Origin of the sequence: Streptomyces sp. NBC_01224 (genome assembly GCF_036002945.1) — a bacterium.
In the GTDB taxonomy this organism is placed as follows: Bacteria; Actinomycetota; Actinomycetes; order Streptomycetales; family Streptomycetaceae; genus Streptomyces.
In genome coordinates this window covers 7,817,408-8,740,153 of sequence record NZ_CP108529.1, presented here as the reverse complement: position 1 = coordinate 8,740,153, position 922,746 = coordinate 7,817,408, and the positions used below count along the sequence as shown (strand labels likewise).

The 922,746-nt window shown below is 69.4% G+C and carries 757 protein-coding genes, 81 pseudogenes and 2 riboswitches (2 of these 840 only partly in view); of the genes and pseudogenes, 401 read left to right on the top strand and 437 right to left on the bottom strand.

Annotation, left to right across the window (positions count from 1 at the left end):
• The 5 genes from OG609_RS39595 to OG609_RS39575 all read right to left on the bottom strand — a co-directional run.
• Window positions 1-136: the 5' portion of an acyl carrier protein gene (locus tag OG609_RS39595; RefSeq protein ID WP_327277229.1), read on the bottom strand. The gene continues 122 nt to the left of window position 1, outside the view; the window shows 136 of its 258 coding nt (coding positions 1-136); its start codon is at window positions 134-136; its stop codon lies off the left edge, out of view.
• Between the two features lie 16 nt (window positions 137-152).
• Window positions 153-1,403, bottom strand: coding sequence for a ketosynthase chain-length factor (locus OG609_RS39590; protein ID WP_327277228.1), 1,251 nt, complete (start codon window positions 1,401-1,403; stop codon window positions 153-155).
• Window positions 1,400-2,668 carry a beta-ketoacyl-[acyl-carrier-protein] synthase family protein gene (locus OG609_RS39585; protein ID WP_327277227.1) on the bottom strand — a complete coding sequence of 423 codons (1,269 nt, stop codon included), beginning with the start codon at window positions 2,666-2,668 and terminating at the stop codon, window positions 1,400-1,402. The genes OG609_RS39590 and OG609_RS39585 overlap by 4 nt, the downstream gene beginning before the upstream one ends.
• A complete protein-coding gene (locus OG609_RS39580) occupies window positions 2,665-3,099 on the bottom strand; it encodes a cupin domain-containing protein (RefSeq protein ID WP_327277226.1) in 435 nt (144 codons plus the stop codon). The genes OG609_RS39585 and OG609_RS39580 overlap by 4 nt, the downstream gene beginning before the upstream one ends.
• Before the next feature lie 76 nt (window positions 3,100-3,175).
• The gene (locus OG609_RS39575; RefSeq protein WP_327277225.1) at window positions 3,176-4,297 is read right to left on the bottom strand and encodes a SchA/CurD-like domain-containing protein; all 1,122 of its coding nucleotides are present in this window, start codon (window positions 4,295-4,297) and stop codon (window positions 3,176-3,178) included.
• Window positions 4,298-4,564: 267 nt separating this feature from the next.
• Here OG609_RS39575 and OG609_RS39570 point away from each other — a divergent pair, with 267 nt between their 5' ends.
• Entirely contained in the window at window positions 4,565-6,193 is a 1,629-nt protein-coding gene (locus tag OG609_RS39570) for an FAD-dependent oxidoreductase (protein ID WP_327277224.1), read from the top strand.
• Window positions 6,194-6,223: 30 nt separating this feature from the next.
• On the opposite strand, the gene OG609_RS39565 is transcribed toward OG609_RS39570, so the two are convergent.
• Window positions 6,224-7,747, bottom strand: a complete 1,524-nt coding sequence (locus tag OG609_RS39565; RefSeq protein ID WP_327277223.1) for an alpha/beta fold hydrolase — start codon at window positions 7,745-7,747, stop codon at window positions 6,224-6,226.
• Window positions 7,748-7,919: 172 nt separating this feature from the next.
• Here OG609_RS39565 and paaK point away from each other — a divergent pair, with 172 nt between their 5' ends.
• The gene (gene paaK, locus OG609_RS39560; RefSeq protein ID WP_327277222.1) at window positions 7,920-9,209 is read left to right on the top strand and encodes a phenylacetate--CoA ligase PaaK; all 1,290 of its coding nucleotides are present in this window, start codon (window positions 7,920-7,922) and stop codon (window positions 9,207-9,209) included.
• A gap of 111 nt (window positions 9,210-9,320) precedes the next feature.
• Here paaK and OG609_RS39555 read toward each other — a convergent pair whose 3' ends face one another.
• The 3 genes and pseudogenes from OG609_RS39555 to OG609_RS39545 all read right to left on the bottom strand — a co-directional run.
• Window positions 9,321-11,801 carry an ATP-dependent Clp protease ATP-binding subunit gene (locus tag OG609_RS39555; protein WP_327277221.1) on the bottom strand — a complete coding sequence of 827 codons (2,481 nt, stop codon included), beginning with the start codon at window positions 11,799-11,801 and terminating at the stop codon, window positions 9,321-9,323.
• A 133-nt stretch (window positions 11,802-11,934) separates the two neighbouring features.
• Window positions 11,935-13,443: an acyl-CoA synthetase gene (locus OG609_RS39550; RefSeq protein WP_327277220.1), complete on the bottom strand. Its 1,509-nt coding sequence runs from the start codon at window positions 13,441-13,443 to the stop codon at window positions 11,935-11,937.
• Between the two features lie 49 nt (window positions 13,444-13,492).
• A pseudogene (locus OG609_RS39545) lies at window positions 13,493-13,681 on the bottom strand (hypothetical protein); the annotation flags it as partial.
• Between the two features lie 41 nt (window positions 13,682-13,722).
• Here OG609_RS39545 and OG609_RS39540 point away from each other — a divergent pair.
• A pseudogene (locus OG609_RS39540) lies at window positions 13,723-13,950 on the top strand (penicillin acylase family protein); the annotation flags it as partial.
• A 118-nt stretch (window positions 13,951-14,068) separates the two neighbouring features.
• Here OG609_RS39540 and OG609_RS39535 read toward each other — a convergent pair.
• From OG609_RS39535 to OG609_RS39465, 15 genes are all read right to left on the bottom strand, one after another.
• Window positions 14,069-15,478 carry an MFS transporter gene (locus OG609_RS39535; protein WP_327277219.1) on the bottom strand — a complete coding sequence of 470 codons (1,410 nt, stop codon included), beginning with the start codon at window positions 15,476-15,478 and terminating at the stop codon, window positions 14,069-14,071.
• A 233-nt stretch (window positions 15,479-15,711) separates the two neighbouring features.
• The gene (locus OG609_RS39530; RefSeq protein ID WP_327277218.1) at window positions 15,712-16,722 is read right to left on the bottom strand and encodes a hypothetical protein; all 1,011 of its coding nucleotides are present in this window, start codon (window positions 16,720-16,722) and stop codon (window positions 15,712-15,714) included.
• 31 nt (window positions 16,723-16,753) lie between these two features.
• Complete coding sequence (locus OG609_RS39525) at window positions 16,754-17,260, bottom strand: MOSC domain-containing protein (RefSeq protein WP_327277217.1); 507 nt, start codon at window positions 17,258-17,260, stop codon at window positions 16,754-16,756.
• 31 nt (window positions 17,261-17,291) lie between these two features.
• Window positions 17,292-17,555 (bottom strand): acyl carrier protein, encoded by a 264-nt coding sequence (locus OG609_RS39520; RefSeq protein ID WP_327277216.1) that lies wholly within the window; start codon window positions 17,553-17,555, stop codon window positions 17,292-17,294.
• Complete coding sequence (locus tag OG609_RS39515; protein WP_327277215.1) at window positions 17,531-18,550, bottom strand: NAD(P)H-dependent flavin oxidoreductase; 1,020 nt, start codon at window positions 18,548-18,550, stop codon at window positions 17,531-17,533. Before OG609_RS39515 ends, OG609_RS39520 begins: the two co-directional genes overlap by 25 nt.
• Window positions 18,547-19,410, bottom strand: coding sequence for an aminoacyl--tRNA ligase-related protein (locus OG609_RS39510; RefSeq protein WP_327277214.1), 864 nt, complete (start codon window positions 19,408-19,410; stop codon window positions 18,547-18,549). Before OG609_RS39510 ends, OG609_RS39515 begins: the two co-directional genes overlap by 4 nt.
• A complete protein-coding gene (locus OG609_RS39505; RefSeq protein WP_327277213.1) occupies window positions 19,397-20,281 on the bottom strand; it encodes a diiron oxygenase in 885 nt (294 codons plus the stop codon). Before OG609_RS39505 ends, OG609_RS39510 begins: the two co-directional genes overlap by 14 nt.
• Window positions 20,282-20,298: 17 nt before the next feature.
• Window positions 20,299-21,213, bottom strand: coding sequence for an inositol monophosphatase family protein (locus OG609_RS39500; protein WP_327277212.1), 915 nt, complete (start codon window positions 21,211-21,213; stop codon window positions 20,299-20,301).
• Window positions 21,210-22,478, bottom strand: coding sequence for an aspartate aminotransferase family protein (locus OG609_RS39495; RefSeq protein ID WP_327277211.1), 1,269 nt, complete (start codon window positions 22,476-22,478; stop codon window positions 21,210-21,212). The genes OG609_RS39500 and OG609_RS39495 overlap by 4 nt, the downstream gene beginning before the upstream one ends.
• Window positions 22,479-22,613: 135 nt before the next feature.
• The gene (locus tag OG609_RS39490; protein WP_327277210.1) at window positions 22,614-23,159 is read right to left on the bottom strand and encodes a dioxygenase family protein; all 546 of its coding nucleotides are present in this window, start codon (window positions 23,157-23,159) and stop codon (window positions 22,614-22,616) included.
• A gap of 501 nt (window positions 23,160-23,660) precedes the next feature.
• Window positions 23,661-24,662, bottom strand: coding sequence for a phosphotransferase family protein (locus tag OG609_RS39485; protein WP_327277209.1), 1,002 nt, complete (start codon window positions 24,660-24,662; stop codon window positions 23,661-23,663).
• Window positions 24,663-24,692: 30 nt separating this feature from the next.
• Window positions 24,693-25,676, bottom strand: a complete 984-nt coding sequence (locus tag OG609_RS39480; RefSeq protein WP_327277208.1) for an ROK family protein — start codon at window positions 25,674-25,676, stop codon at window positions 24,693-24,695.
• Entirely contained in the window at window positions 25,673-26,746 is a 1,074-nt protein-coding gene (locus tag OG609_RS39475; protein WP_327277207.1) for a zinc-dependent alcohol dehydrogenase, read from the bottom strand. Before OG609_RS39475 ends, OG609_RS39480 begins: the two co-directional genes overlap by 4 nt.
• A gap of 224 nt (window positions 26,747-26,970) precedes the next feature.
• Window positions 26,971-28,521: an acyl-CoA synthetase gene (locus tag OG609_RS39470; RefSeq protein ID WP_327277206.1), complete on the bottom strand. Its 1,551-nt coding sequence runs from the start codon at window positions 28,519-28,521 to the stop codon at window positions 26,971-26,973.
• Window positions 28,518-29,627, bottom strand: a complete 1,110-nt coding sequence (locus tag OG609_RS39465) for an NAD(P)H-dependent flavin oxidoreductase (protein WP_327277205.1) — start codon at window positions 29,625-29,627, stop codon at window positions 28,518-28,520. Before OG609_RS39465 ends, OG609_RS39470 begins: the two co-directional genes overlap by 4 nt.
• Window positions 29,628-29,809: 182 nt before the next feature.
• Between OG609_RS39465 and OG609_RS39460 the strand changes: the two genes are divergently transcribed.
• The gene (locus OG609_RS39460) at window positions 29,810-31,660 is read left to right on the top strand and encodes a serine hydrolase (protein ID WP_327277204.1); all 1,851 of its coding nucleotides are present in this window, start codon (window positions 29,810-29,812) and stop codon (window positions 31,658-31,660) included.
• A gap of 83 nt (window positions 31,661-31,743) precedes the next feature.
• Here the strand turns inward: OG609_RS39460 and OG609_RS39455 are convergent, their stop codons facing one another.
• Window positions 31,744-32,364 (bottom strand): LysE/ArgO family amino acid transporter, encoded by a 621-nt coding sequence (locus tag OG609_RS39455; protein ID WP_327277203.1) that lies wholly within the window; start codon window positions 32,362-32,364, stop codon window positions 31,744-31,746.
• Between the two features lie 232 nt (window positions 32,365-32,596).
• Here OG609_RS39455 and OG609_RS39450 point away from each other — a divergent pair, with 232 nt between their 5' ends.
• Complete coding sequence (locus tag OG609_RS39450; RefSeq protein WP_327277202.1) at window positions 32,597-33,472, top strand: phosphotransferase; 876 nt, start codon at window positions 32,597-32,599, stop codon at window positions 33,470-33,472.
• 455 nt (window positions 33,473-33,927) lie between these two features.
• Window positions 33,928-35,148, top strand: coding sequence for an MFS transporter (locus tag OG609_RS39445; protein ID WP_327277201.1), 1,221 nt, complete (start codon window positions 33,928-33,930; stop codon window positions 35,146-35,148).
• A 44-nt stretch (window positions 35,149-35,192) separates the two neighbouring features.
• On the opposite strand, the gene OG609_RS39440 is transcribed toward OG609_RS39445, so the two are convergent.
• From OG609_RS39440 to OG609_RS39405, 8 genes are all read right to left on the bottom strand, one after another.
• The gene (locus OG609_RS39440) at window positions 35,193-36,092 is read right to left on the bottom strand and encodes a MurR/RpiR family transcriptional regulator (RefSeq protein ID WP_327277200.1); all 900 of its coding nucleotides are present in this window, start codon (window positions 36,090-36,092) and stop codon (window positions 35,193-35,195) included.
• Window positions 36,093-36,118: 26 nt separating this feature from the next.
• The gene (locus OG609_RS39435; protein ID WP_327277199.1) at window positions 36,119-37,369 is read right to left on the bottom strand and encodes a M20/M25/M40 family metallo-hydrolase; all 1,251 of its coding nucleotides are present in this window, start codon (window positions 37,367-37,369) and stop codon (window positions 36,119-36,121) included.
• Window positions 37,369-38,139, bottom strand: coding sequence for an amino acid ABC transporter ATP-binding protein (locus tag OG609_RS39430; protein WP_327277198.1), 771 nt, complete (start codon window positions 38,137-38,139; stop codon window positions 37,369-37,371). The genes OG609_RS39435 and OG609_RS39430 overlap by 1 nt, the downstream gene beginning before the upstream one ends.
• Window positions 38,140-38,142: 3 nt before the next feature.
• Window positions 38,143-39,129 carry an amino acid ABC transporter permease gene (locus OG609_RS39425; RefSeq protein WP_327277197.1) on the bottom strand — a complete coding sequence of 329 codons (987 nt, stop codon included), beginning with the start codon at window positions 39,127-39,129 and terminating at the stop codon, window positions 38,143-38,145.
• A 1-nt stretch (window position 39,130) separates the two neighbouring features.
• Window positions 39,131-40,042 carry an ABC transporter substrate-binding protein gene (locus tag OG609_RS39420; protein WP_327277196.1) on the bottom strand — a complete coding sequence of 304 codons (912 nt, stop codon included), beginning with the start codon at window positions 40,040-40,042 and terminating at the stop codon, window positions 39,131-39,133.
• A gap of 855 nt (window positions 40,043-40,897) precedes the next feature.
• On the bottom strand, window positions 40,898-41,692 hold the full coding sequence (locus OG609_RS39415) for a MerR family transcriptional regulator (protein WP_327277195.1): 795 nt from the start codon (window positions 41,690-41,692) through the stop codon (window positions 40,898-40,900).
• A 12-nt stretch (window positions 41,693-41,704) separates the two neighbouring features.
• Window positions 41,705-42,499 (bottom strand): ABC transporter permease, encoded by a 795-nt coding sequence (locus tag OG609_RS39410; protein ID WP_327277194.1) that lies wholly within the window; start codon window positions 42,497-42,499, stop codon window positions 41,705-41,707.
• Window positions 42,496-43,452: an ATP-binding cassette domain-containing protein gene (locus OG609_RS39405; protein WP_327277193.1), complete on the bottom strand. Its 957-nt coding sequence runs from the start codon at window positions 43,450-43,452 to the stop codon at window positions 42,496-42,498. The genes OG609_RS39410 and OG609_RS39405 overlap by 4 nt, the downstream gene beginning before the upstream one ends.
• Before the next feature lie 185 nt (window positions 43,453-43,637).
• Here OG609_RS39405 and OG609_RS39400 point away from each other — a divergent pair.
• Window positions 43,638-43,885: pseudogene (locus OG609_RS39400) on the top strand (Tn3 family transposase); the annotation flags it as partial.
• 7 nt (window positions 43,886-43,892) lie between these two features.
• Here OG609_RS39400 and OG609_RS39395 read toward each other — a convergent pair.
• Window positions 43,893-44,522 (bottom strand): TetR/AcrR family transcriptional regulator, encoded by a 630-nt coding sequence (locus OG609_RS39395; RefSeq protein ID WP_327277192.1) that lies wholly within the window; start codon window positions 44,520-44,522, stop codon window positions 43,893-43,895.
• A 153-nt stretch (window positions 44,523-44,675) separates the two neighbouring features.
• Here OG609_RS39395 and OG609_RS39390 point away from each other — a divergent pair, with 153 nt between their 5' ends.
• The 5 genes from OG609_RS39390 (at window position 44,676) to OG609_RS39370 (ending at window position 49,342) form a co-directional block, all read left to right on the top strand.
• Window positions 44,676-45,893, top strand: coding sequence for a beta-ketoacyl-[acyl-carrier-protein] synthase family protein (locus OG609_RS39390; protein WP_327277191.1), 1,218 nt, complete (start codon window positions 44,676-44,678; stop codon window positions 45,891-45,893).
• A 216-nt stretch (window positions 45,894-46,109) separates the two neighbouring features.
• Window positions 46,110-47,024 (top strand): recombinase family protein, encoded by a 915-nt coding sequence (locus OG609_RS39385; protein WP_327278342.1) that lies wholly within the window; start codon window positions 46,110-46,112, stop codon window positions 47,022-47,024.
• 751 nt (window positions 47,025-47,775) lie between these two features.
• Complete coding sequence (locus tag OG609_RS39380) at window positions 47,776-48,984, top strand: reverse transcriptase domain-containing protein (RefSeq protein ID WP_327277190.1); 1,209 nt, start codon at window positions 47,776-47,778, stop codon at window positions 48,982-48,984.
• Window positions 48,981-49,154: a DUF397 domain-containing protein gene (locus tag OG609_RS39375; protein WP_327277189.1), complete on the top strand. Its 174-nt coding sequence runs from the start codon at window positions 48,981-48,983 to the stop codon at window positions 49,152-49,154. Before OG609_RS39380 ends, OG609_RS39375 begins: the two co-directional genes overlap by 4 nt.
• The gene (locus OG609_RS39370; protein WP_327277188.1) at window positions 49,154-49,342 is read left to right on the top strand and encodes a DUF397 domain-containing protein; all 189 of its coding nucleotides are present in this window, start codon (window positions 49,154-49,156) and stop codon (window positions 49,340-49,342) included. The genes OG609_RS39375 and OG609_RS39370 overlap by 1 nt, the downstream gene beginning before the upstream one ends.
• A 106-nt stretch (window positions 49,343-49,448) precedes the next feature.
• Here OG609_RS39370 and OG609_RS39365 read toward each other — a convergent pair whose 3' ends face one another.
• The 8 genes from OG609_RS39365 to OG609_RS39330 all read right to left on the bottom strand — a co-directional run bounded on the left by OG609_RS39365 (window position 49,449) and on the right by OG609_RS39330 (window position 66,522).
• Window positions 49,449-50,660 carry an ATP-grasp domain-containing protein gene (locus OG609_RS39365; RefSeq protein WP_327277187.1) on the bottom strand — a complete coding sequence of 404 codons (1,212 nt, stop codon included), beginning with the start codon at window positions 50,658-50,660 and terminating at the stop codon, window positions 49,449-49,451.
• Window positions 50,657-53,434, bottom strand: a complete 2,778-nt coding sequence (locus OG609_RS39360; RefSeq protein WP_327277186.1) for an amino acid adenylation domain-containing protein — start codon at window positions 53,432-53,434, stop codon at window positions 50,657-50,659. The genes OG609_RS39365 and OG609_RS39360 overlap by 4 nt, the downstream gene beginning before the upstream one ends.
• 16 nt (window positions 53,435-53,450) lie before the next feature.
• Window positions 53,451-54,296 (bottom strand): SDR family oxidoreductase, encoded by an 846-nt coding sequence (locus tag OG609_RS39355; protein WP_327277185.1) that lies wholly within the window; start codon window positions 54,294-54,296, stop codon window positions 53,451-53,453.
• Window positions 54,293-55,006: a thioesterase II family protein gene (locus tag OG609_RS39350; protein ID WP_327277184.1), complete on the bottom strand. Its 714-nt coding sequence runs from the start codon at window positions 55,004-55,006 to the stop codon at window positions 54,293-54,295. Before OG609_RS39350 ends, OG609_RS39355 begins: the two co-directional genes overlap by 4 nt.
• Window position 55,007: 1 nt before the next feature.
• Window positions 55,008-60,029 carry a non-ribosomal peptide synthetase gene (locus OG609_RS39345; RefSeq protein WP_327277183.1) on the bottom strand — a complete coding sequence of 1,674 codons (5,022 nt, stop codon included), beginning with the start codon at window positions 60,027-60,029 and terminating at the stop codon, window positions 55,008-55,010.
• Between the two features lie 161 nt (window positions 60,030-60,190).
• Window positions 60,191-63,934 (bottom strand): amino acid adenylation domain-containing protein, encoded by a 3,744-nt coding sequence (locus OG609_RS39340; protein WP_327277182.1) that lies wholly within the window; start codon window positions 63,932-63,934, stop codon window positions 60,191-60,193.
• On the bottom strand, window positions 63,873-65,156 hold the full coding sequence (locus OG609_RS39335; protein ID WP_327277181.1) for an MFS transporter: 1,284 nt from the start codon (window positions 65,154-65,156) through the stop codon (window positions 63,873-63,875). The genes OG609_RS39340 and OG609_RS39335 overlap by 62 nt, the downstream gene beginning before the upstream one ends.
• Before the next feature lie 988 nt (window positions 65,157-66,144).
• Window positions 66,145-66,522, bottom strand: a complete 378-nt coding sequence (locus tag OG609_RS39330; protein WP_327277180.1) for a hypothetical protein — start codon at window positions 66,520-66,522, stop codon at window positions 66,145-66,147.
• 394 nt (window positions 66,523-66,916) lie between these two features.
• Between OG609_RS39330 and OG609_RS39325 the strand changes: the two genes are divergently transcribed.
• The gene (locus OG609_RS39325; RefSeq protein WP_327277179.1) at window positions 66,917-67,867 is read left to right on the top strand and encodes an SDR family NAD(P)-dependent oxidoreductase; all 951 of its coding nucleotides are present in this window, start codon (window positions 66,917-66,919) and stop codon (window positions 67,865-67,867) included.
• A gap of 948 nt (window positions 67,868-68,815) precedes the next feature.
• Here the strand turns inward: OG609_RS39325 and OG609_RS39320 are convergent.
• The 3 genes from OG609_RS39320 to OG609_RS39310 all read right to left on the bottom strand — a co-directional run bounded on the left by OG609_RS39320 (window position 68,816) and on the right by OG609_RS39310 (window position 70,376).
• Window positions 68,816-68,953: a hypothetical protein gene (locus tag OG609_RS39320; RefSeq protein WP_327277178.1), complete on the bottom strand. Its 138-nt coding sequence runs from the start codon at window positions 68,951-68,953 to the stop codon at window positions 68,816-68,818.
• 221 nt (window positions 68,954-69,174) lie between these two features.
• On the bottom strand, window positions 69,175-69,315 hold the full coding sequence (locus tag OG609_RS39315) for a hypothetical protein (protein WP_327277177.1): 141 nt from the start codon (window positions 69,313-69,315) through the stop codon (window positions 69,175-69,177).
• A gap of 122 nt (window positions 69,316-69,437) precedes the next feature.
• Window positions 69,438-70,376, bottom strand: coding sequence for an MFS transporter (locus tag OG609_RS39310; RefSeq protein WP_327277176.1), 939 nt, complete (start codon window positions 70,374-70,376; stop codon window positions 69,438-69,440).
• Between OG609_RS39310 and OG609_RS39305 the strand changes: the two are divergent.
• Window positions 70,279-71,480, top strand: a pseudogene (locus tag OG609_RS39305) (transposase). The gene OG609_RS39310 and the pseudogene OG609_RS39305 overlap by 98 nt on opposite strands.
• A 126-nt stretch (window positions 71,481-71,606) precedes the next feature.
• Here OG609_RS39305 and OG609_RS39300 read toward each other — a convergent pair.
• Window positions 71,607-72,008: a hypothetical protein gene (locus OG609_RS39300; RefSeq protein ID WP_327277175.1), complete on the bottom strand. Its 402-nt coding sequence runs from the start codon at window positions 72,006-72,008 to the stop codon at window positions 71,607-71,609.
• Window positions 72,009-72,573: 565 nt separating this feature from the next.
• The gene (locus tag OG609_RS39295) at window positions 72,574-73,677 is read right to left on the bottom strand and encodes a LacI family DNA-binding transcriptional regulator (RefSeq protein ID WP_327277174.1); all 1,104 of its coding nucleotides are present in this window, start codon (window positions 73,675-73,677) and stop codon (window positions 72,574-72,576) included.
• Window positions 73,678-73,902: 225 nt separating this feature from the next.
• Between OG609_RS39295 and OG609_RS39290 the strand changes: the two genes are divergently transcribed.
• Genes OG609_RS39290 through OG609_RS39240 form a run of 11 tightly spaced genes read left to right on the top strand, consistent with a single transcriptional unit; the run spans window position 73,903 to window position 87,881 of the window.
• A complete protein-coding gene (locus tag OG609_RS39290; RefSeq protein WP_327277173.1) occupies window positions 73,903-75,171 on the top strand; it encodes an ABC transporter substrate-binding protein in 1,269 nt (422 codons plus the stop codon).
• Between the two features lie 12 nt (window positions 75,172-75,183).
• A complete protein-coding gene (locus OG609_RS39285; protein WP_327277172.1) occupies window positions 75,184-76,152 on the top strand; it encodes a carbohydrate ABC transporter permease in 969 nt (322 codons plus the stop codon).
• Window positions 76,139-77,062 (top strand): carbohydrate ABC transporter permease, encoded by a 924-nt coding sequence (locus OG609_RS39280; RefSeq protein ID WP_327277171.1) that lies wholly within the window; start codon window positions 76,139-76,141, stop codon window positions 77,060-77,062. The genes OG609_RS39285 and OG609_RS39280 overlap by 14 nt, the downstream gene beginning before the upstream one ends.
• A gap of 45 nt (window positions 77,063-77,107) precedes the next feature.
• The gene (locus OG609_RS39275; protein ID WP_327277170.1) at window positions 77,108-77,872 is read left to right on the top strand and encodes an SDR family NAD(P)-dependent oxidoreductase; all 765 of its coding nucleotides are present in this window, start codon (window positions 77,108-77,110) and stop codon (window positions 77,870-77,872) included.
• Window positions 77,860-79,650 carry a heparinase II/III domain-containing protein gene (locus tag OG609_RS39270; RefSeq protein ID WP_327277169.1) on the top strand — a complete coding sequence of 597 codons (1,791 nt, stop codon included), beginning with the start codon at window positions 77,860-77,862 and terminating at the stop codon, window positions 79,648-79,650. Before OG609_RS39275 ends, OG609_RS39270 begins: the two co-directional genes overlap by 13 nt.
• 3 nt (window positions 79,651-79,653) lie before the next feature.
• The gene (locus tag OG609_RS39265) at window positions 79,654-81,639 is read left to right on the top strand and encodes a hypothetical protein (protein WP_327277168.1); all 1,986 of its coding nucleotides are present in this window, start codon (window positions 79,654-79,656) and stop codon (window positions 81,637-81,639) included.
• Window positions 81,640-81,641: 2 nt separating this feature from the next.
• On the top strand, window positions 81,642-82,244 hold the full coding sequence (locus OG609_RS39260; RefSeq protein ID WP_327277167.1) for a DUF624 domain-containing protein: 603 nt from the start codon (window positions 81,642-81,644) through the stop codon (window positions 82,242-82,244).
• Window positions 82,241-83,320 (top strand): right-handed parallel beta-helix repeat-containing protein, encoded by a 1,080-nt coding sequence (locus OG609_RS39255; protein WP_327277166.1) that lies wholly within the window; start codon window positions 82,241-82,243, stop codon window positions 83,318-83,320. Before OG609_RS39260 ends, OG609_RS39255 begins: the two co-directional genes overlap by 4 nt.
• Window positions 83,317-84,468, top strand: a complete 1,152-nt coding sequence (locus OG609_RS39250) for an SGNH/GDSL hydrolase family protein (protein ID WP_327277165.1) — start codon at window positions 83,317-83,319, stop codon at window positions 84,466-84,468. The genes OG609_RS39255 and OG609_RS39250 overlap by 4 nt, the downstream gene beginning before the upstream one ends.
• Before the next feature lie 10 nt (window positions 84,469-84,478).
• Window positions 84,479-86,902, top strand: a complete 2,424-nt coding sequence (locus OG609_RS39245) for a polysaccharide lyase 8 family protein (protein ID WP_327277164.1) — start codon at window positions 84,479-84,481, stop codon at window positions 86,900-86,902.
• Window positions 86,903-86,906: 4 nt separating this feature from the next.
• Window positions 86,907-87,881 (top strand): acetylxylan esterase, encoded by a 975-nt coding sequence (locus OG609_RS39240; RefSeq protein ID WP_327277163.1) that lies wholly within the window; start codon window positions 86,907-86,909, stop codon window positions 87,879-87,881.
• Window positions 87,882-87,890: 9 nt separating this feature from the next.
• Here the strand turns inward: OG609_RS39240 and OG609_RS39235 are convergent, their stop codons facing one another.
• From OG609_RS39235 to OG609_RS39220, 4 genes and pseudogenes are all read right to left on the bottom strand, one after another.
• Window positions 87,891-89,435, bottom strand: coding sequence for a phytoene desaturase family protein (locus OG609_RS39235; protein ID WP_327277162.1), 1,545 nt, complete (start codon window positions 89,433-89,435; stop codon window positions 87,891-87,893).
• A gap of 52 nt (window positions 89,436-89,487) precedes the next feature.
• Window positions 89,488-91,731: a serine/threonine-protein kinase gene (locus OG609_RS39230; RefSeq protein ID WP_327277161.1), complete on the bottom strand. Its 2,244-nt coding sequence runs from the start codon at window positions 91,729-91,731 to the stop codon at window positions 89,488-89,490.
• A 27-nt stretch (window positions 91,732-91,758) separates the two neighbouring features.
• Window positions 91,759-92,047, bottom strand: a pseudogene (locus tag OG609_RS39225) (oxygenase MpaB family protein); the annotation flags it as partial.
• 106 nt (window positions 92,048-92,153) lie between these two features.
• Window positions 92,154-93,029 carry a universal stress protein gene (locus OG609_RS39220; RefSeq protein ID WP_327278341.1) on the bottom strand — a complete coding sequence of 292 codons (876 nt, stop codon included), beginning with the start codon at window positions 93,027-93,029 and terminating at the stop codon, window positions 92,154-92,156.
• A gap of 504 nt (window positions 93,030-93,533) precedes the next feature.
• Between OG609_RS39220 and OG609_RS39215 the strand changes: the two are divergent.
• Window positions 93,534-93,713: pseudogene (locus OG609_RS39215) on the top strand (IS1380 family transposase); the annotation flags it as partial.
• 115 nt (window positions 93,714-93,828) lie between these two features.
• On the opposite strand, the gene OG609_RS39210 reads toward OG609_RS39215, so the two are convergent.
• The 6 genes and pseudogenes from OG609_RS39210 to OG609_RS39185 form a co-directional block, all read right to left on the bottom strand.
• Window positions 93,829-94,233: a nuclear transport factor 2 family protein gene (locus tag OG609_RS39210; protein WP_093897885.1), complete on the bottom strand. Its 405-nt coding sequence runs from the start codon at window positions 94,231-94,233 to the stop codon at window positions 93,829-93,831.
• Window positions 94,234-94,394: 161 nt separating this feature from the next.
• A complete protein-coding gene (locus OG609_RS39205; protein WP_327277160.1) occupies window positions 94,395-95,693 on the bottom strand; it encodes an erythromycin esterase family protein in 1,299 nt (432 codons plus the stop codon).
• 168 nt (window positions 95,694-95,861) lie between these two features.
• Window positions 95,862-96,554 carry a CatB-related O-acetyltransferase gene (locus tag OG609_RS39200; protein WP_327277159.1) on the bottom strand — a complete coding sequence of 231 codons (693 nt, stop codon included), beginning with the start codon at window positions 96,552-96,554 and terminating at the stop codon, window positions 95,862-95,864.
• Window positions 96,555-96,601: 47 nt separating this feature from the next.
• Window positions 96,602-97,378: pseudogene (locus OG609_RS39195) on the bottom strand (ATP-binding cassette domain-containing protein); the annotation flags it as partial.
• A 134-nt stretch (window positions 97,379-97,512) separates the two neighbouring features.
• Entirely contained in the window at window positions 97,513-99,060 is a 1,548-nt protein-coding gene (locus tag OG609_RS39190) for a carboxylesterase/lipase family protein (protein ID WP_327277158.1), read from the bottom strand.
• A gap of 482 nt (window positions 99,061-99,542) precedes the next feature.
• On the bottom strand, window positions 99,543-100,217 hold the full coding sequence (locus tag OG609_RS39185) for a CBS domain-containing protein (protein ID WP_327277157.1): 675 nt from the start codon (window positions 100,215-100,217) through the stop codon (window positions 99,543-99,545).
• Between the two features lie 227 nt (window positions 100,218-100,444).
• On the opposite strand from OG609_RS39185, the gene OG609_RS39180 reads away from it, so the two are divergent.
• Together OG609_RS39180 and ppk2 are read left to right on the top strand one after the other, a co-directional pair.
• Entirely contained in the window at window positions 100,445-101,362 is a 918-nt protein-coding gene (locus tag OG609_RS39180; RefSeq protein ID WP_327277156.1) for a pyridoxamine 5'-phosphate oxidase family protein, read from the top strand.
• A gap of 353 nt (window positions 101,363-101,715) precedes the next feature.
• A complete protein-coding gene (gene ppk2 / locus OG609_RS39175; protein WP_327277155.1) occupies window positions 101,716-102,537 on the top strand; it encodes a polyphosphate kinase 2 in 822 nt (273 codons plus the stop codon).
• On the opposite strand, the gene OG609_RS39170 is transcribed toward ppk2, so the two are convergent.
• Window positions 102,527-103,042 carry a universal stress protein gene (locus tag OG609_RS39170; protein ID WP_327277154.1) on the bottom strand — a complete coding sequence of 172 codons (516 nt, stop codon included), beginning with the start codon at window positions 103,040-103,042 and terminating at the stop codon, window positions 102,527-102,529. The genes ppk2 and OG609_RS39170 overlap by 11 nt on opposite strands.
• 181 nt (window positions 103,043-103,223) lie before the next feature.
• On the opposite strand from OG609_RS39170, the gene OG609_RS39165 reads away from it, so the two are divergent.
• The 3 genes from OG609_RS39165 to OG609_RS39155 all read left to right on the top strand — a co-directional run bounded on the left by OG609_RS39165 (window position 103,224) and on the right by OG609_RS39155 (window position 108,170).
• Window positions 103,224-104,570: a nicotinate phosphoribosyltransferase gene (locus OG609_RS39165; RefSeq protein WP_327277153.1), complete on the top strand. Its 1,347-nt coding sequence runs from the start codon at window positions 103,224-103,226 to the stop codon at window positions 104,568-104,570.
• A gap of 282 nt (window positions 104,571-104,852) precedes the next feature.
• Window positions 104,853-105,476: a CBS domain-containing protein gene (locus OG609_RS39160; RefSeq protein ID WP_327278340.1), complete on the top strand. Its 624-nt coding sequence runs from the start codon at window positions 104,853-104,855 to the stop codon at window positions 105,474-105,476.
• A gap of 741 nt (window positions 105,477-106,217) precedes the next feature.
• Window positions 106,218-108,170, top strand: a complete 1,953-nt coding sequence (locus OG609_RS39155) for a multicopper oxidase family protein (protein ID WP_327277152.1) — start codon at window positions 106,218-106,220, stop codon at window positions 108,168-108,170.
• 116 nt (window positions 108,171-108,286) lie between these two features.
• On the opposite strand, the gene OG609_RS39150 is transcribed toward OG609_RS39155, so the two are convergent.
• Window positions 108,287-109,189, bottom strand: a complete 903-nt coding sequence (locus OG609_RS39150) for a universal stress protein (RefSeq protein ID WP_327277151.1) — start codon at window positions 109,187-109,189, stop codon at window positions 108,287-108,289.
• A 279-nt stretch (window positions 109,190-109,468) separates the two neighbouring features.
• Between OG609_RS39150 and OG609_RS39145 the strand changes: the two genes are divergently transcribed.
• The 5 genes and pseudogenes from OG609_RS39145 (at window position 109,469) to OG609_RS39120 (ending at window position 113,823) form a co-directional block, all read left to right on the top strand.
• Entirely contained in the window at window positions 109,469-110,137 is a 669-nt protein-coding gene (locus tag OG609_RS39145; RefSeq protein ID WP_327277150.1) for a CBS domain-containing protein, read from the top strand.
• Between the two features lie 514 nt (window positions 110,138-110,651).
• Window positions 110,652-111,323, top strand: coding sequence for a CBS domain-containing protein (locus OG609_RS39135; protein ID WP_327277149.1), 672 nt, complete (start codon window positions 110,652-110,654; stop codon window positions 111,321-111,323).
• A 165-nt stretch (window positions 111,324-111,488) separates the two neighbouring features.
• Window positions 111,489-111,793: pseudogene (locus OG609_RS46475) on the top strand (CBS domain-containing protein); the annotation flags it as partial.
• Window positions 111,794-112,020: 227 nt separating this feature from the next.
• On the top strand, window positions 112,021-112,662 hold the full coding sequence (locus tag OG609_RS39125) for a CBS domain-containing protein (protein ID WP_327277147.1): 642 nt from the start codon (window positions 112,021-112,023) through the stop codon (window positions 112,660-112,662).
• Between the two features lie 159 nt (window positions 112,663-112,821).
• Entirely contained in the window at window positions 112,822-113,823 is a 1,002-nt protein-coding gene (locus tag OG609_RS39120; protein ID WP_327277146.1) for an Acg family FMN-binding oxidoreductase, read from the top strand.
• A gap of 139 nt (window positions 113,824-113,962) precedes the next feature.
• On the opposite strand, the gene OG609_RS39115 is transcribed toward OG609_RS39120, so the two are convergent.
• A complete protein-coding gene (locus OG609_RS39115; RefSeq protein ID WP_327277145.1) occupies window positions 113,963-114,109 on the bottom strand; it encodes a hypothetical protein in 147 nt (48 codons plus the stop codon).
• 406 nt (window positions 114,110-114,515) lie between these two features.
• Between OG609_RS39115 and OG609_RS39110 the strand changes: the two genes are divergently transcribed.
• The gene (locus tag OG609_RS39110) at window positions 114,516-115,226 is read left to right on the top strand and encodes a response regulator transcription factor (protein ID WP_327277144.1); all 711 of its coding nucleotides are present in this window, start codon (window positions 114,516-114,518) and stop codon (window positions 115,224-115,226) included.
• Window positions 115,227-115,274: 48 nt separating this feature from the next.
• On the opposite strand, the gene OG609_RS39105 is transcribed toward OG609_RS39110, so the two are convergent.
• Window positions 115,275-116,993: a GAF domain-containing protein gene (locus tag OG609_RS39105; protein WP_442818039.1), complete on the bottom strand. Its 1,719-nt coding sequence runs from the start codon at window positions 116,991-116,993 to the stop codon at window positions 115,275-115,277.
• Window positions 116,994-117,334: 341 nt separating this feature from the next.
• Between OG609_RS39105 and OG609_RS39100 the strand changes: the two genes are divergently transcribed.
• On the top strand, window positions 117,335-117,613 hold the full coding sequence (locus tag OG609_RS39100) for an SHOCT domain-containing protein (protein WP_327277143.1): 279 nt from the start codon (window positions 117,335-117,337) through the stop codon (window positions 117,611-117,613).
• 662 nt (window positions 117,614-118,275) lie between these two features.
• Here OG609_RS39100 and OG609_RS39095 read toward each other — a convergent pair.
• The 3 genes from OG609_RS39095 to OG609_RS39085 all read right to left on the bottom strand — a co-directional run bounded on the left by OG609_RS39095 (window position 118,276) and on the right by OG609_RS39085 (window position 120,984).
• On the bottom strand, window positions 118,276-119,454 hold the full coding sequence (locus tag OG609_RS39095; RefSeq protein ID WP_266364727.1) for an acyl-CoA dehydrogenase family protein: 1,179 nt from the start codon (window positions 119,452-119,454) through the stop codon (window positions 118,276-118,278).
• Window positions 119,455-119,556: 102 nt separating this feature from the next.
• Window positions 119,557-120,714: a methyltransferase gene (locus OG609_RS39090; RefSeq protein ID WP_327277142.1), complete on the bottom strand. Its 1,158-nt coding sequence runs from the start codon at window positions 120,712-120,714 to the stop codon at window positions 119,557-119,559.
• 69 nt (window positions 120,715-120,783) lie between these two features.
• The gene (locus OG609_RS39085) at window positions 120,784-120,984 is read right to left on the bottom strand and encodes a hypothetical protein (RefSeq protein WP_327277141.1); all 201 of its coding nucleotides are present in this window, start codon (window positions 120,982-120,984) and stop codon (window positions 120,784-120,786) included.
• A gap of 251 nt (window positions 120,985-121,235) precedes the next feature.
• Between OG609_RS39085 and OG609_RS39080 the strand changes: the two genes are divergently transcribed.
• Entirely contained in the window at window positions 121,236-122,060 is an 825-nt protein-coding gene (locus OG609_RS39080) for an endonuclease I family protein (RefSeq protein WP_327277140.1), read from the top strand.
• A 32-nt stretch (window positions 122,061-122,092) separates the two neighbouring features.
• Here OG609_RS39080 and OG609_RS39075 read toward each other — a convergent pair whose 3' ends face one another.
• The 3 genes from OG609_RS39075 to OG609_RS39065 all read right to left on the bottom strand — a co-directional run bounded on the left by OG609_RS39075 (window position 122,093) and on the right by OG609_RS39065 (window position 123,659).
• Window positions 122,093-122,485, bottom strand: a complete 393-nt coding sequence (locus OG609_RS39075; protein WP_327278338.1) for an STAS domain-containing protein — start codon at window positions 122,483-122,485, stop codon at window positions 122,093-122,095.
• Complete coding sequence (locus OG609_RS39070) at window positions 122,482-123,048, bottom strand: hypothetical protein (RefSeq protein ID WP_385648973.1); 567 nt, start codon at window positions 123,046-123,048, stop codon at window positions 122,482-122,484. Before OG609_RS39070 ends, OG609_RS39075 begins: the two co-directional genes overlap by 4 nt.
• Before the next feature lie 116 nt (window positions 123,049-123,164).
• Window positions 123,165-123,659: a DUF1269 domain-containing protein gene (locus OG609_RS39065; protein WP_327277139.1), complete on the bottom strand. Its 495-nt coding sequence runs from the start codon at window positions 123,657-123,659 to the stop codon at window positions 123,165-123,167.
• A gap of 128 nt (window positions 123,660-123,787) precedes the next feature.
• Between OG609_RS39065 and OG609_RS39060 the strand changes: the two genes are divergently transcribed.
• A complete protein-coding gene (locus tag OG609_RS39060; protein WP_327277138.1) occupies window positions 123,788-124,903 on the top strand; it encodes a baeRF3 domain-containing protein in 1,116 nt (371 codons plus the stop codon).
• A gap of 139 nt (window positions 124,904-125,042) precedes the next feature.
• On the top strand, window positions 125,043-125,366 hold the full coding sequence (locus tag OG609_RS39055) for a plasmid stabilization protein (protein ID WP_327277137.1): 324 nt from the start codon (window positions 125,043-125,045) through the stop codon (window positions 125,364-125,366).
• A gap of 28 nt (window positions 125,367-125,394) precedes the next feature.
• Here the strand turns inward: OG609_RS39055 and OG609_RS39050 are convergent, their stop codons facing one another.
• From OG609_RS39050 to OG609_RS39020, 7 genes are all read right to left on the bottom strand, one after another.
• Complete coding sequence (locus OG609_RS39050; RefSeq protein ID WP_327277136.1) at window positions 125,395-127,782, bottom strand: phosphoketolase family protein; 2,388 nt, start codon at window positions 127,780-127,782, stop codon at window positions 125,395-125,397.
• A gap of 10 nt (window positions 127,783-127,792) precedes the next feature.
• Window positions 127,793-129,217 carry an NADP-dependent succinic semialdehyde dehydrogenase gene (locus tag OG609_RS39045; RefSeq protein WP_327277135.1) on the bottom strand — a complete coding sequence of 475 codons (1,425 nt, stop codon included), beginning with the start codon at window positions 129,215-129,217 and terminating at the stop codon, window positions 127,793-127,795.
• 184 nt (window positions 129,218-129,401) lie between these two features.
• On the bottom strand, window positions 129,402-129,911 hold the full coding sequence (locus OG609_RS39040) for an ATP-binding protein (protein WP_327277134.1): 510 nt from the start codon (window positions 129,909-129,911) through the stop codon (window positions 129,402-129,404).
• A gap of 174 nt (window positions 129,912-130,085) precedes the next feature.
• On the bottom strand, window positions 130,086-132,185 hold the full coding sequence (locus OG609_RS39035) for a xanthine dehydrogenase family protein molybdopterin-binding subunit (RefSeq protein WP_327277133.1): 2,100 nt from the start codon (window positions 132,183-132,185) through the stop codon (window positions 130,086-130,088).
• A gap of 42 nt (window positions 132,186-132,227) precedes the next feature.
• Window positions 132,228-133,214 (bottom strand): FAD binding domain-containing protein, encoded by a 987-nt coding sequence (locus OG609_RS39030; RefSeq protein WP_327277132.1) that lies wholly within the window; start codon window positions 133,212-133,214, stop codon window positions 132,228-132,230.
• Window positions 133,211-133,777 (bottom strand): 2Fe-2S iron-sulfur cluster-binding protein, encoded by a 567-nt coding sequence (locus tag OG609_RS39025; protein WP_327277131.1) that lies wholly within the window; start codon window positions 133,775-133,777, stop codon window positions 133,211-133,213. Before OG609_RS39025 ends, OG609_RS39030 begins: the two co-directional genes overlap by 4 nt.
• Before the next feature lie 112 nt (window positions 133,778-133,889).
• The gene (locus OG609_RS39020) at window positions 133,890-134,285 is read right to left on the bottom strand and encodes a hypothetical protein (RefSeq protein ID WP_327277130.1); all 396 of its coding nucleotides are present in this window, start codon (window positions 134,283-134,285) and stop codon (window positions 133,890-133,892) included.
• Between the two features lie 591 nt (window positions 134,286-134,876).
• Between OG609_RS39020 and OG609_RS39010 the strand changes: the two genes are divergently transcribed.
• Window positions 134,877-135,245: a DUF6479 family protein gene (locus tag OG609_RS39010; protein WP_327277129.1), complete on the top strand. Its 369-nt coding sequence runs from the start codon at window positions 134,877-134,879 to the stop codon at window positions 135,243-135,245.
• Between the two features lie 123 nt (window positions 135,246-135,368).
• Complete coding sequence (locus tag OG609_RS39005) at window positions 135,369-136,199, top strand: VOC family protein (RefSeq protein ID WP_327277128.1); 831 nt, start codon at window positions 135,369-135,371, stop codon at window positions 136,197-136,199.
• Window positions 136,200-136,221: 22 nt separating this feature from the next.
• Here OG609_RS39005 and OG609_RS39000 read toward each other — a convergent pair whose 3' ends face one another.
• A complete protein-coding gene (locus tag OG609_RS39000; protein ID WP_327277127.1) occupies window positions 136,222-136,737 on the bottom strand; it encodes a DUF6328 family protein in 516 nt (171 codons plus the stop codon).
• Window positions 136,738-136,930: 193 nt separating this feature from the next.
• Here OG609_RS39000 and OG609_RS38995 point away from each other — a divergent pair, with 193 nt between their 5' ends.
• Window positions 136,931-137,320, top strand: a complete 390-nt coding sequence (locus OG609_RS38995) for a VOC family protein (protein ID WP_327277126.1) — start codon at window positions 136,931-136,933, stop codon at window positions 137,318-137,320.
• 69 nt (window positions 137,321-137,389) lie between these two features.
• Here OG609_RS38995 and OG609_RS38990 read toward each other — a convergent pair whose 3' ends face one another.
• The 8 genes from OG609_RS38990 to OG609_RS38955 all read right to left on the bottom strand — a co-directional run bounded on the left by OG609_RS38990 (window position 137,390) and on the right by OG609_RS38955 (window position 144,308).
• On the bottom strand, window positions 137,390-137,881 hold the full coding sequence (locus tag OG609_RS38990; protein WP_327277125.1) for a GNAT family N-acetyltransferase: 492 nt from the start codon (window positions 137,879-137,881) through the stop codon (window positions 137,390-137,392).
• A gap of 62 nt (window positions 137,882-137,943) precedes the next feature.
• Window positions 137,944-138,348 carry a J-domain-containing protein gene (locus tag OG609_RS38985; protein WP_327277124.1) on the bottom strand — a complete coding sequence of 135 codons (405 nt, stop codon included), beginning with the start codon at window positions 138,346-138,348 and terminating at the stop codon, window positions 137,944-137,946.
• 148 nt (window positions 138,349-138,496) lie between these two features.
• Window positions 138,497-139,438 (bottom strand): hypothetical protein, encoded by a 942-nt coding sequence (locus tag OG609_RS38980; RefSeq protein WP_327278336.1) that lies wholly within the window; start codon window positions 139,436-139,438, stop codon window positions 138,497-138,499.
• A 174-nt stretch (window positions 139,439-139,612) separates the two neighbouring features.
• The gene (locus OG609_RS38975; RefSeq protein ID WP_327277123.1) at window positions 139,613-140,410 is read right to left on the bottom strand and encodes a tyrosine-protein phosphatase; all 798 of its coding nucleotides are present in this window, start codon (window positions 140,408-140,410) and stop codon (window positions 139,613-139,615) included.
• A 200-nt stretch (window positions 140,411-140,610) separates the two neighbouring features.
• Entirely contained in the window at window positions 140,611-140,895 is a 285-nt protein-coding gene (locus tag OG609_RS38970) for an SHOCT domain-containing protein (RefSeq protein ID WP_327277122.1), read from the bottom strand.
• Window positions 140,896-140,990: 95 nt separating this feature from the next.
• Window positions 140,991-142,952 (bottom strand): ABC transporter permease, encoded by a 1,962-nt coding sequence (locus OG609_RS38965; RefSeq protein ID WP_327277121.1) that lies wholly within the window; start codon window positions 142,950-142,952, stop codon window positions 140,991-140,993.
• A 104-nt stretch (window positions 142,953-143,056) separates the two neighbouring features.
• Entirely contained in the window at window positions 143,057-143,863 is an 807-nt protein-coding gene (gene modA / locus OG609_RS38960; RefSeq protein ID WP_327277120.1) for a molybdate ABC transporter substrate-binding protein, read from the bottom strand.
• 49 nt (window positions 143,864-143,912) lie between these two features.
• Window positions 143,913-144,308 carry a TOBE domain-containing protein gene (locus OG609_RS38955; protein WP_327277119.1) on the bottom strand — a complete coding sequence of 132 codons (396 nt, stop codon included), beginning with the start codon at window positions 144,306-144,308 and terminating at the stop codon, window positions 143,913-143,915.
• Window positions 144,309-144,515: 207 nt separating this feature from the next.
• Here OG609_RS38955 and mutA point away from each other — a divergent pair, with 207 nt between their 5' ends.
• The 3 genes from mutA to meaB are packed head-to-tail and all read left to right on the top strand — an operon-like array spanning window position 144,516 to window position 149,614.
• Entirely contained in the window at window positions 144,516-146,381 is a 1,866-nt protein-coding gene (gene mutA / locus OG609_RS38950; protein ID WP_327277118.1) for a methylmalonyl-CoA mutase small subunit, read from the top strand.
• Window positions 146,381-148,582: a methylmalonyl-CoA mutase gene (gene scpA, locus OG609_RS38945; protein WP_327277117.1), complete on the top strand. Its 2,202-nt coding sequence runs from the start codon at window positions 146,381-146,383 to the stop codon at window positions 148,580-148,582. The genes mutA and scpA overlap by 1 nt, the downstream gene beginning before the upstream one ends.
• A 12-nt stretch (window positions 148,583-148,594) precedes the next feature.
• Complete coding sequence (gene meaB / locus OG609_RS38940) at window positions 148,595-149,614, top strand: methylmalonyl Co-A mutase-associated GTPase MeaB (RefSeq protein ID WP_327277116.1); 1,020 nt, start codon at window positions 148,595-148,597, stop codon at window positions 149,612-149,614.
• 67 nt (window positions 149,615-149,681) lie between these two features.
• Here meaB and OG609_RS38935 read toward each other — a convergent pair whose 3' ends face one another.
• Entirely contained in the window at window positions 149,682-150,563 is an 882-nt protein-coding gene (locus tag OG609_RS38935) for a GNAT family N-acetyltransferase (protein WP_327277115.1), read from the bottom strand.
• Between the two features lie 374 nt (window positions 150,564-150,937).
• Here OG609_RS38935 and rho point away from each other — a divergent pair, with 374 nt between their 5' ends.
• Both rho and OG609_RS38925 read left to right on the top strand, forming a co-directional pair.
• A complete protein-coding gene (rho, locus tag OG609_RS38930; protein WP_327277114.1) occupies window positions 150,938-152,077 on the top strand; it encodes a transcription termination factor Rho in 1,140 nt (379 codons plus the stop codon).
• A gap of 85 nt (window positions 152,078-152,162) precedes the next feature.
• Entirely contained in the window at window positions 152,163-153,161 is a 999-nt protein-coding gene (locus OG609_RS38925) for an aldo/keto reductase family protein (protein WP_327277113.1), read from the top strand.
• 250 nt (window positions 153,162-153,411) lie between these two features.
• Here OG609_RS38925 and OG609_RS38920 read toward each other — a convergent pair whose 3' ends face one another.
• The 12 genes from OG609_RS38920 to OG609_RS38865 form a co-directional block, all read right to left on the bottom strand.
• Entirely contained in the window at window positions 153,412-154,773 is a 1,362-nt protein-coding gene (locus OG609_RS38920; RefSeq protein WP_327277112.1) for an NAD(P)/FAD-dependent oxidoreductase, read from the bottom strand.
• 133 nt (window positions 154,774-154,906) lie between these two features.
• Window positions 154,907-155,248 (bottom strand): hypothetical protein, encoded by a 342-nt coding sequence (locus tag OG609_RS38915; RefSeq protein ID WP_327278335.1) that lies wholly within the window; start codon window positions 155,246-155,248, stop codon window positions 154,907-154,909.
• A gap of 29 nt (window positions 155,249-155,277) precedes the next feature.
• Window positions 155,278-157,008 carry an aa3-type cytochrome oxidase subunit I gene (ctaD, locus tag OG609_RS38910; RefSeq protein WP_327277111.1) on the bottom strand — a complete coding sequence of 577 codons (1,731 nt, stop codon included), beginning with the start codon at window positions 157,006-157,008 and terminating at the stop codon, window positions 155,278-155,280.
• Window positions 157,009-157,368: 360 nt separating this feature from the next.
• A complete protein-coding gene (locus OG609_RS38905) occupies window positions 157,369-158,106 on the bottom strand; it encodes a glucose 1-dehydrogenase (protein ID WP_327277110.1) in 738 nt (245 codons plus the stop codon).
• A gap of 210 nt (window positions 158,107-158,316) precedes the next feature.
• Window positions 158,317-160,539: an NADP-dependent isocitrate dehydrogenase gene (locus OG609_RS38900; protein ID WP_327277109.1), complete on the bottom strand. Its 2,223-nt coding sequence runs from the start codon at window positions 160,537-160,539 to the stop codon at window positions 158,317-158,319.
• Window positions 160,540-160,654: 115 nt separating this feature from the next.
• A complete protein-coding gene (locus OG609_RS38895; protein WP_327277108.1) occupies window positions 160,655-161,686 on the bottom strand; it encodes a glutathione S-transferase family protein in 1,032 nt (343 codons plus the stop codon).
• 11 nt (window positions 161,687-161,697) lie between these two features.
• On the bottom strand, window positions 161,698-163,218 hold the full coding sequence (locus OG609_RS38890) for an MFS transporter (protein WP_327277107.1): 1,521 nt from the start codon (window positions 163,216-163,218) through the stop codon (window positions 161,698-161,700).
• 214 nt (window positions 163,219-163,432) lie between these two features.
• On the bottom strand, window positions 163,433-164,791 hold the full coding sequence (locus OG609_RS38885; RefSeq protein ID WP_327277106.1) for a nitrate/nitrite transporter: 1,359 nt from the start codon (window positions 164,789-164,791) through the stop codon (window positions 163,433-163,435).
• A complete protein-coding gene (gene nirD / locus OG609_RS38880; protein WP_327277105.1) occupies window positions 164,791-165,192 on the bottom strand; it encodes a nitrite reductase small subunit NirD in 402 nt (133 codons plus the stop codon). The genes OG609_RS38885 and nirD overlap by 1 nt, the downstream gene beginning before the upstream one ends.
• Window positions 165,189-167,762: a nitrite reductase large subunit NirB gene (gene nirB, locus OG609_RS38875; protein ID WP_327277104.1), complete on the bottom strand. Its 2,574-nt coding sequence runs from the start codon at window positions 167,760-167,762 to the stop codon at window positions 165,189-165,191. The genes nirD and nirB overlap by 4 nt, the downstream gene beginning before the upstream one ends.
• 31 nt (window positions 167,763-167,793) lie before the next feature.
• The gene (locus OG609_RS38870; protein ID WP_327277103.1) at window positions 167,794-168,993 is read right to left on the bottom strand and encodes an NAD(P)/FAD-dependent oxidoreductase; all 1,200 of its coding nucleotides are present in this window, start codon (window positions 168,991-168,993) and stop codon (window positions 167,794-167,796) included.
• Complete coding sequence (locus OG609_RS38865; RefSeq protein ID WP_327277102.1) at window positions 168,990-171,068, bottom strand: molybdopterin oxidoreductase family protein; 2,079 nt, start codon at window positions 171,066-171,068, stop codon at window positions 168,990-168,992. Before OG609_RS38865 ends, OG609_RS38870 begins: the two co-directional genes overlap by 4 nt.
• 192 nt (window positions 171,069-171,260) lie before the next feature.
• On the opposite strand from OG609_RS38865, the gene OG609_RS38860 reads away from it, so the two are divergent.
• The 4 genes and pseudogenes from OG609_RS38860 to OG609_RS38845 all read left to right on the top strand — a co-directional run bounded on the left by OG609_RS38860 (window position 171,261) and on the right by OG609_RS38845 (window position 173,896).
• Entirely contained in the window at window positions 171,261-172,388 is a 1,128-nt protein-coding gene (locus OG609_RS38860) for a uroporphyrinogen-III synthase (RefSeq protein WP_327277101.1), read from the top strand.
• Window positions 172,385-173,098: a sirohydrochlorin chelatase gene (locus OG609_RS38855; RefSeq protein WP_327277100.1), complete on the top strand. Its 714-nt coding sequence runs from the start codon at window positions 172,385-172,387 to the stop codon at window positions 173,096-173,098. The genes OG609_RS38860 and OG609_RS38855 overlap by 4 nt, the downstream gene beginning before the upstream one ends.
• A 20-nt stretch (window positions 173,099-173,118) precedes the next feature.
• Window positions 173,119-173,292: pseudogene (locus tag OG609_RS38850) on the top strand (DUF2267 domain-containing protein); the annotation flags it as partial.
• 118 nt (window positions 173,293-173,410) lie between these two features.
• Window positions 173,411-173,896, top strand: a complete 486-nt coding sequence (locus tag OG609_RS38845) for a universal stress protein (RefSeq protein ID WP_327277099.1) — start codon at window positions 173,411-173,413, stop codon at window positions 173,894-173,896.
• A gap of 292 nt (window positions 173,897-174,188) precedes the next feature.
• Here the strand turns inward: OG609_RS38845 and OG609_RS38840 are convergent, their stop codons facing one another.
• From OG609_RS38840 to OG609_RS38825, 4 genes are read right to left on the bottom strand one after another with little or no spacing between them, the layout of a single operon-like run.
• Window positions 174,189-175,004, bottom strand: coding sequence for an ABC transporter permease (locus OG609_RS38840; protein WP_327277098.1), 816 nt, complete (start codon window positions 175,002-175,004; stop codon window positions 174,189-174,191).
• A 43-nt stretch (window positions 175,005-175,047) separates the two neighbouring features.
• On the bottom strand, window positions 175,048-175,932 hold the full coding sequence (locus tag OG609_RS38835) for an ABC transporter permease (RefSeq protein WP_327277097.1): 885 nt from the start codon (window positions 175,930-175,932) through the stop codon (window positions 175,048-175,050).
• 13 nt (window positions 175,933-175,945) lie between these two features.
• Window positions 175,946-177,148, bottom strand: a complete 1,203-nt coding sequence (locus tag OG609_RS38830; protein ID WP_327277096.1) for an ABC transporter substrate-binding protein — start codon at window positions 177,146-177,148, stop codon at window positions 175,946-175,948.
• 55 nt (window positions 177,149-177,203) lie between these two features.
• Window positions 177,204-178,241: an ABC transporter ATP-binding protein gene (locus OG609_RS38825; RefSeq protein ID WP_327277095.1), complete on the bottom strand. Its 1,038-nt coding sequence runs from the start codon at window positions 178,239-178,241 to the stop codon at window positions 177,204-177,206.
• A 113-nt stretch (window positions 178,242-178,354) separates the two neighbouring features.
• Between OG609_RS38825 and OG609_RS38820 the strand changes: the two genes are divergently transcribed.
• Both OG609_RS38820 and OG609_RS38815 read left to right on the top strand, forming a co-directional pair.
• Entirely contained in the window at window positions 178,355-179,173 is an 819-nt protein-coding gene (locus OG609_RS38820; protein WP_327277094.1) for a FadR/GntR family transcriptional regulator, read from the top strand.
• On the top strand, window positions 179,127-179,927 hold the full coding sequence (locus tag OG609_RS38815) for a cache domain-containing protein (protein WP_442818038.1): 801 nt from the start codon (window positions 179,127-179,129) through the stop codon (window positions 179,925-179,927). Before OG609_RS38820 ends, OG609_RS38815 begins: the two co-directional genes overlap by 47 nt.
• Before the next feature lie 530 nt (window positions 179,928-180,457).
• Here the strand turns inward: OG609_RS38815 and OG609_RS46470 are convergent.
• Window positions 180,458-180,769 carry a GFA family protein gene (locus OG609_RS46470; protein WP_442818037.1) on the bottom strand — a complete coding sequence of 104 codons (312 nt, stop codon included), beginning with the start codon at window positions 180,767-180,769 and terminating at the stop codon, window positions 180,458-180,460.
• Window positions 180,770-181,607: 838 nt separating this feature from the next.
• Here OG609_RS46470 and OG609_RS38810 point away from each other — a divergent pair.
• Window positions 181,608-182,174 carry a dihydrofolate reductase family protein gene (locus OG609_RS38810; RefSeq protein WP_327277093.1) on the top strand — a complete coding sequence of 189 codons (567 nt, stop codon included), beginning with the start codon at window positions 181,608-181,610 and terminating at the stop codon, window positions 182,172-182,174.
• A 109-nt stretch (window positions 182,175-182,283) separates the two neighbouring features.
• Here OG609_RS38810 and OG609_RS38805 read toward each other — a convergent pair whose 3' ends face one another.
• Together OG609_RS38805 and OG609_RS38800 are read right to left on the bottom strand one after the other, a co-directional pair.
• Entirely contained in the window at window positions 182,284-182,721 is a 438-nt protein-coding gene (locus tag OG609_RS38805; protein WP_327277092.1) for a GFA family protein, read from the bottom strand.
• Window positions 182,721-183,158: a site-specific integrase gene (locus OG609_RS38800; protein ID WP_327277091.1), complete on the bottom strand. Its 438-nt coding sequence runs from the start codon at window positions 183,156-183,158 to the stop codon at window positions 182,721-182,723. Before OG609_RS38800 ends, OG609_RS38805 begins: the two co-directional genes overlap by 1 nt.
• 795 nt (window positions 183,159-183,953) lie before the next feature.
• On the opposite strand from OG609_RS38800, the gene OG609_RS38795 reads away from it, so the two are divergent.
• The 6 genes and pseudogenes from OG609_RS38795 to OG609_RS38775 all read left to right on the top strand — a co-directional run.
• Window positions 183,954-185,957, top strand: coding sequence for an ABC transporter ATP-binding protein (locus OG609_RS38795; protein ID WP_327277090.1), 2,004 nt, complete (start codon window positions 183,954-183,956; stop codon window positions 185,955-185,957).
• Entirely contained in the window at window positions 185,954-186,370 is a 417-nt protein-coding gene (locus OG609_RS46465; RefSeq protein ID WP_442818036.1) for a phosphotransferase, read from the top strand. The genes OG609_RS38795 and OG609_RS46465 overlap by 4 nt, the downstream gene beginning before the upstream one ends.
• A gap of 218 nt (window positions 186,371-186,588) precedes the next feature.
• The gene (locus OG609_RS38790) at window positions 186,589-187,092 is read left to right on the top strand and encodes an NUDIX hydrolase (RefSeq protein ID WP_327277089.1); all 504 of its coding nucleotides are present in this window, start codon (window positions 186,589-186,591) and stop codon (window positions 187,090-187,092) included.
• A 6-nt stretch (window positions 187,093-187,098) separates the two neighbouring features.
• Window positions 187,099-188,376, top strand: a complete 1,278-nt coding sequence (locus tag OG609_RS38785; RefSeq protein WP_327277088.1) for a methyltransferase domain-containing protein — start codon at window positions 187,099-187,101, stop codon at window positions 188,374-188,376.
• A gap of 109 nt (window positions 188,377-188,485) precedes the next feature.
• Window positions 188,486-188,830 (top strand): methyltransferase domain-containing protein, encoded by a 345-nt coding sequence (locus OG609_RS38780; RefSeq protein ID WP_327278333.1) that lies wholly within the window; start codon window positions 188,486-188,488, stop codon window positions 188,828-188,830.
• Window positions 188,831-188,894: 64 nt separating this feature from the next.
• Window positions 188,895-189,259 (top strand): annotated as a pseudogene (locus tag OG609_RS38775) (transposase); the annotation flags it as partial.
• A gap of 9 nt (window positions 189,260-189,268) precedes the next feature.
• Here the strand turns inward: OG609_RS38775 and OG609_RS38770 are convergent.
• Window positions 189,269-190,426: a DUF4241 domain-containing protein gene (locus OG609_RS38770; RefSeq protein ID WP_327277087.1), complete on the bottom strand. Its 1,158-nt coding sequence runs from the start codon at window positions 190,424-190,426 to the stop codon at window positions 189,269-189,271.
• Window positions 190,427-190,835: 409 nt separating this feature from the next.
• Window positions 190,836-190,892 (bottom strand): annotated as a pseudogene (locus OG609_RS38765) (hypothetical protein); the annotation flags it as partial.
• Between the two features lie 428 nt (window positions 190,893-191,320).
• Between OG609_RS38765 and OG609_RS38760 the strand changes: the two are divergent.
• Together OG609_RS38760 and OG609_RS38755 are read left to right on the top strand one after the other, a co-directional pair.
• Window positions 191,321-191,737 carry a hypothetical protein gene (locus OG609_RS38760; RefSeq protein ID WP_327277086.1) on the top strand — a complete coding sequence of 139 codons (417 nt, stop codon included), beginning with the start codon at window positions 191,321-191,323 and terminating at the stop codon, window positions 191,735-191,737.
• Entirely contained in the window at window positions 191,734-194,685 is a 2,952-nt protein-coding gene (locus OG609_RS38755; protein ID WP_327277085.1) for an NACHT domain-containing protein, read from the top strand. The genes OG609_RS38760 and OG609_RS38755 overlap by 4 nt, the downstream gene beginning before the upstream one ends.
• Before the next feature lie 637 nt (window positions 194,686-195,322).
• Here the strand turns inward: OG609_RS38755 and OG609_RS38750 are convergent.
• Window positions 195,323-195,472 (bottom strand): hypothetical protein, encoded by a 150-nt coding sequence (locus OG609_RS38750; RefSeq protein WP_327277084.1) that lies wholly within the window; start codon window positions 195,470-195,472, stop codon window positions 195,323-195,325.
• On the opposite strand from OG609_RS38750, the gene OG609_RS38745 reads away from it, so the two are divergent.
• A complete protein-coding gene (locus tag OG609_RS38745) occupies window positions 195,465-196,661 on the top strand; it encodes an alpha/beta hydrolase family protein (RefSeq protein ID WP_327277083.1) in 1,197 nt (398 codons plus the stop codon). The two genes, OG609_RS38750 and OG609_RS38745, sit on opposite strands and share 8 nt — an antisense overlap.
• A gap of 281 nt (window positions 196,662-196,942) precedes the next feature.
• Here OG609_RS38745 and OG609_RS38740 read toward each other — a convergent pair whose 3' ends face one another.
• Window positions 196,943-197,545, bottom strand: a complete 603-nt coding sequence (locus tag OG609_RS38740; protein WP_327277082.1) for a hypothetical protein — start codon at window positions 197,543-197,545, stop codon at window positions 196,943-196,945.
• A gap of 46 nt (window positions 197,546-197,591) precedes the next feature.
• Window positions 197,592-197,699: pseudogene (locus OG609_RS38735) on the bottom strand (IS5/IS1182 family transposase); the annotation flags it as partial.
• Between the two features lie 1,277 nt (window positions 197,700-198,976).
• On the opposite strand from OG609_RS38735, the pseudogene OG609_RS38730 reads away from it, so the two are divergent.
• From OG609_RS38730 to OG609_RS38695, 9 genes and pseudogenes are all read left to right on the top strand, one after another.
• Window positions 198,977-199,273 (top strand): annotated as a pseudogene (locus OG609_RS38730) (urease subunit gamma); the annotation flags it as partial.
• A gap of 165 nt (window positions 199,274-199,438) precedes the next feature.
• Entirely contained in the window at window positions 199,439-199,834 is a 396-nt protein-coding gene (locus OG609_RS38725; RefSeq protein ID WP_327278332.1) for an urease subunit beta, read from the top strand.
• Window positions 199,831-201,846, top strand: a complete 2,016-nt coding sequence (gene ureC, locus OG609_RS38720) for an urease subunit alpha (protein ID WP_327277081.1) — start codon at window positions 199,831-199,833, stop codon at window positions 201,844-201,846. The genes OG609_RS38725 and ureC overlap by 4 nt, the downstream gene beginning before the upstream one ends.
• A gap of 116 nt (window positions 201,847-201,962) precedes the next feature.
• Window positions 201,963-202,637, top strand: coding sequence for an urease accessory protein UreF (locus OG609_RS38715; protein WP_327277080.1), 675 nt, complete (start codon window positions 201,963-201,965; stop codon window positions 202,635-202,637).
• A 28-nt stretch (window positions 202,638-202,665) separates the two neighbouring features.
• Window positions 202,666-203,361 (top strand): urease accessory protein UreG, encoded by a 696-nt coding sequence (ureG, locus tag OG609_RS38710; protein ID WP_327277079.1) that lies wholly within the window; start codon window positions 202,666-202,668, stop codon window positions 203,359-203,361.
• Window positions 203,358-204,212, top strand: a complete 855-nt coding sequence (locus tag OG609_RS38705; protein ID WP_327277078.1) for an urease accessory protein UreD — start codon at window positions 203,358-203,360, stop codon at window positions 204,210-204,212. The genes ureG (OG609_RS38710) and OG609_RS38705 overlap by 4 nt, the downstream gene beginning before the upstream one ends.
• A gap of 159 nt (window positions 204,213-204,371) precedes the next feature.
• Window positions 204,372-204,533 (top strand): annotated as a pseudogene (locus OG609_RS46460) (MobF family relaxase); the annotation flags it as partial.
• Window positions 204,490-204,723: a hypothetical protein gene (locus OG609_RS38700; RefSeq protein ID WP_327277077.1), complete on the top strand. Its 234-nt coding sequence runs from the start codon at window positions 204,490-204,492 to the stop codon at window positions 204,721-204,723. The pseudogene OG609_RS46460 and the gene OG609_RS38700, both read left to right, overlap by 44 nt.
• A 252-nt stretch (window positions 204,724-204,975) precedes the next feature.
• Window positions 204,976-205,107: pseudogene (locus OG609_RS38695) on the top strand (RapZ C-terminal domain-containing protein); the annotation flags it as partial.
• A 243-nt stretch (window positions 205,108-205,350) separates the two neighbouring features.
• Here the strand turns inward: OG609_RS38695 and OG609_RS38690 are convergent.
• Window positions 205,351-207,450, bottom strand: coding sequence for a prolyl oligopeptidase family serine peptidase (locus OG609_RS38690; protein WP_327278331.1), 2,100 nt, complete (start codon window positions 207,448-207,450; stop codon window positions 205,351-205,353).
• A gap of 386 nt (window positions 207,451-207,836) precedes the next feature.
• Here OG609_RS38690 and OG609_RS38685 point away from each other — a divergent pair.
• The 3 genes and pseudogenes from OG609_RS38685 to OG609_RS38675 form a co-directional block, all read left to right on the top strand.
• Window positions 207,837-208,136: pseudogene (locus tag OG609_RS38685) on the top strand (NUDIX domain-containing protein); the annotation flags it as partial.
• 39 nt (window positions 208,137-208,175) lie between these two features.
• Window positions 208,176-208,555 (top strand): annotated as a pseudogene (locus OG609_RS38680) (transposase); the annotation flags it as partial.
• Between the two features lie 211 nt (window positions 208,556-208,766).
• Window positions 208,767-209,315 carry a DUF1062 domain-containing protein gene (locus OG609_RS38675; protein WP_327277076.1) on the top strand — a complete coding sequence of 183 codons (549 nt, stop codon included), beginning with the start codon at window positions 208,767-208,769 and terminating at the stop codon, window positions 209,313-209,315.
• Between the two features lie 269 nt (window positions 209,316-209,584).
• Here OG609_RS38675 and OG609_RS46455 read toward each other — a convergent pair whose 3' ends face one another.
• Window positions 209,585-209,917 carry a hypothetical protein gene (locus OG609_RS46455; protein WP_442818095.1) on the bottom strand — a complete coding sequence of 111 codons (333 nt, stop codon included), beginning with the start codon at window positions 209,915-209,917 and terminating at the stop codon, window positions 209,585-209,587.
• A 653-nt stretch (window positions 209,918-210,570) separates the two neighbouring features.
• Here OG609_RS46455 and OG609_RS38670 point away from each other — a divergent pair.
• From OG609_RS38670 to OG609_RS38655, 4 genes are all read left to right on the top strand, one after another.
• On the top strand, window positions 210,571-211,074 hold the full coding sequence (locus OG609_RS38670; RefSeq protein WP_327277075.1) for a hypothetical protein: 504 nt from the start codon (window positions 210,571-210,573) through the stop codon (window positions 211,072-211,074).
• Window positions 211,075-211,952: 878 nt separating this feature from the next.
• The gene (dhaK, locus tag OG609_RS38665) at window positions 211,953-212,945 is read left to right on the top strand and encodes a dihydroxyacetone kinase subunit DhaK (protein ID WP_327277074.1); all 993 of its coding nucleotides are present in this window, start codon (window positions 211,953-211,955) and stop codon (window positions 212,943-212,945) included.
• A 21-nt stretch (window positions 212,946-212,966) separates the two neighbouring features.
• Window positions 212,967-213,581 (top strand): dihydroxyacetone kinase subunit DhaL, encoded by a 615-nt coding sequence (gene dhaL / locus OG609_RS38660; RefSeq protein WP_327277073.1) that lies wholly within the window; start codon window positions 212,967-212,969, stop codon window positions 213,579-213,581.
• Complete coding sequence (locus tag OG609_RS38655; RefSeq protein WP_327277072.1) at window positions 213,578-213,988, top strand: PTS-dependent dihydroxyacetone kinase phosphotransferase subunit DhaM; 411 nt, start codon at window positions 213,578-213,580, stop codon at window positions 213,986-213,988. The genes dhaL and OG609_RS38655 overlap by 4 nt, the downstream gene beginning before the upstream one ends.
• Before the next feature lie 107 nt (window positions 213,989-214,095).
• On the opposite strand, the gene OG609_RS38650 is transcribed toward OG609_RS38655, so the two are convergent.
• Window positions 214,096-217,524 carry a phosphodiester glycosidase family protein gene (locus tag OG609_RS38650; protein WP_327278330.1) on the bottom strand — a complete coding sequence of 1,143 codons (3,429 nt, stop codon included), beginning with the start codon at window positions 217,522-217,524 and terminating at the stop codon, window positions 214,096-214,098.
• Between the two features lie 314 nt (window positions 217,525-217,838).
• Between OG609_RS38650 and OG609_RS38645 the strand changes: the two genes are divergently transcribed.
• A complete protein-coding gene (locus OG609_RS38645; RefSeq protein WP_327277071.1) occupies window positions 217,839-218,366 on the top strand; it encodes an NUDIX domain-containing protein in 528 nt (175 codons plus the stop codon).
• A 67-nt stretch (window positions 218,367-218,433) separates the two neighbouring features.
• On the opposite strand, the gene abc-f is transcribed toward OG609_RS38645, so the two are convergent.
• The 3 genes from abc-f to OG609_RS38630 form a co-directional block, all read right to left on the bottom strand.
• Entirely contained in the window at window positions 218,434-220,083 is a 1,650-nt protein-coding gene (gene abc-f, locus OG609_RS38640) for a ribosomal protection-like ABC-F family protein (protein ID WP_327277070.1), read from the bottom strand.
• A 295-nt stretch (window positions 220,084-220,378) separates the two neighbouring features.
• Window positions 220,379-221,323, bottom strand: a complete 945-nt coding sequence (locus OG609_RS38635) for a M56 family metallopeptidase (protein ID WP_327277069.1) — start codon at window positions 221,321-221,323, stop codon at window positions 220,379-220,381.
• Window positions 221,320-221,652 carry a BlaI/MecI/CopY family transcriptional regulator gene (locus OG609_RS38630; protein ID WP_327278329.1) on the bottom strand — a complete coding sequence of 111 codons (333 nt, stop codon included), beginning with the start codon at window positions 221,650-221,652 and terminating at the stop codon, window positions 221,320-221,322. Before OG609_RS38630 ends, OG609_RS38635 begins: the two co-directional genes overlap by 4 nt.
• A 254-nt stretch (window positions 221,653-221,906) precedes the next feature.
• Between OG609_RS38630 and OG609_RS38625 the strand changes: the two genes are divergently transcribed.
• The 5 genes from OG609_RS38625 to OG609_RS38605 all read left to right on the top strand — a co-directional run bounded on the left by OG609_RS38625 (window position 221,907) and on the right by OG609_RS38605 (window position 225,766).
• Entirely contained in the window at window positions 221,907-222,575 is a 669-nt protein-coding gene (locus tag OG609_RS38625) for a DedA family protein (protein ID WP_327277068.1), read from the top strand.
• Window positions 222,575-223,177 carry a phosphatase PAP2 family protein gene (locus OG609_RS38620; protein WP_327277067.1) on the top strand — a complete coding sequence of 201 codons (603 nt, stop codon included), beginning with the start codon at window positions 222,575-222,577 and terminating at the stop codon, window positions 223,175-223,177. Before OG609_RS38625 ends, OG609_RS38620 begins: the two co-directional genes overlap by 1 nt.
• Complete coding sequence (locus OG609_RS38615) at window positions 223,174-223,878, top strand: phosphatase PAP2 family protein (protein WP_327277066.1); 705 nt, start codon at window positions 223,174-223,176, stop codon at window positions 223,876-223,878. The genes OG609_RS38620 and OG609_RS38615 overlap by 4 nt, the downstream gene beginning before the upstream one ends.
• Window positions 223,879-223,918: 40 nt before the next feature.
• On the top strand, window positions 223,919-225,004 hold the full coding sequence (locus tag OG609_RS38610) for a bile acid:sodium symporter family protein (RefSeq protein WP_327277065.1): 1,086 nt from the start codon (window positions 223,919-223,921) through the stop codon (window positions 225,002-225,004).
• A gap of 192 nt (window positions 225,005-225,196) precedes the next feature.
• Window positions 225,197-225,766, top strand: coding sequence for a hypothetical protein (locus OG609_RS38605; protein WP_327277064.1), 570 nt, complete (start codon window positions 225,197-225,199; stop codon window positions 225,764-225,766).
• Between the two features lie 27 nt (window positions 225,767-225,793).
• Here OG609_RS38605 and OG609_RS38600 read toward each other — a convergent pair whose 3' ends face one another.
• The 8 genes from OG609_RS38600 to OG609_RS38565 all read right to left on the bottom strand — a co-directional run bounded on the left by OG609_RS38600 (window position 225,794) and on the right by OG609_RS38565 (window position 233,004).
• Window positions 225,794-226,129: a DUF6191 domain-containing protein gene (locus tag OG609_RS38600; RefSeq protein WP_327278328.1), complete on the bottom strand. Its 336-nt coding sequence runs from the start codon at window positions 226,127-226,129 to the stop codon at window positions 225,794-225,796.
• 113 nt (window positions 226,130-226,242) lie between these two features.
• The gene (locus tag OG609_RS38595) at window positions 226,243-227,283 is read right to left on the bottom strand and encodes an NAD(P)-dependent alcohol dehydrogenase (RefSeq protein ID WP_327277063.1); all 1,041 of its coding nucleotides are present in this window, start codon (window positions 227,281-227,283) and stop codon (window positions 226,243-226,245) included.
• Between the two features lie 64 nt (window positions 227,284-227,347).
• Window positions 227,348-228,121 (bottom strand): SDR family NAD(P)-dependent oxidoreductase, encoded by a 774-nt coding sequence (locus tag OG609_RS38590; RefSeq protein ID WP_327277062.1) that lies wholly within the window; start codon window positions 228,119-228,121, stop codon window positions 227,348-227,350.
• Window positions 228,118-228,789: a TetR family transcriptional regulator gene (locus tag OG609_RS38585; protein ID WP_327277061.1), complete on the bottom strand. Its 672-nt coding sequence runs from the start codon at window positions 228,787-228,789 to the stop codon at window positions 228,118-228,120. The genes OG609_RS38590 and OG609_RS38585 overlap by 4 nt, the downstream gene beginning before the upstream one ends.
• Before the next feature lie 87 nt (window positions 228,790-228,876).
• Window positions 228,877-230,091 (bottom strand): PP2C family protein-serine/threonine phosphatase, encoded by a 1,215-nt coding sequence (locus OG609_RS38580; protein WP_327277060.1) that lies wholly within the window; start codon window positions 230,089-230,091, stop codon window positions 228,877-228,879.
• Between the two features lie 178 nt (window positions 230,092-230,269).
• Window positions 230,270-231,046, bottom strand: coding sequence for a GNAT family N-acetyltransferase (locus tag OG609_RS38575; RefSeq protein ID WP_327277059.1), 777 nt, complete (start codon window positions 231,044-231,046; stop codon window positions 230,270-230,272).
• Window positions 231,043-231,963, bottom strand: a complete 921-nt coding sequence (locus OG609_RS38570; protein ID WP_327277058.1) for an NADP-dependent oxidoreductase — start codon at window positions 231,961-231,963, stop codon at window positions 231,043-231,045. Before OG609_RS38570 ends, OG609_RS38575 begins: the two co-directional genes overlap by 4 nt.
• A gap of 141 nt (window positions 231,964-232,104) precedes the next feature.
• On the bottom strand, window positions 232,105-233,004 hold the full coding sequence (locus OG609_RS38565; RefSeq protein WP_327277057.1) for a TIGR03619 family F420-dependent LLM class oxidoreductase: 900 nt from the start codon (window positions 233,002-233,004) through the stop codon (window positions 232,105-232,107).
• Between the two features lie 335 nt (window positions 233,005-233,339).
• Between OG609_RS38565 and OG609_RS38560 the strand changes: the two genes are divergently transcribed.
• From OG609_RS38560 to OG609_RS38545, 4 genes and pseudogenes are all read left to right on the top strand, one after another.
• Window positions 233,340-233,705: a hypothetical protein gene (locus tag OG609_RS38560; RefSeq protein WP_327277056.1), complete on the top strand. Its 366-nt coding sequence runs from the start codon at window positions 233,340-233,342 to the stop codon at window positions 233,703-233,705.
• Window positions 233,683-233,997 carry a hypothetical protein gene (locus tag OG609_RS38555; RefSeq protein WP_327277055.1) on the top strand — a complete coding sequence of 105 codons (315 nt, stop codon included), beginning with the start codon at window positions 233,683-233,685 and terminating at the stop codon, window positions 233,995-233,997. Before OG609_RS38560 ends, OG609_RS38555 begins: the two co-directional genes overlap by 23 nt.
• Before the next feature lie 331 nt (window positions 233,998-234,328).
• Window positions 234,329-235,237, top strand: coding sequence for an RNA polymerase sigma factor SigF (locus OG609_RS38550; protein WP_327277054.1), 909 nt, complete (start codon window positions 234,329-234,331; stop codon window positions 235,235-235,237).
• 233 nt (window positions 235,238-235,470) lie between these two features.
• A pseudogene (locus tag OG609_RS38545) lies at window positions 235,471-235,785 on the top strand (PLP-dependent transferase); the annotation flags it as partial.
• A gap of 65 nt (window positions 235,786-235,850) precedes the next feature.
• Here OG609_RS38545 and OG609_RS38540 read toward each other — a convergent pair.
• On the bottom strand, window positions 235,851-236,759 hold the full coding sequence (locus OG609_RS38540) for an NAD(P)-dependent oxidoreductase (protein ID WP_327277053.1): 909 nt from the start codon (window positions 236,757-236,759) through the stop codon (window positions 235,851-235,853).
• 54 nt (window positions 236,760-236,813) lie between these two features.
• Complete coding sequence (locus tag OG609_RS38535) at window positions 236,814-237,416, bottom strand: adenosylcobinamide amidohydrolase (RefSeq protein WP_327277052.1); 603 nt, start codon at window positions 237,414-237,416, stop codon at window positions 236,814-236,816.
• A 434-nt stretch (window positions 237,417-237,850) separates the two neighbouring features.
• Between OG609_RS38535 and OG609_RS38530 the strand changes: the two are divergent.
• Window positions 237,851-238,168: pseudogene (locus tag OG609_RS38530) on the top strand (PRC-barrel domain-containing protein); the annotation flags it as partial.
• 153 nt (window positions 238,169-238,321) lie between these two features.
• Here OG609_RS38530 and OG609_RS38525 read toward each other — a convergent pair.
• The 8 genes from OG609_RS38525 to OG609_RS38495 all read right to left on the bottom strand — a co-directional run bounded on the left by OG609_RS38525 (window position 238,322) and on the right by OG609_RS38495 (window position 246,504).
• On the bottom strand, window positions 238,322-239,128 hold the full coding sequence (locus OG609_RS38525) for an ABC transporter ATP-binding protein (protein ID WP_327277051.1): 807 nt from the start codon (window positions 239,126-239,128) through the stop codon (window positions 238,322-238,324).
• Entirely contained in the window at window positions 239,125-240,159 is a 1,035-nt protein-coding gene (locus OG609_RS38520; RefSeq protein ID WP_385656623.1) for a FecCD family ABC transporter permease, read from the bottom strand. Before OG609_RS38520 ends, OG609_RS38525 begins: the two co-directional genes overlap by 4 nt.
• A 53-nt stretch (window positions 240,160-240,212) precedes the next feature.
• The gene (locus tag OG609_RS38515) at window positions 240,213-241,280 is read right to left on the bottom strand and encodes an ABC transporter substrate-binding protein (RefSeq protein WP_327277050.1); all 1,068 of its coding nucleotides are present in this window, start codon (window positions 241,278-241,280) and stop codon (window positions 240,213-240,215) included.
• Between the two features lie 36 nt (window positions 241,281-241,316).
• A riboswitch (cobalamin riboswitch) is annotated at window positions 241,317-241,504 on the bottom strand.
• A gap of 78 nt (window positions 241,505-241,582) precedes the next feature.
• Window positions 241,583-242,806, bottom strand: a complete 1,224-nt coding sequence (locus OG609_RS38510) for a beta-ketoacyl-[acyl-carrier-protein] synthase family protein (RefSeq protein ID WP_327277049.1) — start codon at window positions 242,804-242,806, stop codon at window positions 241,583-241,585.
• Window positions 242,803-243,081: an acyl carrier protein gene (locus OG609_RS38505; RefSeq protein ID WP_327277048.1), complete on the bottom strand. Its 279-nt coding sequence runs from the start codon at window positions 243,079-243,081 to the stop codon at window positions 242,803-242,805. Before OG609_RS38505 ends, OG609_RS38510 begins: the two co-directional genes overlap by 4 nt.
• An 87-nt stretch (window positions 243,082-243,168) precedes the next feature.
• A complete protein-coding gene (locus OG609_RS46450) occupies window positions 243,169-243,315 on the bottom strand; it encodes a hypothetical protein (protein WP_382899172.1) in 147 nt (48 codons plus the stop codon).
• A 17-nt stretch (window positions 243,316-243,332) separates the two neighbouring features.
• On the bottom strand, window positions 243,333-245,213 hold the full coding sequence (locus tag OG609_RS38500) for an acyl-CoA dehydrogenase family protein (protein WP_442818035.1): 1,881 nt from the start codon (window positions 245,211-245,213) through the stop codon (window positions 243,333-243,335).
• A gap of 13 nt (window positions 245,214-245,226) precedes the next feature.
• Window positions 245,227-246,504 (bottom strand): beta-ketoacyl-[acyl-carrier-protein] synthase family protein, encoded by a 1,278-nt coding sequence (locus tag OG609_RS38495; RefSeq protein WP_327277047.1) that lies wholly within the window; start codon window positions 246,502-246,504, stop codon window positions 245,227-245,229.
• A gap of 195 nt (window positions 246,505-246,699) precedes the next feature.
• Between OG609_RS38495 and OG609_RS38490 the strand changes: the two genes are divergently transcribed.
• Entirely contained in the window at window positions 246,700-247,992 is a 1,293-nt protein-coding gene (locus OG609_RS38490) for a hypothetical protein (RefSeq protein ID WP_327277046.1), read from the top strand.
• A 286-nt stretch (window positions 247,993-248,278) separates the two neighbouring features.
• On the opposite strand, the gene OG609_RS38485 is transcribed toward OG609_RS38490, so the two are convergent.
• The 3 genes from OG609_RS38485 to OG609_RS38475 form a co-directional block, all read right to left on the bottom strand.
• The gene (locus OG609_RS38485; RefSeq protein ID WP_327277045.1) at window positions 248,279-249,211 is read right to left on the bottom strand and encodes a carbohydrate kinase family protein; all 933 of its coding nucleotides are present in this window, start codon (window positions 249,209-249,211) and stop codon (window positions 248,279-248,281) included.
• A gap of 107 nt (window positions 249,212-249,318) precedes the next feature.
• The gene (locus OG609_RS38480) at window positions 249,319-250,398 is read right to left on the bottom strand and encodes a GH32 C-terminal domain-containing protein (protein WP_327277044.1); all 1,080 of its coding nucleotides are present in this window, start codon (window positions 250,396-250,398) and stop codon (window positions 249,319-249,321) included.
• Between the two features lie 48 nt (window positions 250,399-250,446).
• Window positions 250,447-251,334, bottom strand: coding sequence for an ABC transporter substrate-binding protein (locus tag OG609_RS38475; RefSeq protein WP_327277043.1), 888 nt, complete (start codon window positions 251,332-251,334; stop codon window positions 250,447-250,449).
• A 218-nt stretch (window positions 251,335-251,552) separates the two neighbouring features.
• Here OG609_RS38475 and OG609_RS38470 point away from each other — a divergent pair, with 218 nt between their 5' ends.
• Window positions 251,553-252,053: a GNAT family N-acetyltransferase gene (locus OG609_RS38470; RefSeq protein ID WP_327277042.1), complete on the top strand. Its 501-nt coding sequence runs from the start codon at window positions 251,553-251,555 to the stop codon at window positions 252,051-252,053.
• Window positions 252,054-252,089: 36 nt separating this feature from the next.
• Here the strand turns inward: OG609_RS38470 and OG609_RS38465 are convergent, their stop codons facing one another.
• On the bottom strand, window positions 252,090-252,716 hold the full coding sequence (locus tag OG609_RS38465; RefSeq protein ID WP_327277041.1) for a GNAT family N-acetyltransferase: 627 nt from the start codon (window positions 252,714-252,716) through the stop codon (window positions 252,090-252,092).
• A 153-nt stretch (window positions 252,717-252,869) separates the two neighbouring features.
• Between OG609_RS38465 and OG609_RS38460 the strand changes: the two genes are divergently transcribed.
• Window positions 252,870-253,226, top strand: coding sequence for a YciI family protein (locus tag OG609_RS38460; RefSeq protein ID WP_327277040.1), 357 nt, complete (start codon window positions 252,870-252,872; stop codon window positions 253,224-253,226).
• Between the two features lie 249 nt (window positions 253,227-253,475).
• Here OG609_RS38460 and OG609_RS38455 read toward each other — a convergent pair.
• Window positions 253,476-254,352: pseudogene (locus OG609_RS38455) on the bottom strand (LysR family transcriptional regulator).
• Window positions 254,353-254,432: 80 nt separating this feature from the next.
• Here OG609_RS38455 and OG609_RS38450 point away from each other — a divergent pair.
• On the top strand, window positions 254,433-255,698 hold the full coding sequence (locus OG609_RS38450) for an MFS transporter (protein WP_327277039.1): 1,266 nt from the start codon (window positions 254,433-254,435) through the stop codon (window positions 255,696-255,698).
• Here OG609_RS38450 and OG609_RS38445 read toward each other — a convergent pair.
• From OG609_RS38445 to OG609_RS38415, 7 genes are all read right to left on the bottom strand, one after another.
• A complete protein-coding gene (locus OG609_RS38445) occupies window positions 255,688-256,005 on the bottom strand; it encodes a cupin (RefSeq protein ID WP_114242880.1) in 318 nt (105 codons plus the stop codon). The genes OG609_RS38450 and OG609_RS38445 overlap by 11 nt on opposite strands.
• Window positions 256,006-256,095: 90 nt before the next feature.
• The gene (locus OG609_RS38440; protein WP_327277038.1) at window positions 256,096-257,721 is read right to left on the bottom strand and encodes a glycoside hydrolase family 13 protein; all 1,626 of its coding nucleotides are present in this window, start codon (window positions 257,719-257,721) and stop codon (window positions 256,096-256,098) included.
• A 115-nt stretch (window positions 257,722-257,836) separates the two neighbouring features.
• A complete protein-coding gene (locus OG609_RS38435; protein WP_327277037.1) occupies window positions 257,837-258,787 on the bottom strand; it encodes a carbohydrate ABC transporter permease in 951 nt (316 codons plus the stop codon).
• Window positions 258,788-258,798: 11 nt separating this feature from the next.
• Window positions 258,799-259,761 (bottom strand): carbohydrate ABC transporter permease, encoded by a 963-nt coding sequence (locus OG609_RS38430; protein ID WP_327277036.1) that lies wholly within the window; start codon window positions 259,759-259,761, stop codon window positions 258,799-258,801.
• 86 nt (window positions 259,762-259,847) lie between these two features.
• Window positions 259,848-261,260: an extracellular solute-binding protein gene (locus OG609_RS38425; protein WP_327277035.1), complete on the bottom strand. Its 1,413-nt coding sequence runs from the start codon at window positions 261,258-261,260 to the stop codon at window positions 259,848-259,850.
• Window positions 261,261-261,326: 66 nt separating this feature from the next.
• Window positions 261,327-261,707 (bottom strand): S8 family serine peptidase, encoded by a 381-nt coding sequence (locus tag OG609_RS46445; RefSeq protein WP_442818094.1) that lies wholly within the window; start codon window positions 261,705-261,707, stop codon window positions 261,327-261,329.
• A 129-nt stretch (window positions 261,708-261,836) separates the two neighbouring features.
• Window positions 261,837-262,319, bottom strand: a complete 483-nt coding sequence (locus OG609_RS38415; protein ID WP_327277034.1) for a GNAT family N-acetyltransferase — start codon at window positions 262,317-262,319, stop codon at window positions 261,837-261,839.
• Window positions 262,320-262,567: 248 nt separating this feature from the next.
• Between OG609_RS38415 and pgm the strand changes: the two genes are divergently transcribed.
• Window positions 262,568-264,208 carry a phosphoglucomutase (alpha-D-glucose-1,6-bisphosphate-dependent) gene (pgm, locus tag OG609_RS38410; protein ID WP_327277033.1) on the top strand — a complete coding sequence of 547 codons (1,641 nt, stop codon included), beginning with the start codon at window positions 262,568-262,570 and terminating at the stop codon, window positions 264,206-264,208.
• 43 nt (window positions 264,209-264,251) lie between these two features.
• Here pgm and OG609_RS38405 read toward each other — a convergent pair whose 3' ends face one another.
• Window positions 264,252-265,925 carry a PHP domain-containing protein gene (locus OG609_RS38405; RefSeq protein WP_327277032.1) on the bottom strand — a complete coding sequence of 558 codons (1,674 nt, stop codon included), beginning with the start codon at window positions 265,923-265,925 and terminating at the stop codon, window positions 264,252-264,254.
• A gap of 224 nt (window positions 265,926-266,149) precedes the next feature.
• On the opposite strand from OG609_RS38405, the gene OG609_RS38400 reads away from it, so the two are divergent.
• From OG609_RS38400 to OG609_RS38390, 3 genes are read left to right on the top strand one after another with little or no spacing between them, the layout of a single operon-like run.
• Complete coding sequence (locus OG609_RS38400; RefSeq protein WP_327277031.1) at window positions 266,150-268,504, top strand: FHA domain-containing protein; 2,355 nt, start codon at window positions 266,150-266,152, stop codon at window positions 268,502-268,504.
• 15 nt (window positions 268,505-268,519) lie between these two features.
• Complete coding sequence (locus OG609_RS38395) at window positions 268,520-269,200, top strand: hypothetical protein (protein ID WP_327277030.1); 681 nt, start codon at window positions 268,520-268,522, stop codon at window positions 269,198-269,200.
• The gene (locus OG609_RS38390) at window positions 269,200-270,237 is read left to right on the top strand and encodes a serine/threonine-protein kinase (RefSeq protein WP_327277029.1); all 1,038 of its coding nucleotides are present in this window, start codon (window positions 269,200-269,202) and stop codon (window positions 270,235-270,237) included. Before OG609_RS38395 ends, OG609_RS38390 begins: the two co-directional genes overlap by 1 nt.
• 9 nt (window positions 270,238-270,246) lie before the next feature.
• Here OG609_RS38390 and OG609_RS38385 read toward each other — a convergent pair whose 3' ends face one another.
• Window positions 270,247-271,524, bottom strand: coding sequence for a streptophobe family protein (locus tag OG609_RS38385; RefSeq protein ID WP_327277028.1), 1,278 nt, complete (start codon window positions 271,522-271,524; stop codon window positions 270,247-270,249).
• A 145-nt stretch (window positions 271,525-271,669) separates the two neighbouring features.
• Between OG609_RS38385 and OG609_RS38380 the strand changes: the two genes are divergently transcribed.
• From OG609_RS38380 to OG609_RS38370, 3 genes and pseudogenes are all read left to right on the top strand, one after another.
• On the top strand, window positions 271,670-272,980 hold the full coding sequence (locus tag OG609_RS38380) for a DUF6777 domain-containing protein (protein ID WP_327277027.1): 1,311 nt from the start codon (window positions 271,670-271,672) through the stop codon (window positions 272,978-272,980).
• A 210-nt stretch (window positions 272,981-273,190) separates the two neighbouring features.
• Window positions 273,191-275,230 (top strand): SpoIIE family protein phosphatase, encoded by a 2,040-nt coding sequence (locus tag OG609_RS38375; RefSeq protein ID WP_327278326.1) that lies wholly within the window; start codon window positions 273,191-273,193, stop codon window positions 275,228-275,230.
• 197 nt (window positions 275,231-275,427) lie between these two features.
• A pseudogene (locus OG609_RS38370) lies at window positions 275,428-275,838 on the top strand (hypothetical protein); the annotation flags it as partial.
• A 423-nt stretch (window positions 275,839-276,261) separates the two neighbouring features.
• Here OG609_RS38370 and OG609_RS38365 read toward each other — a convergent pair.
• Both OG609_RS38365 and OG609_RS38360 read right to left on the bottom strand, forming a co-directional pair.
• Window positions 276,262-276,741, bottom strand: a pseudogene (locus OG609_RS38365) (lamin tail domain-containing protein); the annotation flags it as partial.
• A gap of 436 nt (window positions 276,742-277,177) precedes the next feature.
• Window positions 277,178-277,420, bottom strand: coding sequence for a hypothetical protein (locus OG609_RS38360; RefSeq protein ID WP_327277026.1), 243 nt, complete (start codon window positions 277,418-277,420; stop codon window positions 277,178-277,180).
• Between the two features lie 54 nt (window positions 277,421-277,474).
• On the opposite strand from OG609_RS38360, the gene OG609_RS38355 reads away from it, so the two are divergent.
• Window positions 277,475-279,178, top strand: a complete 1,704-nt coding sequence (locus tag OG609_RS38355) for an acyl-CoA dehydrogenase family protein (protein WP_327277025.1) — start codon at window positions 277,475-277,477, stop codon at window positions 279,176-279,178.
• A gap of 120 nt (window positions 279,179-279,298) precedes the next feature.
• Window positions 279,299-280,150 (top strand): SCO6745 family protein, encoded by an 852-nt coding sequence (locus OG609_RS38350; RefSeq protein ID WP_327277024.1) that lies wholly within the window; start codon window positions 279,299-279,301, stop codon window positions 280,148-280,150.
• Here the strand turns inward: OG609_RS38350 and OG609_RS38345 are convergent.
• From OG609_RS38345 to OG609_RS38300, 10 genes are all read right to left on the bottom strand, one after another.
• Window positions 280,147-280,770, bottom strand: a complete 624-nt coding sequence (locus OG609_RS38345) for a DUF6629 family protein (protein ID WP_327277023.1) — start codon at window positions 280,768-280,770, stop codon at window positions 280,147-280,149. The genes OG609_RS38350 and OG609_RS38345 overlap by 4 nt on opposite strands.
• A 51-nt stretch (window positions 280,771-280,821) precedes the next feature.
• A complete protein-coding gene (locus tag OG609_RS38340; protein ID WP_327277022.1) occupies window positions 280,822-281,532 on the bottom strand; it encodes an SRPBCC family protein in 711 nt (236 codons plus the stop codon).
• A gap of 52 nt (window positions 281,533-281,584) precedes the next feature.
• Window positions 281,585-282,697 (bottom strand): XdhC/CoxI family protein, encoded by a 1,113-nt coding sequence (locus tag OG609_RS38335; protein WP_327277021.1) that lies wholly within the window; start codon window positions 282,695-282,697, stop codon window positions 281,585-281,587.
• Complete coding sequence (locus OG609_RS38330) at window positions 282,690-283,838, bottom strand: vWA domain-containing protein (RefSeq protein ID WP_327277020.1); 1,149 nt, start codon at window positions 283,836-283,838, stop codon at window positions 282,690-282,692. Before OG609_RS38330 ends, OG609_RS38335 begins: the two co-directional genes overlap by 8 nt.
• Window positions 283,839-283,841: 3 nt before the next feature.
• Window positions 283,842-284,759, bottom strand: a complete 918-nt coding sequence (locus OG609_RS38325; RefSeq protein WP_327277019.1) for an AAA family ATPase — start codon at window positions 284,757-284,759, stop codon at window positions 283,842-283,844.
• Window positions 284,760-284,762: 3 nt separating this feature from the next.
• Window positions 284,763-285,626: an FAD binding domain-containing protein gene (locus tag OG609_RS38320; protein ID WP_327277018.1), complete on the bottom strand. Its 864-nt coding sequence runs from the start codon at window positions 285,624-285,626 to the stop codon at window positions 284,763-284,765.
• On the bottom strand, window positions 285,623-288,010 hold the full coding sequence (locus tag OG609_RS38315) for a xanthine dehydrogenase family protein molybdopterin-binding subunit (protein ID WP_327277017.1): 2,388 nt from the start codon (window positions 288,008-288,010) through the stop codon (window positions 285,623-285,625). Before OG609_RS38315 ends, OG609_RS38320 begins: the two co-directional genes overlap by 4 nt.
• The gene (locus OG609_RS38310; protein ID WP_327277016.1) at window positions 288,007-288,564 is read right to left on the bottom strand and encodes a (2Fe-2S)-binding protein; all 558 of its coding nucleotides are present in this window, start codon (window positions 288,562-288,564) and stop codon (window positions 288,007-288,009) included. Before OG609_RS38310 ends, OG609_RS38315 begins: the two co-directional genes overlap by 4 nt.
• Before the next feature lie 16 nt (window positions 288,565-288,580).
• Window positions 288,581-288,880 (bottom strand): DUF1876 domain-containing protein, encoded by a 300-nt coding sequence (locus OG609_RS38305; RefSeq protein ID WP_327277015.1) that lies wholly within the window; start codon window positions 288,878-288,880, stop codon window positions 288,581-288,583.
• Between the two features lie 173 nt (window positions 288,881-289,053).
• Window positions 289,054-290,313 (bottom strand): FAD-binding protein, encoded by a 1,260-nt coding sequence (locus tag OG609_RS38300; RefSeq protein WP_327277014.1) that lies wholly within the window; start codon window positions 290,311-290,313, stop codon window positions 289,054-289,056.
• Between the two features lie 335 nt (window positions 290,314-290,648).
• On the opposite strand from OG609_RS38300, the gene OG609_RS38295 reads away from it, so the two are divergent.
• Window positions 290,649-292,196, top strand: coding sequence for a sugar transferase (locus tag OG609_RS38295; RefSeq protein WP_385647961.1), 1,548 nt, complete (start codon window positions 290,649-290,651; stop codon window positions 292,194-292,196).
• 114 nt (window positions 292,197-292,310) lie between these two features.
• On the opposite strand, the gene OG609_RS38290 is transcribed toward OG609_RS38295, so the two are convergent.
• Entirely contained in the window at window positions 292,311-293,294 is a 984-nt protein-coding gene (locus OG609_RS38290) for a GDP-L-fucose synthase family protein (protein WP_327277012.1), read from the bottom strand.
• Between the two features lie 114 nt (window positions 293,295-293,408).
• Between OG609_RS38290 and gmd the strand changes: the two genes are divergently transcribed.
• From gmd to OG609_RS38265, 5 genes are read left to right on the top strand one after another with little or no spacing between them, the layout of a single operon-like run.
• Window positions 293,409-294,422 (top strand): GDP-mannose 4,6-dehydratase, encoded by a 1,014-nt coding sequence (gene gmd, locus OG609_RS38285; protein ID WP_327277011.1) that lies wholly within the window; start codon window positions 293,409-293,411, stop codon window positions 294,420-294,422.
• Window positions 294,419-294,727 (top strand): hypothetical protein, encoded by a 309-nt coding sequence (locus OG609_RS38280; protein WP_327277010.1) that lies wholly within the window; start codon window positions 294,419-294,421, stop codon window positions 294,725-294,727. Before gmd ends, OG609_RS38280 begins: the two co-directional genes overlap by 4 nt.
• Window positions 294,724-296,985: a LamG domain-containing protein gene (locus tag OG609_RS38275; RefSeq protein ID WP_327277009.1), complete on the top strand. Its 2,262-nt coding sequence runs from the start codon at window positions 294,724-294,726 to the stop codon at window positions 296,983-296,985. Before OG609_RS38280 ends, OG609_RS38275 begins: the two co-directional genes overlap by 4 nt.
• Window positions 296,982-297,677, top strand: coding sequence for a hypothetical protein (locus tag OG609_RS38270; protein WP_327277008.1), 696 nt, complete (start codon window positions 296,982-296,984; stop codon window positions 297,675-297,677). The genes OG609_RS38275 and OG609_RS38270 overlap by 4 nt, the downstream gene beginning before the upstream one ends.
• Window positions 297,674-298,501, top strand: coding sequence for a glycosyltransferase family 2 protein (locus OG609_RS38265; protein WP_327277007.1), 828 nt, complete (start codon window positions 297,674-297,676; stop codon window positions 298,499-298,501). Before OG609_RS38270 ends, OG609_RS38265 begins: the two co-directional genes overlap by 4 nt.
• Here the strand turns inward: OG609_RS38265 and OG609_RS38260 are convergent.
• Window positions 298,473-299,663: a glycosyltransferase gene (locus OG609_RS38260; RefSeq protein WP_327277006.1), complete on the bottom strand. Its 1,191-nt coding sequence runs from the start codon at window positions 299,661-299,663 to the stop codon at window positions 298,473-298,475. The genes OG609_RS38265 and OG609_RS38260 overlap by 29 nt on opposite strands.
• 105 nt (window positions 299,664-299,768) lie before the next feature.
• On the opposite strand from OG609_RS38260, the gene OG609_RS38255 reads away from it, so the two are divergent.
• Window positions 299,769-301,283: a hypothetical protein gene (locus tag OG609_RS38255; protein ID WP_327277005.1), complete on the top strand. Its 1,515-nt coding sequence runs from the start codon at window positions 299,769-299,771 to the stop codon at window positions 301,281-301,283.
• Here OG609_RS38255 and OG609_RS38250 read toward each other — a convergent pair.
• The 3 genes from OG609_RS38250 to OG609_RS38240 are packed head-to-tail and all read right to left on the bottom strand — an operon-like array spanning window position 301,252 to window position 305,443.
• Window positions 301,252-302,496 carry a hypothetical protein gene (locus OG609_RS38250; RefSeq protein ID WP_327277004.1) on the bottom strand — a complete coding sequence of 415 codons (1,245 nt, stop codon included), beginning with the start codon at window positions 302,494-302,496 and terminating at the stop codon, window positions 301,252-301,254. The two genes, OG609_RS38255 and OG609_RS38250, sit on opposite strands and share 32 nt — an antisense overlap.
• Entirely contained in the window at window positions 302,493-304,181 is a 1,689-nt protein-coding gene (locus OG609_RS38245) for a lipopolysaccharide biosynthesis protein (RefSeq protein ID WP_327277003.1), read from the bottom strand. Before OG609_RS38245 ends, OG609_RS38250 begins: the two co-directional genes overlap by 4 nt.
• Window positions 304,178-305,443, bottom strand: a complete 1,266-nt coding sequence (locus tag OG609_RS38240; protein ID WP_327277002.1) for a glycosyltransferase — start codon at window positions 305,441-305,443, stop codon at window positions 304,178-304,180. The genes OG609_RS38245 and OG609_RS38240 overlap by 4 nt, the downstream gene beginning before the upstream one ends.
• A gap of 211 nt (window positions 305,444-305,654) precedes the next feature.
• Between OG609_RS38240 and OG609_RS38235 the strand changes: the two genes are divergently transcribed.
• Window positions 305,655-306,104 (top strand): adenylyltransferase/cytidyltransferase family protein, encoded by a 450-nt coding sequence (locus OG609_RS38235; protein WP_327277001.1) that lies wholly within the window; start codon window positions 305,655-305,657, stop codon window positions 306,102-306,104.
• Here OG609_RS38235 and OG609_RS38230 read toward each other — a convergent pair.
• On the bottom strand, window positions 306,070-306,801 hold the full coding sequence (locus OG609_RS38230) for a CDP-alcohol phosphatidyltransferase family protein (RefSeq protein ID WP_327277000.1): 732 nt from the start codon (window positions 306,799-306,801) through the stop codon (window positions 306,070-306,072). The genes OG609_RS38235 and OG609_RS38230 overlap by 35 nt on opposite strands.
• 173 nt (window positions 306,802-306,974) lie before the next feature.
• The gene (locus OG609_RS38225; RefSeq protein ID WP_327276999.1) at window positions 306,975-307,658 is read right to left on the bottom strand and encodes a ribonuclease H family protein; all 684 of its coding nucleotides are present in this window, start codon (window positions 307,656-307,658) and stop codon (window positions 306,975-306,977) included.
• A gap of 132 nt (window positions 307,659-307,790) precedes the next feature.
• Between OG609_RS38225 and OG609_RS38220 the strand changes: the two genes are divergently transcribed.
• Window positions 307,791-307,982: a DUF6381 family protein gene (locus OG609_RS38220; protein WP_327276998.1), complete on the top strand. Its 192-nt coding sequence runs from the start codon at window positions 307,791-307,793 to the stop codon at window positions 307,980-307,982.
• Between the two features lie 167 nt (window positions 307,983-308,149).
• On the opposite strand, the gene OG609_RS38215 is transcribed toward OG609_RS38220, so the two are convergent.
• Complete coding sequence (locus OG609_RS38215) at window positions 308,150-308,716, bottom strand: nucleoside deaminase (protein WP_327276997.1); 567 nt, start codon at window positions 308,714-308,716, stop codon at window positions 308,150-308,152.
• A 75-nt stretch (window positions 308,717-308,791) separates the two neighbouring features.
• On the opposite strand from OG609_RS38215, the gene OG609_RS38210 reads away from it, so the two are divergent.
• Window positions 308,792-309,757: an antibiotic biosynthesis monooxygenase gene (locus OG609_RS38210; RefSeq protein ID WP_327276996.1), complete on the top strand. Its 966-nt coding sequence runs from the start codon at window positions 308,792-308,794 to the stop codon at window positions 309,755-309,757.
• Window positions 309,758-309,825: 68 nt separating this feature from the next.
• Window positions 309,826-311,205, top strand: coding sequence for an FAD-binding oxidoreductase (locus tag OG609_RS38205; RefSeq protein WP_327276995.1), 1,380 nt, complete (start codon window positions 309,826-309,828; stop codon window positions 311,203-311,205).
• A gap of 44 nt (window positions 311,206-311,249) precedes the next feature.
• Here the strand turns inward: OG609_RS38205 and OG609_RS38200 are convergent, their stop codons facing one another.
• Window positions 311,250-311,432 (bottom strand): hypothetical protein, encoded by a 183-nt coding sequence (locus OG609_RS38200; RefSeq protein ID WP_327276994.1) that lies wholly within the window; start codon window positions 311,430-311,432, stop codon window positions 311,250-311,252.
• Between the two features lie 90 nt (window positions 311,433-311,522).
• Here OG609_RS38200 and OG609_RS38195 point away from each other — a divergent pair, with 90 nt between their 5' ends.
• The 9 genes from OG609_RS38195 to OG609_RS38155 all read left to right on the top strand — a co-directional run bounded on the left by OG609_RS38195 (window position 311,523) and on the right by OG609_RS38155 (window position 323,622).
• Window positions 311,523-312,479: a PmoA family protein gene (locus tag OG609_RS38195; RefSeq protein ID WP_327276993.1), complete on the top strand. Its 957-nt coding sequence runs from the start codon at window positions 311,523-311,525 to the stop codon at window positions 312,477-312,479.
• Window positions 312,476-312,694, top strand: coding sequence for a hypothetical protein (locus OG609_RS38190; protein WP_327276992.1), 219 nt, complete (start codon window positions 312,476-312,478; stop codon window positions 312,692-312,694). The genes OG609_RS38195 and OG609_RS38190 overlap by 4 nt, the downstream gene beginning before the upstream one ends.
• 86 nt (window positions 312,695-312,780) lie before the next feature.
• Window positions 312,781-313,851 (top strand): LacI family DNA-binding transcriptional regulator, encoded by a 1,071-nt coding sequence (locus OG609_RS38185; RefSeq protein WP_327276991.1) that lies wholly within the window; start codon window positions 312,781-312,783, stop codon window positions 313,849-313,851.
• A 182-nt stretch (window positions 313,852-314,033) separates the two neighbouring features.
• Window positions 314,034-315,206 carry a GntR family transcriptional regulator gene (locus tag OG609_RS38180; RefSeq protein WP_327276990.1) on the top strand — a complete coding sequence of 391 codons (1,173 nt, stop codon included), beginning with the start codon at window positions 314,034-314,036 and terminating at the stop codon, window positions 315,204-315,206.
• A gap of 14 nt (window positions 315,207-315,220) precedes the next feature.
• A complete protein-coding gene (locus OG609_RS38175; protein ID WP_327276989.1) occupies window positions 315,221-316,855 on the top strand; it encodes an FAD-dependent oxidoreductase in 1,635 nt (544 codons plus the stop codon).
• Between the two features lie 98 nt (window positions 316,856-316,953).
• Window positions 316,954-318,063 carry a Gfo/Idh/MocA family protein gene (locus tag OG609_RS38170; RefSeq protein ID WP_327276988.1) on the top strand — a complete coding sequence of 370 codons (1,110 nt, stop codon included), beginning with the start codon at window positions 316,954-316,956 and terminating at the stop codon, window positions 318,061-318,063.
• Window positions 318,060-318,785, top strand: coding sequence for a polysaccharide deacetylase family protein (locus tag OG609_RS38165; RefSeq protein WP_327276987.1), 726 nt, complete (start codon window positions 318,060-318,062; stop codon window positions 318,783-318,785). Before OG609_RS38170 ends, OG609_RS38165 begins: the two co-directional genes overlap by 4 nt.
• Before the next feature lie 46 nt (window positions 318,786-318,831).
• Entirely contained in the window at window positions 318,832-321,843 is a 3,012-nt protein-coding gene (locus OG609_RS38160; protein ID WP_327276986.1) for an alpha-mannosidase, read from the top strand.
• Window positions 321,844-321,897: 54 nt separating this feature from the next.
• Window positions 321,898-323,622: a serine/threonine-protein kinase gene (locus tag OG609_RS38155; protein ID WP_327276985.1), complete on the top strand. Its 1,725-nt coding sequence runs from the start codon at window positions 321,898-321,900 to the stop codon at window positions 323,620-323,622.
• Between the two features lie 12 nt (window positions 323,623-323,634).
• Here OG609_RS38155 and OG609_RS38150 read toward each other — a convergent pair whose 3' ends face one another.
• From OG609_RS38150 to OG609_RS38120, 7 genes are all read right to left on the bottom strand, one after another.
• Window positions 323,635-324,264 carry a hypothetical protein gene (locus OG609_RS38150; RefSeq protein WP_327276984.1) on the bottom strand — a complete coding sequence of 210 codons (630 nt, stop codon included), beginning with the start codon at window positions 324,262-324,264 and terminating at the stop codon, window positions 323,635-323,637.
• On the bottom strand, window positions 324,261-324,971 hold the full coding sequence (locus OG609_RS38145; protein WP_327276983.1) for a hypothetical protein: 711 nt from the start codon (window positions 324,969-324,971) through the stop codon (window positions 324,261-324,263). The genes OG609_RS38150 and OG609_RS38145 overlap by 4 nt, the downstream gene beginning before the upstream one ends.
• Window positions 324,972-325,086: 115 nt before the next feature.
• Complete coding sequence (locus OG609_RS38140; protein ID WP_327276982.1) at window positions 325,087-326,061, bottom strand: acetylxylan esterase; 975 nt, start codon at window positions 326,059-326,061, stop codon at window positions 325,087-325,089.
• Window positions 326,062-326,146: 85 nt separating this feature from the next.
• Window positions 326,147-328,942, bottom strand: a complete 2,796-nt coding sequence (locus OG609_RS38135; protein WP_327276981.1) for a hypothetical protein — start codon at window positions 328,940-328,942, stop codon at window positions 326,147-326,149.
• A 171-nt stretch (window positions 328,943-329,113) separates the two neighbouring features.
• Entirely contained in the window at window positions 329,114-330,040 is a 927-nt protein-coding gene (locus OG609_RS38130) for a carbohydrate ABC transporter permease (RefSeq protein ID WP_327276980.1), read from the bottom strand.
• Window positions 330,040-331,071: a carbohydrate ABC transporter permease gene (locus OG609_RS38125; RefSeq protein WP_327276979.1), complete on the bottom strand. Its 1,032-nt coding sequence runs from the start codon at window positions 331,069-331,071 to the stop codon at window positions 330,040-330,042. Before OG609_RS38125 ends, OG609_RS38130 begins: the two co-directional genes overlap by 1 nt.
• A 57-nt stretch (window positions 331,072-331,128) precedes the next feature.
• Entirely contained in the window at window positions 331,129-332,511 is a 1,383-nt protein-coding gene (locus OG609_RS38120) for an extracellular solute-binding protein (RefSeq protein WP_327276978.1), read from the bottom strand.
• A 230-nt stretch (window positions 332,512-332,741) separates the two neighbouring features.
• Between OG609_RS38120 and OG609_RS38115 the strand changes: the two genes are divergently transcribed.
• Entirely contained in the window at window positions 332,742-334,553 is a 1,812-nt protein-coding gene (locus OG609_RS38115) for a hypothetical protein (protein ID WP_327276977.1), read from the top strand.
• A gap of 277 nt (window positions 334,554-334,830) precedes the next feature.
• Here the strand turns inward: OG609_RS38115 and OG609_RS38110 are convergent, their stop codons facing one another.
• Complete coding sequence (locus tag OG609_RS38110) at window positions 334,831-335,835, bottom strand: alpha/beta fold hydrolase (protein ID WP_327276976.1); 1,005 nt, start codon at window positions 335,833-335,835, stop codon at window positions 334,831-334,833.
• A gap of 276 nt (window positions 335,836-336,111) precedes the next feature.
• Between OG609_RS38110 and OG609_RS38105 the strand changes: the two genes are divergently transcribed.
• A complete protein-coding gene (locus tag OG609_RS38105; RefSeq protein ID WP_327278325.1) occupies window positions 336,112-337,167 on the top strand; it encodes a PP2C family protein-serine/threonine phosphatase in 1,056 nt (351 codons plus the stop codon).
• A gap of 19 nt (window positions 337,168-337,186) precedes the next feature.
• Here OG609_RS38105 and OG609_RS38100 read toward each other — a convergent pair whose 3' ends face one another.
• The 3 genes from OG609_RS38100 to OG609_RS38090 form a co-directional block, all read right to left on the bottom strand.
• Window positions 337,187-338,392: an FUSC family protein gene (locus OG609_RS38100; RefSeq protein WP_327276975.1), complete on the bottom strand. Its 1,206-nt coding sequence runs from the start codon at window positions 338,390-338,392 to the stop codon at window positions 337,187-337,189.
• Between the two features lie 97 nt (window positions 338,393-338,489).
• A complete protein-coding gene (locus OG609_RS38095; protein ID WP_327276974.1) occupies window positions 338,490-338,885 on the bottom strand; it encodes a glycosyltransferase in 396 nt (131 codons plus the stop codon).
• A gap of 102 nt (window positions 338,886-338,987) precedes the next feature.
• On the bottom strand, window positions 338,988-340,448 hold the full coding sequence (locus OG609_RS38090; RefSeq protein WP_327276973.1) for an APC family permease: 1,461 nt from the start codon (window positions 340,446-340,448) through the stop codon (window positions 338,988-338,990).
• 246 nt (window positions 340,449-340,694) lie between these two features.
• On the opposite strand from OG609_RS38090, the gene OG609_RS38085 reads away from it, so the two are divergent.
• From OG609_RS38085 to OG609_RS38075, 3 genes are all read left to right on the top strand, one after another.
• Entirely contained in the window at window positions 340,695-342,143 is a 1,449-nt protein-coding gene (locus OG609_RS38085; RefSeq protein WP_327276972.1) for an aldehyde dehydrogenase family protein, read from the top strand.
• Window positions 342,144-342,245: 102 nt separating this feature from the next.
• On the top strand, window positions 342,246-343,661 hold the full coding sequence (locus tag OG609_RS38080; protein ID WP_327276971.1) for an NAD(P)/FAD-dependent oxidoreductase: 1,416 nt from the start codon (window positions 342,246-342,248) through the stop codon (window positions 343,659-343,661).
• Window positions 343,662-343,741: 80 nt separating this feature from the next.
• Window positions 343,742-344,275 (top strand): Lrp/AsnC family transcriptional regulator, encoded by a 534-nt coding sequence (locus tag OG609_RS38075; protein ID WP_327276970.1) that lies wholly within the window; start codon window positions 343,742-343,744, stop codon window positions 344,273-344,275.
• An 18-nt stretch (window positions 344,276-344,293) separates the two neighbouring features.
• Here the strand turns inward: OG609_RS38075 and OG609_RS38070 are convergent, their stop codons facing one another.
• Window positions 344,294-344,740 (bottom strand): hypothetical protein, encoded by a 447-nt coding sequence (locus OG609_RS38070; RefSeq protein ID WP_327276969.1) that lies wholly within the window; start codon window positions 344,738-344,740, stop codon window positions 344,294-344,296.
• Between the two features lie 302 nt (window positions 344,741-345,042).
• Here OG609_RS38070 and OG609_RS38065 point away from each other — a divergent pair, with 302 nt between their 5' ends.
• From OG609_RS38065 to OG609_RS38045, 5 genes are read left to right on the top strand one after another with little or no spacing between them, the layout of a single operon-like run.
• Complete coding sequence (locus OG609_RS38065; protein WP_327276968.1) at window positions 345,043-345,927, top strand: ABC transporter substrate-binding protein; 885 nt, start codon at window positions 345,043-345,045, stop codon at window positions 345,925-345,927.
• Window positions 345,928-345,935: 8 nt separating this feature from the next.
• Window positions 345,936-346,910, top strand: a complete 975-nt coding sequence (locus tag OG609_RS38060) for an amino acid ABC transporter permease (protein WP_327276967.1) — start codon at window positions 345,936-345,938, stop codon at window positions 346,908-346,910.
• The gene (locus OG609_RS38055; protein ID WP_327276966.1) at window positions 346,907-347,680 is read left to right on the top strand and encodes an amino acid ABC transporter ATP-binding protein; all 774 of its coding nucleotides are present in this window, start codon (window positions 346,907-346,909) and stop codon (window positions 347,678-347,680) included. Before OG609_RS38060 ends, OG609_RS38055 begins: the two co-directional genes overlap by 4 nt.
• Window positions 347,680-349,299, top strand: a complete 1,620-nt coding sequence (locus OG609_RS38050; protein ID WP_327276965.1) for an N-acyl-D-amino-acid deacylase family protein — start codon at window positions 347,680-347,682, stop codon at window positions 349,297-349,299. The genes OG609_RS38055 and OG609_RS38050 overlap by 1 nt, the downstream gene beginning before the upstream one ends.
• The gene (locus tag OG609_RS38045) at window positions 349,296-350,141 is read left to right on the top strand and encodes a serine hydrolase (RefSeq protein ID WP_327276964.1); all 846 of its coding nucleotides are present in this window, start codon (window positions 349,296-349,298) and stop codon (window positions 350,139-350,141) included. Before OG609_RS38050 ends, OG609_RS38045 begins: the two co-directional genes overlap by 4 nt.
• 19 nt (window positions 350,142-350,160) lie before the next feature.
• Here the strand turns inward: OG609_RS38045 and OG609_RS38040 are convergent, their stop codons facing one another.
• From OG609_RS38040 to OG609_RS38025, 4 genes are all read right to left on the bottom strand, one after another.
• On the bottom strand, window positions 350,161-351,084 hold the full coding sequence (locus OG609_RS38040; RefSeq protein WP_327276963.1) for a LysR family transcriptional regulator: 924 nt from the start codon (window positions 351,082-351,084) through the stop codon (window positions 350,161-350,163).
• Window positions 351,085-351,093: 9 nt separating this feature from the next.
• Entirely contained in the window at window positions 351,094-352,455 is a 1,362-nt protein-coding gene (gene lysA, locus OG609_RS38035; RefSeq protein WP_327276962.1) for a diaminopimelate decarboxylase, read from the bottom strand.
• A 169-nt stretch (window positions 352,456-352,624) separates the two neighbouring features.
• Window positions 352,625-352,822: an SDR family NAD(P)-dependent oxidoreductase gene (locus OG609_RS46440; RefSeq protein WP_385648019.1), complete on the bottom strand. Its 198-nt coding sequence runs from the start codon at window positions 352,820-352,822 to the stop codon at window positions 352,625-352,627.
• Between the two features lie 179 nt (window positions 352,823-353,001).
• The gene (locus OG609_RS38025; RefSeq protein ID WP_327276961.1) at window positions 353,002-354,255 is read right to left on the bottom strand and encodes an ROK family transcriptional regulator; all 1,254 of its coding nucleotides are present in this window, start codon (window positions 354,253-354,255) and stop codon (window positions 353,002-353,004) included.
• Between the two features lie 192 nt (window positions 354,256-354,447).
• On the opposite strand from OG609_RS38025, the gene OG609_RS38020 reads away from it, so the two are divergent.
• Window positions 354,448-356,679 carry an alpha-N-acetylglucosaminidase gene (locus tag OG609_RS38020; RefSeq protein ID WP_327276960.1) on the top strand — a complete coding sequence of 744 codons (2,232 nt, stop codon included), beginning with the start codon at window positions 354,448-354,450 and terminating at the stop codon, window positions 356,677-356,679.
• Between the two features lie 12 nt (window positions 356,680-356,691).
• Window positions 356,692-357,468: a methyltransferase domain-containing protein gene (locus tag OG609_RS38015; RefSeq protein ID WP_327276959.1), complete on the top strand. Its 777-nt coding sequence runs from the start codon at window positions 356,692-356,694 to the stop codon at window positions 357,466-357,468.
• A 157-nt stretch (window positions 357,469-357,625) separates the two neighbouring features.
• Here the strand turns inward: OG609_RS38015 and OG609_RS38010 are convergent, their stop codons facing one another.
• Together OG609_RS38010 and dnaE are read right to left on the bottom strand one after the other, a co-directional pair.
• The gene (locus OG609_RS38010; protein WP_327276958.1) at window positions 357,626-358,552 is read right to left on the bottom strand and encodes a carbohydrate kinase family protein; all 927 of its coding nucleotides are present in this window, start codon (window positions 358,550-358,552) and stop codon (window positions 357,626-357,628) included.
• 273 nt (window positions 358,553-358,825) lie between these two features.
• Window positions 358,826-362,422 carry a DNA polymerase III subunit alpha gene (gene dnaE / locus OG609_RS38005; protein ID WP_327276957.1) on the bottom strand — a complete coding sequence of 1,199 codons (3,597 nt, stop codon included), beginning with the start codon at window positions 362,420-362,422 and terminating at the stop codon, window positions 358,826-358,828.
• A gap of 356 nt (window positions 362,423-362,778) precedes the next feature.
• Here dnaE and OG609_RS38000 point away from each other — a divergent pair, with 356 nt between their 5' ends.
• Window positions 362,779-363,783 carry a LysR family transcriptional regulator gene (locus OG609_RS38000; RefSeq protein WP_327276956.1) on the top strand — a complete coding sequence of 335 codons (1,005 nt, stop codon included), beginning with the start codon at window positions 362,779-362,781 and terminating at the stop codon, window positions 363,781-363,783.
• Window positions 363,784-364,085: 302 nt separating this feature from the next.
• On the opposite strand, the gene OG609_RS37995 is transcribed toward OG609_RS38000, so the two are convergent.
• Window positions 364,086-365,594: a glutamate synthase subunit beta gene (locus OG609_RS37995; protein ID WP_327276955.1), complete on the bottom strand. Its 1,509-nt coding sequence runs from the start codon at window positions 365,592-365,594 to the stop codon at window positions 364,086-364,088.
• Window positions 365,595-366,494: 900 nt separating this feature from the next.
• Here OG609_RS37995 and OG609_RS37990 point away from each other — a divergent pair.
• On the top strand, window positions 366,495-367,703 hold the full coding sequence (locus tag OG609_RS37990) for an MFS transporter (protein ID WP_327276954.1): 1,209 nt from the start codon (window positions 366,495-366,497) through the stop codon (window positions 367,701-367,703).
• A gap of 129 nt (window positions 367,704-367,832) precedes the next feature.
• Here the strand turns inward: OG609_RS37990 and OG609_RS37985 are convergent, their stop codons facing one another.
• The 6 genes from OG609_RS37985 to OG609_RS37960 all read right to left on the bottom strand — a co-directional run bounded on the left by OG609_RS37985 (window position 367,833) and on the right by OG609_RS37960 (window position 373,663).
• Window positions 367,833-369,077: a cytochrome P450 family protein gene (locus tag OG609_RS37985; protein ID WP_327276953.1), complete on the bottom strand. Its 1,245-nt coding sequence runs from the start codon at window positions 369,075-369,077 to the stop codon at window positions 367,833-367,835.
• Window positions 369,074-370,048 carry an amidohydrolase family protein gene (locus OG609_RS37980; RefSeq protein WP_327276952.1) on the bottom strand — a complete coding sequence of 325 codons (975 nt, stop codon included), beginning with the start codon at window positions 370,046-370,048 and terminating at the stop codon, window positions 369,074-369,076. The genes OG609_RS37985 and OG609_RS37980 overlap by 4 nt, the downstream gene beginning before the upstream one ends.
• The gene (locus OG609_RS37975; RefSeq protein WP_327276951.1) at window positions 370,045-370,932 is read right to left on the bottom strand and encodes an NAD(P)-dependent oxidoreductase; all 888 of its coding nucleotides are present in this window, start codon (window positions 370,930-370,932) and stop codon (window positions 370,045-370,047) included. The genes OG609_RS37980 and OG609_RS37975 overlap by 4 nt, the downstream gene beginning before the upstream one ends.
• The gene (locus OG609_RS37970; RefSeq protein ID WP_327276950.1) at window positions 370,929-371,267 is read right to left on the bottom strand and encodes an antibiotic biosynthesis monooxygenase family protein; all 339 of its coding nucleotides are present in this window, start codon (window positions 371,265-371,267) and stop codon (window positions 370,929-370,931) included. Before OG609_RS37970 ends, OG609_RS37975 begins: the two co-directional genes overlap by 4 nt.
• A 324-nt stretch (window positions 371,268-371,591) precedes the next feature.
• Complete coding sequence (locus OG609_RS37965) at window positions 371,592-372,329, bottom strand: SAM-dependent methyltransferase (protein WP_327276949.1); 738 nt, start codon at window positions 372,327-372,329, stop codon at window positions 371,592-371,594.
• Window positions 372,330-372,607: 278 nt separating this feature from the next.
• Window positions 372,608-373,663, bottom strand: coding sequence for a PP2C family protein-serine/threonine phosphatase (locus tag OG609_RS37960; protein WP_327276948.1), 1,056 nt, complete (start codon window positions 373,661-373,663; stop codon window positions 372,608-372,610).
• A 272-nt stretch (window positions 373,664-373,935) separates the two neighbouring features.
• Between OG609_RS37960 and OG609_RS37955 the strand changes: the two genes are divergently transcribed.
• Both OG609_RS37955 and OG609_RS37950 read left to right on the top strand, forming a co-directional pair.
• Window positions 373,936-374,091: a hypothetical protein gene (locus tag OG609_RS37955; RefSeq protein WP_189277832.1), complete on the top strand. Its 156-nt coding sequence runs from the start codon at window positions 373,936-373,938 to the stop codon at window positions 374,089-374,091.
• A gap of 662 nt (window positions 374,092-374,753) precedes the next feature.
• Window positions 374,754-375,113: a peptidoglycan-binding domain-containing protein gene (locus tag OG609_RS37950; RefSeq protein WP_327276947.1), complete on the top strand. Its 360-nt coding sequence runs from the start codon at window positions 374,754-374,756 to the stop codon at window positions 375,111-375,113.
• 440 nt (window positions 375,114-375,553) lie between these two features.
• On the opposite strand, the gene OG609_RS37945 is transcribed toward OG609_RS37950, so the two are convergent.
• A complete protein-coding gene (locus OG609_RS37945; protein WP_327276946.1) occupies window positions 375,554-377,008 on the bottom strand; it encodes a glyceraldehyde-3-phosphate dehydrogenase in 1,455 nt (484 codons plus the stop codon).
• 779 nt (window positions 377,009-377,787) lie between these two features.
• Here OG609_RS37945 and OG609_RS37940 point away from each other — a divergent pair.
• Window positions 377,788-378,585, top strand: a complete 798-nt coding sequence (locus tag OG609_RS37940; RefSeq protein WP_327276945.1) for a serine hydrolase — start codon at window positions 377,788-377,790, stop codon at window positions 378,583-378,585.
• Window positions 378,586-378,629: 44 nt separating this feature from the next.
• Window positions 378,630-378,773, top strand: a pseudogene (locus OG609_RS46435) (MMPL family transporter); the annotation flags it as partial.
• An 89-nt stretch (window positions 378,774-378,862) separates the two neighbouring features.
• Here the strand turns inward: OG609_RS46435 and OG609_RS37930 are convergent.
• Window positions 378,863-379,072 (bottom strand): annotated as a pseudogene (locus OG609_RS37930) (cytosine or purine or uracil or thiamine or allantoin permease); the annotation flags it as partial.
• Between the two features lie 28 nt (window positions 379,073-379,100).
• Here OG609_RS37930 and OG609_RS37925 point away from each other — a divergent pair.
• Window positions 379,101-379,319 (top strand): TetR family transcriptional regulator C-terminal domain-containing protein, encoded by a 219-nt coding sequence (locus tag OG609_RS37925; protein WP_327276944.1) that lies wholly within the window; start codon window positions 379,101-379,103, stop codon window positions 379,317-379,319.
• 292 nt (window positions 379,320-379,611) lie between these two features.
• Here the strand turns inward: OG609_RS37925 and OG609_RS37920 are convergent, their stop codons facing one another.
• Entirely contained in the window at window positions 379,612-380,541 is a 930-nt protein-coding gene (locus OG609_RS37920) for a TIGR03619 family F420-dependent LLM class oxidoreductase (protein ID WP_327276943.1), read from the bottom strand.
• Between the two features lie 496 nt (window positions 380,542-381,037).
• Here OG609_RS37920 and OG609_RS46430 point away from each other — a divergent pair, with 496 nt between their 5' ends.
• The 11 genes from OG609_RS46430 to OG609_RS37870 all read left to right on the top strand — a co-directional run bounded on the left by OG609_RS46430 (window position 381,038) and on the right by OG609_RS37870 (window position 394,871).
• Window positions 381,038-381,583, top strand: a complete 546-nt coding sequence (locus OG609_RS46430; RefSeq protein WP_442818034.1) for a hypothetical protein — start codon at window positions 381,038-381,040, stop codon at window positions 381,581-381,583.
• Window positions 381,580-382,011, top strand: coding sequence for a hypothetical protein (locus tag OG609_RS46425; protein ID WP_442818033.1), 432 nt, complete (start codon window positions 381,580-381,582; stop codon window positions 382,009-382,011). The genes OG609_RS46430 and OG609_RS46425 overlap by 4 nt, the downstream gene beginning before the upstream one ends.
• A gap of 18 nt (window positions 382,012-382,029) precedes the next feature.
• The gene (locus OG609_RS37910; protein ID WP_327276942.1) at window positions 382,030-382,506 is read left to right on the top strand and encodes a (2Fe-2S)-binding protein; all 477 of its coding nucleotides are present in this window, start codon (window positions 382,030-382,032) and stop codon (window positions 382,504-382,506) included.
• Between the two features lie 838 nt (window positions 382,507-383,344).
• Complete coding sequence (locus tag OG609_RS37905; RefSeq protein WP_327276941.1) at window positions 383,345-385,879, top strand: Pls/PosA family non-ribosomal peptide synthetase; 2,535 nt, start codon at window positions 383,345-383,347, stop codon at window positions 385,877-385,879.
• A gap of 62 nt (window positions 385,880-385,941) precedes the next feature.
• The gene (locus tag OG609_RS37900; RefSeq protein WP_327276940.1) at window positions 385,942-389,229 is read left to right on the top strand and encodes a non-ribosomal peptide synthetase; all 3,288 of its coding nucleotides are present in this window, start codon (window positions 385,942-385,944) and stop codon (window positions 389,227-389,229) included.
• Window positions 389,230-389,252: 23 nt separating this feature from the next.
• Window positions 389,253-390,257 carry a TauD/TfdA family dioxygenase gene (locus OG609_RS37895; protein ID WP_442818032.1) on the top strand — a complete coding sequence of 335 codons (1,005 nt, stop codon included), beginning with the start codon at window positions 389,253-389,255 and terminating at the stop codon, window positions 390,255-390,257.
• A complete protein-coding gene (gene sbnB, locus OG609_RS37890) occupies window positions 390,254-391,324 on the top strand; it encodes a 2,3-diaminopropionate biosynthesis protein SbnB (RefSeq protein ID WP_327276939.1) in 1,071 nt (356 codons plus the stop codon). The genes OG609_RS37895 and sbnB overlap by 4 nt, the downstream gene beginning before the upstream one ends.
• A gap of 211 nt (window positions 391,325-391,535) precedes the next feature.
• The gene (sbnA, locus tag OG609_RS37885; RefSeq protein WP_327276938.1) at window positions 391,536-392,612 is read left to right on the top strand and encodes a 2,3-diaminopropionate biosynthesis protein SbnA; all 1,077 of its coding nucleotides are present in this window, start codon (window positions 391,536-391,538) and stop codon (window positions 392,610-392,612) included.
• Between the two features lie 190 nt (window positions 392,613-392,802).
• Window positions 392,803-393,102 (top strand): hypothetical protein, encoded by a 300-nt coding sequence (locus OG609_RS37880; protein WP_327276937.1) that lies wholly within the window; start codon window positions 392,803-392,805, stop codon window positions 393,100-393,102.
• Between the two features lie 216 nt (window positions 393,103-393,318).
• Window positions 393,319-393,777, top strand: coding sequence for a CBS domain-containing protein (locus tag OG609_RS37875; RefSeq protein WP_327276936.1), 459 nt, complete (start codon window positions 393,319-393,321; stop codon window positions 393,775-393,777).
• Window positions 393,778-394,043: 266 nt separating this feature from the next.
• Window positions 394,044-394,871 carry a PhzF family phenazine biosynthesis protein gene (locus OG609_RS37870; RefSeq protein WP_327276935.1) on the top strand — a complete coding sequence of 276 codons (828 nt, stop codon included), beginning with the start codon at window positions 394,044-394,046 and terminating at the stop codon, window positions 394,869-394,871.
• 585 nt (window positions 394,872-395,456) lie between these two features.
• Here OG609_RS37870 and OG609_RS37865 read toward each other — a convergent pair.
• Complete coding sequence (locus OG609_RS37865) at window positions 395,457-396,416, bottom strand: MerR family transcriptional regulator (protein WP_327276934.1); 960 nt, start codon at window positions 396,414-396,416, stop codon at window positions 395,457-395,459.
• A 64-nt stretch (window positions 396,417-396,480) separates the two neighbouring features.
• Here OG609_RS37865 and OG609_RS37860 point away from each other — a divergent pair, with 64 nt between their 5' ends.
• The 4 genes and pseudogenes from OG609_RS37860 to OG609_RS37845 all read left to right on the top strand — a co-directional run bounded on the left by OG609_RS37860 (window position 396,481) and on the right by OG609_RS37845 (window position 399,770).
• Window positions 396,481-397,242: a maleylpyruvate isomerase family mycothiol-dependent enzyme gene (locus tag OG609_RS37860; RefSeq protein ID WP_327276933.1), complete on the top strand. Its 762-nt coding sequence runs from the start codon at window positions 396,481-396,483 to the stop codon at window positions 397,240-397,242.
• A 312-nt stretch (window positions 397,243-397,554) separates the two neighbouring features.
• A pseudogene (locus OG609_RS37855) lies at window positions 397,555-398,005 on the top strand (alpha/beta hydrolase fold domain-containing protein); the annotation flags it as partial.
• Window positions 398,006-398,056: 51 nt separating this feature from the next.
• Window positions 398,057-398,326, top strand: coding sequence for a hypothetical protein (locus tag OG609_RS46420; protein ID WP_385648079.1), 270 nt, complete (start codon window positions 398,057-398,059; stop codon window positions 398,324-398,326).
• Window positions 398,319-399,770 (top strand): dihydrolipoyl dehydrogenase family protein, encoded by a 1,452-nt coding sequence (locus tag OG609_RS37845; RefSeq protein WP_327276932.1) that lies wholly within the window; start codon window positions 398,319-398,321, stop codon window positions 399,768-399,770. Before OG609_RS46420 ends, OG609_RS37845 begins: the two co-directional genes overlap by 8 nt.
• A 479-nt stretch (window positions 399,771-400,249) precedes the next feature.
• Here OG609_RS37845 and OG609_RS37840 read toward each other — a convergent pair whose 3' ends face one another.
• Window positions 400,250-401,662 carry an aminopeptidase P family protein gene (locus tag OG609_RS37840; RefSeq protein ID WP_327276931.1) on the bottom strand — a complete coding sequence of 471 codons (1,413 nt, stop codon included), beginning with the start codon at window positions 401,660-401,662 and terminating at the stop codon, window positions 400,250-400,252.
• 218 nt (window positions 401,663-401,880) lie between these two features.
• On the opposite strand from OG609_RS37840, the gene OG609_RS37835 reads away from it, so the two are divergent.
• Entirely contained in the window at window positions 401,881-402,864 is a 984-nt protein-coding gene (locus OG609_RS37835; RefSeq protein ID WP_327276930.1) for a LuxR family transcriptional regulator, read from the top strand.
• Between the two features lie 392 nt (window positions 402,865-403,256).
• On the opposite strand, the gene OG609_RS37830 is transcribed toward OG609_RS37835, so the two are convergent.
• Window positions 403,257-404,339 carry a winged helix DNA-binding domain-containing protein gene (locus tag OG609_RS37830; RefSeq protein WP_327276929.1) on the bottom strand — a complete coding sequence of 361 codons (1,083 nt, stop codon included), beginning with the start codon at window positions 404,337-404,339 and terminating at the stop codon, window positions 403,257-403,259.
• A 639-nt stretch (window positions 404,340-404,978) separates the two neighbouring features.
• Between OG609_RS37830 and OG609_RS37825 the strand changes: the two genes are divergently transcribed.
• Window positions 404,979-407,189: a HelD family protein gene (locus OG609_RS37825; RefSeq protein ID WP_327276928.1), complete on the top strand. Its 2,211-nt coding sequence runs from the start codon at window positions 404,979-404,981 to the stop codon at window positions 407,187-407,189.
• 829 nt (window positions 407,190-408,018) lie between these two features.
• On the opposite strand, the gene OG609_RS37820 is transcribed toward OG609_RS37825, so the two are convergent.
• A complete protein-coding gene (locus tag OG609_RS37820; RefSeq protein ID WP_327278323.1) occupies window positions 408,019-408,636 on the bottom strand; it encodes a TOPRIM nucleotidyl transferase/hydrolase domain-containing protein in 618 nt (205 codons plus the stop codon).
• A gap of 447 nt (window positions 408,637-409,083) precedes the next feature.
• Here OG609_RS37820 and OG609_RS37815 point away from each other — a divergent pair.
• Window positions 409,084-409,616 (top strand): annotated as a pseudogene (locus OG609_RS37815) (transposase family protein); the annotation flags it as partial.
• On the opposite strand, the pseudogene OG609_RS37810 reads toward OG609_RS37815, so the two are convergent.
• Window positions 409,590-409,786: pseudogene (locus OG609_RS37810) on the bottom strand (cobalamin biosynthesis bifunctional protein CbiET); the annotation flags it as partial. The pseudogenes OG609_RS37815 and OG609_RS37810 overlap by 27 nt on opposite strands.
• 317 nt (window positions 409,787-410,103) lie before the next feature.
• On the opposite strand from OG609_RS37810, the gene OG609_RS37805 reads away from it, so the two are divergent.
• The 6 genes from OG609_RS37805 (at window position 410,104) to OG609_RS37780 (ending at window position 416,135) form a co-directional block, all read left to right on the top strand.
• A complete protein-coding gene (locus OG609_RS37805) occupies window positions 410,104-410,295 on the top strand; it encodes a hypothetical protein (protein WP_327276927.1) in 192 nt (63 codons plus the stop codon).
• Window positions 410,292-412,589, top strand: a complete 2,298-nt coding sequence (locus OG609_RS37800) for a heavy metal translocating P-type ATPase (RefSeq protein ID WP_327276926.1) — start codon at window positions 410,292-410,294, stop codon at window positions 412,587-412,589. The genes OG609_RS37805 and OG609_RS37800 overlap by 4 nt, the downstream gene beginning before the upstream one ends.
• On the top strand, window positions 412,586-413,113 hold the full coding sequence (locus OG609_RS37795) for a copper chaperone PCu(A)C (protein WP_327276925.1): 528 nt from the start codon (window positions 412,586-412,588) through the stop codon (window positions 413,111-413,113). The genes OG609_RS37800 and OG609_RS37795 overlap by 4 nt, the downstream gene beginning before the upstream one ends.
• Before the next feature lie 753 nt (window positions 413,114-413,866).
• Complete coding sequence (locus OG609_RS37790) at window positions 413,867-414,502, top strand: ATP-binding cassette domain-containing protein (protein ID WP_327276924.1); 636 nt, start codon at window positions 413,867-413,869, stop codon at window positions 414,500-414,502.
• The gene (locus OG609_RS37785) at window positions 414,499-415,365 is read left to right on the top strand and encodes a metal ABC transporter permease (RefSeq protein ID WP_327276923.1); all 867 of its coding nucleotides are present in this window, start codon (window positions 414,499-414,501) and stop codon (window positions 415,363-415,365) included. The genes OG609_RS37790 and OG609_RS37785 overlap by 4 nt, the downstream gene beginning before the upstream one ends.
• Window positions 415,323-416,135, top strand: a complete 813-nt coding sequence (locus tag OG609_RS37780) for an ABC transporter substrate-binding protein (RefSeq protein ID WP_327276922.1) — start codon at window positions 415,323-415,325, stop codon at window positions 416,133-416,135. The genes OG609_RS37785 and OG609_RS37780 overlap by 43 nt, the downstream gene beginning before the upstream one ends.
• Before the next feature lie 146 nt (window positions 416,136-416,281).
• Here the strand turns inward: OG609_RS37780 and OG609_RS37775 are convergent, their stop codons facing one another.
• Together OG609_RS37775 and OG609_RS37770 are read right to left on the bottom strand one after the other, a co-directional pair.
• A complete protein-coding gene (locus OG609_RS37775) occupies window positions 416,282-417,928 on the bottom strand; it encodes a class I adenylate-forming enzyme family protein (protein WP_327276921.1) in 1,647 nt (548 codons plus the stop codon).
• Window positions 417,925-419,706 (bottom strand): CoA transferase, encoded by a 1,782-nt coding sequence (locus tag OG609_RS37770; protein WP_327276920.1) that lies wholly within the window; start codon window positions 419,704-419,706, stop codon window positions 417,925-417,927. The genes OG609_RS37775 and OG609_RS37770 overlap by 4 nt, the downstream gene beginning before the upstream one ends.
• A gap of 191 nt (window positions 419,707-419,897) precedes the next feature.
• Here OG609_RS37770 and OG609_RS37765 point away from each other — a divergent pair, with 191 nt between their 5' ends.
• Complete coding sequence (locus OG609_RS37765) at window positions 419,898-421,028, top strand: acyl-CoA dehydrogenase family protein (protein ID WP_327276919.1); 1,131 nt, start codon at window positions 419,898-419,900, stop codon at window positions 421,026-421,028.
• 10 nt (window positions 421,029-421,038) lie between these two features.
• On the opposite strand, the gene OG609_RS37760 is transcribed toward OG609_RS37765, so the two are convergent.
• Both OG609_RS37760 and OG609_RS37755 read right to left on the bottom strand, forming a co-directional pair.
• Window positions 421,039-422,118 (bottom strand): sugar ABC transporter permease, encoded by a 1,080-nt coding sequence (locus OG609_RS37760; protein WP_327276918.1) that lies wholly within the window; start codon window positions 422,116-422,118, stop codon window positions 421,039-421,041.
• Window positions 422,115-423,242, bottom strand: a complete 1,128-nt coding sequence (locus tag OG609_RS37755; RefSeq protein ID WP_385648080.1) for an MFS transporter — start codon at window positions 423,240-423,242, stop codon at window positions 422,115-422,117. Before OG609_RS37755 ends, OG609_RS37760 begins: the two co-directional genes overlap by 4 nt.
• Before the next feature lie 259 nt (window positions 423,243-423,501).
• On the opposite strand from OG609_RS37755, the gene OG609_RS37750 reads away from it, so the two are divergent.
• Window positions 423,502-424,293, top strand: coding sequence for a hypothetical protein (locus tag OG609_RS37750; protein ID WP_327276916.1), 792 nt, complete (start codon window positions 423,502-423,504; stop codon window positions 424,291-424,293).
• A gap of 135 nt (window positions 424,294-424,428) precedes the next feature.
• Window positions 424,429-425,109 carry a sigma-70 family RNA polymerase sigma factor gene (locus tag OG609_RS37745; protein WP_327276915.1) on the top strand — a complete coding sequence of 227 codons (681 nt, stop codon included), beginning with the start codon at window positions 424,429-424,431 and terminating at the stop codon, window positions 425,107-425,109.
• A gap of 129 nt (window positions 425,110-425,238) precedes the next feature.
• Here OG609_RS37745 and OG609_RS37740 read toward each other — a convergent pair whose 3' ends face one another.
• The 4 genes and pseudogenes from OG609_RS37740 to OG609_RS37725 form a co-directional block, all read right to left on the bottom strand.
• Complete coding sequence (locus OG609_RS37740) at window positions 425,239-425,988, bottom strand: hypothetical protein (protein ID WP_327276914.1); 750 nt, start codon at window positions 425,986-425,988, stop codon at window positions 425,239-425,241.
• Window positions 425,989-426,056: 68 nt separating this feature from the next.
• Window positions 426,057-426,198, bottom strand: a pseudogene (locus OG609_RS37735) (transposase); the annotation flags it as partial.
• A gap of 309 nt (window positions 426,199-426,507) precedes the next feature.
• Window positions 426,508-427,413: pseudogene (locus OG609_RS37730) on the bottom strand (saccharopine dehydrogenase family protein); the annotation flags it as partial.
• The gene (locus tag OG609_RS37725; protein ID WP_327278322.1) at window positions 427,380-430,679 is read right to left on the bottom strand and encodes a right-handed parallel beta-helix repeat-containing protein; all 3,300 of its coding nucleotides are present in this window, start codon (window positions 430,677-430,679) and stop codon (window positions 427,380-427,382) included. The pseudogene OG609_RS37730 and the gene OG609_RS37725, both read right to left, overlap by 34 nt.
• A gap of 217 nt (window positions 430,680-430,896) precedes the next feature.
• On the opposite strand from OG609_RS37725, the gene OG609_RS37720 reads away from it, so the two are divergent.
• The gene (locus OG609_RS37720) at window positions 430,897-432,183 is read left to right on the top strand and encodes a S8 family serine peptidase (protein WP_327276913.1); all 1,287 of its coding nucleotides are present in this window, start codon (window positions 430,897-430,899) and stop codon (window positions 432,181-432,183) included.
• Window positions 432,184-432,273: 90 nt separating this feature from the next.
• On the opposite strand, the gene OG609_RS37715 is transcribed toward OG609_RS37720, so the two are convergent.
• Window positions 432,274-433,197 carry an alpha/beta hydrolase gene (locus OG609_RS37715; protein ID WP_327278321.1) on the bottom strand — a complete coding sequence of 308 codons (924 nt, stop codon included), beginning with the start codon at window positions 433,195-433,197 and terminating at the stop codon, window positions 432,274-432,276.
• A gap of 277 nt (window positions 433,198-433,474) precedes the next feature.
• Entirely contained in the window at window positions 433,475-437,413 is a 3,939-nt protein-coding gene (gene eccCa / locus OG609_RS37710) for a type VII secretion protein EccCa (protein ID WP_327278320.1), read from the bottom strand.
• 277 nt (window positions 437,414-437,690) lie between these two features.
• Here eccCa and eccD point away from each other — a divergent pair, with 277 nt between their 5' ends.
• The 12 genes from eccD to OG609_RS37650 all read left to right on the top strand — a co-directional run bounded on the left by eccD (window position 437,691) and on the right by OG609_RS37650 (window position 466,166).
• Window positions 437,691-439,073, top strand: coding sequence for a type VII secretion integral membrane protein EccD (gene eccD, locus OG609_RS37705; protein ID WP_327276912.1), 1,383 nt, complete (start codon window positions 437,691-437,693; stop codon window positions 439,071-439,073).
• A gap of 117 nt (window positions 439,074-439,190) precedes the next feature.
• Window positions 439,191-440,636, top strand: a complete 1,446-nt coding sequence (gene eccB / locus OG609_RS37700; protein WP_327276911.1) for a type VII secretion protein EccB — start codon at window positions 439,191-439,193, stop codon at window positions 440,634-440,636.
• A gap of 262 nt (window positions 440,637-440,898) precedes the next feature.
• A complete protein-coding gene (locus tag OG609_RS37695; protein WP_327276910.1) occupies window positions 440,899-441,246 on the top strand; it encodes a hypothetical protein in 348 nt (115 codons plus the stop codon).
• Window positions 441,247-441,313: 67 nt separating this feature from the next.
• Window positions 441,314-441,613 (top strand): hypothetical protein, encoded by a 300-nt coding sequence (locus tag OG609_RS37690; protein WP_189275411.1) that lies wholly within the window; start codon window positions 441,314-441,316, stop codon window positions 441,611-441,613.
• Window positions 441,614-441,647: 34 nt separating this feature from the next.
• On the top strand, window positions 441,648-442,025 hold the full coding sequence (locus OG609_RS37685; RefSeq protein ID WP_327276909.1) for a hypothetical protein: 378 nt from the start codon (window positions 441,648-441,650) through the stop codon (window positions 442,023-442,025).
• Between the two features lie 4 nt (window positions 442,026-442,029).
• Window positions 442,030-444,243: a hypothetical protein gene (locus tag OG609_RS37680; protein ID WP_327276908.1), complete on the top strand. Its 2,214-nt coding sequence runs from the start codon at window positions 442,030-442,032 to the stop codon at window positions 444,241-444,243.
• Entirely contained in the window at window positions 444,240-444,878 is a 639-nt protein-coding gene (locus tag OG609_RS37675; protein WP_327276907.1) for a type VII secretion system-associated protein, read from the top strand. Before OG609_RS37680 ends, OG609_RS37675 begins: the two co-directional genes overlap by 4 nt.
• Window positions 444,878-445,336 (top strand): YbaB/EbfC family nucleoid-associated protein, encoded by a 459-nt coding sequence (locus tag OG609_RS37670; protein WP_327276906.1) that lies wholly within the window; start codon window positions 444,878-444,880, stop codon window positions 445,334-445,336. Before OG609_RS37675 ends, OG609_RS37670 begins: the two co-directional genes overlap by 1 nt.
• The gene (locus tag OG609_RS37665) at window positions 445,329-445,640 is read left to right on the top strand and encodes a hypothetical protein (protein WP_114247089.1); all 312 of its coding nucleotides are present in this window, start codon (window positions 445,329-445,331) and stop codon (window positions 445,638-445,640) included. The genes OG609_RS37670 and OG609_RS37665 overlap by 8 nt, the downstream gene beginning before the upstream one ends.
• 33 nt (window positions 445,641-445,673) lie before the next feature.
• Window positions 445,674-463,547: a glycosyltransferase gene (locus tag OG609_RS37660; protein ID WP_442818031.1), complete on the top strand. Its 17,874-nt coding sequence runs from the start codon at window positions 445,674-445,676 to the stop codon at window positions 463,545-463,547.
• 609 nt (window positions 463,548-464,156) lie between these two features.
• Complete coding sequence (locus OG609_RS37655) at window positions 464,157-464,375, top strand: hypothetical protein (RefSeq protein WP_327276904.1); 219 nt, start codon at window positions 464,157-464,159, stop codon at window positions 464,373-464,375.
• A 93-nt stretch (window positions 464,376-464,468) separates the two neighbouring features.
• Entirely contained in the window at window positions 464,469-466,166 is a 1,698-nt protein-coding gene (locus OG609_RS37650; protein WP_327276903.1) for a hypothetical protein, read from the top strand.
• 183 nt (window positions 466,167-466,349) lie between these two features.
• Here the strand turns inward: OG609_RS37650 and OG609_RS37645 are convergent.
• Window positions 466,350-466,628: pseudogene (locus OG609_RS37645) on the bottom strand (MFS transporter); the annotation flags it as partial.
• 2 nt (window positions 466,629-466,630) lie between these two features.
• Between OG609_RS37645 and OG609_RS37640 the strand changes: the two are divergent.
• Window positions 466,631-466,789: pseudogene (locus OG609_RS37640) on the top strand (IS200/IS605 family transposase); the annotation flags it as partial.
• A 191-nt stretch (window positions 466,790-466,980) separates the two neighbouring features.
• Here OG609_RS37640 and OG609_RS37635 read toward each other — a convergent pair.
• Both OG609_RS37635 and OG609_RS37630 read right to left on the bottom strand, forming a co-directional pair.
• Window positions 466,981-467,328 (bottom strand): tail fiber domain-containing protein, encoded by a 348-nt coding sequence (locus OG609_RS37635; protein WP_327276902.1) that lies wholly within the window; start codon window positions 467,326-467,328, stop codon window positions 466,981-466,983.
• A gap of 83 nt (window positions 467,329-467,411) precedes the next feature.
• Entirely contained in the window at window positions 467,412-467,657 is a 246-nt protein-coding gene (locus OG609_RS37630) for a hypothetical protein (RefSeq protein ID WP_327276901.1), read from the bottom strand.
• A gap of 222 nt (window positions 467,658-467,879) precedes the next feature.
• Here OG609_RS37630 and OG609_RS37625 point away from each other — a divergent pair, with 222 nt between their 5' ends.
• A complete protein-coding gene (locus OG609_RS37625) occupies window positions 467,880-468,749 on the top strand; it encodes a DnaB-like helicase N-terminal domain-containing protein (RefSeq protein WP_327276900.1) in 870 nt (289 codons plus the stop codon).
• A gap of 196 nt (window positions 468,750-468,945) precedes the next feature.
• On the opposite strand, the pseudogene OG609_RS37620 reads toward OG609_RS37625, so the two are convergent.
• Window positions 468,946-469,032, bottom strand: a pseudogene (locus OG609_RS37620) (IS5/IS1182 family transposase); the annotation flags it as partial.
• Between the two features lie 357 nt (window positions 469,033-469,389).
• Between OG609_RS37620 and OG609_RS37615 the strand changes: the two are divergent.
• The 3 genes from OG609_RS37615 to OG609_RS37605 all read left to right on the top strand — a co-directional run bounded on the left by OG609_RS37615 (window position 469,390) and on the right by OG609_RS37605 (window position 471,770).
• Window positions 469,390-470,427, top strand: coding sequence for a C40 family peptidase (locus tag OG609_RS37615; protein WP_327276899.1), 1,038 nt, complete (start codon window positions 469,390-469,392; stop codon window positions 470,425-470,427).
• Between the two features lie 340 nt (window positions 470,428-470,767).
• Complete coding sequence (locus tag OG609_RS37610; protein ID WP_327276898.1) at window positions 470,768-471,406, top strand: class I SAM-dependent methyltransferase; 639 nt, start codon at window positions 470,768-470,770, stop codon at window positions 471,404-471,406.
• 196 nt (window positions 471,407-471,602) lie between these two features.
• Window positions 471,603-471,770, top strand: a complete 168-nt coding sequence (locus OG609_RS37605; protein ID WP_327276897.1) for a hypothetical protein — start codon at window positions 471,603-471,605, stop codon at window positions 471,768-471,770.
• A 142-nt stretch (window positions 471,771-471,912) separates the two neighbouring features.
• Here OG609_RS37605 and OG609_RS37600 read toward each other — a convergent pair whose 3' ends face one another.
• The 3 genes from OG609_RS37600 to OG609_RS37590 are packed head-to-tail and all read right to left on the bottom strand — an operon-like array spanning window position 471,913 to window position 472,760.
• Window positions 471,913-472,200, bottom strand: a complete 288-nt coding sequence (locus OG609_RS37600; RefSeq protein ID WP_327276896.1) for a hypothetical protein — start codon at window positions 472,198-472,200, stop codon at window positions 471,913-471,915.
• On the bottom strand, window positions 472,173-472,316 hold the full coding sequence (locus OG609_RS37595; protein WP_327276895.1) for a hypothetical protein: 144 nt from the start codon (window positions 472,314-472,316) through the stop codon (window positions 472,173-472,175). The genes OG609_RS37600 and OG609_RS37595 overlap by 28 nt, the downstream gene beginning before the upstream one ends.
• A gap of 18 nt (window positions 472,317-472,334) precedes the next feature.
• Window positions 472,335-472,760: a hypothetical protein gene (locus tag OG609_RS37590; protein ID WP_327276894.1), complete on the bottom strand. Its 426-nt coding sequence runs from the start codon at window positions 472,758-472,760 to the stop codon at window positions 472,335-472,337.
• A gap of 25 nt (window positions 472,761-472,785) precedes the next feature.
• Between OG609_RS37590 and OG609_RS37585 the strand changes: the two are divergent.
• The 4 genes and pseudogenes from OG609_RS37585 to OG609_RS37570 form a co-directional block, all read left to right on the top strand.
• Window positions 472,786-472,989 (top strand): annotated as a pseudogene (locus OG609_RS37585) (hypothetical protein); the annotation flags it as partial.
• 613 nt (window positions 472,990-473,602) lie between these two features.
• Entirely contained in the window at window positions 473,603-474,463 is an 861-nt protein-coding gene (locus tag OG609_RS37580; protein WP_327276893.1) for a hypothetical protein, read from the top strand.
• Between the two features lie 108 nt (window positions 474,464-474,571).
• On the top strand, window positions 474,572-475,102 hold the full coding sequence (locus OG609_RS37575; protein ID WP_327276892.1) for a carboxymuconolactone decarboxylase family protein: 531 nt from the start codon (window positions 474,572-474,574) through the stop codon (window positions 475,100-475,102).
• Window positions 475,103-475,183: 81 nt separating this feature from the next.
• Window positions 475,184-476,457: pseudogene (locus OG609_RS37570) on the top strand (MFS transporter).
• Between the two features lie 556 nt (window positions 476,458-477,013).
• On the opposite strand, the pseudogene OG609_RS37565 reads toward OG609_RS37570, so the two are convergent.
• From OG609_RS37565 to OG609_RS37540, 6 genes and pseudogenes are all read right to left on the bottom strand, one after another.
• Window positions 477,014-478,610, bottom strand: a pseudogene (locus tag OG609_RS37565) (multicopper oxidase family protein).
• Window positions 478,611-478,683: 73 nt separating this feature from the next.
• Window positions 478,684-479,115: a hypothetical protein gene (locus tag OG609_RS37560; RefSeq protein ID WP_327276891.1), complete on the bottom strand. Its 432-nt coding sequence runs from the start codon at window positions 479,113-479,115 to the stop codon at window positions 478,684-478,686.
• A 511-nt stretch (window positions 479,116-479,626) separates the two neighbouring features.
• Complete coding sequence (locus tag OG609_RS37555) at window positions 479,627-480,538, bottom strand: class I SAM-dependent methyltransferase (protein ID WP_327276890.1); 912 nt, start codon at window positions 480,536-480,538, stop codon at window positions 479,627-479,629.
• A 187-nt stretch (window positions 480,539-480,725) separates the two neighbouring features.
• Complete coding sequence (locus OG609_RS37550) at window positions 480,726-481,589, bottom strand: F510_1955 family glycosylhydrolase (RefSeq protein WP_327276889.1); 864 nt, start codon at window positions 481,587-481,589, stop codon at window positions 480,726-480,728.
• A gap of 250 nt (window positions 481,590-481,839) precedes the next feature.
• Window positions 481,840-482,751: a M56 family metallopeptidase gene (locus OG609_RS37545; RefSeq protein ID WP_327276888.1), complete on the bottom strand. Its 912-nt coding sequence runs from the start codon at window positions 482,749-482,751 to the stop codon at window positions 481,840-481,842.
• The gene (locus OG609_RS37540) at window positions 482,748-483,116 is read right to left on the bottom strand and encodes a BlaI/MecI/CopY family transcriptional regulator (RefSeq protein ID WP_327276887.1); all 369 of its coding nucleotides are present in this window, start codon (window positions 483,114-483,116) and stop codon (window positions 482,748-482,750) included. The genes OG609_RS37545 and OG609_RS37540 overlap by 4 nt, the downstream gene beginning before the upstream one ends.
• Window positions 483,117-483,340: 224 nt before the next feature.
• Here OG609_RS37540 and OG609_RS37535 point away from each other — a divergent pair.
• Both OG609_RS37535 and OG609_RS37530 read left to right on the top strand, forming a co-directional pair.
• Window positions 483,341-483,613, top strand: a pseudogene (locus OG609_RS37535) (transposase family protein); the annotation flags it as partial.
• Between the two features lie 25 nt (window positions 483,614-483,638).
• Window positions 483,639-483,938: a hypothetical protein gene (locus OG609_RS37530; protein WP_327276886.1), complete on the top strand. Its 300-nt coding sequence runs from the start codon at window positions 483,639-483,641 to the stop codon at window positions 483,936-483,938.
• Here the strand turns inward: OG609_RS37530 and OG609_RS37525 are convergent.
• Complete coding sequence (locus OG609_RS37525; RefSeq protein WP_327276885.1) at window positions 483,926-484,345, bottom strand: MmyB family transcriptional regulator; 420 nt, start codon at window positions 484,343-484,345, stop codon at window positions 483,926-483,928. The two genes, OG609_RS37530 and OG609_RS37525, sit on opposite strands and share 13 nt — an antisense overlap.
• 274 nt (window positions 484,346-484,619) lie before the next feature.
• Here OG609_RS37525 and OG609_RS37520 point away from each other — a divergent pair, with 274 nt between their 5' ends.
• The 3 genes from OG609_RS37520 (at window position 484,620) to OG609_RS37510 (ending at window position 491,041) form a co-directional block, all read left to right on the top strand.
• Window positions 484,620-486,854 (top strand): plasmid pRiA4b ORF-3 family protein, encoded by a 2,235-nt coding sequence (locus tag OG609_RS37520; protein ID WP_327276884.1) that lies wholly within the window; start codon window positions 484,620-484,622, stop codon window positions 486,852-486,854.
• Between the two features lie 117 nt (window positions 486,855-486,971).
• Complete coding sequence (locus OG609_RS37515) at window positions 486,972-489,800, top strand: DEAD/DEAH box helicase (protein WP_327276883.1); 2,829 nt, start codon at window positions 486,972-486,974, stop codon at window positions 489,798-489,800.
• On the top strand, window positions 489,797-491,041 hold the full coding sequence (locus tag OG609_RS37510) for an SWIM zinc finger family protein (protein ID WP_327276882.1): 1,245 nt from the start codon (window positions 489,797-489,799) through the stop codon (window positions 491,039-491,041). The genes OG609_RS37515 and OG609_RS37510 overlap by 4 nt, the downstream gene beginning before the upstream one ends.
• A gap of 43 nt (window positions 491,042-491,084) precedes the next feature.
• Here OG609_RS37510 and OG609_RS46415 read toward each other — a convergent pair whose 3' ends face one another.
• The 3 genes and pseudogenes from OG609_RS46415 to OG609_RS37500 form a co-directional block, all read right to left on the bottom strand.
• Complete coding sequence (locus OG609_RS46415; protein WP_351258371.1) at window positions 491,085-491,396, bottom strand: chondroitinase family protein; 312 nt, start codon at window positions 491,394-491,396, stop codon at window positions 491,085-491,087.
• A pseudogene (locus tag OG609_RS46410) lies at window positions 491,321-491,569 on the bottom strand (chondroitinase family protein); the annotation flags it as partial. The pseudogene OG609_RS46410 and the gene OG609_RS46415, both read right to left, overlap by 76 nt.
• 508 nt (window positions 491,570-492,077) lie before the next feature.
• The gene (locus tag OG609_RS37500; protein ID WP_327276880.1) at window positions 492,078-493,016 is read right to left on the bottom strand and encodes a CPBP family intramembrane glutamic endopeptidase; all 939 of its coding nucleotides are present in this window, start codon (window positions 493,014-493,016) and stop codon (window positions 492,078-492,080) included.
• A 488-nt stretch (window positions 493,017-493,504) separates the two neighbouring features.
• Here OG609_RS37500 and OG609_RS37495 point away from each other — a divergent pair, with 488 nt between their 5' ends.
• From OG609_RS37495 to OG609_RS37475, 5 genes are all read left to right on the top strand, one after another.
• Window positions 493,505-494,707: a sensor histidine kinase gene (locus OG609_RS37495; RefSeq protein WP_327276879.1), complete on the top strand. Its 1,203-nt coding sequence runs from the start codon at window positions 493,505-493,507 to the stop codon at window positions 494,705-494,707.
• Entirely contained in the window at window positions 494,704-495,402 is a 699-nt protein-coding gene (locus tag OG609_RS37490; protein ID WP_327276878.1) for a response regulator transcription factor, read from the top strand. The genes OG609_RS37495 and OG609_RS37490 overlap by 4 nt, the downstream gene beginning before the upstream one ends.
• A gap of 194 nt (window positions 495,403-495,596) precedes the next feature.
• Window positions 495,597-496,889: an IS256 family transposase gene (locus OG609_RS37485; protein WP_327276877.1), complete on the top strand. Its 1,293-nt coding sequence runs from the start codon at window positions 495,597-495,599 to the stop codon at window positions 496,887-496,889.
• 32 nt (window positions 496,890-496,921) lie between these two features.
• Window positions 496,922-497,554, top strand: coding sequence for a hypothetical protein (locus tag OG609_RS37480; protein WP_327276876.1), 633 nt, complete (start codon window positions 496,922-496,924; stop codon window positions 497,552-497,554).
• A 218-nt stretch (window positions 497,555-497,772) separates the two neighbouring features.
• A complete protein-coding gene (locus tag OG609_RS37475) occupies window positions 497,773-497,976 on the top strand; it encodes a hypothetical protein (protein ID WP_327276875.1) in 204 nt (67 codons plus the stop codon).
• Between the two features lie 128 nt (window positions 497,977-498,104).
• Here OG609_RS37475 and OG609_RS37470 read toward each other — a convergent pair whose 3' ends face one another.
• Complete coding sequence (locus OG609_RS37470; RefSeq protein WP_327276874.1) at window positions 498,105-499,022, bottom strand: DUF4232 domain-containing protein; 918 nt, start codon at window positions 499,020-499,022, stop codon at window positions 498,105-498,107.
• Between the two features lie 604 nt (window positions 499,023-499,626).
• Between OG609_RS37470 and OG609_RS37465 the strand changes: the two are divergent.
• A pseudogene (locus OG609_RS37465) lies at window positions 499,627-499,980 on the top strand (response regulator transcription factor); the annotation flags it as partial.
• A gap of 133 nt (window positions 499,981-500,113) precedes the next feature.
• On the opposite strand, the pseudogene OG609_RS37460 reads toward OG609_RS37465, so the two are convergent.
• From OG609_RS37460 to OG609_RS37440, 5 genes and pseudogenes are all read right to left on the bottom strand, one after another.
• Window positions 500,114-500,605 (bottom strand): annotated as a pseudogene (locus tag OG609_RS37460) (Tn3 family transposase); the annotation flags it as partial.
• 14 nt (window positions 500,606-500,619) lie between these two features.
• On the bottom strand, window positions 500,620-501,552 hold the full coding sequence (locus tag OG609_RS37455) for an NAD-dependent epimerase/dehydratase family protein (protein WP_327276873.1): 933 nt from the start codon (window positions 501,550-501,552) through the stop codon (window positions 500,620-500,622).
• 211 nt (window positions 501,553-501,763) lie between these two features.
• Window positions 501,764-502,207, bottom strand: a complete 444-nt coding sequence (locus OG609_RS37450) for a carboxymuconolactone decarboxylase family protein (RefSeq protein ID WP_327276872.1) — start codon at window positions 502,205-502,207, stop codon at window positions 501,764-501,766.
• A gap of 45 nt (window positions 502,208-502,252) precedes the next feature.
• Window positions 502,253-502,870: a Type 1 glutamine amidotransferase-like domain-containing protein gene (locus tag OG609_RS37445; RefSeq protein WP_327276871.1), complete on the bottom strand. Its 618-nt coding sequence runs from the start codon at window positions 502,868-502,870 to the stop codon at window positions 502,253-502,255.
• Between the two features lie 38 nt (window positions 502,871-502,908).
• Window positions 502,909-503,844: an NADP-dependent oxidoreductase gene (locus tag OG609_RS37440; RefSeq protein WP_189281742.1), complete on the bottom strand. Its 936-nt coding sequence runs from the start codon at window positions 503,842-503,844 to the stop codon at window positions 502,909-502,911.
• 322 nt (window positions 503,845-504,166) lie between these two features.
• Between OG609_RS37440 and OG609_RS37435 the strand changes: the two genes are divergently transcribed.
• Complete coding sequence (locus OG609_RS37435; protein WP_327276870.1) at window positions 504,167-505,078, top strand: LysR family transcriptional regulator; 912 nt, start codon at window positions 504,167-504,169, stop codon at window positions 505,076-505,078.
• Window positions 505,079-505,153: 75 nt separating this feature from the next.
• On the opposite strand, the gene OG609_RS37430 is transcribed toward OG609_RS37435, so the two are convergent.
• Together OG609_RS37430 and OG609_RS37425 are read right to left on the bottom strand one after the other, a co-directional pair.
• Window positions 505,154-505,396, bottom strand: coding sequence for a hypothetical protein (locus OG609_RS37430; protein ID WP_327276869.1), 243 nt, complete (start codon window positions 505,394-505,396; stop codon window positions 505,154-505,156).
• A gap of 52 nt (window positions 505,397-505,448) precedes the next feature.
• Entirely contained in the window at window positions 505,449-505,718 is a 270-nt protein-coding gene (locus tag OG609_RS37425) for a hypothetical protein (RefSeq protein WP_327276868.1), read from the bottom strand.
• Between OG609_RS37425 and OG609_RS37420 the strand changes: the two genes are divergently transcribed.
• From OG609_RS37420 to OG609_RS37410, 3 genes are all read left to right on the top strand, one after another.
• Window positions 505,684-506,928 carry an SbcC/MukB-like Walker B domain-containing protein gene (locus tag OG609_RS37420; protein ID WP_327276867.1) on the top strand — a complete coding sequence of 415 codons (1,245 nt, stop codon included), beginning with the start codon at window positions 505,684-505,686 and terminating at the stop codon, window positions 506,926-506,928. The genes OG609_RS37425 and OG609_RS37420 overlap by 35 nt on opposite strands.
• A gap of 43 nt (window positions 506,929-506,971) precedes the next feature.
• Complete coding sequence (locus OG609_RS37415) at window positions 506,972-508,246, top strand: TIGR02679 domain-containing protein (RefSeq protein ID WP_442818030.1); 1,275 nt, start codon at window positions 506,972-506,974, stop codon at window positions 508,244-508,246.
• A gap of 281 nt (window positions 508,247-508,527) precedes the next feature.
• Window positions 508,528-509,367, top strand: coding sequence for a hypothetical protein (locus tag OG609_RS37410; RefSeq protein WP_327276865.1), 840 nt, complete (start codon window positions 508,528-508,530; stop codon window positions 509,365-509,367).
• On the opposite strand, the gene OG609_RS37405 is transcribed toward OG609_RS37410, so the two are convergent.
• Window positions 509,355-510,164, bottom strand: a complete 810-nt coding sequence (locus tag OG609_RS37405; protein WP_327276864.1) for an aldo/keto reductase — start codon at window positions 510,162-510,164, stop codon at window positions 509,355-509,357. The genes OG609_RS37410 and OG609_RS37405 overlap by 13 nt on opposite strands.
• Window positions 510,074-510,400, bottom strand: a complete 327-nt coding sequence (locus OG609_RS37400; RefSeq protein ID WP_327276863.1) for a hypothetical protein — start codon at window positions 510,398-510,400, stop codon at window positions 510,074-510,076. The genes OG609_RS37405 and OG609_RS37400 overlap by 91 nt, the downstream gene beginning before the upstream one ends.
• Window positions 510,401-510,541: 141 nt before the next feature.
• On the opposite strand from OG609_RS37400, the gene OG609_RS37395 reads away from it, so the two are divergent.
• The gene (locus OG609_RS37395) at window positions 510,542-510,982 is read left to right on the top strand and encodes a helix-turn-helix domain-containing protein (protein ID WP_327276862.1); all 441 of its coding nucleotides are present in this window, start codon (window positions 510,542-510,544) and stop codon (window positions 510,980-510,982) included.
• Window positions 510,871-511,512: pseudogene (locus OG609_RS37390) on the top strand (IS630 family transposase); the annotation flags it as partial. The gene OG609_RS37395 and the pseudogene OG609_RS37390, both read left to right, overlap by 112 nt.
• Here OG609_RS37390 and OG609_RS37385 read toward each other — a convergent pair.
• Window positions 511,453-512,532 carry a JmjC domain-containing protein gene (locus OG609_RS37385; RefSeq protein WP_327276861.1) on the bottom strand — a complete coding sequence of 360 codons (1,080 nt, stop codon included), beginning with the start codon at window positions 512,530-512,532 and terminating at the stop codon, window positions 511,453-511,455. The pseudogene OG609_RS37390 and the gene OG609_RS37385 sit on opposite strands and share 60 nt — an antisense overlap.
• Window positions 512,533-512,541: 9 nt before the next feature.
• Window positions 512,542-512,715, bottom strand: coding sequence for a hypothetical protein (locus tag OG609_RS37380; RefSeq protein ID WP_259933727.1), 174 nt, complete (start codon window positions 512,713-512,715; stop codon window positions 512,542-512,544).
• Between the two features lie 689 nt (window positions 512,716-513,404).
• Here OG609_RS37380 and OG609_RS37375 point away from each other — a divergent pair.
• The 6 genes from OG609_RS37375 to OG609_RS37350 all read left to right on the top strand — a co-directional run bounded on the left by OG609_RS37375 (window position 513,405) and on the right by OG609_RS37350 (window position 516,887).
• Window positions 513,405-513,608 (top strand): hypothetical protein, encoded by a 204-nt coding sequence (locus tag OG609_RS37375; protein WP_327276860.1) that lies wholly within the window; start codon window positions 513,405-513,407, stop codon window positions 513,606-513,608.
• Window positions 513,608-514,345: a restriction endonuclease gene (locus OG609_RS37370; protein WP_327276859.1), complete on the top strand. Its 738-nt coding sequence runs from the start codon at window positions 513,608-513,610 to the stop codon at window positions 514,343-514,345. The genes OG609_RS37375 and OG609_RS37370 overlap by 1 nt, the downstream gene beginning before the upstream one ends.
• Entirely contained in the window at window positions 514,335-515,042 is a 708-nt protein-coding gene (locus OG609_RS37365; protein WP_327276858.1) for a restriction endonuclease, read from the top strand. The genes OG609_RS37370 and OG609_RS37365 overlap by 11 nt, the downstream gene beginning before the upstream one ends.
• A gap of 134 nt (window positions 515,043-515,176) precedes the next feature.
• Complete coding sequence (locus tag OG609_RS37360) at window positions 515,177-515,569, top strand: GNAT family N-acetyltransferase (protein WP_327276857.1); 393 nt, start codon at window positions 515,177-515,179, stop codon at window positions 515,567-515,569.
• A gap of 100 nt (window positions 515,570-515,669) precedes the next feature.
• Entirely contained in the window at window positions 515,670-516,401 is a 732-nt protein-coding gene (locus tag OG609_RS37355) for an NUDIX hydrolase (protein ID WP_327276856.1), read from the top strand.
• Between the two features lie 141 nt (window positions 516,402-516,542).
• Window positions 516,543-516,887 (top strand): MazG nucleotide pyrophosphohydrolase domain-containing protein, encoded by a 345-nt coding sequence (locus tag OG609_RS37350; RefSeq protein ID WP_189281739.1) that lies wholly within the window; start codon window positions 516,543-516,545, stop codon window positions 516,885-516,887.
• A 641-nt stretch (window positions 516,888-517,528) separates the two neighbouring features.
• Here OG609_RS37350 and OG609_RS37345 read toward each other — a convergent pair.
• The 5 genes from OG609_RS37345 to OG609_RS37325 all read right to left on the bottom strand — a co-directional run bounded on the left by OG609_RS37345 (window position 517,529) and on the right by OG609_RS37325 (window position 520,726).
• Window positions 517,529-518,410 carry a hypothetical protein gene (locus tag OG609_RS37345; protein WP_327276855.1) on the bottom strand — a complete coding sequence of 294 codons (882 nt, stop codon included), beginning with the start codon at window positions 518,408-518,410 and terminating at the stop codon, window positions 517,529-517,531.
• 81 nt (window positions 518,411-518,491) lie between these two features.
• Window positions 518,492-518,689, bottom strand: a complete 198-nt coding sequence (locus OG609_RS37340; protein WP_322108287.1) for a hypothetical protein — start codon at window positions 518,687-518,689, stop codon at window positions 518,492-518,494.
• Window positions 518,689-519,396, bottom strand: a complete 708-nt coding sequence (locus tag OG609_RS37335) for a YwqG family protein (protein WP_327276854.1) — start codon at window positions 519,394-519,396, stop codon at window positions 518,689-518,691. Before OG609_RS37335 ends, OG609_RS37340 begins: the two co-directional genes overlap by 1 nt.
• A gap of 225 nt (window positions 519,397-519,621) precedes the next feature.
• Window positions 519,622-520,110 (bottom strand): DUF4265 domain-containing protein, encoded by a 489-nt coding sequence (locus tag OG609_RS37330; RefSeq protein ID WP_327276853.1) that lies wholly within the window; start codon window positions 520,108-520,110, stop codon window positions 519,622-519,624.
• Between the two features lie 31 nt (window positions 520,111-520,141).
• The gene (locus OG609_RS37325) at window positions 520,142-520,726 is read right to left on the bottom strand and encodes a hypothetical protein (RefSeq protein ID WP_327276852.1); all 585 of its coding nucleotides are present in this window, start codon (window positions 520,724-520,726) and stop codon (window positions 520,142-520,144) included.
• 496 nt (window positions 520,727-521,222) lie between these two features.
• On the opposite strand from OG609_RS37325, the gene OG609_RS37320 reads away from it, so the two are divergent.
• Window positions 521,223-521,789, top strand: coding sequence for a DUF4253 domain-containing protein (locus tag OG609_RS37320; RefSeq protein WP_322108290.1), 567 nt, complete (start codon window positions 521,223-521,225; stop codon window positions 521,787-521,789).
• A gap of 58 nt (window positions 521,790-521,847) precedes the next feature.
• Here the strand turns inward: OG609_RS37320 and OG609_RS37315 are convergent, their stop codons facing one another.
• The 5 genes and pseudogenes from OG609_RS37315 to OG609_RS37295 all read right to left on the bottom strand — a co-directional run.
• Complete coding sequence (locus OG609_RS37315; RefSeq protein ID WP_322108291.1) at window positions 521,848-522,243, bottom strand: DUF5958 family protein; 396 nt, start codon at window positions 522,241-522,243, stop codon at window positions 521,848-521,850.
• A complete protein-coding gene (locus OG609_RS37310) occupies window positions 522,240-522,758 on the bottom strand; it encodes a Fic family protein (RefSeq protein ID WP_327276851.1) in 519 nt (172 codons plus the stop codon). Before OG609_RS37310 ends, OG609_RS37315 begins: the two co-directional genes overlap by 4 nt.
• 134 nt (window positions 522,759-522,892) lie before the next feature.
• Window positions 522,893-523,573: a hypothetical protein gene (locus OG609_RS37305; protein ID WP_327276850.1), complete on the bottom strand. Its 681-nt coding sequence runs from the start codon at window positions 523,571-523,573 to the stop codon at window positions 522,893-522,895.
• Between the two features lie 110 nt (window positions 523,574-523,683).
• Window positions 523,684-524,157: an NUDIX hydrolase gene (locus OG609_RS37300; RefSeq protein WP_327276849.1), complete on the bottom strand. Its 474-nt coding sequence runs from the start codon at window positions 524,155-524,157 to the stop codon at window positions 523,684-523,686.
• A pseudogene (locus tag OG609_RS37295) lies at window positions 524,154-524,444 on the bottom strand (NUDIX hydrolase); the annotation flags it as partial. The pseudogene OG609_RS37295 and the gene OG609_RS37300, both read right to left, overlap by 4 nt.
• A 313-nt stretch (window positions 524,445-524,757) precedes the next feature.
• On the opposite strand from OG609_RS37295, the gene OG609_RS37290 reads away from it, so the two are divergent.
• The 5 genes and pseudogenes from OG609_RS37290 to OG609_RS37275 all read left to right on the top strand — a co-directional run.
• Complete coding sequence (locus tag OG609_RS37290) at window positions 524,758-525,063, top strand: hypothetical protein (protein ID WP_327276848.1); 306 nt, start codon at window positions 524,758-524,760, stop codon at window positions 525,061-525,063.
• Window positions 525,064-525,210: 147 nt separating this feature from the next.
• Window positions 525,211-525,651, top strand: coding sequence for a hypothetical protein (locus OG609_RS37285; protein ID WP_327276847.1), 441 nt, complete (start codon window positions 525,211-525,213; stop codon window positions 525,649-525,651).
• Between the two features lie 3 nt (window positions 525,652-525,654).
• Window positions 525,655-525,957 (top strand): restriction endonuclease-related protein, encoded by a 303-nt coding sequence (locus tag OG609_RS37280; protein ID WP_327276846.1) that lies wholly within the window; start codon window positions 525,655-525,657, stop codon window positions 525,955-525,957.
• Window positions 525,954-526,493: pseudogene (locus tag OG609_RS46405) on the top strand (hypothetical protein); the annotation flags it as partial. The gene OG609_RS37280 and the pseudogene OG609_RS46405, both read left to right, overlap by 4 nt.
• An 812-nt stretch (window positions 526,494-527,305) precedes the next feature.
• Window positions 527,306-527,635 (top strand): annotated as a pseudogene (locus OG609_RS37275) (helix-turn-helix domain-containing protein); the annotation flags it as partial.
• A gap of 142 nt (window positions 527,636-527,777) precedes the next feature.
• Here OG609_RS37275 and OG609_RS46400 read toward each other — a convergent pair.
• The 4 genes and pseudogenes from OG609_RS46400 to OG609_RS37255 all read right to left on the bottom strand — a co-directional run.
• Window positions 527,778-528,010, bottom strand: a pseudogene (locus tag OG609_RS46400) (ISL3 family transposase); the annotation flags it as partial.
• A 149-nt stretch (window positions 528,011-528,159) separates the two neighbouring features.
• On the bottom strand, window positions 528,160-530,004 hold the full coding sequence (locus OG609_RS37265; protein ID WP_327276845.1) for an alpha-keto acid decarboxylase family protein: 1,845 nt from the start codon (window positions 530,002-530,004) through the stop codon (window positions 528,160-528,162).
• Window positions 530,004-532,112, bottom strand: coding sequence for a flavin monoamine oxidase family protein (locus tag OG609_RS37260; protein WP_327276844.1), 2,109 nt, complete (start codon window positions 532,110-532,112; stop codon window positions 530,004-530,006). The genes OG609_RS37265 and OG609_RS37260 overlap by 1 nt, the downstream gene beginning before the upstream one ends.
• Window positions 532,113-532,128: 16 nt before the next feature.
• Window positions 532,129-533,619 (bottom strand): Dyp-type peroxidase, encoded by a 1,491-nt coding sequence (locus tag OG609_RS37255; protein WP_327276843.1) that lies wholly within the window; start codon window positions 533,617-533,619, stop codon window positions 532,129-532,131.
• A 613-nt stretch (window positions 533,620-534,232) separates the two neighbouring features.
• Here OG609_RS37255 and OG609_RS37250 point away from each other — a divergent pair.
• Window positions 534,233-535,317: pseudogene (locus OG609_RS37250) on the top strand (integrase core domain-containing protein).
• A gap of 30 nt (window positions 535,318-535,347) precedes the next feature.
• Here the strand turns inward: OG609_RS37250 and OG609_RS37245 are convergent.
• The 5 genes and pseudogenes from OG609_RS37245 to OG609_RS37225 all read right to left on the bottom strand — a co-directional run.
• Window positions 535,348-535,554 (bottom strand): annotated as a pseudogene (locus OG609_RS37245) (transposase); the annotation flags it as partial.
• 259 nt (window positions 535,555-535,813) lie between these two features.
• Window positions 535,814-536,713: a UvrD-helicase domain-containing protein gene (locus OG609_RS37240; protein ID WP_327276842.1), complete on the bottom strand. Its 900-nt coding sequence runs from the start codon at window positions 536,711-536,713 to the stop codon at window positions 535,814-535,816.
• Window positions 536,714-536,809: 96 nt separating this feature from the next.
• On the bottom strand, window positions 536,810-537,973 hold the full coding sequence (locus tag OG609_RS37235; protein WP_442818029.1) for a serine hydrolase domain-containing protein: 1,164 nt from the start codon (window positions 537,971-537,973) through the stop codon (window positions 536,810-536,812).
• A gap of 807 nt (window positions 537,974-538,780) precedes the next feature.
• Window positions 538,781-539,503, bottom strand: coding sequence for a response regulator transcription factor (locus OG609_RS37230; protein WP_327276841.1), 723 nt, complete (start codon window positions 539,501-539,503; stop codon window positions 538,781-538,783).
• Window positions 539,500-539,949 carry an ATP-binding protein gene (locus OG609_RS37225; RefSeq protein ID WP_327278318.1) on the bottom strand — a complete coding sequence of 150 codons (450 nt, stop codon included), beginning with the start codon at window positions 539,947-539,949 and terminating at the stop codon, window positions 539,500-539,502. The genes OG609_RS37230 and OG609_RS37225 overlap by 4 nt, the downstream gene beginning before the upstream one ends.
• A 75-nt stretch (window positions 539,950-540,024) precedes the next feature.
• Here OG609_RS37225 and OG609_RS37220 point away from each other — a divergent pair, with 75 nt between their 5' ends.
• Window positions 540,025-542,265 (top strand): MMPL family transporter, encoded by a 2,241-nt coding sequence (locus OG609_RS37220; protein ID WP_327276840.1) that lies wholly within the window; start codon window positions 540,025-540,027, stop codon window positions 542,263-542,265.
• 340 nt (window positions 542,266-542,605) lie between these two features.
• A complete protein-coding gene (locus OG609_RS37215) occupies window positions 542,606-544,345 on the top strand; it encodes an alpha/beta hydrolase (RefSeq protein WP_327276839.1) in 1,740 nt (579 codons plus the stop codon).
• 518 nt (window positions 544,346-544,863) lie between these two features.
• Here the strand turns inward: OG609_RS37215 and OG609_RS37210 are convergent.
• Both OG609_RS37210 and OG609_RS37205 read right to left on the bottom strand, forming a co-directional pair.
• Entirely contained in the window at window positions 544,864-546,477 is a 1,614-nt protein-coding gene (locus OG609_RS37210) for an alpha/beta fold hydrolase (RefSeq protein WP_442818028.1), read from the bottom strand.
• 1,819 nt (window positions 546,478-548,296) lie between these two features.
• Window positions 548,297-548,554, bottom strand: a pseudogene (locus OG609_RS37205) (site-specific integrase); the annotation flags it as partial.
• On the opposite strand from OG609_RS37205, the gene OG609_RS37200 reads away from it, so the two are divergent.
• The 3 genes and pseudogenes from OG609_RS37200 (at window position 548,513) to OG609_RS37190 (ending at window position 550,534) form a co-directional block, all read left to right on the top strand.
• Entirely contained in the window at window positions 548,513-548,722 is a 210-nt protein-coding gene (locus OG609_RS37200; protein WP_327278424.1) for a hypothetical protein, read from the top strand. The pseudogene OG609_RS37205 and the gene OG609_RS37200 overlap by 42 nt on opposite strands.
• Before the next feature lie 89 nt (window positions 548,723-548,811).
• A pseudogene (locus tag OG609_RS37195) lies at window positions 548,812-549,300 on the top strand (integrase core domain-containing protein); the annotation flags it as partial.
• Between the two features lie 451 nt (window positions 549,301-549,751).
• Window positions 549,752-550,534 (top strand): aminoglycoside adenylyltransferase family protein, encoded by a 783-nt coding sequence (locus OG609_RS37190; protein ID WP_327276837.1) that lies wholly within the window; start codon window positions 549,752-549,754, stop codon window positions 550,532-550,534.
• 497 nt (window positions 550,535-551,031) lie between these two features.
• On the opposite strand, the pseudogene OG609_RS37185 reads toward OG609_RS37190, so the two are convergent.
• The 3 genes and pseudogenes from OG609_RS37185 to OG609_RS37175 all read right to left on the bottom strand — a co-directional run.
• Window positions 551,032-551,253, bottom strand: a pseudogene (locus OG609_RS37185) (IS256 family transposase); the annotation flags it as partial.
• Window positions 551,254-551,429: 176 nt separating this feature from the next.
• Window positions 551,430-552,032 (bottom strand): GNAT family N-acetyltransferase, encoded by a 603-nt coding sequence (locus OG609_RS37180; protein ID WP_327276836.1) that lies wholly within the window; start codon window positions 552,030-552,032, stop codon window positions 551,430-551,432.
• Between the two features lie 404 nt (window positions 552,033-552,436).
• On the bottom strand, window positions 552,437-552,784 hold the full coding sequence (locus OG609_RS37175) for a glyoxalase (protein ID WP_327276835.1): 348 nt from the start codon (window positions 552,782-552,784) through the stop codon (window positions 552,437-552,439).
• Between the two features lie 162 nt (window positions 552,785-552,946).
• Between OG609_RS37175 and OG609_RS37170 the strand changes: the two genes are divergently transcribed.
• Window positions 552,947-553,774 (top strand): GNAT family N-acetyltransferase, encoded by an 828-nt coding sequence (locus OG609_RS37170; RefSeq protein WP_327276834.1) that lies wholly within the window; start codon window positions 552,947-552,949, stop codon window positions 553,772-553,774.
• A 250-nt stretch (window positions 553,775-554,024) separates the two neighbouring features.
• Here OG609_RS37170 and OG609_RS37165 read toward each other — a convergent pair whose 3' ends face one another.
• From OG609_RS37165 to OG609_RS37155, 3 genes are all read right to left on the bottom strand, one after another.
• On the bottom strand, window positions 554,025-556,331 hold the full coding sequence (locus tag OG609_RS37165) for a M20/M25/M40 family metallo-hydrolase (protein ID WP_327276833.1): 2,307 nt from the start codon (window positions 556,329-556,331) through the stop codon (window positions 554,025-554,027).
• Window positions 556,319-556,546 (bottom strand): hypothetical protein, encoded by a 228-nt coding sequence (locus OG609_RS37160; protein ID WP_327276832.1) that lies wholly within the window; start codon window positions 556,544-556,546, stop codon window positions 556,319-556,321. The genes OG609_RS37165 and OG609_RS37160 overlap by 13 nt, the downstream gene beginning before the upstream one ends.
• A 625-nt stretch (window positions 556,547-557,171) precedes the next feature.
• The gene (locus tag OG609_RS37155; RefSeq protein WP_327276831.1) at window positions 557,172-557,798 is read right to left on the bottom strand and encodes a GNAT family N-acetyltransferase; all 627 of its coding nucleotides are present in this window, start codon (window positions 557,796-557,798) and stop codon (window positions 557,172-557,174) included.
• A gap of 81 nt (window positions 557,799-557,879) precedes the next feature.
• Here OG609_RS37155 and OG609_RS37150 point away from each other — a divergent pair, with 81 nt between their 5' ends.
• The 3 genes from OG609_RS37150 to OG609_RS37140 all read left to right on the top strand — a co-directional run bounded on the left by OG609_RS37150 (window position 557,880) and on the right by OG609_RS37140 (window position 561,240).
• The gene (locus tag OG609_RS37150; protein ID WP_327276830.1) at window positions 557,880-559,103 is read left to right on the top strand and encodes a saccharopine dehydrogenase family protein; all 1,224 of its coding nucleotides are present in this window, start codon (window positions 557,880-557,882) and stop codon (window positions 559,101-559,103) included.
• Window positions 559,104-559,146: 43 nt separating this feature from the next.
• Entirely contained in the window at window positions 559,147-559,974 is an 828-nt protein-coding gene (locus tag OG609_RS37145) for an alpha/beta fold hydrolase (RefSeq protein WP_327276829.1), read from the top strand.
• A gap of 348 nt (window positions 559,975-560,322) precedes the next feature.
• Complete coding sequence (locus OG609_RS37140; RefSeq protein WP_327276828.1) at window positions 560,323-561,240, top strand: PaaX family transcriptional regulator C-terminal domain-containing protein; 918 nt, start codon at window positions 560,323-560,325, stop codon at window positions 561,238-561,240.
• A gap of 114 nt (window positions 561,241-561,354) precedes the next feature.
• On the opposite strand, the gene OG609_RS37135 is transcribed toward OG609_RS37140, so the two are convergent.
• The 6 genes and pseudogenes from OG609_RS37135 to OG609_RS37110 all read right to left on the bottom strand — a co-directional run bounded on the left by OG609_RS37135 (window position 561,355) and on the right by OG609_RS37110 (window position 566,305).
• On the bottom strand, window positions 561,355-561,522 hold the full coding sequence (locus OG609_RS37135; RefSeq protein ID WP_327276827.1) for a GrpB family protein: 168 nt from the start codon (window positions 561,520-561,522) through the stop codon (window positions 561,355-561,357).
• Window positions 561,523-562,127: 605 nt separating this feature from the next.
• Window positions 562,128-562,481: pseudogene (locus OG609_RS37130) on the bottom strand (class I SAM-dependent methyltransferase); the annotation flags it as partial.
• A 184-nt stretch (window positions 562,482-562,665) separates the two neighbouring features.
• Entirely contained in the window at window positions 562,666-562,983 is a 318-nt protein-coding gene (locus OG609_RS37125; protein ID WP_327278317.1) for a thioredoxin family protein, read from the bottom strand.
• A 192-nt stretch (window positions 562,984-563,175) separates the two neighbouring features.
• A pseudogene (locus OG609_RS37120) lies at window positions 563,176-564,066 on the bottom strand (NAD(P)/FAD-dependent oxidoreductase); the annotation flags it as partial.
• Between the two features lie 174 nt (window positions 564,067-564,240).
• Window positions 564,241-564,693: a hypothetical protein gene (locus OG609_RS37115; protein WP_327276826.1), complete on the bottom strand. Its 453-nt coding sequence runs from the start codon at window positions 564,691-564,693 to the stop codon at window positions 564,241-564,243.
• A gap of 64 nt (window positions 564,694-564,757) precedes the next feature.
• The gene (locus tag OG609_RS37110; protein ID WP_442818093.1) at window positions 564,758-566,305 is read right to left on the bottom strand and encodes a flavin-containing monooxygenase; all 1,548 of its coding nucleotides are present in this window, start codon (window positions 566,303-566,305) and stop codon (window positions 564,758-564,760) included.
• Between the two features lie 651 nt (window positions 566,306-566,956).
• Here OG609_RS37110 and OG609_RS37105 point away from each other — a divergent pair.
• Entirely contained in the window at window positions 566,957-567,259 is a 303-nt protein-coding gene (locus OG609_RS37105) for a hypothetical protein (protein WP_327276824.1), read from the top strand.
• 76 nt (window positions 567,260-567,335) lie between these two features.
• On the opposite strand, the gene OG609_RS37100 is transcribed toward OG609_RS37105, so the two are convergent.
• Window positions 567,336-567,659, bottom strand: coding sequence for an Lrp/AsnC ligand binding domain-containing protein (locus OG609_RS37100; protein ID WP_327276823.1), 324 nt, complete (start codon window positions 567,657-567,659; stop codon window positions 567,336-567,338).
• 72 nt (window positions 567,660-567,731) lie between these two features.
• Between OG609_RS37100 and OG609_RS37095 the strand changes: the two are divergent.
• Both OG609_RS37095 and OG609_RS37090 read left to right on the top strand, forming a co-directional pair.
• Window positions 567,732-568,238: pseudogene (locus OG609_RS37095) on the top strand (transposase); the annotation flags it as partial.
• 36 nt (window positions 568,239-568,274) lie between these two features.
• On the top strand, window positions 568,275-568,463 hold the full coding sequence (locus OG609_RS37090) for an IS3 family transposase (RefSeq protein ID WP_327276821.1): 189 nt from the start codon (window positions 568,275-568,277) through the stop codon (window positions 568,461-568,463).
• Between the two features lie 143 nt (window positions 568,464-568,606).
• On the opposite strand, the gene OG609_RS37085 is transcribed toward OG609_RS37090, so the two are convergent.
• Window positions 568,607-569,287, bottom strand: coding sequence for a hypothetical protein (locus OG609_RS37085; protein ID WP_327276820.1), 681 nt, complete (start codon window positions 569,285-569,287; stop codon window positions 568,607-568,609).
• Window positions 569,284-569,625 (bottom strand): PadR family transcriptional regulator, encoded by a 342-nt coding sequence (locus tag OG609_RS37080; RefSeq protein ID WP_327276819.1) that lies wholly within the window; start codon window positions 569,623-569,625, stop codon window positions 569,284-569,286. The genes OG609_RS37085 and OG609_RS37080 overlap by 4 nt, the downstream gene beginning before the upstream one ends.
• Window positions 569,626-569,714: 89 nt before the next feature.
• Between OG609_RS37080 and OG609_RS37075 the strand changes: the two genes are divergently transcribed.
• The 7 genes and pseudogenes from OG609_RS37075 to OG609_RS46390 all read left to right on the top strand — a co-directional run bounded on the left by OG609_RS37075 (window position 569,715) and on the right by OG609_RS46390 (window position 573,508).
• Window positions 569,715-570,221, top strand: a complete 507-nt coding sequence (locus OG609_RS37075) for a hypothetical protein (RefSeq protein WP_327276818.1) — start codon at window positions 569,715-569,717, stop codon at window positions 570,219-570,221.
• A gap of 77 nt (window positions 570,222-570,298) precedes the next feature.
• Complete coding sequence (locus OG609_RS37070; RefSeq protein ID WP_327276817.1) at window positions 570,299-570,514, top strand: hypothetical protein; 216 nt, start codon at window positions 570,299-570,301, stop codon at window positions 570,512-570,514.
• Window positions 570,515-571,068: 554 nt separating this feature from the next.
• A pseudogene (locus tag OG609_RS37065) lies at window positions 571,069-571,912 on the top strand (transposase); the annotation flags it as partial.
• A gap of 231 nt (window positions 571,913-572,143) precedes the next feature.
• Window positions 572,144-572,395, top strand: coding sequence for an aldehyde dehydrogenase family protein (locus OG609_RS37060; RefSeq protein WP_327278316.1), 252 nt, complete (start codon window positions 572,144-572,146; stop codon window positions 572,393-572,395).
• Window positions 572,396-572,402: 7 nt separating this feature from the next.
• Window positions 572,403-572,524 (top strand): annotated as a pseudogene (locus OG609_RS46395) (IS701 family transposase); the annotation flags it as partial.
• Between the two features lie 256 nt (window positions 572,525-572,780).
• Window positions 572,781-572,915 carry an aldehyde dehydrogenase family protein gene (locus OG609_RS37055; protein WP_327276816.1) on the top strand — a complete coding sequence of 45 codons (135 nt, stop codon included), beginning with the start codon at window positions 572,781-572,783 and terminating at the stop codon, window positions 572,913-572,915.
• A gap of 29 nt (window positions 572,916-572,944) precedes the next feature.
• Window positions 572,945-573,508 carry an IclR family transcriptional regulator domain-containing protein gene (locus OG609_RS46390; protein ID WP_442818027.1) on the top strand — a complete coding sequence of 188 codons (564 nt, stop codon included), beginning with the start codon at window positions 572,945-572,947 and terminating at the stop codon, window positions 573,506-573,508.
• Here OG609_RS46390 and OG609_RS37045 read toward each other — a convergent pair.
• A complete protein-coding gene (locus tag OG609_RS37045; RefSeq protein ID WP_327276814.1) occupies window positions 573,411-574,646 on the bottom strand; it encodes an MFS transporter in 1,236 nt (411 codons plus the stop codon). The two genes, OG609_RS46390 and OG609_RS37045, sit on opposite strands and share 98 nt — an antisense overlap.
• A gap of 67 nt (window positions 574,647-574,713) precedes the next feature.
• Between OG609_RS37045 and OG609_RS37040 the strand changes: the two genes are divergently transcribed.
• Complete coding sequence (locus OG609_RS37040) at window positions 574,714-575,085, top strand: MerR family transcriptional regulator (protein WP_327276813.1); 372 nt, start codon at window positions 574,714-574,716, stop codon at window positions 575,083-575,085.
• Between the two features lie 687 nt (window positions 575,086-575,772).
• Here the strand turns inward: OG609_RS37040 and OG609_RS37035 are convergent.
• Window positions 575,773-577,185, bottom strand: coding sequence for an MFS transporter (locus OG609_RS37035; protein ID WP_327276812.1), 1,413 nt, complete (start codon window positions 577,183-577,185; stop codon window positions 575,773-575,775).
• A gap of 61 nt (window positions 577,186-577,246) precedes the next feature.
• On the opposite strand from OG609_RS37035, the gene OG609_RS37030 reads away from it, so the two are divergent.
• The 3 genes and pseudogenes from OG609_RS37030 (at window position 577,247) to OG609_RS37020 (ending at window position 579,676) form a co-directional block, all read left to right on the top strand.
• Window positions 577,247-577,918 (top strand): TetR/AcrR family transcriptional regulator, encoded by a 672-nt coding sequence (locus OG609_RS37030; RefSeq protein ID WP_327276811.1) that lies wholly within the window; start codon window positions 577,247-577,249, stop codon window positions 577,916-577,918.
• Between the two features lie 297 nt (window positions 577,919-578,215).
• A pseudogene (locus OG609_RS37025) lies at window positions 578,216-579,340 on the top strand (saccharopine dehydrogenase); the annotation flags it as partial.
• On the top strand, window positions 579,314-579,676 hold the full coding sequence (locus OG609_RS37020; RefSeq protein ID WP_327278315.1) for an oxidoreductase C-terminal domain-containing protein: 363 nt from the start codon (window positions 579,314-579,316) through the stop codon (window positions 579,674-579,676). The pseudogene OG609_RS37025 and the gene OG609_RS37020, both read left to right, overlap by 27 nt.
• Before the next feature lie 599 nt (window positions 579,677-580,275).
• Here OG609_RS37020 and OG609_RS37015 read toward each other — a convergent pair.
• The 4 genes from OG609_RS37015 to OG609_RS37000 all read right to left on the bottom strand — a co-directional run bounded on the left by OG609_RS37015 (window position 580,276) and on the right by OG609_RS37000 (window position 584,945).
• Window positions 580,276-581,826, bottom strand: a complete 1,551-nt coding sequence (locus OG609_RS37015; protein ID WP_327278314.1) for an alpha/beta hydrolase — start codon at window positions 581,824-581,826, stop codon at window positions 580,276-580,278.
• A 397-nt stretch (window positions 581,827-582,223) separates the two neighbouring features.
• On the bottom strand, window positions 582,224-583,165 hold the full coding sequence (locus OG609_RS37010; protein WP_327276810.1) for an ornithine cyclodeaminase family protein: 942 nt from the start codon (window positions 583,163-583,165) through the stop codon (window positions 582,224-582,226).
• Window positions 583,162-584,295, bottom strand: coding sequence for a pyridoxal phosphate-dependent aminotransferase (locus OG609_RS37005; RefSeq protein ID WP_327276809.1), 1,134 nt, complete (start codon window positions 584,293-584,295; stop codon window positions 583,162-583,164). The genes OG609_RS37010 and OG609_RS37005 overlap by 4 nt, the downstream gene beginning before the upstream one ends.
• Entirely contained in the window at window positions 584,292-584,945 is a 654-nt protein-coding gene (locus OG609_RS37000; protein ID WP_327276808.1) for a helix-turn-helix transcriptional regulator, read from the bottom strand. Before OG609_RS37000 ends, OG609_RS37005 begins: the two co-directional genes overlap by 4 nt.
• A gap of 733 nt (window positions 584,946-585,678) precedes the next feature.
• Here OG609_RS37000 and OG609_RS36995 point away from each other — a divergent pair.
• Entirely contained in the window at window positions 585,679-587,274 is a 1,596-nt protein-coding gene (locus tag OG609_RS36995) for a PucR family transcriptional regulator (protein ID WP_189281706.1), read from the top strand.
• A gap of 76 nt (window positions 587,275-587,350) precedes the next feature.
• Here OG609_RS36995 and OG609_RS36990 read toward each other — a convergent pair whose 3' ends face one another.
• The 11 genes from OG609_RS36990 to OG609_RS36940 all read right to left on the bottom strand — a co-directional run bounded on the left by OG609_RS36990 (window position 587,351) and on the right by OG609_RS36940 (window position 602,039).
• Complete coding sequence (locus tag OG609_RS36990) at window positions 587,351-587,785, bottom strand: hypothetical protein (RefSeq protein ID WP_327276807.1); 435 nt, start codon at window positions 587,783-587,785, stop codon at window positions 587,351-587,353.
• A gap of 445 nt (window positions 587,786-588,230) precedes the next feature.
• Window positions 588,231-589,337, bottom strand: a complete 1,107-nt coding sequence (gene menC / locus OG609_RS36985; RefSeq protein ID WP_327276806.1) for an o-succinylbenzoate synthase — start codon at window positions 589,335-589,337, stop codon at window positions 588,231-588,233.
• Entirely contained in the window at window positions 589,334-590,233 is a 900-nt protein-coding gene (locus tag OG609_RS36980) for a GNAT family N-acetyltransferase (protein WP_327276805.1), read from the bottom strand. The genes menC and OG609_RS36980 overlap by 4 nt, the downstream gene beginning before the upstream one ends.
• A 14-nt stretch (window positions 590,234-590,247) precedes the next feature.
• Window positions 590,248-591,435 carry a M20/M25/M40 family metallo-hydrolase gene (locus OG609_RS36975; protein ID WP_327276804.1) on the bottom strand — a complete coding sequence of 396 codons (1,188 nt, stop codon included), beginning with the start codon at window positions 591,433-591,435 and terminating at the stop codon, window positions 590,248-590,250.
• 1 nt (window position 591,436) lies between these two features.
• Entirely contained in the window at window positions 591,437-594,817 is a 3,381-nt protein-coding gene (locus tag OG609_RS36970) for a serine hydrolase (protein ID WP_327276803.1), read from the bottom strand.
• 70 nt (window positions 594,818-594,887) lie between these two features.
• On the bottom strand, window positions 594,888-595,913 hold the full coding sequence (locus OG609_RS36965) for an ABC transporter ATP-binding protein (protein ID WP_266364209.1): 1,026 nt from the start codon (window positions 595,911-595,913) through the stop codon (window positions 594,888-594,890).
• Window positions 595,910-596,875 carry an ABC transporter ATP-binding protein gene (locus tag OG609_RS36960; RefSeq protein ID WP_327276802.1) on the bottom strand — a complete coding sequence of 322 codons (966 nt, stop codon included), beginning with the start codon at window positions 596,873-596,875 and terminating at the stop codon, window positions 595,910-595,912. The genes OG609_RS36965 and OG609_RS36960 overlap by 4 nt, the downstream gene beginning before the upstream one ends.
• Window positions 596,872-597,825 (bottom strand): ABC transporter permease, encoded by a 954-nt coding sequence (locus OG609_RS36955; RefSeq protein ID WP_327276801.1) that lies wholly within the window; start codon window positions 597,823-597,825, stop codon window positions 596,872-596,874. The genes OG609_RS36960 and OG609_RS36955 overlap by 4 nt, the downstream gene beginning before the upstream one ends.
• On the bottom strand, window positions 597,822-598,787 hold the full coding sequence (locus tag OG609_RS36950; RefSeq protein ID WP_266364203.1) for an ABC transporter permease: 966 nt from the start codon (window positions 598,785-598,787) through the stop codon (window positions 597,822-597,824). The genes OG609_RS36955 and OG609_RS36950 overlap by 4 nt, the downstream gene beginning before the upstream one ends.
• A 59-nt stretch (window positions 598,788-598,846) precedes the next feature.
• Window positions 598,847-600,436: an ABC transporter substrate-binding protein gene (locus OG609_RS36945; protein ID WP_327278313.1), complete on the bottom strand. Its 1,590-nt coding sequence runs from the start codon at window positions 600,434-600,436 to the stop codon at window positions 598,847-598,849.
• Between the two features lie 226 nt (window positions 600,437-600,662).
• The gene (locus tag OG609_RS36940; RefSeq protein WP_327276800.1) at window positions 600,663-602,039 is read right to left on the bottom strand and encodes a serine hydrolase domain-containing protein; all 1,377 of its coding nucleotides are present in this window, start codon (window positions 602,037-602,039) and stop codon (window positions 600,663-600,665) included.
• A gap of 829 nt (window positions 602,040-602,868) precedes the next feature.
• Here OG609_RS36940 and OG609_RS36935 point away from each other — a divergent pair.
• Window positions 602,869-603,664: pseudogene (locus OG609_RS36935) on the top strand (IS3 family transposase); the annotation flags it as partial.
• Window position 603,665: 1 nt separating this feature from the next.
• On the opposite strand, the pseudogene OG609_RS36930 reads toward OG609_RS36935, so the two are convergent.
• Window positions 603,666-604,001 (bottom strand): annotated as a pseudogene (locus OG609_RS36930) (IS110 family transposase); the annotation flags it as partial.
• A gap of 344 nt (window positions 604,002-604,345) precedes the next feature.
• A complete protein-coding gene (locus tag OG609_RS36925; RefSeq protein ID WP_189281718.1) occupies window positions 604,346-604,783 on the bottom strand; it encodes a carboxymuconolactone decarboxylase family protein in 438 nt (145 codons plus the stop codon).
• Window positions 604,784-604,964: 181 nt separating this feature from the next.
• Here OG609_RS36925 and sigJ point away from each other — a divergent pair, with 181 nt between their 5' ends.
• Complete coding sequence (sigJ, locus tag OG609_RS36920) at window positions 604,965-605,906, top strand: RNA polymerase sigma factor SigJ (RefSeq protein WP_327276799.1); 942 nt, start codon at window positions 604,965-604,967, stop codon at window positions 605,904-605,906.
• Window positions 605,907-606,000: 94 nt separating this feature from the next.
• On the opposite strand, the pseudogene OG609_RS36915 reads toward sigJ, so the two are convergent.
• The 3 genes and pseudogenes from OG609_RS36915 to OG609_RS36905 all read right to left on the bottom strand — a co-directional run.
• A pseudogene (locus OG609_RS36915) lies at window positions 606,001-606,176 on the bottom strand (NADP-dependent oxidoreductase); the annotation flags it as partial.
• Between the two features lie 5 nt (window positions 606,177-606,181).
• A pseudogene (gene pdxR, locus OG609_RS36910) lies at window positions 606,182-607,651 on the bottom strand (MocR-like pyridoxine biosynthesis transcription factor PdxR); the annotation flags it as partial.
• 60 nt (window positions 607,652-607,711) lie between these two features.
• Entirely contained in the window at window positions 607,712-608,692 is a 981-nt protein-coding gene (locus tag OG609_RS36905; protein WP_327276798.1) for an NAD(P)/FAD-dependent oxidoreductase, read from the bottom strand.
• 91 nt (window positions 608,693-608,783) lie between these two features.
• Between OG609_RS36905 and OG609_RS36900 the strand changes: the two genes are divergently transcribed.
• Both OG609_RS36900 and OG609_RS36895 read left to right on the top strand, forming a co-directional pair.
• Entirely contained in the window at window positions 608,784-609,383 is a 600-nt protein-coding gene (locus OG609_RS36900) for a helix-turn-helix domain-containing protein (protein ID WP_327276797.1), read from the top strand.
• A 140-nt stretch (window positions 609,384-609,523) separates the two neighbouring features.
• Window positions 609,524-609,923, top strand: a pseudogene (locus tag OG609_RS36895) (Cmx/CmrA family chloramphenicol efflux MFS transporter); the annotation flags it as partial.
• A 141-nt stretch (window positions 609,924-610,064) separates the two neighbouring features.
• Here the strand turns inward: OG609_RS36895 and OG609_RS36890 are convergent.
• From OG609_RS36890 to OG609_RS36875, 4 genes are all read right to left on the bottom strand, one after another.
• Window positions 610,065-610,337, bottom strand: coding sequence for a hypothetical protein (locus OG609_RS36890; RefSeq protein ID WP_327276796.1), 273 nt, complete (start codon window positions 610,335-610,337; stop codon window positions 610,065-610,067).
• A 220-nt stretch (window positions 610,338-610,557) separates the two neighbouring features.
• Window positions 610,558-611,427 carry a class I SAM-dependent methyltransferase gene (locus tag OG609_RS36885; protein ID WP_327276795.1) on the bottom strand — a complete coding sequence of 290 codons (870 nt, stop codon included), beginning with the start codon at window positions 611,425-611,427 and terminating at the stop codon, window positions 610,558-610,560.
• Between the two features lie 494 nt (window positions 611,428-611,921).
• Window positions 611,922-612,263: a thioredoxin family protein gene (locus OG609_RS36880; RefSeq protein WP_327276794.1), complete on the bottom strand. Its 342-nt coding sequence runs from the start codon at window positions 612,261-612,263 to the stop codon at window positions 611,922-611,924.
• Window positions 612,264-612,441: 178 nt separating this feature from the next.
• Window positions 612,442-613,425 carry an NAD(P)/FAD-dependent oxidoreductase gene (locus OG609_RS36875; protein WP_327278312.1) on the bottom strand — a complete coding sequence of 328 codons (984 nt, stop codon included), beginning with the start codon at window positions 613,423-613,425 and terminating at the stop codon, window positions 612,442-612,444.
• A 72-nt stretch (window positions 613,426-613,497) separates the two neighbouring features.
• Between OG609_RS36875 and OG609_RS36870 the strand changes: the two genes are divergently transcribed.
• Window positions 613,498-613,890, top strand: a complete 393-nt coding sequence (locus tag OG609_RS36870; RefSeq protein ID WP_327276793.1) for a hypothetical protein — start codon at window positions 613,498-613,500, stop codon at window positions 613,888-613,890.
• A 21-nt stretch (window positions 613,891-613,911) separates the two neighbouring features.
• On the opposite strand, the gene OG609_RS36865 is transcribed toward OG609_RS36870, so the two are convergent.
• Entirely contained in the window at window positions 613,912-614,799 is an 888-nt protein-coding gene (locus OG609_RS36865; protein ID WP_327276792.1) for a 3'-5' exonuclease, read from the bottom strand.
• 65 nt (window positions 614,800-614,864) lie between these two features.
• Window positions 614,865-615,623 carry an IS6 family transposase gene (locus OG609_RS36860; protein WP_327278311.1) on the bottom strand — a complete coding sequence of 253 codons (759 nt, stop codon included), beginning with the start codon at window positions 615,621-615,623 and terminating at the stop codon, window positions 614,865-614,867.
• 224 nt (window positions 615,624-615,847) lie between these two features.
• On the opposite strand from OG609_RS36860, the gene OG609_RS36855 reads away from it, so the two are divergent.
• Window positions 615,848-617,224 (top strand): IS1380 family transposase, encoded by a 1,377-nt coding sequence (locus tag OG609_RS36855; RefSeq protein WP_327271014.1) that lies wholly within the window; start codon window positions 615,848-615,850, stop codon window positions 617,222-617,224.
• A 491-nt stretch (window positions 617,225-617,715) separates the two neighbouring features.
• Here OG609_RS36855 and OG609_RS36850 read toward each other — a convergent pair.
• A pseudogene (locus tag OG609_RS36850) lies at window positions 617,716-617,832 on the bottom strand (Lrp/AsnC family transcriptional regulator); the annotation flags it as partial.
• A gap of 308 nt (window positions 617,833-618,140) precedes the next feature.
• On the opposite strand from OG609_RS36850, the gene OG609_RS36845 reads away from it, so the two are divergent.
• Complete coding sequence (locus OG609_RS36845; RefSeq protein ID WP_327276791.1) at window positions 618,141-618,461, top strand: ankyrin repeat domain-containing protein; 321 nt, start codon at window positions 618,141-618,143, stop codon at window positions 618,459-618,461.
• Window positions 618,462-618,594: 133 nt separating this feature from the next.
• Here OG609_RS36845 and OG609_RS36840 read toward each other — a convergent pair whose 3' ends face one another.
• The 3 genes and pseudogenes from OG609_RS36840 to OG609_RS46385 form a co-directional block, all read right to left on the bottom strand.
• Window positions 618,595-625,026, bottom strand: coding sequence for a deaminase domain-containing protein (locus tag OG609_RS36840; protein ID WP_327276790.1), 6,432 nt, complete (start codon window positions 625,024-625,026; stop codon window positions 618,595-618,597).
• 321 nt (window positions 625,027-625,347) lie between these two features.
• Window positions 625,348-626,118, bottom strand: a complete 771-nt coding sequence (locus OG609_RS36835) for a hypothetical protein (RefSeq protein WP_327276789.1) — start codon at window positions 626,116-626,118, stop codon at window positions 625,348-625,350.
• Between the two features lie 57 nt (window positions 626,119-626,175).
• Window positions 626,176-626,325, bottom strand: a pseudogene (locus tag OG609_RS46385) (LamG-like jellyroll fold domain-containing protein); the annotation flags it as partial.
• A gap of 1,171 nt (window positions 626,326-627,496) precedes the next feature.
• Between OG609_RS46385 and OG609_RS36830 the strand changes: the two are divergent.
• The 3 genes and pseudogenes from OG609_RS36830 to OG609_RS36820 all read left to right on the top strand — a co-directional run.
• Window positions 627,497-628,200 (top strand): annotated as a pseudogene (locus OG609_RS36830) (integrase core domain-containing protein); the annotation flags it as partial.
• A gap of 322 nt (window positions 628,201-628,522) precedes the next feature.
• Complete coding sequence (locus OG609_RS36825) at window positions 628,523-628,966, top strand: hypothetical protein (RefSeq protein ID WP_327276788.1); 444 nt, start codon at window positions 628,523-628,525, stop codon at window positions 628,964-628,966.
• Window positions 628,967-629,285: 319 nt separating this feature from the next.
• Entirely contained in the window at window positions 629,286-629,453 is a 168-nt protein-coding gene (locus tag OG609_RS36820) for a hypothetical protein (protein WP_327276787.1), read from the top strand.
• Window positions 629,454-629,677: 224 nt separating this feature from the next.
• On the opposite strand, the gene OG609_RS36815 is transcribed toward OG609_RS36820, so the two are convergent.
• Entirely contained in the window at window positions 629,678-630,133 is a 456-nt protein-coding gene (locus tag OG609_RS36815; protein WP_327276786.1) for a hypothetical protein, read from the bottom strand.
• On the opposite strand from OG609_RS36815, the pseudogene OG609_RS46380 reads away from it, so the two are divergent.
• Window positions 630,074-630,238: pseudogene (locus OG609_RS46380) on the top strand (sulfite oxidase); the annotation flags it as partial. The gene OG609_RS36815 and the pseudogene OG609_RS46380 overlap by 60 nt on opposite strands.
• Window positions 630,239-630,270: 32 nt before the next feature.
• Window positions 630,271-630,441 carry a hypothetical protein gene (locus OG609_RS36810; RefSeq protein WP_327276785.1) on the top strand — a complete coding sequence of 57 codons (171 nt, stop codon included), beginning with the start codon at window positions 630,271-630,273 and terminating at the stop codon, window positions 630,439-630,441.
• 299 nt (window positions 630,442-630,740) lie between these two features.
• Here the strand turns inward: OG609_RS36810 and OG609_RS36805 are convergent, their stop codons facing one another.
• A complete protein-coding gene (locus tag OG609_RS36805; protein WP_327276784.1) occupies window positions 630,741-632,327 on the bottom strand; it encodes a Na+/H+ antiporter in 1,587 nt (528 codons plus the stop codon).
• A gap of 257 nt (window positions 632,328-632,584) precedes the next feature.
• Here OG609_RS36805 and OG609_RS36800 point away from each other — a divergent pair.
• Window positions 632,585-632,725, top strand: a pseudogene (locus tag OG609_RS36800) (phosphoribosyltransferase); the annotation flags it as partial.
• Here OG609_RS36800 and OG609_RS36795 read toward each other — a convergent pair.
• The 4 genes and pseudogenes from OG609_RS36795 to OG609_RS36780 form a co-directional block, all read right to left on the bottom strand.
• Window positions 632,726-632,908 (bottom strand): annotated as a pseudogene (locus OG609_RS36795) (phosphoribosyltransferase); the annotation flags it as partial.
• A gap of 253 nt (window positions 632,909-633,161) precedes the next feature.
• Window positions 633,162-633,554, bottom strand: coding sequence for a hypothetical protein (locus OG609_RS36790; RefSeq protein WP_327276783.1), 393 nt, complete (start codon window positions 633,552-633,554; stop codon window positions 633,162-633,164).
• Window positions 633,535-634,614 (bottom strand): integrase, encoded by a 1,080-nt coding sequence (locus tag OG609_RS36785; RefSeq protein WP_327276782.1) that lies wholly within the window; start codon window positions 634,612-634,614, stop codon window positions 633,535-633,537. Before OG609_RS36785 ends, OG609_RS36790 begins: the two co-directional genes overlap by 20 nt.
• Window positions 634,611-634,741 (bottom strand): annotated as a pseudogene (locus OG609_RS36780) (helix-turn-helix transcriptional regulator); the annotation flags it as partial. The pseudogene OG609_RS36780 and the gene OG609_RS36785, both read right to left, overlap by 4 nt.
• A 1,452-nt stretch (window positions 634,742-636,193) precedes the next feature.
• Between OG609_RS36780 and OG609_RS36775 the strand changes: the two are divergent.
• A complete protein-coding gene (locus OG609_RS36775; RefSeq protein ID WP_327276781.1) occupies window positions 636,194-637,579 on the top strand; it encodes an MFS transporter in 1,386 nt (461 codons plus the stop codon).
• A gap of 54 nt (window positions 637,580-637,633) precedes the next feature.
• Here the strand turns inward: OG609_RS36775 and OG609_RS36770 are convergent, their stop codons facing one another.
• Complete coding sequence (locus OG609_RS36770; protein ID WP_327276780.1) at window positions 637,634-638,113, bottom strand: NUDIX hydrolase; 480 nt, start codon at window positions 638,111-638,113, stop codon at window positions 637,634-637,636.
• Between the two features lie 30 nt (window positions 638,114-638,143).
• A complete protein-coding gene (gene lnt, locus OG609_RS36765) occupies window positions 638,144-639,745 on the bottom strand; it encodes an apolipoprotein N-acyltransferase (protein WP_327276779.1) in 1,602 nt (533 codons plus the stop codon).
• A 196-nt stretch (window positions 639,746-639,941) separates the two neighbouring features.
• Between lnt and OG609_RS36760 the strand changes: the two genes are divergently transcribed.
• The gene (locus OG609_RS36760) at window positions 639,942-641,108 is read left to right on the top strand and encodes an O-antigen ligase family protein (RefSeq protein WP_327278310.1); all 1,167 of its coding nucleotides are present in this window, start codon (window positions 639,942-639,944) and stop codon (window positions 641,106-641,108) included.
• Between the two features lie 39 nt (window positions 641,109-641,147).
• On the opposite strand, the gene OG609_RS36755 is transcribed toward OG609_RS36760, so the two are convergent.
• Together OG609_RS36755 and OG609_RS36750 are read right to left on the bottom strand one after the other, a co-directional pair.
• Window positions 641,148-641,711 (bottom strand): hypothetical protein, encoded by a 564-nt coding sequence (locus OG609_RS36755; RefSeq protein WP_327276778.1) that lies wholly within the window; start codon window positions 641,709-641,711, stop codon window positions 641,148-641,150.
• A gap of 59 nt (window positions 641,712-641,770) precedes the next feature.
• Complete coding sequence (locus OG609_RS36750; protein ID WP_327276777.1) at window positions 641,771-642,556, bottom strand: glutamate racemase; 786 nt, start codon at window positions 642,554-642,556, stop codon at window positions 641,771-641,773.
• Window positions 642,557-642,614: 58 nt separating this feature from the next.
• Here OG609_RS36750 and OG609_RS36745 point away from each other — a divergent pair, with 58 nt between their 5' ends.
• Entirely contained in the window at window positions 642,615-643,787 is a 1,173-nt protein-coding gene (locus OG609_RS36745) for a glycosyltransferase (protein ID WP_327276776.1), read from the top strand.
• 52 nt (window positions 643,788-643,839) lie between these two features.
• Here OG609_RS36745 and OG609_RS36740 read toward each other — a convergent pair whose 3' ends face one another.
• Window positions 643,840-645,165, bottom strand: a complete 1,326-nt coding sequence (locus OG609_RS36740; protein ID WP_327278309.1) for a TerD family protein — start codon at window positions 645,163-645,165, stop codon at window positions 643,840-643,842.
• Window positions 645,166-645,282: 117 nt separating this feature from the next.
• Here OG609_RS36740 and OG609_RS46375 point away from each other — a divergent pair, with 117 nt between their 5' ends.
• A complete protein-coding gene (locus OG609_RS46375; RefSeq protein WP_442818092.1) occupies window positions 645,283-645,510 on the top strand; it encodes a DUF7919 family protein in 228 nt (75 codons plus the stop codon).
• Between the two features lie 493 nt (window positions 645,511-646,003).
• A complete protein-coding gene (locus tag OG609_RS36730; protein WP_327276775.1) occupies window positions 646,004-647,941 on the top strand; it encodes an acyltransferase family protein in 1,938 nt (645 codons plus the stop codon).
• An 82-nt stretch (window positions 647,942-648,023) separates the two neighbouring features.
• Here the strand turns inward: OG609_RS36730 and OG609_RS36725 are convergent, their stop codons facing one another.
• From OG609_RS36725 to OG609_RS36690, 8 genes are read right to left on the bottom strand one after another with little or no spacing between them, the layout of a single operon-like run.
• Window positions 648,024-653,063, bottom strand: coding sequence for a non-ribosomal peptide synthetase (locus OG609_RS36725; RefSeq protein ID WP_327276774.1), 5,040 nt, complete (start codon window positions 653,061-653,063; stop codon window positions 648,024-648,026).
• A gap of 56 nt (window positions 653,064-653,119) precedes the next feature.
• On the bottom strand, window positions 653,120-653,917 hold the full coding sequence (locus OG609_RS36720; RefSeq protein WP_327278308.1) for a pyrroline-5-carboxylate reductase family protein: 798 nt from the start codon (window positions 653,915-653,917) through the stop codon (window positions 653,120-653,122).
• A 26-nt stretch (window positions 653,918-653,943) separates the two neighbouring features.
• Window positions 653,944-655,098, bottom strand: a complete 1,155-nt coding sequence (locus OG609_RS36715) for a pyridoxal phosphate-dependent aminotransferase (RefSeq protein WP_327276773.1) — start codon at window positions 655,096-655,098, stop codon at window positions 653,944-653,946.
• Window positions 655,099-655,146: 48 nt separating this feature from the next.
• Window positions 655,147-656,403 carry a glutamate-5-semialdehyde dehydrogenase gene (locus OG609_RS36710; RefSeq protein ID WP_327276772.1) on the bottom strand — a complete coding sequence of 419 codons (1,257 nt, stop codon included), beginning with the start codon at window positions 656,401-656,403 and terminating at the stop codon, window positions 655,147-655,149.
• A 1-nt stretch (window position 656,404) separates the two neighbouring features.
• Window positions 656,405-657,463: a glutamate 5-kinase gene (gene proB / locus OG609_RS36705; protein WP_327278307.1), complete on the bottom strand. Its 1,059-nt coding sequence runs from the start codon at window positions 657,461-657,463 to the stop codon at window positions 656,405-656,407.
• A gap of 51 nt (window positions 657,464-657,514) precedes the next feature.
• Window positions 657,515-658,828, bottom strand: a complete 1,314-nt coding sequence (locus tag OG609_RS36700) for an MFS transporter (protein WP_327276771.1) — start codon at window positions 658,826-658,828, stop codon at window positions 657,515-657,517.
• Window positions 658,825-659,931 (bottom strand): thioesterase domain-containing protein, encoded by a 1,107-nt coding sequence (locus OG609_RS36695; RefSeq protein WP_327276770.1) that lies wholly within the window; start codon window positions 659,929-659,931, stop codon window positions 658,825-658,827. Before OG609_RS36695 ends, OG609_RS36700 begins: the two co-directional genes overlap by 4 nt.
• A 32-nt stretch (window positions 659,932-659,963) precedes the next feature.
• Window positions 659,964-660,455: a hypothetical protein gene (locus tag OG609_RS36690; RefSeq protein ID WP_327276769.1), complete on the bottom strand. Its 492-nt coding sequence runs from the start codon at window positions 660,453-660,455 to the stop codon at window positions 659,964-659,966.
• Between the two features lie 528 nt (window positions 660,456-660,983).
• On the opposite strand from OG609_RS36690, the gene OG609_RS36685 reads away from it, so the two are divergent.
• Complete coding sequence (locus OG609_RS36685; protein WP_327276768.1) at window positions 660,984-661,955, top strand: YHYH protein; 972 nt, start codon at window positions 660,984-660,986, stop codon at window positions 661,953-661,955.
• Between the two features lie 440 nt (window positions 661,956-662,395).
• Here the strand turns inward: OG609_RS36685 and OG609_RS36680 are convergent, their stop codons facing one another.
• Window positions 662,396-663,544 (bottom strand): GTP-binding protein, encoded by a 1,149-nt coding sequence (locus OG609_RS36680; protein WP_327276767.1) that lies wholly within the window; start codon window positions 663,542-663,544, stop codon window positions 662,396-662,398.
• Window positions 663,545-663,865: 321 nt separating this feature from the next.
• Between OG609_RS36680 and OG609_RS36675 the strand changes: the two genes are divergently transcribed.
• The 3 genes from OG609_RS36675 to OG609_RS36665 all read left to right on the top strand — a co-directional run bounded on the left by OG609_RS36675 (window position 663,866) and on the right by OG609_RS36665 (window position 667,803).
• A complete protein-coding gene (locus tag OG609_RS36675; RefSeq protein WP_327276766.1) occupies window positions 663,866-664,345 on the top strand; it encodes a DUF6643 family protein in 480 nt (159 codons plus the stop codon).
• Window positions 664,346-664,615: 270 nt separating this feature from the next.
• The gene (locus tag OG609_RS36670; RefSeq protein WP_327276765.1) at window positions 664,616-665,212 is read left to right on the top strand and encodes an Rv1733c family protein; all 597 of its coding nucleotides are present in this window, start codon (window positions 664,616-664,618) and stop codon (window positions 665,210-665,212) included.
• A gap of 152 nt (window positions 665,213-665,364) precedes the next feature.
• Entirely contained in the window at window positions 665,365-667,803 is a 2,439-nt protein-coding gene (locus OG609_RS36665) for a right-handed parallel beta-helix repeat-containing protein (protein ID WP_327276764.1), read from the top strand.
• Here OG609_RS36665 and OG609_RS36660 read toward each other — a convergent pair.
• Complete coding sequence (locus OG609_RS36660) at window positions 667,773-670,082, bottom strand: hypothetical protein (RefSeq protein WP_442818091.1); 2,310 nt, start codon at window positions 670,080-670,082, stop codon at window positions 667,773-667,775. The genes OG609_RS36665 and OG609_RS36660 overlap by 31 nt on opposite strands.
• Before the next feature lie 270 nt (window positions 670,083-670,352).
• Here OG609_RS36660 and OG609_RS36655 point away from each other — a divergent pair, with 270 nt between their 5' ends.
• The 4 genes from OG609_RS36655 (at window position 670,353) to OG609_RS36640 (ending at window position 673,900) form a co-directional block, all read left to right on the top strand.
• Entirely contained in the window at window positions 670,353-671,189 is an 837-nt protein-coding gene (locus tag OG609_RS36655; protein WP_327276762.1) for a DeoR/GlpR family DNA-binding transcription regulator, read from the top strand.
• Window positions 671,190-671,254: 65 nt separating this feature from the next.
• Window positions 671,255-671,707, top strand: coding sequence for an SRPBCC family protein (locus OG609_RS36650; RefSeq protein ID WP_327276761.1), 453 nt, complete (start codon window positions 671,255-671,257; stop codon window positions 671,705-671,707).
• Window positions 671,708-671,821: 114 nt separating this feature from the next.
• Complete coding sequence (locus OG609_RS36645; protein ID WP_327276760.1) at window positions 671,822-673,318, top strand: SDR family oxidoreductase; 1,497 nt, start codon at window positions 671,822-671,824, stop codon at window positions 673,316-673,318.
• Between the two features lie 102 nt (window positions 673,319-673,420).
• The gene (locus tag OG609_RS36640; RefSeq protein WP_327276759.1) at window positions 673,421-673,900 is read left to right on the top strand and encodes an SRPBCC family protein; all 480 of its coding nucleotides are present in this window, start codon (window positions 673,421-673,423) and stop codon (window positions 673,898-673,900) included.
• A gap of 38 nt (window positions 673,901-673,938) precedes the next feature.
• Here OG609_RS36640 and OG609_RS36635 read toward each other — a convergent pair whose 3' ends face one another.
• Window positions 673,939-675,072: a PLP-dependent cysteine synthase family protein gene (locus tag OG609_RS36635; protein ID WP_327276758.1), complete on the bottom strand. Its 1,134-nt coding sequence runs from the start codon at window positions 675,070-675,072 to the stop codon at window positions 673,939-673,941.
• 208 nt (window positions 675,073-675,280) lie between these two features.
• Here OG609_RS36635 and OG609_RS36630 point away from each other — a divergent pair, with 208 nt between their 5' ends.
• Complete coding sequence (locus OG609_RS36630; RefSeq protein WP_093900577.1) at window positions 675,281-675,598, top strand: hypothetical protein; 318 nt, start codon at window positions 675,281-675,283, stop codon at window positions 675,596-675,598.
• Window positions 675,599-675,782: 184 nt separating this feature from the next.
• Window positions 675,783-676,304, top strand: coding sequence for an ATP-binding protein (locus OG609_RS36625; protein ID WP_327276757.1), 522 nt, complete (start codon window positions 675,783-675,785; stop codon window positions 676,302-676,304).
• A 63-nt stretch (window positions 676,305-676,367) separates the two neighbouring features.
• Here the strand turns inward: OG609_RS36625 and OG609_RS36620 are convergent, their stop codons facing one another.
• Genes OG609_RS36620 through OG609_RS36610 form a run of 3 tightly spaced genes read right to left on the bottom strand, consistent with a single transcriptional unit; the run spans window position 676,368 to window position 680,021 of the window.
• Entirely contained in the window at window positions 676,368-678,938 is a 2,571-nt protein-coding gene (locus OG609_RS36620) for an ABC transporter permease (RefSeq protein ID WP_327276756.1), read from the bottom strand.
• Window positions 678,939-678,942: 4 nt separating this feature from the next.
• The gene (locus tag OG609_RS36615) at window positions 678,943-679,734 is read right to left on the bottom strand and encodes an ABC transporter ATP-binding protein (RefSeq protein ID WP_327276755.1); all 792 of its coding nucleotides are present in this window, start codon (window positions 679,732-679,734) and stop codon (window positions 678,943-678,945) included.
• Complete coding sequence (locus tag OG609_RS36610; RefSeq protein ID WP_327276754.1) at window positions 679,731-680,021, bottom strand: SHOCT domain-containing protein; 291 nt, start codon at window positions 680,019-680,021, stop codon at window positions 679,731-679,733. The genes OG609_RS36615 and OG609_RS36610 overlap by 4 nt, the downstream gene beginning before the upstream one ends.
• Before the next feature lie 201 nt (window positions 680,022-680,222).
• Between OG609_RS36610 and OG609_RS36605 the strand changes: the two genes are divergently transcribed.
• Genes OG609_RS36605 through OG609_RS36590 form a run of 4 tightly spaced genes read left to right on the top strand, consistent with a single transcriptional unit; the run spans window position 680,223 to window position 682,706 of the window.
• Window positions 680,223-680,792, top strand: coding sequence for a TetR/AcrR family transcriptional regulator (locus OG609_RS36605; RefSeq protein WP_327276753.1), 570 nt, complete (start codon window positions 680,223-680,225; stop codon window positions 680,790-680,792).
• Window positions 680,793-680,813: 21 nt separating this feature from the next.
• Window positions 680,814-681,209 (top strand): (R)-mandelonitrile lyase, encoded by a 396-nt coding sequence (locus OG609_RS36600; protein WP_327276752.1) that lies wholly within the window; start codon window positions 680,814-680,816, stop codon window positions 681,207-681,209.
• Window positions 681,210-681,219: 10 nt separating this feature from the next.
• A complete protein-coding gene (locus OG609_RS36595; protein WP_327276751.1) occupies window positions 681,220-681,801 on the top strand; it encodes a DUF4865 family protein in 582 nt (193 codons plus the stop codon).
• Window positions 681,795-682,706 (top strand): phosphotriesterase family protein, encoded by a 912-nt coding sequence (locus OG609_RS36590; protein ID WP_327276750.1) that lies wholly within the window; start codon window positions 681,795-681,797, stop codon window positions 682,704-682,706. The genes OG609_RS36595 and OG609_RS36590 overlap by 7 nt, the downstream gene beginning before the upstream one ends.
• Window positions 682,707-682,731: 25 nt before the next feature.
• On the opposite strand, the gene OG609_RS36585 is transcribed toward OG609_RS36590, so the two are convergent.
• Window positions 682,732-683,946, bottom strand: a complete 1,215-nt coding sequence (locus OG609_RS36585) for an ROK family protein (RefSeq protein ID WP_114243126.1) — start codon at window positions 683,944-683,946, stop codon at window positions 682,732-682,734.
• Between the two features lie 121 nt (window positions 683,947-684,067).
• Here OG609_RS36585 and OG609_RS36580 point away from each other — a divergent pair, with 121 nt between their 5' ends.
• The 4 genes from OG609_RS36580 to OG609_RS46370 all read left to right on the top strand — a co-directional run bounded on the left by OG609_RS36580 (window position 684,068) and on the right by OG609_RS46370 (window position 686,925).
• Window positions 684,068-685,282 carry an MFS transporter gene (locus OG609_RS36580; protein ID WP_327276749.1) on the top strand — a complete coding sequence of 405 codons (1,215 nt, stop codon included), beginning with the start codon at window positions 684,068-684,070 and terminating at the stop codon, window positions 685,280-685,282.
• Window positions 685,283-685,362: 80 nt separating this feature from the next.
• Window positions 685,363-685,731: an SCO4225 family membrane protein gene (locus OG609_RS36575; RefSeq protein ID WP_327276748.1), complete on the top strand. Its 369-nt coding sequence runs from the start codon at window positions 685,363-685,365 to the stop codon at window positions 685,729-685,731.
• A 21-nt stretch (window positions 685,732-685,752) separates the two neighbouring features.
• Complete coding sequence (locus tag OG609_RS36570) at window positions 685,753-686,508, top strand: maleylpyruvate isomerase family mycothiol-dependent enzyme (protein ID WP_327276747.1); 756 nt, start codon at window positions 685,753-685,755, stop codon at window positions 686,506-686,508.
• A gap of 96 nt (window positions 686,509-686,604) precedes the next feature.
• Complete coding sequence (locus OG609_RS46370; protein ID WP_442818104.1) at window positions 686,605-686,925, top strand: hypothetical protein; 321 nt, start codon at window positions 686,605-686,607, stop codon at window positions 686,923-686,925.
• A 99-nt stretch (window positions 686,926-687,024) separates the two neighbouring features.
• Here the strand turns inward: OG609_RS46370 and OG609_RS36560 are convergent, their stop codons facing one another.
• The 3 genes from OG609_RS36560 to OG609_RS36550 all read right to left on the bottom strand — a co-directional run bounded on the left by OG609_RS36560 (window position 687,025) and on the right by OG609_RS36550 (window position 689,749).
• Window positions 687,025-687,690: a response regulator transcription factor gene (locus OG609_RS36560; protein WP_327276746.1), complete on the bottom strand. Its 666-nt coding sequence runs from the start codon at window positions 687,688-687,690 to the stop codon at window positions 687,025-687,027.
• Window positions 687,687-688,928, bottom strand: a complete 1,242-nt coding sequence (locus OG609_RS36555) for a sensor histidine kinase (protein ID WP_327276745.1) — start codon at window positions 688,926-688,928, stop codon at window positions 687,687-687,689. Before OG609_RS36555 ends, OG609_RS36560 begins: the two co-directional genes overlap by 4 nt.
• A gap of 104 nt (window positions 688,929-689,032) precedes the next feature.
• On the bottom strand, window positions 689,033-689,749 hold the full coding sequence (locus tag OG609_RS36550) for a TetR/AcrR family transcriptional regulator (RefSeq protein ID WP_327276744.1): 717 nt from the start codon (window positions 689,747-689,749) through the stop codon (window positions 689,033-689,035).
• 129 nt (window positions 689,750-689,878) lie between these two features.
• Here OG609_RS36550 and OG609_RS36545 point away from each other — a divergent pair, with 129 nt between their 5' ends.
• Entirely contained in the window at window positions 689,879-690,331 is a 453-nt protein-coding gene (locus OG609_RS36545; protein ID WP_327276743.1) for a nitroreductase/quinone reductase family protein, read from the top strand.
• Window positions 690,332-690,385: 54 nt separating this feature from the next.
• Here OG609_RS36545 and OG609_RS36540 read toward each other — a convergent pair whose 3' ends face one another.
• Entirely contained in the window at window positions 690,386-691,600 is a 1,215-nt protein-coding gene (locus OG609_RS36540) for a geranylgeranyl reductase family protein (RefSeq protein ID WP_327276742.1), read from the bottom strand.
• Window positions 691,601-691,783: 183 nt separating this feature from the next.
• On the opposite strand from OG609_RS36540, the gene OG609_RS36535 reads away from it, so the two are divergent.
• The 4 genes from OG609_RS36535 (at window position 691,784) to OG609_RS36520 (ending at window position 694,520) form a co-directional block, all read left to right on the top strand.
• A complete protein-coding gene (locus tag OG609_RS36535; RefSeq protein WP_327276741.1) occupies window positions 691,784-693,148 on the top strand; it encodes a dipeptidase in 1,365 nt (454 codons plus the stop codon).
• A 162-nt stretch (window positions 693,149-693,310) separates the two neighbouring features.
• Window positions 693,311-693,532, top strand: a complete 222-nt coding sequence (locus OG609_RS36530; protein WP_327276740.1) for a hypothetical protein — start codon at window positions 693,311-693,313, stop codon at window positions 693,530-693,532.
• Window positions 693,517-693,747 (top strand): hypothetical protein, encoded by a 231-nt coding sequence (locus OG609_RS36525; protein WP_327276739.1) that lies wholly within the window; start codon window positions 693,517-693,519, stop codon window positions 693,745-693,747. Before OG609_RS36530 ends, OG609_RS36525 begins: the two co-directional genes overlap by 16 nt.
• Before the next feature lie 62 nt (window positions 693,748-693,809).
• Window positions 693,810-694,520 carry an MBL fold metallo-hydrolase gene (locus OG609_RS36520; RefSeq protein WP_327276738.1) on the top strand — a complete coding sequence of 237 codons (711 nt, stop codon included), beginning with the start codon at window positions 693,810-693,812 and terminating at the stop codon, window positions 694,518-694,520.
• Here the strand turns inward: OG609_RS36520 and OG609_RS36515 are convergent.
• Window positions 694,479-695,516, bottom strand: a complete 1,038-nt coding sequence (locus tag OG609_RS36515) for an NUDIX hydrolase (protein WP_327276737.1) — start codon at window positions 695,514-695,516, stop codon at window positions 694,479-694,481. The genes OG609_RS36520 and OG609_RS36515 overlap by 42 nt on opposite strands.
• A 208-nt stretch (window positions 695,517-695,724) precedes the next feature.
• On the opposite strand from OG609_RS36515, the gene OG609_RS36510 reads away from it, so the two are divergent.
• A complete protein-coding gene (locus OG609_RS36510) occupies window positions 695,725-695,901 on the top strand; it encodes a hypothetical protein (protein WP_327276736.1) in 177 nt (58 codons plus the stop codon).
• A gap of 716 nt (window positions 695,902-696,617) precedes the next feature.
• Window positions 696,618-697,625 (top strand): zinc-binding dehydrogenase, encoded by a 1,008-nt coding sequence (locus OG609_RS36505; protein ID WP_327276735.1) that lies wholly within the window; start codon window positions 696,618-696,620, stop codon window positions 697,623-697,625.
• 284 nt (window positions 697,626-697,909) lie between these two features.
• Here OG609_RS36505 and OG609_RS36500 read toward each other — a convergent pair whose 3' ends face one another.
• From OG609_RS36500 to OG609_RS36490, 3 genes are read right to left on the bottom strand one after another with little or no spacing between them, the layout of a single operon-like run.
• Window positions 697,910-698,833, bottom strand: coding sequence for a carbohydrate ABC transporter permease (locus OG609_RS36500; RefSeq protein ID WP_385655782.1), 924 nt, complete (start codon window positions 698,831-698,833; stop codon window positions 697,910-697,912).
• Window positions 698,830-699,744 (bottom strand): carbohydrate ABC transporter permease, encoded by a 915-nt coding sequence (locus OG609_RS36495; protein WP_114243146.1) that lies wholly within the window; start codon window positions 699,742-699,744, stop codon window positions 698,830-698,832. Before OG609_RS36495 ends, OG609_RS36500 begins: the two co-directional genes overlap by 4 nt.
• A 46-nt stretch (window positions 699,745-699,790) precedes the next feature.
• Entirely contained in the window at window positions 699,791-701,080 is a 1,290-nt protein-coding gene (locus OG609_RS36490) for an ABC transporter substrate-binding protein (RefSeq protein WP_327278305.1), read from the bottom strand.
• A gap of 265 nt (window positions 701,081-701,345) precedes the next feature.
• Here OG609_RS36490 and OG609_RS36485 point away from each other — a divergent pair, with 265 nt between their 5' ends.
• Window positions 701,346-703,376, top strand: coding sequence for an NPCBM/NEW2 domain-containing protein (locus OG609_RS36485; RefSeq protein WP_327276734.1), 2,031 nt, complete (start codon window positions 701,346-701,348; stop codon window positions 703,374-703,376).
• Window positions 703,377-703,494: 118 nt separating this feature from the next.
• Here the strand turns inward: OG609_RS36485 and OG609_RS36480 are convergent, their stop codons facing one another.
• On the bottom strand, window positions 703,495-704,442 hold the full coding sequence (locus tag OG609_RS36480) for an ROK family protein (protein WP_327276733.1): 948 nt from the start codon (window positions 704,440-704,442) through the stop codon (window positions 703,495-703,497).
• A gap of 179 nt (window positions 704,443-704,621) precedes the next feature.
• Here OG609_RS36480 and OG609_RS36475 point away from each other — a divergent pair, with 179 nt between their 5' ends.
• Window positions 704,622-705,650, top strand: coding sequence for a LacI family DNA-binding transcriptional regulator (locus OG609_RS36475; protein WP_327278304.1), 1,029 nt, complete (start codon window positions 704,622-704,624; stop codon window positions 705,648-705,650).
• Between the two features lie 51 nt (window positions 705,651-705,701).
• Here OG609_RS36475 and OG609_RS36470 read toward each other — a convergent pair whose 3' ends face one another.
• From OG609_RS36470 to OG609_RS36450, 5 genes are all read right to left on the bottom strand, one after another.
• Window positions 705,702-707,000 carry a DUF6986 family protein gene (locus OG609_RS36470; RefSeq protein WP_327276732.1) on the bottom strand — a complete coding sequence of 433 codons (1,299 nt, stop codon included), beginning with the start codon at window positions 706,998-707,000 and terminating at the stop codon, window positions 705,702-705,704.
• A gap of 181 nt (window positions 707,001-707,181) precedes the next feature.
• Window positions 707,182-708,144 carry an electron transfer flavoprotein subunit alpha/FixB family protein gene (locus OG609_RS36465; protein ID WP_327276731.1) on the bottom strand — a complete coding sequence of 321 codons (963 nt, stop codon included), beginning with the start codon at window positions 708,142-708,144 and terminating at the stop codon, window positions 707,182-707,184.
• A 54-nt stretch (window positions 708,145-708,198) separates the two neighbouring features.
• Window positions 708,199-708,984 (bottom strand): electron transfer flavoprotein subunit beta/FixA family protein, encoded by a 786-nt coding sequence (locus OG609_RS36460; protein ID WP_327276730.1) that lies wholly within the window; start codon window positions 708,982-708,984, stop codon window positions 708,199-708,201.
• 201 nt (window positions 708,985-709,185) lie between these two features.
• Window positions 709,186-709,692 carry a flavin reductase family protein gene (locus OG609_RS36455; RefSeq protein WP_093894813.1) on the bottom strand — a complete coding sequence of 169 codons (507 nt, stop codon included), beginning with the start codon at window positions 709,690-709,692 and terminating at the stop codon, window positions 709,186-709,188.
• A gap of 196 nt (window positions 709,693-709,888) precedes the next feature.
• On the bottom strand, window positions 709,889-710,215 hold the full coding sequence (locus OG609_RS36450) for a TlpA family protein disulfide reductase (RefSeq protein ID WP_327276729.1): 327 nt from the start codon (window positions 710,213-710,215) through the stop codon (window positions 709,889-709,891).
• 218 nt (window positions 710,216-710,433) lie between these two features.
• Here OG609_RS36450 and OG609_RS36445 point away from each other — a divergent pair, with 218 nt between their 5' ends.
• A complete protein-coding gene (locus OG609_RS36445; protein WP_327276728.1) occupies window positions 710,434-711,156 on the top strand; it encodes a lysophospholipid acyltransferase family protein in 723 nt (240 codons plus the stop codon).
• Window positions 711,157-711,277: 121 nt separating this feature from the next.
• On the opposite strand, the pseudogene OG609_RS36440 reads toward OG609_RS36445, so the two are convergent.
• The 5 genes and pseudogenes from OG609_RS36440 to OG609_RS36420 form a co-directional block, all read right to left on the bottom strand.
• Window positions 711,278-711,737, bottom strand: a pseudogene (locus OG609_RS36440) (B3/B4 domain-containing protein); the annotation flags it as partial.
• A 32-nt stretch (window positions 711,738-711,769) separates the two neighbouring features.
• On the bottom strand, window positions 711,770-712,369 hold the full coding sequence (locus OG609_RS36435) for a transglutaminase domain-containing protein (protein ID WP_327276727.1): 600 nt from the start codon (window positions 712,367-712,369) through the stop codon (window positions 711,770-711,772).
• 75 nt (window positions 712,370-712,444) lie between these two features.
• A complete protein-coding gene (locus OG609_RS36430; protein ID WP_327276726.1) occupies window positions 712,445-713,524 on the bottom strand; it encodes a threonine aldolase family protein in 1,080 nt (359 codons plus the stop codon).
• Complete coding sequence (locus tag OG609_RS36425; protein ID WP_093894808.1) at window positions 713,503-714,270, bottom strand: SDR family NAD(P)-dependent oxidoreductase; 768 nt, start codon at window positions 714,268-714,270, stop codon at window positions 713,503-713,505. The genes OG609_RS36430 and OG609_RS36425 overlap by 22 nt, the downstream gene beginning before the upstream one ends.
• Window positions 714,271-714,296: 26 nt before the next feature.
• On the bottom strand, window positions 714,297-715,694 hold the full coding sequence (locus OG609_RS36420) for a DUF6421 family protein (protein ID WP_327276725.1): 1,398 nt from the start codon (window positions 715,692-715,694) through the stop codon (window positions 714,297-714,299).
• A 557-nt stretch (window positions 715,695-716,251) separates the two neighbouring features.
• Here OG609_RS36420 and OG609_RS36415 point away from each other — a divergent pair.
• Complete coding sequence (locus OG609_RS36415; protein WP_327278303.1) at window positions 716,252-716,902, top strand: glycerophosphodiester phosphodiesterase; 651 nt, start codon at window positions 716,252-716,254, stop codon at window positions 716,900-716,902.
• Between the two features lie 12 nt (window positions 716,903-716,914).
• Here OG609_RS36415 and OG609_RS36410 read toward each other — a convergent pair whose 3' ends face one another.
• A complete protein-coding gene (locus OG609_RS36410; RefSeq protein WP_327276724.1) occupies window positions 716,915-717,466 on the bottom strand; it encodes a GNAT family N-acetyltransferase in 552 nt (183 codons plus the stop codon).
• Between the two features lie 78 nt (window positions 717,467-717,544).
• On the opposite strand from OG609_RS36410, the gene OG609_RS36405 reads away from it, so the two are divergent.
• The 6 genes from OG609_RS36405 to OG609_RS36380 all read left to right on the top strand — a co-directional run bounded on the left by OG609_RS36405 (window position 717,545) and on the right by OG609_RS36380 (window position 721,642).
• On the top strand, window positions 717,545-717,931 hold the full coding sequence (locus OG609_RS36405; RefSeq protein ID WP_327276723.1) for a VOC family protein: 387 nt from the start codon (window positions 717,545-717,547) through the stop codon (window positions 717,929-717,931).
• A 396-nt stretch (window positions 717,932-718,327) separates the two neighbouring features.
• On the top strand, window positions 718,328-718,918 hold the full coding sequence (locus OG609_RS36400) for a DUF5134 domain-containing protein (RefSeq protein WP_327276722.1): 591 nt from the start codon (window positions 718,328-718,330) through the stop codon (window positions 718,916-718,918).
• 86 nt (window positions 718,919-719,004) lie between these two features.
• The gene (locus tag OG609_RS36395; protein WP_327276721.1) at window positions 719,005-719,940 is read left to right on the top strand and encodes a M56 family metallopeptidase; all 936 of its coding nucleotides are present in this window, start codon (window positions 719,005-719,007) and stop codon (window positions 719,938-719,940) included.
• A 33-nt stretch (window positions 719,941-719,973) separates the two neighbouring features.
• The gene (locus OG609_RS36390) at window positions 719,974-720,672 is read left to right on the top strand and encodes a phosphatase PAP2 family protein (protein WP_327276720.1); all 699 of its coding nucleotides are present in this window, start codon (window positions 719,974-719,976) and stop codon (window positions 720,670-720,672) included.
• A 19-nt stretch (window positions 720,673-720,691) separates the two neighbouring features.
• Complete coding sequence (locus tag OG609_RS36385; protein ID WP_327276719.1) at window positions 720,692-721,393, top strand: HAD family hydrolase; 702 nt, start codon at window positions 720,692-720,694, stop codon at window positions 721,391-721,393.
• A gap of 69 nt (window positions 721,394-721,462) precedes the next feature.
• On the top strand, window positions 721,463-721,642 hold the full coding sequence (locus OG609_RS36380) for a hypothetical protein (RefSeq protein WP_093894798.1): 180 nt from the start codon (window positions 721,463-721,465) through the stop codon (window positions 721,640-721,642).
• A 108-nt stretch (window positions 721,643-721,750) separates the two neighbouring features.
• On the opposite strand, the gene OG609_RS36375 is transcribed toward OG609_RS36380, so the two are convergent.
• Window positions 721,751-723,241, bottom strand: a complete 1,491-nt coding sequence (locus OG609_RS36375) for an LVIVD repeat-containing protein (protein ID WP_327276718.1) — start codon at window positions 723,239-723,241, stop codon at window positions 721,751-721,753.
• 158 nt (window positions 723,242-723,399) lie between these two features.
• On the opposite strand from OG609_RS36375, the gene OG609_RS36370 reads away from it, so the two are divergent.
• Both OG609_RS36370 and OG609_RS36365 read left to right on the top strand, forming a co-directional pair.
• Entirely contained in the window at window positions 723,400-724,086 is a 687-nt protein-coding gene (locus tag OG609_RS36370; RefSeq protein WP_327276717.1) for a DUF305 domain-containing protein, read from the top strand.
• A 77-nt stretch (window positions 724,087-724,163) separates the two neighbouring features.
• A complete protein-coding gene (locus OG609_RS36365; protein WP_327276716.1) occupies window positions 724,164-725,582 on the top strand; it encodes an FAD-dependent oxidoreductase in 1,419 nt (472 codons plus the stop codon).
• 2 nt (window positions 725,583-725,584) lie between these two features.
• Here OG609_RS36365 and OG609_RS36360 read toward each other — a convergent pair whose 3' ends face one another.
• Together OG609_RS36360 and OG609_RS36355 are read right to left on the bottom strand one after the other, a co-directional pair.
• The gene (locus OG609_RS36360) at window positions 725,585-725,965 is read right to left on the bottom strand and encodes an ArsR/SmtB family transcription factor (RefSeq protein WP_327276715.1); all 381 of its coding nucleotides are present in this window, start codon (window positions 725,963-725,965) and stop codon (window positions 725,585-725,587) included.
• An 89-nt stretch (window positions 725,966-726,054) separates the two neighbouring features.
• On the bottom strand, window positions 726,055-726,432 hold the full coding sequence (locus OG609_RS36355; protein ID WP_327276714.1) for a winged helix-turn-helix transcriptional regulator: 378 nt from the start codon (window positions 726,430-726,432) through the stop codon (window positions 726,055-726,057).
• 101 nt (window positions 726,433-726,533) lie between these two features.
• Here OG609_RS36355 and OG609_RS36350 point away from each other — a divergent pair, with 101 nt between their 5' ends.
• Window positions 726,534-727,169, top strand: coding sequence for an NAD(P)-dependent oxidoreductase (locus OG609_RS36350; protein WP_327276713.1), 636 nt, complete (start codon window positions 726,534-726,536; stop codon window positions 727,167-727,169).
• A gap of 130 nt (window positions 727,170-727,299) precedes the next feature.
• On the opposite strand, the gene OG609_RS36345 is transcribed toward OG609_RS36350, so the two are convergent.
• The 10 genes and pseudogenes from OG609_RS36345 to OG609_RS36300 all read right to left on the bottom strand — a co-directional run bounded on the left by OG609_RS36345 (window position 727,300) and on the right by OG609_RS36300 (window position 737,006).
• Window positions 727,300-727,584: a hypothetical protein gene (locus OG609_RS36345; RefSeq protein ID WP_327276712.1), complete on the bottom strand. Its 285-nt coding sequence runs from the start codon at window positions 727,582-727,584 to the stop codon at window positions 727,300-727,302.
• Window positions 727,585-727,726: 142 nt separating this feature from the next.
• The gene (locus OG609_RS36340; protein ID WP_327276711.1) at window positions 727,727-728,143 is read right to left on the bottom strand and encodes an acyl-CoA thioesterase; all 417 of its coding nucleotides are present in this window, start codon (window positions 728,141-728,143) and stop codon (window positions 727,727-727,729) included.
• 200 nt (window positions 728,144-728,343) lie between these two features.
• Window positions 728,344-728,852, bottom strand: a pseudogene (locus tag OG609_RS36335) (sugar-binding domain-containing protein); the annotation flags it as partial.
• 27 nt (window positions 728,853-728,879) lie between these two features.
• Window positions 728,880-729,977 (bottom strand): NADH:flavin oxidoreductase/NADH oxidase, encoded by a 1,098-nt coding sequence (locus tag OG609_RS36330; protein ID WP_327276710.1) that lies wholly within the window; start codon window positions 729,975-729,977, stop codon window positions 728,880-728,882.
• A 174-nt stretch (window positions 729,978-730,151) separates the two neighbouring features.
• On the bottom strand, window positions 730,152-730,532 hold the full coding sequence (locus tag OG609_RS36325) for a hypothetical protein (RefSeq protein ID WP_327276709.1): 381 nt from the start codon (window positions 730,530-730,532) through the stop codon (window positions 730,152-730,154).
• 36 nt (window positions 730,533-730,568) lie between these two features.
• Window positions 730,569-731,030: pseudogene (locus tag OG609_RS36320) on the bottom strand (glycosyl hydrolase 115 family protein); the annotation flags it as partial.
• A 428-nt stretch (window positions 731,031-731,458) separates the two neighbouring features.
• Window positions 731,459-733,876, bottom strand: coding sequence for a glycoside hydrolase family 3 N-terminal domain-containing protein (locus tag OG609_RS36315; protein WP_327276708.1), 2,418 nt, complete (start codon window positions 733,874-733,876; stop codon window positions 731,459-731,461).
• A 52-nt stretch (window positions 733,877-733,928) separates the two neighbouring features.
• Window positions 733,929-734,822: a carbohydrate ABC transporter permease gene (locus OG609_RS36310; protein WP_442818026.1), complete on the bottom strand. Its 894-nt coding sequence runs from the start codon at window positions 734,820-734,822 to the stop codon at window positions 733,929-733,931.
• A 4-nt stretch (window positions 734,823-734,826) separates the two neighbouring features.
• Window positions 734,827-735,756, bottom strand: coding sequence for a carbohydrate ABC transporter permease (locus tag OG609_RS36305; RefSeq protein WP_327276707.1), 930 nt, complete (start codon window positions 735,754-735,756; stop codon window positions 734,827-734,829).
• Window positions 735,757-735,758: 2 nt separating this feature from the next.
• Entirely contained in the window at window positions 735,759-737,006 is a 1,248-nt protein-coding gene (locus OG609_RS36300; protein ID WP_327276706.1) for an extracellular solute-binding protein, read from the bottom strand.
• A 213-nt stretch (window positions 737,007-737,219) separates the two neighbouring features.
• Between OG609_RS36300 and OG609_RS36295 the strand changes: the two genes are divergently transcribed.
• Window positions 737,220-738,278: a LacI family DNA-binding transcriptional regulator gene (locus OG609_RS36295; RefSeq protein ID WP_327276705.1), complete on the top strand. Its 1,059-nt coding sequence runs from the start codon at window positions 737,220-737,222 to the stop codon at window positions 738,276-738,278.
• A gap of 87 nt (window positions 738,279-738,365) precedes the next feature.
• On the top strand, window positions 738,366-738,908 hold the full coding sequence (locus OG609_RS36290) for a GNAT family N-acetyltransferase (RefSeq protein ID WP_327276704.1): 543 nt from the start codon (window positions 738,366-738,368) through the stop codon (window positions 738,906-738,908).
• Here OG609_RS36290 and OG609_RS36285 read toward each other — a convergent pair.
• Complete coding sequence (locus tag OG609_RS36285; protein ID WP_327276703.1) at window positions 738,896-739,612, bottom strand: cupin domain-containing protein; 717 nt, start codon at window positions 739,610-739,612, stop codon at window positions 738,896-738,898. The two genes, OG609_RS36290 and OG609_RS36285, sit on opposite strands and share 13 nt — an antisense overlap.
• 185 nt (window positions 739,613-739,797) lie before the next feature.
• On the opposite strand from OG609_RS36285, the gene OG609_RS36280 reads away from it, so the two are divergent.
• Window positions 739,798-740,886: a WD40/YVTN/BNR-like repeat-containing protein gene (locus OG609_RS36280; protein ID WP_327276702.1), complete on the top strand. Its 1,089-nt coding sequence runs from the start codon at window positions 739,798-739,800 to the stop codon at window positions 740,884-740,886.
• A gap of 58 nt (window positions 740,887-740,944) precedes the next feature.
• Here the strand turns inward: OG609_RS36280 and OG609_RS36275 are convergent, their stop codons facing one another.
• Window positions 740,945-741,622 (bottom strand): uracil-DNA glycosylase, encoded by a 678-nt coding sequence (locus tag OG609_RS36275; protein ID WP_327276701.1) that lies wholly within the window; start codon window positions 741,620-741,622, stop codon window positions 740,945-740,947.
• 216 nt (window positions 741,623-741,838) lie between these two features.
• Between OG609_RS36275 and OG609_RS36270 the strand changes: the two genes are divergently transcribed.
• Window positions 741,839-742,894: an N-acetylglucosamine kinase gene (locus OG609_RS36270; RefSeq protein ID WP_327276700.1), complete on the top strand. Its 1,056-nt coding sequence runs from the start codon at window positions 741,839-741,841 to the stop codon at window positions 742,892-742,894.
• A 119-nt stretch (window positions 742,895-743,013) separates the two neighbouring features.
• Window positions 743,014-743,937 carry a sirohydrochlorin chelatase gene (locus OG609_RS36265; RefSeq protein WP_327276699.1) on the top strand — a complete coding sequence of 308 codons (924 nt, stop codon included), beginning with the start codon at window positions 743,014-743,016 and terminating at the stop codon, window positions 743,935-743,937.
• 97 nt (window positions 743,938-744,034) lie between these two features.
• Here the strand turns inward: OG609_RS36265 and OG609_RS36260 are convergent, their stop codons facing one another.
• From OG609_RS36260 to OG609_RS36240, 5 genes are all read right to left on the bottom strand, one after another.
• Window positions 744,035-745,105 carry a lactonase family protein gene (locus OG609_RS36260; RefSeq protein WP_327278301.1) on the bottom strand — a complete coding sequence of 357 codons (1,071 nt, stop codon included), beginning with the start codon at window positions 745,103-745,105 and terminating at the stop codon, window positions 744,035-744,037.
• A gap of 145 nt (window positions 745,106-745,250) precedes the next feature.
• A complete protein-coding gene (locus OG609_RS36255; protein ID WP_327276698.1) occupies window positions 745,251-746,756 on the bottom strand; it encodes an FUSC family protein in 1,506 nt (501 codons plus the stop codon).
• A 275-nt stretch (window positions 746,757-747,031) separates the two neighbouring features.
• On the bottom strand, window positions 747,032-748,357 hold the full coding sequence (locus OG609_RS36250; RefSeq protein ID WP_442818025.1) for a sensor histidine kinase: 1,326 nt from the start codon (window positions 748,355-748,357) through the stop codon (window positions 747,032-747,034).
• A gap of 1 nt (window position 748,358) precedes the next feature.
• On the bottom strand, window positions 748,359-749,522 hold the full coding sequence (locus OG609_RS36245; protein WP_327276696.1) for an acyltransferase family protein: 1,164 nt from the start codon (window positions 749,520-749,522) through the stop codon (window positions 748,359-748,361).
• The gene (locus OG609_RS36240; RefSeq protein ID WP_327276695.1) at window positions 749,515-750,294 is read right to left on the bottom strand and encodes an alpha/beta hydrolase; all 780 of its coding nucleotides are present in this window, start codon (window positions 750,292-750,294) and stop codon (window positions 749,515-749,517) included. Before OG609_RS36240 ends, OG609_RS36245 begins: the two co-directional genes overlap by 8 nt.
• 229 nt (window positions 750,295-750,523) lie before the next feature.
• On the opposite strand from OG609_RS36240, the gene OG609_RS36235 reads away from it, so the two are divergent.
• From OG609_RS36235 to OG609_RS36205, 6 genes and pseudogenes are all read left to right on the top strand, one after another.
• Window positions 750,524-751,009 (top strand): Lrp/AsnC family transcriptional regulator, encoded by a 486-nt coding sequence (locus OG609_RS36235; RefSeq protein ID WP_327276694.1) that lies wholly within the window; start codon window positions 750,524-750,526, stop codon window positions 751,007-751,009.
• Window positions 751,010-751,034: 25 nt separating this feature from the next.
• Window positions 751,035-751,766, top strand: a complete 732-nt coding sequence (locus OG609_RS36230; RefSeq protein ID WP_327276693.1) for an HAD family hydrolase — start codon at window positions 751,035-751,037, stop codon at window positions 751,764-751,766.
• An 85-nt stretch (window positions 751,767-751,851) separates the two neighbouring features.
• A pseudogene (locus tag OG609_RS46365) lies at window positions 751,852-752,106 on the top strand (biotin carboxylase N-terminal domain-containing protein); the annotation flags it as partial.
• Between the two features lie 267 nt (window positions 752,107-752,373).
• Window positions 752,374-753,567, top strand: coding sequence for a serine/threonine-protein kinase (locus OG609_RS36215; protein WP_327278300.1), 1,194 nt, complete (start codon window positions 752,374-752,376; stop codon window positions 753,565-753,567).
• 148 nt (window positions 753,568-753,715) lie between these two features.
• On the top strand, window positions 753,716-754,279 hold the full coding sequence (locus tag OG609_RS36210) for a hypothetical protein (protein ID WP_327276691.1): 564 nt from the start codon (window positions 753,716-753,718) through the stop codon (window positions 754,277-754,279).
• Between the two features lie 252 nt (window positions 754,280-754,531).
• Window positions 754,532-758,011: a M28 family peptidase gene (locus tag OG609_RS36205; protein ID WP_327278299.1), complete on the top strand. Its 3,480-nt coding sequence runs from the start codon at window positions 754,532-754,534 to the stop codon at window positions 758,009-758,011.
• A 61-nt stretch (window positions 758,012-758,072) separates the two neighbouring features.
• On the opposite strand, the gene OG609_RS36200 is transcribed toward OG609_RS36205, so the two are convergent.
• On the bottom strand, window positions 758,073-759,506 hold the full coding sequence (locus tag OG609_RS36200) for a helix-turn-helix domain-containing protein (protein ID WP_327276690.1): 1,434 nt from the start codon (window positions 759,504-759,506) through the stop codon (window positions 758,073-758,075).
• Window positions 759,507-760,297: 791 nt separating this feature from the next.
• Here OG609_RS36200 and OG609_RS36195 point away from each other — a divergent pair.
• The 5 genes from OG609_RS36195 (at window position 760,298) to OG609_RS36175 (ending at window position 765,632) form a co-directional block, all read left to right on the top strand.
• Complete coding sequence (locus tag OG609_RS36195; RefSeq protein WP_327276689.1) at window positions 760,298-761,260, top strand: DUF3048 domain-containing protein; 963 nt, start codon at window positions 760,298-760,300, stop codon at window positions 761,258-761,260.
• 187 nt (window positions 761,261-761,447) lie between these two features.
• Window positions 761,448-762,122 carry a DedA family protein gene (locus OG609_RS36190; RefSeq protein ID WP_327276688.1) on the top strand — a complete coding sequence of 225 codons (675 nt, stop codon included), beginning with the start codon at window positions 761,448-761,450 and terminating at the stop codon, window positions 762,120-762,122.
• A 173-nt stretch (window positions 762,123-762,295) separates the two neighbouring features.
• Entirely contained in the window at window positions 762,296-763,432 is a 1,137-nt protein-coding gene (locus OG609_RS36185; RefSeq protein WP_327276687.1) for a sensor histidine kinase, read from the top strand.
• Complete coding sequence (locus OG609_RS36180; protein ID WP_327278298.1) at window positions 763,432-764,067, top strand: response regulator transcription factor; 636 nt, start codon at window positions 763,432-763,434, stop codon at window positions 764,065-764,067. The genes OG609_RS36185 and OG609_RS36180 overlap by 1 nt, the downstream gene beginning before the upstream one ends.
• Window positions 764,068-764,297: 230 nt before the next feature.
• Window positions 764,298-765,632, top strand: a complete 1,335-nt coding sequence (locus OG609_RS36175) for a geranylgeranyl reductase family protein (RefSeq protein ID WP_327276686.1) — start codon at window positions 764,298-764,300, stop codon at window positions 765,630-765,632.
• 263 nt (window positions 765,633-765,895) lie between these two features.
• Here the strand turns inward: OG609_RS36175 and OG609_RS36170 are convergent, their stop codons facing one another.
• Complete coding sequence (locus tag OG609_RS36170; RefSeq protein ID WP_327276685.1) at window positions 765,896-766,657, bottom strand: LysR family substrate-binding domain-containing protein; 762 nt, start codon at window positions 766,655-766,657, stop codon at window positions 765,896-765,898.
• A gap of 58 nt (window positions 766,658-766,715) precedes the next feature.
• Between OG609_RS36170 and OG609_RS36165 the strand changes: the two genes are divergently transcribed.
• The 4 genes and pseudogenes from OG609_RS36165 to OG609_RS36150 all read left to right on the top strand — a co-directional run.
• A complete protein-coding gene (locus OG609_RS36165; protein WP_327276684.1) occupies window positions 766,716-767,120 on the top strand; it encodes a DUF5997 family protein in 405 nt (134 codons plus the stop codon).
• Between the two features lie 157 nt (window positions 767,121-767,277).
• Window positions 767,278-767,931 carry a GntR family transcriptional regulator gene (locus tag OG609_RS36160; protein WP_327276683.1) on the top strand — a complete coding sequence of 218 codons (654 nt, stop codon included), beginning with the start codon at window positions 767,278-767,280 and terminating at the stop codon, window positions 767,929-767,931.
• An 89-nt stretch (window positions 767,932-768,020) separates the two neighbouring features.
• Window positions 768,021-769,208, top strand: a complete 1,188-nt coding sequence (locus OG609_RS36155; RefSeq protein WP_327276682.1) for an amidohydrolase — start codon at window positions 768,021-768,023, stop codon at window positions 769,206-769,208.
• Window positions 769,168-769,482 (top strand): annotated as a pseudogene (locus OG609_RS36150) (FtsX-like permease family protein); the annotation flags it as partial. The gene OG609_RS36155 and the pseudogene OG609_RS36150, both read left to right, overlap by 41 nt.
• A 135-nt stretch (window positions 769,483-769,617) precedes the next feature.
• Here OG609_RS36150 and OG609_RS36145 read toward each other — a convergent pair.
• From OG609_RS36145 to OG609_RS36120, 6 genes are all read right to left on the bottom strand, one after another.
• Window positions 769,618-770,424, bottom strand: a complete 807-nt coding sequence (locus OG609_RS36145) for a thioesterase II family protein (RefSeq protein WP_327276681.1) — start codon at window positions 770,422-770,424, stop codon at window positions 769,618-769,620.
• A gap of 580 nt (window positions 770,425-771,004) precedes the next feature.
• A complete protein-coding gene (locus OG609_RS36140; RefSeq protein ID WP_327276680.1) occupies window positions 771,005-772,159 on the bottom strand; it encodes a glycosyltransferase family 4 protein in 1,155 nt (384 codons plus the stop codon).
• A 16-nt stretch (window positions 772,160-772,175) separates the two neighbouring features.
• Window positions 772,176-772,859 carry an FkbM family methyltransferase gene (locus OG609_RS36135; protein ID WP_327276679.1) on the bottom strand — a complete coding sequence of 228 codons (684 nt, stop codon included), beginning with the start codon at window positions 772,857-772,859 and terminating at the stop codon, window positions 772,176-772,178.
• Between the two features lie 537 nt (window positions 772,860-773,396).
• Window positions 773,397-774,068, bottom strand: coding sequence for a response regulator transcription factor (locus OG609_RS36130; protein ID WP_327276678.1), 672 nt, complete (start codon window positions 774,066-774,068; stop codon window positions 773,397-773,399).
• On the bottom strand, window positions 774,065-774,586 hold the full coding sequence (locus OG609_RS36125; RefSeq protein WP_327276677.1) for an ATP-binding protein: 522 nt from the start codon (window positions 774,584-774,586) through the stop codon (window positions 774,065-774,067). The genes OG609_RS36130 and OG609_RS36125 overlap by 4 nt, the downstream gene beginning before the upstream one ends.
• 172 nt (window positions 774,587-774,758) lie before the next feature.
• Window positions 774,759-775,721, bottom strand: coding sequence for an alpha/beta hydrolase (locus OG609_RS36120; RefSeq protein ID WP_327276676.1), 963 nt, complete (start codon window positions 775,719-775,721; stop codon window positions 774,759-774,761).
• A gap of 279 nt (window positions 775,722-776,000) precedes the next feature.
• On the opposite strand from OG609_RS36120, the gene OG609_RS36115 reads away from it, so the two are divergent.
• Window positions 776,001-777,728: a protein kinase domain-containing protein gene (locus tag OG609_RS36115; protein ID WP_327276675.1), complete on the top strand. Its 1,728-nt coding sequence runs from the start codon at window positions 776,001-776,003 to the stop codon at window positions 777,726-777,728.
• Between the two features lie 87 nt (window positions 777,729-777,815).
• Here OG609_RS36115 and OG609_RS36110 read toward each other — a convergent pair whose 3' ends face one another.
• From OG609_RS36110 to OG609_RS36095, 4 genes are all read right to left on the bottom strand, one after another.
• Complete coding sequence (locus tag OG609_RS36110; protein WP_327276674.1) at window positions 777,816-781,373, bottom strand: indolepyruvate ferredoxin oxidoreductase family protein; 3,558 nt, start codon at window positions 781,371-781,373, stop codon at window positions 777,816-777,818.
• 364 nt (window positions 781,374-781,737) lie between these two features.
• Complete coding sequence (locus OG609_RS36105) at window positions 781,738-783,414, bottom strand: FAD-dependent monooxygenase (RefSeq protein WP_327276673.1); 1,677 nt, start codon at window positions 783,412-783,414, stop codon at window positions 781,738-781,740.
• Window positions 783,411-783,926 carry a VOC family protein gene (locus OG609_RS36100; protein ID WP_327276672.1) on the bottom strand — a complete coding sequence of 172 codons (516 nt, stop codon included), beginning with the start codon at window positions 783,924-783,926 and terminating at the stop codon, window positions 783,411-783,413. The genes OG609_RS36105 and OG609_RS36100 overlap by 4 nt, the downstream gene beginning before the upstream one ends.
• A 97-nt stretch (window positions 783,927-784,023) precedes the next feature.
• The gene (locus OG609_RS36095; RefSeq protein WP_327276671.1) at window positions 784,024-784,590 is read right to left on the bottom strand and encodes a TetR/AcrR family transcriptional regulator; all 567 of its coding nucleotides are present in this window, start codon (window positions 784,588-784,590) and stop codon (window positions 784,024-784,026) included.
• Window positions 784,591-784,738: 148 nt separating this feature from the next.
• On the opposite strand from OG609_RS36095, the gene OG609_RS36090 reads away from it, so the two are divergent.
• The gene (locus OG609_RS36090) at window positions 784,739-785,629 is read left to right on the top strand and encodes a fumarylacetoacetate hydrolase family protein (protein WP_327276670.1); all 891 of its coding nucleotides are present in this window, start codon (window positions 784,739-784,741) and stop codon (window positions 785,627-785,629) included.
• Between the two features lie 141 nt (window positions 785,630-785,770).
• Here OG609_RS36090 and OG609_RS36085 read toward each other — a convergent pair whose 3' ends face one another.
• Window positions 785,771-786,736, bottom strand: a complete 966-nt coding sequence (locus tag OG609_RS36085) for an aldo/keto reductase (protein ID WP_327278297.1) — start codon at window positions 786,734-786,736, stop codon at window positions 785,771-785,773.
• Between the two features lie 92 nt (window positions 786,737-786,828).
• Here OG609_RS36085 and OG609_RS36080 point away from each other — a divergent pair.
• Window positions 786,829-786,984 (top strand): annotated as a pseudogene (locus OG609_RS36080) (peptidoglycan-binding protein); the annotation flags it as partial.
• 218 nt (window positions 786,985-787,202) lie between these two features.
• Here OG609_RS36080 and OG609_RS36075 read toward each other — a convergent pair.
• The 3 genes from OG609_RS36075 to OG609_RS36065 all read right to left on the bottom strand — a co-directional run bounded on the left by OG609_RS36075 (window position 787,203) and on the right by OG609_RS36065 (window position 791,426).
• Entirely contained in the window at window positions 787,203-789,080 is a 1,878-nt protein-coding gene (locus tag OG609_RS36075) for a transketolase (RefSeq protein WP_327276669.1), read from the bottom strand.
• A gap of 145 nt (window positions 789,081-789,225) precedes the next feature.
• On the bottom strand, window positions 789,226-789,981 hold the full coding sequence (locus OG609_RS36070; protein WP_327276668.1) for a dienelactone hydrolase family protein: 756 nt from the start codon (window positions 789,979-789,981) through the stop codon (window positions 789,226-789,228).
• 200 nt (window positions 789,982-790,181) lie between these two features.
• Window positions 790,182-791,426: a winged helix-turn-helix domain-containing protein gene (locus OG609_RS36065; RefSeq protein ID WP_327276667.1), complete on the bottom strand. Its 1,245-nt coding sequence runs from the start codon at window positions 791,424-791,426 to the stop codon at window positions 790,182-790,184.
• A gap of 269 nt (window positions 791,427-791,695) precedes the next feature.
• Between OG609_RS36065 and OG609_RS36060 the strand changes: the two genes are divergently transcribed.
• Together OG609_RS36060 and OG609_RS36055 are read left to right on the top strand one after the other, a co-directional pair.
• Window positions 791,696-792,094 carry a DUF6221 family protein gene (locus OG609_RS36060; protein WP_327276666.1) on the top strand — a complete coding sequence of 133 codons (399 nt, stop codon included), beginning with the start codon at window positions 791,696-791,698 and terminating at the stop codon, window positions 792,092-792,094.
• A 496-nt stretch (window positions 792,095-792,590) separates the two neighbouring features.
• Window positions 792,591-793,862 carry an FAD-dependent oxidoreductase gene (locus tag OG609_RS36055; RefSeq protein WP_327276665.1) on the top strand — a complete coding sequence of 424 codons (1,272 nt, stop codon included), beginning with the start codon at window positions 792,591-792,593 and terminating at the stop codon, window positions 793,860-793,862.
• Between the two features lie 163 nt (window positions 793,863-794,025).
• Here OG609_RS36055 and OG609_RS36050 read toward each other — a convergent pair whose 3' ends face one another.
• Window positions 794,026-794,544, bottom strand: a complete 519-nt coding sequence (locus tag OG609_RS36050; RefSeq protein WP_327271315.1) for a transglycosylase SLT domain-containing protein — start codon at window positions 794,542-794,544, stop codon at window positions 794,026-794,028.
• A 303-nt stretch (window positions 794,545-794,847) separates the two neighbouring features.
• Here OG609_RS36050 and OG609_RS36045 point away from each other — a divergent pair, with 303 nt between their 5' ends.
• Together OG609_RS36045 and OG609_RS36040 are read left to right on the top strand one after the other, a co-directional pair.
• Entirely contained in the window at window positions 794,848-795,147 is a 300-nt protein-coding gene (locus tag OG609_RS36045) for a hypothetical protein (protein WP_327276664.1), read from the top strand.
• Between the two features lie 99 nt (window positions 795,148-795,246).
• The gene (locus OG609_RS36040; RefSeq protein WP_327276663.1) at window positions 795,247-796,344 is read left to right on the top strand and encodes a baeRF2 domain-containing protein; all 1,098 of its coding nucleotides are present in this window, start codon (window positions 795,247-795,249) and stop codon (window positions 796,342-796,344) included.
• A 25-nt stretch (window positions 796,345-796,369) separates the two neighbouring features.
• On the opposite strand, the gene OG609_RS36035 is transcribed toward OG609_RS36040, so the two are convergent.
• The gene (locus OG609_RS36035) at window positions 796,370-796,570 is read right to left on the bottom strand and encodes a hypothetical protein (RefSeq protein ID WP_327276662.1); all 201 of its coding nucleotides are present in this window, start codon (window positions 796,568-796,570) and stop codon (window positions 796,370-796,372) included.
• Here OG609_RS36035 and OG609_RS36030 point away from each other — a divergent pair.
• Both OG609_RS36030 and OG609_RS36025 read left to right on the top strand, forming a co-directional pair.
• A pseudogene (locus OG609_RS36030) lies at window positions 796,560-797,009 on the top strand (molybdopterin dinucleotide binding domain-containing protein); the annotation flags it as partial. The gene OG609_RS36035 and the pseudogene OG609_RS36030 sit on opposite strands and share 11 nt — an antisense overlap.
• The gene (locus tag OG609_RS36025; protein ID WP_327276661.1) at window positions 796,999-797,643 is read left to right on the top strand and encodes a protein-L-isoaspartate(D-aspartate) O-methyltransferase; all 645 of its coding nucleotides are present in this window, start codon (window positions 796,999-797,001) and stop codon (window positions 797,641-797,643) included. The pseudogene OG609_RS36030 and the gene OG609_RS36025, both read left to right, overlap by 11 nt.
• 5 nt (window positions 797,644-797,648) lie before the next feature.
• Here the strand turns inward: OG609_RS36025 and OG609_RS36020 are convergent, their stop codons facing one another.
• Window positions 797,649-798,101, bottom strand: coding sequence for a YbhB/YbcL family Raf kinase inhibitor-like protein (locus OG609_RS36020; protein WP_327276660.1), 453 nt, complete (start codon window positions 798,099-798,101; stop codon window positions 797,649-797,651).
• 110 nt (window positions 798,102-798,211) lie between these two features.
• On the opposite strand from OG609_RS36020, the gene OG609_RS36015 reads away from it, so the two are divergent.
• Window positions 798,212-798,772, top strand: a complete 561-nt coding sequence (locus tag OG609_RS36015) for a nucleoside-triphosphatase (RefSeq protein ID WP_327276659.1) — start codon at window positions 798,212-798,214, stop codon at window positions 798,770-798,772.
• A 605-nt stretch (window positions 798,773-799,377) separates the two neighbouring features.
• Here the strand turns inward: OG609_RS36015 and OG609_RS36010 are convergent.
• Window positions 799,378-801,621, bottom strand: coding sequence for a serine/threonine-protein kinase (locus OG609_RS36010; RefSeq protein WP_327276658.1), 2,244 nt, complete (start codon window positions 801,619-801,621; stop codon window positions 799,378-799,380).
• A 177-nt stretch (window positions 801,622-801,798) separates the two neighbouring features.
• Window positions 801,799-802,218: a secondary thiamine-phosphate synthase enzyme YjbQ gene (locus OG609_RS36005; RefSeq protein ID WP_327278296.1), complete on the bottom strand. Its 420-nt coding sequence runs from the start codon at window positions 802,216-802,218 to the stop codon at window positions 801,799-801,801.
• 92 nt (window positions 802,219-802,310) lie between these two features.
• On the opposite strand from OG609_RS36005, the gene OG609_RS36000 reads away from it, so the two are divergent.
• From OG609_RS36000 to OG609_RS35985, 4 genes and pseudogenes are all read left to right on the top strand, one after another.
• The gene (locus OG609_RS36000; RefSeq protein WP_327278295.1) at window positions 802,311-802,394 is read left to right on the top strand and encodes a putative leader peptide; all 84 of its coding nucleotides are present in this window, start codon (window positions 802,311-802,313) and stop codon (window positions 802,392-802,394) included.
• 276 nt (window positions 802,395-802,670) lie between these two features.
• Window positions 802,671-803,295 (top strand): annotated as a pseudogene (locus OG609_RS35995) (ABC transporter substrate-binding protein); the annotation flags it as partial.
• Window positions 803,292-804,500 (top strand): LLM class flavin-dependent oxidoreductase, encoded by a 1,209-nt coding sequence (locus OG609_RS35990; RefSeq protein ID WP_327276657.1) that lies wholly within the window; start codon window positions 803,292-803,294, stop codon window positions 804,498-804,500. The pseudogene OG609_RS35995 and the gene OG609_RS35990, both read left to right, overlap by 4 nt.
• Window positions 804,501-804,631: 131 nt before the next feature.
• Entirely contained in the window at window positions 804,632-805,774 is a 1,143-nt protein-coding gene (locus OG609_RS35985; RefSeq protein ID WP_327276656.1) for an NAD(P)-binding domain-containing protein, read from the top strand.
• Between the two features lie 12 nt (window positions 805,775-805,786).
• Here the strand turns inward: OG609_RS35985 and mltG are convergent, their stop codons facing one another.
• On the bottom strand, window positions 805,787-806,635 hold the full coding sequence (mltG, locus tag OG609_RS35980; protein WP_327276655.1) for an endolytic transglycosylase MltG: 849 nt from the start codon (window positions 806,633-806,635) through the stop codon (window positions 805,787-805,789).
• A gap of 384 nt (window positions 806,636-807,019) precedes the next feature.
• The gene (locus OG609_RS35975; protein ID WP_327276654.1) at window positions 807,020-808,825 is read right to left on the bottom strand and encodes an ABC transporter ATP-binding protein; all 1,806 of its coding nucleotides are present in this window, start codon (window positions 808,823-808,825) and stop codon (window positions 807,020-807,022) included.
• A gap of 167 nt (window positions 808,826-808,992) precedes the next feature.
• Here OG609_RS35975 and OG609_RS35970 point away from each other — a divergent pair, with 167 nt between their 5' ends.
• The 7 genes from OG609_RS35970 (at window position 808,993) to OG609_RS35940 (ending at window position 819,240) form a co-directional block, all read left to right on the top strand.
• Window positions 808,993-809,436, top strand: a complete 444-nt coding sequence (locus OG609_RS35970) for a MarR family winged helix-turn-helix transcriptional regulator (RefSeq protein WP_189280113.1) — start codon at window positions 808,993-808,995, stop codon at window positions 809,434-809,436.
• A gap of 88 nt (window positions 809,437-809,524) precedes the next feature.
• On the top strand, window positions 809,525-812,476 hold the full coding sequence (locus tag OG609_RS35965) for an FAD-binding and (Fe-S)-binding domain-containing protein (protein WP_327276653.1): 2,952 nt from the start codon (window positions 809,525-809,527) through the stop codon (window positions 812,474-812,476).
• A gap of 239 nt (window positions 812,477-812,715) precedes the next feature.
• Complete coding sequence (locus tag OG609_RS35960; protein ID WP_327276652.1) at window positions 812,716-814,167, top strand: Gfo/Idh/MocA family protein; 1,452 nt, start codon at window positions 812,716-812,718, stop codon at window positions 814,165-814,167.
• A 196-nt stretch (window positions 814,168-814,363) separates the two neighbouring features.
• On the top strand, window positions 814,364-816,292 hold the full coding sequence (locus OG609_RS35955) for an ABC transporter ATP-binding protein (protein ID WP_327276651.1): 1,929 nt from the start codon (window positions 814,364-814,366) through the stop codon (window positions 816,290-816,292).
• Window positions 816,289-818,070: an ABC transporter ATP-binding protein gene (locus OG609_RS35950; RefSeq protein WP_327276650.1), complete on the top strand. Its 1,782-nt coding sequence runs from the start codon at window positions 816,289-816,291 to the stop codon at window positions 818,068-818,070. Before OG609_RS35955 ends, OG609_RS35950 begins: the two co-directional genes overlap by 4 nt.
• A gap of 76 nt (window positions 818,071-818,146) precedes the next feature.
• The gene (locus OG609_RS35945) at window positions 818,147-818,677 is read left to right on the top strand and encodes a serine/threonine-protein kinase (RefSeq protein ID WP_327276649.1); all 531 of its coding nucleotides are present in this window, start codon (window positions 818,147-818,149) and stop codon (window positions 818,675-818,677) included.
• Window positions 818,590-819,240 (top strand): serine/threonine-protein kinase, encoded by a 651-nt coding sequence (locus OG609_RS35940; RefSeq protein ID WP_327276648.1) that lies wholly within the window; start codon window positions 818,590-818,592, stop codon window positions 819,238-819,240. The genes OG609_RS35945 and OG609_RS35940 overlap by 88 nt, the downstream gene beginning before the upstream one ends.
• Before the next feature lie 104 nt (window positions 819,241-819,344).
• Here the strand turns inward: OG609_RS35940 and OG609_RS35935 are convergent, their stop codons facing one another.
• From OG609_RS35935 to OG609_RS35920, 4 genes are read right to left on the bottom strand one after another with little or no spacing between them, the layout of a single operon-like run.
• A complete protein-coding gene (locus OG609_RS35935) occupies window positions 819,345-820,229 on the bottom strand; it encodes a nucleoside hydrolase (RefSeq protein ID WP_327276647.1) in 885 nt (294 codons plus the stop codon).
• Window positions 820,230-820,288: 59 nt separating this feature from the next.
• Window positions 820,289-821,155 carry a carbohydrate ABC transporter permease gene (locus OG609_RS35930; RefSeq protein ID WP_327276646.1) on the bottom strand — a complete coding sequence of 289 codons (867 nt, stop codon included), beginning with the start codon at window positions 821,153-821,155 and terminating at the stop codon, window positions 820,289-820,291.
• Between the two features lie 4 nt (window positions 821,156-821,159).
• Window positions 821,160-822,071 (bottom strand): carbohydrate ABC transporter permease, encoded by a 912-nt coding sequence (locus OG609_RS35925; protein WP_327276645.1) that lies wholly within the window; start codon window positions 822,069-822,071, stop codon window positions 821,160-821,162.
• On the bottom strand, window positions 822,068-823,363 hold the full coding sequence (locus OG609_RS35920) for an ABC transporter substrate-binding protein (RefSeq protein ID WP_327276644.1): 1,296 nt from the start codon (window positions 823,361-823,363) through the stop codon (window positions 822,068-822,070). The genes OG609_RS35925 and OG609_RS35920 overlap by 4 nt, the downstream gene beginning before the upstream one ends.
• A gap of 116 nt (window positions 823,364-823,479) precedes the next feature.
• On the opposite strand from OG609_RS35920, the gene OG609_RS35915 reads away from it, so the two are divergent.
• Complete coding sequence (locus OG609_RS35915; RefSeq protein ID WP_327276643.1) at window positions 823,480-824,538, top strand: LacI family DNA-binding transcriptional regulator; 1,059 nt, start codon at window positions 823,480-823,482, stop codon at window positions 824,536-824,538.
• Window positions 824,539-824,606: 68 nt separating this feature from the next.
• Here the strand turns inward: OG609_RS35915 and OG609_RS35910 are convergent, their stop codons facing one another.
• Complete coding sequence (locus tag OG609_RS35910; RefSeq protein WP_327276642.1) at window positions 824,607-825,398, bottom strand: metal-dependent hydrolase; 792 nt, start codon at window positions 825,396-825,398, stop codon at window positions 824,607-824,609.
• Between the two features lie 138 nt (window positions 825,399-825,536).
• Here OG609_RS35910 and OG609_RS35905 point away from each other — a divergent pair, with 138 nt between their 5' ends.
• Together OG609_RS35905 and OG609_RS35900 are read left to right on the top strand one after the other, a co-directional pair.
• Window positions 825,537-828,050: a DEAD/DEAH box helicase gene (locus tag OG609_RS35905; RefSeq protein ID WP_327276641.1), complete on the top strand. Its 2,514-nt coding sequence runs from the start codon at window positions 825,537-825,539 to the stop codon at window positions 828,048-828,050.
• 49 nt (window positions 828,051-828,099) lie between these two features.
• Window positions 828,100-828,396 (top strand): annotated as a pseudogene (locus tag OG609_RS35900) (acyl-CoA thioesterase); the annotation flags it as partial.
• A 164-nt stretch (window positions 828,397-828,560) separates the two neighbouring features.
• Here OG609_RS35900 and OG609_RS35895 read toward each other — a convergent pair.
• Window positions 828,561-828,881, bottom strand: coding sequence for a hypothetical protein (locus OG609_RS35895; protein WP_327276640.1), 321 nt, complete (start codon window positions 828,879-828,881; stop codon window positions 828,561-828,563).
• Between the two features lie 687 nt (window positions 828,882-829,568).
• Entirely contained in the window at window positions 829,569-829,814 is a 246-nt protein-coding gene (locus tag OG609_RS46360) for a DUF7848 domain-containing protein (protein ID WP_442818024.1), read from the bottom strand.
• A gap of 330 nt (window positions 829,815-830,144) precedes the next feature.
• Here OG609_RS46360 and OG609_RS35890 point away from each other — a divergent pair, with 330 nt between their 5' ends.
• Entirely contained in the window at window positions 830,145-831,266 is a 1,122-nt protein-coding gene (locus tag OG609_RS35890; protein WP_327272935.1) for an IS630 family transposase, read from the top strand.
• Between the two features lie 10 nt (window positions 831,267-831,276).
• On the opposite strand, the pseudogene OG609_RS35885 reads toward OG609_RS35890, so the two are convergent.
• The 3 genes and pseudogenes from OG609_RS35885 to OG609_RS35875 form a co-directional block, all read right to left on the bottom strand.
• Window positions 831,277-832,438: pseudogene (locus OG609_RS35885) on the bottom strand (helix-turn-helix domain-containing protein).
• A gap of 359 nt (window positions 832,439-832,797) precedes the next feature.
• Window positions 832,798-833,772, bottom strand: a pseudogene (locus OG609_RS35880) (hypothetical protein); the annotation flags it as partial.
• 1,194 nt (window positions 833,773-834,966) lie between these two features.
• Window positions 834,967-836,664: a recombinase family protein gene (locus OG609_RS35875; RefSeq protein ID WP_327278294.1), complete on the bottom strand. Its 1,698-nt coding sequence runs from the start codon at window positions 836,662-836,664 to the stop codon at window positions 834,967-834,969.
• A 105-nt stretch (window positions 836,665-836,769) separates the two neighbouring features.
• On the opposite strand from OG609_RS35875, the pseudogene OG609_RS35870 reads away from it, so the two are divergent.
• Window positions 836,770-836,952: pseudogene (locus tag OG609_RS35870) on the top strand (acyl-CoA thioesterase); the annotation flags it as partial.
• A 12-nt stretch (window positions 836,953-836,964) separates the two neighbouring features.
• Here OG609_RS35870 and OG609_RS35865 read toward each other — a convergent pair.
• Window positions 836,965-837,201: a DUF6011 domain-containing protein gene (locus OG609_RS35865; RefSeq protein WP_327276638.1), complete on the bottom strand. Its 237-nt coding sequence runs from the start codon at window positions 837,199-837,201 to the stop codon at window positions 836,965-836,967.
• A 69-nt stretch (window positions 837,202-837,270) separates the two neighbouring features.
• On the opposite strand from OG609_RS35865, the gene OG609_RS35860 reads away from it, so the two are divergent.
• Both OG609_RS35860 and OG609_RS35855 read left to right on the top strand, forming a co-directional pair.
• Window positions 837,271-837,717 carry a hypothetical protein gene (locus tag OG609_RS35860; RefSeq protein ID WP_327276637.1) on the top strand — a complete coding sequence of 149 codons (447 nt, stop codon included), beginning with the start codon at window positions 837,271-837,273 and terminating at the stop codon, window positions 837,715-837,717.
• Between the two features lie 3 nt (window positions 837,718-837,720).
• Window positions 837,721-837,978, top strand: coding sequence for a hypothetical protein (locus tag OG609_RS35855; RefSeq protein WP_327276636.1), 258 nt, complete (start codon window positions 837,721-837,723; stop codon window positions 837,976-837,978).
• Between the two features lie 34 nt (window positions 837,979-838,012).
• Here the strand turns inward: OG609_RS35855 and OG609_RS35850 are convergent, their stop codons facing one another.
• On the bottom strand, window positions 838,013-838,312 hold the full coding sequence (locus OG609_RS35850; RefSeq protein WP_327276635.1) for an SHOCT domain-containing protein: 300 nt from the start codon (window positions 838,310-838,312) through the stop codon (window positions 838,013-838,015).
• Between the two features lie 88 nt (window positions 838,313-838,400).
• The gene (locus tag OG609_RS35845) at window positions 838,401-838,847 is read right to left on the bottom strand and encodes a DUF6325 family protein (protein ID WP_327276634.1); all 447 of its coding nucleotides are present in this window, start codon (window positions 838,845-838,847) and stop codon (window positions 838,401-838,403) included.
• Between the two features lie 158 nt (window positions 838,848-839,005).
• On the opposite strand from OG609_RS35845, the gene OG609_RS35840 reads away from it, so the two are divergent.
• Entirely contained in the window at window positions 839,006-839,170 is a 165-nt protein-coding gene (locus tag OG609_RS35840) for a hypothetical protein (RefSeq protein WP_327276633.1), read from the top strand.
• A gap of 271 nt (window positions 839,171-839,441) precedes the next feature.
• Window positions 839,442-840,827 carry a chloride channel protein gene (locus OG609_RS35835; RefSeq protein WP_327276632.1) on the top strand — a complete coding sequence of 462 codons (1,386 nt, stop codon included), beginning with the start codon at window positions 839,442-839,444 and terminating at the stop codon, window positions 840,825-840,827.
• A gap of 16 nt (window positions 840,828-840,843) precedes the next feature.
• Here OG609_RS35835 and OG609_RS35830 read toward each other — a convergent pair whose 3' ends face one another.
• The gene (locus OG609_RS35830; protein WP_327276631.1) at window positions 840,844-841,281 is read right to left on the bottom strand and encodes a DUF7144 family membrane protein; all 438 of its coding nucleotides are present in this window, start codon (window positions 841,279-841,281) and stop codon (window positions 840,844-840,846) included.
• A gap of 161 nt (window positions 841,282-841,442) precedes the next feature.
• On the opposite strand from OG609_RS35830, the gene OG609_RS35825 reads away from it, so the two are divergent.
• The 3 genes from OG609_RS35825 (at window position 841,443) to OG609_RS35815 (ending at window position 843,206) form a co-directional block, all read left to right on the top strand.
• A complete protein-coding gene (locus OG609_RS35825) occupies window positions 841,443-842,024 on the top strand; it encodes a helix-turn-helix domain-containing protein (protein ID WP_327276630.1) in 582 nt (193 codons plus the stop codon).
• A 30-nt stretch (window positions 842,025-842,054) separates the two neighbouring features.
• A complete protein-coding gene (locus OG609_RS35820; RefSeq protein ID WP_327276629.1) occupies window positions 842,055-842,621 on the top strand; it encodes a GNAT family N-acetyltransferase in 567 nt (188 codons plus the stop codon).
• 96 nt (window positions 842,622-842,717) lie between these two features.
• A complete protein-coding gene (locus OG609_RS35815; protein WP_327276628.1) occupies window positions 842,718-843,206 on the top strand; it encodes a glutathione peroxidase in 489 nt (162 codons plus the stop codon).
• A 147-nt stretch (window positions 843,207-843,353) separates the two neighbouring features.
• Here OG609_RS35815 and OG609_RS35810 read toward each other — a convergent pair whose 3' ends face one another.
• The gene (locus OG609_RS35810) at window positions 843,354-844,580 is read right to left on the bottom strand and encodes an acyl-CoA dehydrogenase family protein (protein ID WP_327276627.1); all 1,227 of its coding nucleotides are present in this window, start codon (window positions 844,578-844,580) and stop codon (window positions 843,354-843,356) included.
• Between the two features lie 173 nt (window positions 844,581-844,753).
• Here OG609_RS35810 and OG609_RS35805 point away from each other — a divergent pair, with 173 nt between their 5' ends.
• Complete coding sequence (locus OG609_RS35805) at window positions 844,754-845,404, top strand: TetR family transcriptional regulator (protein ID WP_327276626.1); 651 nt, start codon at window positions 844,754-844,756, stop codon at window positions 845,402-845,404.
• Between the two features lie 12 nt (window positions 845,405-845,416).
• Here the strand turns inward: OG609_RS35805 and def are convergent, their stop codons facing one another.
• Window positions 845,417-845,962: a peptide deformylase gene (gene def / locus OG609_RS35800; protein WP_327276625.1), complete on the bottom strand. Its 546-nt coding sequence runs from the start codon at window positions 845,960-845,962 to the stop codon at window positions 845,417-845,419.
• A gap of 114 nt (window positions 845,963-846,076) precedes the next feature.
• Here def and OG609_RS35795 point away from each other — a divergent pair, with 114 nt between their 5' ends.
• The 5 genes from OG609_RS35795 (at window position 846,077) to OG609_RS35775 (ending at window position 850,538) form a co-directional block, all read left to right on the top strand.
• Window positions 846,077-847,315, top strand: coding sequence for a Mur ligase family protein (locus tag OG609_RS35795; protein WP_093893409.1), 1,239 nt, complete (start codon window positions 846,077-846,079; stop codon window positions 847,313-847,315).
• Window positions 847,316-847,349: 34 nt separating this feature from the next.
• Window positions 847,350-848,078, top strand: coding sequence for a type 1 glutamine amidotransferase (locus OG609_RS35790; protein ID WP_093893408.1), 729 nt, complete (start codon window positions 847,350-847,352; stop codon window positions 848,076-848,078).
• A 143-nt stretch (window positions 848,079-848,221) separates the two neighbouring features.
• A complete protein-coding gene (locus OG609_RS35785; protein ID WP_327276624.1) occupies window positions 848,222-849,250 on the top strand; it encodes a 6-phosphofructokinase in 1,029 nt (342 codons plus the stop codon).
• Between the two features lie 112 nt (window positions 849,251-849,362).
• Entirely contained in the window at window positions 849,363-850,313 is a 951-nt protein-coding gene (locus OG609_RS35780; RefSeq protein WP_327276623.1) for a cytochrome c oxidase assembly protein, read from the top strand.
• A 66-nt stretch (window positions 850,314-850,379) separates the two neighbouring features.
• Entirely contained in the window at window positions 850,380-850,538 is a 159-nt protein-coding gene (locus OG609_RS35775; protein ID WP_327276622.1) for a hypothetical protein, read from the top strand.
• Window positions 850,539-850,572: 34 nt separating this feature from the next.
• On the opposite strand, the gene OG609_RS35770 is transcribed toward OG609_RS35775, so the two are convergent.
• On the bottom strand, window positions 850,573-850,968 hold the full coding sequence (locus tag OG609_RS35770) for an SSI family serine proteinase inhibitor (protein ID WP_327276621.1): 396 nt from the start codon (window positions 850,966-850,968) through the stop codon (window positions 850,573-850,575).
• Between the two features lie 254 nt (window positions 850,969-851,222).
• Between OG609_RS35770 and OG609_RS35765 the strand changes: the two genes are divergently transcribed.
• From OG609_RS35765 to OG609_RS35755, 3 genes are all read left to right on the top strand, one after another.
• The gene (locus OG609_RS35765) at window positions 851,223-851,633 is read left to right on the top strand and encodes a COG4315 family predicted lipoprotein (RefSeq protein ID WP_327276620.1); all 411 of its coding nucleotides are present in this window, start codon (window positions 851,223-851,225) and stop codon (window positions 851,631-851,633) included.
• 4 nt (window positions 851,634-851,637) lie between these two features.
• Window positions 851,638-852,063, top strand: coding sequence for a cupredoxin domain-containing protein (locus OG609_RS35760; protein ID WP_327276619.1), 426 nt, complete (start codon window positions 851,638-851,640; stop codon window positions 852,061-852,063).
• A 403-nt stretch (window positions 852,064-852,466) separates the two neighbouring features.
• Entirely contained in the window at window positions 852,467-854,584 is a 2,118-nt protein-coding gene (locus tag OG609_RS35755; protein ID WP_327276618.1) for a glycoside hydrolase family 6 protein, read from the top strand.
• 114 nt (window positions 854,585-854,698) lie between these two features.
• Here OG609_RS35755 and OG609_RS35750 read toward each other — a convergent pair whose 3' ends face one another.
• Complete coding sequence (locus OG609_RS35750; RefSeq protein WP_327276617.1) at window positions 854,699-856,303, bottom strand: alkaline phosphatase D family protein; 1,605 nt, start codon at window positions 856,301-856,303, stop codon at window positions 854,699-854,701.
• 308 nt (window positions 856,304-856,611) lie between these two features.
• Between OG609_RS35750 and OG609_RS35745 the strand changes: the two genes are divergently transcribed.
• From OG609_RS35745 to OG609_RS35720, 6 genes are all read left to right on the top strand, one after another.
• Window positions 856,612-859,533, top strand: a complete 2,922-nt coding sequence (locus OG609_RS35745; RefSeq protein WP_327276616.1) for an alpha-L-rhamnosidase — start codon at window positions 856,612-856,614, stop codon at window positions 859,531-859,533.
• Complete coding sequence (locus OG609_RS35740; protein WP_327276615.1) at window positions 859,530-860,837, top strand: extracellular solute-binding protein; 1,308 nt, start codon at window positions 859,530-859,532, stop codon at window positions 860,835-860,837. The genes OG609_RS35745 and OG609_RS35740 overlap by 4 nt, the downstream gene beginning before the upstream one ends.
• The gene (locus OG609_RS35735; RefSeq protein ID WP_327276614.1) at window positions 860,834-861,796 is read left to right on the top strand and encodes a carbohydrate ABC transporter permease; all 963 of its coding nucleotides are present in this window, start codon (window positions 860,834-860,836) and stop codon (window positions 861,794-861,796) included. Before OG609_RS35740 ends, OG609_RS35735 begins: the two co-directional genes overlap by 4 nt.
• A complete protein-coding gene (locus OG609_RS35730; RefSeq protein WP_327276613.1) occupies window positions 861,793-862,668 on the top strand; it encodes a carbohydrate ABC transporter permease in 876 nt (291 codons plus the stop codon). Before OG609_RS35735 ends, OG609_RS35730 begins: the two co-directional genes overlap by 4 nt.
• A 54-nt stretch (window positions 862,669-862,722) precedes the next feature.
• Entirely contained in the window at window positions 862,723-866,769 is a 4,047-nt protein-coding gene (locus tag OG609_RS35725) for a hypothetical protein (protein WP_327276612.1), read from the top strand.
• Window positions 866,770-866,949: 180 nt separating this feature from the next.
• Window positions 866,950-868,839, top strand: a complete 1,890-nt coding sequence (locus OG609_RS35720; RefSeq protein WP_327276611.1) for an APC family permease — start codon at window positions 866,950-866,952, stop codon at window positions 868,837-868,839.
• 106 nt (window positions 868,840-868,945) lie between these two features.
• Here OG609_RS35720 and OG609_RS35715 read toward each other — a convergent pair.
• The 5 genes and pseudogenes from OG609_RS35715 to OG609_RS35695 form a co-directional block, all read right to left on the bottom strand.
• A pseudogene (locus OG609_RS35715) lies at window positions 868,946-869,524 on the bottom strand (eCIS core domain-containing protein); the annotation flags it as partial.
• 230 nt (window positions 869,525-869,754) lie between these two features.
• Entirely contained in the window at window positions 869,755-871,890 is a 2,136-nt protein-coding gene (locus OG609_RS35710; protein WP_327276610.1) for an ATP-binding protein, read from the bottom strand.
• Complete coding sequence (locus OG609_RS35705; RefSeq protein WP_327276609.1) at window positions 871,887-872,591, bottom strand: DUF4255 domain-containing protein; 705 nt, start codon at window positions 872,589-872,591, stop codon at window positions 871,887-871,889. The genes OG609_RS35710 and OG609_RS35705 overlap by 4 nt, the downstream gene beginning before the upstream one ends.
• The gene (locus OG609_RS35700) at window positions 872,588-875,740 is read right to left on the bottom strand and encodes a hypothetical protein (protein WP_327276608.1); all 3,153 of its coding nucleotides are present in this window, start codon (window positions 875,738-875,740) and stop codon (window positions 872,588-872,590) included. Before OG609_RS35700 ends, OG609_RS35705 begins: the two co-directional genes overlap by 4 nt.
• Before the next feature lie 205 nt (window positions 875,741-875,945).
• On the bottom strand, window positions 875,946-876,656 hold the full coding sequence (locus tag OG609_RS35695; RefSeq protein WP_382901864.1) for a helix-turn-helix transcriptional regulator: 711 nt from the start codon (window positions 876,654-876,656) through the stop codon (window positions 875,946-875,948).
• Window positions 876,657-876,897: 241 nt separating this feature from the next.
• Here OG609_RS35695 and OG609_RS35690 point away from each other — a divergent pair, with 241 nt between their 5' ends.
• The 14 genes from OG609_RS35690 (at window position 876,898) to OG609_RS35625 (ending at window position 891,964) form a co-directional block, all read left to right on the top strand.
• On the top strand, window positions 876,898-878,190 hold the full coding sequence (locus OG609_RS35690; protein WP_327278293.1) for a COG1470 family protein: 1,293 nt from the start codon (window positions 876,898-876,900) through the stop codon (window positions 878,188-878,190).
• 651 nt (window positions 878,191-878,841) lie between these two features.
• Window positions 878,842-880,377 (top strand): phage tail sheath family protein, encoded by a 1,536-nt coding sequence (locus OG609_RS35685; protein WP_327276606.1) that lies wholly within the window; start codon window positions 878,842-878,844, stop codon window positions 880,375-880,377.
• Between the two features lie 39 nt (window positions 880,378-880,416).
• Window positions 880,417-880,857 carry a phage tail protein gene (locus OG609_RS35680; protein WP_124720830.1) on the top strand — a complete coding sequence of 147 codons (441 nt, stop codon included), beginning with the start codon at window positions 880,417-880,419 and terminating at the stop codon, window positions 880,855-880,857.
• On the top strand, window positions 880,854-881,348 hold the full coding sequence (locus OG609_RS35675) for a hypothetical protein (protein ID WP_327276605.1): 495 nt from the start codon (window positions 880,854-880,856) through the stop codon (window positions 881,346-881,348). Before OG609_RS35680 ends, OG609_RS35675 begins: the two co-directional genes overlap by 4 nt.
• Window positions 881,345-881,503, top strand: coding sequence for a DUF6760 family protein (locus OG609_RS35670; protein WP_003966147.1), 159 nt, complete (start codon window positions 881,345-881,347; stop codon window positions 881,501-881,503). Before OG609_RS35675 ends, OG609_RS35670 begins: the two co-directional genes overlap by 4 nt.
• Window positions 881,504-881,507: 4 nt before the next feature.
• Window positions 881,508-884,429, top strand: coding sequence for a hypothetical protein (locus OG609_RS35665; RefSeq protein ID WP_327276604.1), 2,922 nt, complete (start codon window positions 881,508-881,510; stop codon window positions 884,427-884,429).
• Window positions 884,430-884,490: 61 nt separating this feature from the next.
• Entirely contained in the window at window positions 884,491-884,916 is a 426-nt protein-coding gene (locus OG609_RS35660; RefSeq protein WP_327276603.1) for a phage tail protein, read from the top strand.
• A 60-nt stretch (window positions 884,917-884,976) separates the two neighbouring features.
• Entirely contained in the window at window positions 884,977-885,699 is a 723-nt protein-coding gene (locus OG609_RS35655; RefSeq protein ID WP_327276602.1) for a CIS tube protein, read from the top strand.
• On the top strand, window positions 885,696-887,462 hold the full coding sequence (locus tag OG609_RS35650) for a VgrG-related protein (RefSeq protein WP_327276601.1): 1,767 nt from the start codon (window positions 885,696-885,698) through the stop codon (window positions 887,460-887,462). The genes OG609_RS35655 and OG609_RS35650 overlap by 4 nt, the downstream gene beginning before the upstream one ends.
• A gap of 61 nt (window positions 887,463-887,523) precedes the next feature.
• Window positions 887,524-887,841, top strand: a complete 318-nt coding sequence (locus tag OG609_RS35645) for a PAAR domain-containing protein (protein WP_327276600.1) — start codon at window positions 887,524-887,526, stop codon at window positions 887,839-887,841.
• On the top strand, window positions 887,838-888,263 hold the full coding sequence (locus tag OG609_RS35640; protein ID WP_114242526.1) for a GPW/gp25 family protein: 426 nt from the start codon (window positions 887,838-887,840) through the stop codon (window positions 888,261-888,263). Before OG609_RS35645 ends, OG609_RS35640 begins: the two co-directional genes overlap by 4 nt.
• Window positions 888,263-890,224, top strand: a complete 1,962-nt coding sequence (locus OG609_RS35635) for a putative baseplate assembly protein (protein WP_327276599.1) — start codon at window positions 888,263-888,265, stop codon at window positions 890,222-890,224. Before OG609_RS35640 ends, OG609_RS35635 begins: the two co-directional genes overlap by 1 nt.
• Window positions 890,221-890,784 (top strand): phage tail protein I, encoded by a 564-nt coding sequence (locus OG609_RS35630; RefSeq protein ID WP_327276598.1) that lies wholly within the window; start codon window positions 890,221-890,223, stop codon window positions 890,782-890,784. Before OG609_RS35635 ends, OG609_RS35630 begins: the two co-directional genes overlap by 4 nt.
• Before the next feature lie 451 nt (window positions 890,785-891,235).
• Window positions 891,236-891,964: a zinc ribbon domain-containing protein gene (locus OG609_RS35625; RefSeq protein ID WP_327276597.1), complete on the top strand. Its 729-nt coding sequence runs from the start codon at window positions 891,236-891,238 to the stop codon at window positions 891,962-891,964.
• A gap of 50 nt (window positions 891,965-892,014) precedes the next feature.
• On the opposite strand, the gene OG609_RS35620 is transcribed toward OG609_RS35625, so the two are convergent.
• The 5 genes from OG609_RS35620 to OG609_RS35600 are packed head-to-tail and all read right to left on the bottom strand — an operon-like array spanning window position 892,015 to window position 899,344.
• A complete protein-coding gene (locus OG609_RS35620) occupies window positions 892,015-894,195 on the bottom strand; it encodes an MGH1-like glycoside hydrolase domain-containing protein (RefSeq protein WP_327276596.1) in 2,181 nt (726 codons plus the stop codon).
• Window positions 894,192-896,225: a beta-galactosidase gene (locus OG609_RS35615; protein WP_327276595.1), complete on the bottom strand. Its 2,034-nt coding sequence runs from the start codon at window positions 896,223-896,225 to the stop codon at window positions 894,192-894,194. Before OG609_RS35615 ends, OG609_RS35620 begins: the two co-directional genes overlap by 4 nt.
• Entirely contained in the window at window positions 896,222-897,079 is an 858-nt protein-coding gene (locus OG609_RS35610; protein WP_327276594.1) for a carbohydrate ABC transporter permease, read from the bottom strand. Before OG609_RS35610 ends, OG609_RS35615 begins: the two co-directional genes overlap by 4 nt.
• Window positions 897,076-898,002, bottom strand: coding sequence for a carbohydrate ABC transporter permease (locus OG609_RS35605; protein WP_327276593.1), 927 nt, complete (start codon window positions 898,000-898,002; stop codon window positions 897,076-897,078). Before OG609_RS35605 ends, OG609_RS35610 begins: the two co-directional genes overlap by 4 nt.
• Before the next feature lie 4 nt (window positions 898,003-898,006).
• Window positions 898,007-899,344 (bottom strand): ABC transporter substrate-binding protein, encoded by a 1,338-nt coding sequence (locus tag OG609_RS35600; RefSeq protein ID WP_327276592.1) that lies wholly within the window; start codon window positions 899,342-899,344, stop codon window positions 898,007-898,009.
• Window positions 899,345-899,489: 145 nt separating this feature from the next.
• On the opposite strand from OG609_RS35600, the gene gcvPA reads away from it, so the two are divergent.
• Genes gcvPA through OG609_RS35575 form a run of 5 tightly spaced genes read left to right on the top strand, consistent with a single transcriptional unit; the run spans window position 899,490 to window position 905,373 of the window.
• On the top strand, window positions 899,490-900,881 hold the full coding sequence (gcvPA, locus tag OG609_RS35595; RefSeq protein ID WP_327276591.1) for an aminomethyl-transferring glycine dehydrogenase subunit GcvPA: 1,392 nt from the start codon (window positions 899,490-899,492) through the stop codon (window positions 900,879-900,881).
• Window positions 900,878-902,470, top strand: a complete 1,593-nt coding sequence (gcvPB, locus tag OG609_RS35590; protein ID WP_327276590.1) for an aminomethyl-transferring glycine dehydrogenase subunit GcvPB — start codon at window positions 900,878-900,880, stop codon at window positions 902,468-902,470. The genes gcvPA and gcvPB overlap by 4 nt, the downstream gene beginning before the upstream one ends.
• On the top strand, window positions 902,467-903,897 hold the full coding sequence (locus OG609_RS35585) for an ATP-NAD kinase family protein (RefSeq protein WP_327276589.1): 1,431 nt from the start codon (window positions 902,467-902,469) through the stop codon (window positions 903,895-903,897). Before gcvPB ends, OG609_RS35585 begins: the two co-directional genes overlap by 4 nt.
• Before the next feature lie 38 nt (window positions 903,898-903,935).
• Window positions 903,936-904,682, top strand: a complete 747-nt coding sequence (locus tag OG609_RS35580) for an SDR family NAD(P)-dependent oxidoreductase (protein WP_327276588.1) — start codon at window positions 903,936-903,938, stop codon at window positions 904,680-904,682.
• 49 nt (window positions 904,683-904,731) lie between these two features.
• Window positions 904,732-905,373 (top strand): GntR family transcriptional regulator, encoded by a 642-nt coding sequence (locus OG609_RS35575; protein ID WP_266363717.1) that lies wholly within the window; start codon window positions 904,732-904,734, stop codon window positions 905,371-905,373.
• 265 nt (window positions 905,374-905,638) lie between these two features.
• Here the strand turns inward: OG609_RS35575 and OG609_RS35570 are convergent, their stop codons facing one another.
• Entirely contained in the window at window positions 905,639-905,851 is a 213-nt protein-coding gene (locus OG609_RS35570) for a hypothetical protein (RefSeq protein WP_327276587.1), read from the bottom strand.
• Window positions 905,852-906,035: 184 nt separating this feature from the next.
• On the opposite strand from OG609_RS35570, the gene OG609_RS35565 reads away from it, so the two are divergent.
• The 3 genes from OG609_RS35565 to OG609_RS35555 all read left to right on the top strand — a co-directional run bounded on the left by OG609_RS35565 (window position 906,036) and on the right by OG609_RS35555 (window position 908,199).
• Window positions 906,036-906,209 carry a hypothetical protein gene (locus tag OG609_RS35565; protein WP_327276586.1) on the top strand — a complete coding sequence of 58 codons (174 nt, stop codon included), beginning with the start codon at window positions 906,036-906,038 and terminating at the stop codon, window positions 906,207-906,209.
• Window positions 906,210-906,365: 156 nt separating this feature from the next.
• Window positions 906,366-907,085, top strand: a complete 720-nt coding sequence (locus OG609_RS35560; protein ID WP_327276585.1) for a lysophospholipid acyltransferase family protein — start codon at window positions 906,366-906,368, stop codon at window positions 907,083-907,085.
• Window positions 907,086-907,149: 64 nt separating this feature from the next.
• Window positions 907,150-908,199 (top strand): NAD-dependent epimerase/dehydratase family protein, encoded by a 1,050-nt coding sequence (locus OG609_RS35555; RefSeq protein ID WP_327276584.1) that lies wholly within the window; start codon window positions 907,150-907,152, stop codon window positions 908,197-908,199.
• A 75-nt stretch (window positions 908,200-908,274) separates the two neighbouring features.
• On the opposite strand, the gene OG609_RS35550 is transcribed toward OG609_RS35555, so the two are convergent.
• The 8 genes from OG609_RS35550 to OG609_RS35515 all read right to left on the bottom strand — a co-directional run bounded on the left by OG609_RS35550 (window position 908,275) and on the right by OG609_RS35515 (window position 914,819).
• Window positions 908,275-909,852, bottom strand: a complete 1,578-nt coding sequence (locus tag OG609_RS35550; protein WP_327276583.1) for an alpha/beta hydrolase — start codon at window positions 909,850-909,852, stop codon at window positions 908,275-908,277.
• A 157-nt stretch (window positions 909,853-910,009) separates the two neighbouring features.
• Complete coding sequence (locus tag OG609_RS35545) at window positions 910,010-910,780, bottom strand: urease accessory protein UreD (protein WP_327276582.1); 771 nt, start codon at window positions 910,778-910,780, stop codon at window positions 910,010-910,012.
• Window positions 910,777-911,454, bottom strand: a complete 678-nt coding sequence (ureG, locus tag OG609_RS35540; protein ID WP_327276581.1) for an urease accessory protein UreG — start codon at window positions 911,452-911,454, stop codon at window positions 910,777-910,779. Before ureG (OG609_RS35540) ends, OG609_RS35545 begins: the two co-directional genes overlap by 4 nt.
• 27 nt (window positions 911,455-911,481) lie before the next feature.
• Complete coding sequence (locus OG609_RS35535) at window positions 911,482-912,144, bottom strand: urease accessory protein UreF (protein ID WP_327276580.1); 663 nt, start codon at window positions 912,142-912,144, stop codon at window positions 911,482-911,484.
• 13 nt (window positions 912,145-912,157) lie between these two features.
• On the bottom strand, window positions 912,158-913,879 hold the full coding sequence (locus OG609_RS35530) for an urease subunit alpha (protein ID WP_327276579.1): 1,722 nt from the start codon (window positions 913,877-913,879) through the stop codon (window positions 912,158-912,160).
• The gene (locus OG609_RS35525; RefSeq protein ID WP_327276578.1) at window positions 913,872-914,183 is read right to left on the bottom strand and encodes an urease subunit beta; all 312 of its coding nucleotides are present in this window, start codon (window positions 914,181-914,183) and stop codon (window positions 913,872-913,874) included. The genes OG609_RS35530 and OG609_RS35525 overlap by 8 nt, the downstream gene beginning before the upstream one ends.
• Window positions 914,184-914,198: 15 nt before the next feature.
• Complete coding sequence (locus tag OG609_RS35520; RefSeq protein WP_327276577.1) at window positions 914,199-914,501, bottom strand: urease subunit gamma; 303 nt, start codon at window positions 914,499-914,501, stop codon at window positions 914,199-914,201.
• Between the two features lie 138 nt (window positions 914,502-914,639).
• Entirely contained in the window at window positions 914,640-914,819 is a 180-nt protein-coding gene (locus OG609_RS35515; RefSeq protein WP_442818023.1) for a hypothetical protein, read from the bottom strand.
• 19 nt (window positions 914,820-914,838) lie between these two features.
• Between OG609_RS35515 and OG609_RS35510 the strand changes: the two are divergent.
• A pseudogene (locus tag OG609_RS35510) lies at window positions 914,839-915,430 on the top strand (hypothetical protein); the annotation flags it as partial.
• Between the two features lie 86 nt (window positions 915,431-915,516).
• Here the strand turns inward: OG609_RS35510 and OG609_RS35505 are convergent.
• Window positions 915,517-915,801 (bottom strand): type II toxin-antitoxin system Phd/YefM family antitoxin, encoded by a 285-nt coding sequence (locus OG609_RS35505; protein ID WP_327276576.1) that lies wholly within the window; start codon window positions 915,799-915,801, stop codon window positions 915,517-915,519.
• Window positions 915,802-915,892: 91 nt separating this feature from the next.
• Between OG609_RS35505 and OG609_RS35500 the strand changes: the two genes are divergently transcribed.
• From OG609_RS35500 to OG609_RS35490, 3 genes are all read left to right on the top strand, one after another.
• Window positions 915,893-916,528 carry an ATP-dependent Clp protease proteolytic subunit gene (locus OG609_RS35500; RefSeq protein ID WP_327278292.1) on the top strand — a complete coding sequence of 212 codons (636 nt, stop codon included), beginning with the start codon at window positions 915,893-915,895 and terminating at the stop codon, window positions 916,526-916,528.
• 7 nt (window positions 916,529-916,535) lie between these two features.
• Complete coding sequence (locus OG609_RS35495) at window positions 916,536-916,844, top strand: hypothetical protein (RefSeq protein WP_327276575.1); 309 nt, start codon at window positions 916,536-916,538, stop codon at window positions 916,842-916,844.
• A 435-nt stretch (window positions 916,845-917,279) separates the two neighbouring features.
• Window positions 917,280-917,452, top strand: a riboswitch (cyclic di-AMP (ydaO/yuaA leader).
• Window positions 917,453-917,455: 3 nt separating this feature from the next.
• Entirely contained in the window at window positions 917,456-917,929 is a 474-nt protein-coding gene (locus tag OG609_RS35490) for a C40 family peptidase (protein WP_327276574.1), read from the top strand.
• Between the two features lie 83 nt (window positions 917,930-918,012).
• On the opposite strand, the gene OG609_RS35485 is transcribed toward OG609_RS35490, so the two are convergent.
• The gene (locus tag OG609_RS35485) at window positions 918,013-918,648 is read right to left on the bottom strand and encodes a LysE family translocator (RefSeq protein WP_327276573.1); all 636 of its coding nucleotides are present in this window, start codon (window positions 918,646-918,648) and stop codon (window positions 918,013-918,015) included.
• A 72-nt stretch (window positions 918,649-918,720) separates the two neighbouring features.
• Between OG609_RS35485 and OG609_RS35480 the strand changes: the two genes are divergently transcribed.
• Window positions 918,721-919,659, top strand: a complete 939-nt coding sequence (locus OG609_RS35480; RefSeq protein ID WP_327276572.1) for a LysR family transcriptional regulator — start codon at window positions 918,721-918,723, stop codon at window positions 919,657-919,659.
• Window positions 919,660-919,702: 43 nt separating this feature from the next.
• Here the strand turns inward: OG609_RS35480 and OG609_RS35475 are convergent, their stop codons facing one another.
• Entirely contained in the window at window positions 919,703-920,134 is a 432-nt protein-coding gene (locus OG609_RS35475; protein WP_327276571.1) for an ATP-binding protein, read from the bottom strand.
• Window positions 920,135-920,338: 204 nt separating this feature from the next.
• Here OG609_RS35475 and OG609_RS35470 point away from each other — a divergent pair, with 204 nt between their 5' ends.
• Both OG609_RS35470 and OG609_RS35465 read left to right on the top strand, forming a co-directional pair.
• Window positions 920,339-921,199: a helix-turn-helix domain-containing protein gene (locus OG609_RS35470; RefSeq protein ID WP_327276570.1), complete on the top strand. Its 861-nt coding sequence runs from the start codon at window positions 920,339-920,341 to the stop codon at window positions 921,197-921,199.
• Window positions 921,200-921,223: 24 nt separating this feature from the next.
• A complete protein-coding gene (locus OG609_RS35465) occupies window positions 921,224-921,430 on the top strand; it encodes a DUF397 domain-containing protein (RefSeq protein ID WP_327276569.1) in 207 nt (68 codons plus the stop codon).
• Here OG609_RS35465 and OG609_RS35460 read toward each other — a convergent pair.
• Window positions 921,423-922,565 carry an 8-amino-7-oxononanoate synthase gene (locus OG609_RS35460; protein WP_327276568.1) on the bottom strand — a complete coding sequence of 381 codons (1,143 nt, stop codon included), beginning with the start codon at window positions 922,563-922,565 and terminating at the stop codon, window positions 921,423-921,425. The two genes, OG609_RS35465 and OG609_RS35460, sit on opposite strands and share 8 nt — an antisense overlap.
• 142 nt (window positions 922,566-922,707) lie before the next feature.
• Between OG609_RS35460 and bioB the strand changes: the two genes are divergently transcribed.
• Window positions 922,708-922,746, top strand: the 5' portion of a protein-coding gene (gene bioB, locus OG609_RS35455; RefSeq protein ID WP_327276567.1) for a biotin synthase BioB. The gene runs 1,128 nt beyond the window's last position; the window shows 39 of its 1,167 coding nt (coding positions 1-39); the start codon lies at window positions 922,708-922,710; its stop codon lies off the right edge, out of view.

Sequence of the window (922,746 nt, the reverse complement as noted above, 5' to 3'; positions counted from 1 at the left end):
GAAGGCCGAGCGAGTCGAGGCCGAACTCGTCGAAGGCGGACCCGGGGCGCTTCTCCATGTCCCGCGGGTCGACGGTGAGCCCGGCGCCCTTCTTCATCAGGACGGCGAGTTCCGTGTAGGTCAGTCGATCGGTCATGAGGACTTCTCCTTACTCACACTTGGATGTCGGTGGGGCGCCGGAGCACCATCGCCGCGTTCGAGCCCATGAGCCCGCGGCTGAGCACGAGCGCCGTCCGCAGTTCCGCGGGGCGCGCCTGGCCGGTGACCACATCGAGGTCGTGGCACACGTCGAAGACGTTCGGGGTGGGCGGTATCAGCGCGTTCTCCATGGAGAGCACGGCGGCGGCCGCATCCAACACCGGCGCACCGCAGTAGGCGCGCCCGATGCCGGTCTTGGGCGCCGTCACCGGTACCTGTCGGCCGTGCGCGCCGAGCGCGTCCGTGATCGCGAGCGCCTCGGCGCGGTCGGCCGCCGGTACGCCGAGGGCGTCCGCGAAGACGACGTCGATCTCGTCCGGCGAGCAGTCGGCCTCTCGCAGGGCGCCGATGATCGCCTGGGCGAGGCCCTCCCGGGACTCCTCCCACCGGGCCGCTCCGGTGAACGTGGCTGCGTGCCCGGCGACTTCGGCCCGGACACGGGCCCCGCGCCGACGGGCCGACTGCTCCTCCTCGACCACCAGCATGGCGCCGCCTTCGGCCGGCACGAAGCCGCAGGCGTCCGAGGTGAACGGCCGGTAGGCGCGGGCGGGGTCGTCACTGGTGCTCAGGTCCTCGTACCCGAGCTGGCAGACGACCGAGTAGGGAGCCAGCGGTGCCTCGGCCGCGCCGACCACCACCGCTTCGGTACCGCGGCGGATCGAACGGGCGGCATGCGCCAGCGCGTCCAGCCCGCCCGCTTCGTCGCTGGCCACGACCGCGCACGGCCCCTTGAAGCCGCCACGGATCGAGATCTGGCCGGTGCTGGCGGCGTAGAACCAGGCGATGGACTGGTACGGACCCACGTAGGTGGATCCCTGTCCCCACAGCCGTTGGAGTTCCCGCTGGCCGAACTCGCCGCCACCGGACCCGGCAGCGGTCACCACGCCGACGTCGAAGGGCGAATCCTCGTAGTCGGCGCGGCCCAGCCGGGCATCGTCCAGCGCGATGTCCGCGGCGGCCATCGCGAAGTGCGTGAACCGGTCGGTCTGGACGATGAAGCGCTCTTCGATCAGCTCCGCCGCCTCGAAGCCCCGCACCTCGCCCGCGACCCGCAGCGGAAGCTGCTCGCATCCCTCGCGGGTGACCCGGTCGAGAACGCTGATCCCTTCGTGCGTCCTCTTCCAGAAGGCCTCGGTGTTGGTGCCGTTGGGGGCGACGACACCGATACCGGTGACGACGGCGCGCCGCGCTTTACGGGTTTTCATGGTGTCCTCCCACCTGTTCTCGTCAGGGCCACCGCGGATTGGAAGCCGCCGAACCCGCTGCCGACCGAGAGGACGCTACGCAGCTTCAGGGGACGTGCGGTGCGCGGCACGTAGTCGAGGTCACACTCCGGGTCCGGGCTCTCGTAGTTCGCCGTCGGCGGCACCGTCTGGTGAACCAGGGCGAGTACGCAGGCGGCAATCTCTATGGCCCCGATCGCTCCCAGCGAGTGGCCGACCATGGACTTGATCGAGCTCATCGGTACGTCGTAGGCGTGCGCGCCCAGTGCCCGCTTCACGGCGGCCGTCTCGTGCCGGTCGTTCTGCTTGGTGCCCGAGCCGTGTGCGTTGACGTAGTCGATCTGCGAGCCGTCCATGCGGGCGTGGTCGAGGGCCCGGTTGATCGCCTCGGCCATCTCCAGCCCTTCGGGGGTAAGCCCGGTCATGTGGTAGGCATTGCCGAAGGTGGCGTAGCCCGCGATCTCGCAGTACACGGTCGCGCCGCGGGCCCGGGCGTGCTCCAGCTCCTCCAGCACGAGCACCGCTCCGCCCTCGCCCATGACGAAGCCGTCGCGACGGGAATCGAACGGCCGGGAGGCGTGTTCGGGGTCGTCGTTGTTCGCCGAGGTGGCCTTGATCGCGTCGAAGCACGCCACCGTGATCGGGGTGATCGGTGAGTCGGACGCCCCGGCGATGCAGACGTCGACGCGGCCCTCCTCGATGGAATGGAAGGCGTACCCGATCGCGTCGAGACCGGAGGTGCAGCCAGTGGAGACGGTCTGCACCGGGCCGTGCGCGCCGACCTGTTCGGCCACCGCCGAGGCGAGGGAGCTGGGTGAGAAGGCCCGCTCCAGATGCGGACCGGCCGGCCGGTGATCGACATCCCAGCGGGCGCCGCTGCCGCTGACGGCGACATAGTCGTGCTCCAGTCGGGTGGTGCCGCCGACCGCGGTGCCCAGCGACACACCCATCCGCCAGGGGTCCACCGTCTCCGGGTCGAGCCCCGCGTCACCGAGGGCCTCCCTGGCGGCAACCATCGCGAACTGGACGTACCGGTCCGACCTGGCGACCTGGTCCGCGTCCAGTCCGTGCGCTGCCGGGTCGAAGTCGCACTCGGCGGCGATGCGGGAGCGGAAGCCGGCCGGGTCGAAGAGCGTGATGCCCCGGGTGGCGGTGCGTCCGTTCGCGAGGAGGTCCCAGAAGGCCGGTGCGCCGATGCCGCCGGGGGCCACGACGCCGACACCGGTGACCCCCACGCGGCGCGTCATGAGGCGGCCTCCGTTCGTTCCGGCGGGGCGACGCCCCCGGCGGACTCCGTGTGCTCGGTGTCGACGTGGCCGAGTTCCGGGCGCGGGGCGAGGGGGCCGAGGTGGAAGACCATGCGTGCCTCGACGTCGCCCACGTTTCGGAATCGGTGGCGTACATGGGGAGGGATCAGCAGGCCCTGGTCGGGCCGCATCCGGTGCGGTTCACCGTCCAGATCCACCTCCAGGAGACCGTTCACGACGTACACGAACTCCTCGGAGTACGGGTGGTAGTGCTCGCCGATGCGGTCGCCGGGCTGAACGATGGCCAGCCCCATGAATCCGCTGGTGGCTCCCACCGCCGTCGGTGTGAGCATGGCGCGAAGGTCGCCTCCGCGCCTGCGGTTGGGCTGCGTCTCGCTGAGGTCCACGATGCGTGGCCGGTGCATGGTCATGACTGCTTTCCTCCTGGCGCATTGCGCGTTGTGATGACGGGTTGAGCGAGAACCCCCCAGGGTGCGGATGCGCGGTTCAGGACTCCATGGCCTGCCGATCTGTGATCAGGGTCATCTCGGACTCCGTCAGGAAGTGCGGGATCCCCTGCTCGGTCGTGGGCACGGCATTCGCGCCGCCGTCGAGGAGGCGTCCGAGCCTTGCCACCTTGCCGGGGCCGTCGATGCCGACGACCTGGGCCGGCTGCGCGTCGATCGGTCCGACCGCTTCGAGTAGGCGGACGACGACGTCGTCGCGTTGGAAGATGGTGCTGCTGTCGATGATGCTCGCCGGGTCGTCGGCCGCCTCCTCGTCATGGCCGGCGAGCAGCCGGGCGAGTGCCATGCCGCAGCCCTCCTTGGCCTGGTAGAAGAGTGCGTGCCGGCGGATGTCCTCGGTCTTGTGCCGGCCCGCGGTCACGTGGTGGACGGTCGGGAGCGCCGCTCGGGTGAAGAACATCCGGGCGGAGTCCGGGTCGCTGAGGTCCCGGTCCTGCTCCAGGTACGGGTTGATGGCTTCTTCGACGGCCCTGACCTCGGGCGCCCGGGCGACGTGCCGCAGGGCCGCGAGGAGGTCGCCCTCGACCTCGACCGCCCGTACGACACGGTTTCCGTGCATGAAGAGCGAAGTGCGGCGCAGTCGGGTTGCATCGTCGACACGAGCCTTCGGGGATTCGTAATCGGCCAGGATCTTCGCCACGATGTCCTCTGTGCCCGGCTTGACGGTGAAGGTGAGCGCGTGACGCACCACCCCGTCGCCCAGCCGGGGTGACGCCTGCAGGCGGCCCTTGGCCACCTCGGGCGCCAGCTCGAACGCCTTGCCGGTCTCCCGCAGGACGCTGAAGCGCAGCGATCGGGTGTCGCGTACGCAGCTGTGCAGTGGCTGGACCGTCGCGACGTGCTCCTCACTGTTCACCCAGGCGAGGAACGGCGGTGCGCTCTCCCACTCGCTGGTGATCAGCCACTGGGAGGGGTTCTCGATGGACTGGCACAGCTGGTCGCTGATGTGCCCGGGGACGGATGCCACCTGATTGCGCAGGTGCTCATACGCCTCCAGGAACTGCTTCTGGGCCCCGTCGTAGAGGTCCAGCAGCAGAACGACGCGAAGCCTGGAACCGTCGAAGGCGGACTGGGAGATCCGTTCCGAGAGGGTGGCGGTCATCTTTCGATCTCCTTCGAGACGGTTTCGTGGTCAGGCCGGATGGCATGCCGTCAACCGTCGGTTGGCGAGTGGATTCGGAGCGGGGACTCTCCCGGCGGATGTGATCGGTCCGCCCCCGTGACTGCGGGCATCGTCTCCGTGACCGATCGTGAAACGCTGGTCCGGGTGGCGCGAGATTTATGAACCGTTCAGGTGAGCGGCCGTCCGAACCGCTCCGACAAGGGCATTGAACAATGCAACCGAACGGCGTCCGAGCTGGAGCAACTGATGAATGAGAACGTCGACATTCGCGTACCGGTCCTCATCGTGGGCGGCTCCCTGGTGGGCCTGTCCACCTCACTTTTCCTCGGCCGGCTCGGCATCGAGCATCTGCTGGTCGAGAAGCACCGATCCACCTCGACACATCCTCGCGGACGCGGCAACAACGTGCGCACGATGGAAGTCTTCCGCACGGCCGGTGCCGAGCCGGGCATCCGGGAGGCGGCCTCGGTCCTCGCCGACAACCACGGCATTCTGCAAGCCGGCTCGCTCACCGGGGACGACCAGGAGTGGCTGTTCAAGGAGATCGACCCGGGTGGCGGACTCGCCCGTTTCAGCCCGGCCGGCTGGTGCCTGTGCAGCCAGAACGATCTGGAACCCGTGCTGGTGAAGCTGGCCCGTGAACAGGGCGGGGACCTGCGGTTCTCCACCGAGATGCAGAGCTTCGACCAGGACGGGTCGGGAGTGGACGCGGCACTCAAGAACCGGGAGACCGGAGAGCACATCAGTGTGCGTGCGGACTACCTCATCGCGGCCGACGGGCCGCGCAGCCCCATCCGTGAGCAGCTGCGCATCGACCGGACCGGGCCCGGTGATCTCTTCCACAACGTGAGCATCACGTTCCGCTCCCGGCAGCTCGCCGATGTAGTGGGTGACCGGCGCTTCATCGTCTGCTATCTGACCAACCCCGCTGCGGACGGCGCCCTGTTGCCGGTGGACAACGAGAAGGAGTGGGTGTTCCACGCGCCGTGGCAGCCCCAACTGGGCGAAACTCTTGAGGACTTCACCGACGAACGGTGTGCCGAGCACATCCGTGCGGCGGTCGGCGCTGCGGACATCGACATCGAGATCACCGGCAAGGCCCCGTGGCACGCCGCGGAGCGGGTCGCGGAGCGGTACGCGTCCGGCAGGGTCTTCCTCGCCGGGGACTCGGCCCATGAGATGTCCCCGACCGGGGCGTTCGGCTCCAACACCGGCATCCAGGACGCGCACAACCTGGCCTGGAAGCTCGCCGCGGTACTCAGGGGCGAGGCGGGCCCGGGTCTGCTGGACACATACGAGGCGGAGCGACTGCCGGTGGCGCAGGCGACGAGCGCGCGGGCCTCGGCGCGCTCCAGCGAGCACAGCCACCCGGGATACGCGGCGGCGCCGGGCGTGGGCGGTGGGAAGCAGGGCGGCATGCTCACCGTGGCACTGGGCTACCGCTATGTCCGCGGCGCCGTGCTGGGTGCCGATCCGCAGCAGGCCGTGGTGCCGCAGGGAATGCAGTTGAACGGTCAACCCGGCAGCCGTGCACCGCATCTGTGGGTCCGTCAGGCCGGTGATCGCAAGTCCACTCTGGATCTGTACGAGCGCACCCTCGTGCTGCTCACCGACGGTGCGGACGTGGCATGGCGGCGGGCGGCGGCGCGGGTCGCCGACCGTCTTTCGGTACGGCTCCAGGCGTACGGCATCGGCCCGGGCGCCGAACTGGAGCCGGAGAACGGGGCCGACTGGGCCGAGATCCACGGCACGACGCCCGAAGGCGCCGTGCTGGTGCGTCCCGACGGCTTCGTGGCCTGGCGGTCGACGGGCGCCGCGGAGGATGCCGAGAGCACCATCCACGAGGTCCTGACCTCCCTGCTGCACCGTTCCTGACCTCTCCTCCGTCGACGGCCCGTGACGGACTCAGGAGAGGCCGAACGCCCTTAGTTCCGCGAGGAATTCATCCGGTCGCTCGGTGTGGACGAGGTGTCCGGCGTCGATGGTGACGAACCGTCCGTCGGGTATCCGCCCCGCCATCCAGACCAGTCTCTCCTGGGCGATCTGGCTGGTGGGGCCGCCGCCTATGACGAGCGTCGGGGCGGCGATCTCACCGAGGCGTTCCCGTCCGGCGGGATCCGGTTCGTTCAGCTGGGCATCGGTCGACGGCACCACCGGCCAGTCGAAGTCCAGTTCTCCGTCGGGCCGTTCGGCGACACCGCGCGGCGGATCGAGCGGGAACGGCGGCGGCACCTCCTCCAGGACGAGCCGACCGATCAGCCCGGGTTCCCGCTCGGCGAGCAGATAGGCGGCAGCGGCGCCCATGGAGTGCCCGATCACGGTGGCTCCCGCCAGGTTGCGGGCCTCCAGGAAGGCGTGCAGATCGTCCCGGAACAGCTCGAGGGAGTAGCGGCCGGGCCAGTCGCTGAGTCCGTGGCCGCGGAAGTCGAAGGCGTACACCCGGTGTTCGGCCGCGAGGCGTTCGGCGATCGTGGTCCAGGTCCTGCTGTCGTCGCAGCGGCCGTGGGCGAGCACGACGGGCGGTGCCGACGGATCCCCCCACACCCGGTGGGCGAGCCGGGTGCCACCGGCGTGCACGCTGAGCACCTCCGGGTCGAGGAAGGCCTCCACCGTGCGGACGAAGGCGCCCGGGTCGTCCAGCCAGGGGAAGTGCGCGGCGCCCCGCTGCACGACGAACTCGGCGTTCGGGAAGAGTGCGACCAGTTCGGCGGCGCGGTCCGGAGTCGGCCCCGCGTCGTACTCCCCCGCGAGGACGAGAACCGGTGCGGTGACCGCCGTCAGCGCGGCGTTCGTGGTGGCCGGGTCGAAGACGCCGTCCTGGTAATAGAAGGGCGCGGCCGCGGAGTTGGTCTGTGCCGGCGCCGCCTCGGCATGGGTCCGGGCGGCCTCGTCCCAGCGTCCGTAGGCGAACGGCGCGACAACGGCACGGACCTGGCCGGAGGCGCGGCCCGCGAGGAAGTCGTCCAGGGCGGCCCGTGCGTCCGCGTACCACGGTTCGTCGCGCCGGAGTTCGCTCGCCTCGCGCCAGTCCTGGTCGGTGACATCGATGCCGACCGCCCGGGTGCCGGGGGTGACGAGCGTGAGCGTACGCAGCCGCTCGGGGTGCCTGGCGGCGTACAGCGCGGCCAGGTTGGCGGAGGCGGAGTGGGCGAGCAGGTCGATGCGTTCCTCGCCGAGATGTTCGCGCAGCGCCTCGACGTCGTCGACCAGCCGGTCGCAGCGGTACGTCGACGGGTCGTCCGGCACCGCGGAGTCCCCGGTCCCGCGCGGATCCGGCACCACGAGCCGGCGGCGGGCGGAGAGTCCGCCGAGGTCCCCCAGGTACGCACCGGCCCGCATCGGCCCGCCGGGCAAGCAGATCAGCGGTGTGCCCTTCCCCAGAAGGCGGTAGGCGAGTTCGGTCCCGTCGTATGCGTGGAAGATCGGCATGCCCGCCATCCAAACAGGGCCGCACGAGCGGCGCAGCCATGTTCGGTGTGAGCGAATCCGCGACGCGGATGAGCTGTGTCGCCCCTCTTGCCATGTGGCGGAACATCCTGAATTACTGCTACCGGAAGATCGACCGAATGATCGGTCGCCTGCACGGAAGAGGGAGATCCGGATGACGGCTCTGCTGGACGCGGCGGAACGACTGGGCCGCAACGAGCTGGAGGCTCTCCAGCTGGAGCGGTTGCGGGCCACGCTGCACCACGCGTACGAGAACGTCGGCCACTACCGGGCCGCGTTCGACAAGGCCGGGCTGCACCCGGACGACTGCCGTACGCTCGCCGATCTCGCCCGCTTCCCCTTCACGACCAAGGCGGACCTGCGGGACAACTACCCCTTCGGCATGTTCGCCGTCCCCGAGGACCGCGTACGGAGGATCCATGCCTCCAGCGGGACGACGGGCCGTCCCACCGTCGTCGGTTACACCCAGCGGGACCTGGACACCTGGGCGGACGTGGTCGCCCGCTCCATCCGGGCCGCCGGCGGCCGTCCTGGGCAGAAGGTCCATGTGGCGTACGGATACGGGCTGTTCACCGGCGGCCTGGGGGCGCACTACGGGGCGGAACGGCTCGGCTGTACGGTCATCCCCGCGTCCGGCGGCATGACGGCCCGCCAGGTCCAGCTGATCCAGGACTTCCGGCCCGAGATCATCATGGTGACGCCGTCGTACATGCTGACGCTCCTCGACGAGTTCGAGCGGCAGGGCGTCGATCCGCGGACGACCTCCCTGAAGGTCGGGATCTTCGGTGCCGAGCCGTGGACGGAGGAGATGCGGCGCGAGATCGAGGAGCGGTTCGCGATCGACGCGGTAGACATCTACGGTCTTTCGGAGGTGATGGGGCCCGGTGTCGCGCAGGAGTGCGTGGAGACCAAGGACGGGCTGCACATCTGGGAGGACCACTTCTATCCGGAGGTCGTCGATCCGTTCACCGGCGAGGTGCTGCCTCCGGGTGAGGAGGGCGAGCTGGTCTTCACCTCGCTCACCAAGGAGGCCATGCCGGTGATCCGCTATCGGACGAGGGACCTGACCCGGTTGCTGCCGGGCACGGCGCGTGTGTTCCGGCGGATGGAGAAGGTGACCGGGCGCAGCGACGATCTGGTGATCCTGCGCGGGGTGAATCTCTTCCCGACCCAGATCGAGGAGATTGTGCTGCGCACACCGGGGGTGGCGCCGCACTTCCAGCTGCGGCTGACCCGCGAGGGCCGCCTCGACGTACTGACCGTGCGGGCGGAGGCACGGGCCGAGGCCACACCGGAGCAGCGGATGGCAGCCGCGGAGTCGATCACGGCGGCCGTCAAGAACGGGATCGGGGTGTCGGTCGGGGTCGAGATCGTCGATCCCGGGACGCTGGAGAGGTCAGTCGGCAAGTTCAGGCGGATCGTGGACGAGCGCGGGGGGCGTTAGGCCTTCTCCTTCGGACCTTTCCGGGCTCGTGCGGCCGTTCGCTCCTGTCGTGATTGCACCCCGTGGCCCGGGAAGGCGGGCCCGGGCCCGGCGGGGGAACCGGAACCGGCGTCAGGAGCCTGCGGTTGCGGGCTTCTCAGCCTCCGAACCGGCGATGGTGCAGGCGAGCTGACCGTCCCGGGCATCGCAGACGACTGTGTCGCCGGGGTTGAGCGTCCCGTCGAGCAGCATGTTCGACAGCCGGTTGTCCAGCTCGGACTGAATCGTGCGGCGCAGCGGCCGGGCTCCGAACTCGGGCTGGTAGCCGAGGTTGGCCAGCAACTCCTTGGCCGTCTCGGTGACTTCCAGATCGATCTTCTGCGCGTGCAGTCTGCGGCGGCTGCGCTCCAGCAGCAGGTCAACGATCCGGATCAGGTCCTTCCGGGTCAGGGCGTGGAAGACGACGATTTCATCGATCCTGTTGAGGAATTCGGGCCGGAAATGGGCCCGCAGCTCCGCCATGAGGTCGTCCCTGATCTCGTCCACCGAGCCCGAGTGGTCCAGGATGTGCTTCGACGCGATGTTGCTGGTCATGATGATCACGGTGTTGCGGAAGTCGACCGTGCGGCCCTGAGCATCCGTGAGCCGCCCGTCGTCCATGACCTGGAGCAGCAGATTGAAGACGTCCGGGTGAGCCTTCTCCACCTCGTCGAAGAGCAGGACGCTGTAGGGCTTGCGGCGTACCGCCTCGGTGAGCTGTCCGGCCTCCTCGTAGCCCACGTATCCGGGCGGGGATCCGACGAGCCGGGAGACGGTGTGCTTCTCCTGGAACTCACTCATGTCGAAGCGGACCATCCGGTCCTCCTCGCCGAACAGCAACTCCGCGATTGCCTTTGCGAGTTCGGTCTTGCCGACGCCGGTGGGGCCGAGGAAGAGGAAGCTGCCGGTGGGACGGCCGGGGTCGCCCATGCCCGCCCGGCCACGACGCACGGCCTGGGCCACGGCGGTGACCGCCTCGTCCTGGCCGATCACGCGCTTGTGGAGCGCCTCTTCGAGCTTCAGCAGCCGCTCACGCTCGGTCTCGGTGAGCTGTGAGACGGGGATACCGGTGCGCCTGGACAGCACTTCGGCAATGTCCTCGGCGGTGACGTCGCCGACCTCGGCCCGTTCCCCGCCGAGATCGGCGAGTCGGCGCTCCGTCTCCTGAATGAGCGATTTGAGCTCGGCCGCGCGCTCGAAGTCCTCGTTACTGACCGCTTGGTCCTTCTCCCGGTTCAGCATGGTGAGCCGGTCCTTGAGGTCGGCGGCCTCGGTGTTGCCGCCCACACCGCGCAGCGCCACCCGTGCCCCCGCCTGGTCGATGAGGTCGATGGCCTTGTCGGGCAGGAAACGGTCGGTGACGTAGCGGTCGGACAGCACGGCTGCGGCGTCGATGGCCTCGTCGGTGATGCGCACCTGGTGATGCGCCTCGTACGAGTCGCGCAGCCCACGCAGGATCTCGACTGTCTCGTCCACGGTCGGCTCGCGCACCATCACGGGCTGGAAGCGGCGTTCGAGGGCGGCGTCCTTCTCTATGTTCTTGCGGTACTCGTCGATGGTGGTCGCGCCGACGAGACTGAGATCTCCGCGGGCCAGCGCGGGCTTGAGAATGTTCCCGGCGTCCATGGCGCCTTCGCCTCCGCTCCCGGCGCCGACCACGGTGTGCAGCTCGTCGATGAACAGGATGATGTTCTTCTCCGCAGCGGTGACCTCGTCGATCACCTTCTTGAGCCGCTCCTCGAATTCGCCGCGGTACTTGGATCCTGCGACGAGTCCGGCCATGTCGAGTGAGACGACCCGCCTGTCCTGCAGGGTCTTGGGCACGTCACCGGAGACGATCCGCTGTGCCAGCCCTTCCACGATGGCGGTCTTCCCGACGCCGGGATCGCCGATGAGCACGGGATTGTTCTTGGACCGGCGGGAGAGGATCTCCACGGTCTGCTCGATCTCGTCGGCCCGGCCGACCACAGGATCGAGCCGCCCGCTGCGGGCCTCCTCGGTCAGGTCACGCCCGTAGTCGTCAAGGGTCGGGGTGCTGCTGTGACCGTCGGCCGCCGGCCGCCGGCCGCCGAAGCCCTCGCGCAACGTCTGCGGGGAAGTCCCCTCGGAACGCAGCATCTGCGCGGCACCGAAACTCGGGTCCTCCAGCAGCGCGCTGAGGATGTGCTCGGGGCCGATGTACGAAGCGCCGCTTGCCTGGGACCGAGCGTGAGCGGCCAGCAGGGCCCGTTTCGCGGCAGGGGTCAGGGCGGGCTCCCCGTTCCCGCTGCCCGAGGGCAGCACCTCCTGCAGGTCTGCGGCCAGCTTGTCCGGATCGACGTCGGCCTGTTCGAGCATGCGGCGGGCCGGCGCCACCTGGGTGGCGGCCCACAGCAGATGTTCGGTGTCCAGGTCGGATCCGTCCTCGGCGGCCCGGCCGCCGGCAGCCGCCAGCAGCTCGTGCGAGGAGTCGCTGAGGAGGCGGCCGATGGGCACGCGTTGCACGGCCGGCGGAGAGGCCGCCGGGCTCATGCCGAAGAAGCGGTTGAAGAGGTCAGAAAACGGGTCACCTGACCCGAAGGAGGAAGTCGTCACAGTGATCACCCGATCCGGCGCGGGCTGCCGCGGGCACCGCACGACCGCGCGCCCCCTGCTGTCGTCGTTCGCCCGAACACACCCAGTCTTCGCCACGACGGGCCATCATGCGACCGGAGGAAATCAGGCAGGCTCAGCGGCCCTGCGCGAACCGGTCGCGCAGCTCCCGCTTGAGGATCTTGCCGCTCGCATTGCGCGGCAGCTCCTCCACGAAGAGGACCTTCTTCGGGGCCTTGAAATGAGCGAGCCGCTCACGGGCGTGGTCGATAAGTTCGGACTCTGTCGCTCCGTCGCGCAGGACGACCACGGCGGTGACGGCCTCGATCCAGCGGTCGTCGGGCAGCCCGACAACCGCGACCTCGGCAACGGCGGGATGGGTGTAGAGGGCGTCCTCGACCTGACGGGAGGCGACGAGGACACCACCGGAATTGATGACGTCCTTCACCCGGTCGACGACCGTGAAGAAGCCCTCCGCATCACGCACGGCGAGGTCACCGGAGTGGAACCAGCCGTTGCGGAAGGCTTCCGCGGTCTCCTCGGGCTTGTCCCAGTAGCCCTCGCACAACTGGGGCGAGCGGTAGACCACTTCACCGGCCGTGCCGTCGGGGACCTCCTTGCCGTCCTTGTCCACCACCCGGGCCTCGACGAAGAGGACGGGCCTGCCGCAGGAGTCCATCCGGCCCTCGTGCTCGTCCGGTCCGAGGACGGTGGCGAGCGGGCCGATCTCGCTCTGTCCGAAGCAGTTGTAGAAGGCGAGCGCGGGCAGCCGGTCGCGGAGCCGTTCCAGTACGGGTACGGGCATGATCGACGCGCCGTAGTACGCCTTACGCAGCCCGCCGAGTTCGCGGGTGGTGAAGCCGGGGTGCTGGGAGAGGCCGATCCAGACGGTCGGCGGGGCGAAGACGCTGTCGGCCTGCCCCGTCTCGACGAGGTCGAAGATCCGGTTCACATCGGGTGCGTCAAGGATGATGTTCTCTGCACCGACCGCGAGGTAGGGCAGCAGGAACACATGCATCTGCGCGGAGTGGTAGAGCGGCAGTGAGTGGACCGGCCGGTCGGTGGCGCGCAGATCGAGCGCGCTGATCGCGCTGACGTACTCGTGGACGAGCGCGCCGTGGGTCATCATCGCGCCCTTGGGGAGTGCGGTGGTGCCCGAGGTGTAGAGCAGCTGGACGAGGTCTCCCGCGGCCGGTTCGCGCTCCGGGGTGAAGGGACGCGGGGTGGCGATGGCATCGAGGAGGGAGTCCGGCGCGTCGCGCAGCGCGCGTACGGAGAACGCGGCCGGAATCCGGTCGGTGAGGTCCGCGTCGGTGAGGACGAGCGCGCTGCCGGACTGGTCGAGGATGTACATGAGGTCGTCACCGGTGAGGTTCTGATTGACCGGCACATGGACCAGGCCCGCTCGGGCACAGGCGAGGTAGCCGATCAGATACGCGTCGGAGTTGTGCGCGTAAGAGGCAACCCGGTCGCCGGGGTGCAGCCCGTGCTCGCCGGTGAGGACCGCCGCCGCGGTACTGACCGCCGTGTCGAGTTCCGCGTAGCTCCAGGACCTCTCCGCGTACCGCAGGGCGGTGCTCGCGGGGGTTCGCCGGGCGCTGCGGGCCACGACGCCGTCGACTGTGCTGCTCCGTACACCTGTCATGGCGTGATCCTGTGCGGCCGGAACCCGGTGGTCAAGGGGTGGGATACCGGTCGGCGTAGTTCTTCGCCACGATGTGCGGGATGCCGTACTCGGTGTACCGGATCACGGCGGACAGCCCACCGCCCGACGGACGCTGTGTGCGCGAGCCGTCGGCCGCGGCGGGCGGCAGCGATGCCGACACGGTGAACAGCGCGAGACCGGATATCGCAAGAAGTCTGAGACGGTTACGGAGAGGCAACGGTCCTCCCAACTGTGCGTGCAGCAGGGTCGTGTGCGGACGTGTCGGCCGGGTCCAGTTACATCCAGGCGGTCGGCTGGGCCGGGTCCAGGTGCCCGGTGGCACGCACCCTTCTCACGTGCTCCCAGTCCTCCAACCCGAATTCGCCGTACTGCAGCGACCAGACCGAGCTGTGCTCGGGTGAGCGGTGGGTGACGTCCCGATTCTGCGAGAAGGGCATTCTGCGCTCGCCCGCGCTGTGGGTGGTACGGGTGCACGAACGACGGTAGTCCGTGAGACGCGATCGGTCCTTGTCCGCCCGCGGGGCGGTCAGGGGCCGATCGCGAGCGGCACCATATGGGCGGCGCCGGGGCCGAGTTGGAGCTGTCCGGAGGAGAGGCGGTTCACTCACGCGCTGCGGGCGCGAGTGGCGAGCAGGGTCGCCAGGACGCAAGGCGCGAGCAGCAGCCCGAAGGCGGCGCGGTAGCCGAAGAATTCGGTCGAGCCGGCGCCAGCACAGGCGTTGAACAAGGCGGAGGAGACGCCCAGAACCGTTATCTGGCCCAGGTTCTGACTGGTCTGCATCGCGCTGCTTGCATAACCCTGCCGGCCGGACGGGGCGTGGGAGAGCGACAGCACGGTGAGCGAAGGAGCGAGCAGACCCATGCCGACGGCTGCGACGACCATCGCCGATGCGGCGAGGGACGCGGACATCGCGGGAAGCGTCCCCACGGCGGCAACCACGACCGCCGTCGCCAGCACCAGCTCACCGGCCACGACCAGGCGGTGCCGGGGGACGCGCTCCAGCAGGCGGCTCTGTATCCAGGAGGAGGCGGCCCAGGCCACGGCAGCCCCCGTGAAGGCCAGGCCCGTCACCACGGGGGCCACGTCCCGGCCGGTGACCAGCATCAGCGGCACGAGCGCCTCCAGCGTGAAGAACACTCCTGAACTCAGTCCGCGCAGCAGCACCGTGGCCGGCAGGCCGCGCACGGCACACCAAGTGCCCGGCGGCAGCAGCCGCGGCGTGAACACCACCAGCAGGGCGAGCCCTCCCACCGCGAAGAGCAGGTGGCGCAGGTCCCAGCCAGAGGCGCCGTACTGCCCCAGCGCCGCGCCCACGCTCACTGCTGTAGCGACCATCAGCGCAGGGCGCGGCGGTCTGTCTCCCGACTCCGCGGGCGCGGCCGGCCGGGAGCGGCCGCGCAGCACGGCCACCACGGCCAGCGCCGGCAGCACGGCCACCACGGCCAGCGCCGGCAGCACGGTCAGGGCGGCCAGGCCGTAGAACACCGCGCGCCAGGACCACCATTCGGAAACCAGGCCGGCCAGCGGGGGGCCGACCAGCGACGGAATGATCCAGCAGGCACTCATCAACGCCAGGGCACGCGACCGAAGCCGGTCGGGGTAGGCCTGGCCGATGGCGGCATTGATCGACACGGCGACCATCCCGCCCGCCAATCCGTCCAGGAAGCGCCCGGCCGCCAGTTGCCAGATCGAGGTGCTGGCGGCCGAGACGAGCAGGGTGACCACGGCCAGCACCATGCCCGCCGCCAGCGGACGTTGCGCCCCGGCACGGTCCGCCCAATGACCGCCCAGTACCCCGCCCAGCAGACTCGCCGCCACGAAGCATCCCGCCACCAACGGGAAGAGCGACACCCCGTCCAGGTCCCGTGCGGCCGTCGGCAGTGTGGGGACCACGGCCAGCGCGGCGAGCCCGGTCAGGAACATCACCGCGGCGAAACCGGAGGTGGCGGCCGCGTACGTTCTGGAGAACAGTCCCTCGGCGGTTTCGGAATGCGCCGACGGACGATCGGCCATCGCCGCAGGCGAGCCACTCGATGAACGCTTGTGGGAATCGGTCACGAGCGCACAAGGTATGTGGAGCGCACGAGGACATGCCACTCGTTTTCGGGCTGCCGCCCCGGGCACAGACCGACGACGCAGCAGGGCCCTCAACCTTATGAGGCGGCATCCGGCCGACAGGCCCGCGGCCTCTGTTTCGCCGAGCCGGCGCGTACAGCGTTGCCCCGCGGTTCGGAACGGACCACAGGTTACGCAGAGGCGTAAGGAGCGGCGGAGCCCAGGATGTCGAGGCTGTCCAGAGGGCGGTCCTGATGGGTGACCAACGTGGTCAGGGCGTCGGCCCAAAGGGCGACGAGCAGGTTCAGGCGGGGCTGTCGCACCAGGTTTCGTGGTGCCTTGGCCCGCAGTCGGTATCGCCCTTCGGCGCCGCTCAGCGAGCAGTGGACCGCGTCTGCGACCAGGTAGGTCCACGACTGGAGGAGCCAGCCGTCCGGTACCGCGGGCGGACCCGAGCCGTCGAACACGAACGCCGGGCGGGGCCGCGTGGGGCAGCCGTGGGGGTGGCGGTGCTCCTGGTGCCGGCGGGCCAGGACCTCGGCCACCGTGACGGACGGGCCGAGATCGAGTGAGTCCGCGACGAGACACGGCCGTGACCAGGCCGCGGTGCTGTCCGCCCCGGCGCAGCCGTTGTCGATGAGAACCGCGAGGCCGGCGCTCGGGCGCATGTCCGGGGCACGAAGCATGACATGCAGGGCGAGGTGGGCGGCTGCGGCGGGCGAGCGGACGACCGCGTGCCTGAAGAGCTCGGACGGGAGACGGTACGCAGCCGACACCGCGGGCTCAGGGGGCGGAATGCAGGGAATCAGGGCGTTGCTGTCGTCCACCCCGGCAGGAGGTGTCGGCGAGGTGTGCCGGAGTGGTTCCTGTGGGCCACCCGGCAGCCTTCGGGCGATGTCGGCCCACAGGCGGGTGATCGCCGCCGAGCCGGCCGTGTCGACGCTGCCGGCGATGCGCAGCTCCGGGCCGTCCCAGGACACGCCGACCTCGGCTCGCAGGCCGCTTGCCGCCAGTCCCCAGTCTCCGGAGGTGGTGCGGTACCACTGGGCCGTTGTCGACGTGCCTGGAGATGTGGGTGGGGCGTGCACGGCTCCCAGGGCTTCTCGCACCGCTTTGCGCAGGTCGGCGGGTCCTGCGGCGGGTATGTGTACCCGGGCCTCCAAGGATCGGGGGTTTCCGGGAGGTGTGCCGGTGTCGGTCATGGGCGGTGCTCCTCGGTGTGAGGCGGTCGTCTCATCGGTGTCGGACAGTGATGTCGCTGCCATGGCCCACCGGGTCCCCGACGTGGATCGGGCCGCCGTGGACGATTTCGGCGCGCAGACCCCCTCGGTGGAGGAGACCGCGCACGAGGCCGGGCCGGGTCAGCTGTTCGAGACGGACACAGGGTTCGCTCAGCCGAAGCCCACGGAGCGTGGCCCTGCCGACTTGAAACTCGGTTCCCACCAGCGGGTTGAGGCGTATGCCTTGGCATACGACGTTGCGCCTGCACTGCGCGGGGGACAGCTCGATGCCGGTGTCCTGGGCAAGTGCTTCCAGGGCTTCGAGCTCGATCAGGGTGATGTCGCAGACGCCGGTCGCACGGCCGGTACCCCGTTGCCCGGGACGCGGCCCGGCCCCTGCCCAGTAGTTGCGGTCGCCCTCCAGGCCGCGTCCCGCGACGGCGCGGGCCAGCGTGACAACAAACGTGGGGGCACCGGCGGCAGGAGCCAGATGCATGGAGACGACCCGTCCGTGCTCCACGATGTGACCTCCTTCTGAGAGACCTGACGTACTACGAAGTGTGTTTCGGCACGCTCGGAGCCGACGGGGACAGGAAGTTGTCGTGTATCGCCTGAAGCGAACGGAAGCGGTCCACGTCCAGTTCTTCCAAGGGGAGCTCGCGGCCGACGAGGTCTTCCAGCAGCAGGATGAACTCCATGAAACCGAGGGAGTCGATGATGCGGTTCTCGATCAGGTCGAGATCGGCCGGGATCACCCCGGCCTCCGGGTTCCTGGCCCGCAGCCAGTCGGTCACCGGTTTGAGCGCGTCTTCCATGGCTCACCTTCCGTGGATGTGTCGCGGGACTGGCCGGCCGCCTCGTAGGTGCGGCGGAACTGGTCGACAAGGACGGCGGCCGGGTGCTGTCCGGCGACCCTGGAACAGGATCGGCCGCAGTACATGGCCATCTCCTCGATACGGCCCACCGTTGCGGCCACCGGGACGGCCGCGCTGTAGCGGGGGACGGGCAGCCGTCTGCCCCCCGCCCCGGTCGTCGCGATGAAAGTCGCAGGGTGCCGGGGCGCCTGCCCCGTCAGGGAGTTCCGCAGTACGCGGTGCGGCCGGGCGGGCCAGCCGATGTCGAATCGTGTGGTGACGACGGTGTCGTCCGCCGACGCGTCGACCACACGCTGTTTGTAGTAGGGATGGGCGGCGGACTCCACCGTGGGGATGAAGAGAGTTCCGGCCATGGCCCCGTCCGCGCCCTGCACCAGAACCCGCACCAGATCAGTACCGGTCGCGACGCCGCCCGACACCGCCAGCACGGCGTCGGGGTACCGGGCGCGTGCCTCGTGCAGCAAGCGCGCCGCGGGCAGTTCACCGAGAAGGTGCCCGCCTGCCTCGGTGCCTTGGAGGACAAGGACCCCAGCTCCCAGCCGGAGGGCCGCGTCCGCGTCGTGGAGCGTGCCGACCTGGATCACCAGAACACGGCCCGACCGTACGACGTCGTGCGCCGCGTCGGCGTCCGGTAGTCCGAAGCTGGTGACGAAGGCATGCCCGGGCAACTGGTCCAGGGCAGCGCGGAGCTGGGCCCGGCAGAGGGCGGGGCCGGTCACCTCGGGGATGACGTTCACGCCGAAGGGGCGGGAGGTCGAGGCGGCGACGGCTCGTACCAGTTCACGTACCCGTTCCGGAGGCTCCTTGTAGAGCGCCAGGGCGCCTCCCGCCCCGGCCCGGGAGACCGCGGCGCACAGTTCGGGCCCCGCGATGCCTCCCATACCAGCCTGAAGCAACGGGAGGTCGAGGCCGAGGGCGAACTGAAGCCGGTTCATTCCGCTTCGCCGGCCTTCCGTACGGCCACGGCCGCGGCGCGCAGGTCACCATCGAAGCGTTCATTCAGTACGTGCACCCAGCGTTCCAGCCCGAACGCCACACAGCCGGTGAACGCGGGCTTGTCCGCGTAGGCGATGGAGCGGCGTTCCCCGAAGAAGTTGCGGTGGTTGTTCATCGAGGCCACGGCGGTGCCGTCGGTGTGCACGTATTCGTCCTTGACCGGCGCGAGCAGCTGCATGACGGTGCGGGCGCCCTCCTTCTCGAAGAAGGGATCGGTCGCCGGCTGCCGGGAGAGGTTGAGGCCCAGGTCGGCGGCGAAGGCGGCGAGCCGCACATGGTGGTGTTCGAGGTGGTCGCGGACCTGCTCGGCGGAGCCGATACAGATGATCTCCCGCATGGTGAAGCCCCAGAGCCTGCGCAGTCCGTCGTAGTGGTCTTCGTGACGGAAACACTGGGCGACCGTACTCACCCGCAGGGGGGTTTCCGTCGTGGTTCCGGAGAAGTGCAGAAGGCAGCCGTAGCAGGCGGCGGAGGGCAACAGGTGTTCGGCGTCCGCAAGGTTCCGCGCGGGCACGGGACCATCGGCGGCACCGCGGCTGTAAAAGTCGAGTCGGTCGGGCCGGATGCGGGAGACGGGGCTGCCCAGGTGCGGGAAGTTGCGGAAGTAGTCGAGAGTGCGGAGGTCGTCGGCGTTGAGCAGGGGCGGGAACGTCATCCGCGTGGCTCCCGCCCGGATCCCCCAGTCCGTGAACACGTCGTCCAGGACGTGCAGCAGTACGGTCGCGGGCTCTCCGAAAGAAGCGAGACCGTCGCGCACGGTCCACGGGCCGGTGCGGGCCGCGGGGTCAGTACCCGGCATCGAGTACTCCGATCCGGGTGAGGAAGTCCGTGGTCTTGCGCAGCACCCGGGCATGGGCGGCCTGCCGGGCGGGGTGGGCGAGCAGTCGCTGTCGGAGCGCGTATCCGTCCGCGATGCCCGCGTCGCGGTAGACCGCGGGGTTGTAGAACGACTCCATGCTCGTGGTGATGTAACGGCCGACGTAGGCACTGGTCTCGCGCCGGGTCCGTTCGTCGATGCCGGCCGCCAGGAGCTGGTCCCAGAGGAGCTGCACCAGTCGTCGCCCGAAGGCGATGTGGCGGGATTCGTCCTGGTGGTGGAGGCGGTTGATGTGGCGGATGGTCGTGTGCAGCCGTTCGTCGGCCGCGAGTCGGACGTTGTAGTGGTCGACTATCTGCTCGAAGACCAGAATGCGGATGAACACCAGGAAGTTCTCGATCGCCGCGTCCCGTGGAGTTTCAGGCAGTTTCAGCTTCTTGTCGGGGTAGATCTTGTCGGCGTACTTGAGGCAGAACGTGGCGAAGAACCACATGTGGTCGTTCTCCTCGCCGATGAAGTGGTGGAAGAACTCCGAGGGTGCCTCGAATCCGGGGGTGTGGATCCGCCGCATGACCTCGATGAGCAGCTCCCTGATGCCGTGCACGTTCAGGCTGTAGAAGTGGACGCTCTCCCAGCGGCTCAGGGCGTGCAGTTGCTCCGGGGTCAGGGTCTGCATCGTTTCGGTGCCGTGGACCGTCAGCAGTTCCGGGGACATCCAGAAGTCGTCGGTGGGGATCGCCTTGGGCCAGTCGAAGGTGGTGTACGGGTTGTAGTAGTCCGCGGTCGCTTTGTCGGAGAGCCGTTCCAGGAGCGCGCGGAACTCGGCGGTGTCGTCGGGAACGGGTGGGCGCACGTCGTGTTCCTGTCGGGTCAGGCCCTCCACCGGATCCCCTCCAGCAGCGCCTTGTGGAGTTCGGGATTGGAGGCGGCCACGCAGGACCGCTGGTTGTCGACGCCCAGGTCGGTCAGCGCGGTGTTCCCGAGCGGCTCGCCGTAGCCGTCGGTGATGACGGCGCCGGCCTTCTCGGCGAGAAAGACCGCAGCGGCGATGTCGTAGGGGAACAGATGGAGCACGCGTCCGTTGCCGACCCGCTCGAACTCGGGGAGGAGCCCGGGGTCGTCGCGCAGCAGCCGGTTGCCGATGTCGACGTACGCGTCGAGCTGGCCGGTGAGCAGCCGGGAGATGGAGTACGTGGCGCTGTTGAAGACGAACACGCCACCGGTGTTCGCGGATCGGTCGATGAGGTGGCCGTAGGCGTCGGTCATCAGATGCGCGGGATGACCGTTGAATTCGAGGGACCAGAACATCCGGGAGAGGTCGGTGGTCGTGGTCAGGGACGGTACGGGGCGGTCGTAGCCGTGGGCGGTCACCGCGTCCGCGCCGCGCTCCCCGTAGAGGTAGGCCCCTGTCCTCATCTCCATCAGCAGTGCGTGTTCCACATCCGCGATGCGGGGGCGGTCGGACATCCGGGCCACGGCCACGGAAACAGTGGCCGATTCGAGTCCCGCGACGGCGGGCCTGGTGCCGTCGATGGGGTCCACGACGAGCAGGAACTCGGGTGCGGCGCCGTGGAATTGCAGTCCACGGTCCTCGGAGTAGACGGCGACCGGTAAGCCGCCGTCGACGACGTGCTTCCAGACGGCGGCCTCCGCCACGTCGTCGAGGCCGAACTGCGCGTCGCCACCGGGTGAATGGCCTCGCACGAGCCGGCTGTCGAGCCGGTTCTGCGCGGCCAGTACCTCGTCGCGCACCGATGCGGCGAGCTGTACGACGTAGTCCTTCATGCTGTCTCCGTGGTGAAGAGTGCGTCGAGCCGGTCGCAGAGCAGGTCGGCTTCGGCTCGGGTGATGACGAGCGGCGGCCGGATCTTGATGACGTTGCCCCGGCCGTAGCGTGAGGTCCGCAGGATCAGGCCGTGTTCCATCCCACGTCGCGCCAGGGCCTGTGCCCGGTCGCTGTGGGGGCGGCCGTCCTCGTCACCGATCTCGATGCCGATCATCAGACCGAGGCCGCGCACGTCCACGATGGACGGGTGGGCCGTGGCGAGCCCCCGCAGCCGGTCCATGATGTGTGCACCCACCGCTCGTACGTTCTCCAGGAAGCCGGGGCGGCCGATGATGTCGAGGGTCGTCGCTGCGGCTGCCGCCGCCAGGATGTTGCCGCCGTAGGTGAAGGAGTGGTGGTCGCTGCTGAGCCCGGACATCCGCTCGTCGGCGATGATGGCGGCGACCTGCGCGCCGGAGCCGCCCAATCCCTTGCCGGTGGTCAGGATGTCGGGGCGCACGCCGTAGTGCTCGGCTGCGAACATTCGGCCGACCCGGCCGATGCCTGTCTGTATCTCGTCGAAGATCAGCGCGATGCCCCGCTCGTCGCAGAGGGTGCGCAGCGCGGCGAGATATCCGTCGGGCGGCACTATGTTCCCGCCGCTGCCCGAGATCGGTTCCACGACGACACAGGCGACGCTGCCCGAACTGGCGTGGTCGAGGAAGTCGTTGACTCGCTCGACACAGAGCAGTCCACAGCTGTCGGGGGTCTGCCGGTAGAAGCAGCGCAGGCAGTAGGGGTCGGGGACCTGGATCACGCCGGGCATCAGATGCGGGAAGGGTGCCTTGCGGAAGGACTCACCCGACATGGTGGTCGTCATCATGGTCTGGCCGTGATGGCTGCGGAAGAGGGTGATGACATCGCGCCGCCCGGTGCTGATCTGGGCCATCTTGACCGCGCCCTCGTTGGCGGTGGACCCGCCCGAAACCTTGAGGTGCACCTTGGTGAGGTTCTCGGGACTGACTTCGACCAGGCGTCGTACCAGGTCGTTGACCGGCTTGGTCTGGAAGGTCGACGTCGCGTGCACCAGCCGTTCGACCTGGTCGCGCATCGCCTTGACCACTTCGGGGTGACTGTAGCCGAGGCTGAGATTGAAGGTGCCGGACGCGCAGTCGATGTATTGATTCCCGTCCGCGTCGTACAGATAGATCCCTTCACCGTGATCCATCAGGTAGTCGCTGACCGGGTAGTAGATCAATTCTTGGGCGTGCGTCAAGTCGACCATGTGTCTCCTGCTGCTCACGACGTGGAAATTCGACGTGCCCGGCAAGTGCCCTTTGACGGGGGCCGCTCCATCCGTACGGAACAGCCCCCCGCGAATCACGGTTTCCCATGCGGAGAGAATCCGGGTGCCGAAATTTCAGATGTCCAGCACGAAGGTGAACGCGGCATCCCAGCCGTCCACGGTCCGACGGACATCCATCAGACACTCCGGCCGGAAATACTTGTCCAGGTGATTGCGCCGTTCGTCCGGGAAGTACAGCATCGTGGTCAGTACCTCACCGCCAGGGGGCTGCACCTTGACGTGCACGTGGCGCGTGCGGCCCGGGTACACGGCGGGCAGCACCGTCTCCAGCCGCCAGTTCCCGTCGCTGTCGGCGAACAGGTGACCCCTGAGCCGAAACCCCTCCTCGTCGTAGACGCCCTCGTCCCCGACCTGCCAGAAGTCGAGGAGTGCGCCACCGACGGGCTTGCCTTCGGGGGTGACGATGCTGCCGTGGAGCAGCAGGGGCGTGCCGCCCTCCACATCGCCTCTGAAGTCCGGCTTGTGCGGGGTGTCGGGCTTGTAGAACGGCCCTTCCTTCTGCTCCGGGGTGGGCGGGGTTCCATTGCATCTGACCGTTGGCGTCAGCGTCAGCTTCCCGTCGCCGGCTTCCGGAATCCCTTCCCCGGAAGGGGGGCGCAAGACGCTTTCCGGCCTCGTGTTGTCCACTGCGAAATTCTCCCTTGTTCAAGGATCTTTCGACTCACGGAAGCATAACGGCCCGACTTTGCACTGACCAGAACGTATCAGCCTGTTAAGGAGTGCTTATTGGCCAAGAGCACCGGGAATCCGTCTTCTGATCTTCACGTTCCCGACCGCGGAATTACCGAAGGCATTGGAGTAAGGCATTTTCACCGTACGGAAAGTGACGGTGTGGCAGAGGGTTATGAGGAGTGGGACGGAAGAGACGGACGGGCACGCGCGAGGAGGGGTATGTGAAGGGAATGGGCGGAGACTGAAGGCTGGGCTCGACGCCTTCGGGCTGTCCGTGACTCCTGCCCCGGATCGCGGCATCCGGGGCGGTGGACGGCGGAGCCTCGTACGTCTGCCTTCGGTGCCCCGTCGCGCTGCCCGCCTGCCTGGTGGTGCGCGAGCTCCGGCGCCGTGGCCGGGGCGGTACGGCGAAGAACCGCACCATGGAGCTCAGCCGGTACGGTCCGCCGCCGGCCCCGGTTCGTCCGCCAAGTGGTGGAGCAGCACCGTCCGTGCCCCGGCGAAACAGTCGGCGTCGGGCGGCGCGGTGAGGATGTCCGCCAGGGTGAACAGATCCAAGGTCCGGCTGAGTTCACGCCAGTCGCTCGGCAGAAGACCACCCGCGTGCCGGTAGCCGGACACGAACCCGTCCACGAAGGAGGGCGGATACAGATGGGCGAAGCGCAGCATATTGCCGATGTCGTAGAGGGGCGAGCCACTGAACGCTTGTTCCCAGTCCAGCACGGCCGTCACGCCCCATCGGCCACGCTCCCGTGAGACCAGCACGTTCTTGGGGTTGAAATCGCAGTGGACCAGTCGGCTGTGCCCGCTCACGTCGGCGACCCGGTGCGCGGTCCGCGCGGCGAGCCCGCGCAACGCGTCGGCCTCGCCGGACGTCAAGGCGTTGCCGTCGCCGGTGGTGGCCAGGCATCGCTCGACGAAACCGGGCAGGTCAGCCGCCTCGTCGCCCGCCTCGGCCGGCACGAGGGTGGCGTCGTGGAAGGGGCCCGGCCTGGGCAGCCGTACCGCGGCGATCCGGGCGAGGACCCCGCCCACCGCGCCGCCGAGCTCGGCCGCTTCGGCTGCGGTCGGCTCGTCGGCGAGCGCCTGTCCGAGGGGAATGCCGTCGGCGAACCGGTAGACCAGCGTGGGCCTGCCTGTAGCGTTCCCGTACGGATCGGACGCGACGACGTCGACCACCGGAACGGTCGGCGCCGTCCGCTCCAGTACGGCCGACTCCACGGCGCAGGTGTTGCGGTGCATCCGGGTCCCGCTGGGTCGGTAGCGACGCAGAACGTACCGCTCCCCCTGTCGCGTCGTCACCAGACGCATGTCATTGGTGAACCCGCCGGGCAACGGGCTCACCTCCGACAGGCTCAGGCCGGGCAACGCTCGTTCCATCAGCCACGCACGGGTCGCGGTGTCGAGGCCGGCATGGTCACCGATCGTCATGACGGCCACCCTTCCCGTTCGCGGCCCAGCTCACGCGGTCCCTGCCGCCAACGGCGGTACGTCTGCTCCCGAGCCGTCCGCGGACGGTCGCGCCGTCCCGTCGCGGGCCGGGTGCCGTGCTTCCTCGGCGGCCCGCTCGGCCAGCACCAGACCTCCCGCCGGTCCGGCGAGCGGGCCGAGGGCGGCAGGGACCACGAAGTCGTCGGCGGCATGCTCCGGCAGGCCCGGATAGCCGGCCAGTGACCGGGCGAGTTCCGCCCGCAGCAGGGGGAAGAGGCCGGGCAGTACGGCCACCCCGCCCCCGATCACGATGCGTTCGGGCGCGGTGGTGTAGATGATGTCGCGCAGCCCGGAGGCGAGGTAGACCGCCTCCATGTGCAGGGCGCGTCGGAGCACTTCACCACTCAGTTCCTCCGCCGGTCGTCCCCAGCGGGCGGCGACGGCCTCGCCGCCCGCCATGCCTTCCCAGCAGTCCGCGTGGAAGGGGCAGGACCCCGGGAAGTCGTCCCCCGGTATCCGGGGGACGCTGAGATGACCCATCTCCGTGTGGACCAGGCCGTTGATGACGCGTCCCCCGATCACCGCCCCGCCGCCGATGCCGGTGCCCACCGTCAGGTACACATAGGTGTCCCGGCCCCGTGCGGCGCCCCAGCGGCCCTCGCCGAGCGCCGCGCCGTTGACATCGGTATCGATGGCGACCGGCACACGGAGCGCGGCGGCAATCGTTCCCGCGACGTCCACTCCGGACCACCCGGGCTTCGGCGTCGCTGCAAGGCGTCCGTAGCCGGGATGCGAGCGGCGCAGTTCGAGGGGGCCGAACGACGCGATGCCCACGGCGTCCAACGGCCCCTTCACCGCAGCCTCCTCGAAGAAGGCGACTGCTCTGGCCAGCGTCGGTTCCGGCTCTCCTGTGGGGAAGCGGATCTCGTCCTCGATCCGGTCGGGCGCCGATCCGACCAGGCACACGAACTTCGTCCCGCCGGACTCGATCGAGCCCAGCCGCGGCCCGTTCACGCGCCCGCCGGCCAGCCGTCCGCGCCGGCCGGGCCGGCGTCGGAGCGGATGACAACCTTCATGGCGTCGTACCGACTGCCCATCCCGTCGCGGCCGACCCCGCCCAGCGCGCCGAGCGCGTCCTCGTACGCCTCCAGTGGGAACTCGTGCGTCACCAGGCGTTCCAGTCCCAGACCGCCCGCCAGGTCGACGGCCACGGGGAAGGTGTCCCCCCGGAAGTCACCGGCACCGATCAGCCGGATCCCGCGATTGGTCAGCCGGAGCGGCCGCAGCGGCATGCTGTAGCTGTCGTCGAAGCCCATGAGGACGACCCGGCCGCCGTCGTCGATCAGGCGCAGGGCATCCTCCAGACCGCTCCCTGTGGTGTCGAACACGACGCCGGGCCGATCGCCTCCGGACGCCTTCGCAAGGGCCTCGGCCGCGTCCGTTCGGGACACGTCCACCACATGCTCGAACAAGTCGCGCGCTGCGGAGAGCCGGTAATCGTCCGTCTCGGCCACGATGACGCAACGCGCCGTCCGGGCGGCGACCAGTGCGACGAGCACGCCGATCGGTCCCGCGCCCAGTACTGCCACGGTGTCATCGACCGTCAGATCGGCCGCTTGGACGTTGTTGAGGACGCAGGCGAGCGGTTCGATGAGTACCGCGCTACGGAAGGGCATCCCGTCGGGAACGCGTCGCACGAACCGCTCCGGCAGCACCACGCCGTCGGCGTATGTCCCGTCACGGTCCACACCGACCTCCGTCCCCGCCTTGTTCCGGCAGAAGTTCGTCGCCCCGCGCACACACGGCGCACACCAACCGCAGTACAGCGTCGGGTTGACCACCACTCGGTCCCCGACGGCGAGCGACCGCACCCCGGCACCCACCTCCTGGACCAGACCGACCGACTCATGGCCGAGCACCACACCCGGCCTTGCCGGGAAGCGACCGAGGAGAATCTTGCGGTCGGTCCCGCAGATCCCGGTGCCGACAATCCTCACCACTACGTCGTCGTCAGCGCCGATGCGTGGCGCCGGACGCTCTTGCAACTCGACGGACCCGGGCCCCAGGTAGACAAGTGCGCGCACAGGTACCTCCCTCTCGGTGTGCGGCAGCGAGTGCTGCCGGCGCCGTGCAAGGCGAAGCTGTGTTCGGCCATCGACGTTAGCGCAGGGCCACCTGCCGGGAAACGGCGCTTCTGAGCCGTTGGGCGCGCCGCCTCACCCCTGTCGGGCGCCGTCCCTTCGTCCCCGTTCCCGTCGAGGGATTCCGTCGGTGACCATCCGTCAGAACACAGCACAGAGGGAGAACTTCACAACGCCCGCTCGTGGCCCTCCCAGTACGGATCGCGCAGCCGCCTCTTGTACAGCTTGCCGTTGGGATCGCGGGGCATCTCCTCGATGAAATCGATACTCCTGGGGCGCTTGTACCCGGCCAGATGGTGTTCGCAGTGGCGCAGGATCTCGGCGGCCAGCGCTTCGCCCGCCCCGTGTGTCCCGGCCGGTTCGACGACCGCCTTGACCTCCTCGCCCCAGTCGGGATGCGGAATGCCGAAGACGGCCACGTCGGCGACCGCGGGGTGGCTGAGGAGGACACTTTCGATCTCGGCGGGGTAGATGTTGACACCACCGGAGATGATCATGTCGATCTTGCGGTCGCGGAGGAAGAGGTAGCCGTCCTCGTCGAGGATGCCGAGGTCTCCGACGGTGAAGAAGTCGCCGATGCGGTTCTTCCTCGTCTTGGTCTCGTCCTTGTGGTAGCTGAAGCCGCCGGTGTTCATCTTCATGTAGACGGTGCCGAGCTCGCCGGGCGGCAGGCGGTTGCCGTCGTCGTCGAAGACGGCGAGTTCACTGATCGGCCAGGCCCTGCCGACCGTGCCCGGTTTCTTCAGCCAGTCCTCGGCGGTGGCGAATGCGCCGCCGCCCTCGCTGGCCGCGTAGTACTCCTCGACGCACCGCCCCCACCAGTCGATCATGGCCCGTTTGACGTGGTCGGGGCAGGGTGCTGCGCCGTGGATGGCGTGGCGCATGGCCGTGACGTCGTATCCCCGCTTCACCTCGTCGGGGAGGGCGAGGAGGCGGTGGAACTGGGTCGGGACCATGTGCGTGTGGGTGCAGCGGTGGGTGTCGATGAGGCGCAGCATCTCTTCGGGCGTCCACTTGTCCATCACGACCAGCGGGTGCCCGATGTGCAAGGACGCTCCCGCGAACTGGAGGACGGCCGTGTGGTAGAGCGGCGAGCAGACGAGATGGACGTTGCCGCCGAAGGGTTTGATGCCGAAGATGCCGAGGAATCCGCCGAGGTGGCTCTCCTCGGGGAGCTTTCCGGGGCGCGGACGGCGGATGCCGCGCGGGCGGCCGGTGGTACCCGAGGTGTAGTTCATGACCCAGCCGAGGGTCCGGGCCTCGGGGGGTGCGTCGGACTGCCCTTCGAGCAGTTCGGCGTACGGGCGGAAGCCGTCGACCGCGCCTACGGCATAGCGGTGGCCGGCCGGAAGCCCGGCCTCGTCAGCGGCCGCGGTCGCCGCCTGGGCGAACCGTTCGTGGGCGATGAGCACCTTGGCTCCGGAGTCGGCGACGATCCAGGCGATCTCGGGGCCGACGAAGTGGTGGTTGACGGGTACGAGATAGAAGCCGGCCTGGGAGGCGGCGAGGTAGGCGGTGAAGAACTCGACACCGTTGGGCAGGACGACCGCGAAGGCGTCGCCCTGTCGGAGTCCGGCCGCGCGCAGTCCCCGGACCAGGCGGTTGGCTGCAGCGTGCAGCCGGCCCGCCGTCCAGCTCTCGCCGTCGGGTGCGATCAGAACCGTACGGCCGGGATCGGCGGCGGCCTGGGCCCAGAAGCCGTTGGGCGGCCGGTTCATGAGGCGCTCCGTCCAGCGATGCGGTTGATCCGGTCCACGGCGCGCTCGAAGCCGCGGGTCAGATCGTCGAAGACGGCCTGAACGCTGCGTTCGCTGTTCATCCGGCCGACGATCTGACCGACGGGGGTGCCGAGCAGCGCACCGGTCTCGTACTTCTGAATACGCGAGACGGCTTCGGCGACCAGCAGCCCCTGGAGCGGCATGGGCAGGGTGCCGGGACCCGACGGGTCGTCCCAGGCGTCGGTCCATTCAGTACGGAGCTGGCGTGCGGGTTTGCCGGTGAGCGCGCGGGAGCGGACGGTGTCGCCGGAGCCCGCGGCAAGGAGTTTGCCGGTCAGTGCGCGGGAGTGGAGGTCCGCCTCTTCCGTGGTCAGCCAGAGGGAACCGAGCCACACGCCCTGGGCGCCCAGGGCGAGTCCGGCGGCGATCTGCTCTCCGCTGCCGATGCCGCCGGCGGCGAGGACGGGGAGCGGCCCCACGGCGTCGACCACGTCCGGGACCAGGACCATGGAGGCGATCTCACCGGTGTGGCCGCCCGCCTCGTACCCCTGGGCGACGACGATGTCGATGCCCGCGTCCGCGTGGTGGCGGGCGTGTCTGGCACTTCCGGCGAGCGCGGCGACGAGAACATCCTGGTCGTGGGCGCGTCGGACGACGTCGGCGGGCGGCGACCCGAGGGCGTTGGCGAGGAGTTTGATGGGGTAGTCGAAGGCGACGTCGAGCTGGTTGCGGGCGACTTCCTCCATCCATCCGGTGATGCGCCAGCCGGACGCCTCGCCCTCGGCGAGTTCCGGTACGCCGTGTTTGGCCAGGGTGTCCTGGACGAACTGGCGGTGTCCGTCCGGGATCATCGCCTCCACGTCGGCCTCGGTCACCCCCTCCACCTTCTTCGCGGGCATGACGACGTCAAGACCGTACGGCCTGCCGTCGGTGTGCTCCTGCATCCAGTCCAGGTCACGTGCGAGGTCGTCGGGGGCGGTGTAGCGGACCGCGCCGAGTACGCCGAATCCGCCGGCCCGGGTGATGGCCGCGGCCACCGCGGGGAACGGCGTGAAGCCGAAGATGGCGTGCTCGACTCCCAGTTTCTTGCTCAGCTCCGTCTCCATGGGGCGCAGGATGCCGCAGTCGGACATCCGAGGGAAGAGATTTCCTGATGCAGTGTCAGATTCTTTGTGACGCCGGGGGCCTCCGCGACAGCAATGGTGACAGTAATCTCTGCGGCGGCAGGAAGTTTCATCGTCGGACGAAATTTCGAAAGTTACTTTCGCGCAGCAGGAAGGGGTTCCGGATGACCGAGGACGCGGCCGGCAGAGGGATCAGCCGACGCAGGCTGGGCGGTGGGATGCTGGCCCTGGGCGGAGCACTCGCCCTGGCGCCGATTCCGTTCGCGGAACGGGCGTCGGCCATGGAGTCGGGGGCGGGGTCGTCAGGTATGCACGCAGGGATCGGGACGAGCACGGCATCCGGGCAGGCCCGGCCGACGCTGCGGCGCGGATCCGCTGCCCGTGCCGGGTTGTTGCAGGGGCCTTTGGACCAATTGGTTGTCGATGCGGAGAAGTTCCTCTCCAACTCCCCCAAGCACCCCTGGTACGCGGGTGCGGTGCTACTCGCCGGGCGGGGTGGCACGGTGGCACTGCACCGCCCGATCGGCAAGGCCGTCCGCTACGCGGCGTACGACGAGAAGACCGACACAGGGGTGGAGTTCCCGCCCGACCAGCAGATCGCCATGGCCGAGGACACGGTCTTCGACCTGGCTTCGGTGTCGAAGCTGTTCACCTCGATCCTGGCCGTGCAGCAGATCGAGCGCGGAACTCTGGAGCTGGAGGCGAAGGTTGCCTCGTATCTGCCCGACTTCGCCGGTGGCGGCAAGCAGGACATCACGATCCGTCAGCTGCTCACGCATACGTCGGGCTTCCGTGCCTGGATTCCGCTGTACAAGGCACCTACGCGGGAGGGGAAGCTGGAGCTGCTCTGGAACGAGGTGCCTGCCAACCCGCCCGGCACGGTCTACCTCTACTCCGACCTCAATCTGATCTCGCTGCAACTGGTCCTGGAGAAGATCACCGGCCGCACCGAGGATGTCCTGCTCCGTGAGCAGATCACTGCTCCGCTCGGTATGCACCGCACTCGGTACAACCCGCCGGCCTCCTGGAGGCCGAAGATCGCCGCAACCGAGGATGCCCGGCTCCCCTGGTCCGGTCTCGACCGCGGGCTGGTCTGGGGCGAGGTGCACGACGAGAACGCGTACAGTCTGGACGGCGTGGCGGGCCACGCCGGAGTGTTCTCCTGCGCCTGGGATCTCGCGATCCTCGCCCGTACGCTGCTCAACGGCGGGATCTACGGCCGCGCGAGGATTCTCTCCGCGGAATCGGTGGACCTGCTGTTCACGGACTTCAACACCGCGTTTCCCGGCGATGCGCACGGACTCGGCTTCGAGCTCTACCAGCACTGGTACATGGGGGCTATGGCAACGCCTCGTACCGCAGGCCACACCGGTTTCACCGGCACCAGTCTGGTCCTGGACCCCACGACCGACTCGTTCCTGATCGTCCTCGGCAACTCGGTGCATCCGGTGCGCAGTTGGCGCTCCGGCAGCGCGCCGCGCGTCGCCACCGCCAACCAGATGGCGCGCGCCGTCGCGGTCCGTCCCGCCCGGGGGCGTACGGCGTGGTTCTCCGGACTGGCGAGCGCCGCCGACGCCACGCTCACGCTGCCCGCGCTGCGTCTCGCGTCGTCGCGGGCCCGGCTGAGCTCGGCCCTCTGGTGGGACACCGAGCCCGGGTCCGATTTCCTCTTCCTTGAGGTGTCGGCGGACGCAGGGTCGACCTGGCAGGCGGTGCCGTTCACCACCGTACCGATGGCCGGTCAACACCACCCGGAGCCCGAACCGCATCCGACGGGCTCTATCTCCGGCTGGTCCGGCCGGGTCTGGCACCGTCTTGACGCGGACCTCGCCGCATGGCGCGGCAAGGAGGTGCGGCTGCGGTGGCGGTACGCCACGGATCAGCTGTACGTCGGGCGCGGGGTGTACGTGGACGCCGTCCGGGTCGAGGACGGCAATCGGACGGTCTTCGACGAGAGCCGGCCCGGGGATGCCGCGGGCATCAAGGCGCTGGGATGGACGGCTTCAGCGGACTGAGTCGGGCCGTGGCGTACAGAGGCGGGCTGTCGAGCCATTGGCCGGCCGTGCCGGGGAAGGGCCGTCCCTCTTCCCCGGCACGGTCACAGCAGCCGGACGGCGAGTGCCGTGATGAGGACGCTGGAGACCAGAGCGGTGACGAGCTGCCCGCGGCTGCTCGTCACCGCCCGGCCGAGCAGCGCTCCCCCACCGGCGAGCAGCAGCTGCCAACTGGCCGACGCCACGAAGGCGGCCAGTACGAACACCGCCCGCTCCAGGTGGTCGGCGTCGGCGGTGGTGCGGCTGCCGAGCACGAGCGCCGCGAAGTAGATGACAGTGGCGGGGTTCATCATGGTCATCCCGAGCAGCATCAGGTAGGACCGTGCCGGACTGACAGGGTCCGTCCCGATCCGGGCCACTGTCCGCCGTCCCCGGTACCGCGCGATCGCCGCCGTGCCGCCGCGGACCGCCAGCGCGATCAGCACCAGTGCCGACGCCCACCGCAGCAGCGGCATGACCGGCGTGAGCACATGCGTGAGCGAGGACCCCCCCACCACCGCGACGACCGCGTAGAGACCGTCGGCGGTTGCGACACCCAGTGCCGCACAGGCCCCCGTCCTCAGGGACGTCCGGGCGGTGAGGCCCACCAGGTAGGTCCCGACCGCTCCCACCGGTATGGCAATGCCGTACCCGGCCAGAAGTCCCGCGACCAGGACGGCGATCATGCGCGTTCGGGAGTCGGTCTCCGCAGTCCGCCGGGCTGCTGCTGACCGCCGCACACCGAGTGGGCGGCGGAGATCGGTGTCAGCGGGGCGGTGATCGATTCCATGGGCAGATGGTGGGGCCGGCGCGGCACCGCGGGCAAGGCATTTTCTTGACGCCGGACCGTCCGGGGCCGGCAGTGCGGCATCGGCACCCCCTTCCGCGGGGCGGGTGGCTGCGACGGAGAATGCTCCGATGACCGCATCTCCGCAGAACTGGACGCGAGCCGAACGACTTGATGCCGACCGGGTGACAGAGGCCCTGAACGCCGAGGCAGGTGTCCGGCTGGTGGTGGAGGGGCCCTGTCCGGGAGGGGAGGTAGGTGCCGCGTACGTGCGGTGGCCCGACGGGCACCGGTCCGTGCTGAAGTGGCGGCCGGATACGCAGCTCAAGGATCTGCGGGCGGGACCGTTGGCGGTGTGCGAAGTGCTGCACACGCAGGGGTATCCCTGCCCGTCGACGGAGTTGGCGGTCCAGGTGGATCGCGCGGTCGTTCTGGTCCAGGAGTGCCTGCCGGGCACGCCGGTGAAGTGTCTGGACCACCATGGGCTGGATCAGGCACTGGCCCTGAACGAGTCGCAGGCGGGGCTGTTGGCCGAACGTACGGATGTCCCGTTGATGAACCTGTACCTGCTCGACGACGGCCCCGGCTACTGTCTGCACGGGCCACTGCGTCGGCACAGTCGGCGCAGTGGTGCCCTGGAGCACCGGGTCAAGTCGGCCGGGGCCGATCACCCACACCAACTGCCCGGGCACGACGTCGTGCACCACGACTTTCACCACGGCAACCTGCTCGCCCTCGACGGTTCGGTCACCGGAGTCATCGACTGGGACGGCGCCGGCCGGGGCGACCGCCGTTTCGACCTGGTCACTTTGCGCTTCGGGCTGCATGCGAACCAGCAGGCCCCGGGCGTCACGCGCCGCCTCGACGACATTCTGGACGGCCTGCCCGACGATGTCCTGCGTCCCTCCTGGGCGCATATGAGTCTGCGCATGGTCGACTGGGCCATCAGGCACTTCGCGCCGGGCGATGTCGAGCACTGGCTCGACCTGGCCGAGCAACGCGTGTAACGAGCGCAGGGCAGGTGAGCTGCGGCGGAGCTGTGCTGGACGAAGCGTTGCAGGTGCCGGCAGGGGGGTGACCTCCTGCGGTCAGCGGGTTGGCACGAAATGAGACCGGCGCGACCGGCTGGGACCACCGGTACCACCTCTCCACCGCCCCGGGCACCGGGCCGACCGGCCGGGATGGTCCCAGGAGCCACAGAGGGCGGACCGTCCCGGGTGCGGGCGGCCGATGCAGCATCTGCCGACGGTGGCGAGCACCGAGGCGGATTCCCGTTCGCGACGGGCCTGGGAGCCGGTGGAGGACCGCGGTCGGCCGTTCGAAGGGGCGGGGCCGGTCCTGGGCGACCTCGGGGGTGCGTATCTGTTCCAGTGCCCCACCTGCCCGGGGCGACCGTGCACGCACCGCTTCGACTGCTTCCGAGAGCAGGATAGAGTGCCCGCCGGGCGACCACAGGAGGAACATGAAGGCCGCGATCGAACTACCGACAACTCCCTTAAAACCACTGCGAGTTGCCGCTTTCCGCCGATTCGTCCTCGCCAATCTCATCTCGGCGACCGGGTCCGCGATGGCTCCCCTCGCCCTCGCCTATGCGGTGATCGGACAGGGCGGCGGAGCCGGGTCCCTCGGCGTCGTGCTGGCCACGAACTCCGTACCGACGATCGTCTTCACCGTCGCGGGCGGCGTCCTCGCGGATCGTCTGTCGCGCAGCCGGATTCTTTTTCTGAGCAATGCCCTGTCCGCGGCCGCGCAGGGGGTACTCGCCGTGCTGGTCGCCACGCATCAAGCGACGACCGCTTCGATCGCCGCATGCGGCTTCGCGTCGGGGGTCGCCGTGGCCTTCACCGCGCCGGCCGCGGTCGGTGTGGTGGGGCAGCTCGTCGCGGCGGAGCACCTGCAGCAGGCCAATGCGCTGGTCCGGCTTCCGAACAATGCCGTCAAGGTGCTCGGCCCCGTCGTCGGAGGTCTGATCGTCGCGGTCGGCGGCCCGGCGTGGGCCCTGTCGTGGGATGCGCTCACCTTCCTGGTCGCAGCGCTCCTGTTGCTCGGCCTGCGGCTGGGCGCGCCGGTCACGAAGGGCAGCGCCCTGGCCGACCTGCGGGCGGGCTGGTCCGGCTTCCGCTCCCGCACTTGGCTGTGGACGTACACCGCCGCCGGAACGGTCGTGGTCGCCGCATGGCTGGCCGGCTTTCAGCTCCTCGGCCCGGTCGTCGCCGCCGAGCACTACTCGGGGGCGCGCTCCTGGGGGCTCGTCCAGGGCGCGTTCGCGTTCGGGCTGCTTGCGGGGACGGTGATGTGCCTGCGCTGGAAGCCCCACCGTCTGCTGGCCGTTGCCGTCGTCACCGGCTCCGGGCTCTGCCTGCCACCGGCGGCCTTGGGAATGGGCCTGGCCCTGCCCTGGGTGCTGCTCGGTGCCGTGCTCGCGGGCGTGGGGCTGGATGTCGCCATCGTGGCGTGGAACACCGCGCTCCAACAGCACGTGCCCCAGGAGGAGCTGGGCCGCATGAGCTCGTTCAACGGTGTCGGGGAGCGTATCGCCATCCCGCTCGGCTACCTCGTCACCGCGCTCGCCGCACATGCCTGGGCCGATCGGACCGTGCTCCTGGTCTGTGCCGGTGCCATCGTGGCCACCACGGTCCTCAACCTCTGTGTACGGGACGTGTACCGCGTCAATCGCGTCTGAGCGCGCGGGCGTGTACTCGACAGCGCACCCTGCAGGCCACCGTCTCAGACCGGCTCGGGGTCGTCCGGCTGGATGCCTGCCCGGCGGGACACGTCCTCGCTGTGCTCCAAGTGGCTGCGCCCCTCCTCGCCGAGCTGCCTGAGCACCCCGGCTAGCACCGTCTCGACGGTGGCCAGCGTCGGGACCATGCTGTCGTACGGCGAAGGCGCGGCGACATGACTGGGCAGGACGACGTCGGCGAGGCTGGTCACCGGCGAGAGCCAGGCGTCGGTGAACAGGACGACCTTGCTTCCGCACTGCGCGGCCATCTCGGCAATGACGATCTTGTCCGGTTCGTAGCGCCGGTAGTCGAAGACCACGAGGACGTCCTGCCGGCCGAGACCCGCCAGGACGGCGGTCCGCTCCACGTCGCGGTCCGGCAGGATGACCACGTCGCCGCGCAGTTGCATGAGGTGCAGTCCCAGGTACTGCGCCAGCAGATGCGTGAACCGGCCGCCGGCCAGGATGATGCGACGCTTGGGGTGGCAGAGCAGGGAGATCGCCGCCTGCACGTCGTGGGGCGGCAGTTCCCGCAGCGTACGTGCGACCTCGGAGCTGAAGACGTCCTGTCCACCCTCGGGGTGCGCGGTGGCCCGCCCCTCCTCCTCCTGCGCGCCGGGTGACGTGCTGCCGTATCCCCGTGTGCTGTAGAGCTGCAGAGGTGAGGCGCTGCGTTCCTCCAGCTCCCCCCGCAGCGCCGCCTGGAAGTCGGGGAACCCCTTGTAGCCGAGCCGGTTGACGAAACGGATCACCGTGGGCGCGCTCACCGCGGCGCGTTCGGCAAGCGTGGCCACCGTCTCGAAACCGGCCGACGGGTAGCCGGCGAGAAGCACCCGGGCCACCTTGCGTTCGGCGGGGCTGAGGTCACCGAACCGTTGCCGGATCTCTTCGGCGAGTGAGGACATGGGCCGGGCCACCTTTCCAAAGGGGTTCAGATTACGCGGATCGGCGTGCTCCGGGTATCCGGGTCAGCTGTCGTCGTGGAGCCGAGAGCAGTGATCAGTGCCGCAAGCAGGGCGACCCTGGGCGGGACCGTCGTCACGTCCAGCCACTCCTGCGGGCTGTGGTCACCGCCGCCGACCGGGCCGAGGCCGTCGAGCGTCGGCACCCCGGCTCCGGCAATGGTGTTGGCGTCGCCGACGCCACCGGTGGCAGCGGCTCCCAGGTCGAGGCCGAGCTCCGCCCCGGCTTCCCGGGCGTGGGCGAACACAGTGCGGGACGCCGGGGTGTCCTCCATGGCCGGGCATGCTTCCGTCTGCCGCACGGTGGCCGTGGTGCCCGGTACGGTCAGGTGGGCGGCGGCGGCCTCGATGGCCTGCCGCGCGCACTGGATGCCCGATCCGGTCGAGGAACGTACCTCCACATGCAACTCGGCCTCGGGGCAGACGATGTTGATACGGCTGCCGGCCCGGATCATCCCCACATTGACCGTGACGTCGCCCCACCGTCCGTTCATCTGCTGGCAGACGATGAGCAGGTGGGCGGCGGCGAGCGCGGCGTTCGCTCCGCGTTCCGGTTCGATGCCGGCGTGGGCGGCCCGTCCCGTGATGGTGATCAGGAAGTCCGCCACGCCCTTGCGGGCGATGACGAGGTCGCCGTTCTCCCGGGCGCACTCCAGGCCCAGCCCGTAGTCGACGGCTGCGGCGAGCTCCGCGGTCACCGGGCGGCTGGCCGGGGAGCCGATCTCCTCGTCGGGGGTGGCGAGGAAGACGATCTCCGCGAAGTCCGTCATCCTGCGGCGCAGCAGGAGTTCCACGGCGGTAAGGCCGGCCAGCAGGCCGCCCTTGTCGTCGCTGACTCCGGGGCCGTGGGCGAGCGGTCCGTTACGGGTGAAGGGGCGCTGCGCCGCCGTCCCGTCGTCGAAGACGGTGTCCAGGTGTCCGGCGAGGAGGATGCGCCGTCCGCCCTGTTCGGCGGGGAGCCGGCCGCGCAGCCGACCCACCACCAGGTCACCGAAGTGCGTGTCCTGGTCCGGGGCCGTGACGGGCGACCGGTCCACCTCGAACCCCAGGCCGGTCAGGCGTCGCACGGTCCATGCCGCGATGCGATTGACTCCTTCAGGGCTGTACGAGCCGGAGTCGATGGACACCAGATGTTCCAGGTCCGCCAGGTAGCGGTGCTGGAGGGCGAGGGCATCGGGGAGCAGCAGGGCCGCCGTGCCCCGCTGCCGTACCTCGGGCATCACAGGACCTTCGACAGGAAGGTGCGGGTGCGTTCCTGCTGGGGATCGCCGAGTACCTGCCGGGGGTCGCCGGCCTCGACCACGACACCGCCGTCCATGAAGACGGCCGTGTCCGCGACCTCCCGGGCGAATCCGATCTCGTGTGTGACGACGACCATCGTCATCCCTTCTGCGGCCAACTGCCGCATCACGTCGAGCACTTCCCCGACCAGTTCCGGGTCCAGAGCCGACGTCGGTTCGTCGAAGAGCATCAGTTTGGGCTTCATCGCGAGCGCTCTTGCGATCGCAACGCGCTGCTGCTGGCCGCCGGACAGCTGGGCCGGATAGCGCTCGGCACGGTCGGCTAGGCCGACCCGGTCCAGCAGCCGCAGGGCGTCGGCGCGTGCCTCGGCCCTGGTGACGCCCGCGACCTTCACGGGCGCCTCCATGACGTTGTCCAGCGCTGTCATGTGCGGGAAGAGATTGAACCGCTGGAACACCATCCCGATGTCGCGGCGGGCGCGGGCGATCTCGCGTTCCTTCAGCTCGTACAGCCGGTTGGCCTGCTGCCGGTAGCCGACCGGGGCGCCGTCGACGGAAAGGCTGCCTCCGTCGATCTTCTCCAGATGGTTGATGCAGCGCAGGAACGTGGACTTCCCCGAGCCGGAGGGGCCCAGCAGGCAGCAGACGCGGCCGCGTTCGACGGTCAGGTCGATGCCCCGGAGCACGGAGACCTTCCCGAAGTGTTTGCGCACGCCCTCGGCGTGCACCATCGGCGTTTCCACTCTCATCTCTCATCCCTTCGAGTCGGTCGATGCAGCGGGGCCGGTGCGGGAGATCCGGAGTGCGGCACCCGCGACGAGGCGTTGCAGCGGCCCGGTGGCAGGGGTGGCGAGTGCCGTGCCACGGCCGTAACGGCGCTCCAGCCAGGACTGTGGCAGGCCCAGTGCCGTGACGAGGATCAGGTACCAGATGCTGGCGACCACGAGCATGGGGATGACCTGGTAGTTCTGGGCGTACACGTCCTGGATGTTGGACATCAGGTCGTGGGCGGAGATCACCGAGACCAGAGCGGTCATCTTGAGCATGTTGATCGTCTCGTTCCCCAGCGGAGGAATGATGACCCGCATGGCCTGGGGCAGCACGATGCGCCGGGTGGTCAGGGCCGGTTGCATGCCGAGCGAGTGGGCGGCCTCCGTCTGTCCCGCGTCGACGGACTGGATACCCGCGCGGACGATCTCACTCGCGTAGGCCGCCTCGTTCAGCCCCAGTGCCAGGAGTGCGGCGACCGCGGGGGTGAGCACCGTGTTGGTGTCCATGTCCAGGAAGGTGATGTGGGTGAACGGGATGCCGATCAGGATGTGTTTGTAGAGAGCGCCCGCGTATCCCCAGAAGATGATCTGGACCAGTAGCGGGGTGCCGCGGAAGACCGAGACGAACGCGTTCGCCAGGGCGCGGAGTACGGGGTTGGACGACAGGCGCATCACGGCTACGAGAACGCCCAGCCCGAGGCCGACGGCCATGGCTGCCGCGGTGAGCCACAGGGTGGTGGCCAGGCCGTTGAAGACGAGGTCGGCGAAGACGTAGTGCCCGACGATGTCCCAGTGCAGGTTCTTGTTCCCGGCGAGGGAGCCGATCAGGCCGACGAGGGCGGTGAGGGCTGCCGCGGCGGCCAGCCATCGGCCCCAGTGGCGGATCGGTACGACGGTGAGGCTCTCCTCTGCAGGCGGTGCGGTGGCCTGGGCGCCGCGTACGGCCCCGGCGGGTGTGAGGGCGGCCATGTCAGGACACCGCCGCGTTCTTGGTGGCCTGCTTCACCGCGATGGAGGCGGCGCCGTACTTGTCGCAGATCTTGCCGAGCGTACCGTCGTCGATGAGTGCCTGTACGGCTTTCTGGATCGCGTCGGTCAGGCCGGGAAGCTGTTTGCTGACACCGATGCCGTTGGGGGTTGCCTCGTAGCCGCCGCCTGCGGCGGGGTCCTCGACGACCTCGAAGGCGCGGCCGCCGTCGGCGGTCTTCGCCGTCCAGCCGGCGCCGGGCTTCGTCACCAGATCAGCGACCACTTTCCGTGAGCGCAGGGCGAGTTGGGCGTCGGAATCCTTCGGGAATGTCTGGATGGAGATGGCACCCTTGCCTGCTTCGGCACACTTGGCCTGATGAGCCTTCAGCACTTCCAGCTGGTGGGTGGCCGCCTGGGTACCGACCTTCTTGCCGCAGAGATCGTCGAGCCGTGCGATCCGGTCCGGATTCCCCTTGACCACGAGGATTCCCGAGCCCGATACGGAGTAGTCCACGAAGTCCAGGACCCGCTGTCGTTCCTTGGTGTCGGTCATGGCCGAGATGACCGCGTCGAACTTGCCGGCCTGGACGGCGGGCACGATGCCGTCGAACTTCTGGGCGGTGAAGGCGAATCGCACTCCCAGCTTGGCGCCGAGCGCCTGGCCGAGGTCGTAGTCGAGCCCGGTGAGCTCGGGCTGCCCCTCGGTCTTGAACATGACGAACGGCGCATACGGTACGTCGGTGGCCACCCGGACCGTGCCGCTGGACCTGACGGCCGGGGGCAGGGAGGCGTGGAGTTTCGCGTCGCGGGTGACGTGCACACCCGCGACGGTGACATCGCCTGCGGGAGCGGCAGCACCATCGACGGCGCCGTCTTTTCCGCATGCGGACAGCGTCGTGGACGATGCGATCAACAGTGCAGTGGCCGCTACTGCGCGGCGGACTGGGCGGGTGTGCAACACGGACCCCTCTCGCGGAACTGCCGTGCGGTTGGTTCACCGCCGACCGGATGCCCGCACGTTACACCTCAGGCATATTTTCGCCATACTGTAACGCCTATAACATATCGATAACGGTCGGACCCGGAGACGACGCAAGCCATCAGCTGCGGATTCTCCAGCCGTCAGCGCAGCCCTCACTCACAGCTGTCGTCCCGACGTCGTTTCAGAACATCGACCATCACGGAGATATGTAACGCACCGAATCCAACGGGCAGGTGACGGTGAGGGCCGGGAGCCCCCGATCAGCAGCTGGACGGTGCCGGTGGCCGTCACCTCGCCGCAGAAGGTCTCCGTGACCTGCAACGGCAGCCCCATCTGGGACACAGCGGCAATGTGATGACGATGAAGCCGAACGGCGACGGCAGCCTCGACGTCGACGGCCTTCGGGTTCACCGTCATGGCCAACGGCAACACATCGGCGCCCACGATCGGGGCCCGCACCGCCTCCTGACCGTCCGACATCCGGCAAGGACATGAGGGCGCGGCGATCCTTGATCGTCGCGCCCTTGCGAGTGGCATCCGGCCGGGTCAGCAGGAGTGGTCGGCGGTGACGTCGGCGGAGAGATGGAGTGTCTGTTCCGCTGTGGTTGCGCGAAGGGTCAGGAACTGCTCTCGACTAAGCCTCGATCCACCATGCGACAGTACGGGCCTTGAGGTTCAGCCCACTGAACCTCAGTTGCACGTGGCTTTGGGACGCCGCAGAGACTGGCTGGGGCAGTGAAGATCAGCAGGGCCCACCCGCCAGGAACGCCGCACCGCAGCGTCTTCCTACCGTGTTCCGGCCGCACCCTGAGTTGGGTTCACGCGCTCAAGCTTGGTCCAGCCGGTCCAGCCTCGCTTCGTCAGCAACTCGATCAGCCGACGGGTCGGCGGCAGTGTTTCGTACACATGTGTGTCCAGTAGCTGGGCGAACGGTGGCTCGATGTCGGTGTCGTCGACGTAGAACTCGCCCTGCTCGTTGGCCATCTGCGTGATGTAGGCGGCCAACTTGTCGGCCAGTTCGACCAGCCGTGGGTCGTCGTCGGTGCGGTCGAGAGCTTTGCTCAGGGTGAGATAGAAGTCGGTGATCTGCGGGTCGACGATCTGCTCCCGCTTGCGTGCCATCCACTCCGGGACACGCTCGGGTGAGCGCGCGGCCAGCGGGATCCAGCCGTCGCGTTCGACCTGGACAATTCGCTCGTCGACCCCGAGCGCCCGCAGCCGGTCAAGGAACTCGACCACCTCCTGGGGCAGTGCCAGGTTGTCCCCGGCGGCGAGGCGGGCGATCCGCTCGCGGTGCCGCTGCCGCTCCCGGATCTCCGCCCGCAGCCGCTTGTCGATATCTGCGACTGCCCCGGCGAACTCCTCCTCGTCCGCCTGCAGCAGCTCCCGCACGCGCGCCAGCGGGACCCCGGCCTCGGCGAGGGTCCGGATCTTGACCAACTCGACTACGGCACCGGCGTCATACCTCCGATAGCCGGAGTGGTCCCGCTCCGGCTCCGGCAGCAGCCCCTTGGCGTGATAGTGCCGAACCGCGCGCACCGTCACTCCGGCATACGACGCCAGCTCGCCGATAGTCAGCATCAGACCAGTCTCCTAGTTCGCAGCCCGGGTCCGGTAGAGACGCCGCGACCAGAGGTAGCCGACCAGCCCGATCACCACACACCAGCCGATGGCCCAGAGCACGTCCGAACCATCGGGCGATCCGGCCAGCAGACCGCGGAAGGCGTTCATGATCGGCGTGAACGGCTGGTACTCGGCGAACCACCGCAGCCCGGTCGGCATTGACTCGACCGGCACGAACCCGCTGCCCACGAACGGCAGCATGATGAAGATCATCGGCCAGTTGCTCGCGGCCTCCGGGTTCGGGCTGGCCAGGCCCAGCGCCACGGTGAACCAGGTCATCGCGAACGACAGCAGCGCGAGCAGACTGGCCAGGCCCAACCACTGCATCGTCGAGGCGGCGGTCTCCAAACCGAGCAGGAACGCCACGCCAAGGACCGTTGCGAGTGCCAGCGCGGTCTGGACCATCGCGCCGAGCACGTGGCCGGTGAGCACCGAGACCTTGGCGATGGCCATGGTTCGGAACCGGTCGATGATCCCGCCTGTCATGTCGGTGGCGACCGAGACCGCGGTGCTGATGGACACGCTTGCCACCGCCATCACCAAGATCCCGGGAGTGATGAACGTCAGGTAGTCGCCGCGGTCCCCCGCCGGGGCTCCGGGCAGACCGGCGCCCATGGTGCCGCCGAAGACGTAGACGAACAGCAGCAGGAACAGTAGCGGCAGGCCGATCAGCATCAGCGTCTGCGACGGGTACCGGGCCATGTGCTTCAGGTTGCGGCGCAGCATGGTCGCCGAATCGCGGACGGCATACGTCGCGCTATTCATGCCGGCACCTCCTCGGGAGACTCGTCGGCGGTGGAGTGGTCGGTGAGAGCCAGGAACACGTCATCCAGGTCCGCGGTGTGCACGGCGAGCCCGGTGACCGCGTCGTCGTCGATCCCGGCCAACAGCCTTCGCAGCGTGGTGAGGCTGCCGTCGTGCGGCAGGGTCACGGTGAGCGCCGCGGCGTTCGGGCTCGCCTCGGGGAACTGGCGCGCCAACTCGGCCAGCCGCTCACTGTCGGCGGCCTGAAGCTCGATGTGACCGCCGGGGACCAGCCGCTTCAGCTCGGCCGCGGTGCCCTCGGCGGCCAGCCGGCCCCCGTCGAGCACACCGATCCGGTCGGCGAGCTGGTCGGCCTCCTCCAGGTACTGGGTGGTGAGGAAGACGGTGACCCCGTCGGCCACCAGCTCCCGCACGATCCCCCACAGGTCACGGCGGCTGCGCGGGTCGAGGCCGGTGGTCGGCTCGTCGAGAAAGATCAGCCGCGGCCCGGCCACCAGGGTCATCGCCAGGTCCAGCCGCCGCTTCATACCGCCGGAGTACGTCACCGCACGCCGGTCGGCGGCATCAGCCAGGTGGAACACCTCCAGCAGTTGCTCTACCACGCTCTTCGCATGGCGCCGCTCAAGGTGACCGAGGTCGGCCATCAGCCGCAGATTTTCCCGCCCGGTCAGTAACTCGTCCACGGCGGAGAACTGCCCGGTCACTCCGATCGACGCACGCACCTGGTCGGCCTCGCTGCGTATGTCGTGCCCGGCGACCCGAGCCTCACCGGCGTCTGCGGGGAGCAACGTGGACAGGATTCGGACTGTGGTGGTCTTGCCGGCCCCGTTGGGTCCGAGCAGGGCGTAGACGGTGCCTGACGGGACGATCAGGTCGACTCCGGCGACTACCTCGTGGTCGCCGTACGACTTGCGTAGCCCGGCGACCTCGATCGCACTGGTTCTCGTAGTCATGCCCACCATGCTGAGAGGTTGCCCCTGCGTCAGGGTCAACTGTTGCGGCTACATGGCCTCGCACACTCGGGACGTCGGCCTCTGCCTCACACCGGCCACGGTCGGCTGTCATACGAGCGCGCCGAGTACCTGGTCAACCACGCCGCCAGGAAGCACGACCACGCCGTGATCAATTCCTTAGCCCGGAAAAGCACCGTGGCGCGCTGGGTCTCGTTTTGAATGCCGTGGTGCTCTGGACCACGCGGTACATCGACGCCGCCGTCACCCAGCTCCGTGCCGAGGACGTGGCCCGGCTCTCCCCGCTCAAGCACGAGAACCTGAACGTCCTGGGCCGCTACAGCTTCCCCCCTTCCAGCCGTTCGACGGCTTGCGGCCACTGCGCGATCCGGACGCCGCCGATCTCGACGACGGTGACGACGGCAACGACGAGTGAGCCCGGCTCAGCGCTCCAGTTCGCCAGGCATGGCGCTCAGCCCGGCACGAGCCGACGGAAGCGGCTGAGTGGCAGTCATCCGACGGGCCAAGCCAACGAGGTGCTGGCGCAGGTCAGTATGCTCGTCGCCCGTGGAGCCAAGGATCAGTCGGGTGATCTGGGGGAAGGCGGAGGGCAGTACAGCAATCCCGATGAGAGCCAAAAGAGTGCTTGCAGCGCGATCGTCCGGCTTCGTACCCAGCGCTGCGGCCAGTGTCGCCACCATCTCCTGGTAGCGGATCGACCGCTGCCGCTCGGCTGGAAGGCAGTCTCCGTCGTATTGCAGGGCTTCCCACATCATCAGGCGAAGCAGTTGAGGATTGCGCTGGTGGAGGTCGTAGATCCGGCCGACAAATTCAGCCGGATCCCCGGAAGGTGGTCCCAGCAGAACGGCGTGCTCGTTGAGGGCCTCGGAGACGACAGCGACGAAGAGGTTCTCCTTGCTGCCGAAGTAGCCGTAGATACGTTCCTTGCTGACGTCCGCCCGCTCCGCGATTCGGCTGACGCGCGCGCCTGCCATGCCGTGGGCGGCGAATTCCTCACGGCCTGCGGCCAGCAGACGGTCACGAGTTCCTACTAGGTGATCACTACTTGACATGGCACAACTCTACATACCCAACCAGACGGTTGGTTGGATAGGTTGTGGATCACAGCGGCACCCGATTGTCCGCCTCAGCCGCTGACCACTGCGCGCGGCCGGTTGGAGGACAGTCGGCGGTGGCCATCCGAGGCGCTAGGAGACGAGGAAGTCATGGCAGACGCAGGTGTGTGGGTTACCGGCCTTGGGGCGACCACACCGCTGGCCGGCGACGTTGCAACGACGTGGTCCGCGATGTTGGCCGGAAAAAACGGAGTCGCCGTTCTTGATGACCCGTGGGCTTCTGCATTGCCGGTCCGCCTGGCGGCTCGCATGCGAGTGGACCCTGCAGCAGCCATGCGGCGAACAGAGGCCCGCCGGATGGACCGGTGCGAGCAGGCAGCGGTCGTGAGCGCCCGTAAAGCTTGGGTCGATGCGGGACGTCCCGACGTCGATCCGGAGCGGCTGGCTGTCGTCATCGGCACCGGTGTTGGAGGTGTGCTGTCTTTGCTTGAGCAGGACGATATTTTGGAGGTATCCGGGCCGCGCAAGGTCTCTCCGCACACCGTGCCGATGTTGATGGCCAACGGCCCGGCTGCCTGGGTGAGCATTGATCTGGGAGCTCGGGGCGGAGCACACACCCCTGTCAGCGCGTGTGCGTCCGGGGCAGAGGCCATCGCCCTGGGCCTGGATCTGATCCGTCTCGGCCGTGCTGACGTGGTCGTAGCCGGAGGAACCGAGGCATGTGTACACGGACTGCCCTTGGCCGGCTTCGCGCAGATGATGGCCCTCGCCACGACGAACAACGAACCCGATAGTGCGTCCCGTCCCTTCGACTCGGAACGCAATGGCTTTGTGCTAGGTGAGGGTGCTGCCGTCCTGGTGCTGGAGCGCAGGGATTTCGCCCGCGACCGCGGCGCGCGTGCCCACGGCACACTCGTTGGCGCCGGAGTCACGTCCAGCGCCCAGCACATCACGGCTTCCGATACCGCCGGGCAGGTGCGGACCATCCGCATGGCGTTGGCAGCGGGCGGCTTGGCACCCGAGGACATCGGCCTGGTCCACGCACACGCCACCTCCACTCCGCAGGGAGACCTTGCGGAGGCAAACGCCGTGGAAGAGGCCGTCGGAACGCACCCAGTCGTCACCGCCACCAAGTCAATGACCGGGCACCTCCTGGGAGCGTCCGGAGCCTTGGGCGCGATCGCCACCCTCCTCGCTCTGCGGGACGGGATCGCACCGGCCACCAGAAACCTCGACAAGATCGATCCCGCGATTAACCTCGACGTTGTCTCCGATCGCCCCCGTCAAGGAGCTTGGACCGCGGGAATGGCCAATTCCTTCGGCTTCGGTGGCCATAACGTCTCCTTGGCCTTCACCACGGACCGCTGATCAGAATCTCCTCTGCCTGCAAAGGCCACTGATACAGCAACCATCGCCGCCCGAGTGTCGGCAAACGAACGAACGACGACAGGTGCGGCGGGCGTCCAATGAACCCGGACTTTCCGGGACCTGACGGCGGCGCGGATCCAATCAGATCCGATGGAAGCTGATGACAGGGTTTGCTGACAGCTAGGGTCGAATGCGACCACCACAACAGGGAGCGGCATCGCCAACCTGGTCTACAAGCGGGTATCGACCGACCAGCAGTCGACCGACCGTCAGAACCTCGTCCTAGCTGAGGCCGACATCGAGGAGCCGGTCACGTTCGAGGAGGAAGGCGGCATCTCCAGCCGCCTCCATCCTCTTGAGCGCCCGAAGTTCGGCGAGCTGCTCCCCTACGCGCGGCCGGGCGACACCGTCCACATCTCCGAGATGTTCCGCCTCGTGCGCGGCACCCAGCACATCCTCGACGTCCTCCACCGCGACCGCCTCGCCCTGCGCATCCACGACGGCGCGTTCTCCGCGATGGACCTCACCGCCCGCCACCCGCGCACCGGCGAGCTGCTGTCCACGGTGGAGTTCATGGTGCAGACCCTCGCCGCCGCCGGCGAACTCCAGCGCGACCTCCAGCGGGAGCTGACCTACGACGGGCTGCGGGCCGCCGAGGCCAAGGGCAACAAGGGCGGGCGCCGACCCGCCGTCCCGGCCGCGAAGACCGACAGCGTCCGCACCGCGTACCTGGAAGGCCGGTCCTTCGCGGCCCTCGCCCGCGACCACGACGTCAGCCGCGGCGCCATCCGTACCGCTGTCGCCGACCTCCTGCCCGAGTACACAGCCGCCGAGCCGGGCGCCCCGGCCCCGGAACTGCCGGTCGTTCTCGACATGCCGGGCAAGGTCGCCGACTTCCTCCGCGCCGCCGACCTGGAGCCCGCCGAGCGCGCCACGCTCGACCAGGGCGTGACCGTACGGCGCGGCCAGGGCTACACCCTGCGCGTCACCGCCGTGCCTGCGATCCACCGCCAACTCCTTGACTTCTGCCAGCCCCTCGACAGCACCCCGGGGACCTCGGCGGTCCCGGCACGGCGCAAGGCACGCCGCGAGTACGCGAACCGCGTCAACGCCCTCGGAGCCCCGGCCTGACCGAGATCAGCGGCTTAGCGTTGGCCGCTGTACCGATGTTCCGAGCGCCGCCAATTGCATCGGATGCGAACTGGCGACGGTATGCGCATCGCGGCCGGATGACGTGAGGCTCAGACCGCTGATCAGCGACATCAGGCGTCAGGGTGCCTTGCGACCGTAGCGTTTGGCGAGGGGTAGCGGGGAGTCCTTGTCACTCGTGGGGGTGGATGGTCTGCGGTTTCAGCTCCGACTCGCACTCGATGCGGTTTTCTCGCATCAGATGCGAGTTACGGAGAGTGGTGGCCGGTGAGGTTCAGAGGGACGGTGCCGGGGGCGGCGACACTGCACCTGGCGGATGATGTCGCACTGCTCCGGCCGGAGGAGCAGATGCTCACCGCGATGTTGGGCGGCTTCGCCAGCCAGCAGCTCGCGCGGAACCTGGCCCGCTCGACGGTCGAGGGCCGAGAGAACACGGTGAAGGCGTTCGCGGCCTACGTGAACGCCTTCCCGTGGCAGTGGACGTCCGCGATGGTCGACGAGTGGCTCGGTGATCTGCGCTCATTGCGTGATTTGAAGCGCTCGACGATCCGCTCGTACTCTGAAGCCGTCCGTTCCTTCTGCCATTTCGCCACCGACCCCCTCTATGAGTGGGCCAGTGCCTGTGAAGAGCGGTTCGGTTCCCACCCGGTCCATGTCGTGCACGAGGCCAGAAACCGTTCGGGATGCGCGCAGTTCCGGGACGTTGTTACGAGGCTCACTCCTGGACGCGGACTTGGCCGGGGCATTCGACCGGATCGACCACGATCACCTTCTCGACAGTCTCGGCACCTTCCCCGCACGGGGCATGGTTCGGGCCTGGCTGAAGGCCGGCGTGATCCAGTCCGGCGAGTTCACGCCGACCGAGGAGGGAACTCCTCAAGGAGGCGTGATCAGCCCCATGCTGATGAACGTGGCCTTGCACGGAATGGAGCACGCGGCAGGGGTCCGCTACCGGCCCAGCGCACGCAGTGACGCTGAGACGGTCAAGGGATGCCCTGTGCTGGTCAGATACGCCGACGATTACGTGGCGATGTGCCACAGCCGCGAGCAGGCCGAGCAGGTCAAGGCCAGTCTCACGGCGTGGCTGGAGCCGAGGGGACTCCGCTTCAACGAGGACAGGACACGCATCGTCCACGTTGAGGACGGGTTCTCGTTCCTGGGCTTCGACATCCGCCGCCGCGTCGATCGGCAGGGCAGTGGAAAGCTGCTCATCACCCCCAGCAAGGAGTCGGTCAAGCGGTTCCGGAAGCGGCTCACCGCCGACGTGCGCTCCATGCACGGTGCGAACGCGGCCGCCGTGGTGTTCCGGCTCAACCCGGTTATCCGGGGATGGTCGGCCTACTACCGGAGCGTGGTCTCCGGCCGGGTCTTCACCGGCCTGGACCGCCACGTCTGGCACCTCACCTACCGGTGGGCCAGACGTTCGCACCCGAACAAGTCGAGGGGCTGGGTCGCGACCCGGTACTTCGGCAAGTTCCACAAATCCCGGCAGGACCGGTGGGTGTTCGGCGACCGCGACAGCGGCGCCTACCTCACCAAGTTCGCCTGGACGAAGATCGTCCGGCACGTCCCGGTCCACGGCGGAGCATCTCCGGATGACCCCGCCCTGGCCGAGTACTGGACCGAACGGCGGCGCAAGAAGAAGGCCCCGCCCGTGGACGAGCACACCGCCCGGCTTCTTCGAAGCCAAGGCGGACGCTGTCCCGCATGCGGGGAATTCCTGCTGCACGCCGAGCACGAGCCACGCAGCCCACGCGAGTGGGAGCAGTGGTTCATTCCGAATGCCACCGCCAGCACCACGCGAGCGATGGCAAACGGACCACATCAACCTGCTGACCTGCGAAGCCCATGTGGCTTGCTTGAGCCGGATGCCGGGACGACTGGCACGTCCGGTTCTGAGGGGGCCGGGCCACGGCAACGTGACCCGGCTACCCGACTATGAGCAGCTACAGCAACCAGGACCGAGGCGAGTGCATCGAGGTCTCCGACGACCAGGCCACCGTCGTCCCTGTACGGGACAGCAAGACCCCCCTCGGCCCGGTCCTCATGTCCCCCGCCGAAGGCTGGACCACCTTCATCAAGGCCTTACAGAAGGGGCAGTTGAGCAACTGATGCCCTGGCGAAGAAGCAGCTACAGCAACTCCGACGTCGGCGCCTGCATCGAGGTCAACGACGACCGCGCCGCCGTCGCCTCCGTACGCGACAGCAAGGTGCCCCACGGCCCGAACCTCTCGTTCGCCGCCGATCGCTGGAGCACCTTCGTCACGGCGGTGAACAACGGCTTCCTGAGCAACCCGTAGGTCACTCGCGCCTCAAGGTCAAAGATCGCACCACTTTTGCCGGGCGGAACGCCGGGACGGCCGCGGGGGCTTCCCGGCGTCGTCCCGCCCGGTCCTTACGCCGGCCTCACAGGGTCCGCAGCACCTCCAGCCGGACGGCCTCGGAAGCCTTGTCCAGATCGGCGCGGCACTGCTGCTCGCTCTCCGCCCCCACGGTGATCAGCGCGTACCGGCTGGACACATGACCGGCCGGGGGCAGTCTGAGTTCCTGGCCCGGCAGCGCGATCGCCACCGCCGAGTCCACCGAGTCGGGCAGCGCGCCCGGTTCGAGGCACACCTCGCGCGCGATGCAGTCCGCCTCCGGGTACAGGAACCGCACGGCGGCAACCTGATGACGACGTACCGCCAGATCCGGTCGGCGCCCGCAGGCCACCTGCGCGGCGGTGCGTGCCGCGTCGACGCCGAGGGCGAGCCGTCCGATGTCGGGGATGCGGTCGCCGCCGATACGGGCGTTGATCTCGACGACCTTCGGGCCGTCGGCGGTGAGCCGCAGCTCGGTATGGGTCCAGCCCGTGGTGAAGCCCACCGCGGTGTGTGCCGCCTGGACCGTCTCCAGCACCCGCGGGTCCGACAGGAGTGGGTCCCGGCCGTCGACGAGATGGCCGGTCTCCTCGAAGTACGGCGGGAATCCGCATTCCTTGCGGGCCACGAACGCCGGTGTCATAAGGCCCTCGTGCCAGGCGGCGTCCACACTGATCTCGGGGCCGTCCAGGTACTCCTCCACCAGAACGTCGCCGGGCGCCACCTCCACCGCTCCCGGTGCGGTGGCCGCCCGGGCGAGCCGGAAGGCACGGGCCAGCGCATCCGCCGACTCGACCTTCACCACTCCGGTGCTGGCGTTCAGCGCGCGCGGTTTGAGCACCAGCGGATAGCCCACCCGCGCGGCTGCGGCGCGCGCCTGCGGCAGCGACGTCACCAGGACCGACCGGGCCTGCGGCACCCCGGCGCGGGCCAGGGCTTCCCGAGTGGCCCGCTTGTCCCGGCAGCACAGGGCCGCCTCAGGTCCCGCGCCCGGCAGCCCGAGCGCCTCCGCCAGCCGGGCGGTCTGCACGACCCGAGTGTCGTCCCAGGTCAGCACGCCCTCGTAGGAGAGCGCTCGGGCCGCTTCGCGCAACGCCGTGACATCCGCGGTGTCCACCATGGTGTGCCCGCGCAGAAACGGTGCCTCCCAGGTCGGCGCCCGGTCGGCGAGCAGGTGGACGTCGTACTCCTCGGCCACGGAGCGGAGCAGGTATCCCCGGTAGGCCTGCGATCCGGCACCGATCAGCAGCAGGGTCACGCGCGTTCCTCCGTCGCTTCCAGGACCGCGCTGAGGGCAGTCACCGTGCGGTGCAGATACAGCTGGGGCAGCGGGAACGTGGGCAGGCCCTGCTCCCGCATCGCCGCCAGCAGGCGCACGCCGAGCAGGGAGTTGCCGCCGAGCGCGAAGAAGTCGTCGTCCGGGCCGACCCGGAAGCCGAAGAGCTTCTCCCATACCGCGCGCAGACGTGAGGGCAGGTCGTCACCGACGGTCTCGGGCGCACCGGCGGCCTCGTCCGCGAGCGGCAGGGGCAGCCGGGCGGTGTCCACCTTGCCGTTGGGGGTCAGTGGCAGTGCCGACAGCTCGGTGAGCGTGGACGGCACCATGTGGTCGGGCAGGAAGCGGGCCGCGTGTCGGCGTACCTCCTGGAGGTCACCGGTGGCGGTGCCGTCGGCGCGGAAAACGACATAGCCGTCCAGCCGGGCCCCTGCCGTGTCCCCGTCGGCGCCCTCGCGGAGCACCACGGCCGCCGCATCGACGGCCGGGGCGTCGAGCAACCGGGCGCGGATCTCATCCAGTTCGATACGGAAGCCGCGTAGCTTCACCTGGTTGTCGAGCCGGCCGAGATGTTCCAGCCGGCCGTCGGGCAGCAGTCGCCCGCGGTCGCCGCTGCGGTACATCGGTCCCGGTGCGTGCGGGTCGGGCAGGAAGCGCTGCCCGGTCAGCTCCGGACGGTTGAGATACCGTCCGGCCACGCCCTGGCCCCCGACGTAGATCTCGCCCGGCACGCCGGGCGGCAGCTCGCGGCCCTCGGGGTCGAGGACGTACACATGCCAGCCGGGCAGGGGGCGGCCCACGGACCGGGAGCCGGTGAGCGCCTCACGCCGGGTGACGGTCTGCGCGGTGACGTGCACGGTGGTCTCGGTGATGCCGAACATGTTGACCAGGCGGCACTCCTGCTCCGGGTGGCGGTCCAGCCAGAACCTGAGGGGACGGGTGTCCAGGGGTTCGCCGCCGAAGACCACGAGGCGCACCGAGCCGGAGATCCGCTCCTCCCGGTCCAGCTGCGTCAACTGCGCGAAGGCACTCGGCGTCTGGCTGAGCACGGTGACCCGCTCGTCGGCGAGCAGCGCGGCGAACTGCCGGGGGTCCCGCGAGGCCCAGTACGGTACGACGACCAGCCGGCCGCCTGTCATGAGGCAGCCCCAGATCTCCCACACCGAGAAGTCGAACGCGCTGGAGTGGAAGAGCGTCCACACGTCATCGGTGCCGAGCCCGAAGTCGTCCTTGGTGGCGGCGAGCAGCGCGGCAACGTTGCGGTGCGCTACTCCGACACCCTTGGGACGGCCGGTGGAACCCGAGGTGTAGATGACGTAGGCCGGGGCGTCGGCGGACGGCGGCGCCGCCGCGTCGTCCGGCTGCTGCGTCGAGGCGAGGGTCGAGGGCGGCACGAGCCGGACGTCCTCGCCGCGCGGGAACTCCCCGGACTCGGTCACCACCAGGCTCAGTTCGGCGTCCTGGGTGGTGTGGGCAAGTCGTTCCTGCGGATAGGCGGGGTCCATCGGGACGTAGGTGGCGCCCGCCTTGAGCACGGCGAGCAGCACCACCACCAGATCGAGTGAGCGCTCCAGGCAGACGCCGACCCGGTCGCCGGCCCGCACGCCCAGGTTCCGCAGTCCGGCGGCGTATCCGGCGGACACCTGATCGAGCTGCCGGTAGGTCAGCGTCCGGTCCTCGAAGGTGACGGCGGGTGCGTCCGGGCGTCGCCGCGCCCAGCCGCTCACGGTCTGCTCGATCCGGTCGTCGGACACGTGGACCGTGCGCCCCAGGCCTCCCAGCCGGGCCAGAGCGTGGCGTTGGGAGTCGTCGAGCACAGCGAGGCCGGCCAGCGGGGTGCCGGGATCGGCCGCCACCAAGGAGCGGTGGGCGGTGGCCAGCATGCCGGTGAGCCAGCGCACCGCGTCGTCGTCGAAGGCGGAGCGCCGGTAGCGGCAGGTCCCGGCGAGGACCGTGGAGCCGTCGTCGGCGAAGTGCACCGACAGGTGGTGCAGGGGGGTGAGGAAAGGGCGGACGTCGATGGTCTCCGCCTTCACTCCCTCGCCGGTGAGTGCCTCGGGCGCGTCGGTGATGAACAGGCCGACCACGGGGGCGGGGCCGGGTGCCGGGACGGCCTGACGTACACGTTCCAGGTACTGCGCGACGGTCAGCGACCCGTCGGCGGTGAAGGTCAGGGCGTGTTCCGCGTCCACCCCAATCCATACCTCGTCGCGCCCGGTGCAGCGGGCCAGCACCAGGCCCAGCGCGGCCCGCAGGGTGAGTTCGGCGGGCAGGCCGCCGTCCGCGGGCACCGTGAAGGTGTGCCGGCCGGTGCTCGGGTCACCGTCCGTGCCGAGTCCCCATGCGGGTGCCTGCGTGCGGTCGAGCGCGTTCACCGCCTCGCGCAGCCGCTCGCCGTGCTCCGTCGGCACAGGGGCCGGCGCGTCCGCGTCGCCGAGGACCGCCTGGACGAGGTGGTAGGGGTCGACCAGGACCGCGCGGTGGGCGACCACGACCAGGTCGGCCACCGCGTCCGTGTAGCGCAGCAGCACGGCTCGCAGGCCGGGGCCGACGTGCGGGTCCACGGAGCGAGACAGTTCGCGTTCCCGGTGCAGGGCGGCGACCTCGCTGTCGGCGTCGCCCACCACGTCCTGCACCCACAGGCGGGCGCCGCCCGCGGCGTGTGCGAGCGCGCGGCCGAGCTGTTGCGGGTCGGCCCCGGCGTGCACGCGGAGCGCGACGGCCTGGCACAGCCGGTCCGTGTCGGTCTTCCTCATTGCTCCTCCTCCCTCGTCACCGGCTGGTGAATCCGCCGTCGACCGTCACGGTCGTACCGGTCACCTGGCGTGCGTCGTCCGAGCCGAGCCATACGGCCGCCCCCGCGACGTCCTCCGGCTCGATCAGCCGGTTCATGGGCTGGGCCGCCACGAAGGTCTCCTCGTGTTCCTCGACCGGCACCTCCAGGGACCGGGCGATCTCGGTCAGCATGGTTCCCTCGGCCGCGTCGTCGTCGCGGACCGAGCCGGGGCACAGGGCGTTGACCCGCACCCCGAACGGCGCGAGGTCCAGGGCGGCCGCCTTGGTCAGCCCGACGAGGGCGTGCTTCGCCGTGACATAGCCCGCGAAATGGCGGTATCCGACCAGTCCGGCCGTGGAGGCGACGTTGATGACGCTGCCCGAGCGGCGGCCGGTCATGGCGGCGCCCACGGACCGGATCATGCGCCAGGCACCCGAGACGTCGATGTCGAGCATCAGGTCCCATTCGTCGGGCGCGATGTCGTGCACCGTCTTGCCCGAAGGGGCGGCGATCCCGGCGTTGTTGAGCAGCACATCGATCCGGCCGAACCGGTCCAGGGCGCTGTCGGTCACCCTCCGCACGGCGTCCAGGTCGCGGACGTCCGCCTCCGCGGTGATGACCGTGGTCCCCTGCTCCCGGCACAGCCGAGCCGTGTGGGCCAACTGGCTGGGGGTGCCCAGCGGGTAGGGCACCCCTTCCAGGTCGTGGCCGATGTCGGTGAGGAGCAGGTCGGCCCCGGCTCGGGCGTAGGCCAGCGCGCACGCCCGGCCGATACCGCGGGCCGCGCCCGTGACGATCGCTGCCTTGCCCGCGAGGGGGCCGGCGGAGAGCACCGGGGTCATCGGCCCTCCCCCGGCGTCGCGAGTTCGGCGTCCAGGAGCCGGACCAGGTCGGCGGGTGAGTCCACCAGGTACATGTGTCCGCCAGGCAGTTCGACCTGCCGGCAGCCGGCCGTGGTGGAGGTTTCCCATTCGGCGGCCTCCTCGCGGGAGACCAGTTCGTCGCTCGCGCCCCGCACGGAGACCACCGGTACCGTCAGCGGCTTGTCCGAGGGCGCCCGGTAGTTCTCGTGCATCTCGACGTCGGCCCGCAACGGTGGCAGCAGCATCTCCCGGAGATCGGGGTGTTCGAGCGCGGGGTGGGAGTAGCCGGCGAAGTCGCGGACCTGGCGCAGGAACTCCTCGTCGCTCAGGCCGGTGGCGCGGGTCTCCCGCTGCGTCCAGGGGCCGGGGGAACCGCTGACAAACAGCTTGACCACCTCGGGCCGGCCGAGCGCGCTGATGCGGTGCGCCATCTCGTAGGCGAGGACGGCGCCGAGGCTGTGCCCGAAGAGGGCCACGGCCGGGCTGCCGGCCACCTGGTCCAGCACGGACGGCAGCAGGTCGTCCACCGCCGCGACGACGTCGGTGTACGGCTCCTCACCGAATCGCTCCTCCCGGCCCGGCAGTTGGACGGGCGTGATGAGGACGGTGTCACTGCCGTACTCCTGGCAGCGGCGGAACGCGGAGGCACCGGCACCCGCGAAGGGGAAGCACAGCACGGGAATCTGCATGTCAGTTCTCCTGTTCGGCGGCGAACGCCCAGACCCGTCGGATGAGTTCTCCGGTCCCGGCGGGGTTCCCGCGTATGAAGTAGTGGCCGCCCGATGCCAGCCGGTGGAAGTCGACGTGGTCGGCAACGCGCTCCCAGCAGCGGAACTCCTCGGCCGCGTGGGTCAGTCCCTTGTCGTCGTCGGCGACGACGACGGTGACCGGGGTCTCGATCCGCCAGTCGGGCCCGTTGTCGGTCAGGCCGATGAAGTAGCGGTAGCCCCCGCACACGTCGTGCCGGAAAAGATCTCCGGTGAAGGACGCGTACCGCGGATCGAGGCCGTCCAGTTCGCTGTAGCCGGTCTCCTCGACCATGTAGCGGATGATCTCGTCGTCGGTCCAGCTCTCGATCATCTCGACGGACTCGCGCATCTCGGCGGCGGGCGGCAGCAGTTTGGAGCCGATGAAGACGTGCCGCAGGTCGAAGCCGCGCTCCTCCAGCAGCCGGGCCAGCTCGACGGTCACCGCCGCGCCACCGCAGTGGCCCCACAGGATCAGGGGCAGGTCGGCCCTCCGTTCGATCTCCGCCACCGTCCGCTCCACCGTCTCGATGACATCGGTGAACTCTCCGGGACGGCTGGGGTTGTGCCCGGGCGGTTCGAGGCCGTAGACGACCAGTTCGCCGGTCAGCTCGCCGATGGCGTCGGCGAGGGGTTTGAAGTTGACGGGGTGACCGCAGGGGTACGGCACGCAGATCACCGCCGCGCGGGCTCCTTCGGCGGTGGCCGACAGCAGGTGCAGCAGTTCCTCCTCGTCGTTCTGTTCGCGGGTGTCCACGAGCGCGGCCAGCTCGGCCAGCCGTGACACGCGGGTCATGTGGGAGAGGGTGACAAGGCCGTCCAGTTCCAGGACCACACGCAGGGCGGAGAGCGAGTTGCCGCCCAGGGCGAAGAAGTCGGTGTCGGCCCCGATCTCCTCGTCCGGCACGCCGAGGACGGACGCCCAGGCCGTACGGATGCGGGCGAGGGTCGCCGCGGAGGCCGGGCCGGCGGCCGAGTCCGTCGCGCCGACCTCGGTACGGGGTCCGGCGACGGTGTGGCCCAGCAGTGCCGCATCCTCCTCGGCGAGCAACTGCCGTGCCTCGTGCGGCGCGTCCGGCTCGCTCGTCATCCACTGCAGGACGCGGACGAAGTAGCCGCCGATCCGGTCGATCTGCTCCTCGTCGTAGAGGTGGGTGTGGTAGTGCAGGCAGAGTTCGACCTCGTCGGAGAAGAAGTTGCGGGAGAACTCCGTACGGAAGGGGAACTCGGTCTCCGAGTCAACGCGCATGCCCAGCAGAGAGAACTCGGGCAGCTGCCTGAGGTTCTTCAGCAGGTAGAAGTGCGTGAAGTTGAAGGTGGTCTCGAACAGCGTGCGCTGAGTGGCGAGGTCCTGCTTCATCTTCGCCATGGGGTAGCGGCGATGGGGCAGCAGGTCCAGCTCGGCACTGTAGACCCGGCGCACGAGGTCCGCCCAGCTGCCGCCCGCCAGAGCCACCTGGAAGGGGACGGTGTTCAGATGCAGGCCGAGCGTGGTCTCCGCGCCGGGCAGCTCGGGCCGGCCGCTGTGCTCGTACCCGGTCATCACCGCGTCCTGGCCCGAGACCAGTCCGAGGACCTTCATGTGGGCGGCGAGCAGGACGTCCTTGAAGGGCACCGACAGGGCGTCGGCGGTGGCTTCGATGCGCTGGGCGAGGCCTTCGGGCAGCGGCACGTCACGCAGGACGACGGTGAAGTCGTCGGTGTGCCCGGCACCGGGCCTGGGGGGCACGGAGGCGGGCCGCGGGTCCTCCATCACCTGGCGCCAGAAGTCCCGCGACTGTGCGGAACGCAGCGCCTCCTGCTCCAGGCCGACGAAGTTGCGCAGATGGTTGTCGACCGGCGGGCGGGAGCTCTCGCGGCCCTCACGGATCAGGTGGTACAGCTCGAACAGCTGGGTGTGCAGCAGCGAGATGGACCAGCCGTCCAGCGCCGAGTTGTGCTGGCTGACCGTGTACCGGTACTGCTCCTCGCCGAGCACCTGCACATGCAGGGTGACCAGGCCGCCCTCCACCCACACGAACGCGCGGGACTTCTCGCGGGCCAGCCACCGCTCGTGCCAGGCCTCCTGCCCGTCCGCGTCGAGGTGGCGCAGGTCGTCGACGGTCAGTGGCGGCGGCACCTCGCGGTGCACGATCTGGAGGAACTCGCTGTAGCCGGTGAGGTGATAGGTGGTGCGCAGGATCGGGTGCCGGTCGGTCAATCGCCGTACGGCCTCGGTGAACGCGTCGGCGTCGAACGCACCGGTGATCGAGTAGCTCAGCACGTCGTGGTACTGGCCGAGACCGCCGGTGATCTCGGTCTGGAAGATCAGGCCGGCCTGGAGCATCGACAGCGGGTAGGCGTCCTCCGCGTCCTCGGGCAGCAGGGCCCGGTCCGCCTCGGAGATCAGCTCGAACGGCTGGAAGGCGCCACGGGCCGCCACGTCCGCCACCACGGTCGCGGACGGGTCGCCGCCGTCGATGGACTCCACGAGCTGTGCGATGCTCTGGTGCCGGAAGAGCTGCTGGAAGGTGAAGTCCAGACCCCTGGCACGGGACTTGGCGAGCACGGACACGAAGTGGATCGAGTTGCCGCCCAACGCGAAGAAGTTGTCGCGCACACCGACCCGCGGGACACCGAGGACCTCCCGCCAGATGCCGGCGAGGGTCTCCTCGCGCTCGTTACGCGGCGCCACATGGGCGCTCGCCTTCCTGCGCAGCGCTTCGGGGCTGCGCAGGAACGCCCGGTCCAGTTTGCCGTTGGGCGTGAGCGGAAGCTCGTCCAGCACGAGGACGCGACCCGGAACCATGTACTCCGGCAACTCCTGGCGGATGTGCTCCTTCAGCGCCGCCTCGCTCGCCTCGCCGTCCAGGACGACAAAGCCGCGCAGCGAGGTCTGCCATCCGTCGTCCACGGCGACGACCGCGGCGTCCCGCACCCGGTCGTGGGCACACAGCCGCTCCTCGATCTCGCCCGGCTCCACCCGGAAACCGCGCACCTTCACCTGGAGGTCGATCCGGCCCAGGTAGTCGATCGTGCCGTCGGGCAGCCGGCGGGCCCGGTCCCCGGTGCGGTACAGCCGCTCCTCGCCGGTCGCGGACCGTACCGCCTCGCCGGTGACGAACTTCTCCGCGGTCAGCTCGGGCCGCCCGAGGTAGCCGCGTGCCACGCCGACGCCCGCCACATGGAGTTCGCCGGGGATGCCCACGGCGGTCTGCTGTCCCTCGGCGTCCAGCACATACAGCCGGATGTTGTCGATGGGCCGACCGATCGGCAGCCGGGCCAGGTCGCCGAGCCCGGCCACCGGCTGGTGGGTCACGTCCACCGTCGCCTCGGTGGGGCCGTAGAGGTTGACCAGCCGGGCGCCGGGGACTAGTTCGGCGAACTTCTCGCTCTGGGCCGGGTTCAGCGCCTCGCCGCTGGTGAAGACCTGCCGCAGGGTGCCGAGTCCGGTGCCGTCGCCGAACCGGGCGAGGTGTCCCAGGAACATGGTGAGCATCGAGGGCACGAAGTGCACGGTGGTGACCCGGTGCCGGTCGATCACGGCCAGCAGCTGTGTCGGGTCCTTCTCGGCGCCGGGGGCGGGCAGGGCGAGGGCGGCTCCGGTGAAGGACCACCAGAACAGCTCCCAGACGGAGACGTCGAAGGAGACGGAGGTCTTCTGCAGCAGGACGTCGCCGGGGCCCACGGGGTAGGCGCGCTGCATCCAGTGCAGTCGGTTGACGACACTGCGGTGTTCCACCTGGACACCCTTGGGGCGCCCCGTCGACCCGGAGGTGTAGATGACGTAGGCGGGGTCACCGGCGCCGGCCGGCGGTTCGACGGGGCCGGTGCCGCCCACGTACGCCGCCTCGTCGTCCAGGTCGATCCTCGGGGTGTCGCCGGCAGCATCGGCGAAGCGGGCCTGGTGCAGGACGAGGCGGGCGGAGCTGTCGGCGAGCAGGTAGTCGATGCGGGAGCGCGGGTAGGCGGGGTCGACCGGCAGATAGGCGGCACCCGCCTTCAGGACGGCGAGGATGCCCGTGATCAGCTCCGCCGAGCGCTCCGCGATCAGGGCGACGACGGCGTCCGGGCCGATCCCGCGCTCGCGCAGTGTGTGTGCCAACCGGTCCGAGCGGGCGTCGAGTTCGGCGAAGGTGACGGTCGTGTCGTCGGTCAGGAGGGCCGGCGCGTCGGGAGTGCGGGCCGCCTGGGCGGCGAACAGGCCGTGCAGGGTGGCGTCCTGGTCGAAGGGCTGCCGCGTGTCATTGCTCGCCTCGACGACGGCGTCGTCCTCGGCGGTACGCAGCTCGATCCGGTTCACCGGCAGGTCGGGCTCGGCCGTGGCACCCTCCAGCAGCAGCGCGTACTGGGCGCCGACGCACCGCATGGACGCCTCGGCGAAGCGGTGGCGGTCGTAATGGAGGCTCACCACCAGTTCGCCGTCCTCGCGTGCGGCAACGAACCGGGTGCCGCCGGGGGCGGCGTAACCGGGGTCGTGGAACCCCGCCAGCTCCAGCGCGGTCTCGAAGACGTCGGCACGCCCCAGTTCGGCGGCGAGGGCGGCCACCGCGAAGTCCTGGTGCCGCTCGGCCTCACGTACGGCGGCGAAGACCTGGGTCAGCAGCTCGCGCAGGGTCCCGTCGGGCGTCACGCGCACCAGCAGCGGACCGCCCGCGAACTCGGGCGCGGCTCCCCGCGTCGGCTGGGCGACCGCCACCTGGTCCTGGCCGGTGTGGCGGCACAGCAGGGCGGCCAGCGCGCTGGTGAGGACGACATGGAGCATCTCGGGCTTGCCGCGACTGATTCGGTCGAGCCGTTCGGTGAGGGCCGTACCGAGGCGGAGGGCGTGAGTACCGGTCCGCGCCTCGGTCCCGGTACGGCTGGCCCGCGGCCGGAAGTCGGCGAGGAAGCCGGAGGGCTCCGTGAGCGAGGCCAGCTGGGATCGCCAGTGGTCGGCCTGCGCGTGCGGTGCGGCGAGTGCCGGCTCGTGGTCGAGCGATTTCATGCAATGCCTCCCGTGCTGAAGCGGTGTGTGATCAGGCGTGAACATGGAGTGATCGACGGATCGCAAAGGGCCGCCCATGGCACAGTGGGGGTGACGGCGTCAGAGGACCGGGCGCGCGCCCGGCGGGTCAGAGGTCGAAGTCGGGGCAGGCGCCCGGAGGGTCAGAAGTCGAAGTCGAAGTCGGGGCCGGCGTCCACAACCACCGGTGCGGGGGACGCGGGACGGCCGCGACACAGCGCGCCGAGTGCGGCCGACGGCTCGACGGTGATCGCGTCGAGCAGGGCCGTGAAGTCCTCGCGCCAGCTCTCCACCGTGTCCCGGCGGAACAGTCCGGACGCATAGCCCCAGGCCACCCGCAGGGTGCCCGCGTCCTCGTGGATCTGCATGTTGAGGTCGAAGACGGCCTGCCCGGTCTGTTCCAGCCGCAGCGGCACCCGGACGCCCTGGAAGTCCATCGACAGATAGCGGCCGCTGTGCAGGGCGATGAGCGCGTCGAACAGCGGGGTACGGCTGTAGTCGCGTACGGGCGCCGCCAGGGCGACCACGTCTGCGAAGGGGAAGTCCTGGTGGGCGAAGGCCTCCTCGGCGGTGCGGGCGGTACGCCGCAGATAGGTGTCGTAGGGCAGGGCGGGGTCCGCGTCACCGCGCAGGCAGACCGTCTGCGCGAACATGCCGACCGTCCGGTGCAGTCCGGGGGCCGTGCGGCCCGAGACGGGTGTGCCCATCGTGACATCGACCGTGCCCTTGAGCCGGCCGAGCAGGATGCCGTACGCCGAGGCCAGCACCGCGAACAGGGTGACCTCCCGCTGTCTGGCCAACTCCCTGAGGCGCGCCGTGCGCTCCGGGCCGAGGTCGAACACGACGGCGTCGCCCGCAAGCGTCCGCAGTGGGGGCCGGGGCAGGTCCGTGGGCAGATCGCTCCGGTCGGGCGGAGCGGCGAACAGCCGCCGCCAGTAGGGTTCCTGGGACTCCCGCAGGCCGCCTCCCGCAGGTCCGGCCAGCCAGACGGCGTAGTCGCGGTACTGGAGCGCGGGCGGCGCCGGTTCGTCGCCCGCGTACAGGGCCGCGAGGTCCTCCAGCAGCGGGGTCAGCGAGAAGCCGTCGACGACGATGTGGTGCAGGTCCAGACGCAGGGTCACGGCGGTCCGGGTGCGGTTCACGTCCGCCCGCCACAGGGGCGCCCGACCCAGGTCGAAGGGCCGCACGAACCCGGCGAGTGGTCCTGGTTCCCCGTCGTACACCCGGACCTCCGGCTCGATGCCGGCGTCGATGTACTGCGTGACCTGACCGTCCTCCGCCACGGCGAACCGGGTGCGGAGCGCGTCATGGCGGCGGCCCAGTCGGCGCAGGGCGTCGGCCAGCCGCAACGGGTCGGTGCCGGCGGGGAGTTCGAGGGTGAGCGGCACATTGTAGTGCACCGCCCGCTCGTCCTTGAGCTGCTCGAAGTAGAGCTGGCGCTGTTGCGGAGTGACGGGGTAGGCCGCCCGCTCGGCCGCGGGCTCGATCGCCGGTGCGGTGGCGGCGGCGCTCTCCCGCAGCAGCGCGGCGAGCCGGGCGAGCGTACCGGACCGCAGGACGGCGCTGACCGGGCACTCGCGTCCGAGCCGCTCGCGGGCGCCGGCGGCGATCAGGGTGGCGGTGAGGGAGTCGGCGCCGAGGTCGCGCAGATCGTGGGCGACCCCGATGCCGGCGGTGCCCAGGGCCCGTTCGGCGAGGTCCACCAGGTTCCGCTCGATGTCGTCCGCAGGCGGGACGAAGACGGTGTCCGGCGGCAGGTGGCCGCCGTCCGGGTCGGGCAGGCTCGCACGGTCGACCTTGCCGGTGTGGTTCAGCGGCAGCGCGTCGAGCGGGACGAGGTACGCGGGGATCATGTGCGGCGCGAGCGCCCGGTCCAGATGAGCCCGCAGGTCCTCCTGCGCGGGCGGCCGCGGCCCGGCGTAGTAGCCGCAGAGGTACTTGTCCCCCCGGCCCGGACGGGAGCGGGCGATCACGATCGCCTCCGCCACGCCGGGGTGGCCGAGCATGGCCTTCTCCACCTCGGCCGGTTCGATACGGAACCCGCGTATCTTCACCTGATGGTCGCGTCGGCCGAGGAACTCGACGACCCCGTCCGGGCGCCAGCGAGCCAGGTCACCGCTGCAGTACAGCCGTCCGCCGTCCGGGGAGAGCACGTCCTCGACGAAGCGCTCGGCGGTCAGCTCGGGCCGGCCCAGATAGCCGCGCGCGACACCGTCTCCGCCCAGGCACAACTCTCCGGGCACCCCGACGGGGCACAACCGCCCCCGGTCATCGAGGACATACGCGGTCGAGTGCGCGATCGGACGCCCGATCGGTATCCGCCCGAGGTCGTCGGGGCCTATCCGGTGCGTGAGCGAGAACGTGGTGTTCTCCGTCGGGCCGTAGCCGTTGACCAGGGTGACGCCGGGGCAGGCCGCCATGACCTTCTCGATGTGCACGGACGACAGGGCGTCACCGCCGACGAGGAGTTCGCGCAGCCCGCGGAACGCGGTGGGGTCCTGTTCCACGAGCTGGTTGAACAGCGGCGATGTCAGCCACAGGGTGGTGACGTCGTGTGCGCTCAGCTCGCGCGCGAGGGCGCGGGCGTCGAGGATGATGTCGGAGTCCGCCAGGTGCACGCTGCCGCCGTTCAGCAGCGGGGCCCACAGCTCGAAGGTGCTGGCGTCGAAGGCGATGGAGCCGGTGGGCAGGACCCTGAGGTCCGGTCCGAAACGGACGTAGTCCGTGCCCTTGACGAGCCGCACCACATTGCGGTGGGTGACCTCGACGCCCTTGGGCTGCCCCGTGGTTCCGGAGGTGTAGCAGATGTACGCGAGGTCGGCCGCCGATCCCTGGTCCGTGCCGGAGGCCGGGGCCTCGGGGACGAGGCGCGGGGCCTCGGGGCCGGGGGCCGAGGGGTCGAGCACCGCACCGTCGAAGGCGAAGTCCACGGGCATGCCGGGCGACGCGACCAGGACCCGCACCGACGAGTCGGCGAGCAGCCACTCGGTGCGCCGGGCCGGGTGGCCGCTCTCCAGCGGCAGGTAGGCACAGCCCGCCTTGAGGATGCCCAGCACGCCGACGACGAGGTCCGCGGTGCGCCCGGTGCGCAGGCCCACCCGCTCCCCGTGGCGTGCCCCGACCGCCCGGATGGCGCGGGCCAGCCGGTCGGAGGCCGCGTCGAGGTCGCCGTAGGTCAGCCGCCCGGCGCGATCGGTGACGGCCGTCGCCTGCGGCGTGCGCCGGGCCTGTTCGCCGAACAGGGCTGGGATGGTGGCGGTGTCCGGGTACGGCCTGGCCGTGTTGTTGAACACACCGAGGATGAGCGCCCGTTCCTCGTCGCCGAGCAGGTCGGCCTCGTGCACCGGTGCCTGCGGGCACCGGCCGAGGAAGCCGGCGACGCGCAGGAGATGGCCACCGAGTCGCCGCGCGGTCGGCTCGTCGAAGACCGAGGTCCGGTACCCCAGGACCAGATCGGCTCCGTCGCGGGTCAGACCCAGTTCCTCGGTCCCTTCCGGCACCGGATGGTCCGCGTAGCGTACGGCGGTCCCCGTGGGCCGTCCGCGCGGCACGGCGTGGGCGGTCCGGGCCAGCAGAGCGGCGACTGGTTCGTCCGGGTCGATGGCGAGGGTCAGGGACCCGGAGCCGCTCTCGCTCAGGTCCGCGTCGATCAGCAGCCGTCGCTGGCCGGTGTAGCGGTGCAGGAGTACTGCGAAGGCCGCCAGGTCGTGCGGTGTGGCCGCGTTCGGCAGGCGCAGCGAGGCGAAGGGTGCTTCGGCGGCGTCACGCGTGCGCGGGTGGTCGGTGACGAGGAGGACGGCGTCGCCCGATGTGTCGGGCCGGTGTTCAGGAACCGGCGGGGACGGAGTCGGCGTCCGGGTCGGTGTCCCGCTGCTCAAGCTGGCCATGGTCTGCTGTCACCCCCAGCCGGAAGGGGTGGTTGCGGAACAGGACGAGGGTGAGGGCGCCGGGCAGGACGGCGAGCGAGGCGACGACGAGGATGAGGGCGCTGTAGTGGTCGCCGCTCAGCAGGACGCCGCCGAGGGCGGAACCGGCAGGCAGCGCACCGGCCATGACGGTACGCATCAGTGTCATCGCCCGGCCGCGCATGACGTTGGGTACGCGGGTCATACGGACCACACCGCCGAGGACCGTCATGGGTGCGGACAGGATGCCGTTGAGCACCAGGCCGATCAGGATGAACGGAAGCGCCTTGGGGACCAGGAGGAACAGCACGGCCCCGGACAGGAGTTGCAGGACGCCGATGCGGAGCATCTGCTTCTCGGAGGTCTTCGCGGCCCCGGAGACGAGGGAGCCGATCAGCTCGCCGACCGCCATCACGGCCAGCATCAGGCCGAGCACGCCGGGGCCGCCGTGGAACTCGTCCTTGGCCAGCCAGGGCAGCGCGACCACCAGGGCGCCCGCCGAGACGTTGAAGGCACCGAAGGAGAGGGTGAGCACCAGCAGGAAGCGGTCGCGGGTGACCAGCCTGAAGACCGGTCCCCAGCCGGGTTTGTCGGCGGGGGCGTCGCCGGTCGGCTCGGGACGGGCAAGGGGCGCCTTGATCATGCTGATCAGCAGGGCGAAGGCGAAGTACGTGGCGGCATCGAGGAACAGGACGTTCTGCGCGCCGACCGCCGTGATCAGCACCGCGCCGAGAGCGGGTCCGACAACGTTGGCGGCGCCCATCGCGGTGGCCTCCAGTCCGGAGGCGGCTTGGAGCTTGTCCTCGGGGACCAGTTCGGGCAGCACCGCCGGGGTGCCGGCCAGCGGGATGATCTTCAGCAGGCCGTAGACCAGCGCGACCGCGTACAGGTGCCAGACCTGCAGCGCGCCGGCCAGCTCCAGCAGCGGGACGAGCGCGACGACGAAACCGCGGAAGACCGAGTCGGAGATGAAAAGCATGCGCCGGGAGAACCGGTCGAGCAGTGGTCCGACAAACGCGCCTCCCACGATCACGGGGAGGGTGAGACATACGCCCAGCACGCCCAGACCGGCCGCGCCGGCCTTGTCGAGCGTGATCCAGGCGAGCGCGGCATAGGTGGCGCCGTCCCCCAGGAGATTTAGCACCAGGGCCGACCAGAGCAATCTGTAGTCCCTGAGGCGCAAAATGGCTAGATATGCTTTCACGAAACCGCACCGTTCTGTTGGCCTGTAGGCAGAGAAGCGCACGGGCAGGCGTGCTGTACACGCCGATTACCCGTATGGCGGTGCAAGAAGATGAAGAAGAAGCGCCGATGGATCACCACGCTGATACGACAAGCAGGAAGACCGAATTCATACACGCCGACAATAAGCTCGGCTGCTGATACGCAGGCACACAGGTCCCACGTCCGAATCCTCCGACAGAAATACCTGAGGCAGCCCCCCGACCTGCTCTCACCGCCCTGTGGCGAAAACCCCCTTGTTTTCCGCCACATGTTCTAACAGTCCTGTGAAGTTCCAGTCAAGGATCAATTTTGGCGCGTTCTTGACCTTGCCCTTCCTTCGCATGACACTCAAATTCCCCTGATCGCACCGGGACGACACGGCCGGCACAACCGACAAAGGATGCCTTGTCCGGCATATGGCGCGCGGGACGGGCGCCCCGCGCGTCCACCACCGAGGGTCGGTCACCGCCACGTCCAACCGCACAAGGGCGCCACCTGGCCGAACAGCTCTCTGTCCACTGCTGTCGACGCGGCACCGGCACCGGCACCGGTGGCCTTCCGCCGGGCAGCGGAGACCGCCGCTCAGCAATGGAGACGGTTGCATGTACGGAGAAGCCATGGGGAAATCACGGTATTTCCAGGGTATTCCTTCGCGGTTTAGGTACAGGAGCGCATGGAAAGGCTCTCCGGTTCCACACTTATGACTCGCGCCGGAGACGGGGCACCTCCGACACCGGCTGCGCGAACGGATTCCCCTGCGGGCCGGGCCGACCCGGCGCACTACCTTGAAGGTCGTCTTGAGCAGGGAGTTGGCGCGCTCGCAGACGAAGGATCATTCATCGGAATTCCCGATGCCGGATCGATCCAGGGCATCCGCGGCTGCAATCGGGGTCGGCGGCACATCGACCTGTTGTCGGTGGAGTTTTCCTTCAAGACACCTCGGGGTCCCGGCCAGGCGTGATGCCTGCTCACGTTGTGAGGCCGAGTTCGTGCAGGGCGTCGGCAGGGTGGTTGCGGTAGTGGTCGTGGGCGGCGGCGTTGTTCGTCCACTCGGCAAGGTGGGCGAGGCTGATCGCCAGGCTGCGGAGGGTTGCGAGGACCCGGGGCAGGCTGCCGGTGCGGGCGCGGCAGGCGTCCTCGCCGAAGGTCACGTCTCTGACGAAGTGCTGGGCATCGATGGCCCACTGGCCGCGGACGCAGCGGGCGAGGACGGCGGTGTCGGTGACAGCGGACGGGACGGTGGTGATGCCGGGTTCGGCGTTCGCGTGCGGATCAATAGGAGTTTCAAGAAGACGATGACCAAATGGAGGTCGTCCTGCGGCAGCGGCAGGCGGGTCCTGGTCCACGACACGTATGTCCGGCCCGTACGCGACGTTCCCCCTGCCGGACGGACTGCGGAGCCGGGACAGGACAGCTAGCGCTCCAGCGCGGCCGGGGCGAGGACGAGGACGGGGTCGGCGTCCTTGCCGTCGCGGTGCAGGCAGGCCTGGCCGAGCCGGGCTTCGGCCAGCGCGGGCAGGGTCTTGGCGGACACGCCCAGGGCTCCAGTTGGCCACCGTGACGCTCAGTGGCAACGGTGGGCTGCGACGGGCCAGCACCGCGTCGGCGGGATGTCCGCCCCGTCCGGCGAGGCTGTCGGTGATCCGTAGGCGATGTGTCGGGGGCCGCTGGAACCGTGGGCGTCGAGCCGTCCTACGGGGCAGCCGCAGCCGCCTTCAACAGCAAGGGAGCCCCGCCGCCATGTCGTCCACGTCCTCCAACCCGCCCTGGGATGTTCATCGGCTGCCGCGTGCCGATGGCAGCGTCTTCCTGGTCACCGGCGGCAACGCCGGCATCGGGTACTTCGTCGCCGAGCAGTTGTCCGCAACCGGAGCCACCGTCGTACTGGGCAGCCGGAATCCCGCCAAGGCCGAAGTCGCCGCGGCCTCGATCCGCTCGCGTGTCCCTGGCGCACGGGTGCGGACCGTACAGCTGGACCTTGCCGACCTCTCGTCGCTCAGAACAGCGGTGGAATCACTGGAGGTGGAATACCTCGACGCGGTGGTCCACAACGCCGGCGTCGCGCTCGACGCCCCGCCGCGCAGGGAGACCAGGGACGGTCACGAGCTCATGTTCGGCACGAACCACCTCGGGCACTTCGCGCTGACCCACTGGCTGATGCCACTGCTGTCGGCCGCACCGGCGGCCCGCATCGTGACCATGGGCAGCTTCGCGGCAAAGTCCGAGCGGCTCGACCTCGACGACCTGCAGTCCCGGAAGGACTACCAGCCCAAGCGCACCTACGGACGCTCCAAGCTGGCACAGATGTACTTCGGCCTCGAACTCGACCGCCGTCTGCGCGCCGTCGGAAGCACGGTGGCAAGCGTGGTGGTCCATCCTGGCGGCGCGCTGGACTCCCTCACCCCGTCACGGCCGCCAGTCCATGTGCGGACCGCTGGTGCGCGGCTCTGCGGTGCACCAGCCGCCCTCTTCGTCCAGGGCAAGCACGCCGGTGCATGGCCCGCGGTCCGAGCGGTGCTGGACCCCACCGCGCGCGGAGGGCAGCTGTGGGGACCGCGTGTCTTCAGCCTGCGGGGCAAGCCCCAACGTGAACGGGCGTGGAACCACCTCACCGACACCTCCGTAGCGGCGCGGTTGTGGGACGCCAGCCGTGACCTGACCGGCGTCGACCTCGGCACCATCCTCGGATAGCCCCCGGCGCGCTGACCAACAAGCGTGCTCAGGTTGGCCAACTGTGGCGCTCAGGCACACCGACACGTCCGGGGCTCGCTCGCGTATCCGCGGGGAGGATCGGATGTTCATGCACGCGATGTCGTGCTCAACGACACCGTCGCACGGTGGTCCCCCTGCGCCCGTGGCCGTGCCGGGAGAAAGCCGGCCTTCCTGCGGGGCGAGCGTCTTGTCGACGAAGGCCCGCACAAGCGTGGCCACCTCGGACGCCGTGACGTCCTTCGTCCGGTTGCCGGTCGCGTGACAGCCGCTGCACTCCAGCCGGAACCGGTGGACACCGTGCGTGTTGCTCCAGCTCGCGGGCGTACGACTGCCTGCGGCGGCGACCGTGCCCTGCCGCCCGCAAACGGCCGGGCATTGCACCCGGCCAGGCGATAGTCGGACCTCTCATCAGCGTCTCCAACAGCGCTTCTCGGGCCCGGGTGGAGTCGGCACGGAGCGCGGTGCCGGTGTTGCCACCGGTCCGTTTCTCCGTGCCGCTCGCCGAACCCGCCGTGCGCCTTACAACGCAACGGGCTCTCCACGGTTTCTGCCGTGGCGAGGTGGCTGACGCGGGTGCGGTCCAAACGGAGTCGAGGTAATGCTCGGCGGGCAGCAGGTCGCGGGTGGCGACCATGTGGTGGATCGGCTCGATCATCTCTGCGTCGGTCACCGTGGCGTGGGTGGTCGCGATGTTGGTGATGATGCGTGGCGATGGTCCGTTGAAGCCGTGGACCGCCCCGTATTCGACGGCCGCGCCCTGGTCGTCGGCTTCGTCACAGGTCTCGCTGATATGGACCTTGTAGCCGGTCCACCAGGAACCCTGTTCGAGACCGTAGCGCGCGTCCGTGTCGTACGGGGAGGCCAGCCGGAGTCTGCCCGGCGGGAGGTCTCCGCTCTCCCGTCGGGCAGACTCCGGTCCAACCTCGGTCACGGTGCGGTGGTAGTTCTGTAGCCACACCGCAGCAGGACCTGCAGCGCCGGGAGCTCGCGCAGCCAGGCCGGCGAGTGAGGGGCGTGCACGGCCTCCAGCAGCGTGAACCCGTCGTAGCCGTAGACCAGGGCCATCTCCTCACGCCTGGCCTTGGAAGCGGGCGGGTGCCAGGAGTTGGTCCGTGGGCCGTGCCGTCAGTCCCGCCGGGTACGGAATAAGCCGGCAGGATCGATGACAGCGTGAGTTCAGCGTGACTGAGGTGCTGTCACTGGGAACCCACGGCGTCTTCGGCAGGCAGGCATGAAAGTGCGGTGGGTCCGTTCCCGCTGAATCGGCAGGTCCTTTACCACTGGGCTCACTCGGCGCGCTGTCCGACACAGAGGACGCTCAGGTAACGGCGTGATGCCCGGTCGCCCATCCGTGTGCGGATGCGCTCGGCGACGGCGTCGAGCAGGGGCTCGCGGACGTCGCGGTCGAGCCTCCGGTACAGCGACAACGAGCGAAGGTGATCGGCACGGGTCGGCGCCTCTAGCGCCTTCCAACTGTTGAGGCCGTCCGTGTAGAACGGTGTGCCCCGGAGCGGGCATCGACCCCGGGGACACCATGAGGAGGGACCAGTCAAGCCTTGGACTTCTCCGGGTCGGCCGAGGCCGACGCCGCCATCATGGGGGCGAGCCGGGCGGGGCTACGCGTGGTTCCCAGATGCCAGAGGAGGGTGAGGGCGGTGATGCCGGCGGCCACCGGCCCGAGTTCGGCCGGGGCAAGTCCGAACCATTCTTGTGCCAGGCCACCGAGGCCGCCGCCGAGGGCGACGCCGATGTAGAGCGCGGAGGCGTTGAGGCCGAGCAGGACCGGTGCGGCGGCAGGGCTGAGAGCGATGAGCCGGTGCTGCTGGGGGACGACGATGGCGCCGCCGGTCACGCCCCAGACTGCCGCCCAGACCAGGGTGGGGACGAGGGCGCGGGTCGCCAGCGGGGTCAGGGCCAGTGCGAGAGTCGCGAGGACGAGGGTGCCGGCGAGGACGCGTGTGGAGTCGTGACGGTCGACCAGGCGTCCGGCGATGATGTTCCCGGCCAGGGTGCCGACGCCCCAGACCAGCAGGATCAGGGCCAGGGTCGACTCGTTGCCGCCGGTAGCCTCCCGCAGAGCCGGGGCGATGTAGGTGTAGAGGGTGTAGACGCCGAGGAAGGCGAGGGAGGTGACCGCCAGCAGGGCCAGTACGCGGCCTTGCTTGAGTGGACGAAGGCGGTCGGACAGCGCGGCGGCGGGGAGCATCACCCTGGGGAGGCCCACGGCGATGCCGACGGCCGCCAGCAGGCCGATCCCGGCGACGGCCCACAGGGTGATGTGCCAGTCGGTACGGCCGATCAGCGTGCCGAGAGGCAGACCCAGCGCGGTCGCCAACGTCAGGCCGCCCAGTACGAAGGCCAGGGCCCGGCCGCGGCGTTCCGGCGGAGCGATGACCGCCGCGGTGCTGGAGGCGGCGGAGGTGATGATGCCCGCGCCGCCGTCGTCGTACACCGCGGCGGCCGAGCGGTACCTCACCGGCGCGGGCATCGCGAAGCCCTCCGCACGGATCTACCGGATCTCGCTGACGACGTTGGGGATGCTCGCCGGCGAACCGGCGCCGACCGGACCCGCCCGCCGGGGCGCGAAGCCGCCCGTCTTCCCCGTCACCGCGATCGACGACCCGGCACTGCCGGAGGTCCTGGCCGAACCGGCGGCAGGGCGGGCAGACGAGATGGACGCCGACACCGTCTACCGGGAACTGTCCATCGCACGCAAGGCAATCGGCTGGTGGCAGCGCCAGGCCTGGATCGTCGGCGATCCGACGATCGGCATCGAGCGGCGGCCGGCACCGCCGGACCGCACCGAGGCCCTCTCCGAGAACCGGATCGCCGCCCTGTCGCGCCTGGACGTCGCCCTGCGGGAGAAGATGTTCTGGAAGATGCTCTACGAGTCCGCCGCTCGCGCCGATGAGGTGCTGTGTCTGAACGCGGAAGACCTGTACCCGCAGGACAAGCGCGGCAGGATCACCGCCAAGGGTGGGGCGACCGAGTGGATCCACTGGCAGTCCGGCACAACTCAGCTCCTGCCCCGACCGATCGCCCGCCGCACCCGCGGCCCGCTGTTCCTCACCGACCGCAAGGCCCCGGCCGGAACACCGACGCTCGACGTGCGCCCCGAGGCAGGCCGGGCCCGGCTCTCATACCGCCGCGCCGCAGAGATCGTCGGCGGCACCGGGTTGATCAGCGAGCCTCTGCCCGACTCGATCCAGAACTCGTGGAAGCGGCGGAGCACGGCCGAGAAGGCGATCGAGGCGTTCGCGAAGACCTACGGTGCCAAGTGGCCCAAGGCAGTCGCGAAGATCAACGACGATCAGGAGGAACTGCTGGCGTTCTACGACTTCCCGGCGAGCACTGGATCCATCTGCGGACCACGAATCCGATCGAGGCGACGTTCTCCACGATCAAGCTGCGGACCGAGGTCACCCGCGGAGCCGGCAACCCGGCCGCCGCCCTGGCCATGGTGTTCAAACTGGTCGAGTCCGCCCAGGCCCGATGGCGCGCGATCACCGCAGCCCACCTCGTGTCCCTCGTACGCGCGGGCGCCCGCTTCGAGAACGGCGTCCTGGTCGAGCGCGCCGACGTGGCGGCATGACCGCACCGCCTGGCCGAGCGCGCCGACATGGCGACATGACCACATCGCCCGGCCGAGCTCTGCCTGGCACGACTGGAGATCCGCCCCTCCGGCCCGCGGCCCCCTCGCGCCTGCCGATCAAACGACTCACCGATCACTTATCAACGTGACGAATCGGCCAAAGGTCTCGTCCCCTGCGCGACTGTCGCCGAGCTCCGCGCACAGCGCAGGGAACTCGGCCCACGCCTCCCCCGCGACGACCCACCGCACAAAGCTGCTCCGCCCATCGTGGATGCGCACCTCGTCAACCCACTGGTCGAGGCCGTCACCCATGGAGTAGACGAAGAAGTGCGCGTCCTCCATGGCCGGTGCCAGGAGGTTGATGAGCTGGTGCAGGTTGCGGATGTCGATGTAGCAGACGTCCGACAGCATCTCCAGGCAGAGGTAGTCAGCCTCCGGTGGGCCCAGGTCGAAGTTCCATCCTCTCCCATGGGCCTTCTGGTTGAGCAGATGGACCGGCCAGGTCTGCCTGGGCATCTCGGCAGTCACCAGTGCCAGCGTTTCCTCGACCAAAGACCGCCACCCCGGACGTACTCGGACAAACGTCGTGGATAGGTCGGGCCACGGCGACACTTGAGGGAAACGCAACCGGAACCGCCCGTACCAACGATCACCGCGCCTGGTGACAAACGTCCCGGATGGCTCGACCGGATGAGGCTCTCTCATGGGCTGAGCATAGAGACACCGCCGTCGGACCCCTGAAGTCCCGCGTCCCGTCGGCAAACCCTTCCGAGCCGGCAGGCCAGGCTCGAGCACAAGGCTTTCATCAGGACTCAGCGAGACACTGCTACCTCACACATCACCTGACCCACAACTCTTGACAATTGTTCCCGCTCTTCCCTTCTCATCGAAGACCAGCCAGAGCGCTGCCCCTGCTCCTTCAGGCACTCGCCCCCAGCGTGGCAGCCTGATCGACTGGATGTCCCGAGATGCTCCGTCCAACTCCGTTGCGCTCCTTCGTCATGCGGATGCGCAATGAGCAATGAGCAACGGTTGGGCCGGGCAGGTGATGTATACAGCAGCGGCGTGCCGCACCGCAGTCCGGCCAACGCCTCTATGCCGTCCGGTCCGCCACCCGCCGCCCGGGTCCACTCGGTCCGGGGATCGCGGCGGCCACGCCGGCCGGAGCCGTCGACTCCCGTACGACCAGTCTCGGCCGGATGAGCAGCGACCGTCCCGCCGCGGGCGCCGAGTCGATCCGCGCCCGCAGCTGCTGGAAAGTCTCCGCGGCCATCTCCGGCAGTGGCTGGCGGACCGTCGTGAGCGGGGGCTCGAAGAGGTCGGCGAGGAGGATGTCGTCGAAGCCGACCACGGAGACGTCCTGCCCCGCACTGCGCCCGGCGTCCTTGGCGCCCCGGCAGATCCCGATCGCGCACATGTCGTTGATGGCGACGAACGCGGTGGGCGGGCGCGGCCCGCCGAGGAGTTCCCTGGCCGCGCTCCGTCCCAGTTCGGCGGCGTCCTTGTCACCGAACTCGGCGGTGTCGGCACCGGGCCAGACGATCGCGTCGGCCGGGTCGAGACCGGCCGACTCCAGGGCGGCCCGGAAGCCGCGCAGCCGCTCACGGCGGTTGACGCTGTTGACCGAGCCGGAGACGAACGCCAGTCGGCGGTGGCCGAGTTCGATCAGATGACGGGTGGCGAGCTCGGCACCCATCGCGTTGTCGACGCTGATGGAGGCCAGCGACGGCGGGTCGCCCGCCTGTGCGGTGCGGTCGAAGGCGACCATCTTCAGTCCGCGGCTGAGCAGCGGTGTCACATGGTCGAGTGAGGGAAGCGAGGAGCAGAGCACCACTCCGCTGACCCCGTCGGCGAGCAGCTCCTCGCCGTACTTGAGCTCGCGGGCGGGATCGCGCTCGCTGTTGCAGAGCAGTACGTGGTAGCCCTCGGCGAGCGCGATGGCCTCCAGCTCACGGGCGAGCGCCCCCCAGAACGGGTTGGCGACGGACGGCACAATGAGACCGATGACCTTGATGCGGCCCGTTCGCAGCATCCGGGCCGCGCGGTTGGGCCGGTAGCTGAGCTGCTCGATCACCTGCTCCACGCGGGCCAGCGTGGCCGCCTGCATACGGTCCGTACGCCCGTTGAGGACGTTGGAGACCGTGCTCGCGGAGACCCCTGCGGCCTCCGCGACCTGATGGATCGTTACCCCGCTCATGCCACCTCCGGTTCGGAACGCATCTGACCTTAACAGTGTATCGATTTACTGGACTCGGTTCACCGGTACACCGTTAACATCCCTGAAAATTCATGTGCATCAGCTGTTGACGTCCCTCTCGGGGCGTTCCTAGCATCAGTGCATCGATTTACCAGCGCTTCTCAGCCATGGCTGGGTTGCCATCGCTGGATCGATCCACAATCTCCACCTCAAAAGGGGTGTCCCATGGAACTCAAAAGACGGTCGCTGCTTGCTGCCATCGGCGCCGGCACCGCTGCCGCCGCCCTCAGTGCGTGCGGCACCGGCACTTCGACGGCCGGCTCCGCCAACGGCCCAGCCGAAGGCGAGATCACGCTGCTCACCCCGATCTACGAAGGTGCCGACGGCAAGACGCTGTTGGAGAAGGAGATCCTGGGCGGGTTCCGGAAGAAGTACCCGGACGTCAAGGTGAACGTGGACTACACCACGTACGATCAGCTCAACGAGAAGATCACCACGGGGCTCGCGGGCGGACTGCTGCCCGACGTGCTGATGATGGGCGTGGGCTGGATCCCGCCGTTCGCCGCGAAGAAGGCGATCGCGGAGCTGCCCGAGAAGTTCGCCGCCGCGCACGACTACGAGAAGCGGGTCCTCGAACCGTCCCGGTACGACGGCAAGTTGTACGCACTGCCCGTCGTCCTCGACACCCGCATCGTCGTCTACCGCAAGGACCACTTCGCCGAGGCAGGTATCAAGAAGACCCCGGCGAACTGGGCCGAACTGCGCGCCGTGGCCAAGCAGCTCACGAAGGACGGCCGGATCGGGTTCGACCCGTTCTCCATCCATCTGCGCCAGTGCTGGGAGACCTTCCTCTTCGCCAACGGCGGCCAGCTGTTCAGCGCGGACGGCAAGAAGGTGCTGTTCACCGACGCCCGCGGGGTCGAGGCGCTGCAGTTCTTCAAGGATCTGATCAAGGACGGCTCTGCCGTCTACGCCAAGAAGACGGACCTCGGGGCCCCGACCAACGTACAGACCGGCAAGGCGTCGATGATGATGACGTCCAGTGCACTGTGGAGGCAGGTCGGCGAACAGACGCCGGACCTGATCAAGGACGACAAGCTCGGGGCGTTCATCCTCGCCAACCGCAAGCCCGCGATGCTCCAGGGCGGCACCCTTGTCACCCAGTCAGCCAGTTCCAAGCACCCGGCGGCGGCCCGTGCCCTCGTCGAGTACCTCGCGACGCCCGAGTCGATCCTCGGTGCGGCCAAGCAGCGAGGTTCGGTTCCCGGGCTGAAGGATCTCAGCGACTCCAGCTATGTGAAGGAGAACAAGTTCGTCGATCTCTCCCTGCAGAGCATGGGCGACGCGTGCTCGGAGGGTGGCACCGCTGCCTGGATGGAGATCCGCGAAAAGATCAAGCCCACGCTGGAGCCCGCCATCGTGGGCGGCCAGTCAGCGAAGGACGCCATCGCGGAACTCGGCCGGCTCGCCGAGGCCGCCATCGGCCGAATGTAAGGACCCGTCACTGTGGGAGCGACATCCGTAGTGAAGGCGAGGCCCGCGCGGCCGCCTTCCCCGACCGAGCACACGGTCGCGAAGAAACGTACCGGCCGGGCACCCACCGGTCCGGGGCGCCGCAGGCAACGCGCCGGCATGCTGATGGTGGCGCCCGCGCTGCTGCACGCCTCGCTCTGGATCGGCCTGCCGGTCGTCGCGTCGGTGGTTCTGGCCTTCACGAAGTACGACGTGCTGACGGCGCCGCAGTTCGTGGGCCTGGACAACTTCCGGGACATGCTGGACGACGCGGTGTTCCGCAAGTCCATCGTCAACACCGTCGTCTACACCTTCTTCACCGTGCCGTTCGGCATGCTGCTGGGGCTGCTCGTGGCCCTGGCGCTGCACACCGGGCTGAGGGCGCGGGGCATCTTCCGTACCGCGGTCTTCATTCCCCAGGTGACGGCGACCGTCGCGATCGCCCTGGTCTGGCTGTGGATCTACAACCCGGGCAACGGGCTGCTGAACACACTTCTGTCGTTCCTCGGGATCCAAGGCCCGGCCTGGCTGTCGTCAACATCGTGGGCGATGCCTTCGGTGATCCTGGTCGGCATCTGGCAGGGCATCGGCATGAAGATGCTCATCTACCTGGCCGCGCTTCAGTCCCTGCCGAAAGAGCTGTACGAGGCGGCTTCGGTGGACGGCGCTTCCAAGGTGCGGCAGTTCTTCTCGATCACCCTGCCGCTGCTGAAGCCCGCGACGTTCTTCGTGCTCATCACGTCGATGATCAGCGCGTTCCAGTCGTTCGACCAGATCTACATCCTGACCGACGGCGGCCCGGCCAACAGCACCACGATGATGACGTTCGAGATCTACAAGTCCGCCTTCCGGGAGTTCCGCATCGGCTACGCCTGTGCGCAGTCACTGGTGCTGTTCGTCCTACTGATGGGCTTCACCCTGGTCAACCGGCGGATCATGGGAGGCACCCGTGGCCACAACTGAGCTGCACAGGCCCGGGGCACTGGAGAAGGCCCGGCCCCGGACGAAGGGCAAGCCGCTCTCCGTCGGCCGGATCGCGCTCTATCTGACGCTCACCGTCGTCTCGCTGCTGATGGTGGTGCCGTTCGTCTGGATGGTGCTCACCTCACTCAAGACGCCGGTCGAGATCGCCTCGCAGGACGCCGGACTGCTGCCGGAACACTGGGATTTCGGAAACTATGTCGACGCACTGAAGGCGGCGCCGTTCGCGACGTACGCACGCAACAGCTTCATCATCGCGTTCAGCCACACCCTCATCAATGTGGTGGTGGCGTCGATGGCCGGGTATGCGCTGGCAAGGATCAGGTTCCGGGGCAGCGAGTTCATCTTCTACGCCTTCGTCGCCGCGCTGATGATCCCGACGTACACCAAGGTGCTGCCCGAGTTCCTGATCGTCCGCTTCATGCCGCTGGCCGGCGGGAACGACCTCTTCGGCCAGGGCGGCAGCGGCTGGCTGGACTCCTGGTGGGCGCTCATCATTCCCGGCGCCGTCACCCCGTTCGCCGTCTTCCTCTTCCGCCAGTTCTATCTCGATCTCCCGGTGGAGCTGGAGGAGGCGGCCAGGCTCGACGGTCTGGGCGAGTTCAGGATCTACGCCCGGATCATGACGCCGCAGGTCAAGCCCGCGCTCACCACGGTGGCGCTGCTGACCTTCGAGTCGTCGTGGAACAACTTCCTCTGGCCACTGCTGGTGACCCGCACGGACAGCCTGCGGGTGATCCAGGTCGGACTCTCCGTCTTCAAGACGGAGAACGGCCCCCAGTGGCACTTCCTGATGGCCGGCACCACGCTGGCCACCCTTCCCATGGTCGTTCTCTTCCTCATCGGCCAGCGCTATTTCGTGCAGGGATTCGCAACTGCCGGTCTCAAGTGACCGGTTCCGGCCCCCAGCGGCCGGTCATCGAAAGGTTTTCACTTCATGTCTGCTGATCTCAACGGCTCCCGCGCACTGGTGACAGGGGCGGGCCACGGAATCGGCCGCGCCATCGCTGTCGCTCTTGCCGAGGCCGGCGCCGATGTCGCCGTCCACTACCACTCCTCCGGCGACGAGGCCGCGAAGACGGTCTCCGCGATCGAGGCGCTGGGCCGCAGGGCGAAAGCGTTCAAGGCCGATGTCACCGTGACGGGCGATGTGGACCGGCTCGTCGAGGAGGCGGCCGGCTTCCTCGGCGGCCTGGACGTCCTGGTCTGCAACGCGGGCCACCTGATCGGCCGGGCCACGATCGCCGAGATGTCCGACGACCACTTCGAACAGGTCATCTCCACCAATCTGACGTCGACTTTCCGCACCGTGCGGGCCGCGCTGCCGCAGCTGACGAAGTCGTCGGCCGGTCGCATCATCACCATGTCCTCGCTGGCCGCGCACAACGGCGGCGGCCCCGGCTCGGTCGCCTACGCGGCGGCCAAGGCCGGTGTCCGCGGCTTCACCAAGGGCCTGGCCAAGGAACTCGGCGGCACAGGCATCACGGTCAACACCGTGGCGCCCGGCTTCATCAAGGGCACCGCCTTCCACGACACGTTCACCGCGCCCGAGGCGCAGCAGGCCATGGAGGCGGGCATCCCGGTCGGCCGGGCCGGCACCCCGGAGGACGTCGCCGCCGCGGTCGTGCATCTGGCGTCGCCGTCGTCCGGCTTCCTCACCGCCACCACGGTGGACATCGACGGTGGCGTGTGGCCGCGTTGAGGCGCATCGCCCGGGAGCGCGGCGGCTGGTGGCACGCGTACGTCTGCCCGGCGCACGGTGTGGAACTCGACCACGGTGACCTGCTCGCCGGGGTCTTCCCGGCGGGCGGTGCGCCGTGTGCGTACGGCTGCCGGGTGGACGACGAGGCGGTGCGCGGCGCCTGGCTGGTGCTGTCGCACCAGGCGTGGGCGCGGCACCTGCGGGTGCTCGCCCACCGGGGCGAGCGTGCTCAGGCGGTGGAGCGGCTCGTCGAGTACGCCGGTCTGTACGCCGAGCTCGCCACCGAACGGCACGGCGAGGCACAGACCTGGATGCTGCGCGGCCGGCTCTTCCATCAGGCGCTGACCGACGCCATCTGGGCTGTCAACATCGGGCACACCGTGATCACGCTCGCCGAGGAATCCACGGAACATCTGGCGGCGGTGCTGCCGCTCCTCGACGACCTGGAGCGGGCCGCGCTGGACGCCCGGAACGTGCTGACCGGTCAGGGCCACCTCGCCTCCAATTACACCGCGTGGCTCAACGCGGCCGGTGTGGCGGCGAGTCGGGGTGCCGCTGCGGCCCGTGGCCAGGAGTGGGACGGCGCCGAGCAGTGGCTGGAGGGCGAGCACGGGCTGTATGCGCATCTGCGGGTCGCGGTCGCCGATGACGGCTGGGAGTGGGAGGGCAGCACCTACTACCACGGGTTCGTGCTGCGGGCCGCACTGCTGGCGCTGCGCTGCACCGACCCTGCGGCCGTTCCGTCCGATGTGGTGAATGTACTGGCCGCGATGACGGACGTACTGGCGACGATCGCCACTCCGGGCGGCATTCTGCCCGCACTGCACGACGGCCCGTATCTGCGCGGTCCGCTCGCGCTGGAGTGGCTCGAACTTGTGGCACTGGCACAGCAGTTGGTTCCTTCCCCCGCTCTCGATGCGGTGGCAGGGCGGGCCCGCGCCGAACTCGGCGCACATGACGACGGGCTCGACCGCGAGCTGGGCGGATGGTTCGCGGGACCCCCGCTGCCGGAGCGTCCGGCGCCGACGCCGGTCACGGTGTTCCCCACCGCCGGATACGCGGTGCTGCACCACGCGGGCGTCCACGCACTGCTGGACTTCGGTCCGCACGGCGGCTCGCACGGGCACCGCGACAAACTGTCGCTGTATCTGTACGGGAACACCACCCCGTGGCAGCCCGACCCAGGTCAAGTGCCTTACGCCCATGCCGAGTTCCGTGATCTGTACGCATCGACCGAGGCGCACCCCACTTTTCGGGTGGACGGCGCGGAACAGGCCGAGTGCACCGGGAGGTTGCTCGGCTGGGACGGCTCCTGCGTCACTGCCGAGGTGACGACTGCGTACGAAGGTGTGCGCGCGGTGCGGCAGGTCGCGCTCGGCGACAGCTATCTGGTCGACCTGCTGACCGTGGCCGCCGAGGACGAACGACAGCTCACCGCACAGCTGCGTCCCGGTGTCGCGCTGGACATCCAGCTCCAGGCCGCGGGTCCGGTGCGCACCACCTGGTACGGCGACGAGACCCTGCACGGCTGGCACACCCACACCCTCGGCGCGGCCGTGCGTCCGCTCACCCGGCCCGGCCCCGGCCCGGCCGACGATCCGCAGCGCATGCGTACCCGGGTCGACTTCATCGCGAAGTCGGACCGGATCATATTCGCCTCGGTGTATCAGGCGGCGTCGGCGGGCCCTGCCGTCACCGACGTACAGCTGGACGGTGACGGACTGCTGACGGTCGCGCTGGCAGACGGCAGCACCGCACGGTTCCGGACGGAGGACTGACCCTTGTTGCTCTCGGCGACCCCGCCGCCCGGTCCGCGCCCCGCGCAGGAGGTGCGGTTGTACGAAGAGGCCGCCCGCCACCGCGGGCTGACCCCGCCCCGTACGCACCCTCTGGCCAGCATCACCTGGCTGGGCCCGGCCGCCTCCAACCCTGCGCTGGCCTACCGGGTCGGCGGCGACCCCGCCCATCTGGCGGAGAGCCGCCGCTGGATCGAGGCCGCGGTGCGGCTGCCGCACTGGGGCAAGGCCCATATGCCGGACCACGATCTGGACGCAGGCTGGCTGCTGCACCATCTGTCGCTCGCGTACCGGTGGATCGGCGACGATCTGCCGGACGGGGTGCGGGCACTACTGCGGTACAAGCTGCTGCTCCAGGGGCGGCGGATGTACGAATTCGCGGTGGCGAGCGAGGGCGGCTGGTGGTCGTCGTCGTACTGGCAGAACCACAACTGGATCTGTTATGCGGGTCTGGCGACGGCCGGATATGTGCTGGGCAAGGAGGAATGGACCGAGCGTGCCAAGGACAACCTCGGCACGGTCCTCGATCTGATGCCCGAGGACGGCTCGCACGCCGAGGGTGTCGTGTACTGGCGCTACGGCGTGCCCTTTCTCGCCATCCATCTGGATCTTCTCCAGGAGGCGGAGGGCATCGACTGGTGGGGGCGGGGCGGTTTCCTCTCCCGTACCTTCCGCTACCGGCTGCACCAGACCGCCCCCGGCTTCGCGTTCAATGTGGACCACGGCGACTGCCACGACCGGCGCAGCGGGCACAGCGCCGCTCTGTACTACCGTCTCGCCGCGCAGTACGGCATCCCGGAGGCACAGTGGATGGGCGATCTCGCCTCGGGTGAACTGCTGTGGCAGGAAGCAGCGGAGAGCGGGGTTCGGCCCGGGATTTTGCCGGAGGCCTACCTCGAATACCTCTGGTACGACCCGTCCGTGGCCGGCACCCGCCCCACCGAGACCAGGGCCTTCTTCCCGGACCTCGGTCTGCTCGCGGCCCGTACCGGCTGGGACGACGACGCCACGCTCGTCTCGTTCAAGGCAAGCCCCGGAGGTGGCCACAAGGCGTGGGAGACTTCGGCGAAGCACCGGGCCGACCGGGGCTGGGAAACCCTCAACCAGGGTCACCACCACCCCGATTCGGGCTCGTTCGTGCTGGTCTCGCAGGGTGCGTTCCTCGCGGTCGACGAGGGTTACAGCAACCGCAAGCAGGCCGCGCACCACAATCTGCTGCTGGTGGACGGACAGGGGTACGCGGACGAGGACCGCTACCACGTCTACAAGGACATCCCGTACGAGCGGCAGGCCCGGCAGCGAGATGTGCTCGCCGCCCCCGACTGCGGCTGGGCGCATGCCACGGCGGAGATCGCGGCGATGTACGACCCCGCTCTCGGGGTGCGGCGGCTGGACCGGACGCTGGTGTTCACCCCGTCGGGGCGGCTCGTACTGCTGGACCTCGCCGAGGCGGACGCGGAGCGGGAATGGACGTTCCTGCTCCAGACCGACCGGCCGACCGAGCCACAGCCGGACGGCAGTCGGCTGATCCGGTCCGGGGCGGCCTCGGCGCTGGTGCGGCAGTTCGCGCCGCTCGACGGCTCCGTAGTCTCCGAGGCCACGGAGGTCGAGGCCAATCCGACGTCGAGTACGCCGGAGCTGCGCCTCACCCGCACGCTGCACACGCTGCGTTCGACGACCGCCCGGACGTCGAACGGTCTCTTCCTCACCGTGATCACCCCGGGCGGCGGACCGGTCGCCGCCGAGCGGGTCGTGTGCGTGGAGGGCGAGGGCATCACCTTCGGCGAGGAGACCGTGCTCCTCTCCCCCGTCGCCCGACGCATCCGCACCACCGCCGTCTCGGCCGATGCGGCGGCGGTGCTGCTCGGCGGCGACGGCTGCGCGCCGTATGTGGTGGCGGCCACCCGGCTGGAGCTGGACGGCCGCGTGCTGCTCGATGCCCCGGAGCCGTACACAGGAAAGGTCGGCTGATCATGCAGGCAACCCTCTCGTCCGGCTGGCCGACACTGCTGCGGCGGCTGGAGTTCGTGGCCTACCCGGCCGCCGCCGGGGCCGCGTTCGCCGTGCTGTCGCTCGGTGTCGTGACCTGGCTGCCCGCGCTCGCCGCAATGGGGCACGCCCTGCAGCGGTGGCGGGCGGAGGGTGACAGCCGTTGCTTCACCAACGCGTTCAGCGCCTTCCCGAAGTACTGGCAGGCCCTGTGGCGCCACTGTCTGGCGTCCACCGCGGCAGGGATCGTCCTGAGCGCCAACATCGTCTATCTACTGGGCCGTCCGGAGCCGTGGACGTTCGTACTCCTCGCCGCGCAGGTGGGCATCGCGGCCGCTCTGGTCGTCCATCATGTTGCGCTCGCGGCCGAAGCGGGCCGGTCACCGCACGGGACGGTCCGCACCTGGTCGCGCGGTGCGCTGGCCCTCGGCTTCGGGTCCGCGGCCCGTGGCACCGCACTGCTCGGCGCGGTGATCTCCGCCGCGTTGCTCTCCCTCGTCGTACCGCTGGGGCCCCTGCTCCTCGGCCCCAGCATCCCCGTACTACTCGCTCTGTCCTTCGCAGACCCCAGGAGGCACACCCCATGAGCCGTGTACTACGCACCACTCTCGTCGCCGCGCTCGCCGCGGGCGCCCCGCTCGTCTTCCCCCCGACGTCCGTGGCCGCCGAAGCCGCCACCGCGTACTACGTGTCGCCGTCCGGCAGCGACTCCGACGCCGGTACGTCGGCGAGCGCCCCGCTCGCCACGATCCAGAGAGCGGTCGACCTGGCACCGACGGGCTCGGTCGTGAATCTCGCCGCCGGCACGTACAAGCAGGACGTCGTGACCAAGCGCGCCGGAATCACCATCACCGGCCCGTCGAACGCCGTGGTGAAGGGGGCCGGCGACGCCCGGATCATTCAGGTGCAGCACGACTCGACGACACTCAGCGGTTTCACCGTGGACGGGCTGCACGGATCGTCGACCGATGTGTCGGGGTACCGCCTCAAACTCATCTATGTCATGAGCACAACTCCCGGCAATGGTGTGGGCGGTCTGCGGATCACCGGAATGACACTGAAGAACGCCGCCGACGAATGCCTGCGGGTGCGCTATCTGGTGACCGGCGCCGACATCTCCGACAACACGATCAGCGACTGCGGGGTCAATGACTTCAAGTTCGGCGGCGGCGGCAAGAACGGCGAGGGCATCTACCTCGGCACGGCCCCCGAGCAGCAGGGGGCGAACGGCGCCCCGGACGCGGCCCCCGACATCAGCAGGAACAACCGCATCCACCACAACACCATCGCCACCCAGGGCAATGAGTGCGTCGATGTGAAGGAGAACTCGACCAACAACTACGTCGAGTACAACGACTGCAGCGGTCAGAAGGACTCCAGCTCCGGTGGGCTGGACGCGCGCGGCAGCGGCAACATCCTCCGCTACAACACCATTCACGACAACGTCGGCGCGGGCATCCGGCTCGGCGGCGACACCGCGACCGACGGCATCGACACCAGTGTCTACGGCAACACCATCACCGGTAACGCGGGCGGCGGCATCAAGTTCATGCGCACCCCGCAGGGTCCGGTGTGCACCAACACGATGAGCGGCAACACCGGTGGCGACGCGGTCGGCACCTACGGCAGCGAGTACACGCCGACCGGTGCGTGCCCCCAGTGAGCGGGCGGGGACCCGCGAGACGCGGGGTACTGACGGCGGCGGCCGGGCTGGCGGCGGTCGCCGCGACGGCGCCGGGGGCGCAGGCCGCCGTGGCGTCGAACAGTGGCATGGGCCGGTCGCGCTGGACGACGTCCTGGGCGACCGCGCAGACCGCGCCGACCGCCACCGACGCGGTGGCGAGCGCCGGGCTGACCGACGGCACGTTCACCGCCGACGTACGGCTGTCGGCGGGTGGAACGGTCCGGCTGCGCTACGGGCACGCCTTCGGCACGGTTCCGGTCCTGATCGGCCCTGTGACGGCGGCCGGCCGGCCGGTGACGTTCGGCGGGCGAGCGCAGGCGTGGATCGCCGCGGGTGCCTCGCTGACCAGTGACCCGGTCGCCGGTCTGCGTACCGCCGAAGGGGCGGCTCTGACGGTGGAGACCCGACTCCCCGGCCCCACCGGGCCGCTGTCCTTCCACCGCAACACCCATGCCTCGCACACCGTCGACGGCGTGCGCACCACATCGGTGTTCCTGCTGACGGGTGTCGAGGTGACGGGTGCGCACGGGCCGGTGATCGCGGTGCTCGGCGACTCCATAGCGGAGGGCGTCGGCACACCCGACGACGCCGATCTGCGCTGGCCCGACCAACTGGCCAGGCGCCTTCCCGGTGCGGCTGTCGCCAATCTCGGCATCAGCGGCAACCGGGTGCTGCTGGACGACGCCCGGTTCGGGCCGAGCGGACAGGCGCGCTTCGACCGCGATGTGCTGTCGCTTCCGGGGCTGCGGACCGTACTCGTCCATCTCGGCGTCAACGACCTCCAGCAGCCGCCGAGCCAGACCGATCCGGCGCGGGTCCTTGCCGGGTACCGACAGCTGGTGCTTCGCGCCCGTAACGCCGGGCTGCGGGTGGTCGGCGCGACCATCACCCCGTTCGGGGGCTGGACCCGCTGGACGCCGGAGCTGGAAGCGGTACGGCAGCAGGTCAACGCGGCCGTACGGACCGGCCGGGTCTTCGACGCCGTCGCCGACTTCGACGCGGCACTGCGCGACCCGGAACAACCGTCGCGGATGCTGCCCGCGTACGACAGCGGCGACGGACTGCACCCCAACCCCGCCGGTCATGCCGCGCTGGCCGCGGCCGTCGACCGCCGACACCTTCAGTGAGGGCCGCATCATGAACCCACGCACCACTCCGGGCGCCACCCGGCGCACCGTTCTCGCCGGGGCGGCGGTGCTCGGCGCAGCCGCCGCCCTGCCGCTCACGCTCACCGCGGCTCCCGCGCACGCGGCGGCCGGGGACGCCGTCGTCGATGACGCCGCCTCGCTGCGCACCCGCTGGCACACCCTGCTCACCGGCGGCCCGGGGCTCGACCTGACGGACCCTCAGATCTCCGCAGCCGTGGCCAGGATCGGCAAGGCCGCCACCACCTCGGTGAAGGGCCTCGACCCGACCCGTACCGACGGGCTGTTCCCCGATCTGACCAGCATCACGCTCTCCAACCACGTCACGACATCGTTCAAGCGGCTCGCCACGGTCGCGACCGCGTGGGCCGTGCCCGGCACCCCTCAGTACGGTGACACCGCGCTGCGCGATCTGCTGCTGGCCGGCATCGACTGGATGCTGACGAACCGGTACGGCCCCGGACACACCCGGTTCGACAACGACTGGGACTGGGAGATCGGCTCCGCGCTCGCCCTCAACGACGCGTCCGTGCTGCTGTACGACGCGCTCGGCACGGAGCGGCTGGGCCGGATCAACACCGCCGTACGGCACTACACGCCCGACCCGAACCTCTGGCGGGCCGACCGGCAGATCGCGACCGGCGCCAACCGGGTGTGGATCTCCACCGTCGTCGCCGTCAACGCCGTGCTCAGCGACAACGGTGACGATCTGGCCCGGGTCCGTGACGCTCTCTCGGACGTCGAGGGTTCGGGTGCCAACAGTGTCCTCGCCTTCAACGACGAGGGCGCGGCGGCGGAGGGTACCGGCGAGGGCTTCTACTCCGACGGTTCGTTCCTCCAGCACTACAAGCACCCGTACAACGGGGGGTACGGCAAGGAGCTGCTGAACAACCTCTCCCGGCTGCTGAACCTCCTCGCGGGGACGGCGTGGACGGTCACCGACCCCGATCTCGACAACGTCCGCAGCTGGGTCGACGACGGCTTCGACCCGCTGTTGGCGCGCGGCGATGTGATGGCATCGGTGTGCGGGCGCGAGATCGCCCGCCCCAGCAAGCAGGGCCATGTCTCGGCGCAGACGGTCATCGAAGCGGTGGTGCGACTGATCCCGAGCTTCCCCGGCGAGACGGCCGACCGGTTCACCGCCCTGGTCAAGCAGTGGATCGCCGAGGACACCTACCGGGACTTCCTGGCCGTCACCGACCTCGCCTCGCTCGTCGCCGCCCGGCAGGTCATCGCTTCCCCGGTCCCCGCGCGTGGTCCGCTGATCGCGCACAAGCAGCACCCGCGGATGGACAAGGCGGCCCACCACCGGCCGTCCTTCGCGCTGGGCATCTCCGCGTACTCGTCCCGGATCTACAACTACGAGTCGATCCAGAACGAGAATCTGCACGCCTGGCACCTCTCCGACGGCATGGCCCTGCTCTACACCGACGATCTCGGGCACTACAGCGAGGACTACTGGCCGACCGTCGACCCGACCCGGCTGCCCGGTACCACCGTCATCGCCGGCCGGCCCGCGGACGCGGTGGGGCAGCGCACCACCAGCACGGCCGACTGGGCGGGCGGCACCGCACTGCCCGGGACGACGCTCGGTGCGTACGGCATGGAGCTGTGGGCGTACGGAAGTTCGCTGCACGGGCTGAAGAGCTGGTTCTGCCTGGACGATGTGGTCGCCTGCGTCGGCTCGGGCATCACCTCCGACGCGGGCACGGCCGAGACGGTCGTGGAGAACCGGAAGCTCCGCGACCCGAAGGCAGCCCTGCTCGTCAACGGCACTGCCGCGCCCACGGACGCCGGCTGGTCGGCAGAGCTCGACCAGGTGCGGTGGCTGCATGTCGCCGGGACCGGCGGCTACGTCTTCCCCGAGCCCGCCACGCTCCACGGCCTGCGCGAGGACCGCACCGCGACCTGGCGCGAGATCAACCTCAAGTACGGCACGGACACCCCGGTCACCCGCCCGTATCTGACGCTGTGGCAGGACCACGGCACCGCGCCGAGCGGGGCGGGCTACTTCTGGCTGCAGGCCCCGGCGGCCTCCGCCGAGCGTACGAAGCAGTGGTCGTCCGCGCCTCCGGTGAAGCTGATCGCCCGCTCCACCGCCGTGCATGCGGTACGCCGCTGCGCGGACGGACTGGTCGCCGCGAACTTCTGGACCGCGGGCACCGCGCAGAACCTGGCATCGGACGGTCCCGCCTCGGTGCTCGTACGGCCGGTCGGAAAGACGGTGAAGGTGTCACTGTCCGATCCGACGCAGCTGCGGTCCTCGGTGGTCCTGGACCTGGCGCAACGCGGTCTGACCGTCGTCTCCGCCGATCCGGGTGTCAGCGCCGCACCCACCGGCAACGGCATCCGGATCACCGCCGAGACCGCTGAACGCCACGGTGCAACCCTCAACCTCACCCTGAAGAGGAGCTAGACCCTTGCTGTTCGACATGGATCTGGACCGGCTGCGCGACTACCGGCCGGAACCGGAGGAGCCGGCCGACTTCGACGCCTTCTGGGAGAAGACGCTCACCGAAACGGCCCGCCACCCCTTGGCCGCCGAGTTCGTCCCGTACGACGCCGGCTTCGCGACCGTCGATGTGCTCGATGTGACGTTCCGCGGCTGGGGCGGGCAGCCCGTGAAGGCATGGCTGATGCTGCCGAAGGTGCGCTCCGGGCCGCTGCCCGCCGTGGTGCAGTACATCGGCTACAACGGCGGCCGGGGCATTCCGTACTCCTGGCTGACCTGGAGCGCACTCGGTTACGCGCATCTGGTCATGGACAACCGGGGCCAGGGCGGCGGCGGCAAGAACACCGCGGACACCCCTGACATCGGTCCGGACGGGCACGGCTCGTCCTCCCCCGGCTTCCTGACCCGCGGCATCGAGGACCCGTACCGCCACTACTACCGGCGGCTCATCACGGACGCGGTGCGGGCGGTGGACGCGGCGAAGGCCCATGAGGCGGTGGACGCGTCCCGGGTCGCGGTGCTCGGGGGCAGCCAGGGCGGCGGGCTGGCGCTGGCCGTCGCCGGGCTGCGGGACGACATCGCGGCCGCGGTCGCCGATGTGCCGTTCCTCTGCCACTACCGGCGCGCCTCGCAGATCACGGACGCCGGACCGTACGCGGAGATCGCCCGCTGGCTGTCCGGGCACCGCTTCCGGATCGACGAGGCGATGGAGACCCTGTCCTACTTCGACGGGGTCAACTTCGCGACGCGGGCGACCGCTCCGGCGTGGTTCTCGGTCGGCCTGATGGACAGGATCTGCCCGTCGTCCACGGTGTTCGCCGCGTATCACCGCTATGCGGGTCCGGCCGAGATCGAGGTGTTCACGTACAACGGGCACGAGGGCGGCGCGGAGTACGACCTGCCGCGCAAACGCGACGCGCTGCGCGGCGTGTTCGGACGCTAGCGCAAGAGGTCACCGGCCCAGCGCCGCCATCGCGGCGTTGTGGCCGGGAACCCCGCTGACCCCGCCACCGCGTACGGCGCCCGCCCCGCACAGGAGCACATTGGCGTGCGCCGTCTCCACACCCCACCGGCCGGTGGATTCGGTGGCGTACGGGAAGGCGAGATCCCGGTGGAAGATGTGGCCGCCGGGCAGCCGCAGATCCTGTTCGAGGTCGAGCGGTGTCTTCGCCTCGATGCACGGCTCGCCGTTCTCGTCGCGTGCCAGGCAGTCGGTGATCGGCTCGTCCAGGTGCGCGTCGAGTTCGGCGAGCGTGGCCGTCAGCAGCTCGGTGCGCGTCGCCGCGTTGTCGGCGGCGAAGAGCCGGGCGGGGGTGTGCAGGCCGAAGAGAGTGAGGGTCTGGTAGCCGCGGGCGGCGAGGTCGGGGCCGAGGATCGACGGGTCGGTCAGCGAGTGGCAGTAGATCTCGGACGGCGGGGCGGCGGGCAGTCGGCCCGCCGCCGCGTCCCGGTAGGCGTCGGCGAGCTGCCCGTACCCCTCGGCGATGTGGAACGTGCCGGCGAAGGCCTCGCGCGGGTCGACTGAGTGGTCACGCAGTCGGGGCAGCCGGGTGAGCAGCATGTTCACCTTCAGCTGCGCGCCCTCGGCCGGGGTGGGCGGCTCGTCCCCGAGGAGCGCGGCAAGCGCCTGCGGCGAGGCGTTGACCAGGACCGTGCGGGCCGTGACGACGTGTTCCGCCTCGGGTGAGCGGACGGTGATCTCGGCCCGTGTGCCGTCGGTCTCGATATGGGTCGCCTCGTGCCGTACGCGGATCTGAGCCCCGGCCTCGCGGGCGGCACGGGCGAGGGCGTCGGTGAGCGCGCCCATGCCGCCGACCGGGACGTCCCAGTCGCCGGTTCCGCCGCCGATGACGTGGTAGAGGAAGCAGCGGTTCTGGAGCAGGGACGGATCGTGCGCGTCGGCGAAGGTGCCGATCAGGGCGTCGGTGAGAACGACTCCGCGTACGAGGTCGTCATGGAAGTTCTTCTCGACTGCGACACCGATGGGCTCCTCGAAGAGTGTCCGCCAGGCATCCTTGTCACCGATCCGCTCGCGCAGCGCGTCCCGCGTCGGCAGAGGTTCGGTGAGTGTCGGAAAGGCCCGCTCGGCGACGCGTCGCGTCATGCCGTAGAAGTGCTGCCACGCCTCGTACTCCCGGTCCGAGCCGGTGAGCGCGGCAAAGGAGTCCCGGGTGCGGTCCCCGCCGACGAGCAGCCCGGTGGCGCGGCCGCCGCGCACGGTCGGGGTGTATGAGGAGACGGTCCGCTTGCGTACGGCGAATTCCAGGCCGAGATCGCGGACGATCTTCTGTGGCAGCAGGGACACGAGGTACGAGTAGCGCGACAGTCGGGCGTCGACCCCGTCGAAGGGGCGGGTCGAAACGGCCGCTCCGCCGGTGGTGGCGAGGCGTTCCAGGACCAGGACGGACTGTCCGGCGCGGGCGAGGTAGGCGGCGGCGACCAGACCGTTGTGGCCGCCGCCCACGATCACAGCGTCATAGCTGTCGGGTGCGGGCATGACCCTTCGTAGCACGGGACGATCGCACCTGACCAGAGGCTGTGGTGTCCGCTCAGTGCGGGGACACTCCCCGCCCGCGGCGCAGCGCCGCGACCCGGCGGTACAGCTCTACAGCCTCCGGTCCCCGGCCGAGCTGCTCCAGGCAGTGTGCCTCGTCGTTGCGGGCGGCGAGGGTATCGGGGTGGTCGGCGCCCAGGACACGTTCACGGACCGCGGCGACCTGGCGGTAGACGGTGAGGGCGTCGGCCCAGCGGCCGAGCCACCCGAGGCCGACGGCCACCTCGCGGCGGCTGACGAGAGTGTCGGGGTGGTCGGGGCCCAGGACGCGTTCGCGGACCGCGCACACGTCGCGCGCCTCGGCGAGCGCTTCCTCCCAGCGGGCGAGGCGCCCCAGATTGACGCCGAGGCCGTGGCGGGCGCGGAGCGTCTCGGGGTCGGCGGGGCCGCCTACCCTGGTCCGGTCGTCGACGAGGGCGCGGTACAGCTCCAGGGCCTCCGCGCTGCGGCCCAGGCGGCCGAGGCTGATACCGACCTCGTAGCGGGCGGAGAGCGTGTCGGGATGGTCGGCGCCGAGCGACCTCGACCGGGCCTGGGCGACTTCGCGGTAGGTCTGCAGGGCCTCCGTCCAGCGTCCCAGCCGGCCGAGCGTGTACGCCACTTCGTAGAGCGTGACCAGGGTGTCGGGGTGGTCGGCACCGAGCAGGCGGGAACGGGCCGACGCCACATCCCTGGCCATCTGGTACGAGTCCTCCAGGCGGCCGAGCCGGCTGAGATTGAAGGCGAGGTTGTGGCGGCAGCGCAGGGTGTCGGGGTGGTCGGGGCCCATCGACCGTTCCCTGGAGGCGAGAACGGTCGCGTACACCTGATGGGCCTCGAAGTGCCGGCCGAGCCGGCCCAGGACGTACGCCATCTCCTGGCGGGCCGCGAGGGTCTCCGGGTGGTCGGGTCCCAGGGTGCGTTCGCGCCCCTGGGCGACGCGGCCGAACTCCCGCAGGGCGTCCGACGCTCGCCCGGTGCGGCTGAGGGTGAAGCCGACCTCGTACCGGCTGGAGAGGGTGTCGGGGTGGTCGGGGCCGAGGGCGTGCTCGCGTTCGGCGGCGACCGCACGGTGTACTTCGCCGGCCTCCTCCCAGTGGCCGAGCCTGCCCAGGTCGAGGCCCGCGCTGTGCCGGTTGGCGAGGATGGAGAGCAGTTCCGGCGACGGGGTCGGCCGCTCGGCCCTGACCTGTGGCAGTTCGCCAGTGAGGTGTCGCATGTCGGTGCCGGTGGTCCATTCGCCGGTGAGGCCCGCGGAGTGGTCGGGCGGCACGATCCCGAGGGCGCCGGACGCCTTGTGTCCGGTGGTCATGCCGCGGGTCCAGGCCGGCAGCTCCTGCCCGGGACGCATGACGGGAACGGGCGGCGCGAGCCGTACCTGTCCCGTGGGCTGGAGCTGCGGCTGCTCGCCGGTGCGGCCGACGGCGATCCGCTGCCGCAGGTCGCCCGCGTCGACGGGCCGCTCCTCCGGGGTCTTGGCCAGCAGTTCCAGGACGACGCGGTCGAAGAATCCGGGGAGTTCGGCCCGGTGGCTGCGCAGTGGTTCGGGCTGGGTGTCACGGTGTCCGACGAGAACGGCCCAGGCGTCTTCGAGGTCGAACGGCGGTGCTCCGGTAGCGATCTCGTACAGGACGCAGCCCAGTGAGTAGAGGTCGCTGCGGTGGTCGACATGACCGCCGCTGATCTGCTCGGGCGACATGTAGTGCGGGGTGCCCATGGCGATGCCCGTACCGGTGAGGCGGGAGGTGAAGCCGATGTCGTGGCCCAGCCTGGCGATGCCGAAGTCGCAGATCTTCACCGTGCCGTCGGCCAGCCGCATGATGTTGGCGGGCTTGAGGTCGCGGTGCACGATGCCCTGCTGGTGGGTGTAGCCGAGTGCGTCGGCGACCTGTTCGGCGATGTCGACGATGTCGGGCACCGGCAGCGGATGCTGCTTGTTGTCCTCCAGGAGCTGGCTGAGGTTACGGCCGTCGAGGAGTTCCATCACCAGGTAGAGAACGCCCTCGTGCTCACCGAAGTCGTGGACGACGGTGACGCCGCGGTGCTGGAGCGCGGCGGCGACTCGGGCCTCACGGCGGAAGCGTTCGCGCAGGATGCGGGTGAAGGACTGGTCGTGCTGGTGCCCCATCGGCTTGAGGCATTTGACGGCCACGTGGCGGCCGAGCGACTCGTCGCGGGCGCGCCACACCTCGCCCATGCCTCCGCGCCCGATCAGATCGAGCAGTCGGTACCGGCTCTGGATCAGCCTGGTGTCCGCCATCGCCTGCTGTCGCCCCCGTCGCTTCGCCTACTCCTGTGCCCTCCCCGGCCCGTCCAGTATGGCGGCCCGGCTGCGCAGTTTGTACGGGCTGGGGCGGCTGCCGGGACCGAGTCGGGCCATCGCGTTCAGAATGTGACCGGGCGGGAGTTGCCAGCGGAGCCGGGAGGGAATGCAGCGCGGGGCGGTTCCTGCCTGTGCGCAGACGCCGGTCGACGGTGCGCACAGGTGCCACGGGTCTGCCGTAGAGCTCATGGGCGTACGAGGGCAGTGACTGGTAGGCGAGTGCCGCGACGCGCCGCCACAGCAGTGCGCGCGCCCCGGCACGCCTCTGCGCGCGGGAGAGGCGACACACCGACGCCACCGGGGAACACGGACACGTCGGCGTTCTGTACCGAGTGATCGGCTCCGTACGATTGCTCGGATCAGGCATGGGGGACGACGGCGACAGGGCAGCGCGCGTGATGAATGGCGGCTTGGGCGACTGGGCCCAGGTGTGATGCAGGGGCGGGACGGTGCTTGCGTCGGCCGACAACCAGCAGGGCGGCGCCATGGACGGCCCGTACGACAGCCTTGGCGGGACTTTCGAGAACGATGCTGTCGCTCACCTCCACGAGCGGGAACTTGTCACGCCAGGGGCGGAGGATCTGGTTGAGGTGCTTCTGCGCGTCCCGGGTGATTTCTTCCGTCACGTCGTGATCCACGCCCCAGGGTGCGTATGCGGCCAGCGGCAGGCTTTGGCCATGGACGGCTCGAAGAGGCACGCCTCGCGCTGCGGCGGTACCGAAGGCGAATTCGAGCAGGTCGTCGCTGGAGCCGTGCAGTTTCAGTGCCACCACGACGCCGCCTTCCACAGCTGGAGCGGGTTGTGGCCCCGGCACGCTCGTTCCGGCGCGTACCAGGACCACCGGCCCGTCGGCCCGTGCCACGACGGGCATGCTGATGTCTCCGAGAAAATAGCTCTCGACGGGCACCAGTCCGCGCGAACCGAGCACGATCATCTCGGACTCCGATGCCGCTCGCAGCAGCGCGTGCTGGGCGTCGTCGGCAACCAGGTTGCCGACAATGGGAAGGCCCGGGTGACGCGCCTGGAGCTCCGCCCGTGCCTTGTGCACGATCCGCCTCGCCCAGTAGTTCTGATCCATCTCCGCAGGAACGCGGGTCGGTTCCGGCACCAGCAGAGGCCACGCGTGCAGCAGACGCAGCGTGAGCTTGCGCCGCTCGGCTTCGTCGGCGGCCCACCGGGCAGCAGCAAGGCTCTCGGGTGAGCCGTCGAGGCCCACGGTGACGACTGGCTCCATGGCGACTGCCTCCGTCTCGTAAGTCTCGTACAGCCTCGTAATGGTTGGAATGACCACAAGCGTGTCTGCATGCCCGGCCCGCCGCGTCCCTGTGCCGTTGTCTGTAACCAGCCGGACGAGGGTGAGAGGCAAGCGATGGTGTGAGCATCCGCGCCGACGCGCCGACATCGGCTTCTTCTCGTTCGAGGAGTACCGCAAATCTCCTGGTGCCGCATGCCGACCCCAGGGCGATTTCAAAGTCGGGGCGATCTTGTAGGTGCGCAGCAGTGCGACGATGTCCGGTGGGCGCGCGACGCACGCAACGAAGCTCTGTTGTGCGGGTGATCTTCCCAAGCCGCCCCAGCCCAAAGGAGCTTCGATGTGCCGCCGGTGCGCCACCGTCTGCCTGGTCAAGTCGCCCACCCGTCAGCACCGCGCGATCGTCGGGCTGCCGGACCGGCTTGGGACCCTCGCGGATCCGCGGGTGCCGGCGAGGCGGGCGTCACCCGTTCGTGGCTGTGCTGCGTGGAGCTCCGCCACCGCCGCCGGGCCCGCGCCGAGGACCGCATCCGGGCCGCCCGCGACACCGGCCTGCGCAACCTGCCCCTTCACGGCGCCGCCCACCATCAGGGCTGGCTGGAGGTCGTCTCCCTCGCCTTGGACCTTCTCGCCTGCCTGCCCATGCCGGCCCTCGACGGACCTGCGGGCGACACTCGGGCCCTCGCCACAACCGCAAGACAGAACACGCCCGTCCACAAAAGCCCAGAGCCCCCGTCAGCACGCTGACACGGGCTCATGAACGATCGAGGCCGACCCTGGGTCAGGCCCTGGCGATATTCCTGCCCGGCATAGGCTCCGCGAGTGCTGTCCGCCATTCAGGCGCACCGAAGGCGTCCGCGAAGTACTGCGTCTCGTGCACCACATGCCCGTGGGCAAATTCCATAATGCTCACTGAGTAGGTGGGCACCCCGTCGTACGTGATGACACACTCGCTCACCCACAGATCCCCGCTGCCAACGATCCGGTGGACAGTGAAGTGCCGACTGGCAGGGTGCCCGCCACGTTGCGCCGAAATCGTCGCGCGGCCCCGGAATCGTTCACCTGACTGGGGGTAGTCGAGGATCGCGTCCGCAGCGTAGATGGCGTGCTCGGCTTCGGTATCCCCACGTTCCGATGCCCGCCAGTGTTCCTCGAGTGCGCCCCTGGTTCGGATATCAGGATCCATCGCATTGTCCCTTCTGCAGGCGGCCGGAAGCTATCCGGGGACCTGGGAACGCTTCAAACTTCCTCCCAGGACGCTGGGCCGTTGAACGTAATGGGCAACGGTGACAGCGTAGACCGCCCAACGCAGCGACTCGGCCTCACCGCCCTGGTCGTCGGCCTGTCTCATGTGAATTCGAGGTCGTCGGCCACGGTGGAGGTCGGGGAGTTGAGGATGGCGTCGAACGCCTCGATGACGGGGGTGTGCATGTAGGCGCCTTGTATCCGGATGCGGTCCGGCCCGGAGGCAAGGCCCGCGTTGCCCCGGGCACCCTGGCGTGGCTGGCGGAGATCGGCGATGTTGAGCCCGGACTCGGCATCGCCGAAGGCGGCTTCGATGCTTCCCGGCTCGGGCGGCTCCAGCGGTGTGTTGTCGATGGTGAAACCGAAGCATGTGTTCTCGTCGCGGCGCATGTCCGCGGTGTGTCCGGTGATGCTCGTCAGGCCGAGGGCGAAGTACTCATCGCCGAGCACGCGGTGCAGGTGCTGTCCCATCGGGAGCCCCGTGAGGTGACCGTTGAAGGAGATCGGTGATTTCTGGATGTGGGCGTTGTGAGCCGCCAGCACCACGCGGGTCCCGGGCTCGAAGCGCTCCAGGTGCCACAGGACCGACCCGGCCATGTAGACGTCCCGGGCCGAGGGGTCGGCGGTCAGCCCCTTTCCGGCGAAGAGGTCGGCCATGGCGCGAAAGGTGTAGTCGGCGTGGCAGGCGCCTTCAAGGCGTCGCAAGGCGATGTCGAAGCTCTGCTGGTCGCTGCGGGAGACGTACAGCGGTTCGACGGAGCGGAACCGGATGAGCAGGCGCGCCAGGACCGCGCTGAGGGTGTCCTGTTCCGCGGCGGCCAGGCGCGCCCACGCGGGTGCGGCCGCGGCGCCGGAGCCACCAGCGAACGATTCGGCGATCCGCGTCGCCGTCCGGACCGCCGGCAGGGTTTCGGGATCGATCTGGCGCAGGTAGTCGGCGACCGGGGTCAGGGCGGGAAGCAAGGACCCGCCGGCCGCCGGGATGTCGATGCCGGCGAAGCGCACCGGTGGTGAGGCTGTGCGGCTGTGCCCACGTATCCAGCGCAGCGGCTCATCGAGTCCCACAGGAATCGCCGCGTCGAGATGGGCCGACAGGTCGTCGTCGGTCCCCTCGCCCTGGGTCCACGCGTCCAGGGGGAAGCCTTCGCTGAAGCCGTATTCGAAGGCCAGAACGGTGAAACCGCAGCGTTCGACCAGGAACCGCAGGATGCGCTCCCGCATGAGCGCGAACTCGTTGATGAAGTGGGAATTTTCGCCGATCGCTACGACGCGGGCTTCACCGATGATGGCGCGCAGCGGCTCCAGGTCATCGAGCGGCACCTCACGGTCGAGGTGGGTGAGCGGGACGGCATGGGCGCGAAGCCAGTCGGCGAACGGGTTTGGGTGGGACGAAGCAGGCATGCTGGCAACTCGATTCTCGGTGCTGGGTGGGTCGCCGGTGCGGATGCGGTCACCGCGCGGAGGGCGACCACCAGAGGCAGTGGCGGAAAACGGAAGCCGGCGGGCGCGAAGATCTCCGCTGGTCGCAGGCCGGCCTCCGGAGAGCCGGCCGGCCCGTGCCGGGACCGTTCAACGGCCCTTCGCAGTGCGGGGCGATGGGTCTTGACGTGCCTTTCCCGTGTACCCGGCCACCACGTTCTCCAGGTCGTCGATGCTGCCGGACATGATCGTGCGGATGTGTTCGGTGATGTGCTGGAGCGGCCAGTCCCACCAGGTCAGGGCCAGGAGGCGGTCGATGTCGGCGTCGCTGTAGCGGCGGCGGATGAGACGGGCGGGGTTGCCGCCGACGATGCCGTAGTCGGGGACGTCGTCGACGACGACGGAGCCGGAAGCGATGATCGCCCCGTGACCGATGCGGACGCCGGGCATCACCATGGCCCGGTATCCGAGCCAGACGTCATGGCCCACCACGGTGTCCCCCCGTCCGGCCAGGCCGGTGATGAGGTCGAAGTGCTCGGCCCAGGAACCGCCCATGATCGGGAACGGGAACGTGGAGGGGCCGTCCATGCGGTGGTTGGCGCCGTTCATGATGAACCGCACGCCCTCGCCCAGCGCGCAGAACTTCCCGATGACCAGCTTTTCCGGCCCGTAGTGGTACAGCACGTTGCAGGTCTCGAAGGTGGTCGGGTCAGCGGGATCGTCGTAGTAGGAGAAGTCTCCGACCTCGATCAGCGGCGAGGTGATCAGAGGTTTCAGCAGCACCACCCGTGGCTGCTCGGGCATCGGATGCAGCACGGTCGGGTCGGCAGGAACAGGCGACATCACGAATCGCTTCCTTTCTGAAGGGATGTCTGCGGGCTTCGATGACGTCAGGCTTTGGTGGGGGACGTCGAAGTCGCGTGCATGGCCAGGTGGGCGCCCCGCCAGCGCCGACGCAGCCGGCGATCACGGCTGACGATGACGAGGGCGCCCTCGTACCCGCTCAGAGCGGCTTCCAACTCCTCGACGAGGGCGGGCGACAGATGGTTGGTGGGTTCGTCGAGCAACAGGACGTCCGACGGCTCGCTGAGCAATCGCGCCAGGGCGAGACGCTGCAACTGCACCAGTGGACAGCCGGCCGACCGGCACCGTGAGCTGGTCGCTGTCGAACAGGCCGAGGGACAGCAGCCGTTCGGTGTATCCGGCGGCCTCCCCTGCCCGTCCACGGGCGAAGGCAGCCAGCACGGTCTCCTCAGGTTCCCCGGGCCGCGGCTCTTGCGGGAGTAGCCGATCCTGCCGCGGCAGCTGACGCTCCCCCTCTCGGGGGCGACCTCCCCGGCCAGAACGCGGAGCAGCGTGCTCTTACCTGCTCCGTTCGGCCCCGTGATCAGCAGGCGCTCGCCCGCCGTGACGGCGAGGCTCGTGCGGTCGAGTCGGTCCGTGACGGCGATGTCGGCCGCGTCGAGTACGACGCCCTCCAGGCGGCGGGCCCGCAGTACGGGGGCGAAGCGCAGCGGCTCCGGCGGAGGCGGGACCGGGTTGGCGAGGAGGCGGCGCAGCCGTTCCTCGGCGTTGCGCACCCGGCTGGCCAGCGACTGCTGCACCCTGCTGCCCGCCCGGTCGTAAGCTCGCTGGAACGCCTCATTCATCGTCCGCAGTGGACGGACAAGTCCCTTGCGAACTCCTGTCGCAATGAAGCCAACCCGCTCACCGCGTCGTCTGTAGTGACGTGATCCCGCTCGCAACCGGGCTTCTCAAGGACTGCGGCCGGAACATCAGCCAGAAGCACAGAAGTTGGGCCTCAAGCGCCGGAAAGTCCATGGGAACGATGCCCGGCCGCCTGCCTGGGCCGCAGCAGGTCGAACCGGACGTCGCGCCACAAGGCGCGGAGCCCGGACGTGTCGTCGTCGGCCAGGTGGTCGCCGGGGACGGCCCAGGACTTTACTGGCGTGGTGTCGGCGGTGACCGCCGGCCAGCCCGGGTCACCGGTGGCCGCAAAGCCGGCCCAGGAGCGGAGCATGCGGCGGGACAGGGCGCGGTCGTGGTCGTCGGGGGCACCGCCGATGAGGAAGTCGGCGCCGACGGCGTCCAGGTTACCGAAGGCGAAGGGGATGTCCGCGGTGTGCCAGGGCCTGGCCTCTTCGCGCCTGCGGGCGAAGCGGGCCAGGTACGCCCGGCCGCCGGCCCTCGCGTGGTGCTCGGCAAGGCGCGTGGTGTACTCGCCGAATTGCGCGTCGCCGAAGATCGCGAGGTAGCGGTCGAGTACCTGGGCGTCCGGCATCAACGCACAGTAGCCGTCCCCGAGATGGGCTGGGAGGTGCAGGGCCTCGGCGAAGTCCGCCAGTTCCGCCTCGGTGGTGACCTCCCGCACGGCTCCCACCGCGTGGAGGAACCAGTACTCCTCCAACGTGTGGCACACCAGCAGGTCCACTTCCCGCGCCGTCCCGGAGGCGAGCATACGGAGTGGATCCGCGGGCAGTACCTCGCCGTCGACGACGGGTTGAAAGATCACCGGGTCAAAGGTGTGGACCGCTGCCACGGGGTCGGTCCCGCAGTGCGCGGCAGCCTTGTCGGAGGCGGCCACCAGCGCCTCGGGCGACACGGACAGCAGTCCCTCCGCTGTCGGGGCAACCCCAGCCTCCGCCGCGATCCGCTCGCTGACCGCCACTGCGAGCTCGACTGCGAAGAAGGCATTGGGCACGCTGTGGGCGACGGCCCGCCGGAACAGCCCCCGTGTCCGCTCCATGGCCATCAGGCAGGCCACCGAGCCTCCTCCGGCAGAGTGCCCGGCGACGGTGACGTTCCCAGGTTCGCCACCGAAGACCGCGATGTTCTCCCGGACCCAGCACAGCGCGGCTACCTGGTCCAACAGCCCGCGGTTGTCGGGAAAGCCGGACACATGCCCGAAGCCCTCGAAGCCCACCCGGTAGTTGCAGCTGACCACGACCAACCCTGCGCGTGCCAGGGCTGTCCCGTCGAAGTCGGCCTGGGCGGACGAGCCGAACGTGTAGGCGCCGCCATGTATCCAGAAGAACACCGGCAGCGCGCCGCCGTCCGCACGCTCCGGCACCCACACATTGACGGTGAGGATGTCCTCGTCCCCGGGGTGCCACACCGGCGCTCCGGGCAGCTCCGCCGACTGCGGGGCGATGGGGCCGAAGGCCGTGCAGTCCCGGACCCCGTCCCAGGCCGGCGCCGGCTGTGGCTCCCGGAACCGGCAGGCGCCGAAAGGCGCGGCTGCGTACGGGATACCGAGCACGGCGGTGACGCCGTCGCCGGCCCCTCTGCCCCGCACACGGCCGCTCGTCGTCCGAAAGGCTGCTTCAACACTGCATGATTGCTCACTCATTGCGCGTCAGTCTCGCTCGTCAACAGGCACCCGCGCGACCAGGTTTGGACTCCGCCGATGACAGGGCGGCCGTCGACAGCAAGGCGCACCGGAGCAAGTACGGGGAGCCTGTCCGCGCCCAGCTGTGAGCCTCGGCGGCCCCGTGATCGTTTGCCTTCACCTGTCGGAACACCGACCTCGACCAGCAAGACCTTCATGCTCTCGGGGATCCGCCGGCTGGACACAACCGCGGGATCAGCTCGCGCGACATGCCCGTCGGCCCATCCGGCGAGCTGGTCGTACATCATCATGGGCGAAATCCGCACAAGGAGGAAGAGCGGCCGTCATTCCCCTGGTGGTCGGGCATCGACGGGTTCCGGGGCGGAGAAGGTGGAACGGGCTGCCGACAGAGCAATCCGGAACGAAGAGCCGCTCCCCTCGGGCCCGTGCAGACTGCCCTGCCGTTGCGGGGCACGTGAGGCGTCTCGCGGGGTCCGAATGGCTCACGTGCCGGTGCGGGAGGTCCGGATGTCGTCGGTCCGGTAGGCGACACGCTCAGCGACGGAAACCACACCGTCGACGCTCCGGCACAGCCGTTCGATGATGGGGATCAGGCTCTTGAACTCGACGGATCCGCTGAGGACGACCTCTCCCTGGCGCACTTCGACCGTCACCTCCGAGGAGGCCAGACCCATCGTCCGCTGTAGTACGTCCCGGTTGATTTCCTCGTAGATGGCGTCGTCACGGCGCAGGAAGACCCGCAGCAGGTCACGACGGCTGACGATGCCCAGCAACTTGTCCGTCTCGTCCACGACGGGCAGCCGTTTGACGTTCTGCACTTCCATGAGGCGGGCAGCCTCGACCACGGTCCACTCCGGACGCGCGCACACCGCGGGAGCCGACATCAGTTCCTCGGCCCTGGCCCCCTCGGCCTTGGCCCGCTCCCACGCCTCCAGATGCGGAATCGGTGTCCGGCCGGACGGATCGACCTGGTCGGAAGACTTGCGCAGCAGGTCGGCCTCGGACACGACACCCATGGGCCGATCCAGTTCATCGACCACGGGTACCGCTGTGACATCGTTCTCTGCCAGCAGCTTGACGATCTCTTTGAACGGCAGGTCACGCCGTGCCCGGACGACGTCTCTGGTCATGAGCTCTGCGACCGATCGGTGGTGCATGCGGCTTCTCCTTTCGGGATGTGACGGCTGGTAATGGCCCTGTGCCGAGCGGGTCAGGAGCGGTCGCCCGCGAGCCGCACAGATGGCCCGGCCCGACTCGTCGGTGGACCAGCGGGCCCGATACCAGCCCGCTCGGCCCCGCGGACTCACGGTTTCTCATCCCGTGCGGCGGCACGTCATGCGTGGCACGTTGGGTACAGCAACATGATGAGGAAACGGCGGCGATCATGCGAGCTCACCTCGGCGATCGGCTTGTTGTCGAAAGCCCGGCCACCGGCGCCAGCAGGCGCGACGGCGAGATTGTCGGACTCCACCATGAGGACGGAACCCCTCCCTACGACGTGCACTGGTCGGATACCGACCAGGTGACGCTCGTGTTCCCCGGGCCCGACGCCCATATCCGGCACCTTGAGCACCGGCCCGGCAGATCCCGCGAGCCGTCCCGGCCGGGCATGGCCGAGGCCGGGGACGAGTCCGCCGGGGTCCGGCTCGATGGGGCACCCAACCCCGGCGACATCGGCCGGCGCGTAGCCATGGAGCGCGAGCGACAGGGGCTCAGCCGCGCAGAAACAGCCCGCCGCGCCAGAATGGCGCCGGACTACCTGGCCTACCTCGAACAACGGCCTGCTGACCCGAGTCCGGCAAGTCTCATCAGCCTGGCCGACGCACTCGGCACCACCGCCGCAGCCCTGCGCGGAGGCGGCATTGATCTGCCACCCGGCCGGGGCCAGGCGCTCCTGCACCCCCGGCTGCAGGACCTGGACCCCGACGAATGCCGCGCCCGGCTCTCCACACACGGCGTAGGACGCATCGCGGTGTCGACACCCGATGGCCCAGCGGTCTTTCCAGTGAACTACGAAGTCATCGATGACACGATCGCTTTCCGGACCGCGCCCGACTCGGTGCCTGCGACAGCCGGGGGAACAGATGTCGCATTCGAGGTCGACCACGTGGACGAGGCCATGAGCCAGGGCTGGAGCGTGCTTGCCGTAGGCCCTGCGCGGATCGTTACAGAGCCCGACGCACTGCGGCAGCTTGCCGACCGCGCCCATACCACGCCCTGGGCAGGGGGCGAACGCAACACATGGGTGTCGATCCGGCCCACGCGCCTCACAGGGCGGCGCATCAGTCCAGCCGATGAGTGACCGACAGCGGGCAGGGAGGCTCTGGTGACCCGGGCCCCTGCTCGTCGACGAGCGTGTGACAGCGCCGGCCTGCTACGCCGTTGCGTCATCCCGTCCATGCGTGGCGCGTAGCCTTGACACTTTGTCCTTGATTCCGGGGCTGCCTTGCCTTCTGTGCACGGCCATGTGCGACCGGGGCTTACCACACGCCGAACCCGACAGCCGCGCCGTCCACATCGCGGTGGCGTCGCCCTGCTCACGCTGTGATTCTCGGTGATCCACGACGAGGGGCATGTCGCACCGGGTCCGCCCAGCGAAGCCCGTTCGGCGCTGACACTTGACTTCGACCATGGTCTCCTCCATAACGTCATCCCATGTCGGACGACAAAGGCTCGGGCCAGCCCGGAAAGCTGCAGCGCTCGCTGTACGAGCGGGAGCTGTACCGGCTCCAGACCGAGCTCGTGAAGCTCCAGGAGTGGGTACGCGCGGAAGGCGCACGGCTCGTCGTGGTGTTCGAGGGACGTGACGCGGCGGGCAAGGGGAGCACGATCAAACGGGTCACCGAACACCTCAATCCCCGAGTGGCACGTATCGTCGCTCTGCCGCGGCCCACCGAGCGCGAGCGCGGCCAGTGGTATTTCCAGCGCTATGTCGAGCATCTTCCAGCCGCGGGGGAAGTGGTCCTGCTCGACCGGAGCTGGTACAACCGCGCCGGCGTCGAGCGCGTCATGGGTTTTTGCACCATGGAGGAACACCAGCGGTTCCTTCGCCAGTGCCCGATCTTCGAGCGGATGCTGGTGGAGGACGGCATTCTGTTGCGCAAATACTGGTTCTCGGTGAGTGACGCGGTGCAGGAGGAGCGGTTCCGACGCCGACTGCAGGATCCCACCCGCCGGTGGAAACTCTCGCCGATGGACCTGGAATCGATCACCCGCTGGGAGGCCTATTCACGGGCGAAGGACGACATGTTCGTCCATACCGACATCTCGGAGGCTCCGTGGTACGTCGTCGAGAGCGACGACAAGCGCCGGGCCCGCCTGAACATGATCGCCCATCTCCTGTCGACCGTGCCGTACGAGGCAGTCGCTCCGCCGTTGATCGAACTGCCTCCGCGGCCTCCGGCCACCGGGTACCAACGACCGCCGAGAGACCTTCAGACGTACGTCCCCGACCACGCGTCGCAACTCAGGAAGTGAGGCGAGGGGTCTCGCACGAACGAGCCGCCAGAGGTACGACAGCCACCGGACAGTCGGCGTGGTGGAGCAGGGTATGGGCAACTCGGCCGAGTTGGAGTCCGAGGTGGCTGCGGCGGCGATGCGCTCCGACAACGATCAGGTCTGCAGCGGCCGAACGCTGGACCGGCACTTTTGCGGCCGTTCCCTCGACCGCCGCCGAGTGCGGCCGGACCGTCGGGTGATCGCGTACGGACTCGGCCACCGCTTCGTCGGTCAGGGTCGCCGCACGTTCCTTGCAGTAGAGGTGCGGCTCACCGGCAGTCCGCGGATGATCGGCGCGGTCGTGCGAGGGACAGCGCCAGGCATGTACGGCATTCCAGGTCGCAGCCCCTCGCCCGAGCCTCGTGGAAGGCGAACCCGATCGCCGCCGCTCCTCTCTCCGGTTCCCCGATACGTTTGTGAGGACCGGTTCGGCCCGGATACGGAACGTTCGGCCCCCACCGTTGTCCGGCCGGTCCGGACGCACGACGTGCTCTTCGGCAGCGGCAGAAGAGACTCGGCGGTGCGGTTGCCGCCCCGGCGTCCGGCTGGCCCACGAGACGCAGGAGGCCGATAGTGGAGGGAGGAGTGCGGGGTGGTGCGCGAGCGCGCGGGGGCCGGGCGGAAGTCCCGGAGGGGATGACGCGACGGGGAGGAAGGTGCCGTCGATGTCGAATGCAACGAGCACCGACCTCTACGAGGTCACGATGGCTCAGTCGTATCTGAACGAGGGCATGACACGTTCGGCGACGTTCAGTCTGTTCGTGCGCATTCTGCCGCCGGACCGAGGTTTCCTTGTCTGTGCCGGGCTGGATTCGGTCCTCGATTTCCTCTCCGCCTATCGTGTGGACGCAGATGACGTGGACGTCTTCGCCTCCGTGCTGGGACGACAGTCCGATGATCTGGCACCGCTGCTCGGCCTGGAATTCAGAGGCGAAGTCAGGGCAGTACCCGAAGGGCACATCGTGCTGGCCGGAGAACCCCTGCTGGAAATCACTGCACCCCTCCCGCAGGCCCAGCTCGTTGAAACCTACGTACTCAACCAGCTCAACCATCAGACCTCCATCGCCTCCAAATGTGCCCGGTGCGTCCTGGCCGCGGACGGACACCCGGTCGTGGACTTCTCCCTGCGCCGCACTCATGGCATCGAAGCCGGACACCAGGCCGCCCGGCTGGGTGCCATGGTCGGCTTCGCCGGAACCAGCAATGTGGCGGCGGCTCACTCCGAGGGCCTGACCGCTGTCGGCACGATGGCCCACTCGTACATCGAAGCGTTCGGTACCGAGGAGGACGCGTTCCGGGCCTTCGCCCGGTCCCATCCGGGCCCGGTGACGCTTCTCGTGGACACCTACGACACCGTGCGAGGTGTGGCGACAGCGGCGCGTGTACTGCGCGATCTGGGCCTCGGCCCGGGGTGCGCCATCCGGCTCGACAGCGGTGACCTCGGAGCCCTGGCCGTGCAGGCGCGGACCATCCTCGATGCTGCCGGCCTCCGGAAGACACGGATTGTGGCGAGCGGTGGTCTCGACGAGTTCTCCGTTGACAGCCTGGTCCGCTCCGAAGCGCCCATCGATACGTACGCGGTCGGCACCCGGATCGGCGTCTGTGCAGATGCCCCCTACCTGGATTCCGCATACAAGTTGGTCGAGTACGACAGCCGGCCCGTGATGAAACTGTCCTCGGCCAAGGTGACGGCGCCGGGGCGCAAGCAGGTGTTCCGTAGACCGGGATACGCGGATCTCATAGCTCTCGTCGACGAGCAGCCGCCGCCGGATGGCGTCCCGCTGCTGGAGTCGGTCATGCGGGAGGGGCGACGCGTTTCAGAACGTGCAGAGCTGGACACGGTCCGGCAAAGGTTCATGACCGACCTCGCCGCACTGCCACCCGGGGCCCGCACCATAAGGGCGCCCACCGTGCCAAAAGCGGAACTCTCACGACGCCTCAGCTCACTCACCGCGGATGTCCGCCGGTACATCGAAAGGAATCTGCTGGGGGGCACTCACGAAGCCTTCTGATCCGAACTCGCGATCGGGCGCGAGAAGGGACTCGGCCGACAGAGCCGCCGAGCGCCCCGAAATCGCCAAGCTTGCCCGCCCAGGGCCGGACGGGACCGCGGCAGGGGCCGGTGGACCCATGTCCGTGAACCGACTGCCCGGCGATGCTGAAACCGGAGGCTACAGAGGAGGCCATCGATGAGCGTTTCTCCGACTCGCATCACCGCAGCCCTGCCTGCCCAGTACCGTGCCCGCCTGATGGGGATCGGGCAGGAGGTCAATTTCGCCCTTGCGGAGCACCCCATGGCTGCATTCCGGTACACCGTCAGCGACGTCATGACCCACACTGCTGTGGCCATCGGCCGCGAGGCCTCGTACAAGGAGATCGTCGAGCTGATGCATCAGTGGAAAGTCAGCGCCGTGCCGGTCCTCGAAGGCGAGGGTCGCGTCGTCGGGGTCGTGTCCGAGGCGGACCTGCTGCCCAAGGAGGAGTTCCGGCAGGACGAGCCGAAGCTGCCCGGCCAACTGGAGGAGGCGTCCAAAGCCGGCGCCGTGCTGGCCGAGGAGCTGATGTCGAGTCCGGCCGTCACCGTCCACCCCGACGCCACGCTCGCCGAGGCCGCCCGCATCATGGCGCGCAAACGAGTGAAACGACTGCCCGTCGTGAACGATCTCGGCATGCTGGAGGGCGTCGTGAGCCGCAGCGACCTGTTGAAGGTGTTCCTGCGCCCGGACAAGGAGATCGAGGAGGAGATCCGATCCGCTGTTGTCGCCGAACTCTCTCCCCCGGACCGGGTGGAGTTCTCTGTGCTGGATGGTGTCGTCACCCTGCGGGGACCTCTCCGGAACCGTTCCCTGGTGCCACTTCTGGCTCGGGCCATTCGCGCGGTCGAAGGCGTCGTGGACGTGCGCATGGAGCTTGGCTGAAGCGCCCTCAGGCACTGCGTCCCGCAGCAGCCGGTCGCTGCCGATCTCGGCGTCGAGGACGTCGACGGAACTCTCGACGGCGGTGCCGTAGGACGATGGCCGGTCCGGCGCTCTGGCGGAGCTTCGACTTCCTTGGTTCACTGCGGAATTCATGACGATTTGCACTCGCTGCCGCGGGCCGTGTGCAGGACGAGCGGGCCTGGCTCAGGATCGGCACAAACGATTGACGCCATCCGTGTCCTTCCACGAGCAGAGCCCGGCGACTTCCTTGCGGACTGCCTGAGCTCGTCCCGCTCGACGGTGGTCAGCTCGCCTGGAGCCCCTCACCTCGGTCGTTCTCGTCCTGCTCGCCCAGCCCCTCAGGCTCTCCAGGTCGACCTCGGTCTCCAGACCGGTCTCGGTATCCCAGACGGTGTGGTCCCGGCTAGGCCGGCTCTGGAGGCAGCTTCCCGAAGGGCGGTTCGGCGCGGCAAAAAAGTGCAGCTGCTGGAGCCCGGCCGTGCCGTATCGCTCTCACCCTGGGCGGGCGGGGTGCTGCTCGATCGAGCCGACTGTCGCCACCGTCGTAAGCCATGCACCGTGAACGCCGCAGAGTGCGGGGAACCGGGCGAGCTGAAACGCTGCGCGTGCACGAAGATCTCGGCCCACGACGTTTCGAGTGGCTCTTCTTCGTTGTGTCGGAAACACTGGAACGGTTTCTGGGACTGCAGCCGATGGGGGGCCGTGTCCAGGAGGGCTCAGATGGCCACAAGGCGACAATTCATCAAGGCCGGCCTCGTCGGCGGAACGTGCCTCTTCATCCCGGCCGGGTCTGCCGCCGCGCGGGCCTGGCCGGGGGTCCCCAGCCGCGTCCTGGACCCGACGCACGTCGAGAAGTACGTCACCGAGCTCGCCGTCCCGCCGGTCATGCCCTGGGCCGAGAGGGACGAGGCAGGACGCGTCGACCACTACACGATCGGTGTTCGGCAGTTGCGGCAGCAGATCCTGCCAGCCGGTATGCCGGCCACAACGGTGTGGGGATACGGGTCGACCCGGCATCCGGGAAGCTTCTCCTATCCTGCATGCACCGTCGAGGCGACCTTCGGCAGGGCCATACGGGTCACGTGGGTGAACGAGCTGATCGACCGCCACGGCAATCATCTGCCGCACCTGCTGCCGGTAGACCCCACACTGCACTGGGCCAACCCCCAAGGCGGCATTTCACGGCGCGATACGCGGCCGGCCTTCGCCTCGACACCCGGCCCCTATACCGGGCCCGTGCCGATCGTGACCCACCTGCACGGTGGGCACAACACGCAGGAGAGCGACGGCTACCCCGAGGCGTGGTATCTACCCCGCGCTTCCGACATCGCCGACGGATACGCACGGACGGGCTCCTTCTATGAACAGTTCAGGAAAATATTCGAGAACCAGTTCGATGTAGCTTGGGGGCCTGGAACCGCCATATTCCAGTACGCCAATCAGGAGCGTGCCGCCACCTCCTGGTTCCATGACCATGCCCTGGGGGTCACTCGGCTGAACGTCTACGCGGGGCTGGCGGGCTTCTACCTCCTGCGCGGCGGGCCCGCCGACCTCCCGGACGGTGTGCTTCCGGGGCCGGCGCCGAAACTGGGTGACCCCCCGGGAAAGCACTACTACGAGATCCCGGTCGTCATCCAGGACCGGTCGTTCTCCACCGACGGCAGCCTGTTCTACCCGGCGAGCCGCGCATCCTTCGACCACTTCACCGGACCCTACATCCCCGGCAGTGACATCTCCCCCATCTGGAACCCGGAGTTCTTCGGCAACACGATGGTGACCAACGGCCGTACCTGGCCCGCTCTCTCCGTCGAGCCGCGCCGCTACCGCCTGCGGTTCCTCAACGGCTGCAACGCACGCTTCCTGATCCTGAAGATCGTCACCGACCCGATGGCCCCTCGTCCCGCAGACCCGGTGCTCCCCTTCTGGCAGATCGGTTCGGAGGGAGGCTTTCTGCCCGCACCCGTGCAGCGCGACCAACTGCTCACCGCCCCCGCCGAACGCGCCGACGTCGTCGTCGACTTCACCTCGATCCCGGTCGGAACTGATCTGTACCTCATCAACGAGGGCCCCGACGAGCCGTTCAGGGGCGGGAGGGCGGGCACGGACTTCCGGCCGGCGGCCCCCGGGACCACCGGACAGGTCATGAAATTCACGGTGGCACGACCGCTCGCCACACCGGACAGGACCGTACCCCCAGCCCACCTCACCCTTCCGCCGTTCGAACCTCTGGGTCCAGCGAGCCACACGCGGCAGATCTCCCTGCAGGAGCAGAACTCCGCGGTCCTGCGGGGCGTGGGTCCCCGCGTGGTGATGCTCGGCACCGTGGACCGGCACGGAAACCCGACCCCCATGGGATGGGGCGATCCCATCACGGAGAACCCGGCACTCGGGGCGACCGAGATCTGGGAAATACACAACTCCACCAAAGATGCCCACCCGATCCACATCCACGAGGTTCAGTTCCAGGTCGTCGACCGGCAGAGCACCGGGCACAGCGCAAGACCTCCGGAGCCCGGGGAGAGCGGTTTCAAGGACACGGTGATCGCCTATCCGCACGCCATCACCCGGGTCAAGGCCACCTTCGACCGGGCGGGACAATACGTGTGGCACTGCCACATGCTGGAACACGAGGACAACGAGATGATGCGGCCCTACCGTGTCGGCCCTCGCTGAACACCGAGGCACCTCGCTGCCATCGCTATGTGACGGTGACCGATTCAGTCAGCCGGTGTGGCGGCCGGCGCCGGCCGCGATACCGATGACGAGTTCACGGCGTTCGCCGGTGCCCATCACGACTCGCTCCCACGCCCGGAACCGTGCCGCGGAATGAGCTCCACGGGGCAGTGCGCGTGGTGCAGCAGGCTGTGCGTCGCCCGCCCGAGGGTGGGGCCGATGAAACCGGGCGATCGCCGTCCGCCCATCACCAGCAGATCCGCGTGGCGCGATGCCTCCACCAGGACCCCGGCGACGGTCAGACTCTTCTCAGCGTCCGCCTGCACGTTCAGTTCCGGGAATTCGCCGCGGATCCGGTCCGTCACGGTGATCAGGTGGTGGACGTGTTCGCCTGCGATCGCTTCGACATCGTCGAGCATGGTCACGGCGAGTCCGGCTGATTCGAGAATGTTCCACACGTGCAGCAGCCGCAGCGAGGCCTTACGGATCTCGGCTTCGCGCGCCGCGTACCGGGCGCATTCGGCGTCGTGCTCGTCACGGACCGCGGCGATCACCACTCCGGTCTCGGTCCCGTTGTCAGTGCCCCTGACCACGATGACGGGCGTCGTGGCGCCTGCGGCGACCTTCAGACCGACGGATCCGAGCATGAGGTTCTTGAACCCGCCGAGACCGCGGTTGCCCACCACGACAGTGCCGCGCAGGCCGGCCGTCCGGTGCAGGCTGGGGACGGGTGCGCCGCGGCTGAACTCCGTCGTGACGTGCAGACCGGAATACTGTTCCGCGACGGCAGCGGCGGTTTCCCGCAGCAGTTCGCGGCCCGCGCTGCGAACGCGCTCGATGCTCTCCGCCGAGAGGTAGAGAACCCGGCCGTCCGTGTCTGCCGCGTAGACGATGCGCAACGGACTGTCACGGCGCGCGGCCTCGGCCGCTGCCCACAGCGCTGCCCGGCGGGCCGGGCCGGAGCCGTCGACGCCGACGATGACGGATCCCAGTTCCGGGCTGCCGGCGGTGCCGTTCATGGTTCCTCCTCGCCGAGGCCACTGAAGGGTCAGCTTTCACACTGGCACCGCTCACCCCTGCGGGGAGAGGGCCGCTCAGGACCGCCCGGGGCCCAATGGACCCTTTCGAGAGAATCCTGCCGTGCCCAGGTGCCCAGACGCCCGAACCGGGTCCGACCGGTCCCGGCCACGACCCATTCGGCCCTCCTCGTCTCCATACGCCCCGGTGGATCGTGGTTCCTGAACAACCTGCGGCATCGCGTCCGGGTGAATCGCTGTGAGACGGCTGGAGGCGCCTCCATGAAGCACATCAAAGTGGGAGACCTGATGACCGACGAGGTCGTCTCGGTCGTCTCGCTCACCTCCTTCAAGGAGGTTGCGAAACTGCTCGCCCAGCACAACATCAGTGGACTGCCCGTACTCGACGACGAGGACCGGGTTGTCGGTGTCGTCTCCGAGAGCGACCTGGTGAACCGACAGGCGGCAAGGCATCTGGCCACGGGCGGCGCTCCTGACGCCGATACCACGACCATGACCCCGTCCGGAGCGGAATTCACCGCCGCCGAGGTCATGTCGACGCCGGCGGTGACCGTCCGCGCGGAGGAGAGCGCGCCGGAAGCGGCCCGGCTGATGATGCGCGGTGGCGTGGAGAGGCTTCCGGTCGTGGACGACGAGGACAGACTTGTCGGCATCGTCACACGCCGGGACCTGCTACGCCTCTTTCTGCGACCCGACGCGGAGATACGACGACGCATCGTCGAGGACGTACTCGTGGGCACCATGGGGCTCGGAGCCGATGTGGTAACCGTCCATGTCGTGGACGGCGTTGTCACTCTGGAAGGCCGGCTGAAGAGCCGGAGCCAGATCGCGATCCTGACTTGCCTTGCCGAGCGACTCGACGGGGTGGTCGCGGTCGTGAGCCATGTGACCGCACACGTGGATGACCCCGTACCCACCTCCCCGCAGTGAGTCACGCACGGACCGTCCGCAGAGCAGTGAGGCCGTGCTGCTGCCATCACCGCTCACAACGATGCGCCGCAGTCTCTCCTTGAGGATTTCGGAGCGAGGACAAGGACCCGGCCATGGACCATCGCATCACCCACAAGCAGCCCGGGCCCGGCGCCGCCTTCAAACTCCAGAATTATGACCGGATCCGCACCGAATACCCCCGGGACGAGGCTCGGTCACGGTTGGCCGGATCGCCCGGTGGCGGGCTGAACACGGGATACGAAGCCGTGGACCGCCAGGTGACCGCGGGCCTTGCCGTCGGTGAGCGTCGACCGGGTGGCACTCATGGGACCCGCGGGCCGTCAGCTCGTCAAGGCCGCAGCGGGCGCGGACCTCGTCGTCGGTCGGCACCCAAGCCGCTCTCCTCCGGGTGTCCGCCTCGGGCCGGTGGCTCATGCCGTCCTGCATCACGCCGCGGCCCCCGTTGCCGTCGCCGCCCACGACTGGCGCCCCTGCACGAAAGGGAAATCGAACCATGATGCACCGCACTGTCGCCGAAGTCATGACCCGGGACGTGGCCACGGCCAGCCCCGAAGCGTCACTCAAGACGGTCGCCTGGAGCCTCGCCTACAACGAAGTCTCCGCCCTTCCCGTCGTGGACACCCACCACCACCCCATCGGCATCGTCTCCGAGGCCGACCTGCCGGAAGCAGAGGGCCGTGACCAATTGCGCGGGACCGCGGCCGTGAACCACCGCACCATGGACGCCCGCACCGCCGGTGATCTCATGTCCACTCCCGTGCTGACGGCCCGGCCCGCGTGGAGCATCGTCGAAACAGCGCGCTTCCTGAACGAGCGGGGCGTCAAACGCCTTCCGGTCATCGATGACACCGGCACGCTCGTGGGCATCGTCAGCCGCTCGGATCTGCTCCGCCCCATGCTCCGCCGCGACGACGCCATACACGAAGAAATCGTCGACGAGGTACTGGGCCGGACTCTCCGGATGACACCCGGGGGCGTGACAGTGACAGTTCAGGAAGGAGTTGTCACCCTGAGCGGAAGAGTGGAGGAGCGTTCAACCATTCCGATCATCGAACTCCTGTGCCTCTCCGTCGACGGCGTCGTCAGTGTCGACCATTCCCTCGAATACGCCGTGGACGATCTGCCGCCGGATCTCGATCCGGCGCGTGACGCCGGCAACCCCTGAAGCTCATGTCATGGGGCGGAAAGAGCCAACCGCTTCTCGCGGTTCCTGATCGTGCGGTGCACGGCCATCAGTCGCTTCTCCGCATCCTCGCAATGGCTCCTTCCGCCAATTTCACGAATGCACCGTTCGTACCGGGCCAACAGGGCCGAACGGACCCCTGCGCACCCCGTGGGCGTCGTGTCCGAAGCGTCCTGCTCCGCAGGCACGACTCCGGGAGCGGCGCGAACACCGCCGGCGATCTCATGAGCCACCCGGCGATCACCGCGGCTCCCGAGTGGAGCGCCGTCCGCGTCATGGAGCAGCACAAAGTCAAGGGGCTCCCCGCAGTCGACAGCGAAGGCCAGCTGATCGGGGTCCTGAGCCGCAGCGACCTCGTACAACTCTTCCTGCGCAGGGACCACGCAATCCAGGAGGAGATCCTCGAAGATGTCCTGACGCACACGCTCCGGCTCAGTCCCTCGTCACTGACCCCGCATGGGCCGGTCGGTCCCCACCGGGGCCTGTCGGGCCCATCCCGCCCCAGGGCCGGGGGTGTGATGGTGAAGAGGGCTGGCTGCCACCCACCGAAGAAGGGGCGGCGATGTCCGAGGCAGAATCCCCCGAGATCAGGCCCGAGATTCTCGCCCGGGGCGAACAAGCGCCTATCCGCCGCACGGCAGCAGTCGGCCACTCGCCCGCACTCATCGGGGAACCTGCCATGACCTCCGCCCGGCACACCGTCAACGACGTCATGACGAAGACCGTCGTCACCGTCACCCCCGACGCTGAATTCAAAGAGATCGCTGCCGCCCTGGAACGGTGGAAAGTCACCGCCGCGCCTGTCGTCGAAGGCGGGGGCCACGTCGTCGGCGTCGTCTCCGAGGCCGACCTGCTCCCGAAGGAGGAGTTTCACGAGCACGGGCCCGGCATGATCGACCACATGCACCGCTTGGGCGACACCGCCAAGGCCGGCTCGGTCCGGGCGCAGGAGTTGATGACGAGCCCCGCCGTCACGATCGAGCCCGGCGCGTCCCTCCCGCAGGCCGCCCGGCTCATGGCCGACCGGCGCATCAAGCGCCTCCCGGTCGTCGACGCCGATGGCAGCCTCAGTCGCGCCGATCTCCTCAAGATCTTCCTGCGTCCCGACGACGACCTGGCCGCCGAGATACGCCGCGAGGTCGTCGACCGGCTGTTCCCCGCCTCGCGCCGAAACGTGAAGGTCAGCGTCACCTGTGGTGTGGCCACGCTCACCGGTCGCGTCCGCGACGCCGCCCTGATTCCCGTCGCCGCCCGCCTCGCTCAATCCGTGGAAGGCGTCGTCAGCGTGGACTGCCTGCTCGAAAGCCAGGCATCCGCCTAGACCTCGAAGGCCCGGCGGCATCCGCCGGGACAGGGAACGGGTGCCCCTGCCGAGGAGCCACCCGGATCCGAGCAAGGGACGAACGGCCCACACGTGCAGGGCGGCGATCCGCTTCATGCTGGAGCCATCGACCGTTCCCGACTCCCCGGGAGACCTACGATGCTCACCAGAGCACTCGACGACGCGACGCTGGCCGGCCTCGTCGCCGATGCCACCGCCGCCCCGTCCATGCACAACGCCCAGCCCTGGCAGTTCCGCTACACACGCGCCGGCCGGACCCTCACCCTCCGGGCGGACCTCGACCGAGCGATGCCGGAGGCCGACCCCGCCAACCGCGCACTGCACGTGGGCTGCGGCGCGGCGCTGCTGAACCTGCGGGTGTCCGCCGCCCATCACGGCCTGGACGCGGTCACCGCGCTGCTGCCCGAACCATCGGCCCCGGCCGTACTGGCCGCCGTCCGTCTCGGCGTCCGCCCCGACGCTTCACGGGAACCCGCGGATGAAGCGCTCGCCGCGCTCCACCCTGCGATCCGGGACCGGCACACCAGCCGCTATCCGTTCGACGAGCAGGCGATCCCCGAGGACATCCGTGCGCAGTTCGCCGACGCGGCCCGTATCGAGGGCGCGGACTTCGCGTTCCTGGCCCCGCCGCATCTGGAGACCGTGCTCGAACTGATCCGGGACGCCGAGGGATACGACCGCGGGGATCCGGCACGGGAGGCGGAGCAGGAGCACTGGACCCGGAACACGAAGACCGAGGCACCCGTCGACGGAATCCCCGACTACGCCTTCGGCCCCCGCGACGCCTCCGAACGAGCGACCACCCGCGACTTCGCGGGAACCGGCGTCCTCCCGGGCCGGGCACGCGTCCGGTTCGAGAACCGACCTCAACTGGCTCTGCTGAGCACCCCGGGCGATCACCCCACGGACTGGCTGAGCGCAGGACAGGCCCTGGAACGCGTACTGCTCACCGCCACGCTCCACCAGGTGTCCACCTCGTTCGCGACCCAGCCCCTCGAATGGCCGGACCTGCGGTGGCTCCTGCGCGACCCGGTCTACGGCACGGGACACGCACAGATGATCATCCGCCTGGGATACGGGCCGAGCGGGCCGCGTACACCACGCCGCCCCCTGGACCAGGTGCTGACGATCGAACCGTAGAAACCCGCACCGTATGCATCGAGGCAGGCAGCCACCCGCACAGGAGGGGCGGTGGGAGCGATGCGGCTCCCGATAGTCGTCGGAGTGGACGGATCGGAGGGCAGTCTCCCCGGACTGGACTGCGGCGGAAGCGGCACGCTCACGACTCCCCCTGCGCGTGGTCCATGCGTCGCTGTGGGAGCGCCACAAAGGCATGCGTCCCACCTTCGACACCGAGCGCCCCACCGAACAGGTCCTCGCGGAGCGTCTCGTCGCCGACGCCAGGGAACGCGCGCAACGCCTCCATGGCATGCGGCGTATGGGCACAGCGTGGATTCCGTTTTGCACCACGCAGCACGGCCGGGCACTCCTCCGAAAGCGCGCATATCGTTCAGAGCAGGCGGACGGGTGTACATCGCCGACCAGGAACGGAGGTTCCATGTCAACGGCCAGGAGCCTGCTCGACGTGATCCCGCCCGAGAGCCGGGCCCACTTGCTACGACAAGGCGGCTGCGAAGTGCCTCCGGTCCTCGACGCACGCGGTGGACCAGTACGTCGCCGAGACGGTGGAGCGCCTGCTCAGAGCACGGAAAATGCTCCTGGTGCCTGAACGGTCCGGAGCATGGGACCGTTCGCCCCTGGTGTGTTCCTCTTGTGCGAACTCACCATGACGAGGCGGGACTGCGCAACTCTTGACAGCGAGGAGGGCCACCATGAGCGACGACACGGGGTTCTCGGCGCAGAAACCGATCCGCGTGTTCCTGCTGGACGACCACGAGGTCGTCAGGCGCGGCGTCCAGGATCTGCTCGACGCGGAACCCGACATCGAAGTCGTCGGCGACGCGGGCACTGCCGACCACGCTCTGGCCCGCGGCCCGGCGCTCCGCCCCGACGTCGCGATTCTCGATGTGCGACTGCCGGACGGCGACGGGATCACGGTCTGCCGTGAGCTGCGCTCGCGGATGCCGGAACTGGCCTGCCTGATGCTCACCTCGTTCGACGACGACGAAGCACTGCTCGACGCCATCATGGCCGGCGCGGCCGGCTACGTACTCAAGGAGATCAAGGGCTCGGACCTCGTCACCGCCGTCCGCACACTGGCTTCCGGACGCTCGACCCTGGACCCGTCGACCACGGCACGGCTGATGAACAGCCTGCGCGAGGAGGAATCCGGCACCGGCTCCGAGGAGGACGACGCGCTGTCGGAGCTGTCCCCGAGGGAGAAGGACGTCCTCGCGCTGATCGGTGAAGGACTGACCAACAGCCAGATCGGCAAGCGTCTCTATCTGTCGGAGAAGACGGTCAAGAACCACATCTCCCGTCTGCTGGCCAAGCTCGGTGTCGAGCGCCGCATCCAGGCGGCCGTCATCGCCGCGCACGCCACGGAATCCTCCCTGCACGGTGCCGGGCACCATCAGGTCTGACCGCACAGCCCCTCGCAGCCACGGCCCCCGAAACACCCCCGCGAAGCGTCAGGAGAGTCGCAGTGGCACCCGCCAGCTCAGCCGGGCGCCGCCCTGCACCGACGTTCCCACATTCATCTCGCCGCCGAGTCTCTCGGCGCGTCGTGCGAGGTTGTCGAGCCCGCTTCGGGGACCACCGTGCTTGGGCATGCCCACACCGTTGTCGGACACGACCAGGTTCACCGCCCCTTTTCCCACCACCAGCGAGATGTCCGCCGTTGTCGCCCGTGCGTGGCGAGCGACATTGCTCAGCGCCTCTCCGAGGACCGCGATCACCTGGTCGGCGATCTCGGCCGGCACATCCGTGTCGATGAGCCCTCCCATCCGCAGGGACGGCTGGAAGCCCAGGGTCCGTGCGGCCTGCTCGACCGTGGTCGCCGTCCGGGCGCGCAGCCCCTGGCCGGCCCGACCCGAGTCACGGGCGCGGAGTCCGAAGATGGTGGACCGGATGATCTTGATGGTCTCGTCCAGATCGTCCACCGCGCGCAGCAACCGCTCCCTCGCCTGTGGCTGTTCTACGAGCCGCACCACGCTCTGCAGCGTCATCCCGGTGGCGAACAGCCGCTGAATGGCCAGGTCGTGCAGATCCCGGGCGATGCGGTCCCGGTCCTCCAGCAGGGCGCTCTGCTCGGCGGACTCGCGCCGTTCGGTGAGCTCCATCGCCAGAGCGGCCTGTCCGGCGAACGCCAGCAAGGGCGCGGTCTCCGAATCGGTGAAGGCGGGACGCTCCCGTACCCGGGCCAGCAGCAGCACTCCACGGGTCCGCTCCCCCGTCACCATCGGGACCGCGACAGCGGGGCCGAGGAGCCCCGTCCACCTCGGCGGGCCCCCGGTGATCCTCGGATCATGTGCGACATCCAGGCTGGTGATCGGCTCTCCCGCGTCCAGGGCAGCGCCTGCGAACGATCCCGCTCGCGGCAGGACCAGACCGCGATGCGTCTCGGCGTCCACCCCGGATGCCAGTGCCACACGGAGGGACTTCCCCTCCGCGGGCAAAGCCAGCACACCGAGATCCGCGGCGAGAATACGCGAGGAGTGATCAACGATCATCTGCAGGACGTGTGCCACGTCCGCTCCGCTCAGCAGCGCCGCGACGATCTCGCTGTTGGCCTCCTGCCAGCGTTGACGGTCGCGCGTCTCCGCGTACACACGGGCGTTCTCGATGGCCACTCCCGCCGCCACCGCAAGCGTCGACAGCACGGTTTCGTCCTCGGCGTCGAACACCCGGCCGCCCCGCTTCTCCGTCAGGTACAGATTGCCGAACACCTTGTCGCGGACCCGGATCGGAACCCCCAGGAACGAGTGCATCGGGGGATGGTTCGGCGGAAACCCGTAGGACGACGGATGCTCGGAGAGTTCGACGAGCCGCAACGGCTCGGGGTGACGGATCAACTCGCCGAGGATGCCATGTCCTTCGGGCAGGGGGCCGATGGCCTCGCGCTGCTCCCCCGTGACACCCACCGGCAGGAACTGCGCGAGCCGGGTTCCCGCACCGACCACTCCCAGGGCCCCGTACTCGGCATCGACCAAGACGACCGCGGACTCGACGATCCGACGCAGCACCTGGGGCAGGTCGAGCCCTCTGCCCACCGACATGACGGCCTCCAGCAGCAGGGCCGCCTCGGCAGGACCCCGCTTCACGGCGTCCAGCCGATCCTGGAGATCGCCCGGCAGCGTGCCCAGCCGACGGTGCACCTCTCCGCAGTGGTCAGATACCTTGTCGCCCACGGTGCCTCCGTCGTGACCCGCGCGTAGCGGGGCGGGCCACACCTTCACGGTAGTAGCCGTACGCCGAGAAGCACCTGGTGGACGGCAACAGGCCCGAACGAGCGTCACGGGTGTCGTTTCAACGCGTCAAAGAATTCGCCCATAACGCAAGCGGTCTGCCCGGCGGCGAGGCTCGGGGCGCGGGTTGCGGTACGGCGGCCCGACGCTGCGGCCGCTCTTCAGGCCGCGGGCCTGAGCCCCTGGGCCGTTCGGCCGGCACCGGCAGCCCGCCTCCGATTTCCGCCGAAGCCGTTCCTCATCCACGCTGGAATCGAGGAATCCGGCCAAGGGAAGTGATCGGCATGATGTGGTACGACGGCGGCTGGGGCTGGGGCGGCTGGTTCGTCATGACCGTGGTCATGGTGCTGTTCCTCGCACTGGTGATCACCGGCATCGTTGCCCTTGTCCACTACCTGACCAGTGCCCACCGTGGCCACCGGCCCGGCTCGGCTCCTCCCGCCGGCGAGTACGGGTGGGGAGGCAGGCGAGCGGAGGACCTGCTCGCCGAGCGGTTCGCCCGCGGGGAAATCGACGAGGACGAATACAAACGTCGCCTCGCGCTGCTGCGGGAACAGCGGTGAACGCGGACCGCGACGCCGGATGTGGCTGGTCCTGGGCGGTGCCGCCGCGGCGCTGCTGGGCATTGCGACGACGGCGCTGTTTGCCACGACTGGCGCATTCCGCAGTCCCCACACCGTCAACCGATGCCTCACACACGATGTGATGGTGCTGCCTCTGCCCGCGGGGCAAGGCTCAGGACAGCTGCCTACCGGTGCGGACGGGCGCATCGATGAGACGGGCAGACTCGGCGAGGCGTCACGCAGCTGCGGCGCGGGTGACGGCACCGCCCCGGCAACGACCGGATGGATCACACTCATGCTGCGGTCCGGTCCGCAACATCCCCGGCCACTACCCGGCCGGTATGGACACCGAACTCGACGTCTGCCGGCCGCCGGCACTGGCCGGCCCAGGAACGCCGCTCGTTGAGAACACGCGCAGGAGCCGGCCGCGGCGACCGGTTGCCACCTGGAACGGACGGGAACGCAGGCCGACGCTGACGGGCGTCCCGGGAACGACGGCGGCGTGGGGATGGCCCTGGCGCACGCCGTGCGCATGTCGCGCGTGAGGACGAGCGTGACGGGCCCTGCGCAGCCGCGGTGTCGCGGATGCCGCCGACAGGCGCGGCGTCGCACTGGCAGGTCCACAGATGTGCGGCAGGCATACCGTCTGTGGTCACGCCCGCTCACCGTCGTACGCGCGGCATGCCCAGGCCGATCCACGAGATGATCTCCCGCTGGATCTCATTGTTGCCGCCGCCGAAGGTGAAGATGACCGCGGACCGGTATCCGCGTTCGAGCTCGCCGTGCAGTACGGCGCCCGCCGACCCTTCCTTCAGCGGTCCCGCCGAGCCGACGACCTCCATCAGCCAGGCGTAGGCGTCGCGGCGTGCCTCGGAGCCGTAGACCTTGACGGCGGAGGCGTCCTGCGGGGTGAGGGTTCCGTTCTGGACCGCGGACACCATCTGCCAGTTGAGGAGCTTCATGGCGTCGAGCCTGGTGTGGGTGCGGGCCAGGAGCGCGCGGACCCAGCCCAGATCGATGACGCGGCGGCCGTCGGTGAGCCGGGTGTCCGCGGCCCAGTGCTGGACGTTGTGGAGGGCGCGGATGGCCATGGTGCCGTGGGCGGCGAGGGTGACGCGTTCATGGTTGAGCTGGTTGGTGATGAGCCGCCAGCCCTTGTTCTCGTCGCCGACGCGGCGGGAGACGGGGACGCGGATGTTCTCGTAGTAGCTGGCGGTGGTGTCGTGCGAGGCGAGGGTGTTGATGATGGTGCAGGAATAGCCGGGGTCGCTCGTCGGGACGAGGAGCATGGTGATGCCCTTGTGGGGCGGGGCGTCCGGATCGGTGCGGACGGCGAGCCAGACCCAGTCGGCTGTGTCGCCGTTGGTCGTCCAGATCTTCTGCCCGTTGACGACATAGTCGTCGCCGTCGCGCACGGCCCGGGTCTTGAGCGCGGCGAGGTCCGTGCCCGCGTCGGGTTCGCTGTATCCGATCGCGAAGTCGATCTCGCCTGCGAGGACCTTCGGCAGGAAGTAGTCCTTCTGCTCGTCGGTGCCGAACTGCATGATCGTCGGGCCGACGGTGTTGAGGGCCATCAGCGGCAGCGGAACGCCCGCCTGGGCGGCCTCGTCGAAGAAGATGAACTGCTCCATCGGCGACAGGCCGCGTCCGCCGTACTCCGTCGGCCAGCCGACGCCGAGCCAGCCGTCGGTACCGAGGCGCCGGATCGTCTCGCGGTAGAAGTTCTTCTGCGAGGAGGGGTCGGCGTAGCGCGCGTAGGCGTTGTCGGGGACCAGTCCGGCGAAGTACGTACGCAGTTCGGCGCGCAACTGCTGCTGTTCAGGCGTGTATTCGAGGTGCACGGCCCCTCCAGGAGTCTCGCGGTCGCGTCGCCCGTGTGCGGCGGCGCACACAGTAGAACGTGTTGCAAGAATCCGGAAGGGCCAGGACGTCTCCGGCGGGCGTCAGCGCTTGACGGCGCGCAGGACGACGAACTTCGGGTCGCCCGCGACCGTGGTGCAGTTGCCGAAGATCCGGCGCAGCTGGGTGTGGTAGCCGAGATGCCGGTTGCCGACGACCCACAGCTCGCCGCCCTGCCGCAGTGCGGCGCGCGCCCCGTGGAACATGTTGCGGGCCGTTGCGTCGGTGGTGGCCTGGTGGGAGTGGAACGGCGGGTTGTTGAGCACCAGGTCCACACTGGCGGGCGGCAGCCGTGTCGGCCCGTCGCCGACCACGAAGTCGGCCTTGGCGTCCGGGCCGGTGTTGGCCCGGAAGGTCTCCTCGGCGGAGGCGACCGCCTGGTACGACTCGTCGATGAAGGTGACCGTCGCTTCGGGATTGGCGAGCGCGGCGGACAGCCCGACGACGCCGTTTCCGCAGCCGAGGTCGACTACCCGGTCGGGGCCGCTGCGCGCGGGGAGATGGCCGAGGAAGAAGCGGGTGCCGATGTCGAGGCGCTCGGCGCAGAAGATCCCGGCATGGTTGGTGACCGTCCGGCCGGAGACCGGACCGACGCCCTCGGGCAGGTCGTAGCGGTGCGGCCAGGGGCTCGGCGTACGGGCCAGGGCCGGGTCCGGGCTGCAGAAGATGAGCCGGGCCTTCTTGACCGCGAGGGAGGTACGGGTCGGGCCGATGATCCGCTCGAAGAGCTTGAGGGTGGAGGTGTGGATCTCCTTGACCATGCCGGTGCCGATGACGACGGTGCCCGCATGGACGGCCGGCGCGAGCCGGTGGAGCTGGTCCTCCAGGAGCGCGAGGCTCTTCGGGACACGTACCAGCAGGACGTCGATACGGTCCGGCGGTGTGTCCCTGGCCGACAGGAGGCGTACGGCATCCGCGTCCACGCCGTTGCGGTCCAGATTCGCCAGGGTCGCGCGCTGCGCCAGGTAGGAGTCGGTGATCTGTACGGGGCGGTGCCCGGCGAGCACGGTGCTCAGGGCGCCCCAGCGGTCGCCCACCACGACCACGGCGCCCGACAGGTCGACCGGTTCCGCCTCGTCGGTTCCCTCCAGCCGCCGCAACAGATACTCATCGGCGGCGTCCCAGGCACGGAACGGGTCGCGCGGGTCCTCGGGGAAGCGGGCCAGGTCGTACCCGGCCCCTGACGTAGTCAAACGGTTCATTGTGCACCCAGGCTAGCCGAGCTGCGGGAAGCGCCCACACACTCCCCGCGTCGGCCGCCGGGCCATGCGCTAAGGCAGCGCCTTGTCGATCGCCGCCCGACCCTCCCGGGCGAGCCTGCGCTCCGCCCACTGAAGATTCTTCGGAGTCAGGTCCCGCCCTGAGGCGAGCACCAGGTCCTCTGCCGACGGATTGTCGCTCCCGCCGGTGTGCAAGAGGCTGTCGGGAGTCACTCCCCGAGCTGCGGATACGGATTCGGACTCGTCACTCATGCCGCCTCCTCGTCCTTTCGGTCATTCTCGCCCCGCGCCCGGCCCGCCGCATCCGATGCCTCCCCGATCCGCTCCCGGCGCCACGGACAAGCCCTCACTTGACCTGCACATGATAGGTACACAGCGTTCACACCATGGTGACGGTGCGTGTGGAAGGCTCCCGCTGACCACGTACCACACGACCGCCGTGGCGCCGCCCCCCACCTTGTGACGGCTTCGCGGTGCCCGCTTTTTCGGAGAGGACACCCCACATGTCCCGTCGTCACCTTCATTACCGGCGCCCCCTGCTGGCGACCCTTGCCGCGTTCGCGGCACTCGCCGGTACCGCGGCCGCCGCGCCCGCCGCCACGCCCCAGGCCGCGCCGGTCGCCGCGACACCGCTCGGCACTCTCGACGACACGTACTACCAGGACGCGCTCGGCAAGTCCGGAACCGCACTCAAGAGCGCTCTGCACACGATCATCAGCAGCCAGACCAAGATCTCCTACAGCCAGGTCTGGGACGCCCTCAAGAACACGGACGAAGACCCCGCCAACCCCTCGAACGTGATCCTCCTCTACTCCGGGCGCTCCGAGCCCAAGAGCGACAACGGCGGCTCGGTCGGCCAGTGGAACCGCGAGCATGTCTGGGCCAAGTCCCACGGCGACTTCGGCACCGCCACCGGCCCCGGCACCGACATCCACCACCTGCGCCCGGAGGATGTCACCGTCAATTCCATCCGCGGCAACAAGGACTTCGACAACGGCGGCAGCGCGGTCAGCGGCGCACCGGGCAGCTACACCGACAGCGACTCCTTCGAACCGCGCGACGCGGTCAAGGGCGATGTGGCCCGCATGATCCTCTACATGGCGGTGCGCTACGAGGGCGACGACGCCTTCCCGGACCTCGAACCCAACGACCGTGTGTCCAACGGCTCCGCACCGTACATCGGCCGCCTGTCAGTACTGAAGGCGTGGAGCCAGGAGGACCCGCCGGACACCTTCGAGAAGCGGCGCAACGACGTCATATTCGACCGGTACCAGCACAACCGGAACCCGTTTGTCGATCACCCGGAATGGGTCGAGTCCATCTGGTAGAGGGACAGACTCGGACCAGCTCCTTCCCCGTTTCAGTCGGCCAGGCCGCTCGCGCACCAGGCCATGGCCTCCTCACGGGAGTCGAAGGGCCGAAGGGCTGTGCGCTCGTCCTGCTCCCCGGCGCCGGGGAGCAGGACGAGGCGGCCCGCCGGGTCGGCCACGGCGGTACGCACGCCACCTTCCACGAGCCGGCCGAGTCCGCTCTGCAGCACCGCCAGGGCCACCGAGTCGGTGTCGGTCACCTGCCGCAGATCCAGCACCGCGGCCCCCGTCTCCTGCGGTCGCGCCTCGTCCAGGGCGTACAGCACCCGTTCGGCCGCGGTGAAGTCGAGAGCACCCTGGGCGGCAACGACCGCGACCCGTTCGCGCCGGGCGCCAGGGCATCGGTGACGGCTTCGGCGGCGCTCACCCGGCCCGGCCGTCAGCTGCGCTCGGCCTGGGCGATCCGGGGGAACGTCTTGACGCCGGCCGCCTTGCGGCTGTTGGCGTGCTGGCTGACGGTCCGGCCGGGCGGGACGTCCGCGAAGCCGAGCACCACGGAGTCGAGCACCTTCTGGGACGAGTCGACGAACTCCACCTTGACGGCATAGAAGGCGGCCTTGTCCGTGCGGTTGGTGACGCGGACGAGGGCGCTGCGGAACTGCTCGGACTTCGCGACCGGCAGTCCCGTCACCGAGACGTCCGTGGCCGCGTTGCCCCGTCCCTTGACGCCTGCGAGCTGCTTGGCGGCCTGCTGCCGGTTGCGCTCGGCGGCGGCGGAGACCGAGGCCGCGAATTCCTGCTGGCTACGCGGACTGGCGCTCGCGGACCGGGTCATGGCCGGTTCCGGGGACACCGTACGGGTGCTCCTGGCCGTGCCCTGCGAGGAGGTGCCGGAGCCGCCGCAGGCGGCGGTACCGGCGATGATCAACACGGCCAGCATGGCTGGGGGGAGGTTGCGGGCTGCGCGGCCGCCGAGGGCGTGCCGCAAGGGGCTGGTCGGGTTCACGGACGCTCCGTCTGCTCGGAAGGGCGTAAGGGAGATGGAGAGGTATGGAGAGATGAGGAAATGGGGGTGAGGCAGAGACGGTGCGGGGAACCCGGACCGCCGGGCTCCCCGGTCGGTCAGGCCGCGTCCTCGCCGAAGATCTCGCGCAGCCGCGCATCGCTCGGCGTGTCCAGGTTGCTGTGGAGCAGTTCGGCTCCGCCGTCGGGCAGGGCGTCGCCGATCCGGTCGGGCACCTCGTTCATGGTCAGCAGGAACAGGGCCGAAGTCCCGGGCGTCACCTTCTCCTTGACCTCGGCGATGAAGTCGTCGTCGATGCCGACATCGGCCAGCTTGCCGCCCAGCGCCCCGGCCGCCGCGCCGATCGCGGCGCCCAGCAATGGCATCAGGAAGATCAGCCCGAACAGCATTCCCCAGAACGTGCCGCTGAGTGCGCCGGCACCGACGAGGTTGATCAACTGCTTGGTCCTGGGCTTCGCCCGGTCGGCGGGCCAGCTGACCACGGCCGCGTCGAGGATCTTGATCAGCCCCTGCTTCTGGAGGGACTTGAGCACGGTCTCCACAGTCTCCGCTCCCTCGGCCGACTGGAACTTCCACACGGTGAGCGTGGACATCGCGCGTACCTCCTGGGGCCGATATTGAAGAACTCGCTCATATTAGGTTCAAAAGGTATGAATTGACTCGTCGAATTCACCCGCTTCACTCGGGAGCGGATGCCAGCCGAAGCCCCTGGGAGAGAACGATGGATGCGGACGCCCTGACCGCCGGCCTGTTGCAGGAACTGCGGGCGGCCAAGACCTATCCGGCCCTGTCCCTGACCATGGCGACGCACCGCCGCGCTCCGGACAACGCCCAGGACACCGTTCGGCTGCGCAACTTGGCGTCCGAGGCCGTCAGTCGGCTGGAGGCGGATCCCGCGGTCACCCGCGAGGCCCGCAACGCCATCAAAGAGCAGCTCGACCGGGCGGTCGACGAGGTGGACCCCCGCCGGGCCCTGGACGCCCTGGTCGTCCTCGTCACCGCCGACGAGCACCAGATCTGGCAGCTTCCCCGTACTGCACCCGAGCGGGTGGTCCTCAGCGACACCTATCTGACCCGCAACCTGGTCGCGGCGAAGGCCCAGGCCCAGCCGTTCTGGGCGCTCACCGTGTCGGCCGAGCACGCCGCCCTGTGGAGCGGCACGGCGGACGTCCTGCACGAGGAGCGGACCGGCGGATTCCCGCTGACGGCTCCCAGGGAGGCACCGAACCCGCAGCGCGAGGAGCGGATCGGCGACACGCCGAGCACCTTCAGCGACGAGGAGACGCGCAACTTCCTGCGCACCGTCGACGAAAAGCTGCGCGCGGTATTGGCGACGGACCCGCGCCCGCTGTATCTGGTCGGCCTCGCCCCCGCGCTCGCCCTGCTGGACGAGGTCGGCGAGAGCGCCCGGTCGGCCGTGGGCCGGGTCACCAGAGGTGTACCGGCCGACATGACACCGACCGACCTGCTCAAGGAGCTGCGGTCGGCGCTCGACGAGCGGCAGCAGCGGTTCGCGGCGGAGATCGACGGCAAACTGGACGAAGCGCGCGGCCGGCGTGCCTTCGCCGGTGGTCTCGACGAGGTGTGGGCCGCGGTACGGGAAGGCCGCGCCGGACTGGTCGCGGTGGAGGAGCACTTCCAGCAGACGGTACGGGTGACGGACGCGCACCTCGGACCGGTGAGCGGCGAAGCCGCGGACCTCACGGACGGCTCGGTCCGAGAGGACATCGTGGACGAGCTCGTCGAGGCGGCGCTGGACAGTGGCACCGACGTGGTCTTCCTCGCGGACGACTCGCTCGCGGAGTACGGGCGGATCGCGGCAGCCCTGCGCTACTGAACAGGGCGGCAGCACGCCGTACGCCACATCGGGTACACGGCAGGCATGCGGGCTCCGGGGGCCGCTGGGACACTGGGGAAGGGCCCGATCGAGCCCCCGGGCCGAGTCCTGAGGCAGATCCCAGAGAGAGGAGCGCACCATGCCACGCGGATCCGATGCCAAACGGGAACGGCAGTACGAGCACATCAAGGAGAGCGCGCAGGAGCGCGGGGTCAGCGAGGAGCGGGCGGAGGAGATCGCGGCCCGTACGGTCAACAAGGAGCGCGCCCGCGCCGGCGAGTCGAGGACCGCGAGCCGTACCTCCATCGAGGACATGTCGTCCTCGCGGCGCGGCGGTCTGCGCTCCCACAGCGGAGCCGAGGGTCCTACTCGCGACCAGCTCTACGAAGAGGCGAAGAAGAAGAACGTCCACGGACGGTCCCACATGACGAAGGCCCAGCTGGCAAAGGCTGTCGGCCGCTGAGCCCACGTCGCGGGAACCCGGGGCGGTGTCAGCCGCTCCAGGTCCAGTCGGCCACCTCGGGCAGGTCCGTGCCGTGTTCACGGATCCAGGCGTGGTGGCGGGTACGGACATCCGCCATCGCCTGGCGTACCGCCACGGCACGGACGCCGAGGCCGGGCACCCGGTCGATGGCATCCATGACCAGTCGGTAGCGGTCCAGGTCATTGCGGACCACCATGTCGAAGGGCGTGGTGGTGGTGCCCTTCTCCTTGTAGCCCCGCACGTGCAGATGGGCATGGCCGGCTCGCCGGTAGGCCAGTCGGTGGATCAGCCACGGGTAGCCGTGGTAGGCGAAGATCACCGGGGCGTTCCTGGTGAACACCGCGTCGTACTCGTAGTCCGGCATTCCGTGCGGGTGCTCCCCCTGGGGCAGCAGCCGCGTCATGTCGACCACATTCACCACCCGTACCGCCAGTTCCGGCAGATGCCTGCGCAGCAGATCGGCTGCCGCCAAAGTCTCCAGGGTGGGTACGTCGCCGGCGCAGGCGAGCACCACGTCGGGTTCGCGGCTGCCGTCCTCCGTGCCCGCCCACTCCCACACACCCGCTCCGCGGGCGCAGTGCGCCCGGGCCTCGTCCATGGTGAGCCAGTCGAAGCTCGGCTGTTTGCCCGCCACGATCACATTGACGTAGTCCCGGCTGCGCAGCGCATGGTCGGCGACGGAGAGCAGGGTGTTGGTGTCCGGCGGCAGATAGACCCGTACGACTTCGGGGCTCTTGTTGAGGATGTGGTCGACGAAGCCCGGGTCCTGGTGGGAGAACCCGTTGTGGTCCTGGCGCCAGACGTGCGAGGTGAGCAGGTAGTTGAGCGAGGCGATGGGGCGGCGCCAGGCCAGCCGGCGGGATGTCCTGAGCCATTTGATGTGCTGGTTGACCATCGAGTCGACGATGTGGGCGAACGCCTCGTAGCAGGAGAAGAGACCGTGCCGGCCGGTGAGGAGGTACCCCTCCAGCCAGCCCTGGCACAGATGCTCGGAGAGCACCTCCATGACACGTCCGTCGCGGGAGAGGTGCTCGTCGGTCGGCAGGATCCGCTCCTGCCACGCCTTGCCGGTGGACTCGTAGATGGCGTCGAGCCGGTTCGACGCGGTTTCGTCGGGGCCCACGACCCGGAAGTCCCGGCGTTCGGAGGTGGCGGCCATGACGGCCTCCAGCAGGCCGCCGAGCACCCTCGTCGGCTCGTGCAGCACGGTGCCGGGCTTGTCGACCTCGACGGCGTGGTCGTCCAGCGGCGGGATCGGCAGATCGCGCAGGAGCAGACCGCCGTTGGCGTACGGGGTCGCGCCGAGCCGGGCAGCGCCTTCAGGCACGCAGTCGAGCACCTGGGCAACAGGGCGCCCCGATGTGTCGAAGAGTTCCTCCGGCCGGTAGGAGCGCATCCACGCCTCCAGCTGGCGCAGATGTTCGGGGTTGTCCCGGACGCCGGGCAGCGGGACCTGATGGGCACGCCAGGTGCCTTCGACGGGCACCCCGTCGACCTCGGCCGGGCCGGTCCAGCCCTTGGGGGTGCGCAGCACGATCACCGGCCAGTGCGGGCGCTCGGTGTCGCCGCCGGCACGGGCGGCGGCCTGGAGTTCCCGGATGCGGTCCACGGCCCGGTCCATCGCGGCAGCCATCGCCCGGTGGACGGTGAGGGGGTCGTCGCCGCCGACATACAGGGGGTCGTGCCCGTAGCCGCGCAGCAGGGCGTCGAGTTCCGGCTCGGGAAGGCGGGCGAGCACGGTCGGGTTGGCGATCTTGTAGCCGTTGAGGTGGAGGATCGGGAGGACGGCTCCGTCGTGCACCGGGTCGAGGAATTTGTTGGAGTGCCAGGACGCGGCGAGTGGTCCGGTCTCGGCCTCCCCGTCGCCGATGACGCAGGTGACGAGCAGGTCCGGGTGGTCCAGGGCGGCACCGTAGGCGTGAGTGAGTGCGTAGCCGAGTTCGCCGCCCTCGTGAATCGAGCCGGGAGTCTCCGGTGCCACATGGCTGGGCACCCCGCCGGGGAAGGAGAACTGTTTGAACAGCAGCCCCATGCCCTGGGCGTCACGGCTGACGTCCGGGTACGTCTCCGAGTAGCTGCCCTCCAGCCAGGAGTTGGCGAGGACAGCGGGTCCGCCGTGGCCGGGTCCCCAGACGCAGAGGCCCTGGACGCCGCGGGACTTGATGATGCGGTTGAGATGGGTGTGGACCAGGTTCAGTCCGGGTGAAGTGCCCCAGTGGCCGAGCAGGCGCGGCTTGATGTGCTCCCGGGTGAGCGGCCGGGTCAGGAGCGGGTTGGCCATCAGATAGATCTGGCCGACGGCCAGATAGTTGGCGGCCCGCCAGTGCGCGTCGAGGGCCGCGATCTCTTCGTCGGAGGGGCCGGGCGTCACTGCCGGGTGGGCGGCATGACTCATGTTGTGTCTCCTAGGACGTGGCGCCGACGGGATCGGGGCCGTACCAGACCGTGGTCGCGTTGCAGAATTCGCGGATGCCGTGCCCGGAGAGTTCACGTCCGTAGCCGGAGCGCTTCACGCCGCCGAAGGGCAGCGCGGGATGGGACGCCGTCATGCCGTTGAAGAAGACACCACCCGCCTCCAGATCGCGCACACAGCGACGGGCCTCGTCCGCGTCGCGGGTCCATACGTTGGAGCTGAGTCCGAAGGGGCTGTCGTTGGCGAGCGCCACGGCTTCGTCCAGCCCTTCGACGCGGTAGAGCGTGGCGACGGGGCCGAAGGTCTCCTCGCGGTGGATGCGCATGCCGGTCGTGATTCCGGTGAGGACGGTGGGGGCGTAGAACCAGCCCCGCTCCAGCTCAGGGCCCAGGTCGTCGGGCCGGCCGCCTCCGCAGAGCACGCTCGCGCCCTGCCGTACCGCGTCGTCCACCAGGTCCTCCAGGTCGGCGCGGCCCTGTTCGCTGGAGAGCGGTCCGACGTCGGTGGATTCCTGCAGCGGGTCGCCGACCGTCAGATCACGCATGCCCACGGTGAACCGCTCGGCGAACTCGTCGTACACCTCCGTGTGCACGATGAATCGTTTGGCGGCGATGCAGGACTGGCCGTTGTTCTGCACGCGGGCGGTCACGGCGGTCCGGGCGGCCCTGGCGACGTCCGCCGACGGCATGACGAGATACGGGTCGCTGCCGCCCAGTTCCAGCACGGTGTGCTTCACCTCGTCGCCGGCGATCGACGCGACCGAGCGGCCGGCCGGCTCGCTGCCGGTGAGGGTGGCGGCGGCGACCCGGCGGTCGCGGAGGATCGACTCGACGGCTCCGGATCCCACCAGCAGTGTCTGGAAGCATCCCACGGGGAATCCGGCCCGGCGGAACAGGCCCTCCAGATACATCGCCGTCTGCGGGACGTTCGACGCGTGCTTGAGCAGGCCGACGTTCCCGGCCATCAGTGCGGGGGCGGCGAATCGTACGACCTGCCAGAGCGGGAAGTTCCACGGCATCACGGCGAGGACGGCGCCCAGCGGGCGATAGTGGACATAGGCCCTGGAGGCACCGGAGTCCTGCACATCGTCCGCCGGCGGATGCTCGTCCGCGAGAAGTTCTTCGGCGTGGGCCGCGTACCAGCGCATCGCCTTCACGCACTTGGCGGCCTCCGCTCGGGCCGCCTTGACGGGCTTGCCCATTTCGGTGGTCATGGTGCGCGCGATGTCCTGCACGTCCTCGTCGAGAAGACCGGCGGCCAGATTCAGCAGGCCGGCCCGCTCGTCGAATCCGGTGGTGCGGTACTGCCGGAACGCGGTGTCGGCGGCGTCGAGCTTCTGCTCGATCTCCGCCTCTCCCAGTGCGTCGAACGTTCTGAGCGTCTCGCCGTTCGCGGGGTTGACCGTCGCGATGGGCATGACTGGGGCCTCCTTGCCTCGCTACTTCGACCGTGCAGCGCCGCGCGCCGTGCCGCAACGCGGGCCTTGCCGGGCGGATACCCGACCGGCGCGGACCAGGCGTGCGGTGCGCACGCCGTCCGCGCCGGGAGGTGAAGCGTTCAGCGGGTACGGAAGCCGGCAGTACCGGTCCTGGTGGCCCGACTCAGACGAGAGCGGGGGCGGAGTCGGATGCCGTCGTGGTTTCGGGAACCGGATCCGGAACAGCGACGGGCGGACAACGGAACTCGCCCGCACCGGGCAGCGGCGGCAACGGCAGCAGGTCGACGGTGCGCGGCTCTTTGGCGTACCGGGTGAACCAGACGACTTTGCCGTCGGCCGTGCGGCAGGTACCCCAGCTGTCGCTCAGGGCCATGACGCGGCTGAGACCACCGCCGCCGGTGCTGAGCAGCCGCGGCATCTCGGAGCCGTTGTCGGCGACAGAGACCGTGAGATGCCGCCCGGACCATCGGAGTTCGACGACACAGTTGTTGTCGTCACCGACATGCCGGTGGACATTGGTCAGCAGCTCCTCCACACCCCGGCACACCGGCCGGATATGAAGTTCGAGACTCCAATGGCGGAGGTGCGCGGCGATTATCCGCCGCAGCTGCGAAACACGCTCTGCCGAAACCTGGAGTTCGACCAGATAGTGCCGGTCGAATTGAACGGTCATCGTCGAGGCTCCTCACATCGAGGCCCACTGACTTCGCCCCATTGAACCAACGACCCCCCGCATACGAAGAGTGAGCAGATGTCACTTCTGGGTCACTCAACAGGGTGACCCTGCAGAGCCGGACGCGCAACACAGAGGCCGAGGGGCCTGCCGTACAAAAAGTATCTGCCCAGGTCAGAGCAGATACGGCAGCAGCGTGTCCGGGGTGAGAGGAAGGCTGCGCAGCCGGACGCCGGTGGCATGCCGGACAGCGTTGCCGACAGCCGCCGCGGCGCCGACGATGCCGATCTCGCCGATGCCCTTGCTGCCCATCGGGTTGAGATGCGGGTCGTCCTCGTCGATCCAGTGCACCTCGATCTCCGGTACGTCGGCGCAGACCGGCACATGGTAGGAGGCGAGATCGCTCTCGGTGAAGTCGCCGAAGACGGGGTCCATGGTGCTGCCCTCGGTCAGGGCCATGCCGATTCCCATGGTCATACCTCCGATGAACTGGGAGCGCGCGGTACGGGGGTTGAGGATGTGCCCGGCGGCGAAGACACCGAGCATCCGGCGCACCCGCACTTCTCCGGTGCGGGAGTCGACAGCGACTTCGGCGAAGTGCGCACCGAACGCATGCCGTGCGTACGGGGACTCCTCGGAGGTCTCCTGCCCGGTGTCCGCGAAGATCGTCAGCCCCTCGGCCGGAAGGGGGCCGGTGCGCTCGCGCAGCTGCCGCAGGAGCGCAGTGGAAGCCTTGTGCACGGACCAGCCCCAGGAGGCCGTGCCCGAGGAGCCGCCGGCCAGCGGGGCGTCGGGCAGTTCGCTGCTGCCGATGTCGATCCGGACGTTCTCCACCGGGGTGTCCAGTACGGAGGCCGCGATCTGCGCGAGTACGGTGCGGGCGCCGGTGCCGATGTCGGTGGCATTGACCTGGATGCGGTACGAGCCGTCGGGGGCCGCGTGTGCCGAGGCGCTGGAGCCGGCGATGTACACGGGGTACGTGGCGGACGCGACACCCGTACCGACCAGCAGCGGACCCTCTTCTCGGACCGCGGGGCGCGGATCGCGGTCGTACCAGCCGAAGCGTGCGGCACCCTCCTCCAGACAGGCGGCGAGGCCTCGGCTGCTGAACGGGCGGCCGGAGTCGGGATCGTCGGCCGGATCGTTGCGCAGGCGCAGTTCGACGGGGTCCATGCCGAGGGCCGCGGCGAGTTCGTCCATGGCGGATTCCAGCGCGTACATGCCCGGGGCTTCGCCCGGTGCGCGCATCCAGGAGGGGCTCGGCACATCCAGGGCGGTCACACGATGGGTGGTACGGCTGTGCGCCGACCCGTACATGATGCGGGCCGGGACGGCCGCCTGCTCCACGAACTCCTTGACGGTGGAGGTCTGGGTGATGACCTCATGGGAGACCGAGGTGAGGGTGCCGTCGAGTTCGGCACCGAGCCGGAGGCGCTGCACGGTGGGCGGGCGGTGGCCGACCACGGCAGCCAACTGGCGCCGGTCCAAGGCGACCTTGACGGGGCGTCCGGTGTCGCGCGCGGCCATGGCCGCCAGGACGGCCTGCGGGCGTGTGGTGCCTTTGCAGCCGAAGCCGCCCCCGACGTGTTCGGAGACCACGGTGACCTGCTGCGGCCGGAGCCCGAAGGCGGCGGCGAGGCTCTCGCGGACCGTGGTGGAGCCCTGATTCGAGTCGTGTACGTGCAGGTGCCCGTCCTTCGTCCACTGCGCGGTGGACGCGTGTGGCTCCATGGGGTGGTTGTGCAGGGCGCCGATGGCGTAAGTGGCGTCGACCTGTACAGGTGCCGTGGCGAAGGCCCGGTCGGCGTCGCCGCGTTCACGGACGGCGGGGTACTCGCCGTTGACGGTCTCCGGCGTGTACAGGCCGGGGTGCTTCTCGGACAGAAGGACATCGTGCTCGGTGGCCTCGTACGCGATCCGCAGTGCCTCGGCCCCGGCACGGGCCTGGTCGAGCGTGTCCGCCACCACGAGCGCGATGTACCAGCCCCGGTGCGGGACCCGGTCGTCCTGGAGGACGGCAAGGATCGGGTCATCGGGCTGCTTCAGCCGCGGGGCGTTGTCGTGGCTGAGGACGGCATGCACGCCCGGCAGGGCCAGCGCCTCGTCGGTGTGGACGGCGCTGACGCGGCCGCGGGCGATGGTGGCGGGGACGGGCCAGCCGTACAGACAGCCCGGCGGGGTGTGCTCGGCGGCGTAACGGGCGGCGCCCGTGACCTTGTCCCGGCCCTCGCGGCGTGCGACGGGGGTGCCCAGTGGTGGAGGGGCCTGGCTCATGACGGGGTCCTCACGTCTGCGGGTCGGCGTTTGTGCGGTTGCTCAGCTGTCGGCGGCGAGTTCGGCCAGCGCGTCGACGGCCAGATTGCGGGCGAGGCCCACCTTGAACGCGTTGTCGCGCAGCGGCCGGGCCGTGGCGAGTTCGGCGTCCACGGCCCGTTCGAAGGTCTCGTCGGTCGCCGGTGCGCCCCGGAGTGCGTCTTCTGCGGCATGTGCGCGCCAGGGTCGGTGGGCAAGCCCGCCGAAGGCCAGCGCCGCATGCTCGATCCGGCCGTCGCGGACGCTCAGTACCGCGGCGACGGACGCGAGGGCGAACGCGAACGAGGCGCGGTCGCGGGCCTTTCGGTAGAGGGAACCGGCGCCGTCCGGGCTCGGCGGCAGGACCACCTCGGTGATGAGCTCGCCGACCCGGATCTCGGTGTCCCGGTGGGGGGTGTCGCCCGGCAGCCGGTGGAATTCGGTGGCGGATACGGTCCGTTCGCCGTCCGGCCCGTGCAACTGAACGGTGGCGTCGAGCGCGGACAGGGCCACGGCCATGTCGGACGGGTTCGTGGCGACACAGTGCTCGGAGTGGCCGAGCACGGCGAGATCGCGGTGGGCGCCTTCGAGGGCGGGGCAGCCGGTGCCGGGTTCCCGCTTGTTGCAGGGCTTGGAAGTGTCCTGGAAGTAGGGGCACCGGGTGCGCTGCAGCAGGTTGCCGCCGGTCGTGGCGGTGTTGCGGAGCTGCCCGGATGCGCCGGACAGCAGTGCCTGCGACAGGACGGGGTAGCGGGTGCGTACAGCGGGATGGGCGGCCAGGTCGCTGTTGCGTACGGTCGCGCCGATCCGTAGTCCGCCGTCGTCGGTGTCGGCCACCTGGTCCAGGGGCAGTCGGCTGATGTCGATGAGCAGGTCGGGGGTTTCCACTCCGAGCTTCATCAGGTCGACGAGGTTGGTGCCGCCGCCGAGGAATCCGGCGCCGGGGTGGGCGGAGCTCTCACGGACCGCTTCGGCGGTGGACCGGGCGCGGAGGTAGGCGAATGGTTTCACGGCGCCACGTCCTCGATCGCCTCGACGATACGGGGGTAGGCGCCGCAGCGGCACAGGTTGCCGCTCATCCGCTCGCGGATCTCGGGGGTGTCGAGCGGCGCCGGGGTGGATACGGGTGCGGTGCGAGCGGTGACATGGGACGGGAAGCCGTCCGCCGCCTCGCCGAGCATGCCGACCGCCGAGCAGATCTGGCCGGGTGTGCAGTAGCCGCACTGCAGGGCGTCGCGGTCCAGGAAGGCTTCCTGGACGGGGTGGAGCCGGTCGCCGTCGGCGAGGCCCTCGACGGTGGTGATGTCGGCGCCGTCGTGGGCGACGGCGAGCAGCAGGCAGCTGTTGGCGCGCCGTCCGTCGACGATGACGGTGCACGCCCCGCACTGTCCGTGGTCGCAGCCCTTCTTCGCGCCGGTGAGGTCGAGGTGTTCGCGGAGCGCGTCCAGGACCGTGGTGCGGTGATCGAGCGTCAGAGTCTGCTCGGTTCCGTTGATGTGCAGTGTCAGGGTGGAACGGTCGCCAGTTGCTCCCGGCTGTTGCGTACCGTCGTCCCGCCCGCGAGAGGGGTCCACTCACTCGCACCTTTCAGGGGTGGCCTTTTGTCCGCTTTCTATCAGATATGCATTACCTTCCTGCCTCATTGCTCCGTCGCCGGGCCGTGGCCTGTCGGCTCTCTCGGCTTTCTCAGCTCTCCCGGCTTTTCAGGCGGAGGCGTACCTCTTCCTCCTGATCTCCGGAGACCGTCCCGACGACCCGTACGTCGAAGGCATGCGCCAGGCTCCGCCGGAGCCGTTCGACCGCCCAGTAGCCGCCCTGCACATCGATCGACACGGGTCCGCCGAGTGAGACCGGTCCCGAGACCACTCTCTCCTCGGTGACATCGACCGTCGCCACCCATGCGGTGGGGCGCCTTTCCGCGAGTTTCTTCGGTACGTCGACCGAGGCCCGGTCAGTGGTGAAGGCGGCCCGCAGCGCGTCGAAGACCATCCGCGCGTCGCCCGTATCGCACCCGCTGATGACGACAGAGACGTCCTCGACGTGCGAGCTCTCCTCCGTCTGCTTCTCCTTGATGCTGTTCACCGCGGTTCCTTCCGCTCGGCGTTGTGTGGTGCGTCCCCGCGCTGGGGGCCGACGGTGCGGACGGGGTCCTCGGCGGAGGCGATGCCTGCCGCGAAGATCCCGAAGCGTGTGCGGGCCGAACCGGCGAGCAGGGCGAGCCCGGCCCCGACGGCGGCGCCGGTCGGCCGCGGCGGCCGAGGAGCGCCGCACCCACCCGGCCGGCCGCGGTCAGGATGCGGGCGGAGCGCAGCAGCGCACCGGCCCGCCCCTGCCGGTAGGTCTCGCCCACCATGCCGAGCCGACGCTCCGCGGCCCGGCCGGTGCGTTCTCGCATGTGGGGGCCGTGGCCGGAGCCATCCCCGGACCGGCCATCGGCTGAGCGGATTCGGCACTCCCATCGCTTCCCTCCAGCGATTCGAGGATCCTCTCCAGGCTCGCCCCACGGCTGGGTGACGGCGACACGAAGCCGTCGGCAAGTGGTTGGTCCAGGCGCCGGGGCCCCCTCCGATCACCCCCGTGCGGAACCAAAACACTTTTAGGTTTATATCCACTTAAAACATGAATTCACACTCATTACCGAGTGATGCCTCTGCCTCGGGGTATCCGGGAGGCATGGACGTATCGAACGGAGACCTCAGTTCGCTGGCCCTCACCCTCGCCGACGGGCGGGGCGCAACCGGCGCGATCATGGGCATTGTCGGAGTGGCGCTGGTGGGCGTGCTGATCGGTGCCGTCTGGCTGGGCAGGCGGCGCCGAGCCCAGGAGCTGCCTCCGCCCCGGCCCGAGGAGCAGCCGCTGCGGCCCGACCACCGGAGCCATATCGAGCAACGCGATGTCCACGGCGACGACAGCTTCCCGCCCGACGGCCGGGGCCTGTCCCCCTATGAGCTCGGTGACCACGGAAGCGAGACCATCCATCGCGACAGCGACGAGCAGCGTGACCGGCCTCCGGGAGACCAGGGGACGCAGGCGCCTCACTGAGCAGCTGCGGCGAGGCAGACGGGGTGCTGCGTGTTGCGGGAGCGACCGCTCGCGGTGAGGCTGGTGAGGCCCCCACGGCCGCCGTCACGCGCGGGCCGCAGAACCGATGAAGGCAGTAGGACCATGACCGGAAGCCATCCTGGGACGGCGTCGATGCCGGCGCCGCTGACCGGATCCGCAGCGCCCTGCTGGGTCAACCTCATGACCCGCGACCTGGAATCCGCGCAGGAATTCTACGCCGCCGTGCTGGGCTGGACCTTCCGGCCGGGCAAGCTGGGGCAGGAGTTCTCCGTCGCACGCCGCGGGGATGTGCCGGTCGCCGGCATCGGCGCGGTGGCGACCGCCTACCGGGTTGCCGTGGCCTGGACCCCATACTTCGCCGTTCCCGACGCCGACGCGGCGGCCTCACGCATCCGTGAGCGCAGCGGCACGGTCGCGGTGGGACCGCTGGCACTCGGCAAGGGGCGCGGGGCCCTGGCGGCGGACCTCGACGGTGCGGTGTTCGGCATCTGGGAGAGGACCGAGCCCGCGACTTCGCCCCCCGCGCCGGACGACCGCTCGCACGCATGGCTGCGCCTGCACACCAGGAACGCCTTCGATGCGGCGATCTTCTACGGCGGGGTGCTCGACTGGGCGAGCGGGCGGCCCGGTTGCTGCGAGGTGTCGTACGAGAAGGACGAGGTCATCGTCGAGTGCGACGGGCGTCAGCTCGCCCGGATCAGCTCCGGTGCGGTGGAGGCGGCACCCGATCCGCTGGTCCGCCCACACTGGCAGGTCCACTTCCCCGTCGCCGATCTGGCGGCCACGGTCGAGGCGGCGCGACAGCACGGCGGCAGTCTGGTCGAGCAGCGTCCGCTGGGGCAGGGCAGCAGCGAGGCGACCCTGCTGGACCCGGACGGCGGGCTCTTCACGGTCACGGACATCCGGGGCCCCGCTGCCGGCGATTCCGGCTGAACGGATCTCCCTCGTACAGCGGTCACTTCTCGCGCTGGAGTGAGGAGCGGGCCAGCGCCCGGGCCGGGAACACGAGCCAGCAGACCAGGAACCAAAGCGCCATGCCGCCGACCAGCCACAGGGCGAGAGGGTTGTGCAGGGCCACCCGCAGGATGAGCAGCAGTGCGGAACACATGGTGCACAGCAGCAGGACCAGCCCGAGCACGGTCAGCCGTGACGCCCAGGTGACCGTCTGTGGCTTGAGCCGACGTCCGGTGAGCAGCCGGTGGTACGACACGGGCCCGATGAGGGCGGCGACAGTGGCGGAGCCCAGCATCACGGTGACCACATAGATGGTGCGGTCGGTGTCCGACAGCTCGGTGAAGCGCGGCTGGAAGACGACGGCGAGCAGGAAGCCGAACAGGATCTGGACGCCAGTCTGGGCCACCCGCAGTTCCTGGAGCAGTTCGTTCCACTGCCGGTCCGCCCGTTCCTCCGGCGTCTCGTGGCGGCCTGTTTCGCGGCCCGGACCGCCGGGGAGGTGGGGTGTCGAGGTCACCGTGAGCCTCCGTCCGAATGCGCGGAGTACTTCGCCTTCCCCTCCTCCCCCACCGTAGACCTCACACCGGGCACACCGGGCCTCGACGACCGGCACGACCCCGCCTAGGATCTTGAGTACGGCATCGCGCGTCGGTCACCGGCCGGGTGAGGCGTGGAGGTGCCCGTGAGATGCCCGTTGGAGGCATTCCACAGTGTCAGTCGAGTTGAATCACACCATCATTCACGCCCGGGACAACCGGCAATCCGCCGAGTTCCTGGCGAACATACTGGGTCTGGAAGTCGGCGGGGAATGGGGCCCGTTCATACCGGTCGCCACCGCGAACGGGGTCACTCTGGACTTCGCAACCATTCCCGAAGCGTCGATCGTCATGCAGCACTACGCCTTCCTCGTCTCGGAGGCGGAGTTCGACACGGCGTATGCCCGCATCAAGGAGCTCGGGATCACGCACTACGCGGATCCGCATCAGAAGCATCCGGGCGAGATCAACCACAACGACGGCGGCCGCGGCGTCTACTTCCTCGATCCCGCCGGTCACGCCATGGAGATCATCACGCGTCCGTACGGGGGCTGGACCTCGTAACACGACGCACTGGAAAGGGGGTTCGGCCGGGGTCCGTGCACGGGTCCGGCCGGGCCCTTCCGCGTCAGGTCAGGCGACCGGCAGTACCAGTTCGGGCCGGTCCCACATCACGGCGGGCGGGTTGGCCGCGAGGATGCCGGTCCGCCGGGCCCCGACACTGCGGTAGAAGCCCTCGGCGGGCGGATGCGAGACGATGCGGACGCCGGTCAGGCCGGCGCTCTGCGCCTCGTCGCGCAGGTGCCCGATGAGCAGCCGCCCGATGCCGAGCCCCTGCGCATCGTCGGCGACGAACATGAGGTCGAGTTCCGGCGGGGCGAGGATCAGCGAGTAGAAGCCGAGGAGCCGGTCGGTGCCGGGCTCGACGGCCGCGAAGACCTGGTGGGTCTCGATGTAGTCGGGCCCCACCCGGTATCCGGCGACCATGGCGGCGTAGGGCCCCTCATAGGCGCGGGATTTCCTGACCAGTCGGGTGAGCCGCTTAGTGTCCCGTGCGGTCGCCCGCCTGATTCGTACGGTCTCGCTGCGCACACCGTCACCCGGACGCGTAATGCTCGATGTCATGGGGCGAGTATTACGCATCCGGCTGCGGGGGACCCACTCCCGGGTCCGCGGGCTCCCGACCGCTACGACGGTCCGCGCGCGGCGCGCCACTCCTCGACCATGGCGTCGATGTCGAACGGCTTGAGGTTCAGCAGGGGACCCGGCGGTGGCCGCCTGATGGCTGCCCGGATCTTCTCGTTGACCTCTGTCAGCATGCGCCGCACCTCGGCCTCCGTCCGCGCCCCGGGCACGGCGTCGCGCACATCCTCCGCCTCTTTGCGCAGCGCCAGTGTCGGCGGGAGCACCGACACCCCTTCCCGCTGCATCTTCTGCTTGATCCACCAGGTCTCGTCGTAGGGAGCGTCAAGGCCGTCGAGCGGCTTACCGAATCCCGGCAACTGCGAGAAGTCGCCACGTTGCTCGGACTCGCGGATCTGCTTGTCGACCCATGATTCGAAGCTGACGCCCGCAGGCTTGCGTTCGGTCAACGTACGCCCCTCTCGGAGGATTCGTGATCCTGCCCTTTCACGATACCGAGTGGCCGCAGGAGCACCCGCTGTGCCCACGTCGCCACCTCGCAACGGGCGCCGACGCAACGCCGTTTCGGGGTCCGGGGGGCACACCCCCGTGCCCGCTTCAGTGCGCGTGCCCGCCGGATGCCCCTGTCCCGCTCTCCTCATGGCCGGCGACACCCTCCCCCGATGCCACCACCGGGACGGTGAACGCCGCGGTGCGGACCTTCCCTGCATGCTGGAAGTCGAGGAAGAGCCTGTACGTACCCGTACTGGGCGCCGTCGCCGTGAAGGACACCACAGGCCCCGGGCCGCCCTCGTTCGGGTGGACGTGCAGATAGGCCAGGTCGCCCGAGCGCAGCGCGACCAGGTGCCCGTACGCGCCGAGGTAAGGCTGCAGATCGGTGACGGGCCGGCCGTTCCGGCTGACGGTCAGCTTCAGCTCTCCGCCCTGGCCGGCGCGGAGTTCGCCGTCGAGTGCGACGCGATAGCCGTCCACCTCGGCGGTGGTGCGCGGGACCGGCAGAGCCGCGGGGCGGTAGGTGCCGGAGACCGCCAGATCCGCGCCCAGCGTGAGGTTCTCGGCACCCTCGGCGGCCGGCGTGAAGTCGGCGAACGCCCGGTAGCCACCCGCCTCGGGCAGGTCGACGGGGGTCGACCAGGTGCCGTCGGCCGCGCGGACGGGGTGCAGGTGCCGGAATTCGGTGAGATCGCTCGACGCAAGGATGAAGTGCAGTTCCTTGCCGTGCTCGCGTTGATAGGCGGTGACCTTGCGGCCGCTCTCATCCGTGATGGCGAACCTGATCTCGGTCCGGGCCCCTGCTCGTATCGTGGGTGTTTCGAGGGCCAACGTGTAACCGCCGTCGGAGATCTGCAGTCCGCCGGCCACTTGATCCGTCGCCCCCCTCGCCCCGCCCCCCTCTCCCGCGCCGTGGCCGGCATGCTGCTGCGCGGGGCGGTCCTCAGCGGCCACGAGCGGGTCGGCACCCCTCCCCACGCCGTACGCGGTCCCGAAGGTCGCGGCGAGCGCGGCGGCGAAGGCCGTGATCCTCAGTGCGTTGTTCATGACGGTGTCCTCCATCGGGTCCATCGGGAGACGGCGCTCCGCGATGGGACCCAACATACCCCCTGGGGGTATCAAGTCAACCCGGGAGTGCGTTCATTGCCTGCCGATTGCTTCACACTCCCGCGAGAGACCGGCCGACGACACCGGGGAGGGACCGGGGTCTCGGCGTCCGGCTCATGCGGACACCACGAGCCCGCTGCGCAGCCGCTCCACCGCGGCCTCCGGAATTCTCAGGCCGTCGCGCACATACCCGTCGAGCCCGCCCCACCTCTCGTCCATGGCGTCCAGCGCCGTGTCGAGATAGCGGGGGCGGACCTCGATGATCGCGGACGCGATCTCCGGGTCACCGCCCGCATCGAGGAAGCCCTGTACGTACGGGGCATAGGCGACCCGAACGACCGGGTTCACCGCGAGGAACTCGGCCCGCACCACATCCCGTGACGCACCGACCAGCATCAGCAGCAGCGCGGTGGCCCAGCCCGTACGGTCCTTGCCGGCCGTGCAGTGGAAGAGCACCGGGCGGGCCCGGTCGTCGGCGGCCGTCTCCACGAAGGCCCGGTAAGCTGCGGCGGCACCCGGCGAGAGCACCATCTGACGGTAGGTCTCGGCGAACATCTCCTCGGCCTTCCCACTCCCCAGCAGCTGCTCCGCCTCGACCGGATCGGCGAGCAGCGCGCGCAGCCGGGCGGGCGCCACACCCGGGTTGTCGCCGAGCACATCGGCGACGAAGAGCCGCGCACCGGGCGGCAGCCGGTCGGGGGCCGCCGCACGCTCGTCGGCAGTGCGCAGATCGACGACGGTACGGATGCCGAGCGCCTCCACCGCCATGTCCTGCGCCGCGTCCAGACCACTGAGCTGGCCGGAGCGCAGCACGACGCCCGGCCGGACCCGATGGTCAGGACCCAGAGCGATGCCGCCCAGGTCGCGAAGGTTGACGACGGTGGATGCCGGGACGGCCCTGGCGGTTTGCACGATGAACTTCCCCTTTTCCCGACACGTATCCGAATTGATTCGACCTGGCCGGATCAAACGTCGCACGCGGTCGGGAGATCGACAAAGTAAAACGCCGGAGGAGCACCGATCGACGACATCGAAGGAGATAAAGGAAATGCGAAATTGCAACCGCCCCCCTTCAGGTCAGGGGCACGGGATACTTAGACGGCGTCCTGGTCTTAATGGGCCATGCTTCCGCAGTAACTCGCTCGACATGGAACAGTTGTCGGCGCGTGGGCGGGGCCGACAGCCGTTGATTTCTCGACTGCACGATTCCCCGCGGCGGTACGACCGGATCGGTCCGCCAGGATCTTCGCCTTCTGGGCCTCGAACTCGGCATCGGTCAGGATGCCCTGCTTCTTCAGCTCGGCCAGCCGCTCCAACCGGCCGATGAGATCGTCCGCAGGCGGTGCGGCGGGGGCCTGCTGCTGTGCGGTCTGCTGCTCCGCGGCATATTGCTGCACCTGCCCTTGGGCGGCTTCCTGGGCGTCGCGTGCGGCGAACTTCGCCTGCTGGTGCTGCTAATCACCTGCAACCGGTGGATACAAGGGTGATTCCGTCACAGGGTGACGACGGTGACCTCGGTTGCCTTCACGCTGGTCCAGACGGCCGTCCCCTCGCTGAGAGCCAGCTCGGTCGCCGCCTCGGGGGTGATCTCGGCAACCAGGTCCGGAGCCTCGTCGGAGACGATCACCACCCGGAGCCGGCTACCCACGGCGGTGAGCTCGCGAACCGTTCCGGACCAGACGTTGCGGGGGCTTCCCCCGGGCCTGTCGTGGTGCACGGCGACCGCTTCCGGCGCGATGATCGCAAGGGCTGCCGTCCCCTCGGTGAGGGAGTCCGCGACGACCAGGCGGCCGCCGCCGGCGAGGGCGAGGGTGCCGTCGGGGGCAGCGGTCCCGGGCCAGGCGTTGCGGCCGAGCATCCGGGCGACCCACGGCGAGCGCGGATGCCGGGTCACCTCGGCAGGCGCCGCGTACTGGAGGGTGCGGCCCTCGTCGAGTACGAGTACCCGGTCGGCCAGTGAAACCGCTTCGACGGGGTCGTGGGTGACGATCAGACAGACTCCGCCGAACCCGGCGAGATGGGTGCGCAGGGTGTGCCGGACGTGGGCGCGGGTGGTCTGGTCGAGCGCGGCGAGCGGCTCGTCGAGCAGCAGCAGCCAGGGGCGGGCGGCGAGCGCCCGGGCCAGGGCCACGCGCTGGGCCTGGCCGCCGGAGAGCTGGCCGGGCCTGCGGTGGGCGAGGCGGCCGACGCCCAGCCGGTCGAGCCACTGCTGCGCCTCGCGGCGGGCCTCGGCCCGGGGAACGCCGTGGGCGCGGAGCCCGTACGCCGTGTTCGTCAGTGCGCTCAGATGCGGGAAGAGCGCACCGTTCTGCGGCACCCAGGCCACCTGGCGGCGGTGCGGGGGCAACTCGGTGACGTCGGTTTCGCCGAGGCGCAGCCGGGCCCGGGCGCGCGGGGTCAGACCGAGAAGGGCGCGCAGGAGGGTCGTCTTGCCCGCGCCGTTGGGTCCGACGACGGCGATCGTGGTGCCGGGCGCCGCGTCGAGGGTCAGCCGGTTGAAGCCGGTGACCTCGGCGTGCAGCGACCGGCGTTCCTGCGGAACCGGAGGCATTTCGTCGCTCCGTCGGGCGGCCTGAGCGCCTGCTGTGTCCGTATCGCCCCTGCCGTCCACGTCGTCGGCCGCGGGCTCGGGGCCGCGTGAGCGGTCGCGCGGCGCTCCGGTCCAGCGCCCGCGCAGAGCGACGAGTACGGCCATGGCTATGGCGAGCAGGAGGAGCGATACCGATGTGGCGGCCTCCGGGGAGTCCTGGAGCAACAGGTAGACCTGGAGGGGCAGTGTCTGGGTGGTGCCCGGCAGGTTGCCCGCGAAGGTGATGGTCGCACCGAACTCGCCGAGCGCCCGTGCCCAGGTGAGTGCGGCACCGGCGGCGAGACCGGGGGCGACCATCGGAAGGGTGACCGTGAAGAACACCCGGGCCGGTGAGGCCCCCAGCGAGGCGGCGGTCTCTTCGTACGAAGGGCGCAGACCGGCCAGTGCTCCTTCGAGGCTGATGACGAGGAACGGCATCGCGACGAAGGTCGCCGCGACCACCGCGCCCGAGGTGTGGAACGGCAGCGTGATCCCGAAGGTGTTCTCCAGCCACGGTCCGAGCAGACCCCGGCGGCCGAAGCCGAGGAGCAGTGCCACGCCTCCGACGGTGGGCGGCAGCACCATCGGCAAAAGGACCAGCGAGCGGACGAGCGCCTTGCCGGGGAAGTCGACCCGGGCCAGCAGCCAGGCCAGGGGCACCCCGAGCAGGAGCGAGAGGCCCAGCGCCCAGAACGAGACGAGCAGGGACAGCCTGAGCGCCTGCGTGACACCGGGGCTGGTCAGATGAATGCCCAGGTCGGCCCAGGAGGTACGGGCCAGGATGCCGATCAACGGCATCAACAGGAACGCGATGGCGAGCAGCGCGGGGAGCGCGAGGGCGACAGGGGTGCGCGCGCCGGGCACACGGCTGCGGAGGGCTTTCATCGGAGGTTCCCGGGATCGGTCGGTAGGTGCAGGACTGGCTCAGCCGCAGGGGCTGCCCCGGTTCCCCGGCCCGGGCGGCCCCTGCGGTGCGTACGGCGTGCCGACTACGGCTGCTGGAAGCCTGCGGCCTGCAGGATCTTCTGCGCCTCGGGGGTACTCAGCCACTTCACGAACGCCGTGGCGGCCTCGGCGTTCTTGGACTGCCGCAGCGTAGCCGCCGGGTAGGACGCGACGGCGTTCTGCGCGTCGGGGATGTCGACGGCGTCGACCTTGTCGGTGGCCGTGGCGGCATCGGTCTTGTAGACGATGCCCGCATCGGCCTCGCCCAGCTCGACCTTGCTGAGGACGGCGCGGACGTTGGGCTCCTGGGACACCGGCTTGACGGTGAGCTTCTGGGCGTCGAGGACCTGCTTGCTGTAGCGGCCGACCGGAACCTCGGGTGCGGCCAGGACCACCTTGAGCTTGGGGTCGGTCAGGTCCTTCAGGTTCGCGATCTTCTCCGGGTTGCCCTCCCCGGTGGCGATGACGAGGCGGTTCTTGGCGATGACGGTGGGGGTACCGGTGTCGGACTTCAGCCCGTCCATCGTCTTGGTGTCCGCGGTGACCAGGGCGTCAGCGGGTGCGCCCTGCTTGACCTGGGCGGCGAGTTCCTGGGACCCGGCGAAGGAGAACGTCACCTTCGTACCCGGGTGTTCCTTCTCGTACGCGGCGCCCGCGGTCTTGAACACATCGGTGAGCGAGGCCGCGGCCAGCACCGTCAGCCGGCCCTCGGGGGCGCCGGACGACGCCGCGGACTTTCCGGCGGAGTCCTTCTTGTTGTCGTCGCCGCTCCCGCAGGCGGCGAGCGGGAACAGCAGGGCGGCGGTCGCGATCGCGGCAGCGGTGCGACGCCTGGTGAAGGTGGTCGTCATGTTGACGGGGGGCTCCTTGAAGTTGATGTGCGTCGCAGGTGATGCGCGATCAGACGCGGTCGATGTGCACGTTGGTGGACTTCACACGAGCGGTGGCCTGCATGCCGACCTCCAGGCCGAGTTCCTCGACGGCCTCCCGGGTGAGCAGCGACACCAGCCGGTGCGGGCCTGCCTGGATCTCGACCTGGGCCGCGACATCGCCGAGCTTCACTCCGGTGACGATGCCCGGGAAGGCGTTGCGGGCCGACGTGTACGAGCTCTCGTCCTCGCCTCCCCCGCCCTGGCCGATCTCGATGGAGAACGCGGCCAGATCACGGCCGTCGATGAGCCTGCGGCCGCCTTCGTCACGGTGGGTCGCGACCCTTCCGGCGTCCGCCCAGCGACGGGCCGTATCGGGGCTGACCCCCAGCAGACGCGCCGCCTGCCCGATTGTGTAGGACTGCATGTGCGACAAGATATTCGGATTGATCTCGCAACTGCAATCCGTACAGCCGATCTATGGAGCAAATACCAGGTGCATTGGAGGAAGCGCCAAATCACCGGAGCCACGCCGGGTACGCGACGGTGTGTGAAGGATCAAGTGCGCTCGGAGAGGGCAAGGTCACAGACTGAGCCCCTGCTGCTCGTCTGAGACCTGACCTAGCATCTGGGCATGACGGTCCTGCCTGCCGACGGGCTTTCGTTGGCCGCCGAATTCCCTCACCCCGCCCATGAGCAGTGGCAAAGCCTTGTCGAAGGCGTGCTGCGCAAATCGGGCAAGGATGTCGCGGGTTCGGCCGCCGAGGAAGCACTGTCCACCACGGTGGAGGACGGGCTCATCACCCGCCCCCTCTACACCTCGCGCGACAGCGCGCCCGATGCCGGATATCCGGGCTTCGCCCCCTTCACCCGCGGCGGCAAGGCCGAGGGCAACGCGGCGGGCGGGTGGGACGTACGACAGCGGCACACCCTGTCTGATCCTGCGCGTCTCAACGAGGCGGTGCTCGCCGATCTGGAGAACGGTGTCACCTCGCTGTGGCTGACCGTGGGCGGTACCGGCGGCGTTCCGGTGTCCGCCCTGGCGGGGGCGCTGGACGGCGTATATCTCGATCTGGCTCCCGTGGTGCTGGACGCCGGAGGCGAATTCGACGCTGCGGCGACGGAGTTGCTGCGGCTCTACGCGGAGCGGGGCGTCGGTGCGCGGACCGCACGCGGCAACCTCGGCGCCGACCCGCTCGGGCAGGCCGCCCGCAGCGGCGCCGAACCCGCCCTGACGGCGGCGGTCCACTGGGCACAGCGGTGCGCGCAGGAGTATCCCGGATTGCGGGCCCTGACCGTCGACGCCCTGCCGTACCACGAGGCCGGCGGCTCGGCGGCCGAGGAGCTGGGCGCTTCGCTGGCGACAGGTGTCGCCTATCTGCGGGCGCTGACGGAGGCCGGGCTCTGTGTCGAAGAGGCCTGCGCGCAGATGGAGTTCCGGTACGCAGCGACGGCCGATCAGTTCCTGACCATCGCCAAGCTGCGGGCCGCTCGACGGCTGTGGGCCCGGGTGGCCGAGGTGTGCGGGGCCGCCGACGCCGGGGCGCAGCGCCAGCACGCGGTGACGTCCTCGGTGATGATGACGCGGCGCGATCCCTGGGTGAACATGCTGCGGACGACGCTGGCATGTCTGGGCGCGGGTGTCGGCGGGGCCGACTCCGTCACCGTGCTGCCGTTCGATCACGCGCTGGGGCTGCCGGACGCGTTCGCCCGGCGCATCGCCCGCAATACGTCGACGATCCTGCTGGAGGAGTCGCATCTGGCCCGGGTGATCGACCCGGCTGGCGGCTCCTGGTACGTGGAGCGGCTCACCGCCGAACTCGCCGACGCCGCCTGGGCGTTCTTCCAGGAGATCGAGCGGTCGGGCGGTCAGGAGGCCGCCTTGCGCTCGGGAATGATCGGCGCGCGTCTCGCGGCCACCTGGGCAGCACGCAGCAAGGATCTGGCGCGACGCAAGGAGCCGGTCACCGGGGTCAGTGAGTTCCCGCAGCTGGCGGAGCGCGCGGTGGAGCGCGAGGCGGCCCCCGTCGAGGTGCCCGCCATGGGATCGGGCGGTCTGCCCAGGGTCCGTCGTGACGAGGCTTTCGAGGTGCTGCGCGCCCGGTCGGACGCCCATCTCGCGGCGACAGGGCAACGGCCCCGGGTGTTCCTCGCCGCGCTCGGACCGGCCGCGGCCCACACCGCGCGGGCGTCGTTCGCCTCGAACCTGTTCCAGGCCGGCGGGATCGAACCGGTCCACGACCCGGTCTCGGTAGACGCGGCAACGGCCGCCGACGCATTCAGGGCCGGCGGAGCCACCGTGGCGTGCCTCTGCTCCAGCGACACGCTCTACGCCGAGCAGGCCGGGGCGGTCGCCGAGGCGCTGGGCTCGGCCGGCGCCCAGCGAGTGTTCCTCGCGGGCGGACCCGGCGAGTACACCGGTGTCGACGAGTACGTCTTCGCGGGCTCCGATGTGGTGGCCGTGCTCTCTTCCCTTCTCGACCGTATGGGTGTGGCGTAATGCGTATCCCTGACTTCTCCGACATCGAGCTCGGACCCGGCGGCGCCGCCGAGGTGTCCGAGGACCAGTGGCGCGCCTCGGTGAAGGAGTCCGCCGGCAGTTCCGACGGCGACCTGCTGTGGGAGACCCCGGAAGGCATCACGGTCAAGCCGCTGTACACCGGGCGCGACCTGGAGGGGCTCGACTTCCTCGGTACATATCCGGGCATGGCCCCGTATCTGCGGGGCCCTTATCCGACGATGTACGTCAACCAGCCCTGGACGATCCGGCAGTACGCAGGGTTCTCCACCGCCGAGGAGTCCAACGCCTTCTACCGCCGCAACCTCGCGGCCGGACAGAAGGGCCTCTCCGTCGCCTTCGACCTGCCGACCCACCGCGGCTACGACAGCGACCACCCGCGGGTGACCGGCGACGTCGGCATGGCCGGCGTGGCGATCGACTCGATCTACGACATGCGTCAGCTCTTCGACGGCATTCCGCTGGACAGGATGTCGGTTTCCATGACGATGAACGGCGCGGTGCTTCCCGTACTCGCGCTGTACATCGTGGCCGCCGAGGAACAGGGCGTCGGACCAGAAAAGCTGGCCGGGACCATTCAGAACGACATTCTGAAGGAGTTCATGGTCCGCAACACGTACATCTATCCGCCGAAGCCCTCGATGCGGATCATCTCCGACATCTTCGCGTACACCTCGCAGAAGATGCCGCGCTACAACTCGATCTCCATCTCCGGCTATCACATCCAGGAGGCGGGTGCGACAGCCGATCTGGAGCTGGCGTACACCCTCGCGGACGGGGTGGAGTACCTGCGGGCCGGGCGGGACGCCGGTCTTGACGTGGACGCGTTCGCACCGCGGCTGTCGTTCTTCTGGGCGATCGGCATGAACTTCTTCATGGAAATCGCGAAGTTGCGGGCGGCCCGGCTGCTCTGGTCCAAGCTGGTCAAGGAGTTCGAGCCGAAGAACGCCAAGTCGCTGTCCCTGCGTACCCATTCACAGACGTCGGGGTGGTCGCTGACCGCGCAGGACGTGTTCAACAACGTCACGCGGACCTGCGTGGAGGCGATGGCCGCGACCCAGGGGCACACCCAGTCGCTGCACACCAACGCGCTCGACGAGGCCCTCGCCCTGCCCACGGACTTCTCGGCGCGGATCGCCCGGAACACCCAACTGCTGCTCCAGCAGGAGTCGGGCACCGGCCGGGTCATCGACCCGTGGGGCGGCAGCGCGTACGTGGAGCGGCTGACGTACGACCTGGCGCGCCGGGCCTGGCAGCACATCCAGGAGGTCGAGGCGGCGGGCGGCATGGCGCAGGCCATCGACGCGGGCATCCCGAAGCTCAGGGTCGAGGAGGCCGCGGCCCGTACCCAGGCGCGCATCGACTCCGGGCGCCAGCCGGTGATCGGGGTCAACAAGTACCGGGTGGAGACCGACGAGCAGATCGATGTGCTCAAGGTCGACAATTCCTCGGTGCGCACCCAGCAGATCGAGAAGCTGCGCCGGCTGCGCGAGGAGCGCGACGAGTCCGCGTGCCAGGCCGCGCTGCGGGCGCTGACGGCGGCGGCCGAGCGGGCCCCCGGCCCCGGTCTCGAAGGCAATCTGCTGGCGCTCGCCGTCGACGCGGCACGCGCGATGGCGACCGTGGGCGAGATCTCGGACGCCCTGGAGAAGGTGTACGGGAGGCATGCGGGCCAGATCCGTACGATCTCCGGTGTGTACCGCAACGAGGCAGGTGAATCCCCTTCCGTGGACCGGACCCGGGCGCTGGTGGACCAGTTCGAGGAGGCCGAGGGGCGCCGTCCGCGCATCCTGGTCGCCAAGATGGGGCAGGACGGCCACGATCGCGGCCAGAAGGTGATCTCGACGGCCTTTGCCGACCTGGGCTTCGACGTCGACGTCGGCCCGCTGTTCCAGACGCCGGCCGAGGTGGCGCGGCAGGCGGTGGAGGCGGACGTGCACGTCGTGGGCGTCTCCTCGCTGGCCGCCGGGCACCTCACCCTCGTACCGGCGCTCCGCGAGGAACTGGCAGCCGAGGGCCGCGACGACATCATGATCGTGGTGGGCGGGGTGATTCCGCCGCAGGACGTCGAGGCGTTGCACGAGGCGGGGGCGACGGCGGTGTTCCCGCCCGGCACCGTGATTCCGGATGCCGCGTACGACCTGGTGACGCGGCTCGGTGCCGCGCTCGGCCACGAGCTGTGAGCCGCTGACCCGATGCCTCCGAAGATCGACATCGACAGCTATGTGAAGGGGGTGCTCGACGGGAAGCGGGCGTACATCGCGCGCGCGATCACTCTCGTCGAGTCCACCCGCCCCGATCACCGGGCGCTGGCCCAGCAGTTGCTGCGCGAGCTGCTGCCGCACTCGGGGAACGCCCGGCGCATCGGGATCAGCGGCGTGCCGGGGGTCGGGAAGTCCACGTTCATCGACGCGCTCGGCACGATGCTCACCGGGCTCGCTCACCGGGTCGCGGTGCTGGCCGTCGATCCCTCCTCCAGCCGTACCGGCGGCTCCATCCTGGGCGACAAGACCAGGATGGAGCAGCTCGCGGTGGACCCCGCGGCGTTCGTACGTCCTTCTCCGACCGCCGGGACGCTCGGCGGGGTGGCCAAGGCGACCCGGGAGTCCATCGTGGTGATGGAGGCCGCGGGGTACGACGTTGTGCTGGTGGAGACGGTCGGCGTCGGTCAGTCGGAGACGGCGGTGGCCAATATGGTCGACACGTTTCTGCTGCTGACCCTGGCCCGTACGGGCGATCAGCTCCAGGGCATCAAGAAGGGCGTCCTGGAGCTGGCGGACGCCATCGCGGTCAACAAGGCGGACGGCCCGCACGAGCGTGACGCACGAGCGGCCGCGCGCGAACTGGCGGGCGCACTGCGGCTGATGCACCCGGTCGACGCGGCCTGGACGCCTCCGGTACTCACCTGCAGCGCCCGGGAGTCGACCGGTCTCGAGACGCTGTGGGAGCGGCTGGAGCAGCACCGTGTGCTGCTCGAATCGACCGGCCGGCTCGCCGCGAAACGACGTGACCAGCAGGTCGACTGGACCTGGACGATGGTGCGGGACGAGCTGCTGGAGAGCCTGCGCGGCCATCCGGAGGTGCGCGCGCTCACTCCGGCGCTCGAACAACGGGTACGGGACGGCGAGTTGACGGCCACACTGGCGGCCGAGCAGATCCTGGGGGCGTTCCGGGGCACGACCCCGGCGGCGGAGGGCGGTGCCCCTGGGGGGTGACCGGCGACGCGAGACCGGATGTCGCGCGGCCGCCCTGCGCGCGACGACGGCAGTTCGACGACAGGAGCTAGAGATCGAGCTGGTACTCGACCGACTTGTGCGTCGGCTCGTAGCCGAGCGCGTCATTGACACTCCGCATGTACGTGTTGCTGTCTGCGGTGTCCGCCAGCAGCCCGTCGAGGCCCGGGTGGCGTTCGCGGGCCTGCAGGATGGACTGCGCCTTCATCCACCGTGCGAGGCCGTGCCCCCGGTGTTCGGGGAGGACTCCGGTGCCGTAGTGCTGGCCGTCGCCCTTTCCGTCGCCCGGGAAGACCAGTTCGGTGAAGCCCGCGATCGTGGAGTCGGACTCGTCGACGGCGGCAACGGTGTGGAGCAGCTCGCCGCGTGCCGCGACGGCGGCCGCGGCGGCCCGGACCCGGTCCACGTCCCAGACGACCGTGCCGTAGTCGGTGTCGTCCATGGGCATGTCGTCCATGGCGCGGCGCGACGCGGCAAACGTCGGCGCAAGGTCGTGCGGGACGGTGCCGTCCCAGGACACCAGCCGGTAGCCCGGATGCGGCTGTCCGACGATCCTGCGGAGAGCTCCGGTGTCGGCCTTCGCCAGCGGTAGGCGGGCGTACGTCAGGGTGAGGACCTTGCGCAGCCCCTTGGCCCGCAGAAAATGATCGCCGGAGGAACCGGCCTCGACCTGTGTGATGACGCTGCGTCGACCCTCCTCGCGGGCAGCGACGACGACCGCGTCCAACAGTTGTGAGCCGATGCCGTTGCGGCGCTCCGCCGGGTGGACGTGGAGTTCCAGTTCGGCGAGATGGTCCTGGCCCTCACGGGTGAAGACGCGCAGGAAGGCCGAGCCGACGGGGCTGCCCACGGGGTCGGACGCCAGCCACGCCAGCCGGTGGCTCGCGCCGGCACGGTCGGGGTCGGTCAGTGCTGTGATGCGTATCGACAAGATGACTCCTCCGCGCCGAGGGCGCCGGTCAGGACGGGTGGGCGGGCGTGCAGCCCGGAGAACCACATCACTCCGCGAGCGCCGCGGCAACCGGATATCGCAGCCGTCGCCGCCGGCCCGGTGCGCGCGCCGTGGTAGGGTGCGTTTGGTACATGTGTACGCCTCGAATCGAGGCGCCGGTGCCGATTCGCTCTCGTAGAGCTGCTGCGCCCGTCCTTTCCTGACCGGTGATCCAGCTTTCCCGCAGCACTTCTTCCCGTCCGGTACGGACTTTCCCCGTCCGGGCTTTCCTGCCCGTTGCCCGGGGCGTGATCTCTTCCGCCCCATGCCGACCGGGCCCCTTCATTCGCCATGTCCGCGAAAGGACCACCCGCATGACCAGCACCCTCGAACACCCCGTCGCTCAGCAGGAATTGCCCACCGAGGCCGCCGGTTTCCTCGACATCACGCACCAGGGGCACGGCGCACTGCGCGTCCGTGGCGGCCACCCCTCCCCCGGCGACGTACAGGTCTCCGCCGCCCTGATCCGCCGCCACGGCCTGCGCAAGGGCGATGTCGTCGAAGGCTCCTGCGACCGGCCCCGCACCCTGTCCGGGGTCGGACGAGTCAACGGCCGCTCTCCGCAGGCGCTGCGCGGTCGGCCCCACTTCCGCGATCTCACCCCGCTCCACCCCTGGCATCGGCTGCGCCTGGAAACACCGTCCGGCAGTCCGGCCATGCGCCTCGTCGACCTGGTCTCCCCGATCGCCAAGGGGCAGCGCGGACTGATCGTCGCGCCGCCCAGGACCGGCAAAACCGTGCTGCTGCAGCAGGTCGCGGCAGCCGTCGCCGCCAACCACCCCGAGTGCCATCTGATGGTGGTGCTGCTCGACGAACGCCCGGAGGAGGTCACGGACATGTGCCGGTCCGTACGGGGCGAGGTACTCGCCTCGACGTTCGACCGACCCGCGAAGGAGCACATCGCGCTCGCCGAACTCGCGGTCGAACGCGCCAAGCGTCTGGTCGAACAGGGCCAGGACGTCGTCATCCTGCTGGACTCCCTCACCAGGCTGTGCCGCGCCCACAACAACGCGTCAGCCGCGGGCGGACGCACCCTGAGCGGCGGCGTCGACGCGGCTGCCCTGCTCGGCCCCAAACGGCTCTTCGGTGCCGCACGACTCACCGAGGAGGGCGGCTCCCTCACCATCCTGGCCACCGCGCTGGTGGAGACCGGCTCCCGCGCCGACGACTACTTCTTCGAAGATCTGAAGAGCACCGGCAACATGGAACTCCGGCTCGATCGCACGCTGGCGGACAGGCGCACCTACCCGGCCGTGAACATTCAGGCTTCCGGCACCCGGCGCGATGAACTCCTTGTTCCGGAAGCCGAGTTGCGGGTGGTACGCGGACTGCGCCGCGCGCTGCACTCCAGGGACCCGCAGACGGCACTCGAAACACTGCTGGACCGAATCCGGCACACTCCGGACAACGCGGCTTTCCTCCGTACGGTCCACCGCACCCTCCCGGATACCTGAGCCTGCCCGAGCCGCGCCGGACGGGGCAATAGCATGGACCGCCCTTGCACGATCCGTCCCTCACGAGCACAGGGAGAGCAGGCACATGGAATTCCGCCGACTCGGCCGCAGCGGTCTGACCATCAGTGAGATCGCCTACGGAAATTGGCTCACCCACGGTTCCCAGGTGGAGGAGGACGCAGCGATCGCCTGTATCCGCGCCGCCCTCGACGCCGGGATCACCACCTTCGACACGGCGGACGTCTATGCCGAGACGCGGGCCGAAGCCGTCCTGGGCCGGGCGCTCAAGAACGAGCGCCGCGAGGGACTCGAGGTGTTCACCAAGGTCTACTTCCCGACCGGTCCCGGGCACAACGACCGGGGGCTCGGCCGCAAGCACATCATGGAGTCCATCGACAACTCGCTGCGCCGCCTGCAGACGGATTACGTCGACCTGTACCAGGCGCACCGCTACGATCACTCGACCCCGCTGGAAGAGACCATGGAGGCGTTCGCCGACGTCGTCCGCTCCGGCAAGGCCCTCTACATCGGCGTTTCGGAATGGACGGCCGACCAGCTCCACGCCGCACATGGGCTGGCCCGCGAACTGCAGGTGCCGCTGATCTCCAACCAGCCGCAGTACTCGGCCCTGTGGCGGGTCATCGAAAGCGAAGTAGTGCCCGCTTCCGAGGAGTTGGGCATCGGTCAGATCGTCTGGTCACCGATCGCTCAGGGCGCCCTCACGGGCAAGTACAAGCCCGGTGCGCCGCTCCCGGCCGGCTCTCGGGCGACGGACGACAAGGGAGGCGCAAGCATGGTCGCCGGCTGGCTCCGTGACGACGTGCTGGAGCGTGTCCAGCGGCTGCGGCCGCTCGCCGACCAGGCCGGCCTGAGTCTTGCCCAGCTCGCGGTCGCCTGGGTGCTACAGAACTCCAATGTCTCCGCCGCGATCATCGGCGCCTCCCGGCCCGAGCAGGTGACGGAGAACGCCGGGGCGGCGGGTGTGACACTCGACGCGGAGCTGCTGAAGGGCATCGACGACATCCTGGACCCGGTGGTGGAACGGGACCCGGGGCTGACGGCCGGGCACGAGAGCAACAGCTGATTCGACCGGCCCGCAGGTGTGGGGCAGGGGCCTCCGCGACAACGGCCCCTGCCCCACCACCTCGGATGCCCGGGGCGAACCGGAGGCGTGTCGCTGCCCGGCATCGGTCACAACGGCATCGGTTTCGTGGGTCACTCCCCTGACACGTCGCGACAAAAGGAATGTGACCGATGGACGAACCGGAACTTGTGGCGGCCCGCTTCGAGGAGCACCGGCCCCGGCTGCGGGCCGTGGCCTGCCGGATACGGGGTCAGGTGCCGGTGTGCAGCGAGGCGGTGTGCTCGCGGACCTGCGCCGGTGTGAGGTAGGAGTCCGTGTACTCGAAGTCGCGCAGCTTGGCCGGGTTCCGGGACTGGAAGCCGGTGCGTACGAAGTCGTCGCCCGCGATGGCGTTGAGCATCCAATTGGTCATGACCCGCGCCTTGGCCACATTGGTCCGCAGCGCGGACCAATGGTAGCCACGGGCGACGGCCTGCGCGATGATTCCGTGCATTTCGATGCCGATCGGCTTGGAGACCGCGTCCTTGCCACCGAGGTCCACGACAAGACCGAGATCCTTGTGGACGTACGGCTTCAACGGCTGGTGCCGCAGCGTGGCGATGAGGTTGTCGGCGAGCCTGCGGCCCTGGCGCATGGCGTGTTGCGCGGTGGGAGGGCAGACCGCCCCGTCGCCCTTGCTCAGGTCCGGTACGGCCGCGGCGTCGCCGAGCGCGAAGACTCCGTCGAAGCCGGGCAGCCTCATCTCGGGCGTCACCGCCAGCCGGCCGCGTACGGTCTCCGCGTCGAATGTGGCGACCAGCGGACTCGCGGTGACTCCCGCCGTCCAGATCAGTGTGCGGCAGGGCACCACCCGGCCATCGGTGAAGGTCACCTTCTCCCGCCCGGCCTCGGCGACCGAGACTCCGAGCGACACCTCGATGCCACGTGCGCGCAGCACCTCCAGGGCGCTCCGGCCGAGCTTGTCCCCCAGTTCGGGCATCAACTTCGGGGCGATGTCGATGAGATGCCACTTGATCAGCTTCGGGTCGAGCCGTGGGTAGTGCCTGACCGCGTTGGTGGTGAGGCGCTGCAGACAGGCAGCCGTCTCGGTGCCCGCGTAACCGCCGCCGACCACCACGAACTGCAGGCGCGAAGCCCGCTCGTTCTCGTCGTGGCTGGCGTCGGCGAGATCGAGCTGAGCGATCACGTGGTCACGCACGTACGCCGCCTCGGCCAGCGTCTTCATACCCCGGGCGTTGTCGAGCAGGCCGGGGATATCGAAGGTACGGGTGACGCTCCCGGGGCTGAGCACGATGTAGTCGTAGGGCTCGTAGACGACCTCGTCGGTGATCTTGCGGACGACGCAGATCTTCGCTTTGGGGTCCACTCCGATGGCCCCGCCCGGGATGATCCGGGTGCGGTGCTTGCGACTGCGGCGCAGCGACACCGCGACCGACTGCGGGGTGAGCACACCTGCCGCCACCTGCGGCAGCAGGGGCAGGTAGAGCTGGTACGAGAACGGGGCGACGAGCGCGATCTCAGCTTCGCCCGGGATCAGCCCGCGCTCCAGACGGCGTACGCACTCCACCCCGGCGAATCCGGCGCCGACAACGAGAATCCTGGGTCGTGCCACAGTGTTCGTCCCTTCTCGGGCCTGCACGGTCGTTCCGTTCGCCTGCCCCGTCGCACGCGCCCGTCAGGTCACATCTTTACGAGCCGCATCCGACTTCGCCTGCTGGGGAGGGCGGACGGACGACACCACCGGGTCAGCGGGCCAGTAGGGTGACGGCCGTGCAGGTGCCGCCGACCGCACCCACAAGCACGACACCGGCGGCCACGCAACGTGCCTTGAGCCTGCGGTAGCGCGCCTCGTATTCGCCGCGCAGCCCGGTGGCGCGGGCGGAGATACGGCAGAGCACGGCCCGCGACGTGGCGAGGCGGTCCGCGGTGTACACCCGTTCCACGTCCTCGCGTTGTGCCGTGGTGAGCCAGGGCAGCTCGTCGGTGAAGCGGCCGGCCTGTCGTCGCGCCTCCTCGACCTCGGCGTTCCACAGCAGATAGCCCTCCAGCTGCGCCAGACCGCGGGCACTGTCCTTGTCGGGGTCCACTCGCTCCTCCTCTCCCTGGGTCGCCGTGCTCACGCCTGCCTGTCCCCCGGGGTCCACGTCGACCCGGCGCCGGGACGGTTGAGGTCTTCGTCGAGGGAGCGCACAGAGGGGTGGTGCAGGTCGAACGCCGGGGATTCGGAACGGATCCGCGGCATCGTGTGGAAGTTGTGCCGCGGCGGCGGGCAGGAGGTCGCCCACTCCAGCGAACGGCCGTAGCCCCACGGGTCGTCGACCCCTACGTTCTTGCCGTACTTCGCGGTCTTCCACACGTTGTAGAGGAACGGCAGCATCGACAGGCCGAGCAGGAACGAGGAGATCGTCGAGATCGTGTTGAGCGCGGTGAAACCGTCGACGGCGAGGTAGTCCGCGTAACGACGCGGCATGCCCTCGGCACCCAGCCAGTGCTGGACCAGGAACGTGCCGTGGAAACCCACGAACAGCGTCCAGAAGGTGATCTTGCCGAGCCGTTCGTCCAGCATCTTGCCGGTGAACTTCGGCCACCAGAAGTGGAATCCGGCGAACATCGCGAAGACCACGGTGCCGAAGACGACGTAATGGAAGTGCGCGACGACGAAGTACGAGTCCGAGACGTGGAAGTCCAATGGAGGCGACGCCAGGATCACACCGGTCAGACCACCGAAGAGGAAGGTGACCAGGAAGCCGATCGACCAGAGCATCGGCGTCTCGAAGGACAGCGATCCCTTCCACATCGTGCCGATCCAGTTGAAGAACTTCACACCGGTCGGTACCGCGATGAGGAATGTCATGAACGAGAAGAACGGCAACAGCACACCGCCGGTGACGTACATGTGGTGCGCCCACACAGTCGCCGAGAGGCCGGCGATCGCGATCGTCGCGCTGATCAGACCGATGTAGCCGAAGATCGGTTTTCGGCTGAAGACCGGAATGATCTCAGTGACGATCCCGAAGAACGGCAGCGCGATGATGTACACCTCCGGGTGGCCGAAGAACCAGAAGAGGTGCTGCCAGAGCAGCGCGCCGCCATTGGCCGCGTCGAAGACGTGCGCACCGAACTTGCGGTCCGCCTCCAGCACCAGCAGGGCCGCCGCGAGGACCGGGAAGGCCAGCAGGACCAGCACAGCGGTCAGCAGGACGTTCCAGACGAAGATCGGCATGCGGAACATCGTCATGCCGGGGGCGCGCAGGCAGATGATCGTGGTGATGAAGTTGACCGAACCGAGGATCGTACCGAAGCCGGAGAAGGCCAGACCCATGATCCACATGTCGCTGCCGATGCCCGGCGAGCGGACCGCGTCGGTCAGCGGGGAATAGGCGAACCAGCCGAAGTCGGCCGCGCCGCTCGGGGTGAGGAAGCCGGCCACCACGATGATCGAGCCGAAGAGGTACAGCCAGTACGCGAACATGTTCAGCCGCGGGAACGCCACATCGGGCGCGCCGATCTGCAGCGGCATGATCCAGTTCGTGAATCCGGCGAAGAGCGGCGTCGCGAACATCAGCAGCATGATCGTGCCGTGGATCGTGAACGCCTGGTTGAACTGCTCGGGCGAGACGATCTGGATTCCGGGACGGGCCAGCTCGGCGCGCATGACCAGGGCCAGCACGCCGCCGACGATGAAGAAGGCGAACGATGTGACCAGGTACAGCGTGCCGATCGTCTTGTGGTCGGTGGTGGTCAGCCACTTGATGACGACGTTTCCCGGTTCCTTGGCCCGGACCGGAAGCTCGTTCGCGTACGCCTCCTCTTCCTCGGCTGCCCCTGTTGTGCCCGTCGTCGTCACTGGGACGCTCCTTCGATTGTCATTCGCGAGTGGACTGAGCACCCGGCAGGGGCGCCGCCTCCACCGGCCGGCCGGCCGACAGGCCGATCCCGCGCGCGTCACGCCAGATTCCAGGTGCAGCAAATCAGCCGCGGGGCCACTATGCGCGGCCCTGCGCCCGCCGTCGCGTGACTTTCACTCGTCAGGGCGTCCTGGGGTCCGGGCCTCGGCCCGCTCGCACACGGTCGATGCCGGTGCGGACTTCCGCATCGGCGGCGGACGCCTCGGAGCAGCCCGAACTCCCGTACGGCCCAACGCTGTTACCGCCGAATCCGGTGAACGCCCGGATCGGTGACCGGTCCCGGGCGACCCGGCTGTCGCTCAGGCCAGCCCGCCCGTCGCGCGCACGTTCTGGCCCGTGATCCACCGACCGTCGTGGCCGGCCAGGAAGGCAACCACATCGGCCACATCGGAGGGTTCGCCCAATCGGCCGAGAGGGGTCATGCCGGCGACTGCCTCGAGCGCCTGCGGCTGGTTGGTTCCGCGCAGCAGATCGGTGTCGGTCGCGCCGGGCGAGACGGTGTTGACCGTGATCCCACGCGCTCCGAGTTCGTGGGCGGCAATGGTGGTGAGTTGCTCGACCGCACCCTTGCTGGCGGCGTACGCAGAGATGCCTGGGCCCGGCCGCACGGTGTTCGCCGTGGAGATGTTCACGATGCGACCGCCGTCGCGCATCCGCCGGGCCGCATGGCGGATCGTCATGAAGACCGCTCTGGTATTGACCGTCATCACCTTGTCGAACACGGCCGGGTCGGTGTCCGCGATGAGGGACGGGGTGAGGCACAGTGCGGCGTTGTTCACCAGGATGTCCAGGCCGCCCAGCTGTGCCTCGGCGGCTTCCATCAACTGCTCCGGCGCGTCCGGGTCCGCGAGATCGAGCCGGATGGCCCAGGCCTTGCCGCCGTTGTCCTGCACCGTGCGGACGACCTCTTCGGCCGCGTCGTCGCTGGTGGCGTAGTTGAAGACCACATGGGCCCCGTCGCGGCACAGGCGCTCGACGATCGCGCGGCCGATGCCCCGCGACCCTCCGGTGACCACAGCGTTCCTGCCTGTCAGCACGGTCTCTCCCCCTCCAGGAGCAGTTGATCCGGGTCATTCGAACCTACCGGCACAGCGGCTCCTTGTACGCGATTGCGCAGAGAACCATCGGCCCCGGCCGAGCGGCTTCGGTGCCGGCTCGGTACACGGAACCGCCCCGGCCGGGCATGGTGCCGGCCGGGGCGGGAGGGGTGGGGGCTCCGGGATGCGCCCCTTTCCGCGACTGTCGCGTCAGCCGATGGCGGCGATGGCCTGCGTGAACGTCGCCGACGGGCGCATGACGGCCGAGGCCTTGGCCGGGTCGGGCTGGTAATAACCGCCGATGTCGGCCGGCGAGCCCTGCACCGCGATCAGCTCGTCGATGATGGTCTGCTCCTGCTCTCCCAGCGTCTTCGCGAGCCCGGCGAACGCCTGCGCAAGCTGCGCGTCGTCGGTCTGCTGCGCCAGCTCCTGGGCCCAGTAGAGGGCCAGGTAGAAGTGGCTGCCGCGGTTGTCGATGCCACCCAGCTTGCGACTCGGCGACTTGTCCTCGTTGAGGAAGGTGCCGGTCGCGCGGTCGAGGGTGTCGGCGAGGACCTGGGCACGCGAGTTGCCCGTGGTCGTCGCCAGGTGCTCGAAGCTGGCCGCGAGCGCGAAGAACTCACCCAGGCTGTCCCAGCGGAGGTAGTTCTCCTTGACGAGCTGCTGGACGTGCTTGGGCGCGGAGCCGCCGGCACCGGTCTCGAACAGTCCGCCGCCGTTCATGAGCGGGACGATGGAGAGCATCTTCGCGCTCGTGCCCAGCTCAAGGATCGGGAACAGGTCGGTCAGGTAGTCACGCAGCACATTGCCCGTGACCGAGATGGTGTCCTCGCCGCGGCGGATGCGCTCCAGCGAGAACGCGGTCGCCTTCACCGGCGACATGATCTCGATCTGCAGGCCGTCGGTGTCGTGGTCGGCGAGGTACGTCTTGACCTTGGCGATCAGCTGCGCGTCGTGGGCGCGGTCCTCGTCGAGCCAGAACACGGCCGGGACGCCGGTGGCGCGGGCGCGGGTGACGGCGAGCTTTACCCAGTCCTGGATCGGCAGGTCCTTGGCCTGGCACATGCGGAAGATGTCGCCCGCGCCCACGACCTGCTCCAGCACGGCATTGCCGCTGCCGTCGACGACCCGCACCGTACCGGTGGTGGGGATCTCGAAGGTCTTGTCGTGGCTGCCGTACTCCTCGGCCTTCTGCGCCATCAGGCCGACGTTCGGCACCGAGCCCATGGTCGACGGGTCGAAGGCGCCGTTGGCGCGGCAGTCGTCGATGACGACCTGGTAGACACCCGCGTAGCTGCTGTCGGGGAGCACCGCGAGGGTGTCGGCCTCCTTGCCGTCCGGGCCCCACATGTGACCGGAGGTGCGGATCATGGCCGGCATGGAGGCGTCGACGATGACATCGCTCGGTACGTGCAGGTTGGTGATGCCCTTGTCGGAGTCGACCATGGCCAGCGCGGGGCCTTCGGCGAGCTCGGCCTCGAAGGATGCCTTGATCTCGGCGCCCACGTGCGGCACCGAGTCCAGGCCCTTGAGGATGCCGCCGAGGCCGTCGTTCGGGGAGAGACCGGCCGCGGCGAGCACCTGGCCGTACTTGGCAAAAGTGTTCGGGAAGAAGGCGCGGACCACGTGGCCGAAGATGATGGGGTCGGAGACCTTCATCATGGTGGCCTTGAGGTGGACGGAGAACAGCACGCCTTCGGCCTTGGCGCGGGCGACCTGCGCGGTGAAGAACTCGCGCAGGGCCGCGACTCGCATGACCGCCACATCGACGACCTCGCCCGCGAGCACCGGCACCGACTCACGCAGAACGGTGGTGCTGCCGTCGTCGCCCGCGAGCTCGATGCGCAGCGAACCGGCCTCGGCGATGACCGTGGACTTCTCGGTGGAGCGGAAGTCGTCGACGCCCATGGTGGCGACGTTCGTCTTCGAGTCGGCCGACCAGGCGCCCATCCGGTGCGGGTGCGCCTTGGCGTAGTTCTTGACCGAGGCGGGGGCGCGGCGGTCGGAGTTGCCCTCGCGCAGCACGGGGTTCACCGCGCTGCCCTTGACCTTGTCGTAGCGCGCGCGGACGTCCTTGTCCTCATCGGTCTGCGGGTCGTCCGGGTAGTCCGGAAGTGCGTAGCCCTGTGCCTGCAGCTCGGCAATGGCAGCCTTCAGCTGCGGGATCGAAGCCGAGATGTTCGGCAGCTTGATGATGTTGGCCTCGGGCGTCTTGGCCAGCGCGCCGAGCTCGGCGAGCGCGTCGTCGATGCGCTGGCTCTCCTGGAGGCGCTCGGGGAAGCTGGCGATGATGCGCCCGGCCAGCGAGATGTCACGGCTCTCGACATTGACCCCGGCCGTCGAGGCGTAGGCCTGGACCACGGGCAAGAACGAATACGTCGCCAGGGCCGGGGCCTCGTCGGTGTGTGTATAGATGATGGTCGAGTCAGTCACCCTGTGCTCCGCTCCACGTCTGCAACATTGCTTGACATCAAGATATCTCGTGATCGCTGCCGACTCGACAGGGCCCTGCCCCCAGCTTCGGCAGGAGCCACCACGGGCGCCGGGTTCAGGGACGCCCCGACGGCGGGACTTCCTCCCTGGGCGGCACCGGACCGGGCGGGGTGCCGTCGCCGAACGGGCGTCCGCCCAGCTCTTCCCGGTGGTGCGGGGTCAGCCAGCCCGACAGATCGGGGCCGACGGGCACGATGCCGGTGGGGTTGATGCCTGTGTGGACCCGGTAGTAGTGCTGCTTGATGTGGTGGAAATCGACCGTGTCGCCGAAACCGGGGGTCTGGTACAGGTCTCTGGCGTACGCCCACAGGACGCGGTCCTCGGCCAGCTTCGAACGGTTGCACTTGAAGTGTCCGTGGTAGACGGCGTCAAAGCGCACCAGTGTGGTGAACAGCCTGATGTCGGCTTCGGTGAGGCAGTCGCCGACGAGATACCGCCGGTCCGCGAGACGCTCGGACACCAGGTCCAGGCGGCCGAACACATCCTGGTAGGCGGCCTCGTATTCGGACTGCTGCGCCGCGAAGCCCGCGCGGTACACGCCGTTGTTGACATCGCGGTAGATGTCCTGCATGACCTCGTCGATCTCGTCACGCAGGGCCTCGGGATACAGGTCGGGGGCGCCCTGCCGGTGCAACGCGGTCCACTCGGTCGCGAAGTCCAGCGTGATCTGCTGGAAGTCGTTGGTGGCGAGCCTGCCGCTCGGTACGTCGACGATCGCGGGCACGCTGACCCCGCCGGGGTAGTCCCGCTCCCGCGCGTTGTACGCCTCGCTCAGGTACCGGATGCCGAGCACCGGGTCCCTGCCGTCCTCGTCCAGGGTGAAGCGCCAGCTGCGGTCGTCCTGGATCGGGTCGGCGACGGCCAGCGAGAGGGCGCTCTCCAGCCCGAGGAGCCGCCGGGAGACCAGGGAGCGGCTCGCCCACGGGCAGGCGCGGCTGACGACCAGCCGGTAGCGGCCGGCCTCGACGGGCCAGCCGTCCCGGCCGTCGGCGGTGATGCGGTCGGCGAAATGGCTCCCGGACCGTTTGAAGGCCTTGTGCCCGTACGCCGCGTTGCCATTCGCCCCTGCGCCGGTGGTCGCGCTCATCTCGCTCTCCTTCATGGCGTTCTCCCTACGGACGGACTGCGGACGGACCGGTGTGTACGACTCCTGCTGCGGCGCTCCCCGCGCACATCTGCCAGCCCGACGAGCAGAGCGGCCAGGACGAAGGCGACCGCGACGACGAGCCCGTGGTGGTAGGCGATGGCCCATCCGTCGCCGCCCAGTTGGGCGAAGAACATCGAGCCGACGGCGGCGATCCCGATCGCCGACCCGACGCGCTGGCCGGTCTGGAGGGTTCCGCCGGCGCTCCCCGCCCTGGCCACCGGCACTCGGGAGAGGGTCAGTGTCTGGTTCGGGGCGATGACCAGGCCGCTGCCCAGACCGGCCAGGAGCAGTGGGGCCACCATCGCCCACCCCGCGCCTCGCCCGGGCACCAGATGCACGGCGAGCGCGGTGGCCGCCAGCCCCACGGCCACCGTGGTCAGACCGGTCACGACGAGGGGGCGCCCGAATCGGCCGACCATTCGGCCGCCGGGGCTTGCCGCGACGGCCGCGCCCAGTGCAAAGGGTGTGATGGCGAGTCCCGCCTGCAGGGCGGAGTAGTGCAGTCCGCTCTGCAGGTAGAGCGTGGTGATGAAGAAGATCGAGGTGAATCCGGCGAAGTACATCAGGCTCAGCAGACAGCCCAGCCAGTAGGAGCGGACCCGGAAGAGCGACAGGTCGACGACCGGTTGCGTGCCGCGTCTGCCGCATCGGGACTCCCAGCCGACAAAGACGACGAGCAGCGCCACGGCCACCGCGATCAGCAGCCACTTCCGGTTGCCGGGCCACTGCTGCGACTGCACGAAGGGCAGCAGCAGAGCCAGTACGCCCGTGCCGAGCAGCAGCACGCCGAGGGGGTCGAGGTCACGCAGGCGCACCCGGCCGGCCGAAGGGGTGTCCGGGAGCAGGCGCCGGGCAAGCAGAAGGCAGACGGCGCCGAGCGGCAGATTGACGTAGAACACCCAGCGCCAGCCTTCCTCGGCCCCGGCCGCCTGGATCAGCAGGCCACCGGCGAGCGGGCCGACAGCGGTGGAGATGGCGACCACGGTGCCGAACATGCCGAAGGCCCGGCCGCGCTCCTGGCCGGAGAACATCTGCTGGATCAACGCGGAGATCTGCGGCGAGATCATGCCTCCGGCAAGGCCCTGCACCAGACGGGCGACCACCAGCCAGAGGCTGGACTGAGCGGCTCCGCAGGCTGCTGATGCCAGAGTGAACAGGGCGAGCCCGGCCATGAACACCACGCGGCGTCCCCGCGCGTCACCGAGCCGTCCCGCGGGGATCAGGAACAGGCCGAAGGCGAGCGAGTAGCCCGAGAGGACCCATTGCAGGTCGGACTCCGGGGTGTGGAGCCCTTCCCGGATCGACGGCAGGGCGACATTGACGATGGATACGTCCAGCAGGGTCATGAACCCCGCGATCAGACACACCGCGAGCGCCCGCCACCGGCGCGGGTCGGGGGTGCCGGGGCCGGGGCCGGGGTCAGAGTGAGCATCCCACCCCGCAGCGCCCCAGTGAGCTGCACTCTCTGCCATGGCTCGCACCCTAGGACCAAGGGCCCCGATACTCATCCCGGCAGGGCCGCGACGGCGGTTTTCCGGCATCCGTTTCAGTGGACGGGAGGCACCGGGCGCAGGACACGGCCGTGTCCCAGGGGGAGGACACGGCCGTCGACGGTCCGCACGGGGTCCGGATCGTGGCGTTCGAGAAACCGGTCGGCCGGACGCGCCGTTCGCAGCGGCGGTGCGGTCACACCCCCGGCAGGCGGTGCGTGGACCGTCGCAGGTAGAAAGCCCAGGTCACCACCAGGCAGAGGCCGTAGTACCCGAGGAACGCCAGATAGGCGGCCTGTCCGTTGTGTGTCTCCAGGAAGGACTGTCGGAAGGCCAGGTTGACCAGCACTCCGCCGAAGGCGCCGATCGCCCCGGCCACCCCGATCAGTGCCGTGGTCTGCCGCCGCGACCTCCGCTCGGCCTCGGCCGGCGACGTGCCGCCCGCGATTTCGGCCCGCGCCCTGGCCCGGAAGATCGCCGGGATCATCTTGTACGTCGACCCGTTGCCCGCCCCGCTGAGCACGAAGAGGGCGACGAACCCGCACAGGAAGAGCGCCAGCGAGTGCTGCCGGGACGCCTCCAGCACCACGCCCGCGCCCAGCGCCATCGCCGCGAAGGTCCAGAAGGTCACTTGGGCGCCGCCGAACCGGTCCGCCAGCAGCCCGCCCAGCGGGCGGGAGAGCGAGCCGAGCAGCGGCCCGAGGAAGGTGAGGGAGGCCGCTTTCACCGGGGTGTCGAACTGCTCGTGGAACTGCACCTGGAGGACCTGACCGAAGGCGAAGCCGAAGCCGATGAACGAGCCGAAGGTACCGATGTAGAGCACCGACATCACCCAGCTGTGCGCGTCTCCCAGCACCTCGCGCATCGCTCCGCGTTCGTTGCGCGCGCGTGCGAGGTTGTCCATCCGCAGCGCCGCGCCGAGCGCCGCCAGTACGATCAGCGGTAGATAGACCAGCACCAGCAGGCGTGGGTGGCCGGCGCCCGCAGTGGCCAGCACCAGCAGGCCGAGCAGCTGCACCACCGGTACCCCGAGGTTGCCGCCGCCCGCGTTCACCCCCAGGGCCCACCCCTTGAGGCGCTGCGGGTAGAAGGCGTTGATGTTGGCCATCGAGGAGGCGAAGTTGCCGCCGCCCACCCCGGCCACGGAGGCCACCGCGAGCAGTGTGCCGTAGGAGACGCCCGGCCGCAGCACGATCCCGGCCAGCACGGTCGGCACGAGCAGCAGCAGCGCGCTGAAGACGGTCCAGTTGCGCCCGCCGAAGCGTGCCACCGCGAAGGTGTACGGGATGCGCAGCACCGAGCCGACTGCGGTGGGCACGGCGGTGAGCATGAACTTCCCGGCCGCGTCGATGTGGTACTCCGGACCGAGGAAGAGCACCAGCACCGACCACAGGCTCCAGATGGAGAAGCCGATGTGCTCGCTGAGCACCGAGTAGACCAGGTTGCGCCGGGCGATCCGGGCGCCCGCCAGGGTCCAGAAATCGGCGTCCTCGGGATCCCAGTCCTTGATCCGGCGGGTACCGGCATCGGCGGCGGTCGCGGTGACGCTGCTCATCAGCACACCTCCGCAAGCGTCGCCGCGACCACGCGCACCGGCCAGACCCTGAGGTGGGCCGTGGCGCCGTCGGGGGCGTGGTCCTCGTCCAGGCAGCGTCCGGTGCGCAGGTCGAAAGCCTGCTTGAGCATCGGCGAGATCACCACCGGTACGCTCCCCCGGCTGCCGAGCAGGCCGCGCGAGATGACGTGGGCGCCGCTGAACGGGTCGCGGTTCGCCAGCGCGTGCACCGCGCCACCGCGCTCGCGGAAGACCGCAACCTGCTCGTCCTGCGGGCCGACGAGCACCGCGACGCCGCGCCCCGGGAGGAGGTCCTGGTACCGGCAGACCGGTGTCCATGCCCGGCCGTCGTCGATCTCCACCGTGTGCTCGGCGTTCTCGGGCGGATTGGCCTCGCTCATCGTGTGCGTACCTCCAGGGCAGGGCCGGCGATCAGGGCCGGCGCGAGGGGGAACCCGTCCTCTTCGGGACGGGCGGGGCGGATCCGGTCGCGCTCGTGGACGAAGCGCACGGTGGGGTCGGGAGTTCCCGGGGCGTTGGCGAAGGAGACAAAGCGGCGTACCCGCTCGGGGTCGGCGAGAGTGGCCGCCCATTCGTCCTCGTAGGTCTCGACGTGGCGGGCCATCAGTTCGTCAAGCTCCGCGCAGATGCCCAGCGAGTCGTCCATGACGACCGCGCGCAGGTGGTCGAGTCCGCCCTCCAGGCGGTCCAGCCAGGGAGCGGTGCGCTCCAGGCGGTCGGCGGTGCGGATGTAGAACATCAGGAACCGGTCGATGGTGCGGATCAGGGTGTCGTGGTCCAGGTCCGCCGCCAGCAGATCGGCATGACGCGGCGTCATTCCGCCGTTGCCGCCAACGTAGAGATTCCAGCCGTCCGAGGTGGCGATCACCCCGAAGTCCTTGCTCTGCGCCTCCGCGCACTCCCGGGCGCAGCCGGAGACCGCGGACTTGAGCTTGTGCGGTGCCCGCAGACCCCGGTAGCGCAGCTCCAGTTCGATCGCCAGGGCCACCGAGTCCTGTACGCCGTAGCGGCACCAGGTCTGTCCGACACAGGACTTGACCGTGCGCAGCGCCTTGCCGTAGGCATGGCCGGACTCGAAGCCGGCGTCCACAAGCCGGCGCCAGATGCCCGGCAGCTGGTCGACGGTCGCGCCGAACAGGTCGATCCGCTGGCCGCCGGTGATTTTGGTGTAGAGGCCGTAGTCCCGTGCGATCTCGCCGATGGTGATCAGGCCGTCGGGGGTGATCTCGCCACCCGGGATCCGGGGCACCACCGAGTACGAGCCGTTGCGTTGCAGGTTGGCCAGGAAGTGGTCGTTGGTGTCCTGCAGGGCGGCCTGTTCCCCGTCCAGCACGTGGCCGTTGCCGAGGGCGGCCAGGATCGAGGCCACGGCCGGTTTGCAGATGTCGCAGCCCTCGCCGCTGCCGTGCTCGTCGAGCAGGCGGGAGAAGCCTGTGATGCCCTTGACCCGGACGATCTCATAAAGCTCGGCGCGGGTGTGGGTGAAGTGCTCGCAGAGGCCGCGGGCCACCTCGATCCCGCCCGCCTCCAATTCCTCGGCCACGATGGACCCGAGCAGCTTGACGCAACTCCCGCAGCCGGTACCGGCCTTGGTGCAGTTCTTCACCTCGGGGACGGCACGCATGCCCTGCTCGGACACGGCCGCACGGACCGCGCCCTTGCTGACGTTGTGGCAGGAGCAGACCACCGCTTCGTCCGGCAGCACCAGTGGGCCCTGTCGTGCGTCCTTGGCTGGCACGAGCAACTGCTCTGCAGGACCGGGCAGTTGAGACTTTCCGACAGCGAGCGGTCGCAGCGTGGCATAGGACTCGGCGTCGCCGACCAGGACTCCGCCGAGAAGCCGGCCTTCCGCGCTGACCACCAGCTTCTTGTAGATTCCGGCCCGGCTGTTGGCGTACAGCACCTCCAGGGCGCCCTCGGTGGTGCCCAATGCGTCACCGAAGCTGGCCACGTCCACGCCCAGCAGCTTGAGCTTGGTGGAGGTGTCCGCGCCGGTGAATTCGGCGCCCGTACCGGTGAGTTCACGGGCCACCGTGCCGGCCATCGCGTAGCCGGGGGCGACCAGGCCGTAGACCCGGCCGTCGACGGCGAGGGCACACTCGCCGATCGCCCAGATGTGCGGGTCCGAGGTGCGGCAATGCTCGTCCACCGCGATACCTCCTCGCTCGCCGACCGGCAGGCCGCAGTCGCGGGCGAGCTGGTCGCGCGGGCGCACACCCGCCGAGAAGACCACCAGGTCGACGGCCAGGTCGGTGCCGTCGGAGAGCGCCATGGTCCGGGCCCGGCCGTTCTCGTCGGCGTCGATCCGCTGTGTGCCGGCGCCGGTGTGCACGTGAACGCCGAGGTCCTCGATCTTGCGCCGGAGCACTGCTCCGCCGCCGTCGTCGACCTGCAGGGCCATGAGCCGGGGCGCGAACTCCACCACATGGGTCTCAAGACCCATGGCCCGCAGCGCTCCGGCTGCTTCCAGACCGAGCAGGCCGCCGCCGACCACCGCGCCGACCGTGGCGTGCTGGGCGCTCGCGGTGATCGCCTCCAGGTCCTCGATGGTCCGGTAGACGTGACAGCCTGCGGCGTCGTGGCCGGGCACCGGCGGCACGAACGGGTAGGAGCCGGTGGCCAGCACCAGGGCGTCGTAGCGCAGTTCGACGCCGCTGCGAGTGGTGACGGTGCGGGCCCGGCGGTCGATCGCGGTGGCCGGGTCACCGAGACGCAGGTCGATGCCGTGCTGTTCGATGAACCCGGGCGGGCACACTGTCAGTTCTTCTGCCGACGTGCCGGAGAACCAGCTGGTCAGGTGCACTCGGTCGTAGGCGGGACGGGGCTCCTCGGCGAGTACGGTGACTCGCCAGCGGTGTGGTTGTCCGGCGTCGGGCTGTTCGAACAGGGCTTCCAGGAAGCGCTGTCCGACCATGCCGTGGCCGACCAGGACCAGGGACTTCTCGATCACGCGCGGGCTCCTCGGGTGGCGGTACGGACGGTCATGAGGTGGAGGTGAGCAGATCGAGGGGATCCGGCGGCAGCGGATCGTCGCGCTCGTAGGCCCGGGTCAGAGTGCCGACCGCGGCCAGGTCGCCCAGCAGGATGCCGCCGACGAGCCGGTCGCCGCGGAGCACGAGCTTCTTGTACGCGCCGCGGGTCGGGTCGACCAGGCGCAGTACGTCGGTGCCGGGGAGGTTCTCGCCGACTTCGCCGAAGGCCGCGTACTCCACGGGCCCTGCGCTGAGCCGGCTCAGGGGGCGTGAGCCGGTGTACCGGGCATCGTCGTCGGCGCCCGCCAGCCGGGCCGCCAGCAGATCGGCCTGCTCCCAGGCCGGGCCGGTCAGCCCGTGGACGATCCCCCGGTGTTCGGCGCAGTCGCCGATCGCGTACACCCCGGGGGCGGAGGCCGTCAGCCGGTCGTCCACCACCACTCCCGAGCGCACCGTGAGCCCGGCCGCGCCGGCGAGCCCGGTGCGCGGGCGCACCCCGCAGGCGAGCACCACCAGGTCTGCCTCCAGCACGTAGCCGCCGGCCAGTTCGACTCCGGTCACGCGTGCTTCCCCGTGCAGGGCACGGGCCCGGTTGTCCGGGTAGGTCTCCACACCCAGCGCGGCAAGGGATCCGCGCAGCGCGTGCCCGGCCGGTTCGTCGAGATGACGGTCGATCAGATGCGGTGCCTGGTGGACGATCTCCACCGGGAGGCCGAGCGCGGCCAGTGCCCGGGCCGAGCTCACCCCGAGCACCCCGCCGCCGATCACCACGGCGCGCTCGGCACCAGCGGCGTCCTCGGCGAGCCGGGCGCAGTCGGCCAGTGTGCGGAACGCGTGCACCCCGGCCTTCAGACCGCCCGGCGCGTGCAGCCCGCGCAGCGGCGGGAGTACGGGGTTGGCGCCGGTGGCCAGGACCAGCTCGTCGTAGTGGGCCGACTCACCACCGGCCAGCCTCAGTTCGCGCTCCGCCGGATCCAGAGCGACCACTTCGCAGCCGCTGCGCATGAGCGTCCCGGCGCCGTAGGGCAACGCGATGGCCTCCGGGTCGTAGCGCCCTGTCAGGACTTCGGCCAGCAATACCCGGTTGTAGGGGCCACGCGGCTCGGCGCCGTACAGCACCACTTCCCCGTCCCCGCCCAGCGCCTGGTACTGCTGCGCGAACCGGGCGCCCGCCATGCCCGCGCCGACCACCGCGATCCGCCGGCTCATCGGACCCGCTCCACACGCACGGCGCACACCTTGAACTCGGGCATCCGGGACACCGGATCGAGTGCTGGGTTGGTGAGCGTGTTGGCCCGCCCGGCGCCGGCCCAGTGGAAGGGCATGAAGACGGTGTCGGGCCGGATCGTGTCGGTCACCCGGGCGGGGGCCACCGCACGGCCGCGCCGGCTGGTGACCGCGAGCGCCTCCCCGTCGGCCACGCCGAGCCGCACGGCCAACTGAGGGTGCAGCTCCACGAACGGCCCGGGCGCGGCACGGTTCAGCTCGGGCACCCGGCGGGTCTGGGCACCGCTCTGGTATTGCGAGAGCACCCGGCCGGTCGTCAGGTGGAGCGGGTACTCGTGGTCCGGCTCCTCGGCGGCCGGGCGGTGTGTGACCGGAGCGAATCGGGCCCGGCCGTCCGGGGTGGCGAAGCGTTCCAGAAACAGCCGGGGCGTGCCGGGATGCCCGTCGCCGGGGCAGGGCCAGAAGACGCCGTCCTCGGCCCGGATCCGCCGGTAGCTGATCCCGGAGTAGTCGGCCGGGCCACCGGCCGAAGCACGACGGAGCTCCTCGAACGCTTCCTCGGCGTGCTCCGGGAAACCCTTGGCCACGCCGAGGCGCGCGGCCAGTTCGCGCAGCACATACAGGTCCGTGCGTACGCCCTGCGGCGGAGTGAGCGCTGCCTGGCGCAGGATCACCCGGCCCTCCAGGTTGGTCAGCGTGCCGGTTTCCTCCGCCCATTGCGCGGCGGGCAGCACCACATCGGCCAGGTGCGCGGTCTCGGAGAGCACCAGGTCGCTGACGGCAAGGAAGTCCAGGGCCCGCAGCCGTTCCGTGATGTGCCCGGCGTTCGGCGCGGAGACCACCGGGTTGGAGCCCATCAGCAGCAGCGCCCGCGCACCGCCCTCGGTCCCCAGGGTGTCGAGCAGTTCGTAGGCCGAGCGGCCCGCACCCGGCAGGTCGTCGGCCTCGACCTCCCAGACGTGGGCGATGTGCGCGCGGGCGGCCGGGTCCTCGATCGAGCGGTAGCCGGGCAGTTGGTCGGCCTTCTGGCCGTGCTCGCGTCCGCCCTGCCCGTTGCCCTGGCCGGTCAGGCAGCCGTAGCCGGAGCCCGGCCGGCCGGCCTTGCCCAGCGCCAGGCAGAGGTTGATCCAGGCTCCGACGGTATCGGTCCCCTTGCTCTGCTGCTCGGGGCCGCGCGAGGTGAGCACGATGCCGGTGCCGGCCTCCGCGAAGAGCCGCAGGGACTCGCGCAGTTGGTGCACGGGGACGCCGGTCAGCCCCTCCACCCGCTCCGGCCAGTGTGCCATCGCCGCGGTGCGGGCCGCTTCGAATCCGGTGGTGCGTTCGGCAACGAACGCCTGGTCCACCCGGCCGTCGGCGATCGCCAGGTGCAGCAGGCCGAGCGCGAGCGCCAGGTCGGTGCCGGGGACCGGTTGCAGATGCAGGTCGGCCTGTTCGGCGGTGCGGGTGCGACGTGGGTCCACCACGATCAGGGTGCCGCCGTTCGAACGGAGTTCGCGGAAGTAGCGCAGCGCGGGCGGCATGGTCTCGGCCGGGTTTCCGCCGACCAGGATCACGCAGCCGGCCTTCGCGATGTCCGCCATCGGGAAGGGCAGTCCGCGGTCCAGGCCGAAGGCGATCCTGTGCGCGGCGGCTGCCGAGGACATGCAGAACCGGCCGTTGTAGTCGATATTCGGGGTGCGCAGCACCACCCGGGCGAACTTGCCGAGCAGGTAGGCCTTCTCGTTGGTCAGGCCGCCCCCGCCGAAGACCGCGACGAACTCCCGCCCGTGGCGCTGCCCGGCCGCCGCCAGACCGGCGGCCATCCGGTCGAGCGCCTCGGTCCAGGACGCCTCGCGCAGCTCGCCGCCCCGCTTGTCGCGGACCAGCGGCGCGGTCAGCCGGACACCTGCGCCGAGCACCGCAGTGGCCGACTGGCCCTTCCCGCAGAGTGCACCGCGGTTGACCGGGAAGTCGGGGCGCGCCAGCACTTGCGCCTCGCCGTCGCCGTGCGGCGCCCGCAGGCGCATTCCGCACTGCAGCGAGCAGTACGGGCAGTGGGTGTCGGTCGTCGTCATGCCACTGAGCGTCGGTCCGCGCCGTTACGCGGCCGGGTCGCACTTGTTGCGCCCGGGGTACGGCTGCCTCACCGTCCACCGGGCCCAAGGTGACACGGCGGAAATCTTGCGTAACTCCAAGGCGGCCTCCGCTTACCTCGGCGTGATGGGCACGCAACCAGGGCGAAACAGCACTGGCCGAGCCTGCACGACATGGACAGCACGCAGCCTTCGGGCTCTCTGGTCGGCTTCACTGTCGGAGTCACCGCCGCGCGCCGCCGCGAGGAGCTCGTCGCGCTGCTGCGCCGGCGCGGCGCCAAGGTGGTCGAGGCGCCGGCCCTGCGGATCCTCCCGCTGGAGGACGACGCGGCTCTGCGCCGGGCCACCGCGCGCTGCCTGACCGGGCCGCTCGACTACGTGGTGGCGACCACCGGGGTCGGCTGGCGCGGCTGGCTGAGCGCGGCCGACGGCTGGGGGTACGGCGGACGGCTGGCCGAGGTGTGCCGGGAGGCAGTGGTGCTCACCCGCGGCCCGAAGGCGACCGGCGCGGTGCGCGCCGGAGGCCTGAGCGAGACCTTCTCCCCCGTCACCGAGGCCACCGACGAGCTGTTGGCCTGGCTGCTCGCGCGCGATCTGCCCGGCAGACGGATCGCCGTGCAGGAGCACGGAGTGCCGCTGGACGCGTTCACCGCCGCGCTGAGTGAGCGCGGAGCCGAGGTGATCCCGGTTCCGGTCTACCGCTGGGGCCCGCCCGACGATCCGTCGCCGCTGCGCCGGCTGGTCGAGCAGACGGTCCGCCGCGAACTGCACGCGCTCACCTTCACCAGCGCACCCGCAATCACCGCATTCCTCGCCACTGCGGACGAACTCGGCCTCCGAGAAGAGGTGTTGGCCAGTCTTCGAAAGGACGTGCTGTCGGTCTGCGTCGGTCCGATCTGTGCCCGGCCGCTGGAGGAGGCCGAAGTTGCCGTGCTCTGCCCCGAGCGGGGTCGGCTCGGGGCCATGGTGCGGACCATCGAGGCCGCCCTGCCCGCCCGTGGCAGGCGTGAAATCCGCTCCGGCGCGAGCTTTTTGGTGCTTCAGGGGTACGCCGTGCTGATCGACGGCGGACCGGCCGTGCAACTGCCTCCGCTGCTCGCGGCGGTGCTGCGGGCGCTGGCCGAGCAGCCGGGGCGGGTGCTCAGCCGGGCCGAACTGCTGCGCCGTGTCTGGGTCACCGGCCAGGCCGACCAGCACGCCGTGGAGGCGGCCGTCGCCCGGTTGCGCGCGGCGCTGGGCGGGCACGCCCGGCTGGTCCGTACGGTGCCCAAGCGCGGCTACAGCCTGGCAGCAGCGATATGACGGACGCGCCCGCAGCCCCCACCCTGCTGGCCGTCGCACACGGCACGCGCGACCGGGCAGGCATCGCCATTTATCACGCACTGCTCGACGAGATCCGTGCCCAGCGGCCCGGCCTGATGGTCCGCCTCTCCTTCCTCGACCTCGCCCCGCCCACGCCGGCCCAGGTGCTGGCCGACTTGCACGGCCCGGTGGTGCTGGTACCGCTGCTGCTGAACACCGGCTACCACATCCGGATCGACCTCCCCGCCGTACGAGCCACCGCCCCGCACCTGGACGTTCGGATGGCCGCAGCGCTCGGTCCCGATCCGCTGCTCGCCGCCGCTCTCGGCGACAGACTCACCGAGGCGGGCTGGTCCCCGACACGATCCGGCTCGGATGCCGTCGTGCTCACGGCCGCCGGGTCCACCGATCCGGCGGCCGGCGCGGACACTGTGCTGATGGCCGACCTGCTCCGACAGAGGCTCGGGCGCCCGGTCGTCCCCGCCTACCTCTGCGCGAGTACGCCGGCCCCGGCCGACGCGGTGGGAGCCCTGCGCGCCGCGGGCCACCACCGGGTGGCGGTGGCCCGCTATCTGATGGCTCCGGGCCACTTCGCCCGGCGCGCGCAGAGAGCCGGTGGCTGCCTCGTCTCCGCCCCGCTCGGGGCACACCCCGATGTGGCACGGCTGGTGCTGAAACGCTTCGACGAAGCGTCCGGGCAGACGGCGTAGCAGCGAAGTACCGCTCGGTCGCGGAACCGCTCACTCCCGAACGGTTCGTACGCGCCACCGCCGCGTGGGTCGAGGGCGCCACCGACCAGACCGCCGCGTGGGACACGAGCGCCGTTCTCGGTGTGGTGGCCGACGCCGTCTGCGAGGATCTGCTGCGTCGTGTCCTGCTGCAACTTCCCGTCGGCTACGACCTTCGGCCGCCCCGTGTCCGACGGAAGTCGACGGTGACGGTGCGCCCCATCCGGGTCCTGGCCGACGCAGTCAGCGTCACTGTGGCACTGTGGACGATGCCGCAGGTCATCGGAGGCTGACGTGACCGTACTCGTCTGGATCAATGAAGGCACCTGGCGGGCCGCGGTGGACGCCGCCCGCGCCCACGCCCGAGCCGGGGACGAGATCACCTTGCTGCACGTCACCGGCGATGACGTCGCCGAGGCGGCCCACGGCGCATTCGTCGGTCTGCTGGGCCGCGGCCACCGCGAGCGCGACCCCGGCGACCAAGTGGCGGCCCTGTCCGCGAGCGCAGCCGCCGAGCTCATGGATGCGGCCGCCGACCGCCTGGGTCGACCCGCTGCGCGCCTACAGGCCCACGGTCGCGCCGAAAGGGAGGTCGTCCGCGCCGCCGAGGGCGCCGGCCTGCTCATCTGCGCCCGCGACGGCGACCGGCACCGTCTGGGGCCCCGCAGCCTGGGCCCTGCGACGCGCTTCGTCGTCGACCACGCTCCTTGCCCGGTCCTGTTGGTCTGGCCGGAACCGCCGCCCGGCGTCGACTCGCTGCCACCGCAGCCGCACCTTTGACGGCTCGGCCTTCTCGTCCAGTGATCAGCCGACGAGATCTTGTCGACTGTTGAGGGCTTCACCTGGCTGCCTGGTTCACCGGGTGACTCTCCCGCCGAAGCGCGGGCTCGGGTCATGGTCGGCAGTCCGGGATCGGGAGCGCACACAAGCTCGTCGAGGACTCCGAGGCCGCGACCGGCGAACGGGGGAGCAGCTGCCGTGCCGACGCAGGGCGTCGAAGTCGGTGGAATCGGTGTCTCCGACCGTCGTCAACGGCAGCGTGCGGGAACCTGCGATCCCCTGACCTCACCAGTCAGATACGGCTGCCGGAGGCGGTGTCCGACGACAGCCGCTGGGCGAGGTAGATCGGTATGACGGACAGCAGGACGAGGACGGCTGCGACGACGTTGACGACGGGGGCCTGTTGGGGTCGCGCCATGTTGGAGAAGATCCAGACGGGGAGGGTCTGGACGCCGGGTCCGGCGGTGAAGGTCGTCACGACGATCTCGTCGAAGGACAGAGCGAAGGCGAGCAGTCCGCCCGCTACCAGCGCGGAGCGCACCAGCGGGAAGGTGATGTCGACGAACGTACGGAAGGTATGGGCCCCGAGGTCCATGGCGGCCTCTTCGTACGATCCGGGCATCCGGCGCAGCCGGGCGATCACGTTGTTGAAGACGACCACGATGCAGAAGGTGGCGTGGCCGACGACCACCGTGAACATTCCGAGGCCCACGCCGAGCGGTTCGAGGACCGTACGGAAGGCGGTGTTGAGCGCGACGCCGGTGACGATGCCCGGCAGTGCGATCGGCAGGACGACGACGAAGGAGATGGCCTCGCGTCCGAAGAACTTGTAGCGCTGGCAGGCGAAAGCGATGAGGGTGCCGAGGACCAGGGCGATCGCGGTCGCGCCGAGACCGGCCCTGACCGAGGTCCACAGCGCGTCGCGGGCGCCTGAGCTGTGCCAGGCGGCCACCCACCAGTCGAAGGTGAGACCGGGGGGTGGCCAGCCCGAACTTCGGTCCGGGTTGAAGGAGTTGACGAGGACCAGGAGCAGCGGGACGTAGATCACCGCGAAACCGAGCCCGGCGGCGATGCGCAGTGTGACGCGCGCGGGACGGGAGAGATTCATCGGGGGCCTTCGCTGTGCGTGATGCGGAGGTGAGGAAGAGTGGTCAGAGACTGCTGAGGGCTCCGGTACGGCGAACCGCGAGCAGATAGAGCACGATGATCACGACGGGCACGGTGCCGAGTGCGGCGGCCAGCGGCAGGTCCAGCGTGATGTTGGAGTAGATGAGGTTGCCGATGAGCTGCGTCTTGCCGCCGACGATCTGTACGGCGATGTAGTCACCGAGGCTGAGCGAGAAGGTGAAGACCGAGCCGGCTGCGATGGACGGCAGAATCATCGGCAGCACCACGGAGCGGAAGGTCCGGCCGGTGCGGGCGCCGAGGTCTGCTGAGGCGTCCAGGAGGCCGGCCGGGAGCTGTTCGAGTCCGGCGTGAATGGGCAGGATCATGTACGGCAGCCACAGGTAGGTCAGCACCAGGACGGTCGCGGTCAGCCCGTAGCCGGGCCCTTCGAGTCCCAGTGGCTTCAGCGCCCAGTCGAGCAGACCGCCCCGGGCGAGGATGAGCCGCCAGGCATACGCCTTGACCAGGTAGCTGGCCCACAGCGGAGTGAGGATCGCCACGACGAGGAGCGGCCGCCGCTTGGGGTTCGCGATGCGGGCGGTGTAGAAGGCGATCGGGAAGGCGATCAGTACACACAGCGCGGTGACCGCGAGGGCGACACCGATGCTGCGCAGGGCGACCTGACGGTAGACGTCGGTGGTGAACAGTGCGGTGAAGTTGTCCGTGTTCCAGATCTTCACCACGTTGGAGGTAAAGGAGTCCGTGGCCCAGAAGGCGGAGAGGAACAGGACGGAGAGCGAGCCGAGGTAGGCCAGAACGAGCCAGGCCAGTGGCGCGGACAGCAGCAGGGACAGCTGCAGCCGGGGGCGGCGGTGCAGGGTCCCGGCGAGCCGCCGGACGGGTCCGGCGGCAGGCGCGGTGGTGGTCATCGACAGGTAACCCTCAGCCCTTGATCCCGGTCCAGGCCTGGACCCACTTGGCGTAGGGCACGCACTTGGTGTCCGTACGTCCGTCCACGCACTGCGCGATGGGTGTGGTCCAGAAGTGGACGTTCTTCCAGTACGACTCGTCAGCGGCGTGATAGGTGGTGCAGTGGCTCTTGTCCGCGGTCAGCGTGCAGGCCTTCGCATTGGACGGGGCCTCACCGAAGTACTCGGCGACCTGGGCGTTCACCTTCGGCGAGACGATCCAGTTCATCCAGCTGTAGGCGCAGTTGGGATGCTTCGCCTTGGCGGAGATCATCCATGTGTCGGACCAGCCGGTGGCACCCTCCTGGGGAAGGACGGCTTCGACCGGGACCTTCTCGGCCTGGGCGGTGTTCAGGATCACCTGCCAGCTGGTGCCGACCACCGAGTCACCGCTCTTGAAGGCGGAGACCTCCTTCAGGTAGTCGCTCCAGTACTCACCGACGTCGGCGTTCTGCTTCTTGAGCAGGTCGACGGCGGCGTCGAACTGCTCCTGGTCCAGGGCGTACGGGTCCTTGATGCCGAGGGACGGCTGGGTCTTCATCAGATACAGGGCGGCGTCCGCGATGTAGATCGGCGAGTCGTACGCCGTGACCTTCCCCTTGTACGCCGAGGACTTGTCGAAGACCACGGACCACGAGTCGGGCGCCGGGGAGACCGTCTTCGTGTTGTACATCAGCAGATTGGCACCGCGGCCGTGCGGGATGCCGTAGGAGACGCCCTTGACCGAGTTCCACTGCTGGTCCTTCAGCCCGGAGAAGACATCCTTGTAGTTGGGCACCAACTCGGTATTGACGGGGGCGGCGTCACCGGAGGCGATCAGCCGCAGCGCCGCGTCACCGGAGGCGGAGACCGCGTCGTACTGACCGGTCTTCATCAGGCTGACCATCTCGTCGGAGGTGCCCGCGGTCTTGGTGTTGACCTGACAGCCGGTCTGCTTCTCGAAGTCGGTGACCCAGTCGACCTTCGGGTCGTTGGAGCCGTCCTCGGCGTATCCGGCCCACGCGATCAGGTTCACCTGCCCCTCCGTCTTGCCGAGGGTCTTCTGTGCGACGAGCTTGGGCGGAGTGAAACCACTGCCGCCGGGTGACGTACCAGCGGTGTCCGACGAACCGCAGGCAGTGGCGAGGAGCAGGGCGCCGAGCGCGGCCGCTGCTCGGGACGTTCGGTTCAGACGCACGGGGATCTCCACGGGAGAGGGACGGGGCGGGGATGGGTTGTGCGGGTGTGCGCGCTCACCGGGCCTCAGGGACCTGGAAGTTGTGCCTTTGGTGCCACTGGAGCGTGACCCGGGAGCCACGGAAGGCGGCGACGTCCTCGGAGGAGGTCTCCAGGTTCTGCTGGAGCGCGGTGAGCCGGCCGCCTGCGTCGAGGTCCACCAGGAAACGGGTGGCGTCCCCCAGGTAGACAACCTCCGCGACGGTGCCGGTGGCAGTGGAGTGCAGCGGCTCGTCGGCAATGGCGGACTCCCCCAGCACGCGGATCTTCTCCGGCCGGATGCTGTATGTTCCCCGGTCGCCCACGACCTGCTCCGCGGCGTCGTCGGCCAGCAGGTTCGACGTACCGACGAAGCCCGCGACGAACGGGGTGGCGGGACGTTCGTATATCTGGGCCGGGGTGCCGACCTGTTCGACGCGGCCCTGGTTGAAGACCGCGATCCGGTCGCTCATCGTCAGCGCTTCCTCCTGGTCGTGCGTGACGAAGACGAAGGTGATGCCGATCTCGCGCTGGATCGCCTTGAGTTCCACCTGCATCTGCTCGCGCAGCTTGAGATCAAGGGCGCCCAGCGGCTCGTCGAGCAGCAGCACCTTCGGACGGCCGACCAGGGCGCGGGCCAGTGCCACGCGCTGGCGCTGGCCTCCGGAGAGCTGGGACGGGCGACGCGTGCCGAAGTCCGCGAGACGCACGCCCGCCAGAGCCTCCCTGGCCTGCTTCAGGCGTTCGACCTTGGGCACTTTGCGGACCTTGAGCCCGTAGGCGACGTTCTGCTCCAGGGTCATGTGCGGGAAGAGCGCATAGTCCTGGAAGACGGTGTGCACGTCGCGTTCGAAGGGCGCCAGACCGGTGACATCGGCCCCTGCGAGCTCGATGGTTCCGCTGGTGGGAGCCTCGAAGCCGGCGATCATCCGGAGCACCGTGGTCTTGCCGGAGCCGGACGGCCCCAGCATCGAGAAGAACTCACCGTCCGCGATCTCCAGGTCGACTCCGGCCACAGCCTCTGTCCGGCCGAAGGACTTGCGCAGGTTCTGCAGCCGGATGGCCATTCCCTCCATGGGCGGGAACCTTTCTGATGCTGTCGGGAGTTGGCCGTAAACATATGAAGTCATAGTTCTAATTTCAATACCCCGCTAAGGTAAAGGCTGGGTCAACTGGCAAGGTGGTGATCGTGACCCGAGACAAACCCGGCGCCCGCAGAGTCGTGTTCACGCCCGTCGATACCCTGGCCCGCGTGGATGCCGTCGTGCGGCGGCTCGGTGACGCCATCGACCTCGGGCTGCTCGCCGACGGCGAGCAACTGCCCGGCGAGACCGACCTCGCCGCCCAGCTCGGCGTCTCCACCGTGACCCTGCGCGAGGCGCTGATGGCGTTGCGGCAACAGGGCCTGGTCACCACCCGCAGGGGCCGTGGCGGGGGTAGCTTCGTCACCGTGCCCGACGGTCCTGCGGAGGACCGGCTCCTTGCCCGCCTCTCCGACTGGAGCACCGAGGAACTCCGCGATCTCGCCGACCACTGGGCAGCCGTCTCAGGTACCGCCGCCCGACTCGCGGCCCAGCGCACCGAGCCCGGAGATCTGCAGCCACTGCACAGATCTCTGGGAGAGTTGGTGGACGCCGAGGACTCGGGGGCGCGCAGCCGCATCTTCGGGCGCTTCCATGTCGAGCTGGCCGCGGCTGCCCAGTCCGCCCGGCTGACCAGGGAGGAGGTCACTCTCCAGACCGAGGTGGGGGCTCTTCTGCGCCTCGTACTCCGCGAGGACGGGCACCTCAAGGACATGGCGGATCGTCACCGCGCCGTAATCTCCGCCGTGCATGATGGGGCGGATGACCGTGCCAGGGTCCTGGCCGAACAATGCGTGCAGGCATCCATGGCGCGCCTGATCGAACTCCGCCTCGGCTCTGGCGACGGTGCGCGCGGTCCCCGTCCGAAGGAGGGCCCCGATGGGCAGCAGTCCCCGTCTCGCAAGCGCCGGATCAGCAGTACTTGACGAGATGGCGGTCGACGACGTGGCCGCCCGTGTGCGTGACGCGCTCGAAGGAGTCTTCGACGCGGTGGGAAGGACCGGCACGGACACGGAGGCTGTGCTCTCATCGGCCGTCACAGGCGGACGCCGGCCGGTCTCCGCCGATCTGGCCGCGCTCCGCGCCGGCTTGCACGCCTCTCTCGCCCAGTACAACCTGATCTCGGGGATCGGTTTCGTGGCGGCACCAGGACTGCTCGACGATGTACCTGCGTGGCTGGAGTGGTGGCAGACCGCCGCGGACGGGTCCGTGCATCCGCTGTTGCTCGACCTGGACCCGGAGCGCTCTGCGTACTCCGACTACACGCACTGGGACTGGTTCACCCTGCCCCGCGACACCGGACAGCGGGCGGTCACAGGACCTTATGTCGACTACCTCTGCTCCGACGAGTACAGCCTCACCCTCTCCGCACCGGTGACGCTCGGGGGACGCTTCATGGGAGTGGCCGCTGCCGACGTCTACCTGCGGCACTTCGAAGCAGTCGTCATGCCCCTGCTCCAACGCCTGCCGGGACCCGCCCGCCTGGTCAATGCACGCGGCCGGGTCGCCGCCTCCACCGACCCCCACCATCTGGTCGGATCACTCACCAAGGACCCGGACTTCGCAGCGGTACTGGCCGGACCGGCAGGCGGCGCCGAGCGCGGCGGACTGCAATTGCGCCCCTGCGACGGTGTCCCCCTCATCCTGATGACGGCGCAAATCCCAGCAGAGCACCCCTGAGCCCTGTTCTGCCGGAGGCCACGGATGCGTGCTCCGGGCCGGGGGCGAGTGGCCTGCCGGTCGGGGACCCGGCGTCCGTCCCCGTTGCTGCGGGGGCCCGTTCTCCGGGTACGTACCGGCGGCGCCGCCCGGCCTTTCGGTGCCGCAGTTGCTCTCCGACCTGCTGCAGGAAGACCACTGTCGGCGTCTGCAAGGTGCCCCTCTCCTCCGGCTCACGGGCCGGCGGGAGGCCTCGGCCACCGCTGCTCAGGATGCGGGTGCCGCAGTCCGTGACCCACGGCTCAATACTGGGCCTGGGCCAACACGTCCCAGCACCATCGACCAGCCATAGTTTCATCTGGTGATCCTTCAAAAGAGCCGCCATCAGTCAGTGTCATCCCCGCCGGGGCCCCGCTCCAGGCCACTGAGAACCGCCGAGATCAGGAATCTGTCACAACGAGTCCGACCCGAAAAGCCCAAGTCAGAGGGCCAGTCGCCAGTCTTGCCAGGAGGTGACGGCGCTCGCCGGGGCCCCCTCGGGGCCTGGAAGATCAGGACGCCGGCTGGGTAGAGGGGACGGACGGAAGCCAAGCGGGGGTTTTGTCGCGGAAGCTGTGACCGATGGGGGTGATCTCGACACAGTTGTTCAGGGCCGAGAGGCAGATGCCGAGGTAGTCCTCCCCGTGGGCCACCGCCCCCAGGGGCGTACCGCACACGGGACAGAACCATCGCTCCATCGTGGGCCAGGACCGAAATGAACCGGGTGTGCCGGACCCGGTCCAGGCGAAGGCACTTCGGTAGAAACCGACCCAGCCCATGAGCGGGCCGCCAGACAGGCGGGCGCAGTGGGGGCAGGAACACAATTCCCTGTCAAGTTCTTGTGTTCACGTCTTGTGCCTCCTCTGCGTGATGGCGCGCGGTGGTGGCCGTGGAAGGGATGGGACGTCCCCCAACGGTTCGGAGAGCACTTCCTGTCAGGTCGACTGTGCCTTGTTCACCAGCGTGATGTAGGCCGCTTCGATAAAATTGATGAAGCCTGTTCAGGTTCCCGGCGCCGAGCATGTTCCCGATGCAGAGGAACTCGTGGCTGGCGGCTTTCATTTCCTTGCTCATGGCCCGATGCTCCGCTCACCCAGATTCCTCGAAGCCGCCCGGAAATCTAAAAGTCCTGGGATGTGGTCTCGCGCTTGCGTCTCGGCAGGTGTCGATGGCCGGAATTCGTCTAGGAAGTAGCCCAGCGCCTTTCTGGAGTCGCTGTGATTGAGCATCCCCCGGACTGCCATACGGCTCTCGCAGAGTTCTCCGCCGTCCTCGCTGAGCATGTCCCGCGGCTGGCCCCGGCCCGGGAGTTCGCGCCCTGCTCGCGGGCGAGAACGGGATGTCGGCCGGGGCCATCGAGGGAGCAGGTGACGTTGCCGACCAGTGGTGTAGGGTCTCGCCGCTCGTGACATGTCGATCTTGCGTGACCTGGGCGTTCTTGGCTGTCTCACGGCCTTGTCACCCATGATCAGTCTCAAATCCGTGGCATTTCCTCGCGAGGGCGAGGGCGAGGTCGAGATCAGGCGGCTTGTCCGAGTCGGCCGAGTACACCACGCTGAGCCCCGAGCACGAGGGCTACCGGCGAGCCCAGATCGCGCACCGATGAGTTTCCCGCGCCGCGCTGGTCTATACGCCGGACACCCACGAACGGAAGGCTGGGCCATGCGGAAACTGATCTACGGCATGAACCTGACCCTGGACGGCTACATCGCCGCGGCCGGCGACGACATCGGCTGGAGCGGACCGCCGAGCGACGAGCTGTTCCAATGGTGGCTCGACCACGAGCAGGCGTGCGGCCTGTCGCTGTATGGGCGCAAGCTGTGGGAGACGATGAGCTCCTACTGGCCGACCGGCGACCAGCAGCCCAACGCCACCCCGGCGGAGATCGAGTTCGCGCGGAACTGGCGGGACACGCCGAAGGTGGTGTTCTCCTCGACGATGCACAAGGTCGGCTGGAACACCCGCCTGGTCACCGGCGACGCGATCGCCGAGATCACCCGGCTCAAGGCCGAGGACGGCGGCCCAATGAACATCGGCGGCGCAACGCTCGCCGGGGCGGCCATGCGCGCCGGGCTGATCGACGAGTACGCGATCGCCGCCCATCCGGTCCTGGTGGGCAGCGGCACGCCGTTCTTCACCGCGCTGGACAGCTGGGTGAACCTGAACCTGGTGGAGACGCGGACGTTTCCCGGCGGCGTGGTCCTGACCAGGTACGAGACGAGGCGCTGAGCAGCAGCACCCACGCGCTGGTCTCACGGTGATGTCGTATACAACATCGGTACGACACGGCCCGTGAGATTACGACATCAGCCGCGAGACCCTACAAGTGGACGGGCGGTCAACCGGCCGTGTTGTGCTCGGTCTCCGGCAGCGGGGGCAGCCAGTGCACGGCGTTGTCGCGGAAGGACGCGTGGATCGGCACGAGGTCTGGGCCGTTGGTGTCGTCGAGGGCGGTGACGTTAATGCCAATCTCTGGGATGTCGCTGTCGATCGCCGCGAGGCGGCTGCCGCAGGTCGGGCAGAAGCCGCGTTTCGCCTCGCCTTCGAAGGTCTCGTACCAGGTTGGCTCGCCGCCCTCACCGGTCCAGGTGACCGTCTCGAATCCCACCCACCACATCACTGGTGTGCCGCCGAGCTTTTGGCAGTGGCGGCAGGCACAGGTGTGAGGGAAGACGGCCGGACCTCGGGTGGTGAAGCGGATGCGGCCGCACAGGCAGCCGCCGGTACGTTCCCCGGCTGTTTCGACTTCCTGGCTGTCGGCGGGGATGGCGTTCATCAGGTGATCTCCCGCGACACCCGAGAGCTTCGCGCGCTTGCTGCCCGGTCCCCGCGACGTCCCACGTCCAACGGGAGAGGACTGACCTTCGCCCATTTGTAGAGCCGGGTCAGCGCAGCTGCCTCCCGGTTCCACTTCGTTCCGCCGACTCGCTGCGGATTCATCGGCGAGTCGACGCGGAATTCCCTGTACGCCCGCAAGTCCGCGCCGGTCGCCGACTGCCAAGGAACACCCCGCTGCCAAAGCCACGACAGCAGCAGACGGATGTCCGTCGCGTAATTCCGGCGCGATTCCCGTTCCAGGTCGCGAAATTCGGGCGAAAGCGCGAACTGCAGCAATTCCGCGTCCACGACGAAATCAGGTCGTACAAATACCGGATCACCCGGCCGAAGCCCCACCGCGTCCAAGGCGGCCGACAGGTCGCGGACCCCCAGCACCCCTCCTCCGGCAGCGGCCCCCACCGCTCCGGATCCGGCACGAACACCAGCCACCACTCGTCCAACTTCCACCCCTGTGAGTCCCTTGAACTCACTCAATCATCAGGGAAACACAAGTGGGGGTCGTAGGGCTCCCCGGTCGCCTCGAAACGGATATGCCCACACAGGCAGCCGCCGGTGAACACCTCTGGTGTGAGGTTGTCGATCACCGGGTTTCCTCGCTGTCGCGGCATCGTCGGGGTGGTGGACGCGCATCGCCGTGCCGCAAGAGGGCTGGTGTGCCGACGGAGTTGGGGGTGGGTGGGGGAGCCGCGGTGGGTGGCAGCCTGGCAGGCCGGCTCGGCGGCGGGGGTGTGGCCGCACGGAATTGGGCCATTGCTGCCGCCGTGAATCCGTGCGGCGCGCGCCTTCGGTGCGCTGTTCCTGCACGGGTCGGCCGGGGTTTCAGGTTGGCCGGAAACCCTCGGAGGAAGCGGCCGAACGGGCGACCATCCCTCGAACGAGGGCGTTTAGAAGGACCCGCCCCACGGCGCCTGGCATCGGCCTCGACATTCGTACAGGCGTCCCGCGTTCCCCCCGCCGTCACCCGTTACGGCGAGCCAGAAGCCCCGTTTCTAGAGCATCCGTGCCATTCGATGACCTGCTGGAGGACACGATGAATCCTGTACCCGCCCCCGCGCATCAGCCCATCCGATTCGAACAACGGCGGCCCGTCCCGGCTCTTCCCACCCCCGGGGTGCAGCAGTTTGACACCTTCGACCGCTGTTCAGCACGCCCGGATACGAGGTGGAGGGCATGAGTGAGGAGTCCGTTGACCAGACGAAAAGTGGCGACGAGGTCTCGGAGTCCGAACGCCTTCTGTTCGGCGGTGAGTTGGCGTACGACATCGGCTGGAACCGGCACCAGGGGGCGTGGCTCGCCCTCGACCTGTGGGCAATGGCCCGTACACTGCCGAGGTTGGTCGGCATCGCTGTCCGGCTGGCGCACCAGGCTGACGCCCGGGCGCTGCGCACCGTGTGGATGGCCGAGTTGGGCCGGGGCATTGCGCAGGCTGTTGGTCTGGTTGCGGTCAACGTGGTCCTGGGGCATCTGCTGGCCGGCGGTTCGACGGTCGAGCGGCTGGACCGGGCTGTGCCGGCCTTGACCGCTGTCGCCGTCACAGGGGTGATCGGGTCGTTGCTGCGGTCGGCGTCGACTTCGGCGACTGGTGGGCTGGAGCCGAAGGTGCAGCGTGTGGCGACCGAGCGGTATTTGTCGCTGGTGGCCCGGGTGGAGCTGTCCGCGATCGAGGACGATGAGTTCCACCGTTTGCTGGACTCTGCCGGCTACGGGGCTGACTCGGCACGTCGGATGGTGAAGTACTGCACCGTGGTCCTCAACTCGCTGATCTCCCTGGTCGCCGCGGCGGGTGTGCTGACTGTTCTGCACGTGGCGCTTTTGCCGTTGCTGGTGGCGATGACGCTGCCGAGCGCGTGGAGTTCGCTGACGATCGCGAAGATGCGCTACGTCTCCTTCCATCAGTTCGTTCAGCATGCCCGAGCTGGGCAGTTGCTGGGGCGGCTGCTGATCGATCAGCAGGCGGCCGCCGAGGTTCGGGTCCACGATGTCGGCCCGTTCCTACTGACCCACTTCCGCGGCATGGCGCAGACCAGTGAGCGTGAGCAGACCCGACTGGCCCGCGAGTCCGCGCGCAAAGGGCTGATCGCCGACGTCGCCACGGGCCTGGCGACGGTCTTCACCTACGGGGTGCTGGGTGTGCTGCTGTGGACCGGGGGGATGGAACTGTCGGTGGCCGGCACCGCGGTCCTGGCGATCCGCACCGGCTCGGCAAGCCTTGACCAGCTCGTGCTGCAGATCACCGACCTGCACCAGGAAGCCTTGTTCGTCGCCGACTTCGAGAAGCTGTGCGTGGAGGCCACGGACCGGGCCATCCCGACCACCGGGCTCGACCTGCCGGAGCGGGTGGAGGAGATCCGCTTTGAGAAGGTCACCTTCACCTACCCCGGCAGCACCACCCCGGAGCCCTCCTTGCGGGATGTCGACGTCACCGTTCCGGCAGGGAAGACCGTCGCGCTCGTGGGGAGCAACGGCAGCGGCAAGTCGACGCTCGTGAAGCTGCTGTGCGGCCTCTACCAGCCGGACCCGGGAAGCGGACGGGTCCTGTGGGGCGACGTCGACACCGCCGAGGCGGACCGGTCCCAGATCTTCGGGCGGGTTGCCATGGTGGCCCAGGACTTCTACAGGTGGCCGTTCACCGCGCGGGTCAATATCGGCATCGGCCGCTCCACCTGGCCGATGAACGACACCGCCGTTGAGGCTGCGGCCACATATGCGGGCGCCGATGAGGTCCTGGCCAAGCTGCCGCGGGGTCTGTCTACGCTGCTGGCTCGTGGTTACCGGGGCGGGCATCAGATCTCCGGAGGGCAGTGGCAGCGCCTGGGTATCGCCCGGGCCCGGTTCCGAAGCGCCGAAGTACTGATCGTGGACGAACCCACCAGCGCGTTGGACGCGGTCGCTGAGCAACGGGTCTTCGACCAGATCCGCAACCTCGCCGGCCAGGGCCAGACGGTCATCCTGATCACGCATCGGCTGCACTCGGTACGCCACGCCGACCTGATTTATGTCCTCGACCAGGGACGTGTCGCCGAATCCGGGACGTTCGAGGAGCTCATGGACCCGGTGACAGGTACGGGAGCGTTCCGGGACGCTTATCTGCTGCAGTCCCGTGCTTACCACCACACGGTCCCGGCCCAGAGCAGCGGCGTGAAGGACGACGAGCCTGCCAGGGAGGGTGCGTGAGGCCGGATCTGCAGGCCGGTTTCGGCGTGGTCGCGGGGCTTCTGCCGCTGGCGTACGCGATCGTCCCCCGCGAGGTCAGGCAAGGCCCCGCAGGCACGGACACCCGCAACTACATGGTCGGGGGCACCGAGGACAGGCGCTGGTTCGTGAAGGTGTACCGGCCGGGCACGGATGTGGCCACGGAGCACCGAGCACTGGAGGCTTCCGAGTTCGCGGCTCTGGCCGGGGTGCCGGTTGCCCGGGTGCAGCGCACGCTCAGCGGCGGGCTGATCGCGTCGCAGGGTGGTCAGGCGCCGCCCTGTTTCTGCAGCCGGCCTGCGCGGCCGCGGCGGGCACGACCCAGCGGTCGATCCGCCAGAGCGTCACCGCGGCGGACAAGCAGTCCCGGATGCAGGCCGTCAGCACCTGGCTGACGGCTGGATCCCGCCCTGTGGCCGCGCTGCTCGCCGGTGGGCTGGGGACCTGGCCTGGATCGGCGTGCGCCCCACCCTCACCGTCGGCACCGCCTTGCTGGTCGTGCCGCTTGTCGTCCTGTACCGCTCCCCGCTCCGCGCACTGCGGCAGATGCCCGTCACATCACCCAACTCCCCCAACCAAGGCGGTAATTCCTTGAACGTGTCCTCTTCCACAGGTGGCCGGGCCGCGGGACGGCGCCGGGAAGGGTGAGGCGGGAGCGGTGAAGAGCGTGATCGGCGCGCACCTGTTCCTGGAGCGCGAAGGCAGCACTCTCCTCAGCCTGCGTCACGCGAGTGTGGCGTTCGCGGGCGGTGAGTGGCATGCCCTGGCAGGCCATGTGGAAAGGGAGAGCGTTCGCTCGTGCCTGGTCAGGGAGGCGTACGAGGAGGCCGGGCTCGTCATCGAGCCCGAAGACCTCAGCCTGGCGCACACCGTGCACCTGCTCGACCACGAGGACGCCGAGCCACGGATCCAGCTCTTCTTCCGGACGAGCCGGTGGTCCGGAGAGCCGGAGGTCCGCGAGCCCGACAAGTGCACGGCCTGGGAATGGTGGCCGCTCGACGGCCTGCCGGACCCAGTGGTCCCGTACACCCGTGCCGCGATCGAGGGCATCCTCGCCGGCACTGCGTACACCGAGCTCGGCTGGGAGCCCGCAGCACCGGCCACGGACGGCAGGTGAACCGCAGTGAGAGCCGAATCCGACACGTACGACTCGGTGATCGACGAGCAGCCCGGCGACGCGGCGGTGGCCCGCCGGGCGCTGGTCGAACGCCTTCAAGCCGATGGGGTGTTGACTGATCCGCGTCTGCGGGAGGCGCTGTCGTGCCTGGATCGCGGTGTGCTGCTGCCACGCGCATACGTACGGCGTAGCGAGCCGGGTACCGATCCGGTGGTGTGGAAGCTCCTGGACGGAACACATCCCAAGGACCGGGCCGAGTGGCAGGAACTCGTGTACTCGGGTGAGTCGGTCCTGGTCCAGCGTGACGGCGAGCCGCTGGAGGGCCAGGTGCGCGGCGCCGTGAGCGGGGGCCGGATGACGGCGATGTCGACGTTCACCCCATACACCGTGGAAGTCCTCCAGATGATGCGGATCGCCGCTGGGCACAACTACCTGGACCTCGGAACCGGGCCGGGTGTCTCGCTCGCACTCGCCGCCGCGCTCACCGGGCCCCGGCGGGCGGTCGGTGTCGAACGGGACGGGCACATGGCTGCGTTCGCGCGGAACAACCTCGACCGGCTCGGCGTCGGCGCGACGATGGTGGCCGGCGACGCACTCGACGGCCACGTGCCTCGGGCGCCGTACGACCGGATCCACTCCGGGATCGGCGTGCCGTGCCTGCCGTCGGCGTGGGTGGACCAGCTCGCGCCCGGCGGGCGGCTGCTGACCACGTTGGTGACGCGGGCACCGAGCTGGCCCGGACACTGCCTGGTGACGCGTACGGCGACAGGGCGCATCGAGGCCGTCCTGGAAGGCGGACCTCGCGGCCATCGGCCCCTGCACGGATATACCTGGCTCACTGCCCAGCACCACCTGGCCCAGGTCGCGGACATCCCCGGACGGCCCCGCACCACCACCTTCACGCCTCCGGCGGACGAGGCGTACGGGTTCTGGCTGTCGGCCGCCTACCTCGTCCCGGGGGTGGTCCGGCACTTCCAGGCCGACACGCTCACCGTGGTCGCACCCGAGGAGGACTCCTGGGCCGTGGCCCATCCCGGTGACGGAACCGTCCGCGTCCACGGCCCCCGCGATGTGTGGGCCGAACTCGAAGACGTCCACATCCTCTGGACACGTGCCGGGTCCCCCGACCTGTTCCACGTCGACATCCCGGCCGATGGCGGGCCGCAGCACATCGCGTCCGGCACCGGCACCGCCGCCCTGGAATGGGTACTGCCGCCGCTCGCGGGCTGTGCCCCGGCAACCCGCCTGACCCCAGCTTCCCGCACCGAAGAAGGAGAGTCGTGAACCTGTTCGACTCGGCGGCGTCCGACTACGCCCGCTACCGCCCTGGGATTCCCCGACGAGGCCTTTCAGGTCCTCGCCGGAACCCTGGAGGGCATCGACCAGCCGGGCGCTGCTCGATCTGGGCTCGGGCACCGGTCAGGTACCGGCAGCCCTGCTGCCCGCCGTTCCCCGGATCACCCGCGTGGACCTCGTAGACCGCGGCAAGGGCATGCTCCGCACAGCCTCCGAGCTGCTCCGGCCACTGCTCGGACAGTCGACTGCGGCCTTCCACGCCGTCGCCGCCGAGGAGTTCACCGCACCGTTCAACGATTACAAGGCTGATCTGCTCACCTGCGCCCGGGCCTTCCACTGGATGGACCGTTCGGCTGCCCTGGCGATGGCCGACCGCGTCACCACTCTCGAGGCGGCGACGGAAGCCTCTGGACACACAAGGCGGAGTGGACCTCGGCCCTGAAGGAACTGATCCAGTCCTACCTCGGCGCCGAGCGGCGGGCCGGCACGACCGGCGTGTACGCCAAACATTCTTTGGCCGACACCCGGAAGCTGAGATCATCCGGTCCCAGCCCGGGCTGGGACCGATGCTCGGCGCCCGGGTACTCGGAGAATTCGGCGACGACCCCCACCGTTACGCCAACCAATGCCCGCAAGAACTATGCCGGCACCAGCCCGGTCACCCGCGCCTCCGGCAGGAAGAAGGTCGCGACCACCCGGTACGTCCGCAACGACCGGACGAGAAGCAACGCGCCCGCGGCATCGAATTCAACGCTGCCCTGCGCCAACTCGCCAACCGGCTCGTCGGCATCCTGCACGGCTGTCTCAAGACCGCACACTGTACGACGAGGCGACCGCCTGGTCGCATCAACCCCACGCACTTGCCACTTGATACTCCAGCTCATGGGGTCAACGGTTTCAGACAGCCGACTTCGAAGCTGTTGGCCACTATGACCGTCGTGACCTCACCTGTGTCGTCGCGTCCCACCCAGACCGGGTAGACGCCGTCTCCGCCCAACATGAAGGTGACCAGCTCGGCCCCGGTAGCGTCATCGGTCACCTTGCTGTAGCCGTCGTCGGTGTCGTGAACGTCTTCGCCACCGCCGGAGGTGAGGGCCCGCATGTAGCGGCGGCCCAGTTCGGTTCGAGCGGTGGAGTCGACGAAGCAGCCCGTGGCGGAGTCGACGTCGAAGCCGAGGTACTGGCCATCACGCAGCAGCCTCACGTCCTCGCCTGGCGGGATTGCCATCGTCCAGCTGGCAGTCGGCTTCTCACTCACCAGCAGACGCACGGCATACGTATCGCGGGCGGTGAAGCGGTCGCCGAACATTTCGTCCTCGTAGCCGGCGCCGGTCTCCTGCACCGGGTAGACACCGGGCGGAACTTCGATTACCAGCGGGTCCCCCTCGTGGCCGTCGGGCAGGTAGGAGGGGTCACAGACTGCCAGCTGTCCGGTGGGCAACGCGATGTCGGTCACCGTTCGAACCGGCTCGATGATGAGCGGCTCCGACCGATGCCGGTGCGTGAACTTGAATCCGGGAGTGAACAGCTCGTCAAGCCAGGGCGCGGCCGCCGCCGGCACCGGCGGGCGCCAGCCGAAAGGCTCCGCCGCATCGGTGGTCGGTCGCAGTGCGATGTCCGCAGTCTCCTCGACGAGCCTGATTGTTCCCTGCAGCCCGAACTGGGGTGCTGCCAGCAGGTGTTCCCAGCGCCCGAATTCCGGAACCGGCAGCCACCACAGGTCACGCGGCAGGTCGACCAGGGTATGCGTCGAGCCGCCGAGCCGGCCGCGTGGGTACGGGCCCTGGCTGTTCTTCCCGTCCGGGTACAGATCGATGGTCCGTCTCCAGGCTTCGTCCGACAGATCAGGGAGATCCTGCTGCTCGTATCGCCACTCAGCCAGGTGGCGCAGGAACAGCCGCCCCGGCTCCAGCCTGCGCAGGTCGGCTTCGAACACTCGGCGGCCCAAGGCGTCGAACCGCCAGAGGCCCAAATAGTGCTCGGCCCAGGCGACATGCAGCACACCGACGGGAAGCTCCTGTCCGAGGGCGGCGAGCACGACAGCGTACGGCTCGCCTGCCGCGTCTCGGCGGGCGGCTTCCTCTCGGGAGATTGGGCGGACTGTCGAACGATTCGAGGAATCCCACCCGTCGCCATAGAACGCCTCGACAAGCACGTCGCTGCGCACCTCGATCACCACTGCCTTCCATCAAGTCACCTGCTCCGTGGATCACCCTAGTGACCGAGTCCGACAGAGGACCTGCCGGTGACGAGCCGGGCAGGACAGCCCGATGGCGATTCGCCCGGGCCGCCAGCGAGCTCGGCGGTTGCCCAGTCGGTGACGATCGTCGGCCACGACTCAATGATCTGGCCGAACGCCCGCCGGAGGATCGCCTACGCCCAGGAGTGGTGGTATTGAAGCCGAGGACAAGCCGGTCGGGGCGAAGGGTGTCCTCGACCGCGAAGGACTCGCGGACGAACTCCGGGTTCCAAGCGACCACGATGAGGTCCCCGGCCGGAGCCATCCCCTGGACGAGTCCGGCGACGCGGGGTGCGGTGCCGACGGACGTCGTCGTGCGGTCGGCCCAGAAACGGCGCAGCCCGCCCCTGGCCTGGAAGTGAGGTGGCCGGCGATGCGCAGCTCGCGGACAGCATCCGCTGCGGGGCCCCGACTGGCCTGGTGAAGGACGCCGATTCGCCCGACGGCGCGGTGCTGGTGGCCCATTGAGACCGAATTGGCCGTCAAGATCAACCGCTGCACGCGGAAAGAGAACTGCCGTGGTCAAGAAGCACGGGAGGAAGCAGCGCGCCCATCAGACGGCTCGGCACGCACCGGGCCTCACGCCAGTCGGCGGCCGCCGGTCGCCTCGCCCCATATTGCCGGGGAGACGCCCCAAGCGCGCCTCAGCCCCTCTACATTGGTCCTCGGATCACTATCCGTAGGGGGTGGGGGATGGACCCGATCGTGCTGGCGGCGGGAACCGCCTTGGTGAGCGCCATGGCAACGGATGCCTGGCTGCAGGCGAGGACCGCGACGGTGGCGATGTGGCGCCGGATACGTCCGGACCACGCCGACGGCGTGGGAGCAGAGCTGGACATCCTGCGCACGCAGGTGCTCGCCGCACGTGACGCGGACGACGAGGACACCGAGCAGGCGCTGGCCGGGGCCTGGCGGATGCACTTCCAACAGCTCCTGGCCGACGACCCCGGCCTTGCCGCCGAACTGCGGCTGCTGCTGGACGATCACCTTGGCCCTGTGCTGTCCGAGACTGAGCGGACCCGGGTCGCTTCGGTCGTCATGAAGGCGGAGACCCACGACAACTCCCGCGTCTACATGTCGGGCAGGGACCAGCACATCACTGGTGCATGAACACCCCTGCGGGAGAGCCGGATCCCCATCAGCAAGCTCACGCCCACGACAACGCCCGCATTTACATGTCGGGCAGGGACCAGTACATCAACGTCTCTACGGAGCTGGCCGACCGTGATCAGGTGCCCGTCCGGGGATCCGGCCGCGCTCTCGCGCGGATGCTTGCGCCGTTCTGCATGCTCATAACAGGCGTCGCCCTGGTATGGGTGGGGTACGACGCCGGCGGCTGGACCCGCGGACCGCTCCTGCTGGCGGGCATGACGTGTGTCGTGCTCCCAGCCCCGCTGCTGCAGCCTGCTGTTCGGCGCTGGCGCCAGGCGCGGCTCCGGCGAAGCCCCGGGCTCGCACGCCGCCTGGACCGGCAGCTCGAAGAAGCCGCCGAACAACTCGCACACGAACTGGGTGTGCTGTGGGATCGCGAGTTGAAACTCCGCAGACTCCAGCATCCGGCTCCGCTGCCGGTGCGTTGGGTCAACGCGGAGGCGTTTGGGGATCACTGGATAAACATCCGCACGAACGACGGGCGTGATGCACCGCTGGATCTCTCGGGCAGCAGTGCCCTCAACGAGGTTTATGCCAGGATCCCTTCCGGCCGATTGCTCATTCTTGGCCAAGCTGGGGCGGGCAAGTCCGTACTCGCGCTGCGCTTCGCCTACGAGCGCCTGCGGGCGGCCGAGCCGAGCGACCGTGTCCCCGTACTCCTTCCCATGGCCTCATGGGACCCGGTGGCGCAGGACCTGGAGTCCTGGGCTGCCGGGCGCCTGGCGGCCGACCACCCGGCACTCGCCGGGCGGGCGGTGTCCGGCGAGACGGTCGCCGCCGAACTCCTTCGAGTGGGCAGGCTGTTACCCGTACTGGACGGCTTCGACGAGATGAGCGCAGCCACCCGGCATCATGCTCTGCGCAGACTTCGCGCCTCGCTCGGCGAGGCGGATCCTTTCCTGCTCACCAGCAGGGTCGATGAGTACGAGGCCGCCGTCGGGCAGGCCGACATCGTACTGCCGGCAACGGCTGCGGTACGCGTGGAGCCACTGAGTGTGCAGGAGTCGGTGGACTATCTGCGCCGCACGACACGGAAGCTGGTCGTCGGCCGTACCGTGGCCACCAAATGGGACCCGGTGTTCACCCAACTGCGCGAGCACCCGCGTGACCTGCAAGTACTGAAGCTGCGACACGTGCTGATGACCCCACTGATGACCGGTCTGGCCCGTATCACCTACAGCGACACCTCCCGTGATCCCGCGGAGCTTCTGGACCACCGCCGCTTCCCCACTCGAGCGGCGATCGAAGACCACCTGCTGGACCAGCTCGTCCCGGCGGTCACCGATCACTCGGAGCAGACCACACGATGGCTGGCGTTCCTGGCGCAGCGCCTCAATTCTTTGGAGACCCAAGACCTGGCATGGTGGCGGCTGAGCCCGGCGGCTCCGAGAGTGGCCCGGGCGGTGGGGGTAACGCTGGCTCTGGGTGCGGCCGCTGCTCTCCTACGGTGGCAGGTCGACCGGCCGACGTCCTGGTTCGGCATCGAGATGCCGGTCTGGGTCCCGTTCGGTGTGCTCTGCCTGCTATCGGTCGCCGATGTGGTGTTCGGCTCCTTGGCGCCCATACCGCGGCATATCCCGCTTGCCGAGCCGGCGCGGATGGCCCAGCCAGTGCTCGCCGTGGTGGCGGTGCTCGGCGTGTGGATGCTGTATCACCAGCTCTCGGACTCCCTGCTGTTCCAGGCAATCTTCGGAGCAGGCCTCTGGGGCTTCTCCATCGGCCACTGGATTCTGCGCCGAAAGAGGCCTCGGCCCAAGGCCGGCCACCAGACGGTGCGAGAGTTCCTCGACGATCTTCGCCACCGCACAAGCGGTGCGGTCACCCGCGGCCCGGAGCGGACGCTGAGCGAAGACCGATTGGCGACACTGGTGTCGTTGGGGCTCGTCAACATATTGGCAGGTGGCTCGGCGGTTTGGCGGGCAGCCTGGCTCGTGATCTTCGCAGGGATTGCCCCGATGTGGCCCCTCTATTCCGCCCGATCGGGCACCTGGGCCATCGCGTTCGTCGTCATGCTCGTCGCTCTCGCCGTGCTCGGAGCATCGTCGTCGGCCTGGTGTGGTTTCGGCGTGGCCAAAGCGTGGCTGTGGGGCACGGGGAAGCTTCCGTGGAACGTGCACGGCCTCCTCGCGGAGGCCCACCGCCTCGGTGTACTGCGCCAGTCCGGCGCCGCCTACCAGTTCCGGCACTCCCGGCTCCAGGAACGACTGGCCGCGCTGGCCGGGGATCAGCCCGACCCTGCTCGGGTGCCGTCGAACAGCTCAACAGTCAAGGGCTTCAGGTCTGCCCTCAGCTTCATTTCCGGATGCGTCATCACCGTCGGATCGATTGCGATGTGGTGGGACATGAGTCTACTGGTGGCCGAGCCTGGACCGTATGGGGAGGCCGGGCCGTACAAGGCGGTCGCCCCTGCCTGTGAACTGGTGGACCGTGAGGCCCTGCGGAAGGTAGTCCCGGCCCCCCGCGGAGAGCAGTCCGGAGAGGACTACGGCGGCTTCGACGTGAGGCAGTGCTCCTGGAGCGTCGGCACAGCGACTGCCGGAGATCCCAGCGTGGAGATCAGCGTGAGACTGCACCGACCCACGTCGACGCTCACCGCGGTGCAGCAGGCCGACAAGGATTTCGACGACGGAGTCGGCCTCGCGTTTGTCGTCCCTGAGCACACCACGTACCCCACCGGACTGGGCGACGAGGCCGTCTCCGTCGTGAAGTACAGCGAAGATCGCCCGCGGGTCGAGACCACCCTCCGGTTGGAGAACCTGCTGCTGACCATCAGCTATGAGGTGAGCGGCATAAAATGGGGCGATACGCAGGGTTACGCTCGCAGCACCCGGATTACGCAGGACCTGGCCCGCACCGTCGTGTGGAAGCTCTCCGCCGCGCTCCCCCAACCGGGGGTTTCACCGTAGGGCCGAGTCAGCGTCGGGAGGCGGCCGTCGGCGGCTCTGTGCGGGCGTTTTCGCCGTGCGGTGCCGGGCAGGGTTGGGGACAGCGGTGGTCGGTGGTCCAAAGCATCGGAGGTACCCGAGATGCGCGTCCGTCTCCGTCCCAGCCCGACACCCCAGGAACGGACCGCTGGCGCCAGCAACCCCCGGACACCACTGCGATGGCCACTGGGCGAAGCCCTCATCATCCACAAGCCGTCCAGCTGATCCCGGATACGCCGGCGTCCTGCCGGCGCACACCCAGCGGCTCAGCGGCGCTCCGCTCGAGACCCACAACACCACCATCACCCGGTCCCGGTGCGAGCCCAGCTTCGCGAACAGCGCGTCGAACCACTCTTCCGGGATCAGCCGCGGAACCCGGCGGGGCACCTGCGGACGGTACCTGCGCAGAGCCTCTTCAACCGGTTCGGCTGAGCCGGATCGGCTTCGCGGCATCCGAACGCTCCTGACCTCCTCCGGTCGGCCACCAACGGCATTCGCGGGGGCCACCCCGCTTGCCCGCCGCTGCGCGCATGCCCGAACTCCCCCGTGCGACGACGGTGAGTGACAAATGTCAGCGAAACCGATGAGGAATCGGAGTAGTTCGCCGACAGCGCGGTTCCTAGCCTTCCGGTAGGGCACCACGTGCCTGCGCACCGCGCGCACCATCCGCGAAGGAGATCGCCTTGCAGCGTCCGGCCTTGTTCCCACCGAGCAGCACCCTCAGGACCAGCAGGACCACCGGAATCAGCAGGAGGCGGATGGTGACCACGGGTACCGCGTTCGCCGCGGGACTCGCCGTGACCGCCGCCTTTGGCGCCCCCGCCGTCGCATCGCCGCCCCGTCGGACGCCGGTTGATGTCCAGCCGCCCGTACGGCTCGTCCTTCCTCGACCGAGCGGTCCCCATGCCCTCGGCACCGTGACGCTGCATCTCAGCGACCGCAGCCGCCGGGACCCCTGGGTCGCTACACGGCCGGTTCGGGAGCTGATGGTTCAGCTCTGGTACCCCGCACGCGCAGCCACCGGCCTGCCCAGGGCGCCTTGGATGACCGGACAGGCCGCCAAGGTCTTCCAACAGACGGGGTATCTCCTCCCGGAGTACGTCACGCTGCCGGACACGCACGCCCGTATCGGCGCAGCGGCGGACGCACGTGGGGGCCGGCGTCCGGTGATCCTCTGCTCCCATGGGCACGGGCAGCACCGCGGCTCCAGCACGGCGCTGGTCGAGGAACTCGTCAGCCACGGATACGTCGTGGTCAGCATCGACCACACATATGACGCCGGGCAGGGCGAGTTCCCTGGCGGCCGGATCGAGAAGTACGCGATGCCACCTCTCACGGGGGAGGACGACGACCCGACGATCCTCAAGGCGGTCGAAGTGCGGGTGGCCGACACCCGCTTCGTACTGGAGGAGTTGTCGCGGCGCGTACGGGGCCACCGGGGTCCGCTCCCGCAGGGACTCGGCGACATCCTCGACCTGTCCAGGACCGCCATGTTCGGCCACTCCCTGGGTGGTGCGACCGCGGCCTCGGCGATGGCGGCCGGGGTACCGATCGCTGCTGGCGCGAACCTCGACGGCAGTCTCTTCGGTCCGGTGGTGGCCAAGGGGCTGCGCAAGCCGTTCCTCCTGATGGGCGAGGACGCGGACAACAAACCGAGCTGGCCGGAGATCTGGCCCCGGCTGCGAGGCTGGCGCCGCCACCTCCGGCTGACCGGTACCCGGCATTTCTCGTTCACGGACTACGAGACGTTCATGCCGCAGGCCGCCGCGCGGCTCGGAGCGACCGACGAACAGCTGGCCGAGTTCATAGGCCCGCTCGACGGGACACGCGGCATCGACGTCCAGCGGCACTTCCTGCTCGCCTACTTCGACCTTCACCTGCGCGGCCGTCACGCCCCGGTCCTCGAAGGGCCCTCGCCCCGATACCCGGAGGTGCGCTTCATCGGCGGTGTCGAATGAGGCCGTACGCCCCAGACGTCGCTGGGCAATGAGCCCATTCCAACCTGCTGTATGGATCGGTTCGCTGCTCGAGACGCCGAAACTCCTGGCCGATGCGCTGTCGAGAGATCGAGGTCAACCGTGTCGGCCAGGAGCGTTGAGAGCCTGTCTACCGATCCGCCTCGTTCTGTTCAACGCCTCGGTACGGGAAACTCATCCGTGAGTGGCAACGCAGGAACGCCGGGTCGGAACATGTAGAAACGATCTGTGTCAGATCGCGGAGCGCGTTCCGAAGAGCCGGCTCACTCGTGGTTCGCGATGCCCTCCGCAAGGGGAGCGAACAAGGTTTTCCAGTTGCCCGGCAGATGCTGCACTGCGGCGCTGAGGTGGAAGCGGGCTACCGTCCACTCGTCAGGCCGGGCCTGAGACCCGTGCTCTCTGATCGCCTGCAGGCACTGGTCGATGAACTCCGGTTCCTCTTCGTCCAAACCCAGTCGCTCGCATGCCTGTTCTGCCTCTGGTGACTCCTCGAACCAGTCATCCCATCCGGTAGCCGCGCCCAAGAGGTAGAGCAGGTGGCTCTCAGGGGCCGGCAGGTCGCTACGCAGACCTTCGGTGGTGAATTCGCGCTCGGCATCCCCCGCCAGGTCCGAGCTTTCGGTTGCCGCGGCGGCCAGACTCGCCCAGTAGATTTCGCCATGCGAGCCGGTCGTCTGTCGCATGTATTCGCTTGCGAAGGCTGCCATCGCCTCCGGGTCGTCGATCAGCGGTGACAGGATGATGTCGCTGCTGTAGTCGAAGCCGAAGTAGTAGCGATGCCCATCGAGTGTCAGCGACTCGATACCGCCGACATGACCGACCCGTCCGGGCAAGGGATCGAAGTGCTTAGCAAGTTCCCGTTCCACGGGTGCGACGGTAGCGGCCGCCACTGACATTGAGGCTTTTCCGGCCTCAGTTCGAGGCATTGAGGTGGAGGGTGAGGACGGCCTGGACGAATACGGTGATGCGGGTGGTACTGCATCGCGGTTTCCGTAGGAGGCGCCAGGTCTTGACAGACGATCGACGAGCTCACGGACTTCCGCATCCAGGCCCTGGCCCGGCTCGCCGCCGAGCACGAAGAGATCCTTCACCTGCGCGGGTTAGACGGCAGCCGGTCGCGTGACCCGCCTCCCGACGGCCCGAGCCACAACGATCGGATCCTGCAGTTAGGCAATCGGCCCGACCTCCGGCACCGTCAGCAGTGGATGCGATGATCTGCCCATGGGCGTTCTCTATGGCTACTTCGCCGCTGCTGATGACGGCGACGCTGTCCGAGCTGTCGTCCGCGATGACGACCAGCCGAGCGGGACCGGCTACGACCAGCTGGTGGTCAAGGGCATCGACCCAGTGGTCGAGCTGACGCCCGCCGAGACACTCATGACAGGCCGGTCCGCCGCAGAGGTCCAGTCCGACCCTCGACACGGCAGCCTCATCGGAATGGTCGGGGACGGCGAAGTGGTGGTGGTGTCACTGACGGACGCCCTTCGGGACGCGCTCGCGACTTGCGACACCAGGTTCCTGCACGACGTCGCCACTGGCTGGTCGCGCACCGAGGGTGTGTTCTACTACCCGGCCGATCCAGAAGACCTCACAAGCTTCCTGAAGCAGTTGTCCGGGCTCGCCGGCCGAGCGGTCACCCAAGGAGCACGCCTCTACTGCTGGATCTGCCCCTGCCCCCGCGACCGCGTTGCCGGCACCGGTCGTCGAGGATGTGGCGGACTGTCGGAACCCCCTTTAGGGGAAACGCGCCGCTCGTGCCCTCCGGAACACCGCACCGGGCCCGCCCGATGCGCGCCACTCCCACCCGCCGACCACCCGGCGCGCGCATCGTGCACCGGCTGGATGTCCATCGAGTGGAGGCCACCGGATGGATGCGCACCGACCGCACCGGATGCACATCCGACCACACGGTGGTGCGGCTATCGGTGCACACCGGCCGTGAGCCCTCGCCAACTTGAAGTCGCAGGTCAAAGGGCTCGGTGCGCCGCAACCCGGAGGGCTGCCACCGTCGTCGTGTCAGTGACCGGGCCGTGTTCGCTTGGCAGACAGCCTGTTCCACCCGCCGCCGACCAGCACGTGCCTGGCCGCATGACGGGCTCGTGGACCAGACAGCGGCGAGATGTGCAGCAGCTGCGAATCTGATTCACCTGATCGAGTACATGATCAGGTGAATCAGGTAGGTCGCCGACTTCTCCGCGTGATGATCAAAGAGCGTTCGGAGTCATCCGTAGGGCGTCTTCCGCGGCCTTCGGCATGCCCGGCCGCGCGCACTGCCCGATCAAGAGAAATGACGCACTGTGCATTTGACTCCGCATGAGCAGGAGCGGCTGCTGATCCATGTGGCTGCCGACGTGGCGCAGCGGCGCCGCGACTGTGGGCTGCTCCTCAATTACCCCGAGGTCATGGCGTTGCTGACGGTGCACGTCTTTGAGGCGGCGCGCGCCGGCAAGACGGTCAGCGACATCATGGACTCGGGTCGTCATCTGTTTACCCGTGATGAGGTGATGGATGGCGTCCCAGAGATGATCAAGAACGTCCAGGTGGAGGCCACCTTCCCAGACGGCACCAAACTGGTCACCATCCACGACCCCCTTCCGGAGGCCACAGAGGAGCCCAAGATCTACCCGGGCAAGGTCGAGCATCCCCAGCCACCCCGCAAGCCAGATTGCCCGGTCGACTGCGACGACAGCAACAACTCGTCCGTAGGCTGCGACGAGGACGACGAGGCCGCCTGCCGGTACGACGCGATCTACTTCAACGTGCATCTCGACGGGGACGCGCAGGGCGTCAGCCTACAAGAGGATGCCGCCGCCTTGCCGGGGCCGGGCAAGTCGAAGATCAAGGTGCGGAACGAGTCGGACCGTCCCATTCAGGTCGCCTCGCACTATCACTTCGCCGAGGTCAACCCTGGGCTGAAGGTCGTTAGCATCGAGGTCCCTGCCGGTCAGACAGTCCCCCAGGACCGCAGTCTCTGGAACTGCGATGCGGCGAAGGGCCGACGGCTCAACATCGCCGCGGGCACGTCCGTGCGCTTCGAACCGGGCGACGAGTGCTGTGTGGAACTGGTGCAGATCCAGGGTGATGTCACGGCCGGCGGCAGCAACACCAGTGACCTCACCAAGATCCAGGGACTGCGCGAGGGGATCGTCCGATGAGGAATCCGCGGGGACAAGGCCGCGGCCAGGCGCCGAAGCCGACCAACGAGCTGACGCGAGCGGGTTACACCGCGCTGTACGGGCCGACCACGCGGGACCGGGTCCGGCTCGCCGACACCGACCTCACGCTGGAGATCGAGGCCGACTGGAGCGGCGGACCTTCGCACAGCGGCAATGAGATGGTCTTCGGCGGCGGCAAGGTGATCCGCGAGTCGATGGGGATGTCGCACTTCGCCAGGGACGGGAGGAACAGCAAAGGCGACGCCACGGACCACAGGCCCGTGGACACCGTCATCACAGGCGCGCTGATCCTCGACTGGTGGGGCGTGGTCAAAGCCGACATCGGCATCCGCGACGGCAGGATCGCGGCCATCGGCAAGGCGTATAACCCCGAGACAATGGACAAGATCACGAGCTTCGAGATGCCGGATCGTGGGCCCACGAAGGAAGCCTCGCCGGTGGCGCCAACAAACTTCGTGGTCGGGCCGAGCACCGAGGTCATCTCGGGCAACGGGCGGATCCTCACCGCGGGTGGTGTGGACACCCATGTCCACTTCATCTGCCCAGGGGAGATTCACGAGGCTCTGGCCTCGGGTGTGACCACCCTGATCGGTGGCGGCACGGGGCCGGCCGAGGGCAGTACGGCCACCACCGTGACCCCAGGTGCATGGCACATCAGGCGGCTCTTCGAGGCGCTGGACGAGTTCCCGGTCAACATCGGCCTGCTCGGCAAGGGCAGCACGATGAACAAGCACGAGCTCAACGCGCAGGTGGACGCCGGTGTCTGTGGCTTCAAGATTCACGAGGACTGGGGCGCCACGCCCGCGGTGATCGACCGGGCCCTGGACATCTGCGAAGAACGCGGTGTCCAGCTTGCTCTCCACGCCGACTCATTGAACGAGTCGGGGTTCCTGGAGAGCACAAGGGCAGCCTTCACAGGCGATGGCAGAGACGCAGATGGAAAATTCACGGCGAAGAAGGCACGCTCCATCCACATCTTCCATGTCGAGGGTGCCGGCGGCGGTCACGCACCGGACATGATCGAGCTGGTCAAGGAACCGAATGTCCTCCCGGCCTCGACCAACCCGACGCGTCCCCTGACGGTCAACACCGTCAAGGAGCACGTCGACATGATGATCGTGTGCCATCACCTCAACCCGGAGATTCCGGCAGATATGGCCTTCGCCGACTCCCGGATCCGGCCGTCCACCATGGCTGCGGAGGACCTCCTCCACGACATGGGCGCCATCTCGATGATGTCCTCCGACGCCCAGGCGATGGGCCGCATCGGCGAAATGGTCATGCGTACCTGGCAGACCGCGCACGTCATGAAGTGCCGCTACGGGGCACTGAGGGAGGACCTCGAAGCCGCGAAGGTCCGCACGATCGCCAACGACACAAACCACTCGTTCAACGACCAGCAGGTGCAGCCGAACGACAACTTCCGGGCGCGCCGGTACGTCGCCAAATACACGATCAACCCGGCGATCACGCACGGCATCGACGGCCACGTCGGCTCCGTGGAGACCAGGAAGCTCGCCGACCTGGTGCTGTGGGAGCCGAAGTTCTTCGGCGTCAAGCCGCACATGCTCCTCAAGGGCGGCCAGCTTGCGTACGCGCAGGTCGGCGACGCCAACGCGTCGATCACCACGCCGCAGCCCTACCTGCCGCGCCCGGTCTGGGGCTCCACCGGCCGCTCGCCGGGGCGCAACTCGGTGAACTTCGTGGCTCCTGGCGTGGCCGGCAACCTAAACGGCGACGGCACCAGCAGTAATCCGGGGCTCGGTCTCGACAAGGACTTCGTGGACATCACAAGCACCCGGCACGTCACGAAGGCCGACATGAAACTGAACGACACAGTGCCCGACAGCCTCGAAGTCGACCACAACAGCTTCGAGGTCACCATCGGTGGTGCGACCACGAGCGACGCCCGCACCGAACTCAATGGTGCAACCGTGCCGCGCTCCTACGTCAACGAAGTACCCCTGGCACAGCGGTACTTCCTCTTCTGAACCGCCACCTGCCCGGCCGTCCGAGCAACAGCACTGCGGCCGGGCCCCCGGGCGGGCAGGCCATGCCTGCCCGCACCCGGCACAACTTCCGACCTCGCGAAAGGCAGCGCTCACCCATGAGCCGTGCAGCCCTGCTCCTGCTGGCCGACGGCCGCTTCCCCGCCGGAGGACACGCCCACTCCGGCGGTGTCGAGGCCGCAATCGCCCACAAAGCCGTACACGACGCCGGCAGCTTGGAGGCATTCTGCCGCGGCCGTCTGCACACCACCGGCCTGACCATGGCCGGCCTGGCCGCCGCGGCCGCCGCCGGAGTCGACCCGCTGCTGCTGGACGCCGCCGCCGACGCACGCACCCCCGCCCCCGCGCTGCGCGCCGTCGCCCGCAGGCTCGGCCGGCAGATGATGCGCGCAGCCCGTGCCACCTTTCCGTCCGAAGACCTGGAACGGCTGGCCGCCGAGCGCCCCCAGGGCGCCCACCAGCCGCTCGTGCTGGGCCTCGCCGCCCGGGCCGCCGGGCTCACCCCACTGGACGCCGCCTACGCCGCCGCGTACGAGAACGCCAGCGGCCCGGCCACCGCAGCGGTGCGCCTGCTCAGCCTCGACCCGCTCGACGCCTCGGGGCTGCTGGCTCGCCTCAGCTCCGATATCGACGCCGTCGCCGCAGCTGCCGCCCAGGCCGCGGACCGCGTCACGGCCGAGGGCATCGACGCCTTGCCGTCGGCGTCCTCGCCGCTGCTGGACATCACCGGTGAGCAGCACGCCGCCTGGACCGTCCGGCTCTTCGCTTCCTGAAACCTTTTCTTCACACCGGGAGTTCTTCGTGCACCTCGACCACTCCGTGACCATGCCGCAGCGCCATAGCCACAGCGCCGAGCCGCTCCGTGCCGACGGCGGCCGCCGAGCCCTCCGTGTCGGGCTGGGCGGGCCCGTCGGCTCCGGCAAGACAGCTAGCGTTGCCGCGCTCTGCCGCACCCTGCGGGACCGCTGGTCCATCGCCGTCGTGACCAACGACATCTACACCCGCGAAGACGCGGAGTACCTGCTGCGCGAGGCCGTGCTGCCGCCTGAGCGGATCACCGCGGTGGAGACCGGCGCGTGCCCGCACACTGCGATCCGCGACGACATCTCCGCCAACCTCGAGGCCGTTGAACACCTGGAGAAGGCCCTCCACCCCCTTGACCTCGTGCTCGTCGAGTCCGGTGGTGACAACCTCACCGCCACCTTCTCCAAGGGCCTCGTCGACGTGCAGATCTTCGTCATCGACGTCGCCAGCGGTGACGACATCCCCCGCAAGGGCGGCCCCGGAATCACCACCGCCGACCTCCTCGTCGTCAACAAAACCGACCTCGCCCCGCACGTCGGTGCCGACCTCGCCACCATGGTCGCCGACGCCAAACGGCAACGTGGTGATCTCCCCGTCATCTTCACCAGCCTCACCTCGGACGACGGCATCCGCGAGATCGCCGACTGGGTCACCGGCCACCTCACCCGGTGGCGCGCGGAGGCTGCTTCATGAGCACCGGCACCCATCTCGCCCGGCCCAAGGCCCCGTGCGAAGCGTACGCCCAGGCGGCCGGCGCCGAGGAACCCCCCGGACACCCGCACGGCGTGCTTGCCACCGCCCGCATCCGCGCCACCTTCAACGGACGCGTCACCACGCTCCCGCAACTGCGCAGCGACGGCCCGTTCCACCTACGACGCATGCGCACCGGCGGAAACGCCGCCACGGTAGGAATCATCGGCGCGATGAGCGCCCCGCTCGGAGGCGACCGGCTCACCCTCGACATCACCGCCGAGGACCGCGCCGAACTGGAAGTCACCACGGCCGCCGCCACGCTCGCCCTCCGCGGTCCCACCAACGCCTCGGCCACCTACAACGTACGGCTGACCGCCGGGGAACACGCCAGCCTGCGCTGGCTGCCACAGCCGCTGATCAGCGCCGCCGGCAGCAACCTGCAGCAGACCTACACGGTCAACCTGGCCGCCACCTCACGACTGCTGCTGCGCGAGGAGCAGCTCCTGGGCAGAGCCAACGAGAAGCCGGGCCACCTCGTCACCCGCATCCGGGTCCAACACGCCGGACGCCCGCTGCTCGACCAACACACCGCCTACGGGGATCCCGAGCCGGGATGGGACGGCCCCGCAGTCCTGGGCGGACACCGTGCCGTCGGCCAACTCCTCATCGTGGACCCAGAGATGGATATCCAGCGCGACCCCTTCCTGCTCCGCGAAGGGGCCAAAGACGGCTGCGCCGTCCTCGCACCTCTGGGCGGCGGCCCGGCACTACTCGCCACCGCCCTCGCACCGACGTCCTCCGCCCTGCGGGAGCTACTCGACGAGGCACTCGCACACGCCCTCGGACCGTAGTAGGGGGCTGTCCGGCGCCTCTCCGGCCCGGCCGCGCAGATCGTCAGCCGTGGTGGACCGGCCCCACGTGTCGGCTGAAGCTGGCCGAGCCGCTTCATCTCGTGCACGGTGAAGATCACCCGCTGGTGCGGGACGGCCTTCTTGATGGTGCGGCGCCGCAGAGCTGCTGACCAGACGCGCCCGCCGAAGCGCACGGTGGCGCGGTCGCTGTCCGAGCTGCGCGGCGGCTGGAGGCGGTCGGCGATCCGGGCGTTCGGCGCCTGCACCGTCTACCGCCTTGCTGAGCGGGCGCGGGCGGCAGTCGCGGCGGTGTGGGCGCGAGCAGGCGATCGGCGTCGCCGCGGTGGAGCAGACCCGCCGGACGTTCGAGGCAGCCGCCGCCAAGCTCCAGGACGGCGTACGGGACCGCGCCGTCGCCCACGGCGGACCACAGTTCGCCCCGGCGACATCCATGCCGCCGCACACCCAGCAGCCCGGCGTCCAGCACGGACAGGGCCGGACCCCGCTATGACCGACTCGGGCCGGACTGATGTGCCCGCACCGCCGTCCAGGCTGCCGTCATTGACGGGGGTTCGCTTCGTTCTCGCAATGACGGAATCCGCGGAACAGCGGGCCCCCTCAGCAGCTCAGCGAGCAGCACACCGAGATCAACGCCGGGACGCGTAAGGCGTTACGGCCACCGTCGCGCCGAAATCACACAGCGACCAGTTCCTCGTGGTCACTGACACCACTACCTGCTAGCCCGCCCAACCGAGAGGTGCGCATGACCGAGACCGAGACGTTCGAGACCATCCGCTACACCGCCGACGTGGTGGCCCTGACACCCGGCGGTGACGTCCTGCTGATCGAGCGCGGCTGGCCGCCGCACGAGGGCGCCTGGGCACTGCCCGGCGGTTAGGCAAAGCATCCACAGATGTCTCAGGACATCAGCTCGGCAGCTACCTTTCGACGTACGCCATCTGACGTTCGAGCAGTGGTGGTTTCTGGACCGGGTCGGCCGGCGTGGGCTGCTACCCGACGGCAAGGCGGATCCCGCCTTCCGCTCCGGCCGTGCTCTGCGGGACAGCTTCGGCGGGCTGGGCCAGCGCTTCTGCGAGGCTTCAGGGATGCCCCGCCGAAACGCCCCGGAGCACTGTGCTCAAGCCTCGAGCGAGCTCTTCAGGAAGTCCAGCTCAAGCTGCAGCAGGGTGTCCGCGACTCCTTCCCCTGCCACGAGGTGCCCCACCCCAGGTAGCAGCAGGGCTCTGTGCGGCCGACCTGCCGCGAGCAACTCCGCCGAGAGGCGCAGCGTATGCGCTGGGGCCACGTTGTCGTCGGCCAGCCCGTGAACGAGCATCAGCGGACGGGTCAGCTTCTCGGCGAGTGACAGCAACGAGCTGCGCTCGTAGTTGTGCGGCTGGAGGTCCGGGTGGCCAAGGAAACGCTCTTCCCAATACGTGTCGTACAGGCGCCGGTCGGTCGGTGCCGCGCCCGCGACCGCGGCGTGGAACACATCAGGACGGTGCAGCACGGCGCCGGCAGCAAGATAGCCACTGAACGACCAGCCCCGGATGCCTACTCGTTCCAAGTCCATCGCGTCGCACCGTTGAGCCGCAGCGTGCAGCCCGTCGATCTGGTCGTTCAGAACAGGTGTGAGCCGGTCACCAAGGATGGCCCGCTGCCACTGCACCCCGCGCCCGGGAGTACCGCGCCCGTCCGTCGCCAGCACGGCAAACCCTTGCTCGGCATACCACTGGCACACCGCCGTGTACCAACCGTGGGCTTTTGTCACGACTTGCATGCCGGGCCCGGCGTACGGGCTGAGCAGAACCGGCAGCTTGGCCATGCCCGGCTCGTACCAGGAGGGCAGATGCAGTCGACTTCGCAACTGCCGCTTCCCCAGCGTCAGATGGACTGGCCGGGGCGTGACCAGCGGCTGTTCCGCCAGGACCGCGATACAGCCGACCTGCTTTCCGCCCCGCAGCACCGTCACCGTGTGCCCGTCCAGAGTTCTGCTGTCCAGCACGAGTGTGTCACCCCCGGCGGTGGCTGTGTGCACCCCCGGAGTCTGCGTCAGCCGTTCAAAGCCGTGCCCAGCCTCATACGACCAGACATGCGCTTCTGTCGGCTCTTCGCTCGCGGCGAACAACACCTTTTCGCCCACCGACCCCAGTACGGCTCGCACCTGGAGCCCGGCCGGAGCGAAGACACCGCCTATCCGGATCGTGCGCTCATCACCGTGGACCTGAGGTAGCACCAGCACTCCCGATGCGGTGTACAGCGGAGCACCCGGCGGAAACTCGACCCAGCCCTGATCGGTCTGCTGGGACAGTTGCTCGACAGAACCGTTCACGGGGTTGACCCGCAGAACCGACATCGTGCGCTGGTCACGAGTCTGAAGACTGATCACCGGGCCACTACTCTGCCAGTCGGCGCTGACGACGTACTCGAACGCGAGGCCCCAACTGTTGGCCGGAGCGTCCTTCGCAGGAGCGTGACGCGGCAATCGAACCGGCGTGCGCCCGCCAACGACCGTCACCAGGTGCAACGAAGTGATCGCGTTGGCCGTGCCTGCCGCTGGATAGCGAACCGACCGGGGCAGTTGGCCAGGATCCGACGGATCACTGAGATAGCGGCGCTCCACCACGGAGGTATCGACTCGGGCAACGAGCAGCGCATCGCTGTCCGGAGACCACCAGTAGCCGCGTGACCTGCCGATGGACGCGACAGCGGTGTAATCAGCCAGTCCGTAGGTGGTCTCCGCGGTCTCGGGCTCGGCGAGCGGCCGGTCTCCCGCCCCGTCCGTACCGACCACACGTAGGGCGCCTCCAGTGACGTAGGCGATCAGGGTGCCGTCCGGGGAGGGGCGGGGATCTCTCACCGGGCCGACGGTCTGGATGCGACGCGGCAGGCCACCGTCCGTACGCACGGTCCAGAGCGAGCCGTCGACGGTGTACGCCACCACCCGAACATGATGGTCGGTCGCGTAGGCCGCCACTCCGGCCGAGCGCGCGCGGGTCGGTTCGGGACGGATGCGCTCTGCTTCCATGGCCTTCTCCTCACCCCCGGCTGCCGGATCGGCGAGGATCCGCTCCTCACCGCTCTCGTACATCCACAGTTGGACGCGCGGAACGACACCAGATTCGGAGCGGAGAAACAGCACACGGTCGCCGTCAGGGGAGACGGTGAACTCGCGTGGAACTCCGAGCGAGAAGCGGCGGGTCCGGGCGAACTGACGGGGAAATCCTTCGGTATCCATGATCTTCGCAATCTCCGTAAGGTCTTCGCGGCCTGCGATTCCGCAACGCCGGCGGGGCCCCAGAACTTGGGGACAACAAAAAGGCTCCAGGTCAGTGACCTGGAGCCTGCAGCACGTGTTATGGCGGGGATCGGATGACCTCCCCATCAGCCCTTGTTCAGCGGCGACGTCAGTCGAACAGGAGCGTCAGGCATTCTAACATCCACGACGCCGGTTGGACCAGGGAGACGTTTGCGACGGCTCCCAGGGCCGCTGTCGTGTCGATCACGCGGATCCTTGAGCCGCCGCTGAGACACACGGCGCTCAACCACACTTTCCTTGAGTCGCGTCCTGCAGCGCGTCCTGTGAGACAGCTGGGATTCCGAGACATGCGAACTGTTCATAACGGTGGTCACGTCGACCCCGGAGAGACGAGTCGCGCGGCCGCTGCCCGAGAGCTGGCTGAGGAGACCGGTGTCCACGTCACCGCCGGCGACCTGCGTCAGATCGGCGTCCGGGATCTGCCCCGTCGCGACCCGCGCGGCAGGTACGTCACCGTCGCGTACGTGGCTGTCGTCCCCGCCAGCACCCCGATCATCGCCGGGGACGACGCCCGCACCGCCCGCTGGTGGCCCCTGGGCGACCTGCCGCCGCTGGCGTTCGACCACGCCGACATCCTCAGCGCGGCCGTGACCCCCACCCCCTGAGACACCCCAACGAGACACCGGAACGCCGCGCCCGACCTTGCACCACAGCTCATCCCGATCACGGAACGCATCCGCGTCGGCCGCGCCGGTGGCGGATACCCGCGTACCCGACCCGACCACCTCGGCGGCGACAAGACAAGTACTCCTCCCGCCGCAACCGCCGCTACCTGCGACGGCGCCAGATCAAGCACACCATCCCCGAACCGAAGAACCAGCGGGCCAACCGCCAGCGAAGGGGCAGCAAGGGAGGCCGGCCCGCCGGCTTCGACAAGACGATCTACAAGCGGAGGAGCGAAGTTGAGCGGACGATCAATGCCCTCAAGAACTTCCGGGCCGTCGCGACGAGGTTCGACAAGCGCGCCTACGTCTTCCACGGCACCGTCGCCAATGCCTCGATCCGACTCTGGCTCCGCCCATGATCCGCCGGACAGAACCTGACGGTGAGGCGCTCGAAAACCAGTGGAACAGTGCCGCTGTGCGCCATTACCGTGCTGCCGAGCCAAGTCGTCTAGTCAAGGACGTTCCGTTGTACACCCTGTGAGACCTCCCGAGCGCTGATTCGTCGCGCGTCGCACATGTGCGACGCGCTCCTTTCTGCTGCGGTCTTCTCACTGAAACCGGTGTACTTCTGTGCTCAATAACTGGGTGGTCGTGCCCACCTGCCTGCCGCTCGTTCTCCGGCGTTGCCACGTGTGCGCGTCCGAGCGCTTCCGGGCAAGCGGTAAATTTCGCGTCAACGCTAACCACAAGCTCCTCGACGCCTGGCTCCTCGTGCTCTGTGCCGCTTGCGGGGAGACTGCAAAGCTCACGGTCCTGGAGCGGATGAACGTGCGCTCCGTACGACCTGAGCTGCTGGACCGGCTGCATGCCAACGACCTTGTCCTGACAGCTGAGTTGCTCCAGGATCCGGTCGTGCGGCGCCGTAATCGCATCGCCCTCGACTGGGACAACGCTTGGCGCCTCGACACCGGCGGATCGGATCACCTGGACCGCGAGGTGATCGACGTCTCGGTCCGCTTCGCGGCGCGGATCCCTGTCCGGCCGGTGCGACTGATCGCTGAAGGCTGCGGTCTTTCGCGGGCCGAGGTCGAGAGACTGATCACGGAGGGGAAGCTCGTTTCGGCAGTCCGGCTGACCGGCAAGCTCTCCGGCGACTTCACCTTCACGCTCAAGCGCTGAGCCCTCCTCAGGACCAGGGGCCTGTCCGGCAAGAGCCGCCGGACAGGCCCTAGCCATCTCCGGCGACCGCGCCTGCTTCGACGGCGGTGACGGTCGCCTGCAAACGGGGAAAATCTCCCTGATCAAGGGCTGAGGACCCTGGTGCTCCATCCAGGCCCACGACCCCGCCACTGCCGTGACGCCCAGCGGCGGCAAGGCGGTGATATGAACGGCCATCCGGATCTGGCGCTGTCTCTGCCGGTTGGAGTTGCAGGCATGTTCCCAAGATTTCACCCGTAACGCCCACACCGCGCATAATGCGCACACACAGAACCGCGGGTCAGGCGCCCTTTGCGGCCGGCTCCAGCATCGCCACGCGCTCCACGTGCGCCGTCATCGTTTGTAGGCGGTCGAGGCGGCGGTCGGCCGCCGTCCGTGATGCCAAAGAAGTAGCCGGAGAGAAAACGGGACGTGCGGCGCGAGTAGCTCTCGATGCCGGTGCTGGACACGATTGATGATTCACCGGCCGCATCAGCCCAGGAAACGGACTTCACACCGCTCACGCTCGGGGAGCCGACAGCGAGACGTTCCAGCTCACACGCGAGGGCCACTTTGTCCTGCACGGTGTACCCACTCACCCCATCGTTGATCGTTCCGTCGGCAGCAGGGGGAACTGAGTATCAGGCAGGGCAACCGACGATCCGGCTGTACGGACGGTTCATATTCGGGGCATTTGGGCAGACCGCCCGCCCCTGTGCGCGACCTGCGGTCAGCCTTGGTGAGGAACGCAAAAGCGCCGGTCGCCCTGCAGCCCTTGTTCCTCTGGTGATCCGTGTACTCCTCAAGGCCGCCGTAGATCCGTCCTCCGTCGATCAGAGGCATCGGGTCGCACGTGGGGTTGTAGGTGTCGGTGACCCGCGGCGCAGGCCTGGGTTGGAGGCCCGGCGACGGCTGAGGGGTGGGACCCGGACGCGGTTCGTCGGACGGATCACTGGAACCCGCCTCGTCCGCGGACGGCATCAGCATGCTGCCCAGGGTCGCCCCCGCGTCCGCCAGAGATTCTGCTGACCCTGCGGTGTCGCCGCGCACAGGGCCGCGCCGAGCGCTGCCGCCACCCGGACTGGAGCACCTCAAGACATGCCAAACCAGGCCACCTTCCGCATACGGGAAAGCGACCTCGTCAGAGGTGTGCCAATCGCGGTGGAGGGATTATTCAACACGGAGTTGATGCCACGTCAACCGATAGGGCATTCAGGGCATTTCACTGACCGGATCGATGTCGATTGAGGTCGTCTTGCCCGACTTCACCACCGCCTGGCATCCGTCGAATCCGATGGTGTATAATCCAGGCGAATTCACCTCGACAGAAAGCGCGGCCATACCGACGACCGAGGAACCGGCAGGGCCGGACGAGTCCGAGACTCCGGACACCACAAGGGTTTCCGAGACCCCGGACGACCGCCGTATCGACCGCGGCGGCATCGCCGTCGCCGTGGCTCTGCTGCTCGCGTGCGGCGCGTTCGTCACCTACGGAGTCCTCGACTCCGAGGACAAGCCGGCGGACAAGCAGGCCGCCACGACGCCCACCGCCGCGGTGACCTACGAGGTACTCGGCAGGGGCTCGGCCGACATCTCCTACCGCGGGGCCGGCGACGACAAGGCGGACGTCGTCACGGACGTCGGCCTGCCGTGGAGGAAGACCGTGAGCGTTCCGCTCGGCGCCTCCCCGATCGTCAACGTCACCCTCGGAAAAGAGGCGGCACGGCCAGCTGCACCCTGACCGTACGTGGCAAGCCCGTCCAACGCGCCATCGCCACCGGGGCCTTCGGCCGGACCACGTGCAGCAGTGAACTCCCCACCCCCGAAGCGTCCGCAGCCGCTTAAGGAGCCCAGTGGCCCCGCACCTCTTCGACCCCACCATGGGGCTGATCACGGGCACGGTCTCTACGGAAGAGAAGACGCGGTTCGGCGCACAGGTCTCGGCCTCAACGGACGGAAGTGTGAGGTGTACACGCCACTGCGGAACGGGACAGGGTCGCCCTCCCCGTCATCCTCTCGAACCGTCCGATGCGCCGCGCCTCACTCAGGAACCCATTCAGGTCCATCAAGCCCGCACGGGCACCAAGCGAGCCTTTATCGGGGCGTCGTCGGCAGCGGCGACCCCCTGGCCCCTCACGCGGCCCTGCTGACCGAGATCAGCGTCCAGGGCGCGCACAGTCTCCGCCTGAGTGATCTGTCGGCATGAGCCCCTACGGTCCCACCTACTGAACGCCCAAGCGTTCCCTTCCCGAACTTCACGACAGAGTCCCCTCTCCGCCACTGCCTACCGAGTCGACCGAGCGCACATACCACCGCTCATTGTGGTGCGCCTCGAGCGCAACCAGCAGAGCAGCCCTGTGTGAGCCCATGAGCGTGTACGCACGTGACCTTCGCCGCCGCAAGGTCGATACTGCCGGTGGCAGCTTCTCACCGACCCGCGTCCAACCGCTGCGGAAGCCTGACGGCCCTTCACCGAAGTCAGCATCGAGTCAGCATCAATACCGCCGGAGTCCGCTTCCGACCGCCGCATAGCACCAAGATCAACAATCCAAGTCGGACCATCTGACCAGCCAAAACACAGTCCAGAGACCCACCTTCCAAGGTCCCCAGGAGGTACCCGTGAGGATGCTCATCAACGTCCCCGAAACCGTTGTCGCGGACGCGCTGCGCGGTATCGCCGCCGCTCACCCCGAGCTGAGCGTGGATGTCGAGAATCGTGTCGTCGTACGGCGTGACGCGCCCGTGGCCGGGAAAGTGGCGCTCGTCTCCGGGGGCGGGTCCGGGCACGAGCCGTTGCATGCGGGGTTCGTCGGGCCCGGGATGCTGTCCGCGGCCTGCCCGGGAGAGGTGTTCACCTCGCCGGTGCCGGATCAGATGGTGCGGGCCGCCGCCGCGGTCGACAGTGGGGCGGGGGTGTTGTTCGTCGTCAAGAACTACACCGGTGACGTGCTGAATTTCGAGATGGCCGCCGAGCTCGCCGAGGACGAGGGCGTGCAGGTCACCCAGGTGCTCGTCAATGACGACGTGGCGGTGACCGACAGTCTGTTCACCGCGGGGCGGCGAGGCACGGGCGCGACCCTGTTCGTCGAGAAGATCGCTGGGGCAGCGGCCGAGGAAGGTGCGCCGCTGGAGCGGGTGGAGGCCATTGCCCGGCAGGTGAACGAGGCATCGCGGAGTTTCGGGGTGGCGCTCAGCGCCGTCACCACGCCCGCCAAGGGGTCCCCCACATTCGATCTGCCGCCGGGCGAGCTGGAGCTGGGGATCGGCATTCATGGCGAGCCGGGTCGGGAGCGGCGTCCGATGATGACGTCGCGGGAGATCGCGGACTTCGCGGTGGACGCGGTCTTGGACGACCTGTCGCCGCGTGGACCCGTGATCGTGCTGGTCAACGGAATGGGTGCGACGCCGCTGCTGGAGCTGTACGGGTTCAATGCCGAGGTGCAGCGGGTGCTGTCCGAGCGGGGTGTGGTGGCGGCTCGTACGCTCGTAGGGAACTATGTGACCTCGCTCGACATGGCGGGCTGCTCGGTGACGCTCTGCCAGGTGGACGAGGAGCTGCTGCGCCTCTGGGACGCGCCGGTGGAGACGCCTGCGCTGCGCTGGGGCCGTTGACCCGCCGGACAAGGAGATCATGTGCTGGACGCCGACTTCTTCCACCACTGGATGACCGCGGCCGCGGCTTCCGTGGACCGCGAGGCGAACCACCTCACCGAGCTCGACTCGGCGATCGGGGACGCCGATCACGGCAGCAATCTGCAGCGCGGATTCGCCGCGGTGAGGGTGGCCCTGGACAAGGAGCCGCCGCAGACTCCGGGGGCGGTGCTGATGCTCGCCGGGCGACAGCTGATCGCAACGGTCGGCGGGGCTTCGGGCCCGTTGTACGGAACGCTGTTGCGACGTACCGGTAAGGCCCTGGGCGACGCGCCCCGGGTGGCACGGCAGCAGTTGGCGGAGGCGCTCGGGGTGGGCGTCGCGGCCGTGGCCCAGATGGGCGGGGCGCAGGCCGGGGACAAGACGATGCTCGATGCGCTGCTGCCGGCCGCCGAGGCGCTCGGTACGTCGTTCGGCGCGGCCCGGGAGGCGGCGGACGCGGGGGCGCTGGCGACGGTACCGATGCTGGCCCGCAAGGGCAGGGCGAGCTATCTGGGTGAGCGCAGCATCGGACATCAGGATCCGGGCGCGACGTCCTCCGCCCTGCTGATCACCGCACTGGCCGAGACCGATGGTGCGAATGGCGGTGACGCGTGAGCGGCGGAAAGCAGGTCGGAATCGTGCTGGTCTCGCACAGCGGCCCTGTGGCCGAGTCCGTCGCCGAGCTGGCCAGGGGTCTCGCGGCAGGTGGTGCGACGGCTCCGGTGGCCGCCGCCGGTGGCACTCCCGCGGGTGGTCTGGGGACCAGTGCCCAGCTGATCGCCGAGGCGGCCAGGTCGGTGGACGGCGGAGCGGGGGTGGCGATACTGGTCGACCTGGGCAGCGCGGTGCTCACGGTCAAGACGATGCTGGCCGAGGGGGACGAACTGCCGGACGGCTCGCGGCTGGTGGACGCGCCGTTCCTGGAGGGTGCGGTGGCTGCCGTGGTCACCGCGTCGGCAGGCGGCGACATCGCGGCGGTGGAGGCTGCGGCGTCGGAGGCCCACGGGTACCACAAGGTGTAGGCAGACGGGTTCCGCGGTCGTGGGGCCGCCCCGCACCTGTGTCCATGGGTGGTGCGGGGCGGCCCGGTGCCTGTCCGGCTGTGATCGCCGGACAGGCCCGTGGTCCGTCAGGCCGCCGACGCGGCCCCGGCTGCCCCGATCCCGATCTGCACCTTCTGTGTCGTTCCGTTGACCGTGACGGCGAGCGTGATCGTGCCCGGTCGGAGCGCGGTGAGGGTGCCGGTGGACGGGTCGAGGACCGCCGTGTGGCGGTGGCGGGCGTCGTCCCGGTCGCCGATGTGGACGTTCGGGGATCCGGTCCAGTCCGCGGCCAGCGGGAAGCCGACCGGGACACTGCGGGTGCCCTGGGTGACGGTTGCCGTGACTCTCGTACTGCTTCCGGCGCCGAGGACCGGGGGTGCTTCGATTGTCAGGGCGTCGACATGCGCTCGGGTCTGTGCGGAGACCCAGTCGGGCCCGCCCTGCCACGGCCGCTGCCGCGCTGCGGCCTGTTCACCGGACGTGATGTGGTCGGCGCCGACCAGCGACCAGCCGGTGAAGCCGCCCTCGTCCGCCGGTCCGGCCGGTGCCTTGCCGGAGTTGCCGTTGATCAGATACGGCACTCCGTCGACGTGCGAGGCGTGGAAGACCCCGACATGGCTGCCGATGAAGGCCGCGCCCTTGCCCGTCGTACGGCGGAAGTCGGCGAGCCACTGTTCGACGAGGGCCGCCTCCTTGCGGTCCCCGAGCTGGCTGCCCTTCTGTACGGTCGGGTCGCGCGGCGGCACGTGCTCGATCAGCATGACCGAGTCCACGGTCCGGTCCTTCGCCGCCGCGTCCAGCTGGGCGCGGAGCTGCTTGATCTGGGCGAAGCCTCCGCCGCGCAGGCTGAGGCTGGATGTGTCGAGCGTGACGAAGCGGGTGCCCTTGTGGTCGAACGTCCGCTGGGCGGGCCCGAATTCGGTGACGAAATTGTCGATTTTTCCGCCCATCACTTCGTGATTGCCCGGTACGTAGTACCAGGGCAGCGAGTCACCGAGTTCCTCGGTGAGGATCCGGTGGGCGAAGGCCAGGTCGGCGGGCGATCCCTCGTCGACGAGGTCGCCGTTGATCACGAGGAAGTCCGGGCCGGCCGCCTTGATCTCGCGCAGGGTGCGCCGCGCCTGGGTGACGATTGCGCTGTCCGGGTCACGGGCGACGAACTGGGCGTCCGACATCACCGCGAACCGCCAGTCCCTGCGCTCGGTCACGGCTGCCGGGTCGATCAACGGGTCGGCGGAAGCCACCTGTTCGGGAAGGTCGACGGTTGGCGGCACCTGCGCGGTGAGCTCGTCGATGACGATCTCACCCGTGTACTGTTTGGCGGCCGCGGTCTCCGCGAGGTAGAAGCGGGACACGGAGAGCGGCATGGCAGCTCCCGGCGGTACGGCGAAGGTGACTTGTCGCCAGCCGGTCCAGGTGACGTACGGTCCGCGCAACAGTTGGTCGGAGCCTGCGGCGTCCTTGAGGTGCAGGGTCGGCCAGGCGCCCTTGCCGTCACCCTTGATCCACAGCTTGAACGACTGGGGCTGGCCGGGCACGGTGATCGGCTGGGGCGGGGTGGCGTAGGCGGCGCGGGTCGCGGTGGACTGGGTGAAATCGTAGGTGAGCCTCAGTCCGGTGCCGGTGCGGCCGTCGGGCGTGGCGGCGAGGGAACCGCTCGCCCGGGCCTGGCTGAACTTCCAGGACCCTGCGTCGTCGAACGAGGAGACTGCCTGCTCGGTGAGGCCGACGCTGACGGCGAGGACGGTGGTGGTGCCGGCCACGGTTGCCCTGATCTGTCCGGCGCCGCTGCCGGTGCGTGAGGTGACGGTGAAGGAGCCCTGGCCGTCGTCGCGGATGTCGAAGAGTGCGCGGTCGTAGTCGAGGGTGATGTCGCGCGGTTCGACGGGGGCGCTGGTGCCATGGGCATCGAGTCCGACGATGCCGAAAGTGCCGGTGGCCTCGGCGTCGGCGAGGCCCACCCGCTGGGTGGTCGGCTCGATCCGGGCGAGCGTGTCGAGGACGGTCAGGGATGTGCTGCCGCGCGCCGGTCCGTGTTCGGCGCGTACGTCGGTGGTGCCACTGCGGCGCGCGGTGAAGAGCCCGTTGCCGTCGACCGTACCGACGGCGCCTCGTACCGTACGCCAGCGAGGGTTTCCGTCGGCGGGGCCGTACGTCTCGTCGTATCCGGTCGCGGTGAGGCGTCGGGTGAGTCCGGGGAAGACGCGGTCGGGGTGGCCGCCCTTCACAGGGTCTGCGCCCGGTGCGGAACCGGCGGGCGTACGGGGCTGGACCCAGAAGCCCCTGAGCCGGCCGCTGCCGTCGGGGGCGGTGAGTGCGAGGCCGTTGGGGACGGTGCGTTCACTGCCGTCGGACGGGCTGTTCTCCACCCGGAGCGCGTCGCTGCCGGGCTCGCGCGCGACGAGGGTCGACGATCCGCCGCCGTCCAGATTGAGTGCGCTGTACGAGCCGGCGCGCTGCATCATCAGACCGAGTTCGGTGAGGGTGACGCCGCCGCTGTCGGCCTGCCGCCCGTCGACGGTGAGGATCTGCATGGTCCGGCCGTCCTTGGAGAAGCCGACGGCGGTGCGGGGCGCTGCGGTGTTGTTGCCCTCGCCGTCGTGGTTCTGTGCGACTCCGTCGACGACGAGAAGTTCACGGCCGCCGACCGCGGTGCGCGGCACGGCTCCGCTGTCGGTGCGTGCCCGGTAGGTCAGGGACACCGGGTCGCCGGGCTTCAGGGCGTCGAGTGCGACGGCCCCGGCTTCACGGCCGACCAGGACGGTGGTGTCGTCGGGGACGGCTCCCGGTCCGGGGGTGTCCGAGACGGAGACGACCTTGCCGTCCCGCACGACCGCTTCGGTGACCGGGGTCGCATTGTCCACGGTCAGGGCACGGTCGGCGGTTCCCCAGGCTGAGGTGTACGCGCCGACTCCCCCGGCAGGCACATTGGCGGCGTTGTACGCGGCGAGCGGCTGCTGCCCGGCGGGCAGGGTGAGCGTCCCCTCGAAGTACAGGTTCAGGATGCGGCCGGCGCTGTCGGGGCCGATGCCGACGGCCCGGTTGATTCCCGGGGCGGGCGACTGGACGGTGATCCCGTCCTTGATGCCGATCCCTTCCGGTGCACCGGTCTGGTTGATGTCGAAGAAGTCGGCGTTGATCGCGGCGACGGTGCGGCGGCCACGGCCCGCGTCGTGGCCGGCGGCGAGTTCGGAGACCGTGCGCCGGTCGGAGACCTTGCCGGTGGAGAGGTAGTCGGCGTGTACGCCGGTCCCGGTGAGGTCGACGGAGAGGGAGTCGACCCGCAGCCACTTGTCGGATTCGAGCCGGTCGTACGAGTCGATACGGACACCCGGGGCGATCGGGCGCGACGTACGAGCGGTCTCGATACCGTCGCCGTCCGCGACCGATCTGGATTCCCCTGCCGGGTTGCTTGCGGGTGGTGGGGCGACCGGTCTGAGGATTTCGGCGGAGGTACGGGGACGGGGGTCAGGGGTCGAATCGGCGAGCGCGGGAGAGATCGCGCCGACCGTCATCGCGGAGACCGTCGCGAGCAGCACGAGCGGCCGCGCGACCGTTCCGTACCCTCGCGCCGCCCTCCCGCGCGGTCCGGTCGTCTTGCCGACTATGCCAAGGACCACAAATCCTCCTGGAATCCCGATGGTTGCGCGGCTCGGCCCGCGGGCAGAAAGCGCTGTCGGCGGACAGCATGGCCGCGCGCACAGCCGCGCACCAGGGGGCATCGGGAACCTCGGGGGAAACAGGGCGCGTCGACTCGATGACGGCGGTGATCACCGGGAAAGGAGTGTCGTCCGTGGTGGCGTATGTACCGGGACGCAGACTTGACGGCATGCCATCCCAGAAGCGCGCCACGCGCAGTGCGGGTCTCCTTCTGTTCCGCCGACCGGACGGGGCCTCGTACGACAGTGCCGGTTTCGAGGTGCTCATCGGGCATATGGGCGGCCCGTTCTGGGCGGGCCGCGAGAGTGCGGCGTGGTCGATTCCCAAGGGTGAGTACGGCCCTGCCGAGGAACCCGCGGCCGCAGCCCGCCGTGAGTTCGAGGAGGAGTTCGGCCGTCCGGCGCCGGACGGTGAGTGGGTGGCGCTCGGTGAGGCCCGTCAGTCCGGCGGCAAGACCGTGACGGTGTGGGCGATGGAGGCGGATCTCGATGCTGCGGCGGCCGTTCCCGGAACGTTCACCATGGAGTGGCCGAGGGGGTCCGGTGTGCTGCGCGAGTTCCCGGAGATCGACCGGTTCGCCTGGTGCACGCCCCAGGAGGCCGCGGAGCGGCTCGTCACGGGCCAGCGGATCTTCCTCGAAAGGCTGCGGGAACACGTGGAGTACGGGCGGGTGACGCCCGCTCAGGACGGGCCCTGAGCGGGCGTTTCGTCGTCTGTGCGGTCGATCTCCGGGGTGTGCAGGTGATGTTCGACCGCATCCTGACTCACCCGGAGCCGTGCCCGAACGGACGGCCGCCGTGCAGCTCCAGCCGGTCGCCGGTGAAGCGGCTGCGGAAGCTGCGGTCGTGCGAGACGACAACGACGGCTCCCCGGTACTCCGCGAGCGCTGCCTCCACCTCCTCGACCAGGCTGAGCGCGATGTGGTTCGTCGGCTCGTCCAGCACCAGCAGATCGGCCGGTCGGGTGACCAGGCGGGCCAGTGCGAGCCGTCGCTGCTGGCCGGCGGAGAGGGCGGCGACCGGCACCGTCAGGTCCTCGGGACGGAACAGGCCCAGGGCGAGGAGGCGCTCGGCGTACTCGTCGGGGTGACCGGACCGCCCCGCGGCGAAGGTCGCCAGCAGTGTGCGGCGCGTCGGCCGGGCGGGAAGTTCCTGCGGAAGGTAGCCGATCCTGGCCCGGCGGCGCACCGTGCCCTCGTCGGGGGTGAGGTCCCCGGCCAGAACCCGCAACAGGGTGGACTTCCCAGCGCCGTTGGGGCCGGTGACCAGAAGACGCTGCCCCGGGTCCACGCGCAGTGCGGGCAGGCGGAGCCGATCGCCGACGACGACGGAGTCGAGTGCGGCGAGGGGGCCGGGGTCCGCATCGCCGTCGGCTGCGACAGTGATGTCGGCGCAGAATCGCAGGGGCCGGGGCGGGGCGGGTACGGGTGCCCTGCGCAGCCCGTCCAGCCGACTTCTGGCGGCCCTGACCTGCCCGGACAACTTGGCCTCGTGCGAACGGCGGTGTTTGCCCCAGCCCTCGCCCGGGTCCTTTCCCGTTCCTGCGAGGCGCTGGCCGGCGGCACTGACGAGTTCTTCGGTACGGGCCACCTCGTCCAGCCATTCCTGGTGGTCCTGTGCCCAGCGGCGGCGGGCGGCCGCCTTCGCGGTGCGGTAGTTGTCCCAGCCGTCCCCGTACCGGACGACACTGCGCAGGTGACGGTCGACCTCCAGGATGACGGTGGTGGTCCGCTCCAGGAAGGTCCGGTCGTGGGTGATGACGACGACGGTGCCGCGGTGGGCACGCAGGTGCTCCTCCAGCCAGGTGGTGGCGCGGAGGTCGAGGTGGTTGGTCGGCTCGTCGAGCAGCAGAAGTTCGGGGGCGGATGCCAGTACGCAGGCGAGCGCGAGCCTGGACTGTTCGCCTCCGGACAGCGTGCCGAGGGGTCGTTCGCGCGTGAGGTGGGCGAGTCCCAGGCCGTGCAGGGCCGCTTCGACCCGGGTGTCGGCCTGGTATCCGCCGCGTTCCTCGTACGCCGTCAGCAGATCGCCGTACGCGGCGAGCCGGGATTCATCCGGAGTCCCGGCGGCGGTGAGCGCCTCTTCGGCGGTACGGATCTCCCGCTCCAGCTCGCGCAGTTCGGCCAGGGCTGTGTCGACGGCGTCCTGGACGGTGCGGCCGGGGGCGAGAGCGAGCGTCTGGGAGAGGTAGCCGGTGCCGCCGGGGAAGCGGACGGTGATCTCGCCGCTGTCCGGTGCCTCTCCTTCGGCCAACAGCCGGAGAAGAGTGGACTTCCCGGAGCCGTTCTCGCCGATCACTGCGACTCTGTCGCCGGGGCGGACTGTGAACGACACCTGATCGAGGACGGTTCGGTCCCCGTAACTCTTGGAGACGTCCTTCATGGTCAGCTGGGCGCGGGCGTGCTTGGGCGTCATGGTGCTTTCCCTGAGGTGACATGCCTCGGCGGCGCATGAAGGTGCGCTGCGGGGCGGGGCTGCCGGGCGGGCGGAAGGGACTGCGGCACGCGGGGGTGGCCCCTGGGGTCACCCGGCGACGCTCAGCGTCGCGCGGCGGCGTCCGTGCCCGGAATCAGCGAAAGAAGTAGTACGAACCCATGGCGTTCAGTGTAGCCAAGGCCGTTGGAGCCGCCCATGGGTTTTTCGGGCAGCTCCGGCCGAGGACCCGGCCCAGGAGAAAAGGCGGCCTGCGGCGGCAGCCCGCCGGGCGAGGTCAGTGCTGCGGATTCTCGCCCTGGGCCGCTTCGATGCTGCTGTGCAGATCGCTCGTCGCGTCGAGCGCGGCGGCGCTGGAGATGACCAGGCAGGCCAGCAGCGCCGCAGCGGCCGCCCGGCCGACGCGGGGTCGCGGGGCGCTCCGGCCCAGGAGTGCGGCGACGCGGCGCGGTACGGGCCCGGCCGCTGCGGCGAGTGCCACTCGTGGGCGAGGCTGCGCGACGCCTTCGGCGGCGCGTGTGGCGAGGGCGGCACGGCCGATGGCCCGGGCGGCGACCCTTCGGTCGCCGACGGCGGAGGCGGCAGCCTCGTCGGCGCAGCGCTCCAGGGCGTAGCCCATGGGCGCGCGCAGGGTGCGCAGCGCGGGATGACAGAGTGCCGCCACTTCGGTGGCGGCGATGAAGAGGTGGTGGTGGCCTGCGAGATGGGCGCGTTCGTGTGCCAGCAGGGCGTCGCGTTCGGCGGGGTCCAGGGCGCGTAGCATCCCCGTGGTGACGACGATCCGGCCGGGAGTGCCGGGACGTCCGGGCAGGGCATACGCGTCGGGCCGGCTGTCTCGCAGGACGGCCAGCTCGCCGCCGGTGCACTCGGACGGCTGCGCGGACCGGTGCAGCTCCGTCCAGTGGCGGCGGGCGGTGCGGGTGACGGCGGTGGCGCAGCCCGCCAGCAGCGCCAGTGCGGCAGCCGCGAGGGGCACGGCGACGGCGGGAGCTGCGTCGGAGAGCGGCCTGACGAGTTCACCGAAGGCGGAGACGGCGGAGAACCGGGTCGCGCCGGGCACCACCAGCAGGGCCAGGGCGAGCAGGCTGCACAGGGCGAGGCCGATGCCCGTGGAGGCAAGCAGCCGTACGGCCCGCACCGGCGACAGGGCGTCTGCCAGGCGACGGGCTGCGGGTACCGCGACGAAGGGCATCAGCAGCGGAACCCACACGGCATAGATCATCGGGCTTCTCCATCGAGCAGGTCCCGGAGCAGCTGCTCGTCCTCGTCGGTGAGCTGTGACACGAATCGGGCCAGCACCGTGCTGCGGTCCTCCTCCTTCTGCAGTTCGCTGTGCATCCGGCGGGCGGTCAGCCCGGGCGCGTCCTCGGTGGGGGTGTAGGCGAATCCGCGGCCTGAGCGGGTTCGGGTGACCGTACCCTTTTCGTAGAGACGCGACAGGATCGTCGTGACGGTGGTGCGGGCGAGAGCCGCCCCGATCGCCCCCTGCACCTGGCCTGGAGTGAGCGGGGTTTCGGCCGCCCACAGGGCCGCCAGGATCGTGGACTCCAGCTCGCCGGACGGGCGCCGCTCCGATGCGGTGTGGTGCGGTGACGGGCGCTCGGGTACGGCTTCCGTTGCCGGCCCGGGGGCCGGTTCGCCGTACGAGAGTGGGTCGGGTTCTCCGCTCGATATCCCCTTCACCTGGGACATGGGAACTCTCCTCCGCCTTCGGGCGTCTACAGTGACGTAGACCGTCTACATCACTGTAGTCAGTCCGGGCGTTCCGTAGGGCGCCCGCTCACCATTATGGGAGACCTTCCACCGTGTCCGTATTCTCACTGGCGGCCGCGCCGCAAGCGGTGAACCTGCTCGATGCGGGTTCACTGCTCGGAGCGTTCGGTGCGCTCGGCATCGCCGTCGTGCTCTTCGCCGAGACAGGACTGCTCGTCGGCTTCTTTCTGCCCGGCGATTCCCTCCTGTTCACGGCGGGCCTGCTCTGTGTGTCGGGCACCCACGGCCCGGTCCAGCTGTCGTTGCCGCAGGTGCTGATCGCCGCCGTGACCGGCGCGCTGCTCGGTGCGCAGGTCGGCTACTGGATCGGTCGCCGCGGTGGCCGGGCCCTGCTCGCCCGCAGCCGCGCCAAACGGCTGCACGAGGGCGCCGCCCGCGCCGAGGAGCTACTCGGCAGATACGGCCATGCGCGGGCGATCGTGCTGGCCCGCTTCGTACCCGTCGTACGCACGGTGCTCAACCCGCTGGCCGGGGCGCTCAACGTCCCTGCCGGGCTCTTCACGCTGTGGCAGGTCGTCGGCGGGGCGGTCTGGACCGTCGGACTGGTCCTCGCGGGATACGCGCTGGGGTCCTCGGTGCCCAACGTCGACCGTTATCTGCTGCCGATCGTCGCTGTCGTGGTCGTGGTCTCCCTCATCCCGCTCGCCGCCGAACTGCTCCGCTCCCGCCGCCGGCGCACCGCCGAAGGAGACAACAGCTGATGCCTCTCGCCTCCACCGCCACCTCGTTCGACGGCGGCCTGTACACCTGGATCACCGAGCTGGCCCAGCGCTCCCCGGCCGCTCTGGATTCCACCATCCGCGTCTGGTCGGACTATGGACTGGCGCTGTTCGCCCTGCTGATGCTCGCGTCCTGGTGGCGCTCCCGCTCCGCAGGCCCCGCCCGTACCGCCATGGCGCTCTGCACCCCGCTCGTCGTGGTGGCCGCGTACATCGTCAACGATCTGGTGAAGTCGGCCTTCCATGAGCAACGGCCGTGCCAGACCCTCCATGTCGTGACGGTGGAGGCATGTCCCGGACTCGGTGACTGGTCCTTCCCCAGCAACCACGCCGCCATCGCGGCGGCCGCGGCGATGGCGATCTGGCTGACCGACCGCCGGCTCGGGGCGCTTGCGGTGCCTGCCGCTCTGCTGATGGCTGCGTCCCGGGTGTGGATCGGTGTGCACTACCCGCACGATGTGCTGATCGGGCTGGTCACCGGGGCGCTGGTCGCCTGGCCGCTGACGGTCGCGGCGCGGCGCTGTGCCCCGGCGGTCGTCCGGCTGCGCGAAAGCCCGCTGCGTCCCCTGGTGGCGACACGGTGACCGAAGACGCTTCGGCGGTCGCGCGCGCCCGGTCCGTAGCTGCCGCGTTACCGCTCCGTGCACCACTGGGAGCCGTTCTCGTCGGGCTGCTCGGACTCATCGCGCTGGCGGCTCTCGTCCTGGCCACTCGGCACGGCTCCCCGCCCGCCCTGGACCGGGCCGGCCGCGACTGGTCGCTGCGGCATCGGCCGTCGGGCCTGGTGACGACCGCTCGGGCCATCACTGCCACCGGTACGGGAGTTTTCCCGTACGGGACAGCGGTGATCGCCGGGCTGATCGCCGGCCGTGACACCCGCCGACGACTGGGGTACGCGGCAGGCGCCCTGGCCTTCCTGCTGCTTGCGCAGGGTGTCCGCTACGGCCTCATGGAGCTGATCGCCCGGCCCCGCCCGCCGCTGGGAGACTGGGCCACGCACGCCTCGGGCTTCGCCTTCCCTTCCGGGCACGCGACGACGTCCGCGCTGATGGCCGGCCTGCTGCTCACGGCCCTCGGTCTCCGGACGCGCGGCGGGACCGGGCCGCGTCCCCTCCGTACCGTCGTCGCTGTCCTGGTGGTCTGCTGGGCCGCGGCCGTCGGTGTGAGCCGGGTTCTGCTCGGCGTTCACTGGGCAACGGATGTACTCGCCGGATGGCTGTTCGCCACGGTCTGGATCGGGCTCGGGACGGCGCTGATACGGAAGGCACTGCCGCACCCGCAGTGACCGGTCCGTTCAGGCCCCACCCCCATCGAGGTTCCGTGCGATGCCACTCATCTCTCCCGCACGTGCCACCCGTGTCATCCGTCCACCGGTTACGCCGCGTCTGCTCGCGCTCCTCCAGCGACGGCTGACCTGGGTGATGGTGGCCGCGTACACGGCGGCCACGCTGCTGCCGCAGGCCGGACTGGCCCTGCGACAGCTTCACCTCGCCGCGGTGCCCGTCCCCGGCAGCGCCGCCCGTACCCAGCTCACCCTGCCGTCGCTCCTGCTCGGCTATCTGCTCTTCACCGCGGCGTTACGGGTGCCTGCCGGGGGGCTGCCTCGGCTCGTCCGCCGACCACTGCCGCTGCTGGTGGGAACGGCCGCCAATACGCTCATTCCGCTGGCCCTGCTGCCCTGCCTGGCCGTTGCACTGGGCCGACTGCCCGATGCTGACGGCTGCAGCGGACTGATCACCGGCCTCGCGCTCGTGGGGGCCATGCCGGTCGCGGCCGGAGCCACGGTCTGGGGCGGTCGAGCGGGCGGCAACCACTCCCTGGTCGTGGGGATCGTGCTCGCCTCCACCCTGCTGAGTCCGCTGACGATTCCGCTGATGCTCTCAGCGGCCTCGACTTTGACACGTGGCCACTATGCCCACGATCTGTCCCGGATGGCGGCGACGGACGGCGGGGCGTTCGCCGTGATCAGCGTGATCGTGCCGTGCGTCGCCGGTCTGGCCGTCCAACGGGTGACACCCCGCCTTGTGCTCGAACGCCATCTGCCATGGCTGCGGCTGCTCGGACTCGTCGATGCAGTACTACTCACGTACAGCAACGCCTGTGGGGCGCTCGGCGGCTTCCTGCTCCACCCGCGGCCCGCACTGCTGGTCGCGGCCGTCGTCGTGTCCGGGGCCCTGTGCGCGGCGTCCTTTGTCATCGGCTGGTGTCTGGCCCGCACGGTACGGGCGAACCGCGCGGACACGGTCGCGATCACGCTCACCTGCGGAATGAACAACAGCAGTGCAGGTGCGGTACTAGCGGCGACGAATCTGCCGAGCAGCCCTCAGGTGCTCCTGCCCGTTCTCGCGTACAGCCTGTTGCAGAAGTGCGGGGCGGGGCTGGCCGACTCGGTGCTGCGCCGCAGGACCTAGCTAGGTGCACTCGGTTCTGTCTCCTGGGCGCTGCGGGGCCAGCGGCATGCGGCCACCGACACCGCGGCATCGGCTTCACGGTCAGCCGCCTGCAGGATTCAATCCAGCAGCCCAATCCAGCAGCCGATATCGGCATATGCCAATTGGCAACTTTAGTTACCGGCTGGTGGTTCGGTAACTAAAGTTGCCTCCATGGTGACGCCTGAGATCACGACCGCAGAACTGACGGCCCTCGACACGGCCCTCCTCGAAGCCCTCAACCCGCTCGCTGCATCCATGCGCGCCCGAGCGACCGGACTCCCCGAGGACCGCATGTGGGCAGCAGACCCCTCTGACGTGGCCCTGTCCATCCTCAGCACCTGGAAGGTAGTGGACGAGGAGGTCAAACGGTTGACGGCGATTGCCGCACAGACCGCCGGTGCCCATGGTGCGAGCTACGAGCGGATGGGCGCTGCTTGGGGGATCACCCGACAGGGTGCACGCAAGAAGTGGCCCGACGCCGTCGACAAGTCGGCAGCCCCGAAAACGGGGGCGAGCAACCTCGAACTGTTCGGTGGTACCGCCGAATTGTTCCGAGACACATCGTCGGATGGCTGGCGGTGGAAGGGCCAGGGCGCTGACGGAACATGCAGCGAAGACAACGGTGCACTCACTCTCGCCACGAAGGAAGAGGCTGCCGCCCACGCAGGGGCCTTCCTGAAGGAACACACCGCCGACGAGGGTTGGATGCCTGTCCGATGGGTCACTGACGGGTCCGGATGAGGACGGCGGCGAGGTGGAGTGCGGCCATCAAAGAGACACGCTCCAGGTCTGTTGTCCGGGCAGGCGGATGACGGCAAGGCCGCTGTCGAGGTCGACGGTGGAGCGGTTGGGCGGCGCGCCGTCCTCCTCGTCGTCGCGCAGCAGCAGGGCGCTTTGGCGCTCCTTGAGTTCGCTCTGTTTGCCGGGCGAGAAGCTCGCGTGCAACTGCTCGAACCCGGTCGCCGACACCTGGCCCTGGCGGGCGCCGTTGCGCCATGGCAGCAGACCGGCCCGCCCTGCGCGCAGCATCAGCTGATCGAGAAATGCGACGACGGTCAGCCCGATCACCAGTCCGGGCAGCGTCATCAGCGCGACGAATTCCATCGGCCCAGTCTCATCGGTGTCCGGTTCGGTGCGCATCGGTCGCTGGTATGACTGTGCGGGCCGTCGCACTGCGCGACGGCCCGCACGGTCCTGGGGATCAGGGCTGTGGCCGGTCAGCCGTTGGGGAGGATGACCGCGCGGCCGTTGATCTTGCCGTGGTGCAGTCGCTCGTACGCCAGTGGCGCCTCGTCCAGCGTGTAGGTCTCGACGTGGACCTCGACCGATCCGGCACGGGCGAGGTCGAGTACCTCGGCGAGCTCGGAGCGCGATCCCCAATACGGGGAGGTCACCGTCGTGCTGTACGGCAGTGAGCCGAAGCCGACCGGCAGCGCACCGCCGCCGAGGCCGACGATCGTGACATCGGAGTCGATGGCGGCCGCGGCCCCCGCCGTGGCGACGGTGGGAGGTGCTCCGACGAAGTCGAGGACGACCTGTGCGCCGACACCGCCGGTCAGTTCACGGACCTTCGCCGCGGCGTGTTCGTCGGAGAGCACGGTCTCGTGGGCCCCGACGGCGCGGGCCAGGGCGAGCTTGTCCTCCGAGACGTCCAGGGCGATGACCCGGACGGCCGTCATGGCGCGCAGCAGTTGGATCGCGACGTGGCCGAGGCCGCCGGTGCCTATGACGACGGCGGTGGCTCCGGGCACCAACTTGGGCAGGGACCGCTTTATCGCGTGGTACGGGGTGAGGCCCGCGTCGGTGAGCGGCACGGCCTGGACCGGGTCGAGGTCGCCGAGCGGCACCAGGTGACGGGGGTCGTCGACGATCATGTACTCGGCCATGGCGCCGGGCGAGCCGAGTCCCGGCGGGGTGATGCCGAGTTCCTTGGCGCGCAGGCAGTAGTTCTCCTTGCCCTCGGCGCACTTGACGCACGTACCGCAGCCCCAGGGGCCGTAGACCGCGACTGACTCGCCGATCGACAGGCCGCTCACCCCGTCGCCGAGCGCGGCGACGGTACCGACGCCCTCATGGCCGAGGGTGAGCGGCAGCGGGAAGGGGATCTGCTCCGCGGGCCAGCTCATCACGGCGATGTCGGAGTGACAGACACCTGCGGCGGTGACCTTCAGCAGCACCTGGCCGGGGCCCGGCTCCGGGTCGGGCACGGTGACGACTTCGGGTGCTGAGCCGACGGCACGGTACTGAACGGCCTTCATGGGGTTCTCCTCACTGCTTTTTTCTTTGTGTTCTGTTGCTCGTCCCCGCTCCCCCGTCCGCCGATCAGGAGGCGGAGTAGCCGCCGTCCACCAGGTGGTAGCTGCCGTGGATGAAGGAAGCGCGGTCGGAGAGCAGGAAGGCGGTGAGTTCGGCGACTTCCTCCGCCTTGCCGAGGCGTCCGGCCGGGTGCAGCGAGATGAGGTGGTCGCGGGCCGGGCCGTCCGTGTTGCGCAGCAGCGGCGTGTCGATGAAGCCGGGGCCGACGGCGTTGACCCGGACGTTCTGTGCCGCGTATTCGAGGGCGGTCGTCTTGGTGAGGCCGACGACACCGTGCTTGGCGGCCACGTAGGCGGGCGATCCGGCGAAGCCGTTGGTGCCGAGGATCGACGACACGTTGACGACGGCGCCGCCGCCCGCCGCGACGATTGCGGGAAGCTCGTAGCGCATCGAGTAGAAGACGCCGCTGAGGTTGGTGGCGACGACCCGGTTCCAGTCCTCGATCGCGTACTCACCGGTGGGGTGGCTGGGACCGCCGATGCCCGCGTTGTTGACGGCGAGGTGCAGGGCGCCGAACGTGTCGACAGCGAATCGCACGCCCGCTTCCACCGACGCCGGGTCGGTCACGTCCATGGCGACCGCGGCGGCCTTGGCGCCGGCGCTCTCCAGTTCGGCGACCGCCCTGCAGGCGTTGGCCTCATCGTAGTCGGCGACGACGACGGACGCGCCACCTGCGGCCAGCCGGCGGGCCAGGGCCAGTCCGATGCCGGAGGCGCCGCCGGTTATGAGGGCGGCCTTGCCGGCGAACTCCTGGTCGGCAGGGGCGAGGGGGGTGCTCATTTGGTTACGTTTCCTTCCGTGGTGCTGTGCGGCGCCGGCCCGGCGGGAAGCTGCGTGAGCAGTTCTCCGGAGAGGGCGTCGAAGGCCTGCCCGACCAGTCGGGGCAGGCTGTCCGGGTGTCCGCCGCGGGCCCAGGCGGCTTGGGCCGCGAGGAGTGCCCCGGCGCCCGCGGCGACCGTGACGGCGGGACGGATGTCCAGCTGCGGGTCGACTCCGAGCCGGTCCGCGACGATGGCGACCGAGTCCTCCTGGGCATCCACCCGAATGTGGTGGAACGCGGCGTAGAGGGTCGGCTCCTGCTCGGCAAGGACCAGCAGGTCGAAGATCCGGTCGCGGAGGTGCCACGCCTGTGCGTCGGGGTCGTCGAGCCAGGCGAGGACGGCGCGGCGGTAGGCGGTGAGCGGGGGCTCGTCGGCGGGGCGTACGCGCAGGGCGTCGTTGATCCGGTCGCCGTCGCCCCGGAGCGAGTCCAGGACTGCGGCTTCCTTGCTGGTGAAGTACCGGCTGAAGGTCCGTCGGTCGACATCCGCGCGTTCCGCGATCTCCTCGACCGTCACATTCTTCAGGCCTCGGTCGAGTACGAGCTCGAACGCGGCCAGCGCCAGTGTGTCCCGGGTCCTGCGGGCCTTGCGGCTCCGTCGCTCCGGGGTCTTTCGTTCCGGATTCATGAGTGCACCGTACACCTAAAAATGTCCCGCCGCGACAGAAGTCTCGCCGGGACATTGGATCGGCATTCGGCTGCTCTGCCGGAGGCTCTACCGGCCGCTGAAGGTCTCAGCGGCCCGGCGAGCACCGTGACCGGTCGCCACAGGCCGGTGGCGGCTGCCTGCCGGTGCCCGGCGCAGGGCGAGGGCGGCGATGTCGTCGCGTCGCACACCTCCGGAGAAGGACTCCAGGTCGGCGTGGAGCGCGTCCAGCACCTCGCGCGGCCCGCGGCCCGCCCAGTGGCCCAGTCGGGCGTCCAGCGGATAGAAGGCGCCCGATGCGTCGCGGGCCTCGGTGACCCCGTCGGTGAAGGCCAGGAGCGTCGCGCCGGGCGGGAAGTCCAGCCATTCCGCGACCCGTGCCTCCGGGCTCAGTTCCGCCATGCCCAAGGGAACGGATGTGCGCCGCAGCGGAGCCGGAAAGGCCACGCCGTCGTGCAGCAGCCGGGGCGGCAGATGGCCGCAGTTCACGGCCCGCACCCGGTCCTCCCCGTCGAAGCCGAGCACCAGAGCGGTGACGAAGCGTTCGATCTCTCCGGTCTGGGCGGAGAACGCGTTGTGCCGGGCGACCGCGTCCTCCAGCGCATCGACCACTCCCGTCAGGGTGGGCTCGCGAATGGCCGCTTCCCGGAACGCTCCGAGCACGGCGAAGCCCGCCCCGATCGCGGCGAGCCCCTTGCCCTGGACATCCCCGATGATCACCCGGGTTCCGTAGGGCGACTGCACGACCTCGTAGATGTCACCGCCGACCAGCCGGTCCTCCTCGATCGGCGTATAGATGCCGTGCGCGAAGATCTGCTCGGTCAGGATGGGCAGCGGGCGCAGAATCTGCCGCTGGAGCGCAACGGCGGCGGAGCGCAGTCTGGCTATTTCGGCGGCATGACGGAGCCGCAGCGCGCAGGAGCCGACGCCCAGGAAGCAGGCCAGCACGGTGAAGGCGACGCTGCTGGTGGTGTCCCAGAACGTCCCCCCGGTCACCAGCCGGGAGCAGACGACGACGGTCATGATCGAGGTGGCCACGCCGACGGTCTGCCGGATCGTTCCGAAGACCGAGACGAGTGCGGGCACGACCACGAGGAGCGGTATGAGGCGCAGCTCGTCGCCGGTCCGGACGTCGAGGACGGCGACCAGGACGGTCAGCAGTGCCAGCCCTCCGAACAGTGCCCCATTCCCGATCCGGGGGGCGAAAACGGCTTCCTCCCCCGAGTCCGTACCAGGGAGCGTCGCTCCACGCGTCGCCGCTCGGTGCTGGAGCCCGATCGTCACGACCCATTCCTCCCGGGATCTGCCGGCCCCGCGCCGGCGTTCACTCCCAGTCCATCCGGTTCACCGGGGGCGGCACACGAGGCTTACGGCCTCTTGGAGCGCGCCGAAGGTCCCGGAACCGGAAATGGCAGTGGCCCTTCGGCCCGGAAGTCCCGGGACGAAGGTCACTGTGGTGCGGTCAGCGCACGGCTGCCGCACGGGCTTCGCCGTCGCGGCGGACGCCGCCGGTTCCCGGCAGGCGCGTCGGCGGGTGTTCCGGTACGAGCGCCGAGAGGAACGACGTCCGGCGGCGGAGCACGAATCCCAGCGATTCGTAGAGCCGGACGGCATTGATGTTGGAGGCGGAGGCATGCAGGAACGGTGTTTCGCCGCGCTGCCTGATCTCGTGGGCGACGGCAAGGACGAGCCCGCTGCCGAGCCCCTGCCCGCGCACGGACTCGTCCGTGCAGACGCCGCTGATCTCGCTCCAGCCGGGTGGGTGGAGGCGTTCGCCCGCCATCGCGACGAGCGCTCCTTCACGGCGGACGCCGAGGTAGGTGCCGAGCTCGACCGTACGGGGCAGGAACGGTCCCGGGCGGGTGCGGGCGACCAGGTCGAGCATCTCGGGCACATCGGCGGGTCCGAGCCGTACGGCCTGCGGAAACGGGGCCGTCGCGACCCCGGCGTCGACGAGCTGGACGCCCTCGGCGTGAAAGGTGATCTCCCAGTCGTCCGGCGGCGGTTCACGGAAGGCAGTGATGGTGACGGCGCCACCGGGGCCGGCGAGCGCTGCCGCGTCGGCCCAGTCCTCGGCCTGCGGCGCGTCCGGAGTCGCGACCCAGGGGGCCACGTCCGCCGGGTAGCGCAGGATGCGGCCACGCACCTCGGCGAAGTGGGCGTGCGGGCCGCTCAGCGCGGCGCGGACCGGGTTGTCCAGCGGATGTGCGTCACCTCCAGCGACATACGGCGCGCTCACGCGATCGCCTCGATCACGATCTTCCCGCGCGCATGTCCGCGCTCCACGGCGCGCAGCGCTTCTCCCGCCTCGGCGAGCGGAAAGGTCCCGGTCACATGCGTCCGCAGGGCGCCGGTGACGACGAGGTTCGCCACCTCGTCGAGGACCGTCGCGGTGCGGGCCCTTGCGACGGCCGCCCCGCCGAGCTCCACCGCCAGTGGCTTGCCTCCGGCGCTGATCAGCGTGGCCGGGTCCGCGAGCAGCGGGGCCACGGCTCTCAGGGTGTCGCCGCCGACCAGGTCGAAGACCGCGTCGATTCCGTCGGGTGCCGCTGCCCGGACCCGGTCGGCGAGACCGGCGCCGGATTCGACGTGCACAGCGCCGAGCGACTCGATGAAGTCCTTCTTGGCCGCGCTCGCGGTACCGATGACATGGACACCGGCGTGGCGGGCGAGCTGTACCGCGGCCGTTCCGACACCACCGCCGGCCCCGGTGATCAGCAGGGTCGAACCAGGGGCGAGTCCGAGCTGGCGGACGCCGTCGTACGCGGTGGCCACCGCGACCGGCAGCACGGCCGCGTCGGCGAACGACAGCTCGGCCGGCTTGTGCGCGGTCACGGAGACGGGCAGCAGCGTGTACTCGGCGTACCCGCCGGTCACCGGATTGCCGAAGACCTCGTCCCCGACCACGAATCCTTCGGCATCCGGGCCCACGCCCTCGACGACTCCGGCGGCCTCGCTGCCGAAGACGGTGGGAAAGGGCTGCGGCTCGCTGCCGGGCCTGGTGTAACCCGTACGCAGCTTCCAGTCGACCGGGTTGACCCCGGCCGCCCGGACGGCGACGAGCAGCTCGCCGGGGCCCGGCACCGGCACGTCCTGCTCGATGAGGGCCTCCACCTCCGGTCCGCCGTTGCGGGTGAACACGTACGCCTTGGGCATGAGCTCCCTCTCTCCTGGTCATGGCAGCGACGGTTCACGGCACCGACGGCCGGGCCGGTCACCGGTCGCTACAGCAGCAGGAAGGTCCTTTTCCGTGCGCGTATTCCCGGGCCGGTGGAGTGTTCATCGGGCCGCAATGATTCAGCGGACGTCGCCCGTGACCGGGTCCACGACCTTGTTCACGAGGAGTTCGAGAAGCCTCCGGTCGTCGCCCGCGGTGCCGCGTTCGGCGGGTGTGACCGGGTTGACGTCGAGCAGCACGTGGGTGGCGCCCAGCTCGCCGAGTTCTGCCAGATCGGCCCGGATCCGGTCGATCGTGCCGTGTCCGGCGGGGCGTTCACTGCCGAGGAGTGCGTCGGTGACGCTGATCTGCAAGCGCGGCACGAGCGTGGGAGCGGGGCGCCGGACCCGTTCGGCCTCCTCGGTGATCACCGGCAGCCCGGCCCGGATCGCATCGAGCGGCAGCCGGTACGGGTGCCAGCCCTCTCCGAGCCGGGCGGCGCGGCGCTGGGCAGCGGCCGAGTTGCCACCGACCCAGACGGGCAGACAGGGGGCGGATGCGGGCGCGGGCGCAGTCCGAACCCCTTGGTACGAGACGTGCTCGCCCCGGAACGTCGTGGGGTCCTCGGTCCATGCGGCGCGGATGGCGGCCAGGTATTCGTCGGTGATCCGTCCCCGCTCGGCGAAGGGCACGCCCAGCGCCTCGTACTCGGCCCTGGACCAGCCGATCCCCGCGCCGAGGATGAACCCGTCGGCGTTCAGGTTGTCGATATTGGCTGCGAGCCGGGCCGTCTGCAGAGGGTGCCGGTACGGAATCACGGTGACGGTCGTACCGAGCACCAGACCTGGTACCCGCCCGGCGATGTGCGCGGCAAGTACGAACTGGTCGTAGAACGGGGCGGGATATGTCTCGTGCACGTCGGGAGTGACCGCGATGTGATCGGAGATCATCGCGAAGGAGTACCCCAACTCACTGGCATCCACAGCCTGTTGAAGGAGGCTTGCCGGGGTGGTGCCGACACCGAAATTGAGTATGTTCACGCCGAATTTCACGACCGGAGCCTAACAACCGGACGTGCACGGACGTCGACGCGAGCAAGGTGGGGACAGCCGCCAACTGCCCCTTCGCACCAAGTCGGTTCGATGGCGCCGGAGCAATCGGTCGGCGAAGGCACAGCCGCCCCGTCCGGTGTGCTCGCCGTCTGTGCACCCCAGCGGGCGAAAGGCTCCGGTGACGGCCAGGCCGGTTCGGGCGCCCGGGCCCGGGGTGCTTCCCCGTCACCGGCGACCCGGCCGAACTCGCCGACCCGTATCTCAACGCCGCGGCCACGACGACGGACATCGCGCACTACGGCAACAAGACCGTCAACACCGCAATGAACACCGCGAAGGCCGCCACCGACAAGGACAAGCGCGCCCGGGAGCTCATGAAGGCGGTGCAGACGGCCGGTGCCGATCTGCCGTACCTCCCGCTGGGGTGGGCGCAGACCGCGACCGTGCTCTCCAAGGAGATCGTGCTGCTGGACCAGGGGCCGTTCGCGTTCATCGGACCGTGGGCGACGGCTCCGTGCCGGCGGCGGCTGCACGTTCGCCGGCCGGTGCGCCCATGCGGCCGATGTGTGCCGCACCGAACCGGTCGTGCTGCCGGCACCGCCATCCGGTGCCGGGACCGGGGTATCCGCCGCGGATTTGCGCGGTACGCGGCGGCTGTCCGCCTGTGTGCGGATCTCCGAGATCGGTGATGCGCTCACCGCGTCGTCGGTACGGGCCGCAGCCGTGCCTCCGGCGGTGCCCGAGTCGGCCCCGGACGGGGTGCACGGGCAGGACGCGGCACTGGTGGCCGGCTCCGTCGACCGTACGTTCCGGTCCTCGGCCGGAGATCGTGCCGCGCTGCGCGATGTGAGTCTGGTGGTCCCCCGTGACCGCGTCGTGGCCCTGGACACGGCCCGGTTTTCGGGACTCAGCAGCCACTACTACACCACCGAGGATTCCCCCGCCGTCACGCATACCATCGTGGGCTACCCGCGCGACTGAGCAGTCCGGGCATCAGTCCGCAGCCGGGCCACCGTCGATTTCGACTCAACTACCACTGGATATAAGCCGGTCGGCCCCGATGCGCCGCGGGCTGTGGCAACCTGGAGGCGACCGCCCCACCGGGCTCCCCCGTACCGGTGGGGCGGTTCTGGTGTCCGGTGCGCCTCGCCTGCACAGAGATTGCGCCCCGCCTGCACAGAAATGACGAGGGATCACGACGATTCCCGGCCATTGATCCCGTGCGACCTGATCGACTTCCACTTTTCCGCATGGGAGCCCCCTCCGGGGGCAGACGCATACACCTCACCTACGACCAGGGGAGCGTGACGAGATGACGGCGCACACTGCGCGGACCGCCGGTGCGGAGCGAGCGGAGAGTGCACGGTCGACGCCGACGAGGGAGGCTGCCGGGGACATCGGCGACCTGCCGTGGATCGAGGACGCGGGGAAGATCGCCCCGCCGGACGCGCGTGAACTGTCCAGGCTGTTCTTCGACCGGCTCCAGGTCCTGGAGGAGGGAACCCTTGCCCATCAGTACGCGCGCAGCACCCTCATCGAGATGAACCTCTCCCTTGTCCGGTTCGCCGCAGGACGGTTCCGGAACCGGGGCGGCGGCGACATGGAGGACATCGTCCAGGTAGGCACCATCGGACTGATCAAGGCCATCGACCGGTTCGATCTCTCCCGCGAGGTCGAGTTCACCTCCTTCGCGGTCCCTTACATCACCGGCGAGATAAAACGGTTCTTCCGTGACACCAGCTGGGCGGTGCATGTCCCGCGCCGACTGCAGGAGTTGCGGGTCGACATCGCCAGGACCAAGGAGTCCCTGGCCACGCAGCTCGACCGCGACCCCACCGTTCCGGAGCTGGCCGAACAACTGGGGCTCAGCGAGGGCGAGGTGACCGAGGGCATCGTGGCGGCCAACGGGTACACGGCCGGTTCGCTGGACATGCCGGCCGCTCCGGCGGACGCGGGCCGGCGAAACGCACCGGGGCGCACCTTCGCCGATGTTCTGGGCGGACCCGATCCCGCCATGGAGACGGTCGAGAATCTGCATACGCTCGCGCCGCTGCTCGGCGATCTCGACGATCGTGAACGCCGCATCATCGGCATGCGTTTCGGCCAGGAGATGACCCAGTCCCAGATCGGCACGGAGCTCGGCATCTCGCAGATGCATGTGTCGCGGCTGATAAGCAGGATTCTGCGGAAGCTCCGCAGCGGAATGCTCGTCGAGGAGTGATCCGAGCGGACGCGGTCTCCGGTTGATCCATCAGCCGGAGTCCCCATCGCCCGTCTGCCCAGCGATCGCGCTCATGCATTGCGCCCGCATGAAATCGGGCGCCCGCATCGGGCCACTCGGCGAGCCGCCCACAGCGGTCCCTTACAGCTGCGCGATGGTTTCGTCCACGCAGGTCGGAGCCGATACGGAGACACGGCGGGCGGTGCCGTGACCAGTGACTGAACCGCATGCGAGCGCTCGCCTCCGGGCAGGCCGCGGAGACCCTCGCCATCCTGACGCCGGCCGGCGCGGGCGACCACATCGTCTCCGCCACCTCGCTGTACGGCGCCACGTACAACCTGCTGCGCCATACGCTCCCCCGGTTCGGCATCGAGGTGCCGTTCGTCGACGACCCGGACGACATCGACGCGTGGGCGGCGGCGATCCGTCCGAACACCAAGGCGCCGTTCGCACAGGCGCTGGGCAATCCGCGGGGCAACGTCCTCGACATCCGGGCGGTCGCCGATGCCGCGCACGCGGCCGGACTGCCGCTGGTCGTCGACAACACGTCCACAGGGCTCGGCGGTGCCGGAGCGGATCGCTCCGGCGCCCTGGGCCGGCCGTGCGGCGGCGCTCAGTCGCCGTCCTTCTCCGGGGCGCGGCCCGCGTAGTAGGTGGCGATCATGTCCTCGCCGCCGTGCCCTGCCTCCTCGGCGCGCGCGAAACGGTCGGCCGAAGCGGCGACCAGGTCCAGGCGCACCCCCGACTTCTCCGCCGCGTCCAGGATGAGGCGGGTGTCCTTCAGCGCGGTGGACAGGGCGAAGCTCGGGGTGAGGTCACCGGAGAGGACGGCGGCGGACTTGCCCTGGAGGTAGGCGGAGTCCAGCGGGCCGCCCTTCATGACGTCGAGGAACGTCTGCGGGTCGATCCTCAGCCCTTCGGCGAGGTTGAGGCATTCCGCGATGTTGTTGACCATGGTGATCACCCAGGTGTTGACCACGAGCTTCAGCCGCGAGGCCGCCCCGGGGGTCTCCGCGACCCAGACCGTTCGCTGCCCGATCGCGTCCAGCACCGGGTTCACCGACGCCCGGGCGGTGGAGGGACCGGACACGAAGACCGTCAACGTGCCCTGCTCCGCGGGTTGTTTGGTTCCGGAGACCGGTGCGTCGAGGTAGACCAGTCCCGCGTCCATCGCCTGCCGGGCGAGATCGGTGGTGGCGTCGAGTCCGACGGTCGAGCTCTGGAGCAGCACCTGGCCGGCACGCAGGCCGGGCGACGCGGCGGTCAGTGCGGCGGCAACGGCGGGGCCGTCGTTGAGCATGGTGAGGATGACATCGGCGCCGCGTACGGCTTCCTCCTCCGTGTCCGTGACCGTGGCGCCGTCGGCGGCGAGCGGAGCCGCCTTGGCCTGCGTGCGGTTCCATGCGCGGACGTCGAGGCCGGCCCGGAGCAGACTCCGGGCCATGCCGGATCCCATGATTCCGGTGCCGAGGACGGCGACGGTCGGCCGCTGCGGGGCGGCGTCGGCGGCGCTTGAGGTCATGAGGGGGCTCCCTTCATCGGCCGCGCCGCGGTCGGCTCGCGGCGCAGTGGGTTCTCAGGATTGCCGCAGCGCACCTTCGAGAACGGCAGCGTGCACGGCCCTGGCGAGTCGTGCACCCCAGCGGGAGCGGGGTCCGGCGAAGGGTTCACCGGGAGTGGGTCCCGGGGAGGGGGCAGCGATACAGACGGCATCGGTGGGGGTGCCGGAGCAGTCGAGTCCCGCATCCAGGAGTGCCTGGACCTTGGCCTCGGTCGCCGTGGAGACCGCGTTGACGAGTGCGGCGTCGGAGAGTGCCACCGGCAGGGTCACGACGATATTGACCGTTCCCGGCCGCGGCGGCCGCTCGGTGCCCTCGGCCGGGGTGGCGGCCCAGCCGCGTATGCCGAGTCCGCAGGTGGCGGTCGCCGTCACACCCTCGTCGGCCGCGGCTGTGTACGCGGTGACATCGGCGGCCGTCATCAGTCCGGCGCCGGGTCCGGTGAGGTGTTCCGCGGCGGCGATCTCGGCGAGGTGGCGGTCGGGGTCCAGGCGCGGATAGCCGCCGGGCACCTGGGCGTTGAGAATCCAGGCGCGCGGGCCGATGCCACCTCCGAGCACGGCGCTGCTGCACACCCGCCACCCCGGTCCCAGCCGCCACACCAGATGGTGCAGGTCCAAGCCGTCCTCGTGCCGGGTCAGCAGTTCACCGCGCTGTTCGGGGAGCCGGATGCGTACGGAACAGATGGGGCACCCCCGGTGGCACGGCAGGACGACGATGGGCAGTCGGACCGTCGATCATATGCGCCGGGGTCCCTCGGCCCGCGCCGGGTGCGCTGCCGGGGCGGAGACGTACCGGAGTTCGGTCCTGGTGCTCGGCGCCGGACGACTCCCGTACCCGAATATCCGGGCACACATCCTTCACCTATCACCCGAGTGGGCTAATCCGGGCACGGTTCGCGTACCTCTGCCGCGGATGCCTGCCGAGCGGGTTGCGGTGGCCCTCCATCGGCGGGGGCGGTTGCGGCATCCCTGCGAGTAAGGCGCGATGGGGCTCGAACGCGCCTCGCCGGAGGAACCGGCCGCAGGACGCGCCTGACGAGGAGGAATCGGTCATGGGAGCCGCCGACGGTTTCACGGATTCCGGAGAACTCGACGGCCTGACGGTGTACGACGCCGCGGGCGAGAAGATCGGCGGTGTGGGGCGGGTGTACCTCGACGACGACACCGGCCGTCCGGACTGGATCACGGTGAAGACCGGCCTGTTCGGCATGAAGGAGAGCTTCGTGCCCCTTGCCGGGGCCCGTCGCGTGGGTACCGATCTGCATGTCGCGCATGCGAAGGAGCGCGTGAAGGGAGCCCCTCGGGTGGACGCGGACGCACATCTGTCCGTGGCAGAGGAGGAGGAGCTCTACCGCCACTACGGCCTGTCGGGAACGCCGCCGTCGGACCCGGCGGCCGGTTAGAGCTGTGGCCGCACGGGTCTGCCAGGTCGGGCAGGGGTTGTGAGCTGCTGGCGCTGGCACTCGGCGTTCGGCTACGACGGGTCGGCCGACATCAAGTCGCGGGTGTCCCCGGGGCCGCGCTCACTGTGGTGAGCGCGGCCCCGGCCGCTGGGGCAGGAAGCGCACCGAGGGCCGCCCGTCCGGGCCGTCGGGAGTGACCCGCGCCCTGACCCGGTAGACGTCGGCGATCAGCTCCGCGGTGATCACTTCCGCCGGGGTCCCGGCGGCCACCACCCGCCCCTCCTTCATGACGACGATCCGATCGCAGAACATCGCGGCCAGATTGAGGTCGTGCAGAGCGATCACACCGGTGAGGGGCAGCGAGGTGATCAGCGACAGCAGATCCAACTGGTGCTGGATGTCGAGGTGGTTCGTCGGCTCGTCGAGCAGCAGTTCACGCGGCTGCTGGGCCAGTGCGCGCGCTATCTGGACACGTTGCCGCTCGCCTCCGGAGAGGGTGTGCCAGGACTGGTCGCCGCGATCGGCGAGACCGGTCCGCTCCAGGGCTTCGCGCACCGCGTCGTCGTCCGCCCGGCCGGGTGCCGACCAGGCCCTGCGGTGCGGGACACGCCCGAGGCGTACCACGTCCAGGACGCTCAACTCGACCTGGGTGACGGCATGCTGGTCGACCACGGCGACCCGTTGGGCCACGGTTCGGCGACCGATCTCGTCGAGCCGCCGGCCGTCGAGGGTGACCACGCCCGCATCCGGGGCGAGGACTCCTGCCAGCACCCGCAACAAGGTCGACTTGCCGGAGCCGTTCGGCCCGATCAGCCCGACGGTGGCGCCGGGCGGCGGGGCGAGATGGACCCCGTCGAGGATGAGGCGGCCGCCCGCCTCCCGGCTGACCCGCTCGGCACACAGCCCCTCAGTGGCTCCACCCGTCATGTGATCCTCCGGCTGCGGTACAGGACCAGAACGAACGCGGGCACGCCGATGAGGGCGGTGACGACTCCCACGGGCACTTCCTGCGGGTCGAGAACCGTTCTGGCGAGGGTGTCGACCCAGACCAGGAACACCGCCCCGGCCAAGGCGGTGACCGGCAGAAGCCGCCGGTGCCCGGAGCCGGCGAGCGCACGGGCGGCGTGCGGCAGGACCAGACCGACGAAGCCGATGGCGCCGGCCGAGCTGACGAGCGCGGCGGTCAGCAGCGCGGTCGTGCAGAGCAGCACGATCCGGGTGCGCGCGACATGGACGCCGAGTGCGGCGGCGGCGTCCTGGCCGAACGCGAAGGCGTCGAGCGTACGGGCTTGGCCGAGGCAGATCAGCAGCATCACGACGAGAACGGCGGAGCAGATCCACACATCGGTCCAGCCGACCCCGCTGAGCGAGCCGAGCAGCCAGAACAGCACGCCGCGGGTCTGCTCGGCGTCGGCGGCGGTCATCACGACGAAGGAGGTGAGCGCGGAGAACAGCTGCATGGCCGCGACACCGGAGAGGACGACCCGGTCGGTCGTGCCGCCCAGGGTGTGGCTCAGCAGCAGAACGAGGGCGAACGAGCACAGTGCGCCGATGAACGCGCCGGTCGAGATCGACACCGCTCCCCCGCCGACGCCGAGGACGACGACCACGACCGCGCCGGTCGACGCACCGGAGGAGACGCCGAGGACGAACGGGTCGGCGAGCGGGTTGCGGAGCAGGGACTGCATGACGGTCCCGCACACCGCGAGCCCGGCGCCGCACACCGCGGCGAGCAGGGTACGCGGCATGCGCAGGTTCCAGATGATGCCGTCCCGGATCGGGGTGAGCCGTGACCGGCCCCAGCCGAGGTGGGAGGCGACCGTGGACCAGACGTCGGCGACGGAGATACGGGCGGGGCCGATGGTGACGGCGACCGCGACGGACAGCACGAGCAGTGCGATGCCACAGGCCCATAGGGCTCCCCCGCGCAGCTTCCGTAGCCCCGTGCCACTGCGCACGGCTGCTTCAAAGGCCCGTGACGCGTCCACCGCCGTGGCCCGTTCGGTGTCCGTCACCCCGCGAATCCGAATGTGCGCAGCGCGGCGGCGACGCGTTCCACACCCTCGACCGTCCGGATGGACGGGTTCATGGCCTGGCCGCTCAACAGGACGTACCGCTTGTGCCTGACGGCGTCCATGTTCTTCGTGACGGGGTTGGACTCCAGGAATTCGATCTTCTTCGCGGCGCTCTCGGCGGTCTGTGCCTTGCGGGTCAGGTCTCCGATGACCAGGACGTCGGGGTTGCGGTCGGCGACGGTCTCCCAGCTGATCTGGGGCCATTCCTCATGGGTGTCGTCGAAGACGTTCTTCGCGCCGAGTTCCCTGGTGATGATGCCGGGCGCTCCACAGCAGCCGGCCAGGTACGGGGCCTTGGAGTCGGAGAACCAGTAGAGGAGGGTGGCGTCGGAGGCGTCGATGCCCTCGGTCGCCTTCTTCACCCGGGCCCGCAGCTGCGCCACGAGTGTGTCGCCGCGTTTCCGCACGCCGAACACCTCGGCCAGGTCGCGCACTTCGTCGTAGACGCTGTCCATGGTCAGTGGCGCAGTACGGGCTCCGTCGCCGCCGCCGCTGTTGTCCTTGCCGGTGCAGTCGGCGGGCGAGACATAGGTGGGGACGCCGAGATCCTCGAACTGTTCGCGGGGTGCAACGCCGCCCTTGGCCAGCGTCGACTCGAATGACGCGCTGATGAAGTCGGGTTCCTGGTCGAGGACCTTCTCCGACGACGGCCGGTTGTCCGCGATCCTGGGAACCTCGGCGTTGGCCTTCTCCAGGCTCTTCATCACCGGGTCGGTCCAGGTCGAGGTGGCGGCCAGCCGGTCGGCGAGGCCGAGGGAGAGCAGGATCTCCGTCGATCCCTGGTCGACCGAAACGGCCCGGTGCGGTGCGGCTTCGACGGTGACGGTGCGTCCACAGTTCTTCAGCGTCACGGGGTATCCGTCGGCGGAGCCGGACTTCGCGGCAGAGCTGCTCGTTCCGCCCCCGCAGGCGGTCAGCAGGACAAGTCCCGCCGAGAGCAGGGCAATGGCACGGACAGGGCTGGCTATGGACGGCACGGAGTCCCTCTGCGTCTCGGGGCTCATGCGCGGAGCCCGGTGTACGGAGTCCTGCGCCCCGGTACCGGGTCGCAGGTGCCAGCAGGTCTTCGGACTCGGGCTCCTACGGACGGGGCGCCTTCCCAGGACACTCGCGGGTGTCCCAGTGGCCGTGGCCCCGCCCGTCCCCCTCACCGCTGCGCGTCAGTTCCGGATTCTCACCGGATTCCCTGACCCCTACGTGGAGTTTGACTGGCTTCGGCAAGCTATCACGAGCCTCCGCGCAGCTCATGGGCGGTGTGGCCGGTGGTACGCCGGGCTGTGCTCCCGTCGCACCACCCGCCCGATGCCTATGGACGCTGAAGAGCGATCACGGCGTTGTGCCCGCCGAAGCCGAAGGAGTGGCTGACGGCGCGCCGGATGGGCTGCCGCAGGGGTTGCCCGGTGACGCAGTTGATGTCGAACTCGGGCGCAGGGGCGTCCAGATTGGCGATCGGCGGTACGACTCCGCGCTGGAGCGTCAGGACGGTCAGTCCGGCCTCGATCGCTCCGGCCGCCCCCATGCAGTGCCCGAGTACGCCCTTCGGGGCGGTGACGGGCGGCCGGTGCGGGTAGACCCGGCCGATGAGGGCTGCCTCGGTGGCGTCGTTGATCGGTGTCGCCGTGCCGTGTGCGTTGACGTGCTCGACGTCCTCGGCCGCCCAGCCCGCGTCGCGCAGCGCGGCCTCGACCGCGGCCTGGGCGACCGCGCCGGACGGGTGCGGGCTTGTGGGGTGGTGGGCGTCGGTGGTGGCGCCGGTGCCCGCGAGCAGTGCCCGCGGCGCGGCGCCCCGGGCGACGGCGTCGTCCGCCCGTTCCAGCACCATGACGGCGGCGCCCTCACCCATGACCAGCCCGGCACGGTCGGCCGCGAAGGGCCGGCACCGCCTGGCCGGGTCGCCCTCTGCCCGGGCCGCGGCTCCGGACCGGGCGAATCCGGTCATGGCGACCGGGTAGACGATCGACTCGGTGGCTCCGGCGATCGCGATGTCACACTGTCCGGTGACCAGCAGATCGCGAGCGACGGACAGTGCAGTGGCTCCGGACGAGCAGGCGGTGCACGGTGCCAGGCTGGGACCGGTGGCCCGCAGCTCGATGGCGATCTCGGCTGCGGGCATGTTCGGAATGGTGAGCAGGATGCCCGACGGCGAAGTGGCATCCGGTCCGTGCCGATCGAGTACGACGGCCTGCTCGGTCAGTGCGGCGGAGCCTCCGCTGCTGGTGCCGACGACCACCGCGACCCTGCTGCCCTCCCACTGGGCCGGGTCGAGTCCGGCGTCGGCGACCGCCTCCCGGGCGGCGATAACGGCGAACTTGACGTACTTCCCCATCCGGTAGGACGTACGGCCGCCGATCGCGGCGTTCAGATCGATACCATCGACCGTGCAGGCGAAGTCGATCGCGCAACCTTCGAGTGCCGCGACGGTACGCACCGGCGAGACTCCGGCGCACACACCTTTCCAGGTGGATTCGGTATCGTGGCCGACCGGGGTGATCATTCCCAGGCCTGTTACGGCAATCGCGGGCTTGTTCATCGGGCGTTGCTCGTCGGTGCCACGCCGCCCATCAGCGCCCCGCTGCCGGCTGTCGCGTCGATGTACCGCGTGATGTCGGCCAGTGTGGCGTCCTTGGAGAGCTTGTCGAAGTCCCCGTCGCCGCCCATCGTTTCCCTGATGAGGACGGCGAACTCGGCGACGGCGAGGGAGTCCATCTCCAGACTGTCCATCGTGGAATCCGGGCGGATCTCGGCGATGGGCACTTTGAAGGTGTGTGTCAGAACCTCGGTGATCTTGGGATGAATCGCACTCATGAGCTTCCTCTCCATCATTCGGTACGGCTGCCGGGCACGGCGGGGACACCGCCCCGACGCCGAATCAACTGGGTGACGTGCCTCCAGTTACGCCTTGTGCCGAACCGATTCGCCACCGCCCTGCTGCGACTGCGTGCACCACCGGGCCAGCACGGCTGCCGTACCCCAGAAGACCAGCAGCACAACGCGGATACCGAGGGCCCCGGCCGCCTCCCGCACCCGCTGCGTCCGCACGGCTGTTCCCGTCCCTGTCACGGCTCTCGCCGCTCTCCCGGGGCCGTCACCCGGTCCCCGTCCGACTGCCAGGCCGCCGCCGGATCGTCGTACGCATCGACGTAATCGGCCCCCGCGATGGGCCAGTCGGCGAGCAGTTCCTGCGGCAGCGCGAAGGAGTCGGCGAGGGCGGGCAGGTGAGCCGCGACGGCGGTGATCAGCTCTTCCAAGACGTCCGGCATTCCATTGACCTGATTGGCCGTCAGGTATCCTGCGGCCAGCAGATCACCACTGTTCCGGGCGATCCGGTCGAGTGCGAACAGCCGCTGCAGCTCGACCAGCCGCTCACGGGCGGGCCCCTCCGACAGACCTGCCACCGCGTCCGCGTACGCCTCGGCAGCCTGTCGGTGGGCGTGGGCCTCGACGCCGCGAAGGGCGGGACCGGATGCGATGTTCCACCGCTCCAGCGGGTCACCGTGCGGTGCGCGGCCCAGCCTTTCCCTGGCCCGGCCGAACCAGATCTGCTCCAGCACAGCCAGGAGCCTGCCGAGGAACCCGGGGTCGGTGAGATCACCGGGTTCGCCGCCGAAGGGAGCGTCGTACGCGGCCGGTTCGGTGGCGTAGAGCATTTCCGCGGCCGCCTTGGCGTGGATGGCCAGGTTGTCGCCCTCAGCGGTGATGACGCCTTCCACTCCGGTGATGAGTTCGGTCATGCCGTTGTTCTCCAGGAGCGCCTGGGCGCCGCACCGTTCACGGCATTCGACGATCACGGACCTGGCCTGCCAGCTGATCCATCCCTTGGCGACGGCGACCAGCCGCTCCGCCTCCTCCCGGCCCGAGCCCGAGCCGTCCTCCCGTCCCTCCCAGCGGTTCAGGGCCCTGCGGTGCAGCAGGCTCATAGCGAAGACCGTGGCCATGGCCCGGGCGAGCGGGCCGTGGTGGCTGCGGTGGGCGATCACCGGTACCTGACGCGATCCGCGGGGCCCGGAGATGTACCGGTGACTGCCGTAGCGCACGGCGACGGCGAGCGTTGCGCGCGCGGAGCCGACCGCGCAGGCGCTCATGGAGATCTTGCCGGAGGTGACGCGCCCGATCGATGTGAGGAGGCGACGCCTGCGGTTGCCGACGGCGCTGCTGAACTCGCCGTCGTCACCGATCCGTCCGTGGTCCCCGCCGAGCAGCGCGTCGCGCCCCACGAAGACCTGGTCGAAGGAGGTCAGGCAGTGGTCCACCGGGCTCCCCATGCGTGCGGGAAGTCTGCGGACCCGTACGCCGGGCAGGGCCCGTACGGCATCGGTGAGCGGTACGAGGAAGAGGAAGACGCCGTGATCGGCGCCGTCGACGAGCAGACGCGCGGCCACAAGACCGGTCTTGGGACCGCCTGCCGGACTGGTGTTGGGCATGAATTTCTGGGCGCCGGCATGCGGTGTGTGCAGCACAAACCCGTCGCGTTCGCGGTCGTAGGCGGCCGTGGTCTCGACGGCCGCCGCGTCATTGCCGTGCGCCACCTCCGTACAGAGAAAGGTGCCGATGCTGCGCAGTCGGAGGAAGTCCGACAGATCGAGCCGGCTGTCGCCTTCGTGGTCGAGGAGGCTGCCGAGAAAGAGGTTGTAGTGGATGCCCGCCACCGTGGTGAGGGCCGGGTCGACCGGGCCGAGCCATTCGTGCAGGGCCGCGAGGGCGCGCGGGTCGGCGGCGAGCCGGGCGCCGCTGTCGAGGCAGTCGTTGAGGATACGCAGCCGCTCGTACGCGAGAAGCAGGCGTTGGTCGGGAGTGCAGCGGTCCGGGCGGCGGAACGGTTCTGTGCTGATCATCCGCTGCCAGAAGCCGTGCTCCCGGCGGAAGTTGTCGCCGAGGAGCACACCGGTGAGAAGGTCCGTGGACCGTTCGGCGGAGGGGCTGTCGATCGTCGCGGTCATGAGACAAGAACGATCAGCCGACGGCAAGGACACCGGGGGCCGTCTTCGGCGGGCCGTCCGCGTCGACGCGCTGGAAGGCGAGCGCGACGTTGTGTCCGCCGAAGCCGAAGGAGTGGCTGAGTGCCCGCTCGACGTGCTGCATGCGGGGCTCCTTGACCACACAGTCGAGGTCGAACCCGTCCGGCAGCGAGTCCAGGTTGGCGATCGGCGGGACGAGACCGTGCTCCAGAGTCAGTACGGTGGCCACCGCTTCGATCGCCCCGGCCGCGGCGAGGGTGTGCCCGAGCACACCTTTCGGCGCGGTCACCGACGGCCGGTGGGGGAAGAGCCCCGAGATGAGCGCTGTCTCCATCGCGTCGTTCAGCGGGGTCGACGTGCCGTGCGCATTGATGTGGTCGACCTCGTGGGCCACCCAGCCCGCCTCACACAGCGCCGCCTCCACGGCCCTGCGCGCACCGGCTCCTTCCGGGTCCGGGGCCGTGGGGTGGTGGGCATCGGTGCCGGAACCCGCGCCGGTCAGCAGGGCGCGCGCGCGTCCGCCGCGGGCCTGCGCATCGAGTGTCCGCTCCAGCACGAGCACGGCGGCACCCTCACCGATCACGAACCCGTCCCGGTCCGCGGCGAACGGCCGCGACGCGCCCGCCGGATCGCCGGTACGCAGGGAGAGCGCTCCCATTCCCGCGAAGGCGCTCACCACCAGCGGAGTCAGTACGGACTCCGCGCCGCCTGCCACCACCACATCGCACCGGCCGCTCGTCAGCAGGTCACGGGCCACGGCGATCGCGGTCGCCCCGGACGCGCAGGCCGTGGCCGGTGCCAGGCTGGGACCGTGGGCCCGCAGGGCGATGGCCACCTCCCCGGCAGCGGCATTGGGCATCATCATCGGGACCAGGAGCGGCGACACCGTCTCCGGTCCGCCGCCGTCCAGCCTGCGCAGATTGTCGACGAGCACGGACACCCCGCCCACACCGACGCCGAGCACCACCGCCACCCGGTCGCCGTCCCACCGCTCCGGTGACAGCCCGGCGTCCGCCACCGCCTGTCGGGCGGCGACCAGCGCCATCTTCACGAACCGTGCCATGCGCCACCCTGAGCGTCCGCCGACGGCCTCGTCCAGGTCGATCCCGTCCACCGGACAGGCGAAGTCGACCGGGAGCCCGGCAAGTTCCTCACATCGCCGTGCCATGGACACGCCGGCGCACAGTCCCGCCCAGAAGGTGTACTCGTCCGCGCCCGCAGGGGTCACCAGCCCCACTCCCGTAACCGCGACACCCATGTCGACCCGCCCCATGATCCGCCCCTCCTCCGTAATCGATCACGTCTACCGGATGTCGAACGGCAGTCGCCCCGGCGAGGATGCGCTCACTGAGCCGAACGGGTCACCGATGGGCCGAGTGGACCGAACCTCGCCGCGCCCGGTGAAGGTGTTCACCCGTCCGCAGCAGTCCGCCGCGCTGTGTGCACCGGCAGGGCATCCCCTTGGGACATGGAAGCGGACGGTAACCGGTCTCAGTCCCCGCAAGCGCGCGCGGAACTGGAGGCGCTGCGCGCCAGGGTGGCTGTGCTGGAGGCCCGTGCCCCGGCACGGCACCGGCTGCGGGCCCGTTCGTTCTTCGCCGTGCTGCTCATTCTCGTCGCGGCCGTCCTCACGCCGCTGAGCATCGTGTCCACCTGGGCGAAGAACGAGATCGGCGACACCGACAACTATGTGGCGATGATGGCGCCGCTCGCCTCCGACCCCGATGTGCAGTCCGCGGTGGCCGATCGCGTGACCGGCGCCGTCATGAAGCACCTCGACGTGAAGGCGCTACTGGCCGACGTCGCCCCGGCGGACCGACCGGTTGTCGACAAGGCGCTCTCGAGACTGAGCGGCCCCCTCACCACGGGGGTTTCGGACTTCGTGCGCGGGACTGTGGAGAAGTTCGTCGCCGGCGACGCCTTCGAGACGATCTGGACCGACCTCAACCGGACCGCCCAGTCCGCGACGGTGAAAGCACTGTCCGGGAGCGGCGGCGGGGCGGTGAAGCTCACCAACGACACCGTCACCATCGACCTGGCACCGGTGATCGACCGGGTGAAGCATCGCCTCGTCGACCGGGGGCTGACGGTCGCCGCGAATATCCCGGAGATCCACACCGACTTCACGGTGCTGACCTCCGAGTCGGTCGGCAAGGCCAAGAAGTGGTTCCGGGCCCTCCAGATCATCGGCTTCTGGCTGCCGTTGGTCACTCTGGTCCTTGCCGCGGGCGGAGTGCTTCTCGCGGTACGCCGCCGTCGCGCACTGGTCACGGCGGCGCTGGCGATCGCGGCGGGTGCCGCGGTGCTCGGGCTGGCCGTGTGGGTGGGCCGTGCCTTCTATCTCGACAGTCTCCCGTCCGAGGTGTCCCAGCCGGCCGCCGGTTCCGTCTTCGACGCCCTGGCCGGCCCCGTACGCGTCCTGGTCCGCCTGATGGTCACGCTCGGCATTGTGGTGGCCCTCGCCGCCTGGCTCACCGGTGACGGCCGCGCCGCCGCCCGCGTCAAGGCGATGTGGAGCGGCGGCATCGGTGCCGTACGGGACGCGGCCGGTGTCACCGGCGGCCCGGTCGGCAGGTGGGTACATCGCGCCAGACTCTGGCTGAACTGGACGGTGGTCGTGGTGGCCGCCGCGGTCCTGGTGGCGTGGGACCGACCGACGGGCCTGGTCACCGTATGGATCGCGCTGTGCGCGCTGTTCGCCCTCGCCGTCATCGAGTTCCTCGATGACGACAGCACGCCGCACCTGGCGGCGCCCGGGTAATGAGCGGTACCTACCGTCTCTTGGCGTCATGTTCCGGCATACGGAGAAACTCAGGTGCCCCGTCGGTGAGTCAGGACGTCACCCTCCAGTTGCTCGGCGGATTCCGCGTGCGGTGCGGCGGCAGGGATGTGGCGCGGAGCGGTTGGCACAGGGCGAGCGCGCGCCGGCTGCTGAAGGCCCTCGCGCTCGCCGGGCGCGGAAGGATGCACCGTCCCGGTCGGCTGATGCCGCGCCGACGACACGACGGTGCCACCGTTCCCGCGAGGGGCCGGTGGCACCGTCGTGTTCAGCCGCGGGCGAGTGCCGTGTTCAACTCCTTCTCGTCCGGCGGATTGGCGCCGGCCCGTGCGACGGTCACGGCGGCACCGGCCACCGCGTGGCGCAGGACATCGGTCACGGTGTCCCGGTCCAGCGAGCGCAGCCGTTCACGGCCGTCCGCGCCGAGCAGCCCCTGCGAGGCGAGGGCATGCAGCGTGCCGGACATGAAGGCGTCGCCCGCCCCCACGGTGTCGACCACGGCGGTGGGCAGCGCGTCGACCATCACCTGCCCATCCGGAAGGACGGCCAGGGCGCCGTCGCCTCCCCGGGTGACCAGGACTACGGCCGGGCCGGTGGCGAGCCACCGCTCGGCGACCCGCTCCGGCTCCTGGCCCGGATACAGCCACTGCAGGTCCTCGTCGCTGGCCTTGACCACATCGCTGAGCGCGACGCAGCACTCGACCTTGCGGACAGCCGCATCATGGTCCCCCATCAGCCCGGGCCGCACATTGGGGTCGTAGCTGACGGTCGCGGACGTCCGCAGCGACTCGACGGCGGCGAGGACGGTGGCCGCTCCGGGTTCCATCACCGTCGCGATGGATCCGGTGTGGACGTGGTGGGGCGCCCGGTCCAGCGAGACCGGGTCGAGCGTCCAGGTGATCTCGAAGGCGTACGCGGCCTGGCCGCCGTCGTCCAGGGTCACTGCGGCGGACGGGGTGGGCTCCGTGGCACCGTCCGTGCGGATCTCGACCCCGGCGCCGGTCAGATGGTCCCTGATCAGCCGCCCGTTGTCGTCCGGGCCGAGCTGGGTGAGCAGGGTTGTGCCGTGCCCGAGCCGGGCCAGACCGTACGCGACGTTGGCCGGGCTGCCTCCCGGGTGGACCTGGTCGGCCGCACCCGGCAGCCGGACGATGTCGGCGACGCATTCGCCGATGACCAGCAGGTCGAGTCTGTCGAGCATGAGCTGGGGTCTCCTAGAGTGCGATGACGAAGGTGTCCTGGTAACGACCTCGCCCGCGATTGTCAGCGGCGTCGCGGTGTCTGGGACCTCCGCCTCCGGCGTTGTCGTCAGTCGCCGACGCTCCGCGTCGACTCCCTCCTCCGCCCTGGATTCGAAGGCCCCGGACGCCGCTCCTTCTCCCACTGCCAATCGTGGGCGAGGTCGTAACGGTGCGGCCTCCGAACACATTGAGCCCGATCCTGCCGCTTGCATAGCGGGTGTCCGTCACATCGATGACCGGACGGCCGTCGACGAACGCCTCGATCCGTCCGGAGCGGAGGAGTCACCCCGGTGCGCAGCAGCAGGGGCACTTCGGCGAGTACGGTCGTCCGTCCGCCGTCCCTGCAAAGGAGCCGGGCCGTCCGCAGGTTCGGGTCGGGGTTCACGGCGTATACGTCGGCCGTGTCCGGCGTGGCACGGAACAGCACGGAACCGGCACCGCTGGTCCCGTCCGGGCCGCCGAACCGTATCGGCGTCGTCCGTTCCAGGTCGCCGTGCACGGTGGTGGGGACGGCGGTCGAGTCCCGGTCGAAGGTTCCGGTGCGGTCGGCGCCCGTGGTCGTCCAGTGCCCGGCCGGGACCACGGTGAGATCGCCGAGACCGCCGCTGCGGAACTCGCCGCCTGACGGGGTCGCGGGCGAGTCCGGGCCGGTGTCGGTGACCCGGAAGAGGTCACGGAGCCGGTGGCCGGTGAGTGTGACGATGCGCGCCTCGCCTCCGTCGGCGTAGAACGCCATGCCCTGGTCGTCCGGTTCGGGGAAGAGGAGACTGCTGATCGTGGCGCGGCCGTCGCCGCCGAAGACCTCGCCCGAGGAGGTGTCCATGAACAGCCGTATCCTCAGGCGCCGTTCACCGTCTACCGCTTCCTGGGGCAGAGGCGTGGAGGTCCGTCCCGCAAAGTGCTCCGTGAAGTCGCGGACGCCTGCGTCGGTACGGTCCACGAAGGGCTTCCCGGCGCCGACGTCATAGCCGACCGCCGTCCGCCGGCTTCCTCCGGTGCGGAGCCGGAGGCCGAATTCGGTCGCGCCGCCCGTGCCTGCATGCCTGCTCCTGCGGACGTACGGTGTCGGCTCGGGACGCTCCTGGCCGGCCTCGCGAACCGGAGCGGCCGGCGCGATCGGAAGCGTCCGTACGGGGCATCGGCACACGCGGCCCGTGCGGCGGGCGGGGGCGGCCGCACCCTGTGGCCGTGTACGTCAAAGCCGCCGGGCGGCGGCCTCCAGCGCGTCGGCCACGAGTGACAGGAACCGTGCATGGGCCTGCGGACTGCAGACCGGCTCCGGATTCCAGGGCAGCACCCGGGCGACGTGCTCGATCGTCGACCACTCCTCGTTCGTCCGGAGCTCGTCCAGGGGTGTGGCGTTGGCGCGGATGTCGGCGAGCACGATGGCGGGGCGCAGCGTCGCGGCGTCCGCCCAGCCGACCGTGGACCAGTTCGCGCCGGGCCCCTCGGCCGGCTCCACCAGGTCGACGCCGAGCTCGGCCAGCACACGCAGCTCGGGCCACATGCGGGGGCGGGCGAGGTGCGTCCGGTCCTGGCCGGCCGGGGAAAGGGCGACCACCCTGGGCCGGTCCGGTCCGGCGGCGAGCGTGCGCAGCCGGTCCCGGGCAGCCTCCAGGTCCCCTGTCGCCGTCGTGGCCTCCTCGGCGCCGAGTGAGCGTGCCAGCTGCGCGAACCGGTCACCGATCTCCGCGAGGGTGCGCGCCTGGCCCACGTCGATGACGACGACCGGAACGTGCTCCTCCAGATGCTTGGCGGTCTCCGGAGCGAGCCCGTAGACATGACCGCCGCCGTAGCTGACGGCCACCACGAGATCCGGCTCACCGCTCAGCAGGGTGTCCACGTCCAGGGTGCTGCCCGCACCGAGGTAGCCGACCTCGGTCAGCGACAGCGATCCGGTCTTCGCCGCGTCCGGCACGGCTTGGTCGTCGTGATCGGAGCCGAATATCGCGCTCGGCCGTATCCCGTGGTCCCACAGGGTCGCTCCGGCCTGGACATAGGCGAGCACCCGCGTCGGGCGCCGCCCTGCGGTCGACAACTGCCCACGATCGTCGGAGAACTGCCACACGGTCTGCTCCCTCACGTCACACGCCCCTCGGCACCGGCCGCTTCGCCCCGTTTTCCGGGTCGTACACCAGTACCTGCCCAGCCAACCCCCGTGACACCCCCTCCCATGGCCGGTCCGGTACAGATGACGCGAAGACGCCCGCGGGTGGCCGGGACCGGCGCCCCCGGCACGGATCCCGCCCCGGTCGAGGACCTCCCCGCCGCTTGTCGAGGCGTGCGTGTGATGCTGATGGCATGACTGGTCGATCCGACATCGTCGTCGTCCGCTGGCCGGCCCGGCACGGTGCCACCGAGGACGGGCCGGCCCGACTGCTGACGGCCTACCATCTGCGGACCCAGGCCGAGAAGGGCGAGGCCGTGGCCGGCGCGGCCGAACTGCCCGACCGGTACCGGGCGGAGATTTCGGACCCGCGGGCGGTGTTCCACGACGATGTCGTGCTGCTGGCCCTGAGCGGTGACACCCCTGTGGGCTGTGTCGTGGTCACCGCCGCCGTCGAAGGGCGCTCGGAGATCAAGCGGCTGTGGACCGATCCGGAGTTCCGGGGACGCGGCATCGCCACCCATCTGATGAACGCCGCACTGGCGCACGCCGAACAGAGCGGAGTCGGCACCGTTCGGCTCTCCGTATGGAAGTGGCGCACGGGCGCCATCACCCTGTACGAGCGGCTCGGCTTCGGGATCACTGAACCGTGGGACGCGCGGGACGAGTTGGTTTGCATGGAGCGCACCGTGTGAGTGGGCGCCGGGCGTCGCCCCCATGCCGACGGACTGCTACAGGTCCGCTTCGGTGGTGCGGCCCAGGTAGGTGACGGGCCCGGGGTCCGGCACCTGGATCTCGCCGAAGCCGAGACGGTCGTAGAAGGCCCTGGCCGGAGTGTTGGACGTGAGCATGGACAGATGCACGGCCTCGACTCCCTTGGCCCGCAGCGCAGCCAGGAACGTACGCATCAGTGCTCTGCCGTACCCCTTCCGCTGCCATGCGGGCAGCAGATCGATGTGCAGGTGCGCGGGATGGGCTGTCAGTTCGGGGAGGATCATCCGCTCCGGGTCGTGCAGGAGGGCGATCATCTCCTCGCTGGGGGTTCGCGGCGGGCCGTCGAGCGCCGGGAAGCGCTTCTCGACCGACGGCAGCCATTTCTTGCGGAACGCTTCGACGAACTGCGCCGTGTTCGCGGTCCCCAGGATGTAGCCGACCGCTTGGCCCGTACCGTCGTCGATCACGAAGGCCAGATCGGGTTCGAGGCAGGCGTACGGCGTGGCGAAGATCGACGGCATCAGCTCCTGGTCCGGGTACAGATGCCGGGAGTCGCCGCCGTTGTCGGCCGTCCGGACGCAGATGTCCGCGAGGGCCGCACGGTCGTCGGGGTGGTAGGCCCGTGGGCCGACAGGCTGGGTCATTGCCTCATCTTGCCGAGCCTGGGAGCGCTCCCACAAGTCTCGGGCAGAAATTCTTCGAACACGACCGTGTTCCGTATCGATCCGGGCGGTACCCGTTCGTATAGAGGGTAAAACACCGGCACGGCGCTGGCGTCGCATCCCAGGAGGCGCACCATGAAGCACTACCTGCTCAGCGTGGTCACACCGTCCGAGGCCGAGCCGCCCTCCCCCGAGGCACTGGAACAGATCATGCGGAACGTGCACGGCTTCCACCAGGAGCTCCGACAGGCCGGGGCCTGGGTGTTCGCCGGCGGGCTGAGCTCCCCGACCACGGCCACCGTCGTGCGGGCGAAGGACGGCGACACGCTGCTCACCGACGGCCCGTACATCGAGGGGAAGGAGTACCTCGGCGGGCTGTGCATCATCAAGGCGCCCGATCTGGATGCCGCCCTCGACTGGGGCCGCAAGGCCGCGCGGGCTATCACGCTGCCCATCGAGGTCCGCCCGTTCGAGGGTGAAGCGGAGGGCTGATGGCCGGTGCACCCGGTCCTGCCACCTCGGCGGGCACACCCGCTCCTTCCTCCCGGCCGGCGCACCTGACGCGCCTGCGTTGCCCGCCGCGGACATCGAGCTTCTCCGGCCGATCTGCTCCGCAGGCTGGGCCGTACCTCGGACGCCGCGTCGGCGTACGACGCCGCTGTCGACCGCACGGAGAACACGGCCGAGCGGGACTTCCTGCAAAGCCGCCGCCGGTCGCTGCCGGAAGGCTGAAGGGAATGTTCAGCCGGCGTCGACACCGAGTCCGGTCAGGAATGCCGCAGCGGCCGGGGTGGGGCGGAAGCGGCTCCAGACCAACCGCTCCGTGCGGGCGGGCGCGTCGCGGACGGGCAGCACCTGTACTCCGGTCAGTTCCGCCGCGAAGGCGGCCGGAAGCATGGCGATGCCGAGCCCGCTGCGGACCAGCCGGACGATGAAGTCGGTGCCGCTGACCTCGAAGGCCACCTCGCGGGTGAGCCCCATCGCCGCGAACGCCTCCTCCGACTGTGCCCGGGCCGCGGTGCCGTCGGGGTAGTCGACGAACATCTCCTTCGCCAGCCGTTCCAGACCCACTTCCGCCTCACCGGCCAGGGAGTGGGTGGGGGCCACGACGGCGACCAGTTCGCCCGTGGCGAGCTCGTGATCGCTCACGCCCTTTGGCCGGTAGCTCGGCAGCACGCCCAGGAACGCCACGTCGAGCGCGCCGTCCCGCACCTCCTGGACCAGGTCCTTGCTCGCCCCCGTCGCGCAGGACGATGTGCACCTTCGGGTAGCGGAGGTGGAACGCCCGCAACGCAACCGGGATATCGACCGCGGCGACGGTCGGGATGGCTCCGACCGCAAGGCGCCCGCGGACCTCCCCCGCCGTGGCGGCCACTTCGGCACGGGCCCGCTCCGCCGCGTCCAGCGCCTGCCTGGCCTCCGGCAGGAACGCCTCGCCTGCCGCGGTGAGCCGCACCTGACGGCTGGTGCGGTCGAAGAGCCGGGCCCCCAGCTCCTTCTCCAGCCGCGCGATCTGATGACTCAACGCGGACTGGACGACCAGACATCTCTTCGCGGCGCGGGTGAAGTTCCCCAGTTCGGCCACCGCGACGACGTACCGCATCTGCTGAAGTTCCATGCATCCATCATGAATCACGATCGATGGAATGAAAAACATGTGTTGGACTCATGGATGGTGGATCCCCGACGCTGAGGGACATGGCTCATTCCACACACGGGACCCGAAACCGGGCTGTCCCGCGCACTCTCCCCGATTCGCCCTCGCTCGGGCGCGGCCTGGTCCTGCTGATGGCCCTCGCTGCCGGACTCTCGGCCGCCGGCAACTACTTCGCGCAGCCGCTGCTCGACATCATCGAGGTGAATCTGCACATCGGTGTCACCGCGGCAGGGCTGATCGTGACCGCCGCCCAGGCCGGTTACGCGGTGGGCCTGATCCTGCTCGTTCCCCTCGGGGACATCATGGAACGCCGCCGACTCGCCGTGAGCCTGTTCGCGCTGACCGCCTTCTTCCTCCTGGCCACGGCCGCTGCCCCCACCGGCCCCCTGCTGATCGCCGGGACCCTGCTCACCGCGCTGACCTCCGTCGGCGCGCAGGTCGTGGTGCCGTTCGCGGCGACGCTCGCGGCTCCGGCCGAACGCGGCAGGATCGTCGGCGTCGTCATGTCCGGTGTCCTGCTCGGCGGGCTGTTCGGCCGGATGGCCTCCGGCGCGCTCTCCGAGCTCGGCGGCTGGCGGACCGCGTACTGGGTCAACGCGCTGCTCATGGCCGTCATGGCGATACTTCTGCACAAACGACTCCCCCGGCTGCCCCGGCAGCGCGACTCGGCCCCGATGTCGTACACCGGACTTCTGCGCTCCACACTGTCCCTGCTGCGGCAGGAGCCTCTGCTCCGCTGGCGGGCAGCCATCGGCGCGTTCTCCATGGCCTCGTACAGCGTGCAGCTGACCGCGCTGACCTTTCTGCTGACCCGGCCCCCTTTCCGCTGGAATGCGGCCGCCATCGGACTCTTCGGCCTGGTGGGCGTCATCGGTGTGGTGGGCATGAACTTCGCGGCCCGGTTGAGCGACCGCGGCCGGGTACAGGCGGTGTCGGGAACGGCGGCCGCGCTCCTCACGCTCTCCTGGCTGCCTCTGCTGGCCGGCGAGTCCTCCCTGCTGTGGCTGGCGATCGGGGTGATCTCGCTGAACATCGCCCAGCAGGCGGGGCTCAACAGCGCACAGAATGTGATCTACGCGCTCCGCCCGGAGGCCCGCAACCGGATCAACTCCGGATTCATGACGCTCTTCTTCATGGGCGGGGCGGCCGGAGCCGCACTCGCTTCGGTGGTCTGGGCACGGGCGGGCTGGAGCGGCATCTGCATCCTGGGCGCTTCGCTGGCCGCCGGAAGCCTTGTGCTGTGGGTCCTGGAGCGTGTCCGGATGGCCTCCGCCACACGTCCCGGGTCCGTCGCCGTCACTCGTTGACGGTCGTCAGCAGCACTACGGCGTCCTCCAGCGCCAGCAGCCCGTGCCGCTCCTGCGGGATCGGGTGGAGTCCTCCGGCACTCAGCTCCACATCGCCGGAGGGCGCCGTGAGGCGTACTCTGCCGCGGAGCACCTGGAGGGAGGCCGCGGCGGGTGCGTTGTGCTCGTCGAGGGCGGAGCCGGAGGTGAGGGCGATGACGGTCTGGCGCAGGGGTTCCTCATGCAGCAGGCGATGGGCGCTGCGGCCGTGTGCTGAGGTGCGGGCCGCGGCCAGATGCTCGTCGGCGAGGGCATTCAGATCGTCCATATGCCCACTGTGCCGCAGCCCTCGTCCCCCCGCGATCCTGCCGCAGGCCCACCGCACGGATTGCCGGTCGCCCCGTCGGCTCCCCCGCGGTCAGTTCCGCAGCCAGGCCGTCGTGTCCTGCGGCAGCCTCCCCTCCTCGTCCAGCGGCCCACTGGTGAGAAGGACGTCCGTGTGTCCGGGCAGTTCGACGGGTTCCACGTCCAGATTGGCGACGCAGATCAGTCCTCCGGTCCGGGTGAAGGCGAGCACCCCGGGCGCCGAGGGCAGCCAGGTCATCTGCTGCGCACCGGAACCCGCCGCCACCCGGAAGCCCGGCTCGGCCCGGCGCAGCCGCAGAGCTTCGCGGTAGAGGCTGAGCATCGACTGCGGATCGGCGCTCTGCCGGTCGGCGGCGTACGAGGACCAGTCGGCCGGCTGCGGAAGCCACGGCTCCGTGGTGGAGCCGAAGCCGGCGTACGGAGCCTGCGCCGACCACGGCAGCGGCACCCGGCACCCGTCGCGCCCCGGGTCGGTGCCGCCCGAGCGGAAGTGCATGGGGTCCTGGATCCGGCCACACGGAATTTCTGCCTCCGGAAGACCCAGTTCCTCGCCCTGGTAGAGGTAGGCCGCACCGGGCAGGGCCAGTGACAGCAGGGCCGCGGCGCGGGCCCGCCGAGTGCCGAGTGCCAGGTCAGTCGGTGTGCCGAAGGACTTGGCCCCGAAGTCGAATCCGGTGTCCTCGCGGCCGTACCTGGTGACGGTCCGGGTCACATCGTGGTTGCACAGGACCCAGGTGGCGGGGGCGCCGACCGAGGCGTGCTCGGCGATCGTGTCGTCGATCGCGGTGCGCAGCGGCACAGCCTCCCAGGGGCAGGCCAGGAAGTTGAAGTTGAAGGCGGTATGCAGTTCGTCGGGGCGCAGATAGCGGGCGAAGCGTTCGCTGTCCGGGAGCCAGACCTCGCCGACGAAGACCGCCCCGTACTCGTCGGCGATGGCCCGCCAGGAGCGGTAGATGTCGTGGAGTTCGTCACGGTCGGTGAACGGGTGGGGGTCGCGGCCCTTGACGAAGTCGGGCAGTGCGGGGTCCTTGACGAGCAGGGCCGCCGAGTCGATCCGTACACCCGACACGCCCCGCTCGAACCAGAAGCGGAGCACGTCCTCGTGTTCCTGGCGGACGGCCGGGTGTGCCCAGTTGAGGTCGGGCTGCTGGGTGGCGAACAGGTGCAGGTACCACTCACCGTCCTCCAGCCGGGTCCACGGGACGCCGCCGAATTCGGAGACCCAGTCATTGGGCGGGAGCTCTCCGTCCGTGCCGCGTCCGGTCCGGAAGTGGAAGCGTTCCCGCTCGGGGCTGCCGGGTCCGGCGGCGAGGGCCGCACGGAACCATGCGTGCTGGTCGGAGACATGGTTGGGGACGACGTCGACGATCGTACGGATGCCCAGCTCGCGGGCCTCCACGATCAGCTTCTCGGCCTCGGCGAGACTGCCGAAGGCGGGGTCGATGGTGCGGTAGTCGGCCACGTCGTATCCGCCGTCGGCGAGCGGCGACAGATACCAGGGGGTGAACCAGACCGCGTCCACGCCCAGTTCGACGAGGTGGGGCAGCTTGGCCCGTACTCCCGCCAGATCTCCGGTCCCGTCACCGTCGCCATCGGCGAAGCTGCGTACATAGATCTGGTAGATGGCGGCGTCGCGCCACCAGTTCGCGGTGGCCTCGGACGGAAGGCTGGCTGCCACGTGGCGTTCCTTTCGGGCAGGTGGGGACTCCGCCGCCGGCCCCGGACAGCAGGGCGCTGGATGGAAGAGAGCCGACGGCGGAGTGCTGGGGGTGACGGCAGTTCGACGGCAGGGGCTAACCCTTGAGGCCGCCTGCGGTGAGACCGCTCATGATGTTGCGCTGGAAGAGCAGGAAGATGAGGAGCGTCGGGACGGAGGCGATGGTGAGCGCGGCGATGAGTACGTTCTCGGGTACCCCGCTCGCCAGCGAGTAGATGCCCACGTTGAGGGTCTGTTTGCCCGGATCCGGCAGGGTGAGCATCGGCCAGAGGAAGTCCTTCCACACACCGACGACCGCGAAGATGGAGACGACGCCGAGGATCGGCCGGGAGATCGGCAGGACCACCGAACGCAGGGTGCGCAGCGGCGTGGCTCCGTCGATGGCGGCGGCGTCCAGCAGTTCGCCCGGTATCGAGTCGAAGAACCGCTTCAGCAGGAAGATGTTGAAGGCGTTGGTGACGGACGGCAGCCAGATGACCCAGGGTGAGTTGAGCAGATTGCGCTGCACGATGGGCACGTCGAGGACCGTGAGGTACTGAGGTACGACGAGGACGGTGGCCGGGATCATCAGGGTGGCCAGCATCATGCCGAGGATGGCCTTGCCGAACACCGGGCGGAGTCTGGACAGCGAGTAGGCGGCGGCGACGTCGAAGAGCAGTTGGAAGGCGAGCGCGCCGAACGCGTAGTAGAGGGTGTTGAAGAGAAGTCCGGACAGGTCCATCACGGTCCAGGCCCGGGAGTAGTTCTCGGTGTGGACGGAGGCGGGGAAGGCAGTGGGCGGGCTCTGTACGGCTTCCTGGGTGGTCTTGAGTCCGCCGGTGACCATCCAGTACAGCGGTCCCATGAAGGCCACGGTGAACAGGATGATCACCAGGGCGAGGACGATCCAGTAGACGGCCTTGCCCCGGGGCCTGGCGAGCTGGGCCGGTGAGATCAGGGTCCGTTGGCGTCCCGGGTCGTCGGCGCGCCGCCCGGCCCTGCGCCGTCCGGGGACGCGCCGTCGGGAGACAAGGGTGTTCGATGCCATGGTCGGGCCCCCTACTGGTCTTCGCTGCTGCGGCTCAGTCGTACGTACACCGCGGAGAATCCCGCGAGGACGACGAGCAGGACGAGGCCGAGTGCCGCCGCACTGCCGTAGTTGTTGAAGTTGAAGGCGTACTGATAGATGAGGTAGACGACGGTGGTGGTGGAGCCCTCGGGGCCTGCGCCGTTGGTGAGCAGGAAGGGCTCGGTGAAGACCTGCATCGTCGCGATGATCTGCATCAGCAGGAGCAGCGAGAGGATGAGCCGGGTCTGCGGGACGGTGACGTGCCAGACCTTGCGCAGCAGCCCGGCGCCGTCGAGCTCGGCCGCTTCGTAGAGTTCGCCCGGGATGCCCTGGAGGGCGGCGAGATAGATCAGGGTGGCGCCGCCCATGTTCATCCAGGTGGCTGCGATGACGACCGAGAGCATGGCGGTGTCGGTGGACTGGAGCCATTGCTGGGCCGGGAGGTGGAGGAGTTCCAGGACACGGTTGAAGAGCCCGTAGCCGGGGTCGTAGAAATACTTGAAGAGAAGTACGGAGGCGACCGGGGGCAGCATCACCGGCAGATAGACCAGAAGCCGCAAGTAGCCCTCTCCGTGCCGGAATTCATTGAGGACGACAGCGACGACGAACGGCACCGCGAAGCCCAGCAGGAGCGCGAGCCCGGTGAAGAGCAGGGTGTTGCGCCAGGCCTGCCAGAAGGCCGGGTCGTTGAAGACGTGGCTGAGGTTGGACCAGCCGGCCCAGGTGGTCCGTCCGTCCTCGTTCTTCTGGAAGGCCAGGATGAACTCCCGGACCATCGGGTACCAGGAGAAGAACGAGAAGCAGAGCACCGCTCCGATCAGAAAGCCGTGCGCGGAGATGTTGCGGCGCAGTGTTCGCCGGAACTCCTGGCGGCCGGAGTCCGTACGGGCGGGGCCCTGGTGTCCACGGCGTGGCCCGGCCGCCTTGCTGGTGGACAGGGTGGGGGCCGACATGATGTCTCCTCGGTGCCGGTGTACTGAAGCGCAGACGGACGGCCGGATGCCGGGCCGGGGCGGTGCGCCCCGGCCCCGCGCGTCCGTCACTGGTTCGCGAGAACCTGATTGACCTGCTGTTCGGCGGTGGAGAGCAATTTGTCGATGTCGGCGTGTCTGTTGGTGAGGACCCCCGACATGGCGTTGTCGAGGATCTTGTAGATCTCCTGCGCCTTCGGCGGCTCGGCCTTGCCGGTGACCGGGTTGTCCATGAAGGCCTTGAAGTTCTCGACCGGCATCGTGGCGTTGGCGACCCGCTGTGCGTCGTCCTTCGTCTTGGTTGCGCCCAGGAAGAAGTTCGGCTGCGGCAGTCCGACGGGCAGCTGGTCGGCCTTGGTACGTGCCCAGTCGAACTGGCCCTTGCCCTGGGTGAGGTTCTTGAAGTTGAGCCAGGCGATGGCGGCCTTGATCTGGTTGGGCGAACTGCCCTTCTTGATCATGTAGTTGTTGCCGCCGAAGAGGGTTCCCTCGGCGCCGGGGATCGGGCCCATGCCGAAGTTCTCGTACCTGGCACCGAGTTGCTGGACCATGTACGTGATGTCGTCGGGTGCGGCAAGGAACATACCGAGCTTGTCGCTGGCTATCTGCTTCTGCAGGTCGCCCCACTTCAGCAGCTGGGTCTGGCTCATGCTGTTGTCCTCCCAGCGCATGTCGTGCAGCTGCTGGAGGACCTGCTTGCCGGTTTCGTCGTTGAAGGCGGCCTTCTTGCCGGTGGAGTCGACCACGTCCCCGCCGAGAGAGTACTGGGCTGCGGTGAAGTGCCAGCCGCCCGTGTTGCCCGCGCTGTACTCGCCGTATCCCGCGATGCCCTTGCCGAGTGCCGCGATCTTCCTACTGGCCTCCCGGACCGCGTCCCAGGTTGCCGGTGGCCGGTCCGGGTCGAGGCCGGCCTCGGTGAACAGCTTCCGGTTGATCATCAGACCCATGGTGTAGTTGCTGGTCGGCAGGGCGTAGAGCTTGCCGTCCTTGCGGGCCACATCGACCACCTGGGGCTGGATGTCCTTCAGCGCGGGCACCGTCCTGTCGGTGACGTACGCGGAGATGTCCTCGGCACCGTTGTTGTCGAGCGCCTGCTCCAGGTCGGTGAAGTAGGCGTAGAACACGTCGGGTTGAGACTTCGCCTTGAGCATCGCCGTGAAGCGCGGCGGCTCCAGGCACTGGCCGGGGGTGGACTTCCCGCTGATCGTGACGTTCGGGTACATCTTCTTGAACGTCTTGATGTCCTCGTTCCACTCACGCAGTTCCGCGGCCTTGGCGGCCGGCGGCATGCAGTCGATCGAGATCGTCACCTTCGCCTTCAGGTCGAGCGGGGCCGACAGGTCGGAAGAGCCTTCGGATCCGTCCCCCTTGCCGCCCCCGCTGCTGCTCGTACCGCAGGAGACGAGGGCGGTCAGGGCGAGCGCGGTGACGAGGGTGACGGCGGAGGCACGGCGTGTACGGCGGAACCCAGCACTTCTCATCGGTGGTCCCCTTCGGGCATGAGCGCGGAAGGCCCTCGGCCGGCACTCTGCCGGGGCGCGGCACACTCAACCACCGCATGCAGGGGAGAGCAATATCCCGCGCAATTTTCGTAAATGCTTGACAGTACGATGCATGTGGCGTGCACGGATGGCAGGGGGTGCGACAGCGGAAAGCGGGGCCCTGCGGCTGCGGGCCCCGCTCGTCGTGCGCTGTCGGCCGACCGGGATCAGAGTCCGCCGGTGTGCAGAAGCCGGTTCGGCGAACCCGGGCTCAGGCAGGACAGGACGTACCTCGGTGGGCTGGTCGTCGAGCCGGAACGCGATGCCCTCCGGCGTGGCGCCCGGGTTCCTCTGCTCGTAGAGGGCGGCGACACCGGCAATATGCCAAGTGGCCATGGAAGTTCCGTCGAGTGTTACGGAGCCGCCGCCGAGTCCGGCGGAGAAGATGTCCGCGCCGGGGGCGTAGAGCCACGCGCATGAGCCGTAGTTGCTGAAGTCCCTTGAGCGTGCTCATCCGGACAGCTCACACGAGTGGCGCGGATGTGCCCGCGCATTCGTCCCGGACGGGACAGGCCATCAGCCGTTCGCGGTCCACCGGTACCTGACGTCCGGTTCCTTCTCCTCGTTGCGGCTGCCGTCGTCGAACCCGACCGCGGTGAAGCCGTACCGCTCGTAGAAGGCCCGGGCGTCGGTGTTGCGCTGGAAGACGTACAGAGTGAGCTCGTCGGGGGCGATCTCGCGCGCCTTGGCCAGGAGCAGCGAGCCGATGCCCCGACGCCGTACATCGGGTCGCAGATACAGGTGTTCCAGCTCGGTTCCGTCGAGGGAGGCGAACCCCAGCACGTCCCCGGTCCCGGTCTCGGCGAGCCACACCGTTGTTCCGGGCAGAACGACATGGGTCATCCAGGCCAGCGTGTCCTCGTCGCTGTGCACCTTCGGCAGGTACGGCATGGCTGCGGCGCGGGAGGCGAGGAACAGCCGGGTGAGCGGCTCCGCGTCCTCGGCGGCGGCCTCGCGCAGCAGAACGCGGTCGGCCGCTGCGGACTCGGTCAGTGCCATCTCGTCTCTTCCCGTTCGGTCGGAACCCGCCACTTCTCGCACGCTGCGGTGGGCTGCTCGTCGTCGTGGACAAACATATGTCGGGACGGAGCCACGCCTCCACAGGATTTGGGCTGTTCATCCGGGCCGGCCCTTCCGTCCGCGCCGGTGCGTGTCCACGGCGGGGCAGTCGCGGACCGGCGCGGGCCACCCGCGAAAATGGCGGAGGGGAAGATCGCAACGACCGACCGATACGGAGGAGTGGGCAGATGCCGCACGAACGAGCTGGACAGCCGGCCCGGCCGGAGGATCTCACCGATGTGGCCCGGCTGGTCACCGCTTATTACACGCTGCACCCGGATCCGGCCGAGCCCGGCCAGCGGGTGGCCTTCGGTACCTCCGGCCATCGCGGGTCGTCCATGGCCACCGCGTTCAACGAGGACCACATCGCCGCCACCAGCCAGGCCATCAGCGAGTACCGGGCGCTGCAGGGCACGGACGGGCCGCTCTTCCTCGGCGCCGACACCCATGCGCTGTCGGAACCGGCCCGGATCACCGCCATCGAAGTGTTCGCCGCCAATGACGTGACCGTGCTCATCGATCCGGCCGACGGCTACACCCCGACCCCGGCGGTGTCGCACGCCATCCTCACCCACAACCGGGGCCGGACCTCGCAGCTCGCCGACGGTGTGGTGGTCACTCCGTCCCACAACCCGCCCGGTGACGGCGGGTTCAAGTACAACCCGCCGAACGGCGGCCCGGCCGGCTCCGAGGCCACCGGCTGGATCCAGGAGCGGGCCAACGAGATCATCGCCGCCGGGATGAAGGACGTACGACGGCTGACCTACGTCCACGCACGGGCGGCGTCGACCACCGGGACGTACGACTTCCTCGGCAGCTACGTCGCGGACCTGCCGTCCGTGCTCGACCTGGACGCGATCCGCTCGGCGGAAGTACGCATCGGTGCCGACCCGTTGGGCGGCGCGTCGGTCGCGTACTGGGGCCGCATCGCCGAACAGCACCGGCTCGATCTGACCGTGGTCAATCCCCTGACCGACCCCACCTGGCAGTTCATGACGCTGGACTGGGACGGAAAGATCCGGATGGACTGCTCCTCGCCGTACGCGATGGCCTCGCTGATCGGACAGCGCGACCGCTATCAGATCGCGACCGGGAACGACGCCGACGCCGACCGGCACGGCATCGTCACACCCGACGCCGGGCTGATGAACCCGAACCACTACCTCGCCGTCGCCATCAACTACCTGTACGCCCACCGCGACCAGTGGCCGGCCGCAGCGGGCATCGGCAAGACGCTGGTCTCCTCGGGAATGATCGACCGGGTCGCCACCGGCCTCGGCCGTGAGCTGGTCGAGGTGCCGGTCGGCTTCAAGTGGTTCGTGGACGGACTGGCCGACGGATCGCTCGGGTTCGGCGGCGAGGAATCGGCCGGGGCGTCCTTCCTGCGCCGAGACGGGTCGGTGTGGACGACCGACAAGGACGGCATCATCCTGGCGCTGCTCGCCTCCGAGATCCTCGCGATGACGGGCAAGTCCCCGTCCGAGCACTATGCGGCGCTCACCGGCCGGTTCGGCGAGCCGGCGTACGCCCGGATCGACGCTCCCGCCGACCGCGAGCAGAAAGCGGTTCTCGCACGGCTCTCCCCCGAGCAGGTCGCGGCCGACACCCTGGCCGGTGAACCCGTTACGGCCGTGCTGACGGAGGCGCCCGGCAACGGCGCACCGATCGGCGGCATCAAGGTGACCACCGAGAACGCCTGGTTCGCCGCCCGCCCATCGGGCACCGAGGACGTGTACAAGATCTATGCCGAGTCATTCCTGGGCACCGACCATCTCGGCCGGGTGCAGGAGGAGGCCAAGGCCGTGGTCTCCGCGGCGCTGGACGCCTGAGACCGGCCGGGGCCGCCTCGGCGGCCCCGGCCGTTCGGCGGGCTCAGCGCACGATGTCCACGAAGACCGGGTTGGTGTAGAACCAGGTGTCGAGCCATGGGTTGCCCTTGCCGGGCTCGTGCGGGAGCGGGCCGTGCGGGTCGATCGACGCACCGAGGAATCCCGTTCCGTGGCGCTTGCCGTCGCTGCCGCGCAGCCGCAGGTAGAACGGCTCGTCCGCGCGCCCGACGGGGATGCGCAGGGTGTACGTGCCGCGTCGGCCCGCAACGTCGGCGGTGTGGGCGAGCCGCGTGTCCGGGGCGTGCCAGTCGTCGCGGTCGGCGGCCGGGCCGCGGACCGCGCCGCGGATGACGTCGACGTGCTCCAGACGCGGCAGCACACCGTACGGATTGCGGCGGGAGGCGGCCGTCACCGTGACGGTGAGGGTGAGCTTCTCGCCGCGCCGGGCGCGCAGTCGGCCACCGAGTGTGGCGCTGTTGCCGTGCTCGCCGCGCACCTTGACGTCGATGCCGTCGACCAGATGGCCGTGGTCGACCCAGACCCGGCCGGCCCGCAGTCCCTCCATCACCTGCCGGTAGCCGTACCGGGTGACGCCGACATGCGTACGGCTGAACTGGCCTGGCCAGAAGTCGCCGCCGGGCTGCGGCTCGGTGGTGTCGTACGGGTCGGGGACGTGGCCGGTGTTGTCGAAGTTCTGGCCGGGCGGCCAGGCGCCGTTGACCCAGGTGTCCTGGGCGACGCGGTGGACGTCGGAGTTGGAGGTGATCGTGAAGAGCTTGCCCTCCGCCAGCATCGCGTCCCACAGGCCGCCGACGGTCGCGGTCGCCCAGTCGAAGCCCCCGTAGGTGACGTACGCCTCGCGCGGGTAGCCGGGCCAGGAGTCGGCGGAGGGTGAATTCGTGTACTCACCGCGGATGTTGGTGTCCGGGTGCCAGCCCGGGATCGCCCCGGCCTGGGCGCCCGGGGCGCCCTCCATGCCGATCATGATCTCGGGGGCCGCGTCGCGCCAGCCTCGCATCTCGTGCGGGGAGTCGATACCGAGCCGCATGGGGTGGTTGGCGAGTACGAGCACGTCGTCGACGTACCGGGTGCGGCGCTGTTCGGCCAGCCACTTGAGGGCCTTGACCGCGTGCGCCTCGTTCCGCGGGGTGTCGGGGTGCGTGGGGGCACCGGCGGTGTATCCGAGCAGCTTGCCGTCGAAGGCTTCTTCGAAACGGGTGAGGAGATCGACTTCATGCCGTCCGGGCGGTGAGAAGACGGTGCAGTGCTCGGCACCGGGGATGTACCACTCCAGGCCCTGGAAGATCAGCATGCGCTCGTTGTCGGCGCGGGCCTTGAGGATCTCCCGGTGCTCCTGAGCGGCGCCGAGCTCGGCATGGCCGATGTTGCTGTGCTCGGTGAAGACCATCCAGTCGAGGCCGAACTTCTGTCCTGCCGAGGCCAGCTGGGAGAAGGTGTACTTGGCGTCATGGCTGTAGACGGAGTGGTTGTGGTGGTCGCCGACCAGATAGACCAGGTCGGGGGCGTGTCCGTGCCCGAGTCCCTGGGACCGCCCTCCCCGGCTGTCGGCCAGCGCGGGCAGCGGCAGCGACGCGGCGGCGAAGGCCGCACCGAACAGACCGGCTCGGCGCATCAGACCTCGGCGGCTGAGACCCTGCGGGTCGAGCGACTCCGCGGGAACCTGGGGGTCGGCCCATTCGGGCACGGGGTGGGACATGGCGCGACATTCTCCTCAGTGCAGGGCGGCAACGGCCCGAGGCCCGGATCGTGACGCCGCCGTGGTGAGGATTTCTTGATTCCGGAAATGTCGGGTGAACCTGGCCTGAAGGGCGTGGGTCACACCTGTGGCGCGCCGGATACGGAGGCTGCGGACCAGCTGGGCGGAGTCAGTTCAGCGCGATACACCGGGCATATAACGGCATGTATCGCTACAATTTGGGCATGGGAGAACGGCCTGTCACGCCGACTGCGCCCGAACTCGTTCTCGAAACCGACGCAGGACCGACTGTGATGAGTCCGAGCCGGGATTACCACGTCGGGCGCGACCCCATGAGCGACATCGTCATCGACGACGCACGGGTTTCGTGGCACCACGCGGTGCTGCGGCCCGTGGCCGACCACTGGTCGCTGGAGGACGAGGACAGTACGAACGGCACGTACACGGAAGGCAGGCGCATCCATGAGTCGGGCGTGGGCCCCGGCAGCGTCATCCGGTTCGGTCACCCCGCGGACGGGCCGTGCGCCGTTCTGATCGGCCAGGGCCCCCCGGCCTCCGCACTGCATCCTGCCGATCGCCCGTCCGCCGTCTCCGTGCCCGCGGCCACCGGTACGTTCCGGCAGCCGACCGTCGTGCGGCCGCGGCCTGTCCATAACGTGAGCATCGGCCGCAGCGCCGACAACGACCTCGTCGTCGACGACCTGACCGTGTCGCACCGGCACGCCGAACTGAGGGCACATCCGGACGGCACGTACGAGATCGTCGACCTCGGCTCGTACAACGGCACGTATCTCAACGGCCAGCTGGTCGGCCGCGCCCCGGTCGCCGCCGGTGACATCGTCGGCATCGGGCACTCCGAGTTCTCTCTGGTCGGCGACGTGCTCCAGGAGTTCGTCGACACCGGTGAGGTCTCGCTCGATGTGCAGGACCTGGCGGTCACCGTGGACCGGGGCAGCAAGACCCTGCTCGACCATGTCTCCTTCCCGGTGGGCGAGAAGTGTCTGCTCGGCGTGGTGGGTCCGAGCGGCTCCGGTAAGTCCACCCTGCTCAACGCACTGACCGGCCTCCGCCCGGCCGACGAGGGCAGCGTCCTCTATGACGGCCGCGACCTTTACCACGACTACGCCGAGCTGCGCCATCGCATCGGGCTCGTCCCGCAGGACGACATCCTGCACTCCCAGCTGACCGTGCGCCGCGCTCTCGGATACGCCGCCGAGCTTCGCTTCCCGCACGACACCGCCCCCTCCGAACGCCGGGCCCGGGTCGCCGAAGTGATACGTGAGCTGGCTCTGGAAAAGCGGGCGGAGCAGCCGATTCACAGCCTCTCCGGCGGCCAGCGCAAGCGCGTCAGCGTCGCGCTGGAGCTGCTGACGAAGCCGTCGCTGCTCTTCCTCGACGAGCCGACTTCGGGGCTCGACCCCGGCATGGACCGCTCGGTCATGCATATGCTCCGGGGGCTGGCCGACGACGGACGTACGGTCATCGTCGTCACGCACAGTGTGCTCAGCCTCGATGTCTGCGACCGGCTGCTGGTCCTCGCCCCCGGCGGAAAGACCGCCTTCTACGGGCCGCCGGACGACGCACTCGCCTTCCTCGGGTTCGAGCAGTGGCCGGAGGCCTTCGAAGCGTTCGAGAACGACCGGGACCGGGAATGGTCGACGCAGTACCGCGCGTCCCCGTTCCACCGGCAGTACATCGCCAACTCCACCGCGCAGCCGAGGCTGCCGCACGCCGCGGTCGCCCCGGTCGCACCGCCGCCGAAGACCCGGAGCGGGGGCGCTCAGCTGCGGACGCTGGTCCGCCGCTATGCCGCCGCGCTGAGTGCCGACCGGACGTTCCTGGCCATCATGATCGCTCTGCCGTTCGTGATGGGCGCGATGACCCGCGCCCTGGCCGGCAGCCGGCTGACCCAGGACACGGCTATCAACGCGCTGCTGATCCTCTGCGTTGGCGGCGTACTGACCGGCGCCGCCAACGCCGTACGGGAACTGGTCAAGGAACGGGCGATCTACCAGCGGGAGCGGGCTGTCGGTCTGTCGAGATCGGCGTATCTGATGTCCAAAGTGGTTGTCCTGGGCACCATTACGATGCTGCAGGCCGTGGTCCTGACCCTCGTCGGTCTGGTGGGCGTCGATCTGAACGCTCCGGGCGGCAAGGGCGTTCTCCTGCCACCGCTGGTCGAGATCACGCTGGCCATGGCCATGTTGTCGTTCACGGCGATGATGCTCGGTCTGCTCATCTCCGCGCTGGTGCGCAAGGAGGAGGTCACCATGCCACTGCTGGTGCTCCTCGCCATCGTCCAGGTCGTCTTCTGCGGTGCGCTGCTGAAGCTGCACGGGGTGCCCGGCCTGGAGCAGCTGGCGTGGCTGGTGCCGTCCCGGTGGGCGCTCGCGGCGATGGGCGGGACCATCGGGCTCGCCAGGATCGTGCCGGGAAAGGTGAGCTCGGATCCGCTGTTCGAGCACTCCGCATCGGTGTGGCTGCTGAACATGGGGATGCTGGTGGTGCTGTCGGTCGTCTTCGGACTGGTCATCGCGCGGCTGCTGCGCCGGCACGAACCCGCCGTCATGCGGAAATAGCGGAAGGAGGCGCCCATGGTGACTCCGGAGTTCCACCCGACCCATGTCGTCCCCCAGGAGGGGCTGCCCGCCTGGGAGGCGCCGGACGTCTCCCGCCCCGCCGAACCGCTCGACCCGCTGCTCCCGGTACAGCTCATCGACCGGCGCGGGGACTGGGGGCAGGTCCTGTGCGCCAACGGCTGGTCGGCCTGGGTGGACGGCCGCCTGCTCGTCTCCGTACCGCAGGGGCCGCCGATGGCCGGGCAGCCGGTCGCCCGTACGGCGGATCCGCGCCCCCTGCTGGCCCGGGTCCAGGAGTCGCTGGCCCAGTACCGGCGCGCCGCGGAGGAGCTGGCCGATGGGCGTATCGACGGGGAGACCTTCCGCCGCCGTACGCAGGGGCTGCGGGTGGGGACGGTCGTGGACGGCGAGGCGGTGTGGCTGTACGACGCCGAGCACGAGCGCTGGGTGTACTGCGACGGGACGCGGCTGAGCACCTACGCGGCCTCGGCCCGACCGGGCAGGCCGAGCAGAGCTCCGGCGGACGGGCCGACGGAGGCGGTCGAAGCGGACCCGACGCAGGTCGTCGCGCCCGAGCAGTCGGCCGACGCCCGAGCGCCGGAAGAGACCGACGAGGAGCTGACACAGATCGTCCACCCGGTCGACGAATCCGGCCCGCCCGCCGCGCATCCGCCCACCCGGGCGGGTGACGGGTGATGGCCGGCGAGCCCCGGCGCCCGGCCGCCGCGCACTCCTCGCGGGGCACCGAGCTGCCTGCTGGAAGGCCTTCCGGTCTGATCGGGAAGCAGATCGCGAGCTATGTCGTGGAGAGCGAGATCGGCCGCGGTGGCATGGCGGTGGTCTACCGGGCCAAGGATCTGCGACTGGACCGCACGGTCGCGCTCAAGCTTCTGGCACCCGAACTCGCGCGCAACGACACATTCCGCAAACGCTTCACCCATGAGTCACGGGTCGCGGCCGCGATCGACCATCCGCATATCGTGCCGGTCTTCGAGGCCGGTGAGACCGAGGGCATTCTCTACATCGCCATGCGCTACGTCGCGGGTCAGGACCTGCGCGCCCGCATAGACCGCGAGGGGCCGCTGCAGATCGGCACGGCGGTCCGGATCGCCGCGCAGGTGGCGTCCGCACTCGACGCCGCCCACGATCACGACCTGGTGCACCGGGACGTCAAGCCCGGCAACATCCTGGTCGCGGCGGGCACGGACAGCGACCACCCCGAGCACGTGTACCTCACCGACTTCGGCCTGACGAAGAAGTCGCTGTCGCTGACCGGATTCACCTCGGTGGGCCAGTTCGTCGGAACGCTCGACTATGTGGCGCCCGAGCAGATCTCCGGCCGTCCGGTGGACGGCCGGTGCGATGTCTACAGCCTGGCGTGTGTCGTCCACGAGACCCTGGCCGGCGGACCGCCGTTCCAACGCGAAGACGACATGGCTCTGCTGTGGGCCCACCAGTTCGACCCGCCGCCGCCCCTGAGCGGGCTGCGCCCCGATCTCCCGGCCGCGGTGGACGACGTACTGGCGAAGGCGCTGGCCAAGAGCCCGGACGACCGGTACGACTCATGTCTGCAGTTCGTGGCCGCCCTGCGTTCGGCCGCCCGGGGCGGTGCGCCGGAGAACCATCCGCCGACCCTGGTCGACCGGCGGATCGCCACACGGCCCCCGGAGCCCGAGCCACCGCCCAGGCCGCCGCGGTGGGCACTGCCGGTGTTCCCCGGGCTCCGGCGGTAGGCGCGGTGGTCAGCCGGCCACTTCGCCGCGCCGGAGGACCCTGGAGCCGAGCAGGCCGCCGAGGAACCCGGTGACCAGCCCCCAGAGTGCGGCCAGAGCGAGTGCGCCCCCTGTGTGCGGGCGCAGGGTGACCTGCCCGCCGAGGCCGCCGTCCACATCCCCGATGCCCAGCAGCGACAGTCCGTAGTGCGCGGAGATGGGGACGGTCAGGCAGATGGTGAGCACGGTGAGTACGAGCCCCATCGCCATGTGCACGGCGTGCTGCCAGGGCGGCATCCGGGCGGGCGAGCGAATCACCATGAGGAACGCGGCCGACAGGGTCAGGACCGCGGCGACGACCACCAGCCACCAGGACCGCGCGTCGGTATCGGCCAGGGTGGTGACGTCGAGGGTGGAGATGTCGGGGGTACGGAGTACGGAGTCGAGCACATGCGGCACGGGCAGCCCGAACGGGCCGTCCACCTGTCCCTCCCACGACGCTCCGAGCCCCAGCGTGAAGGCGAGCCACACAAGGTTCGGCAGCCCCAGGAGAAGCACGGCGAACGTCTCGGCCGGGTGACCGCGGGTCACCGCGACGACGAGCCCGACGACCAGTCCCAGTACGACGTACGCGAGCAGCAGCAGCACCATGGCGTACGCGGTCGGGCGCACCGACTCATGGAAACGCACCAGCCGGGCGGGGAGCGGCGCGCCCCGCGATACGAGGAGAGCGAGGACGAGAACCCCTGCCAGGCAGATCAGGCCGAGGACGAGGGTGAGGAGGACATCGGCCCGGAATCCGACCTCGGGGGACGCGTCGAACACGTCGCTGATGACTGTGCCGGTCGGGCCCCCGACCGCGACGGCGAACGTCTGGCGGGCGAGCAGCGAGAGGCCGATGAGCACCAGCGCCCAGAGCACTGCCACCCGGGCGGCCCAGCCCGCCAATTCTCGGGTGCCCGCGACGGCCCGGTGACGCAGCGGACGCAGAAAGCCCGCAGCGATCACCAACGCTCCGGCGAGGGTCACCGAGAGCGGCAGCACCGACAGGTCCGCGTGGGTCTTCGCGAAGTCCCCGGCGTTCCCGGAGAGGTCGACCGTGCCGCCCGCGGCCATCACGACGACGGCCGCGACGACGCGCGGGAACGCACCGTCCGGCAGAGCGGTCGCGCCGGCCGCCCACAGTCCGAGGGCGGCCGTGACGGCCATGACCACCAGCCCGGCGAGCACCGTGACGAGGGCGTCGCCCCAGCCGTGCGCGGCGCTGCGTCCGTTGCCGCTCCGGTCCCCGGCTCCCTGTTCGCTCACGGGGCCACGCTAGGCACGGCGCCGGGCACTTCGCCCCTTGGGAGAGCCGGTCGGCGTCGGCTTGCGGACCTCGTGAGCACGGAGCACACAATGTGCACGTAAGGGAAGAATCGGGATCGATCCCTACCGCCCGGAAGAAGAACCCGTGAGTGACCGACCCCCGCCGTCCGGCCGCCCCGCAGGTCCCCCCTCCGGCCCTCTCTCGGGCCCCACGCAACAGGGACCTGTGCCACCGCCACCGCCGCACCGTCCCTCCGGCCCTCCGTCCGGGCCACCGGCCGGAGGGGGCACGGGCGGACCCGGTGGCCCCCGTCATGCGGCGCAGACTTCCGGCTCCGGCGGGGGTTCCGGGCGTCCCTGGTGGCGATCGGTGCCCCTGGTCGCGGCGATCGCCGCGGTGATCGTGGCCGCAGTGGTGCTGAGCGTCGTCCTCACCCGCTCCGACGGCGGATCGGTGGCGGGCGGCGAGGTCTTCCTGCAGGCGGCCGGCTCGACCGGCCCCGATCCGTACACCCCCTCGACGGCGCGGACCAGTTCCGGGGCGACGACACCGACCCCGCTGCCCAGAGCCTCCGAGACAGCGGCGAACGTCACCCAGGCGGTACGGGGCTCGACGCCGGGGCTGTACGGAGGCACCCGTAACGTCTCCAGCTGTGACGTGGAGAAGCAGATCACCGCGCTCACGGCCGATCCCGGCAAGAACAGTGCGTTCGCGTCGGTCCTGGGGATCGATCCCTCCGACGTCCCCGGCTATCTGCGCTCGTTGACCCCGGTCCAGCTGCGGCTGGACACCCGGGTCACCAACCACGGGTTCCGCAACGGCGCACCCACCAGCTTTCAGGCGGTGCTCCAGGCCGGCACGGCCGTCCTGGTCGACGACCACGGCGTGCCACGGGTGCGCTGCGCCTGCGGAAACCCGCTGCTCCCGCCGGTCGCGGTGAAGGGCAGCGTGAAGCTGATGGGCGACGCGTGGCCCGGCTACCGCCCCTCGAATGTCGTGGTGGTGGAACCGGCGCCGCAGGCGGTGAAGGCGTTCATCATGTTCGACCCGGAGAGTGGCGACTGGTTCAGGCGCGACGCCGGTGACACCGGCGGCCACGACGAGAAGACCGCCCCACCCTCGAAGACGATCTTCTCGCCCTGCTCGTCGCAGCCTCCCGGCGCCTCCACCGGGCCCTGCCCGTCGACCTCGGCCTCGGCTTCGTCGGAATCCCCGTCCTCGGAACCACCGTCCGCGTCCTCCTCCTCGGCCATCGCGCCGTCCTCGTCGTCTTCGGCCTCCTCGCCGCCCACCACGTCCACGACCACCGAACCGCAGGCTCCGGTGCCCCCGTCCACCGGGGCGTCGCCCCCACCGCCGGCGTCGGACACGGGGTCGGCCCCCGAGTCCGCGGCGACGCCCGCCCGGCCGGCCTCCGGTGGCACCCCGTCGGCCGACGGGCCGGCGGGCGCCTAGGAGGGGGCGCGGAGCGGCGTGAGGAGTCGTTCTTCCGTGGTCCCGGCGGCTGTTCATCCGTCTGCCACCGAGCAGTGGCGAAGCGGGCAGGGTACATCGACGCTTGTCCCTACCCACCGATACGCGCGGTGGACGGAGCCTGATGGGGGTGAATCCGTGTCGGACTCGGACGCCGGTGCACCGGACCCCGGGGCGACTCCGGTCGACGGTATGGGGGCGGCGGTCCTCCACACGCTGTTCGCCCAGTCCGCGGTGGGCCTGCATGTTCTGGACACGCGGTTGCGGGTGGTGCGGGCGAACCCCCTTTCCGACGTCGTCCCCGCCGAGCTCCTTGCGGGGCGTCACTTCACCGACGCGTACCACCTCGAACAGCCGCACAAAGCGGAGCGAATGCTGCGCGGAGTGCTGGACACCGGCGTGGCCTCGCGCGACCGCGTGATCCGCGGCCGGCTCCAGGACGCCCCCGGCCCCAATCGCAGCCTCAGGGTGTCCGTCTACCGTCTGGACGATGCGGACGGTCACACCCTCGGGCTGCTGGCCGCGGTCGTCGATATCAACGAGCAGGAGAAGGCGCGCGTCCGGGCGGCGTGTCTCGCCGCGGTGCGCACGCGTGTGGGCAGGTCACTCGATGTTGCGGCCACCTGCGAGGGGCTCGTCGAGGCCGTCGTTCCGGTGTTCGCCGACTTCGCCGTGGTCGAGGTGGTGGATGAGGTCCTGCGCGGTTCGGATCCGCCGACCGGGCCCTTGGGGCGCGATGTCCCACTGCGCCGCACGGCAGTCCGAGGCCTCGGCGCCGACGGTCGCAGGGACGGCCTGGTCGGGGAGATGCGCAGGCTGCCCGCCCGTACCCCCTACGGTCTGGCCGCGTCGGATCTCCGGCCCCGTCTCGTCCAGATCGGTCCCCGGACACCGTGGCTCGACGCGGACCCCGACAGCACCCGGATGATCGAAGCGACCCGGGCCCACTCCTTGATCGTGGTCCCGCTGAAGCTGCACGGCACGGTCCTCGGTCTGGTGAGTCTCTACCGGTGCCGGGGGACGGAGCCCTATGAGGAGAACGATGTCCCGCTCGCTCTGACCGCAGCCGCTCATGTCGCACTGAGCGTCGACAACGCACGGCGCTACGAACGCGACCATGTGATCGCGTCGACGGTCCAACGCCGGCTCCTCCCCCAGCGCGACGGTGACCGGATCGCTGTGGAGACGGCACACGTCCTGCTGCCAGGGCGCAACAGCGGCTGCTGGTTCGACACCATCGGACTCTCCGGCGCGCGCACCGCTCTGATCATCGGCAATGTCGAGGGTCCCGGCCTCCAGACGGCCATCACCATGGGGCAGTTGCGGACCGTCATCCACGCGCTGGCCGGTCTCGACCTGGAGCCGGACGAAGTGCTTGCCCGGCTCAGCGACACCGCCGGCCGCCTGGCCGTCGAACGGGCATCACTTCCGCCCGGCGACCGACTGCACCGGGAATCGCCCGAGGCGACCTGCATGTACGCGGTCTACGACCCGTTCTCCCGTACCTGCACCATCGCACGGGCGGGGCATCCGACGCCGGTTCTCGTCACGCCCGACGGCACCACGACCACCCTGGACGTACCCGAAGGGCCCTCGCTCTTCTCCACCGACAGTTCGCCGTTCGCCACCGCTGCCTTCGAGCTCGACGAAGGCAGCGTTCTGGCGTTCTTCACCGGCACCCTCCTGACCGGCCACGGGTCCGCGAACCGGGTACGGGAAGCGCTCGCGCAGCCCGGCCGGAGTCTGCAGGACCTGTGCGACGACGTCGTCTACACCCTTCCGGCCGAGGACTGTCCCGAGGGTGCCGCCCTTCTCCTCGCACGTACCGGCGTCGTCCCGGCCGAACGCGTCGCGACCTGGGAGCTGGCCCACGACCGGACCACGCCCGCCATCGCCCGTACGCTCGTGCGCGACCGGCTCGACGGCTGGAATCTCGATGAGGAGACGACCGAGGCGACCGAACTCATCGTGAGCGAACTGATCACCAACGCCGTCCGCTACGGCACCCCTCCACTGCAACTGCGTCTGATCCTGGACCGCTCCCTCACCTGCGAGGTGCACGACAGCAGTCGGGTGTCACCCCATCTGCGCCATGCGCGCACCGTCGACGAGGGCGGACGCGGACTGTTCATCGTCTCCCAGCTCGCCACCCACTGGGGCACCCGGTACAGCAGCGACGGCAAGGCCCTGTGGACCGAGCAGGAGATCCCGTCCCTGGCAGATGAGTCCTGACCTCGGCATGCGGCGCCCACTGCGCACGGCCGCCTTCCTCGTGCCGACCGTGGCCGAGCTGCGTACCGCAGCCGGCGGCGGCACCCGGGACATCACCCAGGTGCTCGCCGCGTCGGGGAATCAGCTGGACGCCATCCGCCGGGCCCGCACCTTCACACACGAGGGACTCGCTCCGGTGGAAGCCATCACCACCGTGCTGGGCGTGGCCGACACCGGGCGAGATGCTCGACAGCGGACGGCGGCTCGTGGTCTTCGCCGAGCAGGCCGACGGTCCCGCACCGTGGTACCGCAATTTCTACCATTACGGGATGGAGATGCCGTTCGCCTTCCAGAGCCCGGAAAAGATGAGCTGTGTCCCGCACCGCGGCGGCACCGGCAAGCGGCTCTTCCTGCTCAACCACTTCATCACCGTCGCGGGCGGGAGCAGGATCGACGCGGGCAAGGTCAACGCCCGTGACTGGGTGCTCGACCGTGCGCACCGGTGCGAGCAGCGGCGGGGCAGTCCGGTGAATTTCGCCGCCGTCGACTGCACGACGATCGGAGACATCCGCGGGGCGGTCGACGCGCTCAACGCGGCGCGCCCCGCTCGGCGGCCCGACGATCACTGACAAGTGCGGCGCCCCGCGGCCGGGGTGGCCGCGGGGCGCCGCGATCAGGGTGGTGGCGGCCGTTCCGAGGACGGAGAGCGGTCGCCGGTCGCGTCAGTCGCGACCGTCGTGGTGGTTACGCCCGCCACGGTCTTCGCGGCCGTCGTGGCCGTTACGGCCGTCGTGACCAGTGCGGCCGTCGTGACCGCGGTCACGGCCGTCGCGGTCCCGGCCATCGCGGTCCCGGTCGTGGCGGTCACGGCCATCGCGGTCCCTGTCGTGGCGGTCACGGCCATCGCGGTCCCGGTCGTGGCGGTCCCGGTCGTGGCGGTCACGGCCATCGCGGTCCCGGCCATCGCGGTCCCTGTCGTGGCGGTCACGGCCATCGCGGTCCCGGTCGTGGCGGTCCCGGTCACGGCCATCGCGGCCATCGCGGTCGCGGTCGCGGCCCCAGGACTTCGAGTCGACCCTGTGACCGTACGCGTCCCGCAGAGTCGCCGTGTCGCTGGCGTCCCATACGTAGTTGCGAAGGTCCTGGTAGACGTCGCGGCTGGTGTCGCGGCCGACTCCGGTGTGCACACGCACCGATGAGCGGCCGGCCAGCCGCAGGTCGAACCGGTAGGTGCGGCGGCTCTCGTCGCTCAGGGTCCAGCCGCGGAGGTTGACCGAGTGACGGCTGGTGTTGGTGACGGTGACCCACTCACCGTTGAGGCTGTGGTTGGAGCCGTTGTCGTACCCGGGGCTGTTGTACTGGATCGCGCCCAGGACCACGGACGAACGTGGGTCGGTCTGGGTGTGGCCGTGACCGCGGTCGCGACCGATCCCGTGGTCGTGTTCGTCTGCGATCGCCGGCAGTGCGGCGGCCGCCACCAGTGCGCCGGAGGCGAGAACGGTAGCGGTGAGCCGCCGTGCGGAACGGGACATGAAGACCCCTCAGATGCGGGCCCGGACCGTGCGGTCCGAGCGTTTTTCGGTCTCGGCCTGTTGCCGAGAACGCACACTGTGGCCCGATTGCCCGAGTCACGAAAGACGCACCGATACGCGTTACGAAGTACGGACATTTCCGTCACACGCGCCTGTAACCGGCACGCATCCAACCCTCCGAGTACCTGTCAACCCCTGCCTGCTGCACCCATCCGCGCGACACCGAACCGATGCAGCCAGTGGCGGCATCGGATACCCGGCACACACCCACGCACCCCCTGCGTGACCGGTCCGGGAAATCCGTAACAACCACCATCCGCACAGGCTTGAACACCCGTTCCCCTACCTACGGAAAGAGGAACGACAGTTCTACTGCGAGCCATTGCACCGCGAGAACAACAGTGATTGAGTGACAGAGGAAGATATGAATTGAGGTTCAGAACATCGCTGACACGCCCTCGCCGAGCCGGCCATCGCCGCGGGTATTGCCGCAGGTGGGCTGCTTGCGGCGAATGCACAGCTGTCGGCCGCCGCCGTGATCGCGGCGGTCGGCGAGGCACTTCTCGGCCCGTTGTCTCCGGTCGGCGAGCGGACCGACCCGGGACCGGTCGTGGAGGGCATCGCCACGCTGTGCCTCAGAGCCGTCGTAGCCGACGGCGCCTGATCGCGAGCCGCACATCGCCGTACCCACTCCCCCGCCGCCCCGCCCATCGACCAAGGACAGGAACCTGCGATGACCGTCACCCCGCACCGGACCGATGTCCGGCCCGAGGCCCCCGCGCCGCACCCCACCCATGAGGTCACCAACCAGGCGCCGCCCCGGACCGGCCTCGACGAGTACGGCACCAATCTGCCGCTCGCACAGGCCGTCCGGACGTTCGGCGCGGCCTGGCACGAGCCGGAGCTGCACGACATCGGCACCCTGGTCGGTTCCGAGCGGTTCCAGATCAGTGCGGAGCTCGCCCACACCTCCCCGCCCGTCCTGCGCACCCATGACCGCTACGGCAACCGCGTCGACGAGATCGACTTCCACCCCGCGTACCACGAGGTCATCGGCGCGGCGGTGAGTCATGGCACGCACACAGCGGGCTGGGCCGACCCGAAGCCCGGAGCAGCGGTGGCGCGGGCGGCTTCATTCATGCTGTTCGCCCAGATCGAGCCCGGCCACGCCTGCCCGATGTCCATGTCGCATGCCGTGGTCCCGGTCCTGCAGCGCGATCCGGACGTGGGACGGGACTGGCTGCCCGGCCTGCTCAGCCGTTCCTACGACCCGCGGCCGATCGCCCCGGGCAGCAAGTCCGGGCTGACCTTCGGCATGGGGATGACGGAGAAGCAGGGCGGCTCCGACGTCCGCGCCAACACCACGCGGGCGGTCCCGCTGCCCTCCGACCCCGAAGGCCGGGCCCATCTGCTCACCGGCCACAAGTGGTTCTTCTCGGCCCCGCAGTCGGACGCCTTCCTGGTCCTGGCCCAGGCCGAGGCCGGGCTCACCTGCTTCCTCGTACCGCGGGTACTGGCGGACGGCACCCGTAACACCGTCCGTATCCAGCGGCTGAAGAACAAGCTCGGCAACAAGTCGAACGCCTCCTCCGAGGTGGAGTTCGACGGCACCTGGGCGGTACGGGTCGGCGAGCCCGGCCGCGGCGTCCCCACCATCATCGAGATGGTCAATCACACCCGGCTCGACTGTGTGCTCGGTACCACCGCCGGCATGCGCCAGTCGGTGTCCGAGGCGATCTGGCACGCGCACCACCGCAGCGCGTTCGGTGCCCGGCTGGTCGACCAGCCGGCCATGACGGCGGTCCTTGCCGATCTGGCGCTGGAGACGGAGGCCGCGACCTGGACCTCACTGCGCCTGGCCCATGCCTACGAGGCCGACAGCGGCGAGTCCGAGGCGATGTTCCGGCGGCTGGCCACCGCGGTGTCCAAGTACTGGATCTGCAAGCGCGGCCCGCACCACGCCTACGAAGCGCTGGAGTGTCTGGGCGGAAATGGCTACACCGAGGACTGGCCGCTGGCCCGGCGCTACCGCGAGCAGCCGGTGATGGCGGTGTGGGAGGGCTCCGGAACCGTCATCGCGCTCGATGTGCTGCGGGGTATCGCCAGGACCCCGCAGTCGCTGGACGCCTTCTGGGCCGAGCTGGAGACCACGGCCGGTGCCAGTTCCGTACTGGACGCACACATCCGTCGGGTACGCCAGGAGCTGGCCGAGGACCTGCGCTCCCCGCTGGCCGCGCAGACCCGCGCCCGGGCGACCGTCGAGGGCATGGCGCTGGCTCTGCAGTCCTCGCTGATGCTGCGTCACGCTCCCGCGGCGACGGCCGAAGCGTTCGTCGCCGCCCGGCTCGGCGAGGCCCGTGGCCATCAGTACGGCACCCTGCCGCGCGGCACCGATACCGCGGCGATCGTGGAGCGGCACTTCGGCGGAACCATCTGAGGCAGTCACCGCAGCCGACCCCCCGGTGCGGCAACGACGGGCGGGCAGAGGCCGAAGAGAGCCCCCGCCCGCCCGTCGTCGTACGGCGCATCCGCCGACATGGGCGTTAGGTTGGCTGCCATGGAGTCGAGACCCCGCACGCTGTGGCTGCGCACCGAACCCCTCCACTCAGTGATCTACTTCGACGAGGAGTGCCGGGGCATCGGCCGATCCGTGGGCCTCAAAGGTTTCTGGATGGGCTACTTCGCCACCCGTACGGCCCCCATGGGGCCGGTCCTCCCCGAGACCGCGACCGCTGTCCTTGCCGTCTTCGCCCCGGGCATGGTGGCCCGGGCGCTGCCCGCCGCATGGCAGATCGTCACCCCCGAAAGGCTCACGGACCTCCGTGCACAGCTTGCCGCGCGGGCGCTGCGCAGACTGGTCCCCGGCATCGACACTCTTGCCGAACAGCTCACCCCGCCGCTCGCGGCGATGGTCGAGGACTCATCGGCCCTCGCGCGTCCGCTGTTCGCCGCGAACCGCCCGCTGTGCGAGCGCGCCGACCCGGTGGAACGCCTGTGGCAACTCACCACCGCACTGCGGGAGTTCCGGGGTGACGTGCACGCCGTCACTCTTGCCGACCACGGTCTCGACGCCCCCGAGGCGCTCGTTCTCGCCGCCGCCACCGACCGTGTTCCGCGCGAGGGCATCCAGCTCGACCGGGGCTGGAGCGACATGGAGTGGGCGGCTGCCGAGGAACGGCTGCGCTCCCGCGGGCTGATCGACGCGGACTCGGCTGTCACGCCGCGCGGTCGTGAGGAACGGGACCTGATCGAGGACACCACCGACCGGCTGGCCGCCCGGCTGCTGCGCCCCCTCACCGACAGCATGGTGGACGCGCTGCTCGCCGCTCTGGAGCTGCCGACCCGGCAGGTGCTGGAGGCTGGGCTGCTGCCGTTCCCGAACCCGATCGGCCTGCCCCGGTCCATCTAGACGAACTGCTCCGCAGGGCGTCGGCGGGTCCAGCCGAGCAGGATCACCGAGCACACCGCCGCGAAGGCGCACCAGGTCGAGACGGGCTCCAGCCGCCAAAGGGCCGCACAGACTGCGGCCCCGACCGCGACCAGCACGCCGAGCCATCGCAGCAGGCGGTCCCCGGCCAGGAGCAGTGAGCCCACCGTGGCCAGGAGGTACCCGCCGACGAGCAGCCGGGAGCCGGGGAGGCCGAGGACGTAGCCGAGGGTGTGCCCGCGGATCTCTGCGGTCACGGGACGGGTCGCCAGACAGTACACGAGCGGGACAGCGGTCGCGATTCCGGCCGCGAGGGGCACCAGCAACCGGCGTCGGGCGTGCGGCGGCGCGGCACACAGCACACCCAGCGGAACCCACAACGGCAGCAGCGGAAGGGCGATGACGGCCCAGGCAAGGGTGGCGGGCCCGGTGCCGCCGCCCGAGCGCCAGATCACGGACTCGATGATCTGATGGGCCCCGAGGAGCAGCGGCAACGCCGCGAGCGGCAGGTCACGGACCCGGCGCACCTGCGCGACGCACGCCACTCCGACGGCGGCGATGCAGGTGCCCGCGACGAGATCGGCGGTCGCGCTCCAGCACATGTCTCCCCCCTGGGCCCGGCATTGTGGCTTCGGCCTCTTCCGTGCGCAACGCTACGGCTCTCCCGGCAGGCGCCCGCTGTGACACGACCGGCACACTCCGCCGCAGCGGCAACGGCTGCGGCGGGCGAGGATCACGGCCAGTACCGCGATTGCGACCACGGCAAGGGCTCCCGCCGCGCGCCCGGCCACCGGGCCGGCTGCTGTGCGCAGCAGATCGATCGGCTCGGCCTCGCGCATCGGCGTGCTGTCGGACGCGGCGGATTGCGTACCGTCGGCCGCGGAAGCAGCAGTGGCCGGTGCTGTCGTGGACGGTTCTTCCGTGGCCGACAGCTTCTGCGACAGGCAGTCGGCGAACCGGCCGATGAGTTTGTCGCTCACATCGGCCATGACTCCGCGGCCGAACTGGGCCGGCCGCCCGGTGACGGTCAGGTCGGTGGTCACGGCGACCGTCGTCCCTCCGTCGTGATCGGCCAGGGTGCCGGTCACCGTGGCGCTCGCCGTGCCCTGGCCCCGTACTTCGTTGCCCCGTGCGGACAGGACCACGCGGTGGGCCGACTCGTCCTTCTCCAGGAAGGTCGCCGTGCCCCGGTACGTCACGGTGATCGGTCCCACCCGCACCTTCACGGAGCCCTTGATGGTGTCGCCGTCGAATTCCTCCACGGTCGCACCCGGCATGCAGTGCGAGACACGTTCGATGTCGAGGAGCGCCCGCCAGGCATCGTCGACCGGGACCGGCACGGTGAATGAGTTCTCCAGCTGCATGGTCTGCTCCTCACACGAATCACAGGGTCACGAACTCACAAGGGCCAGAAAGTCATACGGATTTCAGCCGCGGCGGGTGGATCGCCCCGACCGTGTCCGCGAGCGGGCTGCCGGTGCCGCCCCAGCGCAGTGCGACGATCTCCGCCGCGATCGAGACGGCCACCTCCTCGGGGGTACGCGCGCCGAGGTCGAGGCCGATGGGCGAGCGCAGCCGGGCCAGTTCCGCTTCGCCGAGACCGGTCTCGCGCAGCCGGGCCAGGCGGTCCTCATGGGTCCGGCGGCTGCCCATCACGCCGATGTACGCGGCCGGGGTGCGCAGGGCCACCTCCAGCAGCGGGACGTCGAACTTCGGGTCGTGGGTGAGCACGCACATCACGGTCCGCCCGTCGATCTCCGTGTTGCTCAGGTACCGGTGCGGCCAGTCGACGACCACCTCCGCACCGTCCGGGAAGCGGCGGGGGTCGGCGAAGGCGGGACGGGCGTCGCAGACGGTGACGCGGTAGCCGAGGAACGCACCGATCCGGGCCACCGCGGCAGCGAAGTCGATGGCGCCGAAGACCAGCATCCGGGGCGGCGGGGCGAACGACTGGAGGAACACGGTGACGTCGTCCTCGCGCCGTTCGCCGTTGGGGCCGTAGTGCCGTAGGCCGGTTGCGCCTTGGGCGAGTTCTCCTCGCGCGTCGGCTGTGACGGCGGCGTCGAGACCGCTCGCGCCCAGCGATCCGGAGACGGTGTCCGGCCAGACGGCGAGGGCGGCGCCGCGCGGGGCGGGTCCGTCGGTCACGGTGGCGACCACCACCGGGCGGTGCTCGGCGACCGATGCGGCGACCTCTCCGAAGGAGGTGTCGTACACCGCCGTCACGGGACGCACGAGGAGGGTGATCTCGCCGCCGCAGGTGAGGCCGACGGCGAAGGCGTCCTCGTCGCTGTAGCCGAAGGTCTGGAGCTGGGCCCGGCCCGTATGCACGACCTCCTTGGCCAGTTCGAAGACCGCGCCCTCGACGCAGCCGCCGGAGACGCTGCCCACGACCTCGTCGTCCGGGCCCACGGCCATCGCCGCTCCGGGGCCGCGCGGTGCGCTGCGGCTGACCGCGACGACGGTGGCGAGCCCGAACGGCTCCCCGGCGGTGTACCAGCGGCTGAGCGCCGGAAGGATCTCACGCATCGGCGGCCACCCCTCGCACCACTGCCGCCAGCCGCTCCAGTGCGGCCAGGCTGTGCCCTTCGACGAAGGCGTCCACGTGCGGCAGCGCCGCCGCCATGCCCGCCGCGAGCGGTGCGTAACCCGGGCGTGCCTTGCGGGGGTTGGCCCACACCACGCGGTGCGCCAGCCGGTGCAGTCGGCGCATCTGGGCCGCGAGCAGTGCGGGGTCGCCCCGCTCCCAGCCGTCGGACAGGACGACCACCACCGCTCCCCGTACGCAGGAGCGCTGCCCCCAGCGGTCGAGGAAGCTTCGCAGCATCTCGCCGAGCCGGGTGCCGCCGCTGCGGTCGGGGACCGCGTCGGCGACCGCGGCCAGTGCCGCGTCCGGATCCCGGTGGGCCATCTCGCGGGTCACCCGGGTCAGCCGGGTGCCGATCGTGAACACTTCGGTGGGTGTGCGAGCCGCCGCGCCGTGTGCCGCGGCGTGTGCGAAGCGCAGCAGGGCATCCGCGTACGGGTCCATGGAGCCGCTGACGTCCAGCAGCAGCACGACCCTTCGCGGCCTGGTGGTGGGGGTGTGGTGGCGCAGCCGGGCGGGTTCGCCACCGTGCCGCAGGAGTTCGCGCACGGTGCGTCGGGGATCGACACCGCCGCGTCGGGCCGGTCGCAGCCTGGGGGTGCGGCGCGGCTCGCCGCTCAGAGCGAACGCGGCGAGCAGTCGCCGTAGTTGGGCTCTCTCGGCGGGGGTCAGCTCGGCCATGTCACGGTGGCGCAGGACCTCGGCGGTGCTTGCCAGGGCCGCCGTGGGCGGTGTTCGGTCGTCGTCCGTTGCGTCGGTGCCGTCAGACGCGCCGGACGCGGCGGCCGCCACGCACGGCTGCGGTTTCGGTACGCCCACGGACCGCATCGGGTCGCGGGGGTGCGGGCGCCGGTCGAAGCAGGCGGCGAATACGCGGTCGTACCGTTCCAGGTCGTCCCGGCTGCCGCACAGGGTGAGACGGCCCGCCCAGTAGACGTCGGAACGGAGTGCGGGGCGCAGCAGACCGAGCGCGCCCAGGAACGTCTGTGTGCGGTCGGGGCCGGTGGCGACTCCGGCCGCGCGCAACGCCCGGGCGAGCCCGACGGCGACGGCGGTCGCATCGATGGCGGGTGCGGTGGGCACGGCTCACGCTCCCCTCGCCGCGAGGACCGCGGACAGGTCGAGGGAGCGGGCGCGTTCCGCGTCCTCCCTGTACTTCAGCACCGAGCCGAGCGTGGCGAAAGCCAGCTCCGCGTCCAGTTCGGTGGCACCCAGCGCGTCGAGGGCCTCGGCCCAGTCGATGGTTTCGGCCACTCCGGGCGGCTTGAGCAGATGCTGGGTGCGCAACTGCTGCACCACAGCAGTGACTTGTTCGGCGAGACGGGCGGTCACCTGCGGCTGGCGGCTGCGGACGATGGCGAGTTCGCGGTCGAAGTCCGGGTGGTCGAACCAGTGGTACAGGCAGCGCCGTTTCAGTGCGTCGTGGACCTCCCTGGTGCGGTTGGACGTCAGTACGACGACGGGGGGTGACAGGGCGCGCAGGGTGCCCAGCTCCGGGACCGTGACCGTGTAATCGGAGAGGAGTTCCAGCAGAAATGCCTCGAACTCGTCATCCGCCCGGTCGACTTCGTCGACGAGCAGAACCGACGGCTGGGTCTCCACTGCCTGCAGGAGCGGGCGTGCGACGAGGAAGCGTCTGCTGTACAGCTCGCTCTCCAGCCGGTCCGGCTCGGTGACCCCGGCGACTTCGGCGGCCCGCAGATGAAGCAGCTGGCGCGGGAAGTCCCAGTCGTACAGGGCCTGGGAGGCGTCGATGCCCTCGTAGCACTGGAGGCGGATCAGGGGTGCGTGAAGGACTTTCGCGAGGGCCGGGGCGAGGGCGGTCTTGCCCACGCCCGCGTCGCCCTCGCAGAACAGCGGCCGGTGCAGCCTGAGCGCCAGGAAGCAGGCGATGGCGAGCCCTTCGTCGACGAGGTAGCCCGTTTCCTCCAGGCGGGCGCGCAGCTCGCCCGGCCCGTCCCCCGGCCCGTCGGCTCCGTTCCCCCCGTTCGCCGGACTCGTCACCTGTCACTCCATCCCGGCCGCGGCCAGCACCGCACGCCGGGTCAGCACCCGTACGAGGTGTTCGCGGTACTCGGGCGAGGCCGACAGGTCGGAGGCCGGGCGAGTGCCCTCGGCCGCGGCTTCGGCGGCCCGCGCCACGGCGGCCGGTCCGGCCTCCGCGCCGGTGAGCGCCTGCTCGGTGGCGCTCGCGCGCAGTGGCGTGGTGCCCATGTTGGTCAGGCCGATGCGGGCCTCGGCGATGTGGCCGTCGTCGCGTCGTACGAGCGCCGCGATACCGACGACCGCCCAGGCCTGGGCGACCCGGCTGAACTTCTCGTAGTGGAAACCCCAGGCGTCGGTCCTCGGCACCCGGATCTCCACCAGCACCTCGTCCCTCGTCAGGGCGGTCTGCAGGTAGTCGACGAAGAAGTCGCGTGCCGGGATGGTACGTCGGCCCTGTGGCCCCGCGGCCACCATCTCGCCGTCGAGGGCGAGCAGCACCGCCGGGAGGTCGCCGGCCGGGTCGGCGTGGGAGAGCGAACCGCCGAGTGTGCCTCGGTGCCGTACGGCGGGGTCGGCGACGGTCTCGGTGGCGGCGGCCAGCAGTCCGGCGTGGCGGCACACCAGCGGGTTGTGGATGACGTCGTGGTGGGTCGTCATGGCTCCGATCACGAGCGATCCGGTGTCGGTGTCCTCGCGGACGCCGCGCAACTCCGGGATCCGCCCGAGGTCGACGAGGAGTTCGGGGAAGGCGAGGCGCAGCCGCAGGATGGGGATCAGGCTCTGTCCGCCCGCCAGGACCTTCGCGTCTTCGCCGCCGTCGTGCAGCGTTCGTACCGCCTCGTCGAGGGTCTGCGGCCGTGCGTAGTCGAATGCGGCGGGGATCATGCCGTCGCCTCCTCGGCCCGTGCGTCCGTGATCGCCTGCCAGATCCGCTGCGGTGTGCACGGCATCGCTACGTCCTTCACACCGAGCGGTCGCAGTGCGTCCACGACCGCGTTGACGACGGCGGGGGTGGACGCGATGGTCCCGGCCTCGCCGACTCCCTTGACGCCGAGGGCGTTCGATGTCGCCGGGGTCTCGGTGCGGTCGGTGACGAAGTCCGGCAGGTCCGGTGCGGAGGGCACCAGGTAGTCCGCCATCGTTCCGGAGACCAGGTTGCCCTCGGAGTCGTACACCGCCTCCTCGTAGAGCGCCTGGGCGATGCCCTGCGCCAGGCCGCCGTGGATCTGGCCCTGGACGATCATCGGGTTGATCACCTTCCCGATGTCGTCGACACAGACATAGCTGCGGATCCGGGCGCGGCCGGTCTCGGTGTCGACCTCGATCGCGCACAGGTGGGTGCCGTGCGGGAACGAGAAGTTGTCGGGATCGACCAGGTGCTCGGCATTGATCGTCGGTTCCAGTCCGTCGGGCAGATCGTGGGAGGAGAACGTCGCAAAGGCCACTTCCTGGATGGTTTTCGTCGCCTCCGGCGATCCCTTCACTGCGAAAATGCCGCCGGAGAACTCCAGGTCGGCCTCGTTCGCCTCCAGCAGGTGTGCGGCGACCCTGCGGGCCTTGGCCACCACCTTCAGCGCGGCGTGGTGGACGGCCAGACCGCCCACCACGAGCGAACGGGAACCGTAGGTGTCCATGCCCTGCGGTACTGCCCTAGTGTCGCCGTGCACCACTGCGATGTCGTCGAAGGGCACGCCGAGCACATCGGAGGCTATCTGGCTCCAGCAGGTGGCATGGCCCTGCCCGTGCGGGCTGGTGCCGGTGGTGACCTCGACCTTTCCCGTGGGCAGCATGCGGATGGCGGCTGCCTCCCAGCCCCCGGCGGCGTACCGCAGATCGCGCAGGACCCGGCTGGGCGCGAGGCCGCACATCTCGGTGAAGGTGGAGATGCCGATGCCGAGCCGCACCGGGTCGTTCCGTGCGTTGCGCTCGCGCTGCTCGGTGCGCAGGTCGTCGTAGCCGAAGAGGGCGAGTGCGCGGTCGGTGGCCGCTTCGTAGTTGCCGCTGTCGTAGGTGAGTCCGGCGACGGAGGTGTACGGGAACTCGTCGTGCCCGATCCAGTTGCGGCGGCGCAACTCGATGGGGTCCAGCTCCAGTTCGGCCGCGAGTTCGTCCATGGTCCGCTCGATCGCGAACGTCGCTTCGGGGCGGCCGGCGCCGCGGTAGGCGTCGGTCGGTGTTCTGGTGGTGAAGACGCCCGTGCAGTGGAACGTGTATGCGTTCATCTTGTAGATCCCCGGGTACATGAACGCGCCGAGCAGCGGAATGCCCGGGGTGATCAGCATCAGGTACGCGCCCATGTCGGCGAGCAGGTCGACCGCCAGGCCGAGGATTCGTCCGTCACCGGCTGCCGCGATCTCGATGTCCTGGATCTGGCCGCGGCCGTGATGGGTGGCCTGGTAGCCCTCGGAGCGGGACTCGGTCCACTTGACGGGCCGGCCGAGCTTCCTGGCCAGCGTGAGGGCGACGGCCTCCTCCCCGTACACCTGGAGTTTGGACCCGAAGCCGCCGCCGACGTCCGGGGCGATCACCCGCAGTTTCTGTTCGGGGATCTCGGTGACCATGGACAGGATGACCCGGGCCACGTGCGGGACCTGGGTCGAGGAGTACAGGGTGTATTCGCTGGAGGCCGTGGGCGGTGTGGCGACGACGGCTCTGGGTTCCATGGCATTGGCGATGAGGCGCTGCTGGGTGTAGCGGCGGTGGAGTACGACGTCGGCGCGGGCTTTCTCCGCTGCGTAGTCGCCCGTGGCGAGCGGCCAGGTGTAGCAGCGGTTGGTGCCCTTGTCGGCGTGGACGAGCGGGGCGCCGTCGGCCAGTGCGGATTCCAGGTCGAGGACGGGCGGCAGGGGTGTGTAGTCGACCTCCACGGCCTCCAGAGCGTCCGCGGCGGCATACCGGTCGCGGGCGATCACCAGGGCAACGGGGTCACCGACGTACCTGACCTCGTCGACGGCGACCGCCGGGTGGTCGGGCATGACGATGTCCTCCGTCACGGGCCATACGCAGGGCATGGGGCCGAGTTCACCGGCCAGGTCGCGGCCGGTGAAGGCGGCGACCACCCCCGGACGTTCCAGCGCGGGCGACACATCGACCCGGTCGATGCGCGCGTGGGCCATGGGGCTGCGCAGGATCGCCAGGTGCAGCAGGCCCGGCACGGTGACGTTGTCGGTCCAGGTGGTACGGCCGGTGACGAGGCGGGCGTCCTCCTTGCGCATCCGGGAGCGGCCGACCTCGGGGCGGGATTCCCCGGCGGTGATCAGGCCGGTCATGTCCGGGCCTCCTGCCCGGCGCCGATCGGGGCCGCGCCGCTCCTCGGCATCGGCCGGCCGGTGTCCGAGGGCTGGGGTGCGGGGGCGTGGCGGCGCTCCTCGGCTGCCGCCGCCAGGACGGCGCGCACGATGTTCTGGTAGCCGGTGCACCGGCAGAGGTTGCCCTCGAGCCCGTGACGGACCTCCTCCGCAGTGGGGCCGGGGTTCTCCTTGAGCAGGTCCCTGGCCGCCATGATCATGCCTGGGGTGCAGTAGCCGCACTGCAGCGCGTGCTGTTCGTGGAAGGCGGTCTGCAGCGGCGTCCACTCGCCGTCGGAGGCGAGCCCCTGGACGGTCGTCACTTCGCCGCCATCGGCCTGCACGGCCAGTACGGAGCAGCTCTTGACACTGTCGCCGTCGAGTTCGACGGTGCACGCCCCGCAGTTGCTGGTGTCACAGCCGACGGGCGTGCCGGTGAGCCCCAGGTGGTCGCGGAGGTAGTGGACCAGCAGCAGCCGGGGCTCGACCTCGTCCTCGTACCTCGTGCCGTCCACCGTCATCGAGATGCGGGTCATATGCCCTCCCCAGGGCTCAGGCCGTGGTGTCGGACCATGCGTACGGCGGTGCGACCGGCCCGCTCGCGGGTCCGGCTCCGACCGTTTCCAGTTCATGGTCGGCGGCCTTCATCAACTGCGCGGCGACGTCCTTCATGGCGCGGCTCGCCGCGAGTTCGTCGCCGATGACGGGAACGTCCACGTCCTGCGGGTTGCAGCGGGCGACCCCATGTCCGATGAGCTTTGCGGAGCCGGTGTCCAGTACCGCCTCGGCCCTGGTCGTACCGTCCTCCTCGGACAGACCGACGCGGACCTGCCACTCCAGCGTGCGAGTCATCGCGCACCTCCTGCGACCGCGCCCGGCCTCGGTCCGCCGCCACGACGCCGTCCTGTCACCAGGATCCACCCGGCCGGGCCCGTTCGCGCGTTCCGGCTCGTCCTGCGAGGACGACCGCGACAGCCTCTGACCTCGCTCCCCCGGGCGGCCGGGACACCGCTGCGGATGGCCGCTCAACGGAGGAAGTGGCACGCCAGGAAGTCGTTCCGGAACTTGCCCTCCGGGTCGAACCGGGCCGTCAGCCGCTCAAAATCGGCGTACTTCCCGTACAGCGTGCGCAGTGTCCCGGGGGTGGTGGTGAACACCTTGCCCCAGTGCGGCCGCGCACCGAACGGTGCCAGGGCCTCCTCGATCGCCCCGAGCACCGGTGTGACGACGGCCGTGTCCGGCACCCAGGTGAAGTGAAAGGCCACCGAGTCCCTGCCGCCCGCCGGGCTCAGCCACAGATCGTCGCGGGCGACGGTGCGGATCTCGGTGATCTGCAGCAGCGGGGCGATCCGCTCCCGGAGCCGGCCCAGTGCCTCGTACGCCGAAGGCGCGTCCTGCCGGGCCACGAAGTACTCCGACTGCAGTTCGTCCCCGTTGCTGGGGGTGAACTCCAGGCGGAAGTGCGGAAGGCGCCGGTGCCACGGTCCGGCAACGCCCTGCTGGCGGGTGCAGTTCTCGGCCGGCATCCCGGCGATCGGATGGCGCGGCCCGTCCGCGAGCCGCGCGCCGAGCCACTCCTCGGGCGCCCGCTGCGGACCGTCGGAACCCACCCGCTGCTTGAGCCACACCTGGTTGAGCGGCCCCTCACGCCAGTCGGTGAAGACACTGACGCTGTACGCGGCCGACATCACCTCGTCGAAACTGTCCGTGAGCCGGGACTCCGGCAGATCCTCGTAGACCCACTGCTGTACGTCGAAGGCGGGCACCACGTCCAGCGTCAGCGCGGTCACCACGCCCAGCGCGCCCATGGCCACCACGGCTCCGGGAAAGTCCGCGTCTCCACGCCTCAGTGACACGTTCCGGCCGTCGGCCGTGACCATGTCCAGCGCCCGGACGGCCCCCGCGATGGAACTGTTACCGACTCCCGAGCCGTGGGTTCCGGTCGCGCAGGCCCCGGCGACCGAGATGTGCGGCAGCGAACCGAGGTTGTGCAGGGCGTACCCGTTCTCGTGCAGTGCGTCGGCGAACTCCCCGAAACGCAGCCCCGCGGCGACGGTGACCGCCCCTGCCTCCCGGTCGATCTCGACCCTGCGGGGCAGCCCGGCCACCGACACCAGATCGCCGCGTGTGTCGGCGACGGTATTGAAGGAGTGCCGGGTTCCGAGCGCATGTACCGCGGTCGAGGCGGACACCGTCTCCCGCAGTTCGGCCTCGGAGCGGGGCATACTCAGCCGCCGCGCGCCGAACGTGATGTTTCCGGCCCAGTTCTTCTCCGCGGGAGTCACCGCACGTCCCCACTTTCGCTCATGGCCTGGTGTCGTGATCCCGACGGTGCATCCTCCCAGACAAACCTGTTGGTGGAGCCATGCAACTGGTGACGTACATGTCCGCACACCATCCGATTCCGGCACCTTCCAAATGCGAACAGTCGCCCACAGACCAAGAGATCCAGCCCGGAACGGGACGAGTTCCGAGCCAGTGCGCATGTCTGAACTTCACTGGAACTCCAGCGAAATGGCACGTGTGTGGATATCGTGCAGCGAGCGAGCGCGCATCCGTCAGTCCATGGGATCGGCGGATGCGCCCCGTTTGTGGCGATGCAACTGTGACTGGGGGGTTCATGGGGCATGTCGAGCTACCCGATTCGGACAGATCAGGACCTGTGGGACTGGCGGGGGCGCCTCGTCCGCGCACTGCTTCAAATCGGCCTCGCAACAAGGAACTCGACGATCCGTGGAGGGCGCCGACCGTACAGCGCGAACGTTCAGGACCGGCCGCGACGAAGAGAAGGACGGGCCGGTGTCTGCCGGTCGTCATCGGGGCCGAACTTGTCGGCCTGGGGATTCCGGCATGGCTCGTACTGCGAGCCGGCGGGCAGTCGCGGGCCGCGGTCGCCGCGGCCGTGGCCGCGCTCGCGTGGTCCGGTGTGCGGGCCGCGCGCGGCCGGTACGCGGACCGGCCTCCGGGCGATCCGCCGGGGGTACTGAGCACGACAGGCGACTGGCTGCTGCTCATCGGTGTACTCGCCGTGCTGAGGACCATGACCGGCGATTCGGCCGATCCTGCGACGGCGGTCGTGGCCCTGCTGCCCGGCCTGCTCGTAGGCATTGCGATATGGGGGGTGCGGCGGTTGCCCTGGCCGGGGCGGCAGCAGCGGGCGGTCCGGCGGGTGCTGGTGGTCGGTGAGGCTCCGGGGGTGGAACGCGCGGTGCAGCTGCTCGGTTCCCGTGCGGACCATCCGTACTCGGTCGTGGCCGCCATACCGGTGGGGACCGCGCCGCTGGAGTGCGAGGTCCAGGTGCCGGGCCGGCTCGCACCGGCGCCGGCCGACGACGATGCGTCGACCGTGCTGGGCGGAGCCTTCACCCATGACGCGGACCTGGCTCTGGTGGTGCCCGGGCCGCAGCTCTCCGAGGAGCGGCTGCGCCGGCTCTCCTGGGGGCTGCACGACGGCGGGCTTCCGCTGTCCGTGCTGTCGGAGCTCTCGGGCATCGCGGCCGGCCGGGTACGGCCGTCCGCGGCGGCCGGGGTGACCCTGCTGCACATCGCGCCGCCGCTGCGCCGGGGACCACAGATGGTCCTGAAGGCCATGGTGGACCGTACCGGCGCCGCACTCGGTCTGCTCGTTCTCGCACCCCTGCTGCTCCTGATCGGGGCGGCGGTGCGTCTCGGCTCGAACGGGCCGGCCCTCCACCGCCAGATCCGCCACGGGCAGCACAACCGGCCGTTCACCATGTGGAAGTTCCGGACGATGGTGGTGAACGCCGAGAGCCACAAGGCTCAGCTGGTCACGGCGAACGAGAACGACGGCCCGATGTTCAAGATGCGCCGCGACCCCCGGGTGACCGGGATCGGCCGTCTGCTGCGCCGGACATCTCTCGACGAACTGCCGCAACTGCTCAATGTGCTCCGGGGCGACATGTCGCTGGTCGGCCCTCGGCCTCCACTGCCGGATGAGGTGTCCCGCTACGACGAGCGCGAGCTCCGCCGGCTCGCGGTCAGGCCGGGACTGACCGGTCTGTGGCAGGTCAGCGGGCGCTCGGACCTGTCCTGGCAGGAGACCGTCTCGCTCGACCTGTGGTACGTCGACAACTGGTCGGTGGCCACGGACATGGGACTCATGGCCCGCACGCTGCGTGCCGTCACCGACGGCCGCGGGGCGTACTGAGTGCGGCGGCCGTCGATGCGAAGAGTGCGAAACCTCCGGCTGCGCGGGGCCGGAGGGAGGGGCGGCCGTCGCGTTGCGGCGGCCGGCCCGTGCCGGTCGGCCCGTCGGGTCCGCTCAGACCTGTGCGGTCTGCCGCTCCAGCCACCATGCGTAGGTACGAGCGATCCCGTCGCGCAGTGGAATCTGCGGTGCGAAGCCGAGGGAGGTGAGCCGGGAGACGTCGAGCAGCTTGCGCGGGGTGCCGTCGGGCTTCGACGTGTCCCATTCGAGAGAACCCTGGTAGTCCGTCACATCGCCTATCATTTCGGCAAGTTCACGGATCGTCAGGTCCTTCCCGCAGCCGACGTTGACGGGCTCGTCACCGTCGTAGCACTCCAGCAGCAGGAGGCACGCGGCGGCCAGATCGTCGACGTGCAGGAATTCGCGGCGCGGGCTGCCGGAGCCCCAGAGCGTGACCGCGGGCGAGCCGTCGCGTCGCGCCTCGTGGAAGCGGCGGATCAGCGCCGGCAGTACGTGCGAGGTCTCCAGGTCGAAGTTGTCGCCCGGGCCGTAGAGGTTGGTGGGCATGGCGCTGATGTACGAGGCTCCGTACTGTCGGCGGTAGGACTGGGTCTGCACGATTCCGGCGATCTTGGCCAGTGCGTATGCCTCGTTCGTCGGCTCCAACGGGCCGGTGAGCAGGGCGCTTTCGGGGATCGGCTGCGGGGATCGCTTCGGGTAGATGCAGGACGAGCCGAGGAAGAGCAGCCGCTCGACCCCGGCGGCATGTGCTCCGGCGATGACGCTCAGCTGGATACGCAGATTGTCTTCGAGGAACTGCACCGGATACGTGCTGTTGGCCATGATCCCGCCGACCCTGGCGGCGGCCAGCACCACTGCGTCCGGACGGACCTCGCGGAGAAATGCCTCGGTCCGCGCGGCGTCGCGCAGATCGAGGTGATCGCGATCGCGGGTGATCACCTCGTGTCCCGCGGCGGTGAGGCGGCGTACCACCGCCGAACCGACCAGACCGCGGTGGCCCGCGACGAATATGCGGGCGCCGGGTCGTAGGAGGGGGCGGACGGATTCCTGGGGAGGGCCGGGGAGATCAGTCGTCATGGCTCGGATTGTGCCAGCAGCCGCAGGCGGTGGTGACGTTTTGCCGCAGATCGCTCAATTCCGATATTTCGGTGAGAACCAACAGCCTTTCAGGCGAACACAGAGGGGGGAGTCGTGGCGAAGACCGCACTCATCACCGGCGTGACCGGACAGGACGGTTCGTACCTGTCCGAGCTGCTGCTCGACAAGGGGTACACGGTCCATGGACTGATACGCCGCTCGTCGAGCTTCAACACCGAGCGGATCGACCACATCTACCAGGGACCGGAGGAAGAGAACCGTTCGTTCGTCCTGCATCACGCCGACCTCGCCGACGGGGTCGCGCTGGTGAATCTGCTGCGCGACATCCGGCCGGACGAGGTCTACAACCTGGGTGCGCAGTCGCACGTCCGCGTCTCGTTCGACGCTCCGCTGTACACCGGCGACATCACCGGTCTCGGCACCATCCGGCTGCTGGAGGCCGTCCGCGCGAGCGGCATCGACACCCGTATCTACCAGGCGTCCTCGTCGGAGATGTTCGGCGCCACCCCTCCGCCGCAGAACGAGAAGACCCCCTTCCATCCGCGGAGCCCGTACAGCGTCGCCAAGGTCTATTCGTACTGGGCGACCGTCAACTACCGTGAGGCGTACGGGATGTTCGCGGTCAACGGGATTCTCTTCAACCACGAGTCCCCGCGCCGCGGCGAGACGTTCGTGACCCGGAAGATCACTCGTGGGGTGGCCAGGATCAGGGCGGGTCTGCAGACCCACCTCCATCTGGGCAACCTCGATGCCGTGCGCGACTGGGGCTACGCCCCCGAGTACGTCGACGCGATGTGGCGCATGCTGCAGTGCGACACCCCGGACGACTATGTGGTGGCCACCGGCGAGGGTGTCAGCGTCCGGCAGTTCCTGGAGTACGCCTTCGCGCACGCCGGCCTGGACTGGCGGGAGCACGTCCGCTACGACGCCAAATACGAGCGCCCCAGCGAGGTCGACGCGCTGATCGGTGATGCCACCAAGGCCGAGGAACTGCTCGGCTGGAAACCGGCCGTGAAATCGCAGGAGCTCGCCAGGATCATGGTCGAAGCGGACGTCCGTCAGCTGTCCGACCAACTCGCCGGAGCGGCTGTGCGGGTGGACCGATGAGAGATCCGGGCACATCCGACAGCCGCACCGCCCTGCCGGTCACCGGTATGTCGACCGGTTCGGCAATCACCCACAGCACCCGGCCGTCGCACCCCACGACCGTGCCGGGGACCAATACGGGCACGACCTCGCTCTCCACCGGCTGCCCGGTGGACCCGAGCGCGTCCGCACCGGTCCGGGCCCCGGGCCCGGACCACTCACTCGCCCTCGCCGGCAGCGGGACGGACAGTCTCCGCCGCCGGTCGGACGAGGCAGGAACCGCGGCCTTCCGGCCGCAGCTCGTTCTCACCTTCGGAGCTGAATGATGAACGGAAGTACGGGGCGCAGACCCATCGGACGCGGCAGGGCACGTGCCGCGGCCGCCGCGCTCTGCCTGCTCGCCGGAGCCCTGACCGCCGCCGCGTCCGGGGGCTCCCCGGCCGCGGCCCTCACACCGCCGGTCTCCCTGACCGCGGACGACCTCACCACCTGGCAGACCAACGGCATCGTCTGGTCGATGGCCGCGTCGGACGCCGGTGTCGTGTACACCGGCGGGACCTTCTCCACCGTCCGGCCACCGGACGCGGCCGCCGGAACCTCCGAACAGCCCGCGGTGAACTTCGCCGCGTTCGATGCGGCAACCGGTGCACCGACCGGCTGCAGTCTGTCGTTCACGCTCTCGTCGGGGACAGCGACCGTACGGGCCCTCGCACTCTCCCCCGATCAGAAGACCCTGTACGTCGGCGGGCAGTTCGGGGCGGTGAGCGGGGTCGGAGTGAGCAATATCGCCGCGATCGACACCGCGACCTGCACCCCGCGCCAGAACTTCAAGGTCTCCGTCTCCGCGACGGTACGGGCGCTGGCCGTCACGGCCGACACCGTCTATCTGGGCGGTGACTTCAACACAGTGGCGGGGCAGACCCGGAACAAGTTCGCCGCGGTCACCACGGGCGCCGCGCTGAAGCCGTGGACGGCCAACACCGACGAGGTGGGCCGGGCCGTGGAGCTGACACCCGATCAGAAACACGTGCTGATCGGCGGTGACTTCTTCACCGTCAACGGCACCACCTCGCACGCGCTGGCCGTCGTGGATGCCACCACCGGTGCCGTCGCCAAGAGCTACCCGGCCGGCTTCATTCCGAACACCTCCACGGTGCAGGACCTGACCACGGATGCCACCGGCTTCTACACCGCCAACGAGGGCACCGGAGGCGGTGTCTTCGACGGCCGGATCGCGCTGAACCTCAGCAACTTCGAGCAGCGCTGGCGGGACACCTGCCTGGGCGCCACCCAGGCCGTCCTCGTGCACAACGGCGTTCTGTACAGCGGCAGTCACGCGCACGACTGCGCCAGCATGGGTGAGTTCCCGGACCAGCCGCGCAAGCATCTGCTGGCCCAGTCCGTCGACGACCCGAAGCTGCTCCCCTGGTTCCCGGACACCAACGACGGCATCGGGGAGCCGGTCGGACCGCGGGTGATGGCGCAGACCGACAAGGGCGGCCATCACTATCTGTGGGTGGGCGGCGAGTTCACCACCGTCAACGGCTCCGCGCAGCAGGGCCTCACCCGGTTCGCCGACGGCCCCGACACCGGGGCGCCGTGGGTGCCGAACGTCAGCCTGTCCACCGTTGCCGCGGGCAAGGTGGAGGTCAATTGGCAGACGAGCTTCGACGCCGACGACGGTGAGCTCACCTACCGGATCTACAAGGACGGTGCGAGCACCCCGGTGTACACCACGACGGGGTACTCGCTGTTCTGGGACCGGCCACAGCTGAGGTGGACCGATACGGACGTGGCCGCGGGTGAGACCCACTCGTACCGGATCAGTGCGAGCGACGGCACCAACACCAGTGCCAAGTCGCCCGCCCTGTCCGCCACCGTGGCGTCAACCGCCGAGAAGTACCCCGCCAGGGTGCTGGCGGACGGTGCTTCGCTGTACTGGCGCTACGACGAAGGCACCTCGACCTTCGCCGCAGACACCGGCAGCGGGCTGGACAACGGATTCCTGCGCAACTCCCCCGCCTACCGGCAGACTCCGGCCGCTGTGGCGGGTGCCTCAACCGCGATCGGCTTCAACGGATCGAACCAGTACGCGTACAGCAACAAGCGTCATGCGCAGCCCACCAGGTTCTCGGTGGAGACATGGATCAAGACGACAACCACCAGGGGAGGGAAGATCATCGGCTTCGGCAATGTGACCATGCAGAACAGCAACCAGTACGACAAGCATGTGTACATGCGCAATGACGGGCGGCTGATCTTCGGGGTCTACAGCGGCGGCACCAGGGCCATCACGACGCCTGCCGCCTACAACGACGGCGCCTGGCACCATGTCGTCGCCACGCAGGGCACCGGCGGCATGTCGCTGTACGTGGACGGGCAGCTCCGCGCCTCGAACGCCCTGTACACCGGCAATGAGAACTACAGCGGCTACTGGAGGGTGGGCGGCGACAACCTGAACAACTGGCCGAACCAGCCGACGAGCAGCTTCTTCGCCGGGCAGATCGACGAGACCGCCGTCTACCCGACCGCGCTGAGCAGCTCGCAGGTCAGCGCCCACTACGCCCTGAGGACGGGTGGATGAGGTACCCGTTCCCGGCCGGCGCCGCCGTCGTCGTACTGACGGCGGCGCTGGCCGCCTGCGGCTCGTCCTCCGACGGGCACGAGGCGGCGAGCGATGAAAGGCCATCGGCCACCCGGACCCCCGTCACGGCGCCCTCGGCAGGTCCCGGCGCCACCTCACCCAGTGGCCCTTCGGCTCCGCGGACGAGCGAGCCACCGAAGCTGCCCACCGATGAACTCACCCCGGCCACGGGCTCGTTCAACAAGAACCAGAAAGAGTATCTGGTCAACCGTGTGCCCAAGGGCATGGACCCGGCGGCCGTGCTCCAGACCGGTCAGGAGACCTGCGACAAGCTGACGTACCTCGTGAAGGTCGACCGGGACACGGCGGTCGGCGCGATCGTGACGGGCGAGATCGCCGATGCGGAACCCGCCGTCGAGCACCTCTGCACCCAGCACGAAGAGCTGGTGCGGGAGGCCTCGCGGGGGTACGCGGACGGCACGTACAAGGACGAGCAGATCCGGTCCGGCCGCTACCACGACGTCACTCCCACCGAGAACTGCACCTGGCAGATCACCGGAGCGAACGGCAAGAACCTGGTGTCGGGCTCCTCCGCCTCCGGGAAGCGGGCCGAGATCACCATCCCGAAGGCGGCCCGCGCCTTCACCTCCACAGGCTGCTACGCCTGGCTGCCCGAAGGAGACCATGGATGAGCAAGCTGCCGATAGCCGTGGCGATCCCCACGAAGAACGAGGGGCTGAACATCGCCGAGGCGGTGAAGTCGGTGCTCGGCCACTTCGAGGCGGTCGTCGTCGTCGACTCGCACAGTACGGACGACACGGCGAAGATCGCCGAGGAGTGCGGGGCCGAGGTGATCACGTACACCTGGGACGGCGGTCATCCGCGCAAGAAGCAGTGGTGCCTGGACCATGTCCGCACGGACCTGGACTGGATTCTGCTGCTCGACGGGGACGAGCGGCTCAGTCCTGGTCTGCTGGCCGAACTGCGGAGTATCTTCGCCGATCCCGGTGCGCCGAAGCCCGCGGCGTACGACATACCACTGGGTTACTGGTTCTCCGGGAGGCGGCTGCGGCACGGCTACACCATCCGCAAGCGGTCACTGACCGACCGCACCCGCTGCCGGTACCCGGAGGTCGGGGATCTCGAAGCGCCGGGCATCGGCGAGGTCGAGGGCCACTACCAGCCGGTCGCCGAGTCGGCCGGCTCGCTCCGCAATCCCATCGAGCACCAGGACCTCGACCCGGTCACCGCCTGGTTCGAGCGGCACAACCGGTACTCGGACTGGGAGGCGTGGCTGGAGCACCACCCCGAGGTCAAGGAGCAGGTGCGGAGGGTGAAGTCGCGCCAGGGGCAACTGTTCCACAAGGCGCCCTTCAAGCCTTTGGTGTCCTTCGCGTACATGTATGTGTACCGGCGGGGGTTCCTCGACGGGCGGGCGGGCTTCGACTTCGCGCTGGCGATGAGCTTCTACCGCTGGCAGATCGCGCTCAAGTCCCGTGAGGGGAAGACCGTTTGACCCGGTGGCCCTTCCGGCGGACCACGTCCTCGTAGGTCCGCCGGAGGGTCCGGGTCACGACGTCGATGGTGAAGTGCTCATTGACCAGGTTCCAAGCAGCCTTTCCGGCACGGGCGTTGGCCTCGGGCTCCAGGAGTTCCAGAATCGCCCCTGCGACCTTGGCCGCGTTCTTCCCGTCCTCGCCGACCCTGCTGTCGATCACCCGGCCCGCCCCGGCCTTCGCCACATCGAGACCGAGGCCACAGGTGCGGGTGATGACCACGGGGGTGCCGACCGACATCGCTTCGAGGACCGATACGCCCAGGGGTTCCTCGATCGACGGCAGTACGTACACATCGGCCCGCCGCCCCGCAGCCAGGACCTCTTCGTGGTCGAGCGCTCCCACATGGTCGAGTGAGTCCATCACCCCCAGTTTGTGGGCGAGTTCGAGGGTTGCGGGCAGCGCTCCGGTGTCGGGGCCGGCCAGCACGAACCGGGCGTCGGGATGCTCGGCCAGGACTGCGGGCATCGCGGCGACGAAGTCCTCGGGGCGTTTGCGCTCCTGGATCCGAGCCAGGAAGAGGACCGTCGGCGGCCGCCCCGGCTCCCGGGCCGGCCCCAGCTCCTGCGGCCGTACGCCGTTGACCAGCCGTACGGTGCGGGTCAACGGCACCGGTGCGGCAACGGCGTTCACATCGAGGCGTTCCCTCTCGGTCAGGTGCAGCACGGCGTCGGCGTCGCGGAGCACCTTGCGTACCCCCAGCAGATCGGTCAGCTGGGCAACCCGCTTCTCGGTCGGGTCCACCATGCCGTGGGTCTGGACGACCAGGGGTGTGCGGGAGGCCAGGGCGAGCAGCGCAGCCGGCAGCGTCACCAGGTCGCGCATCAGATGGACATGGACGAGATCGGCACCGCGCATCATTCGCCGGGCGGCGAGCAGGAGCGCACCGGAGGTGATCCCGCTGACCTCGAACATGGGGAGCAGATGGCGGGCCTGGAAGAGATGGACCGGTACTCCCTCGACCTCGCGCGGCAGTCGGCCTTCGAAGCCGTCGCCCAGTGCCATGATGCGGGCGTCGTCGCCCCCGGCCCGCTGGACCTTCGACAGGTTGAGCGCCACCCTTGTCGGGCCGCCGAACGCATGGTCCGGGGTGTGCAGTGTGACGACGTGCAGGATCTTCACCAGGGTTCCCCTCAACCTCGGCCGACCTTTTACAGACTAGTCATCCAAACCCCCCAAGTGGGTTGATTCGTTAGAGTGTTCACAGGTCCACGGAACGGGGAACAGATGACGTCCGTGCACGAGGCGGCGCCGTCCGCACCCGTACCGGAGCACGGGGCGCGAGACCCGGTCCAGCCGCCGGCGAAGCCCATGTCGTGGGCGATGCTGTCGCGGGCCCTGGCCGTGCCTCTCATCCTCGGACTGGTCTGCTTCCTGCCTGCGGTGATCGCCGCGCAGCCGGGGGCGGGCGTCCGGGACACCGCGTACTGGCTGCAGCTGGTGCTGACGTGTTACGCGGGAGCGCGGCTCGCCACGATGATTCTGTCCACGCGGCGGCGTCTGCTGCAGGGCGTGTTCTGGATGTTCGTGTACATCGCGATGGGGGTGGCACCGTTCGCGCAGGCGGTCATCGGGCAGACCCCCACCCCGATGGTGGGACCGCGGTCGGATCTGATGACGGCCATCGCGCTGATCCTGGTGGGGTGCGCCGCGTTCGACCTCGGGGCGCTGCTGGCGTCCCGGCGTCCGCTGCGCCGCCGGGCCACCGCACGCTCCGGAAGCGGTCCGGCCACCGCGCACCGGATGCGGCTCAGGCTGCTGGTGGTGCTGGCCTTCGCGGCGAGCGGCTACTACGTCCTGAAGCTCGGCGGGCCCGCGATCTTCTTCACCAGCCGCCAGGAGATCAGCGCCTCGGTCGCGGTCAGCGGGGTTGCGTCGAGCCAGTCCAACGTGGGATCGGCCTTCCTCAAGGGCTTCGGTACGGTACCCGCACTGCTGGGGCTGCTCTTCTACACCCGCCGCCTGGTGACCTCCCACAGGGCCCGGCGTTCCCCCTCGACGGTTCTGGTCTGGTGCGGGCTGCTGATCCTCAACACCGTCGTCAACAACCCGATATCCAATGCCCGTTACTGGTTCCTGACCGTACTGGTCTCGCTCCTGTTCACCGCGTTCCCGAGCAGCGCGGCGATGTACCGGTCGGTGCTGGCCATGGGGGTGGTCGGGGCGCTGGTGCTGTTCCCGTACGCGGACCGGTTCCGCTACGACAGTGCCGGGTACCGGCCGGTGGATTCGTCGTCGGTCTTCGAGCCGCTGGCCACCAAGGACTACGACCAGACGGTGATGTTCGCCAACACCATTACCTGGGTCGACACCCGCGGCCACACCTATGGACGTCAGCTGGCGGGCTCCGCCCTCTTCTTCGTGCCCCGGTCGGTGTGGAGCGGCAAGCCGGAGGACACAGGGGTCCGCGTCGGCCAGTGGATGGGAATGAACATGACCAACCTGTCGGCGCCGCTGTGGACCGAGCTCTGGGTCGACTTCGGTGCTCCGGGCATGGTCGGCGGTCTCGCACTGATCGGGTACGTCGCCGCACGCACCGACCGGCGTTACGCGCGGGCGGTGTCCCGGGACGGCCCGGGCCCCGGCAGTGTTCTGGCCATCGCTGCGCCGCTGATCGCCGGGTACACCTTCATTCTGTTGCGCGGACCGCTGCTGCAGTCCGTCGGGAAACTGGCGATCGCGGCGCTCTGTCTGCTGCTGATAACAAGCTTCAGGAGCCGGAGCGGACAGCGCTCGCAGTGACGGGCGCCTGTTCCACCGCGGTGCGGCGCCTGAGCCGGGCCACCCGGGTCCAGGTGGCCACCGCCTTGCAGATGGATCCCAGGCACAGGCCCCAGGCCGCGCCGGGCACCCCGCCGAGCACATAGCCGCCGGTGAGAAAGGCAACGGCGGCGAGCGAGAAGACCACCTGGATGAAGAGGGTGGTACGGGGGTCGAGCATCCGGAGCGCCAGCAGCCCGCAGGTGCCGACGGCCATCGCCGCGTACTGACTGCCCGTCGCCGGAAGCAGGGCGACGGCCGTGGGCCAGGTGTCACCGAGCAGATGGCGGCCGATTCCGTCGGGCAGCAGGGCGAGTGCGGTGGCCCAGGCGGCGGCTGCGGCGGCCAGGACCGCGGCGAGCACCGCTGTGGCGCGTACCCTGCGCCGTTCGGGGGCGAGCCGCCCGAGCAGTGGCGGGCCGAAGCCGGTGGCCGAGGTGAACAGCACGTTCAGCGGCCCGAAGAGAGTGGTGGCACCGCGCAGTGCGCCCACCACGAGCGGGTTGCCGACCGTGCCGAGTCCGAGCACGGAGAGCTGGCTGGTGGCGTTTCCCACCCCGAACTCCACCACGAAGCGCCGTCCCAGATGCCCTCTCCGCAGCAGGATCTTGAGCCGCAGCGTCGTACCGGCCGTTCTGCGGTGCAGCAGGGCGGCCGACAGCAGAAGGGCGGGTAGCGCGGACAGCCCCCAGACGCTGACGAGCCGTGCCGCCGGGGCACCGTACGGCTGCACGGCCAGCGCGCCCAGCACACAGACCAGTCTGAGCACATCGCTCGCCAGCGCCAGGTGCGGCAGGTGCAGGGTGGAGAAGGCGTAACGCATGGTGTCCTGCCCCAGGACCACCGGCAGGACGATTCCCAGCATCATCAGGGCACGTGCGGTGGCCCCCGGCAGCGTCAGGCAGACGGTGGCGAGCAGGGCGCCGAGCGCGGTCGCGGTGAGCAGGGTGAAGGCGACCGACGACCGGCACGCCCCTCGCACCTCGTCGCTCTCGCCCCGCAGCAGCACGAGCGGCTGCCCGGTGTAGGCGCCGGAAACCCCCAGCAGCACGGTGAAGACGAGGTAGACCGCCGAGAAGCGGGCGAAGTCCGCCACCGTGGAGAGCCGGGCGGCGGCCACCAGCACCAGGATGTTGGTGAGCGCCGCCACGCCCTGGTCCGCGACCGAGCAGACGATCGCGGTCCGTGCCTTCATCTGTGTCCCGCGGTGGAGTCGAAGGTGCGCAGACCGAGCGTCTCGGCCGGGTCACCGGTGTGCCCCCGGCCGCCGCGGCCGCCGTCGCCCCGGCTGGTAGCGGATCCGGACCGGCCGCCGCCCGCGCGGCGCCGACCGGCCTTCTTGCGGGCCCGGCGCTCGTAGCGGCTCCGGCCGGGGTGCAGCAGAGCGCCGAGCACGGAGCCTCCGGCCGCCCCGATGATCTCGCGGATCCGCTCCAGGTCGCTTCGGTGCACCTCGCGCGGGTCGCAGACCACCACGACACCCTCCACCCGGTCGATCAGTGCGACGGCGTCGGCGTACGAGAGCACGGGCGGGGCCAGCACGATGACGACGGCGCCCGGCCGGTCGCCCTCGGCGACGATCCGTCCGACGGGCGCGGAGGTCAGGGCACGCGGAACGTTGTCCGTGCGCCGGCCCGCTATCAGGGTGAAGGCACCAGACCCGGGTACGTCCACATTCATCCGGCTGTCCGACGGCCAGGCCCGTTCGCCCTCCGATGCCCAGCGCGGCCCGGCGCCCTGCACGGCCGGGCCGAGGTCCCCGGCCAGCGAGGGGGTGCGCAGATCGGCCTCGACCAGGAGTACGTCACGTCCCATCTCGGCGAAGGCCGCGGCCAGGTTGACCGCGGCGGCGGCCGCCGCGACGTTGTCCCCGCGCGGGGCCGTGACCAGGATTCTGCGGCGCTGGGCGAACGACGGGTCGTAGGCGAGCCGGAAGGCGACCGCCCGGTACTCCTCGGCGAGCCGGCTCCCGCTCCGCCCGATGGCGAGCAGCGCGCCCGCGGATGCTCGTTCCCTGGGCAGGGTGCCGAGCAGCGGGGCGCCGAGTGAACGGACCAGCTCCCGGGTGGAGCGCACGGCCGGGTCGAAGACCAGGCGTACCCACGAAAGGAGCAGTCCGAGCGCCAGCCCGACGACACCACCGAGTCCGAGCAGCAGAGGCAGCCCCGCACCGGTGGGGTCCGTAGGCGCGACGGGCTTCTTCGTCAGATAGCCGGGATTGGTGTCCAGGGCCCGCAACTCCGATATTTTCCTGCTCAGTTCGGAGATCGAGACCACGAGGTTGGCCCGTGCGCTGGTCACGTCGTTGCTCGTCCCGACCTGCTCCGCCAGCTGATCGCGCTGTTCGGTGAGGGGCTTCAGCTGGGCGCGGTAGCCGTCGACCATGTTGGCGATGCTGTCCTCGGTGCGCTGTCTGCGGATCTCCAGATAGGCGTCGGCGAGCGCCTCGGCCCGCGCCTTCGCCAGCGCGGGGGTGCGGCCGGTGTAGGAGAAGCGGAGCACGAGGGTGTTCGGCGGGTTGGTGACCTGGAGACCGGACAGCAGGGTCCCGACCTCCACCCGGTCGCCTTGCCTGGCCAGGGAGCCGACGGCCAGGGTGCCCACGGTGTCGCTGACGGCGGTCTGCCGCTCGGAGCCGATGTTGATGCCCTTGTCGGCGGAGGCGCCCGCGGCGAAAGGGTCCGAGGCGGCGGAGCGTACGACCACCTCACCCGTCGATGTGTAGCTCTCCTCGCCGCTCAGGGCGAGCCAGCCGCCACCGAGCAGTCCGAGGACCACGCCGGCGGCGAGCAGTGCGCGGTAGCGCAGGAGCTGACGGAACTGATCCCTCAGCAGCGCGGGTTCGTCCTGGTCCTCCAGGGCGCGGATCGGCTGGGTCATCGGCGTTCTCTCCCTTGTACGTCCGCGAGGGCCTCGGTGAGCAGTGCGTCGAAGCGGGCCAGGCCCGCCTCTCGGCTCAGGTGACGTGCGACGTACTGCGGTCCGTTGGCGCCGAGCCGGTCCGCCTCGGCCGGCGCTTCGAAGAGCTTGCGTACGGCTGACAGCAGCGCGGCGGGATCCTCCGGTGCGACGAGGATCCCGGCGCCGGACCGGTGGACCTCCTGGGCGGTGCCTCCCCCGTCGGCGACCGAGGCGACGACGGGGCGGCCCGAGACGAAGTACGAGGTGAGTTTGGACGGGACGCTCATGTCGAGCACGGATGCCCGCTGGGTGACCGCCAGCACATCGGCGGCAGCGAGAATGTCCGTGAACTCGTCCGCGCCGGCCGGCGGCAGGAAGTCGAGATTGCGCAGGCCTGTCGCACGCCCCAGCAGCGCCTCGCGCTGATTCCCGTCCCCCATCAGCACGACACGTATCTCCGGTGCCAGCCGGGCCGCGTCGACCAGGACCTCCAGGCCCTGTTTGAGTCCCATGTTCCCCGAGTGCAGGACCACGGGAGTGCCCTCGCTCCAGCCGAGTCGTGCCCGGGTCCCCGCACGGTCTGCCGAAGGCGCCTGCACATGCGACCAGTTGGGAACGATTCGGATACGCCCCGGGTCCACGCCGTACTCGGTGACACGCGGGACGAAACTCTCGTGGATGACTCCGACGAGGGCGGCGCCGCGCAACGCGTAACGTTCGGCCGCCGAGGCGACGGCTGCCGCCCGGCCCCCGCCCCGGATACCGCTCTGCGCGGCGGCGGCACCCATCAGATCCTGCACGACCGGTATGTGCGGGACTCGGTGACGGCCCGCCAGCCGGGCCCCGATGACACCGCCCGCAAGGCTCGGCATCTGGGAGATCACCGCGTCCGGCGGACGCGAAACGGGCGGCGACAGCAGACCGTGCCCGAGCACCGTGGCCTCGAACGCCGCTCTGCGCAGGGCAGTCTGGCGCGGCGGCACATAGTGTCTTCGCCGGTGGACGGTGACCCCGGCCCGCTTCTCGGCGACCCGCCACACACCCCGGTACTCCGCTTCGGTGCGCCAGGACGGGTAGTGCGGCATGCCGGTCAGTACATGGGTCTCGGCCCCGGACGCAGCCCAGTGCTCGGCGAGCTGCGCGGCGTACGGCCCGATGCCCGTCAGCTCCGGTGCGTAGTTGGTCGAGACGACCAGCAGAGTGCGGTCTTCGAACGGCTTGTGACGATCGGCATCGGACATGGACGCTCGCCTTCCCCCCGGAACATTCTGTGTTCCCCCCAAGGAACAGCCCCAAAAGTGAGCTTATCCGTTCACGAGATGCGCAAGTGGACTTCACAGTAAGGTCGTTGCACCATCAACACCGATACCGATATCCCGCAGCACCGGATGCCATGTCCGGACAACGGCTGCGGGACACGGACATCACGTTCACCGTGGGGGGAGAGAACGGATGGTGCACAGGGTCGGCTACGCGCCGGGGGTCTACGACCTGTTCCACATAGGGCACCTCAACATCCTGCGGCATGCCCGCAGCCAGTGCGACTACCTCGTCGCGGGCGTCGTCTCGGACGAGATGGCCGCGCTCGCCAAGGGCCACAAACCGGTGATTCCGCTGCCGGAACGGCTGGAGATCGTACGCAGCGTCCGCTACGTGGACGCTGCGTTCGTCGAGACCGTGCCCGACAAGGTCGAGACCTGGCAGCAGGTCAGGTTCGACGTCATCTTCAAGGGGGACGACTGGCGGGACACGGAGAGGGGCAAGCGGCTGGAGCGCGACTTCGCCGAGGTAGGCGTCGAGGTGGTCTACTTCCCGTACACCGTGCACACGTCCAGCACCCAGCTGCGCCGGGCGCTGGACACGCTCGTCAGTCCGCAGTCCGGAGCGCTGTCAGCTCCCTGAACCACTTGGCGAGGAACGCCACCAGGAACAGTGCGTGCACGACGGCGAGCACCGCATAGCCGATACGGAACGCGGTCCGGTCGCCGAGCAGCAGGAACACCAGGCAGAACACCCCGTAGTCGGCGGGCAGCAGTGCCACGGCCCGCACCCGGGACACCGGGACCGCGGCACCGCCGCCCGCCGTGGGCAAGGCGGCCGCCCTGCCCAGCTGTTCACGCAGCAGCCCGGCGCAGAAGGTCAGAACGGCGGTGAACAGGAAGCCCAGCGGCAGGAGCAGCCAGACCTCGGCCGGCAGATCGAAGAACCGCTGGAACGAGATCAGCACGGCGGTGTGTACGAGGATCATCTTGGCGCAGTCCACGACATGGTCCAGCCACTCGCCGTCCGGACCTCCCCTGCCGGTCAGCCTGGCCAGCTGCCCGTCGGCCGAATCGAAGGCGAAGCCGATGACGAGCCCCGCGTACACCGCGACCGCGAGCCCCCAGGACGGCCGGACAAGAGCCACCGAGGCGATGGCGGTGAAGGTGAATGTCGCGCTGATCAGCGTGACTTGATTTGGTGTCAGCCCGATTCGGTACGCACCTGCCGCGAACACCCGTCCGGCCGGGCGGTTCACGTACCGCGAGTACAACGAGACTCCCTTGGCCGTCTTCTGCGCACCGCGCAACTCGCGCAGAACCGTGCCTGTGCTTCCCATACGCCCCCCAGCGTGTCGCCGTTGCCGGCGGCATCGGCAGAGCACTGCGGACGCTGCCGTCGGAGCCGCATCATGGCACGCGGGCCCCATTTCGCGTGGCCACTCGCCCGCTCCGGCCGGCGATCCACCTCCGTCGGGCCCGCACCGGGCGAGCAGACCCGACGGACCGCACCTCAGGCGGGCACGGTGCGGCACTCCGGATGGCCCCAGCCGTTCGGGTTCTTGGCGATCATCTCCTGTGCCGCGTAAGGCTTTCCGCAGTGGCAGCGGCCCGCGAACCTGGCCCGGATGGTTCCACCGGATCGCGCCGCACCCCCTGCCTTCTTCGCCGGAGCACCCTTGCCCCGTCCCTCGGTCGCCCGGGCCGGAGCGGGCGTCGGCAATTGCGAGCCGTGCGCGGTACCGGCCGGCCGCTGAGCCACAGCGGCCTCGCTGGCCGCCTGGTCGGCGAGGGCGTTGAGCGGATCTCCGTCGACCTGGTGGGCGGGCACGTAGACGAAGTCCACGGTCCGGCCGGCCAGCAGCGCGTCGATGCGGGACACCAGGTCACGGTTGGCCACCGGCTTTCCGGCCGAGGTCTTCCAGCCGTTGCGCTTCCATCCCGGCAGCCACTTCGTCACCGCGTTCATCGCGTACTGCGAATCCATCCGTACTTCGACCGCCACGGACGGATCCGTGGACTCCAACAGCTCCTGCAGCGCCGTGAGTTCGGCGACATTGTTGGTGGCGATCCCCAGCGGACCCGCTTCCCAGCGCTCCGGTCGCCCCTGCGTATCGGCCACGACCCACGCCCAGGCCGCAGGCCCCGGATTGCCCTTCGATGCCCCGTCACACGCGGCGATGATGCTCTCGTCCATGCCCTTGATCATGCCAGCGCCGCAGCGCCCCCACGGCACACCGTAACGCTGAGTGACGATTCGAGGTGCGGTGAACCGGCGACGCTGGTTCTCTGATGGAGCAAGCTCTTCCCAACCGCACAAGGAGCGATGATGAGCGTTGCACGTGAATCCGGTGACCGTGCGCAGCAGCTGCGCGAGAAGGCCCGGCACATGACCGAGGCCGCTGAGCGCACCACCGACCCTGAGCAGCGCCGACGGCTCCAGGAGAAGGCCCAGAAGCTGCAGGAGCAGATTGACCAGCAGGGCAACATCGGCAGCGAGAACGTCCGCCCGCCGAAGTAGTACCTGCGTCACGTAGTACCTGTGTCACGCAGTACCTGCCTCAGAGAACGGCCGACGTCTTGCTGCCCTTCCATGAGTGAGTGGCAAGCCGTCGGCCGCCCGGCCCCCGATACCCGTCACATCGACTCATCGGCAACGCAGCGTTCGGTTTCCCGTTCCGAGCCGCTTCAGTACGGGTGTTTGTTCGCCTTGTTCGCCCATGCCTCGTAGGACGTGGCCCCCAGCTCGGGGTGGAGCTGTTCGAGAGTGATGCTCCGCCGGTCCGGGGGTTTCGCGAAGTCTTCGTACTGGAAGACATCGTCGAAGCCGATCTCCTGAGTCGCCTTCCAGTCGCAGCTGTAGTAGACGGTACTGATCCGGGACCAGTAGATGGCGCTCATGCACATCGGACACGGAGCGCCGCTGGTATAGATCGTGCACCCCTGCAGCATACGAGCGCGCTCGGGCACGAGGTCGGGGGAACCCTCCGGGCGAGGGACCAGCTTCAGGGTGTACGCGTTCTGGTGTTCCTCGGAAATGCTGGGCGCCTCCGGATTGAGCAGCTGAACAGCCTTGCGGATTGCTTCCATCTCACCGTGCGCGGTCGGGTCGGCCGTGAGAAGTACACGATTCTGCCCACGAGCGATGATCTCCCCATCATTGGTGATCACCGAACCGAACGGTCCGCCCCAGCCGTTGTCGACGGACTCGGTGGCCAGTCGAACCGCTTCGGCCATGAACTCCTTGTGTCCCATCTCAAGATCCTCCCGCACGGCGCTAAACTTTCCCCCATTTGTCCGATAATTCCCTTTAGAACTAGACTACTCCGCATGAGTACCCGTGCAAGCCGCGACCCCGGCGGCAGCGCAACGGTCGTGACCTCCCAGAGAGTCCGGGCCGACCGGGTTGAGGACTACAAGCGCTGGCAGGAGAAGACCAACGAGGTCGTGCGAGGCTTTGACGGGTTCCAGGGAACGGAGTTGTACCCGCCGGCCTCTGGTGAGGAGAACGAGTGGGTCGTCGTATTCCGCTTCTCCCGTGTCGAGCAGCTGACCGAGTGGCTGGACTCGAATGCCCGTCGGCAGCTCCTCGTCGAGGGCCGTCCGCTGTTCGATGGACCCCCCACGCAAGAGGTGCTTTCCGGTGGCACGCCGACCGAGGACGTCGTCACGGCGGTCGTCTCGCATGATGTACGGCCGGGGCGCGAGCGGGAATTCATTCACTGGCAGGACAAGATCCTCAAGGAACAGGAGAGGCATCCTGGTTTCATGGGGTCGGAGCTGTTCAAGCCGGTCAAGGGAGTTCAGGACCGTTGGGTGGTTGCCTTCCGCTTCGACACACGCGAACACCTTGAGGGATGGCTCAACTCCGAGGCGCGCGAAAAGCTTCTGACGGAAGGGCGCGACTACTTCGGTTCGTACGACGTGCGCAAGATCGGGTCGGCGTTCGGCGCCTGGTTCCGCTTCGGCGAGGGCACGGGGGAAGGGGTTCCGTCCAATTGGAAGCAGGCCATGTCCGTGGTACTGGCCCTGTATCCCACGGTGATGATCCTGAACCTGACGGTCGGTGACTGGCTCAGTCGCCACAAAGTGCCCGGGTATCTCGCTCTGTTCATCAGCAACGTACTGAGTGTCAGTGTGCTGACCTGGTTGCTGATGCCGTTGGTCACCCGAGCGCTCGCCTTCTGGCTGCTGCCCGGCCGGGCACGATCCGTCGGCGTCCATGTGGCGGGCGCTGCGGTCGTGGCGGTGAGCTGCCTGGTGATCATCACCATCTTCGGCCTGACCACGGGTTAGGGGTACTCCACACCGCCGTCTTCGGCTTCGTCCGCGGTCGTAGCCCGTACAAGTCCAGGAGTTCCGTGATGCGCCACAGAGAACTGGCCAGAGGAATCGAAGGGGAGCTCGTCCAGCGCGGCGATGCCGGCTACGAAGCTGTCCTGGCAGGCATGGTGTGGAACGGGCTCAAGCCCGAGCGATTCCCGGAACTGATCGTCCGTGCCGCGTCGGAGCGAGATGTTCCCGGGGCCATCGGACTGGCTCGTTCCCGCGGACTCCGCATCGCGGTACGGGCGGGCGGGCACAGCTGGTGCGGGTCTTCCGTCCGTTCCGACGGCATGCTCATCGACCTCTCCCGGCTCCGGCGGTTCGACATCGACGCGGCTTCCGCGACGGCGACCGTGCAGCCCTCTGTCACCGGCAGCGAACTCGCTCCGGAACTCGCTGAACGCGGCTTTTCCTTTCCCACGGGGCATTGCGGGTCGGTCGCCGTCGGCGGTTATCTCCTGAGCGGAGGTCTCGGCTGGAATTCCGGCGCCCTGGGGCCGGCCTGTCGGAGCGTCCACGAAGTCGAAGCCGTGACTGCGGACGGTGAAACGGTCCGGTGCAACAGGGACGAGAATCCCGACCTGTTCTGGGCGGCGCGCGGAGCGGGTCCGGGCTTCTTCGCCGTCGTCACCCGCTTTCACCTCCGTCTGCACCGGCTTCCCGGGGCAGTCATGTCGACCACGTATGCCTGTCCCCTCGCAGATCTCGAAGAGGTGACGAACTGGGCGGTCGAAACCGCGCATGAGCTCAAGCCGACCGTGGAATTGTCGCTCGTACTCGCAACAGCCGCCCGGCACATGACGAAAGCGAGGCCGCGGCCGAAGGTGATCACCGTCACGGCCACCACTTTCGCGGATTCGCGCGAGCAGGCCGTCCAGGATCTCGGGCCGCTCCGGACATGCCCCTTCGCCGATCGATCCCTCTTCCGCGAGGCGGACGAGCCGACGTCTCCCGATGCCCTCTATGCGGCCTCCGGTGACATATGGCCCGCACATCGCCGCTACGCAGCGGACACCCTGTGGTCGGAGTCCGACCTCGGGACGCTGTTGTCCAGGCTCGGCGACGCGGTGGAGAGGGCCCCCTCCGACAATTCCCTCGTCCTGGCACCCGTATCGCCCGCGTCACACAATGAGGAACTGCTGCGCGACATGGCGTTCTCGGTGCTCGGATCGAGCTACGTCGTCCCGTACGCCATCTGGGACGATCCCGCGGAGGACGACATCAACGTCCGCTGGCTGCGTGAGGCGATGGGCGCCGTGGAGTCCCTCGGGACGGGGCACTACATCGCCGAGGCCGACCTCAGCGCCGGTCCCGCCCGCGCTGAGCGGTCGTACACGGCGCGCGACTGGCAACGGCTGCAGGACCTGAGAGCGCGGTACGACCCGGAGGGCGTCTTCCACTCCTACCTCACGCCCTGAGACACTTCGGTCGGCGGAGGAAGGCACCACGTCACTCACCCGCGTCACGACATGGCCGCCTCCGACCATTTACGTTGGACGCCGCGGTAGTCGATCACGACGATTCCTTCCCGCCGGAGAAGTTCACGGGCCTCGGGCGATGTCAGGAACGCATGGCCGGTCGTCCGTACGCGCCGGCCGTCCGGATCGATCGCCCACGACGGAGCATTGCCCGGGCCGGGATGCACCGCCCACTCATTGAGGCTTGTTGACGTTCATCCGGCGCAGGGCCTAGGTTTCGGTAAGCGCTTTCCAACTGTACCCAGGAGACTCGGGACATGAGCAGTCCATTGCGCATCACGCACGCCCACGGGGACCGGATCACGGTCACGGAGGAGCGCGGCGGCATCGATCTGATCAGCTATGTCTACCGTCCGGAGGCGGCCTGGGAGGCCCCGAAGCCGTATGCCCACCCCATGCGCACACTGGCCGATAACGTTGTCACCGACTACCGGCCCAATGATCACCGCTGGCACAAGGGCCTCCAGATGACGGCCTCCCATCTGTCCGGGCAGAACCTGTGGGGAGGCAACACCTATGTTCACGGCCAGGACTACCGGCCGCTGCCCGAACGGGTCGGATCGATGGCGCACATCGGGTTCGACGAGGTGGCGGCGGACGCCGGGCGCGCGGTCATCGCAGAGCGGCTGAGCTGGCGCCACCACAACGGCACGCACTGGGCGGACGAGCAGCGGCGTATCGAGCTGCATGACGTGGAGCACGCCGTATCCGGCGCCGGTCCGGCGGGCGCCGGCGGCAGTTGGACGCTGACCTGGTCGAGCGTGATCACCAACCGGCGTACCGAGCCGCTGCACTTCGGCAGCCCCACGACGCACGGCCGGGAGGCGGCGGGCTACACCGGTCTCTTCTGGCGCGGGCCGCGCGCCTTCCGGGGCGGGCAGATCCTCGGGCCGGACGGCGCGGGGCCGGAGTTGATGGGGACACAGGCGCCGTGGCTGGCCTACAGCGGTGAGCACGACGGCGCCGACGGCCACGCCACACTGATTTTCCAACACGCCCCGGAGAACGATCACACGGGAGAAGGCGGGACCCACCCGGCGCACTGGTTCGTCCGCAACGAACCCTTCGCGGCCGTCGCACCCTCCTTCGCGTTCTACGACGAGCTGGAGCTGGCCCCGGGCGACACCCTGTCCCGCCGCTACCGTGTCACCGTCGCGGACGGTGCATGGGACCGGAAGCGGATCGCCGGGTACCTCGCGGAGCACCCGTGGTGAGCGAGGGCACGGGCGGGGTCAGCCTGTGCGTGGAGCCGCACCTCGACGATTCGCGCTCGACGGACGAGAGCGCTCGGGTCGTCGACCTGTTCGCCGACAACCGGATCCGGTTCGACGCCGGCGCTCCACGCGCAATTCCGTGGAGTGGTCCAGAGGATTCCGAGGACGAGGCCACGATGCCGCCGACCGCGCCGGGCAGATGGAGCACGGGCTGACCGAGAGGCGGCAGAACGGTCCCGGTGCCGGGTTTCCTCTTGCGTACGCAATGGGAAAACGCTTTCAGTGCAGCTATCGTAGCCCTATGCAGAGCCAGGTCAATCGACGTTCCGCCCGTCCCCGCCCGCCGTCCGCCGTGACGCTCCAGCAGGTCGCGCAGGACGCCGGGGTCTCTCTTGCCACGGCTTCGCGCGTCCTCAGCGACAGCGACCGCAACGTCACCCAGGAGCTGCAGGAGCGCGTCCTGGAGGCGGCCGCCCGGCTCCGCTATGTGTCCAACGCGCCGGCCCGCGCGCTCGTGCAGTCCACGACGTCCATCGTCGGTCTGATCGTGCACGATGTGAATGACGCCTACTACTCCGCCATCGCGGCCGGTGTCATGGAGGTCGCCCGCGACCACAAGCTCCTCGTGATGCTGGCCGGCACCTTCCATGAGCCGGGACTCCAGGCGGAGTACGTGGCAAGGCTGCGGGCGCAGCGGGCCCGCGCCGTCGTCCTGGCCGGCTCGGGCTTCACCGGCGGGAGCCCCGCGCTCGTCCAGGAGCTGGAGGCGTTCACGGCGCAGGGCGGCCGGGTGACCGCGGTCGCGCACCAGGATCTTCCGGTGGACACGATCGTGCCGGGAAACCGCGAGGGGGGCCGGGCGGTCGCCGAGCATCTCGCCCAGCTGGGGCACACGGAGATCGGCATCATCTGCGGACCACTGGCGCTGGTCTCCGTACAGGACCGGCTGCACGGCTTCCTGGAGCGGGCGGCCGAACTGGGCATCTCCGTTCAGGAGCGCCATCGCGTCGAGGCCGACTTCACCCGGGAGGGCGGGCGGGCCGCGGCGGTGCAGCTGTTTCGCAGGTCGCCGGGGATCACCGCACTCTTCGCGCTCAATGACGCCATGGCGCTCGGGGCGCTCGCGGCGCTCCGTGACGACCTCGGGCGGGGCGTGCCCGCCGATGTCTCCGTCGTCGGCTTCGACGATCTGCCGGTGGCCTGCGACGTCACGCCCGCGTTGACCACCGTGCGGCTGCCGCTCGAAGAGATCGGCCGCCGGGCGCTGCTGCTGGCCCTCGGTGACGCGACGGCTTCGCCGCGCACGCTCGCCGTGCCGTCGCGACTGGTGGTGCGTGCCAGCACGGCACCACCGCCCCGCACGACCGGCTGAGGCATGACCGGCTGAGAGCCCCGTCCGGGCCACTGGATTGACGCATTGAATCGACAACTCCCCCACTTGACGCACTAAGTTGCCGATTATTCCGCTGCAACCCCCTTGAAATAGTGCGTTAACCGCCACCACACTGTGATCAACGCCAATTGACGCGTCAAATCCGAGAGGGTGGTGGCTGGATGGGTACGTCCGGACCCAAGTACCAGCGCATCAAGGACGAGTTGCGGGCCGAGGTGGCACGTGACGAGTACGAGGCCGGCGCCCCGTTCATCACTCAGAACCAGCTGCGCGAGCGCTTCGAGGTCAGTTCCACCACCGCCATCCGTGCACTCAACGACCTTGTTGCAGAAGGGTTGTTGGTACGCCGCCGTGGTCTGGGTACCTTTGTCGCCGATCCTTCGGACCGGACCGCGGAACCTGCCTCGGCCCACAGATCCGGTGTGGTCGCCTGCATCATCAGCGGCCAGGGGCCGTACCAGTCCGAAGTGCTGCGCGGGGTCGAGTCCGGCTGTTCGGAGCGCGGGCTGCGGCTGTTCTTCTCGGACTCCGCGGTCCAGATGACCGACACGGGGCACGCCGATCACCCCGCGTCCCTCGCCCGCCAGGACCAGGCGCTGCACCAGGCCGTCGAGGACCGGGTCGACGGCATCATCCTCTACCCCGTCCAGGGCGCGCCCGATCTCGACGTGCTGGACGAGATCAGACGCCTGCGCATCCCGATGGTCCTGGTCGACCGGTACTTTCCCGGCCTCGCCATCGACGCGGTCACCGCCGACAACTACGACGTCGGCTACCGGCTCACCGAACATCTGCTGGCCGACGGCCACGAACGCATAGCGACGCTCTGGGGCGAGACGCAGTGCACCAGCGTCCACGACCGGATGACCGGGCACAAGCAGGCGCTGCGCGCCCATGACCAGCCCCTGCTTCCCCAGTTCACCGCGCTGCGCTCGTACACGGCACTGTCCGAGGACGACCGCAAGCAGTTGTTGTCCGGTCTCCTTGCGGCACCCGAGCCACCGACTGCCCTGTTGTGCGCGCATGGTTTCGCCGTCGCCACCGCCGCCTCCGATCTGGCTTCGCTCGGCATCGCCGTGCCCGACGAGATCGTGCTGGCCGGTATGGACGACGCGGGCCCCTACGATCTGCTGCCGCTCACCAGTTTCGCCGCCCGGCTGCCCGCCAGGGAGATCGGCAGCCGGGCGGTCGAGCAGCTGGTCACCCGGATCGCGGAGCGCACGGCGGGCGAGGATCCGTACCGCAGCGCCGAGCAGATCGTGCTCCCCGTCCGGATCAGGACGCGCGAGTCCGCACCGGTCCGGCTCCGTACCGTCGCCGCCCGCCGGCCCTGAGGGAGGAGACTCCTGTGTTCGCCGCCCCCGCACCCCGTACCCGCGAACTCGGGACCGATGTCCTGGTGGTCGGTGCCGGTCTCGGTGGTCTCGCCGCCGCGCTGACCGCCGCCCGGTTCGGACACCGCGTCGTGCTCACCGAGGCGACCGACTGGCCCGGTGGCCTGTTCACCGCACAGGCGGTACCGCTCGCCGACGGCCACCGTATCGAACTGGATCCCGTCTCCCCCGGCTACCGCGATCTGCGCGAGCGGATACGCGACTTCTACCGGCGCAACTACCCGCTGTGCCCGGGGCCGTACGCCGATCCGCTGCTCGACCCCGGCCTCAGTACCACCGGTCATCTCAGCCATGAGCCGCGCGCCGCACTCGCCGTCGTCCAGGAGCTCCTCACCCCGCATCTCGCCTCGGGCCGGCTCACCCTGCTGGTCCGCCACCGCCCGGTTGCGGCCCAGGCGGACGGAGACCGGGTGGCCGCGGTCACCCTGGAGGCAGCTGACGGCGAGCTGCTGACGGTCAGCGCCCCGTACGTCGTCGACGCGACGGACCTGGGAGAGCTGCTCGACCTCGCGGGCGTCGAACATGTCACCGGCGCCGAGTCCCGCGAGGAGACCGGCGAACCGCACGCGGCCGCCGTCGCCGATCCGCTCGACCAGCAGCCGGTCTCCTGGGTCTTCGCCCTGGACCACCGCCCCGGCGAGGACCACACCGTCGACCGGCCGGCCGGATACGCCCGGTGGTCCGACGCCTTCTCCTGGGACACCGCGGAACCCGGCGGCGCCCCGGCCCGCTCCGTGCCGCTCTTCCTGCACGAGCCGGACGAGGTCCCGCCATGGGCCGCACCGCCCAACGACCGCTGGCACCAGCTGCGGGCACTGGCCCGGAGCCGGTACCTGCCCGGCACCTTCGACAGCGACATCACCCTGGTCGACTGGGAGCAGACGGCCTACACACGCCTGCCGCTCGCCGGGCTCGGGGACGAGGTACGGGCCCGCGCCGAACAAGAGGCATGCGAGCAGGCACTGTCGTTCCTCCACTGGATACAGACGCGGGCGCCCCGGCACGACGGCGGCCACGGCTACCCCGAGCTGCGCCTGCGGCCCGATGCCACCGGCACGGCGGACGGGTTCGCCAAGACACCCCACGTACGCGAATCCCGGCGCATCCGGGCCGAGTTCACCCTGTTGGAACATCATCTGACCGCTGCGGCACGGGCCGGGGCACCAGGCGCCGAGACCTTCACGGACAGCGTGGGCACCCTGCGATCCCGGATCACGCTGCACCCCGGAACCGGTGGCGGCGCCGGCCTCGATCTGGAGTGCCTGCCGTTCCAGCTGCCGCTGGGCGCACTGCTGCCCGTACGGGTGGAGAATCTGCTCCCCGCCGGGCGGAACATCGGCGCCACGCATCTCAGCGCACCCGCGCTCGGCGGGCACGCGGGCCAGTGGAGCATCGGCGAGGCCGTCGGCGCGCTCGTGTCGTACTGCCTCGAACACCGGCTGCCGCCGCGCGCGGTCCGCGGCGCCGAGCACCGGCTCGCCTCCTTCCAGAGCCGGTTGAGCAACTCGCTCGGCCTCGCCCTCGACTGGCCGGACCGGCTCCGCACCGGACCCGTGACCAGTGCCGGGGCGCTCTACGCCACTCTCTGAAACCCAACCGCCCTTCCCTCGGGAAGGGCACTTTACCGACCTGCTGGAAAACGCTTACCAATCCCGGCGGCTCACGCCCTCAGCCTGGACGGCCCTCTGTGACTGTGTCTCCCTACCGTGTACTGCTCGTCGGCGCGGGCAACATCGCCCGCGCCGTCCATATGCCGGCGTTCCTGGAACTTCCCTCGGACTTCGCAGTGGTCGGCGCCGTCGATGCCGATCCCACCTCGGCCCGCGCCTTCGCCGCCGACTTCTCGCTCCCCCACCACTCCACCGATCTCGCCGCGTCGCTGAGCGAGGTCCGTCCCGATCTCGTCGTCGTCGCCTCGCCGCCCGTCGCCCACCGGGATCAGGTCGTCGCCGCCCTGGGGGCCGGGGCGTGGGTGTGGTGCGAGAAGCCGCCCGCGCTCAGTCTCGCGGAGTACGACGCCATGACCGCCGCCGAGGGCGAGCGGGGCCCGTACGCCCCGATCGTCTTCCAGCACCGGTTCGGATCGGGCGCCGAGCACGCCAAGGCACTCATCGCCTCCGGCGAGCTGGGTGCACCGCTGGTCGCCCACTGCCAGACCACCTGGTACCGCGACGACGCCTACTACGCGGTCCCCTGGCGCGGAAAGTGGGCGACCGAGGGCGCGGGCCCCGCCATGGGACTCGGCATCCACCAGATCGATCTGCTGCTGGAACTGCTCGGGGACTGGGCGGAGATCCGGGCCATGGCGGGGCGGCTGGCCCGCGACGTCGAGACCGACGATGTCACCACCGCCACCGTGCGTTTCACCTCGGGCGCACTCGCCACCGTGGTCAACAGCGCCCTTTCGCCGCGTCAGCTGAGTCATCTGCGGATCGATCTGCGGGACGCCACGATCGAACTGAACCATCTCTACGGGTACGCAAACGGTGACTGGACCTACACCCCGGCACCGGGTGTCGAGCCCGGCAGGGCGGCCGGCTGGGCCTCCCCCGCCGAGGACGTCCCCAGCTCGCACAGCGCCCAACTCCGTTCACTCCTGGCCGACATGCGGGCGGGCCGGCGGCCCAGGGCGAGCGCCGGGGACGGCCGCCGCTCTCTGGAGCTGATCACCGCGATGTACAAGGCGGCGCTCACCGGCCGCCCCGTCCTGGCCGGCGAGATCGTCCCGGGCGATCCCTTCTACACGGCACTGCACGGCTCCGTGCCCGGCTGGGCGCCCAAGGAGTCCGGGCGGTGACCGGCCGCGTGGAAATCCACGTCGACCGCGCCCTGCTGCTCACCTTCGACGACCGGCATGTGCGCGAGTGGGCCGCCGCCGCACCGCTGTTCACGTTGTTCGGCGCCCGTGTCACCTTCTTCATCTGTGAGCCCGACCGGCTCGACCGCGACGACGTGCGGTTGCTGCGCCGGCTCGCGGACGACGGCCACACCATCGGCTGCCACGGTCTGCGGCACGAGCGGGCGCCCGAGTTCATCGCCGCGCACGGCGCGGCCGCCTATCTCGATCAAGAGGTGGTGCCCGCCCTGGAGACGCTGCGCCGCCTCGGCTTTCCGGCCCGCAGCTTCGCCTACCCGTGCAGCGCCCGCGACGAGAGCACCGACCGGCTGCTTCTCGCGCTCTTCGAGCGGCTGCGCGGCGGTGTGTCCGCCGACCGCCGCGCCGATCCGTCCCTCGCGGCCGAGTTGCGTGTCCCGGCCGGCGACATCGCCGCCCGGCGGGTCCTGCCGGGGTGCTCGGTGGACTCCGGGCGCGGGGCCGTCGCGTACGGAGACGATCTGACCGGCGTGGAGGCGGCACTGCGCCGGACCGCCGATGACGGCGGCGTGACCACGCTCTACGCCCACTGCATCGCCGACGCCCATGAGGCCAACCATGTGACACCGGCCCGGCTGGAGAAGCTCCTGGCCCTGGCCGACGGGATGTCACTGCCCTGCGTGGGCTTCGACGAGCTCCCGTGAACCACCACCGCGCCGCACACATTTCATTCAGAGGGGCCCTTTACTCATGCATGACGACCGCACACTGACCGAGGAACGGCTCGACCGTGCCCTGCGCGAGCGCATCCGCCCCGCCGTCCATCCCCGTACGGCACCCCTTGAATTCGAGGTCTGGCACGCCCCCGGCGAACCGGTGCCCTTCGCCGAGGCGGTGGCCGCCCCTTACAAGCCCGGTGCCATCGGCGACGACTGGGGGCCTGCCTGGGGCACCAGCTGGTTCCGGGTGACCGGCCGCGTCCCGGCCGACTGGGCGGGTCAGACCGTCGAAGCGGTGATCGACCTCGGTTTCGCCAGGGACCGGCCGGGGTTCTCCGCGGAGGCGCTGGCCCACCGGCCGGACGGCAGCGTGGTCAAGGCACTCAACCCGCGCAACACCTGGCTGCGCATCGGCGACCCGGTCGCAGGCGGCGAGGAGTTCAGGTACTACCTGGAGGCGGCCGCCAATCCGGAGATCCTGGACGGCGTCAGTGCGCTCGGCGACCGGGAGACCGCGGGCAGCGAGCCGCTGTACCGCGTCGAGCGGGTGGACGTCGCGGTCTTCGACCGGCAGGTGTGGGAGCTGGTCCAGGACCTGGAGGTGCTCGATCAGCTGATGCGACAGCTGCCGCTCGGTTCGGCGCGCCGCTGGGAGATCCTGCGCGCGGTGGAACGCTCTCTGGACTCGCTGGACCTGGAAGCCGTGGGCGCGAGCGCAAACGCCGCCCGGCAGCAGCTCCGGCCCGTGCTCTCCTCACCCGCGCACGCCTCCGCCCACCGGTTGTCGGCGGTGGGCCACGCGCATATCGACTCGGCCTGGCTGTGGCCGCTGCGGGAGACCGTGCGCAAGGTCGCCCGCACCACCTCCAATGTGGTGGCGCTGATGGACGACCATCCGGAGTTCGTCTTCGCGATGTCGCAGGCCCAGCAGCTGGACTGGCTGCGGGAGCACCAGCCGGCGCTGTACGCGCGCGTCAAGGAGAAGGCCGCGGCCGGGCAGTTCGTGCCGGTGGGCGGGATGTGGGTGGAGTCGGACACCAATATGCCCGGGTCGGAGGCGCTGGCCCGGCAGTTCGTGTACGGCAAACGGTTCTTCCTGGAGGAGTTCGGGGTCGAGACCGAGGAGGTGTGGCTGCCCGACTCGTTCGGCTACTCGGCGGCGCTGCCGCAGCTGGTGGCGCTCTCCGGTTCGCGCTGGTTCCTCACCCAGAAGATCTCGTGGAACACGACCAACCCGTTCCCGCACCATTCCTTCCTGTGGGAGGGGCTGGACGGCACCCGGGTCTTCACGCACTTCCCGCCTGTGGACACCTACGTGGCGGAGCTGTCCGGCAAGGAGCTCGCGCACGCCGAGAAGAACTTCCGGGACAAGGGGCACGCCACACGTTCGCTCGTCCCGTTCGGCTGGGGGGACGGAGGGGGTGGCCCCACCCGCGAGATGCTGGCGCGCGCCGGTCGTCTCGCGGATCTGGAGGGCTCGCCCCGGGTGACGATCGAGAAGCCCGCGGACTTCTTCGCCGCCGCCGAGGCCGAGTACGACCGGCCGCCGGTTTGGCTGGGTGAGCTGTATCTGGAGCTGCACCGCGGTACGTACACCTCGCAGGCGCGGACCAAACAGGGCAACCGGCGCAGCGAGCATCTGCTGCGGGAGGCGGAGCTGTGGGCGGCCACAGCGGCAGTGCGGGTCGGATTCCCTTATCCGTACGCGGAGTTGGACCGGATCTGGAAGAGCGTGCTGCTGCACCAGTTCCACGACATCCTGCCGGGTTCGTCCATTGCCTGGGTGCACCGTGAGGCGGAGGCGACGTACGCCCGGATCGCCGGGGAGCTCGAAGCGGTGATCGAGGCGGCGCAGCGGGCCCTGGCCGGTGCTGCGGACGGCGCGGGCACGGTCGTCTTCAACTCCGCTCCGCACGGCCGGGCCGGCGTCGCGGCCGGTGGCGCGGCGCTCGCGTCGGAGCAGCGGGAGCGGCCGGTGGAGGCCGAGGCGTACGACGGTGGCTTCCGGCTGGACAACGGACTGCTCCGGGTGACCGTGGACGCGCGGGGTCTGGTGGTCTCGGTCGTCGATCTGGTGGCCGGGCGCGAGACGGTCGCCCCGGGCTGTGCGGCGAATCTGCTCCAGGTCCATCCGGATCTGCCGAACCGTTGGGACGCCTGGGACGTCGATGCCTTCTACCGCAATACGGTGACCGATCTGACCGGGGCGGACGTGGTGCGCCGCAGCGGTGACGGCGTCGAGGTGGTGCGTACCTTCGGCTCGTCGCGCGTCACCCAGCTGCTGACGCTACGGCCGGGGGCCCGGCGCCTGGACATCGACACCGAGGTCGACTGGCACGAGCAGGAGAAGTTCCTCAAGGCGGCGTTCCCGATCGATGTGCGTGCCGATCACTCCACGGCGGAGACCCAGTTCGGGCACGTCCAGCGGCCGACGCACACCAACACGAGCTGGGAGGCGGCGAAGTTCGAGATCTGCGCCCATCGCTTCCTGCATGTCGGTGAGCCGGGCTGGGGTGCGGCACTGATCAACGATTCGACGTACGGGCACGATGTGACCCGTACGGTCCGCGAGGACGGCTCCACCACGACCACGGTGCGGCTGTCACTGCTGCGAGCGCCCCGCTATCCCGACCCGGCGACCGACCAGGGCGTGCACCGGCTGCGGTACGCGCTGCTGCCGGGGGCGACGATCGGTGACGCGGTGCGTGAGGGATGGCAGTTCAGCCTCCCCGAGCGCCGGGTGCCGGGGAGTGCCGCGGTGGCCCCGCTGGTCACGGTCGACGAGGACGCCGTGGTCGTGACCACGGTGAAGCTCGCCGACGACGGCAGCGGGGATGTGGTGGTCCGGCTCCACGAGGCCCACGGCGGACGGGTCTCGGCACGTCTGACAGCGGGGTTCGCGCTGGCCGGGGCGAGCGTCACGGACCTGCTGGAGCGTCCGCTCGCCGAGGAGTCCGCCGAGGTGGCGGGCGATTTCGTGCGGCTGCGGCTGCGGCCGTTCCAGATCGTGACACTGCGGCTCACGCCGAGCGAAGACGCGTGAGGCGTACGGGGTGGGTGAGCAGCGCTGCGAACCCGCCCCGTACCCTATTTTTCCATGAACGCTGGGGGGCCTGTGCGCCGAGTGATCGACGACCGTTTCGAGCTCGTGAACCGGCTCGGCAGCGGCGGTATGGGCATGGTGTGGAGGGCCCATGACCTGGCCCTGCACCGCGATGTGGCGCTCAAGGAAGTACGGCCCCCGGACCCCGCGCTCGCCGAGAACGATCCGGAGGCGGCCCGGCTGCTGCGGGCGCGGGTGCTGCGCGAGGCCCGTGCGCTGGCCCGGCTCGACCACCCGGGCGTCGTCACGGTCCACCACATCGTGGACGGCGGCGAGCACGCGTACCCATGGATCGTGATGGAGCTGGTGCCCGGCGCCTCGCTCGCGGAACGCCTCGCCGAGGGCACCCTCACCCCCGTCGAGGCTGCCGAGCTCGGCCGCGGGGTGCTGTCCGCGCTGCGCGCCGCCCACGCCGCCGGTATCCATCACCGCGACGTGAAACCGGCCAACGTACTGCTGCGGGCCGACGGCAGTCCGGTGCTCACGGACTTCGGTATCGCCGCGATCCGTGAGTCCACGAGCCTGACGGCGACCGGCTCCATCATCGGCTCCCCCGACTACATGGCGCCCGAGCGGATTCGCGGCGAGGAGGGCGACCCCTCGTCGGACCTGTGGTCGCTCGGCATGATGCTGTACGTCGCCGTGGAGGGCCGGCATCCGCTGCGCAAGGCCACCACGCTGGCGACGCTGGCGGCCGTGCTGGACGAGGAGATACCGCCGCCCCGGCAGGCCGGTCCGCTGACTCCCGTACTGAACGCGCTGCTGACCCGGGACACCGCCGCGCGGCCCGGGGCCGGGGAACTGGACCGGATGCTGGCGTCGGTGGGCGCCCCGTCGAGTGAGCCGGTCGGGGCGCCTCGGCAGAGCCCCGCGGCTCCGCGCGATGCGGTGCCGCAGCACCCCGAGCCGGACACGCGGCAGGATGCGGTGCCGCCCGGCCACGAGCCCGCCGGCCGGACCGCGGTCCTGCCCACGGCCCCCGTCCGTCGACCGGCCGGGGCGCCCGAGGCCGGTCGTCACCCCGTCGCCGCGCCCGCCCGTCCGGAGCCCGCGACGCTGGGGACGCACGAGATCCGCCGCCGGGTCCGGCGGGGCCGCGCCATCGCGATAACCACCGCCCTCGCGGGGACCGCCCTGACCGGTGTCCTGGTGTGGTCGCTGCTGCCCGCCCCGGACACGAACGCTTCCGGCAGCACGCCGTCCGTTTCGGACCGCACCTCCAGCAGCCCGTCAAGCACCGCGACGGAGAAGGCGAAGGAGGCGGAGACCAAGGATCTGCTGACACCGGCCGGGGCACGGTCCGTCATCGCCGCGCTCAAGCCGGTGATGGGCGGCAGTCGGGTCACCTCGTTCTCACTGTACGAGGAACACGCGCGCATCGAGGCCCCGGTCAAGAACAAGAAGGGTCTGTACGACGTCTACGCGTACCGGGACGGCGAGGCCACCCGCGAACGGGCGGGTGGCACCCTCATGCCGGGTGCCAAGTCCGTGGACCTGGAAAAGTTCGACTGGGACGCCCTCCCGGGGCTGATACGCCGGGCGGACAAGGAGCTCGGCGTCACCGAACCCACCAGCCACTACGTGGACATCGATCCGGCCTCCCCGTTCGACGACCACCAGCCGACCCTCAGTGTCTATGTCTCGGACGAGTACGGCGGCGCCTATCTGCGGGCCGACATCAACGGCAAGGTGCTCAAGAAGTATCCGCGCAACGGCTGAACCGGGCGCGGGTCAGCCGAGCAGCCGCACCAGCACCAGCAGCACGGCCGCGAGGGCCACGCCCATCACCAGCGTCCAGAAACCGGCCGGGAACCCGCCGACACGCTCCCTGACCTCGGCCGGCGGGGAGACGCTGTTCGCGCGGGCCAGCCATTCGCGCGGCGGGTTGTTGGGGATGACGACCCGCCAGGGCTGCTCGGGGTCGTACTCGACGACCGCCCTGGACCGGTGCAGCAGGCCCTGCAGGTCGAGGGGGTGAATGACCTGGACCCGGTAGGCGGGGAGCTCGTCGGGCATCACGGTCAGGTCGAAGGCGAACACGGACTCCACCGACCGCCCGTCGAGGACCGGCCGGCCGGTCTTCTTGCCGACGGTCTTCACCCCGTTGACCACGGCGGGCGCGAAGGCCCGCGGCCCGCCGGAGCGCAGCCCCGACATCGCGATGTTCGTCCGCAACGGCTCGGCCACATCACCGAGAATCGTCAGGACCAGGGCCGTCGCGGGGATGCCGGTCAGCAGCAGCCAGCGGGGGCCGTCCATGGCGCCCTGGGCCAGCGCGGCGAAGGAGAGTCCGATACAGAGGGCGGCCACCAGCCTGAGCGAGGAGAAGAGCCTGCGCAGGGACGATATCGATCGGTTCATGAGAGGCGCAGCAGCTTTCGGTGGGGAACCGCGACGCGGGTGAGAGCGGGGTCGCCGGGGCGGTCGGCGTCGTACACGGCGAGGACGTCTCGTCGCAGGGCGCTGCGTTCAACGACGGCCGGGACCTCGTGGCGCACCCCGGCCTTGTCGTCGAACACCACAGTGATCTCACCGTACTTGCGGCCCACCGGCCGCCAGCCCTCCAGCACGGCGTCGGCCGTGGTGTAGCGGCGGGACAGCCTGCGCAGTCCCGCGGTGCGCCGCAGGCTCACTGCCGCACCCCACCAGGCGACGAGGCAGCCCACGCCCGCGGCGGACCACAGGAAGGTGAGCCACTGGGAGACGGAGAAATGGCCGAGCGGAAGGAAGATGTGGAAGCTGGTGACGGTGCTGTACTCGACCTGGCCGTCCGCCACCGCGTCGTACCAGCCGGCTGCGGCTGCGACGGCGGAGAGTGTGACCATCGCGCCCGGTGCCGCGCGGTGCAGGTACCGGGCGGAGAGCAGACCGAGGGCGACGGCACAGACCATTCCGAGCATCGGGGACATGGACGCGAACTGGTCGCTGGCGCAGCCCCCGGTCGCGTCGCAGGCCCATCGCACGCCTGACGCCTCGTAGCTGGAGATGTACCACATCATCCAGACCTGCCACACCATCAGCGCGCAGGCGATGACACGCATCGCCTGCGCATAGGCTCTCTGCCGCACTGTCCGCCCTTGTCCTTGCCGCGTCATCGGGGCTTTGACGTGCCCCGATGGACCTTATAGGTGCTGTCCACACGCTGTCCGTGATCCACACCACGCGGCCGGACCCCGGCAACGCTCAGACGGCGCTCTCCAGCGCCTTCGGTACCCAGCGGAGCTGAGCGGCCTCCTGGAACATGGCCCCGCCTTCATGCCCGTTGAACGGGTAGACCTCGATCTCTTTCTCGCCGCGGTATGCGTTGTGGGCGGCGAAGACCGTGGACGGCGGGCAGGTCTGGTCCATCAGGGCGACGGAGAAGAGCGCGGGGGCGCTGCCCCGGGCGGCGAACGACACCCCGTCGAAGTACGAAAGGGTGCGCAGGACGGTCTCCTCCTTGCCGCGGTGCATCTTGAGATAGCGGGCTATCTCCGAGTAGGGGTTGGCGTCGGTAAGGGTGACGGCCCGTCCGAAGTGGCAGAGGAATGGCACATCGGCGGCGATCGCCGCCAGGTCGGGAACGAGTCCGCCGACCGCGAGGGTGATGCCGCCGCCCTGGCTGCCGCCGAGTGCGACCGTGCGTGCGGGGTCGGCGAGCGGATGGGAGCGGGCCGCTTCCACGGCGCGTACGGCATCGGCGTAGACCCTGCGGTAGTAGTAGCGCTCCGGGTCCTCGATGCCGCGAGTCATGAAGCCGGCGTGGGAGGGTCCGGAGCCGACCGGGTCGGGGGTGTCGCCGACGTTGCCGCCGCTGCCCTGGCCGCGTACGTCCATGATGAAGTGGGCGAAGCCGGCCAGCGGCCACATGCCCCAGCAGTGCGGGAGACTGCGGCCGCCGTTGTAGCCGTGGAACTGCACGATGAGCGGGAGCGGGCCCTCGGCGCGTGCGGGGGCGCTGAACCAGCCCTTGACCGGATGGCCGCCGAAGCCCGCGAACGTGGTGTCCCAGGTGCGCAGTCCGGTCAGCCCGGTCTCGACGGGTTCGAAGGAGACCGCGGGGTCGTGGGCGCGGGTCTCTGCCAGGGTCTTCGACCAGAAGGCGTCGAAGTCGTCCGGTTCATCGATCCGCGGCCGGTAGTCGCGCAGTTCGTGGAGCGGCAGGTCGAACAGGGCCATGGTTCGGGGCTCCTCACGGTGTTGCGTGGAGCGGCGGGGCCGGGTGCTGTCAGGTGCGCCCGGCCCCGCCAGTTCATCGGATGGGTCAGTCGGTCAGTTGGACGGCCCGCAGGCCGGCGGCGCTCTTGGAGTTGTTGGCGATGGCCGCGCCCCATTCGGACCAGCCGCGCGCCCGCCCGTCGTTGTCGATGTCGTTGACCACGACACCGAGTCCGATGGATGCGGTCGGCTTGCCGGCGAGGCCGAGCGAGGCCCACGGCACCGTCACCGTGTAGTGGGTGGTGGTGCCGTCACGGGTGATCTGGGCGGTGGCACCCGGGGTCGGGCCTGCGGACTGGCCGGACGGCGGCCGCCAGGTGTAGACCTGCGGCTTGCCGCCGACGAGCGAGGCGCCGACCTCGACGTACTGTCGGCTGCGGCCGGGCAGCTGGGGGGTGACGGCGAACTGGATGCTGTCACCCTGCCACATGTTCTCGGCGGTGGTGGCGGGCTGGGCCAGGACGTTGTCGGTGATCTCGCCCTTGAGTACGAGCCCGGTCTCGGTGTACTGGGGCCGCAAGGTGCCGGAGAGGTCGGACGCGCCGTTGTAGCCGCCGGTGTAGTACAGGGAGCCCTGGGTGGCCACGTCGATGGGTGTGGTGGTGTTCGTACCGGCGGGCTGGACGGCGCCCCAGCCGTTCCAGGTGCCCACGGGGGTCCTGGTGCCGTCGGGGCTGCTGATGTAGGCGGCAGTCCAGTAGCGGTTCCACGGCTTGATGTTGCGCGCGTCCACGGTGTACGAGGTGCTGGACTCGGTGCCGACTTCGATCGGCCCGTCGATGGTGCCCCGGTCCAGATAGGTGGTGCCGGAGTTCACCTGCCATTCCAGCTTGGTGAGGTCGAGCGCGGAGCGGGCGCGGTTGTTGGTGACGGTGACCTGGAGTGCGGCGGTGAACGGCGCCGCCTTCTTCACCACCGGGTCGAAAGTGACCTCGGTCGGGGGCACCACCTCCGTGTCATCGGTGATGCGGCCGAGGGTCAACGGCCCGAATCCGACCGTGCCGCTCACCGAGCGCGTCCCCGTCAGGGCCGACGTGGGCAGCTCGACGGTCTTGCGGGTGACCTGGCCGGGCTTGGCCGTCAGGCGGTACGTCTCCCCCGCCACGCGGAACTGCACGGGCCAGGGCACCGGGAGGTGCCCCTTCGTGCGGTCGACCTCGAGTACCGCCCTGACGGGCTCCTCCGTGTTGGTGCGCTCGGGGAGTTCGAGGGAGTAGGCGGGGGCGGCGACGGACTTGACGCCGGTCACCGCGCCCTTGACGTACAGCACCTTGCCGTCGACCCCGAGCTGCACCTTGCCGCCGGCCGGGGTGTAGGTCTTCGCCCGGCCGAACTGGTCCGTGACGGTGACCGGGCCGCTGGCCGAGAGCTCCACCGTTCCGGGTGTCGTCGCGGTCGTGTACAGCGCCCGGACGGTGTCGGTGCCGGTGCCGAAGCGGTAGGAGCGGACGGCGTCGGAACCGGCGTCGTCACGGCCGGCGTACGCACGGCCCGCGAGCTGGCGGATCAGGACGCCCTCGGTGACCACGGACGGCTTGGGCTGCCAGGCCTTGACGTCGGTGGTGGGCCGCTTGAACGCACCGAAGTTGTGTTCCTTGTTGTTGGCGTCGGTGCCGTCGTTGGCGAGGTCGTACCAGTAGTAGCGGTCGACGCCCGAGGCGAACGAGAAGATCTGGGCGCGCGGCACATAGGCGGCCTGCAACGCGGGGGTGACGCCGTCGCTGTGGGTGGGGTAGCCGTTCTCGGTCATCCACAGCGGGAAGTCCTTGCCACCTGCCGCGTCCAGATCGGCGCGCACCTGCGGCAGTTTCTCCAGGGCCACCTCGGGCGGGTTCGGGTAGCCGTATTGGTGGACGCTGAGCGCGTCCATGTAGTCCAGGCCGCCGATCGCGTACAGCCGCTTCAGCCAGTCGGTCGTGAGACCGGCCGTGGCGCCGCCGACGACGGTGGCGTCCGGGACCTTGGCGTGCACCTTGCCGAAGCTCGCCCTGAGCAGCTTGAGGTAGCAGTCGGCGGTGATACCGCAGGTGCCGTTGTTGAAGCCGGTCGAGTTGTACTCGTTGTAGATCTCGACCTCCTTCGTGGACTGCTGGTACTTCTCCACGACGGCGGCGGTGTACTTGCCGTAGGCCTCCAGCGCCGCGTCGGATGCCGGTGTCCGGTTGCTGTCGTAATTGGCGTTCCGGTAGCCGGAGATGGGCAGGGCGGTCAGCCCCTGCGCCTTGGCGTACGGGATGTGCTGGTCGGTGGAGTAGTTGCTCCAGGTGTACTCGCCGGGAGTCTTCTCGATGGCGCTCCAATTGATGTCGGAGCGTATCCCGTGCATGCCCATCAGCTTGACCGAGCGCAGCAGCTTCTGGTCGTCGCCGTCGTTCCACCCGTAGTGGATGCCGGTGCCGAAGCGGGGGTCCTTCTGCTCGTGGCCGGCAAGCGCGGTCAGTACGCCGAAGTCGGCGGTACGGGTGGTGGCGCCCGCGGTCGCCGTGAGCGTGTAGTAGCCGCTGCCGAGCTTGGTGACGTCTACGGTGGCCGTTCCGCCCGAGACCGGTGCGGTGCCCGACGCGAGCGTCAGGCCCTGGTCGTCGATGGCCTTCCAGGCCACCGAGGCCTCGTCGGAGGTCAGGGTGATCTTCGCCTGTCCCTTGATGAAGAGCAGGTCGGGCGAGGTGACGGTGAGGGTACCGGCCGCGTGGGCGGCCGGGGCCGTGCCGGGCAGGGGTGCTGCCACCAGCAGGCAGCCGAGCAGGGCGGCGGCGCTGCCCCATGCGGCGGGCCGTCTGGAGCGGCCCATTACTCTGGCCGGTGCCAGGGGACCTGGCCGGATCGTGCCGTTCTGTTCCATCGAGGTGTCCTCTCGATCGGATCGGCGCGGTGCGTCCTTGGGTGGTCCCGGGTGGTGGTGTGCTCCGTCGGCTGTACCCCGGCGGAGCACACCGGCCCGTGTGCCGTCGGCGCGCACCGCTGCCGCCGTCGGCCGGCGCGGACCGGGTCCGCGCGTGTGCCCGGGTGGTTCTCATCCCTTGAGGCCGGTGAAGCCTCCCCCGCCTCGTACGATCTGCCGCTGGAAGATCAGGAACAGCACGACCGGGGGCAGGATGGCGAGCAGCATCCCGGCGATGAGCAGCGACTGTTCCGCCGTTTCCGCGAGGCGCGGCAGTGCGGCGGAGATGGGCTGCTTCTCGGTGTCCGGGATGACGATCAGCGGCCAGAGGAAGTCCTTCCAGGAGTTCATGACCGTCAGCAGGGTCACCACCGCGAGGATCGGCCGCGACATGGGCAGCACGATCCGGCGGAAGATGATGAACGGGCCGGCGCCATCGACCTTCGCGGCCTCGAAGAGTTCGCGCGGGATGCCGTCGAAGAACTTCATCACGATCAGTACGGTGAAGGCGCTCGCGGCGTGCGGCAGCCAGACGCCCCAGGGGCTGTTGGCGAGCGAGATTCCGAGGCCCGGCAGATCGAGCACGGTGAGGTAGAGCGCCACCAGGGAGATGGAGCCGGGGATGAAGAGGGTGGCGAGCACCATCCACCGCACGGGCGCCGCCCACTTGGGGCGCAGCACGGACAGGACGTAGCCGCCGGTGGTGGCGACGACGAGATGGGCGACGACCGAGCCGGTGACCAGGACCACGGTGTTCCAGAGGTAGTGGCCGACCTGGAGTTCGTTCCAGGCGCGGGAGAGGTTGTCCCACTGCGCGTGGTCGGGCCAGGGTGCCAGCGGCTCGCGCAGCAGCTCCTGGGTCGGTGAGACGGCGCCCTTGAAGGTCCAGTAGAAGGGTGCGGCGCCGAACGCGAGCAGCAGGAGGAGCGAGAGCCCCTGGACGGAGCGGAGCGAGACGCGCACGGAGGTCCGCCGGCGGTCGGCGGTGGAGATGAGTCCGCGTCCGCTCTCCTCGGGACGGTTCCTGCGGCGGGTGCGAAGGGGGATCTGTACAGCCATCAGTTGCTCCAGCTCTTCGTCGCCCGCAGATAGATCGCCGAGAGCACGCCGAGCACGAGGGCCAGCAGCACGCTGAGCGCGGTCGCGGCTCCGTAGTCGCCGTTCTGGAAGGCGTAGTTGTAGATCAGCATCAGGACAGTGACGGTGGAGTCCTCCGGGCCGCCGTCCGTCATCACGAAGGGTTCGGTGAAGACCTGAAGGGTGCCGATGATCTGGAGCAGCAGCATGATCAGGATGACCCCGCGCAGCGACGGCAGGGTGATGTGCCAGACCCGGCGCCAGATACCCGCGGCGTCGATCTCGGCGGCCTCGTACAGTTCGGTCGGTACGGAGCCGAGCGCCGCCAGATAGATGATCACCGTGGAGCCGAAGCCGGCCCAGGTGGCTTCCAGGACGATCGACAGCATCGCGGTGTCGGTGGACTGGAGCCAGGGGTACGGGCCGAGGCCCACATGGGCCAGCAGCTGGTTGAACAGGCCGGCGTCCGGGTCGTAGAACCATTTCCAGAGCAGGACGGAGACCACCGGGGGAATGGCCACCGGAAGGTAGGCGAGGATTCGGAACAGCGTGCTGCCGCGCCGCAGTTCGGCGATGAGCACCGCGAGGAAGAGCGGCACCGGGAAGCCGATCAGCAGGGCGAGCGCCGCGAACAGTGCGGTGTTCTTGACGGCCGTCCACAGCAGCGGGTCCTCCAGCACATGCCGGAAGTTGTCCAGTCCCACCCAGGTGCCGGGGCCGATCAGATTGGTCTGCTCGAAGCTGAGCTGCACGCTCCGGACGATCGGCCACCAGGAGAAGTAGGCGAAGCACAGCACCATGGGCAGGCCGAACAGGATGGTGGTGACACCTCCTTGCCTGACCCAGTGGACGAAGCGTTCCGCCGGGCCGCCGCGACGCGGGGAGGCGGTGCGCGGCGGCCCGTCCGACGTCCGCGTCCGGAGCGCGGAGGGGCCGGCGGAACGGCGTTTCTGCGTCCGGTTCTTCTCGGTGCGGTTCCCGGCGGGCGCGACAGGCGCGTGTGACCTGCTCATTGACGTCTCCTCGCCTCTCCTCGTGCTGTGCTCAGTGCCTGATGTGCCGGACACGCCTTAGTTCTGCGCCCGTTCCACCTGGGACTTGACCTGTGAGGCGGCCTTCTTCAGCTGCTCGGCCGGGTCGGCGTCCTCGCGTGTCAGTACGGCCTGGACGGCGCTGTCGAGGGCCTTGTAGACGTTCTGTGCCTCGACGGGCGGCTCGATGACCAGCTCGTATTCACCGAGTGCCTTGCTGTACGGGGCGAAGTGCGCGACCGGCACATTGGCCTGCTTGTCGATTGCGGCCTGGACCGGGTCGGCGATGGCCGGTTTGTAGAACGGGACGGTCGGCGCACCGATGACGGCGCCGTCCTTCTTCTTGGCCGCCGCGTCCTTCTCGCCGAGCGCGACGTCGTACTTGGGAGCGAGGTAGTAGAAGTCGATGAACTTCGCCGCGGCCTCACGCTGTTGCGGGGTGGCCCTGGGGCTGATCACGGCGATGGTGCCGCCGGCCAGGGTCCGCTTGCTGCTGCCGTCCGTGGGGATGGCGGAGAGCCCGATGGTCTCCGGGTCGCCCTTGTACTGCTGGATGTAGTGGCCGATGATGCTGGGCCCGGCGATCGTCATGCCGATCTTTCCGGCGGAGAAGTCCTTCTCCATGTCGGTGAGGTTGCGCAGCTGGTTCTTGCCCATCGACTGATCCGTCCAGCGCATCTCCTTGAGCGCCTTCAGGGACTTCTCGGCGCCGCTGTCGGAATGGTCGAAGGTGTTGGCCCACTTGCCGCCGGACTCCTCCTGCATGGTGTCACCGAATGAGTAGGCCATGGCGGTGAGCATCCAGCCACCGGTGTTCTCCTTGGTCATCTGGGCGTAGCCGGTGGCATCGGTCTTCTCGGAGATCGCCTTGGCCGCGGCACGGACCTCGGGCCAGGTGGCCGGCGGCTGGTCGGGGTCGAGTCCGGCCTTCTTGAAGAGATCCCGGTTGTAGACCAGTCCGAGCGCATACTCCTCGGTGGGTATTCCGTAGATCTTGCCGTCCAGGCCCTTCGCGGCGCCGAGCGCGACCTCGTTGAAGTCCTCGCTGTGCTTCAGCCTCTTGAAGTCGGCGGTGAGGTCGGCGATCTGCTTACGCTTGATCAGGCCCGACATCTCGGTGAGCGGCACCCGGACGATCGTCTCCAGGCTGCCGCCGCCGACCTTGGTCTGGAAGCTCTGCTGGTCGTACTGGTACTCGTTCGTCTTGATCTTGATCTTGGGGTTGGCCTTCTCGAACTCCGCCACCCGCGCGTCGAAGGTCTTGAGTGAGGCCGCATCGGTGGCCGGCGGGCGCCCGGAAACGGTGATGGTCACCGTACCGTCGCCGGCGGTGTCACTGCCGGAACCGGAACACGAGGCAAGCACGCAGACGAGCGCACCCGCGGTGACGCCCGTCAGGGCGATGCGCAGGGAGGGTCTCATCGGGGACTCCATTCAGGGGCAGACCGGAACCGGCTGGAAAGCGTTTTCCAGCCGGGGTCACCTTGCACCGCCCAATATCGCTGCGTCAATGGGTTCGGGATGGACTTCTGACCCGGGTTCTCACCGCATGCCCCTTGCCCGACCGTTGACATCGACTTAGCCTCTGGAAAACGTTTCCCAAGCGTTGCCGGAGATCGTCGGTCCGACGATCGCGAGCTGGAGGACATCCCGTGCACCCTGCCTGGTCGGCCGCCGAGTACGACCGCGCCCTGCTGCGAGCGGCCCTTTCCGAGGGCGACCGCTGCTGGGACTCCGAGGCGAACCTGCTGCAGGTCGAAGCCCCGTACAACCCCATCCACACCCGCATCAAGGGCGGCCCTGCGCACCCCACCCGCAACTCCCTGCAGTACGCGCTGCTCCTGCTCGAACGGGACGGTGACGGCGACGGCGAGCGCGCCCACTCCGTGATCCTGCGGATCGCGGAGCTCCAGGACCGGTTGACGGAGAGCGCCACCTACGGCATCTGGGGCTATTACGCCGAGGAACCGGCAGCGAGGATGGACCCCGCCGACTGGAACTGGGCGGACTTCCTCGGTATCCAGCTGCTGCTGGTGCACGCCCGGCACGGCGACCGTCTGCCACCCGCGGTGCTGCGTGAACTCCGGGAGTCGGTACGGCACGCGGCGGCGTCGATCGTCCGCCGGAATGTCCACATGGCGTACACCAACGTCGCCGTGATGGGTACGTTCGTCACGCTTGCCGCCGGGAGGATCCTCGACGACGAGGCGCTGTTCGCCTACGGCAAGGACCGCATGGTGCGGCTGTGCGAGGCGATTGACAGCACCGGCAGCTTCACCGAATTCAACAGCCCGACCTACTGGGGTGTCGTGTTCCAGACGCTGACCCTGATCAGGGAACACGTCCGGGACGAGGAGGTGCTGGAGCTCAACAACCGGCTGCACGACCGGCTCTGGCTGCACTTCCTGGCCCGCTGGCACCCGCCGACCCGTCAACTCTCCGGCCCCATGGCCCGCTGCTACAGCAACGATCTGGGCGTGCCACCGTTCCTGGTGAAGGCGGTACGCGGTGTGCTGGGAACCCCGGAGATCGGCCCTGTCCGGGGGGAGATGTCGATCGGTGTGCACGCCTGTGTGGACTACCGCATGCCCGACTGGGCCCTGCCACGACTGCTGGCACTGAAGGGTGAGCGTGAGCACCGGGAGCTCTTCGCCGAGAGCCCTTCCCCGGAGACGGGAACCACCTGGCTGGACGCGGTCACCACACTGGGCAGCGTGAACCACCAGGACACCTGGCTGCAGCGCCGCCCACTGTTCGGCCACTGGGTGCGCCCCGACGGCTCCCCCGGGCATCTGCACGTCCATCTGATGAAGGACGACGGGGCGGAGGACTTCGACTTCGCGTCCGGTGTGCTCTCCACCGTGCAGAGCGGCCCGCATGTGGCCTGGCTGACGGGTTTTGCCTGCCCGGCGGGAGACCGGCACCACCACCTCGACATGATCGAGCCGGGTGACCGGTTCCGGGCGCGGTCGCTGCGTCTGGTGGTGGACGTGATCGGTGCGCCGCCCGTAGCGGAGGCGTCCGTGGTCGACGGCGATGTCGACCTCGACCTGGGGACGGCGCGGCTGGGCTTCAGCCTGGCCGGGGGCAGTTTCGGCGGCCGTACGCCGACGGCCCGGCTGGTCCCGCTCGCTGACGGGGTGCGGATCGAAGTCGTCCTTTTCGACAGCGCGACCCCGGTCGAGCTGGACTGGGCGGCGTTGGGCGACACGTTCGCGGCGGGGACCCTTTCCCTCGTGCCGTCCGGTACGGAGCAGGGCGGGGAGCCGGTGCCGGATCCCGAGGTGGATGTGGTCGGCGACTGCGCCGAGGTGTGCTGGACAACCCCTCAGGGACGCCGGCTGACAGTGCGCGGCGGCCGGTCGGTCGTATCCCGCGAGGAGCACGCCGCGCTGCACTCCGCGACGGTGGACGGCGCGGCACCGCCGTCGCCCCGCCTGTCGGAGACCCTGCTGGTGCCGTAGACACCCAGGAGCTCCGCCTCGGCCCGAGGCCGGAGCGGAGCTCCCTCGGCAGGAGCCGGCGTGAAAAACAACGCCGTGCTGGACCGAAGCCGGGGCTCGATCGTCCTGCGGTCCGGCGACGACAGTGAGGTGGGCGGCAATATCCTTCTGGGCACGGCAGGCATCCGGCTCTACGGGGCCTCGCACCGCTTCTTATCGGTGGCGCCGTGCCGCGACGGGCGCAGCGGATCCCGGGGTCCGGCCTGCTCCCGGGTGCTCGCTGATCCGTGCATTCGTGTCAGGAGGCCCTGTCGGGAACGCCATTGGTGACCCGGCGCTTGCGGGCCGCCGTCACCAGGCCCGCGCCTGTCAGGACGGTCACGCCCGCGAGTCCGCCGATCCAGGCCAGGACCACAGTGCTGGTGCCCGTCGGGGCCATGAGCGACTTCGCGGGTGTTCGGTCTCCGGCGGCCTGCCGGATGAGATCGGCGACGACATCGGGGTGCGACATCATCGCGACGTGGGAGGAGTCGACCTCGACGGTGTGCGAATTGGCGCGCTTGGCCTCGAAGCGTTCGAGATCCGGGGCGATGGCCTTGTCCCGGGTGGCCACCAGCGCCCAGGACGGAATGGTCTTCCAGGCCGCCGCAGCCGCCGTGTCCATGAACGCGGCTCCGTTGATGGGGCGCTGAGTGGCGGCCATCACGGCCGTGGTGCCCGACGGCACGTCCGCCGCGAAGACGTCGTGGAACCTGTCGGGCCGGATGTACAGATCAGTCCCCTCCTTTCCGTCGGCCTCCGGGAACGGCACCGGCTTCAGAGCCGCGTTCAGCTCGCTTCCCGCGAACTTCGCGGACAGGTCCGACAGCCTCTCCCCCTTGTCCGGCATGAGCGCGGACACGAACACCAGCGACTTCACTTGCGGGTTCCCCGCGGCGGCGTTGCTGATCACCGCACCGCCGTAGGAATGCCCGGCCAGCACGATCGGGCCCTTGATGCTCTTCAGCACGCCGGCTATGTACGCCGAGTCACCAGCGAGCCCGCGCAGCGGATTGGCCGGGGCCATGACCTTGTACCCGTCACGCTGCAGGCGTTCCACCACGCCGTTCCAGCCCGAGGCATCGGCGAACGCGCCGTGTACCACCACTACCGTGGGCTTGGCGCCGGGCGGATCGGCACCGCCATCGGCTGCGGCAGGTCCGGCGGCCGCGGCAAGGGCGGCCGCGACGAGCGCCGCGGCGACGGTCTGCACGCGCCTCCCGCGTATCCACATCCGCGGGGCGAGGAGGGTTGAGATGGTCATGCTGTTCTCTCTTCGTCGAGGAGCGGTTGGTGGGCTCAGCGTTGCCAGGCCCGGCCCGGACGGCGCGACGCGCGAAGCAAAGGAGTGAAAACGCGCGACCGCCGGAGTGAACGACATGCAACACGGAGTGACGGAAGCCGAGAGTGTGCCGTGCCCTGCCGATCAGCTGTACGGGGAGCGGAGGCGGACCGGGTGCGGTATCCCGGAAGCATGGCTTCCCGGCGGTTCCTGCAGCCGTCCCCAAAGACCCGAAGACGCAGGAACGCTCTCGTGGCGATGCCGTTCGCGCTGATCGCCGTCGTCACGGTGGTTGACGTCATCTCGCCGCCGGATGTTCACATGGGCCCGTTCCTGGTGGCGGCTCCTGCGGTGGCTGCCTCTTTCACCGGGCCGCGCATGACCGCTTTCGTCGGTGCGGTCGCCGTGCTGGCCCAATCCCTGGTGGCCATCGCGCGCACCAGCATCAACGACCTCAATCACACCTACCAGATCATCGCGCTCATTCTCATCTCTGGCTTCGTCACCTTCTTCGCCCATCTGAGAGAACGGAACGAGCAGGCGGTGTCCCAGCTCCGTTCGGTCGCCGAAGCGGCGCAGCGAGTGGTGCTGCGGCCGCTGCCCAGGCGCAGTGGCCCCCTGCGCATCGCCTCGGTCTATCTGGCCGCGGAGGCGGAGGCGCAGATCGGGGGCGACCTGTACGCTGCCGCCCGCACCACCGACGGAACCCGCATGATCATCGGCGATGTCCGCGGTAAGGGACTGTCCGCGATCGGCGAGGCAGCCAGCGTCCTGGGTGCCTTCCACGCTCTTTCCCGCCAGGAATCGCAGTTGCCCGATCTGGTGGCGCATCTGGAGGCGAGCATCGCACTGAACGAGAACCACACCGTTCACGAAGGCGTGGACGACGACCTTGCGGAGTCCTTTGTCACCGCGGCCGTGCTCGACATCCCCGATGCCTCCACCGAACTCCACCTCGTCAGCTGCGGTCATCCACCGCCGCTCCTGCTGCGCGCGGGAGAGGCGATCCCGCTCAAAGTACGAGCGCCCGCCCCGCCGCTCGGTCTGACGCACCTGCTGGTCACCGAACACACGGCGGAGACGTTCGCCTTCGGCGTCGGCGACACCCTGCTTCTGTACACGGACGGTGTCATCGAGTCCCGGGACCGGTCAGGGGTCTTCTATCCGCTCCCGGAGCGGGCCGCATTGCGGTGCGGCCAGGGCCCGGACTCCCTGCTGGAATCCCTCTGTGCCGACCTTGTCCGCCACGCCGGCGGCCGCCTGGGCGACGATGCGGCGATGGTCGCCATCGAACGGCTTCCGGCCTCCGGGTGACGCCACCCGCCCGCACCGCTCAGGCCTGGCCGCCTCGCAGCCTGCGCGATACGGCACGCAACCAGGGATGGCGTTCGTGCAGTTGCGCCGAGTGCCGGTCGAGTTCCTTGCCCAGGCGTTCCGTGCGCTTGTCGATGTCGAGCTCGTCCAGAATCCGGTCGACCTCGGCAAGCAGGGCTCCGTGCAACTGCCACTGTCTGGGATGTTCCTGAACGTCTTCGAGGAGCAGGATCGCCACCCGGTCCCTGGTCGCACGGCTGACGGCGAGTGCGCGGGCGAGCCGGTCCTCGGCCTCCTCGCCGTTCTCCGCGACCGGAGTGGTGATCAACTCCGAGAAGCTCTCGATGGCACCGGCCATCTGCCCGAACAGATCCGTCAGGGATTCGGCCACGTCGGCGGGGAACAGCGTCTCGTCGGTGCGGGCCTTGGCCAGGTCGGTCAGGGTGCGTGACAGCACCCGCAGCACCACGGCGCAGATCTCCAGGGTGTCCAGACCGGTACGCAGCACGACCCGGTACAGCATTCCCTGCCGGACGCGCGGGTTGAGCGTGAGGCTTTCCTCGGCCTGCCGCAGTGAAGCATCGACCTCCACGATGTCATGGTCCAGCCGACGGGCTTCGTGGAGCCGGTCGGCCGCCCGCTGGACGGAGGCGTGACCGCCCACGTCCTCTCCCATCGCACGGAACATACGTCCCATCGCGTGGGCCAGACTGTCGATGGAGGCGCCCGCGGACTGCACCCAGACGGGTGGCGCGAAGAGCAGGTTGAACAGCATTCCCACGCCCGCGCCGATCAGTGTCTCCAGCACGCGGTCCCATGCCGTGGAGGCGACCTGCGAGACGCCCAGTACGAGCATCGCGCTGATCGCCACCTCGGGTACGAACTCGTCGACCCTCACCAGCCGCCCGATGATCAGCGAGGCGAAGATGGTCAGTCCGAGGCTCCACCAGCTGAGTCCCACCAGGGAGCTGAGCGCACTGGCGATGAGCACCCCGACGATGACGGAGTTCACCCGGCGGATCCCCGTGGTGAGGGTGGCGTAGAGCGTGACCTGTACGACGAGGAGTGCGGTGAGCGGTGCGGTCAGCGGTGCCGGATGCGGAAGGGTCCACACCGCCACGACGTAGGCGATGACGGAAGCCGCCGTGGATCGCAGGGTCTGCGCTCCGACGGGCTCGGTCGTACGCCGGACGAGCTTGATCACGGGTGCGGATACTCGTGCCATCTCTATCCCATGCCCGCGCGTACGCCGCCACAGCGCCTCGGCGCTCCGAACCCCACCGTACGGACGTGCCGATGGGCGGAGCTGCGGATGTCGTGGCTCAGGAGCGCGGTTCGAGGACGCCGATCAGCTCCCTGCCCGTGGCGGTGGCCCGTATCTCGTCGGACAGGCACTCGGCCCGCGCCCGGTACGAGGGTTCCTTGAGGACCAGTTCGACGGCCGACCGGATACGGGAGACATCGTCGGGGCCGAGCACCGTCGACTCGTCCGCCGGGCCCACGGTCGGGGCGACAGCTGTTCCCGCGCCCGCCTCGGTCACCAGCCGGGCGTTCACGGGCTGGTCCGCGAAGAGGGGGACGCAGGCCAGCGGGACGCCTGCCGCGAGGGCGCCGAAGACCGTCCCCGACCCGCCGTGGCAGACCACGAGGAGGCACTGCCCAGGACATCGGCCTGCGGCACCCACGTCGTCCGGGGGCAGCTCGAGCACGCGCGCCATCACCGGCCCGAGCTCCTCGTCGGGCGGCTCCCCCCGCCCCCTGCCCACAGGCCCACTTTCCGCCTGATTCCGGCGCCTGCCCGGGTACGTACGCCCCGGTCGTCAGACCGTACGGTCGTCGGTCACGTGCCGGTCCTGCACCTTGATCCGGTACAGCCACAGCAGTACGGCCGCGACCAGGACGGCGAGCGCCACACCCAGTTCGGTGTAACCGCCGTATCCGGTGATGGAGAAGCCGGTCGCACCCACAACCAGCACCACGGTGAGGAACCCGGCCAGCGTCCAGGCCAGGGGCACGAAGAAACGGGGCAGCCGGATGGGCCGCAGGGCGTCGGGACGGTCCTTGCGCAGCAGCGCGAAGCCGGAGACCGCCAGCACATGGGTGAGGATGTATCCCAGGTTGCCGGTGACGATGATGGCCAGCGGGGTCTGAAGCACCGTCAGCACGAAGACGTTCAGCACCAGGGCCACCAGCAGTGCCCGGGCCGGCACCCCGCGCTTGTTCAGTACCCCCACCTGTTTGATGGTGAGCCCCGCCTTGCCCATCTCGTACAGCACCCGGGAGCCGTCGGCGAGACCGGTGATCATGATGAGCAGCAGCGAGGCGATGAGGAAGACCACCATGAGGTCGGAGGCGCCGCCCACCAGGTCCTGGAAGGCGCCGACGAAGAAGGTGGTGGGTTCCTCGCCGATGGCCTTCTCGCCGACGTACCCCGACAGGGTCAGCGGCAGCAGGATGAAGACGCCGAGGGAGAACAGCACACCGGCGCGCAGGGCCCGGGTGGTGTCGCGCACCGTGTCCTTGTACTCGGGGGCGAAGGTCGCGCACACCTCCACACCGAATGATGTCCACGCCATGACGTACAGCCACACCAGCGCCTCGCGCAACCCCGCGGCGCCGTGCAGATTCCAGTGCAGGCCCTGCGCGCTCCAGTCACCGGAGAACAGCGGCAGGACAATGAAGACGGCGAGCGGCACCAGCAGCGCACCGCCGGTGACGTAGACGACCCACATGGCGACATGCAGGCCGATCATCGCGGCGCCGAACAGCAGCAGCATCACGAGCAGGCCCACCGCTATGGGGAAGTCCACCTTCAGCGGCCCGAACTCCAGGCTCCAGTCCTGGCCGGGGAACCACTGGGCCTGGACGAAGGAGCCGATGAGCCCGGAGTAGACGGCGAGGGCCGTCGTCCAGGGGAACCAGTAGCCGATGCTCGCGATCGGGCCCACCACGGGCGCCCGCTTCTTCCAGCCCTCGGTCGCGTAGTGCGCGATCCCGCCGGAGGAGTCGGGGAACATCGCGGCCAGTTCGGTGTAGATCCAGTTGGTCGCGGTGGCCAGCACCATCGAGGCCGCCCACAAGGCGATCGCACCCCAGGCGCCGAGGCCGCCGATGGAGGCGCCGAGCGAGGCGATGAGTGCCGCCGGCATGGTCAGCGACATCGCGAATCCGTCGAACCAGCTCATCTTCTTCGGCAGTGCCGGGGTGGAAGCACCCGCCGCTCCCGAGGAGTCCGAAGGGTCCGGCGAGGGTGGGGCTGGGGTCTTTGGCTGGGATGACATGGGCTTCCCCTCAGGGTGGGCGCAGACAGGAGAGTCGTTGGGGCCCGGTTATAGATGAAGCGAAAAACACCTGTCAATACTCACGAACAAGCAATGATCGACTTTGAGTTTTGCTGATTCAGCAGTCTTGACAGTTCCTGATTGCTCAGCAAGTCTCCAGTCATCGCTTCGCACCCGACCCGGGCCGGCGCGGCCCAGAGCCGACGCGCCCGTTCCCGGTCAGGAACAGGACAGAGAGGCCAACGCATGACCACCCCGACCGCCGACCGGCACCAGCTCTTCATCAACGGCGCCTACACCGACGGCACATCCGGGACCACCCACGAGGTCATCAGCCCCGCGACGGGCGAACTCGTGGGCACCTTCCCGCTGCCCGCGGCCGCCGACGTCGACACGGCCGTGCGTGCCGCGAACGCGGCCCAGCCGGCCTGGGCCGCGACCAATGTGTGGACCCGCGCCGAGCTCTGTCACCGCATCGGTACGGAACTCGGCAAGCGCGTGGACGAACTCGCCCGCCTCCAGTCCCTGGAGCAGGGCAAGCCGCTCGCCGAGTCCGTCGCTGACATCGAGGAGGCGGCCAAGCTCTTCCACCTGCACGCCGAGGACGCTGTACGGCTGCACGGCGAGACGCTGCCCTCCACCGACAACACCAAGCGGATGTTCACCTTCCAGCGCCCGGTGGGCACTTGGGGCATCATCACGCCGTGGAACTTCCCGCTGCTGATGCTCGCGGAGTTCGTCGCCCCCGGACTCGCCACCGGCAACGCCCATGTCGTCAAGCCGCCTGCCAACACCCCGCTCACCGTTCTCAAGGCGATGGAGGCGTTCGTCGCCGCCGGACTGTCCGACGGCCTCGTCAACATCGTGCCCGGCGAGGGTGACACCGGCGATGCGCTGGTACGCCACGAGGGCATCCACGCGATCGGCTTCATCGGCTCCACCGCGACCGGGGCGAAGATCCAGTCCGCCGCCGGCCTCAAGCGCTCCATCATGGAGTGCTCGGGCAACGGCCCGCTCGTCGTCCTCGCGGACGCCGATGTCGAGGCCGCTGCCAAGGCCGCCGTCGACGGCGCCTACCCGTGCGCCGGACAGGTCTGCTGCGCCACCGAACGCGTCATCGTGCACGCCGACATCCACGACGAGTTCGTCGAGGCCGTGCTGCGCGAGGCCCAGCGCATCACCCTCGGCGACCCGTTCGACCCCAAGACGGTTCTCGGCCCCCTCAACAACGAGGGCGTCGCGGCCAAGATGGACCGTCACATGGCCGACGCGCGCGAGCGCGGCGCGCGCATCCTGCTCGGCGGCAAGCGCGCTTCAGGACACCCCACGGACCTCTACTACGAGTTCACCGTGGTGGACGGGGTGCCCGAGGACAGCCTGCTGTCCCGCGAGGAGTCCTTCGGCCCGGTCGTCCCGATCATCACCGGGCGGGACGAGGACGACCTGTTGCGCATTGCCAACGACGACAAACTGGGCCTCCAGGGCGCCGTCTTCACCCGCAGCATGACCTCCGCCTTCCGCTTCATCGAGGAAATGGCCGTCGGCCAGGTCGTCGTGAACGAGAGCAACAACTGGTGGGACATCAACATGCCCTTCGGCGGCGCCGGCAGCCGCTCCACCGGCTGGGGCCGCATCGGCGGCAAGTGGACGCTCATGGACATGACCGACACCCGTACCGGCGTCATCAGTCTCTGACCGCCCCGCGCCCACTCCACCGTCCGCCGACCGGGGCCCCCGACCAGAATGGGGGCCCCGGCCCGCGCTGCCCCACCACGCCGGTAACGAGGTACCCGCCAGATGACCACCGCAGCCCCCCGCCCCACCGACCACCGCAACCGACTGCGCGACACGAAGGCCGCCCCCTACTGGCTGGACCGGCCCGAGCACCCCACACCGCTGCCCCGGCTGACCGCCGACACCACCTGCGATCTCGCCGTCGTCGGCGGCGGTTACACCGGGCTGTGGACCGCCCTGCTCGCCAAACGCGCCCGCCCCGAACGAGACGTCCTCGTCCTCGAACAGAGCACCTGCGGCCACGCGGCCAGCGGCCGGAACGGCGGTTTCTGCTCCCCCAGCATCACCCACGGTCTCGCCAACGGCGCCGACCGCTGGCCCACCGAGTCCCGGCTGCTGCACCGCCTGGGCATGGAGAACTTCGACGCCTTCCGGCGCGACCTGGACACCCATGACATCGACTGCGGGTTCATACGCAGCGGCAAGGTCACCACCGCCGCCACCCCCTGGCAGGCCGAAGGACTCAAGGGCGCCCATGCGCTCGCCCGCCGGTACGGCGAACAGACCAGGCTGCTGGACCGTGACGAACTGCGGAGCTACGTCGACTCCCCCCTCTGGACAGCCGGCCTGTGGTCCCCCGACTACGCACTCCTCGACCCCGCCCGCCTCGTCTGGGGCCTGCGCACCGCCTGCCTCGACCTCGGAGTCCGCATCGCCGAGCACACCGAAGTCACCGCCCTGGCCACCCGTCATGCCGGCCGGGTCCGCCTCACCACCCCCTACGCCGCGGTCGGTGCCCGGCAGGTCGCCCTCGCCACCAACGTCTACCGGCCCCTGCTCAAACGCCTCTCGCTCACCATGATTCCGGTCTACGACTACGCGCTGACCACCGAACCCCTGAGCAATGAGCAGCTCGCCGCCATCGGCTGGATCGGCGAGCACGGAATCACCGACGCGGGCAATCAGTTCCACTACCTCCGCAAGACCGACGACAACCGCATCCTGTTCGGCGGTTACGACGCCATCTATCACTACGGCAACCGGGTCGAGGAGCGTCTCACCCAGCGCCCCGCCACCTTCGACATTCTCGCCGCCCAGTTCGCCGAAGCCTTCCCCGCCCTCGCCGGCGTCCGCTTCTCGCACTCGTGGGGCGGCGTCATCGACTCCACCACCCGCTTCTGCATGTTCGCGGGCACCGCCGCGCGCGGCCGGATCTCCTACGCCCTCGGCTTCACCGGACTCGGCGTCGGCGCCACCCGCTACGGCGCCCAGGTGATGCTCGACCTGCTCTCCGGCCGGCGCACGGAACGGCTCCGGCCCGCCATGATCCGCCGCCCCCCGGTGCCCTTCCCCCCGGAGCCGGTCCGCTATCTCGGCGTCGAGGCCACCCGGTGGTCCATGGCCCGTGAGGACACGTACGGCCACCGCAACCTGTGGCTGCGCGCCCTGGACCGGCTCGGCCTCGGCTTCGACTCCTGAGCCGGGCAGGATAGGCCCGTACGACCGAAGATCCAGGCCCGCACACCGTGGCGGGCCGTACATGAGAGCCGGAGCACAGCATGAGCACGCTGGGTGGCAGCCCCCTGGACGACACCGACCGTCAGATCATCGCCGCACTTCAAGCGGACGGCCGCCGCCCGTACAGCCAGATCGCCGAGGAACTGGACATTCCGGCCTCCTCCGTGCGTTACCGCGTTCAGCGCATGGAGGAGAACGGCACCCTCCAGATCGTCGGTATCGCCAACCCGCTGACCATCGGCTTCGACCGGTTCGCCATGGTCGGCATCCGGGTCAGGCCGGGCAGCGCCCAGGAGGTCTGCCGACGGCTGAGGGAGTTGCCCGAGACCTCCTACGTCATCATGACTGCGGGTACCTACGACGTGATGGCGGAAGTGATCTGCCGGGACACCGATCACTTCACCGACCTGATGAACCGCAGGCTGCATCACATCGACGGAGTCGTCTCGACCGACTCGTTCTTCGTACTGGAAGTGCACAAGCTGGCGTACGGCTGGGGCGTCGGCGAGGTGGACACCTCGCTGCTCGACGCCCCGCAGCCACCGCTCAGCGCCGGTCTCGACCAGCGCGCCTGAGCCGCATCGCGGGCGTCATCAGCGCGTGAATCCCACGTGCACATCGTCGTGATGGGTGTCGGTGAAGAACTGATTCGCCGTCGCGTCCCCGGAGAGCTGGACCGGTTCGCCGACGTTGTACGAGCCGGCCGCCGCCGCATCCCGGATGAAGGACTCGGTCAACCGGCGCGGAGTGGCCGGATCGACGACCGTGTGCCCGTCGATCCGCCATACGTCGAAGGCCCGGAGCGGAACACGGAGACATCCATCCGGTACGTACCGGCCAGTCGCAGCAGGGCCCGTAGGACGGTCGGACGGATGCGCCCACTTCACCAGCGACGGCGCGGCCACCCGTCTCTTCGCTGCCGCCGCACCGCCCTGCCCGGTGGGCCACTCACCGATCGCCTCCACCACCTGTACGGCGCGCAGCTTCACGGTGGGGTCCACGTCGGCGCGGGCGGGGCGCCAGGCCGTGGTCGCGGGCAAGGACGCGAGCGGAGACGGAGACAGGGACGTCGGGGATACCGACTCGGACGGGCCGGCCGCACTCCGGGAGGTTGCCGAGCAGCCCGTGGATCCCGTGAGCAGTCCACCGGTGCCGAGCAGCAGTGCACGCCGGCCGAGTGGTTATCGCATGCGTTGCCGCGTTCCCGTTCGGGGTCCTCGTCCACAGAGATTCGGACCCGTACGGATTTCGATGGTCAGGCATGAATAGCTTCATCATCTTCCATTCACCCGGGCGCGACTGCCAGCATCGGCGCACCGCCACCCCGTGAGGGAGAAATCCGATGAATCGTCCCCGTTCTCTGCGCTGTCTGGCAGCCCTGGCAGTAGTGGCTCTCGCGGCCACCGCGTGTGGCCGCTCCGGCCAGGGTGACACCCCGTCCGGCAGTTCCTCGCAGGCCGCCGCCGGCCGGACCGCAGCCGAGCTGCTCCCCGCGCAGTACCGGCAGAAGGGTGTGCTCCGGGTGGCCACCGCGGTGGGATACCCGCCGATGGAGATGTACGAGCCCGGGACCACCCGGCTCACAGGTGTCGACCCCGACCTGGCCGAGGCCATCGCCGAGCGGCTCAAGCTGAAGCTCGAACTCACCAATGCCGCCTTCGACGGGCTGATCCCCGGCCTGGAGTCCGGACGCTTCGACCTGGTCATGTCGTCCATGACGGACAGTGCCCAGCGGCGCCGGGCGGTCGACTTCGTCGACTACTTCCGCACCGGCGGCGTCATCATGACGAAGAAGGGCAACCCGCAGGGCATCAAGTCCCTCACGGACCTGTGCGGAAAGACCGTCGTCCTCGCCAAGGGCAGCTCGAACCTCCACATCGGCGAAGAACAGAACGCCAGGTGCAAGGAGAAGATGCGGATCTCGCAGAGCGAGGACGCGCCGACCGGGCTGCTGCAGCTGGACAGCGGACGCGCAGTCGCGACCATCGTCGACTATCCCGTCGCCAGGATGTTCACAAAGAAGAGCAGCGCTTACGAGGTTCTGCCGACACAGTACGGCACCGCCCCCTGGGGCATCGCGGCCGCGAAGAGCCAGGGCGGGTTGCGCGATGCCGTCCACAAGGCCCTGCAGGAACTGATCGACAACGGCGATTACAAGAAGATCCTCGACACCTGGGGAGTCGGCGGCAGCGCCGTGCCCGAGGCCACCGTGAACGACGGGCAGTGAGTGCGGACATGAGCCACCGGAAAATGCCCGGCGCCGCCCTCGGTGCGGCACCGGCAGCCGCCACAACGAATGCGACAACGCCGGAGGAGGACCTCTCCCTCCAGGTGACCCGGCGCCCCCGTCCCGGGCGCTGGCTGGCGGTCCTCGCCGCCGCACTGTTCGCGGTGTGGCTCGCCTACACCGTCATCGTCAATCCCAACCTGCACTGGGACATCGTCGCCAAGTACCAGTTCGACGGCGTGATCCTCAAGGGTCTCGGGGTGACCATTCAGCTCACGCTCGTCTCGATGGCTCTCGGCATCGCCATCGGGGTACTCGTCGCGGTGATGCAGCTCTCCGACAGCCCGGTCCTGCGTCTCACCGCCGGTGCCTACACCTGGTTCTTCCGGGGCACCCCGCTGCTGGTCCAGCTCATCTTCTGGTTCAACCTGGCCCTGCTCTTCCCGGTGATCAGCATCGGTGTCCCGTTCGACGGCCCGAAACTCATCAGCTGGCAGTCCAACCAGGTCATCACCGGCTTCGTGGCGGCCCTGCTCGGCCTCTCCATCAACGAGGGCGCCTACATGGCCGAGATCGTGCGGGCCGGCATTCAGAGCGTGGACCCCGGCCAGCGCGAGGCGGGTGCGTCCATCGGCATGTCGAACCGTCAGATCCTGTCCCGGATCATCCTTCCGCAGGCGATGAGAGTCATCATCCCGCCGTTCGGCAACCAGTTCATCTCCATGCTCAAGACGACCTCGCTGGTCTCGGTCATCGCGGGCGCCGATCTGATGACCGTCTCCCAGCACCTCTACCTCGCCAATTTCGAGGTGGTGGCGCTGCTGCTGGTGGCTTCCCTCTGGTACCTGGTGCTCACCACGATCGCGAGCATCGGCCAGCATGCCGTCGAACGCCGCTACAGCCCGGGCGCCGCCCCACCGTTGCGTCGCAGGGTCCTGGCGAATCTCGTACCCGGGCGTGACAGGAAGGAGGCAGCGGCATGAACGAGGTGATCCTCAGGGCCCGTGGGGTCCGTAAACGATTCGGTGACACCGAGGTGCTGAAGGGCATCGATCTCGATGTCCGCAGCGGTGAGGTGCTGTGTGTCATAGGCCCTTCCGGGTCCGGGAAGTCGACGCTGCTGCGCTGCTTCAATCACCTCGAGCAGATCGACGCGGGACGGGTGTGGATGGACGGTGAGCTGATCGGCTACGAGCAGCACGGCCCGTCCGGGCGTGTCCTGCGCGAGCGGCGCCCGCGTGACATCCGACGGCAGCGGGAGCGGATCGGCATGGTGTTCCAGCGGTTCCACCTGTTCCCGCACCGCACAGCGGTGCAGAACGTGATGGAGGGGCCGGTCGCCGTCAAGGGCCTCTCCCGTGCGCAGGCCGAGAAGCAGGCCCGGGAGCTGCTGGATCACGTCGGTCTCGCGGACCGGGCGGACCACTACCCGGGGCAGTTGTCCGGCGGGCAGCAGCAGCGCGTGGCGATCGCCCGGGCACTGGCCATGGAGCCGGCACTCATGCTCTTCGACGAACCCACCTCCGCTCTCGATCCCGAGCTCGTCGGCGAGGTCCTGGGCGTCATGCGAGACCTGGCCCGCAGCGGTATGACGATGGTCGTGGTCACTCACGAAATGGGCTTCGCCCGCGAGGTCGCCGACCGTGTCCTGTTCATGGATCAGGGTGCCGTCGTCGAAGCCGGGAGCCCGGAGCTTGTGTTCACCGAACCGCGGCACGAGCGCACGCGGGCCTTCCTGTCGACGGTGCTGTGATGGGCCGCCCACTGGATCTTCTGCTGCGCGGCGGCACACTCGTCGACGGAACCGGCGCACCTGCCAGGGACGCGGACATCGCGGTGGTGGACCGACGGATCGCCGTGCTTCCCGCCGGCACCCCGGCCGCGGCGGCAGAGACTCTGAATGTGACCGGTCAGGTCATCGCGCCCGGCTTCATCGATGTGCACACGCACTCCGACGCCCTCGCGGCACCCCACGGCGCCGACGGCACCGCGGAGCCGGTCGACGACCTTCGCCTCGCACCACTGCTGCAGGGCGTCACCACGGAGATCTGCGGCAACTGCGGGACGAGCCTGTTCCCTTCGCTGCCGGAACGGCTGCCTTCACTCGCCGAGCATCTCAGAGTGACGTTCGGGCTCGGACCTGTACGGCCCGCCGTGGACTTCGACGCATTCGCCACCGGACAGGACCCTGCCCTGCGCCGCACCCACATCGCCTCGTTGGTCGGCCACGGCACGCTGCGCGCAGGGGTGATGGGCTTCGAGGCCCGCCCGCCCCGGCCCGACGAGCTGGACACCATGTGCGCGCTGCTCGACCAGGCGCTCGGCCAGGGTGCGGCCGGCCTGTCCACGGGGCTGATCTACCCGCCGGGCACCTACGCCGACACCGAGGAGATCGTCGCGCTGGCCGGAGTCGCCGCGCGTCATGGCAAGCCCTACGTCACCCATCTGCGCGACGAGATGTCACAGGTGGAGACCGCCCTGGAAGAAGCCCTGGAGATCGCGGTGCGCTCCGGCGCCCCGCTGCAGATCTCCCACCACAAGACCGCGGGCCGGCACGCCTGGGGCGCCACGCTGCGCACCCTGCCCCGGCTGGAACAGGCCCGCGCCGAAGGCGTGGACGTGCTGTGCGACGTCTACCCGTACACCGCGGGCAGCACCGTTCTGCACGCCATGCTGCCACCGTGGACGAGCGAGGGCGGCATCGGTGCCCTGCTGGAACGGCTGCGCCGGGCCGATACGCGTGAGCGGATCCGGACGGACATCGCTCAGGGCGTCAAGGGGTGGGAGAACACCGTGGGCAACGGTGGCTGGGACCTCATCACCGTGGCCGCCGCGCAGGCGCACCCGGAGGCCGAGGGACGCAGCATCGCCGACCTCGCCGCCGGGCGCGGCGTCCACCCGGTCGACTACGCGTGCGACCTGCTGCTGGCCGAGCAGGGCGAGGTGACCATCATCAGCCATTCCATGCGCGAGGACGACGTCCGGCGGGTGCTCGCCAGCCCGCTGTCGATGATCGGCTCGGACGGAGTCCCCAAACCCGGTCGCCCGCACCCTCGTTGGGCGGGAAGTTTCGCCCGCGTACTCGGCCATTACGGCCGCGACCAGCAACTGATCCGGCTGGAGAACGCGGTGCACAAGATGACCGGTCTGCCGGCCCGGCGGTTCGGGCTCACCGGCCGCGGCGTGGTCCGCGACGGCGCCCTCGCCGATCTGGTCGTCCTCGACCCGGCGTCGGTACGTGACACCGCCACCTTCGACCGACCGCTGCTGGCCCCCGAAGGCATCGATACCGTCGTGGTGGCGGGGCGGGTCGCGGTCAGGGGCGGCTGCCCGACCGCGGCGCGGGCGGGAGAAGTGGTGAGGATCCGATGAGTCTGGCCCAAGTGGCCGCGGCGGCGCGACGCTCGGCAGCGCTGCCGCTCACCCTGGCCGTCGCCGCCGTCGACATCGACGGCGGCGAGACGGTGGGGGTCCACGACCGCATCGTGCTGCCGGTCGCGTCCGCCTCGAAGCTGCTGCTGCTCGCCGAGGTCTCACGCCGACTGGACACCGGTGAGCTGCTCGCCGACCGGCCCGTCGAAGTCCTGGACGAGGACATGGCGGACGGCACCGGGCTGCTGCGCCGGATGAGCAGGCGCGGCTGGACCGTCGAGGATCTGGCCTGGCTGACCGCTTCGGTCAGCGACAACACCGCCACCAACGCGCTGCTGCGCCTGGTGGGGCACGAGTCCACGGCCCGGCTGGCGGAGGAACTCGGGCTCGACCGCCTCACACTGCACGACAAGGTCCGTGACATCCGGGGCCCTGATGTGCCGCCCGTCTTCGCCACCGGCACCGCCCGGGACCTGGCACGGCTGGTGACACATGCGGTACGCGGCACGATGAGCTCCCCGGCAGCCTCCGCACGGCTGCTCGAGTGGATGCGCGCCAACTCCGACCACGGTCTGGTCCCCGCCCTGGTGGATCACGACCCGTACGCCCCCGGCTTCCCGAACCCCTTGCCCGACGGGCTTCTGGTGGCCAACAAGACCGGTACCGACACCGGGGTCCGCGCCGATGCCGGTGTCATCGTCGGTGCGCGCCGGCTGGCGTACGCGGTGGTGGCACACTGGGACCCGGCGCTGGGCCCCAGCACGCAGCGGGCCGCGGTGCACGCCATCCGGGACGTCGGCCGCACCCTCGCGGCCTGTGCCCGACGCCGCGCCGCCGGATGAGAGCGGCACGCCCCGCCGGTCAGGACCACTGCATCTCCAGCAGCGACCGGATCTCCTCGGCGGCCGACCGCAGCTCCGCGAGGAAGATCCGCAGCAGCGGGTTGCGGTTGGTGGGCCGAGTGGCGACCCCGATCCGCCGGTGCAGTCGGGGATGGTCCAGCCGGCAGACGTGCACACCCGTGGTGTCGCCGAGCCCGAGGGCCGGGACGAGCGCGATACCCATGCCCGCGCGGGCCAGGTTGATCGTGACCTGGTAGTGATCGCTGCGGCAGCGGACCCGCGGCCGGAACCCCTCGGCCGCACATGCGCGTTCCAGGACCGGTTCGCCGGTGTGGCCACCGTGCGTACCGATCCAGCTCTCCCCCTCCAGAGCGGCGAGCCGGACGGCGGTGCGCCGACCGAGGCGGTGCCGCAACGGGAGGACCACCAGCTGCGGCTCGTCGAAGAACATCTCCACGTCCACGGCCGCCTGCCGGCACCAGGGGTCCAACGGATGTTCGAAGACGACCGCCGCATCCAGCCGGCCCGCCTCGAGATCGGGAACCAGCTCGTGCGGCTGCCCCAGGATCAGCTCCAGCTCGACCTGGGGCCGTTCGGCCGCGAAGGCGGACAGCGCGCGAGGGAGCAGCTCCAGGCCCGAGGAGGCGAAGAAGCCCAGCCGCAGTACCCCGGCGTCGCCTTCGGAGTGCGCCCGCAGATCGTCCTGCGCGACGGCCATCAGGTCGGCGACAGCCTGTGCGTGCTCGGCCAGCCGCGCACCGGCCGCTGTCAGCCGCAGGCTCTGCGGCTGACGTTCCACCAAGGCCACCGCGAGTTCCTGCTCCAGCCTGGCGAGTTGATGCGAGACGGCGGACGGGCTCAGATGCAGCGCCTGGGCCGCGGCCACGATGGTGCCGGTGCGGGCGATTTCCAGCAGGACGAGCAGTCGGGCACTGTTCAGCATCGGGTCAGGTTAGGCCGTGCCGTCGCACTGTGCCGCCCCGGCACCCGCCCGGACGGACAGGTTCCGGGCGGCGCAGTGCGTCAGCACGGCGGGCTCGTCCACGTCCAGGCGCAGCAGGTCCTCCTCGGTCTCCCGGCGCACCACGGTGCGGGCACGGCCATCGGACACGAAGACGACTGCGGGGCGCGGCAACTTGTTGTAGTTGGACGCCATGGCATATCCGTATGCGCCCGTGACCGGCGTCGCCAGGAGGTCACCCACCGCGACCTCGGCCGGCAGGGCGGCGTCGTCGACGATCACGTCGCCGCTCTCGCAGTGCTTGCCGACCAGCCGTGCCCGCAGCGGTCGCGGGGCGCGGGGGCGTCGCGGCAGGAACACCTCGTAGCGACTGCCGTACAGGGCGGGGCGCAGATTGTCGCTCATCCCGCCGTCGACGCTGACGTATGTCCGCACGCCCTCGATCCGCTTGATCGTGCCGACCCGGTACAGGGTCAGCCCCGCGCGGGCGGCGATGGACCGGCCGGGCTCCACTGTCACGTCGCCGCCCCAGCCCGCATCGCGCACCGCGGTGCGCACCCGGGCCGCCCAGTCGGCGAACGAGGGTACGGTCTGCCCCGCCTGGTATGCGACGCCGAGGCCGCCGCCGACGGTGAGCCGGTGCACCCCTGTCTCCGCCGCGAACCGTGCGACGGCCGCGGCTCCTGCCGCGAGCTCCGCCGTGTCCAGCACCTGGGAGCCCACATGCGCGTGGACGCCCTCCAGGATCATGGCCGGGGAGCCGACGGCCCGCCGCACGGCGGCCGCGGCGGTTCCGCCGACGAGGCCGAAGCCGAACTTCGAGTCGTTGCCACCGGTCCGGATCGCCTCGTGTGCGCCTGCGGCGACACCGGGCGCCACCCGCAACTGGACCCGGGCGGGTGGCAGTTGTTCCTCGGCGTGCAGGAGCTCGATGCGGTCCATCTCGTCGAAGCTGTCGACCACCACGTGCCGCACCCCGGCTGACATGGCCGTGCGCAGCTCCGCCTCGTCCTTGTTGTTGCCGTGCAGCACGATCCGTCCGGCCGGAACACCCGCGTGCAGCGCCACCCGCAGCTCGCCGCCGGAGGCGACATCGAGCAACAGCCCCTCCTCATGGGCCAGTCGGGCCATGGCCGTGCACAGGAACGCCTTGGAGGCGTAGGCGACGTTGTCCTGGCCGAAGGCCGCGACCGCCTCCCGGCAGCGTCGGCGCAGGTGCTCCTCGTCGTACACGAAGAGCGGTGTTCCCAAACGCTGTGCCAGTTCGGTGAGCAGGACGCCTCCGACGGCGAGCCCTTCCGGGCTGATCTCGGAAGTGAAGGGCAGCAGACCCGTTTCAATGGCTGACGACATGGTTCCTCCCCCGTAGGCCGGTTCTCCGCCATCCTGCGGCCTGCACGAGGAGTCACAAAAGCGCATTCTTCTGTGGCTGAGCCTCGCTATTTTCGACGCTCATCCCGCGTCGAGGGTCGTGGGCAGGGCCCCTCGTACCGGGCCGGGAACTTCCGTCACGAGGTCGTGATCAGTCCTCCGTCGATGAGGTCCACCTGCACGAAGTGGACGTCTTTGCGCGCCGCCGGCTCGGACAGGGGTTCGGTGGGGTGCGGGAGGCGGCGACCATACGCGCGCCCTCGTTGGCGAGCGCCTGTGTCACGGCAAGGCCGATGCCCCTGCCGGCGCCGGTGACCACGGCCACTTTGTCTGTCAGGTGCAGATCCATCACGGTCTCCCAGCAACGAGCGGCACCGGCGGCGGCCAGTCCAGGCGCGCCATGAGAGGCACGACGGACTCAGCGTTTCCGGTGTCGGCCAGTGATGGCGCCGCCCGGACAGCAGCGGGGTGACGCAGGCCGACCGTCCGGGTGAAACCGGCTGTTGGGACGGGTCCGCCCCCTCGCTGCTACGTGTGGCCTTGGTGTGTTGTCGTCACGCGTTCTTCAGCAACGTCCAGGGCATGGCGCACCGCACCCATCGCAACGGCTCGTTCGCCGAGCACCGATGCGTTCAGCTCGACCGGCACCAGGGTGTGCGATCGCAGATGCCTGCGCACGGGGCCCAGCAGGGTGTCCCCCGCTCGCGACACCCCACCGCCGATGACGACCCTGCCCGGATCGAGGACGAGGAGAAGTACGGCGAGTCCTCGGGCGAACCGGGCGGCCACGCGCTCCACCACCTCGACGGCGGCCCGGTCGCCCGCTTCCACCGCCGCGAAGAGCGGTGCGATGTCATGGGCGTCGCCCACGGGAGCGCCGGCCTCCAGGGCCAGCCGGTGAATGGCCTCGGCGCCGACCAGCCGCTCGAACGGCCCCATGCCGTCGGCCGGGCGCGGTCCGGGACGGGTGTCGGGATCACCGACGAGGTCGACGAAGCCCAGCTCACCGGCGGCGGCCGAATTGCCCCGGTAGGGCCTGCCGTTGATGACGATGCCGGTGCCGATACGCCGCCCCCACTGAACGAAGACCAGGCAGTCGGTACCCACACCGGCGTCGACGCCACTGCCCGCTCCGGCGGGGACCGCGGCTCCGCGCCAACGCTCGGCGAGCACCGCGAGGTTGACGTCGTTGTCGATGGACACCGGGCAGTGCAGCCAGTCGCGCAGCAGCGAAACGGCGGGCAGCCCGGCCCAGTCGGGAATGCTGGGAGCGAGCAGCACCTCGCCCCGCTCGCGGTCGACGATGCCCGGAGTGCCCGCACTCACCGCCCACAGGCTCGACAACGGCACGCCCGCCTCGGCCACTGCCGCCGTCAGTGCGGCGCGGACGGTGGCGAAGAGCTGTGGCCCGGCCACTCCCCTGTCCACGGCCGCACGATGGGTGGCCAGCACCTGACCTGCCAGGTCCGCGATCACCACCAGCACCTTGTGCGGACCGATGTCGACCCCGGCGACATGTCCCGACTCGGCACGGAACCTGGCGTACTGGGCGGGACGGCCGAGCTGCTGCGGTCCGGCACCCGCGGTGAACTCCACCAGGCCGCAGTCCCTCAGCTCGGTCAGGGCCCTGGTCACCGCGGGCCGTGACAGTCCCGTGAGCGATGCGAGGTCGGTGACGCGGGCGGTGGGGGTGTCCCCCTCCCGCAGTGCGGCCAGCACCGCGGCTACATTCATCCGGCGCAGGACGTGCGGCCCGGTGGCCGCTGCTTTCCGGACTGGCATGTGCGTCAACTCCCTTGCCCGACCGTGCTGTCGGCACTGTACCCAGCGCTTCGAGAACCCGGGCTGTCGGCGCTCTTGACGACCGCGGCACACCCCGCTCATATTAACGAATGCTCCGTTAGTAAGTCTGATGCGCGTCCGCACCATGTCCTCGGCAAGCCCCCGCATCCCTTCATCGGACGAGGTCAAACCTTGAGAAGCCTCAGATCCTGGATCGTCGCCTGCACTGCCGCCCTCGCTGTGCTGGCCACGGTGCTGAGCACTCCTGCCGCTCCCGCAGAAGCCGCCCCCAGCGACAGGCCCGCCTTCGCCGCCGGACCGGCGGAGGCAGCACTGCGCCGCCTCCTCCCCCGACACGCCGGGCAGTTCGACCTCGTGCCGGTGAGCCGTCCCGCATCCGGTGACTACTTCGCCGTCTCCGGGACCACGGGTCATGTGCGCATCCAGGGCACCAGCCCCGCCGTGCTCCTCAGCGGCGTCAACTGGTACCTCAAGTACACGGCCGAGGTGGACATCGGCTGGCCGGGCGACAGCACGTCGAAGCTCCCGAAGAAGCTCCCGGCACCCGTCGGCACGGTCCGCCAGGACGCCTCGGTACCGCACCGGTTCGCCCTCAACGACACGGACGACGGCTACTCCGGCGCGTACCGGAACTGGGCTTCGTACGAGAAGCAGATCGATGTCCTCGCGCTGCACGGGGTCAACGAGGTGTTCGTACAGATGGGCGCGGACGCCGTGTACTACGACACCTTCCAGGAGTTCGGGTACGCGAAGAAGGAGCTCACGTCCTGGATTCCGGGCCCGGCGCACCAGCCGTGGTGGCTGATGCAGAACATGTCCGGGTTCGGCGGCCCGGTCACCGAGAAGCTGCTGGATCAGCGCGCCGCGCTCGGCCGCAGGATCGCCGACCGGCTGCGCCGACTCGGCATGACGCCGGTCCTGCCGGGTTATTACGGCACGGTTCCGCCCGGGTTCACGGACCGCAACCCCACCGGCCCCGTGGTCCCGCAGGGCGGCTGGGTCGGTTTCGAACGGCCGGACTGGCTGGACCCGCGCAGCGAGATGTTCCCGAAGGTCGCGGAGGCCTTCTATCGTCACCAGCGCAAGCTGTTCGGCGACTCCGCCATGTACAAGATGGATCTGCTGCACGAAGGCGGCAGGCCGGGCGACGTGCCCATCGGGGACGCGGCCAAGGCGGTCATGAATGCCCTGCAGACCGCGCACCCGGGTGCCACCTGGGTCCTGCTCGGCTGGCAGAACAACCCCTCCACGCAGCTCATCGACGCGGTCGACAAGAGCAGGCTCTTCATCGTCGACGGACTCGCAGACCGCTACAACGGCCTGGACCGCGAGGCCGCCTGGCACGGCGCCCCCTATGCCTTCGGGACCATCCCCAACTTCGGCGGCCACACCACGATCGGGGCCAACACCGCTGTCTGGACAGCCCGGTTCAACGAGTGGCGTAAGAAGCCGAACAGCGCGCTCCAGGGAATCGCGTACCTGCCGGAAGGCACCGGCGGCAACCCTGTCGCGTACGAACTCTTCACCGAACTCGCCTGGCGCACCGTGCCGTTGGACCACTCGGCCTGGTTCGCCGACTACGCCGAACGCCGTTACGGCGGCACCGACCCGCACGCCGCCAAGGCGTGGGAACTGCTCCGGACCGGCCCCTACAGCACGCCGTCCGGCACCTGGAGCGAGTCCCAGGACAGCCTCTTCACCGCACGCCCCGGGCTGACCGTCGGCACAGCGGCCAGCTGGAGCCCGTCGTCCATGCGATACGACGCGTCGACGGTGCAGCAGGCACTCACAGAGCTGCTCCAAGTCGCCCCCGATCTGCGGAAGTCGGATGCGTACCGCTTCGATGTGGTGGATGTGGCCCGACAGGCCCTGGCCAACCGCAGCCGTACGCTGCTACCGCAGATCAAGTCCGCGTACGAGGGAAAGGACCTCGCCCTGTACCGGCAGCGAACCACGGAGTGGAAGCAGGACCTCGCCCTGCTCGACCGGCTGCTGGCCACCGATCGCCGGTTCATGCTCGGGCCCTGGCTCAAAGACGCCAAGTCCTGGGGCGGCACCGATGCCGAGCGGTCCGCCGCGGAATTCGACGCCCGCTCGGTCCTCACCACCTGGGGCCATCGGTCCGGCAGCGAGTCCGGCGGGCTGCGCGACTACGCGAACCGCGAATGGTCGGGCCTCGTCTCCGACTTCTATGCCAAGCGCTGGACGCTGTACTTGGACTCCCTCGACACGGCCCTGGTCACCGGGCAGCCGCCCGCCGCGATCGACTGGTTCGAGCGGGACAACGCCTGGAACCTGGAGCTCAAGAGCTACCCGGTGAAGCCCACGGGCGACCCGGTGGCGCTGGCCGAAACCGTACGCGCATCCCTTCTGGCGCCTGTCGCTCCGACTGCCGGTGACTGATTGACTGGCCCCATGACGTCATCGGCATTCGAGACCATCGCCCCCGACTCCGTCGTCTACCTGGACCGCCTTGCCGCGACCGACCTGGCTCGCGCCTACAAGAGCCGCATGCTCGACGAACTCGGAATCCGGCCCGGCCACACAGTGCTCGACCTCGGCTGCGGCCCCGGCACCGATCTCGGCGCGCTCGCCGGGGCCGTCACCGCGGCAGGCGAGGTGATCGGTGTCGACCACGACCAGGCCACGGTCGACACCGCCGAGCACCGCACCCGCGACCTGAGCACCGTCACGGTCCGGCGCGGCGATATCCACGACCTGCCGCTGCCGGACAGCACCGCCGACCGCGCCCGTACCGACCGCGTACTGCAACACATCGCCGACCCCGCCCGAGCGCTCCACGAAATCCGCCGCGTGCTGCGGCCCGGCGGACGGCTCGTCATGGGTGAACCCGACTGGGACACCCTCACCGTCGACCATCCGGACAGCGGTTTTTCGCGCGCCTACACCCAGTACGTCACGGACGAGGTCATCCGTAACGCCCGCATCGGCAGGCAGCTCGCCCGGCTGTCAGCGGAGGCGGGATTCACGGTGCCCACGGTTCTGCCGGTCACCTCCGTCTTCCGAGATGCCCGGGCCGCCGATGAGATCCTCGGACTGGAACGCACCACACGGCGCGCCGTCGCCGCCGGGTACTTCACCGAGGAAGGCGCACGAAGCTGGCTGGACCACCTCTCAAGCGGCCCTTTCCTCGCGGCGATGACGTTCTACATCGTGGTGGCCGAGTCGTGAGCCGCCCTCGTCGCCCTGCCGGCGGACGCCGGCCGCGCGCCGGGCTTCGCCGCCCGGAGTCCCGGAGCCCAGGCGTTCCGCTTCATCGTTTCGGTTGCCGCCGCGGGCAACGTGTGAAGTGGGTCGCTGCCCGCGGCGTCCTGGCCCGCCCGGAGGTCTACTGACTCCTGCTCCGGACGTGATCCGACGCCAGGAGGGCCTCCTGGGTGATGAGGGCGGTGGAACCCGGAGCCGTGCAGGCATGGGCGCCCGCCACCGCACCCAGGCGGGCGCATTCCAGGGCGTCCCGGCCCGCGAGTCTCCCGTAGAGGAAGCCGCAGACGAAGGCATCACCCGCGCCGTTGGAATCCACCACTGGTGCGGGCGGAACGGTCGCCGGAATGTGGTGCGGGACCGAGCCGCCGTTCCGGGTGAGGACGTAGGAGCCGTCTGCGCCCGCCGTGACGACGACGGTGTCCGCGCGGCCCTCGCGGAGGATCTCCCGCATCAGGGCGGTGGCGTCCTGGCCCGCGCCCGCCGCACTGAGGAAGACGAGGTCGGAGCGGAGCGCGAACTCCCGGTGGTGGTCGGCGAGTCCGTCCCAGTCGTGCAGATCCGTGGAGACGGGGACACCGAGATCCTCGATGTCCCCGTAGAGGAAGCGCGCGAAATTCATGATGGAGAGGTGGACGTGGCGGGTGCGCCGCAGCCGGGGAAGGTAGAAGTCCCGGGGCATCCGCAGATCGGCCGGGTCGCGGGCATCGTAGAAGGACATCCGGCGTCCGGTCGCGTCCACCAGGTTGACCGCGCGGCGGGTGCCCGCCGCCGAGATCAGCGGGGCGAACTCCACGTCCCCCTCGGCCAGCCGCCGGCGCACCTGCGCGCCCGTCAAGTCGTCGCCGATGCAGTCGAGCAGCGCGACCTTCAGGCCGAGCGCCCGGGCACCGAGGGCCACATTCCCTCCGGTGTGGCCGGGCCACTCCTCGATCGGCCCGACATGGACCGAGTCGGCGAGCGGTACCGGCAGGGAGTCGACGCGGACAATGGTGTCCACCCCGCTGCCTCCGACCACCAAGACGTCGTACTCCGTGTGCTGTTGGATCACCGTTCCGCCTCTCTGTTCCCGCCGCGGCCCAGTATGGCGTGGGTACGGGGTACGGTTCGTCGCACTCGGTCCCGGACTCGTGAACGTCGCGCCCCCTCCGTGTCCGACGCGGTCCGCTGCCGAACCGGTCGGCATACGTTCCATGGCTGAGCCGGACAAGGAGACCCGTAGCGAGCCACCAGCAGCACCGGCGTATCGCAGTGTGGGCAAGGAGGCGAGGCGTCGTCCCGGAGGGCCGCAGTTCGACAACGGCAGTCTCGCCGGTCCCCGGCATCATGCCAAGCCTGCCCACGCGTCAGCTCCGAACGTGCCCTTCACATCGGATGCGACGGTGGTGGCGTCCACTTTGGCTTGCAGGGCGTACACGATCGTCTTGCGTGCGCCGCGGACGCTGAGGTGGACCGGGCTGTCGCCTGGGTGGTCCGCAAGGATGCGCTTCAGTTCTCTGACGGACTGTTCGGTGATCCGGTGGGCGGGGAGCGCAAGCCGCACGGGGGGTTTCCCGCCGTGCTCGGCGGAGGACACGTCCAGTACCGCGAGTTCTCTGCCGAAGACGTTCACAGTTCCGTCCCGGTCTTCAATCCTGCCCTTGACGGCAATGACGTTGTCTTCGGCCAGTGCGTGCTGCACGAGCTGGTAGGCGGCGGGGAAGAAGAGGACTTCGATGCCGGCATCACGGTCCGCGAGGTTCACGATGGCCCAGGCGTTGCCCTGTTTGGTCATCTTGAGCTGGATGCCGGTGATCAGTCCGGAGAGCTGCACATCCCCGGTGGTGCGGCCGGAGGCGAGCAGTTCGGCGATGGAGCAGTCCCGTGCGCCGGAGAGGATGTGCTCTGCGCCGTCCAGCGGGTGGGCTGAGACGTAGAGGCCGAGCATTTCGCGTTCGGTCGCCAGGAGCTGTCTGCGGGGCCACTCCGAGTCGTCGATGGGGAAGTCGAGGCCGAAGGCCGGTTCGCCGCTTCCTTCGCCGCCCAGGTTGGCGAAGAGATCGTCTTGTCCGAAGCTTGCCGCTTTCTTCACGGGGATGATCGCGTCGATGGCGTCCTCGTGGATGGCGGTGAGGCCCTTGCGGGAATGCTCCAGGGAGTCGAAGGTGCCGGCCTTGATCAGGGACTCCACAGCTCGTTTGTTCAGTGCGGGCAGGTCGGCCTTGTCGAGGAAGTCGGAGAAGGAAGCGAATTTCCCTTTCCGGCGGCGGGCGTCGACGATGGCCTCGATGACGTTGTCGCCGACGTTGCGTACGGACCGCAGCCCGAACCGTACGTCGTCGCCGACGGCGGTGAACTCGGCGACGGACTCGTTCACGTCGGGCTGGAGGACCCGGACGCCGTTCTTGCGGGCGTCGGCAAGGTAGATCGCGGCCTTGTCCTTGTCGTCGCCGACCGAGGTGAGCAGGGCGGCCATGTACTCGGCCGGGTAGTTGGCCTTGAGGTAGGCGGTCCAGTATGAGACGAGGCCGTAGCCGGCGGTGTGGGACTTGTTGAATGCGTAGCCGGAGAACGGGAGCATGACGTCCCACAGGGCCTTGATGGCTTCCTCGCTGTACCCGTTGCCCCGCATGCCGTCGTGGAACTTGTCCCACTCCGCGGCCAGCACCTCCGGTTTCTTCTTGCCCATCGCACGGCGCAGCAGGTCGGCGCCGCCGAGGGTGTACCCGGCCAGTTCCCGGGCGATGGCCATGATCTGCTCCTGGTAGACGAGCAGATGGAAGGTGTTGCCGAGGATCGGCTCCAGTGCGTCGCGCAGCTCGGGGTGGATCGGGGTGATCTCCTGGCGGCCTGTCTTACGGTGTGCGTAATTGGTGTGCGCGTTGGCCGCCATGGGGCCGGGCCGGTAGAGGGCGTTGACCGCGGCGATGTCCTCGAACCGGGTGGGTTCCATCTGCTTCAGCAGTACGCGCATGCCGCCGCCGTCGAGCTGGAAGACACCGAACGTGTTGCCCTCTGCCAGCAGCCGGTATGTCTTGGCGTCGTCCAGAGGGATCACGACGGTGGACGGGTCGCCGCCCAGGGGATCTACGGTGGCCAGGCTGACGCCCCGGTTCTCGCGGATGTTCTCGATGGCCTGGTCGATGACACCCAGGTTCCGCAGTCCCAGGAAGTCCATCTTGATCAGGCCCATGGCTTCGCAGGACGGGTAGTCGAAGCCGGTGATCTTCACGCCGTCCGAGGCACGCATGTGCAGGGGGATGCGGTCGGTGAGCTTCGTCTTGGAAAGGATCACCGCCGCGGCGTGCACGCCGGTGCCGCGGGTGAGGCCCTCCACCCCGCGGGCGGTGTCGATGACCCGCTGCACATCCTGTTCGCTGTCATACATCTGCCGGATCTCGCCGGCCTCGCCATACCGCTCGTGGGCGGAGTCGAAGACGGTGGCCAGTGGGGCCGACTTGCCGTTCTGGTCCGGCGGGAGCGCCTTGGTGATCCGCTCGCCGTGGGAGTAGGGATAGCCGAGGATGCGCGAGGAGTCCTTGATCGCGTTCTTGGCCTTGATCTTGCCGAACGTGTTCACCATGGCGGTGTACTCCTCGCCGTACTTCTCGGTGACGTAGCGGACCATCCGGTCGCGCTGACGGTCGTCGAAGTCGAGGTCGACGTCCGGGGGGTTGATGCGTTCGGGGTTCAGGAACCGTTCGAAGAGAAGGCCGTGCTCCAGAGGGCACAGCTCGGTGATGCGGGTGGCGTAGGCCACGATGGAGCCGGTGGCCGAACCCCGGCCCGGACCGAGCGGGATCTTGTTCTCCCGGGCGTGACGGCAGATGTCCGCCACGACGAGGAAGTAGGAGCTGAAACCCATGGGGCCGATGACCGACATCTCGGTCTCGAAGCGGTCCATGACGTGCTGAGGGACCGGGTCCCCGTAGCGCATCGCCAGACCCTTGAGGACTTCCTTGCGAAGCCACGACTCCTGGGTCTCGCCTTCGGGCACGTCCGGGAACTGCGGCATCTCGTCGACGTAGTCGAAGACCTCGTCGTAGGACTCGATGCGCTCGGCAATCAGCAGGGAGTTGTCGCAGGCTTCCGGCAGCTCCGAGAACAGGCTGCGCATCTCGGCGGCTGTCTTGAGGTAGTAGCCGGAGCCGTTGAACCGGAAGCGGCCCGGATCGTCCTTGTTCTTGCCGACACCGATGCACAGCAGGCTGTCGTGAGCGTCGGCCTGGTCCTCGGTGACGTAGTGCGCGTCATTGGTGGCCAGGAGGGGAATCTTCAGTTCGCTGGCCAGACGCAGCAGACCCTCACGGACCTCACGCTCGATGTCCAGGCCGTGGTCCATCAGCTCCAGGAAGTAGTTCTCGCGACCGAAGATCTCCTGGTAGACCGCGGCAGCAGCCTTCGCCTCGTCATACTGGTTCAGCCGCAGGCGGGTCTGGATCTCGCCAGACGGGCAGCCAGTAGTGGCGATGACGCCGTCCGGCCGCTCAGCGATCAACTCCCGGTCCATGCGCGGCTTTCCGGCAGGGAACTGACCCCCATAGCTGGCCTGCGTGCTGAGCCAGAACAGGTTCCGCAAGCCCTGGCTGTTCCGCGCCCACATGGTCATGTGAGTGAAGCGGCCGCCACCGGAGACATCCTTCGACCCCTCACCGTCGGCGCTCATGGCGCGACGGCCTCCCGGCCCCCAGAACTCCTGCTTCCGGACGAACCGAGAGGAAGGCGCCACGTACGCCTCGATGCCGATGATCGGCCTGATCCCCTCGAAGCCCTTCGCGACCTGCGCGAACTCGTAGGCGCCGAACATGTTGCCGTGATCGCTCATGGCGATCGCAGGCATCCCCTGTCGGGCCACCTCGCCGAACATCGGCTTCAGCTTCTGCGCGCCGTCCAGCATCGAGTATTCGGTGTGATTGTGCAGGTGAACGAAGGAATCCGGCACGGGTGGGTCACCTCCGAGGTGAGTCAGGAAGCCCCATCCCGACCAGAGTCGCGATGGTGGCCTTGTCGGTGGCCGACCGCACCGGCATCGGCAGATGGGCGGACGGCTCGACCTGTCGCGGTGCGGTCACGCCGACGGGACGGCCAAGGGGCCGCACCGCCCGTGAACGCGATCAGCCCGAGCCCTTGAAGTGCAGGCCCGACAGCCAGCCGGCCGCCGGGCAGCACTCCTCCTGCCGCACTGCTTGCCAAACCACACGTTGACCAGAGACATCAAAGCGAGCCTGGTGTACTGGAATCAAACAACCATTTCGCCGATCAGACTCAACGATTGGTTGTCCACCTAGGATGGTCAGCATGGACCTCACCGCCGTGCGCACCTTCGTCACCGCCGTGGACGCGGGACAGTTCCAAGAAGCCGCCGCCAACTTGTCGATCACCCCACAAGCCGTTTCCAAGCGCATCGCCGTGCTGGAGAAGGACCTCGGTGTGCAGTTGTTCAGCCGTACGGCCCGCGGAGCCCGGCTCACCATCGACGGGCAGGCGTTCCTGCCTTACGCCCGGGCTCTCCTCCAAGCCGAGGAGCGGGCAGCCGCTTCCGTGCGGCCGGGGCGCCGGGCGTTGCGCGTCGACGTGATCGGCCGGCGGCTCTCACTGGCGGGTCTGCTGCGCGACTTCCACCGTGCGTATCCCGAGACCGATCTTGATGTCGTGACCCTCTTCGACTCCGATACGGCCATCGCTGCCGTCCGGTCCGGGACGATCGACGCGACCTTCCGCGCCGTGACCATGCCGGGCCGGCGGCTCGCCGACGGTATCGAGGCCACTCCGGTCTTCGACGAACCGCTGCACCTGTTCACCGGGCCGGCTCACGAGTTCGCGGCCGCCCGCGCGATCGCTCCCGCCCAGCTCGCCGGGCGCCGGATCTGGATGCCTGGCAACATGCCTGGCACCGAGTGGGCCGCCTATTACGACGAACTCGCCGCCACGTTCGGTCTCACCATCGACTCGGTCGGCCCCAACTTCGGTATCGAGCCCCTCCTCGACACGATCGCGGGCTCCTCGACATTGGCGACCTTCGTCAGCGAGCAGACTCCGCTGGTCTGGCCCGCTGGCCACGACCTGCGGCGCATCCCCCTGCACGACCCGACCCCGGTCTACCCGCACTCACTGATCTGGCGCACCGACAACCCGCACCCCGCCCTCACCGCACTGCGTAACCACCTCACCTCTGCATACCCCGGCCGCCCCGACAGCGGGACCTGGACACCGAAGTGGGCCCAGCGCGCCACACCGCCGAGCCAGCCCGGAGAAATGCCGGGCGCACCTCATGGACCAGCAGGGCCTGTCGGCCCGGCGTGAGCCGCCGCCCACGCGTGCCGACCCCGTGGCGGTGTGCGGACAGCTCGCGCGAGAGGTGCCGCGGGCTCGCGGTGGACCGATCGATCGAATGGGGTCTCCCCTGCTCGAACGGAGTTGAGAGCTTGGGGAAGCGCAGACAAGCAGACGAAGCTCCAGGCAGACACGGGTGATCTCGGTCGAGAACTCGTCCACCAGGAGCTTCACCAGTTCGTACAGCCCGCCAACTGCCCACCAGCACCATCGAGTTGGAAAGGGCTCACTCTCGTGACGTCCTCGGGTCGGCGATGGTGTGCTGAAGGCACTCAGGCGACCAGAGGCCGGTCCTGTGGAGCGATGGGCGCCAAAAGCGCCGTGGAGCCGTTGAGGTAGCGGTCCGTTGCCGCCGCGGCGGACCGTCCCTCTGCGATGGCCCACACCACGAGGGACTGGCCACGTCCCGCGTCACCAGCGATGAACAGCCCGCCGGTCCCGGCGCGGGCTGTCCGCTCGGCCGGCTTTGCCGTTTCGGCCGCGAAGGCAGCATTCCGGGCGAAGTTTCCCCGGTCGTCCAGCGTGAGTCCGAGCTGCCGCATCAGGCCGGTGCCCCGTTCGGGACCGAAGAAGCCGAGGGCCAGCAGGACCAGGTTCACCGGGATCACATGTTCCGTCTCCAGCCGCGGCCTTCTGCCCTCGGGCTCCACTTCCGCCAGGCGCAACGCGCGCACTTTGCCGGACGGGTCCCCTTCGAAGCGGAGGGTGGCGGAGGAGAAGACTCTCGGATCCGCGCCCTCTCGCCCCCGGGCCTCATCATGAGCATGGGATATCCGATAGACCTTCGGATACACGGGCCAGGGCTCGGTGTCCCGGCGGGTGTCACCGGGCTCCGGGTTGATGTCCAACTGTACGACGGAGGCGGCGCCCTGACGCAGGACGGTGCCCAGACAGTCCGAGCCGGTGTCCCCGCCACCGATGATCACCACGTGTTTGCCCTCGGCGGTGACGACGGGTACGTCGCGGTCGCCCTCCGCGACCCTGTTGGCCAGGGTCAGGTAGTCCATGGCCTGGTGGATGCCGGAAAGCTCACGGCCCGGGACGGGCAGTTCCCGTTGCCCCCTGGCTCCGACGGCGATGACGACCGCGTCGTGCCGCTCTGCGAGCTCGGTGGCGTCGAGATCGCTGCCGACGTCCACACACGTGCGGAACTTGGTGCCCTCCGCCCGCATCTGCTCGAGGCGGCGGTCCAGGTGGCGCTTCTCCAGCTTGAACGCGGGGATGCCGTAGCGCAGCAGCCCGCCAATGCGGTCGGCGCGCTCGTAGACGGCGACGGTGTGACCGGCGCGGGTGAGTTGTTGTGCTGCCGCCAGTCCTGCGGGGCCGGAGCCGATGACGGCGACGGTCTTGCCGCTGAGCCGCCCGGGCGGTTGCGGCGTCGCGTATCCGCGCGCCCAGCTCTGGTCGGCGATCGCCTGTTCGACATTCTTGATCGTCACCGGATCGGCATTGATGGTGAGCACGCAGGCGTCCTCACACGGCGCCGGGCACAGCCGCCCGGTGAACTCCGGGAAGTTGTTCGTCGCGTGCAGTCGCTCGGCCGCTGCCCACCAGTCGCCCTTCCTCGCGTACGCGTTCCACTCGGGGATGAGATTTCCCAGCGGGCAGCCGCTGTGGCAGAACGGGATGCCGCAGTCCATGCAACGCCCCGCCTGCTCGGACACGAGCGGAAGGCGCGCCTGCCCCGCGTAGACCTCGTTCCAGTCACTCAGCCGCTCCTGGACGGGGCGCGCCGGGACGGGCCGGCGCGGTGTCTTGAGGAAGCCGTAGGGGTCGGTCATGCGCCGCCTCCGTCGCTCACTCGCGGTACACAGGCGTTACGGCCAGACTACGCCTGCAGACGCCTACGACCACCTGCTCGGTGCAGCGGTTTCAGCGCAAGCCGGGGGGTGTCGCGGACAGGTTGTCGATCACTGGTCGAAGGCGAGCCGTTCTGCCGGCGGAGCGGACTCCTTGCGCTTGTGTCTTGCCTGGCAGTCGCCTGTACGGGTGGTGCATACCCGGCCACGGTCGTAGCGTCGACTCAGGAACAACTGCGGAAAGAAGGGCGTCACCGCCACCGACGAGTGCTTCTGGCGGGCAGACCGCAGCGCGCGGGTCTGGTCAGGCGTACCCTCGGGGCCGCCCGGGCTCGAAAAAGAGGCAGCTGGGGAGCCGATATGCAAAGAGACAAGTTCAGAACAGCGGTCATGCTGTGTGCTGCCACAGCGCTCGCGGCAGCAGTAGTACCAGCATCCGCATCCGCAGGGTCACCCGCGTCCGCCCACGCAGTGGCTGTCGACTGTTTCTCGCAACCGCAGGTACGCCCCGGCGACTTCTTGATCGCCTGTGGCGATGGCAACAACCACCTCATCGGACTTCAGTGGTCCAATTGGGGACACACCTCCGCTGTGGGCAGAGGACTCGACGCAGTGAATGACTGTCAGCCCTACTGTGCCGCAGGCAGGTTCCACTCCTACCCCGTCATCGTCAGGCTCGACCGCCCGGATTCCTGGACGAAGCACCCTGAGCTGAAACGCTTCACACGGCTGCAACTCACCTACACCGACAGCAGGCCGTCGCAGACGCCGCGGAACGTGACTTACAAACTCTGGGACTGATGATCCTGACGTCCCTCGGTCCGCCTCGCCACCTCGTGCCGTGTGCCTCTCCAGTGGGCGGCCACTCATAGGGTGGCGTGCGTGATCGTTCGCGAGGGCGCGGTGAACGCAGGCGATGGCCGGCGGCCGGGCTATCCGGCTGCGGCAGTGGTTTTCGCCATCGGGATGGCCGGAACAACGCTGCCCACGCCGTTGTACGGGCTCTACCAGGAACAGATCGGGTTCTCCGAGCTGGTGGTGACCGTTGTGTTCGCCGTGTATGCCGTTGCGGTCATCACCGTGCTTCTGGTGGCGGGAAACTACTCCGACGAGGTCGGCCGCAGACCGGTGCTCCTGTGCGCCATGGCTTTGTCGGCCGCGAGTGCGGGCTGCTTCCTCCTGCAGAGCGGTCTGCCTCTGCTCTTCGCGGGGCGGCTGTTGTCCGGCTGCGCGGCCGGCTTGCTGAGCGGTGCTGCTACAGCGGCCGTCATCGAGCTGGCTGGTCCGGGGCAGAAGGCGCGGGCCGGGTTCGCCGCCACCGCGGCGAACATGGGTGGTCTGGGCTGCGGGCCGCTGCTCTCCGGCCTCCTCGCGCAGTACACGCCCTGGCCGCTGATGCTGCCGTTCTGGGCCCACCTGGGACTGGTGGCTGTGGCCTGTGGGATCACCTGGTTCCTGCCGGAGACCGTGGCGGAGCCGAAGCGATGGCCTCCTCTGACGCCGCAGGGAGTCAGGGTGCCTCCCGAGGTGAAGGGTGTGTTCAGGCCCGCCTCGCTGGCGGCGTTCGCCGGCTTCGCACTTCTCGGGCTGTTCACGGCGGTCGCGCCGAGTTTTGCCTCGCAGACGCTGGGTGTGCGCAACTTGGCTGTTTCGGGCGCCGTAGTGTTCTCCGTGTTCCTTGCTTCGACCGTCGGGCAGTCCTTGACACAACGGATCGGCGCGCGCCTCGCGCTCCCCGTGGGGTGCGGCATCCTCGTTGTGGGCCTGCTGCTTGTGGCGTCATCGCTGATCGCCGAGTCCATGCTCCTGCTCGTCCTGGGTGCCCTGTGCGGTGGCGCCGGCCAGGGACTGGCCTTTCGCGCGGCACTCACCCTGGTCAGCGGCGCGGCCCCGGCACAGCATCGTGGTGGCACGATTTCGGCGTTCTTCGTCGTCGCCTACGCCGGGATCTCGGTGCCGGTGGTGGGGGTCGGCGCCATGGCCACATGGCTCGGGCTGCGCCAAGCCGGGCTGATCTTCGCGGGCTGTGTGATGCTGCTGGCGGCGGGCGCGGGAACGTACGCTGCGCGCAGGCCACCGGCGGAGGCATAAACGGTCACGGCGACGGTCGGGACGCCGGACAGCCACCGCATCCGGAATCGATGCCCCGAGCCGTCCGGGCCGCCCCGGGGTCTCCGAGGCGGCCCGGGCAGGATGCCGCTGTCTTCCCCCCGCTGTGGGTCACGGCACGGCAGGCTTGAGCACGACAGGCAGTTCCGCGAGGCCGCGGAAGGCCGGGAACGGAACCTCCATCCAGGGCGCCTCATGCTCGGGGTCCGCCAGAGCCGCCCTCGGGAAACGGCCGAACAGACCCGTGAGAGCGAGTTGCACCTCCAGTCTGGCCAGGGGCGCTCCCAGGCAGTAGTGGATGCCGTGCCCGAACCCCAGATGGGCACTTTGCGCATTCGCCGGTCGCTTCACATCGAACTCGTCCGGAGAGGCGAATTTCAGCGGGTCGCGGTTGGCCGAACTGAGCGCGATCTGAACCAGGGAGCCCTTCGGAATCCGCGCCCCGGCGATCTGTACGTCCTCGGTCGCGAAGCGGAACGTCGCGCTCTCCACCGAGCCGTCGTAGCGCAGCAGTTCTTCGACTGCCCGTCCGACCAGCTCCGGGTTCTCCTGCACGGCACGGAGCTGCGCAGGATGGGTGAGGAGATGGTGGACGGCGTTGCCGATGAGGTAGGCGGTCGTCTTGTGACCCGCGAACATCAGCAGAAACGCGGTCGAGATCAGCTCCTGCTCGGTGAGCCCGCCGTTTTCGTCCTGGGCAGCGATGAGCGCGCTGAGCAGGTCCTCACCCGGGCGGCTGCGCTTGCGCGCGAGGAGATCCGCGAAGTACGCGTGCAGGTTCTCCTCCGCCTTCTGCTGGGCCTGCTTGGATTCCTTGCTGAATCCTGTCTGCGCCACCGTGGTGGACAGGCCTTGCAGCTCCGACCGTTCGTCCGGCGGCACGCCGAGCAGTTCACAGATCACGATGATCGGCAGCGGGAACGCGAACGCGGGCAGCAGGTCGACCGGTTCGCGGGTCGCACAGTTGTCCAGCAGCGTGTCGACGATGTCCTGGATCCGCGGCCGCAGCGACTCCACGCGACGCGCGGTGAACGTGGAGCTGACGAGCTTGCGCAGCCGGGTGTGCTTGGGCGGGTCGGAGTTGAGCATGTGGTCGTCCAGGGCGACGGACGAGTCACCGAAGATCCTCCGGTAGGCGTCCATGGCCCCGTACATGTCCTTGCTGAGCCGCGGATCCGCCAGGGCCGCCCTCGCGTCCTCGTACCGCGTGATCAGGTACGTGTCGATGCCGTGCGGCGGCCGCATGGGGCAGACGGGTGCCGTGTCCCTGAGGCTCGCGTAGACCGGGTGCGGGTTCCGTCGGAACTCGGGAGTGCACCGCTCGGCTGCGGCGACCGGATCGTCCACTGTGATCACGGACGGCTCCTGAGGTCGAAGAGGGCCTCGGCGTTGCCGCCGAGAATGAGCTGCTGGGACGCCTTGTCGATCGGCAGCTTCTCGATCATGTGCATGAACTCCTCCAGGGGCACGGACATCGGCGGCGAGTCGGTGCCGAACAGCATCCGCTCCGGCCCCAGCACCTCCGCGTTGAGGCCCAGGTGCGCCGGGCTGAATGTGCTGGTGTCGACATACATGCGCTGGAGCGCGCCGCCCGGGTCGGCCGACGGCGGAGTGGAGGATGGAGCCGGGACCGAGGACGGCGCCGACGGCTTGCCACCGCCCCAGTGCCGGGGACGCGCCGCTGTCTGCAGGCGTTCCGGCAGCAGCGCCAGCGCACCGCCGCCGGTGGCACCGATCAGCCGTAGGCCCGGATATTTGTCCAGCCACCCCGCGAACGCGATCATGGCCATGCCCATGGTGACATCGCCGAACCGGCCGATCTGCTCGACGAAGCCGAAGTCGTCGACCCGGTCCGTGCCGATCGGTTCGGCCGGGGCGTGCACCAGGACCGGCACTCCCGTCTCGGCGGCCAGCGCGAAGAAGGAGTCGGCTCGCGGAGAGCCGAGCAGTTCGCCGTGGACGCTGGAGGTGGTGATCAGGCCGACGAAGGCGGGATCCGCCAGCGTCTCCCGGACTCCTTCCAGGTGATCGTCGTCGCCGAACGGGTTGGCGTACACGTACCCGCGCAACTGGTCCGGGAAGGTGGCGATCAGGCCCGACATCCAGGCGTGGAAGCTTTGGAGCCGGTCCCGTGGTTGCGAGTAGTTGTCGACGCCCGGAACCCGCGCCATGGCGCCGGCGCCGACCGGGCTGCCGATGATGGTGAGGTCGATGCCGGCCTGGGCGCGGGCGGCCAGCATTCCGTCGACGTCGGTCAGGCTGGGAGGCATGGGGAAGCTTCGGGCGGCCTCCGGCGGGGACAGATGTCCGTGGATGTCGATGATCACGTCTGAGTTCCCGGGTTCGGTGTGAGTGCGTGGGCGACCGCGACACAGTCCTCGTCCCCGTGTCCCTGGTCGATGGCGTGGACATGGGTCTGTGCGGCCGCGGCAACGAGAGGGAGCCGCAGTCCGGCCGCAGCGGCCTGGTCCGCGGCGAGCAGGAGGTCCTTGGCCATCAGGCTCAGCCGGAAGTCGGGCTTGTCGAAGCGCCCGGCAGCCAGCCTCTTGGACTTGAACGACATGACGGGCGAGGCGAAGCCGCTGCCGGCGATCGTGCCGAGGACGAGCTTCCGGTCGAGTCCGGTGGCGGCCGCCAGTTCGACGGCCTCGGCCAGCGCCTGCACCTCGATGCCCATCAGCAGGTTGAGGAGCAGCTTCATCCGCATGCCGGAACCGAGTTCGCCGAGGTGAACGACCTCCTTGCCCAGCAGTTCGAGCAGCGGACGCCCGGCGGTGAAGACCCGTTCCTCGCCGCCGACGAACAGCCGCAGCTCACCGCTGTGGGCGTGCTCCCGGTTGCCGAGCATGCCGACGTCCAGAACGGAGTGCATGTCGCCGGTGAGGCGGACGACCTCTTCGGGGGCGACCGTGCTGGCGCAGACCAGGGCGCCGGGGTACGGGCCCCCGGTCATGATTCCGTCCGGTCCGTGCAGCACGGCGGCGAGGGCTTCGCCGTCGGTCACGGTGCAGATGGCGGCGCTCGTACCCTCGACGGCATCGGCCGGATGGGCTGCGGCAAAGGCGCCGGCCCGGGCGAGCGGTTCGGTCCGCCCCGCGGTGCGGTTCCAGACACGCACCTGTACGCCCTGCTCAAGAAGGCGCGTGGCCAGGCCGGTGCCCATGGTGCCGAGTCCGAGGACGGCGACGGGGCCGGTGGTGGGGTGCGTCATGCTTTCACCCCCACGGTCTCCTGAATGACCCGGTATCGCAGCGACTGGGTCTGGTCGACCCAGACGCGCAGCGGGGCCAGCAGTGCGCGATGGTCCTCGCCCTGTTGCCAGGCGAAGAAGTGGTCGGGCGTCTCCCACTCGCTGGTGATCACCCACTGGCGGGAGTCGTCGATGGGTTCGCCGAGCCGGTCGATGATGTGTCCCGGGACGCTGGCGACGGACTTCCTTATTCGCTCGTACGCCTTCAGAAACCCCTGCTCACCGCCCTCGATGACGTGGACCGTGTACACCACGGAAAGCCTGTCGGCCGAGCGGCCGTTCTGCTCAGCGCGCATGTCTCCTCCTGAGGGCTGAGATCTGTAAGAGCACGACTCCCACAGACTCATGACCCCCGTGGCCACGCAACTCCGGCGTGGCCACAGCCCAATGGAGAGAAGGCAGCCACCACGTTTGCTGGCGCGGTCGGGTGAGATCGGAAGGGCCTGCTCGGCGCCCACCCGGAACCGCTCCTCCGGGCCGGAGCCCGCTTCGGACTCGGCCGACTCGTCGAACGCCCGGAGGCCCGGAAGCCCGGAGGCCCGAACGTGCCTGCACGATCTAACGTGCCTGCACGATCTGTCGGGGCGGGGTGGGGCCGGGGCGCCGGGGCTCGTCCGGGGTCAGTCGGATGTCCGGCGCAGGACCAGACTGACGAAGCCCCACATGTCCCGGTAGACGCGCAACCATTCGGTGCGGCGGATCGCAGCTGTCTCGAGCACGTGCGGGCTGTCCGGGTCGGCGGGGTGGTCCAGGGCCCAGGAGGCCAGTGCCCCCCAGCAGGACCACTCGTAGTCGTCCAGCTCACGGCGCGTGCTGATATGCCCGTGAACGGGAGTCCACCCGTCGGCGACGACACGGTCCACGGTGGTCGCCAGGTCGGTGAGGTCCCCGAGCATCTCGACGGCCTCCGGTGACGGCTCACGGTCCCAGAAGCCCTCGCCGATCAGGACGCGTCCGCCCGGGGCCAGGTGTTTGCGCGCCGCTGCAAGGGTGGGCAGCAGGCCGCCGAAGGCGTGCGTGGCCCCGACGCTGAGTACCAGGTCGAACGAGTACGCGGAACGGAAGTCCGCAGCCTCCTGGTGGTGCAGTGCAAGGCGCGTGCGGACGCCGAGGCGGCTAGCGGCCTCACGGGCCTGCCGAAGCGCTTCCTCGGAGTTGTCGACGCCCTCGGCGAGCAGGTGCGGGTGCGTGTTCAGGGCGCGCAGAAGCCATTCCCCGCCGCCGCAGCCCAGGTCGAGCACCCGCTCGTCGCCACGCGGGACGCCACGTTCCAACAGTTGTCGCACCGAGTCGTCGTCGAGAGGGGACTTGATCGGGTGGTCGGCATGGGCAAGCCCGGAGATCTGTTCACGGTTCACCGGCACAGCCTGACAGCGCCGAAGATCGCACGCATATCATTTTCCTCTGGGGATCCGACTCCCTGTCAGACAACAATCGGGAACCGGGATCCGAACCACTTCACCGGTCCGTCGCATACATATCGGCTGACACTTCGCCGGTGACGCCACCGGGTCGGATTTCCGGGTGACCCTACGGAACGACGGGCCCTGACCACTCTGAATGTGGAATCGAGAGGCGAGGCAACTCTGGCCCGAGCAGTGTGAACAGCAACAGCAACGCCCCGCCGCGGAAACCGTCAGGGTGGGAGATCTCCGTGGGGGCCTCCCGGATGGGGGACGGGATTGCGGTGGATCGCGACGAAGGCTGCGTCGTCGCCCAGATGTCCGCCGGCATGGGCGAGGAGGTCGCCTCGCAGGTGGTGCAGGAGTGCCTCCGGGGAGCTCTCGGCCCACCGGGCGGCCCGTTCCGCGAACGGGTAGAAGTCTCCGCCTCGGTCGCGTGCCTCGATGACGCCGTCGGTGTAGAGGAGGAGCGTGTCTCCTTCCTCAAAGGTGAACACGTCAAGGACGTGGCCCGTCGGCCCCATGCCGCCCACCCCCAACGGGGGCGCCGGGTGCAGACTCGGGACTGTGACGGCGTGCCCTGGGCTCAGCAGCAGCGGTGCAGGGTGTCCACAGCTGGTCATGCCGCTGATTTGGCCCTGGTCGGGAATCTCCAGCAGCAGGGCGGTGGCGAAGCGTTCCCCGGCCTCCTCTTCCGGCTCGAAGTCGGCCTGGTAGCGGGAGACACTCTGTTCGAGGGCCGCGGCCAGTGCGGGCAGGCCGCTGTGCTGGTGGGCGGCTTCGCGGAAGGCGCCGAGCAGAAGGGCGGCTTCTCCGATGGCGGCCAGGCCCTTGCCTCTCACGTCACCGATCAGCACCCGCGTTCCGCCTTCGATGCGGGTGGTTGCGTACAGGTCCCCGCCGATCTGGGCCTCGTCCTCGGCAGCCAGGTACAGGCAGGCGATCCGTAGCGGGCCGATACGGTCCGGGAGCGGCCACAGCAGAACGTGCTGCGCGGCTTCGGCCACCGACCGCACCTGGGCGAGCTCCCGTCTTCGCCGCTCTCGTACCACGCAGAAGAACACGATCAGGGCCGAGAGCCCAGCGAGGGCGGCGATCTGCACCACCCAGTTCCGGGAGGACAGCACGCCGAGCTGCAGGCCTATGTATGCCTGGGCCGCCACGGCGAGGAGTCCGATCACTCCGGTCAGCAGAGGGCCGGCGAATGAGGCAGTGATCGCGGGCGCGATGACCAGCAGTGGTCCCAGATGAACGTCCTCCGGCACGAAGATGTCCACGATTGTGATCACGATGATGAGCACAACGGGAATCGCCAGCAGGGCGTGGCTCGGCCGCCATGACTCCCACAGACCCGCAAAACGTCCACTGAGGCCCACGTCTCCACAGTGCACCGCCGCCCGGCGGCTGACGAGTCGGCCAGGTGCGGTCGGGCCCGGTGAGCTCCTCGCCACCTGCTGGGGGCTGAGCGCGGAACTCCCGTGACGCGTCGTGGACGTGCTGCCCGACTGGACGAAGCGTTAGGCTCATTTTGTATGCATTCGTTCCGACTATGGAGGCGGCCGTGAGCGAGAACGACGAGTACCCGACGCCGTCGCAGGCCGAGGGCGAGAGGCTGGAAGAGGACATGAATCCGGCCGAGGAGCGGCACCCCGCCACGACGCGAACCCAGCCGTCCCAGGCGGAGGGTGAGCGCCGCGCTGAGGACACGGAGACCTGACAGAGACAGCAGCTGTCCGGTGGCGGCTCCTCGCCGGCTCGCGCCGGAGGGGGCTCGCTGCATGCCCCGCCGCGAGGCCTGCAGGGCGTCGAGCGTGATCACGAAGAAGTCGAGCACGGCCGTAGCCGGCGCTCCGCCGACGTCGGCGGGGCGATGCCCCGGAACGTCGCCGACAAGTTGCCGGGCCAGGGTGACAGGGACAGAAATGCTCCCGCGAAAGGAAGAAGATCTTCAACGACCATCCAGTCTGCTGTCCGCACCCGCTCCCCGGCCGACCGTGATGTGCCGGGGAGCGGCGTTCCACGGTGTGACACGACCCCTCCACACGTCTGCCTCCCAGGTCAGGGCGGCACACGCTGAAAGCCGTGGCATGTGAGCAGCACGGTGGCAGCGGCCGCTCCGAGCTGCGATGCCTCCCGCCCCCTCCCCCGCCGACGTCTGCCTCCCCGAGGTCCACGGTCGGCGCCGCCCGGCCGGGCACCCGGGCCACAACCGCCCCGAAGGCCCCTGGCCCTACCGAGCGGTCGTCCGCGTACCGGCCGACCGGCCTCCGGACCGGCCGGTGCACCTCGCGCGGGCGCGGCGGTCCGAATGCGCGGGACGACGCTTGCGCCCCATGCTTGATGGACGCGCAGATGCCCATACGAAGAGGAGTGCCCGACATGATCCGTCGCAAGTGTGCGGCCCTCGGCACAGCACTGCTGACCGCCGGGGCTTTGGCGACGACGACGCACGATGTGGCCGCCGCTGAGGAGACATGCTCCTACACGTCCTCCACCGATCGTCCCGCGCTCACGTACGTGAACACCGGTCCGTCCGTAAAGCAGGCGCAGTGTCTGAGCAATGTGTGGGGCGGCGTTCCGAAACTCGCGGTCGACGGGGTCTTCGACTCAGCCACGTCGAAGAAGATCAGCTGGATTCAGGGGTGCCACGGTCTGGACAGAACCGGGGTTGTCGAGGAGGACACCTGGCAGGTGCTTTACCACCCCGCACTGGACTGCTACGACCCGTATCCGAAGTGAGCTGCCCAGGCTTGGCCGGGAGTGCTGTCGGTCGAGCCGTCGGCGTCGATCGCGAGGTCGGCCGCGCCCTGCCCGGCGGGCTGCGAAGAGGCGCCATCCGCGCTGCGTGAATCGACAGGGCGTGCGCGAGCGCCTGCCCCCTGACGTGACGTACTGCCGGCTCTCGCTGCCTCGGACAAGGCAAGACCGGCGGGTGCGTCTTACGGCCGCAGCGTCGCCGGGAGGAACGTAGGTAGTCGTGCGGGGCGGCTTGCGGCCAGGGTATGAACCACTCGCCGACTCGTTCGTGGCGGAAACGGTGTGATGCGTCGGGTGACCCGGCCCACGGCCAATTCCGCTGCCGGTGGCGATCGGCGGGGGCGGTGGGGCGGCCACCGATACCGATCGGCATCGGTTGCCGCCCCGCCTGCCGGGACGCCGGATCGGGCAGTCTGCCGAGATCAGACCGCCGGGGCCGGGTAGGTCGGGTACTCCACCCCGGAGACGTGCTGGACGACGCGGATGACCTGGCAGGAGTAGCCGAACTCGTTGTCGTACCACAGGTAGAGGATCGCGTTGTCGCCGTCGACCTTGGTGGCGCCGGCGTCGACGATCGAGGCGTGGCGCGAGCCGATGAAGTCGCTCGACACCGCGTCGGGGGCAGTTGTGAAGTCGATCTGGCGCTTGAGCGGCGAGGTCAGCGACACGTTGCGGAGGTAGTCGAGAACCTCCTCGCGGGTGGTCTCGCGCCCGAGCCGCAGGCTGAGGATCGCGATCGAGACGTCCGGCACCGGGACGCGGATCGAGCTGCCGGTGATCGGCGCCTTGAGGCCGGGCAGCGCCTTGGCGACGGCGGAGGCGGCACCGGTCTCGGTGATGACCATATTGAGCGGCGCCGAGCGGCCGCGGCGGTCGGAGCTGTGGTAATTGTCCAGCAGGTTCTGGTCGTTGGTGAACGAGTGGACGGTCTCCACGTGGCCGCGCAGGACGCCGTACTCGTCCGCCATCGCCTTCAGCGGCGGGACGATCGCGTTGGTGGTGCAGGACGCGCAGGACAGGATCTGCTCATCCGGCTTGATCGTGTCGTGGTTGACGCCGTGCACGATGTTGGGGACGTCGCCCTTGCCCGGCGCGGTCAGGACGACCTTGTCGATGCCGGGGCGCAGGTGCTTGGACAGGCCCTCGCGGTCGCGCCACTTGCCGGTGTTGTCGATGAGGATGGCGCCCTTGATGCCGTGCGCCGTGTAGTCGACCTCCGACGGGTCGTTGGCGTAGATCACCTTGATCTCGTTGCCGTTGGCGATGATCGTGCTGTTCGCCTCGTCGACCGTGATCGTGCCCTGGAACTGGCCGTGGATGGAGTCGCGGCGCAGCAGCGAGGCGCGCTTGACGAGATCCTCGTCGGCCCGGCCGCCGCCCCCGCGGACGACGATGGCGCGCAGGCGCAGGCCGTTGCCCGAGCCGGCCTTCTCGATGAGCAGGCGGGCGACGAGGCGGCCGATGCGGCCGAACCCGTAGAGAACGACGTCGCGCGGCTCGCGGCGCTCGATCTTGTCGGCACCCGTGGCACCGATGACGGCCTCGGCGGTGAACTCCGCCACCGAGAGACCGCGTCCGTCGGTCTTGTACGTCGCAGCGAGCATGCCGATGTCGATCTGGGAAGGACCGAGATCGAGCGCGGCAAGAGCCTGCAGGAACGGCAGCGTCTCGGTGACCGAGAGTTCCTCACCGGCAATCTGCCGGGCGAATCGGTGGGTCTTGAGAATGCTGACCACCGACTTGTTCACCAAGGAGCGGCTGTGAAGCAGGACTGTGACGTCCCGCTCCCGGTGCAGCTTCCCGATGATGGGGATCATCGACTCCGCGATCTCCTCGCGGTTCTTCCAGTTGGTGAACGAGTCGTCATTGACAGTCACAGGTTTATCTTTCGAGCTAGGCGGCGCTCATATGCTAACCCCACGCCACTTTGATCATTCAATCGGTGCCTCCCGAGCGGGATGCCACGATCAGACCCCCCGGTTCACTGCGCGGTGACGGCAGCCGTCACCACAGCCTCCGTCGGCACGGCGCCCAGGCGCGGGATGCGCCGGGCCGGAACAGACTCCGGACCTACGGAACAGCGAGCCGGGGATGTCCGGCAGGAGCCCTCCGGCGGAATCGGCGACGAGCCGGCCGCGGGATCCGACGCTCCAGGAGCGGGCCGAGCGTCAAGATGCGCCCCCTCGGCGCGTCCGCGCATCCCCGGGCAGGACGTGGGTCACCCTGCCGCCTCGGCGTTCGATGGCGCCGCTTCAGGGGCTGCCGATTTGGCGAACATCACATATCGACAAAGTCCCCATATCGGACATTTCGCCCCAAAAATTCAAGATCCCGGATTCGGGGCCACGTATGGTCGCCGTGGCCTATGAATTGGGATCCGATCCGGTATCGCTGAGCCCCGATCCCCATTCACCGATTCTCCGCGGCCCGAACAGATGCCAGGGCGGCCACCTGCTGCAGCCCGCTTCGCTGAGCGGATGTAAGCAAGCGCAGCGGGAGCCCGACTCTCAGCCGGTCGCGCGAGGTCTGGCGAGATGACCTACGGCACACAGCGAGACAGGACACAGCCTTCATGCACGGATCACACATATTGACCTGCTCGCGGCGCGGTCTGGCCACTGCTCTGGCCGCAAGCTCATTGCTCACCGTATTCGCCTTGGCAACCCCGGCGTCGGCCGGCACCGTCAGTGCCACGGCGGGTGGTTCGAAGGTCGTCTGTACCTCTAAGAAGCCAGGACTGGCCTCCGAACTGTCCCACGACATAGCCGGGGCTCTGAACGGGCGACAGGGCACATGGTCGCTGGCCCTCTACGACCGGGTCACCGAAACCACCTGTGAGCTCAAGGCCGACACGTATTTCGACTCCGCCAGCGTGGTGAAGGTTTCGGTGCTCGGAGCACTGCTGCGGCAGGCCGAGGAGGCACACCGGGAGCTGACTCCGCGGGAGGTGAAGCTGGCCACTGCCATGATCACCAAGTCGGACAACGACTCGACCTCCGCCCTCTGGCACCAGATCGGTTCCGCCGGCTACAAGAAGTTCCTGACTCTGGCACAGATGCGGCACACTGTTCCCGCTGCAGGTAAGAGCTGGGGCCTCACCCAGATCACCGCCGGCGACCAGCTCCGGCTCATGCAACTGCTGACAACGGAGAATGCGGTGCTGACCCCCTCCTCGCGCAGCTACGCTCTCGATCTGATGAATCACGTCGCCCCCGACCAGAGGTGGGGGGTGCCCGCCGGATCACCCGCTACGGCATCCGTGCACGTCAAGAATGGCTGGCTGCCGCGCACCACCGGCGGATGGCGGGTGAACAGCGTGGGCGCCTTCACCGGCGGTGGTCACGACTACGGCATGGCTGTGCTCTCGACCGGCAATCGCACGATGGACTATGGCGTCGGCACAGTCGAAGGAGCGGCCCGCATCATCCATCGTGACCTGACGGGTGCCGCTTGACAGCGAGCCGTTGAGCGGAAGGCGCTTGCTCCAAATGATCCTCTGGGTATGGCTACACCATCTTCCTGATGCATCGCGTACGTGAGGAGAGCGAGCGGCTCGGCCATGCCCGTGGCGTCCTGGAGGGCCTGGCCGGCACCGGTGGCGTCATCACCTCGGCCGGTGTCGTGCTCGCCGCGACCTTTGCAGGGCGAAACGATCGCACCCACTCCGGCAGCAGCTGCTCCGTGCCCGCCACGGCGTCGGTCATGTCCGTCTGCGTGGCTGCGGCCACCCCCGCCACGCCCTGAGCGACCGACGACGCGAAGCCGCCGAGGGCGCCGTACCAGGTGAGCGACCGCAGCGAGGTCGCCCTCGGGAGGTAGCGCGTGTAGTCAGCGGGCATCGGAACGTACGAGAACGGACCGGCCGGCATCACGACGCATGCCAGGCTCCACCCGGACGCACCGGGCAGCGCGGCTGATTTGCCCGTGTCGGCGCCGGCCAGCAGGAAAACCAGGAGCGCGGCGAAGCCGATGGCGAGAGCGTACGCGATCCAGCGCTCGGCGAACTGGACGGTGGCGCGGCAGGGCCGCTTCGCAGCGGACCTGGATACGCAGGCGCGCGCTTCCGAACTCCTGGCCCTGCTCGACGGGTTGAGTACGCGCGTCGTCCTCGGCCAGCACGGGACGGACCGAGACAGCGCGCTGCGCATGGCACTGTCCGCGACCGCGCGGCTGGTGGAACGGAAGTGAGCCGATTGCTCAAGAATCGGTCCGAAGGGCTCCGGCCCGGAACACCGCCCACTGGGCGGGGCCTTGACGCAAGCGTCGGTCGCCTCGTTGGAGGATGCCCGGCTGAGCGGGATGCGGACAGCCCGTGCGGGCCGGAGGGGTGCTGGGACAAAAACATCGTCCCAGCTCCCCTTCGAGCTGCGGCTGCGACTTACGCCGACGCACGACCGGGACGCATCAACAGGCCGGCCGCAAGACGACGTCCGCGATCCGTCCGCGCAGGGCAGCGGGCCCGGACACCATCGCGCGATCGTCAGACGCCCGCGGCTCGCGCTGCCTCGTACACCTCGGCCGCCACGTCGATCAGCTCCGCGGCGTCGCGCGTCGCGCCCTGGAGATCCAGCAGGAACTCCGGTACGCCCGTTTCGGCATGTGCCACCAGGTCCTCGACGATCTGCGCCACGCTCCCGTGGAAGGGCTGTCGGCCCGCACCCTCGAACGGCTTGGGGCTGTACCGCGCATTGGCACGGGCGCAGACACCGATCGGACGCTCCCGACCGCGCTCGGCGGCCACGTCCCGTACCCGCTGCCACTCCTCGGCCAGCCGGTCGGCGCCCATGGCCACGGGCATCCAGCCATCCGCCCGGTCGATCAGACGGCGGGTGGCGCGCGGGCTGTTCGCGGGCAGGTAGACCGGAATGGGGCGCACCGGCTTGGGGCCGACCTCGGACGGGGCGATGGTGGTCAGCTCGCCCTCGTAGGAGACGGGGTCCGGGCCCCAGACGGCCGCACACACGTCCAGCAGCTCGTCCAGGACCGCACCACGCTTCTCGAAAGGCGCGACGGAGGCGGCCGCATACTCGTCCAGAGACCATCCCGTGCCGAGGCCCGCGATCACTCGCCCACCACTCGCGACGTCCAGCGAGGCGAGCGAACGGGCCAGCTGGAACGGCACGTGCAAAGGCGCGACCAGGACGCTGGTGCCGAGCCGGGCCCGGCCGGTGGCCGCGGCGGCCAGCGCGAGCGTGACGAGTGGGTCGGCGACACTACGGTACTGGTCGGGCCACGGCAGCCCCGGTACGCCGTACAGCCCCTGGGTGGCGGGCTCAGGAAAAAGGACACGCTCGAAGACCCAAAGACTCGCGTATCCGGCCTCCTCCGCCGCACGTGCCACGGTGGCCACATCGCGGCCGATGTCGTACTGCTTCATCTGCGGGAGACCGAGACCGAGCGAGATCGTCATGTACGCACTCCTTCATGATGACTGCGGGACAACCAACGTAAGACACCCATCTGTTCCTTACTCGCTGTCCGTCGAAACGTGATCAAGGTTCGGTGGACGGAACTCGGGCATGTTCCCGCACCGCGCCGACCGGCCTCGCCACCTACCAGGTCCATGGGCCTGCCCTCGGCGGCCAGGGCTGTCACCGCGTGCTCGCGCGGTGAGAACAGCCAATTGTTCAGCCAGTGCTCGGGTGGCGTCGGGCTCCGGATGGCGAGGAGGCGCGTCACGAGCATGCGATGGCCGAGCGCGACCTGGCCGACGCGGAGCACCAAACGCTGCTCGACACCCTGAAGGCCTGGGTCACTACAGCCGGATCCGTGGTCCGGACGGCCTAGTTGCTGCTCCGTCACCGCGAGACCGTCCTCAGCCGCCTCCTCAGGATCCACACCATCACCGGACACGACATCACGAACTGTGGCGACCATGTGGAACTCTCCCTCGCCGTACGCATCCAATGTGCGTCTCACGTGTACGCGCGACATACGCGCTCGGCAACGTCCTCAGTTATGAGCAGCGGCACACCAGTTCGCAGACCGACTTCGGCCACGGTCTCGGCGAGACGATCACGTCGACGGCGGCGAAGTTGCCCGTCGCCGGCAACCTGACGTTCGCCGAGACGATCTTCGGGCTGACTCAGTCCTCGCCGTACAACTTCGGTGTCACCACCCAGCTGCTCAACGAGGTGCCGCTGAAGCTCAACACCGGCAGCATGCGCAACATCTACTCCCCGAATGTGGCGTGCGCGCGGGAGCTGGTCGTCGATCAGCTCGCCGCGAGGATGGGCAAAGACCCCGTGGGGTTCCGTCGCGAGTTCCTCAAGGACGAGCAGTTGCGCGCCGTCCTGGACAAGGCGGTTGACGAGGACGACTGGGGCAGGTCACTGCCCCCGGGGGTGGCCCAGGGCATCGGCCCGCACTCGGGGTACCGGGCGCGGTCGCCACGCTCGTCGAGATCGACTGTCGTCCGGAGACCGTCAACCGGAAGATCCGGGACGCGGTGACGGGACCGCGCGTCACAAAGGCCCTGGTGGTCGTCGACGCGGGATTCGCCATCAACCCCCGTCGCCTGGACGCCCGGATGATGGGCGGTCTCAACGACGCTCCCGCCATGGCACTCACCTCCAGCCTGCACATCAAGGACGGCATACCGCTGGAGGGCAGTTGGGACAACTACTTCTACACACGGCAGTGGAACACCCCGCCCGAACTACGGGTTGTCGTCATGCCGGGCACCAGCGACAAGCCCTCCGGAGCAAGCGAGTTGGGGGTCGCGCCCGCGTTCGCCGCCATCGCCTGCGCGTACGCACGCGCGACGGGCAGCATGCCGACGAGCTTCCCGATCAACCATGGCACCCTCGGCTTCGAACCATTGCCCATCGAACCGTCCACACCCCAGTCCCCCACCGACGGTCTTGACCGCGCCTACTGAGGAGCCCTGAGTCCAGCCATGGCAAGCCACACTTTCGAGCTCAACGGCGAGCAGATCACCGTCGAGGCCGAGGACGACGTACGACTGTTGTGGGTGCTGCGCGATCTGCTCGGCGTCACGGGACCCAAGTACGGCTGCGGTCTCGGCGTGCGCCAGGCCTGCACGTCGCACATCAACGGCAAGGCATTCAACCCGTGTTCGGTCCCCGTGTCGAAGATCACGCCGGACGACGAGATCACCACGATCGAGGGGCTGCCCGCCACCGTCGGCAAGGACCTGCATCCGATGCAGGAGGCCTGGCTGGACCCGGACGTCGCACAGTGCGACTACTGCCAGCCAGGCCAGATCCTGGCCGCCGTCGCCAAGGTCCGGCAGGCCACTGCCGATGGGCGCGAGATCGAGGACCGTGACCTCCACGAGATCCGCAACATCTGCCGCTGCGGCACGTACACGCGTATCCGGGAGGCCACCAAGACAGGCGCGAAGAACATGTGACCCGGGCCGTCAGCCGCTGTACACCCACTGCTGAGGAGGCAACCCTTGCGCGACCTGGCGGCAGAGCTGCTGTGCCGCCGGAACCACGGCGATCCCTTCGCCATGGCCGGCTCTGTCGCCGTACGCGGCAATGCGCCAGCCCAGGTCGGGACAACCCTCGCCGCGCGCGCCGACAGTACTGTGCTCGGCAGCGGCCGCGCCGAGAGCGCGAACCACGGGCCGGACCTGGAGGTCGTGTTCACGAGAACACCCCGTCCGCCCGGTCCCGAACCTTGGACGGCACCACCCCGACAGCCGATCTTCCGCGCGCGGGACCATGCCACCTCGTTCTCCGGGGCCGACCGATTCCCGGGGTTCCACGTCACCGTGTGCGATGCCCGCGCCACCTTCACCAACGCCTGTACGCGAACCTGCTCGCCTGCCTGCACCACCCGATCGGCCTCGACCTGGGCGCCGTCACCCCGGAGGACACCGCGTTCTCCATCACAGCCGAAGTCGTCTCCGTACGACGCGGCGCTACGGGCCGATCGCTGACCCGGACGGTCACGCCCGTCCACAAGGCGGCGCCCGTCCGGAGAAGGCGGGCGCATTCAGCATCGCTCCCGACCGCCTTGGCCATATCCACGCGCCCCCGCGAACCGGTCCCCCTCTTTTGGCGGATGTTCGGGTGGCAACCCGACGGTGGACAGTTGAGACTAAGGCGACGGTTTGGGAATCGGACAACGGATCCCGGCCTCGTGACTTCCGGACTACTCGCTCCGGCCACCGAAAAAGCGCGAGTACGGGGCGCCGACCGTAATGGCCGACGGCACTCGAAAGTTCGCTTCAAGGAGCCCGCATGGAGGAGAAATCCGTCGAGGTCTTGATGTCCGGGCCGGATGAATCTGCGATCAACACGCGCAGGTACTCCGACCCGGGGACCGGCATCGAGACAGACCTCGCCAAGGTGCTGGCTGACGTCATGTGTGTCGAACAGGTGTCGGTCGACAGCAACTTCTTCGACGACCTCGGCGCCAATTCGTTGGTGATGGCCCATTTCTGCGCACGGGTCAGGAAGCGGGCGGACCTCCCATCGGCTTCGATGAAGGACATCTACCGGCACCCGACGATCCGAAGCCTGGCGACGGGGCTCGCGGACGCCGCGCCCGCCCCTGCCAAGTCGTCGGTCCCGGCACCGGCCGAAATGGTGACTCCGGCCGGCACGGTGCAGTACGCCCTGTGCGGAACGCTGCAGTTCCTGCTTTTCCTGGGATATTCGTTCCTCGCCGGACTTGTTGCCGACCTGGGCTATGCATGGGTCTCCGCCGGCTCGGATTTGATCGGCATCTACCTGCGATCGTTCGTCTTCGGCGGCGTCGGCTTCGTCGGTCTGTGCACCTTCCCGATCGTGGCCAAATGGCTCCTCGTCGGCCGGTGGAAATCGCGCGAGTTCCCGGTCTGGGGCCTGACGTATCTGCGCTTCTGGACCGTCAAGGTGCTGATCCACGCCAATCCGATGATTTTCTTCGTCGGCAATCCCCTGTACGTGCTGTACCTGCGAGCCCTGGGCGCACGGATCGGCAAGGGAGTCACGATCCTCTCCCGCAACGTTCCGGCCTGCCCCGACCTGCTCACGATCGGCGCAGGCACGGTGATCCGCAAAGACTCGTTCTTCCTCTGCTACCGGGCGCACGCCGGCCGTATCCAGACCGGCCGAATCACCCTTGGCCGGGACGTGTTCATCGGCGAGAAGACCGTGCTCGACATCGACACGTCGATGGGCGACGGGGCGCAACTCGGCCACACGTCCACGCTGTACAGCGGCCAGGTGGTCCCGGACGGCCAGCGCTGGCACGGATCCCCGGCACAGCTCACGGAGCATGACTACCTGAGGATCGGGCCGGCCGAGTGCGGCACGCTGCGCCGGGCCGGCTTCGGCCTCGTCACCGTGCTTCAGCTGTTCTTCCTCTACGTGCCGCTGGCCGTCGGGGGCACGTACATGCTGTTTACCCTGGTTCCGGCGCTGCACAACCGGCTGGGCCCGGGCACGGTCGGGTTCACATCTCCGGACCTCTACATCGACGCGCTGATCCTTTCCTTCGTGCTGTTCTTCGGCTTCGTCGTCGTGGGCCTGGCCGTACTGTTCACTGTTCCACGGCTGCTGAACCTGGTCGTCAAACCGGACAAGGTCTATCCGCTGTACGGGTTGCATTACTCGGCACACCGGGCGATCGGGCGCATGACCAACATCAAGTTTTTCAAATGGCTGTTCGGTGACAGCTCCTGCATCGTCCACTATTTGCGCGGCCTCGGATACGACTTGTCCCGGGTCGAGCAGACCGGGTCGAACTTCGGCACGGAAGTGCAGCACGAGACCCCGTACCTGTGCTCTGTCGGCAGCGGAACGATGGTCGCCGACGGGCTCTCCATCGTCAATGCCGACTTTTCGAGTACGTCCTTCCGGGTGTCCCGGGCCTCGATCGGGCCACACAACTTCATCGGGAACAACATCGCCTTTCCCTCAGGAGCCAGGACGGGCGAGAACTGCCTCCTCGCGACGAAGGTGATGGTTCCGCTCGACGGTGAGGTTCGCGAGGGCGTGGGCCTGCTCGGCTCGCCGTGCTTCGAGATTCCCCGGTCGGTCGAGCGCGACTCCCGGTTCGACCATCTCCGGACCGGCGACGAGTTGCACAGCAGCCTCGCCGCAAAGAACCGCTACAACATCCGCTCGATGGTCTTCTTCCTGCTCGTGCGCTGGCTGCATTTCTTCGTGCTCACGGTGATCGGCCTGGCGAACGTCGATCTGTACGGTACTTACGGGCACGTGCTGATCGCCGCGTTCCTGGTGTTCAGCCTTGGGTTCACCGCCGTCTACTTTGTACTGGTGGAGCGCGGCATCGCGGCATTCCGTGCGCTGCGACCGCAGTTGTGTTCCATCTACGACCCGTACTTCTGGTGGCACGAGCGCCTCTGGAAGGTGCCTGACACGTACCTCAACGTATTCAACGGCACCCCTTTCAAGAACGTGATCTGGCGGATGCTGGGTGTTCGTATCGGCAGCAGGGTTTTCGACGACGGCTGCTATCTGACGGAGCGGACGCTCACCACCATCGGGGACGACTGCACGCTCAATGCGGGAAGCAAGATCCAGTGTCACTCGCAGGAGGACGGCACCTTCAAGTCCGATCGCAGCACCCTCGGCGTCGGCTGCACCCTCGGTGTGGGATCCCACGTCCATTACGGCGTGACGATGGGCGACGGCGCGGTGCTCGCCCCCGACTCCTTTCTCATGAAGGGCGAGGAAGTCCCACAGCACGCACGCTGGGGAGGAAACCCCGCCACGGAAACGCGAGAAGCCCCTTATCAGCCCGAGGCACTGACGCGGAAGAGGTAGCAGCGCCGCCCTGTCGGCGCTGGACAGCACAGTCGCGACAGTGAATGGAGAGAGACGACGAGATGGAAATGCAAGTGCAGGCCGACCGGGAGTTCTGGCGCGCTGTGCTCGTCGCCGGTGGATTCACCGCAATCCCGCGGTGGACGCTCGAACCGGTGACGGGCGTCGGCGAACACGAGGCGACGGTCCCGGACGACGTCGTGGCGGCGTTGGGCCGGTTGACCGAGGACCTGGCCGTGCCGCTCGACTCGGTGCTGCTGGCCGCGCACGCCAAGGTGCTCGCCGCGCTGTCCGGCGAGCACGAGGTCGCGACCGGCTACGTCACTGCGGAGGGCGGCCCGCTGCTGCCCTGCCGACTGACGACCGAACCCGACTCGTGGCGGACGCTGTTGCTGAACACCCATCGAGTCGCGTCCGATCTGCTGTTGCACAAGGACTTTCCGGTCGATGAGCTCAGGCGCGAGCTGGGTCTGGCCGAACCGTCGATCGAGGCCGTTTTCGATCCGCACGGCTTGGGTGGCGAACTCGCCGGTGACACCGTGCTGTGGGTGGGTTCTTCGCAACGCGAAGGCCGCCTCGTGCTGCGGCTGCGGTACCGGACCGACGCACTCGACGCGGACTGCGCCGTCAGAATCGCCGGTTACCACCTGACCGCACTTGCGCTGATCGCCGCCGATCCCGACGCCGAGCACGGGCGGCAGAGCCTGCTCTCCGCCGAGGAAATCCGCTTCCAGCTCGAAGGGCTCGCCGGTCCGCGCCGGGAGCTGCCGGACCGCCGGTTCCACGAGCTGTTCGAGCAGCGGGTGGCGGCACACCCGGACGCCATCGCGGCGGTGCATGGGGAACGGCAGCTGACCTATCGGGAACTCAACGCGCGTGCCAACCGGTTGGGACGAGCCCTGCTGGCGCGGGGGCTGCGCCCCGAGGGTGTGGTCGCGGTGGTGACGGAGCGCAACCTGGACTGGATGGCCGCCGTCCTCGCGGTCTTCAAGGCCGGCGGCGTGTACCTGCCCATCGAGCCGACCTTCCCGGCCGATCGCCTCGCGGCCATGCTCTCCCGTGCCGCATGCGGGCTCGTGCTGACCGAACCCGGCAGCACCTCCACGCTCGACCAGGCCCTCGACTCGCTGTCCGGGGTCCGGAAGCTATTCGTCGGCGCAGCCTACGAGGAAGACCATGCCGACGACGATCTGGGCCTCCGCGTCGCACCGGACCAGCTCGCCTACATCTATTTCACCTCCGGCTCCACAGGTGAGCCCAAGGGCGCGATGTGCGAGCACGCGGGCATGCTCAACCACCTCTACGCCAAGATCGATGACCTCGAGATCAGCGAGGGACAGGTGGTCGCCCAGACCGCACCCCAGTGCTTCGACATCTCGCTGTGGCAATTGGTGTCCGGGCTCCTCGTCGGGGGGCGGACCCTGCTGGTGGAGCAGGAAGTGATCCTGGACGTCCAGCAATTCGTCGACAAGATCGTTGACGGCCGGGTCGCCGTCCTCCAGGTCGTACCCTCCTACCTGGACGTCGTCGTGTCCTGTCTGCAGCAGTACCCCCGCGAGCTGCCGGACCTGCGCTGCGTGTCGGTCACCGGCGAGGCGCTGAAGAAGGAGCTCACGCAGCGCTGGTTCGCCGCCCAGCCCGGGATCAAGCTGGTCAACGCCTATGGGCTGACCGAGACTTCGGACGACACCAACCACGAGGTCATGGACCACGTGCCGGACGGGGACGGGGTCCCGCTGGGTCCCCCGGTCAACAACGTGCACGTCTATGTCGTCGATGAGCACCTGACCCCGGTGCCGCTCGGTGCACCCGGTCTGATCGTCTTCTCCGGCGTCTGCGTCGGCCGCGGATACGTCAACGACCCCGAGCGCACCCGGCAGGCCTACCTGGCCGATCCGCACCGTGAGGGCGCCCGGCTCTACCGGGGCGGCGACTACGGCCGCTGGCAGCCCGAGGGCAAGCTGGAGTTCCTCGGACGCCGGGACACCCAGGTGAAGATTCGTGGCTTCCGGATCGAGATCGGCGAGATCGAGAACACCCTGGTGCGAGTGCCCGGCGTTCGCGACGGTGCAGTGGTGGTCACCGAGCGGGCCGACCAGAGCAAACACCTGGTGGCGTTCTACTCCGGTCTGCAGCCACTCGATGCCGACGTCCTGCTGGACCGGCTCGGTGAGTCGCTGCCCGAGTACATGGTCCCGTCGGCCTTCCACTGGCGGGAAAATCTGCCGCTGACGGCCAACAGCAAGATCGACAGGAAAACTTTGCGGGCGCTCGCCGAAGAACTCGACGTCGTCCAGGACGACTACCGCGCGCCGAATACGCCGACCGAACAGCAGTTGGCAGCCGCATGGGCGAAGGTGCTCGGCATCCCGCAGAACCAGATCGGACGGCGGGACCACTTCTTCGACCGGGGCGGCACGTCGCTGTCGGCAGTGAAGCTGGCGATCACCCTGGACCGTGCGGTGTCCCTCAAGGACGTCACCCGTCACCCGATCCTCGCCGATCTGGCCGGGTTGGTCGACGGCAGGTCCGAGCGGCGCTCCGGACCGGTCGACGGCAGGTCCGAGCGGCCCTCCGGGCTGCTTCAGCCACTGTCGGAATCGGACGGTGCGCAGGCCGCTGCCCTGGTGTGCTTCCCCTACGCCGGCGGCAACGCGGTGAACTTCCAGCCGATGGCCAGGGCGCTGGCGGGCGGGGGGCCGGCGGTCTACGCCGTCGAGCTGCCCGGTCACGACGTGGCCGCCGAAAGCGAGCCGATCACGCCGATGGCACAGGTGGTCGAGCAGGTCGTCGTCGAAATCATCCAACGCGGCCTGACCAGGGTCCTGCTGTGGGGCCATTCCTCGGGCACCGCGTTGGCCGTCGAGACGGCCAGAAAGCTGCAGGAGCGCGGGGTGGACGTCCAACGGGTGTTCCTCGGCGCGCAGCTGCTCGGCGACGCCGCCCACCGGCGCGCCACCATCACCGAGCTGACCGGGCTGAGCAACGCCGAGATCGCCGCAGAGCTGAGCGCGGACGGCGGGTACACAGAGCTCGTTGAGCTGGACCCGCAGCACGCCGAGCACGTCGGTGCCGCCTACCGGCACGACTGTGTGTCCGCACACCGCTATTTCGCCGACGCCCTGGACGGCCCGCCTGCGCCGAAGCTGTCCGCTCCGGTCACCGTGGTCGTTGCCGCCGACGACCCGAGCACAGCGGAGTACCCGCACCGGTACCGCGACTGGCAGCTCCTGGCCGAGCAGGTCGACCTGCACGAGCTCGCCGACGGCGGCCACCACTTCCTGCACACCCGTCCGACCGAGGCGGCACAGGCCGTGCTGCGCGCCGCCGACTTGTTCGCTTCTTTCTGAGTGGCAACTGAAAGGAAATCGAGATGTCGTTCATGCCCACGGCGTCGCTGGAAGACGTGGAACTGGAACCCGGCAAACCTCCGCTGCTGCGGACCGGTGCCACCGACGGCGCGCTGAGCTGGGCGGCCGAGCACCGGGACGCGCTGCGCGCTGTCGTCGCCGAGCACGGTTCGGTCCTGGTCCGCGGCCTCGGGCTGCGCAATGCGGCCGAGACCGGCGCCGTCTTCTCGAAGCTGGCCACCGGTCTGATGACCGAGAAGGAGGTCTTCGCGCCCCGACGGACCTACTCCGACGGCGTGTACTCCTCATCGAAATGGCCGCCGAACCAGCCAATGTGCATGCACCATGAACTTAGCTACACGCTTGAGTTCCCCGGCCTGATGATGTTCGCCTGCCTCAGCGCACCCACCGACGGCGGGGCGACCGCGGTGGCCGACTCACCGGCCGTGCTCGACGCGCTGCCCGCCGAGTTGACAGAGCGGTTCGAGCGGGAGGGCTGGCTGCTCAACCGCAGTTACAATGAAGAGATCGGGGCGTCCATCGCCGAAGCGTTCGGCACCGAGGACCGTGGTGCCGTCGAGAGTTACTGCCGCGCCAACGCGATCACGTTCGAGTGGCAGCCCGACGGTGGACTGCGCACCAGACAGCGCCGCAGCGCCGTGGTGCGTCACCCGGTCAGCGGTCGGCGCTGCTGGTTCAACCAGATTGCGTTCCTCAACGAGTGGACGATGGCCCCCGAGGTGCGCGAGTACCTGGTGGACGTCTACGGCGCCGACGGGCTGCCGTTCAATACCCGCTTCGGCAACGGCGACCCGATCGGCGAGGACGTCGTGCAGCTGCTCAACAGCGTCTACGAGGCCAACACCGCACGCGAGCCGTGGCAGGCCGGCGACCTGATGCTCGTCGACAACATCCGCACCGCGCACAGCAGGGAGCCCTTCGAGGGACCGCGCGAAGTGCTCGTCGCCATGGCCGACCCGGTGCATCTGGCCGATTGCTCGCCAACCATCGAGGTGACCGCAGGATGACCACCATCAGTTCCACCGCAACACAGTCCGCGACGGCCGCGCCGATCACCGTGCCACCGTTCGCGGTGATCTCCGGTGCCCAGGTCCAGCGCGCGCTGCACGGATGCGAGAAGAAGATCGTGGAGTTGGTGGAGGCCACCTACCGGGTGCACGGCGCCGGTGATTCGGTGAACCCGCCGTCGTACTTCCTGCGTTTCCCCGACCGCCCGTCCTCCCGCATCATCGCGCTGCCCGCCTCGATCGGCGGGGAGGTGCGGGTGGACGGCCTGAAGTGGATCTCCAGCTTCCCGGAGAACGTGACGGCCGGCATCCCGAGGGCCTCGGCTGTGCTGATCCTCAACGACCACGACACCGGTTACCCGTTCGCCTGTCTGGAAAGCTCGATCATCAGCGCCACCAGGACGGCAGCGTCGGCGGCGTCGGCGGCCGACTGGCTCAGCCGCGACCGGCCGCGACCGACGCGTGTCGGGTTCTTCGGGGTGGGCTTGATCGCCCGCTACATCCACACCTTCCTGGCCGGCACCGGCTGGTCGTTCGACGAGATCGGCGTGCACGACCTGTCCGCCGACAGCGCGGCAGGCTTCCGTTGCTACCTGGAGCAGTCGGGCAGCGCCGGCCGGATCACCGTGCACGACAGCGCCGAGCAGTTGATCCGCAACAGCGACCTGCTGGTCTTCGCCACCGTCGCCGGTCAGCCGCATGTCAGCGACCTGTCGTGGTTCGCACACAATCCGCTGGTGCTGCACGTGTCGCTGCGCGACCTCGCGCCGGAGATCCTGCTCGCCTCGACCAACGTCGTCGATGACATCGAGCACTGCCTGAAGGCCGACACCTCGCCGCATCTGGCCGAGCAGCTCACGGGCAACCGGGACTTCCTGCACGGCACGCTGGATGACGTGATGGCCGGGCGGGTGACGGTACCGGCGGACCGGCCGGTGGTGTTCTCGCCCTTCGGCCTCGGGGTGCTCGATCTCGCGGTGGGCAAGTACGTCTACACCGAAGTGGTCCGCCGCGGAGAGTTGCACGTCGTCGACGACTTCTTCCACGAACTGAGCCGGTACGGATGAGCCGGCCGAGAGCCCAGGAGGCCAACCCACGGCTGATCCCAGGAGATCACCACTCAAGTCTCAGCAGGCCCTGACGCACGAGACAGCGGCCGCTGACGCAGGGCCCCGTCCGGCTCGGTCGGGCACAGGCTCCCGCCCGCAAAGCGAGAAGCCCGCCCACGGTCGGATGGACGTTCCGAAAGTGCTCTGCTCCAGATAAGAGGAGACCATCGTGCCCGTCGTATCCGTTCCCTACGCCTTCAACGAAGAGGAGCTCTATGTCGACCTTCGGTCGATCATCGGGCACTCGCTCTTCCTGAAGTGTGAGGGCTTCAACTTCGCCGGCTCGATCAAGTTGAAGGCCGCGACCGAGATGGTGGAGGCCGCTGAGCGGGATGGAGTCCTGACGCCGGAATCGATCCTGGTCGAGTCCTCATCTGGGAACCTCGGCGTGGCGCTGAGCATGATCGCGGCGAGCAAAGGCTACCGGTTCCTGTGTGTGACGGACTCCCGCGGCAACCTGTCGACCAGGTTGATGATGGAGGCGTTGGGCAGCCAGGTGCACGTGATCGCCGATCAGGAGGCCAACGGCGGCTTTCTCGGCGCGCGGATCGAGTACATCCGCGCGCTGTGCGCCTCCGACGACCGGTACGTGTGGCTCAGCCAGTACACCAATCCGAGCAACTGGAAGGCGCACTACCGCAAGACGGCGCCGGAGATCGCCCGCCAGTTCCCGCAGCTGGACGTGTTGTTCGTCGGGGCCGGCACCACCGGGACCCTGATGGGCTGCGCGCGCTACTTCCGGGAGTGGCACCGGCCGGTGCGGATCATCGCGGTGGACAGCGCCGGGTCGGTGTCCTTCGGCGGTCCGCCCGGCCGCCGGATGATTCCCGGCCTGGGGATGAGCATGCGCCCGCCGCTGCTCGACGAGTCCTATGTGGATGAGGTGATATATATCGAGGAGGCGGACACCATCCGTACCTGTCACCGTCTGGCCAGGCGCGGATTCCTGTTCGGCGGCTCCACCGGCACGGTGGTCAGCGGAGCATCGGACTGGTTGGCCCGACATGACGCCCGCGAACTCACCGCGGTGGCCATCGGCCCGGACCTCGGCGAGCGCTACCTCGACACCATTTACCAGACGAACTGGCTGCAGGATCTCTACGGCGAGGACGTGCTCGACTCCGACGAGGTGGCCGCCGGTGCCTGGGCGGCCACCCCCGCGCCAGCACCACGGTGGGGCCGGCGGCTGGACCCTGCAGACCGGCAACCGCAATGGCAACCCGCACCGTCAGCCCCAGGATCGTAAGACCTGGGTGTTCTGTCCACGGAGCCGGCAGCCCCGACAAGGCCCTCCTGGCTGCTGCAACCCGCGTGCCACCGAGGTCGGTGGATGGACGGAACGGCTGCTCGGCATGCGACGTGCGCCATGCCGGAGCACTCTGATCGTGAAGCTGCCTGTCCCTCGACCGGCAGCCGGCCAGGAAGGGGTGGCAGCTATGTTCGCGAGGCTGAGCACCTATGAGGGATCACCGGTTCCTGCGCAGGGAGGCCTGACCGCGAACTGGGAGGAGACTCTCGAGCAGGTCCGGGAGGTCTCCGGCTTCCGGGGCGTGTACTACCTCGTCGACCGAGCCTCTGGGAAGGCCAAGTCGCTGACCTTGTGGGATGACGAGCAGACCATGCAGGCCAGCGAGGAAAGGACGACCCGGCTCCGCGAAGAAATCGCAAAGAGGGAAGGCCAACGGGTTGTCTCGATCGAGCGCTTCGAGGTGGGGTTCAGTCACCTGGAGCCATAGCAGTCATCGTTCCGCATGCTGACGGCACCATGGGGTCGGCGGGCCGAAGTCACGGCCGATGGCGCCAAAAGGATTGTACGAGCGCCTGGATCCGTGCGCGATCGCGGCCGGCCTCGGTTTCCCTGTCTTGCTGACGCTGTCGGGGGGCGGTGTTGAGCCATTCGTGTTGTGATCGATGGCGGGGGACACAAACGCTGTCGAGAACGGGAGGAAATCATGGCTGAGAAGCTGCGAGCGCGAGACATCATGTCCGGCGGCGTACAGTGCGTCGGCGCGCACCAGTCGCTGTTCGACGTGGCGAAGATGATGCGCGATCTGGACGTCGGTTGCCTGCCCATCTGCGGCGACAACAACAAGCTCACAGGCTTGATCACCGACCGTGACATCATCGTCAAGTGCTGCGCCGAGGGCGTCGACCCGGCAACCGTGCAGGCCGGATCGCTCAATGCCAGGGTGCACTGGATCGATGCCGAAGCGGACGCCACCGATGTCCTGACGACCATGGAGGAACATCAGATCAAGCGGTTGCCGGTGATCGACGTCCAGAGCGGCCACCGTCTGGTCGGCATGATCACGGAGGCCAACCTTGCGAAGAATCTGAGCGACGAACAGATTGCCGAGTTTGCGAGCCGCGTATATGCGAGCGCTGGAGTGTCCGGACGGTCCGCGCACTGAGTCGTCTCCTCGAACCCCGGAAGACAGTCGCCGACCGGGTGTCCGGTCCGCACGGCGTTCGGCCGCCGCGCCTATGAGCTGGTAGATGCCGCATGCACAGAACGCATGATCCGCGATGCATGCACGGACCATGCCGGACCGCGCCTCCACTCATCGAAGATTTCATGGGACGACCCCTGGGCCGTCATCTGCGCCCATTCATAGCCAGTCCACTTATCTCAGATTGGACTTGGTTGGGCGCCAAATGGCATTGCTACGGTCCTCGCATGAGATTCCATGTTGTCAACGCGTTCACTGATCGTCCGTTCTCCGGGAACCCGGCAGGTGTGTGTCTCCTGCCCGCCGGAGAGTGGCCGCAAGACACCTGGATGCAGCAGGTTGCAGCCGAAATGAACTACTCAGAGACCGCATTCGCTCTCCCGCTGCCTGTTGAGTCCGAGGCCGACTGGGCGATCCGTTGGTTCGCACCGCTCGTCGAGACCAATCTGTGCGGCCATGCCACATTGGCTACGGCGCACATCCTGCGCGAGGAGCGGGGTCTCCTGGGCACCGTACGGTTCAGCAGTCGGCGGAGTGGCGTCCTGGTCAGCCACGCCCACGAGGGAGGCAGCGTCACTCTGGACTTTCCGGCCGCGCCCGGCACCGAAGTCCCCGCACCGAAAGGACTGGCCGAGGCACTGGCGGTCAGGCCTGAAGCCACCTTCCATACCGGCGCGCTCGGCGATCTGCTGACAGTCCTGCCCGACGAAGCCACCGTTCGGGCCGTGACTCCCGACCTGGACGCGGTAGCCGCCCTGACGCGCCACGAGGGCCTGCGCGGCGTCATCATCACGGCCCCGGCGGCTGAGACCGGTCTGAAGTACGACTTTGTGTCCCGCTTCTTCTCACCGGCCGAGGGTATTCTCGAAGACCCGGTCACGGGCAGCGCCCACACCGCGCTCGCCCCGTACTGGTCGACGCGACTTGGCCGTGACGAACTCACCGGCCTCCAGGCGTCCGCGCGTCCTGGTCTGGTCCACACTGCTGTGCACAGCGACCGCGTCCACCTCACAGGAAACGCCGTCACGGTCATGGACGGCACCCTGCACGCCTAGAGCTCGTCCGGCCGGTTCCGCTGCCCATCTGCGACTCCTGAGACCGTCTCAGCCTGTGTCCCGCCGGGATGTCCCACTCGGCTGTCCCCTCGGCGAGCCCCGTCCATCTGATCGAGGCCCAGCGCACCACAACTCCGCGGTATCCAGGACGAGTCGGCACCAGGATCTGTGCGGGCGGTGGGCCTTCTGCCGGCACGCGCTCCGCAGAACCGCGCGGGACGACAGGAGCTCACCGCATATCTCACAGCGGGGAGTTTCGTCATGGGTGTTACTTCACCGCAGTTTCTTACGACCTCGCCCACGATTGGCAGTGGGGGAAGGAGCGGCGTCCGGGGCCTTCGAATCCAGGGCGGAGGAGGGAGTCGACGCGGAGCGTCGGCGACTGACGACAACGCCGGAGACGGAGGTCCCGGACACCGCGACGCCGCTGACAATCGCGGGCGAGGTCGTTACGGCGGCGTCCGCTCACAGACCGTCACACATCACAGCCGACAGCAGGCCCGGCGTGCCCACGGAACCCTCCCGGAGTTGTTCCATCATCGAGCAACTGGCCGACAGCGACTGCACATCCTCCGGCCCCCGACGTCACCCCGGACCGCCCCGGTCTGCTGGGCACGCCTCAGCGGCGCCGTCGGGACTTACGGAGCGTTCGAGGGAGTCGGTCAGCCACAGGTGGGACGCGCCGAGTGTGGCCGGGTCGCCGCCGGCCTCGGCCACGAGCCGCCAATAGCGGCGCATCCGCGGGTCACGGTCGGCAGCCACGTGGGCCAGCAGCCGGCCTCTGAACTGCGGGGTGTCGCTGCCGCCGCGCACCGAGGCGTGTGCCGCGACGAACCGATCGAGTTCGGGGCCCACGCGGGGAGGCTCGCCCGCCTGCACCATGGGCCGGGCCAGCGCGCACGCCTCACTGATCCCGTTCATCAGCTCGGCCTCGTCAGCGATCAGTTCGGCGTTGGCCCGCGCCATGGCCAGCAGGCCGCGTGTCAGTGCCCGGTCGCCGGCCAGGGCGAACAGTTCAGCGAATGCGACGACCTGCGGCGGGGTCGGGTCGGTGGGCGGCTCGGGCACGGCCATGGTCACGAACGCGGTGAGCATCAGCTCAGACACCGGGGCGACCATCGTGCGTCTCCAGAAGTCGATCAGCGCGTTGCGGGCGGCACCCCCGCTCTCCACGGCGGCCAGCAGCTCCAGCCTGGCGGCCCGGTCGGCCGGTCCGGCCTCCTCGACCGCTCGCAGCGAGGCGCGCCGCCAGGCCAGGTCCGCGAGCTGCACATCGAGCGCGGCCCGCTCGGCCGCGACGACCTCGGCCACGGAGCGTTCGCCGGCGAGCACGTGCCTGATGGAGATCAGGCCGATCCCGAGCCCGCGCAGCCGTCTGACCAGGCCGAGCCGCTCCACGGCCGCCTGGTCGAACCTGCGGTGCCCGCCCGTGCTGCGCACCGAGTCGACGATGCCTTCGTCGCAGTAGAAGCGAATGGTCCGTACCGGCACGCCAGTCAGCCGCGCCAGGTCGCCGATCCCAAGCGTCTCATCGAGCAAAGGCACTTGAACCTCCACTGGACTGGAGTTCCTACCGTACCGGCGTTACCCCGTGAGAGGAGCTTTCGTGATGACGTCGACGCTGGACACCGCACGGCTCGTGGAGGGCCTGCGGGAGCAGACCGGAGGGTTCACCCGCGCGGTCGCCGGAAGGGACCCGGACACTCGGGTGCCCACCTGCCCGGAATGGCCGCTGCGTACCCTTGTCGGGCACATCGGCCAGGAGCACCGGTGGGCGGCCGAACTCGTACGCAAGGGCGAACAGCTGCCCGTCCCTGACCCGCGGCAGGCCGATCCCGGTGCGCCGGACGAGTGGGCCCGGTGGCTGCGCGAGGGCGCGGAGGAGTTGATCCGCGCGATCCAGGAGACCGGCACGGACACCGATATGCACACGTTCTTCGGGCCGCGGCCGGCGGCCTTCTGGCTGCGCAGGGTGCTGAGCGACACCTGTGTCCACCACTACGACGCGGCGTTTGCGACGGACACCGCGTTCGAGATCGCCGACGACCTCGCGGCCGACGTGATCAGCGAGAACTTGGACCTGCTGTCCACGCCGGCCTTTGAGACGGCCAGGCCGGCGGTCGCCGGGCTGCGTGGCCGGGGCGAGCGGATCGGGTTCCGGCCGAGGTCCATGGAGGGCTGGGTGATCACCAGGACGCCTGAGTCGGTGCGGTGGGAGCGCGGGTCGGCCGAGGCCGACGTGGTGGTGTCGGGGGCCGTGGCGGACCTCATGCTGGTGTTTTCCCACCGCGTCGCTCCAAAGGACAACCGGGTGCCGGTGACGGGCGACCGCGCGTTGCTGGACCACTGGCTGGCCCACACGGTGCTCTAGCCTCAGGTGATCCGCAACGCGTTTCCAGCGCCGCGTTGGTTCGCCTGGCGATCTGGCCCCACCCGATCCGCTTTCAGCAGCGCCTGTTGGGGCGGGTTGACGGCCCGTGCAGGGCGTGTTCGTCGGCCTGTATGGCCTCCTGACAGCGGCCCAGATCGCGCAGCAGGCCGGCGCGGGTGAGGTGGCAGAGCGGTAGCGGTCGAGCACGTCGCCGTCCCCGGGCCGCGCCCGGTGCCACCAGCCGTGGGCGTCACCAGTGGTACGTGGTCGTCACATGGCTGGTGGCACCGGGCGCGGCGGACGCCGAGGACCGGCGGCGGACTCGCCGCGGCACTCGCCCTGCTCCCCCGCGACCGAGACGGGCCCGCACCGATCGGGCAACTGCTCCTGTACCTCATGCTCGAAGACCGCAACAACACCGTCTCCAGCAGCCGCGTGGCAGGCGCTGCTGGGCAACCAGTACGGCGCTGCGGACCTGCCGCCCTACGCGGCTCCCGCCCGCGCTACGGATCTGTCCGAGCTACCCCCGGCCTACATCGAGGTCGGGTCGGCCGAGACCTTCAGGGACGAGGATGTGGCCTATGCCCATGCGATCTGGCGGGCCGGTGGCCAAGCCGAACTGCACGTATGGCACGGTTCCTTCCACGGTTTCGACACCATCGCACCATGAGCAGCTATCAGCCAGGACGCCCGCAACGCCCGTTCCCGCCGGCTTCGGCGCATCCTCACACAGTCCGATGCGAGCAGCGGACCTGCCTGCTGAGCACCAGACCCCTGAACAACTGACTGCACTGGTGTCGCTGCCGAGACGGGCATCTCGCGTGCCACCGCCCACCACTTGGTCCGGCGGTGGCGCGACGAAAGTGACGAGGGCCTGCACGACCGTTCCAACCGACCCCACGCAACACCGCGCCGCACGCCGCCCCGGTCCGAGGCCCGGGCGTGCCGGCTGCGGCAGGAACGAAAGCTCATCCGGCCGCTGGGAGAGCTTGTCCGCCGGCGCGGACGGAGGACTGTCGTCAAGCAACGCAACCCATGGCTGAGCGATCGACCGCTGATCGTGATGCGATGGATAAATGAATGAATCACTAAAAAACCGCACAAACGGAACGTATGATGTGGTCGTGCTGGGCGCAGGCCCGGTCGGGCAGAACGTCGCCGACCACGCCCGTGCCGCCGGCCTCACCGTCGCCGTCGTGGAGTGTGAGCTCGTCGGCGGTGAATGCTCCTACTGGGCGTGCGTCCCCAGCAAGGCGCTGCTACGGCCGGTCGTCGCCGTCGCCGACACCCAGCGGGTGGACGGCGCCCGGCAGGCCGTCACCGGCCGGCTCGACACCGACCGGGTCTTCGCCCGCCGCAACCACTACGTCGCCGACTGGGACGACAGCGGACAGGCCAAGTGGGTCAAGTCCATCGGCGCCGATCTCTTCCGTGGCCAAGGCCGTATCGACGGCCCCCGCCGGGTCACGGTCACGCGGGACGACGGCGCAAGCCAGACGCTCACCGCTCGGCACGCCGTGGCCATCGCCACCGGCAGCCGGCCGGTGCTGCCCGACATCCCGGGCGTCAAAGATGTTCGCCCCTGGACGAACCGGCACGGCACCGACTCCAGCACTGTCCCCGCCCGGCTCGCCGTCGTCGGTGGCGGCGGGGTCGGCGTCGAGATGGCCACCCTCTGGCAGGGCCTCGGCTCCCAGGTCACTCTGCTCGCCCGCCGCTCCTTGCTGACCCGGATGGAACCCTTCGCGGGCGAACTCATCGCACACGGCCTGACCCAGGCGGGCACGGACGTGCGGATCGGAGTGCAGGTGACCGCCCTGCGCCGCCCCGACCCCGCCGGGCCGGTCACCCTCACCCTCGACGACGGCAGCGAGCTGGAGGCCGACGAAGTCATGTTCGCCACCGGCCGCGCGCCCCACACCGACGACATCGGCCTGGACACGGTCGGCCTCACCCCGGGCTCCTGGCTGGACGTGGACACAACCTGCCTGGTCCGCGGCGTCGCAGGCGACTGGCTGTACGCCCTTGGCGACGTCAACCACCGCGCTCTCCTCACCCACCAGGGCAAGTACCAGGCCCGGACAGCGGGCGACGCGATCGGCGCGCGCGCCGCCGGCCTCCCGCTGGACGACGCCCCCTGGGGCGACCACGCCACCACCGCCGATCAGCACGCCGTGCCGCAGGTCTTCTTCACCGACCCCGAGGCGGGCGCGGTGGGCCTGTCCGCCGAGGAAGCAGCCCGGGCCGGCCACCGCACCAAGGTGGTCGACCTTGACTTCAACGCCGCGCAGGGCGCCGACCTCTACGCCGACGGCTACCAGGGCCACGCCCGGATGGTGGTCGACCTCGACCGGGAGGTCCTGCTCGGGGTGACCTTCGTCGGCTACGGAATCAGCGAACTGCTGCACTCCGCGACCATTGCCGTCGCCGGCGAGGTCCCGCTCAAACGACTGCGGCACGCGGTCGCCCCCTTCCCGACCGTCAGCGAGATCTGGCTCTTCCTCCTCGCCGCCTACCACCGAAACTAGGCGGTGCCTCCGTGAGCCACGCTCCACACCCGGTTTCGCCGCCGGGCTCTGGACGGCACCTTCGAGCGGATGGTCGAGGACGCCCAGGCGCAGGCGGACGGGGCCGGGGACATCCAGTGGCTGGTGTCCCGTCACTCCCGTCGTGCAGGCCCACCAGCATGCTGCCGGGGCGCGAAGAGGGGGCTTCGTGACCCCGCTCTCGGACGGTCACGAAGTGGCCCGACCAGCGCGGCCACGGCCCGGGCGCGTCGGCCCGCGGGGTTGTCGACGCGGCCGGCCAGTGGCCATCCTGCGAGTGCAGGGCAGACGTGCGGCTGCGCCTTTGACCAGGGGCCCGGTGGGCCGGGGCCGGGTCGCCGGTATCGACGAGGCCGCCGAGGACGGCTTTCCGGGCCGGGCCCCCGCGGCAGGCCCAGGCGTTGCCGGTCGGCACCCGTTCGATCCGGGGGATCCGGCACCAGGCCCCTTCTTCGACGCACTCAACCCGCGAACCGGGCCATCCACGCCTCGACGTCGTCCGCCGACCGCGGCAGGCCCGCTGACAGGTTCTCGTGACCGTCGTCGGTGACGACCAGGTCGTCCTCGATCCGGACGCCGATGCCGCGCCACTCCTCGGGCACGGTGAGATCGTCCGGCTGGAAGTACAGGCCGGGCTCGACGGTGAGCGCCATGCCCGGCTCCAGCACGCCGTCGACGTACTCCTCGTGCCGGGCCTGCGCGCAGTCATGGACGTCCAGACCGAGCATGTGACCGGTGCCCGCCATGGTGAAGCGGCGTTGGAGGCCGAGTTCGTACGCGCGGTCGGCCGGGCCTTCGATGAAGCCCCACTCGACCAGCCGGGCCGCCAGGTGGCGCTGGGACGCCTCATGGAAGTCGCGGTACGCGGCGCCGGGCTTGACGGCGGCCATGCCGGCCTCCTGGGCCTCGTACACCGCGTCGTAGACCTTGCGCTGCACGGGCGTAAAGGTCCCGCTGATCGGAAGCGTGCGCGTGACGTCGGCGGTGTAGAGGGTGTGCGTCTCCACTCCGGCGTCGAGCAGGAGCAGGTCCCCCGGGCGCACCGGACCGTCGTTGTCCGTCCAGTGCATGATCGTGGCGTGCTCGCCCGCGGCGCAGATCGAGCCGTAGCCGACGGCATTGCCCTCGAGGCGTGCACGGCGGAAGAACGTGCCCTCGATCCACCGCTCGGACGACGCGATCGCCCGGGAGAGCTCACCGATCACATCGGTGAATCCGCGCACCGTGGAGTCCACGGCCTTGCGGAGCTCGGCGATCTCCCAGTCGTCCTTGACGAGGCGGAGATCGCTGAGTGCCTCTTCCAGTCCGGCGTCGCGCTCCTCATCTGTGGTGACGGCGGCCTCCAGGGACGGGTCGAGACCCCGGACGATCCGGGTCGGCGCACCGGAGGCGGCGGCCAGGTCACCGGCCGCCGTGCGGACATCGCGGCAGGACAGGCCGAGCACGAGCTCCGACTCGGCGAGGGAGCGGCGCCGGCCCATCCACAGCTCCGCCGTGGCGCCGGTCCAGAACTCGTCGTTGTCCCTGCTGTCCCGCGGCAGCTGGTAGCAGTAGGCGTCATGGCCGCCGTCCGCACGGGGTTCGAGGACGAGCGCGCCGTCCCGGGCCTGGTCTCCGGTCATGTGCACGTAGCCCGAGTACGGGCGGAACGGGTAGGTGTCGTCGTTCGAACGGACCTTGAGATTCCCCGCGGGGATCACGAGGCGTTCGCCGGGGAAGCGCGCGGAGAGCGCGGCACGGCGGCGGGCCGCGTACGGAGCCTGCTCGCCGAGCCGCAGGTCGTGCCGCTCGGTGTCCGCCCACCCCGTCCGCATCAGAGCGGACAGTTCCTCGGAGATCCCTGAGTAGAGACCGTTCTTCCGGCCTTTCGCCACGTCATACACCTTCTTCTGGGTGGGTTCCTCAGCGGCGAGGGGCAGAGGAGGCCCTACGGACAGGCCGAGCTCCCTCCCGGTGCGGCCGGGGCGCCCTCGCTGCCGCCGGTCGATGGCGGCTCCCGGACGGTATCCCGCACCGCGCGCTCTTGGTGCCGAAGACTGCCACTGGCACAGATCGGCCACAGCCCCGACCGGAGCCGTCGATAATGCGTCGTATGACGAACGCGAAACTCGGCGAGGCCCTTCGGCTTCTGGGAATCGATCACGCGGCGGGTCAGGTCTATCTGACGTTGCTGGAGCTGGCCCCCGCTCCGCTGAGTGCGATCGGAACCGCGGCCGGTCTGGGCGCTGCGGAACTCGCCACGGCGTACGGCGCACTGGTCGACGCCGGTCTGGCCAGTGCCGCCGAGGAGGGCGGGGAGGTGGTGGCCCCGGTTCCGCCCACCGCGGGCCTGGAGATCCTCGCCCGGCGTCGGGCGGCCGAGGTCGAGGAGTCGCGCATCACCGTCGGGGGCGCGTTCGAGTCGTTCCGGCGACAGCGGCTCGCCGCATACAACGACAATCTCGTCGAGGTCGTCACCGGCGACGCCATCGGCCCCAGGATTCGTCACGCTTGGGCGAGCGCCCGCGATCAGATCCGGCAGTTCGAGTCACCACCGTACTTCCCCTTGTCCGGGGCCACGGACGACGCACTGGCCACGCTCGCCCGCGGTGTGACGCAGCGTGTCGTGTACTCGCGGGAGTCGCTGGAGCATCCGGGCCACCTGAAGGACGTCATCGAACCGTGCATCAAGGCCGGCGAACAGGCCAGGGTACTGCCGTCGGTGCCGGTCAAACTCGTGATCATCGACGAGGCGTACGCACTCGTGTCGTTGTCGATCAAAGAGGCCGACGTGCACAACACCATGCTGGTCGTGCAGCCGTGCGGCCTGCTCTCCGCGCTCGTGGCACTGTTCGAGCAGTCATGGCAGAACGCCCTGCCGTTCCACGGCCGCACCACCCGCCCAGGCGGTCTGCCACCCGCCGACCGCCGCCTGCTGTGGCTCCTCGCGGGCGGCGCGAGCGACGACGTCATCGCCCGCGAGATGGGAATCAGCCGCCGCACGCTGTTCCGCCGCCTGCAGATCCTGATGGCCCAGCTGGGGGCCGCGAACCGCTTCCAGATGGCCTTGCAGGCACAGCGCTGCGGATGGTTGTGACCCGCACACTGCCGGCGGGAACCAAGGCGATCAGTTCGAGTGTGCTCGGCCGGCGGCGCCGAGGACTGTCGCCACATGGCGGCCGGCATCGACCCGGCCCGATGCGAAACACCCGGACCTTCACCGAACCGTCCTGGGCCGCGCGCACCGTGAAGTCCAGGCCGAACTCGGCGGTCACGAACTCGGGCACCAGGGCCTCGGCGTACAGGGCGTGGTACTCGGGCTCGTAGCTGGTGAGCGTTCCAGCACTCTCCTCGATCTGGACGTGCACTCGGAAGAAGGAAGTCCGATTGCCGGTCCGAGGGGGCTGGAGCCGGTCCACGAGCAGATCGGACGGCAGCCCGCTGTGGGCGTGGTCGGCGACCAGCGCGTCCCTGGTGCGGCGCAGCAGTTCACCCGAGGAACCGGGCGATGTCCGCCTCCTCGGCGGCGATGCCCGCGAGCACGTCGTCCGTCAACTCTCCGACGGGGGTGAGGGCCACAGCCCTGCCCCGGTTCCGCTTGCTCCAGGTCGCACAGGCCAGGCCGTCCGCCGTGACCGTCGGCCGGATCTGCCCGCCGCCGGGCCGGACCTGCCGCTCGTAAGGCATGGCCACGGAGAGCGCGCGGGTCCGATAGCCGACCAGGTAATTGTCGTATGCCGGCAGCAGCCGGACGTCCAGCGCCGGTTCAGCGGTCTCCGCGCTGCGCTCCGCGGGCAGCGCGCAGCGCTCTCCCGCCACCTCGCACGCCACGGACTCGCCGGCGTCCTCAAGCGTCCGCCAGGCCCTTCGGGTCATCGCGGCAGGCAGCCCCGACCACGTCGTGAAGTCCTCCAGAGCGGCGGGCGCGTGGGCGGCCAGATAGCGGCGGGCCAGCTCGACAGCGGCCGACTCCACGTCGAGGGTGGGACCGCCGCCCGCCGGCAGCCAGTCATCGAGCAGGACGAACGTGGCCTCGCCGTCGTCCTTGGTGGGGCCGTGGCAGATCTGTCCCAGTAGCGCGCAGCGCCGTACGAGGTGGAACGGTACCTGGCCGCGGGGGTCCAGTCCGGCCCCGGCCAGCCGTTCGGCGAGCTCGGCGCGGGTCAGCGGGCCGTCGGCGGCCAGCGCGGACGTGATCAGGCGCTCGGCATGGGCGAGGGCGTCCTCGTCCAGGCCGAGCTCGCGGTAGCGCCGGGCGCTGAGCTTCAGGAAGACCGGGCCCAGCAGCACGGTCAGCCAGTGCAGATCGGCTGCGGATACGAGATACAGCGTGCCGCGCATGAACCAGCCGCGTACGACGCTCCGCTCGACGTTCGTCGCGCTGTCCACGGCCTCGGCCGTGAGGTCGACGGCCCTGGCCCTCAGCCCGAGCGCCGCGGCCGACGCGTCCTGCGCCTGCACGGCGAAGGCCCGCTCCATTACGTCCGGCACCGAGGTGCCACGCAGCCCGCCGCCGATGCCCTGCGCGCGAGCGCGCATCAGCCGGGCTTGTTCCGCATCCACTGTCCGCATGCCGACTCACTCTAAAACCTTGGAACTCAGGCAAGTTGAGTGGTCGGTGTTGAGCAGCCGCACTCAACGCCTCCGCGGCCTCCAGCAGGCAGTACAGCGTTTCCAGTACGAGGCCGGGGACTCCATCGCCACTTCAATGAGCTCGTTCTCGACCAGCCGGTGGTGCCGGACCTGCAAAGCCTGCGCAGAGCCTCGGCAGACGACTGCCGGAAGCTGTGCCACGGCAGATCAGCGGGCGTGAGGGCCTGGGTGTGAGGATCCAGTGGCCAAGCGCCGGGACCCGATGGGGAATCAGGAGGAAGCCATGATCGCCATGGTGATCGCCGGGCGGTCCAGCACCGTCCTGGAGCGAACGGGTGAGGAATGGGCGCTGCTGGCCCGTCCGAAGCTGTTGCGCGCCGATGGCATCCGGGTGACGGGCGACGCGCCGAGGCGCTCAGCCTCTCGCAGGAGTCGCCCCGATGCGGAGGTCCGTAGTACGGGCAACACAAGAAAATCCCCGGTCCGCAATTGCGGACCGGGGATTTTCCCGAGTATATTGAGCGTTTCTGTGTGCCCACAGAAAAGCCCCACAAAGGGGCTTCTGAGTAACACCATATCCGGCAGGGAGCCATTTTGTCAACTCGGGAAAGTGCCGAATTGCAGAAGGAGCAGGAATTCATCGGCCGGCTCTATGACCGTGTCGACGTGCTGCGCGGAGTCGCCGTACAGCACGTCGAGGACGCGCTGACGCCGGTCGGGACCGGACTGCAGGCCCGTCTCGAACGCGACGTGCTCGTCGCCGAACGCTCGGGTCTGCTGGCCGCTCTGAATGCGGTGGACGGCTCGCTGTGTTTCGGCCGCATCGATCTCTCCGACGGCGCCGCGCACCATATCGGCCGTATCGGAATCCGCGAGGACGACACCGCGCATACGCCCCTTCTGATCGACTGGCGTGCGCCGGTCGCCCGCCCCTTCTATCTCGCCACCGGTCACATGCCGATGGGTCTGCGCCGGCGCAGACACATCACCACCAACGGCCGCGTCGTCACCGAGCTGCACGACGAGATCCTCGACGTCGAGGACCGCGAGCGCACCGGTTTCGAGGACCCGAGCGGCGATGCGGTGCTGCTCGCCGCCGTGAACTCCGCCCGCACCGGCCGCATGGGCGACATCGTGCGGACCATCCAGGCGGAGCAGGACCGCATCATCCGCGCCCCGCACCGCGGTGTGCTCGTCGTCGAGGGCGGTCCCGGTACCGGCAAGACGGCGGTGGCGCTGCACCGAGCTGCCTTCCTGCTGTACGAGCACCGTGAGCTGCTCGCCAAGCGCGCCGTCCTGATCGTGGGCCCCAACCCGGCCTTCCTGAGCTACATCGGCGAGGTGCTGCCCGCGCTCGGCGAGACCGGTGTCCTGCTCGCCACGCAGGCCGAACTCTTCCCCGGGGTCCAGGCCGACGGCACCGACACACCCCGCGCCGCCGCCGTAAAGGGCGGTGAGCCGATGGCCGAGGCGCTCTCGCTCGCCGTACGCGACCGGCAGCGGCTGCCCGAGCCCGGCGCCCCACTGGTCATCCCGCACGACGACGGGGACCTCCTCCTCGACTGGGAAATCGCCTACGAGGCTCGCCAGGCGGCCCGCGACACCCGCCTGCCGCACAATCTCGCCCGTCCGCACTTCGCGTTCCGGATCATCGATGCCCTCACCGCGCAGCTCACGGAGCGCATCGGGGCCGACCCGTACGGCGGTCCCAATTTCCTCGGCCCCGACGACATCGCCCAGCTCGGCAAAGGTGTCGCCGTCAGCGAGGCGGTGCACTCGGTCGTCGACGAACTGTGGCCCGCGCTCACCCCGGAGGGGTTTCTCACCGGCTACCTGGCCGACCCCGTGTACGTACCGGACGAGGACGCCGAAGCCATCCGGCGCGCACCCGGCGGCGGAAAGTGGACCCCCGCCGACGTTCCGCTGCTCGACGAGGCGGCGGAACTCCTCGGGGTCGACGACAGCGCCGAGCGGGCCGCCGCCGAGGCCGAGCGCCAGGAGCGGATCGCGTACGCACAGGGCGTTCTGGCGCTGTCGAGGGGCTCGGAGACGTACGAGTTCGAGGACGAGGAGTCCGAGGTCCTGGCCGCCCACGACATCATCGACGCCGAGCGGATGGCGGAGCGCCAGGAGGAGGCCGATCACCGCAGCGCGGCCGAGCGGGCCGCCGCCGACCGCTCCTGGGCGTTCGGACACATCATCGTCGACGAGGCCCAGGAGTTGTCGCCGATGGCATGGCGGCTGCTGATGCGCCGTTCGCCGACCCGTTCGCTGACCCTGGTCGGCGACCCCGCGCAGACCTCCGAGGAGGCGGGCGTCGGCTCGTGGGAGAAGATCCTGGAGCCGTACGTCGGTGATCGCTTCGAGCACGTCAGGCTCGAGGTCAACTACCGCACGCCCGCCGAGATCATGGAGCTGGCCGCCAGGGTCGTACGCGCCGACGACCCCTCCTTCGAGCCGCCCGGCTCGGTGCGGTCCACCGGCGAGGTGCCGTGGACGCGGGATGCCGGGGAGGACCTGGCAGGGGCGGTGGCGCAGGCGGTCTCGGAGCTGATGCCCGAGGAGGGACGCCTCGCGGTGATCGCGCCACGGGCGCTCCACGAGGAGATCGCCGCTCCACTGGAAGGAATCAGGGCCGGTGGCGAACCCGATCTGACCCGCACGGTGGTTCTGCTCGACCCGCGGCAGGCGAAGGGGCTCGAATTCGACCATGTGCTGGTCGTGGAGCCCGCCAGGTACGGGACAAGCGACCTGTACGTGGCTCTGACCCGCGCCACGCAGCGCCTGGGCATCGTCCACCGGGAGGAGCTGCCCGAGTCACTGCGCTGACGGCGCCCTGGCGCGGCACTTGAGCGGCACCGGCGATGAGTGCCGCCGCTCCGGGCCCCGGCTCCATCAGCCGCTGGTACGGGCCGGTCGGCGCGGTGCAGTCGGCGCGGGCCGGGGCGGCAGTTGCGTTCGGGGCGGCGAGCGCCGTGGACACGAGCGCCGCTACCGCCAAAGCGGCCACGACACCGGATATGAGGGCAGGGCGCACGGCGCGAACCTCCTGGCGCGCTGGGGACGGTCCCTGCCGGTGAATCAGCGTGCCGGTCCGGCCGCCCCGGTATGGGCGGCCGGACCGGTGAGCGCCCCGGCCCCGGAGTGAGGGCGGAGCACTCGCCGGGTCACCTGTCGCGGCCGGCGGCCGCGCCACCGCCCCGGCGAGCCTCGTGCTGGTTGTGCCAGGTCGTCACGGAGCCGGCGATGCTGAACAAGCTGGGCTCGCGCGGGGACCTGCGAACATGATCCGTGCCCTCGAATTCCTCGCCCAGCAGCTTGTAGCACGCATCCTTTCGGTCCCAGAACGTCCCGGGGCGCTTGGCCTTCCGCTCGGGTACCCGTTGTCGGCAAGCGGAGACGTCGGAGTGTTGCTCGGGTTTCTCGGTTTCTTTCCTGGTGACGAGGGCGTCGAGTATGTCTTTCGCGACGCTGGAGAACGCTTGGACTCTTTCGCCGTTGAGTCAGAGAGTGGGGCGGTGTGGTCTCGATCAGCCGGGACGGCACGATGCCGGCCATGCGGCAGGTCTCGCTGTTCCAGGATGAATGATCAGTAACACACGCTCATACCGTGGCGTGCTCCTGACTGTCGCTACACATGTCGGGCATCGCCCAGCGGTCAGAGGCTGCTGAGGAGGTCGTCGAGTGGGGCGGGTATGCGGTGGGGGTCGAGGGCCTCGACGAGGACGCGGCCGTAGTGGATCTTGCGCCCTTTCTTCGTGCCGAGGAAGCGCCGCAACTGCTGCTGTGAGGTGCGGTCCCGCTGTGCGGGCTGGCACAGGAAGGTCTCCAAGGGGCGCAGGTCGCCCTCCGCCCGGACGAGTTCCTTCACCCGCGTCACACCCAGCGCGCGGATGAGTTCGTCCTCCAGATCCGCCGCGCAGACGAAGAACCCTTGCTGTGCTGCGCCGGCCCGCTCCAAGCCGCGGGCGTAGTAGCGACGCTCCGCCTCGTCGCACAGTCCCGTGAGGCGGAGGCCCAGGCCGGGTGGCCCGAGGAGGCGGGCGAAGCGCCCGACGCTCATCGCACCGCCCATCGGCAGGACGCAGACTCCTTCGGCCGCCAGGTCCCTGCCGCGGCTAGCGGCCAGCGCGCTGACCGCTGCGGCGTCGCTCGGCCCTTCGAGCAGGACGACTGCCCGGACGCGCAGCCGCGCGGCCAGCTCGCGCGGAGGGTCGCTGGGGCCGCCGGCCGCCCACGCGGTGACCGCCTCCAGGAACGACCTCATGTCAGCCATGAGGCCGAGTTTCCACCCTTCCCGGCCGCCACGCCAAGGAATTTCCGCCAGCGCGTCGATCGGCGGTGAGCAGTCGGGGCGACGGTCGAACGCGGTCGCGCAGCATGGGAGTCTCCTGGGATACGCGTCGTTGTGCGCACGGCAGTGGATGAACAGCAGATGGTCTCCACCAAAAGCCTCCAGGTCCAGAGCCACGTCGAGCTGGAAGAACAGGGCCATCCGCTCCCCCGCAGAAACACGATGGCCACTCTTGTGCGTTGTCGAGGAAGGGCCAGCCGCCAACGGAAGTTCCGCGTCGGTCGGTCCAGCGGATCTGACCCGACCTCGATCGCGTGAGCAGGCAGCGCCGCCCGAATCTTCCCTGCATCTCGTCCGGCCATCCGCTCACCCTTGGGCTGCCCTGTGACCTCTGATCGTGGGTGAGAAGGTTTGGCTGCGACTGGCGTGATGACGGCGTCCGAACCGTCCTGGACAAACCCATTCACCGGGTTGAGCCCGCGCCGGATGGGAAGCTGCTGACCGTACTCCTGCGCGAGGACGACGCGGTGGTGCGACGGGGCCGGCCGTGGGGGCTCTCCTTGGAGGACCGTCTCCTGCTCGTTGCGACCTACTGGCGCGCGAACTTGACGCTGCGCCAACTTCTCCCACCGTTCGGCATCTCGAAGTCGGGCGGCCAACCGCATCATCGGCCAGATCGGTCCACTTTTCGCGCTGAAGCCCAGGCGACGCTTCGCGAAAGACACCGCGGTCATCGTGGACGGCACCCTTGTCCCGACCAGTGACCATGAGATTGCCGAGCAGTCGAAGGACTACCGATACTCCACCAACCACCGGTTGTCATCGACGCCGACAGCCGCCTGATCGTCGGGGTCGGTCGGCCGCTTCCTGGCAACCGCAACGACTGCAAGGCATGGGAAGAGTCCGGAGCCAAAAGCACCGTCGGCGCCACCATCCGGGTCGCCCGGCGGGTGCGCCCAGGTGTCCCGCAGTTCCGTCGGCACATGCTTCGTTCTCGCCGCCGAGCTGTTCCAGCACGCGCATAAGACTCGGCCCGAAGCCGTGTTCACGCAGCAGCACGCCGACCACGGCGGGGAGTGGTGGCGTCCGCGCTGAGGACCAGCAGCCGGTGGCCGTCGTGCAGGGCGACGGCCGGCCGCCCGGGCCCGTAAATCCGGCGGCGCCGTCGGCACCTCCGCCCTGCGATCCGCCCTGAGGAAGTCGTGGCAACCATGGGTTGAGTTCCGACGAAATGCCGCGAGAAGAGTCACGCGTGAACAGACGCCTATATAGGGATTGCTGGTGCTCTGTCAGTGCCAGCATGAGAGCTGTGGGCCGAGCGACACCGACTGCCGGACCCTCTGGCAATTCTCCGGCCCCGCGCTGCGCCATCAGCGTGATTCCCTGTCTGGAGCGGCGATGCAAGTACAGCAACGATCCCCACGCACCGTTGCGGGTTTCCCCCGGTGGGTGCCGCCCCCCGGGCTGATCGGCTTCCTTGTGCTGCTTGTGTCGATGTTCGCCGTCTCGTACAAGATCGGTGATGTCGTCGGCCCGGTAGCACCCGGGATGCACTCCACCGGTACGGGTGGCGGTGGCGGCGGCCAGCCCGATCCGCACGACGGTGGCATGGGTGGCATGCACTCGAGTAGTGCAGGATGACGGCAGCACAGTCGGAGAGCGCGCCGGCGACCACCGACCTGGCCGTCGGTGGTATGACCTGCGCGGCCTGTGTGAATCGTGTGGAGAAGCGCTTGGCCAAGCTCGACGGGGTGACCGCCACGGTCAACCTCGCCACCGGACAGGCGAGGGTGAGCCACCCCCCTGAGGTCACAGCGGAGGCTCTCGTGGCCGTTGTCGAACGCGCGGGCTACACAGCCGAACTCCCCTCGGCGCCCGAACCCCTCGAAGCGGCCGGTCAGTCGGATCGGACACGGGACGAGACCACGTCGGAACGCAATCGGCTCGTGATCACCGCCCTGCTCGCAGTCCCCGTGGTGCTGCTTTCCATGGTGCCCTCTCTGCAGTTCCGCAACTGGCAGTGGCTGTGCTTCACTCTGTCCGCTCCGGTGGTCCTGTGGAGTGCCTGGCCCTTCCACCTGCGCGCGTTGCGCGGGCTCCGCCAGTCGTCCGCCACCATGGACACTCTGGTTTCGCTCGGCGTCATCTCGTCTTTCGCCTGGTCGGTGTATGCCCTGTTCCTCGGCGGGGCGGGCGCCGCGGACATGCGCATGCCGTTCACCCTGGTTCCCTCCGTCGGCGGAGGCATTGCGCACATCTATCTGGAAGCCGCTGTCGCGGTTCCGCTGTTCGTTCTCACCGGCCGGTTTCTCGAAGCGCGTGCCCGGCACGGTACAGGTGAGGCTCTGCGCTCGCTGGCCGGTCTGGCCGCCAAGGACGTGACCCTACGGGACAGCGGCCAGGAGCGAAGGATTCCTGTCGAACAGCTCCGCGTCGGGCAGGAGTTCGTCGTCCGGCCCGGGGAGCGGGTCGCCACCGACGGAGTGGTGGTCTCCGGCAGCTCGGCTCTTGATCTGTCTCTGGTCACCGGGGAAAGCGACCCGGCCGAAGTCGGCCCGGGCCAGGCCGTGGTCGGGGCCGCTGTCAACGCCGGCGGCATGCTGCTCGTGCGTGCCACGGCAGTCGGCGCGGACGCCCGGCTTGCCCGGATTACGCGCATGGTCACCGAAGCTCAGGCAGGGAAGGCCCGTGCTCAGCGTCTGGCGGACCTGGTGGCCGGCGTTTTCGTACCGGCTGTATTGGCGCTGGCCGTCACTGTCCTCGGATTCTGGCTCGGTGCTGGAGCAGACCCGCAGACGGCCATCACCGCGTGCGTGGCGATCCTGGTCGTCGCCTGCCCTTGCGCACTGGGGCTGGCAACCCCGACCGCCCTTCTCGCCGCTACCGGCCGAGGTGCTCAACTCGGGGTTCTGGTGAACGGGCCGCAGGCCCTGGAGACGCTGCGCCACATCGACACGGTCGTGCTGGACAAGACCGGCACCCTCACCAGCGGTCACATGACCGTCTCCCACATCACCGTAGCAGCGGAGGGAATCGGGCGGGAGGCCGTGCTGCGGCTGGCAGGTGCGGCCGAGCAGGGATCGGAGCACCCGGTGGGTCGAGCGGTCACCGCGTACGCGCAACGCGCACTGCCCGAGCGCCCCCTGCCGGACGTCTCCGCCTTCAGGGCGACACCCGGGGTGGGCATCGCGGGTTGTGTCGAAGGACGTCAGGTGGAGGTGTGCGCCGCGCAAGGTGATCTCCCAGAGACCCTGGCGCGGGCCTTGGCCGAAGCCGAGGCGGCCGCGCACACTCCGGTCCTGGTGCGCGTGGACGGCGTCGACGAGGCTCTCATCGCGGTCGGGGATGTGCTGCGGCCGGGGAGTTACCGGGCCGTGCACAAGCTCAGGCGCCTGGGCGTGGAACCGGTTCTTGCCACCGGCGACCACGAGTTCACCGCCCACGCCGTAGCCGGTGAACTCGGCATCATCCAGGTGCACGCCCGATGCAGCCCCGAGAGCAAAGGGGATCTGGTGCGGCAGTTGAAAGGTGAGGGCCGCCGGGTCGCCGTGATCGGTGACGGTGTGAACGACGTCGCCGCCCTGGCCGGCGCGGATCTCGGAATCGCCATGGGCACCGGAACGGATGTGGCCATCGGCGCCGCGGATGTGACGCTGGTTCGCGGTGACATCGAGGCAGTCACCGACGCCGTCCGCCTCGCACGTCGCACGCTGGGGACGATCCGCATCAATCTGATCTGGGCGTTCGGTTACAACGCGGTCACCGTGCCACTGGCCGCGGTCGGATGGCTCAACCCGATGTTCGCTGCCGCAGCCATGTCCATCAGTTCACTTCTGGTGGTGGGCAACAGCCTGCGCCTGCGGGCCTGGCAGCCGTCGCCCGCGCGCCAACGCGCGTCGCGACTTTCGCTCCACCGAGGAAGGATGCCGCTGTGACGGACCCCGCCCGACGCACCGCTGCCGAAGGCTGGATTCCGACGCGCCGTCGCCTGCACGACGGGCTGCTCGCCGTGGTCGCCCCCTTGGCAGCCTTCTCGGTGGCCCTGGGCGGATTGACCGCTTGGACCGCATCGGGGGCCGCCGGGACCCCACCGCGACTGGAGATCAGCGACGGGCGGGTCTTCCTGCCCTACAACGGCAACGTGGGCACCGCAGCGTTCTTCCGGATCACCAACAGCGGCGGAGCCGACGACCGGCTCGTCTCCGTCACTTCAACGGCCGCGGACAGCGCCATGCTCAGCCGGCACGTACGTCACGACAGCGGTGCAGGCTCCATGAGCATGGTCGGCTCAGTCGCTCTGCCGGCGGGAGAGACCCTGGCCATGTCGGCAAGCACGGTGGACGTGATGGTGAAAGTGAAGGACCGCCGGCAAGTGGGCGACATGCTTCCCTTCGTCCTGCACTTCCGCCACAGCGATCCAGTCGAAGCCCTGGCAGTCGTTGTCCGTCCCGGTAGCTGAAGCAGCCTCTGACCAGGGCCACTTCGCCTGCAACAACGGAGTCCAGCTTGCCGGCCTTGACGTCCTCGGCGTCCTCGGCGTCCTCGGCGGTGGAGCCGAACTGGTCGGCGCTCATCTGGATCTGCTGACCGAAGTCGTCGGTGATCACGATCGTGCAGGCTCCCAGGAACCCGCACCAGCCATGACTCCCCCTCTCCGTACGTCCCACCGCAATGCCGGCTCCCGCGGACCGGACACAAAGGAAATGCTCGCTCGCCGCAGCCCGCGAGCGCCGGGGAAGCAAGCCCTCGCAGCATGCCCCAATGGGCTCGTGCTTCCAATGACTCCAGCAACGCGTGAAGCGTGGAAACCAGACGACCACCACCAACGGCTCCCTGAGGGAGGTCTCGCTCGACCCCGTGTGGCCGTCACAGGGTCCAACGCCGCTCGGGGCGGCCTGGAACGTCGTCGTCCGCCAGCTCCCGGGACCACCTGGACCCAGCGGAAATGGTCGCTACCAGCTCCTCGTCGCCCGCCCACTCCACGTCGTTCGAACGAACACCGTGCGGGAGCCCCGGCGGCACAGCACGCACGCAGTTCCGTCACCCGGTTGCCTGCCGTGCCGGGGCGACATGGCCTGTTCGCCAACATGTCCGCGAGCGGCATTCGTCTCCTGGGAACTGAATCCGTCCGTCATCCGACTACTGCCGGGGGCTGGGAAGTTGTCCAGCCACCCGATCCGCGCGGCAGTGGCTGACGATCGAAGGGCGTGTGATGGGTGGGCTGGATGTGCGTATGCGGGAGGTCACCTGCCGACATGGCCGGCTGGAGGCCGTCGCCGACGTGGATCTGGAGATCGCCGCCGGTGAACGGGTGGCGCTGACCGGAACCAACGGCTCGGGCAAGACGACGCTGCTGCGTGCGGTGCTCGGTCTGCACCGACAGGTGACGGGATCGATCCTGGTCGGCGGGCGAGGCACCCGCTCGCCCGCGGATTGGGCGTGGCGCCGCCGTGTCTGCGCCTGGATTCCGCAGAAGCCGGCGGCAGGCCGCTTCCCTCTTCTCGCGACCGAGCTGCTGGCCAGCAGCAGCGCTCACGTGAAGGCGGCCTCGGCAGCGGCACAGCTCGGTGTGGAAGCTCTGACCGAGCGGCCTCTGCACACCCTGTCCGGCGGGCAGTTGCAGCGGATGTATCTCGCCCGGGCTATCGGCTGTGTCGCGGCCGGGGCGCAGGTGCTGCTGGCCGACGAGCCCACCGCTGCTCTTGACTTCGGGGGCCAGGAGGAAGCGGCCGACGTCCTCACCTCCTTACCGGTGACGCTCGTCGTGGTGACGCACGACCGGGCGCTGGCGGAACGCTGCGACCGGGTGCTGGAAATGGCTGCAGGCCGTTTGCGGGAGGTCCGGTGACGCTCGTGACCGCCGATCTCGGTGAACTTCTCCAACTGCTCCCCGTGCAACGGGCGGGATTCGCGCTGCTGCTCGCTGCTATCGGCCTGCCGGTGGTCGGTGTGGTCATCGTGGGTCTCGACATCATGCCGGTGCGGTTCGCGATGATGCACGTCGCGTTGCTCGGCATCGCGGTCGGCCTCGTGACCGGCCTCGACCCCATGCTGTGCGCGCTTGTGGCGTGTGCGCTGTCCGGGGCCGCCGTCGCTCCTCTCGCTCGTACGCCCGCCGGGTTGTCCGGAGCGATGGGGCTACTCATGAGCATCGCGATCGCGGCAGCGTTGTTGGTGCTCGCTGTTTCAGGGATCAATGCATCTGGCGCGTTCGCCCTGCTCTGGGGGTCGATTCTGTCTGTTGGGACCGTCGACCTGATCGTGCTCGGCGTGCTCGCCGTCGTCGTCATGGGCCTGTTCCTGTGGCGGCGCCGCGATATCGCTCTGCTGTTGCACGACCGGGAGCTCGCCCAGTGCTCAGGTGTTGCCGTGCGCGCGCTGACCCTCGTACTGCTGGTGCTGGTCGCGGTCGCCGTCGCAGGCGCGATCAAGCTCACGGGCGCGCTACTGGTCGACGCCCTCACCCTCCTGCCGGCTCTCGCCGCGCGCCGCCTGGGCACCTCGCTGAAGTCAATCACTCTCTGGGCCGTTGCCATCGGCATCGTCGTGAACCTGACCGGGTTCCTCATCGCACTGTGGCTGGACTGGCCTCCCGGGCCGGTCCTCGTCCTCACCGCGGGGGCCGCCGTCCTCGCCGTCCATCTCATACCCGAACGGAGAATCGCCTCATGGCGCGCACCCGCGGCCGTACCACTTCCCTCCTCGCACTGAGTGCTGCACTGGCCCTGGTGGCCGGCTGCGAAAACGGCTCGTCGTCCTCCGGAGGCGGCGGCGGCGGCGACAAGCACGAGCACGACGGGAAGCCGGTGGTGGTCGTCACCACGACCTGGGAAGGGGCCTTGGCGAAAGCCGCGGGCGCCGAGGACGTGCAGGTCATCGTCCCCCAGTCCGTGCAGCACGCACCCGACTACGACCCGAAGCCCTCCGACCTCGCGGCCGTAGCCGGTGCCGACTTCGTGCTCTACGCCCCCTTCGAGCCGTACGCCGGGGAGATCAAGGATGCCGCCGGTTCCAAGGCCGAACTGGTCGAGGTGAACCTCGACAACGACGCGGACAAGGTCGACGCCGAGGTGGCCAAGCTGGGCACGTTGTTCGGAACCGAGGACGCCGCAGCGAAGTGGAAGACGACCTTCGACAGCGAGTACGCCAAGTTGTCCAAGGATCTCAAGGCGCAGTGGCCGGGCGGGAAGAGCCCGGTGGTCGTCAGCCAGGTCTTCACCATCTGGGCCGCAAAGCTGGCGGGCGCGAGACTGGTCGGCACCTACGGGCCCGAAGCCGTCACCCCTGCACAGCTGGCGAAGCTGGGCAAGGAGAAGCCCGCCCTCGTCCTGGACAACGCCCATATGTCGACCGGCACGGTCCTGCCCGACTCCGGCGCCAAGCAGGTCGAGATCGTCAACTACCCAGGGGATGACCTCGACTTGTTGCCGATATACCGCAACGCAGCAACCGCGCTGAAGAAGGCCATGCCCGCATCCTGAAGCACCGCGTGGGGGCGGTCCGGAGCGCCGGGCTGCCCCCACGTTCGCTCGTTCATGTGCCGAGAAGGAGTCACCGGGCGGCTGAGTGTCCCGGTCCCCCGGCTGTGGCACCGTTCAGCTCGCCTGCGCGAGGGGGCCTTCCCTCTTCACGCGGGGCGGTTGATCTCGGTCATACGGTCCCGCAGTACCGCCCGGTCGGGCTTGCCCGCAGGGGTGAGGGGCAATTCGTCCACGACCAGGAGGCGCTCAGGGTGCTTGCGTTGTTCCAGTCCCCGTTCGGTCAGGTGCTCGCACAGCATCTGCAGCGTCAGGGGCTCCGTGGCGCGGGACACGACGCACGCCGCCAGCCGCTCCCCCATCAACGCATCCGGGATCCCGACGCACACGACATCACGTACGAAGGGGTGGGCGGCGAGTTCCCTTTCGACCTCGGCGGGGCTGATGTTGGCGCCGCCGCGGATGACGACGTCCTTGAGGCGTCCGACGATGTGCAGGACGCCGTCGCCGTCGAGGAACCCGAGGTCCCCGGTGCGCACCCACCCGTCGGGAGTGCGGTAGCGGGCGTCCAGCTCCGGGGAGGCGACGTAACACATGGGGGTCATGGGGCCCCGCGCCACGATCTCCCCGGTCTCGCCGTCCGGCAGCTGTTCATGGGTCCCGGTGTCGGTGATGCGTATGCCCGCCACCCGCGGGTCGGGGCGCCCGGCCACGACCCCCCGGTCGTCCGCGTCCGGAGTGGAACTGGTCAGTCCGGTGTGGCAGTTGACGCCGTCGGCCGATCCGTAAAGGTTGACGACAGGACAGCCGAATACACTCGCGGCGAGTTCCGCCGTGGTCACGTCCAGCGCGGAGCCACCCAGGATCAGGGCCGTTGGGGCGGGCAGCTTCTCGCCTGTGGTGTCGAGGCGGTCGAGCATCATGCGCACCATGGTGGGAACGCCCAGGATGTGGGTGGGCCGGTGTTCGCGTACGGCGTCGAGCGCGGCCTCCGGCGTGAAGTGGTCCAGGAGGATGAGAGTCCCGCCATGCCGGGCGAGGGTGACGGCCGTGCCGTTGGAACCGAAGGCTGAGGCGAGCGGCACGAGGAACAGGCAGCGGGGCGGAGTCCGGTCGGGGATGAGCGAGGCGAGGAAATTACCGCGTCCGCCGGCCAGTGCGTTGTGGGAGTAGGCGACCATCTTCGGCTCGGCCTCGGAGCCGGAGGAGACGAGGATGCGGGCGGCGCTGTCGGGGTCCGGCCGTGCGGGAACGAATCCGCTGGGGTCGGAACGCAGCAGCTGCGAGAGCGGAATCGTTCCTTCCGGTGTGTTGCCGGGGCCGACGGCGATGACGTGGCGCAGGAAGGAAAGCGCCGGGGCCAACGCCTGGAGGTCGGCGGCGTGGTGGTTGCCCCGGTGTTCGATGGCGGCGATGACGGCGACGGCCTCCGCGCGGCGGAGCAGGCATTCGGCTTCCAGGCTGCCGCGGCCGACAGGGAAGGGCAGCGCCACCGCGCCGAGGGCGGCCAGGGCGAGATCGGCGATGACGGCGTTGCGGCCGTTGGGCAGCTGAACACCCACCACGTCACCCGGGCGTATGCCGAGGTCTCTCAGGCCGGTGGCCAGACATCGCACCTTACGGTCGAGGGCGGTGTAACAGAATTTGCCTTTGGCATCAACGATCGCTGTGCGGTGGAGGTCCGCGATCTGCCGGGCGCGAAAGAGGCTGTAGAGGTCGAGGTCGGGGCAGGTCCCGTCGATGACCCAGGAGCGGCGGAGGTCAGCGGGCAGCAGGTCGTAGAGGGCGACGGTCACGTGAAGCTCCAGGGGTCGGGAACAGCGGGGGCACCGTGCGCGTCGCGGCTGATCGAGTCGGCGAAGCGCGGATCACGAGGCAGGGCGGCCAGGTCGCTGGTGACCGCGGTGGCGGGCAGTCCGCGCGTGCGCAGCTGTGCCAGGGCGTTGTGGGTGGACAGACCGCTCAGGTCGTAAGCACGAGCTGCTTCGGCGGAGGCATCGGTGGGAGCGACCCAGCCGTCCGCGGTGCGCAGCGGGTGACGGAACCCGGCCGGCTTTCGCGCGGTCCCTCCCGTTGCGGCCCGGCGCAGGGCGGGGGCGGTGAGGACATCGGCCGCCCCCAGCAGCGAGGAGTCCACCCGGACGCCGTGTCGGTTGCGTTCACGCAGCAGCAGGCCCGCGAGGACTGCTTCCGTTCCCAGGAGCCCGCCCAGGACGTCGAGAAGGGTCATCAGGGACGGTGCGGGCGCTTCGCCTGCCGGGTGTACCGCTTCTCCGACTCCGGTGCGTGCCTGGACCATGAAGTCGGTCCCCATCGGGGCGCCGGGGATCCGGTCGGCCCATCCGCTGGTGTACGCGTAGACCAGTGCGGGGTTCACCGCGGCCAGGTGGTCGGCGTCGAGACCGAGCTGGGCGGCTTTTCCCGGGGCCCAGTTGTGGAGGAAGACATCGGCCTCTGCCGCCATCTCTCGCAGCCGGCGCCGGTCGCTCTCGGCCTTGATGTCGACCTCCACGGCCTGCTTGGCGCGGTTGAGCGCGAGCCAGCGGGCGGAGATGCCGGAGCAGGCCGGTGGCATGCCGCGCAGCGGATCCCCGCCCGGCGGCTCGATCCGGATCACTTCGGCGCCGAGCAGTCCCAGGAGGTGAGCGGTGAGCGGTGCCTGGATGCGGCGGCCGGCCTCCAGCACGGTCAGCCCTGCCAGCGGCCGTTCGGCCGTGGGGGGAACTGTGGGGGTACGGTGGCCGGGCCTGTGGGAGGTGAGTGACCAGGGCGGTGCACCGTCGTGTTCCGCTGCCCGCCCGGCCAGGGATCCCAGCGGGCAGACCTCTGCGCCGGAGACTGCTGCCGCCTGGAGGATGCGCTGCCAGGGGTGGGCCCGCGTCGTCGTATGCAGGGCCTGCGGGAAAGGAGCGCAGGCTGTGGCGTACCGGAATTGGAAGGGCCGCCAGCCGGCCGGTATCGCCTCGGGGGGTGCCTCCAGGGCCCGCCAGAACGCAGCCCAGGCCCCCGGGTCCAGGGTCTCCAGCTCGAAAAGTGTGCCGTCGGCGTCGGCGAAGGGCGGTCCCCCCGGGGCGAGTTCGGCGGCCTCACCCTCGTCGGCTCCGGCGGCGGCGAGGTACTGGGAAACGGTCAGCAGTCCGGCTCGGTCGACGCTCGTGCTGACGCGTGCGGTTGTTCCCCCGCGGGCCTGGCCCAAGAGCCCTGCCAGGATTCCCTGGACCGTGAGAACGGAGGCGGCGGTGGTGGCGTAGTCGACGGCCAGGCCGCGCGGCCCGCCGTCACGTCGCCCGTGCACGGCCATGATCCCGGTGGCGGCCTGGACGGTGGCCTCGTCGGTGATGCCGCTCTCCGGATCCGCCCAGTTCACCTCGGCTTCGATGGGCAGAATTCCATCGCCGGTCAGCGCTATCCGCGCAGTTGTCGCGAGTTGCGGCGCGGCCGGTTCCGGGCGGGTGCGGGCTCCCAGAAGCCGAAGGTGCTGGGCAGCAAGGCAGGTCAGCTCGGGCGGCCCCGAGGTGTCCAGGTCAAGCCCGTCCAGTGGGCGGGCCGTCTGCGTGGTGACTGGTGACGCCATGCCTCTCCTCTCCTGGCCCGGCGGTGGCCGGCGCCGGGGATGTCCTCAACGCGGGAACCAGGGCACCTTCGCGCCCGACCAGTTCCGTGGAGAGGCAGTCGGGCTGTCGCTCCCACGGGTTCCCGGCAGACTGGAGGAAAGTGGTGGAGGACCGAGACCAAGTCTCTGAAGGTGCAGACGGAGCAGCTGAGTTGAGGGGGCAGGTCGACCGCTTCATACGCGAGCGGGTAATGCCGTGCGAAAAGGTCCTGGAGGCCGGCGGACCGGCCTCCGCCGACACCATGCGTGACCTGCACGACCAAGCCCGGAAAGAGGGTCTATGGGCCCTGCCGTTGCCCGCCGAGCTGGGTGGTCGTGGACTCTCTCTGACCGGGTACGCCCAGGTGGCCGAGGTGGAAGGAGCAAGCGACCACGGACCTGCCGCCCTGGGGTCGGCACCGCTGCTGGACGTGCTGATGCTGCACCGCCACGCCAGCGCGCGCATACGCGAGGAGTATCCGAAGCGACTCACCGCCGGGGAACTCCGTACCTGCTACGCAATGACCGAACCGGACGTCCCGGGTACCGACCCCTCCATGACCCGTACCCGCGCGGTACAGGAAGCGGACGGGAGCTGGAGGGTCAGTGGCCGTAAGTGGTTCACGTCCGGAGCCGCCGGCGCCGACCTGGTGACCGTCCTGGCTCGCACCGACGGGGCCCCCGCGGACCGCGGCGGGCTCTCCCTGTTGCTGGTACCGGCCGGCGCGCCCGGCTTCCGCGTCGTACGCGAGCTTCCGGTCCTTGGCGCGGGTGGCCAGTGGGAGATAGAACTGAACGGTGTCCGTGTCCCCGGCGACCATCTCATCGGCGGGCGGGGCAGTGCTCTGGCCATTGCCGGGGAACGGCTCCAGCTCGGCCGTACTCTGCGGTGCCTGCGCTGGATCGGTCAGGCGCAGCGGGCCTTCGACCTGATGTGTGAGCGCGTCAACGACCGTGCCGGCTCCCGTGGTCCGCTCGGCGGTCATCAGCTCGTGCAGCAGCATGTCTTCGAGTCGCTGCTCGCGCTGCGTACGACCCGTCCTCTGGTCCACGAGGCCGTGACCCGGATCGATGCCGGGCTGGACGCGCACGTCGAGGTGGGCCTGGCCAAGGTCGCCGCCGCGCGCATGCTCCAGCAGGTGACGGACGCGGCCATTCAGGTGCACGGCGCGGCCGGCCTGGGACCCGACACTCCTCTGCCCGCGCTTTTCCGTACCGGCCGCGCCGCCCGGATCCTGGACGGCCCGGACGAGCTGCACGTCACGTCCGTCGCACGCCGCGTGCTGCGCGGCTACGAGATCTGAGCGGCCATATCTACACCGTACGGATGTCGATCAGTCCGGTGAGTGCTGCCAGTCCGAGAGCCAGGAAGAAGTCGCCCCAGATCAGTTCGTGGCGCACAGCGACCGACCGTCCGGCGTCGTAGCAGCCGTTCAGCAGCATCCCGGCAGGGCGAGCGCCCATCGGCCCGGTGAGATGCGAGGCCACGAGGTGGTCCAGAATCGCGAGTGCACGGGAGGAGTGCTCCGCTGCCCGGGGTCCCGGGACGCACGCGAGCTTCAGCAGCGCTACCGCTGTGATCGCGGCAGCCGAGGTGTCCTGCGGGCCGTCCGGTTGTCCCTCGTCAGCCGGCGGAACGCCCCATCGTGGCAGCCCGGTCCGGGCGGCAACCAGTCCTGCAGCCGTCGCTTCCAGCCGCTGGTGGTTCCACTGCGTGGTCCTGGGCTGATGCAGGGCGTCGGCCACCGCCAGCAAGAGCCACGGCCGCCCCCGGCTCCAACCGGGCGGTGGGTCGTCGCACGGCTGCCAGCCCGTGTCCGGCTCGAACCTCAGGGCGGGCACAACAGAACCATCGACGCGGCACAGATCGATATGCCGGTGGAGATGGGACGCGGCTGCCGCGGCGCCCTCGACGCCCGCCGAGGCCAGCAGTGGCACCGTGCCGGGCACTCCGTCCACACGGGCCAGCAGTCTGGGACCACCGAACGCGGATCCCCAGGGAACCAGACACAGTTCGGGCTCCAGCGCGGCCAGGCAGGCACGGGCAGCCCGGTTTCGCAGCTCTTCCGCCGACCGGTCGTTGACGGCCAGGGCGGTTCCGTACCAGAGGATCAGACCGCGGGTGGCAGTATCAGCCTCCACCCATCCCGCCAGCCGCGCCGTGCAGGCCGAGGCCACGGCCCTGTCGGCCTCGTGACCGGTGTACCGGGCCCGCAGCCACAGCAGACCCGCCCAGAATCCGCCGGTCCACGATCCGCGACCGGTCGTTTCCCAGCGGCCCGTATCCGGGTCGGCGAACAGCGGGAACCTTGCGCCGACTTCGGCTCGGGTGACGTCTACCCGGTGCAGGATGTCCGCGAGGGCGCGTTCGGGCCAGTCCCCCGCCACCGTCACGCCTGAACCGCCGTACGCTGCCTGCGCTCCTGCGCCGCCCAGACGAAAGCGACAGCGCAGGCCGCCGCGAACTCCGCGGCCACCAGCAGCCACCCGGGCCCGTAGTGGCCGGCTTGCGCGAGCGCGCCGAAGACCGGTGGGCCTATGGCGAAGCCTGCGAAGAACCCGGCGGAGACGAGTGCCGATTCCTGCCCCGCACGGTCGGGGGCGGCGCGCTGCATCACCAGCACCATGGAGACGGCATTGCCCGACACGGCGAACACACCGACGGCTGTCGCCGCCACCCACGCCAGCGGGTGAACGAACAGCGCACCGGCCAGCAAGAGGGCAGCTCCGACCGCACCGGCCGCCAGCCACCCCGGCAGCCACTCGGCCCGCCCGGGCCGGGCGGCCTTCGACCAGCCCACCCGGCCGGCAATCCCTGCCACGCCCAGTACGGCCACCAGTGCACCGGCTGTCGAGGGACTCATTCCGAGTTCCTGGGCGCCGAAGAGCGCCAGATAGGTATTGACCGAAGCAATGCCACAGCCCAGCAGCAACGAGAATCCCGCCAGCCATGCAATGGCACCCTGCGGCACCAGCGAGGCGCGGAGCGGCGCCCCCTTTGCCGGTGGATCGGAAGGCAGCGCACGCATGGCCCAAACAGCCACGGCCAAAGCGGTGCCGGAAGCCGTCCACAGCGCACCACGCCAACCCACCCCTGAGGCCAGCGCGGCCAGGGGCAGCCCGGCGACGAACGCCCCGAGCTGCACGCCCGATTGCTTCATTCCGGTCACCCAACCCCGCCGGGCCGGCACAACGGCAACCAGGATCGCCTTGTTCGTAGCCGGGTTGGCCAACGCCTGCGGCAGACCCCCAAGTGCAACGGCGCCGAGGAGAAACCCCGTGTCGGGCGCCGCGGCGATCAGGGCGAGCGCACCGGCGGACACGAAGAGCAGGGCAACGAGTGATCGCCTGGGGCCGACCCGGTCCACGATGCGTCCGCCCACAGGGGAAAGAACCGCCGCGGTCCCGAAGCCGATCGTCGTCGTCAGGCCGAGCACCGAGGGCGAAATCCCCAGTTCGTCGACAAGGCGCGGGCTGAGGGCTCCCAGGAGAAAAAGCTGCAGCATCGAAAATGCCATGGCGCAGGTGAGCAGCGCCGTCAGCGGTCTGTCAGCTCGTGCCGCCGGGGCCGCCGACGTTCCCCGCCCTGTCCGCACCGGTGTCTCCGTCCCGCGCTGCTGGTTCACCTTGTCGCCAGGTCAGGAGTCGGACCGCACGGCACTGGAGTTCCCGGCGACTCATGTGGCGCGCGCCACAAGCGTCAGGTTGAGCGCCGCCACCCGCACTTTGCGTACCCACCCTTGGCGACCGAGGAAGGAATGCAAGGATGGGCCCGCCATGACTCCAGGCCGATGTTGTCGCGCGGTACGCGCTGCGGTGTTCGCAGCGACCTGCGTGCTGCTCGCTGCCCTCGGCCACGTCCTCATGTCAGGAACGGCCGTCCCCTGGTGGGCCATGGCCGCCGCCTTCGCGGCGACTGCCGCCACGGCCTGGTTCCTCAGTGGCAGTGAGCGCGGCGTTCTCGCGGTGACCTCGATGATGGTTGCCGCCCAAGCCGCACTGCACACCGGATTCTCACTGGCTCAGACAGCCGTTCACCCCTCGGTGGCCGACACCCCGTCCTTCGCCCGGCAATGGGCCCAGTCTCTGCTCTGCGGTCCGACAAGCTCCACCTCGATCTCGGAGTCAGAAGCGGTACGCATCGTCACCGACGCCGGGCTCGGCAGCCGCCTGCACCAGCCACCGCCCGGTTCCACGGACATGACCATGCCGGGTGGAATGCAGCACGCCCATGCCGGCCTGCAGACGATGACCGACCCCTCAACGGTCATGCCCACAGGGCACTACACGGGAGGCATGTCGCCGGCCGGGATGCTGGCCGCCCACCTGCTGGCAGCCCTGCTGTGTGGCCTCTGGCTCGCCTACGGAGAACGAGCCACCTTCCGTCTGCTGCGCACCTTCGCCGGGTGGATCGCCGCCCCACTGCACCTGCTCTTCCGCCTACCCACACCACTTGACCGGCCACGCATCCGTGCGCGCCGCGACTACGGAGCCCGCACACCGCGGCAACTCTTCCTCATCCACGCCCTCACCTCGCGAGGTCCACCGTCCGGGATCGCTGTCGTCTGACAGCTGGTTTCCCGACGTGCCGGTGTCCTCCACCGCACGCCTCGGGATTCGGCATCGCCCACGAGCGGTGCCGTACATCTCACCGGCCCGCGCACGCGCGGAACCGGATCCCGGATCCCGGAAGGACATCAGGCGATGCCCCCTGCCCTGCCGCCACACAACGCCACAGCCGACGACGGCACATCACGTCACACCCATAGCGCCGACGAACCGGTGACACGACTGGCACTGGCTGCACGCGACGGCTCCCCCGACGCCGTCGACCGGTTCGTACGCGCCCTGCACCGCGACGTCTGGCGCTACGTGGCCCACCTCAGCGCCGACCCCCAAGCGGCCGATGACCTCACTCAGGACACGTTCTTGCGCGCGCTCGGCAGCCTTCACCGGTTCGAGGGACGCTCATCCGCTCGTACCTGGCTACTCTCGATCGCCCGCCGGACCGTCGTGGACAGCCTCCGTCATGCCGCCGCTCGACCCAGAATCGCGGACCGGGACGACTGGCAGTCCGCCGCCGAGCGGACACAGCCACGCGACCTGCCCGGCTTCGAAGACGGAATCGCACTCGCCGAACTCCTGGCGATCCTTCCGGCAGAACGCCGTGAATCGTTCCTGCTCACCCAACTCCTGGGACTCCCCTACGCGGAGGCCGCGGCAGCCATAGGTTGCCCTGTCGGCACCGTCCGCTCACGTGTGGCCCGGGCCCGCGGCGCCCTGCTCGAACTGCTGAAGGAGGCAGAGACTCCCGCCGCGCACAGGGAGTCGGCGCGACCGGTCTCTCGTGGCCGAGTGCCGGCACTCCTCGCCGCAGCTGTCTGAGAAGTCAAGGACCACAGGCTCCACGGGTCGCCGGCGCAGAGATGAACGGCGCCGGCGCCCGTCGGCGCCGCCCTTCATCCGGGCAGCACGCGCATACGCGTTGTCGCGGTGCCGGATGGGATCTCAAGCTCACTGCTTGAGGCTTGACATCAGGTCACGCATGTCGCTGATCATGGCCGATTGGTAGGGCGACAGGTCAGGGATGTCCGGCTCATCACCGGGCTCGTCTTCGTTGTGGTCGTCGCTCTGGTACTGCGTGAAGGCGGAGAGACTCAGCGAAAGGACCGCTCCGCCCTCCAGCACCCGCAGCTCCGCGTTGCCGTCGTCCCGGGTCAGCAGATACGCCTTGTCGCCAAGGTCCGGAACCCTCTCCAGCTTCGCTTCAGGATCAACGCCGAGATCGGTCACCCGTCGCCGCGCCTCGAATTCCGCGCCGGGGTCGGTCTTCTTGTGCAGTGCCACCGCGATTCCGACGGTGTAGTCGATGGACCAGCCGTTACCGGGCCGCTCCGCCCTGGCCCGAGACCGAAGAGGAACGAAGCACTGGATCTGGTCGAGGACGGCATGGTTCAACAGCCGTGATTCGACCTTGGTGGTGGACTCTCTCGGTGCGATCGCGGCGCCGATCGACTTCAGCTGTAGAGATGGGCAAGGGTCTTGGTCCAGCTGGTACCCATGCATGTCCGGCTTCCCATCGCCTACTCCATACAGGAACAGCGCCGCCGCCCAGAGGGCCGACGCCATTACCATCCCGCCCACCGCCCACAGCCACGGCCTTCGCTGCCGAGGTTCCCCAACGGACTCCCGGTCGAAGTCGCCCATCACCTCGCGGGTTTCAACCCCACCGAACTCCCCCGCCATCTCCGGCTCGGAAATCATCCTGCTCCCCCTCGGCCGCGCCTTCCGTCTTTGTCACGATGATCGCAGCACTGACCCCGCCCCCCTACGGGGATGCCGGTCCTCAACCGGCAGAGGGTGCCGTTGATCACGCGACGGTGACTCTTCCAGCGGCCGCCCCGGCCCGTGTTCCTCGGCAGGTGCAACTCCGACCGTGCCCACTCTTCATCCCGACAGATCGCCCCGCCCCACGTCCGCCGAAACGATCCGCGGGCAGGCCAGCCACACGACCCATCGGACAGGGCCCAACCATGCTCAGGGACGCTGCGCTCTCTCGGTGCCCGGGCAGAGTTCCGGAGGAAACATGCGGAGCTGCTCAACGCCATGAACCGCCGGGCCCTCCTCGTCCGAGAAGCCCCGGTGGTCCTCCGTTGTCAGCCCATCCACGTCACTCTCGTCGAAGGCCCTGGAAGAAAGCACCTGCCCTGGGCCGATATGTCGCCCGGCAATACCCGCCCGGGCGTCGCGCTGTGGCGGCGCTTCGCTGCGGGAACGGGTGGGTCAGTGCCCCTCGCGCAGCCCCCACGGAGCCCCGTACGCGCCGAGCAGGTCGAGGAACGGCCTGGGCGGCAGTGCCTCGGGGCCGAGGACGCCGCTTTCCTTCCACGTACCGTCCGCGATCAGTTCGAGGGCGATCACCGGGTTGAGGGCGGTCTGCCAGACCACGGCCTGGGAGCCGTACTCACGCATCGTCCACTCGTTGTCGACGACGTGGTACAGGTACACCTCGCGCGCGACACCATCCTTTGTCCCCTTGACCCAGGTGCCCGCGCAGGTCTTTCCCTTCATTCGGTCGCCCAGCGTGGCCGGGTCGGGCAGACACGCGGCGACCACGTCGCGCGGGGAGACCTGGACCGGACCGTCCGCGCCCGGGACGGTGACCTTCGCCGTGGAGTCGAGCCCCAGGTCGTGGAGGGTCTTGAGCTTGGCGATGAAGTCGTCGCCGAGGCCGTACTTGAACGTCACGCGGCGCGCGTCCAGCCAGCGGGGCATGAGGAGTACCTCTTCGTGCTCGACGTTCACTCGTAGACGACGGGCGGGTTGAGGCACTCCTCGATGGTGGTCCAGATGCTGAAGGAGGGCGCGAAGTCGTAGCCCTCGACGGTGAGGTTCGCGCCGTCACGGACGCCGATCTCCTCGATCTCGTCGAAGAGTTCATCGGCCGCGTACCGGGCGAACACGTCCGACAGGCCCGGCTCCGCCCATGCCGACCAGAGCCAGGCGGTCGGCGCTCCCCCAGGCCTCGGCCAGCGCGAACTGCTCGTCGCCGAGCTTCACCCCGCACTGTTCGTAGGGGGCGGCCGGGTGCGGCACGGACAGCGACATCGCCATATCGACGTAGTGCGCGCCAGCGGCGAGTGCCGCGTTTGATCTCAGCGCGGGGAGAGGTCCTCGGGGAGGAGCAGCCGCAGGTCGTCCAGGCTCGGTACCGCGACGGTGCTCAGCCGTCCCGCCTGATGGGTCATCATCTGCTCCAGCGTCTGCCGGGCCAGCCGAGCGTTGCCGAACGTCGCCCCCCTGGGGATGCCGTCGAAGTGGGTCTGCAGCGCGTTGGCCGTGCCGGGCGCGCACTCGTAGCCGTTGTCGGCCGCGTGCATGCGGACGATCGTGACCAGTTCGTCCGAGGAGTAGTCGGGGAACTCGATGCGCCGCGGGAAGCGTGAGTCGAGACCCGGATTGGAGCCCAGGAACCGTTTCATCTCCGCGGTGTACCCCGCCACGATCACCACCACCTCGTCGCGGTGGTCCTCCATCAGCTTCAGCAGTGTCTCCACCGCCTCCTGACCGAAGTCTGAGGAACCGGCGCCCGAGCGAGGCGTCAGGGTATACGCCTCGTCGATGAACAGGACGCCTCCCAAAGCCCGTTCGAACACCTCCCGGGTCAGCTGCGCGGTGTGCCCGACATAGCGGCCCACCAGGTCCGCACGCGAGACCTCCACGAGCTGGCCGCGCGGCAGCACGCCCAGGGAGGCCAGCAGTTCGCCGTAGAGCCGCGCCACCGTCGTCTTGCCGGTGCCGGGCGGGCCCGCGAAGACCAGATGGTTGCTGATCCGGGGCACGGGCAGCCCGGCCTCCTTCCTCCGGCGCGCGGTGGAGAGCAGATTGACCAGGTCGCCCACCTCGCGCTTGACGGCCGCGAGGCCCACCAGGGCGTCCAGCCGCAGCAGCGGATCCTCGTCCTGCCCGTCCTCCTGCGCGCCGCCCGCCGGGACGCCCACGTCCTCCGCGGTCAGCACGGCCAGCTCCCGCTCGCCGGCCTCCGGCAGGGCGGCCAGCCGGGACGCCTGCCGGTCCACCATCTCCTCGAAGACCTTGCGGGCGGTACGGCCGTTGCCGAAGCCCGCGTCGCGGGGAATCCGCTCGAAGCGGGTGAGCAGTGCCGCCCGCGCCACCGGATCCAGCTCGTAGTGGTGGCCGGTGCACATCCGCTCCACAATCGTGACCAGCTCGTCCGAGGTGTAGTCGCTGAACTCGACGCTGCGGGTGAAACGCGAGGCGAGACCCGGGTTGGACGCCAGGAAGTCCGTCATCTCCTTCGGATAGCCGGCCGCCACCACCACCACGTCCTCGCGGTGGTCCTCCATCAGCTTCACCAGGGTGTCGATCGCCTCGCGCCCGAAGTCGGCGCCGCTGCCGCCGCCGTCGGAGAGCAGGGTGTACGCCTCGTCGACGAACAGCACCCCGCCCAGCGCCTTGTTGAAGGTCTCGGTGGTCTTGATGGCCGTCCCGCCGATGATCTGCGCCACCAGGTCCGCACGCGACACCTCCACCAGGTGCCCGGAGCGCAGCACGCCGAGCGAGGCGAGGATGGAGCCGTACAGCCGGGCGACGGTGGTCTTGCCGGTGCCGGGCGGGCCCGCGAAGACCAGGTGGCGGCTCATCGGCGGAGCGGGCATGCCGATGCTCGCCCTGCGCTGCGCCATCCGGTTGAGGTTGATCAGCCTCAGCACCTGCTGTTTGACCTCGTCGAGGCCGATCAGCGACTCCAGCTCGGCCACCGGGCCCGTACCGGACCGGGTTTCGGCCGCCGCCGGGGCCGCTCCGCCGGGCAGCCGCCCGTCGCCCGCCGCCTCCGCGTCCTCCGCAGTGCCCCAGGCGTCCGGGGCACCGTTCTCCGCACTGGCCAGCCCCTCGATGGCGAGCCGGTCGCCGGGCACCGTCTGGCGCACTCCGCTGCCCCGGTTGGCGCGGACGGTGCAGCCGGTCAGCGACACGGCGTCGGTGCCCTCCACCCGTATGCCGTCGGCGCCCGAACCGGTCACCTCGCAGCCGTTGAGGGAGGCGCGGGCACCCGCGGACACCAGTACGCCGTACTCAGCGGCCCCCGTCAGCACGGCACGCACGGCCGCCAGTTCGCCCTCGGCCGCGATGTGGATGCCCGCGCCGCCGGACCCCTCCACCTCGGTGTCCCGCAGCGTGAGCGTGCCGAGCGCCCCGATGTGGATTCCGGCCCCGGCGGAGGAGCGCAGCCGGCCCTTGCCCACGAACAGGTTGCCGTGGCCCGAGACATGGACCGCCGAGTCGCCCGACCGCTCGACGACGCCCTCCTCCAGCCGCCCCCTGCCGTCCTTGACGACCTCCACGCCGTGCGTGCCGGCGCCGGTGACGGTGGCCCGCAGCAGCAGCGGGTTGGCGCCGCCGCGGATCACGATTCCGGGCCCGCCGCTGTCCCGTACCTCAAGGCGGTTGAACTCGGCGGCCGAGTCCTCGTCGAGCAGCACACCGGTGCCCTTGGCGTCATGGACGACGGTGTCCGTCAGCACCGGTGAGGAGAAGCCGGTGACGCGTACGCCGGGTTCCTCGGCTGTGGCGAACACGCACTCCTCGAACGTGCCACGGCTGCGCTCGGTCACCAACAGGCCGTGCCCGCCGGTCCGTTCGGTACTGCACCGGGCCAGCGTCGGTGAGCTGCCGCCGCCCAGGACGAATCCGTGCCCGGTGACGTCGCTGACGGCTACGTCTTCCAGGACGACCGGCCCGGCGCTGTTCACGAACACGCCGACGACGGCCTTGCGGACGGTGCCGCGCACCATCCTGACCGAACTCTCCTCCTCGACGGCGACGCCCGGCTTGCCGGTCGCCGATATCGCGCATTCCTCCAGGAGGACGTGCGCCTGCCCGTTGGTGAGGACACCGTTGCCCTTGGTGTCCCTGAGCCGGCTGAAGCGCGCGGTGATCCTGCCCTGCTCACCGGCCACCACGGCGGATGTACCGAGGTGTTCGACGACGCAGTTCTCGAGGAAGCTCTCGGCCGAGGAGGTGGACACCACACCGGCGCCCACCGGGTTGCTGATCCGGCACTGACGCAGCGCCAGCGACCCGCCGTCCCGCGCGAAGAGCGCCGACCAGGCCGAACCGTGGATGTCGCACCGGTCCATCGCGAGCTGCCCCCGCGGCGCGTCGACCACGGGCAGTTCGTCGTCGTGCCCGCGCAGCACGAGATCCCTGACCATCACCGCGTCCCCGGTGAGTGTCAGCGCCGTACCGCGCCGGGGCGCCAGCTCCACCGTCCCCTCGCCCTCGGCGGCGGTCAGGGTGATCGCGGCCGAGACCGTCAGGCTCTCCTCGTACCGCCCCGGAGCGATCCTGACGACCGCTCCGGCACGGGCCCGTGCAACGGCCTCCCCGACGGTGCGGTGGTCGCCCGTCCCGTCTGCGGCGACGGTGAGCATCTGGCGTGACACTTATCTGACCTCCCGGACCCCTGCGCCGTAGGTACGGGGCGGAGACGCGCGGCATGTAGGGCGTGGGAAACTGCTGTGCCCATCATGCCTGTTGCCGCAGGTCGCCCGCCATGGTGGTCGGCGTTCCGGGGCCGCCGGAGCACCGGTTCGGGGGGTGTTTCGGGGCAGGTGCCGGTGGTGCGGGGAGCGTCGTTACCATCGGCGCATGCGATCTTCGAGGTCCTCGGTGTCCCACGCACTCGGACCGGCAGCACTGGCCGCCCTGCTCCTGATACCCGGCACCGCGGCTCCCGCCGGTGCGGCGGGGGACGCGGACAGCCCCTCGTTGCCGGGAATGCCCGCCACTGTCGCCGACGGCCGCCCGTGCACTCCGAGATCCGCCAAGAAATCTTCCCAAGTCCCCTGGGCGCAGAGCTTCCTGGGGATCGACAGGGCCTGGGAACTCAGCCGTGGCGCGGGGGTCAAGGTCGCCGTCATCAGCACCGGAGCGGACCTGCGGCGGGTTCCGGCGCTGGACGGCCGGGTCACCGGCGGCCCGGATGTGGTGGCGGGCGGCACCGTGCGGGACGACTGCGTCGGATACGGCACGTTCCTCGCCGGGATCGTGGCGGGCGGGCAGCAGCAGGGTGTCAAGGCGGCCGGCGTCGCCCCGGAGGCCGAGGTGATCGCGGTGCGGGCCACCGACAAATACGGTGCGACCACACCCGAGGCGCTGGCCAAGGGCATCAGGGCGGCCACCGACTCCGGGGCGCGGATCGTCCACGTGGCGCTGAGCGTCCCTTCCGCACCGAAGCAGCTCAAGGACGCCGTCCTCGCCGCGCAGAAGGCCGGTGCGCTGGTGGTGGCGCCCGCCTCGGCACGGGAGTGGGAGCGCGGCGCGGCGGCATCGCAGACGGTGAACGGACCCGCGTACCCGGCGGCGCTGCCCGGGGTGCTCGCCGTTTCCTCGGTGGGGCCGGGCGGCGAACCGGAAGCACCGGGCACGGAGAAGGGGCGGCGTACGCAGCCCAGGCTGAGCGCCCCCGGCGTCTCGGTGATGGGGCCGGGGCCGGGCGGCCGCGGCCAGTTCACCGGCCGCGGCGAGGCAGTGGCCGGCGCCTTCGTGGCCGGCACGGCGGCCCTGGTCCTCTCCTACCACCCCCGGCTGACCGCCGAGCAGGTCGCGCACCGGCTGGAGTCCACCGCCTACGGGGCCGTGGGTGACACGCCGGACCCCGGCATCGGGCTGGGGATAGTCGATCCGGTGCGGGCGCTCTCCGCCGTACTCCCCGAGGAACACACGCAGTCCCCGGCCGTAACGGAGAACGCCTCCGCACCGGCCGTCCCGCCGCTCGACCCGCCGGAGGCGCGCAACCGGGCGCTGGCCGTGGCCGGCGGGGCGACAGGGGTGACGCTGCTGGTCGCCTTCCTCGCGTTCGTGCTGCCCAGAGGGCGCCGCCGGGGATGGCGGGCGGGCCGGGCGGCAGGTCGTCCTGCCGCGGAAGCGGACTGAGCCCCGGCCATCACCGCTGGGCGGCAGCTGCGTCAACGTCCGGCGATCCTTTCGGCCGGTCTCGACATCCGGTGACCCGCTCGGCCGGCCTCAACGTCCGACGATCCGCCGCAGCCACCGGGAACGGGCATCGCGGGCATCCTGGCTGAGGACCGCCCGCGGCGCGAGGGTGTCGAACCCGTGGAAGGCGCCGGGCCACACATGCAGTTCGGCCTCACCACCGGCCCGCCAGATCGCGTCGGCGTAGGCCACGGCCTCGTCCCTGAAGGTCTCGGCCGACCCGGCCTCGATGTAGGCCGGGGGCAGCCCGGACAGATCCGTGGCGCGGGCGGGTGCGGCGTAGGGCGACAGGCCGGCAGCGCCGTACCGGTCGCCGAGCACCGCCTGCCACGCAGTCGCGTTGGAGGTCCGGTCCCAGGTGTCGAGGCCGGCCATCTGGTGGCTGGAGAACGTGGTGCCGCGGTCGTCGAGCATCGGGCTCAGGAGCAGCTGACCGATCGGGACCGGTCCGCCGCGGTCGCGGGTCAGCAGGGCGAGTGCCGCGGCAAGGCCACCGCCCGCGCTCTTGCCCCCGAGAATCACGCGGTCCGCGTCGAGGCCCAGTGCGGCCGCGTCGTCGGCCGCCCGGACGAGTCCGGCGTAGCAGTCCTCCACGGGACCGAGGTACGGCGCCCACGGCGCCAGCCGGTACTCGACGGAGATGACGGCGAGCCCCAGCGGCAGAGCCCATTCCCGGAGCAGCCGGGGAAGTACGGACCAGGCGTTGCCCATGATCATGCCGCCGCCGTGCATGTAGTACAGCAGCGGCAGGGGCCCGGCGGCACCGGCGGGCCTTGCGCTGACGAGCCTGACCTCCCGCCCGTCCCGGTCCGCGGGCGTCCGCAGCTCCTCCACCTCGAACCGGCCGTCGGCCCGGAGTTCGCCGAGGTCCGGTCTGGGGCGGGCGGCGGCATCCCGCTCCTGCCTGGCCGCGAGACCTTCCGGCGTCAGCGGCTCACGTGCCTCCGCCCCCATGGCCGCCAGTGCGGCACGCAACTCCGGGTCGAACGGAGGCGCGTGCCGCGCCGGCGAGTCGACGCGGTGCTCCGACGGCCTTCCACCGGTATCCACGACAGGACCTCCCCGGACCGCAGGATGCCCGGCGGCATCCCGACCGGGACAGCCTGCCAGCACGACCGCGCCGGCAGCACCCGGGGGCAGTGCGCCGGACGAATCCCGTCCGGCCGTGCACGCGAAGTCCCGTCGTACGCCCGGTAGATGAAGTGGGCGGGACGGGACATCGCGTACATGCCTAGGCCTCGCCCTCCGGGTCCGGCAGCAGCGGGGTCTGCACCTGCACCACACCCCTGCGCGTGATCAGCTGTGCCCGGCCGGGCGGCAGCTGCCTCGGCTTGGTGTCGTTGAACAGATATCCCTCCGAGGGCGGGCAGGAGAGCAGCGCGGCAGGTGTGTTGACCTCCAGCAGACGGCGCAGCAGCGGGTCGTTCATCGCCCGCGCCGCGCCGTTGGCGCTGCGTGCCACGATCAGGTGCAGACCGAGCTCCGCGCCCTGGGCGAGGTAGTCGAGCAGCGGCCCGAAGTGGTTGCTCATGTTGCCGCCGGACACCATGTCGTAGTCGTCCACGACCAGGAAGACCCGCGGGCCGTTCCACCAGTCCCGCCGCTTCAGCTGGGCGGGCGAGATGTCCGCGCCGGGCAGGCGCTCCTTCATGGCCCGTGCGACGCCGTCCACCGCCTGCTTGAGTACGTCGACGGAGACGGCGTAGCCCAGCCGGTGCGACTCGGGGACGCTCTCCAGCAGCCCGCGCCGGTAGTCGATCAGCAGTACCCGCGCCTCGGCGGGGGTGTAGCGGTCGGTGACCGCCTGGCAGACCGAGCGCAGCAGGTTGGTCTTGCCGGTCTCCGCATCGCCCACCACCACCAGGTGCGCCGTCTGTGCGAAGTCGTGCCACATGACGTCGAGCTGGTTGCCCTCCAGGCCCAGCGGCAGGCGCAGATCGCCGTCCGCGCCGACCTCGGCGTCGGGCAGCTCGGAGGGTTCCAGGACCGCCGGCAGGGTGCGGACCGCGGGTGCGGGCGGGCCCTGCCAGTGCTCGGCCACCTGGGCCACCGCGTCGGCGACGCCCGCCCCGAGGTCCGAGGAACTGTCGCCGCCGTCCAGCCGGGGCAGAGCCGTGAGGAAGTGGTGCTTGGAATCGGTCATGCCGCGGCCGGGCGACTTGGGGATGGTCGCGGCGGCCCGCATGTTGATCATGGAGTCCATGCTGTCGCCGAGCCGCAGCTCGAAGCGGGTGCCGAGCTGGTCCCGCAGCGCGGTGGGGATCTCCGACCAGCGGCCCGCCGCCACGATGAGGTGCACACCGTAGTTGAGCCCCCGCGCCGCCAGCGCCGTGAAGGTGTCCATGATGTCCATGAAGTCCTGGCGGATCGTGCCCCAGCCGTCGACGACGAGGAACACATCGCCGTACGGCTCGTCGGGCATCTCACCGGCGGCCCGGCGGGCGCGCAGCGTCGCCATGGAGTCGATGCCCAGCTCGGCGAACTGCTTCTCGCGCCGGGCCACCAGCCCGTGCACCTCGGCCAGTGTGCGCTGCACCCTCTCCAGGTCCAGCCGGCCCGTCACACCGCCCACATGCGGCAGATCGCGGAGCGAACCGAGTGAACCCCCGCCGAAGTCCAGGCAGTAGAACTGGACTTCGCGCGGAGTGTGCGTGAGCGCGAGCGACATGATCAGGTCGCGTACGAGGGTGGACTTGCCGCTCTGCGGACCGCCCGCGATACCGACGTGCCCGCCCGCGCCGGACAGCTCGGCCACCAGGGGTTCGCGGCTCTGGTCGAAGGGCCGGTCGATGATGCCCACCGGCACCGTCAGCCGGCCGTGCAGCTCGGGATCGATGGTGGTGAGACCCCGCTCGGTGTGCGGCTCCACGCCCATCAGCAGGACGTCCAGCGACAGCGGGCTGTCCAGCGGCGGCAGCCAGACCCGGTGCGCGGGCCTGCCGCCCTCCCGCATCCGGGACACGGCCAGCGCGAGCAGGGACTCCTCGCTCGCCTCCTCCTCCGCCACCGGCTGCGGCTCCGGGCCGGGCGCGGGGAGCCGGGGCGCGGTCCACTCCGTGCGGTACGGGACCACCTGACCCGCGACAGCCGACGCGCCGACCCTGCGGACCCCTTGATAGGGCCCGGAGACGTACGCGGCCTTGAACCGGACCAGGGTCCCGGTGTCCTTCTTGAGAATGGCGCTGCCGGGTACGGAGGGCAGCTGGTAGGCGTCCGGCACACCCAGGACGCCACGGCTCTCCATCGAGGAGAACGTCCGCAGCGCGATCCGGTACGACAGATGCGACTCCAGCTGGGTCATCCGGCCCTCGTCCAGCCGCTGCGAGGCGAGCAGCAGATGCACGCCCAGGCTGCGGCCCAGCCGCCCCACCATCACGAACAGGTCCATGAAGTCGCGGTGCGCGGAGAGGAGTTCGCTGAACTCGTCGACCACCACGAAGAGCGTCGGCAGCGGCTCCAGGTCGGTCCCCGCCGCCCGCGCCGTCTCGTACTCGAACGCCGACGTGTAGTTCCCGGCGCTGCGCAGCAGCTCCTGGCGGCGCATCAGCTCACCGTGCAGGGCATCCTGCATGCGGTCCACCAGGGAGGACTCGTCGGCGAGGTTGGTGATCACGGCCGAGGTGTGCGGCAGACCGTCCAGACCCAGGAACGTGGCGCCGCCCTTGAAGTCGACCAGGACGAAGTTCAGCTTCTCCGAGGAGTGGGTGAGCGCCAGCGCCAGCACCAGGGTCCGCAGCAGCTCCGACTTGCCGGAACCCGTCGCGCCGATCAGCACGCCGTGCGGGCCCATCCCGCCCTGCGCCGCCTCCTTGATGTCCAGTTCCACCGGGGTGCCGTCACCGGCGAGCCCCAGTGGCACCCGCAGCCTGGCACGCTCGCTGCGGTCGTCGCGCACGGCGTCCAGATCGACGGTGTGCAGGTCGGGGAGGCCGAGCAGGGTCGTCAGCTGCACGTCCGAGGTGAGCGCCTCACCGTTGTCCGTGGTGATGCCCATCCGATAGGGGGACAGCAGCGTGGCCAGTGCCCTGGCCCGCCGGGGACCCAGCACATCGGGCCTGCCGAGCGCGGACGTGGTCTCCTTCCCCGACCGGTCGGTGCTGACCAGTTCGAGCCGCTGCCCGGCGATCCGCAGCCGCAGCGTGTGGCGGGACTGACGCCAGGGCAGGGAACCGGACACCTCCAGCGTCACCGTGTTGCGGTAGCCGTCGGTGGCCAGCCGGGAGTCGGCGGGCGTCCGGGCGCTGTCCAGGACGACGACGCAGTAGGGCTCCTCGGCGCTCGGGACGGCGTCCGTCTCGAAGGCGGGCCGGCCGGTCAGTTCCTCGCCGAGCAGTGATTCGAGACCCAGGACGGAATCGGTGACCAGCCGCACGGGGCCCCCGCCGTCGACGTCCGTCGGATGCTGGGCGTGCGGCAGCCACTTCACCCACTCCCAGGCGTCCCGGCGGTCGTGGTCCGCCAGCACCACGATCCGCAGGTCCTGCGGCGCGTGGAACACACTCAGCTGCGCCAGCAGAGCCCGCACCATCGCGTGCGCGGCCTCCTTCTGCGCCTCCTCGGACTGGAGCAGGACGCGTGCGTAGGTACGCAGATAGACCGCGACCGGCTGGTCGGGCACCGTGCCGTACGCCTTGATGAAGCGCCGCAGGGCGTGCGCGGACAGCGGCTCCAGGTCCTCGACCGGCTTGGTGCTCAGCGGTGTCAGCTTCGTCGCCAACTGCTGTTCGCCCACCGCGATCCGCACCTCGGCGAAGTCCGCGTGCGCCGCCCGCCGCTCCCACAGCCTGGCCGTCGGCACCAGACTCCACAGGGACGCCGGGTCCGGATGCGACCACGCCTGCGCCTCCCGCTGCTGGGTGATCACCTTGCGTATGCGCCTGCGGCTGATCGACAGGTACCGCATGTAGTCGCGCCGCTCACCGAGCAGCGCCCGCTTGCGGTCCCCGGAAGCCCGGACGATCTGCGAGACCAGCATGCCGACGGCCGACAGCGCCATCAGACCGATGGCGACGTACATCATGGGGCCGCCGCCGCTGCCGGGACGCAGGAAGATGAGCACCATGCCGAGCGAGCTGAGCGCCATCGGCATGTACGTGATCATGTTGCCCATCGCGCTCTGCGTCTCCGGCACCGTGGGCGGCTCCTGGAGGCTCAGTTCGCCATGGGGCATCTCGGGGCCAAGACGCCGGGGAGGCCTCTTGAAGAGGACCACGCTCAAAGGGAATCGCCTTCCTGAGGGGTGCCGGCGGTTGCCGTGACGCGTCTTCGGGATGACGGAACGTCAAACACCTGCGGTACGGCCGACGGTGCGGGAACGCAGGCCGGGTGGTGGGTGGGGGCGCGGCCGCCGATCTCGGCGGCACCCCACAACGTACAGACTGCACGCACAAGTTAATGTGATCAATCTGACCGCGTCGACCACTGTCCTGGAAGGCGATGAAACGCGCTTGACCGACATATCCGCGGCACCCCTGTGCCGCCTCACGGTGCTGACGCCCGACCGCTCCGTCGAACTCGCCGTACCGTCCGACATCGTGCTCGCCGATCTGATGCCGACCATCGTCGACCACGGGGGCACCGACCTCTACGAACGTGGCGCGCAGGCAGGCGGCTGGGTGCTCCAGCGCCTCGGCCAGGAACCCCTCGACGACGAGAACACCCTTGGCGACCTGGGCCTGCACGACGGCGAAACGGTACATCTGCGCCTGCGCGGGGACGCCCTCCCGGAGATCCACTACGACGACCTCGTCGACGGGCTCTCCAGCCGGCTGCGCGAACGCCCCGACTCCTGGCGGCCGGTGTGGTCGCACCACCTCATGACCGCGCTCGCCCTGAGCACCCTCGCCACCGGCCTGCTGCTCCTGCTGCTGCCCGGTTCCACGGTACTCAGGGCAGTCTGCGCGGCGGCGACCGCGATCCTCCTGCTGGCCGGTGCGGCGGCAGCCTCACGGGCGGTCGGCGACGTCGGCGCGGGCGGTTCGCTCGGCGCGGCGGCCGTCCCCTTCCTCGCCCTGGCCGGAGCCCTGGTGCCCCAAGGGGCCGCGTCCGACGCGGAACTGGGCGCCCGGCTGCTCGCGGGCTGCTCCGCGGCGGCAGGCGCCGCCGTGCTCGCGCTGGCCGCCGTGGGCGCGTGCGCCCCGTTGTTCCTGGCCGCCACCCTGGCCGCGGTCCTCGGGGCGGTCGGCGGAGCCGTGATGCTCTTCGGCGTCCCGGCCACCGGCACGGCCGCCCCGCTGATCCTGGCGGTCGTCCTGCTGGGGCACTTCCTGCCGTCCCTGGCGTTCCGCCTGTCCGGACTGAAGGTGCCGCTGCTGCCCACCAACGCGGACCAGCTCCAGGAGGGCATCGAGCCCACCCCGGACGAGCGGATCGCCGCCCGCGGCGCCGTCGCCGACAGCTACCTCACGGGCCTCTACGGTGCCACCGGGCTGGTGGCCGCGGGCTGCCTCACGGTGCTGACGTTCGAGACGTCCTGGGCGCCGCTCACCCTGGCCGCGGTCCTGTGCGCGCTGATGTTCACGCACGCACGGGCGATCGGCGGCGCCTGGCAGCGGCTCGCCGTCGTCCTGCCTGCCGCCTACGGTTCCGTACTGCTGACGGTGCAGCTGGTCCTGCGGACCGACGACGGTTCCCGGCCGCTGCTGCTCGCCGGTCTGCTGGCCGTCGCGGCCGTGCTCGCCATCACGGGCTGGACGCTCCCCGGCCGGCGCCTGGTGCCTTACTGGGGGCGCGCGGTCGACCTGCTCCATCTGCTCTTCGCCATCGTCCTCGTCCCGCTGGCCCTGCTCGTCGCCGGTCTCTACCAGTACCTGCGGGGCCTCAACAGCTGAGCCCGCTCTCCGGCGTCCGCCGCCGGACAGCGGGCGGATCCCGGGGTCCGGCGGCCGAAGGCCCCGGTATCCCGGGCCCTCTCGCGCCGGGCCGATGCCCGGTCGGAAAGGCAAGGAATGCAGTCCAGGCGGGACCAGGTCCACGCGCACATGTTCGTCATGAGCCGGCTGTCACTGGGAATGCTCCGGGACGACCCGGACGCCCCCGAGTCCGCACACCGGCGGACCACGAAGGGTTTCGTCATCGGCCTCGTGGTCGCGGTCCTGGCCGCGCTCATCGTCGCGGTGTACGGGCTGGTGGTGCCCGGCGGCTCGAACGCGTGGAAGGCCACCGGAACGCTGGTGCTCGACGAACGTTCGGGCGCCCGCTACCTCACGCTCGACGGAGTCCTTCACCCGGTCCTCAACGAGACCTCGGCCAGACTGCTGGCGGGTGACCGGATGAAGGTGGTGAGCGTCAATCCCGCCTCCATCGAGGACGCCCCGCGCGGCGCGACCCTGGGCATCGTCGGCGCGCCGGATCCGCTGCCGCGGGCGGGCGCGCTCAGCCGCGAGGCCTGGTCGGTGTGCGCCACCCGGCCCGACGCCGCCTCGGAGCCGCTCCTCACCCTGGCCGTCGGCCTGACCGCCAAGGGCAGGCCCGTCACCTCGGACGGGGCCACCCTGGTCCGTACCGTCCCGGGCGGCACCACGTACCTCCTCTGGCACGGCACCCGGCTGCGGCTGAACACCGCGAACTACGCGGTCCAGACGCTGGGTTACGACCCGGACGGGGCGCATCCGGTCCCCGACGCGTTCCTCAACGCCCTGCCGGCGGGCCCGGATCTGGCAGTGCCGGAAGTGGCCGGACGCGGCAAGGCGGGCCCGTCGCTGGCCGGCCGCCCGACACGGATCGGGCAGCTCTTCGACGGCTCCGGCGGCCACTACCTGCTGACGGAGCGCGGGCTGATCAAGGTCACCGCGCTGGAGGAGGCACTGCTGATGGGCGATCCGCGTACCCAGCGGACCGCCTACGCCGGAGGAGCCGTCGTCCTGCAGAAGATCGGCCCGGACGACCTGGCGCGCCACCAGGACCCGAAGGCGACCCGGCTCGTGGGAGCCGCGGGCGGTACGGTCCCGACCGGTCTGCCCAGGCCCAGCCCGGTCGGCGCGGGCGAGGGCGTATGTGCCGTCGTCGGCACCGCGGACGGCAGGCCGACGGTATCGGTCGTCCTGCCCCGCGCGGACGCGGTGGGCGGCCGCGCGGTGTCCAACCAGCCGGGAATCACAGCGGGTTCCGGAGCCGCCGACCTGTTCGCCGTACGTCCGGAGGGCGGTGCCCTCGTCACGGCACTCTCCTCGGCGGGCACCGGCACGGCCTACTACCTGGTCACCGAGTCGGGTGCCAAGTACCCGGTCCCCGGGGGCGAGAAGGGACTCCAGCGGCTCGGGTACGGAGTCGAACAGTCCGTTCCCGTCCCGTCCGGCGTCCTCGGGATGCTCGCGTCGGGGCCCGCGCTGGACGACACGGCCCTGCTGACGCAGGGACTCGTGGAAGCGCCGAAGAACGCGATGCCTCGATAGCCGATTCCCCTTCGCCTTAAGGGAATTGAGGTTTCTTTGAGGATAGGAGGGCCGGGAGGCATGCGCTTTCCCCCGTATTTCCGCAGCTCACGCACGTACCGCAGATGAACACTCAGATTGTCGGGGAGCATTCGTACCAAGATCCCGTACGGCGTATTAACCTGATGATCCGTCGACTACCGGAGGGCGTGATTCCCGGTGTGGTCGGCCTGCCGTGCACCCGTGGTGCCGCCGTGTTCCCGCAGTGTCCAGGAGGACCCCCATGTCTGATGTCTCCGGCTTCAACGTCAACTCGGCCGACGGCCTGTCCAACGATGAAACAGCGATGCTCGAGACGCTGAAGACGCTGGACCAGCATCTTCGCGACATGGATGAGGCAGGCCGCAAGGTCAGGACCATCCAGGGCCAGGTGCGGAGTGCCTACCAGGCTGTTTCCTCGGAGACCCACGCGGCGGGCATCGACGAGTGGCTCAGGGCGCACGGTCGGGTCATGGAGCGCACCCAGTTCTTCCGGGAGGGCACCGCGATGGCCAACCGGCTCCTCACCGACGCCGAGCACGAGGCGAACAGCTACGCCGCCGGTATCGCCGGCACGATCAACCCCGGGTGACCTTCCCCGGCTCTCTCCCAGCCTTTTCTTCCCCCGCTCTCTTAACTGCCTCACGAGGAGTTCCTTCATGTCCGTCAAGATCAGCCACCAAGGGGTCCTGGACGCCATCAAGAACATGGACGCGGCCCAGCAGGAGATGAAGGAGGCCCTCGCCTGGATGGAGAAGAACTTCGGCGCGCTGCGCGACACCCTGAGCGGCCAGACCCGTACCTCCTGGGAGGAATTCCAGGCGGAGCTGGGCCGGATCAAGCTGCAGCTCGACGAGCAGTACGGGGTCGCCCGGACGACTCTCCAGCGGATGCACGCCCGGCAGATCGACGGGGACCTCGACGGCGGCCGCGGCCTGAACAACCTCCAGGGCAGCTGACCCGACCGACCGAATCGACTTGTGAGGTGTGAGCATGGCTGGTGACGAGAAACCGGGCGACATGTTCCAGTCGACCGACGGCGTCTATCTCAGGTACGCGAACCAGGAGATCCCCACGTTCCGTCGTGACCTCACGGTCAAGCCGGACTATGTGAGCCTGGGATCGAAGATCCCTCTCGCTGTCGGAAACCCCGAGAAGTGCCCGAAGGCGAAGGCACTCGAGAGCCAGATGGAGACGTACCGCGCCAGTATGCGTACCCGGTACGAAACGGCGATCACGCTCATGAACAACTTCTCGGCCAGTCTGCGGGACGTGGAGGCCAAGCACAGGGATGCCGAGGACGACTCCACGGGCATGGGTGGTGCCCTCGCCGACGAGTTCTCCGAGATCCTGACCCCGAAGGGAAAGTGAAACCATGACCGAGGTGCCCCCCGAGACGCCGCCCGAGCGGGTCGAGGTGCCCGCCGGGATGCCGGCCAAGTGGGAGGAGATCCTCGCCATGTTTCACGACGGCACCACCAAGCTTCCGGACCGGAACCTGGTGGCGGGTGAGGGTTCCAAGAAGTGGATCACCAAAGAGGTCAACGGCCAATGGTTCGACGGCACTCCGAAGCTCAAGGCGGAGGAGTGGGGGCTTTCCGGGTGGTACGCGTTCGCCTTTCCCACCCGAGAGAACGAGCAATGGCTCATGTTCGGGTTCGGCTACAACTGGGCGGACTTCGGAAATGATTCGGGGGCGCTGGCCGAGTTCACCGGAGCGCCCGATCCCATTCTTGGTTCGGTGACGTCCGGGACGAACAAGGACGCCAATCCCCTGTCGTCGAGCAAAGCGTCCGAGATCCTCAACAACATGGATCTCTGGACGGGCGGATGGGCGGCCAAGTTCAACGAATGGGCCGAGAAGGTGGGCGACGGCTCGGAGGAACTGCAAGGAGAGTCCGCCGCCCTCTTCGAAGCCGTTCTTCTGGCGGTGAAGCGTTCACTTCAAGAGACGCAGTCCTTTTACATGGGCGGTGCGATCAAGGACGATCTCCAAGCGGTGAGCGTTCAACTGAAGGCCACCATTAAAGTGCTGAGGAAGAACTTCTGGGACTGGTTCGAAAAGCGGGAAACCGTGGGCACGGGCATCGAGTTTCGAGAAGCCGGCGCCATCTCCATGGCGTTCACCCATCTGAATGCAGAGTTCCTGAAGGCGATGAGTGCCCAAAATCCCACGTCGGACCACGATCCGACGGTCAGCGGGCCTGACTGGGGCGGCATTGAATATCGCGCGAAACTGAGCTGGCTCGAAGGCGTCAAGACCGAGCTCGACGACAAGTCCTCCCAGACGATGCTCGACCTGGCGACGGCCTACGACAAGGCGAGCGGGAAGCTCTCCGACGCGAACTCCGTCGTGAAGCCGACATTCACCATCTCGCTGACGCCCGAGGAACAGAAAGACTTCTACGGCGACACGGGTACGGGCGGTGACGGTGGCACGGGCGGCTCCGACGACATCCTCAACAAGTTCAAGGAGATGTTCGGCAACGGCGCCGGCGGTGACGGCGGTGGCGGTGGCGGCGGCGGCGCGGACGGTGACGGGGGCGGCCTCGGCAGTAAGGGCGGCGGCGATCTCGACCTCGGCGCCCCGCCTCCGGTCACCGGGCCGAACGGCAGCACTTCCGGCGCCAATCTCCCGAAGAACAAAAACCTCGGCCTCGGCCCGAATCCGGTCACCGGCCCCAGTGGCGGCACCTCCGGTACGGGCGGCGGCGGATCCCTGACGGTTCCGGCCGGATCGCGCATCGACCCCAAGACCGGCGCCGTCACCGACTCCAAGGGCAAACCGGTCCTCGGCGCGAACGGCAAGCCCCTGTTCGTGCCGCCCGGTTCCACGATCGGCCCCGGGGGTAAGATCATTTCGCCCACGACCGGTGGCCCGAAGCCGCCGACGCTTCCAAGCGGCTCCACCTCCGGGAACCTGACGCGGGGCTTCGGGATCGACGCCGAGGGCAACGTCATCGTCCCCAAAGGCACCAGGGTGGATGCTCAGGGAAACCTGATCGGCGCGGACGGCAAGCCCCTGACCAATATGTACGGCGGGAAGCTCACCGTTCCGCCCGGCTCCCGGATCAACGCCGACGGAACCATCAGCGACCCGCAGGGCAAGCACATCACCGAGAGCAGCAACAACCTGAAGATCCGCAACCCCAAGACGCTCGACGAGCTGCTGAACGGTCAGCGCCGTCCGTATACGTCGAGCGGTGATCTCTTCGGCGGCTCGAAGGGAGCCTCCGAGAATCTCCGCAGGATGGTCGACAGCAACGGCAACACGATCCACCAGCCGGCCTCCGTGGTGTCCGGGCTCAGCAACCGCGCCCGTGCCGCCATGGGGCTGCCCGCGAACCCGGCTGCCCCGCCGACCCAGGGCAATGTGTCCACCCAGTCGCTCGGCGCCCTCGGGCGGGGTGGGGCGGGGGGCGGGACGGGGACCGGCACGCCCTTCATGCCGCCGATGGGCATGGGCGGCGGCGGTGCCCCGGGTGGCGGAGGCAACGGCGGTGACCGGCAGCGCAACGTATGGCTCTCGGAGGACGAAGAGGTGTGGGGCACCGAGCCCGACGCCGGAACGGGCGTGATCGGACGATGAGTTCCGCAGGTGCAGAAGCGGGCGGGATAGCCACCGGGAGCGAGAATCCCGCCATGCCGCCGGTGCCCGACGACATCCGCGCGGCTGCGCGCACCGCACCCGAGCACTGGTTCGGCACGGTGGACCCCGCGTGGAGCGGAGAAGGCGAACCGCCGCTGTGGGCAGTGATCGGGCAGTGGCGCTCCGACGCCGACGGCGAGATCGTCGAATGGCAGCGGAACGACGAGTACCGGCCGTCTCCCGGCATGCTCGGCTGGCCCGAACCGACCGACGACGTGGATGCCGCCATGCAGCTCGCGGCAACCGGCTACGGCCCGGTCGAGGGCGTCGCCATGGCCGTGGTCACGGCCGAACTGGCCGTGCTGACCGCTCCCGGTGGTGGCGCGGTCAGCGCCTGTACCCCGGACGGCGACCCGGTGGTGCCGGTGTTCACCGCGCCCGCCCATCTGGAGCGGGCGGGCGCGCTCGCCCATCGGGTGCTGCCCGTCTCCGAGGCGTTCGCACTCGTACCCGAAGGCCAGGACCTGTACCTCAACCCGACGGGCCCCGTCGCTCTGCGGCTGTCCGCGGACGACTTGTCCCGCGCGGTCGACGTGCTGGAAGCGGCGGCGGAAGGCAAGAAGGAGCAGTACTGATGGTGTCGTTCCAGGAACAGCTCGCGGAGGCCATGGCCGGCCTCGCGGAACAGACGAAGAAGATCCAGCAGGTCCAGGAGGAACTGGCCAGGGCATCCGCCTCGGCGACCTCCAAGGACCGGATGGTGACCGCCTCGGTCAACGCCCACGGCGAGATCCTCTCCTTCAAATTCCACACCGAGGGCTACCGCACGATGCCGGGGGCCCAGCTCGCCGAGGTACTGAAGACCACCGTCAACGCGGCACGTACGGAGATGAACTCCAAGGTCAGCGGCTCGGTCCGGCCATTGATGGGCAGTCAGGAGGAGCTGGCGAGCGGACTCTTCGGCGGTGGCGAGCTGGACGATCTGCTCGCTCCGCTGCGCGCGATGCAGCCGGAGGGGCTGACGGAGACGGTGCTGGGCGGCGGGCGCAAGCCGTCCGCGAACCGTGGCGAGGAGGACGAGTTCTATGGCTGACGGAACCCTGAGCGTTCCGGGGGATCTCCCGCGACGGTTCACCCAGTTCGGCGCCATCTCAAGGATCGTCGGTGAACTGGGCGTCCTCAACGACCACATCAACCTGGAGAACAGGACGGCGGGCGGCCGGGACGATGTGTACGCGAAGGAGTACCACAAGTTCGTCGACTCGACGGGCAAGGGGCTCACCTACGGCCTCGAAGGCCTCTCCGACCTGCTCGAAATGGTCGGCATCAGCGGCAACAACGCCTCGGTCATCCTGAACGACGCCGAGGACGACGCCAACCACATTGCCGCCGGCTGAGCCGGCCGAACTGCGAAGACGCGGCACCACACAATGGCGATTGAGGTTTCCGAGGGGTGGGCGACCCTCCTCAAGACTCTGACCGGCATGCCCTTCCCGCAGGCGAACGAGGACACCCTGCGGGTGGTCAGTGACGAGTATCGCCAGATGGCCGAGAAGTTCCGTGAGGTGGAGGAGCTTCTGCGGCAGGTCGTCGGCCGCGTCGACGAGGACTTCGAGGGCGAGACCGCGACGCGGTTCGTGACGTACGCCCGGCAGTTCGTCGAGAGGACGAACGGCAACGAGAGCATCCTCGAACGGGCCTACGAGGATGCCATCAAGCTGTCGAAGAACGCCCACACGACCGCTGCCGACATCGAGTACACCAAGTGGATGATCTTCGGCCAACTGGCCCTGCTCGTCGTGCAGATAGCCCTGGCCCAGGCCCTGATGCCGGTGACCGCCGGGCTGTCCGAGATCTGGGCGGCCGCCGCGATCGCCGCGTTCCGTTCCATGGCGGTGCTGATCCTCAAGTTCCTGCTGGCCCAGATCATCATGCAGACCATCACCGGCCTCGTCGGCGGCCTGCTGCTCGACTCCATCCTCCAGCTCACCCAGATGGGCCGCGGCGACCGTACGGAGTGGAACAAGAACTTCACCGCGGACGCCGCGAAGTTCGCCGCCATCGGCGGTGCGCTCGGCGGGCCGTTCGCACTGCTGGGCGGCGGGCTCGGCAAGCTGCTCGGCAACATGACCGGCAAGGGGCTGGGCAAGATCCTCGGCAATGACGCGGGGAACGTGCTGGGCAAAGGGCTGGCGGGGGGCGGCAAGGGAGCGGGCGGTGCCGCAGCCGGTGCGGGCAAGGCCGCGGGCGGTCTCGGCAAGGGTGCGGGCGGTGCGGGTGCGGGCGGTCTCGGCAAGGGCGCGGGTGGTGCGGGAGCCGGCGGCCTCGGCAAGGGCGCGGGCGGCGCGGGTGCGGGCGGCCTCGGCAAGGGCGCGGGCGGCGCGGGTGCGGGCGGCCTCGGCAAGGGCGCGGGCGGTGCGGGAGCCGGTGCCGCGGGCAAGGGCGCGGGTGCTGCGGGGGCGGGCGCCGGAAAAGGCGCCGGCAGCGCGGGTGCGGGTGCGGGCAAGGGCGCGGGTGCCGCAGGAGCGGGCCTGGGCAAGGGGGCGGGCGCCGCGGGTGACGGCGCGGCCGGAGCGAGCGGAAGGGCCGGAGCGGGCGCCGCAGGCCAGACGATCTCCGAGGAGTCCGCCCGCAAGCTCGGCGAGCGCCTGGGCAACATCATGGGCCGGACCAACGAATCCCTGAATCATGTGGGAGCGGACGGGGCGAGGGGGGCGGCCGCCGGAGCGGTCGGTCGGGAAGTCGTCAAGGACTTCGCGAACGCCTTCGAGAAGAACCTCGGGGACTCCCTCGGCAATGAGACCGCCAGGAACCTGGGCCGCGACTACGGCGAGGCGCTGGTCAAGAACTGGGGCGGCAAGGCCGACTGGCAGGGTCTGACCCATTCGCTGGACGACGCGCTCAAGCCGTACGTGAAGGACCTTGGGGAGAACGGAGTGCGTGCGCTCTCGCACGACCTGCCCGGCTCCTTCGTACAGACCATCAGCAAGAACATCGAAGGAAACCTCGGCTTCCGGATCGGTGACTTCGTCGGCGAGATAGCCGGCGAATCGGGCCACGCCGTGGTCACCGAGGGCATGTACAACCTGATCTTCGGGCCCGAGCACAAGTTCACGGTCAGCGGCTGGACGGCGGCCGCGGGCGCGGCGGGCGGCGTGATGGGCCGGGGAGTGGCCCACGGCTTCCAGGCCATGCACCACGCGGTCTCGGGCCCCCCTGCCGCGCCGCCGCCGCGCCCCCCGGTCTTCTCGTCCGACTCGCCCACGCCACCGTCCACCGCGCCCCGGCCGAACACCGAGTCGAGCACGACGGTGCGCGACGGCTCCGGCCCGAGGAACGACGCCGACAACCGCACGCTCACCGACTCGGCCTCGGACTCCGGTTCGGACAACGTGTCGCTGCGGAGCGGCGACGACAACGCCTCGGACGGCGACAGCCTGTACTACCTGGACGCGGACGACTTCTCGGACAGCCGGACGCTGTACTCGAGCGACGACGACGGGAACACCGCACCGTACGACGTGTCCGGGGCGTCCGCCCCTTCCTTCGCCACCAGTTCGAACGACACGAACTTCACGAACGACGGCAACTTCACGAACAACACGAACGAGACCAACAACTCGAACAACAGCGACACGACGAACAACTCCGGCCACTCGACCACCAACTCCCTCACACCCGATCCCCCCGTCCCGCCGGACTCCGTGTCGGAGCTGGACCTCCTGCTGAACAGCCTCCCTGACGTACCCGAGACGCTGCCCTCCCCGGACCAGGTACACGAGAACGTGACACAGGAGCTCACGGACGTGAACACGCTTCTGGACGGCCTCCCGGACGTACCCGATACCCCGCTGGGCACGGTGCTGTCGCCGGAGGCGGAGCGGCTCCTGGCGGACCTGCCCGACGTTCCGCGGAACGATCTTCCGCGGATGTCCGACGACGGCGCGGGCGTGGGGTCGTCCGGTCGGTCCGACGACTCCGGGCCGGTAAACCGGACCGCGAACGACCTCGATCGCCTCCAGGAGCGCCTGGACCGGCTGAAGGACCGGCAGAATTCCGACGACTCGGACTCCGACCTTGCGGCACGGATGGCGAAGCTGCGGGAGGGCGACCCCGACGGCCTCGGCCGCCCCGCACGGGTCGACGAGCTCCGTGAGCAGTACCGCGCGGCCCTGGAGGAGGAGGGCGCCGACGGGCTGGAGCCCGACGGCACAACGACGGGTATCGAAGGCGACGGAGTCCTCCCGTACAACGGCGCGGGCGGCATCGCACCGCCGCCGCGCCCCGTACCGACCGTGCCAACGGCGCCGGGTGCCGGCACCGCCCCCGGCGGACCACGGCAGCAGACACCCACAGTTCCGTCCCCGGACGGGCTCGATGTGGTGCTCCCGGACGTCCCGCAGAACGAACCCGGTGCCCAGCCCTTGACGGGGGACGAGCCGGACCTCGTGTTCCCCGACGTTCCCAAGGCCCCGCCCGGCACCGAGCCCCCGGCCGGGAACCGGCCGGATACGGAGCGGACCGAGAGCGACGGGAAGGGACCGGCCACCGAGGACTCGCCGAATCCTCTCCGTACTGAGTCGCAGGACGAACTGCCCTTCCGCGACGACTTCGACGTGCACAACGACGGCGATGTCGATGCGCTGATCGCGCGCCTCGACGAACTGGGCAGCCTCACCGACGACCCGGTGAACCGGCTGGAGCAGCTGCCCGACGTGCCCGAGGGCCTGACCCCCACCGAGCAACGCAGGCTGACCAAGGACGTGGAGCGGGAGACCGACGCCCTGCTGACGGATGCCCGGCGGGTGGGCGTCGACAAGGAGACACGGCAGCGGCTGAGCGAGCGCATCCGGGACGACGTCGGGGCGGGCAGGCACGCCGACGCCGCCGACGGCCTGCGGGAACTCGGCGACCTCGTCGCCGAGCACGGCCTCGGTGAACGCCTCCAGCAGTTCCGCCGTCACATGGACGGCGGATACGAGGCGCGGGCCGCGCAGCTGGGAATGCGCCGCACGGAGTGGCTGCGCCATGCCCTCGACATCGAGCAGTCGGCTCTCGCCAACGATCCCCGTCGGACGACCCATTTGCTGGACGACTTCGAGAACCGTCTCGGCACCCTCGGGTCCGAGCTGAGCGCCCGCGCCGACAGCACCCCCGAGGCGCTCCGGAAGCAGTTGGCCGACAACCGGCGGGCCGATGCGGCAGAAGCGGGCATGGACCGCGAGCGGTTCCTCGAATGGGAGGACCGCAGGGAGCAGGCGGCGACCCCCGAGGATCTCCGCAGAGTGCAGGCTGACTACGACGCCGAGCTGGAGACGTCGCGACGGCTCGCGACCTTGCGGGATCTCGGTGCATCCGAGAGGGAGCTGGCCACTTGGAAGAACCGGTTCGAAGGACCGGGGCGGGGAAGCGACCTCGACGCGCAGTACGAACGTCGTACGGTCACCCTCGGCAGGGAGGCCGAACTGGCGTCCTTCCGGGCGAGGCTGGACGCCCTGCGCGAGGGCGGCCACCAGCAGGAGCCCTCGGAGCCGCTGCCCCCGCCGCAGGACGGTGACGGCGGTCCCGGCCGGGACCGGACCGAGGACTCCCGGGCGGAGAATGACCGGATCCTGGAGGAGCGGCTCGACCGGCTGCGCGAGGGTGGGGACGACGCTGGGATGTCGCGCGAGGAGCGGCAGCAGTGGGAAGACCGGCGCGCGAACGCCGAGGGCGACACGGCGAGGCGGGCCATCGAGCGGGAACAGCTCGACCGGATGGCACAGCTGGAACGCGACCGGCGACTGAAGGCCATCTCGGACGGCGACCCCGAGGGGGCGGAGCGCGGCACCGAACGCCGCGCCGCATGGCAGAACAGGCTGGACGAGGCGGCGGGCGACCCTCAGGCCATCGACCGGGTCCTCGACAGCTACGACGCCGAGACGGCGGAGCTGAGGCGTGAGGGGCAGGAGCGCCTGGAACAGGAACTGCGTGCTCCGGACCGCTTGCGGGACCTCGACCGCCGTATCGACCGCTCGCTCGACAAGCTGCCCGAGGAGGTACGCGAACAGGCTGCCCACGACGCCCGCACGCTGGTGGAACGCCTGCGGAACCTGGTCACGACCGGCAATGAGCCCGGTACCCCCAAGGTGGACGACGCCGTGTCGGAGAAGCGCACGGACGTCCAGGACACAGATCTGACGGACACGTCGGGCCCGTCGGATACCGGACCGTCGGCAACCGTACGCAATCCGGTCTCCCGGACGAACGTCGACGAGGGTGCCGGCAACTCGGCGAAGATCCCGCGGCCGGCCGACTCCGAACGGGACAGGCGTGCTCCGGTGCAGCCGGGCGAGCAGCTGATGGAGGCTCCGCGGCATCTGGACGATGCGTCGGAGTCCGGGGGGAAGGACGGGGACAGCCTTCACTCGCGGGAGCGGGACGACCTGCCGTCGCCGAACGCCCGTCGTGTACGTACACAGACCGAGGACGACACGCAGTCCCTCACCGACACGCGGACCACGTCGGAATCCGAACCGAACAACGACGTCGATCTCAAGTCCGACGACGCGTCCGACCTCAAGTCCGATGACGCGTCCGACCTCAAGTCCGATGACGCGTCCGACCTCAAGTCCGACGACGACGCCGACTCCGTGGCTTCCGCGCCCAAGGACTCCGACATCCCCGTGAAGGAGAACGAGGAGCCGCCGGGCGGCCCCGGCGGTGACGGCTCCTCACCGGCAGGCTCGTCGGGCGCGCAGCAGCACACGGCCCGCGACAAGGCCCTGAACGCGCTATCGGCGGACGAGTACGAGCAGCGGATGTACCGGGTACGCCGCGACCGTCCGGACCTGACGACAGAGGAGGCACGCCGCGACGAGGTGTTCCGCCGGATCGAGAACCCGGGCGTGAAGGTGGAGAAGGCGGCCTTCGCCCCTCCGCTGCTGAGCGACAACGTGGGTCCGCTCCCGCAGGAGCAGTCCAGTGAATTCGTCACGTTCGACGACAACGCGATGCTGCCGAAGTCGATGAAGGGCCACGGGCACGGCCGGATCACCATCAGAGGTGCCGACGTGCTGGCCGAATCCGTCGCGAGGCGATGGAGTCTGCGCCCCGACGGGCTCGACGAGTTGAAGCGCGTGCTCGTCCAGAGTCCGCATACGCTGCTCAGCCCCCGGACCTTCATCCTGCCGACCATGGACGGCGGCCACCGGGAGATCTCCATCTCGATGGAGAGCTACGGAAACTGGCGCCGCCATGCCGAGCCGTCGGCGTTGGCCGCCGTGGACGATGGGACCGAGTCCGTACTGCACAAGGACGGAAACGGGAACGAGGGCAGTTCGACCACCTCGAAGACGGAGGGGCCGAAGGCTGAAGGGTCCAAGACCGACGAGTCGAAGACGGAGGGGTCCAGGACCGGCGCGTCCAAGACCGACGAGTCGAAGACGGACGCCTCCAAGACGGACAAGTCCGAGACCGACGAGTCGAAGAAGGACGCGTCGAAGACCGCCGAGGCCAAGGCCACCGACGCCCCCGTCAAGATCGAGACCGAACTCCGCACCCGCCCCGGTGCGACGGAGACCAAGACCCTCGGCACCTCCCGCGCCTTCGGAGTGGCGGTCCCGCTGGGGCCCTCCGCGGGGACCGTCGGTGCGTTCGGGTCGGTGTCCCTCAGCGCACGGCGTATGGAGGCCTCCTACACGTACACCCAGGAGAGCCGCGCCCAGAGCAGTGTGACCGCGGTCGGCAAGGACGGCAGTCATCTGCATGTGAGCGACCTGCACATCGTCGTCGAGTCCTCGCGCGTCTGGGACAAGAAGGGCCGTGAGCTGTCACCGGACCAGCAGCAGCCCGGCACCGCCGCGCAGCGGCGCTACCGCATCCAGGACGGGGTCACCTGGCGGGTCCCGGACAGCGTCACCGACCCGGCGATCCCGGACCGGCTGCCCACCGCCTTCGAGTTCGCGCCGGGCGCCCGGCCGCACCTGCTCGCACCGCTGAGCGTCACCACGCAGACCCGGCTGCTGGACTGGGCGCTCGCGAACTTTCCCGAGGCGACCCCCGGCAGCTTCCTCCGCCACCAACTGGCCGATCTGTTCGGCGAGGAGAGCCTGCGCACGATGATCGCGCAGAGCTCCGGCGAAACGGTGGTCAGCGCCCCGCTCTTCGCCGGTCTCGGCAACCGGTCACTGGGCTCCGTCGGGCTCCGGCTGATCCCGGTCGACGCCACACTGCTCCAGGCGTCCGACAAGACCGAGGTCAAGAAGGCCGACGCACAGCGCTCCACCGCCACCACGGAGAAGAAGAACACCCAGGGCGCCGGGGTCGGGATCTCCGCCGGTCCGCAGTTCGCGCTGCTCCAGCCCGCGGGCACCCTGAGCCTCCAGATCGGGGGATCGGCCGCCCTGACGACCCAGCGCGCGGAGAGCAGCTACAGCGGCAACACCGCCGAGTCCGTGCGGACGCTCAACAGCCGCGGCCACTCGGGGCTCTACGACGTCCGCTTCCGGATCGAGCTGCGCAGGCAGGGCGGCGCATGGGAGTCACCCGAGCCGGCCGCGCGGACCGCCCAGGCCAACCGGAACGGCCCGAACGAGGAAGGCGCCTTCCTCACCGCCACCGTGCAGTTGCCACGGGCCGACGCACGCAGACTGGCCGGCTGGGACGACGGCACCGCACCTGTCCCGGACGCAGAGGTGCCCCCCGCCCCCGCGTATCTGTCGCCGTCGAATCCGGCGACGTTCGGCCTGCACGCGGTCCTGGACCTCGCCGCGACCCGTGAGTCGGAAACGGTTCCGCCCCAGGTCTCCCTGACGGACGAACTGGTCGACCGCATCCAGGCCGGGCTGCACCGCGCCTACCCCGACCTGGTGCTTCGGCCCCGGCCGGACACCGTGGTCGACGGCGACCGGAACGGCGGCGGCGGCGACCGGAAGTACAACACCGCGGTGCGCAACACCCATCTGCTGCGCCAGGCACTCTCCCGTACGGTGCTCGAAGGCTCCCTCGACCGCCTGACGAGCACCGGACTGCGGATCCAGCTGGAGCAGCTCGACTCCGTCAGCAAGCGGTACGTCGTTCTCACCGTGCGAGCGGAGGCGACGAACCGTCAGTTCGCGGGTGTCCACCACGATCTGGGTCTGGCGAACAACGTCCTGTCGACCCGGCGCGCGGACAGTGCGACCACCCGTACCCACGGCTGGTCGGTCGGCGTCGACGTGGGACTGACCGGGATCGAGCGCTTCGGCGGCACCGGGAGCATCGGCTACCGGTACGGCAGGCAGACCGCCTACGGCATGACGTACGGCCCGACGCTCACCCCGGACGGCGGCATCACCAGCTCCGGGTCGCAGCACCTGTGGTCGTACGACCTGGCCTTCACCGCCGAAGCCACCAGTTTCACCCGGCCGCGTCAGATCGCGCGGACCATGACCGGCGAGCTGCTCAGCACCCGGTGGTTCGTGAAGCAGGCCGCCGGGAGCGTCGACGTCCTGGCCACCGGACAGGGCGACGGACAGACCGCCCCGGCCCCCGTCACCGGCCGCGTCACCCTTGCCGTACCCGCGTCGCTGTCCGTCCCCTCCACTCTGCCTCTCAACCGGCCGGAGACGGTTACGGCCCCCGTGTCCGTGCCGATGGACCCGGCTCTGGCCGAACTGCTCTCCTCCGGGAAACCCGTCTCCACGGATGACTGGACGCCCCACGCCCTCTTCGGCGGCCTGCACTCCGTGCAGAGCGTCACCTCGCCCGAGGTCGTGGTGCACCACCTCAAGGAACTGCTCGCCTCCGTCTCCGGCAACTCCTGGATCTACGGGACCGACGGGACCCCCGCCTCCGGCGCGCTGGCCGAGGCGTTCACCACCGGTCGCAACGAGGCGGACTTCAGCGACGCGGCGCAGACGGGCAAGCATGTCAGCGACCTGTTCGGGAGGACGGCCGTCACCGACATCACCGCGTCGGTCAGCGCCTGGCCCCAGGTGCGCGGGACGCGCGTGCTCGCCGTCGTCGACTCCAGCGACCTCGCCCTCTCCAACATCGGCTCGGGCACCAGCGGGGCGGGACACTCGGTCGCCCATGTCCGCAGTCACGCCATCTCGTCCCTGCTGGCCTTCCGGGCCAAGCACACCGACGCGTTCCAGACCTCCGGCACCTACGGTCTCACCGCGTCGCCGTACCAGCGCACCAGCACCGCGACCTCGGCCGAGACCTTCTCGGCGAACCCGGCCCACACCGTCCAGTACACCGGACCGATGGTCCTGGTCGGCGCCGATGTGGCCTGGCACCTCGCGGCCCGCTCCCAGCCGTCCGGTCTGCTCCAGGCGCCCATGGAACTGATGCGCGGACGGCCGCCCCAGGGTCGGGTCGTGGAGATCCCCGACGGCCTGCTCGTGTGGATGCCGCTCGCCGAGGCGAGGAAGGCCGGTCTCTTCGACGACGGTCTCACCGCTCCGCCGCCCCAGCAGCTCTTCACCGCAGTCGCTGCGGCCGCGCACGCCACGCTCACGGTCGGCCGCATCGACATGTCCGAGGCGGTCAGCCGGTTCATGGGCACCCTGATGGAAGACCTGCCGCAGCACAAGAGTTGGCTCGGGCCCAAGAGCCTGCTGGCCGATCAGCTCGGCGGCCTGGCACGGCAGATGACCACCCTGTCGCCGTCCGGTATCCGCGCTCTCCAGACGGGCATGGAGAACGGCGGCACCTCCCTGCGTCTGGCCCGGAACAAGATCGGGCCGGCCAGGGACGCCAGTCTCACGGTGACCCTGGAACGGTCCGGATTCACCCCCGGTGCGCTGCGCCACGACGTGAAGCCCACGATCACCCGGCCCACGTCCACGGCGGAGACTGTCACGGAGAAGCTGGCGCGCGGGTACGAGGCCGGCTACCGGCTCGGCGAGGTGCCCACCATCTGGGACCGTCCGGGTCTCCGGAGCGGTGGCTTCACCCTCGACGACCGGGTCGGGTCCACCCGCTCGTCGTCCCTGGCACACGCGGTCACCGACGCCGTCAGCGCCCAAGTGGCCTTCGAGGGACCGGTGGTGACCGGTCGGACGACGTTCAGCGTCACCTTCACCCTGGAGCTGCCCGACGGGACAGTGGTCCCTCGCACGTATACCGTCGGCGAAACCGAGGTGGTGCTGCCGCTGAGCCTCGCCCGGCCGCAGACGACCGAACAGCAGACAACCGAAGCCCCGACGACCGAACCGCAGAAGACGGAAACGCAGAAGACCGAACCGAAGAAGACCGAACCACTGGCGGCCCGCACACCCCGGGATGCCGCACGCCCGATGCTGCTTCCCCCGGATCAGCAGCAGGCCGTTGCGCTCCGGGAGCGCAACGCGGCGGGCAGGAAGCTGTTCGCCACCGGCCCGGAGAGTGTCGTCGTCACCACCGTCGGCGGCATCACCGCACTCCGGGACGCCGCAGCGTACGCCGTCGACCTCGCTGTCAAGGGACGCGGCGCCACGACCGACGCCGCGACGGAGATGCCCACGAACAGCAATGGCCGTTATGTGCGGAAGACGGTACTGACGCGGCCCGGCACCGCCGCCGGTGAAGTCCTCAAGGGGGGCATCAGCACCGACGTGCTGAGCGCCTACCTTCCGCAGATGATCCGCGACAGCCTGACCGTCACGCTGCACGACACCACGTCGGCGATCGGCGGGACGGACGCAACCCTGAAGATCTCCGCCGACGTCGATCTGTCGCGGGCCCGGCTGCTGGCCGTGGACCCGGGCGCGGGACTCGGCGGCAGCCGGCGGACCATGGACAACGACACCTACACGGGTGACACCACCGAATCGCACATGCCGTCGATGACCGCGGGACCGGCCTTCCAGACCCAGCCCCTGGTGCAGGCCACGGCCACCGTGCCGGGCTGGACGGACTCCGACGCGGCGGGCGGTGCCGCCGACCGCCGTACCTCCGCGCTGACCACGCTCAAGCCCTTCGCCGGCGGCGCCGTGCTCATCCAGGCACCCCTGCACGTACTCCAGACGGCGAAGGCATCGCACCGCATCGCGGACCTGCCGGTCGTCCCGTCGTTGCTCAGGCCCGGGACCCGGCCGCCGGTCACCGTCGAGCACACGGTGCAGGACGGGGTGACGATGTGGGTGTCGTTCGACGTCGCCCGGGAGCACAAACTGCTGCCGCCCGAGGTCGAGGCCGCTGCGGACACCGTCAAGGAGCAGACCAAGAAGTACACCAAGGCCGCCACGAAGGCGGAGACGGCCGAGCGGCGACTGCGCGCACTCGACAGCGAGGTCACCTCCCTCCACACGGAGCTCCGGCGCCTCCTGGAGACGCCGGCTCCCACCGGCACGGACGTGACCGCGGCGCGGGAGAGGCTCGCCACGGCCCGCTCCCGGTACGCCGAAGCCCAGCAGGACCTGGCCAACCATCGCCGCGGCCTCGCGACCGCCGAGCAGCACCTCGCCGCTGCATCCGAGGCCGCCTGGAACGCGGTCGACCACTACACGATCACCGGTACCCGCCCCTCCGGCACGCCGCCGGTCGCCTGGAGCGAGCCGGCCGCCGCCGCGGCCACCGAACAGGCTCCGGCCACCGTCGCCGGATACCCGCCGCTCACCGAAGCCCTCGAAGGGCCGGTGTCCCTCGAAAGCGCGGTGTCCCACGAGGGCCCGGCCGCCGACCTCACCGGGCCGCCGCGCCTCGTCACGCGGGAGGATGTCCTCGCGCGTACGGAGGTCTGGCTCGACGACGCGGGGCCGCTGTCGGACACGGACGCCGTACGCCGGGAACAGATCAAGGCGGCGGGCTGGGCGCAGCGCCTGCGGACGGCGGACGCCGCCTACCGGTCGTCGCTGGAGGCCGTACTGGCCGCGCGGTCACCCCTGAGGGCTGCCGAGCTCCGGGAGGCCCGAGCCCGAAAGGCAACGGAGCGGGCGGAGACCGAGGGACGGCTCGACGCGGTCGATGCCGAGCTGAAGAACGCACGGTCGGTGTATGACCGGGCGGTCGCACAGCTGACGGCCGACTACCGCGAACTCGCCCTGGTGCAGACGAACTTCGAAGCGGTGGACATATCCACCCGAGGGGTCCTGGAGCCGCACGCCGAAGGCGGGGCCCCCCGCGTCGTCACCCCTTGGCACCCCGCGCCCGAACCCGAGGGCTACGTCCGTCCGGCCGACGCGACGTCCGCCCCCGACCCGTACATCGCCCAGGGCGAGGACACCGAGGGCCGGCCGGTCGCCCTGAAGGCGCCGGACGGCCGCGTCCTCCACCTCGTGGAGCCGCCCTCCACCGGACCCGCACACCTCGACCTCGGTACGAGCTTCCACCGGTCCCTCCTCGACGCGGTCGGGCAGGCCCATCCGGGGCTCCTGGCCGAGCTGGGGCTCCACGCGTCCGGCAGAAGTCTTTCCGCCGCCGATGTCGAGCACTTGAGGCAACGCCTCGCCGACCGGCTGATGGCGGACCGCGACGAACTCGCGGAGTACCTCGCGATCGATCCCCAGGAGCGGTTCACCGCACAGGAGCTGGCCGACGCGGGTATCGCGCTCAGCGCGGCGCAAGCCGCCGAACACGTCGACTCGCGCGGACGTCTCCCGGACACCGTGGCCGCCGGGCTGACCCCCGACCAGCGCCTCGAGCTGGCCCGTACGACACTGCTGCGGTCCGGCGACGTGCAGATAGGCGACCGCAAGGACGTCGGCTGGAACCACTCCGCGGGTGACCTGGCGGGGCTGCTCGCGGCCCGTGTGCTCGGGGTCCCGGTGACCGTGGTCCTGTCGGACCTGAACCATCTGACGTTCGCCGCTCCTGGAACGGACACGGCAGGGAACACGCGGTCGGGCGTGGTGCTGCACCTCGCGGACGACCGGTACCGGCCCGCCGTGCCTCTCGTGACGGACGACCTGCTGCTCAACGCCGACTCGGAGATCACGCAGCAGCCGGCCGACACGGTTCTGTCCGAGAGCACCGCGACCGCGTCGGCCGGCGATGCACCTCCTGCCGGCCCGATCCACTACCTGGGCGCCGGTCCCGGTCCGCTGGCCGTGGTCCCCAAGGAACTCAATTTCATCTGGCTGGGCGGCGAACTGACGGACGGTGCCCTCGCCAACCTCCGGACATGGGCGGCCAAGGCAGAAGAAGCACAGTGGAAGCTGACGATCTGGACGGACGAGGGCGGCCGGCGCAACAACAAGGAGTTCCTCAAGGGCCTGGTGGATTCCGGCACCGTCCATCAAGGCCGGGTCGAGGACCTGTTCAAAAAGGACAAGAGCTCCGGCGGGGAGAAGCTGCCCTCCAAGGTGTCCAAGCTGTACGACGCCGCGCGTAAGGAGAACAGCTTCGCGATGGCCTCCGACATCGCCAGATACGCCCTCCTCCACAAGCACGGCGGGGTGTATCTCGATGTGGACCTGGGGCCGGGAGAGGTGGTGCTGCGTCCCGAGGGCGTGACAATGTCCAAGAGCGACGACACCCTGCCGATGTTCGGTCCCATGCTTCGCGACCCCAACAGCGTACGGAGACTGCTCGGACTCGAAGAGAACGCACCCGTGACTGCGGACCGGATCCACCAGGCCGCCGAAGTCGCTTACCGGGAGGGACGCTTCGGGAACCAGTTCATCGTCACACACCCCCGGAGCCGCTTCATGAAGCAGGTTCTGGACAATCTGCCGGACATCAACAACAAGGACGCCTACGCCAAGGGTGTCCTCGAGCTGGCCATAAAGTCGAAGAACGTGGGCGCCAGTACCGGTCCGATATTCCTCCTGCGGCAGTTCAACGAGCACATCAAGTCCCTCGACACCACGCAGGCCCCGAACATCAGGTTCGGGCCGCCCGCCGAGTTCCGTGTCCGAGCAGCCGAGTGGGCGGACTGGACGCGTCTGGACTGGCTGACCGACGAGAGCGAGAACCAAGAAGCCCCCCAGAGCACGTCCGCGCCCGCCCGGCGGAGAACACTGGCCAATCGCCTCGGCGACACCGTCAGGACAGTCAAGGGCTCAATACGGTGGGGCAGCGGCAGGTCCAATTCGAGCACAGCACTGCTACCGAACAACGGAACACTGCTGAGCGGCCTCGCCCCCGCACCGCAACGGCTTGAACAAGGCAGCGGGACACCGAAGGACGAACTCGTCGGCAACGACGGCCGGAAGGTCTCCTTCGAGCAGGCACGCCAGAGCCTTCGGACGATCCGGGACGCCACCGGCGAAGTCATCGGATACGCCTCGCACAGCGACCGGGACTGGGCTCCACGCAACGACTTCTACACGAAGTACCGCGCCGACGAGACATCCTTCAAGGTCTACCGGACGACGGACGACGGCAAGTTCGTCCCCGTGGCCGAGGAAAATGCATCGCCCAACACGGTTCCCTGGCACACCGGCACGAACACCCCGGCCGGGCAGCGGACACCCAACCCGGTCTTCTTCGACGCACACGGCTCGCAGGACGGCGTCAAGCTCCACATCGGCGGCGACCTTCCCCTCGAGGTCGACGGTGCCCAGTTCGCGCGTTTCATGGAAACCCTCACCGACCCCGACCAGCCTCCGGCTCCCGTCGTGCTCGTGGCCTGTGACACCGCGAGCGTCCGCTCCACCGATGGTGGAAGCGTCCTGAGCGACGCGGCACGGGCGGTGCCCGGACGCCGCTGGTACGCCCCCGATGTCGCGGTCGGCCACGTGGGACCGCCGGCCGGAGCAGCCGCGGGCGGGGCAACCGGAGTACTGGCCCTCCTCCAGGACCGAGCCACCGGACGCCAGGGCCAATGGGTCACCGCAAACCAGCCCACCGAACTCGAAACCCTCCTCACGCGGCAGAAACGACAGACCCACCAGGACACCGACGACGGAACGAAACTCCCGGACAGTCAAGGTCCGGGCCTGCTGCTCAACGCCGACTCGGAGATCACGCAGCAGCCGGCCGACACGGTTCTGTCCGAGAGCACCGCGACCGCGTCGGCCGGCGATGCACCTCCTGCCGGCCCGATCCACTACCTGGGCGCCGGTCCCGGTCCGCTGGCCGTGGTCCCCAAGGAACTCAATTTCATCTGGCTGGGCGGCGAACTGACGGACGGTGCCCTCGCCAACCTCCGGACATGGGCGGCCAAGGCAGAAGAAGCACAGTGGAAGCTGACGATCTGGACGGACGAGGGCGGCCGGCGCAACAACAAGGAGTTCCTCAAGGGCCTGGTGGATTCCGGCACCGTCCATCAAGGCCGGGTCGAGGACCTGTTCAAAAAGGACAAGAGCTCCGGCGGGGAGAAGCTGCCCTCCAAGGTGTCCAAGCTGTACGACGCCGCGCGTAAGGAGAACAGCTTCGCGATGGCCTCCGACATCGCCAGATACGCCCTCCTCCACAAGCACGGCGGGGTGTATCTCGATGTGGACCTGGGGCCGGGAGAGGTGGTGCTGCGTCCCGAGGGCGTGACAATGTCCAAGAGCGACGACACCCTGCCGATGTTCGGTCCCATGCTTCGCGACCCCAACAGCGTACGGAGACTGCTCGGACTCGAAGAGAACGCACCCGTGACTGCGGACCGGATCCACCAGGCCGCCGAAGTCGCTTACCGGGAGGGACGCTTCGGGAACCAGTTCATCGTCACACACCCCCGGAGCCGCTTCATGAAGCAGGTTCTGGACAATCTGCCGGACATCAACAACAAGGACGCCTACGCCAAGGGTGTCCTCGAGCTGGCCATAAAGTCGAAGAACGTGGGCGCCAGTACCGGTCCGATATTCCTCCTGCGGCAGTTCAACGAGCACATCAAGTCCCTCGACACCACGCAGGCCCCGAACATCAGGTTCGGGCCGCCCGCCGAGTTCCGTGTCCGAGCAGCCGAGTGGGCGGACTGGACGCGTCTGGACTGGCTGACCGACGAGAGCGAGAACCAAGAAGCCCCCCAGAGCACGTCCGCGCCCGCCCGGCGGAGAACACTGGCCAATCGCCTCGGCGACACCGTCAGGACAGTCAAGGGCTCAATACGGTGGGGCAGCGGCAGGTCCAATTCGAGCACAGCACTGCTACCGAACAACGGAACACTGCTGAGCGGCCTCGCCCCCGCACCGCAACGGCTTGAACAAGGCAGCGGGACACCGAAGGACGAACTCGTCGGCAACGACGGCCGGAAGGTCTCCTTCGAGCAGGCACGCCAGAGCCTTCGGACGATCCGGGACGCCACCGGCGAAGTCATCGGATACGCCTCGCACAGCGACCGGGACTGGGCTCCACGCAACGACTTCTACACGAAGTACCGCGCCGACGAGGTCCTGTTCGCGCATTACCGGGCCACGGAGGAAGGGGGTGTCGTACTCGACACAGACAGCGACACGGACTCCCCGGCCGGCGAGGTCCCGTGGCAGGCCGCACCGGCGCGGGATGCGAAGGAGGCGGTCAGGCCGCTGTTCTTCGACGCGCACGGCACCGAGAACGGCATCGAACTCCATGTGGTGGGCGAAAAGCCGCTGGTCGTCGACGGCGCCCGGTTCGCACGTTTCATGGAGACGCTCAGGGACCCGGCGCAGCCCCCGGCTCCGGTCGTACTGGTCGCGTGCGAGACGGCGAAGATCCGCAGTGGCGACGGCGGGAGCGTGGTGACGGACGCGGCACGTGCCATACCCGGACGTCTCTGGTACGCGCCCGATACCGAGGTCGGCCATGCCAGACCGTCGAACGGCTCCGACGGCGTCACGGGCGTGCTGGGTCTGCTCGCGGACCCCGTCGCACAGCACCGCGGTGCGTGGATCGTGGCGGGAGAGTCACTCGAAACCGGCCCGGCCTTCGTCCCCGACCCGCGGGGGGAACCGGTGCCGCACACCGCCACGCTCTCGGACGTGATCTTCGAAACCCTCAACTTCGCCTCGCAGAAAAGTGCGGAGCAGGTGATGCCCGACGACCTGGCGGCGGTCGGCGGCGACGGCCGGCCATCGCCCTCCGGTCGCCCGCCCACGGGGGGCGGCTCAACGTCGGGCGCGCTCCCGACCGATAGCCGCGGGGTCGGGGACAGCGAGATCATCGACAGTTGGCGGGCTCTGTCGACGCTGCCGCGGGCGCGGCGCTCCAACGCTCTGCGACGCATCGATACGACTGTCCACGAGTGGGCGAACGGCGGCCGGAAGCTGCCTGGTGCCCATGACGCCAACCAGCGCCAGTTGGACGCCATCCTCGATGCCGTGGAAGCGTGGAAGTCAGGCAAGAACGGCCCCAGCGACCGTTCCGGGGCGGTCGACCGCCTCACCGCACACGTCCGGTCCGAGCGGGACGATCTGCACCAGCGCATCGCCGAGCGGGCGCACCAGGCACAGCTTCTCGACCGGTACGCCCGTATCCATCCTGATGTGAGCGACTTCGCGGGCCGACGGTTGCCGGATCGGGTCGATCCGGCGAACAACACCACGCACAACATCTTCACTGGCGACCGCACCCACCACGGCGCTTTGTCGGACGATGCGCTCGATGCTGCCGATGAGCTCTCGCGCCAGCAGTTGGCGGCCAAGCGGGATCAGGCGGCGGCTGGTGGGGTGACCGTCGACGCGGGTGTGTCCGCCGATCGTGTACGAGAGTTGATGGACAGCGCCCGCAACGACCTGACCCGCTCCACGCTCTACCCGGAACTCAACTCCTATCTCGACCGTGCCAACCAGGCCGAGGCACTCGACACCGGCTCCCACCTCGGGAACCTGACGCCGGTGGTCGAGGACGTCCACGGCACGCAGGTCACCGTCCACGGGGACCCCACGGACAGCCTCCGCGACGCTCGGATCGACAACTTCCGCAAGGCCGTCATCACAGTGCAGGAGGCCGGCTTCCACGTTCCCGACGTCGAGCTGCACCTGCCCAAGTACGGCCGGTTTCTGGAGGTCCACAACGACCTGATCGCCGAGCGGAGCGGGGGCCGGCTACAGCGCGCCGAGTACCTCGCACCCAACGCGGTGATCGCCTCGCCCGACGTCGTCGGCAATCCGTTGACCAACAAGCTCGCCGACAAGCGGTACCGCTACCTCTCGACCGAGCTCGACCCTTCCGGCGTCGGCACGATGGTGCATGAGCTGGGCCACTTCCTGCACTACGCCAACGCCCGTGCCCAGTACCACGATCTGGCCTTCACACAGTTCGCCGGCCGCAGCGGGCAGGACGGCGACGCCGTACCGCATCAGGCTCTCGCCCTTGGGGTGAGCGTCTACGCCGCCGGCAACCCCCGCGAGTTCGTAGCGGAGGTCTTCACCGGGCTGGTGTACGGGAAGCCGTTCTCGCCCGAGGTCATGCGGATGTACCACGGGCTCGGGGGCCCCACCCCAACTCCACGGACGGACGTCAGGTCTCCTTCGGCCAGGTCTACGAAGCCTCCAGGTGATTCGTGACACCGACGGCCGGACGCTGGGCTACGCGTCACACACCCCGCAGGACTGGGCGCCCCGGGAGGCCTTCTACGCCGCGTACCGCTCGGACGAGGTCCTGTTCGCGCATTACCGGGCCACGGAGGAAGGGGGTGTCGTACTCGACACCGACAGCGACACGGACTCCCCGGCCGGCGAGCTCTCCTGGCAGGCCGCACCGGCGCGGGATGCGAAGGAGCCGGTCAGGCCGCTGTTCTTCGACGCGCACGGCACCGAGAACGGCATCGAACTCCATGTGGTGGGCGAAAAGGCCGCTGGTCGTCGACGGCGCCCGGTTCGCACGTTTCATGGAGACGCTCAGGGACCCGGCGCAGCCCCCGGCTCCGGTCGTACTGGTCGCGTGCGAGACGGCGAAGATCCGCAGTGGCGACGGGAGCGTGGTGACGGACGCGGCACGTGCCATACCCGGACGTCTCTGGTACGCGCCCGATACCGAGGTCGGCCACGCCGGACCGTCGAACGGCTCCGACGGCGTCACGGGCGTGCTGGGTCTGCTCGCGGACCCCGTCGCACAGCACCGCGGTGCGTGGATCGTGGCGGGGGAGCCACTCGAAGGTCACCGACAACATCGAAATGCTCGATACCCCGGAGGCCATGAAGTTGTCGGGCCCGGCGTCCTCGGGGCCGTTCCCCCTGCTCCAGGTGCTCAATGTCCACCTACGTGAGGAGTTCGGGGTGATGAACCTCGTACGCGGCGAGTTCTCCCGGTTCCAGCGCCAGGGAAGGCACTTCCACGACGCCATGGACTGGCTGACGGCCGAGAGCGAGAACCAGAGTTACGAGCAGACGTGACGTGACGTCACATTCCAGGGGCGGGAACCGAGCCCTCCCAGCAGCAATCGAAGAGGATGAAGAGAATCAATGGCAGGGAAAGAGGGGCGACCTGTGAAGCGAGAGCGGTCCAGCGAGGAGAGTGAGTCCGGCAACGGCCGGGGTGAGGCCTCGGGCGGAACGGTTCCGGACAGTTCGCAGGGCGCGGTTCCGGGGAGCATAGGCGCCCCGTCCGCGCCTTCGTCCCGCACGGTGACGGAGGGCGGGGACACTTCGGTCACCGGCGGCAAGGACGGCAGCGGCGCGCGGACACCGACCTCGTCGAAGTCCGGCCCGGAGGAGGCCGGGGAACCTGTGGCCCAGGCCCCGGCGGTGGTGCACGCGGCCGGGGTCTCCATCGGCAGGACCACGTCCGAGCCCGAGGGACAACCGGGCGGTGAGGACTCGGCGGTTGCCCAGGAAGAGGCGGCACCGACGGCCGGAGAGGCCACGGTGGTGGCCACCACCGCCACCACCACTGCTGCGGGCACTTCCTCCGCGGCCTCGTCGGGTGTCGCGGAGAGCACCGCCGGGAAGACGGCCGAGGCGAGCACGTCGTCCTCCGCCACGGCCGCCGCGGAATCGACGCCCGCGGGTGGGCCCTCCGCATCCAAGGAGACAGCTTCCACGGAGACCGCTTCGACCGCGACGGAGCCGGCTGTCGCTGCCTCGACGGCCGGTTCCACGGCGGCGGCCGTCGCGGCCGGTCGGGCCACCGCCACGGCCGCCGTCTGCGCCGCGGCTTCGTCCAGCCCTCCCGGCGGTGCCGCGGCGGCGGAGGGCGGTGCCCCGGAGCGCCCCGGCCGGGTGTCGCGCCCGATGGTGGTCGCGGCCGCCTTCGCCGGTGCGCTGCTCCTCGCGACCCCGTTCGTCGTGGCGGGCGCCCAGAAGGACGAAGCCAAGCCCGAGAGCCCCGAAGCGGCGGCGGCATGGAAGGAGGACGGCCGGGCCGGTGGTTACGTACCGGGCACCGACCCGGACAGCCCCGAGAGCCAACGGGCCGCCGGTGGCGACAAGTCGGGTGTTACCCCGGCCCGGGGTGACAAGGGCCCCGTCGGTGACGTACGCGCGGACACGGGGGACGGGCGGAAGCCCGCCAACGGGTCTGCCGAGGCGGAGACCAAGGGCGCCAAGGGCAGCAAGGGCAGCACCACGGGCACGGCCGACAAGACGGAGAAGAGCGGTTCCGGCGACAAGGCCCCTGCCGGCACGGGCTCGGACACTCCCACCAAGGCCCCCTCAGGCGGTTCGGCGCCCAAGTCGGCACCCACCGTGGTGTACAGCGGCGTGTCCGGACCGGAGTGCCCCACCCAGCGCTTCCAGAAGTCGGGTTACTACAGCGACGGCAAGGAGGGCTGGGCCACCCACAGCGGCGGCTTCGGCGGCTACGGCTGCGCGGGGAAGTACCTTTCCATGCCCATGTCCGGCAGTTCCTCCAAGGACTCGGGCGGATCGGCGACCTGGCTGTTCGACCTGCCCGCCACCGCCAGGCAGTGCAGCATCTCCGTCCACGTGCCCGGGAGTTCCGACATCGTGCGGGTCGGTGGCAACCCGAGCTACTACACCGTGTACGACCGGTTCCTGCCCAGGACCAGCAACCTGGTCGGCTCCTACTACGTCCGCCAGCAGGAGCGTCGCGGCACCTGGTACAACGTGCCGGGCACCTTCTCCGTCGACGCCAAGAAGCTCTCCGTGCAACTGCACGACCGGGGCGAGGACAACAACTACGAGCACCACGCGATATCCGCGCTGAAGGTGACCTGCACCGGCTGAGAAACCGGCTCGGACACCACTGAGAAACCGGCTGCGTAACCGGCCGGCGGACCGGTCCGCCCGCGCCCCACGCAACGTACGAACGCGGCAGGCGCCCAGATCTCCAGGAGGCCTTCACCTCCGGGGATCAGGGCACCTGCCGCACCCGTGCCGCTGTGGTGCCACGGGCTCGCCCGGCCGTGTTCAGCTCCCGCCGCGTTCCGCCGCGCTCTTGGCCGGCACGGTGTCCGGTCCGGCCACGTTGCGGTCGCCCGCCCTCAGCACTCCGGCCCCCAGGATCAGACCGAACGCCACCACCGTCACCAGGCCGTACGACACGACGAGTGACGTGGCCTCGGCGAGCGAGCCGATCGCCGACGGCGCGCGCCCCGAGGTGTACGTGATGGTGGCCACGCCCGCGATGGCCTGGCTCGGGTTCGGCCCGCTGCACCCGGCCGCGGCGAAGGCCAGCGGCACCACGGTGCGTATCCTCCCGCCGCCTGCGGCAGGAGTACCCCGAGCTGGTCCGCCACTACTGGTGCTCTCAACGGCTCTGGTCCGGCTCGTACTTCGCAGGATCAGCAGGAGAAGCCCCGCTTTCGATCGTCCGCCAGTACATCGAGCAGCAGAACCGTCCGCTCTGACCTGCGGATCAGAACAGCCTTGAAATTCGCTTCACCTCCGCCCCGAGGAACGGAGCACTGCGAATGATCCCGGTAGCGGCCTGCGTCTCGCGATCGGAAGACGCAGCGTGGGCGCGGCCGCAGGGCGTACCCGCGTCATCCCATCCGCAACCGCTGCACCCAGCCACAGCCGGGCACAGCGGTTGAGATGGTCAGACCCCCGGGGTCTGCGCACCAGGTGCGTGTGCTGCCGGTTCGACCCTCTGCGCCCGGAGTTCCCTGACCTCAGCCTGAAGGTCGGTAAGTTGCCGGTGAAGTGCCTGAATCGCCACGATCGCGACGCCGTTGGCATCGGTGCAGCAGATCGTCTTGTCGTCGGCTCCCAGACCGAGATGGGCCCGCCAGTCCTGTGCCATCGGCCCCAGGTGGCGCACTTCGCCGCCCTCCCACCGGTACCGCCACGTGCTCACCGGCAGACGGACCACTCGGGCAAGGACGTCGAACCCGTTCACGCCGTCACCCGCCTCGGTGACAGTTTCCCCGGAGGCTGTGGACGTCATTCCGGCGGGATTGGGTGTGTCGGGGTGCAGGCGCGCCCGGTAGGCCCGAATGCCGGCGGTCCGGGCGCGGCGAAAGCGTTCGGTCAGCGATCCCATCGCACCGGGCTCACGTTGGTCTTTACGGCCCGGTCGGAGAACAGCAGACTGCCCAGCGGGACGAATTGAGCGGAGACCTTGGGGTCGTCGTCGGCCGGGCCGGTGCTCTGCTCCACCGCCCGCACCTGCGCGGGCTCGGCCACGGCCGCCGAGGCTGCGCCCAGGCACACCGACACGGCGGCGACCGCAGCGCAGGACACTGCGGCAAGTCGGGTAGCTGCGGTAAGAGACATGAAACACGCTCCGGATTAGTCAGAGAACAGATCAATCAAGCAACGACACCGCCCCCCATCGGTCACGAACAGCACGACTAGACGTTGACCGGACCCAGCGGTCCGAATCAGAGCGCTTCGCGAAGAGCCCGAGCAAGGAAGTTGTTCGCAGTCGTTCCGGAATGGTGAACAACGGCTGCGTACACGGTCCAGCACGCGACGAACGCCAAGTGGCTCGACGAGGTGCTCACCGCCGCCCGCGAGCAGGCATGCGGACTGTCCGCCTCCTACCTGCACAGCCTGATTCAGGTCTGCCCGTGGCCCCGGCACGCGTCCGCGTACGCAACGGATAGTCGAGGCAGAGCATTCCCGGCGCCGTCTGTGCGCCGCCGCCCAGCGACTCACGCAAGCCTCTCGCGACACCTCGGCTCCTCAGCGCGTGGTCACCACCCTCGCCGAAGCCGATGCCCTCACCGCCGTGGTGGACGACATCGCCGCCCGATTCCCGCCGCACTCCGGCTCCCTGCCCCGCACCCCCCAACCACGCCGGCCACAACCCACGACGAGGAGGCGGTCGACGAGGAGCGACTGCTGCTCGCGACAGCGACCGCGTACCCAAGCAGCGTCGAGCACATGCGATGGCTGACCCCCGCCGACTTCACACACCCTCTGCACGCCGGGCTGTGGCAGTGCCTGACCACCCTGACCCGGCGCAGCGTCCCCGTCGATCCCGTGACGGTCCTGTGGGAGGCACAGCGCCGCGGCCTTCTTGACACCGGCGCCAGGCCGAGAGAGCTGCTTGACCTCCTCGACGGAACGGCCGGCTCCCCGGAGTACTGGGGCGAGCGCATCCTCCAGCGCTCGGTTCTCTGGACCGCCCATCACATCGGCCTGCGCATCGAAGCATTCACCGAGGACCCGGCCACCACTGCGTACCAGCTCGTCGTCGGCAGCCGCCGCGCGCTCGCCGACCTGTCCGCCATACGTACCCGCTGGCAGCAAGCCACCTCACCCGCACCGACGAGCAAGGCCGCGCGCACCAGGGCTACGGCCGCTCCCCGGGCCGGTCCGCCGCGGACCACGGCTGCACCCACCGCGCGCATCTCCCGCTGACCCCGAACCCGTGGTCAACCGACGCAATTCGTCGACCTGCGGACACGCCCGGTCGTCAGGGTGATCGTTCCCAATGCTGTGGAGATCATTTCCCATGCTCGCGCGCAGGGTGGTCTGGCGTGGGGTGCGGCCATCCCCCTCTTGGCCCGTAATCCGGTGATCCGACGGCGAGTCCACCGGTGAGCCTTTTCCAACCTCACGCTGGCGCATGATGAAGGACGAGGACGGCGTGGACGATCGCGGTGATGCGGTTGGTGCTGCAGCGCAGCTTCCGCAGGAGGCGGCGCGGCCCCGCGATCTGAGAACGCTCAGCAGATCACTGCAGGTCAGCGCAGGTGATTTCGCCAGCTCGCCACACGCCACGAATGTTGCACAAGGGACCGGGTCACACGGAGAGAGCGAAAGTGCTGTTGAGCTTCCGTCGAGTCCCGAGCAATCGCGGTGCCGCGTGACAGTACCCTTCCGCGAACCCTCGGTTGAAACTTATCCACTAAGGAGTTTAGTCTCAGCTCGGTCCTTCGAACTGTCGATCGCCCGTTGGGGGTGGCGGCGAAGGATTCGCCGCATCCGTGCCGTGCGGACGGAGCTGGGATACCGGAGTGGTCCTGGCGGGCGGCCGAGGAAGAAGGAGTTCGCCTCAGTGGCGTCCCATCGTCGCCCTAAGCAGCCCGGCCAGACCTATGTGACCGTGCTCACCGCGACCGCTGCGGCGGCCGTTGCGTTGTCGGCGCAGTCGGCTTCGGCTGACCCGCTTCCGGATCCGAGTAAAAAGGGTGTGCAGGCCCAAGTCGACCGTCTCTATGAGGAAGCAACGCAGGCCACCGAGAAGTACAACGGGGCCAAGGAGACCGCCGGCAAGTTGGAGAAGGAGGTCAAGGACCTTCAGGAAACTGCTGCTCGTAAGCAGAGTGGTCTGAACGGCCTCCGGAACCAGATAGGTTCCATAGCGGCGGCTCAGTATCGCAGCGGGGGGCTTGCCCCCTCGGTTCAGTTGTTGCTTTCTTCGGACCCCGACGGTTTCCTCGACAAGGCGTCCGCGATGGATCGCCTGAGTGTGCAGCAGGTCGCCGCGCTTCAGCAGTACGAGTCGCAGCAGCGCGGTCTCCAGCAGCAGCGGAGCGAGGCTACGGAGAAGCTCCAGGACCTGCAAAGTGTCCGCAAGGGGCTGGGTGACAGGAAGAAGGAGATCCAGGGCAAGCTGGCGCAGGCCCAGAAGCTCCTCAATACTCTGACGGCGGAGGAACGGGCCAGGATTGCAGAGAAGGAGGAGCGGGCGAACCGGTCCAGTGAGCGGGTGCAACTCGGCAACGAGGCCAGTGCGTCACAGCGTGCCGCAGCGGCGTTCAGCGCCGCCAAGAGCCGGGTCGGCCTTCCCTATGTATGGGGTGCTTCAGGACCCAGCTCTTTCGACTGCAGCGGTCTGACGTCCTGGGCGTTCAACCAGGCAGGGGTGTCCATCCCCCGTACCTCGCAGGCTCAGGCCAACGTCGGTACGCGCATCAATTCACTGAGCGCACTCAAGCCGGGTGACCTCATCATCATGCGGACAGACCTCAGCCACGTGGGGTTCTACGCCGGCAACGGACAGATCTTGCACGCTCCGAAGCCGGGCGCCCAGGTGCGCTACGAGTCGATCGCACGGAGTGGAATGCCGTTCATGTGGGGCGTACGGATCTGACCGCCAGCACACGCGAGCAATGGGGCAGTTCAGCTCCACACCGCGCGGCACCCCTCGCCTGGTAAATCTCCGGGGCGAGGTGAGCGGTGGCGAACTGGTTGGCTTCGTTTATCGCTAAGAACAGCGATTGTCGGTGGATTTCGGAGGCAGTTGGTGATCAAACGTCTCCTGAATCTCGACGAGAGATGACGGCACTTCGCGGTCACGAATGCGGCACGGCCAGCCGTGTGTGTTGCCGTTGACCGCCTTGGGCTGAGCCTGAGCCTCCACCCTGGGGTGTACTTGCTTGTCCACCCCAGGGCGGTTCCGTCCTGGGGTGCCGATCTGTTGAGATGTGCCCATGCCTGTTTCGTTGCCCCGAATTTGGCCAAGCGCGGATGGTAAGCCGCTCCCGCCAGCGGGGACGGCTGACGTCTTCCGGACCTTTGCGCGTGACTTGGTTGCTGGTCACCGCTCCTGGGACGGTGAGACGGCCCGATTCATCGCCGCCCAGTTCGATCAGCTGGCCGCCGAGTGGGACGCTCATGCCACCGGCCGAGACGAGCCACTGCACGATGCCCTTGACCGCGGCGGCCCTTTCCCTCATGGCGCTTGCCTGGAGCTCGGATCCGGAACGGGCCTGTTCACCCAACTGCTCCTCAGCGTGTTCCCTCGTGTGATCAGCGTCGACCTTTCCGAGCAGATGTTGCACGAAGCTGTCGGGCGCTCACCGGCCCGTGTGCGTGCCGACGCCACCGCCCTCCCGCTGGCAGATGCCCAAGTCTCAGCCGTGGCCGCGATTGACATGCTGCTGTTTCCCGCCGAGACCGTCCGTGTACTCGCTCCCGATGGCGTGTTGCTGTGGATCAACCAACTTGGCGAGGACGGTCCGCTGCACCTGCCCGCAGCAGACGTCGCCGCCGCCCTGCCTGGAAATTGGCAGGCCGTTGAGGCCGACGCCGGCTGGGGCAGTTGGGCCGTCCTGCGCCGCACTCGCTGAACCTGCTCGGCTGGTGAGCTTGCAGTCAGAGGTCAGCTGGCTTTCGCGGGCTCTTCGGCTCGTGCTCGGGTGCTGGCGAGGCGGTAGGCGGTAGACACCTCACGAGGCTGAGCGGTCAAGCCGGGGTCGTGAGAGGCCGATGTAGCCTTCTGGCTGTTCAATTTCAGGCAGGGGGTGGGCGCGGGTCATGGAGTCGTTGGCAGAGCAGGGTGTGACGGTGTTGTTCAAGGTCGATGCCGAGCGCATGCGCGATGCGACGAAGCCCTGGACCTTCGTCGCGAGCGGGGCTCCGTTTCGGGATGATCTCCTGGTTCGCACGGACGCCGTCTCTCTGGAGGCGTGCCTGGAGGTCTGCCTTCCGTGACTCAGGCAGCCCTCAGCTTCAACCCGGCTGCTGCGAAAGCGGGTTGGTGCAGGTCTTCCACCTCCACTCGAACCAACAGCGCCTCACGGCGCAAACGGAATGTGTGCAAGAACCCACAACTGCTCGATAAAGCCAACTGGGTTCACTGGTCGTGGCGCCGCCCCTGGTGTGGGGTACGCCGGGCGAGCAGTCGGCGCACCGGCCGGGGCGGCCCCGTCAGGACCAGCCAGATCCGTGCGGCTTGGATACTGGAGGCGGCCAGGAGCGGGGCGCTGGCGCCGACGAGCAGGCCGGTAGCGGGGCTGGCGGCAGCGCGGCGTGCCCATTGCCAGGACGGCCATCCGGTCAGCGTCCAGAACCAGCGCCGGGCGCGCCGGACTTCGACCCGGTCGGCCCCGTGCATCAGTGCCCTTTCGGGTTGTTGATCCACACCTTGATGGTGATCGCGAGCAGGAGAAGCGGCGCGGCGCCCATGGCGAGTTTGCGCTCCTGCCAGCGGCGGCGCCGCGACTGCGGGACCCAGCGCCGCGGGCCTGTCCCTCTCATCAGTCTCTTTGTGGGCGCTCAAGGCCGCCTCCCGGCCTGGGCCGCCTCCCACGTGCGAGGCGGCACGTCACGGAGGGTGTCGCCGACGGCGTAGACCAGGGCGGCGGCGATGGTGGTGGCGCCCCACAGACCCCAGGCCGCGGCGGGCGCGTCGTTGGCCAGGAGGGCGGGAACGGGGAGCAGGCCGGCGGCCAGCAGGACGGGGGCAGTGCGGTGGAGGGAACGGATCAGTCCTGCGGGGCTGCGGTGGTGGCACCGGGCCGGATGTACGGCGCATGCGGCGGTGGCCAGGTCCAGGGCGCTGGCGTATTCACGGCATGGCGCGCCCGTACCGTGGCGCATATGCAGCACGACGTGAACGCCCAGACCGAGCACGTGAATCGGGCCGCAGCAGCCGGACACCCCGCGAGAAGGAGGGGCCTCGGTGGGCACGTTGCTGAGCACGGACCGAATCACGGAGAGGCCGTAGGGCGAAGGCCGTTCGCTCGCCACAGCCGGCAACGGTGTCAACGCCGCCGCACTCGCCCAGGCCGGCCTCGGCCTTGCCATGGGCGCCGGCACCGACGCCGCCATCGAGGCCGGCGACCTCACCCGTCCGCGGCGACGTGCACGCCGCCGCCGACCCATCCGCCTGGCCCGCAAGACGCTGGGCACCATCAAGTCCAACCTGTTCCGCGGGCATCGCGACCGTCGGGGCGAGGCCGAGCCGCTTGCCCCTGTTCGGCTTGAACCGGCCGTGGCGTGGATCCAGAACACTGCAGCCGGGCGGCCCGCCGGACGCTAATTCCCAGGTCCGGCGGGCCACCCAGTGCCCGCTACCACCAGAAAATCCGGCCAGTGACCCACGAGGAGGTCCTCCATGGTCACACTGTCATGGACCAGCACGGTATACCGGATAGCCGGCCATCCCCTCTCAGGATGACAGCCACCGCCGCACTGCAGGCTCTGGCGTCCCACCTCGCACAGCAGAACAGTCCTCGCCCGTCCTGCACGGACGCGTGTGCCCTCGTGCGCGCAGGTGGCGCCAGTTCCCCTGCCGCACGTCGGCAGATGCACTGACCCGTTCACGCCGTCCGGCCGCGGCAGCCACCGCCGGGGCAGCCATGCCGACACACCGGCGCCACGGTGCCAGCAGGCGGGTGACTCCACCCGGTGGATCCACTTCGGTAAGCCCTCTCGCAAGATTTCAACCTCGAGGCTCCCGGAATACCCCCCGGGGGTATATGGTTATGATCGTTGTCCTGAACGGACGACGCCAGAAGGCGCATCACACCAATGGAGACGCCATGAGGAATCACTCCGGCCACGACCAGGCCAACCACGGCCACCACGGTGGCCACGGCGGAGCCTGGCCCGGTGGGCTGTCGGTCTCCGAGAACGGGTACACCCTCGAACTCGACTCGACGATCCTCACCGGCGGCGTGCAGCCGATCAGCTTCCGGGTGATCGGCCCCGACGGGCAGCCGGTGACCGAGTTCATACCGGAACACGAGAAGGAACTGCACTTCATCGCCGTCCGGCGCGACACGGCCGGGTTCCAGCACGTGCACCCCGTGATGGACGGGAAGGGCGCCTGGAGCGTCGAACTGGCCCTGGAACCGGGAGACTGGAGGTTTTTCACGGACATCCACCCGGCCGGCCACGACGGGACCATGACGCTGGGGATCGACCTCGCGGTCGCCGGACCGTACGACCCGCGGCCGCTTCCCGAGGCCACAGGGATCGCGCAGATCGGCGAGTACACCGTCGTGCTCGACGGCGAACTCCTGCCCGGCGAGGCGAGCGAACTGACCCTCACCGTCAGCCGGAACAACCGCCCCGTCACCGACCTGCAGCCCTACCTGGCCGCGTACGGACACCTGGTGGCCCTGCGGGTCGGCGACCTGGGCTACCTCCACGTCCACCCGGAGGGCGAACCCGGTGACGGCACCACCGCACCGGGACCCGAGATCGCCTTCATGGCCGTCGCGCCTTCGGCCGGCACCTACCGCCTGTACCTGGACTTTCAGCACAACGATGTCGTCCGGACAGCCGAGTTCACCGTACGGACCACCGCGGCCACCCCCCGTCCGGACGCGGCACCCCTGGCCGCCCCCGAGCACGCGAGCCACCACCACGGCCCCCACGGCCACCACGGCCACCACTGACCGGATGAACGCCACCGATCAGCTGCCGCGGCACACGACGCGGCCAAGGGGCGCTCGACCCGTCGCGCCCCACCGTCCCGTCACATCCCCGACATCGGAAGGAGCGTCATGCCACGCCTGACCCGACTCACGCCCGACACGGCGGTCGGCGCCTCGCGTGACCTCCTCGCCGACCTGGTCTCACGCCATGGCCGGATCGGTGACATGGTCTCCACGATGGCGCACTCGCCGGCCGTACTGGGCGGCTACCTCCAGCTCAGCCGGGCCATGGGGCGAGCCAAGCTCGACCGCAGGATCAGCGAACGGATCTCGATCGCCATCCAGGTCCTGCAGGGCTGCAGGCTGTGCCTCGACGCGCACGTCAGTGGCGCCCGCGCCTCGGGAGTGGACGAGGAAGAGATCGAGCGAGCCCACGCAGGCACCTCGGTCGATCCCGCGATCGCGGCGATCATCGCTCTCGCCCTCCAGATCCATCGCGAGCCGACGTCGATCACCGACGAACAGGTCACCGCGCTGCGCGAGCACGGCTACAGCGACCGCGCGATAGCCGATGTCGTCGGCGTCGTCGCACTCAACATCCTCACCGGCGCCTTCAACCTCCTCGCCGGCCTCACACCGGGGAGCGACACCGGTGAGTAAAGACAACCCCGCCTGTACACGCGGGACATGGCCTCCACCCCGGGGCCGCGCCCCGCCGCATGGACACGGAAGGAACCCGCCATGCGCCTGTTCGCCATCCGCGACTACCGCCACTTGTTCGGTGCCCAGGTCATCGCCCTGTTCGGTACCGGGCTGACCACAGTGGCCCTCGGGCTGCTCGCCTACGACCTCGCCGGACCGCGCGCCGGCATGTCCTCGGCACCGCCCTGACCATCAAAATGGTCATGTACGTGGTCATAGCCCCGCTGGCTGCCGCATACGTCGACCGGGTCCCCAGGAGAACTCTCCTGGTCCTCCTCGACGTGGTCCGCGGTGCGGTGGTTCTGGCACTGCCGCTGGTCACCGAGGTCTGGCACATCTACGTCCTGATCGGCCTGCTCCAGACCGCCTCCGCGGCATTCACCCCGACGTTCCAGGCCGTCATCCCCGACATCGTCACCGACGAGTCCGACTACACGCGTGCGCTGTCCGCCTCCCAGGTCGCCTCCACCATGGAGAGTCTGCTCAGCCCCGTGCTGGCCGCCGTCGCCCTGACGTTCATGACCTTCGACCGACTGTTCCTGGGAACGTCCGCCGGATTCCTCGTCTCCGCGCTGCTCGTCCTGTCGACGCGCATCCCCGACGCCCGCCCCAGCACCCACACCAAGGCGTGGGACAAGGCGGCAGCAGGCATCAGAACCTTCCTCCGATCGCCGCGACTGCGCGGCATCATGGCGCTCAACCTCACGGTCGCGGCCGCCGGCTCGATCGTCGTCGTCAACACCGTCAATTACATCCGTGACGTGCTCGGCGGCTCGCAGTCGGACGTCGCCTGGATGCTCGCCGCCTCCGGCACCGGAACCCTCCTGGCCGCCCTCGTCCTGCCCCGCGTTCTCGACCGGATCGCCGCCCGCACCGTCATGATGACCGGCGCCGGAGTCCTGGTCGGCGGCACGACCGCCGCGGTGACGCTCATCGCGGCCGGCCTCACCGCATGGACCGGTACGGCGATCATCTGGACCGTGATCGGCATCGGCATGGCGCTGATCATCACCCCGACAGGCAAGATCCTGCGCGCCTCCGTCGGCCGGAACGCGATCCCCGAGGTGTTCGCGGCCCAGTTCTCCCTGTCGCACCTGGCCTGGCTGATCGCCTATCCCATCGCGGGATGGCTCGGCACGAGCGCCGGCTTCACCCTCGCCTGGTCCGTCCTCGCGGTCCTCGCCGGAGCGGGAGCGACAGGTGCTCTCCTCCTGTGGCCGCGCCACGACGGACGAGAAGTGACGACCGCACCCGCGACACTCGCCCGGCACGCACCCAGCAAGGACCGGTCCACCTTGTCCAAGGCCGCGTGAAGCGCCGCGTACAGCGCTCTGACCGTCTGCGTCGCGCACACACGCTGCTGGCCGGACACACCGATACCCGAGAAGGCCGTGACCTCTGTCCCGCTCCGCGCGGGCGGCGGCCACGGCCTTCTCGGGTATCGGCGCCGCCATCGCCGTCCTCAGCGTCGTGGCTACGCTCGCCCGGCTCCTGGGCGACGTCCCCGCTCTCGTCCTGGTCGCGCGACGTACCTCGCCGACCATTCGGTGCTGGAGTTCCGTCGCCGTCGTTTCGGGGCCGGCCGCTGACCGCATCAGCTGACTACCGACGGCAGGCGTGACCGGTGCGATCTCGAATGAGGTACCGGACAGCGAAATCCTGGCAGGCCAGCTCGACGAGGTCGTGGTCACCGCGCGCGGCGGACCTGATGCGTGATGGCTTGCGGAGAGCGTGGCCGTGGACACGGACGCGCTGGTGGCCGCGGTGAGCCGGGCCAGTATGTACGAGGCTCAGCCAGTCGGCTGAGACAGAGTGAGGAACGGCCTGGCCAGGAGCCCCGGCCAGGCTGTTCTCCGTAGGTGTCCCGGTCTACTTGAGGTAGCCGAGGACTGTCATCATCCCTGACTCGGCGTGGTAGACGTTGTGGCAGTGGATCATCCACAGCCCGGGGTTGTCGGCGTCGAAGTCGACGTCGAGCCGCTTCCCCGGCAGCACGATCGAGGTGTCCTTCCGTGCGCCGCCGTCGGCGAGCGCGTACGTGTGGCCATGCAGGTGCATGGGGTGCCACATCGTCGTGTTGTTCACGAACGACAGTCGTACGCGCTCGCCGGAGCGAGCCGTGTAGCGCTGGGCGGGGTCGTACTTCTTGCCGTTGATGGCCCAGTCGTACTTCATCATCGAGCCGGTGAGTTTGAACTCGATCGTCCGGTCCGGGCGCCCGGGCTCAAGCCGTACGGGCTCGGCTGCCTTCAGCTGACCGCCGTGGACAACCTTCCCGTCGAGCTCCTTCGGGCGTACGGAGGCGGTAGGCGCAGCGCCGCCGCCGGTGCGCAGGACGGCGAGGGCAGAGCGGCTTTTGCCCTCGGCGAGCGCGGTGAGCGGGAAGGCGCCGTCGCCTACGGTCACAACGGCGTCGATGCGTTCGCCCATGCCGAGCAGGAGTGCGTCGGCCTGCGTCTGCTCGACGGGATAGCCGTCGGTGTGCGTGACGGTGAGTTTGTGGCCGCCGAGGGCAATACGGAAAGCGGTGTCGCCGCCGGCGTTGATGATCCGGAGCCTGATCCGGTCGCCGGGCCGGGCCGTGAAGGTCTGCGGCTTGTCCGGCGTCCGGCCGTTGATCAGGTAGTGCGGGTACCCGACGTCTCCGGCGTCGCCGCCGAGCAGGTCGCTCGTTGCGCCCATGAGCATCCGGGAGGGACCAGAGGGCTTCGGCGAGGGGGACTTCCGGGTGGTCATCGACATATTCGACATGTCGTGGCCCTCCACGCCGCCTGATCCCCCGTGGTCCATGCCTCCCATGCCCCTGCTCAGCTCGGCAAGCACGGCGTCCGGAGTGGAACCGTCGACGCCATCGACCCAGTCGTCGAGGACGATCACCCACTCCTTGTCGTACTTGAGCGGTTCCCTGGGATCTTCGACGATCAGTGGGGCGTACAGGCCGCGGTCCTGCTGAACGCCGGAGTGCGGATGGAACCAGTAGGTGCCGGGGTGGGAGACCGCGAAGCGGTAGTCGAAGGAACCGCCCGGCTTGATGTCGCGCTGAGTGAGACCGGGGACACCGTCCATGTCGTTGCGCAGGGCGAGTCCGTGCCAGTGGACGGAGGTGGCCTCGGGAAGGTTGTTCGCGAGGGTGAGCGTCAAGGTGTCGCCGGCGGTGACCCTGACTTCCTTGCCGGGGAGGTCGTCCCCGTACGCCCACGACCGGACGATCCGTCCTCCGCCGAGGTCGAGCGGGGTCTCGACAGCGGTCAGCTTGAACCGCCGTTCCGGGCCGGGCTTGCGGAGTGCTTCGGTCGCGGCGACCTCCTTGCTGTCCGGGCTGAGGAAGTCGGCGCTCGACGACATGCCACCCCCGACGGGGGGGGTGGTCCATGTCGCTCATGGAACCGGAGCAGGCGGTCAGCAGACCGGTGCCGGCGGCGGCGAGGCCGGCACCGAGGACGGTACGACGAGTGAGTCGGGACATGACTGTGAAACCTCTTGAGGTGGTCGTTGCATGAACAAGGCTTTTCGCTCACGATGTGGAGCGGCCGGTCTGCCTATACGCGCAACAACGAGAGGCGGGTCAGCAGGGACCTGGGCGACTCAGGCGGCGGGATCACCCAGAGGGCATAGGCAAGCCGCACGGCAGTCGGCAGCTCGCCGGCCGCACAGCGTCGGCCTCGTCGTACGAGCGCGTCACGGACCGCCAGCACGATCCCGACCCCGGCGCCAAGCACCGCCAGGCACACGCCCGCGAAGCCGACCCCGTGCGCGGGGGCGGGGTCAGGGTGCGTGGCGTGGCCGGCGTCGGCCACCACATGCTCCATTGCGGCGGCCACATGCCCGTCTGATACGTGTGTGGCATCCGTGTGCTCGCCAAGGTGGCCGAGGCCGTGCATCAGCACGATGCCGACGAGCAGCGCGGCGGCGAGCACAAACCGGCCCCACCACGTCGCAGCCCTCGGGCGCCTCGTCACCTCGGATTCCACCCACTCATCATGCGGTGAGGGGGTATGCGGTGTGTTAGTGGGAGCGGTGACGGTGGTGCCTGTGGCGACCATGGGCCGGGTCACGCTGCACCTCGGACCCGCCCACCCCCACACGGGACGCCCGTCTGCAGCTCGACGGCCGCTGTGTCTCGACCTCGTGAACCGGCGGGCGCCCGGCAGCTGCCCGGTGAGCGGGCACGTACGGATAGGGGTCGACCGCATTGCGGCCGTGGTTGATGAGCAACCAGTCGCGCCGGGCACGGCAGGCCGAGCACATCACCGGGCTGCCGCGAAGCGACAGCTCGCGCGGGTGGCTGAGGCAGCGTGTCGCGCCGGGGCCGCTGGGCGGCTGCGACTCGTACCCAAGTTGCAACAGGGGATCGTTTCCGACAGGAAGGGCAGGCAGCACGGGTGTCGGCTCTACAGGGTGGTCGGTGGTTCTAAACACGAGTTTCAACCCCCGTTCAAGGGCCTTCTGTTTCCGGCCATAACAGCTGGCGGCAGAGGCTGTCTAGGGGTTCCGCAGAGTCCGGCAGGTCGATGGCGGCCCTGCTGGACTGCTCGTCAGCGGCTCGGTGGACGCTTGTGCGCTTCGAAAGCGGCACAACGCATTGCAGCCAGGGTGCCGTGCGGCCGCAGGCTTGAGCGTCGCTTCGCCCGGGTGAGCAGGGATCTCTGCCAGACGGCGCAGTCGCCAGACAAGGAGCTCATCCCCTGGAATGGGCGCGTTCGGACGGGCTGGCCGGGACGTGAGCCGAGGGCGATTCCTCAGCCTTCCGGCCTTCGGGCGACGCCGATGACGCGAGCTGCGCGTTGTGCGACCGTTGACGAGGAAGTCGAAGTGCCGTGCCTGCTCAATCGTGAATTCGGCGTCCTTGATGGCCCGTTCGCTGTCCCGGTCGAGGTTGCAGCCTCCGCCGAGCAGCGGCCAAACGATGTTGATCCTGCGTTGCTTCCTCGCGAACCGGGGGTCGGCAGAGCGGATGTGCTCGTAGAAGTACAGCCGGCCGCCGGGCCGCAGTACGCGAGCAGCCTCGGCCAGTGCCCCTTCGACATCGGCGATGCTGCACAGGACGAGCGAGACGACCACCCCGTCGACGGACCCATCCGCCACTGGCAGATTCTCCGCCCGGCCTTCGTGGACCTCCACGAGAATGGATGAGTCGGCCGCCGCCCGCGTGGCGAGTGCCCGCAGTCGTGGCTCAGGTTCCACCGCGATGACCTTGCCCACGTGCGCTGGGTAATGCGGGAAGTTGGCTCCCGTGCCGGCGCCGACCTCGACGACACAACCCTTGGTGTCGGCGAGCAGTTCTTTGCGGTGCTCCACAGCGCCATGGGCTTCTGCGTAGGCGTTGATCTTCGGATAGATCCGCGCGAAGAGCGGGTGCCGCAGTCGTGACTGTCTGGCGGTAGCAGTGGGCATGACGGCAGCTTCCCTCGGTAGGCGACAACCTCAAGCTACTGTCCGCAGATTAAGGTGCCGGAGCTGCTTGAGTCAGTCCTTCGCCGACTTTGTGAGCGCCCATTTCTCCTCGACGCGGCCGTAGCGCCAGATGAGCAGTGCGGACGCCCAGGTCTCACGGCGTCACTGCAGTGGCTGGTCTTGGCGTTCAGGAAGCGAGCGGTGCGAGTTCGGCAAAGGTCTTTCCGCCGTCCCGTGACTCGTACACACCGCTCTGTGTCGCGGCGAGGATGTGGTCGCCGTCCGCGGCGGTGAGCGCCTGCGGTGTTCCGCCGGGCACGGTCGTGAGCTGCTTCCACGTTGTGCCACCGTCGTCGCTGCGACTCAACTTGCCCGACGTGTCAATGCCGAACAGCGACTTCTCCTCGGGCCAGGACAGAAAAGCCTGGACCGGTCCTGCAGCCTTGCCGAAGGTGCGTCCGCCGTCGGTGCTGGTGAGGATGCCCTCGGCCGTCGTGGCCAGCAACGTTTCGGCCCTGGTCGGGTCCACCGCGAGATCAAGGGCGTTCAGCACTGCCCGGTCGTCCCAGTTCTTGAGGTCGCTGCTGACCCTGATCCGTCCGTTCTCGTACCCGAAGACCGCGCCCTGGGCCGAGTCCAGGGAGTGGAAGTCGGCCTCGCCTGACAGCGACCGGGGTGCCCAGGTGTGGCCGGCGTCCTCGGTCTTGATCACGCCGAGGTTGGCCGGACGGCCACTGCCCGGCGCTCCGTGTCCACTGGCGATGAAGGCGTTCTTGCCCGTCACCGTGAAGCCCATGAAGTCATCCTTGCGATCGCCTACGAGCTTTGGCTTCTGGTCTTCGGCGACTGTGTAGAGGCCGTCGTGGGTTGCGACATACATGCGACCATCAGCCGGGTCGACGCCGAGACCGTGCACATGCGAGAGCGTCGGCGTCGAAGCCGACGTCTCGCCCGTCTCGGACAACCCGCCCCCGCAAGCGGTGAGGACGAGAAGAGCGAGCGCGGTGCCGGCGGCAGCAAGCAGGGTGCGGGTTGCCGGTAGTGCTGTCACAGAAGCTCCTAGGGTGATACGAGTTGGTGCTCAGGTGCCAGGGCGCCACGCAGAGCGAACGCTGTGGAGACGGGTGATCCCGAGGTCTTGGCTGCGGTGTGGAGCGTGGATGGCCCGTGGGGTTGCCCGCTTTACATCAACAGCCGGTCTTTGGCGGCGCCGGTACCCGTACGGAAGTGGTCGGCCACGCACCGTTGGCAGTATCGGCTGATGGTTCGTTCCCAATCCGGACCCCTCCGGGTGACTGTGGTCAGCCGAGACCGGGCGGGCAGGCCACCAGCAGCGGAAGCACAGGAACCGTCGCAGCCATGACAGCGACGGACCACCACAGCGCGGGGTGCGGCGCTGTGCGCGGTCCCAGGACCCGCTTCGCGCGGATCAGGACGGTTTGGCCACCCGCTGAGAACGCTCCATGCGGGGTCTGCGCCGCAGCCATCTCGTACATCGCGGTGACGAGCACCTCGTGGGAGTGACTGCGCAGTGCGCGATCGTCCGCGACCATCTCCAGCAAGAGCGCTGTCTGCTCCCGGACATGGCGAGCCAGCGGCAGCCGACGGAACACGGAGTGGAACGCCTCAGCAGCGGCCAGCGCGAGGTGGTGATGGCCCGCGATGTGCGCCTGCTCGTGCTTGAGTACGGCATCGAGCTGCTCGGGCGTCAATCGGTGTACCGCCGCGTCGCTGATCACGATCCGTGCGCGGCGGCCGGGCAAGCAGTACGCGGCGGGAACGTTGTACGGCAGGACTGTGGCACGCAGCCGGGCCGAGTGGCGGCCCACCAGGTCCACGGCTTCCCGATGCCGTGCTCGGGCTCTGCACGCTCGTGCGACGTGCCAGGAGAAGCTCGCGACCAGGGCGAGCGCGAGGGCGGCCGGTAGGGCGATGGCAAGCTGGCCCACCGTGTCGGGATCGGGCCGACCCGCACTCGCCTCCAGTCCGCAGAAGTGCAGCAGGCCCGTAAGGCCGGCGTGCAGATGCTCTGTCGGCAAGGCGAGGCCGTAAGCGGTGAGCGTGGCAGCGACCGAGAACGAGACCGCCAGGGCTGGCCACGCCGCTGCCGCCAGGGCGGGAGCGCGATGAGGCCAGCTGCTGCGCAGCAGCACTCTCGGGGCGATGAATCCGACGGCTGCCGTGTAGCCGATCAGAGCAGGTGCCGAGATCACGGCTTGGCCTGTCGCCCTACGCTGCGAAGCGCCCTGCGGAGGGCGGCTACCTCGTCCTCCGACATGCCCTCGACGAAATGCACCAGCGCCGCCGAGCGGTCCTTGCTGGCCCCGAGGCCGTCCTCCATCAGCGCGGCAGCGTACGCCTCGCGGCTGCGGACCGGTGTGTACAGCCAGGCACGTCCCTCCTTTCCGCGCGACAGCCAGCCCTTGGAGTACAGGATGTTGGTGACGGTCATCACGGTGGTGTAGGCGAGAGGGCGGGTCTCGTTGATGTCGTTGACGACCTCGCGCACAGTCGCAGGACGATTCCACGTCCAGAGTCGATCCATGATCTCCGCCTCAAGGTCCCCCAGCCGCCGCATTGCTCTGACTTCCTTCTGCCGCCCAGTACGCAGATCCATAGTAGACGGGCATCCGTTCAGGCCTCGCGTACAGATACCGAGAAGGAGACACGCGCCACAGACGGCGACCTCGACAAGCCGGTCAGGCCGAAGAACCCCGGGGAGCCCGCGATGGGGACTGTAAATCGTTCGGCTCTGTTCCGTAGTCGGTGGTGACGGCAGGTAACTGGCGTCGTCGACGTTGTATGCGAGATGCCAACTCCCTTGTGGCAACGGTGTTTTCAGGGCTATCGGCACTGGTCATCGATGATGTGGTGGACGACGGCGAGGTGATCCGGGTCTTGGCCCGGACCAGGGATGTTCCCTTTCCCTGCCCGATGTGCGGGGCGCCGACGGGGAAGGTGCACGGATACCACGTCCGGACGGTTGCGGATGTGCCAGTCGATGGCCGCCGGGTCGTGGTCAACGTCCGGGTACGACGTTCGGTCTGCCCGGTCCTGGGCTGCCGGCGGCAGACCGAAGCGCATCCGCTGGGAAGCCGCCGTGGAGGAAGCCCGCGTCCGCCACGCGAAGACGTACCGCGTCAAGCACTTCGAAGCGCAGAAAGCGGCATGGCGACACGCCACCCGACTGACCCAGTACGTGAGCGCTGCAGGCACCCGAATCGAGACCATGCCGCCGGGGCAACCCAGAACCGAAGCCGAAGCATGGATCAGCTGGGCAGCGGCCACCGTGAACCGCCTCGGCCCACTGACCACGCCGCCCCGACTGCCCGAAATCCCCGAACCACAAGCCGACGACCTGAAGCCCTTCCTCGGGCACTGGAGCCCCTACGGCCCCTGACACGCGCTCTTGGTCGTCAGCTCTCCGATCAGATCGGTGAGTGCCTTGTCGTGGGGCGCCCGGCCCGTCTCGGTGCGTAGGAAGGCGACCGCGTCGTTGGCTCCTTTTTCCCAGTCGATCCAGAATTCCTGGCTGGCCGGGTCGAGGAACATGAAGCGGGCGCTGTTGACCGGGCCGCGCCGGGCGAACAGCGGTGACTCGAAGACGGGCGCGTACAGCGCCCTCCCCAGGGTGTTGGCGGCCAGGATGTCGAAGCGCGCGTTGCGCACGTAGGCCGGCACGTCGGTCATCGAGTCGAGCAGCCGCAGGATCGTGGGCCGTACGCGGGACGCGGTCACCGTGGGGCGTCGGCCCGACGGCGTCGCCGCGCGGGCGAGGTCGTAGAGATAGCGCAATCGCCTGTGCACGGGCGCGCATCCACTCCTGAAATGCCTTCACCGTGTCCGGGTCCAAAAGCCCTACGGGCACGCAATGCAGCAGCCGTGGCCGGTAGGGCCATGTGCTCCCGAGCGCCTGCGCTGCCCGCGAACGGTCGCGAGGACACAGGATATCCACTGCGGGCGACGGCGGGGCCGTGTCTGCCCAAAAGGACGGTAGCCGCCACAACCGGGTTTGAGCTGGGCACGCGGACAGCGCCATGATGGGGCCGTTCAAGTGGCCCCGGAGCGGTGGGAGCAGCAGATGTGGCGAGACGGGAAGACAGCCCCGTCCGATCTCCAGTTGAAGATCGTGCTGCACAGTACGAGACCGCCCCTGTGGCGGCGCCTTGTGCTGCCGTCCGACACGTCACTCGGGACGCTGCACGACGCCATCCAGGTCGCCTTCGGATGGCACGGTGGCCATCTGCACCTCTTCACCGACGAGTTCGGCCGGGGGTACGGCGACACGGCACGACTCACCGACATCGATCTCGGCTTCGGCCGCGGGGTCGGCGACGAGGACGCCACCGCGCTCGGCGACGTGCTGGCCGAGGAGGGAGCACGGCTGCGCTACGTCTACGACTTCGGCGACGACTGGGAGCACGGGATCACGCTGGAGAAGACGCTGCCCCGCCCGGACGGCGCGGAGCGGGCGGTGCGCTGCGTCGGCGGGCGTCGTGCCGATGTACCGGCCGAGGACATCGGCGGCGTGTGGGGGCTGGCCGGGGTTCTGGAGTTCCTCGACACCCCGGATGGGGCCGGGGATGGCCCGTACGGTGAGCTCGTCGCCGAACTGCGGGCGGCCGGTTACGATCCGGCGGCCTTCGACCGGGACGGGATCACCGCGCGGCTGGCCCGGTTGACGCCGGACACGGTGTCCGGCAGAGCGAAGCCGTCGGCCGGTGATCGGGCCGGGCGCGGCGGTGTCCGTCGGCTGACCGCCGAGGACGTGGCGTTGTGTACCTGCGGGCAGTGCGGGGTGGGCGATCCGGTCGATGCCGGAGTCGACGGACCGGCCGAGGATGTGCCTGTGCTGCGCCCGGTGACCCTGGCACCGCAGGAGGACCTTGCCGCTGCCGTGCGGGGTGTTCCGCTCTTCGACGCGGCGCTGCGGCTCGCCGCCTGGTGCCGCGAGGGACGGCAGGTCACCGCCGGCCGGGTGCTGCGGCCCGCGCTCGCCCGTGAGGCTGTCGAGGAGCTCCAGCTGTGGAAGCTGGCCGGCGACGACTCGCCGTATGCCGATGCCGTCGCGCGGGCTCGTGCGTTGAAATCGCTGCGCAGCGCCAAGGACGTTTCCGTTCTCGATGATCCGTGGTGGCTCGCCGTGGATGGCGGGTTGATCACGATCAGCGGGGGCCGCGCATGGGGTGGCGGGGCAACCGACTTCACCGGTGAGGACCTTCCGGAGTTCTGGGCCGCCGCTATGGGCGATCTGCTGGAGGAGATCGGTGAGACGGGGGTGCTGGACGGGTGGCACGGTGAGCTGACGGCCGAGATCGCCGACTCACTGGTCGGCCTGCTGTACGACGCCCCGGACGACGCCTGGGTGGATGTCGACGACCTGCGTGCGAAGGCCCGCGAGGTGGGCGAGAACGGGCCGGAGTTCGATCTCTTCCAGGCACTGTTCGCAGCGTCCTTCCACGAGCTCGGGGAAGGGCTCGCCCTGCTGGGTGCGGTGGAGTACGAGCCCGGTGACGGCGGCGATTCGGCCGAGGAGACTCTGCGCACACTCCTGAACTCCATGGTCGGACAGGAGCTGGGCGGCGGTTCAGGAACCTCGACGGCGGCGTCGGATCGGTCGTGGGACGACAAGCGCGGGCACCGCATGCGGATCACCCCGCTCGGCCGCTACGGGCTCCGCGCCTATCTGATGGAGTGCGGTGTGCCCGCGCCCCTGCTCGGTGAGTACGCCGAAGCCGACGCCGGCGCTCTGCTCCAGGGGCTCCTGGGCTACTCCCCCGAGGAGATGCGCCGGGAGGTCGAAGGGTGGCTGGCACACCGTACGGCGGCGGATGCCGCGGTAGGGCTGCTCGACGCATGCGCGGGAGACGGTTCCGAGGCAGCGGCGAAGCGTGCCGTGGCCCAACTGGTGCTGGCCGACCTCGACGGCCCCCGGGCACGGCGCGTGCTGCGCAAGGCGGCGGACTCCGACGTCGAGGGGTGCCGCCAGGTGGCCACCGCGACCCTGGGCGCACGCCCTGGGGCAGACGCACACATGGACCCGGCGCGGACGGAGGAGGCCGGATTGTGGCTGCTCATCGACGGACTGTCGATCCTCGCCGGTGCTCAGGAGAACGAGGAGCTGACCCAGGGCTTCCTGGAGAACTGGAACACGGCGCCGGATGCGCTCGAACAGCGGGTGGACGAGCTGTGGCGAGTGGAGCACCCAGCCACCCCCCTGGTGCTCGCCGAACTGGGTGAGGGCCTGCGCGGCGTCGACAAGCGGCTGGCCAAACGCATGCGTACCGCGGCGATCAAGGCCCACTCCCGCAGGTGACAACAGGGTCGGAACCTGCTGGTGGACGAAGGCGCGGTGAAGACCGCCTGGACGACGGTGAGGCGAAAGAGAGTGGCACGAGTCCTCGTACGGGAACAGGGCACAGGAACGAGGGGCGTGCCGCGATGGGCCACACCGGAGTCGGCTGCCTGGGCGCGGAGTCGGCTCGACGACGGCTGGGCGGCGGTGTTCCTGCCCGGCGAGCCCGCCCGCCTCGGCCGATTGCTGCTCTGGCAGCCCGCAGGGGCAGCCACTGCCGAGAGCATGGCACCTGCGGTCGTCGAGCCTGAGGCGGCGGAGCTCGTGCTGCCGCACGGCCGCTCGGTCAGACGGCGCAAGGTGGAGGGCTACGCACTGCCCGTCGCCCTCGCTGTCGCCGCGCTGTCCGGGGCACAGCCGCCGCACCCGTCCGCCGCCGCCTGGCAATCCGCCGCCCGCTTGGCGCTGCGACTGCTCGCCGACGGCCGCCTCCACCCGGCCCTCACCGACGCCGGCCACGACACCTGGAAGGCGGGCCCCTTCACCGCCGCCCAGCGGCAGACACTGGACGCCCTCGCCGCCGCGTTCCCGCCACACGCCCACTGCCTACCCGAGCCCGGGCCCGCGCCGCTGCGGATCGCCGAACCGGCCGCGCTGGTACGCCAGTTCTGCGACGCGGTCGCCGACGAACTGGTCCGTGCTCCCGCCGCTCCGCTCGCCATGGGAGCCCTGCCGTACGCCTGGCGAGAGACGCGTGCGGTGCCCGCGCTGCGCGAGTGGGCCGAGGAGACGGCCGCCGCGTTCACCGCCGACGTCAGGGTCTCGTTGCGGGTCGACGTACCCGAGGGGCGGCGTCGGCAGTTCCGGGCCGTCCTGCAGTTGCACACCGCGGCGGATCCGGCGCTCGTCGTGGAGGCCGCACGACTGTGGAGCGAGCCGACCGAGACCGAGCGCCTGCTCGGCCCGCGCTCCGAGACCGAGACGCTGCTCGCACTGCGCCGTGGCGCCCGCGTCTGGCCACCGCTCGACCGGCTGCTGAAAGACGCCGCTCCGGACCAGCTGCGGCTGACCGACGACGAAGCCTTCGACCTGCTGGGCGACGCGACCGACACGTTGCGCGCCGCCGGTATCGACGTGCACTGGCCGCGCAAGCTGGTCAAGGCACTCACCGCGACCGCGGAGATCGGGCAGCGCACCGCGCCCGGCTCCAGCGCGGGCGGCATGCTCGACGCCGACGCCCTCCTCGACTTCCGCTGGCAGCTCTCGCTCGGCGGGGAACCGCTCACCGAGGCCGAGATGGACGCCCTCGCCGAGGCACGCCGCCCCCTCGTCCGGCTGCGCGACCAGTGGGTGGTCGCGGACCCGAAGCTGGTGGCCCGCGCCAGGCGCCGCCGGATGGAACCTCTCACCCCCATGGAGGCGCTCGGCGCCGCGCTGACCGGCGAGGTGGAACGGGACGGGGAAACTTTTCGCTGTGCGGCGGTCGGGGCGCTCGGCGACCTCGTCGCCCGCATCCGCGACCCCGAATCCCGCACCCCCGCCGCCCAGCCCGCCGCTCTGAAGGCCACGCTGCGCGACTACCAGAAGCGGGGCTTGGCCTGGCTGGCCGAAATGTGCGAGCTCGGTCTCGGCGGCTGTCTCGCCGACGACATGGGCCTGGGCAAGACCGTCACCCTGCTCGCTCTGCACCTGCACCGCCAGACCGACCCCGCGACCGCGGGGCCCACGCTCGTCGTCTGCCCCGCCTCGCTGCTGGGCAACTGGCAGCGCGAGGCGGCCCGGTTCGCGCCGGCCACGCCAGTGCGCCGGTACCACGGGGGCGACCGCCACCTCGCGGACCTCGCCGACGACGAGATCGTCCTGGTCACTTACGGCGTCCTGCGCCGCGACCGGGAGACCCTCGCCGAGAACGCCTGGTCGCTGATCGCCGCCGACGAGGCCCAGCACGTCAAGAACCCCTACGCCGTCACTGCCCGCGAGCTGCGTGCCCTGCCCGCCCGCGCCCGCGTCGCGCTCACCGGCACCCCCGTGGAGAACAACCTCTCCGAACTCTGGGCACTCCTCGACTGGACCACCCCCGGGCTCCTCGGCCCACTCAACGCCTTCCGCGAGCGCCACGCCCGTACGATCGAGTCGGGCGAGGACCCGCAGGCCGCCGAACGGCTGTCCCGTCTCGTCCGCCCGTTCCTGCTGCGCCGAAGGAAGTCCGATCCGGGCATCGCGCCCGAACTGCCCGCCAAGACCGAGACCGACCGCGTCGTCCCGCTTACCGCCGAGCAGGCAAGCCTGTACGAGGCGGTGGTCCGCGAAACCATGGCGAAAATCGCCGAATCCGAGGGCATCGCCCGCCGCGGCCTGATCCTGAAGCTCCTCACCGCGCTGAAGCAGATCTGCAACCACCCCGCCCAGTACCTGCGCCAGTCCACACCGCTGCACAGCCGCTCCGGCAAACTCGACCTCCTCGACGAACTGGTCGACACCATCACCGCCGAAGGCGAGTCGGCGCTGGTCTTCACCCAGTACAAGCAGATGGCGACCCTGCTGGAGAGGCACCTCGCGGAACGAGGCGTCCCCACCCTCTTCCTGCACGGCGGCACCCCCGTCGCCGCGCGCGAGGAGATGGTGGACCGCTTCCAGCGCGGCGAGGTGCCGGTGTTCCTGCTCTCCCTGAAAGCCGCGGGCACCGGCCTCAACCTCACCCGCGCCACCCATGTCGTGCACTACGACCGCTGGTGGAACCCGGCGGTCGAGGACCAGGCCACCGACCGCGCCTACCGCATCGGGCAGGACAGACCCGTACAGGTCCACAAACTCCTCGCGGAGGGGACCGTGGAGGACAAGGTGGCGAAGCTGCTCGAATCCAAGCGTGCGCTCGCCGACGCCGTGGTCGGATCCGGTGAGGGCGCTCTGACCGAACTGTCCGACGACGATCTCGCCGAACTGGTCGCCCTGGGGAGGCAGTCATGAGCCCCTCGGTCCCCGGCCCGCGCCGCGCGCCCACCCGCGGCAGGCGTGCCTTCGCCGCGACCTGGTGGGGCCAGGCATGGGTAACGGCCCTTGAGGACTCCACCCTGGACTCGGGGCGCCTGTCCCGCGGACGCACCTACGCCCGCCAGGGCATGGTCGGGCCCGTCACCATCGCCCCCGGCCAGGTCAAAGCCGCCGTCCAGGGCAGCAGGCCCCGTCCCTACCGCTCCGCCGTCCACCTGCCTGTCCTCACCGACGCCCAGTGGGACACCCTCCTCGACACCATCGCGGCCCGGGCCGGGCATCTCGCCGCACTCCTCGACGGCGAGATGCCCGCCGAACTCGTCGACGACGCCCGCCACGCCGGCGTACCCCTGCTCCCGCAGCCCACCGAACTCGACCCCGAATGTTCCTGCCCCGACTGGGGCTACCCCTGCAAACACGCCGCCGCGCTCTGCTACGCCATCGCCGCGACCATCGACGCCGACCCCTTCGTGGTGTTCGCCCTGCGCGGCCGCGGACGAGAGGAGGCCCTCGCCCAGCTGCGCGCCCGCCGTACGGCCGCCCAGGCGACCTCCACCCCACCGTCCCCAGCCGGCGTGCCGGCCGCGGGCACCTACGCAGCCTGGGCCGCACTGGCCGAACACTCTCCGCCCCTTCCCGAACTCCCCGAACCGGCGCCCCACACCGCCGCGCTGCCCGCCGCCCCGCCACCCGGCACCGGTCTGTCCACCGCGGACCTCGAACGCCTCATGGCGGACACCGCCACACGCGCCGCACAGGTGCTCAAGGGTGACACCACCAGCCTGCATCTGTCCCAGCACGAGGACGCGACACGGATCGCCGCGAGCAACTGCGGCCCCGAGTGGTTCCACCACCTCATCCAGAACACCGGTGCCAAACCGACCGCGTTCGTCCGCCTCACCCGCGCCTGGCGGTATGGCGGCCCAACCGGCATCACCGTCGCCGAACAGCCCCACACCCCCGACCCGACGGCGATGACAGCCGCCCGCTCCGCCCTGACCGAGGCCCTCGCCGAAATGGCCACCACCCCGGTCGCCCTCAGGACCTGGCGCAACCGCCTCACGCTCACCGACCACCGCATCCAGCTGCGCCTGGGCCCTGACACTCGCTGGCACCCTTACCTCCAGGACGGCGACGGCGAGTGGTGGCCATCAGCGCCGGCCGGTCCGGACCCCGTCACGGCGCTCACCTCCGTCTGGCAGCAGACGGAGAGGTGACACGTAGGAGAGACCCGTGAACCAACCGCCTCAGCCCACAGGTTCACGACTCCCGATTTCCGTCACCCGGTACCGTCCGCCAAGGGGCTGTGTCCGCTTCGCCTGTAGTGGCTGATGCGGGCCCGGGCCTGCGGGGCGTGATGATACGGACGGTGTCCATGGCGAGGTGCGGACGGCCGTGCATGTCGTACGCGTAGCGCACCCAGGCGGTACGCCGACCGGTGAAGTCCAGCCGGAACTCGAACCAGCAGTCGTGCGGCTCCCCTGCCCGAACTCGAAGCGCACGACGTCGTCGATGCCGGTGGGCGTCTCGTTGTAGATCCACACCGAGAAGGAGTCGACGGCTCCCTGCCATGCCCGGTCGTCGAGCGGCTTCGGCTCGTACGGGTCGTGGGCCCAGGCGAGCTCGGCGTCGACGGTGATCACGGAGCGCGGGGCGTGGTCCCACCGGCGCAGCGCGTGCGTGCCGTTCACGGAACGCACGTCGCTGATGCCGAGCCGGGCATCCGGGCTCGCGGTGATCTGCATGAACCCATCAGGAGGAAGCCGGCCTTGCCCGTCGCCCACTTCTGCTGGATCGCCGGGAACCTACTGGCGTCGTAGCCGTCGGCGAAGTACCCGCCCTCGGCCAGGGCGTCGACGCGCTCGGCGGCCTTGACGTAGCCCGGCTGCTTCCACAGCTTGCCCGTACGGTCGAGCAGCGGCCTCGTGGAAGGAGCCGGGGCCCATCGCGCCCACCACGAAGTTGCTGTACCAGTAGGCGCTGTAGTCGGGGATGTCCGCGTCGAGGGCGAGCGGTGCCCGGCGGGATTCGGACGGCCTGGCGTTCCCGCATGTCCTGATCAGAGCGAAAGTCGAGGCATGGATCGCGTGGGCCGAGAGCCATCGTGCAACGCCTGAACCCCCTCACCGGTTCACCGTTGCTAGCGGAAATCCCCGAGCCCCGCGCCGAGGACCTCAAGTCCGAACAGCGGAGCGCGTGGAGGGCGGGCAGCCTGGCTGCCCGCCCTCCACGCGCCGGTGGCGCGGCCCCGTGTCAGTTCTGCCGTACCTGTGCCATTTCGGCGCGGGTGTAGATGCGGCCCTGGCGCTTGGCGGTTATGAGGAACAGCACGGTGGGCACGGCGCACACCAGGACGGCGAAGATGCTGGCCTCGGGGCCGAAGTCGCCGCCGGTCAGGGCCTGGGGACCGCTGACGGAGGCGTGCAGCAGGCCGCCGGTGCCGGTCCCGGAACCGGAGACGGCGGTGCCGTAAATGCCCTGCTCGGCCATGTTCCAGCCCAGGTGCAGGCCGATCGGCAGCCACAGCGAGCGGGTGGCGGCGTAGAGCGCGCCGAACATCAGCCCGGCCTCGACGGCGATGGCCAGCGCGCCCCAGAGCGTCGCGTCGGGGTTGACCAAGTGCAGGCCGCCGAAAGCGAGCCCGGAGACGGCCAGCGCCCCCCACGTCCCGGTCTTCTCCTCCAGCACCCGAAACAGCGCACCGCGGAAGGCCAGTTCCTCAGTGACCGCCACGCAGCTCATCAACCCCAGCGTGGTCAGTGCGCCACCGATCGATCCCCAGCCGTGGATGTGGTATCCGCCGGTCATCGCGACCAGCGCGATCGTGACGGTGAACAGACCCAGCCCGAGCAGGGCGCCCCGGCACAGTTCCGGCCGGGCCTGCGCCGGAGCCAGCTCCTGCGGCCTGCTGCGGTCCTCCAGGTGCCGCACGAGCCTGGCATAGGCGGCCAGGGCGAGGCCGCCGGTGGCCACCCCGCTGATCAGAGCGGTCAGCGGAGTGGCGGCGGCGGCGCTGTTGATCGCGCTGGTGATCCCGCCCACGGCCAGCATCAGCACGAACAGCACCGGCAGACGCACCCACGTCGACGTCGCCCACCGCGCGGGGTGCCCGGTGTTCTTCCCGGTCGATCCGGTCCTTTCGGCTCCGCGACCGGCGAGTCGTTTCGGTGACTGGTGGTGGTTGGACGACATGGCTTCCTCCTCAGGGGCCCGCTCCCAGCAGGCGGTCTCCGCTTTCGATGCCGGAAAACTACGGGCCGCGGCTCCTGCGAATCGTCACCACCGGGTGGGCACTTGCCGCATCCTCCGGTCCCCCGAGCGAGCTACCCGGCTGTTCTCTTGCGGGGGACACAACTCCCGCCACAGGACGCTAGATTCACCGAGCAGGACCGTCCGGTCCGCGCTGCCGTGTGGTGCGGATGCCGGACGGGTCGTACCGAATGGACCAGGCCGCGGACCACGGCCCGGTCCTCATGCCGCTCAGTGCCGGACTTACGAGATCATGGATGATGACGGAAGACCAAGCAGCTTGTGAACCATCAGGCTCGGCATGCCCCGCGCCGACGGACCCCGCTCCCCGCCCGGGCCGGCCAAGGACCGGCCGGCCCCCGGCGCCCCCTTCCGGGGCCGGGGCCGAACCGCGGGCGCGGGACAGGGGCCCCTCCGCACGCGGGAACCCGGTGGCCGCCGCAACCAGTCGGCTCCGCTGGCTGTCGCGGTGGTGGGGAGCACGCCCCACCGCTACCAGGGACCGCGAGTTCGCGCTCGTCTTCACCGTGCTGTCGTTCGCGGAGCCGCTGTCACGGGTCGGGGCTCGGTTCGGCGACCTTCCCACTCACGGCGCCTCCATGGCGAGCGTGCTGCTGACGTTGGGTCAGACTCTGCCGCTCGCGGTGCGCACCCGATGGCCGGCCGTCTGCCTCGCGGTAGCGGGGACCTCGTTCGCGGTCCACGAGTGCCTCGGCTACCCGGCGGCCTTCGGCAGCCTGGGGCTGTACATCGCGCTGTACTCCGTGGGTGCCCACCAGGAACGCCTCCGGCGGGCCGTACCGCTGGCGGCGACGGGCGGGTACCTGGTGTTCGATGTCGTCCTGTACGCGCTGGGCTCGCCCGACGGCCTGACCGACTTCCTGGTCTACTACCTGGTCCTGGTGGCGATGTGGGGCCTGGGCGTCCTGGTGCGCGGGCGGCGGGCGCACGAGGCCGAGCGTCGGCGCCTGTCCGCACAGGCGGCCATCGATGCGGAACGCGGGCGACTGGCCCGGGAGCTGCACGACGTGGTGACCCACCATGTGACCGCGATGGTCGTGCAGGCCGGCGCGGCACAGTACCTCACCGGGTCACCGGACCGGATCGGCGAGGCCCTCGACGCCATCAACGGCACCGGCCGCCGCGCGCTGGCCGAACTACGGTTCCTGCTCGGCGTGCTGGAGGCGACCGGCGAGTCGGCGCCCAAGGAACGGACGCCGTTGCCGGGCCGGGTGCCTGACCTGGTGGAGCAGACACGAGCGGGCGGCCAGCCGATCGAACTGGTCGAGGACGGAGAGCAGCCGGACATGGACATAGGCGCCCGACTCACGGCGTATCGCGTCGTGCAGGAATCCCTGACGAACGCCGTGAAATACGCCGCGGGCAGACCGACACTGGTACGGCTCACGCACGCCCCCGACTGGACGGACATCGAGGTCACCACCGCCCAAGCGGCCAACGGCGCGCCCGTATCCGCCGCCCTCTGCGACGGCGGGCCGCACGTCTCGGGCGGCCGGGGCCTGACCGGGCTACGGGAACGGGTGGAGATGCTGGGCGGCGAGTTCGCCGCCGGGCCCCGCCCGGAGGGCGGGTTCCGCGTGCACGCACGCATCCCCACAGAAGGTGCCGCATGAGTGTTCCGCCCGCTGCGATCAGGGTGCTGGTCTGCGAGGACCAAGCCCTCGTGCGCGCCGGCTTCGTCACGATCCTCTCCGCCCAGCCCGACATGGAGGTCGTGGGCGAGGCCGAGGACGGCCGAGCGGCGATCCGGAGCGCGCAGGAGCTGAAGCCGGACGTCGTCGTCATGGACATCCGCATGCCCCTGCTCGACGGAATCGAGGCCACCCGCCGCCTGGCAGGACCCGACTCCCCCAACCCCGCGAAGATCCTCATCGTCACGACCTTCAACGTCGACGAATACGTGTACGAGGCCCTCCGCGCCGGCGCCAGCGGCTTCCTACTCAAGGACGCCCCACCGCCCGAACTGATCAACGCGGTACGCACCGTCGCCCGTGGCGAGTCCCTCCTCGCCCCCGCCGTCACCCGCACCCTGATCGGTCGCTTCGCCGAACGCCTGCGCCCCACCACCGTCCCCACGTCCCCCGAGCGCGACCGCCTCAAGATGCTCACCCCCCGCGAGCACGAGGTCCTCCTCCTCATCAGCAAGGGCCTGTCGAACGCCGAAATAGCCGCCCAGTTGGTCATCAGCGCAGAGACCGTGAAGACCTACGTCTCCCGCATCCTCACCAAACTGGACCTCCGCGACCGCGTCCAGGCGGTGGTCCTGGCGTACCGGGCGGGCGTGGCGGGAGGCGGCGACCGAGCCTGACGGCCGTGTGACACCGGCCGGGGCCGTCGGCCCGCCCAGGCGTCGGCGACATGCGGTCCCACCCATGGCTGACGTGCGGTTGACGACCTCCTCCTACCTCGTGCTCGGGAGCATCGGCAAGCTGGGCGAGTCGGGTGTCTACGACGGGGACTGTAAAACGTTCGGTGTAACTCCCGATCATGGAAGATGCATCGATGACCAGCAACAACGTGACCGAGGTCGAAACCGTCGAGCCGTCTGACGCGGTGCCGTCGAAGTCTGTGGACGACCGGCTGATTGATGAGCTGGTGGGCCGGGCTCAGGCCGAGGGCCTTCAGCTGACCGGCGAGGGTGGGCTGCTCCAGCAGCTGACCAAGCGGCTCCTGGAGTCCGCCCTCGAGGGCGAGATCACCGACCACCTCGGCTATGACAAGCACGATCCCGCCGGGAAGAACGGTGGGAACAGCCGCAACGGAACCCGTGCCAAGACCGTGCTGACCGACGTCGGCCCGGTCGAGATAACCGTGCCCCGTGACCGCGAGGGCTCCTTCGAGCCGAAGATCGTCAAGAAGCGGCAGAAGCGTCTGTCCGGCGTCGACGAGATGGTCATCTCGCTCGCCGCGAAGGGCTTGACGACCGGTGAGGTCCAGGCCCACCTGTCTGAGGTCCACGGCGCCGAGGTGTCCCGGCAGACGATCTCCACGATCACCGACAAGGTCCTCGAGGGCATGGCCGAGTGGCAGAACCGGCCCCTGGACGCCGTCTATCCGGTGGTCTTCATCGACGCGATCCACGTGAAGATCCGCGACGGCGCCGTGGCGAACCGGCCCATCTACGTGGCCCTGGCCGTCACGGCCGAGGGCCGGCGGGACATTCTCGGCCTGTGGGCAGGTGATGGTGGCGAGGGCGCCAAGCACTGGATGCACATCCTCACCGAGATCAAGAACCGCGGCGTGAACGATGTCCTCATGCTCGTCTGCGACGGGCTCAAGGGCCTGCCCGACGCGGTCGAGACGGTCTGGCCCCGCACCACTGTCCAGACTTGCGTGGTCCACCTGCTGCGGAATTCCTTCCGCTATGCCGCCCGCCAGGACTGGGACAAGATCGCCAAGCTCCTCAAGCCCGTCTACACCGCGGCGACCGAGGAAGCCGCACTCGAGCGGTTCGCGGAGTTCGCCGACGCGTGGGGCAAGAAGTATCCGGCAATCGTCCGGCTCTGGGAGAACGCCTGGGAGGAGTTCACTCCCTTCCTCCGCTTCGACACCGAGATCCGCCGCATCGTCTGTACGACGAACGCGATCGAGTCCGTGAACGCGCGGATCCGACGGGCAGTGAAAGCCCGCGGTCACTTCCCGAACGAGCAGGCCGCCCTGAAGTGCGTCTACATGGCGATCATGTCGCTGGACCCGACCGGCAAGGGCCAGGCCCGCTGGACCATGCGCTGGAAGACCGCACTCAACGCCTTCGACATCACCTTCGACGGCCGGGTCTCTGCGGCCCGTCAGTAACTCCAACAACCCGAGTTGCACCGCTCGTTGGGGTGCTGCGGGACACGGGAGCGGACGGAGCGTGGACGGAAGCGATCGTTTACGCGCTGCGCAGGCTCGCGGAGATCGAGTTCTCCGGGCCGCCCTCCCTCGCCCAACTGGACCGTGTCTGTGTCCCGTTCGAGGACTCCGATCTGGTCGACGAGGTGATGCTCTGCCGTTTCCTGGTGCCGCGTACTGGCTCCGCGCTGCTGAGTGCGCGGCCGTCGCGCCCGGCCCGCACTTGGACGGAGTGGCTGGGACACGCAGGGCTCCTCACGGACGGGGTCCGCACCTCGATGGGTACGGCGACCACGGCCACGGACGGGCATCTGTGCCGCTCCCTGTTCGAGCGGCACGTGGACGACTTCCTCCACCACTGGGGCGTGGCCCATGAGCCGGAGCCCGCCTACCCCCGCCACCAGGAACTCAACACGACCGGCCTGCGGGCGGACTGGCGTCTGGCGGACGGCACGTTCGTCGAAGCCCTGGGCCTCATGGCGAAGGAAGCGTACGCGGCGAAGGTCGCGCGCAAGCGGGAACTGGCCCGCAACCACGGTCTGCGTCTCGTCACCGTCACGGCCGAGGACCTGGGCCGCCTCCCGGAGGTCTTCGCGGACTGGCTCCCCGAGGACTCGGCCGGCTGAGACCGGGGAAAGCCGGTTCCGCCGACTTGGAAGAGCCCGATGCAGCAGCGCTGGCCCATGGACTTGACCATGGTAAGGAGCATCATCGATCACTGCATGTCGCCCTCACCAGGGCACGGCACATTGCTCTGGCCGTCTGACAGCCGGGTATGGCTACCTGATTTCGTTGCCGAGCGGGAGCCCGCCTGCCAGTGGTGCGGAACCAAGGAGGACGCGTCATGGTTCACCGATCACGCCCCCGCGTGCACCTGCTGACCGGCAGGCCCGACTGGGAACAGCGGCGAGCCACCGTGAAGTCGGTGCCGTTCACCAAACGGCAGAAGGAGGCCCGCAAGCCGCTGCTGGCGCTGATGGAAGAGCTACGCGAAGCCGTCGAGAGAGGTGACTGGGCCTCCGCCCGCACGGCCCGGTCGGCGGCCTGAGGCGAGGTGAACCGCCTCGCGGACAACCTCACGACGGAGGAACGCAAGCAGCTGTGGCGGTACAAGCGACGCATCGTCGCCGGCCCCTCTGATGGCCGCAGCGGAGGCACTGAGACCGGGCGGGGGTCCTACTTCGACGGGCGCGTCCAGGCACGGACGGCCAGCTTGCCGGTGGTGCCGAGATCGAGGTGGGGCGTCACGGTCACCGGATCGGCGCGCTGCTCGGCCCGCACCCTGACGTACGGGACGTTGACGGCGGCGCCGGACTCGGTGGTGTTGCGCCACATGAGGCCCGAAAGGGCGCTCTCGCCCGGCTTCAGGACCAGCGGGCGGGCCGGCTCGTCAAATCCGGTACCGGTGCTGATGCCGCCGCTTCCATGTACGATCCGGACGCCTTGGACGGGTGACAGATCCTTGTCCAGCAGTTCCAGAAGCGGGTAACCGTCAAGTGAGTAGTCGCGCTTCCCGCAGTTCTCCAGGTGCAAGCCCACCACGCGCAGCCCCATCGCGGCGTCGCCGTCATCGGTGGTGAGGCGGATGCCGGAGGGTGGACACTCGCCGGACGCGAGCGGCGCCTCGGCGGCGGGCACCTTGGTCACCCGGGAGACCTTGACGCGGGTCACCCGGGACGCTCCGGGGGCCAGCACCCCCACCCGGATCGTGCCGCGCTCGGTCGCGCCGGGGCCGACCGAGCGCACGGTCTCGTGGCTGTTGCCCATGACTTCGCCGGTGTCCGTGGTGAAGTCGAACAGGATCGTGTACGTCAGCGCCTCGGTTCCGTTGTTGGTGACTTCGTAGGCGGCCGAGATCCCGGAGTCACCGGTGGGAAAGGGGTCGGCGTGGACGGAGAACCCGTCAGATTTGGGGGTGGGCGTGGCGGAGGGGATGGTCACCGAAGTGATCCGGACGCCGTCCACGGGCGGGTCGGTGACGGCGGTCCCTGACGCGGGGGCGACTGCGCCGGGGGTGCCTGCCTGTTCGGATCCGCACGCCGTGAGCAGCAGGAGTGCGGCGAGGGCCGGAAGAAGGGAAGTGACTTTGCGCATCAGGTCACTCCATCAGGGGCGCGAGCGCCGAGCCATGGTGTAAGCCAAAATTCCGGTCACAGGCGTGTCACGGGCCGCCTGCCGAGTGGGCTACTGCGACCTGCGGATACGCGGCTCCGGGCAAGATCAGGGGCACGGTGTTTACTACGGTTGCCTGTTCCGGCCGTGTTTGGCCCCCTCTGAAGGCGCATCGCCGTTCCCGGCCCGGGACGGTAGAGGCTCGACTTCGGTGAGATCGGGATCGCTCCAGGAGCGCGGCGGCATAGGCCTCGTTTTGCTTGGTTGGAGGAACGTCAGCCCCGTCCGCGTCGATGTACTTGTCGTACAGATCCGTGAAGCACTGGGCCGCAGCAGCGTCGCCTGCAGGACGCTCGCCTTCCCAGACAGCAAGGCCATAACTCATGGGCGAAGCCCGCCATCCCGCACCGACAGCGGCATCGACGGACCAGACCGCCTGAGACGGAGAGCGAATCGGACCAGATCAACTGAGATCGGAGCCAGATCGCAGAAGACGGGACAACTGGCGAGGAGCCGTGAGCTGGCGGTTCCCGGACGACGGGACACGGTTGTTGGAACCAGGTGGTCACACTTCTTGCAACCAACGGTCAAGGACATGGCGCTCGACGACATCCTCGCGGCGATCCGTGTGGTCGCCGCCGGCGACGCGCTGATCGCCCCGGGTGTCACGCGTCGTCTGATCGCGGAGTTCGCCGGGCGCCCCGAAGCCGCCCCGGCACGCTCCCCACGGCTGGTCGAGGGCATCACCGAGCGGGAACGGGAAGTCCTGACCCTGGTCGGGCGCGGCCGGTCGAACGCCGAGATCGCGGAGGACCTCTTCATCACGGTGGCCACCGCCAAGTCGCACGTGTCGCGCCTGCTCACCAAACTGGGCGCCCGGGACCGCGTCCAGCTCGTCATCACCGCCTACGAGACGGGGCTCGTCACGCTGCCTCGCTGATGGCGTCCCCGGCCCCCAGGGTCTGGTCTCGGAGATGCCCTGTCGCTCGTCTCGTGTACGAGCCGCCGACGGAGCAGCCGCTACCACGCCACCCAGTGCGGCTGTAAACAGGACTGGCCGGTCCCGGCCTGGCTCAGTCCTCTCCGTCGTCATCGTCGAGGTTGACGGCGTCCGGGTCGCGTAGCGGCCGCAGCCCGTCGACCGGCTGGGAGGCGGTGAAGTTGTAGCGGCCCAGGCAGTTCAGATTCTTGTGCTTGAGCGGGGACAAGCGCGCGGCGTCCTCGTCCCGGATCTCGTGGCCTTCGGCACGGAGTTGGGCGACCGCAGCATCGATATAGCGGGTCGTCCAGAGGACTACCGCGTTCAGCACGAGGCCGAGTGAGCCAAGCTGGTCCTCCGTCCCGTCCCGGTATGCCTGGTGGATGGTGCCCTTCTTGCCGTGGCAGATGTCGCGGGCGAGCTTGTGGCGGGACTCCTGGACGGTGAGCTGCTTGTGCATCTGGCGCCGGTAGGTGTCGTCGACCGGGTCGACGACGGCGAGCAGGTGCAGGGTCTTGGCGATGCGCCCGTATTCGGCGAACGCCTGCCCCAGCGGTGTGGGATGCCCCTCGCGGCCGAACATCCGCTGGGGCTGGCCGCTTAGATGATCTCCACAGTTCGGTGGGATTGACACAGGTAGTCCCTCTCGATCCAGTCGAGGACAGAAGGGTGGGCCGGACGCCAGCCCAGTCGGGCACCCCTGCTTCGTACGCGGCTGTTGGAGGCGAGCACGTACAAGGCGAGTTCGTGCCCCCAGTAGGCGACGGCGGTGTCCGCGTCCCAGGACTCGGCGGGGCCCAGGCCGAGTGCCGAGGCGAGCGAGGCGGAGATGTCGGCGAACGACGCCTCACCGTTCTCGACGAAGTAGAAGGATCCGGCCGAGGCGTCGGTGAGGGCGCGCAGGTAGAGGTCGGCCATGTCGTCTATGTGCACGGTCGACCAGATGTTGCGGCCCGCTTCCACGTACCGCACGACACCGCTGGCGCGAGCTTGCCGGGCGAGCACGGGGATCTGCACGCTGTCGTGGGCCATGCCCCGGCCGTGTCCGTAGACGAGGGAGTTGCACAGTACGACCGACCGCACGCCGCTGCCCGCCGCGTCCAGGACGAAACGGTCGAGGGCGACACGGTCGGCCTTCTCTTCGACGGGGCGCCAGCTCGACCCGGGGGCGACGATTTCCTCGGTGAACACCTCATCCGCGGCAGCACCGCGCGAGTCGGTGCTGACGATGCTGGAACCGCTGGTGTGCACCAGTGCGCGGCCGGTGCCCGCCAGTCCTTCGACGAGTGCCTCAACGGCGCCCCGGTGGTCGCTGCTGGCGGCGTTGACGACGGCGTCGGCCTCGCGGGCACGCGCGGTGAGCAGCGCGCCGTCGTCAAGCGTACCGAGGACGGGGGTGATGCCTCGCCGCTTCAGCTCACGGGCTTTGTCCTCGGTACGGACGAGCCCCTCGACCCGGTGTCCGGAGCGCAGCAGCAGATCAGCGACCAAACCTCCGATGTAGCCGGTGGCCCCGGTGACGAAGACGCGCATGTGAGGACTCCAATTCAAGGACGGGGAAGGGGGGACAGGGAGGGAACTGTGCGTCTCTTGCACGTGCACGGTCATGTGGCGGCAGACCCCGGCCACCTTCCGGACGACACGGACCGGAGAGCTTTCGACCGGGGCCCGGCCGTTGATGGCCAAGGGGCCCGTGGACCGCGCGGCTTGTGCCGACCGCTCATTGGCCCGGTCGTGACCTCGGTCAGTCGAGCGGCCAGGGCCGGGCGGTGGCGCCGAGCCGGTTCCAGGCGTTGATCACGGTGATGGTCCAGATCAGCTCGGCGAGTTCGACCTCGGTGAACTCGGCAGCCGCCCGGCCGTAGACCTCGTCGGTGACAGGGCCTTCGGTGAGACGGGTGGCCGCCTCGGCCAGCTCCAAGGCAGCCCGTTCGCGGTCGGTGAAGAACGGGGTCTCGCGCCACACGGGCAGGGCGTAGAGGCGCTGCTCGGTCTCGCCTGCCGTACGTGCGTCCCGGGTGTGCAGATCGACGCAGTAGGCGCAGCCGTTGAGTTGAGAGACGCGTGACCGCACCAGTTCCAGCAGCGCGGGCTCCAGGCTGACCTTCCGGGAGGCCGCGTCGAGCGCATTGAGTGCGCGGTTGATGTGCGGGGCAAGCTTGTCTACCTGAAGTCGTACAGACGTCACGGAATTCTCCTTCGAGTGGGGTTGTCGGCCTGCAGCGGTCGACGGTCAGTCGACGATGGTGACCTCGCCGTCGCGGAAGGCGCGGTAGGGCACTCCTTCGCGGTCGTAGCGCTCCACGACGTGCTCGATCGGCTCGCTCTCGGGGACCGGTGAGCGGTAGTGGGGAACGAAGACGTAGTCCAGGAGGCCGAGGCCGTCCCAGAGCGTCGGCAGGCCGTAGGCGGTGACGGCGTCGGCGGGGTCGTCGACGAGTTCGAGACCGCGCAGGCTGGGCGACAGGACGCAGGCGCCCGCGCTCCAACCGGCGTAGACGAGGGCGTCGCGGCGCAGCATGCCGGTCAGGGTCTTGTCGGCACCGCTGAGGGCCATGGCCAGCCGCAGGACGAACGGGTTGCCGCCATGGACCCAGACGACGCCGAAGCCGGACAGACGCTCGGCGAGTGTGCCCGCATCATCGAAGTGGTCCCGCAGGTCCACCTCGGTTGCCTGGTAGCCACGGTCACGCAGCATCGCGACCTCGCGGCCGGTGGCCTGCTGTCTCTGCGGGGCGGGAAGGGCGTCCAGCGCGTTGCCGACGACGGCTGCAGTCCGGGCACCTTTGACGAGGTCGTCCAGCAGCTCGGGGGCGTCCCCGAGTTTCCAGGAGGAAAGGAACAAACGCATGGTCCTGCTCTCGTGACAAGGAGGGGCACAGGGGAAGATCAGGCGGAGACGGTGAGGACGATCTTTCCGGTGGTACGGCCGGTCTCGCCGATCTCATGGGCCTTGGCCGCCTGTTCGAGCGGCAGGACCGTGTCGATGCGCACCCGCAGCAGGCCGGAGCCGGCGAGGGAGGCGATCTCCTTCATCCCCGCCTGGTCGGCTTCGGTGATCATGAAGGTGGAGCGGAGTCCGAGAGCTCGGGCCTCGGCCGCCAGGTGCGCCTCGGCGGGGAAGGCGAGCGAGACGATGATGCCGCCCGGGCGCAGGGTCCGGAGGGAGCGCGGCCCGTAGTCACCACCGATGGTGTCGATCACGACGTCGATGGCGCGGGCGGCGGTGGTGAAGTCGGTGCGGGTGTAGTCGATGACCTCGTCAGCGCCCAGTCCTCGTACGAAGTCGTGGTTGGCGGCGCGAGCGGTGCCGACGACATGTGCGCCACGCGCCTTGGCGATCTGGACGGCCAGGTGTCCGACGCCACCCGCCGCGGCATGGATCAGCACGCGTTGCCCGGGACGGACGTCGGCAGTGTCGACCAGGGCCTGCCACGCGGTGAGCGCGGCCAGGGGGAGCGCGGCGGCCTCCACGTGGGAGAGCCTCGGCGGCTTGATGGTCAGGTGCCGGGCCGGGGAGACCACGTACTCGGCGTAGGTCCCGGCAGGAGCCGGCTGGCGCGGCATGCCGAACACTTCGTCGCCGGGCTGGAACAGGGCGACACCCGGTCCGGTGGCTTCGACCACGCCGGACACGTCCCAGCCCAGGCGGATCGGAGCATCGCCCGCCAGCCCGCCGGTGGCCCGGTGCCACCAGTCGGTCGGGTTCACCCCTGCGGCACGCACCCGGACGAGCACTTCGGCGGGGCCGGGCACCGGGCGCGGCGTCTCAATGATCTTCAGGACGTCCGGTCCGCCGAGGGAGTCCTGACCGATGGCACGCACAGTGAAGTTCCTTTGTGTCTGGCACGCCGTCCGTCGTGGTCCGGCTGTGCGGGTGGAAAGTGCAGAGGCTTCGGGCTCGGGAGGGAGGGCCCGGAGGGAGGGGCAGGCTTCGCCGACGGTCCCGCGGAAGGGGGCGGTTCGGTTCGGTTTGCCCTCACCGCTTCCAGCGGCAGCCGGAAGGCAGTTCACCCGGGGAAGGCCCCGGGTGAGGGTCGGAAATGCCAGGTGATGGTGGCCTGTTCAGACTCCTACGGGTCTGATGCGCCAACAAGCTGACATAGTGCAACGGTCGTTTAGGTGGATTTAACGTCCGGAGGATCGAGTGCTGGAGCGGCTTGAGCTGGAGGCGTTCCTGACGCTGTCCGAGGAGTTGCACTTCGGCCGCACGGCCAACCGTCTGCACGTGACCACCGCCCGGATCAGCCAGACCATCAAGAGGCTGGAACGCCACATCGGTACGCCGCTGTTCGAACGCAGCAGCCGTCATGTCTGCCTCACCGAGGCCGGCCGGCTGCTGCACGACGATTTGCGCCCGGCCTACGACCAGATCGAGGCCGGGCTGGAGAAGGCGACCAACGCCGCGCGCGGTGTCGGAGGCGTGCTCCAGGTCGGGTTCCTCGGCGCCGCCGCCGGACAGCTCATGGTCCAGGCCGCCCAGCTGTTCGACCGACGTCACCCCGGCTGGCGGGCCCGGCCCAGGGAAATGCAGATCGTCGACGGCCTCCGGCGGTTGCGCGCAGGCGATGTCGACCTTCTGGTCGTGAGCCTGCCGCACCACGAACCCGACATGGTCACCGGGCCGGTCCTGTTCTCCGAACCACGGGTGCTGGGAGTGTCGTCCCGGCACCCGCTCGCCCGCCGTGACAGCGTTTCGCTGGAAGACCTGGCCGCAGTCAAGATGCTGCAGGTGGCCGGCGCGTTCCCCGACTACTGGCGCGCGGACCGCACACCCCACCTGACGCCCGCAGGCCGCCCCGGCGAACCGGGCCCGCAGTTCGAAACACTCCAGGAAGCCCTGGCTCTGATCGACGCCGGCGAAGGCGCTTTCGTGATGGGCGCCCAGGTGTCGCGCTTCTACGCGCGCCCCGGCGTCGCCTATCTCCCGCTGAGCGATGCACCGCCCCTGGAATGGGCACCTACCTGGCTCGTCACCAACACCGCACCTCAGATACACGCCTTCAACCAGGCTGCCCAGAACGTCGCCGTCCGGGCCTCTCCCGCCGTTCGCAACTGACGCCGATCCGTGCACCGGTTCTGGAAGGGCCTACCTCTTGAGTGTGTTCGGTGGCACGCCGACGAGGCACGGCGGTCACCGGAGAACGCGGGCGCCGTGGTCGGGCACCGGAGCCGCAGCCTTCGGGCCGCGAGCCGGAGCAAGTTCCTTGAGGCGTCTGCCGAGAAGGACGAACAGCAGGACGAGCCCGGCCGTGAGAAGGATGTGGCCGAGGCCGGCGGCCAGCGAGACCTCCACCGGCACGGGACGACCGAGAACCGTCTGGCTGCCGTGGACGAACAACGGATCGCAGGCCAGGCATTGTTTCCGTTCCAACATGGTAATGGATCACGTCAGTCACCTTCTAGACCCGGACTTCGCACATGGGGTTTCAGGTTTCCAGCCAGCGGGGGCGGGTTTCGTCGATGCCGAGTAACTCGAGGAGGTGGGCTTGAACACCGCGGGTGATCAGAATGGTTGGCGGGTCGCTGGTTGTTCCGGCTCGTATCCGCAGGCCGGCGAGGTGGTAGAGGATCATGCGCCCGGTCGGGCGGACGGCCCGGTTGTCGGGGTAGAGACCGCGCATCGTCTGATTGCCGCCGAGGGCCTGACGGACTTGGCGTTCGATGAGGCAGAACACCAGCAGGGCCAGGCGGCGCATCGCCTCCTGCCTGGTTGCCGTCATCGGCGCCGACATAGCCGGCATCCTGCATCGAGGTCATGCCGCATCGCTCACTCTGGAGAACGCGGAGCGCGAGGAATCAGCCGCGCTCAAGGAGGTCGGAACCCGCATACAGAAGATCCGTCTCGACCTGAGCCGGCTGAGCCGGGACATCAGTATCGAAGACATCCCCGACACAAGCTGGCGCCGCGTCGTGGTGACCGAGCGAAGCCAGGTGGCGTGCGGCCCGTCCAGCGAAGTGGCCAGCACCAAACCGCTGCGGACCGCACTCGATGATCTGGGACGCTCCATCGCAACGCTCGAATCGGACTTCGACGAGCAGGTCCGAACCGAAGTAAAGGGCGCAATCCTCACCGATCTGCGCAAACACATCCAGGTGCGTATTCAGCTCGCCCGCGAGATCGTTGCAGGCATCACTGCGACGCTCGCCAACGTACGCACCGGCGTAGCCCGAGTCGGCGTCAAACTCAACTGGGTGGAGAACGCGAACGATCCCGTCGCACGAGAGGCTCTGTCCCTCATCCAAGACTTGGACACGGAGGGCGAGTTCGACCGCATGTATAACTTCTTCGTGCAGCAGCTCCTGCACGAAGAAGGCACCGCGGTCCCCTGGCCCGAGCGGGTTCACAACGTGTTCAACTACCGAAACTGGTTCACGTGGGAAATCTCCCTCACCCACGCCGACTTCGCGGAGCCCGGCAGCACTACGGAAGTGTTCCGGTCGGTGAGCCCGCGCAGGAATCCCCTCGACAAGCTGTCCGCCGGCGAGAAGCGCCTCGCGACCATGCTGCCCCTCCTGGCCGCAGCCCGCGCCTTCTACCAGGCCGACGGCTACGTGGGCCCTCGCGTGATCTTCATCGACGAGTTGAACTCCGCACTCGATGAATCGAACCTGCGGAAGCTCCTCGCGCTGCTGCGCTCCTGGGATTTCGACGTCCTGGTCACCCTTCCCTCCATGCAGCCACTCCTGGTGAAGGAGACGGGCACGGTCGGAATCCACAAGATCTTCCACGAGGGGAGTGCACTGCGCTACGCCATCCCCAGCATTTGGAGCGGCCACGGCGCGCCGGCCACGACACGCATCGCGGTAGGCGTTCAGCAGCTTCCCCGCCAGCGGTCGCATCCCGCCTCGCCCCCTGGCAACGGGCAGGATTCGCTCTTCGCGCCGAGGGCGGAGGACGCGTCGTGATGCGGAACCGAGGCGATCTCGCCGACCCCGATCTGCGCCCACTGTGGCAGGCCATCAGTGTGCGGCTGTCCCAGGGCGACGATCCGGGCGGCATCCGGACGGTGCGGGTAGAACTGACCCGTGCCGGCCGATCCATGATTATTGGCTGGCTCTCGCGGGCCCCCAGGCTTCACGGCGCGCCGTCGCACTGCGTGTGGAGCAGGGCGTCGCGGTGATCCCCGTGCAACGCGTGCTGCAGGCGCTCACGATGACACCGCACGAGCTGCGCGAGATCGTCGAGCAGAACGTCGGGGCCATTCAGCCGCTGGCTGAGACCCGGCGGCGGGCCACGCAACTGCGAGAGGACATCTGGGCGTACACGGCCACCGTGCTGCCCGACACGCCGCGGCTCACCGCCCGACTGCGAGCTGGGGGTGTCGTCGACGACAGGGCCGACGAGCTGCGCAGACTCATCGACGCGCTGGCCCGCGTCAGAGCCGTGCTGCCCCTTTCGCGGCCAGCCACGCTGGCACGGCTCTCTCACAACTGCGCTGGAAATCCGCACTACTTCGACCTCAACGACGCGGGCCAGGGATCCCGCCTCGTCCTGCTCGCAGCGGACCTGCTGGATGCCCCGCTCCCAGACACACCCGCGGCCGAGCGTGCGCTGTTGGCCCGCGTCGGGATCGTCGCCGACAGCCTGTCCCAGACCGTACTGCTGCTGAACGTGGACGCGAGGGGGGACGGCCCGACGGACCGGGCCCTGCGTCTGGCGCGTGAGGACCAGCGCCCCGTCCACCTCACGCTTCACGACCTCACCGCGCATCCGCCCACGCTCGCACGAACACAACCGTGGCTAGTCGTAGAGAACCCCTCCGTCATTCACGAGGCCCTGCTGCGCGGGATCACGACGCCCATCGTCTGTACCTCGGGCACTCTCACCGCCATCGACCATGCACTTCTCGCCTTGGCCCACACCTGCGGTGTCCCAATGGAGTACTCCGGCGACATCGACACAGGCGGCCGACACATCGCCGCAGCAATACTACGCCGCTATGAGGTCCCGAGCCGAGACATGGACGAGGAGACACGTCGCGCCGTAGTCGGCGCAGGGGCGCTCTGCGAGGGGCCGTTTACTGTCCCCGCTCTGCCCGCCCCGGAATCCGCGGCGACTACTACCGGCGCCGCAGGTGGCGCCGGGACCGACGAATCAGGATCAGCCATCTTCCAGGAGCACCCCGTAGTCCTCGACCGGCTTCTGGGCCCGGACCCCGCGGACCCTCTGCCCCTTCCCGGCTCCCCGCCCAACGCCCGCGCATCCGGTGACAGACACCTGTGACTCTTCGCGTGACCTGACGCCGGCGTCGCGGGCTGACCTGGGCCACAGAGCTTGATCTTTCCACAACGCCACGCCCTATAACCAGGCGAATGAGGAGCTCCCCGGCGGCTTGATCGCCCCACTCCTCTGACGTTCTCGTTCAACCTGCCGCAGCGGTCTGTCGGCCATCCAAGCTGGTCGACGCGCGGATCGTCACCGGTCGACGTGAGAGTCCGGAGGAAGAAGTAGCGCCAGGTGGGATCTCCCTCGAAATGCAACTTCAACTTGGTACGTTCGGTCGTATGACGCTACGTTCGGTGGATCTACGCAAGGAGCCCGTGGAAGCCGTACTCAACCGTGTGGAGCTGTCCCTGGGGGTGAGCCTGGACCAGGAGACGGTGGTGCGTAAGCGCCGGTCTCTTGGCGCGCGTACGGATCGCGCTACATGGGTCCGTATCGAGCGGCGCGGGCTCGACCGGATCGGGGTTCAGGGTGGGGACGGCACCGCGTCCGCTGAGGCCCTATTCGGGATCGCAAAACCAGCCTGGCTCGCCGGCGTCGCATGGCGGGACGAGACAGAGCCAGTGATGTGGCGGGCGGACGAGACGGAGCTGCTGCCGGGGGCACCGGTGGGCAGCGCCGTAGTGGCAGAGGACCCACAGCTGTCGGAGGAGTGGTGGGCCGCACTGAATGCCTCCCTGGATGCCCTCGCCGCGCAGCACACCAACCGGATCGCGACACCCGATACCGAGACCCTCACACAGGAACTCGTCACGGGAACAATCCACAGCGTCTTCCCCGGCTTCGATACGCCCGTGGTCGAATGGCGCCCGGCCCACGCGGATTTCAACTGGGCGAATATGACAGCGCCGGTGTTCTGCGTGTTCGACTGGGAGGACTGGGGCATGGCCCCGTGCGGCCTCGACGCGGCAAGTCTGTGGGGCGCCTCCCTCGCCGTCCCCGCTCTGGCCGACCGCATTCGCAGCGAGCGGCGTGACGATCTGGAGAGCCGGGACGGCAAGCTGATGACGCTGTTCGTCGCAGCGAAAATCCTCGGCCCTCACGCAGACCCGGACGACCCCCGACTGGGGGCCGCCCGGGAGACGGCGGAGCGAGTGATGAAGGAACTTCAGACGAGCTGACGGCGGGCCTGGAGGAGCTCCCGGTACTCCCGGACCACCTGGTCGTCGACCTCATACGCCAGGGCGCCGACCAGTTCCCGCAGGTGGTCGACGTTGTCCGTACCGACCACGACCGCGTCGACCCGGGGCAGGCCGTAGGCGGAGCGGAACGCCGCCTGGACCCTCGTGGCCGATGGGGACTTTCGCAGGAAGATCCGCGGATCGAAGCGTTCCCACACCGTCTCGGCCGTACTTCCGCCGAAGGGGCTCATGCCCCACACCTGCGACGGACACCACCGCGTCACAAAGGCCTCGGCCGCCTCAAGGACGTCGGCACTCACGAGTAACCCTGATCGGACCATGAGGACGTCAGGGCGGGGTGCGTCCAGGTCCACGAGCGGGCGTGGATCCCAGCTTGATACCCCCCACCCCCCGCACAGCCCCGTCTGCGCGGCGTCGGCCAAGGCCGCGCACGCCTGGGCCAGCGTCTCTGCGTCGGGGTGGGAGTGCTCGGGGTTATGGAGGAGCACCGTGTCCGGCTCCCGTCCCAGGTCCTTCGCGGCCTGCTCGACTCCGGCGCGCAGGCGGGCGGGGGCGAGGGAGTGTTCCCCTGGGAAGTACCCGACCTTGGTGGAGACCGAGAAGTTCGGCAGGAGATCGCCGGCCTGCGTCTTCAGTGCCTCGTGTGAACGATGTCGGAGGTAGTTCGAGGCGGTGTCGAGGCGCGCTACGCCGAGGTCGGCGGCTGCTTCGAGTACGTCACGGGCGTGACCAGACCGGTATAGCCCGAGGACGACATTTCCGTCAGTGGTTCGCACAGCCCCTCCGTGACGAGCAGGTCGGCCAGGATGGTGGTGTCCTCGTCGGCGCCGTCGAGGTAGACCGGGTGACCCGAAAGGAGCGCACGGAGGCCCGGTTCCGCGCGCTCGTGGAGGGTCAGCCGCTTGCCCCCGCCACAGACTTGGATCGTGTCGCCAGTACGGATGATGGAGGGGGCGAACTCGGTGACGGCCGCGACCGCCTCCGGTCGGCCGAAGGCGGTCACATCGGGCATGTGACGTGCGGGCGGGGTGCTAGTAGCGTGTCGCTGCTTAGTTATGGCGTGCCTGGTTGGGAGGTTGGTGTCTGGCAGATGCCTTCCCCTTTGCCAGACAGGACTGTTGTTGTGGGTTCGCAGAAGAAGCGGCCGGTCAGGTTGACCGCGCAGGATCGCGAGGAGTTGGTCCGGGTGACCACGACAGGTGTTCGTGGGGCCTCGATGATCATGCGTGCGCGGGTGCTGCTTGCGCTGGATACCTCGGCGGGTGAGGCGGATCCCAAGGAGGTGATCGCGGCCCGGCTCGGCGTCTCCGGTGAGACGTTGCGGCTGGTCGCCAAGCGTTTCGCCGAGACCGGTGGCGATGTTCACGCCACGATCGCGCGGAAGAAGCGCGACCTCCCACCGGTGCCCTCGCCGGTGACTGGTGAGGTCGAAGCCCGGCTGATTGCGATGGCGTGCTCACAGCCACCCCAAGGCCATGCCCGGTGGTCACTGCGGCTGCTGGAGAAGCACGTCGCGCTGGTCGAGGACATCCCCGATCTGGACCACTCCACCATCGGGCGGGTCTTAAAAAAACGGAACTGCGTCCTCACCTGAAGAAGTGCTGGACCATCCCACCACGAGCGAACGCGGAGTTCGCGGCCCGGATGGAAGACGTGCTGGCCGTCTACGCCCGGCCCTATGACCCGGCACGTCCGGTGGTGTGCATGGACGAGAAGCCCTACCAGCTCCTCGACCATGCCCGCGACCCGCTCCCGGCCCGCCCTGGTCACGACGCCTGCCAGGACAGCGAGTACATCCGCTGCGGCACGTGCTCGATCTTCGTGTGGGTCGAACCCCTGCGCGGGTGGCGTCGAGTTCAGGCACTGTCCCAGCGGACCCGGATCGACTGGGCCGGCCAGGTCAAGCAGCTGCTGAGCGTGGATCACCCCGACGCCGAGGCCGTGGTGCTGGTGATGGACAACCTCAACACCCACGGCATCGCCTCACTGTACGAGGCATTCGAACCAGAAGAGGCCTTCGCCCTGGCCCAACGCCTCGAGATCCACCACACGCCCAAACACGGGTCATGGCTCAACATCGCCGAGATCGAACTCTCCGCGCTGACCCGGCAATGTCTCGACCGCCGGATCGGCGACCTCGACATCCTCAACACCGAACTCTCGGCCTGGCAGAACGCCACCAACACCGAACAACGCCACGTGGACTGGCAGTTCACCACCCACGACGCACGCATCAAACTGCGCCACCTCTATCCCAAAAATTAGCTGCGACGGTCTACTAGATCGCAATTCGTCCAGGTACCGCTCGGGGCTGTGGGTGGCGGCCAGAGCGCTGAGCTTGTCCGTCAGCATCTTGTGCGCGGTTTCTTCGGCGCCCTCCAGGTCGCGGCGGAACGCTTCGTCGGCGCGGGCGGCGTCGGAGAGGAAGTTGGCCCATGTGACGCCGGTCCGTTTGGTGAACCCGAACGTCACATGCAGCGAGTGTCCGCCGCTACGGGAGCCGAGGCGGGTGGCGGTGTGCCAGAAGCCGCGCGGGATGTGCATGACGTCGCCGGCCCGCATGGTTCCCTTCCACAGCACATCTTCGGAGGGCGTGCGGTTGCGTTCGGCGTCGCGGTACATCGGCGCCTGCCGGGACGGTCCGCGCACTTCCCACGTTTTCTCGCCCGAAAGCTGCACGGCGATGACCTCGTGATCGTCCCAGTGCAGATGGAATCCGTCGGTGTCACCGACCGCGAGGTATGCGTTGGCAGAGGTCAGTTCGCCACACCACCAGCCCAGGGCCCGGCAGGCGACTTCCAGCGTCGGGTCGAAGAAGTCCACATGGTCCAGGACCACGGTGCCGCCGTCGTTGAGAATCCGTCCAAGGGCCGCCATGTCTGCCTGACTCACGGCCTGCCTGCGCCGGTTGACGTTGGTGGACAGGAACGTGGACGGATGAATTTCGTCGCCCTCGGCGTAGCAGCGCAGCTGCGGGTTGGCCAGGTGGCGGCGCTTGATCAGGTCCAGCAGTTTGTGCGGGGTCAGCAGGCGGGCGGGCAGCTCCGGGTCCGTGAGTCGGCCGCGTACGAACGCGGTCCCCACGGAACCCGGCCCGTCCCAGCCGAGAGCCTTCTCGATGTGGGTGACGAGCCGGTGCTCCATGGGTTCCCCTTACTCCTTCGGGAGGTTCAGGTCGCGGTTGTCGCCGTCATCGCCCGCGCTGTTCTGCGAGCTGGTGACGTCGGACCGCTCGGACTCGCTGCGGTCGTGCGCGGTCGCCAGCTCCTCCACGGCGATCAGAAGCTCGGGGCTGGTCCCCGCCTGCGTGGATGCCCGATCTGCCATCTTGTGCCCTTCCCTTCGGTTGTCCCACCCGGCTCCGGGCGAACTTCTGAGTTAACCCGTGTCCACCGCATGGCAGTAGGACGGGATTCGGACAGTGGTGCAGGGTGCCCCCGCGCCTCCTCGAGGGAAGAGGAACGAGGGCGGGTTCCGCCCGTGCCGACTGGCTGGTCTCGGGCACCGAGTTGTCCAACTGGGGCCCCAGCGCGGCCGACCAGCTCAACGCCCTCCACGAGGAACGCGCCCGGCTCGGCCTGCCCCGTTCCCCTCGCCGACCGATCACCGAACTCCCCATATATCGGAGGTCTGCTGTGTCCGGCGGGTAGTCGAGAAGCGTCGCGGCGCCGCATCCGGGCGACGTCGCGTGGGGGCGCACGGGCGCATACGCGGGAGCGCACCCCCTGTCTTTCTCGCCAACTTCGGCCTACCCGGCGGATCCGCTCTGACCAGCGGTTGCATCGCCCGCCGTGCGGTGCCTGGTCGGGGCGCACTCAGCGGTCGCGGCGCTCGGTTCTCCATGGTCACCTGGTCATTCACCTCACGTTCGGCTGCGGATGGAAGGCCGTGCACGGTGGTGGCCGGTTTGAAGTGATCGCGGTGCGGTTCTGCCGAGTTGGTGTCGGTGGTCGCTGCTACATCCATGTCAGAAGGGCCGCGCTGGTGCGGCCGTCAGTTCCGGGAGGGGAAAGTTCATGACGCCTGAGGGCTATCACCGGGTGCGCGGCCACATCCGCCGGAATCCGACCCGGCGGTCCGCGAAGAAGATGAGCCCGTGGCTGATCGCCGGGATCGCCGCCGTGGTGGTGCTGTGGGGGCAGTTCTTCGGGTTCGAGGCGGACGCGCCGGCACAGCCTGCCACGCCCGGGGTGACGGCGACGCCGTCGGCCGGCCGCTGATGGGCCGGCGACGCTTTACGATCCGTCGGCCGCGTGGCGTGGCTGAGTACGGGGCGGCGGCCCTGGTCGCCGCCGCAGCGGTCTCCTTGGTGGTGCGGTTGCTCGTGTGGGTGGGCGAGGTGCTCGTACGGTGGTGGCCCGTCGTGGCCGTGCTCGCCCTGCTTGGTATCGCGGTCGGCGCCTGGCGCGCTGCGGCAGCCGCGCGCGAGCACACGGCACGAGCACAGCGTCTGTCCGTGCTGCGGTTCACCCTGGCGGAGATCGACGCGATGGACGACCGGCAGTTCGAGTTCGCGCTGCGGGACCTGCTGATACGGGACGGCTGGTCGGCCCGGCAGGTCGGGCAGCAGGGCGACCAGGCCGCCGACGTCATCGCCGGCCACCCCGCCTACGGGCGGATCGTCGTCCAGGCCAAGCACACCAAGGTCGCCGCGAAGGTCGGCTCCCAGGTCATGTACCAGGTGAAGGGGACAGCCGGCCCCGTCCACCGGGCGAACTCGGCAGTGGTCGTGACGAACGGCAGCTTCACCCGCAACGCCAGGGAGTGGGGAGACCAGCATACGATCGGCTGGGCCGACCGCGAGCGACTGCGTTCGTGGGCAGAGCTGGGCGTCCCACTCCATCAGATCCTGCAACTGCCCACCCTCGCGCGCCGACGGCTCCCCGGCACTCGACAACCGTCCCCCGCTCCGTACCGACGGACGACCCCAGAGGGGAGGACGAACGGTGTTCGATGAAGACGGCTCCCTCGACCCTTTCCTGAAGGTCCTGCTGTATGCCCTGCTGGCCCTGGCCGCCGGGAAGATGCTCTGGGAGTGGCTGACCGGCACCGTCACCGACTGGATCACCGTGGACCTGTGGGGCGCGGTCACCGAACACCCCTGGTGGACCACGCTCATCGTGCTCGGCTCCCTCACCGCACTGCTGCTCCTCGCCCGGCTCGCCAGCGCCGTCCTCGACCTTCTCACCACACGCGCCATCGCGGTCAGCGTGGATGCGACACCCGTCGAGCCAGAGCCGACCCTGCTCACCTACCGGATGAAGCAACTCGAAGCCATGAGCCCGACCGGGTTCGAGCACGCCTGCGCCGAACTCCTCGCCCGGGACGGCTTCCTCCATACCCGGCGAGTGGGCGGCTCAGGCGACCTCGGCGCCGACGTCATCGCCAGCGACCCTGACGGCCTCACCGTCGTGGTCCAGTGCAAGCAGCTCAGCCGGCCCGTCAACTCACCGGCGATGCAGCAGTTCAACGGCACAGCCCGTCCGGAGCACGGCGCCGACCACGCCGTCATTATCGGGCTCAACGGATTCACCCAGCCCGCGCTCGACTTCGCCGCCCGCCACCGTCTCATCACCATCGGCCGCGAAGACCTCAAGAGATGGGCACACGGCACCCACCTCTACGACATCATCCACGCCCTCACCGCCCCGTAGCCCCGGCGCCAGGCCGCAAACTGCTCGGCCCACCACCCCGTCGTCAACCCGATTCGTGATGCAGGAGGAGCACCTCGGATGTCCGCCGTGCCGACCGCCATGACGCAGCCCAGCTCACCAGGCTGCGCCGCATCATGCTCGACACCACGCGGCCCGCACCGGACCACGAATGGCTCACCCCGTGTGAGGCGGCCTTCGCCGACCTCCTCCGAGCACCCCGCTTCGTCGTCAACGCGCCCAACGGTGCCGGTCTCGCCTCCTGCGCGGTCGGCACCTACGTCCCCCGCTTCCCCAGCCCCCACCAGCAACGCTCCGTGTTCCACGGCGAGATCCACTCCGTCGCCACCGATCCTGCCTGGCGCCGACGCGGCTACGGCCTCGCCGTCGCGACCGCCACCATGCAGTGGCTCGCCTCCCAGGACTGCTCCTCCGCCCGCCGCAACGCCTCCCCCGAAAGACTCCCCCTCTACGCCCAACTCGGCTTCCGCCCCATTCCCGCGCCGGCCATGACCTGGACCTGCCGGTAGGGACGGCCTTGGCAACCTCCAAACCAACGCAGGCGGCAAGGAGCGCGTACCGGCCACTTTCGACCAAGTCAAACGCCCGGACGGGCGGGAAGGACCTCCAATGCAGCCCCGACATCTCCCTGTCGAGTTCCTCGACGCGCACCAGATCAACCTCGTCGAGCACCCTCCCCCCGCCCTGTCACCGCAGGAACGGGGAAAAGTCGACCGTCTCTGGGAGGAGACGAAGGCCCACAACCCCTCTATCTTCGACGGCCCCCTCGTCGCGAGCCTGGGCATCGACCCGCCCGGGCCCGGCCCGTTGGTGGTGCGATGGGCCAGAATGACGTACCGGCACCGGGCCCTGCGGCAGCTCCGGCCGCCCGAAGAAGTCCCCGGGGCCGTCTTCGTCACCGTCCTGTTGCCCACCGAGGACGGACTCGCGGTCGGACGCAGCTCCCCCACCACCGCGACGCCCGGCCGCTGGGCCCTCCCCGGCGGCACAGCGGAACCGCCTGCGGCCGGCCGCCCCCTGGACATGGCGTCACTCGGTCGGCATGCCGCCCGCGAGCTGGCCGAGGAACTCGGCATCCACGCCGCCGACAAGAAGCTGCGGCTGTGGGGCCTCACCCGAGGAGCACGGTTCGGCAGCCTTGGCTTCCACTTCCTCGCCCCGTCCGTGCCCAGCGCACTCGTGCGTCGCCGGCACGCGGATCTCACCGTGTCGGAGACGGAGCGTGGAAACGTACCCGAGCTCGACGAGATCGCCTTCGTGTCGTCGGCCGAGCAGGCTGCCTGCCTCGGCTCAGGCGCGGACTACCTGCACCAGGTCCTCTGCCGGTACTTCTCGACCTGAACACGCGAGCTGGTCCGACGCTCCTGTCGACGTCGCCACGTGCTCCCACGCTCGTCTCAGAAATCGAGCCAGCTCCCGGCACCTCCTCGTCACGGACGGGGCAACTCACTGCAGCACACTCACCCCGAAGGGACAGAATCCGTGGACCTCGACGAATTGAAGCGGCAGGCGATCCGCATCCACGACCGCTATGACGAGCTGAACCGTCGTGAGCGCGGCCGAGTCTGGACACGCAGCGAATTCATGCTCGGCTTCATGGGAGACGTCGGCGACCTGGCCAAGCTCGTCATGGCGGAGGATGGCGCGCGAGAGAACCTGGGCGGCCGGGCTGCCCTGGAGCACGAGCTCGCCGACTGCCTCTGGTCGGTACTCATCCTGGCTCACCGCTACAACGTGGACCTCGAACGCGTCTTCCACCGCACCATGGCGGAACTCGACGAGAGGATCAGCGCTCGGCTTTCTCAGGGAGGCGACCCTGTCACGTGAGCCTCGGCGTCTTCCGGCACCGCCATCGTTCGGCGTGCCCGATTCTGCTCCCACTGGGCTCCACCCGTAGGGCCGGTGAGAGTAGGGCGGGGTAGTTTGGAGACGTTCCGGACGCGAGTCTTGCCCCGCTGACGTACGTGACCGCGTCGCCATGCTGAGGGAACTCCGCCGTGTTCTTCAGCCGCGTGGCCGGCTCATCGTGTCCACGGGCCACCCCCGCCGACTGGCTCGCCAACGGCAACAGCTACTTCGACGGCCGCCACGTGGCCGAGACCTGGTCGGAGGGAATGACCCACCGTTACTGGCCGCCAGTCCCTCCAAGCGTGGATCGACGACTTCACCACCGCCGGTCTCAACCTCTGACAGATTGTCGAGCACCGCCCAGCCGCCTCGATGGCCCAACAACACCCGACTACGTACGACAAACTGACCCGAGGCGCTTCATCGCCTCGCCTTTCGGGCAGCCCGCCGAGGCTGTGGGCCAGCCCCTACCGCTCATGAGGGCGCTGGCAAGTTGTTGAGTATGTCGGTGCCTGACGGCGCGTTGGGGCATGGTGGGCTTGCGGTCCGGGCCTGTGGTCAGGCCGTGGTGGGCCGGCTGGCAGCTTGGGTGATCTGGTCCCGGATCGCGAAGCGGACGGTCATCTCGGCTCGGTGACGTTCGGGCTGGCTGCCTTCTCTGCAACGCGGGGCGACCAGGAGGCCAGCCGGTCCAGTGCAGGTACCAAGCCTTCTCGGTCGTTACTGAGCAGGGCTGCCACGAGCGACACGGCGTCGGCGCGGGGGCTGCCTGCTGGAGCCGGGAGAGCGGCCAGCCCTGAGAGTGCGCGCCGGTCACGAGTGCCACAGAGCGCTGTGAGGGCGGCGAGAGCGAATCGGACGGCATCGCTCTCGTCTTCCCAGCGGGACAGCAGTCTCGGCAGCTCGCTGCCGATGGCCCACCGCGTCAGATATTCAGCTGCAGTCTCCTCCCAGGCGCCCCCGAGTGCGGTGATGCGATCGGCCAGGGAGACTGCGGCTGCCGGCCCCGAAGCAGCGAGCCGCAACAGGTCGCCGAGCAGAACCAGCCGGCTGCCGGGCGCGATATTGTCATCGCAGACCAGCTCCATGAGGAATGGGACAGCCTCGACGGTCGTGTCGGTGCAGGTGCCTTGGTGGGCCGCAGAATCCGCGAGATCGCCGAGGAACTCGCCCGTTGACCCGTAGGGCTCGCCGAACGCGAACTCCTCATCGAGCAGCCACCCCACGGCATCCGGAACGTCCTCCGCGCTGCCGTACATGCGCTCTGCGACCGCCACCACGGCCTGGACTAGCACTGCGGGCTCACCGACCTCACTGCCCTTCCACGGCGGTCCGGCTGGAGGTCGCGCGGGATCCTTGGGCAGAGGACTCGGCAGGGCGACGTTGGCGCCGGCCTGCTCATGGACCAGGCCGTTCCGTGTGAAGACTCCTTCGAGAGTCGCAGCATGCCCCTCGCTGTACCCCTGCTGAAAACCGCCGTGGGCACGGGCTACATGGGCCACCCGAATCCGCTCACTCCGAAAGAACGGTTCGAGAGCCATGCGCTCGTACCCGCTGTAGATGGCCAGCGAGAAGACCTGCCATCACCCCTCCAGCTCCGGGTCCATCGACGGCTGGCCGTACCAGAAGCTCGACGGAACGAACCGGAAGTGATCGTGGACGCGCACTGCCGTCAGACGGTGCCCCATCCCGGACAACTCGGCCGCGGCGGCGCGGGCAGCGTCCTTACTCGGCAGGCTTAGCGTGTACTGGACTCCCCAAGTGGGAGGTGCGGCGGTCATCAGCTGCACTGCCAGGTGAACATCGCCCGCTCGAAGCGCCGCTCGGCGAGATCCTCCGGGCGGATCAGCCAGTACAGGGCTCCGGCATCGCCCCACATCATGTCTGAGGCGTCCTCGCTGTCGAACTGGGCCAGCAGCACCCAGCTGCCCGCCTCCTTGGACAGCCGCGGGTCGTCCCAGGGCACCTCGCCGTCCAGGACCGCCTCCGCGATCTCGATCTCGACCGGGTTCTGCACCGAGTGAGCGTGGCCGCCGATCTGGTGCCCGACCTCGTCGTCGAACTCCCACAGGGCGTCGAGGAACTCCTGAGAGCAGACCGGGTGGTCGTAACGGTTCCCGAGCGGGGCACCTGCAGCGAAGGCGTTCCGAATCCGGGGATGCCAGGGCTCGGCCGCCGTCATCTCCAGCCTCGCGGTCAGCGGCACCACCGGGTACGACTCGACTCCGTCAGGCGTCCCACGTTCCACGACCTCCTCACCAGCTGCCACATAGAGCACACGGGCGCCCGCCCAGCTCTCCCGGTCCTCAGCAAGAACGAGAGCTTCGCCGTCGTCCAGCTGGCCGTCGAAGTAGAAGAACAGCAGCGTTCCAGCCTCGGGTAGATCGATGTCCACTGCGGCCGTCGGTACGCCCGCACAATCGATCGAGGCGACGAAGGAGAGCGGACCATGCCCCTCCCACACCGGCCACTCCGAGGCGGCCGGCAAGGCTGGAAGGCCACCGAGTCGACCCGCCACGTCGTCAGAGCCAGTCGCTACCTCAAGACGCACGCCAGGGCGAAGCAGACCAATCCACTTCTCGGCATCCCCGGGCGTCAGATGCTGCAAGGCAAGGGAGCGAAGGGCATCCCGGGAACCATGTGTCATGCGCCCGATCATGCACGGCGCCACTGACAGAGACCTCGGCGGCCCTCCAGTAGCACGCGCAGCCGCTCAGTCCGTGGCCGTTGACCTCCAAGCAGCGGTGACGCACCCTTCCTCCCAGTGCCACCAGCCTTCCGCTGCACCGTGTTCCAGGAGCTTGCGGATTCGCGGCAGGTCCGCCTCCGGCGGGACATCCAGCGCCACCATCCGGTACCGCTCGATGCCCTCGCCCGTCGTGCCGAGCTTGTGGAAGATCTCCAGAACGCTCTGCCGGGCAGCAGCCGAGCCGCCGTCCTTCAACACGATCAGCCGGATCGTGCAGTTCTCTGAGGATCGGACCGTCTCTCCAGCCCAGCGGACGCCCTCATCGTCGATCTCCACCCGGACGATGTCGTCGCTGGCGACTCCGCGTACGAACCAGGGAGTGTTGTCCAAACGCACCGTGCCGTCACCGAGGTCCACCGCCCACAGGCTCTCGACGCTCGCTGGCGGCCAGCCGCCCTCGTCCACATCCATCCGGAAGTGGACCTTCACATGGTCGCCACTGATGCTCGTCACAACACCATCATCCACAGGGGACGATCATCGTTCAGATGAGGCCCATGAAGTCGAGGAGGAACCACTTCTCGTACTCATACCGCTCGCGAAGTGCGAATGTTCCGTCTGCCACGAGATCCTTGCCGTCCCACCACCATCGTGGCTTCGCATCGAGAGCCTCTGGATAGTTGAAGAGCTCGTGAGGAAGGGGTTGCTCATCGAAGTTACTCGGAGGCATCCAACCCTGCTCGCCGACGATGACGCCCGCGACGGCATCGGCCGTGAGTACGAAGTCGGGAGTTTCGTCGTCGTTGAACGTAAGCCGCCATTCGCGCTCGTGCAGCCAATCCGCGGAGCCAGGTTCGTAGCGCACTCGCCGACCGCGGAATCGGGCTGGCATTCCATCAGTCGCGAGCAACTCCTCGTCCGAGAGATAGAGCACTGGCCGGGCGCCAGCGGCTATGAGAGCCTCGCGGTCGAGTAGAAGCGCCCAAGGCTCGTACGGCCCGCGCGGGCCAATGCCGTCGCGAAGCAGGACCCGACGAGCGGCATCGGAGGGCTCGCCCAGGCAGACCACAGCCTGGCTCTGGCGGTACGGCACACTCCCGCGAATCTTCCCTTCACGGAGGATGCCCACCAGTCGATCCTCGGCAGTCCCAATCGCATGAGCCGGGGGACGGTCGTCGATGCTTCGAGGGCGTCCCGTGAAGTGAACGAGAGTGCCGGGAAGGTCAGGGTGAATGCCTACGCCGGGTGAGGGCCTCATACGTCTCCTCCGCGGTTCGACAGCAGCAGAGTATGGCCAGGGGCTCGTCGAGGTGAGGCGTGAGCACCGCAAGCCGCCCCCACCCAGTCCTACGGAAATCCTCCGCAGCTAGCATCCACCCGTGCACGTCGAGCCCCGATTCGTCATCGACTCCCCACTTCCGCCTGGGCGGATGATCACGTCCGATGAGGGAGATGGGGAAGCGCAGCCTCTATGGCTCAGTGACGGTTCGGCCACGGGCGAGCTGTGGACGCGGGTGTACGCCGAACACACACGCGCTGGTCTGTGGCCGCTGCTGCTTCACTCGCTGGATCCGAGCGATGGCCAATTCCGCCCGTGGGGATCTGGGGAAATCTTCCCCGAGCAGATGTCCTCCCCGGCAAGCCACGACCCTGCCCGCCTCCTCGCACAGTGGTGGGCGACCTACACGGCCGTCGACGAAGACGACGACATGCTCGACACCGACAGGCGCCTCGCTGTCACGGCTCCGTTCGGACAGACCTGGCCTGGCCTCGCGCCCAGCCGGGAGACCGCGATCAACCCCGACCATCTGGCCTCCGAGTACGCGCAGGCGTTCCTCGCCGACCGCCCACAGACACGTCTGGGGCTGGTCGCCGCAGCGTCGGGTGCGGAGGCGCTGGCGGTCGTGGGCTGGGACGGACCCTGCAACTACGACAACGACACCGCGAAGTTCTCCGCCGTCCTCCGTGACTGGGAACACCGCTTCGGCGCCCGTGTCGTCGCGGTCGGGTTCTCCACGTTGCACCTCAGCATCGCCGCGCCACCGGTGGACGAGCATGAGGCTCTCCTGGTCGCGGCCGAGCACTTCGCCTTCTGCCCGGACAACATCTGGCAAGGCAGCCGGCCGTACACGCTGGCCGCATACGCCGAGCGGATCACCGGGGCCCATTACTGGGACTTCTGGTGGGACTGATCCGCTCCCCAGAAGCGCTTAACCGGGAAGTGGTCTTCAGAGGTACGGCGCTGGGTTGTCAGACGACGGACAGTCTGTGCCACCAGTGACTGCAGCCGTTGGGGCAGAAGCGCTCGCGGCGCCGCGCGTCGGCGATCGAGAGCACTGCGACCAGCAGCCTGAACGCCTTGCGGCGTTCGTCGAGGGGTGTGAGGCTGGCGATCTTTCCCAGTTGCTCGTCGATCCGTCCTCGTGAGATCAGCACTGCGGGCGTATGCGTCGGGCGCAGCCCGGCACGGCAGATGCTCTCCGGTGCGTCCTCAGCGACGGCGCGAGCCTGGACGCAGTGATGGCGCAGGAACAGCAGCACCTCGGACTGCTCTTCCTGGCCAAGGCCGTCGAACCATTCGATGCCCTCTGACATAGGGCGCAGCCCCTGCGCGAGCTCGTTGAGCAGGACGTCGCGTTCGTTCATGACTGCCTCCCGTGGGACGGACGCCGCTCCGCCGCGGTGATCAGGATTCCGAGCAGCACCGCCAGATCGGCCGCGCCTTCGGCATCGTCGGCCCAGCGCGTGGTCTGCAATGGGTGAACCTGGTCGAGGAGGACGCCTTCGCGTGCCAGGACGAAGGCCAACGCCAGCATGGCCGCGCGGGCGTTGCCGTCCTCGAACGGATGGAAGAAGAGGATGTCGAGGTAGGTGCGGGCGGCGCGTGGGGGGAGGGGCAGACCAGGTTGAGAGCTCTCGGACAGACATCGCTCGAATCGCGCCCGCGTATCGGGTGCGAGGCCGTAGCGCTCCCGTCCGCCCTTCGCGAAGGCCGGCATAGTGCGGAAACCAACGAGGTCGTGGCCCAGCACGGTCCGCTGCCACTTCGCCATGAGGGCGAAGGTCAGCGGCCTGCCCTGCTCCGCGTCGGCGAAGGCCAAGTCGAGGGCGGTCAGTACTCGCGCGGTTCCCTCGCTGTCCTGCCCGCCTCGCGTTGCCATGAAGAAATTCCGGAAGCCGTCGCGGGCCGGTGCTCCAGAGACGGGGCATGCGTCGCGCCAGGATGGCCAGGAGATCTCCGTCCGGATGAGCAGCCAGTCGGCAAGGCTGTCCTTCGGTTGGCCGGGCCCGGAAGTCATCTGATTCCGCCCACGCCTCTGGCGAACCGCGAGCTCACCGCGTCGATCACCGGAACGTCAGGTGCGATCCAACTGCCGAACCGGCCGCCGACCGCGCCCTCCACGATCTCCTTGGCTCGTTCCTCATCGATGCCGTTGTACGCGAGGAACCATCCGAGCACCTGCTCGCAGTGCCCGTACCAGCCGCTCTCGGCCTGCGTGCGGTCGGCCACCGCGGTGACCAGCCGCGTGCAGGCCCGCTCCCAATGCCAGGGATCCACCGAGGCCGAGGACACGGCCGAACTCGAAGGCAGCGCCAGGGCGGCAAAACGCTCTGTCAGATCCTCTAGCCAATCACGCCACTCAAGCAGGGCCGCGACGACCAACGGAGCGGTCGCGTCCGCCGTCGACACCGAATGCGACGTGCAGCACCACACGCCGACGATCCCGCCGTCGGTGTCGCCTTCACCCACCGACCAGTTCCACCCGCAGGCCCACCGGCCGTACCGGTCCACCAGGAACTCGGTGACGCGGGCCAGCGAGCGTCCGCGGTATTCGTCGGCCGCCTCGGGGCTGGGCAGCAAGGGTGCGACAAGACCGGCCAACTCCCGCGCCGCACCCTCGTCCAGCTCGAATGGGTGTCGCGACGGATCTACTTCCGCCCAGGTCAGGGTGTGTGCCCTCAGCTCAGTCACCATGCCACTCTGCCGTGTGTAGCTGCCCTGCCTCCACTCAGTATCGAGAGACCCCCGACACAGAACCAAAGAGTGCTCCGACGCCCCTCGCCACTGAATAGGCGACGCCCTTGTCAGTGCACCTGATTAGGGTGCCTGCCATGGACATGAGACTGCTGACCGAATCCCTCTCGGGTTGCAGTCAGGGCTGCGTCGAGGTATTCCTGCACCGGCTCGAACACCCCGTACGGCACGTACTGCGGGATCTCGCCATGGGCGACCCAAGCGAGCTCGGCCAGCTCCTCGGTGTCCGCGACATGGGCGGTGCCGCCCATCACCTCGCAGGCCGTGTACGACATCAGCCGACCCGTCTTCGGGTGGATCCGCTCGCCCAGCAGCTTCACGGCGGCCACCTCCAGCCCGGTCTCCTCCTGGGTCTCTCGTACGGCGGCGTCTTCGCGGGCCTCGCCCGGCTCGACTTCACCGGCCGGGAACTGCCACGAGAGCTGGCCTTCGCTGACCTGGCGCCGAACCATGAGTACGCGCCTCTCGTGGACAACGATGGCCGCGGCGATGCCCGGACGCTCGTCCGTGTTCTGCTGCGTCACGTCTGCTCCTCCAGGACGGCCAGGATGGGTGGGAAGATCGTATCGACGGGGATGAAGCGGGGCACCGAGTTTCTGGGGACCCACATGACGTCGATGTTCTCGTCCGCGTCGGTGTTGCTTGCTTCGCCCGCCAGGTACTCGCAAGGGAAGTACTCGCACAGCACTCCGGTCACGGGGTGAAGCCGGTTCCCGAGGTGCTGCCGGACCGCGCAGGGGACACCCGTCTCGTCCAAGGTCTCCTGCACGGTAGTGGTCTCCGCCTTGCCTCCCGGCTTGATGACACCGGCCGTAGTGCAGCCCGATCTCCCGCATCCCTGCCCCTCGGTCATCCCCCAGCCCCAATACCTGCTGGGACGTCCTCTCTCAGCAGCCCTGGGGACGGAACCGGCTGGCCGTTCGAGATCGCGGTCTTCTCGGCACACGTACGAGCCGCTCCCCGGCATTCACAGCCCATTTGCGGTGGCCTTCGAGACTCGACAAGTCGGCCCGCGTTGCCACAAGAAGCCCCGGAACCATGCGCCGCACAGGCGGTTCCGACAGCAGCCATCGACTACTCTCTGCTATGATTCAGTGGCATTTGGTGATCATTGAGGGGTTCTCTTGGCCGCCCACGCAACGCTGCCGGGGGATCCGGCACGGCTGTCACGTTTGAAGCAGGTGTCTCCTGACCTGGCCGACGACTACATGACGCTCGAACTGCTGGCAGCGGGTCTGGCGGGGATTCAGGCCAACCAGCAGAAAGCGCTGTGGAGCTCAGCTCAGCCGTCCGGCGACCCCACGGGCTTTCCCTCGGCATGGAAGGCCGGTGTAACGCGCCTGCTCTGGAGGGCGTTGGAGGACGGCTGCCGCGAGGTGGGCTCGCATGCGGATGCTTTCCGCTTGTGCCGCGTGCCTCTCGGGCAATGACCCCTGTCTCTGTGTATCGCTCAGAGCGATTCCGAGCTCCTTCTGATCGAGAACGGTCGGCCGTCGGCCTTTGCCGAACAAGCCGCGCGGCTCCTGCTGTCCAAGGACCCCGAAGCGGAACTGGTCGAGAATCGGTGCTACGAGCTGATGATCGCCGTGGCCGACCGAAACGGGGAGACCGAACGGGAGGTCCAGGACAACTACGTTCAGCTCCGGGGCTTTCTGACGAAGCACGCGGTCGCCTCCGACATCGATCTTCTGGGTCTGCTACGGGCCTTCCCCGCCAAGGACGCCAACGGGCAGCCGTGGTTGAAGCACTGGTTCAGTCAGTGCTACCGGGCTCAGCCGGCCAGCAGCGCCGTCGTACTCAGCTTCTGCGATGGCTGCGAGAACCCGGTCTCCGGTCAGCGTGACTGCGGCACGCCGGGCTGCACGGGCGGTCCGGTTGCCCGAACTGTGGAGACCATGTCCGAATACTTTGTGCAGAACAGGGCTGTTCGGCGCTTCTTCCACGATCCCGGGCTGGCCGAGCAACGGACGTTTGCTGCCCTGGAGCCGGAATTCGGACAGCGCCTGCGCCCCTGGTAGGGCATGGACGCGGTGGACGTGGCCATCGACTTCGAAGGTACCGGGAAGATGGGAGTCGGTGAGTGGTGGGCCGCCGACGTGAAGGATCACGCCAGCGCCACACTTCTCGGGCGCTCGTTTCGTTGGAACCCACGTGCTGCGTCGCAGCGGCGGATCCTCGTCATCGCACAGCACCGCTTTGAACAGCCCGACTACGTGGATGACCTCGCCACTTCGCTGCAAGGGCGCGTACAGGGCATCGAGATCATGAGTGAGAATGCGTTCGTCGCCGCCGCACTGGCGCATGACGGGCGGCGACGCCGATGAGCCGGGATATTGAAGGCTGGCTCGAAGCGCTGGAAAGCAAGGCGTCGTCGTCAGGCGTGGCCGAGGCCATCAAGCCCTTCTTGTCGGTCCGTGAGTTCTTCCGGGTCGAGCTCGGGCTGTTCTTCCTGTCCGAGTACGCGCCCGGCCAGCCGGCCACCCTGATGCGCAAGTTGCTCGACGGGTACACCCTGCCGGGTGCCGGCACCGAGACGGTCGTGCGGAACGTGCGTCGCCGCATGGGGCCTACGGCGCGGGGCGGACAGTGGAGGCTGCGTCTCAATGACTACTGCAAGGTGCCTGCCCACTTGCGGTTGTTCCAGCTTGACGAGGGTGCCGGGACGCGCGTGGTCCACGGCAGCGTGCTTCGTCGTCGGGGAAGTTCTACGCTGCCGGAGCGGGAGCAGGCGTACCGGGATGCGATGTCGGTGCCCGTGGCCTACAAGGTGGAGGCGGGTCATGAACCCGCGTCACCGGGGATGCGGGTGCGGCTCAAGCGAGCGGACGGCAGCATCGTCCGGTTCCGGATTCCTGACTGGCTGGAGGAGACCGTACCCGAGCGTCGTCTGGAACCGAAGACGCACAGAACCAGGCGTCCCTTCCCGCAACTTACGGAGGACGACTTCCGCCAAGCGGCCAAGGAGATGGATCAGCGGCTCAGTACAAGCGAGCGATACCGTACGGAGAACTTCACTGGCCGTGTGGAGAGGATGGTCTTTTCTCGCACGGACAGTGAAGCCGGATGCCTGACAGACGGCCTCGGTGTCTTCACAATCGACGGACTGGCTCAGGTCGTGGGCCTGATGAACTCGGGGAAGACCACCTTCAACGACGTTCTGGTCAAGATCTGTACCGCCCGCGGGCTCAGGGTCGGGTACCTGGTCTCCTCCGTCGGGAACGCGCTGGAGAAGGTCCGCTTCTTCCGGACTCTGGGCATCGACGCCGTCCCGTTGATCGGCCACAGGAACCGCCCCGCGCACGTGGCACGCTACTGGGACGACCTTCTCTACGTACCGGACAACGGCCAGGCGACGCCCCTCCCGGACGGCAACGACGAGGTAGCTGCCTTCACGACCGACATCTGTCTGCTGGACAGTCTTCTGGAACCTTCCGGTCCCGTTGCCACGCCGCTCTCGATGGATGAGCGCCCCTGCCGAGACAGGCTCCGCGTCGACACCTCGGGCAAGCGAGCACCGATTGTCGACTGTCCGCTTCTCGCGGTGTGCCCGGCACAGGCAGCTGTACGCCGAATCCCGACGGCGCAGGTCTGGGTGGCGACGCCAGCCGCCCTCCTCGCCAGCAGCCGTTGGGTGAGGTGTTCGAAGTCTCAACCTGCCGGCCAGGAGCCCTGTTGGTTCCCTATCCTGCCGCACTCGACCTGCCTCATGCGCTGGTCGAGTGGGTCACGATGCTCATCGTCACCCGTGAGGGTGACCGTCGCTGCAACCTCCCGCCACACCAGCGTGCTCTCGTCGCTCTCGCCTGCCTGCGCAGGCACGACAGCCTCGCCGAGATCGCGGCCGGCTTCGGCATATCCGTGGGCACCGCCCACGTCTACACCGCCGCGGTCGTCCACCTCCTGGCCGGCCGGGCGCCGGGCATGCTCAAGACCCTGCGCGAGCACAACCCCGACTACGTGCTCCTGGACGGCACCCTCAGCGAGTGCGATCGCCTGGGCGACGGTTGTCGAGCGGCCAGCGGAGCGAATTGATCGACCTGCTCGGGACGATGGCCGAAGCGGAGTCCGACCCCGTGCGGCGGGAGTTCTTGGAACTGTTCCCGGAGGGCTTCGGGCTCCTTGACCGTGTGGTCTGACCTGTGCTTCACGAGTAGAGCAGGACGCGTTGACGGAGTAGGGCGAAGCCGGCTGGGCCGAACATCTGGCGTTTGAGTATCGTGATTCGGTTGACGTGGCCCTTGACGACGCCTAACTCCAGGGCAGGGTCAGGCCGGCGACGACAACGTCGCGATCGTGGCCCGCAGCGAGGGTGCGGAGGCCGGGCGGGTCGTCTTGGCGGACGGCGTCGAGCCACTCGGGGAGCTGTTCGCCTTGGCGAACTCGGGCCGGGCCGCGAGCAGTTCGTCGTGGAGCTGGCGGGCGGTGCCGGTCCTGCGCCAGGGGGCGCGGACCATCAGTTCGCTGAGCACGGACGCAGCGCGCACCGGCCCCGATCCTTGGACCGGGGCCGGTGCGCCGTACGGCGGCTATTTGCACTTTTCGTCGATCTTGTACTGGAGGGCCCGCGGGTAGTCGTGCCGGTTGAGCCGGACCCGGACCAGGATCGGGGCGTGGTTGATGTCACTGCCCGGATCGGCGATGTCGAGCAGCAGTGACTCCAGCTCGGTGTGGGTGGTGAGCTCCCGCCCGTGCATCCGGTCCTTCTCCGAGCCGAAGACCTCCGCCAGCTTCTCGTACTGCCACGGGTGCAGCACGTTGTAGAAGTCGGCCCCGTCGGACGGCTTCTCCTTGTAGTAGCAGGGGCTGACCAGCATCTGCTCGATGCCGTAGAAGCCCTCGTTGTCCAGGACGAAGACCACCGGCCGGAGGTGGTGGCGCACGTGCGTGGACAGCTCCTGGCAGATCTCCTGGAACGAGCCGTCCCCGACGAACACCAGCGGCCGCTTGAGCGGCTGCTGGCGGGCCAGCGCCACCCCGGTGGCCGCGCCGACCGAGTAGCCGATGGACAGCCAGCTGTTCTGTGCCACGAAGCTCGCCCGCTCCGCCATCTGTAGATTCATCGAGCCCAGCAGTGCGAACGCTGCGTCCGAGACCACCGTGAACGGCGAGGTGGCCTCCGGGCCGTCGCCTTGCGCCTGGCTCAGCAGGAAGGCGTTCATGTGCTGGAAGAACCCGTCGTACGTGAGTTCCTCGGGGTAGTCCGTGCTGCTCAGGCTGGTCAGGAAGGCGATCGTGCTCGCTGGGACCTGCCGGTCCTTGGCGTGTGCCAGCGCGAAGAGGTCGGTTTCGAACGCCCGCTTGCCGAAAGTGACACCCAGCGCGTCCCGCAGTGCCGGGACGAACCGCGCCAGCTGGACGTCCGGGAAGTACTGCGCGCCGACGCTGACGCCCTCGTGGGCGGCCACGATCCAGTCGTCGCCGATCGACTTCTCGCCGCCGAGGTTCTTCGACGTCGACCAGGTGCCCAGGCCGATCCGGCACCCGGCGGCCGTGAAGGCCTTGCGTACCTCCGGCAGGCTCGCCTTGCCGTTGTAGACGCCTGTGAAGCCCGGGGTGTTCTCGGAGACCACGGACTTCGCGCCGACGGTGGTGCAGAACGGGATGCCGGTCAGCTGCACCAGCGAGACCAGCTCCCGCTCCAGCCGGTTGCGCTCGATCTCCTCGCCCGCCCACAGCACCGGCGTGCCGAGCCGTTCGACCAGCTTCACCGAGGCCTCCACCGCCTTGGCGAGCATTTCCTCGTTCTTCTTTGTGAACGGTCGTTCCTGGCGGCGGAGTTCGCCCTGCGGTGCGGCGCACGGGGCATTCCAGAGGTCGTCCATCACCTCCAGGTAGACCGGCCTGCGCTCGGTCAGGCCGGCGGTGATCGCGCTGTCAATCTGCGAGGGCGCGAGCCCGGGGTTGGAGATCACCTGCGCGTCCACCGTGACCTGCCGGTAGACCTCCAGATTGCTCTCCCGGCGCTGGCTCATGTGCGAGGTGAGCAGACCGACCGCTTGGTAGTTGATCCATTGCTCGTACGACGGCGCCGCGTTGATCGCGATTACCGGCACGTACTCGACGTAGGCGCCGCCGATCGGGTTGAGCAGGCTGAACGCGCCCACGCCGTAGGTGACCGCGACTGCGGCGACGCCCTGCTCGCCCTTGGCGAGGTCGGCGTCGGCGGCCCGCACCCGGGCGTAGGCGTCGGCGGCGTAGCCGCCACCGATCTCGGTCGGGGTGCCGACCCAGCGCACCCCGGTGGTGGCGTGCATGATCGTCAGGAACGGGCCGAGATGGTCGCCCGGCACCCCGAACAGGTGTCGGATGCCCAACTGCTCAAGTCTCGTGGCCAGGTAACGGCCCACCGTCCATTCGCTGTTGCCGCTCATCAGCTCAGTACCTCCGCTCTGCGTGCGCGGCCGGTCCGCGCCTCGGGTCGGATCTCCGGTTTGGCGCGGGGTGGTGGTGTGGGTGCCTCGTGTACGGCGATTGCCGCGCGGACGGCGGTCTCCACCGCGCCCTCGATCCAGGCGTGCTTGAGCGAGACGTGCTCGCCGGCGAAGTGCACCGGGCCCTCCCGCTTGACCACGTCGAGGTGGAAGCTGGTCATCTGGTGCGGGGTGTACACCGCCGCCTCGCCGAAGGCGTACGGGTCGCGCAGCCAGCTCTGGGTCTGGCCGTAGCCGGTGTAGAACACCTCGATCCGCCGGCCGTGCACCGACTGGAGGTTGCGCAGCGCGTACACGTACCGCTCGGCGTCGGCCATCGAGTCCCAGCGCACCGCGTCGTCCGACCAGCTGTAGCTGGCCAGCACCACGCCGCCGCCGTCGCTGTCGGGCACCGGGTGCGAGGGGTAGTACATGAAGCGGTTCGGGTTGTCGGTGGTCGAACCGCCGCCGAAGCAGTTGGTGGCGGGGCGCACGATCGCCCGGCGCAGCGGAGTGTGCTGGAAGACCTCCAACTGCTCCTGGCTGATCCGGCTGGAGTCCACGCTCCGGTGGGCGCCGAGCAGTACCCTCGGTAGATTGGGCGGTGGCCGGTGCCCGTTGTGGGCGGCCAGCGCGGCCGCTTCGGCGTCCTCCTCGCCGGTCCGCTGGTAGTACTCGTACAGGCCGGGCTCGATGGAGTCGAGTTCGTCCTTCCAGTCTGCCTCGGTGAACTCCCACCACCGGCGGGAGAACTCCAGCAGCACTTTGGTGGCCTGGTCGTAGTGTGTCTCGATGATCGCCCGGCGCTTCTTGTACGAGTACGGGGGCGAGACCTGGACGAACCGCAGCGCGGAGAACGGGACGGTGACGATCGCGAAGTCGCCCTTCCATACCGTGGGTTCGGCCTCTGGGTCGCCCTCGGGAACGGTGTGGACGGCGACCTGGGGCCCGTTCGGCCCGACGTCTTGGCCGGCCCCGCCGTCGCGGCGCGGGTCCCAGTACTCCATCCGGATCATCCGCTCGCCCATTTCGAGCTCGTCCTGGAGCTCATCGGCGAGGGCGTAGGGCAGCTGCCAGCTGCCGCCCTCGATCTCCCAGTAGGTGGCGTCCGGGTTGATGTCGCTGCGGCCCAGGAAGGTGTGGAAGAAGGACAGGTGCAGCCGCGACGTCATGTTCTCGATCGTGCCGATCGCCTCGATGGCCTCGTCACTGAAACCCGCGTACTCGCGCAGGAAGCGGCCCATCGAGTAGTCGTCGAAGTCGCGGATCACCCGGGCCCAGCCGTCCAGCCACTCGGCGAACGGCTTGCGCACCCGCTTGCCGTTCTCGATGTACGAGTAGTAGTCGCGGACCGGCTCCAGCGCCTGGTTGACCATCTCGCCGGCTGTGATCCGCACCTCGTCGCCGGTGAGGTGGAAGCCCTCGTTGACGCTGCTCGGGTCGGCGGCGTACTCGCTGCGGCGGGCCTGGATCCGGTTGGTGCGGATCCAGCTGTTGAAGCGCTTGACCGGCTCGCGGAAGTCCGGGCTGTCCTCGCCGTACTTCCAGACCTTGCCGTCCTCAAAGGACTCGTAGACCACCGGCGGGACGGGCGTGTTCTGGTTGCCGGTGTCGGGATCGACGTCGACGTTGCAGAACAGCTGCCGTTTCAGGCCGAGTGTGTCGACCAGGGCCAGGGTGAGCGGGTGGAAGCTGGGCAGCCGCATCGCTCCGGCCTCCCCGTACTGCACCGGGTCGTAGAACGGGCCGTCCTGCTCGTCATCGGTGGAGCGGAAGGTCTTGATCCGCCCGCCGACCCGGTTGGCGTTGGCCTCCAGGATGGTGACGTTGTGCCCGGCGTCCTTGAGCAGCTTCCCGGCAACCAGACCAGCGATCCCGGCGCCGACGATCAGCACGTCCTTGGGCTCGTCGGTCTCCGGGATGCCCTCCTTGATCAGGACGTCGAGGTAGCGAAGCTTCAGGTCCTTGTCGTCCGGACCGACCAGCAGCAGCTCGCGGGCCAGCTGCCAGCAAGTCTGCTGGCGGGCGCGGTCGTTGAGCGTGCCCTCGACGGTGGGTCTCTCGTTCATGGCTTCTCCTCGCCGCTCAGGAGCCGATTGACTTGTTGGGAAGGTCCTCGCCCTCGGCGAGCAGCCGCAGCGTGCTGATCGAGGGGGTGAAGGCGTAGAGCGCGCCCGCGGTGCGGACGAAGCGCTTCATGTCGACCGTGCCGAAGGTGCCGTCCGCGAGCTCGATCGAGGCCTTGCCGGCGAGGCCGGTGACCTTGTCGAAGCCGTTGGCGACCACCTCGTCTGACTGGCTTTCCCCGGGGGTGAACGCGTCGTCGTTGGACCAGTGCCGCTGGACCAGTTCGAACTGCTCTTCCAGCGAGGTGCCGTAGCAGACGAACATCAACCCGCGGTCCTTGCCGTCGTCCGGGCCGCCTTTGAACTCAGGGCCGTACGGAATGCCGCGGCGCATCAGACGGTGGCTCTTCGGCTTCTTGTCGACGATTCCGTCGAAGGCACGCGGATGGGTGCGGCGGATGTGCGCGGCCCAGGGGGTGTGCCGGCCGATGGGGTCGTTCGCGTAGTCGAAACCGTTCCGGTCCGAGCCGAGGCCGGTCACGGCGCTGCACGGCGGGGCGAGCGGTGTGCCGTCCTTGGCCCGGCCGACCAGACAGGCACCGAGCCGGCTGGCGTCCATGTTGCCGGTGAAGTTCTTGGCGCCGTCCACCACGGCCTTGTTCCAGCCGGCGACATCCTGGCGAAGGCGGCGCACCACTTGGAGGGAGCCGTTCTTCATCCACGCCGGCGCCTTCCGGTCGCCCTGTTCGCTCTTGTAGCCGAAGACGAACTCGCCGGGTTCGATCAGCTCGGTCCCGGCGTGGTTGTCGCGGAAGCCCTCGCGACTGGCGTCCTCGCGGTGGAAGTCCTTGACGCCGGGCTGGGAGATGCCGTCCTTGTAGCCGAAGTGCTCGTGACCCTTCAGATCGCCCTTCAGGGTGCGGCCCTCGTCCGCATGGACGCGCGTGATCTGGTGGGTCTGCTCGACCGTGTCGAGGTTCTTCAGCTTCTCCTTCAGCAGCGCCTCGGTGTCCGCAGCGACGATGAGGACCGCGTGCACGGCCTTGTCGCCGGTGCCGGCCCCGAACAACCAGGCCTTGGGGGCGCTCTCGCCGGTGTCCCCGAGGTCCTTGGCCCGTGCGGCCGCGCCCGCGCAGAACGACGTGAAGGTGCTGAGGTCCTTCTTGATCTGATCGGGTTTGTTGGCGATCGTCACGAGGCCCTCGAAGGTGAGGGAGACCCCGCAGCGGACGGTGGTGATCGACGGGTCGCGACCGAAGGCCCGGCGGGCCAGCGAGAACTGCTCGTTGAAGTCTTCCGTCTCGTTGGTTGTGGCGACGGTGTTGAGGATCGCGGAGAGCCAGCCGCGGCCCTTGGCGGCGTCCGGGAAGCGCAGGTAGCGGAAGTCCATGAAGTCCTTGTTGAACGCGGCCAGGATGTTGCCCTGGATGTCGGTGGACCCGCGCAGCTCCGGCTGGGGCAGCTGCTCGATGGACGGGACGGCGGTGGGACGGGTGGGGGTCGTGGTCACGGTGGGGCTCCTCGCGTGGGGTGGAGGGCAGCGGCAGATTCGTAGGGGGACGGCACGATCACCATCGATCACACAAAGTAACTAATTTGGCACTTTAAGTAACTATGTCGCCCTGAGCTCTGTCAAACGGAGGCCATCCCTAGGCGGGTCACACGGCGTCGCCGGGCGGAGCGTCCCCGCGCAGGCGCGGACGGGGACCGGCACCCGGCCGAGGCCGCGGCCTGCGGGGCCGTCGCGAGCCGCCGCTGCCGGCCGCCTGGGTACCAGTTGCGGGGTTCGAGGTGCGAGTCCTTCCACGCGAGGACGGCGGTGACGAGCGCTTCGTACGGGGCGCGGTCAAGGGGGCTGTTGTGAGGTGTCAGGCCGCGTCGCGGAGACAGATGCGGCGGCCGGCGCTCGCCCTCACTTTGGGGTACCGCACACGGCTGACCGAGCTGCAGGTTACGCAAACGGCTGTCCACGGTGCCGCCCGTTCGGGGAAGGGATCGAGTGGCTTGAGTCCCGGGCTCCGGCACGGCCGGCCAAAGCGAGACCCTGTGGGGCTCGTAAAGTCATCGCTGCTGGTCAGCACCCGCCTCCAGGGTCGTCGGTGGGGACTTGTAATGCTGCCCTGATGATCGTGTCCCTGCTCTACCGCACCGCCCGCGCGCTGTTGTCCGTCCCCGCGGTCCTACTGCGTCGAGACTCCGCCAAGGATGCCGAACTGCTGGTGCTGCGGCACGAGAATGCCATCCTGCGCAGGCATGCGGAGGGCAGGGTGCGCTATGAGCCGGCCGACCGATTCTGGCTCGCCGCCCTCAGCTCGCTGATACCGCGTGGCCGCTGGGCCGCCGTCTTCCCCGTCACCCCCGGCACTTTGCTGGCCTGGCACCGCAAACTGATCGCCAGGAAGTGGGACTACTCCGCCGACGGCTCCCGCACCGGACGGCCGCCGACGGCGGCCGCACTCAAGAGTCTCGTGCTGCGCCTGGCCGATGAAAATCCCCGCTGGGGCCACCGCCGCATCCAGGGCGAACCGGCCCGACTCGGGCACCCCATCGCGGCCTCCACGGTCTGGGAGATCCTGCACGCAGCAGGCATCGACCCGGCCCCGCGCCGCTCCGGCCCCACCTGGCGCGACGGATCACGGCGCAGGCTCAGGGGATCCTTGCCGCGGACTTCTTCCCTATCGACACGGCCTGGGGCAAGCGCCTGTACGCGATGGCGTTCATCGAGCACGGCACCCGGAGACTGCACCTCACCGGGGTGACCGCGCACCCCACCGCGCAGTGGGCGGCACAACAGGCCCGGAACATCGCCGCCGACCTCGGCAAGCGGGGCGCCGGGCCCCGGTTCCTGCTACGCGACCGCGACAGCAAGTACACCACCGCCTTCGATGCCGTCTTCACCGCCGAGGACACTCAGGTGCTGCTCAGCGCGCCCCGGGCACCGCGCATGAACGCGCATTGCGAACGCGTGATCGGCACCATCCGCCGCGAGGCCCTCGACCACGTCCTGATCCTGGGCGAGAAACACGCCAGGAAGGTCCTGACTGACTACCAGGACCACTACAACGGACACCGGCCGCACCGATCCCGGCAACAGCTACCGCCCAGCACGACCGAGCAGCCCGCAACCGTGCACGACCTCGACGACCGAAGCCTGCTCCGCACCAGGGTCCTCGGCGGCATCATCAACGAGTATCGATACGCCGCGTGACCTGCAACGACGACTTTTCGAGCCCCACAGGCGCCAGCAGGTCTGGCCCGAGCCGAACCCCAGCTCTGCGGGCAGGAGTTGCCAGGCTATGTCGTTATAGAGGACGAACAGGACACCCTGGAGGCAGAGCCGGTCCGCCACCGGTCGTGGCCCCGGGGACCGCTCCGGCCACGGAGGCAGTAACGGCTCGATCAGCGCCCACAACTCATCGTCCACGATCCACGGTCGAGTACCCACACCCCACCGAACGGCCGAATCGTCACACCGGTTACGCCCCACCAGCACACTTCAACAAGATCGTGTTACGAGCTCTTAGCAAACTGGACCAGTGGTTCCACATCGAGGAACAGGTGCCAGGACGCTGCTGGACCGGCGAAGAGACACGGATAGACGCGGTGTTGCGGCCCCGTGAACCGGACGGTTGGCACGACGCGGAACCCGCCTTCGGCGTGGAGTTTAAGAATCTCGCCCTGTCAATCCCCTGGAAAGGGAGTGTCTAATCAACGGCGGATCTGCTGATCAAGGAGAGACGCCAAGTGAGCGAGACGACGATCGAGCACGAGTCCGTCGAGGAGCCGGCCGGTGTTGCGATGCCGTCGGCCGCGTCGGACGAACAGGCAATGCCGCGGTCTGCGAGTTCACTGCCAAGCGCCGCCGCGACCAGGTGCGGCAGCTGGCGGACGAGGATGGCGATCTCGCTTGGGGCCGTACCCTCGCGGAGCCAGCCATCGATGAGCGCCGCGAGGTCCCGCGCCTCGTCGTGCTCGGTGTTGAAGCCGAGCACCTCGATGACGCCGCCGTCTCCGATCAACTCGTCGTCGGGGCTGACCGCCGCGGGGTCCATCCGAGCGATCATCCGGTTCTGCATCCGCCGCAGCCGGGGTGCGGAGCGGAAGTTCTGGTATAGAGGAAGCGGGTGGGCCGAGAAGTCGTCGGCGAAGGTGTGCATGACCCCGTCCAGGGCGCCAGCCCAGGCCATGATGCGCTGCTTAGTGTCGCCGACCGCGGTCAGGACAGCCGTCGTACCGCCGAATGCCGCCTTGATCAGCTGGTACTGCTGCCCGGTGCAGTCTTGGACCTCGTCGAGGAAGACATGGCTGTATGTCTGGCGGATGCCTCCTCGGGCGTAGGCGTTGGTCTCAACGATCTCCAACGCCAGGGGCACGAGGTCTTTGAACGTGATCTGCTCGCCGCGGATCCGGTCGTTGGGATCGATCCGGTAGTCAGGTCTGAGGGCGTTGATTCCGGTCAGTGCGGGGCGGTAATTGTCGATCACGCGCTTGGCGAAAGCGTGGAAGGTGAAGCTGTCGAACCGGGACGCGAACCGCGGACCGGAGCGTCGGCGGACTCGCTCCCGCAGATTGCGGGCTGCGTCGACCTTGAACGAGACCGCCAAGATCCTGCGCGGGTAACGGCACTGTCCTGGAGCGCCCCCGGCCGGTGCGGGCGGACCGCTGTCAGGCGTGGCCGCAGGAGCGCTGTCAGGCGTGGCTCAGCGGCACAGGGCCCTGTTCACGACATGGTCGACACGCTTCCTGGCCGCCTCGTCGGACAGCTGCATGGTGACTGCGACGTTGGCGGCGCGGCCGTCGTCGGTGGCGCCTCCCCTGGTCTCGTAACCCGGGAAGCTGCCGCTATGGCCCCAGTAGAGGCCGCCGCACGGCAGTGGTTTGCTCACGAGCCCCAGTCCGTAGCGTGCGCCGGGGCCGAAAGTGGCGTCGGCGGGTTCGGTGCCGGTGCGCATCTGGGTGAGCTGGGCTTCCTGGAGGAGGTCGCCGGACAGGAGCGCGGTGAAGAACCGGTTGAGATCGGAGTCGGTGGAGACCAACTGACCTGCGGCCCACCCCCAGGAAGGGTCGATCTCCGTGACATCGACCAACGGCGCGTCGGCCGAAACCCGGTAGTAGCCCTTGGGGTGGGCCTCACGGATGGTGGCGTCGCCCGGGGCCGGGAAGTAGGTGTGGTGCAGACCGATACGCTTGATGATGCGCCGGTCCATCTCACTGGCGAGAGTGTGGCGGGTGACCTTCTCGACGATCAGCCCGGCCAGCACGTAGTTCGTGTTGCTGTACTTCCAGCCCTCCCCGGGGTCGAAGTCGGCCTTGTGCTGGAGAGCGATGCCGAGAAGCTCGCGGGGGGCGAAATACCGGACGTCGTCGCCGAGGTAGTTGCTGTAATTGGGGAGTCCGCTGGTGTGCTGGAGGAGCTGACGGACAGTAATGCGGCGTCCGTCGATGCCCTCCCCGTGTACCAGCCCCGGCAGATAGGCGTCGACCGGTGCGTCGAGGCGGATCTTCCCTTCGCCGACCAGTTGCAGCACGACCACCGCGGTGAACGTCTTGGTGTTGCTGCCGATCCGCACCTGCCCGTCCCTGGGCACCTTCGAGCCGGTGGCCAGATCGCCGACTCCTGCGGTGTAGGTACCGGTATGCCCCGCACGGTCCGTGACGCTCGCCAGCGCGGCGGGCAGGCCATCGGAGTGCAGCAGTGCGTTCAGGCCCTGCTGGACGGTGTCCGGCCCGGGGGCGGCGGACGCCGCGGGCGATGCCAGTACACCCACCGTCAAGACGCCCACGACCATTGCGGCCGCGGCTCCGCGCCGGCGGCCCCGCCGCTGCCCGGAAGAACGAACCCTCTGCCATGCCTGCTCGCGCACGAGCCAACTCCTCTACAAACAATGGGAAACAGCGGTATGTGCCGGAACCAGTATTTCCGGATGCGACCGCCCCGGACGATCCCGCTACCCGGCGGGCTCCAGGTAGGGCTACCCCCCGGGACCGGGCGCCGCCGCCGAGTACGCCGCCGAGCACGCGGCGCTCTGACCCCGCTGGTCGGAGCCCGGGTCCTGCGCGCCACTCTTCACCCGGGCCGTTCATCTGCCGCGCGTCGCTTCCCGGTACACAGCCGTCAGCGCGTCGTCGATGGGCTGGTGCTGCGGCTTCCCTGAGGAATCCGCATCGGCGATCCCGGACGCGCCGCGTCATATCCGGCCGGCCTCGCGCACCTCGGCCCGTACACCCGGCACACCCACGCGGTGGACGGCATCCAGATGGACTCAAGAGGTCCCGGACCGGGGCCGGCCGACGGGCTCGCGTCGCCGGTCGGCGCGGTCGCTGCGCCTTGGAAGCGGGCGCTGCCGTCACCGCGTCCGCACAATCACTCGGCGCGGCACGGGATCGGCGGCCCCTGCTCGTCACGCGCCCGCAGCGTCATCGCCGCGGATTCCCGCGTCGGCGCCGCGCACTCCGAGGGCGATCGGGCGCCAGACGGCAGCCCACGAGACCTCCACCGCGCCGGAGTTGTCGGCCGTCCGCCGGGGCAGGCCCGGCTATGGGAACTTGGGGAGTTACCCGCCCTCGCGGCGGGAGAAATCGGCCGCGTAGGAGTTTCGGGAGGCCCTGCCGATGGCCCGGCCCTCCTCGACACCACCCTGTGCAGGCAGTGAGCGCACCGGTCGGCCCGGCTATGCGGTGTTTCCGTCGCCGCGCGGGTTGCCGGTTGCCGCGCGGGCGGTGACCAGCCCCGATTCGTAGGCTGCGATGACCGCCTGGGCGCGGTCACGGACGTCGAGCTTGCCGAAGATGCTGGTGATGTAGTTCTTGACCGTGGAGACGCTGATGTGCAGGTCGTGGGCGATCTCGGCGTTGTCGAGACCGGTGGCCATCAGACGCCACACCTCGACCTCCCGGGGTGTGAGTTCGCCCAGGTCGGTGGGGAGTGGCTGCGACGCGCTGTGAGGGGCACGTACGTAGGTGGAGATCAGCCGGGTGAGCAGACGCGGCGCGACGACGGCCTCGCCTGCGTGGACGGTGCGGATCGCCGCGCTCAGGTCCTCCGGCGAGCTGTCCTTGGGCAGGAACCCGCAGGCTCCGGCGCGCAGGGCGCCCACGACGTACTCGTCCATGTCGAAGGTGCTGAGGGCCAGGACCCGGCAGCCGGGCACGGTGGCGGCGAGTTCCCCGGTCGCGCCGACACCGTCGAGGACGGGCATCCGGATGTCCATCACCACGACGTCGGGGCGCAGCCGGCGGGCGAGGGCGACAGCCTGTGCGCCGTCCTCGGCCTCTCCCACGACCTCGAAGGACGGGTCGGGGGAGAGGATCAGCGACAGGCCGCGCCGGACCAGCGGCTGGTCGTCCGCGATCAGCACTCTGATCCTCGGTGTGTTCGGCCGGGTCCCGGTCATCGGTGTGCCCCCTCGTGCTGGACGGCTGCTTCGGCCGCCTCGTCCGTGGTCAGCGGCAGGTCGGCCACCACCGCGAACCCACCGTCGGCCTGCGGGCCGACGGCGAGGGTGCCGCCGTGCAGGGCGACGCGCTCGCGCATGCCGATCAGGCCGTAACCGCCTGATCCCACCGACGACGCCCCCTCCTGCGGCGGTGTGCTCCCACCGTCGTCCCGCACTTCGACGGTGACCCGATCCTGGCGATACGTCAGCCGTACGGACGCGCGGGCGGGCCCCGCGTGTCTGTTCTCCCTGTGTCCGGCCTTACGGCCTCCGGTACAGAGTTGCACAGCAGCTGCAGCGGCAGCACCGTCGGCGGCAGCTCGCGGCCCGCGACCAGGATGGGGACCAGGACCTGGGTCCTGGTCCCCGGCCGGGGCAGGACCCAGGGCCCCGGCCCGGATCATCCGCTGCCAGGACGCTTCCCGGCCCCTCGGGGTGATGGTCTGGATACCGGCCGGGAGCCCCCGGCAGACGTCCGCATGCAAGTCCGTCCGCCGGAGGACATCGTGATCCGCGCCCTGACCGGATACTCCACCAGACACCCGTGGAAAGTCATCGCCCTCTGGGCGGTGCTGGGTGTCGTGCTGAGCGCCCTGGCCCCGACACTGATCGGCCGCGTCACCCAGAACCAGACCGGGGATTTCCTGCCCAAGAGCTACGACTCGGCCGCGGCCCTGGAGATCGCCGAGGAACAGTTCGGGGTGAACCCCGACGCCACCACCGTGACGATGCTGGTCGCCCGGTCCGACGGCAAGGCTCTCGGCGCCGCCGACCAGAAGCGGGTCGAGGCCGAGGCGGCGAAGCTGGCGCAGCGCCGGGTGATCATGCCCAGGGAGGACGACAGACCGAAATTCCTGGTCCCGGACCGCTCCCAGACGCCCCGGATCGCCCCGGCGATGGTGGCACCCGACCGGAGTTTCGAACTGCTCTCCGTCGAGCTGATCGGGAACCGTACGGACAAGGGGGTCCAGGGCGTCTACCGGGCCTTCCGGGACGCCGCCCGGACGCAGTTCTCCGAGGCGGGGATGCGCACCGGCTTCACCGGAAGTCTCGCCGACACCGTCGACACCACCGATTCCCACGAGATCGCCGCGAAGGTCGGGGGCGCCCTCCTCATGGGGCTCATCCTGCTGATCAACGTGCTGGTGTTCCGCAGCGTGCTGGCGGCCCTGCTGCCGCTGGTCGCGGTCGCCATGATCATTGGCGTGGCGGGGGGAGCCGTCGCGGGTGCCGCGATACTCACCGGGCGCAAGCTCGACGCGGGCACCCCTGATCTGATCAGCGTGGTCCTGCTCGGCATCGGCATCGACTACCTGCTGTTCCTGCTGTTCCGCTTCCGCGAGCAACTGCGCGCCCGGCCGGAGCAGTCCGCCCGCGAGGCGGCCGGGCAGGTCTCGGGACGGGTGGGCACCGCGATCACCTCGGCGGCGCTGACCATCGTGGCCGGGTTCGCCACGCTGGGCGTGGCGACCTTCGGCCAGTTCCGCTCGCTGGGCCCCGCCATCGCCGTCGCGGTCCTGGTGATGCTGCTCGGCAGCCTCACCCTGCTGCCGGCGCTGCTCGCGGCCGCCGGGCGCAAGATGTTCTGGCCCTCCAAGGCCCTTGGCCACGAGCCCGACGAGGGCCGTGCCGCCCGCTTCGGGGCGCGGGTCGCACGACGACCGATGACGATGACGTTCGCCTCCGTCGCCCTGCTTGCCGCGCTGGCCGCCGGGCTGATCGGGATCCGCATGGACTACGGCCAGGGCAACGCCGCTGCCAAGACCCCTGCGGCGGCCACCGCGACCGAGATATCCCGTGCGCTGCCGGCCGGAGTGTCGGACCCGACGAGCGTCTTCGTCACCGCTACTGACGGCGGCACCCTCACCGCAGGCCGGCTCGACGGCCTCTCCCGTGCTCTCACCCAGGTCAAGGGCGTGGGCCAGGCCGCACGGACCGTCCTGAACAAGGACCACCGCGCCGCCCGGATCGACCTCTACCCGACCGCGGACCCGCAGAGCCAGCAGGCCCGCGACCTGGCCTCCGGACCCGTGCGGGCAGCGGTCGCCCAGCACACACCCGCCGGAACGACGGCACACGTGGGCGGAACGGCGGCGATCTACGCCGACATCTCCACCGCCGTCGACCACGACCTGAAGATCGTTTTCCCGGTCGCGGCCGCACTGATCGCTCTGATCCTCCTGCTGCTCCTGCGCAGCCTACTCGCACCGGTGATCCTGATGCTCTCCGTCGGGCTCGGCTTCGCCGCCACCCTCGGCGCCGACACCCTGCTCTTCCAGCACGTCCTCGGCAAGCCGGGCGTCAACTTCTCCCTCCCGCTCGTGCTGTTTCTGTTCGTCGTGGCACTGGGCACCGACTACAACATCCTGATCAGCGACCGGATCCGGGAGGAAATGCAGCGACCGGGCCCGGCCCGCGCCGCCGTGGCCCGCGCGGTGCAGCACACGACACCGGCCATCGCGACCGCAGGCCTGGTCCTTGCCGGCTCCTTCGCCACCCTCGCCACGACCCCGGGCAACGAGCAGATCGCCTTCGCAATGACGCTCGGAATCCTGCTCTCCGCGCTCGTCCTCTCGCTGGTGCTGGTCCCCGCCCTTACCGCACTCCTCGGACGGAGCGTCTGGTGGCCGGTCCGCCCACGGCCCACCAAGGGCGGCCACCCGCAGCACCGTGCGAACGCACCTGCCCCGGAACCCGACCGGGTCATGATGGCGGACTGACCGAACGGCTCAGGTGACCCGTGAGCACCTCATCTGTCCGGCGTGGCCTCGCATGGTTGAGCGTGCGCACCCGTGACAGACACCAGATGTTTCAAGAGCCGTCAGAAACACCCTAGAAGCCCACTGGAAATCTTGAAATCGCGCCCGGCCCAGGCAGGTTTGCCCCGATCGATATTTAGCGGCGAAGCGGTTGAATCAGGCAGTCAAAACAAGATCTTCATCGGACTTCTAGGTCCACAGCAACGAGGTGCCTGGCACCGAGCCGAAGCCGGCTTCCGCGCCGCCCTGGACACCGCGTTCCGCGCCACCGACCCACCAACCCACCCACCCAAGGAAACCCGTGACCATCCTCAGCCCCACCGCGCGGCGCGCCTCCGTCGCGAGCCTCACCCTCGCCGCCTGCTTCATCACTTCCCCCGCCCTGGCCTCAGCTTCAGAGGCCCCCGCCAAGAACGGCACCGGAGCCGGGCTCGACCAGTACTACCGGCAACACCTCGCCTGGGGCAGCTGCGTCACGGGCCCCATCGACACGACGGGCCGCGATCTGGACAAGGCCGGAGTGCAGTGCGCGGACGTCACCGTGCCGCTCGACTACGCCCACCCCGCAGGGCGCACGATCACCCTCGCGATATCCCGGCTCAAGGCCACTGACACCCACCACCGCATCGGATCGATCCTGCTGAACAACGGCGGGCCAGGCGGACCTTCAGTCCAGTCGCCGCCGGACGCCCGCAAGGCGATGAAGGACGTCGGCGCGCGCTACGACATCGTCGGCTTCGACCCACGCTTCGTCGGCCGCAGCACCCCACTGGACTGCGGCTGGCCCGTCGGCACGTCCTGGTTCTCGGCCGGCACCAGCCGGGCAGGCTTCGACCGACAGGTCGCCCTGCAGAAGAGCCTTGCCAAGAAGTGCCGCACCCACGACGCCTCAGTGCTGCCGTACATCAGTACCCGCAACACGGCCCGTGACATGGATGTCGTCCGCGGCGCGCTCGGCGAGCGGAAGATCTCCTACCTCGGCTACTCGTACGGCACCTACCTGGGCACGGTTTACACCCAGATGTTCCCCGGCCGCTACGACCGCGTCGTGCTCGACGGCGCGGTCGCCCCCGCCGACTACGGCCCCCGCCTGACGAAGGGCACCGAGCGCGCGAGCGAGAAGGCGCTGTCCGCCTGGGCCGCGTGGGCGGCGGACCGCGACGCCCAATACGGCCTCGGCCGCACCCGCGCCCAAGTGCTCACCACCGTCGACCGCGTCCTCAAGGCGTCCGCCAGCGGCCCGCTGACCGTCGGCACCGGCTCGGACACCTTCCGGATCGACGACACCCAGGTGCCGGTCCTCCTCTACTCCAGCATCGGGGACGACACCGACCCGACCCGGACGTTCCTCGCCGAGCAGCTGGCCGTGCTGAGCAGGGCCGCACGGGGCACGGCGCCGACGCCGCTCTCGCCGGAGTTCGCCGCGACACTCCGGTACCTACTGCACGGCGCGGCCGAACCGTCCGGAGTCCAGGCCGCGGTCCTCTGCGGGGACGTGGCCGCCCCGCGCGACCCCGAGGTCTACTGGCGCGACATCGAACGCAGCCGGGCCGCGCACCCGGTGTTCGGACCAATGACCAACAACATCGGCCCCTGCGCCTTCTGGGACCGCCCCCGCGAGGAACCCACCCAGGTCCGCCGCGACGCCCCGGTACTGATCGTGGCAGCCACCGGCGACCCCCGCACCACCTACAAGAGCAGCGTGACCCTGCACGAGCAACTGCCCGGCTCCAAGCTGCTCACCCTCAAGGGCGCCAACCGGCACGCCCTCTTCGGCCGCTACGGCAACGCCTGCGTGGACGACGAGGTCAACAGGTACCTGGCTACCGGAAAACTGCCGACGAAGAATCAGACTTGCGTCAAGCGCGCCGGTGAGGCGTCTTCGTCGGATTTGACGACGACGAAGACGTTGTCCGCGCCGATGGGGGCGTCGATCAGCATCAACACCGCGGCGATCACTGGTGCAGCCGCCGCGCTGATCGTCGCTGGTGGCGGCACCGCCGTCGCAGTACGCCGCCGCAAGACCCGCCGCGCCGCCTGAGCGGAACCGGCGCAACCCAAGGGCGGCATCCCCTCGGCGGGGTGCCGCCCTTCGCCAGCGTCTGGCCCGCCGTCATCCGTCCCCACCCCCGAACCGCTCACGCAGCATCCGGACCTCGGTATCGGCCAGCACTCCCGAACCAGCCGGGGAGCACCGCGACCACTGAACCGTCCGGGTTTGATCAAGACTCGGTGTCCTGCGACGCGCCGGCGGCGACTGGACGACGTCGGCATCACGCACCCAGGTCCGCAGCGTCTCGGGGTCGGCGTTCAGATCAGCCGCGACGACCTTGAGCGTCCGCCTGCCAGCCGAAGCCCGCCACGACGCAATCGCGTCGGACCGGAACTCCGCACTGGACTGCCGCGGGGCCCCCGAACCCGGACACTGGGTCAGAACGTCACTCGCGGGCCCGCCCCGCGCGAAACAGCCGGTGTGCGGGGCGGGCCGTTCCTGCCGAACCTCCCCCCTCAAGATGGGTGGCTCCTCCTGAGGGAAGTTCTTGATCAAGGAATGTGCGCTCACCTGGGCTGAAGCCCGGCTTGCTTGGAGCAGGTCCGGTCGTTGGCGGGTAGCCGGCCGGTGGCCAGGTACTGGTTGACCTTGTTGTCGACGCAGGCGTTCTCGTACAGCCCGTAGATCGCGTGCCGGTTCGCACCCTTGAGGGTGATCAGCTTGGAGCTCGGCAGCAGGCCGTGCAGGGCAACGGCACCCTTGTGGGTGGTGCGCGTGTCGCCGGTGGCGGACACGATCAGTGCCTTGGCGTCGTGCTTCACCTGGGTGGGCTTCTCGCGGGGCCGGTCCCAAAAGGCGCACGGGCCGATGTTGTTGGCCAGCGCGCCGAAGCGCGGGTACGCGGCGCGGCTGCGCTCGATGGCCCGCCAGTAGACCTCGGGGTCGCGCGGGGCGGCCACGTCCCCGCAGATGACCGCGGACTGCACACTGCCGTGGTGTGACTGCTCGCCGGTCAGCGCGAACCGCAGCAGCCCGGCGAACTGCGGTGACAGCCGGGTCGGCTGCCCGGCCGCGGCCTCGTTCAGCACGGACACCTGCTCGCCGAGTGCCGCGCGGGACGCGTCGGTGTCGCTGTCGAGGCCGGCGAGCAGGAGGAACGGGGTCTTGGTGTCGTCAAGTTGGAAGGCATCCGGGGCGCTGCCGACGGTCAGCGGTGCGCGCGCGGATGCCCTGATGACGCGGTCGATGGTGGCGAGAACCTGGGCGCGGGTGCGGCCGAGGCCGTAAGTGTCATTGCGGGCGGCAGCCCAGGAGGCCCAGTCGGCGAGCGCCTGCTCGTTCTCACCGACGGCCTCCCGGAGCAGCCGGGGGCCGAACTTGCGTGGGTCGATGGCGCCGTCCAGGACCATGCGGTCGGTGCGGCCGGGGAACATCTGGGTGTAGACGGTGCCCAGGTAGGTGCCGTACGAGTAGCCGAAGTAGGAGATCTTCTTCTCGTCGAGCGCGCCGCGGATGACGTCCATGTCGCGGGCCGTGTTGCGGGTGGTGACGTGCGGCAGTACGGAGGCGTTGGTGGCCCGGCACTTGTCGGCCAGGTCCTTCTGGAGGGTGACCTGGCGCTCGAAGCTCGCCCGGCTGTGACCGGCCGAGAAGAGATTGGTGCCGACGGGCAAACCGCAGTCCAGCGGGGTGCTGCGGCCGACGAAGCGCGGGTCGAAGCCGACGATGTCGTAACGCGGGCCAACCTTCTTCATCCACGCGTGGAATTCCGGCGGGGATTCGAGGGCGGTGCCGCCGGGGCCGCCGTTGTTGAGCAGGATCGAGCCGATGCGGTGGCGGGTGTCAGTGGCCTTGAGCCGGGATATCGCGACGGTGATCGTACGGCCCCGGAGGTCGGCGTAGTCGAGCGGCACGGTGACGTCCGCGCACTGCACGCCGGCCTTGTCCAGATCACGGCCCATGGTGTCGCCCGAGCTCTTGGCGCAGTTGCCCCAGCCCAGGCGCTGATCGTAATAACGGTCGAGCCGGGCTTCGGACTTCGACATGGTGGGGGCCGGCGCGGCCGTGGCGGTGGGGGCCGCGCCGAGGCAGGCGGCGAGGGCGAGGCCCACCGCAGAGGGGCGGCGCACGGCGGGGCTGGAGGTGATCACGAAGTTTCCTTGGGTGCTGGGTGTTGTCATCGGAAGTGCCGGTCGTACGTGCCGCGTCCGTCGTGGGCACGGCAACCGCCACCACGCCCGGCGGGACAGCCGACACCGCTGCACACCGGGCCGGTCGGTGCCTGTCGAAGGGGATCTCTTCGCCCCGTTCCGTATATGTCTCACCCCGTAGACGCTATGTGCAGCAGTAGCCCCCACTCACTACGGCTTTCCCCCCAATCCCGGTGCGGCCATCCCCAGCAACGGATCGTCCACGGCCTTGCATCGAGACCACGACAACAGCTCAACACCCCGGACGGGGCTGTCACGTTGACCGAGCGGCCTGGCTGATCTTCTGGTTGGTCGCGCCGGGAGGGGCGTCCGTGGACAGCGCACCGCCGTCGCACAAGGGGGCACCGGTATGGAGTTCACCGCGCACGCGGCGCTCGAAATGCCACGCGGTCAGGACCGGCTCGATCATCTCCCAGCGGGCATCGGCCGCCTGCGATTCGAACGACGGGGCAGGGCCCAGGGCTTCGGCCGGCCACCCGAGCTCGACCTGCGAAAGAGACTACGAGCGGCTGGTCCAGCACTCGGAGTCGTTGATCACTTGGGCAGCGATCACGCTCATGACCAGGAGAATCACCCGCCGGTCTTCCCGCAGGAGCGGCCAACCGGCCTCCCGCGAAGCTCAACGGGACTGATCAATATGGCGTCTGTCCGGACCACCGCCACCCAGAATTTTCCGAATCGGCGGCGCTGACCACATTCTCCCAGCACCGCCGAGGTCCCGTCAGCGAATCCTCGGACCAGCCCGAAATCGCGGCCCTGAGCACCACTCTCCCAGCGCCGCCGAAGTCTGTCAGCGACTTCACCCGCCAGGCGCCTGCGGCAAGCACTGAGGTTCCCCCGCCGCCGAGTCGTGCGCGGCGGCACTCGGCGGTCGGCCGCCCCTGGGTTCGTAGACTGGCCCGTCCAAGAAAGGCCGCGTGGAGGAATACCGTCAAGCCGCCTTCCAAAGCCGCTCCACCCCGCACAACACCCACAAAACCGGCCGATGGAACGGGCCGATCTCCTTTCACGACGACGGCACCGTCATGGCCCTAAGTGTCCTCCCCATCCGCAGACGGCAACCTCAGTGAACGCACCCGAAGCGTCGTCAACGCCCGCCCCCAGCAGAAGGGACGTAGATGCCCCGACCCGACAGGCCACATCGATCGCCCCGCAGAGAGACCCGCCGCGACACGCAGAACCCCCGTCGGCACCTGCCGACGGGGGTACGCATCTCTCACATGGCTATCACCAACGCCGTAGACGCTCATGGACCACAGGGGCCTGACCTGCACTTACGCGCGTCACCTGGACCACCCTGTACCGCACAAGACACGATCTACAACCTGTGCCAGGTGGGACCGTGCGGCCCAGGGCGGACAGCCGTCTCGCTATCAGTGGCCGGGCGCAGCGCCTTCGAAGGGATGGGTACGCACAGGCGGAGATCTTGGAACCGAGATCAACCCAGGGATGCCGGCTGAGCGCCCGCTACAGTCACTCAGCGTGCCTGCGACGGCGCCAAGTTTCATCTCCCGCCGTCCGTCACGGCGGCCCTCCCTGGGGAGAATCTGGGGAGGATCAGCGCTGCTGGGGAGCGTCTGGGGAGAATCGACTACATAAGACTGCACGCCCCTGAAAGACCCTGAAAGATTCATCTGCGCTGGTCAGAGGCGAATAAAGCTGCATCGCTCCAGGCCAGCGCGACATGGTAGACAACTTCATGACGAAGGTGCCCTGGAGACTGAGACAAGCAGTGAGCATGCCCTGAATCCTTGTCACTTGAACACGTGCAGACGCGCAGATGGCGCGCTCACGGACGAGCCGGGGGAAAATCTGCGGAGTTTGGAACCATGCCTCCATTGGCCTGACCATCGAGCAGACTGTCGATCGGGCAACGCGCCTCCGGCACGAAGTGGGCATAGTGGTCCAGCGTGATGGTTGCAGACGAGTGCCCCAGCCACCTGGCCAGTGTCACCACGGACTCCCCACCCTCAAGGACGATCGAGGTGTACGTGTGCCTCAGCACATGGAAGCCATCCCTGCGCTCCGCCTGCCACTGCCGCGGCTTCGCACACTCGTCTACCTCAAAGCCGCCCCGAAAGAGGTCGACCTCGTCCCCGGCTTCACGGGGGACATGACGGGCATCGGCCACCACGGAACCTGCGACCGGGAGCTGCAACTGCAACTGCAACTGCGCAGGCACCGGCGTCCGCGATGGGGGTGGGTCCTGCGGTGAGTTCGAGGATGCGGCGGCGGATGCCGGGCTGGCGCACGAGTTCCGCGAGGACGGGGGCGATGTCGTCGCGGGGGACGTCGGCGTAGTCGATGACCCACGGCACCCGGAGACTGCACCTCACCGGGGTGACCGCGCACCCCACCGCGCAGTGGGCGGCACAACAGGCCCGGAACATCGCTGCCGACCTCGGCGAGCGGGGCGCCGGGCCACGGTTCCTGCTACGCGACCGCGACAGCAAGTACACCGACGCCTTCGATGCCGTCTTCACCGCCGAGGACACTCAGGTGCTGCTCAGCGCGCCCCGGGCACCGCGCATGAACGCGCATTGCGAACGCGTGATCGGCACCATCCGCCGCGAGGCCCTCGACCACGTCCTGATCCTGGGCGAGAAACACGCCAGGAAGGTCCTGACTGACTACCAGGACCACTACAACGGACACCGGCCGCACCGATCCCGGCAACAGCTACCGCCCAGCACGACCGAGCAGCCCGCAACCGTGCACGACCTCGACGACCGAAGCCTGCTCCGCACCAGGGTCCTCGGCGGCATCATCAACGAGTATCGATACGCCGCGTGACCTGCAGCGACGACTTTTCGAGCCCCACACGTCCTGACGCCTTCTATCTCACGGCCACCACTGTCCACACAGCCCGCTCTTGCCGCAGCAGCGTGTGAGTGGATGCCTGTTGCGGGCTGACAGCGCGTTGAGATGGCCGCTGCCAGGCCCTCGCGGCCCTCGGCATACACCCCGGGAGCCGTCCACACCAGGCTCCGCTCCTGCGTCAGTGGAGCGACGTCGTCGTCTTCCTCCCGCACACCCTGGACCTGACCGCGCTGGACCGGGAACAGCTGAAGGTAGGCGGGCATGCGGGATGCGGTCCGCACCTGCTTGACAACCTGTTCCTGAACCTCACGCACGATGCAGGGCCGGGATTTCATGCAAAGGCTGTTCGTGCTGTCTGTCGGGCTTACCTCCCCTCGGGGCGGTGTGCCCCGCTCCGGGGCTGGCAGGGTCGCAGCGAACGCGCGTGTACGACACTGATGTAATGGATCAGCTTGAGCGGACCGTCGAACTCGTCCGCGACGCAGTGGGGCCGGAGCTTGTCGGCATGTACCTCCACGGGTCCGCCGTGCTCGGGGGTCTCGCCCCGGCCAGTGACCTGGACGTCCTGGCCGTCACACGCAGGAGTCTGGGAAACCGTCAGCGGCGGTCGCTGTTGGAGGGTCTGCTGGAGATCTCCGGCCTGACGTCCACGGTCCGGCCGGTCGAACTCACCGTCGTTGTCCAGTCCGAGGTCCGCCCCTGGAGGTTCCCGCCGGCCGGGGACTTCCTCTATGGCGAGTGGCTGCGCGAAGAATATGAGGCGGGAGGCATTCCACAGCCCGGCCCGATGCCGGACCTGGCCCTGGTGCTCACAATGGCCTTGTCGGGTGATCGCCCCTTGACCGGCCCGCGTCCGGCCGAGGTGCTCGCCCCTGTGCCGCACGCCGATCTTGTCCGGGCTAGCGTCGCGGGCATCCCCGAACTCCTGACCGAGCTGGATGAGGACACCCGCAACGTCCTGCTGACCCTTGCACGCATCTGGGCCACCCTCGCCACGGGCGAGATCAAACCGAAGGACGCCGCCGCCGACTGGGCTCTCGCCCGTCTGTCCCCGGAACACCGCACCGTCCTGGAGCACGCACGGAACCTCTACCGCACCTGCCACTACCAGGACGAGACTTGGAGCGATGAGCTGAAGACCCGGGTTCGCCCGCATGTCGAGGACGTACTCACCCGGATCAACGACCTGCGCCGCAGGCAGGAGTGAACGGGAAGGACGGCTCCACCCCGCACCTTCCATACACGCCGCGCGGAACGATGCGAGACCGGACCAGCCGTGGGAGAGCCGGGGAATCCTGACGGTGAGGTCGGCGTTCCCCGTAAGGACCGCGGTCGGTCCCAAGTGTGTTCGCGAGAGGCCGGCTTGCCGGCGCGGTGGGACTGCCGGTGGGTGATGCGCCTGGTCATGAGGGTGATTCTCTGCACCACCGCTCGATGGTGCAGAGCTGATGCTGAAGGTCCTATCGCTGCTGACGCAGGGTGGGCAGGCCGAGATTGACGCGGCAGGTGAAACGCTGGGTGTGGGAACGTTTCTCTCGTAGGAAGGACAGGGTGAGATCGATTCCTTCGGTCTCACCTCGCCACCCTTCTACTTCTGCTCTTTGGCGACGGGTGATCAGGTCATCTTCTATCTCGTCGAGCCGGGCCAACATTTTGGGGTCCACTTGTAGGACTGGGCATCGAATGCAAGCGTGTTCATGTGACGTGCTTTTCATAGCCGAGGTGGTCGGTGATCTCGCCCTCGAGGGCGGACTCCAGGAGCCGCTTGGTCAGCTGCTGGAGCAGCCCACCCTCGCCGGTCAGCTGAAGGCCCTCGGCCTGAGCCCGGCCCACCAGCTCATCAATCAGCCGGTCGTCCACAGACTTCGACGGCGCCGCGTCAGACGGCTCGACGGTTTCGACCTCGGTCACGTTGTTGCTGGTCATCGATGCATCTTCCATGATCGGGAGTTACACCGAACGTTTTACAGTCCCGAGATCAACGGCTGCTCGGCGATGACGAGCGGGGCGGGTGGGGGCGACGGAGTCGAGTAGTCCCTATGCTTGGGTTGCTTGGGTTGCTTGGGTTCCGAGGGCGCTGGCGCCGCGGCAGCCCCGCAGTTCTATCGGGGGTCCTTGCGCATGCACCACGTGCGGGGGCCGTTGTCGGGGAGAACGACCTCGGCTGTGACCTCAAAGCCGAGGCGCTCGTAGAATTTCACGTTCCGCTCGCTGGAGGTCTCCAGGAATACCGGGTACCCGGCGAGTGCGGCCGCCTCGATGCCGGGGACCAGCACCGCACTGCCAAGGCCCTGCCCCTGGGCTTCAGGGGTGACTCCCACCGTGTTGAGGAACCATCCAGGCTCCTGTGGCCGGTACGGAGCGACGGCCTGCTCCGCAGACTCAAAAGCAGCCGCCCGGTCACCGGCAAGGCTGCCCAGCAACGGGCCGATCTCGGCAAAGGCGGGTGAGGGGTCCTGATCAGGAATGGCCCACACGGCGACGGCGCGGCCGGCGTCGGCAACCCACACACGGCCGCACACCATCCCAACGCGGGTCAAGCAGAGTTCCTGGAAGCGTCGGATCCGGCCCTCGTGGTCGTCTGCGGCGACCACGTGCCGGGTGTAGGGGTAGTCGGCGAAGGCCCGAGCGAGGGTCTCGACAGCGGTCGGAATGTCGGCGTCGATGATGGGACGTACGGTAGGGGCGCCCTGGTGATGCAGCATGTCAATTAAACGATCTGGCCAGACGGCAAGTTCCCAGGAGCATCACGCTGAGGTTTTTGTCGGTTCACGGCAGCTTCGGGGAACAGGCCCCATCGCCGGTAAAACGGGGCTCGGTTCGGAGCGCCTCCCGTACTCGTGAACATCGCCCTCGCCGCCGGACGGCTCAGCCGACGCGCGACCAAGCGCTACCGATGGGACGGCCGACCCACCACCCGCAGACTCAAGTGATCCATATTTGGCCGGTCGTCCTTGGCCAGCGCCTGGGCCTGGTCACCGAGCCGTCCCAGCGCTGAACCCGCTATATGCGGGGCATTTAGAACTCGAAGCTCAGGCACTTTCTTCGTCGTGAAGCGAGGGGGCGTAGGAGATGCCGACGATCAAGCCATCGCCCGTGAGAAGCCGGGTCACCGTCTGTCCCCACGGCTCGGTCGGGCCGGGTGCAGCAGGTCGAAGCCCGCGCGCTCGAGCTCGCCGCCAGCCGCTGCGACGGCGTCTGCGTCCTCGAACTCGAACTCGATCGATGCCTGGGGGACCATCCGGTCGGCGGGCCACGCCGGCGTGCCAAAGCACGCCTCGGCTGCCTGCGAGAGCGGCCACATGCCGAAGTGCTTGCTGCCCGGGATGCTCCCGCTGAAGTAGTAGCCGTCGTCTTCGCCCTCCAGCGGGAGGCCAAGGGTGTCAATGAAGAGTCTGCGGCTCTGCGGCGGGTCAGCGACGACGACCGCCGTACTCGCGATGAAGAGAACGTTCATGTGACGCAGCCTATGGGCCGCAGTTCCCAGGAGGCGGAAACACCAGCAGCTCGGACGTGTCCTGGTCCTACAGCAGTTTGACTGCCGTTCTGGCCTACACCGGTCACCTATTGCCGGTCGGTCTAAAGCCAGAGGCGCAAATCTCATGATTCAAATACGATCGTGACATGGTTGATACTTTTCCTCGGCTTCGCTGACCCGCTTCGACGCAACCTCGATCCGAGTGTGATCAACACCTCTCGACCACCTCGAGCAGAAAGCACCGGCATGTTCTCCACCGTATTCACCGACCTTTGGCTCTCCCCCTTCGCCCACGGAGAAGCCCTCCACCATGACGACGCGTTCGTCGTCACCGTCAACCCCGACCTGAGCGAAAACAGTCGTCTAATGGTGCTGGAGACTCCCGACGGGAAGGTCTCTGTCGCACTGACGCCCGCGATGGCTACTGCGGGCGGTCTCAAGCCGACGGAGAATCTGAGCGAAACGATGTTCCGTCGGAAACTCGCGCAAGCCGGGATCACGCTGCACGGGGCCGACTACCTCTTCGCCTACCTGGACAAAGACAAGAGCGAACTGCTGCGGGAAGCGACAGGAAACGGCATCCGGCAGTTGGCCGCGCAGGATGAGGAAGCCTTCGCCGCTTTCCGGGCCTCGTCATCGGAACAGGACATGGACGATGCGTACGTGGAATTGGACCACTGGGCCGTGTTCGGAGCCTTCGTCGACGGGCGTCTCGTCTGCGCCGCGAGTATGTACCCCTGGAACGACTCGACCGTCGCGGACCTCGGCGTGCTGACCCTGCCGTCTCACCGGGGGCAAGGTCACGCCCGCCGCGTTGTTCGGGCCATCTGCCGCCACGCCGCCGGGCTAGGGTACGAGCCCCAGTACCGGTGCCAACTTGACAACGCCGCTTCTTCGGTGCTGGCCAAGTCGGCCGGACTGACCTTGTTCGGTAAGTGGGACGTCGTGTCCCTGGACTCCGCAGCCTGAGCCAGACGGCAACTCGCGCATTCATCGTTCTTTGATACCCGGCCCCGGCCCCATCGCCCGGGGCCGGGGAAGGATCATGAGGGGCTGTCAAACGAATGTTACGTCGAGTGCGGTTGGGGACACTGGCGTGCTGCAGAGAGTCGACAGCCGAAGGCCTTCGGTACGGTCTTCCTGCGACTCCCTGAGCCGGGGTGTCGCAATGACCGCAAGAGCGGATGGATCTCCGTGGCGGGCCTTTCGTGCGACATGGTCAGAGCCGGAAGGTCCGTACGACGAAGGTCTGCCCGGCGACCGACGGCCAGCTCGCCCAGCTCTGGTCCGCGACCAGAGTGGGCGCACCGGCTCCGCCCGGCAGGCCGACCGCGGTGGACACCACGCGGATCGGCAGGGGGCCCTTGCCGCGGATGCGGACGACGACGTCGAGGCCTTCGGCGGGCGGGGCGGCGTAGTCGAAACTCCAGCCCCAGCCGCCCCCCTGTCGCTTCGGTCCGCCGGTGAGCTTCGCACCCTCGACGGTGGCGTCGAGGATCTGGTGGGCGCGGGTGTCGGCGTGTACGGCGATGGTGTGGGCGTCGGCAGGCCCCTGGATACGGACCCGGACCGTACGTACGCCGTCGGCCTCGGTGCTTGAGACGTTCGCGGTACGCGGTGTGTCCAGGGGGACAGCCTTGGCCGGTCCATTCGCGAGCACGACATCGCCCAGCGAAGGGATGCGGTCGTCATAGCGAGCCGGCTCACCGGTGAGGAGCTTGCCGACGGCGGGCTGGGAGGTGTCGCCGAGGCTGACCCAGGTGGCCTTGCCCGTGTCGGACTCCAGGGCGTACCCGAGGCTGACCGGCCGAGGTTCGTCGGCGCTGTAGCCGTCGAGTGCGGTACCCACGCCCAGCGTGCCCACACCTGCCACCGCCGTCGCGAGGATGCCGACGGTGAACGTCCGACGTGAGGGAAGCGGCTCCAGGAGGCTCAGCAGCACAGCTCCGAGCAGCGCCGCGAGGACCAGCGGGGCGGCTATGAGCGACAGCCCCAGGGCGGGCAGCAGCAGGAGCACGACCGGCAGGACGAGTGCCACAGCGGGTACTGCGGCCACCGCTCCGGCCACCGCACGCCACGGGGATTCCGCAGGCGTGAACCGCAGCGTCACCGCGACGACTGCCAGTCCGATCAGCGCCGGCCAGGTGAAGAGGTAGGCGCCCCCGGGCAGGAACACCGCGCAGACCACGGCGAGCATCGCGAAACAGCCGAGCACACCCATCACCATGTCCAGCGGCGACGCCTTGCGACGGGCCCAGCGGTACCAGGCGACGAGCAGCACTAGGAGCAGCAACGCTCCGCCCAACGCGTATCGGCCGAGGTGGTAGACACTGCCCTCGCTGAGCGCGAAGTCCGGTCGGGCCAGGCTCAGTGCCCACCACCCGGCCAGGCCGATGACCGCCGCACCGATGAGCGTGAGCGGGAAGGTCATGGCGGCCCGTCCGGCGCCGCCGAGGGACAGCCCACGATGTCGGCCGAGCCACAGCAGTAGGGGCACGCCCAGAACGGCGGCCATGGCGAGCGGCAGGTTCAGCCATGCCGGGTACGACATGACCGTGCCGAACAGGGAGAAGTATGTGGCGTCCGAACCGGTCTGCGAGAGGTCCGCCCAGCCGAGCTGACGGACGGCTCCGAGCGCCGCGTCTCCCATATCCTGCACGCTCGCGGCATCGAGCCGGGCGATGCTGTCGTGGCCGGTGTGGTAGTGCGCGGAGCCGTCCATGAAGGCGAAATTGAGACCCCGCATGCCTGCCTCGTCGAAGACTGTCAGGTCGGTGTCGTTGGGCAGCAGTTCGTAGATCGCGGCGGAGAACGACGTGGTGACCGCACCGGAAGCCCGCACGGCGGAGGTGAGACCGGTGCCCGCCTTCTGGAACATCATGACGGGCCCGGAGGTGCCCCGGCCCTCCATGTTCAGCACGACGGTCTGCTGGGGAGCGGCGGCCCGGGGCGTTCTGGCCTCCGCGTCGACGAAAGCTCGCGCGCCGAGCAGCCCGTGCTCCTCGCCGTCGGTGAAGAGGAGCTCGATGTCGTTGGGGGGCTGCGCTCCGGCCTTGAGAGCGCGGGCGATTTCGAGGATCGCGGCGACGTTGGAGCCGTCGTCGCCGGCGCCCGGGGCGATCGGCACGGAGTCGTAGTGGGCGACGAGGAGGACCCGGCCGGTGGACTTCTTGCCGGGGATCGTGGTGTGGACGTTGGAGACGGACCCGACGATGGCTGGGCTGTCGTCGGCGTTGGAAGGGGCGACCCGGGTCTGGATCTCGGGCCTCAGCCCCAGCCTTCGCAGCTCACCGACGAGATACTCCCGTACGTCCGACTGTGCGGCCGAACCCGTCGGGTGCGGGACCTTCGCGATTGCGTCGAGCCGTGCGACCGCACGGGCCGCCGAGAAGTCGCCAGTTGAGGCGGCGGCCGGCCGGGGCTCGGATATACGCAGCGGCAGCATGGCCGCGATACCGGTGAGGAGCAGCAGCAGGAAGGCGGCCAGGGCCGGCACTCGTCTGCGCATCGTGGTCAGGACCTGCACGGATTTACCTCATAGCGGAGTGGGGTGAGACAGTGGCCGGTGCGTGCCGGGCCGCCGCATCGATGGCGGCGATCCGCAGCTCGGTGGTGGCCCTCGGCAGCGCGGTCGCGCAGCCTGAGCGGGTTGGTGTCCGGGAACTTCTCGGAGTCGGTGAAGTTGTCCGAACCGGTCTCGGTGGTCCTGCGGATCGACTTGGCCGCAACCGTCCAGGTCATCGAGTCGCTGCATGCCCGCGGAAGCCGAGGACCTGCAACCGGGAAGCAGACCGGGGTGCCTCGGGGAACGGGAGCCGGCCCTGCGCGGGGCCGGCTCACGGCCGACGCATGGACTTCGCATCGGTGACCGTGGCCTCGGCCGTAATGCGACAGCACTCACCAGCGGTGTGCGGGAACGCGGCGCCAAGGAGTGTGGACAGCGGGTGCGGGGCGGCATGTTGCCACGGCGGTGCTCCGGAACTCAGTGCGCTGACCGTCTCGTGATCCCGGAGTATGCCGTGGTTCGACGGACGGTCACATACGCAGGCGGCAGTGTTCGGTTGTTCTCGTCCTGGCGAAGCGCGCCACGTCCGGTGGAGCGCCGACGAAGGTGGCCGACCGGGCGCCGGCCGGAGCTGCGCATAGCCTCTCCGGTGCGGACACGCTGCGCGACAGCCGACAGTGCGGGGGCATGGAAGAGTTCACGCTCCGGCCGAAGGAGCTGCTGTTCTCCTCGATCGCGGACCATCACTTTGCTGTCGGTGGACCGGCCCGGACTTGTGGCATTCCGAGTGCGGTCGCGACGCCCAGGTCTGAGCGCAGCCCATGGGAGGAGGGCGACGCATTCGCACGGGGCCGCCCGTGGCTACGGACTGCTTGTCCGCCTTCTCAACATGGTCGCGACATTCAGTGGTCCGACGGACAAGTGCCTCAGGGTGACGAACCCGAAGTGCTGATAGAGCGCCACATTTCCGGGGTCTGCGGTGGTGAGGAAGACCCCGGCCGTGGCTGGTGTGTCGGCCAGCAGACGGTCGAGGAGACGCCGCCCCGCCCCGCGGCCCGCGGCGCCGGGAACAACCCCGATGAACTCCAGCGTCCAGGCACTCTCGGGCGCACCGGCTTCGGTCAGGTGCAGATAGCGCAGGGTCCGCTGCACGGACCGGGGACCGCAACGCGCGAGCGTACGGGCCGCCCACTGCGCCTGCGCGGCAGGTGAGATTGGCGCCCTGGGCGGGGTGAGGACGGCGGCCGCGATGGGGCGGCCGCCGTGCCCGGCCAGGGTGTAGCGGCGGGATCCCGGAAGGGTTGCCTGGGCGCGCAGGTTGGCGTCGAACCAGTTCTCCCTTACGGCGGATGAATTGCCGCAGATCCAGGAGGTCGCCGACTCGCGGGCAAAAGCGTCGGCCAGCACACGTGCGCAGGCATCCACGGGCGGGCAGTCGTCGATCTCCGGCCCGTGCGGAGCTGTGTCCGGGAACTGTGGGTCGGTCATGATTCCTCCTTCATCAACACTTGCTCGATTCAAAACCGATCGTATAGTTTTCGATCGTAACGGACTAGAGAGGATGAACGAATGAGGATCCTGGCACTAGGCGGACCCGGTGCGATGGGGGCGGTGGCGGTGCGGGTGGCGGCCGGGCTGCCTGAGGTAACCGAGATCGTCGTGGCCGACAAACGCCTTGAAGCGGCCCAGAGGCTGGTACGCCGCCTCGCCGTTACCGGTGGTGCATCCATGCGGGCCCTACAGGTGGACGTGACCGACGACTCCGCCCTTCGGGCCGCACTGGCCGACGCCGACGTCGTGCTCAACACCGTCGGCCCGTACTACCGCTTCGGCCTTATCGTGCTGCGTGCCGCGATCGCGACCGGTACGCACTACCTGGACATCTGCGACGACTGGGAGCCGACCCTGCGGATGCTCGGCCTGGACAAGGAAGCACGGGCCGCCGGCGTCTGTGCGGTGGTGGGCATGGGCGCCAGCCCCGGGGTCAGCAACCTGCTGGCCGCACGTGCCGTCCAGCAGCTGGACCACGTCCAGGACCTGTACACCGCGTGGCCCGTCGACGTGTCCGGCGGTGACCAGGACGACGAGCAGCTGCTCGACCCCGACGGGCAGCCCAGTGCTGCCGCCGTGCACTGGATGGAGCAGATCAGCGGAAAGGTGGCCGTCGTCAGCGACGGACAGCTCGTACACCGACGGCCGCTCCTTCCGGTCACTCTGGCCCTCTCCCCCGAGCACTCCGGAACGGCGTACACCGTCGGCCATCCCGAGCCGGTCACCCTCCACCGCAGCTTCCGCCCGACCGGCGAGGCCGCCAACCTCATGGTCATCACTCCCGGCACACTGGCCTACCTGGACGTCCTGCGCCGCGATATCGACGCCGGCAAACTCACCAACGAAACCGCCGCCGCCGACCTGGCCAAACCCTCAATTTCTCGCGGCCTGCGGGCCGCGGCAGGCGCCATGGGCCTCAAGGGCCCCCGGTCGCTGCCGCCGTTCTTCGCCGCAGCCACGGGTACCCGCGACGGCCTGCCGGTCACCGTCCTGTCCCGCCTTGCCGAGACGACCGGTATGAACGCGCTGATCGACGACATGGCAGAGGCGACCGGAATCCCCCTGGCCCTGGGGCTCGCCCAACTTCTCAACGGCACCGGCGGCCGACCCGGTGTCCACCCGCCCGAGACCGTCATCGAACCCGAACGATTCTTCCTCGACCTGTCCCGCCACCTACCCCACACCCCCGACGACCACCACCCCAGCAACTGCGTGATCACCGACGTCACCCCGACCCGCTGAAACGAGGAGATGCCCGGTGCAATCACTGGAACCAGGAGTCGGCGTGCAGACAGCGGAATTCGTCGAGGTCGGGGGGTTTCGCGTCCGTTACGCCGCGACGGGCACCGGCCCGCCCGTGATCCTGCTGCACGGACTGGGCCGCAGCCTGGAGGACTGGGAGCCGCTGCGGGCCGCTCTGAGCGCGTACCAGCTGATCGCCATCGACCTCGCGGGCTTCGGGCAGTCCCAAGCCCTGCCGGACTGCCGCCTCGCATCACTGGCCCAGCACGTCGAAGGGACCCTGGACGCGCTCGGGGTTCCCCTGGGCGCGCATGTGGTGGGCAATTCGCTGGGTGGCGCCGTCGCGATGCGGCTCGCCGCCGGTGCCCCCGCACGGGTGGCGTCATTGGCACTGCTCAACAGCGCAGGGTTCGGCCGCGACGTCACCTGGACCCTGCGCATCCTCGACCTTCCGCTGCTCTGGCGGCTACTTCTGCGTCCCCATACGGACAGCGCGCTGCTGTCTGAGCGCTCCATCTTCTACGACCCGGCCTTCGCCACGCCCGAACGGGTCGCCCTGGCACTCGCTCTCTCCCGTCGCGAGGGGGCGGCACGGACGTTCCGGCGCCAGTCCCATGCCCTCGGTTCGTGGCGTGGCGTACACCGCGGCTGGCGCAAGGAGCTGCTCACAGAGGTCTCGGCACTCGACATCCCCACGCTCGTTGTCTGGGGCACCCACGACAGGATCCTGCCTGCCACCCATCTCGTGAACGCCGCGTCCGCTCTCCCCCGGGCACGCACCCACCTGTTCTCCCGAACCGGCCACATGCCGCAGATCGAGCGCGTCGACGAGCTCGCCGTCATGCTCGGCTCGTTCTGGGACAGCCCATAGGTCCCGAACCACGCCCGGTTCGAGCGAGAGGGGAGCTCCCTCGGCACCGCGGGGCGTGAGCCGCCCACCTCGGTACCCCGGGTGCTTGTACCCCGCCTCCGACAGGCGCGACGGGCGTGGCGGGGTGCCGCTCCCCGCCGCGCTCGGCTCGCCCTCGTGAGGGAGCGCTGCTGCCGGGATATCGGGCTGGACGTCGGCGTGAACCCCCGCGCCAGGACAATGTACGAGCGGCACGGATACCGTCCCGTGTACACCGAGCGCACATCCCGGCCGCGCGACCTGCTGGGGTGCGGTTCGGTCACCACGATACGCCGCGCCCTTGGACGTACCAGAAAGGCCCGCCACTTCATGACTGACTCGCTCCACAAGCCAACAGCACCTGTCCAGGTCCCCACCCGAATGCTCGTCGAGGCGCTGATCCGTACCGACCACACGGTCGACGCCGGCGAGCTCTACGCCGCTGCCGATCTGCTCGGCATGACCGACCAGCAGGTACGTCTGTGCATCAAGCGGCTGGTAGCAGAGGGGCGCTTCGTCCAGGAAGGCAGAGGGCGCAAAGCACTGCTACGGACGACCGGCGCCACCGCGCAGGCCCTGGGGCCGGACGTCGAGTTCGTCGCGCACGCTTTCCGGCAGGACACAGGCCTCGCCCCTTGGGACGGCATCTGGCACCTGGTCGCATTCGCTGTACCCGAAGACACTCGTACGGCGCGCGACACCCTGCGCACCGTTCTCACCCGGCTCGGTGGCGCCCCCGTCCAAGGCGGCCTCTACGTCAGCGCCAACGCATGGGAACCCTACGTCGAGGACGAGGCTCGCCAGCTTGGCATCCACGACCGCCTCACCCTTCTTACCACCGACGACCTGCGCCAGGGCGATGTGCGCGATCCGGCCGCGCTTGCCCGCACCCTGTGGCCGCAGGAAGAGATCGCCGATCGCTACCGGCAACTCGCCTCCGTGGCCGAGCCGCGCCTGCGCCAACTCCAGGACGAGGCCGGTCTCTCCTCGCCCCAGCAGCTGACCATCGCGGTCGAACTGGCCGCCGAATTCACCCGTGCCATGGAGCCCGATCCTCTTCTGCCGCCCGAACTGCTCCCCCAGCCCTGGCCGGGAACCGAGGCACGCCGGCTCGTCGCACAGTGCTGGCAGCTCCTTGACCGGCTGGGGAAGACCGGCACACCGGCGGAGCAGCACGTCCGCCTCTTTCGCCTCTACGACGAGGCTGTCAGGGATACCGAGTCCGCAGGGCAACGCCGCGACGGGTGAGCACGGAGCCGGGTACCGAAGGCGTGACAGGATGGCGGGACGGTGACGGCCCCACCCCGGTCCCCCGCAAGTGCCGGGAGAGTTCGGGCGCGCCGGACCCGAACACGTGAAGATTCACGCGTGGATGTGCGAGCCGAAGCATGCGGTGCTCGTGCACCACGGCTCGCACAGGTGAGTGTCGTAGCCGAGTGCGGTGAGTTGCGGAACATACGTCTCCTCCCAGCCGGGGTCCGCGACGGTGAGGCCGATGTCGATGACGTCTTTGGCCATGAGATCCGGCACCGCAGTGAAGGCGGTATAAGAGATTTCGAGGGCCCTGTCCCCCCAGTGCCTCCCTGATACGGGACTTGAGAGCCGTGTACCGAACGGGCCGATGCTCGTCGTAGGGAACTACCGCAAGCTGCTCGACCGTGCATCGATCCACGGGTACGCGGGTTCACGGGCATTGCCTGCTCGAAGCTGCGGCAGAAGCGGGCTGTGTGGACAGTGGTGGCCGTGAGATAGAAGGCGTCAGGACGGCCGAGGATGCCGGTGCATGTGTCGCTGTCCGCCAGACGCTCCAGGGTTGCGCGGTCCTCCGGCTCCAGTCGGTCACCTATCTGATCGCGCAGCCAGGTCAGGTACATCTGCAGATGCTCGCGCGCGGACATTCCGAGGGGTGACGGGAGGTCGGTGAAGAAGCTACGTGTCCCGCTGGGGATGAGTCCGGCCCGGGCGAGCATGGCCGGCCAGTCCTCCACCGTCCTGACCGATCGGGGCAGTTGGTCGCGCATGTCGCCGAAGGCGTCCTCGGAGGCGGCGTCCAGGCGGGCTTGCAGGCCTGGACGCCCCATGCCGATGTCACGGGGCAGAAATCGCGGGGACAGCCCGCTTCCCGCGACGGCAACGAGCCCGCCAGGCCGCAAGCAGCCGGCCAGGGAGCGCAAGGCCGCTTCCTGGTCCCCGATGCGGTGGAAGCCGTTTCGGATCCAGATCAGATCCGCGGAATTCGGCCATCCGAACTCACCTGGGGATTCCCTCAGTTGAGTGACGACGCGGCTTCCTATTCCTTGCGCCACCGCGCGCGAGCGGACCCTCTCCAGGATGCCGGGCGACTGGTCGACAGCGACAACCTCGGCGTCCGGAAAAGTGCGCACCAACAGGCACGTGACCACCCCCGGCCCGCTGCCGATGTCCAGCACCCGGTGGACAGGAGTGTGTCCGCCACCGCTGGTCCGCAACAGATCCCGCAACCAGTCCATCGTCTGTGCGAGGGCGGGAGCGTGCAGGCCTGCCTCGCGTTCCCGGTGCACGCCCAGGGCGTCCCACTCGATGTCCTGATCGTGATGTGCGTTCATGAGTCCTCCAGTTCCAGCGGCACGGACGGTGGGCACCGCCTGCTCGGCCCGACCGCCGCCGCGCCGAGCAGGTGGTGCCCACCGGGGCTCAGCGAAGGAAGGGGCCGAGGTTTCGTTCCAGGAGGGGCTTCGGGGCGGCGCCCGTCCATGCCTTCGCAAGGGTGCCGTCGGCGTAGACGACGAAAGCGGGGATCGAGGAGATGCCGTGCCGGTCCGCCAGTCCGGGCTCCTCATCGACGTTGACCTTGACGACGTCCAGGACGCCCGCATGCTCGGCGGCCAACTGCTCGACGATGGGAGTGACCCTGGTGCACGGCCCGCACCACGCGGCCCAGAACTGGACCAGGACGGGGCGCTTCGCCTGCAGCACGCGGGCGGGAAATATCTCCTCGGTGACGCTGTCCACGAACCTGCGGGCTTTGCCGCCATGGTGAAACTCTCCTTGTTGGTGTGTTCGTGCATGCGTACGACTGGGCGGGCCGGGACGGCATCCACCAGGAGCCGACCGGCGAAACGACCCGGGAGGGTCAGTCGGACAAGGCGTTCGTGGCGCCGGCCGCGGAAAGCGCTGGGGCTCCCGAGACGACGAGCTGCCGTTCTTGACGGCACGCTCGACGTCCTCCGCGACCAGGTCATGGTTGAGGGCGAACGCGGCCGCCGCTCCCTGCCCCGCAGCGGTGATCACGAGCGCCTTCGGGTCGGATACGTTGCCGACCGCCCACACCCCGAACGCGCTGGTCCGGCCCGCATCGTCGGTGGTCACCCAGCCGTTGTGATCCCGCTCGCACCCCCGGCCGGTGAGCAGGGTGTCGTGGAGCACCATGTGCGGAAAGACGAAGACCGCGGAGCGGGGGACGACATGGCCCTCAACCAGCTCGACGCCACGCAATCGGTCGCCTTCCGTCACCAGACGCTTGACGGTCCCGTCGGCGACGACGCTGCCGCGGGCGGCCAGCTGTTCGCGCTCCTCCGCGCCGAGATCCAGGGTGTGCGCGAAGAAGACGACGTCGTGCGACCACTGCCGCAACAGCAGCGCGTGCCGCACCGCGCCGGGGTGGGTGCCCAGCACCCCAAGGGGCTGGTCGCGTACCTCATACGCATGGCAGTAGGGGCATAACAGCAGGTCCTTGCCCCACCGTTCCCGTACACCGGGGATCGCGGGAAGCTCGTCCCGCAGTCCGGTGGCCACGACGATCCGGCGGGCGCCGAGTACCGCACCGCCGTCCAGACGGACGAGGAAGCCGGGGTCGATCTGATCCACACGGCCCTCGAACAGGTCCACCCCGTAAGCGGCGACCTCGGCCCGGCCCACCGCCAGCAGGTCGGCCGGGGACATCCCGTCCCGGGACAGGAAGCCGTGCATATGCGCGGCGGGAGCGTTGCGCGGCTCGCCCGCATCCACCACCGCGACCCGGCGACGGGCCCTGGCCAGGACCAGGGCTGTACTCAGTTCTGCCGCGCCCGCGCCCACAACCACCACGTCGTACACGCCATCGTCAGCAGTGGCGTTCTTCGCATTGGTTCGTCGTACCTCATGGCGATCACCTCCACCCCGAGCGTGCACCACCGGTCAGGAGGCCGACAAAAAGCTTTGCCATTTTCGCAAATACCTGCCGCCCGGCGCGTACACCGCTGGCGTGTCGGGCGCTGCCGTCGGAGTCGATCATGTGCGCCCGCGACGGCCGGGCGTGCGCAGCAGCAGGCCGAGAGAGATCAGTCCGGCTACGGCGGCCAGCAGCGTGGACCAGAACCAGAAGGTCACCCAGGTATCGGGGACCGGCAGCAGAAGCAGCAGCACTGCTGGATAGAGGATCAGCAGCCGGCGCAACCGTCGCTCCGCTCCGAGCTGTTCACGCAGACGCCCGCAGGCTCCCCCGGCCGCCGGGCCCGTTCGCCCGGCAGGTATCAGCTCGTCGGCGATGGTCCGCCGCCACGTGTGCACGGTGGCGCCGATCATCGTGAGCAGGAGGCCGAGCCCCAGTAACTGGACCCAGTCGGGCACTCTGGGGTGACTGGGCGTGGTGACCAGCAGCATGGGCACCGAGAACAGGAATGCGCTCAGCGCTTCGGCAGCGAAGAGGCGGGTGGCCGGAGTACGGCTCAGCGCGGTGGGCACGATCAACTCCCTGAGCGGGACCCTCCGGCTGCTGCGGGCACGAGGACGCGTCACGATCCTGGACTCACCCTTCAGAATTCCGTGCGGCCCGGCCTGACGGCTGCGGACGCGGCGGGACGGCGCCCTCCGCTGTCAGCACGTGCTGCCGCGGGTCGAAGGCTCGGGTGCGACGGCGGAATCGCCATGTCGGTTCGGGCCAGATGGACGTGATGCGACCGGTGCGGTCCTGGTACCAGCCGACGCAGCCGCCGGCGGCCCAGACCGTCGGGGCCATCCGGTTCTGCAGCTCCGCGTTGAAGGCGTGCTGGGCCTCGGCACGCACCTCCACGGCGGCCAGGCCCCGGCTGCGCATCAACCGCAGGCAGCTGAGCAGGTAGTCGATCTGCGACTCGATCATGTAGATGAGGCTCGTGTGCCCCACGCCGGTGTTGGGACCTGCCATCAGGAAGAGATTGGGGAATCCTGCGACCGTCGTGCCGAGGTGGGCCTGCGGGCTGCCTTCCCAGACCTCACTCAGGGACCGCCCGTCGGCGCCGATGACCTGCTGCGCGTACGTGGCGTCAGTGACGCGGAATCCGGTTCCGTAGATCAGCACGTCCACCGGGTGCTCGGCGATGGCATCTCCGTCCCGGGCTGCGGCGGTGGGCGCGGTGAGCACCGCATCTGGCCCGATGCTCGTGATCGGATCAGTGACCACGTCGACGTTGGGCTGACCCAAGGCCGGGTAGTAGTCGTCGGACAGCAGGACCCGCTTGCAGCCCAGTTCGTAGTCCGGGGTCAGCTTGGCCCTCATTCCCGGGTCCGCGACCTGACGGTGCAGATGGCCAAGCGCCTCGCGTTGGCCGAGTGCGGACATGGTGCGGTTGCCGAGCAGAGCGGGCAGCGTCGCCTCCCGGGCCAGATACTCCCAGCCGCGAGCCAGTCGCTGCACCGGCGGTGCCAGCCGGAACAGACGTTGCCGCCACTGCGGGATGACCCGGTCGCGCCTCGGCGCGATCCAGGGCGGAGTGCGCTGAAAGACCGTCACCTGCCGTGCTGTGCGCTGCAGGTGAGGTACGAACTGGATTGCGCTCGCGCCGGTCCCGATCACTCCCACCCGCTTGGTTCGCAGATCCAGGCCGTGTCTCCACCTGGCGGAGTGGAACGCCTCGCCGATGAAGCTGTCGAGCCCTGGCAACGAAGGAACGGCCGGTTCCGACAGCGGGCCTTGGGCCAGTACCAGCAGCCCGGCGGTGAGCGGACCCGTACTGGTCCGCAGGCCCCAGCGTTGCCGCTCGGAATCCCAAGTAGCGCGTTGCAGTTCGCAGCCGAGTCGCAGATTCGGCGTCAGGTCGTACTCGTCGACGCAGCGCCTGAGGTACTGCCCGATCTCCTCGCGCGGAGCGAAGCGCCGACTCCACGCAGGATTGGGCGCGAAGGAGAACGAGTACAGGCGCGAGGGAACGTCGCAGGCGCACCCGGGATAGGTGTTGTCCCGCCATGCGCCGCCGACCTCGTCGGCCCGCTCCAGTATCAGCACATCCCGGTGGCCCTCCTGCAGCAGCCGAATGGCCGTACCGAGCCCTGAGAATCCCGCGCCGACGATGACCACGGATACGTGGCGTTCGCTCATGGCATCCCCCTGCACGGGGCCGTGAGCCTGCGGCACGGCCCCCGGTCCGCCCGGAGCCGTGTCCGGGCGCTGTGGGTTGGTCATGATCTCCTCCATCAACATTCTGCTCGATCTCAAACCGATCGTATAACATTCGATCGTATCCGATCAGAGAGGGCAAGTGAATGAGGAACCCGCCATCCGCCAGACCCGGCGGGATCGGGGGTGGGGGCGCAAGTGGCGGCCGGGCTGCCCGAAGCGACCGAGACCGTGGTGGGCATGGGCGGGCAGCTCCGGTGCGGGACCCGGGCAGAACACGCGACATCGGCCCAGGCCAAAGCGGTCCAATGAGCTTTCCGGTTGGCCGGGAAGCTACTCCTCGACGTACTCGACGATCGTGGTCGTCCATGGGGCCGTCACAATGCAGTTGCGCCGCACACCGTCGACTCGATCCGCGCGTAGGCCACAGCCGAGCGGGCGAAGACCGAAGTCCCTACCTCTGTGCCGGACCGGCCGGGACGAACCCCTTCACCAGCCGCTCGTCAGCCATCGGCCGTCACTGATCCGCCGCTATCGCAGGCCCGTTCGCAAGGGCCGCTCCAGGGTCGGCCGTTCAAGAAACCAACTGCTCTCGCACGGCCCTCAGGTGACCGAAACGAAGGGAACCGCCTCGTGCCCAACCACGACGAGCCTGCCCACAACAGCTTCGCCCGCTGGCTGTTGCATCGCTGCCGACGGGCCGGACACGACACCGAGTCCGCCGACACCCGGAGCTCGATCCACATCATCGCCGCTTTCGCCGTGTCCGACGGCCTAGACGCCGCGCTTACGGCCAACCTCGCCCAGGCTCTCGCGGTGACTCCCGAGGAGCTCACGGCCGCCATTCCCGTACGGGGCGCGGGACCGGTCCTGGCGGATGACGTTCACGATGCGGGCCCCACCCTGAACGGACGGAACGAGGGTTGCACGGGCTGATGTACTGGCCGGTTTCCGGCACTCAGGGGAGGCCGGCCCCGTTCCGCACGCGTACGCGCAGCAGGTTCCAACGGAGTCAGCCTGCTGTTGCCCCGGGGACTGCTGCCCATGGATCGGGCGGGATCACCTCGACGCACCGGCCGCTCTCGTCCACCAGGCGGCCGTAGACCTTCACCTGCCGCAGCAACAGCCGTCGTTCGGTGACAGCGACGCCCGGGCACTTCGTGGCGATCCGTATCAGCACTTCCTCAAGGTGCTCGAAAGAGCGCAGATTGACGATGAGAGCGAGGTTGGTCGGACTGGCCACGGCCGCGCACATGCGGGTTTCCGGCCAGCTCGCCACCGGATGTCCCACGGCCCGCAGGTCCATGTCCGGGACAGTCAGCCACAGCAGTGCCATCGTGTGCCATCCGGCGAGTTCCCGGGCGACATCGCAGCGGAACGCGATGTCGCCGTTCTGGCGGAGCCGGTGGCAGAAGCCGCGCGTCGCACCCTGCGACTGCTGGCCCGCCGCATCCAGCACCTGACCGAAGAGATCAACGACCTCACCAAGCGGATAGCCGAAGCAATCAATACGACTACTCCTGATCTGCTCGACGTCCACGGCGCCGGCCCGGACAGCGCCGCTGTCCTGCTCATCTCGGCCGGTGACAACCCCGGACGCCTCGACAACGAGGCGTCCTTCGCTGCCCTGTGCGGCGCCAGCCCTGTCGAGGCGTCCTCCGGCAAGACCCAGCGCCGCAGACTCAACCGAGGCGGTGACCGACAGGCCAACGCCGCCCTCTACCGGATCGCCCTCAGCCGCCTGCGATGGGAGGGGCGTTCCCAGGACTACCTGCGGCGACGCCTCGCGGAGGGCAAGACCAAACGTGAGATCATCCGCTGCCTCAAGCGGTACGTCGCACGAGAGATCTACCGGCTCATCGTCCCCACAAACACCGCGGCCAACGACACGGAACCAGCTCGGGGTGCCGCTTGACATCCATAGGGGCATCAATGTCCTGGCCGAGAGCCTGTGGCAGGACTGGAGCGAGAAACGATGCACAGGATGCTGTTCTTGACGATGAGTCAGGCGAGACTGGAGAAATTCCGGTGGCTCACCTACTACAACGCCCGCCGCCGCCACAACGCGCTGTCCTACCTATCGCCGATGGAGTTCGAACAGCAACACCACAGGATAGCTAAACTTTTACTCGTCGCATGAACTCCTGTGTTCCACACTCCGGGGGTCACCTCACACCGATGAAGGGTGCTTTGCAGCAACGACGAAACAGTCGTCATCGTGATCACGTGACGACCGTTTCGCAGTTGTCTGCTCAGGTCGCGGGCTCCGCGGCCCCCCGTTCGTCAAGGGGCGGTGACAGGCAGGCGGGCGCAGTGGCGGCACGCGCGTGCGGAGGCGGCGATGCGCGCGTGGAAGACGATGGTGATCAGGCAGGCGGCCGCGGTCAGTGGCCAGTTGGTGACGAGTACCGCGGCGGTGATGAGGGTCAGCGCGCTCAGTCCGAGGGCGACTGCCGCGGTGGTTCCCGTCCAGGCGACCACGAGCGGCAGTTGTTGTGGGAGGGGCAGTCGGCGGGCCAGGGTGCCGGTGACGGAGAGGGACACGGCCGCCAGCAGCGCGGTGAGCGCTGCGAGGCCGCCGAGGTGGGCGACGACCACCTGGAGCGGGTCTGGCAGCCGGTGGCCCGCCGCGTGGGTGGAGAGCTCGACCAGGTACCAACACACCAGCAGGCACGGGATGATCAGCATGACGGTGCGCGCGGTGTGACGGGCCTGGGTGATGGTCAGTTCGTGCTGGAAGGTGGGCGCGAGTTCGGCCACGGGGCCGAACTGACGGATGGCCTGACGGACGGCGTCGCGGTCGGGTTCGGCATCCGGAGACAGTTCCCGCGCGGTGTCCAGGAGGCCTTCGCGCAGTTCGTCCACCATCTGGATCTTGAGTCGGGCCGGGCCGTGCAGGGTGGCCGTCAGGTCCGCGAGGTGGGCTTCGATGGGGTCGTCGGCAGGGATCTCGGGCGCTTTCACGTGGCGTGTCCGGTGGCCGGCGCGGGTTCCAGCACCGAGCCGATCGCTGCGGTGAACGCCCGCCAGTGGGTTCGTTCGGTAGCCAGGCTGCGCCGTCCGGCGTCGGTGAGTTCGTAGCAGCGCCGACGGCGTTCGCCCACCGACTCCCAGGCGCTGCTCAGCAGTCCGATCCGCTCGAGCCGGTTGAGGGCGGGGTAGATGGTGCCCTTGCGCAGCTCGAGCACGCCGCCGCTGCGCTCCTGGACCGCGGCGATGATCGCGTAGCCGTGCAGGGGGCCGGATTCCAGCACGGACAGCAGCAGTCCGTCCAGGTGGCCGCGTACCGCATCCGTCTTCATAGTCAGGCAGCCTACCCAAGAGGCGTCACCCCGTGCTACTTATAGATCGGGCGCCAATCTATTGGCAGGTTATCCATGAAGGGACCCCTGTGACCAAGCTGCTGCTCTCGCTGCACGTCCTGGCCGCGATCCTGGCGATCGGGCCGATCGCCGTCGCGGCCTCGGTGTTCCCCCGATATGCCAGACTGTCGGCCAGCGGCGACGCGCAGGTGCCCAACGGCCAGACCGCAGCGTTCCTGCACAAGATCTGCCGTGGCTACACGGTCGTCGGCATCGCCGTCCCGGTCCTCGGTGTCGCCACCGGCGCCCGGATGGGCGTCCTGACCGACGCCTGGCTGCTGACGTCGATCGTGCTGACGGCTGCCGCCGCGGCCCTGCTGCTCACGGCGGTCCTGCCCGGACAGGCCCGGCTGCTCGCCCAACCCGCGGACGCGTCCGGCCCAGGGGGGACAGCCACCGACGTGGCCACGGACGCCCTTGCGCAGCTGCGGTCGGCGACGGCACGCCTCTCCGTGACCACGGGGATGTTCAACCTGCTGTGGGCAGCCGTTGTCGTCCTGATGATCGTCCGCCCCGGTTCCACGACGGGAGCCTGATCAGTATGCGAACTCTCCGCATCGCGGCCGCGGTTGAAGCTGCATCCCTCACGCTCTTGCTACTCAACCTGTTTACGGTGCATACCGGGGTGATCTCGTCGCTGGGCGGCCTGGTCCACGGCACGGCCTACCTGACCGTCATCGTCGCCGTCTTCCTCACTCCTGCCCTCGCGCGGCCGGGGACCAAGGGGCGTGTCTTCATTCCCGGCATCGGAGGGCTGCTCGCGCTGCGCGTGCTGGGGCAGCAGACACCCGCCTCCTCAGCCGACAGACTGACGGGCGCCGACAGATGACTGGGAAACGATCACACGACAGCGCGGGAAACCATCTCCCAGCGCGCTGCTCAGACGCAGGCTGACGACTTCCGTCGGTGCCCCGCTGCCCTTGGGAGCAGTCAGATCTGCGTGCGGGACGCGATTGACCTGTCTCAGCGAAGGCTGAGCGATTCTCACCGAAGGTTGGGTGACTCCTCTGGTCCGATTCGCTCGTCGGCTCGCGTTCACAGCGAGTGGTGGAAAAGCGGTGGACAAAGATCGCGTGAGCGGCAGACTCACCCGTGTGAAACGACTGCTGGTGGATGTGGAGAGCGTCACTACGCGGTTGGTACGTCGATTCGGTCCCCAGGTTGCCGAATGGTGCGCTGACACGCCGGATCTCATCGCGCGGCTGACGTCCCAGTGGGGACTTTCGCTCGGTGAATCCCTCCCGGACGGCTTCGTCGGTCGTGTTGCGGTGCCGTTGGCCCGACGGCACGCCCGCGGTGCTGAAAATCAGTCCGGAGCGGTCTCTTCTGGCCGAGCAGGTCGGAATGCTGGGGTGGTTCGCTGCCTCGGGCCGGGTGCCCTCTGTGCACCCGCTGAGGGCTGACAACGAGACGGTCATCGATCTAAAGATACTCACCGGTCGCCGCATGGATCTGGTCGCCGACCGCACCCGGACAGTCAACCGGCTCCGCGCCCAACTCACCGGTATTTTCCCCGGCCTGGAGCGCGCGCTCGACCTCACCTACACCGGCCCGCTTGTCTTGATGACCGGCTACCAGACGTCGGCTGCCCTCCGCCGGATCGGCCGCAAGAGGCTGGAAACGTGGCCGCGCAACCGCCGTGTCCTTCGCGCTGGCCAGCTGGCCGAGACAGCCTTGGAGGCCGCCGAGCGCCAGCACACCAGCCTGCCGGGCGAGAAGATGACCGCCCGGACGGTGCACACGCTGGCGACGGAGGTGATAGCCCTCAACCAGCAGGTCGCCGAGCTGGACAAGCTCATCGAGGCCCGGTTTCGCGAGCACCACCACTTCGAAGTGATCACCAGCATGCCCGGCCTCGGAGTCATCCTCGGTGCCGAGTTCCTGGCCGCAACCAGCGGCGACATCGCCGCCTTCGGCACTCCCGACCGGCTTGCGAGCTTCGGTGGTGTTGCGCTGGCATCGCGGGACTCCGGGAAGATCAGCGGCAACCTGCGGCGCCCCCAGCGATACAACCGCCGGCTCCAGCGTGTCTTCTACACCTCTGCACTGTTCAGCATCCGCCACAGCGACGAATCCCGTCGCTTCTACGATCGCAAACGGGCCAAGGGCAAGCGCCGCACCCAGGGCCGTACTTGCCCTGGCCCGTCGTCGAGTCAGTGTTCTTTGGGCTCTCCTGCGCGACGGGCGGTGCTACGAACCTGCTCCATCCATCGGCCTCGCAGCTTGAGAAACGGCATTAGGAATCGCTGCGGCAGTTCAGCGATGTAGTTGAACCAGTCGCGTCTGGCGTCTCCGGTACATCGGGTGGCGTTGCTGATACTGGTCCCGGTGAACTCGGCGAGGACCGATGTCGGCAGGTCGGCGGCCAAGGCGAGGCGGGCGCTGTTGCGGCCGGCACGGGGTGTGATTCCGTTCTGCCGGAGTTTCAGGCTGAGGTAGCTGGCGCCGAGGCGAGAACCTGCGCGTCGGCGACCCGTCCGACGCGTCAAACGCGCTCGGCCCGCTCATCGACACTCGGCAGCGCGACCGCGTCCACAGCGTCGTGACCGGGGCCGTGGCCAAGGGCGCAATCCTCGCGGCCGGTGGCGCCTACGACGGCCTCTACTACCAGCCGACGGTGCTCACTGACGTCACATCCGACAACCTTGCCTGGTCGGAGGAGATATTCGGCCCGGTCGCCCCGATCCAGATTATCCCTCACTGCATATGAACGGCCAGAGCGCGGTCTGGACCAGTACGAGGTCCGTCGCCATCCGGGCTGGTGCCGGCACATCACCCTGGTCAGCTCGTTCGCGCCTTCCTGGCCGCCCTCGCAGCCCGGACCGCCGAGAGGGGGAGTGGTGGCAGATAGCGTCACCAGCACTGTCCCTCTCACCGTGGCCCCTTCGGCGGTTGGAAGGGGTCCGGGGTCGGCGGACGGTTCGGTGGGCCGAACGCCAACATCGAGACCTTCACCGAGACGCAGTGGGTCACGCTCCAGAGCGACATCGAGCGCTATCCGTATCTGTGGCGCCAGTACTCCGGTCAGGAATCGTTGCCTGAACTGGTCCTTCGTGGGGCTTGGGTCGAGGAAGCAGAACATCCAGGAGTCGCCGGTGTACGACGACGTCGACGAGGCGATCGAGATCATCAACGCCTCCGAGTACGGCCTGTCGGTGTCGATCTCGACGTCGAACACGTACGCCGCGTTCGAGCTGTCCGACCGCATCGACTCGGGCGCGGTCCACTGAAGAACAAACCGTCGTACTCGATCACTTCCGTGGATCACGCTCTCGTCCGCAAGCGCGGCTTCGCCATCAACGACCAGCGCACCGAGACCGGCCTGACCGCCGTGGGCATGCTGATCCGAAACCCGGTCGGCGAGCCCGAGGCGGGCCTGTCGCTCGCCATGCCGACAGCCCGGTTCGACCGAGAGATGCTGACCACCTTGGTAGTGGCCATGTCCACCACCACGACGAGGATCGAAAACGACCTCGCGGCCGGGTCGTCTTCTTCATCGTCAAGCCCGACCGCGCCCGGCTCGCCGACCTGCCCCAGCGACTCAGGGACGGACGACACCCAGACGCCATCTGCAACACCAGCACAACTCTCAACCAACCAGGAACAGCCCCAGGCCAACCCTCAACTGGCGCTACAAAAGCTGTTCTCACACGACCTGCAACACCCCAGCTCACAAAGCCCCCGACACCGCTACCACTCACCCCTCAGCAACACGTGCGGTTGTGTCACACGGATTCCTCTCGGGCGTGGCGCCCCGCCGTCCCGGGGAATCCGTGTCGATGCGCCGCGATGGAAACGACCAGTGCGGGGATCAGGATGGTGAGTGCTGCCCAGGGCAGAGCATGGGATCCTGCGGTGCTGAGGAGGATTCCGCCGACGATGCCGCCGCCCGCGATAGCGAGGTTCCAGGCAGTGACGAATAGGGACTGCACCACGTCGACAGCTGTTCCCGCCGCCTCCGCAGCTGCGGTCTGGAGGAGCGTTGCGACACCGCCGGACGCGAGTCCCCAGATCGCCGCACTCACGAATACGAGCATGGGAAGTGCCGCGAACAGTGCGAGCGCCAGCGTGGCGACAGCGAACAAGACGCAACTCGCGACGACCAGTGGGCGCAGGTGGCGATCGATCAACGCCCCGATGATCCAGATGCTGAGCAATGAGATCGCTCCGAAGGTCAGGAGCAGAGCATCGACGCGATCTCCGAGGCCGATCGGCCCGAGGAAGGGCGCGATGTAGTTGTACATGACGCTGTGAGCTAGCACGTACGCCGTCGTCGTGGCCAGGATCGGGAGCACACCGGGCAGCCGGAGCGTAGCCAGCAGCTGCTGCCGTTCACCACGCGCTTGGCCTGCGAACTCAGAGATCGCCAGTCGGATCCAGACGGCGAGGACGGCGGTGAGAACGCTGATGAGGCCGAACGAGATGCGCCAGTCCAGCACTTGCGCGAGGAACGTACCCGCTGGAACACCCAGCGCGAGGGCGACCGGCGTACCCGCCGAGGCGATCGCCAGTGCGCGACCGCGCCGATGCGGTGCGACCATACGCCTCGTGTATCCGGCGAGCAACGCCCATATGAGCGCAGAGACCATCCCGGCGAGAAACCGCGATCCCAGGGTGAGTACGAAGGTGCTCGACAGCGCCGTCACCGTGTTCGAGATGATGAACCCCGCGATGGCGGCCAACAGCAATCGACGTCGCGGCCAGCCCGCAGTCGCCTTCATGAGCGGGAACGCTGCGATCACCGAGCCGATCGCATACGCGGTGACGTTCTGCCCTGCCGCCGAGATGGTTACATCCAGGTCCCGCGCCATGGCGGGAAGCACCCCGGCGGGCAGTGTCTCGGTGAGCAAGGTGATGAATCCGGCCATGGCGAGCGCCAGGAGCCCGGAGAGCGGGAATCGCTCTGACGAGCTCGCCTCGGCCCTGCCGGAACGGCGTTGAGTGCGGGTCTGAGTATCCATAGACTCAACCCTGAAGGCTCACACCTATGTGAGGGTCAAATCGGGCACGCCACACGAGAGGGGACCGATGAAGATCGGAGAGATCGCCCGGCGCACGGACACCCCGATTCGCCTTCTGAGGTATTACGAGGAGCAGGGCCTGATCGAGCCGGACCGCATGCGGAACGGCTACCGCGAGTACGACGAGCACCTCGTCGACCGGGTGCACCAGATTCGCGGCCTGCTCGATGTCGGTCTCCCCACACGCGTGATCCGACACATTTTGCCGTGCCTGAACGAGCCCCAGACGATCCACATGCCCTACGTCACGCCCGACATGGTCGAAACGCTTGAGCACGAACGCGATCGGATGGCCGAGAAGATCCGCTACCTCACCCGTAATCACGACGCCATCAGCGCGTATCTCGACGCGGCCGAGCGGCGCGTCCCAGAGGAATGACTGTGACCGCGCGAGGTTGGAGTGCTGACCGGAGGCCTACCTCATCGGCTGGCACTGTTTGAGGACGGCGAGCGGCTCGTCCTGTTCCGCTCCGGCCCCTCGCAGTCCGTGCGCTGCGCCGAAATGCGCGATGGGTGCCAGTGCTGTCACTGAGCGCGGGCGCAGAGACGCAGAGGGCACCGCGGCAGCCACATTGCGGCTCATGGCACTGACAGTTCCCGACTGCCCGAGCACGCAGGCTTGGCGTCAGGCTTTCGCGGGCGTCCTTCAGCCACCAGCCACGAGTGCTGCGGCAGAGACGTAATCGAGGGCCGTGTACTGGCCATCAGATGCGGCCTGTCGACCGCTTGCGTCACAAAGGGCCCGCAGCCAGCTCCTACGGCTGCGGGCCCGTCGATGGTCTGTGCTGGACGAGTGGCGCTCACAGGTCTCAGGTCGTCGTCACCACTGCCAAGCGCTCGATGCCCTGGCGCGCAAGTGGGTCCATGACCCCTACCGGCATCGTGACGCCGATGATCGGCGCACCGCACGGCCGGGCCCGCTCGTGCGTGCGGTATTCGCAGCACATCCCCGGCCCGGCCACAGTGATCGAAGAGAACATGCCAGGGTTGGGCGGGGTCGGTTTGCCTCCGCCGCCGGTATCTGTCTCTCCGTTGGTGGATTGCTGCCATGGTGCGGAGCCACGCCTCAACGGCGGGCGCGCCGCGCCGTCATCACAGCGGCCAACGGTGCGAGCATGAACAGGCCGAACATCCAGCGTGCTGTGCTCTGCAGGTCGGTGACATCCGCGCCGTCGGAGAATCCGATCACGTTGGCGACCATCCCGGCCAACGCCGAGCCGAAGGCGGTCGCGGTGAGCTGAATCGTCGTGACCGAGGAACCGGCGAGGTCCTGGTCCTCCTTCGGCGTCAACTGCATGACCCGGGTGAGCAGATGGGGCCATGCGATCCCGATGCCCCAGCCCAGCAGGAGCAGCCCGGCGCCCGCTGCCACGACGGTCGTGACCGCGCCCGAGTGCACCGGGCCGGTGAAGAAGAGTACGACGAGCCCGATCAGGGAGAAGACCGGGCCGGTGCCGATGATCAGTCCTCTGCGGTGCTGCATGCCGCTGCACGCGATCGAGCCGAGCGTCCAGCCCGCCGCCAGGACGGCGCCCAAGTACCCGGCCGCCAGAGGTCCGAGTCCTTGAAGTCGCTGCCCGAAGTAGGGCACGTAGACCTCGACGGTACTGGAGAGCACCAGCAGGGCCATGGTGACGTAGACGAGCCGCAGCCGCGCGTCCCGGCCGAATGCGGTGGCCGGGATGAGCCGGAGCGTCGTACGCCGCTCACGTCGCAGCCAGGCAACCAGGAGCAGCGTGGCCGCCAGGAGACCAGCGGCATTGATGGCGAACCGGGACGAGATGCTGGCTGCGGAGATGAGCAGCACGGCCAGGCCGAGCAGGCTCACGCTCGCCCAGGGAATGCGCGGGGTCGACTCCCCCGCCGTCCCCTTGGGCAGTCGCACCGCGCCCCAGAAGGCGAAGAAGAGCAGGAACGGCAGAAGCCCCCAGAACGCGCCGCGCCAGACATCGAGTTGGGCGAAGAAGCCGCCGAGGGCGGGGCCGACGAGCGTCGCGACGCCCCACATGGCGGAGACGAGCGCCATGGCGCGTGGCCACAGTGCCTCGTTCAGCGTGATGCGGACCATGGCGTAGGAGAGAGCGAAGAGCAGTCCGCCTCCGATGCCCTGGACAAGGCGTCCGGCCAGCAGGACAGGCATCGTCGGGGCGAGCGCGCAGATCACCGTTCCGGCCGCGAGCAGCAGTGCCGCGAAGCGGTAGCTGGAGCGCGGGCCGCGGGCTCCGAGGACGGCGGACGCGGCCGTCGACCCGAGCACGGACGCGAACACGAAGAGCGTGGTGGCCCAGGCGTACAGATTCGATCCGCCGATGTCGGCGGTGACCGACGGCAGGATGGTGGTCGCCAGGTAGACGTTCACGGCATGCAGCGCGACTCCGGCCGCGAGCGTCGCCGCGACCTCCCCGTGTTCGCGGCCGAGCAACGCTCCCCATCCGGCTGGTGACGGTGCCGCAGTCGGCTCCTCGCTTCTGGTGGTCACGCGCTTCCCCTCCGAGAGATTCATTACGTACCGACACGTAATCTAACACTAGACTGGGGGGATGGTTGAAGCGAAACATGCACCCAGCAGCCGGGCCCCGGGCGGCCGCCCTCGCGACGCATCCATCGACCAGGCGATCCTCGATGCGGTGCTCGATCTCCTCGACGAGGTCGGGTACGCCCGGCTCACGGTGGAGGCCGTAGCACGGCACGCCGGCACGACGAAGCCGGCCGTCTACCGGCGCTGGAGCACCCTGCCCAGCTTGGTGCTCGACGCCCTGACCGCTCGCCTGGGCCATCTCAAACCCCCCGCAACCGACTGCACGATCTGCGACCTCAGTGACGCGATCAAGCTGTACGTCGCCGCATTCCAGCGCATGCCACCGGACGTACTCGCCTCACTGCTCGCCGAATACGGCGACGATCCGCAACGCCGCGAGACGTTCATGGCCGCCCTCTTCGACCCGCCCCGGACCGCCGTCGGCCAGGCCCTCGACGCCGCCATCGCGCGCGGCGACCTGCGCGACGACGTCGACCGGGACCTGCTGCTCGACCTGCTCGCCTCGCTGGTCCACTACCGCGCCTTGTTCGGCCACGCCGTCACCAGTGACGACGAGGCGGAGCAGGCTGTGCACACCTTGCTGCGGGGAGTCGCGGTCGACTATCCGAAGCTGGTGGAGATCAGCCGCAAGAAGGACGGAGATCCGCAGATCCACCACCGCCACACGGGGTGACGCGGGCCACCCGGAGCTCCGCCGCGTCCCAGTCGGCGGGCAGCAGTCGAAGATCAGGCCGCCCACCTCCTCCCCCTTGATCCACGTCTGATCCACGCCGCCTCACGGTGAACGCCCCTCGAGTGCAAAGCCGAGACGTCACAGCAGCACGGCCGAGCCGTCCTTGCGTGCCCCGACGAGTCATCGCCGACGCGGTCAGTGAGCGAGGCGGATCGGGCCCGAGTGCTTCCAGCACACCCCTCCCGCGGCATTCTCTGGCCGCTTGACCTATGTTTCGTCTTTGACGCCGACGGACCTGTGCTCCTGGTCGGGGGATACGGCACGGTCGGCGCGGAGCTCGCACGGATGGCGGCCCCGTCGTGGCCACTGGTACTGACGGGACGGACCGTGCGGCGCGGACAGCCGCTGGCGGACGAGACAGGCGCGGAACTGCGCACCTGGGATCTTGCGGACCCGGCACCGTTCCGGGCGGGGATCAGCGCAGTCGTCACCGTGGTCAACGATCCGGACGACCGGGTGCTGCGCGCCGCGGTCACCGGCGGCGTGCCGTTCGTGGACATCACACGCTGGACCACGCGGCTGCAGCGGGCGGCCACCGTCGCGGCACTGACGGGCCCGACCGCACCGGTACTGCTGTCCTCCGCGTGGATGGGCGGTGTGACCAGCCTCGTCGCTACCTGTCTCGGCGACCGGCTGGGCGGCGTGGACACGGTCGACGTGGCCATTCGCTGGGACCTCGCCGACCGGGCGGGCGCGGACTCGGTGGAGTTCATGGACTGCCTCGGACTGAACTACGAGGTGATGCGGGACGGGCAGCGGCACACGGTCATGCCGCTGAGCGACGCCCGCCGCGTCCGTTTCGGGGAGGCGCTCACCCGGGTCGCGAGGATCGACACCCCCGAGCAATTCACTCTCCCCCTCACCCTCTCCGCACAGACCGCAACCACTCGGATCGGCTTCAGCTCGCCCTCATCCACGACGGCCCTGCTGGCCGCCAAGCGGCTCGGGTTCTTCCGCTGGGGCCGCGGCGAGCGCTTCACCGGTGCACGCCGCGGATTGCTGTACGCCCCCGGCGAAGGAGGCACGGCCCAGCTCCGCGTCGACGTCACCCGCGGGGGCAACACCCTCTCCGCGACCGTGACCGATCCGGCTGGCCAGGCCCATCTGACCGCTCTGGGCGCCCTGATGGGGCTGCGCCGGGTACGCGGCGAAGACGGCGCCCCCGCACCGAGCGGCGTGGTCTTCCCCGTGGCGCCAGCCACGGAACTGGCGGCCGACGCCGGCCTCGAGGTGGGGGACGGCATCCGCGTCGACGCCTTCCTCACCACCTCCGACCCGGATGTCTCCGCCCTCTGTGACTGCGCCGACTTCCCCAGCGTCCATGCCGGTGCGGTGATCCGGCTCGAATCGGTCCAGAACGCGGTCGACCAGGCGCGGTGCGTCGCCGCCCGCCTCACCGGCACCCCCGCGCCCTACGAGGCCCTCCCTTGGTTCTGGACCGAGCAGTTCTCGGCGAAGCTCCAGATAGCCGGCCTCGGCCGGGACCACGACCGCACCACGGTACTCGGCGACCCGGCGACCGACGCGTTCTCCGTCCTGCGGTTCAAGAACGGCCGGCTCACGTGCGTGGAGTCCGTGAACGCACCGGGGGACCACATCGCCGCCCGTCGCGTCCTCGCATCCGGCAACACACCTGGCCCCGCCGAGGCGGCGGAGGACGGATTCTCGCTGCGCGACTGGGCCGCACACACCACCTGACAGTGCCCGCCAACTGCGGTCGTCAGTTTCCGTCCGAGCGCCCGTCCGGTGAATCCTCGCTTTGTTCCCGAACGCACTGTCTCGTCGTGCGCTCGCGGTGTTTGCCGACGCAATAGAGCCCCGAGACAGGCGGCACAGAAATGAAACCCGGATCACCCTGTTGCGATCGAGGGCCGCGGACGTGCCGACGCTCACCGTCGATCGTGAGGTTCGCGTGACTCTGCACGACCGGGAATTTCGGCCAGACCCGCGAAGAGGCTTCACGGCCGCCGTGAGCTTTCCATCCCGAACACGGCGTCTACCCGGTCGGAACGAACCCCCACGGCCGCACCCCGACCTTCCTGACCATGACCGGTGTGAGCAGGCGTGCTCCTTCCTCCCGCCCCGGCACGAGACGACCACCCGACCGCAAGACCACCCGGCCCGCCCCATGCCACGACGTGCACGCAGTCTGCATGCCAGACGACACGACAACGGCCCTGCCAGCGGCGGGTGTTCACGCCCGTCTTCCGTCCCTGCCCACTCGGGGATGCGGGGAGCTTGGACGCCCTCTCGAAACTGCGGCCTGAACAACCCGGCGAACCTATGCAGTCACAGCGCTATCCGGCCTGCTTGGAGCAGGTCTGGTCACTGGCGGGCAGCTTGCCGGTGGCCAGGTACCGGTTGACCTTGTTGTCGACGCAGAGGTTCTCGTAGACGCCGTAAATCGCGTGCCGGTTGGCGCCCTTGAGGGTGACCAGCTTGGAGCTCGGCAGCAGGCCGTGCAGGGCAACGGCACCCTTGTGCGGGGTGCGCGGGTCGCCGGTGGCGGACACGATCAGCATTTTGGCGTCGTGCTTCACCTCGGTGGGCTCCTCGCGGGGCCGGTCCCAGAAGGCACACGGGCTGATGTTGTTGGTCAGCGCGCCGAAGCGCGGGTACGCGGTCCGGCTGTGCTCGATGTCCCGCCAGTAGACCTCGGGGTCGCGCGGGGCCGCCCTGTCCCCGCAGATGATCGCGGACTGCACGCTGCCGTGGTGCGACTGTTCGGCGGTCATCGTGAACCGCAGGGTCGCGGCGAACTGCGGCGACAGCCGGGTCGGCTGCCCGGCCGCGGCCTTGTTCAGCACGGACACCTGATCAGCAAGGGATGCCCGGGACGTGCCGGTGTCGCTGTCGCCCCCAACGAGCAGGACCAACGGGATCTGGGTGTCGTCGAGTTGGAAGCTCTCCGGGGCGGTGCCGACGGTCAGCGGGCCGCGCGCGGATGCCTTGATGACACGGTCGATGGTGGCGAGGACCTGGACGCGGGTGCGGCCGAGGCCGTAGGTGTCGTTGCGGACGGCAGCCCATGTGGCCCAGTCGGCCAGCACCTGCTCGTTCTCGCCGACGGCGTCCTTGAGCAACCGGGGGCCGTACTGGCGTGGGTCGAGGGCACCGTCCAGGATCACGCGATCGGTGCGGCCGGGGAACATCTGGGTGTATACGGTTCCCAGGTAGGTGCCGTACGAGTAGCCGAAGTAGGAGATCTCCTTCTCGCCGAGCGCGCCGCGGATGACGTCCATGTCGCGAGCCGTGTTGCGAGTGCTGACGTGCGACAGCACGGAGGAGTTGGTGGCGCGGCACTTGGCGGCCAGGTCCTTCTGGAGGGCGACCTGGCGCTCGAAGCTCGCCCGGCTGAGACCGGCCGAGAAGAGATTGGTGCCGACGGACCAGCCACAGTCCAGCGGGGTGCTGCGGCCGACGAAGCGCGGGTCGAAGCCGACGATGTCGTAACGCGGGCCCGTCTCCTTCATCCGCGCGTGGAATTCCGGCGGGGACTCAAGGGCGGTGCCACCGGGACCGCCGTTGTTGAGCAGGATCGAGCCGATGCGGTGCCGGGTGTCGGTGGCCTTGAGCCGGGATATCGCGACCGTAATCGTACGGCCCCGGGGGTCGGCGTAGTCGAGCGGCACGGTGACGTCCGCGCACTGCACGTCTACCTTGTCCAGATCGCGGCCCTTGGTGTCGCCCGGACCCTTGGCACAGCTGCCCCAGCCCAGGCGCTGATCGTAGTAACGGTCGAGCCCGGCTCCGTACTTCGGCGCCGTGGGGGCCGCCGTTGCCGTGGCGGTGGGGACGGCGCCGAGGCAGGCGGCGAGGGCGAGGCCCACGGCCGAGGTGCGGCGCATGGCGGGACCGGGGGTGATCACGAAGTCTCCTTGAGATGCTGGGTGTTGGGGTCGGGAGTGCCTACGCATGCGCCGCTTTCCCCGTGGGTACGGCAACCGCTGCACCGGCCGCCGCGGTGGCCAAAAGTATTGGGGACCGGTCCGGTTGACACCTGCCAAAGGGGGATCTCTTCGGCCTGTTCCGTATAAGACCGACCGGCAAATGGAGGGCGGGAGAAGGAGCGGGGTCTGGTGCGTGCAGCTGCAAGGCGGAGGAGGGAGGCAACGCGAAGGGGGTCCCCCCTGGCCCTAAAGGCCTTGGGGGAGTACGTGCCGGACCCCGCGACGCCGCCCTCCATTTGCCGGTCGGTCTAAGTCTCACACCGTCTAAATCACACGTTCCCTTCCAGTTGGGCTTTCAGAGCAGGAGTTGGTCGAGGACGGCTGAGGCGAGTGCCGCGTCGAGTGCTCCGACGCCGGTGAGGTCGGCGACCGTGATCGCGGTGTCAGAACGGTCGACGGGTGTTTTGAGCAGCAGGCCGGCGGCGATGTCGCCGTCCTGGGTGGTGGCACCGGCGCGGACGGCGTGGCCGAAGTCGCCGTGGTCGAGGCACTGGGCGTGGTCGTCGGTGGCGATGAGCTCAGCGCGGTGGAAGAGCGCTGGCGGGAGCTCGTTCTTGTGCGGCATGTCCGTACCGATGCCGGTCACGTGTGCTCCCTCGCGTACCTGGGCGGCATCCAGGACGGGGACTGCCGCCGGAGTCGTGGTGATGACCATGTCGGCGGTGACCGCCTGTTGTGCCGAAGCCGGCCGGGCAGGCAGGCCGCGCGCTTTGAGATCGTTGCACAGGGCGGCGGCTTTGTGCGGGTTGCGGCCGTGGACGAGCACCGCGCCGACCGGGCGGAGTTTGGCCAGCCAGATCGCCTGGAGGCGGGCCTGTTCGCCGGTGCCGAAGACGGCCAGGGTGACGGCGCCGGGCCGGGCCATGGCATGGGTGATGAGCGCGCCCGCGGCGGCAGTACGCCAGGCAGTCAGCAGACCGCGGTCGTCCAGGAGCGCGCGTACCTGTCCGGTGCGGGCGCTGACGACGCAGACCAGTCCGTGGTTGGTCGGAAGGCCGAGAGCGGGGTTGCGGTAGAAGCCGGTGGCGATCTTGACGGTGAAGTCGGTGGCGCCGGTGATCCAGCCGGCTTTGACGTGACAGTCCCCGTCGGTTTCGGGGAGGTCCATGTGCAGCGGCGTCGGCACGCTGGTGCGGCCCTCGGCGTGCGCGACCAGCGCGTCGCGGACGGTGTCGAGGACCAGTTGTAAGGTGGCCGTCTTCTTGATGGCGGCCGTGTCGATGACGGGGAGGGTCATCGGCGCGCTCGCATCCACGCGGCGAAGGCGGCCAGGCCTTCTTCCGGGTTGCGGCGGCCGATGCCGATGCGGAACCGGTCGGCGGGGGTGGCGGTGAGTTCGGAGCGGTAGATACTCGCGGGCAGCAGCAGGACACCGGCTTCCTCCACCAGGCGGGTGCAGAACTCCGCTACCCCGTCGGCGCCGAGGTAGCGGGGGTAGGCGACGCATCCGCCGTCCGGCGCCTGCCACTCGAAGTCGTCCACGAACTCGGCGAAGAACGCCTCGAAGGCCGGCAGGTTGGCCGCGATCAGGGCCCAGTTGCGGGCCAGGATCGTCTCGCGGGCCTTCAGTGCGATGCGAGCCAGGACCTCGCTGGGCGCGGAGTTGCAGATGGTGGTGTAGTGCTTGGCCCGCTCCAGGCGCGAGCGCAGGGTGCGGTCGCGGCAGGTAATCCAGCCGATGCGCAACCCGGGCAGCCCCAACGACTTCGAGGTCACGTTCAATGACAGTGCGCGCTCGGACAGGTCTGCGGCCTGCGGCAGGGTGCGGGCGGGGTCGCGTTCGAGTCCGCGGTAGACCTCGTCGCTGAACAGGTGGATGCCGCGCTCGTCGCACAGGCCCGCGAGGGCGGTGAAGTCGGCGGTGTCGATAACCTTGCCGGTGGGGTTGTTGGGGAAGTTCACTGACACGATCCGGGTGTTGGGCCGGATGGCCGCCGCCACCATGTCGAGATCCAGGGCCCAGTCCCGGTCCGGATCGAGGGCTACGCCGGTGACCTCGCACAGCGCCAGAGGCACGGTCTCGGCGGCCTGGTAGTTCGGGGTCACCACCACCGCGTGGTCGCCCGCGTCAAGCAGGACGTTCATCGCCAGGTAGAGGGCTTCCTCTGCACCCGCGAAGCAGATGACGTCGTCCGCGTCGGCGTGCTCGTAGCCCTGGGCGATCACCTCGCGCAGGGCCGGGTCGCCGAAGGTCTCGGTGTAGCCCAGGGACAGGTTCTCGAAGGCCTCGCGATCCTTGTCCTCGGCCAGGGCGAGCAGTTCGCTGAGTGTCATGGTCTGGACGTCGGAGGCGGTCAGGTGGTGGCGGGCGGTGAATTCCCAGCGGGAGAAGTACGTTTCCAGGCGGAAGTCGGGCAGCCGGGTCATGGTTGTCGGTCCTTTGCGCTGGGTGCTCTGAGTTCGGCCAGCAGGCCGTAGACGGTGGACCGGGACACCCGCAGCGCCCCGGCGACGGCAGGGGTGGCGCGGCGCACCGCGAACACCCGGGCCTCGTCGAGGCGGCCGAGGACGGCCAGGCGGTCCTGGCGGGTCATGCGTTCGACGGGGCGGCCCATTTCGCGGACGTAGGTGCCGATCACGTGCTGGATGCGCTCGGACCAGTCCTCCTCGAACAGCGGCTCGGGGCTCTTTACGGTCGGCGCACCGAAGGCGGACAGGACCGCCGCGGCCTGTTCCAGCGGAGTGCGGTCGAGATTGATGCACAGCACCGCAGACGGCTCATCCCGCGCATCCCGCAGGACCGCGCTGACCGATGACAGACGGCGACCGTCCGCGAGCAGCTTCTCGTACGGCCCGTACACGTCCTGCGCCGACGGGTCGAGCTCGTCCAGTTCGCCGAGCAGCGAAGGATCCCCCGGGCGGCGGGAAGTCATCGGGTTCCAGATCTCCAGGACTCGGTCGGTCTCAGGGTCATGCAGAACGACCTCGGCGTACGGGCCGAGCAACAGCGCGACGGCCCGGCACACAGGCGCCCACATCCGCACACGAGGGTCCCGGCCCTCTTCCACGTTTCCCATATTTGGACAGTACATCCAGGCCAGACAAAAAGTCCACACCAGTCCACCGGGATCCTCTCGCGGTAAATCCGGCATCTAACTCGACTGAAGAGCGCCACCGAAGAAGCCACGCAGCGGACGACGACGCCGTCGCGGCGGTACACCGGTTCGTCCACGCGGCGGCGGACCTGCGAATGGGCGCGGTCATCCAGCACGACCACCGGGCCAACCAACCCCGCCTTGGAGCTGGCCGCTTGGAAGATCTCCACGGTTCGAGGAGATTGACACTTGAGCAGCGATCGAACCTGCTCCGCGGAAAGCAACCCAACAGGCTCCCTTCGATACTCGTCCAGCCCTGGAAACCGCCGAGATACTCACAACGCCAGCCATCTCAGCGGTTGTTGCGGCACACCGCCTCGAGCCAAGAAGGCTTGCAGGGTTCTTGATCACGGCGCGAGGGCCGGTCTGCCGCCGCAGCGGATGCCCATCTCTCTGCGGACAATGGCGCCCCCGTCGGCGGGGCCCCAGCTCGCTCGCCGCCGACGGGTACGGTGAGCCTCTTGCGCACCGTTCAAGTAGTGGCGCGTCACGGGCGGTTCAGGTGAGCGCGAAGGTGTTTTGGGCCGCAGCCGGCAAGGCACTGCCCTGCTTCAACTGGGGTCAGCCAAGCGGGAGCGTCTGGCTCCGGCCGGGCCGCAGCCAGAGGTTCCGGACGAATACTGGGAAGCAAGCCAAATAGGGGGTGCATCTTCGGATGACGGTATCGGTGCTCAGGCAAATCCTCGAAGCGCTGGGACCGGCGCCGCTGCACCTTCTGACTGCGCAGGACGGAGCCGATGTACCGGTGTCCGGCGCGCTGATCCACGAACCGCGTGCGCCGCTGCCACCGATGCGAAACGCCATGCTCTTCGCTGTGGGCGTGCGGCCGACGAGCGTCGAGGCCGGCGAGTTGCTCGGGCAAGCGGCGCTGGCAGGTTACACATGTTTGGTCATCAAGCGCTACGGCGAGTCAGCCGGCCAGCTGGTGGCCACCGCATCGGAGACAGGGATCTCGCTTCTGGCAGCGGACGAGGACATGGCCTGGCATCATCTTGATGCCCTGGTCTCCTCCGTTCTGGCGGAAACCGGGCGCACCGTTCATGGGGCTGGTGCGCCAGCCGTCGGGGACCTGTTCGCCCTGGCCAACGCGATCGCGGCCATGGTTGGCGGCGCGACGACCATAGAAGACCCGCGCCAGCGAATCCTGGCGTACTCCACTCTGCCCGACCAGCCGATCGATGAAGACCGACGACAGGGCATTCTCGGCCTGCAGGTACCCGAACTCCCGGCGAACGGTGCACTATACCGCGAGGTGCACGGCACCACGTTGGTTCAGAGGTTCACCGACCCGAGCGGCCTGCCTCGCCTGGCCGTCAGTGTGCACGCCGGGAGCGAACTGCTCGGGTCGATCTGGGTGGTCGACGCCGGCACTCTCGACCACGATGCCGTGCAAGCCCTCTCGCAGGCCGCGGCGACCGCCGCGTTGCACCTGCTGGCGGCGCGTACAGCCGCTGATGTCGCCCGCCGCCAGCGCGCCGATGTGCTCCGACGGCTGCTGGCCGACCCGGCTGCCGTCAACATCGTGGCGCCGCAGCTCAGCCTGAACCCGGACGTCTCCGTGGCCGTGGCCGCCTTCGTCGTTGTGCCCCGCGACGGCGATGGCATCGCCACCGCGCAGGCGGCCACGCGGCTGGCGGACCTCGTCAGCGTGTACGTCGAGGCGCATTACGGGCGGCACGGGTGCGCGCTGATCGAAGGCACCGTCTACGCTCTGTTGCCAACGGGGCCTGCCGGGCAGTCGTACCACGACTTCGTGGCCAACATCGCCCGGCGGGCGATGTTGGCCCTTCGGATTCCCATCCATGCCGCACTCGGTTCCCACGTCGCCGGGCTGCACCTGGCGGCCCGCTCACGCCAGGATGCCGATGTGGTACTAAAGGTCCTCGCTGAGCGGCCGGCCGAGCCTGACATGCCCTCCGTCGCCACCATCGACGAGGTCCGGGCGAGCGCGACCCTTCTGGAGCTGACCGAGGACCTCGCCGGCAATCCCCGGATGATGCAAGGGCTGGGACCTGCCATTCGGGTCTACGACCGCGAGCACGCTACGGCCTACGCCAGAACGCTGCTCACCTACCTGGACGCCAACAGCGACATCGCCGCCGCCTCCCGCCGGCTCAACGTGCATCCGAACACGTGCCGATACCGGATCACGCGCGCCGAGGAAATCTTCCGATTCAGCCTTGCCGACCAGGATGAGCGCCTCCTGCTCTGGATCCAGCTCCGGGTCAGCGACCGGTTCACCACACAATGACGCTGTCAAGCCGCACCTGTGGCCGGGAGTTCACGTTGGAAGCACCGTCCGACGCGGATCAGGTCCCACAGGACGATCACCCGTCGCCGAGCCAGCGCGAGAACAGCCTGGGTGCGCCGCGTACCTTGGCGCGCTTGCGCTCGTAGAAGCGCCGCAGTTGCGGATGCTGATGACCGCGGAGCGTAGAGACGCGTTGCAGGCCGCGGTGGTAGTGCTGGCGGCGGTCGGCGGTGCCGTATCGGCACATGACGCCGGCGGTGGCGGCGAGGAACTCCGCGCCCAGCAGCGGGCCGATGCCGGGCATGCTGGAGATCACTTCGGCGAGTTCCTGCTCGCGAAACCGGACCGCACTGAGCTTGTCGAGCTCTGCGATGTACTCGTTGAGGACCATCACCTCCTTCGCCAGGGCACGGATCACCTGCGCGGTGATCTTCTCCCTGGTAACGGCGGTGTGCTGGCGCCCGGTCCAGGCGTACACCGACTGCCGAGGCGCCCCAGCCTCCCGGGCCACCTGAACAACAGGAACGCCATCAAGGACTCCACTCGCGGCCTGACCACCACACCAACGGTGTCCTTCAAAGCGGAACAGGCTCAGTGGTCCCTGCGGGTGGCTCGGACCACAAGCGTCAACGGTCGGATCAGGTGCTCGGTCACGTTGCCGAGCGCGAGCGTCAGCACCCGCCCGTCTCTTTCCAGGGACGAAGCCCGGATCAACAGAGGGCGTTGTGCTGACGTCGACGCTCGACAACCTGGCCGCGACGGCGGGAGGAGCGGCGGCCGGCCTCAGCGTTCAAGGGGTCCGGACCCCGGGAACCCACGACGAGTACGCCCAAGCCCCTCCCGGCATCTTGGAACCGCTGAGCCGGTCTACATTTCAGAGTTCACATCTCGGACGATCCGTGGGCTTCAGCGGCTCCAACTACTGCCCAACGAACGGCCAGATCGCGTCCAGCGACCTACAGAGGCAGCCACTGGGTACTGGTGGTGACTGCCTTCAGCTCGTCGGCGAGGGGCATGACGCCGATGCCGGGGCCTGTCGGCACCGGAAGGTGGCCGTCGCTCAGGACGAACGGGTTCGTGATGTCCGTTCGGTAGTAGCGGTCCGAGGCGGATGTGTCGCCGGGCAGTGTGAAGCCGGGCAGTGCCGCCAGTGCGATGTTCGCCGCCCGGCCCAGACCGGTCTCCAGCATCCCGCCGCACCACACCGGCACGCTATGAGCGACGCAGACGTCGTGGATGCGGCGAGCCTCGAGGTACCCACCGACGCGTCCGGGCTTGACATTGACGATCGAACACGCGCCGAGCCCGATCGCGTCAGCAGCTGCGCGGGCCGATGTGATGGACTCGTCCAGGCAGATGGGCGTGCGGACAGCTTTGGCCAGCTCGGCGTGGCCGAGGATGTCTTCTTCGTCGAGCGGCTGCTCGATCAGCAGCAGGTCGAAGGGGTCGAGCCTTGCGAGATGGCGTGCATCGGCGCGTGTGTACGCCGTGTTCGCGTCGACCTGCAGCAGCACGTCGTCGCCGAACCGCTCGCGTACCGCGCGTACCGGTTCGATGTCCCATCCGGGTTCGATCTTCAGCTTGATGCGGACGTATCCCTCATCGAGGTAGCCTCCGACGGCGTCGAGGAGCTCGCCGATGGAGGACATGATGCCGACCGAGACCCCGCAGGGGACACGGTCATGTGCGGCGCCCAGCTCCTGCGCCAGCGGCCGGCCCAGGGCGCGCAGTTCGGCGTCGAGTACGCCCATCTCGAGCGCCGCCTTGGCCATCCGGTGTCCCTTAAACCGGGCCAGTGCGGGTGCGACGGCGTTGGCACTCAGCCGATCGTGCGCCGCGAGGGCGGGAATGAGGAAGCGGCTCAGTACATCCACCGCGGCGTCGGCGTACTCGGAGGAGTACAGCGGATCGACCGTGGCGACGCATTCTCCCCAGCCCTCCGCCTCGTCGGCAACCACACGCAGGAGCAGGGCTTCGCGCTCCGTCTCGGTGCCGAATGAGGTACGGAACGGTGCCACGAGTGGCAGGCGGATCCGGCGGAGTTCCACTCCGGTCAGTTTCATGCGTGCTGCCCTTCTGTTGTGTCGCGCTTGAGGACGTACCAACCGGATTTGTCGAATCCGGCGATGTGGAGGTCATCCGCCATCGCTGCCGTGAGCACCTCACGTACCGCGGTGCGCCACGCCCGGCCGCGTTCGGGCTCTGCCCCGCGCAGCGACGCGATGTCGGGCGGCACGGCCACCAGCAGCGTGTCGCCATCCGGCACACCGGGCACCGGCGACCCGTCGTCGGAGCAGGCGAGCGCCACCACGGCTCCGCGTCGCTGCTCGGACTCCGCGTCGCACGGCCGGACTGTTCCGGCGCAGGCGGCCACCACTTCGGGCGTGCGCAAGGACCACCGGACGAACAGCCGGTCGGTGTCATCGTCTCCGTTGATGCCGTCGTGCACGCCGCCGTAGAAGTTGGTCAGGTACTCCGGGGCCCCGGCAGCGAGTTTGGCCAGATTGAAGTACGCATTACGGCTGACGAGTGGGTCGAAGGTCCACGCGATCTCCGAGACGCCACGCGTCATCGCCCAGGCGCGCTGGTGCAGCTTGAGGGCGAAGCCGACGCTCCGGCCGTATGCCGCCGCGGACACCCCGGCGATGTGGCTGTGCATCGCCTCCTCCGCAGGTGGGCGGAAGAAGCCGACACACGCGCCCACCAGCTGGGGGCCATCGAACGCGCCGGTGACGTAGTTTCCGGCCTTGGCCAGGGCTCGCAGGAGTTCGGACGTCACCGGCGGGCTCGACGGGTCGGGGCGCCAGATCGTGTCGTAAAGCCTGTGCACCGCTTCGAGTTCACCGAGCTCGACGACCTCCCGGACGTGAACGCCCGCTGCGCGCGCGGCCAGGTCTGCGGCGTTCACCGCGGCATCAGCGCCCGGATCCGCACCGGCGCGGAGACTGTACGAATCCACCACCCGCTCCATTCTCATTCTCGTGACCTCGTCCGGGAACGTCGTGATCGGCTCGCTGGGGAGGGACCGGCCGACGCCTCGTCGAGCAACCCCGCGACGAGCGCAGCAACCAGGGCGGCACATGCGGGTAACTCGGCAACCAGCACATGCTCGTCGTCGGCGTGGGCGCCGCCGCCCACCGCGCCGAGCCCGTCCAGCGTGGGTGTGCCGACGCCGGCGGTGAAGTTGCCGTCCGAGCCGCCACCCACCGCGGCACGGATTGGTGGAGGCAGTCCGAGGTCGGCGGCCACGGCCACGGCGCGCGCGTACAGGGCTGCTGACGCCTCCGCGGCCAGCGGCGGACAGTTCGGGCCGCCCGTGATCTCCACGCGCGCACCGTCCAGCGTCGGCTGCAGGGCGCGCATCGCGGCGTCGATCCGGTGCTGCTCGGCGACGTCGCGGACCCTCACGTCGACCGTGAACTCCCCGGCGGCCGGCACGGTGTTCGACGTGAGACCCGCCGACATCAGCGTCGGTGTGACCGTCGTGCCCCGGTCCGGGTCGGCGAGCGCGGTCACTGCCAGCACCTGATGAGCTGTCTCGACGGTGGCGTTGACACCGCGCTCGGGTTCCAGACCGGCGTGGGCGGCCCGGCCCGAGACGGCCACCTCGTACTGCGAGACGCCCTTGCGCTCGGTCTTGAGCGCGCCGCCGTCGGCTGCCGCTTCAAGCACCAGAGCCGCGGCCAGGCCGGTGGCCTCGGTCTCGATGAGCGTCCGCGAGCTGGGCGAGCCGATCTCTTCATCGGCGTTGATCAGAATCGTCACGCCCGAGGGGTCGGGAAGGCGAGCCGCGGCGTGCATCGCCAACACCAGACCTGCCTTCATGTCGAAGCAGCCCGGGCCGCGCAGCACGCCGTCGGCGACCGCGAACGGATGGGTCGTCAGCGTCCCGATCGGCCATACGGTGTCGTGGTGCCCGAGCAGCAGCACGCGGGGCGGCCCGTCACCGAGGCGCCAGCGCAGGTGCGTACGCCCGTCCAGGACGATGCGTTCCGGGGCCACTCCGAGCCGCTGTGCGCCGATCCGTGCCACCGTGTCCGCGCTTCTGGCGAGCGCGGCCAGGTCGCTGGACGGCGACTCGCATGTCACGAGCGCCTCGATGTCGGCGAGCATCTCCGGCAGCGCGGCGGTCATGTCGGCGCCAAGAGTTGTGAGGTCCATGTCAGTCCGCCTTCGGTGTAGCACGCGAGGCGACGTGCAGATACCGCTCGCCGGTCGGCAGGGCGTAGAAGGTCACCGGAACCCAGGACTGCTCCTCGGGCTCGTGGACGACGAACAGGTTCTCCTTGACCGGCACCATCGCCTGCTCGGTCTCCGGACCGGGCGTCAGCTCGGCCGGCGGGCCGGTGACCGTCGTCCGCAGGATCGGACCGTCGTCCCCGTCGAGCACCTCCATCCGGACGCCCGCCCGCTCGTACGTGCCCAGATGGGGTCGTACGTCCTGCGGCACGGGCAGGGCCGGTGGGCCGAGCGGTGGCGGCATCGCGACGTCGGCAAGCTCGGCAAAGATCTCGCCAAACAGGTCCTCGTACAGCCCCGTCGTGTTGCCGCCGTTGGTGAGCAGAGCGACTGCGAGACGCTCGTCGGGCAGCAGGCGCAGGTAAGCGTCCTGTCCGATCGTCGAGCCGTCGTGCCCGAGGAGCCGGCGACCGTCCCAGCCGATACGGGACCAGCCGAGGCCCCATGAGTCGGCGAGGTCGAAGTGGTCCGGCAGTTCCACCTGGAAATCGGCCATTGCCGCGGCGCTCGACTCGGTGAGCAGCCGGGTGCCATCGTGCGCCGGCCCGCCGGCGAGGTGCATTCGCGCGAACGTGAGCACGTCGGCGACAGTCGAGCTGATCAGGCCGGCGGGCGCCACCGCTCGTGGCAGTCCCCACACCGGTGCACGCACTGGCTCGGTCGCACCGTCGGTCACGTGCCCAACGGCGGTGCGGTGCAGCAGCGCATCTTCGGGCAGCGTCATCGTGCGCTCAAGGCCCAGTGGGGTGAAGAGCCGCTTCCGTATGGCCTCGTCCCACGTGTCGCCGGTCAGCTTCTCGATCACCCGGCCGGCCAACGAGAAACCGGCGTTGCAGTAGGACCAGGTCGCGTCCAGCGGATGGTTCTGCGCCACGTCGGCCAGCAGTGCCACGTACTTCTCCAGGCAGTCGTCCCCTCGTCCCGTGTCGGTGAAGACGTCGCCGTCGATGCCGCTCGTGTGCGTGAGCAGATGCCGCATGGTCACGCGCTTGGCGACGTCCGGCTCGGAAAGCCGCAGTTCGGGCAGGACTTCGGCGATCGGGGTGTCGAGGTGCAGCAGACCCTCGTCGACGAGCTGCATGACGACCGTCGCCGTCCAGACCTTGGTGATCGAGCCGATCTGGAATACGGAGTCGGTCGTCGTCTCGACACCGGTGTCCTTGTTGAGCACGCCGTACGCGGCTTCGACGAGCTCGTCCTCCCTGCCGGAACCCATCCGCAGGATGCCGAGCGTGGCTCCGGGTACGTGGTGGTGCTCGGCCAGCGTGGTCAGCCGGCGCTGCCAGTGCGCGGCGTCGAGGCGGGGCCGTGCAGGTCCGGAGCTACTGCCGGCGTACTGCTCGACCCAGTCCACGATGCGACGGTTGAAGTCGATCCGCTGCGACGGCGGCCCGTCGAGGACGAACAGGTGCGATGCCTCCGGGTAGAGCACGAGCCGGGTGGGTACGCCGCGCCCTCGCAGCGCCGTGTGCCACTGCTGGGCCTGGCCGACCGGGCAGCCCAGGTCTGCCGCGCCGTGCAGGATCAGGGTCGGCGTCCTGACCTGGTCGACCCGGGTCAGCGGTGACATCGCCGCGTAGCGGTCCGGGGCGGTCCACGGAAGGGCGCCGAGTTCGGACAGGCCGAACAGGTGGGCGTCATCGGCGGTGCCGGCCAGGCTGACGAGGTCGCTGATCACTCCGCCCGTCACCGCGGCCGCGAACCGGTCGTCCCGGCTGGTGAGGTAGCAGGTCAGATATCCCCCGTAGCTGTAGCCGGAGACAGCCAGCCTGGCAGGGTCGGCGATCCCCGCTGCCACGAGATCGTCGATGGGTTCCAGGAGGTCCTTCGCATCGGCCTCGCCCCAGGCACCGAGCGCGGCATTCCAGTACTGCTCGCCGTACCCGTCGCTGCCACGCGGGTTCAGCAGCAGAACGGCCCAGCCACGTGCCACGAGTTCCTGGTGGTAGAGCTCCACCTCGTTGGCGGCACCGTTCCATGCGTTGTGCGGTCCGCCATGGATGTCCAGGAGCAGGGGGCGTGGTCCTTCCGCGGCAGGATCGTGGATGAGCCAGCCATGGACGACCGTGCCGTCGGAGACGGTGAACTCCCGTTCCTCTCGCGGGAACAGCTCGACGTCGGCCAGGCCAGCTCCGTGTTCGGTCCGGACTGTTTCCGCGCCCGTCGCGAGGTCCACGGTGACGATCTCGCCGAACGAGGCCGGCGTGCCGAGCACGATGACGGCCGTGTCACCCGCCACCGACAGGCCGTGGACGTTCCGCCCGGTGCCCGCGACGAGTGGGCGGGGTGTGCCACCGTCGGCGGACACCGCGTACAGGTGGGTACAGCCACGATCGCGGACGCAGAACAGGATCGTGCGACCGCCGTCGCCGAACTGCGGCAGGGCCCCGGGGTAGCTCGGGGCACCTGGCATCACGTTGCGGTCCAGTGCGGCGGCCGGCTCGACCGGTGTGCCGCCGTCCAGCGGAACGCGCAGGAGGCGGGCGTGGCCGGCCGGTTCGCCGGCAGTCCCCACGACGAGGAGTGCCCTTGCGTCCGGCGTCCACAGGATCGGACCGGCGAACCCGTCGGGCAGGCCGGCCGGCTCCGGCCTCGCCGGCTCGCCGGTCACGTCGAGGACGTACACGGGCATGCGGGCCCGCAGATCCGCGTCCGGAGCCATCGCCGCGGCGAACGCCAGCCGTGTCGAGTCCGGTGACCAGGCAGGATAGTTGGCATGCCAGTCCCCCTCGGTCACCTGGCGGCATCGCCCGGTGGCCAGGTCGAGGACGTGCAGGTGGCGGCGTACGACGCCCAGCAGACCCGCGCCGTCCTCCTGATAGGTGAGCCGGTCTGCGACGAGCGGCGCGCTCGCACGGGCCGCGGGCGACATGCCGTCCGAGTCGGCCGCGAGCGGATCCACCGCTGCCACGAAGGCGATCTTCGTGCCGTCCGGGCTCCACACGGGCGCACCGGCCCCGAGCGGCAGTGTGGTCAGTTGCTCGGCCTCCCCGCCGTCGGCGGGGAGCAGCCATATCTGCGGTGCCTCGTCCCGCGTGCGCAGGAAGGCGATGCGTCCGCCGTCCGGTGACCACGCGGGTGAGGTGTCGGCCGTGCCGTGGGTCAGTTGCCGCGGCCGGCCGGTGCGGGTGCCGACGCGCCAGATGGCGCGCACGTTCCGGTCGGCTTCCGCGTCGCAGGTGCGCAGCACGTAGAGGCACTCGTTGCCGTCCGGCGACAGTGCCGGCTGCTCCGGAACGGCGAACGTGGTCAGGTCGTCGATGCGCTGGCGGCGTGGCGCGCGCGAGGGCTTGGTCAGTGTCATGGGCTTCTTCTCGGTCGGAGGGTGTGCCGGGGATCTTCGAGGTCAGCAGGTGTTCCTACGGCGTGAGGGCCTAGGCGAGATGGCAGGCGACCTCGTGGGCCGGGTCTGTCGCGTCCGACGGGAATCGCAGATGTGGATCGGCCGTCGTGCACTGCGCTTCGGCGACGGGACAGCGGGTGCGAAACCGGCAGCCGGACGGCACGTTGGCCGGGTCGGGGGCCTCGCCGGTCAGAATCTGTGGCGTCCCGGCCTTACGGGGGTCCCGGTCGGGAACCACCGACAGCAGGGCCCGGGTGTAAGGGTGGCGCGGGGCGCGGACCACCGTCTGCGCCGGCCCCTGCTCGACGATGCGGCCCAGGTACATGACGGCGATGCGGTCCGCGAAGTGGGCCGCGGTGGAGAGGTCGTGAGTGATCATCAGGATTCCCATCCCGGGGTCGCGGCGCAGCGCGTCGAGGAGGGCGAGCACTCCGGCACGGACCGAGACGTCGAGCATGGACACTGGTTCGTCGGCGAGCAGCAGATCAGGGCCGAGGACCAGCGCCGCGGCGATCGCCACCCGCTGACGCTGCCCGCCGGACAGCTCGTGCGGGTAGCGGTCGAGGAAGGCCCCCGCCGGCGCGAGGCCAGCCCGTTCCAGGGCCTCGGCGGCGAGCCTGGCCCGGTCGCTCCGCGAACCGCCGATACCGTGGATGAGCATCGGTTCCACCAGCGTCTGACTGACCCGGAACCGTGGATCCAGCGATTCGTAGGGATCCTGGTAGATCATCTGCATCCGTCTGCGCAGGGGGCGCAGCCTCCGTTCGGACAGGCCGACGATCTCGGCTCCGTCCAGCTGGATCGAGCCGGAGGACGGCGTAACCATGCCGCTGATCGTCTGGACAGTCGTGGTCTTCCCGCAGCCGGACTCGCCGACCAGGGCGACCATCTCGCCGCGGGCCAGGCTGAGGCTGACTCCGTCGACTGCATGCACCCAGCGCCTTGTTTGGCGTGCCAGTACTTGGGTCAGTCCGCGACGCACCGGGTAGCGTGCCGCCAGTCCCTCCACTTCCAGCAGTGATTCCGCCGCTGGTGCCGCCGCGTGCGGCGTGCTCATTTCGCCCCCTGGAGTTCGTTGCGGTGACAAGCGGCACGGTGGTCCGGGCCGGTGATACTCAGCGTTGGGTGCTCGCCGTCGCACCGCTCCATTGGCACGTCGCACCGTGGCCGGAACGGGCAGCCGGCGATGACGGAGTCCAGCCGAGGTGGCCCCCCGGGGATCGTGGTGATCCGCTCCTCCCCGTAGAGGTCGGGTGTGGCGGCGAACAGCAGCCGGGTGTAGGGATGGCTGGCGGCATGGTAGAGATCGGCGACCGGCCCGTCCTCCACGATCTCGCCGCCATACATGACGGCGGCCCGCTCACAGGTCTGAGCGACCACCGGCAAATCGTGCGTCACCAGAATCAGCGCGAGGCCCAGCTCGTCGGAAAGACGGGTCAGCAGTTCCAGGACCTGCGCCTGGACCATCACGTCCAGCGCGGTGGTCGGCTCGTCGGCGAGCAGGATCTTCGGCTCGCAGGCGAGGGCCATCGCGATCGCCGCACGTTGGCGCATGCCGCCGGAGAACTCGTGCGGATAGCGTTTCCCGGCCGCGGCGGGGATTCCGACCAGCTCCAGTAGTTCACTGGCGCGGCTGCGGGCCTCTGCCCGGTCCGCGACGCCGTGGTAGACCATCGGTTCGGCGATTTGCCAGGCGACGGTCTTCATCGGGTTGAAGGCGTTCATCGCGCCCTGGAACACCATGGCGATGTCCCGCCAGCGGAACGGGCGGACCGATTCCTCGCCGCCGCACAGAATGTCGGTGCCGTTGATACGGACCTCGCCCGCCACCGAGGCGGTCGGCGGCAACAGCCCCATCAGCGCCAGGATCGTCGTGGTCTTGCCGCACCCGGACTCACCCACGAGGCCGAACCGTTGCCCCGCATCCAGGTCGAAGCTCGCCCCGTTGACCGCGTGCACCTGGCCGCCGTGCGTCTGGTCGAACCAGACATGCAGGTCCCTGCACTCCAGAAGGCTCATATCGCGTCCTCGCCTCTTCCGATCAGCGGGCGCAACCGCCAGCGGCGTACTGAGAGATGGGCAACCTTCAACCGGGGGTTGAGGGTGTCTTCGATGGCCTGACCGAGCAGGAAGCAGCCGACGATCACCGCGGCGATCACGAATCCGTCCGGGACGATCGCCCACCAGGCGCCGGAGCTGATCGCGGTGCGCTGGAACGCGTTGTTCAGGATGGTCCCCCAGGTCGTTACGCCGGGGTCCTCCAGGCCCAGGAACGCCAGTGCTGTCTCCAGGTAGATCGCCACGGCCACGGTCAGCACGGTGTTGGCGACCAGGAGCGGTCCGACCTGCGGCAGGATGTGCCGTCCGATGATGCGGGCGTTGCCGGCGCCCAGTCCGCGCGTGCGTTTGATGTAGACACGCTCGCGAATCGACATGACCTCGGCTCGGATGATCCGAGCCGTGGAGGTCCACTCGAGGATGCCGATCACCATGATCACGTGGAGCAGACTCGCCCCCCACACTTCGGCGATCACCATGGCGAGCACCAGGTCGGGAATGACCAGCAGGTAGTCCGTGATCCGCATCAGCGAGGTATCGACCCAGCCGCCGAAGTACCCGGACAGGATCCCGAATCCGCCACCGATCACCATGGAGATCAGGGTGGCGGCGAAGCCGACCAGCAGCGAGACACGCCCGCCCTGTATGAGTTCCGACAACATGTCGATGCCACCGTCGTCACAACCGAGCCAGTGCTGCGCCGACGGCGGGGCGTAGACCGCGCAGGTCTGTGCTGTCGCGCTGTACGGCGATATGTAGGGCCCGATCACGGACAGAACGACAAAGAACACGATGACGGCAAGGCCCGCGACCGCGGCCTTGTGCTCACGCAACGCGGTGCGAAGGAAACCGCTCCGGTGTGGACCGACGACCTCCGCGCTGGGTGACGCTTTGCTGATCTGCACACTCATCGCTGGATCCTTGGGTCGAGTCGGGCGTAGACCAGGTCGGCGAGGAAGTTCAGGAGGATCACCGAGACGGTCAGGATCAGGAATCCGCCTTGCAGCATGGGGTAGTCCCGCTGGCTGACTGCGGTGTACATGGCCAGGCCGATACCGGGCCAGCTGAAGAGCACCTCGATCAGCACGGCGCCGCCGACTATGTATCCGAGGTCCAGAGCGATCAGCGTGACCATCGGCAGCATCGCGTTGCGCACCGCATGCCTCCAGACGATGCGCCGGGCCGGCAGACCCTTGGCCCGCGCGGTCAGGACGTAGTCCTCTCCGAGAATCTCCAGCATCGACGAGCGCACGACCAGCGTGTAGCCGCCGTAGGCGGTCAGCATCAGTGTGCCGACCGGCAGGATCGCGTGTGTACCGATGTCACCCAGGTGTTGCCAGAACGGCGCGGGCTCGAAGAGGAACTCGTTCATCATCCCGCCCGACGGGAGGACCCCGGCGAACAGGATCAGGAGCACCAGACCGAGCCACTGGCTGGGCAGCGCGTACGCGAAGATCGCCAGGTTCGTGCTCAGGTGATCGGCTACTGACGCGCGCCGCCAGGCAGAAATGACTCCCGAGAAGACGCCCGCAACGATCGCGGCAACGGTACCGGCCAGCACCATCGGCACGGTGTTCATCAGGTCCGCGATCAGCAACTCGCGCACCGGCTGCCGATGGGCGAACGAAATACCCATGTCCCCGTGGCAGAGGTTGCGCAAATAGATCAGGTACTGCTCCCATTTCGACTTGTCCAGCCCGAACTCCGCGGTCAGCGCGTGCTTGAGCTGGGGGCTGGCGTGCGGCACCCGGGCCATGTTCGTCACCGCGTCACCCGGCAGCACGCGAAAGAGGAAGAAGTTGGTCGTAACCGCTACAAAGATCGTGGTCAGCGCGAACGCCGCTCGCTTCAACAGATGTTCCGTGCGGTTCACGGGCCTCCCCCTTCAGCCGGGGAGTGGGCGGGCCGACTCCGCGTTTCGTGGCTCATCGCTCACCCGACCCGGTGGACGGTCTGGAACGGGATCTTCGAGGTTGCCGAGAACGAACCGCCCTCGATCATTGGCAGGTCGGTCCAGGATGGGGAGTGCGCCTCGATCGAATCCGGATAGTCCAGCACCAGGTACAAATGCTCCCGGGCGGCGGCCTGTTGCATCTGATGGACGATCCGCTGCCGGACTGCCGGGTTCATCGCCGTGGCCTGCTTCGCGTACAACCCGTCCCAGGACTTGGTGCAGTACCCGGTGTCGTTGAGGCTGTACCGGGACCGGCAGGTCAGATAGGAGAGCATCCCGTCCGGGTCGGTCGTGAGCGAGAAGCCCCACATCGCGGCCTCGAAACTCTGGTACTTCTTGGCGAAGAGAGCCTCGTTGGCAGCCGAGACGTCCATGTGCTTCGGGACGAGCTGGACGCCGATCTTCTTGAAGCCGGCCTGAATGATCTGGAACGAGCGGGCCCCGTACCCGTTAGTGATGCTGGCGGGCGCGATCACGGTGTACGACATCGGGTGGCCGTTCGCGATCCGGATCTTGTTGGGCCCCATGCGGTAACCGGCTTCGTCCAGGAAACGGTTCGCCGCGGCCGGGTCGTACGGGGTCGGCTTGATCGTCGGGTCACTCCAGTGCCCGGTCGACGGCGGGATGATCGACGCCCCGGGCCGGCCGAAGCCGAGCAGTGCCGTCTTGACGATCGCGTTCCTGTCGATCGCTCGGTCGAATGCCTCCCTGACCAGCGGGTTGACCAGCTCACGATGGTCGGCCGCCTGCTTCGGGTTCGCGTTGACGATGAGGTCGTCGAACGCCGCTCCGGCAGCTGACGCCACGGTGAGGCCCGCCGCTTTCAGCGTGGCCACCGAAGTCGGCGCCACCGACTGCACCCCGTCGAGCCGGCCGCTTTTCAGGGCGGTGATCATCGCGTCGTCGGTGTCGAAGAATTGCAGGCCGAGTCCGTCGATGTGCGGCGCGGGGCCGTAGTACCGCGGGTTGCGCTTCAGCAGTGCGATGCGGCCCTGGGCGTACTTGACCAGGGTGAACGGGCCGCCGGAAACGACCGGTGCCGGATTGGTGAAGGTGAGCAGGCCCTTGCCGTTGCCGACCGCGTATCGCGCCCATATGTGCTCGGGCAGGATTTGTATGCCCGACATCTGGGCGAGGACGTTGGCGACCGGCCGGGAGTACTTCAGCACCAGGGTGTTGGGATCGGGCGCGGTGGCGCTCTCCATATAGGCGACGTAGCCGGCCAGGCTGCCCGTGGGCCCTTCCTGGTGCTTGATGACCGTTTCGAAGGTCCAGGCCGCGTCCGCGGCTGTCAGTGGTTCGCCGTCGGACCATTTCGCGCCGGGCTTGGTGTGGAACGTCCAGGTCTTTCCGTCCGGCGACATCTGCCAGCTGCCGGCGAAGTCCGGCACGGTCTTCAGCGCGGGGTCGACCTGTACCAGGGACGGATAGATGTTCTCGAAGACCGAGTACGACGACGAGTTCACGGCCACGAACGGGTTCATCGAGTCGATCGGCTCGGTGCCGCCGAGCCGGAAGACGTTCCGGGTGGCGGCACTGTCGCAGGCGGCACTGAAGCACAGAGCCATCACGGCGGCGACGGCAACGCCACTTCGCCGCAAGCGGCTCGGTCCACGTGACCGGGCAGGGCAAGGAGCGAAGGTGCGTCTGAGTCTCATGGGGACATCACCTCGGGTACGGGTGGGAGTGGAGATCCTGTGGCCCTGCGGGGAGGGGGAACGCGACCGCTGCGGTGATCGGTGCTCGGCGATCCGGTGACGCTCGTCGCGCCGGAGGGGTCGTCCGGTTCCGTCCTCAGGGGGTGAACGACCGGTAGAGAGCGCACCCGGAGTGTGTAGCGCGGGTCGCGGTGCCGCCGATCACGGTGTCGAACCGCAGACGCTCTGGTGACCGTTCGTCCGCGCCGATCCGGAAGCTGCCGTCCGGCAGTTGGGTGAGCACCTGCTCGTCACCGTCGCCCAGCCAGGCCCACAGCCTGCCGTCGCGCGCGATGACGCGCAGGCCGGGCAGCCAGGGGTTGTGACAGCGGTAGTGGCCGACGAACGGCGCCCACGCCGGAGGCGGGGGGTCGGCGCGGGGAGGCTCCTCGTCGTGCGGCAGAACGGTGAGTTCGGGGACCGGCGCTCCCGCAGCTTCGGCGCGTGCGGCGGCGAGAGCGTGCAGGGCTGCTTCCTGCCAGGGCCCGGGCCCGTTGGCAAGGACGACGGCTCCGATCCCCGAGTCGAGGTCGCAGGCGACTGCCGAGTAGTAGCCGATCATGCCGCCGGAATGCCAGACATGATGGCGCCCGTCGATCTCGCCCGTCCTGATGCCCAGGCCGTAGGAGGAGCCGGAGTGGTCGTCGTCGATGGCGATTGCGGGGAGGAACATCTCATCTCGGCCGTGGTCCGACAGCAGGCGGCCGGTGCCCGTCCCGAGCAGCAGTCTCAGCCAAGCCGTCATGTCCAGCGCGGTGGCGGCGATGCTGCCGTCCGCGGTGGCGGTTTCGAGCCAGGTCGCGGGTATCAGACCGTCGGTTGCGATCTGGGCACTGCCGCCGGAGCGCGGTTCGTACCCCACCGCCAGCCGGGGCCGCACCCCGTCGGTGATCGCGGGTACCGCAGACGTCATGCCCAGCGGAGCCAGCAGGCGCTCTCGCAGAATCTGGTGGTAGGGCCGCTCGTGGACGGCTTCCAGGACAAGGCCCAGCGCCTTGTAGCCGACGTTGGAGTAGTGAAACCAGGTCCCCGGTGGAGATGTCGCCTCAGTTTCACGCAGCGACCAGACCTCGAACGCCGCTTCCCCCGAGAAGTCCGAGCCCTCGATGATCCCCGCGGTGTGCGTCATCAGGTGCCGTACAGTGACGGGTGCGAAGCGCGAGCGCACCCGGAACCACGGCAGGTACCGGGCCACCGGCTGATCGAGGTCGATCAGCCCCGCGTCCTGGGCTTGCAGCAGCAGCGCGCAGGTGAATCCTTTCGAGACCGAGCCGATCTCGAAGAGCGTGTCGGCGGTGACCGGCCGCCCGGCGGCGACATCGGCGAGCCCGTGCACGCTCGACGACATGACGCCGGTGCGGTTGGTCACGGCCATCGACAGCCCGGCGGCAAACGGCGCTTCGCGCAATGCACGCTCGGCGCTCTCGACGGCCTTGAGGGGCGATAGTGCCGCTGGATGGGACATGGAGTTCATAGCGAGATCACCCTGTTCAGCGAGTACGGATCGGGTCCGATGGCCTTGCAGCTGTGTGTTGCGGTGTATGCGGCGCTGACGTCTGGAAGCAGCACCGGCCGCGGGGCGCGGCAGGTGCAGTCGCTGCCACGGGGAAAGTCTGGACCGGTGGGTATGCGTCTTCGTTGGACGCGATTTCAGAAGTTCCTTCGAAGCCTTGTGGAATCGGCCAAACGGCGCGCTGTCCGTGTCAGATGGAGGTGCTCGCCGACGGCGGTGTAGGCAGCAGGTAGCCGGATCCCCCAGCGGCCCGGCCCGGCAATTTTCGGGGCCGGACGCAGTTGGCCAAGTAGGCCCCCGTTAGGTCTGGACGCGCCTCCGAGAATCCTGTTACACGGCAGGTTCAGCCGAGCACGTCGTACCTGATGGCCTTCCATGCGGTGAACAGCGTCATCGCCTCTCAGCTACGGTACGTGTGGGGCCTGTCCGGCGGCTGTTGTCCAGAGGCGCCTTGAGTTGTGGGGTCAGTGACCGTTCCTGAGGGCTCCGCGCCTTGGGCCGCTGCCCGCCGGGTGCGGTGCGCGCGGACCCGTCCGCGGCTGGCGCACGACAGCGCTCGCGAGCGCGGCAGCCGGCCACTCGGCCTACGTGCCGAGCCCAACCACAGTTGACGGCCCGCCGCGACAGCTCATGCCCCGATGTGATGCCCTGCGATGTCGGCGGCGATGCTGTCCAGGACGCCAGGCAAAGAGGGCGTCGAGGTCCCAGGGATTGGCGCCCGCCTGAGGCGACCCCCGTGGTGTGGACACCTGACCATGGATCTTCTTGGTCCTGGAAGGTGTAGCTCAACGTGGTACGGCCCTCGAAGTACAGTCCGGAGTTCCGGTCCGACGTGATCGCATTGTGGCGGGCTTCGGCGGGCAGACGGACGTTCAAGGACGTCGCGGCCGATCTGAACGTCAACCCCGAGACGCTGCGCACGTGGGTGCGCGACGCGGACGGTCGTCCGGCAGACGGCGGCGCGTCGCAGGGCCCGGAGGACGAGTTGGCCCGGCTGCGTGCGGAAAACGCACGTCTGGTCAAGGCGGAGAAGGAATGGCATCTGGAGCGGGAGATCCTGCGCCGGGCAGCGGCGAATTTCGCCCGGGAGATGAAGTGAAGACCGCCGCTTGGGACTTCGTCTCCGCCCACGCCGAGAGCTTCGGCATCAAGCGGATATGCCGGTACTGGAAGTGTCCCGCTCCGGCTACTACCGGTGGATCGCCGGCGCCGATGCGCGGGCCGCCCGTCAGGCCGACGAGGGTGCCCTGGTGGAAGAGATCCGCGAGATCCACACCGAACACCGCGGGAACTACAGCGCTTTGCGGGTGCATGCCGCACTGCGCAGCTTCGGACGCACGGTCAACCGCAAGCGAGTAACACGGCTGATGCGCAAACACCACATCGTCGGCCGCCACCTGCGAAGGAAGAAGCGGACCACGATCCCGGACCGTCTCGCGCCGCCGGCACCGGACCTGGTCCAGCGGGAGCTCACCGCCGGTGCTCTGGACGAGAAGTGGTGCGGTGACATCACATACGTGCAGGTCGGACCCTCATGGCTCTACCTCGCCTGCGTCATGGACATGTACTCACGCCGGGTACTCGGCTGAACGGGGCCGCAATGAGCTTGTCCATCTCCGTGATCTGCTCGTTGAGGCCCATCACCTCCTTCGCCAGGGTGTGGATCACCTGAGCGGTGATCTTCTCCCCCGGGACGGCGGTGTGCTGGCGCTCGACCGCTTGCAAGGCTGCTGTGGCGAGGGCCTCGGCGCTGCGGACTTTGCGTTTCCTGAGCCACGTCTCCAGTCGGCTGCGGCCGGTGCGACGCAGGGCGGCCGGGGTCTGGTAGCCGGTCAGCAGGATCAGCGGGCCGATATTGCCGAGATTCAGTGCGCGCTCCAACGCAGGGAAAACGCTGGCGAGTTGACTGCACAGGCGATTGATGCGAACCGCCTACCGGCTTCCAGCCGCACCTGTTCATGAGACGCCCGCCGCTCAGCAGTCAGGCCCCCACCCTCCGCATACCGCATCTCTCCGGCATACCGCAGGGATCACCAATAGTCGCCACTCGACGACAATGCGAAAACCTCAGTATCCGCAGGCCATACACGGGAAAGGGCGTCCGAAGCGGCCTTCTGCCGCCTCGGACGCTCCTCACTCCGAGCCAGGGACCTACCGCCGCAGGCCTAGGCCGCAGCGCGTCAGCCTCGGACTTCGCCTGGATCGATCACGGCCGGTCAGGAGCCCTCTGGGACGAGCGGGGCGTTGCCCGCGGCGTCGCACCGGCTTCAGGGGGTGACCGGATAGTGGCTGCTGATGGCGACCCGATTCCAGGCGTTCATGACGATTGCGAGCCAGCTGACTGCGGAGACCTGCTCGTCGGTGAGGGAACCGTCGTCCCAAGTGCGCCGCTCCGGGACGGTCAGTTCGGTGACCTGCTCGGCCAGGGCGAGGGCCGCGCGTTCCTGGGCGGTGAAGTACTGCGACTCCCACCAGGCAGCCAGGACAGCGAGGCGGTCGGTGCTCTCGCCCTTGGCGAGGGCGTCGCGGGTGTGCATGCGCAAGCAGAAGGCGCAGCCGTTGAGCTGCGAGACCCGGACTCTCACCAGCTCGGCAAGCAGTGGATCGAGCCCCGCCTCCCGCGCGGCGGTGTCGGCCTGAGCGTCGAGCGCCCCCAGGTTCTTGTAGGTGGCAGGGTGCTGCTTGCCGAGGTTCACAGTGCTCATGGTCTTCCTTTGCGGAGGTGCGTTCGTTCAAGCGGCGGTGGGCCCGGTCGTCATCCGGCCGGTGGGCCCGCCACCAGGTCTGACGAGACAGCCGGGCAGAATGTGAGGTGTCGGGATCGCGCGGGCGCCCGGAATCCTTTTTCCTCGGAGAATCGGCGGGCCGTGCTCAAATGGAGGCGTGATGGGAACAGAGCCGACCGGTCCGCGCGGTGACGAGGCGCACACCGAGCGGCGCCGCCTCGTGGGGCTGGCCTACCGCATGCTCGGCACGGTCGGCGAGGCCGAGGATGCGGTGCAGGAATCGTATCTGCGCTGGTATCGCCTCAGTAACGTGGAGCGGGCCGCCGTCATCAACCCCGCGGGGTGGCTGACCCGCGTAACCAGTCGTGTCTGCCTCGATGTCCTGGGCAGTGCGCGCGTGCGCCGTGAGCAGTACGTCGGCCCCTGGCTGCCCGAACCCGTGCCGGAGGGAACCTTCCCCGGCATCGCAGGCTCGACTCTGGGACAGCATGCCCCCGGGGACCCGCTCGATCGGGTAGTGGTGGACGAGTCGGTCAGTACGGCGCTGCTGGTCGTCCTGGAATCGATGACCCCCGCCGAACGGGTGGCACTCGTCCTCCACGACGTCTTCGCGATGCCGTACGCCGAGATCGCCGAGGTCGTGGGACGCTCCACCGATGCGACCCGGCAACTGGCGAGCTCGGCTCGTAGGCGGGTACGCGCACAGCGCAGGCGCCCCGTCGACGAGGCCGCCCACACGCGGGTCGTCACCGCTTTCACGTTGGCGTGCCGAATGGGAAACCTTGAAGCACTGGTGGCGTCGCTCGATCCCTCCGTGACGCTGCGCTCCGACGGCGGCGGCGTGGTGCGGGCCGCGCTTAACCCCATCACCGGCGCCTCGAAGGTGGCGCGCTTCCTGCTGGGTGTGCTGGCCAAGCAGCCCGACGTACGCCCCGTCCCCCGGCTGACCGAGGAAGGTCCCGGAATCGCCTTGGTGCGGGACGGAGCGGTCACTGGGGTGGTCAACCTGCTGGTAGACGGCGAACGGATCACACGCGTGTGGATCCAGTGGAATCCCGCGAAACTGACACGCTGGCCAGGCCTGCGCACCTCCCAACCCTGAAGCTGCCACGGTCCGGGGCCCACCCGGTTCGGCGGCTTTGGGGGCGGGTTCCCGCCGGCCGGGAGAGCAGGGAGTCCGTGCACCCTGCGGCCGGCTATCCGCCGTCCGTGACCCGGATGGTGGTCTTGCCGGGGGCCGGCCGGGAGTGAACGCGGCGGGTGCTTCGGACAGCGGCCTCACCTCGCCGACGATCGGTTTGAGTCGTCCGTCCCTGAGTCGCTGGGGCAGGTCGGCGAGCCGGGCGCGGTCGGGCTTGACGACGAAGAAGACGATTGCGGGAGCGCCCGGCAGAGTACGTCCAGCGCGCCCGCCCAGGCGCTGTCGGTCGGCGTCCCGTAGCCGATGACCAGGGCGTCACGGCCCGGTGCCGCGTCCGGATGACGGAATCGCGAGAACCCCTCCAGCGCCAGTCCCTGCCACGCCGCCGCGCGCAGCGCCGCCGCTTCGCCACCCTCAGGGAGTTCGAGCACGGCGTGCAGGCCGGCGGCTATGCCGATGACCCGGACCTTGGGGGCCCGTTCCGCGAGGTCCGCGACAAGTTGGCCGCGTCGGCGCCGGTAGCGTAGCCGCATCGAGCGCACATGGCGGTCGTACGCACCCGACTTTATGAACTCCGCAAGCGTCAGCTGCTCCAGTGCACTCGACGAGCAGTCGCTGATGCCCTTCGTCTCGACCACCTCCGTCACCAGGTTCTCCGGCAGTACCATCCACCCCAGCCGCAGCCCGGGTGCCAGGGACTTGCTCGTCGTGCCCAGGTGTACGACGTGTTCCGGGTCGAGCCCTTGCAGGGCGCCGACCGGTTGCCTGTCGTAACGGAAGTCGCCGTCGTAGTCGTCCTCCAGGATCAGCCCGCCCGTGCGACGCGCCCAGTCGACCGCCGCGGCCCGCCGGTCGGGGTGGAGCGGTACACCCGTCGGGAACTGGTGGGCCGGTGTCAGCAGCACGGCCCCGGTCCCAGGCATCCCGCCCAAGTCATCGGTCCTGGCCCCAAATTCGTCCATCGGGAGGTGCGGGACGCGCAGACCCGCTTCCGTGAGCAGCCGCCAGTGCACGTCCAGTCCGTACGACTCGACGGCCACCTCGCGCACCCGCCGCTTGCGCAACACCGCCCCCATCAGTTTCAGGGCGTGCACGAAGCCCGCGGATATCACGATCCGTTCCGGGTCCGCGTACACGCCGCGGGCGCGGGCCAGATAGCCGGCGAGCTCGGTGCGCAGTTCCACGCGCCCGCGCGGATCCCCGTAGCCGAAGGCGTCGTTGGGGGCGGCGGTCAGGGCGCGCCGGGACGCCTTGAGCCACTCGGCGCGCGGGAAGGTGGAGAGGTCCGGCGAGCCGGGCATCAGGTTATGCGCGGGTCGCGGGCGCACCGTAGGGAGCGGCGCCCGGCCCGCCGCCCCGCCCGTCGCCCGGGGCGACTCGGCCCGCGGCGGCTCGGCCCGCTGCGCCACCCGGGTGCCCGATCCCTGCCGGGCGGTGAGCCAGCCCTCGGCCACCAGCTCCGCATACGCGTCGGCGACGGTGTTCCGGGCGATGCCGAGATCGGCAGCGAGGCTCCGGGAGGACGGCAGCCGGGTGCCGGGGGACAGCCTCCCCGTGCGCACGGCCTCGCGCAAGGCATCCATGAGCCCGGCCCGCAATCCCGCCGTCCCCTTCGTCTCCAGGACGGGTCGCTCCGCTTGGAGGACGCGTGCGGTGAACGTCTGCTCGGTGACGCTGTCCACCGGACGTGGGGCATGTGCGGTCATGCGCGGGCTCCCTGTCTCGTACGGGTAGGAGTGTGAGGTCTGGCGTTGCCGTGCTGTGGGCTACCGGACGGCGGCAGCTGCGTGGCTGTGCTGTTCGACGGCGCGGTCGACGTCCTCGTCCAGGAGGTCGGTGTTGATGGCGAAGGCGGCGGTGGATCCCATGCCGGCTGCGGCCACGACCTGCGCGCGTGGGTCGATGACGTTGCCGGCGGCCCAGACGCCCGTGACGCTCGTGCGGCCGGTGCGGTCGGTGACGACCCAGCCGATGTCGTCCTTGTCGCATCCCAGCCGGGTCAGCAGTTCGTCGTGCGGGACGAAACGCGGGAAGAGAAAGGCGGCAGTGCGGGGCACGACGCGGCCGTCGGCGAGTTCGATTCCGCGCAGCCGGTCGTCGTCGACGACGAGGTGCTTGATCTCTCCCTCGATCAGGTGAAGACCGCGTGCCTCCAGTTGTTCCCGGTCCTGCGCGGTCAGGTCCAGGGTGTGCGGGAGGAAGACGATGTCGTCGCTCCACTGGCGCAGGAGCAGAGCCTGGTGGACCGCTCCCGGGTGTGTGCCGAGGACGGCGAGGGGCTGGTCGCGGACTTCGTAGGCGTGGCAGTACGGGCAGTGCAGCAGGTCTCTCCCCCACCGTTCGCGGACGCCGGGAATGTCGGGCAGCTCGTCACGCAGCCCTGTCGCGATCAGGACGCGGCGTGCCTTGAGCACCACCCCGCCCGCCATGCGGACGTAGTAGCCGTGGTCGATCTGTTCCACCCGGCCCCGGAGGACCGGGATGCCGTAGCGGGCGATCTCGGCCCGCCCGAGGTCGAGCAGGGTCGCGGGAGGCAGGCCGTCGCGGGACAGGAAGCCGTGCATGTGCGAGGCCGGCGCGTTGCGCGGCTCGCCGGCATCGATCACCACCACCTTGCGGCGAGCGCGGCCCAGGAGCAGGGCGGCGTTGAGTCCGGCCGCTCCGGCGCCGACCACCACCACGTCGTGGACCTCGTCGACGCCGCCGTGCCACACCCTGCTGTTCTTGTCGTTCGTCGTATTGATCATGGGAACAACCTCCTGTCGCGATCGTGCGCGCCAGGCCATCGGGCGACAACATCTGTTGCTATTTCTGGGACGCGGGAGGTGGAATGGGGGTATGGACGAGCAATCACCGATCGCCGCCACGCTGGCCCAGGTCGGCACCCGCCTCAGGCGCGTCCGCACCCAGCGCGGCGTGACCCTGTCGGCGCTGGCCGAGGCCACCGGCATCTCCAAGAGCACACTGTCAAGGCTGGAGTCGGGGCAGCGCCGCCCGAGCCTGGAGTTGCTGCTGCCCATCGCACAGGCCCACCAGGTACCCCTGGATGAACTCGTCGGGGCGCCGGAAGTCGGCGACCCGCGGGTTCGTTGCAAGCCTCGCGTCCACCGCGGTCGTACGGTGATTCCGCTGTCGACTCAGCCGGGGCGCCTGCAGGCCTGGAAGTCGATCATCCCCGCGGAACACAACCGGCCTGACCCCGTCACGCACGAGGGGTACGAGTGGCTGTATGTCCTGTCCGGACGCCTGCGGCTCATCCTGGCCGACCACGACCTGATCATGGAACCGGGCGAGGCAGCCGAGTTCGACACCCGCCTGCCGCACTGGTTCGGCCCCGCGGGCGAGTCCCCGGTGGAGATCCTCAACCTGTTCGGCCCCCAGGGAGAACGCATGCATGTCCGGGCCAAACCCCACTCCCGGGCGGAGCCGCCGGCCTGACCGGAAACATCCGTTGCTAGGGACACCCTTCGGGAGGCACCGCAAGTGGCCGGGTGGGTACTGGATCAGGGCGCGAGTTGCTGCTTGTTGCGAGACATAACGCTGGTGGCGCAGGCGGACAACTGTGAGAACCGTTCCTTGCCGGTGTCACCGTCACCGGGCGGCTGTCCGACCGGCGCCCCGGCCTAGGCATGGCAGTCTGCGGGCCGCTGTTGCTCGTCGGCTGGCCGGCCCTGGCCATGCCGGCCGACAAGCCGATCGCTCTGCTTGCCCTCATATTCGCGCAGGGCGCGCTGTCGCTCGCGCTGGGCAGCACGCTGATCACGCGAGTGCTGTGCGAGGCAGCAGGAGCCCCCACCATGGCTGGCTCCTATGCGACTGCCGCGCTCAACGTCGGCGCCGCCGTGGGCCCCCTCACCGCCGCGACCACCCTTGGCAGCGAAGTCGGAAACCTCGGGCCTCGTCGCAACCTCGCTACTGGCCGCGTTCCCCGCACACGGTGTGCTCACGCCTGGCCGGAACAGCGAGGTGCTCCAGTGACGCACGCGGACGTCCTTCGGTACGGGGGCAGACGAAGACTCCCCAGCACCGCTGTCCAGGAGCACCACCACTGGCTGCCTGTGCCAAGCGCGCCCCGGCAAAGGTCCTTCGGTGCCGAGGCGGGGTGAGTGGTCGGCGGTTTCAGGGACGGGCGGTAGTGCAGGCGTCGGCGATCTCGCATAGCCGGGTTCTGTCGAAGGAGGACCCGTGCCCGGGGTGGACGACGGTGACGGGTAGGTCGCGCAGCCGGGCGATGGTGGCGACGTAGTCTTTCTGATCGCCTCCGTGGATGTCGTCGAGCAGCCGGTCGTCGTAGACGATGTCGCCTGAGAAGAGCCCCGAGGGGGGCGTACAGCGCGACGCTGCCGAGGGTGCGACCGAGCAGGTGCAGGACAGTGAGCTGCCGGTTACCAAGGCCGATGGCCGTCGGTCAGGTACTGGCTGACGCCGACCGGATGCAGCCGGTAGGGGGTCGGGGCGTAGTGCTCGTGCGGGACGGCGGAGATCAGTTCCCGGCAGGTCACCCGGACACCGCCCCCGACCGGCCCCTCGTCCCATTTCCTCTGGGCACACAGCAGTTTGGCCTCGCGCCGGACCGGACGAGGCCAAACCCTGAAACGTTTTCCGTGATCTTCTAGGCAGTGCAGGCGCGGGCGGTGTGGACGGTGGTGGCGGTGAGGTAGAAGGCGTCGGGGCGCCAGAGGATGCTGGTAGGGGCGTCGGCGTGCAGGAGGGCCTCCACGGTCGCGCGGTCCTCGTCGTTCAGGTGCTCGCCGAACTGGTCGCGCTGCCGGGCGAGACGGGTGTGCAGGTACTCGCGAGCCGGTAGTCCGAGCGGGGCCGGCGAGTCGGTGAGAAAGGTGCGCGTGCCGGTGGGAACGAGACCGGCCCGGGCCAGCATGGCGGGCCAGTCCTCAACCTCATCCACGCCCGGGAGTTCGGTGCGCATGGCGGTGAAGCCGTCCTCATTGCCGGCGTCCAGGCGGGCCTGGAGTCCTGGGCGGCCCAGGCCGATGTCACGAGGAAGGAAGCGCACGGGCAGGCCGCGTTCGGCCACGGCGAGCAGCCCGCCGGGGCGCAGGGAAGCGGCGAGGGCGGTCAACGCTGCCTGCTGGTCGCCGAGATGGTGGATGGCGTTGGCGGACCAGATCAGATCGGCCGTGCCGAGCCTGCCGAACTCGTCCGGGAGGTCGGCCTGTTGGGTGGCAATACGGCCGGACGAACGTGTACGGGCCCGCTCCAGCAAGGCAGGCGACTGGTCGACGGCGACCACCTCTGCGCCCGGGAAGGCGTCGGCGAGCAGGTCGGCGACCACGCCCGGCCCACTGCCGACATCGAGTACACGCCCCACGCTGACGCCACCCAGCAGATCGCGCAGCCAGGTTGCGGCCTGGGTGAGCGCGGGCGTATGCAGTTCGGCCTCGCGTTCCAGATGGGAGCAGAGGGCGCCCCAGTCGATGTCGTGGACGTGCTCATGGGTGTGGCGGTGAGCGTGGTGGTGCATGAGGTGCTCCGATCCAGAGAGGATGGTTTGTCTGAGCAGCGGGAGCGAGGCGCAGCAAACCGGCGGCCGACTGTCAGCCCAGGTGAGCGAGGTCTGGCACGCCCGTCTGCGGCGTTGTCGTCGGTTGCCGACGACAACACCTACGTCATGGCCTGCCGGGCAGGGACTAGCCCAGGTAGGGGGTGAGGGTTTCGAGTGTGGGCATGGGAGCGACAGCAGGCCTGGATGCACCAGGGCGATGTCCAGTACCCGGTGGAATCATGTGTGTTCGCCGACGCTGATCCGCAACAGATCCCGCAACCAGTCCATGGTCCGATTGAGGGTGGGGGCGCTCAGTTCGGCCTCGCGGTTCCAGATGCGTCCCCAGGGCGCCCCTGGCGACGTCCTGATCGTGATACGAGTCCGTGATTCCTCGATTTCAGAAGTGCGGACCGCAGGCACCACGCACTCTGCCCAGCCCCCGCCGCGCCGGAATGCGTGATGCCCGCCGGAGCTCAGCGAAGGAAGGGGCCGAGGCTTCGTTCCAGGAGGGGCTTCGGGGCGGCGCCCGTCCATGCCTTCGCGGGGGCGCCGTCGGCGTAGACCACGAAAGCGGGGATCGAGGACACTCCGTGCCGGTCCGCCAGTCCGGGCTCCTCATCTACGTTGATCTTGACAACGTCCAGGACACCCGCACGCTCGGCGGCCACCTCCTCAACGATGGGAGTGATCTTGATGCACGGACCGCACCAGGGGGCCCAGAACTGGACCAGGACGGGTCGCTTTGCCTGCAGTACACGGACGGGAAACGTCTGCTCGGTGACACTGTCCACGGGACCACTGCGCTTTGCTGCCATGGTGAAACTCTCCTTGTCGATGTGTTCGTGAACGAGTACCGCGACACCGAGGGACGATTTGGCCGCGGAGATCAACGCACGGCACCTGGACCGGGCCTGCTCGGCCGCCCCGTCGCCCTGGTCCCTCGCGGAGTAATACGGGCGGCCACGACTACATCGCCCGTGGCCTGCCGAGCGGTCATGTCAGGGCAGCCGTGGCGCGGTGTGCGCGGTGTCGTGCAATGGCGAGCTCCACGTCCTCGTGGAGCAGGTCGGCGTTGATGGCGAACGCAGCGGTGGAGCCCATACCTGCTGCGGCGATGACCTGGGCGCGTGGGTCGACGACGTTGCCGGCGGCCCACACCCCCGGCACGCTGGTACGGCCGGTCCGGTCCGTCACGACCCAGCCCTGGTCGTCCTCGGCGCAGCCGAGCAGAGTCAAGAGGTCGTCGCGCGGGGCCGGCCGAGGGAAGAGGAAGGCAGCGGTCCGGGGGATCACCCGGCCGTCGGTGAGCTCGACGCCGCGCAGGCGGTCGTCATCGACGACGAGCCGCACGGCCCTGCCTTCCACGATGTCCACACCGAACGCATCCAGCTGTTCCCGCTCCTGCGGGGAGAGTTCGAGCATGTGCGTGAGGAGGACGACGTCCTCGCTCCACTGACGCAGAAGCAGCGCCTGATGCACGGCCCCCGGGTGTGTCCCGAGAACAGCAAGGGGCTGGTCACGGACCTCGTAGGCGTGGCAATACGGGCAGTGCAGCAGATCCTTGCCCCAACGTTCCCGGACGCCGGGAAGGTCGGGCAGTTCGTCGCGCAGCCCGGTGGCGACCAGGAGACGGCGGGCCCTGAGCACCGGGCCGCCCTCCAGGCGCACCTCGTAGCCGGGCTCGACGTGCTCGACCCGGCCCCGGACGATATCGACTCCGTAGCGGTCGATCTCCGCCCGCCCCAGGTCGAGCAGGGTTGCCGGGGGCAAGCCGTCACGAGACAGGAAGCCGTGCATGTGCGCGGCGGGGGCATTGCGGGGCTCGCCCGCATCGATCACCACCACCCTGCGACGGGCACGCCCCAGCAGAAGCGCGGCATTCAGGCCTGCTGCTCCGGCACCGATCACCGCCACATCGTGGACCTCGTCACCACGCAGAGCCGCGCCGCCGTCGCGTGTATTCACCGTCGTCTTGATCACTACGATCACCTCCGGTCCCCAAAGTGCTCCAGCACCGCACCACGAGCAACTTTTGTTGCCATTTCCGGGATGCCCCTGATTGAAAGGGGCTCACGGACGAGCAATCCCCCCATCGCCGCCGCGCTCGTCCAGGTCGACGCACGGCTCCGTGAGTTCCGCACGCAGCGTGGTGTGACCCTGTCCGCGCTCGCCGAGACCACATGGAGGAGGAGTTCGTGCCACGCAGTTGCGACACCACCCGCCTGCGCCAGCGCCCAGCAATTCGCACAGATCACGCCACGCGAAGCCGTCGAGAGAGGTGACTGGGCCTCCGCCCGCGCGGCCCGGTCGGCGGCCTGGGGCGAGGTGAACCGCCTCGCGGACAACCTCACGACGGAGGAACGCAAGCAGCTGTGGCGGTACAAGCGACGCATCGTCGCCGGTGAGGCCCGCGACCGTGCTCGACGCGCCGGCCAAGGATGAGACCGGCGCACCGTCACGAGGTCAGCTCAAGGCGAGCAGGTGTCGTAGTGTCAGCTCCTGGGCGTCACGCGCGGACCCGTTGAACGCCCGGCGCACAATGGCCCTACTCTCATTACGGCATAGCGCGGCCAGCACGTCCCAGGTGGCCAAGCAGTCACCAAGAGCACTGTGCGAGGCGGTGTTCCCAGGAGAGTACAGAAGCGCCAGATCGGCCAGCCTGCTGTTTCCCCCACGACGCTGAACGCTCTGGTGGATCCGCATGGGGTCCACGACCTTCAACGGCCGCCCCACTCGGTCCTCCAGAGTAGGCAGGCCGTGGCGTCGGCACTCCGCGGCAAGGAACGGCAGGTCGAAGGTCCGATTGAACACGACCAGAGTGGCGCCGTCGACGATGTGCTTGGCAACCGCCCCAGTCACCTCGTCGATGGTCTCCCGAGGATTACGGACGTGGTGGAGGGCTGTCACGTCGTCTATGCCGTGGATCCGATAGGAGTCCTTCACTGGTACGCCGGGATTGATGAGAACGCTGTCCCAGGCCAGCGCCCGTCGGTTCGCCAGCAGCCAGGCCGCCTCCACGATCCGGTCCTGGTGTTCGTTCAGGCCGGTCGTTTCCAAATCGAGGACGATGATCCATTCTTCAGGGAACCATCCGATCGGGTAGCGCGTGTCAGCGGCAGCCTCGTGAAGGATGTCGTCGACCACACGCCGGTCGGCGGCGCGGCTCAACTGGCACAGGGCGTGCGCGACTCCCGCTGGTGTGGTGTTGGCGGGCAGCCGGTGAAACTCCTGCTGCTTGTCGACGGGGCTGCCGGGCGATGACAGGAACAGCGACGAAGCGGCACCAGGCCCCTGCAACAATCCGATCGTGAGGCCGTACCGGGTGGACATGTCCTCGGCTGGCGTTGTCACGTTGTCGAGGGTGTTGGCGCTTGGCGGGGCGCCGGGACGTGCTGGGGTCGGTTCCGTCTCCGCGCTCAGGTCGTGGCGGGCAGGCCGGCGGTGCCAGTGATCTGTTCCCAGATCGCGAAGCGGACGGTCATTTCGGCGCGGTGGTTGGTGGCGGTCATCAGGTGGCGTCGGGGTCGGAAGTGGGGTGAGATGTCGCTGAACGCGGACAGGAACTGTTGGGCTCCGCCGACGCTGCGGAAGCCCTTCATGGCGCGTTCTCGTTGCCGGGTCGGCTGGTGGGAGTTCTCGGCCCGGTTGTTGAGGCCCTTGTGGGAGCGGTGCTCGACGGAAGGCATCACCTCGCGGTGGGCGGCCCCGTAACTGCGGAGCTTGTCCGTGACCACCACCCGTGGCACCGAGCGGGTCTTCTTGAGGAGTTTGCGGAAGAAACGCCTGGCCGCGGCCTTGTCGCGTCTGTTCTGCACGAGGATGTCAAGCACGTTGCCGTCCTGGTCCACCGCGCGCCACAGGTACTTCAGCTCACCGTTGATCTTGATGAAGACCTCGTCCAGGTGCCATTTGTCGCCGGGACGCGGACGCCGGCGACGCAGCGCGTTGGCATAGGCCTGACCGAACTTCAGGCACCACCGCCGGACGGTTTCGTAGGAGACGACCACGCCGCGCTCGAGCATCAGTTCCTCGACCTCCCGGAACGACAGCGGGAACCGGTGGTACAGCCACACGCAGTGGGAGATGATCTCGACGGGGTACCGGTGCCCCCGGTACGACGGCGACACGGACGACACGAGCAGTCCCCTTCCCGATACGACCTCCACGAAGATCATCCCACGCCAGTCAGCCAACGTGACAACGCCCCCGCACACGCTCCACAACGACGCATTGGCCGCCAGCCGAAGCTGACGACCAATCACGAAAGATCGAGGCTAACCTCGGGCTTTCACGTGGCTGGGTGTCCGATGCGTGATCGGAAACGCGAAGAGTGCTCCTGACCTGCAACGATGGGACTTGTCTAGGGTCCAGGTCGGCGCATGAAAGAAGCACTCCTCAGGTGAAGAAGCGTATCGGGTCCTATCCGCGTGTCCGCATCGAGGGCGGCGGGAGCGGGGTGGTCTCGCAGGCTGGCGGAGTACTGCTGGTCGAGACTGCCCGTAAGACCGGCCTGGATACCGAGATATCGGCGGCGCTGAGGCCGTGGCGGCGGCCTCGGGCGGTGCACGATCCGGGCAAGATCCTGCTGGATGTGGCTCTCGCGGTCGCGCTGGGCGGGGACTGCCTGGCCGATGCGGGACTGCTGCGGGCCGAGCCGGCCGTGTTCGGGCCGGTGGCCTCCGACCCAACGGTCTCCCGGCTGATCGACACCCTCGCCGCGGCCGGGGACAAGGCCCTGACCGCGATCCGCTCGGCGCGCGCCGAAGTGCGCGAGTACGTCTGGACGTTGGCCAAAGATGCGGCGCCGGATAGGGGCGGCCAGGTGATTGTGAACCTGGACGGAGTGCTGGTCCTGGCCCACTCCGACAAGCAGGACGCGGCCGCGACCTGGAAGAAGTCGTTTGGACATCACCCCCTGATGGGCTTCGTCGACCACGGAAGCGGTGGCACCGGGGAGCCGGTGGCAGCACTGTTGCGGCCGGGGAACGCGGGATCCAACACCGCCGCCGACCACATCACCGCCACTCAACTCGCTTTGGCCCAGCTCCCCAAGCGTCACCGGCGCGGCCGGTCCACACTGATCCGTACCGACTCCGCGGGCGGCACCCATGAGTTCCTCGCCTGGCTCACGAAACGGGGCCGGTGGCTGTCGTACTCGGTCGGGATGACCATCACTGAGCAGATTCATCAGGCCGTGTTGAAGGTCCCGGCCTCCGCCTGGACCCCAGCGGTCGAGCCGGGCGGCGAGATCCGCGACGGCGCCTGGACCGCCGAACTCGACGGCGACACACTCAAGGGCTGGCCGAAGGGAATGCGGCTGATCGTCCGCAAGGAACGGCCCCACCCCGGCGCCCAGTTGCGCTTCACCGACGCCGACGGCCTGCGGCTCACCTGCTTCGCCACCAACACGACGGGCGGGAAGATCACGGACCTGGAACTGAGGCACCGCCGACGGGCGAGGGCAGAGGACCGCATTCGGAACGCACGGGCCACCGGCCTGCGGAACCTGCCCCTGCACGAGACCGCACAGAACCGGATCTGGCTGGAGATCGTCCAGCTCGCCCTCGACCTGCTCGCCTGGATGCCGATGCTCGCTCTGACCGGCAAACCCCGCCTCTGGGAGCCCCGCCGCCTGCGGTTGCGGCTGTTCTCCGCCGCTGCCCAACTCATCACCACCGCCCGCCAACGGCACCTGCGATTCGCCCACCACTGGCCATGGACCGACGTGATCACAGACGCGATCAGACGGCTCGACACCCTCCCGAACCCACGCTGACCAGCAACAACCCGTCCCGACGAGCAGAAGAGCCACCGACCGGAACCGTGGAATCCGGCGCCCACCCGATGCGACGATCGGGCCACCCGTATGCCCGCACACGCTCCACAACGACGCATTGGCCGCCAGCCGAAGCTGACGACCAATCACGAAAGATCGAGGCTAAGGGCCGGATGGGTTGTTCCTCCGGGACTCCGCCGGTAGGGGCACGTGCTCCGTACCTGGACAGGCCCATCGCACCGTCTCATCCGAATACAGCAAGCCCAGCCCTGAACTGCGGCTTCCTCGCTCTCCCGGCCCCATACGCATCCCTTGCCGTCCAGCGCCTCGATTGTGCGACATCCCGCGAGTTCCCCTGGCCACGGCATAGGGACGCAGCGGGGCTCAGGGGAACTCGCGAGATGTCGCACAGTCCCGCCGGTCTTCGCCCGGGTCTGGGAGCCCCGAGACCGGGTGGTGTCATCCAAGCGTCCCCAAGACCGGCGGCGGGGTCATCCGGGGAGGGGGCGGTCTTCGACGACGTGCTTCATGACGAGGGTGGAGGTCAGGCGCTGGACGCCGGGAAGGCGTGCGAGCTGCTGGTCGTAGAGCTGCTGGAAGGCGGCCATCCTGCAGCCCCTTCGGTCACATCGACATCCGCACCACCCTCACGGCCGCACAGACGATCACGCGCACCCTCCATCACCCCTGCACGGAATTACGCAGCTGACTCCGCTACGAAAGTCACCAAGCCCCGCCAGCCCAAAACTGTCGAGCTGGCCGCATGAACCCCGCACGGACGAAGCACCTCAAAAACGGCCGCGCAGGGTTGACGAAGAACATAAAGGCACCCCGCCTGACCTGCACTGACGCGCCACCCCGCCGGCATTGAGGCTAGGATCAGAGCTTCAAACAGAAATTAGCATGAGGTGAAAGCATGGACATGACACCAGAAAGACTTGCACTTGAGCAGGATGACCTCGAAGGGCTAAGGAACCTTCTCGACTCCGGGGCCGATGTCCACCAAGAATGGAATGGGTTCACGCTCCTCCACTCCGCTGTGGATGGTGAGATCGATGGACATATTCAGACTGGTGAGCCGCTACACGTAGACGCAACGGCCCTCCTTCTGTCCAAGGGCGCCGATCCAATGCGACCCTCACATGGAGGGAAAGGGCTATCCGCCCACCACCTAGCCTTCGTATCAGGGCATTGGCTTGCGTTCGACCTGTTCGAAGCATGGATAAAAAGAGAATAATTAGTCACAGGTGCGATTTGCGCGCTCGAGTGGAGTACGAAATACCCGACAACGAGAGAGGATCGCGTGTCACCGCACCTATAACCATGAATAATCACGATGGCCCGCAGAAAATACTGCGGGCCACGCAATATCATCCCTCAGTCATCACAATCCGAATGCCTGGATAGTCTGCCTGAAATGATTTCATGACACCATTACATGAATCACACATATCCCGCTGCGTGTGCAAGCGAATGGTTCCGCCAACAGACTCACTCGGTGGGCCCAACTCATTGGCCAGATAATTGAATATCTTCTGTTCAGAATCGGAAGCCCTGCCAGTCGGAACATACCGCTGCGGGTATCCATTATGAACATCTCCGGGCGCGGGCACCATGCCTGCCCTTCTTTCGTTACCACTCATCGCGGCTAGAATCATCGGGTTTACACCGTCAACGTCAACGGTGGCGGCTGCCAGGTTGGCCGACTTCTTAAAGCGCCCAGTAGCCGCTAGGGAATCGACGACCTTTTTAGGGTCAATCCCTCTTATGTGACGGGCCAGATTCCAGGCATCCTGCAGTCGTTCGAACTGCTTCCCGAGCTTTCCGAAATCACCAAACGGAAGAAGCCCAACAATCCCCAACCCAGCACCGAGTTCATCTCCCGCATCGACGGATCGGCCAATGTCGTAAGCGTCGCACCCAAGACCGAGGGCGGGGATCCAACCACAGGCAGCGAGTGCAGCCTCCTGCAGAAGCTGCCCCGACTCCGCCTCCATGTAGACACCGCCATAGGGTCCCGGCTCGGGTGCTACCCCAGGTCTGGGCGCTGGCGTCGGACTCGATCCACTAGTGCTCGCGGTCCCCTTTGATTTGCCACCGCCACCGCCGCCGCCTCCGCCTCCACCGCTATGAGTGCCTCCCGACTTCCCCGGAGTGGGGCTTGGCGGCGCCGCCGGACCGTCGGGCCGGGGCTCGCTGTGGCCTGTGCCGTCGTCGATCCACATGCCAGTGGGGTCTGCGGACGTTACAGGGTTGTTGTTGCCATACGCGTAGCCGTTCAGGGATTGGTGCTGGGCGGGGTCCAGTACCGGGTCGACGCTGATGAATTGACCAATGGCCGGGTCGTATTCGCGGGCGCCGATGTGGGTAAGCCCAGTGGTGCTGTCGGCGGGCTTGCCCAGGAAGGCCTTGTCGTCGGGCCAGGTCGTGGACTTCGTCCCGCGGGGTGCGCCGAAGGGGGTGGTGTAGCGCTTGGTGACGTCCTGGGTGGTGGCGTCGGTGGCGATGCTGCTGGTGCCGTGGTGGTCGGCGGCGAGGAAGCTGAGCTTGCTGCCCGCGGTGCCGGCCGTTGCGGTGCGGACCGCGATGGTCTGGCCTGCGGCGCTGTAGTAGCGGGTGCCGGAGACCGTCTTGGTCGCGCCCTTGGTGGTGAGGCGTACTTCGGTGGCACCGAGGTAGAGGATGGTGTCGCCGTCTCCGGTCGCGCGGCGGATGAGGAGTTCGCCGTCGGCGTCGTAGAGATAGGTGGTGCCCAGAGCGGGTTTGGTGCCGGCTGCTGGTTCGGTGGTGGAGGCGAGTTCGCCCTCGGTGTTCCAGTCCAGGGTCTGGGTGGCCTGGGTGCCGGGGCGTCCTGTGGTGTTGCCCGCCTTGTCGTACGCGTACGTGGCGGCCTTGGCGCCCGTGGTCTTGACGAGCGGGTGGGGCTGGCCGGTCGGTGTCTTGTATCCGTACGTGGTGGTGGCGTCGCCCGTGGCCGCGTGGGTTGTCTCGGTGTCGCGCTGGCCGGCGTTGTTGTAGGTGTAGCTGGTCCAGTACGGGGCGGCGCCGTCGAGGTTGGCGGTGGTGCGGCCATCGGTTGCGCAGTCGGCGGTTTTGGGGGTCCAGGCTTCGGTCAGACGCCGGTTGAGGTCGTACTCGAAGCACTGGTTGTCGGCCTTGGTGGTGCCGCCGAGGGTGGTGGGGTCGAAGATGGACTGGACGTTGCCTGCGTCGTCCTGGGTGAAGTTGAGGTCCTGCAGCATGTACGGGTGGGTCTGGTCCGTGACGTGGCTGCGGGTGAGTCGGCCGGTGCCTGCCTCGTACTTGTTGGTGATGTAGGTGTTCTTGGCGCCGGCGCCGAGGGTGAGCTGTTCGGCTTGGCCGAGGGCGGAGTAGGTGACGCCGAGGAGGTAGGTGTTGGTTCCGGAGAGTTCGGTGGTCAGGCCGACGGAGTTGTATTTCGGCTGGACGATCTCCGTGGGGAGTCCGGCGATGCCGGGTTCTTTGGTGTTGTTGACGGCGCCGTCGAGTCGGTAGTCAGTACCGAAGGTGATCTTGTCCTTTACGGCGCCGGAGATGACCAGCGAGTCGTCGGCCGGCAACAGAACGTCGGTGCTCGTGGCGCGGCCGAGGGTGTCATAGGCCGTGATCTGCTTGGTGTATGCCTTGCCGGTGGTACCGCCGACGTAGCGGGTGGAAGCGTCGGGCTTGCCCTTGAGGAGAGTGTCGTAGCTCCAGTGGGCGAGCTTGTCGGCGTCCGCCTTCGTGGTCTGCCACAGGTCAGTCTTGCGGCCGATCTCGTCGTAGCCGTACAGCAGCTTCGCGCCACGCGAGTCGGTCGTGAAGTCGATCTGGTCGAGCTCCGTGTAATCGGTTCTGGAGGCGCCCTTGTCCGGGTCAGTCGTGTCGGTTTGGCGGCCGAACAGGTCGTAGGTGTAGGTCCACTTGGCGTCGTCGATGCCGGTGATCTGCGACTGCTTGCCGTCGCGGGTGTAGTCGTACTTCACCCGGGTGTAGGCGGTGCCGGTGGTGGCGCCGTACGCGGTGTCGTTCGGCTCGGTGCCTGCGTAGGTGCGGGTCTCGGTGGTGCGGCCCAGGGCGTCGGTGATGGTGCGGGTGGCGTTGCCGCCCTTGACCGCCGTGGTGGCGGTCGAGTCACCGGTGTAACTGGTGGTGGTCGACCACCGGTCGTCACCGAAGACGGTGAACGTGCTGGTCGTGGGGCGTGCTGCCTCGTCGTACGTGGTCCGGGTCAGGGCCGGGGTGTGGGCGTAGGAGGCACGGGCGTACTTGCCGTCCGGGGCGTTGAGGTTGTCGTAGATGTCGGCGTACGTCTCGTAGGCGAGGCCGCGTGAGTCGTAGCGGGTGTCGGTCAGGATCCGGCCGCCGAGGGGCGATGCGGTCTGGGTCTGGAGTGGGCGCAGGAGTGCGTCGGTGATGGCGTAGCTGGTCTGGTAGCTCTGGCCGTCGGCCTTGATGGTGGCGACCGAGGTCCAAGGCTGGCTGCCGCGGGCGAAGTTGTAGTCGTACTTCACCGTCGGGGTGTCGGTGCCCTTGCTGCGGTTGGGTGCCCAGGTGTCGGTGATGCGGCCGAGTGCGTCGTAGGTGTTCTCGGTCTTCTTGACGTTGGCGTCGAGGATGCTGGTGACCGAACCGCGTGCCGGGTCGACGTAGGTGTACGTCTTGTGGGACTGGCCGTTGGAGGCGAGCTTGGGCGCAGCGACAACGGTGGAGGTGAGCGGGCCCGCCGCTGCGGGGTAGTACGTCGTGGTGGTGGCGTTGCCCTTGGCGTCCGTGACGCTGAGCGGGCGTCCGAGGGTGTCGTACGTGGTCTTGGTGACCGTCTGCCAGCCGCCGTCGAGGGCGGGGGTGCGGTCGTTCGTACCGATCGCGGCCGGGTACGCCTTGGCCCTGCCGGTCCAGGTGGCGAGACCTCGGGTCGGGGACTGGGAGGCCGACCAGCCGGTGGCCGTGGCGTTGTCGTACACGGCGGCGGTGTCGGAAAGCACGTCACCGCGCGTCTTGGAGTTCGCGGGGAGGTTCAGTTTGTCGTCGGTGATGACGGCCCCTGAGCTCAGGCAGGCGGATCCGACGACTCGGGTGCGGGAGACGAGACTGGTGAGTCCCTTGTCGGGGTTGCGCGCGTACCAGACCCGGGTGCAGGTCTCGTCCCCGGTCTTGTCCTGGTCGCCGATGGCTTCGGACTGGGTGACCATGCCGTACGTGTCGTCGTAGGTGTGCGAGGTGTAGCTGCGGCGCCACGTGTTGCTGAGGGGCAGGTAGGTGTAGGCGTAGGTGCGACCGGTGCGCACGAAGTACGCCTTGGCGTTGGCGTAGGACCGCTGCTGGCTGGCGGTCAGCTGGTTCCAGAAGTTGTTGACCGTGACGGTGACCGGTTGGGCACCGTTGTAAGTGAGCTCCTCACGCAGGGATCCCGCGTACTGGTCGTAGTCGGTGGCGTCCGATACGTCCAGGCCTGCCACGTCGATGCCGGCAACGGTGGCGCTCCGGGGTGTGGTGGTGTTCAGGCGTTTGTCGCCGTGCATGCCCTGCATGTAGAGGCGGACGGTCTTGGACTGCGGGTGCCTGGTGTCGCCGGTGTAGGTGGTGACTTTCTGGTATCCGCGCCAGCTGGACCAGGTGCGCTCGTCCTCGGGCGTGAATGGGTCGTCGTTGTAGTGCCAGCCGGGGTTCTCGTAGGTATAGGAATTCTCCACGGCCTCGTTTTGGCCGGCCGGATCCGAGGTGGACACGGAGGTGACGTTGTACTTGTGGAACCAGTCCAGTTGCGGGTCGCCGCCGTTGGCGGGCCAGTACACGGGGTAGCAGGACAGGCTGTTGTCGTCCTCGGCCTTGGGCATCTTGCTGCCGCGGACGCACTCCGGCTCGGAGAGGGCGACCGTGGTGATGGCGCCGGTCTCGGTGGTGATGGTGTTGATGCGGGGGCGGGTCAGCGGAACGATTTTGTCGCCGTCGGACTCCACGCGGTTGGGCAGCATGTGGTAGCCGAACTCCACCGGCGGCACGGTGATGCCTCCGCCGTTCTTCCCGGTGCGCTGGAGCGTCTTGAGGGTCAGCGTCTTGTCGGACGGGTTGCCGATGTCCGCGCCGTCCAGGAACTGGTAGGTCAGGCTGTAGCTGTCGACCGGCTTGTACGCGTCGGGCTCGGCGGCCGTGGACCAGACGCTCGTGTTGATGCCGGTGAGCATTTTGCGAGTGAAGAAAGCGGGCCCGGTGGGCAGGCAGTCGGTCTCATCGGCTGCACAGATGGCGTCGAAGGGGACATCGGGCCAGTTTTTCGCGGTGTCCTCGGTCAGTGAGGAGCAGTCCGTTGCGGTGCAGCGTTCCTTGTAGGTGAATTCCACGGTCCCGGAGGGCTTGCCGGTGAACAGCGTGTTGGAGCGCTGTCCGTACTTGATCTCTTCGAGGTAGCCGCCACGGGTGTAGGCGGCGAGCTTCGTCTTGTCGCCGTTCTTGGCGTAGTGGTTCGTATCCGCCTTGTACCAGTAGGTGGAGGCGTTGCCGTGGATGTCGGTGACAAGGTCGAGGTTCCAGCGCCATGCCTGTGTCTTGGCACGGCCGGACAAGCCGGTGTCGGAGGAGTACCCGGGTTCTCCGGCGTCGTCGCCGAAGACGGGAGCGGTCCAGACGGAGTTGGTGCGCTCGGTGCCGGCGCCGTCAAGTTTGTTCAGGCCGAAGGTGTAGGTGGTGCCGTCACCGGTGACGACCTTCCAGTACTCGCCCTTGCCGTCGCCCTTGCCGTCGACGATGTTGTCGCCGTCGTCGCCGTTGTCGGCGCCGGTCTCGTGGGTGACCTGGGAGGCGTCGTCGTTCTTCAGGTGCCAGATGCCCTTGGCGTCGTCCTTGACGAGTTCGGTGGCCTTGCCGTTGAGGACGAGGGAGGCGTTCTCGTACTTCCAGCACTGGTCGGACTTGTCGTCCTGGCCGTCGTCCTCGCACGAGCCGTACTTGCGCTCGATGTAGGAAGAGGTGAGATCGAACCCTTCACCGAGCATGGAGCCCTGGTTGTTGGTGTTCGCGGTCCGCCCGTCGATGCTGCCGGAGTCGTAGGACAGTGAGAGCGAGGGGGCGGGGCCGGCTGCTGCGGGCGGCACGCTGATCGGGTAGGACCAGGTGAAAGCCCCGGACGAACCGCCTGCTTCCCAGCTGGAGGAGGCGGTCAGCGGGGTCGCCTTGTAGTCACCGGACCCGGATGCCGGAGCAGCGGCAACCGCCGTCACGGCGAAGACACCCGCTGCTGACGGTCCGCCCTTGGCCGCGGTCGCCTGCGGCACGGCGACCTGTGCGGAGACGGTCTGCTTCGTGGCGTCGTTTCGGGATGGGACGGGCGTCTGCGTACGGCACTTGGCCTTCTGCGGGCTGGTGAGCGCGCAGGCGGGCAGGGATACCAGGCCGAGGCGGGATCCCCAGTGGCCGCCGATCGCATCGGCAAAGGTGGAGTAGTCGACGGTGATTCCGGCAGTACCAGGGGATTCAGCTGCGGCGGTGAACACGACGCCGGTGATACCCGCGCCGCGTGCTGCCTTCTGGTCGAGCACATTCACCGTGGCGGCGCCTGCGGCAGCAGCGGCCGGCTTCCCCTTGCGTGCTGCGGCCTTCACTGGACGAGGTGCGGTGACGGAGACGGTGGCCGTCGCCGACTTGCCGGATATCTTCTGTGTGCTGTGTGAAGCCTTCGGCCAGTGGGCGGCCCGCTCACTGCGTGCCTGAGCGGCCTGCTTGTTGTTGGTTGCCCGGTTCTTCGCCACTCGCTCTCGGGCCTCTTTCGCCCCGAGCGCGGAGACCGTCTTGACCTTGCTCACCCTGGGCGCTGGAACGTCCGGACGTCCCAGCGGATCCGCCGCGACGGCAAGGGGAGTGAGACTTGCTGGAATGGACAGTGCGAGAACCAGTGCTCCGACCAAGGGGATGCGGGTCTTCCTGGTCCCGGTGCCGGGCTGGCGTCTTGCGCCGCGCTTCAGGAACGTGGGGAAGGGTCTGGAAACGAACACGTCTTCTCTCCGGGAAAGGGGCCGGTCACCGATAGGCGAAAGGCGGCGCTGGGGCGGAGCGGGATGATGGGACCGCGGGGGCCGGCCGTGACGGCCGACCCCGCGGCGAGCTGACAGAGCAGCGGGGCGATGTCAGGTTCCGACGACGTCGTAGACCTGTGTGCCGTCGCTCATTGCTCCCGCCCAGAGACGAATGTCGCCGATCCGTCCGGGCAGGTAGTTACCCCAAGCTCCGAGATATCCCTTGCCAACGGAGAGCTCGCCACCGCCGACCTGTGCGGTGTAGGCCATGGCGTCGTCTCCCTGAGGATCCGAGGTGAGATAGAGCTGGATAGTCCTGTCCTGGGCGTTGTAGACACCCGTGAGGCGGACCTCGGAGTCCAGGACGGCTTCTTCCCTACTGACGACCGACGCCCCTGTGCCGTCCGCGGTCAGACGGCCGAAGTTCCACCGGCCGACCGGAACCGTCTTGTTCACCGGGTTGCCGTTCTCGTCGAGGACCGGTTCGTCGTTCTCGTCGAGCACGGGCTCCTGCCGGGTACCGGTCTTCTCGAACCACAGGCTCCAAGAAGATCCGGTGGCCGTACGCTGACCGAGGATCTGGGCCTTGTACTTGTCCGGCTTCGTCACCATCCTGGCGGCGTCGACGACTGCCTGTGTCGTCACCGTGAACGACCCCGAGTCGTCAACCACCGGGCCCGGCGTGGTCCCGGCACCCGAGGTGCCGTCCAGTACCAGTTCGTCGTCGACCAGCGAGGCGCCCGAGGAGAGAGACAGGGTGCCGTCATAACCCGGTGCGCTGTTGGCCATCGACGTGCCAGTGGCTTGAGCGGGGTTCCATGAGGCGACGAGTTCCGCGGAAGGCTTTCCGTACGCGTCGAGCAGCGTGCTCTCCTGCTTCACCTGTACCTCGGTCAGTGCCTCCTGCCACGCCGCTGCTTCATCGATGACGCCTGGGAAGTAGTCCGTGTATGTGCCCGACCCTTGAACGCGGCCGATCTGCAGACGTCCGGTCGCCGCCCATGGCGTCGTGAACGGTGTGGTGCCCTGCGGCTCACCGTTGACGTAGAGAGTGATCGTGTTGTCGGTGGCGTTGAAGACACCGGCCAGGTGGGTCCATACCTTGGGAACGGCCGGGCGCGGCCTTCGGACCGACCGAACCGTCGGATTTTTTCACCAACGTCGCATCGGGATCCACCCAGCCACCGCCCTGGGCCGCGACCCGTACCGGCGCGATCGACTTCTCCAGCGTGAACGTCGTCCCGTCAGGATTCGCGAACACCGTCTCCCGCTCGGTGCGCTCCTCCACAACCTCTACACGTTCACCCGACTCTGCCGCAGCAGCCGAAGCTCTCGACTCCGGCGATGCTGACTCCCCCGCAGCTTCACCAGAGGATGCGGGTACGGCCACAGCCTGCCAGGTCAGAGCGGGAATCGAACCCGCCACTGTGGCCGCAACAACCAGCGCGCACACACCGTGACGCACTCGACGCCACACCCCGCCATTCACATGCCCCGCCCCATTACCTACATAGCCTTCACAAAAGTCAGCCAAATATCTGGTCAAGATCGGGATTGGTCAAGAGTGACCTGGGTCACCATCTGGGCAGATTGCGGCAGCGAAGGACTCGAGTTCGGTCGAGGTGCTCCGCTCGCATCGCATGCACCAAAACGGACCGTACGGTCTCATGCCTGTCAGAACTCTTGGCGCAGCGCGCCAAGTTGCACCGCCCAGCACGCTCACCCGCGAGCAACGGCGTTCTTCCGTCCGCACCATAGTTTCTTAATGCGAACCATGCTGACTGCGCGTCAAACTCAGCCGGTGGCACACCAAGCACCGCCCGAACAGCGACAACCAAGCCAGACGCAGATGGTCGGCGACCGCTTAACTCACCATGGGAGGGCCGACCGTGCAACGCTGCGTGATCCTCTCGGGCCGGTCAACGCGTCCCGCGTACGTCAGCAGAGTCCGCAACGACGGTGGCCTCAAGGGCGCATGCCCGCGGCGTGCCCGAGGGATGCTCAGCGTCGTGTGAAGCCCTCAAGGTGTGAGGCCGGCTTCTCTCACATGGGGCTGCCGACCATTGTGCTCGTGACGGCACGACGACAGGGACCTCGTGATCGGAATCTTGCCCCGAAGGGAATCGGCGCGGGGTTCACGCCGCGGAACTGCCATTGGCGTAGGAGCACGGGAGCGCGGGGGTGTGGGGCTCGTAAAGTCATCGCTGCTGGTCAGCACCCTCCTCCAGGGTCGTCGGTGGGGACTTGTAATGCTGCCTTGATGATCGTGTCCCTGCTCTACCGCACCGCCCGCGCGCTGTTGTCCGTCCCCGCGGTCCTACTGCGTCGAGACTCCGCCAAGGATGCCGAACTGCTGGTGCTGCGGCACGAGAATGCCATCCTGCGCAGGCATGCGGAGGGCAGGGTGCGCTATGAGCCGGCCGACCGATTCTGGCTCGCCGCCCTCAGCTCGCTGATACCGCGTGGCCGCTGGGCCGCCGTCTTCCCCGTCACCCCCGGCACTTTGCTGGCCTGGCACCGCAAACTGATCGCCAGGAAGTGGGACTACTCCGCCGACGGCTCCCGCACCGGACGGCCGCCGACGGCGGCCGCACTCAAGAGTCTCGTGCTGCGCCTGGCCGATGAAAATCCCCGCTGGGGCCACCGCCGCATCCAGGGCGAACTGGCCCGACTCGGGCACCCCATCGCGGCCTCCACGGTCTGGGAGATCCTGCACGCAGCAGGCATCGACCCGGCCCCGCGCCGCTCCGGCCCCACCTGGCGCGACGGATCACGGCGCAGGCTCAGGGGATCCTTGCCGTGGACTTCTTCCATATCGACACGGCCTGGGGCAAGCGCCTGTACGCGATGGCGTTCATCGAGCACGGCACCCGGAGACTGCACCTCACCGGGGTGACCGCGCACCCCACCGCGCAGTGGGCGGTACAACAGGCCCGGAACATCGCTGCCGACCTCGGCGAGCGGGGCGCCGGGCCACGTCCCTACGACCTCGAACCCGAGTCGGAGAAGATCGCGGACCACGCCAACGGTGAAGCGCTCCGCCCCGACGGCAACGGAACGCACTACGTGCGAGGAGTCGACCCCAAGGCCCTGAAGTTCTACGTCGACGGAGTGATCAACGAGCGCATACCCAACATCGAACCGAAATACGGACTGCGAAATGGTCGAGAGGCCTTCTGGGACCCGGACAAGGAGGCCGTGGTCATCGTGGACGGTGACGGGGGCACCGTGTTCACCCCCAAGGGGGGATACTCCTACTTCGAGGACCTGGAATAAGAGGAGCGGTATGTCCGAGCAAACCAGCCGCAGCGTCAGTCTCTCCCACTCGGAGTTCACAAGGCTTTACTTCCTGACACGCGAACTCAATGAGTTCCCCGCCGAGAGACTGCAGGGTTTCGGATGCGATGCCGAAGAACTGGAAGATCTGTTGTCACGGCTCAGGAGCGCTCGTCGGCAGTCCAAAGAGCATGGGGAAGCTCACCGTTTGACACTTGTCTTCTCGACGACGTTCCCCGAATCGGACGCCGCACCAACTCTTGCCCGCGACGGAGACAACCACACTCGGGCGGCGCCCGCCCACATGACCGTCACCGTTCCCGCGAGCGTCGCGCAGTGGTGGGCCCCCGCTGCGCGCTGGGTCCTCCATGCTCACAGTCCCCGGGAGATTTCCCTACGCACTGGGTACTCAACCGATGAGCTGCGCGAAGCACTGGCAACCTTGCCGGACTGACAAGCTGTTGTCTTTCCGATCGTGCGGTCGTTCTTGATCGAACAGGGAGCTGGATCGGGTAAGTTTGCCGCTGTGCGGGCATGAAGAAAGGGCCTCCTGGTAGCTCGCGGTTATCGAAGCCAGAGCGACAGGGAGGCCCTTGTTGTTGCAGTCTTGCGTGGTCCCGTTCGTTCAGTCCAGCCCGCCCACCCCCGAGTGTGACTGCCTCGCCCACAGGTTCGGGAACGCGGCCGATCACCCCGGCCGGGCTCAGACAGGTCGCCACCAACAGCGGCAACTTGCGTATGCAGGGCGACTACGCTCCGAGAGCGTCGCAGCCTTGCGTTATTTCGCGCTGAACGGCACCGACCACCGCAGCCACAGCGAGCAGAACGCCGCCATCGGCGCCTACATCCGCTGGCACAACACCCGCGCCGAACCGAAAACCAACTTCGCCCCCGACTCGCCGATCCGCACCTGGACCAATTACCCGGCCAAGGCTGCGTGACGAGCCGCTAGCGAGCCGTGCTCCCGCGCCCGCTCTGATGTGCGTTCGGAAATCACGTAACTCCTTGTTCAGAGGCGATCCGGCGGCGTCGACCGGGCGATGGTTCTGGCGGGCACACGAGGGGACGGGCGACCCGCCGCGGGTGTAGACGACACAACGGCTCATGACGCTCCTCCTGTGTGCGCTGGACATGCGCGCGCCCGATGTGACCGAGGTCTGGGTCGTCAGCCGGCATCCTGAAGCAGGAAGTGCGGTGCGCTGAGCGGGCCGTCGAGCTGCATCAGCCGCCCGCCCTCTCGCAGACCACCGAGGTCCAGTGCGGCGAACCCGAACTGGTTCAGCAAAGCGGCCACGGCCGCCTTCGCGTCGGCGTCGTCGCCCGCGTAGAAGACCGCCTGGTGGCCTTCCTCGTGCTGGGGGTCCGCGGCGATGAACGCGGCAAACAGGGTGTTGAACGCCTTCACGATCCGCGCTCCGGGAAGGCGCTCGGCCACCCATTCGCTGCCCGTGAGGTCACCGACGTCGTACCGGCCCCGCCAGGGGTTGGCCGCGACTTCCAGACCGAATACAGCATCCTGCCCCCGGAAGCCGCCTCTGGGGCGACTGGACCCGGCGTCGGCATCACCCTCGGTCCGATCGCCATCCACTGCGCCATCCTGCGGCCCGGCAAGAACGCCCACCTGGCGTCCGGCCCGGCCGAGGTCAGCGGGTTCGCCTTCGCCGGGGACGACCGAACCGTGGCGCGCGTGGATGTCTCTACCGACGGTGGCGGCACCTGGACCCACGCGGATCTCGACCCACCGGAGAACCCCTGGACGTGGCAGCACTGGCGCGCCACGCTCACCCTGCCCCGGGCGAGGCCGAGATCATCGCACGCGCCTGGGACTCCACCGCGGCCGTGCAGGCCGAATCCCCGGCGACCGTCTGGAATCCCAGGGGATACGCCAACAATGCCGCAGCTCACCTGCACATCACATGCCATCCCTGACCAGATGCTTCGGCAGAACGACAGGGCCCCGTTGCCGCCCGGCCACAGGTCAGGGCGAGCCACCCCGATCACCGAGCAACGCGACAACGGGCCGCCGACCGGGTCCCGTTCGCCCCCATGGAGAGCCGGTGAGCAGCTGCTCTGCAGAGCAGGATTGCCCGGGGTCGCCCCAACACCTTTTCGTGCACGGGCAGGTTGCACAGTCCCGTTGCGCAGTCCCGTTGCGCGGGCGGCCCGGATCCGGCCTTCGGCTCGGGTGACGCAGCTCGAGTCCCGCGATCGGTACCGGGACCGGTTGATCAGCCGCGGGCGCGGAGGCTGGCTTCTTCGAGGTCGAGTTCCCGCTGGATCCGGCGCCGGGTGGCGTTGCTGATCTTGTTCGCTTCGTAGAGGTGCTGGAGCTCGGCCGCCTCAATGGCAATGAGTGTCCGACGTATCTCGCGGTAGGCGTCGGCAGGACGGGCGTCCGGGTCGCTGTAGTGGGCATCTTCAGCCTGGTGGATACGCGCCTCCAAATGGCGGCGGGCCTGATTCAGAGCGGCCTCGGCGGCGGCACCCAGTTCCGCGAGCTGGTCCGGGTCGCCCAGCTGTTTGAGCTCTTCGAGAGCGGCCTTGGCAATGTGCCGGCGGGTCCGGGACTCCTCGCGCGCGGAGTGCTCCGGCTCCAGTGCGATGCCGGTGAGGCGGACGACAGGGGCGAGGGTGAACCCCTGGAAGACGAGAGTGAGCGCGACGGTCCCGGTAGTGAGCATGAGGATGAGGGCCCGATGCGGCAGCGGCGCCCCCGTGTGGGTGACCAGGGGGATGGAGAGTGCGGCAGCCAGCGGCATGACGCCTCGGGTGCCTGCCCAGGACAAGACGGCCGGAACACGCCAGGAGAGGCGACTGTCTCCCTCCGTGTGCCGGTATTGGATCAGGGCGGACAGCGGGAAGATCCACAGCAGGCGGATCGCAAGCAGGGTGAAAACGATCACCGGGACCCATAGCGGCCAGCCGTGCTCGTCGTGCGCAAGCTGACGGACCGTGGAGGGGAGCTCGAGGCCGATGAGAGCGAAGACGACGCTCTCGAGGAGGAAGGTCACGGTGTCGTAGACGGCGTGGACCTGGAGGCGGACGGGGGCGATGCTGAGCTTGTGGCCGGCGCTGCCGAGGACGACCCCGGACACAATGACGGCAGTCACGCCGGAGGTGTGCAAGTCCTCTGCAACAACGTACGAGGCGTACGGGGTGACCAATGCAATGACGGTCTCCAGCATGGGGTCCTCGGTCCGTCTGCGGATGAGGGTCACCACTCCGGCGACAACCGCGCCGATGAGGGCTCCTCCGCCGGCAAGGATCAGGAACTGCTCGACAGTGCCGGACACGGTGAGGGCGCTGCCGGAAACCGCGGTGGCCACGGCGGCCTTGTACAGGACCAGGGACGTGGCATCGTTGAACAGGCTTTCCGCCTGCACCATCACCTGCACGCGCGGTGGGAGAGACAGGCGCCGCCCGAGCGCGGAAACGGCCACGGGGTCGGTACTGGCCAGGACGGAGCCCAGGATGAACGCGGCCGCGGCAGTGAGCGGCGTGATCGCTCGGGCGACGTACCCGACAGCGATGGCCGAGGCGAGGACCAGACCGAAGACCAGGCCGGTCACGGGCCGCCACACGGTACGCAGGTCGCGGACAGAGATTTCCCCGGCCGAGGCGAAGAGCAGTGGCGGCAGCACCAGCACGTTGATCACATGAGGCGGCAGGCGAACTTCGGGCACCCAGGGCATCAACCCGACGATCAGACCGGCAACGACGAGAAGCGAAGGGGCGGGCATGCTCCAGCGCCGAGCACCGGTCGTCACGGCTGTGGCCAGGACCACGAGCAGCAGGATGACGGTCAGGCCGGTCATGGAACGTCCCCAGTGGGTTACGGCTTGCTACCCCCTCTGACCAGGTGCTTTACCAACGTAACCGACCTCGGGCGGTGATGCAGCCGACAGGGAGCCCCGACCGTCCAGGGTGTGGCAGTCGATACGGCGGCGCACCCGCCCGTGGATCGGTCCCCGCTGTGAGCGCCCGGACATGTGACCCGTCTGCGGCGCGGTCGTCCAAGTCCAGGACGGTCGATCCCTACAGGGCTCAATCGTGAGCGCCGAGACGAGCGCGGATCGCCGCGGTCGTCTCGCGGGGCGGCAGGCCCGACCTGGCGGGGCCACGACTGCCGGCGGTGACGGCGCCCACGCTGCTGATCGTCGGGGGCCATGACCAGCTGGTGCTCGACCTCAACCGCGAGGCACAACTCGATCTCTTCCTCCTTGGTGAGCAGGTCGAACAGCAGGGTGCCCAGCCCGGCCCGATTCAGTCCGGCGGCCACGAACCGGTTGCGCGGGCTGTGCCGACTACTGCCACTGCCATGCGCGAACACCACGATTTCGCTCGCGCCCTCGGGCACCGTCCATTGCCCGCGCAGCACCACCGCACCAGCCTGCACGGCGCTGGGAGCGGCGGTCGCGCCAACCGACGCAAGATCCGGACCATACCCGGACCAAGGTCCGCCCATGCCCCTCCGCATGGCACATTTGCGCTGGTCAGAGCCAAGCGGGCGGTGTACCACCAGCAGACGAAGAACCTGCTAGTGAACTACTCCCCGAAGAAGCTCGGCTTCTTCTAACGGCACGAAAGAAGGCGCTTGACCTGGGGCTTTACCCAGATCAAGCGCCTTCTGGGAGCGCCCGGCGCTCCAATCAGGGCGGCGTCGAAATGCGCCCCTTCTCCCAGTTCTTCCAGTTCCGGGCCATACACGGGCCAGATTGCGGAGGACTGCCGTCCTCACTGCGCCCACTCCACTCCTGCATCGACTCCTCGATGAGCCGGCTGGAATGCTCCTGCAGACCATCCAGGAACTTGGCGTAGTACTGGAAGAGCACTTGGATGCTCTGGCCTGCCCGGCGCGCACATTCGGCAGGATCCACGCCGGAGTGCAGCCAGCACGAAATCCCGGCGTGCCGGAGGTCATAGGGCCTCTTGGCGAGCACTGTCGACTGCTCATTGGGAGCCAGGGCCTTCTTACGGGCCCGCTCCCACGTCTTGCCGCAGGCCGCTGCATCGACGTATCCGTCAGCCGCATTGCGGAACACTCGCCCATTGGGCGCCACGCCGAAGCGATCGACGTGATCTCGACAGCGTGCGCACGAACGACGGCGGTATCGGCACGGGACGCGTCGCCTTGACGGCCTGCCGCTTCAAGGAGTGCACTTCGTGGACCGCGCCATCGTTCGTCCACTCCTTGCCTGCCGTGACGACAGCTCCATTCAGGTTGAGCATGCCCCAGCCGGTCTTCGGCAGATGGCACTGTGAGATCTGCAGGTGGATGACCTCCGCCGGCCGCATGGCCGCGTAGTACATGCAGCCGAAAAACGCCTCAAGGTGCGGGCCGCGTCCCTGTAGTTTCCCTACAGCGGTCAGCAGGCGAGCAACCTGGTTGGGGTTCGGCACGCAGGCCGGATCCACTTCCTCGCTCACCCCAGGAGCCTGCCACTTGACCCTGGCGAGCGGGTTCTCCGCGAAGTACCCCTTGTCGACGGCGGTTCCGAGGACCTCGCTGAAGACCGATCGTTTCCGCAGGGCGGTCTTCGCCGCGGCGGACTTGCCGTCGATCTTACGGCCAAGCGCGTCCAACGCCCTTCGCACGACGTCTGGTTCCATCAACTCACTGACGGGCAGGGAGTGCCGCTGCATCCAGTCGAGGGCACGCTGCCATTCGGCGGACGGCTCGCTCTGCCAGGCTCGTTTGTTGAACGCCCATGAATACAGGGCGCGCCTGAGAACCCTAGGCTCCGAGTAGCGCGCTTCGGGCCGCACCAGCGCGGGCGTGACGGTGGCGAGTGCATCAGCGAGAGTACGGCGGGTGTTGCCCGGCGTTCGGTCCCATCGCTCGTTAATGTAGGCATGGGCCAGGTCGTACCAGGTGGTGCGCTGCCTGATGGCGCGGATTTCGGAAGCCGGCAGACCGGTCTGCTCGTCGAACGCCTCACCTTCACGGGCAGCCGTCATGAGCTTCGCGCGCCGGCTCTCGGCCAGCCCCTTGGTAATGAAGGACTCCGACCGCTCACGGCCGTTGACCGTCCAACGGACCTCGAACGGCTTGCGACGCTGAGGCCGCTCGCGGATGTCCCAGAAGCGGACCTTGTAACTCATCGCCATTCAGGCGTATCCCTTTCGCACGCCTGCCACCAGGCATCCAGGTCGGACCGACGGCAACGGAGCTCACCGTTCGGAAGTTTGATCACGCGGGTGCCTGGTTCCGGGCACGTAGCCGATAGTAGGGCGTGCTCACGGGACGGCTCCCACACTCTGGATCCGCTCCGACTGCTCTCCTGTAGTGGAGCGATGACGCCTGCTCCGGCCAGGGCCGACTTCCAGACATAGGGGTTGAAGAAGTTCCGGTTGACCGCCTTCCGCTCGCGTCCCGTCACCAAGGGGCTGTACGTCCTCGGCCCGCCGGTGCTTGGCTTCCACAGGCGTCTCAGGGGGACGAGGATCGTCCCAGGGAAGCGTGACCGGCACTGGCGCGAAGACCTCCATGTGCCGCTGGACGGCCAGGGCCACACTCTTAGGCAGAGGCACGTCTCGCACCTTGCGGCCCTTGGGAAGCGCGAAGCACAACTTCGTCCGCACCACCTTCACCTGGCGCCGGACATGGACGACTTCCTTGGCAAAGTCGAAGTCATCGGCACTCAGTCCCAGCGCCTCTCCTTGCCGGAGGCCCAGGCCCGCTCCGACCTCGACGAGGACTCGGTACCGGTCCGGCATTGCCGCACATACGGCCAGCACACGCTCGGGAGCCCACGCCTCAACTCTGCCGGGTGCCGCGGCCGGCGGACCGACCGTGCTTGAGCGGCACGGATTGCGTGCGAGTCGGCGGTCCTCGACGGCGGCCTGTAGGACGCTGGACAGCGTCGCCCAGACGAGGCGGATCGAGGTCGGGCCGAGGTCCTTCTCAAGTCGCTTCTTCCAGCTGCGCAGCGTTTCCGTGCCGACGCCGTTCAGCGGCTGGGATCCGAGATGCGGATACCCAGGCTAGCATCTCCGGCGAAATCACCCCATACTCCGGGTCGTTGTTGCGCTTGGACAGCCGCCGCAACAACTCATCGTGATCGGCTCGGCGTCGCAACGGCCGCCAGACACACGCCTGTCAGGATCAGCCCGAGCCAGCCGCGTTCGACCCGCAGGCCGAGACCCCTTCTCGGTGGTGTTGAACACGGCAACCTGCCTCGACATTGAGGCGAGCAAACCCGAAACCGATGCCCTCGTTCCTCATTGGAACACCGACCCGTCAACACCCGCTCTCCTGGCGGACGTCATCCGGCAACGGTTCCGCAGGGACCCGCCGGGCCTGACGGCAGTCGCGCGGAGGTGAGGAGCACTGCACTACCCGTCCAATCCGCCCCGAATGCCGAAGTTCAACGCTGCGTAGTCAGCACCAAGTCAGCACGGGACAGGTGATCAGGGGTGCTGACATGCGGATTCAGGTCAGCACCAAACCAGCACGGGAGTCAGCACCAGGGCACTGAACCGCACCGAACGACGCAACTCGGACAGGCGCCCGCCGGCCTTCAGTACGGCCCTCGAAGCAATCTCGACGTGCCCGTCATGGTGGCCCCGCGCACACCCGGCCCGAGAACTATGGTGTCCCGCCACATGTGCCTCTGACCTGCCCATTCCTACGGTGTGGCGACACGAAACCGTCCCCGCCAACCGCCCGGAAGTGGTGTTCATGGCTGCCTCGGCATCCGCCCCGCCGACCACCCGCTCGCTCAAGCGCATCGTCGCCGCAAGTCTCATCGGGACCACGATCGAGTGGTACGACTTCTTCCTGTACGGGTCAGCTGCCGCGCTGGTCTTCAACAAGCTGTTCTTCCCCGAGTCCGAGCCGCTCGTCGGCACGCTCCTCTCCTTCCTCACCTACGCGGTCGGCTTCGCCGCCCGGCCGCTCGGTGCCCTGGTGTTCGGGCACTACGGCGACCGGCTCGGCCGCAAGAAGCTGCTGGTGCTCAGTCTGTTGATGATGGGCGGAGCGACGTTCGCCATCGGCCTGTTGCCGACGCATGCCACGGTCGGGGCCGCCGCCCCTGTGCTGCTCACCATCCTGCGGCTGGTGCAGGGCTTCGCCCTCGGTGGCGAGTGGGGCGGGGCCGTGCTGCTCGTGTCGGAGCACGGGGACGCCAAGCGGCGCGGGTTCTGGGCCTCCTGGCCGCAGACGGGTGCGCCGGCCGGGCAGTTGCTCGCCACCGGAGTGCTCTCCGCGCTCACCGCGCTCATGTCGGACTCGGCCTTCGGGGCGTGGGGCTGGCGCATCCCGTTCCTGCTCTCCGGTGTGCTGGTGGTCGTCGGCTTGTGGATTCGTCTCTCTGTCGATGAATCACCGGTGTTCAAGGCGGCTCTGGCACAGGCCGAGGAGCGCAAGGCGGTCGCCGCGGCGGCCGAGAAGATGCCGCTCGTCGCCGTGCTGCGACACCACTGGCGCGATGTGCTGATCGCCATGGGAGCCCGGATGGCGGAGAACATCAGCTACTACGTCATCACGGCGTTCATCCTCGTCTACGCGACCACGGCAGCGGACCTGAGCAAGCAGACGGCGCTCAACGCCGTGCTCATCGCCTCGGCCGTCCACTTCGCGGTCATCCCGATGTGGGGCGCGCTGTCGGACCGGGTCGGGCGCAAGCCCGTCTACCTCGTCGGTGCGATCGGCGTGGCGCTGTGGATGTTCCCGTTCTTCGCGCTGATCGACAGCCGCAGCTTCGGGAATCTGCTGCTCGCCGTCACGGTCGGGCTCATCTTCCACGGGGCGATGTACGCGCCGCAGGCGGCGTTCTTCTCGGAGATGTTCGCGACCCGGATGCGGTACTCGGGTGCGTCGATCGGTGCTCAGTTCTCGTCGGTCGCGGCCGGCGCCCCGGCGCCGCTCATCGCCACCGCTCTGCTCGCGGACTTCAACAGCTCGACCCCCATCTCGCTGTATGTCATCGCCGCAGCACTCCTCACCGTGCTGGCAGTTGTTTGTGCCAAGGAGACCAGGAACCGGGATCTCGCGGACATCGAGGGGGCTGCCGCAGAGCCGGACGCACCCGCAGCGCTGCCGGCCGACGCCCGAACCGTCTGAGCCCTGCTCGCCGGGCGGGCCCGAGAACCGGGCCCGCCCGGCGAGCGCCGGATGTCACTGCTGGGCAGTGGGTTCGAACCAGGTGGGTTCGTCGGTCAGGGACTGCTTGATCCTGAAGAGCCCGAACTCGTTCAAGGGCGGCAGCGCGTCCACCGGGAACCAGCCCACCTCCAGCGACTCGTCGTCGTTGACGCGTGCCTCGCCACCGGTCGCCCGGCAGCGGAAGGTGACGTCCAGGTACTGGCAGCGGTCGCCGTTGGCGTACTGCACCGGTTCCAGGGCCTGTGTGAGCACCACCCGCTCCGCCACACAGCGCACAGCGGTCTCTTCGTACACCTCACGCTCCGCCGTCGCCGCCGGCTGCTCACCCGGCTCGCAGATACCGCCGATGACCGACCACTTGCCGGTGTCGGAACGGCGTCCGAGCAGCACTCGGCCCTCGTCGTCGAAGACCACGGCGGTGACGCCCGGCAGCAGGAGCAGCTGTTGGCCCGCGGTGGCGCGGATCTGGCGGATGAAATCAGGAGTAGCCATGGGCCCGACCATACGTGGCGCGCGAGTGGATCAGCGGCTCCGCCGGAGCCGTACCGAACGGATGGTGACCCAGCCGAGCCCCGCCACGGCGATCAGTGCGAGGACTCCTTCGGGGAGCGTGCCCATCCGGGTCGCGGGCGTGAGCGAGGACCTCAACGGCACCTTGTCCACCAGCGCGTCCGCGGTGAACAGCTTGGTCTGCTGGACGATCGTCCCGTCAGGACGGATGACCGCGCTGACCCCACTGGTGACGGGGACGACGACGGACCTGCTGTGCTCGACCGCCCGCACCCTGGACATGGCCAGCTGCTGATAGGTCATCTCGCTGCGCCCGAAGGTGGCGTTGTTGCTGGGTACGGCGATCAGTTGGCTGCCGTGCTCGACCGTGTCCCGTACGGCGTCGTCGAACGCCGCCTCGTAACAGGTCACGAGCCCCACGTTCGTACCCGCCAGATCGAAGACGCCGACCTGCTTTCCGGGGCCGAAGTCCCGCTGTACACGGTCCACGTCGGAGCTGAAGAGGCGTACGAAGGAGCGCATCGGGATGTATTCGCCGAACGGCTGGATGTGCCGCTTGTCGTATGTGCTGACAGGCCCCTTCTTCGGATCCCACTGGATGAGGGTGTTGCGCAGCTTGCCGGTGTCGGGCTCGACCACCGCCCCGATCACGGTGGGTACGCCGATCGCCTTCACCGCGTCGTCGATCACGATCCGGGCGTCGGCGTTGCGGTAGGGGTCGAGGTCGGAGGAGTTCTCCGGCCACAGGACGAAGTCGGGCTGGGGAATCTTGCCCGCCTTCACCTCCTGGGCGAGCTGTTCCGTGCGGCGCACATGGTTGTCGAGGACTGCGCGGCGCTGGGCGTTGAAGTCGAGTCCGAGCTGCGGCACATTGCCCTGGATCGCGGCGACGGTCGCGGTGCCGTCCTCGGCCGAGTCGTCCACGAGCGGCAGGGCGGCGAATGCGGCGGCGACGGGTACGAGGACGGTCGCGGCGGCTGCGGCGACGGCGGCCCGGGGCACCTCACGCGTGCTGCGGCAGGTACGGAACTGGCGCAGCGCCTCATAGAGACCGAATCCGCACAGCACCACCGCGAAGGAGAGCAGCGGCGTGCCGCCCACGGCCGCGAGCGGCAGGAACACGCTGTCCGCCTGCCCGAAGGCGATCTTCCCCCAGGGAAAGCCGCCGAACGGCACTCTGGCCCGGATCCCCTCGTCGAGGATCCAGACAGCGGCGGCCCAGACCGGCCAGCAGGCGAGGCGGGAGACGGCGGCGATCCCGATGCAGCCGACCGCGATGAACAGCGCCTCGGCCGCTGCGAGTGCCAGCCACGGCACCGGGCCGACCTCTTCGCCCGTCCAGTGCAGCAGCGGCAGCATGAAGCCCAGACCGGCGAGCAGGCCGAGGCCGAACGCGGTGCGCAGTCTGCGTTCGTGCAGCACCCAGCCGAGCAGGGCGAAGCCGGGCAGAACCAGCCACCACAGGGGCCGGGGCGGGAAGCTCAGGTAAAGCAGCACTCCCGAAATCACGGCGGCTGCAGGCCGTACGAGCCGCGGCATCACCCGTCTCCCCCGGGACGTGGGGGTGGGTGCGGGCTGCTGCGGGTCGTCGACTGAGGTGATGGTGGCGCTCACCGGGCGGAGTCTACGGTGGTCGGCTGTGTGTCCGGCAGCCCCGCTCGCGTGATGGAACCCCTCGCGCCGGATCGTTTCGCCACTTTCCCGTACAGATCCGGGCCGCTGGCATTACCGTGTCCGCCAGCCCCCCACCGATCGGCCGGATCCGGCCGATCGCCAACGGGACGATCACAGGTCGGGGGCGAACGTGACGATTGCACCAGCGGGGCGGGGCCGGACGCGAGAACGCGGCAACGCTTCCGACGGAGCCGGGGCCGTGATCCTCGCCGCCTGCGCGGTCTGGTCGTTGATCAGCGCCGCCGGACGGGAGACCGGTCCGGAAGGTGTCCTGCTGGCTCTGCTCGCCGTCGCCGCAGGGTTCGCCTGTGGACGGATCTGCGGAACGCTGCTGCCGGTGGCGACGGCCACGGTTGCCGCCGTGGGGGCGCTCCTCATGGGGCTCCTCTCGCGTCATGGCATGCCTGGCGCCACGGCCACGGTGGACACGGCGCCCGGTCACGCCGGGGCTGCCGCCGCACTGCTGGTGCTTGCCGCGGGCGCCGCCTGCTGCGCGGCTGCGGCGTCCCGGCAGGCACCACTGCGTTTCTCCCTGCGGCTGCTGGCGCTCGGCACAGCCTGCGCCGCGCTGGCGCTGCGCTCGATGGCCGGGTTCGCCGCGGCACTCGGGGTGCTGCTGTGTTCGCTGGCCGCCGCCAGAATGCGACAACGGCTGCTCGGCCTCGCCGGGCTCGCCCTGGCCACTGGTCTCGTCGTCGCTATGTCATGGGCGATCGCCGCGGACGCGCTGCCCCAGGGCCTCATGGTGTCCCTGGAGGGTCCGCTCACCGCGCACCGGGTGCTGCTGTGGCAGGACGCGTCGGAGCTGGCCGGCAAACATCCGGTGCTGGGCATCGGCCCCGGACGGTTCGCCGAGCTGAGCCCCACCGTGGAGCAGACCGTCCACTCCGACGGCAAGCCGCACTCGGCGCCTCTGCAGCAGGCGGCCGAGCAGGGGTTGGTGGGGGTGGGGCTGCTGGGATCGGCCTTCGGCTGGCTGCTGTACGTGCTGTGGCGGTCGCCCCGCACCACAGCCGTCGTCCTGACGGCGGGCGCCGCGCTCACCGCACTCGCGGTGCTGGCGAGCGTCGGCAATGCGCTGAGCTTCACTCCGGTGACCGCGGGCGCCGGGCTGCTCGCGGGGCTGGCGTCGGCCCGGCGGCCCATCGGCGACGGTACGACAGGGGCGCACGGTACGGACGGGGCACGCGGACCGGATGGTGCGGATCAGGTACGTGGTCCGGAGGGCGCAGATGGGGTGGCCAACCGTTCCGGCGACGCAGCCCGCCGCACACCACGAACGGACCGCTCCACCCCGCTCTGAGACGGTCGCGAATCCCGAAGGCAACGCATCGGGCCGCGATCAGGCCCCCGCCGGTGCGCCGGTCGCCGACAGGTGCAGGCGTTCGCGGATGAACTGCACGCCCGCTTCGGCGTCGTCGACCGTGATGGTGAACGTCCTGCCGTCACCGAGCCGGAGCACCAGGCCCTCGCCCCTGCGGACCACCACGGCCGTACCCTGGTCGGGGCGCCAGCGGTAGCCCCAGCCGCCCCACTGGCGCGGGGTGACCTGGGGTGCGAACTCCGCGCCCACCACATGGGTGAGCAGAATCCGGCGGCGCGGCAGGCCCATGTGGCCGCAGCGCACTTCGAGAGCGTCCCCGTCGACCCTGACGGCCACGTTCACAAAGGCGAGTGTGCCGAACAGCATGAGCAGTCCGGCGGCGACGCAGCCGATCACCGACATCAGCAACGGGGCGATTCCGGAGGCCCAGTCGGAGGTGACGGCCAGCTGGATGCCGAGCGCCAGACAGGCCGCGCCTGCGGCAGCGAGTACCCACTGGGCCCGGTTGGTGGCCCGGCCGATCCAGACGTCGGAGTGGGGGTCGGCTCCGGTGTGCCTCGGTTTTCGGGGGTGGTCCCTCATGCCAAGCAGCGTACTTAAGATTCCGCACGCCGGGGATGGGTCCAATGGCCTCCGCCGGGTCAGCCGGCCGGGCTGACGGCCCCCAGCAGCTGCCCCTCGGCGTAGGCCAGAGCGGTTTCCGGCAGCTCGGCGATGCGCCCGCTGAGGAGGACGGTGAGGCCGCCCGCCGATTCGGCCGACGGAGCGGGTCCGACCCCGACTCGGCGCAGTGCCTGGGCAGCGACGGCACTGGCGGAACCGTGCAGCGCGACCGTAGGCAGACCGGGCTTCCGCACGGCGGCACGGATGCGCTCGCCGACCAGTTCGTAATGGGTGCAGCCCAGGACCACGGCCCGCACATCGCGCGGGGTGAGTGCGGCGGCTGCGGCAATGGCCCGGTCGATCGCCGGTTCGTCCGCGTGCTCCACAGCGTCGGCGAGACCTGGGCACGGGACCTCGGTGACGGCGACGGAGCCGGCGAATTCCCGGATGAGTCCGCGCTGGTAGGGGCTGCCCGTGGTGGCGGGCGTGGCCCAGATCGCGACGGGGCCGCCACCGGCGACGGACGGCTTGATGGCCGGCACGGTGCCGATGACCGGCAGTGCGGGTTCCAGCTCGGCGCGGAGCGCCGGCAGGGCGTGTACGGAGGCCGTGTTGCAGGCGACGATCAGTGCGTCGGGCCGGTGGGCGGCGGCCGCGCGGGCCACGTCCAGCGCGCGGGCGGTCACGTCCTCGGGGGTACGCGGCCCCCAGGGCATGCTGCCGGGGTCCGAGGAGAGCACCAGATCGGCGTCGGGCCTGAGTCGGCGTACCGCGGCGGCGGCCGCGAGCAGGCCGATTCCGGAATCCATGAGCGCGATCTTCACCCGGTCACCTTAGTCGACCGCCCTTGCGGTTCCGTCACAGTGGGGCAGACTGCGGCAAATGACTGCCGTTGCCTGGATCGCCGTGGGTTCGCTGGCCGCATGGGTGTGGCTGCTGCTGGGACAAGGGTTCTTCTGGCGGACCGATCAGCGGCTGCCGCGCCGGGAGGCCCCGGAGCGCTGGCCGTCCGTGGCGATCGTCGTGCCCGCACGTGATGAGGCCGACATGCTGCCGGTGAGTCTGCCGTCGCTGATGGCGCAGGACTATCCGGGGGCCGCGGAGATCTTCCTCGTCGACGACTGCAGCAAGGACGGCACCGGGGACGTCGCCCGTGCGCTGTCCGTGCGGTACGGGGGCCTGCCGGTGACGGTGGTGTCGCCCGGTGAGCCGGAGTCCGGCTGGACGGGCAAGCTCTGGGCCGTGCGGCACGGGATCTCGCTGGCCCGGGCCCGGGAGCCGGAGTTTCTGCTGCTGACGGACGCGGACATCGCGCATGAGCCGGACAGCCTGCGGGGGCTGGTCGCCGCTGCCCTCTCGGGCGGGTTCGATCTGGTCTCGCAGATGGCCCGCCTGCGGGTGTCGAGTGTCTGGGAGCGGCTGGTCGTCCCGGCCTTCGTGTACTTCTTCTCGCAGCTCTACCCGTTCCGGTGGGTGAACCGGGCGGGGGCGCGAACGGCTGCGGCGGCAGGTGGATGCGTGCTGCTGCGGACCGGGGCGGCGGACCGGGCGCGGGTGCCGGAGTCGATCCGGCAGGCGGTGATCGACGATGTGTCGCTGGCGCGGGCGGTGCAGCGCAGCGGCGGCCGGATCTGGCTGGGGCTCGCGGAGCGGGTGGACAGCGTCCGGCCGTATCCGTGGCTGGCGGATCTGTGGCGGATGGTGTCACGGAGCGCGTACGCCCAGTTGCGGCACAGTCCGCCGCTGCTCCTCGGGACGGTGCTGGGGCTCGCACTGGTCTATCTCGCGCCGCCGGTCACGCTCGTCGCCGGGCTGCTGGGCGGTGCTCCGGTGGCGGCGTGGGCGGGCGGGGTGGCGTGGGCGGTGATGGCCGGGACGTACATGCCGATGCTGGGCTACTACCGACAGTCGCTGTGGCTGGCGCCGCTCCTGCCGTTCACCGCTGTGCTCTACCTGCTGATGACCGTCGATTCAGCGGTTCAGCACCACCGGGGGCGGGGCGCGGCCTGGAAGGGGCGTACGTACGCCCGTCCCGAGGCCGCGCCGGACCGTTGAGCGGAGCCGTCCGTGGGCCGATGGCCGCAGTGCCGGCCGGACCCCCGGGGGGTCATTTACGGCCGGGTGTCCAGTTCATGCCCCACCCATAGGCGTAGTCGATGGTGCGCTGCGGGCTCACTCCGCGCTCGGGTACGAGATAGCGGGCCTCGCGCTGCACCGTGAGGTCTCCCCCGTTGTTGGTGAGGAGCGCGAGCGCGCAGACGGTGGACGGGACGGTGCATTCGTCGAGGGAGAAGTCGATCGGGGCGCCGTGCTGGGGCCGGAGGGTGACGGTCGCGTGGAGATCGGCGAAACTCCGGGCGCCTTCATAGATGGTGACGAAGATCAGGACGCGGCGGAGCTTGTCCTTCTGGTCGAGGTTGACGGTGAGGTTCTCGCCGGTGGAGACGGCGCCGGTGCGGTCGTCTCCGTCGAGATGGATATAAGGGGGCTGCCGGAGTGCGCCGAACGCGTTTCCGAGCGCCTGTACGACTCCCTTGCGGCCGTCGGTGAGTTCGTAGAGGGCGCAGAGATCGAGGTCGAGGTCCGCGTGGTTGGCGACCGCTCTGCCGAGTTTGCTTCCCCAGCCCTTGAACTGTTTGCGCACTTCCCAGTTGAGATTGACCCGGAGGGCTCCCGAAGTGCCGCCCTGTTTGGCGAGGGAGACCGATGGCGCCTCCTTGGTGAGAGTCACCTTCGACAGGCGGACCGGCGGGGTGGCCGGGGGTACGGGAGGTGCCGGTGGCGCCGTCGGCGGTGCGGGCGGAAGGACCGGCGGGGGTGGCGACAGATGGTCAACCCGCGCTCCCCGCTGGGGCTGTTGAGGCGATTGGGGTTGTTGATACGGCTGGGTCTGCTGTGGTTCATCGACGGAAATACCGAAGTCCGTCGCGAGACCTTCGAGGCCGGTGCCGTACCCCTGACCGACGGCACGGAATTTCCAGGCGCCCTGGCGTCGGTAGAGTTCGCCGAGAATGAATGCGGTCTCGACCGTCGCATCCGCACTGTCGAAGCGCGCGATCTCCGAGCCGTCCGCCGCGTCCGTGATCCGTACGTACAGTCCCGTCACCTGCCCGAAGGTGCCGCCGTCCGCAGAAGCTGCCAGGACCACGCGCTCGATGGCCGGCTCGATGCGCGCCAGGTCGACCGCGAGGCTGTCCGTCACCCCGTCACCGGCGGTCCGCTTGCCCTCGTGGCGCACCGCGCCGGATGCGTGGGAGGGCTGGTTGTAAAAGACGAAGTCGGCGTCGTTGCGCACCTTTCCCGACACGACAAGGAGCGCCGAGCCATCGACGTCCGGTGTCCCCGGGGAGGTGCGCCACCCCAATTCGACCCGCACGGCGTGAGCCGCCACCGGAACATTGGCTCCTTTTAGCATGGTCATGCCCGCCCCCATCGCGAGTCCGGCTGCCCGAAGACCTTTCTCCGCCAACCTAATCCCCCGCCCCTCACGGAGCCTACAGCGGCGCAGTCACCGTCCGGCGATCCCGCCGGTACCCCCCAGACCTGGACGCTGCACCGCTACCTGCGCCGGCGCAACCAAAACGCCCGCCACCCGGACGTCCTCGCCGCTCAGCGCCGCGAACGCGCATGGGGAGCGGACGGCATCCTCTACACGGCACCGAACCTGTTGATCCACTACATCACGGAGCACCAGTACTGCCCGCCCGAGGAGTTCTGCCGCGCGGCGGCCAGGACGGTGGGGATCGAAACGGCCGGACAGCTGACCCTGGCCGATTGAGCGACGTCGGACCGTAGCCTCCGACACATGCGCGGCGGCTACGGTCCGACGGCCACGGGCCGGCAGAACCTCTCATCGCCCCGGACGCCCGCTTCAGACGAAGGCCCCCGGTTCCGGAGCCTTTCGCGGCTGGTCCGAGGATCGCCACGCGTTCCACGCCCTGCCGAGCCTTCTGGCCTTCGCCGACCCCGGCCGCGTCACCTACGGCAACGACTGGCTCCACACCCCCAGCGCGAAGTCAGCCCACTTCGCCCGCATGCTCGACACCTTCGCGCTGACAGAGGAGCACGCCACGCCATGGACCGTAGCAACGCGGAGACGCTGTCGAACCCGAGCTGCACTGACAGTGGCGTATCTGATGAACCCCGCGCTGGACGCCAGTCGGTAACCGCAGGGCGCTGTACACGAGGGCAGAACCTGGTACTGCGACCCTGGTCGTCCCGAACGTCGCGCGGCTTCCGGTCCGGGTCGGCGCCGCGCGATCATCGATGGTGTGAGGGCGGAACGGAACCGCTGTGCGGACCTGCTGCGCGTGTGCGCGATCGGCGCGGTGGTGGCCGGTCACTGGCTGCTGGTCGACGTCACCTACCGGGGCGGTCGGCTGTCCGGACTCAACGCGCTCGACCACGTCGGCTGGGTCCGCTGGCCCACCCTGTTGCTGCAGGTCATGCCGGTCTTCTTCCTTGTCGGTGGGTACGCCAACGCGGTGTCCTGGCAGGCCCGTCGGCAACAGGGCGAGGACTGGCGGTCCTGGGTACAGGGGCGGGCGGTGCGTTTGCTGTGGCCGACGACGGTGTACGCGGCGGTGTGCGCGCTCGCCGCAGTCGCGGCCCGCATCGCGGGCGCGGAACCCGCCGTGCTGGCCCGGGCGGGCTGGCTGGTGGCGCTGCACCTGTGGTTCCTGCCGGTCTACCTGCTGCTGATCGCCTTGACCCCACTCCTGCACGCGGCGCACCGCCGTTGGGGGCTGGCCGTGCCAACGGTGATGGCCCTGGGAGCCGCCGGGGTGGACGTGCTGGTACTGGGTCCCCGGCTGCCGGTGATCGGCTTCGCGAACTACCTTTTGGTGTGGGGGGCGATGCATCAGTGGGGATTCGCCTGGCAGGACGGAACGCTGACCACCCCGCGATGGCGATGCCGCGCCTTGGCGGCGGGGGGCGTCGCGCTCCTGGCTGCACTGCTGGGCTGGGGCCCGTTTCCCGTCGACATGATCGGTGCCGGCACGCGGGTGGGCAACACGAACCCACCGTCGATCGCCTTGCTGGCGTTCGCCGCTGCCCAGACCGGCCTTCTGCTGATGGCCGAACCCGCGCTGCAACGCCTGCTCACCCGCCCCCGCCTGTGGCAACGGGTCTCCCGCCTCAACCAGGCGGTCATGACCGTCTACCTGTGGCACATGATCCCGGTGATCCTGGTGGCCGTCGCCTTCTACCCCACGGGCCTGGCACCCCAGCCCGCCATCGGCTCCATCGCGTGGCTGGCACTGCGCATCCCCTGGCTCGCTCTCCTGACCGCTGCCCTGGTCCCGTTCACCCTGGCCCTCCTGCGGGCCCAGCGCCCGCTCCGCCGCCTTCCCGCAGGCGTGGGTCCGACGGCCTGGTGGTCGCCCTTGCTCCTGGTGTGCGGCCTGGCCGCTTGCTTCCTGCCCCTGACCGCCCTCGCCATCAGCGGCTTCGCTCCCGCCGGTCGGCTCGCGGCCCTCCCGCTGGCGCTCTACGCCGTGGGCCTCACGGGCATCGTGTGCTCCGGCGGCCCGCCACCTCGACGCCCCGGAGGTGGGGATCCCGAGGATGCCGGGGACCCGGGGAGCCGGCAGGAGCCCGTGCTTCGGGCATGCCGACGCCCGAAGCCCCTCGACAGACGCCGTCGCAGCCCTGCCGGTCGGTGGCAGGTCCCAGCTCCCGGCTGGATTCGGGCCGGGGCCGACAGCGGACGCAGTTCCTCGAGTTCTGCCGCTACCTGCGCACTCTGGGTGGTCCCAGCCGCAAAGCCCGTGTCCAGGATTCCGGGTCAAGCCCCGGCGGCGTTCACGTATGACCGGCTGAGACAGAACGATTTGGCTGCCTCTGGTCCGGCAGTGCTGCGGCTTTTCCTACGATGCTGTGCGGCTGGATACGGCGCGTTGTGTGAGCCGGTTCTACCAGTTCATCGGCCGTGGTGTGCGGGTGCCGAGTTCGGTTGGCGCTCCCCCGTCCTCGGCTTCGGTGCCTCTCACGCGCTCGAGCTCGGCTTCGCCTTCGACACGCTCGACCTGCCGGAGACGCGGGCCATGACAGGCCCGGACGCACCGCGCGAGCTCGCGACGGCGAGGTACGCGGCCTGGGTGGCCTTCGCCGCGACAGGCGACCCGGGCCGGCGCCCCTTCGGTCCGGGCCTCCCGACCCTGCTCGAGGCACCGCGGGAGGCCGAACGGCGTGCTCGGGAGGTCTGAGGCTCCCACCTGAGCGATGGCGGGAGCCCCCTCGGGCCAGGCCAGGGCCGCGTACAGGGCGGCGGCCGTCCTCCCTGCCTCGCTACGTCGCGCCGCCGCTCCGTCTGCGCAGTACCGGGCGTGCGGTGGGGGGATGGGTGAGGTGCTTGGTGATGCCCTGGACTGTCGGGTGCTCGAAGAGATCGCGGATGCTGAGCTCGCGTCCGAGTTCCGTACGGATACGGCTGATCAACCGGGTCGCAAGGAGGGAGTGCCCGCCGAGTTCGAAGAAGTCGTCCTCCGTACCGGCCTGCGGTACCCCGAGGATCTCGGAGATCAGCCGGCACAGGGTTCTCTCCTGCTCATTCCGCGGCTCGGTCCCCCGCAGTGAGGCGGTGTACTCCGGTGCCGGCAGCGCGGCGCGGTCGACCTTTCCGTTGGGAGTCAGCGGGATGGCGTCCACCACCACGATGGCGGACGGCACCATGTGCACGGGCAGCCTCTCGCCCGCCACCCTGCGCAGCCGCGCAGGGTCGGGTCTGGTTCCGGGCTGGGCCACGACGTACGCCACCAGTCGTTTGTCCCCGGGCCGGTCCTCCCGCGCCACCGCCACGACACGCGCCACCTCGGGCGCACAGGCCACAGCTGCCTCGACCTCGCCCAACTCCACCCGGAAACCACGGATTTTGACCTGGAAGTCCGTGCGCCCCAGGAACTCCAGATGTCCATCGGTCCGCCACCGCACCAGGTCGCCCGTGCGGTACATACGCGACCCGGCCGGTCCGAAGGGATCAGCGACGAACCGCTCGGCCGTCAGCCCCGGACGATTCAGATATCCCCGGGCAACCTGCGCCCCGGCGAGATACAGCTCGCCGGGAACCCCGACGGCCACCGGTTGCAGGCCCTGCCCCAGGACATAGGTCCGGGTGTTCCAGATGGGCGGGCCGATGGGGGGCGACACCGTGTCGTCCATCGACTCGTCGGTCACGGTGAAACTGGTGACGAGATGAGTCTCGGTGGGTCCGTAGAAGTTGTGCACGCGTCTGCCCGAGCCGCGAGCGCAGAAGTCACGGATGGCCGGGTGGAGCACCAGGGCTTCACCCCCCTGGGCGATGTCCACCAAGTCGGGCAGCGGAAGGCCGAGTTCCTTCGCGGCTTCGCCGACCCCTTCGATGACAGGTGTGGGAGCGAACAGCTCATTGACCTGATACCGGTCGAGCCAACGCACCAGTTCCGCCATGTCTTTACGCACATCGTCCCTGGGCACCGCAAGCGTCTTGCCGGACGTCAGGGCGGAGAAGATCTCCTGAGCGGCCGCGTCGAAACTCAGGGATGCGAACTGCGCCGTCGTGGTCCCGGTGCCACCGGTCATGAGCTCGGCGTGCCAGGCAAGGAGGTTGACCAGCGCCTGTGACGGCATGGCCACTCCCTTGGGGCGACCGGTCGATCCCGACGTGTAGATCACATAGGCAGGATGTGCCGGCAGCAGCGGTGTGGTGCGTTCGTCATCCGTGACCTCGGCCCCGGAACGCGCGGCAAGTGTCTGCGCGACGCTTTCGCTGTCGATGCTTGCCGAGTGCATCCCCTTCGGTACATGCCGGGCCATCCCGCTCGTGGTGAGCACACAGGCGGGCCTGGCGTCCTGAAGCATGTAGGCGATGCGGTCGGGCGGATAGTCGGGATCCACCGGCAGGTACGCCGCCCCCGCCTTCACCACGCCGAGCAGGGCCACGATCTGCCCCACGGAACGCGGCGCAAGCAGCGCGACCGTTTCCTCGGGTCCCACTCCCAGACCGATCAGGAACCGGGCCATTTGATTGGCCCGGGCATTGAGCTCCGCGTACGTGACGGATTCGTTCTCGAACACCACGGCTGTGGCCTCGGGCGTCCTGGCCGCCTGCGCCGCGAGCATGTCGGGCAGGGTCCGGGAAGAGACTTCGCGCGCCGTGTCATTGAGCTGCACCAACACATGACGGCGCTGGCCGTCGGACAGCATCTCCAGTCGGCTAAGAGGCAGTTCGGGTTCGTCGAGGGCGCTGCGCAAGAGCCTGACCAGGTAGCCGGTCATCCGCTCCACCGTCGATCGTTCGAACAGGTCCGTGGCGTATTCGACCGTCACGTCGATGCCGGCCGGAGCGCCTTCCACCGTGAAGCGCTCAGTCATGCTGAACGCCAGATCGAACTTGGCGACGCCGATGCCGCTTTCGTCGACTACGACTTCGAGTCCAGGCAGGTCGAAGGAGGCGCGCTCGACGTTCTGGGCGGCCAGGAGAACCTGAAAGAGCGGGTGCCTCGACAGCGAGCGGGTGGGGTTGATCGCCTCGACCAGCGTCTCGAAGGGGAGATCCTGATGCGCGAAGGCGTCCAGGTCCGTCTCTCGTACCCTCGTCAGCAGATCGCGGAAGCTGGGGTCGCCGGAGGTGTCGGTACGCAGCACCAGCGTGTTGACGAAGAATCCGACCATGTCGTCCAGTGCCTCGTCGCTGCGTCCGGCGACGGGGCTGCCGATCGGAATGTCCGTACCAGCTCCGAGCTTGGAGAGCATCGTGGCGAGAGTGGCCTGGACCGCCATGAAGACGCTGGCGCCCGAACTCCGCGCCAGGTTCGCCATTCCCCGCTGGAGCTCCGCGTCGATGCGAAAGCTCAGGATGTCCCCACGGTAAGAGGCGCGAGCCGGGCGACGGTGGTCGAAGGGGAGCTGCAACTCCACGGGCAGATTGCGCAGCTCCTTCCTCCAGAAGGTCAGCTGGCGAGCACAAGCGCTCCCGGGATCGCTCTCGTTCCCGAGCAGCTCGTGCTGCCACAGTGTGAAGTCGGCGTACTGGACCGGTAGTTCGCCGTACATGGGCCACAGGCCGGCACTTCGGGCAGCGTAGGCCTCCACGAGGTCCCTGGCGAGCGGAGCCATCGACCATCCGTCACATGCGATGTGGTGCACCACGAGCAGCAGCTGGTACTGGTCGGGACCGTGCGCGACCAGGAGTGCCCTCAGCGGTGCCTCGACGGTGACGTCGAAGCCGTCCTCGGCGAACGAGGTCAGGACAGAGCGGTTGTCACCACGCTCTGCGGATTCGACAACGGGCAGCTGGGGGAAGGCGTCTTCGGCCTCGAGCACCAACTGCCGAGGCTCGCCGTCCACCTCTGGGAACACCGTACGCAGACTCTCGTGCCGTTCCACCACATCCCCAAGTGCCGCCTCCAGGGCAGCACGGTTCACGGGCCCCCGCAGGTGGAGGCTGAGTGGCACGTTGTAGGTCGCACTGCGGCCCTCCAGGCGATTGAGGAACCACAACCGCCGCTGGGCGAAGGAAAGCGGGATCCGCTCGGGGCGTTCCGCGCGGGCGAGTGCGGGGCGCGGCATGTCGGGGCGCGTCAGGTGTTGGATGATGCCATGGACGGTGGGGTTCTCGAAAAGGTCCCGGATGTTGAGTTCGCGTGCGAGTTCCGTGCGAACGCGGCTGATCAGACGGACGGCGAGGAGGGAGTGGCCGCCGAGTTCGAAGAAGTCGTCCTCCGTGCCGGCCTGAGGTACGCCGAGAATCTCGCAGAAGAGCTGGCAGAGGGTCTCTTCCTCGGGGGTGCGTGGTTCGGCTCCGCGCGGTGCGGCTGTGTGCGCGGGGGCGGGGAGTGCGTTGCGGTCGATCTTTCCATTGGGGGTCAGGGGCATGGCGTCCAGCAGCACGACGGTGGAGGGCGCCATGTAGGCGGGCAGTATTCTGGCTGCCGCCTTGCGCAGGTGCACGGGGTCCGGATGCGTTCCGGGCCGGGGCACCGCGTAGGCCACGAGCCGTTTGTCCCCGGGGCGGTCTTCCTGTGCGACGGCCACGACACGGGCTACCTCGGGGGCATGGGCGACGGCGGCTTCGACTTCGCCCAACTCAACGCGGAACCCCCGGAACTTGATCTGGAAGTCCGTACGCCCCAGGAACATCAGGTTTCCGTCGGGCCGCCACCGCACGAGGCCTCCCGTGCGGTACATACGTGACCCGGGCGGTCCGAAGGGATCAGCGACGAAGCGCTCGGCCGTCAGCCCCGGACGGTTCAAGTAGCCGCGGGCAACTCCTGCTCCGGATATGTACAGCTCACCGGATTCCCCCATCGTGACGGGCTTCAGAGTCTGATCCAGTACATAGACGGATGTATTGCGGATGGGAGTTCCGATCGGAACCGCTGCCGGCGCTTCGCTCTCCAAACGCATGGACGTCGAATAGATGGTCGTTTCCGTCGGGCCGTAGACGTTGGTCACTTCACGCGCCGACGCAAGCAGAGTCGCCGCGAGTCGCTCCGGCACCGCCTCACCGCCCACCAGGACGCGTAGGTTCGCCAGACTTGCCCCGCTGTCGATGAGGGACTGCCATAGTGCGGGGGTCGCCTGCATGACGGTGATGGCCTGCTGCCTGATGGCCTCTGCCAATCGGGCCGGGTCTCCGTGCTCGACAGGCGAAGCCAGGACCAGCCGCGCGCCGCTGAGCAGCGGCAGGAAGATTTCCAGTAGCGCGATGTCGAATCCCACTGTGGTGACAGACAGGAGCCTGTCCCGTGAGGAGAGTTCAAGGTCGTCCTGGAAGTGTTCCAGCAAGTTCACCAGGTTCGCGAAGGAGACGACCACGCCCTTAGGCAGGCCGGTGGAGCCCGACGTGTAGAGCACATAGGCAGGATGTCCCGGCCGAACGACATCCGTGCCCTCCGCGTCCTCCATGTTTCCGGCGGGCTGTTCGGCCAGCATGCGCACGGTGTCGGGGTCGTCCAGCATGACGTGCCGCGGGCCTGACCCGTATCCGCCTTCCGGCCTGGACGAGGCATGGGTGAGCAGCAGTTCAGGACTGGCGTCCCGCATGATCCGGCTGTTGCGCTCTTCAGGATGGGCCGGGTCGATCGACAGGAAGGCAGCGCCGGCCTTGGTCACTGCCAGCAGGGCCGCGACCAGGTCCGTCGAGCGCGGGAGCCTCAGAGCCACCAGGGATCCGGGCCCCGCACCGTGGCCGGTCAATAGCCGTGCCAACCGGTTCGCACGTGCATTCAACTCGCCGTAGGTGAGGGTCTCGCCACCGCAGACCACTGCGATCGCCTCGGGTTCTCGTGCGGCCTGTTCCTCGAACAGATCCACGTACGTCTGTGCAAAAGGCATCGGCTCGGGCCGCATGTGCCCTCCTTGATTCATGAGTGGTCAGGGCTTGCAGGACTCTCACGACAGCGCTCTCAGGCGGTGTCGGGTCCTCCTCTGAGACGCCCGAGAGACAGCGTCACCGCGGCGTCCACCGCCGAGTGCACCGCATCCCCCAGGCCCCGCTCCGCCAACACATGCAACGCCGCTTCGGTCATTCCGCCGGGCGAGGCGACCAGACCCACGACCTCGTCGGGAGCAAGTCCTCCCTTGAGCATGAGTGACCCCGTGCTGTGCACCGCGTACGCGGCCAGTTCGCTCGCCATTTCCGCAGAGAATCCCTGGACTTCGGCCGAGCTCCTCAAGGCCTCCGCGAACCGTGCCACGAGTGCGGGGCCTGCCCCGGAGACCGCACTCATGGACTCCATCAGGGATTCGTCCACTGTAAGAACGCGTCCCAGAGGCTCGAAGACCGCACACGCGGTGCGGAGTTGTTCCGGCCCGGCCGTCGGCCCCTGACAGACAGCCGTCAGCCCGCTGTTCACCGCCACTGCCACATTCGGCACCGCGCGTACACAGGGAACATCCAGCAGCGCGCCGGCGACGGCCCCGGTCTGCCAGGAAGCGACCAGCGAAACAAGGACCTGCTCCCCCGTCATGAGGGGAGCGATGTCGGCAAGCACCTCCGCCGTGTTGTGCGGATGCACGGCGAGCAGCACCACGTCCGCATCCCCGACGGCGTCCTGGAGCGAAGAACAGGCGGTGATGCCGTACTCCCGCGCGAGCTCTTCGGCACCCGCACCCGTCTGCGAGACGCCCCGGATCGCGGTCGGGGGCCAGCCGGCCGCGATCAGCCCACATACCATAGCGCGGGCGATTCTTCCACAGCCCACGAAGGCCAGACGGAGGGGCTCGTGGCTCACCTTGTGGCCGCGATCATCGAGGCGATGGCGTCGATTCCGCGCAGGAGACGCTCTTCAGGCTCTGCGCCCACCGCGATACGGATGAACCGGTCGCAGGTCCCGCCATAGCCGATGCCGGGAACGACGGCCACCTTGTGACGGCTGAGCAACTCGGTAGCGAAGTCCTCCGAGTTCAGCCGCGATTCCCCCAGTGACGCGAACAGGTAAAAGGTGCTGTCACCGGGGAGGCAACGAATGTCCCGCGCGGCCAGCTCTTCCGCCATTCGGTTGCGCACGTCCACGACCCGACTGATTTGCGGACGGGTAGTTTCCCGCAGCATGTCGTAGTTCTCCGCGAGATAGCAGCTGAGGATCGTCGGGGCACAGGTGATGATGTGCTGCTGCAGCTTATTGATCTGTTCTATCATGAACCGATTCGCTATCAGATAGCCGATACGCCAGCCGGATATCCCATAGTTCTTCGACATGGATTTGCAGACGATGGCGTGATCACGCTCGGGATCGAATTGATCCGCGGAGATGAATCGCTCACCCTTGGGCAAGAACTCGCTGTACGCCTCGTCGGCGATGATGAACAGAGAATGCTTCACCGCGAGGTCGTGCAGGCTCTGCAGTTCCACCGTACCGAGTCGCCGGCCCGTCGGGTTGTGCGGGTTGTTGACGACGATCGCCCGAGTTCGCGGCGTGATGTACGAGGCCGGAGCTTCGTATCCCTCATGCCACGGCACCATGACGGGCACTCCTCGGCACATCCGCACCTGATCGGGATAGCTCACCCAGGCCGGCTCCGGAATGATCACCTCGTCGCCCTGTTCCAACACAGCGGTCAACGCCATGTAGATCGCCAACTTCGATCCTGCGGTGACCAGGATCTCGCTGTCAGGGTCGACGGGCAGGCCCGAATCGACCGATGCATGCTTCGCCAGCTTCTGTCGCAGGAGCGGTACGCCGCGCGAATGCGAGTAGTGGTGTATGTCAGCGGAAGGCATGCCGTCGAAGGACGGCATCGAAATATCGAAGAACGCCTCACCGAGGGACATCGTGATGACGTCGGCACCAGTATCCTTCATTTCGTAGATGCGGTTGTTGAACCTCACCGAAGGCGCTTCCGACAAACCGTCAAGCAGGCTTGCATGAGAGGGTCGCGACATCACTTCTCCTCGACTTCCGGGCTGAACGCACGACAGACTTCGGGTGGGTCAGAGAATTCGGATCTGGCCACGGCCCCACACGACGTTCTTGACGCAGGTAAGCGATTCCAGGCCCATGGGTCCACGGGCGTGCAGCTTCTGCGTGGAAACGCCGATCTCGACCCCGTATCCGAACTCTCCACCGTCCGAGAACCTCGTCGAGGTGTTGACGAAGACACTGCCGGAGTCGATAGCGCGGGCGAACCGCCGCACGACGTCGACATCGCGCGCCACGATGGCCTCCGCGTTGCGCGTTCCCCAACGGTTGATATGAGCAAGGGCCTCGTCGAAATCGCTCACGACCTTGACTGCCAGAACAAGGTCGAGGTACTCGGTGCCCCAGTCGCTGTCCTGCACCGGTTCGGCCTTCGGCCAGAACTCGCGGGTACGCGCATCACCCCGGATTTCGACGCCGAGCCGGTCGAGCTCGTCAAGAACCTTCGGCAGCCAGACCTCCGCCAGGTCTGCATGTACGAGCAGAGTCTCGGCCGCGTTGCACACGCTGGGTCGAGAGGTCTTGGCGTTGACGACGATGTCGGTGGCCATGCCGAGATCCGCGGTCGCGTCCACATACACATGGCAGTTGCCGTCGCCGTCGATCACGGTCGGGACGGTGGCGTGGTCCTCGACGGTCTTGATCAGACCGGGGCCGCCGCGCGGGACCAGGAGGTCGACGTCGCCCTTGGCGCGCAGAAGCTCCAGTACCGCCTCGCGGGAGGTGTCACGAATGAGCTGCACGGCGTGCTGCGGCACCTCGTCCTGGCCCCGCAGCGCCCCGGCGATGACGTCCGCGATCGCCGCGTTTGTGTGGGCGGCGATCGAAGAGCCGCGCAGGACGGCTGCGTTCCCGGACTTCAGACACAGTGCGGCCACGTCAGCGGTCACGTTCGGGCGAGCCTCATAGACCACCGCCACGACACCGAGCGGCTCCCGGACCTGTTCCACCAGCAGCCCGTTGGGACGGACGTTCCCCCCGGCCACCTGACCGACCGGGTCGGGCAGGTCCGCGATGGTATTGATCGCCTTCACCATGCCGGCGATGCGCGAATCGGTGAGGCGCAAGCGGTCCAGAAGGGTCGCCGACACCCCTGATGCGGCAGCCGCATCGAGATCCAGTGCGTTCGCCGCCTTCAGTTCCTCACCGGCAGCGTCCACAGCAGCTGCTATCTGGCGCAGAACCCGGTCTTTCACCGAGGTGTCGAGCTCGCGGAGTACCACCGAGGCCTCGCGTGCCTGACGGCATACTTCAGAGACTGTCGCAGACATTTCAATCCTCCAGAAAACTTACGTAGTCACACTTTTGAAGAACACTTGTGTCGGTAGAGATCGCCGATCGCGAGGAAGAGAATCCAAGACGGCTTCGCCCCCGTGCCACCAGCCGGCCGTCGGGAAGGAGCACATTCGCGATGTCGCCGGGCCTGATCTCCCCTTCGACGTTCACCACATGCCGACCGAGCAGCGATCCCTCCTGCCTCACGACCTGCTCGGCTCCGCTGTCGCACATCAATTGGCCGGCAGGCGGGGTGGAGAATGCGCGCCAGAGCCTCCCGATGTCCTGCTGCTTGTTGCGCTCACGTGGGCGGACGAGCGTTCCCACGCTGTCCCCGTTCACCGCCCGCACGACCGCGTTCGGTTCGGAGGCGCTGGCGATGACGACCTCGACGCCGGACAGACTGCTGATCCATGCGGCGCACAGTTTGCTGAGCATGCCGCCGGTTCCCGCGGCGCTCACAGAGACTCCGGCAAGCCGCTCGATCTCGGCACTCATCTCACTGATGACAGGGATGAGACGCGCGTCGTCGTTGCTGTGCGGATTCGAGTCGTGAAGACCGGGCACATCGGTGAGGATCACCACTCGCTGCGCGTTGAGAACCGTTCCGAGCAGTGCCGCGAGAACATCGTTGTTCCGAACCATCACGGCGTCGTTCTCGTTCACCAGGGGTATCACCCCTTCGTCCAGCGCGAGCTGGAGTGCACCACGCACGCTGTCGCGGTGTGCATCGTCAGTGAGGTCGACCGGCGTGAGCAGAAACTGTGCTGCCGTGAGTGCAGCACTCTCCAGGGTGCGCCGAAGCGCATCGAAGAGAGCGTTCTGCCCGAGAGCCGCGGCCAGTTGCCGGCGTACCGGGTCCGACTCCGCCCCGGACCGCAACCGCGCGTTCCCGAGTGCGATGGCCCCGGATGCCACCAGCACGATCCTGTGCCCTGCGGCGTGCAATGCGGCAAGGGTGTCCGACAGTTCGACCATCCTCGACTGATCGATTCGGCCGGCCGAGATCAGCGATGACGTACCGATCTTGATGACGATGGGCGCCCTCTGATCCATCAGAGACATACGGTCCCTCCTGTCCTGACGTAAGTGAAGAGGCGGTGCGAATCAGCGTGAGACATCAGGCCGAACAGGTGCGGCCGGGGCCGACGGGAAGTCGCGGAGGCGCCGTATCGGACTCGCCACCAGAATCAGGCAAGCCAGCACGAAAGCCAGCGTCATGATCCACATCGTGTTGCGGATACCAAGTGCCGCCCCGAGGAATCCTCCGAGTACGGCACCGATCGGAATCGCTCCGTAATTGATCATCGCCATGCTCGCAGTGACCCGCCCGAGGAACTCCGAGGGGATGTAACTCTGTCGAAAACTGACGGATATGACACCGGACCCGACGACACCGACGCCGATGCAGTAGCCGCCGACGCCCATGAACAGCAGCTCATACCCGGGACCGGTCATCGGGATCAGCAAGGCGAACGGTGCAGCGCAGAGCTGACACAGGAGCATGCCACGAGCCGTCCCGACGCGGGCAGCGAATCGGCGCGCCATCAACGCACCGCAGACCCCGCCGACGCCAAGGATGCCGAACAGGACACCCACGGCATCGGAATCGACACCGACAGTGCGGACCAGGAATACGACGTAGAGCGACTGGAATCCATTGAGTGCGATGTTTGACACCGCGCCGAACGTCATCAGGGTTCGCAGATACGGGTCTCGCAATACGAAGCGGACGCCGGCAGCGATCTCCTGCCGAAGGTTGCTTCGAGAATTCTTGCTCGGGCGGCGCTCGGTCGGCTGAATGCCACGTATGCACAGCGCCGAGAACAGGAAGGTCAGGGAGTCGATCAGTATGCCGGACACAGCTCCGAAGGCCTGAGCCACCACGCCGCCGAGGCCAGGACCGGCCACCTGCGCCGCTGCTTCGCTTCCCTGGAGTTTGGCGTTCGCTTCCAGGAGATCCTGCTTGCGAACGAGTGACGGGAGGTAGGTCCGGTACGCGGTGGTGAAACACACGGAAGCCGTGCCGCCCAGGAAGGCGACCACGAGAAGCTGGCCGACCGTCAGGATGTCGATCCAGGCGGCAACGGGCACGCTCAGAAACAGCAGCATCGACGCGCCATTGGACAGAATCATGACAGCGCGGGCGTCCACGCGATCGATCCAGGCCCCGGCGAGGAGCCCGAACAGGAGCCAGGGCAACCAGGCCATCGCTGTGAGCAGACCGACGGTGAACGTGTCGACGTGAAGGGTGACGACCGCCACAAGAGGCAGTGCCATTTCGCCCACGGCGCTGCCGAGCTTGCTGGTGGTCTCCCCCATCCAGAGCAGCCGGAAATCGCGCTGCCGCAGCAAACCACCCAGTCGCGTCTCTTCCTTGTCTGCAGGAGATCGGGGAGGCATCGATTCAGTGCGGGTCAATGGTCTGCACCGTCCTGTGCGCTCGCGTTGCCCAACCACTCCGAAAGCAGCGGCCCGATGGTGGCCAATGCGGCTTGTCCGGTCATCGCCCCGTGCGTCGCGTCGATCTCGTGGACGTTGATGCGCCCGGACACGAACGGCTTCCACAGATCAGGCGTGCTGAACTCTTCACGTCCGGTCGCCGACGCGACGAACAAGAGCATGTCGCCGCTGAAGACCCGTGTGGGAAGGGTGTGTTGGGTATTGACGTTGTCCGCGAACGTTCGGGCGATCGCCCGGATGCCCACGTCCCCGAAGTCGGAGACCAGGCCGGCGGTCCCGGAATCCCCCAGCGAGGCCACCACCATGGTCAGCAACTCCGGGTCGTCGTATTTCAAGGCCGGTACCTCGCCGCTGTCGTCCGGGTAGGCGTCGAGCAGCGTCAGGCTTGCGACCTCCTGCCCGTCGGCCTGCAGCCTCGCGGCGATGTCGTGTGCGACCAGTCCGCCGAAGGACCAACCGAGCAGATGGTAAGGACCCGTTGGCTGAACCGAACGTATTTCGTCGATGTACTCGCGCACCATTTCCACGGCACTCGTCGGCAAAGCCTCGTCGAAGGTTCTCAACGTCCGGGCCTGCAGACCGTAGACCGGCTGGTGGGGGACCAGATGCTGCAACAGCCCCGAGTAGACCCAGCTGATACCCGCTGCCGGGTGAACACAGAAGAGGGGTGGGGCCGAGCCCACGGACCGCAGAGGCAGCAGTGTCGGGAACACCTCACCCTGAGAGCTGGAGTTCAAGCGCTCGGAGAGCTCGGCGACCGTCGGCGCCTGGAACAGCAGCCGCATGCCGACGTCGGGTCGAAGCGTCGTACGAAGCCGGCTCACCAGACGTGCCGCAAGCAGCGAATGGCCGCCGAGGTTGAAGAAGTCGTCGTCAATACCGACACTTTCGAGGCCCAGAACCTCTGCGAACAGGCTGCACAGAAATCTCTCCCGCGCCGTCCGCGGGCCGCGCCCGTCCCGGTCCACCGCGAACTGCGGTGCCGGCAGGGCACTGCGGTTCAGCTTTCCACTGGGTGTCATGGGCAGAGCTCCTGTCGCCAGGAAGGCGGCGGGCACCATGTACTGCGGCAGGGCGTCCGAGACCAGTCCCCTCAACTGCCCGGCGTCGAACTCCTGTGGTGCCGCGTAGTGCCTGGTCCGGCACGGGTGGAGCCGTTCCGAGGGAGTTCGGTGAACCGCTCGGGGCCGCAGTGTCCGGGAACCAGCACTGGGGCGTACTGCAGGACCGCGCGGCGCAGGCCCGCCGCGCCCGCTCCTGCCCAGGGCGGCACTCCGTTGTCGTGCCGGTCACAGATCCGGGCGAACCCGTCCGCGCCGGGCACAATCTGCCGGCGAGCGTCCCGCAGAGTGAACGTGCCGTGGGTCGCGAAGCTCAGGACCACTGTGTCGATGATGCCCTGGTCGGGATGGATGAGGCGCAGGCGCAGTCCGTCGTACTCACCGCGCCGGATGGTGGGTGCGAAATCGACACACAGCCGCAGCGGGGAACTGGGGGAAGGGGTTCCATAGTAGGAATCCCCGATGACGGCCGCGCTGTTGAACGGCAGTGCGAGATGCCCGGTAAAGAACTGTTCGGCGTGCAAGGGCAGTTGGTCTCCATAGTGCAGGTGGTGCGTGTGTGACTGGGGTCAGCGCCGCGGTGCGGGTCTGAAGACGGGTGCGGTCGCCGCCGGAGTGGCCGGTTGAGTGCTGTTGCTCCAGTGCGGCACGCTGACCGTGCCGAGGCTGGGCGGCACTGAGGCGCGTAGGTGTAGGCCGGCGAGGTAGCTGTCCGGGGCTTGTCGTGTCGGGTGGCGATGCCTCGCTAGGCCTGACAGACGGTCAGAACACTTATTTTTGATCCTTGGTATGGCTTGGCCGGCCTGCCCCGGGCCAGGCTGGGTGCTCACTCGGTTGCCCGTTCGTGTCAGCGGGACGACGGCATGCGGGCGTGGTGAGGTGGTGCAGGCGGCGGGGACAGGGGCCGCTGGTGTGACGTCTTCCGATCCATGTCGAGATGGGGAGCATCCATGCACGGCGTGCTCAAATCTGTTGCGGTGGCGGCCAGTGCGGTCTGCGCGCTACTGGGTCCGGCGATGCCCCCGGCCGGCTCCGCTGCTGTGCCTCATCCCGTGCGGGCTGCCACGGACGCGCGCGGCGGGGGAGACGGCAGCCTGATCACACGCCTGCACACACCCCCCACCGGCACGTCGATCGCATCCCCCGCCCGCAACACCCTCTACGCCTGCCAAGGGGGGACCCTCACCCGGCCCGACCGCCCGTGGATCGACGCATACGGCGTGATCGATGTACTCAAGCGCCCTTTCGTGTCGGGAACCATGCACTGGCGCAGCAATCTGCGGGTGACGACGACCGCTACCAAGAGGCGCTTCAAGGGCAACGGGCTCCCGGACCATCCCACCGGGCACTTCCCCGTCCAGAAGGGCACCCCCGCCTACAAGTACTACGCGGAGATCCCCGCGCACGGGTACCCCAACGCCGCCGCGATCCCCATCAAGCCGTGGAACCTCGACGTCACCGTTCCGCGCAATCCGACCGTCGAGGCGACGCCCACCTGTATCGACCAGCTGACGACCGGGATGGCTCTGGCCGGCGGCACCTTTCACCTGGAGGTGGCCACCGACGCCGAGGACCGCCCGGTCGACCCCAACGCGGCCCTGCCTCTCGACCGCTGCTGGGGCCATCCGTACGCGACGCAGTACCACTACCACGGCCCCTCGCAGACCTGCTTCGGCAAGGCTTCAAGAAGGCCTGCGAACGCCCGTACCCGGCACTCACCGCTCGTGGGATACGCCATCGACGGCTTCGGGATCTACGGGCCGCGCGGCGAGGACGGAGAGATCGTCAGGAACAGGGATCTGGACGTCTGCCACGGTCACACACACGCGATCATGTGGGACGGCAAGAAGGTCGTCATGTACCACTACCACCTCAACGGAGAGTATCCGTACTCCATCGGATGCTTCCGGGGGAAGCCGGTGACGGTCCCCGGGTCCGGGCACGGCTGGTGCCACCAGTGGAAACCGACTCCGGCCGCGACCGGGTCCGGCGTGGAAAGCCCCGGCAGACGGAGAGGTTACTGACCCACGAAGCTTTCGTCGTCGAGGGCACGGAATCCCAGACTTGGCGAGGGCTGGTAGTCAAGCAGCCATGGCCTGGGGGCTGGCGTGTTCCGTGGGTATCGGGCTGCACGGTGATCGTGATGTGGTCCTCCGCGCTGCGCAGCCGCTTGGCGGCCCGGTCGGCGTCGTGGGCGGTGACGACGAGGAGTCCGATGCATGCGACGTCAACGTCGCCGGCGAGCGGAAGGGTCACGTGGTCACCGGTCTCGGTGATCCAGCTGATCTGCTCCAGCCACCGACATGCCCATCAGGACCATCCGGCGCTACGCCGAGCTCGTCACCGCAGGACCCGGCAACGAGCAGGAACGGCTCGCGCTCCTGGAGTCGCACCACGCCGACGTGGCCGCCTGGATCGCCGAGCTGCAGGACAACCTCGAGATCGTCGACCACAAGATCGACGTCTACCGGGGCAGACTCGCCGCCGACGACGCCGGCCAGCTGTGGGCCCCAACCGCCTGGCCCGCCGATGACAGCGCGGAACCCCGGTGGCGAGCCGCTGCGCCCCGGGGTCCCGCACCACAGTCCGCCTCAGCGCTCGCTGTCCAGGTAGGCCATCTGCCACTCCGCGTAGCGCGTCCCGGAGACGGCCTCAGGAAGACGCGACGCGCTCCAGGGCCGCCACGGCGGTGTCCTTCGCCGTGGGGCGCGACCACATGGAGGTTCCGGACCCGGTCGCGGAAGAAGGAGCCGTCGGTCTGGTGGACGTCCATCTGCTGCCGCTCGGCGAGCGTCCCGCCGAAGCAGCGGACGGGGGCGTTCCTCTCGCCCCGCTCGTTCCGTCCGATGGCGAACACCGAGGCGGACAGATCCGGTCCATCCGACGGCGGCTCCAGCAACTCCCTGAGCACCGACCGCAGTCCGTCCATGCCCGCACCGGTGATGGAGGAGCCGAACACGACCGGCTGAAGCAGCCCGGCATTCGTCTGGGCCCGTAGTTCCGCGCGACCGGGGCACCTGTCGGCCACCAGTTGCTCCAACAGCTTCTCGTCGTTCTCCGCGAGGCGTTCGGCCCACTGCCGCCGGATGTCGGCACCGGACAGCTCCGCCGGGGCGAAGCCCGCCTCCGGCGTTCGCGGATAGACCGGAACTCTCGTCGCCAGCGGCAGCAGACCAGGCTTGCCGGAGAGCTCGTCCAGCACTTCCGGACCCGCCGCGCCGACGCAGTCGAGCTTGTTGACGAACACGACCGCCGGGAGCCGGAGCCGTTCGATGACGCGGTACAGCGCCCCGATCTGCGGCTGCACTCCTTCGGGAGCCGAAGGCACCAGGATCACCGTGTCCACAGCCATCGGACCTCGCTCGACCTCGGCGACGAAGTCGGCGTGTCCGGGAGTGTCGACGAGGTTGAACTGAAGGTCCTTGTCCCGGAAGCACGCCACGGCCGCCCGGACGGTGATCCCCCGAGCGCGCTCGATCGCGTTCGAGTCGGTCTGTGTCGTGTCTTCATCCACACTGCCGATGTGCCGACTGGCGCCGCACTCGAACAGCAGCCGCTCCGTCAGGCTCGTCTCTCCCGCGTCGACGTGCGCGAGTACGCCCAGGTTGAGCATACTTCCGGCGTCGCATCGCGTGCCGTCCCGCTCATCGTCGGCTGGACGCGCACCAGCTCCTCGGCCGACCCCATGCCGGCCATCAGGCCGTTCTGCCCCGGGGTCGCGGCCCTCCGCCCTGGCGAGTGCCGCGCGGGTGTCGCCCTTGCGGCACATCCGACACTTGTCGTCAGCCATGGGGCCCTCCACCGGGAAAGCCCCCGCTGCCAATGGAAGCCTTGACGATGTTTTAGCAGGTCAGGCGGACAGAACCAGCGTAAAACGGATGACCCCAAGATTGGGACTCCCCAACCAGCACATCGTGGGCTTAACTTAGGTGTTATGACCTCCCCCCGCTCCACCTACGGCGGCGGCTACTACGCCGCACCGTCGTTCCCCGAAACTCCGATCTACGACTCCCTGGTCGCGGAGCGGGGCACCCCTCAGATCGCTCCGATCCGAGTGCCTGCCGTCTATGACACCGGCAACAGCTATCTGCCGGCTCTCCCGGCAGCGCTGCCGGCTCTTCCCGCGGCGCCTTCCCAGCCCAATCCGTCGTACGGCTACCAGCAGCCGGCCCAGCAGGGCTACGCGCCGATGCAGCCCGCACAGCTGCAGCACGCCCCGGCGCCGTACATCCCGCAGCAGCCGACCGCGGCCCGCGGCGGGTACCAGGCGCCCTATCCGCCGCAACCGCAGCAGCAGCGGCCCGCGCCCGGCACCGGTTACGAGGCGATGCGTCCGGCGTCACCGCGCCCCGCCCCGGCACCCTCGCCCTACGAGGACCCGTACAACCGCCCGTACCAGGGCCGGGGGTACTGAGCCGGGAATCGCACACGGTCGCACGAGGTCGCCGTCGAGCCATGGGGACTCGATGGCGACCTCGGTGTTCCCGCACCGGCAGCACTGCCCCTCGGTCGCGCACGCCCCGGACGGGCCGTCAGCCCGGATCTGTGGGGAAGGGGAACTCGGCGGGGCAGTCCGTGCGTTGGCCAGGGTGAGGTTGCTCTCTCTTCGCTGCTCCGGCGAGCGAAGCGTGCCGTATCAGGTTAAGACGGATACGGAAGGGGGTGCAGGACTGTGCGAGCGGTTATGGGAGTGTGGCGTTGGCGGCGCAATCCCCTGCGCCGCGCCACTGACCGGCGCGAGGCGTGGGTGGCTCTTGTCGCACTGCTTCTCATGGTGCTGGCGGCACCGGCAGTGGGTTGGGTGTGCGGTTCGCTCACGGACGACGCCCTGCAGAAATCGGTGCGGGCCCAGCAGGCACAGCGTCGTACCACTGCCGCGATCGTGGTGCGCCGGGCCCCGGCAGCATCACGTCTCGTCACCGATCCCGAAGTGTCCTCGGAGCGCACCACCCAGACCTCGGTGGTGGCGCGCTGGAAGGCCCCGGACGGCACGGACCGCCGCGGTACGGTGACCACCTCCTCCCGCAAGACGGATCCCGGGGCCGTGGTGAAGATCTGGACAGACCTCGATGGCCGCCCCGCGCTACGGCCCATGGACGCTCCGACGGCTCATACGCATGCGGCGCTGGCCGGGCTCGGGGCGATGCTGCTCGCCGTCGGACTGGTCGAGGGCGGCCGACGCCTGATCGTCCGGCGCATGGTGCGGGGGCGGTACACCCTGATCGACAGAGCCTGGGCGAAGGCCGGTCCGGACTGGGGCAGGACGGGGACCGGCAGCTGATCAGCTGCCGATCGGGTCAACTCCCGCCCGCCGCGCGCGCTACGGTGGACCGGCCCGCCCGCTTCCTCGGTGGGCGGGCCCGGGGTTCGTCGCTGCCGCAAGGCCGGTGACACGGGCATCACACACGCACGAGGTGGGGGCACAACAGCGCCATGGCACAGGGCACGGTCCAGGTGACGCACACCGGCACATCGCGGTGGCGGCGCCGCACAGGCGAATACGCCTCCCTCACCGCAGCCCTGGAGGCCGCGGCCGACGGTGATGTCCTCACCGTCGCGCCGGGCACCTACCGGGAGAATCTGGTCCTGCATCGCGCGGTGACGCTGCGCGGCCCCGAGGGCTCGGTCGGTTCCGTTCGGATCGCACCGGTCGACGGCGTGCCGCTGACCGTCCGTGCCTCCGCCGTCGTCTCGGACCTGCATGTGGAGGGTCAGGACTCGACGGCCCCGGCGCTGCTCGTCGAGGACGGCGCGCCGGAGCTCTCGGATCTGCGGATCGTCACGCGTTCGGCCGCCGGGATCGAGGTGCGCGGTGCGGCCCGGCCGACCGTACGCCGCTGCACGGTCGACAACCCGGCCGGGGTCGGCATCGCTGTACTCGACGGTGCAGGCGGGGTGTTCGAACAGTGCGAGGTCGTCTCGGCCGGCCAGTCCGGTGTCTCGGTACGTGACGGTGCGCATCCGCGGCTGGAGCGCTGCCGGATCCACCACGCATCGGGTGCGGGGCTGAGTGTCACCGGTGAGGGCAGCGGTCTGGAGGCCGTCGGCTGCGAGGTGTACGAGATCAAGGGCAGTGGGATACAGGTGACCGCTCGCGCGGCCGCCCACCTCACCGACTGCACGGTGCACCGCACTTCGGCGGACGGGGTCACGCTCGACACCGACGCCGTGCTGACGCTCGCCGACTGCGACATCCACGACATCCCGGAGAACGCCGTGGATCTGCGTTCCCGTTCGGTCCTCACCCTGACCCGCTCCACGGTGCGCCGGTTCGGCCGCAACGGCCTGTCTGTCTGGGACCCCGGCACCCGTGTCGACGCCAACCAGTGCGAAATCCATGACAGTACGGGCGATTACCCGGCGGTCTGGGTGAGCGACGGGGCGACCGTGATACTGGACTCCTGCCGGGTCCACGACGTACCGGACGCCATCTTCGTGCTCGACCGGGGATCGCGCGCCGATGTGGTCGACAGCGATCTGTCCCAGGTCCGCAATACCGCGGTGTCGGTGAGCGACGGGGCGACCGCCCAGCTCGACGACTGCCGCATCCGTGAGGCGTCCACCGGCGCCTGGTTCCGCGATCACGGCAGCGGCGGCACGCTGAACAACTGCACCATCGACGCCGCGCAGACCGGAGTGATCGTCACCAAGGGCGCCGACCCGACGATCGAGCGCTGCACGGTCACCTCCCCCGCCGAGGCCGGTTTCTACGTCTCCGCCGAGGGCCGCGGCACCTTCCACAGCTGCCGGGTCACCGGAAGCGAGGGCTATGGCTTCCATGTGATGGATGGCTGTCGTACGACTCTGACCCGTTGCCGTACCGAGCGGTGTTCCCGCGGTGGATACGAGTTCGCCGAAGGCGGGGCCGCCCACGGCGACGGCACGGGAGCGGGACCCGTCGTGGAGGACTGCACCAGCGACGAGAGCGCGCTGCGCTCCCCCGCTCCCCCGGCCCCGACCGTGCTGACGGCGACCCAGTCGGCCCCCGGGCTGCTCGGCACGGTCCCCGGGCCGCGTGCCGTGGAGCCCGCACCGGCCGAGGTGCCCGCCGCCGAGCCGGTACGCGCGTCGGACGCCGTCCTCGGGGAACTGGACACGCTGGTGGGCCTGGACAGCGTGAAGCGGGAGGTGCGCGCCCTCACCGACATGATCGAGGTCGGCCGTCGGCGTCAGGAGGCCGGGCTCAAGGCCGCGTCGGTCCGGCGCCATCTCGTCTTCACCGGCTCCCCCGGCACCGGCAAGACCACCGTGGCCCGGCTGTACGGCGAGATCCTCGCCTCGCTCGGGGTACTGGAGCGCGGCCATCTGATCGAGGTGTCCCGCGTCGATCTGGTCGGTGAGCACATCGGCTCCACTGCCATCCGCACCCAGGAGGCATTCGACCGGGCGCGCGGCGGGGTGTTGTTCGTCGACGAGGCCTACGCCCTGTCACCCGAGGACTCCGGCCGGGACTTCGGCCGGGAAGCGATAGACACACTCGTGAAGCTGATGGAGGACCACCGGGACGCAGTGGTCGTCATCGTCGCCGGGTACACCCGTGAGATGGAGCGGTTCCTCACCGTCAACCCCGGTGTGGCATCCCGTTTCTCGCGGACCATCACCTTCAGCGACTACGAGCCCGCCGAGCTGCTGCGGATCGTCGAGCAGCAGGCCGACGAGCACGAGTACAACCTGGCGTCCGGGGCCGGGGAAGCGCTGCTGAAGTACTTCACGGAGCTTCCCAAGGGCCCGGCCTTCGGCAATGGGCGGACGGCTCGGCAGACCTTCGAGTCGATGGTGGAGCGGCATGCGGGCCGGGTCGCCCAGCTCGCCGAGCCGAGCACGGACGACCTCACGCTGCTCTACCCGGAGGATCTGCCGGAGCTTCCCTGAGCCGACGGGGTGTCCTGGGCCCCCTCCCCGTCGGCCTGGCGCGGCAGGACCGGTGCCAGCCGGTCCAGCAGTGCGGTCCGCTCCTGGGCGAAGACCGGGTCGGCCTGGTAGTCCGAGTGCCCCAGAACGGGTTCGGGCAGCGGATGTTCGGGGGTGCGCCCGTAGACCAGGGGGTCCTTCAGCGGCCCCCGGTCCACCTCGGGCCCCGGTCCCTCGTCGAGTCGCACCCGGCCACCGATCGGGTCGGTGGCCCGCCAGAGGTTGCGCCAGCAGTGCACGGACCGGTGCAGTCCGTGCAGCGGTGCGGGGCCGAAGTAGGCCGGGAACCAGCGCGCGTACAGTCGCTCGATCGGCGAGCCGTAGGTGAGCAGGGCGACCCGGCTCCTGGTCTCGGCGGACAGCTGCCAGACCGCGGACGCTGCGAGGACGCTGCCCTGGGAGTGGCCGGAGATGACGAGCCTGCCGCGGGTCTGTCCGGTCCAGCCGGACATCCGTGACGCCAGATCGGGGACGGCGCGCTCGGCGTAGCAGGGAGGTGCGAAGGGGTGGGCGGCGCGGGGCCAGAACGTACCGACGTCCCAGAGGATGCCGATGGTGCGCCGGGCGGAGGCGTCGCGGTAGGCACGCCGTCCCCAGGTGACGAAGAGTATGAAGCCGAGTCCGACCATCCAGGAGCCGGTCGACTGGGCCGCTTCGGCCACGGACTCGACGAACGGGCCGCTTCCCTCCATCGCGAGCCCGGGCACCTCACCGCTCGCCCAGGCCCCGCCGACCGCCGCCGCACCGAGCAGCAGCGCGGCGCCGGAGACCGGTCCGAGGATCCAGGGCGCGGAATCGGTGAGGGCTGCCGTGGCCCGGATCCGGGCGATCTGCCGGGTCCGGGCGGCATCCGGCCGCTCCTGCCCGTACTCCCGGTCGACCTCGGGTTCCAGGGCGCGGGCGGCGAGCCAGGTGCGTACGAGCAGCAGAAGGCCGGGTACCGCCAGCAGCACCAGGAGCACGGGGATGACCGAGGCCTGCCAGCTGAGCAGCACCGGCGGTCCTTCGATGGCGGAGTTCCTGCCCATGCCCGGGGTGCCGGAGCCGTCGAGCCAGTCGGCGACGCGCTGGGCGACCCCGCCGGTCATGACGCCGCCGAGAGCGCACGCGAGCATGGCGACGGCCGGTCCGCCGAGTCCGTACATGACGGTGCGGGGTTCGGGGGTCCGGCGGTACAGGCCCAGCGACACCACCGCGAGGACGACGACGAGCGCCCCCTGGCCGAGCGTGACGACGCTGAAGGCGACATCGCCTGGCAGGGCCCCCACAGAGACCCAGGCGGGGCGCGACCAGGCCGCGTACACCGCGGCGAGGACGAGCAGGGCCAGGGCGGCACCGGGCAGATAGGTGATGAGGGCATGGTCGAGCCCGTTGTCGAGACGTCGTTCGCTGCGGCCGCGGCGGCAGACGACCCAGAGCACGACGAGCGCGCCCAGGACCAGCGCCGCCTCGATCAGCCTGCCGAGGATCTCGGGCACGGGGCCGGTGACTGCGCGGTCGTGGCGGGCCGCGGCGCCCGCGACCGATGCGGCGACGGTGAGGAATCCGGCGGCGGTGTGGGCGGCGCGCAGCCGGGCGACCAGCCGGCGGCCGTACCAGAATCCGGGCCGGCCGAGAGCCGGGCGACCGCCGACCTCGGTGCCGGAGGTGTTCACGTCGTGAGCGGTCTCGGTGTCGACGTCATCCGGTTCGGATCCGGTGAGCGGGCGCTGCGATTCGTACGCGCTCCATGTCCGGTTGGACAGGAACCAGAGCAGCCCCACCAGGGCGGTGGGCACCAGAGAGGCAAGGGCGAGCCTTCGGCCCGGCTGGGACCACCAGCCGCCCTGTGCCGTCGACAGGAAGCCCAGCCAGGACCGCCGGTTCGAGCAGTCCGGCACGCCCGCGCACTGCCAGGCCGTCAGATCGAGTGCGACCTCGCACGCCGCCGCGGTCAGCAGGACCGTGAGGCTGAGGGCGACGAGCCGGACGAGGACGCCGTACAGGCGCACCGCGCGGGTACGGCCCCGGGCGGTGGGGCGCATCCAGTGGGCGAGGTTGACCACCATGAACGGGAGCAACAACAGCCACAGGGCGCGGGAGCCGTTGCCGGATGTCAGGTTGGACCAGCAGTAGGCCTCGGCGATGGGCCGGTCGCGGTACCGCTCCGGGTGCTGTTCGGCGTCCATGTCCCCGGCGCGGCGGTAGATGGCAGCGGTCGCGTCGCCGGTGACCCGCACCGGACGCGGATCGTCGAGCATCTCCTGCGGGGTGGCTCCGCCCACGCCATGGACCAGTAGTTCCAGCGCGGGCCCCGGACTCTGCGGGGCCTGGGTGACAGGTGGCACTGGAGTGACTCGCTCTCTCGGTGTGGGGGGTGCTGATGCACGGTCACCAGAATCACGGAAGAGGGCCGGTGTACGCGCCGCTCTCACGGAATCTCCCCAGTGCGACGGCCTACGACACCGCGTGGCAGGATGACCCCGTCCGAAGAGACTGTTGTACGGCCAGTGGGAAGGACCGGACCGGCGTTGAGCGAGAATCAGAACCTGCTCGCGGAGCAGCGGCGCGCCCTGATCCTCGACGAGGTACGCAGGCGTGGCGGGGTCCGGGTCAATGAGCTGACCCGCAAGCTGAGCGTCTCCGACATGACTGTCCGCCGGGATCTGGACGCGCTGGCTCGCCAGGGTGTGATCGAGAAGGTGCACGGCGGGGCCGTTCCGGTGGTCGAGGCCAGCACGCACGAGCCCGGTTTCGAGGCCAAGTCGGCTCTGGAGCTGACTGCCAAGGAGGACATCGCGCAGGCGGCCGCGGCCATGGCGGTGCCCGGCAGCGCCATCGCGCTCTCCGGCGGTACGACGACATATGCGCTCGCCCAACAGCTGCTGGACGTACCGGATCTGACGGTGGTGACCAACTCGGTGCGGGTCGCCGATGTGTTCCACTCCGCGCAGCGGTCGGGGGCTGCGGGCGGGGCGCGTACCGGGGCGGCCACGGTGGTGCTCACCGGTGGGGTGCGGACCCCGTCGGACTCGCTGGTCGGCCCGGTCGCCGATCAGGCGATCGCCTCGCTCCACTTCGATGTGCTGTTCCTCGGGGTGCACGGAATCTCGGTGGAGGCCGGTCTTTCGACGCCGAATCTGGCGGAGGCCGAGACCAACCGCCGTTTCGTCCAGTCGGCGCGGCGTGTGGTGGTGGTCGCCGACCACACCAAGTGGGGCAAGGTGGGCCTGAGTTCGTTCGCGACTCTGGAGCAGGTGGACACGTTCGTGACGGACGCGGGTCTGTCGGCCGCCGCCCGTGAGGAGATCGAGGAGCACCTTCCGGGCTTGCTGGTGACGGGCCGCATCGCGGACGCCGACTCCTGAACCGTGGGCCGGTACGTGGATTCCGCTCAGCTCGCGATGGGCGGTGCACGGCCTAGGATCGTGCTGTGGCCGTCTTCCGGATCGAGCGCTTCACTTCTCTGCCCGCAGCCGAGTCCTGGCGCCGGGTGACGGACTGGGAACGGCACGCGGAGCATGTACCGCTGACCACGATCACCGTTCCCACAGGGCTGACGACCCGGATCGGAACCGTTTTGGTGGCGCGCACGGGTGTGGGGCCGCTGGGGTTCGACGATCCGATGGAAGTGGTGCGGTGGACACCGCCCGCAGCCGGGCGCGCGGGGCTGTGCCGACTGGAGAAGCGCGGTTCGCTGGTACTGGGCCGGGCCTCGATCGATGTGTATCCGACAGATTCCGGATCGCATGTGGTGTGGGTGGAGGAGCTGACTGTCCGGCTGCTGCCGCGATGGGCCGATCCGTTGCTCGCCGGAGCAGGCCGCCGGGTCTTCGGCCGGGTGCTGGACGGCATACTTGACCGTCCGGCGCGGCCGCATCCGTAGGTGGCCGCGGTTGCGCGGGGCCGGTGGCGGTGCGGTGCACCCGGGTAGCCGGGTGCCGCCGTTCGGAGTGCTCCACCGGGCCCCGTACGGCGGTCCGGTGGAAGACTCGGGCGGGTGAGCGAATCCTCCGGTGGTACACAGCTGCGTTCTCTGGTGACCGGTGCTTCCGGGTACATCGGCGGCAGGCTGGTGCCCGCACTCCTCGACGCCGGCCACCAGGTGCGCGCGCTGGCCAGGACGCCGCGGAAACTGCGTGACCACCCGTGGGCGGAACGGGTCGAGGTGGTCGAGGGGGATGTCTCCGACGCTGCCTCCGTGCGGGCGGCGATGCGGGACATGGATGTGGCGTACTACCTGGTGCACGCGCTCGGCTCCGGACCCGGATTCGAGGAGACGGACCGCGAGGCTGCCCGGATCTTCGGTGAGCAGGCACGGGCTGCGGGAGTCGGCCGGATCGTCTACCTCGGCGGGCTCACTCCGGCCGGGGTGCCTGAACGGGAACTGTCACCGCATCTGCGGTCGCGGGCCGAGGTGGGACGCATTCTGCTGGATTCCGGGGTACCGACGGCCGTCCTGCGGGCTGCGGTCATCATCGGATCGGGCTCGGCATCGTTCGAGATCCTGCGTCATCTCACCGAACGGTTGCCGGTGATGATCACCCCGAGCTGGGTACGCACATCGATCCAGCCGGTCGCGGTACGGGACGTGGTGCGGTATCTCGTCCGATGCGCCCAGCTGCCGGCCGACGTGAACCGTACGTTCGACATCGGCGGCCCGGACGTCATGACGTACCGGGACATGATGCAGCGGTACGCCGCGGTCGCCGGACTGCCGCACCGAGTGATCCTCCCCGTACCGGTGCTCACCCCGGGACTCTCCAGTCTCTGGATCGGCCTGGTGACACCGGTGCCGCCTTCCATCGCCCGGCCGCTGGCGCAGTCGCTGCGCCACGAGGTGGTCTGTCACGAGCGCGACATCGCCCGGTACGTACCCGATCCGGCCGGCGGCACCATCGGCTTCGATCAGGCGCTGCGGCTGGCGCTCCAGCGGATCAAGGATGCCCGGGTCGATACCCGCTGGTCGTCCGCGGCGGTGCCCGGTGCTCCCAGTGACCCGTTGCCCACCGACCCCGACTGGTCCGGCGGCAGTCTCTACAGCGACGAACGGGAACTCACGGTGCCGGTGGCGCCGGACGCGCTCTGGCGGGTGATCGAGGGCATCGGCGGCGAGAACGGCTGGTACTCCTTCCCGCTGGCCTGGGCCGTGAGGGGCTGGCTCGACCGGATCGTCGGTGGCGTCGGGCTGCGGCGCGGGCGGCGGGACGCGCAGCGGCTGCGGGTGGGCGACTCATTGGACTTCTGGCGCGTGGAGGAGATCGTTCCGGGTGAGCTGCTGCGGCTGCGCGCGGAGATGCGGCTGCCCGGTCCGGCCTGGCTCGAACTGTCTGTGGACCGCAACGAGCAGGGGCGGACGGTCTATCGACAACGGGCGCTGTTCCATCCGCACGGACTGCTCGGCCACGCCTACTGGTGGAGCGTGTGGCCGTTCCACTCGGTGGTGTTCGGCGGTATGGCCCGCAACATCATCGCAGCCGCACGGGCGGCCCCGTAGCACTCTGCCGCGTAATGCCCTTGTGGACAGGGACATCTGACGATGTGCCAGCTATGGTGTGCGCTACCCCGCCCGCCGCCGACCGCACGGGAGGTGCGATCCGTGCCACGCCGACTCCGTTCCGTGGAACTCGACTTCGTCGAGTCCGCTCCACTGCGACTGGTCTTCGCCGCCGAGGTGTCAGCGCCTCCCGAGGTGGTCTACCGTGCGCTCGCCGATGATGTGGCGGGCTGGCCCAGCTGGTTCACCTCGGTGACTGCGGCCCGGCCCACCGAGGACGGCGCAGGTCGCGAGGTCCGGCTCAAAGGCGGCGCGGTGTTGCGCGAGACGATCATCGCGGCGGCACCCGGCGAGCGGTACGTCTACCGAGTCGACGAGTCGAACGCCCCTGGTCTGCTGGCCCTGTTGGAGGAGTGGCGGCTCACCCCGGCCGGGACCGGGACGCAGGTGCAGTGGACGTTCGCCGCGGACGGTTCCGCGCCCTTCCGGTTCGCCCTGCGGCTGGGCCGGTCGGGGGTGGGCCGGGCTTTCCGGGACGCGGTACGCAATCTCGACAGGCGGCTGACCGGGCCCACGGCCTGAGAGCGGCCGCGGACCGGGTGCGCCGCGTCCCGTCCGGGCTATCCGGGCCAGTTGCCGTCGGCCAGGAAGGAATCGATGGTTTCCGTGTACGGGGCGATGTCCAGGCCCTGTTCGGCGAGCCAGCTGTCGGAGTAGTACTTGTCGAGGTAACGGTCGCCCGGGTCGCAGATCAGGGTGACGATGCTGCCGGTGCTGCCCCGCTCGACCATTTCGGCGACCAGTTTGAACGCGCTCCACAGCCCGGTGCCGGTGGAACCGCCCGCCTTCCGGCCGATGGCCTTCTCCAGGGTGCGCACGGCCGCGACACTGGCCGCGTCAGGCACCTTCATCATCCGGTCGATGGCCCCGGGCACAAAGCTCGGCTCCATCCGGGGCCTGCCGATGCCCTCGATCCGGGAGCCGCAGTCACTGGTGGCCAGGGGGTTGTGGTGGGTCCAGCCGTCGAAGAAACAGGAGTTCTCCGGGTCGGGCACGCAGATCCGGGTGTCGAACTGCATGTAGTGCACGTAGCGGGCAATGGTGGCCGAGGTGCCGCCGGTACCGGCCGTGGCGACGATCCACGTCGGCTCCGGGTAGCGCTCCAGTCCCAGCTGCTGGTAGATCGACTCGGCGATGTTGTTGTTCCCGCGCCAGTCGGTGGCCCGTTCGGCGTAGGTGAACTGGTCCATGTAGTGGCCGCCGGTGTCGGCGGCGAGCCTGGCGGACTCCTCGTACAACTTCCGTGAATCGTCGACGAAGTGGCAGCGGCCGCCGTGGAATTCGATCAGGCGGCACTTCTCGGGGCTGGTGGTGCGGGGCATCACGGCGATGAACGGCACACCGATCAGCTTGGCGAAGTACGCCTCCGAGACGGCCGTCGAACCGCTGGACGCCTCGATCACCGGCTTGCCCGGCCGGATCCAGCCGTTGCAGAGCCCGTAGAGGAAGAGCGAGCGGGCCAGCCGGTGCTTGAGGCTACCGGTGGGGTGCGTCGACTCGTCCTTGAGATAGAGGTCGATGCCCCATGCCTCGGGCAGCGGGAAGCGCAGCAGATGGGTGTCGGCGGAGCGATTGGCGTCGGCCTGGACCTTCCGTACGGCTTCCTTGAGCCAGGCCCGGTACTCGGGGTCGGAGCGGTCGATGTCGATGGTCGCCGTGGCCCGGCCGTCGTCTCTGTGCATTGCGGTGCCCATCAGCGCGTTCCTCCTCGTGTCGCCGTCACTCTCCACCGTCAACGATATTCCGTCTACCTGCACAAACGTTCGCTTTGGTGGTCCATAGCCCTGCCTTGGCGTTGGCGGGTGGGGCAGCTGTGACATCGACTCGCGACGCGCCCTGGCGCGTCGGCCCCGGCTTGTGCAGACTGCCCATCAGAAGTGTTACGAAGGGGGCGAAGCAGTCATGCCGGAAACGGAGTTCAGTGCGACGGGGGTAAGGATCGAACGGTGGGCCCGTTCGCTCACGAGGGCGGGGCAGGTGATCGTCAAGGACGGCAGGCTGGCTCTGCTGACCAGTTACGGCCGGGAGATCGACAGCGCCCCGGTGGGGGCGGTGAGCGCGGGCAGGCCGTGGTTCGCCGGAGCCGGTGCGGCCGTGGCACGCCTCAACGGGACGCGGTACCGACTGACGATGGGGCAGCGCAATCACGGTCCGGACAAGGCCGGGCCGGCCCACAGATTTCTCGAGACGCTGCGCAGTGCGGGCGGCCGGATGATCTGACCGGGCGCCGCCGGTACACCGCGAGTTGCGCAGCCGTGCCCCCTGAGCGACATTGGTCACACATCACTCATGGTTTACCGACGGTGACATTGTGATCCGCACCGCCGGAGCCGAATCAGCAGCCAGTCATCTGCTGGATCGTTCCTTCGTCTTCTTCCGGACCTAATTTCGGGGAGTCGCAGCCGTGATCAGCGAGCCGAGCAGGCACTGCACAGTGGAGCTCCAGGCCCTGCCGTCGCGGATCGGTCAGGTCCGCAGAATCGTTTCGGCGCAGCTGCGCTACTGGCATCTCGATCCTCTGATCGACCATGCGGCGCTCGGCGTCACAGAACTGCTGACCAATGTCCACCGGCATGCCCAGCCGGACAAGTCATGCACCGTCGAGATCGAGTTGCTGCTCGAACGCCTGACGGTGTCCGTCCACGACCACGATCCACGGCTGCCGACCGTGCGCGAGGCCTCTGCGTCCAGTACGTCGGGGCGCGGGCTCGCGCTGATCGCCGCGGTCAGCGAGAGCTGGGGGGTCTGCCCCAGGGGCGGGGCCGGGAAGGTTGTCTGGTTCACTCTTCCGGCGCCTTCCCTGTTCGCCGCACAACCGCTGCACGCGGTGTACGGGGCAACCACTGACGGACCTTTCGAGCCGGACGCCGTCACGTACCTGGAGAGCAGGACGCCCTCCGTCGCTCGGTCGTCGGTGGTCGGCTAGCAGCGCCGGCGGAAAGTGGAGCGGGGCGCCGGACGGCGCCCCGCTCCACTTTCCGCTGTCACGCTATTCGGCGGCGATCGCGCGGAGCACGTCCAGCCGTGCCGCCCGACGGGCAGGCCGCCAGCCCGCCAGCGCCCCGGCGGTGATCCCCACGAGGGCCACCACCAGGAGCCGCAGTGGCGGCAGCGCGAAGGCGAGGGCGGTGTCGCCCGTGCCTACGGACGCCTTGACCAGCACCCAGCCCAGGACGCCGCCGAGCAACAGGCCGCCGGCCGTGCCGAACGCTGCGACCAGAACGGATTCCCAGCGGACCATGGACCGCAGCTGGCCCCTGGTCTGTCCGACGGCCCGCAACAGGCCCAGTTCCCTGGTGCGCTCGTAAAGCGCCAGGGTCAGCGTGTTGGCGATGCCCAGCAGCGCGATCAGTACGGCGAGTGCGAGCAGGGCGTAGACCAGTGTGAGCATCATGTCGATGCCTCCGGCCGAGGACTGCGCGTACTCGCTGCGGGTCTGTACATCCGGGTTGCCGTACGCCGCCGCGGTCTTCGCGACCGCCGCTTTGCCGTCGGCGGTGGTGACACCGGGCTTGAAGGAGACGGCGATCAGCGAGTCGGAGTCCTGCGCACGGTGCGGGGCCCAGGCCAGGCGGGTGATGACGTAGTCGCCCGCCAGTTCCGACCGGCCATAGACGGCACGGACCGTGAAGTTCTGCTGCGTGCCGTCGGTGAAGGCGAGCCGTGCGGTGGAGCCGGTGTGCAGACCGCGCTTGCCGGCCTCCGTGTCGGACACGGCGATCCCGTTCGCGCCCAGCCCCTTCAGCGATCCGTCGACCCGGCCGAGGTCGAAGACCCTGCCGAGCGCGGCCGGGTCGGTGACGGTCAGCGCGCGTCCCGCACCGTCGACCTCCGCGACCCCCTTGCCGAGACCGACGGCGGTCGCGACCTCCGGCAGCCGGTCGACGGCCGGGGCCAGCCGGGGGCTGAGGCCGCTGCCGCCCGCTCCGAAGGCGGGAGCGCTGATGGCGACATCGCCCGCGAAGGAGCGGTCGACCGTCCGGTTCATGGTGGCCTTCAGGGAGGCGCCGAAGACGGTGAAGAGGGAGACCACGGCGACGCCGATCATCAGTGCGGTCGCGGTGGACGCGGTCCGCCGGGGGCTGCGCAGGGCGTTGCGCCGGGCCAGTCGGCCCGTGACACCGTGCAGTCGGTCGAGCGGGGCGCCGAGGAACCGAACGGCGTACGAGGAGGCGACCGGTCCGAGCACCACGAACGCGGCGAGTGCCGACACCGCACCGGCGGCCGACAGCCAGACGGACACACCGGCCAGGGCGCCGGTCAGGATGGTGCCGAGGGAGGCCACCAACACCACGAGCCCGGCGAGGGCACGGGCCCGGGACGCCGCGGAGTCGTCGACAGCGCTCTCGCGCAGGGCGGCGAGCGGAGCGGTGCGTCCGGCCCGGACGGCGGGCAGGAGGGCGGAGCCGAGGCAGACGAGGAGGCCCACGGCGAGCGGCAGCAGCAGGGAGACGGCGCTGATCACCAGCGCTCCCTCGGGGAACGGGAATCCGACGGCGGGGAAGAGCGCCTGCAGTCCGGCGGCGATGCCGATGCCACCGGCCAGACCGGCGGCGGAAGCGATCACACCGACCGCGGCCGCCTCGACGAGGGTGGAGCCGACGACCTGCCTGCGGGAGGCGCCAAGGGCGCGCAACAGGGCGTTCTCGCGGGTCCGCTGGGCGACGACGATCGCGAAAGTGTTGTGGATGGAGAAGGTGGCGACCAGCAGCACGATCCCGGAGAAGACCAGTAGCAGCGTGGTGAACACGCTGAGGAAGGCACCGGAGATCATGTCCCGGTTCTCGGCGGCCGATGCCTGTCCGGTGATGGCCTCGACGTCCTTGGGCAGTACAGGGCGCAGTGCGTCGACGAGTTCCTGCTGGCTGGTGCCGGGGCCTGCGCGCACCTGGATGGTCGATGCCTCGCCGGGCTTCGGTGTGAGGTACTTCTCGGCATCGGCCTGCGTCATAGCGGTGTAGGTGACCTGACCCATGCCGTCCTGGCCGCCGAAGGTGGCCAGTCCGACGATCGTGACGTGCACGGGGTCGGGGGTGCGCAGCACGGTCGTGTCGCCGATCCCGAGCCCGCCCCGGTCGGCGGTGCCGCGGTTGATGACGACCTCACCGGGCGCGGACGGGGCGCGTCCGGCGGCGAGCCGGTACGGATTGAGCTTCGGGTCGTCGATCCAGTTGCCGGCGAGGGTGGGCGGCCCCTGACCGCCGATGGGTTTGCCGTCGGAGCCGATGAGCTGGCCGGCGCCCTGGATGTCGGGGGCCGCCGCGGCGACGCCGGGGGTCTGCTCGATCCTCTTCACGAGTGCGGTGCTCACCGGCTGCCGGCTGCCCTGGGACTCACCGGCGACCGTGACCACATTGGAGCTGCGCACGACGGCGTCGGTACCGGCGGTGGCGTTGCCGAACAGGGTGTCGAAGCTCGCGCGGAGGGTGTCGCCCATGACGAGCGTCCCGGTGAGGAACGCGACGCCGAGCAGGACGGCGACGAACGTACCGGCGAAGCGGCGCTTGTGGGCGCGGAGCGAGGAGATGCTCAGGCGTACGGAGGCCCGGGTGCTGGTCATGTCGTCACCGCCTGCGTGACGGGTGGGGGGCGAAGGACTTGAAGCGGTCGAGCACGCGCTCCGCCGTGGGATCGGGCATCCGGTCGACGAGCCTGCCGTCGGCGAGGAAGACGACCTCGTCGGCGTGGGCGGCGGCGACCGGGTCATGGGTGACCATCACGACCGTGCGGGCTGTCTGCCGGACGGTTCGGCCGAGCAGCCAGAGCACCTCCTGGCCGGCACGGGAGTCGAGGTTGCCGGTCGGTTCGTCGGCGAAGACGACATCGGGACTGCCCACGAAGGCACGCGCCACCGCCACCCGCTGCTGCTGCCCGCCGGACAGTTCGCCGGGCCGGTGGTGCAGCCGGTCCCGCAGTCCGACGGTGTCGACGAGTGCGTCGAGCCACTCCGGGTCGGGTCGCTCCCCGGCGAGATCCAGAGGGAGGGTGATGTTCTCGGCGACGGTGAGCGTCGGCAGGAGGTTGAAGGACTGGAAGACGAAGCCGATGCGCCGTCGGCGCAGCAGGGTGAGCCTGCGGTCGTCGAGGGCGCTGATGTCGGTGTCGCCGATGAACGCGGAGCCGGAGGTGAGGGTGTCGAGTCCCGCCGCGCAGTGCATCAGGGTGGATTTGCCGGAGCCGGAGGGCCCCATGATCGCGGTGAAGCGGCCGGCCGGGAAGTCGACGCTCACCCCGTCGAGGGCCCTGACCCGGGTGTCGCCGGTGCCGTAGAGCTTCACGGCGTCGACGACCCGGGCAGCGGAGGCGGCAGAGGTGGACGTGGTGGTGGGCTCGGAGGTGGGGACTGTGGTGGTCATGCCACTCCTCCCTTGCTGCCGCGGCCGAACTGTTCGTCGAGGACGGAGAGCCGGCGCCAGTACTCGTCCTCGTCGACCTCTCCGGCCGCGAAGCGGCGGCCGAGCAGGGTGATCGGTGACGCTTCGGCGGGTGCTTCCTGAGTGGTACGGGCCTGCCAGGGGCCTCGTCCGCCGCGCCGAACGGTACGGCGCAGCAGGGTGACGCCGCCGATCACGACGGCCGCCCAGAAGAGCGGGAAGAGGAGGATCCAGGGTCCGGGTCCACCGCTGTACGCCAGGGTGTTCATCTCGGTCAACTCCCTCGGTTCAGGGTTCGCGTGCAGGTTTTCCTGACGATTCCGAGCCTGGCCCCGGGAGGGGGTCCGAGTCGTCGTACGGCCAGCGGCCGTGCGTGTACCCCCTCGGGAGTACGTGGCGGATCTGCGGCTGCTTCCGCCGGCGGGCCGAGTTCATTGGATTCTGTACCTACTAGTATGTACAGTCGAGTCATGACCACTCCGGACCGTCTGATCGAAGCCACCCAGGAGCTCCTGTGGGAGCGCGGCTATGTGGGCACCAGCCCCAAGGCCATCCAGCAGCGGGCGGGCGCGGGCCAGGGCAGCATGTACCACCACTTCGCGGGCAAACCCGATCTGGCGCTCGCGGCGATCCGTCGCACGGCCTCGCAGATGCGCGAGACGGCCGGACAGTTGTTCGATGGTCCGGGAACGGCGTACGCGCGGATCTCGGCATACCTCCTGCGCGAGCGCGATGTGCTGCGCGGCTGCCCGGTCGGCCGGCTGACGATGGATCCGGATGTCATCGCCAGTGACGAGTTGCGTGCACCGGTCGACGAGACGATCGGCTGGTTGCGCGGCCGACTCGCCGAGATCATCCAGGAGGGCCTGGACCAGGGCGAGTTCACCCGTCCGCTGATTCCCGAGGACGTGGCGGCGACGATCGTCGCGACGGTGCAGGGCGGCTATGTGCTGGCCCGCGCCTCCGGTTCGACGGACGCCTTCGACGCGGGCGCGCGTGGACTGCTCTCGCTGCTCGCCGCCGGTGACACCGCCGCCTGACACTCGAGGAGCACAACGCACATGCACATCACGAGAAACCGTCCCGATACCTCCGCCGGGCCGGCCGAGCATTTCAACGGCACCGTCCGGCTCGACGAGATCGCGGCACCCCGGGCTCCCTCCAGGCTACGGATGTTCAGCGTCCACTTCACCCCCGGCAGCCACACCTCCTGGCACCGGCACCCACGCGGTCAAGTCCTCCATGTCACTGAGGGCGAGGGCCTCGTGCAGCGCCGCGGCGGTCCGGTGGAGGCGATCCGGGCAGGCGACACCGTCTGGATCGAGCCGGACGAATGGCACTGGCACGGCGCCGCACCGCACACGTTCATGACGCATCTCGCCGTCGTCGAGGCTGCCGAGGACGGCACCACCACCGACTGGCACGAGCGGGTCGAAGTCGCCGCATACCCGGTCTGAGGAGCACCCGATGCATGCCATGCAGTACGAGATCACCCTTCCCGCCCACTACGACATGGGGATCATCCGCAACCGCGTCGCGACGAAGGGCCACCTCCTGGACAATTTTCCGGGCCTCGGCATCAAGGCATACCTGATCCGCGAACGGGGCGAGTACTCGCCCGTGAACCAGTACGCGCCCTTCTATCTGTGGGCGACGCCGGAGGGCATGAACTCCTTCCTCTGGGGCCCCGGATTCCAGGGCATCGTCCAGGACTTCGGGCGCCCCGAGGTACAGCACTGGACCGGACTGGCGTACGAGGAAGGGCCCGCGTCGGCCGCACTCCCCCGCACGGCCACCCTCCATCGGGCAGCCGTCGCGGCCTCCGTCGCGCCCGCGGACGCGGTAGAGGCCGCTCTTGAGGAGAGCCAAGGACTGGCGAAGACACCCGGAGCGGTCGCCACGGCACTGGCGGTCGACCCCCGCCACTGGGAACTGCTCCACTTCACGCTCTGGGCACAGGAAGCCCCCGAGGCGCCCGGTGAACGGTACGAGGTGCTGCACCTGAGCGCTCCGGAGCGGGAGCGATTCGGGGAGGGACGACAGTGGTAGCGACCGTCCGCACGGTCCTCGGCGACATCCCCGCAACGGAGTTGGGAGTCTGCGACGCACATGACCACCTCTTCCTGCGCAGCCCCCTCCTCCCGGGCCAGGAACTGAACGACGCAGAGCGGGCGGCCGACCGGCTGTGCGCCTTCCGCGAACTGGGCGGCCGGGCAGTGGTGCAGTGGACTCCGTACGGGATGGGGCGTGAGCCCGAGGCCCTGGCGGGGCTGGCCCGTTCGACGGGCTCGCATGTGGTGGCGGCGACCGGGCTGCATCAAGCGGCTCACTACCCGGCGGAGTTGCTCGGCCGCCTACGGGACCATCTCGCCGAACTCTTCGTCTCGGAACTGACCGAGGGCATCGGCTCCACGGGCGTACGCGCGGGTCTGATCAAGGTCGCCGGCGCCTTTCACGGCATCGACACCCATGCCCGGTTCACGATGACGGCGGCAGCACTGGCTCACCATCGCACCGGTGCGCCGATCGCCGTCCACCTGGAGCTGGGCACGGCGGCTCTCGACGTACTGGACCTGCTCTGCGGGGAGTTGGAGGTCGCGCCGCAGCGGGTGATCCTCGGCCATCCGGGCCGTTCACCGGACGGGGTCGTACAGCGTGAGGCGGCACGGGCGGGCGCGTTTCTCGCGTTCGACGGTCCGTCGCGGGCCAATCATGCGACGGACTGGCAACTGCCCGAGCAACTGGCCGCCCTCACCGAGGACGGCTTCGGCGGGCAGTTGCTACTGGGCGGCGACACGACAGTGCCCGAGACCCCGGGCATGCCGTATCTGCTGCGGAGGTTGCGCCCTCGCCTCGAACAGGCCCTGGGGAGGCAGGCGTTGGACGGAATCCTGGTGGGTAACGCAGCACGGGCGTTCGCGTGGAGGACGTCTTCGGTCCTGTCCGACGGTTGAGGACAGTGCGGGCCCGAGGCCCCCGTCACGCAAGCGCGGCCAGCGGATCGTCCAGCACCGGCTGCCAGGCCAGTTCCGCCGCCCCCACCAGGCTGTTGTGGTCGAGCGTGCACGGCAGGATGGGCACACTGCCGCTGCGCCCCCACAGGCTGCGGTCGGCCACCACCGCACGCAGCCGCTCCGGATCCGCGTCGAGAAGTGCACGGTGCAGTCCGCCGAGGATGATGCGATCAGGGTTGAGGATGTTGACCAGCCCGGCGAGCCCGAGGCCGAGCCGGTCGATCAGCTCCTCGGCCGCGCCCCGTACCGCCGCGTCCTCGTACTCCGTACGCAGCAGATCGCCGGCCTGCTTGAGCAGCGACTCCTCCGGACCGGGTTCGCGACGGGCGGCGATGAGGAAGGCCAGCGGGTCGGTCTCGACGTCCAGGCAGCCGCGGCCGCCGCAGTGGCACGGGCGGCCCTCGGGGTTCACCGTGAGATGGCCGACCTCCAGCGCGAGTCCCGAACTCCCGGTGTGCAGACGGCCGTCGAGGACCAGGGCACCGCCCACGCCTCGGTGACCGGTGGCCACACAGAGCAGATGCTGGGCACCGCGCCCGGCACCGTGCCGGTGTTCGGCGAGCGCGGCAAGGTTGACGTCGTTCCCGGTGAACGCGGGTCCGGGGATGCCCGCTTCCCGTACACAGGCGGCGAAGATCTCTCGCACCGGGGCGCCCGCCGGCCAGGCGATGTGCAGCGGATTGAGCGCGGTGCCCTCCGGTTCGGCGACCGCGGACGGCACCGCTAGGCCCGCACCGACACAGCGCAGTCCGCTGTCCCGCAGCAACCGGGCACAGTCGTCGACCACTTCACCGATGACCTGCGCCGGGTCCGCCGTGACGGTGACACAGCCGGGCGCGGTGGCGACGAGCCGTCCACCGAGCCCGACGAGCGCGGCCCGGAACCCGTCGGCGTGCACCTGCGCGGCGATGGCGACGGGCCCGGACTCCCGGATGGCCAGCCGGTGCGAGGGGCGGCCCTGCGACCCGGCGGCGGAGCCCGGCCGGGAGTCGACCCGGATCAGGCCGAGTGCCTCCAGTTCCGCGGCGACCGCACCGGCCGTCGCCCGGGTGACCCCGAGCTCGGAGGTGAGGACGGCACGGGTGGGCGCGCGTCCGGTGTGGACCAGTTCCAGCGCGGGTCCGAGCGCGCTGCGGCCCCTCTCCAACTTTGTCCGAGTGGTGGTCACCTTGCCGTTCATGGGGGCGAGTCTCCCACGATCCGGGGGTGCTGCCGACGCCCCGGTGGCGCACTTGTGCCCCTTGCGTCCGCGGCGGGCTGTCATCTTGCGCCCGTTACCCGGACGCCCCTATGCTGAGTTTGTGCCGCAACTAAACAAAATACGGACGGCTCTACCGGGGGGACCGGGCGGCAACACCGCCCCACCTTCGTTGGCCCGCCTCCGTACCGCGCTGACCGTGTTCTTCGCCCTCGACGGCTTCCTCTTCGCCGGCTGGGTGGTCCGCATCCCGGCCATCAAGCACCAGACCGGCGCCTCGGCCTCCACCCTGGGCCTCGCTCTGCTCGGCGTATCCGCCGGGGCCGTGGTGACCATGATGCTTACCGGCCGGCTGTGCCGGCGCTTCGGCAGCCATCCGGTGACCGTGGTCTGCGGCGTTCTGCTACCCCTCAGCATCGCCCTGCCCGCGCAGACGCATTCGGCGCTCGCACTCGGCCTGGTGCTCCTGGTCTTCGGCGCCGCGTACGGCGGGATGAACGTGGCGATGAACAGCGCGGCGGTCGACCTGGTCGCCGCCCTGCGGCGTCCCGTGATGCCCGGCTTCCACGGCGCGTTCAGCCTCGGCGGAATGGTCGGTGCCGGGCTCGGCGGACTGGTCGCGGGCGGCCTCTCCCCCGCCACACATCTATTCGTCCTCACCGGGATCGGGCTCCTGGTCACCGCGGCGGCGGGACCGGTACTGCTGCGCCAACCGGCGCCGAAGCCCGCATCAACGGCCGACGACGCCGAGAAGCCGCAGCGCCCGGACGGGCGGTCCCGCCGCATGGTGCTCCTGTTCGGCGTGATCGCGCTCTGCACCGCGTACGGCGAAGGCGCGCTGGCCGACTGGGGCGCCCTCCATCTGGAACAGGACCTGCACGCCCACCCGGGCATCGCCGCCGCCGGATACTCCCTGTTCGCACTGGCCATGACGGCCGGCCGACTCAGCGGCACGGCACTGCTCGAACGGCTGGGCCAGACCAGGACCCTGGTCGCGGGCGGTGCGACGGCCGCCGCCGGGATGCTGCTCGGCTCGCTCGCCCCGACCACCTGGCTGGCGCTCCTCGGTTTCGCCGTCACCGGTCTCGGTCTGGCCAATATCTTCCCCGTCGCGGTCGGCCGGGCCGGTGAGCTGGCCGGGCCCGGTGGAGTGGCCGCCGCGTCGACGCTCGGCTACGGCGGGATGCTGCTCGGACCGCCCGCGATCGGCTTCCTGACCGACTGGTTCTCACTCCCGGCAGCCCTCACCACGGTGGCACTGCTGGCCACCGCGGCCGCGGCACTGGGGTACGGAGCACGCAACGCGGCGCACACATGAGCGATTAAGCAGCCGTACTCAGGCAGGAACAGCTCCCCGGAGACACGATGGAAGCGTCATCCATCCATGGGGAGCGGGCCATGAACAAGCCGGTCATCGACAGGCAGCACGTCCGCGCGCTCGCGCGCCTGACCTTCGGCAACGCCGCCTCGCTGATCTACCTCGGCCTCGTCCTGGCGGCCGCGGTGTTCGTCACCATGGACACCCTGTTCGTCGCCCACGAGGACGCCTCGTTCGCCGGGGTCTGGCTGTTCCTCCTCGCGGCGCCCACCGTGTTCGTCTTTTTCATCGGCAGCGCACTGTGGGGGGCGGAGGCGGCCGGACCCGCCTGGTTCGTCTACCTCGCCCTGGTCGTGTCCGTACTGCTGCAGTCGCTCGCCCTCGGCTGGTTCGTACGGCTGGTGCGCGGTGGCAGCCGGACTCGCACCGCCCACCCCCAGGGAGCCTGAACCGCTGGCACAATCGAGGCCATGGAGATCACGGACCACATCAAGTCCCTGACCGTCGAGGGGCAGCTGCTGGCGACCGCGGCACAGGAGACGGGAACCGGGGCACCGGTGCCGACCTGCCCGGGCTGGCAGGTACGCGATCTTCTCCGGCACACCGGGATGGTGCACCGCTGGGCGACCGCGTTCGTCGTCGAAGGCCACACGTCGTACCACCCGGACGGCGGGGAGCCGGATCTGGACGGACCCGAGCTGCTCGACTGGTTCCGCGAGGGCCACAGCCTCCTGGTCGACGCGCTGGCGACCGCGCCGGCCGGACTGGAGTGCTGGACCTTCCTGCCCGCGCCGTCGCCACTGGCCTTCTGGGCCCGGCGGCAGGCGCACGAGACCACGATTCACCGGGTGGACGCGGAGTCGGCACGCGGTGGACGGCTGTCACCGTTGGCGGCCGATCACGCGGTGGACGGAATCGACGAGCTGCTGCGCGGGTTCCACGCCCGCCCGAAGAGCAAAGTGCGTACGGAAACGCCGCGTTCCCTGCGGGTACGGGCCACGGATACGGACGCCACCTGGACCGTCCGGCTCTCGCCGGAACCGCCGCAGGCCGTACGGGATGAAACGGTACCCGAAGAGATCCCTGCGGACTGCGAGTTGAGCGCGACGGCCGGGCAGCTCTATCTGACGCTCTGGAACCGGCTGCCGCTCACGGCGATCACCCTGAAAGGCGACCCGGAGCCGGCCCGGCTCTGGTGCGAGAACTCCGGAGTCACCTGGTCCTGACAGCAGGCAGGGGCGCAGCGCCCGACGGGGCGCTCAGTGCCTCGGTTCGTTCAGCATGCGAGCCAGCACCGACCTCTGCAACGGCTTCACCTCGGCGTGACGCGCTCGGCCCTTCGCCGTCAGCTCGACCCGGACGCCTCGCCGGTCCTCGCTGCACATCCCGCGGCACACGAGGTCGTCCTTCTCCGGGCGAGCGACCAGACGGGGCTGCTGCCCGCCCCCATCGCACTGATCGCCCTGGTCGCGGGTCTGAAGCTGATCCCGCGCAGCGAGCGCGAGGACACCCGCGGCGGCTACCTGACCGGGCTGCGGCGCAGCCGGCCCGTGCAGCACACCGTGCTGGTCGCCTCGTCCGAAATGGACCGGGCCGCCGCAGCCGAGGCATCCGCCGCGCAGAAGGTGTCCGTGCGGGACTGACCACCCGGCGAGGGGGAATGTGCGGTGGCCGACGGGGAGTTCTCGCCCGTCGGCCGCCGCACCTGTGCGGGCGGCTGCGCACCCTCCGTCGTGGCCGGGTCAACCGAGCCAGCCGGGGCGTACGAGCCCCGACTCATAGGCGAGCACAACGAGTTGAGCCCGGTCGCGGGCACCGAGCTTCACCATGGTGCGGCTGACGTGGGTCTTGGCGGTGAGCGGGCTGACGACCAGCCGGCGGGCGATCTCCTCATTGGAGAGCCCTATGCCGACGAGTGCCATCACCTCCCTTTCCCGTTCGGTGAGTTCGCTCAGCCCCGTTGCCGCCGCGGGCTCCTTGGACCGGGCCGCGAACTCGGCGATCAGCCGGCGGGTGACCCCCGGTGAGAGCAGTGCGTCGCCGCCCACCACAGCACGTACCGCCCGCAGCAGTTCCTCCGGTTCGGTGTCCTTGACGAGAAAGCCGGAGGCACCGGAGCGGATCGCCTCGAAGACATACTCGTCGAGCTCGAAGGTGGTGAGCATGACCACCTTGACGTCACTCAGCTCAGGGTCCCCGGTGATGGCACGGGTCGCGGCCAGGCCATCGAGATGCGGCATCCGGATGTCCATCAGCACGGTGTCCGGCCGCAGTTCGCGCACCATGCGTACGGCCTCCTCACCGTCGGCGGCCTCCCCCGCCACCTCGATGTCGGGCTGAGCGTCCAGCAGGGCCCGGAAACCGGCCCGGACCAGCAGCTGGTCGTCGGCGAGCAGTACGCGGATCACGTTGTCTCCTCCTTGTGCGCTGCCGCGCCGGGCGAATCGGACGGCAGCGGAAGCTCGGCCCGCACCCGGAAGCCGCCGTTGGCCCGGGGCCCGGCCTCGATCGTGCCACCCAGTGCGGCGGCCCGCTCCCGCATTCCTGCCAGCCCGTTGCCGCTGCCGCCTGCGTCATTGCCGGTGGCCGGTCCTTCGTCATCGATACGGAGCCGGATGTGGCCGGGCTCGTAGCCGATACGGACCTCCGCGGTGCGCGATCCGGAGTGCCGGACCACGTTCGTCAGCGCCTCCTGCACGATCCGGAAGGCGGCGAGATCCGTGCCGGGCGGGACGGCGCCGCGTACGCCATCGGTCTCGACGGTGACGGTCAGCCCGGCGCCCGCCGCCTGTTCGACGAGCTCGGGAAGCCTGTCGAGTCCGGGAGCCGGGGCCCTGGGGGCGTCTCCAGGGGTACGCAGGGTGTCGAGGACCTGGCGGACCTCGCCCAGCGCCTCCTTGCTGGCGGCCTTGATGGTGGTGAGGGCGGTACGGGCCTGCTCGGGGTCGGAGTCCAGCAACGCGAGACCGACACTCGACTGGACGTTGATGACGGAGATGCTGTGGGCCAGGACGTCATGGAGCTCGCGCGCCATCCGCAGCCGCTCCTCGTCGGCCCGGCGCTGCTCCGCGGCCTCCCGCTCCGCGCGCTGATCTGCCCACTGCTCACGGCGCACGCGTACGAACTCGGCGGCGGCGATGATGGCCACCACCCAAGCGGCAACGCCCAGTTCCTGCCCCCAGGCGGCGGGGTGGTCGCCGGAGGGCGGCAGCCACCGGTAGAGCCAGTGAGCCACCAGGACGTGCCCCAGCCACACCATCCCGACTGCCGTCCAAGCGGCCCGCCGGTGCCCGGAGACAACGGCGCTGAAGCAGCCCACGGCAACGGCAAGGAAGACCGGTCCGTACGGATAGCCGGCCGCCAGGTAGATCATCGCCGCAGCCGAACTGCCGAAGACGGCCACCACGGGGTGGCGGTGGCGCAGCAGAAGCACGGAGACGGCCAGGAAGAGCAGCAGCCGCGCAAAGATGTCCAGCGGCGCCCGCTCGTCCATCTGGCCCCGGGCCGCGATCGTCGAACCGACCATGACGACGGCACCGAGCAGGATCGTCGACGGCCAGGGCAGCCGGGACGCGTACTGCCCCGGCGCCCCCGTCAGCCAGCGCGGCGGCCCGCCGTGAGCCCAGTGTGAGCGTTGCTCTTCCATGTCGGCCACGCTAGACCGCGAGCCGCGGCGGAAGCGTCAGCCGGGCGTGGTGATCACCCGTACTCCCTGTGGAGTACGTCGGACGGGGTCGGCGGGGACGGGCCTCATCCTCTCCGGCTGCTTCGGGGGCCGAGCAGGCCGAGCGTACGGGCCAGTTCGGTGACGGCTTCCCGGAAGAAGATCTCCCGGGCCTCCACCACCCGGTTGAACTGGCCGAAGATCTCGAAGGAGATCAGCCCGAACAGCTGCGACCAGGCAGCGATCAGCGGGGCGGCGACCTCCGGAGGAAGGTCGGGGGCGAACTCGGCGACCATCCGCTCGGCCTCGGCGCGCAGCTCCCCGACGAGCGGCGGCAGGGCGAGACCGTCCGTGCGGTAGGCCTCGCCGACGACGGCAATCAGGACGAGGCCGACACGGGAGGCGGGACCGATCGTCGTCTGCGGTGCGCTGTAACCGGGCACGGGCGAGCCGTAGATCAGAGCGTATTCATGGGGGTGGGCGAGGGCCCAGTCGCGTACGGCGTGCGCGACGGCGGTCCAGCGGGTGACGTGGGGGGCGGCGGCGGCACGGGCGGCCCGGTGTGCGGCCTCGGCACTCTCGCCCACGGAGTCGTACGCATCGACGATCAGGGCCGTGAGCAGTTCGTCCCGGCTGGGGAAGTAGCGGTAGAGCGCGGAGGACGCCATTCCGAGTTCCCGTGCCACGGCGCGCAGCGAGAGCTTTGCAGCGCCTTCGGCCGCGAGCTGTTTCCTCGCCTCGTTCTTGATGGCGGCGGTGACCTCGATACGGGCCCGTTCCCTGGCTCCTCGGATAGCGCTCATGGTCTTCAGTCTGCCACGACCGAAGAGCACCGACCAACAACGAGAGCACTGCTCTTGCCATTGAGCACCACCTCCATGCACACTGATCTCAAGCGAGAGCACTGCTCTCAAAACAGTGGGGGAGTCACGATGTCTCAGCCGTACTACCTTCGGGGCAACGCGTTCAACGTCCGGATGAACAGCATCATCGGCTGGCTCGCCCGGCACGGCATCAGCCTTCTCGGCTCGGTCGAGATGTCGGTGCGCGGCCGCAAGAGCGGGCAGATGCAGCGCATCCCGGTGAACTCCCACACTTACGAGGGCACGCAGTATCTGGTCTCCGCGCGGGGCCACTCCCAGTGGGTGCGCAACATGCGGGTCGCCGGTGGGGGCGAGCTGCGGGTGGGCCGGAAGATCCGCACCTTCACGGCCGTGGAGATCGCGGACGACGAGCAGAAGGTGCTGATCGTCCGCGCCTACCTGGAGCGGTGGGGCTGGGAGGTCAACCAGTACTTCCAGGGCATCACCGCAAAGTCCACGGACGCAGAACTCCTGGCCGCCTGCCCCGACCACCCCGTCTTCCGGATCACCGTGGAGGGCTGACCGTGCGGCCCGGCCCGTCCTCGGTGTCAGGTGTCAGGTGTCAGGTGTCAGGTGTCAACGGTCCATCGCCGACAGGGCCCGCTGCGCGAGCGGATGCGTACGGACCAGCTCGGCCAGCGAAGTCGTTCCCCGGGTGATCCCGGCGAACGCGTTCCAGGCCGGGCGGAATCCCGTCAGCACCGCGTGCAACACCCCCGGCCGGCGCTCGAACAGCTTCAGCATGCGCCGTCCGACACCCATCTCGACACCCAGGCCGGCCTTGATGGCGAAGGCGTAGTTGAGCGCCTGGCGTCGGGCGTCCACGGCATCGTGCGACTCCGCGATCCGAACCGCCCACTCACCGGCGAGCCTCCCCGACCGCAGCGCGAAGGAGATGCCTTCGCGGGTCCACGGCTCCAGCAGCCCCGCCGCATCGCCACACACCAGCACCCGTCCACGCGACAGCGGCGAGTCGTCGCTGCGACAGCGCGTCAGGTGCCCGGAGGAGATCTTCGGCTCGAAGCCGGCGAGACCGAGCCGGGCGATGAAGTCCTCCAGATACCGCTTGGTCCCCGCCCCGTCACCCCGCGCCGAGATCACGCCGACAGTGAGGGTGTCGCCCTTGGGAAACACCCAGCCGTAACTGCCGGGCATGGGGCCCCAGTCGATCAGCACCCGCCCCGCCCAGTCCTCCGCGACCGTCTGCGGAACCGGGATCTCGGCCTCCAGACCGAGATCCACCTGGTCGAGTTTCACCCCGACATGGGCTCCTATCCGCCCAGCGCTGCCATCCGCACCGACGACCGCGCGGGCAAGGACCGTCTCGCCGCCGGACAGCACCACGGCGACCGTGCGCCGGTCCGGCACCGCGGCGCCGTGCTGCTCGACCCTCGTCACGGTCGCTCCGGTACGGAGCTCGGCGCCCGCCTTCTGCGCCTCCTCAACCAGCCCCGCGTCGAACTCGGGGCGGTTGATGAGCCCGAAGAGCATCCGCTTGGAGCGGCGGGTCCGCGCCAGCCTGCCATTGAGCGAGAACGTGACCGCGTGAATCCGGTCCCGTAGCGGCAGTTCGAATCCGGGCGGCAGCGAATCACGCGAAAACCCGATGATCCCGCCGCCACACGTCTTGTAGCGGGGCAGTTCCGCCTTCTCGAGGAGCAGTACCCGTCGGCCGGCAACCGCCGCCGCGTATGCCGCGGAGGCTCCGGCCGGTCCGCCACCGACTACGACGACGTCCCACACGGTCGACTCTTCGTGCTCATGTACGGCGTCTGCGTTCTCGCTGCTCACGATGTGCTTCTGCTCCCGATCCCACCAGTGGCCCATGCTGCTCACGGCATCCTACGGCGCGCCCGGCCCGGCCCCCGCTGTGGGAGGATCGACCGTGCGTTCGTCCTACATGCAACGCCGCACACGCGGTGTACATGTGCCCGGATTCGTATACATAACGTCGCACCCACGAGGAGCGTGCCCATGACCGCCCGTCCGATCTCCGAGACCATTGCCTCGCTGATGCCTCGTGCCAAGGCGGAGCTGACCGAGCTCGTAGCCTTCCAGTCGGTGGCGGATCCCGCGCAGTTCCCGAAGAGCGAGTGCGAGGCGGCTGCCAACTGGGTCGCCGACGCGCTGCGCGCCGAGGACTTCCAGGACGTCGCCCTGCTCGACACCCCCGACGGCACCCAGTCGGTGTACGGCTTCCTGCCCGGCCCGGCCGACGCCCCGACCGTACTGCTCTACGCGCACTACGACGTGCAGCCGCCGCTCGACGAGTCCGCCTGGCTCTCCCCGCCGTTCGAGCTGACGGAGCGCGACGGCCGCTGGTTCGGCCGCGGCGCGGCCGACTGCAAGGGTGGCTTCATCATGCATCTCCTCGCCCTGCGCGCCCTCAAGGCGAACGGCGGCGTCCCGGTCTCCGTCAAGGTGATCGCCGAGGGTTCCGAGGAGCAGGGCACAGGCGGCCTGGAGCGGTACGCCGAGGCGCACCCCGAACTGCTGACCGCCGACACGATCGTCATCGGCGACACCGGCAACTTCCGGGTCGGTCTGCCGACGGTGACCGCGACGCTGCGCGGTATGACGATGCTGCGGGTCACGCTCGACACCCTCGAAGGAAACCTGCATTCCGGACAGTTCGGCGGCGCCGCCCCGGATGCGCTGGCAGCGATGATCCAGCTGCTGTCGTCGCTGCGCGACGAGGACGGCACCACGACCGTCGACGGGCTCGCCACGGACGCCGAATGGGACGGACTGCAGTACGCGGAGGCCGAGTTCCGCAAGGACGCGAAGGTCCTCGACGGCGTCGGACTGATCGGCACGGGTACGGTCGCCGACCGGATCTGGGCGCGGCCCGCCGTCACCGTCATCGGTATCGACTGCCCGCCGGTGGTCGGCGCGACACCGTCGCTGCAGGCGAGCGCGCGGGCGCAGGTCAGCCTGCGGGTGCCGCCGGGCCAGGACGCCGCGAAGGCGACCGAGTTGCTGACCGCTCACCTCAAGGCGCACGCCCCGTGGGGGGCCAGGGTGTCGGTTGAACAGGTCGGCCAGGGCCAGCCGTTCCGCGCGGACACCTCCAGCCCGGCGTACACGTCCATGGCGCAGGCGATGGAGGCCGCGTACCCCGGCGAGAAGATGCAGACGTCCGGGATGGGCGGCTCGATCCCGCTCTGCAACACTCTCGCCGCCCTCTACCCGCAGGCCGAGATCCTCCTGATCGGCCTGAGCGAGCCGGAGGCACAGATCCACGCGGTGAACGAGAGCGTGTCACCCGAGGAGCTGGAGCGGCTTTCGCTCGCCGAGGCCCTGTTCCTGCGGAACTACGCAGAGTCCAAGCGGGACTGACTCTGCGTCACCGATCCCGCCGCGTTCCTGCGGATCTCTGGTTCGCAGGGCTCGGCCGGTCCGCCGCTCCGTCCGCGGCGGACCGGGTCCGGACGTGCTCCTCGGGTCGGCCCGGACCACCCGTCATGGGTCGGTCCGGGCCCGGTTTCATAGGATCGGCCCGTGACAACGGGGACAGGGATCGACTGGGCGCCGCCGACGGAGGCCGAACGATTGCTGCAGGAGTCCGGGGCGAGCGGAAGCACGTACGCGGTGCTCGACGCGCTCTCCCACTGTCGGCTCCATGTGATGGTCGCCCGACTGCACGCCGACACCCCCGGTTTCACCGCCCCGCTCCCCTCGCAGTACGGCCCCGTGACCGGCCGGACGTGCGTCCCCCGCTGACGTCCGGCATGTTGCCGCCCTGGCATCCGGACTGGGTGTTCTGCCGGACGACGCTCACGGAACTCGCCGGCCGCTGGCCGGAGAACAAGTGGCGGCTCGGTGTGAACCTCGCGACGCCGTGCGCGATCGCCGTCGAGGCCCGCCCGAAGAACCGCCGGGCGTGGCTGTCCGCCGACGCGCGGTCCGGGGGCCCGCCGGCGCAATCTACGCGCTGAGCGAAGCTCGCCCAGAGCGTAGATCCGGGCGGCGGGCGGATACATCCGCATACGTTCGCCGTATGGATCTCGTCGAGGTACTTCCCCAGCTGCACATGTTCCGCTTCCCCATAGGCCAGGCTTATCTGTGGCGCGACGGCGCGGACCTGACTCTGATCGACGCGGGCGACATCGATGCGGCACCCGCGATCGAGGCCGCGGTGCGCGGCCTCGGCCTGGACCCCGGCGGCATCAGCCGGATCGTCGTCACTCATGGGCATCGCGACCACTATGGTTCCGCCCAGCTGCTCGCCGACCGGCACGGCGCCGAGATCCTGGCCCATCGGCTGGACGCCCCGGTGATCCGTGGCGAGGAGGAGATTGCCGACCCCGCCCTGCTGGACTGGGAACGCCCGTTGTACGAGCATGCGCTGACCGTGCCCCCGGCCCCGCCGACCCGTGTCGACCACGAGCTGGCCGACGGCGACGAGATCCGCTTCGGATCAGGGGCCCGTGTGGTCCACGCGCCGGGCCACACCCCCGGCTCCATCGGTATCCATCTGCCGCACCACGGAGTGCTGTTCACCGGCGACTGCGTGGCCGGGGTCGGTCAGGTGATGCTGGGCGTCTTCAACATCGACCGGGCGCAGGCCGTGGCCTCGTTCCGACGGCTGGCCGCGCTGGAACCGGCCACGGTCTGCTTCGGGCACGGCGATCCCCTCACCGTCGACGCCGCCGCGGTGCTGCGTGCCTCAGCCGACCGGGACTCCGGCCTCCAGGTTGAGCACGGTTGACCGCTCCCGGGCGCGCAGTGCCCAGCGCAGCCGCTCGTACCGGGTCGGAGGAAGCATGGTGGCCGCCTCCTCCTCGGTGACGAACCGCCAGCCGCGCAGTTCAGAGTCGGGCAGCAGCAGCCGTTCGGCGTCCGCACCGGGCAGCAGGCCGCCGTCGAAGAGCATCCGCAGCCCTCCGTAGCCGGGTGGTTCGGGCGCCTCCCAGTCGATGAGGAGCAGTTTCGGCACCCGTTCGAGATGGATGCCTATCTCCTCGGCCACTTCACGGATCCCGGCCTGTGCGGGTGCCTCGCCGGCCTCGACCACTCCGCCCGGGAACTCCCAGCCGGGCTTGTACGTCGGGTCGACGAGCAGCACCCGGTCGTGTTCGTCGAAGAGCAGCACGCCGGCCGCGACGGTCTCGGCAGTCGGCTCGGGCGTCTGCACGATCTCGCATGCGGTGGCCGCCCCCGTGCGGACCGCCTCGGCGATCCGCTCGGCCGTCTCGTGCGGAGTGAGCGCGCTGGTGTCGATGGTGTGGGCGTCCCGGGTGAGCCAGCCGAGCGCCGTCCGGTAGGGCTCGATGTGCTCGTAGGCCCACTGCCGGATCCGCTCGCTGTGCTCCGGGTCGTCGGCGAACTCCACCCGGTCGGCGATCCGTTTGCGCAGGATCGTTTCCTCAGGTGAGAGCAGGACATGACGCACCGGTATGCGCCGGGAGGCGAGCCCTCCGAAGATCTCGTCGCGGTACTCCTGTCGCAGCAGTGTCATCGGCACCACCAGCACCCCGGACACCTCGGCGAGCAGGGCCGCGGCTGTGTCCACCACCAGACGCCGCCAGATCGGCAGGTCCTGGAAGTCCGTCACCTCGGCAAGTCTCTTCTGGGGCAGCAGATACCGCAGCCCTGCGCCGATCAGCTCAGGGTCGTAGAACGTGCTGTTCGGGATCAGATCGACCAGCTCGCGCGCGGCGCTCGTCTTGCCCGCGCTGAACGCACCGTTGATCCAGACGATCACGGTTCCCCCTCTTCCGTAGCCCCCTGTGGCTTGCCCGCAACACCCTGCCGCGAAAACCCGGCTGTGGCGATGCTGTTACCCGAAAGGAATCATCGGATGCCCGTGGACGGCGTACCACGGTGCGATTCCGGCCGTCCGCGCAGCCGTAACGGGGGCGGCGGAGGGTCGTTGGAGCGGACAGGCCGGACCGACGACCAGGGGGTACACCGTGCGTCGCACAGTACTTGAGCGGTTTCCCGCAGGAGGACCGCGAGGCAGCTGGCCCGCGGAGGAATTCGCGGCCGCCCGCCGCTGCGAGGGCATGGCGGCCGAGGTGGTGATGGATCTGGAGCAGGACGCGTTCCTGGTGGTCGTACCGCAGCAGTCGACGGACCGGGGCCACTGAGACACGTCCCGCGGGCACCAGCTGCCGAGCGGGCGCACCCTGGGGGCATGAGCGCCCCGATAGTCGTCCGCGGCCTGTCCCGCACTGGCGGCCCAGGGTCACCATCAACGGGCAGATCGTCGGGCTCGCCCACGACGACCGCGGCTTCGGATCTCCAGCAGAACTCTCGCAACCGGTCATTTATGGGATCACTCAGCGTCCCAACGATCACCCGAGGTCGCGGACAGACGCGCGGAGAACCCCAAGATCCCGAGGCTCGATCCCCGCAACCCCTACCGTTCGGACCGTGGCGCCTCCCACCCTGTTCCACGTCCGGCCCCCCGTCTCTCGCCGCCGCTCCCCGTCGGCTACCAGCCGTGCGCCAACGGCCATCCCGCCCCGGCTGATCGCCGATCCCCGGCGCCGGCCCGCCGGGACGAGACGCGAACCCCTGTGATGCCGATGACGCCGCGGGTGAAGGGTGGTTCATCGCCGCGGACCCCGGCATGCCGAAGGATGGCAAGTGACCTTCTATGCGGGCGACGACGCGGCACGAAGGCAGCCGTGGCCGGCCTGCTGGACCAATTCGGATTCGCCGCCCTGGACCATGGCGGTCTGCGTGAGGGCGGGCAGCTGATGCAGCTGGACGGTGCGCCAGCGGCAAGCACCTGCTGCTGCAGGTCCCCGGCTGACGCCCCGGCCAAGCTCCGCACACACCAACGCGCAGGAGGAGAACCATGAACCGTCGTGTCGTCTACACCCGTGGCGGGTTGCCCGCCGACGTCCTGACCATCATCGAGGAGCCGGAGCCCACAGCGCCCGAGCGCGGCCAGGTCCTCATCCGCACCACGGCCTTCACGGTGCACCCTGGTGATCTCCAGGCCATCGAGGCCTACCCAGGGAAGGCTGCACAGCCGGTTCCGACCGGCCTGGAGGCCACCGGCGTGGTGGAGGCCATCGGCCCGGGAACGCGCGTGGCGCCGGATGTCAAGGTCGGCGGCCGCGTAACGGTCTTCCCCCAACCGGGGGCGTGGTCCCAGTGGATCGTGGCGGACGCCGAGGTGGTCGCCGCCGTACCGGACGAGCTGTCGGACGAGGTCGCCGCGCAGATGCTGGCGAATCCGCTCACCACGGTGATGCTGCGCCGTGAGGCGGAGGAGCACCTGGCCTTCGGTTACGACGGTTGCCTGGTGCAGACCGCCGCGGGCTCGTCGGTCGGGCGGCTGGTGACGGGCGTGTCGCAGTTCCACAACCTGGCGCTCGTCAACGTCGTCCGCAGCGACCGCGGTGCCGCCGAGCTGCGCAAGCGGTTCCCGGACGTGCCGGTCGTGTCGACAGAGCATCCGGGTTGGGCCGACGAGGTCCGCAAGGCAGCCGGTGGCCGTCCGGTAAGTGTGGCCTTCGACCCGATCGGCGGGAAGCTGGCGGACAGCCTTCTGGCCCTGTTGACGCCGGGCGGGAAGCTGGTCAGTTACGGGCAGATCGCCGAGGAGCCGATCTCGGTGCATGCGTCGGCGCTGCTGGACAAGTCGCTGACGCTGCGGGGCAAGAACATCGGCCGGTGGTTGTCCGAGGCATCCGCCGAGAGGCGGGCATCCGACGTCGCGACCGCGAAGCAGATCGCGCTGGGGCTCAAGGACCAGTTCGAGGTGGCCGCTACATACGGCCTCGGCGAGCTGGCCAACGCCGTGGAGCTCGCGGTACGGCCCGGCAAGGTCGGCCTCGTCCTCGTCCGCCCGTGGTAGCCGCCGCCACCTCTTTGAGGCGGCGGCGTCGAGCTGCTGCAGGGGCCTCACCAGTCCCAAGGCCGTCGACACCGCGTCGCGTGCCGAACCCGCCACCGAGGCAGCACGGTTCGGCCCCGCCGACGTACCCGAGATCCTTTCTCCCCGGCCGCCCAGTGGTGGCGGGGTAAGCAACCAGCCGGACGTGCCGACCGCCTCGGAACAGGCCGAGCCTGCCGCCCCGTCAGAGCATCAAAAGGATCTCGTCAAAGTTGGCTCGCAAGGCTGTTTTTGCAGGTCGGTTGCTACCCCTTGCTGGAGCCCAGGGTGAGGCCCGCGATGAAGTGGCGCTGGAGCAGCAGGAAGACCACGAGCGTCGGCAGAGCGACGATCACCGAGCCTGCGGCGAGCAGGTTGTAGTCCGTGAAGAACTGGCCCCTGAGATTGTTCAGCGCCGAGGTGATGGGGAGCTTGTCGCCGTCGGAGATGAAGACCAGTGCCCACAGAAAATCGTTGTACATCCAGGTGAACTGGAGCGTGCCGAGCGCGGCCAGGGCCGGACGGCACAGGGGCAGGGTGATCCGCCAGTACCGGGTCCAGACGCCCGCGCCGTCGACGATCGCGGCCTCCAGGATCTCCTGGGGCAGGGTGCGCATGAAGTTGGCCAGGACAAAGACGCAGAAGCCCAGCTGGAAGCCGATCTGCACGGTGATGACGGCCCAGTACGAGTCGAACATCGTCATCGAGTCGGACATCCAGTAGGGCAGTGGGATGCGGTTGAAGACGACGTACAGGGGCGTGACGATCACCTGCTGCGGCAACAGGTTCCCGGCGGTGAAGAGCATGAGCAGGACGAGCCCGCCGCGCATCTTCAGCCGGGCCAGCGCGAAGGCCACGAAGGAGGCGAGGAAGAGGGTGACGAATACCCCCGGGACCGCGATGATCATGGTGTTGACGAAGTACTTCGTCATGCCGGAGTCGGAGAACGCCTGGCGGTAGTAGTCCAGGGAGAGGTGGCGCGGCAGCGAGAAGTAGCCGTGTGCCGAGGTCTCGTCGTACGGCCGCAGCGAGGCGTACACCGCGAGCAGCAGCGGGGCGAGGAAGGCGAGGGAGACCGCCATCAGGAAGGCGTGGACGCCGATCCTGCCGGGGCGGATCCGGCGCCGGACGGCGGGTGCCGGTGACGCAGGTGGTGCGGTGGGGCGGGCGGGGGCGATGTGGACGGTCAACGGTTCTTCTCCCCTCGGAGCTCCTGGACCAGGTACGTCACGACGAATCCCAGGGAGACGGCCAGCAGGACGACAGCGATGGCGGAGCCGAATCCGATGCGGCTGGCCTCACCGATGATGTTGTCGGTGACGAGCACCGAGAGGAGTTCGAGTCCGTTGCGGCCGTGGTTGACGGCGTACACGATGTCGAAGGCGCGCAGGGACTCGATGACGGTGATGACGCCGACGATGACATTGACCGGCCGCAGCGTGGGGAAGACGATGCGGAAGAAGGTCTGGGCCTCGCCCGCACCGTCGATTGCCGCGGCCTCCTTCAGCGAGGGGTCGACGGCCTTGAGCCCAGCGAGGTAGAGGATCATCACGTAGCCGGTGTGCCGCCAGGCCGCGGCCAGCAGGACCATCCAGATGTTGAGGTTCGGATCGCCGAGCCAGTCGGTCGGCGACTTCGTGTCCCCGATGACCGCGTTGAGGGCTCCCTGGTCACGGGAGAAAATCAGCTGGGCTATGAAACCGACCACGGCGAGCGACAGCACGACGGGCATGTACAGCGTCGACTGGTAGAAGCGGCTGAAACGCACGCCCCTGTCGATGAGTACGGCGAGCAGCAGCCCGAACGGTGCGGCGACCAGGCCCAGGAAGGCGAGCCAGAGCAGATTGTGCCGAGCGGCGGGCCAGAACTGCGGGTAGTTGGTGAAGAGATTCTCGTAGTTCTGCGTACCGACCCACTTGATGTCACCGATGCCGTCCCAGCTCGTGAAGGAGAGCACGACGGAGGCGAGGGTCGGTCCCCACACGATGGCGATGTCGAGCAGGACGGGTATGCCGAGCAGCACACCGAGTACGGCGAGGTCGCGGCCGGTGAACCGCCGCGAGACCCGTCGTCCGGTGCGCCGCGCCGAGATGAACGACACGGTCGGTACTCCAGGTTCAGTCGGATTCCATCGGGGTCGTCCGGGGTCAGTCGGCGGCGAAGATGGTCTTCTTCTGCCGTTCGATGTCGTTGACCAGGCCGTCCACGTCGTTCGGGTTGCTGATGAACTTCTGGATCGCCGGGATCATGACCGTGGAGGAGAAGTCCGGCCGGGTGTCGCGGTCCAGGAACTGTGAGATCTGCTTCGCCCCGGAGACCAGTTCCACGGCCTTCTTCTGGAGCGGTGAGTACGCGGAGATGTCCGCCTGGTCGCTGACCGCGATGTTGTTCGGATCGCTCTTCAGGTAGATGTCCTCGGCCTTGCCGGTGGCCAGCCACTTGAGCAGGTCCTTGGCGCTCTCCAGGGTCTTCTTGTTCTTGAGGTTCTTCGACTTCTTCGCCAGCAGGAACCCGTCGATGGGTGCCTCGACCGCGTCCTGCCCGTGCTCCGGATTGATGACGGGGAAGGGGAAGAAGTCGATGTCGCCCTGTTCACCCTTGGGGAACTGTGCGCCCGGGTGCGGCAGGCCGAACACGGCCATGCCGGCCTCCTTCTTCTGGAGGCTGGTGGCGGCCTCCTGCCAGGTACGGCCGTTGGCGCCCTGCTGGCAGTACGGGAGGAGCCGGCGCCAGGTGTCGAAGACTTCCTTGACCCGCTTGTCGGTCCAGGCGACTTCACCCGCCATCAGGCTCTTGTGGAACTCATAGCCGTTGGTCCGCATGTTGATGTAGTCGAAGGTGCCCATGGCGGGCCAGCCGTCCTTGTCGCAGAAGGCGATGGGGTCCAGCTTGTCCTTCTGCATCTGCTTGGCGAGCGCCACGTACTCGTCGAGTGTCTTCGGTGCCTGATAGCCGCGCTCGTCGAACAGGCTCTTACGGTGGAAGACGGCCCACGGATAGTAGTAGTAGGGCGTGAGGTACTGCTTGCCGTCCGCGCCGGTGGACTGGGCTTTCAGCGCGGCCGAGAAGCCCTTGTAGTCCTGCCAGTTGTCACTGATGTCGTGCAGCAGGCCTTTCTCGGCGAAGAACTGCATCCGGTAGCCGGCGAACCACATGAAGACATCGTCCGGCTTGCCCTGCAGATACCGGTTGATGTTCTCCTGAAAGGTGTTGTGGTCGACCGTGTTGACCTTCACCTTCCGCCCGCCCGACTGCGCCTCGTACGCCGCGAAAGCTTCGGCGAAGGCCTTCTTCGGAATGGGGTCGGACGAATTCGAGCCCAGGGTGATCGTCTTGCCGTCACCGCCGGGGCCGCTCCCGCAGGCGGTGAGCAAGGAGGGGAGCGTCACGGCTCCCGCACCAACTGCCGCACCACGCAACAGACTCCGCCGGGACATCCGATGTCCTGCGACGCTGCCCGGCACACCTGACCTGTCGTAATCAGACTGCGTCATGCCCAACTCCTCTGGGATGCAACCCAACACAACCGAACGTGCGATTGGATCTCACCCCCAAGCGATGGTGCCGTCAAGGGTTTTGACGAGATGCCGAACAACCGATGTCGCTCCCCTTCCAACAGACTTCAACACGCTCTAACGTAATCGCACGCCTTGGCGTGCACATGCTGTGACCGATCCGGCACGAGTATGGAGGAACGTAACGATGCGTCATCTTCCAACCCGTACAACCCGAACCAGCCACCGCGGAGTCATCGGAGCGCTGCTGGCCGGACTGCTCTGCGCCGCGGGAGCGACCGTTCCCGCCGTCGCGGACTCACCCGCGCCCGCGCCCGCTCCGCAGGCCGGCAACGGCCTTGCGCTCACCCCTCCGATGGGGTTCAACAATTGGAACTCGACCCACTGTCGTGCCGAGTTCAACGAGGCGATGGTCAAGGGCATCGCCGACATCTTTGTCGAGAAGGGCCTCAAGGACGCGGGCTATCAGTACGTCAATCTCGACGACTGCTGGGCAAAGCCGCAGCGCAATGCGGACGGAAAGCTGGAGGCCGATCCGCAGCGCTTCCCGAACGGCATCAAGTCCGTCGCGGACTACGTCCACTCCAAGGGCCTGAAAATCGGCATCTACACCAGCGCCGGCACCAAGACCTGCGACAGCGTAGGACTTCCGGGCGCGCTCGGCCATGAGTACAGCGATGCGCAGCAGTTCGCGGACTGGGGTATCGACTACCTCAAGTACGACAACTGCAACAACCAGGGCGTCGATGCGAAACAGCGCTATACGACAATGCGGGACGCGCTGGCGGCAACCGGCCGCCCCATCGTCTACAGCATCTGTGAATGGGGCGAGAACAAGCCCTGGGAGTGGGCCGGCGAAATCGGCAACCTCTGGCGCACGACCGGCGACATCAACGACAGCTGGGGCAGCATGCTGTCGATCATGAAGCAGAATCTGCCCCTCGCCGCCGCAGCGGGCCCGGGGCACTGGAACGACCCCGACATGCTGGAGGTCGGCAACGGCGGCATGACGGACACGGAGTACCGCACCCACTTCTCCATGTGGTCCGTGATGGCGGCGCCACTGCTCATCGGCTCCGATCTGCGCAAGGCCGGCCCGGAGACCTTCGAGATCCTCTCCAACCACGAGGTCATCGCGGTCGATCAGGACCCGCTGGGCAAGCAGGGCACCGTGCTCTCCTTCACCGGCGGGCGCTGGGTCGTCACCAAGGAGATGCAGGACGGCAGCCGTGTCGTGGCCCTGTTCAACGAGACCGGCAGCGCACAGCACATCTCGACGACGGCCGAGGCGGCGGGGCTGCCGAAGGCCACCGCGTACACGATGCGTGACCTGTGGGAGCACACGACGTACAACACGGCGGGCAGCGTTTCGGCGACCGTCCCGGCGCACGGGACCGTACTGCTGCGCATCGCCGCCGACCCCAAGTGGGCCGCGCATCCGCCTGCCGTGGAACTCGGCCTGAACGGAAGCCCGTTGGTCGAAGCCGGGCGCACGGCCGCACTGACGACGACGGTGACCGACCTCGGCCGTACCCCTGCCACGAAGGTCTCCGCGGCGCTCACCGGCCCCTCGGGCTGGCAGGTGAAGGCGGCATCGCCGACCGGATCACCGGCTCTGCCGACCGGTCGGGCCCTCACCACCCGCTGGCAGGTGACTGCGCCTGCGGGCACAGCCACCGGTACGTACGATCTGACGCTCACCGCCCAGTACCGCTCACCGGCCGGGACACGGGTGAGGTCCACGGTCCCGTTCCAGGCCCATGTGGTGGTCGCGCCGCCTGCGGGCGCCGGCTACCTGAGCGATCTGCCCCAGCTCTCCGCCGCCAACGGCTGGGGCCCGGTCGAGAAGGACACCAGCAACGGCGAGAGCAAGGCGGGTGACGGGAATCCGCTCACCATCGGCGGCACGGTCTTCGCCAAGGGCCTCGGTGTGCATGCCGACAGCGCAGTCGAGTTCTACACCGGCAAGGCATGCAGCGCCGTGACGGCGCAGGTCGGGGTCGACGACGAGAAGGGCACCAAGGGAACGGTCGCCTTCGAGGTCTGGGCCGACGGTACGAAGGTGGCGTCGACCGGCGTACTGACCAATGCGATGCCCGCGCAGCCGCTCTTCGCGGATGTGAGCGGTGCGCAGGTGGTACGTCTGGTCGTCACCGACGGCGGGGACGGTGTCGATTCCGACCACGCGGACTGGGCGGACCTGCGGATCACCTGCTGACGCGAGAGCCGACGGGGCAGTCGCGGTCACGGCCATGTCGCGCCTTCGATCGCCGGACGGGGCCCCAGGACACCGGTCCTGCCCGTCCGGCGCTTCTCGCTCCGCCGGACAGCAGGCCCTAAACGGCCACCACCCCGTCCGAGTCCACCCGCACCGCCGCCGCCGCGCCCACCAACCCTGCGTCGGTGCCCATCACCGCCGGGGCCACCGTGAGCTGCTGCACGAAGGAGAGCGTGGCGTACTGCCGCAGGGCGCGGCGCAGCGGAGCGAAGAGGACGTCACCCGCTCCGGCCACTCCCCCGCCGATCACCGCGATGTCGATCTCGACGAGCGTGGCGGTGGCGGCGATTCCGGCGGCCAGCGCCTGAGCGGCGCGCTCGAACGAGGCGATGGCGACCTGGTCCCCGGCGCGCGCGGCGGCGGCCACGGCGGCGGCCGAGGCATCGCCGTCCGGTCCGGGCCGCCAGCCGGCCTCCAGCGCCCGGCGGGCGATGTTCGGTCCGCTGGCGATGCGCTCGACGCAGCCTCGCGAACCGCACGGGCACAGGTCACCGTCCAGGTCGACGCTGACGTGGCCGATGTGCCCGGCGTTGCCCGTGGGGCCGGGGTGCAGTTTTCCGCCAAGGACGAGTCCGCCGCCCACACCGGTCGACACGACCATGCACAGCGCGTTGTCGTAGCCGCGGGCCGCGCCCAGCCAGTGCTCGGCCGCCGTCATCGCGACGCCGTCGCCGACCAGTTCGACGGACAGTCCGCCGACCGCCTTACCGACCCGTTCCACCAGCGGGAAGTCGCGCCAGCCGGGGACATTGACGGGGCTGACCGTACCGGCCGAGGCGTCCACCGGGCCCGCACTGCCGATACCGACGGCCGTCGCCCGCTCCCACAGCGGCGATGCTGACAGCTCGGCCAGGACCTCCGTCACGGCCCCCATCACCGTCTCGGCGCTCTCCCGGGCGGGCGTCGGCCGCTGCGCCCGCACAAGGAGCGCGCCACTGCCGTCCACCAGCGCGCCGGCGATCTTGGTACCGCCGATGTCCAGCGCGGTGACGAGGTCGGTATGCATCGGTGTGGCTCCGTGAGTAGGTGGCGAGGACCTGCGGATTCGGTAAACAGTCTGCCCAGTCTCCATTCAGCTGACAACGTTGTCCAGGGCCTATGCTCGACGGCACAGCCTCCGGCCCCTCCGCGGCACCGCTCGCGGGCCCGCCGGACCGTCCGCACCCGACGACAGGACAGCGCACCGTGGCCGAGACCGCCCGTCACTCCGAGACCCGTTACGGCAACCGGCCGACCATGAAGGATGTGGCCGCCCGCGCCGGAGTGGGGCTCAAGACGGTCTCCCGTGTGGTCAACAGCGAGCCGGGTGTCACGCCCGACACCGAACGCCGGGTCCAGGAGGCCATCGAGGCGCTCGGCTTCCGCCGCAACGACAGCGCGCGCGTCCTGCGCAAGGGCCGCACCGCTTCCATCGGCCTGGTCCTGGAGGATCTCGCCGACCCGTTCTACGGACCTCTGAGCCGCGCGGTGGAGGAGGTCGCCCGGGCACACGGTGCCCTGCTCATCAACGGGTCGAGCGCCGAGGACCCGGAGCGCGAGCAGGAGCTCGTACTCGCCCTGTGTGCGCGCCGGGTGGACGGGCTCATCGTGATTCCGGCCGGCGACGACCACCGCTATCTGGAGCCGGAGATAAAGGCCGGCATCGCCACCGTCTTCGTGGACCGCCCGGCAGGCCGTATCGACGCCGACATGGTCCTGTCCGACAGCTTCGGCGGAGCCCGCGAGGGCGTCGCGCATCTGATCGCGCACGGCCACCGCCGGATCGGCTTCATCGGCGACCAGCCGCGCATCCACACCGCCACCGAGCGACTGCGCGGCTACCACGCGGCCATGGCGGACGCCGGGACAACGGTCGAGGACTCGTGGGTCTCCCTCGGCTCGACCGACCCCGACCGGGTCCGGGCCGCCGCCGAGCAGATGCTCTCCGGCCCCGAGCCCGTCACTGCGCTGTTCGCGGGCAACAACCGGGTGACGGTGACGGCGGTACGTGTCCTCGCGGAGCAGGAACGCCAGGTCGCCCTGGTCGGCTTCGACGACATCGAACTGGCCGACCTGCTCGGCATCACCGTCATCTCCCAGGACGCCGCCGCCGTCGGCCGCACCGCCGCCGAGCACCTCTTCCGCCGTCTGGACGGCGCGGACCACGCTCCGGCCCGCGTGGAGCTCCCCACGACGCTCATCCAGCGCGGCTCGGGCGAACTGCCGCCCGCCTGAGCCGCCGCACCGCCACGGTCACCGGGAGACGGCGGCCGGCGCGAGCACCCGTTACGGCGCGGTCACCGTGAGCCCGCCCCGCCGCGGCGAGGCGAATGCGTCCAGGTCGGCGCGCGTCAGCCCGGTCAGCCGGGCGACCTCGGCGGTGTCCAGGGCGCCGCAGTCGATGCCGCGCAGGAGGTACCCGCTGAGCGCCTTGGCGGTGGCGGGTTCGTCCATGACGTCGCCGCCGGCCCTGGCCACATACGCGGCGAGGCGGGCGGCGGCCTGCTCCAGGCCCTCGCGGTAGAAGGTGTAGACGGCTGCGTAACGGGTCGGCAGGTGGCCCGGATGCATGTCCCAGCCCTGGTAGTAGGCGCGGGCCAGGGCACGGCGGGTGAGGCCGTAGTGGAGCCGCCAGGCCTCGTGGACCTGGTGGGTGGGGCCGACCGGGAGGACGTTGGTGGAGCCGTCGCAGACCCGTACGCCGGTGCCTGCGGCGGCGACCTGCATGACGGCCTTGGCGTGGTCGGCGGCCGGGTGGTCGCCGGCCTGGTAGGCGGGGCTGACGCCGACGCAGGCGCTGTAGTCGAAAGTGCCGTAGTGCAGACCGGTGGCGCGGCCCTGCGCGGCGTCGATCATGCGAGCCACGGCGGCGGTGCCGTCGGCGGCGAGGATGGACTGGCTGGTCTCGATCTGGATCTCGAAGCCGAGGCGGCCCGTCGGCAGCCCGTGCGCCTGCTCGAACGCATCGAGGAGCCGGACGAAGGCGGTGACCTGCTCGGGGTACGTCACCTTGGGGAGGGTGAGGACAAGCCCGTCGGGGAGGCCGCCCGCCTGCATCAGACCGGTGAGGAAGATGTCCGTGGTGCGGATACCGCGGTCGCGTACGGCTGCCTCCATGCACTTCATCCGGATGCCCATGTACGGGGCCGCCGTGCCGTTCCCGTACGCCTCCGAGACCAGCCGGGCGGCGCGGGCGGCGGCCTCGTCCTCCTCGGCATCGGGGCGGGGGCCGTAGCCGTCCTCGAAGTCGATGCGCAGGTCTTCGACGGGCTCGCGCTCCAGCTTGGCGCGCACCCGGTCGTGGACGGGTACGGCGAGCTCGTCAGGAATGCCGAGGACGGCGGCGAACGAGGCCGCGTCGGGGGCATGCTCGTCCAGGGCCTTCAGCGCCTGGTCGCCCCAGGAGCGGATGGTGCCGGAGGTGAACGTGTCGCCGGGGACGTAGACCGTGTGGACCGGCTGGCGCGTCCCCGGGTCGCCCGGGTAGCGGCGGGCGAGCTCGGCGTCGACCGCGGTGAGGGAGGCGCTGATCTCCTCGCTGACCGCACCGGCGAGGCTCGTCGCCACCTTCTCCTGCTGACCCATTTCCACACCCTCCACAGTCACGCTGTTTCCGCTTCCCGGAATCAACAATCCGTATAGTGAAGTTATAAGGCCGCCGGATCTGCGTCAATGGTGATCGGAAACGCTCCGGGGCCGCGCGGTGAGTTCACACCACGCGGCCCCGGACCGTCGGAAAAGAAGGGGGGTGCGGCTGGGCGGCGGGTCAGCCCTTGCGGGACTTGACCTCGTCGGTGAGCTGGGGGACGACCTGGAAGAGGTCGCCGACGACGCCGTAGTCGACGAGGTCGAAGATGGGGGCCTCGGCGTCCTTGTTGATCGCGACGATCGTCTTGGACGTCTGCATGCCGGCGCGGTGCTGGATCGCGCCGGAGATGCCGGAGGCGATGTACAGCTGCGGGGAGACGGACTTGCCGGTCTGGCCGACCTGGCTGGAGTGCGGGTACCAGCCGGCGTCGACCGCGGCACGCGAGGCGCCGACGGCCGCGCCGAGCGAGTCGGCCAGCGCCTCGATGACCGCGAAGTTCTCCGCACCGTTGACGCCACGGCCGCCGGAGACGACGATCGCGGCCTCGGTCAGCTCCGGACGGCCCGTCGACTCGCGCGGCGTGCGGGACAGCACCTTCGTGCCGGTGGCCTGCGCGGAGAACGACACCGCCAGGGTCTCGACCGCGCCCGCCGCCGGAGCGGCCTCGACCGGAGCCGAGTTCGGCTTGACCGTGATGACCGGGGTCCCCCTGGAGACACGGGACTTGGTGGTGAACGACGCGGCGAACGCGGACTGCGTGGCGACAGGACCCTGCTCACCGGCCTCCAGGTCGACGGCGTCGGTGATGACGCCCGACCCGATCCGGACCGCGAGACGGGCCGCGATCTCCTTGCCCTCCGCGGAGGACGGGACCAGCACCGCCACCGGAGACAGGGCGGCATGGGCGGCCTGCAGCGCGTCGACCTTCGGCACGACCAGATAGTCGGCGAACTCCGGCGCATCAGCGGTCAGAACCCTCACCGCACCGTGCTCCGCCAGCACCCCCGCGGTACCGGCGGCACCCTTGCCGAGCGCCACCGCGACCGGCTCACCGACACGACGCGCCAGCGTCAAAAGCTCCAGGGTCGGCTTGCGGACGGCACCGTCCACGTGATCGACATAAACGAGAACTTCAGCCATGGGACTTCAATCTCCTGCGAGTAGCGAAGAAACTACGGGGGACAAACAGGGGGGTCAGATGAACTTCTGGCCGGCCAGGAACTCGGCCAGCTGCCTGCCGCCCTCACCCTCGTCCTTGACGATCGTGCCCGCCGTACGGGCCGGACGCTGCGCCACGGAATCCACCACGGTCCAGGCACCCGCCAGACCGACCTCGCCCGCCTCGATCTCCAGGTCCTCCAGGTCCAGCGACTGAACCGGCTTCTTCTTCGCCGCCATGATCCCCTTGAACGACGGGTAACGCGCCTCACCCGACTGGTCCGTCACCGACACCACCGCCGGCAACGACGCCTCCAGCCGCTCCGAGGCCGTGTCGCCGTCCCGGCGGCCCGTCACCGTGCCACCCTCGACCGACACCTCCGACAACAGCGTCACCTGCGGGACACCCAGACGCTCCGCCAGCACCGCCGGCAGCACACCCATCGTGCCGTCCGTCGACGCCATGCCACAGATCACCAGGTCGTAACCCGTCTTCTCGATCGCCTTCGCCAGCACCAGCGACGTGCCCATCACATCACTGCCGTGCAGATCGTCGTCCTCGACGTGAACAGCCTTGTCCGCACCCATCGACAGCGCCTTGCGCAACGCATCCTTGGCATCCTCCGGACCCACCGTCAGCACAGTGATCTCCGCACCGTCCGCACCGTCCGCGATCTGCAGCGCCTGCTCCACCGCGTACTCGTCGAGCTCCGACAGCAGACCGTCGACATCCTCACGGTCCAGCGTCAGGTCATCGGCGAAGTGCCGGTCGCCGGTGGCGTCGGGCACGTACTTCACACAGACAACGATCCTCAAGCTCACGCCGGCTCTCCTACTGCATCGTCATTTCTGGGCTGCCTTGTTGCACGCAGCATAGGCGCCCGATGGGGCGGTTTCCGGTCGGGGCGACCGACGCTCCGAAGGAAATATTACTAGCCAGTACACCCAGCGTTTTACCCATGAGCAAGCGCTTGGAACTGTGATCTGGCCAACGTGCGGCGCCCTTGTGCCGCTTGGGAGTTCTCAGTCCCGCAGAGCGGTGAAACGGCCCTGGTGATACAGAAGCGGGCGACCGCCTCCGGCCGGGTCGCCGACCACGGCCTCCGCGATCACGATCCGGTGGTCCCCCGCCGGAACCCGGGCCACCACGCGGCAGACCAGCCACGCCAGCACACCGTCGAGCACCGGCACACCTTCGGGCCCACTGCGCCAATAGGTGGACGGGCCGAACCGGTCGGCGCCGCTGCGGGCAAAGGTGGCGGCCAGCTCCTGCTGGTGCTCACCGAGTATGTGGACGCCGATGTGTTCGGCCTCGGCCACGACCGGCCAACTGGAGGACGAGGTTCCCACACCGAAGGAGATCAGCGGCGGCTCGGCGGCGACGGAGTTGAGAGAGGTCGCGGTGAAGCCGACCGGCCGGTCACCTGCGGCGGTGATCACTGCCACACCGGCGGCGTGCTGCCGGAAGACCGAGCGGAGGAGTTCGGGGGATGCCGTGCGGGAGGTGCCGAGCTCGGGCGAAGCCGTCATGGAGGTGTCCTTCTGCGGAGGAGGCGTACGGGGCCGTGGTTGCTCAGGCACCCGGACAGCGCGCACTCGCGTTTCGGGCGAGATCCACATGGACCCGCCCGTAGAGAAGGAGTTCTGGCGGCATAGCGTCAGACTGACGATGCGTGGTGGGGGCAGTCAAGAGCGTTCCGCAATGTGGGAGATGCATCACGGTCCGTCACATCGCCCGTCCCAGTGCAGCGACGACGTCGACGGTGCGCGGCTGCCCGACGGCCCGGCGGACGATCCGGCCGGTGGCGTCGAGGATCAGCACGGTCGGTGTCCGGCTGATCTCCAGCTCGCGCACGAGAGTGAGATGCGCCTCGGCGTCGATCTCGACATGGACGACGCCGTCCACCATTCGCGCCACCTCGACGAGGGTGCGGCGGGTGGCCCGGCAGGGCTGACAGAACGCACTGGAGAACTGCACAAGGGTTGCCCGCTCCCCCAATTCCGCGCCGAGTTGGGCCGCGTCCAGCGTTCCCGCCCGTGTCTGCCCATCCACCTTCGGCCTCCTGTCAGAGCTCTTCGCAAGGGGTCAGCGCCACCGGGTACCAAGACATTCCCGGCGGTCCCACGTGACGAGAATCTCGCGGCCCACGCCCTCGGAGACTGGCCACCGCGTCGCGCATGGGGCACGATCGGCGCAATGCCGCAAACCTACGGCTGCGTAACTTCCGCCGGGAGAACCCTCCTCAGGCGCTGAAGAAGGGTCTTCTCCAGATGGCAGAACTCGTCTATCGGCCGGTCATCGGCGCCGCTCGCACGTTTTTCAAGGCGCTTGACCTGAAGATCGACACTCAGGGTTCCGAGCACATCCCGAAGACCGGTGGCGCGGTACTGGTCAGCAACCACATCAGCTATCTGGACTTCATCTTCACCGGGCTCGCGGCGCTGCCGCAGAAGCGTCTCGTCCGCTTCATGGCGAAGGAATCGGTCTTCCGGCACACGGTCTCGGGCCCGTTGATGCGCGGCATGAAGCACATCCCCGTCGACCGCAAGCAGGGCGAGGACGCATATGCGCACGCCCTTGCCTCGCTGCGTTCCGGCGAGATCGTCGGCGTGTTCCCCGAGGCCACGATCTCGGAGTCGTTCACGCTGAAGAGCTTCAAGTCCGGCGCCGCCCGGCTGGCCCAGGAGGCCGGCGTGCCGCTGATCCCGATGGCGCTGTGGGGGACGCAGCGATTGTGGACCAAGGGCCGGCCGCGCAATTTCAAGCGCAACCACATTCCGGTGACGATCCGGGTCGGCGAGCCGGTGGAGGCACCCACCGACCAGTACGCGGGCGCGATCACCCGGCGGCTGCGGGAGCGGGCCCAAGAGCTCCTCGAAGCGGCTCAGCGCGCCTATCCCGTGCGCCCGAAGGACGCGAGCGACACCTGGTGGGTGCCCTCGCACCTCGGCGGTACCGCTCCGACGCCCGCCGAGGTGCGCGAGAAGAGCTGACGCGGCCGGCTCACGGTCACGACCGAAAGATCACTCCGCAGTGCCGACGGTGATCCGCACCCCGGGGCTCAGCCTCTCCAGCCCTTCGGAGAGTTCGGCGCCTGCGGCTTCGAGTTTCGGGCTCGGGATGCTCCACGGCCTCCTCGCCGCCCGCGACGGTGGCGAAAGGTTTCCTGGCCGGTGGAACGTACGAGCTGCATGGTGCCGTTGATGCGGTCGGTGTCCTCGCCGCCGACCGGAATCAAATGGGCGACGCTGATGGCGTTGTAGAGGTCGACCAGGAGATTGATGCGCGGCAGCCCGGCGGCAGTGAGCGCGCGCCGGGCCAGAGCTTCGGCGGAGTTGCGGGTACGGGACGGCTTGGCGCCGAAGGCGGTGTAGGCGTCGCGCCAGGCGGCAAGGTGGGGGTCCTCGTGCGGGGCCCGGCCGTCGAGCCGCTCGGCCGGGCGGCGGTCGCCTCGGTCCAGCAGGGCCGAGCTGTCGTCGTTGCTGGGGCCGTTGACCGGGCCGCGCGCTTCGACGGCGAGGTGACTGAAGCCGGGGGCGAGGGTACGTACGTCGTCGGAGACGGCGAAAGCCAGGGCCGTCGGCTGCCTCGCCTCGGGACGGGATCTCAGAGCGCAGTGGGGAGAGTGCGCCACAGCTGGGGGCGGTCCTCGGCGGACCGGAGGCCGCGCAGTACCGCCGGATGTGGTGCCGCATAGAGTACTGGATAGTCCACTTCATTGAACTCCGGGCGGATGGGCCATGCCAGCCGCTCCTCGTCGAGCGAGAAGTGGGCGTCGACGCCCGGCTTGTTGCCCCGGGGGTCCTGACGGTCCCAGCGGTCGCGACCGGGCAGCCGAACCGCGATCAGCCCGTGCACGGGGCCCGGATCCCCGTTCTGCTCGCCGAGCCCCTGGTAGCAGAGGGCGGTCGGGATGCCCGCCGCACGGAGGAGGGCGGCCAGAGCGTGGGACTTGGCGTGGCAGATACCGTTGCGCGTCGCGAGGACGTCGGAGGCGCGCCAGGCGACCCGCATGTCGCCCGAATCGGCGGAGTGCGGAATGGTGTCACGCACGAAGGCGTAGGCGGCGGCCGCATATGTGTATGCGTCGGTGGTATTACTGCGGAGACCGGCGACCGTATCCTGTACCAGCGAATGCTCGTGATCGATGGCCTCATCGGCGGCGAGGTAGGCGGAAAGTTCCGGTACTTGCTGGATCAGCTCCATGGCCGCCGAACATAGGTAAGCGGTCGACCGGATGTCAATACTTTTCCGATCGACCGCATACCTATTCAGTTATGGCTACTTCGCCATCTCTTCCTTCAGAGCAAGGACGAATGCGTCGACATCATCCTCCGTGGTGTCGAAGGAGCACATCCAGCGCACATCACCGGCGGCCTCGTCCCAGAAGTAGAAGCGGAAGCGCTTCTGGAGCCGCTCGCTGACCTCGTGCGGCAGCCGGGCGAAGACGGCATTGGCCTGGACGGGGTGGAGGATCTCCACGCCGTCCACCGCACGCACGCCCTCCGCGAGCCGCTGGGCCATGGCGTTGGCGTGCCGGGCGTTGCGCAGCCAGAGGTCTCCGGCGAGCAGTGCCTCCAGCTGTACGGAGACGAAGCGCATCTTCGAGGCGAGCTGCATCGACAGCTTGCGCAGGTGCTTCATGGCACGGACGGCGTCCGGGTTCAGGACGACCACGGCCTCGCCGAAGATCGCCCCGTTCTTCGTGCCGCCGAAGGAGAGGACGTCGACGCCGACGGTATTGGTGAACGTACGCATCGGTACGTCCAGCGAAGCCGCGGCGTTGGCTATCCGGGCCCCGTCCAGGTGGACCTTCATGCCGTGGCCGTGCGCGTGATCGCAGATCGCGCGGATCTCGTCGGGTGTGTAGACCGTGCCCAGTTCGGTGTTCTGGGTGATCGACACGACCTGCGGCATGGCGCGGTGCTCGTCGTCCCAGCCGTACGCCTGCCGGTCGATGAGCTCCGGCGTGAGCTTGCCGTTCGGCGTGGGCACGGTGAGCAGCTTGAGGCCGCCCACCCGCTCCGGGGCGCCGCCCTCGTCGACGTTGATGTGAGCGGACTCGGCGCAGATCACCGCGCCCCAGCGGTCGGTCATCGCCTGGAGGGAGACGACGTTGGCGCCGGTTCCGTTGAAGACCGGAAAGGCTTCGGCGGTCGGGCCGAAGTGACTGTGCATGACGCGCTGGAGATGCTCGGTGTAGTCGTCCTCGCCGTAGGCGATCTGGTGACCGCCGTTGGCAAGGGCGATGGCCGCGAGGATCTCCGGGTGCGTGCCGGCGTAGTTGTCACTGGCGAAGCCGCGTACCTGCGGGTCGTGGTGGCGTCGCGCGTCGGTCCTTACGGTTGTGGGGTCAGCCACAGGCGCTTTCCGTTCACTTCCGGGGCGGGCCGGTCCCAGACGCCGGCGATGGCATCGGCCAGCTCCTTGACGTCGGTGAAGCCCGCGAATTTCGCATTGGGGCGCTCGGCGCGCATCGCGTCGTGCACCAGTGCCTTGACGATCAGGATCGCAGCCGCGGTCCTGGGCCCTTCGTCGCCCCCCGCTTTACGGAAGGAGTCCGCGAGCGCGAGCGTCCAGGCCTCGGCCGCCGCCTTCGACGCGGCATAGGCCGCGTTTCCCGCGGTGGGCTTGCTCGCCCCGGCCGCGCTGATCAGCACATAGCGACCCCGGTCGCTGCGCTGCAGGCCCTCCTGGAAGGCCAGCGAGGTGTGCTGGACCGTGCGGATCAGCAGCTTCTCGAGCAGGTTCCAGTCGGCGAGGTCGGTCTCGGCGAAGGTGGCGCTGCCGCGCCAGCCGCCGACGAGGTGGACCAGGCCGTCGATCCGGCCGAATTCCTTCTCCGTCTTGTCCGCCCATTCGCGGGCGGCAGCGAGGTCCAGCAGGTCGACGGTGTCACCGGTGACCGTGGCTCCGCCGTGGGCGTAGCGGGCGGCGTCGACCGCCTCGGCCAGGCGGGTGGCATCGGCGTCGGAGGCGACGACGGTCGCACCGGCCTCGGCGAGCCTCAGCAGGGTGGCCCGGCCGGCCGGGCCCGCGGCCCCGGCGACCGCGACCACGGCGCCTTCGAGAGCACCACTCCCGTTGCCCTTGCCGTTTCCGTTCATGGCCACCGCCTCCTTATGCCCGGCGCTCACGCGGCTGCCCGCTCGGCATCCGCGGCGGTGATCCCCTTGGTCGAGGCAATCACGTTCTTCAGCTTCTTGGAGAGTGCCTCATAGAACATGCTCAGGGGAAACTCGTCCGGAAGCACGTCGTCGACGAGCTTCCGCGGCGGCTGGGAAAGATCCAGCGCGTCCGGGCCCTTGGCCCAGCGGGAGCCCGGGTGCGGGGCGAGGTAGGTCGAGACCAGGTCGTACGCGGCGAACCAGTGGACAAGCTTGGGGCGGTCGATGCCGTCGCGGTAGAGCTTCTCGATCTCGGTGCAGAGCTGATTGGTGACCTGCGGGGCACGGTCCCAGTCGATCCTCAGCTTGTTGTCGGTCCAGCGGATCACGTCGTGCTTGTGGAGGTACGCGAAGAGCAGCTGGCCGCCGAGGCCGTCGTAGTTGCGGACGCGCTCGCCGGTGACGGGAAAGCGGAACATCCGGTCGAACAGCACGGCGTACTGCACATCGCGGCCCTGCGGGAAGCCGTCGGCCTCCAGCTTCACGGCCTCCTTGAAGGCGGTGAGGTCGCAGCGCAGCTCTTCGAGCCCGTACATCCAGAACGGCTGGCGCTGCTTGATCATGAAGGGGTCGAACGGCAGGTCGCCGTGGCTGTGCGTCCGGTCGTGGACCATGTCCCAGAGCACGAAGGCCTGCTCGCAGCGCTGCTGGTCACCGATCATCTCGTGGATGTCGTCGGGCAGCTCGACGCCGAGCAGATCGACCGACGCCTCGGTGACACGGCGGAAGCGGGCGGCCTCGCGGTCACAGAAGATTCCGCCCCAGCTGAAGCGCTCGGGGGCCTCGCGCACGGCGACGGTCTCCGGGAAGAGCACGGCGGAGTTGGTGTCGTATCCCGAGGTGAAGCCCTCGAAGGTGATGCCGCAGAACAACGGGTTGTCGTAGCGGGTGGCTTCGAGCTCGGCCAGCCACTCGGGCCAGACCATCCGCAGCACGACCGCTTCGAGGTTGCGGTCCGGGTTGCCGTTCTGTGTGTACATCGCGAAGACGACCAGGTGCTGGAGCCCGTCGGTGCGGCCCTTGGCCGGCTGGAAGGCGAGCAGCGAGTCGAGGAAGTCCGGCACGCCGAAGCCGTCCGTGGCCCAGCGACGCAGGTCCACGAGAAGGGCACGGTGGTAGGCGTCGTCATGCGGAAGCAGCGGGGAGAGCTCCTCGATCGCGACGATCACGCGATCCAGCGTCGCCCGGGCAGCCGCCCGGGACGGCGCGCCCTCGGCGTCGAAGTCGATGGAACCGTCCTTCGACTGCCAGGGGCGGATCTCCTCCACGGCATTCTTGAGCGCGGGCCAGGCGGGGTGATCGACCACCCGCCGGTCCGTAGGTATGTCACCTGCGGCAACGTCGTGCACAAGAATTTCCGTCATAACTCTTCCTCCACAGGAGAACCTCGCGTCAAGCAACCGTATCCATCCGCGGTTCCTTCGGACAAGTGGGGCTCAGAAAATTATCCTGCCGACCCCCCATGGTCACCGCGATTCTTCCTGCATTGAACCTTCCCTGCGAACGCTTCCGTCGGCCGGACCCCTCGCGGAGACTGCCGCTCCGCCCGGCCTCGCACACATGAGCGGTCAGACCATGCAGGGCGCGCCCACGCATGAGTGACACAGCTCGCCCGGCACGGCCGTCTGCCGGTAGGACGGACGGCATCCGCCCTTCGCGCCACCTCTGGAGATCCGCCGCGTGAGTATCCGTGCCGTTCTTGTCGCAGCCGTCATCACCGGGTTTCTGCTCGGTGCCGCCGACGTCCAGGGACACGGCGCCACTCCCCCTCGTCCGAGCGGTTCTCTCTCGGGGGTGGGCCATTAGGCTGCCGAATTGCCGTAATGCCGTAGCGCCTCGTGGGTAGGAGCCGCACGCGGGAAGACGCCGTCGACGGAAGCGAGTTGCCTTGTCTTTTCTCACCATCGGTCATCGCGGAGTGATGGGTGTCGAGCCGGAGAACACCCTGCGGTCGTTCGTCCATGCGGAGCAGGCCGGGATGGACGCCATCGAACTGGACCTTCATCTGAGCAAGGACGGCGCGCTGGCCGTCATGCACGACGCCGACGTGGACCGTACGACGGACGGCAGCGGTCCGATCGCTGAGAAGACCCTGTCGGAGCTGCGCGAACTCGATGCCGGGCAGGGCGAGCGCGTGCCGGTCTTCGAGGAGGTGCTCGACGCCGTACGGTCCCCCGTTCAGGCGGAGATCAAAGATGTGGCCGCGGCCCGCGCCCTGGCAGAAGTGATGCTGCGACGCGGTCTCGTCGACCGGGTCGAGGTGTCGTCGTTCCACGACGAGGCGGTCGCCGAGATCGCCCAACTGGTGCCGGGGGTTCGGACCGTACTCATCGCGAGCCGCTGGCGCAGCGATGTGGTGGACCGGGCGAAGGCGGTGGGCGCGGCGACGCTGGCACTGAACATCCGCCGCCTCACCCTGGAGGTGGTCGAGCAGGCGCACGCCGATGGGCTGAAGGTCATCGGCTGGGTGGTGAACACCCAGGACCATCTGCGGCTGGTACGCGCCCTGCGACTGGACGGCGCGACCACCGACTACCCGGAGATCCGCCGCGCCGGCCGCTTCACCGCCTGATCGCCTGCCCGGTCAGACCAGGTCCTTGATCAGCAGCTCGAACGCGAGATCGTCGCGCTGCGGAAGGCCGAAGCGATCGTCGCCGTACGGGAACGGGCTGAGCTTTCCCGTACGGCGGTAGCCGCGGCGCTCGTACCAGGCGATCAGCTCCTCGCGCACCGAGATCACGGTCATGTGCATCTCGGTCACCCCCCAGCTCTCCCGGACGGTGCGCTCGGCCTCGGCGATGATCACCTTGCCGAGGCCGGCTCCCTGCAGCTCGGGACGGACCGCGAACATCCCGAAGTAGGCGGCGTCACCGCGGTGTTCGAGCTGGCAGCAGGCGATGAGCGCACCGTCGCGCTCCACCACGAGCAGTCGGCTGCCGGGCGCTTCGACGACCTCGCGGACACCGTCCGGGTCGGTCCGCTGCCCCTGCAGGATGTCCGCCTCGGTGGTCCATCCGGCCCGGCTGGAGTCCCCGCGGTACGCCGACTCGATCAGCGTCACGAGTGCGGGCACATCGGCGTCAGCCGCGTCGCGGAAGGTCAGCTGTCCCGAGTCCTGGGCAGGGGCTATGTCCATGGTGATTGCTCTCCGTTTCTCTGCTGTGGCCGTGCCGAAGCAGCGTATCCCGCGCGTTCCGGACCTAGAGTTTGACGCATGGTTCACGTGCTGAGCAGCCGGATCCTGTTGCGTCCGGCCGATCCCGAGCGGTCACGGATCTTCTACGGCCAGTCCCTCGGGCTGCCCGTCTACCGGGAGTTCGGCACGGGCCCCGAGCGGGGCACGGTCTATTTCCTCGGCGGCGGCTTCCTGGAGGTCTCCGGGCGCGCCACCGCACCTCCGGTGCCCGGCCTCGAACTGTGGCTGCAGGTCGCGGACGTCCGGGCGGCGCACGAGGAGGTGTCGGCCCGTGGCGTCGAGGTGCTGCGGCCGCCGGTGCGCGAGCCATGGGGGCTCGTCGAGATGTGGATCCGCGATCCGGACGGGCACAGGATCGTCGTGGTGGAAGTACCGGAGGACCATCCACTGCGCTACCGCCCGTAGAAGTGCCGGTGCGCCGTCAGTGCGCGGCGCGGCTTCCCTGGGCGCAGTCGACGAGCACGGGCAGGGCTTTGTCCAGACTGCCGTCGTGGTCCGCGAACGCGAGGCGCGGGTGGTGGCGGAAGCCGTCCACTGCAAAGAACCCGGGGCCGGAAACGATCAGTAAGCCGCGCGGCGGGTCGGCTGGGCGGTGGCGGTGGCGGTGGCGGTGGCGTCGGGATCTCCGCCCAGAGAGCGGAGCCTCCGGCGGGCTGTTCCCATCGCCGGGCGGGAGCACACGGCACGACAGGGAACACCCCCTCCGCGCGCTCCCCGTGTACCTCAGTGCGCCGCGTACGACGGCCTGGGCCCGGGCATCGACTAAGAGGGACCGACGTCGTACGTCCAGGGGGGTGCGCTGTGCATGGACCGGCGATGTCCGGCTGGCTGCTGATGGTGTTGTGCGGGGTGACGGGCGCGTACTGCCTGCTGCGCACGCGCAGAGAGACCGGGGAGGGGCGCAGGACGGCGCGTGCGGAGGCTTTGATGGGCTTCGGCATGGCCGCCATGGCCGTGCCGGCCGCCGTCGTGACACCACCTGTGTGGGGGTGGATGGTGTACGCGGTGCTGTTCGGTGCGGCCTCGTTGCGCGCGCTGTGGTTCTCCCGGCGCAGCACGCACCATCTGCACCATCTGGTCGGGTCGTCGGCGATGGTCTACATGGCGGTGGCGATGGCACCGGGCGGTGGAGGGGCGCACGGCGAGCACGGCGGACACACGGGCCATGATGTCGCGGTGACGGCCGGGGGCATACCTCTGCTGACCGGACTGCTGCTGGCCTACTACGCGGTGTATGTGCTGCGTTCGGGAGCCCGGTTGATACCGGTGGCCACCCCGGCGGGGAGCGGTGGCGGGCCGGTCGGGGGCGGCTGGGGTGCCTGGCCCGAGCTGGCTCTCGCCTGTCGGCTGACCATGGGGATAGCCATGTTCGCAATGCTGCTCACTCTGTGAGACAGGGGGCAGGCCAAACCGTGGCGTGCATCACTTGCCGTGCGCAGCCATACCCGCGGCTGCCGCACCGCTCATAGGCTGACGCCATGTTGGTCTCCCTCGCGCTGCTGCTGCTCGGTGCACTGGCCGCCGTCGTGACCCCACGTCTGATGGCGCGGGCGGATTGGCCGGAGCGCGAGCCCGTCGTTGCGCTGTGGGTCTGGCAGTGCGTGGTGGCCGGGGTGCTCCTCTCCTTCGCGCTCTCCATGACGTTCAGTGCGGCCGCGGCCTGGCAGGCGGTGCGCGGACATGTGTTCGCACCGGCGCCGCGTGCCGTGGTGGAGGCGTATGCACTGGGCGGGCACGGGCGGTGGTCTGCGGCCATGGCCGTGCTGCTGGCGCTCGGAGGGGTGTGGACCGCGGCGATGCTGACCCGGGAAATCCACCGGGCCCAGGTGCGTCGCAGGCGACGGCGTACCGAATTGCTGGTGCGTTCCCCGCTGATGCCCGGCGAGGAGCCTGGCAGCGGTCGGCTCGTCGTGCTGGAGGGAGAGCGTCCGGATGCCTGGTGGCTACCGGGATCCGCTCCTCAACTGGTCATCACCACGGCGGCACTTGGCCGCCTGAAAGGCCGTCAGCTGGATGCGGTGCTGGCCCACGAGCAGGGACACGCGAGGGCCCGGCACGACTGGCTGCTGCACTGTTCCGGCGCACTCGCGATCGGGTTCCCGCAGGTGCCGGTGTTCGCGGCCTTCCGCGACGAGATGCACCGGCTGGTCGAACTGGCCGCGGACGATGTGGCGTCCAGGCGCTTCGGACGGCTGACGATCGCTCTGGCCCTGGTGGAACTCAACGAGGACCGTGGCGTGTTCGGCCCGTGCCCGGCGCCGGACGCTCAGCTGCCGCTGCGGGTGAACCGGCTGCTGACCCCGGTGGAGCGGCTCACCGCGGGTCGTCGGCTCCGGCTGACCGCGGCGGCCGCCCTGGTACCGGTGGTTCCGCTTCTGGTGGCATTCATTCCGGGACTCAGCGCACTGGGATAGCCGGGTGTGCGGATCGTCCGCGAAGATCACCCCATGCCATCCCCGCCACTCGCCCCACAGGCCCGCACCCGTTCCGGCGTCACGCCTTTCGGCACAGCCGTGGTCTGCGCCTCTGCAGCCCTGGTCCTGCTGATCCTGGTCGCCGTACGCTGGTCGCCGCTCATGACGCTGGACCGTACGGTCGCGGACGCCCTGCACCGAAGGGCGGTCACCGAACCCGGGCTCGTCCACGCGAACCGGATCCTGACCGACTGGGTGTGGGATCCATGGACCATGCGCGCCCTGATCGCGGTGGCCGTGGTGGTGCTGTGGTGGCGCGGGGCGCGGGCGCTCGCGGTGTGGGTGGCAGTGACGAGCGGGCTGTCGACTCTCCTGCAACAAGGCCTGAAGGCCGCGGTCGGCCGGGAGCGGCCGCACTGGCCGGACCCGGTGGATTCCGCCCACTACGCGGCGTTTCCCTCCGGTCACGCGATGACGGCGACGGTGACCTGCGGTCTGCTGCTCTGGCTGCTGCGACGGCACGGTACGGAACCCCGGATGTGGCGGACGGCGCTGGTGGCGGCATGGGTCTCGGTGGTCGGGGTGGGCGTCACCCGGCTCTACCTGGGGGTGCACTGGATGAGCGATGTCCTGGGCGGCTGGCTGCTGGGGGCGGCCCTGGTCGGGTTCTCCGTCGCCGGGTTCGCCAGGTACGAGGGGCGCAGCAGCCCGGCCTTGCCGCGGCGCCCCTGAACCGGGAAGGATCGCGTCCATGCAGATCAAGGGTGTGCTCTTCGACTTCTCCGGGACCCTCTTCCGTGTCGAATCGGTCCGGTCCTGGTTGCGTGCGGTCCTCGCCGAGCGGGAGGTGACGGTGGGAGCGGCCGACTTCGAACGGTACGCGCGGGCGCTCGAGGCCGCCGGGGCGTTGCCGGGCGGCCCGCCTCCCCAGCACGTTCCTGCCCGCCTCGCCTCCGTGTGGGCCACCCGCGACGAGAGCGCGGAACTCCACCGGGAGGCGTACACGGGACTGGCCCGGCAGGTGGCCCTGCCGGATCCGGGGCTGTACGACGCGCTGTACGAGCGGCACAGATCACCTGCCGCTTGGCAGCCCTACCCGGACGCGGCGGAGGTGCTCGGTGCACTGCGCGACAGCGGCACCCGTATCGGTGTAGTCAGCAACATCGGCTGGGACCTGCGGCCGGTCTTCCGGGCACACGGCCTGGACGCCCTGATAGACGCCTACGTCCTGTCGTACGAGCACGGCGTCCAGAAGCCGGACACACAGCTCTTCCACACGGCCTGCACACTTATCGGGCAGGACCCGACGGATGTGGTGATGGTCGGCGACGACCGGCTCGCGGACGGCGGGGCGGCGGCGCTGGGCTGTGACGTGCGCTTTGTGCAGCATCTCCCGGTGGAGGAGCGGCCGGATGGGCTGCGGATGCTGGGACTGACGCCGGGCGTTGCCTGAGAGACATGTGAGAGATGTCCCTGACGCCCAATGGGTCGGATTGTCACATCGGGGCCTTAGCCTGTATGCATGTCCCGTTCTCCGTGCTCCTCCGATTCCGTGCGTACTGCCGCCGTGGTGAACAAAGAGATCCGTGACCTGTGGCAGCGCTCCGGCGGCTGCCTGTCCCCGGAGGACGAGGAGCAGTATCAGAGGCTGCTCGTGGAATGGGCCGCGGCGACCGGCGGGAGCGCCAGGACGGCCGCCTGACGCAGGCGTCGGTTGCGGCGTCCCGCCGGGCGAGGGATCCGCCCGGCGGGACGCGCTCGGTGCGCGGTGGAGCCGGATGGCGTCGGCCGATCGGATGAACCGGCCGGATCAGCGGTCGAAGTAGTCCGGCTGCGTCTGAACATTGAGCTCGTCCAGCCGCACCCGCTTCGCCGGGTCGGTCCGCCGGTCGTCGAGCTTCAGGACGTCGAAGCCCTTGGCGATGTCGTTGGAGTAGATGTAGCCGTTGTAGTAGTACGCCGACCAGGGGCCGGCCGTGGTGACCGCGTCCGTGCTGACGGGGCCGCGCTCGAAGTAGCCGATCTCCTTCGGCTTCGAGGAGTCGGTGAAGTCCCACACCGAGACCCCGCCCTGGTACCAGGCCTGGACCATCAGGTCGCGGCCCTTGACCGGGATGATCGAACCGTTGTGGGCGACGCAGACCTCCGTGTCGGCCTGCGGACGGTCGATCTTGAAGTAGCTGCGGAAGACCAGCTTGCGGTGGTCTCCCTTGCCGACGATGTCGTAGATGCCGTCGGCGCCGCGCTTGGGGCCGATCTCCTCGTTGCAGGTGGCTGCGCCACCGCCGCCGAGTTCATCGGTGAAGACGACCTTGTCGGCCTTCTGGTTGAACGTCGCGGAGTGCCAGAACGCGAAGTTCACGTTGTCCTGCACCCGGTCGATGATCCTCGGGTTCTCCGGGTCCTTGATGGAGAACAGCAGACCGTCGCCCATGCAGGCACCGGCAGCCAGGTCCTTCGAGGGCAGCACCGTGATGTCGTGGCAGCCGGTCGTCTTGGAGACGCCCGGGTTGGTGGGGGCGCCCGGGTTGCCACCGTCCGGGAAGAGCACCGGGAAGTTCACGACCGCGGCCTTCTCGGGTGCGTTGCGCGGCACCTTGATGACGGAGATCCCGTCGTGCGGCGGCTGGCAGTCCGGGAACGTCTCGCTCGGCGAGTACGAGGAGACGTAGACGTAGACGTTCTTGCGTTCGGGGACCAGCGTGTGGGTGTGCGATCCACAGGCGGTCTCGACAGCGGCGACGTACTTCGGGTTGCGCTTGTCGCTGATGTCGAAGACCTTCATGCCCTCCCAGGAGGACTTCTCCGTGGCGGGCTGGGTGGTGCTGGTGCAGGAGTTGTCGCTGCGCGAGGAGTCGGTGGACAGGAAGAGCAGGTTTCCCGAGACCGAGACGTCGTTCTGCGATCCGGGGCACAGAACCTGGGCGACCGTCTTCGGGGACTTCGGATTGCTGATGTCGTAGATCCGGAAGCCGTCGTAGTTTCCTGCGAAGGCGTACTTCCCCTGGAAGGCCAGGTCCGTGTTCAGTCCCTTGAGCGCGTCCTTCGGGACATTGGCCAGATGGGTGATGTTGCTGCTGTGGACGATCTCGTCCACGCCGGGTATCTCGCCGCTGCTGATGGCGGCCGCGGCTTCGGCCTCCTGGGCGGCGGAGACATCGGTACGGGCGGTGGCCGTATCGCCGGGGTCGGGCGTTGCGGCCGCGGGGCCGGCCGTCAGCAGCGTGGCCAGCAGCCCGGCGGCTGCCACGGCCACACCCAGACGTCTGCGCCGCGCCGGGCTCGTGTGCAACGAAATCACTGCGTCCTCCCATGCATCCGTACGTAGTTGAACGGTTCACGGACACCGGCAGTATCGTCCTCCTCACGGGTATCCCAACAGATGGCAACAGAGACGTAATGAAAGTTTCTGATCGCTGTCGTGCGGAAGCGTGTTAGGACGGTTCGCAACCGCCCCATATGGCAATGGAGGTCCACTTGTTGATCCGCCGTCGGACCATGTGTGTACGCAGATCTGTTCTCGCCGTGGCCGTCATGTCCGCCGTTCTCGCCCTGGGTGCATGTGATGAGGGAGGCGGTGACAACCGTACGAAGGCGCAGGCAGGCGGGGGGTCTTCGGTTGTGGCGCCCGGGAAACCGGGAGAGCCCGCGCGGACCTTGTCCGCCGAGGAGGCCGCGAAGGCCGCCGGGGACGACACCCCCAACTCGGCCGACTTCCGATATGTGCAGATGATGATCCAACACCACGCCCAGGCGCTGGAGTTGACCGGCCTCGTCCCCACCCGCTCCGACTCCACCGCGGTCAAGCGGCTCGCCGAGCGCATCACCGCAGGCCAGAAGCCGGAGATCGGTGCCATGGAGGGGTGGCTCACACACAATGGCGGAGAGAAGCGCAGGAGCGGCCACGATCACTCGGCGATGCCCGGAATGGCGACCCCGGCGCAGCTGGATCAGCTGCGGACGGCGGACGGCGCGGCCTTCGACAAGCTCTTCCTGAAGTTGATGACCACACACCATCAGGGAGCGATCACGATGGCGACGGACGTGCTCTCGCAGGGGAACAATGTGCAGGTCGAGGAGATGGCCGGGGACGTCGTCGCCCAGCAGACGGTGGAGATCGACAGAATGCGCGCGATGTCGTCCTGACGGCTCCCGGGCGCGCCTCTCCCCTGCCCCGGCCACCGGTGCCATGCTGGAGTCATCCTGCGGGAAAGAGGTGCGCCGTGCTCCGTGTCGCCGTCGTCGGCTCCGGTCCCAGCGGGGTCTACACCGCCCAGGCCCTGGTCGAGCAGGACCGGGTGCCCGATGTCCGGGTCCATGTGCTGGACCGGCTCCCCTGCCCGTACGGCTTGGTGCGCTACGGCGTCGCCCCCGACCACGAGAAGATCAAATCGCTGCAGAACAGTCTGCGGACCGTCCTGGAGCACGAGCGGATCACCTTCCTCGGCAATGTCGAGGTGGGCGGTGACGGGATCCCGTCCGAGCGGATCGGCGAGCTCTACCAGGCGGTCGTGTACTGCGTCGGGGCGGCGACCGACCGCGGCCTCGCCGTCCCCGGCGAGGATCTGCCCGGCAGTTGCTCCGCGACCGAGTTCGTCTCCTGGTACAGCGCACACCCCGACGCCGCCGCCAACAGCTTTGCGCTGCAGGCCCGTTCGGTCGTGGTGATCGGGGTCGGCAATGTGGCGGTGGACGTGGCGCGGATTCTCGCCCGGAGCGCGGAGGAGCTGCGCCCCACCGACGTACCGCACGGGGCGCTCGGCGCGCTGGCCGGAAGCCGGGTGCACGAGGTCCACATGGCGGGCAGGCGCGGCCCCTCCCAGGCCCGGTTCACCACCAAGGAGCTGCGGGAACTGAGCGCGTTGCCGCGGGCGCGGGTGGTGGTGGACGAGGCGGAGCTGGCTCTCGACCCGGCGTACGTCGATCCGTCCCCCCGGTCGGCGCCGGCCCTGTCCTCACCACCGAACGCACCACTCCTGACGGCGGCGGCTCGACGCAATGTCGAGGTGCTGCGCGGATGGGCCGCGGCCGGCCCCACAGGTGCAGGCGCGGAGGGAGACCCGCTGCGCACGATCCACCTGCGGTTCTTTCTGCGCCCCGTCGAACTGCTGGAGCGGGACGGGCGGGTGGCCGGGGTGCGATTCGCCCGTACCGTTCCGGACGGCAGCGGGGGCGTGCGCGACGCCGGTACGTACGAGGACATCGACGCCCAGCTCGTGCTGCGGGCAGTCGGCTACCGCGGGCTGCCGCTGCCCGGCCTGCCGTTCGACCCGGCGCGCGGGACCGTGCCGCATCTGGCGGGGCGGGTACTGCGGGACGGGGTGCCGTCACCCGGGGAGTACGTCGCCGGGTGGATCAAGCGGGGGCCGACCGGAGTGATCGGTTCGAACCGGTCGTGCGCGAAGGAGACGGTGGCATCGTTGCTCGATGACGCCACGCTGCTCGCCGGGCGCCCGTCGGCGCCCGATCCCGTGGCCGCGCTGCGGGCGTGGGGACTGCGCCCGGTGGAGTGGGACGGCTGGCTGTCCATCGAGCGGGCGGAGGCGGCGCTCGGCCGGTCGCTCGGCCGGGGGCCGGTGAAGATCCCGGACTGGGCGGGGCTGCTCAGCGCCGCGGAGGGTGGCGACCGGGGCGGATCGTGAGGCTATCGGTCCTCGCCGATGCGCTGCACCTGCCGGTTCGCGGCATCGAGGATGCTGTCCAGAAGACCGGGAAACACCGCCTCCAGATCGTCGCGGCGCAGCCCGTTCATCTTGGCGGTGCCGCGGTAGATCTGCTGAACGATCCCGCTCTCGCGCAGCACCCGGAAGTGGTGCGTGGTCGTCGACTTGGAGACCGGCAGGTCGAAGCGGGAGCAGGTGAGCTCGGCATCGGCGGCGGCCAGCTCGCGAACCACGCGCAGCCTCATCGGGTCGGAGAGTGCGTGGAGCACTGCCTCGATGCGGATCTCGTCCCGCGCAGGGTGGTCGAGCGAGCGGCCGCCGACCGCAGCGGCGCTTGTGGCAGGGGCGCTGGCTGGGGTCACGATGGCTCCGCTTCCTGGCTTGGTCCGGTCTCCCATAATACGAGACTCATCGTAATTTGAGATTCACCGACGACGGGTCCGGCCGTGCATCACCCGGTGCGATCGGCGCGCGATGCCGCCTCACGGGCGTCGATGACCTCTTCCATGTGGAGCTCCGCCCAGGCGCGCACCGTGTCCAGCAGCTCAAGGAGATTCCGGCCGAGCGAGGTCAGTTCGTACCGGACGTGCCGCGCCGGTGCGGCCTGGGCCGTGCGGACGACGAAACCGTCACGCTCCAGCGACCGGAGTGACTGGGTGAGGACCTTGGGCGTGATCGTACGCAGTGGGATCCGTAGCTCGGAGAAGCGTCGCGGGCCGCCCTCAAGGCACTGGACGATCATTCCGGCCCATTTGTCCCCCACGCGGATCGGCATCAGTCCGGACGGACAGACCGGGTCGAACATCTCCGGGTCCAGCGGCTTGGTCACGGAGCCACATTAGCGAGGTATCCAGGAGGTAACCACGGATCCGGCTACCTTGCCCGAGCACGTCGACACAGGGATTCCAGGACGCGAGGCGAGGTAGCCACATGAGCAGGATCATCATCTTCGGCGCAGGCGGCAGCACGGGACGGGCAGCCGTCGCCGAGGCCCTTCGCCGCGGGCACCATGTCACCGCGGTCGTGAGGGAACCGGCCAAGTACCGAAAGCTCGAAGGTCCGGGCGTCCGGCTCGTGGCCGGCGATGTCACTGAGGTCGGGGCTGTTGCCGGCCTGGCGACCGGGCACGATGCCGCGATCTCGGCCGTCCACGACGGTGGCGCCCTGCCCGACGTCTTCTTCACGGCTGCCGCCCGCGCTCTCACCGACGGGCTGACGCGGGCCGGTGTGCCACGGCTGATCTCCATCGGCCTGTCGGCAACCATGGAAACCGCCGACGGAACCCCGCTGATGGATACCCCCGGTTTCCCTCAGGAGTACCGCCCCTTCAGCCACGGCCACGCAGCCGGCACGGCGGTGCTGCGTGCCTCGGCCACCGCACTGGACTGGCTGGTCGTCAGTCCGGCCGGGGACTTCGACCACGAGGGTGCGCGCTCCGGCCGTTACACCACGGCCACGGTCGACGCTGCCGCCCGTATTTCCTACAGCGACTTCGCCATCGCCCTGCTCGATGAGATCGACGCCCCCGGTCACCACCGCATGCACATCGGCGTCAAGGAGGCATGACCGAACCGGCCGGCCGCAGCAGGCCGGTCGGCCGAGGTCAGCCCGCCAGCCGGGCGACGGCCAGTTCGTGGGCGCGGTCGAGGGCACCGGCGGCGGGGCAAAGGACGTCCGGCTGCACGCCGGTGCCCTCTCAGTTGGTGCCGGAGACGGGGTTGACGGGGCGGCCGACCGGGATGGTGGCCTCCAGGTGCGGATGGACCGTCCAGCCCTCCCGCGGGTGTGCCCCACCGCCGGCCGGCTCGCCGACAACTACGGTGCGGCCGAGCTGTTGCAGGTCGTACGTCAGCTCCTCGGCGCCCGAAAACATACGGGCACCGGCCGGCACGTACAACGGTTTGTCGCCGCCGAAGCGCGCGCCGGGAAGGTGCGGCAGGTTCCAGGACTGCTCGCGGCGCTCACCGTCGCGCCAATGCATGGTGTTGAGATGGGTGCGTTCGTCCAGCAGGTAACTGCAGACGAAGGCGACCTCCGGGGATCAGCCCGTGCACAGCGTGCTGGTGACGCTGTATCAGCAGGCAGGTCCGACCACCGGCACCGCATAGCCGCGGGGCGGCCGGTCAGCCGCTGAGCAGGTCCGGGTTCTCGGCCAGCGAGGCGAGATGTCCGGCGGGATCTGCGATCAGCTTGCGGGCCGTCAGGTCGAGCATCCCCGCCACGCCCGTGATCTGCGCCGCAACCGTGCCGTCCTCCTTGAGGATCTTCTGCGCGACCTTGAACGTCTTCCCCTCGCCATATACGAACTGGCAGGTCACCCGCACCCGGTCGCCGCCGCGGAGCTCCCGCAGGAACTTCACCGTCGTCTCAAGGGCCACCGGCCCGACGCCGCTGGCCAGCAGCTTCTCCTGCGACAGGCCGGCAGCGCGCAGCAGTTCCCAGCGCGCGTGCTCGGCGTACTGCAAATAGACGGCCTGGTTCAGATGTCCCTGCGTGTCGAGTTCGTAGCCCCGGACGGTCACGTCCACAGAAAAGGTCATGGACGTCCCAACATCACGGCGCGTTCCGCCATTCCCCCACACCCGCACAACTGTCCGCGCCTCAGCTCTTTGCGCACCTGTCATGCCCAGATGACTTCCTCACCGCAATGGAGTGCAGCAAAACTCTGACAGCTCTTGCTATCGGAATGCGCTGCTCGCCCGAAGGCGCCTTCAGGTCGAAGGTGGGGGCGGCATCGCTGGGCGAGGCGGCCCTTGTCGATGTCGGGCGTGGTCGTCAGCGTGTCACGGAGGCGGCGGCGACCGGCTCCATCCACACGGTCTGCCAGATGCCGGAGGACGCGGTGTGGACGACGCCGCCGGGGTTGCTCGACTGCTTGCCCATCGGCTGGTTCGGGCCGGTGGTGTCGGTGACGGCGACGACGATCTCCTGCGGGCCGCTGCCCTTGATGGCGTCGGTGATGTCGGCGCCGAAGGAGGTGTAGCCGCCGGTGTGCTCGGCGACCTGCTTGCCGCTGCCCCGGACCCGGGCCCGGTGGTCGACTGCGCCGAAGTTGAGCTTCAGCCGCTTGCCGTTGCCGCCCTTGTGGCCGGCGGCCCAGCTCTTCGGCACGTCGGCCAACTTGCGGTAGAGCATGTGGTCTTCATGGCGTTCGAGGCCGGACAGCTGAGACTCGACAGGGAACGGCACGGTGATGCGCTCGTCGAGCGGCTTACCGAAGACCGGCTGTTCGCCCGCCGCGGCGCCTGCGAGTGCCCGGCTGCGGCCGCCCAGCTGTCAGACCGCGTAGAGGTACTGCTCCGGCGTGCGGAGTTCGCCGCCGAGTTCGCGGGCTGCGTGCTGGGCCCACGACGGGCTCCGCAGCAGCTCGCGCCCGAGGAGAACCGCGTCCGCCCGGCCCTCTGTGATGATCTTCTCGGCCTGCTGCGGCTCGGTGATCAGGCCCACGGCCGCCACGGGGAGCGAGGTCTCCGCCTTGACCCGCTGGGTGAAGGGAACCTGGTAGCCCGGCCCGGCCTCGATGCGGGCGCGCGGGGCGTTCCCGCCGCTGGAGACGTCCAGCAGATCGACGCCGTGGGCCTGGAGCTCCTTGGCCAGTCGTACGGTCTCGTCGACGGTCCAGCCCTCGCGCTCGTCCTCGTCGTTCTCCGTGAGCCAGTCCGTCGCGGAGATCCGGAAGAGGACGGGCAGTTCCTCCGGCCAGACCTCCCGCACCGCGTCGACGACCTGCAGTGCGAAGCGGATGCGGTTCTCGAAGCTGCCGCCGTACTCGTCGTCACGCCGGTTGCTGTGCGGGGAGAGGAACTGTCCGACGAGGTATCCGTGGGCTCCGTGCACCTCGGCAACCTGGAAGCCCGCGTCGAGCGCGCGGCGGGCGGCCTCGCGAAACCGGCCGACGATGCCATGGATCTCGTCCACGGTCAGCTCGTGCGGCACGGGGTGACCGTCGTCGAACGGCAGCGGGCTGGGGGCGACGGGCGTCCAGCCGTGCGCATCCGGCCCGACGGGACCGCCGCCCAGCCAGGGGGCAGCCGTCGACGCCTTGCGACCGGCATGGGCGAGCTGGATGCCGGGAACCGATCCCTGCCCCTTGATGAAGTCCGTGATCCGGCGGAAGGCGGCCACCTGGGTGTCGTTCCAGATGCCGAGGTCTGCCGGGCTGATCCGGCCCTCGGGGCTGACGGCCGTCGCCTCGGTGAGGATGAGTCCGGTGCCGCCGGCGGCGCGCGCCGCGAGGTGGGCGAAGTGCCAGTCGGTCGCGACGCCCGCGCTCGGCCCCACAGGTTCGGCGCTGTACTGGCACATGGGCGCCATCCAGACGCGGTTGGGAATGACGAGCGACCGCAGGGTGTAGGGCTCGAAGAGGGCACTCACGTCGGACTCCGTTTCGACGGTACGGAAGAATCGTTAGTACGATACATCCCGTACTACGATACTCGTCAAATTACGACGTCCTTCGTACAAGGGCGTGGACATGCGCGAGGCCCGTTCCCGGTCCGTTTCCGGCCGGGAACGGGCCTCACGCGCCGCTGAGCGGCCGTATGCGGGCTATCCGCGACGCCTCAGTGTGATGTCGGCGTCCGCGTCGTAACCCTGGGTCCAGCTGCGTCCAGCGCCCGACTTCCAGGTGACATGGGCGGTGGTGCCGTCGATCCCGACGCCCTCCACCGTCATGACCCGGTCGCCGTCCCGTACATCCCCTCGACGCAGTTCGCGCGCCTTGACGGTGACGGGCTGCGCCGACTGCGCGCTCTCGGCCTCGTCCGCCGCGAGTGCGAGAGCCGCCGCCAGTTCCCGGGCGCGGGCGGGGGTGCAGATCACAGTGAACTCTCCCGACGGTGCCACGCCCCGGACCTGGACCCCCGCCCCAACAGGGGTCACCTCCAGGGTCGCAACATGTCCGTCTCGGTCCTCGATCCCACTCGTCATCGCTCTGCTCTCCCCTTACCCGGTGCGCCCTTCGGCTCAGTGCAGCCGGAGGCTCTCCGGCGGGCCCGGATAGCTGGGCTTGAGGCCGCCGGTGTCGACCACCAGGTTCTGCAGCACCACCGTCGGGTCGACCATCCAGAATTTCAGCACATGGGCTCCGGGCCGGCCGCTCCGGTGCACCGTACCGGTGACATTGACGTTGTCCGAGGTGTTACGGGCCCACTGGACGTTCATCGCGCCGTCGTCGGAACCCGTCACCGCCGTGACGTTCACCTTCTGCGGTGCGTCGTCGTCGAAAGAGACGGCGTACGTGAGCCCGTCGGAGGCCAGGGCGTTGTTACGGGGTGACAGGTAGGCGCGGACGGTGACCGGGCCGGTCGCGAACAGGGAGACCCGGTACTCCAGCCGCTGGCCGTTGCCGCCCGGGGTCTGCCGGGCCGCGGTGACCGGGAAGGGTTCCATGCCGGCGCCGGTCCGGCCGATGCCGGGGATGCGCAGCCCGGTAGGGGGGCGTCGGTGGCCAGCGCGGACATGTCGACGGCCGTCCCGATTCGCAGATCGGCCCGCTTGCCGAGCCCGGCGAGGGTGGTGGCGGTGTCGTCCTTCGGCTTGCCGTGCCGGCCCGCCTGCTCGGGGCCGGCAGCGGCGGTGAGGGTGAGCGTGGAGACGAGCAGGGCTGCGGCGGCGGCGCCGACCACGAGTGCCTGATTTGCCTTGCGCATGACAGGTTCTATCAACGGACGTGGATTCCAGAAGGGCCGGCAGCTCCCTGACGGAGAGGGCCGGCCCCTGACCGGGGTCGATGCGTGCGACCTACGAGGAGGCGAAGTGGAGATTTCGAAAGTTTCGAGGACCTCCTCGCACAGCCGACAAGAAGGCCGAGATTCCGCGGGCGGAGACTCTCGGAACGAAGGGAGGACGGTGCGTCAGACCCCGGCCGCGGCCGGGGTCTGCACCGCCTCTTCGACAGCGGTTTCGCAGACCAGCCGGCGACGGTGGTCGACTGTGCGCTCGGGGCCGGTGAGCCTCAGTCGTACCGTCTGCCGGATGTCACAGACGGCACTCGATGTGGCGAGCCGCAGTTCCAGATCGCCTGGTTCGACGATCCGTCGGCCGCCGATGCCGGTGAAGGACACCAGATCGGCATGGAATTGGAAGCGAACCTTCCGGGCCTGCCCGGCGGCGAGCTCCACCCGGGCGTAGCCGATCAGCCGTGCCTGCGGGCGGGTGGTCTGGGCGACCGGATCGTGGACATAGAGCTGCACCACCTCGGCGCCTTGCCGGTCACCGGTGTTGCGGACGGTGACCTCGATGTCGGTGGAGCCGTCGGTGGGGATCTCAGCCGGAACGGGCTCGCCGGGCTCCCAGAAGAAGGTGGTGTACGAGAGTCCGTGGCCGAACGGGTAGAGGGGCGTCGGGTCCAGGTTGCTGACCCCGTTCGCCAGGCCCAGCGGCGGCTGGAGGTAGGTCCACGGCTGGCCGCCCGGACCGTGCGGGACCCCGAGGGGCAGCCGTCCGGAGGGGTTGACCCTCCCGGAGAGCACACCGGCCAGCGCCGGACCGCCCTCCTCGCCGGGGAAGAAAGCCTGCACGGTGGCGGCCGTCCGGTCGGCCCAGTGGCCCAGCGCGTACGGACGTCCCGTCAGCAGGATCAGGATCACCGGGGTCCCGGTGGCCAGCAACGCGTCGAGCAGCTCGCCCTGGACACCGGGCAGGGAAAGGTCGGCGACGTCGCATCCCTCACCGGTGGTGCCGCGGCCGAAGAGGCCGGCCCGGTCGCCGAGCACGGCGACGCAGACATCGGCGTCCCGGGCGAGCTCCGCTGCGGCGGCGATGCCGGAGGTGTCCGTACCGTCCACCTCGCAGCCCTGGGCCGAAGACAGCTTCGCCTCGGGGAACTCCGCGCGCAGCGACTGGAGAACGGTCGGGATGTCTATGCCCATCGGCATCTCTGGGTGCGAGACGCCGACATGACTGGGAAAGGAGTAGCAGCCGAGCATGGCCAGGGCGTCGTCGGCGCGCGGCCCGACGACCGCGATCCGGCCGTCGCCGCGCAACGGCAGCGCGTCGCCGGGGTTGGCGAGCAGCACGACGGCCTGCTCGGCCAGGTTCCGGGCGAGCGCCCTGTTCTCCGGCGGGTCGAGGTCCACGGTGTCGCGTGCCTGCTCGGGGTCCGCCCCGGCCAGCACGGCCGGCAGCGGCGACCATTCCGGGTCGAGCAGTCCGAGCTCGCACTTCTGCAGCAGGACCCGGTTCAGCGCCCGGTCGACCAGTTCCTCGGCCACGAGGCCGTCCTGTACGGCGGTGACGAGCGCATCGCCGTAACTGCGGACAGTAGGCAGCTCGACGTCCACCCCTGCCGCCAGCGCGAGGCGGGCGGCGTCCGCTCGGTCCGCGGCGACCTTGTGCAGGGTCTCCAGGAAGCCGATGCCGAAGTAGTCGGCGACGACGGTGCCGTTGAACCCCCAGGTGTCCCTGAGCAGTTCGGTGAGCAGCACCGGGTCGGCCGCCGTGGGGACGCCGTCGATCTCGGTGTACGAGGACATCACCGAACGGGCGCCTCCCTCGCGCAGCGCCATCTCGAAGGGCGGGAGGACGACGTCGGCCATCTCCCGCGCTCCGGCCCGGACCGGCGAGAGGTTGCGGGCGCCCGCCGACGCGGCGTATCCCGCGAAGTGCTTGAGCGTGGCGACGATGCCGGCGGACTCCAGGCCGCGGACGTACGCAGTGCCGATGGTGGCGACCAGGTACGGGTCCTCGCCGATGGTCTCCTCCACGCGGCCCCAGCGCAGGTCGCGCACCACGTCGAGGACAGGTGCGAGTCCCTGGTGGACACCCACCGACCGCATATCGCGGCCGATGCGGTGGGCCATCTCGGTGATGAGATCCGGGTTCCAGGCGGCTCCCCAGGACAGCGGTACGGGGTAGGCGGTGGCCCCCCAGGCGGTGAAGCCTGCGAGGCACTCCTCGTGGGCGATCGCCGGGATGCCGAACCGTCCGGCCTCCACGATCCGTTCCTGGGCCCGGGCGAGTGAGACGGCGCCGACGCCGGGGTCCACCGGGGCGGTACCGAACGGCCTGGTCAGCTGCCCGAGGCCGCGGGTGGTGAGCTCGTCCCAGTCGACCGGGTCGACCATGTCGTTCTGGTGCGGTGCGACCCCGTCACCGTCCGCGTCGGCGCCCACCCAGACTCCGTACAGCTGCGCGGCCTTCTCCTCCAGCGTCATCCGGGCAACGAGGTCCGCCACCCGTGTCTCGGGGGTGAGTGAAGGGTCGCGCCACGGGCCGTCGACGGCGGTGGGCCGGGAGGCCTGGTGGACATGCGGGGCAGGGGGGATTGCCATGGCGGCAGGGGTTCCTCTCATGAGTGCGGTGGTGCGGGGCGGCGTGGGTGTGCTACTTGCCGCCCACCCCCATCAGTCCGTTGATCAGCGCCTTCCGTGCCACGAGGTAGACGGCGAAGATGGGTACGACGGAGAGGACGATCGCGGCCAGAACGGCGGGGATGTTGACGCCGAACTGGGTCATGAAGTTGAAGAGACCGAGGGTCAGTACCCGGTTCTCCTCCGACTGCGTCAGGATCAGCGGGAAGAGGAAGCCGTTCCACGCCTGGAGCGCCGTGTAGATGGCCACGGTGCTGATGCCGGCCTTGGACATGGGGACCGCCAGCTGCCACAGCATCCGCAGGGGCGAGGCGCCGTCGAGCGCCATCGCCTCGTACATCTCCTCGGAGACGTCGCGCATGGTGCCGCTGAGCACCAGCACCGCCACCGGCATCGCGAAAGCGGCGGTCGGCAGGATGATCGCGGGCAGGGTGTCGTACAGCCCCATCTTGCCGATGAGCAGATACAGCGGCACGATCACCGCCTGCGCCGGGATCGCCACGCCGAGCAGGAAGGTCCGGAAGGCGAGCGAGGAGAGCCGGCTGCGGGTGCGCACCGCCACGTAGGCGACGGGCACCGAGAGCAGCAGCACGATGGCCACGGTGGACGCGGCGACAATCGCCGTGTTGGCGAGCATCGTGGAGAAGCCGCTGTGCAGCACGGTGTTGTAGTTGTCGAGCGTCGGATGCGTGGGGAAGGCCAGCGGGTCGCCGTTGAGCGACTCGTCCTGGTGCATCAGCGACGAGGAAATCAGGGTGTAGAGCGGTACGACCACGATGATGAGCCAGACCAGCGAGCCCAGACCGGCCAGTGGGTTGCCCCAGCGCTTGCGGCGGCCTGCGGCTGCCCCATGGTGTCGGACCGCGGGCGACATGGCCGGCGCCTCGGGGCGGGTGTCGATTGACATCTCGTCACATACCTTCCCGGGTGGACCGCATGTTCCCGAAACCGCTGAAGCGGACCAGGATCAGCGACAGGGCGGTGGCGACCACGACCAGGGCCGTGGCGATCGCCGCGGCATAGCCGAGGTCGTAGGTCTGGAAGCCGGTCCGGTACATCAGATACGGCAGAACCGTGGTGTCCGTGCCGGGACCGCCCTTGGTCATGATCAGCACGGTGTCGAAGTACGTCAGCGAGCCGACGATCATCAGAACCGACGAGGTCGTGATGGTGTGGCGCAGCTGCGGCAGCGTGATGTGGAAGAACTGCCGGAACATCCCGGCGCCGTCCATTTCGGCCGCCTGGTAGAGCACCTCGGGGATCTGCCGCGCACCGCCCTGGTAGATCAAGGTGTGGAACGGCATGAACTGCCAGCCGCCGACGAACGCCACGGTGAGCAGGGCGCCGGTGGAGGATCCCATGATGTTCGGGTCGATCCCGAACCAGGGCCCTATCTCCTTGATCACGCCGAAGTTGGGGTCCAGCAGGGCGTGGAAGAGCATGGCGATGGCGGTGGTGGAGAGCAGCAGCGGGACGAAGAAGACCGCGGAGAGCACGGCCCTGCTGCGCTGCCGGCCCGCCGCCCAGACACCGAGGAGCAGTGCCACGGGGGTCTGGAAGGCCCAGCTGACGGTGGTCAGCAGAAGGCTCAGCCAGGCGGCCTGGCGGAATTCCGGATCCTTGAACAGCCGAGTCCAGTTGTCCAGGCCTGCCGGGGTCGGGGAGTTCAGCCCGTCCCAGCGGCAGAAGGAGAGATAGACGGCGATCGCCAGCGGGACGATCGCGAAGACGGCGAAGAAGAGGATGCCGGGCAGAGCCCAGCTGACCGGAGGACGGCCGACGTTGCTGACGGCCGTCTTCCCGCCCCCACGCGTCTTCAGGTGCGGAGTGTGGTGGGACATGCCTACTTGACGGCCTTCATCGCTGCGACGAACTGCTCGGGTGTGGACTTGCCGGCGAACAGCTTGCTGATCTCGGTGAGCAGCGGGGTGGCGTACTGGGACTCCAGTGCCTGGTCCCACGAGAGCGTGAAGCTGGGCGCCTTCTGGACCAGGCTGTACTGGTCGTTGGCGAACTGCGGGTTGGGCGACGTGCTGAACATCGAGGCCGCGTTGGAGGTGGTGGGGATTTCGCCGTTGTCGACCAGGGCCTTGGCGTACTTCTCGGACGCCATCACCTTCAGGAAGGCGATCGCGGCGTCCTTGTGCTCCGTACGGGCGTTGATGGACCAGTAGTTGGTGGGGTTGCCCACCACGTCCGCGGCGTCGCCGACGCCGTCGGCCACGGTCGGGAAAGCGGTCCAGCCGAGGTCCTTCTTGGCGAACTCGGGCGCCTTGCCCAGCTGGGTCGAGTACTCCCAGGAGCCCATGAGGTGCATGGCGGCCTTGCCCTTGTTGAGGAGCGTGGGCGCGCCACCGTTGCCGTAGTCGACGGAGTTGAAGTTCTTGCCGAAGGCACCCTGGTCGACGAGCTGCTTGACGGTCTGGGCCGCCTTGAGCACGGCCGCGTCGCCCCAGGCGGCGCTGTCGCCGTTCTGGATCTTCTTGAAGACCTCGGGACCACCGATCCGGTCGAGCAGGTACTCCATCCACATCAGCTCGGGCCACTTGTCGGAGCCGCCGAGTGCGAACGGCGTGATGCCCTTGGCCTTGAAGGTGGTGATGGCGTTCTGCAGGTCCTCCCAGGTCTTGGGAGCCGCCACCTTGTTCTCGGCGAAGAGGGTCTTGTTGTAGAAGAGCATCACAGGCTGCATGCCGCGCATCGGCACCCCGTAGATCTTCCCGTCGAGGCCGCCCGCCATCATGATCGACGGAAGGAATCCGTCCTTGAGCTCAGGGGTGCTGTTGACCGTCGACGTGAGGTCGACCAGCTGCTTCGCATCGACGTACGGCTTGATCGAGCCGCCGCCCCAGTTGAAGAAGACATCCGGAGCGCTGGGCGAGCCCATGGAGCTGCGGAGCTTGTTCACGTAGTCGGTGCCGGGGACCGACACCAGCTTGACCTTGACCTTGGAGGTCTTGTTGAAGTCGTTCACCGCGGCCTGCTGGACCTTGACCGCGTCGTCTCCGTACACGTAGGCGGTGATCGTTCCGCCGTCGCTGCCGCCGTTCCCGCCGGAACCGCAACCGGTCAGCAGCCCAGCCATGACCATGGCTGCACCTGCCGCGGTCCATCTCGCTGTTTGCGTACCGTGAGTGAAAATGCCCGACCGCATGACCGCACCTCTGTCGAATGTTTCGGAGATTCGCTCGAATGTTGCCGGAACCGTACGGTCGCGTTTCGGGCACGTCAAGAGGTGCGGCGAGGTATTCACCGAGCAGGACCGACGCACCCGATTGAGGCGGCGGGAGGCTACGATTCCTGCATGAGCCCCGCAAAGGTCCATCCCCAACAGGAGAAGACGCCGATCGGCGAGTCGCCGGAAGGCAACGCCACGCTGGCGGAAATCGCCCGGGCCGCCGGAGTCTCGGCTCCGACAGTTTCGAAGGTGCTGAACGGACGCGCCGACGTCGCCCCGGCTACCCGTACCAGGGTTGAGGAGCTGCTTCTGCTGCACGGCTACCGCCGCAGGCGTGGCTCCACGGCGCAGTCCCAGCTGATCGACCTCGTCTTTCACGAGCTGGACAGTTCCTGGGCCATGGAGGTCGTCAGAGGCGTCGAGAACGTCGCCCGGGAGGAAGGGCTGAGCCTCGTGCTCTCCGAGAGCGCCGGCCGACTGACCCCCGGCCAGACCTGGGTGGACGGTGTACTGGCCCGTCGGCCGGTCGGGGTGATCCTGGTGCTCTCCGACCTGACGGCCACCCAGCGTGCCCAGCTGACCAGTCGCAACATCCCGTACGCCGTGGTCGACCCGGCGGGCGACCCGGGTGACGACGTGCCGTCGGTCGGGACCACCAACTGGCAAGGCGGGCTGGCAGCCACCCGCCATCTGACCGGTCTCGGACACCGCCGGATCGGCGTCGTGAGCGGCCCGTCCCGCATGATGTGCAGCCGCGCCCGCGTCGACGGCTACCGGGCCGCACTGGAGACCGCGGGCCTGCCCTTCGATCCGGAACTGATCCGGGAGGGCGAGTTCCACCACGAGGCCGGCTACGCGGCGAGCCTCGAACTCCTGCAACTGCCCGACCCGCCCACCGCCTTGTTCGCGGGCAATGATCTCCAGGCCCTCGGTATCTACGAGGCCGCCCGCGAACTGGGGCTGCGCATCCCGGAGGACCTGAGCGTCGTCGGGTTCGACGATCTGCCCCTCACCCGGTGGATCGGACCACCGCTCACCACGGTGCGTCAGCCGCTCATAGAGATGGCCGAGACCGCCGCCCGCCTGGTCCTCGACCTCCGCCGGGGCGCCCGGCCCGCGACCACCCGGGTCGATCTGGCCACCAAGCTGGTGGTGCGCAGCAGCACCGCGGAGCCCAGCCGCTGATCCCTCCTGCCCGCACCCCGCTCACCGGTCCGACCTGCGCTCCTATTCCGTTGCGGGCCGGACGGGAGCCGCGTACCGTCCCCCGTCATGACGACCCCCACCCTGCACACCGGGCGGCTGCTCCTGGAGCCGTACACACCCGCGGACGAGGACGGCTTCGTGGCGCTCTTCCAGGATGCCCGGGTGTCCCGGTGGATGGGTGACGGACCCTGTACCGAGGCCGAGGGCCGCGACCTGTTCGGGCGGATCTTCAGCAAGGTGTACGCACAGCAGCTCTTCGACGTATGGGCCGTGCGACAAGGCGGCCGTCTGGTCGGCCATGCTGAGATCAAGCCGTCCCCGTCCCCGGATGTGGACGGCCACGAGATCGTCTACGCCCTGGCTCCGGCCGCATGGGGACAGGGGTTCGGCACCGAGATCGCGCAGACACTGACTTCGTACGGGTTGGACGTCCTCGGGCTCACCGAGGTGCATGCGACGGTGGCCGCCGAGAACGCGGCGTCGCTGGCGCTGCTGGGCCGGATCGGCTTCCGGCACGTCCGGGACACGGTGGAGGACGACGGCAGCACGACCCGGGTCCTGACGCGCTCCGCCGGGGCCGGCATCGCCGGGGCCGATCAGCCGCGGTAGACGTCCAGACGGCCGCACATGCCGAACTTTCCGTACCCGGAGGGCTGTTCGGCGTGCACACAGGCGTCGGCGAGGTATCCGCTGTCACCGCGCGCCAGAGCGTCGAGCTGTCCGCCGGTCACCTCGGACGCGGCGGCGGCCCCCTTCTGCCAGCGCCCCCGCCAGTCCTCGGCCCTCGGGCGTACGAGTGCGGCGGCGGCCCGGTGGAAGTCGGCGAGCGGTTCGGGGTCACCCGCCTCGGTCGCCCGGCGCAGCGCGAGAAAACCCTCGACGGCGAGATCACGGCGGGCGCGGGCGGCCCGCTCCTGTTCCTCTTCGGAGCCGTCGACGGGAAGGACGACCGCCGCCCGGTAGGCGTCGGGGTCCGCGAGGCGGCGGGGCGGCAGAGTGAGTACGGCGTCACCGGCCTCGGGCAGCCCGCTGTTCTCCATGAGGACGACGATGCGCAACCCGTCCTCGTTGACCAGGCGGTGGATCGTGCCCGGCGTGAACCAGACCAGGGCACCCGGAGCCAGCGGCGTCTGCCGGAACCCCGACGCGGTGAGGGTCTGCACCGAGCCCGTGCCCCCGACCACCACATACCCCTCGGAGCAGGTGAGGTGGAGATGGGGCGTCCCGCCGCGCAGGCCGTCCGCGGTGGGCCAGTCGTAGACCCGCAGGTGGGAAACGGCGACGGCACCGGGCAGCCCCTCGAAGGTCGGCACGGCTACTCCTCGGTCTCTCTGCGTCGGCGGCTGCGGCAAGCGCTTTCCATACGTGCTGCACCGTACCTTCGCCGGCCGTGGAAGCAACAGGGCCCGGGTGACCGGAGCTGCCCTGCGGGTCACTGTCAGTGGTGGGGTGCAGACTGGCCCGTATCCGACACAACGGCGTTTCGGGAGGTTCGGCCATGACCGACGTACTACTCACCGTGGGCACCCGCAAGGGACTCTTCATCGGCCGCAGGCGCGGTCGCACGTGGGAGTTCGACGGCCCGCATTTCAATGCCCAGGCGATCTATTCGATCGCCATCGACACCCGCAGGCAGGTCCCCCGACTGCTGGTCGGCGGGGACAGCGCGCACTGGGGCCCCTCGGTCTTCCGCTCCGACGACCTGGGCAGCACCTGGGTCGAACCACAGCAACCGGCCGTGAAGTTCCCTCAGTTCACCGAGGCATCGCTGGAGCGGGTCTGGCAGCTCCACCCGGCGGGCCCCGAGGCGCCCGATGTCGTGTACGCGGGGACCGAGCCGGCGGCGCTGTTCCGGTCTCAGGACGGCGGGGTGTCCTTCGAGCTGGTCCGCCCGCTGTGGGAGCATCCGACGCGTTCGAAGTGGGTGCCGGGCGGGGGCGGTGAGGGTCTGCACACGATCCTCACGGACCCCAGGGATGCCCGGGCCGTGACGGTCGCGGTCTCCACGGCCGGGGTGTTCCGCACCAAGGACGGCGGTGCGAGCTGGGCTCCGTCGAACAAGGGAGTGTCGGCGGTCTTCCTCCCCGACCCGGATCCGGAGTTCGGTCAGTGCGTCCACAAGGTGGCCCGGGACGCGGTCGATCCCGACCGGCTCTACCTCCAGAACCACTGGGGAGTGTTCCGGAGCGACGACTCCGGGGACAACTGGACGGACATCGGCCGGGGCCTGCCCTCCGATTTCGGATTCGCCGCAGCGGCGCACCCGCACCGCGCGGACACGGCGTACCTCTTCCCGATCAACGCCGACGCCGACCGCGTGCCGGCCGAGCACCGCTGCCGGGTCTTCCGCACGGGCGACGCGGGCAGCACCTGGGAGCCTCTTTCGGCGGGCCTGCCCGAGGAGACGCATTACGGCACGGTGCTGCGCGATGCGCTGTGTACGGACGACGCCGACCCCGCGGGCGTCTACTTCGGCAATCGCAACGGCGAGGTGTATGCGAGCGCGGACGACGGGGACAGCTGGCAGCAGCTCGCCTCACACCTGCCGGACGTCCTGTGCGTCCGGGCGGCGGTCATCAGCACTTGACCGGTGTGGTCGTCAGCGGGAGCTTCGCCGCCGGTCCCGCACCGGCGGCGGCTTCGGCTCACGGCAGCTGCCAGTCCACCGGCTGAGCCCCCTGGCGGAGCAGGAGTTCATTGGTGCGGCTGAACGGGCGCGAGCCGAAGAAGCCGCGGTCCGCCGACATCGGCGAGGGGTGCGCGGACTCGATCGCCGGGAAGCCGTCGAGGAACGGCCGCAGATTACGGGCGTCGCGCCCCCACAGCACTGACACCAGGGGCTTGCCACGCGCCGCCAGGGCCCGGATGGCCTGCTCGGTCACTTCTTCCCAGCCCTTGCCGCGATGCGCGCCCGGTTTGCGGGGCGCCGTGGTCAGCGCCCTGTTCAGCAGCAGCACGCCTTGGCGCGTCCAGGGCGTCAGATCGCCGTTGGACGGTCGCGGGAGCCCCAGGTCCGTGTGCAGCTCCCGGAAGATGTTCTCCAGACTGCCGGGCAGCTGACGCACCTCGGGGGCCACGGAGAAACTCAGCCCCATGGCCATCCCGGGTGTCGGGTAGGGGTCCTGACCGACGATCAGGACACGTACCTCGTCAAAGGGTTGCTGGAATGCGCGCAGAACGTTCGCGCCGGCCGGCAGATAAGTGCGGCCGGCCGCGACCTCCGCACGGAGGAAATCGCCCATCGCGGCGATGCGTCCGGCCACAGGGGCCAGCGCCTCGGCCCAGCCGGGCTCGACTACTTCATTCAACGGTCGTGGTGCCACGAAGCATCACTCTACCGGCGTACTGGACCCGCTCCTCGCCGCTATGGCGGCTTCCGCAGCCGGTCTCCTGCGCCCCGAAGTCCCGCATCCGGGACTCGGGATAGGCTGCCGCCGTCATTCCTCTTCTCACCTCTTCTCTGTCTGGAGCCGGTCCATGAGGTCACACAGGCGTTCGCCGGAAAGCGGCGGTGCTCGTTGCGCCCGGTGGAGGCTGTCGTGACGGCGCGGACGGAGACGGACGCATCGGCCGGCGCGACGGGTACGCCGGGGCCGTTCGTGCTCGGCGTGGACTCGGGCGGTTCCGGATTGCGGGTGGCGCTGAGCAACGTCGGCATGTCCGCCCCGGTGGGCACGACCGTCTGCGCCGAGCCGGTACGCACCGGGCCTGCGGGGATCGATGCGGGCCATCTTCTGGAGCAACTGCTGCCCGCCGCCCGCCGGCTGCTGGAGCAGCACGGCAGCGGTGACGACGCCGGGATCGCCGCCGTGGCGATCGGCGCCGCCGGTATGGCGACGCTCGGCGGACAGTTGCGCGCCGAGCTGCCTTCGGCCCTGGAGAGCGCGCTCGGGATGCGTCGGCTGGCTCTCGCCGCCGACGCGGTGACCGCTTACGCGGGTGCGGTCGGTCAGCGCCCGGGGGCGGTCGTCGCGGGCGGCACGGGCATGATCGCGCTGGGCACGGATCTGACGAGCTGGCGCCGGGCCGACGGCTGGGGTCATCTGCTGGGTGACAGTGGGGGCGGCGCGTGGATCGGGCGGGCCGGGCTCGATGCGGCCATGCGCGCCCATGACGGGCGGCGCGGTGGATCCGCCGCACTGCTGGCCCGGCTGGAGGCGGTGTTCGGGCCGGCGCCGGAGCTGCCGGGACTGCTGTATCCGCGCACCGACCGGCCTGCCGTGCTGGCCTCGTTCGCGCCCGAGGTCGCCGCGTGCGCCGGGCATGATCCGGTCGCCGCGGGCATTCTGCGCGAGGCCGCCGGACATATCGCGGAGGCGGCCGCGGCGGTGTGTCCGAAGGCCGGGGCCGACAACGAACCGTGCGAAGTGGCCCTGACGGGCGGCTTGTTCCGGATGGGTGATCCACTGCTCGTACCGCTGCGAGAGGAACTGTCCCGGCAGCTCCCGCAGGCACGGACGGTCCCCGGTTCGGGTGATCCGCTGACCGGTGCACTGTCCATCGCTCAGGCGTTGGCCGCCGGGGATCTGCGACTGCCCCGCCATCCGACGTTGCTCTGCGTACCCGGTCATGGGCCTGAGCAGGAGCCCGGATAGGCACCGACAGAGCGGGACAGTCAGCCGGTAAGCCTCTCATCGGATAAAAGCGGACAGATAACACCCGGCCGGGCCCTCCCCGAACAGAGGGGCACCCAAAACCAGTAGCATGCGGCGCCATGAGCACCCCCACTGGGCCCGCTTCCGGCCTGCCTGTACGAATGCCGCGACCTCGCCAGTCCGGACGGCACCGCCGCCCGGAGCCCGTGGTCGCACCTGAGGGCGCTGCCGCGCTCGTTCTCGCCGTTCCCGGTACCCCCTCTTCGGCCACGCGCAGCCTGGCCGAAGAGGTGATCAGCATCGCCCGTTCCGAGCTGCCCGGCCTCAATGCCCGGATCGGCTATCTCGACGGCGACGATGCCGAGTACCCGAAGCTCTCGTCCGTACTCACCCACAGCGCCGCCGAGCGCATCGCGCGCTTCGAGCAGGCGCAGGCCGCGGGCCGCGAGGTCGCCGAGCCCGAGGGTCCGTCCGCCGTCGTGGTGCCGCTGCTCGCGGGGCCGGACAGCGCCCTGATCCGGCGGATACGGCAGGCCGTGATGGACAGCGGTACGCAGGTCGAGCTGACCGATGTACTCGGCCCGCACCCGCTGCTCGCCGAGGCGCTGCACGTACGCCTCTCCGAGGCCGGTCTGGCCCGCGCCGACCGTGCCAGGCTCTTCACGGTGGCCACGGCCGCCGACGGCATCGTGCTGGCCACGGTGGGTGGCGAGGAGGCCGTGCAGGCCGCCGGGATCACCGGCATGCTGCTGGCTGCCCGGCTCGCGGTACCGGTGATGGCCGCCGCACTCGATGTGGAGGGTTCCGTCGCGTCGATCGCAGAGCAGCTCACGAGCTCCGGCTCGGTGCAGCTCGCGCTGGCTCCGTACCTCGTCGGCCCCGAGGTGGCCGAAGGGCTGCTGGACGCCGCCGCGAAGGAGGCGGGCTGCGCGACGGCCGAGCCGCTCGGCGCATATCCGGCGATCGGCAAGCTCGTGCTGTCGATGTACACGACGGCGCTCGGTATCACGCCGGCGACGCCGCAGGGTGCTCAGACGCACTGAACCGATGCCGGGCACGCCCGGCATCGGTCTGTCATCGATCGCCGGGCGGGCTTGATCTTTCTGTCCGCCCGGCGATTCGGCTGTGCGTGGCGTGATGTCAGGCGAAGATCACGCAGGACGCGGCAGGGGCCTTCAGCGAGCCCGCGCGGCGCGGGATGCCGGTCGCCGGGTCGACGGCGAACCAGCTGACGTTCCCGGACCGCTCATTGGCCGCGTACAGCCATCGGCCGGTGGGATCGAGCGCGAGATCGCGCGGCCAGTGCCCGCCGCAGCCCACGGTCGTGACCAGCGTCGCCTTCTCGCCCGTTCCGTCGAGCGCGAGAACGGAGATGCTGTCGTGCCCCCGGTTGGCCGTCCAGAGGAACCGTCCGTCGTGCGAGACGACCACCTCGGACGGGTAGGTCGCCGTGTCCCCGCCACGCGCCGATTCCTCGGGCAGCACGGACGTCTCAGCGACCGGTTCCAGGACTCCCGCGGCCGCGTCCCACCTGCATATGGTGACGGTCGGTTCGAGTTCGTTCAGGACGTAGGTGTGACTGCCCGCAGGGTGGAAGGCCAGGTGGCGCGGGCCCGTGCCCGGCCGCAGGGCCGTCTCGCCGTGCAGCCGCAACACCCCGGTGATCGTGTCGAGCGAGCAGATCCGTATGGAGTCGGTCCCGAGGTCAACACTGAGCACCCAGTTCCCCGACGGGTCCGGCAGCACCTGGTGTGCGTGCGGGCCCCGCTGACGGTCGGCGTCCGGACCGCTGCCCTCGTGCCTGAGCACGGCGGTGACGGCGCCGAGGGAACCATCCTCCCGCACCGACAGAGCGGTGACGCTGCCGGAGCCGTAATTGGCGGTGAGCAGATGACCGCCCGCGAGCGCGAGATGGGTCGGACCAGCGCCTTCCACCGGTCGGATCTCGCCGACCGGCCGCGGCACATCGCCGGTGATGTCGAGTGCGGCGGCCGCACCGTGCTCGGTCTCACTGACCGTGTAGAGCGCCCTGCCACCCGGACCCGGCCCGCGCCCCAGGACGAGATACGAGGGATCGGGAACGGTGTCCGTCGAGCCTAGGACGGTCAGGGCCCCGGTCTCCTGATCCACGGCGGCGGCGGTGATACCCCGCCCGCCCGCCGAGGTGAACGACCCGATGAATGCCCGTCCCGCGCCGTTGCCGCTGCCCACCGCACTGCTTGTCACCGCACTGCCCCTCTCCGCCGACTGAGCACGACCGTTCGTGGCGTCGTGATCTTCCGGGGCGACGGTAGCAGTCGACCCATCGAGGTCTAGACCAAGGTCTCGGGTTGCCGGCCGGCTCCGCGGGGGCGCTTCACACACCGATCAACGGGGCGCGCGGATCGCTGTGCAGCGGGGCGGCCAGCTCGGCGAGTGCCCGCTCCAGACCGTGCAGGTGGGCGAGCGCGGGCTCTGCGCCGGTCTGGTGCGGCGGGATGCCCGGCACGCCCGCCCGCTGCGGCCGATCCGGGGCCGTCAACGCCTCCACGGAGGCTTCGACGCGCCAGCAGGCAGCAGCGAGGCGGGCGTCGTGGGACGCTTCCGGGTCCGCAGCGACGGAGGCCAGTCCGCGCACCTCGCGTGCGCATGTGTCCAGCAGAGCGAGCACCTGTCCTGCGCGGGCCTTTCGGGCGCGCAGTGGGCTCAGCGGATGCACCAGCGGGGCCAGGGACAGCCGCACCCGCCCGAGGAGCGCCTCCAGCTCGGCGATGCGGGTCGCCGGGCCGGCGGTTGTCGAGCCGGAGAGTCGCGCTGCGGCTTCCGCGGTGCAGGCGTGCACGCAGCGCAGGGCCCGCTGGATCCATGCGTCGGTCGTGGCGTGTGTGGTGACCGGCAGCACGAGGAGCACCGCGAGCATCGCACCGAGCGCTCCGGCACCGGTCTCGGTGAGCCGCAGCATGAGCAGGGCCGGGTCCAGCACGCCGAGGAGTCCGTAGAGCGTCCCCGCCATCACCGTCACGGAGAACACCATCCAGGTGTACGAGACGGCAGCGGTGTAGAAGATCCCGAAGACGCCGATCGCGACGACGACCGCGCTGGGCACGGCAGCACCGTGCAGCGGAACGACGACGGCCAGGCCGATGGGGATGCCGATCAGTGTTCCCAGGACCCTGCGGAAGCCCCGTACCAGCGTCTCGCCGCGCGAGGCGGTGTTCACGAAGACCCACCATGTGGCGCCCACGGCCCAGTACCAGCGCTGCTCGGAGAGGAGCAGCCCCGCCGTGAGCGCGAGGGCTCCGCCGACGGTCGCCTGAATCGCCTGGCGCGTGGTCACGCGGGCCAGCCCCCTGCCGGTCGCCGGGGTGGGTACGGCGGCAGCGGGCAGCCGGCGCTCGTAGCACCACAGCCCGAAGCGGACGGTCGACGAGGCGAGCAAGGAGAGGGCGACCGCGGAGTACAGCTCTGGCAACTGCCCGGGCAGCGTGTGGAGGAACTGCGTGGTGAAGAAGGCCATGAAGGCGAACATGCCCAGTGAGTGGCCGCGCGGCCCCCATCGTCGGGCGTACACGCCCAGACCCATGACCGCGAGAAAGGCCGCGTCCCGTGCCAATGGATGATCGTGAAGCCCGGCAGCAAGGGCGAGCACGGGGAAACCGGCGGCGGGCAGCAGGGCGGTGGTGATCGCCTGATCGCGCACCGTGGCGTCCAGCACCGTGAACAGGGCCAGCAGCGCGGCAAGCCCGCCGGTGACGGCCGCGACAAGCGAGTGACCGGCCAGAGCGCACACCACGACGGCCAGCCCGATGCCGAGGACGGCCCGGAGACCGCTGCGCAGCCGCAGTCGGCCCGGGTCCGGGGAAACGAACATCCTCTTCAGCACGGCATGCTCCCGCTCCTGCACACCGGCCCTGCACACCGGCATGAAAAAGGCGCCGCGGGGATCCGCAGCGCCATCGACGGGTACATCACAACATCTTTGCAGCCCATGGCTCAAACGAGAGGAAAATCATTGGGCCAATGGCCTAGCAATTGACCGCCCAAGCACACCATAGGTAGGCCAACGGATCGAAATGGGACCGAACGCCACCCGCGGCACCCCGGCGCTGTGTGGCCATCGCGTGGACGCATGACTTCCCGCGCCGACGGGGCGGGAAGTCATGCGTGAGGGGCAGGGGGCTGAGTGGGCAGCGTCGCAGTCACTTCGTAGCCGCCGTCAGGGGTGGCTCCGGTGGCGAGTTCACCTCCCAGCATCGCGGTGCGCTCGCGCATGCCGAGCAGACCGTGGCCCGCGCCGAGCGAGGGCGGGGCGGGCCGCTCCGGCGGGGTGTTGGTGACCCGGACCGTGACAGCCGACGGGTGGTGGCCGATCTCCACCCGCACCTTTGCGCCCGGTGCGTAACGCATCGCGTTGCTGAGCGCCTCCTGCACGATGCGGAACGCCGACAGCTCGACGCCCGGCGACAGCGGATGCGGCTCCCCGGTGGTCTCGGCGGTGACCGAGAGCCCGGCGCCGCGCGCGTTGTCGATCAGATCGTCCAGCCGGTCGAGGGTGGGCTGCGGGGCGTGCCTCGTCGCCTGCGGCAGGGGGTCCTCGGAGCGCAGTACGCCGAGGACCCTGCGCAGTTCGGTGAGCGCGCCGACCGCATTCTCGCGGATGCCCGCGAGGTTCTCCTTGAGCTCGTCGGACGGGTTCTCGACCAGGTGCGGGGCGACCTGCGCCTGGATGGAGATGACCGACATGTGGTGGGCGACCACGTCGTGCAGCTCGCGGGCGATCCGGTTGCGCTCCTCCAGAAGAGTGCGCCGGGAGCGCTCCTCGGCGGTGAGTTCCTCCTGCGCGACCAGCTGGGTACGCGCCACCCCGATGCCACGCAGCGCGGCGCCGACCACCACGGCGACGACGAGAACTGCGACGGCGAGGTGGACGTCGTTGCTCCGGCCCCAGGGAGCGGCCGCACCGCAGGCAATTCCCACCACGACACTGATCGTCAGCGTCTCGGCGGCGATCCGGGGCCGGACCCGCAGCGCGAGCAGGAACAGCATCCCGGCCTGCAGCGCGATCCCGGCTCCGCTCCACGCGATCCCGGCTCTGCTCCAGGGGAACATCATGCCGCCGGGACCGGCGGCCTTGGCGAAGGGGGTGATCACGACCGTGACGAACATCGACACCCACCAGGCCGGGATGGGACGGAACAGTGCGACGACGATCGCGGCCGACTGGATGCCGGCGAACAGAATGGCGAGCTGTATGCCCATCCCGTACCCGAAGGCGTACTGGTTCGTGTTGGAGATGAGAATGCCCAACGCGAACATCGCCAACGGCACCACGAGAGCCGGGCGCCACTCCAGCCAGCGCGGCCGCCGCCCATACGGGGCCGGGTCGGCCGCCGACGTCACCAGATCTTCGCGCAGGGTACGGGGCAACGCCCGCAGGGCCTCCGCCCACCGCCTCACCGTGTTCCCCCGCTTCACGGAACTCACCCTAAGCGCGCCGCGCCTCCGCCGACCGGGCGGGACGCCCCTTGCGGACGACCATGCTCTGGTTTCGCGGCCGCCGCTGCTCGTAACCGCGGAACGCCACCCAGCAGATGAGCAGCGCCACGGCGAACACGGGCAGCCAGGACAGCCGGGCGAGAACCCAACCGGGGGTCTCGGGGACGGTGTGCAGGCCCGGCAGGGTCCCGCCCGCCAACAGGCCGGTCGCGGTGACCGCGATCATCGCGGTCTGGTGCCACAGGAAAATCGTCATCGCGGAGAGGTTCACCGTCGCCACCACTGCCCAGACGGCCGGGCGTTGCAGCACCCGACGCAGCGGGCCGAGCAGCAGCAGCGCCGCTCCGCACTGCGCGAGGCCGAAGGTGACCACGGCGAGGGTCGGCGGGTCGAGGTTGGAGATCGCCAGGCCGGGCACCCCGACCATGGCTGCCGGGTAGCCGGCGCAGAGGACGAGTCCGGCGGTGGCGGCGGCTCCGCCGAGCAGCAGCGTCCAGCCGGTCCTGCGACTGTGCAGGTCGCCCCGGGCCCAGGCCGCGCCCAGGCAGTACGGAACCAGCCAGCCGGCAACCACGTTGACCGAGGTGAACCCGCCGGGCGCGTCCAGGCCGAACCGGTAGAGGTCGGTGATCAGCACGACGGCGAACGGCCACAGCGGATGCAGCTTCGCCACCAGCGGGGTCGCTGCCGTCAGCGCCGCGAAGACCACCAGGAACCAGAGCGGGGACCACACGAGCTTGCACAGCGCGCGCACGGTGTCCTGGTCCGCCCCGGAGGCGAGCATCGTGCACGCCGCCACGGTCCATACGACCAGCACGACGAGCACCGGCCGCAGCAGCCGGGTCATCCGCGTACGGAGCCACCGGCCGTAGTTCTCACCACGGGCACGGGCGGAGGCGTAACTCTTTGCGCCGACCTGTCCGCCGACCAGGAAGAAGACGGCAAGGGTCTGGAACACCCAGGAGACCGGGGTGAATTGGGGCATGTACTGGAGCGGGCTGGAGCCGTGCATGGTGCCGCTGTCGACAACCAGTGCCGTCACCAGCCAGTGGCCGAGAACCACGCCGAGGATGGCGATGGCGCGCAGGGCGTCGATCGCGCGGTCACGCTCGGCAGGCGTGGCGGAGTCGATCCGCCGGACGAAGTCACGCATGACGCTCTCCCGAGGGCTCTGCGGGCATGGCCGTTCCGGCCACGATCCGGGCGATGTTCTTCAGCGGTGAGGAACCGGGCTTGAGGTAGTCGTCTCTGTGACCGCCGTCGCCCGCCGCGAAGATCTCGGCGCCGGACTCGGGCGAGACCGGGTCTGTTGCGGACCCGATTTCCACAAAGGGCAGTTGGAGCTTCATGTGCGGCACATCGGCGATCCAGTCGTCGCTGCCGCGGCCCGCCCGGACGGTGGCCGGGGTGTGCAGGTCGGCGGCGTTTCCGTAGCCGGTGCCGGGGCTCCCGCACAGGACGATGTCTGCCTCCCGTAGTCCGTGCGCGGCGCGGGCGCGGACGACAGAACCGTAGGAGTGACAGACGAGGAAGGTCCGGGCCGCAGGTTTCAGCCCTATCAACTCCCCTATTAAGTCGGGCAGTTCGGGGGCCGCCTCGTCGGCCTGCCCCAAGGTCACCGACGTCGGGTTCACCGTCGTCGGCGTTTCGTATCCGAGCCAGGCGACGATGGCCGACCGCTCGCCCAACTCGCCGTGGAGTGCGAACGCGCCGTTCCGCAGCCGCCAGTAGCGATCGACGCCGATGCCCGCGCCGGGGACCGGCACCGCGATCCGTTCGGCGTGGGACAGGTCGCCGAAGATCTCGACGCCGCGGCCCCCGTCACGGCCGTCGAAGGAGAGGAAGCGGCGTACGGGATCGGCCATGACGTGCGGCGCGGCAAGCAGGCCGCGACGCAGGCGGTTTCTGCGCGGATGGGACGACATGGCAGGTTGTTCCTTCCGTACCGGATTGCTGCACTGCATCGGGTACAGAAGCTATGGAGGGGGCCTCGTAATCCGCGTCCCACCGGGGTGTGAACCTTTTTTGTAGCTCCATAGGACTACGGGTATGAGATGCGAGTGAGGGTGCGTCGGATCACTCCGACGGGACCGCTGCCGGGCCATTGGTACAGTCGCAGCCCGGATCGGCCTACCAGGAAGAGACCAACGGACCATGGCGGTGGACGCCCTCGACACCCGCATCCTGCGACTGCTCATCGAGCAGCCGCGTACCAGCGTCCGCGAGTACGCACGCATCCTCTCCGTCGCCCGGGGCACCCTCCAGGCCCGTATCGACCGGCTGGAGCGGGACGGTGTGATCACCGGTACCGGCCCGGTCCTGTCCCCCGCCGCGCTGGGTCACCCGGTGCTGGCCTTCGTTCATCTGGAAGTCACCCAGGGGCATCTGGACGAGGTCGGTGAGGCGCTCGCCCCGGTGCCGGAGATCGTCGAGGCCTTCTCGACCACGGGCGGCGGCGATCTGCTGGCCCGGGTGGTGGCCCGCGACAACGGACATCTGGAGGATGTGATCCAGCAGCTGATCCAACTGCCCGGTGTGGTCAGAACGCGTACCGAGGTGGCGCTGCGCGAGCGGGTGCCGCACCGGCTGCTGCCGCTGGTCGAATCGGTGGGCCGCACGGCCGCCGGCAGCCCGAAGTGATCACCGTCTTGGCATGCTGGATGGCATGAGCTCCCGGCGCATCCCCGACCCCACCCTCGTCTTCGATCTCGACGCCACACTGGTGGACAGCGAGCCGAACTATTACGAGGCGGCGCGCCGCCTTCTGGAACGGTACGGCGCGCCCGGCTTCACCTGGGAGCACCACACCCGCTTCATCGGGATCGGTGTCCGCGAGACGCTCGCGGCCCTGCGCGCCGAGTACGGGATCGAGGCGCCCGTCGACGAACTGGTGGCGGGTCAGGACGCCCTGTATCTGGAGCTGGCGCGATCGTCGACCGAGGTCTTTCCCGAGATGCGGAAGTTCGTGGAGCGGCTGTATCAGGAAGGCGTAGGGATGGCGGTGGCGTCGGGTTCGTCCCGGGCGGCGATCGAGGCCGTGCTCGCGGGCACGGGACTCGACGCGTATCTGAGCACGTATGTCTCGGCCGACGAGGTGGCGCACGGCAAGCCCGAACCGGATGTGTTCCTGGAGGCCGCCCGCCGCCTCGGCGCGGCGCCCGCCGACTGTGTCGTCGTGGAGGACGCGGCGCCCGGCGCGGCCGCAGCGCGTGCGGCGGGCATGCGCTGCATCGCGATTCCCTATGTGGCCGCGACGGCCTCCGATCCGGCGTTCACGGCGGCCGGTCTGCTCTTCGCGCGGGGGCAGGGCGAGTTCACTGCGCAGGCCGCGTACGACTGGCTGTTCCCGGGGGCAGGTCCCCGGCCCGCGCCCGTTCGGCCAGTTCCGTCTTCCTGATCTTGCCGGTGGCGGTCATCGGGAAGGCTTCGACCAGCTCGATGCCGGGGACCTTGTACGGGGCCATCGCCTCCACCGCCCATTCGTGCAGGAAAGCGGCGGTCAGCGTCGATGCGGGGACGGTGCGGACGTACGCGTGGGGCCGCTGCCCGCGTGTTCAGCTGCCGTGCTCGTCGCCAACCGTGGAGAGATCGCCGTACGGATTCTGCGTGCGGCCGCCGAGGCCGGTCTGCGTACCGTCGCGGTGTACGCCGAGGACGACGCGGGGGCGCTCCACGTCCGCCTGGCCTACGAGGCGCACCCCTTGCCCCGCACCGGGGGCACTGCCTATCCGGACGCCGATGCGGTGCTCGCGGTCGCCGGCCGGGCGCAGTGCGGGCTGCTGCATCCCGGCTACGGCCGGCGCCGCCGTGGACACCGTCTCGGCTGCTCGGCGTGTTGTCGAGGTCCGGCGGCCGGATATCCTGATCATGCCGCGCGCCCCACCCCGCCCCGATCCCGGTCGGGTCGCCGCCGTGGCAGTCGAAGCGGCCCACAATTCGAGATTGGTGCACAGGTGCTGGTAGCTGGTCGGTACCGCTTGTTGTCCCCCATAGGCCGCGGCGGCATGGGTGAGGTGTGGCGCGCCGCCGACGAAGTGCTCGGCAGGGCGGTGGCCGTGAAGCTGCTGCTCGGCGGCCACGCGGACGAATCGGCCACCGCCCGGTTCCGCCTGGAGGCGCAGACCGCGGCCCGCCTGAGCCACCCTCATCTGGTGGCCGTGTTCGACTTCGGGGCCTGGGAGGACCGCTTCTACCTCGTGATGGAGCTCGTCGAGGGCAGAAGCCTGGGCGATCTGCTCGCGGCCGAGGAGCGGCTCGGCGCCGAGCAGGTCGCCCGGATCGCGGGCCAGGCGGCCGCGGGGCTCGCCGCCGCCCATCGGCAGGGCATCGTGCACCGTGACATCAAGCCCGGAAACCTGATGCTGGACGCGGAAGGGGCCGTCAAAATCGGCGACTTCGGCATCGCCCAGTTCGTCGACGACCCTTCCGCCGCGCTGACCACCACGGGGCAGATCGTCGGCACCAGTCTCTATCTCGCCCCGGAGCGCGCCCTGGGCCGTACGGCCGGTGCGGCGTCCGACATGTACTCCCTCGGCTGTGTGATCTACCAACTCCTTCTGGGCGAGCCACCGTTCCGCTCCGACACTGCGACCGCCACGCTCTATCAGCATGTCGACACGGCCCCCGTGCCGCTCAGACAGCGGGGAGTCGACCTGTCTCCCGCCTTCGACTCCTATCTGCTGGGGCTGCTCGCGAAGCAGCCCGAGGACCGGCCCAGCGCCCAGCAGGTCGCCGACTGGTTCCAGAACGATGCGTGGCGGGGACAGCCGGAGCCCATGCCCATGTACGCCCCCGCGCCCCCTCAGGCAGCGCCCAGTGCTCCTTATGCCCCGGCACCTGCCCCCGCGTTCGGCACAGCCCCGGCATCTGCCTCCGCTCAGCAGGCCGAGGGCGTGACGACATATCGCCTGCCGCAGGCCGGCGGCCACAGACGGCGTCCGGCGGACCGGTCCGTGCCGGTCCGACGGCGCACCGGCGCCCGCGAGGCGATCAGGCGTCGGCCCAGAGTGGCCAGCGCCATTGCCGGTACGGTCGCCTTCCTCGCAGCCGTGTACCTGGGGATGAGCCTGTTCTCCCCGGATTCCGGCTCGGCCGGCACCCCGGGCACCGGTCCCACCGCATCCACCGGACCCGAAGCACCGGCCCCCGACCAGCCGGCACAGGACAGCAAGGGCGACGGGGACGACGAGCAGGACTGAGCCGCTCTCCCCTGACCGCCCCGGCCCCATGACCATACCGCCCTGCCGCGGCACCGCCCGTCAAGCAGCCGTCAGGACCGGCGGTTACGGCGTCAGCGGTTCATCAACGGACGCCGACGGGCCGGCCGGCTTCCATAACGTCGCTGCCATGCGACGACGTGACATCCGAGCCGTGCCCGGCCCGCACACCGGCCGAGCACATCCTCCGCCCGATACGACCGCCCACGACCACGGCTGGGCCGGGGACCTGCGGTTCGCGGTCCACTGCGCCGTGACGCTCCTCGGGCTGCTCCTGGCCGTCGATGCGACGGCCGGTCACCTCACCTGGCTGCGCGCTCTGCTGTGGACGGGCCTGGCCGCCCTGCTGCTCGTGGTCCTGGTGCCGCCACGTGTCCGTGCGGGTGCCGGGTGGCTGTCCTGCCGCGGCCTGGTGCGCGAACGGTTCGTGCGCACCGACCGGCTGGTATCGGTTCGCTGGTCGGACGGAGTCTCCCAGCGTCTGGTGCTCCGTGACGCGGATGGCGGCCGGGTCGAGGTCGACCCCCAGGTGTTCCTCGCCAATCCGGCGCTGTGGCACCGGCTGGACGACGACGCCCGCGGCTGTGTGAAACGCGGGACACTGCGGTGCGGGGTGACGGCGCTGCGTCAGCTGGCCGACCGTATCGACCGCCGGACCGCTCGTACGGTGTTCACGATCTCCGGCCTGGAGTAACCGCCCCGCACGCCCGGGTTGTTGTGCGATCCCACCATCGCGGCTTGACCAGACTTGCCAAGTCCCCCGGCAGCCCTCCCTGTTCATTGACGAGGCCATGACGACATGTGAGTGTTCGGTCGCTCGATCAGGGACGACGGCGACACGCGCGACGGGGCCGGCCTTCGACGGCCGCAGCAAGTGCGTCATCGTACGCCGCTGCCCGTGATCGAGGCCCCCCCGACTCAAGGAGCCTCGATGAAACGCAGACCGATGACGGCCGGGACAACCCTGGCCGTCCTCGCCGGAATGCTGGTCGTCACCAGCGGCCAGCCAGCATCTGCCGAACCGTCTCCGCCCGCCCCGACCGCGCTCTCGGCCGCGGTGTCGGCAGCCGACCGGGCCGCCGCCAGTGGTCTCGACACCCTGGCGAAGGGGCCCGACGAGCAGTACGAGCGGCAGATGGTGACCCCTTGGGTCAAGGGCATGTACTCCGTCGCATACCAGCGCACCTACCGTGGTCTGCCGGTCGTCGGCGGGGACGCCGTCGTGGTGGCCGACTCCGAGGGCCGAGTACGCGGCACCCAGTCGGCGATGTCCCGGCGGATCAACGTGCCGACCACACCGACCGTCTCCGCCAAGGCGGCCGAGACCATCTCCCGCAAGAAACTCACCACCGTGACACGGGTGGACTCGCACCGTCTGATCGTGCGCGCCACGGGCAGGACATCCCGGCTGGCCTGGGAGACGGTGCTCACCGGGCGCGGCGCCAAGTCCCCCAGCCATCTGCATGTCTTCGTCGACGCGGGCAGCGGCAAGGTGCTCGACAGCTACGACGACGTCAGGGCGGGCACCGGCAACAGCCAGTGGAACGGTCCGTCGCCGCTGTCCATCGACACCACCGCGTCGGGCGGGAGCTACTCGCTGCGCGACCCGAACCGGCCCGGCCTGAGCTGCGCCGACTACAGCACGGGCAGTGTCTTCAGCAAGTCGAGCGACTCCTGGGGCACCGGCAGCGCCTCCAGCAAGGAGACCGGTTGCGTCGATGTCATGTGGGCGGCGCAGCACGAGTGGAACATGCTGCGGGACTGGCTGGGCCGCAACGGGCACGACGGCAACGGCCGCAGTTGGCCGGTCAAGGTCGGACTGAACGACGTCAACGCCTACTGGGACGGCTCCTCGGTCTCCATCGGCCACAACAACGCCAACCAGTGGATCGGCGCGATGGACGTGGTGGGCCATGAGTTCGGCCATGGCATCGACCAGTACACGCCCGGCGGCGCCGACAACGAGTCCGGTCTCGGCGAGGCCACCGGCGACATCATGGGCGCCCTGACCGAGGCGTACACCAATGAGCCCGCCCCGTACGACGACCCGGACTACACCGTCGGCGAGAAGATCAACCTGGTCGGCAACGGGCCGATCCGGATCATGTACAACCCGTCGCAGACCGGCGACCCGAACTGCTACAGCTCCTCCATACCCAACACCGAGGAGCACGCGGCCGCCGGTCCGCTGAACCACTGGTTCTATCTGCTGGCCGAGGGCTCGAACCCGGGCGGCGGCAAGCCGTCCAGCCCGACGTGCAACAGCTCCTCGGTCACCGGTGTCGGCATCCAGAGCGCCGGCAAGGTCTTCTACGGCGGCATGCTGCTCAAGACGAGCGGAATGACCTACAAGCGCTACCGCACGACCACCCTCACCGCCGCCAAGAACCTCGATTCCAGTTGTGTTCTCTTCGGCCGGACCAAGGCCGCCTGGGATGCCATCGGCGTCCCCGCCCAGAGCGCCGACCCAACCTGTACTCCCAGCGGCAACAACGACTTCACCATGTCCCTGGACCCGGCGTCCGGCTCGGTGAAGCCCGGCAATTCGGTGACGGCCACGGTGCGGACATCGGTCAGCTCCGGGAGTGCGCAGACGGTGAACCTGACGGCGAGCGGCCTACCGAGCGGTGTCACCGCGTCGTTCAGCCCGTCGTCGGTGCAGTCCGGAGCGTCCTCGACGATGACCGTGTCCGCGTCGTCGAACACCGCGCCCGGCGCGTACACCTTCACGGTGAAGGGTGACGGCACCCAGAGCCACACCGCGCAGTACACGCTGACCGTCGGCAACGGCGGCAATCCGGGCGGCAGCGCGCCCGATATCAGTGTCGCCAATGTGCAGTCCCATCTGGCGCAGCTGAACACCATCGCCTCGCAGAACGGCGGCAACCGCCGCGCCGGCAGCGCCGGTTACACGGCCTCGGTCGCCTACGTGAAGGGCAAGCTGCAGGCGGCCGGTTACACGGTCAGCGAGCAGACCTGCACCAGCTGCACGTACCGCGGCAACAACCTGATCGCCGACTGGCCGGGCGGCCCGTCCGACCAGACCGTCATGTTCGGCGCCCACCTGGACGGCGTCGCGGCCGGCCCCGGGATCAATGACAACGGCTCGGGTTCCGCCACCCTGCTGGAGAACGCGCTCGCCCTGGCGCAGCAGAACCCGACGATGACCAAGCATGTCCGCTTCGCCTGGTGGAACGGCGAGGAACAGGGCCTGCAGGGTTCCGAATACTACGTCGGCCAGCTCACCGCCGCCCAGCGCAGCGCCATCAAGGCGTACTACAACTTCGACATGGTCGCCTCGACCAACGCGGGCTACTTCATCAACAACATCAACTCGGCCGCCTCGGCCCCGATGAAGGAGTACTGGGATTCGCTGAACCTCGCTCCGGAGGAGAACGTCGAGGGCCAGGGACGCTCCGACGACTACTCCTTCCAGCAGGGCGGCATTCCCACTTCCGGTTACGCCACGGGCGCGAGCGACACCAAGTCCTCGGCGCAGGCCGCCAAGTGGGGCGGCACGGCGGGCAGGTCCTACGACTCCTGCTACCACCAGTCCTGCGACACCACGAGCAACATCAACGCGACCGCGCTCGACCGCAGCGCCGACGGTGTCGCCCATACGGTGTGGAAGACGTCCGTCGGCACCACCGCGCCGGCCGATGACTTCTCCGTCGCGGTGCAGCCGGTCTCCGGCAACGTCCAGCCGGGCGGCTCCGTCAGCGCGAGTGTGTCGACGGCGACCACCGGTGGCTCCGCGCAGACCGTGAAGCTGACGGCCTCCGGGGCGCCGAGCGGTGTCACGGTCGCGTTCGACCCGGCCTCCGTACAGTCGGGTTCGTCGTCGGCCATGACCGTCTCCGCCGGGGCCCAGGCCGCGCCGGGTACGTACACCATCACCGTGACCGGGACCGGTTCGGCCACGCACGCCACCACGTACTCGCTCGTCGTCGGTGGGGGCGGCACCTGCCAGGCACGACAGGTCGTCGCCAACGGCGGCTTCGAGGAGGGAGTCGCGCCGTGGACCCAGACCGACGGCGTGATCAGCAACCGGACGTCGGAGAAGCCCGCGCACAGTGGCGCGTACATGGCCTGGCTCGGCGGCTGGGGATCCACTCACACCGACACCGCCTCGCAGTCACTGACCATTCCCCCGGGCTGCTCGGCGTACAAGCTTTCGTTCCATCTGCGCACCGACACAGACGAGTCGGCGGGCGACCCGACCGCGTACGACACATTCACCGTGAAGCTGGGCACCAAGACGCTCGCGACGTACTCCAACACGGACGCCGCGGGCTCCTACGTCCAGGAGACCTTCGACGTCGGCGCCTTCGCCGGTCAGACGGTCACGCTCGGGTTCACCAGCAGTGAGGACGCCTATCTGCAGACCAGCTTCGTCGTGGACGACGTGACGCTGAACGCGAGCTGATTGATCATCAGACGATCCACCGAAGGCGGGGCGTGTCCACACACGCCCCGCCCCCGGTGTCTCAGCGGACGACGGCCGCCAGCCGGCGGGTGAAGTCGTCGATCTCCGGCCGATTGCCGTGTCGGGTCGCCAACCGGCTGTGCAGACCGCGGAGTTCCTGGCCGAGCAGCGTGGATGCGGTCACCTCGGTGGTGTCCAGTACGGGTTCGGCGATGGCGATCGCGGCGAGCGGGTCCTGGGCGCAGGCATGGGCGTCGGCCATCCGAACCAGGAACAGCATCCGTGTCGAGTGCATCCCCGCAGGAAGCAGACCCAGCGCAGTGCGGGTAGCCGCGACCGCGCGCAGCGCCAGTCGACGGTCCCCGGTCGCCGCGGCGAGGTCACGCAGGGCCCCGGCGGCGCCCGACTCCACCCGCAGACGCACGGAGGCGACGGACAGCCAGGGTGCCTCCGTCTCGTCCTGCTCGCCGGCCCGGTCCATCTGTGCCCAGGCACGGTCGATATGGCCCAGGGTCTGCCGCACGTCGCCCCGCACCGCGTGCCCGCGCGCCTCGTACAGATCGCTCATGGCGCCCGCCCAGTGCCGGCCCGCGGCCGCCTGCCGGATCGCGCCGCCGTAGGCGAGGGCGGAAGGGCCGTCGCCCTCCAGCCGCGCCAGGGTGCTCATGTCGCTGAGCGCGGCCACCTCCGTTCCGACGTGACCGGCCAGGCCGGCCCAGACCAGCGACCGGTCGAGCCAGGCCATCGCTGTCGCGTACCGGCCCGACAGCAGCCGCAGACAGCCGGCCGACTGTGCGTACTCGGCTGCAAGTGGGGCGAGTTGGCGTTGGTACGGCGCTGCGGGCAGGGCCATCCAGCGGAGCATCGCGTGCAGGGTGCGCTCGACCACGACGGTCGCTCCCGGCCAGGCACGCTCCTCGTCGGCCCGCTGACAGACGGCGAGCAGCGCCGTCAGGGCGTGCACGGTGTCGATGTCCAGCGGCGGACACGAGGCAGTGGCCGGGCCCAGGGCGCAGAAGGCCGAATGCAGGGCGATGACGTCGGCGAGTACGGGAACGGTGCAGCCGTCGCGGCCGTGCACCGGACACACCAGCCCGTAGGTGGGCAGGCTCATGGGCAGGACGGTGTCCGGCGGCAGCATCGAGAGCAGGGCGCCACCTGCGGGCTCGCCGGGCAGGGGGCCCGTCCGTGCGGTGGTCGCGGCCGGACGTCCGCCCCCGCTCCCCTCGCCCGTACCCCCCGGCCTTTCGGCCTCCGCCGCCTCGCAGGCGTCGAGCAGGTCACCGCCGGCCGTCAGCAGATCGTCCAGCCTGCGGGCGAGCGGCAGCGGCGTCTTCCGGGTGCCGTGCTCCAACTTGCTGATGGCGGTGTGGTCATAGCCGACGCGGGCACCCACCTGGACCTGGGTGAGCCCGGCGCGCCTGCGCCACTGACGTAACCGGCTCCCGAAGGCTCTCCACGCCTCTGCGGTACGGACATCCGGCGAAGGGCGCACGCCCTCGGTCACCCGGAACCCCGCGGAGCCCCGCCGGATCTCCCACCCGTGCCACGCTCATGGCTCATAGCCGGGAGGATAGCGAGCGCGTGTGCGTGGTGTCCCCGGTGCCGCGGGAAGATGGCGCCTTCCCGCGCCTTCCCGCGCCTTCCCGGCGTCGGCCCCGGCCCCGGTATCGCTGGCGGTGTCATCTCTGTGGTTCCGGGGTGGGGGCCGATGGCGGCAGGAAGCTGCGGCATTCGTCGTCGGTCAGCCGTCTGAAGACCCGGGAGCGAGCCCGTCCGAGCAGGACGTCGAGATCGATGGCCGGATCCCGCAGCCCCCCGGATCCGCGCCGTGCGGCGTGGGAGGCCGTGGCCAGGTACGAGCCGCCCGGGCGTCGGTCCGGCGCGTTGACGTGATCTCGGCCGCCACGCGAAGCGCCCCTGCCGGCACCCTGCTGGGTTACGTAACACTCTTTCTCAGTCGGCCAGTTGGGACGGACAGAGCTGCATAAAGGGGCAACCCGCCGGGCATATGACCCGTGACTGACAGGAGGTGGTGGCAATGGGCCGCATCAAGATCGTCCGACGTCCGCAGCTGCCGTCGCGGCCGCCGCCACTCGATCTGCGAACCCCGTCCGGCCGCCCGCTGCCGTACTGAGCACGCCCCCGCCGCAACCGACGCCCCGGCCGCCCTGCCCATGGGAACCCCTGGGGCGACCATCTGCGTGATGATGGACAGGGAGCCGTCGCAGCAAGCGGCAGGAGCCGGGACCCGGTGCGTCGGCCGACTCGGAAGGGGCGGCGGCCATGCGCGCATCCGGGACGAAGAAGTCGGCTGCGGCGTCGGCGGCCATGCTGGCTCTGCTCATCGCGGCAGCGGCGGGCTGCCAGGGCGGCGGGGAAGCAGCTCCCTCTGCGAGCAGCACTGTTCCGTCCACGTCGTCCCCCGGACCGCGCGCCCACGTCCTCGCAGTGAAGATCGACAACGTCGGTCCTGCCCGGCCGCAGACCGGGCTCGACAAGGCCGACATCATCTACGTGGAGCAGGTGGAAGCCGGTCTCAGCCGCATCCTTGCCGCCTATTCGTCCGAACTGCCTCCCGTCGTCGGTCCGGTACGCAGTGCCCGGGAGACGGACCTGGAGCTGCTGCGTCAGTTCGACCGGCCGACACTCGCCTTCTCCGGGGCCCAGGCCAAGCTCCTGCCGGCCATTGAGGCGGCACCGCTGAACCCGCTGCCTCCCACGAAGGATCCGAACGCGTACTTCCGCGGCAGCGACCGAGCGGCACCGCACAATCTCTACCTGCGGCCCGGGAAGACACCGCACGCCATCACCGGGGTGAACGCGGCCGAGGACATCGGGCTGCGCTTCGCGGCCCCGCCGCCGGGCGGCAGGCCCCTCGCCGGACACACGGTCCGGTATCAGGCGGCACGCTTCACCTTCACCTGGTCCGCCGACCGGCACCGGTGGCTGGTGGACATGGACGGCGCACCGGCCCGTACGGCCGACGGCGCCCGGCTCGGCGCGGCCGATGTGGTGGTGCAGTACGTGGCCGTGCGCCCCTCGCTCTATCGGGACCGGTGGGGCAGCACATCTCCGTACACCGAGACCGTTGGCTCCGGCTCCGCCCTCGTTCTGCGCGACGGCAAACGGTTCGACGTCGGATGGTCTCGGCGCACGGCCGAGTCCGGGACCTCCTTCACCACCCGGGACGGCAGGCAGATGACCTTCGCTCCGGGCCAGGTCTGGATCGTCTTCGCGCCGAAGTGACGCGAGCGGCGTCGGCGTGATCGCCGCGGGCTGAGGAAGTTGAGGAAAACCGCAGGGTGGCGGGTACGGAGAACATCACCCGGTTCGACGGCAATCCCCGTACCGGCGCCGGTCGGCACTTCCTAGCGTTGCCGGTGAGGCGCGACGGACTTCTCGCGCCTCTCCACCACCGGCCAGGAGTCAGTTCATGGATCTCGTCACTCTGGGACTCCCCCAGGAACCCGCGGGCGGTGTCGCAGGCTGGGCAGCCGATCTCGTCGACACCATGGGGGGTCCGGGAGCCGGTCTCGCCATCGCCCTGGAGAATCTCTTTCCGCCGCTGCCCAGCGAAGTCATTCTCCCGCTGACCGGGTTCGCGGCGGGACAGGGCGTCATCGGCCTGGCCTCCGCGCTCTTCTGGACCACGCTCGGTTCGGTGGTGGGCGCGGTGGTTCTGTACTGGATCGGAATGCTCTTCGGCCGCGACCGGATGCATGCGATCTGGGCGAGGCTTCCGCTGGTCAGGAGTTCCGATCTGGAGCGTACGGAGCGGTGGTTCGCCAAGCACGGCACCAAGGCCGTCCTCCTCGGGCGCATGGTGCCGATCTTCCGGAGTCTCATCTCCGTGCCGGCCGGCGTGGAGCGCATGTCGCTGCCGCTGTTCGTGACCCTGACCGCTGTGGGCAGCCTGCTGTGGAACTCGGTGCTGGTGATGGCCGGGTACTGGCTCGGCGACCGGTGGGATCTGGTGGAGACCTATGTCGGGGTCCTCTCCAAGGCCGTTCTCGTCCTGGTCCTGGCGGCCGTCATCGTGTACGTGAGCCTGCGAGTGCGCTCTCGTCCCCGTCCCCGTGAGCGGGCGCAGCACCGTCGTTCGTCGTGAGCTTCGAGCCGCTGTCCCGCGCTCTCCCGGTCTCCCCCGCCCGCCAAGGACGATCTTGCCGTGACGGTGCCGCGCGACTAGCCTCGGCATCCGTGCAGGGGGACTCCACAGACAGTGCGACCAGTCATCTTCCGGGGCCACTCGGCCCGAGGCGCGATGAAGGGGGCACCTCGGTGGCGCACACCTCCCCCTGGCCCCGCAGAGTCACGGGCGCCCTGATCGGCTGCTGCACCGCCCTGCTGGGCCTGCTGTACTTCGCCGTGCCGGGCGCTGTGTTGGGCCCGTTCATTCTGTGGCCCCGTACGCGTCGGCGCGCCCTGGCCGTGCTGAGTGCCGGGGCCCGTCGGCTCACGGAGCTGGAGCGGATCCGTCGCAGCGTCTTCTTCGGCGACGTGTTCCCCACGCACCGCGCGTCCGACCGGAAAGTCCTTCGCTACCTTGCCACCCGCACCTATGCGGGGGTGCTGTCCGGATTCGTGGTTGCACTGCTGGGGTTCGGGGTCGTCCTGGCCGGGCTGCTGGCGGCCGGGGTGGCACGCGCCACCACGAGCTGGCAGCAACTGCTGACCCAAGGGGTCCTCGGCGGTGTCCTCCTCTTCCTCGACCTCCAGGGGCTCTTCTCGCTGGACGCCCTCGACGCACGGCTGGCACGAGAACACTTCGGCCTGTCCGAACGGGAGTTGCTGGAGCGGCGCATCGCGGAACTGGCCGCCAGCCGTGCCGGGGTGCTCCGGGCGGTCGACGTGGAGCGCAAGCGCATCGAACGCGATCTGCACGACGGCGTGCAGCAGCGGCTCGTCGCACTCGCCATGCTGCTGGGCCGGGCCCGCCGCAACCGGACACCCGAGCAGGCCGATCTGCTGCTCCAGCAGGCGCACAAGGAGTCCCAGGAGGTCCTCACCGAGCTGCGGGAGGTGGCCTGGCGCGTCTATCCGTCGGCGCTCGACAACCTCGGGCTGGAGGAGGCACTCGGCGGGGTGGCCCAGCGCTGCAGCATTCCCCTGCACATGGAGTTCGACCTGGCGCTGCCGTTGCCCCGGCCCGTGGAGACGGCCGCCTACTTCGTGGTGTCGGAGGCCGTGACCAACGCGGCCAAGCACTCCCGCGCGACCCACATCTCCGTCAGCGTCAAGGGCGACGGGAGCAAAGTGTCCGTATGCGTCCGGGACAACGGCACCGGCGGAGCCGATCCCATGGGCAGCGGACTGACCGGACTGCGCAGCCGGGTGGACGCACTCGACGGCCTGCTGTACATCGACAGCCCTCCCGGGGGCCCCACCACCATCATCGCGGAGCTGCTGTGCGCGTAATGCTTGCCGAGGACTCGACCCTGCTGAGGGAGGGCCTGGTCCGCCTGCTCGCCGAGGAGGGACATGAAGTCCTCGCCGCGGTGAGTGACGGGACGGCCCTCGTCCGGGCGGTCGAGGCGGACCCGCCGGACCTCGTCGTCGTCGACATCCGGATGCCTCCCACCCACACCGATGAAGGGCTGCGGGCCGCGCTGGAGATCCGCGAGCGCTGGCCCCTGGTCGGTGTGCTGGTGCTCTCCCAGCATGTGGAGCGCAATTACGCGGTGCGGCTGCTGTCCGCAAACGCCGAGCGGGTCGGCTATCTACTCAAGGACCGGGTCGCGCAGGTCGACGAGTTCCTGGACTCGCTGGAGCGGATTCACGCGGGCGGCGCGTCCATCGACGCGGAAGTCGTACGGCAGTTGGTGGTCCGGACCACGCACAGCGACCCGTTGGCCAGGCTGACGCCCCGCGAGCGCAGCGTCCTGCAGGAGCTGGCGCAGGGCCGCACCAACGCGGCCATCGCCCAACACCTGCACATCTCGCTCAGTTCGGTCGAGAAGAACCTCAACTCCGTCTTCGACAAGCTCGATCTGGCGCGGACCACGGGATACAGCAGACGAGTGCTGGCGGTCCTGCGCTACTTGGAGTCGTAGACACCGGCGCGCCTGTCTCTTCAGGCTCAGGTGGCATCACGCGGCCGTCGCCCGCCCGGACGACGACAGCTTCCATGATCGAAGTTCCTCAACAGTGGTTGGCGCTGCATCAGGCGGATGCCGGACATCCGGGCCGGGTTCCGCACCGGCCCTCCTTGATCGATGATGATGCACAGGGCTGCCGTCCACGGTGCGGCACCGCCTGTCCCAGGAACAGGAAGGGGTTCCCCATGCGGGAAACGACGCCGGACCATTCCCCGTCGGACGATCGGTCCGTCCACGGCTCGGACGAGGAAGCTCAGGTGATCGTGGTGGGGGCGGGGCCGGCGGGCTCGGCCGCGGCCTTCCACCTCGCCAGGGCGGGCGTCGATGTCCTGCTCCTGGAGAAGTCCCACTTTCCCCGGGAGAAGGTGTGCGGGGACGGTTTGACGCCACGAGCGGTGCACCAGCTCATCAGGATGGGCGTCGACATCAAGGCTCCGGGGTGGACGCGTTCACGCGGGATGCGATGGGTGGCCGGGGACCATCAGGTGCACATCGACTGGCCCGCGCTCGGGCGCTACCCGGATTTCGGGCTCTCGCGCAGCCGGCACGACTTCGATGACATCCTGGCCCGGCACGCCGTCGCCGCCGGAGCCCGGCTGCGCAGCGGCGTGAAGGTGACCCAGCCCCTGACCGACCGCGCCGGCCGTATCACCGGTGTCACCGCCACGGCCTCGGCCTCGGCGAAGGAGCCATTGGCCTTCCACGCACCGATCGTCATCGCCGCCGACGGCGCCTCCGCCCGCCTCGCTCTCGCCATGGGCCTGGAGCGGGACAGGAGCAGGCAGATCGCGACGGCCGCCCGCCGCTACTACCGAAGTCCGGAGCGTTCCCAGGAGGAGTACCTGGAGCTGTGGGCCGACCTCCGCTTCCCGGGAAGCGATCACTACCTGCCCGGATACGGCTGGATCTTCCCCATGGGCGACGGCCGCGTCAATGTCGGTCTCGGTGCGCTGCCCCACCGACGGCACGGAAAGGCGGACCTGCGCGCCACGTTGGACGAGTGGCTGGCGCGGACCCCGCACGCTTGGGGACTGCGCGAGGAGAACGCGCAGGGCCCTGTCCGGAGCGCGGCCCTTCCGCTGGGCTTCAACCGTCACCCCCTCTACACCCGCGGGCTCCTCCTCGTCGGCGACTCCGGAGGCATGATCAGCCCCTGGAACGGCGAAGGCATCGGCCAGGCCATGGAAGCCGGCGAAGTCGCGGCCGAGACCGCCGCGCTCGCCCTCGCACTCCCTCGGGGGCCCCGGCGGGAGCAGGTACTGCGGGGCTACCCCGTGGAGATGAACCGCCGCTGGGGGTGCTACTACCGTCTCGGGAACACGGCCGCCGACCTCGTCTTCAGCCGTTCGGGTTTCCAGCCGGTCCTCAACCGTTACGTCATGGGGTCGCCGTTTCTGCTCAACACCCTGGCCCGGCTGCTGACCAACCTCACGGACAAGCCCTCGCACGACCTGATCGACCATCTGCTCAACGGCGTCGTGCGTCTCGTCCCGCAACCGAAGGTGCGACGCAGGCGCTGAACCGCGAGTCCCGGCCCGGGGCACGAACAGCACACCGGGGAAAAGTCTGCCGGCTGACCCCGGAGCGCTGCGTCCCGTACTACTTCGTCGATCGTGGCCCCGTACGCCGCGTCCGGTGACGGAGCCCTGAGCGAGCCCCCGTCGTATCGTCCACGGGCCGGTGGCCGTGCCCCCGCCCGAGCCGGCCGAGCGCGGGCGGCGCGGGGGCTCGGCCAGGTCCTGTCACGCGGCGGACGGCGGTTCGACGACAGGATCCAGTACATCTAGGACCGGCGGCGAGGCTTTCCTCGTTTGCCGCCCTTGGCGCCGCCGGAACCGCTCCGCACGCTCTTCCCGGCCGCCTTGCCGGCTGCGGGCTTCCGCCGTGCACCGCCAGTTTCGGGGCGCTTGCCCTTCGGCTGCGCCGGGGTCTTGGGGCGGCCCCGTGAACTGTTGACGGTCCGCCCTCGGACGATCCCGATGAAGTCCTCCACCAGGTCTGTCGTCTCGTCCTCCAGCCACGACAGTGCGACGCGCGACTCGGGGGCGTCCGACACCGGCCGGTACGTGAGGTCCTTGCGGTGGTGCAGGCGGGCGAGCGACTGCGGGACGACCAGAAGGCCCACGCCGGCCGCCACGAGCTCGATCGCGTCCGCCGTAGTGGCGGGCCGCTCGATCGCGGGCCGTCCGGGCCGGTGCTCCCATTCGAGGGTGTCGTCGAGTGGATGCAGCACGATGTCGTCGGCGAGATCCTCGGCGGAGACCTCGTCGACCGCTGCCACGGCGTGGTCCTTCGGGATCACGACCACCGTCGTCTCGGTGTAGAGGGGGATCGCGCTGAGGCCCGTCCGGTCGATGGGCAGCCGCACGAGACCCGCGTCGGCATCGCCGCCCCGCAGCACGTCGGATGCCTCGGCGGCCGACACCCCGATGAGGGTCAGCGGGACGTCGGGCAGCCGCTCGTTCCAGATCCGCACCCACTTGGTGGGCGTCACCCCCGGGACGTACGCGAGCCGGAACGAAGGGGTTTCTTCCGAGCTTGTCACTCAGCCAGGTTACCGGCCCTGGTCAGAGGTAGCGCACATGCTCGATACCCTTGGCACCATGACGTCGCACAAGACCACCCAGACAATGAAGCCCGCAACCGCGGCAAAGAAGCTGGGTGTGTACCTCGAGGCCACCCCCGCCGAGTTCCAGGACGGTGTCGTCTCGCGCACCGAGCTGAACGCACTGCAGTCCGATCCGCCCGAGTGGCTGCAGGAGCTGCGACGCAACGGCCCGCACCCCCGGCCGGTGGTCGCGGCCAAGCTGGGCATCTCCATCTCGGGTCTCGCCCGTGGCGGAATCACGGACGCCCTCACCACGGAGCAGATCGAGGCGCTGAAGAAGGACAGCCCCGACTGGCTCCAGCAGGAACGCGCCACCCAGGCCGAGGTCCGGAAGGAAGCGGTTCGCGTCAAGGAGAAGAACGCAGCGCGCGCCGATCAGTCCCACGGTCCGCGTTCCTGACCTTTGTCCCTCGACCCTCCCCCCGGCGTGACGGCCCGGCGTCGGCTCGCGCCTCGTTCGACGGTGTTGCGCCGGCGACGGACGTGGGATCGATCCCGCTCTGAACGGAGCGCGATCGCTTCACTCGTTCGGAAGCGGGTTTGGGAGAATGATCGGTATGACAGGGTCTGAAGCTTTCGAGCCGGAGTCGGAGCGCGTCACTCGGCAGCTGCGGGACGACATTCTTGATGGTGTTCGACAGCCGGGCAGCAAGCTCGTCGAACGCGAACTCGCCGCAGAGCTCGGGGTGAGCAGACTGCCCATCCGCGATGCGCTCAAGGTGCTCGTGACCGAGGGCCTGGTCGCTCCCCGGCCGCGGACGTGGGCGGTCGTCCGGGAGTTCACGTCCACGGACATCGCGGATCTCAACGAGATTCGTACGCCCCTTGAGCTGCTCACCTTCCGGCTCGCTGCTCAGCGGCGTACGCGACCGGGCCTCGAAAAGCTTCGTTCGGACCTCGACGCCGAGCTGGAGGCCGCTCGTACGGGAGATGCCGTGCGGGCTCGACGGGCCGCCGCCGACTTCCACCAGACTGTGACCTCGTTGGCCGGCAATGAGCTGCTCAGTGAGCTGGAGCGGACGCTTCGAAGCAGGATGCGATGGCTGCTGGCGCAGCATGACGACCTCATGGCAGTCGCGAACGAGCACGAGGCCCTGTACGCCGCGATCGCGGAGCGGGACGTTCACCGAGTCGAAGAACTGGTCGTGAGGCCCCTGGCGAGCAGCCGTAGCGCCGCCGCTGCACGTCGGAGGCGGTCTCAGAGTTCCTGACGGAATGCGGCCTCGGCGCGACCCATGATCGGCGTAGCCGGTCTTGAGCCGCATCACAGCTCGAAGTCATTCGGGATACCATTTTCTTCATGACCCGAGTGACACTGGCGAACGTCCGCCCTTGGGGTGCGGCACCCGTGGACGTCGTGATGTCCGGCGCCGAGATCCTCGCCGTCGTGCCCGCCGGGACCGCGAGCGATGACGGTGAACACCACGATGGCGGCGGCCTCCTCGCCCTTCCCGGCTTCATCAATGCGCACGCCCACGTCGACAAGAGCTGGTGGGGCCAGCCGTGGGTTTCCTATGGCGGAGAGGCCACGACTCAGGGGCGCATCGCCCACGAGCGCGCCATGCGTGACGGACTCGGTATCCCGAATGCGGCCTCGACCACCGCGGTGCTGGGCGAGTTTCTCCGGCACGGCACGACAGCGGTGCGCAGCCATGTGGATGTCGACCTCGGCGTCGGGCTGCGAGGGATCGAGGCCGTCCGCGAGGCGGTGGACGCTCTCGACGGCGCGATCGAGGTGGAGATCGTCGCATTCCCGCAGGACGGTGTGATGCGCCGTCCCGGTGTGCTGGAACTGCTCGATCAGGCAGCCGGCGCGGGGGCGACCAGTATCGGCGGTATCGACCCGGCTTCGATCGACCGTGATCCCGTGGCGCAGCTGGACGGTCTGTTCGACATCGCGCAGCGCCGTGGCGTCGGTCTTGATATCCATCTGCACGACGGCGGGGAGCTCGGCGCGTTCCAGTTCGAGCTCATCATCGACCGCACCCGGCGTACGGGCTTGCGCGACAGGGTGACGATTTCGCACGGCTTCGCCCTCGGGGAGCTCTCGGTGAGCCGACAGCAGGACCTGCTCGACGGCTGCGAGGAGGCCGGCATCGCGTGGGCAACCGTGGCCCCGCCCCGTACCGCGCCGCTTCCCTGGCGCGGGATGCGTGACCGCGGCATCCCGGTCGGTCTCGGCACCGACGGAATCCGCGACCTGTGGTCCCCGTACGGTGACGGCGACATGCTGCGCATCGCGCTCGGCTTCGCGCGGCTGCACGGACTGCGCACCGATGAGGAGCTCGCGTACGCGGTGGAGCTGTCCTCCACCCGCGCGGCCGGCTTTGTCCACCGCCGCGTCCACGACATCGTCGCGGGAGCACGCGCGGACATCGTTCTGGTGGACGCAGAGAACGTCCAGGACGCCCTCGTCCGCTCTCCGCGGCGCCAACTCGTGGTCGCGGGTGGGCGCGTGGTTGTCCGGGACGGTGAGCTTCAGGTCTGATGCCGGCCGGCGAGTGCGCCACGGCCGGAAACTCAAGGCCGTCGGCTTCACCCCGGCCCAGGTCGTGCGGGCCTACGTGGGCCAGGCACTGATCCCGGCCGCCGTCGGCACGGCCCTCGGTGTCCTCGCCGGCCACCTGCTCGCCGTCCCCGTACTGGCCGAGACCGAGGAGGTCTACGGCACCTCGTCCCTGACCATCGCCCCCTGGGTCGACCTGGCGGTGATCGCCGGGGTGCTCTGCCTGGTGGCGGCGACCGCGTGGGCTAGCGCCTGGCGGGCCGGCCGGCTGCGTACGGCTTACTCGGCCGGCGAAGCAGCCGTCCTGGGCACGGGTGCCCGCAGTGTTCGCCTCGGCCTTCCGTGCCCGAGTACTGACCGCAGCCCGCCGCCCGCTGACGGGCGAGGGGAGTTACGAGGCGCCGGGCGCCGTGATGACGCGTTCGGCGGCGGCGCGGGCCGCGCGCACCGACGCGGTGATGGTGTGGATCAGGGCAGCACGGTGGTCGTGCAGATAGAAGTGGCCGCCGGGGTAGAGGTGGACGCCCTGGAGATACGGGGAGTGGTCGGCCCAGCCCTTGAGCCTCCTGGGCTCCACGACAAGATCCTGGTCACCGCCGAAGACGGTGAAAGGCAGCGGCGGCGAGCCGGTGGCGGGGTCGCGCGCCCACGTGTCGACAACTTTGAAATCGCTGCGGAACACGGGCTCGAACAACTGCCACAGCTCGTCGTTGTCGAGCAGCTCGGCAGGGGTACCGCCGATCGACCGCAGCCAGTCCCGCAGTTCGGCGTCGGAGCTCTCGTGCCGCCCTGGGCGGCGCCGGTACTCCGCGCCCCTGGGCGGACCGAAGGCTGAGAGCCCGAGCCAGACCGGCATCGGCCCGCCCTGCGCGGCGAGCCTCAGGGTCAGTTCGTACGCGGCCAGGCCGCCCATGCTGTGCCCGAAGAAGGCGAACGGCCGGTCGAACAGCGGCAGCAACTCCTGATGGAAGTGGTCGACCAGATCTTCGACGCGGTCGACGGCGGGCTGATCGCGCCGGTGCGCACGCCCGGGGGCGTTGAGCAGACACAGCTCCCAGTCCGGCGGGAACTCCGGTACCCAGTCCCGGTAAAGCAGATGCGAGCCACCGGCGTGGTGGAAGAGGAAGAGGCGCAGGGACGGGTCGGCAACCGGGCTCGGGCAGACGGCGGATCCACGGAACACGGCGGTATGTGTCATGTCTCGCCCCTTCCCGTGGCGGCACGGGGGCCGGGGCCGGTCAGGACCTGCTGTGCCCGGCACGGCTCGACTGATTCCAGCAACTGCACTCCCATCGTGGCAATCCTTGTCGCACAGCGCGCCGCATGACGTCGCGGGGCGATTGTCGCATCGTCCTCGGACATCGCAGCCGACTTCCGTGGCGACATCGGCTGGGGTCTTCCGTTTGGACCAGGCCGGATCAGGGATCGGGGTCCGGTGCTGTGGATCGCAAGGCGGAGGAGCAAGGCAGAAGGGGCCTCCCCCGCTCGAGCGCAACCGAGAGCTTGGGGGAAGGAGCCCTGCCGACCGACGACAGCGCGGTGAGTCGCAGTGCCGGACCCCGCGAGCCCGGCGTGATCCAAACGAAACGCCCTATGTGACGGCGGGATGGTGGCCGGCCCACGGACCGACGGCCGGGGAGGACGCCCTCGACCTCGAACGCCACTGACACGCATGGGCCCGCGCCGTGCGCATGAGGAGCAGCCCAGGCGGCGCAGGGCCCGGATTTCCCACCTGGGGTGGGAAATCCGGGCCCTGCGCGTCGTATGTCTCGGCTCCCCTACTCCTGCCCCGGCACGACCGCCGGGATGCCCTCGGGGTTCAGCAGCTGCGTCAGATGGCGGGCCGACGCGTCCCAGGACCAGGATTCCTGGGCCCACTTACGGCCGGCGGCGCCCATCGCGGCGGCCTGGTCCGCGTCGAGCAGTATCCGGGTCAGCGCGCCCGCTATCGCCGCTGTGTCGGTGCCGTCCACGACCCGGCCGGTCCTGCCGTCGAGCACCGTGTCCGGGGCTCCGCCCGAGTCGCCGACGACCACCGGCAGTCCGCTCGCCGCCGCCTCCAGGAACACGATCCCAAGCCCTTCCGCCTCCAGACCGGCCTTCCTGGTACGGCACGGCATGGCGAAGACATCCGCCGCCGCGTAGTACTGCGGAGTCTCGGTGTGCGACTTTCCGCCCACGAAACGGACCGAGCCCTCGGCGTGCCGGTGCGCCAGCTTGCGCAGCCGTGCCTCGTCCGACCCCCTGCCGACCACGACGAGCACCGCGTCGGGCACCTCCCGCCGGATCAGCGGCAGGGCCCGGATCAGCATGTCCTGGCCCTTGCGCGGGACCAGGCGGGCCACACACAGGATCACGCGCTTGCCGTGCAGGCCGAGCTCCGTACGCAGGTCGAATCCGGCACCGGCGTCGGGCCGGTACACCTCCGCGTCGACCCCCGGCACCAACCGGCTCATGCGCGCACGCGGGCCCAGGGACGGCCCGATCCGGGCACGCGTGTACTGACCGAGATACGTGACGACATCCACGCCGTCGCCGATACGGCGCATCATCTGACGCGGACCCGGGGTCCTGGCCCACCAGATCTCATGGCCATGGGTGGTCGCCACCATGCGCTGGATCCCACTGCGGCGCAGGGCCGGCGCCATGAGGGCCAGCGGCGCAGCAGCCCCGAACCAGACCCGGTCGCAGTCATGGGCCCTGGCTATCTCGACGGCCCTCCGGGTGACCCGCCCGGTCGGCAGCAGCATGCCGCTGGAGTCCCGTACGACAGGGAACGGAAGGGTCGCGTCGTACGCGGTGTCTCCCGGCTCGCGCGAGGTGTACACGACCACGTCGTCGTCCGGTATGCGCGTGGTCATGGCGTGCACGAAGGTCTCTATGCCTCCCTGGCGCGGCGGGAAGTCATTGGTGATGACAAGGGTGGAGCCCATGAAAGTGTTGGATCCTTCAGCTGGATGCGGTCGAGCGAGCCGAGAAGAGGTAGTTGCGGCAGTCGTCGGTCACGTCGGCAATACGCTCCCAACCCCGGTTCCGCCAGCGGTACATGTCGTAGCCGAGTTCGCCGAGCCGGCTGACGAGGTCGCCCGACTTCGTGTCGTACTTTTCGAGGTGACGGTCCTCGATCTCGAGCAGGAGCGCGGGCCGGTGGCGCAGCAGCGTGCGCCGGGCCCCCGACAGCACGGCTGCCTCCGCCCCTTCGACATCGGCCTTGATGAAGTCGACGCGATCGAGGCCCATGTGGTTGCACAGACCGTCCACCGTCCGCACCGGTGTGGTCACGGGGCGGGAGGCGGGGAATTCGACGTTGGGTCCGGGTCCCGAGGCGCCCTCGGTGAGATAGGCACGTCCGTGGACGGGCAGCAGATGGCGCCGGGGCAGGCTCATCGTTCCTTCGTGTGCCCGCGCGCCGAGAGCCATGCGGTGCACGGTGACGTTGTCGCAGCCGAGGGCGGCCGCCGTGGCCCTCAGCCATTTCGCGGGTCCGTGCAGCGGTTCGACGCTGTGCACCTTCCCCGACGGTCCGGCCAGCGCGGACAGGCTCCAGGTGTAGAGGCCGTACTCGGCCCCGATGTCGAGGCAGACAGCGCCCGGCCGCACCAGCGGCCGCAGGCCGGCCACTTCTTCTTCCACGAAGGGCCACCGCGAGGATGCCCAGCGAAGCGCGAGCGCGACGGATGACACACGCAGCCCCGGGTGCGGGCGACCGCCGGACCGGAGAACCGAGGGATCCGGCCGACGCGTCAACCTGCCGTTCATCAAACGCCTTTCAGCCTGCTTGGGCGTACGGTTCCTGCTGCCGGAGCGACGCCACACTCGATCGGCGTTCCATCGCATCATCAGATGCGGGGTGATCCCATCCTTCTCCAGAAGCAGATTGGCCGGCACGTCAGACCTGAGATGTACATCTCAGGGTTGGGCCCACAACCGATGAAACCATCATGAAAGAGCGCAGATCATGGCTTCGCACCCCGCCCACGGCAGAGGGCGGGGTGCGAAGCCATAGGGGCCACCGCTACTTCTGTGCCATCGCATCAATCAGGCTATTGGGCCGCATGACGGTCCAGTTCTCCTCGATGCAGTCGAGGCATTCCTGACGCACTGCCTCGGGCTGCCGCGGCGTCCGAGACGGACCGCCCCGTCCCCCGTGCTCGATGTGGCGGTGTCTCCTCAGTACCCGCCCGGGCGCACCAGGCCCGTCTCGTACGCGTGGATCGCGGCCTGGGTCCGGTCGCGCAGGCCGAGCTTGACCAGGATCCGGCTCACATGCGTCTTGACGGTCTGTTCGGCCACCACCAAATGCTGGGCGATCTCCGCGTTCGACAGGCCCTGCGCGATCAGGGACAGAACCTCCGTCTCGCGCTCCGTGAGGTTGCCGCTGCGGCCCTTGACCGGGCCGCGGGGGACGTCGGACATCCGGGAGAACTCGACGATGAGACGCTTGGTGATGTTCGGCGCCAGCAGGGCCTCGCCGGCCGCCACCACCCGTACCGCATGGGCGAGTTCCTTGGCCGACGCGTCCTTCAGCAGAAACCCGGACGCGCCGGCGCGCAGCGCCTCGTACACATACTCGTCGAGGTCGAAAGTGGTCAGGACGAGGACCTTGGTGGTGGCGGCGGGCGATGCCATGATGCGGCGCGTCGCCTCGATGCCGCCGACCCCGGGCATCCTTATGTCCATCAGTACGACGTCGGGGGTCAGTTCGGCGACCCCGGCGACGGCGTCGATGCCGTCCACGGCCTGGCCGACGACCTCGATACCGGGTTCGGCATTGAGCAGGACCGTGAATCCCTGACGGACCATCATCTGATCGTCGGCGATCAGCACGCGGGTGGTCGTCACGGGTTGTCCTCCACAAGGTCGGCAGGTACGGCGGGAAGCTGCGTGGGCAGCATCGCGATCACTTCGTATCCTCCGTCGGAGGTGGCGCCGGAAGCCAGCCTGCCACACAGCATCGCAGCGCGCTTCCGTATGACGAGCAGCCCCTGGCCGACGCCCGGCGAGAACTGGGCGGGCCGGGGCGGCGCGGTGTCGGCGCCCCGGATGGTGACCGCGGACGGACGGTGGTCGATCTCCACCCGTACCTCCGCTCCGGGCGCGTGCCGCATCGCGCTGCTGAGCGCCTCCTGGATGATACGGAACGCCAACAGCTCGGCGGTGAGTTCCTCCAGCTCGACCAGTTGCGTACGGGCCTCGTTTCGGCCGCGCAACGCGGCGCCGACCAGCGTGGCGATCGCGAGGACCGCCAAGGTGAGCACCACGCACGAAGCGGCGGCCACCTGCGAGCGGAGTGGCCCCACCGTGCTGGGCCGCACATCGGCGGCCCCCGCCCAGGGGTCCTCGCGCAGGGTTCGCGGCACTGCCCGCGGGCCCCCGGTGAGCCGCTCTCTCCATGTCCGACTTCTTCATGAGCACCACCCTGGACACGCCGCGGCAGCTCGCCGGAACGAACGTTCCGTGCCAACAACCGGTCACCTCTTCGGCTGCCGTCCCACACCGGGCGGAGCAACGGCTGCGGTCCTCCGCACCGGATCACGTGTGAGGGGCGTCCGGGGTCCGTCCGTCCACGATCCGGGCGATGTTCGTCAGGGGTACGGAACCGGGCTTCAGGTAGTCGCTGTGGCCGCCGGAGCCCGCGTCGAAGGTGTGGGCGCCGAAGCCCTCGGACACCGGATCCGCACCGAATCCGACGTCCACGGTGGGGAGTTCCAGCCGTACGTGCGGAACGTCGGCAATCCAGTCGTTGCCGCCCCGGCCCGCCCAGACCGAGGCCCGGGTGTGCATCGCGGCCACGTCGTCGACTCCCACACCGGGGCTGCCGTACAGGACGATGTCTGCGACCTCCACTCCGGCCGCGGCGCGTGCGCAGACGACGGAACCGTAGGAGTGGCAGACCAGAGAGGTCCGGGCGGCAGGCTTGGCACCTGTCAACTCCCCGAGGAAATCGCGCAGTTCGTGAGCTGCATTGTCGGCCCTCCCCGAAGTGGCCGCCGACAGGCTCACAGTGGCCGGCGTCTCGTACCCGAGCCAGGCGACGACGGCAGACCGGTCGCCCAGCTCCCTCCGCAGCGCCTGGGCGCCGCCCTTCAGCCGCCAGTAGTTGTCGACACTTATGCCCGCACCCGGGACCAGCACAGCGATCCGGTCGGCCCGGGCGAGGTCGCCGAAGACCTCGACGGTGCGGCCGCCGTTCCGGCCGTCGAAGGAGATGAAGTGGCGCGCAGGGTCTGCCAGGATGCGCAGCGCGTCGGCCCGCTTCCCGTCGCCGTGGCCGTCGGCCATTCGCGCGGCCGCCGTGATGTCCGCGCGGATTGCCACCCACCGCTCGGCGAGAGCGCTCGGGGTGGCGGCGGGCAACGGGCCCGGGGCTGTCGGAGCGGGCGCCGGTACGTCGGCGGGCCTGACCGCACCCGACACCGGTACGGCCACCGAGGCGACGACGAATGCGGCGAGCAGGGCGCGGCACAGGCGGCTTCTGCGTGGGCGGGAGTCCATGGCAGACGGTTCCTTCCGTACCGGGTGTCTCGCGTGCTTCCAGTACTGAAGCTATGAATCACACCTCGTAGTCCGCGTCCCGCCCAGGAGTGAACCTTCCGCGTAGTTCTGAAGTACGGGGGGTAGGAGGCGAAGCCGATCAGCCGCTGACGCGCATATCTGTTCGGCCGGCAGAGCCTGCGGCCGGCCCGCGAACACCTCGCCGCGTACCAAGGGCGGTTGTGCGCCGGTTGCGGTCCGCCGGTCCGAGAAGTGAGCGGATATGGCACAGTCGTGCCGGTGGAAGAGCTGCGACCTCAGGACCCCGCGCACATAGGCGCGTACCGGATTCTCGCCCGGCTCGGCGCGGGCGGCATGGGGCAGGTGTATCTCGGCCGGTCGCCCGGCGGACGACTGGTGGCCGTGAAGGTGATCCGCGACGAGATCAGCGATCACCCCGAGGCACTGGCCCGGTTCCGGCGGGAGGCCGCAACCGTGGAGGCCGTACGCAGTGCCTACACCGCCCAGTTGATCGAGGCGTCGCTCGACTCGTCCCCGTACTGGCTGGCCACCGAGTACGTGCCGGGGCCCACGCTGCGCGGCGCCGTGGGCACGAGCGGCCCGTTCCCGCCGGACAGTGCCATGCGACTTTTCGCCGCGCTCGCCGAGGGGCTGGCCGCGGTCCATGTCCACGAGGTCACGCACCGGGACCTGAAGCCGCAGAACGTCATCCTCGCGCCGCAGGGACCGCAACTGATCGACTTCGGCATTGCCCGGGGACTTGAGCAGACGATCCTCACCCGGGACGGAATGGCACCGGGAACGCCCGGGTACGCGGCGCCCGAGGTCGTCCTGCGCAACGAGGTCGGCCCGGCGGCGGACGTCTTCGCGCTGGGGGCGACGATCGCCTACACGGCGACCGGCCGGCCCCCTTACGGCACGGGCGACGCGGCTGCGGTGAGCTACCGGACCGTGCACGAGGACATCGACCTGGCGGGGGTGCAGCCCGCGCTGGCCGCGCTGATCCGGCAGTGTGTCGCCAAGGACCCGGCGCAGCGGCCCGAGCTGGCCGCCGTGATCGCCGACTGCGCTGTGGACTCGGCACTGGCTACGGACGCCCACTACCGCTCGGTGGCCCGCGACGCCGAACCCACGCCCGTGCCCGCGCATTTGAGCACGCCACTTTCGGAGGCGGAACCGGAGACCGGGACCCTGACGCGGCCGGTGGATCGCGAGCCGGAGGATCAGGTGCCTGAGCGAGCGGCCGAGACCGTACCGCCGGGGACACCCGACACCACGCCGTACGACGCGCCGGATCATCAACGGCGGCATCCCGCCCGCACCACACGTCGCAGGGGCTGGCTCGCCGCAGGTGCGGTGGCGCTCGTCGTACCGGCGACGGTCTGGCTGCTCCCCGGACAGGACAGCCAAACCCCCAAAGCCGCACCCACGACCGACGTCTCCGCGTCCCGGTCGGCCACCAAAAGTCCGGCGGGCCGGCCACCGGACCACATCGTGAACGACCGTGTCTCGCAGGATCGCTGGACCCTGTCGGACGACCCGAAGCAGGCCGCCCAGCGCATGGGCTCCTGCGACCTGGCCAGTTTCGCCGGGTCCTCACCGCCGATGGATCTGCTGTCCTCCGTCTCGCACACCACCGGCTCGGACACCGCCTCGGTGGAGCTGCGTCCCAAGACTGCCGGCCAGGGAAAGCGGCCCGCGCCGTACTACATCTCTGTGGGGGTGCGGCCCCCGCACGAGACCGACCGCGCCACCGGCCGGCCCCTTCGGTCCGTCGGCAAGGGCATCGGCTTCACCAGCAAGCCCGTCGACATCTACTCGCAGTGGTCCTCGGGCGAAACCATCAAACTCAAGTACCCCGAAGACTTCCGGGCCCACTTCGGCAATCGGACCGTCGAGGCGATCCCGGTCGGCGACGACAGGGGCGACTGGACAGTGGTGCTGTACCACGTCGAAGGCGGGCCCACGAAGTACACATCCGTCGTGTGCAACGGCTTCCATGCCTAGGACACCGTCCACGGGTGCCGACGTGTTCCTCCCCACCCCCGCAGAACGGGACCGGGTCCGCGACCGGCACAGCCACCGGCCCTCCAGTCACCCACTCGTCCGCCAGGACGCCGCTGTGTCGGCACCAGTACGTTCGCGACTCGAGCACAGCCGGCCTACGAGTTCCGCGGACCGGGTCCTGTACCGAGTCACGGATGCCATCTTGATCTCCTCGTAGCCACGCACGATGTCGGGCAGTGAGGCGATCTCGACGGCCAGGCCGTGGGCGTCCATGTCGAGATTCCGGCAGACCTCGGTGATCGTGGCCTCGTACTCGACGACCAGGGCCCGTTCTGTGCGCCGCACGCGCGCCGCTCCGAAGGGGTCCAGGCGCGTGCCACGGAGCCTGCGCATCGCGGCGAGGCCTTGGAAGGCCGGTTTGAACCAGGGGCCGAGTTCGATCTTGCGGTTCATGCCGAGTGCCCGCAGGACGGGCGGGTGGAGGCGGTAGGACATTCGTGCGCCGTCCCCGAAGCGGGCCTTCACCTCCCGCTCGACCTCGGGGTCGAGGGAGAGCCGGGCCACCTCGTACTCGTCCTTGTACGCCATCAGCTTGTGCAGGTACCTGGCCACTGCCTCGGTGAGTGCGGTCGAGCCGGGGGCGCGCTCACACTCCGTCCGGCGGACCTGTTCGACGAAACGTGCGTACCTCGTCGCGTAGGCGGCGTTCTGGTACGCGATGAGATCCGGTACACGGACCTCCAGGAGCCGGGCGAGTTCCGACCCGGGGGCGGCCCCGACCAGTTCGAGGGTGTGCCGGGCCTCGGCGGACAGGCCGCTCCCCGACTTCGCCGGGGTGACACGCCCCTCCAGGAGGTCGGCGAAGGCTTCGGGGTCGGCGACGGCCTGGCGGCCGAGGCGGAATGCCTTGATGTTGGCCTCGGCCTTCACGCCGTTGAGGGTGATCGCCTCCTCGATGGCGTGGGCCGGCAGCGGCAGCCCACCGGTCTGGTAGGCCGCGCCGGTGAGCAGGAGATTGGCGAACTGGTCCTCGCCCAAAAGGTCGTTCGCGAGTCGGCGCGCGTCGAGGAAGACCGTGTCCTTGGCCTCTGCCCTGATCCGTTCCTTGAGAGGTTCGGCAGGCGGGAACGACACCTCCGGGTCGATCACCATCTGTCCGGTCGGGACCTCTGCCGTGGAGACGACCGCCATCGTTCGCGCTGGAGCGGCCGCGGTCAGATGTCCGGGTTCCGCGGCGACGAGCAGGTCACAGCCGAGGTAGAGATCGCACTCGTCCAGGGCCGCCTTGCCGGCCTGTTCCGTCGCCTCCTTCGTGATTTTGATGTCGGAGACGACCGCGCCGCCCTTCTGGGCCATGCCGGTCTGGTCGAGGGCCCGGACGTGCAGGCCCGCGAGCGAGGCCGCGGTGCTGAGGATCTGCGCGAGGGTGATCACCCCGGATCCTCCGACGCCTGTGATCCGGGTGGTGTGGGAAGCCGGTACGACGAGGTCCGGATCGGGCAGCGCCGCACCGTCCGGCATCGGGACGGGAGTGAAGTCGGCCTTTCCCCTGGCGGGGACGACGGTGAGGAAGGAGGGGCAGTCCCCCGCCAGACAGGCGTAGTCCTTGTTGCAGGAGGACTGATCGATCCGGGTCTTGCGGCCGTACTCGGTGTCGACCGGCTGCACGGAGAGGCAGTTGGACTGCTGTCCGCAGTCGCCGCAGCCCTCGCACACCCGCTCGTTGATCATCACGCGCTCGGTGGGTTCGGGCACAAGGCCACGCTTGCGCTTGCGCCGGAGTTCCGTCGCGCATTCCTGGTCGTGAATGAGGAGGGTGACGCCGGGGGTCCGGGCAAGCACCTCCTGGGCCTCGGCCAGCCGGTCGCGGTGCCAGACGACCACGCCCTTGGGAAGCGTGACCTTCCGGTAGCGCTTGACGTCCTCGGTCGTGACGATGATGCGCTCGACGCCTTCCGCCAACAGCCCTTGGGCGATCGCGGGCACGGGCATGACGCCGACGGGCTGCTGTCCGCCGGTCATCGCCACCGCCGAGTTGTGGAGCAGCTTGTACGTGACGTTCACCCCGGCCGAGACCGCCGCCCGGATAGCGAGACTTCCGGAGTGGTGGAAGGTGCCGTCGCCGAGATTCTGGATCAGGTGGTCGCGTTCGAGGAACGGCTGCATGCCGATCCACTGGGCGCCCTCGCCTCCCATCTGGGTCATGCCGATCACGTCCCCGGCCTGGGAAGGGTCCATGAGTGTGACCATGGCGTGGCAGCCGATCCCCGCCCCGACGGCGGCGCCCTCGGGTGCCTTGGTCGAGAGGTTGTGGGGGCAGCCGGAACAGAAGTAGGGGGTGCGGCTCAGCACAGGCAGGAGTGGCAGCGTCTTGCGCCGGGCCGCTGTCCGAGTGGTGTCCAACCAGCTCTGCACGGTGGGGAGTTCGCCCAGTGCGTTCAGACGGGGCGCAAGCCGGGCGGCGACGGTGTCGGGATCGAGTTCTCCGTCGAGGGGGAAGAGGACCGAACCGTCGGGTGCGCGCTTGCCGGAGACGGACGGCTGGTCGCCGCGCCCGTAGAGCAGGTCCTTGAGGGCGGTCTCGATGAGTGGCCGCTTCTCCTCCACGACAACAATGTGACGCAGCCCCCTCGCGAACCGTTCGACGATCGTGGGTTCCAGCGGATGGATCATGCCGAGGTGCAGCAGGCGCACACCGCGGCGCTCCAGTTCGGTGTCATCGAGTCCGAGGATGCGCAGGGCCTGGCGGAGGTCGAGGAACGTCTTGCCTGCCGCGACGATGCCTATGCGGTCGCCGGGGTCCATCCTGGTGATCCGGTTGAGGTTGTTGGCGAAGGCGTAGCGGCGGGCAATCTCGAGGCGGGCGCCGTCCCGGCTGCGTTCCAGGTCCCCGAGGGCCGGTTGCAGCATCCGGGTACCGACGGTGTGGCGGTACGGCACTCCGTCGGCCGTGAGGTCCGGGACGACCGGTGCGATCCGTCCGGCGCTCACGTCGACGGTGCCGGAACCGTCCGCGACCGCCGTCACGATTTTCAGCGCCACCCACAGCCCGGCCGCCCGGGACATCGCCACACCGTGCAGTCCGAAGTCGAGCGCTTCCTGCGGGTCGGACGGGTAGAGCGTGGGCAGGCCCAAGTCGGCGAGGAGCAGTTCGGAGGCGCCGGGCACGGTCGACGACTTGGCGGCGGGGTCGTCGCCGACCAGGGCGAGCGCACCGCCGTCGGGGTGGGTGCCCATCAGGTTGTTGTGCCGGATGGCGTCCGAGGCGCGGTCGAGGCCCGGGGACTTGCCATACCAGATCGCAGCGATGCCGTCGACGCGCTTGTCCGGCTGCGCCGCGGCGAGTTGGGTGCCCTGGACGGCCGTCGCCGCGAGTTCCTCGTTGACGCCGGGCCGGAAGACGATGTCGTACTCGTCGAGGAGGGAGCGGCAGCGGGCGAGCTCCATGTCGTATCCGGCGAGCGGCGAACCCTCGTATCCGGAGATGAATCCCGCGGTGCTGCGGCCCTCGCGACGGTCGGCGCGACGGATGTCGAGCGGCAGGCGGGCGAGTGCCTGGATGCCGGTGAGGTGGAGGGTGCCCTCCTCGCGCACGTATCGGTCCTGAAGCGTGGGACGGGGGCCGGTTGCTTTCTGAGGGGTCACCACTGTGTTCCTCCGGGTGGGGCATGTGTGGTCGTCGGGGCGGGCGAGGAGTCGGTCCCGTACGACAGGAGCGGGGACCGGGACGGCCGTGTCGGCGGGGCGCAGCCGCGGTGCGCGGGTCGGGGCGGTGGGCGTCGGCCGGCACCGGTCGGCGCAGGTCGATACCAGTCGGCGTCGGCCGGAGCTGCGGCATTCGTGGGGCAGGCGTGGCGCGACCGGGGCGACCGAACTCGGCCTTCCAGGCTGGAAGGCCGCGGTGAAAAGACTCCGGGCGAGGGCCGGGAGCGCCGGGCTCGCGGCCCGGCGCTCCGCTCGCGGTCCGCGCCGGAACAGGGCCTGTCGTTCGGATCGGGCCGAACCGGCCCTAGGCTGACTGCCCGACCGCGTCGAGCAGGGCGGCGAGCGCGGACGCAGGGGATGATCCCTCGGCGCTGTGCCACGCGATGTGGCCGTCCGGTCGGACGAGGAGGGCTCCGTCCTCACCGATCCTGAGCAGCTCCGGACAGTAGCCGTCCGGGCTGGTGACATCCCGGCCGATCACGACAGTCTGTTTCGCCACGCCTTCCCCGGTCTCCGCGAAGGCATCGGCCCAGGTGGCTCCCGCGGGCCCTGTGATGAGGGTGAAGCCTGGCATGAGGAGGTCGTGCGTCGACACCCGTTCCCCGTCACGTTCGACCCAGGCGTGCGGAAGTCTCGCTCCGGGGACGGCAGTCGGTGTGTAGTCGGTGGCCGAGAGCGGGGCTCCGCCGACGCCGCCGGCGTGCCGGCTCGCCCCGTAGATGTATCCGATCTCCTGGTTGAGCGCGTCGAAGTGCGGGCGCTGCAGAGGGACGGCTTCCGCGATCCGCCGGCGTTCCGCCGCGGCAACTGACGGGTCCGGGCTTTCGAGGCGTGCGGCGATCCTGGCCGTCTCGGGCCCTATGCCGACCTCGGCCATTTTGATGGCGTTGAGCACGCTGTGGCGAGCGTTGTCGACGGCGACCGGGCGACGTTCACGCTCGTAACTGTCGAGCAGGGCCTCGGAAGCGCAGCCCGCCAGCACGGCGGCGAGCTTCCAGCCGAGGTTGTCCGCGTCGGCGAGACCGCTGTTCATGCCCAGGCCGCCTGTCGGCGGGAACTGGTGCGCCGCGTCGCCGACGAGGAGGACACGGCCGCTGCGGTAGGTCTCCGCGGTCCGGGCCGTCATGGTCCATGGCCCCACGGAGCGGATGTCCACGTCGAGTTCGGTGGTTCCGACGGCGTCCCGGATGATCTGGGCGCACCGTTCGGGCGGGTAGTCCCGCGGCGATTCGACAGCCGGGTCGAAGCTCCGCTGGAAGGTCCACCGGCGAACGCCGTCCATCCCGATGAGGAGTCCCGGGGATGCGCTGTTGATCAGCCAGATCAGCAGGGCGGGATCTTGCCCCGTCCAGGGGGACAGGTCGGCGTGGAAGTAGATGTTCAGCTGGTGGCCAAGGACCGGAGAGCCGTCCATCGCGATGCCGAGCTTGTCGCGCATGCCGCCGGTCGCCCCGTCCGCCGCCACGACGTAGCAGGTGCGCAGGATCTGGCGCTTGCCCACGCCTTCCACGGTGACGTCGACCGAATCGCCATGGTCCGTCACCTCCACAACGGTGGTGCTGTAGTGGACGGTGGCCATGCCCTGGGCGAGGACGGCGTCGAGGAGGTGCTGCTGCACACGGTCCTGGGCGCAGGAGGTGAGCTGCGCGGCGGAGGCGTGGACCCTGCGCAGGAGTTGATCCTCCGGCCCTTCGACGAGGTCGATCCGGCCCAGGGCTTCCCCGGCGAGGGTGTGTTTCCACAGGATCGTGCCGGCCCACGCCGGGTCGACCGCGTCCGCGTGGACGGCATCCGCGATGCCCCAGGTGCGGAACAGTTCCATGGACCGGGTGTTGACGACATGGGCCCGGGGGTGCGGATTGACCCCGTCGTACTGTTCGAAGACCGTGCTGCGGACGCCGTGCCGGCCCAGGACCAGCGCGGTGGCCAGCCCCACGGGGCCGGCTCCGATGATGACGACCGGGGTGTCGATGGCGGTCATGAGCGCCTGACCAGTTCGGCGAAGGACTCACCCGAATCGAAACGGCGCACCAGGTCGTCGGGGTCGAACTCGACGCCGATCGGATTGGCTTCGAAGGCTCCGGACCGGAACCACTCGTCGAGGGCTTCCTCGGTAGCGAAGTTGTCGATCTGGAGCTCGATGTGATTGCCGTCGGGATCCTCGAAGTACATCGAGGTGGTCGGACCGTGGTTGATGCACCAGAAGGGGAGGATGCCGTCCCCCTTCAGCCGCTGGTATGTGCCGAGCAGATCGCCGATCGTGGCGTAGGTGAATGCCGCGTGGTGCAGACCGGTGTGCGCGTCCGTCGGACGCTCGGACGCTCCGGTGGCGACCAGCGCGACACGGTGGTGTTCGTCGTCGTAGGTCAGGAAGGCGAGGGCGTCATTGGCGAAGGTGACGCGAGCTTCGAGAACGCGCATGTACCACTCGGTCATGACCGGCAGACGGCCGGTGCGCAGGACGATGTGGGCAAGTTTGTCTGGAGAAGCCATGAGACAGCGACCTCCTCATCGAGGGCACGACAGCCCTCTTGGCTGCCATACAAGAGAACCCTAGACAGGCTCTTGTATGGCAGTCAAGAGATCGCGCTCAGCGTGCCGCCGCGACGGCCACCAGCGCCTCCATGAGGAGGTCGATGAACCCTTCGGTCGACCGGTCCAGCTCCCGGGCACTGACCAGCAGCCCCTCGAACAGCACATGAGCCATGTCCGCCACGGGTGCGACATCGGCCCCCTCGGACAGCCGTCCGGCGACGGCCGCCAGAAGACGGCCCTCCAGCCACTCCCGCATGCGGGAGTAGACGTCGGCGAGGGCCGGCGACTCGTCCATGCGGTCGTACGCCTCCCGGTGCAGCCCGCGATACGACTCCAGGTCGGCAAGGAACGTCACCAGCTGCCGCCGCGGATCACCTCCGATCGCGGGGTCCGCCTCGACGCGGTCCCGCTCACACAGGAAGAGGCGGTCCAGGGTGGCGGCGAACAGGTCGTCCTTGGTCGGGAAGTACCAGCGCACGGCATTGGCCGCGACACCGGCCGCCTTGCCGACCTCGGCCAGGCTGGTCCCCTTGTACCCCTTGATGGCGAAGAGCTCCCAGGCACTGTCGACCAGGACGGCCTCGCGCTCGGCTTTCGGGATCTGCTGACGGTTCCGTGGCATAGCAACCCAGCCTAGGCGGCACACCCTCACCCCCCATCCGCGGCACCGGAGAACAGCAACCCGGCAGCCGATGAACTCTTGACTCCGAAACAAGAAAGCTCTTGACTCAGAAACAAGAGAATGTGTCCCCAACACGCGGGAGTCCGTGATGCGCCTGTACAGCACAGCCCTGGGCATCGCCAGGGAGGAAAGCCCCGGCGAGCTCTCCGTACTCGATCTCCCCTTCGCCGACCTGGGCGCCCTCCTGCACGGACCGGGTATCGACGCCGCACGCGCGGCGGCGGTCGTCCGGCGGATCGCTCTCGACGAGGTCCGGGTGCACGCCCCCATTGCCCGGCCCGGGAAGATCCTGATCGTCGGCCTCAACTACCGCAGCCACGCGGAGGAGGCCCTGGAGATGTTCGCCGCGATGGGACGGCCCGGCATCACCCTGCCGACGGAGCCGAACTTCCAGGTGGTCGCCGGATCCGCGGTCACCGCACCGGGCGGGGACATCCGCCTGCCGGCCGTCGCGGCCGGCCAGGTCGACTACGAGGGCGAGGTGGCCGCCGTGATCGGCAGGCCCGCGAGCGCCGTCTGCGCCGACGACGCGGAGAGCCACCTCGCCGGCCTGACCATCGCCAACGACGTCTCCGCGCGCGATATCCAGCAGCGCGCCATGTCGGGCGATCCGACCGCGTCCATCGGCGTGGCCAAGAGCTTCGACACCTTCAAGCCGCTCGGCCCCTGCCTGGTCACCCCGGACGAGTTCACCGAGCCACTCGACCTGAGGCTGCGCACCCTGGTCAACGGTGACGTACGCCAGGACGACCGCACCAGCAGCTTCATCCACGGCGTGGCCGGGCTGGTCTCCTACCTCTCCCGCTACCAGACTCTCGAACCCGGAGACGTGATCCTCACCGGAACACCGCGCGGCGCCGGCGTTTTCTCCGGTCGCCACCTGCGCCCCGGCGATGTCGTCGAGGTCGAGGTCGAAAACATCGGCACGCTCCGCAACCGCGTCACGGCCGCCCCCGAGAACGGGAGCGCGGGCGCATGACCGGCAGAACGCACCGTACGAGCCACTCCGCCCCGACGGCGGCATCACCTGGCTGATACCGCTCAGTACGGGCCGCACCGAGCCGGGCGGTCGGCGGGGGTGAACCGCGTACCGCCCGGCCCCGGAAATGACGCCGGTGGATCAGGAGTAGAAGTTGCGCTGCCACCGGTGCTTGGCCAGCACGGAGAGCTGGTCGGCGCTGAGCGCACGCCCGTCGCTCAAGGCCGTGTTGCGCTCGACATTGCGTACGGTGCGCATGCCGGGGATGACGGTGGAAACCGCCGTCGAACTCAGTACGAACCGCAACGCGTTCTCAGCGATCTCATCGGGTGCGATGCCGAGGTCGGCGACGATCGCGGCCACCCGCTGTTCGACCTGTGCCGGGCGGTCGTCGCGGAAGTAACGGTTGCGCCAGTCGCCCTCGGGGAACGTCGTACCGGCGGTGATCCGGCCGGTGAGGCCACCCTCGTCCAGCGCCACCCGCACGATGACACCGACACCGTGCTCCTCGCAGGCCGGCAGCAGCGCGTCGGCGGGCGCCTGGTCGAAGAGGTTGTAGATGACCTGCACGCTGTCCACGGCACCGCTGCGTACGAGTGCGAGTGCGTTGTCGGGCTGGTGGTCGTTGATAGAGACGCCGAACAGGCGGATCTTCCCCTCCTGCTTCAGTTCGGCGATCGTCTCCAGCCAGTCGCCACGGCCGACCCAGTCGTCGCTCCAGACATGGAACTGCACTACGTCGAAGTGGTCCAGGCCGCTGATGCGCAGACTGGTCTCCAGACTTGCGCGGATGTGCTCGCCCGGAAACGTCTCGGTCGGATCCAGACCGTCGGGCGCCGGCCACATTCCGTTCCTCGGCGGCACCTTGGTGGCGACGAGCACCTCGTCCCCGGCCCGCTCGCGGACGACCCGGCCGACGATCCGCTCGCTCTCACCGTAGCCGCGGGCGGTGTCGACGAAGTTCACCCCGAGGTCGATGGCCCGGTGCAGGGCGCGTACGGATTCGTCCTCCGTGGCACCCACCCAGGCGGACTCACCGATGCCCCAGGCGCCGTAACCGATCTCGGACACGGACACTCCACTACGTCCCAGCTCGCGGTAGCGCACAATCATCCTCCACGTCATGGTCCTCGCCCTGGACGGTCCGAGGCCTCCGCCAGGAATCACGTCGACGATAGGCGACCGGGGCTGCGGAGTCAGGCAGGTTTCCGCGACGCCCCGGCCCCGAGTGGACCGACGCGGACCGCAAGTCCTACGCGGCGTGGCAGCACAAGCTGGGGTACCGGGGCAAGGACGCGGACGGCGTGCCGGGCAAGGCCAGTTGGGACAGACTGAAGGTGCCGGCGTCGCGGTAGGGCGCGCGGGGTCTGCCCGCCGAAGTGCGGGCAGACCGGCTGCCTGACCGCGGCGGCCGGGGCGCGGCGCTGTCCGACGGCACGGTCGGCGTCCTCGTCCCGCAGACCGACGTCGGCGGCAAAGGCGGCGGCAGACCCCATGCCTGCCGCGACGACCCACTGGCGCAGGAGCAGGGCCCTGCGTTCCCCACTCTCATCGCCGCCCACGGCGGCAGCTCTCAGCGGGCGGCGAGGTCTTGGGCTGTTCGGACGATGTGGGTGCGTGAGATGCCTGCGATGTCGAGGAGTTCGGAGGGGGTTCCGGAGCCCGGCAGGTTGCGCACGGCGAGGTGGACGACTGCGGGGGCCAGTCGCCGTGCGGCGAGTGCGGACAGTACGGCCTCGCCCATACCGCCTTCGGGGTGGTGATCCTCGACGACGACCAGTGCGCCGGTCTCCTGGGCGGCGCGGGCGAGCGTGTCGAGGTCCAGCGGCTTGACGGAGTACAGGTCGACAACCCGCACGGGGATGTTCTCGGCGGCGAGCTGGTCAGCGGCGGCGAGGCATTCGTGGAGGGTGACGCCGGCGCCGATGAGAGTGACCTTGTCGCCGTCGCTCGCGCGCAGGGTCTTGGACCCGCCAACGGGGAAGGTCTCGTCGGGGGCGTAGAGGACGGGGTAGGCGCCCCGGGTGGCGCGCAGGTAGGAGATGCCGTCCAGGTAGGCCATTGCGACGGTCAGAGCGGCAGCGGATGTGGCGTCGCTGGGGTAGAGCACGGTGGAGCCATGGACGGCGCGCATCATGGCGATGTCTTCCAAGCCCATCTGGGAGGGGCCGTCCGCGCCGATCTCGACACCGCAGTGGGTCCCGCACAGGCTCATGGAGATCTGGGAGACGGCCGCCATACGGATGAAGTCATGGGCTCGGGTGAGGAAGGCGGCGAAGGTGGTGGCGTAGGGGCGGTAGCCGCGTGCGGCCATACCGACCGCTCCGGCGATCATCTGCTGTTCGGCGATGTACATCTGGAAGTACCGCTCGGGGTGTGCCTTGCCGAAATCCTCCGCGTGGGTGGAGTTGCCCACCTCGGCGTCCAGGGCCACGATGTCGGGCCGGGCGCCGATCGCGGCGAGCGCCTTGCCGAAGGCGACGCGGGTGGCGACGGTTTCGCCGACCTCGAAGTGCGGCAGCGTCACCTCCACGGGAGCGGCCGTCGCACCGGGGGTGACGGCGGGCGGCTGGGGGCCGCGGACGGTGAGGTGGCGGACGCCGCCCAGTTCGGTGATGGCGCGTGCGGCGAGATCGTCGGGCAGCGCCTTGCCGTGCCAGCCCTCGGCGTCCGCGACCTCGAAGACGCCCTGACCCTTGACGGTCTTGGCGACGATGACGGTGGGGGCCTGCCCGTCGTCCGCGGCGGCCAGGGCTTGTTCGACGGCCACGAGGTCATGGCCGTCGACGACCAGGGCGCGGCAGCCGAAGGCCTCGGCACGGCGGGCGTAGGCGCCGGTGTCCCAGCCCAGCTCCGTGGGGCCTCTCTGGCCGAGGCGGTTGACGTCGATGATCGCGATGAAGTTGGCCAACCGGTGGCGGCCCGCCTTGTCCAGGGCTTCCCACACCGACCCCTCGGCCATTTCGCTGTCGCCGCACAGCACCCAAACACGGTACGGCCGGTGTTCCAGGTCCCGTCCGGCGAGCGCGATGCCGACACCGTAGGCGATGCCCTGGCCCAGGGAGCCGGTGGCCGCATCCACCCACGGCAGGACCGGAGTGGGGTGGCCCTGCAGTCGGGCGCCGTTGCGGCGGTAGGTGGTCATCAGTTCCTCTTCGTCGATCGCACCGGCGGCGAGGAACATCGCGTACAGCAGGGGGGAGGCGTGCCCCTTGGAGAAGATCAGGTGGTCGTTGGCCGGGTTCTTCGGGTTCTGCCAGTCGTAGCGCAGTTGGCGTGTCATGAGGACGGCCATCAGATCCGCGGCGGACAGGCTGGAGGTGGGGTGGCCGGAGCCGACGGCGGTGCTGGCGCGAACGGAGTCCACGCGCAGCTGCTGAGCCAGCTCGAAGACCTGATCCAGGCCGCTGTCGGGCCCGAGGGAGACAGTGGGGGTGTTCTCGACCGACATCGCGGCTTCCTCTCGTGTCCTGCGTTCTGATCCGGTCGTCGACGGCTGCCGGCTCGCGGGCCGCGCGCAGAGGCTGCGTGGGGCGCCTGTGCCCTTGCCGACCGTATGTCCGTGGTGCGGTGGCCGCGATCTGAACGCGTGCCGGTCAGAGGGTGCGGTCCAGGAGCGCCGTCAGTGCTTTCCAGTGGCGTTCGTCCGCTGTGCTGTCGTAGGCGGCGGTGTCCGCCTGGGTGAAACCGTGGTGTGCACCGGTGTAGACCTCGCTGCGGTGGCGCACGCCCGCTGCGGTGAGGGCCTCGTCGAGGCGGTTGATCTGCTCGGGGGGCAGCGAGGCGTCCTGGTCGGCGTGTCCGAAGTACAGCTCCGCGGTGATCCGGTCGGCGACAAGGTGCGGGCTGTCGGCAGCGTCGGTGGCCAGGCGCCCGCCGTGGAAGCCGGCCACGGCCGCGACCCGCTCCGGGTAGGTACCGGCGGTCCGCAGGGCAAGGCCGGCGCCCATGCAGTAACCCGTGATACCGACCGGCCCGTCAGTGGCCAGGGGGCAGTCTGTCAGCCAGGTCAGGTAGGCGTCGGCGTCGCGCATCGCCAGATCGGGTGTCAGTGACTGCATGATCGGACCGAGACGCTCGAAGATCTCCGGGCGTCGGGCCGGGTCGATGAAGGCGGGCAGCTCGACCACCGGCGCTCGCCCATGGCGGTAGAAGACGTTGGGGGCCAGGACGGTGTAGCCGGCTTCGGCGAGACGATCGGCCATCTTCTTCAGGTGAGGACGGAGTCCGAAGGCGTCCGTGTAGAGAAGGACTCCGGGGTGGGGACTTCCGTCGTCGGGATGGGTCAGATAGGCGTCGGCGGTGCCGTCCTGTGTGGGGATGTCCACGGATGTTCCGCGCACTGCGGTCATGGGCGGTTCCCTTCTCTTCTCCGGTGTGCCTCCACTCTCTGGGCGAGAGGAACGAAGGCCTGCGGTTGCAGTCAGTGATCGTAAGCGGTCAGTGACCGCTCGGCCGGTTGCCCGGTCGGGTCGACGGGGAAACCCCGCAGAAGGCTTCATCGCAGCCGCCGAGCGACCGCCCGTGGCGATGTCTCGAAGCCGTTCTCGGCTCAGGACCGATGCAGCATGGGGCGCCACCGCTCGGGCACCGCGTCGCCGTACTCGATGCCGGTGGCGCCGATGAGGGCGGCCAGGTCGTCGAGTTGCCCGGTGACCGCCCGGCACAGCACCGCCGTCGGCTTGATGCCGGGTTCCAGGTACAGGCCCTCGATCAGCAGGACTCCTCGACTCCGGTCGAAACGAGGAGCGGCCCGGCCGACCAGGCGGTCGCCGTGCAGGATCGGCAACAGGTAGTAGCCGTACTGCCGTTTGGCCTTCGGTATGTACATCTCGTTGCGGAAGACGAAGCCCCACAGCCGTTCGGTGAGGCGCCGGTCGTTGATCAGGTTGTCGAACGGCGACAGCAACGCAGTGCGCCCCTGCCAGTGGCCCGCGCGGATCGCCTCCAGTTCACCCAGTGCATCGGCATGCACGTACCACGTCTCGGACGGGGGACCTCCACCGTCGACCCGCACCGGCATGACGCGGCCCTGTTCCGTCAAGGTGCGGAGCACGCCTGCCAGACCGGTGTACTTCCCGCGAAGGAAATACTGTTTGATGTCCAGCGGACGGGCGACCCCGAGGGCGCGCAGGGTGTGCTCCGTGGCTATGGACACCATCTCGGTCGGCGACACCGCCGGCCGGTCGACGTCGGCCGGCAGGCAGGCGTCGGGAAGCCCCCAGAGCCGCTGCCCCGCAGCGCGGCCGGCCACCATGATCTCGCCCTGGCGCCAGAGGAACGTCAGCATCCGCTCGACATTGCGGCCGGCTGTCCATCCGGTCGAGGCCCAGTCGACCACCGCGCAGTCCTCGAACGCATCAGTGGGCAGGGGAGCGCCTTCGCCGAGTCGATGCAGCACGTGCTTGCGAAGCCGGTCGTTGGCGTCCATCCACGTAGCGGTGTACGACAGGTTCGGCGGTGGATACGCGTCCATCGAAACCCGGTGTATCGGGTAGTCCTCGGTGAGTACCACGGCTGCGGCATGCGCCCAGTACTCGAACAGCCATCGGTCCTGCCACCACAGGCCGGAGAAGAGGGAGCCGGCCCGTGGTCCGAGGCGGCTCCACAGGACCAGCTCGTGGCTGGGCGCCACGACGCTGACGGGGTCCAGTTGCACATAGCGCAGTGCCCGGAGAACGGTGCGCAGACTCGTCGCGTCCGCCGGCAGTCGGGGGCCGGCCAGGTGCTGCCGCGAGAGGGCCAGACGGCGTGCGTCCACCTGGCTGAGCGTCAGGTACCGCTGGGACGTGGGCATCGCGTGCTCCTTGCTCCGTCACCTGAGCCCGTGGGCGATCCGTCGGACGGCCCACCCTATGGTGTCCGGCCAGTCGGTGTACCCGTGGGGCGACGACGGTCTCGATCATCTCGGCATCGAGATGGGCGCACTACAGGTGGTGTCCCCGGGGTGGCGGACTTTCGACTCGGTATCGTCGTCCGACATCCTCGGTGAACCGACAGAACCGGCACAGACGGCAGGTGCAGTTTCCGGTAGGGAGCCATGACGGTGAAGGATTCGAAAGGCCGATGACGGACAACTCCGACATGATCGACTTCGTTCGGGCGCGTCTTGCTGAGGAAGAACAGATTGCGCAAGCGGCAGGCGGCGACAGCTGGCGGTGCCCGGCCGACGTACCCGGCGAAGTGCACGACCGGTCCGGCGCCATCGCGTTCAGCGTGCGGCATCTCGGCTTCGACCAGCACATCGCCTTCCAGGACCCTGCGCATACACGCCGCCGCATCGAGACAAGCAGAGTTCTTCTCAATGAGTACGAGGAGGTCGCCGACAAGGACACCGACCGCCCCGACCACGACTTCCCGTCCGGCCGCGCCGTCGGACTCGGTTTCGCCGTCCGGCAAATGGCCGCAGAGCATGCCGCCCACCCCGACTACCGGGCCAAGTGGCTGCCGCGTTTCATCCAGTAGTGCCGGGCCGCCGCAAGGACGGCTTCTACCGGTCGGGCTGTTCAGCGGGGGCCGAGGCTCAGGAGGCCACCCTGCGCGCTGTGAACGGATTCGGGACCGGACGGCGCAGACGAGCGTGGACGGCGGGTCGGAGCGGAGCAGTTTGCTGCTCGTCAACTCGCGTTCCATTGCGGGCAGCTGGAGCAGCGGCCGGGGATCCGAGGTGTCGCGGACGTCGCTGCTCAACCGGGGGTCCGCCAAGGTCGCGAGACCGTCTTCGTACCGCGTGACCAGCCATGCCTTCAGACCGCCGGCGATCACGGCACGGCGCACCGGGCCCTCCTCGCGCAACTGCCGAAGAGCGGGCAGGGGGCCGCGGCGAAGGCCAGGTCGGCGCAAGGCCGGCTCATGATGCCTCCGTGGATACATTTCACCCCTTTAGTGCGAACTTATTAAGAATTAAGGGTATATGTCACCACGTCGCTGATCCGAGGATTCACCGAAGGGAGCAGTTGCCATGGAGCGGACCACGTGCTGTGTGGTGGGCGGTGGTCCCGCCGGAATGGTGCTCGGGCTGTTGCTGGCCCGGGCGGGGGTGGCGGTCACGGTCCTGGAGAAGCACGGCGACTTCCTGCGCGACTTCCGCGGTGACACTGTGCATCCGTCCACCCTGGCGCTGCTGGAGGACCTCGGGCTGGCCGGGCGGTTCGGCCGATTGCCGCAGCGGCGGGTGACGTCGGTACAGCTGCCGCTCGGCCCGGACCGTTCGCTGGTCACCGTCGGAGACATCGGCGCGCTACGGGGCAAGTACAACTACATTGCGATGGTGCCCCAGTGGGATCTGCTCAACCTCCTCGTGGACGAGGCCGGGCGGGAGCCGTCCTTCTCCGTGCGAATGAGCACCGAGGCGACCTCCTTCCTGATGGAGCGCATGGAGGTCCCCCCTGGCCGGGCGAAGCCGAGAGCTCGGGGGAGGGTCGCAGGGGTCCGGTACCGCACGTCGGACGGCCGTACCGGTGAGCTGCGGGCCACCCTCACCGTGGCCTGCGACGGCCGGGGTTCTCTGGCCAGGTCGTTGCCCGAACTGGGACTGCGGACGTTCGCCTGCCCGATGGACGCCTGGTGGTTCCGGCTGCCGCGACGGGAGGGCGACCCGCACGGGCTCGTGGGAGGCGCCGGCGACCGGTTCCTCACCGCCATGATCGACCGCGGGGACTACTGGCAGTGCGCCGCACTGATCCCCAAGGGAACCAACGCCCAGCGCCGCGCCGCCGGCCTCGACCGGTTCATGGGCGAATTCACAGCCGCCGTCCCCTGGCTCGCAGACCGGGTGCGCGCGCTCGGGTCGTGGGACGACGTGAAGCTGCTCGATGTACGGCTCGACCGCCTGCGGCGCTGGCACCGCCCGGGACTGCTGTGCATCGGCGACGCGGCACACGCGATGTCACCGGTCTTCGGCATCGGCATCAACCTCGCCGTCGAGGACGCGGTGGCCGCCGCCCGGTATCTCGTCGAACCGCTGCGCGGGGGCACGGTCGGCCTGCGGACCGTACGCCGCGTCCAGCGCCGCCGCTGGCCCACTACCGCCGCGACGCAGGCCCTTCAGCGCTTCGCCCACACGAACGTCATCGAGCCGGTCCTGTCGGGCCACCCGGCATTCGGCGACCCGAAGCGCGCCCAGCGGCTGAGCGAGCTCATCACGACCTCACGGTGGCTGAACCGCCTGCCGGCGTACTTCCTCGGCTACGGCGCCCTGCGCGAGCGCCCGCCGGCCGCATCGGTGCGCTGAGCCCGCCCGCCGTCCTCCACCTGGGGGGCCGGTCGCTTCGCCCACGACCGCGGGGCCACCTGCAATGGCCCGTTGCCGGCTGGTGAGCCGAAGGACCGGCATGGGCAGGGATGTTGCTGCCGATGCCGGTCCTGTCTCACGAAGTGAGTGTTGAGCTCGTCGCTCAGTAGGCGGAGTTGACGTTGTCGATCGACCCGTAGCGGTGGGCGGCGTAGTTGGCGGCCGCGGTGATGTTGGCGACGGGGTTGGTGAGGTCGTGGGCGGTGCCGGCGACGTGGTAGGCGTTGAAGGTCGGCTGGATGACCTGGAGCAGACCCTTGGAGGGTATGCCGTTGCGCGCGTTGACGTCCCAGTTGTTCTGGGCGTTGGGGTTGCCGCTCGACTCACGCATGATGTTGCGGTGCAGGCCCTCGTAGGTGCCGGGGATGCCCTTGGCCTTCATGATGGCCAGCGATTCCTTGATCCAGCCGTCGAGGTTGTTGGCGTAGCCCCTGCCGCCCTGGGCGCCGTCCACGGAAGCCCTGACCACGGAGGCGCTCGCCGGTGCCTTCTCGGCTGCCTGCGCGGATGTCGACGTCAGCGTGAGGGCGGCGGCCGCGGCACCGAGGGTGGCGATGCCGGCGACGGACATGGTGCGGAAGCGGGCGATGCGGCTGGTACGGGTCTGCGTGTTCGTGGTCATACGGAAGGAACTCTCCAATGGGGACGTCACGGTGCTGCCTACCGGTCATGGTTGCGGTGGCTTGCGGGGCGGTGCCCCGCGCTGCGGGCCAGAACGAACGGATCCGAAGGAATCCACCCGGCCCTGTCGCGGCTTCCCGCAACGACAGCCATGGTTAGCGACGTGCGGGGCGGGGCGCAATGATGTGACGTACTACCCAACATCGGAGAAATGTCCAAAATGACATATTCTGTGGCGCTTGTGTACTGTTCGGGCGACCCGCCGCCCTACTACCCGTCTTAGGATGTGACACAGCTCCTATGGGTGGCATCACATCCACGGCGCCACATCGGCGGTCTCGACGAGGCATCGGCGACGCGCGAGCCGAGGGGCAGGCGAAGCGGGGCAGCCCGCGGCCCACGCGACGGTGCGGTCGTTGATCGCTCCTTCGAGGTGGCCCGCGCGGACCTGGCGCGAACACCTCCCCAGCGAACTCCTCCAACCGGCCACGACACGCCGGCTGCAGAGCGGCCTGCTGTCCCGGCCCACGGCTTGGCGGTGCTGGACGGCCTGGTCGCCGCCACCACGCTCACGATGGGCCGGCTGCTGCCTGCCGGCGCCTGACCGCCCCGCGTTCCACACCGCTTTGCGCTCGTCGAGCTCCATCGCCCCCGCCGGGGCGCGCATCATCAAAGGAGGGGACACCATCGACGAGGAGTGGCGATGAGGTTGTCGTTCCTTGAACCCCTCTACGCGGAGCCGGGCCCGTTCGCCTCCGTGTACCTGGACACCTCCCGAGACGTCGAGCATCCCGAGCGGGCGATCGCGCTGCGCTGGCGGCGGCTGCGCGAGAGTCTGTCCCGTCAGGGCTCGGACCGGGCGCTGCTGAACGTACTGGAGGAGGTGATCGGCGCCGACACAGCGGTGCCGGGGGTGCACGGTCAGGCCATCTTCGCCGCCCACGGCACGCTCGTCCTGGACGGGGAGCTGCCCAGGCCGCCCGAGCACGACTCCGCGCGCTACAGCACCCTGCCGGACGCGATGCCCCTGGTCACCCAGCACGTTCCGGAGATCCCCTACATGGCCGTAGTCGTCCACTACGGCGGCCTTCCGACCGCCGAGACCCACGGCTGGGTAACTCTGGAGGCGGAGACCGGCATCTGGCCCGCGTCCACCGTCACCCCGGGTGAGCGGCTGCACCGCAGGGTCGCGGTGGCGACCTGGCACCGCACCTCCCTCCGGCTCGGCCACCGGCTGGACGAACGGGCGCGGCGCGCCCATGCCGACGCCGTCGTCGTGGGCGGGGACGAGTGGGCGTGCAACGTACTGATCCGCCGCCTGCCGCACGCCCTGCGGGACAAGGTCGTACGCGTGGGCGGCCGGACCCCCACCGACACCGGACGCGCCCTGTTGGAGCCGCAGCTCGACGGCGTCTTCCGCGGCCGCATGGCCGCGCACGACCGGGAACTCGTGGACATCTTCATCGGCCGGCGTGCCCTGGACGGACCCATGACGGAGGGGTTGGCCGCCACCGTCGCCGCCCTCCAGCGCGGCCAGGTCGCGGCACTGCTGCTGAACCGGCCGCCAGCGTCTTCGCTGCGGCTCTGGACGGGCTCCCAACCCACTCAGCTCGCCCTGACCGAGGCGGAGCTGATGTCCTTCGGCGTGCGGGCCCCGCGCGAGGAACGCGCCGACGAGGCCCTCGTCCGGGCCCTCGTCGGCACCGGTGCCGAGCTGGTCGTCGTAACGGAGAGCGAGCTGAGGCTGTGCGAGGGCGTGGGCGCCCTGCTGCGGTACACCGACCCGGGGACCCCGTCCTGATGCCGGCGCGCTACGCCCGCCCGGATCACGGGTCGCCCCTTGCGCCCGACCGCCCCGGATCGCGCCGCGCGCGGAACGTGCCGACACTGGGCTGGAGCGGCAGCGCGGCGTATGAGCGGCGGATGGGGCACATGGACAGGAGCAGGAGCAGCGCGAAGGAGACGGACGTCTCGATCGCCCCGCCCAGGACCTGTGCGGCAGGCGTGCCGGCAGTGGCCGTCTTCACCCGCAACTCCTACGCCATCCTGCGGGCGCCCCAAGGGCATCCGCTGTTGCAGACCTTGCGCTCCCACGACCAGTGGAACACCGTTCCGTACACGGACAACGACCTCTGTCGCGGCGTGCAAGGCACCCGGCACGTCGTACTCGTGAGCCCGGCGGACGTCACCGTGCTCGGGCCCTCCGACGGCGAACGGGTGGACCTCGTGAGTGTCCGGACGGACGGCACCGAGCGCCGCGCGGAGGACCTCCGGCTGGTCACCTACCCGACCGCACCCGGCTGCGCCGCCGCCTACTACCCGCAGACCAATGTCCTGGTGCCGCTGGACAGCACGGCCGAGATCAGCAACACGCCGACATCGAAGGGGATCGTGGTCGGACTGCAACGCACCACGACCCCGGCCGCCGGCGCCACCGCCACGGCCCCGCGGTCCGATGGCCCGTGAAGGGACCCCCGAGGACCTGGTCCGCGCGGCCCACGCCGTGGGCGTGACCGACGACCGTCTCCTGGAGGCCGTACGGAGCATCCCCCGGGCAGAATTCGTCCCCGCGGACGAGGTGGCGTCCGCGTACCGGAACACGCCCGTTCCGCTCCCCCACGGGCAGGTGACCACCCAGCCCTCGCTGATCGCCATGATGGTCTCCGCTCTCGGCCTCACCGGGGACGAACAGGTCCTGGAGGTCGGGACCGGATACGGCTGGCAGACCGCGCTGCTGGCCCGCTTGGCCGCGTACGTCGTCAGCGTCGAGCGTTGGCCCGACCTGGTCGACGAGGCCCGCCTGCGGCTGGCCGGGCAGGGCGTCGGCAATGCCGAGGTCGTACTCGGCGACGGGACCCTCGGGATGCCGACCCGTGCCCCGTACGACGCCGTCATCGTCTGCGCGGCCTTCCCGCGAGTGCCTGAGCCGCTCGTGGATCAGCTCCGCGCCGGTGGCCGGCTCGTCCAGCCGATCGGGCAGGGCGGGCAGGAGCGCGTCGAGCTGTACGAGCGGCAGGCCCGCGGCCTGGCGCACCGCAGGACGGTCACCGCGGCCCGGTTCGTCCGGCTGTACGGCGCCCATGGCTACGACCAGCGGTGACGCGCTCAGCGCTGATAGGTCCCGACCAGGGTGCCGGAGGCCAGCTCCCTGCCCTTCAGGGCACGGTGCACGTCCTCGGCGCCCGGGTGGTCATGCAGCTGCAGCGGCGCGGACAGGGCGTACAGGCGGAAGAAGTATCGGTGCGCCCCGTGCCCCGGTGGAGGCATCGGCCCTCCCCAGCCCACGCGGCCGAAGCCGTTCGGCCACGGCAGGCCCCCGTGAGGCTTCTGGCCCTCGGCCGCCCCGGTGGTCCCCGGATCGATGCCGGTCACCAGCCAGTGCAGGAAGGTCGTCCCCGGCGCGTCCGGGTCCTCGCACAGGAGCACCAGCTCCGTGGCCTCGTGGGGCACCCCCGACCAGGTCAGGGGCGGTGAGATGTTCTCACCCTCCCCGCTGTACCGACGGGGGATCACCGTATTGTCGTCGAACGCGGTGCTGCTGATTTCAATTCCGCTCATGCGCGCCGCCATACCCGCAACGGCGGCACCGGCACCGGTCCGCACCCCGAAACCCCCGTTCGGCCGAGCCCACCCGGGCCGCCTCCGGAAGCGGGGGTCAGGATGGCAGTGTGCCGACAAGGATCCTGCTCGAGGGCCGCCCTGGCGTGGGCAAGACGACCGCCCTCCGTCGGCTGGCCGCGCTACTGCCCACCCACGCGGCCACCGGCTTCACCACGGAGGAGATCCGGCAATCCGGCGCCCGCGTCGGTTTCGCCCTGGAGACCCTGGCAGGCCGGCGGGAGGTGCTCGCCCATGTCGACCTGCCCGGTCCGCCACGGGTAGGGAAATACGGCGTCGACCTGGGCGCCATCGAACGACTGGCGCTGCCGTCGCTTCGGCCGGCAGCAACCGAGGAGGCAACAGGGCGGCTGGTGCTCATCGACGAGCTGGGGCGGATGGAACTGGCGTGCACGGCGTTCCGGCACGCGGTCGACGCGCTGTTCGTCGCAGAGGTCGACGTCGTCGCCACGGTCCACACGCACCGCGATCCGTTCACCGATGCCCTCAAGCGGCGTGCCGACATCGAGGTCGTCCAGCTCACTCCGGCAAACCGGGACGTCCTGCCGGGGGAGCTCGCGGCCCGGCTGCAGCAGCCCCGGCCGCACGGCAAGCCTCCCTCTCACGGATGAGAGACCGGCCTCCGGCCTGCTGAAAGCAGAGTCGGGGCGACAGGATGTGAAGTCGCCCGGTCGGTGCGACCGGCGGCGCTCACTACCAAGGGCCACTGCCTGCCCACCGAGTACGCGGCCGGCATCGCCTTCACCACCCGGTTGCCTGCCCCTCCCCGGCCGCCCTGCTGTGCCGCCCGACACCCCCGAAGGCATAAGGGCGTCGCAAGGCCGGCACGATGCCCTGCGCCAGGTATGGGATCCGGTGCGCGGAGACACCCGCGATGTCTATGCGCCCCGAGGCGGTGCCCTAGAGGCCGAACTGCCCGCGCAGCCGGCGCATCTGGTCCGTCGTGAGCGGCAGCATCGAGAACATGCCCTTCTCCGTACGAGCGACGTCGCCTGCTCCTCGTGGCCGAGCGCGCGGAGATGGGCAACGAGGTCCGCGCGTGTGCGCGGTCCTCACCGTGGTCGACAACGCGGTCCGCACCGGCCGCCTGGGCCGGTGCCCGGACCTCGCGGGGTCCCGGACCAGTTGTGGGAACTGTTCGAGCGGGTGGTGCCGTCGGCTCCGGTACGGCCTCAGGGCGGTGGTCGGCGGCGATACGGCGCCGGTTCCGCCGGGGTCAGCCCGACTTCGGCGGCTTCTGCGCGTCGAAGGCGAAGAGAGTGTTCTTGGCCGCGGCCACGATCACTGCACGCCCCGCGACGGTCACGCGCGGGCTTGCGCCCTGCTCGCCCGTCAAACCATCGGCCTGCGGATCTGTTGTCCACAGCGGTTTGCCATCGTACGGCGACAGCGCGACCACCCGGCCGGTGGCCGAGCTGAAATACAGCGCGTCGGCTCCCGCCACGGGTCCCGACGCGCCCTCCACGCCCGTCTGCCGGGACCACTTCTTCCGGCCGGTCGCGGGGTCGAGCGCCGTGACGAGACCGGTCTGCCTGCTTACGTAGAGGGTGCCGTCCGCCATGCCGGGCGTCCCCGCGTATGTCTTGGCCAGCCGGGAGTACGTGACCTTCCGCGATGCCAGGTGGACCCGCGCCACCCCGTCGTAACCGGCCAGCGCCGGTCCCTCCATGTGTACCTGAAGGAGTACGAGCCTGCCGTTGGCGACGCCCATCGGCACGGCGGGGCCGTTGACCGCGATGGGCCTGCCCAGTGTCCCCGAGGCGCGGTCGACCGCGTACAGGGCGGGGTGGCGCACCTCCAGGGCATCCACCTCCGCATCCGTCGCGCACATCGCGAAGAGCTGTGGGCCCACCGGGACGGGAGCGCACTGTGTGCCCGCGGGGAACGGCGTCTTCCAGGCCACCGTCCCGCTGTGCGCGTCCCGGGCCTCGAAGCGGGAGTTGGAAGAGTCGACCGTCACGACGGCGGAGCCGACCACAATGGCGTCCTGAGTCCGACCCGTGACGGCCTTCGACTGGGCGCCGGACGGCACGGACCACAGCTCCCGGCCATTGTTCGCGTCGATGGCCACCACCTCACTGGGAGGGTCCTGCGGGGCGTCCTGGGCGGCGAAGCGGTAACCGAGCACCGTGTCGTCGGTGGCGCCCACCAGGTGCATGCCCTGGACGGGGACGCCCGGGCTCTTCGCCGTCCACACCCGCGAGCCGTCCGAGGCCTTGATACGGGTCGCGACAACACTGCCGCCCCCGCAGAACAGCGCGTCGCCGCGCGCGACGCAGCGCAGTTCGTCGGGGATGTCCTCGCGACCGCCCAGCACAGTCTTGCGCCACGGCCCGAAGCCGTCCGGAAGTGCGGCACCCGGCGCCGCGACGCTGTTGCCCTTGTCACCGCCGCTGTTCCCCCCGAAGCCGCCCGCCGTCAGCGCGGCGACTCCCCCACCGATCGCCGCCACCGCGACCGCGGCCGCGAGCACGGGCCGCCATCGACGACGCAGACGGCGGCCGATGGGGGTGCCAGTGCTCCCTGTATCGGGACCGGCCGGGGCGGTGGTCGGGGCAGTCGGCGCCGGGGTGGCCCGCGTCGCGAAGTGATGCTGGGTGATCATGTCGCGGGTGCGGCCCGCGCCAGCCCCGTTCGCGTCGGTCCCGCCGAGGTCGGCCGACAGGTCCCGCAGCAGCACGAGGAGTTCGTCCGCCGAGGGGCGCCCCTCGGGCTCCTTGTCCAGGCACGACTCGACGACCGCGCGCAAGGCCGCCGGCACGGCACCCAGCGACGGCTCCTCGTGCACCACCTGATACGCCGTCATGTAGGGGCTGTCCGCGTCGAAGGGCCCGTGGCCTGTCGCTGCGTACACCAGCAGCGTCCCCAGCGAGAAGACATCGGACCGCGGCCCCACACCACGCGGCGCCTGCAACTGCTCCGGCGACATGAAGGGCGGCGTACCGATGACCCGCCCTGTCATCGTCAGTGTCTGCTGGTCCACGGCGCGCGAAATGCCGAAGTCGATGACGCGCGGACCCTCGGGCGAGAGCACGACGTTCGAGGGCTTCAGGTCACGGTGGACGACCCCCACCCGGTGGATGTCGCGCAGCGCCTCCGCCAACCCGATGGCGAGCCTCCTCAGCTCCGCTCCGTTCAGCGGGCCTTTCGTCGCGATGCGCTGGGCGAGCGTGTGCCCCTCGATATAGGTCGTCGCCATCCACGGCTGCTCGGCCTCAGGGGCGGCGTCGACCACGGCGGCGGTGAACGCGCCGCTCACCCGCCTCGCCGCCGCCACCTCCTGCCGGAAACGGATGCGGAACTCGTCGTCCGCCGCGAACTGCTGGTGGATCAGTTTGATCGCGACAGGTCGCCCCGAACTCGTACGGGCCAGAAAGACCGTGCCCATGCCACCCGAGCCGAGCCGCGCCTCAAGCGGATAACCGCCGATCTCGGCAGGATCACCTCCGCGCAGCGACACTCTTCCCGACCTCCCGTCCCCCGTGCACCTCTGCGACCACGGGCCTGCGTACTTGTCCTGCACACAAACTAGCCGCAGACCAGTACGGCAGAGCAAAGCGGGTGACGGACAGGGAGCCCAGGGCTGCTCATTTGGTGCGGCAGGACTTCCCCTCTGCAGTCCCACCGAGGCGACCGACTAACCAATGAAACTCAGCCGCACCTGACGGTCTGTATTGCTGATGTTCGTATCGACCAGACACACCGACTGCCACGTCCCCAGTTCCAGCCGCCCCCCGATCACCGGCAGCGTTGCGTGCGGCGGGACGAGGGCGGGGAGTACGTGGTCGCGGCCGTGGCCGGGGCTGCCGTGGCGGTGTTGCCAGCGGTCGTCGGCGGGAAGCAGGGTGTGGAGGGTGGCCAGGAGGTCGTCTTCGCTGCCCGATCCGGTTTCGAGGATGGCAATGCCGGCGGTTGCGTGCGGTACGAAGATGTTGAGCAGACCGTCCCTGGCGGCGGTCCGGGTGAGGAACTGTTCGCATTCTTGCGTCAGGTCGGTCACGGTCTCCGCCGATCCGGTGGTGATGTGCAGGATGCTGGTGGTGAAGGCGTTTGGCATGCCTCCATCCTCTCGCTCATGCGGCGAGATCACGCGTCCACGTGTCGAGATGCCATTGACCGTTTCAGCCATGGATCGCTACGTTCAGCGCCATGTTCCGTTCAGCTCTGCTCACTTCGCGCGGTCACATCGACCTGCTGCGGGTGGCTTCCGCCGCTTGTCCTCGCGGCTGCTGACGTCCTTTCAACGCACCTCGCCCGCCGGTGACCGGGCGCTCCGGCCACCCGTTCCCGCTGACGTACGTGCCTGTTCGCATGTGCCCCGGCGTATTCCGCCTCGTCGACCGCGTGCCGTAGCCCCTGCGCCATAGCGGCAGCAGTGGTTCGACCACGCGTGTGGCCGAGGTGCGCCTCCCCCTGTCCGTGGACTGCTCGTGGAGCCCTCATGCCCATCGGCCATACTCTCGCCCAACCGGCTATATCACCAGAATCCGGTAAAACATCCGTGTCATCCTCTCGTCGGCGTCGATCGCCGTGGCGCAGGGCAGCTCGGCCCGCTACCAGCTGGTGGCCTCGCTGAAGAAGGCGGGGCTCGGCATCTCGGACGTGAAGCTGAAATACCTTCAGCCGACCGATGCACTGGCCGCGTTCAGCCGGGGCGAGGTCGATGCCTGGCCATCTGGGACCCGTACACCTCGCAGGTGCTCCGCAGCACGAAGGCCCGGGTGCTGACCACGGGTGAGGGCGTTGTGAACGGTCTCAGCTTCCAGGTGGCCTCGCCCTCCGCGCTGAAGGACGCCAAGAAGTCCAAGGCCATCGGGGACCTGCTGCTCCGTCTGCAGCGTGCCCAGGCCCGGGTGTTCAAGCACCCCAGGCGTGGGCGAAGGTCTGGGCGAGGGAGACCGGGCTGCCGTACGAGGTGGCCTCGAACGCGGTCAAGCGCAGCTACGGGACCCGGGCGCCTGTTGCCGTCGATCCTGCCGCGATCGCCTCCGACCAGGCGATCGCCGACACCTTCGCCGGTCTGAAGCTCATTCCGCGGAACTTCACCTTCAAGGACTACGCCGACACCCGCTTCAACCGCGATCTGCCCCCGTCCTCCACAGCTGCCCGTTCGTACGGAAAGGCCTCGTCATGAATGTTCATCTGCACTGGTTCCTGCCCACCGGCGGTGACGGACGTACGCTCGTCGACCGGCACGCGTACACCGACGGCGGGATCAGGCGGGACCGGATCGCTCCGGCGAGCGGGGTGCGCGCGCCCGACATCGAGTATCTGGCGCAGATCGCCAAGGCCGCCGAGCAGCTGGGCTTCGAGGCGGTGCTGACGCCCACCGGCACCTGGCGCGAGGACGCCTGGCTGACGACCACGGCACTGACTCAGCACACCGAGCGACTGAAGTTCCTGGTGGCGTTCCGACCAGGTGTCATCTCGCCGGTGCTTGCGGCGCAGATGGCCGCGACGTATCAGCGGATCACCCGGGGACGGCTGCTGCTCAATGTGGTGACGGGTGGCGACTCGACGGAGCAGCGACGGTTCGGCGACCATCTGGACCACGACCGGCGCTATGCGCGGACCGCCGAATTCCTCTCGGTGGTGCGCGGTGTGTGGAGCGGGCGGCCTTACGACTTCGACGGTGAGCACTATCAGGTGGAGGGCGGACTGACCGCGCTGCCGCCGGACCCGTTGCCGGACATCTTCTTCGGCGGGTCGTCGGCAGCGGCCGGGCCGGTGGCCGCCGCACATGCCGATGTCTATCTGACCTGGGGCGAGCCACCGGCCGCAGTGAAGGAGAAGATCGACTGGATCCGCGGGCTGGCGGAGGAACAGGGCCGTACGGTCCGCTTCGGTATCCGGCTGCACACCATTTCCCGCGACTCGTCGCGGGAGGCGTGGGCGACGGCCGACCGGCTGCTGGGCGATCTCGACCCCGAGACGATCGCCGCCGCTCAGCAGGCGCTGGGGCGGAGCGAGTCGGTCGGGCAGCAGCGGATGCTGGCGCTGCACGGCGGCTCACGCGACAAGCTGGAGATCTCGCCGAATCTGTGGGCGGGCGTCGGTCTGGTGCGGGGCGGTGCGGGCACCGCGCTGGTCGGGAGTCATACGGAGGTCGCCGACCGGATCGAGGAGTACCACGCACTGGGTGTGGAGCACTTCGTGCTGTCCGGTTACCCGCATCTGGAGGAGGCGTACTGGTTCGGCGAGGGCGTGACGCCCGAGCTGGCGGTGCGTGGTCTGCTGTCGACCGTACCGGCGTCGCCGTGGCTGGGTGTGCCCGCGGCAAACGGCCGGCCGGCGTCCGCGCCGGGCGGGGCTCCGCTGCTGATCGCCGGTGGACGCTGAGCCAGGTGGTGCGGTGAGCCGGAAGGCCGGGCCGGCGGGCCGGTGTGTCGCCGTACCGGTGCGTCGGCCGGCGTGAGGGAACCGCTACAGATCGCGGGAAGATCCTCACCCCCGAAGAAGTTGGTAGAAGCGTGAACAACTTTGGGGTGGCCGCAACGCACACGGTCGATGTCGTCGTGGTAGGCGCCGGACAGGCGGGACTGTCCGGCGCCTACCATCTGCGACGCGCAGGGATGGAGCCCGATCGTGATTTCGTCGTGCTCGACCACGCCCCGCGCCCCGGCGGCGCCTGGCAGTTCCGGTGGCCCTCGCTGACGTACGGCAAGGTCCACGGCATGCACGCGCTGCCCGGCATGGAACTCACCGGAGCCGACGACAGCCGGCCCTCCTCCGAAGTGATCGGTGAGTACTTCGACACGTACGAGCGCGCCTTCGACCTGCGGGTTCATCGGCCGGTCGAGGTAAGCGCCGTGCGCGAGGGCGACGGCGGGCGGCTACTCGTCGAGACGTCCGAGGGTACGTACGCCACCCGAGCCCTGATCAACGCCACGGGCACCTGGGACAGGCCGTTCTGGCCGCGCTACCCGGGCCAGGAGAGCTTCCGGGGGCGGCAGCTGCACACCGCGAACTACCCGGGGCCCGCCGAGTTCGCCGGGCAGCGCGTGGTCGTGGTGGGCGGCGGCGCCTCCGGTACGCAGCATCTGATGGAGGTCGCCGAGGTGGCGGCCGGGACGTACTGGGTGACGCGTCGGCCGCCGGTCTTCCGGGAAGGACCGTTCGGTGCGGACCAGGGGCGGGCCGCCGTGGCGATGGTGGAGGAGCGGGTGCGGCGCGGGCTGCCGCCGCAGAGTGTGGTGAGCGTGACCGGGCTGCCGCTCACCGACTCGATCCGGCGCGCCCGCGAGGAGGGGGTGCTCGACCGGTTGCCGATGTTCGACCGGATCACGCCGACGGGAGTCGCGTGGGACGACGGCCGGACCGTCGAGGCCGATGTCATCCTCTGGGCGACCGGGTTCCGGGCCGCCATCGATCATCTCGCGCCGCTGAAACTGCGCGAGCCGGGCGGCGGCATCCGGGTCGAGGGCACACAGGCGGTACGGGACGAGCGCATCCATCTCGTCGGGTACGGGCCGTCCGCCAGCACGATCGGCGCCAACCGGGCGGGGCGGGCCGCGGTGCGTGCGATCACACGACTGCTGCACAGAGCCGGGGCGGAGACCGAAACGGAGACGGAAACAGGGACGGACCAGGAGCTCATGCCGGCCGTGGTGTGACGGCGCAGCTGCTCAGCCGCCGGACGCGCTGCGACGGTTGCGGTTGAACTCCTCCACGTTTCTCTGCTGTTCCGCATAGCTGCTGGTGAAGCGGGTGTCTCCCGGCGCGACCGTGACGAAGTACAGCCACGGTCCGGGGGTGGGAGTGATCGCCGCCATCATCGCCTGCTCGCCCGGGTTGCCGATGGGTGTGGGCGGCAGTCCCTTGCGCTCATAGCTGTTGTACGGACTGTCGATCTTCGTGTCGCCGGTGGTGGTGTCCAGGGTGCTGCGGTTCAGCGCGTAATTGAGTGTGGAGTCCATCTGGAGCGGCATGCCCCGGTCGACCCGGTTGTAGATCACCCTGGCGACCTTGCCCATGTCGCCCTCGGTGTCCGCCTCGGCCTGCACGATGCTTGCGATCGTCACCGTCTGGTACACCGAGACGCCGTTGCGCCGCGCGCCTGCGGTGATGTGGTCCGCGCCGAAGCGTTTGACCGCCGTGTCGACCATGTATCTGAGCAGGCCCTGCGGGGTGGATTCGGAGGTGACGGGGTACGTCGCCGGGAAGAGGTAACCCTCGGGATTGCCCTTCGCCTCGACCGGAAGCGGCAGATCTGCCGTACCGGCGGCCTTCTCGGTGGTGCCGGACGCCGCGGCCAGGGTCTGGTCGACTGCGGCGTACACCTGGGACGCCCGCCATCCCTCGGGGATCACGAGCGGGCGAGCCCGCTCGACCTTCGGCCCCCGTGTCAGCAGCGGTACGAGGACAGCCGCTGCCACAGCGAGGACGAGGACGATACCGATGAGCAGCACCAGACGACCGTGCCGGGTCGGGCGGAGAGTGCGACGGGGCGGGGTGTCCGGGGACTCGTTCACCATGCGGGCACGCTATCCCGCCGTCCGGAACCCCCACCCGGACGACACGGGCGCACACTCCATGAACAGAACACACGAACTGGGGATCGGGTGTTCGCTGAAACGCGTGATCGTTCCTCAGTTCGTTGCTCAACTCCCCTGCGGCAGATGATGATTACGGGGCGCAAGCGACGGGCTGCAGACCGCGACTGCGCAGTCCCACATATGCACCATGTACAAGGAGAAACACCGGATGAACCTCATCACCAACCTGCTCGCCGGCATCGTCCACTTCGTGGGTTGGCTCGTCTGACCATTGCTCCGCCCGGCGCCGTCGCTCCCCGTCCCACGGGAGTGGCGGCGTCGCCGCGTGTACGGCCTCGGCGGGGGCACGTCCGACCTCGCCGATCAGCTTGGTGCAGGGGCCAGTTCGGTGTCCCGCCGGACCAGGGCGGCGTAGCGGCCGTCCTGTTGGAGGAGTTCGTCATGACTGCCGCGCTCGGCGGTTCGGCCGCCGTCCAGGACGACGATCTGGTCGGCGTCGCGGACGGTGGAGAGCCGGTGGGCGATGGTGATGGTGGTGCGCCCCGCGGAGAGTGCGTCGATCGCTGCCTGCACGGCGAATTCCGTACGGGTGTCGAGGGCGCTCGTCGCCTCGTCGAGTACCAGGACGGGCGGGTCGCGCAGGATCGTACGGGCGATGGCAAGGCGCTGCTTCTCGCCGCCCGAGAAGCGGTAGCCGCGTTCACCGACCAGGGTGTCGTAGCCGTCGGGCAGTGAGGCGATGTGGTCGTGGATCTGCGCCGCACGGGCGGCTGCCTCGATTTCGGCGTCGGTCGCATCCGGCTTGGCGAAGCGCAGGTTGTCGGCGACCGAGGCATGGAAGAGATACGTCTCCTGAGAGACCACACCCACGGCCCGCGCCAGGGTGTCGAAGTCCAGATCGCGTACGTCGACACCGTCGAGCGTGACCCGGCCGCCGGTGACGTCGTAGAGCCTGGGCACCAGATAGCTGAGCGTGGACTTGCCGGACCCGGTCGGTCCGACGACCGCCAGGCTGCCGCCGGCCGGCACGGTCACATCGACGCCGCTGAGGGTCGGGCCGCTCTTCTCGTCGTAACTGAAGTCGACGTCCTCGAAGCGGATCTCGCCTCGGATCTTCTCCAGCCGGACGGGGTTCTCGGGCTCGGTGATGTCCACCTCGAGATCGAGGTACTCGAAGATCCGCTGGAAGAGCGCGAGTGACGTCTGCATCTGCACCCCGGTGGAGAGCAGGCTCACGGCGGGCCGGAAGAGACCCTGCTGAAGCGAGACGAAGGCGACGAGCGTGCCGATGGAGACGGCGGGGCCGCCGGACTGCAGTGCCATGCCCGCCGCCCAGTAGATGACGGCGGGCATGGCGGCCATGACGATACCGATCGTCGACATCCGCCACCGCCCGGCCATGCTGGAGCGCACTTCGAGGTCGACCAGCTTCTCGGACTCCTCGGCGAAGCCCTTGGTGAGGGAGTCCGCCCGGCCCATCGTCCGGCCGAGCAGGATGCCGCTGACGGAGAGCGACTCGGTGACCGTGGCCGCCATGGCGGCCATCTGCTTCTGGCGCTGGGTGGTGATCTTCTTGCGCTCACGGCCGACCCTGCGGCTGATCCAGACGAAGACCGGGAGCAGGAGGAGCGAGACGAGGGTAAGCCGCCAGTCGAGCGCGAGCATGGCGACGACCGTGGCGACGACCGCGGTGAGATTGGAGACCAGTGACGTCGCGGTGGAGGTGACGGTCGCCTGCATGCCGCCGATGTCGTTGGCGATGCGGGACTGCACCTCGCCGGTGCGGGTCCGGGTGAAGAAGGCGAGCGGCATCCGCTGCAGCTGCGCATAGACCGCAGTGCGCAGGTCGTGCATGACACGCTGGCCGACCGTGGTGGAGATCAGGGTCTGCAGGACGCCGAAGACGCTGTTCATCACGGCGGTGAGGATCATGCCGAGGGCGAGCAGCGACAGCAGTCCCGTACGCCCCTGCGGGATGGCGGTGTCCAGGATTTCGCGCAGCAGGAACGGCGAGGCGACCGACACCAGCGACGAGGCGCCGACGAGCAACCCGACCAGGGCGAGCCGGCTGCGGTAGGGACGGAAGAGGCGCAGGATGCGGCGCAGCTCGGCGGGCGGGCGGCTCCCGTCCCGGAGCGGGGGTGTCCAGGTGATTTCGTCGGGTTTCATGGGCTCCTTCGTCGGGCGCGCGACAGCGAGGAATCAGACTGAAGACTCAGACCGAGGACTACCGGGGACTCGGGCCGGGGACTCGGACTTGGCGACTCGAATTTTTGAGAGCATAGCTCATTGTTACCTATACTCACAATGCACAAGGTCCTGATACTGTTCCCCTCATGGACTCCTCCGACGCCGATGGCGTGCTCGCCGAGCAGTTGCTGCGGGTGACCCGCAGGCTCCAGCGGATTCAGAGCCGCCAGCTGGAGCCGATCGGTATTACTCCCGCACAGTTCCGGCTGCTCCGCACCGTCGCGCATTACGACGGGCCGCCCCGGATGGCGGACCTCGCGCAGCGCCTGGATGTCGTCCCGCGTGCCGTGACCAGTCTGGTCGACGGCCTGGAGGCGAGCGGCCGGGTGCGACGCGCCCCCGATCCGGACAGCCGCCGGGTGGTCCGGATCGAAATCACCGAGGAGGGCCTCGCCACCCTCCGGTCGCTGCGCGACGCGCGCCGGGCCGCCGCAGAGGAGATCCTGGCCCCATTGACCGCCGATCAGCGCGAGGTGCTCGGCGGGCTGTTGTCCGCCCTGGTCAACGGAATGCCGGAGCGTCGCTGCTGAACCCGTGCGGACACGCGTACACCGGATGAGTGCTGTGTGTGCCGTCGCCGTACCGAGTACCGAACCGAACCGCCGAGGAGAGCTCGACATGCCACTGCTGGAGCCGAAGCCGGAAACACTCCGCCCTGGTGCGGTGCGTACTCCGTCCCTGGACCGGGTCCCCGACCGGCGGGCTCCGGGCACGCCCGAACCGCTGCGCGGCGAGCTGATCGACCTGCTGGGGCCGGAGAAGGTGCTGTGGAAGGTCTCCGACCTGGTGAAGTACGCATCCGATGCCAGTCCCTACCGGTTCATCCCCCAGGTCGTCGTGGTCCCGGAGGACATCGACGACATCTCGGCAATCCTGTCGTACGCGCACGGCAAGGGCCGCGAAGTCGTCTTCCGGGCGGCCGGCACCAGTCTGAACGGCCAGGCCCAGGGTGAGGACATCCTTGTCGACGTGCGCCGGCACTGGGCGGGCATCGAGGTCCTGGAGGACGGCGCGCAGGCCCGCATCCGGCCGGGTACGACGGTCCTGCGGGCCAACGCCACCCTCGCCCGGTACGGCCGGCTGCTGGGGCCCGATCCGGCCAGCGCCATCGCCTGTACGATCGGCGGAGTCGTCGCCAACAACGCCTCCGGAATGACCGCGGGAACGACCCGCAATTCATACCGCACCGTTTCCTCCCTCACCTTCGTACTGCCGAGCGGCACGGTCGTCGACACTGCGGATCCGGCAGCGGACGAGGATCTGGCCCATGCCGAGCCGCGGCTGTGCGAGGGGCTGCTGGCCCTCAAGGCGGAGATCGAGGCGGACGCCGGGCTCACCGCCCGGATCCGTGCCAAGTACGAGATCAAGAACACCAACGGCTACCGGCTCGACGCCTTCCTCGACGGCTCGACGCCCGCACAGATCCTGCGCGGTCTGATGGTCGGCTCCGAGGGCACCTTCGGCTTCATCTCCGAGGTCGTGTTCGACACACTGCCGCTGGACCGCCGCATCTCCACGGCCCTGCTGTTCTTCCCCTCCCTGACTGCGGCGGCGGCCGCCGTGCCCCGCTTCAACGAGGCGGGGGCGATCGCCGTCGAGTTGATGGACGGCAACACGCTGCGTGCGTCCGTGAGCGTCCAGGGCGTGCCCGCGGACTGGGCCGAGCTGCCCAAGGAGACCACGGCACTGCTGGTGGAGTTCCGGGCTCCGGACGAGGCGGGCCAGGAGGCGTACGAGCGGGCGGCGGCCACCGTGGTCGCGGGGCTCGACCTGGTCGCCCCCGTTGCCTCGGTGACCAATGAATTCACGCGCGAAGCCAAGGTCATCTCCGGCTACTGGAAGGCCCGCAAGGCGTTCGTCACCGCGGTCGGCGGCTCCCGGCCTTCGGGTACGACGCTGATCACGGAGGACTTCGCGGTGCCGCCCTCCCGGCTGGCCGATGCCTGCGAGGCCCTGCTCGGACTTCAGGCGGAGCACGGCTTCGACGCCGCCGTCGCCGGCCATGCGGCGCACGGCAATCTGCACTTCCTGCTCGCCTTCGACGCGGCGAAGGCGTCCGATGTCGACCGCTACGCCGCGTTCATGGACGACTTCTGCCGGCTGACGGTGGAGCGCTTCGACGGCTCCTTGAAGGCGGAGCACGCCACCGGCCGTAATATCGCCCCCTTCCTGGAGCTGGAGTGGGGCCCGAAGGCGACCGAGCTGATGTGGCGCACGAAGCAGATCATCGACCCCGACGGGGTGCTGGCGCCCCGGATCGTCCTCGACCGCGACCCGAAGGCCCATCTGCGCGGGCTGAAGACCATCCCCAGGGTCGAGCCGATCGCCGACCCGTGCATCGAGTGCGGCTTCTGCGAACCGACGTGTCCCAGCGAGGACTTGACCACCACTCCGCGCCAGCGGATTGTGCTGCGCCGGGAGATGATGCGACAGCCGGACAGTTCACCGGTGGAGGCGCATCTGCTCGACGCGTACGGCTATGACGCCGTCGACACCTGCGCGGGCGACTCGACCTGCAAGCTCGCCTGCCCGGTCGGCATCGACACCGGCGCCATGATGAAGGACTTCCGCCACCAACGACACTCGCCACGCGAGGAGCGGATCGCGGCGCTCACCGCGAAGAACTTCAAGGCGGTGGAGGCGGCGGCACGGCTCGCGGTCGCCGCGGCCGACCGGATCGGCGACCGGATCGGTGACGGGCCGCTGGAGACACTCACCGGGCTCGCCCGCAAGGCCGTGCGCCCCGATCTGGTGCCCGAGTGGCTGCCCGAGATCCCCGGCGCCGCCGCACGGAAGCTGCCCCGCACCTCCCGTGTCGGGGCGAGCGCGGTCTATTACCCGGCGTGTGTGAACCGTATCTTCGGAGGTCCCGAAGGCCATCGCGGGCCGTCGCTGCCTCAGGCCGTCGTCGCCGTCTCCGCCCGCGCCGGAAAGCCGGTGTGGATCCCGGACGATGTCGCGGGGACCTGCTGCGCGACGATCTGGCACTCCAAGGGCTATGACGCGGGCAATGCCGTGATGGCCAACCGCATCGTGGAAGCGGCCTGGGGCTGGACGGCGGGCGGAAAGCTGCCGCTGGTCGTCGACGCCTCGTCGTGCACGCTGGGCATCGCCCATGAGGTGGTGCCCTATCTCACCGACGACAACCGGGAGTTGCACCGGGAGCTGACCATTGTCGACTCCCTGGTCTGGGCGGCCGACGAACTGCTTCCCAAGCTGACAGTCCTCCGCAAAATCGACTCGGCGGTCCTGCATCCGACGTGTTCCATGCAGCATCTGGACGACGTGGAGCAGCTCCGCATGGTCGCGGAGGCCTGCGCGGAGGAGGTCGTGATCCCGGACGACGCCGGGTGCTGCGCCTTCGCGGGCGACCGCGGCATGCTGCACAAGGAGTTGACCGCTTCCGCGACGGCGAAGGAGGCCGCCGAGGTGAATGCGCGGGAGTACGACGCGTATCTCTCGGCCAACCGGATGTGCGAGATCGGTATGGACCGGGCCACGGGGCAGTCGTACTACTCGGTGCTGATGGAGCTGGAGCGGGCCACTCGGCCGGGTGCTGTGGTGCGGTGATCACCGGGGTCGTCCGGCGGCCGATTCGTCCTCGGCCGCCCGACGGGCCCGACGATGCGTCAAATAGCCGGGCGGGCTCAATTTCCGAGCCCGCCCGGCTTTTGCGTGGGCACAAAAGTCCATGGTTTCGAAGCAGGAGTCCAATCACTCCCCTTGCGCATCAGCAGCCCCAACTACCAAGGTCCTTACCGAGGTTCATTCACCAGCCGCGCACGTCAGACCCCCCTTCTGGAGGATCGATGAACGACGCAGCACAGCAGGACGACGGTACGCAGGACGGCGACGAAGGCTCCATGAGCCGCCGCTCGGTCCTGTGGACGACCGCCTCGGTGGCCGGTGCCGGGCTCGGACTCGGCGGTCTCAGCGGCACCGCGGCCGCTGCCACCCCCGCCCGGAGCCCGGAGGCCACTCCCGCAGGACAGGCAGCCGCTCCGAAGCGCCAAGGGCGCACCATGGTAGGAGTGCCGTTCGACCGGCGCTCCACCGTCCGGGTCGGCATCGTCGGCCTCGGCAACCGCGGTGGCAGCATGATCGATCTCTTCCTCGCCGTCACCGGCGTACAGGTCGTCGCCGTGTGCGACCCGGTCAAGGCCAAGGCCGAACGGGCGGCGGCGAAGGTGACGGCCGCCGGTCAGCCGGCGCCCGCCGTCTACACCAACGGCGAGGACGACTACGAGAATCTCTGCAAGCGCGGGGACATCGACTTCGTCTATGTGGCGACGCCCTGGGATTTCCACTTCGAGATGGCGAAGACCGCCATGCTGAACGGCAAGCATGTCGGCGTGGAGTGTCCGATCGCTCTCCAGCTCGACCAGCTCTGGGAGTTGGTCGACCTCTCCGAGCGCACCAGACGCCACTGCATGCAGCTGGAGAACTGCTGTTACGGGCAGAACGAGATGCGGGTGCTGCGCATGGCGCATGCCGGTCTCTTCGGTGATCTGCTGCACGGCGCCGGCGCGTACAACCACGATCTGCGCGGCCTGATGTTCGACCCGGGGTACTACGAAGGTCCCTGGCGCAGGCTGTGGCACACCAGGTTGCGGGGCGATCTCTACCCCAACCACGGGTTCGGTCCGGTCGCCAACTACATGGACATCAACCGCGGCGACCGTGCGGTGAGCATCACCAGTGTCGGATCCCCGTCCCTGGGGCTCGCCGAGTACCGCGAGAAGAACATGCCGGCCGGTGATCCGAGCTGGAAGGAGACCTATATCGAGAGCGACCGGACGATCAGTCTCGTCCAGACCGCCAAGGGACGGGTCATCCGGCTGGAGCACGATGTGTCCACTCCGCATCCGTACTCGCGGATCAACAGTCTCGGCGGTACGAAGGGTGTCTTCGAGGACTACCCGGCCCGTATCTACATCGAGCCCGACCACACGAACGACAACTGGGGTGACTTCGCCAAGTACACCCAGTGGGACCACTGGCTGTGGAAGGAACACGCCAACCCGCCCGGCGGTCACGGCGGTATGGACTACATGCTGGTGTTCCGGCTGATGCAGTGCATGCGGCTCGGCCTCGTCCCCGACTTCGATGTGTACGACGCGGCGACCTGGACGTCACCCGTTCCGCTCAGCCACCTGTCCATCAGGGCGAAGGGCGCGCCGCAGCAGATTCCGGACTTCACCCGCGGCGAGTGGAAGAAGGCCCGCTCCGGCATGGACTCGGAGAATCCGGAAAAGGCCTGACGGGCCGATACGACGCTGCGGGGCCTGCTCCGGTCGAGCCGGCCCCGCGGCAGTTCCCCCGCCCGCATCGTGACCATGGCGCGATAAGTGCCGTTCCTGGAGAAAACCAATTGCCCCGACGGACGTCCCGGGGCGAACCTTGCACGGTTTGAGTCATTCACCGAACAAACCGACGCACACCGAACCATGGGACGTCATGCAGATTCGCGATCTTCCGTACCCGGATCCAGGCGATCCCGATGTCCGGTCAGGCCCACACTTCCTGTTCTGGCTCGGCCGCAATCAGCTGCGCGGCCAGCTCAAGTCCATGTCCTGGGGCCTTTTGCACCAGTGCTCCCTTGCCGGGCTGCCGCCTGCCGTCGGCTTCGCCGTGCAGGCGGTCGTCGACCGTTCCGGCAGCCGGCTCGCATGGGCGGGCGGCCTGATCGCTGTCCTGGGTGTGCTGATCGCGCTGGGCGACACCATGCTCCACCGGACCGCCGTCACCAACTGGATCACTGCCGCCGCTCGCGTTCAGCAGCTGCTGGCCCGTAAGACCGCGGAGCTCGGCGCGGCGCTCACCCGCCGGGTCGCCGCGGGCGAGGTCGTCGCGGTGTCCACCGGCGACGTCGAGAAGATCGGCTGGTTCGTCGAGGCGCTCTCCCGCTTCGCGGCGGCCGCCGCCGCCCTCGTACTGATCTGCGTGGGGCTCATCCTCTATCTGCCGTCGCTGGGCGTCCTGGTGGCACTCGCCATGCCGTTGCTGGCACTGGCCGTGCTGCCGCTGCTCCCCCGGGCCACCCGGCGCGCCGACCTCCAGCGCGAAAAGGCGGGCAAGGCCACCGAACTGGCCTCGGACACCGTTGCCGGGCTGCGGGTACTGCGCGGGATCGGTGGCGAGGAGCTGTTCCTGGGCCGCTACCGGAGCGCCTCGCAGGAGGTCCGCAAGGCCGCGGTGCGCAGCGCGCGGATGTGGTCGCTGATCTCGGCGATCCAGGTGCTGCTGCCGGGCGTGCTGCTCATCTCGCTGGTCGTGTACGGGGCAACGCTGGCCCGCGACGGCCGGATCGAGGTCGGTCAGCTGGTCACGGTGTACAGCGCGGCGTCACTGCTGCTGTTCCCGCTGCGGCACTTCGAGGAGATCGCGATGGCGTACTCCTTCTCGCGACCCTCCGCCCAGCGCGCGGTCCGGGTGCTGTCGCTGCACCGCACCGACCGGCCGTCGACCGTCGACGCAACACCCACCGGCGATCTGTACGACCCGGTCACCGGGCTGATGGCCCCGGCCGGCCTGTTCACCGCGGTGGTCTGCGGCGATCCGGACGAGGCGGGCCGGCTGGCGGAGCGTCTCGGCGGACACGCGCATGCAAACGCGGACTCGGACGAGGCCGGGAACGGGAACGGGAACGGGGCGGAGGATCCAACGGAGAACGGGGCGGAGGATCCGACGGAGAACGCAGCGCGCGACTCCACGGACGACGCCACGTCCGAGCAGAAGACCCCGTCCGTCCTGCTCGGTGGCGTACCTCTGGACGAACTCCCGCTGGACTCGGCGCGGACCGCCGTACTGGTCCAGGACAAGGACCCGGTACTGCTCTCCGGCACGCTGCGCGAGCTGCTCGATGTACCGTCGTCCGGCCGGGTGACCGCAAAGGACGCGCTGTCCGCCGCCCAGTGCGGCGATGTGCTGGACTCATTGGCGCAGGCGTCCGTCGCCACGGACGGCGACCCGATGACGACACGCATCACCGAACGCGGCCGGTCGCTCTCGGGCGGCCAGCGCCAGCGGCTCGCACTGGCCCGCTCGTTGGTGACCGACCCGGAGGCGCTGGTTCTCGACGAGCCGACCTCCGCCGTCGACTCGCACACGGAGGCCCGGGTCGCCGCCGGCATCAAGGCACTGCGCCAGGGCCGCACGACCGTGGCGTTCGCCTCGTCACCGCTGCTGCTCGACCTCGCGGACCGGGTGGTGCTGGTGCACCGGGGCACAGTCGTCGCGGTCGGCGCACACCGTGAACTCCTGCACACGGACCCCCGCTACCGGGCAGTCGTGACGCGCGAGACGAACGACGAAGTCGCGGTCCTGACCTCTCAGGACGCGATCAAGAGGATCAGGACGATCGAGGAAATCGAGGAACGGGCATGACCGGCGTCGCAGAACCGACGTACGACCCGGCCGCACCGGAGTCGGCGACGACCCTGCCGGTCGGCACTCCCACCACCGTACGGAGCTATGTACGGGAGCTGCTGCGGCGCCACCGCAGGCCGTTCACCGTGCTCATCTCGTTCAACGCCATCGCGGTGATCGCCTCGATCGTCGGCCCGTATCTGCTGGGCGGGCTGGTCGAGGACCTCTCCGGCGGCGTCACCGACCTGCATCTGGAGCGCACCGCCGGGGTGTTCGCGCTCGCGCTGATCGTGCAGACCGTGTTCACCCGGATGATGCGCCTGCGCAGCGCGATGCTCGGTGAGGAGATGCTGGCCGATCTGCGCGAGGACTTCCTCGTACGGTCGGTCGGGCTGCCACCGGGCGTGCTGGAGCGGGCCGGGACCGGTGATCTGCTCTCCAGGATCACCACGGACATCGACCGGTTGGCCAATGCGATGCGCGAGGCCGTGCCGCAGCTGGCGATCGGTGTGGTGTGGGCGGGGCTGCTCCTGACCGCACTCGCCGTGACGGCTCCGCCGCTGGCGCTCTCGGTTCTGGTCGCCCTGCCCGTCCTGATCCTCGGCTGCCGCTGGTACTTCAGGCGGGCGCCGTCCGCGTACCGTTCGGAGGCCGCCGGATATGCGGCGGTCGCGGCGATGCTCGCGGAGACCGTGGATGCCGGACGGACCGTGGAGGCCCACCGTCTGGGTGCGCGTCGGGTGGCGCTGTCGGACCGGCGGATCAAGGAGTGGACGGCGTGGGAGCGGTACACGCTCTTCCTGCGTTCCGTGCTCTTCCCCGTCATCAATGTCACCTACGTGACGATTCTCGGCGCGGTACTGATGCTCGGCGGCTGGTTCGTCATCGAGGGCTGGCTGACCGTGGGGCAGCTGACGACGGGTGCGCTGCTGGCGCAGATGATGGTCGACCCGATCGGCCTGATCCTGCGCTGGTACGACGAGTTGCAGGTCGCGCAGGTGTCGCTGGCCCGGCTGGTCGGCGTACGGGACATCGAGCCGGACGCGGGCGATGCGGAGGTCGTCCCGGACGGCCGTGATGTCCGGGCGGACGAGGTGCACTTCGGCTACCGCGCCGGGCTCGACGTCCTGCACAAGGTGTCATTGGACGTCGCACCGGGTACGCGCCTCGCGCTGGTCGGCCCGTCCGGTGCCGGCAAGTCCACGCTGGGTCGGCTGCTGGCCGGGATCTACGCCCCGCGTACGGGTGAAGTCACGCTCGGTGGAGCGGAGTTGTCACGGATGAAGGCGGAACGCGTACGTACGCATGTGGCGCTGGTCAACCAGGAGCACCATGTGTTCGTCGGTTCGCTGCGGGACAACCTCCTGCTGGCCCGTACCGACGCCGGAGACACCGAGTTGTGGGCGTCGCTCGCGGCGGTCGACGCGGACGGCTGGGTGAGGGCCCTGGAAGAGGGGCTGGACTCCGAGGTCGGTTCCGGCGGCCTGGCGCTGACGCCGGCTCAGGCCCAGCAGATCGCGCTGGCCCGGCTGGTCCTGGCCGATCCGCACACGCTGGTGCTGGACGAGGCGACGTCGTTGCTGGACCCGCGGGCCGCGCGGCACCTGGAGCGTTCACTGGCCCGGGTGCTGGACGGTCGCACGGTCGTGGCGATCGCCCACCGGCTGCACACGGCGCATGACGCGGATGTGATCGCGGTGGTGGAAAGCGGCCGGATCAGCGAGCTGGGCAGTCATGACGAGCTGGTGGCGGCGGACGGCGCCTATGCGGCGCTGTGGCGGTCCTGGCACGGCTGAGAAAGCCTGCACGCCCCCTGTGCAGGTTCCGCGTCTCGATGGACAGTGCGCGTGAAAGGACGACAGCTGGGCAATTTTGGGGCGGGGCTTTCGCAACGGCACGTACGTCAACGGGAGGCCGCTGCAGGGGAGCTCGGCCGCCTGGGAGCTGACCGATGGAGACGAGATCCGCCTCGGAAATGCGCTCCTGCTGGTCACTGTCACCGACGCGAAGCCCGCGACCGTGCCCGATGCCCGCCCGGAACCCGCCGACGCCCCGCACACGCTGCTGGCCGCCGCGGAGGCGGGCGAAACCGACCTCACCGAGATCCGCGGCTACCAGCTGCTCCAGGAGCTCGGCCGTGGCGGGCAGGGCGTCGTCCACCTCGCCCGCCGAGAGGAGACCGGTGAACTCCTCGCCTTGAAGACGCTGTTGGCCCATGGATCCGTCAGCCGGGCGGCCCGCGAGGGGTTCCTGCGCGAGTTCGCCTGCACGCGGGCGCTGCGGCACCGCAGTTGGTCGCCTTCCACGGTGGCCGCGTGCACGGCAGCACGTTCTACTTCACCTGCGAGTTCTGCCGTTGGGGCAGTGTCGCCGACCGGGTCGTCCGGGCCGGCGGCAGACTGAGCGTCGAACAGGCGCTGGCGATCACCCTGCAGACGCTGCGCGGCCTTGACTACGCGCACGCCGCGGAGGTACCCGTACGGCTCCCCGACGGGACCGTCACCGTGCGTCGCGGGCTGGTGCATCGCGACATCAAACCGCAGAATCTGCTGCTCACCGGTGACCACGAGCGGATGACACTCAAGATCGCTGACTTCGGCCTGGCCAAGGCGTTCGACAGCGCCGGGCTGTCCGGGCAGACCCTGACCGGCGCCATGGGCGGAAGCCTGGCCTTCATGCCGCGCGGCCAGGTGATCGACTTCAAGTACGCTCGCCCGGAGGCAGATCTGTGGGCCGTGACAGCCTGCCTGTACTGGATGCTCACCGGCTCGGCCCCACGTGACTTCCCGCCCGGCGCCGACCCGGTCGCCGTCGTCCTGCGCGAGCCGCCGGTGCCGGTACGTGACCGACTGCCCTCCCTCCCCCGGCGGCTCGCCGAGCTGATCGACGCCGGCCTCGTCGACCAGCCCCGGATCACTCCGACCACCGCCTGCGACCTTCGGAGCGCCATCCGTCAGGCCATGTGAGGCGCACCTTCCACCGCAACCGAGGAGGCCTGAGGTCAGAGGCCCCTGCGTGGGCATCTGCAATTGCACACGGACTGTCTCCGCGGCGATCGAATGACGGCTCTTCAGCCGCGCTTCGAGGCCCGGACGATCCGGGCCACGATCTCTTCCGCGACGGCCTCCACGTCGGCGTCCACGACCAGGTCCACATTGCCGTCCGGATCGGCCGTGAAGACGGTCAGCCCTTCGTCGGTGACCTCGACCGTGCCGCGTTCGGTGGTGTAGAGGTCGGGGCGCAGCAGGGAAAGTGCGGTGATCGGGTCGTGCGGGACACTCCACGGTTCGCCGGTGAAGCCGGTCCAGGCGTCGATCTCGCGGGCGAGCGCCGCGCCGTACGCGCCGGCCTCGCGGATCGCTTCGATGCCGGGCTGTTCGATGCGCAGCCGCGTGGTGATGTCCAGGCCGGTCACGACGGTGCGGATGCCGGAGCCGAAGACCGCGCGGGCGGCCGTGATGTCGCTGACGATGTTGTGCTCCGCCTTGGCTCCGGGCCCGAAGCTGCCGCCCATCATGTACAGGGTGCGTACGCCCGCGGCGAAGCGGTCGTCGAGCCTGATCGCGCGGGCGATGTTGGCGAGCGGGGCGATGGCGATGACATCGGTCGCGCCGGGCCGGGCGAGGACGGAGTCGACGAGGAAGCGGTCGGCGGCGACGGTGTCGCGTACCGGCTCGGTCTCCAGGTCGGTGAAGGCCCTGCCCTCGTGTCCGGCCCACCAGACCTCCTTGCCGGAGAGGGTCTCGGTGGCTCCGGGGACGACGGTGAGGTCGTGTCCGGCGAGGGCGCCGAGCCGGTGCGCGAGGCGGGCCCGGAGCAGGGTGTCGCCGTAGACGGTGGTGATGCCGGTGATCCGGGCCTCGGGTGAGCCGAGCAGCACACCCAGGGCGAGCGCGTCGTCGACATCGCTGCCGATGTCGGTGTCGAGAAGGATGTCGGCGAGGGGGTGGGTCACGGTGTTCCTCGGGTCGGTGGGGATGGGTTTTGGTGTTCCGGCGGTCGGTTCAGCGGCCGTCACTTCAGACCGCTGCCCGCGATCGACTGTGTGAAATACCGCTGCAGGCGCAGCAGGACGGCGAGCGGGATGACGGTCAGGACGACGGCGGCGGCGAACACCTGGCCGTAGTCGACGACCATCTGGCCCTGAAGGGTGCCGAGGGCGATCGGGCCGAGTTGTTTGTCAGGTTCGGTGCCGACGAGCAGCGGCCACATGTAGGACTGCCACTGGAAGGTGAACAGGGTGAGTCCGGCGCCGATCAGGGCGGGCCACGACAGAGGTACGTAGACCTTCCGGAAGATGCCCCACCAGCCGAGCCCGTCCATCCGGGCAGCCTCTACGAGTTCGCGCGGGATGGCCAGGAAGAACTGGCGCAACAGGAAGATCGCCAGGCCGTTGCCGATGCCGGGCAGGATCAGTCCGGTGTAGGTGTTCTGCAGCCCCCAGTCGCGGAAGATGTCCGAGAGCGGGATCGCTATGGCGTCGAACGGGATCATGAAACTGAGCAGGATCACGGCGAAAACGAGGCCGCGGCCACGGAATCGGAACACCGAGAGTGCGAACGCGGCCATCGCGGAGAGCAGCAGCCCGAGCAGGACGGTGGCGGCTGCCACGCCGATGGAGTTGAGCACGGCGCGGCCGAAGTCGCCCTGGAAGAGCGTCACATAGTTGTGCAGCGTGGCGTCGGTCGGGATCAGGCTGCTCCAGGAGAGCCGGTCGAGTCCGGCCAGGACCTTGTCGCCGGGGCGGAGCGATCCGGTGAGCACCCACAGGAGCGGGAGGGCGAAGAGCACGCCGATGACGACGGCGGTGGCAAGCGGCATGTGCCTCAGAGCGGAGGGGCGGCGTCCCGTCGGCTGCTGGGGGGCGGTCGTTGTCTTCATCGATTCACTCCTCGCCCTTGCCCTGCATCATCCGGAACTGGACGGCGACGACCGCGAGGGTGATCGCGACGAGCACCACCACTTCGGCCTGGGCGAAGTTGATGTCGCCGACGCTGTATGCGCGGCGGAACACGTCGTACATCATGAGATTGGTCGAGCCGTCGGGACCGCCGCGGGTCAGCAGTTGCACGGGGGCGAACACCAGGAAGTTGGAGACGGTGTCGGCGACCAGTACGAAGGCGAGCGGGCGGCGCAGCAGCGGCAGTGTGACATGGACGAACCGCTGCCAGGCGGAGGCGCCGTCGACGGCGGCCGCGTCGTAGCACTCCTGAGGGATGTCCTGCAGCCCGGCGATGAGGAACATCATCCAGTAGCCGACGCCGACCCAGGACATCAGCACGATGAGCGCGAAGAGTGCCTGTTGCGCGCTGGTGAGGAAGGGCTGCGGCGGAATGCCCATCGTGCCGAGGATCGCGTTGAGCGGCCCTTCGGGGCGGTAGAGGATGCCCCAGATGACCGCGGAGACGGCCGGCGGCACGGCGATGGGAGCGAAGACCAGCGACCGCCAGAAGCGGACGCCGGCGAAACGGCGGTTGAGCAGGACGGCGAGGCCGAGGGCGATCAGCACCTGGAGCGGGTTGATGACCAGGCTGAACAGCATTGTCACGCGGACGCTCTGCCAGAACTGGCTGTCGCCGAAGAGGTCCGCATAGTTGTCGAAGCCGACGAAGGTGGTGACGCCGTCGACCAGGCTGTGGTGGCGCAGACTGCTGACGAGTGCCATCGCGGCGGGCAGCAGTCGCAGGACCACGAGGGCGAGCAGCGCGGGCGCCAGGAAGTACAGGGCGGTCCTGCCCTGCGAGGTGGAGCGGCGGCGCGGCCGGCGCTTCGGGGAGCGGGTTGCTGTGGTGGTCATCGCAGTCGCTCCCAGGTGCGCACCAGTTCTCCGGAGGCTTTCGCCAGCCGGGGTTCCACTGCGAGGCCGTTGCGGATGTCGGAGAAGGCGGAGCCCATGACGGTCTCGAACTGGGTGTAGCCGATGCTGCGCGGCCGGCTGACGGCGGTGTGCGCGAGTTCGTACCGCATGATCGTGGCCACGTCGGCGGTGCTCTTCGTGGCCTTGTGCTCCAGGTCCGCCGCATAGCGGTCGAAGGCCTTGCGGTTCGACGGGATGAGCGGGGATGCCTCGACGGTCGCGAGGCTGCCGTCGGTGGTCAGGGCGGCGTACTCCATGAACCGCAGTGCCGCGTCGGGGTGTTCGGCGTACGGGTTCACGCCCCAGGACCAGGAGTCGGTGGGGGTGACGGCGCGGCCGTGGGCGAACTTCGGCTGCGGCGCGGTGCCCCAGGCGAAGTCCTTCAGCCCCGCGAAGGCACCGAGGTTCCACGGGCCGCCGACGAAGAACGGCACCCGGCCCGAGGTGAAGAGCGAGGAGAGCTGGTACGAGGGGACACCGCGCGGCGACGAGCCGTCGGCGAAGAGCGCGCGGTACCAGTCGAGGGCGTCGATCCAGCCCTGGGTGGTGACGGCGGGGGTGAGCATGTCCTTGCCGGTGATGCCGGAGCCGCCGTGCAGGGACTCGATGAGCGGCTGGAGCCCGTAGTAGAGGTCGGTCTGTTCCAGCAGCAGGGCGTAGTCGGCGCCTGCCCTGTCCATCGTCCGGCGGCCGACGCTCTTGGTCTGCTCCCAGCTCCAGCGGTCCGCCGGGGCCCCCCCGGGGAGCGGTGCGCCGGCCTTGGTGAGCAGGTCCGCGTTGTAGAAGAGGTACTGGGTGGAGGTCCAGATCGGCAGGGAGCGGAGCCTGCCCTGCCAGGAGCTGACGCCGTACTGCTCGGGGGTGACGGCGGCCCTGGTGCGGTCCGCGACCGGGTCGAGGTCGGTGAGGAAGCCACGGGCGGTGAGCGCCGGCACCCGGGGCTGGTCGACGGTGTACACGTCGATCGCGCTGTCCTTCGCGGAGAGCCGCAGCTGGAGGACGTCGCCGAGTTGGTCGGGCGGCACGGGGGTGTAGTCGATCCGCAGGTCGGGGTTGGCGCGCTCGAAGCCTCGGATGACCGCCCGGAACGTCTCGGGGGTCTCCGGGCCGAGGAACCGTACTGCTGTTCTGCCGTCCGCCGGGCGGCCGCCCGAGCAGCCGGCCAGGGCCGCCGCGGACGCCACGCCGAGTGCGGCGCCGAGCACGGTTCTGCGGCTGGGAGAGCTCGTCATACGGCTCTCCGGCCTGCGATGGACATTGGTTCTCCAAATCGTTTTGCATAACCTGACTCGGCCTCTGTCAGGCGCGATAGCGAGCACCATACAAAACGTTTTGCACAATGGGTAGAGTGACTTCGAACACCAGGACAACAATCCTGGACGACAATGGGAGGTCGATGGTGCAGGGCGGGAGCCGGATCAAGATCGTGGATGTGGCGTCCGAAGCGGGCGTCAGCGTCACCACGGTCTCCCATGTGCTGAGCGGCCGCCGCCCGGTCTCGGCCACCACACGCGCCCGGGTCGAGGACGTCATACAGCGACTCGGCTACCAGGCCGACCCCTCGGCGCGCGGTCTGCGCACCCAGCGCACCCGCACCCTGGGCCTGGTCGTCCCGGACATCACCAACCCGTTCAACACCTCGATCGCCGCGGGCATGCAGGAGATCGCCCTGGCCCACGAGTATCTGACGGTGGTCTGCGAGGCCCCGATGGACGGCCCGCACCTGCCCGCGGTGATCCGGCAGTTGGTTGCGCGCCGTATCGACGGCATCGTGATCGGCCGGTACGGCGCCACCCGGCGCGATCTGGACCGGATCGTGGCCTCGGGATCGAAACTGGTACGGCTCGGCGGACGGCTGGAGCCGGCGCTCGGCGATGTGGTCAGGGCCGCCGAGACCGAGGGGATGTACGACCTGGTCAGCCATCTGGTGGGCCGCGGCTACCGGCGTATCGCCTTCATCGGCGGTGCGCCGGGGGTGGAGCCGGGCGAGGAACGCTTCGCGGGCTACCGCAAGGCCCTGGAGGCGGCCGGGCTGCCGGTGCCCGGTGAGCTGGTCGCCTGGACCGGCTTCACCCGCGAGGGCGGGCGGGCCGGGGCCACCACCGTGCTGAACGCCTCGCAGCGGCCCGACGCCGTGGTGTGCGCCAACGACCTGATCGCGATCGGCGCGCTGGACACGGCACGGGCCGCCGGGCTACGGGTGCCGCACGACGTGGCGATCACCGGGTACGACGACATCGAGGCGGCCTCGCTGGTCTCCCCCGCGCTCACCACGGTCCTCAACCCGGCCCGGGAGATCGGCCGTTCGGCCGCGCAGCTGCTGGTCGACCGGCTCGACGGGGACGGTCCGGGAACGGCCAGGGAGATCGTCCTGGCCCACCGCCTGGTACCCCGCGAGTCGGCCTGAGCGCTCCGACGCCTGAATCCGGGCAGCCGGAACCCAACGGTCGGACTACAGCCATCGGACCCCGGCGGTCAGATGAAGTTCAGCGCGGCCGCCCCGCCCACTCCCCCGAGCACCATGAAGACCGGCATCAGCACCTTCAGCTCCACCCAGCTGCCGGCCCGGAACCGCATGCCCTTCGGCGGCCCGATCGGGTACCAGCGCTTGCGGCCCAGCGGGATGGGCCACAGTATCGGGCAGCCGGAGACGGTCAGCGCGTCACCGATGTCATGGACGAGGGCACCGAGCACGATCGGCAGCCCGAGCCACAGATACTCCTGGCCGGGGGCGCTGAACAGCCAGTCCGAACCGTTCCCCGGCTTGTCCAGGACGCCGGCCAGTATCCAGGCGCTGGTCGCGCCGAGCAGCCACACCAGGACGTCGCTGGACATCCGGGCGGCCCGCCACAGCAGTCCCTCGACGGCGAGCACCAGGTGGACGAAGAGGATCGCCAGGACCGCCCACCGGCCGCCGGTGATCGCCGCGGCAGAGGCCCCGGCACCGATCAGGACCGCCCACAGCCAGGTGTGCGTCAGGGTCCGGTGGCCGCCGTTGCGGTGCGAGTCGCCGCGCATCTTGGTCGCCTTGTAGACGGCATGCGAGAGCTTGTCGACGATCTCGCAGAGTCCCCGGGAGACCGGCCCGAAAGCGCGCGAGATCGTCGCGGACTTGTGGTCGAGGTCCGGGGCGAGCGCGGCTCCGGCGGTGATCAGCGCACCGACGGCGAGGACGGGCCACGGCATCGCGTGGCCGGCGGCGGCCGCCGCCGCGCCCACCCCCAGCCAGGCCGCCGCCCCTGACAGTGAGTGTGCCGGTCCCATCATTGTTCTGCCCGCCCCCAAAATTGTCCTGCTGCCATTGCCGCCCAGGCACGGCCGAGTTGAGTGGGCAGCGTATCGTCCGTGATCTTCATACGGTCGTCCGGTTCCCTCATCCGGGCGGAAGGCAGGCAAGATGGGGGCGTGACCCTTATCGATCAGCTGCCCCCGACCGACGACCCCGACGCCCTCTTCGAGGCTTTCTCGTCATGGACGAAGACGCAGGGCATCACCCTCTACCCCGCTCAGGAGGAGGCGCTGATCGAGGTGGTCTCCGGCGCGAATGTGATCCTTTCGACCCCGACCGGCTCCGGAAAGAGCCTGGTCGCGGCGGCTGCACACTTCACCGCCCTGGCCCAGGACAAGGTCACCTTCTACACCGCACCGATCAAGGCGCTGGTCTCGGAGAAGTTCTTCGACCTGTGCAAGCTCTTCGGTACGGAGAACGTCGGCATGCTCACCGGCGACGCCTCCGTCAACGCCGACGCCCCGGTGATCTGCTGCACGGCCGAGGTACTGGCCTCCATCGCGCTGCGCGACGGGAAGTACGCCGACATCGGCCAGGTCGTGATGGACGAGTTCCACTTCTACGCCGAACCGGACCGCGGCTGGGCCTGGCAGATCCCGCTCCTGGAGCTGCCGCAGGCCCAGTTCGTCCTGATGTCGGCCACGCTCGGTGACGTCAGGATGTTCGAGGAGGACCTGACCCGCCGCACCGACCGCCCCACTTCCGTGGTGCGCTCCGCGACCCGGCCGGTGCCGCTCAGTTACGAGTACCGGCTGACCCCGATCACCGAGACCCTCACCGAACTCCTGGAGACCAGGCAGTCGCCGGTCTACATCGTGCACTTCACCCAGGCCGCGGCCGTCGAGCGGGCGCAGTCACTGATGAGCATCAATATGTGCACCAAGGAGGAGAAGGAGAAGATCGCCGATCTCATCGGCAACTTCCGCTTCACCACCAAGTTCGGCCAGAACCTCTCCCGCTATGTGCGCCACGGCATCGGCGTGCACCACGCCGGCATGCTGCCGAAGTACCGGCGCCTGGTGGAGAAGCTCGCCCAGGCCGGTCTGCTGAAGGTGATCTGCGGTACCGACACCCTCGGCGTCGGCGTCAACGTGCCCATCCGCACAGTGCTGTTCACGGCGCTCACCAAGTACGACGGCACCCGCGTCCGTACGCTGCGCGCACGTGAGTTCCACCAGATCGCGGGCCGCGCGGGCCGGGCCGGATTCGATACGGCGGGCTTCGTCGTGGCGCAGGCGCCCGAGCACGTCATCGAGAACGAGAAGGCCGTCAAGAAGGCGGGCGACGACCCGAAGAAGAAGCGCAAGGTGGTCCGCAAGAAGGCCCCCGAGGGCTTCGTCGCCTGGTCGGAGACCACCTTCGACAAGCTGATCCAGTCCGATCCGGAGCCACTGACCTCCCGTTTCCGGGTCACGCACACGATGCTCCTGTCCGTGATCGCGCGCCCCGGCAATGCCTTCGATGCGATGCGGCATCTGCTGGAGGACAACCACGAGCCGCGCAGGGCGCAGCTGCGTCACATCCGCCGGGCCATCGCGATCTACCGCTCGCTGCTGGACGGCGGTGTCGTGGAGCAGCTCGACAAGCCGGACGCGGAGGGCCGGATCGTCCGGCTCACCGTCGATCTCCAGCAGGACTTCGCGCTCAACCAGCCGCTGTCCACCTTCGCGTTGGCCGCGTTCGACCTGCTTGACCCGGACTCCCCCTCGTACGCGCTGGACATGGTCTCCGTCGTCGAGTCGACGCTCGACGACCCGCGGCAGATCCTCGCCGCCCAGCAGAACAAGGCGCGCGGCGAAGCGGTCGGGCAGATGAAGGCGGACGGAGTCGAGTACGAGGAGCGCATGGAGCTGCTCCAGGACGTCACGTACCCGAAGCCGCTGAGCGAGCTGTTGTGGCATGCCTACGACGTGTACCGCAGGAGCCACCCGTGGGTGGGCGACCACCCGGTGTCGCCGAAGTCCGTGATCCGTGACACGTACGAACGCGCCATGACGTTCACGGAGTTCACCTCCAACTACGAGCTGGCCCGCACCGAGGGCATCGTGCTGCGCTATCTCGCGAGCGCGTACAAGGCTCTTGAGCACACCATCCCGGACGACATCAAGTCCGAGGACCTTCAGGACCTGATCGCCTGGCTCGGCGAGATGGTCCGTCAGGTGGACTCCAGCCTCCTCGACGAGTGGGAGCAGCTCGCCAACCCGGAGGTGGAGACCGCCGAGGAGGCGCAGGAGCGGGCCGACGAGGTGAAGCCGGTCACGGCCAACGCCCGCGCCTTCCGCGTGCTGGTGCGCAACGCGATGTTCCGCCGGGTGGAGCTGGCCGCGCTGGACAAGGTCGCCGCGCTCGGCGAGCTGGACACAGACGCGGGCTGGGACGAGGACGCGTGGGGCGAGGCGATGGACGCCTACTGGGACGAGTACGAGGATCTGGGCACCGGTCCGGACGCCCGCGGGCCGAAGCTGCTGAAGATCGACGAGGACGCCGCGCACGGCCTGTGGCGGGTCCGGCAGACCTTCGCCGACCCGAACGGCGACCACGACTGGGGCATCAGCGCGGAGATCGACCTGGCGGCTTCCGACGAAGAGGGCCGGGCGGTCGTCAGGGTCACCTCCGTCGGCCAGCTGTGACCGCGCCGACCATGCGTCCGGCGCCCCTGCGAGAGTGGAGACGAACCGCATGACGAACCCCGCCGAGCGCCTGGTCGACCTCCTCGACCTGGAGCGGATCGAGGTCAACATCTTCCGCGGGCGCAGCCCCGAGGAGTCTCTTCAGCGGGTCTTCGGCGGCCAGGTCGCCGGGCAGGCGCTGGTGGCGGCCGGCCGTACCACCGACGGGGACCGGCCTGTCCATTCCCTGCACGCCTACTTCCTGCGTCCGGGGCGTCCGGGGGTGCCGATCGTCTACGACGTCGAGCGCGTCCGGGACGGCCGGTCGTTCACCACCCGCCGGGTCACGGCCGTCCAGCAGGGCCGCTGGCACGACAAAGCCCCGCCCTCCCCGGAGATCGGGAAGAGCGGGGCTCACATGGACGTGCAGGGACCGGCTGTCGACATCACCCGGAAGGACCCGCCTCGGTCGCTCGTCCCGCGTGGGAACGCTGTACCTCAAGGATCGGCGCGTTCCCACGGGGGCAACTATCAGCGCTGAGTAAAGTCGTCTGCTTCATACCTGTCGATGGCGAGGAAGTCCGGTACGAAGGAGGGTCGATCCGGTGCGGAGTTGGGGTTGGCTTCGTACTTGGCGAACCTCTGTCCGGTCTGGTTGAGGATGGGGAGCGCCGCCGGAATTACCCGCCCACCGCTGACAACGACCACGGGCTGACCGTCCCGGTACTCGATGGACAGTTTCCCGATGTCTTCGGGCTTGACCTGGTCGGCCGGGATGAGCACGGGCTCGGTCGTCTCGGGCTTGAGCTGAACCTTGGCCGGGCCCTTGGCGTTGGGCGTGTACTCGGGCATGTCGCCTCCTCACTGGTCCGGCACGCTGCCGACCTGCGTAGATCTTCCCATGACGTTTCGCATCCCCACCATCACTGTCGGTAGTTCGGGCGTGATTCCCCGCACCCCCGTAAACCCCGCCCCCTTCGCTCAGTACCTGACTGCCCGGAGCCGGCGTAGCCGCCAGCCCGGCCCACGGCAGCGGGGGATGGATGACTCTCCGTAGGGCTCCACCCATCACCGGCGTCGGAAGTCGCGTGCGCAAGATGAACCAACTATCAAGTGACGATTGACGCTCCGATCAGCGGAAACACATGGAACCGCGGACCGGCCCCGATCGCTCGTCCTGCGTCCGGGGTGGACGTGCATCATGTCCGCCCGCTGTCTCTCAGCGGTGAACGCTTGAACGTTCAGGTGCAGCAGTGGGCTACCGCATGGACCACCACGCGGTCAGGATTTCCGGCCCCTGCCGCCTACCGCGGGCCAGGGGTGACGCCCTCAACACGCGGGCTTATGTGGAGAAGCAGAGCCGCCGGGTGGGACGGCCCTGCTCCTCCGCCGCGCCCGTCGGTAGGCGCGGACCATACCTAGCCCCCGGCGGGGTGCGGGGGCACAGAAGGGGCCGGTACGGAGCCTGTGGGGTGGTTCATGAAGTCCATTCGCTGACCGCGATCAATGCACTGCAACCCGTTACCAGCAGGCTGGTAGTCATGTGGAGGACACATCGTCTTCACCTTCCCTGACGACGAACGCGCGGCCAGCAGAAAACCGCTGGAACTGCCGATGGTTGCTGTCGCCGGCATGGGCCATGCACGCCGTGTCGACGGCTTCCTGATCGGGCCTGGCTGCCACCGACCACCCGCAGGACCGGCACGCGGCGGAGTACACCGTCGGGATGTCCGGGTGTGACCGGATGGTGTGCGGGACGAACCGGATGACGGAGAAGGGACTCACCGGGCTGCCTTTCGCGTCGCGTGCGGGTGACGCCGGATCTCGATCGCCAGATCAGCAGCGTGCGACATGTCGTAGGCCGGACTGCCTTTGTTCGTCGCCTGACGCCACTGCGATGCCAGCGCGCGGCAGACGGCACAACCGGGAGCCGCTTTGGGCTCGTTCGGTAAGACGTCGTCGCTCAGGAACACCGGTCCTGACTGTGCGCCTCTTACTGTCATCCCCGCACCTTCGCCGTGGGCTCGATGACCAGAGCATTTCGCCGTGCGGAGGCTTGAGACAGGGACGTCACGTCCTAGTGTCCTGCACCGGAGATCCATCGTTAGTTCCTGTATGAGTGTTTCTGCGGGTGTGCCCGCACCGCGTCGTGGTCCGAAGCTGGAACCGTTGTTGTTGTCCGTTGACGAGCGTGCGGTGCTGGAGCGTTGGGCCCGGCGGGCGACGTCTGCGCAGGCGGTGGCGTTACGGGCGCGGATCGTGCTGGCGTGTGCAGGCCCTGACGTTCCGCCGATTGTTGTGGTGGCGCGGGATCTTCGGGTAGCGGCGGATACGGTCCGCAAGTGGCGTCGGCGGTTCCTGGCCGCCCGGCTGGACGGGTTGATGGACGAGCCCCGGCCGGGTCGACCGCCCACCATCAGCGTCGACCAGGTGGAGGCCGTCGTGGTCAGCACGTTGGAGGAGATGCCGAAGAACGCCACGCACTGGTCGCGCAAGTCGATGGCCGACCGCAGCGGGCTGTCGAAGTCGACCGTGGGCCGAATCTGGCGCAAGTTCCATCTCAAGCCTCATCTGACGGACACCTTCAAACTGTCGGCGGACCCCTTGTTCGTGGAGAAGGTCTACGACGTGGTCGGGCTGTACTTCAATCCGCCCGAAGGGGCGGTGGTGCTGTCGGTGGACGAGAAGTCGCAGATCCAGGCGCTGGACCGGTCTCAGCCGGTGCTGCCGATGATGCCGGGCATGCCCGAGCGTCGCACCCACGACTACGTCCGCAACGGTCTGACCACCCTCTTCGCGGCCTTCGACGTCGCGACCGGCGAAGTCATCACCTCGCTGCACCGTCGGCACCGGGCAGCGGAGTTCAAGAAGTTCCTCATCAAGATCGAAAAGGAGGTTCCCGGGCACCTCCAGGTCCACCTGATCTGCGATAACTACGGCACCCACAAGACGCCCGCCATCAAGGCATGGCTGGCCAAACACCCCCGATTCCACCTGCACTTCACCCCTACCAGTTCGTCCTGGATCAACCAGGTGGAGAGGTGGTTCGGCTTCCTCGCCGACCAGAAGATCCGCCGCGGCTCCCACAAAAGCGTGCGTTCCCTGGAAGCCGACATCCGTGCGTGGGTAAAGGAGTGGAACGAAAACCCAACACCGTTCATCTGGACCAAGACGGCCGAGGAGATCCTCGACTCCCTCGCCCGCTTCTGCCGACGGATCTCCGGCGCAGGACACTAGTTTCGCGACGCTATTTCGCGATCCCGAGGAAGTCCGCCAACTTCCGCAGCCCCGGCGGGTGATGTGGGAGCACGAGGAGATCGCGGACGATGGCCACGGCAAGCGTGTGATGGCGCATCCATGTCGGGGCAACTCGCCGAAGGCTCTCAAGGGCCTTTACAGCGCCGTCCGCATTGCCGACGTCGGTGTGCGCGAGCGACGTCCAGGAGCAGCCAGGTTCGCCAAGAGGGCGGTGTGTCCTTGCTCAGCCTCATACCCTTGGCCAGACGTAGCGCCTCCTCCGGTCGGTCGTGCTGCACGGCCAGGCGTACACGCTCGATGCGGACAGACGACTTGCTGAAGACGGACAAGAGACGCCCGTCCCCCTCCGTGGGCAGCATCTTCGCCAGACGGCCAGCGGCCTTCTCCGCGGCGCGCATCATCCTGTCCGCATCGTCATACTCGTCCAGCCGGGCGTACGAGGTAGCAGCACTCATCGTCAGGCCACCCCACACGCGCAGGCCCGACGCGTCGGCAGTGAGCCCGTCCCGCTCCAGGCCATCGGCCGCGTACAGGGCAATGCTCTTCGCGTCGTCCAGCCGGTTGGACCTCTGGTAAGCCCACGCCAGGGAGTTGCAGATCATCGGGACAAGGAGAGGATCCTCGGAGGCTTCCGCGGCAGCTATGGCACGCTCCAGGGCGGCAAGGGCAAGATCGAGCTTGCCCAGACGGATGCTCAGGTGCCCGGCCAGCTGGAACGCCTTGCCGAGTGCCGCTTGCCCCCCGTCAGACCCCTGCGACGCCGTGAGACGGGCATCAGCAAGGATTCCAGGCAGCAGGTTCAGAAGCTGTGGGAACTCTGCCGAGTGATACATGGACCACGCATCAGCGATCTCGGCCCGCAGCAGTGAAGGCGTGAGGACCTCCGCCCCGTCAGACTCCTGCGGAGGGGCAAACATGAGCGGGTGAACGGCTCGACGAACGGCCACCAACTGTGGCGGGTCGGACTCTCCCGTTGACGGGACGCCGGGAGGGTCACCCAGCAGCGTCGTCAGCTCAACGCCGAGCCCGCCGGCCAGCGCATGCAGTGTCGGCAGGCGTGCGGACCCCTTGCGCTTCTGCTCCAGCTTGCGGATGACGTCGACGGACACGCCCGACTTCTCCGCCAGCTCTTCCTGTGTCAGGTCCGACAGCCGGCGGAGCCGGGACAGCTTGTCTCCGAGATGCTCACTCACAGCTCAGACGGTACGCCGCCGACAGTCAAACGGGCCAGGAACTCAGACGTCGAAGCCCAACGCGCGCATGCGACGTCGGTACAGGCGCCCGTGTGCCTGCGTGCAGAACCGACGTGCCCGGCCCGGCCCTTCCTTCTGCGGTACAGGGGCGTTGCAGTGGCCGCAGGTAACATTCTCGTTGTTCTTCATGGTGTGCCCTCTCGAAGTCATAGGAGGCCCTGGATGCGCCGTGTCGGCGCTCTCCGACGGCAGTTGGGGTAATGCGTCGGCCCGTTCCTCCGTGGCGGTGGAGCGGGCCTGTCTGCGTCAGGTGTGCGTCAGACGATGCGACCAGCGGTGAGCGCGCGGCCGGTGTCGGCGTCGCGTACCTCAATGCGGTGGTCGACGATGTCTGTGATCTCTCGATTCCCAACCCATACGTGGTTCCCCACGACGATGTTCGGGGGCTGGGAGCCGCCGCTCTTCGCGGCCCGGATGTCGTCCCATTGGCCGGAGGTGAGGACCGGTTCGGACTTCCCGGTCCCGTTGGCGACGAGGGACAGCCCCTCCGGGAGGTAGCCGCCGTTGTCGTACCAATGAGGCGAGCGGGACGGCCACTTCGAGTAGGCGGCTGCTGGGCTTCCGTAGTCGGGGCGGCCCTTGATGTACTTCATGCCCCACTTGATCTGGGTGGCGGGGTTCGTCAGCCAGTCGGAGCCGGCAGATGCCATCTTTGACGCGGGAAGCGCCTGCGGGATGCCGTATGCGCCGGAGCTGGGGTTTTTCGCGTTCCAGCGCCAGCCGCTCTCGCCCTGCCACAGCTTCTTCAGCGGGCTCCACTGGGAGTCGCCCCAGCCGAACTCACCCAGCATCTGCCGGGCTGCGGTCTGAGCTGCGCCCGTGGTACCGCCGCTCCCGCCACCTATCGACGGCTTGAAGCCGTAGACGTCGGTGAAGAGCGCCCTATGAGCGCCACGTGCACGGGACCCGACGAGTACGCCGTCCCCGCCCCTGCTCTCCACGTTGACGCCCGCGAGCGTGCCGGCCGTGTGGCCGACGCCTGCGTTGGTGACGCCGATTTGGAAGGGCGCATTGAGGTTGCGGACCCAGCCCGCGGGGGCACGGATACCGCTGAACGCACCGGCTACCCAACGTCTGTGGGGCTTCTCACCGCGGATGACGGACTCGATGGCGCTCATGAAGCCGCTGCAGTCCCACGAGGGGCTGCCGTTGCCGCCCCACTGATAGGGCTTGCCCGCCTGCGTCTTGGCCCAACTGAGTCCAGCGGCAGCGTTTCCGCCTCCGCCACCGGAGCTGAAGAAGCTAGTTACCGCGTCCTTCATATCCGTGAGCATCTGTATGGGCATCTTCGCCACCGACTTCGCCCACGGGTTCATCAGGATCGGCGACATGGTGTTGGTGATGACGCCCTTGGCCGACTGGAAAATCTTGCCAGGGTTGAGGTAGTCGAACGCGCCGGAAAGGAGCTTCCCTGCGTCGCTCGCCTTGTCCTACATCCAGCCGACGATGCCGCCGTCCTTGAACGCTGGCATTCCATCGGCGATGGCACGCTGAACACCGCCAACACCGCCTGAACGGGCAGCAGCATTCCATGCGTTGATGCGGTCCGCGCCGACTGCGCGCGTCTACTCCGGCCGCATGACGGCTTCACCACCGCCAACGGCGATAACGCGATCATCACGACCAGGAGAGTAGCCGGACATGATGCCGCCGGTATGGAATCCCTTGGGGCCCAGCTTCTTGAGCTTGTCAGCTCCGGTGATGGATGCAACCTTGTTCCACAGTGGGACGATTCCGTCGTTGTAGACGTGCTCGATAAAACTTCACCGGGCGTTTGGCAATACTCTGAAGCTGATCCCACTGCTTCTTGATACTGTCCTTTGCCAGCTTGAAAGCTTCTGCGACGAGGCTTACACCTTGCTTGATCTTGGAACGGCGGCTTGATTGTCTTATCCCAGAGCCACTTCGCCTTGTCGCCAATCCAGCCGAATACCGGCTTGATCGCCTTATAGGCGAGGTTCATAGCGGGCGAACCGGCCCGCGATGCGCCCCATGGCCACCTCAAATGCCTCCCGCTCCAGCGTGCGGGATCTACGCTGTGGAGTGGCCACCGTCTCGTCGTCAGTCCACACACCCACGATAATCAACGGCAGCCGCGCCCGTTCCCGCACAGGACCCCACCAGCAAGATCACGATCTACAGCTGGAGTATTGGTTTGGCTTTCTGGCCAGACTCCAACTCAACTGGCTACACAGGGATTTACTCTGAGCGTAAATCAGCACTCACTGTAGTTATCCACAGCCACCCGCGGGCGGCGGAGGCCCCAGGTGACGTCGACGAGGAAAACGGGGCGGGCGGCGGAAGCCTGCGAACGTGCCACCTACCTCCCCAAGTAAGGCCAACACCGTCACCTGTTCGTTACCTAGAGGGTGCGTCAGATGTCCACGCGGAGTGCCTCATCCGGACCGACGACGGCGCGCACGGACTCAATCCGTCGCCTCCTCCGCTGCGATTGCCTCCAGGGCAGCGGCTTCAGGGTCCTCTTCCGGCTGGTACGTGAACACCAGTCGCTTCGGGTCGAACGACCTGCTGCCCTTGACCGCCGCGCGCTTCACCTCGATGCGCACGCGGAACAACTGGTACAGGTTGTTGTGCCCCTGCTCGCCACGTTCGCGCAGCGCCTTACGTTCCTCCGGGTCGTCGACGATGAACTCTCCCTTCTCGTTGACCGCGGACGACCGGAGGATGAGTTCGTTGTGGCGGTGCCATTCCGTGGCGACCGTGCGACCGGTGTCCTTGAGCACGGTGGTCACCTCTCGCGTCGGCAGGCCGCGTAGACGTTCGAGGCGTTCTGTGAGGCTCTTGTGCTGAGTGCGGAACCGTTCGACAGCGCCACCCTTGTAGACGCCCGCCCGACGGTCGGCCTCAAGTTCGTCCAGTGCGGATTCAGCGGCCTTGATGTCATTGGTGTAGCTGACCTCAGGCACGTGCTCCTCCAGGATGTACGCCATGCTTCCGTGCCGCTGGAGGAATTCCTCCCCCACCCACTTCTCGACTGGATCGGCGACGATGTTCACGCCAGGGCAGTCGAGCCCCTTGGACCGCGACGGGCACCGGTACCGAAGTCCGCGCCGGTAGCCGTCGTTCCGCACTTCGGTCGATCCGTCCCGGTACGTGCGCCCGCCGCACTCGTAGCAGTGCTGCACGTACGTCAGGGGGCTTACGTTCTTCCGGCGGGGCTTCTCCGTGCGGGCCCGCTGCGTCTCGCTCTGCGGCGTCGACTCGGTTAGCTCCCGCAGCTGGTCTTGCTCGTCCAGGGTGAGGATGGGACGGGCAATCATCACCGGGAGCCCATCGTCCCCGCGCACGATGCGCCCCTCGTGGTCCGTGATGACCCCGGCGGTTGTCGGGTTCAGCAGGATGCGTACCAACGTCTCGCGGAGCCACTTGGTCCCCTTCGGCTCCTTGCCCGCGTCGACGAGGCGACAATCTGATTCGGTCAGCTCCCCTTCTTTGTTGAGCCGCTGAACTTCCGCGTGCGGGGTCGTCCGGGGGCGTCCAGTCAGCCCGAGGATGTTGTCCGCCGCTTTCCGGATTACGCCGCATCGGTGGTCGTGGTCACCAAGTCGCCACCCGAGCGACTTACCCGTTTCGGGGTGGTGCCCCAAATGGACCTTGACGCGTCCGTATGGCACTCGCCCGCCAGGCCAACGGCCCATCTGCCGGAGGGTGTCGCGAGTTTCCTGCGCGCGCTCCTTGATGACCTCCAATTCGTTCTCTGCGAACATCGCCGCGATGCCGGCGAACATCCGGCCCTCTCGGGTGCTCGGGTCGATGTTCATTCGCACGGTGTTGATGCGCTTGCCGTTGTCCCTGCACCAGTCCAGAAGGCTGGAGAACCAGACGACACGACGGGCCCACCTGTCGACGCGCAATGCCACCATGCCGTCAAACGGCTTCGGCGGGACAGGCTCCAACCACTCCGCCAAATGCTTGCGCTTCCACGGAGATACCTCTCCGGAGACGTCGGTGTCGACGACGACTGCGACGACGACCCCGTGCGCCACATCCTCAACCCAGCGACACCCCTCCTCGGTCTGTCGCTCGACGGATGTGCTCTCGTCGGTGTCGCGACTCAGGCGCACGTAGACCACCCATCGGTCACCCGACGTGGTGGCGGCCATCGTCGGCCGGCGCGAGTGCTTGACGCCCCGTCGGCGAGGCTCCCCTGCGTGGGTTCCTACCATGAGCCGTACCCCTCCCCTATTGCCAAGTAGTGTGAACATTACTCGCTGGACCACGCGATGTGGTTCCACCGGCCGTTCCGGGCGGACGAGTGGTTCCTCTACGACCAGGAGTCGCCGATCGCAACAGGCGGACGGGGGCTGGCGCGCGGCCGGATCTACGACCGCGGAGGCAATCTGCTCGTGTCCGTGGTGCAGGAGGGGCTGTTCCGCCGCCTGGGCGAGTAGCCGTGCCCGGGCTCAGGTGCCGGGGAGCGGGTCCTGCTCGACCTCGTGGCGGCGGCTGCGGATGTCCGGGGGCGCCGGGTGCAGTTTGGCGTCGCAGGCCGGGCCGAGGCCGGTGCGGCGTGACTCCGTACCGGTGAGCGGGCGCCCGCACATGCGGCAGCGCACCACCCGTCGCCGGGCGGTCCGGTCGGCCGGACCGTCGGGCAACGGCTCGACGCCGGATTCGGGGAAGGGTTCAGCGGACTCCACGAATCGATCTTCTCAAGACGCCCGTCCACTCCGCGACTTCCGAACGGCACACAACGGAGGAGTTCACGGGTGAGCAGCGTGCTGACATTGGAGTCGGTCCCCCGGCCGAAGAAGGACAAGGAGGCGAGACAGGACATCGCCTCTGATGCGGTCGCGTCCATCGGCCATGTCGTCAAGTTCGCGGACGAGCCCGGCGGGGAGTCCCGGGTGGTCGCCCATGTGGAGCGTGAGCTGCCGCAGGGCGGGATACCCGCGTACCTCGCGGCCCGCAAGACGGGTGCGCGTTCCTTCGTCCTGTGGGCCGGTCCCGATCGCCGGGCCCGGGTGGCGACCCTGGTCACCACATCCGCGGCCGATGGCGTCGCCACGTACCAGATGCTGGGCGCGCAGGGTGAGCCCATCGGCACAGTCGTCCGCGAGAAGGCCCTCTCCGGGAAGGGGCTGCGGACCCGCTGGACGGTCGCGCAGACCGGTTGCCAGGAGGCGGTCGGCCTCAAGGGCCGGATCTTCTGGTAGTACGTGTGGTGGCTGCTGTTCCCCGTCCAGGTGGCCATCGGCGTGGGCAGCCTCCTGAGCGGCAGCGGCGATGCGGCGCGGGGGCCGCGGCGCATCATCTGGCGGGCCGGCCAGGATGTCCCGCTGGAGTTCCGGTCGGACGACGACGAGATCCATGTCCACGCACCGTGGGTCGACTGGCGGCTCGCAGCCGCGCTGACAGCGCTGATCCGCACCTTCGACAGCTGGATGGGCACTCCCTGGGACGACAAGCGGCAGTGAGCCGCAGCGGGCGCCGGTGGCCGGCCCGGACCCGTCAGGGGGCGAGGATTCTGGCCTTCTGAGCCGCGAACTCGCTGTCGCTCAGCACTCCTTGGCTCTTGAGGTCACCGAGTTCCTTGAGCTGAGCGATCTTGTTGCTCATCTCGTCCTCCGGTGCGAGAGACGTGGGAGCGGGCGACGGAGGCGCTGCGGGGGCGGGCTGGGCCGCCTGTGCCTGCGCGGCGTCCTGCTGCGCCCAGCGGCCCGCCTGCCGCCGGGAGACCCGGTTGGAGACCGAGGTGGCGGTTCCGGCGATCACCGCCGTACGGGCGACGCCGCGAAGAAGGCCTGGCATGGTGCATCTCCTTTGACTGGCTCTGCGCGGACGGTCCGCCCGACCGAGGGTGAGCGGGGACGGTCGGCCCGACGGGACCGTGAACGGCTCAGACCCTGGACTCGGCCGCGTCGAGCGAGGCCAGGACCTCCTGGATCGGGATACGCCCGTTGGCGACGAGGCGGCCTCCGGAGCGGCGCAGCGCGGCCGCGAGGGGTCCCGCCCACACGTTCTCGTAGATGAGGATTCCGGCAGCGCTGCCGGGTTCGAGGACCGTGCTCGCCTCGTCGATGTCGTCCTGGCCGAGCAGGCCCGAGGATGCCCCTTCGAACACGGCGAGGTCTTCACCGCCGTCCCCGGTCGCTTCGGAGAGTTCCACGCCCTCGACCGTTCCGTCCTGGTTCTTCCTGACGAAGATCAGATCCAGGATCCGGATGATGCCCCGGTCGACCAGGTCGACCAGCAGGGGCAGTCCTTCTCCCGTCATCCGGCTTCCCGTCGGGAACTCGATCACCAGGTAGTCGATCGGTCCCGTCTCGTCGCTCTCGCCGCTCACGCCAGCTCCTCAGAATCTCGACTGCCCCGGTTCCGCCGGAGACCACGGCCTTGGCCATTGCAACAGCGGGTGGACCGCAGCGCATCTCGGCCGTGCACGTGGGTGATCCTGGGCCCCGTTGACCCATGGGACGGACAGCTGGTCCCTCCCATGGCCGAGTGGCCCACCGGGTCGTCGAAGCCGTCCCGGCCGGGCACGACGTGCTGTTCGTCGTCCGCCCGGCCGGGCGACTCGCCCCGGTCACCAACAACCGCATCCCGGCTGCACATCCGGGAGACGTCGCCGTCCTGCGGAGTCCCCCGTCCAGGCGGCTGTCGGCCTGATGGCCGTCGCCTGATGGCCATCGTCAGCGGCACTCCCGGTCGCGCGCCCGGTCCAGCGCCTCGTCGAGGTTTCGTCCCGGTGCATCATCCGCGTGCTCACATCGGAAACCCGTCTTTGCCGTTGTGACCCCGTGGGCGGCAGTCCGCCCACGGCGCTGGTCCAAGCGAATGGCCGTACGGAAATCACCGCCCGCACACAGCGGGGGCATCGCGGCCACGTGACCGCATTGTGCTAACTCCTTGTGGACGCTTGCGGAACAGTGTGTTCCAGATGGGTTCCGACACCGAGGGGACAACGATCATGCCGGCCACCACCACGGCGCCGCCGGACCCCTTCACACTGATCCGCACCCGCGCTTACGCCATGCTCCTCGTAGTGGCGGCGCTTCTCGGAATCCCGATCTCGGCAGTGGCGTTCGGCTTCCTCGCCCTCGTCCACGAACTCCAGTCGCTCACCTACGACGACCTGCCCAGGGCGCTGGGCTTCGCCGGCACGCCCTCGTGGTGGCCGGTGCCGCTGCTCGCCGTGGCCGGCCTGCTGGTCGGGCTGACCGTCCGCCACCTACCCGGAAAGGGAGGCCACCGGCCCGCCGACGGTCTCATGCACACAGGGGCGCCCTCGGCGGTGGAGCTGCCCGGCATCGCATTCGCGGCGCTCGCCTCGCTGGGTGTCGGGGCCGTGCTCGGTCCCGAGGCGCCGCTCATCGCGCTCGGCGGCGGTCTGGCCGTGTACGCGGTGCGTCTGGTCAAGCCGGGCATCAGTCCCAAGGCGAGTGCCGTGGTGGGAGCCGCGGGGAGCTTCGCCGCCATCAGCGCACTGCTGGGCTCTCCGCTCCTGGGTGCCTTTCTCCTGATGGAGGCCTCGGGGCTGGCCGGGATGTTGCTCGGGATGGTCCTGGTGCCGGGACTGCTCGCCGCCGGCATCGGGGCGCTCATCTTCACCGGTCTCGGCTCATGGACCGGCCTGGGGACGTACTCCCTGGCGCTCCACCATGTGCCCCACGCCGAGGAGCCCGACATCGCACAGTTCGGCTGGGCAGTCGTGCTGGGCCTCGCGGCAGCCTTCGCCGGCGCGGGCATTCAGCGGCTCGCCCTGCTCCTTCAGGCTCGGGTCGAGCGGCGGACGGTGGTGGCCACCGTGGTCATGGGCCTGGTCGTCGGTCTGGTGGCGTTCGTGTACGCGCAGGGCACGGGAAGGGACGCATCCGGGGTGCTGTTCTCCGGGGAGAGCGCGCTCGACCCGCTGCTCTCCCGGAGCGCGGGCTACTCGGTTGCCGCGCTCCTGGTGCTCGCCCTGTGCAAGGCGCTGGCGTACTGCGCGTCCTTGAGCAGCTTCCGGGGAGGCCCCGTCTTTCCGGCGATGTTCGTAGGAGCGGCGGGCGGACTCGCGCTGTCCCATCTCCCCGGGCTGAATCCGACGTCGGGCTTCGCGATGGGCATCGGTGCCATGTGCGTGGCGATGCTGAAGCTGCCGATGACCTCGGTACTGCTGGCCACCTTGCTGCTGGAGTCCGAGGGCCTGACCGTCATGCCGCTGGTGATCGTCTCGGTCGTGGTCTCCTACGTCGTCACACTCAGGCTCACTCCGTCATCGGCCGCCCTGCCTCCGGCACCCGACGCTCCGGCGAGTGCCGGCTCCCGACCGGATCGAGGATGACGGGCAGGCCGTGGCCTCAGGTCCCTTCCTCCTCCTGCGGACCCGCGCAGAGCGCCCAGAGGATGAAGACGTTGATGGCGATGAGCACGATGGACCAGAACGGGTAGAAGGGCAGCCACAGGAAGTTGGCGAGTGCACCCAGGCCTGCGAGCACGATGCCCACGACGCGTGCCCATGCGGCCCCGGTGAACAGCGCACAGCCGGCGAGGACTATGACGATGCCCAGAATGAGGTGGATCCAGCCCCAGCCGGTGAGGCTGAGCTGGAACGCATAGTTGTGTGTGGCAACGAAGATGTTGTCCTTGGCGATGGCGGCGATCCCTTCGAAGACCGCCATCGCTCCGCCGAGGATCATCAGAACCGCCGCGAAGGCGGTCCAGCCGTACCGGAAGGGATGATGCGAACTCGGCGTGGCGTCACGCGCCACACTCGGCCCGGTGCTGGCACTTGCCATTTCGGCCTCCTCGGCTGGCAGAGCGCCCCGGCAGACCGGAGCGGGCCCGCCGGGACCTCCTCGAACAAGCGTGGCACGACAGCGCTCGGTCAGCCGAACGACCACATCCAGCTGTCGGCCGATGACACAACCATTCTCCAATCTGGGATACTGTCTCCATTGTGAGAGAATTCGCAAGGGCGGAACCCGGCTCCGCCGACGCCCGGCTCGCCGCGCGACTGGGCGAACTACGTACCGAACGCGGCTGGTCGCTGGACGAACTGTCCCGGCGAAGCGAGGTGAGCCGCTCCACGCTGTCCCGACTGGAGCGCGGCGAGTTGAGCCCGACCGCCTCCCTTCTCGGCAAGTTGTGCACGGTCTACGAGCGGACGATGTCCCGGCTGCTGATGGAGGTGGAGGCGGAACCACCGCAACTGGTTCCCGCCGCGCGGCAACCGGTGTGGCGGGACGAGGCATCGGGCTTCGTACGCCGCTCGGTCTCGCCGCCGCACACCGGCCTGCGCGCGGAGGTCATCGAGGGCACTCTCGACGCCGGAGCCGCCGTCGCATACGAGAACGCGCCGGTGTCCGGTGTGGAGCAGCATGTCTGGGTGCTGGAGGGGACAGTGGAGATCACCGTCGACAACACCGTGCACACCGTGCGCAGAGGCGACTGCCTGCGCTTCCGGCTGCGCGGCCCTTCGCGCTTCCACTGTCCGGGACCGGAACAGGTCCGCTACGCACTGATGATCGTCCTGCCGTGAATGCTGTGAAGCCGTGAAAGGACCCGTCTCATGACCGAGATCGTCCCGGTCTCCGGACCCGAACTGGTCACCTACGCCGATGAGTTGGCCGGCCTCCTGGTGGAGACCGTGAACGGCGGATCATCGGTGGGATTTCTCGCGCCGCTGGACCGTGACGTGGCCGCTGCCTGGTGGCGGGAGAGGGCCGGGGCCGTCGATGCGGGACACCTTCAGATCTGGATCGCCCGGGACGCGGAACGGCCGGCCGGGACCATCGGCCTGGTCCGGGCTCCGCTGCCGAACGCCCGTCACCGTGCGGAGGTTGCCAAGCTGATGGTCCGTCCGTCGGCCCGCGGCCAGGGTCTCGGCAGGTCGCTGCTCGCCGCCGCCGAGCGGTCGGCCGCCGATGCGGGAGTCACACTCCTGGTGCTGGACACCGAGAGCGGCAGTCCTGCCGAACGGCTCTACCGTTCGGCAGGCTGGGCGGAGTGCGGATCGATTCCGGACTACGCCTGCGACCCGACAGGCGTCCTGAAACCGACGACCCTCTACTACAAGGCGGTCGGCTCCGCGCAGGGAGCATCGGATCGGGCGGCGAGTCCATCGACGTCCCTGTAGGCAACCCCCTCGGCTGAATCCGGGCGATCGGGTTCGTGCCGATCAATTTGTGGGCGTGACAATGACTGTGGAAGTCACCCTCACAAGGAGAGCCTCATGACGCTGTACGACATCCCCCTGCGCACGCTCACCGGCGAGCCCACCTCCCTGGCCGATTACCGTGGCCGGGCGGTCCTGTTGGTGAACGTCGCGTCGAAGTGCGGACTCACCCCGCAGTACGCGGGCCTGGAACGACTCCAGAAGGAGTACGCGGACCGCGGCTTCACCGTGCTCGGCGTGCCGTGCAACCAGTTCGCCGGCCAGGAACCGGGGAACGCGGAGGAGATCCAGACCTTCTGCTCGACCACGTACGGTGTCAGCTTCCCGCTGCTGGAGAAGACCGACGTGAACGGAGAAGGGCGCCACCCTCTCTATGCCGAGCTGACCGGACTCGCGGACGACGACGGCGAGGCCGGTGACGTCCAGTGGAACTTCGAGAAGTTCCTCATCTCGCCTGCGGGCGAGCCGGTCGCGCGCCTGCGCCCTCGCACGGAGCCGGAGGCCCCGGAGCTCATCGCAGCCATCGAGTCCCAGCTGCCCGCCTGACCGGTTCCGTCCTCGATACCGGACGGCCGCTTTGCGCTCGATCGCCGGACGGGCTGGAATTTCAGCCTGCCCGGCGATCGAGGACAGCCGGCGCCGGGGTGCGGGCCGCACGAGCATGAACCGTGCACACCACCGCCCCGCCCCGCGCTAGCGGATCGGCATGCCCGAGAGGGTGCGGGCGATCACCAGGCGCTGGATCTCGCTCGTGCCCTCGAAGATCGTGTAGATCGCCGCGTCCCGGTGCATCCGCTCCACCGGGTATTCACGGGTGAAGCCGTTGCCGCCGAGGATCTGCACGGCCTGCGCGGTGACCTTCTTCGCCGTCTCGCTCGCGTACAGCTTGGACATGGAACCCTCGGCCGAGGTGAACGGCTTGCCGGTGGTCGCCATCCAGGAGGCGCGCCAGACCAGCAGCCGGGCCGCGTCGATCTGCGTACGCATGTCGGCGAGCTGGAAGGCGATGCCCTGGTTGTCGATGATCGGCCGGCCGAACTGAGTGCGGGTCTTCGCGTAGTCCAGCGCGACCTCGTACGCGGCACGGGCGGTGCCGACCGCCATGGCGCCGACCGCGGGGCGGGAAGCCTCGAAGGTGGCCATCGCCGCGTTCTTCACCCGCTCGCCACCGGACGCGGCGCGCTCGCGGGCCCGGGCCAGGCGCTGATCGAGCTTCTCCTTGCCGCCGAGCAGGCAGTGGCCGGGGACACGGACGTCCTCGAGGACGACCTCGGCGGTGTGCGAGGCGCGGATGCCGTGCTTCTTGAACTTCTGCCCCTGGGAGAGGCCGGGGGTGTTCGGCGGCACGATGAACGAGGCGTGTCCCTTGGAGCCGAGCTCCGCGTCGACCACGGCGACGACGACATGGACGCCCGCGATGCCGCCGTTGGTCGCCCAGGTCTTGGTGCCGTTCAGCACCCACTCGTCCTTGGCCTGGTCGTACACCGCGCGGGTGCGCATCGAGGCGACGTCGGAACCCGCGTCCGGCTCGGAGGAGCAGAAGGCGGCGACCTTTACATCGTCGGCGTCGCCGTACATCTGCGGGATCCAGGTGCCGATCTGCTCGTCGGTGCCGTTGGCCAGGACGCCCACGGCCGCCAAGCCTGTACCGACGATCGACAGGGCGATGCCCGCGTCCCCCCAGAAGAGCTCCTCCATCGCCATCGGGATGCCGAGGCCTGTCGGGTCGAAGAACTGCTGGGCGTAGAAGTCGAGGGAGTAGATGCCGACCTTGGCCGCCTCCTGGATGACAGGCCAGGGCGTTTCCTCACGCTCGTCCCACTCCGAAGCCGCCGGTCGGATCACATCCGCGGCAAAGCCGTGAAGCCAGTCACGGACCTGCTTCTGGTCATCGTTGAGTTCGAGCGTGAACTCGGCCATGTTCCCCTCCACGTACTGCCCTGAAAATCCACTCGTTACTTGCGGTAACCGCAGTCTGTTACCGACAAGTAGCCTCTGTCAACCGCCCGGGTGCCGATCCGCACCCCGCAGGGCAGGGTGTTACGTTGCGCAGGCAGGACGCAATTGCATGGCCAGGGGTGGGGAGAGGCGACATGGAGACCACACGACAGGCCGAGCGCCAGCGAACAGCGGCCGAGAGCCGCCGCCGCGAGCTGCTCGAGGCCGCCGACCGCGTGGTGCTCAGGGACGGGCCGGGGGCCTCGATGAACGCCATCGCGGCGGAGGCCGGAATCACCAAGCCCATCCTCTACCGGCACTTCGGCGACAAGGGCGGCCTCTACCGCGCCCTCGCCAAGCGCCACACCGATGCCCTGCTCATCGCTCTGCGGGCCGCGCTCGACGCACCCGCCGAGCGCCGCCGGCGCGTGGAGTCGACGCTCGACACCTATCTCGCGGCGATCGAGGCCCGCCCGCAGGTCTACCGCTTCCTGATGCACCCGTCCGACGACTCGGCACCCTCGACCGAGCAGGGCTTCGATGTCGGAAGGCACTCCGCACCACTGCTGCGACGGCTCGGCGAGGAGCTCGCCCTGGTGATCGCCGAGCGGGTGGACCTGGGCCCGGACAGCGAGGCCATGGCCCGCATCTGGGGCCACGGCATCGTCGGCATGATGCACGCGGCGGGCGACTGGTGGCTGGGTGAACGCCCTTGCTCCCGCGAGCAGTTGGTGCGCAGCCTGGCGGATCTGCTGTGGGGCAGGCTGGCCGACGCGGGCGACCGGCCCGGCGGCCCGGGATTCTGAGGGTCTGTGCGGTCAGCCGCCCGCCGCCCAGGGCGCCCGGCGGGCCGCGCGCAGCGCCCTCGCCCGGCGCAGCCCGGTCAGCCGGTCCGTGTACACCGTGCCTTCGAGATGGTCGCACTCGTGCTGCAGGCAACGGGCGAAGAAGCCGGTGCCGGTGACCCGTACCGGCTCGCCCTCGACCGTCACGCCCTCGACGACGGCACGGTCGAAGCGCGGGGTGCCGGCCTCGATGCCGGGCAGCGAAAGACAGCCCTCCGGGCCGCGTAGGGTGATCCCGTCCGCCTCGACCAGCTTCGGGTTGACGAGATGCCCGAGGTGACGGACGTCGTCGTCGTCCGGGCAGTCGTACACGAACACCCGCAGCGGAACGCCGACCTGATTGGCCGCGAGTCCGACTCCCTGGGCCGCGTACATGGTGGCGTACATGTCCTCGACGAGGCGGGCGAGCGAGGGACCGAAGTCCGTGACGGGTTCGCAGGCATCGTGCAGCACGGGATCTCCGAGCAGACTCATGGCACGAATCAGTCCGGAACTGCCGGGGATCGGGCGGTTTCGCATGGCGGCAATCGTACGTTCCACGTCACCTCTGCCTTCCCGGCGGTGCCGCGGTGCGGTCGCCGCGCCGGACATCGATAGGCTGGGCGTGGACCGATGCAAGGAGGATCTAGGACGATGGCAGGCAACACGGAGCCGCTGTCGCCGCGGGCGAAGCTGGCCGTGACGGCGGGTAAGGCCGCGGCAGCGGTGTCGCGCGCTGCGGGGCGCGGCAGCGGATCGGTGATCGGCGGCCGGGTGGCACTCAAGCTCGACCCCGACCTGCTGGGGCGGCTGGCGCAGCACCTGGACGTGATCCTCGTGTCGGCGACGAACGGCAAGACGACGACGACCCGGCTCATCGCCGAGGCGCTGCGGGCTGCGGGCCCGGTCGTGTCGAACGCGCTCGGAGCGAACATGCCGGCGGGCATCACCTCGGCGCTGGCAGGCGGCTCGGACGCGAAGTACGGCGTGATAGAGGTCGACGAGAAGTACCTCGCCGGGGTCGCTCGCGACACGACGCCCAAGGTGATCGCGCTGCTCAACCTCTCCCGCGACCAGCTGGACCGCGCCGCGGAGACCCGGATGCTCGCGGAGAAGTGGCGTGAGGGGCTGTCCGGTTCGAAGGCCGTGATCGTCGCCAACGCCGATGACCCGCTGATCGTCTGGGCGGCGTCCTCCTCCCCCAATGTGGTGTGGGTCGCGGCCGGCCAGGCGTGGAAGGACGACGCCTGGTCCTGCCCGTCCTGCGGCGGTGTCATGCAGCGTCCCGGCGACGACTGGTTCTGCGGCGAGTGCGGATTCCGCCGCCCCGCCCCCAGCTGGGTGCTGCACGGCGACTACGTCCTGGACCCGCATGGTTCGGCGTGGCCGATCCACCTCCAGCTGCCCGGCCGCGCCAACAAGGCCAACGCCACCAGCTCCGCAGCCGTGGCCGCCGTCTTCGGTGTACCGCCGCAGGTCGCGCTGGAGCGCATGTACCAGGTGCAGGCCGTCGCGGGCCGCTACGACGTGGTCAGTTTCCTCGGCCGTGAGCTGCGACTGCTGCTGGCGAAGAACCCGGCGGGCTGGCTCGAAACGTTTTCCCTGATCGACCCGCCGCCCACCCCGGTGATCCTCTCGGTCAACGCCCGTGGCGCGGACGGCACGGACACCTCCTGGCTGTGGGACGTGGACTACACCCAGCTCGCCGGTCACCCGATCTTCGTGCTCGGCGACCGCAAGCTGGACCTCGCGGTCCGTCTCGAAGTCGCCGGTCTCGACTTCCGGGTCTGCGAGAACCTCGACGAGGCCGTGCAGCAGGCCCCGCCCGGCCGTATCGAGGTCATTGCCAACTACACCGCCTTCCAGGACCTGCGCCGTCGTGTCGGCAACTGACCCCGGCCCCGGCCACCTCCGGAGAGGACGAAGCATGAGCAACAACGGTCTGCGTCTGGTCTGGGTCTACCCCGACCTCCTCAGCACCTACGGCGACCAGGGCAATGCGCTCGTGGTGGAGCGCCGGGCCCGCCAGCGCGGTCTCGACGTGCAGCGCGTCGATGTCCGCAGCGACCAGCCGGTCCCGACGTCCGGCGACATCTACCTGATCGGCGGCGGTGAGGACCGGCCGCAGCGCCTCGCCGCGGAGCGGTTGCGCCGCGACGGCGGGCTCAGCCGGGCCGCGTCCAACGGCGCGATCATCTTCTCGGTCTGCGCCGGGTACCAGATCCTCGGCCATGAGTTCATCAACGACCTGGGTGAGCGCGAGCCCGGTCTCGGGCTGCTCGACGTGGTCTCCACCCGCGGCGAGGGGGCCCGGTGCGTCGGTGACGTACTGGCCGACATCGACCCGCGCCTCGGCCTGCCGCCGCTGACCGGTTTCGAGAACCACCAGGGCATCACCCATCTCGGTCCGACGGCACGGCCGTTCGCCCGGGTGCAGTTCGGCGGGGGCAACGGCACCGGCGACGGCACCGAGGGTGCGTACAACGACACCGTCTTCGGTACGTACATGCACGGGCCCGTGATGGCGCGCAACCCGCTGATCGCGGATCTGCTGCTGAAGTTGGCGCTGGATGTCAACGCCCTGCCGCCGACGGACGACCGCTGGTACGAGGCGCTGCGCGCCGAGCGCATCGCCTCGGCGACCCAGCCCGCCTGATGAGGCACATTTCGCTCAGCTGAGCGGCGTCCAGCAGGCGGACGCCCGGTTCGGTCCCGCCACCCTGCGCCGGTAGGGTGGCGGGGATCCAACCGGACGACGTGGTCCGGTCGTCGGCCCACGTTGCAAAGGTTTCCCGGGCAATGCGAATTGGTGTGCTCACCTCCGGCGGCGACTGCCCCGGCCTCAACGCCGTCATCCGTTCCGTCGTGCATCGCGCGGTGGTCGACCACGGCGACGAGGTCATCGGCTTCCACGACGGGTGGAAGGGTCTCCTCGAGTGTGACTACCGCAAGCTCGACCTCGACGCGGTCGGCGGCATTCTCGCCCGCGGCGGTACGATCCTCGGCTCCTCCCGGGTCCAGCCCGCCCATCTGCGGGGCGGCGTCGAACAGGCCAGGGGCCATGTCGCCGATCTGGGTCTCGACGCGATCATCCCGATCGGCGGCGAGGGCACTCTCAAGGCGGCCAATCTGCTCTCCGAGGCGGGCCTGCCGATCGTCGGCGTACCGAAGACGATCGACAACGACATCGCCTCCACCGATGTGACCTTCGGCTTCGACACCGCCGTCGGTGTCGCCACCGAGGCCCTCGACCGGCTGAAGACCACTGCCGAATCTCACCAGCGGGTGCTGATCGTCGAGGTCATGGGCCGCCACACCGGCTGGATCGCCCTGCACTCGGGCATGGCGGCCGGTGCGCACGCCATCGTCGTGCCGGAGCGCCCCTTCGACATCGACGAGCTGACCGAGCTGGTCGGCAAGCGCTTCTCGGCCGGCAAGAAGTTCGCGATCGTCGTCGTCGCCGAGGGCGCCAAGCCGCGCCAGGGCGGCTCCATGGAATTCGAGCAGGGCACCAAGGACATCTACGGGCACGAGCGGTTCGCCGGCGTGGCCACGCAGCTCTCCATCGAGCTGGAGCAGCGCCTGGGCAAGGAGGCCCGCCCGGTGATCCTCGGCCATGTGCAGCGCGGTGGCACCCCGACCGCGTACGACCGTGTTCTCGCCACCCGTTTCGGCTGGCACGCGGTGGAGGCCGCGCACCGCGGCGAATTCGGCATGATGACGGCGCTGCGTGGCACGGACATCGCGATGGTGCCGCTGGCTGAGGCCGTGGAGACCCTCAAGACGGTTCCGGCCGAGCGTTACGCCGAGGCGGAGTGCGTGCTCTGAGCGACACCCCTGTCCGACGAACTGCCCCCGGCCGCAGCTGCGGCCGGGGGCAGTTCTACTCTGGTCGGGACAACCGGCGCGAAACGGGGACGTCCCCAGCGGGAGTGAACAGATGGATCACAGCGGGCACGGCATGAACATGGATCTGCCGCCGTTCACGCTGGGACGTGGGCTTCAATTCTCCGCGGACCCGTTCTTTCTCATCGGCTGCGTGCTCGCCATCGGCCTGTACGGCTACGCCGTGCTGCGGCTGCGCAGGCGCGGGGACAGCTGGCCGGCCGGCCGGATCGTCTTCTTCGTCGTCGGTGTGCTGTCCATCGCCCTGGTGATGTGCACCAAGCTCAACGACTACGGCATGGTCATGTTCAGCGTGCACATGGTGCAGCACATGGTGATCAGCATGCTGTCGCCGATCCTGCTGCTGCTGGGCGCTCCGGTGACTCTGGCCCTGCGTGCACTCCCGGTCGCGGGGCGTGACCGCACCGGCCCGCGTGAGCTGCTGCTCATGTTGCTGCACAGCCGGTACATGAAGATCATCACGCATCCGGTCTTCACGATTCCACTCTTCATCGCCAGCTTGTACGCGCTGTACTTCACCCCGCTCTTCGACTTCCTGATGGGTTCGAAGACCGGGCACATCGCGATGATGGTGCACTTCCTCGCGGTCGGTCTGGTGTTCTTCTGGCCGATCATGGGCGTCGACCCGGGGCCGCACCGGCCCGGCTATGTGATGCGGATGCTGGAGCTGTTCGCGGGGATGCCGTTCCACGCGTTCTTCGGTATCGCGCTGATGATGGCGACGACGCCGATGGTGGAGACATACAAGAACCCACCGGCCTCGCTCGGCGTCGACGCGTTGAGCGATCAGAACTGGGCGGGCGGCATCGCCTGGGCATTCAGCGAGATCCCGTCGGTGCTGGTGCTGATCGCGCTGGTCTTCCAGTGGTACCGCTCCGAGCAGCGCACGGCGAAGCGCTCCGACCGGGCGGCCGACCGGGACGGGGACCAGGAGCTGCAGGCGTACAACGCCTATCTCGCCTCGTTGCAGGCGCGCGGGCAGTAGCGGTGGGCATACCTCCGGGGTGACGATGGCATCCACGGCCGCGCGGCCGATGAGGAGGGTGCGGGCATGTCCGGATCCACGAAAGCCATGGGAGTGATCACCGTGGCGTCCCTGGTGGCGGTCACCGCCTACACGGTGGCGCTGGGGAGCAGCGGCTGGCTCTGGTTCGGATGGGTGGTGCTCGGTCTGATCACCCTGGGGATGGCTGCGACGCGCGAGTCCTGAGCCGGGTGGGTCACCCGGCTCAGGCCGGCCGGGCTCAGAAGCGGAAGACCGGTCCGGTGACTGCCTCCATCACGCAGGCATTGGGGAACGTCCGCTGCCAGCGGACGGGGCGCCCGTCCCAGTTGCCGGTGGCGGTGGCCGTCACCGGGTCGTACCCCTCGATGCACAGACGCGGGCTGCCGGGCAGGGCGTCCAGATCGCCTTCCGCCCGGCCGATCGCCGCGCAGGCGGCGGCCGCATGGGGGTGATGGGCGTCCAAAGCGGGCGGGCAGAACAGTGCGACGCCACGGATCCAGGTGTTCTCGCTGCCCGAGACGGTGAGGAGGAGCCCGCGGTCCGGCACCGGGTCCTTGGACTCGGCGGCCGCGGCAGGCACCGCGACGGTGAGAGTGAGCAGGGCAGCGGCGGCGAGAGCGGCGCGCAGGCGCATCGGAGAACTCCTGTGGCTCGGGGGGATCCGGGCGTCCCGGGGAAGGACCGGGTGCGTCTCAGGCGTCCTGGACGGCCCACATTCAGGAACCCGGCAAGATGATCTTTTAAGTTCGCACCGGGCAAGGAACCGCGCCGCGGCCCCACCCTCCGGAGTCAGTCGGCGGGTCCGGCTGGAGTACCGCCCGGCGGGTGCCCTGCACCCCTCTCTCCCCTCGGCCTCCCCGTCGGAACCGGTCTCCGCCTCGGTGAAACGTGGCCTCCGCGTCCAGCCCGCTCGGGATGATCCTGGTCGACGGGAAGGGCCGGACCCTCTACCTGCGGGAGGCCGACACCACGTCCCGGTCGACCTGCTCGGGCGAATGCGCCAAGGAGTGGCCACCCGTGATCGTCAGCGGCGAGCCGGCCGCCGGCAAAGGTGTGAAAGCCGGCCTGCCGGGTACGACGGAGCGCAGCGACGGCAGCAGGGAAGTCACGTACAACGGGCACCCCCTTTACTACTTCGCGGATGACAAGAAGGCCGGTGACACCAACGGCCAGAAGGTGAATGATTCCGGCGCCGAGTGGTACGTACTCGACACATCCGGCAACAAGGTCACGGGCGGGGCGAAGTCCGGCATGCCGCAGCCGAGTCCGGCTCAGCCGACCAGCGGTGGCGGTCACTGACATCATGCGCGCTCTGCTTCTGCCCGGCCGGGCAGGTATCACCGTGGCCGCCGCGATCGTCTGCACGACCGCACTCGTCGACTGTTCGAACAGTGGTGGCGGCAGGTCCTCGTCCTCCAGCGCCACACCACCCGCTCCCGCCCCGCCCGCCCCGCCCCGCTCATCGTCCTCTGTCGGCAAGGCACTGATCACAATCAAGGACTTCGCGTTCAAGCCGACCCGTCTGACGGTCGCCCCGGGCACGCTGATCACCGTGGTCAACGAGGACGCGGCACCCCACACCGTGACGGCGACCGGCGGCAAGGCGTTCGACACCGGCGATGTCGCGGCAGGGCAAACGGTCACCTTCACCGCGCCGGCCGAGGCCGGCACGTACGCGTACATCTGCACCATTCACCCTTACATGAAGGGTTCGCTCACTGTCCGATGACGCGCGGAATCCTGTGCGGGCGCAACACACGGCTGCGACCCCGGGCGCACCTCGCGTCACCAGCAACTGCGTGCCATGGGCCGGCCATTCGACAGGGCGTCAAGTTAACGAACCCGTAAAGCAGTGGTGATTTGACTCTTGACAGGTGCGCGTCATCACGCCACCTTGGGAGCGCTCCCACAATCAAGACTTGCACACAAAGGCCGCCGCTCACCCCGGCAGTGAACCCGCCCGGGACATCGGACCCTGCCCGCCGCCCTGAACCGTTGGGTCGACGTGTATGTCGACGGGGACCTGGTGTGGGGCACCGCGCCCTGACCAGGCCGCTGCCTCTTGAGCAACACCCCCACGAACCCGTCTGCGGGGAACCCTCGCAGGCGTACGAGAGGAGCACGGAGCCGCGATGAGAACCAGAGGTACCACCCTGCATGGAGTACGCCGAAAACTGGCCGCGCTCTCCGCCCTGGCGCTGGGCGCGGCGCTGGCGGTGGCCATACCCTCGCCGGCATCGGCCGCAGCCCGGGTCGACAACCCGTACGCGGGCGCCACCGCGTACGTGAACCCCGACTGGTCCGCCAAGGCGGCAGCCGAACCGGGCGGCAGCGCGATCGCCGACGAGCCCTCCTTCGTCTGGATGGACCGCATAGCCGCCATCGAGGGCGCGGGCGACGCGATGAGCCTGCGCGAGCACCTCGACACCGCCCTGGACCAGGGCGCGAACCTCTTCCAGGTGGTCATCTACGACCTGCCGGGACGGGACTGCGCCGCGCTGGCGTCCAACGGTGAGCTCGGCCCCACCGAGCTCGACCGGTACAAGACCGATTACATCGACCCCATCGCCGACATCCTTGCCGACCCGGCTTACGCGAGTCTGCGCATCGTCACCGTCATCGAGCCGGACTCGCTGCCGAACCTGGTCACCAACGCCGGCGGCTCGGCCGGATCCACCGAGGCATGCGCGACGATGAAGGCGAACGGCAACTACGAGAAGGGTGTCGGCTACGCCCTGCACACCCTCGGTGCGATTCCCAACGTCTACAACTACATCGATGCGGCCCACCACGGCTGGCTGGGCTGGGACTCCAACTTCGTCCCGGCGGCCCAGGAGTTCAAGAAGGCCGCGACGACGGAGGGCGCCACGGTCGCCGATGTCCAGGGCTTCATCGTGAACACGGCCAACTACTCGGCCCTGAAGGAGCCGAACTTCAAGGTCACCGACACCGTGAACGGCACCACGGTGCGTCAGTCCAAGTGGGTGGACTGGAACTTCTATGTCGATGAGCTCTCCTTCGCACAGGCACTGCGCACGGAGCTGGTCAACCAGGGCTTCGCATCGAACATCGGCATGCTCATCGACACGGCCCGCAACGGCTGGGGCGGCTCTGCCCGGCCCACCGGTGCAGGACCGCTGACCAACGTGGACGACTATGTCAACGGGGGCCGCGTCGACCGGCGCATCCACGCGGGCAACTGGTGCAACCAGAGCGGTGCGGGCATCGGTGAGCGGCCCACCAGCGCCCCCGAACCCGGCATCGACGCCTACGTCTGGGCGAAGCCCCCGGGCGAGTCGGACGGCAACAGCCGGCCCATCGACAACGACGAGGGCAAGGGCTTCGACCGGATGTGCGACCCGACGTACACCGGAAACGGCCGCAACGGCAACAACCTGACCGGCGCCCTGCCGAACTCCCCGCTCGCGGGCCACTGGTTCTCCGCGCAGTTCCAGGAGCTGGTACGCAACGCCTACCCGCCGCTGGACGGCAGCGGCGGTGGTGACAATGACACCCAGGCGCCCACCGTGCCCACGGGTCTGAAGGTCACGGGGAAGACCAGTGGCAGCGTCTCGCTGTCATGGACGGCGTCGACCGACGACACCGCTGTGAGCGCGTACGACGTGTACCGCTCGGGGGTTCAGGTGGGTTCCACCGCGTCGACCTCCTACACGGACACGGGCCTGACGGCCTCGACCGCGTACAGCTACACGGTCAAGGCGCGGGACGCTGCAGGTAATGTCTCGGCGGCCTCCGCGGCGGTCTCGGCCACGACCGACCAGGGCGGCGGCACCGGGAACGGCACCCTCAAGGTCCAGTACAAGAACACCGATTCCTCCGCCACCGACAACCAGATCCGGATGGGTCTGCAACTCGTCAACACCGGCTCCACCGCGGTGGATCTGTCCACGGTGAAGGTGCGGTACTGGTTCACGCCCGAGGCCGGTGCGAGCACCTTCGGCACTGCGTGCGACTACGCGGTCATCGGCTGCTCCCATGTGAACAGCGGAGTGTCCTCCTCGGGCGGTTCGGCTGCGGGGGCCAGCCACTACCTGGAGGTCGGCTTCAGCAGCGGCAGCCTGGCCGCGGGAGCCTCCACCGGGGAGATTCAGCTGCGGCTGAACAAGACCGACTGGTCCAACTTCAATGAGGCCGACGACTACAGCCGTGGAACCAACACGGCCTACGCCGACGCTTCGAAGATCGGCGTCTATGCGGGCGGCACCCTCTCCTGGGGCACCGCTCCCTGACCGGGTTTCCCCGTCGCCGTCCATATGCGGCGACGGGGCCGAGGGCCGGGCGAGGGACGCGCCCGGCACGATCCGCCCCCTGTCGCTCTCCCGGCAGGGGGCGGCCGGTGTTTCTCAGGCGGACTGAATCCCGGGACGGCCCGCCTCGGTCACGAGCGAGGTGCGGGTCGAGACAGGGGCGCCGGGGGTGGTGACGTACGGGAGGACCCGGAAGTCGGCGCGGCAGCTCTCCTTGGTCAGCGAGCAACGTACGTATCCACGCTGGAAGTTGGTGAACTTGATGTGCTCGTTTGCCGCGAGAAGCTTGGCCCCGGAGGGGTCCAGGTCCATCCCGTCCTTCGTGGTGGAGATGGACGAACCGACGAACTCGACGCCGAGCGTGGGCGATTCGGGGTCGTCGAAGTCCTGCTTGAGATCGGCGGCGAGGTGGCGGTGCATGTCACCGGTCAGTACGACGGGGTTGCTCACGCTGCGGTCGGTGATCTCCTTGAACAGCCGCCTGCGTGCGTCCACATAGCCGTCCCAGAAGTCCATCACGAATGCCTGGCCGGGGCCGGGGTCGGTGTCGACCTGGGTCACGGGGATCTGCTGGGAGATCATGTTCCACGTCGTGTCCGACCGCCCGAGGCCGCGGTAGAGCCACTGCTCCTGTTCCGGGCCGAGGATGGTGCGGCCGGGTGTAAGCCGTTCGTCGCAGCCGCTCTTGGTGCCGTCGCCGCAGGGCTGGTCGTCGCGGAAGAGCCTGGTGTCGAGGATATGGAACGTGGCCATCCGCCCGTAGCGCAGGCTGCGGTACATCCGGGCCTCGAAGCCGTTCGGCTTGTTCGGCAGCCTCAGCGGCAGATGTTCGTAGTACGCCTGGAAGGCCGCCGCCGCGCGTTGCCGGAAGACCGCCGGGTCCTGGTCGGGTTCGGTGTCGGCCTTGGACCTGTCGCGTGCCCAGTTGTCCTCGACCTCGTGGTCGTCCCAGACGACGGCGAACGGGTGGACCCGGTGGGCGGCGATGAGGTCGGGGTCGAAGCGGTGGAGGGCGTGGCGGTTGCGGTACTGGACGAGGTCCATCGGCTCGGGGCGCAGTTCGGCGGCGACGGGGACGTTGCGTACGCCGCCCATCGCGTCGATGGCGTTCTCGTAGATGTAGTCGCCGAGGTGCAGGACCAGGTCGACGTCCTCCTCGGCGAGGTGCCGGTAGGCGGTGTAGAAGCCTTCGAACCACGCCTGGCAGGAGACGAACGCGAAGTCGAGTTCCTTGGGACGGCTGTGCGGCGGGGGTGCGGTGCGGGTGCGGCCGACGGGGCTGTGCACACCACCGGCGCGGAAGCGGTAGTAGTAGTGCCTGCCCGGCTGCAGCCCGGAGACCTCGACATGGACGGAGTGGGCGAGTTCGGGCACTGCGCGGGTCCGTCCCCGGCGTACGACGGATCGGAAGCGCTCGTCGCGGGCGACCTCCCACTGGACGTCGACGGAGTACGGCGGCATGCCTCCGGCCCCGTCCGGGGCGAGGGGCTGGGGCGCGAGGCGGGTCCACAGCACGAATCCGTCCGGCCATGGATCGCCGGAGGCGACCCCCAGAGTGAACGGGTCGTCATGGAAGGGGGCGTCACCCCAGGCGTTGCCCGCCGACAGGCCGGCCGCGGCGAGGGCCATCCCGACCGTCCCGCCGAGCATCGCCCGTCTGCCGAACCCTCCGGTGCCGCCTGACCCACTGTTCATCTGCATGGAGCTCGTCCCTTCGTCGGGCGGGATCCCGTGCGGTACGGGGTGGGATCGGCGCGTGATTTCACGTCCGCCCATGTGGTAATCACAGGCTGGATATCACAGGGGAATCACACGCCACAAGACCACGCTTCGGTGGTCGCAATGCCGTTCACAGGCGGCCAGTTGGGGAGACATCGGCCATTTTCCGAGGTGACCGAGGACGGGTCGGCAACACCCTTGACACCCCTCAGGGGTGCTCATAGTCTCCACGCCACAGAATTAACGTTAGATTTCACATGGGAAAATCGGTGCGACGGAAGGACGTGCTCGTGTCCGGTCCCTCGGCAGCGGATGTGCCCGCCCACCGCCCCGTCGAAGGAGCAGCGGCCGGACGTCCCGAAGACCGGACGCTGCGGCCGTACGGTCTGCGATGCGAGCACCGCACCACTCCGCTGGGGATCGACGAACCCGCGCCCCGGCTCTCCTGGCGACTGGCGTCCGACCGCCGCGGTGACGACCCCGTGGCCTACCGGGTCCGTGTCGCCGAACGCCCCGAGGAGCTGGACGGGGGCGGTCAGCTCCTGTGGGACACGGGCCGGGTGGCTGATCCCCAGGCGGTCGCCGTGGAGTACACCGGACCCGCTCTCCTGGGCCGTACGCGCTATCACTGGCGGGTCTCCGTCTGGCCGGCCGGAACGACGGTGCCCGCCGAGGCCACATCCTGGTTCGAGACGGCCTTCACCGACGCCGGTTCGTGGCGGGCATCGTGGATCACCCACGACCCGCATCCGGTCGATGTCATGGACGCACCCACCGAGGGCGAGTTCGCCCTCGACGACCACGGGCTCGCCCCGTGCCCCGTCCTGCGACGCGCCTTTACCAGCTCGCCCGGTACGCACGCCCGGCTCCTTGTCAGCGCGCGTGGCCTGTACGAGGTCCGGCTCAATGGCCTACGGGTCGGCGACGCCGAACTCGCCCCCGGCTGGACCGATTACCACAGCCGCGTCCAGTACCAGACGTATGACGTGACCGCATTGCTGCGTGAGGGTGAGAACGTTCTCGCAGCGACCGTCGCGGACGGCTGGTGGAGCGGATTCGTCGGCTTCGAGCCGCGCAGGGCCGGAGCACACTACGGCTCGTTCCCCCAGTTCCTGGCCGAGCTTCACCTCACAGGCCCGGACGGACGCAGCACTGCGATCGTCACCGACGAGACGTGGCGCACCAGCACGGGGGTCATCCGTCACGCGGATCTGCTGATGGGCGAGTGCCATGACCTGCGGCACGCGGCCGACGGCTGGGAACTGCCCGGCTTCGACGACACCGGCTGGTCCCCGGCCCTGGTCGCGGGGGCAGACCACCATCTGCTTGTGGCGTCCGTCGACGAGCCCGTGCGGGCGATGGCCGAACTGCGCCCGTGCTCGGTCAGGCGTGTCTCCCCGGATACCCACATCGTCGACTTCGGCCAGAACCTCGCCGGTCGCGTACGGCTCCGGATCGGTGAACTCGCCGCCGGGGCAAGAGTGGTGATCCGTCACGCCGAGGTACTGGACGAGTCGAACCAGCTGTACACGGCTAATCTGCGGACCGCCGCCGCGACCGATGTGCTCGTCGGGGACGGGCGCCAGGACATCGTGTTCGAGCCGCGTTTCACCTATCACGGGTTCCGTTACGCGCAGATCAGTGGAGTCCCGGAGCTGACCGAGTCCGATGCCGTTGCTGTGGCGCTGCACAGCGACACCCCGTGGGCCGGGGAGTTCGACTGCTCGGACGCCGAGCTCCGCCGGCTCCACGAGTGTGTGGCGTGGGGGCAGCGCTCAAACTTCGTCAGTGTGCCCACGGACTGCCCGCAGCGTGACGAGCGGCTAGGCTGGCTGGCCGACGCGCAGGTCTTCCTGCCGACGGCCGCGCTCAACGCGGACGTCGCGGCGTTCTTCACCAAGTGGCTGCGCGACATCGATGACGCCCGCACACCCGACGGCGGCTTCACCAATGTCGCCCCGCGCCTCGTGGGGGTCTGTGACGAAGGCGCGCCCGGCTGGGGCGACGCGGGTGTGATCATCCCGTGGCACCTCTACCGCACCTACGACGACCCTCGGTTCCTCGCCCGGGCGCTGGAGGGAATGCGGGCCTGGGTCGATCTGATTCACCGTCATAACGCGGATCTGGTCTGGCGCAGGCGAGTGGGTCCGCACTTCTCCGACTGGCTCGCCCCCGGCACCCCCACCCCGCGCGAGGTCATCGCCACGGCCTGCTTCGCGCACAGTGCCCGCCTCACGGCGAAGGCTGCCGATGCCCTGGGACAGAAGGACGTCGCGGATCATTACCACCAGCTGGCCGACGACATTCGTCGCACGTTCGCGGAGCACTTCGTCACCGTCGATGGTGCCGCTGCCGCACCTCCCGCCGTACGTGTCACAGGGGACACCCAGACCGGCTATCTCGTCGCCCTCGCCTTCGAGTTGCTGCCCGCAGGCCTCGTCGAAGCCGCCGCACACCGTCTCGGCGAAATCGTCGAGTCGGCCGGACCCGCCCTCCTGACCGGTTTCCTCGGGGTCGCGCTCGCCGCGCCCGTCCTCGACGCCCATGGGCGGGCCGACCTCGCCCATGCGCTCCTGGACCGTGACGAAGTGCCGTCGTGGCGGTTTCCGCTGCGGCACGGCGCCACCACGATCTGGGAACGCTGGGACGGGTGGACCCCCGATACCGGGTTCCGCGCACCGTCGATGAACTCCTTCAACCACTACGCGCTCGGCTCGATCGGCGAATGGCTCTACCGCGGTGTCGCCGGCCTCGACCAGGCTCCGGACTCCACCGGATACCGGCATCTGCGGATACGGCCCCGCCCGGGTGCCCTGCGCCACGCGAGCGCCCGCCACGAATCGGTCCGCGGCACCGTCGAGGTGACATGGGAGAGACACGGCGGCCGGCTCGCCCTGCGGGTCCTGGTGCCGCCCGGCTCCACCGCCGATGTGTACGTGCCCACCACGGACCCACGCTCGATCCGCGAATCGGGCGTGGCCCCGAGGGCCGACGACCGCCACATCACGCTGCTCGCGATCGCCTCCGACCACGTTCGCTACCGAGTGTCCTCCGGCGCCTACCGCTTCACCGCGACTCATCCACCGGCAGACGGCCACGCCGGGACGTCTCCGGCGGACCGGCCCGAGCCGGCGCTCACCCAGAGCCGACGCACATCAGGACCGGCGGCGAAACCATCGTCCGCCCGTTCGCACGAGGAGGACACACCATGACGACGGGTTCTCGCAGCCGGCCGGGCCGGAGCACGGTCGGCCGCCGGGGTTTTCTCCGTATCAGCGGCGGGGTCGCGGCGCTCGCCGCCCTTCCCCCCGCACTGACCGCCTGCTCCGATTCGAGCAGCGGGTCCGGCAAGCTGCGCATCGTCGGCGTCGCCGACCAGCAGAAGCCGATCGAGGAACTCGTCGCGCTGTACCGCAAGTCCCACCCCGACGACGAGTTCTCCACCTCCTTCGCGCCCACGGACCAGGTACAGACAGTGGTGCGCACTCAGCTCGCGGGTGGCAACGCCCCCGATGTGCATGTGCTCTATCCCGGCAGCGGCAGCGCCATGTCCATGGTCGAGGTGGCCAGGGCCGGGCTGCTCGCCGACCTCAGCGACCAGGCGTGGACCAAGGAAGTCCCGGCGAACTTCCACCCCGCGTACCGGTACAAGGGCAAGACGTATCTTTATTCGGCGGGAAGCAGCACCATCGGCGCCATCCACAACAAGAAGGCCTTCGCCGAGGCCGGCGTCGAGCCACCGAAGACGTGGAGTGAACTACTCGACGTCTGCGCGAAGTTGAAGGCCAAGGGCGTGATACCGATCGCGCTCGGCGCGCAGACTCCCTGGGTCACCCAACTGATCACCTACGCGCTGGTCCCCAACGCCGTCTATGCGAAGAACCTCGGTTTCGACGCCGAGATGGCCGCCGGGCGGGCGCACTTCCGCGGCTCCGGGTGGGCCGACGCGATGGGCAAATACCAGGAGTTGCAGCGTCGGGGGTTCTTCAACGACAACCCCAACGGAACGACGTACGAGCAGCAGACATCCATGGTCGCGAGTGGTAAGGCTGCGATGGCCGTCCAGGTCTCCGCCGTACTCGCCAACTTCCGTCAGGCCACCCGGACACCGGACGACCTCGGCATGTTCCCGTTCCCCGGCGGTGATGATGCCGCGAACCTGTGGATCCCGGCGGGCATCGTCGTCGGCATCGGTGTCTCCGCGCGGTCCAAGAAGGCAGCAGGGGCAAAGGCGTTCATCGAGTTCCTCGGGAAGCAGGAGAACGTCAACCGGTGGGCGCAGTCCGTCGCCGCGATCCCGTTCAAGCGCGATGCGTCCACCGAGATCGACCCCGTCCTCAATGACTTCCTGCCCATCATCGACGACAACCGGGCCGTCCCCTTCATGGACCAGAGCTGGCCCAACGCCGAGGTCCAGCCCGCCCATTTCGCCGCCGTACAGAACCTGCTTGCGGGAAAGACGGACGTCGACGGCGCCCTGGGGCAGATGGACAAGGCGTACGGGAAGAAATCGTGACGACCACGTCCGAGAAGGCCGCCTCCGGTACGGTCGGCAAGGCCGCGGGCGGGCCGCGGGCCGGCTGCGGCCGCCCGGTCCGGCGCCGCGATCACACCGTCCCACCCTGGTTCTTCGTAGTTCCGGCCCTCGTCGTCTACGGCGTCGTCGTCCTGTACCCCAGCCTCGCCGGGGTGATGTACGCCTTCACCGACTGGTCCGGCATCGGCGGCTTCTCCTTCACCGGCCTGGACAACTTCCGGGCCCTGCTCGACGACAGCCGGGCACTGGAGTCCGTCAGCAACACACTGCTGCTCACCGTCGCCGTGGTCGTCGTCCAGAACGGCGTCGGCCTGCTGCTCGCGCTCGGCGTCCACGCCGACATCAAGTCCCGCGCTCTGCTGCGCCTGATCTTCTTCGCGCCGGCCGTCGTCAGCCCCGTCATGGTTGCAATCCTGTGGAAGTACGTCTACAACCCCGAGAACGGCGCCGGCCTCAACGGTGTCCTCGGCGCGGTCGGACTCGGCGGTCTGCGTCAGGACTGGCTCGGCGATCCCTCGCTCGCCCTGTGGTCCGTCGCGGCGATGGTCGTATGGCAGTACGCCGGATACTCGATGGTCGTCTTCCTCGCCGGCCTGCAGGGCATACCCGACGAACTCCACGAGGCCGCGAGAATCGACGGCGCCGGCTCCTGGCAGCGCTTCCGCCATGTCACCTGGCCGCTGCTGGCCCCGGCCCTGACGATCAACCTCATGCTGTCGACCATCGGCGGTCTCAAACTCTTCGACCAGGTCTACGCCGCCACCAACGGCGGACCCGGCACCTCCAGCGAGACCCTGTCGACCGTGCTGTACAAGGAAGCGTTCGTCTACGGGAAGTTCGGCTACAGCACCGCCGTCGCCCTCGTCCTCGCGCTGTTCGTCGCCGCGGTCTCCCTGGTCCAGCTTCGCTGTCTGCGCGCGAGGGAGGTCACCGCGTGATCACCGGCACATCCCGCGGACCCGCCGAACAGGAACCCGAACGCAGAGGCCGCAGGCCACGGTTCGGGCAGTACGCCCTCGAACTTTTCGTGATCGCGGTCGCCGTCGTGTTCCTGTTCCCGGTGTACGCCCTGATCACCCTGGCGATGAAGGACCCCCAGCAGATCTCCGACTCGCCCCTCTCCCTGCCCTCCCCGCCCACCTTCGCCAACTTCGGCAACGCCTGGTCCTCCGCGTCTCTGGGGCCCGCCCTGCTCAACAGCACGGTCATCACCGCTGTCAGTCTGCTGATCCTCGTCGTCCTGGGTTCCACGGGTGCCTACTACCTCGCGCGCCGCGCCCGCGGCCTCGGCTACGGCCTGTACATCCTGTTCCTGCTGGGCATCGTGCTGCCCTTCCAGCTCGGCATGATCCCGCTCTACAAACTCGTCGACGACCTGGGCTGGCTCGGCACTTACCAAGGGATGGTGCTCTTCTACACTGGCATCCAACTGCCGTTCACCGTCTTCCTCTACACCGGATTCATCCGGGCCCTGCCGCAGGACTACGCACAGGCCGCACTCATCGACGGCTGCACCCACCGGCAGGCGTTCACCCGGATCGTCTTCCCTCTGCTGCGCCCCATCACCGGCACCGTGATCATCCTGAACGCCGTGTTCATCTGGAACGACTTCTTCACCCCGCTGCTGTATCTGGGCGGTTCCGACAAGGAGACCGTGCCCGTCGGTGTGTTCGCGTTCGTCGGCCAGTACGTCTCCGACTACGGACTCGTCTTCGCCGGACTGGTGCTGGCCGCCCTGCCGATCCTGGTGGTGTTCGTGGTCCTCCAGCGATATGTGATCAAGGGCTTCGCGGGCGGTCTCAAGGGCTGAGGGCATCACATGACACACCCGGCGCACCCACCACTCCCCCCGAGCATCGTGGCGGTGCTCGCCGAGCCCCCGCGTGCCTTCTCGCCCACCGCCATCTGGTGGTGGAGCGGAGAACGGCTCGACCACGCGCGGCTGCGGGCGCAGCTGGAGCGGTTCGCGGAGGGCGGGGTGCACAACCTCGTGCTCCTGAACCTGGCACCGTCGGGCCCCCTGTTCGGCTCCGACGCCGACGACCCGCCTTTCATGTCCGACGCGTGGTGGACCCTGCTCGACAGTGTGTGCGACGACGCCCGCGAACTCGGCGTCAGCCTGTGGTTCTACGATCAGCTCGGCTTCTCCGGTGCCGACCTCCAGGCGCGCCTCGTCGACGAACAGCCCGCCCACGCGGGACGTCGGCTCGACCGCCTGCGTGCCGTCGTCGACTCCACAGCGATACGGACCGGAGAGCTGCGGTGTCCCCCAGCCGGCCGGCCGCTAGCGGGCCGCGCCGAACCGGTCGACTCCGGCGGCCGGACAGTGGGCCCGGCGGTCCCGGTCGCGGTGGCCGACGGAGTCGTACGGGCGCCGAGCCCTGGACGCTGGCGCCTGACGCTCCATCACCATATTCCGTACGGCTTCGACTACCTCGGTACTCAGGCGTGTGCAGCACTGCTGGACCGGGTGCACGGGGAGTTCGAGCGCCGGCTCGGCGACCGGCTCGGGACCGTCGTCGTCGGCTCCTTCCAGGACGAGCTGCCTTCCCTGCCCACCTGGTCCACCGGTTTCGCCGACGCCTTCGTGCGCCTTCGCGGGTACGACATCACTGCACAGCTCGACGCCCTGTACGACGACAGCACGGATCCGGACGCCCACCGGGTCCGGCGCGACTTTCAGGTGACCCGTGCCGAGCTGGCCGAGGAGGCGTTCTTCCGGCCGCTGGCCGCCTGGCACGACCGCCACGGCCTGCTCATCGGCTGCGACCAGCAGGACCCGGCCCGTGCCGGACACCCCGTCGCGGGCGTGGAGTTGTACGCCGACTACGCCCGCACCCACCGCTGGTTCTCGGCCCCCGGCTCCGACCACCACGGGGACGCCCGCATCCATTCCTCGCTCGCCCACCTCTACGGCCGCCCTCGCACCTGGATCGAGGCCTTCCACTCCACCGGCTGGGGCGGCACGCCGGAGGAGACCTTCGACTGGCTGCTGCCGTGGCTCCGCGCGGGCGCGACCCTCTACAACCCGCATGCCGTCTACTACACGACCAAGGGCGGCTGGTGGGAGTGGGCGCCACCCGCAACCGACTGGCGTCAGCCGTACTGGCGCCATCACCGCGTCTTCGCCGACGCCGTGACCCGGCTGTGCGCGATCCTGAGCCTCGGTCACCACCTGTGCGACATCGCGATCCTGCTGCCCACCACCACCGCCCAGGCCGGTACCGCTTTGGACGGGGTCACGGCCGCTGCGGCGCGGGCCCAGTCGACGTATCTCCAACTCACCGGTGACATGGCCTGGTTCCGTACCCGGCCGGGCATCATGGACCGTCTCGGTCTCGACGCCGACGTCATCGACGACGCGTCCCTGGCACGCGCCCGGATCGCTCCGTCCGACGGCGGTGTACGGCTGAGGGTCGCGGACGAGGCGTACGCCACGGTCATGCTGCCCTCGTGCACCGTCCTGGAACGGGACACAGCACGCCGGCTCATCGAATTCGCCTCCTCCGGCGGGAAGTTGATCGCGATCGGCGCCCTTCCCGAACATGTCGTCGGTCCCGGATCGGCGACCGTGCTTGCCGAGCTGCGCGCGTGCTTCGCGGACGGCCGGGCCACTGCCGTCCCCATGACCGACGATCCGGGCGACTCGCTCGCCGCGGCGCTCGCCGGGGCGCACCCGGTGGTCCGGGCCCCGGTCCCCGCACTCGCGCGCCGTGTGGACGGCGCCACGGTGGTGTTCCTGACCGCCGCCGCCCCACGGGCAACCCGAGCGGCCGTGGCGGCCCCCGACGAGCGGGGCGCCGCACTGGGCTGGCTGGATGCCCGATACGACTTCGATCCGGACCGCTATGCGCGCGGCGCACGGGTGCGGGTGCGGGACGTGGCGGGCCCGGCGGTCCTGCTGGATCCGTTCGGCGGCGCTCCCCGGACGCTGCCGGTGCGGCCCGCCGATGACGACGTCCGGGCCGTGGAGGTCGATGTCCCCTTCGATACGGGCCCCGCAGCGGTGCTGGTCTTTCCGGCGGGGACCCAAGAGACGGCCATGCCCATAGCAGCCGACGCACCCGGCACACCCGTACCGGACGTCACCACCATCGAGATGCCTCCGGACGCGGACTGGGACATGACGCTCGTGCCGACCCTCGACAACACCTGGGGCGACTTCGCCCGCCCCTCGACCGGGCCGCCCGCCGGCCCCGCCGTCACCGAATGCCGGACCTTCCGCCACCGCGTGGAAGAGGCCGGGGAGGATGGCGTACACGACGGATGGGCCGTTGCGGACCGCGCCGATGAGCCGGTCGCGGCCACGGTCCACGCGACGTTCGGCCCGCACGCGGTCGTGCTCGGCGACGGCTCCGGCCACGACGTCCCCTCGGCCATCGAGTGGTCCGACACCCTGGGCGTGTACAAGGACCCGATCCACCGTGCCGTTCTTGGACCCAAGGGGCATGTGCCGGAGGAGTTCGTACACATCGGCCCGACCGCCGCCGAAGAGCTGGTGCGGCTGCGCATGGAACTGCTCCTCGACGAAGCCTTCGACGGACACCTCGCGATCGGAGCCGCGGCGGCGAAGCGGGCCCGGCTCGACGGGGCCCCCGTCTCCCTGGACGACGGGGGCCACCTGGCGATGGGCCCGGTGGCAGTGGCAGCTGGCCGCCGTCTGCTCGAACTGGATCTGACCGCTGATCAGGATTGTGACCTGCGGGCGCATGTGGCGCTCGTACGCGATCCGGAGCGCTACCGGCGTCCGGAATGGATTCATGCCTCCGAGACGATGGGCACGACGCTGCATCTCTCGGACCTCCCCGTCCGGGCCGTCGTCCAGGTGGCCGCGCGCGTGCCCTGCGTGCTGCGCGTCAACGGACAAGTGGTGGGCAGGCAAGGCGGATTCGACCCGTACGCCGAACACGCGGTCCCGCGCGTGCGACGGCATGACGTGGCGGCGGCCCTGCGCATCGGTGACAACGACATCACGGTGGAGACGTCCGGGGACGGCGATCGCGCGGTCCTGGTGGATGCGGTTTTCGACGACGGGAACGGCAACCGTGTCGCGACCCTGCACAGCGACGCCCGCTGGTGGGCCGAGAGCGCGGACGGACGTGTGCCCGTCGCGGTACGTCGCGCGCCGATGGGTGACCCGGCCGCGCTGTATCTGCGCCGCCGCCCTCATCCGCTGCCGGGCGCCGCCTGGCTGGATCCGACCGCGGACGACGGCACGGTGATGCCGGTCCGGTTCGCGGTCCCGGGGCGCCGGGGAGCGGTGGAGTGGCTGTGGTGCGATCTGCCGCCGGGTGCCACCCGGTTGACCGCGCCGGTGCGCGGCGAGACGACTGTCTTCGTGGACGGCTCCGAGTGCACTGGGCCCGTCACCGCCGTCGACTCGCGGGACGTGCTGACCGTGACCGTCGGCCTTTCGGCCGGTGGCCCCTCCGGGCCCCGGACCGCGGCCCTGCGCGTCCGGACGCGTCCCGGGTACGAGGGTGGCGCCGCGCTGGCCGGGCCCGTGCGCTGTGAAGTGGGGCCCGGGCGGATTCGCGTCGGCGGCTGGGAGACGCACGGCCTCGCCGAGTACAGCGGCGGTGTGCGGTACCGCCGCGTGGTGACCGTGCCCGCCGAGATCGCCCCGGGGCAGGTGTCGCTCGACCTCGGACGGGTCCGCGGGACCGCGGAGGTGCGGGTCGGTGGCGTCGCTGCGGGGGTGCGCGTGTGCTCCCCGTACGTCTTCGATCTGACAGGCCTGGTCGGGCCCGGCGCCAATACCCTCGACATCACCGTGTTCGGGACGCTGGCACCGCGCCTGGACGCGACGAGCCCGACCCACTTCGTCTTCCCGGGCCAGCGTGTCAGCGGTCTGCTGGGTCCCGTACGGCTGCGGGTCGGTGGTTCCGACGGGGGTCAGGGGCAGCTTTGACACCGTCCTGACCTCCCCGTGTCGATGTCGTCGCGACCACCCCGCTTTCGTCGCCCCGGCCACCCCGTCAAGGACGCGTGAAGAGATCACCGTTTCGCGCCAAGAACGCGCCATTGGCTGCCGTCACCGACCGGAAGCGGGAACACCCTGAGCGGACCCGATCAAAGGACCGCGAAGCACATGTCTCTTCTCACCTCAGACCCCGGTACGGCACCAAGTGCCGAGGAACCCCCCGATACCGGGGCCCGCCACAAGCTCACCACCCTCACCGGCCTCGCCGCGCTCTCTCTCGACGCGATGGCCTCGGTGGCGTACGGGCCCGAGGCGATCGTTCTGGTCCTGGCAGCGGCCGGCGGCCACGGGCTCGGCTTCACGCTCCCCGTCACGCTGGCGATCGCCGTCCTCCTGGCCGTCCTCGTGGCCTCGTACCGCCAGGTCATCGCCGCCTTCCCGGACGGTGGCGGAAGCTACGCGGTCGCCAAAACGCATCTGGGCCGCCGCACCAGCCTGGTCGCCGCCGCGTCCCTGGTTCTGGACTACGTCCTGAACGTGGCCGTCGCGGTGACCGCGGGCGTGGCAGCGCTGACCTCCGCTTTCCCGGAGCTGTACGGCGATCGCTTGTGGCTGTGCCTCGCTGTTCTGATCCTGATCACCGCCGTGAATCTGCGCGGGATCGTGGACTCGGCGCGCGCGTTCATCGTGCCGACCGCGGTGTTCGTCGGAGCGATCTTCGTCCTCATCCTGGTCGGACTGTTCCGCGACGCCCCGGTGAGCACGGAAGCGGCCGCCGACCATGCCTCCGTACTCGGCACCAACGCCACCACAGTCGGTGCGTTGCTTCTCCTCAAAGCCTTCGCCTCAGGCTGCTCGGCGCTCACCGGTGTCGAGGCCATCGCCAACGCCATTCCGTCCTTCCGTGCCCCAGCCGTCCGCCGCGCCCAGCGCGCGGAGGTCGCACTCGGCGCACTGCTGGGTGTGATGCTGATCGGTCTGTCCGTGCTGATCTCCCGGTTCGGGCTGCAGCCGGTCGAGGGCGTCACCGTACTGGCGCAGCTCGCCGACGCGTCCTTCGGGCACAATCTCGCCTTCTATGTCGTCCAGTTCGCCACCATGGTGCTGCTGGCGCTGTCCGCGAACACGTCGTTCGGCGGTCTGCCGGTGCTGCTCAAGCTGCTGGCTCGCGACAACTACCTGCCGCATGTCTTCGGGCTCAAGGCCGACCGGCAGGTCCACCGCCACGGTGTCCTCACGCTCGCGGCCGTCTCCGCCGCGCTCCTGGTCTTCTCCGGGGGCGACACCAACACCCTCGTCCCGCTCTTCGCGATCGGCGTCTTCGTCGGCTTCACCGTCGCCCAGAGCGGGATGGTCATCCACTGGCGCGGTGCGCGCGGGCCCAAGTGGGTCGGCAAGGCGTTGCTGAACGGTCTGGGCGCGTTCCTGACGGGGGTCAGCGCGGTCGTGGTCACCGCCACCAAGTTCCACGACGGTGCCTGGCTGATCGTGGTCGCCCTGCCGTTGCTGGTCGCGGGCTTCGAGTGTGTCCATCGTGCCTACGCCAGGATCGGCGAGCGGCTGGGCGTCGGCCGCATCCCGGAGCCTCCGCACCGCGACCGCTCGCTGGTCGTGGTTCCGGTCTCCTCCCTCACCCGGCTCACCAGCGAGGCTCTCACCGCCGCTGCATCCCTCGGCGACGAGGTCCGCGCGGTGACGGTCTGCCACCCCGATGCCGAGGACCGCATCCGGACCGAAGCGCTGGAGCGGGACTGGGCACTGTGGAATCCGGGCGTCCCTCTGGTGCGTGTGACCTCGCAGCGCCGTTCGGTCGGCCGCCCGGTCGCCACGTATGTACGCGAGGTGGCGGCCACTGATCCGGGCGTACGGATCACCGTGCTCATCCCCGAGGTCGAACCGGCCCACATGTGGCAGCGACTGCTGCAGAACCAGCGAGGCGCGGTCGTCGCGCACGCCGTCCGCCACGAGACGGACGCGGTGATCTGCCGACTGCGGTTCCGGCTGTTGGATCCGCCCCTGTGGATCCAACCGGCTGCACAACCGTCAAGGACGACGTGACGCGGCGGTTGTTGCGGTCACGTACTGAGCAGGCGGTTGAAGAACGAGCGGTAGCGCTGAAGTGCTATCCGCAGGTCCTCGGTGAGGACCTCTTCGTGTTCTCCGAAGGAGCGGCCATGGCCCGCCTCGCATTGGCCTCCGCCTCGCGTTCGAAACGGTCGGACGGGTCCGAGACCCTGAGGCCGTCACCGTTGTCCGTGCCCGCAACTCGTCCCTTGCGCTGTTGGATGACATGGGTGAGTTCATGGGCCAAGGTATGCGGGTCGGCCCCGCCCGCACCGATCACGACATGATGGCCCGAGGTGTAGGCACGGGCACCCACTTCCGCCGCGGAGGTACGGGCCGCGCTGTCGTCGTGCACGCGGACGTCGGAGAAGTCGGAGCCGAGACGGGCCTCCATCTCGGTACGGACCGGTTCGTCCAGCGGCCGCCCCGGCGAGCGGAGCACCGCGTGCACCGTGGCGCGCTGGACGGGCTGCGGGTTCTCCGGCCCGAATGCGCTGCGCTCGCCCTCTTCCTCGACCATGCGCGCCACGGCGGCGTTGCCGATGGTGCGCTGCAGGCTCATCGCCCGCGCAGGCGTCAGACGGCCGGGACCGGGCCGGAACACCGACTCCGCACGTCCGGCCGCTCGCGCCGATGGTCCCGGGCGCACCGCCTTTGCCGACCGTTCGTATGCGTGCACAGCTGCTGGCCCCTTCCACCGCGACCGGGGGCGACGACGTCGGATCGGACACCGCTCACCCTGTGGGCTTCACCCGTACGAGCCTATCGGCGCACTCGACAGGAAGAAGGGCCTCGCAGGGCAGGGGCCTTGTTCCGGAGGGCAGCGTCCCCCGGCCTACGGGACGCACACCCTCATCCCCGGCGCACACCGTCGGCCGGGAGAGGTACGACCGAGATTTTCCGGAGGCGCTAACCTCCGTCACGTCCCCGCGCACGGTCCAGCCAAGGGCCGAACTCGCTTTCCCGGACCAGTCGGCCGAGTTTGCGGTACTCCTGGAAAACGGCCGAGACGAGCTGCTCCATACCGAGCGGTCTCCCGGATTCCGCCGCCAGATAGGCGGCGGTCACCGCGCAGGCCCGGATCGACCCTCCCGCCAACTCGAAGCGTCCCGCGCAGAATTCCAGGTCGAGTTCCGCGTCACGTGGGATCGCCGTCCCGAGACAGCGGTCCCACAGGGCCAGTCGCTGCTGGGCGTCCGGCATGGGGAACTCCGCGATCACGTCGAGGCGACGGGTGAAGGCCTCGTCGAGATTGGCCCGCAGATTGGTGGTGAGTACCGCGATCCCGTCGAAGGACTCCATCCGTTGCAGCAGATAGGCCGACTCCACGTTGGCGTGGCGATCGTGCGCGTCCTTGACCTGTGAGCGCTTCCCGAAGATGGCGTCCGCCTCGTCGAACAGCAGGATGCCGTTGACATCGGACGCCTCAACGAAGATCCTTTCGAGATTCTTCTCGGTCTCACCGATGTACTTGTCCACCACGGTCGACAGATCGACGACGTAGAGCTCCATGCCGAGCTCCGACGCCACCACCTCGGCGGACATGGTCTTGCCGGTGCCGGACTCACCGGCGAACAACGCGATGACCCCCCGCCCCCGGCCGCCGCCCGGCCGCATCCGCCACTGCCCGAGCACCTGCTCGCGATGGCGTGCGCGCAGCGCGAGTTCGGACAGCTGGCGGCGGGTCACGGAAGGCAGTACGAGGTCGTCCCAGCCGACCGCAGGCTCGATGCGGCGGGCGAGCCGTTCGAGCCCCGCGCCGTTCTGTCCCCGGACCGCTGTGCGCAGGTCCTGCGCGTCCACCGGACGCTCCGCCAGGACGGCCAGCCGGGAGGCGACGGCGGCGGCCTTGCGTACCTGCTCGGAGTCGAGCCGGTAGGACGCGGTCGCCTCGATGAGTCCCTCGTCGGCCGGCACGTTCTCGGTGGGCAACCCGACAGCCGTGCCGGCCTCGGCGAGCGCCCGACGCCACTGCCGCGCCACACCCGCGGGGCCTGGGGGCAGGACGCGGACCGGAACCGGGCTCTCCCTCGTCCACAGGGGGTCCCAGTTCTTCTTCCCGTACGCGATCAGGGGGGTACCGCTGACCGCCGCGCAGAGGCCCCCGAGCAGCCCGGCTCTCTCGGGCCGCTCGGGGGCGAGCGCTTCGAGCGGCCCGAGGACGACCCCGCCACTGCTCAGCCGGGCCTCGGCCGCCAGGGTCCGTACGAGCTCCGCCGGTTCGGGAGCAGCGGCGAGTGCAGCGATGTCGACCACCAGCGCACGACACCCTGCGGCGAGGAGCGCCTCGACCGCCAGTCTGCCGGGGTCGCCTCCCCGGTCGAGCAGGTGTACCAAGCCGCTGCCCGTGCCCAACGCCGCCGCGACCCGCAGGACTTCCGGTCCCGTGTCCGGCTCCTCCTCGGGCCCGACCACCCGGACGAGGCCGCGCAGCCTCCCATCGGTCTCGTCGTCGCCGAGCAGATGTGCGGTGATCCGGTCCGGCACTCGCAGCACCCGCGAGAGCAGTGGGCGGTCGGCTTCCCGGACCTCCAGCAGCCCGCCCGCGACCAGCGGGGCGGACGGCGAGAACCGGAAGCGGCCGGAGCTCGCGGCGGACAGCCCGCAGAGTTCAAGTGCCAGGCCGATGGTCGGCCTTCGCTGGGTGAGGTCGTCGTTGAGGTAGCCGTAGAGCCGCTCGAACCGGATGTCGATGTCCGGGGCCATCGCGACCAGCAGGAGGTCGACGTCCAGCGGTATCAGGCCGAAGTTCTCGGCGAGCTGCCGGATCCGGCTCCCGGGCGGGGAGTGCGGCGAAGGCTCGGAGCCGTACGCCGGTACGGGCGCGAACGCGTCGCGGGACGCCACGATCCGCTCGGCTGCCTCGGGGGTGAGGTACTGCCCCCGGTACGGATCGTCCGGTTCCGGGTCGACGGCCCGCCGGGCCGCCACGGCGTGCCTGACCCGCTGCTCGACGTGGATCAACCGCTCCCAGAGGTCCTCGATGGCCGCCGTCGGCGTGCCCGGCAGCTCGCGGACGGCTTGGGTGCCCTGTGTCGTGGTCATCGAGCCGCGCCCCCGCGCCTGCGCCGACCGGGCGGCAGCTGCCGTTCACGTGCCGCGGCGAAGCCCTGCCCCTCGGGGTCGGACGCCCCCTCGTAGCGCAGCCGGCGCCCCGGTGCCGCCGCGTCGCCGTCCCGTGCGGGCGCGGCCTTCACCACCAGCCCTTCGGTGACCGGCGGGCCGGCGGAAGTCCGTTCACCGGCCAGCGGTGCCCACACACGCAGGTCGATCGCGGCCTTCAGCTCACCGCCGAGCGCGGACCACACGTCCGAGGCGGACGGCCCGTCGGTGCCCGGACCCGCCGCCTCGATCTCCACGGTCAGCCCGAGCTCTGCGAGGCTGCCCGTGTGCATACGGGCGGGCAGGACGTCCGATCGTACGAGGCAGCGCAACACCTCGGAGAGCAGGCGGTGTTCGTCCTGCGGGCGGTTGGTCCAGGCGGTCACCAGATAGGTCAGCTCGAACCAGCGCGGCGGGGTCCGCCAGCCGATGACCATTCCTTGGTCGTCGTGCTCCTCGGCCGTGCCGGTACGGCGGCGGGTCGCATCCTCACGGATGCCGTGGAGGAAGACGCTGATCGTGGGGGCGTTGCGCCGGGCGGACCAGTCCTTCGTCGGCGCGTCGAAGACCAGGTCGACACCGCTCTCCTGGAGGCCGGCGTCGACCAGCAACAGCCGCAGCCCCTCGTCCACTTCGTGGATCATCGGCGCCCCACCTCGTCCGGCGGGACGATGGTGCCGCTGACCACCAGGAAGGGTGTGGTGACCGGGCTGAACCCCGGTCCCTCGGCGGTGATCGTGCGCTGCCCGGTCTGATCCTTCGCCAGGATCAGCAGCTGCGCGATGAACGTACGGTCCCCTCGCGGGACCGCGGGCGGTGCGGTTGCCGTGATCCCGGGCTTCCAGGTGAGCGTCACCGGTGCTCCGGGCGGAAAGTCCTTGCCTCGTACGGAGGTGACGAACCCGGGTTTGCCGACGGCGGGCACCGCGACGATACGGGGTTGGAGGATGCGCAGCGGGATCCTGGAGACGTTGTCGCCGGTGTCGGCGTCGGTACCGGTCGTGGTCAGCGTTCCGGTGATGGTCGTCCTCAGCGCCCGGTCCGGCTTGAGCACGACGCGGACGACCGTTGAGGCTCCCGGTGCCAGGTCGGGCAGCGTGCACACCCCGGCTGCGCAGCCCGCCGGAGGCGGACCCGCCGGGATCCGCTCGGGCAGTCCGAGCCTCAGCCGCAGGCCGGTGGCGAGCGCGTTCTTGCCGTTGCGCACGGTGTACGTCACCACGACCCGGCCTCCGACGAAACCGGGGCTGGGCTGGGCCCGCACCGTGACGCCGGGCCCCGCCTCGGGTTCGGGCGGCTGGGGCGCCGGAGGCCGGGGCGGCGAGGTCGTAGGAGACGGGGTGGGCGTCGGTGTCTCAGGCACGTCCTGGACCGGGATGGTCGTCCCGGTGGCGTTGTCCGTGGGGTTCGGGTCGACCACGGCTCCGGTGACCGACCAGCCGATCCGCTGGTCTCCCGTCGTCACGCCGGTGAGCCGAGCGGTGACCTCCACACTGGTCCCGGGCCGGAGCACGCCCAGGTCGCACTGGGGCGACCCGGCGGCGCAGGGCCCGGCCGGGGTGGTGAGCTCCTCCAGGCGCACGCCGGGCGGGGCGTCGACGGTGAGCATGGTGCCGGGCGAGGGTGCGGGACCCCGATTGGTGACGGTGACCGTCACCGATACGGAGGAACCGACCTCCACCGCGGGTCCGGTGGGCGGTGCGGTCAGGGACAGGTCGACCGACTGCTGGAAGGCGGGCTCCTTCTGCCGCCCGGTGAGTCTGTCGCCGAACGGCGTCAGCGTGCCGGAAGAGAGGTCGAGCACGGACAGCTGCTCAGGGGAGTTCGGCGCGAGCGCTCTGCGTGAACTCAGCACCAGCCGTCCCGCGTCCGGCGACCAGGCCACGTCGCGGGGCTGGAAGGGCCCGGTCCGCGAGGTGTCGGGGATGTCCTGATGGCATGCGTCGGGGTTGTTCCGCTGGACGGACGGAAGCACGACCCGGCACTCGCCGCCGGTCAGGGAGGTCACGACGATTCCGGCGCGCTCGTTGACCTGGCCGCCGCCGTCCTTCCGGTTGAAAGCGAGCGAGCTGCCGTCGGGGGAGAAGGCGGGGCTGTCGTCGATCTTCTTGCATTCACCGGGGCAGATGGTGACGCTGAGGTCCCGCTGCTGGTCGAGCGCCGCCACCGGGACGGTCCAGACGTGCTTGATGCCGCCCAGGCCCCGGATCACGTGGTTGCGGGTGAACGCGAGGGTGGTTCCGTCCGACGACCAGGTCGGCTGCGCGTCACCTCCTGCCAACTGACCTTCCGGCGGAACTATCCTGCCTTCGATCGCCCCTGTTACGGCATCCGCGATGAGAATGCTGCTCGGCCCCGGCTGCCCGTCGACCCTGCCGGGAGAGGTCCTGGTGAACGCCAGCTTGGTGCCGTCGGGCGAGAACGTGGGGTCGGTGTCCCAGTCACGGGGACCGCGCCCGGCGAGCGGCATCGCTGCCTCGTGGGTCCCGTCGGCGTCGGCCAGCCAGATCCGCTCGACGCGCTCCTTCTCCGGACCCTCGAAGCGGGTCAGGACGATGCGCCTGCCGTCCGGTGTGTAGTTCTGCCGCTCGGTCCAAGGGTCGTAGGCGTCCGCCGGATTGAACAGCGGGTCCTTGGCGGGGTCGGTGTTCGTATTGGCCGCCGGGTCCTCCTTCAGGATGGAGCGCCCGAGGTCCCGCGGGTCCGAACCGTCCTGCCTGACGTCCTGGAGCGTCACGTCGTTCGCCTCGCGGGAGGTCCGCCGTGCCACCACGACGGTCCCGGAGTCCGCGGGCCCGAGCCAGGTGGGCGATTCGACCGCACGGTCCTCGCCGAGCGCCAGGCTCGGCTCGGTCCCGTCGAAGGCGGTCGTCCGGTAGACGTGGTCGTAGTCCTTGCACCCGCAGGTCGTGTCGGGGCTGAGGAAGATCAGGCCGTTTCCGTCCGGCAGCCAGGCGGCCGAGCGGGTGCGCCAGCCGGCCTGGACACCGGCCAGCAGGGGACGGTCGGTTCCGACACCCTCGGTCACCCGGAGCCGGGGTCCCGTCGTCTCGTCCGTGGTGAGGGTGTACGCGACAAGAGCGCGGTGGGAGTCGCCGTCCACCGGGTTCCACTCCGGCTCGGTCGCGTCGCCGGGCGGACCGTCACTGATCACCCTCGCCGCGCCGCCGGCCACGGCCCGTTCGTATATCAGCCCGCTCCGCCCGGGACCGGAGTCACAGGAGTACGCGATCCGCGAGCCGTCCGGGGAGAACGTCGGGGAGGTCTCGTTGTTGGAGGTGTCCGTCAGCCGCCGCAGGCCGGAGCCGTCGATCCCGACGCTCCACAGGTCACGCTGGACCACATCACCCGGCCCCCGCTCCGCGGAGTCGAACACCACGGTCCGTCCGTCCGGGGAGAGTTCGGGGTGTGCGGCGTCCCGGCCGATGGTGAGCTTGCGCACCGCTCCGCCCGCATCGCGCACGTACACCTGCGGTCGCACGCTGTCGCGCAGGCTGGTGAAGACCAGCACCTCACCGCGTGCGGAGGGGTCCTGGTCGTAGTGGGCCGGTCCGGGACCGAACAGCGGGGCACTGGTGGCCTGATCGGAGACCCGGCCGAGGCTGCGGTGTTCGGTGCCGGCGTAGGCGATGCGCCCGGCATCCGCCGGCCCTTCGTCCGCCGCCGCGGCGAGTCTCGGCGCACTCCGAGGGGCGGACGCGGATCCCACCACCAGCAGGGGCGCCAACAGCACCACGGCGCTTGTCAGTCGGCCCAGCCGGGTATGTCTCGCCGGGCCAGCAGTGCCGGTCACGGCCCACCTCACAGTCTGGTTGACGACTCTCCACCACAAGCATCGCGCTCGCGCGGGGCCGAAGACAGGCCCCGGAGTACCCGAAGCGGGGGAAGGAGCGGCTGCCCTTTGCGGCGGCCCCTCCCCGGCGTCTCTTCCCGGAGCGCCCGCACGCTCCCGCGCGGCGACGTCCCTATGTCGTCCGCACGGGAGCCCGTGGCGGGACTCAGATGAGTCCGTGCCTCATTGCGTAGCCGACGGCATGGGCCCGGTTTCGCAGTTCGAGCCGTGTCGCCACCTCGTGCAGAACATTCTTGACGGTGCGTTCGGAGTACGAGGTCTTCTGCGCGATCTCCGCGGTGCCGAAGCCCTCCGACACCAGCCTGATCATCTCCGCCTCCCGCGTCGTGAGGGTGGAGAGCGAGAGTCCCCGGGGGTCGAGAACGGTGCGCTGGAGGCCGCTGACATGGTCGAGGAGCTTTCCGAGCAGGTCGCCCGGCAGCACGCCTTCACCCTTCGCCATCGCCGTCACCATGTGGACGAGACTGTTCTGGTCGGCCTCCCCGCGCCTCAGCACGGCGGCCACGCCGCACTCGATCATGGTCTGCAGCGCGCCCGATTCGAAGAAACCGACGACGAGCCCGGTGCGGGTCGCGGTGTTGCGCTGCAGACGGTGCAGGAGCTGGACGGTGGGCTCGTCCACCATGTCCACTACCACTAAGGAGACTTGGGCCCGGTCGGCCTCGGCCTCCGCCATCAGTTCTATCTCGGGCCGCAGGCGCAACTGGTGAACCACGCCGGTCTGCAGGATCAGGTCCTCCGCGTACACCGCCACGGAGATCCTGCCTCCGGGGGCGTTCTTTGCGCTGCCCTCGGCGGAGCGCCCCGATGTAGCGGGCCTGCGGTACTGGCCGCGTTCCGCTGCTCTGTTCTTCATGTCCGTCGTCGTCATCGTTCCGTGCCTGTCTTCCTCGGATACTTCCGTCAGATATGCCTGTTGCCGTTCTCGACCGCACCGGCCCCCGGCAGGGGGATCGGGCCCGGGGAGGGGTCGCGAGGGCACGGTGCCGTTGTGCCGTCGGGGCACCACCCCTGCCCGCTTGTTGCCCTCGCGTCTCTGCTGCGGAACCGCACGGGCGGCTTAACGTCGCATCGTGACCACATCTGCCGAACTCGAAATGCCCACGGTGACGGTGTCGCCCGGCGCTGAAGCGACGACGACCCTGACCGTGCGCAACGACGGCGACATCGTCGAGGCCTACACGCTCGAAGTGGTCGGCGATTGCGCCGCGTGGAGCACCGTCGAACCGGCGCGCGTGTCCCTCTATCCGGGCACCTCCGAGGTGGTGACCGTCCGGCTCGCGCCGCCCCGGTCCCACGAGGTCCGGGCCGGAGAGATACCTCTGGGTGTCCGCGTTCTGCCCGCGGAGCACCCCGAGTCGGTGGTGGTCCCCGAGGCCACGGTGGTCGTCGAGCCCTTTCACGAGCTCCGGGCGGAGCTGGACCCGCGCCGACGCCGCGGCTGGCTGGGCTCCCGGTTCAGGACCGCGGTGCAGAACAAGGGAAACACCGCGGTCGATGTCGCCCTCACCGGTAAGCAGGCCGGGGAGGAACTCCGCCTGGCCTTCACTCCGGGCCAACGGCGCCTGGAACCGGGCGAGTCCGCCGAGGTACGCCTGCGGGTACGGGCCCGGAAACTCATCTGGTTCGGCGAGCCGGTCGCCTGGCCGTTCGAGGTCGAGGCCGCCGAAAGCGCCGAACGGGACACCGACGGCGAGCAGCCAGGCCGGCCCGAGACGCTGACGGGTGAGTTCGCGCAACTGCCGGTGCTGCCCAAGTGGCTGCTGATCGTCCTGGCCGCGCTGCTCGCGCTGCTGCTCGCGTGGTTCGCGCTGGTCAGGCCCGCGGTGCGGAGCACCGCGAAGCAGGCGGCGAACGAAGCCGCACAGGAGAAGACGCCCCGCCACGAGCAACAGGGTGCGACAACGGCGGGCGGCACGGGCGATCAGGGGAAGAACCAGGGGCAGGGGGACGGTACGGGCAAGCCGAACGCGTCCGGAGGCTCCGGATCGGGCGGTTCCAGCTCGGGAACGGGCGGGGGATCGGGGGGTACCCAGCAGAGCTCGGCGACGATCGATGTGCAGACCGGGTCCGGGGCCAAGAAGAAGGGGACGTACCAGGTTCCGAAGGGGAAGGTATTCGGTATCACGGACATCGTGGTGGCGAACTTCCAGGGCGACGAGGGAGTACTGACCTTCTCCTTCGGGGAACGGAAGATCACCACCATCGCTCTGGAGACCTTCCGCAACCAGGACTACCACTGGGTCACCCCCATCGAGATTCAGGAGAACGACACGGTCACCGCGTCCGTGACCTGTGCCAAACCTGGCACGCCGGCGACCGGAACTCAGGCTTCCGAATGTCACCAGGTGCTCAATGTCAGCGGTGTGCTGAGCGATCTCGCACCGTAGAAACAAAGCGCCTGGCCTCCCGCTTCCCCCACAGGGGATGAGAACAGCAGAAATCCCGGCCGAGTGAAACCCGGCTTGCCGATCTCTGGCAGTTTCCTTCTCCTGCACACATTAGAGGTCTAGACCTGCCGGGTTCTGCGTGGCACCGGCAGCGGGCGAGGACTTTCCGGTCGCGGACCCTTCGGGGAACGCGGAAAGGGCCGGGCGGGGCAGTCAAGGACCGGATCCGGTCACCGGTGCCCGACCGGATGGTCAGGGTCTGTCCGCCCACGGTGAATTCTGGCCGATTTCCGTCGATCAGACATCAATTCCCCGGCCGCCGCGGACGTCGGCGAGCAACTCCGGGAATGCCGGACGCGGGACCGCACGCGCCGGCATTCATCGAAGCCGGGCATCCGCATTTCCGTCGAGTCCCCTGCCGGCGGAACGGCGGATCCTTCCGTAAAGCCGGAGTACACCTTCTCGTCACGCGAGCGAACGGGGAAATGCGGCGACCGCCGCCACCGGTCCGCAGGGGGAAGCATTTCCCGTCCCACGGGTGCCTGGGAAGGCAGCACCCTTGCCCCATGTCCAGGACTTTGAGACCTACTGTCCGCCACAGCCGCCGAGGAAGACTCGACGGCGAACGAACGACCACGCGAAGGAGCGAGCATGCCGTCGTACCTCACCCCCGGTGTATACGTGGAGGAGGTGCAGTCCGGAGCGCGGCCCATCGAGGGAGTCGGCACCGCGGTCGCAGCCTTCGTCGGTTTCGCGGAAACCGGCCCCTTCCACCAGCCGACGCTGGTGACGAACTGGGACCAGTACGTCCAGACCTTCGGTACCTTCACCGCCGACACATACCTGACGCCCGCGGTCTACGGCTACTTCGCCAACGGCGGCGGCGCGGCCTACATCGTGCGCATCGGTGGCCCCGCACAGGACTCGGGGCAGGGATCCGCCGCCGAAGCGGCCCCGCCCACCGCCATCGGGGGTTTCCTGGTCTCCGCACGGCCCGGTACGAGTGGAGACCTCTCCGTGGAGGTCGCCGACGCCGAGGGCGAGAACCCCCCGGAGGACCGGTTCCGGCTGCTGGTGCGGCAGGCCGGCAAGGTGGTGGAGACCTACGACGTCTCCACCCGCAAGAACGTCAAGGGCTATCTGGTCGCCCAGACCCGCCAGTCCAAGCTCATCCAGGTCACCGAGCAGCCTGGCGCGACCCCGACCCGCCCCGAGAACCAGACCCTCTCCCTCGCGCCCACCGCCACCGCCGCCACCCCCGGAGCCGGTGTCGCACGGCTCGACCCGGCCGAGTACGTCGGCGACGCCGCCGCCCGTACGGGGTTCGCGGGTCTCGAAGCGATCGACGAGATCACCATGGTCGCCGTCCCGGACCTGATGAGCGCCTACCAGCGCGGGGACATCGACGCCGAGGGCGTCAAGGCCGTCCAGCTGGCGGTGATTTCGCACTGTGAGCAGATGGGCGACCGGGTCGCCGTCCTGGACACCCCGCCGGGCATGAACGCCCAGCGCGTCCGTACCTGGCGCAACGACGACGCCGGTTACGACTCGCGCTACGCGACCGTGTACTACCCGTGGCTCAAGGTCTTCGACCCGGCGACCGGCCAGAACTCCCTGGTGCCGCCGAGCGGCCACGTCGCCGGTGTCTGGGCGCGCAGCGACGGTGAGCGCGGTGTGCACAAGGCCCCCGCCAACGAGGTCATCCGCGGTGCGCTGGACCTGGAGATCCGCCTCAGCAAGGGCGAGCAGGACCTGCTCAACCCGATCGGTGTCAATTGCGTGCGCGCCTTCCCCGGGCGCGGCATCCGGATCTGGGGCGCGCGTACCCTCTCGTCCGACCCGGCCTGGCGCTACCTCAACGTACGCCGCCTCTTCAACTACCTGGAGGAGTCGATCCTCCTGGGCACCCAGTGGGTGGTGTTCGAGCCGAACGACGACCGCCTGTGGTCGAGCATCCGGCGCAACGTCACCGCCTTCCTCACCGAGGAGTGGCGCCGGGGCGCCCTCTTCGGCCGCACGGCCGAAGAGGCGTTCTACGTCAAGTGCGACCGCGACAACAATCCGCAGGAGTCGATCGACCTCGGCCAGGTCGTGTGCGAGATCGGCGTGGCCCCGGTGAAGCCCGCGGAGTTCGTGGTCTTCCGTCTCGCGCAGTTCTCCGACAGCACCAGCCTCGTCAACGAGTGACCCAGCAGGGTCCCCAAACGGAACAGGTGACACAGAGTCATGGCAGAGGGCGACGCTCTTTCCACCCACGTCTTCGGCGTGCAGCTCGGCGGCTATCTCGTCGAGTCGATCCAAGAGATCAGCGGCCTGACCGTCGAGGAGGAAGTCGTCGAGGTCCGTCAAGTGACGGCCGAGGGCAAGCAGATCATCCGCAAGCAGCCCGGCGCGCGTCAGGCGGGCGAGGTGACGATCACCCGCGGACTCGACAAGAGCAGTGAGTTCACCAAATGGATCAAGGAGACGCTCAACAACGGGGCCGTCGACACCGCGCGCCAGAACCTGACCATCGAGATCAAGGACTCGAAGGGTGAGACAGTCCGGCGCATCCAGCTGATGCAGGGCTGGGCCAGTAAGTGGGAGGGGCCCTCGCTGAAGGCCGGCGAATCCAGTGCCGCCACCGAGACGGTGACCATCACCTTCGAGGAGATCGTGGTCGAATGAGGCGCAGGACCGTTACGTCGGGCGGGCTCGACGAAGTCCTCGACAGCCTCGCAGCCACCCCGCCCGCTGCACAGGAGGCTGCCCCCGCGCCGCCTTCGGCCCGGGACCGTGACCAGCTGGAGCTGCGTACGGAGTTCGAGTTCGAGCTCCCGCGCGGTTACGTCGACGACGGGGGCCAGGTCCACCGGCGCGGCTCGATGCGGCTCGCGACGGCACGGGACGAGCTGCGCCCACAGATCGACCTGCGGGTGAAGGAGAACCCGGCGTACCTGAGCGTGGTGCTGCTGAGCCAGGTGATCACCCAGCTCGGCACCATCACCGATGTGCACGCCGGGGTCGTCGAGCGGATGTACGCCACGGATGTGGCGTTCCTCCAGGACTTCTACCGCCGGATCAACAGCGAGGGCCACACGCATGCCGCGGTGACCTGTCCGCTGTGCCACGGATCGTTCGAGGTGGACCTCTCGGGTGGGCGCCTGGGGGAATCGTGACGTACGCACTTCCCCGATTGCGGGAGGAGATCGCGTACGTCGCCTACCACTTCCATTGGCAGCGCGAGGACATTCTCGACCTCACCCACGGCGAGCGTCAGCAGTGGGTGCGGGAGATAGCGCGGATCAACACCCGCGTCAACGAAGGCGGGTGATCCTGTGGGGTTCGGAGACTGGTTCCACCGAAGGGACCGGCAGCAGCCCGGAACGCCGTCCCGGGACAGGGCCGGAGCCGACACCGGGCACGCTCCGGAACCGGAGGCCGATCGGAGCGACGGCGGAGCCGATCGGCGGGACGGTGGCCGGGACGGCGACTGGGACGGTGGCTGGCGGCAGGTCGCGCCCCCGGCGGTGACCGTCGCCCGCTCCTCGATCGGGGTGAGTGACGGACTGCGGTTCAGGGACGATCTCGCCTCGTGGCAGAACCTCGCGTTCGGGAGCGAACTCGGCCATGCCGTACTGCCGTCCGCGCCGGTGGGTCTCATCCATGGCGTCGCCCGTCCGGGCGGCGCGCGTTCCGAGTCTCCCGGCGGACCGCTGCTGCTGCGTGCCGCCCGGACCGGAACGGAGGCGGAGGCGGAGGCGGAACCTGCGGCGGGCCCGACAACTGCCATGGCGGGCAACGCGACCGGCAGGGGCCGGGCCGGCGGAAAGCCGGGCCCCGCAACCGTCCAACGGTCGAGCGGTACGACGTCCGCCCGCTCCTCGTCCGCCCGTTCCTCCGGGGGCACGGCGCCGGCCACGGCTCCGGGTCCCGCTTCGGGCCCGGCCGCCGCGTCGGCACCGCAGCATCCGGCGGACACCGCACCGGCACCGGTCTCGCTCCAGCGGGCCCGGCCCGCGGCCGTACGTCCGCGGCGGACTGCCCCGCCCCTGGTCATCGCCCGGCGTCCGGCGATGGCGCTGCGGCACATCGACGGGATCCTGCCGGCCACGGCCTCCGCACCGGCCGCTCCCATCACTGCCACCACCACGGTGCAACGGGGCGCGTCGCAGCAGACCGTGACCGTGCGGCCGGACGGCTCCGGCGAGGCCGCACCCGCCGCCCCGCCGGGCGCCGCACCACCACCGGACCGCACCACCGACCGTCCCACCACCCCAACGGTGCGACCCGCACTTGGCGAGCCCTTGCGGGAACTGCCCACCGGAGCCGTAACTTCCGGCCCGGCAACGCGGAGCGAGGTCGTCCCGTCCGCGCCGGAAGGGCAACAGGCAGCGGGCATGCCCGTGATTCAACGCCAAGTTTCCGACGCGGCAACCCCTGTGGCGACGACCACGCCTTCGCAGGAGGCGACGCAGCCAGCGGGGCGTCAGCCGTCGGTGCGCCAGCCATCGGTGCGCCAGCCATCGGTGCGCCAGCCTTCGGCCCCGGAGGCCCGGTCCCCGGAAGCCCGCTCCCCGCAGGCTCGGTCCTCGCAGCCGCCACAGCCCGATGGATTCGGATCGCAGGCTCGTGCCCGCGGCGGGATCGGCACACCCCTGCCCTCGCTTCCCTCGACAGCCCGGCTCCAGAACGACGCGCCGCTGCTCGGTGACCGCCGTCGGGCACAGGCGGGAACCACGGGCCCGCAGCAGGTCAAGACGTCGGCGGGCGAGCCTGTGGCACCCCCGCCCTCCGCACCGGCCGAGCCGATGCCGAAGCCCGTGAACGCGCCCGCCGAGATGCCGGTGCGCTCGTCCCACACTCCTGCTCGGACCGGTGGCTCCGCACCTGAACCTGCGGCCGTCCAGCGCGTAGTGGACGCCACGCGCGCGAGCACGCCCATCACCACCCCTTCCGCTCCCGCTACGCCGGTACGTGTCCGGAGGATCACCCCGGAGCGGGAGCAGGGGCAGGCATCCGGGCCTGCCGCCCGCGCCGGGGAGCCGGCGCCCGCCGCCCAACGGTCGCGGGCCCTGCTCGCGGGCAGGGCCCTGAAGGTGAGCACCGGCTCCAGCGAGGGCTTTTCGGCGCCGGCGGCAGGGAACGCATCCCGGCCGGTCGTGGCAGTCACCTGGCGTCGTGATGTCCAGCAGCCGGGGCCCGATGAGCCGTCGTCGGGGCCCGGGAGCACGCGGACCGGGGAGCACCGGACGCCAACGGGTGCCGCACCCGGGCCAGTACTTCGTCACCCGCGCACCCGCCCCGCCGAAGCCGCTTCGCCGCACCGGCCCCGGGCGACCGGCCCCGGGCCGGCGCCCGAGGGGCCGGCGCCCGGTGGCACCGTCCAACGCCTCGTATCCGGGAGCCCGTCCCCCGGCACCACGCGTAGCGGGATGCCCTCGGGCCGGACGCCCGCCGGTGACCCCGCTCGCGTTCCGGGAGCCGGAGCTGGGACCGGCGCCGACCGGACGGGTCGCGGACCGGGGGTCGGCGGCTCCCTCCTTCGACTCGTGCAGCGTTCGGTACGCGGCGGCGCGACAACGCCCCCGTCCCGCCCCAAGGCCCGCCCGCCGGAGCAGCGGCCCGCGGAGCCACACACCGCCCGCCGCCCCGGCCCGATGCCCCTGGCACCACGACCCGCACACTCGACCCCGTCGGCGGCCCCCTCCACGGCACCCCCCGTGCCGTCTGTGCCGTCCGCCGCTCAGCCGGTTCCGGTCGTGCGCCCGCATCCGCCCGCACCGGACCGGCCGGGAGCAGCCGCCGTGCCCGTACAGCGGATGGCGCTGCCGGTGGTGCCCGAGTCCGGCGCTCCCATGGCCACCGGGCCGGAGGCCGGAGTCGGTTCTCCCCTTCCCGGACCTCCGAGCCTTTCGGTACGGGTTCCGCAACGCGCGCCCGCTCCGGCCGCCGGAGCCGGCGTCTCCGGGTCCGCGGCCGAGGTGCTTCAACGCGCGGCGGCGAACGCCGGAATCACCGGTGTTCCGGTGCGGGCGGCCCCGGTGAAGCGCGCCACGCCGTCGGGAGGGACCGGGCCGGCCGGATCGGCCGGATCGGCCGACTCGGCCACCGCGGACGCTCCGGCCGCGAACCGGGTCACCGGTTCGGACATCGAGGAATTGGCCCGTCGTCTGCTCGATCCGGTGAGCCGGCTGATCCGCGCGGACATGCGCAGAGGGCGGGAGCGTACCGGACGGCTGTACGACGGCCGCCGCTGATACGGCCCGAACGACTGGGTACGGCACGGCACTTGGAAACAGCAGAGAAGAAGAGAAGCACATGACGGACAACATCTTCGCGACGAGCGTGTTCTTCAAGCTCGTCATCGGGGGCAGTGACCTGGGGGCCTTCCACACCTGCTCGGGTCTGGGCGCCGAGGTGGAGATGGAGCAGTACGCCGAGGGCGGCAACAACGGTTTCACCTGGCAGCTGCCGGGGCGGATCACCTGGACCAACATCACGCTGACCCGCCCCGTCACGACCGACACGCTCAAGATCGCGCGGTGGCTGAACGAGACGATCCAGCGGGTCGAGCCCAAGGACGGCGAGATCGTCGCGCTCCGTCCGGACCTCAGCCGCATCATCAGCTGGCAGGTGCACGGCATCGTGCCGGTCCGCTGGCAGGGGCCGTCCTTCGACCCCGCCAGCTCCCAGGCGGCGATCGAGACGCTGGAGATCGCACACGAGGGCCTGGAGCCGTCTTGATGAACCGTCACATCCCTTAATAGGTGCAGGTATCGGAGTAGATCGGGAAGGAGGAGCGCAATGTCACCCGCTGTCCGCACGAGCCGTGCTCGCGCCCAGCTGACCATCATGGAACCGCCGGCGACCGTCGGCGCCAAACCGGGCGGGAGCCTCGCCCGGCTCACGTTGCAGTTCAACCCCGCGAAGCTGTCGCTGAGCAAGAGCACCGAGTGGCGGCGTACGCCGTCCCGGATGGCCGGGCAGTCCGCGCTGCCCGAATTCGTGGGCAGCGGGCCCCGGGCGTTGTCCCTGGAGGTCTTCCTGGACGCCACCGCCACCCATGACAACTCGGTGGAGAAGGCGGTGGAGCAGCTGATGACGGCGTGTGTGCCCACCCCGAGCAGCCTGGCCCGCAAGACACCCGCCAGCCCCTGGGTCCGCTTCGACTGGGGCACGTCGAAGACGACCTCGTTCGACGGCGTACTCTCCAACCTCTCCGTCTCGTACACCCTGTTCGACGTCGACGGGAAACCGCTGCGCGCCACCTGCTCCCTGTCGATCGAGGAGGCGAGCGTCGATCCGGCCGGCCAGAACCCCACGTCCGGCTCGCGGGAGGCACGTCGTACCCACCGGGTCGTCGCCGGTGACAGCCTGCCGCTGCTGGCCTGGAGGGAGTACGGCGACGCCACCGCGTGGCGCACGATCGCGGAGGCCAACGACGTGGACGACCCGATGCAGTTGATCCCCGGCAGGGAGCTGGTCGTGCCCGGACTGGAAGATCACGCCCCGGAGGGCAGCCGATGACCGCCCCCGGCCGCTCCTTCGCCGCAGATCCGATCGTCGAGGCCCCTGGTGAGCTGCCACCGGCCTGGGCGGCCCAGCTGGTGAGCTGCGTGGTGGACGAGAACGTCGGTCTGCCGGACACCGCCGTACTGACGTACCGGGACCCCGATCACAAGCTGCTCACCGCCACCGGGCTCACCATCGGCACCCCGCTGAAGATATCCGTGGTCACCGTGCAGGAGCGGGTGCGCGAGCGGCTGTTCACCGGTGAGGTCACGGCGGTCGAGCTGGACAGCGACACCACCGGTTCTTTCACGGTGGTCCGCGCCTTCTCCAAGGCGCACCGGCTCCAGCGCGGCCGGAAGGTGGTGGCCTACCGCAACATGAAAACCGCGGACATCGTCCGCAAGGTCGCCGCGGGCGCCGGGCTGGCCTGCGGACGGATCGAGGCCGCGCCCATCACGTACAAGCAGCTGACCCAGCCCAATGTCTCGGACTGGGAGTTCCTCCAGTACCTCGCGGGCGAGAGCGGCGCGCACGTGCGGGTGGACGACAAGGGCCTGCTGCAGTTCGTGAAGCCGAAGCCCGCCGCGTCGGCCCCCTCGCCCGCCACTTCCGCCACCCGCCACCCGATGGTCCTGGAGTACGGGCGCAATCTGCTGGCTCTGCGGGCCGTGCTGACCGGTGCGGACGGGGCGGACAGCGTGGAGGTGCGCGGCTGGAACGTCGACACCAAGACACGGCTGGTGGCCCGCGAGCAGTCCATCCGCAGCGACACGGTGTCCCCCGGGATGAGTCCGTCGCTGGTGGCCGGGGCGTTCGGCGCGAACGCCCGGATGACGGTCACCGACACCCCGTACCGGACCCAGGCCGAGGCCAGGGCCGTGGCCGGTTCGGTGGCCGCTTCGGTGAGCTCCGGATTCGGCGAGATCGAAGCGGTCGCCGAGGGCAATCCCCACTTGCGGGCGGGCGAGCCGGTGGCCCTCGGCAACGTCGGGCCCGCGTTCGCCGGGCGCTACACGGCGACCGCCGCGCACCACGTACTCGAACCGAACGGCGGCTACCGCACGACCGTGCTGGTGAGCGCGGCGCCCGACCGCTCGCTGGCGGGACTGACCAGTGGTTCGAACGCACCCTCGCGCGGCCCGCGCATGCCTGGTCTGGCCATTGGCGTGGTCACCGACATCCGCGAGGGCAAGGCCGAACGCGGCTGGGTCCGGCTGAAGTTCCCCTGGCTCGACGACACCTATGTGACCGACTGGGTCCGTACGGTGCAATGGGGCGGCCAGGGCGGCGGCGGGGTGTTCAGCCCCGAGGTCAACGACGAGGTGCTGGTCGGGTTCGAGCAGGGCCTGCTGGACAGCCCCTATGTGCTGGGCGGCCTCTACAACGGGGTCGACAAGCCCTCGCCCCACGACGTTCCGCTGGTCGACCCGACCAGTGGCAAGGTCAACCGCCGCTCGCTGGTCTCCCGATCCGGGAACCGGCTCGAACTGCTGGACGCCCCGCGCGGACCGTCCGGTGTCCGGCTGGCCACCGGCAACAAACGGCTCGAAGTCACGCTGGACGAGCGGCGGGGCGAGATCGCTCTGACGGTGTACGCCCCCGGCGGCACCCGGGCTCTGAGCTCCGTGACGCTCTCCGCGTCGGGTATCACCCTCGACGCGGCTGCGGGCGACGTGAACATCAAGGGCAGCTCGGTGACCGTCAACGGCAAGACGGGGGTCACCATCGACGGCGGGTTGCTCGCCGTGCTCAAGGCCAAGCTCATCAAGATCAACTGACGACCCTGCCATCCATCCGACGCTCTCAGAAGTCCCTTTCCCAGCAAGGAGAACCCCGGCCATGCCCCCCGCAGCCCGCACGGGCGACAGCACCGCCCACGGCGGCCTCATCGGCACCCCGCCCCCGGGTGCGGTGGCCGTCGCCACCGTGCTGATCGGCGGCCGGCCCGCGGCCGTCGCCGGGAGCCTGCACGTGTGCGTCGTCCCCCCGCACGCCGCGCTCGGGCCGGGGAATGTGATCATGCCCAACCCGGCCGCCGTGGTCACCGGTCAGGTCCTGATCGGCGGGCTGCCCGCCGCCCGGATGCGGGACACCACCACCTGCGGCGCGCCCATCATCAGCGGTGCGCCGAACGTACTGATCGGGGGCCCGATGTGAGCGGCGGCGGGTTCATCGGACGCGGCTGGGGCTTCCCGCTGCGGGTCGGCGCCACGGGCGGCATCGGCATGGTCGAGCGGGACCGGGAGATCGAGGAAGCGATCGGGCTGGTGCTCGGCACGGCGCCGGGCGAGCGGCCGATGCGCCCGGAGTTCGGCTGCGGCATTCACGACTACGTCTTCGCACCCGGTGACGGCGCCACCGCCGGGCGCATCGCGCACGAGGTCCGCACGTCGCTGGAGCGGTGGGAACCGCGCATCGAGGTGACCGACGTGGTGATCGCGTTCGACGCCATCGAGGAGGGCACCCTGTACATCGACGTGCACTACACCGTGCGGGCCACGAATGACCTGCGCAACCTCGTCTTCCCCTTCTACACCATCCCGTCCTCCGAGGGATCCGAAGAATCGGGAGTGCGCTGATGGCCCTGCCCTCACCCAACCTGGACGACCGGCGCTTCCAGCAACTCGTCGACGAGGCCAAGCGGTACGTCCAGCAGCGCTCTCCGGAGTGGACCGACCACAACGTGTCGGACCCCGGGGTCACGCTCATCGAGACATTCGCGTACATGGTCGACCAACTGCTGTACCGGCTGAACCGGGTACCGGACAAGAACTACTCCGCCTTCCTCGACCTGCTGGGCGTCACCTTGTTCCCGCCGTCGGTGGCGCGGGCGGAGGTCGACTTCTGGCTGTCCGCGCCGCAGCCGGAGACCGTGCTGCTCCCGGCGGGTACGGAGGTCGCCACCTCACGCGGCGAGGCCGAGGAAGCAGTGGTGTTCTCGACCTCCGACGACCTGCCGATCGTGCCGAGTTCACTGGTCCGGCTGGTCACAGCGCCGGTATCGGGCGATCAGACCGACCGCACCGCACCGCTCGGCGCGGGCAAGGACATCCCGTGCTTCCAGCCCCGGCCGGAGCCCGGTGACGCCCTGCTGTTCGGGCTGCCCACCGCCGTCCCCCGGTGCATCGTCGCCGTACGCCTGGACAGCCGCGTGGAGGGCGTGGGCGTCGACCCGCGGCAGCCGCCACTGGTGTGGGAGGCGTGGGACGGTGCCCGTTGGGTCACGTGCCAGACCGGCACCGACAGCACCGGCGGGCTCAACAGGCCCGGCGAGGTGATCGTGTTCGTCCCCGCCGGACACACGGCGTCGGTGACGGCGGGGACCCGGGCGGGGTGGCTGCGCTGCCGGGTCACCGCGCCGGAACCGGGCCAGCCGTTCTACTCCGAGTCACCGACGATCCGGGAGGCCGAGGTGTTCACCGTCGGCGGCACGACGGGCGTCGAACACGCGGAGACCGTCCTCGACGTCCCGCTCGGCATCTCCGAAGGCGTCGCCGGGCAGAGATTCTCCGTGAGCAGGGCGCCGCTGCTGTTGGACGGGGAGCCGCCGGTCGTCCAGGTGTCCTCCGCGGAGGGCTGGCAGGTCTGGACCGCCGTGGAGCACTTCGGCGCCTCCTCCCCGGACGACCGGCATGTGCGGATCGACGCCGTCTCCGGCGAGTTCACGTTCCCGCCGGAGGTACGCGAGCCGGACGGGACGATGCGCGCCTACGGCGCGGTGCCCGAGAAGGGCGCACAGCTGCGGGTCCCCCGCTACCTGACGGGCGGCGGGGCGGCCGGGAACGTCGCCCGGGGCGCCATCTGCGTGCTGCGCAGCTCGGTGCCGTACGTGGCGGGCGTGGAGAATCGCGAGGCGGCCCGGGGCGGGGTCGACGGCGAGACCGTGGAGAACGCGAAGGTCCGGGCGCCCAACATCCTTCGGGTGCAGGAGCGGGCGGTCACGGCCGAGGACTACGAGGTCATCGCCCGCGAGGCCGCGCCTTCCCTGCGCAGGGTCCGATGCCTGCCCGCCGTTGCGGGCGAGGGCGGCGCGGTGCGGGTCCTGGTGGTGCCCGACGCGGTCGCCGACGAGGACGGCCAGCTGCGGTTCGAGCAGCTGGTCCCGTCGGACTCCGTGCTCTCGACGGTCGCGGCGCGGCTCGACGAACGGCGGCTGGTCGGCACCCGACTGGTGGTGGAACCGCCCGCGTACCAGGGCGTCACCGTGGTCGCGAGGCTGGTGGCGGCCGGTGGTGACGTGGACCGGGTCCGCGCGGAGGCGCTCACGGCACTGTTCCGCCACATCGACCCGCTGCGGGGCGGAGCGGAGGGGACCGGATGGCCCTTCGGCAGGCCGGTGCAGTACGGCGAGGTCTTCGCCGTGCTCCAGGGCGTGCGGGGGGTGGGCCTGGTGGAGGAAGTACGGCTGTTCCCCGCGGACCCGATCACCGGCCGGCGCGGAGCTGCGGTGGATCGGATCGACGTCGCCCGGGGCGCCCTGGTCTTCTCGCATCAGCACCAGGTCGTGGTCACCGCGAGCGGGGCCGGTGACGGCTCATGACGAGGGCTGCGGTACCGGGGCTCGCCAGCCGCTATCCGATCGGCGGGCTGCTGCCCGCTCTGTACGCGGACGACGACCTGGCCCAGCGGTTCACGGCGGGCCTCGACACCGTCCTGGCGCCTGTCCTGTCCACCCTGGACAACCTCCCGGCCTACTTCGACCCGTCGCTGGCCCCGGCCGACTTCCTGCCCTGGCTGTCGACCTGGGTGGGCGCCGACATCGATCCGGCGTGGCCCGAGGGGCTGCGGCGGGCCGTCGTCGCCCGCGCCGTCGAGCTGCACCGGTGGCGCGGCACCCGTCGCGGCCTGGTCGAACACCTGCGGCTCTGCTTCGGCGTGCATGCCGATATCCAGGACGGCGGCGGCGTCGCATGGTCGGCCGAGCCGGGCGCGGAACTGCCCCCGGCTCCGACCGGAGAACTGCTGGTGCGGGTCTGGGCGGTGCGCGGGGGGCCGGTGGACGCGAGCCGCGTCCTGGACGTCGTCGCCGCCTCGTGCCCCGTACACCTCACATGCCGGGTGGAGATCCTGCCGGGCCCGCCAGACGAGACAGGAGGCTGACGCGATGCGCTCGTGTCCGGCGTGCGGTACGGCCAACGGCGAGGACGACGACTTCTGCGGGAACTGCGGTTCCTATCTGGGCTGGTCCTCCCGGGCGTCGCGGAATCCTCCCGCCGCTGCGGAACCTGAAGGCCCGGCAGAACCGGCAGGCCCGGCAGGCCCGGCAGCCGCGCCCACGACCGGTGCTCCAGCCGTTCCCGCGACCGGTACCGCGCCAGAGACCGCGGGTCCCCCGACCGAGGCCCCGCCCTCCCTGCGCCCCGAGCCGCCGGTGGAACCGACGCGGTCGCGCACACCGGAACCTGCCGGGCCGCCCCCCGCGGAGCCCGCGCCGACCCCGGAGCCGTCCCCGCGACCGGCGCAGCCCGCCCCCGTACGGCCAGAACCACCGGCCCCGGACACGCCCGTGGTCGCGGTGCAGCCGGCCAAGCCGATCGCCCGGAGGCCCGTCGTGAGGCCCGTGGCGGCGGACGAGGAGCCGGACGGGCCACCGTGCCCGGCGTGCGGCACCCCGAACCTGCCGGGACGCCGGTTCTGCCGGCGCTGCGCCGCACCGCTGTACACCCGGGAGCAGCCGGCGCCGCTGCCGTGGTGGCGCACGGTGTGGCCGTTCCGCCGCCGGGTGCGGGGCGGATCGGGCCGGGCATTGCGGCGGACCGTGATGGTGCTGGCGGTCGTCGGGCTGTTGTTCGCGGGCTTCCTGTTCCTGCCGGCCGGGCGCTATCTCTTCGAGGACGTTCGGGACAAGCTCGGCGGAACGGCGGAGATCAGCCCGACCGAGGTCACCGCGAGCGCCCAGGCTCCCGGCCATCCGGCGACCGCGGCCGTCGACGGACTGACGAACAAGTACTGGGGGGCGCCTACGCTCGGCTCCTCACTGACGTGCGTCTTCGACAAGCCGTTCCGGCTGGTCGGTGTCGTGGTGCACACCGGTGTCTCGAAGGAGCCCCAGGAGTTCCGGCAGGGGGCCAGGCCCACCCGGGCCGATCTGATCGTCACCACGGCGGACGGCGAGGTCCACGAGAAGGCGGTGACCTTCACCGACAAGCCGGGCCCGCAGACGGTACAAACCGGCATCAGCGATGTCGTCTCCGTCCGGCTCGTACTGAGGGCCGCGTCCGGCCAGGGCGAGGGGCGGCCCATCGCGGTCGGGGAGGTCGAGTTCTTCAAGCGCACCTGAGGCCGGGCGCCGCCGAGCGGCGCCCTCTGCGGACGGCGGCCGCCTGCCTCCTACCGCTCTCTTGTCAGCATCGGCAGCAGCAGCGCCGCGGACCAGCTGAAGTTGGGCGCGTTGAGCGGCGCCCCTGTGGTCGGGTCGTAGTTCTCCATGATCGGTCCGTTGCCCGCGAGGCCCGACGCGTGGGTGAGGAGCTGGTCCGTCAGGGCGTCCGCGTCCTTGGCGTAGCCGTAGCGGCGCAGGCCGCCGAGGGCGAAGTACGCCTGGTCGAGCCAGACGGGGCCGCGCCAGTACGCGGTCGGCGAGAAGTAGGGGGAGCTCTTCGCCACGGTCGGGAACGGGACGGTGGTGGCGAACTCCCCCGGGTCCGTCAGCTTGTCGCGCACGGCACGGGCCTGTGCCTCGGACGCTGTGCCGGTCCACAGCGGGACGGCGCCCTCGATGCCGCGTCCACGGGCCGTGAGCGGTGCGCCGGTGCCGAGCGCGGTGTCGTGGAACCAGCCGCCCACGGGGTCGTACATCCTCGTGCGGACGGCGGCGGACGTGGAGGCGGACCGCTGCTTCCACCGCTTGGCGTCGGCGCCGCGGCCCAGCGTGCCCGCGATGCGCGCCAAGTAGCCCTGGTCAGCGGCGAGATAGGAGTTCAGGTCGACGGACTCCTGGTCGAGGGAGTAGCCGAGGAGTGTTCCGTCAGCCGCTCGGTTGGCGACGATGGCGGTGCCGAGGGCGGCGTCGAAGCGGGGCGCGTTGTCCATGCCGCTCTCCCAGGCCGCGGCGAGGCGCCGCTCCTCGGGCGAGTTGTTGGCGGGGTCGACGGTGGCGCCGTACTCGGCGAGGCCGTCGTGGTCGTGGTCGCGGTTGCGGTACCACCAGGCTTGGTAGGCGGAGAGTTTCGGGTACATCTCACGCAGGAAGGCCTTGTCCCCGCTCTTCACGTACACCTCCCAGACTGCCCAGGCGGCCAGCGGGGGCTTGGAGTTGCGCTCGTTCCAGTTGCCGCCGCCGCGCGAGGGGTCGTTGTAGAAGATGACGTCGGGGATCATCCCGGCGTCCTGCGGGCGGGTAGTGGAGTCCGGGCATATCTGCCAGTCGAACATGGCGCGGATCTGCGACTCGGCCAGGTCGGGCGCGAAGCGTGCCGTGCCCACAGCCTGCTTCCAGGTGTCCCAGGCCCAGATGCCACCGGTGAACCACTTGTAGGAGATCGACGGCGTGATGCCGTCGTGTTTGATCTGCCCTGCCGAACTCCGCCAGTTGGTGACGAGGGTCTCCAGCGACTTCACGGCCGTGCGCCGCCGATCCGCCGGCACGCCCTGGGTCACCCCGGCGACATAGCCCTGCCAGCGCGCGTCCGAGGCGGAGACGACGGCATCGGGGTGTGCGAGTACGTCACGGACCTTCGTCTTCTCCTTCGCGCGCTCGGCGGCGGTGAAGGTGTAGGACTCGGTCCAGTCGAAGCTGTGCGAGCGCCCCGGCGCGAGGGTCACCGGTTCCACGGCCTCGGTGCGGTACGTGTCGCCGTCCACCGTCGTGCGGACGGCGTCCTTGTGCTTGACCTCGAAGTGTTCCGTGCCGTCGGTCAGGTAGTCCCAGGTCTCACGGACCTTCGCGAAGCCGACGTCGACACCGGAGCCGGTGGCGGTCAGCGAGGGCGCGTCGCGCATCGGTCGGTCGGCGGGCCGCAACAGGCTGCCCGTCCAGTCGGCACCCAGCGTGCGGGGCGCCGGGCCGGTGTTGCGGACCTCGGCCCGCACCAGGGCGCTGCGGTCGGTGGCGAAGCGGAGTTCGAGGGTGAGGCGCAGGCCGCGGCCGAGGTCGTACGACTGGAGGAGCCGGCCTGGGAGCGAGGTGAAGCGTGGCGCGCCTCCCCCGGCCAGGTCCAGGGTGCGGCCGTGTTCGGTGAGGCGGACGCGGCTGAAGGACTTGCTGAGCCACCAGGGGTATTCCTGTGCGACGTAGAGGGGCCCGGAGAAGCCGCCGTAGGCGCCCTTGTCGCCGGCCTTCGGCAGGGCGTAGGCGTGCCAGGCTCCCCGGTCGGCGAAGACGGTGACGGGGTTGTTGTCCTCGTCGTCGCCCGGCTCGGCGGCAGTGGGGGTGCCGTGCAGGTCGAGGACGTCGGCGTACGAGGAGGGCGGCTTCGGGTGCGGATGGGCAAAGGCCGTCTGCGGTACGGCGAGGGCACCGCCGGCGAGAAGGAGTGCGGTCAGGGCGCACAGGGGCCGGTGTCTGGTCACTGGTCGGTCTCTCCAAGGGGATCGGTGGTGATGCGCAGGACTGCGGCTCCGAGCGGGCCGAGTCCGACGTGGTCGCGGATGGTTGCTCCGGTGAGCAGATCGGTGCCACCGGCCGCGTAGGGGCCGGTCAGTTGCGTCCGAGTGTCGTGGTCACTGTGGTTGAGGACGAAGAGGTACGTGCCCTGCATGCCGGAACGCACGGTCGCCTCGACTCCCTCGGGGACGTCGAGCACGGGGCGTACGCCGGCTGCCCGCAGCACGTCGTCGAGCACGGCTGCGATGCCGTCGCCGAGGTGGGCGCTCACGTACCACGCGGTGCCGGCGCCGTGGGGATGGCGGGTGACGGCGGGGCGGCCGGTCAGTTCTCCGGACGCGTACGAGTCGACGACCTCGGTGTCCGGGGCGTCGGGTTCGATCCACTCGCTCCACCGGGTGGCCTCGGCACCGGAGTCGAGGCGCACCGCCTCACCGTCGGGGATCGGCCAGAACTCGTCGACGGACACGCCGAGTACGTCCCGCAGCGGTCCCGGTGCGCCGCCGTCGTGAATGTGGTCGTGGCCGTCGACGACGCCGCTGAAGGGGCCGCACACGAGGTGGCCGCCGCCGCGTACGTACGCGGCGACGCGTGCAGCGTTCTCGGGCCGCAGAAGGTGGAGGTTGGGCGCGAGCACCGCCCGATAGCCGTCGAGGTCCGCGTGCGGGGGCACAAAGTCGGCGGTGACGGCGCGGGCGTGAAGCGCCGCGTACCAGGGGCGCAGGAGGTCGGGCCAGCGCATGCGGGCGGAGGGGTGGTCGTCGGCTTCGAGGGCCCACCAGGAGTCCCAGTCCAGGACGATCGCCACGTCGGCCCAGGTGGTGGCGCCGGTGACTTCGCCGAGCCGGGCGAGTTCGGCGCCGAAGCGCACGGTCTCGCGCCAGCCGCGGGAGGCGGTGCCGCGGTGCGGGAGCAGCGCGCTGTGGTACTTCTCGGCGCCGGCGCGGGAGGCGCGCCACTGGAAGTACATGATGCCGTCGGCGCCGCGGGCCAGGGCCTGGAGGGACCAGAGCCGTTGCAGGCCGGGCTTCTTGGGGACGTTGACCGGCCGCCAGCTGACGGCGGACGGCGCCTGTTCGAGGAGCAGCCAGGGCCGGCCGCCCTTGAGGGAGCGCATCAGGTCGTAGTTGAGGGAGGCGTTGACGTGGGCGCGCGGGTCGGCGGGGTCGGGGTAGGCGTCGTCGGAGACGAGGTCCTCGTGCTCGGCCCACTTCCAGTAGTCGAGTGCCTTGAACATCGACATGAAGTTGGTGGTGGCCGGGATGTCCGGGCTGAGTTCCCTGAGTGCCTCGCGCTCGGCGCGGTGGCATTCGAGGAGGGCGTCGGAGCAGAAGCGCCGCCAGTCCAGGAGTTGCGTCGGGTTGACGGGTCCCGGAGCGGTGCGTGGCGGTTCGATCTCGTCGTACGTGCCGTAGCGCTGCGACCAGAAGGCCGTGCCCCAGGCGTGGTTGAGGCCGTCGATCGTGCCGTATCGGTCGGTGAGCCAGGCGCGGAAGTGGTCGGCGGAGCACACGCAGAAGCACTCGGTGACGTGGTCGCCGTATTCGTTGTGGATGTGCCACAGAGCGAGGGCCGGATGGTGTGCGTAGCGTTCGGCGAGGGCTCGGGTGAGGCGGAGGGCAGCGGCACGGTACTCGTGCGAGGACGGACAGTAGTGCTGGCGCGAGCCGAATTCGAGTCGTACGCCATCGGCTGTGACCGGCAGGATCCCGGGGTGGGCACGGACCAGCCACGCGGGTGGTGACGCGGTCGCGGTGGCCAGGTCGACGGCGATGCCGTGGACGTGCAGCAGGTCGAGGAGCCGGTCGAACCAGGCGAAGTCCCATGTGTCCGGGCCGGGTTGCAGGCGTGCCCAGGAGAAGACGCCGACGGTCACCATCGTGACGCCGGCCTCGCGCATCAGCTCGGCGTCCTCGGCCCAGACGTCCTCGGGCCACTGTTCGGGGTTGTAGTCACCGCCGTAGAGGACGCCCGGGACTCGGGTCAGGCGGCTCATCCCTTCACCGCCCCGCCGAGGAGTCCGGCCACGAACTGCCGCTGGAAGAGAAGGAAGAGGGCCATCAGCGGAAGGGTGGCGAGGAGCGAGCCGAGCATCAGTCCTGAGTAGTCGACATGGGAGAGCCCCGTGAGGGTGTTGAGCGCGACGGGCACGGTGTATTTGTCCTCGGAGTTGAGCATGAGCAGCGGCCAGATGAAGCTGTTCCACTGCGCCATGAACGTGAAGATGACCAGGGCGCCGAGCTGCGGGCGCACGCACGGCAGCACGACTTGGTAGAAGGTGCGCAGCTCGCCGGAGCCGTCGATACGGGCCGATTCGAGGAGCTCGTCGGGGAAGTCGACGAAGCCCTGCCGCATCAGGAGGATGCCGAAGGAGTTCGCCAGGAACGGCAGGACGACCGCTTGGTAGGAGTCGATCCAGCCGACGCTCGCCATCATCTGGAACAGCGGCACGAGCAGCACCTGGAACGGGATCATCATCGTGGCGAGCACGGCGCCGAGCAGCAGACCCCGGCCGCGGAAGCGGTACTTGGCGAGCCCGTAGCCGCACATGGCGGAGATCAGCGAGCTGAGCACGGTGTGCACGACGGCGATGCCGACGCTGTTGAGGAGGACCCTCCCGAAGCCGATGGTGTCCTGGAGCCGCGCGAGGTTGTCGAGCAGACGGCCACCGGGAAGGAACGGCGGCGGCGAGCGGAACAGGTCCGAGGTGGAGTGCGTCGCGGCGATCGCCATCCAGAGGAACGGCACCAGGCTGACGACGGCGCCGGCCGTGAGGAACAGGCGCACGGCGTAGCGGCCGGCGCGCCGGGCCGGGTGGACACGTACGGGGGCCTGCTGGAGGGCGGTCACCGGCGGCGCTCCCTTCCGAAGGCGACGTACTGGAGGGCGGAGATCGCGGCGATGAGGGCCACGACGACCCAGGCGATGGCGGCGGCGTAGCCGAAGTCGAGCTGCTGGAAGCCGACTTTGTAGAGGTAGACGACCGGGGTGAGGGTCGCGTCGTCCGGGCCGCCGCGGGTGAGGACGTAGTTCTCGTCGAAGAGCTGGAGTGTCCCGATGGTGGAGGTGATCACGCAGAACAGGACGACCGGGCGCAGCTGCGGCAGGATCACTCGGGTGTACGTGGAGAGGGTGGTGGCGCCGTCGATGGCGGCGGCCTCGTACTGCTCCTTGCCGATGGACTGGAGTCCGGCGAGCAGGATGACGGCGTTGTAGCCGGTCCAGCGCCAGGTCAGGGACGCGATCAGCGAGACGCGGGCCCAGGTCGGGCTGTTGAGCCAGTCGACCTGGCCGATGCCGATGGCGCCGAGTATCTGGTTGACGAGGCCGCCGTCGGTCTTGAGGAGGACCTGGAAGACGACGGCGTACGCGACGAGTGTGGTGACGGCGGGCAGGAAGTAGACCGCTCGCCAGGTGCCTCGGAAGCGCAGCCAGGACTGGTTGAGCAGGACGGCGAGGACGAGTGCCAGGCCGATCATCACGGGGACCTGCACGGCGAGGATGATCCCGGTGTTGAACAGCGACTCCAGGAACGCGGGGTCGTGGATCATACGCCGGTACTGGTCGAGTCCGACCCAGTGGGTGGCGCCGGCGTCCTCGGTGGTGAAGCTCTGCAGGAGGCTCGCGCCCAGCGGATAGGCGAAGAAGAGCGCGAAAAGGGCGGCTGCGGGTCCGGCGAAGATCCAGGCGGTGGGGCGTCGGCGCCTGCGGCGTGCCCCGGCCGGGGCCCGGGCGGGGGCGACCGGCCGGTCGTAGGTGGTGTGGGCGGCCATCGGGTTACTTCACCCTCTCGCGGCCGGTGGCCGTGGCGAGCTGCCGCGCGGCCGAGTTCAGGGCGGAGCGCGGGTCCTTGCCCCGGAGCATCACGCCGGTGACGGCGGAGATCATGATGTCGGTGGCCTTCGCGTCGTCCTTGTTGTTCTCGACCGGCGGGATGTTGCGTGCGAGCCGGGCGAACACGTCGAGGGCCGCCTGTCCGCCGAAGTACTCCTGCTCCGCGCTCAGATACGGGTCGTCGAGCGCGGGCAGATAGGCGGGGAACAGGCCCTCGCGCTTGAGCATGGAGACCTGGTTCGCCTTGCCGGTGAGCAGGAACTGGATGAACGCCCACGCCAGACGGGGGTTCTTGCTCTGCCCCGGGACGCAGAGCGTGGAGCCGCCGATGTTCGAGGTGCGGATGCCGTCGGCGGTGAATCCGGGCAGTGGCACCACCCCGAACCTTCCCCTCAGCTCGGGCATCTCGTCGCTGAGCGTGCCCGTCCACCAGGCGGCGGTGGGCGTGGTGGTGGCCTTGCCCTCCTTGGTGCCGGTGACGAGCCCGTCCCAGCCCTTCTCGTAGTCGACGAGACCCTTGTCGTGCAGGGTCTTCATCAGCGTCAGGGCCTTGACGGCCTCGGGGGTGTCGACCGCGACCCGGCCGCCCTTGAAGTAGGACTGGCCCTGCTGCTGGAGCAGCATCGGCAGGATCCCGGCGTCCGTGGAGTCCATGATGAGCAGTTTGCGGCCGGTGGCCTTCTTGATACGGACGCCCACATCTACGTAGTCGTCCCAGGTCAGCAGCGACTTGGGGTCGACCCCGGCGGCGCGGAAGTGGTCCGTGCGGTAGTAGAGCGCGCAAGGGCCGATGTCCCAAGGCAGGGCGAAGACCGCGCCGTCCTTGCCGGTGACGGTACGCCACGCGGCGCGGTCGAAGTCGCCTCCGTAGCGGCCGCCGAGGCTCGTCAGGTCGTAGAAGCCGCTCGGGAAGTTGCCTATGTAGCGCGGCATATGGCTGCCCTCGACCGTGAGGACGTCGGCAAGGCCCGAGCCGCCGCGCAGGCCCACGGTGATCTTGTCGTAGGCATTGTCGTAGCCGATGTCGACGACGTCGACGGTGGTGCCGGGGTGACGCTTCTCGAAGGTACGGGCGAAGCGCTTCATGGCCTTGGCGGCCACGTCCCACGACCAGACGGTGATCTTCCCGCTGACCTTGCCCCCTTCGTCATCCTTCCTGCCGCCGATGTCACGGGCGTCTTTGCCGCCCGCGCCGCCCATGGCACATCCGCTGACCAGTGACGATGCCGCGGTCGCGAGACCTGTGGCCAGAACAACCCGTCGGGTGGGCCTTGTTGACACTCTTGCCTCCTGGAGCCTGAATGCCTAATGCTGTATTCAGAACACTGAATGACGGAGCTCGCCGTCAAGAGGTGTACACCCAAAGACTTTTGTTGCTGTGGTTCATGACTGACCTGACTGAGTCGGCTCACGCGAAAGGCGCGGCATGACGTCATCCCAGGACTCCGTCCACCCCTACGCCCACCCCTACATCCCGAATGCGGTCCCGGCCGTGCGGCAGGCGATGCTCGAGGAGATCGGCGCGGCGAGCGTCGAGGACTTCTACGCCGACATCCCGGACGGAATCCGGCTGCACCGCCCCCTCGACCTGCCGGCCCCACTGCGTTCGGAAGCCGAACTCGCCCGCCACATGGAGGAGTTGCTCAACCGCAACACCTCGACCCGGCAGGCGCTCAGCTTTCTCGGCTCCGGCTGCTATCAGCACCACGTACCGGCGGTCGTCGACGAGGTGGTCAACCGCAGCGAGTTCCTCACGGCGTACGCGGGCGAGCCCTACGAGGACCACGGCCGCTTCCAGGCGCTGTGGGAGTACCAGTCGATGATGGCCGAGCTGCTCGACGTCGAAATCGTCAACGTCCCGGTGTACGACGGCTTCCAGGCCGCGGGAACCGCCCTGCGCATGGCCGGCCGGATCACGGGCCGCCGCCGCATGCTCGTCGCCACCGCGATCGACGCCGACAAGCTCTCCCGCATACGTGACTATGTACGCCCCGACCACGACGTGACGGTGGTCCCGGTCGACCCGTACACCGGCTGCGTCGACCTCGACGCGGTGCGTGAAGCGCTCGCCGCCGGCGATACGGCGGCGGTGTACGCGGACACGCCCTCCGCGCTGGGCATCGTCGACGAGGCGCTGCCCCACCTCGCCGAACTCGCCCATGATGCGGGGGCGTTGTTCGTCGTGGGCTGCAATCCGCTCACGCTCGGCGTGCTCGCACCGCCCTCCGCGTACGGCGCCGACATCGCGTGCGGCGACATCCAGCCGCTCGGCCTCCACCAGAGCTTCGGCGGCGGCAACGCGGGGTTCATCGCCACGCGCGACGAGGAGACGCTGGTCGCCGAGTACCCGTCACGCCTGTTCGGCCTCGTGCCGACGACCGTCGAGGGCGAGTACGGCTTCGGCGACGTCGCTTACGAGCGGACCTCGTTCGCGCTGCGCGAAGAGGGCAAGGAGTGGGTCGGCACGGCCGCCGCACTGCACGGTATCGGTGCCGGGGTCTATCTCGCACTGATGGGACCGCAGGGCATGCGGGAGATCGGCGACACGATCCTCGCGCTCACCGCGTACGCCCGCAGGCGCCTCGCCGAGGTACCCGGCATCGAGGTCCCGTACGCCGACGCCCTGCACTTCGCCGACTTCACCATCCGCTACACGGGCGGCAAGACGGCCGCCGAGATCCGCGCCGACCTGAAGGATCGGGGCATCTTCGGCGGCGTTCCGACCGGCGGGCACGAGGCCGCGTACTGCGTCACCGAAGTCCACACCAAGGCCGACATCGACCGGCTGGTCGCAACCCTGGAGGAGATCGTCAAGTGACCGCCCCGCACGCGCCCGTGTCCGTCTCCCCCGAGGAGGCGCGCATCGCCGACAAGCCGCGCCTCCGCCGTTTCCAGCAGGCCTCCTGGGACGAGAAGCTGATCTTCGAGCTCGGTTCGCCGGGCGAGCGAGGCGTCCTCGTACCGGCCACGGACCCGTCCATCGGGAAGGCCGAGATACCCGCCGCCCTGCGTCGCGCCGAACCGCCCGCGCTGCCGGAGATGTCCCAACAACAGGTCCTGCGCCACTACTTGCGCCTGTCACAGGAGAATCTGGGCGCCGATCTCAACATCGACGTCGGCCAGGGCACCTGCACCATGAAGTACAGCCCCAAGATCAACGACCAGTTCGTCCGTGACCCGCGGATCGCAGCGCTGCACCCCCTCCAGGACGAGGACACGGTCCAGGGCGTCCTCGGGATCATCCACAGCCTGGAGCAGCTCCTGAAGGAGATCTCCGGCATGGACCGGGTCTCGCTCCAGCCGGGCGCCGGCTCCGCCGCGATCTACACGAACGTCGCCATGATCCGCGCCTACTTCGCCGCGCGCGGCGAGCTGGAGCAGCGCGACGAGGTCATCACGACGATCTTCTCCCACCCGTCGAACGCGGCTTGCGCGAAGACGGCGGGCTTCAAGGTCATCACGCTCCACCCGGACGCGGACGGCTACCCGGACATCGAGGCCCTCAAGGCGGCGGTCGGCCCGCGCACGGCGGCGCTCCTCATCACGAACCCCGAGGACACGGGCATCTACAACCCGCGCATCGAGGAGTTCGTACGGATCGTGCACGAAGCGGGCGGCCTGTGCTCGTACGACCAGGCCAACGCGAACGGCATCCTCGGCATCACGCGCGCCCGGGACGCGGGCTTCGACCTGTGCCACTTCAATCTGCACAAGACGTTCTCGACGCCGCATGCGTGCGGCGGCCCGGCGGCCGGTGCGTGCGCGGTCTCCGAGGACCTCGCCCCGTATCTGCCTCGCCCCACCGTCGAGTTCGACGGTTCGACGTACCGGCTGGACGACGACCGGCCCGAGTCGGTCGGCAAGATGCGGCCGTTCTACGGCGTCGTGCCGAACCTGGTCCGTGCCTACGCCTGGATCATGTCGCTCGGCGCACAGGGCCTGCGGGCCGCCGCCGAGACGGCCGTCCTCAACAACAACTACCTGCTCCACAAGGTCCGGCAGATCCCGGGCGTCTCCATCCCCTACGCGGCGGGGCGCCCGCGCGTCGAGCAGGTCCGCTACAGCTGGGAGAAGCTCCACGAGGACACCGGCCTGCACTCCGAGGACATCGGCCTGCGTGCCGCGGACTTCGGTACGCACTACTGGACCAGCCACCACCCGTACGTCGTGCCGGAACCCATGACGCTGGAGCCGACCGAGTCCTACACGCGCGCCGACCTCGACGAGTACGCGGCGATCCTCGCGGAGATCGCCCGAGAGGCGTACGAGGACCCGGAGACCGTACACACGGCGCCGCACCGCTCGACCATCCACCGGGTCCGCCCGGAAGCCCTGGACTCCCCGGCGACCTGGGCGGTCTCCTGGCGCGCCTACCGCCGCAAGGTGCTCGGTGAGGCCGGCCGGTGACGAGGATCGGCCTGGTGGTCAACCCGGTCGCCGGCCTCGGCGGCCGGGTGGGCCTGGGCGGTACCGACGGCCCGGACCGGACCCGCGTGGCACTCTCGCTGGGCGCACGCCCCTTGGCGGGGGCGCGTGCCGCTGCGGCCTTGGGTGAACTGGCGGCGCGTTCGGGCCGGTTGACAGAGGCCGGCCGTCCTGCGTGGGACGGGCGAGGCAGCGATTCGACAGCGGCGGCGCGCCCGGCGCCCAGCCGGCGCACACGGGCGAGCGCCGATCTGACGGCCTGCGCGCCGGGTGGGCAACCCGATGCGTCGGAGGGCACGGCGCAGGCCTCCGCAACCACGCGGGAGCGCACGCCACGCCCCGTGCCCGGCCACCGGGCCGACGCCACCGAGGATCCCGCGCCGAAGGAACTCAGCGACACGCAGGCCGGGGCGCCGGCCATCGCTCCGGTCGGTGACCCGCCGGGCTCCGGACTCCTCGTCGTGACCGCCGCCGGTCCCCTGGGAGCTGACTCCGTCGCCGCCGCAGGGCTTGCGGGGCGGGTCGTGTACGCCGCCGGGGCCGGGCGGGACACCTCGGCCGCAGACACGGCCGCCGCGGTGCGGGCCGTCGTCGCCGAGGGCGTCGACCTCCTGCTCTTCGCCGGCGGCGACGGCACCGCGCGGGACGTGCTCGGCGCCCTACGCGACGTGCCCTGCCCGGTCCTCGGCGTACCGACCGGTGTGAAGATGCACTCGGCCGTCTTCGCCATCAGCCCGCGCGCCGCGGGTGAGGTCGCGGCGGCGTGGCTCGCCCGCAGGAGCACTGTTCGGCTGCGGGACGCCGAGGTGATGGACCGCGACGAGGACGCCCTGAGCGAGGGCCGCGTCGCCTCACAGCTCTTCGGGTGGCTGCGCGTTCCCGACATACCGGCCCGCGTACAACAGCGCAAGACCGGCAGCACCGCTACCGCGCCCGATGCGGTCGGCGGCATCGCGACCGACGTCGCCGAGCGCGTCGGGGACGGGCTGCTCGTGCTCGGCCCCGGCAGCACCACCCGGGCGATCGCGGCGACGCTCGGCGCGGACGTCTCCCTCACGGGAGTCGACGTGCTCCGCCTGCGGCCCGGCCACCGGCCGCGAATCGTGGCCCGCGACGCGGGCGAGGACACTCTCCTCTCCATCGGCCCGGCCTGGATCGCCCTCTCCCCCATCGGCGGCCAGGGCTTCCTTCTCGGCCGCGGCAACCAGCAGATCTCGCCGCGCGTCCTGCGCGCGGCGGGCGGCCGCGAGCGCCTGCTCGTGCTGTGCACGGAACAGAAACTGGCCGCGCTCGGCGGCCGCCCTCTTCTCCTCGACACCGGCGACGACGCGCTCAACGCGGAGCTGTCCGGCCATCTGCCCGTCATCACCGGCAGGCGGCGCACATCGCTGTACCGCCTGGCCGGATGACCCCTCATGCCTCCCATCACACTCAGAAGGAGCCAAAGATGATCTCCCTTGACGGCAAGCGTGCCATCGTGACCGGCGGCGGAGCCGGAATCGGCCGCGCCACCGCCCAGGTCCTTGCGGAGCTCGGCGCCCGCGTGGTGATCGCCGACATCGACACGGACGGCGGCGAACGCACCGCGAAGGACACGGGAGGGATCTTCGTACGCTGCGACGTGTCACGGCGCGAGGACTGCGAGGCCGTCGTGCACACGGCGCAGGAGCAGTTCGGCGGCGTGGACGTCCTCTTCAACAACGCCGGCATCATCCGCCGCTCCACGGTCTGCGAGATCACCGAGGACGACTGGGACCTGGTGATGGCCGTGAACATCCGCTCGGTGATGCTGATGAGCCGCCTCGTGATCCCGGGGATGGCGGCCCGGGGCGGCGGCTCCGTCATCAACACCGGCTCCGGATGGGGCATCCGCGGCGGCGGCCGGGCTGTCTCGTACTGCGCGTCGAAGGGCGCCGTCGTCAACATGACCCGCGCCATGGCCATCGACCACGGCCCCGACAACATCCGCGTCAACTGTGTCTGCCCCGGTGACACGGCGACCGGGATGCTCGCCGAGGAGGCACGCCAGCTCGGCGAGAGCTCCGACGCGTTCTATGCCGACGCCGCCGACCGGCCGCTGGGCCGGATCGGGCAGCCCCGCGACATCGCCCAGACCGTGGCGTTCCTCGCCTCCGACGCCTCGGCGTTCCTGAGCGGGGCGATCATCCCGGTCGACGGCGCCGGTACCGCGTGACCCGCCGGTAGCGGATAATCGACCGGACCGAAGGGGAGGGCAGCCTCACATGCCAATCGAAAATCGCCCGCTGCGCGAACAGGTCAAGGAGGAACTGATCAAGCGCCTCGGCCGCGGCACGATCGCAACCAGCGAGCCGATCAACGAGGGGCAGCTGGCCACCGAACTCGGCGTCAGCCGCACTCCGCTGCGCGAGGCACTGATCACGCTGGAGCGCGAGGGCGTCATCACCAGCGAGCGCGGCAAGGGCTTCCGCTTCACGCCGCTCAGCGCGCAGGAGTTCCGTGACCTGTCCGCGATCGTCGCGACGCTCGAGGCGCTCGCCCTGGAGTCCAGCGATCCCGAGCACCTGGCGGCGACAGCCCCCCGCCTCCTTGAGGAGGCGCGTGCGTTCTCGGCCCCGCAGGCGCCGCACGACGTCATAGAGCGTTATGACGACGCGTGGCACGACCTGCTCCTGTCCGGCTGCACGAACAACCGCCTGATGAAGCTGATCACCTCTCTGAAGGTGACGATGCACCGCTACGAGCGGGTGGCCCTGGGCGACCAGGACATCCTGGAGCGTTCGGCGGTGGAGCACGAGCGGATCGCCGAGTGCCTGCAGCGCGGCGACCTCGACGCGGCCGTCGCGGCGCTCAAGGAGAACTGGAACAGCGGGATGCACCGGATCCTGGAGCATCTGAAGGACTGACCGCGGGCGGCGGGACCCTGACGGGGACTGCGGAGACACAGTGGTGCGGGTCGAGACGTCGAGGCTTGACCCGCACGGCTCCTCCGGGTTCCCCTCACCGTGAAACGGAACCCATTCGTTGACCCGACGCGCTGCCCAGGGACTGTGACCGCAAGATTCCGCAGATCAGCGCCACCAACCCCGAACACCCGGCCCTCCTGCTCGAACTGCCCCCGGAGAAGGTGGAGCGCCCCATCCACCGCCGTCTCGCGGCGTGGGAAGCGGGCTAGAGGATCTCGGTCACGGCGGTTGCGATCCAGAAGAGACCGATCAGTACGGTTCCTCCGCCGATGACGCGCAACGTCCCGGCCGTAGCGCTTCCCATCGTGACCCCGGTGGAGGAGTAGTAGTCGAAGAGCCGATCTGCAAGGTTTCTGAAGTTCGTCAGGAGGCAGGTTCCGAAGCCCGTGATAGCTGCTCCAAATATGAGTGCAAACATCAGCCATCTTCCCCCGTGATCCCGTGTCCAGCGATCGTGAGGCGGGCCACGCAGAGGTGTCAACGGCCGGGGAGGAACAACTTGCCGAAGGGACCCACGAAGCGCCGCCCGCAGACGAGCGCGGCTGCTGGAGGCAGCTCAGGAGACATTCGCCGAACGCGGCATCTACGGCTCCTCCATCGAGGTGATCAGTGAGCGCGCGGGGCTGACGTGCGGGGCGTTCTGCTCCAACTTCCGCGCCAAGGAAGAGTTGTTCTTCGCACTGTTCGACCTGCATGCGCACTTTGGCCGCCACATCGAGACGTCGACGGACCGACCCCGGCTTGCACGCGCTCCGACGCCGAGAACCCCGGCCTGACGCCTTGTCAGTAAAGTCGGCATCGGGTCCGCATCGACCTGCCCGAAGACGGTTACGCGGGACGACTGCTGCACATAGGCTGTCCTCCCCTCAGGTCTCCGCTGACCTGGCAGAATGCAGCCCTGGAGCCGATCCGGCAGAGCTAGGAGCCGCCCCGTGTTCTACTACGTGCTCAAATACGTCATCCTCGGGCCGCTTCTCCGGCTGTTCTTCCGCCCCAGGATCGAGGGCCTGGAACACATCCCGGAGGACGGCGCGGCCATCGTCGCCGGTAACCATCTGTCGTTCTCCGACCATTTCCTGATGCCTGCGATCCTCAAACGGCGCATCACGTTTCTCGCCAAGGCGGAGTACTTCACCGGACCAGGGGTGAAGGGGCGGCTGACCGCCGCCTTCTTCCACAGCATCGGGCAGATTCCGGTGGACCGGTCCGGCAAGGACGCGGGGCAGGCGGCGATCCGCGAAGGGCTCGGGGTGCTGAGCAGGGGCGAACTGCTGGGGATCTACCCGGAGGGCACCCGTTCGCACGACGGCCGGCTGTACAAGGGCAAGGTCGGCGTGGCCGTGATGGCGATCAGGGCGCAGGTGCCGGTGGTGCCGTGCGCGATGGTCGGTACGTTCGAGATCCAGCCGCCGGGACAGGTCGTCCCGCGCGTCAAGCGGGTCACCATCCGCTTCGGTGAGCCACTGGACTTCTCCCGCTACGCAGGTCTGGACAACCAGAAGGCTGCGATCCGGGCGGTCACCGACGAGATCATGTACGCGATTCTCGGCCTCTCCGGACAGGAGTACGTCGACGAGTACGCGGCCAAGATGAAGGCCGCACAGGCCGAGCAGGTAGGGCAGTCGAAGAAGTTCCCGAAGCTGCGACGCTGACGGCGAATCCGCGCTGGGTGAACTCCACTGGCCCGGGCGACGGCCTGGTCCTAGCGTGCCCCTCATGAGCAGGGGAAACGCATGGGTTCTGGGAGCGACGGGACAGATCGGGCGAGTGGCCGTGCAGGCGCTCGTCGAGGACGGCTGGGAGGTGACGGCCGCTTCACGCGGCGGCGGCCGGGACGCGCGGTGGGACGGCGCGGTGCGCACGACGGCTCTCGACCGGGACGAGGACGGGGCGCTGGCGGCGGCGCTGGGTGACGGATGTGACGTACTGGTCGACATGGTCGCGTACGGCGCGGATCACGCCCGGCAGCTGACCGGCCTCGCCGACCTGATCGGTTCGGCGGTGGTCATCTCCAGCGGTGCGGTGTACGAGGACGATCAGGGTCGCAGCTTCGACACACAGGGCGAGCCCGACGGAGCTCCGCGATACCCCGTGCCGATCCCGGAGACACAGCGCACCGTGCCGGCCGGCGATGCCACGTACGGGACGCGGAAGATACAGCTGGAGCAGGATCTGCTCTCGGCGGGGGACACGCTGCCGGTGACGCTGTTGCGTGCGGGGGCGATTCACGGGGCGTACTGCCGCTCGCCCCGAGAGCTGTACTTCGTGAAGCGGCACCTGGACGGCCGGGTGCGGCGGGTGCTCTCGTACGGCGGGACGTCCCGTTTCCACCCGGTCCATGTATCCAACCTGGCCGAGCTGATCCGGCTCGCCGCCGGACGGCCCGGTTCGCGGGTGCTCAATGCCGGGGATCCGCAGGCACCGACGGTCGCGGAGATCGGCGAGGCCGTCGACGCGGTGCTCGGCCGGAGGACCGAGACCGTGCTGATGGCCGGCGCACCCGGGGACGACGGCGTCGGCTCGACGCCCTGGAGCGCCGCCCATCCCATCGTGTACGACATGACGGCCGCCGAGCGGGAACTCGGGTACCAACCGGTGACGGGCTACGTGGAGTCGCTTCCGGAAACGGTCGAGTGGATCGCCGCGCAACTGGAGGGCAAGGACTGGACGGACGCGTTTCCCCTCATGGTGCGGGCATACGGGAGGAAGCTCTTCGACTACGCGGCGGAGGACGCCTTGCTGGAGACGTACGACCGCAAGGCCTGAGGCGGAGCCCATGCGCGAGAACGGGCGGCCGGTGGCTCAAGGCCACCGGCCGCCCGTGCCCGTGAGGTGTGACCGTTACGGCTTGGGTGTGGCGTGCGGGGCGCACGTCACGTCGCTGCGGTCGGTCCTGCCGGTGAGCAGGTAGGTGTCCACCCGCTCGTTGATGCAGGGGTTGACCAGGCCGGTGACACCGTGCGAACCGGCGTCCCGCTCCGTGATGAGGCGCGAGCCCTTGAAGCGCTTGTGCAGTTCGACAGCGCCCTCGTACGGGGTTGCGGCGTCACGCGTGGACTGCACGATCAGCACCGGCGGCAGGCCCTTGCCGGTCTTCACGTTCAGCGGGGTCTGCTGCTTGGCCGACCAGGTCGCACAGGGCAGGTTCATCCAGGCGTTGGCCCAGGTCATGAACGGGTAGTCCTTGTGCAGCCGGGTGTTGTCGCGGTCCCACTTCTGCCAGTTGGTGGGCCACTTGGCATCCGCGCACTCGACTGCCGTGTACACGGCGTTGCCGTTCTCCGAGGAGATGTTCCCCGCGGTGTCCGACATGTCCGGGCCCGCCGCGTCGACCAGAGCCTGGGTGTCGCCACCCAGGTAGTCGCTCCAGATCCGGGCGACGGGCGCCCAGGAGGAGTCGTAGTACGGCGCGCTCTGGAAGAAACCAATGAGCTCGGCGGGGCCGACGACACCACCGATCGGGTTCTTCTTCGCGGCGGCGCGCAGCTCCAGCCACGCCTGCTCGACCTTCGCGGGGGTGTTGCCGATGTGGAAGACGGAGTCGTTCTTGGCGACCCATGCCTTCCAGTCGTCCCAGCGTCCCTGGAAGGCGATGTCCTGGTTCAGGTTGGCCTGGTACCAGATGTTGTCCTTGGCCGGGTTGACGACACTGTCGACCACCATGCGGCGGACGTGGGTCGGGAAGAGCGTGCCGTAGACCGCGCCCAGGTAGGTGCCGTAGGAGACGCCCAGGAAGTTGAGCTTCTCCTCACCGAGGGCGGCGCGGATGACATCCAGGTCGCGGGCGGTGTTCGGCGTGGTCATGTGCGGCAGCATGTCGCCGCTGCGTTCGGCGCAGCCGTCCGCGTACTCGGCGGCGAGCTTGCGCTGGGCGCGCTTGTCGGCCTCGGAGTCGGGTACGGGGTCGGCCTTCGGGGCTTTGACGTACTCCTGGGGGTCGATGCAGGAGATCGGCGCGGAGTGGCCGACGCCCCGTGGGTCGAAGCCGACGAAGTCGTACGCCTTCGCCGTGTTCGCCCAGAGCGGGTTCTTGTTGGTGATCCGGGTGGGGAACCGCATCCCCGAACCGCCGGGGCCGCCCGGGTTGTAGAGCAGGGCGCCCTGTCGTTCGTCCTTCGTGCCGGTGCTGACGTGCCGGTCGACGGCGATCTTGATCTGCTTGCCGTCGGGCCTGGCGTAGTCGAGCGGCACCGTCACCCAGCCGCACTGGATCGGCTTGGCTATGGCCCAGTCGGCCGGACAGTCCTTCCAGTCGATGCCGGACCTGGCCGCCCGTGTCGCGGCGACCTGAACGCCGCGCGCCTCGGAACCGTGCTGGTGACGGCCTTCGGCAGTGGCCGCCGGTGCGGTCACCGCGCCCGCTATGAGCGTGCCCGCGATCAGAGCGCCGGCCGAGCCGAGCACTGCTGTGCGTCTCAAGTGGAACCTCCCCCATATCTGAAGCGCCGCCGGTGGCGACGCAGTTCATTCAGGACCTCCTGCGGATCCTGTCGTCTGTGAGGTTCCTGAGAACAGGCCACACACTCACTTCTTTACCGAATCGATAACCGGATACCTGCGTCCCGCTGAGCGGTATTCACCTCGCCGGGGTGTCGAGTACGTCGCTCAGTGCGTCGCCCAGGACCCTGCGCAGCACGCGTGCATCGGGGGCGACGGCTGTCACCAGCACAGCCGGACCGACGAGTGGTGTGAGGACGGCGGTCGACCCCAGCAGGCGTGCTTCGGGGCATTTTTCGCCGAACAACGGGTCCACGACGAGGAGTTGCCCGAGGGCCCGGTGGCCGCCGAGAACGGCCGCGCCGTCCCAGCCGGGTGCTCCGGGCCCGTACGCCACCTGCTGGTCGATCAGCGGACGGCCGGCGCGGTGCACTGTGAGGCGGCTGGTGAGGGCGCCGGTGCTCTCGCCGTGGCGTCCGAGAATCTGCTCCTCGCGCAGCACCAGCCGTGCGGTGGGGGCGAGTTCGACCCGTGTGGTCATGTGCAGGACGCTGCCGTGCGCCGAGACGAGTTGCTCCGGAAGCCAGCAGAGCCCGGCCCGCTCCCCCACCTTCAACCTGATGTCGTACGTGGCGGGTTCGGCGGCCGCTCCCGGTCCGGGCAGGGCGACGGTGGCTGCGGCCGAGTCGACGGTGAGCCGGGCGTCTTCCTCGACCTGTGCCTCGATGGCGAGCCGGTCGCCGCCGAGCGGCGCGCTCATGGCGCCGACGACGGTGACACGGGCGTACGAGCCGTTCGCGGCCCGGGTCCGGCGCAGGGCGAGCGGCCCGTCGCTCTCCAGCACGGGGAGCGAAGTGACGCCCCGGCTGTCGAGGACCGCGGTGATCCGGGCGGTGGCCTGGACGCTCATGCGGTCCAGGCGGCGAGCTGCCCCCGCACCCAGTCCGCGACCGGCCCCGCACCTTCCTGCGAGGTGAGTGAGGTGAAGACCACGGGGAGCGGCCCGCGTTGCTGTGCGGCGTCCTGAGCCATTCGGTCAAGATCGGAGCCGACGTACGGGGCAAGGTCGGTCTTGTTGATGACGAGCAGGTCGGAAGTGGTGACGCCGGGGCCGCCCTTGCGCGGGATGTCGTCGCCGCCCGCCACATCGATGACGAAGATCTGGGCGTCGACCAGGCCTTTGGAGAAGGTGGCGGTGAGGTTGTCGCCGCCGGATTCGACCAGGATCAGATCGAGCGGCCCTACGGCGTCCTCCAGGTCCTCGACGGCTTCGAGGTTGGCGGAGATGTCGTCCCGGATCGCGGTGTGCGGGCAGGCGCCGGTCTCCACGGCCTGGATGCGCTCGGGCGGCAGGACGGCATGGCGCAGCAGGAAGGCGGCGTCCTCGCGGGTGTAGATGTCGTTGGTGACCACAGCGATGGAGAGCTGGTCGCGCAGGGACCTGCAGAGGGCGGCGACGGTCGCGGTCTTGCCGGAGCCGACCGGCCCGCCGAGTCCGATGCGCAGAGCGCGGCGGGTGCCGTCGGGGCGGGCTGTATCGGCGCTGATGGCGGCCGGGCCGTCATGGGCGTGGTCGAGGTGCATGGCGTTCGGCTCCTGGTTCTTGCAGGCTTACGAGGCGAACAGGCGGACAGGCCAGGCCGCGTGCGCCTCGGCGGTGATGTCGAGGAGAGGGGCGGAGGCGGCGGGCAGCGCATCGATGGTTCCGTGCGCCGCAGCGGCGGCCTGTTCCGCGATCCGGTCGAGTTCGGGTGCGAGGCGGGCGAGGACGGCGGTGGCTTCGAAGGGGTCGAGGGAGAGCAGCCGGACGGCAGCGGTGGCCGGTCCGCTGACGGTCTCATAGGCGACGCAGTGCGCAGCATCCTCGGGCCCGAGTCCCGCCGATCGTGCGGTGAGGCCGAGCACGACGGGCTGGTGGGCGCCGCGCGGCCGGTCCCGGGCGAGCGCGGCGAGTTCGGGGCTGGGCCAGACGGCGCGGGCCGTCCGCATCAGCTGCCGGCCGAGTTTGCGCGCGACGGTCCGCAGCGCGGGTGACGGGGTGCGGGCATCGGCGGCCTCGTCGAGTGCGAGCGGGTCATGGCCGTGGGCGGCCGCCGCGGCGAGTGCGGCGGCCGTGAGTCCGGTGGTGTGGAGGCGGCCCCGGCAGAACTCGGCGAGGTCTTCGGCGTTACGGATACGTCCTTCCTTCACGGCCGGTTCGGCGCCACCGGAGTGGGCGTGGCCACCGGCGGGGAACCGGCCGTCGGCGAGAACGAGCAGAGCTGCGCGACTCATCACATGGTCCGCGTCAGAAGAGGAAGTAGCGCTGGGCCATGGGCAGTTCGGCGGCGGGTGCCGGTTCGACCGGTTCGCCGTCGATCGTCACGGCGAAGCTGTCGGGGTCGACGTGGACCTGCGGCAGTGCGTCGTTCTCCCGCATGTCGGCCTTGGAGACGCCGCGCGTGCTGGTGATCGCAACGAACCGTTTGCCGAGACCGAGGCGTTCGGGCAGCCCGTCCTCGATGGCTGCGTTCGCCACGAAGTTGAACGAGTTGGCGGCGGGCGCCCGGCCGAGTGCGCCGAACATCGGCCTCGGCATCACCGGCTGCGGCGTAGGGATGGACGCGTTGGCGTCGCCCATCTGCGCGTACGCGATCTGCCCGCCCTTGATGACGGTCTGCGGCTTGACGCCGAAGAACGCCGGGTCCCACAGCACCAGATCGGCGAGCTTGCCGGTCTCGACCGAACCGATCTCCCGGTCGAGGCCCTGGGCGACAGCGGGATTGATGGTGTATTTGGCGACATAACGACGAACCCGGTGGTTGTCGGCCCGGCCGTCGCCGGGAAGGACGCCGCGGCGCTTCTTCATCACATGGGCGGTCTGCCAGGTGCGCAGGACGACCTCGCCGACGCGGCCCATCGCCTGGGCGTCGGAGGAGATGATCGAGATCGCCCCGAGGTCGTGGAGGATGTCCTCGGCCGCGATGGTGGAGGGACGGATCCGGGATTCGGCGAAGGCCAGGTCCTCCGGCACAGCGGGGTTGAGGTGGTGACAGACCATCAGCATGTCGAGGTGTTCCTCGATGGTGTTGACGGTGTGAGGCCGGGTCGGATTGGTGGAACTGGGCAGGACGTACGGCTCCGAGACCACGGTGATGATGTCCGGGGCATGCCCGCCGCCGGCACCTTCGGTGTGGTACGCGTGGATGGAGCGTCCGGCGATGGCCGCGAGCGTATCCGCGACGAAGCCGGCCTCGTTGAGGGTGTCCGTGTGAATGGCGAGCTGCGCACCGCTCTCCTCGCACACGTTCAGACAGGCGTCGATGACGGCGGGAGTGGCACCCCAGTCCTCGTGGATCTTGAATCCGAGGGCACCGCCGCGCAGTTGGGCGCGCATGGCGTCGCCCGACATCGTGTTGCCCTTGCCGAGCAGCCCGATGTTGACGGGGCAGGCCTCCAGAGCCTCGAACATCCGGGCGAGGTGCCAGGCGCCCGGAGTGACCGTGGTCGCCTTCGTGCCCTCGGCCGGTCCGGTGCCACCTCCGACGAGCGTGGTGACACCGGCGGAGAGCGCCTGGTCGACGATGGTCGGGGAGATGAAGTGGACATGGGCGTCGATGGCGCCCGCGGTGAGGAACTTGCCGTTGCCCGCGACGATTTCGGTCTCGGGGCCGATGACCAGATCGGGGTGGACGCCGTCCATGGTGTCCGGGTTGCCGGCTTTGCCGATCCCGGTGATCCGGCCGTCGCGGATGCCGATGTCCGCCTTGACGATGCCCCAGTGGTCGATGATCACGGCGCCGGTGATGACGGTGTCCGGGGCGCCTTCGGCGCGGGTGGTGCGCGCCTGGCCCATCGACTCGCGAATCACCTTGCCGCCGCCGAAAACCGCCTCGTCTCCCGCGAGTCCGGGGCCGCCCGAGCGGTCCTCCTCGATCTCGACGAGCAGATCGGTGTCGGCGAGCCGGATGCGGTCACCGGTCGTGGGGCCGAACAGGTCGGCGTAGACCGCGCGGTCGAGTTCAGCCATCGAGGGCACCTCCGGTTTCGCCGCGCAGGCCGGGGACGATGCGCCGTCCGGCGAGGGGGACGAGCTCGATGTCGACGGGTACGCCGGGTTCGAAGCGCACAGCGGTCCCGGCGGCGATGTTCAGCCTCAGTCCGCGGGCGGCCGAACGGTCGAAGTCCAGGCCCGGGTTGGCCTCGGCGAAGTGATAGTGCGAACCGACCTGGACGGGCCGGTCGGCGGCGTTGAGAACGGTGAGGCGGGTGACGGACCGGCCTTCGTTGAACGGTACGGGCCCGTCTCCGTACAGGATCTCTCCGGGAATCATCGGTGACACCTGCCGTCAGACGATCGGCTCGTGCACGGTCACGAGCTTGGTGCCGTCCGGGAAGGTGGCCTCGACCTGGACGTCATGGATCATCTCGGGCACCCCGTCCATGACATCCTCGCGGGAGAGCACCTTGCGGCCCGATGCCATCAGTTCGGAGACCGTACGACCGTCGCGGGCACCCTCCAGCAGATGGATGGTGATCAGCGCGACCGCCTCGGGGTGGTTGAGCCGCAGTCCGCGCGCCCGACGCTTCTGAGCCACGTCGGCAGCAACATGGATGAGCAGGCGTTCCTGCTCATGCGGGGTCAGTTGCATGCTTCCACCTCACAGTCCTGTGCCCAGTACCGGCCCTGGGCGCAGCGAGACACTAGCCGCCGTCAACAGACTGTTGAACATCGAACCGGTCTCTCGCAGCGAGGTATTGCACGTTAGAGCCGAAGTTTTTCCGGCGCGTTAACTGATCTTTTGCAGATCCATGGACATCAGGCCGCGCAGGCCGTTTTCCAGCACTTCGGGTTCGGCGTCACCGAACATCGCCGGCTGGGCGATGAACCCCCGGGCGGTGGCGATCAGCGTGCGGACCACATGATCCGCGGACACATCGGAGCCGAGCAAGCCGATGTCGCGGTGCACGTCGACCAGCTCCGTCCACGCCGCCCGCAACCCCCCGAAGACCTCGGCGAGCGTGGCAGCCGGTTCCGCACCGGCCGCCGATCGGCTCCAGCAGCGGTTCGAGCAACGCGAGGGCGCCTTCGAGGTACATCGTTACGCCTCCGCGGCCGATGCCCGCCGCGCGATGGAGGACCGGTCTGTATACGGCGCGGTCGTGGTCACCCCGCAGGGCCCGCAGCTGCTGACCGCACCCAACTGCTGCGCGAAGCGGTCACGGCCCAGGCGCCATCGGCGGGACGGTGGCGGGGCTCGCCGCGCTGATCGGTCCGCCCGGCGTCGACCTCGGCGCCCTGCTGATGGTGCTGCTCGGAAACCCCTTCTCCGGCGTGACCAGCGCGCCCGAGCTGCTGCCCCGGCCGATCGGGACGATCGGCCGGCTGATGCCGCCGGGTGCGGGCGGCTCACTGCTGCGGTCGGTGGCCTTCTTCGACGGCAGCGGTGCGGGCAATGCGCTGCTCACGCTCACACTCTGGGCGGCGCTCGGGCTGACGGCGGTGCTCATCGGCGGCCGACGCCGGGCCCAGCCTCCGGCCGCGCCCGCTCCCAGCACCCCGGAGCCGGCCCTGGTGGGCCGACCCCGTTCGAGCATGCCGTGCACCCCCGCCGCAACGGGCGGGGGTGCACGGCATCTCAGCGTTACGGGACGTCAGTGGGGCGCTCAGCTGCCCGGCTCGCGGTGCCCCCTGTGTTCCGCCGCGATGCCGAAGCGCCGCCGTTCGCCGGGAGCGGACGCAAGGGAGCTGATCGAGGAGACCGAGCTGATCACCTGCTCCTCGGCAGCCGCCTCGTCATTTTCGAGTCGCTCCAGGTCAGCAGCCGAAACGAGCGCCACGAGCGGCTTGCCGTGCCGCGTCACGACCACTCGCTCGCCGCCGTAGACAACGCGGTTGATCAGTTCGGCGAGCTCAGCTCGGGCTTGCGTCACCGGAATCTCGTAGGCCATGCTCCCATCATAACCTTCTGTACGTCCTGTACATTTTTTACAGATGCTCACGCAGATCCCCGTACAGCTCCGGAGGAAAGGCAACGCCATGCTGTTCCGCCCCACCGCCCGTTACGTGCTGCCCGAGTTCACCGAGCGCACGACCAACGGGACGCGCACCCTGGATCCGTACTCCAAGCTGCTCGCCGAACGGATCGTCTTCCTCGGCACCCCGGTCGACGACACCGCCGCCACCGACCTGATCGCCCAGTTCATGTATCTGGAACACGACGCCCCCGACCGGCCCATCTCGCTCTACATCAACTCCCCCGGCGGCTCGTTCGGAGCCATGTCCGCGATCTACGACACGATGCAGTACCTCACCTGCGAGGTGGAGACCTACTGCCTCGGACAGGCCGGTTCCTGCGCGTCCACACTGCTCGCCGCGGGCGCTCCCGGCCGACGGCACGCACTGCCCGGCGCCAGGGTCGTCGTGCAGCAGCCCGAGCTCACCGAGCCGGTTCAAGGTCAGCCGTCCGATCTGGAGATCGAGGCACAGGAATTGGAACGGGTCCGCGAGATGATCACCACACTGTTGGCCCGTCACACGGGCCGCAGCGCAGCGCAGATCGCCACCGACATCGAGCGCGACCTCATCCTCGACGCTGCGGGCGCCAAGGCGTACGGCCTGGTGGACCACGTCATGGAGAACCGGAAGTCGTCACTCCCGCCGCACAGCGCGAGGTGAACGCCCGATGCAGCCACCGGAGTTGCCGCCACTCCCCGCACTGACGCGCGCCGAGGGGGAGTTCATCGACTGCTACCTCGAAGTCCTGGACCAACTGGGCCGGATCAACCCGGCCCGCGGCAGCGACACCTACGGCGCACTGCGCGCCGCACAGGCACTGGCCTCACGGGCGGGCGCGCTACGGGACGCCCTCGCGTTGATGCATGAGCGCGGCGAGGCGCAGATCCACGCCGCCACCTTGGCGCGGGCGCTGCGCCTGCTGGACGGGGAACGGCGGGCCGGACGCGTCACCGTACCCCCCGCTCGGGCGAGTTGAGCAGCCCACTTCGTCTCCGGCCCCGGCCGGGTCCGGCCAACTCCCCCTGCCCTCACCTCCGACGGGGTTTGCTCAACTCACTCCACCCGCGACTCCGACGGACGTCGCTCAACTCCCCCGCGCGACACGCCCGGCAGGCACATCGAAATTCCTAGCTCGTTCGGCGTAGGGATTCCCCCTCGCGAGCGACATCTCAACTTGCGTTTTTCGCGAGGGCAGTGATCGGAATCCATCCTTCCACCCCTGGTACGAGACCGGTCCGAGCGACCTGCACGGTCTTCGGAATCATCGGCCCCACCCAAACGGATCATTAATGAGGAGACTCACATATCGTCGTTTTCTCTCGGAAATCCGGCAGTCGGTGCGCCAAGATCCCTGGGACGACAAGCCCCCGCCACCGCGGCGGGGCGGTCCGGGCGGACGCCGAGTCCTGCCGCCGTCCGGATGCCTGGTCGACAGAAGTGGATCGGCAGGAGTGGAGGACCCGAGCACAACGGGTCGACCGGAACACCGGTCGACCCTCGGGGTGAAGCCGCCGAGCGCGGCCGGGCAACTTCGCCAGCCCGAACCCGACAGGTCATCCTTCACAGGCGGCTGACGAAGGGTTGCGCATGGCTGCGCAGGTTCATGTCCCGTCTCTGCTCGCCCGGGCCGGCACGGCCTCGGTTCTGACACTGGCCGCCGTCGGCGGCACCCTGCTTGCCCCGGGCGCCACGCCTCAAGCCCAGGCAGCGACCCTCTCGATGAAGGCACTCAACATCGCCGCGTCGAAGAAGGGATCACCATACGGTTGGGGGGCCACCGGCCCCAACCGCTTCGACTGCTCGGGTCTGACGGTCTATTCGTTCAAAAAGGCGGGCAAGAAGCTCCCGCGCACCGCCCAGCAGCAGTACAACAAGACCCGCCATATCTCGGCCTCGCACAGGCAACGCGGCGACCTGGTCTTCTTCCATTACGGCCGCAGCATCTACCACGTGGGGATCTACGCGGGTAAGGGCAGGATCTGGCACTCGCCGAGGACCGGCGCGGTGGTCCGGCTGGAGAAGATCTGGACGAAGAGCGTCTACTACGGGCGGGTCCGCTGATGCCTGTCCGGTGGATCAGGCCCGTGCCCCCGGTCCTGATCCACCGGACAGGCCCTGGTCTCCGCCGCTGACCCGCTCGTTACTCAGTGCAGCAGGGGGCCGGACACCAGCACCAACCCCAGACCGGTGAGCGCCGCGCCGCTGCCGCCCTCGATGGCGCGGGCGGTACGTGGCCGGCGCAGCCGCCGCCCCAGTCGGTCCACCATGAGGGCCACTGCGGGGAACCAGATCAGCGCAAGCAGCACCACGATCATTGCGAGCAGCAAGGTCCTCGGGAGCGGCGGCTGCCCGTCGGGAACGAACTGCGGCAGCAGACTCAGGAAGAGCACCGGCGCCTTGGGATTCAGGGCGTTGGTGAGGAAGCCCTGGCGCAGTGCTCGTACGGTTCCCTGCCCTGCTGGTTCCCCCTCGGCCTCACCCGCCCTGCCCGTGGTGCGGCGCCGAGCCGCGTACAGGGCGCTGATGCCGAGGTAGAGGACGTAGGCCCCGCCGAGCAGCTGAACGGTGCGGAACAGTACGGGCAGCGTCACCAGCACAGCGGCAAGCCCGGCGACGGCCAGCGCGGTGTGCACGAGGAGTCCACCGGCAACACCCAGCGCGGTCGCCACCCCCGCTGACCGGGAGGCGAGCGCGTTGCGTACGACGACGGTGAAGTCCGCGCCCGGCAGCGCGACCATTCCAGCGGCGACCCCGATGAAGGCGATCAATTGTGCGTCCATGGGTCCACCCTGGCCCGGCAGAGCCTTTAGCGTGTACTTGCAATCTTCTGGGTCTGCCAAAAGGAACACTTAATGTACGACCCGACACGGCTCGCGGCGCTGGTGGCAGTCGCGGAGGCCGGATCGATCACCCGGGCCGCCGCCCGACTCGGCTACACCGCGCCCGCGCTCTCCCAGCAGATCGCCAAGCTGGAGCGGGAGGCGGGCGCCGCACTGCTGGTGCGCCACCACCGAGGGGCCCGCCTCACGGCCGCCGGTGAGCTGCTGGTCGGACGCGCACGGCGGATCCTCGACGAGATGGACCTGGCCCGCCACGAACTGGCCCGTCTCTCCGGACTCTCCGGCGGACGCCTCCGGGTCGGCACGTTCACCACCGCGGGCATCCATCTGTTGCCGCCGGTGTTGAGCGCCTTCCGTCGCGCCCACCCGGATGTGGAGCTGGCGGTCACCGAGTATGAGCCGCCGGACGGAGTCGCAGCTGTGGCCGCCGGCGACGTCGATCTTGCGCTGACCCATGTGTACGAGCCGGCTGCCGCAGCGGCCTGGCCCTCCGGGGTATTCGCCGAACCGCTGCTGGTCGAGGAACTGGTCCTGATCACGGCGGTCGGGCAGATGCTGTCCGAAGCCACCGGGAGACTGCCGGTGACGGAACTGGCGGGGCGGCCGCTGATCAGCAGCGCGCCGACGCATCCACCGCGCCGCGGGGTGGAGCAGGCGTTGGCCGAAGCAGGGGCAACACCCGCCGTGGTCTGCGAGTCGCCCGGCTATGCGCTGGTGTGTGCGCTGGTCAGCGCGGGCATCGGAATGGCGGTCGTACCGGAGATGGTTGCCGCGATGTCGTCGACACCGTTGTCCGTGCGGCGGCTGGAACCCGCCTCGTTCCGGCGGACGATCTCGATGGTGCACCGCGGTGACCGGGCGAGCGCCGCGGCGGCAACTCTCCAGGCGCTGTTGCGCAGTGGGTTCGGGCGGGCGGCCTCGGCGCAGCGGCCGGGCGGCGAGGGCGGGTGATCATGCGATCGGGAGACAGGGAGGCGGCGGATCGAAGGGTCGGTCAGCTCTGCACGGGGATGCTCCACGGGAGCGCGATCCAGACCGTCTTGCCGCCGTCGGCGGTGGGGGTGACGGTGAGCCGGCCACCGCACTCCTTGGCCAGACAGCGAATGATCACCATGCCGCGTCCGTTGTCCTGCTGAACGGCGGCGGGCAGCCGCCGGGGCCGACGCGGGTGACTGTCCGTCACACCCAGATGCAGCTGTTCCTCCCGCTCCAGCCTCAGGTCCACGGTGAAGGTGGGCGACTGTCCGAAGGTGTGCTGGACGGCGTTGGTCGCGAGTTCCGAGACGATGAGTCGGATACTGTCGGCGAACTCCGTGTCGATGGCCAGACCCCATTCGGTCAGCACCCTTGCCACGTATCTCCGGGCCGACGAGACCGAGACCGGATCGCTCGGCAGAGTGACGCTTGCTTCCTGATGGTCTGCCATGGCGAGCCGTCCCTTTCCCACTTGGACCGACCCGCGACCGGTCCCGGTTGTGCTTCGCGCCAGATTGCCACTGATGCTGCCCTCTGTGACGGCGATCCACCAAGATATGCATATATCTGTCGCTCAATGCGGTGAACCCTGCCACGCAAGACCGTATGCGGGCGTCACACTGTCCGCTCGGCAGAAGAGGGAGGGAGGCCGAAGATGCAGAACGGCCCTGCGGTGAGGCGCCGCAAGCTCGGGGAGGAGCTCCGGAGCCTGCGCCATGCGTCCGGACTGACGAGCCGGGACGCCGCACGGATCCTCGGCTGGCACCAGTCGAAGGTGAGCCGGATCGAGACCGGTGTCAGTGGGGTGCGGCCGGCCGATGTGACCCGGCTGCTGGACGCGTACGGCGTGGACGACACGCAGCTGCGGACGCTCCTGGCGGCGCTGGCGGGTTCGGCCGGCGGTGGCGGCACCGGGTGGTGGCATGCCTATCGCGGTCTGATCCCGCCGCAGTACCGCGACTTCATCAGTCTGGAGTCCCAGGCGCGGACCGCGCGGACCCTGGAGACCTCGGTGGTGCCGGGGCTCCTGCAGACGGCCGACTACGCACGTGCGGTGACCCGGGCCTCGCTGGACGGGTTGCCCGCCGGCCAGCTGGACTCGCTGGTGGAGGTGCGGCTCGCCCGGCAGGGGGTGCTGCGGACCGATCCGCCGCTGCGACTGAGCGCGGTGCTCGACGAGGCGGTGCTCCGGCGCGAGGTCGGCGGGTGCCGGGTGATGAGAAACCAGCTGCGCCATCTGACTCGCGTGGCTCAACTTCCCCATGTGGAACTTCAGTTGCTGCCGTTCTCGGTCGGTGGCTATGTCGGCCTCACCGGCCCTTTCGTTATCTTCTCATTTCCGAACACTTCTGATCTGGACGTGGTAGTTCTCGACCATTTGACGAGTAGCCTCTATCTGGAGCGGAAAGAAGACCTTGAGGCGTACAGCTCGGCCTTCCGCACGATGCAGGCGCACGCGCTGTCGCCGGAGCACTCGTTGGACCTCATCGCCGCGATCGACCGCGACGGTCGGTGACCCTGGACTGCCCGAGGGGGGCTCATGTCGGATTGCCTTGCACAACACGAGTTACGGTGGCGGCGCAGCAGCCGCAGCACGGGTATGAACAACTGCGTGGAGGCCGTGCCGTTCGGAGACGGGCGGCTGGCCGTGCGGGACTCCAAGGATGTGTCCAGGCCACCACTGCGGTTCTCCGCGGTGGCCTGGACATCTTTCGTCTCCGGCCTGCACCGGGGTTCGGTCAGCTGACGGGAGCGGTCCGCCGTACGATCGCCACGGCGGTGGCGATCTGCTCCTGGGTCAGATCGGCTCGCGCTGTCAGCCGCAGCCGGGAGACACCGTCCGGTACCGATGGCGGCCGGAAGCATCCCACCGCGATTCCCGCGGCGCGGCAGTCGGCTGCCCAGCGCACCGCCGCGTCCGCCGAGGGTGCCCGCACCGAGACCACGGCCGCGTCGGGGCGAACGGCGGTCAGACCGGCCCCGGTCAGCCGCTCGTACAGAGCGGTGGCGACCGCACGGGCCCTGCCGGCGCGTTCCGGCTCGCGACGGATCAGCCGCAGGCTCCCGAGAGCGGCGCCCGCCGCGGCCGGTGCGAGGCCTGTGTCGAAGATGAACGTACGGGCCGTATTGACCAGGTGTTCGATGGCTCGGGCCGGACCGAGGACCGCCCCGCCCTGGCTGCCCAGGGACTTGGAGAGGGTGAGCGTGGTGACGATTCCCTCGCCGCCCGCGAGACCGGCGGCGGCGAGCGCACCCCGGCCGCCTTCGCCCAGCACTCCGAGGCCGTGCGCGTCGTCGACGAGCAGCGCGGCACCCTCCGCCCGGCAGGCGTCGGCCAGTTCGGGCAGCGGCGCGGCGTCGCCGTCGACCGAGAAGACCGAGTCGGTGACCGTCAGCGCGCGTCCCCCGTGTGCCTGCAGGGCCTTGCGCACGGCATCGGGATCGGCATGCGGTACGACGGCGGTCTCGGCCCGGGAGAGCCGGCAACCGTCCACGATCGAAGCGTGGTTGCCCGCGTCGGAGACGATCAGCGAGCCGCGGCCGGTGAGCGCGGTGAGGGCGGCGAGATTGGCCACGTAGCCCGATGACAGCACCAGGGCCGCCTCGAAACCGCAGAAATCGGCCAGCTCGCGTTCGAGTTCGGCGTGCAATGCGGTGGAGCCGGTGACGAGCCGCGATCCGGTCGCCCCCGCTCCCCACCTGCGCGCGGCCTCGGCCGCGGCGGCGGTGACCTCGGGATGCCGGGTCAGTCCCAGATAGTCGTTGCTCGCGAGGTCCAGCAGTTCCGGTTCGGCGGGCCGAGGGCGGAGCGTACGGACGAGTCCGGCGTCCGCGCGGCGGCGCGCCTCGTCGTCGATCCAGTCGAACGGGGCGAAGGGCATGAGCGGTCCCTTTTGTAGGCAGCTCACAGACCCTAACCGGGAGCGCAGCAGGTCATGGTGTGGCAATACACACACCCCAGACGGGCTCTGTTGTCCGGTTCCTCCTTGGCTGCGGGCGGTGCCGTAGGCCAGGATCAACGCCATGGACCTCCTGAACACGCTAGTGGACAAGGGACTGCGG

What these genes read in the sequence shown, in the direction of transcription:
- OG609_RS39590 (WP_327277228.1), bottom strand. Translation starts at nt 1,403, where the DNA reads ATGAAAACCCGTAAAGCGCGGCGCGCCGTCGTCACCGGTATCGGTGTC.
- OG609_RS39585 (WP_327277227.1), bottom strand. Translation starts at nt 2,668, where the DNA reads ATGACGCGCCGCGTGGGGGTCACCGGTGTCGGCGTCGTGGCCCCCGGC.
- OG609_RS39580 (WP_327277226.1), bottom strand. Translation starts at nt 3,099, where the DNA reads ATGACCATGCACCGGCCACGCATCGTGGACCTCAGCGAGACGCAGCCC.
- OG609_RS39575 (WP_327277225.1), bottom strand. Translation starts at nt 4,297, where the DNA reads ATGACCGCCACCCTCTCGGAACGGATCTCCCAGTCCGCCTTCGACGGT.
- OG609_RS39570 (WP_327277224.1), top strand. Translation starts at nt 4,565, where the DNA reads ATGAATGAGAACGTCGACATTCGCGTACCGGTCCTCATCGTGGGCGGC.
- OG609_RS39565 (WP_327277223.1), bottom strand. Translation starts at nt 7,747, where the DNA reads ATGCCGATCTTCCACGCATACGACGGGACCGAACTCGCCTACCGCCTT.
- paaK (WP_327277222.1), top strand. Translation starts at nt 7,920, where the DNA reads ATGACGGCTCTGCTGGACGCGGCGGAACGACTGGGCCGCAACGAGCTG.
- OG609_RS39550 (WP_327277220.1), bottom strand. Translation starts at nt 13,443, where the DNA reads ATGACAGGTGTACGGAGCAGCACAGTCGACGGCGTCGTGGCCCGCAGC.
- OG609_RS39535 (WP_327277219.1), bottom strand. Translation starts at nt 15,478, where the DNA reads ATGGCCGATCGTCCGTCGGCGCATTCCGAAACCGCCGAGGGACTGTTC.
- OG609_RS39530 (WP_327277218.1), bottom strand. Translation starts at nt 16,722, where the DNA reads ATGACCGACACCGGCACACCTCCCGGAAACCCCCGATCCTTGGAGGCC.
- OG609_RS39520 (WP_327277216.1), bottom strand. Translation starts at nt 17,555, where the DNA reads ATGGAAGACGCGCTCAAACCGGTGACCGACTGGCTGCGGGCCAGGAAC.
- OG609_RS39515 (WP_327277215.1), bottom strand. Translation starts at nt 18,550, where the DNA reads ATGAACCGGCTTCAGTTCGCCCTCGGCCTCGACCTCCCGTTGCTTCAG.
- OG609_RS39510 (WP_327277214.1), bottom strand. Translation starts at nt 19,410, where the DNA reads ATGCCGGGTACTGACCCCGCGGCCCGCACCGGCCCGTGGACCGTGCGC.
- OG609_RS39500 (WP_327277212.1), bottom strand. Translation starts at nt 21,213, where the DNA reads ATGAAGGACTACGTCGTACAGCTCGCCGCATCGGTGCGCGACGAGGTA.
- OG609_RS39495 (WP_327277211.1), bottom strand. Translation starts at nt 22,478, where the DNA reads ATGGTCGACTTGACGCACGCCCAAGAATTGATCTACTACCCGGTCAGC.
- OG609_RS39485 (WP_327277209.1), bottom strand. Translation starts at nt 24,662, where the DNA reads ATGACGATCGGTGACCATGCCGGCCTCGACACCGCGACCCGTGCGTGG.
- OG609_RS39470 (WP_327277206.1), bottom strand. Translation starts at nt 28,521, where the DNA reads ATGAACCGGCCGCCCAACGGCTTCTGGGCCCAGGCCGCCGCCGATCCC.
- OG609_RS39465 (WP_327277205.1), bottom strand. Translation starts at nt 29,627, where the DNA reads ATGGAGACGGAGCTGAGCAAGAAACTGGGAGTCGAGCACGCCATCTTC.
- OG609_RS39460 (WP_327277204.1), top strand. Translation starts at nt 29,810, where the DNA reads ATGACCGAGGACGCGGCCGGCAGAGGGATCAGCCGACGCAGGCTGGGC.
- OG609_RS39455 (WP_327277203.1), bottom strand. Translation starts at nt 32,364, where the DNA reads ATGATCGCCGTCCTGGTCGCGGGACTTCTGGCCGGGTACGGCATTGCC.
- OG609_RS39450 (WP_327277202.1), top strand. Translation starts at nt 32,597, where the DNA reads ATGACCGCATCTCCGCAGAACTGGACGCGAGCCGAACGACTTGATGCC.
- OG609_RS39445 (WP_327277201.1), top strand. Translation starts at nt 33,928, where the DNA reads ATGAAGGCCGCGATCGAACTACCGACAACTCCCTTAAAACCACTGCGA.
- OG609_RS39440 (WP_327277200.1), bottom strand. Translation starts at nt 36,092, where the DNA reads ATGTCCTCACTCGCCGAAGAGATCCGGCAACGGTTCGGTGACCTCAGC.
- OG609_RS39435 (WP_327277199.1), bottom strand. Translation starts at nt 37,369, where the DNA reads ATGCCCGAGGTACGGCAGCGGGGCACGGCGGCCCTGCTGCTCCCCGAT.
- OG609_RS39430 (WP_327277198.1), bottom strand. Translation starts at nt 38,139, where the DNA reads ATGAGAGTGGAAACGCCGATGGTGCACGCCGAGGGCGTGCGCAAACAC.
- OG609_RS39425 (WP_327277197.1), bottom strand. Translation starts at nt 39,129, where the DNA reads ATGGCCGCCCTCACACCCGCCGGGGCCGTACGCGGCGCCCAGGCCACC.
- OG609_RS39415 (WP_327277195.1), bottom strand. Translation starts at nt 41,692, where the DNA reads ATGCTGACTATCGGCGAGCTGGCGTCGTATGCCGGAGTGACGGTGCGC.
- OG609_RS39410 (WP_327277194.1), bottom strand. Translation starts at nt 42,499, where the DNA reads ATGAATAGCGCGACGTATGCCGTCCGCGATTCGGCGACCATGCTGCGC.
- OG609_RS39405 (WP_327277193.1), bottom strand. Translation starts at nt 43,452, where the DNA reads ATGACTACGAGAACCAGTGCGATCGAGGTCGCCGGGCTACGCAAGTCG.
- OG609_RS39395 (WP_327277192.1), bottom strand. Translation starts at nt 44,522, where the DNA reads ATGTCAAGTAGTGATCACCTAGTAGGAACTCGTGACCGTCTGCTGGCC.
- OG609_RS39390 (WP_327277191.1), top strand. Translation starts at nt 44,676, where the DNA reads ATGGCAGACGCAGGTGTGTGGGTTACCGGCCTTGGGGCGACCACACCG.
- OG609_RS39375 (WP_327277189.1), top strand. Translation starts at nt 48,981, where the DNA reads ATGAGCAGCTACAGCAACCAGGACCGAGGCGAGTGCATCGAGGTCTCC.
- OG609_RS39370 (WP_327277188.1), top strand. Translation starts at nt 49,154, where the DNA reads ATGCCCTGGCGAAGAAGCAGCTACAGCAACTCCGACGTCGGCGCCTGC.
- OG609_RS39360 (WP_327277186.1), bottom strand. Translation starts at nt 53,434, where the DNA reads ATGAGGAAGACCGACACGGACCGGCTGTGCCAGGCCGTCGCGCTCCGC.
- OG609_RS39355 (WP_327277185.1), bottom strand. Translation starts at nt 54,296, where the DNA reads ATGACCCCGGTGCTCTCCGCCGGCCCCCTCGCGGGCAAGGCAGCGATC.
- OG609_RS39350 (WP_327277184.1), bottom strand. Translation starts at nt 55,006, where the DNA reads ATGCAGATTCCCGTGCTGTGCTTCCCCTTCGCGGGTGCCGGTGCCTCC.
- OG609_RS39345 (WP_327277183.1), bottom strand. Translation starts at nt 60,029, where the DNA reads ATGAAATCGCTCGACCACGAGCCGGCACTCGCCGCACCGCACGCGCAG.
- OG609_RS39340 (WP_327277182.1), bottom strand. Translation starts at nt 63,934, where the DNA reads ATGGCCAGCTTGAGCAGCGGGACACCGACCCGGACGCCGACTCCGTCC.
- OG609_RS39325 (WP_327277179.1), top strand. Translation starts at nt 66,917, where the DNA reads ATGTCGTCCACGTCCTCCAACCCGCCCTGGGATGTTCATCGGCTGCCG.
- OG609_RS39320 (WP_327277178.1), bottom strand. Translation starts at nt 68,953, where the DNA reads ATGGCCCTGGTCTACGGCTACGACGGGTTCACGCTGCTGGAGGCCGTG.
- OG609_RS39310 (WP_327277176.1), bottom strand. Translation starts at nt 70,376, where the DNA reads ATGCCCGCGCCGGTGAGGTACCGCTCGGCCGCCGCGGTGTACGACGAC.
- OG609_RS39295 (WP_327277174.1), bottom strand. Translation starts at nt 73,677, where the DNA reads ATGAGCGGGGTAACGATCCATCAGGTCGCGGAGGCCGCAGGGGTCTCC.
- OG609_RS39290 (WP_327277173.1), top strand. Translation starts at nt 73,903, where the DNA reads ATGGAACTCAAAAGACGGTCGCTGCTTGCTGCCATCGGCGCCGGCACC.
- OG609_RS39275 (WP_327277170.1), top strand. Translation starts at nt 77,108, where the DNA reads ATGTCTGCTGATCTCAACGGCTCCCGCGCACTGGTGACAGGGGCGGGC.
- OG609_RS39260 (WP_327277167.1), top strand. Translation starts at nt 81,642, where the DNA reads ATGCAGGCAACCCTCTCGTCCGGCTGGCCGACACTGCTGCGGCGGCTG.
- OG609_RS39255 (WP_327277166.1), top strand. Translation starts at nt 82,241, where the DNA reads ATGAGCCGTGTACTACGCACCACTCTCGTCGCCGCGCTCGCCGCGGGC.
- OG609_RS39245 (WP_327277164.1), top strand. Translation starts at nt 84,479, where the DNA reads ATGAACCCACGCACCACTCCGGGCGCCACCCGGCGCACCGTTCTCGCC.
- OG609_RS39235 (WP_327277162.1), bottom strand. Translation starts at nt 89,435, where the DNA reads ATGCCCGCACCCGACAGCTATGACGCTGTGATCGTGGGCGGCGGCCAC.
- OG609_RS39230 (WP_327277161.1), bottom strand. Translation starts at nt 91,731, where the DNA reads ATGGCGGACACCAGGCTGATCCAGAGCCGGTACCGACTGCTCGATCTG.
- OG609_RS39220 (WP_327278341.1), bottom strand. Translation starts at nt 93,029, where the DNA reads ATGGAGCCAGTCGTCACCGTGGGCCTCGACGGCTCACCCGAGAGCCTT.
- OG609_RS39210 (WP_093897885.1), bottom strand. Translation starts at nt 94,233, where the DNA reads ATGGATCCTGATATCCGAACCAGGGGCGCACTCGAGGAACACTGGCGG.
- OG609_RS39205 (WP_327277160.1), bottom strand. Translation starts at nt 95,693, where the DNA reads ATGCCTGCTTCGTCCCACCCAAACCCGTTCGCCGACTGGCTTCGCGCC.
- OG609_RS39200 (WP_327277159.1), bottom strand. Translation starts at nt 96,554, where the DNA reads ATGTCGCCTGTTCCTGCCGACCCGACCGTGCTGCATCCGATGCCCGAG.
- OG609_RS39190 (WP_327277158.1), bottom strand. Translation starts at nt 99,060, where the DNA reads ATGAGTGAGCAATCATGCAGTGTTGAAGCAGCCTTTCGGACGACGAGC.
- OG609_RS39185 (WP_327277157.1), bottom strand. Translation starts at nt 100,217, where the DNA reads ATGCACCACCGATCGGTCGCAGAGCTCATGACCAGAGACGTCGTCCGG.
- OG609_RS39180 (WP_327277156.1), top strand. Translation starts at nt 100,445, where the DNA reads ATGCGAGCTCACCTCGGCGATCGGCTTGTTGTCGAAAGCCCGGCCACC.
- ppk2 (WP_327277155.1), top strand. Translation starts at nt 101,716, where the DNA reads ATGTCGGACGACAAAGGCTCGGGCCAGCCCGGAAAGCTGCAGCGCTCG.
- OG609_RS39165 (WP_327277153.1), top strand. Translation starts at nt 103,224, where the DNA reads ATGTCGAATGCAACGAGCACCGACCTCTACGAGGTCACGATGGCTCAG.
- OG609_RS39160 (WP_327278340.1), top strand. Translation starts at nt 104,853, where the DNA reads ATGGCTGCATTCCGGTACACCGTCAGCGACGTCATGACCCACACTGCT.
- OG609_RS39155 (WP_327277152.1), top strand. Translation starts at nt 106,218, where the DNA reads ATGGCCACAAGGCGACAATTCATCAAGGCCGGCCTCGTCGGCGGAACG.
- OG609_RS39150 (WP_327277151.1), bottom strand. Translation starts at nt 109,189, where the DNA reads ATGAACGGCACCGCCGGCAGCCCGGAACTGGGATCCGTCATCGTCGGC.
- OG609_RS39145 (WP_327277150.1), top strand. Translation starts at nt 109,469, where the DNA reads ATGAAGCACATCAAAGTGGGAGACCTGATGACCGACGAGGTCGTCTCG.
- OG609_RS39135 (WP_327277149.1), top strand. Translation starts at nt 110,652, where the DNA reads ATGATGCACCGCACTGTCGCCGAAGTCATGACCCGGGACGTGGCCACG.
- OG609_RS39125 (WP_327277147.1), top strand. Translation starts at nt 112,021, where the DNA reads ATGACCTCCGCCCGGCACACCGTCAACGACGTCATGACGAAGACCGTC.
- OG609_RS39120 (WP_327277146.1), top strand. Translation starts at nt 112,822, where the DNA reads ATGCTCACCAGAGCACTCGACGACGCGACGCTGGCCGGCCTCGTCGCC.
- OG609_RS39115 (WP_327277145.1), bottom strand. Translation starts at nt 114,109, where the DNA reads ATGGAGGCGTTGCGCGCGTTCCCTGGCGTCGGCGACGAGACGCTCCGC.
- OG609_RS39110 (WP_327277144.1), top strand. Translation starts at nt 114,516, where the DNA reads ATGAGCGACGACACGGGGTTCTCGGCGCAGAAACCGATCCGCGTGTTC.
- OG609_RS39100 (WP_327277143.1), top strand. Translation starts at nt 117,335, where the DNA reads ATGATGTGGTACGACGGCGGCTGGGGCTGGGGCGGCTGGTTCGTCATG.
- OG609_RS39090 (WP_327277142.1), bottom strand. Translation starts at nt 120,714, where the DNA reads ATGAACCGTTTGACTACGTCAGGGGCCGGGTACGACCTGGCCCGCTTC.
- OG609_RS39085 (WP_327277141.1), bottom strand. Translation starts at nt 120,984, where the DNA reads ATGAGTGACGAGTCCGAATCCGTATCCGCAGCTCGGGGAGTGACTCCC.
- OG609_RS39080 (WP_327277140.1), top strand. Translation starts at nt 121,236, where the DNA reads ATGTCCCGTCGTCACCTTCATTACCGGCGCCCCCTGCTGGCGACCCTT.
- OG609_RS39065 (WP_327277139.1), bottom strand. Translation starts at nt 123,659, where the DNA reads ATGTCCACGCTCACCGTGTGGAAGTTCCAGTCGGCCGAGGGAGCGGAG.
- OG609_RS39060 (WP_327277138.1), top strand. Translation starts at nt 123,788, where the DNA reads ATGGATGCGGACGCCCTGACCGCCGGCCTGTTGCAGGAACTGCGGGCG.
- OG609_RS39055 (WP_327277137.1), top strand. Translation starts at nt 125,043, where the DNA reads ATGCCACGCGGATCCGATGCCAAACGGGAACGGCAGTACGAGCACATC.
- OG609_RS39050 (WP_327277136.1), bottom strand. Translation starts at nt 127,782, where the DNA reads ATGAGTCATGCCGCCCACCCGGCAGTGACGCCCGGCCCCTCCGACGAA.
- OG609_RS39045 (WP_327277135.1), bottom strand. Translation starts at nt 129,217, where the DNA reads ATGCCCATCGCGACGGTCAACCCCGCGAACGGCGAGACGCTCAGAACG.
- OG609_RS39040 (WP_327277134.1), bottom strand. Translation starts at nt 129,911, where the DNA reads ATGACCGTTCAATTCGACCGGCACTATCTGGTCGAACTCCAGGTTTCG.
- OG609_RS39035 (WP_327277133.1), bottom strand. Translation starts at nt 132,185, where the DNA reads ATGAGCCAGGCCCCTCCACCACTGGGCACCCCCGTCGCACGCCGCGAG.
- OG609_RS39010 (WP_327277129.1), top strand. Translation starts at nt 134,877, where the DNA reads ATGGACGTATCGAACGGAGACCTCAGTTCGCTGGCCCTCACCCTCGCC.
- OG609_RS39005 (WP_327277128.1), top strand. Translation starts at nt 135,369, where the DNA reads ATGACCGGAAGCCATCCTGGGACGGCGTCGATGCCGGCGCCGCTGACC.
- OG609_RS38990 (WP_327277125.1), bottom strand. Translation starts at nt 137,881, where the DNA reads ATGACATCGAGCATTACGCGTCCGGGTGACGGTGTGCGCAGCGAGACC.
- OG609_RS38980 (WP_327278336.1), bottom strand. Translation starts at nt 139,438, where the DNA reads ATGAACAACGCACTGAGGATCACGGCCTTCGCCGCCGCGCTCGCCGCG.
- OG609_RS38965 (WP_327277121.1), bottom strand. Translation starts at nt 142,952, where the DNA reads ATGAAAGCCCTCCGCAGCCGTGTGCCCGGCGCGCGCACCCCTGTCGCC.
- modA (WP_327277120.1), bottom strand. Translation starts at nt 143,863, where the DNA reads ATGACGACCACCTTCACCAGGCGTCGCACCGCTGCCGCGATCGCGACC.
- OG609_RS38955 (WP_327277119.1), bottom strand. Translation starts at nt 144,308, where the DNA reads ATGCAGTCCTACACAATCGGGCAGGCGGCGCGTCTGCTGGGGGTCAGC.
- mutA (WP_327277118.1), top strand. Translation starts at nt 144,516, where the DNA reads ATGACGGTCCTGCCTGCCGACGGGCTTTCGTTGGCCGCCGAATTCCCT.
- scpA (WP_327277117.1), top strand. Translation starts at nt 146,381, where the DNA reads ATGCGTATCCCTGACTTCTCCGACATCGAGCTCGGACCCGGCGGCGCC.
- meaB (WP_327277116.1), top strand. Translation starts at nt 148,595, where the DNA reads ATGCCTCCGAAGATCGACATCGACAGCTATGTGAAGGGGGTGCTCGAC.
- rho (WP_327277114.1), top strand. Translation starts at nt 150,938, where the DNA reads ATGACCAGCACCCTCGAACACCCCGTCGCTCAGCAGGAATTGCCCACC.
- OG609_RS38925 (WP_327277113.1), top strand. Translation starts at nt 152,163, where the DNA reads ATGGAATTCCGCCGACTCGGCCGCAGCGGTCTGACCATCAGTGAGATC.
- OG609_RS38895 (WP_327277108.1), bottom strand. Translation starts at nt 161,686, where the DNA reads ATGAGCGCGACCACCGGCGCAGGGGCGAATGGCAACGCGGCGTACGGG.
- OG609_RS38890 (WP_327277107.1), bottom strand. Translation starts at nt 163,218, where the DNA reads ATGGCAGAGAGTGCAGCTCACTGGGGCGCTGCGGGGTGGGATGCTCAC.
- OG609_RS38885 (WP_327277106.1), bottom strand. Translation starts at nt 164,791, where the DNA reads ATGAGCAGCGTCACCGCGACCGCCGCCGATGCCGGTACCCGCCGGATC.
- nirD (WP_327277105.1), bottom strand. Translation starts at nt 165,192, where the DNA reads ATGAGCGAGGCCAATCCGCCCGAGAACGCCGAGCACACGGTGGAGATC.
- OG609_RS38870 (WP_327277103.1), bottom strand. Translation starts at nt 168,993, where the DNA reads ATGAGCCGGCGGATCGCGGTGGTCGGCGCGGGCATGGCGGGCGCCCGG.
- OG609_RS38865 (WP_327277102.1), bottom strand. Translation starts at nt 171,068, where the DNA reads ATGACGACGACCGACACCCACTGCCCGTACTGCTCGCTGCAGTGCGGA.
- OG609_RS38860 (WP_327277101.1), top strand. Translation starts at nt 171,261, where the DNA reads ATGGACAGCACGCAGCCTTCGGGCTCTCTGGTCGGCTTCACTGTCGGA.
- OG609_RS38855 (WP_327277100.1), top strand. Translation starts at nt 172,385, where the DNA reads ATGACGGACGCGCCCGCAGCCCCCACCCTGCTGGCCGTCGCACACGGC.
- OG609_RS38840 (WP_327277098.1), bottom strand. Translation starts at nt 175,004, where the DNA reads ATGAATCTCTCCCGTCCCGCGCGCGTCACACTGCGCATCGCCGCCGGG.
- OG609_RS38835 (WP_327277097.1), bottom strand. Translation starts at nt 175,932, where the DNA reads ATGACCACCACCGCGCCTGCCGCCGGACCCGTCCGGCGGCTCGCCGGG.
- OG609_RS38825 (WP_327277095.1), bottom strand. Translation starts at nt 178,241, where the DNA reads ATGGAGGGAATGGCCATCCGGCTGCAGAACCTGCGCAAGTCCTTCGGC.
- OG609_RS38815 (WP_442818038.1), top strand. Translation starts at nt 179,127, where the DNA reads ATGGGCAGCAGTCCCCGTCTCGCAAGCGCCGGATCAGCAGTACTTGAC.
- OG609_RS38810 (WP_327277093.1), top strand. Translation starts at nt 181,608, where the DNA reads ATGCGGAAACTGATCTACGGCATGAACCTGACCCTGGACGGCTACATC.
- OG609_RS38805 (WP_327277092.1), bottom strand. Translation starts at nt 182,721, where the DNA reads ATGAACGCCATCCCCGCCGACAGCCAGGAAGTCGAAACAGCCGGGGAA.
- OG609_RS38795 (WP_327277090.1), top strand. Translation starts at nt 183,954, where the DNA reads ATGAGTGAGGAGTCCGTTGACCAGACGAAAAGTGGCGACGAGGTCTCG.
- OG609_RS38760 (WP_327277086.1), top strand. Translation starts at nt 191,321, where the DNA reads ATGGACCCGATCGTGCTGGCGGCGGGAACCGCCTTGGTGAGCGCCATG.
- OG609_RS38755 (WP_327277085.1), top strand. Translation starts at nt 191,734, where the DNA reads ATGAACACCCCTGCGGGAGAGCCGGATCCCCATCAGCAAGCTCACGCC.
- ureC (WP_327277081.1), top strand. Translation starts at nt 199,831, where the DNA reads ATGAGGAATCCGCGGGGACAAGGCCGCGGCCAGGCGCCGAAGCCGACC.
- OG609_RS38715 (WP_327277080.1), top strand. Translation starts at nt 201,963, where the DNA reads ATGAGCCGTGCAGCCCTGCTCCTGCTGGCCGACGGCCGCTTCCCCGCC.
- OG609_RS38705 (WP_327277078.1), top strand. Translation starts at nt 203,358, where the DNA reads ATGAGCACCGGCACCCATCTCGCCCGGCCCAAGGCCCCGTGCGAAGCG.
- OG609_RS38690 (WP_327278331.1), bottom strand. Translation starts at nt 207,450, where the DNA reads ATGGATACCGAAGGATTTCCCCGTCAGTTCGCCCGGACCCGCCGCTTC.
- OG609_RS38670 (WP_327277075.1), top strand. Translation starts at nt 210,571, where the DNA reads ATGTCGATTGAGGTCGTCTTGCCCGACTTCACCACCGCCTGGCATCCG.
- OG609_RS38650 (WP_327278330.1), bottom strand. Translation starts at nt 217,524, where the DNA reads ATGACGGTCGGCGCGATCTCTCCCGCGCTCGCCGATTCGACCCCTGAC.
- OG609_RS38645 (WP_327277071.1), top strand. Translation starts at nt 217,839, where the DNA reads ATGCCATCCCAGAAGCGCGCCACGCGCAGTGCGGGTCTCCTTCTGTTC.
- abc-f (WP_327277070.1), bottom strand. Translation starts at nt 220,083, where the DNA reads ATGACGCCCAAGCACGCCCGCGCCCAGCTGACCATGAAGGACGTCTCC.
- OG609_RS38635 (WP_327277069.1), bottom strand. Translation starts at nt 221,323, where the DNA reads ATGATCTATGCCGTGTGGGTTCCGCTGCTGATGCCCTTCGTCGCGGTA.
- OG609_RS38620 (WP_327277067.1), top strand. Translation starts at nt 222,575, where the DNA reads ATGCCTCTCGCCTCCACCGCCACCTCGTTCGACGGCGGCCTGTACACC.
- OG609_RS38610 (WP_327277065.1), top strand. Translation starts at nt 223,919, where the DNA reads ATGCCACTCATCTCTCCCGCACGTGCCACCCGTGTCATCCGTCCACCG.
- OG609_RS38605 (WP_327277064.1), top strand. Translation starts at nt 225,197, where the DNA reads ATGGTGACGCCTGAGATCACGACCGCAGAACTGACGGCCCTCGACACG.
- OG609_RS38600 (WP_327278328.1), bottom strand. Translation starts at nt 226,129, where the DNA reads ATGGAATTCGTCGCGCTGATGACGCTGCCCGGACTGGTGATCGGGCTG.
- OG609_RS38595 (WP_327277063.1), bottom strand. Translation starts at nt 227,283, where the DNA reads ATGAAGGCCGTTCAGTACCGTGCCGTCGGCTCAGCACCCGAAGTCGTC.
- OG609_RS38590 (WP_327277062.1), bottom strand. Translation starts at nt 228,121, where the DNA reads ATGAGCACCCCCCTCGCCCCTGCCGACCAGGAGTTCGCCGGCAAGGCC.
- OG609_RS38585 (WP_327277061.1), bottom strand. Translation starts at nt 228,789, where the DNA reads ATGAATCCGGAACGAAAGACCCCGGAGCGACGGAGCCGCAAGGCCCGC.
- OG609_RS38570 (WP_327277058.1), bottom strand. Translation starts at nt 231,963, where the DNA reads ATGCCCAAGGCGTACGTGTTCACCCGCAACGGCGGACCGGAGGTGGAG.
- OG609_RS38560 (WP_327277056.1), top strand. Translation starts at nt 233,340, where the DNA reads ATGAACACCGCGAAGGCCGCCACCGACAAGGACAAGCGCGCCCGGGAG.
- OG609_RS38550 (WP_327277054.1), top strand. Translation starts at nt 234,329, where the DNA reads ATGACGGCGCACACTGCGCGGACCGCCGGTGCGGAGCGAGCGGAGAGT.
- OG609_RS38540 (WP_327277053.1), bottom strand. Translation starts at nt 236,759, where the DNA reads ATGACCTCAAGCGCCGCCGACGCCGCCCCGCAGCGGCCGACCGTCGCC.
- OG609_RS38525 (WP_327277051.1), bottom strand. Translation starts at nt 239,128, where the DNA reads ATGACGGGTGGAGCCACTGAGGGGCTGTGTGCCGAGCGGGTCAGCCGG.
- OG609_RS38515 (WP_327277050.1), bottom strand. Translation starts at nt 241,280, where the DNA reads ATGAGCCCCGAGACGCAGAGGGACTCCGTGCCGTCCATAGCCAGCCCT.
- OG609_RS38510 (WP_327277049.1), bottom strand. Translation starts at nt 242,806, where the DNA reads ATGAACAAGCCCGCGATTGCCGTAACAGGCCTGGGAATGATCACCCCG.
- OG609_RS38505 (WP_327277048.1), bottom strand. Translation starts at nt 243,081, where the DNA reads ATGAGTGCGATTCATCCCAAGATCACCGAGGTTCTGACACACACCTTC.
- OG609_RS38500 (WP_442818035.1), bottom strand. Translation starts at nt 245,213, where the DNA reads ATGACCGCGACGATCGACAGCCCCTCCGCCGAACGGTCCACGGACCTT.
- OG609_RS38495 (WP_327277047.1), bottom strand. Translation starts at nt 246,504, where the DNA reads ATGGGGCGGGTCGACATGGGTGTCGCGGTTACGGGAGTGGGGCTGGTG.
- OG609_RS38490 (WP_327277046.1), top strand. Translation starts at nt 246,700, where the DNA reads ATGGAAGCGGACGGTAACCGGTCTCAGTCCCCGCAAGCGCGCGCGGAA.
- OG609_RS38485 (WP_327277045.1), bottom strand. Translation starts at nt 249,211, where the DNA reads ATGCTCGACAGACTCGACCTGCTGGTCATCGGCGAATGCGTCGCCGAC.
- OG609_RS38470 (WP_327277042.1), top strand. Translation starts at nt 251,553, where the DNA reads ATGACTGGTCGATCCGACATCGTCGTCGTCCGCTGGCCGGCCCGGCAC.
- OG609_RS38465 (WP_327277041.1), bottom strand. Translation starts at nt 252,716, where the DNA reads ATGACCCAGCCTGTCGGCCCACGGGCCTACCACCCCGACGACCGTGCG.
- OG609_RS38460 (WP_327277040.1), top strand. Translation starts at nt 252,870, where the DNA reads ATGAAGCACTACCTGCTCAGCGTGGTCACACCGTCCGAGGCCGAGCCG.
- OG609_RS38450 (WP_327277039.1), top strand. Translation starts at nt 254,433, where the DNA reads ATGGCTCATTCCACACACGGGACCCGAAACCGGGCTGTCCCGCGCACT.
- OG609_RS38445 (WP_114242880.1), bottom strand. Translation starts at nt 256,005, where the DNA reads ATGGACGATCTGAATGCCCTCGCCGACGAGCATCTGGCCGCGGCCCGC.
- OG609_RS38435 (WP_327277037.1), bottom strand. Translation starts at nt 258,787, where the DNA reads ATGGCATCGAACACCCTTGTCTCCCGACGGCGCGTCCCCGGACGGCGC.
- OG609_RS38430 (WP_327277036.1), bottom strand. Translation starts at nt 259,761, where the DNA reads ATGTCGGCCCCCACCCTGTCCACCAGCAAGGCGGCCGGGCCACGCCGT.
- OG609_RS38425 (WP_327277035.1), bottom strand. Translation starts at nt 261,260, where the DNA reads ATGAGAAGTGCTGGGTTCCGCCGTACACGCCGTGCCTCCGCCGTCACC.
- OG609_RS38415 (WP_327277034.1), bottom strand. Translation starts at nt 262,319, where the DNA reads ATGGCACTGACCGAGTCCGCAGCGGCCGACCGCGTTCTGCTGCGCGAG.
- pgm (WP_327277033.1), top strand. Translation starts at nt 262,568, where the DNA reads ATGCCGCACGAACGAGCTGGACAGCCGGCCCGGCCGGAGGATCTCACC.
- OG609_RS38405 (WP_327277032.1), bottom strand. Translation starts at nt 265,925, where the DNA reads ATGTCCCACCCCGTGCCCGAATGGGCCGACCCCCAGGTTCCCGCGGAG.
- OG609_RS38400 (WP_327277031.1), top strand. Translation starts at nt 266,150, where the DNA reads ATGGGAGAACGGCCTGTCACGCCGACTGCGCCCGAACTCGTTCTCGAA.
- OG609_RS38395 (WP_327277030.1), top strand. Translation starts at nt 268,520, where the DNA reads ATGGTGACTCCGGAGTTCCACCCGACCCATGTCGTCCCCCAGGAGGGG.
- OG609_RS38390 (WP_327277029.1), top strand. Translation starts at nt 269,200, where the DNA reads ATGGCCGGCGAGCCCCGGCGCCCGGCCGCCGCGCACTCCTCGCGGGGC.
- OG609_RS38375 (WP_327278326.1), top strand. Translation starts at nt 273,191, where the DNA reads ATGGGGGCGGCGGTCCTCCACACGCTGTTCGCCCAGTCCGCGGTGGGC.
- OG609_RS38360 (WP_327277026.1), bottom strand. Translation starts at nt 277,420, where the DNA reads ATGTGCGGCTCGCGATCAGGCGCCGTCGGCTACGACGGCTCTGAGGCA.
- OG609_RS38355 (WP_327277025.1), top strand. Translation starts at nt 277,475, where the DNA reads ATGACCGTCACCCCGCACCGGACCGATGTCCGGCCCGAGGCCCCCGCG.
- OG609_RS38350 (WP_327277024.1), top strand. Translation starts at nt 279,299, where the DNA reads ATGGAGTCGAGACCCCGCACGCTGTGGCTGCGCACCGAACCCCTCCAC.
- OG609_RS38345 (WP_327277023.1), bottom strand. Translation starts at nt 280,770, where the DNA reads ATGTGCTGGAGCGCGACCGCCGATCTCGTCGCGGGCACCTGCATCGCC.
- OG609_RS38340 (WP_327277022.1), bottom strand. Translation starts at nt 281,532, where the DNA reads ATGCAGCTGGAGAACTCATTCACCGTGCCGGTCCCGGTCGACGATGCC.
- OG609_RS38335 (WP_327277021.1), bottom strand. Translation starts at nt 282,697, where the DNA reads ATGCGTGAGATCCTTCCGGCGCTCAGCCGCTGGTACACCGCCGGGGAG.
- OG609_RS38320 (WP_327277018.1), bottom strand. Translation starts at nt 285,626, where the DNA reads ATGATCCCCGCCGCATTCGACTACGCACGGCCGCAGACCCTCGACGAG.
- OG609_RS38315 (WP_327277017.1), bottom strand. Translation starts at nt 288,010, where the DNA reads ATGACCGGCCTGATCACCGCCGGGGAATCCCGCCCCGAGGTCGGCCGC.
- OG609_RS38310 (WP_327277016.1), bottom strand. Translation starts at nt 288,564, where the DNA reads ATGACCCGCATCTCGATGACGGTGGACGGCACGAGGTACGAGGACGAG.
- OG609_RS38305 (WP_327277015.1), bottom strand. Translation starts at nt 288,880, where the DNA reads ATGACTCGCACGCTGGAGTGGCAGGTCCGCGTCGGTCTGTCCGAGGAG.
- OG609_RS38295 (WP_385647961.1), top strand. Translation starts at nt 290,649, where the DNA reads ATGGGGCATGTCGAGCTACCCGATTCGGACAGATCAGGACCTGTGGGA.
- OG609_RS38290 (WP_327277012.1), bottom strand. Translation starts at nt 293,294, where the DNA reads ATGACGACTGATCTCCCCGGCCCTCCCCAGGAATCCGTCCGCCCCCTC.
- OG609_RS38280 (WP_327277010.1), top strand. Translation starts at nt 294,419, where the DNA reads ATGAGAGATCCGGGCACATCCGACAGCCGCACCGCCCTGCCGGTCACC.
- OG609_RS38275 (WP_327277009.1), top strand. Translation starts at nt 294,724, where the DNA reads ATGATGAACGGAAGTACGGGGCGCAGACCCATCGGACGCGGCAGGGCA.
- OG609_RS38270 (WP_327277008.1), top strand. Translation starts at nt 296,982, where the DNA reads ATGAGGTACCCGTTCCCGGCCGGCGCCGCCGTCGTCGTACTGACGGCG.
- OG609_RS38265 (WP_327277007.1), top strand. Translation starts at nt 297,674, where the DNA reads ATGAGCAAGCTGCCGATAGCCGTGGCGATCCCCACGAAGAACGAGGGG.
- OG609_RS38255 (WP_327277005.1), top strand. Translation starts at nt 299,769, where the DNA reads ATGACGTCCGTGCACGAGGCGGCGCCGTCCGCACCCGTACCGGAGCAC.
- OG609_RS38250 (WP_327277004.1), bottom strand. Translation starts at nt 302,496, where the DNA reads ATGAAGGCACGGACCGCGATCGTCTGCTCGGTCGCGGACCAGGGCGTG.
- OG609_RS38245 (WP_327277003.1), bottom strand. Translation starts at nt 304,181, where the DNA reads ATGACCCAGCCGATCCGCGCCCTGGAGGACCAGGACGAACCCGCGCTG.
- OG609_RS38240 (WP_327277002.1), bottom strand. Translation starts at nt 305,443, where the DNA reads ATGTCCGATGCCGATCGTCACAAGCCGTTCGAAGACCGCACTCTGCTG.
- OG609_RS38235 (WP_327277001.1), top strand. Translation starts at nt 305,655, where the DNA reads ATGGTGCACAGGGTCGGCTACGCGCCGGGGGTCTACGACCTGTTCCAC.
- OG609_RS38230 (WP_327277000.1), bottom strand. Translation starts at nt 306,801, where the DNA reads ATGGGAAGCACAGGCACGGTTCTGCGCGAGTTGCGCGGTGCGCAGAAG.
- OG609_RS38225 (WP_327276999.1), bottom strand. Translation starts at nt 307,658, where the DNA reads ATGGACGAGAGCATCATCGCCGCGTGTGACGGGGCATCGAAGGGCAAT.
- OG609_RS38220 (WP_327276998.1), top strand. Translation starts at nt 307,791, where the DNA reads ATGAGCGTTGCACGTGAATCCGGTGACCGTGCGCAGCAGCTGCGCGAG.
- OG609_RS38215 (WP_327276997.1), bottom strand. Translation starts at nt 308,716, where the DNA reads ATGGGACACAAGGAGTTCATGGCCGAAGCGGTTCGACTGGCCACCGAG.
- OG609_RS38210 (WP_327276996.1), top strand. Translation starts at nt 308,792, where the DNA reads ATGAGTACCCGTGCAAGCCGCGACCCCGGCGGCAGCGCAACGGTCGTG.
- OG609_RS38205 (WP_327276995.1), top strand. Translation starts at nt 309,826, where the DNA reads ATGCGCCACAGAGAACTGGCCAGAGGAATCGAAGGGGAGCTCGTCCAG.
- OG609_RS38195 (WP_327276993.1), top strand. Translation starts at nt 311,523, where the DNA reads ATGAGCAGTCCATTGCGCATCACGCACGCCCACGGGGACCGGATCACG.
- OG609_RS38185 (WP_327276991.1), top strand. Translation starts at nt 312,781, where the DNA reads ATGCAGAGCCAGGTCAATCGACGTTCCGCCCGTCCCCGCCCGCCGTCC.
- OG609_RS38180 (WP_327276990.1), top strand. Translation starts at nt 314,034, where the DNA reads ATGGGTACGTCCGGACCCAAGTACCAGCGCATCAAGGACGAGTTGCGG.
- OG609_RS38160 (WP_327276986.1), top strand. Translation starts at nt 318,832, where the DNA reads ATGCATGACGACCGCACACTGACCGAGGAACGGCTCGACCGTGCCCTG.
- OG609_RS38155 (WP_327276985.1), top strand. Translation starts at nt 321,898, where the DNA reads ATGAACGCTGGGGGGCCTGTGCGCCGAGTGATCGACGACCGTTTCGAG.
- OG609_RS38150 (WP_327276984.1), bottom strand. Translation starts at nt 324,264, where the DNA reads ATGAACCGATCGATATCGTCCCTGCGCAGGCTCTTCTCCTCGCTCAGG.
- OG609_RS38140 (WP_327276982.1), bottom strand. Translation starts at nt 326,061, where the DNA reads ATGGCCCTGTTCGACCTGCCGCTCCACGAACTGCGCGACTACCGGCCG.
- OG609_RS38135 (WP_327276981.1), bottom strand. Translation starts at nt 328,942, where the DNA reads ATGGAACAGAACGGCACGATCCGGCCAGGTCCCCTGGCACCGGCCAGA.
- OG609_RS38130 (WP_327276980.1), bottom strand. Translation starts at nt 330,040, where the DNA reads ATGGCTGTACAGATCCCCCTTCGCACCCGCCGCAGGAACCGTCCCGAG.
- OG609_RS38125 (WP_327276979.1), bottom strand. Translation starts at nt 331,071, where the DNA reads ATGAGCAGGTCACACGCGCCTGTCGCGCCCGCCGGGAACCGCACCGAG.
- OG609_RS38120 (WP_327276978.1), bottom strand. Translation starts at nt 332,511, where the DNA reads ATGAGACCCTCCCTGCGCATCGCCCTGACGGGCGTCACCGCGGGTGCG.
- OG609_RS38110 (WP_327276976.1), bottom strand. Translation starts at nt 335,835, where the DNA reads ATGACCATCTCAACCCTCCTCGCCCCGCGGATGTGGATACGCGGGAGG.
- OG609_RS38105 (WP_327278325.1), top strand. Translation starts at nt 336,112, where the DNA reads ATGCCGTTCGCGCTGATCGCCGTCGTCACGGTGGTTGACGTCATCTCG.
- OG609_RS38100 (WP_327276975.1), bottom strand. Translation starts at nt 338,392, where the DNA reads ATGGCACGAGTATCCGCACCCGTGATCAAGCTCGTCCGGCGTACGACC.
- OG609_RS38095 (WP_327276974.1), bottom strand. Translation starts at nt 338,885, where the DNA reads ATGGCGCGCGTGCTCGAGCTGCCCCCGGACGACGTGGGTGCCGCAGGC.
- OG609_RS38090 (WP_327276973.1), bottom strand. Translation starts at nt 340,448, where the DNA reads ATGTCATCCCAGCCAAAGACCCCAGCCCCACCCTCGCCGGACCCTTCG.
- OG609_RS38085 (WP_327276972.1), top strand. Translation starts at nt 340,695, where the DNA reads ATGACCACCCCGACCGCCGACCGGCACCAGCTCTTCATCAACGGCGCC.
- OG609_RS38080 (WP_327276971.1), top strand. Translation starts at nt 342,246, where the DNA reads ATGACCACCGCAGCCCCCCGCCCCACCGACCACCGCAACCGACTGCGC.
- OG609_RS38075 (WP_327276970.1), top strand. Translation starts at nt 343,742, where the DNA reads ATGAGCACGCTGGGTGGCAGCCCCCTGGACGACACCGACCGTCAGATC.
- OG609_RS38065 (WP_327276968.1), top strand. Translation starts at nt 345,043, where the DNA reads ATGAATCGTCCCCGTTCTCTGCGCTGTCTGGCAGCCCTGGCAGTAGTG.
- OG609_RS38060 (WP_327276967.1), top strand. Translation starts at nt 345,936, where the DNA reads ATGAGCCACCGGAAAATGCCCGGCGCCGCCCTCGGTGCGGCACCGGCA.
- OG609_RS38055 (WP_327276966.1), top strand. Translation starts at nt 346,907, where the DNA reads ATGAACGAGGTGATCCTCAGGGCCCGTGGGGTCCGTAAACGATTCGGT.
- OG609_RS38050 (WP_327276965.1), top strand. Translation starts at nt 347,680, where the DNA reads ATGGGCCGCCCACTGGATCTTCTGCTGCGCGGCGGCACACTCGTCGAC.
- OG609_RS38045 (WP_327276964.1), top strand. Translation starts at nt 349,296, where the DNA reads ATGAGTCTGGCCCAAGTGGCCGCGGCGGCGCGACGCTCGGCAGCGCTG.
- OG609_RS38040 (WP_327276963.1), bottom strand. Translation starts at nt 351,084, where the DNA reads ATGCTGAACAGTGCCCGACTGCTCGTCCTGCTGGAAATCGCCCGCACC.
- lysA (WP_327276962.1), bottom strand. Translation starts at nt 352,455, where the DNA reads ATGTCGTCAGCCATTGAAACGGGTCTGCTGCCCTTCACTTCCGAGATC.
- OG609_RS46440 (WP_385648019.1), bottom strand. Translation starts at nt 352,822, where the DNA reads ATGGATCTGCACCTGACAGACAAAGTGGCCGTGGTCACCGGCGCCGGC.
- OG609_RS38025 (WP_327276961.1), bottom strand. Translation starts at nt 354,255, where the DNA reads ATGCCAGTCCGGAAAGCAGCGGCCACCGGGCCGCACGTCCTGCGCCGG.
- OG609_RS38015 (WP_327276959.1), top strand. Translation starts at nt 356,692, where the DNA reads ATGACGTCATCGGCATTCGAGACCATCGCCCCCGACTCCGTCGTCTAC.
- OG609_RS38000 (WP_327276956.1), top strand. Translation starts at nt 362,779, where the DNA reads ATGGACCTCACCGCCGTGCGCACCTTCGTCACCGCCGTGGACGCGGGA.
- OG609_RS37995 (WP_327276955.1), bottom strand. Translation starts at nt 365,594, where the DNA reads ATGACCGACCCCTACGGCTTCCTCAAGACACCGCGCCGGCCCGTCCCG.
- OG609_RS37975 (WP_327276951.1), bottom strand. Translation starts at nt 370,932, where the DNA reads ATGACGCACCCCACCACCGGCCCCGTCGCCGTCCTCGGACTCGGCACC.
- OG609_RS37970 (WP_327276950.1), bottom strand. Translation starts at nt 371,267, where the DNA reads ATGCGCGCTGAGCAGAACGGCCGCTCGGCCGACAGGCTTTCCGTGGTG.
- OG609_RS37950 (WP_327276947.1), top strand. Translation starts at nt 374,754, where the DNA reads ATGATCCGTCGCAAGTGTGCGGCCCTCGGCACAGCACTGCTGACCGCC.
- OG609_RS37925 (WP_327276944.1), top strand. Translation starts at nt 379,101, where the DNA reads ATGGCGAGAGCGTACGCGATCCAGCGCTCGGCGAACTGGACGGTGGCG.
- OG609_RS37920 (WP_327276943.1), bottom strand. Translation starts at nt 380,541, where the DNA reads ATGACGATCTCGCTCGGTCTCGGTCTCCCGCAGATGAAGCAGTACGAC.
- OG609_RS46430 (WP_442818034.1), top strand. Translation starts at nt 381,038, where the DNA reads ATGTGCGTCTCACGTGTACGCGCGACATACGCGCTCGGCAACGTCCTC.
- OG609_RS37910 (WP_327276942.1), top strand. Translation starts at nt 382,030, where the DNA reads ATGGCAAGCCACACTTTCGAGCTCAACGGCGAGCAGATCACCGTCGAG.
- OG609_RS37905 (WP_327276941.1), top strand. Translation starts at nt 383,345, where the DNA reads ATGGAGGAGAAATCCGTCGAGGTCTTGATGTCCGGGCCGGATGAATCT.
- OG609_RS37900 (WP_327276940.1), top strand. Translation starts at nt 385,942, where the DNA reads ATGGAAATGCAAGTGCAGGCCGACCGGGAGTTCTGGCGCGCTGTGCTC.
- OG609_RS37895 (WP_442818032.1), top strand. Translation starts at nt 389,253, where the DNA reads ATGTCGTTCATGCCCACGGCGTCGCTGGAAGACGTGGAACTGGAACCC.
- sbnB (WP_327276939.1), top strand. Translation starts at nt 390,254, where the DNA reads ATGACCACCATCAGTTCCACCGCAACACAGTCCGCGACGGCCGCGCCG.
- OG609_RS37880 (WP_327276937.1), top strand. Translation starts at nt 392,803, where the DNA reads ATGTTCGCGAGGCTGAGCACCTATGAGGGATCACCGGTTCCTGCGCAG.
- OG609_RS37875 (WP_327276936.1), top strand. Translation starts at nt 393,319, where the DNA reads ATGGCTGAGAAGCTGCGAGCGCGAGACATCATGTCCGGCGGCGTACAG.
- OG609_RS37870 (WP_327276935.1), top strand. Translation starts at nt 394,044, where the DNA reads ATGAGATTCCATGTTGTCAACGCGTTCACTGATCGTCCGTTCTCCGGG.
- OG609_RS37860 (WP_327276933.1), top strand. Translation starts at nt 396,481, where the DNA reads ATGACGTCGACGCTGGACACCGCACGGCTCGTGGAGGGCCTGCGGGAG.
- OG609_RS37845 (WP_327276932.1), top strand. Translation starts at nt 398,319, where the DNA reads ATGAATGAATCACTAAAAAACCGCACAAACGGAACGTATGATGTGGTC.
- OG609_RS37835 (WP_327276930.1), top strand. Translation starts at nt 401,881, where the DNA reads ATGACGAACGCGAAACTCGGCGAGGCCCTTCGGCTTCTGGGAATCGAT.
- OG609_RS37830 (WP_327276929.1), bottom strand. Translation starts at nt 404,339, where the DNA reads ATGCGGACAGTGGATGCGGAACAAGCCCGGCTGATGCGCGCTCGCGCG.
- OG609_RS37820 (WP_327278323.1), bottom strand. Translation starts at nt 408,636, where the DNA reads ATGGCTGACATGAGGTCGTTCCTGGAGGCGGTCACCGCGTGGGCGGCC.
- OG609_RS37800 (WP_327276926.1), top strand. Translation starts at nt 410,292, where the DNA reads ATGACGGCAGCACAGTCGGAGAGCGCGCCGGCGACCACCGACCTGGCC.
- OG609_RS37790 (WP_327276924.1), top strand. Translation starts at nt 413,867, where the DNA reads ATGGGTGGGCTGGATGTGCGTATGCGGGAGGTCACCTGCCGACATGGC.
- OG609_RS37780 (WP_327276922.1), top strand. Translation starts at nt 415,323, where the DNA reads ATGGCGCGCACCCGCGGCCGTACCACTTCCCTCCTCGCACTGAGTGCT.
- OG609_RS37770 (WP_327276920.1), bottom strand. Translation starts at nt 419,706, where the DNA reads ATGGCGTCACCAGTCACCACGCAGACGGCCCGCCCACTGGACGGGCTT.
- OG609_RS37755 (WP_385648080.1), bottom strand. Translation starts at nt 423,242, where the DNA reads ATGGCATTTTCGATGCTGCAGCTTTTTCTCCTGGGAGCCCTCAGCCCG.
- OG609_RS37750 (WP_327276916.1), top strand. Translation starts at nt 423,502, where the DNA reads ATGACTCCAGGCCGATGTTGTCGCGCGGTACGCGCTGCGGTGTTCGCA.
- OG609_RS37745 (WP_327276915.1), top strand. Translation starts at nt 424,429, where the DNA reads ATGCCCCCTGCCCTGCCGCCACACAACGCCACAGCCGACGACGGCACA.
- OG609_RS37740 (WP_327276914.1), bottom strand. Translation starts at nt 425,988, where the DNA reads ATGATTTCCGAGCCGGAGATGGCGGGGGAGTTCGGTGGGGTTGAAACC.
- OG609_RS37725 (WP_327278322.1), bottom strand. Translation starts at nt 430,679, where the DNA reads ATGCTCACCGTCGCCGCAGACGGGACGGGCGACCACCGCACCGTCGGG.
- OG609_RS37720 (WP_327276913.1), top strand. Translation starts at nt 430,897, where the DNA reads ATGCGATCTTCGAGGTCCTCGGTGTCCCACGCACTCGGACCGGCAGCA.
- OG609_RS37715 (WP_327278321.1), bottom strand. Translation starts at nt 433,197, where the DNA reads ATGGGGGCGGAGGCACGTGAGCCGCTGACGCCGGAAGGTCTCGCGGCC.
- eccCa (WP_327278320.1), bottom strand. Translation starts at nt 437,413, where the DNA reads ATGCCCCATGGCGAACTGAGCCTCCAGGAGCCGCCCACGGTGCCGGAG.
- eccB (WP_327276911.1), top strand. Translation starts at nt 439,191, where the DNA reads ATGCAGTCCAGGCGGGACCAGGTCCACGCGCACATGTTCGTCATGAGC.
- OG609_RS37695 (WP_327276910.1), top strand. Translation starts at nt 440,899, where the DNA reads ATGTCTGATGTCTCCGGCTTCAACGTCAACTCGGCCGACGGCCTGTCC.
- OG609_RS37690 (WP_189275411.1), top strand. Translation starts at nt 441,314, where the DNA reads ATGTCCGTCAAGATCAGCCACCAAGGGGTCCTGGACGCCATCAAGAAC.
- OG609_RS37685 (WP_327276909.1), top strand. Translation starts at nt 441,648, where the DNA reads ATGGCTGGTGACGAGAAACCGGGCGACATGTTCCAGTCGACCGACGGC.
- OG609_RS37680 (WP_327276908.1), top strand. Translation starts at nt 442,030, where the DNA reads ATGACCGAGGTGCCCCCCGAGACGCCGCCCGAGCGGGTCGAGGTGCCC.
- OG609_RS37675 (WP_327276907.1), top strand. Translation starts at nt 444,240, where the DNA reads ATGAGTTCCGCAGGTGCAGAAGCGGGCGGGATAGCCACCGGGAGCGAG.
- OG609_RS37670 (WP_327276906.1), top strand. Translation starts at nt 444,878, where the DNA reads ATGGTGTCGTTCCAGGAACAGCTCGCGGAGGCCATGGCCGGCCTCGCG.
- OG609_RS37665 (WP_114247089.1), top strand. Translation starts at nt 445,329, where the DNA reads ATGGCTGACGGAACCCTGAGCGTTCCGGGGGATCTCCCGCGACGGTTC.
- OG609_RS37660 (WP_442818031.1), top strand. Translation starts at nt 445,674, where the DNA reads ATGGCGATTGAGGTTTCCGAGGGGTGGGCGACCCTCCTCAAGACTCTG.
- OG609_RS37655 (WP_327276904.1), top strand. Translation starts at nt 464,157, where the DNA reads ATGCTCGATACCCCGGAGGCCATGAAGTTGTCGGGCCCGGCGTCCTCG.
- OG609_RS37635 (WP_327276902.1), bottom strand. Translation starts at nt 467,328, where the DNA reads ATGACGTCCACAGCCTCCGGGGAAACTGTCACCGAGGCGGGTGACGGC.
- OG609_RS37630 (WP_327276901.1), bottom strand. Translation starts at nt 467,657, where the DNA reads ATGTCTCTTACCGCAGCTACCCGACTTGCCGCAGTGTCCTGCGCTGCG.
- OG609_RS37610 (WP_327276898.1), top strand. Translation starts at nt 470,768, where the DNA reads ATGCCTGTTTCGTTGCCCCGAATTTGGCCAAGCGCGGATGGTAAGCCG.
- OG609_RS37595 (WP_327276895.1), bottom strand. Translation starts at nt 472,316, where the DNA reads ATGAGAGGGACAGGCCCGCGGCGCTGGGTCCCGCAGTCGCGGCGCCGC.
- OG609_RS37580 (WP_327276893.1), top strand. Translation starts at nt 473,603, where the DNA reads ATGAGGAATCACTCCGGCCACGACCAGGCCAACCACGGCCACCACGGT.
- OG609_RS37575 (WP_327276892.1), top strand. Translation starts at nt 474,572, where the DNA reads ATGCCACGCCTGACCCGACTCACGCCCGACACGGCGGTCGGCGCCTCG.
- OG609_RS37555 (WP_327276890.1), bottom strand. Translation starts at nt 480,538, where the DNA reads ATGCCCACTGCTACCGCCAGACAGTCACGACTGCGGCACCCGCTCTTC.
- OG609_RS37540 (WP_327276887.1), bottom strand. Translation starts at nt 483,116, where the DNA reads ATGCGGCGGCTGGGGGACCTTGAGGCGGAGATCATGGATCGACTCTGG.
- OG609_RS37520 (WP_327276884.1), top strand. Translation starts at nt 484,620, where the DNA reads ATGTGGCGAGACGGGAAGACAGCCCCGTCCGATCTCCAGTTGAAGATC.
- OG609_RS37510 (WP_327276882.1), top strand. Translation starts at nt 489,797, where the DNA reads ATGAGCCCCTCGGTCCCCGGCCCGCGCCGCGCGCCCACCCGCGGCAGG.
- OG609_RS46415 (WP_351258371.1), bottom strand. Translation starts at nt 491,396, where the DNA reads ATGGCAGGGAGCCGTCGACTCCTTCTCGGTGTGGATCTACAACGAGAC.
- OG609_RS37500 (WP_327276880.1), bottom strand. Translation starts at nt 493,016, where the DNA reads ATGTCGTCCAACCACCACCAGTCACCGAAACGACTCGCCGGTCGCGGA.
- OG609_RS37490 (WP_327276878.1), top strand. Translation starts at nt 494,704, where the DNA reads ATGAGTGTTCCGCCCGCTGCGATCAGGGTGCTGGTCTGCGAGGACCAA.
- OG609_RS37485 (WP_327276877.1), top strand. Translation starts at nt 495,597, where the DNA reads ATGACCAGCAACAACGTGACCGAGGTCGAAACCGTCGAGCCGTCTGAC.
- OG609_RS37475 (WP_327276875.1), top strand. Translation starts at nt 497,773, where the DNA reads ATGGTTCACCGATCACGCCCCCGCGTGCACCTGCTGACCGGCAGGCCC.
- OG609_RS37470 (WP_327276874.1), bottom strand. Translation starts at nt 499,022, where the DNA reads ATGCGCAAAGTCACTTCCCTTCTTCCGGCCCTCGCCGCACTCCTGCTG.
- OG609_RS37455 (WP_327276873.1), bottom strand. Translation starts at nt 501,552, where the DNA reads ATGCGCGTCTTCGTCACCGGGGCCACCGGCTACATCGGAGGTTTGGTC.
- OG609_RS37445 (WP_327276871.1), bottom strand. Translation starts at nt 502,870, where the DNA reads ATGCGTTTGTTCCTTTCCTCCTGGAAACTCGGGGACGCCCCCGAGCTG.
- OG609_RS37430 (WP_327276869.1), bottom strand. Translation starts at nt 505,396, where the DNA reads ATGTTGGAACGGAAACAATGCCTGGCCTGCGATCCGTTGTTCGTCCAC.
- OG609_RS37420 (WP_327276867.1), top strand. Translation starts at nt 505,684, where the DNA reads ATGAGGCAGAACACCAGCAGGGCCAGGCGGCGCATCGCCTCCTGCCTG.
- OG609_RS37425 (WP_327276868.1), bottom strand. Translation starts at nt 505,718, where the DNA reads ATGCGCCGCCTGGCCCTGCTGGTGTTCTGCCTCATCGAACGCCAAGTC.
- OG609_RS37410 (WP_327276865.1), top strand. Translation starts at nt 508,528, where the DNA reads ATGACGCTACGTTCGGTGGATCTACGCAAGGAGCCCGTGGAAGCCGTA.
- OG609_RS37400 (WP_327276863.1), bottom strand. Translation starts at nt 510,400, where the DNA reads ATGCCCGATGTGACCGCCTTCGGCCGACCGGAGGCGGTCGCGGCCGTC.
- OG609_RS37385 (WP_327276861.1), bottom strand. Translation starts at nt 512,532, where the DNA reads ATGGAGCACCGGCTCGTCACCCACATCGAGAAGGCTCTCGGCTGGGAC.
- OG609_RS37380 (WP_259933727.1), bottom strand. Translation starts at nt 512,715, where the DNA reads ATGGCAGATCGGGCATCCACGCAGGCGGGGACCAGCCCCGAGCTTCTG.
- OG609_RS37375 (WP_327276860.1), top strand. Translation starts at nt 513,405, where the DNA reads ATGACGCCTGAGGGCTATCACCGGGTGCGCGGCCACATCCGCCGGAAT.
- OG609_RS37370 (WP_327276859.1), top strand. Translation starts at nt 513,608, where the DNA reads ATGGGCCGGCGACGCTTTACGATCCGTCGGCCGCGTGGCGTGGCTGAG.
- OG609_RS37360 (WP_327276857.1), top strand. Translation starts at nt 515,177, where the DNA reads ATGCTCGACACCACGCGGCCCGCACCGGACCACGAATGGCTCACCCCG.
- OG609_RS37355 (WP_327276856.1), top strand. Translation starts at nt 515,670, where the DNA reads ATGCAGCCCCGACATCTCCCTGTCGAGTTCCTCGACGCGCACCAGATC.
- OG609_RS37340 (WP_322108287.1), bottom strand. Translation starts at nt 518,689, where the DNA reads ATGACCGCCGCACCTCCCACTTGGGGAGTCCAGTACACGCTAAGCCTG.
- OG609_RS37320 (WP_322108290.1), top strand. Translation starts at nt 521,223, where the DNA reads ATGTCCTCCCCGGCAAGCCACGACCCTGCCCGCCTCCTCGCACAGTGG.
- OG609_RS37315 (WP_322108291.1), bottom strand. Translation starts at nt 522,243, where the DNA reads ATGAACGAACGCGACGTCCTGCTCAACGAGCTCGCGCAGGGGCTGCGC.
- OG609_RS37310 (WP_327276851.1), bottom strand. Translation starts at nt 522,758, where the DNA reads ATGGCAACGCGAGGCGGGCAGGACAGCGAGGGAACCGCGCGAGTACTG.
- OG609_RS37305 (WP_327276850.1), bottom strand. Translation starts at nt 523,573, where the DNA reads ATGGTGACTGAGCTGAGGGCACACACCCTGACCTGGGCGGAAGTAGAT.
- OG609_RS37285 (WP_327276847.1), top strand. Translation starts at nt 525,211, where the DNA reads ATGATCGCCGTGGCCGACCGAAACGGGGAGACCGAACGGGAGGTCCAG.
- OG609_RS37280 (WP_327276846.1), top strand. Translation starts at nt 525,655, where the DNA reads ATGGACGCGGTGGACGTGGCCATCGACTTCGAAGGTACCGGGAAGATG.
- OG609_RS37265 (WP_327276845.1), bottom strand. Translation starts at nt 530,004, where the DNA reads ATGAGCGGCAACAGCGAATGGACGGTGGGCCGTTACCTGGCCACGAGA.
- OG609_RS37260 (WP_327276844.1), bottom strand. Translation starts at nt 532,112, where the DNA reads ATGAACGAGAGACCCACCGTCGAGGGCACGCTCAACGACCGCGCCCGC.
- OG609_RS37230 (WP_327276841.1), bottom strand. Translation starts at nt 539,503, where the DNA reads ATGACCGGGACCCGGCCGAACACACCGAGGATCAGAGTGCTGATCGCG.
- OG609_RS37225 (WP_327278318.1), bottom strand. Translation starts at nt 539,949, where the DNA reads ATGATCCGGGCCGGGGCCCTGGGTCCTGCCCCGGCCGGGGACCAGGAC.
- OG609_RS37220 (WP_327276840.1), top strand. Translation starts at nt 540,025, where the DNA reads ATGCAAGTCCGTCCGCCGGAGGACATCGTGATCCGCGCCCTGACCGGA.
- OG609_RS37210 (WP_442818028.1), bottom strand. Translation starts at nt 546,477, where the DNA reads ATGACAACACCCAGCACCCAAGGAAACTTCGTGATCACCTCCAGCCCC.
- OG609_RS37200 (WP_327278424.1), top strand. Translation starts at nt 548,513, where the DNA reads ATGGAAGCCATCCCTGCGCTCCGCCTGCCACTGCCGCGGCTTCGCACA.
- OG609_RS37180 (WP_327276836.1), bottom strand. Translation starts at nt 552,032, where the DNA reads ATGCTGCATCACCAGGGCGCCCCTACCGTACGTCCCATCATCGACGCC.
- OG609_RS37175 (WP_327276835.1), bottom strand. Translation starts at nt 552,784, where the DNA reads ATGAACGTTCTCTTCATCGCGAGTACGGCGGTCGTCGTCGCTGACCCG.
- OG609_RS37160 (WP_327276832.1), bottom strand. Translation starts at nt 556,546, where the DNA reads ATGACCTGGACGGTTGCGGCCAAGTCGATCCGCAGGACCACCGAGACC.
- OG609_RS37155 (WP_327276831.1), bottom strand. Translation starts at nt 557,798, where the DNA reads ATGACCGACCCACAGTTCCCGGACACAGCTCCGCACGGGCCGGAGATC.
- OG609_RS37150 (WP_327276830.1), top strand. Translation starts at nt 557,880, where the DNA reads ATGAGGATCCTGGCACTAGGCGGACCCGGTGCGATGGGGGCGGTGGCG.
- OG609_RS37140 (WP_327276828.1), top strand. Translation starts at nt 560,323, where the DNA reads ATGACTGACTCGCTCCACAAGCCAACAGCACCTGTCCAGGTCCCCACC.
- OG609_RS37110 (WP_442818093.1), bottom strand. Translation starts at nt 566,305, where the DNA reads ATGAGCGAACGCCACGTATCCGTGGTCATCGTCGGCGCGGGATTCTCA.
- OG609_RS37100 (WP_327276823.1), bottom strand. Translation starts at nt 567,659, where the DNA reads ATGGCACTGCTGTGGCTGACTGTCCCGGACATGGACCTGCGGGCCGTG.
- OG609_RS37080 (WP_327276819.1), bottom strand. Translation starts at nt 569,625, where the DNA reads ATGAAGACGGATGCGGTACGCGGCCACCTGGACGGACTGCTGCTGTCC.
- OG609_RS37045 (WP_327276814.1), bottom strand. Translation starts at nt 574,646, where the DNA reads ATGGATACTCAGACCCGCACTCAACGCCGTTCCGGCAGGGCCGAGGCG.
- OG609_RS37040 (WP_327276813.1), top strand. Translation starts at nt 574,714, where the DNA reads ATGAAGATCGGAGAGATCGCCCGGCGCACGGACACCCCGATTCGCCTT.
- OG609_RS37030 (WP_327276811.1), top strand. Translation starts at nt 577,247, where the DNA reads ATGGTTGAAGCGAAACATGCACCCAGCAGCCGGGCCCCGGGCGGCCGC.
- OG609_RS37015 (WP_327278314.1), bottom strand. Translation starts at nt 581,826, where the DNA reads ATGCGCCGCACCTCGGCCGTGGGCCTCGCCCTCGCCGCCTGCCTCGGC.
- OG609_RS37010 (WP_327276810.1), bottom strand. Translation starts at nt 583,165, where the DNA reads ATGACCCTCCCCGTCATCGACACGGCCGCCATCAAGAAGACGGCCACC.
- OG609_RS37005 (WP_327276809.1), bottom strand. Translation starts at nt 584,295, where the DNA reads ATGACCCGGCTGCCCGACTTCCGCCTGGAAACGTACTTCTCCCGCTGG.
- OG609_RS37000 (WP_327276808.1), bottom strand. Translation starts at nt 584,945, where the DNA reads ATGGGAAACGTGGAAGAGGGCCGGGACCCTCGTGTGCGGATGTGGGCG.
- OG609_RS36995 (WP_189281706.1), top strand. Translation starts at nt 585,679, where the DNA reads ATGACGGTATCGGTGCTCAGGCAAATCCTCGAAGCGCTGGGACCGGCG.
- menC (WP_327276806.1), bottom strand. Translation starts at nt 589,337, where the DNA reads ATGAAACTGACCGGAGTGGAACTCCGCCGGATCCGCCTGCCACTCGTG.
- OG609_RS36975 (WP_327276804.1), bottom strand. Translation starts at nt 591,435, where the DNA reads ATGGACCTCACAACTCTTGGCGCCGACATGACCGCCGCGCTGCCGGAG.
- OG609_RS36970 (WP_327276803.1), bottom strand. Translation starts at nt 594,817, where the DNA reads ATGACACTGACCAAGCCCTCGCGCGCGCCACGCCGCCAGCGCATCGAC.
- OG609_RS36965 (WP_266364209.1), bottom strand. Translation starts at nt 595,913, where the DNA reads ATGAGCACGCCGCACGCGGCGGCACCAGCGGCGGAATCACTGCTGGAA.
- OG609_RS36960 (WP_327276802.1), bottom strand. Translation starts at nt 596,875, where the DNA reads ATGAGCCTTCTGGAGTGCAGGGACCTGCATGTCTGGTTCGACCAGACG.
- OG609_RS36955 (WP_327276801.1), bottom strand. Translation starts at nt 597,825, where the DNA reads ATGAGTGTGCAGATCAGCAAAGCGTCACCCAGCGCGGAGGTCGTCGGT.
- OG609_RS36945 (WP_327278313.1), bottom strand. Translation starts at nt 600,436, where the DNA reads ATGGCTCTGTGCTTCAGTGCCGCCTGCGACAGTGCCGCCACCCGGAAC.
- OG609_RS36940 (WP_327276800.1), bottom strand. Translation starts at nt 602,039, where the DNA reads ATGAACTCCATGTCCCATCCAGCGGCACTATCGCCCCTCAAGGCCGTC.
- OG609_RS36925 (WP_189281718.1), bottom strand. Translation starts at nt 604,783, where the DNA reads ATGAGCACTGTGAACCTCGGCAAGCAGCACCCTGCCACCTACAAGAAC.
- sigJ (WP_327276799.1), top strand. Translation starts at nt 604,965, where the DNA reads ATGGGAACAGAGCCGACCGGTCCGCGCGGTGACGAGGCGCACACCGAG.
- OG609_RS36905 (WP_327276798.1), bottom strand. Translation starts at nt 608,692, where the DNA reads ATGATCAATACGACGAACGACAAGAACAGCAGGGTGTGGCACGGCGGC.
- OG609_RS36900 (WP_327276797.1), top strand. Translation starts at nt 608,784, where the DNA reads ATGGACGAGCAATCACCGATCGCCGCCACGCTGGCCCAGGTCGGCACC.
- OG609_RS36885 (WP_327276795.1), bottom strand. Translation starts at nt 611,427, where the DNA reads ATGCACCACCACGCTCACCGCCACACCCATGAGCACGTCCACGACATC.
- OG609_RS36880 (WP_327276794.1), bottom strand. Translation starts at nt 612,263, where the DNA reads ATGGCAGCAAAGCGCAGTGGTCCCGTGGACAGTGTCACCGAGCAGACG.
- OG609_RS36870 (WP_327276793.1), top strand. Translation starts at nt 613,498, where the DNA reads ATGCCCCTGATTGAAAGGGGCTCACGGACGAGCAATCCCCCCATCGCC.
- OG609_RS36860 (WP_327278311.1), bottom strand. Translation starts at nt 615,623, where the DNA reads ATGATCTTCGTGGAGGTCGTATCGGGAAGGGGACTGCTCGTGTCGTCC.
- OG609_RS36845 (WP_327276791.1), top strand. Translation starts at nt 618,141, where the DNA reads ATGGACATGACACCAGAAAGACTTGCACTTGAGCAGGATGACCTCGAA.
- OG609_RS36825 (WP_327276788.1), top strand. Translation starts at nt 628,523, where the DNA reads ATGTCCGAGCAAACCAGCCGCAGCGTCAGTCTCTCCCACTCGGAGTTC.
- OG609_RS36805 (WP_327276784.1), bottom strand. Translation starts at nt 632,327, where the DNA reads ATGACCGGCCTGACCGTCATCCTGCTGCTCGTGGTCCTGGCCACAGCC.
- OG609_RS36785 (WP_327276782.1), bottom strand. Translation starts at nt 634,614, where the DNA reads ATGAGTTACAAGGTCCGCTTCTGGGACATCCGCGAGCGGCCTCAGCGT.
- OG609_RS36775 (WP_327276781.1), top strand. Translation starts at nt 636,194, where the DNA reads ATGGCTGCCTCGGCATCCGCCCCGCCGACCACCCGCTCGCTCAAGCGC.
- OG609_RS36770 (WP_327276780.1), bottom strand. Translation starts at nt 638,113, where the DNA reads ATGGCTACTCCTGATTTCATCCGCCAGATCCGCGCCACCGCGGGCCAA.
- OG609_RS36755 (WP_327276778.1), bottom strand. Translation starts at nt 641,711, where the DNA reads ATGAGGGACCACCCCCGAAAACCGAGGCACACCGGAGCCGACCCCCAC.
- OG609_RS36745 (WP_327276776.1), top strand. Translation starts at nt 642,615, where the DNA reads ATGACTGCCGTTGCCTGGATCGCCGTGGGTTCGCTGGCCGCATGGGTG.
- OG609_RS36740 (WP_327278309.1), bottom strand. Translation starts at nt 645,165, where the DNA reads ATGGGGGCGGGCATGACCATGCTAAAAGGAGCCAATGTTCCGGTGGCG.
- OG609_RS36725 (WP_327276774.1), bottom strand. Translation starts at nt 653,063, where the DNA reads ATGCGGCCCGAGCCGATGCCTTTTGCACAGACGTACGTGGATCTGTTC.
- OG609_RS36715 (WP_327276773.1), bottom strand. Translation starts at nt 655,098, where the DNA reads ATGTCGCGACCCTCTCATGCAAGCCTGCTTGACGGTTTGTCGGAAGCG.
- OG609_RS36710 (WP_327276772.1), bottom strand. Translation starts at nt 656,403, where the DNA reads ATGTCTGCGACAGTCTCTGAAGTATGCCGTCAGGCACGCGAGGCCTCG.
- proB (WP_327278307.1), bottom strand. Translation starts at nt 657,463, where the DNA reads ATGGATCAGAGGGCGCCCATCGTCATCAAGATCGGTACGTCATCGCTG.
- OG609_RS36695 (WP_327276770.1), bottom strand. Translation starts at nt 659,931, where the DNA reads ATGGTGCCCGCCGCCTTCCTGGCGACAGGAGCTCTGCCCATGACACCC.
- OG609_RS36680 (WP_327276767.1), bottom strand. Translation starts at nt 663,544, where the DNA reads ATGCTCAACCTGGGCGTACTCGCGCACGTCGACGCGGGAGAGACGAGC.
- OG609_RS36675 (WP_327276766.1), top strand. Translation starts at nt 663,866, where the DNA reads ATGACCTCCCCCCGCTCCACCTACGGCGGCGGCTACTACGCCGCACCG.
- OG609_RS36670 (WP_327276765.1), top strand. Translation starts at nt 664,616, where the DNA reads ATGGGAGTGTGGCGTTGGCGGCGCAATCCCCTGCGCCGCGCCACTGAC.
- OG609_RS36665 (WP_327276764.1), top strand. Translation starts at nt 665,365, where the DNA reads ATGGCACAGGGCACGGTCCAGGTGACGCACACCGGCACATCGCGGTGG.
- OG609_RS36660 (WP_442818091.1), bottom strand. Translation starts at nt 670,082, where the DNA reads ATGCTCGACGATCCGCGTCCGGTGCGGGTCACCGGCGACGCGACCGCT.
- OG609_RS36635 (WP_327276758.1), bottom strand. Translation starts at nt 675,072, where the DNA reads ATGGGCACCGCAATGCACAGAGACGACGGCCGGGCCACGGCGACCATC.
- OG609_RS36630 (WP_093900577.1), top strand. Translation starts at nt 675,281, where the DNA reads ATGCCGGAAACGGAGTTCAGTGCGACGGGGGTAAGGATCGAACGGTGG.
- OG609_RS36620 (WP_327276756.1), bottom strand. Translation starts at nt 678,938, where the DNA reads ATGACCAGCACCCGGGCCTCCGTACGCCTGAGCATCTCCTCGCTCCGC.
- OG609_RS36615 (WP_327276755.1), bottom strand. Translation starts at nt 679,734, where the DNA reads ATGACCACCACAGTCCCCACCTCCGAGCCCACCACCACGTCCACCTCT.
- OG609_RS36610 (WP_327276754.1), bottom strand. Translation starts at nt 680,021, where the DNA reads ATGAACACCCTGGCGTACAGCGGTGGACCCGGACCCTGGATCCTCCTC.
- OG609_RS36605 (WP_327276753.1), top strand. Translation starts at nt 680,223, where the DNA reads ATGACCACTCCGGACCGTCTGATCGAAGCCACCCAGGAGCTCCTGTGG.
- OG609_RS36600 (WP_327276752.1), top strand. Translation starts at nt 680,814, where the DNA reads ATGCACATCACGAGAAACCGTCCCGATACCTCCGCCGGGCCGGCCGAG.
- OG609_RS36595 (WP_327276751.1), top strand. Translation starts at nt 681,220, where the DNA reads ATGCATGCCATGCAGTACGAGATCACCCTTCCCGCCCACTACGACATG.
- OG609_RS36585 (WP_114243126.1), bottom strand. Translation starts at nt 683,946, where the DNA reads ATGAACGGCAAGGTGACCACCACTCGGACAAAGTTGGAGAGGGGCCGC.
- OG609_RS36575 (WP_327276748.1), top strand. Translation starts at nt 685,363, where the DNA reads ATGAACAAGCCGGTCATCGACAGGCAGCACGTCCGCGCGCTCGCGCGC.
- OG609_RS36570 (WP_327276747.1), top strand. Translation starts at nt 685,753, where the DNA reads ATGGAGATCACGGACCACATCAAGTCCCTGACCGTCGAGGGGCAGCTG.
- OG609_RS36555 (WP_327276745.1), bottom strand. Translation starts at nt 688,928, where the DNA reads ATGGAAGAGCAACGCTCACACTGGGCTCACGGCGGGCCGCCGCGCTGG.
- OG609_RS36550 (WP_327276744.1), bottom strand. Translation starts at nt 689,749, where the DNA reads ATGAGCGCTATCCGAGGAGCCAGGGAACGGGCCCGTATCGAGGTCACC.
- OG609_RS36545 (WP_327276743.1), top strand. Translation starts at nt 689,879, where the DNA reads ATGTCTCAGCCGTACTACCTTCGGGGCAACGCGTTCAACGTCCGGATG.
- OG609_RS36535 (WP_327276741.1), top strand. Translation starts at nt 691,784, where the DNA reads ATGACCGCCCGTCCGATCTCCGAGACCATTGCCTCGCTGATGCCTCGT.
- OG609_RS36520 (WP_327276738.1), top strand. Translation starts at nt 693,810, where the DNA reads ATGGATCTCGTCGAGGTACTTCCCCAGCTGCACATGTTCCGCTTCCCC.
- OG609_RS36505 (WP_327276735.1), top strand. Translation starts at nt 696,618, where the DNA reads ATGAACCGTCGTGTCGTCTACACCCGTGGCGGGTTGCCCGCCGACGTC.
- OG609_RS36490 (WP_327278305.1), bottom strand. Translation starts at nt 701,080, where the DNA reads ATGTCCCGGCGGAGTCTGTTGCGTGGTGCGGCAGTTGGTGCGGGAGCC.
- OG609_RS36485 (WP_327276734.1), top strand. Translation starts at nt 701,346, where the DNA reads ATGCGTCATCTTCCAACCCGTACAACCCGAACCAGCCACCGCGGAGTC.
- OG609_RS36480 (WP_327276733.1), bottom strand. Translation starts at nt 704,442, where the DNA reads ATGCATACCGACCTCGTCACCGCGCTGGACATCGGCGGTACCAAGATC.
- OG609_RS36470 (WP_327276732.1), bottom strand. Translation starts at nt 707,000, where the DNA reads ATGGGTCAGCAGGAGAAGGTGGCGACGAGCCTCGCCGGTGCGGTCAGC.
- OG609_RS36465 (WP_327276731.1), bottom strand. Translation starts at nt 708,144, where the DNA reads ATGGCTGAAGTTCTCGTTTATGTCGATCACGTGGACGGTGCCGTCCGC.
- OG609_RS36455 (WP_093894813.1), bottom strand. Translation starts at nt 709,692, where the DNA reads ATGACGGCTTCGCCCGAGCTCGGCACCTCCCGCACGGCATCCCCCGAA.
- OG609_RS36445 (WP_327276728.1), top strand. Translation starts at nt 710,434, where the DNA reads ATGGCAGAACTCGTCTATCGGCCGGTCATCGGCGCCGCTCGCACGTTT.
- OG609_RS36435 (WP_327276727.1), bottom strand. Translation starts at nt 712,369, where the DNA reads ATGGAGCTGATCCAGCAAGTACCGGAACTTTCCGCCTACCTCGCCGCC.
- OG609_RS36425 (WP_093894808.1), bottom strand. Translation starts at nt 714,270, where the DNA reads ATGAACGGAAACGGCAAGGGCAACGGGAGTGGTGCTCTCGAAGGCGCC.
- OG609_RS36420 (WP_327276725.1), bottom strand. Translation starts at nt 715,694, where the DNA reads ATGACGGAAATTCTTGTGCACGACGTTGCCGCAGGTGACATACCTACG.
- OG609_RS36415 (WP_327278303.1), top strand. Translation starts at nt 716,252, where the DNA reads ATGGGTGTCGAGCCGGAGAACACCCTGCGGTCGTTCGTCCATGCGGAG.
- OG609_RS36410 (WP_327276724.1), bottom strand. Translation starts at nt 717,466, where the DNA reads ATGGACATAGCCCCTGCCCAGGACTCGGGACAGCTGACCTTCCGCGAC.
- OG609_RS36405 (WP_327276723.1), top strand. Translation starts at nt 717,545, where the DNA reads ATGGTTCACGTGCTGAGCAGCCGGATCCTGTTGCGTCCGGCCGATCCC.
- OG609_RS36395 (WP_327276721.1), top strand. Translation starts at nt 719,005, where the DNA reads ATGTTGGTCTCCCTCGCGCTGCTGCTGCTCGGTGCACTGGCCGCCGTC.
- OG609_RS36390 (WP_327276720.1), top strand. Translation starts at nt 719,974, where the DNA reads ATGCCATCCCCGCCACTCGCCCCACAGGCCCGCACCCGTTCCGGCGTC.
- OG609_RS36385 (WP_327276719.1), top strand. Translation starts at nt 720,692, where the DNA reads ATGCAGATCAAGGGTGTGCTCTTCGACTTCTCCGGGACCCTCTTCCGT.
- OG609_RS36380 (WP_093894798.1), top strand. Translation starts at nt 721,463, where the DNA reads ATGTCCCGTTCTCCGTGCTCCTCCGATTCCGTGCGTACTGCCGCCGTG.
- OG609_RS36370 (WP_327276717.1), top strand. Translation starts at nt 723,400, where the DNA reads ATGGCAATGGAGGTCCACTTGTTGATCCGCCGTCGGACCATGTGTGTA.
- OG609_RS36350 (WP_327276713.1), top strand. Translation starts at nt 726,534, where the DNA reads ATGAGCAGGATCATCATCTTCGGCGCAGGCGGCAGCACGGGACGGGCA.
- OG609_RS36345 (WP_327276712.1), bottom strand. Translation starts at nt 727,584, where the DNA reads ATGCATTGGCGCGACGGTGAGCGCCGCGAGCAGTCCTGGAACCTGCCG.
- OG609_RS36340 (WP_327276711.1), bottom strand. Translation starts at nt 728,143, where the DNA reads ATGACCTTTTCTGTGGACGTGACCGTCCGGGGCTACGAACTCGACACG.
- OG609_RS36325 (WP_327276709.1), bottom strand. Translation starts at nt 730,532, where the DNA reads ATGACGAGTGGGATCGAGGACCGAGACGGACATGTTGCGACCCTGGAG.
- OG609_RS36315 (WP_327276708.1), bottom strand. Translation starts at nt 733,876, where the DNA reads ATGGCAATCCCCCCTGCCCCGCATGTCCACCAGGCCTCCCGGCCCACC.
- OG609_RS36310 (WP_442818026.1), bottom strand. Translation starts at nt 734,822, where the DNA reads ATGTCAATCGACACCCGCCCCGAGGCGCCGGCCATGTCGCCCGCGGTC.
- OG609_RS36305 (WP_327276707.1), bottom strand. Translation starts at nt 735,756, where the DNA reads ATGTCCCACCACACTCCGCACCTGAAGACGCGTGGGGGCGGGAAGACG.
- OG609_RS36300 (WP_327276706.1), bottom strand. Translation starts at nt 737,006, where the DNA reads ATGGTCATGGCTGGGCTGCTGACCGGTTGCGGTTCCGGCGGGAACGGC.
- OG609_RS36295 (WP_327276705.1), top strand. Translation starts at nt 737,220, where the DNA reads ATGAGCCCCGCAAAGGTCCATCCCCAACAGGAGAAGACGCCGATCGGC.
- OG609_RS36290 (WP_327276704.1), top strand. Translation starts at nt 738,366, where the DNA reads ATGACGACCCCCACCCTGCACACCGGGCGGCTGCTCCTGGAGCCGTAC.
- OG609_RS36280 (WP_327276702.1), top strand. Translation starts at nt 739,798, where the DNA reads ATGACCGACGTACTACTCACCGTGGGCACCCGCAAGGGACTCTTCATC.
- OG609_RS36265 (WP_327276699.1), top strand. Translation starts at nt 743,014, where the DNA reads ATGAGCACCCCCACTGGGCCCGCTTCCGGCCTGCCTGTACGAATGCCG.
- OG609_RS36245 (WP_327276696.1), bottom strand. Translation starts at nt 749,522, where the DNA reads ATGCGTGACTTCGTCCGGCGGATCGACTCCGCCACGCCTGCCGAGCGT.
- OG609_RS36240 (WP_327276695.1), bottom strand. Translation starts at nt 750,294, where the DNA reads ATGTCGTCCCATCCGCGCAGAAACCGCCTGCGTCGCGGCCTGCTTGCC.
- OG609_RS36235 (WP_327276694.1), top strand. Translation starts at nt 750,524, where the DNA reads ATGGCGGTGGACGCCCTCGACACCCGCATCCTGCGACTGCTCATCGAG.
- OG609_RS36230 (WP_327276693.1), top strand. Translation starts at nt 751,035, where the DNA reads ATGAGCTCCCGGCGCATCCCCGACCCCACCCTCGTCTTCGATCTCGAC.
- OG609_RS36215 (WP_327278300.1), top strand. Translation starts at nt 752,374, where the DNA reads ATGGGTGAGGTGTGGCGCGCCGCCGACGAAGTGCTCGGCAGGGCGGTG.
- OG609_RS36210 (WP_327276691.1), top strand. Translation starts at nt 753,716, where the DNA reads ATGCGACGACGTGACATCCGAGCCGTGCCCGGCCCGCACACCGGCCGA.
- OG609_RS36205 (WP_327278299.1), top strand. Translation starts at nt 754,532, where the DNA reads ATGACGGCCGGGACAACCCTGGCCGTCCTCGCCGGAATGCTGGTCGTC.
- OG609_RS36195 (WP_327276689.1), top strand. Translation starts at nt 760,298, where the DNA reads ATGCGCGCATCCGGGACGAAGAAGTCGGCTGCGGCGTCGGCGGCCATG.
- OG609_RS36190 (WP_327276688.1), top strand. Translation starts at nt 761,448, where the DNA reads ATGGATCTCGTCACTCTGGGACTCCCCCAGGAACCCGCGGGCGGTGTC.
- OG609_RS36180 (WP_327278298.1), top strand. Translation starts at nt 763,432, where the DNA reads ATGCTTGCCGAGGACTCGACCCTGCTGAGGGAGGGCCTGGTCCGCCTG.
- OG609_RS36175 (WP_327276686.1), top strand. Translation starts at nt 764,298, where the DNA reads ATGCGGGAAACGACGCCGGACCATTCCCCGTCGGACGATCGGTCCGTC.
- OG609_RS36165 (WP_327276684.1), top strand. Translation starts at nt 766,716, where the DNA reads ATGACGTCGCACAAGACCACCCAGACAATGAAGCCCGCAACCGCGGCA.
- OG609_RS36160 (WP_327276683.1), top strand. Translation starts at nt 767,278, where the DNA reads ATGACAGGGTCTGAAGCTTTCGAGCCGGAGTCGGAGCGCGTCACTCGG.
- OG609_RS36155 (WP_327276682.1), top strand. Translation starts at nt 768,021, where the DNA reads ATGACCCGAGTGACACTGGCGAACGTCCGCCCTTGGGGTGCGGCACCC.
- OG609_RS36145 (WP_327276681.1), bottom strand. Translation starts at nt 770,424, where the DNA reads ATGACACATACCGCCGTGTTCCGTGGATCCGCCGTCTGCCCGAGCCCG.
- OG609_RS36140 (WP_327276680.1), bottom strand. Translation starts at nt 772,159, where the DNA reads ATGGGCTCCACCCTTGTCATCACCAATGACTTCCCGCCGCGCCAGGGA.
- OG609_RS36120 (WP_327276676.1), bottom strand. Translation starts at nt 775,721, where the DNA reads ATGGACTCCCGCCCACGCAGAAGCCGCCTGTGCCGCGCCCTGCTCGCC.
- OG609_RS36105 (WP_327276673.1), bottom strand. Translation starts at nt 783,414, where the DNA reads ATGACCGCCATCGACACCCCGGTCGTCATCATCGGAGCCGGCCCCGTG.
- OG609_RS36100 (WP_327276672.1), bottom strand. Translation starts at nt 783,926, where the DNA reads ATGGCTTCTCCAGACAAACTTGCCCACATCGTCCTGCGCACCGGCCGT.
- OG609_RS36095 (WP_327276671.1), bottom strand. Translation starts at nt 784,590, where the DNA reads ATGCCACGGAACCGTCAGCAGATCCCGAAAGCCGAGCGCGAGGCCGTC.
- OG609_RS36090 (WP_327276670.1), top strand. Translation starts at nt 784,739, where the DNA reads ATGCGCCTGTACAGCACAGCCCTGGGCATCGCCAGGGAGGAAAGCCCC.
- OG609_RS36075 (WP_327276669.1), bottom strand. Translation starts at nt 789,080, where the DNA reads ATGTCGGTCGAGAACACCCCCACTGTCTCCCTCGGGCCCGACAGCGGC.
- OG609_RS36070 (WP_327276668.1), bottom strand. Translation starts at nt 789,981, where the DNA reads ATGACCGCAGTGCGCGGAACATCCGTGGACATCCCCACACAGGACGGC.
- OG609_RS36065 (WP_327276667.1), bottom strand. Translation starts at nt 791,426, where the DNA reads ATGCCCACGTCCCAGCGGTACCTGACGCTCAGCCAGGTGGACGCACGC.
- OG609_RS36060 (WP_327276666.1), top strand. Translation starts at nt 791,696, where the DNA reads ATGACGGACAACTCCGACATGATCGACTTCGTTCGGGCGCGTCTTGCT.
- OG609_RS36055 (WP_327276665.1), top strand. Translation starts at nt 792,591, where the DNA reads ATGGAGCGGACCACGTGCTGTGTGGTGGGCGGTGGTCCCGCCGGAATG.
- OG609_RS36050 (WP_327271315.1), bottom strand. Translation starts at nt 794,544, where the DNA reads ATGACCACGAACACGCAGACCCGTACCAGCCGCATCGCCCGCTTCCGC.
- OG609_RS36040 (WP_327276663.1), top strand. Translation starts at nt 795,247, where the DNA reads ATGAGGTTGTCGTTCCTTGAACCCCTCTACGCGGAGCCGGGCCCGTTC.
- OG609_RS36025 (WP_327276661.1), top strand. Translation starts at nt 796,999, where the DNA reads ATGGCCCGTGAAGGGACCCCCGAGGACCTGGTCCGCGCGGCCCACGCC.
- OG609_RS36020 (WP_327276660.1), bottom strand. Translation starts at nt 798,101, where the DNA reads ATGAGCGGAATTGAAATCAGCAGCACCGCGTTCGACGACAATACGGTG.
- OG609_RS36005 (WP_327278296.1), bottom strand. Translation starts at nt 802,218, where the DNA reads ATGCCAAACGCCTTCACCACCAGCATCCTGCACATCACCACCGGATCG.
- OG609_RS36000 (WP_327278295.1), top strand. Translation starts at nt 802,311, where the DNA reads ATGTTCCGTTCAGCTCTGCTCACTTCGCGCGGTCACATCGACCTGCTG.
- OG609_RS35990 (WP_327276657.1), top strand. Translation starts at nt 803,292, where the DNA reads ATGAATGTTCATCTGCACTGGTTCCTGCCCACCGGCGGTGACGGACGT.
- mltG (WP_327276655.1), bottom strand. Translation starts at nt 806,635, where the DNA reads ATGGTGAACGAGTCCCCGGACACCCCGCCCCGTCGCACTCTCCGCCCG.
- OG609_RS35975 (WP_327276654.1), bottom strand. Translation starts at nt 808,825, where the DNA reads ATGAAACCCGACGAAATCACCTGGACACCCCCGCTCCGGGACGGGAGC.
- OG609_RS35970 (WP_189280113.1), top strand. Translation starts at nt 808,993, where the DNA reads ATGGACTCCTCCGACGCCGATGGCGTGCTCGCCGAGCAGTTGCTGCGG.
- OG609_RS35965 (WP_327276653.1), top strand. Translation starts at nt 809,525, where the DNA reads ATGCCACTGCTGGAGCCGAAGCCGGAAACACTCCGCCCTGGTGCGGTG.
- OG609_RS35960 (WP_327276652.1), top strand. Translation starts at nt 812,716, where the DNA reads ATGAACGACGCAGCACAGCAGGACGACGGTACGCAGGACGGCGACGAA.
- OG609_RS35955 (WP_327276651.1), top strand. Translation starts at nt 814,364, where the DNA reads ATGCAGATTCGCGATCTTCCGTACCCGGATCCAGGCGATCCCGATGTC.
- OG609_RS35950 (WP_327276650.1), top strand. Translation starts at nt 816,289, where the DNA reads ATGACCGGCGTCGCAGAACCGACGTACGACCCGGCCGCACCGGAGTCG.
- OG609_RS35930 (WP_327276646.1), bottom strand. Translation starts at nt 821,155, where the DNA reads ATGAAGACAACGACCGCCCCCCAGCAGCCGACGGGACGCCGCCCCTCC.
- OG609_RS35925 (WP_327276645.1), bottom strand. Translation starts at nt 822,071, where the DNA reads ATGACCACCACAGCAACCCGCTCCCCGAAGCGCCGGCCGCGCCGCCGC.
- OG609_RS35920 (WP_327276644.1), bottom strand. Translation starts at nt 823,363, where the DNA reads ATGACGAGCTCTCCCAGCCGCAGAACCGTGCTCGGCGCCGCACTCGGC.
- OG609_RS35910 (WP_327276642.1), bottom strand. Translation starts at nt 825,398, where the DNA reads ATGATGGGACCGGCACACTCACTGTCAGGGGCGGCGGCCTGGCTGGGG.
- OG609_RS35895 (WP_327276640.1), bottom strand. Translation starts at nt 828,881, where the DNA reads ATGCCCGAGTACACGCCCAACGCCAAGGGCCCGGCCAAGGTTCAGCTC.
- OG609_RS35890 (WP_327272935.1), top strand. Translation starts at nt 830,145, where the DNA reads ATGAGTGTTTCTGCGGGTGTGCCCGCACCGCGTCGTGGTCCGAAGCTG.
- OG609_RS35875 (WP_327278294.1), bottom strand. Translation starts at nt 836,664, where the DNA reads ATGGCCGCCACCACGTCGGGTGACCGATGGGTGGTCTACGTGCGCCTG.
- OG609_RS35850 (WP_327276635.1), bottom strand. Translation starts at nt 838,312, where the DNA reads ATGCCAGGCCTTCTTCGCGGCGTCGCCCGTACGGCGGTGATCGCCGGA.
- OG609_RS35835 (WP_327276632.1), top strand. Translation starts at nt 839,442, where the DNA reads ATGGGTTCCGACACCGAGGGGACAACGATCATGCCGGCCACCACCACG.
- OG609_RS35830 (WP_327276631.1), bottom strand. Translation starts at nt 841,281, where the DNA reads ATGGCAAGTGCCAGCACCGGGCCGAGTGTGGCGCGTGACGCCACGCCG.
- OG609_RS35820 (WP_327276629.1), top strand. Translation starts at nt 842,055, where the DNA reads ATGACCGAGATCGTCCCGGTCTCCGGACCCGAACTGGTCACCTACGCC.
- OG609_RS35815 (WP_327276628.1), top strand. Translation starts at nt 842,718, where the DNA reads ATGACGCTGTACGACATCCCCCTGCGCACGCTCACCGGCGAGCCCACC.
- OG609_RS35810 (WP_327276627.1), bottom strand. Translation starts at nt 844,580, where the DNA reads ATGGCCGAGTTCACGCTCGAACTCAACGATGACCAGAAGCAGGTCCGT.
- OG609_RS35805 (WP_327276626.1), top strand. Translation starts at nt 844,754, where the DNA reads ATGGAGACCACACGACAGGCCGAGCGCCAGCGAACAGCGGCCGAGAGC.
- def (WP_327276625.1), bottom strand. Translation starts at nt 845,962, where the DNA reads ATGCGAAACCGCCCGATCCCCGGCAGTTCCGGACTGATTCGTGCCATG.
- OG609_RS35795 (WP_093893409.1), top strand. Translation starts at nt 846,077, where the DNA reads ATGGCAGGCAACACGGAGCCGCTGTCGCCGCGGGCGAAGCTGGCCGTG.
- OG609_RS35790 (WP_093893408.1), top strand. Translation starts at nt 847,350, where the DNA reads ATGAGCAACAACGGTCTGCGTCTGGTCTGGGTCTACCCCGACCTCCTC.
- OG609_RS35785 (WP_327276624.1), top strand. Translation starts at nt 848,222, where the DNA reads ATGCGAATTGGTGTGCTCACCTCCGGCGGCGACTGCCCCGGCCTCAAC.
- OG609_RS35780 (WP_327276623.1), top strand. Translation starts at nt 849,363, where the DNA reads ATGGATCACAGCGGGCACGGCATGAACATGGATCTGCCGCCGTTCACG.
- OG609_RS35775 (WP_327276622.1), top strand. Translation starts at nt 850,380, where the DNA reads ATGTCCGGATCCACGAAAGCCATGGGAGTGATCACCGTGGCGTCCCTG.
- OG609_RS35770 (WP_327276621.1), bottom strand. Translation starts at nt 850,968, where the DNA reads ATGCGCCTGCGCGCCGCTCTCGCCGCCGCTGCCCTGCTCACTCTCACC.
- OG609_RS35760 (WP_327276619.1), top strand. Translation starts at nt 851,638, where the DNA reads ATGCGCGCTCTGCTTCTGCCCGGCCGGGCAGGTATCACCGTGGCCGCC.
- OG609_RS35755 (WP_327276618.1), top strand. Translation starts at nt 852,467, where the DNA reads ATGAGAACCAGAGGTACCACCCTGCATGGAGTACGCCGAAAACTGGCC.
- OG609_RS35750 (WP_327276617.1), bottom strand. Translation starts at nt 856,303, where the DNA reads ATGCAGATGAACAGTGGGTCAGGCGGCACCGGAGGGTTCGGCAGACGG.
- OG609_RS35740 (WP_327276615.1), top strand. Translation starts at nt 859,530, where the DNA reads ATGACGACGGGTTCTCGCAGCCGGCCGGGCCGGAGCACGGTCGGCCGC.
- OG609_RS35720 (WP_327276611.1), top strand. Translation starts at nt 866,950, where the DNA reads ATGTCTCTTCTCACCTCAGACCCCGGTACGGCACCAAGTGCCGAGGAA.
- OG609_RS35710 (WP_327276610.1), bottom strand. Translation starts at nt 871,890, where the DNA reads ATGACCACGACACAGGGCACCCAAGCCGTCCGCGAGCTGCCGGGCACG.
- OG609_RS35705 (WP_327276609.1), bottom strand. Translation starts at nt 872,591, where the DNA reads ATGATCCACGAAGTGGACGAGGGGCTGCGGCTGTTGCTGGTCGACGCC.
- OG609_RS35695 (WP_382901864.1), bottom strand. Translation starts at nt 876,656, where the DNA reads ATGAAGAACAGAGCAGCGGAACGCGGCCAGTACCGCAGGCCCGCTACA.
- OG609_RS35690 (WP_327278293.1), top strand. Translation starts at nt 876,898, where the DNA reads ATGCCCACGGTGACGGTGTCGCCCGGCGCTGAAGCGACGACGACCCTG.
- OG609_RS35685 (WP_327276606.1), top strand. Translation starts at nt 878,842, where the DNA reads ATGCCGTCGTACCTCACCCCCGGTGTATACGTGGAGGAGGTGCAGTCC.
- OG609_RS35680 (WP_124720830.1), top strand. Translation starts at nt 880,417, where the DNA reads ATGGCAGAGGGCGACGCTCTTTCCACCCACGTCTTCGGCGTGCAGCTC.
- OG609_RS35675 (WP_327276605.1), top strand. Translation starts at nt 880,854, where the DNA reads ATGAGGCGCAGGACCGTTACGTCGGGCGGGCTCGACGAAGTCCTCGAC.
- OG609_RS35660 (WP_327276603.1), top strand. Translation starts at nt 884,491, where the DNA reads ATGACGGACAACATCTTCGCGACGAGCGTGTTCTTCAAGCTCGTCATC.
- OG609_RS35655 (WP_327276602.1), top strand. Translation starts at nt 884,977, where the DNA reads ATGTCACCCGCTGTCCGCACGAGCCGTGCTCGCGCCCAGCTGACCATC.
- OG609_RS35650 (WP_327276601.1), top strand. Translation starts at nt 885,696, where the DNA reads ATGACCGCCCCCGGCCGCTCCTTCGCCGCAGATCCGATCGTCGAGGCC.
- OG609_RS35645 (WP_327276600.1), top strand. Translation starts at nt 887,524, where the DNA reads ATGCCCCCCGCAGCCCGCACGGGCGACAGCACCGCCCACGGCGGCCTC.
- OG609_RS35635 (WP_327276599.1), top strand. Translation starts at nt 888,263, where the DNA reads ATGGCCCTGCCCTCACCCAACCTGGACGACCGGCGCTTCCAGCAACTC.
- OG609_RS35630 (WP_327276598.1), top strand. Translation starts at nt 890,221, where the DNA reads ATGACGAGGGCTGCGGTACCGGGGCTCGCCAGCCGCTATCCGATCGGC.
- OG609_RS35615 (WP_327276595.1), bottom strand. Translation starts at nt 896,225, where the DNA reads ATGAGCCGCCTGACCCGAGTCCCGGGCGTCCTCTACGGCGGTGACTAC.
- OG609_RS35605 (WP_327276593.1), bottom strand. Translation starts at nt 898,002, where the DNA reads ATGGCCGCCCACACCACCTACGACCGGCCGGTCGCCCCCGCCCGGGCC.
- gcvPA (WP_327276591.1), top strand. Translation starts at nt 899,490, where the DNA reads ATGACGTCATCCCAGGACTCCGTCCACCCCTACGCCCACCCCTACATC.
- OG609_RS35580 (WP_327276588.1), top strand. Translation starts at nt 903,936, where the DNA reads ATGATCTCCCTTGACGGCAAGCGTGCCATCGTGACCGGCGGCGGAGCC.
- OG609_RS35575 (WP_266363717.1), top strand. Translation starts at nt 904,732, where the DNA reads ATGCCAATCGAAAATCGCCCGCTGCGCGAACAGGTCAAGGAGGAACTG.
- OG609_RS35570 (WP_327276587.1), bottom strand. Translation starts at nt 905,851, where the DNA reads ATGTTTGCACTCATATTTGGAGCAGCTATCACGGGCTTCGGAACCTGC.
- OG609_RS35555 (WP_327276584.1), top strand. Translation starts at nt 907,150, where the DNA reads ATGAGCAGGGGAAACGCATGGGTTCTGGGAGCGACGGGACAGATCGGG.
- OG609_RS35545 (WP_327276582.1), bottom strand. Translation starts at nt 910,780, where the DNA reads ATGAGCGTCCAGGCCACCGCCCGGATCACCGCGGTCCTCGACAGCCGG.
- ureG (WP_327276581.1), bottom strand. Translation starts at nt 911,454, where the DNA reads ATGCACCTCGACCACGCCCATGACGGCCCGGCCGCCATCAGCGCCGAT.
- OG609_RS35535 (WP_327276580.1), bottom strand. Translation starts at nt 912,144, where the DNA reads ATGAGTCGCGCAGCTCTGCTCGTTCTCGCCGACGGCCGGTTCCCCGCC.
- OG609_RS35530 (WP_327276579.1), bottom strand. Translation starts at nt 913,879, where the DNA reads ATGGCTGAACTCGACCGCGCGGTCTACGCCGACCTGTTCGGCCCCACG.
- OG609_RS35525 (WP_327276578.1), bottom strand. Translation starts at nt 914,183, where the DNA reads ATGATTCCCGGAGAGATCCTGTACGGAGACGGGCCCGTACCGTTCAAC.
- OG609_RS35520 (WP_327276577.1), bottom strand. Translation starts at nt 914,501, where the DNA reads ATGCAACTGACCCCGCATGAGCAGGAACGCCTGCTCATCCATGTTGCT.
- OG609_RS35505 (WP_327276576.1), bottom strand. Translation starts at nt 915,801, where the DNA reads ATGGCCTACGAGATTCCGGTGACGCAAGCCCGAGCTGAGCTCGCCGAA.
- OG609_RS35495 (WP_327276575.1), top strand. Translation starts at nt 916,536, where the DNA reads ATGCAGCCACCGGAGTTGCCGCCACTCCCCGCACTGACGCGCGCCGAG.
- OG609_RS35490 (WP_327276574.1), top strand. Translation starts at nt 917,456, where the DNA reads ATGGCTGCGCAGGTTCATGTCCCGTCTCTGCTCGCCCGGGCCGGCACG.
- OG609_RS35485 (WP_327276573.1), bottom strand. Translation starts at nt 918,648, where the DNA reads ATGGACGCACAATTGATCGCCTTCATCGGGGTCGCCGCTGGAATGGTC.
- OG609_RS35480 (WP_327276572.1), top strand. Translation starts at nt 918,721, where the DNA reads ATGTACGACCCGACACGGCTCGCGGCGCTGGTGGCAGTCGCGGAGGCC.
- OG609_RS35475 (WP_327276571.1), bottom strand. Translation starts at nt 920,134, where the DNA reads ATGGCAGACCATCAGGAAGCAAGCGTCACTCTGCCGAGCGATCCGGTC.
- OG609_RS35470 (WP_327276570.1), top strand. Translation starts at nt 920,339, where the DNA reads ATGCAGAACGGCCCTGCGGTGAGGCGCCGCAAGCTCGGGGAGGAGCTC.
- OG609_RS35465 (WP_327276569.1), top strand. Translation starts at nt 921,224, where the DNA reads ATGTCGGATTGCCTTGCACAACACGAGTTACGGTGGCGGCGCAGCAGC.
- OG609_RS35460 (WP_327276568.1), bottom strand. Translation starts at nt 922,565, where the DNA reads ATGCCCTTCGCCCCGTTCGACTGGATCGACGACGAGGCGCGCCGCCGC.